General features: G+C 70.4%; 720 protein-coding genes, 7 tRNA genes, 1 other RNA gene, 8 pseudogenes and 1 riboswitch (2 of these 737 running past the window's edge). Of the genes and pseudogenes, 343 read left to right on the top strand and 393 right to left on the bottom strand.

Going from position 1 to position 922,746, the window contains the following annotated elements:
- The 7 genes in view from ACX9TP_RS18885 to ACX9TP_RS18855 are tightly spaced (at most 20 nt apart) and all read right to left on the bottom strand, a layout consistent with a single transcriptional unit that may run on beyond the window.
- Window positions 1-300: the start of an SDR family oxidoreductase gene (locus ACX9TP_RS18885; protein WP_482981121.1), read on the bottom strand. 450 nt of this gene lie to the left of the window's left edge; 300 of the gene's 750 nt are visible here — the first part of the coding sequence; the start codon lies at window positions 298-300; its stop codon lies beyond the left edge, outside the window.
- Window positions 293-721, bottom strand: coding sequence for a 3-hydroxyacyl-ACP dehydratase FabZ family protein (locus tag ACX9TP_RS18880; RefSeq protein WP_482981120.1), 429 nt, complete (start codon window positions 719-721; stop codon window positions 293-295). The genes ACX9TP_RS18885 and ACX9TP_RS18880 overlap by 8 nt, the downstream gene beginning before the upstream one ends.
- An 11-nt stretch (window positions 722-732) precedes the next feature.
- On the bottom strand, window positions 733-1,920 hold the full coding sequence (locus tag ACX9TP_RS18875) for a beta-ketoacyl-[acyl-carrier-protein] synthase family protein (RefSeq protein ID WP_482981119.1): 1,188 nt from the start codon (window positions 1,918-1,920) through the stop codon (window positions 733-735).
- Window positions 1,917-3,122, bottom strand: coding sequence for a beta-ketoacyl-[acyl-carrier-protein] synthase family protein (locus ACX9TP_RS18870; RefSeq protein ID WP_482981118.1), 1,206 nt, complete (start codon window positions 3,120-3,122; stop codon window positions 1,917-1,919). The genes ACX9TP_RS18875 and ACX9TP_RS18870 overlap by 4 nt, the downstream gene beginning before the upstream one ends.
- Window positions 3,119-3,889 carry an MBL fold metallo-hydrolase gene (locus ACX9TP_RS18865; protein WP_482981117.1) on the bottom strand — a complete coding sequence of 257 codons (771 nt, stop codon included), beginning with the start codon at window positions 3,887-3,889 and terminating at the stop codon, window positions 3,119-3,121. The genes ACX9TP_RS18870 and ACX9TP_RS18865 overlap by 4 nt, the downstream gene beginning before the upstream one ends.
- Window positions 3,890-3,909: 20 nt before the next feature.
- Window positions 3,910-4,392, bottom strand: coding sequence for a 3-hydroxyacyl-ACP dehydratase FabZ (fabZ, locus tag ACX9TP_RS18860; RefSeq protein WP_482981116.1), 483 nt, complete (start codon window positions 4,390-4,392; stop codon window positions 3,910-3,912).
- On the bottom strand, window positions 4,385-4,696 hold the full coding sequence (locus ACX9TP_RS18855) for an acyl carrier protein (protein ID WP_482981115.1): 312 nt from the start codon (window positions 4,694-4,696) through the stop codon (window positions 4,385-4,387). Before ACX9TP_RS18855 ends, fabZ begins: the two co-directional genes overlap by 8 nt.
- A 349-nt stretch (window positions 4,697-5,045) precedes the next feature.
- Between ACX9TP_RS18855 and ACX9TP_RS18850 the strand changes: the two genes are divergently transcribed.
- Window positions 5,046-6,158 carry a hypothetical protein gene (locus ACX9TP_RS18850; protein ID WP_482981114.1) on the top strand — a complete coding sequence of 371 codons (1,113 nt, stop codon included), beginning with the start codon at window positions 5,046-5,048 and terminating at the stop codon, window positions 6,156-6,158.
- 221 nt (window positions 6,159-6,379) lie between these two features.
- Window positions 6,380-7,648, top strand: a complete 1,269-nt coding sequence (locus ACX9TP_RS18845) for an alkaline phosphatase D family protein (protein ID WP_482981113.1) — start codon at window positions 6,380-6,382, stop codon at window positions 7,646-7,648.
- A 74-nt stretch (window positions 7,649-7,722) separates the two neighbouring features.
- Here ACX9TP_RS18845 and ACX9TP_RS18840 read toward each other — a convergent pair whose 3' ends face one another.
- Entirely contained in the window at window positions 7,723-9,666 is a 1,944-nt protein-coding gene (locus ACX9TP_RS18840; RefSeq protein ID WP_482981112.1) for an MSCRAMM family protein, read from the bottom strand.
- A 477-nt stretch (window positions 9,667-10,143) separates the two neighbouring features.
- On the opposite strand from ACX9TP_RS18840, the gene ACX9TP_RS18835 reads away from it, so the two are divergent.
- A complete protein-coding gene (locus ACX9TP_RS18835) occupies window positions 10,144-11,655 on the top strand; it encodes a hypothetical protein (protein ID WP_482981111.1) in 1,512 nt (503 codons plus the stop codon).
- A 39-nt stretch (window positions 11,656-11,694) separates the two neighbouring features.
- Here the strand turns inward: ACX9TP_RS18835 and ACX9TP_RS18830 are convergent, their stop codons facing one another.
- Window positions 11,695-25,224 (bottom strand): non-ribosomal peptide synthetase, encoded by a 13,530-nt coding sequence (locus ACX9TP_RS18830; protein WP_482981110.1) that lies wholly within the window; start codon window positions 25,222-25,224, stop codon window positions 11,695-11,697.
- Window positions 25,225-25,895: 671 nt separating this feature from the next.
- Window positions 25,896-27,632 (bottom strand): hypothetical protein, encoded by a 1,737-nt coding sequence (locus ACX9TP_RS18825; RefSeq protein ID WP_482981109.1) that lies wholly within the window; start codon window positions 27,630-27,632, stop codon window positions 25,896-25,898.
- A 201-nt stretch (window positions 27,633-27,833) separates the two neighbouring features.
- Between ACX9TP_RS18825 and tnpA (ACX9TP_RS18820) the strand changes: the two genes are divergently transcribed.
- The 3 genes from tnpA (ACX9TP_RS18820) to tnpC (ACX9TP_RS18810) are packed head-to-tail and all read left to right on the top strand — an operon-like array spanning window position 27,834 to window position 30,071.
- A complete protein-coding gene (gene tnpA / locus ACX9TP_RS18820; protein WP_482981108.1) occupies window positions 27,834-28,160 on the top strand; it encodes an IS66 family insertion sequence element accessory protein TnpA in 327 nt (108 codons plus the stop codon).
- The gene (gene tnpB, locus ACX9TP_RS18815; RefSeq protein WP_482981107.1) at window positions 28,154-28,519 is read left to right on the top strand and encodes an IS66 family insertion sequence element accessory protein TnpB; all 366 of its coding nucleotides are present in this window, start codon (window positions 28,154-28,156) and stop codon (window positions 28,517-28,519) included. The genes tnpA (ACX9TP_RS18820) and tnpB (ACX9TP_RS18815) overlap by 7 nt, the downstream gene beginning before the upstream one ends.
- A gap of 46 nt (window positions 28,520-28,565) precedes the next feature.
- Window positions 28,566-30,071, top strand: coding sequence for an IS66 family transposase (tnpC, locus tag ACX9TP_RS18810; RefSeq protein WP_482981106.1), 1,506 nt, complete (start codon window positions 28,566-28,568; stop codon window positions 30,069-30,071).
- A gap of 25 nt (window positions 30,072-30,096) precedes the next feature.
- On the opposite strand, the gene ACX9TP_RS18805 is transcribed toward tnpC (ACX9TP_RS18810), so the two are convergent.
- Genes ACX9TP_RS18805 through tnpA (ACX9TP_RS18795) form a run of 3 tightly spaced genes read right to left on the bottom strand, consistent with a single transcriptional unit; the run spans window position 30,097 to window position 31,212 of the window.
- A complete protein-coding gene (locus ACX9TP_RS18805; protein ID WP_482981105.1) occupies window positions 30,097-30,480 on the bottom strand; it encodes an IS66 family transposase in 384 nt (127 codons plus the stop codon).
- 46 nt (window positions 30,481-30,526) lie between these two features.
- The gene (gene tnpB, locus ACX9TP_RS18800; protein ID WP_482979751.1) at window positions 30,527-30,892 is read right to left on the bottom strand and encodes an IS66 family insertion sequence element accessory protein TnpB; all 366 of its coding nucleotides are present in this window, start codon (window positions 30,890-30,892) and stop codon (window positions 30,527-30,529) included.
- Window positions 30,886-31,212 carry an IS66 family insertion sequence element accessory protein TnpA gene (tnpA, locus tag ACX9TP_RS18795; RefSeq protein WP_482981104.1) on the bottom strand — a complete coding sequence of 109 codons (327 nt, stop codon included), beginning with the start codon at window positions 31,210-31,212 and terminating at the stop codon, window positions 30,886-30,888. The genes tnpB (ACX9TP_RS18800) and tnpA (ACX9TP_RS18795) overlap by 7 nt, the downstream gene beginning before the upstream one ends.
- 68 nt (window positions 31,213-31,280) lie before the next feature.
- Between tnpA (ACX9TP_RS18795) and ACX9TP_RS18790 the strand changes: the two are divergent.
- A pseudogene (locus ACX9TP_RS18790) lies at window positions 31,281-31,829 on the top strand (IS66 family transposase); the annotation flags it as partial.
- 118 nt (window positions 31,830-31,947) lie between these two features.
- Here the strand turns inward: ACX9TP_RS18790 and ACX9TP_RS18785 are convergent.
- Window positions 31,948-33,333 (bottom strand): hypothetical protein, encoded by a 1,386-nt coding sequence (locus ACX9TP_RS18785; protein ID WP_482981103.1) that lies wholly within the window; start codon window positions 33,331-33,333, stop codon window positions 31,948-31,950.
- A gap of 115 nt (window positions 33,334-33,448) precedes the next feature.
- Window positions 33,449-34,414 (bottom strand): DUF4365 domain-containing protein, encoded by a 966-nt coding sequence (locus tag ACX9TP_RS18780; RefSeq protein ID WP_482981102.1) that lies wholly within the window; start codon window positions 34,412-34,414, stop codon window positions 33,449-33,451.
- Between the two features lie 306 nt (window positions 34,415-34,720).
- Here ACX9TP_RS18780 and ACX9TP_RS18775 point away from each other — a divergent pair, with 306 nt between their 5' ends.
- Window positions 34,721-36,523, top strand: a complete 1,803-nt coding sequence (locus ACX9TP_RS18775; RefSeq protein ID WP_482981101.1) for an acetate/propionate family kinase — start codon at window positions 34,721-34,723, stop codon at window positions 36,521-36,523.
- 208 nt (window positions 36,524-36,731) lie between these two features.
- Window positions 36,732-38,714 carry an OPT family oligopeptide transporter gene (locus ACX9TP_RS18770; RefSeq protein WP_482981100.1) on the top strand — a complete coding sequence of 661 codons (1,983 nt, stop codon included), beginning with the start codon at window positions 36,732-36,734 and terminating at the stop codon, window positions 38,712-38,714.
- Between the two features lie 66 nt (window positions 38,715-38,780).
- Here ACX9TP_RS18770 and ACX9TP_RS18765 read toward each other — a convergent pair whose 3' ends face one another.
- Window positions 38,781-40,220: an N-acetylmuramoyl-L-alanine amidase gene (locus ACX9TP_RS18765; RefSeq protein WP_482981099.1), complete on the bottom strand. Its 1,440-nt coding sequence runs from the start codon at window positions 40,218-40,220 to the stop codon at window positions 38,781-38,783.
- Entirely contained in the window at window positions 40,166-40,900 is a 735-nt protein-coding gene (locus ACX9TP_RS18760) for a hypothetical protein (protein ID WP_482981098.1), read from the bottom strand. Before ACX9TP_RS18760 ends, ACX9TP_RS18765 begins: the two co-directional genes overlap by 55 nt.
- A 575-nt stretch (window positions 40,901-41,475) precedes the next feature.
- Between ACX9TP_RS18760 and ACX9TP_RS18755 the strand changes: the two genes are divergently transcribed.
- From ACX9TP_RS18755 to ACX9TP_RS18745, 3 genes are all read left to right on the top strand, one after another.
- Window positions 41,476-43,095: an asparaginase domain-containing protein gene (locus ACX9TP_RS18755; protein WP_482981097.1), complete on the top strand. Its 1,620-nt coding sequence runs from the start codon at window positions 41,476-41,478 to the stop codon at window positions 43,093-43,095.
- Window positions 43,096-43,135: 40 nt separating this feature from the next.
- Complete coding sequence (locus ACX9TP_RS18750; protein ID WP_482981096.1) at window positions 43,136-43,921, top strand: hypothetical protein; 786 nt, start codon at window positions 43,136-43,138, stop codon at window positions 43,919-43,921.
- A gap of 141 nt (window positions 43,922-44,062) precedes the next feature.
- Window positions 44,063-44,842, top strand: coding sequence for a hypothetical protein (locus tag ACX9TP_RS18745; protein WP_482981095.1), 780 nt, complete (start codon window positions 44,063-44,065; stop codon window positions 44,840-44,842).
- 70 nt (window positions 44,843-44,912) lie between these two features.
- Here ACX9TP_RS18745 and ACX9TP_RS18740 read toward each other — a convergent pair whose 3' ends face one another.
- Both ACX9TP_RS18740 and ACX9TP_RS18735 read right to left on the bottom strand, forming a co-directional pair.
- Window positions 44,913-45,095 (bottom strand): hypothetical protein, encoded by a 183-nt coding sequence (locus ACX9TP_RS18740; protein WP_482981094.1) that lies wholly within the window; start codon window positions 45,093-45,095, stop codon window positions 44,913-44,915.
- Between the two features lie 292 nt (window positions 45,096-45,387).
- Window positions 45,388-45,783: a type II toxin-antitoxin system PemK/MazF family toxin gene (locus ACX9TP_RS18735; RefSeq protein WP_482981093.1), complete on the bottom strand. Its 396-nt coding sequence runs from the start codon at window positions 45,781-45,783 to the stop codon at window positions 45,388-45,390.
- A gap of 150 nt (window positions 45,784-45,933) precedes the next feature.
- On the opposite strand from ACX9TP_RS18735, the gene ACX9TP_RS18730 reads away from it, so the two are divergent.
- Window positions 45,934-47,442 (top strand): hypothetical protein, encoded by a 1,509-nt coding sequence (locus ACX9TP_RS18730; protein WP_482981092.1) that lies wholly within the window; start codon window positions 45,934-45,936, stop codon window positions 47,440-47,442.
- Between the two features lie 99 nt (window positions 47,443-47,541).
- Here ACX9TP_RS18730 and ACX9TP_RS18725 read toward each other — a convergent pair whose 3' ends face one another.
- The 6 genes from ACX9TP_RS18725 to ACX9TP_RS18700 all read right to left on the bottom strand — a co-directional run bounded on the left by ACX9TP_RS18725 (window position 47,542) and on the right by ACX9TP_RS18700 (window position 53,482).
- Window positions 47,542-48,381, bottom strand: a complete 840-nt coding sequence (locus ACX9TP_RS18725) for a hypothetical protein (RefSeq protein WP_482981091.1) — start codon at window positions 48,379-48,381, stop codon at window positions 47,542-47,544.
- Window positions 48,378-49,307, bottom strand: a complete 930-nt coding sequence (locus ACX9TP_RS18720) for a hypothetical protein (RefSeq protein WP_482981090.1) — start codon at window positions 49,305-49,307, stop codon at window positions 48,378-48,380. The genes ACX9TP_RS18725 and ACX9TP_RS18720 overlap by 4 nt, the downstream gene beginning before the upstream one ends.
- Window positions 49,304-51,262 carry a hypothetical protein gene (locus ACX9TP_RS18715; RefSeq protein ID WP_482981089.1) on the bottom strand — a complete coding sequence of 653 codons (1,959 nt, stop codon included), beginning with the start codon at window positions 51,260-51,262 and terminating at the stop codon, window positions 49,304-49,306. The genes ACX9TP_RS18720 and ACX9TP_RS18715 overlap by 4 nt, the downstream gene beginning before the upstream one ends.
- Window positions 51,259-51,540 (bottom strand): hypothetical protein, encoded by a 282-nt coding sequence (locus ACX9TP_RS18710; protein WP_482981088.1) that lies wholly within the window; start codon window positions 51,538-51,540, stop codon window positions 51,259-51,261. Before ACX9TP_RS18710 ends, ACX9TP_RS18715 begins: the two co-directional genes overlap by 4 nt.
- A complete protein-coding gene (locus tag ACX9TP_RS18705) occupies window positions 51,537-51,788 on the bottom strand; it encodes a hypothetical protein (RefSeq protein ID WP_482981087.1) in 252 nt (83 codons plus the stop codon). Before ACX9TP_RS18705 ends, ACX9TP_RS18710 begins: the two co-directional genes overlap by 4 nt.
- A 62-nt stretch (window positions 51,789-51,850) precedes the next feature.
- Window positions 51,851-53,482 (bottom strand): LVIVD repeat-containing protein, encoded by a 1,632-nt coding sequence (locus tag ACX9TP_RS18700; RefSeq protein ID WP_482981086.1) that lies wholly within the window; start codon window positions 53,480-53,482, stop codon window positions 51,851-51,853.
- A 306-nt stretch (window positions 53,483-53,788) separates the two neighbouring features.
- Here ACX9TP_RS18700 and ACX9TP_RS18695 point away from each other — a divergent pair, with 306 nt between their 5' ends.
- Window positions 53,789-55,201, top strand: coding sequence for a serine/threonine-protein kinase (locus tag ACX9TP_RS18695; protein ID WP_482981085.1), 1,413 nt, complete (start codon window positions 53,789-53,791; stop codon window positions 55,199-55,201).
- 165 nt (window positions 55,202-55,366) lie between these two features.
- On the opposite strand, the gene ACX9TP_RS18690 is transcribed toward ACX9TP_RS18695, so the two are convergent.
- The gene (locus ACX9TP_RS18690) at window positions 55,367-56,071 is read right to left on the bottom strand and encodes a trypsin-like serine peptidase (RefSeq protein ID WP_482981084.1); all 705 of its coding nucleotides are present in this window, start codon (window positions 56,069-56,071) and stop codon (window positions 55,367-55,369) included.
- A gap of 365 nt (window positions 56,072-56,436) precedes the next feature.
- Here ACX9TP_RS18690 and ACX9TP_RS18685 point away from each other — a divergent pair, with 365 nt between their 5' ends.
- On the top strand, window positions 56,437-56,904 hold the full coding sequence (locus tag ACX9TP_RS18685; protein WP_482981083.1) for a hypothetical protein: 468 nt from the start codon (window positions 56,437-56,439) through the stop codon (window positions 56,902-56,904).
- A 96-nt stretch (window positions 56,905-57,000) separates the two neighbouring features.
- Window positions 57,001-57,939: an FG-GAP repeat domain-containing protein gene (locus tag ACX9TP_RS18680; protein WP_482981082.1), complete on the top strand. Its 939-nt coding sequence runs from the start codon at window positions 57,001-57,003 to the stop codon at window positions 57,937-57,939.
- A gap of 75 nt (window positions 57,940-58,014) precedes the next feature.
- Here ACX9TP_RS18680 and ACX9TP_RS18675 read toward each other — a convergent pair whose 3' ends face one another.
- Window positions 58,015-59,532 (bottom strand): esterase/lipase family protein, encoded by a 1,518-nt coding sequence (locus tag ACX9TP_RS18675; RefSeq protein ID WP_482981081.1) that lies wholly within the window; start codon window positions 59,530-59,532, stop codon window positions 58,015-58,017.
- Between the two features lie 375 nt (window positions 59,533-59,907).
- On the opposite strand from ACX9TP_RS18675, the gene ACX9TP_RS18670 reads away from it, so the two are divergent.
- Window positions 59,908-60,588 carry a MotA/TolQ/ExbB proton channel family protein gene (locus ACX9TP_RS18670; RefSeq protein WP_482981080.1) on the top strand — a complete coding sequence of 227 codons (681 nt, stop codon included), beginning with the start codon at window positions 59,908-59,910 and terminating at the stop codon, window positions 60,586-60,588.
- Between the two features lie 17 nt (window positions 60,589-60,605).
- Here ACX9TP_RS18670 and ACX9TP_RS18665 read toward each other — a convergent pair whose 3' ends face one another.
- The 3 genes from ACX9TP_RS18665 to ACX9TP_RS18655 form a co-directional block, all read right to left on the bottom strand.
- On the bottom strand, window positions 60,606-62,543 hold the full coding sequence (locus ACX9TP_RS18665; protein ID WP_482981079.1) for a glycoside hydrolase family 15 protein: 1,938 nt from the start codon (window positions 62,541-62,543) through the stop codon (window positions 60,606-60,608).
- A 141-nt stretch (window positions 62,544-62,684) separates the two neighbouring features.
- Window positions 62,685-64,028 carry a hypothetical protein gene (locus ACX9TP_RS18660; RefSeq protein WP_482981078.1) on the bottom strand — a complete coding sequence of 448 codons (1,344 nt, stop codon included), beginning with the start codon at window positions 64,026-64,028 and terminating at the stop codon, window positions 62,685-62,687.
- Between the two features lie 6 nt (window positions 64,029-64,034).
- Window positions 64,035-65,090 carry an amidohydrolase family protein gene (locus ACX9TP_RS18655; RefSeq protein WP_482981077.1) on the bottom strand — a complete coding sequence of 352 codons (1,056 nt, stop codon included), beginning with the start codon at window positions 65,088-65,090 and terminating at the stop codon, window positions 64,035-64,037.
- A 460-nt stretch (window positions 65,091-65,550) separates the two neighbouring features.
- On the opposite strand from ACX9TP_RS18655, the gene glsA reads away from it, so the two are divergent.
- Window positions 65,551-66,498, top strand: coding sequence for a glutaminase A (glsA, locus tag ACX9TP_RS18650; protein ID WP_482981076.1), 948 nt, complete (start codon window positions 65,551-65,553; stop codon window positions 66,496-66,498).
- 17 nt (window positions 66,499-66,515) lie between these two features.
- Here glsA and ACX9TP_RS18645 read toward each other — a convergent pair whose 3' ends face one another.
- The 3 genes from ACX9TP_RS18645 to ACX9TP_RS18635 all read right to left on the bottom strand — a co-directional run bounded on the left by ACX9TP_RS18645 (window position 66,516) and on the right by ACX9TP_RS18635 (window position 69,710).
- Window positions 66,516-67,748, bottom strand: coding sequence for a DcaP family trimeric outer membrane transporter (locus ACX9TP_RS18645; protein ID WP_482981075.1), 1,233 nt, complete (start codon window positions 67,746-67,748; stop codon window positions 66,516-66,518).
- A gap of 185 nt (window positions 67,749-67,933) precedes the next feature.
- Window positions 67,934-68,305, bottom strand: a complete 372-nt coding sequence (locus tag ACX9TP_RS18640; RefSeq protein WP_482981074.1) for a hypothetical protein — start codon at window positions 68,303-68,305, stop codon at window positions 67,934-67,936.
- Window positions 68,306-68,564: 259 nt separating this feature from the next.
- Entirely contained in the window at window positions 68,565-69,710 is a 1,146-nt protein-coding gene (locus tag ACX9TP_RS18635) for an ATPase, T2SS/T4P/T4SS family (protein WP_482981073.1), read from the bottom strand.
- A 270-nt stretch (window positions 69,711-69,980) separates the two neighbouring features.
- Here ACX9TP_RS18635 and ACX9TP_RS18630 point away from each other — a divergent pair, with 270 nt between their 5' ends.
- Window positions 69,981-70,253: a hypothetical protein gene (locus tag ACX9TP_RS18630; RefSeq protein ID WP_482981072.1), complete on the top strand. Its 273-nt coding sequence runs from the start codon at window positions 69,981-69,983 to the stop codon at window positions 70,251-70,253.
- Between the two features lie 170 nt (window positions 70,254-70,423).
- On the opposite strand, the gene ACX9TP_RS18625 is transcribed toward ACX9TP_RS18630, so the two are convergent.
- Complete coding sequence (locus tag ACX9TP_RS18625) at window positions 70,424-71,161, bottom strand: SDR family oxidoreductase (protein WP_482981071.1); 738 nt, start codon at window positions 71,159-71,161, stop codon at window positions 70,424-70,426.
- 114 nt (window positions 71,162-71,275) lie between these two features.
- Here ACX9TP_RS18625 and ACX9TP_RS18620 point away from each other — a divergent pair, with 114 nt between their 5' ends.
- The 5 genes from ACX9TP_RS18620 to ACX9TP_RS18600 all read left to right on the top strand — a co-directional run bounded on the left by ACX9TP_RS18620 (window position 71,276) and on the right by ACX9TP_RS18600 (window position 75,201).
- A complete protein-coding gene (locus tag ACX9TP_RS18620) occupies window positions 71,276-71,869 on the top strand; it encodes a TetR/AcrR family transcriptional regulator (RefSeq protein WP_482981070.1) in 594 nt (197 codons plus the stop codon).
- Window positions 71,870-71,927: 58 nt separating this feature from the next.
- A complete protein-coding gene (locus tag ACX9TP_RS18615) occupies window positions 71,928-72,506 on the top strand; it encodes a TetR/AcrR family transcriptional regulator (protein WP_482981069.1) in 579 nt (192 codons plus the stop codon).
- A 75-nt stretch (window positions 72,507-72,581) separates the two neighbouring features.
- Window positions 72,582-73,334: an SDR family oxidoreductase gene (locus ACX9TP_RS18610; protein ID WP_482981068.1), complete on the top strand. Its 753-nt coding sequence runs from the start codon at window positions 72,582-72,584 to the stop codon at window positions 73,332-73,334.
- Between the two features lie 79 nt (window positions 73,335-73,413).
- The gene (locus ACX9TP_RS18605; RefSeq protein WP_482981067.1) at window positions 73,414-73,887 is read left to right on the top strand and encodes an FBP domain-containing protein; all 474 of its coding nucleotides are present in this window, start codon (window positions 73,414-73,416) and stop codon (window positions 73,885-73,887) included.
- A 51-nt stretch (window positions 73,888-73,938) separates the two neighbouring features.
- A complete protein-coding gene (locus ACX9TP_RS18600; RefSeq protein ID WP_482981066.1) occupies window positions 73,939-75,201 on the top strand; it encodes a cytochrome-c peroxidase in 1,263 nt (420 codons plus the stop codon).
- Here the strand turns inward: ACX9TP_RS18600 and ACX9TP_RS18595 are convergent, their stop codons facing one another.
- Window positions 75,202-77,283 (bottom strand): M36 family metallopeptidase, encoded by a 2,082-nt coding sequence (locus ACX9TP_RS18595; RefSeq protein WP_482981065.1) that lies wholly within the window; start codon window positions 77,281-77,283, stop codon window positions 75,202-75,204.
- A 261-nt stretch (window positions 77,284-77,544) separates the two neighbouring features.
- Between ACX9TP_RS18595 and ACX9TP_RS18590 the strand changes: the two genes are divergently transcribed.
- Window positions 77,545-78,861, top strand: a complete 1,317-nt coding sequence (locus ACX9TP_RS18590; RefSeq protein WP_482981064.1) for a DUF418 domain-containing protein — start codon at window positions 77,545-77,547, stop codon at window positions 78,859-78,861.
- 31 nt (window positions 78,862-78,892) lie between these two features.
- On the opposite strand, the gene ACX9TP_RS18585 is transcribed toward ACX9TP_RS18590, so the two are convergent.
- Window positions 78,893-79,237, bottom strand: coding sequence for a hypothetical protein (locus tag ACX9TP_RS18585; RefSeq protein WP_482981063.1), 345 nt, complete (start codon window positions 79,235-79,237; stop codon window positions 78,893-78,895).
- 124 nt (window positions 79,238-79,361) lie between these two features.
- On the opposite strand from ACX9TP_RS18585, the gene ACX9TP_RS18580 reads away from it, so the two are divergent.
- Entirely contained in the window at window positions 79,362-80,099 is a 738-nt protein-coding gene (locus ACX9TP_RS18580; RefSeq protein WP_482981062.1) for a DUF7873 family protein, read from the top strand.
- A gap of 418 nt (window positions 80,100-80,517) precedes the next feature.
- Here the strand turns inward: ACX9TP_RS18580 and ACX9TP_RS18575 are convergent, their stop codons facing one another.
- Together ACX9TP_RS18575 and ACX9TP_RS18570 are read right to left on the bottom strand one after the other, a co-directional pair.
- The gene (locus tag ACX9TP_RS18575; RefSeq protein ID WP_482981061.1) at window positions 80,518-83,586 is read right to left on the bottom strand and encodes an ATP-binding protein; all 3,069 of its coding nucleotides are present in this window, start codon (window positions 83,584-83,586) and stop codon (window positions 80,518-80,520) included.
- A gap of 110 nt (window positions 83,587-83,696) precedes the next feature.
- Entirely contained in the window at window positions 83,697-85,490 is a 1,794-nt protein-coding gene (locus ACX9TP_RS18570; RefSeq protein WP_482981060.1) for a polysaccharide deacetylase family protein, read from the bottom strand.
- A 185-nt stretch (window positions 85,491-85,675) separates the two neighbouring features.
- Between ACX9TP_RS18570 and ACX9TP_RS18565 the strand changes: the two genes are divergently transcribed.
- Window positions 85,676-87,334 carry a M14 family metallopeptidase gene (locus tag ACX9TP_RS18565; RefSeq protein ID WP_482981059.1) on the top strand — a complete coding sequence of 553 codons (1,659 nt, stop codon included), beginning with the start codon at window positions 85,676-85,678 and terminating at the stop codon, window positions 87,332-87,334.
- A gap of 140 nt (window positions 87,335-87,474) precedes the next feature.
- Here ACX9TP_RS18565 and ACX9TP_RS18560 read toward each other — a convergent pair whose 3' ends face one another.
- Complete coding sequence (locus tag ACX9TP_RS18560; RefSeq protein ID WP_482981058.1) at window positions 87,475-88,422, bottom strand: D-2-hydroxyacid dehydrogenase family protein; 948 nt, start codon at window positions 88,420-88,422, stop codon at window positions 87,475-87,477.
- Window positions 88,423-88,507: 85 nt separating this feature from the next.
- Between ACX9TP_RS18560 and ACX9TP_RS18555 the strand changes: the two genes are divergently transcribed.
- The gene (locus tag ACX9TP_RS18555; protein ID WP_482981057.1) at window positions 88,508-90,169 is read left to right on the top strand and encodes a serine/threonine-protein kinase; all 1,662 of its coding nucleotides are present in this window, start codon (window positions 88,508-88,510) and stop codon (window positions 90,167-90,169) included.
- A gap of 30 nt (window positions 90,170-90,199) precedes the next feature.
- Here the strand turns inward: ACX9TP_RS18555 and ACX9TP_RS18550 are convergent, their stop codons facing one another.
- The 4 genes from ACX9TP_RS18550 to ACX9TP_RS18535 form a co-directional block, all read right to left on the bottom strand.
- Complete coding sequence (locus ACX9TP_RS18550; protein ID WP_482981056.1) at window positions 90,200-90,781, bottom strand: hypothetical protein; 582 nt, start codon at window positions 90,779-90,781, stop codon at window positions 90,200-90,202.
- A gap of 149 nt (window positions 90,782-90,930) precedes the next feature.
- Entirely contained in the window at window positions 90,931-91,986 is a 1,056-nt protein-coding gene (locus ACX9TP_RS18545; protein WP_482981055.1) for an MBL fold metallo-hydrolase, read from the bottom strand.
- 58 nt (window positions 91,987-92,044) lie between these two features.
- Entirely contained in the window at window positions 92,045-92,215 is a 171-nt protein-coding gene (locus tag ACX9TP_RS18540; RefSeq protein WP_206728629.1) for a hypothetical protein, read from the bottom strand.
- Window positions 92,216-92,388: 173 nt separating this feature from the next.
- Window positions 92,389-93,018 carry a peptidylprolyl isomerase gene (locus ACX9TP_RS18535; protein WP_482981054.1) on the bottom strand — a complete coding sequence of 210 codons (630 nt, stop codon included), beginning with the start codon at window positions 93,016-93,018 and terminating at the stop codon, window positions 92,389-92,391.
- Window positions 93,019-93,137: 119 nt separating this feature from the next.
- Here ACX9TP_RS18535 and ACX9TP_RS18530 point away from each other — a divergent pair, with 119 nt between their 5' ends.
- Window positions 93,138-94,334 carry a cytochrome P450 gene (locus tag ACX9TP_RS18530; protein WP_482981053.1) on the top strand — a complete coding sequence of 399 codons (1,197 nt, stop codon included), beginning with the start codon at window positions 93,138-93,140 and terminating at the stop codon, window positions 94,332-94,334.
- A gap of 10 nt (window positions 94,335-94,344) precedes the next feature.
- On the opposite strand, the gene ACX9TP_RS18525 is transcribed toward ACX9TP_RS18530, so the two are convergent.
- Together ACX9TP_RS18525 and ACX9TP_RS18520 are read right to left on the bottom strand one after the other, a co-directional pair.
- Complete coding sequence (locus ACX9TP_RS18525) at window positions 94,345-95,841, bottom strand: amino acid permease (protein WP_482981052.1); 1,497 nt, start codon at window positions 95,839-95,841, stop codon at window positions 94,345-94,347.
- 102 nt (window positions 95,842-95,943) lie between these two features.
- Window positions 95,944-96,648, bottom strand: a complete 705-nt coding sequence (locus ACX9TP_RS18520; RefSeq protein ID WP_482981051.1) for a hypothetical protein — start codon at window positions 96,646-96,648, stop codon at window positions 95,944-95,946.
- 221 nt (window positions 96,649-96,869) lie between these two features.
- On the opposite strand from ACX9TP_RS18520, the gene ACX9TP_RS18515 reads away from it, so the two are divergent.
- From ACX9TP_RS18515 to ACX9TP_RS18465, 11 genes are all read left to right on the top strand, one after another.
- Window positions 96,870-98,000, top strand: a complete 1,131-nt coding sequence (locus tag ACX9TP_RS18515) for a hybrid sensor histidine kinase/response regulator (protein WP_482981050.1) — start codon at window positions 96,870-96,872, stop codon at window positions 97,998-98,000.
- Between the two features lie 17 nt (window positions 98,001-98,017).
- Window positions 98,018-99,586, top strand: coding sequence for a DUF7125 family protein (locus tag ACX9TP_RS18510; protein WP_482981049.1), 1,569 nt, complete (start codon window positions 98,018-98,020; stop codon window positions 99,584-99,586).
- Window positions 99,583-99,945 (top strand): response regulator transcription factor, encoded by a 363-nt coding sequence (locus tag ACX9TP_RS18505; protein ID WP_482981048.1) that lies wholly within the window; start codon window positions 99,583-99,585, stop codon window positions 99,943-99,945. The genes ACX9TP_RS18510 and ACX9TP_RS18505 overlap by 4 nt, the downstream gene beginning before the upstream one ends.
- Before the next feature lie 37 nt (window positions 99,946-99,982).
- Complete coding sequence (locus tag ACX9TP_RS18500) at window positions 99,983-101,173, top strand: cysteine desulfurase-like protein (protein WP_482981047.1); 1,191 nt, start codon at window positions 99,983-99,985, stop codon at window positions 101,171-101,173.
- 12 nt (window positions 101,174-101,185) lie between these two features.
- Complete coding sequence (locus tag ACX9TP_RS18495; protein WP_482981046.1) at window positions 101,186-102,061, top strand: RNA polymerase subunit sigma-70; 876 nt, start codon at window positions 101,186-101,188, stop codon at window positions 102,059-102,061.
- Between the two features lie 4 nt (window positions 102,062-102,065).
- Complete coding sequence (locus ACX9TP_RS18490) at window positions 102,066-105,206, top strand: serine/threonine-protein kinase (RefSeq protein WP_482981045.1); 3,141 nt, start codon at window positions 102,066-102,068, stop codon at window positions 105,204-105,206.
- The gene (locus tag ACX9TP_RS18485) at window positions 105,203-105,817 is read left to right on the top strand and encodes a hypothetical protein (protein WP_482981044.1); all 615 of its coding nucleotides are present in this window, start codon (window positions 105,203-105,205) and stop codon (window positions 105,815-105,817) included. Before ACX9TP_RS18490 ends, ACX9TP_RS18485 begins: the two co-directional genes overlap by 4 nt.
- Window positions 105,814-106,830 (top strand): DUF2071 domain-containing protein, encoded by a 1,017-nt coding sequence (locus tag ACX9TP_RS18480; protein ID WP_482981043.1) that lies wholly within the window; start codon window positions 105,814-105,816, stop codon window positions 106,828-106,830. The genes ACX9TP_RS18485 and ACX9TP_RS18480 overlap by 4 nt, the downstream gene beginning before the upstream one ends.
- A gap of 46 nt (window positions 106,831-106,876) precedes the next feature.
- Window positions 106,877-107,635 carry a L,D-transpeptidase family protein gene (locus ACX9TP_RS18475; RefSeq protein WP_482981042.1) on the top strand — a complete coding sequence of 253 codons (759 nt, stop codon included), beginning with the start codon at window positions 106,877-106,879 and terminating at the stop codon, window positions 107,633-107,635.
- A gap of 406 nt (window positions 107,636-108,041) precedes the next feature.
- A complete protein-coding gene (locus tag ACX9TP_RS18470; protein ID WP_482981041.1) occupies window positions 108,042-108,971 on the top strand; it encodes a restriction endonuclease in 930 nt (309 codons plus the stop codon).
- A gap of 76 nt (window positions 108,972-109,047) precedes the next feature.
- Window positions 109,048-109,818, top strand: coding sequence for a phospholipase D family protein (locus ACX9TP_RS18465; RefSeq protein ID WP_482981040.1), 771 nt, complete (start codon window positions 109,048-109,050; stop codon window positions 109,816-109,818).
- A 245-nt stretch (window positions 109,819-110,063) separates the two neighbouring features.
- Here ACX9TP_RS18465 and ACX9TP_RS18460 read toward each other — a convergent pair whose 3' ends face one another.
- The 4 genes from ACX9TP_RS18460 to ACX9TP_RS18445 form a co-directional block, all read right to left on the bottom strand.
- The gene (locus ACX9TP_RS18460; protein ID WP_482981039.1) at window positions 110,064-110,909 is read right to left on the bottom strand and encodes a M57 family metalloprotease; all 846 of its coding nucleotides are present in this window, start codon (window positions 110,907-110,909) and stop codon (window positions 110,064-110,066) included.
- A 23-nt stretch (window positions 110,910-110,932) separates the two neighbouring features.
- Complete coding sequence (locus ACX9TP_RS18455) at window positions 110,933-111,760, bottom strand: M57 family metalloprotease (protein WP_482981038.1); 828 nt, start codon at window positions 111,758-111,760, stop codon at window positions 110,933-110,935.
- Between the two features lie 87 nt (window positions 111,761-111,847).
- Complete coding sequence (locus tag ACX9TP_RS18450) at window positions 111,848-113,029, bottom strand: ABC transporter substrate-binding protein (RefSeq protein WP_482981037.1); 1,182 nt, start codon at window positions 113,027-113,029, stop codon at window positions 111,848-111,850.
- Between the two features lie 42 nt (window positions 113,030-113,071).
- Window positions 113,072-114,454, bottom strand: a complete 1,383-nt coding sequence (locus ACX9TP_RS18445) for an FAD-binding oxidoreductase (protein ID WP_482981036.1) — start codon at window positions 114,452-114,454, stop codon at window positions 113,072-113,074.
- 154 nt (window positions 114,455-114,608) lie between these two features.
- Between ACX9TP_RS18445 and ACX9TP_RS18440 the strand changes: the two genes are divergently transcribed.
- Window positions 114,609-116,288, top strand: a complete 1,680-nt coding sequence (locus ACX9TP_RS18440; protein ID WP_482981035.1) for a HEAT repeat domain-containing protein — start codon at window positions 114,609-114,611, stop codon at window positions 116,286-116,288.
- Here the strand turns inward: ACX9TP_RS18440 and ACX9TP_RS18435 are convergent.
- Window positions 116,266-117,711: a cytochrome-c peroxidase gene (locus ACX9TP_RS18435; RefSeq protein ID WP_482981034.1), complete on the bottom strand. Its 1,446-nt coding sequence runs from the start codon at window positions 117,709-117,711 to the stop codon at window positions 116,266-116,268. The genes ACX9TP_RS18440 and ACX9TP_RS18435 overlap by 23 nt on opposite strands.
- A 118-nt stretch (window positions 117,712-117,829) precedes the next feature.
- A complete protein-coding gene (locus ACX9TP_RS18430) occupies window positions 117,830-118,876 on the bottom strand; it encodes a hypothetical protein (RefSeq protein ID WP_482981033.1) in 1,047 nt (348 codons plus the stop codon).
- Between the two features lie 539 nt (window positions 118,877-119,415).
- On the opposite strand from ACX9TP_RS18430, the gene ACX9TP_RS18425 reads away from it, so the two are divergent.
- Complete coding sequence (locus ACX9TP_RS18425; protein ID WP_482981032.1) at window positions 119,416-120,465, top strand: hypothetical protein; 1,050 nt, start codon at window positions 119,416-119,418, stop codon at window positions 120,463-120,465.
- A 13-nt stretch (window positions 120,466-120,478) separates the two neighbouring features.
- Here the strand turns inward: ACX9TP_RS18425 and ACX9TP_RS18420 are convergent, their stop codons facing one another.
- Window positions 120,479-121,930, bottom strand: a complete 1,452-nt coding sequence (locus tag ACX9TP_RS18420) for an SPFH domain-containing protein (protein WP_482981031.1) — start codon at window positions 121,928-121,930, stop codon at window positions 120,479-120,481.
- Between the two features lie 276 nt (window positions 121,931-122,206).
- On the opposite strand from ACX9TP_RS18420, the gene ACX9TP_RS18415 reads away from it, so the two are divergent.
- Window positions 122,207-122,833, top strand: a complete 627-nt coding sequence (locus ACX9TP_RS18415; RefSeq protein ID WP_482981030.1) for a DUF6310 domain-containing protein — start codon at window positions 122,207-122,209, stop codon at window positions 122,831-122,833.
- Window position 122,834: 1 nt separating this feature from the next.
- On the top strand, window positions 122,835-123,593 hold the full coding sequence (locus ACX9TP_RS18410; RefSeq protein WP_482981029.1) for a DUF5953 family protein: 759 nt from the start codon (window positions 122,835-122,837) through the stop codon (window positions 123,591-123,593).
- A 31-nt stretch (window positions 123,594-123,624) separates the two neighbouring features.
- On the opposite strand, the gene ACX9TP_RS18405 is transcribed toward ACX9TP_RS18410, so the two are convergent.
- Window positions 123,625-124,941, bottom strand: coding sequence for an OmpA family protein (locus tag ACX9TP_RS18405; protein ID WP_482981028.1), 1,317 nt, complete (start codon window positions 124,939-124,941; stop codon window positions 123,625-123,627).
- Between the two features lie 351 nt (window positions 124,942-125,292).
- Here ACX9TP_RS18405 and ACX9TP_RS18400 point away from each other — a divergent pair, with 351 nt between their 5' ends.
- Together ACX9TP_RS18400 and ACX9TP_RS18395 are read left to right on the top strand one after the other, a co-directional pair.
- Window positions 125,293-126,927: a fumarate hydratase gene (locus tag ACX9TP_RS18400; RefSeq protein ID WP_482982194.1), complete on the top strand. Its 1,635-nt coding sequence runs from the start codon at window positions 125,293-125,295 to the stop codon at window positions 126,925-126,927.
- 324 nt (window positions 126,928-127,251) lie between these two features.
- Window positions 127,252-129,993: an AMP-binding protein gene (locus ACX9TP_RS18395; protein WP_482981027.1), complete on the top strand. Its 2,742-nt coding sequence runs from the start codon at window positions 127,252-127,254 to the stop codon at window positions 129,991-129,993.
- Between the two features lie 89 nt (window positions 129,994-130,082).
- On the opposite strand, the gene ACX9TP_RS18390 is transcribed toward ACX9TP_RS18395, so the two are convergent.
- The 4 genes from ACX9TP_RS18390 to ACX9TP_RS18375 form a co-directional block, all read right to left on the bottom strand.
- Window positions 130,083-130,307 (bottom strand): hypothetical protein, encoded by a 225-nt coding sequence (locus tag ACX9TP_RS18390; protein ID WP_482981026.1) that lies wholly within the window; start codon window positions 130,305-130,307, stop codon window positions 130,083-130,085.
- Between the two features lie 133 nt (window positions 130,308-130,440).
- Window positions 130,441-133,749 (bottom strand): C45 family autoproteolytic acyltransferase/hydrolase, encoded by a 3,309-nt coding sequence (locus ACX9TP_RS18385; protein ID WP_482981025.1) that lies wholly within the window; start codon window positions 133,747-133,749, stop codon window positions 130,441-130,443.
- A gap of 138 nt (window positions 133,750-133,887) precedes the next feature.
- Window positions 133,888-134,835, bottom strand: a complete 948-nt coding sequence (locus tag ACX9TP_RS18380) for a hypothetical protein (RefSeq protein ID WP_482981024.1) — start codon at window positions 134,833-134,835, stop codon at window positions 133,888-133,890.
- Window positions 134,836-136,476: a sigma 54-interacting transcriptional regulator gene (locus tag ACX9TP_RS18375; protein ID WP_482981023.1), complete on the bottom strand. Its 1,641-nt coding sequence runs from the start codon at window positions 136,474-136,476 to the stop codon at window positions 134,836-134,838.
- A 163-nt stretch (window positions 136,477-136,639) separates the two neighbouring features.
- On the opposite strand from ACX9TP_RS18375, the gene ACX9TP_RS18370 reads away from it, so the two are divergent.
- From ACX9TP_RS18370 to ACX9TP_RS18355, 4 genes are all read left to right on the top strand, one after another.
- On the top strand, window positions 136,640-137,830 hold the full coding sequence (locus ACX9TP_RS18370; RefSeq protein ID WP_482981022.1) for a cytochrome P450: 1,191 nt from the start codon (window positions 136,640-136,642) through the stop codon (window positions 137,828-137,830).
- A gap of 75 nt (window positions 137,831-137,905) precedes the next feature.
- The gene (locus ACX9TP_RS18365; protein ID WP_482981021.1) at window positions 137,906-138,328 is read left to right on the top strand and encodes a VOC family protein; all 423 of its coding nucleotides are present in this window, start codon (window positions 137,906-137,908) and stop codon (window positions 138,326-138,328) included.
- Between the two features lie 128 nt (window positions 138,329-138,456).
- Window positions 138,457-139,134, top strand: a complete 678-nt coding sequence (gene trhA, locus ACX9TP_RS18360; RefSeq protein ID WP_482981020.1) for a PAQR family membrane homeostasis protein TrhA — start codon at window positions 138,457-138,459, stop codon at window positions 139,132-139,134.
- Between the two features lie 165 nt (window positions 139,135-139,299).
- Window positions 139,300-140,073, top strand: a complete 774-nt coding sequence (locus ACX9TP_RS18355; protein WP_482981019.1) for a PPC domain-containing protein — start codon at window positions 139,300-139,302, stop codon at window positions 140,071-140,073.
- Window positions 140,074-140,168: 95 nt separating this feature from the next.
- Here ACX9TP_RS18355 and ACX9TP_RS18350 read toward each other — a convergent pair whose 3' ends face one another.
- Window positions 140,169-141,062 carry a 1,4-dihydroxy-2-naphthoyl-CoA synthase gene (locus ACX9TP_RS18350; protein ID WP_482981018.1) on the bottom strand — a complete coding sequence of 298 codons (894 nt, stop codon included), beginning with the start codon at window positions 141,060-141,062 and terminating at the stop codon, window positions 140,169-140,171.
- 151 nt (window positions 141,063-141,213) lie between these two features.
- Between ACX9TP_RS18350 and ACX9TP_RS18345 the strand changes: the two genes are divergently transcribed.
- The 4 genes from ACX9TP_RS18345 (at window position 141,214) to ACX9TP_RS18330 (ending at window position 146,348) form a co-directional block, all read left to right on the top strand.
- Window positions 141,214-141,588 (top strand): hypothetical protein, encoded by a 375-nt coding sequence (locus ACX9TP_RS18345; RefSeq protein WP_482981017.1) that lies wholly within the window; start codon window positions 141,214-141,216, stop codon window positions 141,586-141,588.
- A gap of 233 nt (window positions 141,589-141,821) precedes the next feature.
- On the top strand, window positions 141,822-144,161 hold the full coding sequence (gene eutB, locus ACX9TP_RS18340; RefSeq protein WP_482981016.1) for an ethanolamine ammonia-lyase subunit EutB: 2,340 nt from the start codon (window positions 141,822-141,824) through the stop codon (window positions 144,159-144,161).
- A 71-nt stretch (window positions 144,162-144,232) separates the two neighbouring features.
- Window positions 144,233-144,865 carry an endonuclease III gene (gene nth / locus ACX9TP_RS18335; RefSeq protein WP_482981015.1) on the top strand — a complete coding sequence of 211 codons (633 nt, stop codon included), beginning with the start codon at window positions 144,233-144,235 and terminating at the stop codon, window positions 144,863-144,865.
- A gap of 154 nt (window positions 144,866-145,019) precedes the next feature.
- Window positions 145,020-146,348: a DUF418 domain-containing protein gene (locus ACX9TP_RS18330; RefSeq protein WP_482981014.1), complete on the top strand. Its 1,329-nt coding sequence runs from the start codon at window positions 145,020-145,022 to the stop codon at window positions 146,346-146,348.
- Between the two features lie 60 nt (window positions 146,349-146,408).
- Here ACX9TP_RS18330 and ACX9TP_RS18325 read toward each other — a convergent pair whose 3' ends face one another.
- On the bottom strand, window positions 146,409-147,470 hold the full coding sequence (locus ACX9TP_RS18325; protein ID WP_482981013.1) for a hypothetical protein: 1,062 nt from the start codon (window positions 147,468-147,470) through the stop codon (window positions 146,409-146,411).
- A 141-nt stretch (window positions 147,471-147,611) separates the two neighbouring features.
- Between ACX9TP_RS18325 and ACX9TP_RS18320 the strand changes: the two genes are divergently transcribed.
- From ACX9TP_RS18320 to xdhB, 3 genes are all read left to right on the top strand, one after another.
- Window positions 147,612-148,724 (top strand): spore photoproduct lyase family protein, encoded by a 1,113-nt coding sequence (locus ACX9TP_RS18320; protein WP_482981012.1) that lies wholly within the window; start codon window positions 147,612-147,614, stop codon window positions 148,722-148,724.
- 62 nt (window positions 148,725-148,786) lie between these two features.
- Window positions 148,787-149,620 carry a xanthine dehydrogenase accessory protein XdhC gene (gene xdhC, locus ACX9TP_RS18315; RefSeq protein WP_482981011.1) on the top strand — a complete coding sequence of 278 codons (834 nt, stop codon included), beginning with the start codon at window positions 148,787-148,789 and terminating at the stop codon, window positions 149,618-149,620.
- Between the two features lie 5 nt (window positions 149,621-149,625).
- Window positions 149,626-153,435, top strand: a complete 3,810-nt coding sequence (xdhB, locus tag ACX9TP_RS18310) for a xanthine dehydrogenase molybdopterin binding subunit (RefSeq protein WP_482981010.1) — start codon at window positions 149,626-149,628, stop codon at window positions 153,433-153,435.
- A 13-nt stretch (window positions 153,436-153,448) separates the two neighbouring features.
- Here xdhB and ACX9TP_RS18305 read toward each other — a convergent pair whose 3' ends face one another.
- From ACX9TP_RS18305 to ACX9TP_RS18285, 5 genes are all read right to left on the bottom strand, one after another.
- A complete protein-coding gene (locus tag ACX9TP_RS18305) occupies window positions 153,449-156,373 on the bottom strand; it encodes a PAS domain-containing sensor histidine kinase (protein WP_482981009.1) in 2,925 nt (974 codons plus the stop codon).
- A gap of 108 nt (window positions 156,374-156,481) precedes the next feature.
- The gene (locus tag ACX9TP_RS18300) at window positions 156,482-157,468 is read right to left on the bottom strand and encodes an alpha/beta fold hydrolase (RefSeq protein WP_482981008.1); all 987 of its coding nucleotides are present in this window, start codon (window positions 157,466-157,468) and stop codon (window positions 156,482-156,484) included.
- Window positions 157,465-158,295, bottom strand: coding sequence for a serine aminopeptidase domain-containing protein (locus ACX9TP_RS18295; RefSeq protein ID WP_482981007.1), 831 nt, complete (start codon window positions 158,293-158,295; stop codon window positions 157,465-157,467). The genes ACX9TP_RS18300 and ACX9TP_RS18295 overlap by 4 nt, the downstream gene beginning before the upstream one ends.
- A 203-nt stretch (window positions 158,296-158,498) precedes the next feature.
- Window positions 158,499-159,302 (bottom strand): tetratricopeptide repeat protein, encoded by an 804-nt coding sequence (locus tag ACX9TP_RS18290; protein WP_482981006.1) that lies wholly within the window; start codon window positions 159,300-159,302, stop codon window positions 158,499-158,501.
- Window positions 159,303-159,350: 48 nt separating this feature from the next.
- Window positions 159,351-161,801, bottom strand: a complete 2,451-nt coding sequence (locus ACX9TP_RS18285) for a CBM96 family carbohydrate-binding protein (protein WP_482981005.1) — start codon at window positions 161,799-161,801, stop codon at window positions 159,351-159,353.
- Window positions 161,802-162,182: 381 nt separating this feature from the next.
- Here ACX9TP_RS18285 and ACX9TP_RS18280 point away from each other — a divergent pair, with 381 nt between their 5' ends.
- Window positions 162,183-163,460 (top strand): endonuclease/exonuclease/phosphatase family protein, encoded by a 1,278-nt coding sequence (locus ACX9TP_RS18280; RefSeq protein WP_482981004.1) that lies wholly within the window; start codon window positions 162,183-162,185, stop codon window positions 163,458-163,460.
- Window positions 163,461-163,473: 13 nt separating this feature from the next.
- On the opposite strand, the gene ACX9TP_RS18275 is transcribed toward ACX9TP_RS18280, so the two are convergent.
- From ACX9TP_RS18275 to ACX9TP_RS18265, 3 genes are all read right to left on the bottom strand, one after another.
- The gene (locus ACX9TP_RS18275; RefSeq protein ID WP_482981003.1) at window positions 163,474-164,187 is read right to left on the bottom strand and encodes a peptidoglycan-binding protein; all 714 of its coding nucleotides are present in this window, start codon (window positions 164,185-164,187) and stop codon (window positions 163,474-163,476) included.
- A 122-nt stretch (window positions 164,188-164,309) separates the two neighbouring features.
- Window positions 164,310-164,645 (bottom strand): hypothetical protein, encoded by a 336-nt coding sequence (locus tag ACX9TP_RS18270; RefSeq protein ID WP_482981002.1) that lies wholly within the window; start codon window positions 164,643-164,645, stop codon window positions 164,310-164,312.
- A gap of 60 nt (window positions 164,646-164,705) precedes the next feature.
- Window positions 164,706-167,009: a PQQ-dependent sugar dehydrogenase gene (locus ACX9TP_RS18265; RefSeq protein WP_482981001.1), complete on the bottom strand. Its 2,304-nt coding sequence runs from the start codon at window positions 167,007-167,009 to the stop codon at window positions 164,706-164,708.
- 149 nt (window positions 167,010-167,158) lie between these two features.
- Here ACX9TP_RS18265 and ACX9TP_RS18260 point away from each other — a divergent pair, with 149 nt between their 5' ends.
- The 4 genes from ACX9TP_RS18260 to ACX9TP_RS18245 all read left to right on the top strand — a co-directional run bounded on the left by ACX9TP_RS18260 (window position 167,159) and on the right by ACX9TP_RS18245 (window position 173,517).
- Window positions 167,159-168,904, top strand: coding sequence for an N-acyl-D-amino-acid deacylase family protein (locus tag ACX9TP_RS18260; protein WP_482981000.1), 1,746 nt, complete (start codon window positions 167,159-167,161; stop codon window positions 168,902-168,904).
- A gap of 183 nt (window positions 168,905-169,087) precedes the next feature.
- On the top strand, window positions 169,088-171,790 hold the full coding sequence (locus tag ACX9TP_RS18255) for a CHAT domain-containing protein (protein ID WP_482980999.1): 2,703 nt from the start codon (window positions 169,088-169,090) through the stop codon (window positions 171,788-171,790).
- 78 nt (window positions 171,791-171,868) lie between these two features.
- On the top strand, window positions 171,869-173,134 hold the full coding sequence (locus ACX9TP_RS18250; protein WP_482980998.1) for a hypothetical protein: 1,266 nt from the start codon (window positions 171,869-171,871) through the stop codon (window positions 173,132-173,134).
- 8 nt (window positions 173,135-173,142) lie between these two features.
- Entirely contained in the window at window positions 173,143-173,517 is a 375-nt protein-coding gene (locus ACX9TP_RS18245) for a hypothetical protein (protein WP_482980997.1), read from the top strand.
- Between the two features lie 11 nt (window positions 173,518-173,528).
- Here the strand turns inward: ACX9TP_RS18245 and ACX9TP_RS18240 are convergent, their stop codons facing one another.
- Window positions 173,529-174,413, bottom strand: a complete 885-nt coding sequence (locus ACX9TP_RS18240) for a hypothetical protein (RefSeq protein WP_482980996.1) — start codon at window positions 174,411-174,413, stop codon at window positions 173,529-173,531.
- Window positions 174,410-175,483: a cupin-like domain-containing protein gene (locus tag ACX9TP_RS18235; RefSeq protein WP_482980995.1), complete on the bottom strand. Its 1,074-nt coding sequence runs from the start codon at window positions 175,481-175,483 to the stop codon at window positions 174,410-174,412. The genes ACX9TP_RS18240 and ACX9TP_RS18235 overlap by 4 nt, the downstream gene beginning before the upstream one ends.
- Before the next feature lie 34 nt (window positions 175,484-175,517).
- Here ACX9TP_RS18235 and ACX9TP_RS18230 point away from each other — a divergent pair, with 34 nt between their 5' ends.
- Window positions 175,518-175,682 (top strand): hypothetical protein, encoded by a 165-nt coding sequence (locus ACX9TP_RS18230; RefSeq protein ID WP_482980994.1) that lies wholly within the window; start codon window positions 175,518-175,520, stop codon window positions 175,680-175,682.
- An 18-nt stretch (window positions 175,683-175,700) separates the two neighbouring features.
- On the opposite strand, the gene ACX9TP_RS18225 is transcribed toward ACX9TP_RS18230, so the two are convergent.
- Window positions 175,701-176,708: a cupin-like domain-containing protein gene (locus ACX9TP_RS18225; protein WP_482980993.1), complete on the bottom strand. Its 1,008-nt coding sequence runs from the start codon at window positions 176,706-176,708 to the stop codon at window positions 175,701-175,703.
- Between the two features lie 228 nt (window positions 176,709-176,936).
- Here ACX9TP_RS18225 and ACX9TP_RS18220 point away from each other — a divergent pair, with 228 nt between their 5' ends.
- Together ACX9TP_RS18220 and ACX9TP_RS18215 are read left to right on the top strand one after the other, a co-directional pair.
- Window positions 176,937-177,356, top strand: a complete 420-nt coding sequence (locus tag ACX9TP_RS18220) for a hypothetical protein (protein WP_482980992.1) — start codon at window positions 176,937-176,939, stop codon at window positions 177,354-177,356.
- Window positions 177,357-177,400: 44 nt separating this feature from the next.
- Complete coding sequence (locus ACX9TP_RS18215) at window positions 177,401-178,246, top strand: hypothetical protein (RefSeq protein ID WP_482980991.1); 846 nt, start codon at window positions 177,401-177,403, stop codon at window positions 178,244-178,246.
- Between the two features lie 26 nt (window positions 178,247-178,272).
- On the opposite strand, the gene ACX9TP_RS18210 is transcribed toward ACX9TP_RS18215, so the two are convergent.
- The 4 genes from ACX9TP_RS18210 to ACX9TP_RS18195 all read right to left on the bottom strand — a co-directional run bounded on the left by ACX9TP_RS18210 (window position 178,273) and on the right by ACX9TP_RS18195 (window position 186,241).
- Window positions 178,273-178,965, bottom strand: a complete 693-nt coding sequence (locus tag ACX9TP_RS18210) for a RibD family protein (protein WP_482980990.1) — start codon at window positions 178,963-178,965, stop codon at window positions 178,273-178,275.
- Window positions 178,966-179,040: 75 nt separating this feature from the next.
- Window positions 179,041-182,889: an ATP-binding protein gene (locus tag ACX9TP_RS18205; RefSeq protein ID WP_482980989.1), complete on the bottom strand. Its 3,849-nt coding sequence runs from the start codon at window positions 182,887-182,889 to the stop codon at window positions 179,041-179,043.
- Window positions 182,890-183,120: 231 nt separating this feature from the next.
- Entirely contained in the window at window positions 183,121-183,972 is an 852-nt protein-coding gene (locus ACX9TP_RS18200) for a class I SAM-dependent methyltransferase (protein ID WP_482980988.1), read from the bottom strand.
- A 70-nt stretch (window positions 183,973-184,042) separates the two neighbouring features.
- The gene (locus tag ACX9TP_RS18195; protein ID WP_482980987.1) at window positions 184,043-186,241 is read right to left on the bottom strand and encodes a hybrid sensor histidine kinase/response regulator; all 2,199 of its coding nucleotides are present in this window, start codon (window positions 186,239-186,241) and stop codon (window positions 184,043-184,045) included.
- 273 nt (window positions 186,242-186,514) lie between these two features.
- Between ACX9TP_RS18195 and ACX9TP_RS18190 the strand changes: the two genes are divergently transcribed.
- The 3 genes from ACX9TP_RS18190 (at window position 186,515) to ACX9TP_RS18180 (ending at window position 188,407) form a co-directional block, all read left to right on the top strand.
- Window positions 186,515-187,234 carry a hypothetical protein gene (locus tag ACX9TP_RS18190; RefSeq protein ID WP_482980986.1) on the top strand — a complete coding sequence of 240 codons (720 nt, stop codon included), beginning with the start codon at window positions 186,515-186,517 and terminating at the stop codon, window positions 187,232-187,234.
- A gap of 86 nt (window positions 187,235-187,320) precedes the next feature.
- Window positions 187,321-187,746 carry a GAF domain-containing protein gene (locus ACX9TP_RS18185; protein ID WP_482980985.1) on the top strand — a complete coding sequence of 142 codons (426 nt, stop codon included), beginning with the start codon at window positions 187,321-187,323 and terminating at the stop codon, window positions 187,744-187,746.
- A 4-nt stretch (window positions 187,747-187,750) separates the two neighbouring features.
- A complete protein-coding gene (locus tag ACX9TP_RS18180; protein ID WP_482980984.1) occupies window positions 187,751-188,407 on the top strand; it encodes a VTT domain-containing protein in 657 nt (218 codons plus the stop codon).
- Window positions 188,408-188,511: 104 nt separating this feature from the next.
- On the opposite strand, the gene ACX9TP_RS18175 is transcribed toward ACX9TP_RS18180, so the two are convergent.
- The 4 genes from ACX9TP_RS18175 to rdgC all read right to left on the bottom strand — a co-directional run bounded on the left by ACX9TP_RS18175 (window position 188,512) and on the right by rdgC (window position 190,942).
- On the bottom strand, window positions 188,512-188,907 hold the full coding sequence (locus tag ACX9TP_RS18175) for a hypothetical protein (protein WP_482980983.1): 396 nt from the start codon (window positions 188,905-188,907) through the stop codon (window positions 188,512-188,514).
- Window positions 188,908-188,933: 26 nt separating this feature from the next.
- Window positions 188,934-189,425: a hypothetical protein gene (locus ACX9TP_RS18170; RefSeq protein WP_482980982.1), complete on the bottom strand. Its 492-nt coding sequence runs from the start codon at window positions 189,423-189,425 to the stop codon at window positions 188,934-188,936.
- A gap of 190 nt (window positions 189,426-189,615) precedes the next feature.
- On the bottom strand, window positions 189,616-190,305 hold the full coding sequence (locus tag ACX9TP_RS18165; protein ID WP_482980981.1) for a hypothetical protein: 690 nt from the start codon (window positions 190,303-190,305) through the stop codon (window positions 189,616-189,618).
- The gene (gene rdgC / locus ACX9TP_RS18160; protein WP_482980980.1) at window positions 190,292-190,942 is read right to left on the bottom strand and encodes a recombination-associated protein RdgC; all 651 of its coding nucleotides are present in this window, start codon (window positions 190,940-190,942) and stop codon (window positions 190,292-190,294) included. Before rdgC ends, ACX9TP_RS18165 begins: the two co-directional genes overlap by 14 nt.
- Window positions 190,943-191,043: 101 nt before the next feature.
- On the opposite strand from rdgC, the gene ACX9TP_RS18155 reads away from it, so the two are divergent.
- The 4 genes from ACX9TP_RS18155 (at window position 191,044) to ACX9TP_RS18140 (ending at window position 196,158) form a co-directional block, all read left to right on the top strand.
- A complete protein-coding gene (locus ACX9TP_RS18155) occupies window positions 191,044-191,718 on the top strand; it encodes a hypothetical protein (RefSeq protein WP_482980979.1) in 675 nt (224 codons plus the stop codon).
- Between the two features lie 20 nt (window positions 191,719-191,738).
- Window positions 191,739-192,407: a nitroreductase gene (locus ACX9TP_RS18150; RefSeq protein ID WP_482980978.1), complete on the top strand. Its 669-nt coding sequence runs from the start codon at window positions 191,739-191,741 to the stop codon at window positions 192,405-192,407.
- A 106-nt stretch (window positions 192,408-192,513) separates the two neighbouring features.
- Window positions 192,514-192,837: a hypothetical protein gene (locus ACX9TP_RS18145; RefSeq protein ID WP_482980977.1), complete on the top strand. Its 324-nt coding sequence runs from the start codon at window positions 192,514-192,516 to the stop codon at window positions 192,835-192,837.
- A gap of 429 nt (window positions 192,838-193,266) precedes the next feature.
- Window positions 193,267-196,158 (top strand): ATP-binding protein, encoded by a 2,892-nt coding sequence (locus ACX9TP_RS18140; RefSeq protein ID WP_482982193.1) that lies wholly within the window; start codon window positions 193,267-193,269, stop codon window positions 196,156-196,158.
- A 35-nt stretch (window positions 196,159-196,193) separates the two neighbouring features.
- On the opposite strand, the gene ACX9TP_RS18135 is transcribed toward ACX9TP_RS18140, so the two are convergent.
- The gene (locus tag ACX9TP_RS18135) at window positions 196,194-196,775 is read right to left on the bottom strand and encodes a TetR/AcrR family transcriptional regulator (RefSeq protein ID WP_482980976.1); all 582 of its coding nucleotides are present in this window, start codon (window positions 196,773-196,775) and stop codon (window positions 196,194-196,196) included.
- Window positions 196,776-196,913: 138 nt separating this feature from the next.
- Here ACX9TP_RS18135 and ACX9TP_RS18130 point away from each other — a divergent pair, with 138 nt between their 5' ends.
- The 3 genes from ACX9TP_RS18130 to ACX9TP_RS18120 all read left to right on the top strand — a co-directional run bounded on the left by ACX9TP_RS18130 (window position 196,914) and on the right by ACX9TP_RS18120 (window position 200,311).
- Window positions 196,914-197,924: a saccharopine dehydrogenase family protein gene (locus ACX9TP_RS18130; protein WP_482980975.1), complete on the top strand. Its 1,011-nt coding sequence runs from the start codon at window positions 196,914-196,916 to the stop codon at window positions 197,922-197,924.
- A 105-nt stretch (window positions 197,925-198,029) separates the two neighbouring features.
- The gene (locus ACX9TP_RS18125) at window positions 198,030-199,040 is read left to right on the top strand and encodes an NAD(P)-dependent oxidoreductase (RefSeq protein WP_482980974.1); all 1,011 of its coding nucleotides are present in this window, start codon (window positions 198,030-198,032) and stop codon (window positions 199,038-199,040) included.
- A gap of 131 nt (window positions 199,041-199,171) precedes the next feature.
- Window positions 199,172-200,311, top strand: a complete 1,140-nt coding sequence (locus ACX9TP_RS18120) for an esterase/lipase family protein (protein WP_482980973.1) — start codon at window positions 199,172-199,174, stop codon at window positions 200,309-200,311.
- A gap of 9 nt (window positions 200,312-200,320) precedes the next feature.
- Here the strand turns inward: ACX9TP_RS18120 and ACX9TP_RS18115 are convergent, their stop codons facing one another.
- Window positions 200,321-201,262, bottom strand: coding sequence for a GAF domain-containing sensor histidine kinase (locus ACX9TP_RS18115; protein WP_482982192.1), 942 nt, complete (start codon window positions 201,260-201,262; stop codon window positions 200,321-200,323).
- Window positions 201,263-201,295: 33 nt separating this feature from the next.
- Window positions 201,296-201,547, bottom strand: a complete 252-nt coding sequence (locus tag ACX9TP_RS18110; RefSeq protein ID WP_482980972.1) for a hypothetical protein — start codon at window positions 201,545-201,547, stop codon at window positions 201,296-201,298.
- 317 nt (window positions 201,548-201,864) lie between these two features.
- Between ACX9TP_RS18110 and dacB the strand changes: the two genes are divergently transcribed.
- The 3 genes from dacB (at window position 201,865) to ACX9TP_RS18095 (ending at window position 208,129) form a co-directional block, all read left to right on the top strand.
- Window positions 201,865-203,190 carry a D-alanyl-D-alanine carboxypeptidase/D-alanyl-D-alanine endopeptidase gene (gene dacB, locus ACX9TP_RS18105; RefSeq protein ID WP_482980971.1) on the top strand — a complete coding sequence of 442 codons (1,326 nt, stop codon included), beginning with the start codon at window positions 201,865-201,867 and terminating at the stop codon, window positions 203,188-203,190.
- Window positions 203,191-203,364: 174 nt separating this feature from the next.
- On the top strand, window positions 203,365-205,545 hold the full coding sequence (locus tag ACX9TP_RS18100) for a prolyl oligopeptidase family serine peptidase (protein ID WP_482980970.1): 2,181 nt from the start codon (window positions 203,365-203,367) through the stop codon (window positions 205,543-205,545).
- 253 nt (window positions 205,546-205,798) lie between these two features.
- Entirely contained in the window at window positions 205,799-208,129 is a 2,331-nt protein-coding gene (locus ACX9TP_RS18095) for an immune inhibitor A domain-containing protein (protein ID WP_482980969.1), read from the top strand.
- A 58-nt stretch (window positions 208,130-208,187) separates the two neighbouring features.
- On the opposite strand, the gene ACX9TP_RS18090 is transcribed toward ACX9TP_RS18095, so the two are convergent.
- The gene (locus ACX9TP_RS18090; protein ID WP_482980968.1) at window positions 208,188-210,170 is read right to left on the bottom strand and encodes a potassium transporter Kup; all 1,983 of its coding nucleotides are present in this window, start codon (window positions 210,168-210,170) and stop codon (window positions 208,188-208,190) included.
- Window positions 210,170-210,310, bottom strand: a riboswitch (cyclic di-AMP (ydaO/yuaA leader). (Overlaps the previous gene by 1 nt.)
- Before the next feature lie 86 nt (window positions 210,311-210,396).
- Window positions 210,397-211,506, bottom strand: coding sequence for a winged helix DNA-binding domain-containing protein (locus tag ACX9TP_RS18085; RefSeq protein WP_482980967.1), 1,110 nt, complete (start codon window positions 211,504-211,506; stop codon window positions 210,397-210,399).
- A gap of 80 nt (window positions 211,507-211,586) precedes the next feature.
- Here ACX9TP_RS18085 and ACX9TP_RS18080 point away from each other — a divergent pair, with 80 nt between their 5' ends.
- Window positions 211,587-212,702, top strand: coding sequence for a D-TA family PLP-dependent enzyme (locus tag ACX9TP_RS18080; RefSeq protein ID WP_482980966.1), 1,116 nt, complete (start codon window positions 211,587-211,589; stop codon window positions 212,700-212,702).
- A 7-nt stretch (window positions 212,703-212,709) separates the two neighbouring features.
- Here ACX9TP_RS18080 and ACX9TP_RS18075 read toward each other — a convergent pair whose 3' ends face one another.
- Window positions 212,710-213,702: a hypothetical protein gene (locus tag ACX9TP_RS18075; RefSeq protein WP_482980965.1), complete on the bottom strand. Its 993-nt coding sequence runs from the start codon at window positions 213,700-213,702 to the stop codon at window positions 212,710-212,712.
- Window positions 213,703-213,942: 240 nt separating this feature from the next.
- Between ACX9TP_RS18075 and ACX9TP_RS18070 the strand changes: the two genes are divergently transcribed.
- Both ACX9TP_RS18070 and ACX9TP_RS18065 read left to right on the top strand, forming a co-directional pair.
- Window positions 213,943-215,265 (top strand): styrene monooxygenase/indole monooxygenase family protein, encoded by a 1,323-nt coding sequence (locus ACX9TP_RS18070; RefSeq protein ID WP_482980964.1) that lies wholly within the window; start codon window positions 213,943-213,945, stop codon window positions 215,263-215,265.
- A gap of 159 nt (window positions 215,266-215,424) precedes the next feature.
- The gene (locus ACX9TP_RS18065; RefSeq protein ID WP_482980963.1) at window positions 215,425-216,162 is read left to right on the top strand and encodes a hypothetical protein; all 738 of its coding nucleotides are present in this window, start codon (window positions 215,425-215,427) and stop codon (window positions 216,160-216,162) included.
- On the opposite strand, the gene ACX9TP_RS18060 is transcribed toward ACX9TP_RS18065, so the two are convergent.
- Window positions 216,151-217,155, bottom strand: a complete 1,005-nt coding sequence (locus tag ACX9TP_RS18060) for an Lnb N-terminal periplasmic domain-containing protein (RefSeq protein WP_482980962.1) — start codon at window positions 217,153-217,155, stop codon at window positions 216,151-216,153. The genes ACX9TP_RS18065 and ACX9TP_RS18060 overlap by 12 nt on opposite strands.
- Before the next feature lie 490 nt (window positions 217,156-217,645).
- Here ACX9TP_RS18060 and hppD (ACX9TP_RS18055) point away from each other — a divergent pair, with 490 nt between their 5' ends.
- Both hppD (ACX9TP_RS18055) and ACX9TP_RS18050 read left to right on the top strand, forming a co-directional pair.
- Window positions 217,646-218,719 carry a 4-hydroxyphenylpyruvate dioxygenase gene (gene hppD / locus ACX9TP_RS18055; protein ID WP_482980961.1) on the top strand — a complete coding sequence of 358 codons (1,074 nt, stop codon included), beginning with the start codon at window positions 217,646-217,648 and terminating at the stop codon, window positions 218,717-218,719.
- Window positions 218,720-218,902: 183 nt separating this feature from the next.
- The gene (locus ACX9TP_RS18050) at window positions 218,903-219,127 is read left to right on the top strand and encodes an MbtH family protein (protein ID WP_163997411.1); all 225 of its coding nucleotides are present in this window, start codon (window positions 218,903-218,905) and stop codon (window positions 219,125-219,127) included.
- Window positions 219,128-219,324: 197 nt separating this feature from the next.
- On the opposite strand, the gene fruA is transcribed toward ACX9TP_RS18050, so the two are convergent.
- Window positions 219,325-220,017 carry a response regulator transcription factor FruA gene (gene fruA / locus ACX9TP_RS18045; protein WP_163997410.1) on the bottom strand — a complete coding sequence of 231 codons (693 nt, stop codon included), beginning with the start codon at window positions 220,015-220,017 and terminating at the stop codon, window positions 219,325-219,327.
- A 526-nt stretch (window positions 220,018-220,543) separates the two neighbouring features.
- Between fruA and ACX9TP_RS18040 the strand changes: the two genes are divergently transcribed.
- Both ACX9TP_RS18040 and ACX9TP_RS18035 read left to right on the top strand, forming a co-directional pair.
- Window positions 220,544-221,311 carry an RDD family protein gene (locus ACX9TP_RS18040; protein ID WP_482980960.1) on the top strand — a complete coding sequence of 256 codons (768 nt, stop codon included), beginning with the start codon at window positions 220,544-220,546 and terminating at the stop codon, window positions 221,309-221,311.
- A 1-nt stretch (window position 221,312) separates the two neighbouring features.
- Window positions 221,313-222,305 (top strand): stage II sporulation protein M, encoded by a 993-nt coding sequence (locus ACX9TP_RS18035; protein WP_482980959.1) that lies wholly within the window; start codon window positions 221,313-221,315, stop codon window positions 222,303-222,305.
- Here ACX9TP_RS18035 and ACX9TP_RS18030 read toward each other — a convergent pair.
- Window positions 222,239-222,748, bottom strand: coding sequence for a DnaJ domain-containing protein (locus ACX9TP_RS18030; protein ID WP_482980958.1), 510 nt, complete (start codon window positions 222,746-222,748; stop codon window positions 222,239-222,241). The two genes, ACX9TP_RS18035 and ACX9TP_RS18030, sit on opposite strands and share 67 nt — an antisense overlap.
- A gap of 136 nt (window positions 222,749-222,884) precedes the next feature.
- On the opposite strand from ACX9TP_RS18030, the gene ACX9TP_RS18025 reads away from it, so the two are divergent.
- The 5 genes from ACX9TP_RS18025 to ACX9TP_RS18005 all read left to right on the top strand — a co-directional run bounded on the left by ACX9TP_RS18025 (window position 222,885) and on the right by ACX9TP_RS18005 (window position 226,453).
- Window positions 222,885-223,496: a HEAT repeat domain-containing protein gene (locus ACX9TP_RS18025; protein ID WP_482980957.1), complete on the top strand. Its 612-nt coding sequence runs from the start codon at window positions 222,885-222,887 to the stop codon at window positions 223,494-223,496.
- Between the two features lie 115 nt (window positions 223,497-223,611).
- Window positions 223,612-224,139 (top strand): DivIVA domain-containing protein, encoded by a 528-nt coding sequence (locus ACX9TP_RS18020; protein WP_163997405.1) that lies wholly within the window; start codon window positions 223,612-223,614, stop codon window positions 224,137-224,139.
- A gap of 3 nt (window positions 224,140-224,142) precedes the next feature.
- Complete coding sequence (locus ACX9TP_RS18015) at window positions 224,143-224,442, top strand: DUF167 domain-containing protein (RefSeq protein WP_482980956.1); 300 nt, start codon at window positions 224,143-224,145, stop codon at window positions 224,440-224,442.
- 11 nt (window positions 224,443-224,453) lie between these two features.
- Window positions 224,454-225,728, top strand: a complete 1,275-nt coding sequence (locus ACX9TP_RS18010; protein ID WP_482980955.1) for a peptidase MA family metallohydrolase — start codon at window positions 224,454-224,456, stop codon at window positions 225,726-225,728.
- A 182-nt stretch (window positions 225,729-225,910) separates the two neighbouring features.
- Window positions 225,911-226,453 (top strand): hypothetical protein, encoded by a 543-nt coding sequence (locus tag ACX9TP_RS18005; protein WP_482980954.1) that lies wholly within the window; start codon window positions 225,911-225,913, stop codon window positions 226,451-226,453.
- Window positions 226,454-226,771: 318 nt separating this feature from the next.
- Here the strand turns inward: ACX9TP_RS18005 and polA are convergent, their stop codons facing one another.
- From polA to ACX9TP_RS17950, 11 genes are all read right to left on the bottom strand, one after another.
- Entirely contained in the window at window positions 226,772-229,501 is a 2,730-nt protein-coding gene (gene polA, locus ACX9TP_RS18000) for a DNA polymerase I (protein WP_482980953.1), read from the bottom strand.
- A gap of 43 nt (window positions 229,502-229,544) precedes the next feature.
- A complete protein-coding gene (locus ACX9TP_RS17995) occupies window positions 229,545-231,800 on the bottom strand; it encodes an FHA domain-containing protein (protein ID WP_482980952.1) in 2,256 nt (751 codons plus the stop codon).
- Window positions 231,801-231,806: 6 nt separating this feature from the next.
- Window positions 231,807-233,585, bottom strand: coding sequence for a TadA family conjugal transfer-associated ATPase (locus ACX9TP_RS17990; RefSeq protein ID WP_482980951.1), 1,779 nt, complete (start codon window positions 233,583-233,585; stop codon window positions 231,807-231,809).
- A 158-nt stretch (window positions 233,586-233,743) separates the two neighbouring features.
- Window positions 233,744-235,192: a type II and III secretion system protein family protein gene (locus ACX9TP_RS17985; RefSeq protein WP_482980950.1), complete on the bottom strand. Its 1,449-nt coding sequence runs from the start codon at window positions 235,190-235,192 to the stop codon at window positions 233,744-233,746.
- A 40-nt stretch (window positions 235,193-235,232) separates the two neighbouring features.
- Window positions 235,233-235,763, bottom strand: coding sequence for an A24 family peptidase (locus ACX9TP_RS17980; RefSeq protein WP_482980949.1), 531 nt, complete (start codon window positions 235,761-235,763; stop codon window positions 235,233-235,235).
- A 103-nt stretch (window positions 235,764-235,866) separates the two neighbouring features.
- On the bottom strand, window positions 235,867-236,736 hold the full coding sequence (locus ACX9TP_RS17975) for an FHA domain-containing protein (RefSeq protein ID WP_482980948.1): 870 nt from the start codon (window positions 236,734-236,736) through the stop codon (window positions 235,867-235,869).
- A gap of 63 nt (window positions 236,737-236,799) precedes the next feature.
- Window positions 236,800-238,935 (bottom strand): hypothetical protein, encoded by a 2,136-nt coding sequence (locus ACX9TP_RS17970; protein WP_482980947.1) that lies wholly within the window; start codon window positions 238,933-238,935, stop codon window positions 236,800-236,802.
- Entirely contained in the window at window positions 238,932-240,389 is a 1,458-nt protein-coding gene (locus ACX9TP_RS17965) for a YncE family protein (RefSeq protein WP_482980946.1), read from the bottom strand. The genes ACX9TP_RS17970 and ACX9TP_RS17965 overlap by 4 nt, the downstream gene beginning before the upstream one ends.
- A gap of 188 nt (window positions 240,390-240,577) precedes the next feature.
- On the bottom strand, window positions 240,578-242,689 hold the full coding sequence (gene glyS, locus ACX9TP_RS17960; RefSeq protein ID WP_482980945.1) for a glycine--tRNA ligase subunit beta: 2,112 nt from the start codon (window positions 242,687-242,689) through the stop codon (window positions 240,578-240,580).
- Window positions 242,679-243,671 carry a glycine--tRNA ligase subunit alpha gene (glyQ, locus tag ACX9TP_RS17955; protein ID WP_267854568.1) on the bottom strand — a complete coding sequence of 331 codons (993 nt, stop codon included), beginning with the start codon at window positions 243,669-243,671 and terminating at the stop codon, window positions 242,679-242,681. Before glyQ ends, glyS begins: the two co-directional genes overlap by 11 nt.
- An 81-nt stretch (window positions 243,672-243,752) precedes the next feature.
- Window positions 243,753-246,005, bottom strand: coding sequence for a serine/threonine-protein kinase (locus ACX9TP_RS17950; protein WP_482980944.1), 2,253 nt, complete (start codon window positions 246,003-246,005; stop codon window positions 243,753-243,755).
- A gap of 349 nt (window positions 246,006-246,354) precedes the next feature.
- On the opposite strand from ACX9TP_RS17950, the gene ACX9TP_RS17945 reads away from it, so the two are divergent.
- The 5 genes from ACX9TP_RS17945 to ACX9TP_RS17925 all read left to right on the top strand — a co-directional run bounded on the left by ACX9TP_RS17945 (window position 246,355) and on the right by ACX9TP_RS17925 (window position 256,247).
- Window positions 246,355-247,320 (top strand): LysM peptidoglycan-binding domain-containing protein, encoded by a 966-nt coding sequence (locus ACX9TP_RS17945; protein WP_482980943.1) that lies wholly within the window; start codon window positions 246,355-246,357, stop codon window positions 247,318-247,320.
- 109 nt (window positions 247,321-247,429) lie between these two features.
- Complete coding sequence (locus tag ACX9TP_RS17940; protein WP_482980942.1) at window positions 247,430-248,446, top strand: hypothetical protein; 1,017 nt, start codon at window positions 247,430-247,432, stop codon at window positions 248,444-248,446.
- Window positions 248,447-248,452: 6 nt separating this feature from the next.
- The gene (locus ACX9TP_RS17935) at window positions 248,453-249,691 is read left to right on the top strand and encodes a hypothetical protein (protein ID WP_482980941.1); all 1,239 of its coding nucleotides are present in this window, start codon (window positions 248,453-248,455) and stop codon (window positions 249,689-249,691) included.
- A complete protein-coding gene (locus ACX9TP_RS17930; RefSeq protein ID WP_482980940.1) occupies window positions 249,688-254,118 on the top strand; it encodes a M15 family metallopeptidase in 4,431 nt (1,476 codons plus the stop codon). Before ACX9TP_RS17935 ends, ACX9TP_RS17930 begins: the two co-directional genes overlap by 4 nt.
- Before the next feature lie 26 nt (window positions 254,119-254,144).
- Window positions 254,145-256,247 (top strand): hypothetical protein, encoded by a 2,103-nt coding sequence (locus ACX9TP_RS17925; protein ID WP_482980939.1) that lies wholly within the window; start codon window positions 254,145-254,147, stop codon window positions 256,245-256,247.
- Window positions 256,248-256,265: 18 nt separating this feature from the next.
- Here the strand turns inward: ACX9TP_RS17925 and dbpA are convergent, their stop codons facing one another.
- Window positions 256,266-257,654, bottom strand: a complete 1,389-nt coding sequence (dbpA, locus tag ACX9TP_RS17920; RefSeq protein ID WP_482980938.1) for an ATP-dependent RNA helicase DbpA — start codon at window positions 257,652-257,654, stop codon at window positions 256,266-256,268.
- A gap of 139 nt (window positions 257,655-257,793) precedes the next feature.
- On the opposite strand from dbpA, the gene ACX9TP_RS17915 reads away from it, so the two are divergent.
- Window positions 257,794-259,392: a pentapeptide repeat-containing protein gene (locus tag ACX9TP_RS17915; protein WP_482980937.1), complete on the top strand. Its 1,599-nt coding sequence runs from the start codon at window positions 257,794-257,796 to the stop codon at window positions 259,390-259,392.
- Window position 259,393: 1 nt separating this feature from the next.
- Here the strand turns inward: ACX9TP_RS17915 and ACX9TP_RS17910 are convergent, their stop codons facing one another.
- Both ACX9TP_RS17910 and ACX9TP_RS17905 read right to left on the bottom strand, forming a co-directional pair.
- Complete coding sequence (locus tag ACX9TP_RS17910) at window positions 259,394-260,593, bottom strand: cyclic nucleotide-binding domain-containing protein (RefSeq protein ID WP_482980936.1); 1,200 nt, start codon at window positions 260,591-260,593, stop codon at window positions 259,394-259,396.
- A 136-nt stretch (window positions 260,594-260,729) separates the two neighbouring features.
- Window positions 260,730-261,170 carry an MmcQ/YjbR family DNA-binding protein gene (locus ACX9TP_RS17905; protein ID WP_482980935.1) on the bottom strand — a complete coding sequence of 147 codons (441 nt, stop codon included), beginning with the start codon at window positions 261,168-261,170 and terminating at the stop codon, window positions 260,730-260,732.
- Between the two features lie 78 nt (window positions 261,171-261,248).
- On the opposite strand from ACX9TP_RS17905, the gene ACX9TP_RS17900 reads away from it, so the two are divergent.
- From ACX9TP_RS17900 to ACX9TP_RS17890, 3 genes are all read left to right on the top strand, one after another.
- Window positions 261,249-262,076: a helix-turn-helix transcriptional regulator gene (locus ACX9TP_RS17900; protein WP_482980934.1), complete on the top strand. Its 828-nt coding sequence runs from the start codon at window positions 261,249-261,251 to the stop codon at window positions 262,074-262,076.
- 65 nt (window positions 262,077-262,141) lie between these two features.
- Window positions 262,142-262,687 carry a hypothetical protein gene (locus ACX9TP_RS17895; RefSeq protein WP_482980933.1) on the top strand — a complete coding sequence of 182 codons (546 nt, stop codon included), beginning with the start codon at window positions 262,142-262,144 and terminating at the stop codon, window positions 262,685-262,687.
- A 108-nt stretch (window positions 262,688-262,795) separates the two neighbouring features.
- On the top strand, window positions 262,796-263,605 hold the full coding sequence (locus ACX9TP_RS17890) for a metal-dependent hydrolase (protein ID WP_482980932.1): 810 nt from the start codon (window positions 262,796-262,798) through the stop codon (window positions 263,603-263,605).
- Window positions 263,606-263,654: 49 nt separating this feature from the next.
- On the opposite strand, the gene ACX9TP_RS17885 is transcribed toward ACX9TP_RS17890, so the two are convergent.
- Window positions 263,655-264,374: a TetR/AcrR family transcriptional regulator gene (locus ACX9TP_RS17885; protein WP_482980931.1), complete on the bottom strand. Its 720-nt coding sequence runs from the start codon at window positions 264,372-264,374 to the stop codon at window positions 263,655-263,657.
- A 138-nt stretch (window positions 264,375-264,512) separates the two neighbouring features.
- Between ACX9TP_RS17885 and ACX9TP_RS17880 the strand changes: the two genes are divergently transcribed.
- Window positions 264,513-265,154, top strand: coding sequence for a hypothetical protein (locus tag ACX9TP_RS17880; protein WP_482980930.1), 642 nt, complete (start codon window positions 264,513-264,515; stop codon window positions 265,152-265,154).
- Window positions 265,155-265,216: 62 nt separating this feature from the next.
- Here ACX9TP_RS17880 and ACX9TP_RS17875 read toward each other — a convergent pair whose 3' ends face one another.
- Window positions 265,217-266,194 carry a hypothetical protein gene (locus ACX9TP_RS17875; RefSeq protein ID WP_482980929.1) on the bottom strand — a complete coding sequence of 326 codons (978 nt, stop codon included), beginning with the start codon at window positions 266,192-266,194 and terminating at the stop codon, window positions 265,217-265,219.
- 447 nt (window positions 266,195-266,641) lie between these two features.
- Between ACX9TP_RS17875 and ACX9TP_RS17870 the strand changes: the two genes are divergently transcribed.
- Entirely contained in the window at window positions 266,642-268,060 is a 1,419-nt protein-coding gene (locus tag ACX9TP_RS17870) for a sigma 54-interacting transcriptional regulator (RefSeq protein ID WP_482980928.1), read from the top strand.
- A 3-nt stretch (window positions 268,061-268,063) separates the two neighbouring features.
- Here ACX9TP_RS17870 and ACX9TP_RS17865 read toward each other — a convergent pair whose 3' ends face one another.
- The 4 genes from ACX9TP_RS17865 to ACX9TP_RS17850 all read right to left on the bottom strand — a co-directional run bounded on the left by ACX9TP_RS17865 (window position 268,064) and on the right by ACX9TP_RS17850 (window position 276,946).
- A complete protein-coding gene (locus ACX9TP_RS17865; protein ID WP_482980927.1) occupies window positions 268,064-269,368 on the bottom strand; it encodes a serine/threonine-protein kinase in 1,305 nt (434 codons plus the stop codon).
- A gap of 25 nt (window positions 269,369-269,393) precedes the next feature.
- Window positions 269,394-270,869, bottom strand: a complete 1,476-nt coding sequence (locus ACX9TP_RS17860) for a hypothetical protein (protein WP_482980926.1) — start codon at window positions 270,867-270,869, stop codon at window positions 269,394-269,396.
- A 164-nt stretch (window positions 270,870-271,033) separates the two neighbouring features.
- Entirely contained in the window at window positions 271,034-275,074 is a 4,041-nt protein-coding gene (locus ACX9TP_RS17855) for a serine/threonine-protein kinase (protein WP_482980925.1), read from the bottom strand.
- Window positions 275,075-275,089: 15 nt separating this feature from the next.
- Complete coding sequence (locus tag ACX9TP_RS17850) at window positions 275,090-276,946, bottom strand: OPT family oligopeptide transporter (protein ID WP_482980924.1); 1,857 nt, start codon at window positions 276,944-276,946, stop codon at window positions 275,090-275,092.
- Between the two features lie 72 nt (window positions 276,947-277,018).
- Here ACX9TP_RS17850 and ACX9TP_RS17845 point away from each other — a divergent pair, with 72 nt between their 5' ends.
- Window positions 277,019-277,414 carry a hypothetical protein gene (locus ACX9TP_RS17845; protein WP_482980923.1) on the top strand — a complete coding sequence of 132 codons (396 nt, stop codon included), beginning with the start codon at window positions 277,019-277,021 and terminating at the stop codon, window positions 277,412-277,414.
- Window positions 277,415-277,521: 107 nt separating this feature from the next.
- On the opposite strand, the gene ACX9TP_RS17840 is transcribed toward ACX9TP_RS17845, so the two are convergent.
- The 29 genes from ACX9TP_RS17840 to ACX9TP_RS17700 form a co-directional block, all read right to left on the bottom strand.
- Window positions 277,522-278,529 carry a carbohydrate kinase family protein gene (locus ACX9TP_RS17840; protein WP_482980922.1) on the bottom strand — a complete coding sequence of 336 codons (1,008 nt, stop codon included), beginning with the start codon at window positions 278,527-278,529 and terminating at the stop codon, window positions 277,522-277,524.
- A gap of 22 nt (window positions 278,530-278,551) precedes the next feature.
- A complete protein-coding gene (gene recO / locus ACX9TP_RS17835; protein ID WP_482980921.1) occupies window positions 278,552-279,286 on the bottom strand; it encodes a DNA repair protein RecO in 735 nt (244 codons plus the stop codon).
- A gap of 9 nt (window positions 279,287-279,295) precedes the next feature.
- A complete protein-coding gene (locus ACX9TP_RS17830) occupies window positions 279,296-279,682 on the bottom strand; it encodes a helix-turn-helix domain-containing protein (RefSeq protein ID WP_482980920.1) in 387 nt (128 codons plus the stop codon).
- A 22-nt stretch (window positions 279,683-279,704) separates the two neighbouring features.
- Window positions 279,705-280,466: a social motility TPR repeat lipoprotein Tgl gene (gene tgl, locus ACX9TP_RS17825; RefSeq protein WP_482980919.1), complete on the bottom strand. Its 762-nt coding sequence runs from the start codon at window positions 280,464-280,466 to the stop codon at window positions 279,705-279,707.
- A 45-nt stretch (window positions 280,467-280,511) separates the two neighbouring features.
- Entirely contained in the window at window positions 280,512-280,979 is a 468-nt protein-coding gene (locus ACX9TP_RS17820; protein ID WP_482980918.1) for a social motility and stimulation tgl protein, read from the bottom strand.
- 34 nt (window positions 280,980-281,013) lie between these two features.
- Window positions 281,014-281,745, bottom strand: a complete 732-nt coding sequence (locus tag ACX9TP_RS17815) for a hypothetical protein (protein WP_482980917.1) — start codon at window positions 281,743-281,745, stop codon at window positions 281,014-281,016.
- Window positions 281,746-281,874: 129 nt separating this feature from the next.
- Window positions 281,875-282,624, bottom strand: coding sequence for a lytic transglycosylase domain-containing protein (locus ACX9TP_RS17810; RefSeq protein ID WP_482980916.1), 750 nt, complete (start codon window positions 282,622-282,624; stop codon window positions 281,875-281,877).
- The gene (locus tag ACX9TP_RS17805; RefSeq protein ID WP_482980915.1) at window positions 282,621-282,971 is read right to left on the bottom strand and encodes a phasin family protein; all 351 of its coding nucleotides are present in this window, start codon (window positions 282,969-282,971) and stop codon (window positions 282,621-282,623) included. The genes ACX9TP_RS17810 and ACX9TP_RS17805 overlap by 4 nt, the downstream gene beginning before the upstream one ends.
- Window positions 282,972-283,140: 169 nt before the next feature.
- Window positions 283,141-283,662: a hypothetical protein gene (locus ACX9TP_RS17800; protein WP_482980914.1), complete on the bottom strand. Its 522-nt coding sequence runs from the start codon at window positions 283,660-283,662 to the stop codon at window positions 283,141-283,143.
- 213 nt (window positions 283,663-283,875) lie between these two features.
- Complete coding sequence (gene rpoC / locus ACX9TP_RS17795; RefSeq protein ID WP_482980913.1) at window positions 283,876-288,087, bottom strand: DNA-directed RNA polymerase subunit beta'; 4,212 nt, start codon at window positions 288,085-288,087, stop codon at window positions 283,876-283,878.
- Between the two features lie 133 nt (window positions 288,088-288,220).
- Window positions 288,221-292,453 carry a DNA-directed RNA polymerase subunit beta gene (gene rpoB / locus ACX9TP_RS17790; protein ID WP_482980912.1) on the bottom strand — a complete coding sequence of 1,411 codons (4,233 nt, stop codon included), beginning with the start codon at window positions 292,451-292,453 and terminating at the stop codon, window positions 288,221-288,223.
- A 177-nt stretch (window positions 292,454-292,630) separates the two neighbouring features.
- Window positions 292,631-293,002 carry a 50S ribosomal protein L7/L12 gene (gene rplL, locus ACX9TP_RS17785; RefSeq protein WP_163997357.1) on the bottom strand — a complete coding sequence of 124 codons (372 nt, stop codon included), beginning with the start codon at window positions 293,000-293,002 and terminating at the stop codon, window positions 292,631-292,633.
- A gap of 102 nt (window positions 293,003-293,104) precedes the next feature.
- Window positions 293,105-293,626 carry a 50S ribosomal protein L10 gene (rplJ, locus tag ACX9TP_RS17780; RefSeq protein WP_163997356.1) on the bottom strand — a complete coding sequence of 174 codons (522 nt, stop codon included), beginning with the start codon at window positions 293,624-293,626 and terminating at the stop codon, window positions 293,105-293,107.
- A 390-nt stretch (window positions 293,627-294,016) separates the two neighbouring features.
- Window positions 294,017-294,730 (bottom strand): 50S ribosomal protein L1, encoded by a 714-nt coding sequence (gene rplA, locus ACX9TP_RS17775; protein WP_482980911.1) that lies wholly within the window; start codon window positions 294,728-294,730, stop codon window positions 294,017-294,019.
- 37 nt (window positions 294,731-294,767) lie between these two features.
- A complete protein-coding gene (gene rplK, locus ACX9TP_RS17770; RefSeq protein ID WP_267854604.1) occupies window positions 294,768-295,214 on the bottom strand; it encodes a 50S ribosomal protein L11 in 447 nt (148 codons plus the stop codon).
- Between the two features lie 148 nt (window positions 295,215-295,362).
- The gene (gene nusG, locus ACX9TP_RS17765) at window positions 295,363-295,905 is read right to left on the bottom strand and encodes a transcription termination/antitermination protein NusG (protein WP_482980910.1); all 543 of its coding nucleotides are present in this window, start codon (window positions 295,903-295,905) and stop codon (window positions 295,363-295,365) included.
- Window positions 295,905-296,348, bottom strand: a complete 444-nt coding sequence (gene secE / locus ACX9TP_RS17760; RefSeq protein WP_482980909.1) for a preprotein translocase subunit SecE — start codon at window positions 296,346-296,348, stop codon at window positions 295,905-295,907. Before secE ends, nusG begins: the two co-directional genes overlap by 1 nt.
- 101 nt (window positions 296,349-296,449) lie before the next feature.
- Window positions 296,450-296,525, bottom strand: a tRNA-Trp gene (locus tag ACX9TP_RS17755).
- Window positions 296,526-296,549: 24 nt separating this feature from the next.
- Complete coding sequence (gene rpmG / locus ACX9TP_RS17750) at window positions 296,550-296,714, bottom strand: 50S ribosomal protein L33 (RefSeq protein WP_011553120.1); 165 nt, start codon at window positions 296,712-296,714, stop codon at window positions 296,550-296,552.
- A gap of 102 nt (window positions 296,715-296,816) precedes the next feature.
- A complete protein-coding gene (tuf, locus tag ACX9TP_RS17745; protein WP_482980908.1) occupies window positions 296,817-298,007 on the bottom strand; it encodes an elongation factor Tu in 1,191 nt (396 codons plus the stop codon).
- Window positions 298,008-298,024: 17 nt separating this feature from the next.
- Window positions 298,025-298,100 (bottom strand) — tRNA-Thr (locus ACX9TP_RS17740).
- A gap of 26 nt (window positions 298,101-298,126) precedes the next feature.
- Window positions 298,127-298,202, bottom strand: a tRNA-Gly gene (locus tag ACX9TP_RS17735).
- A 9-nt stretch (window positions 298,203-298,211) separates the two neighbouring features.
- Window positions 298,212-298,294 (bottom strand) — tRNA-Tyr (locus ACX9TP_RS17730).
- Window positions 298,295-298,376: 82 nt separating this feature from the next.
- Window positions 298,377-298,449, bottom strand: a tRNA-Thr gene (locus ACX9TP_RS17725).
- A gap of 133 nt (window positions 298,450-298,582) precedes the next feature.
- Window positions 298,583-299,293, bottom strand: a complete 711-nt coding sequence (rlmB, locus tag ACX9TP_RS17720; protein ID WP_482982191.1) for a 23S rRNA (guanosine(2251)-2'-O)-methyltransferase RlmB — start codon at window positions 299,291-299,293, stop codon at window positions 298,583-298,585.
- 195 nt (window positions 299,294-299,488) lie between these two features.
- Window positions 299,489-299,938: a hypothetical protein gene (locus ACX9TP_RS17715; protein ID WP_482980907.1), complete on the bottom strand. Its 450-nt coding sequence runs from the start codon at window positions 299,936-299,938 to the stop codon at window positions 299,489-299,491.
- Between the two features lie 65 nt (window positions 299,939-300,003).
- The gene (locus ACX9TP_RS17710) at window positions 300,004-301,002 is read right to left on the bottom strand and encodes an ATP-grasp domain-containing protein (protein ID WP_482980906.1); all 999 of its coding nucleotides are present in this window, start codon (window positions 301,000-301,002) and stop codon (window positions 300,004-300,006) included.
- 78 nt (window positions 301,003-301,080) lie between these two features.
- On the bottom strand, window positions 301,081-302,352 hold the full coding sequence (gene cglB / locus ACX9TP_RS17705) for an adventurous gliding motility lipoprotein CglB (RefSeq protein ID WP_482980905.1): 1,272 nt from the start codon (window positions 302,350-302,352) through the stop codon (window positions 301,081-301,083).
- 249 nt (window positions 302,353-302,601) lie between these two features.
- On the bottom strand, window positions 302,602-302,994 hold the full coding sequence (locus tag ACX9TP_RS17700; RefSeq protein ID WP_482980904.1) for a hypothetical protein: 393 nt from the start codon (window positions 302,992-302,994) through the stop codon (window positions 302,602-302,604).
- Window positions 302,995-303,136: 142 nt separating this feature from the next.
- Between ACX9TP_RS17700 and ACX9TP_RS17695 the strand changes: the two genes are divergently transcribed.
- Genes ACX9TP_RS17695 through hrpB form a run of 4 tightly spaced genes read left to right on the top strand, consistent with a single transcriptional unit; the run spans window position 303,137 to window position 308,408 of the window.
- On the top strand, window positions 303,137-303,730 hold the full coding sequence (locus ACX9TP_RS17695; RefSeq protein ID WP_482980903.1) for a HEAT repeat domain-containing protein: 594 nt from the start codon (window positions 303,137-303,139) through the stop codon (window positions 303,728-303,730).
- 44 nt (window positions 303,731-303,774) lie between these two features.
- On the top strand, window positions 303,775-304,470 hold the full coding sequence (locus ACX9TP_RS17690; protein WP_482980902.1) for an HAD family hydrolase: 696 nt from the start codon (window positions 303,775-303,777) through the stop codon (window positions 304,468-304,470).
- A 41-nt stretch (window positions 304,471-304,511) separates the two neighbouring features.
- Window positions 304,512-305,807, top strand: a complete 1,296-nt coding sequence (locus ACX9TP_RS17685) for a hypothetical protein (protein ID WP_482980901.1) — start codon at window positions 304,512-304,514, stop codon at window positions 305,805-305,807.
- A gap of 36 nt (window positions 305,808-305,843) precedes the next feature.
- Window positions 305,844-308,408, top strand: coding sequence for an ATP-dependent helicase HrpB (gene hrpB / locus ACX9TP_RS17680; RefSeq protein ID WP_482980900.1), 2,565 nt, complete (start codon window positions 305,844-305,846; stop codon window positions 308,406-308,408).
- A gap of 6 nt (window positions 308,409-308,414) precedes the next feature.
- Here hrpB and ACX9TP_RS17675 read toward each other — a convergent pair whose 3' ends face one another.
- Complete coding sequence (locus ACX9TP_RS17675; protein ID WP_482980899.1) at window positions 308,415-308,891, bottom strand: GNAT family N-acetyltransferase; 477 nt, start codon at window positions 308,889-308,891, stop codon at window positions 308,415-308,417.
- Window positions 308,892-308,968: 77 nt separating this feature from the next.
- Between ACX9TP_RS17675 and ACX9TP_RS17670 the strand changes: the two genes are divergently transcribed.
- From ACX9TP_RS17670 to ACX9TP_RS17660, 3 genes are all read left to right on the top strand, one after another.
- Window positions 308,969-310,144: an MFS transporter gene (locus ACX9TP_RS17670; RefSeq protein WP_482980898.1), complete on the top strand. Its 1,176-nt coding sequence runs from the start codon at window positions 308,969-308,971 to the stop codon at window positions 310,142-310,144.
- Between the two features lie 16 nt (window positions 310,145-310,160).
- On the top strand, window positions 310,161-311,210 hold the full coding sequence (locus tag ACX9TP_RS17665) for a hypothetical protein (RefSeq protein WP_482980897.1): 1,050 nt from the start codon (window positions 310,161-310,163) through the stop codon (window positions 311,208-311,210).
- Between the two features lie 121 nt (window positions 311,211-311,331).
- Window positions 311,332-312,180, top strand: a complete 849-nt coding sequence (locus tag ACX9TP_RS17660; RefSeq protein WP_482980896.1) for a hypothetical protein — start codon at window positions 311,332-311,334, stop codon at window positions 312,178-312,180.
- Between the two features lie 74 nt (window positions 312,181-312,254).
- Here ACX9TP_RS17660 and fdxA read toward each other — a convergent pair whose 3' ends face one another.
- The 4 genes from fdxA to ACX9TP_RS17640 form a co-directional block, all read right to left on the bottom strand.
- Window positions 312,255-312,590: a ferredoxin FdxA gene (gene fdxA, locus ACX9TP_RS17655; RefSeq protein ID WP_482980895.1), complete on the bottom strand. Its 336-nt coding sequence runs from the start codon at window positions 312,588-312,590 to the stop codon at window positions 312,255-312,257.
- Window positions 312,591-312,698: 108 nt separating this feature from the next.
- On the bottom strand, window positions 312,699-313,787 hold the full coding sequence (gene asd, locus ACX9TP_RS17650; protein WP_482980894.1) for an aspartate-semialdehyde dehydrogenase: 1,089 nt from the start codon (window positions 313,785-313,787) through the stop codon (window positions 312,699-312,701).
- A gap of 75 nt (window positions 313,788-313,862) precedes the next feature.
- Complete coding sequence (locus tag ACX9TP_RS17645; protein ID WP_482982190.1) at window positions 313,863-314,216, bottom strand: rhodanese-like domain-containing protein; 354 nt, start codon at window positions 314,214-314,216, stop codon at window positions 313,863-313,865.
- A 138-nt stretch (window positions 314,217-314,354) separates the two neighbouring features.
- Window positions 314,355-315,506, bottom strand: coding sequence for an acyl-CoA dehydrogenase family protein (locus ACX9TP_RS17640; protein WP_482980893.1), 1,152 nt, complete (start codon window positions 315,504-315,506; stop codon window positions 314,355-314,357).
- A gap of 155 nt (window positions 315,507-315,661) precedes the next feature.
- Here ACX9TP_RS17640 and ACX9TP_RS17635 point away from each other — a divergent pair.
- Window positions 315,662-315,733, top strand: a tRNA-Cys gene (locus ACX9TP_RS17635).
- Between the two features lie 115 nt (window positions 315,734-315,848).
- On the opposite strand, the gene ACX9TP_RS17630 is transcribed toward ACX9TP_RS17635, so the two are convergent.
- Window positions 315,849-317,501, bottom strand: coding sequence for a right-handed parallel beta-helix repeat-containing protein (locus tag ACX9TP_RS17630; protein ID WP_482980892.1), 1,653 nt, complete (start codon window positions 317,499-317,501; stop codon window positions 315,849-315,851).
- A 153-nt stretch (window positions 317,502-317,654) separates the two neighbouring features.
- Between ACX9TP_RS17630 and ACX9TP_RS17625 the strand changes: the two genes are divergently transcribed.
- From ACX9TP_RS17625 to ACX9TP_RS17615, 3 genes are all read left to right on the top strand, one after another.
- Window positions 317,655-319,487, top strand: coding sequence for a SpoIID/LytB domain-containing protein (locus ACX9TP_RS17625; protein WP_482980891.1), 1,833 nt, complete (start codon window positions 317,655-317,657; stop codon window positions 319,485-319,487).
- 120 nt (window positions 319,488-319,607) lie between these two features.
- Window positions 319,608-320,849: a TonB family protein gene (locus ACX9TP_RS17620; protein WP_482980890.1), complete on the top strand. Its 1,242-nt coding sequence runs from the start codon at window positions 319,608-319,610 to the stop codon at window positions 320,847-320,849.
- 52 nt (window positions 320,850-320,901) lie between these two features.
- Window positions 320,902-321,813 carry a cation diffusion facilitator family transporter gene (locus tag ACX9TP_RS17615; protein ID WP_482980889.1) on the top strand — a complete coding sequence of 304 codons (912 nt, stop codon included), beginning with the start codon at window positions 320,902-320,904 and terminating at the stop codon, window positions 321,811-321,813.
- Window positions 321,814-321,837: 24 nt separating this feature from the next.
- On the opposite strand, the gene ACX9TP_RS17610 is transcribed toward ACX9TP_RS17615, so the two are convergent.
- The 5 genes from ACX9TP_RS17610 to gcvT form a co-directional block, all read right to left on the bottom strand.
- On the bottom strand, window positions 321,838-322,215 hold the full coding sequence (locus ACX9TP_RS17610; RefSeq protein ID WP_482980888.1) for a response regulator: 378 nt from the start codon (window positions 322,213-322,215) through the stop codon (window positions 321,838-321,840).
- Window positions 322,212-323,726, bottom strand: a complete 1,515-nt coding sequence (locus ACX9TP_RS17605; protein ID WP_482980887.1) for an ATPase domain-containing protein — start codon at window positions 323,724-323,726, stop codon at window positions 322,212-322,214. The genes ACX9TP_RS17610 and ACX9TP_RS17605 overlap by 4 nt, the downstream gene beginning before the upstream one ends.
- Before the next feature lie 223 nt (window positions 323,727-323,949).
- Entirely contained in the window at window positions 323,950-326,856 is a 2,907-nt protein-coding gene (gcvP, locus tag ACX9TP_RS17600) for an aminomethyl-transferring glycine dehydrogenase (protein WP_482980886.1), read from the bottom strand.
- A gap of 79 nt (window positions 326,857-326,935) precedes the next feature.
- Window positions 326,936-327,325 carry a glycine cleavage system protein GcvH gene (gene gcvH / locus ACX9TP_RS17595; RefSeq protein ID WP_482980885.1) on the bottom strand — a complete coding sequence of 130 codons (390 nt, stop codon included), beginning with the start codon at window positions 327,323-327,325 and terminating at the stop codon, window positions 326,936-326,938.
- Window positions 327,326-327,356: 31 nt separating this feature from the next.
- Window positions 327,357-328,439, bottom strand: a complete 1,083-nt coding sequence (gene gcvT, locus ACX9TP_RS17590) for a glycine cleavage system aminomethyltransferase GcvT (protein WP_482980884.1) — start codon at window positions 328,437-328,439, stop codon at window positions 327,357-327,359.
- A gap of 95 nt (window positions 328,440-328,534) precedes the next feature.
- On the opposite strand from gcvT, the gene metF reads away from it, so the two are divergent.
- Complete coding sequence (metF, locus tag ACX9TP_RS17585) at window positions 328,535-329,407, top strand: methylenetetrahydrofolate reductase [NAD(P)H] (RefSeq protein ID WP_482980883.1); 873 nt, start codon at window positions 328,535-328,537, stop codon at window positions 329,405-329,407.
- The gene (locus ACX9TP_RS17580) at window positions 329,404-329,826 is read left to right on the top strand and encodes a hypothetical protein (protein ID WP_482980882.1); all 423 of its coding nucleotides are present in this window, start codon (window positions 329,404-329,406) and stop codon (window positions 329,824-329,826) included. Before metF ends, ACX9TP_RS17580 begins: the two co-directional genes overlap by 4 nt.
- A 42-nt stretch (window positions 329,827-329,868) precedes the next feature.
- Here the strand turns inward: ACX9TP_RS17580 and ACX9TP_RS17575 are convergent, their stop codons facing one another.
- Window positions 329,869-330,813, bottom strand: coding sequence for an ADP-ribosylglycohydrolase family protein (locus ACX9TP_RS17575; protein WP_482980881.1), 945 nt, complete (start codon window positions 330,811-330,813; stop codon window positions 329,869-329,871).
- A 168-nt stretch (window positions 330,814-330,981) separates the two neighbouring features.
- Between ACX9TP_RS17575 and ACX9TP_RS17570 the strand changes: the two genes are divergently transcribed.
- Both ACX9TP_RS17570 and ACX9TP_RS17565 read left to right on the top strand, forming a co-directional pair.
- A complete protein-coding gene (locus ACX9TP_RS17570; RefSeq protein ID WP_482980880.1) occupies window positions 330,982-331,245 on the top strand; it encodes a hypothetical protein in 264 nt (87 codons plus the stop codon).
- Window positions 331,246-331,403: 158 nt separating this feature from the next.
- Window positions 331,404-331,712 (top strand): hypothetical protein, encoded by a 309-nt coding sequence (locus ACX9TP_RS17565; RefSeq protein ID WP_482980879.1) that lies wholly within the window; start codon window positions 331,404-331,406, stop codon window positions 331,710-331,712.
- A gap of 51 nt (window positions 331,713-331,763) precedes the next feature.
- On the opposite strand, the gene ACX9TP_RS17560 is transcribed toward ACX9TP_RS17565, so the two are convergent.
- Window positions 331,764-333,176 (bottom strand): IS4 family transposase, encoded by a 1,413-nt coding sequence (locus ACX9TP_RS17560; RefSeq protein WP_482980878.1) that lies wholly within the window; start codon window positions 333,174-333,176, stop codon window positions 331,764-331,766.
- A gap of 286 nt (window positions 333,177-333,462) precedes the next feature.
- On the opposite strand from ACX9TP_RS17560, the gene ACX9TP_RS17555 reads away from it, so the two are divergent.
- Window positions 333,463-335,244 (top strand): DUF4091 domain-containing protein, encoded by a 1,782-nt coding sequence (locus tag ACX9TP_RS17555; protein ID WP_482980877.1) that lies wholly within the window; start codon window positions 333,463-333,465, stop codon window positions 335,242-335,244.
- Window positions 335,245-335,350: 106 nt separating this feature from the next.
- Entirely contained in the window at window positions 335,351-336,409 is a 1,059-nt protein-coding gene (locus ACX9TP_RS17550; protein ID WP_482980876.1) for a hypothetical protein, read from the top strand.
- A gap of 18 nt (window positions 336,410-336,427) precedes the next feature.
- On the opposite strand, the gene folD is transcribed toward ACX9TP_RS17550, so the two are convergent.
- Complete coding sequence (gene folD, locus ACX9TP_RS17545) at window positions 336,428-337,276, bottom strand: bifunctional methylenetetrahydrofolate dehydrogenase/methenyltetrahydrofolate cyclohydrolase FolD (protein WP_482982189.1); 849 nt, start codon at window positions 337,274-337,276, stop codon at window positions 336,428-336,430.
- A 55-nt stretch (window positions 337,277-337,331) separates the two neighbouring features.
- On the opposite strand from folD, the gene ACX9TP_RS17540 reads away from it, so the two are divergent.
- From ACX9TP_RS17540 to ACX9TP_RS17525, 4 genes are read left to right on the top strand one after another with little or no spacing between them, the layout of a single operon-like run.
- Window positions 337,332-338,174, top strand: coding sequence for a TerB family tellurite resistance protein (locus ACX9TP_RS17540; protein ID WP_482980875.1), 843 nt, complete (start codon window positions 337,332-337,334; stop codon window positions 338,172-338,174).
- A gap of 24 nt (window positions 338,175-338,198) precedes the next feature.
- Window positions 338,199-338,906 carry a Smr/MutS family protein gene (locus ACX9TP_RS17535; protein ID WP_482980874.1) on the top strand — a complete coding sequence of 236 codons (708 nt, stop codon included), beginning with the start codon at window positions 338,199-338,201 and terminating at the stop codon, window positions 338,904-338,906.
- A gap of 37 nt (window positions 338,907-338,943) precedes the next feature.
- Window positions 338,944-339,939 (top strand): amidohydrolase family protein, encoded by a 996-nt coding sequence (locus ACX9TP_RS17530; protein ID WP_482980873.1) that lies wholly within the window; start codon window positions 338,944-338,946, stop codon window positions 339,937-339,939.
- Window positions 339,940-339,947: 8 nt separating this feature from the next.
- Window positions 339,948-341,054, top strand: a complete 1,107-nt coding sequence (locus ACX9TP_RS17525) for a quinone-dependent dihydroorotate dehydrogenase (protein ID WP_482980872.1) — start codon at window positions 339,948-339,950, stop codon at window positions 341,052-341,054.
- A gap of 117 nt (window positions 341,055-341,171) precedes the next feature.
- Here ACX9TP_RS17525 and ACX9TP_RS17520 read toward each other — a convergent pair whose 3' ends face one another.
- The 7 genes from ACX9TP_RS17520 to ACX9TP_RS17490 form a co-directional block, all read right to left on the bottom strand.
- On the bottom strand, window positions 341,172-341,861 hold the full coding sequence (locus ACX9TP_RS17520; protein WP_482980871.1) for a DUF4097 family beta strand repeat-containing protein: 690 nt from the start codon (window positions 341,859-341,861) through the stop codon (window positions 341,172-341,174).
- A gap of 107 nt (window positions 341,862-341,968) precedes the next feature.
- Complete coding sequence (gene exoK, locus ACX9TP_RS17515; protein WP_482980870.1) at window positions 341,969-343,123, bottom strand: spore coat polysaccharide biosynthesis glycosyltransferase ExoK; 1,155 nt, start codon at window positions 343,121-343,123, stop codon at window positions 341,969-341,971.
- Window positions 343,113-344,399, bottom strand: a complete 1,287-nt coding sequence (exoJ, locus tag ACX9TP_RS17510) for a spore coat polysaccharide polymerase ExoJ (RefSeq protein WP_482980869.1) — start codon at window positions 344,397-344,399, stop codon at window positions 343,113-343,115. Before exoJ ends, exoK begins: the two co-directional genes overlap by 11 nt.
- Before the next feature lie 152 nt (window positions 344,400-344,551).
- Window positions 344,552-346,225 (bottom strand): DUF6178 family protein, encoded by a 1,674-nt coding sequence (locus tag ACX9TP_RS17505; RefSeq protein WP_482980868.1) that lies wholly within the window; start codon window positions 346,223-346,225, stop codon window positions 344,552-344,554.
- Window positions 346,226-346,285: 60 nt separating this feature from the next.
- Window positions 346,286-348,220, bottom strand: coding sequence for a hypothetical protein (locus tag ACX9TP_RS17500; RefSeq protein WP_482980867.1), 1,935 nt, complete (start codon window positions 348,218-348,220; stop codon window positions 346,286-346,288).
- A gap of 71 nt (window positions 348,221-348,291) precedes the next feature.
- A complete protein-coding gene (gene yihA / locus ACX9TP_RS17495) occupies window positions 348,292-348,912 on the bottom strand; it encodes a ribosome biogenesis GTP-binding protein YihA/YsxC (RefSeq protein WP_482980866.1) in 621 nt (206 codons plus the stop codon).
- 4 nt (window positions 348,913-348,916) lie between these two features.
- The gene (locus ACX9TP_RS17490; RefSeq protein WP_482980865.1) at window positions 348,917-349,414 is read right to left on the bottom strand and encodes a cytochrome c3 family protein; all 498 of its coding nucleotides are present in this window, start codon (window positions 349,412-349,414) and stop codon (window positions 348,917-348,919) included.
- Window positions 349,415-349,566: 152 nt separating this feature from the next.
- Here ACX9TP_RS17490 and ACX9TP_RS17485 point away from each other — a divergent pair, with 152 nt between their 5' ends.
- From ACX9TP_RS17485 to ACX9TP_RS17460, 6 genes are read left to right on the top strand one after another with little or no spacing between them, the layout of a single operon-like run.
- Entirely contained in the window at window positions 349,567-350,034 is a 468-nt protein-coding gene (locus tag ACX9TP_RS17485; protein WP_482980864.1) for a hypothetical protein, read from the top strand.
- A 10-nt stretch (window positions 350,035-350,044) separates the two neighbouring features.
- Window positions 350,045-350,641, top strand: a complete 597-nt coding sequence (gene coaE, locus ACX9TP_RS17480; protein ID WP_482980863.1) for a dephospho-CoA kinase — start codon at window positions 350,045-350,047, stop codon at window positions 350,639-350,641.
- A gap of 23 nt (window positions 350,642-350,664) precedes the next feature.
- A complete protein-coding gene (locus ACX9TP_RS17475; RefSeq protein ID WP_482980862.1) occupies window positions 350,665-351,834 on the top strand; it encodes an SDR family oxidoreductase in 1,170 nt (389 codons plus the stop codon).
- Between the two features lie 2 nt (window positions 351,835-351,836).
- On the top strand, window positions 351,837-352,751 hold the full coding sequence (locus ACX9TP_RS17470; protein ID WP_482980861.1) for a hypothetical protein: 915 nt from the start codon (window positions 351,837-351,839) through the stop codon (window positions 352,749-352,751).
- Between the two features lie 27 nt (window positions 352,752-352,778).
- A complete protein-coding gene (locus tag ACX9TP_RS17465) occupies window positions 352,779-353,174 on the top strand; it encodes a MaoC family dehydratase (RefSeq protein ID WP_482980860.1) in 396 nt (131 codons plus the stop codon).
- Between the two features lie 4 nt (window positions 353,175-353,178).
- Window positions 353,179-353,658 (top strand): FAS1-like dehydratase domain-containing protein, encoded by a 480-nt coding sequence (locus ACX9TP_RS17460; RefSeq protein ID WP_482980859.1) that lies wholly within the window; start codon window positions 353,179-353,181, stop codon window positions 353,656-353,658.
- Between the two features lie 3 nt (window positions 353,659-353,661).
- Here the strand turns inward: ACX9TP_RS17460 and ACX9TP_RS17455 are convergent, their stop codons facing one another.
- The 10 genes from ACX9TP_RS17455 to trmFO form a co-directional block, all read right to left on the bottom strand.
- Window positions 353,662-354,543: a hypothetical protein gene (locus tag ACX9TP_RS17455; protein WP_482980858.1), complete on the bottom strand. Its 882-nt coding sequence runs from the start codon at window positions 354,541-354,543 to the stop codon at window positions 353,662-353,664.
- Window positions 354,544-356,385, bottom strand: a complete 1,842-nt coding sequence (dnaK, locus tag ACX9TP_RS17450; RefSeq protein ID WP_482980857.1) for a molecular chaperone DnaK — start codon at window positions 356,383-356,385, stop codon at window positions 354,544-354,546. It abuts the gene before it with no gap.
- A 17-nt stretch (window positions 356,386-356,402) separates the two neighbouring features.
- A complete protein-coding gene (locus ACX9TP_RS17445; RefSeq protein WP_482980856.1) occupies window positions 356,403-357,752 on the bottom strand; it encodes a J domain-containing protein in 1,350 nt (449 codons plus the stop codon).
- Between the two features lie 107 nt (window positions 357,753-357,859).
- Window positions 357,860-359,110: an aspartate aminotransferase family protein gene (locus ACX9TP_RS17440; protein ID WP_482980855.1), complete on the bottom strand. Its 1,251-nt coding sequence runs from the start codon at window positions 359,108-359,110 to the stop codon at window positions 357,860-357,862.
- 34 nt (window positions 359,111-359,144) lie between these two features.
- On the bottom strand, window positions 359,145-360,542 hold the full coding sequence (hslU, locus tag ACX9TP_RS17435) for an ATP-dependent protease ATPase subunit HslU (RefSeq protein WP_482980854.1): 1,398 nt from the start codon (window positions 360,540-360,542) through the stop codon (window positions 359,145-359,147).
- Window positions 360,543-360,554: 12 nt separating this feature from the next.
- On the bottom strand, window positions 360,555-361,082 hold the full coding sequence (hslV, locus tag ACX9TP_RS17430; protein WP_267854657.1) for an ATP-dependent protease subunit HslV: 528 nt from the start codon (window positions 361,080-361,082) through the stop codon (window positions 360,555-360,557).
- Window positions 361,083-361,210: 128 nt separating this feature from the next.
- The gene (locus ACX9TP_RS17425; RefSeq protein WP_482980853.1) at window positions 361,211-362,113 is read right to left on the bottom strand and encodes a tyrosine recombinase XerC; all 903 of its coding nucleotides are present in this window, start codon (window positions 362,111-362,113) and stop codon (window positions 361,211-361,213) included.
- Between the two features lie 55 nt (window positions 362,114-362,168).
- Complete coding sequence (locus ACX9TP_RS17420) at window positions 362,169-364,412, bottom strand: kinesin (RefSeq protein WP_482980852.1); 2,244 nt, start codon at window positions 364,410-364,412, stop codon at window positions 362,169-362,171.
- Between the two features lie 91 nt (window positions 364,413-364,503).
- Complete coding sequence (locus ACX9TP_RS17415) at window positions 364,504-366,168, bottom strand: gliding motility protein (protein WP_482980851.1); 1,665 nt, start codon at window positions 366,166-366,168, stop codon at window positions 364,504-364,506.
- On the bottom strand, window positions 366,165-367,532 hold the full coding sequence (trmFO, locus tag ACX9TP_RS17410) for a methylenetetrahydrofolate--tRNA-(uracil(54)-C(5))-methyltransferase (FADH(2)-oxidizing) TrmFO (protein ID WP_482980850.1): 1,368 nt from the start codon (window positions 367,530-367,532) through the stop codon (window positions 366,165-366,167). The genes ACX9TP_RS17415 and trmFO overlap by 4 nt, the downstream gene beginning before the upstream one ends.
- Before the next feature lie 270 nt (window positions 367,533-367,802).
- Between trmFO and ACX9TP_RS17405 the strand changes: the two genes are divergently transcribed.
- Window positions 367,803-368,195, top strand: coding sequence for a TraR/DksA family transcriptional regulator (locus tag ACX9TP_RS17405; RefSeq protein WP_482980849.1), 393 nt, complete (start codon window positions 367,803-367,805; stop codon window positions 368,193-368,195).
- A 48-nt stretch (window positions 368,196-368,243) separates the two neighbouring features.
- Here ACX9TP_RS17405 and ACX9TP_RS17400 read toward each other — a convergent pair whose 3' ends face one another.
- The 8 genes from ACX9TP_RS17400 to pgeF form a co-directional block, all read right to left on the bottom strand.
- A complete protein-coding gene (locus tag ACX9TP_RS17400; RefSeq protein WP_482980848.1) occupies window positions 368,244-368,825 on the bottom strand; it encodes an ExbD/TolR family protein in 582 nt (193 codons plus the stop codon).
- Window positions 368,826-368,828: 3 nt separating this feature from the next.
- Complete coding sequence (locus tag ACX9TP_RS17395; protein WP_482980847.1) at window positions 368,829-369,359, bottom strand: ExbD/TolR family protein; 531 nt, start codon at window positions 369,357-369,359, stop codon at window positions 368,829-368,831.
- Window positions 369,360-369,378: 19 nt separating this feature from the next.
- Complete coding sequence (locus ACX9TP_RS17390) at window positions 369,379-370,116, bottom strand: MotA/TolQ/ExbB proton channel family protein (protein WP_482980846.1); 738 nt, start codon at window positions 370,114-370,116, stop codon at window positions 369,379-369,381.
- Window positions 370,117-370,282: 166 nt separating this feature from the next.
- Window positions 370,283-372,841, bottom strand: coding sequence for a type I DNA topoisomerase (gene topA, locus ACX9TP_RS17385; RefSeq protein ID WP_482980845.1), 2,559 nt, complete (start codon window positions 372,839-372,841; stop codon window positions 370,283-370,285).
- 11 nt (window positions 372,842-372,852) lie between these two features.
- Complete coding sequence (locus ACX9TP_RS17380; RefSeq protein WP_482980844.1) at window positions 372,853-373,974, bottom strand: DNA-processing protein DprA; 1,122 nt, start codon at window positions 373,972-373,974, stop codon at window positions 372,853-372,855.
- Window positions 373,975-374,141: 167 nt separating this feature from the next.
- On the bottom strand, window positions 374,142-375,350 hold the full coding sequence (locus tag ACX9TP_RS17375; protein WP_482980843.1) for a LysM peptidoglycan-binding domain-containing protein: 1,209 nt from the start codon (window positions 375,348-375,350) through the stop codon (window positions 374,142-374,144).
- Between the two features lie 26 nt (window positions 375,351-375,376).
- On the bottom strand, window positions 375,377-376,219 hold the full coding sequence (locus tag ACX9TP_RS17370) for a tetratricopeptide repeat protein (RefSeq protein ID WP_482980842.1): 843 nt from the start codon (window positions 376,217-376,219) through the stop codon (window positions 375,377-375,379).
- Window positions 376,220-376,302: 83 nt separating this feature from the next.
- Window positions 376,303-377,061 (bottom strand): peptidoglycan editing factor PgeF, encoded by a 759-nt coding sequence (gene pgeF, locus ACX9TP_RS17365; RefSeq protein ID WP_482980841.1) that lies wholly within the window; start codon window positions 377,059-377,061, stop codon window positions 376,303-376,305.
- 181 nt (window positions 377,062-377,242) lie between these two features.
- Here pgeF and ACX9TP_RS17360 point away from each other — a divergent pair, with 181 nt between their 5' ends.
- Window positions 377,243-379,174: a GGDEF domain-containing protein gene (locus ACX9TP_RS17360; RefSeq protein ID WP_482980840.1), complete on the top strand. Its 1,932-nt coding sequence runs from the start codon at window positions 377,243-377,245 to the stop codon at window positions 379,172-379,174.
- Between the two features lie 15 nt (window positions 379,175-379,189).
- Here ACX9TP_RS17360 and ACX9TP_RS17355 read toward each other — a convergent pair whose 3' ends face one another.
- The 4 genes from ACX9TP_RS17355 to ACX9TP_RS17340 all read right to left on the bottom strand — a co-directional run bounded on the left by ACX9TP_RS17355 (window position 379,190) and on the right by ACX9TP_RS17340 (window position 385,109).
- Complete coding sequence (locus ACX9TP_RS17355) at window positions 379,190-379,783, bottom strand: SGNH/GDSL hydrolase family protein (protein ID WP_482980839.1); 594 nt, start codon at window positions 379,781-379,783, stop codon at window positions 379,190-379,192.
- 22 nt (window positions 379,784-379,805) lie between these two features.
- Complete coding sequence (locus tag ACX9TP_RS17350; protein ID WP_482980838.1) at window positions 379,806-381,299, bottom strand: trypsin-like peptidase domain-containing protein; 1,494 nt, start codon at window positions 381,297-381,299, stop codon at window positions 379,806-379,808.
- A gap of 98 nt (window positions 381,300-381,397) precedes the next feature.
- Entirely contained in the window at window positions 381,398-382,987 is a 1,590-nt protein-coding gene (locus ACX9TP_RS17345; RefSeq protein ID WP_482980837.1) for a glycoside hydrolase family 57 protein, read from the bottom strand.
- Between the two features lie 25 nt (window positions 382,988-383,012).
- Window positions 383,013-385,109, bottom strand: coding sequence for a DUF4912 domain-containing protein (locus tag ACX9TP_RS17340; protein WP_482980836.1), 2,097 nt, complete (start codon window positions 385,107-385,109; stop codon window positions 383,013-383,015).
- 404 nt (window positions 385,110-385,513) lie between these two features.
- On the opposite strand from ACX9TP_RS17340, the pseudogene ACX9TP_RS17335 reads away from it, so the two are divergent.
- Window positions 385,514-386,860 (top strand): annotated as a pseudogene (locus tag ACX9TP_RS17335) (glycosyltransferase); the annotation flags it as partial.
- A 2,251-nt stretch (window positions 386,861-389,111) separates the two neighbouring features.
- Entirely contained in the window at window positions 389,112-393,341 is a 4,230-nt protein-coding gene (locus ACX9TP_RS17330; RefSeq protein ID WP_482980835.1) for a response regulator, read from the top strand.
- 206 nt (window positions 393,342-393,547) lie between these two features.
- On the opposite strand, the gene ACX9TP_RS17325 is transcribed toward ACX9TP_RS17330, so the two are convergent.
- Window positions 393,548-393,769, bottom strand: a complete 222-nt coding sequence (locus ACX9TP_RS17325) for a hypothetical protein (protein WP_482980834.1) — start codon at window positions 393,767-393,769, stop codon at window positions 393,548-393,550.
- A gap of 189 nt (window positions 393,770-393,958) precedes the next feature.
- Between ACX9TP_RS17325 and ACX9TP_RS17320 the strand changes: the two genes are divergently transcribed.
- From ACX9TP_RS17320 to ACX9TP_RS17290, 7 genes are all read left to right on the top strand, one after another.
- On the top strand, window positions 393,959-394,897 hold the full coding sequence (locus tag ACX9TP_RS17320; RefSeq protein WP_482980833.1) for an AAA family ATPase: 939 nt from the start codon (window positions 393,959-393,961) through the stop codon (window positions 394,895-394,897).
- 21 nt (window positions 394,898-394,918) lie between these two features.
- Window positions 394,919-396,334 carry a patatin-like phospholipase family protein gene (locus tag ACX9TP_RS17315; RefSeq protein WP_482980832.1) on the top strand — a complete coding sequence of 472 codons (1,416 nt, stop codon included), beginning with the start codon at window positions 394,919-394,921 and terminating at the stop codon, window positions 396,332-396,334.
- 102 nt (window positions 396,335-396,436) lie between these two features.
- Window positions 396,437-397,384, top strand: a complete 948-nt coding sequence (locus tag ACX9TP_RS17310; protein ID WP_482980831.1) for a branched-chain amino acid transaminase — start codon at window positions 396,437-396,439, stop codon at window positions 397,382-397,384.
- Window positions 397,385-397,548: 164 nt separating this feature from the next.
- Complete coding sequence (locus ACX9TP_RS17305; RefSeq protein WP_482980830.1) at window positions 397,549-398,886, top strand: AAA family ATPase; 1,338 nt, start codon at window positions 397,549-397,551, stop codon at window positions 398,884-398,886.
- Between the two features lie 116 nt (window positions 398,887-399,002).
- Window positions 399,003-399,845, top strand: coding sequence for a Fic family protein (locus ACX9TP_RS17300; protein WP_482980829.1), 843 nt, complete (start codon window positions 399,003-399,005; stop codon window positions 399,843-399,845).
- Window positions 399,846-400,129: 284 nt separating this feature from the next.
- Complete coding sequence (locus ACX9TP_RS17295; RefSeq protein WP_482980828.1) at window positions 400,130-401,275, top strand: DHH family phosphoesterase; 1,146 nt, start codon at window positions 400,130-400,132, stop codon at window positions 401,273-401,275.
- On the top strand, window positions 401,272-402,417 hold the full coding sequence (locus ACX9TP_RS17290; protein WP_482980827.1) for a cysteine desulfurase family protein: 1,146 nt from the start codon (window positions 401,272-401,274) through the stop codon (window positions 402,415-402,417). Before ACX9TP_RS17295 ends, ACX9TP_RS17290 begins: the two co-directional genes overlap by 4 nt.
- A 6-nt stretch (window positions 402,418-402,423) precedes the next feature.
- Here the strand turns inward: ACX9TP_RS17290 and ACX9TP_RS17285 are convergent, their stop codons facing one another.
- From ACX9TP_RS17285 to ACX9TP_RS17260, 6 genes are all read right to left on the bottom strand, one after another.
- Entirely contained in the window at window positions 402,424-403,506 is a 1,083-nt protein-coding gene (locus tag ACX9TP_RS17285; protein ID WP_482980826.1) for an ATP-binding response regulator, read from the bottom strand.
- A complete protein-coding gene (locus tag ACX9TP_RS17280; protein WP_482980825.1) occupies window positions 403,503-404,972 on the bottom strand; it encodes an ATPase domain-containing protein in 1,470 nt (489 codons plus the stop codon). Before ACX9TP_RS17280 ends, ACX9TP_RS17285 begins: the two co-directional genes overlap by 4 nt.
- 265 nt (window positions 404,973-405,237) lie before the next feature.
- Window positions 405,238-405,414, bottom strand: coding sequence for a hypothetical protein (locus tag ACX9TP_RS17275; protein WP_482980824.1), 177 nt, complete (start codon window positions 405,412-405,414; stop codon window positions 405,238-405,240).
- A gap of 226 nt (window positions 405,415-405,640) precedes the next feature.
- Window positions 405,641-407,113, bottom strand: a complete 1,473-nt coding sequence (locus ACX9TP_RS17270; protein WP_482980823.1) for a M91 family zinc metallopeptidase — start codon at window positions 407,111-407,113, stop codon at window positions 405,641-405,643.
- 154 nt (window positions 407,114-407,267) lie between these two features.
- Window positions 407,268-408,275 (bottom strand): serine/threonine-protein kinase, encoded by a 1,008-nt coding sequence (locus ACX9TP_RS17265; protein WP_482980822.1) that lies wholly within the window; start codon window positions 408,273-408,275, stop codon window positions 407,268-407,270.
- Window positions 408,272-409,213 (bottom strand): tetratricopeptide repeat protein, encoded by a 942-nt coding sequence (locus ACX9TP_RS17260; RefSeq protein ID WP_482980821.1) that lies wholly within the window; start codon window positions 409,211-409,213, stop codon window positions 408,272-408,274. The genes ACX9TP_RS17265 and ACX9TP_RS17260 overlap by 4 nt, the downstream gene beginning before the upstream one ends.
- 160 nt (window positions 409,214-409,373) lie before the next feature.
- Between ACX9TP_RS17260 and ssrS the strand changes: the two genes are divergently transcribed.
- From ssrS to ACX9TP_RS17235, 5 genes are all read left to right on the top strand, one after another.
- A non-coding RNA gene (ssrS, locus tag ACX9TP_RS17255) (6S RNA) lies at window positions 409,374-409,570 on the top strand.
- Window positions 409,571-409,589: 19 nt separating this feature from the next.
- Window positions 409,590-410,213 (top strand): 5-formyltetrahydrofolate cyclo-ligase, encoded by a 624-nt coding sequence (locus ACX9TP_RS17250; protein ID WP_465838174.1) that lies wholly within the window; start codon window positions 409,590-409,592, stop codon window positions 410,211-410,213.
- A complete protein-coding gene (locus ACX9TP_RS17245; RefSeq protein WP_482980820.1) occupies window positions 410,210-410,998 on the top strand; it encodes a TIGR00282 family metallophosphoesterase in 789 nt (262 codons plus the stop codon). Before ACX9TP_RS17250 ends, ACX9TP_RS17245 begins: the two co-directional genes overlap by 4 nt.
- 57 nt (window positions 410,999-411,055) lie before the next feature.
- Entirely contained in the window at window positions 411,056-412,327 is a 1,272-nt protein-coding gene (gene tyrS, locus ACX9TP_RS17240) for a tyrosine--tRNA ligase (RefSeq protein ID WP_482980819.1), read from the top strand.
- 248 nt (window positions 412,328-412,575) lie between these two features.
- Entirely contained in the window at window positions 412,576-413,709 is a 1,134-nt protein-coding gene (locus ACX9TP_RS17235; RefSeq protein ID WP_482980818.1) for a hypothetical protein, read from the top strand.
- A 64-nt stretch (window positions 413,710-413,773) separates the two neighbouring features.
- Here the strand turns inward: ACX9TP_RS17235 and ACX9TP_RS17230 are convergent, their stop codons facing one another.
- The 3 genes from ACX9TP_RS17230 to ACX9TP_RS17220 are packed head-to-tail and all read right to left on the bottom strand — an operon-like array spanning window position 413,774 to window position 418,313.
- Window positions 413,774-415,627 (bottom strand): ABC transporter ATP-binding protein, encoded by a 1,854-nt coding sequence (locus ACX9TP_RS17230; protein ID WP_482980817.1) that lies wholly within the window; start codon window positions 415,625-415,627, stop codon window positions 413,774-413,776.
- Window positions 415,609-416,508, bottom strand: coding sequence for a tRNA nucleotidyltransferase/poly(A) polymerase family protein (locus ACX9TP_RS17225; RefSeq protein ID WP_482980816.1), 900 nt, complete (start codon window positions 416,506-416,508; stop codon window positions 415,609-415,611). Before ACX9TP_RS17225 ends, ACX9TP_RS17230 begins: the two co-directional genes overlap by 19 nt.
- Window positions 416,505-418,313 (bottom strand): bifunctional metallophosphatase/5'-nucleotidase, encoded by a 1,809-nt coding sequence (locus ACX9TP_RS17220; RefSeq protein WP_482980815.1) that lies wholly within the window; start codon window positions 418,311-418,313, stop codon window positions 416,505-416,507. The genes ACX9TP_RS17225 and ACX9TP_RS17220 overlap by 4 nt, the downstream gene beginning before the upstream one ends.
- A 63-nt stretch (window positions 418,314-418,376) precedes the next feature.
- On the opposite strand from ACX9TP_RS17220, the gene ACX9TP_RS17215 reads away from it, so the two are divergent.
- Window positions 418,377-419,618, top strand: coding sequence for a hypothetical protein (locus ACX9TP_RS17215; protein WP_482980814.1), 1,242 nt, complete (start codon window positions 418,377-418,379; stop codon window positions 419,616-419,618).
- Window positions 419,619-419,626: 8 nt separating this feature from the next.
- Here ACX9TP_RS17215 and ACX9TP_RS17210 read toward each other — a convergent pair whose 3' ends face one another.
- Window positions 419,627-420,205 carry a hypothetical protein gene (locus tag ACX9TP_RS17210; RefSeq protein WP_482980813.1) on the bottom strand — a complete coding sequence of 193 codons (579 nt, stop codon included), beginning with the start codon at window positions 420,203-420,205 and terminating at the stop codon, window positions 419,627-419,629.
- 228 nt (window positions 420,206-420,433) lie between these two features.
- On the opposite strand from ACX9TP_RS17210, the gene ACX9TP_RS17205 reads away from it, so the two are divergent.
- From ACX9TP_RS17205 to ACX9TP_RS17175, 7 genes are read left to right on the top strand one after another with little or no spacing between them, the layout of a single operon-like run.
- A complete protein-coding gene (locus ACX9TP_RS17205) occupies window positions 420,434-421,879 on the top strand; it encodes a class I adenylate-forming enzyme family protein (protein ID WP_482980812.1) in 1,446 nt (481 codons plus the stop codon).
- Window positions 421,876-422,175, top strand: coding sequence for a phosphopantetheine-binding protein (locus ACX9TP_RS17200; protein ID WP_482980811.1), 300 nt, complete (start codon window positions 421,876-421,878; stop codon window positions 422,173-422,175). The genes ACX9TP_RS17205 and ACX9TP_RS17200 overlap by 4 nt, the downstream gene beginning before the upstream one ends.
- Before the next feature lie 38 nt (window positions 422,176-422,213).
- Window positions 422,214-423,497: a coproporphyrinogen-III oxidase family protein gene (locus tag ACX9TP_RS17195; RefSeq protein ID WP_482980810.1), complete on the top strand. Its 1,284-nt coding sequence runs from the start codon at window positions 422,214-422,216 to the stop codon at window positions 423,495-423,497.
- Window positions 423,498-423,514: 17 nt separating this feature from the next.
- The gene (locus ACX9TP_RS17190) at window positions 423,515-424,264 is read left to right on the top strand and encodes a sulfotransferase family 2 domain-containing protein (RefSeq protein WP_482980809.1); all 750 of its coding nucleotides are present in this window, start codon (window positions 423,515-423,517) and stop codon (window positions 424,262-424,264) included.
- 16 nt (window positions 424,265-424,280) lie between these two features.
- Window positions 424,281-424,988 carry an SDR family oxidoreductase gene (locus tag ACX9TP_RS17185; protein ID WP_482980808.1) on the top strand — a complete coding sequence of 236 codons (708 nt, stop codon included), beginning with the start codon at window positions 424,281-424,283 and terminating at the stop codon, window positions 424,986-424,988.
- A gap of 5 nt (window positions 424,989-424,993) precedes the next feature.
- The gene (locus ACX9TP_RS17180; RefSeq protein WP_482980807.1) at window positions 424,994-425,875 is read left to right on the top strand and encodes a sulfotransferase family protein; all 882 of its coding nucleotides are present in this window, start codon (window positions 424,994-424,996) and stop codon (window positions 425,873-425,875) included.
- On the top strand, window positions 425,872-426,558 hold the full coding sequence (locus ACX9TP_RS17175; RefSeq protein WP_482980806.1) for a GrpB family protein: 687 nt from the start codon (window positions 425,872-425,874) through the stop codon (window positions 426,556-426,558). The genes ACX9TP_RS17180 and ACX9TP_RS17175 overlap by 4 nt, the downstream gene beginning before the upstream one ends.
- Here the strand turns inward: ACX9TP_RS17175 and ACX9TP_RS17170 are convergent.
- Genes ACX9TP_RS17170 through ACX9TP_RS17160 form a run of 3 tightly spaced genes read right to left on the bottom strand, consistent with a single transcriptional unit; the run spans window position 426,555 to window position 434,135 of the window.
- Entirely contained in the window at window positions 426,555-427,388 is an 834-nt protein-coding gene (locus ACX9TP_RS17170) for a nucleotidyltransferase family protein (protein WP_482980805.1), read from the bottom strand. The genes ACX9TP_RS17175 and ACX9TP_RS17170 overlap by 4 nt on opposite strands.
- A 14-nt stretch (window positions 427,389-427,402) precedes the next feature.
- A complete protein-coding gene (locus ACX9TP_RS17165; protein WP_482980804.1) occupies window positions 427,403-433,447 on the bottom strand; it encodes an alpha-2-macroglobulin family protein in 6,045 nt (2,014 codons plus the stop codon).
- Window positions 433,448-433,496: 49 nt separating this feature from the next.
- Window positions 433,497-434,135, bottom strand: a complete 639-nt coding sequence (locus ACX9TP_RS17160; protein WP_482980803.1) for an SAM-dependent methyltransferase — start codon at window positions 434,133-434,135, stop codon at window positions 433,497-433,499.
- A gap of 76 nt (window positions 434,136-434,211) precedes the next feature.
- Between ACX9TP_RS17160 and ACX9TP_RS17155 the strand changes: the two genes are divergently transcribed.
- From ACX9TP_RS17155 to ACX9TP_RS17140, 4 genes are all read left to right on the top strand, one after another.
- Window positions 434,212-434,625: a hypothetical protein gene (locus ACX9TP_RS17155; RefSeq protein ID WP_482980802.1), complete on the top strand. Its 414-nt coding sequence runs from the start codon at window positions 434,212-434,214 to the stop codon at window positions 434,623-434,625.
- A 61-nt stretch (window positions 434,626-434,686) separates the two neighbouring features.
- The gene (locus tag ACX9TP_RS17150; RefSeq protein WP_482980801.1) at window positions 434,687-434,974 is read left to right on the top strand and encodes a hypothetical protein; all 288 of its coding nucleotides are present in this window, start codon (window positions 434,687-434,689) and stop codon (window positions 434,972-434,974) included.
- Window positions 434,975-435,063: 89 nt separating this feature from the next.
- Entirely contained in the window at window positions 435,064-435,702 is a 639-nt protein-coding gene (locus tag ACX9TP_RS17145) for a hypothetical protein (protein ID WP_482980800.1), read from the top strand.
- A gap of 88 nt (window positions 435,703-435,790) precedes the next feature.
- Entirely contained in the window at window positions 435,791-436,669 is an 879-nt protein-coding gene (locus ACX9TP_RS17140; RefSeq protein ID WP_482980799.1) for an NHL repeat-containing protein, read from the top strand.
- Window positions 436,670-436,686: 17 nt separating this feature from the next.
- On the opposite strand, the gene ACX9TP_RS17135 is transcribed toward ACX9TP_RS17140, so the two are convergent.
- Window positions 436,687-437,283 carry a hypothetical protein gene (locus ACX9TP_RS17135; RefSeq protein ID WP_482980798.1) on the bottom strand — a complete coding sequence of 199 codons (597 nt, stop codon included), beginning with the start codon at window positions 437,281-437,283 and terminating at the stop codon, window positions 436,687-436,689.
- An 88-nt stretch (window positions 437,284-437,371) separates the two neighbouring features.
- Here ACX9TP_RS17135 and ACX9TP_RS17130 point away from each other — a divergent pair, with 88 nt between their 5' ends.
- Window positions 437,372-437,998 (top strand): methyltransferase domain-containing protein, encoded by a 627-nt coding sequence (locus tag ACX9TP_RS17130; RefSeq protein WP_482980797.1) that lies wholly within the window; start codon window positions 437,372-437,374, stop codon window positions 437,996-437,998.
- Window positions 437,999-438,060: 62 nt separating this feature from the next.
- On the opposite strand, the gene ACX9TP_RS17125 is transcribed toward ACX9TP_RS17130, so the two are convergent.
- Together ACX9TP_RS17125 and ACX9TP_RS17120 are read right to left on the bottom strand one after the other, a co-directional pair.
- The gene (locus ACX9TP_RS17125) at window positions 438,061-439,158 is read right to left on the bottom strand and encodes a M35 family metalloendopeptidase (RefSeq protein WP_482980796.1); all 1,098 of its coding nucleotides are present in this window, start codon (window positions 439,156-439,158) and stop codon (window positions 438,061-438,063) included.
- Window positions 439,159-439,488: 330 nt separating this feature from the next.
- Window positions 439,489-440,631: an acyl-CoA dehydrogenase family protein gene (locus ACX9TP_RS17120; protein WP_482980795.1), complete on the bottom strand. Its 1,143-nt coding sequence runs from the start codon at window positions 440,629-440,631 to the stop codon at window positions 439,489-439,491.
- Between the two features lie 298 nt (window positions 440,632-440,929).
- Between ACX9TP_RS17120 and ACX9TP_RS17115 the strand changes: the two genes are divergently transcribed.
- The 4 genes from ACX9TP_RS17115 to ACX9TP_RS17100 all read left to right on the top strand — a co-directional run bounded on the left by ACX9TP_RS17115 (window position 440,930) and on the right by ACX9TP_RS17100 (window position 447,170).
- On the top strand, window positions 440,930-442,054 hold the full coding sequence (locus ACX9TP_RS17115) for an efflux RND transporter periplasmic adaptor subunit (RefSeq protein ID WP_482980794.1): 1,125 nt from the start codon (window positions 440,930-440,932) through the stop codon (window positions 442,052-442,054).
- Between the two features lie 39 nt (window positions 442,055-442,093).
- A complete protein-coding gene (locus ACX9TP_RS17110) occupies window positions 442,094-445,243 on the top strand; it encodes an efflux RND transporter permease subunit (protein ID WP_482980793.1) in 3,150 nt (1,049 codons plus the stop codon).
- Window positions 445,243-445,821 (top strand): MarR family winged helix-turn-helix transcriptional regulator, encoded by a 579-nt coding sequence (locus tag ACX9TP_RS17105; protein ID WP_482980792.1) that lies wholly within the window; start codon window positions 445,243-445,245, stop codon window positions 445,819-445,821. The genes ACX9TP_RS17110 and ACX9TP_RS17105 overlap by 1 nt, the downstream gene beginning before the upstream one ends.
- A 269-nt stretch (window positions 445,822-446,090) precedes the next feature.
- The gene (locus ACX9TP_RS17100) at window positions 446,091-447,170 is read left to right on the top strand and encodes a hypothetical protein (RefSeq protein ID WP_482980791.1); all 1,080 of its coding nucleotides are present in this window, start codon (window positions 446,091-446,093) and stop codon (window positions 447,168-447,170) included.
- 11 nt (window positions 447,171-447,181) lie between these two features.
- On the opposite strand, the gene ACX9TP_RS17095 is transcribed toward ACX9TP_RS17100, so the two are convergent.
- The 4 genes from ACX9TP_RS17095 to ACX9TP_RS17080 all read right to left on the bottom strand — a co-directional run bounded on the left by ACX9TP_RS17095 (window position 447,182) and on the right by ACX9TP_RS17080 (window position 450,871).
- Window positions 447,182-448,675, bottom strand: coding sequence for an SBBP repeat-containing protein (locus ACX9TP_RS17095; RefSeq protein ID WP_482980790.1), 1,494 nt, complete (start codon window positions 448,673-448,675; stop codon window positions 447,182-447,184).
- A gap of 140 nt (window positions 448,676-448,815) precedes the next feature.
- The gene (locus ACX9TP_RS17090; RefSeq protein ID WP_482980789.1) at window positions 448,816-449,988 is read right to left on the bottom strand and encodes a CaiB/BaiF CoA transferase family protein; all 1,173 of its coding nucleotides are present in this window, start codon (window positions 449,986-449,988) and stop codon (window positions 448,816-448,818) included.
- An 84-nt stretch (window positions 449,989-450,072) separates the two neighbouring features.
- Complete coding sequence (locus tag ACX9TP_RS17085) at window positions 450,073-450,399, bottom strand: SCP2 sterol-binding domain-containing protein (protein ID WP_482980788.1); 327 nt, start codon at window positions 450,397-450,399, stop codon at window positions 450,073-450,075.
- Window positions 450,400-450,496: 97 nt separating this feature from the next.
- Window positions 450,497-450,871, bottom strand: a complete 375-nt coding sequence (locus ACX9TP_RS17080) for a response regulator (protein ID WP_163997229.1) — start codon at window positions 450,869-450,871, stop codon at window positions 450,497-450,499.
- A 210-nt stretch (window positions 450,872-451,081) separates the two neighbouring features.
- On the opposite strand from ACX9TP_RS17080, the gene ACX9TP_RS17075 reads away from it, so the two are divergent.
- Both ACX9TP_RS17075 and tatA read left to right on the top strand, forming a co-directional pair.
- Window positions 451,082-452,083, top strand: a complete 1,002-nt coding sequence (locus ACX9TP_RS17075; RefSeq protein WP_482982188.1) for a sensor histidine kinase — start codon at window positions 451,082-451,084, stop codon at window positions 452,081-452,083.
- A 76-nt stretch (window positions 452,084-452,159) separates the two neighbouring features.
- Window positions 452,160-452,402 carry a twin-arginine translocase TatA/TatE family subunit gene (gene tatA, locus ACX9TP_RS17070; RefSeq protein WP_482980787.1) on the top strand — a complete coding sequence of 81 codons (243 nt, stop codon included), beginning with the start codon at window positions 452,160-452,162 and terminating at the stop codon, window positions 452,400-452,402.
- A 158-nt stretch (window positions 452,403-452,560) separates the two neighbouring features.
- Here the strand turns inward: tatA and ACX9TP_RS17065 are convergent, their stop codons facing one another.
- From ACX9TP_RS17065 to ACX9TP_RS17045, 5 genes are all read right to left on the bottom strand, one after another.
- Complete coding sequence (locus ACX9TP_RS17065; protein ID WP_482980786.1) at window positions 452,561-454,432, bottom strand: AMP-dependent synthetase/ligase; 1,872 nt, start codon at window positions 454,430-454,432, stop codon at window positions 452,561-452,563.
- A 241-nt stretch (window positions 454,433-454,673) separates the two neighbouring features.
- Window positions 454,674-455,423: a sigma-70 family RNA polymerase sigma factor gene (locus tag ACX9TP_RS17060; protein ID WP_482980785.1), complete on the bottom strand. Its 750-nt coding sequence runs from the start codon at window positions 455,421-455,423 to the stop codon at window positions 454,674-454,676.
- Between the two features lie 222 nt (window positions 455,424-455,645).
- The gene (locus tag ACX9TP_RS17055; RefSeq protein ID WP_482980784.1) at window positions 455,646-457,070 is read right to left on the bottom strand and encodes an FAD-binding oxidoreductase; all 1,425 of its coding nucleotides are present in this window, start codon (window positions 457,068-457,070) and stop codon (window positions 455,646-455,648) included.
- On the bottom strand, window positions 457,067-457,624 hold the full coding sequence (gene folE / locus ACX9TP_RS17050; protein ID WP_482982187.1) for a GTP cyclohydrolase I: 558 nt from the start codon (window positions 457,622-457,624) through the stop codon (window positions 457,067-457,069). The genes ACX9TP_RS17055 and folE overlap by 4 nt, the downstream gene beginning before the upstream one ends.
- A gap of 107 nt (window positions 457,625-457,731) precedes the next feature.
- Window positions 457,732-458,073, bottom strand: a complete 342-nt coding sequence (locus ACX9TP_RS17045) for a Rieske (2Fe-2S) protein (RefSeq protein WP_482980783.1) — start codon at window positions 458,071-458,073, stop codon at window positions 457,732-457,734.
- A gap of 160 nt (window positions 458,074-458,233) precedes the next feature.
- Between ACX9TP_RS17045 and ACX9TP_RS17040 the strand changes: the two genes are divergently transcribed.
- From ACX9TP_RS17040 to ACX9TP_RS17010, 7 genes are all read left to right on the top strand, one after another.
- Complete coding sequence (locus tag ACX9TP_RS17040) at window positions 458,234-458,659, top strand: hypothetical protein (RefSeq protein ID WP_482980782.1); 426 nt, start codon at window positions 458,234-458,236, stop codon at window positions 458,657-458,659.
- Window positions 458,660-458,735: 76 nt separating this feature from the next.
- Window positions 458,736-460,094, top strand: coding sequence for a zinc-regulated TonB-dependent outer membrane receptor (locus ACX9TP_RS17035; RefSeq protein WP_482980781.1), 1,359 nt, complete (start codon window positions 458,736-458,738; stop codon window positions 460,092-460,094).
- Between the two features lie 25 nt (window positions 460,095-460,119).
- Window positions 460,120-461,043, top strand: a complete 924-nt coding sequence (locus tag ACX9TP_RS17030; RefSeq protein WP_482980780.1) for a metal ABC transporter substrate-binding protein — start codon at window positions 460,120-460,122, stop codon at window positions 461,041-461,043.
- Window positions 461,044-461,047: 4 nt separating this feature from the next.
- Window positions 461,048-461,917: a hypothetical protein gene (locus tag ACX9TP_RS17025; protein WP_482980779.1), complete on the top strand. Its 870-nt coding sequence runs from the start codon at window positions 461,048-461,050 to the stop codon at window positions 461,915-461,917.
- Window positions 461,918-461,933: 16 nt separating this feature from the next.
- Complete coding sequence (locus ACX9TP_RS17020; RefSeq protein ID WP_482982186.1) at window positions 461,934-462,725, top strand: metal ABC transporter ATP-binding protein; 792 nt, start codon at window positions 461,934-461,936, stop codon at window positions 462,723-462,725.
- Entirely contained in the window at window positions 462,706-463,578 is an 873-nt protein-coding gene (locus ACX9TP_RS17015; RefSeq protein WP_482980778.1) for a metal ABC transporter permease, read from the top strand. Before ACX9TP_RS17020 ends, ACX9TP_RS17015 begins: the two co-directional genes overlap by 20 nt.
- Before the next feature lie 152 nt (window positions 463,579-463,730).
- A complete protein-coding gene (locus ACX9TP_RS17010) occupies window positions 463,731-465,212 on the top strand; it encodes a hypothetical protein (RefSeq protein WP_482980777.1) in 1,482 nt (493 codons plus the stop codon).
- Window positions 465,213-465,215: 3 nt separating this feature from the next.
- Here ACX9TP_RS17010 and ACX9TP_RS17005 read toward each other — a convergent pair whose 3' ends face one another.
- From ACX9TP_RS17005 to ACX9TP_RS16980, 6 genes are all read right to left on the bottom strand, one after another.
- The gene (locus ACX9TP_RS17005) at window positions 465,216-465,764 is read right to left on the bottom strand and encodes an isochorismatase family protein (protein WP_482980776.1); all 549 of its coding nucleotides are present in this window, start codon (window positions 465,762-465,764) and stop codon (window positions 465,216-465,218) included.
- 75 nt (window positions 465,765-465,839) lie between these two features.
- Window positions 465,840-466,253 carry a MerC domain-containing protein gene (locus ACX9TP_RS17000; RefSeq protein ID WP_482980775.1) on the bottom strand — a complete coding sequence of 138 codons (414 nt, stop codon included), beginning with the start codon at window positions 466,251-466,253 and terminating at the stop codon, window positions 465,840-465,842.
- Entirely contained in the window at window positions 466,250-467,983 is a 1,734-nt protein-coding gene (locus ACX9TP_RS16995; RefSeq protein ID WP_482980774.1) for an ATP-binding protein, read from the bottom strand. Before ACX9TP_RS16995 ends, ACX9TP_RS17000 begins: the two co-directional genes overlap by 4 nt.
- 10 nt (window positions 467,984-467,993) lie before the next feature.
- Window positions 467,994-468,590, bottom strand: a complete 597-nt coding sequence (locus tag ACX9TP_RS16990) for a hypothetical protein (protein WP_482980773.1) — start codon at window positions 468,588-468,590, stop codon at window positions 467,994-467,996.
- A gap of 90 nt (window positions 468,591-468,680) precedes the next feature.
- Complete coding sequence (locus tag ACX9TP_RS16985) at window positions 468,681-469,178, bottom strand: hypothetical protein (protein WP_482980772.1); 498 nt, start codon at window positions 469,176-469,178, stop codon at window positions 468,681-468,683.
- A gap of 276 nt (window positions 469,179-469,454) precedes the next feature.
- A complete protein-coding gene (locus ACX9TP_RS16980; RefSeq protein WP_482980771.1) occupies window positions 469,455-469,889 on the bottom strand; it encodes a hypothetical protein in 435 nt (144 codons plus the stop codon).
- A gap of 248 nt (window positions 469,890-470,137) precedes the next feature.
- On the opposite strand from ACX9TP_RS16980, the gene ACX9TP_RS16975 reads away from it, so the two are divergent.
- From ACX9TP_RS16975 to ACX9TP_RS16965, 3 genes are all read left to right on the top strand, one after another.
- The gene (locus tag ACX9TP_RS16975; RefSeq protein ID WP_482980770.1) at window positions 470,138-471,610 is read left to right on the top strand and encodes a hypothetical protein; all 1,473 of its coding nucleotides are present in this window, start codon (window positions 470,138-470,140) and stop codon (window positions 471,608-471,610) included.
- A gap of 98 nt (window positions 471,611-471,708) precedes the next feature.
- The gene (locus tag ACX9TP_RS16970; RefSeq protein WP_482980769.1) at window positions 471,709-472,419 is read left to right on the top strand and encodes a Bax inhibitor-1/YccA family protein; all 711 of its coding nucleotides are present in this window, start codon (window positions 471,709-471,711) and stop codon (window positions 472,417-472,419) included.
- Window positions 472,420-472,567: 148 nt separating this feature from the next.
- The gene (locus tag ACX9TP_RS16965; protein WP_482980768.1) at window positions 472,568-473,734 is read left to right on the top strand and encodes a lytic polysaccharide monooxygenase; all 1,167 of its coding nucleotides are present in this window, start codon (window positions 472,568-472,570) and stop codon (window positions 473,732-473,734) included.
- A 57-nt stretch (window positions 473,735-473,791) separates the two neighbouring features.
- On the opposite strand, the gene ACX9TP_RS16960 is transcribed toward ACX9TP_RS16965, so the two are convergent.
- The 6 genes from ACX9TP_RS16960 to ACX9TP_RS16935 all read right to left on the bottom strand — a co-directional run bounded on the left by ACX9TP_RS16960 (window position 473,792) and on the right by ACX9TP_RS16935 (window position 480,238).
- On the bottom strand, window positions 473,792-475,078 hold the full coding sequence (locus ACX9TP_RS16960) for a DUF7305 domain-containing protein (protein WP_482980767.1): 1,287 nt from the start codon (window positions 475,076-475,078) through the stop codon (window positions 473,792-473,794).
- Window positions 475,075-476,079, bottom strand: coding sequence for a tetratricopeptide repeat protein (locus tag ACX9TP_RS16955; protein WP_482980766.1), 1,005 nt, complete (start codon window positions 476,077-476,079; stop codon window positions 475,075-475,077). Before ACX9TP_RS16955 ends, ACX9TP_RS16960 begins: the two co-directional genes overlap by 4 nt.
- Window positions 476,076-476,672 carry an RNA polymerase sigma factor gene (locus ACX9TP_RS16950; RefSeq protein WP_482980765.1) on the bottom strand — a complete coding sequence of 199 codons (597 nt, stop codon included), beginning with the start codon at window positions 476,670-476,672 and terminating at the stop codon, window positions 476,076-476,078. The genes ACX9TP_RS16955 and ACX9TP_RS16950 overlap by 4 nt, the downstream gene beginning before the upstream one ends.
- 35 nt (window positions 476,673-476,707) lie before the next feature.
- Window positions 476,708-477,814 (bottom strand): hypothetical protein, encoded by a 1,107-nt coding sequence (locus ACX9TP_RS16945; protein WP_482980764.1) that lies wholly within the window; start codon window positions 477,812-477,814, stop codon window positions 476,708-476,710.
- Between the two features lie 105 nt (window positions 477,815-477,919).
- Entirely contained in the window at window positions 477,920-479,716 is a 1,797-nt protein-coding gene (locus tag ACX9TP_RS16940; protein ID WP_482980763.1) for a glycosyl hydrolase family 18 protein, read from the bottom strand.
- Window positions 479,717-479,896: 180 nt separating this feature from the next.
- A complete protein-coding gene (locus ACX9TP_RS16935; RefSeq protein ID WP_482980762.1) occupies window positions 479,897-480,238 on the bottom strand; it encodes a (2Fe-2S) ferredoxin domain-containing protein in 342 nt (113 codons plus the stop codon).
- 604 nt (window positions 480,239-480,842) lie between these two features.
- Between ACX9TP_RS16935 and ACX9TP_RS16930 the strand changes: the two genes are divergently transcribed.
- Complete coding sequence (locus ACX9TP_RS16930) at window positions 480,843-483,629, top strand: vitamin B12-dependent ribonucleotide reductase (protein WP_482980761.1); 2,787 nt, start codon at window positions 480,843-480,845, stop codon at window positions 483,627-483,629.
- Between the two features lie 83 nt (window positions 483,630-483,712).
- Here the strand turns inward: ACX9TP_RS16930 and ACX9TP_RS16925 are convergent, their stop codons facing one another.
- From ACX9TP_RS16925 to ACX9TP_RS16915, 3 genes are all read right to left on the bottom strand, one after another.
- Window positions 483,713-489,067 (bottom strand): GspE/PulE/PilB domain-containing protein, encoded by a 5,355-nt coding sequence (locus ACX9TP_RS16925; protein WP_482980760.1) that lies wholly within the window; start codon window positions 489,065-489,067, stop codon window positions 483,713-483,715.
- A gap of 217 nt (window positions 489,068-489,284) precedes the next feature.
- Window positions 489,285-490,679: an undecaprenyl-phosphate glucose phosphotransferase gene (locus ACX9TP_RS16920; RefSeq protein WP_482980759.1), complete on the bottom strand. Its 1,395-nt coding sequence runs from the start codon at window positions 490,677-490,679 to the stop codon at window positions 489,285-489,287.
- Window positions 490,680-490,897: 218 nt separating this feature from the next.
- Window positions 490,898-492,040, bottom strand: a complete 1,143-nt coding sequence (locus ACX9TP_RS16915) for a glycosyltransferase (RefSeq protein WP_482980758.1) — start codon at window positions 492,038-492,040, stop codon at window positions 490,898-490,900.
- Window positions 492,041-492,143: 103 nt separating this feature from the next.
- Here ACX9TP_RS16915 and ACX9TP_RS16910 point away from each other — a divergent pair, with 103 nt between their 5' ends.
- Window positions 492,144-493,250 (top strand): glycosyltransferase family 4 protein, encoded by a 1,107-nt coding sequence (locus ACX9TP_RS16910; protein WP_482980757.1) that lies wholly within the window; start codon window positions 492,144-492,146, stop codon window positions 493,248-493,250.
- Here the strand turns inward: ACX9TP_RS16910 and ACX9TP_RS16905 are convergent.
- The 13 genes from ACX9TP_RS16905 to ACX9TP_RS16845 all read right to left on the bottom strand — a co-directional run bounded on the left by ACX9TP_RS16905 (window position 493,224) and on the right by ACX9TP_RS16845 (window position 513,331).
- Window positions 493,224-494,516 (bottom strand): O-antigen ligase family protein, encoded by a 1,293-nt coding sequence (locus tag ACX9TP_RS16905; RefSeq protein ID WP_482982185.1) that lies wholly within the window; start codon window positions 494,514-494,516, stop codon window positions 493,224-493,226. The genes ACX9TP_RS16910 and ACX9TP_RS16905 overlap by 27 nt on opposite strands.
- 13 nt (window positions 494,517-494,529) lie before the next feature.
- Entirely contained in the window at window positions 494,530-495,645 is a 1,116-nt protein-coding gene (locus tag ACX9TP_RS16900) for an LptF/LptG family permease (protein WP_482980756.1), read from the bottom strand.
- Window positions 495,642-496,751, bottom strand: coding sequence for an LptF/LptG family permease (locus tag ACX9TP_RS16895; RefSeq protein ID WP_482980755.1), 1,110 nt, complete (start codon window positions 496,749-496,751; stop codon window positions 495,642-495,644). Before ACX9TP_RS16895 ends, ACX9TP_RS16900 begins: the two co-directional genes overlap by 4 nt.
- Entirely contained in the window at window positions 496,748-498,013 is a 1,266-nt protein-coding gene (gene purD / locus ACX9TP_RS16890) for a phosphoribosylamine--glycine ligase (protein ID WP_482980754.1), read from the bottom strand. The genes ACX9TP_RS16895 and purD overlap by 4 nt, the downstream gene beginning before the upstream one ends.
- A gap of 1 nt (window position 498,014) precedes the next feature.
- Window positions 498,015-501,035: a zinc-ribbon domain-containing protein gene (locus ACX9TP_RS16885; RefSeq protein ID WP_482980753.1), complete on the bottom strand. Its 3,021-nt coding sequence runs from the start codon at window positions 501,033-501,035 to the stop codon at window positions 498,015-498,017.
- A gap of 3 nt (window positions 501,036-501,038) precedes the next feature.
- Window positions 501,039-502,583, bottom strand: coding sequence for a bifunctional phosphoribosylaminoimidazolecarboxamide formyltransferase/IMP cyclohydrolase (purH, locus tag ACX9TP_RS16880; protein WP_482980752.1), 1,545 nt, complete (start codon window positions 502,581-502,583; stop codon window positions 501,039-501,041).
- Window positions 502,584-502,688: 105 nt separating this feature from the next.
- Complete coding sequence (locus tag ACX9TP_RS16875; protein ID WP_163997192.1) at window positions 502,689-503,180, bottom strand: sigma factor-like helix-turn-helix DNA-binding protein; 492 nt, start codon at window positions 503,178-503,180, stop codon at window positions 502,689-502,691.
- A 45-nt stretch (window positions 503,181-503,225) separates the two neighbouring features.
- Window positions 503,226-503,750: a MerR family transcriptional regulator gene (locus ACX9TP_RS16870; RefSeq protein WP_482980751.1), complete on the bottom strand. Its 525-nt coding sequence runs from the start codon at window positions 503,748-503,750 to the stop codon at window positions 503,226-503,228.
- 222 nt (window positions 503,751-503,972) lie between these two features.
- Complete coding sequence (locus ACX9TP_RS16865; RefSeq protein ID WP_482980750.1) at window positions 503,973-506,381, bottom strand: serine/threonine-protein kinase; 2,409 nt, start codon at window positions 506,379-506,381, stop codon at window positions 503,973-503,975.
- A 20-nt stretch (window positions 506,382-506,401) separates the two neighbouring features.
- Window positions 506,402-508,897 carry a serine/threonine-protein kinase gene (locus ACX9TP_RS16860; RefSeq protein ID WP_482980749.1) on the bottom strand — a complete coding sequence of 832 codons (2,496 nt, stop codon included), beginning with the start codon at window positions 508,895-508,897 and terminating at the stop codon, window positions 506,402-506,404.
- 132 nt (window positions 508,898-509,029) lie between these two features.
- Window positions 509,030-509,416: a hypothetical protein gene (locus ACX9TP_RS16855; protein ID WP_482980748.1), complete on the bottom strand. Its 387-nt coding sequence runs from the start codon at window positions 509,414-509,416 to the stop codon at window positions 509,030-509,032.
- A 142-nt stretch (window positions 509,417-509,558) separates the two neighbouring features.
- Complete coding sequence (locus tag ACX9TP_RS16850) at window positions 509,559-512,525, bottom strand: choice-of-anchor D domain-containing protein (protein ID WP_482980747.1); 2,967 nt, start codon at window positions 512,523-512,525, stop codon at window positions 509,559-509,561.
- Between the two features lie 161 nt (window positions 512,526-512,686).
- On the bottom strand, window positions 512,687-513,331 hold the full coding sequence (locus ACX9TP_RS16845; protein WP_482980746.1) for a CDP-alcohol phosphatidyltransferase family protein: 645 nt from the start codon (window positions 513,329-513,331) through the stop codon (window positions 512,687-512,689).
- 145 nt (window positions 513,332-513,476) lie between these two features.
- Here ACX9TP_RS16845 and ACX9TP_RS16840 point away from each other — a divergent pair, with 145 nt between their 5' ends.
- Both ACX9TP_RS16840 and ACX9TP_RS16835 read left to right on the top strand, forming a co-directional pair.
- Entirely contained in the window at window positions 513,477-516,008 is a 2,532-nt protein-coding gene (locus tag ACX9TP_RS16840) for an acylase (protein ID WP_482980745.1), read from the top strand.
- Window positions 516,009-516,370: 362 nt separating this feature from the next.
- Complete coding sequence (locus tag ACX9TP_RS16835; RefSeq protein WP_482980744.1) at window positions 516,371-516,817, top strand: DofA protein; 447 nt, start codon at window positions 516,371-516,373, stop codon at window positions 516,815-516,817.
- On the opposite strand, the gene ACX9TP_RS16830 is transcribed toward ACX9TP_RS16835, so the two are convergent.
- Complete coding sequence (locus ACX9TP_RS16830; RefSeq protein ID WP_482980743.1) at window positions 516,783-517,616, bottom strand: ThiF family adenylyltransferase; 834 nt, start codon at window positions 517,614-517,616, stop codon at window positions 516,783-516,785. The two genes, ACX9TP_RS16835 and ACX9TP_RS16830, sit on opposite strands and share 35 nt — an antisense overlap.
- 483 nt (window positions 517,617-518,099) lie before the next feature.
- Here ACX9TP_RS16830 and ACX9TP_RS16825 point away from each other — a divergent pair, with 483 nt between their 5' ends.
- Window positions 518,100-519,542, top strand: a complete 1,443-nt coding sequence (locus tag ACX9TP_RS16825; protein ID WP_482980742.1) for an alpha/beta fold hydrolase — start codon at window positions 518,100-518,102, stop codon at window positions 519,540-519,542.
- 4 nt (window positions 519,543-519,546) lie between these two features.
- Here ACX9TP_RS16825 and ACX9TP_RS16820 read toward each other — a convergent pair whose 3' ends face one another.
- The gene (locus ACX9TP_RS16820; RefSeq protein ID WP_482980741.1) at window positions 519,547-521,337 is read right to left on the bottom strand and encodes a sigma 54-interacting transcriptional regulator; all 1,791 of its coding nucleotides are present in this window, start codon (window positions 521,335-521,337) and stop codon (window positions 519,547-519,549) included.
- A gap of 223 nt (window positions 521,338-521,560) precedes the next feature.
- On the opposite strand from ACX9TP_RS16820, the gene ACX9TP_RS16815 reads away from it, so the two are divergent.
- From ACX9TP_RS16815 to ACX9TP_RS16770, 10 genes are all read left to right on the top strand, one after another.
- Complete coding sequence (locus tag ACX9TP_RS16815; RefSeq protein WP_482980740.1) at window positions 521,561-522,259, top strand: hypothetical protein; 699 nt, start codon at window positions 521,561-521,563, stop codon at window positions 522,257-522,259.
- Between the two features lie 3 nt (window positions 522,260-522,262).
- Window positions 522,263-523,060 carry a DUF4126 domain-containing protein gene (locus tag ACX9TP_RS16810; protein WP_482980739.1) on the top strand — a complete coding sequence of 266 codons (798 nt, stop codon included), beginning with the start codon at window positions 522,263-522,265 and terminating at the stop codon, window positions 523,058-523,060.
- Window positions 523,061-523,261: 201 nt separating this feature from the next.
- Window positions 523,262-525,727, top strand: coding sequence for an ABC transporter permease (locus ACX9TP_RS16805; protein ID WP_482980738.1), 2,466 nt, complete (start codon window positions 523,262-523,264; stop codon window positions 525,725-525,727).
- A gap of 143 nt (window positions 525,728-525,870) precedes the next feature.
- Window positions 525,871-526,485, top strand: coding sequence for a 4Fe-4S single cluster domain-containing protein (locus tag ACX9TP_RS16800; protein WP_482980737.1), 615 nt, complete (start codon window positions 525,871-525,873; stop codon window positions 526,483-526,485).
- Window positions 526,482-527,570 (top strand): hypothetical protein, encoded by a 1,089-nt coding sequence (locus tag ACX9TP_RS16795; RefSeq protein WP_482980736.1) that lies wholly within the window; start codon window positions 526,482-526,484, stop codon window positions 527,568-527,570. Before ACX9TP_RS16800 ends, ACX9TP_RS16795 begins: the two co-directional genes overlap by 4 nt.
- On the top strand, window positions 527,567-528,133 hold the full coding sequence (locus ACX9TP_RS16790) for a hypothetical protein (protein ID WP_482980735.1): 567 nt from the start codon (window positions 527,567-527,569) through the stop codon (window positions 528,131-528,133). Before ACX9TP_RS16795 ends, ACX9TP_RS16790 begins: the two co-directional genes overlap by 4 nt.
- Window positions 528,130-530,253 carry an AAA family ATPase gene (locus tag ACX9TP_RS16785; protein ID WP_482980734.1) on the top strand — a complete coding sequence of 708 codons (2,124 nt, stop codon included), beginning with the start codon at window positions 528,130-528,132 and terminating at the stop codon, window positions 530,251-530,253. Before ACX9TP_RS16790 ends, ACX9TP_RS16785 begins: the two co-directional genes overlap by 4 nt.
- Window positions 530,246-530,512 carry a hypothetical protein gene (locus tag ACX9TP_RS16780; protein WP_482980733.1) on the top strand — a complete coding sequence of 89 codons (267 nt, stop codon included), beginning with the start codon at window positions 530,246-530,248 and terminating at the stop codon, window positions 530,510-530,512. The genes ACX9TP_RS16785 and ACX9TP_RS16780 overlap by 8 nt, the downstream gene beginning before the upstream one ends.
- Complete coding sequence (locus ACX9TP_RS16775; RefSeq protein ID WP_482980732.1) at window positions 530,512-533,784, top strand: hypothetical protein; 3,273 nt, start codon at window positions 530,512-530,514, stop codon at window positions 533,782-533,784. Before ACX9TP_RS16780 ends, ACX9TP_RS16775 begins: the two co-directional genes overlap by 1 nt.
- Window positions 533,781-534,830 (top strand): AAA family ATPase, encoded by a 1,050-nt coding sequence (locus tag ACX9TP_RS16770; protein WP_482980731.1) that lies wholly within the window; start codon window positions 533,781-533,783, stop codon window positions 534,828-534,830. The genes ACX9TP_RS16775 and ACX9TP_RS16770 overlap by 4 nt, the downstream gene beginning before the upstream one ends.
- Before the next feature lie 21 nt (window positions 534,831-534,851).
- Here ACX9TP_RS16770 and ACX9TP_RS16765 read toward each other — a convergent pair whose 3' ends face one another.
- On the bottom strand, window positions 534,852-535,310 hold the full coding sequence (locus ACX9TP_RS16765; RefSeq protein ID WP_482980730.1) for a hypothetical protein: 459 nt from the start codon (window positions 535,308-535,310) through the stop codon (window positions 534,852-534,854).
- 267 nt (window positions 535,311-535,577) lie between these two features.
- Between ACX9TP_RS16765 and ACX9TP_RS16760 the strand changes: the two genes are divergently transcribed.
- The 6 genes from ACX9TP_RS16760 (at window position 535,578) to ACX9TP_RS16735 (ending at window position 543,328) form a co-directional block, all read left to right on the top strand.
- Window positions 535,578-537,059, top strand: coding sequence for a hypothetical protein (locus ACX9TP_RS16760; protein WP_482980729.1), 1,482 nt, complete (start codon window positions 535,578-535,580; stop codon window positions 537,057-537,059).
- A 43-nt stretch (window positions 537,060-537,102) separates the two neighbouring features.
- The gene (locus ACX9TP_RS16755; protein WP_482980728.1) at window positions 537,103-538,470 is read left to right on the top strand and encodes a WGR domain-containing protein; all 1,368 of its coding nucleotides are present in this window, start codon (window positions 537,103-537,105) and stop codon (window positions 538,468-538,470) included.
- Between the two features lie 6 nt (window positions 538,471-538,476).
- Window positions 538,477-539,613: a TIGR02996 domain-containing protein gene (locus ACX9TP_RS16750; protein WP_482980727.1), complete on the top strand. Its 1,137-nt coding sequence runs from the start codon at window positions 538,477-538,479 to the stop codon at window positions 539,611-539,613.
- Window positions 539,614-539,646: 33 nt separating this feature from the next.
- On the top strand, window positions 539,647-540,999 hold the full coding sequence (locus ACX9TP_RS16745) for a WGR domain-containing protein (RefSeq protein WP_482980726.1): 1,353 nt from the start codon (window positions 539,647-539,649) through the stop codon (window positions 540,997-540,999).
- 96 nt (window positions 541,000-541,095) lie between these two features.
- A complete protein-coding gene (locus tag ACX9TP_RS16740; protein ID WP_482980725.1) occupies window positions 541,096-542,223 on the top strand; it encodes an STM4014 family protein in 1,128 nt (375 codons plus the stop codon).
- A gap of 121 nt (window positions 542,224-542,344) precedes the next feature.
- On the top strand, window positions 542,345-543,328 hold the full coding sequence (locus tag ACX9TP_RS16735; protein ID WP_482980724.1) for an FG-GAP repeat domain-containing protein: 984 nt from the start codon (window positions 542,345-542,347) through the stop codon (window positions 543,326-543,328).
- Window positions 543,329-543,364: 36 nt separating this feature from the next.
- On the opposite strand, the gene ACX9TP_RS16730 is transcribed toward ACX9TP_RS16735, so the two are convergent.
- From ACX9TP_RS16730 to ACX9TP_RS16705, 6 genes are all read right to left on the bottom strand, one after another.
- Window positions 543,365-544,264: an STM4011 family radical SAM protein gene (locus ACX9TP_RS16730; RefSeq protein ID WP_482980723.1), complete on the bottom strand. Its 900-nt coding sequence runs from the start codon at window positions 544,262-544,264 to the stop codon at window positions 543,365-543,367.
- A complete protein-coding gene (locus ACX9TP_RS16725; protein ID WP_482980722.1) occupies window positions 544,261-545,577 on the bottom strand; it encodes an STM4012 family radical SAM protein in 1,317 nt (438 codons plus the stop codon). The genes ACX9TP_RS16730 and ACX9TP_RS16725 overlap by 4 nt, the downstream gene beginning before the upstream one ends.
- Window positions 545,574-546,383, bottom strand: coding sequence for an STM4013/SEN3800 family hydrolase (locus tag ACX9TP_RS16720; protein WP_482980721.1), 810 nt, complete (start codon window positions 546,381-546,383; stop codon window positions 545,574-545,576). Before ACX9TP_RS16720 ends, ACX9TP_RS16725 begins: the two co-directional genes overlap by 4 nt.
- The gene (locus ACX9TP_RS16715; protein WP_482980720.1) at window positions 546,374-547,057 is read right to left on the bottom strand and encodes an HAD family hydrolase; all 684 of its coding nucleotides are present in this window, start codon (window positions 547,055-547,057) and stop codon (window positions 546,374-546,376) included. The genes ACX9TP_RS16720 and ACX9TP_RS16715 overlap by 10 nt, the downstream gene beginning before the upstream one ends.
- Before the next feature lie 124 nt (window positions 547,058-547,181).
- Window positions 547,182-547,652 (bottom strand): putative signal transducing protein, encoded by a 471-nt coding sequence (locus ACX9TP_RS16710; protein WP_482980719.1) that lies wholly within the window; start codon window positions 547,650-547,652, stop codon window positions 547,182-547,184.
- A gap of 150 nt (window positions 547,653-547,802) precedes the next feature.
- Window positions 547,803-547,997, bottom strand: coding sequence for a hypothetical protein (locus tag ACX9TP_RS16705; RefSeq protein ID WP_482980718.1), 195 nt, complete (start codon window positions 547,995-547,997; stop codon window positions 547,803-547,805).
- 206 nt (window positions 547,998-548,203) lie between these two features.
- Here ACX9TP_RS16705 and ACX9TP_RS16700 point away from each other — a divergent pair, with 206 nt between their 5' ends.
- From ACX9TP_RS16700 to ACX9TP_RS16685, 4 genes are all read left to right on the top strand, one after another.
- Complete coding sequence (locus ACX9TP_RS16700; protein WP_482980717.1) at window positions 548,204-549,817, top strand: sigma 54-interacting transcriptional regulator; 1,614 nt, start codon at window positions 548,204-548,206, stop codon at window positions 549,815-549,817.
- Between the two features lie 187 nt (window positions 549,818-550,004).
- Window positions 550,005-551,726, top strand: a complete 1,722-nt coding sequence (locus tag ACX9TP_RS16695; RefSeq protein ID WP_482980716.1) for a CpXC domain-containing protein — start codon at window positions 550,005-550,007, stop codon at window positions 551,724-551,726.
- A gap of 32 nt (window positions 551,727-551,758) precedes the next feature.
- Window positions 551,759-552,157 (top strand): hypothetical protein, encoded by a 399-nt coding sequence (locus tag ACX9TP_RS16690; protein WP_482980715.1) that lies wholly within the window; start codon window positions 551,759-551,761, stop codon window positions 552,155-552,157.
- Window positions 552,158-552,349: 192 nt separating this feature from the next.
- Window positions 552,350-552,838, top strand: coding sequence for a hypothetical protein (locus ACX9TP_RS16685; protein WP_482980714.1), 489 nt, complete (start codon window positions 552,350-552,352; stop codon window positions 552,836-552,838).
- Between the two features lie 7 nt (window positions 552,839-552,845).
- On the opposite strand, the gene ACX9TP_RS16680 is transcribed toward ACX9TP_RS16685, so the two are convergent.
- Genes ACX9TP_RS16680 through ACX9TP_RS16665 form a run of 4 tightly spaced genes read right to left on the bottom strand, consistent with a single transcriptional unit; the run spans window position 552,846 to window position 560,925 of the window.
- The gene (locus ACX9TP_RS16680; RefSeq protein WP_482980713.1) at window positions 552,846-556,532 is read right to left on the bottom strand and encodes a protein kinase domain-containing protein; all 3,687 of its coding nucleotides are present in this window, start codon (window positions 556,530-556,532) and stop codon (window positions 552,846-552,848) included.
- A gap of 37 nt (window positions 556,533-556,569) precedes the next feature.
- Window positions 556,570-557,715, bottom strand: coding sequence for an LOG family protein (locus ACX9TP_RS16675; protein WP_482980712.1), 1,146 nt, complete (start codon window positions 557,713-557,715; stop codon window positions 556,570-556,572).
- A gap of 40 nt (window positions 557,716-557,755) precedes the next feature.
- Entirely contained in the window at window positions 557,756-558,718 is a 963-nt protein-coding gene (locus ACX9TP_RS16670) for a L,D-transpeptidase family protein (protein ID WP_482980711.1), read from the bottom strand.
- A gap of 35 nt (window positions 558,719-558,753) precedes the next feature.
- Entirely contained in the window at window positions 558,754-560,925 is a 2,172-nt protein-coding gene (locus ACX9TP_RS16665) for an AAA family ATPase (RefSeq protein WP_482980710.1), read from the bottom strand.
- A gap of 539 nt (window positions 560,926-561,464) precedes the next feature.
- Here ACX9TP_RS16665 and ACX9TP_RS16660 point away from each other — a divergent pair.
- The 8 genes from ACX9TP_RS16660 to ACX9TP_RS16625 all read left to right on the top strand — a co-directional run bounded on the left by ACX9TP_RS16660 (window position 561,465) and on the right by ACX9TP_RS16625 (window position 571,066).
- Complete coding sequence (locus ACX9TP_RS16660) at window positions 561,465-562,694, top strand: heparin lyase I family protein (protein ID WP_482980709.1); 1,230 nt, start codon at window positions 561,465-561,467, stop codon at window positions 562,692-562,694.
- Between the two features lie 85 nt (window positions 562,695-562,779).
- Window positions 562,780-563,097, top strand: coding sequence for a putative quinol monooxygenase (locus ACX9TP_RS16655; RefSeq protein WP_482980708.1), 318 nt, complete (start codon window positions 562,780-562,782; stop codon window positions 563,095-563,097).
- A gap of 1 nt (window position 563,098) precedes the next feature.
- On the top strand, window positions 563,099-564,265 hold the full coding sequence (locus ACX9TP_RS16650; protein WP_482980707.1) for an iron-containing alcohol dehydrogenase: 1,167 nt from the start codon (window positions 563,099-563,101) through the stop codon (window positions 564,263-564,265).
- 22 nt (window positions 564,266-564,287) lie between these two features.
- Window positions 564,288-565,025, top strand: a complete 738-nt coding sequence (locus ACX9TP_RS16645; protein ID WP_482980706.1) for a dienelactone hydrolase family protein — start codon at window positions 564,288-564,290, stop codon at window positions 565,023-565,025.
- Between the two features lie 124 nt (window positions 565,026-565,149).
- Window positions 565,150-568,626, top strand: a complete 3,477-nt coding sequence (locus ACX9TP_RS16640) for an ATP-binding protein (protein ID WP_482980705.1) — start codon at window positions 565,150-565,152, stop codon at window positions 568,624-568,626.
- Window positions 568,623-568,979 (top strand): response regulator, encoded by a 357-nt coding sequence (locus tag ACX9TP_RS16635; protein WP_482980704.1) that lies wholly within the window; start codon window positions 568,623-568,625, stop codon window positions 568,977-568,979. The genes ACX9TP_RS16640 and ACX9TP_RS16635 overlap by 4 nt, the downstream gene beginning before the upstream one ends.
- 311 nt (window positions 568,980-569,290) lie before the next feature.
- Complete coding sequence (srmL, locus tag ACX9TP_RS16630; RefSeq protein ID WP_482980703.1) at window positions 569,291-570,427, top strand: PheS-related mystery ligase SrmL; 1,137 nt, start codon at window positions 569,291-569,293, stop codon at window positions 570,425-570,427.
- 123 nt (window positions 570,428-570,550) lie between these two features.
- Entirely contained in the window at window positions 570,551-571,066 is a 516-nt protein-coding gene (locus ACX9TP_RS16625) for a hypothetical protein (protein WP_482980702.1), read from the top strand.
- 6 nt (window positions 571,067-571,072) lie between these two features.
- Here ACX9TP_RS16625 and ACX9TP_RS16620 read toward each other — a convergent pair whose 3' ends face one another.
- From ACX9TP_RS16620 to ACX9TP_RS16600, 5 genes are all read right to left on the bottom strand, one after another.
- Window positions 571,073-572,602 carry a pyridoxal phosphate-dependent decarboxylase family protein gene (locus ACX9TP_RS16620; RefSeq protein ID WP_482980701.1) on the bottom strand — a complete coding sequence of 510 codons (1,530 nt, stop codon included), beginning with the start codon at window positions 572,600-572,602 and terminating at the stop codon, window positions 571,073-571,075.
- A gap of 20 nt (window positions 572,603-572,622) precedes the next feature.
- Complete coding sequence (locus tag ACX9TP_RS16615) at window positions 572,623-574,239, bottom strand: xylulokinase (RefSeq protein ID WP_482980700.1); 1,617 nt, start codon at window positions 574,237-574,239, stop codon at window positions 572,623-572,625.
- 93 nt (window positions 574,240-574,332) lie between these two features.
- Window positions 574,333-575,655: a nitrilase-related carbon-nitrogen hydrolase gene (locus ACX9TP_RS16610; protein ID WP_482980699.1), complete on the bottom strand. Its 1,323-nt coding sequence runs from the start codon at window positions 575,653-575,655 to the stop codon at window positions 574,333-574,335.
- Window positions 575,652-576,347 (bottom strand): hypothetical protein, encoded by a 696-nt coding sequence (locus ACX9TP_RS16605; protein ID WP_482980698.1) that lies wholly within the window; start codon window positions 576,345-576,347, stop codon window positions 575,652-575,654. The genes ACX9TP_RS16610 and ACX9TP_RS16605 overlap by 4 nt, the downstream gene beginning before the upstream one ends.
- 46 nt (window positions 576,348-576,393) lie before the next feature.
- Window positions 576,394-577,131, bottom strand: coding sequence for a hypothetical protein (locus ACX9TP_RS16600; RefSeq protein WP_482980697.1), 738 nt, complete (start codon window positions 577,129-577,131; stop codon window positions 576,394-576,396).
- A gap of 183 nt (window positions 577,132-577,314) precedes the next feature.
- Between ACX9TP_RS16600 and ACX9TP_RS16595 the strand changes: the two genes are divergently transcribed.
- Window positions 577,315-578,541, top strand: coding sequence for a linear amide C-N hydrolase (locus ACX9TP_RS16595; protein ID WP_482980696.1), 1,227 nt, complete (start codon window positions 577,315-577,317; stop codon window positions 578,539-578,541).
- Between the two features lie 16 nt (window positions 578,542-578,557).
- Here ACX9TP_RS16595 and ACX9TP_RS16590 read toward each other — a convergent pair whose 3' ends face one another.
- Window positions 578,558-579,643: a YcjF family protein gene (locus ACX9TP_RS16590; protein WP_482980695.1), complete on the bottom strand. Its 1,086-nt coding sequence runs from the start codon at window positions 579,641-579,643 to the stop codon at window positions 578,558-578,560.
- A gap of 75 nt (window positions 579,644-579,718) precedes the next feature.
- On the opposite strand from ACX9TP_RS16590, the gene ACX9TP_RS16585 reads away from it, so the two are divergent.
- Window positions 579,719-581,215: an ArnT family glycosyltransferase gene (locus tag ACX9TP_RS16585; RefSeq protein WP_482980694.1), complete on the top strand. Its 1,497-nt coding sequence runs from the start codon at window positions 579,719-579,721 to the stop codon at window positions 581,213-581,215.
- Between the two features lie 264 nt (window positions 581,216-581,479).
- Window positions 581,480-585,052, top strand: a complete 3,573-nt coding sequence (locus ACX9TP_RS16580; protein ID WP_482980693.1) for an endopeptidase — start codon at window positions 581,480-581,482, stop codon at window positions 585,050-585,052.
- Between the two features lie 86 nt (window positions 585,053-585,138).
- Here the strand turns inward: ACX9TP_RS16580 and ACX9TP_RS16575 are convergent, their stop codons facing one another.
- Window positions 585,139-586,323, bottom strand: coding sequence for an AI-2E family transporter (locus ACX9TP_RS16575; protein ID WP_482980692.1), 1,185 nt, complete (start codon window positions 586,321-586,323; stop codon window positions 585,139-585,141).
- Between the two features lie 500 nt (window positions 586,324-586,823).
- Between ACX9TP_RS16575 and ACX9TP_RS16570 the strand changes: the two genes are divergently transcribed.
- Window positions 586,824-586,964 carry a hypothetical protein gene (locus tag ACX9TP_RS16570; protein ID WP_482980691.1) on the top strand — a complete coding sequence of 47 codons (141 nt, stop codon included), beginning with the start codon at window positions 586,824-586,826 and terminating at the stop codon, window positions 586,962-586,964.
- Window positions 586,965-587,073: 109 nt separating this feature from the next.
- Window positions 587,074-587,490, top strand: coding sequence for a cupin domain-containing protein (locus tag ACX9TP_RS16565; protein WP_482980690.1), 417 nt, complete (start codon window positions 587,074-587,076; stop codon window positions 587,488-587,490).
- Between the two features lie 10 nt (window positions 587,491-587,500).
- Here ACX9TP_RS16565 and ACX9TP_RS16560 read toward each other — a convergent pair whose 3' ends face one another.
- Together ACX9TP_RS16560 and ACX9TP_RS16555 are read right to left on the bottom strand one after the other, a co-directional pair.
- Window positions 587,501-587,983, bottom strand: coding sequence for a YciI family protein (locus tag ACX9TP_RS16560; RefSeq protein ID WP_482980689.1), 483 nt, complete (start codon window positions 587,981-587,983; stop codon window positions 587,501-587,503).
- A gap of 122 nt (window positions 587,984-588,105) precedes the next feature.
- A complete protein-coding gene (locus tag ACX9TP_RS16555) occupies window positions 588,106-589,380 on the bottom strand; it encodes a hypothetical protein (RefSeq protein WP_482980688.1) in 1,275 nt (424 codons plus the stop codon).
- Window positions 589,381-589,557: 177 nt separating this feature from the next.
- On the opposite strand from ACX9TP_RS16555, the gene ACX9TP_RS16550 reads away from it, so the two are divergent.
- The 4 genes from ACX9TP_RS16550 to ACX9TP_RS16535 all read left to right on the top strand — a co-directional run bounded on the left by ACX9TP_RS16550 (window position 589,558) and on the right by ACX9TP_RS16535 (window position 594,320).
- Window positions 589,558-592,182, top strand: coding sequence for a putative Ig domain-containing protein (locus ACX9TP_RS16550; RefSeq protein ID WP_482980687.1), 2,625 nt, complete (start codon window positions 589,558-589,560; stop codon window positions 592,180-592,182).
- A 13-nt stretch (window positions 592,183-592,195) separates the two neighbouring features.
- Window positions 592,196-592,903, top strand: a complete 708-nt coding sequence (locus ACX9TP_RS16545; protein WP_482980686.1) for a DNA-methyltransferase — start codon at window positions 592,196-592,198, stop codon at window positions 592,901-592,903.
- An 80-nt stretch (window positions 592,904-592,983) separates the two neighbouring features.
- A complete protein-coding gene (locus tag ACX9TP_RS16540; protein WP_482980685.1) occupies window positions 592,984-593,724 on the top strand; it encodes an AHH domain-containing protein in 741 nt (246 codons plus the stop codon).
- A 2-nt stretch (window positions 593,725-593,726) separates the two neighbouring features.
- Window positions 593,727-594,320 carry an imm11 family protein gene (locus ACX9TP_RS16535; RefSeq protein ID WP_482980684.1) on the top strand — a complete coding sequence of 198 codons (594 nt, stop codon included), beginning with the start codon at window positions 593,727-593,729 and terminating at the stop codon, window positions 594,318-594,320.
- A gap of 99 nt (window positions 594,321-594,419) precedes the next feature.
- Here ACX9TP_RS16535 and ACX9TP_RS16530 read toward each other — a convergent pair whose 3' ends face one another.
- The gene (locus ACX9TP_RS16530; protein ID WP_482980683.1) at window positions 594,420-595,682 is read right to left on the bottom strand and encodes a putative sensor domain DACNV-containing protein; all 1,263 of its coding nucleotides are present in this window, start codon (window positions 595,680-595,682) and stop codon (window positions 594,420-594,422) included.
- Window positions 595,683-595,729: 47 nt separating this feature from the next.
- Window positions 595,730-596,008, bottom strand: a complete 279-nt coding sequence (locus tag ACX9TP_RS16525) for a transposase (protein ID WP_482982184.1) — start codon at window positions 596,006-596,008, stop codon at window positions 595,730-595,732.
- Between the two features lie 343 nt (window positions 596,009-596,351).
- Between ACX9TP_RS16525 and ACX9TP_RS16520 the strand changes: the two are divergent.
- The 3 genes and pseudogenes from ACX9TP_RS16520 to ACX9TP_RS16510 form a co-directional block, all read left to right on the top strand.
- Window positions 596,352-596,468, top strand: a pseudogene (locus ACX9TP_RS16520) (hypothetical protein); the annotation flags it as partial.
- Between the two features lie 96 nt (window positions 596,469-596,564).
- Entirely contained in the window at window positions 596,565-596,783 is a 219-nt protein-coding gene (locus tag ACX9TP_RS16515) for a winged helix-turn-helix domain-containing protein (protein ID WP_482982373.1), read from the top strand.
- Window positions 596,729-597,310, top strand: a complete 582-nt coding sequence (locus ACX9TP_RS16510) for an IS630 family transposase (RefSeq protein WP_482982160.1) — start codon at window positions 596,729-596,731, stop codon at window positions 597,308-597,310. The genes ACX9TP_RS16515 and ACX9TP_RS16510 overlap by 55 nt, the downstream gene beginning before the upstream one ends.
- Before the next feature lie 22 nt (window positions 597,311-597,332).
- Here the strand turns inward: ACX9TP_RS16510 and ACX9TP_RS16505 are convergent, their stop codons facing one another.
- Window positions 597,333-598,520: a PKD domain-containing protein gene (locus ACX9TP_RS16505; protein WP_482980682.1), complete on the bottom strand. Its 1,188-nt coding sequence runs from the start codon at window positions 598,518-598,520 to the stop codon at window positions 597,333-597,335.
- A 76-nt stretch (window positions 598,521-598,596) separates the two neighbouring features.
- On the bottom strand, window positions 598,597-599,397 hold the full coding sequence (locus ACX9TP_RS16500; RefSeq protein ID WP_482980681.1) for a hypothetical protein: 801 nt from the start codon (window positions 599,395-599,397) through the stop codon (window positions 598,597-598,599).
- A gap of 106 nt (window positions 599,398-599,503) precedes the next feature.
- Here ACX9TP_RS16500 and ACX9TP_RS16495 point away from each other — a divergent pair, with 106 nt between their 5' ends.
- Window positions 599,504-600,802: a DmpA family aminopeptidase gene (locus ACX9TP_RS16495; RefSeq protein WP_482980680.1), complete on the top strand. Its 1,299-nt coding sequence runs from the start codon at window positions 599,504-599,506 to the stop codon at window positions 600,800-600,802.
- Between the two features lie 6 nt (window positions 600,803-600,808).
- Here ACX9TP_RS16495 and ACX9TP_RS16490 read toward each other — a convergent pair whose 3' ends face one another.
- The 6 genes from ACX9TP_RS16490 to ACX9TP_RS16465 form a co-directional block, all read right to left on the bottom strand.
- Window positions 600,809-602,608: a DUF885 domain-containing protein gene (locus ACX9TP_RS16490; protein ID WP_482980679.1), complete on the bottom strand. Its 1,800-nt coding sequence runs from the start codon at window positions 602,606-602,608 to the stop codon at window positions 600,809-600,811.
- A gap of 12 nt (window positions 602,609-602,620) precedes the next feature.
- Window positions 602,621-604,432, bottom strand: coding sequence for a PTS fructose-like transporter subunit IIB (locus ACX9TP_RS16485; protein WP_482980678.1), 1,812 nt, complete (start codon window positions 604,430-604,432; stop codon window positions 602,621-602,623).
- A gap of 27 nt (window positions 604,433-604,459) precedes the next feature.
- On the bottom strand, window positions 604,460-605,416 hold the full coding sequence (pfkB, locus tag ACX9TP_RS16480) for a 1-phosphofructokinase (protein ID WP_482980677.1): 957 nt from the start codon (window positions 605,414-605,416) through the stop codon (window positions 604,460-604,462).
- Entirely contained in the window at window positions 605,413-607,917 is a 2,505-nt protein-coding gene (ptsP, locus tag ACX9TP_RS16475) for a phosphoenolpyruvate--protein phosphotransferase (RefSeq protein ID WP_482980676.1), read from the bottom strand. The genes pfkB and ptsP overlap by 4 nt, the downstream gene beginning before the upstream one ends.
- A gap of 9 nt (window positions 607,918-607,926) precedes the next feature.
- Window positions 607,927-610,878, bottom strand: coding sequence for a DEAD/DEAH box helicase (locus ACX9TP_RS16470; RefSeq protein WP_482980675.1), 2,952 nt, complete (start codon window positions 610,876-610,878; stop codon window positions 607,927-607,929).
- A 157-nt stretch (window positions 610,879-611,035) separates the two neighbouring features.
- Window positions 611,036-613,078: a membrane dipeptidase gene (locus ACX9TP_RS16465; protein ID WP_482980674.1), complete on the bottom strand. Its 2,043-nt coding sequence runs from the start codon at window positions 613,076-613,078 to the stop codon at window positions 611,036-611,038.
- Window positions 613,079-613,319: 241 nt separating this feature from the next.
- Between ACX9TP_RS16465 and surE the strand changes: the two genes are divergently transcribed.
- The gene (gene surE / locus ACX9TP_RS16460) at window positions 613,320-614,297 is read left to right on the top strand and encodes a 5'/3'-nucleotidase SurE (protein WP_482980673.1); all 978 of its coding nucleotides are present in this window, start codon (window positions 613,320-613,322) and stop codon (window positions 614,295-614,297) included.
- 46 nt (window positions 614,298-614,343) lie between these two features.
- On the opposite strand, the gene sitI6 is transcribed toward surE, so the two are convergent.
- From sitI6 to ACX9TP_RS16445, 3 genes are read right to left on the bottom strand one after another with little or no spacing between them, the layout of a single operon-like run.
- The gene (sitI6, locus tag ACX9TP_RS16455) at window positions 614,344-615,069 is read right to left on the bottom strand and encodes a SitI6 family double-CXXCG motif immunity protein (RefSeq protein ID WP_482980672.1); all 726 of its coding nucleotides are present in this window, start codon (window positions 615,067-615,069) and stop codon (window positions 614,344-614,346) included.
- Between the two features lie 6 nt (window positions 615,070-615,075).
- Entirely contained in the window at window positions 615,076-615,741 is a 666-nt protein-coding gene (sitA6, locus tag ACX9TP_RS16450) for a SitA6 family polymorphic toxin lipoprotein (protein ID WP_482980671.1), read from the bottom strand.
- A 42-nt stretch (window positions 615,742-615,783) separates the two neighbouring features.
- Window positions 615,784-621,834, bottom strand: coding sequence for an ATP-binding protein (locus ACX9TP_RS16445; RefSeq protein ID WP_482980670.1), 6,051 nt, complete (start codon window positions 621,832-621,834; stop codon window positions 615,784-615,786).
- Between the two features lie 233 nt (window positions 621,835-622,067).
- Here ACX9TP_RS16445 and ACX9TP_RS16440 point away from each other — a divergent pair, with 233 nt between their 5' ends.
- Entirely contained in the window at window positions 622,068-623,510 is a 1,443-nt protein-coding gene (locus ACX9TP_RS16440; RefSeq protein ID WP_482980669.1) for an amidase, read from the top strand.
- A gap of 143 nt (window positions 623,511-623,653) precedes the next feature.
- On the opposite strand, the gene ACX9TP_RS16435 is transcribed toward ACX9TP_RS16440, so the two are convergent.
- From ACX9TP_RS16435 to ACX9TP_RS16425, 3 genes are read right to left on the bottom strand one after another with little or no spacing between them, the layout of a single operon-like run.
- The gene (locus ACX9TP_RS16435) at window positions 623,654-624,598 is read right to left on the bottom strand and encodes a serine hydrolase (protein WP_482980668.1); all 945 of its coding nucleotides are present in this window, start codon (window positions 624,596-624,598) and stop codon (window positions 623,654-623,656) included.
- Between the two features lie 43 nt (window positions 624,599-624,641).
- Window positions 624,642-625,073, bottom strand: a complete 432-nt coding sequence (locus tag ACX9TP_RS16430; protein ID WP_482980667.1) for an acyl-CoA thioesterase — start codon at window positions 625,071-625,073, stop codon at window positions 624,642-624,644.
- Window positions 625,074-625,096: 23 nt separating this feature from the next.
- Window positions 625,097-626,404, bottom strand: a complete 1,308-nt coding sequence (locus ACX9TP_RS16425) for a hydroxyacid-oxoacid transhydrogenase (RefSeq protein ID WP_482980666.1) — start codon at window positions 626,402-626,404, stop codon at window positions 625,097-625,099.
- A 203-nt stretch (window positions 626,405-626,607) separates the two neighbouring features.
- On the opposite strand from ACX9TP_RS16425, the gene ACX9TP_RS16420 reads away from it, so the two are divergent.
- A complete protein-coding gene (locus ACX9TP_RS16420) occupies window positions 626,608-627,105 on the top strand; it encodes an HXXEE domain-containing protein (RefSeq protein WP_482980665.1) in 498 nt (165 codons plus the stop codon).
- Window positions 627,106-627,154: 49 nt separating this feature from the next.
- Here ACX9TP_RS16420 and ACX9TP_RS16415 read toward each other — a convergent pair whose 3' ends face one another.
- Entirely contained in the window at window positions 627,155-628,375 is a 1,221-nt protein-coding gene (locus ACX9TP_RS16415; protein ID WP_482980664.1) for a proprotein convertase P-domain-containing protein, read from the bottom strand.
- Window positions 628,376-628,529: 154 nt separating this feature from the next.
- On the opposite strand from ACX9TP_RS16415, the gene ACX9TP_RS16410 reads away from it, so the two are divergent.
- The 5 genes from ACX9TP_RS16410 (at window position 628,530) to ACX9TP_RS16390 (ending at window position 640,798) form a co-directional block, all read left to right on the top strand.
- Entirely contained in the window at window positions 628,530-630,962 is a 2,433-nt protein-coding gene (locus ACX9TP_RS16410; protein ID WP_482980663.1) for a PAS domain S-box protein, read from the top strand.
- A gap of 41 nt (window positions 630,963-631,003) precedes the next feature.
- On the top strand, window positions 631,004-631,828 hold the full coding sequence (locus ACX9TP_RS16405) for a ceramidase (protein ID WP_482980662.1): 825 nt from the start codon (window positions 631,004-631,006) through the stop codon (window positions 631,826-631,828).
- A gap of 71 nt (window positions 631,829-631,899) precedes the next feature.
- Complete coding sequence (locus ACX9TP_RS16400; protein WP_482980661.1) at window positions 631,900-634,956, top strand: WD40/YVTN/BNR-like repeat-containing protein; 3,057 nt, start codon at window positions 631,900-631,902, stop codon at window positions 634,954-634,956.
- Window positions 634,957-634,994: 38 nt separating this feature from the next.
- On the top strand, window positions 634,995-639,674 hold the full coding sequence (locus ACX9TP_RS16395) for a beta strand repeat-containing protein (protein WP_482980660.1): 4,680 nt from the start codon (window positions 634,995-634,997) through the stop codon (window positions 639,672-639,674).
- A 236-nt stretch (window positions 639,675-639,910) separates the two neighbouring features.
- The gene (locus tag ACX9TP_RS16390) at window positions 639,911-640,798 is read left to right on the top strand and encodes an ATP-grasp domain-containing protein (protein ID WP_482980659.1); all 888 of its coding nucleotides are present in this window, start codon (window positions 639,911-639,913) and stop codon (window positions 640,796-640,798) included.
- An 8-nt stretch (window positions 640,799-640,806) separates the two neighbouring features.
- Here ACX9TP_RS16390 and ACX9TP_RS16385 read toward each other — a convergent pair whose 3' ends face one another.
- Entirely contained in the window at window positions 640,807-641,625 is an 819-nt protein-coding gene (locus ACX9TP_RS16385; protein ID WP_482980658.1) for a hypothetical protein, read from the bottom strand.
- 336 nt (window positions 641,626-641,961) lie between these two features.
- Between ACX9TP_RS16385 and ACX9TP_RS16380 the strand changes: the two genes are divergently transcribed.
- Window positions 641,962-643,113, top strand: a complete 1,152-nt coding sequence (locus ACX9TP_RS16380; protein WP_482980657.1) for a serine hydrolase domain-containing protein — start codon at window positions 641,962-641,964, stop codon at window positions 643,111-643,113.
- Window positions 643,114-643,182: 69 nt separating this feature from the next.
- The gene (locus tag ACX9TP_RS16375) at window positions 643,183-643,704 is read left to right on the top strand and encodes a DUF4112 domain-containing protein (protein WP_482980656.1); all 522 of its coding nucleotides are present in this window, start codon (window positions 643,183-643,185) and stop codon (window positions 643,702-643,704) included.
- Between the two features lie 33 nt (window positions 643,705-643,737).
- On the opposite strand, the gene ACX9TP_RS16370 is transcribed toward ACX9TP_RS16375, so the two are convergent.
- The 5 genes from ACX9TP_RS16370 to ACX9TP_RS16350 form a co-directional block, all read right to left on the bottom strand.
- Window positions 643,738-646,341 carry a DEAD/DEAH box helicase family protein gene (locus ACX9TP_RS16370; protein ID WP_482980655.1) on the bottom strand — a complete coding sequence of 868 codons (2,604 nt, stop codon included), beginning with the start codon at window positions 646,339-646,341 and terminating at the stop codon, window positions 643,738-643,740.
- A 25-nt stretch (window positions 646,342-646,366) separates the two neighbouring features.
- Window positions 646,367-647,278, bottom strand: coding sequence for a spermidine synthase (locus ACX9TP_RS16365; protein ID WP_482980654.1), 912 nt, complete (start codon window positions 647,276-647,278; stop codon window positions 646,367-646,369).
- Window positions 647,279-647,296: 18 nt separating this feature from the next.
- On the bottom strand, window positions 647,297-648,259 hold the full coding sequence (locus ACX9TP_RS16360; protein ID WP_482980653.1) for a calcium/sodium antiporter: 963 nt from the start codon (window positions 648,257-648,259) through the stop codon (window positions 647,297-647,299).
- A gap of 117 nt (window positions 648,260-648,376) precedes the next feature.
- Entirely contained in the window at window positions 648,377-649,810 is a 1,434-nt protein-coding gene (locus ACX9TP_RS16355) for an aldehyde dehydrogenase family protein (RefSeq protein WP_482980652.1), read from the bottom strand.
- A gap of 26 nt (window positions 649,811-649,836) precedes the next feature.
- A complete protein-coding gene (locus tag ACX9TP_RS16350) occupies window positions 649,837-651,474 on the bottom strand; it encodes an acetolactate synthase large subunit (protein ID WP_482980651.1) in 1,638 nt (545 codons plus the stop codon).
- A 101-nt stretch (window positions 651,475-651,575) separates the two neighbouring features.
- On the opposite strand from ACX9TP_RS16350, the gene ACX9TP_RS16345 reads away from it, so the two are divergent.
- Genes ACX9TP_RS16345 through ACX9TP_RS16335 form a run of 3 tightly spaced genes read left to right on the top strand, consistent with a single transcriptional unit; the run spans window position 651,576 to window position 653,665 of the window.
- Entirely contained in the window at window positions 651,576-652,460 is an 885-nt protein-coding gene (locus tag ACX9TP_RS16345; RefSeq protein WP_482980650.1) for a LysR substrate-binding domain-containing protein, read from the top strand.
- A gap of 48 nt (window positions 652,461-652,508) precedes the next feature.
- Window positions 652,509-653,201 carry a hypothetical protein gene (locus ACX9TP_RS16340; RefSeq protein ID WP_482980649.1) on the top strand — a complete coding sequence of 231 codons (693 nt, stop codon included), beginning with the start codon at window positions 652,509-652,511 and terminating at the stop codon, window positions 653,199-653,201.
- Between the two features lie 8 nt (window positions 653,202-653,209).
- Window positions 653,210-653,665: an SMI1/KNR4 family protein gene (locus ACX9TP_RS16335; protein WP_482980648.1), complete on the top strand. Its 456-nt coding sequence runs from the start codon at window positions 653,210-653,212 to the stop codon at window positions 653,663-653,665.
- Window positions 653,666-653,683: 18 nt separating this feature from the next.
- On the opposite strand, the gene ACX9TP_RS16330 is transcribed toward ACX9TP_RS16335, so the two are convergent.
- On the bottom strand, window positions 653,684-654,436 hold the full coding sequence (locus ACX9TP_RS16330) for a ZIP family metal transporter (protein WP_482980647.1): 753 nt from the start codon (window positions 654,434-654,436) through the stop codon (window positions 653,684-653,686).
- Between the two features lie 241 nt (window positions 654,437-654,677).
- On the opposite strand from ACX9TP_RS16330, the gene ACX9TP_RS16325 reads away from it, so the two are divergent.
- The gene (locus ACX9TP_RS16325) at window positions 654,678-656,105 is read left to right on the top strand and encodes a serine/threonine protein kinase (RefSeq protein WP_482980646.1); all 1,428 of its coding nucleotides are present in this window, start codon (window positions 654,678-654,680) and stop codon (window positions 656,103-656,105) included.
- Between the two features lie 376 nt (window positions 656,106-656,481).
- Here ACX9TP_RS16325 and ACX9TP_RS16320 read toward each other — a convergent pair whose 3' ends face one another.
- The 3 genes from ACX9TP_RS16320 to ACX9TP_RS16310 form a co-directional block, all read right to left on the bottom strand.
- Window positions 656,482-657,573, bottom strand: coding sequence for a trigger factor (locus ACX9TP_RS16320; RefSeq protein WP_482980645.1), 1,092 nt, complete (start codon window positions 657,571-657,573; stop codon window positions 656,482-656,484).
- Window positions 657,574-657,579: 6 nt separating this feature from the next.
- Window positions 657,580-658,641, bottom strand: a complete 1,062-nt coding sequence (locus tag ACX9TP_RS16315; protein WP_482980644.1) for a hypothetical protein — start codon at window positions 658,639-658,641, stop codon at window positions 657,580-657,582.
- A gap of 142 nt (window positions 658,642-658,783) precedes the next feature.
- Entirely contained in the window at window positions 658,784-659,485 is a 702-nt protein-coding gene (locus tag ACX9TP_RS16310) for a sigma-70 family RNA polymerase sigma factor (RefSeq protein WP_482980643.1), read from the bottom strand.
- On the opposite strand from ACX9TP_RS16310, the gene ACX9TP_RS16305 reads away from it, so the two are divergent.
- A complete protein-coding gene (locus ACX9TP_RS16305) occupies window positions 659,469-662,396 on the top strand; it encodes a tetratricopeptide repeat protein (RefSeq protein ID WP_482980642.1) in 2,928 nt (975 codons plus the stop codon). The genes ACX9TP_RS16310 and ACX9TP_RS16305 overlap by 17 nt on opposite strands.
- Before the next feature lie 13 nt (window positions 662,397-662,409).
- Here ACX9TP_RS16305 and ACX9TP_RS16300 read toward each other — a convergent pair whose 3' ends face one another.
- Complete coding sequence (locus ACX9TP_RS16300) at window positions 662,410-663,048, bottom strand: glutathione binding-like protein (protein WP_482980641.1); 639 nt, start codon at window positions 663,046-663,048, stop codon at window positions 662,410-662,412.
- Window positions 663,049-663,154: 106 nt separating this feature from the next.
- Here ACX9TP_RS16300 and ACX9TP_RS16295 point away from each other — a divergent pair, with 106 nt between their 5' ends.
- From ACX9TP_RS16295 to ACX9TP_RS16270, 6 genes are all read left to right on the top strand, one after another.
- The gene (locus tag ACX9TP_RS16295; protein ID WP_482980640.1) at window positions 663,155-664,084 is read left to right on the top strand and encodes a LysR family transcriptional regulator; all 930 of its coding nucleotides are present in this window, start codon (window positions 663,155-663,157) and stop codon (window positions 664,082-664,084) included.
- A 56-nt stretch (window positions 664,085-664,140) separates the two neighbouring features.
- Complete coding sequence (locus ACX9TP_RS16290) at window positions 664,141-664,467, top strand: metalloregulator ArsR/SmtB family transcription factor (protein WP_482980639.1); 327 nt, start codon at window positions 664,141-664,143, stop codon at window positions 664,465-664,467.
- Window positions 664,464-664,994: an SRPBCC family protein gene (locus tag ACX9TP_RS16285; protein ID WP_482980638.1), complete on the top strand. Its 531-nt coding sequence runs from the start codon at window positions 664,464-664,466 to the stop codon at window positions 664,992-664,994. Before ACX9TP_RS16290 ends, ACX9TP_RS16285 begins: the two co-directional genes overlap by 4 nt.
- Window positions 664,991-665,596 (top strand): ATP-dependent Clp endopeptidase proteolytic subunit ClpP, encoded by a 606-nt coding sequence (gene clpP / locus ACX9TP_RS16280; RefSeq protein WP_482980637.1) that lies wholly within the window; start codon window positions 664,991-664,993, stop codon window positions 665,594-665,596. Before ACX9TP_RS16285 ends, clpP begins: the two co-directional genes overlap by 4 nt.
- A 138-nt stretch (window positions 665,597-665,734) precedes the next feature.
- A complete protein-coding gene (locus ACX9TP_RS16275; RefSeq protein ID WP_482980636.1) occupies window positions 665,735-666,880 on the top strand; it encodes a M4 family metallopeptidase in 1,146 nt (381 codons plus the stop codon).
- A 17-nt stretch (window positions 666,881-666,897) separates the two neighbouring features.
- Window positions 666,898-667,245 (top strand): protealysin inhibitor emfourin, encoded by a 348-nt coding sequence (locus ACX9TP_RS16270; protein WP_482980635.1) that lies wholly within the window; start codon window positions 666,898-666,900, stop codon window positions 667,243-667,245.
- Between the two features lies 1 nt (window position 667,246).
- On the opposite strand, the gene ACX9TP_RS16265 is transcribed toward ACX9TP_RS16270, so the two are convergent.
- From ACX9TP_RS16265 to ACX9TP_RS16235, 7 genes are all read right to left on the bottom strand, one after another.
- The gene (locus ACX9TP_RS16265; protein WP_482980634.1) at window positions 667,247-667,855 is read right to left on the bottom strand and encodes an outer membrane beta-barrel protein; all 609 of its coding nucleotides are present in this window, start codon (window positions 667,853-667,855) and stop codon (window positions 667,247-667,249) included.
- 949 nt (window positions 667,856-668,804) lie between these two features.
- Window positions 668,805-668,936, bottom strand: coding sequence for a hypothetical protein (locus tag ACX9TP_RS16260; RefSeq protein WP_482980633.1), 132 nt, complete (start codon window positions 668,934-668,936; stop codon window positions 668,805-668,807).
- A 210-nt stretch (window positions 668,937-669,146) separates the two neighbouring features.
- Window positions 669,147-669,449 carry a hypothetical protein gene (locus ACX9TP_RS16255; RefSeq protein WP_482980630.1) on the bottom strand — a complete coding sequence of 101 codons (303 nt, stop codon included), beginning with the start codon at window positions 669,447-669,449 and terminating at the stop codon, window positions 669,147-669,149.
- A gap of 45 nt (window positions 669,450-669,494) precedes the next feature.
- Window positions 669,495-669,719 (bottom strand): hypothetical protein, encoded by a 225-nt coding sequence (locus tag ACX9TP_RS16250; protein ID WP_482980632.1) that lies wholly within the window; start codon window positions 669,717-669,719, stop codon window positions 669,495-669,497.
- A gap of 264 nt (window positions 669,720-669,983) precedes the next feature.
- On the bottom strand, window positions 669,984-671,105 hold the full coding sequence (locus ACX9TP_RS16245) for a hypothetical protein (protein WP_482980631.1): 1,122 nt from the start codon (window positions 671,103-671,105) through the stop codon (window positions 669,984-669,986).
- Between the two features lie 2,227 nt (window positions 671,106-673,332).
- Window positions 673,333-673,635, bottom strand: a complete 303-nt coding sequence (locus tag ACX9TP_RS16240; RefSeq protein WP_482980630.1) for a hypothetical protein — start codon at window positions 673,633-673,635, stop codon at window positions 673,333-673,335.
- Between the two features lie 531 nt (window positions 673,636-674,166).
- Window positions 674,167-675,576, bottom strand: a complete 1,410-nt coding sequence (locus tag ACX9TP_RS16235) for a hypothetical protein (RefSeq protein ID WP_482980629.1) — start codon at window positions 675,574-675,576, stop codon at window positions 674,167-674,169.
- Window positions 675,577-676,457: 881 nt separating this feature from the next.
- Between ACX9TP_RS16235 and ACX9TP_RS16230 the strand changes: the two genes are divergently transcribed.
- Window positions 676,458-677,453, top strand: a complete 996-nt coding sequence (locus ACX9TP_RS16230; protein WP_482980628.1) for a hypothetical protein — start codon at window positions 676,458-676,460, stop codon at window positions 677,451-677,453.
- Window positions 677,450-679,123 carry a putative metal-binding motif-containing protein gene (locus ACX9TP_RS16225; protein WP_482980627.1) on the top strand — a complete coding sequence of 558 codons (1,674 nt, stop codon included), beginning with the start codon at window positions 677,450-677,452 and terminating at the stop codon, window positions 679,121-679,123. The genes ACX9TP_RS16230 and ACX9TP_RS16225 overlap by 4 nt, the downstream gene beginning before the upstream one ends.
- A 143-nt stretch (window positions 679,124-679,266) precedes the next feature.
- Here ACX9TP_RS16225 and ACX9TP_RS16220 read toward each other — a convergent pair whose 3' ends face one another.
- Window positions 679,267-683,211 (bottom strand): nSTAND1 domain-containing NTPase, encoded by a 3,945-nt coding sequence (locus ACX9TP_RS16220; protein ID WP_482980626.1) that lies wholly within the window; start codon window positions 683,209-683,211, stop codon window positions 679,267-679,269.
- A 92-nt stretch (window positions 683,212-683,303) separates the two neighbouring features.
- Here ACX9TP_RS16220 and ACX9TP_RS16215 point away from each other — a divergent pair, with 92 nt between their 5' ends.
- Window positions 683,304-684,242, top strand: coding sequence for a sigma-70 family RNA polymerase sigma factor (locus tag ACX9TP_RS16215; protein ID WP_482980625.1), 939 nt, complete (start codon window positions 683,304-683,306; stop codon window positions 684,240-684,242).
- Here the strand turns inward: ACX9TP_RS16215 and ACX9TP_RS16210 are convergent.
- Window positions 684,239-685,306, bottom strand: coding sequence for an ADYC domain-containing protein (locus ACX9TP_RS16210; RefSeq protein ID WP_482980624.1), 1,068 nt, complete (start codon window positions 685,304-685,306; stop codon window positions 684,239-684,241). The genes ACX9TP_RS16215 and ACX9TP_RS16210 overlap by 4 nt on opposite strands.
- Window positions 685,307-685,972: 666 nt before the next feature.
- Here ACX9TP_RS16210 and ACX9TP_RS16205 point away from each other — a divergent pair.
- From ACX9TP_RS16205 to ACX9TP_RS16185, 5 genes are all read left to right on the top strand, one after another.
- Window positions 685,973-686,926 carry a hypothetical protein gene (locus ACX9TP_RS16205; RefSeq protein ID WP_482980623.1) on the top strand — a complete coding sequence of 318 codons (954 nt, stop codon included), beginning with the start codon at window positions 685,973-685,975 and terminating at the stop codon, window positions 686,924-686,926.
- A gap of 245 nt (window positions 686,927-687,171) precedes the next feature.
- Window positions 687,172-687,780, top strand: coding sequence for a helicase-related protein (locus ACX9TP_RS16200; RefSeq protein WP_482980622.1), 609 nt, complete (start codon window positions 687,172-687,174; stop codon window positions 687,778-687,780).
- A complete protein-coding gene (locus ACX9TP_RS16195; protein ID WP_482982183.1) occupies window positions 687,732-688,046 on the top strand; it encodes a DUF3418 domain-containing protein in 315 nt (104 codons plus the stop codon). The genes ACX9TP_RS16200 and ACX9TP_RS16195 overlap by 49 nt, the downstream gene beginning before the upstream one ends.
- 437 nt (window positions 688,047-688,483) lie before the next feature.
- Complete coding sequence (locus ACX9TP_RS16190; RefSeq protein WP_482980621.1) at window positions 688,484-688,789, top strand: hypothetical protein; 306 nt, start codon at window positions 688,484-688,486, stop codon at window positions 688,787-688,789.
- Window positions 688,790-688,832: 43 nt separating this feature from the next.
- A complete protein-coding gene (locus ACX9TP_RS16185) occupies window positions 688,833-693,056 on the top strand; it encodes an RHS repeat domain-containing protein (protein ID WP_482980620.1) in 4,224 nt (1,407 codons plus the stop codon).
- Between the two features lie 85 nt (window positions 693,057-693,141).
- Here ACX9TP_RS16185 and ACX9TP_RS16180 read toward each other — a convergent pair whose 3' ends face one another.
- From ACX9TP_RS16180 to ACX9TP_RS16170, 3 genes are all read right to left on the bottom strand, one after another.
- Window positions 693,142-696,396, bottom strand: a complete 3,255-nt coding sequence (locus ACX9TP_RS16180; protein ID WP_482980619.1) for a S8 family serine peptidase — start codon at window positions 696,394-696,396, stop codon at window positions 693,142-693,144.
- Between the two features lie 113 nt (window positions 696,397-696,509).
- Window positions 696,510-697,337: a hypothetical protein gene (locus tag ACX9TP_RS16175; protein ID WP_482980618.1), complete on the bottom strand. Its 828-nt coding sequence runs from the start codon at window positions 697,335-697,337 to the stop codon at window positions 696,510-696,512.
- Between the two features lie 77 nt (window positions 697,338-697,414).
- A complete protein-coding gene (locus ACX9TP_RS16170) occupies window positions 697,415-697,975 on the bottom strand; it encodes a TetR/AcrR family transcriptional regulator (protein ID WP_482980617.1) in 561 nt (186 codons plus the stop codon).
- A gap of 136 nt (window positions 697,976-698,111) precedes the next feature.
- On the opposite strand from ACX9TP_RS16170, the gene ACX9TP_RS16165 reads away from it, so the two are divergent.
- Together ACX9TP_RS16165 and ACX9TP_RS16160 are read left to right on the top strand one after the other, a co-directional pair.
- The gene (locus ACX9TP_RS16165) at window positions 698,112-698,555 is read left to right on the top strand and encodes a methyltransferase family protein (RefSeq protein ID WP_482980616.1); all 444 of its coding nucleotides are present in this window, start codon (window positions 698,112-698,114) and stop codon (window positions 698,553-698,555) included.
- A gap of 499 nt (window positions 698,556-699,054) precedes the next feature.
- Window positions 699,055-699,516, top strand: coding sequence for a protein kinase domain-containing protein (locus ACX9TP_RS16160; protein WP_482980615.1), 462 nt, complete (start codon window positions 699,055-699,057; stop codon window positions 699,514-699,516).
- Here the strand turns inward: ACX9TP_RS16160 and ACX9TP_RS16155 are convergent.
- Window positions 699,481-701,583, bottom strand: coding sequence for a recombinase family protein (locus ACX9TP_RS16155; protein ID WP_482980614.1), 2,103 nt, complete (start codon window positions 701,581-701,583; stop codon window positions 699,481-699,483). The genes ACX9TP_RS16160 and ACX9TP_RS16155 overlap by 36 nt on opposite strands.
- Window positions 701,584-702,075: 492 nt before the next feature.
- Here ACX9TP_RS16155 and ACX9TP_RS16150 point away from each other — a divergent pair, with 492 nt between their 5' ends.
- Window positions 702,076-703,059 carry a protein kinase domain-containing protein gene (locus tag ACX9TP_RS16150; protein ID WP_482980613.1) on the top strand — a complete coding sequence of 328 codons (984 nt, stop codon included), beginning with the start codon at window positions 702,076-702,078 and terminating at the stop codon, window positions 703,057-703,059.
- A 524-nt stretch (window positions 703,060-703,583) separates the two neighbouring features.
- Here the strand turns inward: ACX9TP_RS16150 and ACX9TP_RS16145 are convergent.
- A pseudogene (locus tag ACX9TP_RS16145) lies at window positions 703,584-704,442 on the bottom strand (IS3 family transposase); the annotation flags it as partial.
- An 89-nt stretch (window positions 704,443-704,531) separates the two neighbouring features.
- Between ACX9TP_RS16145 and ACX9TP_RS16140 the strand changes: the two are divergent.
- From ACX9TP_RS16140 to ACX9TP_RS16100, 9 genes are all read left to right on the top strand, one after another.
- Complete coding sequence (locus ACX9TP_RS16140; RefSeq protein WP_482980612.1) at window positions 704,532-704,699, top strand: hypothetical protein; 168 nt, start codon at window positions 704,532-704,534, stop codon at window positions 704,697-704,699.
- A 90-nt stretch (window positions 704,700-704,789) separates the two neighbouring features.
- A complete protein-coding gene (locus ACX9TP_RS16135; protein WP_482980611.1) occupies window positions 704,790-705,617 on the top strand; it encodes a hypothetical protein in 828 nt (275 codons plus the stop codon).
- Between the two features lie 52 nt (window positions 705,618-705,669).
- Window positions 705,670-706,116, top strand: coding sequence for a hypothetical protein (locus ACX9TP_RS16130; RefSeq protein ID WP_482980610.1), 447 nt, complete (start codon window positions 705,670-705,672; stop codon window positions 706,114-706,116).
- 55 nt (window positions 706,117-706,171) lie between these two features.
- Window positions 706,172-706,603, top strand: coding sequence for a MarR family winged helix-turn-helix transcriptional regulator (locus ACX9TP_RS16125; protein WP_482980609.1), 432 nt, complete (start codon window positions 706,172-706,174; stop codon window positions 706,601-706,603).
- Between the two features lie 28 nt (window positions 706,604-706,631).
- Window positions 706,632-707,378, top strand: coding sequence for an NADPH-dependent F420 reductase (locus ACX9TP_RS16120; protein ID WP_482980608.1), 747 nt, complete (start codon window positions 706,632-706,634; stop codon window positions 707,376-707,378).
- Between the two features lie 148 nt (window positions 707,379-707,526).
- Window positions 707,527-708,198 carry a nitroreductase gene (locus ACX9TP_RS16115; RefSeq protein ID WP_482980607.1) on the top strand — a complete coding sequence of 224 codons (672 nt, stop codon included), beginning with the start codon at window positions 707,527-707,529 and terminating at the stop codon, window positions 708,196-708,198.
- Between the two features lie 399 nt (window positions 708,199-708,597).
- Window positions 708,598-709,590 (top strand): quinone oxidoreductase family protein, encoded by a 993-nt coding sequence (locus tag ACX9TP_RS16110; RefSeq protein ID WP_482980606.1) that lies wholly within the window; start codon window positions 708,598-708,600, stop codon window positions 709,588-709,590.
- Window positions 709,591-709,743: 153 nt separating this feature from the next.
- Entirely contained in the window at window positions 709,744-709,959 is a 216-nt protein-coding gene (locus ACX9TP_RS16105) for a ribbon-helix-helix domain-containing protein (protein WP_482980605.1), read from the top strand.
- Between the two features lie 355 nt (window positions 709,960-710,314).
- Entirely contained in the window at window positions 710,315-711,010 is a 696-nt protein-coding gene (locus ACX9TP_RS16100; RefSeq protein ID WP_482980604.1) for a sensor histidine kinase, read from the top strand.
- Window positions 711,011-711,021: 11 nt separating this feature from the next.
- On the opposite strand, the gene ACX9TP_RS16095 is transcribed toward ACX9TP_RS16100, so the two are convergent.
- The 3 genes from ACX9TP_RS16095 to ACX9TP_RS16085 form a co-directional block, all read right to left on the bottom strand.
- A complete protein-coding gene (locus ACX9TP_RS16095) occupies window positions 711,022-712,191 on the bottom strand; it encodes an MBL fold metallo-hydrolase (protein ID WP_482980603.1) in 1,170 nt (389 codons plus the stop codon).
- Complete coding sequence (locus ACX9TP_RS16090; protein ID WP_482980602.1) at window positions 712,188-712,790, bottom strand: TetR/AcrR family transcriptional regulator; 603 nt, start codon at window positions 712,788-712,790, stop codon at window positions 712,188-712,190. Before ACX9TP_RS16090 ends, ACX9TP_RS16095 begins: the two co-directional genes overlap by 4 nt.
- Window positions 712,791-712,953: 163 nt before the next feature.
- Window positions 712,954-717,078 carry a DUF3857 domain-containing protein gene (locus ACX9TP_RS16085; protein WP_482980601.1) on the bottom strand — a complete coding sequence of 1,375 codons (4,125 nt, stop codon included), beginning with the start codon at window positions 717,076-717,078 and terminating at the stop codon, window positions 712,954-712,956.
- Between the two features lie 771 nt (window positions 717,079-717,849).
- Here ACX9TP_RS16085 and ACX9TP_RS16080 point away from each other — a divergent pair.
- Window positions 717,850-718,392, top strand: a pseudogene (locus ACX9TP_RS16080) (acyltransferase family protein); the annotation flags it as partial.
- A 387-nt stretch (window positions 718,393-718,779) separates the two neighbouring features.
- Here ACX9TP_RS16080 and ACX9TP_RS16075 read toward each other — a convergent pair.
- The gene (locus ACX9TP_RS16075) at window positions 718,780-719,877 is read right to left on the bottom strand and encodes a tetratricopeptide repeat protein (RefSeq protein WP_482980600.1); all 1,098 of its coding nucleotides are present in this window, start codon (window positions 719,875-719,877) and stop codon (window positions 718,780-718,782) included.
- 99 nt (window positions 719,878-719,976) lie between these two features.
- On the opposite strand from ACX9TP_RS16075, the gene ACX9TP_RS16070 reads away from it, so the two are divergent.
- The 3 genes from ACX9TP_RS16070 (at window position 719,977) to ACX9TP_RS16060 (ending at window position 723,815) form a co-directional block, all read left to right on the top strand.
- Window positions 719,977-720,567, top strand: a complete 591-nt coding sequence (locus ACX9TP_RS16070; protein ID WP_482980599.1) for a helix-turn-helix domain-containing protein — start codon at window positions 719,977-719,979, stop codon at window positions 720,565-720,567.
- On the top strand, window positions 720,564-721,091 hold the full coding sequence (locus tag ACX9TP_RS16065; protein ID WP_482980598.1) for a GNAT family N-acetyltransferase: 528 nt from the start codon (window positions 720,564-720,566) through the stop codon (window positions 721,089-721,091). The genes ACX9TP_RS16070 and ACX9TP_RS16065 overlap by 4 nt, the downstream gene beginning before the upstream one ends.
- 420 nt (window positions 721,092-721,511) lie before the next feature.
- On the top strand, window positions 721,512-723,815 hold the full coding sequence (locus ACX9TP_RS16060; protein ID WP_482980597.1) for a vanadium-dependent haloperoxidase: 2,304 nt from the start codon (window positions 721,512-721,514) through the stop codon (window positions 723,813-723,815).
- A 1,204-nt stretch (window positions 723,816-725,019) separates the two neighbouring features.
- Here ACX9TP_RS16060 and ACX9TP_RS16055 read toward each other — a convergent pair.
- On the bottom strand, window positions 725,020-726,336 hold the full coding sequence (locus tag ACX9TP_RS16055) for a hypothetical protein (RefSeq protein ID WP_482980596.1): 1,317 nt from the start codon (window positions 726,334-726,336) through the stop codon (window positions 725,020-725,022).
- Between the two features lie 186 nt (window positions 726,337-726,522).
- Here ACX9TP_RS16055 and ACX9TP_RS16050 point away from each other — a divergent pair.
- From ACX9TP_RS16050 to ACX9TP_RS16035, 4 genes and pseudogenes are all read left to right on the top strand, one after another.
- Window positions 726,523-726,978: pseudogene (locus tag ACX9TP_RS16050) on the top strand (AAA family ATPase); the annotation flags it as partial.
- A 309-nt stretch (window positions 726,979-727,287) separates the two neighbouring features.
- A complete protein-coding gene (locus tag ACX9TP_RS16045; RefSeq protein ID WP_482982182.1) occupies window positions 727,288-730,653 on the top strand; it encodes an SIR2 family protein in 3,366 nt (1,121 codons plus the stop codon).
- A 234-nt stretch (window positions 730,654-730,887) separates the two neighbouring features.
- Window positions 730,888-732,129: pseudogene (locus ACX9TP_RS16040) on the top strand (IS3 family transposase).
- Window positions 732,130-732,177: 48 nt separating this feature from the next.
- Window positions 732,178-732,369 (top strand): annotated as a pseudogene (locus tag ACX9TP_RS16035) (ISAzo13-like element transposase-related protein); the annotation flags it as partial.
- 835 nt (window positions 732,370-733,204) lie between these two features.
- Here the strand turns inward: ACX9TP_RS16035 and ACX9TP_RS16030 are convergent.
- From ACX9TP_RS16030 to ACX9TP_RS16000, 7 genes are all read right to left on the bottom strand, one after another.
- Window positions 733,205-733,795 (bottom strand): hypothetical protein, encoded by a 591-nt coding sequence (locus ACX9TP_RS16030; RefSeq protein WP_482980595.1) that lies wholly within the window; start codon window positions 733,793-733,795, stop codon window positions 733,205-733,207.
- Window positions 733,796-734,451: 656 nt separating this feature from the next.
- On the bottom strand, window positions 734,452-735,411 hold the full coding sequence (gene tnpC / locus ACX9TP_RS16025) for an IS66 family transposase (RefSeq protein ID WP_482980594.1): 960 nt from the start codon (window positions 735,409-735,411) through the stop codon (window positions 734,452-734,454).
- Between the two features lie 52 nt (window positions 735,412-735,463).
- Window positions 735,464-736,717: a group II intron reverse transcriptase/maturase gene (ltrA, locus tag ACX9TP_RS16020; protein WP_482980593.1), complete on the bottom strand. Its 1,254-nt coding sequence runs from the start codon at window positions 736,715-736,717 to the stop codon at window positions 735,464-735,466.
- A 531-nt stretch (window positions 736,718-737,248) separates the two neighbouring features.
- Window positions 737,249-737,542, bottom strand: coding sequence for a hypothetical protein (locus tag ACX9TP_RS16015; protein ID WP_482980592.1), 294 nt, complete (start codon window positions 737,540-737,542; stop codon window positions 737,249-737,251).
- A 7-nt stretch (window positions 737,543-737,549) separates the two neighbouring features.
- On the bottom strand, window positions 737,550-737,840 hold the full coding sequence (locus ACX9TP_RS16010; RefSeq protein WP_482980591.1) for a hypothetical protein: 291 nt from the start codon (window positions 737,838-737,840) through the stop codon (window positions 737,550-737,552).
- Between the two features lie 16 nt (window positions 737,841-737,856).
- Window positions 737,857-738,237, bottom strand: coding sequence for an IS66 family insertion sequence element accessory protein TnpB (gene tnpB / locus ACX9TP_RS16005; RefSeq protein WP_482980590.1), 381 nt, complete (start codon window positions 738,235-738,237; stop codon window positions 737,857-737,859).
- A complete protein-coding gene (locus tag ACX9TP_RS16000) occupies window positions 738,231-738,635 on the bottom strand; it encodes a transposase (protein WP_482980589.1) in 405 nt (134 codons plus the stop codon). The genes tnpB (ACX9TP_RS16005) and ACX9TP_RS16000 overlap by 7 nt, the downstream gene beginning before the upstream one ends.
- 674 nt (window positions 738,636-739,309) lie before the next feature.
- On the opposite strand from ACX9TP_RS16000, the gene ACX9TP_RS15995 reads away from it, so the two are divergent.
- The 3 genes from ACX9TP_RS15995 (at window position 739,310) to ACX9TP_RS15985 (ending at window position 740,238) form a co-directional block, all read left to right on the top strand.
- The gene (locus ACX9TP_RS15995; protein WP_482980588.1) at window positions 739,310-739,690 is read left to right on the top strand and encodes a Hint domain-containing protein; all 381 of its coding nucleotides are present in this window, start codon (window positions 739,310-739,312) and stop codon (window positions 739,688-739,690) included.
- 11 nt (window positions 739,691-739,701) lie between these two features.
- Window positions 739,702-739,851: a hypothetical protein gene (locus tag ACX9TP_RS15990; RefSeq protein WP_482980587.1), complete on the top strand. Its 150-nt coding sequence runs from the start codon at window positions 739,702-739,704 to the stop codon at window positions 739,849-739,851.
- Between the two features lie 78 nt (window positions 739,852-739,929).
- Window positions 739,930-740,238: a hypothetical protein gene (locus ACX9TP_RS15985; protein WP_482980586.1), complete on the top strand. Its 309-nt coding sequence runs from the start codon at window positions 739,930-739,932 to the stop codon at window positions 740,236-740,238.
- A gap of 61 nt (window positions 740,239-740,299) precedes the next feature.
- Here ACX9TP_RS15985 and ACX9TP_RS15980 read toward each other — a convergent pair whose 3' ends face one another.
- The 4 genes from ACX9TP_RS15980 to ACX9TP_RS15965 form a co-directional block, all read right to left on the bottom strand.
- Window positions 740,300-741,187, bottom strand: a complete 888-nt coding sequence (locus tag ACX9TP_RS15980; RefSeq protein ID WP_482980585.1) for a DUF2726 domain-containing protein — start codon at window positions 741,185-741,187, stop codon at window positions 740,300-740,302.
- 106 nt (window positions 741,188-741,293) lie between these two features.
- Window positions 741,294-741,782, bottom strand: a complete 489-nt coding sequence (locus ACX9TP_RS15975; protein WP_482982377.1) for a hypothetical protein — start codon at window positions 741,780-741,782, stop codon at window positions 741,294-741,296.
- Window positions 741,751-742,386: a transposase zinc-binding domain-containing protein gene (locus ACX9TP_RS15970; protein ID WP_482982181.1), complete on the bottom strand. Its 636-nt coding sequence runs from the start codon at window positions 742,384-742,386 to the stop codon at window positions 741,751-741,753. The genes ACX9TP_RS15975 and ACX9TP_RS15970 overlap by 32 nt, the downstream gene beginning before the upstream one ends.
- Before the next feature lie 540 nt (window positions 742,387-742,926).
- Complete coding sequence (locus ACX9TP_RS15965; protein ID WP_482980584.1) at window positions 742,927-746,343, bottom strand: CHAT domain-containing tetratricopeptide repeat protein; 3,417 nt, start codon at window positions 746,341-746,343, stop codon at window positions 742,927-742,929.
- Between the two features lie 256 nt (window positions 746,344-746,599).
- On the opposite strand from ACX9TP_RS15965, the gene ACX9TP_RS15960 reads away from it, so the two are divergent.
- Entirely contained in the window at window positions 746,600-748,831 is a 2,232-nt protein-coding gene (locus ACX9TP_RS15960) for a PKD domain-containing protein (protein ID WP_482980583.1), read from the top strand.
- 59 nt (window positions 748,832-748,890) lie between these two features.
- Here ACX9TP_RS15960 and ACX9TP_RS15955 read toward each other — a convergent pair whose 3' ends face one another.
- From ACX9TP_RS15955 to ACX9TP_RS15925, 7 genes are all read right to left on the bottom strand, one after another.
- The gene (locus tag ACX9TP_RS15955) at window positions 748,891-750,174 is read right to left on the bottom strand and encodes a matrixin family metalloprotease (RefSeq protein ID WP_482980582.1); all 1,284 of its coding nucleotides are present in this window, start codon (window positions 750,172-750,174) and stop codon (window positions 748,891-748,893) included.
- A 270-nt stretch (window positions 750,175-750,444) separates the two neighbouring features.
- A tRNA-Leu gene (locus ACX9TP_RS15950) sits at window positions 750,445-750,526 on the bottom strand.
- An 86-nt stretch (window positions 750,527-750,612) separates the two neighbouring features.
- On the bottom strand, window positions 750,613-751,065 hold the full coding sequence (gene secG, locus ACX9TP_RS15945; RefSeq protein WP_482980581.1) for a preprotein translocase subunit SecG: 453 nt from the start codon (window positions 751,063-751,065) through the stop codon (window positions 750,613-750,615).
- A 100-nt stretch (window positions 751,066-751,165) separates the two neighbouring features.
- Window positions 751,166-751,939: a triose-phosphate isomerase gene (gene tpiA / locus ACX9TP_RS15940; protein WP_482980580.1), complete on the bottom strand. Its 774-nt coding sequence runs from the start codon at window positions 751,937-751,939 to the stop codon at window positions 751,166-751,168.
- 48 nt (window positions 751,940-751,987) lie between these two features.
- A complete protein-coding gene (locus ACX9TP_RS15935) occupies window positions 751,988-753,175 on the bottom strand; it encodes a phosphoglycerate kinase (protein WP_482980579.1) in 1,188 nt (395 codons plus the stop codon).
- Window positions 753,176-753,215: 40 nt separating this feature from the next.
- Window positions 753,216-754,226, bottom strand: a complete 1,011-nt coding sequence (gene gap, locus ACX9TP_RS15930; protein WP_482980578.1) for a type I glyceraldehyde-3-phosphate dehydrogenase — start codon at window positions 754,224-754,226, stop codon at window positions 753,216-753,218.
- Between the two features lie 100 nt (window positions 754,227-754,326).
- Window positions 754,327-757,209 carry a golvesin C-terminal-like domain-containing protein gene (locus ACX9TP_RS15925; protein ID WP_482980577.1) on the bottom strand — a complete coding sequence of 961 codons (2,883 nt, stop codon included), beginning with the start codon at window positions 757,207-757,209 and terminating at the stop codon, window positions 754,327-754,329.
- A 78-nt stretch (window positions 757,210-757,287) separates the two neighbouring features.
- Here ACX9TP_RS15925 and ACX9TP_RS15920 point away from each other — a divergent pair, with 78 nt between their 5' ends.
- The gene (locus ACX9TP_RS15920) at window positions 757,288-757,983 is read left to right on the top strand and encodes a diacylglycerol kinase family protein (protein WP_482980576.1); all 696 of its coding nucleotides are present in this window, start codon (window positions 757,288-757,290) and stop codon (window positions 757,981-757,983) included.
- 93 nt (window positions 757,984-758,076) lie between these two features.
- On the opposite strand, the gene ACX9TP_RS15915 is transcribed toward ACX9TP_RS15920, so the two are convergent.
- Window positions 758,077-758,280: a hypothetical protein gene (locus ACX9TP_RS15915; RefSeq protein ID WP_482980575.1), complete on the bottom strand. Its 204-nt coding sequence runs from the start codon at window positions 758,278-758,280 to the stop codon at window positions 758,077-758,079.
- 320 nt (window positions 758,281-758,600) lie between these two features.
- On the opposite strand from ACX9TP_RS15915, the gene ACX9TP_RS15910 reads away from it, so the two are divergent.
- The 5 genes from ACX9TP_RS15910 (at window position 758,601) to ACX9TP_RS15890 (ending at window position 765,454) form a co-directional block, all read left to right on the top strand.
- Window positions 758,601-760,196 carry an NAD(P)/FAD-dependent oxidoreductase gene (locus ACX9TP_RS15910; protein ID WP_482982180.1) on the top strand — a complete coding sequence of 532 codons (1,596 nt, stop codon included), beginning with the start codon at window positions 758,601-758,603 and terminating at the stop codon, window positions 760,194-760,196.
- Window positions 760,197-760,222: 26 nt separating this feature from the next.
- Window positions 760,223-760,591, top strand: a complete 369-nt coding sequence (locus ACX9TP_RS15905) for a hypothetical protein (protein ID WP_482980574.1) — start codon at window positions 760,223-760,225, stop codon at window positions 760,589-760,591.
- Window positions 760,592-760,742: 151 nt separating this feature from the next.
- The gene (locus ACX9TP_RS15900) at window positions 760,743-761,882 is read left to right on the top strand and encodes a class I SAM-dependent rRNA methyltransferase (protein ID WP_482980573.1); all 1,140 of its coding nucleotides are present in this window, start codon (window positions 760,743-760,745) and stop codon (window positions 761,880-761,882) included.
- Window positions 761,883-761,931: 49 nt separating this feature from the next.
- On the top strand, window positions 761,932-763,461 hold the full coding sequence (locus tag ACX9TP_RS15895) for a 3'-5' exoribonuclease YhaM family protein (protein ID WP_482980572.1): 1,530 nt from the start codon (window positions 761,932-761,934) through the stop codon (window positions 763,459-763,461).
- A gap of 16 nt (window positions 763,462-763,477) precedes the next feature.
- Window positions 763,478-765,454 (top strand): HD domain-containing phosphohydrolase, encoded by a 1,977-nt coding sequence (locus ACX9TP_RS15890; protein WP_482980571.1) that lies wholly within the window; start codon window positions 763,478-763,480, stop codon window positions 765,452-765,454.
- Here the strand turns inward: ACX9TP_RS15890 and ACX9TP_RS15885 are convergent.
- Genes ACX9TP_RS15885 through metG form a run of 3 tightly spaced genes read right to left on the bottom strand, consistent with a single transcriptional unit; the run spans window position 765,441 to window position 769,331 of the window.
- The gene (locus ACX9TP_RS15885; RefSeq protein ID WP_482980570.1) at window positions 765,441-766,217 is read right to left on the bottom strand and encodes a TatD family hydrolase; all 777 of its coding nucleotides are present in this window, start codon (window positions 766,215-766,217) and stop codon (window positions 765,441-765,443) included. The genes ACX9TP_RS15890 and ACX9TP_RS15885 overlap by 14 nt on opposite strands.
- Window positions 766,214-767,188: a HEAT repeat domain-containing protein gene (locus tag ACX9TP_RS15880; protein WP_482980569.1), complete on the bottom strand. Its 975-nt coding sequence runs from the start codon at window positions 767,186-767,188 to the stop codon at window positions 766,214-766,216. Before ACX9TP_RS15880 ends, ACX9TP_RS15885 begins: the two co-directional genes overlap by 4 nt.
- A gap of 1 nt (window position 767,189) precedes the next feature.
- Entirely contained in the window at window positions 767,190-769,331 is a 2,142-nt protein-coding gene (gene metG / locus ACX9TP_RS15875; RefSeq protein WP_482980568.1) for a methionine--tRNA ligase, read from the bottom strand.
- Window positions 769,332-769,446: 115 nt separating this feature from the next.
- Here metG and ACX9TP_RS15870 point away from each other — a divergent pair, with 115 nt between their 5' ends.
- Window positions 769,447-770,259, top strand: a complete 813-nt coding sequence (locus tag ACX9TP_RS15870; protein ID WP_482980567.1) for an NRDE family protein — start codon at window positions 769,447-769,449, stop codon at window positions 770,257-770,259.
- A gap of 122 nt (window positions 770,260-770,381) precedes the next feature.
- Here ACX9TP_RS15870 and ACX9TP_RS15865 read toward each other — a convergent pair whose 3' ends face one another.
- From ACX9TP_RS15865 to holB, 4 genes are all read right to left on the bottom strand, one after another.
- On the bottom strand, window positions 770,382-772,292 hold the full coding sequence (locus tag ACX9TP_RS15865; protein WP_482980566.1) for a M4 family metallopeptidase: 1,911 nt from the start codon (window positions 772,290-772,292) through the stop codon (window positions 770,382-770,384).
- A gap of 336 nt (window positions 772,293-772,628) precedes the next feature.
- Window positions 772,629-773,090 carry a hypothetical protein gene (locus tag ACX9TP_RS15860; protein WP_482980565.1) on the bottom strand — a complete coding sequence of 154 codons (462 nt, stop codon included), beginning with the start codon at window positions 773,088-773,090 and terminating at the stop codon, window positions 772,629-772,631.
- 95 nt (window positions 773,091-773,185) lie between these two features.
- Window positions 773,186-774,505 (bottom strand): DNA polymerase III subunit delta, encoded by a 1,320-nt coding sequence (gene holA, locus ACX9TP_RS15855; RefSeq protein WP_482980564.1) that lies wholly within the window; start codon window positions 774,503-774,505, stop codon window positions 773,186-773,188.
- Window positions 774,502-775,536: a DNA polymerase III subunit delta' gene (holB, locus tag ACX9TP_RS15850; protein ID WP_482980563.1), complete on the bottom strand. Its 1,035-nt coding sequence runs from the start codon at window positions 775,534-775,536 to the stop codon at window positions 774,502-774,504. The genes holA and holB overlap by 4 nt, the downstream gene beginning before the upstream one ends.
- Window positions 775,537-775,619: 83 nt before the next feature.
- On the opposite strand from holB, the gene ACX9TP_RS15845 reads away from it, so the two are divergent.
- Window positions 775,620-777,113: a cyclic nucleotide-binding domain-containing protein gene (locus tag ACX9TP_RS15845; RefSeq protein WP_482980562.1), complete on the top strand. Its 1,494-nt coding sequence runs from the start codon at window positions 775,620-775,622 to the stop codon at window positions 777,111-777,113.
- A gap of 246 nt (window positions 777,114-777,359) precedes the next feature.
- Window positions 777,360-778,757: an MATE family efflux transporter gene (locus ACX9TP_RS15840; protein WP_482980561.1), complete on the top strand. Its 1,398-nt coding sequence runs from the start codon at window positions 777,360-777,362 to the stop codon at window positions 778,755-778,757.
- Between the two features lie 7 nt (window positions 778,758-778,764).
- Here ACX9TP_RS15840 and ACX9TP_RS15835 read toward each other — a convergent pair whose 3' ends face one another.
- From ACX9TP_RS15835 to hppD (ACX9TP_RS15825), 3 genes are read right to left on the bottom strand one after another with little or no spacing between them, the layout of a single operon-like run.
- Complete coding sequence (locus tag ACX9TP_RS15835) at window positions 778,765-779,142, bottom strand: Rieske (2Fe-2S) protein (protein WP_482980560.1); 378 nt, start codon at window positions 779,140-779,142, stop codon at window positions 778,765-778,767.
- A gap of 10 nt (window positions 779,143-779,152) precedes the next feature.
- A complete protein-coding gene (hmgA, locus tag ACX9TP_RS15830; RefSeq protein WP_482980559.1) occupies window positions 779,153-780,466 on the bottom strand; it encodes a homogentisate 1,2-dioxygenase in 1,314 nt (437 codons plus the stop codon).
- Between the two features lie 33 nt (window positions 780,467-780,499).
- On the bottom strand, window positions 780,500-781,573 hold the full coding sequence (gene hppD / locus ACX9TP_RS15825; RefSeq protein ID WP_482980558.1) for a 4-hydroxyphenylpyruvate dioxygenase: 1,074 nt from the start codon (window positions 781,571-781,573) through the stop codon (window positions 780,500-780,502).
- A gap of 335 nt (window positions 781,574-781,908) precedes the next feature.
- Here hppD (ACX9TP_RS15825) and ACX9TP_RS15820 point away from each other — a divergent pair, with 335 nt between their 5' ends.
- From ACX9TP_RS15820 to ACX9TP_RS15770, 11 genes are all read left to right on the top strand, one after another.
- Window positions 781,909-782,589: a hypothetical protein gene (locus ACX9TP_RS15820; RefSeq protein WP_482980557.1), complete on the top strand. Its 681-nt coding sequence runs from the start codon at window positions 781,909-781,911 to the stop codon at window positions 782,587-782,589.
- Between the two features lie 222 nt (window positions 782,590-782,811).
- The gene (locus ACX9TP_RS15815; RefSeq protein WP_482980556.1) at window positions 782,812-785,214 is read left to right on the top strand and encodes an ABC transporter permease; all 2,403 of its coding nucleotides are present in this window, start codon (window positions 782,812-782,814) and stop codon (window positions 785,212-785,214) included.
- A gap of 174 nt (window positions 785,215-785,388) precedes the next feature.
- Entirely contained in the window at window positions 785,389-786,246 is an 858-nt protein-coding gene (locus tag ACX9TP_RS15810; protein ID WP_482980555.1) for a hypothetical protein, read from the top strand.
- The gene (locus tag ACX9TP_RS15805; RefSeq protein WP_482980554.1) at window positions 786,246-786,791 is read left to right on the top strand and encodes an acyltransferase; all 546 of its coding nucleotides are present in this window, start codon (window positions 786,246-786,248) and stop codon (window positions 786,789-786,791) included. Before ACX9TP_RS15810 ends, ACX9TP_RS15805 begins: the two co-directional genes overlap by 1 nt.
- Window positions 786,788-787,378: an acyltransferase gene (locus tag ACX9TP_RS15800; protein WP_482980553.1), complete on the top strand. Its 591-nt coding sequence runs from the start codon at window positions 786,788-786,790 to the stop codon at window positions 787,376-787,378. The genes ACX9TP_RS15805 and ACX9TP_RS15800 overlap by 4 nt, the downstream gene beginning before the upstream one ends.
- An 87-nt stretch (window positions 787,379-787,465) precedes the next feature.
- Window positions 787,466-787,720: an acyl carrier protein gene (locus tag ACX9TP_RS15795; RefSeq protein WP_482980552.1), complete on the top strand. Its 255-nt coding sequence runs from the start codon at window positions 787,466-787,468 to the stop codon at window positions 787,718-787,720.
- A gap of 16 nt (window positions 787,721-787,736) precedes the next feature.
- Window positions 787,737-789,716 (top strand): asparagine synthase (glutamine-hydrolyzing), encoded by a 1,980-nt coding sequence (gene asnB / locus ACX9TP_RS15790; RefSeq protein ID WP_482980551.1) that lies wholly within the window; start codon window positions 787,737-787,739, stop codon window positions 789,714-789,716.
- Between the two features lie 150 nt (window positions 789,717-789,866).
- Window positions 789,867-791,444: a class I adenylate-forming enzyme family protein gene (locus ACX9TP_RS15785; RefSeq protein ID WP_482980550.1), complete on the top strand. Its 1,578-nt coding sequence runs from the start codon at window positions 789,867-789,869 to the stop codon at window positions 791,442-791,444.
- A 23-nt stretch (window positions 791,445-791,467) separates the two neighbouring features.
- Window positions 791,468-792,463, top strand: coding sequence for an NAD(+) synthase (gene nadE, locus ACX9TP_RS15780; RefSeq protein ID WP_482980549.1), 996 nt, complete (start codon window positions 791,468-791,470; stop codon window positions 792,461-792,463).
- Window positions 792,464-792,650: 187 nt separating this feature from the next.
- A complete protein-coding gene (locus ACX9TP_RS15775) occupies window positions 792,651-793,712 on the top strand; it encodes a thaumatin family protein (RefSeq protein ID WP_482980548.1) in 1,062 nt (353 codons plus the stop codon).
- Window positions 793,713-793,823: 111 nt separating this feature from the next.
- Window positions 793,824-794,360 (top strand): DUF6321 domain-containing protein, encoded by a 537-nt coding sequence (locus tag ACX9TP_RS15770; RefSeq protein WP_482980547.1) that lies wholly within the window; start codon window positions 793,824-793,826, stop codon window positions 794,358-794,360.
- Between the two features lie 238 nt (window positions 794,361-794,598).
- Here the strand turns inward: ACX9TP_RS15770 and ACX9TP_RS15765 are convergent, their stop codons facing one another.
- On the bottom strand, window positions 794,599-795,594 hold the full coding sequence (locus ACX9TP_RS15765; RefSeq protein ID WP_482980546.1) for a hypothetical protein: 996 nt from the start codon (window positions 795,592-795,594) through the stop codon (window positions 794,599-794,601).
- A gap of 162 nt (window positions 795,595-795,756) precedes the next feature.
- Here ACX9TP_RS15765 and ACX9TP_RS15760 point away from each other — a divergent pair, with 162 nt between their 5' ends.
- Together ACX9TP_RS15760 and ACX9TP_RS15755 are read left to right on the top strand one after the other, a co-directional pair.
- On the top strand, window positions 795,757-797,331 hold the full coding sequence (locus ACX9TP_RS15760; protein WP_482980545.1) for a VgrG-related protein: 1,575 nt from the start codon (window positions 795,757-795,759) through the stop codon (window positions 797,329-797,331).
- Window positions 797,332-797,685: 354 nt separating this feature from the next.
- Window positions 797,686-798,453 carry a hypothetical protein gene (locus ACX9TP_RS15755; protein WP_482980544.1) on the top strand — a complete coding sequence of 256 codons (768 nt, stop codon included), beginning with the start codon at window positions 797,686-797,688 and terminating at the stop codon, window positions 798,451-798,453.
- A gap of 6 nt (window positions 798,454-798,459) precedes the next feature.
- Here ACX9TP_RS15755 and ACX9TP_RS15750 read toward each other — a convergent pair whose 3' ends face one another.
- A complete protein-coding gene (locus tag ACX9TP_RS15750; protein ID WP_482980543.1) occupies window positions 798,460-799,209 on the bottom strand; it encodes a pyridoxal-phosphate dependent enzyme in 750 nt (249 codons plus the stop codon).
- A gap of 189 nt (window positions 799,210-799,398) precedes the next feature.
- Between ACX9TP_RS15750 and ACX9TP_RS15745 the strand changes: the two genes are divergently transcribed.
- From ACX9TP_RS15745 to ACX9TP_RS15730, 4 genes are all read left to right on the top strand, one after another.
- A complete protein-coding gene (locus tag ACX9TP_RS15745; protein WP_482980542.1) occupies window positions 799,399-801,231 on the top strand; it encodes a sensor histidine kinase in 1,833 nt (610 codons plus the stop codon).
- Window positions 801,228-801,944 (top strand): response regulator transcription factor, encoded by a 717-nt coding sequence (locus ACX9TP_RS15740; protein WP_482980541.1) that lies wholly within the window; start codon window positions 801,228-801,230, stop codon window positions 801,942-801,944. Before ACX9TP_RS15745 ends, ACX9TP_RS15740 begins: the two co-directional genes overlap by 4 nt.
- Window positions 801,945-802,118: 174 nt before the next feature.
- Window positions 802,119-802,880 (top strand): energy transducer TonB, encoded by a 762-nt coding sequence (locus ACX9TP_RS15735; RefSeq protein ID WP_482980540.1) that lies wholly within the window; start codon window positions 802,119-802,121, stop codon window positions 802,878-802,880.
- A gap of 281 nt (window positions 802,881-803,161) precedes the next feature.
- Window positions 803,162-803,917, top strand: a complete 756-nt coding sequence (locus ACX9TP_RS15730) for an energy transducer TonB (protein ID WP_482980539.1) — start codon at window positions 803,162-803,164, stop codon at window positions 803,915-803,917.
- Between the two features lie 4 nt (window positions 803,918-803,921).
- Here the strand turns inward: ACX9TP_RS15730 and ACX9TP_RS15725 are convergent, their stop codons facing one another.
- Entirely contained in the window at window positions 803,922-805,043 is a 1,122-nt protein-coding gene (locus tag ACX9TP_RS15725; RefSeq protein ID WP_482980538.1) for a tetratricopeptide repeat protein, read from the bottom strand.
- Between the two features lie 190 nt (window positions 805,044-805,233).
- On the opposite strand from ACX9TP_RS15725, the gene ACX9TP_RS15720 reads away from it, so the two are divergent.
- Together ACX9TP_RS15720 and ACX9TP_RS15715 are read left to right on the top strand one after the other, a co-directional pair.
- Window positions 805,234-806,091: a zinc metalloprotease gene (locus ACX9TP_RS15720; RefSeq protein WP_482980537.1), complete on the top strand. Its 858-nt coding sequence runs from the start codon at window positions 805,234-805,236 to the stop codon at window positions 806,089-806,091.
- Between the two features lie 364 nt (window positions 806,092-806,455).
- Window positions 806,456-807,943: a phytoene desaturase family protein gene (locus ACX9TP_RS15715; RefSeq protein ID WP_482980536.1), complete on the top strand. Its 1,488-nt coding sequence runs from the start codon at window positions 806,456-806,458 to the stop codon at window positions 807,941-807,943.
- A 211-nt stretch (window positions 807,944-808,154) separates the two neighbouring features.
- Here the strand turns inward: ACX9TP_RS15715 and eutB (ACX9TP_RS15710) are convergent, their stop codons facing one another.
- From eutB (ACX9TP_RS15710) to ACX9TP_RS15695, 4 genes are all read right to left on the bottom strand, one after another.
- Window positions 808,155-810,416: an ethanolamine ammonia-lyase subunit EutB gene (eutB, locus tag ACX9TP_RS15710; protein ID WP_482980535.1), complete on the bottom strand. Its 2,262-nt coding sequence runs from the start codon at window positions 810,414-810,416 to the stop codon at window positions 808,155-808,157.
- A gap of 127 nt (window positions 810,417-810,543) precedes the next feature.
- Window positions 810,544-811,701, bottom strand: coding sequence for a dienelactone hydrolase family protein (locus tag ACX9TP_RS15705; RefSeq protein WP_482980534.1), 1,158 nt, complete (start codon window positions 811,699-811,701; stop codon window positions 810,544-810,546).
- On the bottom strand, window positions 811,698-813,584 hold the full coding sequence (locus ACX9TP_RS15700) for a two-component system sensor histidine kinase NtrB (RefSeq protein WP_482980533.1): 1,887 nt from the start codon (window positions 813,582-813,584) through the stop codon (window positions 811,698-811,700). The genes ACX9TP_RS15705 and ACX9TP_RS15700 overlap by 4 nt, the downstream gene beginning before the upstream one ends.
- 90 nt (window positions 813,585-813,674) lie before the next feature.
- Entirely contained in the window at window positions 813,675-814,601 is a 927-nt protein-coding gene (locus ACX9TP_RS15695) for a TIGR02757 family protein (RefSeq protein ID WP_482982179.1), read from the bottom strand.
- Window positions 814,602-814,946: 345 nt separating this feature from the next.
- Here ACX9TP_RS15695 and ACX9TP_RS15690 point away from each other — a divergent pair, with 345 nt between their 5' ends.
- On the top strand, window positions 814,947-815,267 hold the full coding sequence (locus ACX9TP_RS15690) for a ribonuclease E inhibitor RraB (protein WP_482980532.1): 321 nt from the start codon (window positions 814,947-814,949) through the stop codon (window positions 815,265-815,267).
- A gap of 49 nt (window positions 815,268-815,316) precedes the next feature.
- Here ACX9TP_RS15690 and ACX9TP_RS15685 read toward each other — a convergent pair whose 3' ends face one another.
- The 4 genes from ACX9TP_RS15685 to ACX9TP_RS15670 all read right to left on the bottom strand — a co-directional run bounded on the left by ACX9TP_RS15685 (window position 815,317) and on the right by ACX9TP_RS15670 (window position 818,911).
- The gene (locus ACX9TP_RS15685) at window positions 815,317-817,638 is read right to left on the bottom strand and encodes a M20/M25/M40 family metallo-hydrolase (RefSeq protein ID WP_482980531.1); all 2,322 of its coding nucleotides are present in this window, start codon (window positions 817,636-817,638) and stop codon (window positions 815,317-815,319) included.
- 186 nt (window positions 817,639-817,824) lie between these two features.
- Complete coding sequence (locus tag ACX9TP_RS15680) at window positions 817,825-818,286, bottom strand: MogA/MoaB family molybdenum cofactor biosynthesis protein (protein ID WP_482980530.1); 462 nt, start codon at window positions 818,284-818,286, stop codon at window positions 817,825-817,827.
- Entirely contained in the window at window positions 818,283-818,537 is a 255-nt protein-coding gene (locus ACX9TP_RS15675; protein WP_482980529.1) for a hypothetical protein, read from the bottom strand. The genes ACX9TP_RS15680 and ACX9TP_RS15675 overlap by 4 nt, the downstream gene beginning before the upstream one ends.
- A 56-nt stretch (window positions 818,538-818,593) precedes the next feature.
- Window positions 818,594-818,911, bottom strand: a complete 318-nt coding sequence (locus ACX9TP_RS15670; protein WP_482980528.1) for a Rieske (2Fe-2S) protein — start codon at window positions 818,909-818,911, stop codon at window positions 818,594-818,596.
- Window positions 818,912-818,977: 66 nt separating this feature from the next.
- Between ACX9TP_RS15670 and polX the strand changes: the two genes are divergently transcribed.
- The 4 genes from polX (at window position 818,978) to ACX9TP_RS15650 (ending at window position 824,354) form a co-directional block, all read left to right on the top strand.
- Complete coding sequence (gene polX / locus ACX9TP_RS15665) at window positions 818,978-820,732, top strand: DNA polymerase/3'-5' exonuclease PolX (RefSeq protein WP_482980527.1); 1,755 nt, start codon at window positions 818,978-818,980, stop codon at window positions 820,730-820,732.
- A 19-nt stretch (window positions 820,733-820,751) separates the two neighbouring features.
- Window positions 820,752-821,375 carry an MXAN_2756 family trypsin-like serine endoprotease gene (locus ACX9TP_RS15660; RefSeq protein ID WP_482980526.1) on the top strand — a complete coding sequence of 208 codons (624 nt, stop codon included), beginning with the start codon at window positions 820,752-820,754 and terminating at the stop codon, window positions 821,373-821,375.
- A complete protein-coding gene (gene mrtX / locus ACX9TP_RS15655) occupies window positions 821,372-822,097 on the top strand; it encodes a myxosortase MrtX (protein WP_482980525.1) in 726 nt (241 codons plus the stop codon). Before ACX9TP_RS15660 ends, mrtX begins: the two co-directional genes overlap by 4 nt.
- 139 nt (window positions 822,098-822,236) lie before the next feature.
- The gene (locus ACX9TP_RS15650; RefSeq protein WP_482980524.1) at window positions 822,237-824,354 is read left to right on the top strand and encodes a M4 family metallopeptidase; all 2,118 of its coding nucleotides are present in this window, start codon (window positions 822,237-822,239) and stop codon (window positions 824,352-824,354) included.
- Window positions 824,355-824,396: 42 nt separating this feature from the next.
- Here ACX9TP_RS15650 and ACX9TP_RS15645 read toward each other — a convergent pair whose 3' ends face one another.
- The 13 genes from ACX9TP_RS15645 to ACX9TP_RS15585 all read right to left on the bottom strand — a co-directional run bounded on the left by ACX9TP_RS15645 (window position 824,397) and on the right by ACX9TP_RS15585 (window position 834,985).
- Window positions 824,397-824,687, bottom strand: a complete 291-nt coding sequence (locus tag ACX9TP_RS15645; protein WP_482980523.1) for a DUF1330 domain-containing protein — start codon at window positions 824,685-824,687, stop codon at window positions 824,397-824,399.
- 20 nt (window positions 824,688-824,707) lie between these two features.
- On the bottom strand, window positions 824,708-826,816 hold the full coding sequence (locus ACX9TP_RS15640; protein WP_482980522.1) for a GYF domain-containing protein: 2,109 nt from the start codon (window positions 826,814-826,816) through the stop codon (window positions 824,708-824,710).
- A 278-nt stretch (window positions 826,817-827,094) separates the two neighbouring features.
- Entirely contained in the window at window positions 827,095-827,553 is a 459-nt protein-coding gene (locus tag ACX9TP_RS15635) for a GNAT family N-acetyltransferase (protein WP_482980521.1), read from the bottom strand.
- Window positions 827,554-827,561: 8 nt separating this feature from the next.
- Window positions 827,562-828,977, bottom strand: coding sequence for an NAD(P)(+) transhydrogenase (Re/Si-specific) subunit beta (locus ACX9TP_RS15630; RefSeq protein ID WP_482980520.1), 1,416 nt, complete (start codon window positions 828,975-828,977; stop codon window positions 827,562-827,564).
- On the bottom strand, window positions 828,974-829,267 hold the full coding sequence (locus tag ACX9TP_RS15625; protein ID WP_046713014.1) for an NAD(P) transhydrogenase subunit alpha part 2: 294 nt from the start codon (window positions 829,265-829,267) through the stop codon (window positions 828,974-828,976). Before ACX9TP_RS15625 ends, ACX9TP_RS15630 begins: the two co-directional genes overlap by 4 nt.
- A 1-nt stretch (window position 829,268) precedes the next feature.
- Window positions 829,269-830,423 carry a Re/Si-specific NAD(P)(+) transhydrogenase subunit alpha gene (locus ACX9TP_RS15620; protein WP_482980519.1) on the bottom strand — a complete coding sequence of 385 codons (1,155 nt, stop codon included), beginning with the start codon at window positions 830,421-830,423 and terminating at the stop codon, window positions 829,269-829,271.
- A gap of 102 nt (window positions 830,424-830,525) precedes the next feature.
- A complete protein-coding gene (locus ACX9TP_RS15615; protein ID WP_482980518.1) occupies window positions 830,526-830,942 on the bottom strand; it encodes an STAS/SEC14 domain-containing protein in 417 nt (138 codons plus the stop codon).
- A 39-nt stretch (window positions 830,943-830,981) separates the two neighbouring features.
- Complete coding sequence (locus tag ACX9TP_RS15610; RefSeq protein WP_482980517.1) at window positions 830,982-831,668, bottom strand: STAS domain-containing protein; 687 nt, start codon at window positions 831,666-831,668, stop codon at window positions 830,982-830,984.
- Window positions 831,669-831,682: 14 nt separating this feature from the next.
- Window positions 831,683-832,180: an STAS domain-containing protein gene (locus ACX9TP_RS15605; protein WP_482980516.1), complete on the bottom strand. Its 498-nt coding sequence runs from the start codon at window positions 832,178-832,180 to the stop codon at window positions 831,683-831,685.
- A complete protein-coding gene (locus ACX9TP_RS15600; protein ID WP_482982178.1) occupies window positions 832,177-832,746 on the bottom strand; it encodes a SpoIIE family protein phosphatase in 570 nt (189 codons plus the stop codon). Before ACX9TP_RS15600 ends, ACX9TP_RS15605 begins: the two co-directional genes overlap by 4 nt.
- Window positions 832,743-833,480 carry an ATP-binding protein gene (locus ACX9TP_RS15595; protein WP_482980515.1) on the bottom strand — a complete coding sequence of 246 codons (738 nt, stop codon included), beginning with the start codon at window positions 833,478-833,480 and terminating at the stop codon, window positions 832,743-832,745. Before ACX9TP_RS15595 ends, ACX9TP_RS15600 begins: the two co-directional genes overlap by 4 nt.
- On the bottom strand, window positions 833,477-833,890 hold the full coding sequence (locus ACX9TP_RS15590; protein ID WP_482980514.1) for an ATP-binding protein: 414 nt from the start codon (window positions 833,888-833,890) through the stop codon (window positions 833,477-833,479). The genes ACX9TP_RS15595 and ACX9TP_RS15590 overlap by 4 nt, the downstream gene beginning before the upstream one ends.
- Window positions 833,891-834,151: 261 nt before the next feature.
- A complete protein-coding gene (locus tag ACX9TP_RS15585; protein WP_482980513.1) occupies window positions 834,152-834,985 on the bottom strand; it encodes a class II glutamine amidotransferase in 834 nt (277 codons plus the stop codon).
- A gap of 203 nt (window positions 834,986-835,188) precedes the next feature.
- On the opposite strand from ACX9TP_RS15585, the gene dnaK (ACX9TP_RS15580) reads away from it, so the two are divergent.
- The 3 genes from dnaK (ACX9TP_RS15580) to ACX9TP_RS15570 all read left to right on the top strand — a co-directional run bounded on the left by dnaK (ACX9TP_RS15580) (window position 835,189) and on the right by ACX9TP_RS15570 (window position 840,020).
- Window positions 835,189-836,796 carry a molecular chaperone DnaK gene (dnaK, locus tag ACX9TP_RS15580; RefSeq protein ID WP_482980512.1) on the top strand — a complete coding sequence of 536 codons (1,608 nt, stop codon included), beginning with the start codon at window positions 835,189-835,191 and terminating at the stop codon, window positions 836,794-836,796.
- Between the two features lie 1,430 nt (window positions 836,797-838,226).
- Window positions 838,227-839,246 carry a DnaJ domain-containing protein gene (locus ACX9TP_RS15575; RefSeq protein WP_482980511.1) on the top strand — a complete coding sequence of 340 codons (1,020 nt, stop codon included), beginning with the start codon at window positions 838,227-838,229 and terminating at the stop codon, window positions 839,244-839,246.
- Window positions 839,247-839,264: 18 nt separating this feature from the next.
- On the top strand, window positions 839,265-840,020 hold the full coding sequence (locus ACX9TP_RS15570) for a CvpA family protein (RefSeq protein WP_482980510.1): 756 nt from the start codon (window positions 839,265-839,267) through the stop codon (window positions 840,018-840,020).
- Between the two features lies 1 nt (window position 840,021).
- Here ACX9TP_RS15570 and clpX read toward each other — a convergent pair whose 3' ends face one another.
- Window positions 840,022-841,095: an ATP-dependent Clp protease ATP-binding subunit ClpX gene (gene clpX / locus ACX9TP_RS15565; RefSeq protein ID WP_482980509.1), complete on the bottom strand. Its 1,074-nt coding sequence runs from the start codon at window positions 841,093-841,095 to the stop codon at window positions 840,022-840,024.
- 226 nt (window positions 841,096-841,321) lie between these two features.
- Between clpX and speA the strand changes: the two genes are divergently transcribed.
- On the top strand, window positions 841,322-843,337 hold the full coding sequence (speA, locus tag ACX9TP_RS15560) for a biosynthetic arginine decarboxylase (protein ID WP_482980508.1): 2,016 nt from the start codon (window positions 841,322-841,324) through the stop codon (window positions 843,335-843,337).
- 81 nt (window positions 843,338-843,418) lie between these two features.
- On the opposite strand, the gene ACX9TP_RS15555 is transcribed toward speA, so the two are convergent.
- A complete protein-coding gene (locus ACX9TP_RS15555; protein WP_482980507.1) occupies window positions 843,419-843,946 on the bottom strand; it encodes a hypothetical protein in 528 nt (175 codons plus the stop codon).
- 235 nt (window positions 843,947-844,181) lie between these two features.
- Here ACX9TP_RS15555 and ACX9TP_RS15550 point away from each other — a divergent pair, with 235 nt between their 5' ends.
- Complete coding sequence (locus ACX9TP_RS15550; RefSeq protein WP_482980506.1) at window positions 844,182-846,191, top strand: PAS domain-containing hybrid sensor histidine kinase/response regulator; 2,010 nt, start codon at window positions 844,182-844,184, stop codon at window positions 846,189-846,191.
- A 23-nt stretch (window positions 846,192-846,214) separates the two neighbouring features.
- Here ACX9TP_RS15550 and ACX9TP_RS15545 read toward each other — a convergent pair whose 3' ends face one another.
- Genes ACX9TP_RS15545 through ACX9TP_RS15535 form a run of 3 tightly spaced genes read right to left on the bottom strand, consistent with a single transcriptional unit; the run spans window position 846,215 to window position 848,263 of the window.
- Window positions 846,215-846,649, bottom strand: a complete 435-nt coding sequence (locus tag ACX9TP_RS15545; RefSeq protein ID WP_163997005.1) for an OsmC family protein — start codon at window positions 846,647-846,649, stop codon at window positions 846,215-846,217.
- A 30-nt stretch (window positions 846,650-846,679) separates the two neighbouring features.
- A complete protein-coding gene (locus ACX9TP_RS15540) occupies window positions 846,680-847,903 on the bottom strand; it encodes a deoxyhypusine synthase family protein (protein ID WP_482980505.1) in 1,224 nt (407 codons plus the stop codon).
- A gap of 57 nt (window positions 847,904-847,960) precedes the next feature.
- Window positions 847,961-848,263 carry a hypothetical protein gene (locus tag ACX9TP_RS15535; RefSeq protein ID WP_482980504.1) on the bottom strand — a complete coding sequence of 101 codons (303 nt, stop codon included), beginning with the start codon at window positions 848,261-848,263 and terminating at the stop codon, window positions 847,961-847,963.
- Between the two features lie 166 nt (window positions 848,264-848,429).
- Between ACX9TP_RS15535 and ACX9TP_RS15530 the strand changes: the two genes are divergently transcribed.
- The 5 genes from ACX9TP_RS15530 (at window position 848,430) to ACX9TP_RS15510 (ending at window position 855,346) form a co-directional block, all read left to right on the top strand.
- Window positions 848,430-849,248 carry a PHP domain-containing protein gene (locus ACX9TP_RS15530; protein WP_482980503.1) on the top strand — a complete coding sequence of 273 codons (819 nt, stop codon included), beginning with the start codon at window positions 848,430-848,432 and terminating at the stop codon, window positions 849,246-849,248.
- Window positions 849,249-849,330: 82 nt separating this feature from the next.
- A complete protein-coding gene (locus tag ACX9TP_RS15525; RefSeq protein WP_482980502.1) occupies window positions 849,331-852,435 on the top strand; it encodes a tetratricopeptide repeat protein in 3,105 nt (1,034 codons plus the stop codon).
- Between the two features lie 82 nt (window positions 852,436-852,517).
- The gene (locus ACX9TP_RS15520; RefSeq protein WP_482980501.1) at window positions 852,518-853,408 is read left to right on the top strand and encodes a sigma-70 family RNA polymerase sigma factor; all 891 of its coding nucleotides are present in this window, start codon (window positions 852,518-852,520) and stop codon (window positions 853,406-853,408) included.
- Window positions 853,409-853,422: 14 nt separating this feature from the next.
- Window positions 853,423-854,448, top strand: a complete 1,026-nt coding sequence (locus ACX9TP_RS15515; protein ID WP_482980500.1) for an SPFH domain-containing protein — start codon at window positions 853,423-853,425, stop codon at window positions 854,446-854,448.
- On the top strand, window positions 854,441-855,346 hold the full coding sequence (locus ACX9TP_RS15510; RefSeq protein ID WP_482980499.1) for an SPFH domain-containing protein: 906 nt from the start codon (window positions 854,441-854,443) through the stop codon (window positions 855,344-855,346). Before ACX9TP_RS15515 ends, ACX9TP_RS15510 begins: the two co-directional genes overlap by 8 nt.
- A 76-nt stretch (window positions 855,347-855,422) precedes the next feature.
- Here ACX9TP_RS15510 and ACX9TP_RS15505 read toward each other — a convergent pair whose 3' ends face one another.
- Window positions 855,423-856,823 carry a pyridoxal phosphate-dependent decarboxylase family protein gene (locus ACX9TP_RS15505; protein ID WP_482980498.1) on the bottom strand — a complete coding sequence of 467 codons (1,401 nt, stop codon included), beginning with the start codon at window positions 856,821-856,823 and terminating at the stop codon, window positions 855,423-855,425.
- 90 nt (window positions 856,824-856,913) lie between these two features.
- Between ACX9TP_RS15505 and ACX9TP_RS15500 the strand changes: the two genes are divergently transcribed.
- A complete protein-coding gene (locus tag ACX9TP_RS15500) occupies window positions 856,914-857,138 on the top strand; it encodes an amphi-Trp domain-containing protein (protein ID WP_482980497.1) in 225 nt (74 codons plus the stop codon).
- On the opposite strand, the gene ACX9TP_RS15495 is transcribed toward ACX9TP_RS15500, so the two are convergent.
- Window positions 857,135-858,748: a methyl-accepting chemotaxis protein gene (locus ACX9TP_RS15495; RefSeq protein ID WP_482980496.1), complete on the bottom strand. Its 1,614-nt coding sequence runs from the start codon at window positions 858,746-858,748 to the stop codon at window positions 857,135-857,137. The two genes, ACX9TP_RS15500 and ACX9TP_RS15495, sit on opposite strands and share 4 nt — an antisense overlap.
- Before the next feature lie 241 nt (window positions 858,749-858,989).
- On the opposite strand from ACX9TP_RS15495, the gene ACX9TP_RS15490 reads away from it, so the two are divergent.
- Both ACX9TP_RS15490 and ACX9TP_RS15485 read left to right on the top strand, forming a co-directional pair.
- Complete coding sequence (locus ACX9TP_RS15490; protein ID WP_267854970.1) at window positions 858,990-859,361, top strand: NADH-quinone oxidoreductase subunit A; 372 nt, start codon at window positions 858,990-858,992, stop codon at window positions 859,359-859,361.
- Window positions 859,362-859,367: 6 nt separating this feature from the next.
- A complete protein-coding gene (locus tag ACX9TP_RS15485; protein WP_163996993.1) occupies window positions 859,368-859,931 on the top strand; it encodes an NADH-quinone oxidoreductase subunit B in 564 nt (187 codons plus the stop codon).
- 91 nt (window positions 859,932-860,022) lie between these two features.
- Here ACX9TP_RS15485 and ACX9TP_RS15480 read toward each other — a convergent pair whose 3' ends face one another.
- Both ACX9TP_RS15480 and ACX9TP_RS15475 read right to left on the bottom strand, forming a co-directional pair.
- Window positions 860,023-860,415: a PaaI family thioesterase gene (locus ACX9TP_RS15480; protein WP_482980495.1), complete on the bottom strand. Its 393-nt coding sequence runs from the start codon at window positions 860,413-860,415 to the stop codon at window positions 860,023-860,025.
- Window positions 860,381-862,519, bottom strand: coding sequence for a sulfatase-like hydrolase/transferase (locus tag ACX9TP_RS15475; RefSeq protein WP_482980494.1), 2,139 nt, complete (start codon window positions 862,517-862,519; stop codon window positions 860,381-860,383). Before ACX9TP_RS15475 ends, ACX9TP_RS15480 begins: the two co-directional genes overlap by 35 nt.
- 124 nt (window positions 862,520-862,643) lie before the next feature.
- Between ACX9TP_RS15475 and ACX9TP_RS15470 the strand changes: the two genes are divergently transcribed.
- The 7 genes from ACX9TP_RS15470 (at window position 862,644) to ACX9TP_RS15440 (ending at window position 870,681) form a co-directional block, all read left to right on the top strand.
- Window positions 862,644-863,939 carry an adenylate/guanylate cyclase domain-containing protein gene (locus tag ACX9TP_RS15470; protein ID WP_482980493.1) on the top strand — a complete coding sequence of 432 codons (1,296 nt, stop codon included), beginning with the start codon at window positions 862,644-862,646 and terminating at the stop codon, window positions 863,937-863,939.
- Window positions 863,940-864,121: 182 nt separating this feature from the next.
- Window positions 864,122-864,640 (top strand): NADH-quinone oxidoreductase subunit C, encoded by a 519-nt coding sequence (locus tag ACX9TP_RS15465; RefSeq protein WP_482982177.1) that lies wholly within the window; start codon window positions 864,122-864,124, stop codon window positions 864,638-864,640.
- A 15-nt stretch (window positions 864,641-864,655) separates the two neighbouring features.
- Complete coding sequence (gene nuoD / locus ACX9TP_RS15460; protein WP_482980492.1) at window positions 864,656-865,912, top strand: NADH dehydrogenase (quinone) subunit D; 1,257 nt, start codon at window positions 864,656-864,658, stop codon at window positions 865,910-865,912.
- Window positions 865,909-867,789, top strand: coding sequence for an NADH-quinone oxidoreductase subunit G (locus ACX9TP_RS15455; RefSeq protein ID WP_482980491.1), 1,881 nt, complete (start codon window positions 865,909-865,911; stop codon window positions 867,787-867,789). Before nuoD ends, ACX9TP_RS15455 begins: the two co-directional genes overlap by 4 nt.
- 2 nt (window positions 867,790-867,791) lie before the next feature.
- Window positions 867,792-869,243, top strand: a complete 1,452-nt coding sequence (locus ACX9TP_RS15450) for a complex I subunit 1/NuoH family protein (protein WP_482980490.1) — start codon at window positions 867,792-867,794, stop codon at window positions 869,241-869,243.
- 45 nt (window positions 869,244-869,288) lie between these two features.
- Window positions 869,289-870,080 (top strand): NuoI/complex I 23 kDa subunit family protein, encoded by a 792-nt coding sequence (locus tag ACX9TP_RS15445; RefSeq protein WP_482980489.1) that lies wholly within the window; start codon window positions 869,289-869,291, stop codon window positions 870,078-870,080.
- 241 nt (window positions 870,081-870,321) lie between these two features.
- Complete coding sequence (locus ACX9TP_RS15440; protein ID WP_482980488.1) at window positions 870,322-870,681, top strand: (2Fe-2S) ferredoxin domain-containing protein; 360 nt, start codon at window positions 870,322-870,324, stop codon at window positions 870,679-870,681.
- Between the two features lies 1 nt (window position 870,682).
- Here the strand turns inward: ACX9TP_RS15440 and ACX9TP_RS15435 are convergent, their stop codons facing one another.
- Entirely contained in the window at window positions 870,683-873,220 is a 2,538-nt protein-coding gene (locus tag ACX9TP_RS15435) for a CHASE2 domain-containing protein (protein ID WP_482980487.1), read from the bottom strand.
- 163 nt (window positions 873,221-873,383) lie between these two features.
- On the opposite strand from ACX9TP_RS15435, the gene ACX9TP_RS15430 reads away from it, so the two are divergent.
- Window positions 873,384-874,247, top strand: a complete 864-nt coding sequence (locus tag ACX9TP_RS15430) for a hypothetical protein (protein ID WP_482980486.1) — start codon at window positions 873,384-873,386, stop codon at window positions 874,245-874,247.
- 15 nt (window positions 874,248-874,262) lie between these two features.
- On the opposite strand, the gene ACX9TP_RS15425 is transcribed toward ACX9TP_RS15430, so the two are convergent.
- The 8 genes from ACX9TP_RS15425 to ACX9TP_RS15390 all read right to left on the bottom strand — a co-directional run bounded on the left by ACX9TP_RS15425 (window position 874,263) and on the right by ACX9TP_RS15390 (window position 878,559).
- Entirely contained in the window at window positions 874,263-875,195 is a 933-nt protein-coding gene (locus tag ACX9TP_RS15425) for a hypothetical protein (protein WP_482980485.1), read from the bottom strand.
- A gap of 171 nt (window positions 875,196-875,366) precedes the next feature.
- Window positions 875,367-875,663: a YtxH domain-containing protein gene (locus tag ACX9TP_RS15420; RefSeq protein ID WP_482980484.1), complete on the bottom strand. Its 297-nt coding sequence runs from the start codon at window positions 875,661-875,663 to the stop codon at window positions 875,367-875,369.
- Window positions 875,664-875,716: 53 nt separating this feature from the next.
- The gene (locus ACX9TP_RS15415; protein ID WP_482980483.1) at window positions 875,717-876,163 is read right to left on the bottom strand and encodes a hypothetical protein; all 447 of its coding nucleotides are present in this window, start codon (window positions 876,161-876,163) and stop codon (window positions 875,717-875,719) included.
- A gap of 30 nt (window positions 876,164-876,193) precedes the next feature.
- Window positions 876,194-876,394, bottom strand: a complete 201-nt coding sequence (locus ACX9TP_RS15410; protein WP_482980482.1) for a hypothetical protein — start codon at window positions 876,392-876,394, stop codon at window positions 876,194-876,196.
- A 48-nt stretch (window positions 876,395-876,442) separates the two neighbouring features.
- Window positions 876,443-876,664: a DUF3618 domain-containing protein gene (locus ACX9TP_RS15405; RefSeq protein ID WP_482980481.1), complete on the bottom strand. Its 222-nt coding sequence runs from the start codon at window positions 876,662-876,664 to the stop codon at window positions 876,443-876,445.
- Window positions 876,654-877,115, bottom strand: coding sequence for a phage holin family protein (locus tag ACX9TP_RS15400; RefSeq protein ID WP_482980480.1), 462 nt, complete (start codon window positions 877,113-877,115; stop codon window positions 876,654-876,656). Before ACX9TP_RS15400 ends, ACX9TP_RS15405 begins: the two co-directional genes overlap by 11 nt.
- 142 nt (window positions 877,116-877,257) lie before the next feature.
- Window positions 877,258-878,022, bottom strand: coding sequence for an endonuclease/exonuclease/phosphatase family protein (locus ACX9TP_RS15395; RefSeq protein WP_482980479.1), 765 nt, complete (start codon window positions 878,020-878,022; stop codon window positions 877,258-877,260).
- A 9-nt stretch (window positions 878,023-878,031) separates the two neighbouring features.
- Window positions 878,032-878,559 (bottom strand): hypothetical protein, encoded by a 528-nt coding sequence (locus tag ACX9TP_RS15390; protein ID WP_482980478.1) that lies wholly within the window; start codon window positions 878,557-878,559, stop codon window positions 878,032-878,034.
- Window positions 878,560-878,861: 302 nt separating this feature from the next.
- Between ACX9TP_RS15390 and ACX9TP_RS15385 the strand changes: the two genes are divergently transcribed.
- Window positions 878,862-879,857, top strand: coding sequence for a M23 family metallopeptidase (locus tag ACX9TP_RS15385; RefSeq protein ID WP_482980477.1), 996 nt, complete (start codon window positions 878,862-878,864; stop codon window positions 879,855-879,857).
- A gap of 15 nt (window positions 879,858-879,872) precedes the next feature.
- On the opposite strand, the gene ACX9TP_RS15380 is transcribed toward ACX9TP_RS15385, so the two are convergent.
- The 12 genes from ACX9TP_RS15380 to ACX9TP_RS15325 form a co-directional block, all read right to left on the bottom strand.
- On the bottom strand, window positions 879,873-880,670 hold the full coding sequence (locus ACX9TP_RS15380) for an enoyl-CoA hydratase/isomerase family protein (RefSeq protein ID WP_482980476.1): 798 nt from the start codon (window positions 880,668-880,670) through the stop codon (window positions 879,873-879,875).
- Entirely contained in the window at window positions 880,604-881,320 is a 717-nt protein-coding gene (locus ACX9TP_RS15375) for a TetR/AcrR family transcriptional regulator (protein ID WP_482980475.1), read from the bottom strand. Before ACX9TP_RS15375 ends, ACX9TP_RS15380 begins: the two co-directional genes overlap by 67 nt.
- Before the next feature lie 122 nt (window positions 881,321-881,442).
- Window positions 881,443-882,987, bottom strand: a complete 1,545-nt coding sequence (locus tag ACX9TP_RS15370; protein ID WP_482980474.1) for a hypothetical protein — start codon at window positions 882,985-882,987, stop codon at window positions 881,443-881,445.
- 158 nt (window positions 882,988-883,145) lie between these two features.
- Window positions 883,146-883,496, bottom strand: a complete 351-nt coding sequence (locus tag ACX9TP_RS15365; protein WP_163996972.1) for a helix-turn-helix domain-containing protein — start codon at window positions 883,494-883,496, stop codon at window positions 883,146-883,148.
- A gap of 60 nt (window positions 883,497-883,556) precedes the next feature.
- Window positions 883,557-886,229: an LPS-assembly protein LptD gene (locus ACX9TP_RS15360; protein WP_482980473.1), complete on the bottom strand. Its 2,673-nt coding sequence runs from the start codon at window positions 886,227-886,229 to the stop codon at window positions 883,557-883,559.
- A 47-nt stretch (window positions 886,230-886,276) separates the two neighbouring features.
- Window positions 886,277-887,764: an AMIN domain-containing protein gene (locus tag ACX9TP_RS15355; RefSeq protein WP_482980472.1), complete on the bottom strand. Its 1,488-nt coding sequence runs from the start codon at window positions 887,762-887,764 to the stop codon at window positions 886,277-886,279.
- Between the two features lie 88 nt (window positions 887,765-887,852).
- Window positions 887,853-889,127, bottom strand: coding sequence for an alpha/beta hydrolase (locus tag ACX9TP_RS15350; RefSeq protein WP_482980471.1), 1,275 nt, complete (start codon window positions 889,125-889,127; stop codon window positions 887,853-887,855).
- Window positions 889,128-889,166: 39 nt separating this feature from the next.
- Window positions 889,167-890,444, bottom strand: coding sequence for a bifunctional folylpolyglutamate synthase/dihydrofolate synthase (locus ACX9TP_RS15345; protein ID WP_482980470.1), 1,278 nt, complete (start codon window positions 890,442-890,444; stop codon window positions 889,167-889,169).
- Between the two features lie 24 nt (window positions 890,445-890,468).
- Complete coding sequence (gene accD, locus ACX9TP_RS15340) at window positions 890,469-891,326, bottom strand: acetyl-CoA carboxylase, carboxyltransferase subunit beta (protein ID WP_482980469.1); 858 nt, start codon at window positions 891,324-891,326, stop codon at window positions 890,469-890,471.
- 80 nt (window positions 891,327-891,406) lie between these two features.
- Window positions 891,407-892,162 carry an MBL fold metallo-hydrolase gene (locus ACX9TP_RS15335; protein WP_482980468.1) on the bottom strand — a complete coding sequence of 252 codons (756 nt, stop codon included), beginning with the start codon at window positions 892,160-892,162 and terminating at the stop codon, window positions 891,407-891,409.
- A gap of 1 nt (window position 892,163) precedes the next feature.
- A complete protein-coding gene (locus tag ACX9TP_RS15330) occupies window positions 892,164-892,814 on the bottom strand; it encodes a Crp/Fnr family transcriptional regulator (protein WP_482982176.1) in 651 nt (216 codons plus the stop codon).
- 79 nt (window positions 892,815-892,893) lie between these two features.
- Window positions 892,894-895,248 (bottom strand): CHASE2 domain-containing protein, encoded by a 2,355-nt coding sequence (locus ACX9TP_RS15325; protein WP_482980467.1) that lies wholly within the window; start codon window positions 895,246-895,248, stop codon window positions 892,894-892,896.
- Window positions 895,249-895,332: 84 nt separating this feature from the next.
- Between ACX9TP_RS15325 and purM the strand changes: the two genes are divergently transcribed.
- The 4 genes from purM (at window position 895,333) to ACX9TP_RS15305 (ending at window position 898,323) form a co-directional block, all read left to right on the top strand.
- Window positions 895,333-896,370 (top strand): phosphoribosylformylglycinamidine cyclo-ligase, encoded by a 1,038-nt coding sequence (gene purM / locus ACX9TP_RS15320; RefSeq protein ID WP_482980466.1) that lies wholly within the window; start codon window positions 895,333-895,335, stop codon window positions 896,368-896,370.
- Entirely contained in the window at window positions 896,367-897,032 is a 666-nt protein-coding gene (gene purN / locus ACX9TP_RS15315) for a phosphoribosylglycinamide formyltransferase (RefSeq protein ID WP_482980465.1), read from the top strand. The genes purM and purN overlap by 4 nt, the downstream gene beginning before the upstream one ends.
- Window positions 897,032-897,679 carry a 2-thiouracil desulfurase family protein gene (locus tag ACX9TP_RS15310; protein ID WP_482980464.1) on the top strand — a complete coding sequence of 216 codons (648 nt, stop codon included), beginning with the start codon at window positions 897,032-897,034 and terminating at the stop codon, window positions 897,677-897,679. Before purN ends, ACX9TP_RS15310 begins: the two co-directional genes overlap by 1 nt.
- A gap of 230 nt (window positions 897,680-897,909) precedes the next feature.
- Window positions 897,910-898,323, top strand: coding sequence for a hypothetical protein (locus ACX9TP_RS15305; RefSeq protein ID WP_482980463.1), 414 nt, complete (start codon window positions 897,910-897,912; stop codon window positions 898,321-898,323).
- A gap of 13 nt (window positions 898,324-898,336) precedes the next feature.
- Here ACX9TP_RS15305 and ACX9TP_RS15300 read toward each other — a convergent pair whose 3' ends face one another.
- Window positions 898,337-899,407: an enoyl-CoA hydratase/isomerase family protein gene (locus ACX9TP_RS15300; protein WP_482980462.1), complete on the bottom strand. Its 1,071-nt coding sequence runs from the start codon at window positions 899,405-899,407 to the stop codon at window positions 898,337-898,339.
- Between the two features lie 83 nt (window positions 899,408-899,490).
- Between ACX9TP_RS15300 and ACX9TP_RS15295 the strand changes: the two genes are divergently transcribed.
- Window positions 899,491-900,177, top strand: coding sequence for an HAD family hydrolase (locus tag ACX9TP_RS15295; protein ID WP_482980461.1), 687 nt, complete (start codon window positions 899,491-899,493; stop codon window positions 900,175-900,177).
- 47 nt (window positions 900,178-900,224) lie between these two features.
- Here ACX9TP_RS15295 and ACX9TP_RS15290 read toward each other — a convergent pair whose 3' ends face one another.
- On the bottom strand, window positions 900,225-902,240 hold the full coding sequence (locus ACX9TP_RS15290; protein WP_482980460.1) for a hypothetical protein: 2,016 nt from the start codon (window positions 902,238-902,240) through the stop codon (window positions 900,225-900,227).
- 204 nt (window positions 902,241-902,444) lie between these two features.
- On the opposite strand from ACX9TP_RS15290, the gene ACX9TP_RS15285 reads away from it, so the two are divergent.
- The 6 genes from ACX9TP_RS15285 (at window position 902,445) to ACX9TP_RS15260 (ending at window position 908,240) form a co-directional block, all read left to right on the top strand.
- Complete coding sequence (locus ACX9TP_RS15285) at window positions 902,445-902,981, top strand: hypothetical protein (protein WP_482980459.1); 537 nt, start codon at window positions 902,445-902,447, stop codon at window positions 902,979-902,981.
- Between the two features lie 116 nt (window positions 902,982-903,097).
- Complete coding sequence (locus tag ACX9TP_RS15280) at window positions 903,098-904,627, top strand: NAD(P)-binding protein (RefSeq protein ID WP_482980458.1); 1,530 nt, start codon at window positions 903,098-903,100, stop codon at window positions 904,625-904,627.
- Between the two features lie 104 nt (window positions 904,628-904,731).
- On the top strand, window positions 904,732-904,923 hold the full coding sequence (rpmB, locus tag ACX9TP_RS15275) for a 50S ribosomal protein L28 (protein WP_163996957.1): 192 nt from the start codon (window positions 904,732-904,734) through the stop codon (window positions 904,921-904,923).
- A 17-nt stretch (window positions 904,924-904,940) separates the two neighbouring features.
- A complete protein-coding gene (gene murQ / locus ACX9TP_RS15270; RefSeq protein WP_482980457.1) occupies window positions 904,941-905,876 on the top strand; it encodes an N-acetylmuramic acid 6-phosphate etherase in 936 nt (311 codons plus the stop codon).
- A 37-nt stretch (window positions 905,877-905,913) separates the two neighbouring features.
- On the top strand, window positions 905,914-907,068 hold the full coding sequence (locus tag ACX9TP_RS15265; RefSeq protein ID WP_482980456.1) for an anhydro-N-acetylmuramic acid kinase: 1,155 nt from the start codon (window positions 905,914-905,916) through the stop codon (window positions 907,066-907,068).
- Entirely contained in the window at window positions 907,065-908,240 is a 1,176-nt protein-coding gene (locus ACX9TP_RS15260) for a GTP-binding protein (protein WP_482980455.1), read from the top strand. The genes ACX9TP_RS15265 and ACX9TP_RS15260 overlap by 4 nt, the downstream gene beginning before the upstream one ends.
- 51 nt (window positions 908,241-908,291) lie before the next feature.
- On the opposite strand, the gene ACX9TP_RS15255 is transcribed toward ACX9TP_RS15260, so the two are convergent.
- Window positions 908,292-909,377: a DUF4388 domain-containing protein gene (locus ACX9TP_RS15255; RefSeq protein WP_482980454.1), complete on the bottom strand. Its 1,086-nt coding sequence runs from the start codon at window positions 909,375-909,377 to the stop codon at window positions 908,292-908,294.
- 31 nt (window positions 909,378-909,408) lie between these two features.
- Here ACX9TP_RS15255 and ACX9TP_RS15250 point away from each other — a divergent pair, with 31 nt between their 5' ends.
- The 3 genes from ACX9TP_RS15250 to ACX9TP_RS15240 all read left to right on the top strand — a co-directional run bounded on the left by ACX9TP_RS15250 (window position 909,409) and on the right by ACX9TP_RS15240 (window position 913,253).
- Window positions 909,409-910,344: a metalloenzyme gene (locus ACX9TP_RS15250; RefSeq protein WP_482980453.1), complete on the top strand. Its 936-nt coding sequence runs from the start codon at window positions 909,409-909,411 to the stop codon at window positions 910,342-910,344.
- 5 nt (window positions 910,345-910,349) lie between these two features.
- On the top strand, window positions 910,350-911,270 hold the full coding sequence (locus ACX9TP_RS15245) for a gluzincin family metallopeptidase (RefSeq protein WP_482980452.1): 921 nt from the start codon (window positions 910,350-910,352) through the stop codon (window positions 911,268-911,270).
- Between the two features lie 129 nt (window positions 911,271-911,399).
- The gene (locus tag ACX9TP_RS15240) at window positions 911,400-913,253 is read left to right on the top strand and encodes a hybrid sensor histidine kinase/response regulator (protein ID WP_482980451.1); all 1,854 of its coding nucleotides are present in this window, start codon (window positions 911,400-911,402) and stop codon (window positions 913,251-913,253) included.
- 160 nt (window positions 913,254-913,413) lie between these two features.
- Here ACX9TP_RS15240 and ACX9TP_RS15235 read toward each other — a convergent pair whose 3' ends face one another.
- The 4 genes from ACX9TP_RS15235 to ACX9TP_RS15220 all read right to left on the bottom strand — a co-directional run bounded on the left by ACX9TP_RS15235 (window position 913,414) and on the right by ACX9TP_RS15220 (window position 919,771).
- Entirely contained in the window at window positions 913,414-914,325 is a 912-nt protein-coding gene (locus ACX9TP_RS15235; protein WP_482980450.1) for an OmpA family protein, read from the bottom strand.
- 122 nt (window positions 914,326-914,447) lie between these two features.
- Window positions 914,448-916,127 (bottom strand): TldD/PmbA family protein, encoded by a 1,680-nt coding sequence (locus ACX9TP_RS15230; RefSeq protein ID WP_482982175.1) that lies wholly within the window; start codon window positions 916,125-916,127, stop codon window positions 914,448-914,450.
- Window positions 916,128-916,307: 180 nt separating this feature from the next.
- Window positions 916,308-917,627 carry a nucleotide sugar dehydrogenase gene (locus tag ACX9TP_RS15225; RefSeq protein WP_482982174.1) on the bottom strand — a complete coding sequence of 440 codons (1,320 nt, stop codon included), beginning with the start codon at window positions 917,625-917,627 and terminating at the stop codon, window positions 916,308-916,310.
- A gap of 68 nt (window positions 917,628-917,695) precedes the next feature.
- Window positions 917,696-919,771 carry an alginate lyase family protein gene (locus ACX9TP_RS15220; RefSeq protein WP_482980449.1) on the bottom strand — a complete coding sequence of 692 codons (2,076 nt, stop codon included), beginning with the start codon at window positions 919,769-919,771 and terminating at the stop codon, window positions 917,696-917,698.
- A 240-nt stretch (window positions 919,772-920,011) separates the two neighbouring features.
- Here ACX9TP_RS15220 and ACX9TP_RS15215 point away from each other — a divergent pair, with 240 nt between their 5' ends.
- Window positions 920,012-921,016, top strand: a complete 1,005-nt coding sequence (locus tag ACX9TP_RS15215) for a sensor histidine kinase (protein WP_482980448.1) — start codon at window positions 920,012-920,014, stop codon at window positions 921,014-921,016.
- A 113-nt stretch (window positions 921,017-921,129) separates the two neighbouring features.
- Here ACX9TP_RS15215 and ACX9TP_RS15210 read toward each other — a convergent pair whose 3' ends face one another.
- A protein-coding gene (locus ACX9TP_RS15210; protein WP_482980447.1) for a hybrid sensor histidine kinase/response regulator crosses the window boundary here: on the bottom strand, window positions 921,130-922,746 show its 3' portion. It continues 924 nt past the right edge of the window; 1,617 of the gene's 2,541 nt are visible here — the last part of the coding sequence; the start codon falls outside the window, past its right edge; the stop codon is at window positions 921,130-921,132.

Genomic DNA, 922,746 nt, shown 5'->3' with positions numbered 1-922,746 from the left:
GGACGCGTTGACGAGCAGGTCAAGGCCTCCCAGCTCCGTGGTGACGCGACGGACCACCGCGCCCACCGCCTGGGCATCCGAAAGCTCACAGGCCATGGCGAGCTCCGCACCGAGCCCCCTGGCCAGTGCCGTCGCCGCCTCCTCGTGCTCCGGCAGGAATACCAGGGCCAGACGCGCCCCCGCCCTGCCAAGGCGTCGCGCAATGGCACTGGCGATGGGTTGTCCCGCGCCGGTGACAATCACCACCTGCTGGTGGAGCAAGCCCTCGACGAACGGCGTGACCTTTTCCGCGCTACTCATTGGTCCCTGAACCTCTCTGGGAAAGCACCATGAAGCCGCTGGCGACCGGCACCGCTCCAATCCAGGCCTTGACCTCGACCCGGACCGTGGTCCGCCATCTCTTGAGGATGCTGGCTTCCATCCGCAGCACACTGGCGGCCGGGATGGCTGTATGAAATGTCATTGCCTCGATGCCGCCGAGATACCAGACCGACGCGGCCTCGCCGTCTCCCCCGCGCAGGAGCAGGATGGCCACCTGCCCCAGTGCATCCACCAGCAGGCAGGAGGGCAGCGTGGGTTGCGTGTCTCCGAAGCGCTCGAGCATCACCTCGTTGGCGGAGACCTGCTTGAGCGCCCTGCCGAAGCCCGGGGAGAGCTCCTCCACGGAGTCGACCAGGAGCATGGGAAACCGGTGAGGCGTTCCCCCGTAGATGCGGGCCATCGGGTGCTCACTCATGGGTGGCACCTGCGCAACACCACGGCCAGGGCGCTGCCCTCTCCCCCCAGGGCGGTGACCAGCACCCACTCGGGCTCGAGGCGCCGCGCCACACCGGATATCAGGTTGAGCTGACATCCAGGCGTGGAGTGCGTCCTTCCCGCAATGCCTGGCACCCAGCCCGTGTCGACGGCCAGCGCGCCCAGCAGGACGGCCAGGGTGCCCGCGGCGCTGAAGGTCTCTCCGAGGACCGCCTTGGGACAGGTCACCGGTATCCGTGCCGCGTGGGCACCGAGTGCCTCGTGCAGCCCGCGGTACTCCCAGCCGTCGAAGTCCCTGTGGCCGTTCGCGCCGGAGAAGACGGCTCCCAGTTGCTCGGGCTCGATTCGGGCGGTGCGCACCGCGTCCCGCACCGCGCGGACCAGGGTGCGGGCCTGCTCCGCGAGCGGGCCTCCCCGGTGCCCGGTGCCCGCCAGCTCCGCATAGACGTGCGCGCCGCGCGTCCGGGCCTGCGTGTGTTCCTCCAGCACGAGCGCGCACGCCGCCTCGCTGACGCGCATTCCGTCCGACTCCTCGGTGAAGGGCTGCGCCGCGCCCCGGCGGCGGAGCCACCCCTGGAGCGACAGTCCCTCGAGGAGCCTCGGGCTGAGCGTGTCCGCGCTGCCCACCACCATCCGCTCGGCCTGGCCCGCTTCGATTTGCTGGCCGCCGAAGCGAATCGCCTCCAGGCCCGCGGCCCACCCCGAGCACAGGGTCGCGTTGGGCCCGCGAAGGTCGTGCACCATGGAGATGTAGCCCGTGGCCGCGTTGGTGACGGTGTTCTGGAACACCAGCGGGTTTCCGTAGCGCGCGCCCCGCTCCAGGATGCCCGCCAGGTACTCCTCGTTGGTGGGCAGGCAGCCGTAGCCCGAGCCGAACGCAATGCCTGTCTGGTGCGGCTCCCCGGGCGCGGCTCCGAGCCCGGAATCCTCGATGGCGAGGGTGGTGGCGGCGAGCGAGATTCGTCCGAGCCGGTCCATGTGCCGCACCTGGGCGGGCTGCTTCTCGAACGTCGCCTCTGGAATCCGCTCCAGCGCGGGTGCGGAGGGCTCCGGTGTGCCGGCGGGCGCGGCGTCGCCTCGTGGGAAGAGCTCCCAGAGGGCCGCGTGGCCCGCGGCCTGGGGGCATACCGCGCCGAGTCCACTGATGACGATGTTCCGGCTCATCGGACCACCCTCCCCGCTTCCGGGAGGCGGCGGGCGACGAGGGCGACATTCGCCCCGCCGAACGCGGACTTGGTGCTCATCAGGACGTCGATGCGCCGGGCGCGACCCTCGCCTCGCACCACGTCGACGTCGCACCTCGGGTCCAGCTCCTCGCAGTGGAGGGTGGGAGGGATGAAGTCGCGCTCCATGCCCAGCACGGAGCCGATGAGCTCCAGCGCGCCCGAGGCGCCCAGCGTGTGGCCGAAGGAGGACTTGAGTGAGTTGACCGGCAGCGACGCGGTCCGCTCGCCGAAGACACCGCGCAGGGCATGACACTCCGCCGGGTCATTGGCCGGCGTGCCGGTGCCATGGAGGTTGACGAAGTCCACCTGGTCCGTCGTCAGGCCGGATTGTCGCAATGCGAGGCTCATCGCCCGCTGCAGCCCCCGGCCCTCCGGGTGGGGGCTGGTGGGGTGGTGGGCATCACCGGCCGTTCCCCAGCCGCACAGCTCCGCGTGGATTCGCGCGCCCCGCTTGAGGGCGTGGTGCAGTTCCTCGAGCACGAGGATTCCCGCTCCCTCTCCGAGCACCATCCCATTGCGTCGGTGGTCGAAGGGACGGCACACGGTGGGTGTCATGGCGCGCAGGACGGAGAAGCCACTGAAGCTGAGGTGCGTCAGCGCGTCCGCGCCCCCCGCCAGCATCACCGAGGCCCGGCCATGGCGGATTTCGTCCAGGGCGCGGCCGATGGCGAGGCTGCTGGAGACGCACGCCATCGTCACGGTGGAGAGGACGCCGCCCAGTGCGAACCGGGCCGCGACGTTGCGGGCAATGGAGGAGAAAGGAAGCTCCCCGAAGAGCGTCCGGCGCGCCGCCTCGCTTCCGGAGCGCATGAAGCGCTCGAGGGAGAGCGCCGGTCCGCGGCTCGTGCCGAGCATCACCCCCGCCTCCTCTCTCCAGCCCGTCTGCGCTTCGAGGCCGCTGTCCCGGAGGGCCTGCTCCGCGGCATGGAGGGCCAGCTGTGACACCCTGTCCACCCCCTCGTCGGAGAATCCAGGCAGGTCCACCTCTCCCGCCGAGTACGCCCGCCCCTCGATGCCGAACTGGCGGGACTCGCGGATTCCACTGCGGCGCTCCAACAAGGCTTGCGCGAGCTCCCTGGAGGACAGCGCATTGGCCGCGGTCACCCCGAGGCCCGTGATGACGACCCGATGTGTGCTCACGAGGTGGCCTCCAGGGGAACATGTGCCGCGGTGTCCACCAGGCCGTCATGGCCTGGAATGATGTGGCGGTACTCGCTCAGGAGCTTCCTGCGTGTATGGCTATAGAGCTCGACGTCCTGGGCCAGCTGGAGCTCCCGCTCGGCGTTCTCCTGCAAGGTCTTTCGGGTGAAGAGTGCATCCCCCGCGACGAGGATCTTCCTCGGCGCGTCCTCGCTCCCCGTCTGGGCGCGGTGCGCGACGACGGAGATATGGCCATGGGTATGTCCCGGAGTGGGGAGCACCTCGACCTCCTCGGTGAGCCAATGACTGCCTTCGACGGGGACGAAGCGTGAGTCCTGCTCGAGCACCCGGTTGTAGAACTCGATGTTTCGAGTCACCTCGCGCACGATGGACCGGACGTAGAAGTCCTTCACCGTCTGGTAGTTCTCGCGCAGCAGCGCCGAGGTCGAGGCCTTCCCGGGAGTGCCATCCTGGTGATAGGCCCTGATGAAATGCGCGTTCTCGATGAAGTCCTTGGCGCCCACGATGTATCGCGCATTTCGAAACAGCAGATGGTTGCCGCAGTGGTCGTAATGCAGGTGGGTGGCGACGACCACGTCCACGTCATCAGGCGTCAGTCCCCGCTCCTTGAGTGCCAGCACCAGCCGATCCGCGTCGTCGCGCAGCCCGCTGTCCACCAGGATGTTCCGCTTCTGGGATTGCACGAGGGTGACCGTGGAGCGCAGCCGCGGAAATCCACTTCCCTGGATGAGCACATTCAAGAGCATGGTGATGTGTTTCCTTGCGACTAGGAGCCGAGCATCAGCTCGCCGTCAGCGACGAGCTCTTCGCCCACCCGTGCTTCGACCTTCACCTGATGGACGGTGCCGAGGCTCTTGAGGTGCGTGGCCCGAACGCGGAGCTGGTCTCCAGGGACCACCGGGCGGCGGAAGCGCATCCGCTGGATGTTTGCCATCACCCCCGGACGTGCTGGCTTCGCGGATGTCTGTTCCGCGGACTCCCCCTCGGGGAGGCCGCGGGTGCGAAGCATGACCCCGGCCACCTGGGCCATGGACTCGACAATCAACACACCCGGCATGATGGGGTGTTCGGGGAAGTGCCCCTGGAAGAAGGGCTCGTTCGCCGTGACGCACTTGATTCCCTCGGCGAACACGCCGGGCTCCAGGCTGTCGATACGGTCGACCATGAGCATCGGATAGCGGTGCGGCAGGAGCTCGAGGAGCTCCTGGATACCGAGCCCGGACGGCGCTTGCGGCCGCGCGCTATCCAACTGCGGCCTTCCTTCCACCTTCGGAGATCAGCCGGCTGACCAGCGCCGAGAGCGTGTTGATGGAGCGGAACTCCTTCGCGACGCTGTCGTCCGCGATGATGACGCCCCACTTCTCCTCGATGCCGACCACGATTTCCAACGCCTCGACGCTGTCGAGCCCCAGGCCGCCAGCCTCACCACCCTGCGAGTCACCACCGAACAGCGGTGCCCCATCCGGGATGCTCGCGGGGTCGATGCTCAACCGCAGGCGGTCCACGATCATGGCCTTCAGGCCAGCCTTCAACTCTTCGATATCGGGTTGCATCAGCAGCTCCTCATGTTGGGAAGGCAACGTACAGAGCACCTCTGACATCGGGTGCTCAGCCGGGAGATGTGAACGGTGATTCAGCTTCTCGGAATTCAAGACGGAGGGTCGCGCCAGTCGAGGAGGAGCGGGCTGACGACGTTGACGCGGATGCCGCGCGGCGCATCCAGCGCGGCGGCGCGGCCAAAGCCTTCCACAGCGAGACTGCGGCCACGGCGGCAAGGAATTGGAGTCCGCTACGCTGGCACCCTGGCTTCTGCCCTGTTCAGCCTCCTGAGGCTGCTCGTGACGGCGACGCCGGGCGAGGCCGCCTGTCCTGAGTCTCCAGCCGATGGGCTAGACTGTGGACATGCTCCGCTCGCCCCTCGTCACCCTGACTCTCGCAGCAACACTCGCGGTTGCGACCGCGTGCTCCTCGTCGGACCCGATTCCGGGCAAGGACCCGGGCCCGACACCGAACCCGGACCTTCCGAAGGTCGTGCGGTTCGATGCGAACCCCGCGACCATCGCCTCGGGTGAGTCCCTCAAGCTGACCTGGGAGGTCACCGGCGCGGACACCGTCTCCATCAACAACGACGTGGGGGAGGTCCGCGGGACGTCGGTGGACGTCCGCCCCGCGGCGACGACGACGTACACGCTCACGGCGACCAACAAGCGTGGCAGCGCGACCGCGAACACCACCGTCGCGGTGAGCACGTCCGGTGGGACGGACCTCTCCGGCAACCTCACGACGCGCACGCTGCCGCTCGCGGGCTCGCCGTACCGGGTGACCGGGGACCTGACGGTGCCGGAGGGGAACCTGCTCACCATCGAGCCCGGCGTCCGACTGATCTTCATGGGGCACTTCAAGCTCGCCGTGTACGGACGCATCAGCGCGAAAGGCACCGCCGCGGCCCCCATCGTCTTCACCGCCAACGAGCCCACCCGGGGCTGGGCCGGCCTGCGGCTGGCGTCCACGTCGGACGACGGTGAGGACAACCTGGAGCGCTGCATCTTCGAGTACGGCAACAAGGACGGCGGTGAGAACGGCGCGGGGCCGGATGGCGCGTACTCCGAGGTCGCCGGTGGCGCGCTCTGGATTGGCTCCCGCTCGAACGTGAACGTGAACTACAACGAGTTCCGCTTCAACAAGGCGCCCGTGTACGCCGGGGCGCTGATGCTGATTGCGCCGACCAGCTCGGGCGTCGCCACCGGGAACAACTTCCACGACAACGAGTGCACCGGTCCTCGGACCCAGTTCGGGGGCGTGGGCGGGGCGGTCAACACCGCGCACCTGTCGTCCAGCAACGAGTGGACGTTCCGCGGCGGCGAGTTCCGCAACAACACCGCGAGGGAAGGTGGAGCGCTCTACTTCTTCGACAGCAACGTGGTGCTCGACGGGATTGCCATGTCGGGCAACACCCCGGACAACTGGGGGACGCCGGAGCCGCAGCGGCTGACGACCATCAACACGCCGCGGTAGCGCCGCCCCCCCAAGCCGCGCTGGGAGGAAGTCGCGTGAGCCGGACGGCCTCACGCGCCCCCTGGCATGGAAGTTCCGCTGCAAGGCGACAGCGGGCAGGCAGAATTTTTGAGATGGCGGGCAGGGGCGGCCCCTCACTTGAGCGGGAGAAGACCTCCCTCGAGACGGCACGCTGGGCGGTGCCAGAGGAAAAGACAATGACAAGGAGTTCCGTACCTGGCGTGCTGCTGGGTCTGTTCGTGGCCATCGGCCTCGTGGTTCCCGGTGTCGCGCATGCCTACGCCGACCCCCTCGTGCGTGTCCCCTTCGTGGGCCGTGCCTGGACGACAGGCGCCAGTATCTGGGTGGGCACCGCGGCGTCCTTCGGGGACGCCGCGGGTGAGACGCTGACCCTGCGCGCCCGGGAGGCGACCGCCTGCGAGACCTGCTGGGTGGCCACGGTGCAGATGACGGATTCGGGAACCGGCAGTGGCTTCCGCTCGTGGAAGGGCGCCCTCGACGGACTGAAGCCCAACACCCGGTATCACTATGGAATCTTCGCCTCGGGCTTCACGGGCGAGCGCGGTGGCTTCTATTTCAGGACCGAGCCTACCGGGCCGGCCCGCTTCAAGGTCGGCGTCGCGTCCTGCATGAACGGCGCGAATGCGCCGAGCCAGCCCTCGTGGGACATCATGCACGAGCAGCTCAACACGGGAGAGCCCAACATCCAGCTGCTCGTGGGGGACAACATGTACACGACGGAGAGTCCCCCCTCGAAGGACCACTTCTGGTTCAAGTACTTCCAGCAGCGCAACGTGCCGCAGTTCACGAACGTCTTCCGCGCGTTCCCGACCTTCGCCATCTGGGATGACCACGACTATGGTCCGAACGACGAGGATGGCACCTTCGCCCAGAAGGACGTCGCCCGCGCGGCGTACGCGGACCTCTACCCCCACCCCCCGTTCGCCGGCGATGGCATCAACCACAAGTTCGGCTGGGGCGGCGTGGCGTTCTTCATGATGGATGACCGCTGGGGCCGCGACTGCCCCAGGTCCATGCCCGCGGGATATTCACCGAAGATGTACGGCACCACGCAGTTCAGCTGGCTGAAGACCGAGCTGAAGGCCTCCACCGCGACCTTCAAGGTGATTGTGAATGGCTCCACCCTGGGCAACGAGTGCTGGGGAACCCAGAAGCAGGCGCTCTTCGACTACATCGCCGACAACAAGATTGGCGGCGTGCTCTTCGTGACGGGTGACATCCACCGGAGCCTGCTCACCGACAGGACTCCCGCGGGGGGCTACCCCCTGTATGAGCTGATCTCCTCCGGAATCGGCTCGCCCAGCACGCCCGCCGAGTACAGCTTCGGCATCATGGAGTTCAACCTGACGCTGGCGGACCCCACCGTCACGCTCAAGGTCATCCAGAATCCCCAGCAGCGCTCGTCCATCTCAGGAACGGGCGTCACCGTGACCACGAAGACCCTGAAGCGCTCGCAGCTGCAGAACTGAGGACGGCTCGGGCCATCGCCGCCGCCCCTCCAGCTCCTCCCAGGGCTTCCCCGGGAGGAGCTTCTTCTTGGGACTCACTCGAAACCGGGGCCGTCCAGTAGCAGCTCCAGGTTCGACGCGGGCACCTCCACCTCCACCTCGCGCATCGGGTGGCCGAACTTCTCCACCCGGAGCCGGGCGCGTCCCGGCACGAGGCCCGACAGGGCGAAGCGTCCCCGGGCATCCGTGCGGGTGCTGCTCACGCTCGCTCCGTCCCCCATGAAGACCACTTCCGCCTCGCCCACCGGCGCGCCCCGCGCGTCCCGGACGCGGCCGGACAGGGTGAGGCCCTCTCGCAGCACCAGCGAGACAGGCGCGGACTCCTCGTCCCACGCCTCCACCGGGACGGGCGCGGACGCGAGGTAGCCCGGAGCGCGCGCCTTCGCGAGGTAGCTGCCCGGGACGAGCCCTCCGAAGTGGACGCTCCCCCGGGCGTCCGTGCCTTCCTCCCGCACCGTCTCCCCGCGCCCCTCGCCCACCAGGGAAAGGGACACGGCGGCCTCCTCCACGGGCTCCCCGCGCTCACCGAGCACCTTCACGTGCACCGACGCCGCGGGCGCCAGGGAGAGCTCCAGCGGCTCGGTCCGTGGCAGCCGCAGCTCTCGCGTCACGGAGAGGAACCCCGAGCGCTCGACGCGCAGCTCATACGTGTCCTCCGCGAGCCCACGCACCTCGAAGCGTCCATCCGCACCCGTGAGCACCTCCTCCGCCCCGCTCCGCCCTGGTCCCATGAGGTGGAGCCGTGCGCCCTCCATCCCCAGCCCCTCGGGGCCCAGCACGCGGCCCGCCAGCACGCTCTCCAGCGGCAGCTCGACCTCGACTTCCGTCCCGGGGCCCGCGCCCACCTCGATGACCCGCTGCACGGCCCCATGGCCCGGCGCCCGGACGATGAGGACATGGGGGCCCGGCATCAGCGGAGCGGCCCGGAAGTGTCCCACGTCCTCCTCGCGCCAGACGACCTCCGGTGCGGCGGGAGACTGGACGCTCGCGCCCTCGAGCAACCGGCCCGAGCGCGCCTCCACCACCCGGACGCGGAGCCCGCCCGCCGTCACCAGGGAGATGTCGAGCCCCGAGGTGTCCTCGCTCAGGGGCTCGATGGCCCGCTCGCCCACGCCCGTGGCGCTCTCGGCGAGCAGCTCCGTGCGCCCGCTGCAGTCGAGCCCCTCCAGCACGAAGCGGCCCGCGCCGTCGGCCCGGACCTCCGGCCCTCCCCCGCGCGGCCTCACCCGGGCCCCTGGCGCGGGGACGCCGCGCTCGAGCACCCGGCCCTCCACGCGCAGCGCGCAGGGCAGCATCACGGTGACGGGCCGGGACGCGGAAGCGAGCACCACCCGCTGGCCATGGCCCGCCGCGCGGGCCCACACGCCATGGCGTGCCTGGGGGAGCAGCCCCTCCACTTCGAAGGCGCCCGTCGCGTCGCTCTCCACCTCTCGCAGGCGCAGCACGGGCGCCAGGCTCACCACGGTGACGCGGGCCCGGGCCACGCCACCCGCCACGTCCACCACTTGGCCCGTCAGGCGCTCACCGTCCGTCACCACCAGGCGCACCTCGGCAGGGCCGGGGTGCACGTCCAGGGCAAGCGCGGCGGGCCGTCCTTCCACCTCGGCCACCAAGTGGTAGCGGCCCTCGGGGACCCGTAGCAGGAAGTCTCCGTCCGGGCCCGTGGTGCAGGTGGCCCGCGGCGGCGCCTCCCCTGTTTCCGCGGCCACGTGCTGCTCCAGGCCCTCTCGCGTCAGGGCGGGCCCGGCCTCGAAGGCGAGCACCCGGGCCGCCACGGGAAGGCCCCGGCCATCCTGGACGTGGCCGCGCAGCGCGGCGCGCTCATGGGCCTCTGGGGCCGACGCGGAGGAGTCCGGGCCCGTACCGGCGGCCCGCGCCTTCGCGGAGTCCCTTCGCCCCTCCGTGCCGCCCGTCGCGATGGCCAGGAGGAGCGCCAGCAGCAGGAGCAGGGCTCCTCCCGCGACAAGCCTGTACCGCATCGGAAAAGTCCCCTTCTCGGCGCGTGCCAACATCCTCCCCTGAGGGCGCGTACCCGCAGGAATCCCACGAATTGATTTTCGACTGTTTTTTGGAATCCGGGAAGAAGCCGCCCCGCCAGTGGAAACGCCCGTCCCCGCTGAGGCCAACGGCAACCCGCCGCGAGGTGCCCCATTCCTCCCCTGCCCTTCAGGCGCGGCTCCGCGTCGGGGTTCAGCGGAGCCGGCCTGTCAGTGGCCTTCGTCGACGGGGATGGCCGCGACTTCGGTCGCGCATCTCTTCACGCGACATTTTCCGCGAGCCTCCTTTTCCAAGATGAGCTGGCTCGATGGGGCGGCCGTGGGGTCCTTGCAGGGGGCGTATAGCCCCTCTGTCATTGCCGTCATCACTGTCGGTGCAAGCACCGTCGTGGCGTGTCTTGTTTCAAAACACAAGACACGCCGTTCGTTCACGTCACACCACCACTGGAGATCCACACCATGAAGAAGTGCTTGCTGCTTGTCGGACTGTCGATGGCCGCCTGCTCTCCCAGTCCCGTGGAGACCGAGCCCACGCAGTCCATCGCGCCATCCGTCAGCAAGGAGCGACGTGATGAGCTGAAGACCGTCTTCGGCAAGGCCTTTGCCACCGCGCTCGCCGACAGCCCGTCGCTGCGGAAGCTCATCAAGGACGAGGCGCTGGCGAAGTTCGACAACGACTATGACGTCCTCTATCACCTCATCAAGGATCGCCCGCTGGAGGATGGACAGACGGTCCGGGAGCTGCTGCTGGGACACTTCGAGAGCGAGGAGCAGCTCTCGAACGTCGAGCGGGAGCTCCCGCTGCTGACAATCTTCGTCCCCGAGCTGCCCAAGGGCTCCTTCTCGGCCAGGTCCTGGAACGCCGACACGCAGATTCCCGCCGTCGGCATCACCTCCTACAAGACCAATGACGTCACCCTCGTCGACGCCAGCGGCGAGGAGCACATCATCAAGGCGCACCTCACGCCCGCCTTCCCGGTGGTGGTCATCAAGGAGAATGAAAGAGTCGTCCCGGTCGCGAACAACCACCCCGGCGCCATGGCCAAGGGGCGGGTCCTGAAGGCCAGCGGCAACCTGGGCTTCGCCTTCCTGTCGGACAGCTTCGATGGCTCGCTGACGAGCGACAAGGAAGCGTTCAGGACCATCAAGTCCCCGGACCTCAAGCTGGTGGATGCCTACAACATCTACCTCGGCACCGACGGCTGGCACCGGGACTACGTCTATTACAACATCACTCCGAACCAGCCCCGGGGCGCGTTCTCCTACTCCTACCAGGAGCACGTCCGGAGCTTCCGGATGATCGGGGACCCGGCGACCGCCTTCGCCAAGGTGGCCGACCAGACCGGTGAAGCGGAGCTGGATGGCCTCAACACCAATCCCAGCTCCGGGTGGTCGGGCGGGGCCTTTGAATTCAAGGTGAGGGTCCTGATCAATGCCAAGAATGGGCTTGGGCAGGAGCTCATCACCTACTTCAGCGCGCTTCCGGATGAGCTCTTCGCCGTGACCCATGAGGAAGTCAGGATCAGCGCCTTCAAGTTCTACACGCACAAGCTCACGGGCCTGAACACCAAGTCCCTGACGCTGCCGCTGTTCGCATGGGACCTCAACGACTATGCGTCCACCATCAAGATTGAAGTCGAGGAGGTGGACATCACCGAGACCATCACCCAGAGCGAGTCGCGGACCGTGAAGTTCGCCACCAACTTCGGCATCGACCCGACCGTGGGCTTCCTGCAGAAGATTGGCCTCAAGTTCGGCGCGAGCCTGGAGGAGACGCGCACCGAGACCACCGGGCGGACCTACACGCTGGGCAATGACATCCTCGGCTCGGTCATCGTGAACTTCGCGGACAACGTGCTGACCAACGTGACGACGTCGAGCATCTTCGGGATGCCGGTGGTGACCGGGACGAGCCGGGAGTATTCGACGGGCTGGTACAGCATCAGCGTGGAGCCCACGCGCGTGCAGTAGCCGCGCGTGCGGTCGCGGGCCCGCCGCCATGCCGTGACGTCAGCGGCCATCGGTATGGGCCCGCTCCAGGCACGCCCGGATCCGCGCCGCCAGGCTGTCCACATGCGGCGGGAGCATCATGCTGTCGTGGTCTCCCGGGACGACCTCGACCCGCACCGCCGAGCTCCGGTCCTTCCAACCCAGCTCCAGAAGCTCCGGCCTCCCCGGCTGGAGCTCGGCGGCCCGGAAGAATTGCAGCGCGCCCCCCTCCCAACGCGGGGCCGTGTACCGGTGCAGGGCCTCCGCATGGCTCCTCCACACCCGGAGGAACCGGAGGCCCCGCTCGACGTCCGGGAAGGCGGGCTCGATGCCCCTCCGCGCCGCCTCGTCGAGTACCGCCTGGAGCTGGGCCTCGGCGGACAGCCCACGCAGCGCTTCGGCCGGGATGTGCACCCAGGAGGCCACCATGCCCGCCAGGAGCGTGGCGTCGTCCTCGGGCGGCGGAGGGAAGTGCGCCGGGCCGGGCGAGTCGAGCAGCGCGCACAGCGGCACCGCATGCCCCTCGGCGGACAGGCGGCGGCCCATCTCGTACGCGAGCACCCCTCCAAAGGACGCACCGACGAGCAGGTACGGCCCCGTGGGCTGCACGGCTCGCAGGAGCTCGACGTAGTGCGCCGCCATCTCCTCGATGGAGGTGAACACCGGCCCTCCCGCCTCCAGCCCGGGCGAGTCGAACCCGTAGGCGGGCCGGGCGGAATCGATGCGTCGTGCCAGCTCCCGGTAGAAGAGCGTCCGTCCTCCCATCGCATGCGGGAAGAAGAGCGCCGGCCCGGGCGAGCCCTCCTGGAGTCGCATGAGGCAGCTCGTACGCTCCGGCGCGATTGGCTCGCGGACGTCCCCGAGCTTGGAGCCGGAGCGTCCGCGCTGGTGGCCGCCCGTGGCCGAGGACTCTTCGGCACCCGCTGGCCCGGCCGTCGCCGCGAGGTGCGCGGCGAGCGTGCGCACCGTGGAGAACTGGAACAGCTCCACCATGGGCACCGGGCGGCCTACCAGGGCCTCCAGCTTCATGTGGACCGACTGCAGCAGCAGCGAGTTGCCACCTAGGTCGAAGAAGTTGTCATCCACGCCCAACCGCTCCAGCCGGAGCGCCTCGGCCCACATGGCCGCGAGTGCCTGCTCGAGCTCGCTCTCGGGCGCGGCTTCGGAGCCACCGGAACCCACCCTCTGCGAGTCCGGCGCGGGCAGTGCCTGGCGGTCCACCTTGCCGTTGGGCGTGAGCGGCAGTGCGTCCAGGAACACGAAGGCGGAAGGCACCATGTGCTCGGGCAGCGCCTGCTTCAGCCAGGTGCGAAGCTCCTCGAGCGTCAGGCCGGGGGAGGTCGGGACCACATAGGCCACCAGCCACCTGCCACCGGGCCCGTCATCCCTTGCCATGACGACGCCCGCTTCCACCCCCGGATGCCTCGCCAGGGCCGCTTCGAGCTCTCCCAGCTCGATGCGGAAGCCCCGCACCTTCACCTGCCCGTCCCGCCGCCCCAGGAACTCGAGTGTCCCGTCCGGCAGGTACTTCACCAGGTCTCCCGTCCGGTACAGCTTCGCTCCCGGCTCCACGCTGAATGGATGGGCGACGAGCCGCTCCGCCGTCAGCTCCGGCCGGTTCAGATACCCGAGCGCCAGCCCGTCTCCGCCCGTGTACAGCTCTCCCGGGACGCCCACCGGCACCGGCTGCATCCGCTCGTCCAGCACGTACACGTCCGTGTTCGACACCGGCCTGCCGATGGGCACCGACACCGCCCCCTCCGGCACCGCCTTCACCTCGTGCCACGTCGTGTTCGTGGTGTTCTCGGTGGGCCCGTACAGGTTCAGCAGCTTCGTGCTTCCGCCCTGCGTCAGCACCTGGCGCAGCCGCAGGGGGTCCGCCGCCTCGCCTCCGAACATCACGTGCCGCACCGTCTGGAAGGCGTCCGGGCACTCGGCTGCCACCTGGTTGAGGAGTGGCGTCGTGAGGACGGCCACGCTCACCTGCTGCTCGCGCAAGAACGCGGCCAGGGCCTTCGGTGACAGCGCCACCTCCCGGGGCACCCCCACCAACCTCGCGCCGTTGAGCAACGCGCCCCACAGCTCGAGGTTCGACGAGTCGAACGAGGTGTTGGCCATCTGGGTGACGCGGTCCTCCGGCGTCACCTGGAGGCTGCCGGTGCCGCGCACCAACCGGACGACGCCGCGGTGCGGGATGCACACGCCCTTGGGCCGGCCCGTCGAGCCCGACGTGTACATGACGTACGCCAGCGCCTCCGGCCCCACCGCCTCCTCCAGGTTCTCCCCGCTCTCGTGCGCGAACGCCTCCCACCCCAGCTCCACCACGAAGGCGCTTCCCGCCGGCAGCTCCGACGCCACCTCCTCCTGCGCCACCACCACCGGCACCGCCGTGTCCTCCAGCATGAACGCCAGCCGCGCAGCGGGGTACGTCGGGTCCAACGGCACGTAGGCGCCGCCCGCCTTCAGGATGCCGAGCGTCGCCACCACCAGCTCCAGCGAGCGCCCCGCGCACAGGCCCACCAGCGTCCCCGGGCCCACCCCCAGCCGCCGCAGGTGTCTGGCCAGCTGATTGGCCCGGCGGTTGAGCTCCGCGTACGTGAGCTGTCGCCCCTCGTACTCCACCGCCACCGCCTCGGGCTGGCGTGCCACCTGCTCCTCGAACAGCCCGTGGACACTGGCCTCGCGCGGGTACTCCGTCCGCGTCTGGTTCCACTCCACCAGCAGCCGGTGCCGCTCCTGAGCGTCCAGCAGCGGCAGCTCACCGATGCGGCACCCGGGGTCCGCCACCACGCCTTCCAGAAGCGTCCGCAGATGCCCGAGCATCCGGGCGATGGTGGAGGCCTCGAACAGGTCGGTGCTGTACTCGACAAGGCCCGCCAGCCCCGCCCCGGTCTCCCTGAACGACAACGTCAAATCGTACTTCGACACCTGCCCCGCCAGCGCGAGCGGCCGGGACTCGATTCCCGGCAACTCCAGGTCCGGGGACGGGGCGTTCTGCAGGGAGAACGACACCTGGAACAACGGCGCGCGGCCGGTGTCGCGCGGAGGATTCAAGGCCTCCACCAGCTTCTCGAATGGCACCTCCTCGTGGGCATAGGCTCCCAGCGCCACCTCTCGCACCTGATGCAGCAGCTCCCGGAAGGGCGCCTCTCCCCTCACCTTCGCCCGCAGCACCAGCACGTTGACGAAGAAGCCAATCAACCCTTCCAGCTCGGCATGGCCGCGGCCCGCCATCGGCGAGCCCACGCTGATGTCGTCCTGCCCCGAGTAGCGGTGCAGCAACGCCTGGAAGCCCGCCAGCAACGTCATGAAGAGCGTCACGCCCTCCTTCTGGCCGAGCTGCCTCAGTCCCTCCGCCAGCGGCAGGGGCAGGTGCACGTAGTGAATCGCACCCCGGTAGCTCTGCACCGCCGGCCTCGGCCTATCCGTCGGCAGATCCAGGGCGGGTGACGCCCCCTGCAGCTGCTTGCACCACCAGGCGAGCTTCGACTCCAGCACCTCGCCCCGCAGCCACTCCTGCTGCCACTTCGCGTAGTCCGCGTACTGGATGGGCAACGCGGCCAGCGAGGCCTCCTTCCCCGCCAGGAAGGCCTCGTACAGGGCCTTCACCTCCTGGGCGAGCACCCCCATCGACCATCCGTCCGACACGATGTGGTGCATCGCCAGGACCAGCACGTGCTCCGCCTCGCCCGTCCGCAACAGCGTCACCCGCAGGAGCGGACCCACCTCCAGGTCGAAGGGCTTCAGCGCCTCCTCACGGGCCAGCCGCCGCGCCTCTTCCTCTCGCGCCCCTTCAGGGAGCTCGCGCAGGTCCACCACCGGCAGGGGCAGCGCCACTGGAGCGGAGATGACCTGGACCGCGCCCTGCTCGCGCTGTTGGAACGTCGTCCTCAGGGCCTCGTGCCGATGCACCAGCGACTGGAAGCTCCGCTCCAGCGCGGCCACGTCGAGCACGCCCTCCAGACGCAGCACCATGGCGAGGTTGTAGAGCGCGCTCAGCGGATTGAAGCGGTCCAGGAACCACAGGCGCTGCTGCGCGAAGGACAGCGGCAGCGCGCTGTCTCGCGGCACGGGGACCAGCGGAGGCGGCCGGAACTCCTGCTCGCGCCCGTGCATCGGCTCGAGCCGCCGCGCGAGCTCCGCCACCGTGGGGGCCTCGAAGAGCACCCGCACCGGCAACTCCATTTTCAGCACCTCGCGCAGGCGCGAGGTCACCTGCATCGCCAGCAGCGAGTGCCCGCCCAGCTCGAAGAAGTTGTCGTGCACGCCCACGCGTCGCAGGCCCAGCAGCGGCGCCCAGAGGTCCGCCAGCACCTGCTCCAGCGGCGTCCGGGGTGCCACGACAGCTTCCTGTCCGGCGTCTTCCACCTCCGGCGTGGGCAGGGCCCTGCGGTCCACCTTTCCGCTGGGCGTCAGCGGGAAGGACTCCAGGCACATGAAGGCCGACGGCACCATGTACTCGGGCAGCCGCTCCTTGAGGAACGCCTTCAGCGCGTCCGTCCTCGGCGCCTCGCCGTCCGCGCCCACGACCCAGGCCACCAGCCGCTTTCCTCCAGTGCCCTCCTCCCGGACCCCAACCACCACATCCTTCACCCCCGGGTGCCGGCCGAGCACCGCCTCCACCTCCGCCAGCTCGATGCGGAAGCCGCGCAGCTTCACCTGCGCGTCCCTGCGCCCCAGGAACTCGATGTTCCCGTCCGGCAGGTACCTCGCGTAGTCCCCCGTCCTGTACAGCCTCCCTTCCGGCTGCGCCCGGTGCGCGTCCGGCAGGAAGCGCTCCAGCGTCAGCTCCGGCCGGTGCAGATAGCCCCTGGCCACCGCTGCGCCTCCGATGAACAGCTCCCCCACCACGCCCACCGGCACGGGCTCCCCGTGGCCGTCCAGCAGGTGCACGCTCGTGTTGGCAATCGGCCTGCCGATGCTCGGCACCTCCGCCCAGGTGTCCGGCGCTCCTTCCAGCCGGTACGCCGTCGCCACGTGCGTCTCCGTCGGCCCGTACTGGTTCTCCAGCACGCCTCCCAGCCGCTTCATCATCCGGCGCAGCGCGGGCGTCACCCGCAGCTGCTCTCCCGCCGTGATGACCTCCTTCAGCGCCCTCGGAGCCAACTGCGACCTGTCCATCTCCTCCGCCAGGTTCTGCAGCGCCACGAACGGCAGGTACAGCCGCTGCACCCCGCTGCTGTCCATCTTCTCCAGCAGCGCCTTCGCCTCCAGCCGCAGCTCCTCGGGGATGAGCACCAGCTCTGCCCCGGCCCCCCATGTGGAGAACAGCTCCTGGAAGCTCGCGTCGAAGCTCAGCGCCGAGAACTGCAGCGTCTTCGGCTTCTCCCCCGAGCGCTCCACCTGCCAGCGAATCAGGTTGAGCAGCGGCCGGTGGTGCATCGCCACGCCCTTGGGCACTCCCGTCGAACCCGAGGTGTAGATGACGTACGCCAGCGCCTCCGGCCCGGACACCGGCTCCGGGTTGCTGTCGGCACACCCCGCCCAGGTGCCCTCCTCCGCGTCCAGCAACAGCCGCTTCGCCTCACGGGCCGGCAGCGTGTCCGCCAGGTGCCGCTGCGTGAGCAGCACCGGTGCCCGGGAGGCCCCGAGCATCAGCGCCAGCCGCTCCGCCGGGTAGGCCGGGTCCAGCGGCACGTAGGCGCCTCCGGCCTTGAGAATCCCCAGCACTCCCACCGCCAGCTCCAACGAGCGCTCGACGCACAGGACCACCGGCACGTCCGGCCCCACCCCCAACCCTCTCAGGTGGTGCGCCAGCCGGTTCGCCTTCCGGTTCAGCGCTCCGTACGTCAGCGTCTCCGCTCCGAGGCTGACCGCCACCGCCTCCGGCGTCCTGTCCGCCCATGCCTCGAACAGCTCGTGCACGCCGCTGGCCGGCGCATACGACGCCGCCGTGTCGTTGAACTCCATCACCACCCGCCGCCGCTCCGCCTCGTCCATCAATGGCAGCGAGGACAGCCGCTGTTCGGGCCGCGACACGGCGCCCTCCAGCAGCCGCGCGTAATGCGCCGCCATCCGCGCCACCGTCGCCCTGTCATACAGCGCGGTGTTGTACTCCCAGAGGCTCACCAGCCCGTCCGCCGTCTCACGCACGAACAGGGTGAGGTCGAACTTCGCCATCCCCGGCTGGAAGGCGAACTCCTCCGAGGACACCCCGGGGAGCGCCATCGCCATCAGCTCGGTCTGGTAGACGAACATCACCTGGAAGAGCGGCGACCGGCTCAGGTCACGCGCCTGCTGGAGCGCTTCCACCAGCTGCTCGAAGGGCACGTCCTGGTGGGCGTAGGCGCCCAGACACGACTCACGGACCCGGCCCAGCAGCTCCCGGAAGCTCACGTCTCCCGAGGCCTCCACCCGCAGCGCCAGCGTGTTGAGGAAGAAGCCGATGAGCCCCTCCACCTCGCGCCGGTGGCGCCCGGAGATGGGCGTCCCCACCACGAGGTCCGTCTGCCCGCTGTAGCGCGCCAGCAGGGCCTGGAAGCCCGTCAGGTACGCCATGAACGGCGTGACGCCCGCCGCGTTGCCCAGCTCCTTCATCGCACCGGCCAGCCCCGCCGGAAGCGGCACGGCCAGATACGCCCCGCGGAACGTCTGCACGGGAGGCCTCGGCCTGTCGGTGGGCAGCTCCAGCACCGGAGGCGCTCCGGCGAGCCGCTGCTTCCACCACGCGAGCTGCGCCTCCAGCACCTCGCCCTTCAGCCACTCCCGCTGCCACGCCGCGTAGTCCGCGTACTGCACCGGCAGGGCCGGCAACGTGTGCTCCGTCCCCGAGAAGAACGCCAGATACAGCGTCTCCAGCTCGCGAAGCAGCACGCCCAGGGACCAGAGGTCGCAGACGATGTGGTGCATCACGAGCACCAGCACGTGCTCCTCCGCGGCCACGCGCAGCAGCGTCCCCCGCACCAACGGGCCCGTCCCCAGGTCGAACGGGCGGCGTGACTCCTGCTCCACCCACCGCGTGAGCGCGCTGGCCTCCTGCCCCTCCATGTCCTCCACGGCCAGCGTCAGCGCCAGCGCTGGGTGAATCCGCTGCACGGGCCGTCCATCCACCAGGTGGAACGTCGTCCGCAGCACCTCGTGCCGCCGGATGAGCGCCGCCACGCTCCGCTTCAGCACGGCCACGTCGAGCCGGCCCCGCAGCCTCACGGCATAGGGAACGTTGTACGTGGAGCTCTCGGGCTCGAGCTGCTCGATGAACCACAGCCGCTGCTGCGCGAAGGACAGCGGCAGCTCGCCCCCGCGCGAAACGGGCACCAGCGGAGCGCCCTGGACTTCCTGCGTCGCTCCCGGCAGCGCTTCGAGCCGCGCCGCCAGCGCCTCCACCACCGGGGACTCGAAGAGCATCAGGATGGGGAAGTCCCGCTGGAGCGCCTCACGCAGCCGCGTGGCCACCTGTGCCGCCAGCAGCGAGTGCCCGCCCAGCGCGAAGAAGTCGTCCAGGGCCCCCACACGCTGCTTCTTCAGCAAGGGCGCCCAGACGTCCGCCACGAGCTGCTCCATCCGTGTCCGGGGCGCCACGTACTCCTCGCGCTCCGTCCCCTCCGCCTCCGGCGCTGGCAGCGCCTGGCGATCCAGCTTCCCGTTGGGCGTCAGCGGCAGCCGCTCCAGCCGCACGAATGCGGACGGCACCATGTAGTCGGGCAGCCTCTGCTTCAGCCAGGCACGCAGCTCCTCGGGCAGGGAGGACGTGGGGGAAGCGGGCACCACATAGGCCACCAGGGACTTGCCGTTGAGGCCATCGTCCCGCGCGGCCACCACCACCTCGCCCACTTCCGGGTGCTTCGCGAGCGCGGCCTCCACCTCGCCCAGCTCGATGCGGAAGCCCCGCACCTTCACCTGCGCGTCCCGCCGGCCCACGTACTCAAGCTTCCCGTCCGGCAGGTACCGCACCCGGTCTCCCGTCTTGTAGAGCCGGGCCCCCGGCTCCTCGCTGAAGGGATGCGGGACGAACCGCTCCGCCGTCAGCTCCGGCCGGTTCAGGTACCCCACCGCCAGCCCGTCTCCTCCCGCGTACAACTCGCCCACCACGCCCACCGGTACCGGCTGCATCCGCGCGTCCAGCACGTACACCGTCGTGTTGGAGATGGGCCGCCCGATGGACACCGAGTGCCCCACCTGCCCGGGCTCCTTCATGACGTAGCAGCAGGTGAAGGTGGTCACCTCCGTCGGGCCGTACGCGTGCACCAGCGCACCCGCCCTCCCCGTCTCCAGTACCGCCCGTACCCACCGGGGGTCCGCCACCTCGCCTCCGAAGAACAACTGCGGCACCGTGAGGAAGGCGTCCGGGCCCTCGGCCACCACCTGGTTGAAGAGCGCGGTCGTCAGGAACATCGCGCTCACCTGCTGCTCGCGCAGGAACGTGGCCAGGGCCTTCGGTGACAGCGCCACCTCCCGGGGCACCCCGACCACACGCCCTCCGTTCAGCAGCGCCCCCCACAGCTCCAGGGTGGCCGCATCGAACGAGGTGTTGGAGAGCTGCGCGATGCGCTCCTCCGCCGTGAACCGGGCGAAGTTGGTGTCGCGCACCAGCCGGACGATGCCGCGGTGCGGGATGCACACGCCCTTGGGCCGACCCGTCGAGCCCGACGTGTACATGACATACGCCAGCGCCTCCGGCCCCACCGCCTCCTCCAGGTTCTCCCCGCTCTCGTGCGCGAACGCCTCCCACCCCAGCTCCACCACGAAGGTGCTTCCCGCCGGCAGCTCCGACGCCACCTCCTCCTGCGCCACCACCACCGGCACCGCCGTGTCCTCCAGCATGAACGCCAGCCGCGCAGCGGGGTACGTCGGGTCCAACGGCACATAGGCACCACCCGCCTTCAGGATGCCGAGCGTCGCCACCACCAGCTCCAGCGAGCGGCCGGCACACAGGCCCACCAGCGTCCCCGGGCCCACGCCCAGCCGCCGCAGGTGTCTGGCCAGCTGATTCGCCCGGCGGTTGAGCTCCGCGTACGTGAGCTGTCGCCCCTCGTACTCCACCGCCACCGCCTCGGGCTGGCGTGCCGCCTGCTCCTCGAACAGTCCGTGGACACTGGCCTCGCGCGGGTACTCCGTCCGCGTCTGGTTCCACTCCACCAGCAGCCGGTGCCGCTCCTCCTCCGCCAGCAGCGGCAGGTCCGCCAGCTTCCGCTCCGGGTGCGCCAGGGCGCTCTCCAGCAGCCGCGCGTAGTGCCCCGCCAGCCGCTCCACCGTCGCCCTGTCGAACAGGTCGGTGTTGTATTCCCAGAAGCTCTCCCACCCATCCGTGCTCTCACGCACGAACAGGCTCAGGTCGAACTTCGCCATCCCCGGGTCGATACCCAAAAACTCCAGGGACAGGCCAGGCAGCACCTGCGTGGGCGGCGACTCCTGGTGGGAGAAGACCACCTGGAACAGCGGAGGCCTGCTCAGGTCCCGCTCCGGCTGCAGCCCCTCCACCAGCTTCTCGAAGGGCACGTCCTGATGGGCGTAGGCGCCCAGGCACATCTCGCGCACCTGCCCCAGCAGCTCCCGGAAGCTCGCCTCCGCCGGCGCCCGCACCCGCAGCGCCAACATGTTGACGAAGAAGCCGATGAGCCCCTCCACCTCACGCCGGTGGCGCCCGGCGATGGGCGAGCCCACCACGAGGTCCGCCTGCCCGCTGTAGCGCGCCAGCAACGCCTGGTACGCGGCCAGCAGCGTCATGAACGGGGTGACGCCCTCCGCGACGCTCAGCTCACGGACAGCGCTCGAGAGCGCCGGAGGCAGCCGCGCGGGCAGCAGGGCTCCACGGAACGTCTGCACCGGAGGCCTCGGCCTGTCGGTGGGCAGCTCCAGCACCGGTGGTGCCCCGGCGAGCCGCTGCTTCCACCACGCAAGCTGCGCCTCCAGCACGTCGCCCTTCAACCACTCCCGCTGCCACGCCGCGTAGTCCGCGTACTGCACCGGCAGGGCCGGCAGCGTGGGCTCTCCCCCCGTGGAGAACGCCAGGTAGAGCGCGCCCAGCTCCCGCACCAGCACGCCCATGGACCAGCCGTCCACGACGATGTGGTGGACGGCGAGCAGCAGGACGTGCTCGTCCGCCGCCATGCGCAGCAGCCGTGCCCGCACCAGCGGGCCCTTCTCCAGGTCGAAGGGGCGCTGCGCTTCCTCCTGGGCGCGCCGCTCGAAGACACCGGCCGGCTGTCCCTCCAGGCTCTCCACCGGTAGCGCAAGCACCTGCTCCGGCGCAATCCGCTGCACCGGCTGCCCCTCCACCTCCACGAACGTCGTCCGCAGCGACTCGTGCCGCCGCACCACCGCCCCCAGGCTCCGCTCCAGCACGGCCACGTCCAGCCGCCCCTTCAGCTGGAGGAAGAAGGGCACGTTGTACGAGCCACCCCCGGGAGAGAACCGCTCCAGGAACCACAGCCGCTGCTGCGAGAAGGACAGCGGCAGCGCACCGGTCCTCGGCACGGGCACCAGCGGCGGCTGCCGCGCCTCGGTGCTCCCAAGCAACGACTCGATTCGCGCCGCCAGCTCCGCCACCGTCGGCGCCTCGAAGAACGTGCGCACCGGCAGCTCCACCCCGAGCTCCTCCCCCAGCCGCGAGGCCACCTGCGCCACCATCAGCGACTGCCCGCCCAGCTCGAAGAAGTTGTCGTGCGCCGCCACCTGCTCCTGCTCCAGCTCCAGCAGTGGCGCCCAGATTCGCGCCACCACCTCCTCCATCGCCGTCCTCGACGCTCGCGCGGCCTCTCTCGCCCTCACCGCGGGCGCCGGCAGCGCCTTGCGGTCCACCTTCCCGCTGGGCGTCATCGGCAGCTTCTCCAGCGTCATGAAGGCCGACGGCACCAGGTGCTCGGGCAGCCGCCCCTCCAGGTACTGGCGCAGCTCCGTGGCAGAGGGCTCCCGCGTCCGGGCCACGGCATAGGCCACCAGCCGCTTCCCTCCGGGCCCGTCCTCCCTCACCGCCACCACGCATTCCTTCACCTCCGGGTGGCCCGCCAGCGCCGCTTCCACCTCTCCCAGCTCGATGCGGAAGCCCCGCACCTTCACCTGCTCATCGGCGCGGCCCACGTACTCCAGCGCGCCTCCAGGCAACCACCGGACCACGTCCCCCGTCCGGTACAGCCGGGCCCCCGGCTCCTCGCTGAACGGGTGGGGAATGAACCTCTCCGCCGTCAGCTCCGGACGGTCCAGGTACCCGCGAGCAAGACCCCGGCCGCCCACGTACAGCTCTCCCGCCACGCCCTCGGGCACCGGCCGCAGCCACCTGTCCAGCACGTACACCTGCACGTTGGGCAGGGGGCGCCCGATGGTCAGCCGCTCCGCCCTCACGTCCTCGTCGACGGTGGCGCAGACCGTCACCTCCGTCGGGCCGTACTCATTGAGGAAGCGCCGCCCCGGCTTCCACCTGCGCACCAGCTCCGGGGTGCACGCCTCGCCCCCGGAGATGACCGTCTCGAGCGCCGGGTACCCGCCATCCTCCTGCTGCGCCAGCACCGAGGGCGTCAGCGCCACCAGCGTCACCCGCTGCTTCTTCAGCAGCGCATCCAGCGGCGCGCCAGGGAGGATGGAGTCCCGAGGCGCCAGCACCAGGCATCCCCCCACCATCAACGTGGAGAAGATGTCGCTCACCGAGCTGTCGAAGCTGAACGCGGTGAATTGCAGCACGCGGCTGTCCGGGCGCACGCCTCGCGTGTCCACCGCGGCCAGCGCCGTGTTGCACAGCCCGCGGTGCGTCAGCAGCGTCCCCTTGGGCCTCCCCGTGCTGCCCGAGGTGAAGATGACGTAGGCCAGGTTCTCGCTCACCGCGCTCGCCGGAGGGTCGTGCAGGGGTTGCCGGGCGAGCACCTCCGCATCCACATCCAGGCGCACCCTGAACCGGCCTTGCGAGGGCAGCTCGTCCTCCAGCGCTCCGGTGGTCACGAGCACCGGCGTTCCGGCCTCCTGCACCATGAGCTCGAGGCGCTCCTGCGGATAGGTGGGATCCAGGGGCACATAGGCGCCGCCGGCCTTGAGCACACCCAGGATGCCCACCACCAGCTCCAGCGAGCGCTCCAGGCACACGCCCACCCGCACTTCCGGCCCCACCCCCAACCTCCTCAAGTAGTGGGCGAGCTGGTTGGCCTGCTGGTTGAGCTCGCGGTACGTGAGCTGGCTGTCCTCGAAGGCCACGGCCACCGCGTCCGGCGTGCGCTCCACCTGGGCCTCGATGAGGTGGTGGGCGCACGTGTCCCGGGGGTAGTCCGCGCGGCGGCTGTTCCACTCCACCAGAACCCGGTGCCGCTCCGACTCGGACAGCAGCGGCAGCTCCGCCACCCGCCGCTCCGGATGGGCCACGGCGGCCTCCAGCAGCCGCGTGTAGTGCGCCGCCAGCCGCGCCACCGTCGGCTCGTCGAAGACCTCGGTGTTGTATTCCCAGACACCCACCCACCCATCCGCGTGCTCACGCACGTAGAGCGACAGCTCGTTCCTCGCCACTCCGGGTGAGAAGGCGAGCTCCTCCACGGCGATTCCGGGCAACCGCAGCGCGGCGAAGGGCGGAGCGCCCTGGAGGATAAACGAGACCTGGAACAGCGGCGTACGGCTCATGTCCCGCGCCGGCTGCAGGGCGTCCACGAGCTGCTCGAAGGGCACATCCGGCTGGGCGTAGGCGCCCAGGCACGACTGGCGAACCCGGCCCAACAGCTCCCGGAAGCTCCCGTCCTCCGGCGCGTCCACCCGCAGCGCCAGGGTGTTGGCGAAGAAGCCGACGACGCCTTCCAGCTCGCGCCGGTTGCGCCCGGAGATGGGCGTCCCCACCACGAGGTCCGTCTGCCCGCTGTAGCGGGACAGCAAGGCATGGAAGGCCGCCAGGAACGTCATGAACGGGGTGACGCCCTCCGCGCGGCTCAACGCCGCCACCGCTCCGGACAGCTCCGGGGGCAGCTCCCTGCTCAGGAGGGCTCCCCGGGAGGACTGCACGGGGGGCCGCGGCTTGTCCGCCGGCAATTCCGACACGGGCGGCGCTCCGGCCAGATGCCGCTTCCACCAGGCGAGCTGCGCCTCCAGCACCTCCCCCTTCAGCCACTCCCGCTGCCACGCCGCGTAATCCGCGTACTGCACCGGCAGTGCCGGGAGCGAAGGCTCCTCGCCTCGGGAGAACGCCGTGTAGAGCGCGCCCAACTCCCGCTCCAGCAGTCCCATCGTCCAGCCATCACAGACGATGTGGTGCAGCGTGAGCAGCAGCACGTGCTCCTCCGCCGACAGGCGCAGCAGCCGCGCTCGCACCAGCGGGCCCTTCTCCAGGTCGAAGGGGCACCGGGCCTCCTCCTCCGCGAGCCGCCGGGCCTCCGCCGCGCGCGCGTCCCTGGGTATGCCCTCCAGCCCCTCCACCGGCAGCGTCAGCCCCAGCGCCGGCGCAATCCGCTGCACCGGCCGGCCATCCACCCGGGGGAACGTCGTCCGCAGCGCCTCGTGCCGCTGGACGAGTACCTGCAGGCTCCGCCCGAGCGCGTCCACGTCGAGCGGCCCCGTCAGCCGCGCGAACCAGGGCACGTTGTAGGCGAAGCCTCCGGGCGCGAGCTGCTCGATGAACCACAGCCGCTGCTGCGCGAAGGACAACGGCATCGCCTCGCTCCGAGGCACCGGCACCACGGGAGGAGGCCTGCGTCCCGGCCGCGTGCCCGGCTTCGGTCCAGTTCTCTCGGAGGGGGACCGCGGAGCATCGCCGGCCGGGGACTGCACATCGCGCGCGTTCATATCGAGTTGGAGTCCTGAGTCGGAGGCAGGGGACGTGAGGATAATCCGCGCCTCGGAGAAGAGCGCGCACGGCAAGACCGGGCCCGCCACCCGGAGGCCTCGGGAAGATTTCTGAACAAGAGCTGGAAGCAGGCTCGGGCGGGGCCGCCGGGCTGATCCTTCAGGCGCTCCTGCGTGAGGCGCTTCCGGATCTTCTAGGAGGGAGTCTTCGGCATCTCGGAAATGAGCTCTTGGTGGTCCGGCCAGTACGCGACGGACATGCCGGCCTCGCGGAGGTGTTCACTCAACTCGTTGAGGGCGGGGGCGCCTCGTCGCTGGGCACCACAACGGCGCATACCCGCCACCGCTGCGATCATCCGCGTGCGCCATATGGCCACCTCGTGCCGAAGTCATATCGGAAGGACAGGAGGCCTGTTGGGGTAGCGGGTAGAGCGGGCGCTGAGCGCGACGCGGAGCGAGTCATGCGGGCCGGAATCTCGGTCCAGAACGTGTCGCGCTCACGCCCGGGGAGCCCGCGAAAGTGCAGGCGGGAGCTCCCCTCAGCGCCCCAGCCAGTCCGAAATAACTCCAGTCAGTGTGCTCCCCAAGGCGAGAAGTTGAGGAATAGCCACCTTGCTGACAGCGGCCGCATCGAAGGGCCAAACTGGATAGCGTTTCACCCGCAGAATCTGCTTACGCACGGCATCCAACTGCGCCGACATTTCTGCCGCATCTTGCAGCGCTCTGCTCTTCAACTTTCCGGCGAAATCCTCCTCAACCAACCCCAAGGATCTAGCCAATTCCAGTCCCTTTCTGTCACGCGTCCTAACCATCGCACCGTGCACGCTCCCCAAAGGCCAGATGAAGCACACGCCGATCACGGCAACAAGAATGAGAAGTGCTGTGCGCGCAAACGGAATGAGCCCTAGATTCCAGCCTCCATTGGTTGGACGGCTCGGCGCCTGTGGGATTATCTTGGACACAGAAGCGATAGCGGAAATGCAGGCCTCGTAAGAATAGGCATGAGAAGTTACTGGAAGCTGGGAGCATTCCTTTTTCAAATACGCGACCCGTGCAACTCCGATCTCCGCCCGCAACTGTTGCTTCAACGCATTGACTCTCTTAAACTCTGACCAAGCGACATCACCTTTTACACCTGACTCCTCGGGGGAGATGTGGGACGCGGCCACAATGGCAGAGACGCAGTCCTCATAAGAAGATGCATCAGAAGTCACCGGGAGTTGTGAACACTTCTCCTTCAGATAAGCAACCCGCGCAGCCCTCATCTCTGACTTCAATTGAAGCCGTAGGGCATCGAGTTCTGCAACGTGGGGAGGCGTGGGTGGCGCGACACACACGAGTTCCTCAGGCTCCATTTTGCATTGATAGGACGCAGGAGTTCGCTCATCACATATGCGCTCTGCAAATGCAGACCGAGACATCTGACCAAAATCAAACGCTCTATTGTCGTGGAGAACTTGGACGACTGCGGGATCTTCGTTTTGCTGAATCAAAAACCCAACTTTCTCCGCTAAATGCCTCAACGACTCACCCCACACAGCAGGAAGCTTGAGGTTCAGGGACACAAATGCAAGCAATATGGCTATAGGCACCAGGGGGGCCACCATGCCAACGAAGAACGTCCCGACAGGCTTCAAGCCGCCACACCCATCGGGATGCTCAGGCAGGATCTCAATGATGTCTTTTTCTCCTACCCTGCGAACCAGCCTTGCAATCTCAATGGCTACGCCCCCTGCACCTCCAACAATCCAACTCCATGGGAGCAAGCATACACACCATCCGAGGGTGCTTTTTAACCCGACTCTGCCGACCTCCATGTACCCGATGAAGGCCACACAAAAGGCCATGACGAGACCAACATAAATGAAACGCTTACGGCTCTTGAGTCGGTCAATGGTCTCTTCAACGAGCTTCTCGACCTCAGCGCATCCCACTTGAATACATCTACCCTGAAGCTGGTCCTTGATCAGCGAGGGAATGCTATGCAGCCACAGCCTGAACAGTACAGTACTAACTGCCAGGGTCACCATCACAAGGTAGAACCCCAAATCCAACCTATTGAAGATAACCTGGCTCCCTCCTCCTGCGGCGACAACGACCACCCATGACCATCGGAAAAGCAGCCTCTCCACCCGCGTCGGAAAGGGAAAAGCAAACCAATCGACATCTATCGTGGCCGACACGGAGTACGGCGCTGCGCCCCCGGAGCCTTGATTAGCTGGGCCGGGCGGGCTGTTTCCTGCATGAAGCGATACAGCAGCGAGAGGTTCAGACATGGTCCCCCAGGGTCTAGAATCTACCCTGAGTGAAATTGAACCGTTCTTGGATGTCAAACGCGAGAGCGGGGGGAAGCCATCCCAGGCTCATAGCCCACGGACTTATCGCTGCTCTCGCGGTAGCGGCCTTCAGTATCCGTACGACGGACGACGTGCTGCGGGGCATTGAGGGGATGAGCGGGGCAGGTCATCCCTGGACGGATGTCGAAGAGAGTTGAGAAGCCGGAGTGGCTGCGCATCGCCGAGGAGTTCGAAGCGAGCGGGCAGACGCAGCGGGAGTTCGCCGGACGCCTGGGGCTGCGCCTGAGCACCTTGCAGTCCTGGGGCTACCGTCGCAGGCGCCAGGGGAGCGAGGGGGCCGAGCCGCCCGTGCGCCTGCTACCGGTGCAGGTGAGTCGGGCGCCCGCGTCGGACGCAGCTTCGCTGGAAGTCGTGCTCGGCAGTGGCGTGCGCGTGCGGTTCTCGCCGGGCACCGACGTGGACTACCTGGCGCGGTTGGTGGGGGCGCTGGGGCGCAGCGCGTGCTGACGCTGCCCGCGCCGGTGCGCATCCTGCTGGCCACCGGGCCGGTGGACATGCGCAAGTCCATTGACGGCCTCATGGCCCTGGTGCGCACCGCCAGGGGCGAGGACGTCTACTCCGGCCACCTCTTCGCCTTCGTCAGCCGGCGGGGAGATAGGGTGAAAATCCTCACCTTCAGCCGGGGCGGCTTCGTCCTGTACTACAAGCGCCTGGAGACGGGCCGCTTCCGGCTGCCGCCGGTGGACGCCGACGCGCAGTCGGTGGCGCTGGACGCCACGCAGCTGGCGATGCTGCTGGACGGCATTAACGTGGCCGAGGTGAAGCGCCAGCCCGCCTGGACGCCCCCGGGGCGGACAGGTAGCTGAGCACGTCACGTCGAGAATGCCCTACCCGAGGCGTTGTTACGCGTGGGTGCCCCGAGTCCTTCCCCTCGACCACCATTGTCCCTGGCGCGAGGAAGCCGAGGAACTCAAGGCGGAGGTGGGCCGTATCGGCGGGGAGCTGGACGTCCTCAAGGGGCAGATGGCGGCCCTGCAGCGCCACGTCTTCGGCAAGAAGGTGGAGAAGCTGCCGACGGTGGCAGCCGAGCTGCGCGGGGAAGAGATGGGGGCGGAGGCGAAGGCCGCGCGGGAGGCGGCGGCACTGAAGAAGCGGCGCGAACGAGCGGCCCGCAAGGCCGAGGGGGCACCCACGCGCGAGATTCGCCACGCCGTCCCGGCCGAGGAGCGCCACTGCCCCGCCTGCGGCAGCGAGGACTTGAAGCCGCTGGGCAAGGGCCGCACCACCGAGGTGTACGAGTACCTGCCCGCCCGCTTCGAGCGGCAGGTGCACGTGCAGCAAGTCCTCTCGTGCAAGTGCGGCGGGGGCGTGGTGACGGCGCCCGCGCCCGCCAAGGTGGTGGACAGGGGCGAGTACGGCCCCGGCTTCCTCGCCCACGTGGTGACGTCCAAGTGCGCCGACGCCATGCCCCTGCATCGGCTCGCTCAGCGGATTGAGAGAGGCGGGGTGCCGATGAGCCGCAGCACCCTGACGGACCTCTTCCACCTGTCCGCCTCGGTGCTGCTGCCGCTCTCCCGCCCCCTCTTGCAATGCATTGCGTCCGCCGAGGTGGTGTGGGCCGACGAAACGCCGCTGCGCGTGCTGGACTTGAAGAAGACACGCCTGGGCTACCTCTGGACCTTCCTCACCCAGAATGAGCGGGGCGAGTGGCTCGTCGGCTACCGCTTCAGCATGGGGCGTGGGGGCAAGACGCCCCAGGACGTGCTGGGCGGCACCACGGGCGCGCTCGTGGTGGACGGGTACACCGGCTACAACCCGGTGACGCTGCCGGACGGACGCACCCGCGTCGGGTGTTGGGCTCATGCCCGCCGCCGCTTCTTCGACGCGCTCGCCACCGCGCCCGAGGCGCGCGAGGCTCTGGACTTCATCCTGGCCCTCTACCGGGTGGAGGCCCAGGCGCGCGAGGCGCTGGTGGTGCGCACGGCCGTCCACCGAGAGCTGCGCCAACTTCACAGCGCGCCCGTCCTCGCGCAACGGCGCGCCTGGCTGGAGACGCAGGCCCCACGGCATCCTCCCAAGGGGCCGCTGGGGCAGGCCATTTCCTACGCGCTGAAGCAATGGGACGCCCTGAGCCGCTTCGTCTCGGATGAACGCCTACCCTTGGACAACAACCGGAGCGAGGCGGCCCTGCGCAAGGCAGCGCTGGGCCGGAAGAACCTTCTCTTCGTGGGCCACGAGGCCGCGGGTGAAAACCTCGCCGGTCTCTACGCGCTGGTGGCCACCTGCGAGGCCAACGACGTCAACCCCGAGGACTACCTCGCGGACGTGCTGCTGCGCGTCCAGACGCACCCCGACTCGCGCATCGGCGAGATGCTGCCCCACGAGTGGAAGCGCCTGCGCGCCGCCGACTCCTCCTGAGCACCGTCGCTCACGTCCGCCCCGCTCACGCCCACCGCCGAGCACAGCGCCCGTCCATCCTCAAGCGGTCCGGCACGTCGTCCGCCGTACGGATACCCTCGGCCGGGACGGCGTGGCGAATCTCGCGCGTGGGCGCCCCCTCGGCCTTGCGGGCCGCTCGCTCGCGCCGCTTCTTCAGTGCCGCCGCCTCCCGCGCGGCCTTCGCCTCCGCCCCCGTCTCTTCCCCGCGCAGCTCGGCTGCCACCGTCGGCAGCTTCTCCGCCTTCTTGCCGAAGACGTGGCGCTGCAGGGCCGCCATCTGCCCCTTGAGGACGTCCAGCTCCCCGCCGATACGGCCCACCTCCGCCTTGAGCTCCTCGGCTTCCTCGCGCCAGGGACAATGGTGGTCGAGGGGAAGGACTCGGGGCACCCACGCGTAACAACGCCTCGGGTAGGGCATTCTCCACGTGACGTGCTCAGCTACCTGTCCGCCCTGGGGGCGTCCAGGCGGGCTGGCGCTTCACCTCGGCCACGTCGATGCCGTCCAGCAGCATCGCCAGCTGCGTGGCGTCCAGTTGCACCGACTGCGCGTCGGCGTCCACGGGCGGTAGCCGGAAGCGGCCCGTCTCCAGGCGCTTGTAGTACAGGACGAAGCCGCCCCGGCTGAAGGTGAGAATCTTCACCCGGTCTCCCCGCCGGCTGACGAAGGCGAAGAGGTGGCCGGAGTAGACGTCCTCGCCCCAGCCCGTGCGTACCAGCGCCATGAGGCCGTCAATGGACTTGCGCATGTCCACCGGCCCGGTGGCCAGCAGGATGCGCACCGAGGCCGGCAGTGTCAGCACGTGGTGCGCCCCAGCGCCGCTACCAGCCGGGCCACGTAGTCCACGTCCGTGCCTGGCCCGAACCGCACCCGCACGCCCCCGGCGATGACGACCTCCAGCGAGACCTCACCCGAGACGGGCGCGCGGCTCACCTGCACCGGCAACAGGCGCACGGGCGGCTGCGCCACGGCGCTCTCCTGGCGCCTGCGTCGGTAGACCCACGACTGCAAGGTGCTCAGGCGCAGCCCCTGGCGCCCGGCGAACTCCCGCTGCGTCAGCCCGCTCGCTTCGAACTCCTCGGCGACGCGCAGCCACTCAGGCTTCTCAACTCTTTTCCGCACGCCTCGACGGATGACCTGTCTTCGTCATCCGCTCAATGCCCCGCAGCACGTCGTCCGTCGTACGGATACGCCGCTTCTTCGACGCGCTCGCCACCGCGCCCGAGGCGCGCGAAGCCATGGACCCCATCCTGGTCCTCTACCGGGTGGAGGCCCAGGCGCGCGAGGCGCTGGTGGTGCGCACGGCCGTCCACCGAGAGCTGCGCCAACTTCACAGCGCGCCCGTCCTCGCGCAACGGCGCGCCTGGCTGGAGACGCAGGCCCCACGGCATCCTCCCAAGGGGCCGCTGGGGCAGGCCATTTCCTACGCGCTGAAGCAATGGGACGCCCTGAGCCGCTTCGTCTCGGATGAACGCCTACCCTTGGACAACAACCGGAGCGAGGCGGCCCTGCGCAAGGCAGCGCTGGGCCGGAAGAACCTTCTCTTCGTGGGCCACGAGGCCGCGGGTGAAAACCTCGCCGGTCTCTACGCGCTGGTGGCCACCTGCGAGGCCAACGACGTCAACCCCGAGGACTACCTCGCGGACGTGCTGCTGCGCGTCCAGACGCACCCCGACTCGCGCATCGGCGAGATGCTTCCCCACAAGTGGAAGCGCCTGCGCGCCGCCGACTCCTCCTGAGCACCGTCGCTCACGTTCGCCCCGTCCGCACCGCTCAGGTCCACCGCCGAGCACAGCGCCCGTCCATCCTCAAGCGGTCCGGCACGTCGTCCGCCGTACGGATACGGCGCAATCATCATCAAGAGCCGTTTCGCTGCACGATTTTGCTCTCACCCACCACTTCGATGCGAGTAATCGAACTAAGTGGATGCCAGTCTGGAATCAAGCCCTCCATCTGTCCATCCGGATAGATGCGGTAGTGAGCAGCTCCTGGCAACATCTCCGGATCGATTGGATGCTTGGCATTGGGATTGTGATAAACATCCATCCCCTCCACCCAACTCTCCGCGTAGTGAGAATCATTAACAAAACGCACAAACGACTCAGGCTCTACACTATTGGGGTCACGATCAACTGCATACCCCTTTCGAACCATACGGACCCGATGGGAGCCAAAACCCGCAATTACACCCATCCTATTGAATTTTGAGAGCGTGCCACTATTACTAAAGACGACAGCGCTTACATTCTCCGCCCCAGACAATCCGAAAAAGCCAGATGCTATCTCCTTGCCTTCCCACTTATGAGACTCAATCTTTCGGGGATGCACATGCAACTGCCCATGGCTGTCATATTCAGCTCGATGATCGTATCCATAGAGATACACAGACAGTGCCGACCGCGTAAAGACCATCGACATGGGTGCAGAGAAGTCCTGAATAGCAAACAAAAATGGCTTTCCTGAAATATTTTCTTTCTTCCAGTATTTTTTCGCGAGCTTGGAAGTCAGAGCGCTGCCGAACTTAATCGGCATGTACTCACGCAGAAAGCTCCGAATTGATTCGGGGGTGTCGCGCAAGGGTGGTGGAACAATCTCCCCTAGCTTGTCTCTTGTCGGATTGACAGTCACCGCCTCAACGGAGAAATCACCCAAGACGCCGTGGCAAGTGAAGTCAGGCACAGCATAAGTTCGATCGATGCGGTAACGCATCTCAACAAACGTCGCAAAGAGGTAAAGTTCCCAAATGCGCGCGTCAAACCCCACCGTTTGGAACTGCTCAATAAAGTTTCCATCGGGATCCTCGTACCAATGCATCATGGGTTCGATGATCCTGCGAGCGGCAATGAATTCCTCTAGTTCAGCCAGCTTAAGGAACCCGGGGTTGAGCTTCTCTCGGGAAGCCTTGGGCAAGAAGAAATCTAGAGGCGCCCCGTCCTCATCGCCTTGGTAATACTCCTTCTCGGGCGCCAAGGAAAGTTGCTCCATCTCGCGGCGTAGGAGCGCCTTGGCATAGTTACGCGATGGATTGAACTCCGTAACTCGCACTGCTCGAAACCGGCCACGTCGGTCACGAGCAAACACAATACCTGCGAAGTCACTATCTATACGGTCGCGAACGACCATGCCCAAGACGCGCTCGTTGCTATGCTCGAACCATGAGAGTTCCTCAGTGGTATAAAGAGTCAGTGGTTCGCGGGAATAACCAGCAAGCGCATTAAATCTTACCAGCTTCAGTGGGAGCATTTTCGATCCAGGACGTCTATTTTATGGTGATACATCCACCCTTTGCTCCATTTACTCTACAACCTTCCAACACGAATGACATTCAATTGATTGTCTCGGAGTTCTTCAGCGCCAACTAGAAACTCCGCGTGCCGCCACGGCGCAATTCGTGGACGGAGTATAGCCAGCAAAAGGATTGCGTGGAGCCATCTGCAGCAATACTCCGCTTTCGTCGGATTGTTACCTGAACAATTCCCTCATTCCGGTGGGGAAACACGACGCGCGCGCGAATAGCAAAAAAATCCAGAACATTTCGACTGCCATCTGGAGTCTTTTTCATCTGATAGCGACCGAGTCGCATGACGCAAGCGCTCTCGCGAACAACTCGCTTTGCTATACCTAAGAGTTCCCAAGAAGCGACAATTCTCTCGGTTCTTCGCCTGCGACGAGTCATGCGGCGCCAACCCACGCGAGAAATCTCGATCATACCCAAGATTGGATTTGTTCTTTCCGCATCCGAACCATTCTTCCAGGCCAAATAATACTGCCGCGCCGAGGCTTTGGTGCTGCTCGACAGGGCAACATAGTTAACATCTAAGCGCGAAGCCTTGATGACAGGGAGAACCCGATCGACTGAGCTTTTCTTGCACAATGCAGCAATATGTCCTTTGGAGTGCGGCCCAAATCGCTGGCTCCTAGGAAACAGAATAATTTGTTTATTGTCGTGACTGAATGAATTAGGATCTCGCAGGTCCGTCCAAAATGACTCTGGCGATGATCTGTTTGTAGGATCAACGTAGATCATGATCATGGGACCAGGAACAGCATCCCATTTTGGGCGATGCTTCTGGATGTAGCTTGCGCTAACCAGAACACCAACATGATTCGGTCGGGAAGTTGCGTCTTGGCGATATCCGGCACCGCACTTTATTTGAGTAAAGATAATGTCTCCCGTATCCCTTCCACGTCGGCGAAGTAGTATTAAACCATCCGTGGCGTCATCGTTACGCCTGTCAAGCTCCTGCCAACCGGATTGCCAGTCATACTCTACGATTTGCTGCGTATGTGTGACGCCGAAGCTTTCTTGTGGCCTGTTATCCAATGTTATTTCCCCGCAATAAGAGTACCCGTCTCACTTGGGCAAGATAACGGCATGCAAACTCAAGATGAGAGGAAGAGAAGTGCTAGGCAGTCGGGAGCGGACCAGAACTATCGCATTTCCAGTAAAGGCGCGACAACGTGGACTGGCAATGCTCCCGGTGCCTAGCCGCAAAAATGTAAACCTCGAACTAGCCAGTTTGCAACCATTAACCGTCTCGACATAAGCTTTGGGCGCGCCGCCCTCTTGCTCTGCACGCCGGCTGGAAGGCGGGAAGGCCCCGTCACCTCGTGATACCCTCGCCCGACCATGAAGGTACTCGTCGTCAACGTCGGCTCGACCTCTGTCAAATACAACCTCTATGAGATGGACACCGAGGCCCGTCTCGCCGCGGGACGCGTCGAGCGCGTGGGCACCGCGGAGGCCCTGCACGTCCACGAAGCGGGCAGCGCCCCGGTCGACGGGCGGGCCATCCAGGACGCGCTGCGTGCCATCCTCGCCCACCTGACCCGCGCGGGCGGTCCCCTGCCGGACGCCAGGGAGCTCGCGGCGGTGGGCCACCGCGTCGTCCACGGGGGTGAGCGGCTCATCGCCCCGACGCCGGTCGACGCCAAGGTCGAGGCCATCATCGAGGAGTGCGCGCGCTACGCCCCGCTCCACAACCCGGCGAACCTCGCCGGCATCCGCTCGGCCCGTGAGGTCTTCCCCTCGGTGCCACACGTCGCGGTCTTCGACACCGCGTTCCACGCACAGCTTCCGCCCCAGGCCTACACGTACGCCGTTCCGCACGAGCTCTACCTGTCCAAGGGCGTGCGCCGCTATGGCTTCCATGGCCCGAGCCACCAGTTCATGGCCCTGTCCGCGGCCGAGCACCTCAAGACGGACCTGTCGCGGCTCAAGCTCATCACCTGCCACCTCGGAGGCGGCGCCAGCATCTCCGCCATCGAGCGCGGTGTCTCGGTGGAGACCTCCATGGGCATGACGCCGCTGGAAGGGCTCGTCATGGGCACGCGCGCGGGAGACCTGGACCCCGCCGTGCCGCTGCTGCTGGCGAAGGATGGCCTGTCGCCGGAGCAGATAGACACCCTGCTCAACCGTCAGTCGGGCCTCGCGGGCCTGTCGGGCGTCAGCGCGGACTTCCGTGACGTGCAGCAGGCGGCGGAGGCCGGCAACCCGCGCGCGCGCCTCGCCATCGACGTGTTCGTCCACCGCATCCGCAAGTACATCGGCGCGTACGCCGCCGTGCTGGGCGGGGCGGATGCGCTCGTGTTCACCGGCGGCATCGGTGAGAACTCCGCGCTGGTGCGCAGCCGCGTGTGCGAGGGGCTGCTCTTCATGGGCGTCTCCCTCGACGAGCGGGCCAATGAGACGCAGCGCCCCGCGGACCATGGGGGCATCGTGGAGGTCTCCGCGCCGCGCGCCCCCACGCAGGTGCTGGTGGTGCGCACCGACGAGGAGCGGATGATTGCCCGCGAGGTGATGCGCTGCCTGGTGGGGCCCACGGCCACGCTTCGCAGCGTGCGCGCCCGGCCGATTCCCGTGGGCGTCAGCGTGCGCCACGTCCACCTCAGCCGCGCCGACTGCGACGCGCTCTTCGGCCCGGGGTATGAGCTGACGAGCAAGCGCGACGTCACCCAGCCCGGGCAGTACGTCACCCGGGAGACCGTGGACCTGGTCGGCCCCAAGGGGGAAATCCAGCGCGTCGCCATCATCAACCCGCTGCGCAAGCAGACCCAGGTGGAGCTGGCGCGGACCGACGCCTTCACGCTCGGCGTGACGCCGCCCCTGCGCGAGAGCGGCAAGCTCGAAGGGACGCCCGGAATCACCCTGCGTGGCCCGGCGGGCACCGTCACCATCCCGAGCGGTGTCATCCTCGCGCTCCGGCACGTGCACATGAGCCCCGAGGAGGCGCGCTCGTTCGGCGTCCAGGACCGCAACGTCATCCAGGTGCGCGTCGAGGGCGAGCGCGAGATGACGATGGGCGACGTCCTCGTCCGCGTCCATCCCGACTTCCGGCTGGACATGCACGTCGACACCGACGAGGCGAACGCCGCGGGGTTGACCAGTGACAGCGTCGTCGCGTTCAGCGGCGTGCAGGTGGGCACGACCTGAGCGTGAGCCTCCGTCGAGGGACTGCCCGGTGCCGGCGCCGTCGAGGCGCCGCACGCGCACGCTCGACAGAAGCTCGAGCGGCATGAATCGCCGGTCGCCGTCGCCGCGCGGGTGTCCGACAAATACGCATCCGCGTGGGACGCCTGTATCCTCGGCGCCATGTCTCTCCGGGCCGCCACCCTGGCGGCCCTGTGAAGGAGCGCGCCACTTGAACGCCGTCACGTCGTCCCATCCGAAGGAGATAACCCTGCGCGGGGTGACCCTGGGTGTCCTCATCACCCTGGTGTTCACCGCGGCGCAGGTCTACCTGGGTCTCAAGGTCGGCCTCACGTTCGCGACCTCCATCCCCGCGGCGGTCATCTCGATGGCGCTCCTGAGCGCCTTCAAGAACGCCACCATCCAGGAGAACAACATCGTCCAGACGCTGGCCTCGGCCGCGGGCACGCTCGCGTCCGTCATCTTCGTCCTGCCCGGACTGTTGATGACCGGCTGGTGGACCGACGTCCCGTTCTGGCCGACGTTCGGCGCGTGTGCCATCGGCGGCGTGCTCGGTGTGATGTACACCGTGCCGCTGCGTCGCGCGCTGGTCTCCGGCTCCGACCTTCCGTATCCCGAGGGCGTGGCGGCCGCCGAGGTGCTCAAGGTCGGCACCTCCTCGCGCTCCGGCGCCGCCGAAGGCAAGGCCGGCCTCATGTCCGTCGTCTGGGGCAGCATTGCCTCGGCCCTGTTCGCCGCGGCGGCCGCCGCCAGGCTGATGGCAGGTGAGGTGGCCGGGTATTTCAGGGTGGGCAGCGGCGCCACCGGCATCGGTGCCGCCAGCTCGCTGGCGCTCATCGGCGCCGGACACCTGATGGGCATCACGGTCGGCATCGCGATGCTGGCCGGCCTGCTGATTGCGTGGGGCATCCTGGTTCCGGTGCTCACGTCCATGAACCCGATGCCGGAAGCCACGGCGTCGGAGCACGCGCTGCGCGTCTGGGGCACCCAGGTGCGCATGCTCGGCGCCGGCGCCATCGGCGCGGCGGCCATCGTGACGCTGGCGGGTCTGGCGAAGCCGGTCATCGGGGGCCTGCGGTCCGCCCTGGAGGCGGCCCGGCGCGCCAAGACGCAGGGTCAGGCGCTCGAGCGCACGGAGCAGGACCTGCCCATCCGCACGGTAGGGCTGGTGACACTGGTCGCCCTGGTGCCGGCCGGCTGGCTCCTGGCGAACTTCCTCCAGGGCACCGTGCTGGAGAGCCTGAGCCTGCCGCTGGTCGCGGTGGGCATCGGCTATGTCCTGCTCGCGGGCATCTGTGCCGCCGCCGTCTGCGGCTACATGGCCGGCCTCATCGGCTCGTCGAACTCGCCTGTTTCGGGCATCGCCATCCTCACCATCCTGGGCGCCGCGCTCAGCGTCGGCGTGGTCGGGCGGCAGGTCACCGGGCCCGAGGTAGCCCCCGCGCTGGTGGCGTTCGCGCTGTTCGTCACCACGGTGGTGCTGGCCGTGGCGGTCATCGGCAACGACAACCTCCAGGACCTGAAGACCGGCCAGCTGGTGGACGCGACGCCCTGGAAGCAGCAGGTGGCCCTGCTCATCGGCGTGGTCGCCGGCTCGGCCGTGGTTCCTCCCGTGCTGGCGCTGCTGAACCGGGCCTACGGCTTCGCGGGTGCGCCCAACGCCAACGCCATCTCGGCGCAGCCGCTGGCGGCGCCGCAGGCGACCCTCATTTCCACCCTGGCCAAGGGCGTGATTGGCGGCGACCTGCGGTGGGACCTCGTCCTGTGGGGCGCCGCGCTCGGCCTGGCCCTGGTCGTCATCAACTTCGTGGTGAAGAAGGCCAGCCAGGGCCGCTACAGCCTGCCGCCGCTGGGCGTGGGCCTCGCCATCTACCTGCCCAGCGCCGTCACGGCGCCGGTGGTCGTGGGCGCGCTGGCGGGCTGGGCCTTCGAGCGCGCGGCGAGCAAGCAAAGCTGGGGTGAGCCCGCCAAGCGCCTGGGCGTGCTCGTCATGTCCGGCTTCATCGTGGGCGAGAGCCTGTTCAACGTCGCGCTGGCCGGGTTGATCGTCTCGACGGGCAAGGGCGAGCCGCTGGCCATCCCGAACGAGCTGGGGGAGGTGACGACCATGATCATCGCCCTGGTACTCGGCATCGTCATCGTGGGCGGGCTGTACCGCTGGGCGGCGCGGACGGCGCTCCGCATCTCGACCTGACCCGGGCCCGTCACGTGGGGTGGCCAGCCCGGGGATGCCGGGGCTGGCCACCTGCGGCAGCCACCGCTACTTCATGCGCACCGTGACGGTGTTGGTGGCGGTGTTGAGGGTGAGGAAGCCCCGCTGGAACTCGCTCTCGCGCCCACCGGTGACGGAGTACTCGTCCCGCACCGGGTAGCCCAGCGTGCTGCGCTCCCACCCCAGCGACTCCCACTTCGCCCGAATCGGGCCATGCACCTCGTGCGCTCCCGTCGCCGCCGTCCAGTAGATGCTTCCATTCTGGAAGTGGTTGAAGCGCCCCACCCCGTCCGGTGTCTTCGTCTCGTCCGTCAGCGGGTAGCCCAGCAGTCCCGCCTCCCGGCTCAGCGCCACCCACCTGGCGTTGATGTCGCCATTCACCGCGTGCGCCCCTGTCGCCGGCGTGAAGTAGATGCTGCCCTTCTGGAAGTGGTTGAAGCGCCCCACCCCGTCCGCGGCCGCCTGCTCATCCGTCACCGGGTAGCCCAGGTAGCTCTTCTCCCACCCCAGCTCCGACCACTTCGCATGGACGAGTCCGCGCACCTCGTGCGCTCCCGTCGCCTGCGTCCAGTAGATGCTTCCATTCTCGAAGTGGTTGTAGCGGCCCACCCCATCCGGCGTGAGCAACTCACCGCTCTTCGGGTAGCCCAGCACGCTGCGCTCCCAGCCCAGCTGCCCCCACTTCGCATGAATCTGCCCGTGCACCTCCCACGCCCCCAGCTCCGGCGTCCAGTAGATGCTGCCGCGCTCGAAGTGGTTGTAGCGGCCCCGGCCATCCGGCGTCGTCAGCTCGTCGGTGAGCGGGTAGCCCAGGGCGCCCCGCTCCCAGCTCAGCTGCTCCCACTTGCCGCGGATGGCGCCCAGCACCACGTGCGCGCCCAGCGTCGGCGTCCAGTAGATGCTGCCGCGCTCGAAGTGGTTGTAGCGGCCCACCCCGTCCGGCGTGGCCAGCTCGCCGACCTGGCACGCCCCCAGCAGCGCGGGGCCGTTGACCGCGTTGTACTTCGCCTTGATGTCGCCCATCAGCACGCAGCCCGTGCCGCAGTGTGAATTGGCCCGGTTGAGGTAGTCCCGCCAGGGCCAGTTGGCCCCGGGGTCCGTGCGGTTGTACGGCTGGAGCTGGCCGTGCCCCACCACGTGGTAGCTGTCGCGGGGCACCCCGTGGTCACGCGTGATGTCGCACAGCAGCCGGGCCGAGGCGTCAATCTGCCCCACCGGCCAGTTCACCGTCGACGCATACCCGCCGTGCTCGATGCCGATGGTGAAGTCGTTGGCGCTTCTCCCGTTCAGCCCGCACTCCGCTCCACTGTTGTTGCTGCACTGGTAGGTGGCGCCAATGTGCCAGGCCCGGCTCCCGTCGCGCACGAGCTGGCTGATCTCTCCGCCGTCCTCGCGCACCACGTAGTGCGCGCTCACTTGTGAGCTGGTGTTGGTCAGCCAGCTCCAACACCCCGAGTAGCCGCTCTCACAGGTGTGGATGATGACCATTCGCACCCCATGGGCCGGGAGTTGAAGTTGGGCGAGGGCCGCCACACGGCCGGGGCGTAGTCCGGACCGGCGAGCGCCTGGGCCTGCTGCCCCAGCTCCCCTTCGGCCAGGCCCTGTCCGCTCGCGGCCCACTCCTTCGAGAGCTTCCCGAGTCCCAGGCGGGCCACCCGGAAGACCTCGTCGTGGACGAAGCTGCGACGGCCTGCCTCGTCCTGGATGCCGGACACCTCGGCCACCGCCGGTGCCCACTTCGCCGCCTGCGTCCGGTCCACCTTCAGCGCATCCGCGTGGCGCGACAGCAGCGCCGCCGCCGCACGGACGTGGGAGCGCGCCTCGGTCCTCGCCTGCTCCGCCGTGACGCCGGCCAGCTTCGCGCCCTCCTCGAGCTGCGCTCGCGTGAGCGCCATCATTCCGAAGACGGCCGGGCGGCCCTCGAACTCCTCGGCGCCCTCCACCATCTGGTAGCGCGTCTGCACGAAGGAGATGGACTTGAGGAGCGCGGGAGGCACATCGAACTCCTCGCCGGCCGCCTCGAAGAGCGCATCGGAGGACTCATCCTCGCGGACGGCGTCCTCCGTCCTCGGCGTGTCCCCCTGCACGGAGGGCACCGCGGGCACCGGCTGCGGCTGCTGCTCGTCCATGCCACACGCCTGCGTCAGCGCAAGCGAGGCGGTGAGCATGAAAATTCCTGGCCTGTTCTTCATCGATTCCTCCGGACTTCGTCACGCGAGCCATGACGGCTCCGGGAATCGCCAGCGGCAGGCGCACGGGGAGCCGAAGAGGAGGAGGATACGCCTCGATTGGTCTCCGAGAAATCAAGAAAAAACGATTTGCCTCGATTTTCCGGGTCTCCGCGTCCAGGCAGTCCCTCGCTGACTTCCGTCGAGGCTCATGGCCGGGGCGCCTGCTTCTCGGAGTCCCGGGAGCCATACAGACCTGGAGGAAAAAGCTGCTCCGGCAGGACAGGACGTTGAGGTGAAGGCCCGCGGGCGGCGCTCGGTGGCCCACCTCCATCGCCGCGGCAGTCTCGACGGCACCGGGGGGATGACATGAGCCCCCGTGCGTCTGGGCCGGACGCAGCCGCGTCCACGTGGGAAACGCCCACGCGTCCAAGCAGGCGGCCCAAAGGGGAGAGCCGCCCCTGACAGTCCTCGTTACGAGGCGTTGGCGCGTTGGAACGTGGCTTGCTTAGCCTTACACCAGATTCCATCCACCCCAAGCCATGATGGTGCTTTGGCCATCACGAGGACCGGCCATGAAAATCGCAATCATAAACACCGGCGGCACCATCAGCTGTGTTGGCGACCCGCTGGCCCCGATGACCGCGAGCCAGTTCGCGAGCGCGTGCGAGCAGATCCTCAACCCCATCCTCGCCCAGAGCTTCCCGACGCTGGAAATCGATTACATCACGGACCTCACGTTCCCCGAGTCCAAGTCCGGGACGCTGGACAGCACCAACCTCCAGCCCACGGACTGGTGCATCCTCGCCGGGTACATCCTGGGCCACTACAGCCTCTATGACGGGTGGGTGGTCCTCCATGGCACGGACAGCATGGACTTCACGGGAACGGCCCTGCCCTTCCTGCTGTCGTGCTTCGATTCCAATGGCATCGCGACCGCCGCGCTGAGCAAGCCTGTCATCATCACCGGCTCGCAGGTGCCCATGTTCTGGGAGGATCCGAAGACGGGCGCCCTGTCGCTGAACTTCAACACGGACGCGTACCAGAACTTCTGCGGCGCGGTCGCGTCGGCGCAGACCGGTATTCCCGAGGTCTGCGTCTATTTCCAGAGCGAACTGTACCGCGGCAACCGCGTCCTCAAGACCAACGCCAGCAAGTTCGACGCCTTCTCCTCGCCCAACTACCCGGCGCTGGGAGGCTCCGGCGTCACGTTCACGCTCGAGGCCGGCAACGTCCTCCCCTCCCCGGTCAGCTACACCGTCAGCCTCGACAACCCGGCGGCTTGCCAGGCGGCCATCGCGCAGCTCAACAGCATCCAGGCGACCATCAACTCCTTCCCGGTGATGCAGTTCAACGCCTTCCCGGCCTGGTACAACTCCGCGAATACGACAGCCATCCTGGCCAACCTGGTCCGCGCGTGCGTGGGTCAGGGAATCAAGGGGTTGATCCTGGAATCCTATGGAGAGGGAAACTTCCCCTCGGGCAATCCGGACACGCCCTCCGCCGGGGCCATCTACCAGGCCTTCAAGGACGCGAACAACGCGGGCGTCGTCATCGTGGACTGCACCCAGGTCATCAGCGGGGTGGTGAATGACAGCGCCTACGCTTCCGGTGCCTGGCTGCCCAGCGTGGGGGCCTTGAACCCGGCGGACATGACGTCGACGGCGGCCTTCGCCAAGTTGATGATTCTGCTGGCCGCCGCTGGCCATAACGGGTGGAGCGCCGCAGACGTCAAGACCCTGCTGCAGCTCAACCTCCTGGGAGAGATGCTCAGCGTGAGCCGGCTCGACAGCCGCCTCAACGCGGAGTTGTTGTCGGGTCAGTCCATCTCCGCGCTCGATGGCAGCGCCACGCTGCGCAATGACCCGGTGCTCGGCCCCATCCTCACCGACAGCTCGGGCACCACCTTGTGGACGGCCCTGTCCAATCCCTCATCCAGCAACCTGCCGGGGCGCCTGGTCATGCAGAACGACGGGAACCTCGTCTTCTATAGCCGGTACAACACGGCGATGTGGGCGACCAATACCGGCGACAGCCGCGGCGCGTCGTCCATGCTCATCCTCGGCGGCTCCACGAGCAACGGGAGCTTGTCGTTGGAGGTCTACAACTACTCGGGAGGAATGGTCAGCAAGACGCTGTACACGCAACCGGGCATGCAGGCTGTTCCGGAGGCGTCCGCTCGCAGGCTGGCTTGAAGAGAGCCGCCGTCCATAGAACAGGAAAGGAAGCTCCAAAATGGCATCGACCCGGCATTTCAAATTCAGTGGCATTGTCGCCCCAGACGACCGGCTCCACCAGGTGACGCACACCGCGCTCGGAGCAACGGCGCCGGACGAGCACTCGCTGGCGCCCAAGACCGTCCCCGTAACCATCACCAACCCGCCCCCCACGCGGGTCATCGGCGTCCCCCAGTACGGCCCGACCGTCTACGGGCGCACGACGGGGTACAACCCGGCGGGTGACTGCAACGGCAATTTCATGTCGTACAAGTTCCAGCCGAACAACAACTGCTATGCCTACGGCTGCAACATCACGCCGAACACCTTCCCGCAGCCCGGCCGGGCCAGCGGGAATCTGATCACGGCGCAGACGCTCAACGGCCCCTCGGTGCGCGCCTTCGCGGAGAAGGACGGCCTGCGCTTCGCGGGCACGAAGATGGCGGAGCTCCAGGCGTTCGCGGTGTCCCGCAAGGCCGCGGCGGACGCCCTGGACGGCCACTTCGTGGCGCTCATGATTTCGCCCGCGGGAGACGCCAACTGGCCCGGCGACTACCACTGGGCGCGCTGCGACGACAACGTCAACTTCAGCTCGTGGTCGCAGAAGGACGGCAACGACCAGGTCACGAACTTCGATTTCGCGGGCAACCCGATAAAGGACCCGGCCACCGCGAACTGGACGGTCAACCAGGGGCCCATCCAGCCTGACAAGAGCCAGCCCAACTACAACCCCAACGACCTGTTCGTCGACTATGCGTTCTATTGTTACATGTTCGTCCCCAACACGGGCGTGAACATCCTCTGACACTGACACACGCGGCGGCAGGAACTGGCAGGTAGCAGCGGCCGAGGACGGCCGGACCTACGAAGAACCCGGAGGTGACACGTGTGTACCATTGGATGGGTCAATCGTGCGGGTGAGACCTTCACGTTCAAGCAGTGCGACTTGACCACGAAGACGGAGTTCCTCGAGCCGGAGGCCGTCAGGGGAAGCGCGGGGCCCTACCTCGCGTTCCGGCGCGTGGGGCGCCCGGGAATCTGGGCCGGGGTCAACAAGCGGGGCGTGAGCTTCGTGGCCGCTGATTATTACACGAACGAAGACCCGGGGAGCGCGACGGCGCCGCAGGCGCGCTTCTTCCGGACCAGCACGCACGTCGGCGAGAGCAGTCCGGTGGACGCCTTGTTCCGCGCCTACGAGGCCTCCATCGCCGACCATGCGACGGCCGCGGACGCGATTGCGTACCTGAAGAACTGGTATCTCACCCAGGGAGATCCGGGCGCCCCCCAGCCGAACTTCAAGAGCCCGGACATCGTCTTGATGGCGGATTCCACGCAGGCAATCTTCCTCGAGTACTACCCGGGAGACACGCCGGGCACGGCGCAGGTGCTGACCCTCTCGCCCAAGGAAGGCTGGTTCGTCTCCACGAACCACGCGCGAATGTTCAGCCAGACCGTGGACTACTCGAAGAACCACAGCACCTACCTGCGGCTCGCACGGGCCGAAGCGATTCTGGGGGCGCAGCCGAAGCTCGACGGGATTCACTCCGTGCTCCAGGACCAGTATTACGGCGAGACGGAGCTGTCGATCTGCCGTATCGCCGCGCAGCCCGGCCAGTACTTCACGCAGGCCACCGTCATCACGCAGGTGTCGACCGGGGGCGTCAGCGCTGACTACCTCTTGAACGGAAACCCGAGGACCCGCCCCTACAAGAAGAAGGTGCTCTGACCCTTCCTCCGCCCCGGGACTTCTCGAGACTCCGCGCTGGGAGGGAGCACCCTCCCTCTTCGTGAAGAGGCTACCCGGGCTTGTAGCCGGCACCCTGTGCGTCCCTGGGAAGCTCCTTCTCGCCCTGGAAGTCGTAGCGGCCGGACCCGTGCCGCTTGAGCTTGATGGACTTGACGTAGAAGTACCAGCGGCCGGGGTACTGGGAAGCTCGACCCGGGTCCTCGACAGCCTCGCCCCCAAGCCACGCCTGCACACCGGCCCCCTGCCCCTCACTTCCCGGGACCGGTGGGGCGTGATGGCTACCCCGCGACGGGCCCCTTCCAGTTCGAAGGGCACGGCGCGCTCCGGCTGTTCGGCTACGGCGCCTCTTCGGCAGGGGCGTCGGGACCGGCGAGCGGCGCCGTGACCCCCTACTGAGGGGTATCGACTCATTCAGGCGAGAGCGCCCACCCACGCCGTACACCATCGGCATGGGGGCGCTTCGGACGCCGCGAGTCCCCGCTCGCGGCGTCCGCGGTGGGCGCGAAGCTCCCGGGACGTGGGGGTCAGCGGTTGAAGAACGAGGCCTGCTGGAAGCGCATGCCGGCCAGGACCTGCTCGACGCGTTCGTCGGACAGCGTTCCGATGTACTCACCGAGCCGTGCCTTCTCGACCGAGGACACCTGCGACACGACCAGGACGCTCTGCCTGGGCAGGTTGCCCTCCCCCGCTTCGAGCAGCACGTTGCCGGGCTCTCCCGCCCGCTTCAGGTTCGACGTCATCGCGCAGACGACCACCGTGTGGATGCGCGAGCGATTGAAGACGTCGTCCTGAATCACCACGTACGGATGGGCGATGGCGGGGACCGACCCCCGCTCCTCATCTGGCACCACCCAGAAGATGTCACCGCGATGAATGGCCGAGGGTCCCCTGCCCGTCTGCGTCGCTGACTTCGTCTCCATGCGGGTGCCCACCGAATCGCGCTGGCCTTCGTCAGGCGTCCTACCCCAAACGATTGCTCCGGGAACACCGGCCCGTGCCGCGCTCGCTCCCCCGCGGTGGGAGCCGTCGGCCCGGAACTTGCCCTGAAGCCTCCGTCAACGGAGGAACGGATGGGCATTCGCGCAGGGGTGGTGGGGGCGGGGCTGGCGGTCATCTCTCTCTTCTCGGTGGGTTGCACTGATGAGCCACCGACAGTCGACCCGCAGGACGAGCAGCGGCCCGGGCCACCCGACGGAAACGATGTTCCCTCACCGTCCCCACCGGATGCCTCCTCGGATGCGGGAACACCCCCGCCTGAGGAAGACGGGGGCACGACGCCCGACGCCGGCGAACCGGCGGACGCCGGGACGACGCCCGACGCCGGCGAGCCGACGGACGGAGGAACGACGCCCGACGGTGGCGAGCCCGCGAACGCGGGGCCGTGGCCGGTGGACGCGGTGCTCGACTACACGCGCGCGTATGGCGCCGGCACGCCGCAGAGCGTGGGGCTCGATGAAGGGCTGAACGTGTGGCTCCTCGACGGCCGCCGCATCGGCGTGCTGCGTCCGGGGGACTCGGCCCCGACGTGGACCACGGGCATCGGTCAGGCCCGCCAGCCGTTCGGCGCGGACTCGCTGGCCATCGACTCGACGGTCATCTGCGGCGGTGAGGCCGGGCGCGCGTATGTGGGGTACCGCGCCAACGAGATGAAGCGCGCACCGGGCATCGAGCAGCGCACGTACATCCCCGGACCGGGCGAGCCGTACTACACGCCCGAGCGCTACGCCGAGTACCAGAAGGGGGACCTCGATGCGGTCCGCGTCCAGCCGGATGGGAGCGTCGTGCTCGAGGAGCACATCTGGCGCACCGTCAAGTCGTCGAACAAGGACAAGCAGATTGGCATCCACAACACCAACGACTTCCACTACGAGGAGGACCGCTCCGTCCTCAACTGCGCTCGCGTGACGCGCGGCCGCTACCGCGGCGACCTCTACATCACGACGAACCACGGCGTGACGCGCATCCAGGGGCTCGTCTACAACAGCCACCGTCACCCGGGCTGGTACCTCTACGAGGACGGCTCGGAGTGGGGCTCGCTGCAGTGTCCCTATATGTACGGACTGGGCATCGCGCCGAACGGGGACGTCCTCGTCGCCAATGAGCAGATGCTCGGAGTGCTCGTGCCCAGCGCGAACCTGGAGGAGTGGGACCGGGAGAACACCTGGGATGGGCCCACGCCCTGGACCTTCAAGAGCTTCAACGAGAAGCTCAACGGCCAGGCCTCCGATGACTACTGGCGCGCCTTCGAGCAGACCCCCTCGGGGCGCTACTACCTGGGCAGCGCGGAGTACGGCGTCTGGGCGATGACGCCGAAGTCACGCTCGGCGGGCAACTGGTCGAAGCTCGAGGGGCTGCCGACGAATCGCATCCAGGCGCTCAAGGCGACGGACGACGGCGCGCTCTACATCGGCACGAATGGCTCGGGCCTCTGGCGGCTGGAGGCCGACGGCACGACGCTGAGCCAGGTGCGGCAGGTGTCCGGCCAGCGCGTCCTGCAGCTCGTCTACGAGCCCACCGTGACGCCGAGCATGCTGCTCGTCCTCACCGACCAGGGGCTGACGGTCCTCCGGGGGCCGTAGGACGGGCTTCTCGCAACGGCCCTTCATCCTGGAGGCCGGGGCCGGAGGCTGCTGGAGACAGCGGCTTCCGGCCTGGCACGGCGCCCCCACGGCTGAGACTCAGAAGCGCGCGCGAATCGAGGCCACCGCGGCTTCGCGGACCCTCACATCCTCCCCCTCGGACATCACCTCGTCCTCGTCGTTCAGGTGGATGCGGTAGGCAATGGGCGCATGGTCGATTTGCGTCCATTGGCTGTAGCCGGGAATCGGGGGTATCACCTCGATGCGGTTCACGTCGCGGGACTTCCACAGGTAGTCGAGCACCTGGGTCCTGAGCTCCCCGGTCTCCCGCGAGCGCCGGCCGTGGGTGGCCTGGAGCCCGGGGGGCACAGGCGTCCAGCCGAAGAGGGACCGCACCTCTTCTGACAGGCTCTTGGTATCGCCTGGCTGCGTCTGGTCGAGTTTCGTCCAGGGGTAGTTCATGTCGCCGATGAGCACCGCGGGCCGGACCTCCCGGTCGAGCTCGGCGATGTCGCCAAAGATTTCATCAGGGGCCTTTTCGGAGTTGGCGATGATGTGGACGCCGCCCACGGTGAGGCCCTGCACCCTCACCCGCAACATGGGCCGCCGCTGGCTGGCCCCGACGACCTTGATCTCCGGATTCAGCGTGTCCAGCCACATGACGATGAACGAGCAGGGACTGGGGTTGTTGTTCACGTCGCCCGCGGGGATGTAGCGCGCCTGGTAGCCGGAGAAGCTGCTGAGGTACGCGGACATCGGCCCCCCGCCCTGCGATACCTCGGCCAGGAAGATGAGCGACGGCATGGCCTGATGGGCTTCGATTGTCGCGATGATCCACCGGAGGATCTGCTGGCAGCACCAGAGGCAGCGGGCCTGGGGTCCCAGGTTGCGGGACTCCAGGCCGCTGGCCCGCTCGGTATTCCAGTACGCGATGATCACCTGCGGCCCGCCGCGGTCCGGGGCTGGAACGGACGGGCGGCGACACGCGTGCGGGGAAAGCCCTGACGCTCCGGGAGCCGGTGCTGCTTCGCGGCGCCCAGCGTCGAGAGGTCCGACACGTTGTAGGGCCCCTGCAGCACCACCGGGGACAGCCCGTTGACGATGCTCGACAGCACCTCGCCGCTCGGAGAGAGCACGCTGACCATGTCCATCATCTGCCACTTGAGGAACATCTGCGTGTAGCTCTCGGTGGCGGTGAGGGTGTCGGAGACGTAGGCCGTGTACTCGGTGCTGACGGAGACCTCCTGGAAGCTGGTGGAGCTGGCGCTCAGGCTGGCGGAGATGCCCACGGACATGGGCCCCCAGCCCGCGCTCGCGCTCGCGCCGAGGGAGGCGGAGACGGTGTCGGTGCTCGAGGACGTCTGCTGCATGTTCGACGTGGACGTGCTGCTGACCGTCTGCGTCTCCCCCGGAGCGATGGTGTAGGACTCGGGCAGCCGCCGCCAGTACTGCTCGCGGATGGTGCGGTTGCGGTTCTTCAGCAGGCCCGCCGCCACGAGGACGCGGGGCGAGTCCGGAGGGATGATGACCTCGCTGGTGGGCTGAGGAGGCAGGCCGATGTCATTGGGGTCCACCATGGAGTTGGGCCCGAAGAAGACGCTGGTGGTGCTGGCGGTGATGGAGCAGACGCCGATGAACGAGCCCGTGTGGCGGCAGGACCAGCTGATGTAGTCCCCGTTGGCCACCCAGAAGTTGACCGCGTAGCCCGCGGGCACGACGCCCATGGCGCACCGGGAGGCGTCCTCGGCGAGGTAGAAGAGCTGCGCGTCCACGGGCAGGTTGTTCCAGAAGCGGATGGAGCGCATACCGCCGGTGGGCGCCGAGCTCAGGGTGCCCGCGAGGGCCTGCTGGTAGGTGTTGTTCATGGACGGCCTCCACCCCGGGCGAGCTCGTCCTCGAAGAGGCGGGCCCATTCCAGGGCAATGTTGTCCCACCGGAGCGTGGGGCGGGTGGCGAGCGCGTGGGCGGCCCGGGAGCGGGCCTCCAGGTGCGCCCGGTCTTCGTACAGCCGGGTGAGCGCCGCCGTCAGCGACGCCACGGACGGCACGTGGGCGTCGGTGAGGATGCGGGGCTGGCACAGGGTCAACTCCACGTCGAGCACCTCGGCGCTGCCCGCCCAGAGCTCTCCCGGAGCGGTATGGCCGGGGACGACCTGGGCGGCGCCCGTGGCGGCGTGCTCGAAGGAGACGAGCCCCCAGCCTTCGCTGCTCGAGGTATTCACGCCGACGTCGCACGCGTTGTAGACGTGGTTGAGCTGGGCGAGCGTCAGCCGGGGCGCGTAGCGGTGGTCCGTGCTGATGATGAGGCGGTCGGTGACGCCGAAGCGCTCTCCCAGTCCGCGCAAGTCCCAGCCCACGTCCTCGGTGCCCATGTGCAGGTAGAGCCGGGCGTCGGGGCGTCCCTTCGCGAAGGCGGCGAAGCCCCGCACGGTGAGGTCGATGAGCTTGCGCGGCTGGTTGCGGTTGGCGTTCAGCACGATGAAGGCATCGTCCAGCGCGTCCGTCCCGAAGAGCGCGGCGCGGCTGCGGCGGCGGGACGCGACGAGCGCCTCGCCCGGCGGCGCCAGGGGGCGGAAGACGTCGGTGTCGATGCCGTGGGGGATGACATCCACGTCCGGCCACGTGGGCGCGCCGGGAAGCCGGGAGGCGGCGGCGCGCAGCTCGCCCTGACCGAACGCGGTGTAGGCCACGAGCCGGTGGACGCCCTGGAGCCCCGCCAGGAAGCTCGCGCTCAGCGGTCCGGAGTCCACGGGGCAGTAGGCCACCGTGCGGTGATGTCCGGGCACGCGAGCGAGCGCCCGGGCGTAGTCACCGAGCACCCAGATGTCGTTGACGAGGAAGATGAGGTCCGGCGCCAGGGTGGCGCACAGCTCCTGCAGGCGGCTGACGCCCCGGGCGTCGATGGCCGGGTGGAGCGTCCACGGCAAGTCGTGCGCGCCGCCGGCGTATTTGATGCCGAGCTGGTGGATGTCGTAGTCGCTGGCGAGGGGCCGGAAGATGCTGGCGGTGACCCGGCTGAAGCCGGTGGGCGCCACGGCATCGCCCACCACGAGGATGCGGGGGCGGCTCCGGCGTCCGGACACCGGCGAGGAGGCGCTGGGCGCTTCCGCGGGCGGGTCCCGGCGCTCCGCGCGCCGCTGCACGGCCTGGAGCACCAGCTCTCCGAGCACCCGGTGGCGCTCGCTCCGGCGCCGCGTGAGGACCTCGTCCCGAGCCCGGAGGAACGGCTCGTCGAAGGTGACGACCTCGGGCATGGCGAGCCCGGGATAGAGCCCCCGCAGCGAGGCGGGCAGCGCGAGCTCGTCCATCACCAGGTCGTCGAAGTCCACGACCATCCCGGGAATGGCGTCGAGCGCCTCCTGGGCGTCGAGCAGGCCCTCGATGAGCGCCTCGTCGGGGTTGTCGCGGCGCACGCCCCGCGCGGGGTAGGTCCAGCCCCGGTCCCCCATGGCGAGCGCGACGTCGGCGAGGGAGCGGCGAATCTTCAGCACCCGCAAGGGGCCGGGCTGGGAGAGCGCGGCGGAGACGACGAAGGGCTGGGTGACGTCCTTGTAGGCCCAGCCCGTGGGGCGCACCAGGTGCACGAGGTGCTCGCGGGCGGCCTCGAAGGCGGGGGCGTCCGACGGGCGAAGGAAGTGCACCGCGGCGGGGGTGGACGCGAAGGCGAAGCGCTCCAGGTTGAGCACCTCGCCATCCGTCACCCAGCCGGGAGAGGCCAGCTGCAGCATTTCGCGGGCCCAGGCCCATGTTTTCGACGACAGGGAGCGGGGCAACGCCACCAGGAAGAGGGACGGCGTCTCTTCGGACCGCGGGGCGCTCATCCCTCCTCGAAGACCGTGAACAGCGCGCCGAAGGTGACGGTGACATCCGACGAGAAGGTCGCCGTCCCCGAGAGGGCCTTGGCCCCTCCCGAGGGGAGGAGCTGCATGAAGTAGGTCCCGCCCGGGTCGCCGGAGAACGTCGTGGTGACGTCGGAAGTCGCCGACTTGGGGACCTGCGAGAACGTCACCTCTTCAGTCTTGCCCTGGGAGACCTTCTTGATCTCCGCCCAGTAGCTCTGCCCCGCGAGTGGAGCGAAGACGACACGCATCATGCTCATGACGTCTGCTCCGCGGTGAAGACGATGGACACATCCGTCTGGGGGGCGAGCGACGGGGAGAGCATGCTCGTCGCATAGGCGGAGCAGGCGTAGGAGGCGTAGCCCGACACCTGGAAGACACCGCTCATTCCGGTGACCTGCCCCGAATAGACGCGGGTCGGGGCGCCGCCGCTTGCGTAACCATTGATGATGAGCGTCACAGGTGCGTTGGCCTGGTTGCGAAAGACGACGCGTACGGGGTTGGACATTGGGTGTAGAAGCATCGGCCAGATGAAGCGATGCTGCAACTGCAATAGGTGGACGCGAGCCGTCAGAGTTCCTTGAAGATGAGCAGGCCGCGCGAGGAGTCCGCCACGTACACGTAGCCATCTCCGGGGATGCGGACGCCGAGGGCCCCCTCGAAGGGGCTCTCGTACCGATGAGGGTCCGTCTCGCGGAAGGTGTTGTAGTGAGCCACCTGCTTCGGCCGCGTGGGATTGGACACGTCCAGCACTCGCACGCCGTCATGGTACCAGGCGATGTAGAGCAGGTTGCCGCGCAGGATGAGGTTGTGCATGGACGTGACGGGCCTGTGCGTGCGGAACTCGCCAATCTTCACGATGCGCTCGGGGTGGGTGACGTCGAGCACGCGAAGATGGGAGTAGTTGCCCTCGCCGCCCTCGAAGGCGATGGTGCGGCCGGCGAAGGTGCCCACCGCGCTGTGGTGCGCGAAGCTCAGGTCCGGACGGCGATACGCGCCCAGCTCGCGAACGTTATCCAGGTCGGTGACGTCCACGACGGCGTAGCCGTCATAGGAATTGCTGACATAGAGGCGGCCCTCGTAGACGAAGGTGTCATGCGCCCCACCCCAGCTGGCCTGGTCCGGGAGGGAGATGACGGTGAGCGGCTGGGGGTTCAGCGGCTGGGAGATGTCGTGGACAAAGGTGCCGCTGCTGGTGGCCATGGAGTAGAGCCGGTCGCCGTCGACGAGCACCGTGTGGGTGCCGTAGATGCCCGTCGTGAGGCTGCGCACGAACTCGGGCTCCGCGGGCTTGGAGATATCGTAGATGAGCGTCCCCGCCTCGTTGCTGGCCACGTAGAGCGCGTCGCCCCTGGCCCAGACGCCATTCCAGTAGTTGTCCCCGGGCAGGGAGAGGGTCTTCTTGAGCACGGGGTTTCGGGGGTCGCTCACGTCGAAGACGGAGAGTCCACCGAGGCGCACCAGGTGGGGAATCGAGACGACGTAGGCATGGCCTTTGGTGACGTAGACGTCCACGGGCTGGCCCACGGGCGTGTAGCCCTCGGAGACGAGCTCGAGGCCGCCGGAGGACTCGGGCTCTCCTCCCCAGCTGGAGACACGGATGCCCTCGAAGGTGCCCGACTGGATGAGCCGCGTCCGCCCGCAGTACGCGTAGCAGCCGGTGAGGGTGTCGGCGCCCTTCTTCTGGCAGCCCGCCAGGGTGACGGTGGAGACAGCGCCCGACGCGAGAACCTTGTGTCCGCGAACGAAGAAGCGGCCCGCCCCCGTGTCGCGCAGCTGGAGGGGCTCGAAGAACATGGTGCCGCCGTCTTCCTGGAACAGGGCGCCCGTGCTGCTGAAGGCGACGAGCCCTCCATCCGGTGGAGGCCGTGCGTCCCGGAGGGCGAACTCGTAGATGGCTCCGGCAGGCATGTCGGAGAGCGTGTCGCGGTTGCACTGCGAGAGGTCGAAGCGCGACAGCTCGTGGCAGGCCGTGACACTGGCGTCCCGGGTGTCGAAGGTACACGGCGCGAAGGAGCCCTGGTCCAGGAACTCTCCGCGCTCCTCGAGCTCGGTGTAGGTGCCATCCCAGACATAGGGCCCCGCGTCGGACGTCCCGGCGTCGGCGGGCGGGTCCGTGTCGGGTGAGTCGTCACAGCCAGCGAGCGACAGGGACAGCAGCAGGGCACTGACGGACACCAGGACTCGGAGGGGTGATGTCATGGGAGGCCTCCCGGAAGGGCGCCACGCGGAGGTGCGGGCGACCTTTCGGGAAACGGCGCAGCTCCTGCTTCAACCCTCAACTGTCTGGGAATACTTGCGGCCTGGTGGGGACCACGCGCTCGCGGACGGCGCGTGACGGGTTTCCAGCCTGTCTGGCCCTAGCGTTGCACTGCGCGCCGCTGTAACGCGGCTGGCGCGCTCACCGGGCCTTGCCACGTCGGTATCGCGGGTCTCGCTGACAGGGAGCGCGGCGGGAAGTACGCTCGCGGCGAGCGGATTGACCGCGTCCCTCCTCGCGAGACCTGCATGGCGCCTGGCTATCTGAACCCGGCACGCCTTCCCCTGGGCACAAGAGTCGGGCCGTGGCGCGTGCTGGAGCGGCGTGGACGCGGAGTCTACGGCGCCGTCTATCGTGCCCTCGGTGCGGAGCGAACCCTGGGGCCCGTGGCCCTCAAGCTGGCCCTGCACCCTGGAGATACGCGCTTCGCTCGGGAGGCGGAATTGCTCTCCCGCCTCCGACACCCGAGCGTCCCTCGCCTCGTTGGGCACGGGGAATGGCAGGCTCCAGATGGCAGGGCCTACCCATATCTCGCAATGGAGTGGGTGGAAGGAAGCTCTCTTCATGACTGGGCGAGGGCACACCGGGCCACCTCCCGACAGGTGCTCTCGTGCCTCGCCAGCCTCGCACGGGCACTGGAGGCCATACATGCAGCGGGAGGCGTGCACAGAGACGTGAAAGGTGAAAACGTCGTCGTGAGGGAGGCGGATGGTCAGGCCTTCCTCGTCGACCTCGGCTCCAGCCACTACCTTGGCGCCGCCACGCTGACCTGGCCGCCCTTCCCTCCTGGCACGCCGGCCTACCGCTCGCCGGAGGCATGGCGCACCGTGATGCGCCCCCCTCTCCCATCCGTGCCCTACGCGCCCGGGCCATCGGATGACGTCTTCGCACTGGGCGTCACCGCCTGGCGGCTGGTGACCGGAGAGTACCCTCCCTCGCTGGGGCTGGATGCCGAGGGCGCTCGCGTCTGGGACATGGAGGGCCCGGGTCCCCGCGCTCCGCGCGCGCTCAATGGGCGCTGCTGCGTGGAGCTGAGTGCCCTCGCGTCCCGGATGATGTCCGTGCATCCGGAGGCACGTGGCAGCGCACGCGAGCTGGCTGAAGCGATGGAGAAGGCCGCGTGCGAGGCGGGGCCGGACGCGGATGTGTCCCTGTTCGGCATGGAGGAAGCCCGGCCCGTGGACGTGAGGGTGTCCTCGCCGCGCGTTTCACTCCGGGGGCGAAATAAGGGAAGGAGACACTGGCGCATCGCGGCCGGTGCGGGCGTGTCACTGGTGTTGGGAATCGGGTGGCTGCTGAGCGCGTGGCACGAGAACTCCCCCGCGAACGCTCAATCCTCGGCACGACTGGAGTTGAAGGACGGCGGCACCGTGGCTGTCGGGGACTCCGCGCTGACGGCCCCCTTGTCCTCCACCGTGCCGCCGTCCTCGTGGTCGCCCATCGCCTTGGACGTGCCACCCAAGCCCTTCCCGGGACAGCTGCGGCCGGATGCCAACGGACGCTGCCAACACAAAGGGTACGTTCCCATCCATGGTGGCTGCTGGCTGAAGGTGGCCCTGGCCCCGAAGGACTGTGTCGGGATCGCCTACGTGTACAAGGAAGCTTGCTACGTGCCCGTCTTCCCACCCGATCGCCCTTCCACCTCGGGCCCTGCGGACTGAGAGGTGCACGCCCGCGCCGGAATCAGATGCGCGCCGTCCACTCGCATGACAATGGAGGCGGCGGGAATCGAACCCGCCGCTCGAAGCTCTCCGGCCAGAGCGCTCCAAAGCGACATCTTCGGCATGCCCGATGACACCTTCGGCCTGCCCCGTGGCCATCAGGCGTCACCCGGCGAGTGAGGTCTGGATCAGCGTGTCGATGATCCTCACCGTCTCCTCGAAAATCGGTGTGGCGATTCCTCGGAGGATGTCGTCCACGTCCTCCGTCCCGGTGACGACGCCGATGGAAGCCCACGCAGAATCCCCCTGGACGAGCACGGGGCCGCCACTCATCCCAAGGGCGGTCGCGTCCACCGGGTAGTACAGGGGCGAGGTCATCTGCTTCTCGGCCGTCACGGTGCTGGAGTACACCTTGCGGTTGCCCTCCCCTACCCTGGCGCTCACGCCTCCGGCGATGGTCGCAGCCACCCGGAGCGTGTCATCAATGGGAGTCAGCATCAGCGGGGCATTCGGACCTCCCACGCCTTTCTGGAGGAGCATCACCGCGAAGTCGAACGCCGGGCTGTTCGGGCGCTCGTCATAGCCCTGGGGAATCGCGTACCGGAGGGTGCCATTCGCGCGCGACGCGATGGAGTAGACGTCGCGGTCTCCGTAGAGGGTGAAGTGCACTTCCCGCAGGTTCTGCTTCCGCAGGAAGGTGAGGTTGTGCGCGGCGGTCAGGACGATGTCCCTGCGGTGCGAGTACATTGCCGTCTTCAAGAGGTACCCGCTACCAACCCACTTCCTCAGCGCTCCACCTTCCTCGAAGAAGATCTCCAGCACGCCAACGACGGTGTATGGGTACTGCTTGGAAGCGAGAAGGGGAGCCATGGCGGAGATCCTTGCTGGGGGACCTGAGCGCTCCCCACCCTCCTGACGGTGGACGCGGGTTCTTGTGATGGAGAAGTCGATGCCCGGCGCCTACAGCCGGGAGCGCCCCTGCTCCACGGGCGAGGTGTCCCCGGCGGGCTCGGCCGCCAGGGCCCGGGCACCCGCGGCGGGCGGTGTCCCACCCAGCCACGTGTAGAGCCGCGATGGGGGCTGGGTGCGCTCGGGCTCGGGCAGGCGGACGTGGGGGCAGGGGGAGCCCGGCGCTCCTGCGTGACAGCCGGGAGAATGCAAAAGAATTCCCGCGGGCGTTTCTCCTGGATGACCGGCGGACCGTCTTCCGCCATCCCCTACCGCCAGGAGTCTCCATGTCCCGGATTCTGTCCCTCAGCCTCTGCCTGTCCGCCTCGCTTGCCCTTGCCGACGGCTCCTCTGCGAAGCCAGCACGGCTCACCGTGGCGCAGAAGAACGGCTGGGTGGCCTACGAGAAGGACCTGAAGACGAAGGAGGACGCCGTCAACAAGGCCTGCGGGACGGCCGTGAAGAGCAGCTACGACAAGACGAGCTACCCCGCCTTCGACCCACTGAAGGACCGGACCCAGAGCGCCTGCGAGGCCGCGGTGGGCACCCTGGTCGAGGTCTGCCGCACCGCCGAGGGAAAGGCGGCGGTGAAGGAGACGCTCACCAAGACAACCTGCCGGCTGTCGACGGAGGGCACCCGGGTCTCCGTGGACGGGGGCGTGCTGCTCATCCACATCGATCCGGACAAGAGCACCATCGTCGGCAAGCAGCCCGGCGGCTACAGCTGGAAGAGCGCCCTCGAGGAGGTGCTGTAGACGTCCGCGCCCTCATCTCCCCTTGTCCTGGAAATCGAGTGAAACATACACTCCAAGTGAAACCGCAAAAAGCGGTGTCACTCAAAGGGGTGGGCCATGAAGAGCCGGATGCTGGCGTTGTGTATCACCGGGCTGCTGGGACAAGCGGGGTGTGGCGGAGCGGAGGGCGAAGCGACGGGCGGTGAGGCGCCACTGGGCGAGTCTTCGCAAGCCATCCGGGGAAGCATCGTCAGCTTCAATGGCGATGCGTCCTCGGACCTGCTGTGGAGGGACCAGTCCACGGGCAACATGGGCGCCTGGCTCATGAGCGGTCCGGTGCTGAGTGGAACGGCCACGCTGCCCGCCGTTTCGCCCTCGCTGATGGTGCAGGCCGCCTCCGACTTCGGCGGCCCCACGTCGGACCCCGACCTCGTCTACCACGCGACGACAGCCGCGGCCGGGGAGAGCGTGCGCTTCCTCAACAGCACCTTCTCCGTCCTCGGCATGGCCTCCATCTCGCCCCTGCTCCCGTCGGCGAGCTGGTACGTCGCCGCGTCCGGTGACTTCAACCTGGACGGGAGGACGGACCTCGTGGTGCACAACCGCGTCACGGGACAGCACTTCTACCGCTACCTCAGCGGGACGACGTCCCTGGGGAACTCCCCCATCACCTCCCGCCCCCTGCCCTGGCACATCGTGGGCGCGGCGGACATGAACGGGGACGGCAGGACGGACCTCCTCTGGAGGAACAAGAGCACGGGCCAGAATGAAATCGCGCTGATGAACAACACCGTCGTGCTCGGGACCGCCACCCTGCCCGTCGTGCCGCTGGCCTACTATGTCGGCGCCACCGCGGACTACACGGGGGATCGCCGCCAGGACATCGTCTGGCACAACCCCAGCACGGGCCAGGTGATGCTCTGGACGATGGCCGGCACCAGCTTGGTGAGCGCCACCACCCTCGGCTCGATGAGCCCCGGCTGCCCGGCCTGGTTCTCCCAGTCCACGCCGCCACCGGCCGTGTACAACTGCTGGTACCTCGTGGGTCCCCGGTAGCAGCCTTCTTTCCCACACGTCTCCAGCCGCCAGGGCGTGGGCGTCACGGCCCTGGCGGCACGGCATCCGTCCTCCCTAGAAGGGGACGTTGGGGATGACGGTGTTGTGGTCACCCGGCAGCTGGGGTGCGGCCTGCTTCGCGAGCTCCCTGATGCGCGCCGCGGAGCAGTTGCATCCCAGCGCGTCCATGAGCGGCTTTCCCCCCGGACCGACCGGCAGGTTCTTGACGGCGTTCCACGCGTTGATGAGGCCGAACTTCCGGGTGCGCACCGTGTCCCCCCGGAGCGCCTTGCAGATCAGCTCGAGGTCAGCGTTGCTGAACTCGGTGAGGTCCTTCGCGGTGTCGTCGCTCGAGTTGGCGGCATAGAACACCCTGCGTTGCCTGGAGACGGTGCGCCGTTTGTTCAGCGTCTGCATGAGCGCGCTGCCCGAGGTGAGGTCTCCCCGTCCGGGCAGGCAGTCGGAGACGAACAGCGGGGCATCTCCGAACCCCTGGAAGATGGGGTCGATCAAGGTCAGGCGGAGGTCGAGCTGGCTGGGGCCAGGCGCCGGCTCCAGCACGAAGCCCTTGCGATGGCGACCGCGCACCTTCTTCATGAAACCGCAGTTCGTCGGGACTTCCGTCGGCATCCATTCGTCGTCCGCGAGCGAGTGGTCCGCTCCGGTCGCGATGACCGCGCCGAGCGAATGCCCCACCACCTGCACCGTCGTCCCCGCGTGCTGTCCCAGCACCTGCGCGATGGCGTTGCGCAGGCAGTCCGCCGTCTCCATGGGGTGCTGATTGTCCGGGTAGAAGAAGTCGTAGACCTGCGCGCTGGACGGGAGGTTGTTGATGGCCGGGTTCATCGCATCCGGGCCGGCATTGATGCCGTGCACGGAGATGTAGGGCACCTTGCTCGGGTTGATGGTCGTCCTGGGCCGGAGCTCGCACATGCCACAGCGCGAGCGCATCCGTGCCGTCTCCGCGGCATTCGTCCGGTCACCCGCCGTGGTCGGCGTGGGGTTGAGCACGGGTGTTGGCGCGAGAGCGGCCGCGGGCGCGAAGGAGGCCTGCACTGACGAATCCTCGGCCCGGGCGGAGCCCGCATCCGCGCCACCGTTGGAGCCCGCATCCGCGCCAGGCCCGGTCCCCGCGTCATGCCCGCCGTCCGCACCTGCGTCGGAACCCGCATCGGAGCCCGCGTCGCCACCGCCTCCAGGACCGCCACCATGACCGCCACCGTCCGCGCCCGCATCGGCGCCCGCGTCCGTGCCCGCGTCGGAGCCCGCATCCGTGCCCGTGCCGGTCCCCGCGTCCACACCCGCGTCATCTGCACAGGTGGCCGTCTCGGTGAACTCCGCCTCGGGCGGCTCGCAGCCCGCGTCCCCGGCGTCGCCCGCATCTCCGGCGTCAGCGCCCCCATCACACTCCTCACAGACCTCGGGCTCCTCCTCTTCGTCGACGGACATCCCGCTGAGCCGCTCCTCCGTGCTCCCCGCCACCTCGTCCTGCCCGAGGCAGGCCGAGGCACCGACGGTGAGCATGAGCACCGCCAGGAAGAATGCGCGCGAGATGGGGAGACCGACTGTCGGCGGTGGCGGGGAAACCAGCATGGGCTTGTCCTGGGAGAAGTCAGCGCTGCGCTCTCCGCGAGCATAGGACAGACGGCGACCAGCGGACCCTGTATTTCTTGAAATTCATGACATCGCCCAGGACACCATCCCCTGCCCCGCGGGTGGAAGTGGGCGCCCAGGAGCTTCGCGAGCCCGACGACGGCTACGGCGACGCGCGGCCGACCTGACGATTCCGGGGGCTCGCGTCCCGGAGCCGTGGCCCCGGCAATGACAGAACGATGACCATCTCATGGACGGGAGCCCACCCTCTCCTCGGGGCGGCTGCGTACCTTGGACACCGGTGCACCCAACCGTCGTTCCCTCACGGGGCCACTCCGTGGCTCCACGCGCGAGGAGGCGCGTCCCAATCCAGCCATGAACTTCACTTTCTCGAGCTTGTGGGCCCACATGGGCATCGTCGCGCAGCTCATCGTCATCGTGATGGGCATCATGTCGGTGGTCTCCCTTCTCATCCTCGCGGAGCGCGTGCTCGTCTACCGCGCGTCCCGCCGTCACTCGCGCAGGTTCGCCGCGGAGATGGGCACGCTGCTGTCCAGCGGTGACTTCGAGGCCGCGGCCGACGCCAAGGCGGGCGCGGACGTGGGCTACCTCGGACGGACCATCCGCGCGGGGCTCGCCGCCTACCGCATCTCCGCCACGGACAGCCGGGAGGAGGCCATGGAGTCGGTGGCGCGCAGCCTGGAGCGTCAGGCCCAGCGCGAGGTGCAGAGCCTCAAGCGGGGCCTGGGCCACCTGGCCACCGTGGCCTCCACCGCGCCCTTCGTGGGCCTGCTCGGCACCACCATCGGCATCGTCACCGCGTTCCAACAGATGGGCGAGGCGGGCGCGGGCGGCATCGGGACCATCTCGACGGGCATCTCCGAGGCGCTCGTCACCACGGCCTTCGGCCTGCTCGTCGCCATCCCCGCGGTGATGGGCTACAACTCCCTGCAGGGCTGGGTGGATGCCCGCGCGGTGGACCTCTCCGAGGCGAGCAACGAGTTCCTCGACGCCGCGGGCCGCGCCCTCAAGCGCGCGCGCTCCGTCGCGGGCTGAGCGCGCTCCCTCCCGCGCTACTCGATGGGCGGAGGCTCGGGCTCTAGGAGGTGTGGTGGCTCCGTCTGTCCCTCGTCACGCAGCCGCAGCGCACGGTCGATGCGCGCGGCGGCGCTGATGAGACCGAGGTGGCTGAAGGCCTGCGGGAAGTTGCCCAGCTGCTCGCGGGTCAGCGGGTGGATTTCCTCCGCCAGCAGGCCCAGGTGGTTCGACGCCTCGGCGTGCGCGACGAAGACGTCCTCGGCCTCTTCGATGCGGTTGGCCAGGGCCAGCGCCTCGGCCAACCAGAAGCCGCAGAGGATGAAGCCGCCCTCGGGCCCCCCCACCCCGTCATCCATCCGGTAGCGGCGGAGGAACGGACCCGCGCCCAGTTCGCCGCGCAGCCAGTCGATGGTCCGGAGGATGAAGGGGTCTGTGGCTCGAAAGCATCCGACGATGGGCAGCAGCAGCAGCGCGGCATCCGGCTCGTTCCCACCGTACACGCCGACGAAGTGCTTGCGGGCCGGGTCCACGCCGTTGCGCAGGATGTCCGTGCGGATGACGTCCGCCAGGTCCGTACACGACTGCTCCAGCTCCAGCTCTCCGAAGAGCCGGGACAGGTGCTGCCCCCGGCGCAGCGCCAGCCAGCCCATGAGCTTCGAGTGGACGTTGTGGCGCATCTCCCGGCGCGGCTCCCAGATGCCGTGGTCGGGCTCGCGCCAGCGGCGGGCGGTGGTCTGGATGACCGAGCGGAGCAGCCGCCAGGTGCGCAGCGGGAGCCGGCCACCGAAGCGCTCGTAGAGGTACGCCGCGTCGAGCAGCGCGCCCGCGGTGTCGAACTGGAACTGGTCTCTCGCGCCGTTCCCGATGCGCACCGGGCTCGAGCCCTGGAAGCCGGCGAGGTGTGGCAGCTCCTGCTCCGGAGGCACGGGGCCTCCGTCCAGCGTGTACATCACCTGGAGCGGGTCGCCGCGCTGCAGGGTGTCGCGGACGAAGTAGAAGAACTCGCGGGACTCGCCCAGGAAGCCGAGCAGGTTGGTGGCACGCACGGCCATGGCCGAGTCGCGCACCCAGCTGAAGCGGTAGTCCCAGTTGCGAGGGCCTCCCATCCACTCGGGGAGCGAGGTGGTGGGCGCGGCCACCATGGCGCCGGTGGGGCCGTACATCAGCAGCTTCAGCACCAGCGCGGAGCGGAGGACGTGGTGGCGCCAGGGCCCCTCGTAATGGAGGCGCTGGGACCACTCGCGCCAGGCCTGGCGGGTGTCTCGCAGGTGGTCGAAGGGGCGGTAGGCGGCGATGGGCTCCGGCCGGTCCGAGTCCCAGGACAGAATCATCCAGCGCCGCTCGCCCGCGACCATCCGGATGCGCGTCTGGAGGCCCGACTCTCCCCGGCATGGCTGCCCGTGGAGCTCACGGCAGGGCCGCCAGTCCGTCTCCCCGCTGAGGACGGCGACCATGCGCTCGCCCCGCGCCCCGCGCGCGACCAGGCCGTGCTCCTCCCGCTCCACCCGCGTCTCCGAGGCGCCGTACCCGAAGCGCGGGTCGAAGACGACGTTCAGCTCCACCGTGCCCTCGAGGCACTCGAGGCGCCGGTGGACCTCGTGGACGGAGGACCGCGGGTCGTTCGTCCAGGGCATGTAGTCGATGATGCGGACGGCGCCCTTGCGCTCGAAGCGGAAGAGCGTCTCCAGGACGTTGGTGTCCGGGTCGTAGCGCTGCAGGCTCTCGAACGGCCAGACGACGGGGGTGATGCCGGTGATGCCCCCCTTCTCATCGTCGAGGATGCCCGCGAAGACGCTCGGGCTGTCGAAGCGGGGGAAGCAGAGCCAGTCGATGACGCCATCCGGCCGGACGAGGGCGCAGGAGATTCCGTCGCCAATGATGCCGCGGCCCGCCAGGGGGATTTCCCGGTAGGAGGCCGGATTGGAGAACCGGAAGGGGCGGGCCATTCGCTTCGCGGCGCTGTAGAGGTCCATGAGCAGCCGAGTCGCGAGGAAGACCGCGACCTCCCGCCCTCAAGGTAGGGACACGCGACCGCCCCGCCCGGACTCGCGGGTGGCTCGCCCGGCGGCCTACCCGCCCAGGGCTCGTTTCCCCGCCGCGCGTCGAGCGCCCGCTCACAGCAGGATGTCGGTGCCGAGCGAAATCGTCGGCCCCGTCTGCCCCGCCGTGTAGAAGCCGAAGCTGGATCCGGTGGGGCTGCGGTCGACGTAGATGAAGTGCAGGTTCAACCGCCAGCTCCGCGCGGCCAAGGGGAACACGCTGACGCCGCCAGACAGCTCCCAGGGACGTCGGCCGAAGTCGTCGAAGACGAAGGAGCCCGTGGAGTACACGCCCACGTACTTCGGGACGACCATGTACATCCCCTGGACGAAGAAGCCGTGGTCGAAGATGGAGTCCATCGGCACCGGACCGGTGGCCAGGAAGTCCGAGAGCCGGCGGAAGAAATACTCACCCTGGAACGTGAAGCCCCGGAACTTCGCCCCCACGTCGAGCGCCAGCACCTGGTAGTCGAGCTTGCGCACCGTCACCCCGTCCGCGAGCGCGTCCTGCTCGAAGGCCAGCAGCCCGTCGGAGAGACGAATCTGGGTTGCATTGGGCGCCAGGTCGAGCTCGTTCGCCCGGTCTTCCCGCGCGTGTCCCACCGAGAAGCCGAAGCGGGTGGCCACCCGCTGATGCTCCTCGAAGTCCGCCAGGCCGCCCCGCAGGCCGAACTCGCCCGTCGTGGGCAGCCACGCGACGGACGCGCTGTAGGCCATGTCGCGCGAGTCATTGGGCGCGGTGATGCCCAGCTGGCTCAGGTTCGTGTTCACCGAGAGCGTGTAGGTCAGCCGGTGGAGGGGCTCGCCCTTCAGCCAGACACCGGAGGAGAAACCACCCCGGAAGAACTCCTCCGACATCTGCCGGTCGCTCGAGGCCCAGAACGGATGCGAGCCCTGCATCGAGCGGGCGGTGAGCGTGGGCCCGAGGCCGGCGCCCAGCGTGAGGGCCTTGTTGAACCTGAACTGCAGGTTGCCGAAGGCCAGCGTCTGCTGCGTGGTGGGCAGCGACCAGACGGTGAGCGTGTACGTCAGGCGAGGGGTGAGCGCGAAGCCCGAGAACCAGAGCATCGTGCGGTGCCAGTTGATGTCGTGGCGCGTCTTGACGGTGCGCTCGCGCCCGAGATGGTCGATGAACGTCTGCTCCCCCGGGAGCTGATTCACATAGCGCACCAGGCCGTAGAGGCTCACATTCAGGCTGCCCAGGTCCGTCTCGAGCACCTGGAAGCCCCGGGCGGGGCGGAACTCGCCGGCAATGGCATTCTCGGCGGGCTCCAGGTCCTGCTCGTCCGGCTTCGCCTGGGCGGGGGCATCCACCGGGGCTTCATCCTGGGCCCCGGCCCGGAGCGGAACGAGCGCCGCTGCAATGACAACCAGCACCAGCAGCGGGCCATGGAGGTATCGACGGAGGTCTGGAGTCATGGAGCTCTAGGGAGTCGCGGAGCGGTTGCGTTGGGAGCGCTCCCACGCGCGGACCTTCACGTGGGCCGCGTCGAACAGGCGCTCGAAGTTGCCCTTGAGCAGCTTCGCGCGGACCTCTGGAGAGAGCAGCTCCAGCATCGGAACGTACTGCTCGTAGACGCGCAGGTAGTCAACCTGCTGGGTGGGGGCGACCTCGTCGGTGCCGAAGAGGAAGCGGTCGGGATAGCGACTGAGGGTGTCTGCTACGCGCCGAGTGGTCTCCGGCGTGGCCATGGCGTACTTCGCGACCTCGCTCCAGGAGATGTCCATGTACACGTGGCTGTACCGCGGGTCCGAGAGCAGCTCCTCCGCCATCGCCATGTGATGGGACACCGGACGCACCACCCGGCCCACGCCGAGGTGCGCCCAGATGATGGTCGTCCTGGGATGGCGTCGGAACAGGGCCTTGAGCTGCTCCAGGTGGACGGGAACCTTCTCCTGCTCGGCGAAGGGAATGTCGATGTCGTTGTGCAGAATCACCACGAGGCCCGCTTCGCCGGCGAAGTCCAGGATGCGGTCCAGCGCCGGGTCCGTCAGGCTGGCGACCTCGCCCGCGACTTTCGCAGACACGAATTCCTTGTGGATGGTGAACTCGCCAATGCCGCTGAACACCCCGGGGTAGAGCGTGAGCACCCGCTTGATGTGGTCCACCGCGTACATATCGGTGGGGTTGAAGCCGGTAATCATCGGCTCGAAGCGCGCGCGCTGCGCCCTGGACAGGGACAGATAGGCCTGCGCGATGAACGCATCCGTGAAGGAGTAGTAGTAGAGCGGCGCGTCCGTCTGCAGGTAGTAGGTGGGCGCGGAGTCCCCCGAGACGCGATGGGACCACTGCTGCTGCAAGGGAATGCCGAACAGCGTGGCCCGGCCCACCTTGTCTCCCATCACCCGCAGCATGTCGCGGATGTCGTTGCCCTCCTGGATGTAATTGGTCAGGTGGACGTGCGAATCGTGGAAGAGGAAGGGGGGCCGCGGCGGGGTGGCTTGCCCAAAGGCCGCCGCCGCCACGAGCAGGCCGAGCACAAGCCCTGAGCCCCATGGGCTCGGTGAAGCAGACAGTCGCGGCAAGGGCAGGCCTCCGGGCAGGCCTCCGCAACCTAGGGAGGCCCCTTTCCCCCGAGAATCCGTCGCGGGGGCGGGGGTGATGTCCAGTGCGCGAAGAGGAGCATGGCCCCTCTCTCATGCCGTGACCGGCCAGGCGGGCGCAGGAGGTGCCCTCCTCCCCCGGTACGCTGTCCTCTCGAGGACGTCGCCCCAGGTTCCTGGCTGAGAGCTGTCGGAAACCGGAGGGAACACCATGCTCCCAGGGAATCGCTCGAGCTGGAGGGCGCTCGTCGCCGTTCTGGCCGCCGTCGTCGTGGCGACTGGCGCTTCAGCGCAGACGTCCGCGCAGAAGCCGCCGCCAGCATCCGCGCAGGCCACCCCGCGTCCTCCCACCTCCCCCGCGGCCGGACTCCCCTCCGACGCGGAGCTCCAGTCGGCGATGCAGAAGGCCTGGTCGGCGAACAAGGGCGTCACCGAAGGCAAGAACGCCGACTACATCCCGGCGCTCGCCCAGGTCGACCCGGCGTTGTTCGGCATCGCCATCCTCACCGTCGACGGCAGGGTCTTCTCCGTCGGGGATGACAGCCAGGCCTTCTCCATCCAATCCATCTCCAAGCCCTTCGTGGCCGCGCGGCTGATGTCCGAGATGGGCATCGACAAGATGGAGGAGAAGATTGGAGTGAATGCCACCGGCCTCCCCTTCAATTCGATTGAGGCCATCGAGCGGAACAAGACGTCGGAGGAGCCGCCCACCGGCAATCCCCTGGTGAACGCGGGCGCCATTGCCACGGTGGGAAACCTGAAGGCCACCAACAGCACCGAGCGCTGGAAGAGCGTGCAGGGGACGCTCAGCGCGTTCGCCGGCCGCGACCTCCCGGTGGATGACGAAATCTACAAGTCCGAGGCGGCCACCAATACCCGCAACCGCTCCATCGCGGACCTGCTCAAGGCGTATGAGGTGATTCCGGGCAACCCGGCGGAAGCGCTCGATGTCTACACACGGCAGTGCTCGGTGGCGGTGAACGTGAAGGACCTGGCCGCCATGGGCGCCACCCTCGCGGCGGGAGGCCTCAACCCCCTCACCGGCAAGCAGGTGGTGAGCGCCGACGTCGCCGCGCGCACGCTCGCGCTGATGATGACCGCCGGCCTCTACGAGGACTCGGGGACGTGGGCCTTCGACGTGGGCGTGCCCGCCAAGAGCGGCGTGGGCGGCGGCATCGTCGCGGTAGTACCCGGGAAGTACGCAGTGGCCGCGTTCTCCCCACCGCTGGACAAGGCCGGCAACAGCGTGCGCGCGCAGCGGGCCATCGAGTCCATCGTGAAGGACCTCGGCGGCAACGTCTTCCGCGTCGCCCAGCGACCCACGCCCAGGCCCGCCCCGCGGTAGGCGGGTGGCCCTCTCGCTCACTCCTCTTTCTTGATCTTGAAGATGTGGTTGAACGCGTACTTCATCGAGAACTGGATGCGGTAGTCGTCATAGACATACCCGCCTCCGAGGTTGCGCCGCTGCCCCCACTGGAACTCCGGGCCGAACAGGAAGTCCTCCGTGGGGTGCACCAGCACGTTGGCCAGGGCGTAGTGCCCGATGTTGAAGGCCTGGTCGCCCTGGCCATTCGAGTTGCTCACATTCACGAACGAGTGCCCGAGCGTGCTGGTCAGCCACGGGGTCCAGCTCAAATCGAGGAAGGCGACCGTGCCCAGCACGCGCAGGCCCACGCCCTTGGCCGGCCGCTCCGGGTCCTCCGGGTCCACCTGGACGGCGATGTCCGACGCGGCGTCGTTCATGTAGTTCTGGATGGCATTGCCGTAGACGAGCTGCAGCTTGAGCACCGCCTTCTTCCACGGGAGCTTCACGTTCGAGCTCACGTTGACGCCCCAGCCCACCGCGTCTCCGGCCAGGTCGAGCGCGTCGGTGCCCAGGTCATCCCATTTGAGGTAGCGGAGAATCCCCGCCACCTGGACGTGGCCGAGCGCTCCGATGTACCGGTAGTGGGCCACGAGGTCGGGCGCGGGAAAGCGTGAGCTGACGCCCTCCAGTTCGTTCCGGTCGGCGAACCGGTCCAGGTCCGCCGCTCCACCCGGGCTTTCGAGGGAGACGTGTACCTCGGAGGGCGTGCCCTGAAGCGGACGCCAGCGAATCTGCGCGTTCCGGTAGATCACCATCCCACTGGGTCCCCAGTACTCGATGGAGTTCGGGAACACGTCGGGGTCCATGAACCCGCTCCACGTCTGCCCCGCGCCGAACTGCCCGAGCTCGCCGAAGGCGTGCCGCAGCCGGAAGGTCGTCTGCCCCGCATCGTCGCCGACGCCGAACAACTCCGCTTCGAGGTGGACCTTCAGCTCGCCCAGGGGCGTGAGCATGAAGCTCTTGACGCCGAGCCGGCTCTGCCGGACGCCGAAGAACACCCGTCCTTCGCCGCCGAACTCGCCGTCGAACGAGGGCAGCTTCGTGGGGCGCACCACGTCATACCAGTCCGGGTCGGTGGTTCCGAAGTTGTAGCCGGTGTCGACCATCGCGAAGCCGTAGACCTCCAACCGGGTCCCCGAGGGCTTCTCCGCGTCCTGCGCACCCGCAGGGAGCGCGCCGAGACACGCCAGCACACCCGCCCCCATCGCGGCCCACCCCATGATTCGCATCCGGCCTCCTGGAAGGGACCAGAGCGTGGGTGAGGGCACCGGCCCCGTCCATGAGACCCGCGTGCCTCGCGGCATCCGCCACCACACAGCGGGCGGTGGGACGAGAGCGGCAGTGCCTGGGAGCGCACACCGCCCTGCGCCTCAGGGGCAAGCCCTCCCGGATGGGAGCCCGGGCCCCCTCCCCGTCAATGCGTGGCGTGCCGCTCCACCCCGGCGCCCTCCGGCATCAGCCGGGCCAGGGCCTCAGGACGCAGGCGGTAGCGGGCCTCGAAGCCGTCCATCAGGTCCAGGTATTGCTCCAGGTAGCGGGTCATCAGAAAGTGCTGCCGCACCTTCTCGCGCGCCGCCTCGCCCATGCGGCGGCGCAGCCTCTCGTCGGAGAGCAGGCGCACCAGGCGGTCCGCGGCCTCCTCCACCGGGGACACGTACGTCGAGTTCACATGGCAGACGCCGCGGCCGGTGAGCTGCTTGCCCCTGGCGAGAATCCGCTCCACCGCCTGAGGGCCGATGAAGGGCTCGTAGTCTTCCACCGTGGAAATCACATGTCGGCCCTGCATGTCGTCCTCCCTCGCGTTCGAATGGGCCTGGTCGCCTTCGGTCTCGCGGGCAGGCTGAGCAAGCCCCAAAGCTGGGGACCTCTGTCCGCGGGTTCAAGCTCACGCGCACCCTGCCGGCCCTGCGAGCGCCCCCGTGAAGCTGGCTGAGACGACTCGACGAATGCACCACGCGGGGCCCGCCACACGTCCGAATCACATGGGTCCGTGGCAACCGAAGGCCGGGAGTCGCTGGAGCCAGCGCCCCCGGGCCCCGGTGTCTTCAGACGGGCGGCGTCCACGGCACGATGCGCAGCGCACTGCCGTCTTCCGCGGGCTTCGTCTCGTGGAGCGTCATCGAGAAGGCGCCCGTCGCCGCGTCGCGCGTGTGGTGCACGATGAGGGGCATCAGGGGGATGCCCGGCATCGCCTCGGTCAGCCAGGCATAGCCGTCCTCGGGGCTCTTCGCCTCCAGGGTGCACGCGGTGGCGTGGCCCGTGAGCGCGCCATTGCAGAGCAGCTCCAGGTCCTCCAGCGTGCGCACCTCGTCCGCGAAGATGAAGTCGGGGTCCTGCCGCAGGAACGAGCGGACCGCCTGCTTCAATGGCAGCGCCTCTCCAACCCTCACCATGCCAATGACACCGCCCGGGCCGCCCTTCGGCTCCTCCACCGCCGCCAGCGCATGCACATTGTCGGGCAGCGCGTCCATGAGGGCGCGCAGCGTGGTGCTGCGGCCCGTTCCGGGGGCGCCCGTGAGCAGCACCAGCTGGCCACTGAAGAGCGCCTGGGCCGGCTGCCGGAAGTGCGCGTCCAGGAACGCCCCCGCGTCGGCGGGGAGCGGCAGGCTCGAGATGCTCGGGAACGCCCGCCGCGTCTCCCTGTCCCTCGCCAACGCCGTGGTCCAGGTGCCCAGCGCGTCGTCGCGGAACGTCACCCGGAACTCCAGGTCCGGGTCTGCGGCCCCCACCGGGAAGGACACGCGTCCGCGCAACGGCCGCGTCGGGTCCGCGCCGCGCTTCGCGTACGCCGCCAGGGCCTGGCCCAGGGGCCGGTACAGCGCGTAGGCCATCGGCGGACGCACCGGAACCCGCTCGCCACCGAGCGGCCCCACCCGGTCCGGCGACGCCTCCGCGAGGAAGAAGAACGAGATGCCCGCGTTGACCCGCGTCGCGGGCCCGCCCTCCCCCGCCGCGGCTTCGTCCTCATCACCAGCGGCGTCGTCCGGGTCCTCCGCCGCCCAGACGGAGAACAGCACCGCGCCCGTCCTCGCCGCGACGTCGAAGAGCGCCGCCGCCAGGGCCTCGGGCGTCGACGGTGGCGCGGGCGCCGGCGAGGGGGGCCGCCCCGCCTCGACAAGCTGCTTCAGCAGGTGGGTGAACACGGCGTCGGGCGTGGAGGGTGGCTCGGGCGTCAGGTTCGAGGTGCTCATGGGGCGCGGACGATGGCACGGGCCCCTCCCGGGTGTCTGCCCTGAAGAAGCAAGGCAACACACACTCCCTGGGTGTAGAGATTGCCGTCTTCCGCCATTCCCAGACTTCGGACTATGCTGAAGACTCTCACGTACCAGGAGGCCCAGGTCATGGGCGGGTCCATCGGTCAGTCTGTCTTTCGTGCGGTCAAGGAAACCTTCAGCAAGCCCGCTGCGAGCGCTCCAAGCACCGCATCCAAGAGCGCGACCTCCTCCCCGCCAGGTGAGCGGATGAAGGAAACGTCCGGCAACCTCCTCAAGGGGCTCGTCGACTCCGGCTACGTGAAGGGCCTCGTCAAGTGTGAGCTGGAGGGGCTCGAGGGCAAGATTCAAAAGGAAGTGGAGGACTTCGCCCGCGCCAATCCCAAGGCCTCTCCGCAGAGGCTCGACGAGGAAGCGAGGGCCATCACCATGCGGCATGCGAGCATGGCAAGGGTAGACAAGCAGCGTGAGCAGAAGCTCAAGGAGCGGATGGAGGAGCTCCAGAAGGACCGTTGGGGCTGAGCCCGCGCGCGCGGCCGCCCCGGAGCGCGGCAAGGCTGGCTGTCGGCGGGTTGATGGACCGCGGGGCACCAGGCGCCATCTGCGTGGATGACGCCTCCGGCCACCGCACCTGGAGCAACCACGGGTAGAACTTCACCGTCGCCAGGTCGAACCAGGACGGCCCTGCCCCGTCACCAGGGCAGCCGGTCGTTCTCGTGGAAGAAGCCGCCGTTCGGCCCCTCCGCGCCCAGCGTGGCGAGGCGCACGCTGGTCCGGGCGCTGTCCGCCACGTCCATGGGAGCGTGAGGGCCACCCAGCTCGGTCTTCACCCACCCCGGGTGCGCGGAGTTCACCTTCACGTTCGTGTCCTTCAGCTCGTCCGCCAGGTGCACCGTGAAGGCGTTGAGCGCGGCCTTCGAGGCGTTGTAGGCGAACGCCTTCGCGGCGGCGATGGGTGAGCCCTCCGCGGAGTGCAGGCCCAGCGAGCCCAGGATGCTCGAGACGTTGACGATGCGGCCCGCCGGGGCCTTCTTGAGCAGCGGCAGCAGCGTCTGCGTCAGTCGCACCACGGCGAAGAGGTTGGTGTCGAACGTCTCGCGCAGGACGTCCTCCGGCACGGTCGACGCGTTCTTCGCCAGGAGCTCCTCGCGAATCAGCCCGGCGTTGTTCACGAGCACGTCCAGCCGGCCGTACCGCTCCTCCAGGTACGTCTTCACGGACGCGTCCGTCTCCGGCCGCCGGGCGTCGTAGAGCACGACCTGGGCCTTCACCCCGGCCGCACGGAGCTCCTCGAGCGCGGCCTGACCCCGGCTCGGGTCGCGAGCGCCGATGATGACCTCGAAGCCGTGCTGCCCCAGCTCGCGCGCCGTCTGCAGCCCGATGCCACGGTTTCCACCCGTCACGAACGCAACCTTCTTCACGTCAGCCATCTGGACCTCCACGGCGGAACCCCGTCCGCCTTTTTTATACCGACCGGTATTGAATGCGAGCGCGGGCTGCTTTCGTCAAGTGAATTTCGTACCGTCCGGTATAGTTGACGGAACATGGGACGAACGCGCAGCTTCGATGAAGAAGTCGCCCTGGAGCGTGCGATGCGGCTGTTCTGGCGGCAGGGCTACGAGGGGACCTCCCTCGAGGACCTGACGTCGACGCTCGGAATCGCGAAGCCCAGCCTCTATGCGGCGTTCGGGAACAAGCGCTCGCTCTTCTCCAAGGCCATGGAGCTCTACGCCCGGACCGTCCGGGAGAGCCTCCAGCGCGCGCTGGAGGAACCCCGCGCCGAGGACGCCGTCCGTCGCTTCCTCCGCCTCTATACCGAGCCCTGCCCCGGCGCCCCGCCAGGGTGCTTCCTCGTCCAGGGCGCCCTGGCCTGCAGTCCCGAGTCGGCGGAAGTCCAGCGGGAGGTCTCCGAGCGCCGCCAGGAAGCCGAAGTCCTGCTCGCCCAGCGGCTGGCCCGCGCGCAGAAGGAAGGCGACCTGCCGGCGGACGCGCGGCCCAATGACCTGGCGCGGTACGTGTGCACCGTCGCCCAGGGACTCTCCGTGCAGGCCGCTGGCGGCGCCAGCCCTCCGCAGCTCCGGCGCGTGGCCGAGCTTGCGCTCATGAACTGGAACGCGCTGGGGAGCCCCAGGCGCTAGCCAGGGCCCCCTTCCGATATAATTGACCGATTGGTCCGGAGTCATTAAGTCTCAGCGCATGGCCCGGACCAAGGAATTCGACCGTGACGAAGCGCTCGACCGGGCGATGCACGTCTTCTGGAACAAGGGCTACGAGGCGACGTCGCTGAGTGACCTGCTCGACGCGATGGGCATCGCCCGGCAGAGCCTCTACGACACCTTCGGCGACAAGCATGCGCTGTTCCTGGAGGCGCTCGAGCGCTACGAGACGCACCGGGTGGACCAGCTCCAGTCCTGCCTGGAGAAGGCGCCGTCCGTGACACGCGCCTTCCGCGACATGTTCGAGGGAATCGTCGACGAGAGCGAGGGCGAGAAGCGTCGCGGCTGCATGGGCGTCAGCGCCGTGGTCGAGCTCGCGCCGCATGACCCGGAGCTCGCCAGGCGCATCGCCGCCCGGCAGCGCGGCCTCGAGGCCCTCTTCTTCCGGGCGCTCGAGAGCGCGCGCGAAAAGGGAGAGCTGCCGCCGTCCAAGGACACGCGGGCCCTCGCGCGCTTCTTCGTGGGCGCGCTGCAGGGGCTCCGGGTCGCCGCCACGGCGGACCCGAAGTCCGCGGCGCTCCGCGACATGGCCCGCGTCACCCTGCAAGTCCTCGATTAGGGACGCGCCCCAGTACCGGTGGCGCGTCTTCGGCTGGCTGTTTTTAGACCAAATGGTCCGGAAAGGAAGCACGACATGGCAGGCAAGTTGAAGGGAAAGGTGGCGCTCATCACTGGAGGGACGAGTGGAATCGGGCTCGCGGCCGCCAGGCTGTTCCACGAGGAGGGCGCGCGCGTGGTCGTCACGGGCTCGAATCCCGTCACGGTGGAGAAGGCCCGCGCCGAGCTGCAGGGCATCGCCCAGGTGGTCCAGTCGGACGCCTCGGACAGTGCCCAGGTGCGCTCGCTGTTCGAGCACGTGAAGCGCGAGTTCGGCGGGCTGGACGTGCTGTTCCTGAACGCGGGCGTCGCGAGGTCCGCCCCCCTGGCCTCCATGGACGAGGAGACGTTCGACGAGGTCTACCGCATCAACGTGAAGGGGCCGTGGCTCGCGCTTCGCGCCGCGACACCCGTGCTCCGCCGGGGCGGAGCCGTGGTCCTCAACACCTCGATGATGAACAACCTCGGCATGTTGGGGGGCAGCGCCTACGCCGCTTCGAAGGCCGCCCTGCGCTCGCTGGCGCGCACCGCCGCGGCCGAGCTCGTGGAGCACGGCGTGCGCGTCAACGCCGTCAGCCCGGGGCCGACGGACTCGGGCATCATCGCCAAGGGCGGGCGCGCGCCGGACGCCGTCGAGGCCATCGAGCAGGCCCTCATCGCCAGGATTCCCCTGCGGCGCCTGGGCAGGCCCGAGGAGATTGCTCGCGCGGCGCTGTTCCTGGCCTCGGAGGACGCCTCCTTCATGACGGGCGAGGAAATCGTCGTCGACGGCGGGATGACACGCATCTGACCTGGCGAGGGTTGCGCCAGGCAATGGAGATTCACGGAAGCCGTCCGGCCGCGCTAGCTTCGCGGCCAGGACGACCGTCATGTTCCGAATCGAGACAGAGAAAGAGCTTCTGGGCGCATTCCGCTCCAGGGACCGGAAGCACGTGGAGTTGCCCAAGGGCACCCACCTTCCCCTCTTCGTCCGCGACTACCTCGCGTGGGTGGACCCGTATGGGGTTCGCGTCTTCCTGGTGTTCACCGCACCGGGCAGCACACGCCTCACGGGTATCGTCTTCCGGAGGGACCAGCAGGCCGACAAGAGCCTGCCGGCGCGGGTGTGTGACTGGTGCCTCTCGCATGGCGCGGCGGACCAGATTGGCCTGCTCACCACGGATGTCGATGCGAAGCGCCGGGTGGGGGTGAATCTCTGCCTGGACCTCCGCTGCCGGGAGAAGCTCGAGTCGGCGATGAACCTCGCCGGACGGGACCTCCTGGACGCGACCCAGAAGCTGCTCGGGCGCATGGCTCGCTTCGCGAGCGAGGGGCTGGGAATCGAGGTCCGCTCGGAGACCTGAGCGGAAGCCGTCATGCGTGGAGCAAGTCGCCCCTCGCGAAGGGAGTGTGCCGTGCGTCTGGGACTGGGACTGGGACTGGGGCTGGGGCTGCTGCTGTCGCTCTGCGCCTGTGAGCGAAGCACGCGCAGCGAGCCGTCGCCGCTCCCCGCCCCGGGCCCCTGCGCCCTCGACGAGCGCCTCACGCCGGAGCAGTGCCAGCGGGCCCGGGCCCTGCGCCTGCCGGACGCGCTTCCTCCGGGGCGGGGCAACGCCGTCGCCGACTCGGAGGCCGCGGCCCGGCTGGGACAGCGGCTCTTCTTCTCCACCTCCCTCTCCAGCACCTTCACCATCGGCTGCTTCGGCTGCCACATGCCCGGCGAGCACTTCGACGACGGGCTCGCGCACCCGCTGCCGCCGCCCGGCGCGAGCACGGACGCGCTCGGGCGCAACTCGCCCACCCTCATCAACGCGGCGTGGATGCGCACCCAGCTCTGGGACGGCCGCGCGGACACGCTCTGGTCCCAGCCCCTGTTCGCCATCGAAAACCCGGCGGAGATGGGCACCACCCGCCTGGAGCTCGCGCACCGGATGGCGGGGAGCTTCGTGCAGGACTACACCGCCGTCTTCGGCGAGCGCCCCACCCTGCCCGCGGAGCGGTTTCCCCCGGTCGGCAAGCCGGGAGACGCCGCGTTCGACGGCATGCGACCGGAGGACCAGGCCTACGTCAACCGCATCGCCTCCAACGTGGGCAAGGCCATGGAGGCCTACCTTCGCCGGCTGGCGGCGGGGCCCTCGCCTGTCGACCGCTTCCTCGGCGGCGACATGGCGGCGCTCTCCGCCGAGGCGCGCGAGGGGCTGTACGTCTTCTTCCGCGCCGGCTGCGACGGATGCCACTCCGGGCCGATGCTCAGCGACGAGGGCTTCCACAACCTCGGCGTGCCGGCCGCCGACGACAAGGAGCTGGACCCGGGACGCCGACAGGGCTGGAGCGAGCTCGTGGCCAACCCGTTCAACAGCCAGGGGCCCTACTTCGACGGCCCGCGCCGCGCTCCCGGCTGGGAGGAGGGCCCGGGGCTGGCGGGGGCGTTCCGCACGCCTCCGCTGCGCAACCTCCTCGCCTCCGCGCCCTACGGCCACAACGGCCGCTTCGCCACGCTGGGCGAGGTGGTCGACTTCCACCTCGCCGCGTCGCGCGCTCCGGGCCGCTACGTCGGCGAGGTGTCCGCGCTGCTCCGGCCCGTGACGCTGACGCCGGCCGAGCGGGCAGCGCTGCTCGCCTTCCTCGGTGCGTTGGAAGGCGAGCGCGCCGGACCTCCGTGGAACGACTTCCCCTAGCTAGCGCGTCCCGCCCTCGCCGTCAGCGGCCAGGCGGCACCCGGCGGGCACCGCGAAGCCGTTGGTCGGCGTGGTGCTGCCGGAGCCACCGGAGACGGCGTTGGAGCCCAGGCCGAAGGCGGCGAAGGCCGTCCACAGCCGGCAGACGTCCTCGCCGTTGTGCAGGGAGGTGGCCGCCTGGATGATGCCGTCACGCACCTGCGTGAAGGTGGGGCTGCACGGCGTGTTCTTCAGGCCCTGCGTGAAGTACAGCATCATGCGCTGGTTACCGGCGCTGCCCGTGGCGTTGTACAGGTTGGAGTTGAAGCCCCACTGGTTCACCAGCGCCCAGTAGGCCTCCCACATGGCCTGCGTGAAGACCGAGCCCACGCCGTGCGGGACGGCCATGCCGTTGATGCTGGCGTAGGTCCACGTGTTGACGGAGGAGCTGGTGCTGTAGCGCTGGGTGCGGATGCCCACGCCGGTGGTCGGCTGGTTCAGCGCGTACGTGCCCACGCCGCGGCCCTGCGCCCCCGTGTCCGTCGCCCTGGCGGTGTAGAAGAGCGAGAGGAAGTCGCTGATGCCCTCGCCCGGCTGCTGCCGGTTGGTGAGGCACGACACGTTGCTGGGGCCGCCGACGAGGCGGTTGGAGATGCCGTGGCCGTACTCGTGGACGATGATGCCCGAGTCCAGGTCTCCGTCCTTGTTCGGCGTCACGGTGGTCCACTTGTACATCTGCATGCGCGGGCGCTGGCCGTCCGGCGGCGTGGAGAAGTTGGCGTTGTTGCTGCCGCCGCCGTCCTGCGCCTCCGCGCGCACGTCGTCGTTGCCCAGGCCGCCCCGGCCGTAGTTGTTCACCTGGAAGTTGCCGGCCAGCTCGTCGAAGCCGTACTGGTACTGGACGTCGTGGATGATGTTGTTCCAGTAGAACAGGTTGGTGACGGCCGCCGGGATGTACGTGGAGGGCGCGCCCGAGAGGTTGATGGCGAAGACGCAGGCGAGCGTGGTGCCGCACGCCGGCTGCGACGTGGGCGGCAGGCCGTCGTTGTTGCTGTCCTCGTACGCGTGGACGTTGTTGCCGCGGGGGACGGTGAACTCGGCCCCGGTGACGCCGTTCGTGTCATGCCAGCCGTAGGGCGAGGCCAGCGCGTTGGCGGGGTTGGTGACCACCACGCGCCCGTCCGAGGGCGGCAGCGGCGAGGTGTGGTTGGGGCTCTCCACCGGCACCGGGTAGACCTTGTAGGTGTCGTCGGCCACCCAGTCGAAGCGCGTCCACACCTCGCCCGTCTGGGCGTCCACCGTCACGTCGTAGTCGTGCAGTTGGTCCGGGGTGTGGACCTGGAAGTGCCACACCAGGCGGGCCTCGCCGCGGCGCACCGGCAGCACCGCCAGCTCCGCGTCGATGGGCTCGGTCGAGAAGCCCTCCACCTCCACGCGCGTGCGCTGCTGCACGCCGGGCTCCGCCTTCAGCGCGCGGGGCACCCCCGGGAGCGAGGCGCCCAGGTGCTTCGCCAGGCTCGCCACCGCGTCGGCGGCGCCCAGGCGCGGCTCCACGCTGGCGATGGCCGCGTTCAGCGAGGGCAGGAAGTCGCTGTGCACGCCGAGCACGCGCCCGTCCCGGTCCACGTTGATCTGCAGCTGCGCGTTGTAGACGGGCAGCCCCTTGTGCGACTGGCGCAGGTACAGGTTGGTGACGCCGCTGACCTTCGAGTAGACGCGGTCCGTCACCTCCAGCTGGGCCAGGTCCTCCAGCTCCAGCCCGAGCGCCTCGCGGTGCTTCTGGACGAAGTCCAGGCCAATGGCCAGCGCATCGCCGCTGCTGGGCCCGGAGAGCGCGCCCAGGGGGTTGGTGAGCGAGCGCACCAGCCCGCGCGACTCGTCCACCTCCACGAGCAGGTCCGGCACGCTCTGGCGCAGCGCCGCCTCACCGGACTTCTGGCTCACGGAGAAGCCGAACCGGGCCTGCGCGTTGTACATGTCGCGCGCGTCGTGGTTGCGGGTGCCGCCGGATTCCTGGCTGACGGCCATTGCCGAGGGGCCCGTGAGGGCCCCCATGAGAAACACCGCATGGAAGAGGCGCCTTCGGTAGGGACCAGAGGTCATGTCGTGCTCCTGCGTAGCGGGGGACTGCCCCGGATGGGGCGGCTCCTTCATAAGCAAGGAATTCTGATTTCACACGCAAATCTTGAATAGCGCGTTCATGGCTGATTTTTACGGCCGGAAGGAAACCCCTACGCACGCGGCTGTCACACCGCGACATCCCATTGACGAGACGCGGCAATCCCGGGCCCGGACACGGACGCGCGAGGGGCCCGCGCAACGGATGGGACATGCCGGGCGTGAGGCTTGCAGCCCCTGGCGCACATGACGTCCTCCGTTTCCCCGGCCCCGGCCGCGCCCACCGAAGCCCATCCCATCGACGCGTCCGAGCGCCTGCCGCTGCTCGACACGCTGCGCGGCTTCGCGCTGTGCGGCGTCTTCATGGCCAATGTCTACCTGTGGTTCAGCGGGCGCATGTTCCTCTCCCGGGAGCAGTACGCGGTGGCCTACAAGGACCCTTCCTGGCTGGACACCGCCATCAACCACGTGTTCGGCGTGCTGATTGGCGGCCGGTTCGTCACCCTCTTCTCGTTCCTGTTCGGCCTGGGGTTCGCGGTGCAGCTGGGGCGCGCGGAGCGGCGCGGGACCTCGGTGGTGCCGGTGTATGCGCGGCGGCTCACGGTGATGCTGGTCCTGGGGCTCGCGCACCTGTTCCTGCTCTTCCAGGGCGACATCGTCAGCACCTACGCCCTGCTGGGCTTCACGCTGCTCGTGTTCCACCGGCGCGCGGACCGCACGCTGCTGCTGTGGGCGGCGGCGCTCATCTTCCTCGCACCGGTGCTGGAGCACGTGGCGCTGCGACTGCCGCAGCTGCTCGGCACGCCGGGCGCCGAGGAGGCCGCGAAGGCGTCCGGGGCCCGCTCCATGGCGCTCCGGGCCCGGGTGCTGGAGGCGTTCATGCACGGCTCGTGGTGGGACACGGTGCGGGTCGGCGCGGCTTACTACGTGGGAGACCTGGGGCGGATGCTCAGCATCTTCTTCCCCGTCATCGTCGGCCGCTTCGTGCTGGGCCTGTGGGCGGGCCGCCGCCGCCTCTTCCACGACGCGCCCCAGCACCTGCCCTTCTTCCGCCGGCTGCTCGCGTGGGGGCTGGGGCTGGGGCTGCTCGCCAGCGGCGTGGGCGTGCTCGTCGGGCAGCTCATCTCCCGCAAGGTCCTCCAGCCGGACTCGCTGCCGTGGCTGCCGTTCGCCATGGCGCCGGTGCGCCACCTCGGGGAGATGGGCATCGCCTCGGCGTACGTCGCCATCATCACCCTGCTCTTCCAGCGCGAGGCGTGGCGGCGGCGCCTGTCGGTGCTGGCCCCGGTGGGCCGCATGGGGCTGACGAACTACCTGCTGGAGTCGGTGCTGGGCGTGGCCCTCTTCTACGGGTACGGGCTGGGGCTGATGAACACGTTGGGCTCGGCGGCGCAGCTCGCGGTGGCCCTGGGGCTCTTCGCCCTCCAGATTGTCTTCAGCCACCTGTGGCTGGCGCGCTTCCGCTTCGGCCCCGTCGAGTGGGTGACGCGCTCGCTGACGTATGGCCGGGCGCAGCCCATGCGCCGCGGCGCCGTGCGGGAGGACGCGGTGGTGAACGCCTGACCCACCCGCCCCCACGCCGGGCGCCGCGGGGCTACTGGATGGTCAGGTTGAGGTGCTCCCCCGCGGTGACCGGCATTTCCTGGTCGTCGTTGGCGGCATACTGGGAGCCGATCATCTCCAGCCGGAAGCGAACCCGCTGCGCCTGGCGAATCGTCTGGTGGGGAATGACGAAGTTCCGGGTCGATATCGCCGGGACGGTGCCCAGGCGGACCTTGGTCGTCCCGTCCAGCACGTACACGAAGAGGTTGTAGTCGACGGGCTTCAGGTTCCGCACCTCGACGGTGGTCTCCGGAGGCGGCTCCTCCACCTTCTGGGCGCTGCTGCAGGAGACCGCGAGGACGAGCAGGGAGAACGGGACGAACTGGATTGCGCGCATGGCACCTCTCCATCCGGCTGAGGAGGCACAAGCCTAACAGCCCGCTCCGGGCCGTGGGCAATGTCAGGATTTCGCCGGGCCCGACGTCGGAGGAACCAAACAAAATCAAGATTGAAGAGACGTCATGACCAGGCTGAACCAGATCATCGCTGTCGAGAAGGGCGTCAAGAACCGCTCGCAGCAGGAACTCACGCAGGCGCACCACGACCTGCAGAAACCGCAGCTCCTCGCCGGCATCTCCCGCACCTATCAACCGCGTGACGAGGAGGGCGAGCGCTTTCCGCCCGAGTCCACGCGCGTCCAGGTGCGGACCGATGACGTGCTGAAGAAGACCCGCGAAATCCTCGCCCGGCTGTTCGATGTCACGGCCACCAAGGACCTCACCAACTGCCACGCCCGCGCCGACGTGAAGGTGGACGGCAGGGTGCTGCTCAAGGGGGCCCCCGCCACGTACCTGCTCTTCCTGGAGAAGCAGCTGGTGGACCTGCACACGTTCGTGCAGAAGCTCCCCACGCTGGACCCGTCGGAGAGCTGGGTGCCGGACCCCGCCCAGGGCCTGTGGGCGACCGAGCCGGTGCAGACAGCCAAGACGAAGAAGGTCCCCCGCAACCACGTGAAGTCCGAGGCCACGGAGAAGCACCCGGCCCAGGTGGAGGTGTATTACGAGGACATCGTCGTCGGGTACTGGAAGACGGTGAAGTTCTCCGGCGCCCTGCCCGCCCTCCGCGTCAACGACATGCTGGAGCGCGTGGAGAAGCTGCAGCAGGCCGTGAAGTTCGCCCGCGAGGAGGCCAACGCCGTCGAGGTGGAGGAGCTCAAGGCCGGCGACGCGCTGCTCGGCTACCTCTTCGGCCAGGCTTAAGGCCCTAGAAACTTTCGGAGTACAAACTCAAGCTCAGCAGCAGACTCACGCGGAGCGCTTCCGGGTCGCCGTCAGTGCAGGTTCGAGTCCTGCCCCCGTCACCACTCCTGACGACGGGGTAGCCCAATCGGTAGAGGCACGCGACAGCCAGGCAGCGCGAAGCACCCCAACATCAGACTCTGACTCCAGACTCAGCATTCGCTGTCGCAGGTCCGATCAACCGTCTTCGCTCGCCCCCTCGAGATGCTGGTGCAATTCCAGCCCGCCGCTCCATCCGCCTTGCGCGGCGGTCGTTCAATCGCAGGACACGAGGTCTCAACCTGAAGCGGAGACTTCAAACGTGCGGGCCTCATCCATGGCAGCACCCCGAGCCCGGTCAGGAGGACACCCTGGCCGGGCTCACCATTTTCGGCCGTCGCTACCCTTGCGTCCCGGGGCGCCGGCCCAGCGGCAGCCGCACCGTGAAGAGCGCCCCCTGTCCCAGCTCGCTGCGCACGTCGATGGTGCCGCCCATGGCCTCGACAATCTGCCGGGAGATGTAGAGCCCCAGGCCCAGGCCGCCGTAGTGGCGCTCGGAGACGCCCCGCTCGAAGCGGCCGAAGAGGCGCGGGAGCGTCTCGGCGGCGATGCCGATGCCCTCGTCGCGCACCCGCAGGCGGGCCTGGCCCGCGTCCAGGTCCACCTCGATGGAGACGGGCCTGCCGGCGCCGTACTTCGCCGCGTTGGAGAGGAGGTTCACCACCACCTGCTCCAGCCGTGAGCCGTCCCACTGCCCGCGGACCTCCGTGCCCAGTGACAGGTGCACGTCACAGCCCGCCTGGGCGAACACCGCCTCCAGCCGCTCGTGGGCGTCCCTCACCACCTGCGCCAGGTCCACCTCCGACAGCTCCAGCGCCAGCTTGCCCAGCGACAGCCGGCTGACGTCCAGCAGGCTGTCCACCAGCGAGGCCAGCCGGTCCACCTGCCGCGAGGCCGCCGCCATCCTCGCCTGGACCTTGCTGGCCACGCCCTCCTCCACCGCCCGCTGGATGAGCGCGTGCTGCAGGCGCAGGGACGTGAGCGGCGTCTTCAGCTCATGGCTCGCCACGGAGAGGAACTCGTCGCGCAGGCGGACCGCGGCCTGGGCGGCCCGGTACAGCTCCGCGCGCTCCAGCGCCTGGGCGCACTGCCGCGTCAGCGCCACCAGGAAGGCCTTCTCCTCCGGCCGGAAGGCCCGGGACTCCGTCCAGCGCAGCGCGATGAGCCCGAGCACCCGGTGCTCCGTCGCCAGCGGCAGCAGGGCCCGCGCCCCCACGCCGAGCTCCTCGGCGGTGGCGTCCACCTCCGGCACGCTGGCCATGTACTCCTCGCGAGTGGAGCACCACAGGGGCACCCTGTCCCTCACCACCGCGGCCAGCCCCGCGGACTGCGCCAGCAGCCTCGGCTTCATGGTGGCGATGAGCACGTCGTCGTAGCCGAAGTGCCGCACCCAGCGCAGCGTGCCGTCCCGCAGCTGCAGGAAGGCGCCCCGCTGGGCCTGCGTGGACTGGAGCCCCTCGTGGATGATGACCTCCGCCATCTCCTCCTCCGACGCGGCCCGCGACAGCGCGGCGGTGATGCTCTGCAGCCGCTCGGTGCGAGCCTGGGCCTCCTTCGACGCCTGGAACAGGAGGGCGTTGTCCAGGCAGAGGCTCGCGCGGCGGGCGAGCTCGCGCGCCAGCTCCACGTCCCGGGGCCCGTAGCGCCGGGGGCCGGATTCGATGGTGAGCGAGAACGCGCCCAGCACCCGCCCTCGCGCCTGGAGCGGCACGCTGAGGCTGGAGCGCAGGCCCAGCTTCCGGCTCAGGGCCAGGTGCTCCTCGCTTCTCGCGAGCGCCGGCAGGACCTCGTCCGGAATCTCCGGCAGGCAGCGGGGCTCGCCCGTGCGCAGCACCTCGGCGATGCCGCCGTGGGCGCTCACGTCGATGGGCCAGCGGCGGGCAATCTCGAAGGCCAGCGCCACCTTCTCCGGGTCCCTGTGCACCACCGCCCGCCGCTCCACGGTGCCCCGCTCCGTGAGCATGTCCACCGCGCACCAGTCCGCCAGCTGCGGCACCGCGAGCTCCGCGAGGCGCTCCAGCAGCGTCCCCTCGTCCAGCGAGGACGCCAGCACCTCGCCGGCCCGGGCGAGGAAGGCGAAGCGGTCCTCGGACTCCTTGCGCTCCGTCAGGTCCTGGAAGCTCGCGGCCCGGTAGGTGACGTGGCCGTGCTCGTCCTTCAGCGCCACCCCGTCCACGAGGATGGGGACGCGGCTGCCGTCCTTGCGGACGTGGACGTTCTCGTAGGTGTGGTGGCCCAGCGCGATGGTCCGCTCCAGCTCGGCGCGGTAGCTGGCGAAGGATTCGGGGGCGACAACCTCCTGGACGTGCACCCCGAGGAGCTGCTCGGGACTGTCGTACCCGTGCATGCGGGCGAAGGCGGGGTTGGCCGCGTTGATGCGCCAGGTCTCCGGGTCCGTGCTCGCGATGCCCCAGCCCGCGTGGTGGAAGAGCTGGTCCCATCGCGCCAGCTGCTCCGAGTTGCGATTCAAGTCCCTCGCGAGCGACTCGGCGCGCTGGCGGCCGCGCACCTGCTCCGTCACGTCCACGGAGAACGTGATGAGGCCGTCCACCTTCCCCCGGGCATCCCGGGTCGGCTGGTAGGTGAGGTTGAAGAAGGCCTCCTCCAGCTCGCCGGTGCCACGGCGGTCCAGCCGCACCGCGAACTCCGTGCCCACGAAGGGCTCCCCCGTCTCCAGCACGCGGTGCAGCGCCGACATCACCGTGGGCTGCGAGAGGATTTCCGGCGCCACTTCCGACAAGGTGCTGCCGAGCGGGACGCGGCGGCCGATGAGCTTCTCGTAGAGGGGGTTGGCGAACTCGAAGACGAAGTCGGGGCCGCGGGTGATGGCGATGGCCGCCGACGACTGCTCCATGAAGATGCGGTGCAGGTGCTCCTGGTGGGAGCGCTCCAGCAATTCGCGCTCCCGGGCATGGAACAGCACCGCCTGGCGGCGGATGTCCTGGCGGGCCCGATACAGCTCGATGAAGACGGACACCTTCGCGCACAGCACCTGGGGCACGAAGGGCTTGGTGAGGAAGTCCACCGCGCCGGAGCCGTAGGCCGCGAGCACCTCCTGCTGCGTCCACTGGTGCGCGGTGATGAAGATGATGGGCACCTCGCGGGAGCGCTCGCGCTGCTTGATGAGCGCGGCCGTCTCCAGGCCGCTCAGCCCCTCCAGCTGCACGTCCAGGAGGATGACGGCGTAGTCCTCCCGCATCAGGAGGCGCAGCGCCTCGCGGCCCGAGGCGGCCTTGTGCAGCCGCACCTGCAATGGGGAGAGGACGGCCTCCAGCGCCAGGAGGTTGGCCGGGTTGTCGTCCACCAGGAGGATGCCGGGGGGCGCGGCGTCGGAGCCCCGTTCCGAGGCCTCCGCCGTCTCCTGCTCAGGCGCTGGCTGCTGCAGGGGTGAACGGGGCGCGGAGGACATGACCCCTCCGACTTAATGGTTGGCGCGCCCGAGAACAATCCGAGGTTCCCAGGACAGGGGCCACTCGCGGAAGGACGGGACGCGAGCGTCCTGGACACACCAGTCGCCCGTCACATCCCCTGCGCGACATCCAGCCTGAGGTCAAACGAGACATCCGGCGAGGTCCGTCCGTTCTGCTTCACCATGACGGAGAGCGTGTTCTCCCCCGCGAGGAAGACGGTGGCCGGGAGGTTGACGTCCACGCGCTCGTTCTCGGCGGAGGCCGTCGCGTACCTGGCGTGCGCGGTCCCCACGCCCATGTTGCGGGTCAGCACCAGCGTGCCGTTCACCCACACGGCGATGCCGTCATCGAAGATGGCGCTCAGCGTGGCGTCCACGGCGGGCCGCTCCAGGGTGAGCTTCTTGCGGAAGTAGATGCTCGTCTGCGACGGCACCGTGGCGGGCAGGACGGTGGCCTCGTCCCTGTCCCCGTAGCCCAGCTGCCCCGCGCCCGACGCCCACGTGGAGTCGTCGAAGTCCGCCGTGAGCCAGTCCGCTCCCGGGTCCAGGCCGCTCGCCTCGTACTTCCACGTAGCACCAAAGGGAATGACGGTGCGCAGCGGGGTGAGGTCCACCAGGGTGTGCGCATCCATCGCGAGCGTGCCGGGGCCGGTGAGGGACAGTCCCACGCTGAGGGCCTTCGCCTCGGCCGGCGCGGGCGGCGTCGTCCACTCGGCAAGCCCGTAGGTGGAGGTGGGCGGCAGCAGGGGCCCCTGGGCCCACCACACCCAGCCACCCGCGGCGTTGCGGTAGTACGCGGCGAAGCGCGCCGGCCCGTCCGTCCGGTACGCGGTACTCACCCGGTAGCGGTGGCCCGGGCGCATGGGCGGCGCGCAGGCCCCCAAATCCTGGGCGGAGATGAGCTTCACGTCGCCCGTCACATGGCGCGACACGGTGACCTGCTGCGCGCGGCTCCCGTCCCACACGTCCGTCGGCAGGCTCCACGCGGCCGTCAGGTCGCCGTAGGACGTGCGCAGCCAGCAGTCCGGCACGCTGTCCCCGTTGGCGTCGTCCTCCAGCGAGGGATTGAGCAGCAGCTGGCCCCAGGCCTCACGCTCCGGCGGAGGCGGCCCGGGCACCGGTGGATTCACCGGCCCCCCGATGACCTCGTGCACCGTGCGGACCGAAGTCCCCAGCGCGGTGCGCGGCGCGAGCCAGGCGAGGAACGCCTCCAGCGTCGCCGGGGCGATGGCGAGCGTGCCGCAGCCGTCACACACGTCGTGGAGGACGAAGGTCACCCACCCGCCCCCTCCCTGCTCGGCGCGCAGCACCGCATCCTGCAGGTCCTGGAGCGTGGTGGTCACCTCCACCGAGCTGACCGTGCGCAGCGCGTAGGGCTCCGCGGGAGGCAGCGTCACGGCCACCGGACAGCTCGTGCAGCTGTCCACGCCCCGCAGCCCGGCGCTGTCCCGGCCGGAGTTGTAGCCACAGTCGCGCACCCACTGGCGCGTCGTCGCATCGTGTGCGCCGTAGGGGTAGGCGAAGGACGTCACCGTCAGGCCCGCGCCCGTCAATGCCACGCGCTCGTCGCAAATCTGCCGGGCCTGCTCGTCCGGGACCAGGTCCGTCAGTCGCGGGTGGCTCACGGTGTGCCCGCCAATCTCGTGGCCGTCGGCCTGGAGCGCCTGGAGCTGCGCCAGCGTCAGCCGGGTGGACTGCCCGATGCGCCCGCTGTTCACATAGAACGTGCCCCGCATCCCATAGCGGGCGAGCAGCGCCGCGCCCTCGGCCTGGTTGGCGCGGCCGTCGTCGAACGTGAAGGACACCGTCACCGGCGCGGACGTCTGCGCCCCCGCCTCGGGCGTGCGTCCTCCGAGCAACACGAGCAACGTCGACAACCCGAACAACGCACGGACGCGGAGCATGGTGAGAGCCAAATTCCTCACTCCCACTGTCCTGACAACCCCGTGGGCCGAGCGCACTGTGCGCCAGTGACAACATCTCCCCTCGGAGGCTGGCGCTTGGCGCGAAGCGTCAGGTGCGGCGGGGCCGGGCCACCGTGCGCAAGTGCTTGACGCGATGTGCGGGGAGGACTCGGATGCGCGCCCATATGACTGAGCTGCTCACCCGCGCCGAAGCCTCGAAGTACACGCAGACCTCGCGTCACTCGGATGTGCTCGCCTTCGTGGACGAGCTGTGCCGCCGCACGAAGCTCGCGCGGCGCGTGGACTTCGGGAAGAGCGGCGAGGGCCAGCCCCTGGTGGCGCTCATCGTGAGCGACCGCAACTGCTTCACGCCCGAGCTGGCGCGCAAGCAGAAGAAGGTCATCGTGCTGGTGGAGGCCAACATCCACGCCGGCGAGGTGGAGGGCAAGGAGTCCCTGCTCGCCCTCGCCCGGGACCTCACGCTCACGAAGCTGGGCAAGAAGCTGCTGGACAGGCTGTGCCTGGTGCTCGTTCCGAACTTCAACCCGGACGGCAATGACCGCATCAGCCCCAACAACCGCAAGCTCAACCTGAAGGACCTCGAGGGACAGGTGAACCCCGAGGGCGGCGTGGGCATGCGCTACACGGGCGAGGGCTGGAACCTCAACCGCGACAGCATGAAGCAGGAGGCGCCGGAGACGCGCGCGCTCGCGGCGTTCTACCAGACGTGGTGGCCGCACGTGTTCATCGACTGCCACACCACCGACGGCAGCATCCACGCGTGCGACCTCACCTTCGACACCTCGCACTCCAACGAGCCGCTCTTCGCGGAGCTGCGCGGGTTCAACCGCGACATGCTGGAGCGCGTGTCGAAGGCGGTGAAGAAGGGCCACGACTTCGACAGCTACTGGTACGGCAACTACAAGGTGGAGGGCGACCCCAAGTCGGGCTGGCACACCTACCCGGCGCTGCCCCGCTTCGGCAGCCACTACCGGGGGCTGCTCGGCCGTATCGACGTGCTGCTGGAGACGTACAGCTACATCGACTTCCCGCGCCGCTGCGCGGTGATTCGGGCGTGGCTGCTGGAGCTGCTGCGCGACGCCGCGAAGCACGCCACCGCCTACCGCGCCATCACCGCCGCCGAGGAGGAGCGCATCGTCGCGCGCGGCGAGTCGCCGGACCCGCAGGCGCTCGTGGGCATCAACTACGGCGTGGCCACGCGTGACGACCAGGGCGCGCTCGTCTTCGAGTACCCCGCGCACGCGAAGCCCGGCGACGTGGCCACCATCCTCGCCTACGACGAGGCGAGCATCGCCGCGCGCCGCTACCCGGGAAAGAAGAAGAAGACCTACCGCATCCCCCACCACCGGACGTTCATCCCCACGCAGGCGGTGAGCACTCCGGAGGCGTACCTCGTCCCGGCGGAGCTGGCCGCGCGCCTGGAGGGACACGGCATCCGCTTCGAGCGCCTGACCGAGGCGAAGCGCTTCACGGTGGACAGCTACCGCATCGCCCGGCGCGAGGAGACCTTCAGCCCCGACGTGGCGGCGAACGTGCCGCCTCCGGGCGAGGCCGAGGTGCCCCTCAGCCAGAAGCCCAAGCCCGTGCGCTTCGAGACCGTCCTCACCGTGGCCCCCGAGCGCACCACGCGCGAGTTCCCCGCGGGGACGCTGCACGTGCCCACCGCGCAGCGCACCGGCACGCTCGCGGTGTACCTGCTGGAGCCGCACTCGGATGACGGCCTGTGCCGCTGGCAGTTCCTCGACGGGATGCTCACCACCGGTGAGCTGTACCCCATCCACCGCGTGGTGGAGGCCGCCACGGCGCCCAAGAAGGCCGAGTGATGGCGTCGGGCCGCCTTCGTGCTCGGCGCCGGACTCGTCGGCTGTGCCACCTCCGCCGTGGGCGCGCGTCGCCGCGAACCGCCCGCGCGTCGATGACCTCGACGGCGGACACGCGAAGGCGATGCTGCCCCTGATGGGGCTCAGGTGAGCAGCCGCACCGGCGCGCCCGCGTGCCAGGCCAGGATGTCCTCCAGCGCGTCGCGGTAGAAGACGGCGTAGTTCTCCCGCGTCACGTAGCCCAGGTGCGGCGTCAGCACGACGTCGGGCAGCGCGAGCAGCGGGTGGCCCACCGGCAGCGGCTCCACGGAGAAGACATCCAGCCCGGCCCCGGCGATGCGGCGCTGCTCCAGCGCGGACAGCAGCGCCGCTTCATCCACCAGCCCCGCGCGGGCGGTGTTGACGAACCACGCCGTGCGCTTCATGGCGCCCAGCTCCGCCGCCCCCACGACGCCGCGCGTCCGCTCTCCGAGGACGAGGTGCAGGCTGACGACGTCGGACGTGGAGAACAGCTCCTGCTTCTCCACGCGACGCGCCCCCACCTCTGACGCGCGCGCGTCGGTGAGGTTCTGACTCCAGGCCACCACCTCCATCCCGAAGGCCGCGCCCACCCGCGCCATCTGCCCGCCGAGCTTCCCCAGCCCGAGCAGGCCCAGGCGCTTTCCCGCCAGCCCTTCCGTGAGCCCGGTCTGCCACGTGCCCGCGCGCAGCGCGCGGTCCTCCGTGGGAATGCGCTTCACCAACGACAGGATGAGCCCCCAGGCCAGCTCCGCCGTCGGCGCGCCCACGTTGCCCGTGCCGCACACGGGGATGCCGCGCGCACGGCAGGCCTCCAAATCGATGGCCGCGTTGCGCCCGCCCGTGGTGACGAGCAGCCGCAGCTTCGGCAGCCGCGCGAGGAGCGCGGCGGGAAACGGCGTGCGCTCGCGCATGAGGACGATGACGTCGAAGGGCTGGAGCGCCGCCACCAACGCCTCGGGGTCCGCGAGGTGCCGCTCGAAGACGTGGAGCCCGCTGCCCGCCGGCAGCCGCGCCCAGTCCGCGAGCCCCCGGGCCACGCCCTGATAGTCATCCAGGATGGCGATGTTCATTGGCATACCCCTCGCCTACCCCACCTGGCGGCCCGGTGAATAGGCGGACCCTGCTGTCTGGAGTATCCTGTTTTGCGGTCTCCCCATGGAACGCTCCTCGCGCCCACCGCGGTCCACACCCATCGCGCCCAGGCTGCTCCAGGAACACCTGCGGCAGGGCGCGGCCTCGCGAGAGGCGATGCTGGCCCGGTTCATCAGCCGGGTGGCCGCCGTGTTCGTCCTGTCCACGCTGAGCTTCGGGCTGCTCCTCGGCTGGCCCCATGCCGTGACGCTCGCGGCCGTCATCGCGGGCTACGCCATCTATTACGCGTGGGTCCACCGCCGGTTGCGCAAGACGGAGCCGTCGACTGCGCTCCTGTGGCTCAACGTCGCCATCGAGAACTCGCTGGTCGGCATCCTGTTCCTGGTGGACACCGCCTTCGCGGGCCCGGACATGGCGCTGTCCAGTCCCAACCTCATCATCGCCTCGGCCGCCATCATGGCGTCGGCGCTCCGCTCGGACGCGCGCTTTCCCCTCTTCGCGGCGGGGCTGACCGCCGCGGAGCTGGTGCTGCTCTACGTCTTCGTCGCATACCCGCTCCTGCCCACGCCGATACCGCTGATGCTGTCGCCGCCCATGCTCCTGCTGCGGGCGCTCTACATCGTCATGGTGGGCTGGCTCGCCTGGCTCTTCGCCGGCCAGTTCCGAGCCATGGCCGAGGAAGCGCTGCGCGCCATCCGCCAGCAGGAGCTGCTGGGCCGCTACTTCCTCCACGAGCGCCTGGGTGCCGGAGGCATGGCGGAGGTCTTCCGGGCGACGTACAGCCCCGAGGGCGGCATCGAGAAGACGGTGGCCGTGAAGCGCATCCTCCCGGCCTATGCGGAGGACCCGCAGTTCATCGCCCTGTTCCGCCGGGAGGCCGAGCTGGGCTCCATCCTCCAGCATCCCAACATCGTCCAGGTGCTGGACGTGGGCCGCCTGGACGACACGCACTTCATCGCCATGGAGCATGTCGACGGGCTGTCGCTGCGCCAGCTCATCAAGCAGTACGGGCCGCTCCCCGTGGCCGCCGTCATGTACCTGGGCGCGGAGTTGGCGTCCGCGCTCGACTACGTGCACCGGCGCACCTCGCGCGAGGGCGTGCCGCTGAACCTCGTCCACCGCGACATCAACCCGCCCAACGTCCTCCTGTCCCGCATCGGCGACGTGAAGCTCAGCGACTTCGGCATCGCCCGCGCCGTCACCCACGCGCCCGTCACCCGGCTGGGCCACGTGCGCGGGAAGGCGGACTACATGGCGCCCGAGCAGCTCTCGGGCGAAGCACTGGACGGACGGGTGGACCTGTTCGCGCTGGGGCTGACGCTGCATGAGGCCCTGACGGGGCGCCGCACCCTGCGCGGGACGGAGCACGTGACGCGGGCCTCGCTCATGGACGCGGTGAGGAACCTGCCGCCGCCCTCCGTGATGCGCCGGGAGGTTCCCCCGGAGGTGGATGCCATCGTCATGGCACTGCTCCAGGTCCTCCCGGAGGACCGCCCCCAGCGCGGCAGCCAGGTGGAGGACCTGCTCCGCGCGCTGCCCGCACCCGTGGCGCCCTACCCCCAGGGACAGACGGCGCTGGCCCACGCCATCCGCGACGTGCTGGCGCGCAGGCCCGACGACGCGCCCACCCCCGCCATGCCCCTTCCCGTGGAAACCCACGAAGAGGAAACGCAGGAGTCGGACGCCACCGCGAAGACCCAGCCAAGCCGGCGAACCAGCGCGTAGCGGGGAGGAGCGCGCCCCTCCCACCGTGCCTCACAGGCTGCCGACCATCCAGGCGCTCCCCAGGACGATGGAGAGCGCGGAGGCCATCCTCGGCACCCGCGCGCTTACCGCCGCGGAGAACCGGCGCTTCAGCGAGAAGCTGGCGATGCCGGCGGTGAGCCCCGCCATGGCCACGGTGCTGCCGACGGAGAAGCCGCCCAGGTAGAGCGCCTGGTCCGCGAGCGAGCCGGACACCGCGACGGGCAGGATGAGCAGCAGGGCCGCCGCGCCCGTGAGGCCGTGCACCAGCCCCACCATGACGACGTTGCGCGTCTCCGCCGTGGAAGGCCCGGTGAAGGCGCGCCGCTTCAGGCCCCAGAGACCCATGCCCATCAGCGCGAGGGCGGCCACCCGCTCGGCCCAGCGCTCGACCCCTTGCAGGTGCACCGTGGAGAGGACCAGCAGCAGCACCGCCGACGCGGCGAGCGTCCCCAGCCCATGGCCGATGCCCCAGAGCAGGCCCAGCCGCCACGCCCCCTGGCGCCGTCCCACCGACAGCGGCGCGAGGCTGAGCAGGTGGTCCGGCCCCGAGAGCGCGTGGAGTGCACCTGAACCCAGACCTGCGAGCGCCATGACCATCGGAACGGCTCCCTTCCCACCGGAGAATGGAGAAAGGATGCTGCTCGGAGGCGATATCCGCCAAGACATCGTTCGAATGGTCCTGATAGTGCCGGCCTATCAACCAGCCGAGGGCCCACGAGGACTGGCGGGAATGGAGCGCCCTACCCGCCCGTCGCGGGTCGCATCGCCAGCTCCACCGGGGCCACCTCGCGCCACCACGGCGTCGCCAGCTCCACGTGGGCGGGCTCGACGGCGGAGCCCAGGCGCGGGGTGAAGAGGCGCACGCCCTGTTCGGACGCGAGGCGCAGCAGCGTCTCCGCCGGCTCGTCCCAGGCGTGAAGCGCCAGGTTGAAGGTGCCCCAGTGCACCGGCATCAGCGCGCCGCCGCCGAGCATGGCGTGCGCCTTGAGCGCATTCTCCGGGCCCAGGTGGATGCCGCTCCAGCTCGGGTGGAAGGCGCCCACCTCCAGCATCACCAGGTCGAAGGGGCCGTGACGGCGGCCAATCTCCTCGAACTCCGACGTCAGCCCGGTGTCGCCGCTGAAGAAGACGCGGCGCCTGTCGGTGGTCAGCACCCAGGAAGCCCAGAGCGTCTCGTTCCTGTCGCCCAGGCCGCGGCCGGAGAAGTGCTGCGACGGGGCGGCGGTGAAGCCCACCGGGCCCACGCGCGTCTCCTCCCACCAGTCCAGCTCGGTGATGAGCTCCGGGGCCACGCCATACGCCTCCAGGTGCGCGCCCACGCCCAGCGCGGTGACGAAGGGCACGCGCAGCTTCGCCAGCGCGGTGATGGTGGCGCGGCACAGGTGGTCATAGTGGTCGTGCGACACCAGCACCGCGTCCAGCTTCGGCAAGGCCTCCAGCGGCACCGGCGCGGGATGGAAGCGCTTCGGACCGGCGAAGGACATGGGCGAGGCACGCGCGCCCCAGACGGGGTCCGTCAGGATGCGCGCGCCGTCCAGCTCCAGGAGCATGGTGCTGTGGCCCAGCCACGTCACCCGGAAGCCGCTGTCCGGCTTGCGTGCCCACGCGTCCAGCGGGCTCTCCAGCGGCAGGGGCGCCGGGGGCGTGCGCTGGGCGCCGCCGAAGAAGTACTCGCCGAGCAGCGGCAGCGGGTTGCCCTGGAGGCCCGGGCCGACGGGCGCGGTGTTGCGGAAGCGGCCGTCCGCGAACTGCCTTGAGGCACGCACCCGCTCGAGTCGGAGTCCTGAGAGAGACATGGCGCGTGTCTAACGGCTCGCGCCGGGCCTGGCTAGACGGCCTGTGTGAAGAAGTGTGTTACCGGCTGTCCTTGCGCTTCTGCTGGCGGGCCTGCTCCGCCCGAAGCGCGCCCCCAATCCGCCGCCCCGCCACCTTCGTCATCTTCGAGACCGGGTTGCCCTGCTTCTTCGGCCAGGGCGGCTGCCAGCTCGACGTCGACGGCTTGCCGGGAAAGCTCTTGTTCTTCATGGGCTTTGTCCTCATGCGTGAAGGCTGCCATGCCGGCGGGCACCCGTCAGCCCGTCCGTGGGTGGGCCGCCCTTCACGGCCCACTCCCTTTCGCATCATGTGCATGTCCGGATGCGACTGGAGCCCACCGTGCGGCCCGCCGGGCGCTCGGGACCTCCCCCGGGGAGGGGCTGTCAGCCCTTCGTGGGCGTCGGCTGCCGCGTGGCCTTGAGAATCTTCACCGGCGGCGTGAGCTTCTGCTCGGTGCGCGGCAACTGCTGGATGGCGCGCACCACGTCCATGCCCTTCACCACCCTGCCGAACGCGGCGAAGCCCTGTCCGTCCGGGTTGCGCTTGCCGCCGAAGTCCAGCTCCGGCTGGTCGCCGAGGCAGATGAAGAAGTCCGACGTCGCCGTGTCCGGCGTGTCACGCGCCATGGAGAGGGCGCCGTCCACGTGCTTCAGGCCGGTGTCCTTCGTGCGCTCCAGCGGAATGGGGGCCTTGTCCTCGGACTGGCGCGCGGGGTTGATGCCGGCCTGGATGACCTCGATTTTCACCGGGCTGTGGGGCTGGTTGTCCGGCGTCACCGTGCGGTGGAACACGCCGCCCTCGTAGAGGCCCGCGTCCAGGTACATGAGGAAGTTGCGCACCGTCTTCGGCGCGCGGGCCTCGTCGAGCTCGATTTCGATGTCGCCCTTCTCCGTCTGGAGCACCACGCGCACCAGCTTGGAGGCCTGGGGCTTGCCACCCTTCTTCGGCGCGGCGAGTGAGGCGGCGGGCAGGGTGAGCAGCACGGCGAGACAGGCGGTGGCGAAGGTCTTCATGGGCGGCACCTGGGAAGGAGGACGGGCCCGCGTACGATGCCCGCCCGAAGCGGCGAAGGGCCAGGAAATCCCCTTCGCTGCGTATGCTCCCCAGCATTCCCATCCCGGAGCCACCCGCGATGACCGTCCGCTACAACCTGCTGTCCCCCGAGCTGAAAGCCAATCCATACCCGGCGTACGCGGACCTGCGCCGCAACGCGCCCGTGTGCCAGGTGGACCCGGCGGGGATGTGGGCCGTGTCGCGCTACGAGGACGTGATGCACGTCCTGAAGAGCCCGCAGCTCTTCTCATCCAAGGGCTTCGGGGCGGCCGTCAACCCGCCCTGGCTGGGGGGCAATCCGCTCGCCGACTCCATCCTCGCCCTGGACCCGCCCATCCACGGGCGGCTGCGCGGGCTCATCTCCCGCGCCTTCGGCGCCTCCGCCCTCACCCGCCTGGAGCCGCGGGTGCGCGCCATCGCCAGGGACGCCGTGGCCGCGCTGCCCCTGGGACGGCCCCTCGACGTCATGCAGCCCTACGCCCTGCGCATCCCCGCCAGCGTCATTGGCGACCTGCTGGGCGTGGAGCCCGCGCTGCACGCGCGGCTCAAGCGGTGGGCGGACCTCATCACCGGCGGCGTCAGCACCGTGCGCCCCGAGGAGGAGGACCGCAAGCAGCTGGCGCGCGACGCGGTGAAGGAGCTGCGGACCTACTTCAGCGAGTTGCTGGAGAAGCGCCGCCAGGAGCCCGGAGAGGACATGGTCAGCGACCTGGTCCGCATCCGCGTGGACGGCGAGGCCCTGTCCACCGACGAGCTGCTCGCCTTCTGCGCCCTGCTGCTGGTGGGCGGAATCGAGACGGCGGTGAACATGCTGGGAGCTTCATTGGTGGTGCTGCTGGAGCGGCCCGAGCTGCTCGCGCGACTGCGGGCGGACCGCTCGCGCATCCCCGCCTTCATCGAAGAGGTCCTGCGCTACGAGCCGCCCGTGCAGGCCGCTCCGCGCGTCACCACCCAGGACGTGGAGGTGGGGGGCGTGCACCTGCCCGCGGGCTCGCGCGTGCTCGCGCTCATCGGCTCGGCCTGCCATGACGACGCGCAGTACCCGGACGGAGACCGCTTCGATATGGACCGGCCCGGCCCGCAGAACCTGCCCTTCGGCCACGGCATCCACTTCTGCCTGGGCGCGCAGCTGGCCCGCATGGAGGGGCGGCTGGCCCTGGAGGCGATGCTGGACCGGGTGGGCCGGCTGGAGCCCGGCCCCGAGCCGGTGATGTGGCACCGCACGCTGGTGGTGCGCGGCCCCGGCACGCTGCCACTCGTGCTGCACCCGGCGTGAGCGGGCGCGGCTAGAGCGGGCCGCCCAGGTCCGCCGGGGGAGGCCCGGCAGCGGCGCGCTCCGCGTGGCCGATGCGCGAGTGCTTGCGGCCATACCCGAAGTAGACGGCGAGGCCGATGGACAGCCACACCACCAGGCGCAGCCACGTGTCCAGCCCCAGTCCCACCATCAGCGCCACGCAGATGATGATGCCCAGCACCGGCACCACCGGAACGAACGGCGTGCGGAAGGGCCGGGGCAGCTCCGGGCTGCGGTAGCGCAGCACCAGCACGCCGCCGCAGACGACGACGAAGGCGAACAGCGTGCCGATGGAGACGAGGCGCCCCAGGAGGCCGATGGGGAACAGCCCCGCCACCACCATGGACACCACGCCCGTCAGCAGCGTGGACGCGTACGGCGTCTTGAAGCGCGGGTGCACGTGGGAGAAGAAGGGCGGCAGGAGGCCGTCGCGCGACATGGCGTAGAAGATGCGCGGCTGGCCCATCAGCATGACGAGCACCACCGAGGCCAGGCCGGCGACGGCCCCCAGGCTGACGATGGGCCGCAGCCAGTTGAGCGCCGGGCCCGCCTTGGAGATGGCCAGATACACGGGCTCCGCCACGTTGAGGGTGCTGTAGTGCGCCAGCCCCGTCATCACCCCCGACATCAGCACGTACAGCACCGTGCAGATGGCGAGCGAGCCCAGGATTCCCACCGGCAGGTCCTTCTGCGGGTTGCGCGTCTCCTGAGCGGCGGTGGACACGGCGTCGAAGCCGATGAAGGCGAAGAAGATGACGCCCGCCCCCGCCAGCACGCCGCTCCAGCCGTACTCACCGAAGTGGCCCGTGTTCTCCGGGATGAAGGGCGTCCAGTTGGCGGGCTCCACGTAGAAGGCCCCGAAGCCGATGACGAGCAGCACCACCGTCACCTTCACGACGACGATGATGTTGTTGAGCCGGGCGGACTCCTGCACGCCCACGCAGAGCAGCACCGTCAGCAGCCCCACCAGCAGCGCCGCCGGCAGGTTGACGATGGCGCCGGTGAGGTACGGCACGTGCGAGCCCGCCGCCACCTCGAAGGGCGCGGTGATGAACGCCGCCGGCAGATTCACGTGCAGGTAGTCGCGCAGGAACGCCGTGAAGTAGCCGGACCAGCCCACCGCCACCGCGGAGGAGGCGAAGAGGTACTCGAGGATGAGGTCCCAGCCGATGACCCAGGCCACCAGCTCGCCCAGCGTGGCGTAGCCGTAGGTGTAGGCGCTGCCGGCGACGGGAATCATCGCCGCGAACTCCGCGTAGCACAGCCCCGCGAAGAGGCAGCCCACGCCCGCGAGGACGAAGGCCAGGGTGATGGCCGGCCCGGAGTGCTGGGCCGCCGCCGTCCCCGTCACCACGAAGATGCCCGAGCCGATGATGGCGCCCACGCCCAGCAGCGCCAGATGGACGCCCGTGAGCGTGCGGCGCAGCTCGTGCCCCTCACCCGACTGGCCCTGGAGCTGGGCGATGCTCTTCTTCGACCAGATACCCATGCGCGGCAGTCAACACCGGCGCCTCCCCCAGCGGAAGCCTCGTGTGCGGCCGGCATGGGCGAATGTCACCCGGAGGGAGAACCCTCCGGGCCGCCGGCATGACTACCCGCGGCGCCAGTCCTGGCGGGGGGAGACCTGGGTGCGGCGGTCCTCGCGCCGCTCGCGGCGGTCCTCCCGCTGCTCACGCCGGTCCTCGTGCAGCTCCTGCCTCCCCTGGTCCAGCTCCTGCTGGCCCAGCTGGATGAGCTCCACGATGAGCGCGCGCTTGCGGTGCAGCGCCCCGCCCTGCCGCATCCCCTCCAGCTCCGACAGCTCGCGGGCGATGACCTGGCGCGTGCGCAGCGAGGCCGCCTCCACCCGCGCGTCGCGGCGGTCGTCGCGCGCGTCGCGGCGGTCGTCCCGCACGTCGCGGCGGTCGTTGGAGAACGCCCCACCCCGCCCCCAGGCGGCGTCGTTGCGGACCTCCCACTGCTCGGAGCGCACCTCGCGCTGGCTGCGCCGCGCCTCACGCACGTCCGACGACAGCTCCGCGTGGCTCTCCGCCAGCTCCGCCCGGAGCAGCCGGTGCAGCGTGTCCTCCACCGCGGCCATCTCCCGCCGGCTGCGGCGCGCCCAGGCATTGTCGAAGCGCGCGAGCACGGCCTTCAGCTCCTGCAGGTCCTTGTGGTCGTCCCGCTGCTCGCGGCGGTCCTGGCGAAGCTCCTGGTGGTCCTGGGCGCGCTCCGCCCGGTTGCGCCGGGAGTCGGAGGCCTCGGCAGTGCCCGCGAGAAGAAGGGCGGCAACCAGCGCGGAAGAGATGCGGTTCATGGGGTGTGTCCTCGGGGGCTCGGGGGCCCGTTGTCGCGTTCGGGAAGATGGACGGGAGAAGCATTGCTTTATTCGCGCCCCTCGCCCAGTCGTTTGAGCTCCCAGGAATAGACGCTCGCGGCTCGTGAAGTTTCAGGGCCTACACATCCCCCCACGGAGTCCCACCCGGGGGGGATTCCGTTCGGGTAGATCTGCCCCCACTCTCAGTCCTGGACCGCCCCGTGAGCACACCTGGCCAACCGACAGAGCCGTCACGCCCCAGGGCCACCGTGCTCGTCGTCAACGACACGCCGTCGGTGCTGTACCTCATCGGGCTCGTGCTCAAGGGGGCGGGCTACCACGTCGTGGAGGCCAGCTCGGGGACGGAGGCGCTCCGGCTGGCCGCCGGGCGGCCGGACATGGTCCTCCTGGACGTCCACATGCCGGACATCGACGGCTACGAGGTGTGCCGGCGCCTGCGCGCCCGCGAGGAGACGCGAGACCTGCTCATCGCGCACCTGTCCGCGGTCTCCGTCAGCCGGGAGGACCGCGTCCGGGGCCTGGCCCAGGGCGCGGACGCCTACTGGACGACGCCCATGGAGGACGAGGAGCTGCTCGCCAACGTGGAGGCGCTCCTGCGGCTCCAGTCCCGCGCCCAGGCCGCCGTCCGCGCCCGCGACGAGTTCCTCTCCATCGCCGCGCACGAGCTGAAGACGCCCATCACCGCGCTGCGGCTCCACCTGGAGCGGGTGCAGCACCACATCTCCCGCGCCCCCTCCGACACCCTGCCCCGGAGCACGGTGGAGGCGAGCACCACGCCCGCCATCCGCCAGCTGGTGCGCCTGCAACAGCTGCTCGACACGCTGCTGGACGTCTCCCGGGTCGCCAGCCAGCGGCTCACGCTGAACGTGGCCCCGGTGGACGTGGCGGAGACCCTGCGCGACGTGGCCCAGCGCATGGCCATCCAGGCCCGGGCGTCGGACGTGGACGTGCGGCTGGAGCTGCCCTCCGAGCCGGTCCTCCTCGTGGGGGACCGCCTGCGCCTGGAGCAGGTGATGAGCAACCTGCTCACCAATGCCTTCAAGTACGGAGACCGCAAGCCGGTGCACGCCCGGGTGGACGAGCGTGAGGACACGGTGGTGCTCACCGTGAAGGACGAGGGCATCGGTATTGCCCCCAGGGACCAGGCCCGCATCTTCAACCGCTTCGAGCGGGCGGCGGGCTCCACGGGCACCGAGGGGCTGGGGCTCGGGTTGTTCATCGCGAGGGAAATCGTCACGGCCCATGGGGGCACCATCACCGTCGACAGCCAGCCGGGACACGGCTCGACGTTCCAGGTGGTGCTCCCCCGGCACCGGACGGAGCGGTACTGACGAAAGGAAGGACACTTGTGGCGGTAGACGCCGGAGAGGGCAGCAAGGAGCGCAGGGGCGGCCAGGAGCGGCTGGAGACCGGGGTTCCGCGCCTGGACTTCATCACCAAGGGCGGCCTGCTGAAGGGGGCGTCGTACGCGATTCTGGGGCCCCCCGGCTCGGGCAAGACGGTGCTGGCCCACCAGATTGCGTTCTACCACGTCAAGCACGGGGGCAAGGTCCTCTACGTGACGCTCCTCACGGAGTCTCACGCCCGCATGCTCACGAACCTGGAGGAGATGGCCTTCTTCGACCGGAAGGTCATCCCCGAGAGGCTGCACTACATCAGCGGCTACCGGGAGCTGGAGACGGAGGGGCTCAAGGGCATGCTGGAGCTGGTGCGGCGCGCGGCCCGCCAGCATGAGGCCACCCTGCTCATCATCGACGGCATGGACGCGGCGAAGGAGTTCGCCCGGAACGACCTGAGCTTCAAGCGGTTCCTCCAGGAGCTGCAGACCTTCGTCTCCATCATCGGCTGCACCACCCTGCTGCTGTCCCCGCACCACGAGGGGGAAAACCACCCGGAGACCACGGCGGTGGACGGCATCTTCGAGCTGTCGCTCTGGCTGGCCGGCCCCCGCGCGGTGCGCGAGCTGGTGGCGCTGAAGTTCCGGGGCAGCGACTCGCTGCTGGGCAAGCACGAGCTGGAGATTTCCAACAAGGGCATCGTCATCCACCCGCGCACGGAGGTGCAGTTCTCCAAGCCCGAGGAGCAGGGCCGGGAGGACCGCATCCGGATGGCCTTCGGCATCCCCCGCCTGGACGAGTCGCTGCGCGGGGGCCTCCTGTCTGGCTCCACCACCATGCTGCTGGGCGCTCCGGGCACGGGCAAGACGCTCCTGGGGCTCCACTTCCTCCTGGAGGGCGCGCGCGAGGGACAGCCGGGCGTCTACTTCGGCTTCTACGAGACCCCGCCGCGGTTGATGGAGAAGGCCGCGGGCGTGGGCATGAGCGACCTGAAGAAGTACGTGGACAAGGGGCTCATCGAAATCCAGTGGCAGCCACCGCTGGAGCACAACATGGACGCGCTCGCCGAGCGGCTCCTGGAGCGCATCAACGAGCGGAAGGTGAAGCGGCTGCGGCTCTTCGTCGACAGCGTGGCGGGCTTCCGCTCCGCGGCCGTCTACCCGGAGCGCATGCCCCGCTTCTTCTCCGCCCTGTCGCACCAGCTGCGCATGCTGGACGTCACCACGCTCTACTCCGACGAGACGGCGCTGTTCTCCGCGGGCGTGGACATGCCGCAGCCCGACGCGGCGGCGTACGTGGAGAACATCATCTACCTGCGCTACCTGGAGCTGCGCTCGCAGCTCTACCGGCTCATCTCCATCATGAAGATGCGCGAGAGTCAGTACGACAGCGGCATCCGGGAGTTCGCCATCTCCGACGACGGCATCATCGTCGCGGACACCTTCAAGAGCGCGGAGGCCGTGCTCACCGGTCAGGCCCGGGTGAGGGGCGATGCGAAGGACGAAGACATCAAGCCGCCCATGGGAGCGCCCGGCAAGAAGAAGCCCCGGCGGGGCCTGCTGCGCCGGAGGCGGTCATGAAGACGGTCCTGGTCGTCGACGACGAGCTGGACATCGCGGACGCGGTACGCTCCATCCTCGAGGACGAGGGCTACCACGTCGTCGTGTGCGCCAACGGCCGCGAGGCGCTCCAGCGCCTGGACACCACGCGCCCGGACCTGGCCATCGTGGACATCATGATGCCGGTGATGAACGGCTTCGAGACCATCCGCGCCATCCGCCGCCACCCGGAGTTCGGCAAGCTGCCGGTGCTCATCATGAGCGCCATCGACCCGTCGGTGAAGCCGCCGGAGTACGACTCGGCGGCCTTTCTCAAGAAGCCCTTCTCGCTGAAGGACCTGCTGGCCCGGGTGCACCAGCTCGCGCCCGTGGAGGCGTAGCGCGACTTCACACCCACCGCGCTATGCTGCCTCCGACATGACCTCTTCGCTCGCCGCGCACTTTCCCGCCCTGCGCTCCGGCTTCAGCTACCTGGACAATGCCGCGGGGGCCCAGGTGCCCTCGCACACCATCGACGCCATCTCCCGGTTCCTCTCCAGCGGGAGCTGCAACGTGGGGCAGCCCTACCCTGCCTCGGTGGCGGCGACGGAGCTGAAGGCGCGGGCGCGGGCGGCCACCGCGGAGTTCCTCCACTGCCAGCCCGAGGAGGTGATGCTGGGCACCAGCGCCACCTCGCTCACCTTCCAGCTCGGGCGCGCCTTCTCGCGCCTGTTCAAGGCGGGCGACGAGGTGGTCATCTCCGAGCTGGAGCACGAGTCCAACGCGACGCCCTGGCGGATGCTGGAGGCGCAGGGCGTGGCCGTGAAGACCTGGCGCGCGCGCTGGCCCGAAGGGCACCTGGAGCCGGCGGACCTGCGCGCGCTGCTCACGCCCCGCACGCGGCTGGTGGCGGTGACGGCCGCGGCCAACTCGGTGGGGGCCACGCCGGACGTGGCCGCAGCGGCGGAGCTGGCGCACGGCGTGGGCGCGTGGCTCATCGTTGATGCGGTGCACTCCAGCCCGCACCACCTGCCGGACGTGAAGGGCTGGGGCGCGGACTTCGCCACCTTCTCCCAGTACAAGGTGTTCGGCCCGCACCTGGGCTGCCTCTACGTGCGGCGTGAGCTGCTGGCGGGGCTGCCCGCGGACAAGCTCTGGTTCGTGCCGGACGACAGTCCCCAGAAGTTCGAGCCGGGCACCGCCAACCACGAGGCCCTGGCCGGCTGGCTGGGCTCGCTGGCCTACCTGCGCGACGTGCTAGGCGGAGGGCAGCCGGGGCGCGCCGGGCTGGAGGCGGCCTTCCGCCGAATCGAGGCCCTGGAGCGGCCGCTGCTGGAGTCCACGCTGGAGCGGCTGGTCGCCCACCCGCGCGTGCGGCTGTACGGCCCGCGCGAGCCCCGGGGGCGCGTGGCCACCTTCTGCTTCAACGTGCAGGGCGTACCGCCGCGAGCGGTGGCGGAGCACCTGGCGGCGCGGGGCGTGGGCGTGGCCGCGGGCCACTACTACGCCACCCTGGCCGCCCAGGCGCTGGGCCTCATGCCCGACGGCGCCGTGCGCGCCTCGCTCCTGCACTACAACACCTCCGAGGACGTGGACCGGCTCATCGCCGGACTGGACACCCTCCGCTGACGGCCCCCCGCCATGGAGCCCCTGCGGTCCTTCCTGGAGGGCGCGGCGCGCGCCCCTGCTCCCGACGAAACGGATGAGCTCACCCGCCTCCTCGCGGAGGCACGGGAGCGCGCCCTCGAGGCGTGGCCCGGGGTGGAGGTGGCCGCGGAGGACTTCGCGCGGCACCTGGGAGAGCGCGTGGCGCGGGAGGCGTCGCTCGCGGACGGGCTTCGCGCCCTGGCCGTGGAGGACCTCTACCTGTCGCGGGCGTGCCTCGCGGGAGACCGGGTGGCGCTCGACGGACTCCAGCGCGCGGTGCTGGTGCCGGTGTCGCGGGCGGTGCGGCGGGTGGACGCGTCGGACGCCTTCGTGGACGAGGTGCTCCAGCTCACGCGGATGAAGCTGCTGGTGGGCGGGGCGCGCCAGGAGCCGCGCCTGGCCGAGTACGCCGGGCGGGGCGCGCTGCGGCGCTGGACGGAGGCGGTGGCGCTGGGCGTGGCGGTGGGGCTCAAGCGCGGGGCGGTGAAGGACCTGCCGCTGGACGACGCGCCGCTCGTGTCGGAGCTGCGCACCGCGGACCCGGAGCTGGCGCTGATGCAGGAGCGCTACCGCCCCGCCTTCCGGGCCGCCTTCGCGGAGGCGCTGTCCGGCCTGTCGCCCCGAGACAGGAACCTCCTGCGACTGAGCCTGGTGCAGAACCTGGGCGTGGAGTCGCTGGGCACGCTCCACCAGGTGCACGCCTCCACCATCTCCCGCTGGCTCGCGAAGGCCCGCCAGTCCCTCCTGGAGGACACCCGCGCCGCACTCGCGCGGAGGCTGGCGCTCACCACCTCGCAGCTCGACAGCCTGCTGCGCGTCATGGACGCCAGCCTCGCGGTGAGCCTGTCCTCCCTGCTGGACGAAGGATGAACGCATGAGCCCGCCTCCCCTGCCCGGCTGCCTCGACGAGACGCAATTGCTCGACCTGGCCGACGGCGTGGCGCCGGAGTCCCTGCGCGTGAGCGCCGAGGCGCACGTGGATGGCTGCGCGTCCTGCCGCGAGCTGCTCGCGGGCTTCCTCCAGGCCCGGGCCCCGGACGCGTCCGGTGGCGAGGCGGCGGCGGTGCCCACCCAGGCCGTCACCACCCTCATGGAGGACACCCGCGTCTCCTCCGCGCCCCGCCCGCGCGCGCTGGAGCGGGGAACGCTGCTGGGGCGCTACGTGGTGCTCGAGCGGCTGGGCGCCGGCGGCATGGGCGTGGTGTACGCGGCGTATGACCCGGGCATCGACCGGCGCATCGGCCTGAAGCTCGTGCAGGCCGTGTCCGGCGTGGAGGGCGCCACCGAGCGGCTGCTGGACGAGGCCCGCGCGGCGGCGCGCACCCAGCACCCGAATGTCGTCGCCGTGCATGACGTGGGCGTCGTCGGCAACCTCGTCTTCATCGCCCTGGAGCTGGTGGACGGGGGCACGCTGCGCCAGCACCTCTCCGCCCGCCGCCCGGGCTGGCGCGAGGTGGTGCGCCTGTACCTGCAGGCCGGACGCGGGCTGGCGGCCGCGCACGCGGCGGGCGTCGTCCACCGCGACTTCAAGCCGGACAACGTCCTGATGGACCGCGCGGGGCGGGCGCGGGTGACGGACTTCGGGCTGGCGCGCTTCGCCTCCTCGACGGAGCCCGCCCTCGCCTCCTCCGGCCCCGCTGGCAGCGGCCGGAGCAGCGGCCGCGCCGGGGTGGCCACGTCGGTGGCGGGCACGCCGGGCTACATCGCCCCGGAGGCGCTCGCGGGCGGGCTCGTGGATGCGCGCTCGGACCAGTACAGCTTCTGCGTGGCGCTGTACGAGGGCCTCTACGGGACGAAGCCCGGCGCCCCCGGGGAGCGCGCGGCGCAGGAGCGCGCGTCCGTGCCCCGCGCGGTGCACGCCGCCGTGGAGCGGGGCCTGGCCCCGGTGCCGGAGGAGCGGCACGCGTCGATGGACGCCCTCCTCACCGCGCTGGAGCGGGCGGCGTCCCCGCGCGCGGCCCGGTTCGCCGGAGGGCTGGGCGCGGGCATCGGCGTGGCGGCCGCCATCGCCGCCGTCTTCGTCGCGCGCGGGCCACAGCCCTGCACGGACAGCCTCCAGCGGCTCCAGGGCGCATGGGACACGGCGCGCGGCGCGTCGCTGCGGCGCACATTCCTCGGCTCGGGGGCCCCGGGCGCGGCGTCGCTGCACACGGCCGTCCACCAGACGCTGGACGCGTACGCGGCGGCCTGGGCGGACGCGCACCGGGACGCGTGTGAGGCGACGCGGGTGCGAGGCGAGCAGTCCGAGGCGGCGCTGGACTTGCGCATGCACTGCCTGGAGCGGCGCAAGCGCGAGCTGGGGGCCACGGTGGACCTGCTCCTCGCCGCGGACCCGAACGCGGTGCTGAGCGCGCCCCAGGCGGTGCGGGGCCTGGCGCCGGTGTCCGACTGCGCCGACGTGGAGGCGCTCGCCCGTCCCATGCCGCGGCCCACGCGGGGGCCCGAGGCCGCGCGCGTCCGCGCCGCGTACGACAGGCTGGCGGAGGCGATGGCGCGCGACAACGCGGGGCGCTGGCGGGAGGCCGCGGAGATTGCGGCCTCGGTGGCCGCCGAGGCGGAGGCCGTCGGGTACAAGCCGCTGCTGGGTGAGGCGCTGCTCACCGAAGGGCGCTCCCTGCAACACCTGCGGCAGGAGAAGGAAGCGGCGGTGCGCCTGCGGCGGGCGGCCCTGGCCTCGCAGGCCGGCCGCGACGACGTGCACGCCGCGGAGTCCTTCACCAACCTCGTCTTCGTGGAGGGCGAGCTGGCCGAGCGCCCAGAGCAGGCGGAGCTGTGGCGACAGCTGGCGCAGTCGCTGCTGGAGCGCATTGGCGGTGATGACCGGCTGGAGAGCAACCTGGCCTTCCAGCAGGGCCTGTCGCTGGTGCGCCAGGGCCGCGCCGCCGAGGCCATTCCGCTCCTGCGCAGGTGCCTCGCCCTGCGTGAGCGGGCCTTCGGCAAGGACCACGCCTTCCTCACGGACGCGCTGCTCACGCTGGGCACGGCGCTGCGCGACGTTGGCCAGGTGGAGGAAGCCCTCGCCACCCAGCAGCGGACCCGGGAGCTGCTCGTGCGCGGCTTCGGGCCGGACCATCCGTTCATCGCGATGACGCTCAACAACATCGCGAGCACGTACGCCGCCCTGCACCGGTACGACGAGTCCCTGGCGGCCTTCGCGCAGAGCATGGCCACCTTCGAGCGGGCCTATGGGCCGGGGCAGCCCGTGCCCTACGTCCTGGGCCTCTACGGCAACATGGGCGCGGTACACCTGGGCCGCGGGGACTTCGAGCAGGCGCGGCGCACGCTGGAGCTGGGCTGGCGGCTGGCGCTGGAGCACCGGCCGCCGGGCCACCCGGACCGCGCCTCGCTGGCTGGCCCCCTGGCGCTGGCGCTCACGAACCTGGGGCGCACCGACGAGGCGCTGCGCCTGGTGCAGTCCGTGCGCGGGGAGCTGGACGCGGCGGAGGCGGACGGCCGCAACAGCGTGCGCAGTGCCGAGCTGCTGCGGCAGGAGGCGGAGGTGCTGCTGCGCGTGGGCCGCTTCGAGCCGGCCGCGAGCGCCGCGCACGGCGCCGCGGCCATGCTGCGCACGCTGGGAGCCCGGGACGAGCTCGCGGGCGCCCTCTCCACGCTGGGCCTGGCGCTGCTCGGCGGGGGCCGCCTCCCCGAGGCGGAGCGCGTGGCGAGAGAAGCGCTGGAGCTGCGGACGAAGCTGGCGGAGCCCCAGGCGTCCAAGCTGTCGGAGCCCCGGGCCGTGCTCGGCCGGGTGCTGCTGGCCCGAGGCGACGCGGCGGGCGCGCGGGTGCTGCTGGAGCAGGCCGTGGCGGGCTGGGAGGAGGACGACGCGAGCCCGCTCGAAATGGCCACCACCCGCTTCGCGCTCGCCCGGGCCCTGCGGCGGGACGGGGGCGATGCCGCCCGCGCCCGCGCCCTGGCGCTCGCCGTCCGCGACACGGTGGCCCCCACCGCCGAGCCGCGCCTCGTGCCGCTCGACGAGGTGGACGCGTTTCTTGGCGTACACTCGGCCGCACGATGAACCGCGAAGAAGCGAATCAGGCCCTGGACCTCATCCGCCGCGTCGTTTCCCAGGCGAGGGATGACTCGGCGCTGCAGAACTGGGGCGTCATCTGGATGCTCCATGCCTTCGTCAACGCCGCGGGCTTCGCGGCGACGAACCGGCTGTGGACGGCGGGCCACCGCACCCCCGGCCCCTACGCCCTGCTGTGGGCCGGAGTGCTGGCCTTCAACATCATCAGCATCTTCGTGCTCAAGCGCGGGCAGACGGCGGGGGCCCGCTCGTTCGTCGAGCGGCAGATCTGGGCCATCTGGACCACCTTCATCGCCGGCATGGTGCTGGTGTCCGTCCTCAACTGGCTGCTCGGGCTGGACAGGCTCTTCATGCCCGCGGTGGCGTGCGTCCTCTTCGGCACGGCCTTCGCGATGATGGGCGCGTTGATGGGCCGCGTCTGGTACTCGGTGGCCGTGGGCTTCGCGCTGGCCGCGCTGGGAATGACGCAGGTGCCGGACCACGCCTTCGATTTGCTGGGCGCGGTGTGGTTCGCCACGCAGTTCGGCGGAGGCTTCGCGCTGCACCGGGCCCGCCGCCGCAGGCTGGCCGCCGGGGGCACGGGGGCGCGGCTGGTATGAATCCCGAGCTGCTCGCGGCCCTGGTGGCCATCGCCGCGGAGCCGCTCGGGCTGGGCGGGGCCGAGCTGCGCCGGCGGCTGCGGGAAGCCGGGGTGAAGGTGCCGAGCCAGGCCCTCCAGGACCTGGCCGACTCCGGGCTGGTGCAGGCACGACGCGAGCTGTGGTTCCTGACGCCCGCGGGGCACCAGGCGCTGCGCGACGTGGAGGCCGCGCTGGCCGGGGCGCACGACCCGAGCCCCACGTCCCCGGGCATGGAGGAGTGCCCGTCGGTACCGTGGCTCACCCAGGTGCAGACGCACTGGGTGGAGGCGGTGTCCATCAACTACGCGGTGGAGCCGGAGCGGCTGGCAAGGCTGCTGCCCGCCTCGCTGGAGCCGGAGGTGTTCCACGGCACGGCGTGGGTGCAGGTGCTGATGTCGTCCCTGCGGGACATGCGGCCCCAGGGCGTCAGCCCGCTGCTGGGGGTGTGCTTCTACCAGGTGAGCTACCGCGCGGCGGTGCGCTACCGGAACGCGAAGGGCGAATGGCGGCGCGGCGGCTACTTCGTGCGCAGCGAGACGAACGACCCGGTGATGCGCCGCGTGGGCAACGCGCTGAAGGAGTTCAAGTTCCACGAGTTCGGCGAGGCGCACATGGTGATGGCGCGCGAGGGGGATTTGCTCACCGCCGCGGTGGACCCGGAGCCGGAGTTCCCCGGAGGCAAGCTGGTGGGCGTCTTCGACACGCGCCCGAGCGTCCACCCTCCCCCGGGCAGCGTGTGGAAGGGGCTGGAGGAGCTGCACGAGCCGCTGGTGGAGTGCTACGACGCGCTCGGCGTGGCGGACGGATATGTCTACGTGCTCACCATCGACCGGGAGCCGTGGAACGCGCGCTTCGTCACCCCGGTCCAGCTCTACTGCGAGTACTTCGCGGAAGGGCCGTTGGCCCCGGGCGCGAGGCTGGACTCGGTGCTGCACCTCACCGAGTGCGCCTACCGCTGGAGGCCGCTGCGGAGGGAGCTCCATGCTCGCTGAGTGGCATCGTGGGAACGGATGGGGCGGCAGGGGTGTCCCAGGCCGCATGAGGACTCTCGCCGCCTTTCTGGTGTTGTTCACCGCGCTCTGCGCGCACGCGGAGCCGGCCCGGGTCGCCGCCGCGCGCAAGGCCCGTACGCCCGGGGTCGCCAGGCTGTTCAAGGACGCGGGGGTGGCCTGGCCACCGGAGCAACTGTATGTGCGCGCCTTCAAGCACGAGCGCGAGCTGGAGGTCTGGGCGGGGGCGAAGGCGGGGCCGCTGGTGAAGGTGAAGACGTATCCCTTCTGCGCGGCGTCGGGGGAGCTCGGCCCGAAGCGGCAGCAGGGGGACCTGCAGGTGCCCGAGGGCTTCTACGACATCGACCTGTTCAACCCGTACAGCAACTACCACCTGTCCATGCGCGTCAGCTATCCGAACGCGGCGGACAGGCGCCACAAGACGGCCGCCGACCCGGGAGGGCAGATCTTCGTCCACGGCAACTGCGTGAGCATCGGCTGCATCGCCATCCAGGACGAGCCGATTGAAGAGCTGTATCTGATGGTGCTGGACACGCGCGCGAAGACGAAGCGCGACGTCCCCATCCACATCTTCCCGCGCAGGCTGGATGCCGCGGGCATGAAGGCGCTGGAGGCGGGCCGAGCGGCCACGGATCCGCTCATCGCCTTCTGGCGCAGCCTCCAGCCGGCCTACAGCCTCTTCGAGGAGGCCCGGTACATTCCCGTCACCTCGGTGGACGCGAAGACGGGCGAGTACGTGGTGAAGCCGGCGAGCCCGGCCCGGGCCACGGGCAGCACGCGCCGGTAGGGCCCGCCCGAGTCTGGACGTGCAGGTGCGATGGTGCTCGCGATGCAAGCGAGACACGGCGAGGGCTGATGAGTAATGCCACTGCGTTCAGGCCATCCGTTCTGCCTTGCGCGATGGGAGTGTCGTACAGCGTTGTGAGGTGCCAGCGAAGCGCGGCAAAGCTCACCACGCGCATCTGCTGGCGACGGCTGGCATTCCTAGGAGCATCGCCTGGAGCGAATGCGTATGAAGCACAAAATGCATAAAGCAGGCGACCAACGCTCAACATCTTGCGGGGTTACCCAGGGCGATGGATTACGGCGCCCCTCCGGTCCGAGGTCCGTAAAGCCCCAGGAGACCACCTAAGGTAATCGCACGGGAAGCCTTGCGTGACGTGCGCTGCATGCGGCCACTAGAATGTGCCGACATGCCCGTACCCGACTACCAGGCCCTGATGCTTCCACTCCTCGAGCAACTTGCCGACGGGAAAGAGCACCTCGTACGCGAGGTGCGAGAAGAAGTAGCTGCCAAGCTGCGGCTCTCGGAGGCCGACCGCGCAGAGCTACTGCCCAGCGGTCAGCAGGCCATGTTCGACAACCGGCTGGGCTGGGCCAAGACCTATATGGACAAGGCAGGCCTGTTACGCTCAGTGCGCCGCGGCGTGTACCAGATTACTGAGCGCGGAAAGAAAGTACTCGCAGAGAAGCCGAAAGCTCTCGACGCAGGTACGTTGATGAAGTTCGCAGAGTTCCAGGATTTCGTCAGCCGAAGCAATGCGGAAGGCGACGTGGCGGCTGCCGCGGCGTCCCAAGGCAGGGCTGATATCGCAGCCCCTGCCATTACGCCCGAGGAAGCGCTTGAGCGAGCGTACAAAGATCTGCGTAGAAAGACTGAGGCAGAGCTTTTGGCGACGACACTGCAGGCAAGCCCCCGCTTTTTCGAGCGGCTCGTTGTCGAACTGCTGGTGAAGATGGGTTACGGCGGCTCGCTTGAGGACGCAGGGCGCGCATTGGGACGCAGCCACGATGGGGGCGTGGACGGGATGATCAAAGAGGACCATCTTGGCCTCGACGTCATCTACGTGCAGGCGAAAAGATGGCAGAACACCGTAGGGCGGCCCGATGTACAGGGTTTTGCAGGTACGCTTGAGGGCGAGCGTGCGCGCAAGGGAGTCTTTATCACCACCTCCGCATTCTCAAAGGAGGCGCGTGAGTATGTAGCGCGCATCGACAAGAAGATCGTCCTCATCGACGGTGCACAACTTGCAGGGCTGATGTTTGACTTTGGCATTGGGGTGAATGCGGTGGGCGCCTACGAGGTCAAGCGCGTTGACTCAGATTTTTTCTCTGAGGAATGAGCGCGCAAAGCACACTCCAGCGAGATTATCGAAAATTCACCGCTTCCAACGCATCTCCTCCTAGACCCCTACGGAAATGGCCAAGTTCCTCGACACCCAAGGCGTCTCGTACTTCCTCGCGCAACTCATTAAAGAAGCGAACGAAAAGCTTCTCCTTATCAGTCCGTATCTCAAGCTGAGCGACCGAATGTACGAGTTGCTCGAAGACAAAGACAAGCTCAAGCTTGCCGTGCATGTCATCTACGGCAAGAACGAACTTCACCCCGATGAGGCGGCGAAGCTCAGAGGGCTACGAAGTGTGAGACTACTGTTCTGCAAGAACCTGCATGCAAAGTGCTACCTGAGCGAGCGGGCCGCCATCATCACCTCCATGAACCTGTACGAGTTCTCGCAGGTGAACAACAATGAAATGGGTATCTACGTCACGAGCACGGATGACCCTCAACTCTACAAGGACATCAGCGACGAGGCTCAACGCCTACTGCGCACCAGTGATGACGTCGAGGTGTCGATCCAGCGAGTGATACGTAGCGAGACTGTGAAAGAGGAACCCCAGCCAGAACGCAACCGCACGAGAACTCCACGGCCTGAACTGAAACCGGAACTGGATGATGGCGTTTGCATTCGCTGCCAGACGAGCATCCCGCTCAAACCACTCGCTCCCTATTGTCGCGACTGCTACGGAGACTGGAGCAGAAAGAAGGATGAGACGAAGCGCGAGCGATACTGCCATCTCTGCGCCAAAGAGCATGCGTCCAGCAAGGCAAAACCTGTATGTTACCCTTGCTATAAGGCGAACAAGGACGTACTCGCCTTCGTAACGGATGATGACAACATTCCGTTCTGACAGGGTAACCGACGACAGGGACGAGCGATGCCGAGCATGTTCCACTTGGCGTGAAGCCATGCCGTTCGGAAGGTCGTGGCGCAGGTCGGTGTGAGCGTTGCGCTGCACCGGTTGCCCCAGTGAGTCGCATTGAGCCAGTGAGGCTCAACTCACTACGGTGGACGCGAAGACGGGCGAGTACGTGGTGAAGCCGGCGCGCCAGGCCCGGACCACGGGCAGCACGCGCCGGTACGACCCACCACCGGCTACGGGAACGGGTAGTAGGCGCGCGCGCCCGACTTGTCGAGCGAGCTCAGGACGAGGTCGCCCGTGTTGGTGCCACCGCACTGCGGGTAGTTCATCACCGAGTAGCTGTCATATGCGGTCAGGTAGCAGGACGAGAGGTGGTCCGCCTCGTAGCAGCGGACGGGCGAGTAGCGGACGAACTCGTGGCGGAAGCCGAGCACATGTCCCAGCTCGTGCCGGATGATGCCCGTCAGTGTCCACGGCGCCCACTGGGTGCCGAACACGGAGGTGTCGATGAGCAGGCTGCGGCTGGCGCGACTGGCGTTCGGATAGAACGAGCGGGCCGGGTAGCTGCCGCCGGCGGCGACCAGGCGCACGTCGAAGACGACGCCCGCCTGCGAGGCGGTGCAGCTCCCGTCGAACTGGCTCAGGTGGATGAAGTCGACATTGGCGTGGGCCTCCCAGTCCGCCGCGGCGGCATTCATCGCGCTCACCACCGTGGCGTAGCGAGAGCCGAACGTGTTGCTCACACAGTAGGTGAGGTTGCGCGCGGCGGTGGATTGCCACTTCACGCGAACGCCATTGAGGCAGTAGGCGATGAGCGGGTCCTCGCGCGTGCCGAGCCCCTCCCCTCGGACGTACGTGTCGTAGTACGCGCGGAGGCCTGCTTCTCCTTCGACAGTCTCGTCACCATTGACGATGAACACGTCCGAGTCCGGCTCGTCGTACGCCGTGGCCCGGAACGCCTCGAAGGTCGATTCACGCATCGCCTCTTCCCGCGACGTGACTTCGAGCCCGGCGTTTCCACACGCCGGACCCAGCACGGACACACCCGACAGCAACACCAAGGAGCGGAGCTTGCGCATGGGAATTCCTCTGTCGCGGGTGACTACGGGTACATCAGCTGGGCGCCCTGCTTGTCGTACGCGGTCAGGACGAGGTCTCCCACCTGCCCGCCCCCGCACTGCGGATAGTTCATGATGGAGTTGGGGTCATACGGGGTCAGCCGGCACGTGACAGGGCCCTCGTAGCAGTCGGACCCTATCGGATAGTCGTGACGAAAGCCGAGCACATGTCCCAGCTCGTGGCGCAGCACTCCGGTCAGCGTCCACGGCGCGATGTTTCCGAACGCGCTGCTGCTGATGAGGATGTTGCGGCCCGAGCGAGCGGTGTTCGGGAAGAACGCGCGCGCCACGTACGAAGTGGTGCTGGTCTGGCGAACGTCGAAGACGACGCCGGTCTGCGAGGCGGTGCAGCTGCCGTCGAACTGGCTCAGGTGCTTGAAGTTGACGTTGGCCGTCGCTTCCCAGGCGGCAGCCGCGGAGTTCATCGCGCTCACCACCACGGAGTAGCGGGAGCCGAAGCTGCTGGTGCTGATGCAGTAGGTCAGGTTCTGCGCGGCGGTGGTGGACCACTTGATGGGCATGCCGCTGCTGTCGCAGTAGGCGGCGAGCCCGTCCTGACGCGTGCCCAGCTCGGGGGCGAGGAACGTGTCGTAGTAGCGGCGGAGCCCGTCAACGCCTTCGACCGCCGTGTCGCCGTTGACGACGAAGACGTCCGAGTCGGGCTCGTCATGGGCCGTCGCCTTGAACTCCTCGAAGGACATGCCCGCCCGCGGCACCTCGGAGGGATGCGCGGGCCCGGCGTCGGGGCTTCCGCACGCCGAACCCACGAGGGACACACCAGCCAGCAACACCACGGAACGGACGTTTCGCATGGGCTTCCTTTCCAGAGACAGTCATGGGCAGGCCCTATCGAGGAACCCATGCCCAACCGGAAAGAATAGCCTAAGCAGAGGAAATGGTCAGGGCGTCACGGCGGCGGCGAACTTCCTCTTGCCGCCTTGGATGGTCAGGATGACGGCCGGCTTCACGGGATTGCGCTGGGCGTCCAGCGACAGGGTGCCGGTGGCGCCGGGGAAGTCCTTCGTCGCGGCGAGCGCGTCGCGGATGGCGGGCCCCGAAAGCGCGCCGGCCCGGCCGATGGCGGCGAGGGCCACGCGGGCGGCGTCATAGCCGAGCGCGGACGCGGCCTCGGGGGAGCGGCCGTAGCGGGCGCGGAAGGCGGAGATGAAGCGCTGCAGTTCCGGCGCGGGGTTATCCTCCGCGTAGTGCGACGAGTAGTACGCGCCCTCGAGCGCGCCGCCCGCCAATTCGAAGAGACGGTCGGACTCCCAGCCGTCACCGCCGAGCAGCGGCTGCGTCAGGCCCAATTCGCGCGCCTGGCGGGCGATGACGCCCACCTCGCTGTAGAAGCCCGGGAGGTAGAGCGCCTGGGGCTTTGCCTTCTTCACCGCCACCAGCGGCGCGCGGTAGTCGGTGTCGCCCTTGGAGTAGGCTTCCACCGCGACCACCGTCCCGCCCAGCTTCCTGAAGGCCTCCTGGAAGGCTTCGCTGAGACCGAGCGAGGACGCATTCCTGGCGTCATGCAGCACGGCCACGCGGTCCAGCTTGAGGCTCTCCCGGGCGAAGCGCGCCATGGCGCCGCCCTGGAACGGGTCGATGAAGCAGGTGCGGAAGATGTAGTCGCCCTTCTTCGTCACGTCCGGGTGCGTGGCGGAAGGCGTCACCATGGGCACCTGCGCGGCCTGCGCCGCGTCCGCGATGGCGAGCGAGCCCGAGGACGTCACGTCTCCGAGGATGAGCACCACGCGGTCCTGCGTGACGAGGCGCTGCGCGGAGGCCACGGACTCCTCGATGCGCCCCTGGGTGTCATAGGAGCGCAGCTCCACCTTGCGCCCCTTCACCCCGCCCGCGGCGTTGGCCTCCTCCACCGCGAACTGGATGCCGTCACGCACCACGGTGCCAAACGACGCCTCCGAGCCCGTGAGGCTACCCAGGGTGCCGATGACGATGGGCCCCGTCTCCGAGGCGGCCCGGGCCTTCGACGCGCCCTCCGGAGCTGGGGGCGCGGCGGGGGGAGTCTTCCGCTCACAGGCGAGGGTTCCCAGGAAGAGGACGGCAAGGAGGGAGACGAGACGGGGCATGGGTTCTCCGGGCGCGTACTCTTGCACGAGCGAGGGCGGAGGTCAGAACACCTTGCCCGGGTTGAGGATGCCCAGGGGATCCAGCGCGCTCTTGATGGCGTGGTGCAGGTGGAGCCCACCCGCGCCGAGCTGCTCCCCGAGGAAGGGGCGCTTGAGCGCGCCGACGCCGTGCTCGCCGGTGATGGTGCCACCGAGCTCGAGCGCGGCACGGAGGATGTCATCGAACGCGGCGCGGGCCCGCTCCAGGGCCACGGAGTCGTTGCGGTCGAAGACGACGGTGGGATGCATGTTGCCGTCGCCGGCATGACCGAAGGTGCCGATGAGCACGCCCCGCCGCGAGGCAATCCCCTCCACCGCCGCGAGCAGGTCCGCGATGCGCGACAACGGAACGCCCACGTCATCGAGCAGCGTGGCGCCCTGCTTCTCCAGGGCGGGATAGGCGAGCCTGCGGGCCTGCATCAGCAGCTCGCCCTCGGCCTCATCGGCGGACTGCGCGACGAAGGTGGCCCCGGAAGCCTCACAGGCCGCGGCCATGCGGGCGACTTCCGCGACGCCCTGCTCTCCCCCCGCGTCGGAGCGGGCCAGCAGCAGGGCCGCCGCGTTGACGTCCAGCCCCATGGGCCCGTGGGCCTCCACGGCGCGGACGGTGGCGCGGTCCATCAACTCGAGCAGCGAGGGGCGCGTGGACGCCATGATGTCCGTCACCGCCACACCCGCGCCGACGAGCGTGGGGAACGAAGCCACGAGCGTCGTCGCCTTCGGCGGCCGGGGCCGGAGCTTCAGCGTGGCCTCGGTGATGACGCCGAGCGTGCCCTCGGAGCCGACGAACAGGCGGGTGAGGCCATAGCCGGCGGAGCTCTTCATCGTGCGCCCGCCGGTGCGGACGACGGAGCCATCCGCGAGGACGGCCTCCAGCCCGAGCACGGCATCCCCCGTCACGCCGTACTTCACGCAGCACAGGCCGCCCGCGTTGGTGGCGAGGTTGCCGCCAATGGAGGAGAACTCCCAGCTCGCGGGGTCGGGCGCGTACCAGAGGCCCTGCTCCGCCGCCGCGGCCTTCACCGCGGCGTTGAGCGCTCCGGGCTGGACGATGGCGAACATCCCGCGCCGGTCCACCTCCAGCACGCGGTTCATGCGCGAAAGCGAGAGGACGATGCAGCCGTCCACCGCGTTCGCCCCGCCCGACAGGCCCGAGCCCGCCCCCCGAGGTACCACGGGGACCCGGAGGGCGGCGGCCAGGCGCAGCACGGCCTGGACCTCGGCGGTGGACGCGGGGCGGACGAGGACGCGGGGGGTGCCGGCGGGAGCCCACTCGGCCTGGTCGCGCCGGTGGGCTTCGAGCACGTCGGCGTCGGTGACGAGCGACTCGGGTGGCAGCACGGCCGCCAGCTCCCGCAACAGGTCCGCTGTCCCCTGGGTCGTCACCGTGCACCTCCGAGGCCGCACTGTGCTTCAACCCGGAGGCGCATCCCAGCCTTCCCGCGCCGGGGTTGCAGCGCGGACGTGTGGCAGCTAGCTTTCGGGAACTCCTGCGTCCTCGCAGCCGGTTTCGCCAGCCGGTCCCAACTCGGCGTCTGGATTGTCTTCCGTCCCCAGTCTGGTGTGGTCCTCGCGCGAGAACATCCGCGCGCAACTGCTGCCCCTCCTGAACTCAACGTCCCGCCAGGACAGCGTGCTCCGCTGGCGCATCCTCCGGCTGCTGCGAATCTTCGGAAGCCCGGATCTGGTACCACTCGCAAGAGACCTGCTCCTCGACAGCGGAGAGCACCGCTCCGTCCGGGCAGAAGCCCTGGCCGTGGGGCGAAGGTATGGCCTTCGCCTCTCCGTTCCGGAGCTCACCCGGCTCCTCGAATGGAACGGGGCACTTCACTGCAACGGCCATCAAGACCTGGGACCGTGTTTCCTCTCACCAGGGCAGCTCCTGGGCCTGGTATGTGCGGAGGACGACGCCACCTTCACGGCCATCGAGACCACACTGGTCCGGCTGCCGCCTGGGGAGCGGGCACGTCTCCTCGCGGAAGCGGATTGCAACCCACTGCCCTCACGACTCGTGGATTGGCTGTTCGCGCGGTGGCACGCCGAAGACCGCCAGTACCTGCCGGGGACACATGTCTGGGGGAATGACTCCAACCTGTGGGTAGCACTCGCTCACCGGGAGCGACCGGAAGCCTGGAAGCTCCTCGCCGAGTGGGTATGGGACCGGGCTCGCGGGGACCTAGCCCCCTTCGTGTACTGGGACCTGTCCCGCGAAGAGCGCGAGCGGCTCCTGCGCTCCGCCCCCGAACTCCATGACGTCGCGGCCCGAGAACTCCTCCTTCCCCTGCCCGCGCTCGTCGCTCACCAAGGACAGGAGACTCTGCTACACCGTCTGCAGCGCATCGTGCGTGCGAAGAGCGTTGCACGCAGGGTCCCCGCCCGACTCGTGGAGGGCCCGCCAGGGTTCTACCGGGCAGTCGAGTTGCTCGGCGAATGGCGCGAAGCACGACCGTTGCTGTACCGGCTCCTCTGCGACTTCGACGTGGAGATAGAGGTCCGGCGCGAGCTGGCCGACTGCCTGTTCGAACAGGAGCGCGCCACCGCCATCCGCTGGACGATGGTCGCGGCGCAATACCCCGACAACCTTCCGCTGGTCCGCCGCATCCTCCAGCACGCAGCGGACGCACCAGAGCCAGGAGACCGCCTCCTTTTCCAGGCCGCGCTTCGAGGGACGGACGACGTGGCGCACTGCCTCGCGCTCGAGGGGCTGTTCACCCTGGGCGAGTCGGGCGCGGGATGGTGCGACCGGCTTGCTTCCCTGACCCACTCACCCCATCCCCTGGTGCGCCTTCGAGCGGCCGCGTGCCTCGTGAAGGATGGCCAGTGCGAATGGCTTCCCCTGCTCCGCACGGCGGTGCTCGGGACGCCCGAGCCCTGGCTGCGAGCCGATGCGGTCCGATGGCTTGGCGAGCTGGACGGTGAAGCCAGCCGTCCCGTGCTGCTCCAGGCCCTCGCTTCGGCGGTTCACCTGAAGACACGGCAGCCCCCATATGAGCCCGTTGAAGCAGTCTGGGCACTCTCCCGTCTAGGAACCCCGGAGGACCTCTCGGCCCTGCTCGACGCGCGCCTCCACAGTTCCTACACCGCGCTCATCGACCTTGAACTGGAGCGCCACCTGGCACGCCAGGAGGGACGCCCGTTCGTGGACGACACGACTCCCTCCTGGCGCAAGGCCGTGACCGGGATGCTCGACGAATCGCTCAGAGACGACCCAGGAACCTGAGCAGGTCCTGCTTCTGCGCCGGGCTGAGTGACTCGGGGAGCCCTCCCGGAGTCTCCGGCGGGTGCACGGCCGGCAGGTTCAGCGAGGCCGTGAAGGGCAGGATGAACTGGCTGTAGGTGTCCACGACGTCCTTCAGCGTCGCGTGGCTGTTGTCGTGGAGGTACGGCGCCGTCCCCGCGACTCCGCGAAGCGACGGGATGTCGAAGAGCTCGAAGTCCAGCGGGTCACCGGTGATGAGGGCGCGTCCCGCATCCGTGGTGAACCACTGCGGGGCGAAATTGGGGCCGACAATCGGGGCGCCGTTCTCGTCCAGCTTCGGATTGCCATCGTACGGCTCCCCGCTGGCCGTCACGGGAATGGGCGGAAGGTCCGTCACCTGCTGCTGGCGCGCGCCATCCGTGTAGAAGCGGAAACGATACCGGGGCAGCTCCACGGAGGCGTTGTAGGAGGGGAACTGTCCGAGCTGTCCCAGGTAGGAGAAGAATGCGAACCCCACGTTGAGGAATGTGTCATCCGCGCGCGGCACCGCCACGGGAACGGGGCCCACCTCCGGGACGAGGGTGAACACGACATTGCCATCGGGCTTCAAGCGCCATCCCTGTCGTGCGAGCTGATTCAGCTCCGGGTGGACGACGTCCGTCAGCGTGGCGCCGCCGTGGCACCCCTCGCAGGCGGCCTGGAAGACCTTCCGGCCGCGCTGCTCCTGGGGGCTGAGCACCATGAAGTCCTCGGGAATGGGGACCTGGGCGCGAGGAACCCCGGCGGCGAGCCACTGAGCGACGAACCACGCGCGAGGTGAGGAGAACACGCTCCGCTCGAAGTCCGCGAGCTTCCTCAGTTGCGCCAGCGGCACCGTACCGCCCTGGCTATGGCTGGTGATGGCGGACTGGGCCTGCGGTTCCAGATGGACTTCACGGCCGTCGTACTGGAACGCGCCGGTGATGGCGGTGTCCTGGATGCTCGGCACCGCGCGCCACACGGAGACCTTCCGGTCAGCGGGGGTGATGACCTGGCCGTCGACGTCGATGACGTCCATGTTGGAGGGAAGCGGCAGCACCACTCGGACGAGCCCCTTTCGAAGGTGCTCGTACGTGGGGACGGCTGCGTCCGGGTCGTCCGCGTCGATGCGGTTGAACAGCGGGTCCTTCGGATTGGCGGCCAGACGCGCCTCGACATTCGAGGGCGGAAGGGCCGTGCTCTCGTCGAGGACGTGACACGTGGCACAGGAGCGCCCGTTGGTATTTGCGAACGCCTCGGTGAAGAGCTTCTTGCCTGTGGACGTGCTGCCCGATTCGGAAGTGGCCTGGGCCTCCACCGTGGGCTCGGGTGCCCGCGCTTCGTCCTGAACTGAATCCGTGCAGCCGTTGGGTCCGCCGAGTGCGAGCGCACCGGTCAGACACGCGATGAAGCGCCTGCGAACCATGGGTTTGTCTCCGCGGTGAGTGGCGGGACGAAAACACCGGGGTCCTTGGGAACTGTCACCCCGCGGTCTCCTCCAGGAAGACGAGGTCCTCGGGACCGGACGCGCTTCACGCTCCGCTTCACCCAGTGGTCTGCTCCCGAGAAGCGCTCATATGCGACGTGAACACCGCCGCCAGGAAGGGGCCCCATTGGTTGGGCGGCGTCGCAATGGCGTCTCCCCACGTCTCATCCGGGACCTGCGCCAACATGGCTTCGCGAAGCATGGGCGCCAGACGGCTTGCCCCACCCCTCAGCATCACTGTCGAGATGGCGACGTTCCGATCCGCATCATCAAGCATCACGAGGTGGGGCACGAGCGCGCTGCGACAGGCCTCCGTCAATCGAATGAGCCCGGTGATGAGCTGGCTGAGCCCGCCGGTTCCCACGACGTCGACAAGTGGCATGAGCATGCGCGTCCCCTCCCGGTTGGCACGAAGCTTCATGCTGAGCGCGTCCAGGTCTCCTCCTCGCTTTTCGGAAACCACCTCCGCGATGTCCTCGATCAGCTCTGGCCGGACGAGGGCACCGGACTCCAGCCATTGGTCCACGGCTGCCTTGGACACATCGAGCTCGCCCGCGAGCGCCATGCGCGTGATACCAGCCTCCTGCAGCGTCTGGCTCAAGACCCGCGGGAGGAGGAGCTCACCGATATCCGGGGTGGGCTGCGACGCCGCTGGCGGCAGTTCGAGTGCAACGCCCCTGTGGAGCATGAAGCCCCCGAAGCGCATGGCCAGGTCCACGCTGAGCAGGCGCAGCGCGGCCATGGTGGTGAAGACCGTGGGCTCCATTGGCAGCGCGGCCGTGAGCTGGGCGCAGATGTCGTCCCACCAGGTGCCAGTGTCCATGATGAGCTGACTCAAGGCCTCAACCAACGGCGTGTAGTCCGGAACCCCACCCTCGGAGGGCTTGCCGTCGACGCCCGCGTAGATGACCGCTTCGACCATCTCCTCGATGATTTCGCGGCGTGTCTGGTCATGGATGTGCTCGCCGCCGCAGAACTTGCGCCAGGTGCGCTCCCTGGCGCTTCGCTTTGGCTTCCAGTCGATGAAACGCGCGATGCCTCCGAGGACCTCCCCGCTCGTTGGAAGGTGCCCCGCCCATTTCCGCTGCCGGAGTTTGCGCTTCATGCGTGCTCTCCCCCGGGGTCCCGAAAGCCGGCGCCCGGTGCTGATTGTCGCTCAGGACATACTGGCGCGTCCCCCAGCCAGCGGCAGCGGAGTGACTTCGGCAAGCCCCTCCCCTGGGTCAAAACGCACCGAAGTCCAGGAAGCGGTGCTCTCGACGGAGGACGCGCCGCACCGAGGTGAGCACGGTCCTGGACACTTCCGCGCCCGGGCAGGAGATGACCACCGTCAGCGCCGCTCCCGCGGGAGTGGTCCATTTCTGATGGGAGCCTCCCCGAAGAGCAGAAGGGCGGCACCCCAGGCGCCGGAGTGCCTGCAGGAGTTCACGAACCTTCGGACGGTAGGACATGGAGCCTCCCGCAGCCGAGACAGGTGGCTGCAAGAAGCCTTCTGCGCGTTTCATGTCTGTGTTTCGACGGAGTGACTTCGGCACACCGGGTCCCGCTCTTGCCGTTTCTACTCCGCTGACCAGGTATGCCTGTCATTGTCTTCGCACATCGCGGGTGCGAGTTCCTGGCATCATTCGGAGCCAAGGAGGACGCATGCACCCCGGCGTTTCATTCACCGTCGATGACACCGAGGACTGGCACCTGCCTGTTGCGGGCCCGGGCCTGTTGCTGGACGTGCCCGCGCGGGGACGCTGGCTGCAGCGCTCCGCCCTGTACCTGGAGGCCGCACCGGGTTACCGGCTGCGGCTGGTGAGCGGAGGTCAGCCGCTGCTCTGGGTGCGCATCGCGGATTATTGGGACCAGTGCGTCCTGGTCCGAGCGACGCCGCACATGCCATGGCAACTGCCGTCACTGTCGGCGCCCGAGGTGCGCACCGTGACGCAGGCCCCCGGGACACCGGAGTGGTGGGACGCCTGGGCGTGGAAGCTGAGCCGCGCGCTCGTGGAGGCTCCCGCGTCAATGCTCCACACGGGCCGGTGGTGTTTGCGGCCCGTGCGGACCATCCCGGCGGACAGGTCCTCACGCCATGCCATCAGCACGATGGAGTGGTCGTTTGGCCAGCCGCCCGCACCACCCCACTCCCTGGATGCCGTGCTGCGCTTCCAGCCCGCCTGGGCGGAGCACTGGTGGGACGACCTGCCCCAGCACAACCCCGGTGTCGTGCTGCCGCTGCGTGCGCCGTCCGACGCGGAGGACGGCCGCATCAAGAGTTGGCGCAAACGCGCGAGGGACGGGACGTTGCCCCCCGCGCTGCTGCTGTACGTGGACATCCTCTCGAAGTGGCTCGTGCTGGACGGGCATGACCGCATCCAGGCGGCCCTGCTCGAAGGCCAGGTGCCGCCGCTGCTGGGCCTCTGGCCCTACATCGAAACGCGGCGCCCCGAGAGCAGGGTCCGAGAGGAAGGCGCCCTGATTGGCGCGGAGCTTCAACTGCGCGCCGGGGCGACGCCGGAGGTCATCGACCGCGTCAATCGCCAGTTGCTGCGGAGCTTCAACTGGCCCGAGCGAGGCTCCGTCACCCGCGCGTGGCCCCTCGCGGGAGGCGTCGGGGCCTGGCGGACAGAGGTACTCGCGTGGGGAACGCGGAGCACCGTCCCCCTGGCGAAAGACGATTGGGAGTGGCTCGTCTCCGCCAGGGACTGACGCCCGGCAGTGCTCAGCGAGGTGCGGGCGTCACCTCGACGACCCCTTCCGTTCCGCCCTTGCCCACCACCACGGACTGCGCGGGCGCGCGCGGAGCGCCATCGGCCTTCAGGATGTTCACCAGGGCCATCATCTGAGCCACCAGCGTGCTCACCCCCTGCCCGTCCTGCGCCCCTCCGCTCCCGCCGATGGACACCGAGCGCAGCTCCTGGGGCTTCGGCAGCTTCTCCGCGATGTCCGGCAGCAGCTCCACCAGCCGCGCCTGCACGTTGGCCGGGGTGAGCTCATTGTGGATGCGCTGCCGCGTCTCCAGCAGCTCCAGCTCGGTCTTCGCCTGACGGTTTTCCGCCGCGCGCTGTACGTCGGCGACCTCCGTCTGGGCGAGCACCTCGCGCTTGAGCTTCGCGGCCTCGGACTCCTGCTTCAGCCGCGTCAGCTCCGCCTCCACCGCCAGCCGCGCCTTCTCCAGCTCCGCGGTCTGGAGCGCGGACTGCTGCCGCTCCAGCGCGAGCTTCCGTGCGTCCTCCTCCTCCCGCTGCTGTCGGCGCAGCCGCTCGGTCTGCGACCGGTCATACGCCTCCGCGTCCTTGTGCGCCCGGAGCATGGCCAGCTCGCCGTCGCTCTCCAGCCGCGTGCGCTCCCGGGCCTGCTTCACCTCCAGTTCCCGGTGCGACAGCGCCTCTTCCGTCCCCAACGACGCCAGTCGGGCCACGCGCTCACGCTCGGAGCGGAACGGCGTCTGGAGGCTCTCCCACAGGCGCGCGGAGCTGACCACGGCCTCCTTGATCTGCACCGTGACGATGCGCAGCCCCAGGCCCTTGTCCCCGCCGCCGCCGCCCTCGGCCACGTGCCGCAGGCGCGCCGTCAGCTCCTCGATGATGGGCTGCTTGTCGGACAGCACCGCGTCGATGCTCATGGTGGCCACCTTGTCCTTGATGGCCGCCTCCGCCTGCTCGCGCAGCTGCACATTCACGACGCGCATCGGGTCCTCCGCGTCCGTGAAGTCCAGCTTCCGGTACGCGGTGCCGAAGTCCTCGATGATCCACTGCACGTAGCCCTGCACGAGCAGCCCCTGCAGCTCGCGGCAGATGCAGTGCGCGTTGATGATGATGGTCTGCATCGCGCCAGGCGCGACGAGGAACGAGTCGCGCGCCGGGTCGAACCGGAACGACACGCCCAGGCCGATGTGCAGCGGCTGCGAGTGCCCCCGGCGCGTGTGCACGACGTAGGCGTTCGGCGGGACGATGACGGTCTTCCACCGCCAGAAGCCGGTGACGCGCACGTCCACCGCGTTGCCCGTCCGCTCCACCACGGCCGGTCCCGCCGCGCGCCGCATGGGCATGACGTTCGCCTGCATCTGCGCGGGGGCCATCACCTTGCGCGCCTTCAGGTCCACCTCCAGGCGCTGCTGCTGCTCCCGCACCTGGTCCAGGTACTCGTTCTTCACCGGCTCTCGCGACGACATGGCCACGGCCCCCCATCTGCCGGAGCGACGCCGCTCATCGGCGCACGACCTCCGGACTCAATGGGGCGGGAGTCTATCGGAATGCGTCGACGATGAAGATGGGGCTGCCGAGAAGCTCCGATCCAGCCTGCCTTACCAGGAGACGGTGCCCTCAAGAGACCGGATGAGGCCGCCGCACGTCCGGCGCCCACTCGTGATGCCCACCCTTCACGCCCCTGCTGGAAGAGGGTTAGATGCCGGAATGGCAGAGGAGATACGGAAGAAAGGGTTCCTCCAATGCATCTCCGAAACTACAGTGCCCTTCTCTTCCTGCTCACCGCCTGCGCTACGAAGGAGTCAAAGCCGCAGAATCAGGTGGCCATCCCATGGGTGGCGCCCCTCGTCGCACCAAAGCCTGTTGTCTTGCCAGTGCCCATCGGACTGACTCCCCCCGTGCCAGTCATGGTGGCCCCCGACGCACAGCAACTGGAACCCGAGACAAAGCCAGGGAAGTCAGGCTCGAACCGGCCCCCTCCCGCTCCACTGGCTTCGGAACGCCGCCGTCCTGAGTGTGAGCCACACCCGGTACCGCACCTCGGCGGAGATGCCCTCCATGACTGGTGCGCGGATACGTTTCCGCCAAACCACTTTCCTGGCAAGGACGTGCTCGTCAACGGCAAGCGTTTCGACGCGCTTCAGGTCGGCGCGCCCGTCCTGTGGGAAATCAAGACCGACCGTTTCGACACGTACACGTCCTTTCTCCGGAATCAGGTCGTCATCAATCAATTGGATGAGCTTCAGCACGAGCGTGAACTCGCGGAGACATGTGGTTATCGCTTCGTCGTCGGCGTGAGCAGTGCTGCGCACAAAGCCGCGCTTGAGGCGCAGGATCGCACCCTCAACATCATCGTCACGGGGTGCTGAGATGACGACCTCTCAAGAATCCCTCGTCCTCATCGCCTATGCGCCTGCGCTTCTGAGCAACGACGGACGTACGCTCGCCGCCGTCTACGCCCTCGAGCGGGCGCTGCCGGGCGTGCGCCTGGAGTGGAGGGTTTCCGAAACAGGCCAGCTCCTCGCACTGCCCCAGCGTGATGCGTGGCTTGCCGAGGCAGCAACTCGCGGGAAATTCCCGTTGCTCTGCAACGGCGACGAGGGCTTCCCAGTAACGATTGCCGGACTCCAGCGCTCCGCCCGTATGAGCCCAGGTGGCCAGCCACAGCTTGAAGTCCACGCCGCCCTGCCGCTGGACTCAGCCATGATTGCTTCGGCAGCTGCCGCGCTGGAGCACGTGGCGGAGAGCACGCGCGCGCACTGGGGACATGTGACGCCGCACGGAGTAGCGGTAGAGATCTCGCGACAAACCATCGACCCGGAGCGCAAGCCAGGGGTGCCGCCACGAGGGCTGCCGGCGCTCAGGTTCCCAGAAGACCTCAGCGACCCGACGGTTCCCGGCTTCCTCGGGTGGCTGAACTACTGGTCGGCAGATACCGCACGAGCCCTCGGGTTTCCGGACCCTTCACGCGACGCGGACCTGCTGTCGCGGGCTCGGCGCACCTCGACGGGCGGGTGGGTGGTCAGCCTCACGGAGGCGCCACTGGAGCTCGACAACCCCGCGCACCTGGATGCCCTGCTGCGCGCCTACCAGCGATTCCCGGCGATTGGCGGACGCTCCACGCCGTGAGCCCCGTACCGCTCACGTGAAGCCGCCGCCCCTACTTCGCGCGCAGCAGCACGAACTCCACGCGGCGGTTCAGCTCACGTCCACGCGGAATCAGGTTCGGCGCCTTGGGGCGCGTATCCCCCAGGCCCGCGGTCTCAATCCGCGACGCATCCAGCCCCGCCGCCACGAGCAGCTCCGCCACCGCCTTCGCCCGGGCCTCGGACAGCCCCTGCCGCGACGGCCCCGTCCCCTCCCGGTTGTCCGTGTGGCCTTCCAGGCGCAGGCGCAGCGACTCGTCGCGCACCATCATGTCCACCAGCAGCGCCAGCCCGTTGGTGGAGCCCTTCTTCGGAGCCGCCTGCTTCTCGACGAAGCGCGGCGCAGCCGGCAACTCCACGCGCTCGTTCTTCACGCTGGGCTGCTGCGTCTTCTTCGCCGGCGCCTTCGCCAGGGTGAAGGCCACCGTGGGCTCCGCCTCGCGCGACAGCTTCACCCTGCGCGTCTGCGCCAGGTAGCCCCGAGACAGCACGTCCACCGTGTACTCCCCCGGCGGCAACATCACCTGCGTGGGCTTGCGCGCCTTCGCATCCAGGAGCACCTGTTGCGGCGCTCCCCTCCCGCGCACGTACACCGTGGCGGCCACCGGCTTCTTCCCCGCCAGCACCTTCAGGAGGAGCTTCGCGGGCGCCACCGGCCCCGCCTCGGGACGCTGCGCCACGGGGACGACGGCGGGCACCGTGGCGGCCGTGGCCGCCTGCGTCCCCGCTGCGGGCTGCACCGGCGCCGTGACGGGCGGCGCCACCGGCGTCTGCGCCACCTTCACGGGAGAGCCTGCGTCCGGCGCATCCGGAATCGCCACGTCGGCAAGCTGCGCCGTCATCTCCACCGATACATCGTGCGACAGCTTCAGCTTCAGCCGGGGGTCCGGCGCGGTGGGGTTGATGCCCGGCATCACCTTCACCCGCACCCGCAGGCCCTTCTGCACCTGGAACGTGACGGACGCCGTCAGCTTCCAGAGGAAGCCGCTCTCCTCGCTGAAGAGGTTCCACGCGTCGCTGGTGTACGTGACGCGCGAGACGAGCGTGAAGCTGCCCTCCTCCACCTTCACCACCGCCAGCCGGTGCTGTCCCGGGGCGTTGAGCTGCTCCGGCGCGGGGACGGCCAGCGGCTGGTTGTTCAGGGAGAAGTCCGCCTCCACCAGCTTGTAGCCGCGCGAGGTGCCGGCGCCGGGCAGGCCCTCGAAGGAGATGACGACCTCCGGGGGCGGTGTCTTCACCAGCGCCTGGAGCTGACGGTCCAGGTCCTCGCGCGCCCGCTGCTCCACGGACAAAGGCTCGGCCGCGCGCGCGGTGGCGGCGAGCAGTCCCATGATGACAAGTAGCGGTGCCTGAAAGGAGGAGGAAGCCACGGGGGGCTACAGCATCTCACAACCGGGCCACATGGCGAGTTGTCCGTCACCCGGGCTGACGACCAGCCGACCCTCCGGTCGCCTCCCCGCCCTGCTCCGGCGTTATCATGGCGACACGTCCAGGCGGCGCCGCCGCCTCCCGTGTAGACACGTCTACGACCCGGCACCGCCTTCGAGCCCCCTCCGACGGAAGCTCCCCCACCCTCGCTTTTGGCTCCCATCGGGAGAGATTCTCGGCCCCACCCGCCGGGCCCGCCCTCCAGGCGCCTTCCGGCTACCCATCCCCGCGCCAACAGCGCTACGCCTATGACCATGAACGACTTCCAGTTCCAGGAAATGTTGCCGCTGGGCAAGGACGAGACGCCCTTCAAGCTCCTCACGAAGGACCACGTCTCCACGTTCGAGGCGGCCGGCCGCACCTTCGTCCAGGTCGAGCCCGAGGGCCTCACCCTCCTCACCCGCCACGCCATGCGCGACATCGCGCACCTCCTGCGCCCCGGCCACCTGGGCCAGCTCGCCCACATCCTCAAGGACCCGGAGGCGTCCGCGAATGACCGCTTCGTGGCGCTGGAGCTGCTGAAGAACGCCAACATCGCCGCTGGCGGCGTGCTGCCCTCCTGCCAGGACACGGGCACCGCCATCGTCATGGGCAAGAAGGGCCAGTACGTCCTCACCCGCGGCAACGACGAGGAGGCGATTTCGCGCGGCGTGTTCGACACGTACCGCACGTCCAACCTGCGCTACTCGCAGATGGCGCCGCTCGACATGTACAAGGAGGTCAACACCAACAACAACCTCCCCGCGCAGATCGAGCTCTACGCCACCGAGGGCGACGCCTACAAATTCCTCTTCATGGCCAAGGGCGGCGGCTCCGCGAACAAGAGCTACCTCTTCCAGGAGACCAAGGCGCTGCTCAACCCGCAGAGCCTGCTCGCGTTCCTCGACGCGAAGATTCGCTCCCTCGGCACCGCCGCGTGCCCGCCGTACCACCTGGCCATCGTCGTGGGCGGCACCTCCGCCGAGTACGCGCTGAAGACGGCCAAGTACGCCTCCGCGCGCTACCTGGACACGCTGCCCCGCGAGGGCAACGCCCTGGGCCGCGGCTTCCGTGACGTGGAGCTGGAGCAGGAGGTGCTCAAGCTCACCCAGCGCACCGGCATTGGCGCGCAGTTCGGCGGCAAGTACTTCTGCCACGACGTGCGCGTCATCCGCCTGCCCCGCCACGGCGCGTCCTGCCCGGTGGCCATCGCCGTGTCGTGCTCGGCGGACCGGCAGGTGCTGGGGAAGATCACCCGCGACGGCATCTTCCTGGAGCAGCTGGAGGCGGACCCCGCGAAGTACCTCCCCGAGACGACGGAGACGGACCTCGGGGGCGAGGTGGTGAAGATCGACCTCAACCGCCCCATGAGCGAGATTCGCGCCGAGCTGTCCCGCTACCCCATCAAGACGCGCCTGTCGCTCAGCGGCCCCATGGTGGTGGCGCGTGACATCGCGCACGCGAAGCTCAAGGAGCGCCTGGACGCCGGCCAGGGGATGCCGCAGTACATGAAGGACTACATGGTCTACTACGCCGGCCCGGCGAAGACGCCGGAAGGCATGGCGTCCGGCTCGTTCGGCCCGACGACGGCGGGCCGCATGGACGCCTACGTGGACCAGTTCCAGGCCGAGGGCGGCAGCTTCGTGATGCTCGCCAAGGGCAACCGCTCACCCGCCGTCACCGAGGCGTGCAAGAAGCACGGCGGCTTCTACCTGGGCTCCATCGGCGGTCCGGCGGCGCGGCTGGCGCAGGACTGCATCAAGAAGGTGGAGGTGCTGGAGTACCAGGAGCTGGGCATGGAGGCCGTGTGGAAGATCGACGTGGTCGACTTCCCCGCCTTCATCGTCGTGGACGACAAGGGCAACGACTTCTTCGCCAACATCAACAAGCCCACGGCGAAGAAGGGCTGAGTCCAGCCATACGCCCGGAGGTCGTCCCCTGGGATGCGCGCCACCGCGAGGACTTCAGAGGGGGACCCGAGGGGCTGTTTGCGAGAGCCGGCCGGGCGTCGTCTGGCCTGAGCGCTCCTGTTCCGAGAGAAAGACCGAGCCCTCCCGGTGGGCGCCCAGGTCGTCAGGTCCGGTGCGAAGCGAGCCGGGAAGACGGGCGGGCGGGACGGCGCTCGGAAGGCCTGGCGGGTGACGCGCTCCCGGAGGGCCTCCACTTCATGGACAAGGGGTGGAGCCATGACCGCGCGGGGCCCTCCCGGTGCGCAACAGACAGTCGAGCGCGAAGTGCTCGACGTACTCAGCGGGCTCTTGTCCGAGCTGGGCCAGCCGCGCGCCGCGGAGGACCTGAGCGCGGACGCTCCGCTGGACACGGCGCTCGGGCTGGGCAGCCTGGAGCGGGTGGAGCTGCTCCTGAGACTTCAGCAGACGTTCGGCGTCACGCTGCCGGATGATGCGGTGGCCAGGGCCTCGTGTGCCCGGGAGCTGACCCGCCTCGTTTTGGAGGCACACCCGGCCGTCGAGGCTGCACGCCCCGCGCTACGGGAGCCCCAGCCTCCCGCGAGGGCGGCCCCCGGGTCCGCGCACCTCCTGACGGACGTGCTGCGCTGGCACGCGGAAGCCTGGCCCGAGCGTTGCCACCTCCTGCTGCGCGGGGAGGACGGCACGGAGCGCCCGCTGACGTACAGGACGCTGTGGGCGAGGGCCTCGGCGGTGGCCGCGGCCCTGGCGGACGCAGGCGTGGAGCGCGGTGAGCCGGTGGCCCTCATGTTGCGCACGGAAGCGGCCTTCTTCTCATGCTTCTTCGGCACGCTGCTCGCGGGAGGAATCCCCGCGCCCCTCTACCCGCCGTTCCGGCTGGACAGGCTGGAGGAGTACGTGGGTCATCAGGTGGGGATTCTGCGCAACGCGAGTCCCCGGGTGCTCGTCACGTTCGACGAGGCGCTCCGGGTGGGCGCGTTGCTCAAGGCCCGGGTGCCTTCGCTGCGGCGCACGGTGACGCCCGCCGAGCTCGAATGGACGGACGCGAGCGCACCGGCGGTCCACGTGGAGGCCACGGACGGAGCGCTGCTCCAGTACACCTCAGGCAGCACGGGAGCGCCCAAGGGCGTGCTGCTCACCCACGCGAACGTGCTGGCCAACATCCGGGCCATCGGCCGGGTGCTGCGGGTGAGCCCCGGGGACGTGGCGGTGAGCTGGCTGCCGCTGTACCACGACATGGGACTCATCGGCTCGTGGCTGATGCCGCTGACGTATGGAGTCCCGCTCACCCTCCTCTCGCCGCTGGCCTTCCTGACGCGCCCTTCGCGCTGGCTGCACGCGCTGCACGCACACCGGGGGACGCTCTCCGCGGCGCCGAACTTCGCGTACGACCTCTGCGTGAAGAAGGTGCGGGACGAGGAGCTCGCGGGGTTGGACCTGAGCGCCTGGCGCGTGGCGCTGAATGGCTCGGAGGCGGTGAGCCCCGAGACGCTGGAGCGCTTCACCCGGCGGTTTGCCCCGTACGGGCTGAAGCCGGGGGCGCTCTTTCCGGCGTACGGGCTGGCCGAGGTCGCGGTGGCGCTCACCTTCCCTCCGCCGGGCCGGCCGCCGCGCATCGACGTGGTAGACCGCGAGCGCTTCGAGCGGAAGGGAGAGGCGCGGCCCACCCTGGAGGCCACGAGGATGCTGCGCTTCGTCTCGTGCGGACGCCCGCTGCCCGGCTACGCGGTGCGAATCGTCGACGAGCAGCGCCGCCCCGTGGAGGAGCGGGTGCGGGGCCACATCGCGCTGCGGGGCCCTTCTTTGACACCGGGCTACTACGGCAATCCGGAAGCGACGCGAAGGGCGCTGCGCGACGGGTGGCTGGACTCGGGGGACCTGGGGTACCTGGCGGACGGGGAGCTGTACGTGTCGGGGAGGAGCAAGGAGCTCATCATCAAGGCGGGGCGCAACCTGTACCCGGCGGAAATCGAGGAGAAGGTGGGCGAGGTGCCCGGGGTGCGCAAGGGCTGCGTGGTGGCATTCGGGCAGCCGGACCCGCAGGTGGGGACGGAGCGGCTGGTGGTGGTGGCGGAGACACGCGAGCGCTCGCGCGAGGCACGCGAGCGGCTGCGAGCGGCCATCGTGAAGCGGGTGGCCGAGGTGCTGGAGCTGCCGCCGGACGAGGTGGTGCTGGTGCCGCCGGGGGCGGTGCGCAAGACGTCGAGCGGCAAGCTGCGGCGAGGCGCCACGCGAGAGGCCTGGAGGAGCGGAGCGCTGGCCCGGGGCCGGCGGGGCACGTGGGCGCAGCTCGCGCGGCTGGCGGCGAGCACAGCGCGGGCGCGAGCGGGGCGGCTGCTGGGGACGGTGGGAGCCGCGGCGTACACGGGGTACTTCACGGCGCTGGTGTTGCTGGCGGCATCGGTGCTGGAGGTGGCCCTGCGGGTGACGCCGGAGGGAGCGGAAACGGAACGGATGATGAAGAGAGGCTCGCGCTGGCTGCTGAGGGCGGCGGGCTGTCCGGTGCGTGTCACGGGTGGAGAGCACCTGCGGGGCAAAGGGCCATGGGTGCTGGTGGCCCGACACGTGAGCTACCTGGACTCGGTGGTGATGCTGGCGGTGCTGCCGGTGGACTACCGGGCGGTGGCGCAGCGGGAGGCGGGGAGCTGGCCAGTCGTGGGAAGGGCGATGAAGCAGTCAGCGCAGTTGCTGGTGGACCGCGTCCACGCGGGGCCCGCGGCGGAGGCGGCGGAGCGCGCATCGCGGCTGCTGCGGGAGGGGACCTCGCTGCTCGTCTTCCCCGAGGGCGCGAGGGCGCGGGGGCCGGGGATGCTGCCGCTGAAGCTGGGGGCCTTCAAGGCGGCGGTGGAGACGAAGCGGCCACTGGTGCCCGTGCACATCGAGGGGACGCGGCGCATCTGGCCGCGGGGCTGGCACCTGCTGCGGCCCGGACGCATCACCGTCGTCATTGGCGAGCCGCTGCTACCGGAGGGAAGAGGCTGGCCGGAGATGGTGCGGTTGAGGGAGCGGACGCGGCAGGAGCTGAGCGTGGGGAGGCGTCCGGGCTGAATGGGATGCTGGTCATTCCGGGACCAGGGCTGGACGCCCGCCTGCCCTCCCGTCACTCCGGGGTGCACGTTCGTGCACGGAAGCAGCACTCAGACCCGCGGTGACTCACCGCTCACGACGGCGGGCGCCGGAGCGCGCTTCTTCTTCGGAATGACGGAGCGGCGCGGCCCCTTGAGGGCCACGCTCAGCAGCAGGGCCCCGGGGAGCAGCATGCCAATGCCCTGCGAGATGTTGTCGGGCGGGCGCACGACGGCCCCCAGCACCAGCGCGGAGAACAGCAGGCCACAGACCAGCCGGATGACGAGGGAGCTCACACGGGACCTCTATCAGGAGTGTCGCCCAGCCTAAGCACCCGCGCGGCACTGTCCACCCGCCCCCTCGCTTTCCGGGCAGGCCCTACACAAGACGACCCGGCCTCACTCCGTGCCGGGTCGTCCGCGCGTCACGTCACGGCACGAGCATGCCCAGCTTCGGCGCCGGAGGCCCCGGCGGCGTCGCGGGCGGCTGCACCGGCGAGGGCTGCGCCGGCGTCACCGTCACGTCCTGGGACAGCGACTCCACGTCGTGGAAGCCCTTCGCGCTCACGTCGGAGCCGGAGAAGCGCGCCCACCCCTGCAGGTTGCGCTGCCACACGTGCGTCATCTGCCACAGCTGGAGGCCGCTGTTGGCCACGTACAGGTACATGGCGCGCTTCGGGTTCCACGGGTTGGGCAGCGCCAGCGCCAGGCCGTCATCCGGGCTCCCGTACGTCTTGCCCTGCCAGCGGAAGTAGCGCCGGCCCAGCTCCACCGGGAGCCTCTTCTCCTCGGCCAGCCGCGCCAGCAGCGCGTTGTCCTCCGCGCCGCCGAAGAGGACCAGGTCTCGCTCCGCCAGCTCCTTGTCCGTCACCTCGCCGTCCGGCTTCACCGGGGGCAGCACCTCCGTGAAGACGTCCGCGAGCACGTCGCGGTAGCCCAGCACCAGCGTGCGCATGGACTCCGTCTGCCGGGCCGTGCCGTGCACCAGCAGCAGCTTGTCGAAGGCGTCCGTCTGGTTGCCCATCACCTGGAAGCGCTCGCGCGGCACGGGGATGTCGTTGGACGCGTTGAACACCACGCGCACCGGCGCCTCGGCCGTGCGGAAGGTGAACGTCTCATTCCCGTTCTTCACCTCCACGCGCTCCAGCGTGGAGCCCTTCGCCGTCTTCACCTCCACCAGCGTGACGAAGTGCCACGGGCGCGAGCCCGGCTGCTCCACCTTCAGCGTCGTCTCGTAGCCGTCCTTCACCTGCGCGGCGGTGGCGCGGATGCGCGGCTGGGGCAGGCCCGTGCGCTCCAGCCACTGCGCGACGAAGGCCCCCACGTCCTTGTTGGTGGCCTCCAGCACGGTGCGCTTGAAGTCCGCCGTGGTGATGTCCTTGTTCGCGTAGCGCGCGTGCACCGCGCCCATCGCCTTGCTGAAGTCCTTGTTGCCCAGGAGCAGCCGGAGCTGGTGCAGCGCGAAGGTGCCCTTGATGCGCGGCACCAGGTAGGCGCCATAACGGCCGTAGTCCGTCTTCGCCGTCACCGGCACCACGTCCTGCTCCCGCGACGTGACGAAGAGATAGCGCGCGTTCAGCTCCGACAGCGCGTCCCGCTGGTGCTCGTAGGCCTTGTCCGCGCCCTCGGGCAAATCCTTCAAGAGCTTCCAGTAGGCCGCGGTGCCGCTGGACAGCCAGTTGTCCCCATCCGTGGACGGGAACACCGTGTTGGACCACAGGAGCGACGCGTCGAAGGCGACGGCGTCCTTCACCTTCTCCAGGTCCCGCTTCGGCGCGGCGGGCTCCGCGGGCGCCTTCCAGCTCTTGCGCGCCTCCTTCAGCTTGTCCGCGACGACGACGGGGCTGAACGTCGTGTAGCCCAGCGACAGGTGCGGAATAGCGCCCGGCAGGTCCGGCATGAAGCGGCTGCCAATCATCTTCTCGCGCAGCGTCGTCTTGCCGTAGTGGGCGAGGAACATCAGCTTCTCGATCATCTCCGACGTGGTCACCTTGCCGTCACACGCGTGCGGCCGGTTGATGGGCGTAGAGGCCATCATCCGGGTGGCGGTGTCCAGGTCGAAGCCCTTGTTGCCGTACTTCGCGTAGTACTCCTGGAAGGCGATGTCCCGGTTCCACGTGTTGAAGGCCAGGTCCACCGGGGCGTTGTCCGGGTTGGGCACGGACTCCTTGCGCACCTCCGGGTCTCGCGTGTTGTTGTTCGCCCAGATGAAGTCCTTCAGGTTGCCCGGGGTGTCCGAGGCGTTGCCCTTGCTGCCCGTGCGCCACAGCCGCGTCTTCTTCGTGCCGAGCAGGAAGCAGGCGCCCTCGTCCGTCTTCGCGTCCGCCATCGTCCAGTCGTTGCTGTAGAGGCCGTTGTTCCCGTCATTCAGGATGCGCGCCACGTCGTCGATGCTGGACGCGTACTGCGCCGCCTTGCGGATGCGGTTGCTCTGCGGCGAGCCGTTCATGTCGAACGGCGTCTGCCCCACCGTCGTCTCGCCGATGACGATGCCCGCGGCGTTGACGTACCAGTCCGAGCCGCTGTGGATGCCGCCCGGGAAGGTCTGCATCACGAAGCGGTGGCCCTTCGTCGGCTGCACGTCCAGCATCACGTCCCAGTGGACGCCGGTGTAGCCGTTCCACATGAAGATCTGCCCGATGATGGCGCGCCCGTCCTTCGTCGCGGACTTGGTGGCCACGAACGAGGAGCAGTGGTCGCCCTTGCCGGCGCGCTCGGCCTCGTCCTCCGCCTTCAGGTAGGTGCGGCCGGACAGCGGCGTCGCCGTGGCGCGGTTGGCCTCCTCCAGCTGGCCCGCGTCCACCGCGGAGTTGAGGGTGACGATGTCCAGCAGGTCCAGCTCGCGGTCCTTGAACTTCGCGCCGGCCTTGTTGGCGCCGTCGGCGATGCCCTTCATCTCCTCCAGGTACTCGGTGTCGTACTTGCGCAGGAAGAGCGCGTCCGCGAGCAGCCGCGCGTGGCCCCACCCCTTCGCCGCATCCGTCTTGTCCTTCTGGATGCCGAGCTTCTCCATGTAGCTGACGATTTCCGTGCCCGTGAGCTCACCGAGCTGCTGGCCCCGCTCGTACGGCTCGCCCTCGATGTGGACGTAGATCCACCCGCCGTCGTCGTAGCGGAAGCCCTTGCCGGCCCAGCGCACGGACTCCATGGGCACGTAGGTGGTGATGTCGTCCACCTTCTCCAGGCGCACGTCGTCGAACCACGCGGTGCCGGTGGCCTTGCCGTTGCGTCCCAGGTGCAGCTGCACGCGGTCCGAGGACTGGGTGGCGAAGAAGAGCGTCGACACGCGGGTGCCGCCCTCGGTGGCCGGAGCGGGCGTGCAGTTGGTGAAGGGGAAGCTCTTCATGGACAGACAGGCGCCGTGGGCCGTGGGGTAGCGGGCCTGCGGGTCCGCCTGCACGCCGCGCGTGCGCACCCAGGCGCTGAGCCGGTACAGCTGGCCCACCTGGAGCTTCATCGCGTCGGACTCGACGGTGGTCTCCGCGCCGCCCTGGGGGCTTTCGATGGCCAGGCCCTTCGCGCCCTCCGCCTTCGCCTCCGACGAGGCGGACACCTTGCCCTGCCCCTTCGACGTCCAGAACGCCGGCAGCGCCGAGGCCCCTCCCGCCAGCTCGAAGCTGCCGTTGGGCACGGGGATGGGAGAGGAAGCAGGCGCCGCCAGGGCGGGCGCCGCTTGGAGCGTGCCCACGGAGAGCAGGAGCGCGCCGAGGAGCTTCGACGTCTTGCGGGGGTCGGTCATGAGGAGGCCTGGCCGGGCATCGGCGTGGGAAGGCGTAGGGAGCGCATGACACTTCCCCCTCCCTCATGCGTCAACCGGGACCGCCCGACCTGGCGCATGACGCGGAGCGGCTTGGCTTCCTGGCCGCCTGCCGGGGAGTCAGCGGAGCACGCGGGCACTCACGCGGAGTACGCCGCGCGCCGCCCGGCGGAGCACGTCCACCCGCCTCGCGGGGATGGCGGGCGGGTCCACCGGCGCGTCCCAGTCGAAGGTGCGCAGGCGGGTCAGGAAGCCATGTCGCACACAGCCCTCCAGGCTGAAGACGTGGAGGTCATGCGTCCACCGCACCGCGAGCCGCAAATCCCGGGAAAACTCCGCCCAGTCCAGCGGCTGTGGGAGGCGCGTGCCCGGAAACTCCACTCCACCCCCGGTGATTCCCACCGCGATGGAGGGCGCGCCCGGGCCGTAGCTCCACAGCATCGCCGCGCCGTGGGGACGCGCGAAGCTGGTGTAGAGCATCAGCACCTCCCGGTCCGACGGCAGGTCCAGCACGCCCGACACGCGCTGCAGCAGCGTGGAGCGGGACTGCCGCTCGTCCACGATGAACGGGAACTGGTACGTGTCCACCCGGTGCCCGTCCGCGCGGATGCGTTCCACCAGCGCGGTGTACGCGGCCCGGGCCTCCCGCACGCGCTCGCCCCGCCCCAGCCTGGGGAGCAGCTCCGGCAGCCGCCGCCACCCGCCCTCCAGCACCCGCCGCAGCTCGCGGATGTCCGGCTCGATGTCCAGGCCCACGCCGTCCCACGTCAGCCCGTGCTCGGCCGTCCACGCGCGGAAGGCGTCGTAGCGCGCCGTGGCCTGCGCGGCGTTTCCCGCGTGGAACCAGTAGCCCTGGTCCTCCGGGAGCAGCAGCCACGCCGTGACGGGGATGCCCTCGCGGTTGAGGCGGCGCACCACCTCCGCGCGCTCGGGGCCCAGGTCCAGCAGGCCCAGGCTCACACCGGCACGCAGCGCCACCAGGTCGTCGGTGACGGCCGGCGCGGCGAAGAGCTCGCGCAGGGCACCGGGCGACAGCTCGCAGAAGAAGGTCAGGCGGGGGGCTTCCATTTACGATGTGCTCCGGGGGCGGTCCTTGGCCAGCGCACCATACTGCTTCAGCTTCCGGTACAGCGTCGCCGCGCTGATGCCGAGCTGCCGCGCCGTCACCGTCTGGTTTCCTCCGTTCCGCTCCACCGCGGCAAGGATGTAGTCCCGCTCGATGGCCTCCAGCGGGCGCACGCCCGCGGCCACCACGGGCGCGGGCAGCGACTCCCGCACGTCCTCCGGCAGGTCGTCCAGCTCGATGCGCCGGCCCCGCGCGAGGGCCACCGCCCGCTCCAGCGCGTTCTCCAGCTCGCGCACGTTGCCGGGCCAGTCGTACCGGACGAGCTGGTCCGCCGCCCGGGGTGTCAGCGCGAGCTCCGGCCGGCCCATGCGCCTGGCGGCCGCCGCGAGCAGCACCCGCGCCAGCGGCAGCACGTCCTCGCGCCGCTCGCGCAGGGGCGGCACGCGCAGCTCCACGACGCGCAGGCGGTAGTAGAGGTCCTTCCGGAAGCGGCCCGCCTCCACCTCGCGCGCCAGGTCCCGGTGCGTGGCCGCCACCACGCGGACGTCGATGGGCCGGCTCCGGTTCTCTCCCACCCGCCGGACCTGCCGCTCCTGCATCGCTCGCAGCAGCTTCGCCTGCACCGCGGGAGCGAGCTCTCCCACCTCGTCCAGGAACAACGTCCCGCCCCCCGCCGCCTCGAGCAGCCCCGGCCGCTCGCGCACCGCGCCGGTGAAGGCACCCCGGGCGTGGCCGAACAGCTCGCTGTCCAGCAGCGCCTCCGACAACGCCGCGCAGTTGAGGGCCAGGAAGGGCTCCGCCGCGCGCGCGGACGCCTCGTGGAGCAGCCGCGCCACCCGCTCCTTGCCCACCCCGCTCTCCCCCAGGATGAGCACCGTGGAGTCCACCTCCGCCACCCGCCGCGCCAGCTCCAGCACCCGCCGCATGCCCGCGCTGCACGCGACGATGCCGGACGGGTCCACCGCGGGCGAGCCCGTGCGCGCCAGGTCCCGACGACGCGCGTCCAGACGCTGCTCCGCGCGCTTCAGCTCGCCGGCCACCCGGCGCAGTGACGCGTCCAGCCCGTCCGACTCGAAGAAGGGCAGGTGCGACTCCAGCTCCGCGCCCCAGGCGTCCCGCGTCCGCGCCCGGAAGCGACACTCCGCGTCGCCCTTCCCGAGGCACCGGTCCTCCAGCACGTAGATGGGGTGCCCCTCCGTCCGGCTGAGATAGCCGCTCGCGAAGCCGGTGAGCGTCCAGCACACGGGCGCGTCCGCCCGCCCCACGTGGAGCCGGTGCTGCTCCGCTTCATACGACGCCTCCAGCCTGGCGCCCCCGGAGGAGAACGGGTCCTCCGCCCCGGGCACGAGCCGGATGAGCCCCTGGAGCCGGTGGATGACGCCTCCCGCCTGGCGCCAGTCCTCGGTGCGCTCCCACGTGAAGCCGGAGCACAGGGCCTCCGCCATGCGCCAGCCATGTGCGAAGGCGAAGCGCGTCAGCACCGCCCGCGCCGCAGTGGCGCCGAAGGTGTCCAGCACCGCCTTGCGCAGCAGGCCCATGGCCACCGCGTCGAGGATGAGCGCCCGCTGCCCCGCGAAGCGGACCACGCCCTCCTCCGCGTCGATGTCCAGCAGCTCGCGGATGTCCAGGTCCTCCAGTCGCACCGGCGCCTCCTTCATTTTGAAGGAGTGCCCTACCGCATTTTGACGGAGTGCTCGCGAGCCCCGGCTCGGGAGCGACGGGTAACCAACGGAAGTTCCACGAGGGGCCGAGCTGGCGCGGGCGTTGCTGTCTCCCTCGACGCCGTTCCACCCGAGGACGCCTCCCATGCACTCCACGCTGGACCTGATGAGCACCGAGACGCGCGCCAACCCCTACCCGCTCTACGCCGAGCTGCGGCGCACCGGCATCCGCCAGGTGGAGCCCGGCGGCCTGTGGGCCGTCAGTCGCTACGAGGACGTGGTGGCCGTGCTGAAGGACCCGCGCCGCTTCTCGTCGGAGGGGCTGGCGCGGGGCTTCCTGCCGCCGTGGATTCAGCGCAACCCCACCGCGCAGTCCTTCGTGATGATGGACCCGCCGGCCCACTCGCGGCTGCGAGGACGCGTGGCCCGGGCCTTCGGCCCCGCGGCCCTGGCCGTGCTGGAGCCGAAGATTCGCGCCATCGCCGAGGAACTCACGCAGCGCCTCCTCCGCGCCGACGGCGAGGTGGACTTCGTCGAGGCCTTCGCCCTGCGCCTCCCGGTGCGCGTGCTGGGCCTGCTGTTCGGCCTGGAGGCGGACCAGTACCCGAAGCTCAAGGGCTGGGCGGATGACCTCGTCAGCATCCCCGCGGGCCAGCACCCACCCGAGGAGCAGGCGCGCATCCGCCAGAGCCTCGTCGACATGGAGCGGTGCTTCGAGGACATCATCGAAGCGCGCCGCGCGGCCCCGGGAGACGACCTCGTGAGCGAGCTCATCCGCCCCGGCGAGGACGGCTCGGTGCTCACCCATGACGAGCTCATCAGCTTCCTCTTCAGTCTGCTCCCCGCGGGCGTGGAGACCACGGTGTACCTGCTCGCCAACACGCTGTTCGTCCTGTCCGAGCGCCCCGAGGACCTCGCGCGCGTGCTCGCCGACGCGCGCCTGGTGCCCAGGCTCATCGAGGAGGTCCTCCGCTTCGAGCCCCCCGGCCACTCCAGCCTCCGCCTCACCACCGAGGAGACGGAGCTGGGTGGCGTCCACCTCCCGCGCGGGGCCGCCGTCGTGGTGCTGCTGGCCTCGGCACTGCGCGACGAGCGCCAGTTCCCCGGGGCCGACCGCTTCGACCTCTCAAGAGGTGGCTCGTCGCACCTGGCCTTCGGCCACGGCGTCCACTACTGCCTGGGCGCCATGCTCGCGCGGCTCGAGGCGCGCCTCGGGCTGGAGGCGCTGCTGCCCCGCCTCCGGGGCATCTCCCGAGGCCCGGGGCCCATCGAATGGTCCCGCTCGCTCATCGCCCGGGGCCCGCTCGCGCTGCCGGTCCGGCTGTTGCCTGCCTGACGGTGGCATTCCGGCGCTTGGCATCACCGTGCGGGGTGTGCAGCCTTGCGCGCCACATCCACCGGGAGCAACCGCATGCAGCCATTCCACACGGGCCGCCTGATCGACCACGTCCACTTCCGCGTGAAGGACTTCGATGCGAGCAAGCGCTTCTACCGCGCGGTGCTGGACGTGCTCGGCATCCCCATCAACGATGACAACGAGCATACCTTCTCCGTTGATGAGCTCTACATCTCCCCCCTGGATGCGGGCATCCCGCCCTCCGGGCACGGCATCCACCTGGCCTTCCAGGCGAAGGACCGCGAGACGGTGCACCGCTTCCACGCGGCGGCGCTCGCGGCGGGCGGCCGCGACAACGGCGCCCCCGGCCTGCGCCACTACCACGCCAACTACTACGCCGCCTTCGTGCTGGACCCGGATGGCAACAACATCGAGGCCGTGTACCAGGGCCCGACGCGTCGCTCCGCGGACTCCGTGCTCATCTCCCCCGCGGACTGACGGCGCCTGTTTCCCGCTGGCACCTTCCCCCGTGAAGAGGTCGACGCTTCGGCGCCCCGGCCGTCCAGAGCTGGACGGGACGGTCGCTCGCTGACGCAGCGGTGACATGCCGTGACTAACCACAGGTCATGGCCGCGTCACCCCGGGGCATCGAAGCGCTGTTGATGGAAGAATCCGTGAAGCCCCGGCTGCGGGGCCTCTCGCACCTGCTCGCGGCCGGGGTGGCGCTCTACGGCTGCATCTGGCTCGCGCTGGCGCCGGCGCAGGGGGCCCCCTACGCCGCCGCCCTGGTGTTCGGTATCAGCCTGGTCCTGATGTTCGGGGTCAGCGGCACGTACCACTGGCCCACCTGGAGCCCCGCCGCCTACGCGCGCCTGCGGCGGTGCGACCACGCGGCCATCTACTTCCTCATCGCCGGCAGCTTCACGCCCATGGCCGCGCTGGAGACCCGGAGTGGCTGGAGCACGCCGCTGCTCTTCCTGATGTGGGGCTGCGCGCTCACCGGCGCGACGCTCGCCCTGCTGGGCATCTCCGCGTCGCGGGGCCTGCGCTCCGCGCTCTACGTCGCGCTGGGCCTGCTGGCCGCCCCGGTGGTGGCTCAATTGCCGGCCATTATCGGCCCGACGCGCGTCGCGGGGCTCGTCCTCGGAGGCGTCCTCTATGCCCTGGGCGCGGTGGTCTACGCGAAGCGCTGGCCGGACCCGAAGCCCACCTTCTTCGGCTACCACGAGGTGTTCCACCTCATGGTCATCGCCGCGGCCGCCGTGCACTACGGCGTCGTCACCGACGTCCTCTGGAGCCGCTGAGGCCAGGCGCCTTCAGACGCGCTCGAGACGAACGAAGGCGCCCACGGAAACATCCCGGTGACATGAGCGTCACGGCCGTTGAACGAGCACACCCGTTTCGGCGTTGTGACATGCATGGCCCCGACGGCTCCCTACCCTGCACGCTCCACCCACTACGGAGCGTTCATGCACCTGACTCGCGCGGTCTCAGCACTGGCACTCGTCTCGATGTTCGGCATCGGTTGTGGCACGCCCGCTCCGGAAGCCGAGGGCAAGGCGACGCCGCAGGTGGCCCCGGAGCTGCTGTCCCAGTCGCATGCGCTGAGCACGGACATCTACAACGGCTATGCGGTGACGGTGTCGGGCGGGCTGGGCTCGGTGCAGACCTTCCGCCTGGTGAACCCGGCGCCCGCTGCGAAGCTGACCTTCACGCTGCGGGGCGGCAGCGGTGACGCGGACCTGTACGTGAAGCGGTACTCCGAGCCCACGTTCACCGACTACGACTGCCTGAGCGACGCGGTGGGCAACACGGAGAACTGCGTCTACACCACCGGCGTCGAGGACGACCAGTCGTACTACGTCCTCGTCTATGGCTTCGACCCGTTCTCCAGCGTCACGCTGCACGCGTACTACAGCAACCCGCTGGCGCTCGCGACGACAGTGACCACCCAGCTCAACCAGCTGTCGCGGACGGTGTACGAGGTGGCCGTGCCAGCGGGCAAGAAGCGGCTCCAGGTCACGGCCACGCAGTCGTTCGGGCAGAGCGGCCAGTTCAAGCTCTACGTGCGCCAGGGCGACGCGCCCGCGGTGCCGAGCGCGGTGGAGTGCACCACGGACAGCACCACGCTGCCCGCGGTCTGCTCCATCCTCAATCCCGTGGCGGGCACGGCCTACGTCATGGTCGAAGGCGTCAGCAACATCGCCTCCTTGAACCTGCGCGTGGACGCGCTCACGAAGTAGCGGCTCCTCGTCCATGACGGCCTCCCGGTGTGGCGCCGGGAGGCCTCACGTCAGGCAGCACCCGTCACGACGGGCATGCCGCGAGCCCGCCGGTATCAGTACGACCAGGGGAAGCGCTTGAAGTCGCGCTTGCGCTTCTGGACGAAGGCGTCGCGTCCCTCCTGGGCCTCGTCGGTGCCGTAGGCCAGGCGCGTGGCCTCACCGGCGAAGAGCTGCTGGCCCACCATGCCGTCGTCGGGGAGGTTGAAGGCGTACTTCAACATCTTGATGGCCGTCGGGCTCTTCGTGTTGATCTCCGCGGCCCAGTCGAGCGCGAAGTCCTCCAGCTGCGCGTGCGGCACCACGGCGTTGACCATGCCCATCTGGAACGCCTCCTCCGCGGAGTAGTTGGCCCCGACGAAGAAGATTTCCCGCGCGCGCTTCTGGCCCACCTGGCGCGCCAGCAGCGCGGAGCCGTAGCCGCCGTCGAAGCTGGCCACGTCCGCATCGGTCTGCTTGAAGACGGCGTGCTCCTTGCTGGCGATGGTCATGTCGCAGACCACGTGGAGGCTGTGCCCGCCGCCCACCGCCCAGCCCGGCACCACGGCCACGACGGCCTTGGGCAGGAAGCGGATCTGCCGCTGCACCTCGAGGATGTGCAGGCGCCCCAGACGCGCCGGGTCGGACTCTCCCTCTTCGCCCTCGTACTTGTAGCCGTCCTTGCCGCGGATGCGCTGGTCTCCGCCGGAGCAGAACGCCCAGCCGCCGTCCTTGGGCGACGGGCCGTTGCCGGTGATGAGCACGCAGCCCACGTCCGTCATGAAGCGCGTGGCCTCCAGCGCGCGGGACAGCTCATCCACGGTGCGGGGGCGGAAGGCGTTGCGCACCTCGGGGCGGTTGAAGGCGATGCGGACGGTGCCCTGGTCCACCGCGCGGTGGAAGGTGATGTCCTTGAACTTGAAGCCGTCGACGGGCTTCCAGCGCGCCGGGTTGAAGATGGCCGAAACCATGGAGTCGTCTCTTGGGGAGAGGGGTTGAACGGGCGCGGACGCTAGGCCCCGTGGCAGCGTCCGTCCAGGGAAGCGAGTGCTGTCCCCGGGCCGGAGGATGCGCACGCTTCACGGTGGCGAGGCGACTCGCCCGCGCAGGGGGAGGCTACGGATGAAGCGGACGACCCTGGGGTTGCTCGCCGGGCTCATGTTGGGCGCCCCGGCGCTGGCGCAGGCGCCGACTCCTGAACGGGCGCCCGAACCTGAGACGGAGAGCGTACAGGGCGAGGAGCACGTGCTCACCGGCCGGGTGCTCGGCGCGGGCACGGGCCTCCTCTATATCGAGAGCTCCCAGGGCCCCGTCGTTCCCCTGCGCGTGACGCACGCGACGCGCGTCCAGGGCCAGCGCATCCCCCGGGCGCAGGAGGTCCAGGCGCACCTGCGACAGGCGCTCCCACCCGGCACCTCGGTGCGTGTCACCTTCGACGTTCGCACCCTCGAGGACGGGACGCCGACGAACGTCGTGAAGACGCTGGACAGGCCGTAGCCGCCCGCGCGCGGCCGGAAGCCCCCCGCACGGAATCCGACAACGGGGTGTAGGCCATCTGTCCTGCGCTCGCGCCCGGCCTCCGTCCCGGGGGCCTGTGGGCGTCGGTTGTCGTCCAAAGGCACGAAAGGCCGTCTTGGCTCGGCTTCCCGGAGCCGCCGAGAGTCGCTGGATGGCGCGCGGGGGAAGGGAGGCCGGAGCCTCCCGGAGCGCGCCGCAAGCGAGGACGGAACATGGCTGTCGAATCCCGGTTCCTGTTGCACCGGCGCACCGTGCTGGCCGCGATGCTGGGTGGCGCGGCGGCGTCCCTCCTGGGCTGCGGAAAGGACACCGTCACCCACCCACCTCCGGGCCCGCCGCCCGAGGGGGTCTCCATTCCCGAGGTCCGTGCCGGAGAGGACGTGTTCGCCTACGTCCAGCGCCTCAAGGGCGGCTTCGACGAGACGCTCTACAAGCAGGTGCTGGGCGCCGCCAACGCCTTCAAGGAGGGCGACGCGCTGGTGGGCGTGGCCGCCGCGGATGACACGTCCCGGAAGAATGCGCGCCAGTTGCTGGAGAACACGCGCCTGGTGGACCTGGGGACCCACCCGCTGCGCGAGGACGAGTTGCACGCGCTGCTCGTGGAGTCGGAGGACCGGGTGGCCGCGTCGGCCTCGCGGGACTGGACGCTGGGCCGGCTGAAGCAGTTCCTGCTGGAGAGCAGCGAGGCGGACATCCACGCCCTCATCCCCGGCCTGGGCAGCGACGTCATCGCTTGCGTCGTCAAGCTGATGAGCGACGAGGAGCTCATCGCCGTGGGGCGCAAGGTGTTCAACCCGCTGCCGGGCAGCAGCATCGGCGCGCGGGGCTACCTGGGCGCGCGCATCCAGCCCAACTCGCCCACCGACAACGTGGACGACATCCGCTGGCAGGTGTTCGACGGCTGGGCCTATGCGGTGGGCGACGTGGTGCTCGGCTGCAACCCGGTGTCGTCCTCGCCGGAGTCGGTGGCGGCCATCGAGTCCACGCTGTACGAGCTGCTCGTGACGTTCGGCCTGGAGGGGGTGCTACCCCACTGCGTGCTGGCCCACATCGACGTGCAGGCCGAGGTGGAGCGCCGGCACCCCGGCACCACCGGCATCTGGTTCCAGAGCATCGCCGGCAGCGACACGGCCAATGCCACCTTCGACATCTCCGTGGAGAAGATGCTCGGGTACGCGGCTGGCCGCACCGGCCAGTACGGCCTCTACTTCGAGACGGGCCAGGGCGCGGACTTCACCAACGGCTCCGGCCATGGCTACGACATGGTCATCCATGAGTCGCGCAAGTACGGCTTCGCGCGCGCGCTGACGCAGCAGGTGGCGAAGGCACAGGAAGGCGCGGGCCGCGCCGCCGCCCCGTGGGTCCACCTCAACGACGTGGCGGGCTTCATCGGGCCGGAGGTGTTCCGCACCCGGGAGCAGCTCGTGCGCTGCTGCCTGGAGGACATCGTCATGGGCAAGCTGCACGGGCTGACCATCGGCCTGGACGTCTGCTCCACGCTCCACATGGACGTGTCGCTGGATGACCTGGACTGGTGCCTGGAGCGCATCATGCCGGCGAACCCGGCGTACCTCATGGGCCTGCCCACCAAGAACGACCCGATGCTGGGCTACCTCACCACCGGCTTCCAGGACCACGTCCGCCTGCGCGAAACGTTCGGCTACAAGGTGGAAGACAGGATGTGGGCCTTCTTCCAGCGCCTGGGCGTCATCGACGCGCAGGGCCGGCCCACCGAGCACTTCGGCGACCCCGTCTGGGTCTACCTCCAGTACCTGCGCGCGAAGGGAGACGCGCGGCCCGAGTCTGAAATCCGCGCGGAGGCCTCGCAGCGCCTGGCCGAGATTCGCGCCCGCGGCGTGCCCATCGCCGTGGGCCACGGGGCGAACGCGTGGGATTTGGAGCCCGCGCTGGAGAAGGAGATGCGCCGCGTCTACGCCGACGCCAAGACGAGCCTGTGGACCGAGCTGTCCGAGCCCTTCATCGCCGCCATGCCGGACGCCGTGCGGCTGGTGACGAAGTCGAAGGACCGCAAGGAATACATCCTCCACCCGGAGACGGGCGAGCAGCTCGACACCGCGTCGCTGGACGCGCTGCGCTCGCTGCGCGTGCGTCATGCGGGCCGGTACGACGTGCAGGTCCTGGTGTCCGACGGGCTCAACGCGCTGTCCATCATGGATGACGGCCAGCTGCGGCCGTACCTCGTCGCGCTGCGCGATCTGCTCACCCAGGCCGGCTACACGCCCGCGCCGGAGCACCTGGTGCTCACCTCGGGCCGCGTGCGCGCGGGCTACCGCGTGGGCGAGGCGCTCTTCGGAGGACTGGGCGACGCGACGAAGCACCGCGCCCTCATCCACCTCATCGGCGAGCGCCCCGGCACCGGCCACCACACCTTCTCCGCCTACATCACCGCGCCCCCCGCGGCGGTGTGGACCCAGGCTGGCCGCGTGGACCACAACATCACCCGTGTGGTCTCTGGAATCGCGCTCACCGCCCTGACCCCGTCCCTGGCCGCGCCGGAGACGGTGCGCCTGCTCCAGCAGCTCACGACCTAGGGGAAGATGAGGCGCTCGCGGGCGTGACTCACGTCAGACTCGCCGGGTAGGTTTCAGGGCAAGCCCACGCCATGACACCTGCCCAGAAAGTCTCCGTCGTCCTCGAGCGCCTCCACGAAACCCACCCGGATGCGCGCTACGAGCTCAACTGGTCCACGCCCTTCGAGCTGCTCGTCGCCACCATCCTCGCGGCGCAGTGCACGGACGAGCGCGTCAACCGCGTCACCGCCACCCTCTTCCCGAAGTACCCCGGCCCGCGCGCGCTCGCGGACGCGGACACCACCGCGCTGGAGGAGGACCTGAAGCCCACCGGCTTCTACAAGCAGAAGACGAAGTCCGTGCAGGCCATGAGCCGCGCGCTGCTGGAGGACTTCGGCGGCGAGGTGCCGCGCACCGTGGACGAGCTGGTGACGCTGCCCGGCGTGGCGCGCAAGACGGCGAACGTGGTCCTCAACACCGCCTTCGACCTGCCCTCGGGCATCATCGTCGACACGCACGTCGCCCGCGTCAGCCAGCGCATGGGCCTGACGAAGCACGACAAGCCCGACGTCATTGAAGAGGACCTGATGAAGCTGGTGCCCCGCGAGCAGTGGACCTTCTTCGGGCCCGCCACCGTGCTGCACGGGCGGTACACCTGCACCGCGAAGAAGCCGAAGTGCGAGGAGTGTGTCTTCAAGGACTTCTGTCCGCGCATCGGCGTCTGACTGCGCGCGTCTCGCTGTCCGGACGTGGGACGCGAGGGCGTTTCACCGTCCGCCCGTGGGACGCGCGGCGCCCACGAGCAGCGCCTCGTCGTGGATGCGCGGACGCACGGAATACGGGCGGCCGGGCTCGGGTTCGGCCGCCTCTTGAAGGGACATGACCCCTGCCCCTTCCACCGTCGCAGCACCCAGCGCCGGGGCCCGCCCGATTGATTCCAGCGAGCGGCTGGCGCTTCTCGACACGCTGCGCGGCTTCGCGCTGTGTGGCGTGTTCATCTCCAACGTCTATATGTGGTTCAGCGGCAGGGCGTTCCTCCCGCGCGAGCAGATAACCGCGCTGATGGCGAACGCCTCTCTGCTGGACACCATCACCACGCAGGCCTTCATGCTGCTGGTGTTCGGGAAGTTCATCACCATCTTCTCCTTCCTCTTCGGGCTGGGCTTCGCGGTGCAGCTGGGCCGGGCCGAGGAGCGCGGCGCCTCCATTGCCCCGCTGTACTCGCGGCGCCTGGGGGTGATGCTGATGATGGGGCTCACCCACCTGTTCCTGCTCTGGTACGGCGACATCCTCAGCACGTACGCGGTGCTGGGCTTCGGGCTGCTGCTGTTCCGGCGGCGCTCGGACCGGACGCTGCTCATCGGCGCCGCGCTGCTCACCCTCGTATGGCCCGTCATCAGCACGCTCATCCTCAAGCTGCCGCAGCTGCTCGCCGACACGCCGGAGGCCGGGGCCGCCATTGCGAAGGCGGCGGGAGAGCGCTCCGCGGCCATCAAGGCGCAGGCCCTGGCGTCCTTCTCCGGTGGGAGCTGGCTGGACGTGGCGAGGGATGGCGGCCGCTTCTACGTGCTCGACTTCCTGCCGATGATTCTCGCCACCATGCTCGCCACCTTCGGCCGGTTCCTCCTGGGCCTGGTGGCGGGGCGGCGCCGCATCTTCCACGACGCGCCCCAGCACCTGGGCCTGTTCCGCCGGCTGCTCGGGTGGGGGCTGGTGGCCGGGGTGGTGGGCAGCGGCGCCGGGCTGGTGCTGCAGCAGCTCATGCTCCGCAAGATTCTCACCCCGGAGACGCTACCCACGTGGGTGCCCTTCGCCCTGGCGCCGCTGCGGCACGTGGGCGAGCTGGGCTTCGCGAGCGTCTACGTGTCCGGCATCACCCTGCTCTTCCAGCGCGCCACGTGGCAGCGGCTGCTCGGGGTGCTCGCGCCAGTGGGCCGCATGGCGCTGACCAACTACCTGTCGCAGACGGTGCTGAGCGTGCTGTTCTTCTACGGATACGGCCTGGGGCGGATAACGAAGGTGGGCCCCGCGGCGTGCTTCGGGCTGTGCCTGGCCGTCTTCTCCGTCCAGGTGGTGTGGAGCCACCTGTGGCTGTCGCGCTTCCGCTTCGGCCCCGCCGAGTGGGTGTGGCGCTCGCTCACGTACGGGAAGGCGCAGCCGATGCGCCGTGACGACGTCGCGGCCCGCCGCGCCACCGTGCCCGCGTAGCGTGGGCCCGGCACTCCGCTCCACGTGGCGCACCCCGCCGCGTGGAGCGGGCCTTCGCGGCTACTGCCCGTCGCTCACGCCGTCGGCCGCCCGCTCGGGCTCGGACTCGTCCAGGGGCTCGTCCACCGGCTCGTCCGGGACATAGCCGTCGCCACCGCCCTCTCCGTCACCGTCCGCCAGGGTGTCGTCCACGGGCGAGCGGATTTCGGAGGGCTTGCGGAACTCCACCACGTTGCTCACGGCCGTCCGGGCGCTGCTGGCGCAGCCGTAGCTGGAGGCATACGCCCTCAGCAGGACGGTGGAGTCCCAGTTCTTGTCGTCATCCAGCGTGAGCTCGGAGGAGACCGTCCTGGTGGCACCCGGCGCGAGGGTGAAGTTGCTGGAGCCGGCCTCGTCGATTCCACCCGTGCTCTCCGCGCTGTCGTAGAGGCGGAGGCACACGCTCGAGCCGAGGCGGGTCGTGCCCGTGTTCGTCACGGTGAACGTCACGACGACGGGAGCCGACGGCGACTCCTGGCTCAGGCCCACGTCCTTCAGCTCGAAGACGGCGACGCCATCCTCGGGGTCCGCGAGCGTCAGCGACGCGGGAGCCCCCGTCGGCGCGGGCTTGCCCGTCAGGTCCAGGTGACTCACCTGGCTGAGGACGTTTCCCCCGATGAGGCTGTAGCAGGCCGACCCGGCGTAGAGCCTGACGGTGCGGGTCTCGGCCCAGACGTCTTCGGCGATGCTCGTCACGTCCTCGAAGCCGTCCGACTCCCCACCCCTCAGGCTGATGGGGCCCAGGATGGAGTACGAGAGCTGATAGCCGTCCTTGTCATGCAGCGACAGGCAGCTGCTCGCGCGCGCCCGCTTCGCGCCCACGTTCTCCAGCGTGTACGCGAGCTTCACACTCCCCCCGGTCCGGGTAATCGTCACGTCCTTGAAGCGGAACGGCGTGCGCGTGTCCGTCAGCGCCACCGTGCCCGCGTCCTTCGCGGCCGGAGCCGCCGCCGCGACCTGCCCGGCATCCGGCGTGGAGGCTTCCGCGGGCGCGGACTCCTGCTTCTTGCAGCCACCCAGTGCCACGACACCCAGCAACGCGACGGCCCAGGCCGGGCGCGCGTGAGAACCTTGCCTGCGCATGAGGACTCCCCTCGTGAGGAGCCCACGCTCTTAGCGCGAGTGTCCCGCACCCGACAATGCCCCCGCCCGGCCTCCGGGGCGCCAGCTAGGGGCCCGCCCGGCGCCGCTGCGGGGCGGCCGGCTTCGGGTTAGGTACGCCCGGTGACGAACCTCGACCTGTTCGCCCCGCCTCCTCCCCCCACGGGCCCGGGTGCGCTGGACTCGCTGCTGAAGGTCTCCCGCATCTACCTGGAGCCGGGCGTAGAGGAGCACCTGCGCGGCCGGGAAATCCTCGCGCGCTTCCCGGACGCGGAGCGGGTGGAGGTGGCGTCGCACCACAACATCCCCGGCCTGTTCGGCAACGAGGGCAACGCCGAGGCGTGGAACCGCATCAAGGGCAGCACCCTGGTGCTGGGCGTGAAGAAGACGATGTCCTTCATCCCCAACGGGCGCAGCTGCGACTTCATCCCGCCGTCCACCGCCAACGGCTGCGTCATGAGCTGCGCGTACTGCTACGTGCCGCGCCACAAGGGCTTCGCCAACCCCGTCACCGTCTTCGTCAACATCGACCGCGTTGTGGCCGCCATCCGCCGGCACGCGCAGCGGCAGGGGCCGAAGACGGAAGCCAACAGCGTGGACCCGCGCTACTGGGCCTATGACATCGGCTGCAACAGCGACTGCTCGGCGGACGCGGCCCTCAGCGACAACGTGAAGGACCTGGTCCGCCTCTTCACCACGCTGCCCAACGCCATGGGCACCTTCGCCACCAAGCTCGTCAACCGCGAGCTGCTGGGCTACGCGCCGAAGGGCAAGACGCGCATCCGCTTCAGCCTGATGCCACACGCGAAGGCGAAGCTGCTGGACGTGCGCACCAGCCCCATTGCCGAGCGCATCGCCGCCATCAACGACTTCGTGGCCGCCGGCTACGAGGTCCACCTCAACTTCTCCCCCGTCGTCGCCTACGACGGCTGGCAGGCCGAGTACGACGCGCTCTTCCAGCAGGTGGACGACGTGCTCTCCCCCGAGGCGAAGGCCCAGCTCGCCGCCGAGGTCATCTTCCTCACCCACCACGCGGGCCTCCACGAAGTGAATCTGCGCTGGCATCCCAAGGCAGAAGCCCTGCTGTGGACGCCCGAGACGCAGGAGGCCAAGGTGTCTCAGGGCGGCGGCGCCAACGTGCGCTACCGCACCGGGCTGAAGGGCCGCCTGGTGGCCGAGCTCAAGGAGCTGCTGGCCCGCCGCATGCCGTACTGCCGGGTGAGATACGCGTTCTGACCCGCACGGCGCGTCCGGGCCGTGACTCCCGGGCCCCGGGCTGTGGCAGACTCGGTCGGACCATGTGGGATTGGGTCCGCCAGCTGGCGGAGTGGTCTCGTGAAGATGCGCCCTTCGCCGTCGCGACGGTGACTGCGTGCCAGGGCAGCACCCCCGCCGAGCCCGGCGCGAAGCTGCTCGTGCGCGCGGATGGGACGTTCCACGGCACCGTGGGCGGCGGCCACCTGGAGCAGTTGGTGCTCGCGGATGCGCGCGCCTGCCTGGAGAAGGGCGAGGCCCGCTCCTATCGCTACCCGCTGGGCGCGAAGCTGGGCCAGTGCTGCGGAGGTGTCGTGGACGTCTTCGTCGAGCCCGTGAATCACGGGCCGCGCCTGTACCTCTTCGGCGCCGGCCACGTGGGCCAGGCGCTGTGCCGCACCCTGGAGGGCACGCCCTTCCAGGTCCACCTCGTGGACGAGCGCCCCGAGTGGCTGCAGGGTGAGCGCATCCCCGCGTCGGTGGTGCGCCACGACGAGCCGTGGGACGTGTTCGCCGCCCGCGCCGCGTGGGACGCGCGCCGCACGTACGTGGCGGTGATGACGCACCGGCATGATTTGGACCAGGACATCATCGCCTTCGCGGTGGAGCGGCCGGCGCGCTACCTGGGGCTCATTGGAAGCCGCACGAAGTGGGCCCGCTTCCGCCAGCGGCTGGAGGCCCGGGGCGTGCCCGCGAGGAACATCGACCGCGTGCACTGCCCCATGGGCGTGGAGATTGGCGGCAAGTCGCCGCAGGAGGTGGCGGTGAGCATCGCCGCCGGCCTGCTCCAGGTGCACCACGGCCTGAGCGTTGACACACGCTCCGAAGCATCGCTTCCGGAGCAGCCCCGCGTGCGCGGGGTATCGTCTGGAGAATGAGCACCATGTTCGAGTTCCTGCTCAACGGAACGACGGTCCGCGTCGACGGCGAGTCCCCCAACACCACCCTGCTGGACTTCCTGCGCACGCGCGGCTCCACCGGGACGAAGCAGGGCTGCGCCGAGGGAGACTGCGGCGCGTGCACCGTGGCCATGGTGGACCGCGACGCCCAGGGCAACCGGTGCCTGCGCGCATTCAACGCGTGCATCACCCTGCTCCCCATGGTCGCCGGCCGCGAGGTCGTCACGGTGGAGGGCGTGGGCCGCCGCGAGCAACCCCACCCCGTGCAGCAGGCCATGGTGAAGCACTACGGCTCGCAGTGCGGCTTCTGCACGCCGGGCTTCATCGTCTCCATGGCGGAGGCGTACTCGCGCAAGGACGTCTGTACCCCCGAGGCCGTGGCGGACCAGCTCTGCGGCAACATCTGCCGCTGCACCGGCTACCGCCCCATCCGCGACGCGATGATGGAGGCGCTCGCCACGCGTGACGCCGGCACCGCGCGCGAGGCGCTCCCGGGGGTGGCCCTCGGCGGCCCCGCCGCGCCGCTGTCCGCGCTGCGCTACGAGGCGCGCGGACAGACCTTCCTGCGCCCCACCTCGTGGGAGGAGCTGCTCGCACTCAAGGCCGCGCACCCCGAGGCGCTCCTCGTGGCCGGCGCCACCGAGCTGGGCGTGGACATCACCAAGAAGGCCCGCCGCTTCCCGTTCCTCATCTCCACCGAGGGTGTGGAGTCGCTGCGCGCCATCCGCCGCGAGGCGGACGGGTGGTACGTGGGCGGCGCGTCGTCCCTCGTGGAGCTGGAGGACGCGCTCGGCACGGAGCTGCCCGAGGTGACGAAGATGCTGAACGTCTTCGCCTCGCGGCAGATTCGCCAGCGCGCCACGCTGGCCGGCAACCTGGTGACGGCCTCGCCCATCGGCGACATGGCGCCCGTGCTGCTCGCACTGGACGCGCGGCTCGTCCTCGCCTCCGTGCAGGGCGAGCGCGTGGTGCCGCTGGCCGACTTCTTCCTCGCATACCGGAAGACGGCGCTGCGGCCGGACGAGCTCGTTCGCCACATCGTCATCCCGCATGCGGCCACGCCCGGCGGCGGGCGGCGGCTGTCGGACTCCTTCAAGGTGTCCAAGCGCCGCGAGCTGGACATCAGCATCGTCGCCGCGGGCTTCCGCGTGGAGCTGGACGCGGACGGCGTGGTGCGGCTCGCGCGGCTGGCCTACGGCGGCGTGGCGGCCACGCCCGTGCGCGCACGCCGCGCGGAGGAGGTGCTCACCGGGCAGCCCTGGACGCGCGAGACGGTGGCCCGGGTGCTGCCCGTGCTGTCGGAGGAAATCACCCCCATCAGTGACTTGCGCGGCAGCGCGGAGTACCGGCGCGGCCTGGTGGTGGGGCTGTTCCAGAAGTTCTTCTCCGGGGAGCGCAGCCCGTCGCTGGACGCCGCCCCGCGCTTCACCCTGGGTGAGCCGGGTGCCACCGCGGACGCGGGCCGCGAGTTGCGCCATGAGAGCGCGCTGGGCCACGTGACGGGCGGCGCGCAGTACGTGGACGACCTCGCGCAGCGGCAGCCCATGCTGGAGGTCTGGCCGGTGTGCGCGCCGCACGCGCATGCCCGCATCCTCCGCAGGGACCCCATCGCCGCGCGGAAGATGCCGGGCGTGGTGGCGGTGCTGATGGCCGAGGACATCCCCGGCACGAATGACACCGGCCCCATCCGCCACGACGAGCCGCTGCTCGCCGACCGGGAGGTGCTCTTCCACGGGCAGGTGGTGGCCCTGGTGGTGGGCGAGTCCGTCGACGCCTGCCGCGCCGCCGCGCGCGCCGTGGTGGTGGAGTACGAGCCGCTGCCCGCCATCCTCACCGTGGAGGACGCGATGGCGCAGGGCAGCTACCACACCGAGCCGCACGTCATCCGCCGGGGTGACGTGGACGCCGCGCTGGCCAGCAGCCCCCACCGCCTCACCGGCACGCTGTCCATCGGCGGCCAGGAGCACTTCTACCTGGAGACCCACGCCGCCTTCGCCGAGCGCGGCGACGACGGCGACGTCACGGTGACGTCCTCCACCCAGCACCCGTCCGAGGTGCAGGCCGTCATCTCCCACGTGCTGGACCTGCCGCGCAGCCGCGTGGTGGTGCAGGCCCCGCGCATGGGCGGCGGCTTCGGCGGCAAGGAGACGCAGGGCAACGCCCCCGCCGCCCTGGTGGCGCTGGCCGCGTGGCACACGGGCCGTCCGGTGCGGTGGATGCTGGACCGCGACGTGGACATGACCGTCACCGGCAAGCGCCACCCGTTCCACGCCACCTTCGAGGCCGGCTTCGACGGCCAGGGGAAGCTGCTCGCCCTGCGCGCGCAGCTGGTGTCCAACGGCGGCTGGTCCCTGGACTTGTCCGAGTCCATCCTCGACCGCGCCCTCTTCCACCTGGACAACGCCTACTACGTGCCGGCCCTGGCGTACTCGGGCCGCGTGGCGAAGACGCACCTGGTGTCCAACACGGCCTTCCGGGGCTTCGGCGGCCCGCAGGGCATGCTCGTGTGTGAAGAAGTCCTCGCCCGCGTGGCCCGCGCCGTGGGGCTGCCTCCGGAGGAGGTGCGGGAGCGCAACCTCTACGCCGGCTCGGGCGAGACGAACACCACGCACTACGGGCAGGAGCTGGAGGACGAGCGCATGCCCCGGCTCTGGCGCGAGCTGAAGGAGTCCTCGGACTTCGCGCGGCGGCGGCAGGAGGTCGACGACTTCAACGCCCGCTCGCCCCGCATCAAGCGCGGCCTGGCGCTCACGCCGATGAAGTTCGGCATCTCCTTCACCGCCACGTTCCTCAATCAGGCCGGCGCGCTCGTGCACGTGTACCGGGACGGCTCGGTCATGGTGTCGCACGGCGGCACGGAGATGGGCCAGGGCCTGCACACCAAGGTGCAGGGCGTGGCCATGCGCGAGCTGGGCCTTCCCGCCAGCGCCGTGCGGATGGCGAAGACGGCCACCGACAAGGTGCCCAACACGTCCGCCACCGCGGCCTCCAGTGGCTCGGACCTGAACGGCGCCGCCGTGCGCAATGCCTGCGTCACCCTGCGCGAGCGGCTCGCCCCGGTGGCCGCGCGGCTGCTCGCCGAGAAGCACGGGCGCGGCGTCGCCCCCGAGGCACTGGTGTTCCAGGACGGACGCGTGGGGCCTCCAGGTGAGCCCGAGGTGGCCCTGCCCTTCGCCTCGGTGGTGGAGGCCGCGTACCTGGCGCGTGTGGGGCTGTCGGTGACGGGCTACTACCAGACGCCGGGCATCGGCTACGACAAGGCGCGCGGCCGGGGCCGGCCGTTCCTCTACTTCGCCTACGGCGCCGCCGTGTGTGAGGTGGAGGTGGACGGCTACACCGGCATGAAGCGCGTGCTGCGCGTGGACCTGCTGGAGGACGTAGGCGACTCGCTCAACCCCGGCGTGGACCGCGGGCAGATTGAAGGCGGCTTCGTGCAGGGCCTCGGGTGGCTCACCGGGGAGGACTTGAAGTGGGACGCCAACGGGCGACTGCTCACGCACTCGGCCAGCACGTACGCGGTGCCCGCGTTCAGCGACGCGCCCATCGACTTCCGCGTACGGCTGCTGGAGAAGGCCGGGCAGCACAACACCATTCATGGGAGCAAGGCCGTGGGTGAGCCGCCGCTGATGCTCGCCATGTCCGCTCGCGAGGCGCTGCGCGACGCGGTGGCCGCCTTCGGTCAGGCCGGCGGCGAGGTGGAGCTGGCCTCGCCGGCCACGCACGAGGCGCTGTTCCTCGCCATCCAGAAGCGGCTGGCTCGCGGCGTCAGTGAGGACGGGCGCGAGGCGGCATAGGGCCCCCCGGAGGTCAGGACTCGGGCGCCTCCGGGACGTCGCCCGGCTCCGCCCTCCCGGACGGCCCTTCCAGCGGGAGCGTGACGGTGAACGTCGCGCCCCGGCCCGGGACGCTCTCGGCCCGCACCCAGCCGCCGTGGGCCTCCACTATCTGCTGGGTGATGTAGAGCCCCAGGCCCAGCCCCCCGTAGTGCCGCTCCGACACGGCGCGCTCGAAGCGCTGGAAGATGCGGTGGAGCGACTGCGGCTCGATGCCGATGCCCTCGTCCCGCACCACGAGACAGGCCGTCTTCCCACTGGCGGCCGCTCGCACGTGCACGGGTCCGCCCGCGCCGTACTTGAGGGCGTTGGAGATCAGGTTGGAGACCACCTGCTCCAGCCGGGAGCGGTCCCACTCCCCGAGGATGGAGGCGTCCGCCTCGACGAAGATGCGACACCGGACACGCTGCGCCTGCGGCTCGTAGCGCGCCACCAGCTCCCGGACGAGCGCCGCCAGGTCCACCGGCTCCAGCTCGAGCTGGAGCCGGCCCGCGCGGATGCGCGACACGTCGAGGAGCCCGTCGACGAGCTCCGCCAGCCGGCGCACCTGCCGCTGCGCCAGCTCCAGGTCCCCGTGCATCCGCTCCGCCGCGTCCCCGAGAAACGCCATGGGCAACGAGCGCTTCATGCCCTGCAGCTTGAGCGCCAGGGGCGTGAGCGGCGTCTTCAGCTCATGGCTGGCGACGGAGAGGAACTCGTCGCGCAGCCGGATGGCGCGCTGGGCCTGCGCGTAGAGGCGGGCATTGTCCACCGCCGCCGCCGCCCGGTAGGCCAGCTCCTCCGCCATGACCCGGTCCTCATCGCCATACAGCCGGTCCGGGTCTCCCGACGCAACAGCGATGACCCCCAGCACATGCCCGCGCGAGGTGAGGGCCACCGCCATGACGGACACCGCCTCCATCGCCTCGAGCAGCGCGCGGTGCGGGGGCTCGGGCGCCCGCGTCTCGCGGAGGTCCACGAGCACGGCCTGCCCGGAGGTCGACAGCGCGTCGAGGAGCGCGGTCCAGACGGGCCGCGCGGCCTCTCGTAGCGCCTGCTGGACGTGCGGGGCCCGGGTCGGCTCACGGTGCGCCACCTCCAGCCACCGGGGCATCCCTTCCGGCTGCACCAGGCTCACCATGCAGCACGTGGCCACCGAGGAGGCCGCCAGCTCGGCCACGCGCATCAGCAGGGTCGTCTCGTCGTCGAGGCTGCTGGCCAGCAGCCGGCTCGCCCGGGCGAGAAAGGTGAGGCGCTCCTCGGTGCGCTTGCGCTCGGTGATGTCTCGGGAGATGCAGCCCAGGCCCGTCGGCTGGCCGCTCTCCGCGTCCCGGACGAGGAAGTACTGGCTGAAGAGGGGGATGACCTTCCCGGTGCGCAGGTTGAAGACGCGGAAGTCACCCACCCACCGGCCTTCTCGCTCGACGGCGGGGAGCGCCTCCTTCTCGATGATGCGGCGGTCGTCCGGGTGCACCGGGTCGAGCACCGAGAGGTCCTGGACCTCCTCCAGGCTCTCCAGGCCCAGCAGCCCGCGGCCCGCCTCGTTGATGTAGATGGCCCGCCCATCCACGTCGTAGATGCAGATGACGTCGGGAGAGCTCTCCACCACCGATACCAGGCGGCCGCGCTCCAGCTCCGCGTGCTTGCGCCGGGTGATGTCCTGGATGACCGCCAGCACGCGCAGCGGCCGCCCGGACTCGTCGCGGAGGACGGTGGCGGCAATCTCCACCCAGATGGTTGCGCCATCCTTCCGGACCCAGCGCCGGATGCGGGTGTCGGGATACGCAGCGCCCCCAACCAACCGCGCCAGTGTCTCCACGCTCACGGCGAGGTCCTCGGGATGGACGATGTCGAGGTAGCTCATCCGGCCCAGCTCCTCGGCGCCGTAGTGCGTCACCTCGCACAGCTTCGCATTCACCTTGAAGAACTGGCCGGTGAAGGGGTCCACCTGCGCCATGCCCACGGCTGCGAGGTTGAAGCAGGCGCGGAACTGCTCCTCGCTTTTCTGGAGCGCCAGTTCCTGCTCCCGCTGCTCGGTGATGTCCACCAGCCAGCCCACCCACTCCCGGACGCGGCCATCCGGGCCCAGCACCGGGACTCCGCGCGACAGCATCCGCCGCCAGCGTCCGTCATGGCGCAGCAGGCGGTACACGGAGGAATGCGGCGTGGGCCTGCCCAGCGCCTGGACCCAGTCCTTCCGGATGCGTCCGCGGTCCTCGGGGTGGATGAGGTTCATGTAGCCGTGGCCCTGGTACTCCTCGAAGCTCCTCCCGGTGAAGGCCTCCCACGAGGTGCTCCGCTCGACGGCGAAGCCCTCGGGCGTCAGCGTCCACATCACGCTCGTGGTCGCCTCCAGCAGGGCATGCAGGCGCCGCTCGCTGCGCAGCAGCTCCTTCAGCCGGCCCTCCACGGCCGCCCGCGCTTCCTGCCCGAGCCGGAGCTCCGCCCTCCACTCCGAGGCAAGCGTGGCTTCCGCGCCATCCTTCCGCTCCGGGCCGCTCTCCAGGACGGAATGGAGCGTGCGGACCACCGCGTCCCGCGAGAGCGGCCGTACAGCGTACGCCAGGGTGCCCGGCAGCGCTTCCGTGAGGAGCCGGCCCTCCGTGCGCTCGGAGGAAACGAGCAGCAGCAGCGCCATCCCCCCCCGCGCCCGCATGCCCCGCTGGAAGCTTCGAATCCAGGCGGCCGCGTCCTCCGCTTCGGTGTCGAGCACGAGCAGCCCGACGGACTCCTCGCCAAGCAGCACCGCGGCCTGCTCCGCCGTTTCCACCTCCACGGGCTCGCGGGCCAGGGCGGCGAGCGCCGAGCGCAGGCAGGCACCTTCCTCCTCGCCCAGCCGGGGCAGGAGGACCTTCTCCCTCACCAGGGACGGCGCGGCCCCTCGCGAGGGCCCCTCACCCGCCGGGTAACTCCGTTGCATGATGTCAGTATGGAGATGCCCCGCGCCACTGACAGGTGCGGCGCGGGAGGCGGGCCTTCGACGGGCCGGCCGGGAGTCCGTCAGGCCGCTCCCGCCATGAGGGCTGCCTCAGCCCGCGCCGCGCAGCTCCGCGACCCGCGGCACGGAGGCCGCGGGCGTCGCGGCCTCCGCGAAGTGCTCCCCCGCCCAGCGGGACAGGTGGCCGATGCACGCGTCGATGGCGCCGCCGGTGGTGAAGATGTGGTTGGTGCCGCGCAGCCGCAGCCGCTCCAGCGTGGCCACCTTCAAGTCGGAGAACGCGGCCCGGTGGATGCGGTCGAAGAAGACGTCGCGCAGCTTGCCCTCGGCGGTGATGACGAGCACCGGCACGCCCCGCTGCACCACGCGCTGCCACGCGCGCACCAGCGGCACGTTGGCCACCGCCGGCAGCGTGCCCCAGTCCATCAGCCAGTCCAGCAGCAGCTGGCGCGGAAGGGGCAGGTAGCGGAACAGCCTCGCGTACTCGTTCTCCCGCGTCAGCATCCGCATCCAGCCCCAGTACGAGAAGACCTTCGACGTCACGCGCCGCAGCGGCAGTCGCGAGCGCCACGTCCCCTGCTCCGCGTCCTCGCCAGGCGCCTCGCCGTCCGCGCTGGCCGCCTCCTGCTCGGACAGGTAGAACTCGGGCTCGAAGAGGAACACGCCCGAGACGCCCTCCGGCAGCCGGTCCGCCAGGTAGAGCGACGTCGTCGCCGCGCCACACAGTCCGCCCATCACCAGGCCCTTCAGCGCGTACCGCTTCAGCAGCTCCGCGTGGAGGGCCTCCGCCACCTCCACGAAGCCGCCACCGCAGACGAACTGGTACAGCTCCGCCGTGGTGTCCGGCAGCGGGCCGTCCGAGTCCCCCAGGCCCGGCAGGTCCACGCGGAAGCACGGGAAGCCCTGCGCCGCGAGCCGGTCCGCGGCCCGCGCGGACAGCCCACCGTGGCCCGAGCGCGGCACGTGCCCCGGGTTGAGGAAGAGAAAGCCCACCCGCCCCGGCCTCGTCGCCGCCGCGGGGTGGTACGTGCCCCACAGCCGGTGGCCCTTCACCTCCAGTTGGATCAGCTCCCTCATGACCGCACCCCCTGACGCACGTCCCCCGCGCCGACTCCGGCCGCGAAGCTGGCGCCGTCGTCGAACAGCTCACCCAGCTCCGGCAGCAGCCGGTTGCTCGTCGTCCAGAAGAAGGGCCGCGGCGTGCGCACCGAGCGGCCATGGCCCGGCGCGAGGCAGCGCTCCGCCGGACGTCCATCCAGGTGCACCACCCGCCACGGGCGCGCGTCGTCCCGCGCCGGCAGCGCCAGGTCATACGCCTCCGCGCTCCGCCAGAAGCCGCGGGACCAGGGGAAGCCCTCCACCTCCATGAAGCCCCCCGCCTCCAATTCCGCCACGTAGTCCTCGCGCGAGCGCGCCACGCCGCCCGTGCCCTCCAGGTTGTCCGCCGCCACCTTGCGCCGCAGCACCTCCATCAGGTGCGCGCGGCCGGACTCCGGCGGGTCCCACAGCAGCAGGCCGTCCGCCCGCTCCGTCTGGAACGCGCGCGCGGCCAGCAGCGCCCCCAGGCGCAGGCCATGCAGCACCACCGGCACACCGGGACGCTCGCGGCGCAGGTACTCCAGCCCCGCGCGCAGGTCCTGCTCCCAGCACGGCAGCGTCATGTCCTCGAAGCGGCCCGTGCTCTCGCCGGTGCCCCGGTAGTCGAGCCGGAGCGCATCCACGCCCCGGGAGGCCAGGTGCCGCGCCCACCGCGTCCAGACGATGTATGCGTGCGCGCGCTCCAGCCCCAGCGGCCCCGCCAGCAGCACCGCGGCCCGGCAGGGCCCGGTCGCCCGGTGATGGACGAAATAGAGCGACTGCTCACCCTGGGTGAGATACCCGGGCGCTTCGGTCAAGGCCTGCATGTGATGGCTGTCTCCCCCGTAACGCAGCGGATGGTACGGAGCCGCAACAACCAGAGTCAAACATTCCCCATCACCTGACTGGCATTGCACGCGCCGCCACCCCTCGGGGAGGGGTCCGCGCGCCCCGGCTCATCGTGCACGGCGGCGCCCGTCGGAGTGACTCACGACGGGGCGGGCTCCGTGGGCCTGCCCACGCGCTGACGTCAGTGCAGTGCCGCGAGCAGCACGAGGAGGCCGTTGAGCCCCAGCCCCATGGACACGTAGCCGGGGCTGACGCGCGAGCTGCCCACCGCCACGTTCAGGTGGCCGAGGGGGCCGAGGCACAGCTTCGCCCCCACCTCGCCGCCGACGTTGGGGCCCTGGCCCGGGACTGCATCGAACGCGCCGCCCACCATCAGCCGCGCGTAGGACAGCAACCACGACGACAGGAAGTGCTGGTAGCCGAGGAAGCCATTCAGCTCCGAGGCGCCCGAGCGGGTGAAGGCGACGGTGCCGCCGAAGGTCAGCCGCCGCTCGAAGAACGACAGGGGCTGGATGTTCAGGGTGATGTCGTTGCCCAGCCCGTTCCGCGCATCCACCCGGTACGAGAAGATGAACTCGAAGTCAGGCTTGTCGAGCGCGGGCGCCTCCCGCCTCAGGCGCGCGGCGGACTCCAAGTCCCTCTTGCCGCCCCGGGCCTCGCGCAGGTCCGCCAGCGCCAGCGCGCTCTGCTCGTCGGGCTCGCGGTAGGCCTTGATGAGCGGGGGCTCCGCGCCAGCGAGGTCCCCGCCCTCCATCCGCAGCCGGCCCAGGGCCACACAGGCCTGGGTGTCTCCGGCATCGCACCCCAGGCCGAAGGCCCTGTCCGCGCCGGCGACGTCGCCCTGCTCGAGCAGCTCGTCACCCCACGGGCCACACCCCGCGCCCGCGCCCTGCTCGCAGGCCGACCTGGGAGAAACCACCTGCGTCGTCGCGCACGCGGCGCACCCCAGGGACACCAGCACCGCCATGAGCCACACGCGCCGCATGGCGGCCATTCAACCACGGAGTCGAGGCACGCCGCCGCCACCCTTCCGCTATGGACGGAACTTCAGGAACACCAGGTCCTTCCACCCGCGCGACGTGTAGGTCTGCCCTTCCAGCTCGGCGGGGAGGGCCGCGTCGAGGCTGCCACCGACGAGCACCTCGCCCGTGCTCAGCACCGCGACGTCCACCGTCTCCACCGCGCCCGGGAATGAGCGCGCCCACCGCGACTGGCCGGTGGAAGAGAAGGCCGCGACGAAGCGCCCGTGTGCGCCCAGCTTCCTGCCCGCGAAGTCCAGGGGCCACGTGTTGACGCCCTGGATGACGAGGTCTCCATTCAGGCCCACAGCCAGGCCCATCATCCGCTCCAGGCCGGGCGAGCCCAACTGCCGCAGCCACCGCGCCGCGCCGGCCAGCTCCACCGCGCCGACGAAGACGTCATCCGTCGCTTGGGAGGCGTCCGCGGAGCCCACCTGCGTGTAGCGCTGGTCCCCGAAGGTGAAGGTGCCGGAGAACTGGCCGGCGAAGGCCACCAGCCCACCGGACACCGCCAGCCCGGAGATTTCGCCCGTCGCGCCCGGCAGCACGCGCTTCCACACCACCGAGCCGTCCACCGCCGAGTAGCGCGCGAGGAAGAGCCCGTCCCGCGACACCGCCGTGCCATCCCCGAGGTCCGAGCCCGCCGCCACCCGTCCGCCCACGAGCACCGCGTCCCCAGGGGCCGTGGCGAGCGCGGTGGCTTCCGTGGAGGCTCCCTCGCCATGGGGGACGGCCCTGGACCAGAGGTGCGCGCCGTCCGCGCCGAAGCGGGCGAGGAACAGCCCCATCTCCCGGTCCGCCTGGGCCTGCGTATCCGGGCCGGAGGACAGCGTCCCGCCGCCCAGCTCCAGCGTCCCGTTGAAGGAGCCCGTCAGCACCAGCCCGCCCTGCGCATCCGCCGCCAGCTCGACTTCGCCGACAGTGCCCGGCTCGGTGCCATTGCGCACCGCGAAGCCCCGGCTCCACACGGGCTGTCCCGTCGCGGAGAACTTCGCGATGAAGAAGCTCTGCCCCACCTGCGCCGGCAGCGCGCCCGTGCCGAAGTCCACCGCGCCCGTGTACGTGCCGGCCACGAGCACCTGCCCGTCCGGCGTCACGGCCACGCTCTCCGGCACGGCGCCCTCCGCCGTCACCCAGCCGCGCGTCCACACCGCCGTGCCGTCCTCCCGGTAGCGTGCCAGCGCCAGGCCCCGCCCGTTGGGCAGCGCACCGCCGCCGTAGTCCGCCGGGTTGAGGGAGCCGTTCGCGAAGAAGCGGCCGGCCACCACGTACTCACCATTGCCCGCGGCGGCCAGGGCACGCGGCGCGTCATCACCGCGGCCGCCGTGGTGGCGCACGCCCACCGTGGTGCCGCCGATGCCGTCCCCCGCGTAGGCGCACGTGGGCCCGCCCGTGTTGACGACGAGCCGGGGGATGTTGGCGAGCCCCGGCTCGGAGGCGACGAAGTCCACGCCATCACCGCTGCTGGAGAGCAGCGCGAAGGCGTGCTCCCCCGCGCCCGTCACCGTGCTGCTCACGTCCAGCTCCGCCCAGGAGCCCGTCGGCACGCTGCCCAGGTCCACCAGCGCCGCGCCCACCGTCGCGGGCCGCGAGTACCAGTCGAAGTAGCCGCCCTCCACCTGCGGCCCGGTGCGGTAGAGCGAGGGGCCATTCGTGGAGCCGTCCTTCGCGAACATGCGCAGCCGCGCGCCCTGGATGTTCCACCCTTCGGGCACGCCGAAGGAGAGGAAGGCCTCCCGGCGCGGCGAGCCATCCACCACCAGCTTGAGCGGCTCCTCGTAGCGCGTGGTCGGCGTCTCCTCGGAGACGTAGGTGTCGAACTGGGGCGCAATCTCGACGACCGTGGGCGCCGGGCACGGCTCCGTCTCGAGGACGAGCTGCGGGTCCTGCGCGTCGCCCGCGCCGTTGTCCGAGAGGAACACCACGCCGTCGTCCACCTCGGAGACGAGGACGAAGCTGAAGGTTCCCGTGCCCTGGACGGCGGAGGTGACGTCGTACTCGACGAAGGCGTTGTCCGCGACGGCGCCCACGTCCGCCACCGCGGGCTGCTGGGGGGCCGGTGCGTTGTTGAAGGTGAGGGTGGAGAAGTTCCAGTCGTTGGACGTGGCGTGGACGGCGGGCCCGTCCACGCTCGGGTCCGTGACGAACAGCTTCAGCGTCGCCTTCTTGATGCGTCCTTCGACGTTGCCCACCGCGAAGCGCACGTAGGCGCGGCGCTCGGGTGAGCCGTCCACCGTCAGCCGCGTGGTGGAGCCGAAGTTCGCATCCGGCTCCCGCGCATCCACCGTGGCGTCCGAGGCCACGTTGATGACGTAGGTGCTTCCTTCCAGTCGCTGCTCGCGCGAAGGATTCTCATCGACCGTCCGCGCCTCCGGGTCCACCGCGCCACAGCCATTGAGCAGCCCGACGATTGCGAACGCACTCCACCCCGTGCGCAGCCCGCGCTTCCCACTCCACCGTTCCACGTCATGACTCCAACTCGGCCCCTGCGGAGGGCGCGTGCAAGCCGGACTCCAGGGCGGGATGACGCCTGCTGAACGACATCCGGAGCTTCGGACCTGAAGCCTCGAGGCGCGCAGCGCCCACGAGAAGAAGCCGCCTCCCCACGCTGGCGACGCAGGTATCCCGGGTGGGAAGCCCTGTGCCCACCGTGCGCGGCTCCCCCGCCCGCCCTCCAGCCGGACGAGGCGGCCCGGCCGGCCCTCAAAGGCCCGTGTGCCCCCTGGCCTCCGCGCGGATCAGCGCAGAACTTGAGTCCACACAGGAGGACCGGTGGCTCAAGTCGCTATCCAGCACGACTGTTTCGTTCCTGCTCCGCATTCGCGGCTCCCCAGGGGGGAGCCTGTATGAAAGTGCCCGAGCTGCTGGAGCATCTTCCGGGAGTCGGCCCCCTGCTCGCCCGCATGCCGGGCGCGCATGAGGAGCACCTGCCACGTCGAGAGCCCACGGTGACGTTCCCCGACTTCGAGGCCGTGCCCCGGCCCACGACGGAGCGGGAGCTGGGTGACGGCCGCACGTACATCGTCCGCAACACCTCCGCGCGTCCGCCCCGGGGGCCCGGGCTGACGGTGATGAGCTACAACATCCTGCTCGGAGGCCAGCGCCGCGAGGCGCTGCTGGCGTACTTCGACGAGCTGGAGGCGCACGGCCGGATGCCGGACGTCCTCGGCCTGCAGGAGGCCAACGTGCCCATCACCGTGCTGCTGGCGCAGCGGTACGGGTTCCACATGGCCTACCAGGGCCATGACGGTGGCCCTGGCGGGCGGCTGGTCAACGGCAAGGCCTTCCTCACGCGCCACCCGCTGGTGGACGGGGCCCACTTCACCTACGTCATCCCCGACTCCGTGCGCGAGGAGGCCATCCTCCGGCGCGGAGACCCGTGCGAGCTGCCGGAGGACCGGGGCGCGCTCTACGTGCGCCTGGAGGTGGAGGGCCACCCGGTGGTCTTCTACAACGTGCACCATGCGCTGGGGGACTCGGGCATCAACGCGCGCAACCTGCGCCAGCTCAACGCGCTGCTGCACCACCGCGAGGTGGCGCACGCCGTGGTGCTGGGGGACTTCAACGCCAACACCGCCATCAAGCGCGGCGGCTCGTGGCTGATGGCGCATTTGATGACCTACGACGACACCGACACGATTGAGGAGTACGCGGTGCGCTACGGCGACCCGCACGCGAGCGTGGGCGACAAGGGCGTGGGCAACATCGCCGACCCGCGCCTGCGGCACGAGCTGCACGCGCTGGAGCTGGAGCTGCCGGAGACCATCGCCCATGCCACGCTCGCGCAGGTGCGCCTGCAGGACGGAGTGGTGATGACGCCGAAGCAGGCGTGCGCGGAGCTGCGCTCCGGCAAGGTGCCGCGCGGGAGCGAGCACTGGCTGCGCCTGCAGGACATCGCCGACAGCGCCACCCTCACGTCGCTGCCGGACGAGCGCGGCGTGGTGCCCGCCACGGGCAAGCGCTTCGACAATCTCTACGCCTCGCCCGGGCTGGTGCCGGTCCTGTTCGAGGTGGACCGCAGCACCGAGTCCTCGGACCACCAGCCGGTGGTGGCGCACTACACCGTGCGCGGGCCGGGCACCCGCGAGGTCAGACCTCCGTCCGGCAATAGCAAGCAGTCCTGAGCGGGCGGCTTCTTCAGAGCAGGACGAAGTCCATGTTCTCGAAGCCGCGCGTGCGGGCGCAGACCTCGTAGTTGCCTTCGATGGTCTGGAAGGTCTCCTCGTCCACCTCGGTGACGATGCCGGTGTGGGACCAGTCGGTGGCCGTGCGGCGGCGAAGGAAGAGGCTGCCGGGGCAGATGCGGGTCCGGTCGGGCAGCGCGGTGAGCGTGCAGATGAGCCGCCCCCTCTCCCGGGCGAAGGCGCCCAGCGTGTCACACGACAGCGAGCGCCCCACTGGCATGGGCACGCCGAGCGCTCGCGCGGCCTGCTGGAGGCAGAAGGTGGCGAAGCCCGCGGACCAGGGCCAGGTGCTGCCGTCGTGGCCGTCCATGTAGAGGCGCACCCAGGGGCCGAGATTCTCCCCGCCCATCTCTCGCGGGCGCTGGCGCAGGTGCTGCGCGGCGTAGGCCACCACCAGCGAGCCCAGGGTGCGGCCCTGCGCGGGAATGGGCGCGATGGCGGCCTTCAGGGGCGCCACCAGCCGGTCGAACGTCACCGCGTCGCCGACGCCCGTCACGGTGAGCCCGGCCTTCGCCTGGAAGCGCTTCAGTGCCGCCTCCGTCGCGGCGCCGAAGTCGCCGTCGATGGCGACCGCGAAGCCCTGGAGCGACAGCCACTCCTGGATGCGCCGCACGTCCTGGCCCCGCTCGCCTCGGCGGTAGACCCTGTCCAGCTCGAGCTCGTTCATGCACTCCCCCCGCCGGCAACCGCGAGCGCCGGGACGAGCGCCATCCTGGCACCGTGACGAAGCACGCGCCAAGAGGGGGAGGCCGCGGCCCCTTCGCGCACGAAGGGGCTCGCGTCCGAGGGTCAGCGGTCCTTCTGCTCCTCGAGCGGACCGCGTCCGTTCTCCAGTGGACCTTCGCCGTCGTTGATGACGCCGGGCTTGTCGCCGATGGGCGCCTTGCCGGAGCCGCCCACGCCTTCCTTGAAGCCCTCGGAGGCCTCCTCGGCCGCGCCCTTGAGCTGCTCGGCCGCCTTGTTCGCGCCGTGCTCCACGTCCTTCGCCGCCTCGCCTACTTCCTTGCCGACCTCACGGGCGTTCTCCCGCACGGCCCCTTCCTGGCGCTCCGTGCAGCCAGCGGCCAGGCCGAGCACTCCACACAGGCCCGCCATCGTGAGCCACTGCCATCCATGTCGTGCCATCGCGTGCCTCCTCGTTCCTGCTGCGTCCGTGTCCGGTCGCAAAGGTAGGCACGCCTGCCCTCATTGGCTTCCAGGGCAGTGCGAGAGTGAACGAATCCACGCATCCACCAGGGCCGTCCCGGCGGCGTCCACCTCGCGCGTGGCGAGCGGCGGCATCTGGAAGGTGTCCCGCGCGTGCATGCGCAGCGACACGAGCGACGCCTCCGGGTGGCCCGGGGCCACCAGCTTCGCGCCGGGCACGCCGAGGTCGCCCAGCTCCGGAGGCATGTCGCAGATGCCCGCCTGCGCCAGCGGCGTGGTGATGCGCAGGTCCGCGGTGCCGCGGCCGAGCCCGCTGGGGCGGTGGCACATGGCGCAGTTGGCATGGAGGTACGCGCGGGCCCGCGCCTCCGGCGACGTCGCGCCGTCATAGGTGGACAGCCGGGGCAGCGTGTCCGGCGCCCCCGGCAGCGTCAGCACGCCGATGTGCTCCAGCGTCGCGAGCTGGTTCGCCCGCCGCTCTCCTGGATAGATGAAGTCGCCATTGAGCTGCGCCACCTCCAGGCCCAGCACGTGGCTGGCGGTGGCGTTGTGGCACTGCATGCACTCGGCCCGGCTGGGGAAGGTCCACGTCCTGCCCGCCACCTGCTTCACCTTGCCCGTCTCCAGCAGCACCGCGTCCGTGCCCTCCGCGTTCCACTCGTAGCTGTAGCCGGCCCAGCTCCCGTCCGGGTGGCGCATGAAGAGGCGCGTCTCCACGCGCCGGCCCTCCAGCAGGAAGCTCTTCACCGCCACGCTGCCCGGCGGCGGCTCCAGCACGCCGTCCGAGCCCACCGTCACCGTCGTCCCGTCCGGCACCGCGAGGAAGCGCTCCTTGTCCGCGCTGTCCGACCAGAGCGGGGCATTCACGCCGTACGGGATGAGCCCGCCCGCGGGCTTCGTGGCGTCCTTCGGGTCCACGCACCCCGTCTCGGACAGGCGCGCGGGGAACGCGCCCCCCGGCGCCGGCATCTCCGGGACGAGCCGGTACAGCCCGCCTCCGCCGAAGTCCACCGCGAGCAGCTCTCCGTCGTTCAGCTCCGCGAAGGAGGAGATGTTGAGCGACGTGGAGAGGACGCGCTTCGGGGTCGCCCCACCGCCGGGCGTGGCGTCCCCGGGCAGCGTCCAGATGCGGCCCGTGCCGAAGTCGCCGAAGACGTACCGGCCCGCGAGCGCCGGTACCGCGCTCCCCCGGTACACGTAGCCGCCGGTGATGGACACGCCCTCGTCACGGCCGTAAGCGGCCACCGGCGGCGTCAGGCCCTGCGTGGCGCACGGGGTGCCGCGCACGCACGCGGTGCCCTCGAGGACGCTCCACCCGTAGTTGCCCCCGAGCACCACGCGGTTGACCTCCTCGAAGCGCTTCTCCCCCACGTCGCCCAGCCACAGCGCGCCGGTGCGCCGGTCGAAGCTCCAGCGCCACGGGTTGCGGAAGCCGAGCGCGTAGATTTCCTTCCGCCCGCCGCCTTTCGCGAAGGGATTCGTGGCGGGAATGGCGTAGGGCCGGGCCGAGTCCACGTCCAGGCGCACCATCTTCCCCAGCAGCTGCTGCGGGTCCTGCGCGGTGCGGTTCGGGTCCACGCGGCCGCCGCCGTCGCCAAAACCGATGTACAGGTAGCCGTCCTTGCCGAAGGCCAGGTGGCCTCCGTTGTGGTACGAGTACGGCTGCGAGAGCTCGAGGACGAGCTCCCCGCTCAGCGGGTCCAACGTGGCGCCACCGTCCGTGCTGCGATAGCGGACGATGTACGAGTGGAGCTTCCCCTCGTCGTCATCTCCGATGAAGGAGAGGAACACCTGGCCGTTGGTGGCGAAGCGCGGGTGGAAGGCCATGCCCAGCAGCCCCGACTCGTCGTGCGAGGCATTCACGCGGCTGGAGAGGTCGATGACCAGCGAGCTGCTCGCGGGGTCCTCCTCGTTGGCGAACACGCGCACGTAGCCCTGCTTCTCCACCACGTAGACGCGGCGGCTGTCGCCGGGCGCCTGGAGCGCGAACAGCGGCTGGGTGAACGACAGGCTCGGGTAGACGCGCTGGAGGGCGACGCCGGTGGCCTCGGCGGGACGCGCGGGCGCCACGCACGTGGGGTTGGCCGGCCGCGTTTCGAGGCCGTACGGGACGTCCGGAATGGAGTCTCCGGAGTCCGGCACGTCGTCCGGGCCGGCGTCGGGGCTGGACGCATCCGGCGGGCCCGCGTCCTCGATGCCCGGCGGCCCGAGGTCGGGAGGCTGTGCATCGGGAGTGTCCGGCCCCGTCGGAGGCGCGCCCGGACAGGCCGCGGGCGACAGGAGCAGAGCGGTGGCGAGGACGAGGGTGCAGAGCATGACCCGCACCGGCGGACGTCGGAGCATGGGGCCATGTGCCATCGCCTTCCGGGCTTGAGGATGGCCCGAACGGACGTCTGCCCGATGCTGGACGCTCGGGCGGCCCGAGCGGTAGCGCCCGGAGTGGTCCGGTGGACAGAGCCGGCGTCAGGCGCCCCGGGGTAGAGTCCCCGCGCATGGACCTCATCGTCGAGAACGGGCGGGTGTTCGATGGGCTGGGGAATGCGCCGCGCCACGCCCACGTGGGCATCCGCGACGGCACCGTCGCCGCCATCTCCGAGGCCCCGCTGCCCCGCGCGCCGCACACGCGCGTCATCGACGCCACCGGCCACTGGGTGACGCCCGGCTTCATCGACTTCCACACGCACTACGACGCGGAGGTGGAGCTGGCCCCGTCCCTCTCCGAGTCCGTCCGCCACGGCGTCACCACCGTGGTGGTGGGAAGCTGCTCGCTCAGCCTCGCGGTGGGCACGCCGGAAGACCTGGCCGACATGTTCTGCCGCGTGGAGGCCATCCCCTACGCCACCGTCCGCACGCTGCTGGAGGAGCGCAAGCAGTGGGACACGCTGGGCGGCTACCTGGAGCACCTGGACGCGCTGCCGCTCGGGCCGAACGTGGCGTCGCTGCTCGGACACTCCGCGCTGCGCGCGCACGTCATGGGCCTGCACCGCAGCCTGGACTCCGGCGTGCGCCCCGCCGAGGAGGAGCTGCGCCGCATGGAGGCCCTGGTCCGCGAGGGCCTGGACCTGGGCTACCTGGGCCTGTCGGTGCAGACGCTCAAGTGGGACAAGATGGGCGGCTCGCGCGACATCCGCAGCCGGCCCCTGCCCTCCACCTACGCGCGCTGGAGCGAGTACCGCCGCCTCACCCGCCTGCTGCGCGAGCGCGGCCGCGTCTTCCAGGGCGTGCCCAACATCAGCACCAAGGTGAACGTGCTGCTGTTCCTCCTGGAGAGCATGGGCCTGGGACGCAAGACGCTGAAGACGTCGGTCATCTCGATGATGGACCCTCGCGCCAGCCGCGGCATCCACCGCACCATCGGCGTCCTGTCGCGCGTGGCCAACCGGCTGCTGGGCGCGGACTTCCGCTGGCAGGCGCTGCCCGAGGTGTTCGACCTGTGGGCGGACGGCATCGACCTCGTCGTCTTCGAGGAGTTCGGCGCGGGCGCCGCGGCCCTGCACCTCCAGGACGCGGCGTCACGCGCGGGCCTGCTGAAGGACCCGGAGTACCGCGCCCGCTTCCGACGCCAGTGGACCAACCGCTTCCTGCCGCGCGCCTTCCACCGCGACTTCAACGAGTCCCGCATCCTCCAGTGCCCGGACGCGAGCGTGGTGGGCAAGTCCTTCGCCCAGGTGGCGAAGGAGCAGGACCGGCACGCCGTGGACGTCTTCCTGGACCTGGTGGCCACGCACGGGGACGCGCTGCGCTGGTACACCGTCATGGCCAACGACAGGCGCGAGGAACTGGAGCGCATCTGCCGGCACCCGGACATCCTGGTGGGCTTCTCCGACGCGGGCGCGCACCTGCGCAACATGGCCCACTACAACTTCCCGCTGCGGCTGCTGCGCCTGGTGCGCGAGGCCGAGAAGCGCGGCGAGCCCTTCATGTCCACGGAGCGCGCCGTGCACCGGCTCACCGGGGAGATTGGCGAGTGGTTCGGGCTGGACGCGGGCGTGCTCGCCGAGGGGCGCCGCGCGGACCTGGCCGTCATCAACCCCGAGGGCCTGGACGCGAAGCTGGACGAGGTCGCCGAGGCGCCCATGGAGAACTTCGGCGGCTTCGTGCGGCTGGTGCGCCGCAATGACGCCGCCGTGAAGGCCGTGCTCATCTCCGGCCGCGAGGCCGTCCAGGACGGCGGCGTGTCCCCGGCCCTGGGGCGGGAGCGCGGCTTCGGTCGCGTGCTGCGCGCCCGCGCCTCCTGACCTCACGGCCCGCCCCGGTGGGCCGTGTCGTCTGGATGACATTTGTTCCCATGTGGCGGGTTGCCCCAAGATGAAACCGGGTGACGGCGCCTGGGCGCGGGTACCCCGGAGGTCCACCGCATGGCCGGTGAGCTGGGAACACCACGAACCCCTGAAGCCTCCAGACGGCGGGGCCCGCCGCGCATGCGCTTCTGGTACCCGCTTCCCCTGCTCGTGCTCGCCGCGTTCGTCCTCTCCGGCGCGGACCCCACGGCGGACCGCGTCGCGCAGCGCGTCTGGCTCACCGCGTCCCCTACCCGGCCCATCGAGCCGCGACTCAGCGTGGCCCAGGCGGACGGCTACCGCCCCCATGCCCCGGCCCGCACCCCGGAGGCCACCCCGGTGCCGCTGCGTGAGCTGGCGCGACTGGAGGCGCTCGGGGACCGCGCGGGCATCGCGGCGTCGTATCTCGTCCACGGCGACCCGCAGCAGGCGCTGGCCCACCTCCACCACGCGTCCGCCTCCGCGGGCCGCGAGTGCGACCGCGCCGCCGCCGCCTTCCTCCTCCAGCGCTACGACGAGGCGCTGACGCTGCTCGACGGCGCACTGGACGCGCAGCCCCGCCACCCGCAGGCGCTCTGGAACCGCGCGCTCGTGCTGCGCGAGCTGGGGCTGACGATGCTCGCGGCGGCGACCTTCGACGAGGTGGCGGCGCTGGGCGAGCCCGGCTGGAGCACCGAGGCCCGGGAGCAGGCCCACCTGCTGCGCGCGAGCGAGCAGGAGCGCGCCTCCCTGTGGCGGAGCACGCGGAGCGCCGTCGACGCGCTGGCCAGCGACGCCGCCGCGCCGATTCCGCTGGAGGCGGCCCGGCGGCTCCCCGGCTCCGCGCGGGCCCACTTCTACGACGCCGTCCGGGCCGCCCCGACGGCCGCGCGGGTGCGGGCCCTGCTGCCGCTCGCGGAGGTGCTGGACCGCGCCTTCGGAGGCACCGCGCTGGCGGACTACACCCGGCGCGTGGCGGCGCGCGACTTCACGCGCCGCGCGCCGCTGGCGCTCGAGTACGTGCGGCTCCTGCGGCGCCACCACGCGGACCCGGCCGCCTTCATCCAGCGGCTGCGCGCGTCGGGCGAGGAGGACCTGCTCCTCGGCGCGCTGCTGCTCACCCCTTCCGTGCCTCGCGAGGCCGCGGAAGTGGAGGGGCTCGCCCGGCGGTGGGACGACCCGTGGGTGGACGTGCTGGTGCAGGAGGAGCTGGCGCGGCTGGAGGACCTCGCGGGCCAGTCCTGGCAGGCCGGGCAGCGCCTGCGGGACGCGCTGCGCCTGTGCCGCGAGCGGGAGCTGGGCCTGCGGTGCCTGGACCTGCAGCGGAGGATGAGCTTCATCGCCACGTCGGCCAACCGGCTCGCGGAGGCGGAGGAGCTGGCCCGCGCGGCCTGGCGTGGAGCGCGGCTCTTGGGAGAGTGGGGACAGGAGGGCTTCGCCATCCGGGCGCTCGGCCAGGCCGCGCGCTACCAGTTCCGCGTCGCGCCCGCGCGGGCCTACCTGGACGAGTTCCTCCAGCGAAGCCCCGGAGACTGCGAGGCGCGCAACTACGTCCACCGCAACCTGGCCTCGCTGGCGATGATGCGGCTGCGGCCCGCGGAGGCCCGGCACTCGCTGGACGAGGCCCAGGAGTGCAGCCCCTCCGTGGGGCTGATGGGCGCGTGGATTCTCGCGGACCTCGGCCGGATGGACCCGCGCCCCACGGACGAGGAGGTGGTGCGCCGCGAGCTGGCGCAGGTCAACCCCGTCCGGGACGCTCCCGGGCGCCGGGTGCTGGCCACGCTCATCGCCGCCCGCTTCGCGGTGGAGAGAGACCGCCAGGAGGGGCACGCGCTGCTGCGGAAGACCATCTCCGAGGCCGAGCCCTGGCTCGCCACCGACGCGGACGCGCGGGACGCCCGGGCCATTGCGTACCAGTCGCTGGCCGTCAGCGCCGGCAAGGTGGGGGCCTTCGACGAAGTCCCCACGCTGGTGGCGGAGCAGCTCGGCGTCACCGCCCCGGAGCGGTGCGTGCTGGCCGCGGCCATGGAGTCCGAGCGCACGGTGGTGGTGGCGCGCGGGCCGTCCGGCGAGGTGCGCGGCTACCATGATGCCTCGCGCCGGGAGCCGCTCGGAGACGACCTCTCCGGCGTGGTGCCTCGGGAGATGGTGGCGCTGCTGCGGCGCTGCCCCCAGGTGGACGTGCTCGCCGCGCCCCCGCTGGACAGCCGCGCCGGGCTGCTGCCGCCGGACCTGGCGTGGCGCTACCGCGTGGGGAGCTCGCTGGCGCCCGCGCCCGCGCCGTCCGTGCCCCCGCTGCACGTGGTGGTGGCCAACGTGGAGACGCCGCAGTCGCTGCGGCTGGCGCGCCTGCCCTCGTGGCAGTCCCCACTCGCGTCACGGGTCAAACCCCTGGAGCTGACGGGCATGCAGGCCACGCCTTCGCGCGTGCTGGAGGCCATGGCGCGGGCCACCGACATCGAGTTCCACGCGCACGGCATGGTGGACCGCAGCCTGTCGAGCGCCACGGTGATTGCGCTGGCGCCGGAGTACGACGGCCGCTTCGCCCTCACCGCCGAGGAGATTCGCGGGGTGCGCCTGGAAGGGGCGCCCATGGTGCTGCTCGGCGCGTGCAGCGCGGCGCGGCTGCCGCCCCTGCTCCACCAGACGTCCTCGCTGCCGCAGGCCTTCATCGGCTCGGGGGCGCGCGCGGTGTTCGCGGCGACGGTGGACATCCCCAACTCCGCGGGCCGCTTCTTCCGGGCCGTGCGCGAGCGCATCCAGGCCGGCGTCGTTCCGGCCCAGGCCCTGCGCGAGGAGCGCCAGCGCAAGCTGCGCGAGGACCCCAACGCGCACTGGGTGAGCCGGGTACTCTTGTACGAGTAGGGCTCGCCGTCTTTTTCCGCCCGCGGCCCTCTCGGGGGTGGGCCGCGTCGCGGGGGCGAGAGAGAGGGGGAAGGTGGAATGTTCAGTGTCAGTGACGAACCGCTGGCGATGTACAGCCTGCATTTCGACCGGGGGGACACCGCCAGCGGCGCGATTCCCCTGTGGGACCCCGTCACGGACACGCGAGTGGGAGCGCTGCCCGAGTGGATTCGCGGCCGGAGGGAGGAGCCCATCGCCTATGTCCGGGGCTCGCGGCCGTCGGTGGGCGTGACGCTGCTGGCGCACCACTTCGTGCCCACGACGTTCGACCTGAGCGCCTTCGGGCCGGGGCTGGGCGAGGGCGGCACCGTGCGCTGGGTGGGCCCCCATCCGGTGACGCTGGAGCGGACCGCCGGGTGGAGCACGCTCCCGGAGCCGGTGGCCTTCAACCGGCCGCTGCCCAACCGCATCGGCGTGCACGCGCTGGAGCTCCAGTGGTTCGCGGAGTGGACGGACGGGCACGGCACCGCGCGCCGGCTGTTCCTCGGTGACACGCGGCACGAGCTCCACACCAGCGGCGCGCCCATGGAGCATGGGGTGCCCGGGGCGCCGCCCGTCGGCGCCTATGCGCCGCTCATGCGCTGGTCCTCGCGGTGGTGCACGGGCCTGGAGGGGCGCAAGGCCGTGTGCGACGCCATCCTCCAGGGGCTGGCGGAGACGCGGCTGCGCTACGGCCTGCCCGCGTGGTCCGTGCGGCACATGCTGCTGGCGGGCGGCGGCATGTGCGGCGGCTGGTACCAGCTGTTCCAGCAGCTGGCCAACTGCCAGGGCGTCGCGGTGGAGGGGCGCACGCTGCACCTGGTGCCGCTGCATGACCCGAGCACGGACGAGGTGCGCTGGGAGGCGATGGTGGCGGCGGCGCCGGGACTCAACCAGGCGGAGCCCGCACGGCAGACGCGCTTCTCCGGCGGGTTCAATGACTGCGCGCGGTACCCCTTCGCACCGGACGAGCCCGTGGAGCTGCTCCGCCGGCAGGACTCGCGGTACTGCTTCTTCGCGGGTTGGGATGACGGACACTCGGTGAATTTCCTGGAGGACGGAGGCCGGCTCTACCTGTACGACCCGAGCTTCCGCACCCGGGCCGTCGAGCTCGACATGCCGATGCCCGAGCCCGACGGACAGCCGGTGGCGCTGGGGCAGGAGTCGTCATTCCGGAGGGACTATCTGAACCAGGCGATGCCCTGGGTCATGGGCACGCTGCGGGCGAATGGGCGACTGTGGGAGGTGGACGTGGCGAGGGGGGCATTCGGCATCACCGTGAGGACGGAGCAGGTGCCGGAGCTCGGCGTCCTGTGGACACGCTAGGAGGCGCCGTGCCGTCGACACGCGAACAGCTCAGACGGATGGTGACGGAGCGCGAGGCGCCGTCGCGAGGCTTCTCGTGGGACGCACTGATGGAGGTGCTCGCCCAGCTGGAGGCCGCGGCCGTCAGCGGGGCCCGTCCCCTGGACGCGGAGGACGTCGGCGTGCTCACGGACCTGGTGGCGCGGCGCGGGCGCGTGCCGCTGCGTGGGGCCGTGGCCGTCCCCCACTGCATGCCGCCGGAGGAGGTCATCCAGTACCGGGCGCTGAAGGCCCTGGAGGCGGCGGAGCGGCTGGACTGCGTGCGGGAGCTGCTGCCGCGCGTGGGGCGGGAAGCGGACTCCCCTGCCCTGCGCGAGCTGGTGCGGCAGCTCCAGTCCTCCTGACGCGCCCGGCGTCAGCCCTGCTTCCGCCACGGAGGAGGTGTCGGCTCGGGAGGCGCCGGCTCCTCGGCCCACGTCACCTCGGGCGCGGAGGCGGCGAAATCCCAGAGGGAGACCGAGATGCTCGTCTCGAGCACCTGGCTGGCGAACCACCACCCCACGGGGACCAGCACCACCTCTCCGGGTCCCAGCTCCACCTCCAATCGCGACACGGCCGCCCGTTCCTCGGGCGTCCCCGTCATGCGGCGCAGCTCGAACGCGGGGATGAGCTGAAGCCGCCGCCGCCCGTACACCTGGCAGAGCAGGATGTTCCACCGTGCCGGCTTCTCCTCACGCTGGAAGCCTTCCTTCGCCAGCGCCAGCAGCGCGGTGCCAGGGCGTGCCTCGTCCATGCAGGCCGGCGGCAGCCGCAGCGACTTCCGCAACCGGCGCAGCAAGGGAGACTCCTCATCCAGCGGCACGCCGCGGTAGTCACCTCCGAAGTCCTCCAACCAGGGCATGAGTTGCTCCGGCGTCCAGTCCGCCATGGAGGCCGGGTCCACCACCGGCCACCGCATCACCACCGGCCGGTTCTGGAAGTAGTAGCGGTCGAAGAACTCCTCCCGGGTGAGGGACTCACGGCGGTCCACGCGCGCATGCCCCTCAGCCTGCCGGTACAAGTCCCCATACATGTCCAGCAGCCCTTCGAGCTTCCGGTCCAGCGCGAGCGCCTTGCGGGTCCCCTCGAAGCACGGGTCCTCCAGCTCGGCCTTCACGGCCTCCCGCGCCACCGTCGCGTCCACGCCCGCGCCCTCCAGCACCGCGACGAGGTCCGGCGCCTCCGCACCGCGCAGCAGGTTCTCCACCACCCAGCGGCGCCACTCGGGAGCAAGCCTCGCTCCGTCACTGCCTTCCTTCATCGCTCCACCTTCTCCGGCCGAGGCCCAATCCAGTAGTCCCGCCACTCCGCATTCCGCGCGTCCCGGTCGAAACAGACGAACGTCACGGACAGGCTCACGTCCAGCGCCTGCACCGCGTGCCACCAGCCCACGGGGATGAGCAGCGCCTCTCCCGGCCCCACCTCGCACGTGTGCACCGTGGCGCGGGCGAAGTCCGGGAAGCGCGCGACGTCCGGCGCGAGGATGTCCACCGCGCTGTAGAGGCCGCGGTCGTTGTAGAGCCAGGGCGTCTCCCACGACGGAATCAGCCAGAAGCGCTTGCGCCCGAACACCTGGCAGAAGAGGACGTTGAGGTGGTCGTGGTGCAGGTTGGACAACGTGCCCGCCGGCCCGAACCACAGGTGCACGCTGTCCGGCGCGCCGAGGTCCGGCTGGATGTACCCGGCCGGAGCCCGCAGGTCCGCCAGCAGCGGGCGGAAGGCCTCGCGCAGAAGCAGGCTGTTGCGCGCCACGAGGTACACGTCGTTCGTCTCGCCGCCCTCGCGCATGCGGGTCACCAGCTCGCGCAGCGGCAGGGAGCGCCGCAGCCGCTCCGCGTTGAAGTCCGGGTCCGCGTCCGACTCGCGCCCCGCCATCACCTCCACCGGTTCGTCGCCGAAGCGCTCCGCGAGCCACTCCGGTGACCAGCGTGACATCGCGGGCCAGTCCGCCATCAGCCCCTCGATGATGACGGGCCGGTTGCGGTGGTAGTAGCGCGCGAAGAACTCGTCCGGCGACAGGTCCCGCCTCCGCTCCACGCGAGGCGCTCCGTCTCCGGTGTGCTCCTGGCGGTAGAGCGCGGCCCGAGCCTCCAGCAGCGCCTCCAATTCGCAATGCCGGGGTGTGCGTGCTCGCGCCTGGGCGACGGCGGGATGTGCCGCGACGGACTCCACCTCCGCGAGGGCCTGCTCGGGCGAGAGCCCGGACTCGCAAAGGCGCGTGACGAGGCTGCGCGGGGCTACGCCGCGCGTCAGGTTCTCCGCGATCCACGCACGCCGCTGGTGCGTAGGGCTCTCATCCGGCCGCATCACGCGCGGGGTGCGGTATACCACCAGTGCAATCCCTTCAGCCGCGCTGGAGACATCGATGACGCCCCCCGAGCCGCTCCCGAAGATCGTCCCGAACCCGCCCCCCAACCCGCCCACCATCCGCCGCGAGGTGATTGTCCCCAACCCCGCCAGCCACTCGAGCCCGGACACCGAGCGGACCCGCCCGACGGCGCCGCCCACCACGCCGCCGCTGAAGAAGTGAGCGCCGCGCCCCGGCGCCTCACCGCAGCCTCCACCAGGTGTTGCCTCCGGGGACGTCGAACTCCTGGAAGGTGACGGACACGCTGACGTCGAGCGAGAGCACCTGGTGCCACCAGCCCGCGGGGATGAGCAACATCTCCCCGGGCCCCACCACGGCCTCCAGCACGTCCGCCTCCCGGTACGCCGGGAAGCGCTCCAGGTCCGGGGCATCCGCGTCCACCTGGCTCCACACGCTGCGGTGGCTGTACAGGTGGTGCGTCTGGAATGAGGGAATGAGCCGGAAGCGCTTGCGGCCGTGAATCTGCCCGAAGAACACGGTGCCCAGGTCGTGGTGCAGCGCCGTCCGCGTGCCCTCCGGTCCCACCCAGAGCTTCACCGCCCCGACGAGGTCCGTCTGGCGCAGCACCCCCGGGGGGTAGCGCACGTCCTCCAGCAGCGCGCGCAATTCCTGGCGCTCCAGCGCGAAGTTGCGCGCCGTGAGGTACAAGTCATTGGAGGGCCCGCCCTCCAGCAACCGGCGGATGAACTCCCCGAAGCGCATCACCGTGCGGCAGGCGTCCGGCTCCATGTCGTGGTCCGCGCGCGACTCACGGCCCGTCATCACCTCCACCTCGACATCGCCGAAGCGCTGCGCCAGCGCCTCGGGCCGCCAGCGCTCCAGGACGGGCCAGCCGTCCATGAAGTCCTCCAGGATGACGGGCCGGTGCGCGAGGTAGTAGCGCTCCATCAGCTCGCGCGAGGACACGCCGCGCCGACGCTCCAGGCGCTGGTGCCACCCTGACTGCCGATGAAGCGCCACGCGTGTATCGAGGAGCGCGCGCAACCTCCAGTGCCCCTCCGCGCGACGCCGCCCCTGCTCCACCGCCGGGTGCTGGAGGACGGACGCCACCTCGGACCGCGCACGCTCCGGGGCGAGGCCCGTCTGACGCAACGTGAGCTCCAGCGTTTGAGGCGCCACGCCCAGCACCAGGTTCTCCGCCAGCCAGGCCCGCCACTCAGGGGCCAGGTCCGATGCCACGTCGCCCATGTGTCCTCTCCGCTCGCGCCAGCCGGGAACAGGGCGCGAACTCTACAGCCCTGCCCGAAGGGCGGTCATGTTCACCGACGGGGTCTCCGGCGCCACCTCGCAGTGACGTGAGGCACTGGGAGGCGGCCGGCCAGGCCCCGTGCTGGCCGCCCCGCCGGGGACCGGGCCCGCTCCGCCGCTTCGGTCCGTTGGCGGACAGACACCTAGATTTGCGGCGGAGGCCCCCCAATGAAGACAGGCAGCGGCACGTCCCGGCTCTTCCGTCATGCGGCAGGCGCGGCGGTGCTCGCCGCCCTCGTTGGAGCCAGCGCCCCTGGTAGCGCCCGGGCGGAGGAGCAGGCGCCGCAGCTCACCTGCTACCAACTGGCATTGGACCAGGGCCTGACGGACGAGTACGCGGCCACGCAGCTGTGCCGGGGTGCCCGCTCGACTGCCCCCGCCCGGTGCTTCCTGCGGGTGCAGGACGAGGGCTCGCTGACGCAGGGGCAGGCGGTGCAGCTCTGCCAGTTCGCCACCCCCGAGGATGACCCCGCCGCGTGCTACCTGGAGGCGCGGGAGAAGTCGTTCATCGATTCGTCGCGCGGGGTGCAGCTCTGCCAGCCGCCCGTACAGGACGTGCTGCGCTACTGTCCCAACTACGTCCACTGAGCACCGCGCCTCACTTCACGCGGGGGACGGGCTAGAGTCGAGGAATGAAGGACCTTCCGACGGCCCGTGACCTGGAGCTGAGCGCGGCGGAAGCCCCGCCCCTCCCCCGGCAGCTGCTGGCGCCCGGGAGTGAAGCGCTCGCCATGCTGGTGCGCCGGGGCTTCCAGCCGACGGTGGCCCCGCTGGACCTCCCCTTCCCCACGGACCTGGAGCCGGAGCTCATGGAGCGGCTCGTCGAGCGGCTCGGCCACTACGCGTTCCGCCTCTTCCTGCGTGGGGCCATCCTGCGGCGTGGCCCCTTCCAGCCCGCCGAGGCGACGAAGTACCTGGAGGAATCCCAGGCGGCCACGTTCGCCGAGGACCTGGTGTCGCTGGGGCTCGCGGCGCGAGAGGACGCGGGGCGCTACAGCCTGACCTACCCCGCCGCCAGCTTCGGCGGCACGCTGGAGTGGTACGTGGCGCGCGAGCTTCGCGTGCGGCTCGGCTTCGACGTGGCCGTGGGCGTCAAGTTCCACGCGCCCGAGGTGGGCGGAGACCTGGACGTGGTGGCAGCCGCGGAGGGCAAGCTGCTGTACCTGGAGATGAAGTCCTCGCCGCCCAAGCACCTGGCACCCGACGAGGTGGGCGCCTTCTTCCGCCGCGTGCGCGCGCTGCGCCCGCACCTGGCCATCTTCGTCATGGACACCGCGCTCCGGCTCTCCGACAAGGTGCTGCCGCTGCTCCAGTCGGAGCTGAGCACCCAGCCGCCTCCCGCGCCCCGGCGCGTCCTGCGCGAGGTCTGGGCGCTCACCCCGCACCTCTATGTCGTCAACGCCCGGCAGGATCTGCTGACCAACATCGCCGTCGCCATCGCGGAAGGCTTCCGCGCGCTTGCGCCGCCACCTCCCTGAGCGCGCGGGCCCGTGCGCGGGGTGCGTCAGCGCTTCAGCTTGTAGCGCAGCCAGAGCAGGTCGCCCTTGCGCTTCTCGAAGGAGACCAGCTTGAGGTGACGCACGGGGCCCTTCCCTTCTCGCGCATCGAAGAGCGCCGGGGTGCCGATGGAGCCGTCCGCGATGGGCGCCACCAGCACGCTCAGCTCATCGATGAGGTCCGCGGCCAGGAAGGAGCCGTTGATCTTCCCCCCGCCTTCGAGGAGCAGCTTCTTGATGCCGAACTCCTTCCGGAGCTTCTCGAGCACCCTCTTCAGGTTCAGGTCCGTCGCGCCGCCGAACAGGTACGAGACGCCCCGGGCCTGGAGGAACGCCAGGTAGTCGTCCGAGACCTGCTCGGTGAGGATGGTGATGACGTGCTCCTCGTCGATGGAGCTCGATTTCCAGGTGAGCTTGCCGGAGGGGTCCAGCGCGATGGCGTACGACTCCGCGTCGCGGCGCGCGATGAAGTCCGTTCGCGGAATCGGCTGCTGCACCTTGCGCGCCGGGACTCTCGCCTTCCCGGCGTAGGGCTCCATGGAGATGCGGCCAATCATCCACGCATCCGCGTCGAACGTCCGGGCCGTGTTCTCGTACTCGGCGGTGACGCCGGGCGACAGCTTCCATCTCGTGGTGACGATGCGCCCGTCGAGGGACGGGACCATGTGGCAGATCACATACGGGCGTTGCGTTCTCTTCATCTGCAAGAACCTCGATGGCACCACTGCGTCAGGGTATGCGGGACAGCGAGCGATTGAGCAGGGGCGTGCCCTTGGCTAGAGCCGCGTCCTGTCCCCGCCCTTCTCCGAAAGCCCGTTGAGCAGCGCCTCGACCGTTTCGAGACGAACGGGCTTCACCAGGTGCGCGTTGAACCCCGCCTCGTGCGAGCGCAGGCGGTCCGACTCCTGGCCATAGCCGGTGAGGGCGACGAGCTTCACGGCCGCGAGCGCGGGAGTGCCCCGGAGGCGGCGCGCCAGCTCATACCCGTCCATGACGGGCAGCCCGATGTCGAGGAGCGCGAGGTCTGGCTGGAAGCCCTCCGCGATGCGCAGCGCGGAGGGACCGTCGTAGGCGATGCGCGTCGCATGCCCCAGGGACTGGAGGAACTCGCCCAGCAGGTCCGCCGCGTCCTCGTTGTCGTCCACCACGAGAATCCTGCGTCCCGTCTCCCGCGGGGGCGCCTCCGCCGCGACCTCGTCGGTGGCGGAAGGCCTCGCGCTCTGCTGCGCCGCGAGGGGAAGCTGGAAGGAAAACTCGCTTCCGTGCCCCTTTCCCTCGCTGTGCACGGACACCGCACCCCCGTGCATCGCCACGATGCTGCGCACGATGGCGAGCCCCAGGCCCAGGCCTCCCTGGGAGCGGTCCAGCGCCTGGCGCTCCTGCACGAAGAGCTCGAAGACGCGCGGCAGCATCTCCGGCGCGATGCCGATTCCGTTGTCGCGCACCGCGAGGCGGACCTTCGTCTGCTCGCGCACGGCGGTGATGTGGATGCGCCCCCCCGGCTCGGTGTACTTCGCCGCGTTGGTCAGCAGGTTCAAGACGACCTGCGCGAGGCGGGTCGGGTCGGCATCCACCGCCAGCCCCCGGGGAGGCACCTCCACCGTGAGGTGGTGCTGATGCTGCTCCAGGAGCGGGCTCGCCATCTCGATGGCCCTGGCCACGACTTCCGCGAGCTCGACGACCTGCTTCTTGAGCTCCACCTTGCCGCGGGTGATTCGCGACACGTCGAGCAGGTCGTCCACCAGCCGCATGAGATGGTCGACCTGCCGCTCGATGACCTTTCGCTCCTTCTGGGCCGTCTCACCCAGGCGCAGCCGCATCAGGTGGAGCGCCGTGGTGATGGGGGCGAGCGGGTTGCGCAGCTCGTGGCCCAGCATGGCCAGGAACTCGTCCTTGGCGCGGTTGGCGGACTCCGCGTCACGCGTCGCCGACTCCAGGCTCTGCCGCGCGCGCACCTGCTCGGTGATGTTGATGGCCACCACCATGATGCCGTCCACCGCGCCCGAGGCATCCCGCACCGGGAACGCGTTGAAGGTGAAGAACGTCTCCTCCACCCCCCGGCCCAGGTCCAGCTCGGCCCGGAACTCATCCGCCACGAACGGCTCACCCGTCTGGTAGACGCGGTCGTACATCTGCTCGACGGCCGTGCCCTTCGCCTCGGGAAACACCTCGGTGATGGTGCGGCCGAGCAGCTCCTGCTTGCCGACCATCACCTGGTAGCGGGGATTGGCGAGTTCGAAGACGTGCTTCGGTCCCCGCAGCACCACGATGGGCACGGGGGCCTGCTCGAAGAGCGCATACATCTTCTCCCGCTCGCGCAGTGCGGCGCGCCGCAGCTCCGACAGCTGGAGGTGGGTGGCGACGCGTGCCACCAGCTCGCGCGCGGAGAAGGGCTTGATGAGGTAGTCGTCCACGCCCACCTCCAGCCCCTCGATGCGCGACTCCTCTCCCGCCCGCGCCGAGAGCATGATGACGGGAATGGCCTTCAGTCGCTCATCCGCGCGCAGCGCCTGGAGCAGGCCGAAGCCGTCGAGGTTGGGCATCATCACGTCCGTGAGGACCAGGTCGGGCAGCTGGCGCCGCGCGGCCTCCAGCGCCAGGGCACCGTCGGCCACGGCCTCGACATTCCAGCGCTCGCCCAAGAGCCGCCGGACGTAGTCGCGCATGTCCGCGTTGTCGTCCGCGAGCAGGATGCACGCGTTCGGATTCGCCGCGAGCCCCCCCAGCTCCGTCGCCGGAAGCAGGGAGGCTTCCAGCCCCCGGAGAGACTCCGCCGTGTCACTTCCGGGCAGCCAGCGCAGCGCCTCCTGCACGTAGGGCGCCGCGCCCGTCGCGGTGGCGACGAGGGTGTGCTTCGCGCGGACCCGTTCCCGTGGCAGGTGCGCGAGTCCTCGCGGAACACAGACGCGGAAGCGGGTGCCCTGCCCCACCTGGCTGGAGACCTCGATGGAGCCTCCGTGAAGCCGCACGAGCTCATGGACGAGCGCAAGGCCAATCCCGGAGCCCTCGTGCGTGCGCGAGCGCGCCCCCTGGACCCGGTGGAAGCGCTTGAAGATGTCGGGGAGCTCGTTCTCGGGGATGCCCGTCCCGGTGTCCCGCACCACCAGCTCCACCGAATCCCCGAGCCAGCGCAGCGCGATGCCAATCTCCCCTTCGAACGTGAACTTGAACGCATTCGAGAGCAGGTTGAGGACGATCTTCTCCCACATGTCGTGGTCGACGTAGACGTGCTCGGGAAGCGGGGGGCACTCGACCACGAATCCCAGGCCGGCGCGCTCGATGGCCGCTCGGAACGCGCTGGCGAGGTCGGTCGTCACGGCGGCCAGGTCCGTGGGCTCGTAGGACGCCGTCGCGCGCCCGGCCTCGATGCGCGAGAAGTCGAGGAGCGAGTTGACCAGCTTCAGCAGGCGCAGGGCGTTGCGGTAGACGACGTTGAGGTTCTCCCCCGTGAGCGCCCGCTGCGGGGACGCGAGCGCGTCCTCGGTCGGCCCGAGCATCAAGGCCAGCGGCGTCCGGAACTCATGGCTGACGTTGCTGAAGAAGGCCGTCTTCGCGAGGTCCAGCTCGGCCAGGGCCTCGGAGCGACGGCGCTCCTCCTCGTATGCACGCGCATTGGTGATGGCCGTCACCACCTGGTCGGCGGCCAGCTGGAACAGGCCCAGGTAGTGCTCGTCGAACGCGCGACGGGGGTTCAGCCCGCTGACGAGGAAGCCATACGGCTGCTGCTGGCCCGGGCGAGTGAGTGGCACGGCGATGGCGCGCGCCGGGGGCACCCCATAGGTGCCGCCGGGCAGGGCCCCGAAGCGGGCCCCGAGCCCGTCCACGAGGACGTGCCCCCCGCGCTCCGCCTCGGCGAAGGGCCAGGGCGAGGAGCCGTCCGTGAGTGACAGGCGCTCGGCCCTGGCCGGCCCCGAGTACCCGTCCAGGCCGCTGGTGCTGGCGAGCCGGACCTCACGTCCCTCTCCCTCCAGGAGGTAGATGAGCGAGAACGGAAGGTCCGCCGTGTTCGTCGCGAAGACGGCGCTCGACAGCGCGCAGGCCTCATCCACGGACCTGGCGTCCGACAGCCGCGCCGCGAGGTCGCGGAGCAGCCGCAGTTGCCGCTCTCCATGCACCTTCTGCGTCGTCTCCTGCACGGTGTTCAGCACGCCGCCGACCCGGCCTTCGTCGTCGGGAACGGGGCTGTACGAGAACGTGTGGAACGTCTCCTCGACGAAGCCACGGCTGTTGATGAAGAGCTGGAGGTCCTCGTGCCAGTGCGTCGGCCCGCCGGCGAGGACGCCCTCCGCCATGGGACCGACGATGTCCCAGATTTCCGGCCAGATGCGACGCGCGGGAGCCCCCATGGAGGCCGGGTGCTTGAGGCCCAGCACCGGGCGGTAGGCGTCGTTGTAGATCTGGAGCATGTCGGGCCCCCACCACATGAGCATGGGGAAGCGACTGCCGAGGATGACGCCCACCATCGTCTTCAGGCTGCGCGGCCAGCTCGCGACGGGCCCCAGACCGGTCCGGGACCAGTCGATGGACCGCATCAACGCCCCCATCTGCCCGCCTCCCTGGAGGCAGTCCTCATCGGCGGTCTGCCCATCCGGCAGACCCAGGGGGTGGCGTTCAGCAACCGACATACCAGGACACCTCCAGGAGCGCGCGTCCCGAGCGCTGTTCAAGGCACGGAAGCTAGCGCGGGGCCGACCGGAACACGGCGAGAACCCGAACGGATTCTGGGAAGAACGGGGGTGACCCCACGGCGACCGACGAGCGGAGCGGGGGCTGGAACCGCGCACGGTGGACGGGCGAGCAGACAGGTCCACGAGCACGCCTGGCCGGGCTCGCCCGGCCGTTCACCGCGAACGTCTTCAGGACCGTGTCGACACGGTGAGCCTCGTGACGCCACCCAGGGTGACCCGCTCTCCGACGCGGTGCTTTTCCACCTCGGCGCAGATGTCCGCCTCCCACGCGCGCTGCAGGTGCGCTGGCATTTCGTCGACGAGCTTCACCAGGGGCCCGCCCAGCTCGCGAACCCAGGCCACGATGCCGCTTCCATCGCTGGCCTCCACGACGGGGACGTCCAGGTCCTCCGACGCCTCCACGGAGAAGCCGTTGCGCCGCAGGGCCGCGTCCAGGGTGGCGCTGTCCGCGTGACGAAAGACTCCGGGGCCGTCGGAGCCCGAGATGGGAAAAGGCACGTCTCGATAACGCTCGAGCATCCGCCGGGGAAGCGAAGCCCAGGGAACCCGAGCGGGCTCGGCCCACGAGGCGATGACGAGCACGCCGCCGGGCTTCAGCGCGCGGTGGATGGACTGCAGGGCCCGCTCCGGGGCAGGCATGTACATCAAGCCCCAGCGCAATGTCGCCACGTCGAAGGACTGCCCACCGACCTCGAGCGCTTCGGCATCCGCCACCCGGAACTCGACATTCCCGAGGCCCTCACGGCTCGCCCTTTCGCGGGCGAGCCGCAGCACTCCTTCCCCCATGTCGGTCGCGAGCACCCGGCCGTGCGGGCCCACCCGGTGGGCCGCGGGCAGGGCCGGTTCGCCTCGGCCCGAGGCAATGTCCAGGACGCGCATTCCCGTCGAGACGCGCCCGAGGTCGAGCATGCGCTCACTCACCGGACGGGAGAGTCGCGCTTCCATCTCATCGTGCCGACGCCAGAACTCGACCATCCGGGCTCGGGTCGCCTCCTGCTGCCTGCGCTCGACGTCATCCATGCCTGAGCTCCTGTCGACCAGGTTGTGAGCGAGGATACAGGCCGGGCTCGCGTCATCACACTTCGTCTGCTCAGGGCGCCGCGAGCACCTCGCGCAGCCGGACGATGTCCACGGGCTTCACCACGTGCTCGTCGAAGCCGGCCTGGATGGCGCGGGCACGGTCCTCCTTCAGGCCGTAGCCTGTCAGCGCAATGAGGCGCGGCCCGCGCCCCGTCTCTTCGGACGCACGGAGTGCCCTGGCCACCGCATAGCCGTCCAGCCCCGGCAGGCCGATGTCCAGGAGGACGACGTCGGGGCGCAGCTCGCGCGCCTTCTCCAGTCCGGACGGGCCGTCCGCCGCCTCGTGGACCGTGTGGCCGTCCGCCTCCAGCAGCTCGCGCACCAGCTGGCGGCTGTCGGCGTGGTCCTCCACCAGCAGGATGCGGCGCGCCACACCAGGGCCCACCGCGCCACCCATCGACTGCGCCGCCTCCACCACCTCGCCCCGGGGCAGGCGCACCGTGAAGGTGCTCCCGCGCGAGGTGCCCTCGCTGCGCGCCTCCACCGTGCCCCCGTGCAGCTCCACCAGACGCTTCACCAGGGTGAGCCCCACGCCCAGCCCGCCCTGCGAGCGGTCCAGGGTGCGGTCCGCCTGGAAGAAGAGGTCGAAGACGCGCGGCAGCACCTCCGGCGGCAGGCCCACGCCGGTGTCGGAGACCTCCAGCACCACCTGCTCCGCCTCCACGTGCGTGCGCACGGTGACGCGACCTCCGTCCGGCGTGTACTTGAGGGCGTTGGACACCAGGTTGGTGACCACCTGGCCGAGGCGGTTCTCATCGCCCTCCATCAGCGCCGGCGCCACCCGCACGTCGAGCTGGTGCGCCTGCGTCCTCCCGGAGGACTCCAGCGCGGCGACGGCGCGGTGCACGCACTCGCCCAGGTCCATGACGCCCTTCTGGAGGGTGATGCGGCCGCTGCTGACGCGAGCCACGTCGAGCAGGTCATCCACCAGCCGGGCCAGGTGGAAGGCCTGCCGCTCCACCAGCGCCCGGGTCCGCTCGCGGCGCGCCTCGTCGCGGGCGATGGAGAGCACCTTCACGCCGCTGGTGATGGCGGACAGGGGATTGCGCAGCTCATGCCCCAGCATGGCCAGGAACTGGTCCTTGGCGCGGTTGGCGGCCTCGGCCTCGGCGCGCGCGGCCTCGGCCTCGCGCATCTTCGCGCGCAGGGCCTCCTCCCGCTCCGCCACCAGCGCGGTGGTGCGCGCGAGCGCCACCCTCACCTCTTCCAATTCGGAGATGCCGGTGGTGGGCAGCTGGGTGAAGGCGGCGGGCGTGGCCGCGCTGTCCGTCGCCGCGCGGGCCAGGGCCCTCAGCGGGTGGGTGATGCGGCGGCCCATCAGCGTCGCCCAGCCCGCGGCGACGGCGCAGCACACCAGCCCCGCCGCCAGCAGCGCGAGGAGCGAGCGCTCCAGGGGCGCCGCGAAGATGACGCGCGGCGCGGAGAAGACCATCGTCCAGGGCACCACCTGCGAGCGCGCCACCGCCGAGTAGGCCTTCATGCCGTCCGCCGTCACCGACGGGAAGAAACCCTCGCTGCCGGCCGCGCGCATGCTCGTGATGAACGCCGTGGGCGCCGTCGTACCGACGAAGCGGTCCGCGGCGCGGCTGCGCGAGAGGATGACGCCCTCTTCGTCCACCAGCGTGCCGACCCAGTCCGTGGGGATGCGCTGCTCGGTCCAGAGCTTGTCGAAGTGCTGCATCGAGTGGTGCGCCAGCAGGATGCCGATGATGCGCTCCCCGCTGCGCACCGGCATCGCCACCACCACCATGGGCGGGCCCTGCATGCGCGCGAAGGGGTAGTCCGAGATGACCGGACGGCCCGTCTCCAGGACCGTTCGCAGGTAGGGGCGGTCGACCGGGCTGGGGGCGCTCTCCCCGAACGGCTGGTCGGTGGTGAAGCGCGTCCGTCCGTCCACGTCCAACAGCGCCAGCGACGTCCAGGGCTGGCGTGAGTGCACGACGGCCGAGCACGTCGCGTAGAAGGTCTTCAGGTCGCCGCGAGACAGGGGCTCGGAGTGGGAGAGGACCTCCAGCGCGCGGATGGACTGTCCCAATTCGCGGTCCACCGCCAGCGCCAGGGCCCGGGCCGTTTCGCGCATGCCCTGCTCGCGGGCCAGGCGCTGCGAGACGGTGAAGCGGTCCACCACCCCCGCCGTGAAGACGACCAGGGGGATGAGCAGCCCGAGCGCGAGCCAGGCCAGATGGAACCGTAACGGACGCGCCTTCATCGACCTGCTTCCAGGAGGGACTCGAGAATGAGGGAGGTCGGCGCCACCTCGCGGTGGCGCCGCGCGCATCCTGCCCGGCTTCGGGGTCCCGCCCCACCCTCCTGCGCGGGACTGGCACGGGTTGAACAGTCCGTCCCAGACGGCCGTGGCCGACCCGCACATGGGGTGTCAGCCCCGGCCTTCCGGCCCGCGCGTCCGGCGGGGCCGCGGACACGTCCCCGTCCGAGCTATCCTGGAGCCCATCCCGACCGCGCGTGGGAAGAAGGGGCTGCCGTGCGACTCGCGCCATGGATGCTGGGGGCCGTACTCACGGTGCTGGCCGGCTGCGCGCCCACCACGTTGAGCCCCATGGGCATCCGGATGGTGCCCGGCAGCCTGGACCACGTGACGAAACGTGCCGGCCTGCGCACCGGGCCCCGGCTGACCGTGCCCCTCCAGGCCCCGGAGGACTTCGAGGGCAACCGCAAGCCCTTCTCCTCGCCCCAGTGGAGCGTGGCGTACGACGCGGACCTCCTCATTCCGGTGAGCGCCAGCACCCGGGTGCACGTGGGCTTCCAGGGCGAGGTGGGCTGCGACGAGATTGAAGCCACCTGCCCCGTCCCCGTGCCCGGCTACGGCCTGTCCATGGGCCTGTCCCACTACTTCCAGTTCGGAGACGTGAGCATCGCGCCCGCGGTGATGCTGCGCGGGGCCACGGACTTCGGCCTGGGCACGGTGGGAGGCCCCGGCAGCATCCTGGGCGTGGAGGCCTCCGCGTCGCTCGCGGTGCACATGGACGACACGGTGGTGGGGGTGGTGCCCTTCCTCGGCGTGCACCGGCTCGTCATCTCGGACCGCACGGCCTCGGCCACCTACGGAGGCCTGGCGCTCGTGGGCCACTTCGAGCTGGGCGACGGCGAGTTCATCGAGCTCACCGCCGGCGCCGGCCGCGTGGACATGCGCGGCGTGGAGCCCTGGTTCGCGCCCATCTTCGGCCTCCGCGGCGGCCCCTGAGCCGGCCGTCCAACGTCGACTGCCGCATGGTTGCCGGGCCGGCGCGTTGACGCGCTCGCGGACGGGGACGCACAGTCAGACACGCCATGAGCATGAATTCCCCCTCGTATCAGGCGTGGCTGGAGGCCTTCGCCGCCGAGCACGGTGCCGCCGCGGGCACCGTCCACGTCCAGCGCGGAGAAGACCTGGAGCTGGTGGCGGCCCTCAACATCCCGCCGCCCGTGCTGAATGCCGTCCGCCACGTGCCGCGCGGCAAGGGCATGGCCGGACTGGCTCAGGTGCGCAGGGCGCCGGTGCAGACGTGCAACCTGAAGGAGGACGACACCGGCCGCATCAAGCCGGGCGCGAAGGCCGTGGAGGCGCGCGCGGCGGTGGCGCTGCCCGTGCTGGACGGCGCGGGACAGGTGCGCGCGGTGGTGGGCATCGCCTTCATGGCGGAGGGAGAGATTCCCGCCGAGCGCGAGCAGTCGTTGATGTCCGCCGCGGCCCGGCTCCCTCTCGGGGATGTTTGAGAGGTTGGCGCGGGCGCGTGCCGTGGCGGGCTGGGTGGCCTTCTGCGCGCTGCTGCTGGCGCTCGTCCTGGTGCCCTTCGCCCTCTTCGGCGCCGACGTGGATGCAGTGGCGCAGCGGTTCCTCTCCGCGCGCCCTCCGGCGTGGCAGGTGGCGCTGGTGCTGGGGGGACTCCTGGCCGGAGACACCCTCCTGCCCGTGCCCTCCAGCCTCGTGAGCACCGCGGCCGGAGGGCTGCTGGGCTTCTGGGGCGGGCTGGCCACCAACTGGCTGGGGATGATGGTGGCGTGCGTGCTGGGCTACGGCCTGGGCGCGAGGGCGGGGACGGTGGCGCTGCGGCGCATGGCGGGTGACGCGGAGGTGGAGCGACTGGCGCGCGCCTCCGAAGGGCTGGGCCCCTGGTTCCTGCTGGTGTTTCGCGCGGTGCCGGTGCTGGCGGAGGCCTCCGTCGTCTTCGCGGGCACCAGCCGCATGTCCCCGCGGAGCTTCTTCACGGTGTGCGCCCTGTCCAACCTGGGCGTGTCGGCCACGTATGCGGCCCTCGGCGCCACGGCGGCGAGGCTGGAGTCCTTCCTCGTCCTCTTCGCGGGCATGGTGCTGGTGCCCGGCCTGGCGCTCGCGTGGGTGCGCCGCCGGAGCCGTGCGCCCGCGGCTTCACGCTGAGGCTCGAAGCTCCTGGAGGTGGGAGCGCGAGGGGCGTAATGGGCGTCACGCACGTGGGCCTGCCCACCGCCGCGGACTCCGTCTACATGTTCGAGGCGAAGCCTCTACTCGAGCTCTCCCTTCCATTCTTCATCCGTCTTCAGCTCGTCCGGAAGAGGCGCGACCATGAACAGCAACCTGCCTTGCGCCTGAACGGCCATGAAGCCCTTGCCAGCGATCCTCACACGCACAGAATCCCGGGCGTTCCCGCTGGCAAGCCACTGGTCCGCCTCCTCTCGCGTCGCGAAATCATGAGAGACCTCGACCGTGAAGGAGGTATCGGAAAACTTCTTGTAGTATCTGGTGAAGTCGTCCTCCTTCGCGTTGTCTCGGATATAGAGCAATGCGGCCTGGGCAAGCTGGAGCGCTTCCCGTTCCTTGGAGCCCTCCGCCTGACTCTCGATGAAGGGGTTTAGAGCGAGGAGCATGTCTTCCAAATCGGGACCTGGCGTCTGTGCCATATCGCCACCTGATATCCGCCACTCGCTCACAATGGGGCAAGAACCAACGCACCACCCGCTGCGATGGCAACGACGTAGGGAGCGGCAATCACACCTGCGACGATGACGATGGTTCCAACCGCCACCTCCGTCTTGTGCTCCCTGAGCCATTCGAGAGCGGCATTCATGGTCGGAAAGTGAAGTTCCTTCTTCTGCGCATCCTGTCTCTCCAGTTCCTCCTGCTCCTGGATGCACCTCATGAACTCTTCGCGGCACGTCTTGGTACAATGCTCATGGTGCATGCCAGAGCCCTTTTGGATGCTTGAGATGCTTGGCTTGCGATTCCAGCACGCCTTGAAGCACTGTTTTTGCAGTTCGTTGCAGTAGGCTTCCGCCCCGGACCCGCCAGTTCCGCTCCCACCCTCAGAGCCGACTCCGTTTGCGTCCTCGGAAATGACGTAGACGTTTCGCTTTGGCTCCTGCTGGGAATGGGCGCATCCGAAGCTGGCTATCGCCATGGCCACCAGCAGTGCCGCCAAGCCTGTTGGACGTACTGGGAGCATGGCCCACCTCGAAGGGGCACTATGCCTGTTCTCGGTGTAAGCCGCCAAGACGGTGGCAGGAGCCTGGCCAGTACAGCAGTGCTCCGGAGTCCTGAAGAGATCTTCGCGGGGCTTCGACGCTGAGCCGGGAGCGCTCACGAGGCGCGCCCGGTTCCCGTCCCGCGGTTCAGGCCCGCGCGGTGCGGGCGTCGCGGCCCCGGGCGCGGGCGGCCTTGGAGAGCGCGTTGGCCCCCTTCTCGTCGCCGCGCATCCACTCCTTCATGGCGGGCACCACCTGCTTGCTCCAGGCCTTGCCCGCGCGGATGCCGAGGAAGTCCTTCACCAGCGTGTCGACCATCGCCGACAGCTGCTCGGTGAGGAAGAGGCGCTCGGAAATCTGGTCGTCCTCCTCCTCGCTCATCAGCGCCGGGAGCTTCGCCGCACGCACGTCGAGGAACTCGGAGTCCAGCGTGACTTCGTACTCCTTCTCGCCGTTGGTGAGCCGCAGCCGCGCCTGGGCCACCAGCAGCCCCCGGTCCAGCGAGTGCTTCACCTGCTCGGAGTACGGCGCCAGCGTGCCCTTGGCGCTCATCTCGGTGACGTCGCCCGCCACGCCGCGCAGCACCACCCGGCCCATGAAGAGCACGGTGACGCCCTCGCCCTCGTGCTCGATGAGCGTGTCGCCCGACTCCGAGCGCCACAGCAGCCACGTGAGGAACTCGCGTCCCAGGTAGGCCCGGCCGCGCAGCAGCGCTTCGCGGGCCTTGCCCTTCTCGACTTCGGCCTCGTCCTGCTTCTCCTCGGTGGCGGCGCCGTCCACGCCGGTGTCGCCCCGCATGAAGGCCGCCTCGGCCCGAGCCTGCTCACGCCCCGCCATGGGACACCTCCTCCACCGCCGTCGCCGGCAGGTCCATGCCAATCAGCTCCGCCGTGGGCCCCAGCGAGGCCTCGTCGAGCCCCTCGGTCCGCGCCTGGTCCGCCGGCGTCATGCCGATGAACTTCACGCTCAGCGCGCTCTCCAGCGCCACCATGATTTCGTCCACCGTCTTGCGCGACGCGGCCCAGATCTGCACCTGCTGCGTCTTCAGGTTCCAGCTCACGTCCAGCACGGCGGTGCGCGGCGTGGCGCGGTTGCGCAGCATCTGCCGGATTTCACCCTTGAACTGCGTCTTCTCGCCGCGGCTGGGCGGACGGTCATTCTCCTTCTCGAAGGCGGCGGCCCACTTCGTCAGCTCGGCCTTCATCGCCGCCGCGGGCACCTTGATGGAGTCGATGCGGAAGGCGAACAGCGCGTACTCGCCGTAGAAGAGGTGGCTGGTGGCGAAGTCGATGGAGTCGGCGTTCTCCAGCTCCACGAAGCCGGCCGCGCGTTCCTCCTCGGACTTGCGGTCGATGGGCTCGAACGCGTGCGCCTTGAGGCCGCGCGTGAGCCAGCGCTTGATATCAGAGGGCGCTTCCTTCGCCGGTTCAGCCCGGAAGCGCGAGAAGGTGACGGCACCACGAAGGACGGGCATGGGGCGCGGCAGGATGGGGGCCCCGCGCCGCGCCGTCAAGGCACTCCCTGTCGCTGGACGCCCCCTCTTGTCCGCCTGCGTTTTCGCGGTAGCGTTTCCCCATGTCCCGTCTTCTCGCGCTCCTCTTCATGTGTGCGCTCCTGCCCCGCCAGGCGCTCGCTCAGGACACCGCCTCCCCCGCTCCCGCGGAGGACGCCGTGGTGGCGCCGCCGCTCGTGTCCGCGCCGGAGCAGGTGGAGCCGGAGTCCTTCGCCCCCACGTCCATGCAGCCCGAACCCCGGAACGCCGACGAGGGCATCCCGGCCGCGCCCCGCATCCTCCTGGAGACGCTGTCGGGCGGCGCGGGAATGCTGGTGGGCGGCCTGGCGGGGCTCACGCTCGGCGTGGTGACGACGGAATGCTCCCTCTTCGAGACGGACTGCACCACGGCGGCACTCTTCGGACTGTCCGGCATGGCGCTCGGCGCCACATTCGCGACGTGGGGCGTGGGCAAGGCGATGCGAGGCAGGGGCGGCTTCCTGAGCACGCTCATCGGCGCACTGCTCGGCACGGGCGCGGGGCTGGTTGCGCTGTCCGCGGACACGGACACGCTGGGGCCCATCGGGCTGCTGTCCCTGCCCGCCATTGGAGCGATGTTGGGCTTCGAGTTGTCCGGGCTCACGGACCCGGGCCCCTCTTCCCACTTCTCGCTGACGGAAGGCCGCCCTTCCGTGACGCCCGCCTTCGGCGCCACGCCGCACGGCGGCTTCATGGGCGGCGTCGTCGGCCGGTTCTGATTCTTCAACGCGAGTTCACCATGTTCGACTTCGAAGCCATCGTCCGGAGCCGCAGCTCGATTCGCCGTTTCCTCCCCACGCCGATTCCCCGCGAGGTGCTCACGGAGGCCCTGTCCCTCGCGCAGCTCGCACCGTCCAACTCCAACATCCAGCCCTGGCGCCTCTTCCTCACCGAGGGCGAGCGCACGGAGCGCCTGCGCGAGGCCCTCCGGGCGGAGGTGCAAGCGAATCCGCGCGAGCTGGCGCCGCTCCCTGAGTCGTTTCGAGCGCATCGCCAGGCGCTGGGCGCTGTCGTCTACGGGGCGATGGGCGTCGCCCGGGATGACGCCGCCGGCAGGGAGCGGGCCTCGCGCCGCAACTACGAGTTCTTCGGTGCCCCCAGTGTCGGCATCCTGTGCATGCACAAGGACCTCGGGCTCGTGGACGCGGTGGGCGTCGGGATGTACCTCCAGACGCTCGTCCTGGGACTGACGGCGCGCGGTATCGGCACCTGCGTCCAGGCCGCGCTGACGACGTATCCCGAGGTCATCCGCCGGGAGCTCGCCATCCCCGACGAGCTGGTGATTCTCTGTGGGCTGTCTTTGGGGTACGCGGACCCGGACTTTCCGGCGAACAAGCTCAAGATTCCGAAGAAGCCCGTGGACGACAATGTGTCGCTCCTGGGCCTGGACCTCCGCCCGGAGGCTTGAATCCCAGACAGTCCCGCCTCATGCAAGTCCATGGCGGAAAGCCCTTATTTACTCACGCCAGCAGGCGTCTCACATTGGCCCGGCCGTTCCCGCGAAGGAGCAAGCCATGAGCAAGCTGCTGAGGACCCTGCTGGCCGCCACCACCTTTCTCACCCTCCTGCCCACGGCCGCCTCGGCCGCCCCCCAACAGTGCTTCGAGGTCTGTGACCCCACGAGCTGCTGCGACGACATCTGTGCCTACCGCCAGGGCGCCGGCTACGTATTCACCACCTGTGGTGGGTGGGGCATGTGCGGCGCCGCCTGCGCCGCCGATGCATCCAAAGCACCTGCGTCGATGACTCCGGACGACGACCGTCAGGCAGATGCGTCGTCACAGGTCTGTGGTGGGGAGTCCCAGGCCATGGAGCAGTCCTCCACCGTCGAGAGCTGAGCCGTCGTCGCCCCGGGCACCCGGAAGGCCCGCGCCTGGGCCTTCCAGTGCCGCCTCGAGCGAGCACGGGCCTCAAGGACCAGGTCCCGTCCGCAACGATGGCTCCCTGTGAGTACGGTATTTCACAAGTATCAGGGGCTCATTGGGAACCGGGCCCTGCTGTTCATGGCCTGACGTTGGCGATGGTCCGGGCGCCTGCTCTCCTGCTCCGTTGCGATTCAGCCAGCGCAGGCCAGCACGAGGCAGGGTACATGGCCAGACAGTGCAGCGTGCCTCTGGACCCGACCGCCCGTGACCTCTCTCCCCTCTGCAGCGTCCCCCCCTGCTCCTGGCGGCGAACTGGGAGCCCTGCTCCGCACACACGACTGGAGCAGCACGAAGCTCGGCCCCGTCGAGTCCTGGCCCCGGAGCCTGCGGACCTACGTGGGCATGATCCTGGAGATGCCGGCCCCGGCCATCATCTTCTGGGGTGACGACCTGGTGCAGCTCTACAACGACGGCTACGCCGTCATCATGGGTCCCCGCCACCCGCGCTTCCTGGGCTCCACCTACCGCGAGTGCTGGCCGGACACCTACCCCGTCATCCACCCGTGGATGCGCAAGGTGTTGGAGAAGGGCGAGGTCATCCAGGTCCAGAAGACCTTCTTCCTCCTCACCCGGCATGGCTTCAACGAGGAGGCGTACTTCACCTTCGACTTCAGCCCGCTGCGCGACGACCAGGGGGCCATCGCGGGCATCCTCCAGCCCGTCTTCGAAGTCACGGACGTCGTGCTGGGCGAGCGGCGACTGGAGACGCTCCGCACGTTCGCCCCCAGGGGTGACACGGCGGACGGCGCGGCGATGGATGCCATGCGCGCCCTCGCCGGCAACGCGAAGGACATTCCCTTCGCGCTCATCTTCCTCTGGAACAAGGACGCACAGCGGCTGGAGCTCGCGACGACCACCGGCCTCGAAGGGCTCCTGGAGCAGGACACGGCGGGCCTCGAGCGAATCACGCAGGTCGCCCGCCAGGCCGTCGAGTCGGGTGCGCCGGTGAAGGTCGACTCGGTGGAGGCGCTCCTGGGGGCCCGCCACTTCGGCCCCTGGCCCGAGCCCACCGAGCGCGCGCTCGCCGTGCCCATGCGGCGCACGGGCACGGATGACCTCCGGGGCGCCGTCGTGCTCGGCATCAGCCCCCGGCTGCGCTTCGACGACACCTACCGTCAGTTCTTCGAGGACCTGGCCCGCGAGCTGGCCACGCAGCTGACCCTGGAGCAGGAGAAGCGCGCCGAGCGCGAGATGTTCGCGCGCGAGCAGGCCGCCCGCGCCCAGGCCGAGGCGGAGGTGGTCCGGCGCGCCCAGGCGGAGTCCGCGCTGAGGGCGAGCGAGGAGCGGCTGCGGATGGCGCTCGAGGCGGGCCAGCTCGGCGTCATCGAGTTCCAGTACGCGCGCGGCGTGCTCGAGTGGGACGACCGGGCGCTCCAGCTCGTCGGCCTGCCGCCGGGCCGGACGCCCACGGGGCAGGAGGCCGTCGCCCACGTCCATCCCGGGGATGTGGACAGGGCCCGGGCCATCATCGAGCAGGCACTGCGCCCGGGCGCGGGGGCGGCACGGCTGGAGTGCCGTGTGCGAGGCTGGGACGACGTCGAGCGCTCCATCCTGGCCATGGTGAAGACGCACTTCGATTCACAGGGGCGGCCGGACCGCGTCGTCGGCACCCTGCAGGACGTGACGGAGCAGCGGAAGGCGGAGCGGGAGCGGGAGCGCCTGGCGACCATCGTCGAGCAGTCCACGGACTTCATCGGCGTGGGCGACACGGCTGGCCGGGTGCAGTGGGTGAACGAGGCGGGACGGCGGCTGCTGGGCCTGGAGCCCCAGGAGGACGTGACGCGGTACCAGCTGAGCGACTTCTTCCTGCCGGAGGACCAGCCGTTCGTCGCGAGCCACATCGCGCCCAGGCTCCTCAATGGCGGCCGGTGGGAGGGCGCGTTCCGCTTCCGCCACTTCCAGACCGGAGAGGCCATTCCGGCGCAGTACAACTCCTTCGCGCTGATGGAGCAGGGCACGCAGCGCCAGACGGGCATCGCCACCGTCAGCCGGGACATTCGCGAGCAGAAGCGGATGGAGGCGGAGCGGGAGGGCCTGCTCGCGCGCGAGCGCGCGGCGCGCGAGGAGGCGGAGGAAGCCAACCGGCTCAAGGACGAGTTCCTCGCCACCGTCTCGCACGAGCTGCGCACTCCGCTGACCGCGGTGCTGGGCTGGGTGCAGCTGCTGCGGACGGGCACGCTCCCGCAGGACAAGCGGGAGCGGGCGCTCGCCACCGTGGAGCGCAACGCGCGCGCCCAGGGGCAGCTCATCGAGGACCTGCTCGACGTGAGCCGCATCATGACGGGCAAGCTGAAGCTGGAGGTGTCGTCCGTCGACGTCAGTCACGTGGTGGAGGCGGCGCTCGAGTCGCTGCGGCCCGCCGCCGGGGCGAAGGGCATCCGCATCCAGGCCGCGCTCGACTCCGCCGGCAGCATCATGGGCGACGCGAGCCGGCTGCAGCAGGTGGTGTGGAACCTGCTCTCCAACGCCGTGAAGTTCACCCCCAAGGGGGGCCGCGTCCAGGTGCTGGTGGAGCGGCGCGACTCCTCGGTGGAGATTTCCGTCTCGGACACGGGACAGGGCATCTCCCCGCAGTTCCTGCCCCACGTCTTCGAGCGCTTCCGTCAAGCCGACGGCAGCACCACGCGCAAGGCGGGCGGGCTCGGGCTGGGGTTGGCCATCGTCCGGCACCTCGTGGAGCTGCACGGAGGCACCGTGTCCGCCGTGAGCGAGGGCGAGGGCCGGGGCGCCACCTTCCTGGTCAGCCTTCCCCAGGCCGTGGCGATGCGGCGGGACGTCCTGGTGCCCCCTTCCCTGCGCGGCCCGCTGCAGATGCAGGGCGCCCCCTGCCCTCCGCAGCTCGCCGGGCTGCGGCTGCTCATCGTCGACGACGAGGAGGACACGCGGGAGCTGCTGCGCAGCCTCCTGGAGACGTGCGGAGCGCTCATCACCACGGCGGGCTCGGCGGAGGAGGCCCTGTCCGCGCTGCGGCGGGGCGCGTTCGACGTGCTCGTCTCCGACATCGGCATGCCCGAGGAGGACGGCTACCGCTTCATCGCCAGGGTGCGAGCCCTGCCCTCCGAGCAGGGCGGCGACATTCCAGCGGTGGCCCTCACGGCCTACACCCGCATGGAGGACAGGACGCGCGCCTTGCTGGCGGGATTCAACACCCACGTGCCCAAGCCCATCGAGCCCGTGGAGTTGCTGGCCGTCATCTCGTCCCTGGCGGCGCGGAGGGCAGGCACGCGCGGCTGAGCGGAGGTACAGCGGGTGAAGCGTGGGCCGCGGCCTCAGGACAGCCAGCTGACGATGAGCGAGGCCAGGGTCTCCGCGGCAGTGGCCTCGTCGACGCGGCCCTGGAGCATGTCGCGTGAAATCGCCTCCGCCGCGCCGATGATTCCCACGCTGCGCAGGTGGAGCGCGTCCTTCTTCAACTTCGAGTAGGGCGCGAGCGCGTCGCGGTAGATGGCCACGTAGTTGTCGAGCAACGCCTGGTGGAAGGCCTCCATCTCCTCGTCGCCTCGCAGCGCCGCAGCGATGGCATGCCACTCCGGCCCGGCCGCCGTGTAGCAGTGCATATAGGCGGCGCTCATCACCCGGGCGACGTCCTCCAGCTTCCGCCGCGTGCGCCCGAGCGCCTCCAGCAGCGCGTTCACCTGACGGGCGTCGATCTGCGCGTAGAGCGCGATCAACAACCCCGACCGCGTCTTGAAGTGCTCGTAGGCGATGGGCTTGCTGACGCCAGCACGCTCGGCCAGGTAGCCGAGCGTCAGCGCGTCGGTCCCCTCCTCCCGGACGATGGTCTGCGCGATGTCGAGCAGCTGCTCGCGTCGCTGCGCCTTCGGCAACTTCCTGGCTGGGGGCTCACTCATGGCTCGTGGCGTTTCGTAATGCCCCTGCGCGGCCTCCTCCAAGAAAACGTGGCGAACCTACCATGAGTAACTTACTGATTGTAGGGAAGCGCCAATCCACACCCGCCCTGCCCATCCCGGCAGAGGAGCGCAGCCGTCATGTCCGCGAACACCCAGAAACCCGTCCTCATCATCGGAGGCTCCGGCCTCGTTGGCTCCCAGGCCGCGAAGACGCTTCGCCGGCTCCATCCCACGCTGCCCATCACCATTGGCGGGCGAGACCTGCCCCGGGCCGATGCCGTCGCGAAGGAAGTCGGTGGCGCGGACGCGGTGCGGGTCGACCTGGAGCGACGCGACCTGGGCCAGCCTGAAGGCAGGGCCTACAGCGCGGTCGTCGTGTTCCCGCAGGACGACACCCTCAACGCGATGAAGTACGCGCAGGCCAGGGGGCTGCCCTACCTCAGCATCTCCACCGGCTTGTTCGAGGTGGGGCCGGAGGTGGGGCTCTACATCCACAAGCCCGCGAGCGCGCCCATCCTCATGGACAGCACCTGGCTGGCGGGAGCGGCCATGCTGCCTACGCTCCACTTCGCCCGGGAGTTCCAGTCACTGGAGTCCATCGAGCTTGCCGCCGTGCTCGACGAGAAGGACCTGGGCGGCCCGGCGGCGCATGCCGACTTCGAGCGCCTGACGAGGGTGGCGACCAGCGTGCTGCTCCTCCAGGACGGGAAGTGGCGCTGGGTCAGCGGCGCGGAGGCGACGCGCACCTTCATCGGCGTGGACGGCAGGGAGCTCCAGGGCCAGGCCTACTCACCGCTCGACGTGCTGGGCCTCGCGGCCGCGACGGACGCCCGGTCCATCCGGTTCGACCTCGTGGTCGGCGAGTCGGCGGCACGTCGGCGGGGCGAGCCCTTCTCGACGGAAATCATCATCGAGCTGACCGGACGCAAGCAGGACGGGACGCAGGGGCGCGTGCGCCACGAAATCACGCATCCCTCGGGCCAGGCACCGGTGACGGCGCTGGGCGTCGCCGTCGCCGTCGAGCGGCTGCTCGGCCTCGCGGGCGGCCCTCCCGTGGCGCCGGGGCTCTACCTGCCGCACGTCCTCATCGACCCGGAGTACATGCTCCGGCGCCTGGAGGAGTTCGGAGCAACGATTCGCCGCGCGTAATCCGCGAAACGACGGCGGCGACGTCTGTCATTGCCGCCGCCCTGAAGCCCCGCCGTCCGTCACCGATCCACCGAACAGACAGCCCACCCGTGGAGCGCATCCGTCATGTCCTCGAACACGCAGAAACCCGTCCTCATCATCGGAGGCTCCGGCGTCGTCGGCAGCCGGGCCGCGAAGACGCTTCGCCGGCTTCAGCCCGCGCTGCCCATCACCCTGGGCGTGCGCGACCTGGGAAGGGCCCAGGCCCTCGCCAGGGAACTGGGCGGCACCGATGCGGTACGCATCGACCTGGAGCGGCAGGACCTGGGCCTTCCTGATTCAGCGTCCTTCAGCGCGGTGGTCGTGCTGCTGAAGGACGACTCACTCAACTCCATGAAGTATGCGCAGGCGAAGGGCGTGCCCTACGTCTCCTTCTCGGACTTCGTGTTCGACATCGGGCCGGAGGTGGCGCGCTACATCCAGCACCCCACCCGCTCGCCCGTGCTCCTGCTGGGCCACTTCCTGGGAGGGACGGTGACGCTGGCAACGCTCCACTTCGCCAGGGAGCTCCGACGCGTCGAGGCCATTGAAATCAGCGCGGTCTTCGACGAGGAGGACGCGGGCGGGCCGGCGGCGCAAGGCGACATGGAGCGCGTCACGAAGGCCGTGCCGAGCCCGCTGATGCTCAAGGACGGGAGGTTTCTCTGGGCGCAGGGAGACGACGTGACGCGCGACTTCGTGGGCGTGGATGGAACGAAGTGGCAGGGCCGGGCCTATCCGCTGCTCGACGTGGTGAGCCTTGCCGCGGCGACGGACGCGAGGACGGTCCGCCTCGACTTCGCGGTGCGGGAAGCGGCGCGGCGCCCCAGCGGCCAGGGCGTGTCCCACGAGGTCATCATCGAAATCACCGGCGAGCGGGAGGACGGGACGACGGGCCGCGTGCGCCACGAAATCGTCGACGCGGACGTGCACTCGGGCCTGAGCGCACGGGGCGTGGCGCTCGCGGTGGAGCGACTGCTCGGCCTCGCGGGCGGCCCTCCCGTGGCACCGGGGCTCCATCACCCCGAGGGACTGCTCCAACCGGCCTACGTGGTCGAGCGCCTGAGGGAATCCGGCGCCCGGATTCGCCGCGCGTAGCGGTTCTCATCCGGAGGCATTCAGAGCAGGGACGGCCCGGCGGTTCGAGACACTCGTCAGGTGGCTGGCAGAAGCCAGACATGCAGCCCCCGTCCCGCTCGGCCATGCGCCTGCGCGACTAGACTGGCTTCATGGCCACAAGGCATCGCATCTACCTTGTCCCCGGATTCTTCGGCTTCACCGAGATGGGTGACGAGGAAGCGGAGCGAATCGCCTACTTCCAGCACGTCCCCGCGTTGCTCCAGCAGCGGTTCAAGGCTCGCGATGTCGACGCGCAGGTCCACTGCCTGGCCTCGTCCCCCACCTCCGGGCTCCAAGCGCGTGCACGCAGCGTCATCCAGGAGATGGCGAGGACGGAGACAGAGGACGGAGCGGACCTCCACCTCGTGGGGCACTCGACGGGCGGGCTGGATGTCAGGGGTGTCGTCTCGCTCCGCATGGCCCCGGAGGCGCCCGCCTTCGTCCAGCGCGTGCGCTCGGTGGTGACACTCTCCACCCCGCATCACGGCACACCGCTGGCGAGCGCCTTCCACCAGGGCGACGTGGGAAAGACGCTGCTGCGCTACCTCTGGCTCTTCACCTTCCTGGCCCTGCACCGCAAGGCCATGCCCCTCAGGACCGCCGTGCTCCAGGCGCTCTACCGGCTCGTCCGCGTGGGCGAGCAGGCCGGCGTTCCCCCCAACCTCTTCACTGAGTTCGCCGAGCTGCTGGCGGACCTCTCCGAGAGCGAGCGCGACGGGCTCCTGCGGTACTTCGACCAGATTGGAGAGAACCAGGAGCTCATCCACGACCTCACCCCGGGCCGGGTGCGGACGTTCAACCAGGACACGCCGGACCGGGAGGGCATCCGCTACGGCTCCATCGTCACGGGGGCACCGCCGCCCAGCCTGCTGCGCCGGCTGTCTCCCCGCATGCTGCTGCCTCCGGACTCGCTCCTCTACGGCATCTTCTGCTTCCTGTATCGAATGAGCGCCCCGCTCTCCCCGGAGCTGCGGATTCCCGAGCGCACGGAGGCGCAGACCCGGGCGCTCCAGGAGGCCTTCGGCAGGAAGTTCGAGGCGTGGAGCGACGGCATCGTCCCGAGCCGCTCCCAGGTCTGGGGCCAGCTCCTCCACGTCGTGGCCTCCGACCATCTCGACGTGATGGGCCACTTCGACCAGCCCGAGCAATACATCAGCTGGCTCAAGTCCGGCTCCCGCTTCCAGGAGCAGCAGTTCCACGAGGTGTGGGAGCGGGTGCTCGACTTCACGGTGGGCGCTCCACGCGCCTGACGCCGGGACTCACCCGGTACCGCGAAGCAGGTGGACACGGAACGTCGTGCCCGCCCCTTCCGTGGACACCACCTCCACGCGGCCTCCGTGGGCGCGGACAATCTGGTCCACGATGAAGAGCCCCAGGCCGATGCTGCGGCGCTCGCCGCCGTCCCGGGTACCGCGCGTCATCGGCTCGAACAGGCCCGGCAGCACGTGCGCGGGGATGGGCGGGCCCTCGTTGCACACGGAGAGGACGACCTTGTCGCCGTGCCCCGCGGTCTTCACCCGGATGGGTGTACCGGCGGGGCTGTACTGCAAGGCATTGGTGAGCAGGTTCGTGAGGACCTGGGCGATGCGGTCCGGGTCCCACGTGCCGCGTGCATCACCCTCGCACTCCACGTCCAGCCGGCGTCCGGGCGTGGCCAGCCCCACCTCGTCCACCACCTGGTGCGTCAGTGCATGGAGGTCCATCGCCTGGGGCTTCACGGGAAGCGACTTGCCCATGCGGGCCTGGGTGAAGTCGAGCAGGTCCCGGATGAGCCGGTTGGCACGGTCCGCGGACTCCAGGATGCGGCTGAGGCCGCGGCGCGCCCGGTCGTCCAGGTCCGTGCGGCGCATCAGCATGGCCGTCGACAGGGTGATGGCGTTGAGCGGGTTGCGCAGGTCATGGCTCACGATGCCGATGAGCTGCTCGCGCAGCTGCGCGGCCTCGTGCGCGCCGAGGAGCTGGGCATCCCTCCGCCCCAGCTCCTCCTGCTGCTCGAGCTGATGGCCGACCAGCTCCCCGAGGTGACGGAAGACCTCCAGCTTCTCCTCGCCCAGGTTGGCCGGGAGCGGGTCCAGCGCGCACAGCACGCCAAAGAAGGAGCCGTCCCGCCGGTGCAGGGGCACGGCGATATAGCTCTCGATGCCGTAGAGCTTCGGCGCCGGATGGGTCGCGAACCGGGGGTCCCTGCTCGCATGCCGGATGAGGAGCGGCGCGACCGCGCCGCGAACGGTGCTTCAAAATGTCGTGGCGACTTCGAGCGAATTCCCGGGGTGCAGCCCGAAGTTCACCTCGTCCAGCACCGCGCAGCACGTCCAGGAGTCGGCCGTGACACGCGCCACCACCCCCAGCCGGAGCCCCGTGGTCTCCAGGAGCAGCCGGAGCACGGTCTTCACCGCGTCGATGCGGCCGATCGCCGCGACGTCCGCCGCGATGGAGGCGTCAATGGACGAGCTGCTCGGAGAGGGCGGCTTCCGCGGGTCGGACATGGCAGCATGAACTGTAACGACCACTTGCGCCCGTCCAGGGGAAGCGGCATGGATTCCATGCCGGTGGGTTGCATACCGAACGGCCAACCCGGAGGACGCCGCGTCCGGCGCGCGTCGGTTGCATGACACCGTGAGGCCGTGGCGATAGCGTGGCCGGCTCCATGCGCCGAGCCCTCCTCGTCCCACTGCTGCTGGCATCTCTAACGCTCGCCGGGTGCGTCCGCGCGAAGCGTCCGGAGGGGTCCACCTTCCCGTCGCTCGCGGAGTCCCTCTTCGGCGTCCTGGAGGACGAGGGAGCGCTGGCGAGCGCCTACGTCGTGGACGCGCAGACGGGCGAGCCCCTCTTCCACCACCGCGAGCACATGCGCCTGCTGCCCGCGTCCACCATGAAGGTGGTCTCCACCGCGTCCGTGCTCTCCGCACTGGGGCCCGACTTCCGCTACCAGACGCCCGTGTCCCTGGAAGGCAGTCAGGTGGACGGCCTGTTCCTGGGAGACGTCGTGGTGGAGGCAGCGGGAGACCCGTCGCTGGGCTCCTGGCGCTTCCCCGAGACGGCGCTCGCGTGTGAGCAGGTGGCGGACGCCATGCAGGCGCGCGGCATCCGCCAGTGGCGCGGGCAGGTGCGCGTGCGGGGCACCGACGACGCGGACCTTCCCTTCGGCCCGGGCTGGGCGTGGGACGACGCCGCGTACGCGTACAGCGCCGCGCCCACCGCCTTCGTCTTCCGGGAGAACGTGGTGGACCTGTCGCTGTCCCGCGCGGACGGCGCGGACTGCGCGCAGCCGCCCACGGTGCAGCTCACGCCCGCCTTCGCGTCGTTGCCCGCCGTGGTCCGCGTGGACATGAACGCCGAGCGCGCCAACCTCTCCTGCGTCCGCCAGCGCGGCGGCCCGGGCGTGCGCTGCGTGTGGCGCTCGCCCGCCAACCAGTGCCCGCGCACCGCCACCGTGAAGCTTGCGGTGGACGAGCCGCAGGTCCTCTTCTCCGCGTGCGTGGAGGAGGCCCTCCTCCAGCGCGGCGTGCCGCGGCTGCCGATGACGCTGGAGGCCCCCGCCCCGCTGCGTCCGCCCGTGCCCGAGCCGCTCGTCACCCTGGTCAGCCCGCCCCTGTCGGAGCTGGTGAAGGTCACCAACAAGGAGTCCCTCAACCTCTATGCCGAGCGGCTGGGCCTGCGCTTCACCCGCGAGCGCACCGGCGCGGAGTCCTACACCGCCCTGCGCTCCGCCATGGCCGACGAGCTCACCCGCCGCGGCATCCCCCTGCGGGATTTGCGCCCGGTGGATGGCAGCGGGCTGTCCCGCTACAACATGGCCACCGCGAGGGGCCTGGTGCGCGTCCTCTTCACCAGCCTGCGCGAGACGTACGGCGACGCGCTGGTGGACAGCCTGCCCGTGGCCGGCCAGGACGGCACGCTCGCCAGCCGCCCCGTCACCCCCCGCACCGCCGGCCACATCCGCGCGAAGACGGGCACGCTCTCCGGTCAGCGCTGCTTCGTGGGCGTGGTGGACCGGCCCGGTGACGCCCAGCACCCGCGCGTCGTCTTCGCGCTGATGCTGGGGAACATGGACGAGGGCACCGCGCTCCCCTCCAGCGAGGCCTTCGACCGCTTCGCGGCCGCGCTCGTCGAGCTGCCCCTGCGCTGAGTCACCCCGGACATCCGGGTTCACCGGGTTGACGCGTCCTATTCCCGTCGCCCGCACGCTCGGGGCCCGCCCGAACACCCGGGCGGCGGCGACATTCCCGTGACGGGGAAGGTGCGCCAGCGCGCGGAGGACGTGGCAGGCTCTCGCGCGACTTCCCCACCCACGAGGTGAACGGTGAAACTGAAGAGCGCATTGACGGCGGCGGCGCTGATGCTGCCGCTGGCCATTTCCGCCGCCCCCAAGGGCGCCGCGAAGGCCCCCGCGACGGCGAAGCAGGAGAAGGTGGACACCTACCACGGCACGGAGGTGAAGGACGCCTACCAGTGGCTGGAGGCCTCGTCCGAGGCGAGCGTGAAGCAGTGGAACGACGCGCAGAACGCGTACACGCGCGGCATGCTGGACAAGCTCCCCGGGCGCGAGGGCCTGCGCCAGCGCGTCACCGAGCTGCTCTCCTGGAAGTCCCCCGGCTACGGCGGGCTCCAGGAGGCCGGCGGCACCCTCTTCGCCATGAAGTCGCAGCCGCCCAAGCAGCAGGGGTTCCTGGTGGTGCTGGGCTCGGTGGATGACACGTCCAAGGAGCGCGTGCTCGTGGACCCCATGGTGGTGGACCCGTCCGGCCACACCACCATCGACTGGTTCGTCCCCACGCGGGACGGCAAGAAGGTGGCCATCTCCATGTCGAAGGGCGGCACGGAGAGCGGTGACGTCACCGTCTACGACGTGGCCACCGGCAAGGCGATGCCGAACGAGATGGTGCCGCACGTGAATGGCGGCACCGCGGGCGGCAGCCTCGCGTGGAACGCGGACGGCACGGGCTACTTCTACACGCGCTATCCGCGCGGCGCGGAGCGCCCCGTGGCGGACCACGACTTCTTCCAGCAGGTCTACTTCCACCAGCTCGGCACGCCGACGGAGAAGGACACCTACGCGCTGGGCAAGGACTTCCCGCGCATCGCGATGACGGAGCTGGAGACGTCCGAGGACGGCAAGCACACCGCCGCGGTGGTCGCCAACGGCGACGGCGGCGAGTACATGCTGTACCTGCGCGGCCCGTCCGGGCAGTGGGCGCAGGTGTCGAAGTTCGAGGACAAGGTCATCCGCGCCGTCTTCGGCCATGACGACGCGCTGTACCTCGTCAGCCGCAAGGACGCGCCGCGTGGCAAGGTGCTGCGGCTGCCGCTGGCCACGCCCACGCTGGACAAGGCGACGGTGCTCATCCCCGAGGGCGAGGCCAGCATCCAGGCCATCTTCCCGACGAAGTCCCGGCTGTACGTGAATGAGCAGCTCGGCGGCCCCTCGCAGGTGCGCATGGTGGACCTGAAGGGCCAGTCGCTGGGCCTGGTGCCCACGCTGCCGGTGTCTGCGGTGAACGGGATTGTGGCCGCGGGCGACGGGGACGACGTGCTCTTCGCCAACGTCAGCTACGTGCAGCCCATGGCCTGGTACCGGTACTCGGCCAAGGACAACAAGGTGACGAAGACGGCGCTGGCGCGCACCTCGCCCATGGACCTGAGCGACGTGGAGGTGGTGCGCACCGAGGCCACGTCCAAGGATGGCACCAAGGTGCCGCTCACCATCCTGAAGAAGAAGGGCACGAAGCTGAACGGGAAGAACCCGGCGATGCTCACGGGCTACGGCGGCTTCAACGTCTCCATCACCCCGGGCTACAGCGCGCTGACGGGCCTGTGGCTGGAGCAGGGCGGCGTGTTTGCGATTGCGAACCTGCGCGGCGGCTCGGAGTTCGGCGAGAAGTGGCACGCGGAAGGCTCGCTGACGAACAAGCAGAACGTCTTCGACGACTTCTACGCCTGCGCGAAGCTGCTGGTGGACCAGAAGTACACGCAGCCCAAGAAGCTGGCCATCCAGGGCGGCAGCAACGGCGGCCTGCTGATGGGCGCGGCCGTCACGCAGCACCCGGAGATGTACGGCGCCGTCGTGGCGCGCGTGGGCATCTACGACATGCTGCGGGTGGAGCTCACGCCCAACGGCCAGTTCAACATCACCGAGTACGGCACGGTGAAGGACCCGGAGCAGTTCAAGGCGCTGCGCGCGTACTCGCCGCTGCACAACGTGAAGGACGGGACGAAGTACCCGTCGGTGCTCTTCACCTCCGGCGCCAATGACCCGCGCGTGGACCCGTTCCACTCGCGGAAGATGGTGGCCCGCATGCAGGAGGCCAACGGCGCGAAGACGCCCATCCTCCTGCGCGCCAACGCGGAGACGGGCCACGGCGCCGGCACCCCGCTCAACGCCCGCATCGAGGAGGAGGTGGACGTCTACTCCTTCGTCTTCAACGAGCTGGGCATGAAGTACCGACCGCCCGCGAAGAAGGTGTCCGCTCCCGCGCCGCAGTGACGCGCGGCGGAAGCTGACCAAGGGGCCCCAGGCCCGCCGTGGACCCGGAAACGGTTCGCGGCGGGCCTTTTCATTGAACGGACCTCGCCGCTCCAGGTCGCACGGCCCCCGAAAATCGTTGCGCGGCGCGGTGTATCTCCGAACCCGTTACAACGTGGTTGCATATATCTGCGGGCGTCGGGTTATCGTGCCGCCCCGGCGGAAGCCGTGAGTACGCAGGGCCGGCCGGCACCGCCAGGTGAGCATTCCGACCATGAAGTCTGGAAAGCAGTGGCTGAAGTGGGGCCTCGTGGCCCTCTCGGTGTCGCCCTCCGCCTGGGCGAAGAACCCGTACAAGAAAGAGGCCTCCCTCCCCGGGCCGGTGTCCCTCGCCCGCCGGGGCGAGTCGGACGACGTGCCCCACCCGCAGGGTGAGCGGCAGCGGCAGCTTCGGGCCCAGGCCCTCAAGGACAAGGTGGAGGGCCGCGCGAAGGGCCGCATCCACGAGGTGTCGAAGGGCCGCTACGTGGAGCTGGAGCTGGAGCGCACGGACCGCATCTTCGTCATCCTCGCCGAGTTCGGCGACCAGGTGCACCCCGTCTACGGCAACCCGCAGACCAACCCCGGCGGTGACATCCCGGGGCCGCTCCACAACCAGATGCCGCAGCCGGACCGCGCCGTGGACAACACCACCATCTGGCAGGCGGACTACAACCGCGCGCACTACGAGCAGCTCTACTTCGCCACGGGCCCGGGCGTGGACTCGGTGGCCACCTACTACCGGACCCAGTCTTCCGGCCGGTACACGGTGAATGGCACCGTGCACGAGTGGGTGCGCGTCCCCTACAACAGCGCGCGCTACGGCCACAACCTGTGCGGCCGCAACATCTGCACCAGCACCGGCGTCTGGTACCTCGTCGGTGACGCCGTCAACGCCTGGACGAACAGCCAGCTCGCCGCGGGCAAGACGCCGGAGCAGATCAAGGCGTACCTGGACACCTTCGACACGTGGGACCGGTACGACTACGACCACGACGGCAACTTCGACGAGCCGGACGGCTACATCGACCACTTCCAAATCGTCCACGCCGGCGAGGGCGAGGAGACGGGCGGCGGCGCGCAGCGACAGAACGCCGTCTGGAGCCACCGTGCCTTCGCCTTCTCCACCGGCGGCGGCACGGGAGGCAACGGCCCCGCGTACAACCCCAACGGCGGCACCCGCTTCGGCCCCGTGGACAAGTGGGTGGGTGACTACACGATGCAGCCGGAGAACGGCGGCCTGGGCGTGTTCGCCCACGAGTACGGCCATGACCTCGGACTGCCGGACCACTACGACACGGCCTCGGGCTACGGGACGGACGCCGCCTTCTGGACCCTCATGGCCCACGGCTCGTACCTGGGCAGGGGGACGGTGGACACCGGCACGCGCCCGGGTGACTTGTGGGCGTGGGACAAGCTGCAGCTCGGCTGGCTGAACTACGCCGAGGCGAAGGCCGGCGAGCGCTCCAGCCACAAGCTGGGCCCCGCGGAGTTCAACACCAAGGACGCGCAGGCGCTGCTCGTCACCCTGCCGCCCCAGGTGGACGACCACCCGACGACGCCGCCGTACGCGGGCCAGCACGCCTGGTACAGCGGCGACGGTGACAACCTGGACCGCTCCATGGTGCGCACGGTGCGCCTGCCGGCCGCGCGCGCCGTCTCGCTCCAGCTCCAGACGTGGTTCGACATCGAGCAGGACTGGGACTACGCCTACGTCTCCGTCTCCATGGACGGCCAGCGCTTCGAGAACCTCCCCAGCACCATCACCACCAACACCGACCCCAACGCCCAGAACTTCGGCAACGGCATCACCGGCGTGTCCGGCGGCTGGATTCCCGTCACCTTCGACCTGACGCCGTACGCGGGCCGCACCATCCACCTGCGCCTGCGCTACTGGACGGACGGCGCCGAAATCCGCCCCGGCTTCCAGGTGGACGCGCTGACAATCAAGGCGGACGGGCGCACCGTGTTCTCCGACGGGGCGGAGCAGACGCCCAACGGCTGGACGCTCTCCGGCTTCCAGCAGCACGACGGCCAGCACATCTACATCGACCACTACTACCTGGCCGAGTACCGGCAGTACCGCCTCTACGACGAGGGCCTGGAGACGGGCCCCTACCAGTACCCGTACGGGGACCTGGGGCTCTACAACTACGTGGAGCACTACCCCTACGAGCCGGGCCTGCTCATCACCTACTGGAACACCCGGTTCAAGAACAACCAGACCAGCGTGCACCCGGGCCAGGGCCGCATCCTGCCGGTGGACGCGCGTCCGGTGCCGACGTTCGACGGCGACGGCTGGTACTGGGACACCTTCATCCAGGTGCGCGACGCGACGTTCGGCCTGAGCCCCACGCAGCCCCTGTCGCTCAAGACGCCGTGGGGCCCGCGCGTGGACGTGCCGTCGCTTCCGGCCGAGCCCGTCTTCAATGACCTGAACCCGTACTGGTTCGAGGAGACGTACTGGCTGGGCGTGCAGGTTCCGCCCACGGGCACCATCATCGAGGTCGTGAAGGAGAAGGAAGACGGCCGCTACATGCGCGTGAAGGTCCGCCCGGCGCGCTGACGCCGCGAGGGCCGTGCGAGGTGGCGGGCGGTGTGTGCCGCCACCTCGCCGCGGCTGGCTACAGCTCCACCTGGGCGCCCAGCTCCACCACGCGGTTGGGAGGGATTCGGAAGAAGGCGGTGGCCGAGCGGGCGTTGCGGCTCATCCAGACGAAGAGCGCCTCGCGCCAGCGCGCCATGGCCGGGTTCCTGCTGACGATGAGCGTCTCGCGGCCGAGGAAGAAGCTGGTGCTCATCACGTTGAAGGGCAGGCCCGCCTCGCGGCAGCGCTTGAGGATGTCCGGAATCGACGGGTCATCCATGAAGCCATAGCGCGCGGTGATGCGGCGCAGGCCCATGGGCAGGCTCTCCACCGTCACCCGTTCCGAAGACGGCACATGCGGGACGTCCTCGGTGGTGATGGTGAGCAGCAGCGTCTGCTCGTGCAGCACCTTGTTGTGCTTCAGGTTGTGCAGCATCGCGCTGGGGGCAATCGCGGGGTTGCCCGTCATGAAGATGGCCGTGCCCGGCACCCGTTGGGGCGCGTTGTCGCCGAAGCTCTCCAGCAAATCCACCAGCCCGAGCGAGGACGCGTGCAGCTTCTGCCCCAGCAGCTCACGGCCGCGCTTCCACGTCGTCATCAGGGTGAAGAGGACCACGCCCATGCCCAGCGGCAGCCAGCCGCCGTGGGCCACCTTGATGAAGTTGGCGCCGAAGAAGGCCAGGTCCACCGCAAGGAAGAGCGCCGCCAGGGGCACCAGCACGGAGCGCCGCAGGCCCCAGCGCTCGCGCGCCACGACGTAGGCCAGACACGTGGTGATGGCCATGGTGGCCGTCACGGCGATGCCATACGCGGCCGTGAGGGCGGTGGAGGAGCGGAAGCCCAGCACCACCAGCACCACGCCCAGCAGCAGCGCGATATTCACGCCCGGCAGGTAGATCTGCCCCTGCTCCTCGGCGGAGGTGTGCACCACCTCGAGCCGGGGCCAGTAGCCCAGCTGGATGGCCTGCCGCGTGAGGCTGAAGACGCCGGAGATGAGCGCCTGGGAGGCGATGACGGTGGCGGCCGTGGCCAGCGCCACCAGCGGGTAGAGGGCCCAGTCCGGGGCCAGGTGGAAGAAGGGGTTGGTCGCGACGGACGGGTCCCTGAGCAGCAGCGCGCCCTGTCCGAAGTAGTTGAGCAGCAGCGCCGGCAGCACCAGCGCGAACCACGCCAGGCGGATGGGCCGGTAGCCGAAGTGGCCCATGTCCGCGTACAGCGCCTCGCCACCGGTGACGACGAGGAACACCGCGCCCAGCACCAGGAAGCCGTGCCACCCGTTCTGCACGAAGAAGCGCACCGCGTGCGTGGGCACCACGGCTCGCAGCACCGAGAGGTTGCCCCACATCTCGTGGAGGCCCAGCACCGCGATGACGCAGAACCACACCACCATCAGCGGGCCGAACACCCGGCCGATGCCACCCGTGCCCTTGCGCTGCACGAGGAAGAGCACGAGCAGGATGACCAGGGCGATGGGCACCACGTAGGGCGTGAAGAGCGGCGTGGCCACGCTCAGTCCCTCCACCGCGGAGAGCACGGAGACGGCCGGGGTGATGACGCCGTCGCCATAGAGCAGCGCGGCGCCGAAGAGGCCGAGCGTCAGCAGCACCATGCGCCGGGCCCCGCGGCCCTCGTGCCCGCCGCGCTGCACCACTAGCGCCAGCAGGGCGAGGATGCCGCCCTCGCCGCGGTTGTCGGCCCGCATCACGAAGCCGAGGTACTTCACGGAGATGACGAGGATGAGGCTCCAGAAGACCAGGCTGAGCACGCCCAGCACGTTGGCCGGCGTCGGAGCGATGCCGTGCTCGCCGCTGAAGCAGTCTCGCAGCGCGTACAGCGGACTGGTGCCGATATCGCCGTAGACGATGCCGAGCGCGCCGAGGGCCAGTGGCGCCAGCCGGGCGAGCGGCTCGGGGCCCGGACCATGCGCACGGTGACCAGGGGAAGACGGTGGGGAAACGGGAGCGGCCGAGCTCGCGGACGTCGGCGAGCCCGGCCCGTGACTGCTGGGGTCGGAAGACATCGTGTTCTCCTCGACGCCTGCGGGGTTAGCTGACGGACTCGGGCTGAAGAACCTGCCCTACGCTCGGACTGCGAGCGACTCGCCCCAACGAACCTGGGTCCCCCGCTCCCGCTGACGGCGGGACTCGGCGTTTCGCCGTATGACTAGCCCCGCCCCCGACACGCCGCAATGGCCACGAGGGAATGTCAACAATCCCGGACACATGGCCCGAGGGCCCACCGGCCGCTCAGGCGAAGCGGACCTCGAACGCCCGGGCCTCGGGCTCGACGAAGCGGAGCAGCCCCTCCCCCTCCCCGGCCAGCGCGTCCCGCGTCTTCTTCGTCAGCGGCTCGAAGGGCTCGACGAGGAGGGCCGCGGTGGCCTTCTTGCGCTCCACCTTCCACGTACCGGTGACGAAGCCGTCCACCAGGAAGGTGGCGGGAATGCGCAGGTTCTTCGTGATGAGGCGCGGGCGGTGCGCGTCCACCACCAGGCGCGAGCGGTCGTCATGGCCGAGCACGAGGCTGTCGAAGTCGGGAAGGAAGCGCGGGGGCGCGGGGGTGTCCTCCGTCGGGCGGGGCGCCCTGGGCAGGTCGAACAGCTCGCGGCCCTTCTCGTCGCGGAAGGTGAGCAGCTTCGGCTTCAGCGACGCCAGCACGTCCTTCAGCCCCTTGAGGCCCGTCCACGTCTGCACGTCGCCCACGGTGGCGGGGCCGAAGGCGGACAGGTAGCGCAGCACGAGCGTGTCCAGCGCGGAGCCGGTGCCCAGCGGCGCTGCCAGCCAGGACTCGGCGAGCGCGAAGTCCGTCACGGGCGGGAAGCCCCACTCCGCATCCGTGGGGACCTGGACGAGCGGCAGGTACATCCGCACGAGGAAGCCCATGGCCCGCTCGTCGGCCTTCGGGTAGCGCTCCAGCAGGTAATCCCGCACCTCGTCGAAGGTGCGGGGCTCCTCCTCCAGGTACTCACGCGCGGCGAGGACGAGGGGCTCGATGTCCAGCCCCTTCGCGCGCTCGCGGATCATCGTCTGTCCGGAGGCCTCCAGCAGCGGGCGGAAGGCGGCGCGCAGCTTCAGGTAGTCCTTCGCGCTCGTGAGGTGCAGCGTGCCGCGCATCAGCGTGGCGCGGACGACGTCCCGCTTCTGGAGGAGGCGCGTCAAATCCTCGCGGCGGAAGCCCTCGACGCGGGACCAGAGGCCGACGAAGGGCGGCTTCGCCTGCTGGGCCTGGAGCGCCACCAGGCGCTCCACCGCGCGGAGGACGGGAAGCTCCTCCCGCTCCAGCAGCAACTGGCGCGCGAGCGTGGCGCGGTTGAGCTCTCGGGTCGTCAGCGTCGGTGAGGCAGTCGCGGCGGGCATGGGACCTCGGGCCTGGAGGCGGCGTGTGTAGCATTCCACCGCCGGGGCGGGCGCGCCCACCGCACCGCTGGAGCCGTGTCGTGAGGGATGCCACCATGCGGGGCATGGACGCCCACTCGCTGGACTCGCTCGTCACCCCCGCCGCCCTCGTGGACCTGGACCGCGTGGAGGCCAACCTGAAGCGCGTGGCCGCGTATGCGCGCGAGCACGGCCTGAAGTGGCGTCCCCACACGAAGACGCACAAGACGGCGGAGCTCACCGCGCTCCAGCTGCGGGCCGGTGCGGTGGGCGCCACCGTGGCCACGCCCCGCGAGGCTGAGGTGATGGCGAACGTCGCGGCCGACGTGCTGCTGGCCTACCCGCCGGTGGGCGCCGGGCGGCTGGCGCGCCTCATGGCCCTGCCCCCGTACGCGCGGCTGTCGGTGGCGCTCGACTCGCGCGAGGCCCTGGAGGGGCTCGGCCGCGCCGCCGACGCGGCGGGCCGCACCGTGGGCGTGCTGGTGGAGGTGGACATGGGCATGCGCCGCGTGGGCGTGCAGACGCCCGAGGACGCCGTCGCCCTCGCGCGCGCCGTGGCCTCCACGCGCGGCGTGGAGTACCGCGGCGTCATCTTCTATCCGGGCCACCTGCGCGCCCCCCAGGCCGAGCTGGGCCCCGCGCTGCACGAGCAGTCCTCGCGCCTGGGCGGCTTCGTGGACGCGCTGGCCGCCGCGGGGCTGAAGCCCTCCATCGTGAGCGGCGGCTCCACGCCCACCCTCTGGCGCTCGCACGAGGTGGCCGGGCTCACGGAGATACGCCCCGGCATCAACGTGCTCAATGACCGCAACTCCGCCGCCGTGGGCGCGTGTGACTGGAGCGAGTGCGCGTACTCCGTGCTCGCCACCGTGGTCAGCACCGCCGTGCCCGGCCAGGCCGTCATCGACGCGGGCTCCAAGGCGCTGGCGAAGGAGGAGGGCCTCGCGCCCCAGGGCGGCTACGGCGCCCTGCTGGACAGGCCGGAGGTGCTGGTGCGCGGCCTGTCCGAGGAGCACGGCCTGCTGGACGTGTCCGGCACCGCGTGGCGCCCGCGCGTGGGAGAGCGCGTGCGCGTGGTGCCCAACCACGTCTGCGCCTCCGTCAACCTGCACGAGCGGCTGCACGTGCTGCGCGGAGGCGTGCCGCACGCCACGTGGGCCGTCGCGGCGCGCGGGTGGTGAGCCACCTTCAGCCGAGCCGCTCCAGCTCGCGCGCCAGCACCGTCTCCAGCTCGCGGATGCTGCGGTAGACGATGCAGCGGTACGAGGCGACATCGAACCGCAGATCCTTCACGTCGCGCACCAGCAGGATGGTGGGCCGCCCCTTCCCCCACGCGTAGCCGACCTCCAGGTACACGTTGGGGTTGGCCATGGACAGGTCGGCGATGACGACCTTCGCCGTGTCGATGCGCTCCTTGATGCGCTGGATGATGGGGCCGTCGAACACCGCCTGGTCCACGCGCTCGCACAGCAGGCCCGCCGTCTTCACCGGCCCCTGGATGCCGTAGTGGTAGGTGTCCTCCAATTCGGGCGAGAAGGGCATGGCCACGAAGGCATGCGGCTTCGCCATGGACACCGTGCCCGCCGTGGCCATGGGCGGCGCCTGGACGAAGGCGCTCATCCGCTGCACGCGGAAGCCCCCGCCCGGCAGCGCCGTCACGCCCGGCGTGCCGCTCAGGCCCCGCTCCATCGCCTTGCGCAGCCGGTTCGCCCGCCGCGCGTCCAGCTCCACCACCGTGAAGCGCCGCAGCCCCTGAGGCCCGGTGCCGCGCTGGAAGGCCTCCACGAGGCCGCCGACGAAGGCGAGCACCGCCTCGTCCTCGTCCAGCCCGTAGTTGGGCCCGTGCACCGTGCCCGCGACGTGCGTCAGCGACGAGTGGTCCTCCAGCGCCTTCAGCGCTCGCACCGTGAACTGGCGGATTTCGTGGTAGCCGAAGTCCCCCAGCCGCACCGTGCCCACGAAGAGCGCCAGCGGCGAGGCCAGCGCCCCGCGCGTCTCCACGAAGCGGTACTCGCCCGGCTTCACCTCCAGCTGGGATGACGGCACGCCCGCCAGCTCCAGCCGCTGCGCCGCCGCGCCCGCCGCGCCGTAGAGCCGCTGCGCGTACTTGAAGACCACCGCGTCCGCGGAAGTGTCCGCGAGGTCTCCCACTTCCAGCATCACGTCGAGGGACACGCTCATCGACACCCGACTGTAGGCGCTCCCGCCACGTCTCCCCAACCCGACTCCGAGCCGTCCGTACCGGAGGAAATTCGAAGCACTCCGCGAATTCTCAACGGGTGAGTGCGACCCATCTGTAAGACTCCATTCGTATTGTGCTAACTAGCCCGCGCTCCCGGGAAGCCGGGTACCCCATGTCCCCTGGGGGGGGGTCCTTCCCGACACAGCCACGATGGCACGCGGGACGCGGAGGAGAGACATATGGCGAGCATCGGCATCGTTGGCGCCGGCACGGCCGGTTTGCACCTCGGACTGAAGCTGTTGGCCCACGGCATCTCCGTGAGCCTGTACGCGGAGCAGGACCCCGCGAAGCTGCGTGCGGGCCGGCTGCCGAACACGGTGGCGCACCACCCGCCCACGCGCGCCCGGGAGCGGGAGCTGGGGGTGGACCACTGGGGCGGGCCGCAGGCGGACCTGTACCAGGTGGGCATCCACGTGAATGGGCCGCAGTCGTTCGGGCTGAAGGGCCGGCTGGAGCGCCCCTCGATTTTCGTCGACTACCGGCTGTACCTGCCGAAGCTGGCCGAGGACTTCGTGGCGCGCGGGGGCCTGCTGGAGGTGCGCCCCGTGGACGCGGCGGCGCTGGAGGCGCTGTCCACCCGGCATGACCTGGTGGTGGTGGCCACCGGCCGCAACGGGCTGACGGCGCTCTTCCCGCGCATCCCCGAGTTGTCGCCGCACACGAAGCCGGCGCGCCTGCTGTTCGCCGCGCTGCTCAAGGGCGTGCGCATGCAGGAGCCCATCGGCATGGAGGCGCACCTGGTGCCCGGCCAGGGCGAAATCTTCGAGGCGCAGGTCATCTCCCGCCACGGCCGCGTTCCGAGCATCCTCATCGAGGCGCTCCCCGAGGGTGAACTGGCGGTGCTGAGCACCCAGCGGTACGACGAGGACCCGCGCGCCTTCGAGGCGCTGCTGCTGGACCGGCTGCGCCGCTTCGCGCCCGCAACCTATGAGCGGGTGAACCCGGCGGAGTTCGGCGTGCTGGGCCCCATGGACTGGCTGCAGGGCGCCTTGACGCCGATGGTGCGCCGGGGCTGGGCGCCGCTGGCGAACGGCCGCTGCGTCGTGGCGGTGGGCGACACGCACGTGACGAACGACCCCGTCGCGGGCCAGGGCGCCAACGCGGCGTCGGCCTCGGCCTTCGCCCTGGCGGAGAGCATCGTGGAGGCGCTGGGCTCGGGGCGTCCGTTCGACGAGGCCTTCTGCCGCGCCACCGAGGAGAAGACCTGGGCCGCCGCCGCCCCGGCGACGCACTGGAGCAACGCGCTGCTGCAGCCGCCCCCGCCGCACGTAGTGGACGTGCTGGTCGCCGGCAGCCAGGAGCCGCGCGTCGCGGACGCCATCGCCAATGCGTTCATGATTCCGGAGCACATCCTCGGCGCGTGCGCGAGCCCGGAGAGCGCCGCCGCGTTCCTCGCGAAGAACCGCCCCGCCCCGGCCCGTGAGCCGCTGCCCGTCCCCGAGGCGCTCGCGTGGCACCCGCTTCCCGACGAGGTGGTGGCGCCGGTCGCCGAGGTGCGCTGACACGCCCCTTCCGCCGAGCGCGGAGCGCGCCGTCAGGGGGGGTGCCCCGCGCTTCGCCAGGGCGCCGAGCGTCCTGCATCCAGCAGCCGGGCCGGGGCCCGGCCGGACAGGCACGATGCACCGCGCAATGGAAGGTCGGGATTGGCATATGAACAGGGCATGACCGAGCCGAAGTCGCGCCCTGCTTCGAAGAGCGACCTGCCGCCGCTGGCGGGCCGCGTGGCCTTTCTCGCCGTCGCCTCCGGCCTGACGCCGCTCATCCCCGTGCCCTTCCTGGACGACTACGCCCTGGGCCAGGTGCGCGAGGGCATGGTCCGGCAGATTCTGGGGGAGCACGGCCTGCCCACGCCGGCCAAGGCGGTGGAGGTGCTCGCGGGCTCGCACGTGAGCACCTCCCTGAGTGGCCACGTGAAGGGCTTCCTCAAGGGCGTGCTGCTGTTTCCCATGCAGTGGGTCTTCCGCAAGGTCTTCTTCGTGCTGTGGGTGAAGGACTGCGTGGACATGGCCTCCACGTCCCTGCACCACGGCTTCCTGCTCACCCACGCGGTGGAGCGCGGGGACCTGGACGCGAAGGCCCTGGAGGGGGACATGCCGCGCAAGGTCTACGACGCCATGGTCGCCGCGTGCGCGGAGGTGGACGCGCGCCCCATCAATCAAATCCTGCGCAGGCTCTTCGCCAGCAGCCGCGTGCTGATGGCCGAGGCCACCCGCGCCTTCTTCAACCCGAAGAACCGCGGCCCCCGCACGCCCGACGCGGCGGAGAGCGCCGAGGTGAAGTCCCTGACGGACCGTCTCCTCGCGGAGCTGTGGGAGGAGCGCGGCTACTTCGTCACGCTCCAGCAGCACTACGACAAGCACCTGAAGGCCGGCCCGGCCGCGGGTGGCTCAGGGCACTGAGACGGCGGTGGCCCGCGACTCGCGGATGCGCCGCGAGAAGTCCGGCAGGCCGTTGGCCGCCATCGCCTTCGCATTGATGTGGTGCCGGGCGCGCACCACTTCCAGCGGCGCGTCCTTCTCGATGAGGCCCAGCTCGTACGCCAGCGCATCCGAGTACGCCGGCAGCAGCGTCCGGTGGTCATACGGCACGTCCACCGCGCTCACCTTCTCCACGTGGCTCACGAGGTTGGTGGTGCAGTTGCTGGAGAGCGTGTCGTAGAACTCCGGCCGCGCGTGCAGCGCGTTCATCCGCGCCACCATGTCCAGGAAGAAGGAGGCGATGCGCTCCTTCGACGCGTCCACCGGGTACAGGAACACGTCGTCCTTGCGGTGGTTGGAGCGCAGCTGGACCAGGTCCCGCTCGTCGCCCACCACGTAGATGAGCTCGAACTGGCGGAACAGGCCGCCCAGCGCGGAGAACGTCTCTCCCTTCTCGCGCCGCACCTCCACGGAGAAGACGACGTAGCGCCCGTCCGAGAAGCCGAAGCTCACCATGGTGTGCGCCGCGCCCCAGACGCCGGAGAACGGCTCCACGATGAACCACGCCCCCGTCAGCTCGCGCGTGTCGTACGTGGCCGTGTACCAGCTGGCGTCCCAGTCGGACGTGCTCCGGTAGCGGAAGTCGCGCACGTCGTGAATCGTCACGCGCGGGCCGTCCACCTCCGCCCGGGCCGCGCGCGCCAGGTCCGGCGCCCAGTCGCGCTGAGCCGACGGCGACACCGTCCGCACCCAGCCCCAGGTCGCCGCGCACCCCACCGCCACCACCGTCACCGCCGCCCACCGCGAGCCCCGGCGCCACACCGCCACCGCCGCCCCGGCCAGCACCAGCGCCAGCAGCGCCCTCACGAAGTGCGCCCCTTCAGGCCCCACGCCCGTCAGGGCCAGGGCGAGCGCGACCCATGCGGTGCCCAGCAGGAGCACGAGGGCGGTGATGATCCGGAAGAACAGGCGCATGCCGCGAGTATCCGCGTCCCCGCACGGGCTGTCACCGGGCCCCGCGGCCCGTCCGCGCACCAGGACGGTGAACGACGAGGAGACGGACGCCTTCGAGGGCGGCAGGCGGCGCGTGACGGCCCCGAGCAGGGCTCCAGGGCCCGTATTCTCGTTGCTGTTGCAGATGTATGACGCGTTTCGCCTGGAATTCCCGTAAAAGCTGTGCGGGCGCCGGAGCGCGCGTTTCGGGCGTGAATTTACGCGTCCGATACTTCCCTCGTGGCCTTTCGCGTCATGAAATGACGCTGAGCCCACCCCTCTCAAGTGCCCGAGAATTATAGGCTTTTGGCACCAGGACGGGACTCTCGGCTTCGAATTTTCCAACCTGAATACACGAAGCTCACGTCAGAGCCGTGATTCATGCTAGGGATGTATCACTGCATCCAGTGGCAGATAGTGATGCCGTCCCGGAAGGTGATGGACGGCCACGCCAACAGGATTGGAGCGTCGAGTGAATTTCACGAGCGTGGATCATGTGGAGCTGTACGTTGGGGACGCGATGCTGTCGGCGTACTTCTTCTGCCACGCGTTGGGCTTCCGGATGGTGGCCCATGCGGCGCCGGAGAGTGGCCTGGAGGGGCGGCGGTCCATCGTCCTGAAGCAGGGCGGCATGCGGGTGGTCGTCACGTCCGCGCTCGGCTCGGTGGGGCCGGCGGCGGACTTCGTGCGGCAGCACGGCGACGGCGTGAAGGACGTGGCCTTCGCCACGCCGGACGCGGCCGGGGCCTTCGAGACGGCGGTGCGCCGGGGCGCGCGGCCGGTGATGGAGCCCACCACGTTCGAGGGCGCGGGTGGCCGCGTGGTGAAGGCGACCATCGCCGGTCCCGGTGACCTGGTGCACTCGTTCATCCAGCGCGACAGCGCGGCGAGCGGCTTCCTGCCGGACGTGTACCTGCCGCTGGAGACGGCGCCGGTGGCCGGCGAGGAGCTGTTCAGCGGGCTGGACCACGTGGCGCTGTGCCTGGACCGCGGCACGCTGCTGGACACCGCGGCCTTCTACGGGGACGTGCTGGGCTTCGAGCAGACGCACGAGGAGAACGTGCGCACGGAGTACAGCGGCATGAACTCGCGGGTGCTGCAGACCGCCGAGGGGCGCATCTGCTTCCCGATGCAGGAGCCGTACACCGGCACCCGGCGCGGGCAGCTCGAGGACTTCCTGGCGGCGCACGGCGGCACGGGCGTGCAGCACCTGGCCTTCCTCTCCTCGGACATCTCCCGGGCGGTGGACGTGCTGCGCCGGGGCGGCATGAAGATTCTCGACGCGCCGCCGGGCTACTACGAGTCGCTGGAGACGCGGCTGGGCGACCTGGGCGGCTTCCGCCGCGAGACGCTGCAGGAGCGCAACATCCTGATGGACCGCGACGCCTGGGGCCACCTGCTCCAGGTCTTCACGCGGACGCAGCACGCGCGCCGCACGCTCTTCTTCGAGGTCATCCAGCGTCAGGAGGCGCGCGGCTTCGGCGGCGCCAACATCCAGGCGCTCTACGAGGCCAAGGAGCGGGAGACCCTGCGCGCCACGCGCTGAGCGGCGGCACATCTCCCCACCCTCGCCCGCCAGGCGACCAGCCGTCGCCGCGGGCCCACCCCGAGAGAATCAGGGGCCCCGCTCATGGAGGGGCTGGAATTGGAGGTGTCAGGCAGCCTAGCCTGCTTGACGCCTTTTTCAGGGATGTGAGCAGAATGCACCCACTCCCAGGAGTCGAACACCATGGCGGATGAGCGCGAAGATACGACGATCTACAAGGTCGTCGTGAACCACGAAGAGCAGTACTCCATCTGGCCGGCGGACCGCGAGAACGCGCTCGGCTGGAAGGACGCGGGCAAGCAGGGCCCGAAGGCCGAGTGCCTCGAGTACATCAAGCAGGTCTGGACGGACATGCGTCCCCTGAGCCTCCGCAAGAAGATGGAGGAGCAGGCGCAGCTGAAGAACTGAAGCAACCGGGTACACGCCCCCGGAAGCCCGGCAACAACCGCCTGGGCTCGGGGGCGTGCTTCCCTCCGCCGTACCGCCGCATCCGCGCGGGCCGCCGAAAAGGGCAGGCCGCCGTGAAGCGGCCTCCCCGGGACACTGCCGTGCTACCAGAGACTCCCTCTCCTCGCGGAGCGCGGAGAGGGTGGGCCAGCCTCGCTTCAGAGGTCCGGCGGTGGGCGGACGCCCAGGTGGCACGCGCGCAACGCCAGCTGCGTGCGGTTCTCCGCGCCCAGCTTCCGGTAGAGCTGGGTGACGTGGGACTTCACGGTGCGCTCGGCGATTTGGAGATGCGCGGCAATCTTGAGGTTGTCCGCGCCTCCCGCCACGTACGCCAGCACCTCGCGCTCCCGCTGCGTGAGCGCCAGCAGCACGCTCGCGGTGGGTGACGTCACCGGCGGGTGCTCGAAGTCGTTCCGCAGGAGCTGCACCGGGAACAACCGCTCGCCGCGCACCAGGGATTGGATGGCGGACGCCACGGCCGTCGTGCCGAGCCCCGCGCGGAAGAGGTAGCCGGAGGCTCCCTCGTCGAAGCACTGCGAGATGATCTCCGGCTGACTCACCGCGGAGAGCAACAGCATCCGGACCTCCAGGCGGCGCTTGCGCGCCTCCCGCAGGAGGTTGATGCCCTCCGTGACGGAGCAGCCGACAGCCGCCTCGCTGTCGCCCTCCACGTCCATCACCGCCACCTGCGGCGGATCGGTTCCCAGGCCATCGAGGAAGAGGCGCACGTCCCTCGTCACCGAGGAGACCTGCACGCCTTCTCCACGGAGACCATCAGCAAGGCCCTGCCAGGCCGCCCACGGTCCCTCGAGAATAGATACACGAATCGCTGCTTGATTGGATGTTGCCATGCGAAGGCCCCCCAGCCGCCATGGCGAAAACTTCTGGAACTACCTGTTGACCGCGGCCGACTCCGAAACTCCGGTGCCAGCGGGGAGAGACCTTTGAAGAACGAGCACGTCCGCTGAATCACTTCGGGGTCGGTCTACCGATACAAGACTCGACTCCTGACTGCTTTCGACTTTCAACTACGTCCGACGTCCCGCCGGGCCACCTCCAAACGGCCCACTTCATCGTCCTACGGCATGAAACCCTAACACCGGGAAAGCGCAGACGCGAATCAGCCCGGGCGCGAGTGTCTGGTGCGCATGAATTGGAGAGGGATCCAGGGGCTTCCGACGTTGGTTCGTCATCGCTGTCCGCCCCCTGACATGCCCTGGCGTTCAGTATGAGATGGCACCGCCCTCCAGTACCTGCCCCGCCGTTCAACGCCACACACCCTACAACAACCAGCAATTCCTGTAAATCGCCAGGCAACGCGGGGAGTCGGGCCGCGCGAGGCCCGAAGCCGTGGGCGTGTATGCTGGGGGTGCCCACATGCACACCGCCCCGTCTCCGCACCTCGACGTCGCCACGCCCGAGCGCGTGGCGCTCACCCTGCCCGTGGCCGGCATCGGCTACCGGTGCCTCGCGTGGCTGGTGGACGCGAGCCTGCTGTTCTTCTTCTGGATTGTCGCCTACTTCGTCTTCACGCTGCTGGTGTCGGACGTGCTGGGCATGTTCCAGGCGCTGTCCGGGCTGGCGCGCACGCTGCTGGTGGTGGGGCTCTTCGCCACGCAATGGCTGTACTGGACGGTGGGCGAGGTCTTCTTCCATGGACAGACAGTGGGCAAGCGGGTGCTGGGCATCCGCGTGGTGAGGATGGACGGCTCGCCGGTGGGGCTCTTCGAGAGCGCGGTGCGCAACCTCTGCCGCGCGGTGGACTTCCTGCCCATGCTGTACGCCGCCGGCTGCATCAGCATGCTGCTCACCCGCCAGCACCGGCGCCTGGGAGACCTGCTGGCCGGCACGCTGCTGGTGCGCGAGGAGCGCATCGACCTGGACAAGTACACCGCCACGTCCGAGCCGATGCAGGGCGTGGCGCCGGTGGAGGGCGCCACCCGCGCGCTGACGCCGGGCGAGGTGGAGCTGGTGCTGGCGTTCCTCGCGCGCGCGGAAGGGCTTGCGCCCGAGGTGCGGAAGCGGATGGGCGAGAAGCTGGTGGACCGGGTGGGCGGGCTGTCCGGCGACGCGCGCGCGGCGGTGCTCGCCTCGCCCGAGCGCACCGAGGCCTTCCTGCGCGCCCGCGCCCGGGCGGAGGCCTGACGTGGCCGTCCCGCTGCCCGCCTTCGTGGCGAAGCGCCGCCCGGACTGGGACGCGCTCCAGGCGCTGCTGGGCCGCCAGAAGGCCGGGGCCCTGAAGCTGGAGGAGCTGCGCACGCTGGACTCGCTCTACCGCCGCGCGGCGTCGGACCTGGCCCACACGCAGACGTTCTACCCGGGCACGGACGCGCACCGCTTCCTCAACCAGCTGTGCGGGCAGGCCTACGCCGCCATCTACCAGCCGCCGCGAGAGCGCTGGCCCGCGGTGCGCGACTTCTTCCGGAGGGACTTCCCCGTCACCCTGCGCCGCGAGCTGCGCTTCGTGGGCGCCAGCGCGGCGGTGTTCTGCCTGGGGCTGCTCCTGGGCGCGCTGGTGGTGCTGTGGGAGCCCCGGGGCGCGGAGCTGCTGGTGCCGGCCGGCATGCGCCAGTACGTGGCCCAGGGCCGCATGTGGACGGACGACATCCTGTCGGTGGCGCCGCCCAACTCGGTGGCGTCCGGCATCGCCACCAACAACCTCACCGTCACCATCGCCACGTTCGCCCTGGGCATGCTGGGTGGCCTGGGCACCCTCTACATGCTGGTGAACAACGGCGTGCACATCGGCGCCGTCGCCGCGCTGTGCTTCCGCGAGGGAATGGCGCGAGGCTTCCTGGACTTCATCGCCGCGCATGGCCCGGTGGAGCTGTCCATCATCGTCATCGCCGGGGGCGCGGGCCTCATGGTGGGCCAGGCGCTCATCGACCCGGGCGAATTGCCGCGCGGCCAGGCCCTGGCGCTGCGGGGGCGCGAGGCCGTGAAGCTGGTGCTCGGCTGCGCGCCCTTCCTGGCCCTCATCGGCGTGGTGGAGGGCTACGTGTCGCCGGGCGACCTCTTCCCCACCTGGGTGAAGGCGGGGCTGGGGCTGTCGCTGGGCGCGCTCTTCTGGGGCTACCTGCTGCGGGCGGGCAGCTCGGAGGCGGCGCGCACCGGGGTGCCGGCGGACAGCGCCTCCTGACGCTTGCGCGCGCGGTGCCGGAGGATCTTCTCGTAGGCCGCGTTCAGCTCGCGCATCTTCTCCGTCGAGCCGCCGCGGTCCGGGTGCCGCTCCATGGCCAGCGCGTGGTAGCGGGCGCGCACCGTCTCCTCGGAGTCCAGCGGGGACACGCCCAGCAGCCGGTACGGGTCCTGGTCCTCCAGCGCGTTGAGCCAGCGGTCCAGGCGGCCCTTCACCTCCAGGAACTGCTCGTCCTGGGCGCCCGTGTCCTTCACCGGGTGCGTCCGCACCTTCGCGTCCGCGCGGAACACCTCCGAATAGGTGCTGGACACCCAGCGGTGGCACCCGGAGCACCGGTAGTACCGCACCCGGTTCCCGGGCTGCAGGGTCATCCGGATGCCGCAGTGGGTGCACTCCACCTCGACGTTCTCCAGCGTCTGCCAGTTCGCGACCGCCGCACTCATCAGCCCTTGCTCCCTCTTGCAACACGCCTGTAGCGCCGCCAAGGTCCCACGATCGGAGATCGCGTCAAGAAAAACTCCCGCGCCGCGTCAGGCCCGAGCCTCCCGGACGGCGGGTTTCGGGGTAGAACCCAAGCCCATGCGTCCCCTGCTCGTCGCCGGACTCCTGCTCGCCGCCGCCTCCGCGCGGGCCCAGGCTCCGGCCCGCCCCCGTCCCGCTGCCCCGGCCCGGCCCGCCCCGGCGAAGGAGCAGCCCGCGCGCGCGCCCCCCGCCGAGGCGCCCGTGCCGCCCTCCGCCCCGCCCCCGCCTCCCACCGAGGCCGCCGCCGCCGCGCCCGCCGCCGCCGGGCCGGACGACACCGCCCTGCTGCGCGGGCTGCTGTGGGCCGTGAAGCCGGCACCGGAGGAGGTCCGCGCCATCGCCATCGAAGACGTGGCGCTGCTGGGCGACGCGCGCGCGCTGGACTCGCTGGCCGCGCTGCTGTGGGACTCCAACCCGCGCATCCAGCAGGCGGCGCTCCGCGCGGTGGCGCTCTTCCAGGAGCCGCGCGCCGAGGAAATCCTCGGCAACGTGGTGCGCCACCCGCGCATGCCGGACGCGCTGAAGATCCAGGCGCTCAACGGGCTCATCTTCCAGCGCACCGCCACCGCGCGGCGCACCGTGCAGGACGCGGCGCTGGACGCCCGGCTCACCGCCCCGGTGCAGAACGCCGCGCGCACCGTCGCCGCCCAGTGGGAGGCTCCGCGCTGACGCCCGCCTGCTCCCCCTCCGGGCAGGCGCGTGTGCACCAGCGGACGTGCCCCTCCCCTGCCCTGGCGGGGCGGTTTCCTGGAGAAGTCACTTCCCTGCGCTAGAATGCGGGCCCATGAAGATCACCCCGCTCGACATCCGGCAGAAGCGGTTCGAAACGGCCCTGCGCGGCTTCTCGCGCCGCGAGGTGGAGGCCCACCTCGAGCTGATCGCCGGCGAGTTCGAGGAGGTGGTGAAGGAGAACATCGCGCTCAAGGAGGAGCTGAAGCGCACGCAGCTCAAGCTCGAGCAGCACCAGGAGCGCGAGCGCACCCTCCAGGAGACGATGGTCACCGCGCAGCGCATCAGCGAGGACCTGAAGGCCGCCGCGAAGAAGGAAGCCGAAATCATCATCGCGGACGCCGAGCACCAGGCGGAGAAGATTGTCCACGGCGCCCACCAGCGGCTGGTGCAGGTGGTGGAGGACATCAACGAGCTGAAGCGCCAGCGCACCCAGTTCGAGTCCCAGGTGCGCTCCGTGCTGGACGCGCACCAGAAGCTGCTGGAGACCTTCAAGGGCCCCTCCTTCGCGGACCGCGACTACGCGCGCGTGGAGGACAACGTGGCCTACCTCTCCCAGAAGAAGGCCAACCTGGGCGAGTAGCCCGTGGCCGCGCCCTGGCTGAAGGCCGTCCCCGACGGCGTGGAGCTGGCGGTGCTCGTCCAGCCGCGCGCCTCACGCACCCGCGTGGTGGGCGAGCACGACGGCCTCCTCAAGGTGCAGCTCGCCGCGCCCCCCGTGGACGGCGAGGCCAACGCCGCCCTGCTGGAGTTCCTCGCGAAGCACCTCGGCGTCTCCCGCCGGCAGGTGACACTCACGTCCGGTGACGCATCGCGCCGCAAGCGCGTGAAGGTGGTGGGGGTTGATGCGGCGCGGGCCGAGGCTGTTATGTCTGGGCAAACGTGAGGCCGCCGCACATGCGCCACCTGCTCCTCCTGCTCCCACTGCTGCTGGCCTCACCGCGCGCCCTGGCCCAGGAGCCGCGAAACCCGCATGGCTCGCACGCACACGAGCTGGTGGTGGAGGACGCCGCGCTCGTGCCCCATGAGCGCCCGTCCCGCGTCACCGGAGAGGTGACGACGAAGCGCTTCCGCATCCTCCACACCGCGGCGGCCACCGTGGCCGCGAAGGACCTGGCGGGACAGATTGAGGGCATCCGCGACGGCTTCGGCGCCATCCTCGGGCGGGACTGGCCGGGCGTCACCGAAATCCGCCTCGGCGTGGGCCGCACGGAGTTCGAGGCGCTGGCGCTGCCCGGAGGCCGGCCTCCCGGCTGGGCGGTGGCGCTGGCCTACCCCGCGCATCAAATCATCCTGCTGGACGCGCTGAGCCTCTACGAGCCGGACGGCCAGCAGACGCTGCGGCATGAGCTGGCGCACGTGGCGCTGGGCCAGCTGGCGAAGGACTGGCCCCGCTGGTTCCAGGAGGGCGTGGCACAGAATGTCACCGGCGAGCGCTACTCCCTCACGCACTACTCCGCCCTCTTCCGCGCGGTGACGCAGGAGCGCGTCTTCCACTTCGAGGACCTGGAGGACTCCTGGCCGGACCACCCGTCGGACGTGGAGATTGCCTACGCGCAGAGCGCCGCCTTCGTGGCGCACCTGTCCGCCAAGTTCGGCCCCCAGGCCATGGGTGTGCTGGTGGACGGCGTGCGCGACGGCGAGCCCTTCGAGCAGGCCTTCGGCAAGGCCTTCCGCACGTCGCTGCTGGTAGAGGAGACGGACTGGCGCGGGGGCCTGGCGGCGCGGTACGGCTGGCTGCCCCTCACCACCAGCTCCGCGCTGCTGTGGCTGGCTGCCTCCGGCCTGTGCGTCGCGGCCTACGTCCGCAGGCGTCAGCAGAAGGAAGCGCGCCTGGCGGAGATGGCCGCCCAGGACGCCGCGGAGGACGCCGCGCTGCGCGTGCTGGCCGCGCGCGCCGCCGCCCTGCCGGGCGCCCTCCCCGGCCCGGACGCCGCCGGCCCCGCCCCCGCGCTGACGTGGCCCGAGTGGCCCGCCGGCGCCGCCTCCAGCGACTCGGACCCCCTCGAGTCGCACGACACGCAGGAGGCCGTCAGCGGCCCCCACGAGACGCCCCCGTCCGCGAGCGAGGCGCCGGGTGAGGCGCCGGACGAGCCTCCGGAGGAGACGTCCGGCGAGTCCGTGGCGGACCTCCCGGCGGGGCCCCGCCCCCCGAAGCCCACCCTGCACTGACGGGGTGCCCTCCCTACCAGGGCCCACCAGTGCTTTCGGACACCCCTACAGTCCGCCCCCCGGAAGAAATTACCTGCTGCATGCTCCTCTGCCTGCTCTGGGGGTGAGCCCAAGTGGCTGATTTTCCTGGGAAATGACCTCCGCAGGGCGTTGGCAGCCGGCTTGCTATGCCTCCTGTCGCGATGCGGAAGGCACTGGACATGAACGAGCGGGGACGTAAGGCGGCGGTGCTGGCGCGGTTCTTCCGCCAGCAGCCGGATCGCATCGCGGCGCTGTGGCGCCGGATGCGGCTGGCCACGCATGAGGCGGAGGGTTCGGCGGCCTCGCTCGGACAGCTGGACGGGCTGGTGGAGCCCTTCATCCGCGAGGTGGGGCGGACGCTGGAGGGCGAGGAGACGAGCCCCTGGAGCCGCACGCGGGCGGTGCTGCGCCTGTCGCCGGAGCGCGGCGCGCGCGCCCTCTACGAGGAATTCGCGGCGCTGCGGCGCTGCCTGGTGGACGCCGCGGAGGTGCTGGGCGGCGGGGATTGGGAGCGCGAGCGCATCAACCGCGCGGTGGATGAGGCGGTGGACTCGGCGGTGGCCCTGCTGCAGCGGCTCAAGGATCCGCGCGCGGACGGACCCCGGGTGGCTTTTGGCGGGCTGGTGGTCGAGTACTTCGAGCGGCCGTCGCGAGTGAAGCGCACGACGCCGGACGCGAAGGACGGGCGTCCAGCGATGCACTGAGGAGGGGTTGGTCGGGTTTGCCGACCCGTCCGGCTTGATGCTCCCGTCCTGGGGAGCGTCCGAGGCCGGCGGGAGGGAGCGTGCCGTGGGTGGGGGCCCGTGGCGCGCCTTTGGGGAGCGTGTTCCCACTGGGGAGTGGTGAGCGCGCCTCGTGAGCTGCTGGCAAGACGCGCGGATGGGGGTCCGCGCGACTCGCCGGTCGGACGGGTCGGCACTTTTTTGTCGTGGGGCTGGGGAGCCCGGGTGGGGAGCAGGGACGCGGGAGGGGCGCCTACGGGGGTGGGCGCTCCTCCCGTATTTTTTGGGGCACGCCGCGCGTCAGTGCGCGTCCGCCCAGCTCCGGCCCGCGCCCACGTCCACCTTGAGCGGCACCTTCAGCTGCGCCACCGAGGACATGCCCTTCATCGCCAGGGCCTTCACCCGCTCCACCTCGGCGTCGGGTGCCTCGAAGAGCAGTTCGTCGTGCACCTGCAACAGCATGACGGTGCGCAGCCCCTCTTCGCGCAGCGCCGCGTCCACCACCAGCATCGCCTTCTTGATGAGGTCCGCGGCGGTGCCCTGAATCGGCATGTTGATGGCGGCGCGCTCGGCGGCCTGTGCCACGCCGCGGTTCTTCGAGTTCAGGTCCGGCATGTACCGGCGGCGCCCGTAGAGCGTCTCCACGTAGCCCGTCTTGCGGGCGGTATCCACCGTCTCCCGCAGGTAGCGGTGGATGCCGGCGTAGCGCGTGAAGTAGCGCTCGATGATGTCGCGCGCCTCCTCCTGCGGAATCCCCAGCCGCGCGGACAGGCCGTGCGGTGACAGGCCGTAGGCGATGCCGAAGTTGACCATCTTCGCCCTGCGGCGCTGCTCGCGGTCCACCTGCTCCGGGGGCACGCCGAAGACTTCCGCCGCCGTGCGGGTGTGGATGTCCTGGTCGTTGAGGAAGGCGTCGATGAGGACCGGGTCCTCCGCGATGTGAGCCAACAGCCGCAGCTCCACCTGGCTGTAGTCCGCGCTGACCAGCTGGTGCCCTTCCGCCGCCACGAAGGCGCGGCGGATTTCGCGGCCCAGCTCGGTGCGCACGGGGATGTTCTGGAGATTGGGGTCGGTGGAGGACAGGCGCCCCGTCGCGGTGGCCGCCTGGTGGTAGGTGGTGTGGATGCGCCCGTCGGCCGCCACCAGCGTGGGCAGCGTGTCCAGGTAGGTGCTCTTCAGCTTGGTGAGGCTGCGGTACTCGATGATGGCGGCCGGCAGCGGGTGCTCCTCGGAGAGCTTCTCCAGCACCTCCATGTCCGCGGACGGGCCCGTCTTGCCCTTCTTGATGATGGGCAGCCCCAGCCCTTCCGGCTGGGGCGAGAAGAGCACCTCCACCAGCTGCGGGTTGGAGCCGATGTTGAACTCGCGCCCGGCGTGTTTGTAGACCTCCTTCACCTGCCCCTCGACGGCGGCGTCCACCTTCACGGAGATGCGGGCCAGCTCGGTGGTGTCCAGCTTCACGCCCCGCTGCTCCATCCGCGCCAGAATCGGCAGCAGCGGCAGCTCCAAATCCCTCGCCAGCTCCGCCAGGCTCGCCGCCTGCAGCTCCTTCCACAGCTCCGGCGCCAGCCGCCGCGCCGCCTCCGCGCGGATGGCGAAGCCCGCGGCCACCTCCTCCACGGTGTGGTCCGCCAGCGCCCTGTCCTTCTTGCCCCGCTTGCCCTCGGCCGCGGGCGGCAGCGCGGGCAGCTCCGTCTGCAGCCGCTCGCGCGCCAGGTCCGCCAGCGCGTGCTCCCGGCGGGACGGGTTGAGCAGGTAGCTGAGCAGCTCCACGTCGTCGTGGCCGCCGCGCAAGGTGATTCCCTCGTTGGCGAGCACGAGGGTGAGCGCCTTGAGGTCGTGCCCGCCCTTCTTCACCGCCGCGTCCTCCAGTGAGGCCTTGAGCGCGGCCGTGAAGGACTCCGGCTTCACCTGCGTGGCGCCGAGCAGACCATGGCGCAGCGGCACGTAGTACGTGCTCGCGTCCGGCAACGCGACGCCCAGGCCCACCAGCTTCGCGGCGAAGGGCATGCCCTCGTACGCGGGGATGAGGCTGACGGTGCCCGCCGCGCGCACCGCGTCCGCCAGCGCCTGCAGCTCCGCGTCGGTGCCCACCAGCTTGTGCTCGGCGGCCAGCGGCGCGGGCTTCTCCTTCGGCGCGGCCTCCGGCAGGCCCTGCTGCGGCAGGTCCTTGATGAGCGCGTAGAACTCCAGCTCGGTGAAGAGCTCGCGGGCCTTCGCCGAATCCACCGGCTTGCGGGCCAGGTCCGCCATCTTCACGTCCAGCGGCAGGTCCGTCTTGAAGGTGACGAGCTGCTTGGCGCGCAGCAGGCTCTCGCGGTGCGCGGCGATGGCGTCGCGAATCTTCGGCTTCTTCACCTCGTCCAGCTTCGACAGCAGCGTCTCCACGTCGCCGAACTGCTGGATGAGCTCGGTGGCCGTCTTCGGGCCGATGCCCGGCACCTTGGCGACGTTGTCCACCGCGTCACCGATGAGGGCCAGGTAGTCGCGCATCTGCCGGGGCTCGATTCCCAGCTTCGCCTTCACCTCGTCCGGCCCGGTGTGCGTCTCCTTCATCGGGTCGAACAGGCGCACGTCCGGCTCGACAATCTGCACGAAGTCCTTGTCGCCGGTGACGACCTGGACGCAGAAGCCCTCGGCCTTCGCCTTCACCGCCAGCGTGCCGATGACGTCGTCCGCCTCCCAGCCGGCCATCTCCAGCACCGGCAGGTTGAGCGCCTCCACCACCCGGCGGATGAGCGCGAACTGCGGCACCAGGTCCTCGGGAGGGCCCTCGCGGTTGGCCTTGTAGTTGGGGTCTATCTTCTGCCGCTCCGTGCGGCTCTCCTTGTCGAAGGCGAGCGCGACGTGCGTGGGGCTCAGCTCCCGCAGCCCCTTGAGCACCATGCGGGTGAAGCCCAGCACGGCGTTGGTGGGCACGCCCTTGCTCGTCGTGAGGGGCGGAATCGCGTGGTAGGCGCGGAAGATGAAGCCGGACGCGTCGATGAGGACCAGGGTGGGCGCGGAGCGCGAGGGGCTGGTGTCGGCCATGGCCCCGTGCCTAGCGCGCCCGTCCGCCCCTGTCCATGTCGCGTCAGGGGCAGCTCCACTCCTTCTTCTTCTCGTCCACCTTCTCCGCCACCCCGTCGCCCTTGACGGCGTAGTCCAGCACCGCGGCGAGGTCCGGGCAGCCGCCCGCGTCCCGCAGCGCATCCGACGCGAGGCTCGAGCAGAAGGCCGCCGCCTTGTTCAGGTCCGGGTTGCCCGCGTAGAAGCCGAAGCCCAGCTTCCACACGCGGCACGCCCGGCGCCGGTCCTGCCGGTCCGCCCACTCCCTACCCCGCTGGTAGGACTTCTCCGCCATGTCCTGGAGGATGTTGCGCCGGTAGAAGGACGGCTTGGACTCGGCCAGGTCCAGCATCAGCTCCTTGTCCACCTGCAGCGCCTCGCGGAAGGGCTCGGCGGCCTTCTCCGGGTCGTCCCCGGCGAGGAACGTCTCGCCATTCTTGAAGAGCTGATCCACCGTGGACATGATGCGAATCAGCTCGTCGGCCTGGGCATGGAACGCCGCCGCCTCGTAGTTGGAGCGCAGCTTCTGCAGGGTGGCCAGCGCCTCGCTGCCGCGACCGGCCCAGTAGTCCATCATCGCCGCATGCATCAGCTTGTGGCCGAAGCGCTTCTTCACCTCGGCCTCCACCACGGAGCGAGGATCCGCGGTCGTCTCGTCCGGGCCGATGATTTCCGTCACCGGGCACGACCACGGCGCCGCGTTGGGGTCCAACCGGTAGCGCGCGACGAGGAAGCGCACGAAGAGCGAGTCCTTGGGTCGCCACTCGTTGCGGCGCAGCCGGCCCTCCAGCTTCACGGTGTAGCCCAGCGGCGGCTCCATGTTCTCCCGCGGCTGCCCCTGGCACCAGACGGCCATGTACTGCTGGCAGCGCGGCACCGCGGCGCTCCACTGCGCGTTGCCCAGGTAGCGCTTGCAGTCGTCCAGCGCCCGCTTCGTGACTTGCTCGGCCGCCTCGCGCGCCTTGCTCTTGCCACGGCGGAAGTACTCGCTCTCCTTCGGAATCTTGCTGAAGGCCTCGAGCGCCTCGTCCGGCTTGAGGCGCTGGAGCGCCTTCTCACCCGCCGAGTACTGCTCGAAGGACTCCTTCTCCAGCTTGATGCGCCGGATGAGGGTGTTGGCCTCGGGGTGGATGGGGTCCAGGTCCAGCGCCTTGGTGCAGGTCTCCTCCGCGCGGGTCCAGTTGGGCGAGCCCAGCTCGTTGGACGCGTAGGAGCGGCACTCGCTGAGCAGCGCTTGAATCTGCTCCGCCGGGTCCACCGCCGGTCCCGCCGGGTCCACCACCGGGTCCACCGGCCCCGCGCCCGGCATGGCCACCTTCACCACCGCCGCCACCACCAGCAGGCCCACCACGCCGCCGGCCACCATCATCAGCTTCTTGCGGTTCGGGGGCGCCCCTTCCAGCTCCGAAGGCGCCGCCGCGGCCCCGCCGCGCCGCGTGGGGATGGGACCCGAGCCCCGCCGCGCCGGAGCGGCCAGCGCCACCTCCTCGGCTTCGAAGGCCAGCTCCACCACGCCGAACTGGAGCTGGTCGCCCGGCTGCAGGTCCACCGGCTCCGTCCCCAGCGGCTCGCCGTTGAGCAGCGTGCCGTTGGCGCTGCCCAGGTCCTTCACCGTCACGCCGAGCGCCGTCGCCTCCAGCTCCGCGTGCCGCCGGCTGACCGAGTCGTCCTCCAGCATCACCAGCGCCGGAGGCTGCCGCCCCACCAGCACCTTGCCCTTGAGGGGGTACGTCCGGCCGGCCCACGGGCCCACCAGCCCCTTGAGCATGGGGCCCGCGCCACCGCCCGCGGCGCCGCCCTCCACCGCGGCACCGGCCGGCTTCGCGGGCCTGGCGGGCCGCTTCGGCGGAGGCGCACCCGCGGGCGGCCTCGCCTTCATGCTCGGCAGGGCCCGCGTGGCGCGCGCGCCGCTGCCCTCCGAGCCCACCGGCATCTCCTCGGCGGGGGGAGGCGCGGCCTTCGCCGCCTTGCGCGAACCGGAGCGCGAGGGCGCCGCCGCGACCTTGAGCCGCAGCGTGTAGTCCCCCAGCACCACCTCCGACTGCGGGGTGAGCGGCGTGGGGTCCGCGATGCGCTCACCGTCCACGAAGGTGCCGTTGGCGCTGCCCAGGTCCTCGATGAAGACGGTGCCGCCGTCCTCGAAGACCCGGGCGTGGTTGCGTGACACCCCGCCCTCGGTGAGCAGGAGGTCATTGCCCGCCTGACGGCCCAGCTTCAGCTCGCCAGTGATTTCGTGTTCGTTCTCGGAGCCGTCGGGGAGACGGACGACCAGGGTGGGCATGACGCGTCAATCCTCCCGGAAGATGCTCATGTTGACGGGGATGCCCTTGCGCTGCAGCTCGTCGTAGAACTTCGGTACGAAACCGGACGCGACGAAGCGGCCCCGGACCTTGTGGTCCTCCGTGAAGCCATCCTGCTTGTAATAGAAGATGTCCTGGAGGGTGACGATGTCCACCTCCATGCCCGACACCTCGGTGACGTAGCAGATCTTCCGCGTGCCGTCGGAGAAGCGCGTCTGCTGCACGATCATGTGCACCGCGCTCGCAATCTGTTCGCGGATGGCCTTCACCGGCAGCTCCATGCCGGACATCAGCACCATGGTCTCCAGCCGGGCAATGGCGTCTCGCGGCGTGTTGGCGTGCAGCGTGGTGAGCGAGCCGTCATGGCCCGTGTTCATCGCCTGGAGCATGTCCAGCGTCTCGCCGGAGCGGCACTCGCCCACGACGATGCGGTCCGGACGCATGCGCAGGCAGTTCTTCACCAGGTCGCGGATGGTGATGGAGCCCTTGCCCTCGAGGTTGGGCGGGCGGCTCTCCAGCTGCACCCAGTGGTCCTGCGGCAGCTGCAGCTCGGCGGCGTCCTCCACGGTGATGATGCGCTCACCGTCGGGGATGAAGGAGCTGATGATGTTCAGCGTCGTCGTCTTCCCGGAGCCGGTGCCGCCGGAGATGACGATGTTGCGCCGGGCCTTCACGCACATCTCCAGGAACTCGGCCATCTGCGCGGTGAGCGTCTTGTACTTCACCAGGTCCTGGATCTTCAGCGAGTCCTTCTTGAACTTGCGGATGGTGATGCACGGCCCCTTGAGCGCCAGCGGGGGGATGATGGCGTTGACGCGGCTGCCGTCCTTGAGGCGCGCGTCCACCAGCGGGCTGGACTCGTCGATGCGCCGGCCGATGGGCGCGACGATGCGCTCGATGACGCCGAGCACCGCCTGGTTGGAGGAGAAGGTCTTCTCCGCCAGCGTCAGCTTGCCCTTGCGCTCGATGTAGATCTGGTTGGCGTGGTTCACCATGATCTCGCTGATCTCATCCGACGCGAGGAACGCCTCGAGGGGCCCCAGGCCCAGCGCCTCGTTGATGACGTCGGTGAGCAGCTCCTCCCGGTCCACGTCCTCCGGGAGCTCTCCGTCCGCCTCCATCTGGTCGATGATGTCGCGGATGGCCTTCTCGGTGCGGCGCCACAGCTCGTCGTCCCCGAGCCGGTCCATGTCCATGCGGCGCAAATCGAGGTACTCGATGAGCCGGTCGTGGATCTCCTTCTGGAGCCGGGTGTAGCGCTCGATGCGCGGGTCGACCTTCTTCTTGTTCTTCGCCATGGCGGACGCCATGGACGCGGGCATGCGGCCGGCCGCGGGCGCCGGGGCGGGCGCCGGCTCCTCCTCGTACGGCTCCTCCTCCTCGGCGTACTGCTCCTCTTCCTCGTACGGCTCCTCGCCGTCGTCGTAGCCCTCGTCCTCCGGGGCCCCGGCGCGCGTCATCGCCGGGCCCTCGTCCTCCAGGGCCTCGACGTTGAGGATGTAGTCGCCAATGGAGACCTGGTCCGCCGGCTTGAGTACCTGAGGCGCGGCAATCTTCTTGCCGTTCACGAAGGTGCCGTTCGTGGACTTCATGTCCACGATGATGAACTTCCCGTCCTTGGCGACGATCCGCGAGTGGTACTTGGAGACGTTTCCCTTCGCGAGGATGATGTCGTTGCCGGGCAGGCGGCCGATCGTGACTTCGTTCTTGTGGTACTCGCGCTGCTCGGTCCCGCCGCCCTTTTCCGCGAGGGTGATGAGAAACATGGTGGGGGCGGATGCTAGCAAGCGGCTCTTCGTCCTCAAAGCTCCAGGCGCCGTCGCATGCCTGCCCGCAAGGCGACGGGCCGGCACCCTCCCCTGCCGGTGGGGAGGAAGCCGGCCCGTGAGGAGCCAGGAACGGGGGCCCCCGGGGCCCCTGGGACTCAGTCGAAGATGTTGAAGTTCACCTCGGACCGGGCCTGCTTGTAGCGGCTCTTCACGTCCTCGATGATGGTCCGGACCTTGTCCGAGTCCGGGTTGACGATGCGCGGGGTGACGAAGATCACCAGCTCGCGCTTGGTCGAGTCGAACCCGCGGCTCTTGAAGAGCTCGCCCACAATCGGGATGTGACCCAGGCCCGGAATCTTGGACACCGACTTCTGCTCGTCGTGGCTGAACACGCCGGACAGGACGATGGTCTCCCCGTGGCGCACGGTGACGTTGGTCTTCACCTTGCGGGTGCGGAAGCCGGGGATGGCGGACGAGCCACCGAAGGACACCGACACCGACGCGTCGATTTCCGACGCCTCCGCCTCGATTTCCGTCTGGATGTTGCCGTTGCGGTCCGCGGTGGGGCGCAGGTTCAGGATGACGCCGTACTTCTTGTACTCCACCGAGAACTGGTTGTTGGTGATGAGGGGGATGGGCACCTCGCCGCCGGCCAGGAACTCGGCCTTCTCACCGCTGGCGCACACCAGCTTGGGCTGGGCGAGCAGGCGGCCGTAGCCGTCGTTGCCCTGGAAGCCGATGGAGAAGTCGGCGCCCGCGTTGAGGCCGATGGTGCCCGCGCCCTCGCCGAAGGTGCCGGGGAACAGCTGCTGGGAGATGGTGGCGGCGGCGGCGGCCGTGCCGGAGATGTCCGTGGGGTAGCGGATGCCGTAGCGATCCCGGCTGTTGCGGCGGATTTCGACGAACTGGACCTCGGAGAGGATCATCCGCTTGATGCCGACGACGAGCAGGTTCTCCACCTTCTCGCCAATGGCCTTGGTGATGAGCTCCGCCTTCTGGAGGTCCTGCTGGCTCTCCACGGAGCCCTCCAGGAAGATGGTGGCGCCCACCACGTTGGCCTGGACATTCTTGAGGCCGGCCTTCTGGAAGGCCGCGTTGAGGTTCTGCGCCACCAGCTTCTTGGCGTTGGGGGCAATCTTCACGAACGACTTCACGTTCGGATAGAGGCTGACCACCTCGTTGATGCGGTCCGCGTCCTGCGTGGTGTAGGCCTGACCGTCCAGGTAGATGCGGTCACCCACCATGCGGACGGAGACGCCTTCGATTTCGCCCAGCAGGCGCTTGATTTCGGAGATGACCTCGTTGGGGTCCTGCTTGCGGACGGCGACGAGGTAGCTGACGCGCTGACCGGAGGTCTTCCAGACGAGGAGCGTCGTCTTGCCCTCACCGAGGCCGGTGATGAGCAGCTGGCCGGAGCCGAGCGTCTTGACCTCGGCGATGGTCGGGTCGCCGAGCGCGACGCGGCTCAGTCCGGGGATGGTGAGCACCTTCTGGGAGCCGACGCCGAGGCTGACGGCGCTGCCCTCCTGCGCCAGGGCGCTGCCGCCGGCCACCAGGGCGACCAGGGCGCTCAGCGCCGCGGCATGCGTGAAGCGTGTGAACATCGTCCGTGTCCCCTTCCAGTGTCCCAAGCGAACTCAAGCTTCAGCTTCCGTGTTGCCACCACAGCGCCCAGAAAGTACCGAGCGCGATGGCCACCCCGTAGGGGATGTGGCGCTGGGTCGCCGGCTGCGCGTCCGCGCTCGCCAGCCGCACTCGCGCCGCCCACCGCCGCACCACCGCCGCCAGCGTGTCCCATACCGCGCCCTGCCAGAGCAGCGTCACCACCGCCTGGAGCGCGCCCACCAGCGAGATGAAGGCCGCGGCCGCCAGCACCGCCGGGAACCCCAGCACCGCGCCCACCCCGCCCATCAACTTCACGTCACCCCACCCCATCCGCCCGCGCAGCGCCGCCGGCAGGAGCAGCACCGCCAGCCCCGCTCCCGCCACCAACCCGCTGAGCACCCCGTGCTCCAGGTCCCCGAAGCCCTCGGTGGCCAGGCGCACGCCCAGCGCCACCGCCATCAGCGGATAGGTGACGGCATCCAGGATTTCCCGGCGCAGCACATCCGTCACCACCGAGATCACCAGGGCCACTCCAAGGACCGTCCACAGCGCGATCTGAACAGGCGTCATCCATCGCCTGTCCCATCCGTGGCAGGCCGTCCGGTATCAAACCAGCGAGGCCGGAGCCCGTCAATTGTCGAACATCCGGAAGCCCTGGAGGGTGGTGCGGCGCTCAGCTCACCATGAGACGGATCTTCTCGCTGCAGATGAAGTACTCGTCGCCGTCTTCGATCTTCCGGCGCTTGATGCGCTGCTTGTTGTACCAGGTGCCGTTGGAGGACCCGAGGTCCTCGATGATCCAGTCATTGCCCTCGTGGACGATGACGGCGTGCTCGCGCGACACCTTGCCGGAGTTGATGACGAAGTCGCAGTGCTTGCCGCGGCCGATGACGAAGCGGTCCTTGACGATGCGCTCCTGGTCCCCGGCCTCGGTGACGAGGTACAGCGCGCCGGGCTCCTCCTCCTCGGCGACCTCGTCGGCGGGCTCCTCCTCGGCCTCCTCGGCGGGCTCGTCCTCCATCGCCGGGTCCTCGGGCTCGGGAAGCGGCTCCTCCTCGTCCTCGACCATGTCGTCGTTGGGAGGAGGCGGCTCGTTCTTGCCCTTGATGAGGCGCTCGAGCTCCGCGGCCGTCTCCAGCACGCGCTCGGCGACCTCGCGGCGCACCGGATCATTGTCCAGGCCGTTGGAGGACGCGCCGCGGTCCTCGACGGGCGCGGCGCCGCGGCCGGCGGGACGAGCGGGCTGGGGGGTGGACTCGGGCTTGGGCGCGGGGGCCAGCACCGGGGGCGCGCCCCGGGCCGGAGCCGGCGCGGCGGCCACGGGGGCCGGCCGCGAGGGCGCCGCCATGGGGGCGGCGGCCACGGGCGCATCGCCCCGGGCCTTCACCTCGATGAAGCCGTTGAGGCGCGCGAACATGAAAAGCGCCTGGTTGATCAGCGCATCGCGATCCGAGCCCATCTGCTGGGCCATCTCTTCGTACGTCTCCCACAGGTGGTCGGCGATGCCGACCTTGCGGGCGGGGCGGGAGTTCTGATCGATCATCGGTCTTGACTCGGGTGATTCAGGATGACCCGGACGATAGCAGAGCCCCCCGGGGGAGCCCAGTTACTCGAAGGGATTGAGCGCGCTGGCGTTCAGCGCATTGTCCACCACCAGCCCCAGGTTCACCTGGAGGATGCCGTCCGCGGAAGGATAGGCGATGTAGGCCAGATCCGAGCCCGGCGCGGCGACCACGGGGCCCGGCAGGGTGTAGAAATTCAACCCCACTCCCGTGGAAGCGGTGTCCACACCGAAGGTGTGGGTGCGGATGCCGGAGTTCAGCGACACCACGAAGCGGTCTCCGCGTGTGAGCCGCCCGGCGACCGTGGGCACGGCCACCCGGATGATGATGTCCGGCGGCGTCTCCGGGAAGGCGGGCACCGTCCAGGCCGCGGGAGGCACGTCGGGCACGTCGTCCACGTCGACAGTCGCGGTGCGCAGGCCCGCCGGGTGGAAGTAGTAGCTCGTGGGAATCCGGTACTCGGCCGTCTCGCCCGTGATGTCGCGGGCCAGCAGCGTGCCGGAGTCGTTGATGAGGATGAAGGGCTGACTGCCCCCGGCCCGCACGCCGAAGCGCGGCAGCGTGGCGCACCCCTCGGGGTAGGCGGTGGCCACCAGGCGGACGCGGCCGGCGGTGGCGGGGGGCTGCACGTCCGTCACCACGAGGTCCGTGTCGCACACCACGTCGTCGCCCTGCAGCTCGATGATGTCGCCCACCTGGACCCGCTGGCGGGGGTCCGCGGGCTGCTCCACCTCGAAGAAGTCGGGGGCGGACGGGTTTCGGGTCAGCGCCGCCATCGTCGGGAAGTAGCCCTGGTAGACGATGCGGTAGGTGCTGGCGATGACCGAGCCCTCGAAGAGCGTCTTGCGGACGGCCCGGCGCGAGGGGTCCGTGGGGTTCACGTACTCCACGGTCTGCTCCACGTTCACCACCGTGTTGACGTTGGCGACGCCGCGGTCCACGACCTGCTCCGCCGCGTTGCGGAGGTCCACGGTGACGCTGGCCCCGTCCGGGTTCAGGTCGAACAGGCGCCGGTCGCTGGCGTTGAACAGGGTGATGACGCCGGTGGACGCCGGCAGGATGCCCAGCAGCGGCACGCTGGCCAAGCCGCCGGTGCCGTTGGTGAGCACCAGCCGCACCTTGCCCTCGGGGACGATGGCCAGCCCCGTGGGCAGTCCCGACACGGTGATGGGCAGCATCGGCGCGCCGCTGAGGTCCTTGGCGTGGGCGCCGGTGGCGGACTCCACCGCCAGCACGCCCGAGCACTGCGGGTTCGCCCCGCACGCGGACTCGTCGCGCACGCCGTAGATGAACTGGCCGGCGGTGAGGATCTCCGTTTCATTCACGTCCGTCGTCGCCGGGTTGTCGGCGACACGCGTCACCTGCGGGTGCGTGGCGAGCAGGCGCACCGGGGCGCCGTCGAAGCCGGCCGTCAGGTCCATCGTGATGCTCGCGAGCCCGCCTGCCGCCGCCTCGGTGAGCAGCAGCGTGCGGCCGGGGAGCGCGGGGGGCAGGTTGGTGTTGCTGCGCGTGGCCAGCACGAGCTGGCCCGCCTGCGGCATCACCAGCAGCGCCGCCGCCGACTCGCGCGGGTTGAGGCAGAACACCGGCACGGCGGCCGGACGCGTTTCTTCCGTGAGCACGTCCGGGCCGGGCAGCTCCTGGCGCATGACGACGCCCGCGGTGCAGGTGACTCCGGCGGGCGGCGTCTGCAGCGCGTAGTACAGCACGCTGGGGGCGCCCTCCCCCGCCGGCGCACGCGCGGCGAAGGCGGTGACGAGGCCCCCCGTCACCAGGCGGACCACCTCCGAGAGGCGGGTGCGCTCCGCGGCCACCACGGAGATTTCCTGGGAGCCGGAGCTGCGCGCGTAGACATACGGGCCCGACACGTCGGCGCCGTTGACGTAGCCCACGTCGCGGGTGAGCGCGTCCGGCCGCTCCAGCACGGGGACGGACAGTGCCTGCAGGGGGTTGGGCGCGGGGACGAAGTCGCGCGGGTCCGCCGTCAGGTCCAGCACCCGCAGGTCATCGTCGTCCGAGGACGTGACGAAGATGAGGTCGTTGGAGAGGGCCAGGTCATACGTGCCCGACAGGCCGGCGATGCCGGTGGTGACATTGGAGTCGGAGCAGGCGCCGGACAGCCCGGCGAGGGCGAGGAGGACGGCGAGTGTGCCGCCGGGGACGTGAGCGCTGCGCTTCAAGGGGAGGTCTCCTGGCACACGCTGGTGCCCTGGCGCGGGTCGCGCAGCTGGCGCGGGCCGAGCCGCGCCACCATCCGTGCGTCCTGCGGCCTATCGAGGTCGGGAATGTCGATGACGGCGACGCGGCCGTCGCCGAAGGTGCTCGCGAAGAGGCGCGCCGCGTTGCCGCGCACGTCCGCCGCCAGGCCGAAGGGCTGGGCGGGCTGGCTCGGGTCCTGCTCTCCCACCAGCACCTGGGCGACGAGCTGGCCCACCTCCTCGTCGAAGAGGGCGACGGCCTCGTCACCACTGCCCGTCACCGCGACGATGTTGCCGCGGCCCACGGTCCTGGGAATGACCTCCACCTCGGAGGAGCCCTCGGGGAGCGGCAGCGCGCTGACGACGCGAATCGTCGGGAGCTCCTGGAGCGCGTTCTCCACGTCCATCACCAGCAGGGTGTCCGGCCCGCGCGCCAGCAGGTAGACGCGCTCGCGGTTCGGGTCCAGCACCGTGGGGTCCGTCGCGGAGGGGCGCTGCACGACCGCGACACCGCGCGCCTCGCGCACGGAGTAGACCAGCTCCACGTCGCTCTCCAGCACGCGGTCCGTCGAGTTGCGGTCCACCAGCCGAAGGATGAAGCGCGCGGCCAGCGCCCCGAGCTGGGTGGACGAGGAGTTGCGTCCGGAGACGTACACGTACCGGCCGCCGAGGGCCGCGGAGTTCGCGGCGCCAGCCAGCCGGCCGTTGGTGCCCAGCGGCGCGAAGTTGCCCACGCCCAGCGCGCCCTGGGTGGGGTCCGCCGCGGGGAGGTTGACGAGGTACGACTGGAACTCGACCTCCCGGCCCGACTCCTCCGGCCCCACGATTTCCGAGTGGGTCACCCAGACGCGGGAGTCCGGGTTGGTGCGCTCCACGGTGACGCCCACCGGGCCCGGCGCCGCCGGGATTCCGTCCGTGGCGCCCGGCACGTCGAGGAGGGACAGCGCGTCGGCGCGGCAGTCGCTTCCGCCGCCCTGCACGCACGTCAGGCCGAGGCCGTCCTCCGCCACGTCGATGGCGTGCAGGAAGCTGCCCTCGGCGCGGGACGGGACGAACAGGCGCGGGCCGCGGCCGGGAGGGGCCCAGAGGGCCATCTCGCCCGCGAAGCTGTCGATCTGCACATACGACTGTGCGCCGACGCCCAGGTTCTCGAGGAGCGTCCCACGGTCCTCCTCGACCGAGCGGGTGAAGGGCGCGCCGAACGGGCGGACCCCCATCGCATCCAGGTCCAGCGCGGCCACCGCGCCGGAGTCGTAGCACTTGTCGAAGTTGGCGCTCGCCACGTAGAGGTACCCGTTGGTGGACGGGCCACCATCAGGGCGCCAGAAGGCGAGGCCACTCGGGTAGACGAGGCGGGTGGACGGCGGAGGCCGCGGCTCGGGGTCGGTATCGCACGACACGAGCAGCAGCGCGGCGGTGAGGAGATAGGCGCGCATCAGAGGGGGGCGGAGTGTAGGAAGGGGCCTCCCCCCGGGCAACCGGAAACGGGGCCCGTCATTCCCGGCCGCCCGCCAGCGGACGTCCACGCGCCCCCGGGGGCCCGCGACGCCCCTGGAAGTCCTGCCCTCCCCTCCGGAGGCCTGCTTCATCCCCCGGAGGGCAGCCAGGCGTGGGCGGCGGCGCTTCAGGCCGCCGCGGCCGCCTCGGCCTGGATCTTCGAGAAGTCGGCCACCTGGTTGAACAGGGCGCCAATCTCCGTGAGGAGCCGGATGCGGTTCTCACGCAGCTCCTTGTCCTCGGCCATCACCATCACCTTGTCGAAGAAGGTGTCCACGGCGGGCTTGAGGCCGGTGATTTCGCGCAGGGCGCCGGCGAAGTCGTCCGCCTGCACCAGCCCCGTCACCGAGTTGCGGGCCTGGGTGAAGGCGGTGTGCAGGTGGCGCTCCGGCTCGTCCACCAGCTTCTGCGGGTTGATCTGCCCGCCCTTCACGTCCTTGCCCTGCTTCTCCACGATGTTGGCCACGCGCTTGAAGGCCACGGCCAGGGGCTGGAAGTCCGCGCGGCCGACGATGAGGCTCAGGGCCTCCAGCCGCTTCTGCGCGGCCACCAGGTCGTCGAAGCCCGCGGCCAGCACCGCCTCCACCACGTCCGTGCGGTACTGGTCCGCCCACAGCGCCTTGAGGCGGCCGCGGAAGAACTCCAGCACCTGCTCGCGCGGGGCGGGCTCGCCGGCCTTGCGCTTGACGTTGGTGAGCTTGGGGGCGAGCAGCCGCAGCGCCTCGTCCACGGCGGCGCCGAGGCTGAAACGGTAGCCGCGGCCCAGCACCAGCCGGATGATGGCGATGCACGCGCGCCGCAGGGCGAACGGGTCCGCCGCGCCGCTGGGCGCCTTGCCGATGGCGAAGATGCCCGTCAGCGAGTCGAGCCGGTCCGCGATGCCGATGAGCGCGCCCGCGTCCTGCGTGGGCAGCGCGTCCTCGGCGCCGCGCGGCAGGTAGTGCTCGTAGATGGCCTGCGCCACCGCCTCGGGCTCCCCGCTGGCGCGCGCGTACTCGCGGCCCATGACGCCCTGGAGCTCGGGGAACTCGCCCACCATGCCGGTGACGAGGTCCGCCTTGGCCAGCGTGGCGGCGCGCTCAATCGTCGCGCTCTCCCCCGCCCGGCCGGTGTGCTGCGCCAGCCACATGCCGAGTGAGCGGAAGCGCTCCACCTTCTCCAGATAGGTGCCGAGCTGGTTCTGCCACACCACGCGGCCCAGCTTCTCCACGCGGTCCTGCAGCGGCGTCTTGCGGTCCTCGTCGAAGAAGAAGCGGCCGTCCGCCAGGCGCGAGGCCAGCACGCGCTGGTAGCCGCGCAGGCTGAGCTGCTCGTCGCGCACCGGCGTGTTGGACACGGCGATGAACCGGGGCAGCAGCTTGCCGCTCGCGTCCACCAGCGAGAAGTAGCGCTGGTGGCTCTTCATCTCCTGCACCAGCACCTCGGGGGGCAGGTCCAGGTGACGCGCCTCGAAGCTGCCCACCACGGGGTTGGGCAGCTCCACCAGGTTCGTCACCTGGTCCACGAGCGACGCGTCCTCCAGCAGCTGGCCGCCGGCCTTCTTCGCCGCCGCGCCGAGCTTCTCCACCAGCTGCGCGCGGCGCTTCGTCACGTCCGCCACCACGTGCGCCTTCTCCAGCGCCGCCTCGTAGTCCGCGGGCGCCTTCAGCTCGATGGGGCCGCCCGACAGGAAGCGGTGGCCGTACGTGGTGCGGCCGCTCTTCACGTCGCCGAAGACGACGGGCAGCACGTCGCCGCCCAGGAGCGCCACCAGCCACTGCACCGGGCGCGCGAAGGACTGGTCCACGTCACCCCACCGCATGGACTTCTTGAAGTTGATGGAGTGCACCGCCGTGTGCAGCGTCTCCTGGAGGATGTCCGCCGCGGGGCGGCCCTTCTCCTCCACGCGCGCGGAGAGGTACTCGCCCTTGGGCGTCGTGGCGCGGCCCAGCTGGTCCACCGACAGCTTGAGGCTCTCTGCGAACTTCTCCGCCGCCTTGGTGGGCTTGCCCTGCGCGTCGAAGGCCGCCTTGGCGCTGGGCCCCAGCACCTCCTTCACGATGTCCTCGCCCGAGTCCGCCACGCCCTTCACCCACACCGCCAGGCGCCGCGGGGTGCCGAAGACGCGGACCTCGCCGTGCTTCAGCCGGGCCTCGGCCATGCGCTCGGTGAGCACCCGCTGGAGGTCCTCCAACGCCGGACCGATGAACGACGCCGGAATCTCCTCGGCGCCCACTTCCAGCAGCAGGTCACGCGCCACGGGCCACCTCCGCCTTCTCCTTCTTCTCCACGGGCTTGTTCAGCTGCACGGTCTTCCAGTAGTCGCTCGCCGGCTTGCCCTCGAGCACCGGGGGCTGCTCACCCACCGTCCACGGCGTCTTCAGGAGCGGGTAGCCCAGCCGCTCGCGCATCTGGAGGTAGCCCTCCGCGCACAGGCGCGCGTTGTCGCGCACGCGCTTGATGAAGTTGGCGCGCTCGGTGACGGAGATGGCGCCGCGCGCGTCCAGCAGGTTGAAGGCGTGCGAGCACTTCAGCGCGTAGTCATACGCGGGCAGCGGCAGCTGGCGCTCGATGAGCCGCTTGCACTCCTTCTCGTACGCGTCGAACAGCGCGAAGAGCATCTGCGGGTCCGACTCGTGGAGCGCGTACTTGCTCATCTCCACCTCGTTGGGGTGGAAGACCTCGCGGTACTTCACGCCCTTGACCCACTCGAGGTCGAAGACGTTCTCCACGCTCTGCAGGTACGTGCACAGCCGCTCCAGGCCGTACGTCAACTCCGCGGCCACGGGCTTGCAGTCGAAGCCGCCGCACTGCTGGAAGTAGGTGAACTGGGTGACCTCCTGCCCGTCACACCAGACCTCCCAGCCCAGGCCCCAGGCGCCCAGGGTGGGCGACTCCCAGTCGTCCTCCACGAAGCGCAGGTCGTGCTCCATCGGGTCGATGCCAATCTTGCGCAGCGACTCCAGGTAGAGCGCCTGCACATTCTTGGGCGCGGGCTTGAGGATGACCTGGAACTGGTGGTGCTGGAACAGGCGGTTGGGATTTTCACCGAAGCGGCCGTCCGCGGGGCGGCGGGAGGGCTGCACGTAGGCCACGTTCCAGGGCTCCGGACCGAGCGCGCGGAGGAAGGTGGTGGGGGCCATGGTGCCCGCGCCGACCTCGAGGTCATAGGGCTGGGCGATGATGCAGCCCTGGTCGGCCCAGTGCTTCTGCAGCGTCAGGATGAGGTCTTGAAAATACATGAGTGGCGGTCCTTCTCGCAGTGCGTCGAAGGAGAAACGCGCGGACCCTAGTGAGGGGGGTCCAGAGCGTCAAGGACGCGCTCACTCCTTGTACAGAGGGAGGTCCGCCAGTCGAATTTGAATCTTCGTCACCTCGCCCGGCTTGACGGGCGCGGACAAAAGCCTGCTTGCCGCCTCCGCGTCCGTGGGGTCGACCACGCGCAGGCGGTAGGTGCCCACCGGCAGCGGCATCTTCGCCAGCGGCGTGGTGCCTAGTTGGGTGGCCCCGTCGAACACCGCGGCGCGAGGCACCGTCTGCAGGGTGAGCCACCCGAGCCCCGCCTTCGCGGCCCCCTTGGGCGTGCTGGTGTCCAGCACCTCACCCAGGTCGTCCGGGTTCTGCGTCACCGTGGTGACGGGCTCGGCGGCCGCTTCCTCTGCCGGAGTGCGAGCGCGCTTCACCGTCCTGCCCGTGTCGGTGACCGAGGGCTCCCGCGAAGCGGTGGCCGGGTCCTTCGCCTTGCGGCCGGTCGAGGAACGCGTCGCCTTCGAGCCAGCCCGGGTCTCCTGCCCTTCCTCGTCGGGGGCGTCGGTGTCCTCGGCGGCGGCGGCGGCGACGGCGGGCTCGGCGGCCGGCGGGGCCTCCTCCACGCCGCGCGGGAAGCCCGGCGGAGGACCGGCCTTCTGGGGCGGAGGCCACGCCGCGTTGGCGGCGGGGTCCACCGGCGGCGCGGGGTCCAGCTCCGCCTTCACCCAGGCCCTGGCGGACTCGTAGGCGGGGACGAACTGCGCGCGGACCATGGGCAGCGTCGCGAGCCAGCCCAGGCCGACCAGCAGCGCGAGCAGGAACAGCCGGCCCACCCAGCGCGACGCCGGGCGCGCGGCCGGCGTCTCCACCGGCGTGTCGGAGCGCGGGGCCGCACGGGCCGCCGGGCGCGCACCGGGGCGCGGAGGCCGCGTGCGGAAACGCTGCGTCGCCAGGTCGCTGGGCTCGTCGAAGCTCTCGGCGGCCTCGGCCTCTTCCTGCCGGGGGGCGGGGCGGGGCCGCGGCGTGCGCGTGGCGGGAGCCGCGTCCTGCGCGGGCCGGGGCGTGCGCGCGGCGGCGGCCTCCGTCGGGCGGCGCTGGGGTAGCGGCTTGGGGCCACTGCCACTGCTGGCGGGGGCGACGCGCGTGGCGGCGGCTTCCGTGGAGCGCCGCTGGGGCACCGGCTTGGGCCCGCTGCCGGCGCGGGTGGGCGTGCTGCTCTCGGTGGGGACGGAGGGCGCGAGGCGCGCCCGCTTCGCCGGCACCTGCGCGGTGGGGGCGCTGTCCGTGCCGTCATCCTGCTGGAGGGCGCCGGCCACCTCGCTGACGCGCGCGTCCTCCGCGCTGCTGGCGAGCTCCAGGAGCGTGCGCGTCTTCTGCCGCTTGTCCGCGAACAGGTCGCCCATCACCGCGGTGATGCCGTCCTCGTCGAACAGCTCCGCGCCGAGCGCCGCCTCGATGGCGCGCGACATCTCCCGGCCGCTGGTGAAGCGCTGGGACGCGTCTCGCGCCAGGGCGCGCAGCGCGACGGCCTCCAGGGCCTCCGGCACGTCCGGGTTGATGGAGCGCGGGGCGGGGATGTCGCCCTCGACAATCTGGAGCATCACCGCGGCCTCGTGCGGGCCGTTGAACAGCCGCTGCCCACAGAGCATCTCGTGCAGCATGACGCCCACGGAGAACAGGTCGCTGCGGCCGTCCAGGGGCGCGCCGCGCACCTGCTCCGGGGACATGTAGCCGCTGGTCCCCTTCACCATGCCCACCTGCGTGCGGCCCAGCCGCCCGCGCGCCTTGGCGATGCCGAAGTCGATCACCTTCACGACGCCGTCGTAGGTGAGCATCACGTTCTTCGGGGACACGTCGCGGTGCACCACCACCGCGGGCCGGCCCGACGGGTCCGTGAAGTGGTGCGCGTAGTGCAGGCCCAGGCAGGCATCCCGGATGACTCGCCCGATGAAGCCCATGGGCAGCGCGTAGCCCTGCCGCGTGGAGGCCTTCACCACCTGCTCGAGGTTCTGCCCCGGCAGGAACTCCATGGCGAGGTACAGCTCCCCGCCCTCCTCGCCCAGGTCGAACACCTGCCCGATGTTCGCGTGCGAGAAGGCCGCGGTGATGCGCGCCTCGTCGAGGAACATCTTGACGAACTGCTCGTCCTTCTTGATGTCCGGGAGGATCTGCTTCACCGCCACGAACTTGCGGAAGCCGCCGGGGCCCGAGGTGAACGCGAGGAAGAGCTCCGCCATGCCGCCCATCGAGAGGCGGGTGAGGATCTCGTATTTTCCGATGCGCCGCCCCCGGTCGGGATCGTCTCCGGCGCCACCCTGCATGGCCATTGAGCGCGGGCATGTTAGCCCCCGGCGTCGCGCTCGCCAATGATCCACGCCCGGAAAGCGCCCTGATGATCTCACCGAGCGGCGGCGAGAAGAAGCGCGTGGGGTTCGAACCCCCCGAGCCCATGCTCTTCAAGAAAGAGCCGGGAAAAATGTTTCAACACCTGGTGCGGGACCCGCGGCCACTCACCCGGAAGCACGCGCCCACATCTGCCGCCATGCCCTCGAGGGCCACACCCCACTGGATGGACAGTTGTCGAAGCGCTGTGGGATATTTGACAGCCGCGAAGTTTTCCATCCGGCGCAATCCGTCTGATTGAACCGCGTCCGTTGCTTCGGCCCGAGCCTCCACATGCTCCTCCATCAACGCCTGAGAGAAGGGCAGCGCGAGTACCTCCTGCTCGCGCTGCATGACCCACTCCCCGAGGGCTGCCAGGCGCTGGATGCCGGCCGCGGGTGGACGCTGGAGCGCCGGCTGCGGCAGCTCGCGCAGGACGAGTCGAACCTGAGGACGCTGAGCACGCTGGTGGAGGTGCACGGCCCCCTGGGCCGGCATGCGACGCGCACGGCGGAGGACGTGGTGAAGCAGGCGGCCACCCTGCTCTCCTTCGGGCACCTGCGGCTGGCCCTGGCTCCGCCGCCCCAGCGCTACGGCGCGCCCGCCTTCCCGGAAGAGGTGCCGAAGCAGGAGCCGCCCGTCACGCCCGAGGAGGACGTGACGCTGCGCCTGCAGGTGGTGGACGACGCCTCGGACGGCCCCATCTCCGGCATCAAGCTGCGCATCGTGTTCGCGGACAAGACGAAGAAGGAAGCCACCACGGACGCCGACGGCAACGTCAAGCTGGAGAAGGTGCCGAAGGGCAGCTTCGACGTGCTGTCCCTCATCGACGGCGCGACGCTGAACAACAGCGTGGCCATGGTGCGCACCGGCGGCCCGTGGTCCGGGCAGAAGCCCTCGAAGGCGGGCACGAAGTCCAAGGCCACCTCGGAGCGCGTGCTGGTGAAGGTCACCGAGCACCGCGTCATCGACGGCGAGACGATGGAAAGCGTCGCAGAGATGTACGGCGTCACCGCGGACGACCTCTCCCTGTTCAACTGGGAGACGACGGACCCCGCCGAGGTCCAGCAGCGGCTGGAAATCTCGGTGGGCTGCACGAAGAAGGACGAGGGCGGCAAGTTCGTGTTCAGCCGCGACGACGACCCCGGCATCCTCTATGTCCCCCGTCCCGTGGCGCTGAGCGGATTGGCGGTGGACCAGAGCCACATCCTCCGCGTGAGGCGTGCACGCAGGCCGCAGCCCTTCAACTTCTCCGTCTGAGCCCGATGGGCCCCAGGTGACTCGCATGGGGACGATGAAGCACAGGACACGGAGGGCGGCGGGTGGCACCCGCCAGCCCTCGCCATGCTCGCGGTGGCTTCGTGCCTGTGTGCTGGTCCTCGTGGGGACGGTGCCCTTCCCGGCGGCCCGGGCGGCGGAGCCCTCCGCGAGCCCAACGCAGTGCTCGAAGCCAGGGTTCACGAAGAGCCGCCGGAGCGCCGAGAAGCTCTATCGCGAGGGCCGGTACACGGACGCCGTGGAGTCGTTGCAACGGACGAAGGCGTCCTGCTGGAGCGCGCTGGATGCGACGGACCGGGGCTGGCTCGTGTCCGACCTCGGGCTGGCCGCGCTGCGGGCCGGGCAGCCGGAGCTGTGCCGGCAGGTGCTCGACGAGGCCCCCGCGGAGCTCGACGCGCAGTCCCGCGTGGCGAAGGCCATCGCCCACAACCGGGGGCTGTGCCAGGGGGACGGCGGCTTCCCGGTGCAGGTCTTCTTCTCGGGGCTCCTCATCTCCTCGCCCACGGAGGCGCCCGAGGCGCTGACCCGGGAATGGAGCCATGTCCTGGCGCTGCGCGACGGGCGGCTCCCCCAGCGCAGCGAGCGCGAAATCAAACGCTGCACCGAGGCGGAGGGCGTGGCGCTGGACGACCTCGACGTCACGGCCACGATTGAGCTCCAACCCGCCCGGGCGCGGCTCCTCCGCTGCCGTGCGCTGAAGAAGGTGACGCAGGCCCGGCCCTCGCGGGTGAGCCACGTCCGGGACCTCTTCTCCACGAAGACGCTCGGCAATGTCCTTCCGGCGGACCTCGCCCCGGCCTTCGCTCCCGGCGAGGACGAGGAGCGCGCCCAGGCCGGCCGCGAGGGCCGTACGTGGAGCAGCCTCGACCGCAAGGTGCGCTTCGAGGCGGACCCCGACCGCAAGGGGACCCTCCGGGTCCAGGGCAACGGCGTGTCGGGCATCCTGGCGCTGTGGGCGCTGGGAGACTTCAACGGTGACGGCATCGAGGATGTCGTCGTGGATCGCAGCATGAGCCCCGAGGGCGGCAGCGCGGTCGACATGACCACCTTCCTGCTGACGCGCACCCGCCCCGGCGGCGTGCTGACCGTCCTCGAGCGAATGGAATAGCTGAACATGAGCGAGACCCTTCCCATGAGCGCAGGCAGTGCATTCCTCCGGTCCGCCGGGCGCCCACGCCCCGCGTGGCCGGCCCTCCTCACCCTGCTGACGCTGGCGTGTGTGACGCCCTCCACCCCGGCGGACGCCTCGCAGCCTCCGGCGGCTTCTGGCGCGGCGGCCTGCGATGGCGGCAACTGCGGCGCGCCGAAGCCTCCGCCGGCCCAGGCGGCCACTCCTGCGGCGCCTCCGGAGACGCCCGCGACGACGCCTTCGAGCGCGCCCGCGACGACGCCTCCGAGCAGCCCCGCGGCGGCGACTCCGAGCAACTCCGCGACGACGCCTCCGAGCGGCTCCGCGACGGCGCCTTCGAGCGCGCCGGCGACGACGCCTCCGAGCGGCCCCGCGACGGCGCCTTCGAGCAGCCCCGCGACGGCGCGCGCCGAGTCACCCTGCGATGCCGACTGGGTGGATGGCCAGGCGCTCATCATCGTGCAGGGCGAGCGGCAGGATGACGGCACGCCGCTCACGCCCTTCAGGCCCTCCGACCCCATGTATCCCTACGAACTCAGGGGAAGCCGCTACCTCTTCGGCGGGCAAGGCACCGTCTTCACGGCGGTGGGCAGGTTCAAGGACCCGGAGAAAGCCGAAGCGGCGTTGAAGCGGATGGAGCGAGAGATGCCCAGCACCCGCTCCGTCCTGACGACCCTGGGGCCGTACCTGGTGCCCGAGTCGCCCAAGTGCCGGCCCAGCCGGGTGGCCCGCGGGAAGAACCCCGCCATCGATGCCTCCTCGTGGATTGCCGAGAAGGAAGGCGTGCTGCTGGCCGGCTCCCAGACGCAGTGCAAGAACGGCATGCTGACCAAGAAGGTCACCGTCATGTCCTGTGACGGGATGAAGACCCTGATGACCGACTCGGTCCAGCACGTCTGCGACCGCGACCGGCATGTCAACACCTGTGTGTACACCCTGGAGCCGGGCGTCGTCTTCCTCAAGCACGCCTATACGCTGAACGGAGTGAACTCCATCCAGGGGCGCGCCCTGGACGTGCGCAAGAAGAAGGTGGTCTTCAAGAAGGACATCACCAACGGCAGCGGACTGCCGGGCGGAGACCCGGAGAACACGCCCCGGACGGACTTCGAGGACGTCGACCAGGACGGCATCCCCGAGCTCGTGGAGAGCGTGCCGGACAAGGGCGAGCGCACCTCGGTGCGTAGATGGCGTCAGGGCAGGTTCGTCGACACGAGGTCGCCATGAGCTATCCCCTGCAGGAGCCGTCGCACAAGTGCCTCACCAAGCCGGCGGTCCGGGCCCTCTATGGGGACCCGGCCTTCGAGCGCGAGCTCTACAGCACGGACGGGAACAAGAAGTTCGCCAACACGTCGCGCCTGCTGGGCAATCCGCTCGTCGAGGGCTTCGAGGAGAACAACATCGTCAGCGTGCCCGTGGTGGGCTTCGGTGCCGACAAGAGCCGCTCCTTCAACGTGCGGGTCAACCGCAAGCTCGCGCCGCTCATCCAGACGGCCTTCGAGAAGATCAAGGCGGCCCGGCTGCCCTACGTGCTGCACGAGGTCGGCGGCTACTTCTTCCGGTACATGCTCAACGGCAGCGTCCACGCCGCCCTCAAGGGCCGAAGTGAGTACGCGGGCGTCGGCGGCGCCTGGAACATCGAGTTCGCGAAGCGCGACCTGAAGAACCAGGCCTTCGACCAGGTCATCCCCTACGGCAAGGGGCAGACGGCCAAGAAGAACCTGCTCTCCAACCACGCCTTCGGCAGCGCCATCGACATCAACTGGGGGACGAACGACTTCGACGAAGCGGCGACGTTCGACATGCCGGCGAAGATCGTCCGAATCTTCGAGAGCCTGGGCTTCTACTGGGGCGGCTACTACCACGACTACATGCACTTCGAGTACGAGCGCTCCAGCATCGTCGGCATCTCCGACGAGGCGCCGCCGCTGGTGCTCTACCCGTTCGGCGCGGACATGCAGCGCCGCGAGTCGCCGCTCAAGTACTACTTCTTCAACGAGGGCGGGGCCGGCGGCTACTTCCCACTGGGCAAGCAGCAGAACATCCACGCGGGCCTCCACCTGGAGCCGGACTCGCGCGAGGAGCTGGTGCCCGTCAAGGCGGCCATGCCCGGCTACGTCGTGGCCGCGCGGCTGCTCACGCCGGGGAAGGAAGGCGACGACCCGATCCTCCTGGAGGCCACCGAGGGCCGTCCGCTGGGCTTCGTCCTCGTCAAGCACGAGCTGTCGGCGCTGGAGAACGGCCAGCCCTCCACGGAGGTCCACCCGCTCTACAGCCTCTACATGCACCTGTCCCCACCCGAGTGGGGCGGCGGGCCGGAGCAGGACAAGGAGTTCCAGAAGGCCCCCTGGCTCTCGGCGTTCCTCCAGCTGCAGCACGGCGCTGTGGTCAACCTGGACCCGACGACGGAGGACGTGGGCAAGACGTTCTGGTCCCAGGAGCCGCTCAATCCCGAGGCGGAGACCTTCAAGGTCAAGGACCGCACCGACCCGCTGGCGGGCAAGCAGAACGGGCGGAGTCTCGCGCTGACGAAGCCCAGCCCCGAGGACGTCCGGAAGGCCATCGAGTCCCTCAAGAAGGGCTCCGTCGTCACCTTCGACCGTCCCCTCTTCCCGGTGGCCGCGGGGGACATCGTCGGCTTCGTCTCCAAGGGGCGCACCGTTCCCCAGCCGGCCGGCGCCCCCCCCCAGCGCGCGCCCCCGCCTCCACCCCGGTACCTGCACTGGGAGCTGTTCTCCCTGAGCGGCGACGACGGCGGCTTCCACTTCCTCACCCAGCAGGACCCGGCGCTCAAGCAATTGCTCCTCGAGGTCAAGGAGCAGCGTCCGGACAACTTCCTGCAGATGCCCTCGGACGGGGCGCCGGGCTCCGACAACGAGGTCAACACCATCCTCGGCTCCACCGGCGTGGAGGTCGTCAAGGCGCTGAAGCGGGCGCAGTACGGCCGGACGCTCCAGGACTACTTCAACGACGGCACGAAGTTCTTCTCGGCGGACGCCGCCCGCGAGAAGGCCTTCACCTGGCCGCTCCCGCTCACGCTCGACAACAAGCACAAGTTCGCGGGGACTCCGGGCCGCCCGTGCACGCTGGAGGTCCTCTACAAGAAGGCGGGCAAGCCCCTCTCGAAGGAGGTCATCCCCCTCGAGCCGAAGAACAAGCCCAAGCTGGACGTGACGCTGAACGTGCCCGCGGAAGCGGACGCGCTGGCGCTCTGGTCCGCGGACTTCTTCGCCGACGCGGTGGAGGTGGCGCCGGAGGTGCTCCGGGAGAAGCGGCTGGAGAGCCGCACGAAGCTCTTCCAGAAGGCCGCGGGCCACCGCTGGCGCAACCTGGTGCTGGACCACCTCAACGAGTGGACGCCCAAGGGCCTGGGCGAGCAGCTCGCCGCGCGCGATGAGGCGAAGCTCTTCGAGCACCTCAAGGACGACCCCGACTTCAGCATCGAGCGCCTGAAGAAGCAGCTGCTGCCGCTGTGCTGGTGGGCGCGCCCGGCGACGCGGGAGGACCCGTTCGGAGAGGTCCCCGTGCTGGGGGCCGAGCAGAAGAGCCTCTTCGGGGCGGACGCGGGGCGGCTTCCCGAGGATGCGTCCATCGTCAACATGCACCCCGTCACGGCGCTGTGGCTGGTGGACCTGCTGCTGGAAAAGGAGGTCATCGCCCTCAAGAAGGAGTGGCCTCCGGCCACGCTCAAGCGCGACGAGAGCAACGAGAAGCCGCTCTACCTGGGACTGCTCTCCAGGCAGGCGACGGCGCTGTCCGGCCTGGAGGTGCTGGCCGTCCTGGTGCAACACGGCTACGGCACCACGGAAGGGACGGAGGGTGCCCACGTCACCTTCTGGCTGGCCCCGAAGGGCGAAGGGGCCGCGGGGCCGCCGCGCATCCTGTGCAAGGCCCCCTACGACGAGGGCGTCGCGCGGGCGCGCATCCGCATCCCCTCGTGGGGACAGTGGGAGGTGTATGCGACGGGCTCGGACGAGAAGCGCTTCCAGCCCGAGCAGACGCACGCGACGACGTTCGAGGTGCCCAGGCCCGTGCTCACCGGGCAGCCCTTCGTGCTCGGCACGAAGCAGGTCAAGGCCGCCACGAAGCAGGGCCCGTTCCGCCCGCTGGCCACCGGCAGCTTCGTCGTGAGCGACCACTGGCCCGTCGCGCTCGCGGGCTACGTCGTCTTCGAGTACTGGAAGGTGCCCCCGAAGGGACAACCTCCGGCCGACGTGCCGCCGCTTCCCGCCACCCTCGCGGTGCCCGTCGTCGCGCAGCGCCCTCCGGAGGAGTCGACGGCTGGCGGGCTCAAGTACAAGAACGACTTCATCGTGGGCGTGGAGAAGAAGGGGACCAACCCGAAGGTCACCCCGAACTTCTCCTTCAACGAGTTCCTGAAGCACCCCACCCGAGGGATGATCTTCGACGGTAACGAGGCGAAGTTCCAGCTCTCCGTCCCCCTCGCCCTGCGGCTCCAGCAACTGCGTGACAAGTGCAAGCCGACGACGCCCGGGGGGAAGGATCTCCAGCTCAGGGTGCAGTATCTGTCGGCCCTCGGCACCTCGCTCCTCGTCGGCCCCTCCCTGGGCACTCCCGCCGCGCTCGACACGCTCATGCAGAAGGTGGCCCTGCTACCGCCGTCGGACCCGCCCGGGCTGTTCACCATCACCCGCGACGACACCGAGGTGGCCCTCCGCATCACCTACCACCCGCCGAACAAAGCCACCGGCGTGCTCCAGCTCGAGTTCGACCCGGCCCCCGCGCTGGGACGGCTGGCCGCGGAGGCCCTCAACGGCGAGACGGCCGGAGAGACGCTCCACGTCCGCCCCCGCTTCATCGTCCCGAACACCGGGCACGCGCTCCACCAGTCCGGGACGCTCGCGCCCGTGGACGGGGTGCCGGACGTGTTCACCGCGTCGGCGGCGCAGCTGAAGGCCGCGTGTGGCAACGACTTCCTGGAGGTCGTCGCGGACAAGAGCCTGCCCCCGGTGGCCCGGTTCGAGTTCGGCGACATCCAGTTCAAGATGGGCGGCAACAAGCTGCGCACCGAGGTGCCCCTCCACGGAGACGCCACCCAGTGGAAGGCGGGCGAGCCCCTCTTCAAGCTCGCCGGCGCGTCGCAGAGCAAGCGCGTGGGCACGGCGCTCCAGGCGGACTGGCCCCTGGTCGACGCGCACGGCGCGCGCATCCCCGCCATGTGGGGCGGGCCGCTCAAGTTCACCGCCGAGGTCTCCCAGCCCGGCAAGGTGCTGACGCCGCCCCCGCCGGTGACACTGGAGGTCAAGGTCGAGCCGCGTCTGGAGGCGCTCACCCACGAGGTGCGCGCCAAGGACCTGGCCTTCGTGGGCAAGGGCCACTTCATCCCCACCGATGCGGACTTCCGCATCCTCTGCGAGAAGCTGGATGCGACGACGGGCCAGTGGGTGGAGAACACCATCGTCAACAGCGCCATCCGCTACAAGACGCCGGGGGACCCCGCCTACGGCCGCTGCACGGAGCTGGGGGTGTTCGAGGCGTCCGTCCCCAAGGTGGCGCTGAAGAAGGCCGGAGGCCCCTTCCGCTTCACCTGGCGCCGCCGGCCGGACAAGACGGGCGCGCCCCGGCCGGTGCTGGGCGTCGTCCTCGACGAGCCGACCACGCCGCAAATCACGGTTGAAGAACTGGGCCTCTAGCCACGGCGCACAGCCGCTCCCGAACCATGCCCCCACAGAACTCCCAGCAGAACGGTGCCGCGCCCACGTGGACCGCGCCCCAGGAGACCGAGGCCACGCACGTCAGCGCGGGCTACCGGGACGCGCTGTCGTTCGTGCTCGTGCCGCGCACGTCCCTCCAGTTCGACCCGCCGGACCCCGCCGCCGTGCGGCAGCTCAACAACCCGAGCGAGCTGCTCATCGACGTGCCCATCCGCGGCAAGGCGGTGAACTTCGAGCCCGGCGTGACGCTGCCGTGCGAGCTGTCCTGGCTGGTGCAGCACGGGACGGGCGCACCGCTGGGAGTGCCCGTGGGCAACGCGCAGCTGAAGGTCGACGCCAACGGCCGCTTCCAGGTCCTGGTCGACAACAAGACGCCCGTCGTCGACCTGGTGGCGCACAAGCTCATCAACCAGGGGCTGCTGGGCTACTCCGTCACGCCCCGCTTCCCCCACGCGGAGGCGTCCGAGCTCGCGCCGGCCATCCGCTTCAACAACCCCTGCGCCATCAAGCCGAAGAAGCCCGCGGGTGAGAATGTCCGCATCGGGGAGCTGGTGACGTTCACCCCCCAGTTCGCGTCCGTGCTGAACAAGGCGGACCTGGAGCTGCGCGTCGTCGAGCTGGACGAGGGCTCCGGCGAGGTGCCGTCCGCCGCGGGCCGGTATGCCTTCACGCACCGGTGGGCGCCCGCCGCCTTCTACGTGTTCCGCAGCAACAGCAGCGTGGACTGGGCCATCGGCTTCACGGATGACACCTGCGAGCGCTTCGCGGACGTGGGCGACGAGGAGGAAGGCAGCTACGAGTTCGGCTGGGAGCTGTGGGGCCGCAGCCGTCCGGACGGCCCGCAGACGCTGCTGCTGGAGGACAAGGAGTTCCTCAAGCTGCCCAAGCCGCAGTTGGAGGAGCTGCGCGTCGAGTACGACCAGTCCTGGGATGGCACCTGGGAGGTCCACGGGAAGATTGTCGGCGTGGCCCCGCGCGCGCACCTGCTGCTCGAAGTGGCCGTGGTGGAGCCCGCCGCGCCCCCGCCGGGGACGACCCCGCTGATGATGCCGTCGCCCCTGGTGACGCCCGTCAATCCGCTGCTACCCACGGCCCAGGCCGGAACAACGGCCACTCCCGCCGCGGAGGACAAGCGCACCGCCACCGTCCGGGTGCAGGTGGGCGCCGACGGCGTCTTCGAGGCCCACCTGGGCGAGCGGCACTGGGGCGTCAACCTGATGCCGGGCCCCGCCACCGCGAAGCCCAGGGGATACGCCATCGTCTCGCTGGTGGCGGCGACACGCGAGGGCAAGCCGGGCCCCGTGCAGCCCTATCTCGACTTCGACGAGAACAAGTACTCCCCCTTCAAGGACGACAAGCTGTCGTGGGACGTGGACTCGCAGTGGGTCTGCTCGGAGGAAGCCACCACGCTGGCGACGCGGCCCCCCAAGCCGACGCGGCGCAAGCGGGGCGTCTCCGTCGCTCCGGCACCCGGTCCCGAGGTGGGCGACCCGAAGACGCCCATCACCTTCGAGGACATGTGGCTGGACATCATCGCCTGGGAGGGCGTGGTGCCGTACATGTACCTGGACACGGAGGGCTGGGTGACGGTGGGCGCGGGCAACCTGCTCAAGCACATCGAGCCCAAGTCCGTCGGCGACAAGATTGCCGCCAAGACGCACCCCTTCCAGAACATGGACGCGGGCCGGGCCGCGACGCCCGCGGAAATCACCGAGGCCTTCAACAAGGTGAAGGCCATGCCCGCGAAGCTCTTCTACACGGAGTACGCGCAGCGGCCGAAGATTGCCCTCACCGACGCGTACATCAAGCAGCTGGCGAAGGAGCGCTACGAGAAGGAGTTCCTGCCCGCGGTGAAGAGCGGCTTCCCCGATTTCGAGACGTATCCCCGCGCCGCGCGCCGCGGGATTCTCGACGTGACGTACAACGTGGGCATCTCCGTCCCCACCAAGTGGACGAACCTCATCGCGGCGGTGAAGGCCCGCAACTGGACGAAGGCCTCCATCGAGTGCCGGACCAAGCCCCAGAACAAGGAGGACACGCGCAACGAGTGGCGCAAGGCGCTCTTCCTGTACGCGGCGAGGACGGACTGGAAGAAGCCGGGCGCCTGAGGCGCGGAGCAGGGGGCGCTACTTCACCCGCTCGATGCGGGCCTTGCGCCCCTTGATGCGCCCCTCGCTCAGCCGCTGGAACGCCACCTTCGCGACGCGCTTCGCGACGGCCACGTACGACAGGCGGTCCTGGATTTCTATCTTCCCCACGTCGGAGGCGCTCAGCCCTCCGGCCTCGCCCGTCAGCGCGCCGAGGATGTCTCCGGGACGCATCTTGTCCTTGCGGCCCGCGGAGATGCAGAGCGTCTCCCACGCGGCCTCCAGCTTCACCGCGTTGCGCGGGTCCGCGGACGGCAGGGCCTCCAGGTCCGCGCGCTCCAGCTTCACGCCGGTGGTGAGCTCGATGTCGTCCAGCTTGCGCGTGTCGCGCGGGGTGATGAGCGCAATGGCCAGACCCGCCCTGCCCGCCCGCCCCGTGCGGCCGATGCGGTGCACGTAGGGCTCCGGCTGCTGGGGCAAATCGAAGTTGATGACCGCGTCCAGCGCCTCCACGTCGATGCCGCGCCCCGCGACGTCCGTGGCGATGAGCACCCGCGTGCTCCCGTTGCGGAACTTCGCCATGACGCGGTCCCGCTCGAACTGCTCCAAATCCCCCTGGAGGCCGTCCGCGCTCACGCCCGCCTCGGTGAGCGCCTTCTTCACGTTGGAGACTTCAATCTTGTGATTGCAGAACACGATGGCGGAGCCCGGCTGGTACTGCCGGAGAATGCGCACCAGCAGCTCCGGCTTCTCCTCCACCGCGCAGTCGTAGCGCAGCTGGCGGATGTCCGGCGCCGTGCCGGCCGCCTCCTCCACCGTCACGCGCACGGGCTTCTTCTGGAAGGTGCGGCTGAGCGCCTCGATGTCCGGGGGGAACGTCGCGGAGAAGAGCACCGTCTGCCGCGACGCCGGGGTGACGGAGAGGATGCGCTCCATGTCCTCGCGGAAGCCCATGTCGAGCATCCGGTCCGCCTCGTCCAGCACCACCGTGGCGAGCGTGCGCGGGTCCAACACCTCGCGGTCCAACAGGTCCAGGACGCGGCCCGGCGTGCCGACGGCGAGGTGGGCGCCCTTCTCCAGCGCGTCCACCTGGGGACGGATGGGCTGCCCGCCCGCGAGCACGAGCACCTGGAGTCCCGGCAGCCTGCGGGCCAGCCGGCGAATCTCCCCGGCCACCTGGGCGCACAGCTCGCGCGTGGGGCAGAGCACCAGCGCCTGGAGCCGGCGGTTGCCCAGGCGCACCCGCTGGAGGATGGGAAGCGTGAAGGCCGCCGTCTTCCCGCTCCCCGTCTGGGCCTGGCCCACGAGGTCCTGCCCCTGCAGGAGCACGGGGATGCTCTGCGCCTGGATGGGCGTGGCGGTCTTGAACTCCAGCTCCTCCAGGACCTGGAGCAGGGGCGGTGCGAGCGGGAGCGCGGCGAAGTCCATCTCTGCCTCGAATGAAGAAAGGGGCCCTTGTAGCAGCGGGCCCGATTTAATCCGGCTTAATTCACCCCCGCGCGTGGGGCCTCCGACAATGAGGGTGGGCACGGGATGACACCGTGTCTCACCAGCAGAGGGGGAAACCATGGGGAACAACACCATCCAGCCGAACCGCGGCGCTGAAGCCGCACGCCTTGCAGCCGAGCTCGCCGCACGCCAGGCGGCGGAAGCCGCGAAACGGGAGGCCGAGCAGAAGGCCGCACAGCAGAAGAGCGTGGCCGTGAAGCCCGGCAGGCCCGACGGGTTCGACACGCAGTCCAAGCGCAAGGGCCCGAGCCTGGGCGGCGAGACCGTGTTCTCGCCTTCGGCCGACACCCGCTCGGGCAGCTCCTTCGTGGCGCTGATCGGCCCGCGGACCTTCTCGCAGACGGAGCCCTCCACGCCGGTGGGGCCCGTCACCGCCGTGGACGCGGAGGACGGCGCTGCGGCCACCACCCTCGCATCTCCCGCGGAGCTGATGGCCCATGTGAAGGACCAGTCGCCCCCGTTCGACCTGAGCAACGTGGTCTTCACCTTCCCGGTGGACCTGCGGCCCGGAGGGGAGCTGTACGAGCTGATGATGGACCGGTTCAACCCGACGCGAAACCCGAGGGGCGACCGCGGGGACACCAAGCTCGACAGTGCCAACCTCAGCGGTGCCGTCTTCCAGGCGGGCGTCACCCACACCCACCTCATCGGGGCGGACCTGACTGGCGCCCGCTTCGAAGGGCCTGTCGAGAACGTCAGCTTCCTGTACGCCAACCTCACCGACGCGGACTTCTCCCGCAGCGGCTCGGTGCACAACGGAGACTTCGCCTTCAGCACCATCGCCAACCCGGACCTGCTGGCGGGCGTCGACACCGCTGGCAACGTCTTCACCGGGACGATCCTGGCCACCGAGCCGCTGCTCGACGCCTCGCTCCAGCTCAACAGCCCGGAGGTCTTGACGTCCCTCACCGGCACCTCCGACCCGGCGCTTCAGCGGAGCCTCATCCTGGAGATGAAGGACGCCGGCACGCTGCTGGAGAACCTGGAGGCGGCGCTGCCCGAGGGGACGCTGGACGGAGCGCTGTCTCGTGAGTGGCGTAGCCGCCTCTACGACGCGCTTCTCAACACGCCTGGAATGCCTTCCGGGGAGTCGACGGACAAGAGCGAGAAGGCCCGGCATTTCCTCATCAAGGCGAACATCTTCGACGCGGTGGATGGCCGGTACGATCCGTTCCCCCGGCCCGAGGGCGGCCCCTCGCTCGCAACCCTGTCCACGCTGCCGACGATGGACGACAAGCACTTCGAGGACGTCGTCAACACCGCGCTCGCCAACATGCTGCTGTCGGACGTCCCCGTGGCGCTGGACGCGCCCTACGGAGGCAATGCGCCTCCGGCGGCGACGGGCATCTTGAGTCAGCTCGCGACGGAGCTGAACGCGGGGGCCGCGCCGGGGATGGCGCCTCCGCTCGACACGTGGCTCGACGCGACCTTCCCGTACAACGCCCAGGAGTTCGCGGTCCGGAACACGAACCTCAACACCACCGTCACCGACCTGGTGAAGAAGATCCTGCCCACGCTCGACCCGGCCCACGTGGAGGCCTTCAACCGCATGGCGGAGGACGGGCTGGTGACACCGCAGCACATGCTGGACGCGGGCATGGCATCCACCGTCCAGTTCCTCTACGAGCACCTGTTCATCACCCGCCCAGCTTTGTGACTCAGGTGCTCAGGGCCCGGACTCGCGCGGCGAGGTTCTGCGTGAAGAGCCGGTAGATGCGCAGCGCGGCCGCTTCGTGGGTGTCCAGGTAGTGCTCGAAGTCGGCGCGGCTGATGCGCAGCGCCCGCACGGACGTGCGGGCGCGGACGTGCGCCGACACGGACGCGTCCTGCACCAGGGAAATCTCCCCGAGGTACTCGCCGGGCCCCAGCGTGTTGAGGTGCCGGGCGTCGTCATCGGGGCCGGTGTAGACGTCCACCATGCCGTCCAGGAGCACGAAGAGCCCGATGCCCGGCGTGCCCTTCTCCAGCAGCACCGTGCCGGGGGCGATGACGACCTGCCGGGCGAGCCGGTAGAGGTCCTTCATGTCCTCCAGCGACAGCTCCCCGAAGATGGGGATGGCCTTGAGGAAGCGGTAGCCATTGGCGGCCGGGGTGGACGCGCCCGCCGAGCGGCGCAGCAGCATGGCCTCGGCCTCCGCCTCCATGCCCATGCGGCGCAAGAGCCGCGCCTTCTCCGTCACCAGGGCCGGGTTGGCGCGCGCGTCCTCGGAGCTGCTCAGGGCGTCCGCCAGCACGGCGAGCGCGCGGTGGGTGAAGCCCTCCGCGTCCAGCAGCGTGCTGGTGCGCAGCACGGCCTCCACGTACCGGGCATCCTCCGCCTTCACTCCGCCCAGCGCCTCCACCTCCGCGTGGGCCTGACCCAGCTCGCGGTAGAGGTCCGCCGCCTCGAAGGGCCGGCCCAGGCGGACCAGGCACTGCGCCATGGACTCGCGCGCGCCGAGGCTCCGGTACACGTCGAGCGCGCGCTCCAGTGCTCCGGCGCGCTCGAAGGCGGCGGCGGCGCGCTCCGACTCACTGGCGCGCAGGTAGGCCTCGGCGGCCTCCAGGTACTGGCCGCTCTGCACGTAGAGGTCCGCGACGGTGGCGTCCTCGCCATCTCCGTCCATCAGCCGGGCCGCGCCGAGGAAGTCCCTCGCGCGCCGCAGCACCTCCACGAGCCCGCGCCGCTCCTTGACCGGCCGCTGCGCGGCTTCGCGTCGCAGGCGCTCGCGCTGGGCAGCGCCCAGTTCCTCGTAGAGCTGGGTGGCGCGGTCCGTCTCCTGCAGTTCCACCAGCGACCGCACCGCCCGCAAGGCCCCCTCGGCGGGCGTGTTGATGCGCCCGCTGCCTTCACCCTGGCCACCTGCCGCTCCAGCCATGTGCTGCCTCCCCGTCCGGTCAGACCGGCCAGCATACGCCGACCCCGGCGCTTTCCCGCGTCGTTATCACGTGTCGGGCGCGAGGGCTTTCCCAACGTGGAGGGAGGGGCGATGTTGGCGTGGAGACAGGGCCCCCCTAGCCACGCTTCCTCGCTCGCTCCTCCAGGTGCTGCTTGGAGGCAGCCTTGTGCCAGGCCTCCTCCACGAGCTTCGCGAGCAGCTCGCGCCGGACCTTCGAGAGGCGGACGAGGAGGTACTCCGGGTAGCCGGCGTAGTGTTCGGTGATGAAGAAGGTCTCCGGCTCGGCGCGGGTGAGCACCTCGCGGGCCTCCGGGTCGACCTTGAGGACGAGGGACTCTCCATCCGGGTGGAGTCGCGCGATGAACTTCTTGCGCACCTTGAAGGAGGGCGTGCCGTAGGACGTGCTCTCCTCCATGCCGGGCAGCGCCAGGGCCAGCTCGCGCACCGCATCGAACGTCAGTCCGGGCTTCTTGACGCCGCGCGCAGTGCTCCGACTCGCCGTGCTCCGACTCGCCGTGCTCCGACTCGCCGTGCTCCGCTTGCCCCGTGTCGCCATGGTGCCGTGCCTCCTCGCGCGCCGCAGGCAAGCATGGCCGCCGCGCCGGGAGCTTGGAAATTCGTTACGCTGTTGCGCATGCGAAGTGCCCCGGTCTCCACCGTTTCCCTCTGGCGCCCTCCCCTGCTGCCGGACGTGCAGGTGGTGCGCGTGGAGGAGGACACACGGCTGTGGTCCGGTCACTCCATCCAGTACGCCATCGGCGTGACGCACTCGGGCGCCTTCGACTTCTGGTACCGCAAGCGCGTGTGGACGCACGGCCCGGGAAGGCAGCTCAAGCTCAAGGAGCCGGGCGAGGTCCACCGCGATGTCCGCCTGCATGCGCCCGTCACGGCGCAGTCCGTGGCCTTCGCGCCCCGGCTGGTGGACGAGGCCGCGCGGCAGCTCGGCCTCCCCACCTCACCTCATCTGAGCGCCGCGCTGAGCCGGGGTACGGGGCGCTGCGAGGCTTCCGCACTGGCCCTGCACGCGGCACTCACGCGGCGCTCCTCCCACCGCCTGGAGTGCGAGTCGCTGCTGGCCGAGACGCTCGACGCGCTGCTCACGGAGTATGCGGAGCGCTCCCCTCCGGAGGGGTGTGCTTCGCATCGGCCCGCGGCGCTGCGCGCGCGGGACTTCCTGCACGCGAGCTTCACGGAGAACGTGGGCCTGGACGCGCTCGCCAGCAACGTGGGCATGAATCGCTTCCACCTGCTGCGCGTGTTCCGCGCGGAGTTCGGCCTGCCGCCCCATGACTACGTCACCCACCTGCGCGTGGCGCGAGCCCGGGTGTTGCTCTCGCGGGGAATGGCGGCCGGGGACGTCGCCGCCGAGGTGGGGCTCTATGACCAGAGCCAGCTCAACCGGCACTTCAAGCGCATCGTCGGACTTACCCCGGGGCAGTTCGCCCGGGCCGTGCTCCAGTGACGGCCGCCCCCGGTCCAGGACGCCTACCCGCCTCTCATTCCGTCCCATCAGCGCAGGAGCCATGGATGTCTACCATCAAGCTCGTCAACGCCATCCCCGCCGCCATCGTCCCCACCGTGGAGTTCCGCCTGCTCCAGGGCAGCAACCTGATTGCCCGTATCGGAGTACACGCCGGTGCGCAGGCCGCCATCCCCACGACGACGAACTACCAGGTGCAGGCCTACACCTCGATGGGCGACTTCTCGCTCGCGTCCAACACGCTCTCCTTCAACGCCACGTCCGCCACGCTCATGGCGCAGGTGCGGAGTGAGGAAGGCCTCTATGACTTCCAGCTCGTGCAGTCCTCCGGCACCCAGCCCTCCGCACTGGTGTGCGAGAACACCTGGCGCAACCCGGTGCAGTTCACCATCAGCCAGCCGGGCACTCCGATACAGATCGTCATCGTGGTGGACGAACACAACAGCACCACCGTGAGCACCGCGCAGCAATGGCAGTGCTACGCCATCGCCAACGGCATCACCACGTCGACGGTGACCATCACGAACCCGAACGCGGTCATCACCCTCACCCCGGACAACAACGACGAGAGCTTCACCCTCACGGTGAGCTGAGCACGGTCAATAACGCCCAAGCGCTTCCCACTCCCGCCCCTCTATTCCTCCCGTCCAGGACCTCGCCGCGCACCCGTTTCCGCGCGGCTTCTTCGACGTGGAGTGACGATGCGTGGCAATCCAGTTGTCGGTTCCCTGCTCCTGGCCGCATGCATGCTCGCGGCCCCTGCCCTCGCCCAGGCTTCGAAGCCCGCGGACGGCGGCACCCAGGCACGGGCTTCCAGTGGCCCGCGGCTGACGTGGCTCGGCCACGCGGCCTTCGAGGTCGTCTCCCCCGGAGGCACGCGCCTCCTCATCGACCCGTGGCTCTCCGACAACCCGAAGACTCCCGCCGCGTGGAGGGAGCTGACCCGCTTCGGCCGGGACACGGACAAGCCCGCGGCCATCCTGGTGACCCACGCGCACGGAGACCACGCGCCCGACGTGCCCGAGCTGGCCCGCATCAGCGGCGCGCTCGTCGTCAGCACCGGCGAGCACCTGCGCGCCATGAAGATTCCCGAGGCGCAGCAGCACAGCGTCAACGTGGGCGGCTCGTTCCGCCTGGGCGACGTCACCGTGCACGCGGTGCCGGCGATGCACTCGACGGAGCCCGGAGGCCGGCCGCTCGGCTACGTGGTGACGTTCGCCGACGGGCGCTCGCTGTACCACACGGGCGACACGTGGCTCTTCGGGGCCATGGCCCTCATCCAGGAGCTGTACCACCCGGACATCGTCCTGCTCACCACCGGCGGCGGTCGCTGGGGGTTGGATCCGAAGGCGGCGGCGCTCGCGATGAAGAAGTACTTCCGCCCTTCCCTCATCATCCCCATGCACTTCGGCACCTTCGAGCCGCTCGCGGAGGAGCCCGAGGTCCGCGCCGCCTTCGCCGGTGACAAGCGCGTGCGCTTCCTCACGCCCGGACAGCCCACCGCGCTGTAGCCCGTCACACCGGAGCCGGCCGCGCCGGCGGCCTCGCGCCCGGTGCCAGTCAGCGCGAGCGCGGCTTGCGCGAGGCACCCCGGCGCGGTGAGGGCACCTTCCCCCGCCGCGCCTGCCCCTTCGTCTTGCGCGCCGAAGGCTTCTTCCCCGCCGTCAGCCCCTGGCTCTCCAGCACGATGCGGCTCAGGAGCGCGTACACGGGCGCGGGGTCGAAGTGCTCGTCCAGCAGGTGGTGCAGCGACAGCCCGTCCACGCACGCCTTGATGATGGCGGCATAGTGGTAGTCCAGCGGCTCGGGCTTCGCGCCCTCTCCATTTCGGACGGCCGCCACGGTGAGGGCCACCTCGTCGCCCACGCACTGGAGCATCTCCGCCACCGCGGGCTTCAGCTCCTTGTTGTGCAGCCCCATGGCGAACAGCTCGTAGCGCACGCGGAACTGCTCGGGCGTCTCCTTCAGCAGCTTCTCGCCCCACGCGAAGCTCGCGGCGGCAAGCTGTTCGTGCGGCGTTTCCTGGCGCAGTCGCTTCAGCTCGTCGAGGTACTGCTGGCGGGCCTCCTTCGCGACGGCCAGCAGCAGCGCGTCCTTGCTGCCGAAGTAGTAGTGCACCAGGCCCTGGTTGACGCCGGCCTCGCGCGCCACCTCCTTCACCGTCGCCGCGTCGTACCCGCGCTCGGAGAGCACGCGGTACCCCGCGGTGATGAGCCGCTCCCGGGCGTCGGGTTCCGGCGAGGAGGCGGGCGTCTTCGAGCCGCTGCGTGGACGGGCCATGCCATTCCCATAGGTCAGACGATGTAGGCCCGCAAGGGACACCCGCCCTCCACCCAGGCCGCCTTGACAACGTGCGTCAGCAACCTTAGTTAGTCGTGTAGCTAATTTATTCGAACGACTAAAACCTGGAGGAAAGCCATGAGCGTCTCGTCCCTGAAGGTCGTGAAGGTGTCCAAGGCCGTCCTGATGATGGTTCCCCTGCTGGCCGCGCCCGCGTTCGCGGACGACTCGGGCGAGCAGATTCCCGGCCGGGAGCGCGAGCGCCGGGGCGCGGTGCTGCTGGAGGTGACGCCGCCCGCGCTGGACGGGTCCATGTACGGCGTGCGCCTGGACATCGCGCCCTCCATGGAGGGGCCGTTCTCCTTCGGGCTGATGGGGCGCGCCGGCCAGTGGGGCAACTCGCTGGGGACGAAGACGCGCTTCGACGGCGTGGGCGCCAGCGAGGTGAAGCTGAACTACGCGGTGGGCATGGACGGCCGCTACACGGTGGGCGCCTTCGCCAACGGCACGCTGAAGCCCTTCGTGGGGCTGACGTTGGGCATGGAGGAGTTCGTGGGCCGCTCCGGCAAGGGCCCCTCGGAGAGCGCCACCACGACGGCGTTCGTGGAGCCCGCGGCGGGGTTGATGTGGCAGCCGGGCTCGGGCCGCATCGGCCTGTCGGCGCGCGTGGGCCCCGGCTTCACCTTCACGGACGTGCGGGAATTGGAGGTGCGCTCCGGCAACCTGGAGCTGCGCAAGGTCTACCCCACGGCCTCGCTGGGCCTGCTCGTCATCCTCTGAGCGACTCGCCTCGCCTGGCATCCGGCCTCGTGCCGGGATGCCAGGCGGCGGGCAGCGTCACCTCACCAGAAGTGCTCCTGCTCCAGGACGAGCACCTTGCGTGACTCCGGGAACAGGATGACGAACAGGTTGAAGTCCGAGCCCTGCACCGGGCTGGCGTAGGACGCCACCTGCACGTTCTCCGTCCCGTTGCCGTACGTGGCGAGCATCTGCTCCGGCACGTCATACGTGGAGAAGATGGGCAGCAGCCGCGGCTCCAGGTCCGCGTACGGGAAGGTGCCGGTGGCTTGATAGCCGTAGGTCTGGAAGTGCGCCTGCTGCTCGACGGTGCGCGTGGCCATGGCCAGCGTGGGCGCATCCGTGTACGGCCACGCGAAGTGGTACGCCGTCAGCCAGCCGTTGCAGGCACCCTCGCAGCCCCAGTAGACGTCCTCGCTCATCGTCTCCTCGAGCGCGGGCGTCAGGGCCTCTTCCTGGAGCTGCAGCGCGTAGCCGGACGGGGCCGGCGCCGTGACGCACCCGCCGGCGAGGCAGTCCACCTGGAGGCGGAACTGCTTGCCCGCGCCGGAGCCGCTGCTCACCACGACGAGGTACTCGCCTCCCGCGAGATTGACGGAGGCGATGCGGCTGAGCTGGCCGTAGCCGGAGTCATCGTCCTGGGCCAGCAGCGCGGTGCCGTAGCTGCCATTGGCCTGACGCGGCCCGTACAGGAACAGGCCCGTGTCCAGGTACATGCTGCTGCCCAGGTGCGTCACCTCCAGCTTCACGGTGGAGCTGGGGCGCACCTGGAAGCTGATGGAGAAGTACTGCGGTGACGTCGTGTACTGCGCCTGGAGGGAGCCGGGGACGTTGACCCGCCCCATGTACGTGGTGCTGTCCAGGATGTTGCCGCTGGCCGGCGCGGCCGGCGGGTAGAGCACCGCCTGCGTGCTCTCGCCCACCGGGGACGCCGGGGCCTCGTCGGCTGCGGAGACACCACCACACGCGGTGGCCACGGCCATCAACATTGCGACACACGACTGCAGGAGCTGCGAGCGCATCGGTTTTCCTCTTGGGGTGTGCGGATGGGGGGGCGGAGGGATTGAAGCAGATCCTCCGGACGCCGCGCGAGCAGGTGGCCTCCGCGTCACGGCCATGCCGCACCGCGTTTTCGTGCACGTGCCGATGACGCCGCACAGGCCGCGGTGTTCCCCCACGTCCGCGAGAGCCGGCGGCCGCGCCGCCAGGTGCAGCGCAGCCACGCATTGATGCAACTCCGCAACATCGCGTGTCACAACCTGGAGCTTCGTTGTGGCGCTCTCCGTTACGTGCCGCGAGCGCGTCCCTCTGGGCGGCTCGCGGCACGCGTGCTGCAACCAGAATGCATCACGGATTGTCCCGAGGGGGGACGCGGAGCCTGGCCGGCTGGACACCGCCGTGCCGGGCTCCGCATGCAGTTCCGACGCGGAGCGGCCTTGCAGGTCAGGCGCCGTGATATCTTGAATTTCATGTCAGCACTGGATCGCCCCCGGGCCCCCTCTTCCTCGCCGGACGTGAAGGGCGAGCCCCCCTGGACGCAGGAGGCCGAGGAGGGCGGAGACGAAGCGCTCCACGTGACACTGCCGTACGAGCATGCGCGCCGGGCCTATGACGCCTCCACCGTGCGCCGCTTCCGGCTCACCGTGGCGGAGGGCCCCGGCGCGGGGACGATGTGGGAATCCACCGCGGACACGTGCTCGGTGGGCTCGCACCCGCTCAACGACTTCACGCTGGATGACCCCACCGTGTCGCGCTTCCACTGCGAGGTGCGCATCGGTCCGCGCGGGCCGCAGGTGAAGGACCTGGACAGCCTCAACGGCGTCATCGTGGACGGCGTGCAGGTGGTGGAGGGCGTGCTGCGCAGCGGCAGCCTGCTGCGGCTGGGGCGCGTGGTGCTGCGCTTCGACTTCAGCGCGGAGAGCAACCGGCTGCCCCTGTCGGAGAGCACGCGCTTCGGCACGCTGGTGGGCGCGTCGGTGGCCATGCGCGGGTGCTTCGCGATGATGGAGCGCGCGGCGGCCCGCGACGTGACGGTGCTGCTGGAGGGCGAGACGGGCACGGGCAAGAGCCAGGCGGCCCTGGCCATCCACCAGGCCAGCCGCCGGCGCGACGCGCCCTTCCTCGTGGTGGACTGCGGCGCCATCCCCGCGCACCTGCTGGAGAGCGAGCTGTTCGGCCACGAGAAGGGCGCCTTCACCGGCGCGCTGCACCGCCGCGTGGGCGCCTTCGAGGAGGCCGTGGGCGGCACGGTGTTCCTGGACGAGATTGGCGAGCTGCCCGCGGAGCTGCAGCCCAAGCTCTTGCGCGTGCTGGAGAACCGGGAGATTCGCCGCGTGGGCAGCAACACGCACCAGCCGGTGGACGTGCGCCTCATCGCCGCCACGCACCGCGACGTGCGCGCCGAGGTGAATGCGGGACGGTTCCGCTCCGACCTGTTCTTCCGGCTGGCGGTGCTGCGCATCTCCCTGCCCCCCCTGCGCCAGCGTCCGGAAGACCTGCCCATGCTGGTGGAGGGCATCCTCGACTCGCTGGGCGCGGACCGCGAGCGGACTCCCGCGCTGCGCACGCCGGACTTCATCGCGCGGCTGCGGCACGCGGCGTGGCCGGGCAACGTGCGCGAGCTGCGCAACTACCTGGAGCGGTGCCTCGTCTTCGAGGAGGCGGTGGACCTCTCCGAGGAAGAGGCCTTGCACGGGGGCCCGCCGGAGGTGGACCCCTCGCAGCCGTACGCGGACCAGCGCCGCCGCATGGTGGATGACTTCGAGCGGCGCTACCTGCGCGCCCTGCTGGAGAAGCACCAGGGCAAGGTGGCCCAGGCCGCCGTCACCGCCGGCATGGACCGCGTCCACCTGTACCGGCTGCTGCGCAGGCACGGCATCAAGCCGTGAGGCTCAGCGGCGCTCGGGGGGAGCCCCCGGCGCCAGGTCCTTCGACGCGGCCTCGGTGACGACGAGGCCCGTGCCCGGCACCTGCGCCACCCAGCCGGGCAGGTGCAGCAGTCCCGCGTGGTCCACGTGGACGGTGACGGCCAGCGCCACCGCGCCGGGGCCGCCCGCGTCCGTCACCAGCGCCCGCGCTGAAGCCACCACCCGCTGGCGCAGGGCCCGCTCGCGCGCCTCGTCCTCCGGCAGCGCGGCCAGGGCGAGCACGCAGCCGCTCCCCTCCACCTTCACGTCCAGCCCCGCGTCCCGCGCCGCCCTCCCCGCCCGCTCCAGCAGCGCGTCCAGCCGCTCCAGCGCCGCCGCATCCGGCGCGCCCGTGAGGCGGGCTTCCGCGTACAGGGCCACCGCCCGCCCCGCCTTCGCCGGTGTCCGCCCGCCGCGCACCGCGACGCGCAGCTCCTCCAGCAGCGCGTCCACGTCCGGGTAGCGGTCCTCGCGCCGCTTGCCCAGACACCGCAGCACCACCGCATCCAGCGCGGCCGGCACGGGAGCCCGCTCACCGGGGCGCGGCGGTGGCGCGTGCAGGTGCTGCTCCTCCACCTCGTGCCGCGTGGCCCCGAGGAACGGCGGCTGTCCCGTGACGAGCTGGAACAGGAGCACGCCCACCGCGTACAGGTCCGTGCGCGCATCGGGAGGCTCGCCGCGAATCTGCTCGGGCGCCATGGACAGCGGCGTGCCCAGCGCCACGCCGGTATGCGTGAGCGTGGACGCTCCGGGTGAGTCGGGCGTCAGCCCCTTGGCCACGCCGAAGTCCACCAGCTTCACGTGGAGCGCCTCGCCCCTGGCGGAGAGGCGCACCACGTTCTGCGCCTTCAAGTCACGGTGCACCACGCCCGCCCCGTGCGCGGCCCGCAGCGCGGCGCCCACCTGCTCCAACACCTCCAGCGCCTCGTCCGCGGACAGCGGGCCCCGGGCGGCCAGCTCCGCCGCGAGGTCTCTTCCCTCCAGCCACTCCATGGCGATGAAGGCCCGTCCGTCCGGCAGCTCCCCGTGCCCGAGCACCTCGACGATGTGCGGGTGGCTCAGCCGCTGGAGCGTGGCCGCTTCGCGGCGGAAGCGGCGCAGCGCGGTGGTGGCGGAGGCCGACTGCGGGTGCAGCACCTTCAGCGCCGCGGGCGCGCCGGTGCGGACGTCCTTCGCGCGGTAGAGCGTGGAGACGGGCCCGCGGTAGTGGACGCGCTCCACCACCCAGTGCCCCACCAGGGCACCGGCGCCCAGCTCCTCACCGTAGAGTGGCTCTTCTCCGCCTGGCACCCTTGAGCTCCCGGGACGTGCCCCGCTACTTGCGCGCGCACGAGCGCGTGCCCGAGGCCGCCTGCACCGTATCGCAGGCGGCGTTGAGCCAGGTGGTCACCGGCTCCTGCCAGACGTTGCCCAGGGTGTCCCTGCACAGCTCGAAGTCGCCATCTCCCGCGACGTCGGGCCCGTCCTGCACGGCGCAGGTCCCCAGGGAGGTCCCCGAGCCCCAGCACGGGCCCACCACCGTGGCGGCGCAGTTCTCGCCGGACGACGGCAGCGCGCAGACGCGGTTGGCCGAGTACGCCGCCCCCGAAGACCAGTTCGGGTCGTAGCAGGAGAACATCTTCCGGTAGATGGAGCCCTGGACGCGCACGTCGGTGCCCCTCACCGTGTAGCGCTCGCCTTCCCGGGCGACGTACACGTTGACCTGCGGGTGCAGCGCCGCCGGGTCGAACACGTTGCCGTAGAAGGCGCCTTCCCGCGTGCCGTACACCTGCTGCTCGGACAGGTTGTACTGCGCACCGGCGCTGGAGCTCACCGCCACCGTCGCCTCGGACGTCGTGTCCAGCGAGCTCCACGGCGCGGTCATCACGCTGAACCAGGAGGTGGCGGGGTTGCCCTGGTAGGGGCAGGTGAAGGACGTCACCGGCGCGGAGCCCGCGCAGCTGCCGACAGCCTCGGTGATGAAGCGCGAGCCCAGGTGGTCACACCCGACGATGCCGTCGCAGACGCGCAGCACCATCTGCCCGCCGGTGCTGGAGCCCAGCCCCGGCCCGGGGCAGGAGATGGGGCCGCCCGCGCCCACCCACACCTGGGAGCCCGGCGTGCAGGAGCCGATGGCGTCCGCCTTCCAGCCGCAGTCGCGCGTCGCCCCGGTCTGCGTCCCGGCGCAGGTCGTGAAGCTGCTCAGCGCCACCAGCGGGTTCGGGTCCTGCTCCGCCGGACGCGTCACCGGCTCCAGCGTGAAGACGCCCGGCCCCGTCCAGTGCTCGCCCCGGATGGACAGCTCCACGCGCCGGCCCAGCGCGTTGTTGCGCGCGAGGATGCAGGCGGACACCAGGCGCTTGCACTGGCCGGACGGAGCGCTGGTGGCCCACTCGGGGCACAGGCCCGCCTTGCCGTGCCACTGCTTGAGTCCGGCCGACCCCGGCCGCGGGTCATACCACTCCAGGAAGTCACCCTCCTCGAGCGCGCACCCCACCAGGTACTCCATGAACTTCTGCGCGTCCGGGTCCTGGAGCTGCAGCCGGATGTGGGCGGGGCCCGAGATAGGCGTCGGACCGAAGAGCGTCGTGAGCGCGTTGGACGCCAGCATCCCGTTGGCGGTCGGGTTGGCGGAGATGGCGTTGAGGACCAGCGCGTCCGTGGTCAGCGAGTTGGCGATGCGGATTTCCGCGGCCTGCGAGGAGGGCGCCGGGGACCCGTCCACTTCGTGAACCCCGGTGCCACAGCCAGCGAGGGCGAGGGCGAGCAGACAGAGGGTGACCGGCAGCGGGCGACACGGACGGATGGCCATGGAGCTTTCCTCCAGTTGGAACGGGGGGAGATGACGGGATGCACCGGAGCAAGCACAGGCCGAGCCAGCCTCCGGAAAACCCCGGCTCGCCAGAAGAACGTTGCTGAGCCCCGGCCGCCTGTAGCGCGGAACGTCACATCCCCGGGGCGCTGTGACGTTTCGCGCTACACGGCCCACAGCGAGGCCCTCAGTGACTCCAGGCGGGGGCGCCACAGCGGAGCGCCCTCCACGGCGCGCTCGGCCCGCTCCAGCCAGTCCCGGGCCTCCCGGGTCCGTCCCGACTGGAGCGCGCCCCGCGCGGCCTGGAGGAGGATTTCGGCCTTCTCGTCGGCCGAGGCGTACGTGTCCGCGTCCTCCGCCAGCGCGTGCCAGGCCCGCGCGTCCGGGGCCTCGCTTCCGGGGGAGGCCTCGCGCACCTGCAGCTCCACCAGCCGGCGCATGACGGCGGTGGGCGGCAGGGAGTCCGGAGGGCAGTGCGAGTCAATCCAGCGCAGCTGCCGCGCGGACTCCGCCAGGTCTCCGAGCGCCGCGCCGATGCGCGCGAGGAGCAGCGCGTCCACCGGCACCGGGTGCTCCCGGAAGAAGCGCACGCCCAGCTCGTGGACGCGGCGGGCCAGCGGAAGCGCTTCCTCCAGGCGGCCCTGCATGTAGAGCACCTCCGCGAGGTTGAAGGTGGACCAGCGCTCCACCTGCGCGTGGCCCAGCTCGCGGCCCAGGGCCATGGCGCGCCGCAGGTCCTCCTCCATCCGACCCACGTCGCCCAGCCGCAGCCAGAGCAGCACGCGGTTGATGAGGGTGGCGGCGAGGTGGAGCGCGTCGCCGGTCTCCTCGCAGCGGATGAGCGCCTCGTCGAAGCGCGTGGCGGCCTCTTCCGTGCGGTCGAGGAAGGTCAGCGCCGAGCCCAGCAGCGCGCCGGCCACCACCAGCGTCTCGTGGTCTCTCGCGCGCTCGGCGCCCTCCACGGCCGAGGTGAGGACGCGGGCGGCCGCGCCCCACTCGCCCTGGCGCACGTGCAGGCGGCCCCGGGCCAGGGTGCAGCGCAGGGACAGGCGCGGGTCGTCGAGCTGCTCGATTCGCTCCAGCGCCTCGCGGGTGCAGGCCTCGGAGCCGTCGATGTCCTCCATCCAGTCGCGCGCGGTGGCTTCCTCCAGCAGCAGGTCGACCTGGAGCGCCACGTCCTTGCGCGCCTCGGCCAGCACGCGCGCGGCGGCCAGGTCCGCGAGCCCCTCGCGAAAGCGCTGGAGCCGGTGCCGCACGCGTCCACGGCCCGCCAGCGCGCGGGCGCGGCGCTCGGCGTCCCCTTCCAGCAGCAGCGCGAGCGCGCGGGTGTAGTGCTGCTCGGCCTCCACGGAGAGGTGGGCGCGGCGCGCCTCCTCCGCCAGCGCGAGGAAGGTAGCGGTGGCCTCCGCGTGGGCGCCACAGGCCGCGGCGTGGTGCGCGCGGCGGCGGCGCTCGGACAGGCCCTCGGTGGGCGTGGCGCGCAGCGCGGCGGCGTGCAGGGCGCGACGCGTGGGAGGAGGAAGCAGGGCCTCCAGGGCCTCGCGCAGCAGCGGATGTCGGAAGGCGAAGCGTCCCGCGCCGGCGGAGCGCAGCAGCCCCGTGCGCGCCAGCCGGTGGAGCCCCGCGCCCGCGTCCAGGGAGGCCACGCGCGCGGTCTCCGCGTTGAGGTCCAGGTGCCGCAGCGCCGCGTCCACGCGCGCCACCTCCACCTCCGTGCCCAGCACCGCGCACAGGCGCGCGAGCACCCGATGCGCCTCGGGGAGTCCGGCGAGCGCGCGCACGGCGAGCCGCTCGAAGAGCGGGGTGATGGAGACGTCCAGCAGCGCATCCGGGGCGACGTACCAGCCGCCGCCGGGAGACGTGCGCAACGCCCCCGCGGCCCGGAGCGCGCCGGCCAGCTCCACGAGGGAGAGGGGCACGCCCTGCGCCAGCTGCTCCAGGCGCGCGAGCACGGGCTCGGGAATGTGCTCGGCGGGGCGCAGCAGGCGCAGGAGGAGCGCGCGGCTGGCCTCGGGCGACAGCGGGGGCAGCGCGTGGTGCGAGACACGGGCACCGCGGTCGCCCAGGTGCGGGCGCAGGCCCAGCAGCGCCGGCCGCGCGGCGATGCAGACCCAGAGCGGCGCGCGCGTCCCGGCGAGGGTGGCCACCTCCAGCGCGTCGAGGCTGGTGGGGTCCGCGAGGTGGCCATCGTCCACCAGCAGCACCAGGGGCGCCTGCCGGGCATGGTGGCGAAGCGCCTCGGCGACGGCGCGCGCGGTGGCGTGGCGCACGTCCGCCAGCGGAGGCGCGCCCTTCTGGCGGAGCAGCAGGGACGCGGCCTCGAGGCCGACGAGGTTCGCCGCGTGCGCGGAGGTCACACGCGCGGAGGGTCCTCCTCCCCTCCAGGTCGTCTCCGCCTGGAGCCTCGTCGGAAGTGCCGGGTGCACGGCCGGCGCGCTCACGTCAGGCGCGGCTCCGAGCGATGTCGCACCGCCGTGGGCGGAGGGCAGCTGACTCGAGATGGCGACCATGAGCGCGTCATGCAGCGGCTCCTGCGTGACGGCATCCGGCGAGCTCGCGCGCAGACGCATCACCCGGGCGCGCCCCTCGCCTTCGAGGCGCGCGGCCAGCGCATCCATGACCCGGGACTTGCCATGGCCCACCTCGCCCGTGAGGACACAGAGCCCGGGGATGCCATCACCGAGGCACCGCACCGCCTCGGCCTCCAGCAGGTCCACCACGGCCTCACGGCCCGACAGCGGAGGCGCCTCGGACGAAGACGTGGAGGCGCCGCCGTCGTGAAGCCGCAGGCGCAGGCTCGCGTCGCTCGGCCGCGAAGCCCCCGGGGCCGCGGTCTCCGTCGCACCGGGCCCGAGGCGCGCGGCGGCGGCGGACGTGACACTGGCCTCGCCCACCGCGAGATCCTCGGGCCACCAGTCCGCGAGCACTTCCAGCGCGGCGCCAGCAACGCGCGTGGTGGTGGCGCCCGGGTACACGTGCAGCTCCGCCAGGTGGAGGACGGCGCCCGCCCTGCCCTCCTCCACCAGCCTCCTCGCGACGAGCGCCCCCGCCCGCAGGTTCGCCTCGGCCGAGTGTGACTCGGAGAAGGCGACGACATAGCCGTGGGAGCGGACGCGCGCGAGGGTGCCCCCGTGCGGCTCGACCGCGGCGAGCAGCGCCTCCACGGTCAGCTCCGCGTGGACACCGAGCAGCGCCACGGGCCGCAGCCCCATGCCCGGGGTCGGGAGCACCGCCGCGGGAGCCGGGGCGGACGCGGAGGGCTCCGTCGCCCGGGCCTCCTCACGACAGGCGGCGTCGAACGCGGAGAGCACCTCGGAGGCCCGCGCGTAGCGCTCCAGGGGCGACTTGGCGAGACACCGGCGCAGCACCTCGTCGAGCGCGGCCGGCACGCTCGCGCGCTCCGAGACGCGCGGCGGGCGGAGGCTCACGTGCCCGTGGCGAATCTCCTCGGAGCCGCCGGTGAAGGGCGGCGCGCCCGTGAGCAGCTCGAACAGGAGGACGCCGAGCGCGTAGATGTCCGCGGCCGCTCCCGCCTCGCGCGCGTCCAGGCACTGCTCGGGCGACATGTAGAGGGGCGTGCCCAGGCGCTGGCCCACGGGGGTGAAGCCCTGCGCCTCCGCGTCCGGCGCGACGCCATCTCCGGGCTCGTCCAGGAAGCGGGCGAGGCCGAGGTCCAGCAGGCTGAGCGCGCCGCCCTCGCGCAGGAAGATGTTCTCCGGCTTGAGGTCCCGGTGGGCGAGGCCCGCGTCGTGGACGCGCTCCACGGCGGCGCACAGGCCGCTGAGCAACTCCCGCACGCGTGGCACGGACGCGGCCCCCGTCCCGGGCAGCGCGGCCATCCACGCGGCGAGCGTCTGGCCGTGCAGGTGCTCCAGCACCAGGAAGGGACGCCCGCGCGTGGTGCCGTGCTGGAGCAGCTCGGGCGCGGTGGGCGGCCCCACGCGCCGGAGCGCGGCGGCCTCACGGGCGAAGCGCTCGTGGTGCGGGCCCAGGCCCAGCTTGAGGGCCACCTCGCGCCCGTCCTCTTCGCGGTACGCGGTGAAGACGTGGGAAAAGCCGCCCTTGCCCAACAGGGCGGCACTCATCAGGCCGGGCACGTCCGGGAGCGGCAGCGGCTCGGCGGCTGGGCCCGGCGAGGCTCGCTGGCCGTGCACGGGACACGCCGCGCCGACGGTGAGGCGGCGGTGGCAGACCGGACAACGCATGGGCGGAGGCCCACATTACCAGAGCGCACGGACCAGGACGATGCCGACGCCCACCACCCCCTCGCCCGCGATGAGGCCCGCGGCGAGCGTCACCACCCCACCCGCCGAGGAGGGACGCACGCGCCGCGTCACCGCCGCGCCCAGGGCCCCCAGGAAGAAACCCAGCGAGGTGGACGCCGGCACCAGGCAGGCCAGACCCATGCCCAGGGGTGACGGCACCCACCGCCGCGCCCGCTCGGGCAGCAGGCGCTCGGCCACGGTGAGGATGGCGGCGAGCAGCGCGGCCCACAGCATGGCCACCCGGGTGGTGGGCTCCAGGCTCCCCAGGCCCGTGGAGAGCACCTGGGCCATGCCCGCCGTCATCGCCGCGATGGGCGCGGGGAAACGCTCACTCCCCAGCACCGAGCGGTCCGGCACCAGCAGGAAGAAGAGCGGAACCACGGCGGCGGCGCCCACGACACAGCCGAACAACTGCGCGAGGAACAGCCGTCGCGGGTGGGCCCCCAGCAGGTGGCCCGTCTTGAGGTCGCTGAGCAGGTCCGCGGCCGACGACGCCGCGTTGACGGTGATGCCGGCGGTGGCGAGGTTGGCCTCGACGTTGCGCGGCAGCAGCACGCCGAAGGTGAGCTGCGTCACCTGCTGGAGCGGCCCCACGGGCGTGGCGTCCGTCTCGCCCGTGACGCGACAGGCGATGAGGCACAGCACGAAGGAGAGCGCCACCGCGAGCGCCGCGTGCGGCAGGGGCACGCCGAAGGCGACATGCGCCAGGGCGAGGATGGCCGGCGTCAGCACGGCCACGCCCCCCAGCACCCAGCGCCCCGGCACCTGCAGCGCATCCACCGGATGGGGCGCCGCGCGGCGGCCGGAGAAGAGGCCTCGCAGCGCGCGGCCCAGCACCCGTCCATCCAGCGCGAAGTGCAGCAGCGAGGCGGTGGTCAGCGCGGCGGCGCCGGGCCAGAGACTCCAGCCGAGGAACTCTCCATCCGCCGGGAGGAGCCCCGCGCCGAACACGCGCGGAGCGACGATGCCGTGGAGCAGCAGCGCGCCCAGCAGCCACGAAGCGGTGAGGCGCAGGCCGAGCAGCGCGCCCCCGCCGATGGCGAGGAGGCTCGTCTCCAGCCCGAAGCCCAGCCGCTCCAGCGGCATGCCCCCGAGTGAGCCCCCGAAGGGGATGAAATACGGGATGCGCCCGAGCCCCTCACGGATGGCGGTGACGAGCCCGGCCACCAGGCCGCCCACGCCGAGCATGCGCAGTCCCGGCCGGGCCTCGGTGCCCGTCGTGTGCAGGGTGCGGATGGTGACGGCGGCGGCGGTGCCGGTGGCGAAGGGAAGCTGCTCATGGTCCACGAGCCGGCGCTTGAGGGGCACGGCGAAGAAGACCCCCAGGGCCGACAGGAGGAAGGTCCACGTGAGCAGCGCCCACCCCGGAGGGTGGCTGCCGGTGGTGAGCAGCCACGCGCCCTGCACGGAGATGAGCGCACCGCCGGTGGCATAGCCGGCGGAGGACGCCACCGCCTGCGCGCAGCACGTCTCCAGCGGGGACAGCGGCGCCCCCGAGACACCGGGCGCCAGGCGGCGCAGGGCGCCATGCGACGCGTGCGCGAGGAGCGCGGCGGTGATGGCGACGGGAAAGGCGAGGGCCAGCTTGAGGCCCGCGTAGAGGTTGGTGGCGCAGGTGACGGCACCGATGGCGCTCCCCAGCAGCACGGCGCGCAGGGTGAGCTGGGGGACGCGGTCCGCCTGGTACACCTCCCGCAGCCAGTACGTGTCCGCGTCCTCGGGGGTGCCGCCGGGGATGCTCAGCAGCGACAGGGAGGCGGGCGTCGGGGCCTCATCCTCGGGGGCGGGGCGTGGAGCGGGCTGGGCGGCCATGAGCCCCCATCCTTCCACCCCTGGGGCCTCCGGCACGAGCCCCCTCGCTCGCCTGCCCGCTAGACTGGGGACATGGCCACTGCCGACGACGCGATGACCTCCGGGTCCATCAATTTCGGGTTGATACAGAAGCTGATGAAGGACGACTCCGTCGCCCCGCTCATCCATGTCCTCTTCCGGCTCACCGTGGAGGTGGAGGCGCTGCGAGAGGCGCTGTCGAGCCCCGACACGCCCGAGTCGGTGCGCCAGGGCTACCGGCAGGCCTACGCGCGCGTCGCGGTGCTGTCGCACAACTCGGCGGGAGTCGGCGGGACGGAGAAGGTCCTCAGCAGGTATTTCCCCAGGGATCACGCCACGCCGGACGCGCCGTACGCGTCGGAGCGGATGATGATGCGGCGGCTGGGCGCGACGGAGGAGGACCTCGAGAAGCTGTGCAGGAAGATGGACGAGGTCAGCATGTACACGTGAGGCGAGGCCGGACGGGCCCCCTGATGCGTCCTCGCAGGCGGCGGGCGACGTCCTCATCGCGCGCCTCCCCGCGAGTCGTCACGGGGCGCGAAGCCCGCCCACCCTTCTCAGGAAGACGCGGGCGTGCGCGAGGGCATCACCGCCTGGAGCTCCTCGGCGCGCGGCAAGCCCTCCACCGCGCCGAAGCGCTGCACCACCCGGGCGCCCACGTCGCAGGCGAAGGTGGTCAGCGCCGTCAGCTCCTCGCGCGAGGCGCCCGACAGCGCCCGCGCGTCGCCGTACCACCGCACCAGCCCGTGCAGCAGCGCCGCCACGAAGCCGTCCCCGGCGCCCGTGGTGTCCAGCACCGTCACGCGGGGCGCGGGCACGTGGAGGCGCTCGCCCTTCCACAGCAGCACCGCACCCCGCTCGCCCAGCGTCACCACCGGCAACATCACCCCGAGGGCCGCCAGCCGCGCCAGCGCCTCGTCCGGCGCGTCCGTCCCGGTGGCGAAGCCAATCTCCTCCTCGGAGAGCTTCACCACCGTGCACAGCGGCAGCATGCGCGCCAGCTGCCCCTTCAGCTCGCCCGGGTCCGCCCAGGCATGGAGGCGCAGGTTGGGGTCACAGCTCACGATGCGGCCCGCGCCGCGCGCCAGCTCCATCATGCGCACCGTGGCATCGCGGGCCTCCTGGTGGTGCAGGGAGTTGGAGCCGCAGTGCACCACCTTCGCCCGCAGCAGGAAGGCCGGGTCCACGTCGGCGGCGCCCAGCAGGAACTCCGCCGAGCGCGTCCGGAAGTACGTGAAGCTGCGCTCACCGCGCGCGTCCAGCGAGATGAAGACCAGCCCGGTGCGGGCCGCGTCCGTCTGCCGCAGGTGGCTGACGTCCACGCCCTCGGAGGCCAGCCGCTCGCGCAGGAAGTGGCCGAACTCGTCCGAGCCCACCACGCCCAGCATGGCCGGCCTCAGGCCCAGCCGGGCCAGCCCCACCGCGACGTTGGCCGGAGAGCCGCCCGTGCACGGGTGCCACGCGGGCACGTCCCGCACGCGCTGGCCCGGGGCCGACGGGAGGAAGTCCACCAGCGTCTCGCCGAAGCACACCACGTCCAGCGGCGGCACCGTCCCCTCGCTCATCGCTGCTCCTCCGCGGGCGCCGTCAGTCCAGGCCCACCTGGGCCATGAAGTCCACGCTCTTGAGGCGCCGGCCGAGGTGGTGGGAGATGAAGACATTGAGCAGGCTGCGCGCCCGGGCCCTCAGGTCCGCGGGCAGCGGCGTGCGCTGGCCTTCCTGCAGCGCGCGCAGGCCCGACAGCAGGGCCACCGGCACCGCCACCGACTCGCGGGCGCGGCCGCCGCACGGCTCGCACACCGCGCCGCCGTGGGCCTGGTCGAAGCGGGGCCGCTCGCCGGGCGCGCCGCCGCACAGCGAGCAGGTGTCGAAGCGCGGCATCAACCCCGCGTGCGCCAGCGCGGACAGCTCGAAGGCGAGCAGCGACGTGGGGCCCGCCTCCTTCGCGTCCAGGCGCACGAGGTACTCCTCCAGGAGGAGGAACAGCTCCGGGTGCGGCTCATGCTCTCGGGTCAGCTCCCGGCACAGCTCCACCGCGTACAGCGCCCGGGCGATGAGGGACAGGTCCTCGCGGGCCGCGTAGTAGCCCGACACGATGTCCGCCGAGTCCAGCCGCACGGTGCTGCCGCGCGTCTCGACGATGTGCACGCGCAGCCGCATGAACGGCTCCAGCGCGCCCGCGAAGCGCCGCTTGCTCTTGCGGGCTCCCGCGGCGAAGGCCGTCAGCTTTCCGTGCTCCCGCGTCAGCAGGGTGACGAGCCGGTCTGTCTCGCCATAGTCCATGGTGGACAGCACGAGTGCGTCGTCGTCGTAGCGCTCCATGGGGTGGATTCAACGCGCGAGCGGGGAGGGAAGCTTCCCGCTCAGCACGAGGAACAGGTACACGCCCAGCAGCAGGGCCACCACCAGCACCGTCAACCCCACGTACGCCCGCTTGCGCCGCTCCTTCTCCAGCTGCACCGGCGAGGGCGCCGGCACCGACTTGTCCACCTCCTCGTAGCGGAGCACCGCCTCCTCGGGGGACATGCCGATGACGCTCGCGTACGCCTTGATGTAGTTCACCACGAAGATGCGCGAGGGCAGCCGCTCCACCTGTCCGGCCTCCAGGGCCGCGATGAGGGTGGGAGGAATCTTCGTCTCCCGCGCGACTTCATCGCGCGAGAGGCCCCGAAGCTCCCTCTGCTGACTGAGGTACTTGCCGAATTCGACGTGGTCCACGGGCGTCCAGATAGCCAACCGGCTAGAGCTTTTCCAGCAACCTCCGGCAGTCATCCTTCAGCTGTTGTTCAGCGGGCTTTGCCTTGGCCTCGCACCCGGCGAAGGCCTGCTTCGCCGCGTCCACCTGGCCCTGCTTCGCCTGACACACGCCGTCGCGCAGGTACGCGTCCGCCACGTCCGGGCAGCTCTCCCGGTAGCGGGAGAACTGGCGGCACGCCTCGTCCGTGCGTCCCGTCTCGTCGTAGATGAGCCCCAGGTTGCGATAGCCCAGGCAGAAGCCGGGGTTGGTCGTCACCGCCGTCTTGATGCTCTCCAGCGCGCGGGCCGTGTCGCCCTTCTTGTACCAGGCCCAGCCCATGTTGCCCTGGGCGATGTAGGGCGTCGGGTAGAGCATGTCGTTGAGCACCTGCTCATAGAGCTTGATGGCCTCGTCATAGCGGCCCTGGTCCAGGTGCACGTTGGCCAGGTTGGTGCGCGCCTCGGAGAAGGTCGGCCGCACCTTCAGGGCGCGCTCGTAGTGCGCCACCGCCTCGTCCATCCGCCGGAACGACAGGTGCAGCAGGATGCCCATCGCATTGTTGGCTTCCGGGTAGTCCGGGTCGTTCTCCAGCGACAGCTTCAGCTCGCGCACGGCGTCCTGCATGTTGCCCTGCTGCTGCGCCTGGAGGGCCAGGTCGTAGTGGATCTCCGCGCTCCGGCGCTCCTTCTCCGTGGGAGTGTGGGCACAGCCGGCGGACACCAGCAGGAGCGCGAGCGAGCAGGACGCGAGGACGAGGCGGGACATGGGGCGTTGGATTCTCTGGGCGGGAGGGAGGAAGCGAGGGGGACTTCAGAAGGCGGCGAGGAAGCGGCCCAGGGTGGTGGTGACGTTCTTCTTCTCCTCGGCGCGCGCCACCACGGCGGGCACGAGCTTCGGGTCCTTGAAGAACACGGGCAGCGACTTGAGCCACTCGTCCTGCTGCGCGGGCTGGGCGGCGCGCCAGTTGGCGTCGTCCATCATGAAGCCGAGCGACTCCACGAAGGCCAACGCGTCGCCCTCGTCCTCGCGGTACTCGTCGCCCGTCGTGTTGCGCCGGCCGGACAGGTACACGGCGCAGTCGGCGGCCTCGGCCAGGTAGAGGTAGACGAAGACGGCGGCGGCACCCTGCCCTCCGCGGATGCCCACGACGAACGCCTGCGCCGGCCCGGCCTGCTTGCCCGGAATCGCCACGTGCGGCGTGTTGAGGGAGGTGTGCAGCGCGAGGACCTGCTCCCGCGTGGCGGGCAGGCCCCGGTAGCGCTCGTCGAGGTTGAACACGGTGGTGTCTCCGTTGCCCTTGAGCCCGCGGCCTTCAGCGCGTGGTGAGGGTGAACTCTTTCGTGACGTCCTGGGAGTCCGCGGCCGTCGTCTGGAAGCGGATGAGGGGGTTGTCGATCATCACGTTGCCTCCGCCCTCGTTCCCTTCGCCAATGATGACCCGGAACACATGGTTGGGCGAATTGCTGCGCCGGGTTCCGGAGGCGACCTTCCGGGCAATCAGCGTCACGTTGTTCGTCCCGGGCTCGAGGCTGCGGGTGATGTCGGTCACCACCTGGTCCTCGTTGCCGCGCAGCTTCCGCAGCCACTTGGAGTTGACGTACACCTCGATGTCGTACTCCGCCATCCCCGGCACCGTCTGCTCCGTCACCAGGAAGTAGCGCTGGGTGATGCGCCCCGGCACCGCGGGCGCGGGAGCCGCCACCGGCGCCGTCGCACCCGGGGCCGCCGGAGCGCCCGCGACGGGAGCCGCCTGGGCGACAGGGGCCGCGGCCGGGGGCTGCGCCATGGGAGCCGCCGCCTGGGGCGAGGGGGGCACGGGCGCCGCCGGCGCGGTCGGCGTCACCGTCGTCACCCGGGCGGCGTAGCCGGGGGCGTCGATGTAGATGTTGCCGGCCTCGTCGATGCGGACGGTGGCCTTCTCGAACTTCGTGTTGGTGACGCCGTCAATCTTCACGCCGTTGAGGAAGACGGAACCGGCGAAGGCCCCCGTGGGGGCCAGGGCCAGCATGGCGGCGAGAGCGGCGCTCGAAAGCAGGCGATTCATGCGGGGTATCTCCTGGGAATCTCCAACAGTCCCGGGCACTTGCAACGCTTAGCGCACCCCGGGGGACGGGACAAGGCGCGCGTGCACCCGGATTGGAGCGGCCGAGCCGCCCGGAGATTCACCCGCCCGTCAGGGGGCCGGCTGCACCGGCTCCGCAGGCAGCTCCCGCTGCGCCAGGGACCAGTCGCCGCCCAGGCCGTGGCCCTCGCGGAAGCGCCGGAAGTCCCGCCGCACCAGCCGGGGGTAGCGCCGGAAGCGGTCCAGCTCGCCCGCCTTGATGGCGGTGCGGATGCGGGTGGGCCCGGCGTTGTAGGCCATGAGGGCCAGGTCCAGGTCTCCACCGAAGCGCTCCTGCAGGGAGCGCAGGTAGCGGATGCCCAGCCGCACGCAGAGGGCGGGGTCCGCCGTCACCTCCTCGCGCGACAGGCGCAGGCCCTCCTTCTCCGCCAGGAAGTGCAGCGTGCTGGGCTTGATCTGCATCAGCCCCTTCGCGCCCTTCTCGGAGATGGCCTCCTCCTCGAAGTCGGACTCCACGTCGATGAGCGCCAGGATGAGCAGCGGATCATACCCCGTGCGCCGGGCCTCCTCGGAGATGGCCTGCCCGAGCTGCCGCCGCAGGGTGAGCCCCAGGTCCGGGGCCCGCCTCGCCAGCACCGCGTCGATGAGCCCCGCGTCGGGGGACATGGTCTCCGCCGCCACCACCTCCGGCACCACCGGCTGCGCCGGGCGCTGGTCCAGCAGCGGCACCAGCCGCGCGGACACGACGAGCGCCAGCCCCGCCATGAGCGGGAGCCGGGAACAGCCAGAGCTGAGGGCGTGGAGATGTTCGAAGAGCCGCGTACCGAAAGACCTCCCGCCCGTAAGGGCGGGGGCCTTCACTTGCGCTGCTCCAGCTCCTGGATTCGCTCGGCGAGCCGGTCCAACCGCGTGCCAAACGACGCCAGCTCCTCACGACGGGGCAGCTTCAGCCGGGTAAGGGCCAGGCGCACACGCTCTTCGACGTTGTGCTCCAGGTCCTTGCGGTGTCCCGCCAGCCGGTCCGTGAATTCACGGGCCTGACGCTTCACTTCCTCCTGGCTCCAGCCGGCCACCGCCGCCACGCGTTGCACGGCGCGGGAGGCTTCCTCCTCCGCCGTGTTCACCGCCAGCAGGGCCTGGCTCCAGAGCTTTTCGAAGGTCTCCGCGACAGGGTTCTTCTCTCGGGGGGCCTCGGGCTTGTTGTCCATGGGTCTCTCCGGGAGTGGGTCCACCGGGCCGCCTGGCCCGGAGGGGTCGAGGAACGGCCAAAGTAAGCACACCCCCGACGTGAAGGGAACGACGGCGAGCCCCCTCCCCCTCCCAGAGTCCACTCATGGAAAGGGGAGATGTCACCCACCGTCACAGGTCACACGGTTTTCAGGCGCGCGGCGACGAGGAAGTGCCGTTGGCGGCCTTGGAGCCCACCCGGCGCACCGGCTTGAGCAGCGCGTCCACCTTGCGCGACAGCTTCGCCAGCTCCTTGTTGAGGTCCTTGAGCTGGGCCTGGCTGGCCACGCCCACCGCCTCCACCACCTTCGTCTGGAGCCCGTCCAGCCGCTTGCGCAGCTCGGTGCCCGCGCCTTCCACCTTCTTACCCAGCTCCTTCACGCGCGGGTCCGTCAGCAGCTCACCGGCCTGCAGCTTCGCCCACAGCGCCTGGGCCTCCTTCGCCGCCTCCTGGCCGCGGCTCTCCAGCGTCTTCACGGCCTTCTGGGCCTCGCCCTCCAGCGTCTTCACCGCCTTCTGGGCCTCACCCTCCAGCTCGCCGAAGCGCTTCTGCGCCACCGCCAGCTGCGTCTTGAGGAACGTCTCCACGTTCTGCGCGATGCCGCTCTTCGCGGCCTCGGCGGCGGGCGTCGTCTCGGCCTGGCTCTCGGTCGTCTCGTTCTTCGCGGTCATACCGTCCTCCCCTGTGTTTCCCGGTCGAACCGGGCGGTAGCCAACTGCGTCAATCAGCTCTGCGCCCAGGATTAACGCAGCGCGCCATGGCCGTCAAGTCAACTCGACGAGAAATCACGAAAGCTCGGACAAAAAGAAAACCGCCGCCCCGGTATGGAAACCGGAGCGGCGGCTTGAGTTCAGCGGGACGCCCTCTTCAGGCGGCCGGCGGGGCTAGGCCGCGCCGGTCGTCTGGGTGCCCTCCGGGCGGGAGGGCGGCGGCGTCAGGGGGCCGTCGCCGTGCGTGGCGGCGAGGGCGGCCTCCATCTCGTTGACCTCGTCGGTGGGGCTCTCCACCTCGATGTCGAGGTGCTTGTAGTTCGGCAGGCCCGTGCCGGCGGGGATGAGCCGGCCCATGATGACGTTCTCCTTGAGGCCGCGCAGGTAGTCCACCTTGCCGTTGATGGCGGCCTCGGTGAGCACCTTGGTGGTCTCCTGGAAGGACGACGCCGAGATGAACGACTCGGTGGAGAGCGAGGCCTTGGTGATGCCGAGCAGCAGCGGCTCACCGACGGCCGGGCGCTTGCCCTCGGCCATGACCTTCTCGTTCTCCTCCTCGAACACCCACTTCTCGACCTGCTCGTCGACGAGGAAGTTGGTGTCGCCCACGTCGGTGACGCGCACCCGGCGCAGCATCTGCCGGACGATGGTCTCGATGTGCTTGTCGTTGATCTTCACGCCCTGGAGTCGGTAGACCTCCTGCACCTCGTCCACCAGGTAGCGCGCCAGCTCCTTCTCGCCGAGCACCTTGAGGATGTCGTGCGGGTTGGCCGCGCCATCCATCATCGCCTCGCCGGCCTTCACGCGGTCGCCGGAGTGGACGCTGATGTTCTTGCCCTTGGAGATGAGGTACTCCTTGGCCAGGTCGGTGCGCTGCTCGCCATTCACCTCGGGGGTGATGATGAGCTTGCGCTTGCCCTTGGTGTCCTTGCCGAACGACACCACGCCGTCGATTTCGGCAATCGCCGCCGCGTCCTTCGGCTTGCGTGCCTCGAAGAGCTCGGCCACGCGGGGCAGACCGCCCGTGATGTCCTTGGTCTTCGTCGTCTCGCGCGGCACCTTGGCGATGACTTCGCCCGGGTGGATTTCATCGCCGTCGTTGACGGTGATGATGGAGCCCTGCGGCAGGAAGTAGCTCGCCGGGTTGCGGGAGCTGGGCAGGTCCTTCACGTTGCCGTTGGCGTCGCGGATGGTGACGCGCGGGCGCGCCTCCGGGTCCTTGGACTCGATGATGGTCTTCCGGGACAGGCCGGTGACCTCGTCGAGCGTCTCGGACATCGTCACGCCTTCGATGATGTCCTCGTACCGGACGACACCGCCGACCTCGGTGAGCAGCGGAATGGCGAACGGGTCCCACTCGGCCAGGAGCGTGCCCGCCTCGATGCGCTGGGTCTCCTTCACGAGGATGCGGGCGCCGTAGATGACCTGGTAGCGCTCGCGCTCGCGGCCCGAGTCGTCCACCACGACGAGCTCGCCGTTGCGGTTCATGGCCACCAGCGTGCCGTCCGTCTTCTGCACGGTGCTGAGGGCCGCGAACTTCACGGTACCCGCGTAGCGGTTCTCCAGGCTGGACTGCTCCGCGCGCCGCGTCGCCGCACCACCGATGTGGAAGGTGCGCATCGTGAGCTGGGTACCCGGCTCGCCGATGGACTGCGCCGCGATGACGCCGACCGCCTCACCCACGGACACCTTGCGGCCGCGGGCCAGGTCACGGCCGTAGCACTCCACGCAGATGCCGCGCTTGGCCTGGCACGTGAGCACCGAGCGGATCTTCACCTTGTCCAGGCCGCTGTTCTCGATGCGGCGGACGCGCTCCTCGTCGATCTCCTCGTTGGCGCGCACCAGCACCTCGCCCGTGACGGGGTCGAGGATGTCGTCCAGGGCCACGCGGCCGAGGATGCGCTCGCCGAGCGGCTCGATGATTTCGCCGCCCTCCACCAGGGCGCCGATGAACAGGCCGTCCATGGTGCCGCAGTCGTACTCGTTGATGATGGCGTCCTGCGCCACGTCGACGAGACGGCGGGTGAGGTAGCCGGAGTTGGCCGTCTTGAGCGCCGTGTCCGCCAGGCCCTTGCGGGCGCCGTGCGTGGAGATGAAGTACTGGAGCACGGAGAGGCCTTCACGGAAGTTGGCCGTGATGGGCGTCTCGATGATTTCGCCGGACGGCTTCGCCATCAGGCCGCGCATACCCGCCAGCTGGCGGATCTGCTGGGCGCTACCACGCGCGCCCGAGTCGGCCATGATGTAGATGGGGTTGAAGGACGGCTGCTTGCGCGTCTCCTTCTTGCCGTCGCGCTCGCCCGTCGTCTCCTCGCCGGAGATCTGCTGCATCATCTCCTGGGCGACCTTCTCCGTCACCTCGGCCCAGATATCGATGACCTTGTTGTAGCGCTCACCGTCGGTGATGAGGCCCTCGAGGTACTGGTTCTCGATCTCGGAGACCTCCTTGCGCGCGTAGTCCAGGAACTCCTGCTTCTTCGCAGGGATGATCATGTCCTTGAGCGCGATGGAGATGCCGGCGCGGGTGGCGTTGTAGTAGCCGAGGCTGCGGATGCGGTCGGCCAGCAGCACCGTCTCCTTCTCGCCGGTGAGGCGGTAGCAGAGGTCGATGAGGCCGCCGAGCGACTTCTTGTCGAGCACCTTGTTGATGGCGTCGAAGCCCACGCGGCGCGGCACCACTTCCCACAGGAGCACGCGGCCAACGGTGGTCTCCTTGCGCTTGCCGTCGATGCGGCAGACGACCTTGGCCTGGAGGTGGACCTCGCCGTGGTCGTACGCGGCACGCACCTCGTCCGGGGACGCGAAGATGCGGCCCTCGCCGTTGGCGAACTCGCGGGCGCGGGTCATGTAGTAGATGCCGAGCACCATGTCCTGCGTCGGGACGATGATGGGCTTGCCGTTCGCGGGGCTGAGGATGTTGTTGGTGGACATCATCAGCACGCGGGCCTCCATCTGAGCCTCGATGGAGAGCGGCACGTGCACGGCCATCTGGTCGCCGTCGAAGTCGGCGTTGAAGGCGGCGCACACCAGCGGGTGCAGCTGGATGGCCTTGCCCTCAATCAGGACGGGCTCGAAGGCCTGCATGCCCAGGCGGTGCAGCGTGGGCGCGCGGTTGAGGAGCACCGGGTGCTCGCGGATGACGTCCTCGAGGATGTCCCAGACCTCGGGACGCTCCTTCTCCACCATCTTCTTCGCGGACTTGATGGTGGTGACGTAGCCCTTCTCTTCGAGCTTGTTGTAGATGAACGGCTTGAACAGCTCGAGGGCCATGATCTTCGGCAGGCCGCACTGGTGCAGGCGCAGCTCGGGGCCCACCACGATGACGGAGCGGCCCGAGTAGTCCACGCGCTTGCCGAGCAGGTTCTGGCGGAACCGGCCCTGCTTGCCCTTGAGCATGTCCGACAGGGACTTCAGCGGCCGCTTGTTGGGGCCGGTGATGGTCTTCCCGCGGCGGCCGTTGTCGAACAGCGCGTCCACGGCCTCCTGCAGCATCCGCTTCTCGTTGCGGATGATGATGTCCGGAGCGTTGAGCTCCTGGAGGCGCTTGAGGCGGTTGTTGCGGTTGATGACGCGGCGGTACAGGTCGTTCAGGTCGGAGGTCGCGAAGCGGCCACCGTCGAGGGGAACGAGCGGGCGCAGGTCCGGCGGAATCACCGGAATCACGTCCAGCATCATCCACTCGGGCTTGTTGCCGGAGACGCGGAACGCCTCGGCCACCTTCAGGCGCTTGGCGTACTTCTTCCGCTTCGCCTCGCTGGAGGTCTCCCGCATGTCCTTGCGGAGCTCCTCGGAGAGCTTCTCCACGTCCAGCGACTTGAGCATCTCGCGGACGGCCTCGCCGCCCATGCCCGTGGTGAAGGAGTCCTCACCGTGCTCCTGGAAGAGCCGGTGCATCTTCTCCTCGCTGATGAGCTCGCCCTTCTGCAGGGGCGTCGCCTTCGGGTCGAGGACGATGTAGCTCTCGCAGTAGAGGACCTTCTCCAGCTCCTTCAGGGTGATGTCGAGCAGGTTGCCGATGCGGCTCGGCAGCGACTTGAGGAACCAGATGTGGGCCACGGGCGTGGCCAGGGTGATGTGGCCCAGGCGCTCACGGCGCACCTTGGACTGGATGACCTCCACGCCGCACTTCTCGCACACCACGCCACGGTGCTTCATGCGCTTGTACTTGCCGCAGTTGCACTCGTAGTCCTTCACCGGCCCGAAGATGCGGGCGCAGAAGAGGCCGTCACGCTCGGGCTTGAACGTGCGGTAGTTGATCGTCTCGGGCTTCTTCACCTCGCCATGGGACCACTGGCGGATCTTGTCGGGCGACGCCAGCGCGATGCGGATGGCGTTGAACGACAGCGGGTCCTTGGGCTTCTCGAAGAAGTTGAAAATGTCCTTCACGTTGCCTCCGAAATCTCGTTGGGCGGCCCCCACCGGGGCTGCCAGCTGATTCGGGCCCCCGCCCCGACCCGGCCGCGCCCTCCCCTCTGGCGAAGGGAGGCGGGCGGCCGGTCAGGCGGGCGCTCCGGCTAAATCAGGCCTCGGTCCCCGTCTTGCTGCTGCGCTCCTCGCCGTCACCGCCGCCGAGGAAGTCGCCGCCGAAGCTGCGCTGCCGCTCCGGCGGGGCGCTCTCCAGCAGCTCCACGTCGAGCGCCAGGGACTGGAGCTCCTTGAGGAGCACGTTGAACGACTCGGGCAGACCGCTCTCGAGGACGTTGTCGCCCTTGACGATGGCCTCGTACATGCGCGTGCGGCCCACCACGTCGTCCGACTTGACGGTGAGGAACTCCTGCAGCGTGTACGCCGCGCCGTAGGCCTCCATCGCCCAGACTTCCATCTCGCCCAGACGCTGACCGCCGAACTGGGCCTTGCCGCCCAGGGGCTGCTGCGTGACGAGCGAGTAGGGCCCAATCGAGCGGGCGTGGATCTTCTCGTCCACCAGGTGGTGCAGCTTCAGCATGTACATGACGCCCACGGTGACGTTCTGGTCGAACGGCTCACCGGTGCGCCCGTCGAAGAGCACCATCTGGCCCGTGCGCGGCAGGTGGCCCTCGTCCAGCAGCTTGTGGATCTCCAGCTCGTGGGCGCCGTCGAACACCGGCGTGGCCACGTGGATGCCGCGCTTGGAGCGGCGGCACAGCTGGACGATCTCCTCGTCGCTGAGCGAGTCGAGGAACTCGCCGAACTTCGGGTCGTCGTAGATGACCTTGAGCCGCTCCTTGATGGCCGCGGAGCTCCAGTTGGACTCCACGTACTGCTGGAGCGCCTCGCCGGTGCCCTTGGCTGCCCAGCCCAGGTGCGTCTCGAGGATCTGCCCGATGTTCATGCGGCTGGGAACGCCGAGCGGGTTGAGGACGATGTCCACCGGACGCCCGTCCTCCAGGTACGGCATGTCCTCCTCGGGGAGGATGCGGGACACGACGCCCTTGTTTCCGTGGCGGCCGGCCATCTTGTCGCCCACGGCCAGCTTGCGCTTGATGGCGACGTACACCTTCACCATCTTGATGACGCCCGGCGGCAGCTCGTCGCCCTTCTTGATGCGGGCAATCTTCTCGCCGAAGGCCAGCTTCACGGCCTCCTTCGTCTCCTCCAGGTTGCGGAGGATGTCGCGCAGGCGGGAGTCGAGCGGGTCGCCCACGGAGATCTCGCCCCAGTACTTGTAGGGCACCGTGGTGAGCAGCTCGTCGTTGAGGACGTCCCCCTTCTTCAGGAGGATCTTCCCCTTGTCGTCCACGAGCTTGCCCTGGACCTCCTTGCCGCGCACCAGGGCGCGGATGCGGCCGAAGGCGCTGTCCTGGAGGACCTTGATCTCGTCGTTCTGGTCCTTGAGGAGCTTCGCCTCCTCCATCGACTCGATCTGCTTGGCGCGCTCGTCCTTCTCCACGCCCTTGCGGCTGAACACCTTGGCGTTGATGACGGTGCCCACCACGCCCGGAGGCACGCGCAGGGAGCTGTCGCGCACGTCGCCGGCCTTCTCACCGAAGATGGCGCGCAGGAGCTTCTCTTCGGGAGACAGCTGCGTCTCACCCTTCGGGGTGATCTTGCCCACCAGCACGTCGCCGGGCTTCACCTCGGCGCCGATGCGGATGATGCCGCTCTCGTCGAGGTCCTTGAGGGCCTCCTCACCCACGTTCGGGATGTCGCGGGTGATCTCCTCCTTGCCCAGCTTGGTGTCGCGCGCGATGCACTCGAACTCCTCGATGTGGATCGACGTGAAGACGTCGTCCTTGAGGATGCGCTCGCTGATGAGGATGGAGTCCTCGAAGTTGTAGCCCTGCCACGGCATGAACGCGACGACGACGTTCTGCCCCAGCGCCAGCTCACCCGTCTCGGTGGCCGGGCCGTCGGCGATGACGTCACCCTTGCGCACCTTGTCGCCCTTGCTGACGATGGGCTTCTGGTTGAGGCAGGTGTTCTGGTTGGAGCGCTGGTACTTGAGCAGGTTGTAGATGTCGACCTCGCTCGTCACGTCGCTCAAGGAGGCCGGCACGTCCGCCTTCACCACGATGCGGCCGGCGTCCACGCTCTCCACCGTGCCGTCGCGGCGCGCCACGCACGTCACGCCGGAGTCGCGCGCGACGATGGCCTCGATGCCCGTGCCCACCAGCGGGGCCGCGGTGCGCAGGAGCGGCACCGCCTGGCGCTGCATGTTGGAGCCCATGAGCGCGCGGTTCGCGTCGTCGTTCTCCAGGAACGGGATGAGCGACGCGGCCACCGACACCAGCTGGTTCGGGGACACGTCCATCAGGTCCACGTCCTCGGCGCGAGCCTGGACGAACTCACCGCCGCGGCGGCTGGACACCAGCGCGTTGGCGAACTTGCCCTTCTTGTCCGTCTCCGCGTTCGCCTGGGCGATGGTGTGCTTCTCCTCCTCCAGCGCGGAGTAGAAGGCCACGTCCGTCGTCACCACACCCGCTTCGACCTTGCGGTACGGCGTCTCGACGAAGCCGAACTCGTTGACGCGGGCGTAGGTGGACAGCGACGCGATGAGGCCGATGTTCGGGCCTTCCGGCGTCTCGATGGGGCAGATGCGGCCGTAGTGCGTCGGGTGCACGTCGCGCACCTCGAAGCCCGCGCGCTCGCGGGTGAGGCCGCCGGGCCCGAGGGCGGACAGACGACGCTTGTGCGTCACTTCGGACAGGGGGTTCGTCTGGTCCATGAACTGCGACAGCTGGCTGGACCCGAAGAACTCCTTGATGACCGCCGTGACGGGCTTGGCGTTGATGAGGTCGTGCGGCATGAGCGTCTCGATCTCCTGGAGGCTCATGCGCTCCTTGATCGCCCGCTCCATGCGCACCAGGCCGATGCGGTACTGGTTCTCCAGCAGCTCGCCCACCGCGCGGACGCGGCGGTTGCCCAGGTGGTCGATGTCGTCGATGGTCCCCTTGCCGTTCTTCAGGTCGATCAGGTAGCGGATCACCTCGAGGATGTCCCGCTTGGTGAGGATCTGCCCGTCGAGCGGCTCCTCGAGGCCGAACTTGAAGTTCAGCTTGAGGCGGCCGACCTTGGAGAGGTCGTAGCGCTCGGGGTTGAAGAACAGGTTGGTGAACAGGTTGATGGCCGTCTCGGGCGTCGGCGGATCGCCAGGGCGCAGGCGGCGGTAGATCTCCATGATGGACTGCTCGGGCGTCTCGAGCTTGTCCAGCATCAACGTCTCACGCAGGTACGGGCCCACGTTGAGGTTGTCGATGAAGAGGACCTTGAACTCCTTGATGTTGCGCTTGAGGAGCTCGTCGACCTTGTCCTGCGAGACTTCCTCGTTGCACTCGAGGATGACCTCGCCGGTGTTCTCGTCCACCACGTCGTAGGCGGACACCTTGGTGAAGAGCTCGTCCGCGTCGATGGGGAGCGTCTTCATCTTCGCCGCTTCGAGCTTCTTGATGGCGGCGCGGGTGAACTTGCGGTTCTTCTTGACGATGAGCTCGCCCGTCTTCGTCTTGATGTCGCGCGTGGCGCGCTGACCGGGGAGCAGCTCGAGCTCGACGCTCTTCTCGAAGTCCTGCGCGCTCTGGAGGTAGATGGTCTCCGTGGCGTAGTAGTAGTTGAGGATCTCCTCGGTGGAGCCCTTGAACTCCAGCGGGTTCTTCTTCGCGGTGTCGCTGACGGCGCCCAGGGCGCGGATGAGCACGGTGGCCGGCAGCTTGCGGCGCCGGTCGATGCGCACGTACAGCAGGTCCTTGTGGTCGAACTCGAAGTCGATCCACGAACCGCGGTAGGGAATGATGCGGGCGTTGTAGAGCAGCTTGCCGGACGAGTGGCTCTTGCCCTTGTCGTGGTCGAAGAAGGCACCCGGGCTGCGGTGCAGCTGGCTGACCACCACGCGCTCGGTCCCGTTGATGATGAAGGTGCCGTTCTGGGTCATCAGCGGGATTTCCCCGAAGTAGACCTCCTGCTCCTTCACGTCACGGATGGACTGGGCGCCGGTCTCCTCGTCCTTGTCCCACACGACCAGGCGCACGACGACCTTGATGGGCGCCGAGTAGGTCATGCCACGCTGGTGGCACTCATCGACGTCGTACTTCGGCTTCTCCAGGTGATAGCTGACGAACTCCAGCGAGGACGTCTCGTTGAAGTCGCGAATCGGAAAGACGGACTTGAAGACACCCTGAAGACCGATGTCCTCACGCTTCTCCGGCGCGATGTCCGCCTGGAGGAACTTCTCGTAGGACTGCTTCTGGATGTTGATAAGATTGGGAATGTCGATGATCTTCGCGATCTTCGCGAAGGTCTTCCGCACGCGGAAATTGTTCTGGATCTGCGTCGGCATTCTGGCTCCGGGGACGACTGCTCGGGCGGGCAAACATCAGTAACGCGCGGCGGCGCCGGGAAATTTGTAACTGTCAAATGGGCAAAGCCGGCACCCCCTTGCTGGGAGCGCCGGCCTGCTCATCCGGTCAGGAGGCTGCCTGAAAATTCCCGGAAAACCGGGCAGCCCCTGTAAGCGTTACTTGACTTCGACGGTCGCGCCAGCCGCGGTGAGCTGGTCCTTGATCTTCTTGGCGTCGTCCTTGTTGACGCCTTCCTTGACCGTCTTGGGCGCGCCCTCGACCAGGTCCTTGGCCTCCTTCAGGCCCAGGCCGGTGATGGCGCGGATCTCCTTGATGACGTTGATCTTGTTGGCGCCGGCGTTGGCCAGCACCACCGTGAACTCCGTCTTCTCCTCGGCGGGAGCGGCGGCAGCGGCGGCCGGGCCGGCGGCCACGGCAACAGCGGCGGCGGAGACGCCCCACTTGGACTCGAGCTGCTTCACCAGCTCCGCCGCCTCCATGACGGTCAGCGAGGAGAGCTGGTCAACAATCGCATTCAGGTCAGCCATTGAACTGTGTCCTTCTGGTTTCGACTAACGGCCTGCTCGCCCGCGGGAGAGGTCCGGCCGTTGAGGTTGGGGTAGAAATACTTCTCGGATGGATGAGGGAAACTAACCCTGAGCCTTGTCCGCGTGGGCCTGCATGACCCGCGCGAGCTGGGAACCGGGGGCCGCGATGGTCCGGACCAGCTTGCCAGCAGGCTGGTTCAGCATGCCCAGCAGCTGGGCGCGCAGCTCCGGCAGACCCGGCAGCTTCGCCAGGGCCTTCACGCCGTTGACGTCGACCTTGCGGCCTTCGACGACGGCGACGCGGATCTTGATCTTGTCCTCGAGGTCCTTCGTGAACTCGGTCAGGATCTTCGCCGGGGCCACCACATCGCCGTAGCTGATGCACAGGGCCACGGGGCCCGTGAAGTCATCGGCGATGACCGACACGGACGTGCCCTGCGCTGCACGGCGCGCCAGCGTGTTCTTGATGACCTTGTACTCGACGCCGCCCTCGCGGAACTTCTTGCGGAGCTTCGTCACCGTCTCCACATCCACCTTGGAGAACTCGGCGACGACGGCCGACTTGGTCCGCGAGAACTTCTCGTGGAGCTCCTTGATCATCTCTTCCTTCTCGCTCTTCAGCACTTTGACTCACCTCCTTACTGGCCCGCCCTTTCAGGACGGGCGTGATGCCTGGGCCAAAGTGGCAGAGCGAGAGGAGCCTCCGAGAGGCACCACACCGCACCCTCAGTCTCGGCAGGGCTGACCTTACGGTCGTTTGAACCCCGGGTAGAGAGAACAGCCCGACCGGTTGCCCGGTTCCCAACGGGACACGTCGTCTCTTCCCTGGGTCCCTGCTGTCATGAACCAGGTCGGAACGCCGTGTCTCGCGACATGGCGCTCCAATTGCAAAAGCCGGGGGCCTATACCCCCGGCTTCAGCAAAGATCCAGAACTTTCGAACCTGTGACGTCAGGCAGGGAAAGGGCCTGACAGCCCCTTCAGGGGCGAGACCCTTCCCTGCCCTCCAGGGCGCCTAGCGGTGGCGCGCCAGGATTTCCGTGGTGTCGAGCTTGATGCCCGGCCCCATCGTCGTGGAGATGGCGATACCCTGCAGGTAGACGCCCTTGGCGGTGGCCGGCTTGAGCTTCATCACCAGGTCCACCAGCGCGTTGAAGTTGGCCTCGAGCTTGTCCTGCGCGAAGGAGGACTTGCCCATCTTCGCGTGAACGATGCCGGCCTTCTCGGCGCGGAAGTCGACCTTGCCGCCCTTGGCGTCGCGAACCGCCTTGGCGACGTCCATGGTGACGGTGCCCACCTTCGGGTTGGGCATGAGGCCGCGGGGGCCGAGCACCTTACCGAGGCGACCGACGATACCCATCATGTCCGGGGTGGCGATGACGGTGTCGAAGTCGAGGAAGCCCTCCTCGATGCGCTTCTGGAGGTCCTCGGCGCCGACGATGTCCGCGCCGGCGTTGCCAGCCTCGGTCGCGCGCTCGCCCTTGGCGAACACGGCCACGCGCACGGTGGCGCCGGTGCCGTGCGGGAGCACCACGGCGCCACGGACCATCTGGTCCGCGTGCTTCGGGTCCACGCCCAGGTTGATGGCGACATCCACCGTCTGGTCGTACTTGGAGGCACGCGCGTCCACGGTCTTCTTCAGGAGCGCGAAGCCCTCGGAGATCGGATAGCGCTTCTCGCGGTCCACCAGGGCGGCGGCCGCACGGAACTTCTTCCCATTCTGAGCCATGACAGAAATCCTTGTCGTGAAGGGGGTGGGCGGCGGCCTAGCCGACGACGTCGATACCCATGGAGCGCGCGGTGCCGGCAATGGTGTTCATGCAGGCCTCGAGCGACGCGGCGGTGGTGTCCTGGATCTTCTTCTTGGCGATCTCCTCGAGCTGCGCCCGGGTGATCTGCCCCACCTTCTCCTTGCCCGGCTTCTTCGCGCCCGAGCCCTTCTTCTTCTCGGTGTGCAGGCCCGCCGCCTTCTTGATGAGGATGGCCGCGGGAGGCGTCTTCAGGATGAAGGTGAAGGAGCGGTCCTGATACACGGTGATGATCACCGGGATGATCAGTCCCTCCTTGGCCTCCGCCTGCGTCTTCGCGTTGAACTGCTTGCAGAACTCCATGATGTTCACGCCCTGCTGACCGAGCGCGGGGCCGATCGGCGGGGCGGGGTTCGCCTTGCCGGCGGGAATCTGCAGCTTGACCTGTCCTGTGACCTTCTTCATCGGCTGACGACTGCCTTTCGAGGGGGTGGTGCCAACGGGCCGCCAGACGGGGAGGCCCTCCCACCCATGGTTCCGCGCCCTCTTCGGGACGCGGAAATACGAGCGCGGCGTGTCCTAGCTGAAGGACACGCCGCGAACAACACCTGCGCTAGCCGGTGGTCTTCTCCACCTGCATGAAGTCCAGCTCCACGGGGGTGGCGCGGCCGAAGATGCTCACGAGCACCTTGACCCGGCCCTTCTCCGCGTTGACCTCCTCCACCGTGCCGTTGAAGTTGGCGAACGGGCCGTCGATGACGCGCACCGTGTCACCCTCGTCGAACTGCACCTTGGGCTTCGGCTTGAGCGTGCCCTCGGAGATCTGCGAGGTGAGCTTGGCCACCTCGGCATCCGTGATGGGCAGCGGGTTCTGGTTCTGCGCCGTGCCGGGGAAGCCGGTGATCTTCGGCGTGTTCTTCACCAGGTGGAGCGTCCGGTCGTTCAGCTCCATCTGCACGAAGATGTAGCCGGGGAAGAACTTGCGGCGAGACGTCTTCTTCTCGCCCTTCACCATCTCGACGACCTGCTCCATGGGAATCAGGATTTCGCCGAACTGGTCCTGGAGCCCCTCGAGGCGCACCTTCTCCTCCAGGCTCTTCTTCGCCTGGTTCTCGAAGTTCGAGTAGGTGTGGACCACGTACCATTTCATCGCCATTACAGCGTCCCCCACACAGCGGGCAGCCACTCCACCATCAACTTGTAGGCGATGGTGTCGATGAAGAAGAGCAGCACCGCGGCGACGAGCGAGGCGACGACCACGGCCATGGTCGACGTCCGGGTCTCCGACCAGGTCGGCCAGGTGACCTTCATCAGCTCGGAGGCCACGTCGAGTGAGAGCGTGTGCGTGCGTGGGTGGAAGTACGCGCCGACGGCAATCCCCACGGCCAGCAGGTAGCCAATCAGCGTGGACACCTTCCAGTCCAGGCCCTCGATGAGGATGGGGTCGCCCCAGCCAAACCGCGCCCACAGCAACCCGAAGACGCGCTCCAGGAAGAGGGCCAGGATGATGCCGGCGAGGAGATAGAAGATGACCACGAGCCGCTTCGGGTCCATCGCCGAGCGGTTAGCCTGCTGGCTGGCCTCTGATGCCGTCGCCATGGTGCCTCACGGGGGTACTACGGATGCGAAAACGTGGGACTGCGAAAACACAGGAACCCCCGGTACCTCCAGGTACCGGGGGCCCCGCTCCCACTGAGAGTTGGCAGGCCAGGAGGGATTCGAACCCCCAACACGCGGATTTGGAGACCGCTGCTCTACCGTTGGAGCTACTGGCCTAGAACCTTCCCTGGAACTACCGACCTAGACCTTACCTTCCTTGTGGTCCTGATGCTTGCGGCACCGAGGGCAGAACTTGCTCAGTTCGAGCTTGTCCTGGCTCTTCCGCTTGTTCTTCGTGGTCGTGTAGTTCCGCTCCTTGCACACAGTGCACTCGAGCGAAATGATGGAACGATTGCCCTTCGGCATGACCTACCTCACCAGATACGAGAGGGGAAGGCTACCACGAAGGAGCCCTCCCCTCGGAATCGGGACTGTTGAGCCCGGCAACCCGAAGGCCGCCCAGGCAAGTTACTCGATGATCTCGGCCACGACGCCGGCGCCCACCGTACGGCCACCCTCGCGGACGGCGAACCGGAGCTCCTTCTCCATGGCGACCGGGGTGATGAGCTCCACCTCGATAGCAATGTTGTCGCCCGGCATCACCATTTCCACGTTGTCCGGCAGCTTCACCGTGCCCGTCACGTCCGTGGTGCGGAAGTAGAACTGGGGACGGTAGCCCTTGAAGAACGGGGTGTGACGGCCACCCTCTTCCTTCGAGAGCACGTAGATCTGCGCCTTGAACTTGGTGTGCGGGGTGATGCTGCCCGGCTTGGCCAGCACCTGGCCGCGCTCCAGGTCCTCACGCTTCAGACCACGCACCAGCGCGCCGATGTTGTCGCCCGCCATGCCCTCGTCGAGCAGCTTGCGGAACATCTCCACGCCCGTCACGACGGTCTTCTGCGTCGGACGCAGACCGACGACTTCGACTTCCTCGCCGACCTTGATCTTGCCGCGCTCGACGCGGCCGGTGGCCACCGTGCCACGGCCGGCGATGGAGAAGACGTCTTCCACCGGCATCAGGAAGGGCTTGTCCGTGGCGCGCTGCGGGGTGGGGATGTAGCTGTCCACCGCCTCCATCAGCTTCAGGATGGCCGGCTCGCCGATGTCGCTGGTGTCACCCTCGAGCGCCTTGAGGGCCGAGCCGGGGACGATGGGGATGGTGTCGCCGGGGAACTCGTACTTCTTGAGCAGGTCCCGGACCTCCATCTCCACGAGCTCGCGCAGCTCGGGGTCGTCCAGCATGTCCACCTTGTTCAGGAAGACGACGATGTAGGGCACGCCGACCTGGCGGGCCAGGAGGATGTGCTCACGCGTCTGGGGCATCGGGCCGTCGGCCGCGGAGACCACCAGGATGGCGCCGTCCATCTGCGCCGCGCCGGTAATCATGTTCTTGACGTAGTCGGCGTGGCCCGGGCAGTCGACGTGGGCGTAGTGCCGGTTCTTCGTCTGGTACTCCACGTGCGCGGTGGAGATGGTGATACCGCGCTCACGCTCCTCCGGCGCCTTGTCGATCTGGTCGTACGCCATGAACGTGGCGCCGCCCGTCTTCGCCAGCACCTTGGTGATGGCGGCCGTCAGCGACGTCTTGCCGTGGTCCACGTGTCCGATCGTGCCGATGTTCACGTGGGGCTTGTTACGCTCGAACTTCTCCTTGGCCATGACACTCCTCTAAAAAATGGAGCCCTGAACCAGGATTGAACTGGTGACCTCATCCTTACCAAGGATGCGCTCTGCCAACTGAGCTATCAGGGCTTGGCGATGCTGTGGACTACAACGGTTGGAGCGGGAAATGGGACTCGAACCCACGACATTCAGCTTGGAAGGCTGACGCTCTACCAACTGAGCTATTCCCGCGTTGCCGAGTGGAGGGAGGTGGATTCGAACCACCGAAGGCGTGAACCGGCAGATTTACAGTCTGCTCCCTTTGGCCGCTTGGGTATCCCTCCGTATTCCCTTGTCATCTACTGCTACAGCGTGCTGCGACTGCCAACTGCGTCCCGGGCCCTCATCCGCGGCCCCGTCCTGCTTGGCCGGCGGCGGGACTTGAACCCGCGACCTACTGATTACAAATCAGTTGCTCTACCGACTGAGCTACACCGGCACTCATCCGGCTGCCACCACGACGCCCAACCCGACTTCAGCGGAACCGTCGACCACCCGGCACCGCCCTGAGAGGGGCGCCCTTTTAAAAGTCCCCACCGCCCAAGTCAAGGACATTGATCCTGAGTGGCGGCCTACCGGACGGGGACACTCCCCCGCTGGCGGGCGACCTCGTATAACAGAATGCCCGCCGAAACGGACGCATTCAGTGAACCGACCTGACCGGTCATCGGAATCCTGAGGCGGAAGTCGCAGTGCTTCAGGACGCCTTCCCGCACGCCTGTCCCCTCGGCGCCCACCACCAGGGCCAGGGGCCCGTCCAGCCGGGCGCTCCACATGGGCTCGGTGGCGTCCACGTCCGCCGCCGCCACCCACAGGCCGGCTTCCTTCAGCTCCTCCAGGGCGCGGGAAACGTTCACCACGCGGGCGATGAGGGTGTGCTCCACCGCCCCCGCCGACGCCTTGGCCACGGTGCCCGTCACCTGCACCGCGCGGTCCTTGGCAATCACCACCCCGTGCGCGCCGAGCGCGTTCGCCGAGCGGATGATGGCGCCCAGGTTGTGCGGGTCCTGGATGCCGTCGAGCACCACCACCAGCGGAGGCTTGCCGGCGGCCTTCGCCGCCGCGAGCACGTCCTCCAGCTCGGCGTACGTGTAGCCGCGAAGCTCCACCACCACGCCCTGGTGCACGCCGCCCTCGGCCAGCGCGCCCAGGCGCTCACGCGTCACCTTCTCCACCCGGACGCCGGCGTCGCGCGCCCGGCTGAGCAGCTCTCCCGCCGCGCGGGCGCCGAGCTGGCCCTCCACCAGGTAGAGGCGCTCCACCTCTTCCGGCTTCGCCCGCAGGGCCTCGAGGACGGGGTTTACCCCGTAGACGAAGCGCTGCTGGGACTCGGCGCCGCCGCGCCTGTCTTCGCGCTCCCCTCCCCGCTCCCGGCGCTCGCCGCCCGTGCGCTCACCACCACCGCGCTCGCTGCCGCCGCGCTCACCGCCGCCGCGCGCGTCGCCACGACCCCGGGAAGGACGCTCTCTCGAGGCCACCTAGAGGACCTCGACAGGCAGGGACACCGTCTTCTGCTGACGGGCGCAGATCTTCTCGGTGCAGATGAAGAACAGGAGCTTGGCGTCCACGCTGCCCTTGCCGGCGGCGGTGGTGGTGAAGGGGACCTCGAAGCGCGGGTCGGTGAACTCCTGGCCCGCGGTCTTCTTGGCCACCGAGTCCTCGCGGCCCAGCTTCTCCTTCGCCGGAGCCAGCTGGGTGCCCTTCACCTCCAGCTTCAGCGGGGCTTCCTCGGAGACGTGGGCGCCCTGCTTCGTCTTGATGGCGAGCACGAAGACGCCCTTCTCCCCCGCCTTCACCTGGGTGGAGGTGCCCTCGGTGGTCACCTCATAGAGGCTGGTGGGGTCCACGTCCTCGGCGAGCGCGGGGGCCGACCCGGCCAGCATCGCGAGCACGGCGGCCACGGAAGTGAAGCGTTGGATGCGCAGCATGAAGTCGTCTCCTGGATTCGGGTGTTCCGTATCACGGCCTGCGACGGCGGGGGCCGCCTTTCTCTTCAACCGCCCCCCGCGCCCGCCTTCGTCGCGCGCCCGTTCCCCTTGCGCGGAGCGGTCGCCGGCGGGACCGGGGGCACCGGCAGCATCGCTGGCGGAGACAGGTCCGGCACGGACACCGGGGGGGCGCCCGCCACCAGCGCTTCGGCACGTTCGATGATGAGGGTGGCCAGGTCCATGCCGGTGGCGGCCTCCATCTCCGGAAGCGCGGGAGAGCTGTTCACCTCGAAGACCTTGGGCTGCCCCTGCACGTCGAGCATGTCCACCGCCGCCACCTCCAGCCCCACCAGGCGGGTGGCCTTCTCCGCGGTGGCACGCTGGCCCGGGGACAGCTCGATGACCTCCAGCCGCGCGCCCTTGTTGAGGGTGTGCGCAAGCCTCCCGGGGCGCGGCTTGCGGCGCACCGCGGCCACCGCCTGCCCTCCCACCACGAGCACCCGCACGTCCTGGCCGGAGCTCTTCACATACTCCTGCATGACGAGGTTGTGCCCCAGGCCCAGCACCGCCTCGAGCGCGGCCTCCAGGGACTGGAGGCTTTCGCACACCATGACGCCGTGCTTCTCCTGCCCCTGGAGCAGCTTCACCAGCACCGGCACACCGCCGACCAGGCCCACCATCTCCTTGAGGTGGGCCGCGTCACGCGCCATCACCGTGGCGGGGATGCCGATGCCGTGCGCGGACAGCAGCTGCAGCGAGCGCATCTTGTTGCGCGACTGGGCAATGGCCTGGGCGTGGTTGACGAGCGGCACGCGCGCCAGCCCGAACTGGTTCACCACCGCGAGCCCGTACGTGCTGATGGACTGGGCGATGCGCGGGAGGACGACGTCCGTGGGCGCCAGCTTCTTGCGGTCGTAGTAGAGGGTGGCGCTCCCCCCGTCCAGGTGCATCTGCACGCGGAGCGGGTTGAGCACCCGCATCCGGTGCCCCCGCGCGCGGCCCACCTCGACGAGGCGTCGGGTGGACGGGATGGAGGCGGAGCGCGAGAGGAGGGTGGCTTTCATGGGGGCGGCCCCACCGGGGAGCGACGGACCTATAATCCTCGCCCCGCGCCGGGTAAAGCCGCCCCTCGGGCCGTCAGGCTAGCGCTGGCGGATTGCCCGGATCTCGATGTTGATGGGCGAATCCGGGCTGGACGCCTTGATGCGCTCGCAGGCCGCGCCGTTGAACAGCACGCCACGGTCCTCCACCACCCAGGTGTTGTCGCCCGTGAGCGAGCGCTCGCCGTCGATGTAGACGACGATGAGCTTGGGGTCCGAGGGGAGCTGGGACGGGTCCATCGGGATGAGGCAGGGCTCCGGGTTGATGACCTTCTTGCTGATGGCCTCCAGGGCCTGGGCCAGCTCGGTCTGGTTGCCCGCCTGGTAGAAGCTGCGCTGGCACAGGCGCGTCACGGGGTCGCACGGATCATTGGGGCCGCAGGACGTCTGACCCGCCTCGCAGGTGCGGGCAAAGCCGCCGGCGCGGGCCATGGCGTCCAGCACCGCCGGGCCGTCGCCCTCGGCCGTCTCCGCGCCGAAGCCGATGACGATGGTGGTGATGTCCTTGCCGGACAGCTCCCGCACCGCCTTCACCGACTCGTCCATGTCCAGGCAGCCGCGCCGCGAGAAGGTGCCGGAGCACGCCGTCGTGCCCGTCTGGGTGCACTTGCACGCCGCCGGGTTGCTGCCGTCGTTGAGGTTGTCCGGGTTGCAGTTGGGCAGACCGTCCGTGAGGAGGATGACGAAGTTCGTGCGCTCCTCGGACTGCAGTCCCTCCAGGCCGCCCACGAAGCGCAGGCTCAGGCTGGTGGGCGTGCCGCCGAAGGGCCGGCCCTCACCCGCGTTGGGGATGCCCTGGATGATGTCGTTGATCTGGTTGGCGTGCGTCAGCAGGGACGCGTCGTCCTCGGCCGCCGGCAGGTCCTTGAGGACCGAGTTCACCGTGGAGGGGTTGCAGGCGACGCTGCTGGACGTGGAGCCGTTGGTCTCCGGGTAGGTCGTCAGGCCGAAGCGGACGAACTGACCGGAGTTGGCGAGGAACTGCGGCACCGCGGCCTGCAGCTCCGTCCAGCGCGTGGGGCAGATGGCCGTGTTGCAGGGCACCGAGTCACCGCACGTCTCGAGATCATCCCCCACCGGAACCTGGCAGTCCGGGTCCGCCTTGTTCACCGGGTCCGTCATCGAGCCGGAGATGTCCACCAGCATCATGATGTTCGGCTTGCGGCTGCGAGCCTGGATGGTCTCCTCGACCGTCGTCTGCGCGATGGCGAGCGGCTCCACCGGCTCGAAGTCGTACGTCTGACAGGCCGTGGCGAGGGCACCCGTGATGGTGCCGAAGGCAAGTGCGCTGAGGAGGGTCAGCTTGGCGCGCATAGGTGATGGGTTCCTTCTGATGCGGATGGGGATCGCGGAGCTTCCGCGCGGCCGGGGATTCAAGGGGGGTACGGCGTTACCGCAGCGTACCAAGTCATTCCCGTCGGACGCTACAGTGACGACGGACGGGTGCCCGGTCGTTCGGATGCTACTGCGACGTTACAGCGGCAGCCGATACGAGGTGGGAGCAGGTGCTCAACCCTGCCGGGTGGATGACAGGCATGCCCGCCTGGAGGGCATGCGCCCCGGCTACAGCGCGAGGGTGCGAGCCCCCTGGGTGAGCCGCCAGAGCGAGGCCAGTCCCATCACCTCGTCCAACGTGCCTTCCAGCTCTTCCGGGACAAAGCCACAGATGCGCACCGTGGTGTCACAGGCGATGAGCTTCGCGCCCAGGGCCCGCGCCTCCTCCAGCATGCGCGCGGGGGGAGGCACTCCGAGGCCTTCCGCCCGCGCGAGTTCCTCCTGCTCCCGCGCCCCCTGGGCCCGCCCGAAGCTCCCGCCGACGAGCTGTCGCAGCGCATCGAAGGCGAAGACGACGTACACCTCGTCCCCCATCGCCGCTGCGGTGATACCCATGGAGGCGGCCTGGAACGCCGGCTCATACGTGGCGTGCTGGAGGAAGAAGAAGACGCGTCCGGCCATGACGGTGAGACCTTAGTGCGGTTCGAGTCCGGAGGGGCAATCGGCATATAACCCGGGAAGTCACCCTGTCCGGGGAGCCCCCATGACGACATCCCTGCCCTCTCGTTCTGGCGCAGTGCCTTCGCGCCTCCGTCGACGCTGGATGCCGGGCGTGCTCGGCGCGGTGCTGGTGCTCGCCGGCTCCGGCGTCATGGCCCGGATGAACACGCGCGCCCCCGTGGAGCCGCCCTCCGCTCCGGGCACTGACACCCCTGCCTCCGGTGAGCTGCGGGCCCGGGTGCTCGCGCTGTTGGATGCGCCGCAGCCACAGGCAGGAGCCCGCGAGGAGGCCTGGCGCAGGCTGGGGCCCGATGCCGTGCCCGTGCTCACCGCGCTCGCCGTGGACCGCCAGACGCCCGTCGCTCGACGCGCGCTGGCCCTGACGTCGCTGGCCCTGGCGGACCCGGCGGGTGGCGCGGGCTCCATCCGCGAGGTGCTGGAGGATGCGCGCGCTCCGGCGGACGTGCGCGCCAGCGCGGCGGTGGCCCTGGGTCGGTGCCTGGGCCTGGACGCGGTTCCCACCCTTCTCAACCGCCTGAGAGACCGCGAGGACCGCGTGCGCGAGGCCGTCGCCGTGACGCTCGGACGGCTGGGCGGGCAGCAGGTGCGGCAGGCGCTGGAGGACCGGCTGCCCCTGGAAGAGCAGCCTCTCGTCCGTGAGGCGCTCCAGCGGGGCCTCACCCTCGTCGAGCCCTGACTCGGGGCTCGCGTCGGCCCGGGGCTTCCGTTAGATGGGAGGCCATGCGGCCTACCGTCCTGCTCTTCGACATCGATGGAACCCTCGTCACCACCGGAGGCGCCGGGCGCCGCTCCATGGACTTCGCCTTCGAGCAGCTCCATGGGCGCCGCGATGCGTGCGACTCGTTCAGCATGTCCGGGATGACGGACCGGGCCATCGTCCGCAAGGCGCTGAACATCATCGGCGCGGAGGACTCGACCGCAGCCATCGACGCGGTCATCGCCGCCTACCTCGCCCACCTCACCGAGGAGGTGCGGAGGGTGGATGACGAACGCTACCGCGTCTTCCCGGGCATGCGGGAGGCAGTGCGGGAGGCCCGCTCGCGCACGGGCTTCGCGGTGGGCCTGGGCACCGGCAACGTGCGCGAGGGCGCTCGCGTGAAGCTGGAGCGCGTGGGCATCTATGACCAGTTCGCCTTCGGCGGCTTCGGCTGCGACGCCGAGGACCGGGTGGAGCTCATCCGCTGCGGCGCGAAGGCCGGCGCGGCGCTGCTCGGCGCCCCGGTGGAGGACTGCCGCGTGGTCGTCATCGGCGACACGCCCAAGGACGTGCACGCGGCCCGGGGCATCGGCGCCGAGTGCATCGGCGTGGGCACCGGCACCTACACGGCCGAGGCCCTGCTGGAGGCCGGCGCCGACGTCGCCTACCCGGACTTCACGCACCGTGACGCCATGACGGTGCTGCTCGGCGGACGCTGAAGCCGTGCTATCTCCCGCCGCCCTTCCGAGGAGCCCGCTGAATGTCGTCCACGCTCGAGTCGTATGAGCTCATCCGCTTCGCCGAGGCCTTCGAGGCCCGGCTCGCCACCGCGGGAGAGATGATTGCGGGAAGGCCCGGCCTGGAGGCCGAGAAGCGCTGGCTGGCAGATGCCCTGGAGCTGGTGCGCACGTCGCGCGCGCCCTCCGCCGGCGTGCTGGACCGCGTGAAGGACCTGCCCGAGCTGGAGGAGGCCCGCGAAGAATACGCCTTCCACCAGCAGGGCCTGTGGGTGGACGCGCTGGAGAAGCTCCACGCCGGCATCACCTTCACCGCGAGCAGCCGCGCGCCCGTCATCGAGGCCCTCTTCCCGCACGTGAAGTTCCCCCAGCTTCGCCGCGCGCCTCGCGACGCCATCATGGAGTACGCCACGTCCTACGAGCGGCGCACCCGGAGCTCGTACGTGACGCGCATCTTCGGCCGCGACGACTTCGCCCTCGTGCGGCCGGTGATGGAGCAGGTGGCCGCCGCCCACGCCGCGTGGCGCTCCAGCCACGAACCCGCTCCGCTGTCGCCCGAGGTGGAGACCGTCCTGCGCGAGGAACTGGTGGCCCTGGGGCGGAAGCTCGACGTGGCCCTGCGCCAGGCGCGGCTGCTCTCCGAGGCCGCGATGGTGCCCGTTCCCAGCGTCTACGAGGCCGCGGGCTTGAGCCTCAAGCCCAAGCGCCGCGCGGGACGCGGGCTGGGACCGACGGCCGACGAGGCCCTGGCCGGGTTCGGCGACGAGCCCGTGGACTCCATGGAGCCCACCGAGGCGGAGCTGGCCGAGGTCGCCGCGCTGGATGCGGGCGGTGACGATGGCCCGGCGGACTCCGCGGCTCCCGCCGCAGGGGCGTCCGTGCAGACCGAGGCGCGGGCAGGCGCACTGGAGTCGGCGGAGCAGGCCCACGGGGCCATGGGGGATGGGCACAGCGGCGACGGCGCGGACGTCGCGGCCCCCGAGATGAATGGAGCGCAGGACGAAGACCGCGCGCCGCAGCCCGCCGCGGAGTCCGTCGCCGCGACAGAGGACAGTCACGCCGCGCACGGCGCGACACCGGGAGGACTCACGCCCTCCGAGGGCTCCACTCGGTCGTCGGAGGCTTCCCCCGACTCCGTCAGCGAGCCCCAGGCCGAGCCTCGTGGTGCCCGGAAGGGCCGCAAGAAGGCGGAGGCCGCCCCCACTCCCTCCGAGGAGGAGGCACCGCCGTCGCAGGCGGGCGCGGAGGCCCAGGCGCCTCGCGTGCGGAAGAAGAAGGCAGCGCCCACTCCGGACGCCTCCGGCTCCGATACACCCTGAGCGGTCTCCGGACCGCGCCGTTAGAGGACCCCGGCCATGGCGGACGTCGCCCTTCCCATCGATCCCCTCCTGCCGGAAATCGTCTCCACGCTGCGGGGCGCGCGCTCGCTCGTGCTGGAGGCCCCTCCCGGCGCGGGCAAGACGACGCGCGTGCCCCGCGCGCTGCTGGAGGCCGGGCTCGGGCAGGGCAAGGAGATTGTCGTCCTCCAGCCGCGCCGCCTCCCCACCCGGCTCGCCGCCCAGCGCGTCTCCGAGGAGATTGGCGAGCGCGTCGGTGACACCGTCGGCTACCAGGTCCGCTTCGAGGACGTGCGCAGCGCGAAGACGCGCCTGTCCTTCGTCACCGAGGGCGTGCTCGGCCGCCGCCTGCTGTCCGACCCGAAGCTGAAGGACGTGGGCATCGTCGTGCTCGACGAGTTCCACGAGCGGCACCTGTCCGCGGACATCTCGCTCGCGCTGCTGCGCCGGCTCCAGGAGACCGCGCGCCCCGACCTCAAGGTCGTCGTCATGTCCGCGACGCTGGAGGCCGAGCCCATCCGGGCATACCTCGGAGGTTGTCCCTCGCTGCGCTCCGAGGGCCGCCGCTTCGACGTGAGCGTCGAGTACCTCCCCGCGCCCGATGAGCGGTACCTCGACCAGCAGGTGCTCTCCGGCATCAAGCGCGTGTTCGCCAACGGCCTCGACGGCGACGTGCTCGTCTTCCTCCCCGGCGCCGGAGAAATCCGCCGCGCGCGCGACGTCTGCGCCGAGTTCGCCGAGCGCCACGGCGCCGACGTGCTTCCCCTCCACGGAGACCTCTCCCCCGCCGAGCAGGACCGCGCCGTGCGCCGCAGCCCGCGCAGGAAGATCATCCTCTCCACCAACGTGGCGGAGACCTCCGTCACCATCGACGGCGTGGCCGTGGTCATCGACACCGGGCTGGCGCGCGTGGCCAGCCACTCGCCCTGGTCCGGCCTGCCGCAGCTCAAGCTGTCCAAGGTCAGCCGCGCCTCCGCGATTCAGCGCGCGGGCCGCGCCGGCCGCACGCGCGCCGGCCAGTGCCTGCGCCTCTACACCCAGCACGACTTCGACGGCCGCCCCGAGCAGGAGGCCCCCGAAATCCGCCGCATGGACCTGGCGGAGACGGTGCTCTCCCTGCGCGCGTCCGGCGTGACGGACCTGGCCGCCTTCCCCTTCTTCGAGGCGCCTCCCCCCGCCTCGCTCGAAGCCGCGGAGACGCTCCTGCGCAGGCTGGGCGCGGTGGATGCGAAGGGGCTCGTCACGGACGTGGGCCAGCGGCTCCTGCGCTTCCCCGTCCACCCGCGCCAGGCCCGCGTCATCGTCGAGGGCGAGCGCCGGGGCGTGGGCAACGAGGCCGCCGCGCTCGCGGCCCTCATGGGCGAGCGCGACATCCGCCGCGAGGCCCGCGCCAACCTCGGCGGTGGCAGCCGCGGCTCTGCCGTCGTCAGCGGCCCGTCCGACCTGCTGGAGCTGCTCGAGCGCTTCCGCGAGGCCGAGCGCGCCAGCTTCGCCTCCGGGCGCCTGCACTCGCTCTCGCTGGAGGCCGGCGCGGTGCAGTCCGTGGACCGCGTGCAGAAGCAGCTGCGGCGCGCGGTGCGAGGCCAGGGTGCGCGCCCCCAGCGCCCCGAGGACGTGGAGCAGGCCTTGATGCTCAGCGTGCTCGCGGGCTACCCGGACCGAGTGGCCCGCCGTCGCCGTCCCCGCGCGCCCGAGCTGCTCCTGTTCGGCGGCGGCACCGTGTCCCTCTCCGAGATGAGCGTGGTGCAGGACGCCGACCTCATGGTGGCCGTGGACGCCGAGGAGCGCCCCGGGCGCGGCGCCATGGTCCGCATCGCCAGCGCAGTGGAGCCCGAGTGGCTCCTGGACCTCTACCCGGACGCGCTGGAGGAGGTGGACACCCTCCAGTGGAACGCCGAGGCCCGCCGCGTGGAGCGCCTCACCCGCCTGTCCTACGGCAACCTCGTGCTGGAGGAGACGCGCACCCCCGCCCCTCCTTCCGAAGCAGCCGCGCGAGTGCTCGTCGAGGCCGCGCTCGCCGCCGGCCCGGGCAAGTTCGCGGACCCGGAGGCCCTGGAGCAGTGGCGCACCCGCGTGGCGCTGCTCGCGCAGGCCTTCCCCGAGGCGAAGTTCCCCGCCGTGGACGACGCCTTCCTGCGCGACGCGCTGGCCTCGCTGTGCTCCGACGCGCGCAGCTTCAAAGATTTGGAGGGCGTGTCACTCCTCGACGCGCTCTACGCGCGGCTCACGTCAGAGCAGCAGCGCCTGTTGGCCACCCATGCCCCGGAGCGCGTGACGCTGCCGGGCGGACGTGGCGTCAAGGTCCACTACGAGCCGGGCAAGCCGCCGTGGGTGGAGTCACGCCTGCAGGACTTCTTCGGTATGGCCCAGGGGCCCAACGTCTGCGCGGGCCGCGTCCCGCTCGTGCTGCACCTGCTGGCGCCCAACATGCGCGCGGTGCAGGTGACGACGGACCTGGCCGGCTTCTGGGAGCGGCACTACCCGGCCATCCGCAAGGAGCTGTGTCGCAAGTACCCGCGGCACTCGTGGCCCGAGGACCCGCGCCACGCCCAGCCGCCCGCGCCGAAACCACCTCGGCGCTGACGGAGGCTACAGGCGCTTCTGCATCTCCAGGTGGTCGATGCCGGCTTCCTGGAAGACGGCGCCCACCGGCTCGTAGCCGTGCTTCTTGTAGAACTCGAGCGCGTAGAGCTGCGCGTGCAGCATGATGCCCGTGACGCCACGCCGGCGCGCCTCCTCCTCCAGCGTGGTCAGCAGCAGCGAGCCCACGCGCGCCTTGCGGTGCGACTGGAGCACCGCCATGCGGCCAATCTGCCCCCACCTGCCGGGCTGGTTGGCGGGAGCCTGCGGCAGCATCACCAGGCGGCCCGTGCCGATGGCATGGCCCCCCTGGTTGGCGATGACGTGGTACGCGTTGGCGTCCTCCGCGTCGCGCTCGATGCCCTCGGGGACGTGCTGCTCCTCGATGAACACCACCTCGCGGATGGCGAGCGCCTGCATGAGCTCCGCCTCACCCTGAATCTGGGTGATGATAACGGGCGCGGTGGTATCCGTGGGAGTGGCCATGTCGGGGGCAAGGTACACAAAAGCCCGCGACGCCAACAGGCGGAAAAAGCCCTCCGGCATGCCAAGGTGCGGTCCCCATGGCAGGCCAGCATCCGGCAGCCGCCCGAGTATCCCTGGCCGGCTTCTATTTCCTCTATTACGCAACGGTGGGAATCGTCCTGCCCTTCATGCCCGCGTACCTCAAGTCGCTGTCACTCTCGGCGACGCAGGTGGGGCTGCTGCTGTCCATCGGTCCCCTGGTGTCCCTGCTCGCGCCGCCGATGTGGGGCCACCTGGCGGACCGCACCGGCCGTACGGCCCGCGTGCTCACCGGGCTGACCTGCGGCGCGGCGCTCGCCTTCTCCCTCCTGCTGATTGCGCGCACCTTTCCTGAATTGGTAGCCACGCTGGTGACATACGGCGTCTTCGCCTCCTCGTTCACGCCGCTCATCGACAGCCTGGCGATGCACCACGTGGCGCGCGCGGGCGGCAGCTACGCCCACCTCCGGCTGTTCGGCTCGCTGGGCTTCATCGCGTCCAGCGTGGGGTTCGGCCTGTGGGTGACGCGGGTGGACCGCATGCTGGTGGTGACGCCGCTCGTGCTGCTCATGCTGCTCATTCCGTGGACGCTCACGCTGCGCGACAGCGCCGCGCCCGGTCCCCGTCCGCACCCGCTGGCCGGGCTGCGCCTGCTGCGCCACCCCGACATCCGCTGGCTGCTGGCGGCCACGTGCCTGCACTGGCTGGCGTGCGCGCCCTACCACGGCTCGCTCTCCATCCACGTCATGGCGCTGGGGCTGTCCCCCGTCGTGGTCGGCCTGACGGCGGGCGCGGGCGTGCTGGCGGAAGTCGCGGTGATGGCGCTGTACCCGCGCCTCGCCGGAGGCCTCGCGCCGCGCCACGTGCTGGGCTTCGCCTTCGCCATGAGCGCGCTGCGCTGGGTCGGCATGGCGCTGACGTCCTCCGCGGGCGTGCTGGTGGCGCTCGCGCCGCTGCACGGGCTCACCTTCGGCGCCTTCTACGTGGCCTGCGTCGCCTTCCTCGCGCGGCGCGTGCCGCCGGAATTGCGCGCGTCCGGGCAGGCCCTGTTCGCCGCCGTCACCTTCGGCGTGGGCGGGCTGGTGGGCTACGCCTCCTCCGGGGCGGCCTACGACTGGCTGGGCGGACACCGGCTCTTCGCCGTGGCGGGCGCGCTGGAGCTGGTCGCGGCCGTCCTGGTGCTCCAGGCGTCGCCCCCCTCCGAGCCGGAGGTCCTTCCGGCGGAGGCCTCGTGATAGGCTTCCGGGCGTCATGCGTTACGCCCCACTGCTCACACTCGCCCTGGGCCTGCTGGCCCTGCCCGCCGCCGCCCAGCCGGAGTTCTTCTTCGGCAACGGTCAGGACCCCGTCTTCCGCGAGGAGGACATGGACAAGCGCTTCGCCAAGACGCGCCTGAACCAGGCGCTGCGCCAGGGCACCCAGGACGCCAACTGCGCGCAGCTGGTGGGCGCGATGTTCACCCTGCTCGGTGAGACGGGGGCGCTGTTCCACAAGCGCGATGAGAACTTCATGCTGGAGCCGGTGCTGGTGCAGGCGCTGAGCACCCAGCTCGTCAGCCAGCGCTTCCCCGGCAACGCCTTCTTCGTCGCCATGGTGCGGCGGGTGCTCATCGACAAGAAGCTGCCCGCCGAGTGGCTCGTCACGGCGCAGGCGCTGGCGCCGTACTACCCCGCCATCGACCTGGCCAAGCTGCGCTTCCTGTCGGACGGCGTGAAGCCGCTGGACAGCTTCCTGCTCACCCTGCCCGTGCTGCGCGAGCGCTACAACGAGGACGTGGTGCGCGCCACCTCCGTGGCCGCCACCACCGCCGAGGCGCTCTTCCGCGAGAACTACCTGGACCACGAGCTGGCCTTCGCCGGGCTGGAAGTCGTCGACGTGAAGCTGGAGAAGCCCAAGAAGAAGCGCCTCAAGAAGGGCGAGGAGCCGGAGAAGCCCTACATGCTGGCCCGCCTCGTCTGGGTGGAGCCCGAGACTCCCTCCGAGGCGCAGTACGAGTTCCAGTTCGGCAAGCCGCGCAAGCGCGTGAAGGTGGACATCACCGCGAAGCTCGCCGAGTCGCAGTACGTGGACCTCAACAAGCTCCTGCGCGGGACGAAGGTCCTGCTGCGCGGCCGCTTCTGGGAGTACAAGAAGGGCCTCACCTCCATCGAGATGCGCGACGCGCTCGTGTTCCCGGAGCGAGACTGGACGAAGGTGAGCGGGCTGGTGGACCCGATGGCGCTGGAGTCCTGTCCCCTCGCCGTCAATGACCTGACGGGCCTCGCGCCCCTGCAGCCCGGCGCCTTCGGCAACCGCCGCTAGGCGGCCGTCCCCCGCCCGGACGCCCGTCCGCCGCCTCGCACGCTCCCGGGAGTCCTCCCCGGGGCGTGGCTCCTGGCACGTCCCCTGCTCTCTCCCTCGCGCCACCCACGCGAGGGATGCCATGAAGGTCGACGCTCCAGAGTCCCCACCCGACGCCCCGAAGCAGTCGCCCGACGGCGAGCGCTTCAAGAAGGCCCTCCAGGAAGCGGAGGCGCGCCGGGGCCCGGACGCACGTCCACCGCCCAGGTCCGGCCGGGCGCCCGCGAGTGAAGCCGCGCCGCCACCCCGGCCCCGCCCCGGCATTGCCTCCGCCAGGGGACCCGGCCTGACTGGAGAGCGTGCGCTCGCGCCCGTCCAGGCGCGAGCGTCGGGGCCCGTCCTCGCCACCTCGCGTGGGGCGCTCGCCAGCGCGGAGAACCTCGGGCGGACGCGGCAGACGATGCACGCCGAGGCCTGGCGGCTGGGCACGGTGCGAGGCGAGGCCAGCACCCAGGTGCAGGAGCGCACCGAGCACCGGCTCACCGAGCTCATCGCGCGCGAGCTGTCACGGGACTCGCGGCCGGCCGCGGCGCCCGTCCCCGAAGCGCGGCCGGCCGCCAGCCCCCCCGCCACCGACACGGGCCGCGACGCGGCGGATGCGCCCACGCACGAGCCCCGCGTCACCGGCGCCGGAGCGACGGGGAGCGGCGGTGCCTCCAGCGCCGAAGCCGCGAGCCCGGCCACACGCGCGGAGGCGGCCCTGGAGCTCATCGAGCGCATCGAGCTCTTCGTGAAGTCCCAGCGTCCGGCGCTAAGCCTGAGCCTGCGCGGGGCCCTGGACGCCACGGTGGAGGTGGAGCGCACGGGCCCTCGCGAGGTGGCCCTGCGCATCCAGGGCCGGAAGGGGCCACTTCCCACCGAGGACCTGACACGCCTGCGGGACGCGCTGGAGGCGCGCGGGCTCCGGCTGCGCTCACTGCGCGCGGAATGACGGGGCCCGCAACGGCGAAGGCCCTCACGCCAGGGGGCGGGAGGGCCTTCCAGGGACACGCCGTGACGGTGGGCCTACTTGCCGGCCTTCGCCTCGAGCAGGCCGCGCTTGTCCTGCTTGTCCTTGAAGTCCTCGGCCTCGGGCAGAGGCTCCTTCTTCTCGGCGATGTTCGGCCACTTCGCGGAGAAGTCAGCGTTCAGCGGCTTGTACTCCTTCCACTTCTCGGGCAGCTCCGTCTCCGGGAAGATGGCCTTGGTGGGGCACACGGGCTCGCAAGCGCCGCAGTCGATGCACTCGTCCGGGTGGATGACCAGGAAGTTGGCACCTTCGTAGAAACAGTTGACCGGGCACACCTCGACACAGTCGGTGTACTTGCACTTGATGCAAGGCTCGGCGACGACATAGGCCATGAGAGTTCTCCTCTAGAAGAATCTAGCGCGTCCGTGGGCGCGCACAGTAGTGGTTCAGAATGGCGATGGCACCCTGAATCTGTGGCGCGGCGGCGCCGGATTCCGGAGTCAACCCAGCAACCCCTGGGCCCGCAGCTGCTCGGCCACGAGGATGGCCCCGCGCGCGGCCCCCATCTTGGTGTTGTGGGAGACGAGCACGTACTTGAAGCCGTTCTCCAGCACGCCGTCCTCGCGCACGCGGCCCACCGTGGTGGCCATGCCGCCGTGGGTGTCCCTGTCCAACCGGGGCTGCGGGCGGAAGGGGTCATCCAGCACTTCAATCCACCGCGGGGGAGCGGACGGCAGGCCGCGAGCCACCTCGGCCCCCTTCCACTCGCGCATCGCCTGCACCACCTCGGCGACGGTGGCCTTCGCTCCCAGCGACACGAAGACGGACTCCGTGTGTCCCTCCATGACGGCCACGCGGGTGCACGTGCAGGACACCCGGATGTCATGCGGCGTGAGCGCCGCGCCGTCGGCCTTCAGGGCCCCGAGGATCTTCTTCGTCTCCACCTCCACCTTGTGCTCCTCCTTGGGGATGTAGGGGATGACGTTGTCGAGGATGTCCAGGCCGATGACGCCCGGCGAGCGGCCGGCGCCGGACATGGCCTGCAGGCTGGTCATCAGCACCGCCTTCACGCCGAAGCGCTCGGCCAGCGGCGCCAGCGTCACGGCGAGGCCGGTGGTGGTGCAGTTGGGAATCGGAACGATGTAGCCCTTCCAGCCGCGCCGCTTCTGCTGCTCCCGCACGAGCGGGGCATGCGCGGCGTTGACGGGGGGAATGAGGAGCGGGACGTCGTCCTCGTAGCGGAAGGCGCTGGCGGCGGAGAAGACGGGGATGTCCTTCGCCAGCCGCGGCTCCAGCTCGCGCGCGACGTCCGCCTCCACGGCGGAGAAGACCAGGTCGTAGTCCTTCGCCTGGAGCGAGTCGCCGCTCACCACGGGCATGCGGGCCACGTCGGGGGACAGCGGCTCGGGGACGAACCATGCCGTCATGCCGTTGGCCGTCTTCAGGGCCTCCCCGTAGGCTTTGCCGGCCGAGCGAGGCGACGCGGCGAGGCCGGTCAGCTCGATGAACGGGTGGTCCTTCAGGGCCGCGATGAACTGCTGTCCGGCGAGCCCAGTGGCGCCGATGAGCGCCGCGCGAAGCCTGGCCATGGGGGCGTGTCTCCAGTGGAGGGTGAAGTCGGCCGCTCCATACACCCTTTGACGACGCGCTGCATCCGCCCCGCTTCAGCGATGCAGGGCGACCTGGGGTGCGGAGGCATGACGCTCGGTGGGATAGCCCTCCGTCACCCAGGCGCCGAGTCCCCCTTCGAGGCACACGGCCTCGCGCCCGCGCATGCGGAGCAGGCGGCAGATGCGGCGCGTGTCCCGTCCGTCCGGAGCGCAGCCGCACAGGACGATGAGCTCATCATCCGGGAGCATGTGGAGGTCGCGGGCGATTTCCGTGGGCGTCATCCTCAACGCGCCTGGGATGTGCAGCGCATAGCGTTCCCAATCCGACGAGTCACGACAGTCGATGACGAGTACTTCGTCGTCACCCAGACGCATGTACAGCTCGGCACAGACGATGGTGGGCTCCACGAAGACCTCCGCGGGGTCTTCTCCGGGAACCCGGAGCTCCAAAGGCCTCTTCCGCCCCGCTCGCCCGTCTGCCGCACCCGGCCGGCGGCGCGGGTTTGCCGCACCGCGCCGCCCACCGTGGGCGCAACACGCCTACAGTCAGAGCCCGAGCTGCTTGGCGATGATTTCGTTCATCACCTCGCTGGTGCCGCCGCCGATGGGGCCCAGGCGCGCGTCGCGCCAGTGGCGCTGGATGTCGTACTCCATCATGTAGCCCGCGCCGCCGTGGAGTTGGAGGCACTCGTCCGCCACGCGGCAGGCCATCTCGGTGGCGACCTTCTTCGCCATGGACGTCTGGGCGACGGCCCACTCGCCGGCCACGTGCAGGCGCAGCGCGTGGTAGGTCAGCTGGCGCGCGCACTCGCGCGCGGTGAACAGGTCCGCCAGCTTGTGGCGCACCACCTGGAACTGGTTGAGCGCCTGGCCGAAGGCGCGGCGCGACTTCACGTGCTCCAGCGCCTTCTCCAGCATGTCGTCCGCGGCGCCCAGCGCGCCCAGCGCCAGCGACAGGCGCTCCCACTGGAAGTTGCCCATGATTTGCGAGAAGCCCTGCCCCTCCACGCCGAGCAGGTTCTCCGCGGGCACGCGGCAGTCCTCGAGGAACAGCTCCGCGGTGTCCGAGGCGCGCCAGCCCACCTTCTTCAGCTTGCGGCCCACGCTGAAGCCCGGCGTGCCCTTCTCCACCACCACCATGGACAGGCCCTTGTGGCCCGCGGCCGGGTCCGTCTTCACGGCCAGCACCACGAAGTCCGCGCGCACGCCGTTGGTGATGTACGTCTTGGAGCCGTTGAGGACCCAGGCGTCACCGTCGCGCCGCGCGGTGGTGCGCAGGCCCGCCACGTCCGAGCCGGCGTCGGGCTCGGTGATGCCCAGCGCGCCAATCTTCTCCCCGCGGATGGCGGGAGTGAGCCAGCGGCGCTTCTGCGCGTCCGTGCCGAACAGGTGGATGGGGCCGGTGGAGATGGTGAACTGCGCCGCCAGCCCGGCGGACACGCCCCCGGAGCCGCAGCGGCCCAGCTCCTCCAGGAGCACCGCCTCGTAGAGCTCTCCGGCCGCCGAGCCCCCGTACTCCACCGGGTACTTCAGCCCGAGGAACCCCAGCTCGCCAAACCGCGTGAAGAGCTCCCGGGGAAACTCCTCCCGCTCCTCCCACTCGGTGGCGAACGGAAGCAGCTCCTTGTCCACCACCGCCCGTACCGTGCGGCGGAACGCGTCATGCTCTTCCAGGAACAGCCCGTGGCCATGCAGCATCTCGGAAACACCTCTCTCTCGGGAGCCTGCGCGCACCCGGGGTGGAACCTGCCCGGTTGCTCGCGTCATCGTAGCGGGACGCATTGCGTCCAGGCTGCTGTTGCATCCTTGACCGGCCGGTGGCCAGCTGCGTATAAAGCCGACCCCATCCTCTCGGCGCCATAGCCAAGTGGTAAGGCAAAGGTCTGCAAAACCTTCATTCCCCGGTTCGAATCCGGGTGGCGCCTCAAAGACAAAAGGCCCGATGCGGAAGTCGCTTCCGCATCGGGCCTTGTCATTTCCAGCGCTGAAGTCCGCGGCCGGCGGCCCGGCCCCCGCGCAGGCGAGCCGGGCGGGCCGCCGTCAGCAGCCCATTTCCACCGCGCCGATGTCCGGGCTCGCGCCGCAGAAGGGCAGGCCCACGTCGGCGCCGCGGTCCACCGCCGCAACGCCCGGGGCGAAGGCTTCGCCCAGGTCCGGCGAGCCCGCGGAGGAGGTCGTGTCGCCGGAAGCGGCCTTGAACTGCTCCAGCCCCTGGAGCGCGCCGTTCTGCTTGAACTGCGCGCCGGCCGGGAAGAGGTTGGCCCCCATCTTCATGCCCGGAGCCTGACCGCCGAGGTCCACCGCGAGGGGCGCGGTGTCCACGATGTTGTTCTGCACCACCGGGGCCTGCGTGGGCCCGCCGGTGCCGTGGCCGATGATGAGCGCCGTGGACACGCGCGCAATCGTGTTGTTGACCACCACCGTGCCGCTGGAGTTCTCCAGGCGGATGCCGGTGCCCTCGCCGCCGCCGACGTTGGAGATGTCGTGCACGCGGTTGCGCCGCACGATGATGCCGGTGGGCACGGGGCCCTCGTGGTTGCCGCCCACGGAGATGCCCTTGGCGGAGTCGTAGATTTCGTTGTCCTCCACCGTCACGTTGCGCGCGGAGTAGTGCACCACCACCACGTCACCCTTCGCCGTGGACGACGGGCGGAACTGGTGCATGCGGTTGTTGCGGATGACGACGTTGTGGCACGTCTTGATGTCCACCGCGTTCTCCCGGTTGGCGTAGAAGTGGTTGTTCTCCACCACCAGGCCATCCGCGGGCGGCAGCGAGCTGAAGCCCTCCGGCCCCAGGCACTGCACGGAGTCACCCGAGTTGTCGTGGATGTCGTTGTTGCGCACGGTGACGTCGTGCGACGTCGGCTGCACCACCACGCCGTGCGAGTCCTTGTTGCCGGTGGTCCGCACGAAGTCGTGGATGTGGTTGTTCTCGATGGTGACACCGGTGGCGTTGCCGTACGTCGTCACGCCGGCTCCGCCGCCGCCATGGTGCAGCTCCGAGTTGGCCAGCACCGAGCCCTGCACGTCGCCCTCGAAGGCGACCGCGAAGAAGGGCTGTCCCTGGACGTCCACGTCGAAGCCGTCGATGACCCAGTGGGGACGGCGCACCTGCACGAGCGCACCGCCGCCGTTGCCGGGGACGATGCGCGGGCGGCCCTCGCCCTGGAGCGTAATCTTCGCCTCCGCGGTGCCCGCCTTGGCGTTGTCCCCGAGGATGATGCGCTCGTTGTAGGTGCCCGCGAGCACGCGGACGACCTCGCCGGGGTTGGCCTGGGCAATGGCCTTGGAGATGGTGCGCAGGGGCTGCGCGGCGCTGCCGTCGCCGGCGTCGTTGCCGGACGGGCTCACCACCCACTCACGGGAGAACGTGGGCGTCGCCGCGGGCATCAGCGCCGAGGCCGAGACGCCCGGCTGGGGGCCCGGCCCGGCGATGTTCGCATGGTCCGGGTGCTCGGGCAGGGACTCCACCGGCGTGTTGGGCACCGGCTGCACGCCCAGGGGCGGCACCGTGCCGGGAGTCGCGGGGGCGGCGGGAGCCGGGGCGCCGGGCGCCGTGGGGGCGGGAGCCGCCGGCGCGGGCGCGGACGGAGCGCCGGGGAGCTCGGGAAGGGGGAACAGCCCGCCCTCGGCGTGGGCAGTCGCGCCGAGCATGAGCAGGCTCGCGGCCAGGGCGGCCGTCGGGGTCTTCATCCGCTTCAAGCAGTTGCCTCGTCGAATTCGCATGAGCAGGCCCAACGCAAGAGCCGGTGCGTTGTATTCACCCCAGGTGGAGGCAATCCAGGCGCCCCGGCGGGCGTCCGGCCGTGACAGCCCACGGGGGCCGCGGCTACGGTGGCGCCCTCCGTGCGACTCGCCGTCCCGCTGCTCCTTTCAGCCCTCCTGCTCTCTGCGTGCGCGGCCCCGAAGCCCGCGCCCGGCCGCGTTCCCTCCCCCGCGGGCGGGCAGGCGGGCGCTCCTCCCGACGCAGGCACGGCATCCGGGGACGCCCGCCCGCCCCACCCGGCGGCCCCCGAGGACTCCGACGGAGGCGCGGAGGCCCGCCCTCCCCTCGCCGGAGCCTCCGATGGCGGCGCCAACGCGGGCCCGGGCCTGCTGGAAGACCCGCTGGCGCAGGGGCTGCCCGGACCGGGGGACCTCAAGCGGCTCGATTTCCGCGGCGGCGAGCCGCGCATCCCCATCCGGCTGATGGAGGGCCGGCGCGAGGTGACGTTCTCCTCGCGGGGCCGCATGCGGCTGCGCTTCGGCGGGCCCGACGACAAGGTGCTGGACGCGGCGGCCGGCACGCGCTGGTCGGTGCGCGTGACGCAGGGGGAGCCGGCGGTGCTCACCGCGCGCGTGCAGCTGGGCGAATACCGCATCGCCGACCGCGAGGGGCTGAGCGCGGCGCAGGAGGAGTGGCGCGCGCGCGGCATCGAGGTGCGCGCGCACGTGCTGGGCGCGGTGTACGGCATCGCCGGGAAGGTCATTGACAACCGGCGCTACCTGCTGCTGGTGGACGAGGCGCTCCCACCCGACGCCGCGAGTCGCAAGCAGGCCTGGCTGCTGCGCGAGTACGGCGTGCGCACGACGCTCTTCGAGGAGGTGCGCACGCCGCCGAGCGCCATCCTCGAGCTGCGGGACGAGTCCGGCGTGGTGGTGGGGCTGGCGCAGGACAGGCTGGACGCGGAGACGCCGGATGGCGCGGGCTTCGACGTGCGGCAGGTGGAGTACGGCGTGGGCTACGACTTCCACGGCTTCGAGGACCGCACCTTCCGGGGTGCCCTCCAGCTGGTGGTGGACCGCTCCGGCAGGCTGGCGGTGGTGAACGTGGTGCCCCTGGAGGACCTCCTGAAGGGGCTGGTGCCGTCCGAAATCTTCGCGCGCGCCCACCCCGAGGCGCTCAAGGCGCAGGCCGTCACCGCCCGGGGCGAGCTGTTGGCCAAGGTGGGCATCAAGCACCTGGCGGACCCGTACCTCCTCTGCTCGGAGCAGCACTGCGCGGTGTACCGGGGGCGCACCGGCGAGGTGGCCAGCACCACCGCCGCCGTGGAGGCCACCCGGGGCGAGGGCCTCTTCAGCCATGACGGGCGGCTGGTGGACTCCGTCTACAGCGCGGTGTGCGGCGGCCACACCGAGGACAACGACGTGGTGTGGGGCGGCCCGCCGGACCCCAGCCTGCGCGGGCGCCCGGACGTGCTGCCCTCGGCGGGCCGCTCCCCGCTGCCGGCGCACCTGGAGGCGTGGCTCGCGGCCACCGACGTGCCGGCCGCCTGCCGGCTGTCCAGCTTCGCGCAGCCCAGCAAGTTCCGGTGGGAGAAGCGCTTCACGGCCGACCAGGTGAACGCCCTCACCCGCCACCTGGGCGTCGGCCGGGTGCAGGCCCTGGCCCTCTCCGAGCGCGGGGTGTCCGGCCGGGCCCGGGTGCTGACGCTGTCCGGAGAGCAGGGGGCCACGCAGATTCGGGGGGAACTCAACATCCGCCGACTCTTCGGCATGCTCAACAGCAGCATGGCGGTGGTGGACGCCGAGCGGAATGCCGAGGGCCAGATTACCGGCTGGCTTTTCCGTGGCGGCGGGTGGGGGCACGGGGTAGGGATGTGCCAGACAGGCGCCATCGGCCGGGCGGAGGCCGGGCAGCGCTACCAGGACATCCTCCGTCACTACTTCAACGGCGCCGAGGTGGCCCCCATCTATTGAGACCGGAGGGGGCAGCTCATGCGTACCAGTGCACGTCTCGCGAATCTCCTCCCCTGCCCGCCTGTTCTGCCGCGAACGGGACGGGACTAAGCCGCCGGCCCGGAGGTTTATCATCGCGCCGTGAGCACGGGTCCTTCACCTACAGACTGGCGCCGCCGAAGGCGGCAGGGCTCCCCGTGGCGCGTCATCGCCGCGGTGGTGCTCGCCCTGCTGCTGCACGGCGTCTACCTGGGGGCCGTGTTGCTCACCGGCAGCCTCGCGCCCTCGCGGGACAAGCGGCCCGCGAAGCCCACCTCCGTGGCCGTCCGCCCGCTCACCGCCGACCAGTGGGCGAAGAACCGGGGGCCAGTGGACCCGCGCTCGAAGTCGCAGGTGTCCGAGCGTCCCCGCGTCAAGGACCGGAAGGAAGAGGAGAAGAAGCCCGAGGACAAGCCCAAGGGCCAGGTGGTGGACGTCGCGCCGGGCAATGACCAGGTGGACCCGAACGCGAAGTACCTCGCCGAGAGCGACAACAAGGTGGACAAGGAGACGCGCGCCCGGGAGCAGACGCCCTTCTACCGCAACGCCATGCCGCAGCGCACGGCGCCGCAGACCCAGGAGGGCACGGACGCGCGCCAGGAGCAGGCGCCGCGCATCGCCGGCAACAACGGCCTGGGCAACGACGAGAAGCCCCTGTCCGAGGCGAAGCAGAGGTCCGCCCTCGAGCTCCCCGACGCGCGCCGCAAGAACGAGGTGGCCGTGAAGACGGACCCCAACACGCGGGGGCCGGGCGTCTCGGTGAACAACCAGAACGAGAGCGACGAGATGGTGGGCAACTCCAAGCGCCTGAAAATCCAGCCGGGCGTGGGAGGCGAGGAGGCGGGCTCGGCCGGACGCGCGGGCGCGCCGGGCATGGCCGCGCTGCAGCCCTCGCGCGCCGTCATGGACAAGGTGCTGGGCGCCGCCCCCAATGACCACCTGGACGACGCGGACGAGGGCGACGCCACCATGCTCAACACGCGTGAGTGGAAGTACGCCAGCTTCTTCAACCGCGTGAAGCAGAGCGTGGGCATGCACTGGAACCCCAACGAGCAGCTGCGCCGGAGAGACCCCACCGGCTCCACCTACTCGGGGAAGGACCGGTACACGCTCCTGACGATTACGCTCGACGAGAAGGGCCAGCTCAAGGACGTCCAGGTGGACAAGAGCAGCGGCCTGGACTTCCTGGACCTGGAGGCCGTGTCCTCCTTCAAGCGCGCGCAGCCCTTCCCCAACCCGCCGCCGGGCCTCTTGAGCCAGGACGCGGAGGTGAAGTTCCAGTTCGGCTTCTTCATGGAGATGGGCGGCGGCCCGCGCATGCGGCTGTTCCGCGGGCCGAACTGAGGCCGCACGAGTTGCTCGCGGCGGGGCGGGCTTCCCACTACCCTGCCGCGCCGTGGAAACGCCCGTCACCGACCGCAGCCTCGCCCTGCAGCAGCGCAACCGGAAGATCCGCCGCGTCCTGCTGGCGATTCTGGGGGCCAACTGGGTGGTGGCCGCCGCCAAGCTCGGCTTCGGCATGCTCAGCCAGTCCGCGTCGGTGACGGCGGACGGGCTGCACTCCTTCATCGACGGCGGCTCCAACGTGCTGGGCCTCGTGGCCATGGGCGTCGCGTCGCGCCCGGCGGACGAGGACCACCCCTACGGGCACGGCAAGTTCGAGGCGCTCGCGTCGCTGGGCATCGGCGCCATGATTGGCATCGGCATGCTGGAGCTGGGGCGCATGGCGCTCGACTCGCTCCTGCACGACAAGCACCCGCGGGTGACGGCGACGATGGCGGGCGTCATGGCCTTCACCCTCGTGGTCAACATGGTGGTGACGCGGGTGGAGCGGCACTACGGGCACAAGTACAAGAGCTCGCTGCTGCTGGCGGACGCGAGCCACACGATGTCCGACGTCTACGTCACCCTCTCCGTCCTCGCCTCCCTGTTGCTGGTGTGGCTGGGCTTCCCGCGCGCGGACGGGCTGATTGCCCTGGGCGTCATGCTCTTCGTGGCGTGGGTGGCGTACGGCATCGTCCGGCACTCGGTGGGCATCCTCTCCGACACCGCGCGCCTGGACCCGGTGGACGTGGCGCGGCGGACCCTGGAGGTGACGGGCGTGCGCTCCTGCCGCAACGTGCGCAGCCGCGGCATGGAGGAGAGCGTCTACGTGGACCTCAAAATCGAGGTGGACCCGCTCCTGTCCACCGCACAGGCCCACGAGGTGGCGGACCAGGTGGAGACGCTGCTCCAGGAGGCCTACCCGCAGGTGGTGGACGTGGTCGTCCATGTCGAGCCCTCGAGCGCCACGCCGTCCCGCGCGTAGCGCTCGCACCGCCCCCGGGAAGGCTCACCCTCCCCGGCTTCGTGCCCCGCCCTGCTCGAGCGCGGCGGAGACGAGGTCGAGCAGCGTCTCCAGCCTGAAGGGCTTGGCGAGGAAGCCCGCCACGCCGTGTCCCTGGAGCACGGAGCGCGACGCGGAGGTCATCACCACCACCGGGACGTGTTGAATCGTCGCGTCCAGGGCCTTGGCCGTGAGGAAGGCGGTGCCGTCCATCAGCGGCATCATCATGTCCAGGAGCACGAGGTCCGGGCTCTTCTCCGCCAGCAGCCGCAGCGCGTCCTGGCCGTTGCGGGCGGACAGGGCCTCGTAGCCCTCGTCCTCCAGGACCTCGCACAGGGTGGCCGCGAGGATGTCTTCGTCCTCCACGACGAGGATGCGGCTCATCGCGGCTTCCTCCCCCGGACGCCACGGGAGGCCTTCTTCCCCGCCGGCGGGCGGCGCGGCTTGCGAGGCGGGTCGGGCTCCCGCGGCTCGGGCAGGGCGCCCGGCTCCCGCACCTCCACGCCCCGCGAGGAGATGACCAGCTCGCGCAGGCGCGGGTCATTGTCGCTGTCGCGCATCTTCAGCACGGAGATGCGCCGGTGCAGGCACGCGTCCACCTCGAACAGGCGCAGGAACAGGATGTTGTCGCAGAGCGCTTCCACGCCGCGCATGGGCGAGTGCAGCTCGGGCCCGAACAGCTCGTCGGGGTGCTGGGTCATCAGCACGGTGACCTCCCTGTCGCGCAGCGAATTGAGGAGCGCGGCGATGAAACGCGGCGCGCGCTCCGGGTCCATGGACTCGCGGGCGAAGGGCTCCAGGCCGTCCAGGAAGATGCGCCGGTAGTGGTGCGCATCCACCAGCTCGAGGAGCTCCTGCGCCATGGCGTCCGGCAGCGTCTCCACCGGCGCGCGCGTCTCCAGGCGCAGGGTGCCGGACTCCACCAGGGCCCGCAGCGGGAGGCCCACCGTGTCCGCCTTGCGCATCAACTGCCCGCCGCGCTCCGAGAAGCCGAAGTACAGGCCCGGCTCACCCTGCCTCGCGCCCTCCACCAGGAAGTGCAGCCCCAAGAGCGTCTTGCCGCAGCCCGGGCTGCCCATCACCAGCGTGGACGACAGCGTGACGAGCCCTCCGCCGCACATGGCATCCAGCCCGGCGATGCCCCACCGCGAGCGCACGTCCGGGTCGGCGACCTTCTCGGAGTTCTTCGGGTTGAGCGCCTCGTAGCGCGGGAAGACGGACATCCCGTGCTCGTTGAGGATGTACGTGTGCCGGCCCGGCAGGTTGTTGCTGCCCCGGAACTTCACCACCTCCAGGGCCCGGGCGGCCTTCAGCCCCACCCGCTCCGTGCCGAGGGCGAGGATGCCGTCCGCCATGACGTACTCGACGTCTGTCCCCTTCCCCTCCTCGGAGCTGAGGAGGAAGGTGGTGCAGCCCATGAGGCCGGCCCGCGACGACAGGGCCTGGAGGAACTCGCGCAGCGCCACGTGCGCGCGGATGTGCTCGCGCACCACGGAGAACCCGTCGATGACGAGCAGCCGCGCGCCCTTGTCCCGCAGCACCTGGGTGAGCAGCTCCAGCAGGCCCTGCGCGCCCCGCGTCCTCAGTGCGTCCACGCCGCTGAGGTAGTGGACGCGCGTGCCCACCATCCCCGCGTCGAAGAACGCCAGCGAGCGCAGGTGGAGCACCATCCGCCCATGCGTCTCGGTGAGCATCGTCACGTAGACGGCGGGCTCACCCTTCTCCGCCAGCTGGAAGCACATCTGGTTGGCGAGCGTCGTCTTCCCCGTGCCCGGCGGCCCGGTGAGGATGTAGAGCCCTCCACGCAGCCAGCCTCCGTCGAGGATCTGGTCCAGATAGGGGGTGCTGCTCGAAAGCCGGGTGTCCTCCGTTGGCTCGGGAGGGTTGCGGTCCACACGTTGCTCCTTCGTCCACCCACATTGTCGCCCAACTGACGATGAGCATTCGCCCAGGCATCCTCCGGGTGCCGCCCGTCACCCGGGCGTGAGGACGGCGCGCTGGCGGGCCGGCCGTGAAGCAGGCGGGCCAGCGGCACATAGCCGGTGCCGGAAAAGACGAGGGCCGCCTCCCCGCGAGGGGAGACGGCCCGGGTGCTTCAGCGTCGCCGTGGGGGCAGGGTCAGGCCACCGCGGCCTTCGGGTCCGCCGTCATGTAGTCCTCGATGGGCGGGCACGAGCACACCAGCTTGCGGTCGCCGAGCACGTTGTTCAGGCGGCCCACGGACGGCCAGAACTTGTTCTCACGCACCCAGGCCACGGGGAAGACGGCCAGCTCGCGCGAGTAGGGACGGTTCCACTCCGGAGCGGTGAGGACGCGCGCGGTGTGGGGGGCGTTCTTCAGGACGTTGTTGTCCTTCGGCATGCGCCCCTCCTCGATGTCGCGAATCTCCTGGCGGATGTGAATCATCGCGTCGCAGAAGCGGTCCAGCTCCGCCTTGGACTCGCTCTCCGTCGGCTCAATCATCAGCGTGCCCGCCACCGGGAAGGAGACGGTGGGCGCGTGGAAGCCGTAGTCCATGAGGCGCTTGGCCACGTCCTCCACCTCGATGCCCGACGTCTTCTTGAGCTGGCGCAGGTCGACGATGCACTCGTGCGCCACCTTGCCGCGCTTGCCGCGGTACAGCACCGGGTAGTGCGGCTGGAGCCGCTCGGCGATGTAGTTGGCGTTGAGGATGGCCAGCTTGGTGGCCTGGGTGAGGCCCTCGCCGCCCATCATGGTGGCGTACATCCACGAGATGAGCAGGATGCTGGCGCTGCCCCACGGCGCGGCGGAGATGGCGCCGATGGCCTCCGAGCCGCCCGTCTGGATGACGGGGTGGCCGGGGAGGAACTTCACCAGGTGGCTCGCCACGCAGATGGGGCCCATGCCCGGGCCGCCACCGCCGTGGGGGATGCAGAACGTCTTGTGCAGGTTGATGTGGCACACGTCCGCGCCGACGAGGCCCGGGGCGGTGAGCCCCACCTGGGCGTTGAGGTTGGCGCCGTCCATGTACACCTGGCCGCCGCGCTCGTGGACGATGGAGCAGATCTCCTTGATGTCCTCCTCGAACACGCCGTGGGTGGACGGGTACGTCACCATCAGCGCCGCGAGCTTGTCCTTGTGCTCGTCCGCCCTGGCGCGCAGGTCCGCCAGGTCGATGTTGCCGTCCTCGTCGCACTTCGTGACGACGACCTTGTAGCCCGCCATCACCGCGGAGGCCGGGTTGGTGCCGTGCGCGGACGAAGGAATGAGGCACACGTCGCGGTGCCCCTGGCCGCGGCTCTGGTGATAGGCGCGGATGACCAGCAGGCCCGCGTACTCACCCTGGCTGCCGGCGTTGGGCTGCAGCGAGCACCCGGCGAAGCCCGTCACCTGCGTGAGCATGTGCTCCAGTTGCTCGAAGATGACCTTGTAGCCGGCCGCCTGCGAGGTGGGGGCGAACGGGTGCAGCTTGCCGAACTGCGGCCACGTCACCGGAATCATCTCCGCGGTGGCGTTGAGCTTCATGGTGCAGCTGCCCAGCGGAATCATCGAGTGCGTGAGGGACAGGTCCTTCGCCTCGAGCCGCCGGATGTAGCGCAGCATCTCCGTCTCGGAGTGGTAGCTGTTGAAGACCGAGTGCGTGAGGTACTCGCTGGTGCGGCGCAGGGCCGGCTCCACCGGCGTCTCCACGCTGCCGCCCAGCTCCTCCAGCGACGGGGCGGTCGCCTTGCCCGTGCCGGTGGCGAAGGCCGCGAGGATGGACTCCACGTCCGCGGGCCGCGTCGTCTCGTCGAGCGACACGCCCAGCGTCTTCTCGTCGATGCGGCGGAAGTTCATCCGCGCCGCCTCGGAGGCGGCGAGCACCGCGCGCACGTGCGCCGACGTCAGCTCCACGCGCAGCGTGTCGAAGTACTGCTCGTGCTTCAGCTTGAGGCCCAGCTTCGTCAGGCCCCGCGCCAGCACCACGGTGAGGCCGTGCACGCGCTCGGCGATGGCCTTCAGCCCCTTGGGCCCGTGGTAGACGGCGTACATGCTGGCGATGACGGCCAGCAGCACCTGCGCGGTGCAGATGTTGCTCGTGGCCTTCTCGCGGCGGATGTGCTGCTCGCGCGTCTGCAGCGCCATGCGCAGCGCGCGGCGGCCCTGCGCGTCCTCGGACACGCCGATGATGCGGCCCGGCATGACCCGGGTGTACGCGTTCTTCGTGGCGAAGTAGCCCGCGTGCGGACCGCCGTAGCCCATGGGGACGCCGAAGCGCTGGGCGCTGCCCACCGCCACGTCCGCGCCGAACTCGCCCGGAGGCGTCAGCAGCGTGAGGCTCAAGAGGTCCGCGGCGACGACGAGCAGGCCGCCCGCCGCGTGCACCTTGTCCGCGAAGGCGCGGTAGTCGTGCACCACGCCGTCGGTGGCCGGGTACTGCACCAGCGCGCCCACGAACTTCTTCGAGCCCAGGTCCACCGTGCGGTGGTCGCCGACGACAATCTCCACGTTCAGCGGCTCGGCGCGGGTGCGCACCACGTCCACCGTCTGCGGGTGGCAGCCGTCGGACACGAAGAAGGCGACGCCCTGCCCGTCCCCCTTCTGGTGCACGGCCAGCGCCATGGCCTCGGCGGCGGCGGTGCCCTCGTCGAGCAGCGAGGCGTTGGCCACCTCCAGGCCCGTCAGGTCCATGATGAGCGTCTGGAAGTTGAGCAGCGCCTCCAGCCGGCCCTGGGCAATCTCCGCCTGGTACGGCGTGTACTGCGTGTACCAGCCCGGGTTCTGGAAGATGTTGCGCAGGATGACGTTCGGGGTGTGGGTGTCGCTGTAGCCCATCCCGATGTACGAGCGGAACACCTGGTTCTTCGCGGCAATCGCCTCCAGCTGCGCGAGCAGCTCGTGCTCACCGCGCGGGGGCGCGAGCTTGAGCGGCTCCTTGGAGCGGATGGCCGGGGGCACGGCCTGCTCGATGAACGCATCCAGCGAGGTGACGCCCAGCGCGGACAACATCTGCTTCAGCTCATGCTCGTCCGGTCCGTTGTGACGGCCGGCGAACGACTCCTGGTACTTCCAATTCAAGGACATGGCAGTCGGGCTCGCGTGCGAGTCGTGAGTCGAAAAAATCGAGGACCGTCACTAACAGCGGGAGGGCGGCGTGTCCGGACTACGCGCTCTTGAGCAGGTTGCCGTACGCGGTGGCGTCCATGAGCGCGTCCACCTGCTTGGGGTCCGACAGCTCGACCTCGACAATCCAGCCCGCCCCGTAGGGGTCCGTGTTCACGGTGGAGGGGTTGTCCGCCAGGGCGTCGTTCACCTTCACCACCGTGCCCGTCACCGGCGAGTACAGCTCCGACACCGCCTTGGTGGACTCGATGACGCCGAACTGCTTGCCCTCGGTGACGGTGCCGCCCACCTTCGGCAGCTCCACGTACACCACGTCACCCAGCGACTCCTGGGCATGCGCGGTGACACCCACCACCACCACCTTGCCCTGGACGCGGGCCCACTCGTGGTCCTTGGTGTACTTCAGGTCGCCGGGAATCGTATCGGCCATGTCGTTGCTCCTCAAACGGGGCTAAAAGGTTTCAGGGCTTCTTGTAGAACGGCGTCTTGACCACCACGGCGGGCACGGCGCGGCCGCGGATGTCCACGTCGAAGGTGGAGCCCTCCGCGGACAGCTCGGTGGGCACGTAGCCGATGCCGATGGGCTTCTTCACGGACGGACCCATGGTGCCGCTCGTCACCTCGCCCACCGGCTTGCCGTCCTTGAGGATGGCGTAGCCGTGGCGGGGGATGCCGCTGCCCGTGACTTCGAAGCCCACCAGCTTGCGCTTCACGCCTGCGGCCTTCTGCGCCACCAGCGCGTCCTTGCCGATGAACGTGGGCTTGTCGAGCTTCACAATCCAGCCGAGGCCCGCCTCGAGCGCGGTGTGCTTGTCGTCGATGTCGTTGCCGTAGAGCGCGTACTTCATCTCCGTGCGCAGGCTGTCGCGCGCGCCCAGGCCGCACGGCTTGACGCCGTCCTGCTGGCCTTCGGTGAGCAGCGCGTCCCAGAGCTTCACCGCGTCATCCGGCGCGCAGTACAGCTCGAAGCCGTCCTCACCGGTGTAGCCGGTGCGGGAGATGACGCTCTTCACGCCCGCCACCTCGCCCTCGGCGAAGCGGTAGGTGCCAATCTTGGAGGTGTCCGTCTTCGTCAGGCGCTGGACCAGGCCGGCGGCCTTGGGGCCCTGCACGGCGATCTGCGCGAAGTCGTCCCCGCGGTCCACGGGCTTCACGCCCCTGGCGTGCTCCTTCATCCAGGCGAAGTCCTTCTCGCGGTTGCTGGAGTTGACGCAGATGAAGATGCTCTCGGGGCTGAAGCGGTAGACGACGATGTCGTCGACGAAGGTGCCCTTCTCGTCGAGCAGGCCCGCGTAGACGGCCTGGCCGTCGGAGATGCGGGCGAGGTCGTTGGAGATGAGCGCGTTGACCGTCTCCAGCGCGCCGGGGCCGGAGAACTCCACCTCGCCCATGTGGGAGACGTCGAACAGGCCGACGGCGGTGCGCACGGCTTCATGCTCGCCGATGACGGACGAGTACTGGACCGGCATGTCCCAACCCACGAAGTCGACCATCCGAGCCCCCAACTTGCGGTGGGCCTCGTTGAGGGGCGTACGCCGGGCCATCAATCTCTCCTGGAGGGGTGTGGAAAACGGCGCGGACTATAGCCGCGAGACTTCGCCAATCAAGGCCGACGGGGAACGTCTACACTGGGGGCGACATGAAGATTCGTAATCGGTTGAATCCATCCAACCCCTGCTTCTCCTTCGAGTTCTTCCCGCCGAAGACGGACGAGGGCGTGGCCAACCTCCTCAAGGCGCTCGAGGACCTGGCCCCCCTGCAGCCCGGCTTCGTGTCCGTCACCTACGGGGCGGGCGGGAGCACGCGGGACAGGACGGTGGAGCTCGTCACCCGCATCAAGAAGGAGACGGGCATCGAGGCCATGGCGCACCTGACGTGCGTGGGCCACACGCGGGACGAATTGCGCGAGCTGCTCAAGCGGCTGGCGGAGGCGAAGCTGGACAACGTGCTGGTGCTGCGCGGAGACCCGCCGCAGGGCGAGAAGACCTTCGTGCCCGCCGCGGGCGGGTTCCAGTACGCGTCGGAGCTGGTGCGATTCATCCGAGAAGAGGATTTCAACTTCTGCCTCGGAGGGGCGTGTTATCCGGAGGGCCACGTCGAGACGGGTTCCCGCGACGACGACCTGCGTCATCTGAAGGAGAAGGTCGACGCGGGGCTGGACTTCGTGGTGACGCAGCTCTTCTTCGACAACGCCTTCTTCTTCGACTTCGTGGAGCGGGCACGGCGCGCGGGCATCAACGTCCCCATCGTCCCCGGCATCATGCCGATAACGAACTACGAGCAGCTCCAGCGCTTCACGCGGATGTGCGGAGCCACCGTGCCCATGCGGCTGGCGCTGCAGCTGGAGCGGGTGAAGGACCAGCCGGACGCGCTGGTGCAGCTCGGCGTGGCGCACGCGACGGTGCAGTGCATGGAGCTGCTCTCGCGCGGCGTGCCCGGCATCCACTTCTACACGCTCAACAAGTCCCCGGCGACGCGGATGATTGTGAGCGCTCTGCGAGCCCGTTCATGAGTGGCCCTGGAATCCAGCTTCCCCCCAATGACCCGCGCCTCAGGGTCCTGAACATCGTCCGGCCGCCGGCGTTCTTCCTGCTGTGCGTGGGCGCGCTGAACATCATCTACAACCTCGCGGGCTTCGTGCTGGCCGCGCTGAAGGTGACGTCGCCGTTCGTCCCCGAGGGGGCCACGCCCACCACGCTGGAGCTGTCTCCGACGCTGGTGCTCATGCTCCTGGTGGGCCTGCTCTGCGGCGTGCTGTCCGCGTGGGGCGCGCTGAACGCGCTGAACCTCAAGGGCTACGGGCTGGCCACGGTGGGCGGCATCACCGCGCTGTACATCCTGTCCCCCGGCTGCGTCGTCGGCGTGCCGGTGGCCATCTGGATGTTGTTCACCCTGCGCCGCGACGGCGTGCGCGAAGCCTTCCAGGCCTGAGCCGCCGCGGCGGCCTCCACGAGCCCCGTCCGGGGATGAGGCTCATCCCCGGACGGGGGCGAGCAGCTTGTCCAGCAGGGGCTTCAGGAGCTCCTGCCCGCGCAGCGCCGCCCGCCACCGCTCCGGAATCCCCTGCAGGCCGTGGATGAGCCCGGCGATTCCGCCCGCCACCGCCGCCGTGGTGTCCGTGTCGTGCCCCAGCCGGATTGCCGCCTTCACCACGCCCTCGTAGTCGCGCCCCGCCGCCACGCACTGCCGCGCCGAGCGCAGGCAGTCCACCACGTACCCGGTGCCGTTGCCCGGCGCGTCCTCCGCGTCCGGCCGCGCGATGTACGTGTCCAGCTCCGTGCGCGCCTCGAAGCCCTCCGGGTACAGCTCACGGAAGGTGGCCAGCGCGTCCGCCCACGGCTCGCTGGCGCCTTCCAGGATGCGGCGGGCCCACAGGCAGTACACCGCGCAGCACGCCTGCGAGCGCATGTGCCCGTGCGTCACCCGCGACTGCGCCATCGCATCCGAGGCGAGCTTCGCGTCATCGCCCCGGTGCCAGAGCGCCATCGGCAGCACGCGCATCAGCGAGCCGTTGCCGTTGTCCCGCTCCCCCTTCGGCCCGGACATCAGCGCGGGCGTTCCGGCGCGGAAGTGCGCCAGCGCCGCGCTCGTCTGGATGCCCACGTCGAACACCTTGCCGTCCACGGCGAGGTAGCCCCACTCGTACCAGTTCACCAGCCGCCGCCCGAGGTCCTCCAGGTCCAGGTGGCCGCGGTACAGCAGCGAGTCCAGCAGGCACAGCGCATGCGCCCCGTCATCGGACCAGGTGCCCGGCGGCACGCCGTCGTGCGCGCGCTGGAAGCCTGTGGGCGGCTCGAAGTCGATGGCCTCTGCGGGGGGAAGCTGCCGCGGCGAATGGAACTCGTAGGGCACCCCGAGCGCGTCGCCAATCAACAGCCCGTACACCCCACCGGTGATTCGCTCCTCGCGCGTCGGCATGACGGCTCCCTCCCCTTCCCCGCTGTCGGGGGCTCGGGTCCGAAACCTAGCAGCGTGCCCCTCGAATATCCGAGCCGCCCGGCCCCGGGTGTCGGTTTCCCGCGTGCGGAGGGGAGAAGTCTCGCGCGGAGCAGGCCCGTGGCATGCGAGATGAAGCAAGATGGGCCCATGCGAACCCTCATGCTCCTCGCAATCTCCGTGGGACTGCTGGCCGGCTGTGGTGATTCCCAGCCCCGCGACAGCGGCAACCTCCCCGCCGGGGCCGTCTGTCAGTCCAGTTCCCAGTGTGCGGTTGACTTCGCGTGCGTGGGCTGCACGAACGAAGACGCGCGCTGCATCGCCGGTTGCGAGAGCGACGAGGACTGCTCCGAGGGACACTGCGAGAAGCAGCAGTGCATCACCTGTCCCTGCCCGGGTCTCTGTGAGCAGTAGCGGCCTCCCCGCGTCCTGAAGCGGACGCAGCGGCACTGCCCCTGCGTCACGCGCGGTGTCCACGCGCGGAGGCAGGCCCGAACCCGAGAGCGATACCCGCCCCCCGCGGGCCTGCCCACCGTTGCGCGGACCCGCATGGGGTCGGGAGGCGCACCGCCATGACGACGAAGACTCTCCGGGGGGCCGCGCTCGTGGGCGCCCTGGTGTCGCTCTCACTCGGAGCCGGTGGTTGCACGAAGGGGCGGGCCCAGGAGGCGGGCAGCACGGGCGACACCACGGCCAGCGCGGGGCAGGACTCCGACACGGGGGAAAAGCGAAGGAGCAGCTCGCGCACGGTCAGTCTTCCCAGCGCGCATCGCTCCGGCACGCATGGCTCGGGCGCCGGTGGCACCATCATGGGCGGTGGCTCGGCGACGGGTGGCAGCTCGTACACGGGCGGAGACAGCAAGGGCGGCGGTGTCGAGTGAGCCGTGCCCGCCCGGGCGACCCAGGCCCATGGAAGGAATGTTCCTTAGGATTCAACAGAACTCTGGAGCGGCCCGAGCAGCCAGCCATCCCTCTAGAGCCGTGGTGAGCCTGTCCTGGCCGCGCGCGAGCGTCTGCCACCCGGGGCGTCCGTTGTGTTTGAGGTGGCCGCCCAGCCCGCCCAGGGCGAGGAGTGCCTCACCGCAGGTGGGTTTGGGGCCGAGGTGCACGCGCACCGAGAGATGGCGCAGCAACGCGAGCTCGTCGGGGCTGAAGAGGTCCGTAGCGAGAGTGGTGGGGGACTGGTGCGCCAAGGTTCTGAGGGCCAGCAGGCGCCAGGCCAGCGGAAGCAGGAGTGCGAGGGCGTTGAGCAGCGCGTGCAAACTCATCAACTGACGCTTCTCCAAGGCACAGCCTGTCTTGAGGGCCTTGAAGAGTTCCTCCACACTCCAGCGTGCCCGGTAGCAATCCACCACGTGCGCGACAGCCTCCGGGGTGTCCACCGGCAGCGTCGTCAGCAGTACCCAGCGCACCGGTTGCTGGCCCTCGGCAGGCCGCGGCTCCACCACCTCCACCGCATTGAGAGTCAGGGTGGAGGGCACGTCCGCATCGCGTTGGGAGTACTCGCTGGCGTGCAGGACCAACCCGCTTCGGGCACGCACCTCAAGGTGCGCGGTGCGCGCCTGCCGTGCGGGCTGCTTTTTGGCGGGCGCGCCCCCATTGCGGCCCTTCCACCGGGCCTTGACCGCCCCGAGCGACACCTCTCGGGTGAGCAGTGTCGGTGCGGTTTCGAGTGCGGCGTGTAGGTGGCGGGCCGGGTCCGTCTCAGAGCCCAGTGCGTCCACCAGCCGGTTGAAGCGAGTGCGGATGACGAAGGCGCAGTCATGCTGGGTCAGCTCGTAGAAGAGACGGAAGCTGTCGGCCTCCTGGTCCATGACGTGCACCACCTGGGGCACGCCGGCCTGGGTGCACCGCTGCTGCACGGTGTGCGCCAGCGTCTGCCACATCTGCGACTCACGCTCTGCCTGCGGGCGTGCCTGGCTCTCCTTCTTCTGCTGCGCAGTGGTGCGCTTGGGGCGCACAGGACGCACGTGGGGGTGCAGTCCGACAACGCCCAACGGGTGCGCCAGCACGTGCTCAGGCGACGGTAGACTGCAGGCGAGCGCCAGGTGGGCCTCGAAGCCGGATTCGCCTCGGTTGAGCGTCCCCACCCCCTCGCGCACGCCCGCCTCACTGCCCACAAACCGCACGTTGGTGGTGTCGTGAGCGACGACCACGGGGCGGCCCTGCGCTGCCGCGGCCTGGCAGCGCGCAAGACTCTGCGCGATATGGGGCGCCAGCACGTCCGCCCACTCCACCTTCTTATTGCTCAGCAAGCGGTAGCACCCCTCCAGCTCCGCCGCGCCTCGGCAGGCTTCCGGAAAGCTAGTGCCGGGCGCAGGCGCGAGCCGCTCGGCAATGGCCACCAGTCTCTGGGTGCGACGGGTGTCCCCCAACTGCGCTGACTCATACTCCTCTGGAAGCGGAGGCAGCCGGGCTGAAGAACAGGCAGGCACACCGGCCGCAGCAGGCTTCTTGCGCAAGAGCATCTATGCGCAACCCGTCTCGCGTTCTGTTGAATCCTAAGGAATGTTCATTCCGCGCCGCTGCCCCGGAGGACAGGTGGGAGCCCGGATGCGCGCGCCCCATCTCCTTCCCTGTCACCGGTGACGGGAGCGGGCCTTGCGAACACATGGGAGGTCATGGCCGGGAGTGCTGTCGCTGGGCCTGACGCTGGCGGGCCTGTCCGCGCTCGCCGGCCCCCAGGTCTACGGCGAGAGCCTGATGGTGAAGGTGCGTCCGGAAACCCAGCCTCGCGCGGCGCCCCCCGTGGAGCTGCTCGGCGCGCGCAACGAGGCCCTGAGCTTCCAGGTGGTGATTCACGGCGGAGACACCGGCGCGGCGGAAGTGACGGCCCGGTTCGATGCGCTCGTGGGGCCCGCGCACCTCGGGAGCCGCCAGCTCACGCTGTACCGGCAGGAGTTCCTGGACATCTCCACCCCCTCGAACCGCACCATCCCCTCGGGCCGGTGGCCGGATGCGCTCATCCCCGCGGTGGACGAGGTCGTCGGAGAGCCACGCAACGCCTTCCCCTTCGACGTGCCCGCGAACGAGGCCCGGGCCCTCTGGGTGGACGTGCTCGTGCCGGAGGACGCACCTGCCGGGCGCTACCAGGGCGAGGTGGAGGTGCAGGCCCGGGGAGGCTTCACCGCCTCCGTCCCCGTGACGCTCACCGTCGTCGACGTCACCCTGCCGAGCACGCCGTCCTACCCCACGTCCTTCGGCCTGGGAGCGGACCACGTCTGCGAGGCGCATACCGGACGCAAGGACTGCGGAGGCGACACCGTGCTCCTGGAGCTGGTCGCGCGCTATGCCCGGCTGGCGCTCGACCACCGCTTCACACTCTCCAACGTGCTGGTCCTCCAGCCGGAAGTGGGGCCGTGGGAGCCGTTCGACGCGGCGTACGCGCCCCTGCTGGACGGCACCGCGCCCACCCGCCTGCGCGGCGCGCGGATGACGAGCGTCCGGTACCTGGGGCCCCTGGAGGAACAGGCCCTCTCCTCCTTCGTGGCCCACTTCTCCGCCCGGGGCTGGCTCGAGCGCGCGTACGACTATACCGGGGACGAGCCCCCGTTCTTCAGCTCGTTCGACGAGGTGCGCCTGCGCGCCACCCTGCTCGAGCGCTCCGTGCCGGAGCTGCTCCGCATGGTGACCACCACGCTGCCGGTGGCACGCACCCACGGGGTCGACGGGCTCATCGGCCGCATGTCCGTCCTCATCCAGCGAATCGCTCCGGCGGGCCCCCAGCCCGACGCGGACGCGGCCCGGGAGGAATACGACGCCTTCCTCGCGCGAACCGGCACGTCACTCTGGCTGTATCAGAGCTGCGTCAGTCACGGATGTACCGGAGACCTTCCCCACGGAGACCGTTGGCCCGCGTACATGGTGGACTACCCGGCCAACCTCAACCGCGCCATGCCCTGGATGGTGTTCCTCCTGCGCGCCTCGGGCGAGACCTACTACGACACCGGCGCGCGGCTGACCACCGCGTGGACGGACCAGCTCTTCTACGGCGGCAATGGCGACGGGACGCTCTTCTACCCGGGCACGCCAGCGAGGATTGGCGGCCAGTCGCAGGTGCCGCTCCCGAGCCTCCGCATCAAGCTGCTCCGCGCGGGGGTCCAGGACTACGAGTGGCTCAAGCTCGTCGAGCGCGCCGGAGACCCCGCGTTCGCCGAGCAGGTGGTCCGCGAGCTCATCCCCGCGCCCGACCAGGTGTCGCTCGACCCGACGGCCTTCGAGCACGCACGGGCCCGGCTCATCGAGCGCGCGCAGCAGCTCCTCCATGCGCCCCCGGGACATGGGCTGACGCCGGCGGAGCCGGGGGACTCGAGCGGGTGCGGCTGTGACACGAGCCCGTCCGGAGCGGTGCTGGCGGCGGGCCTCGGCGGGCTCCTGTGGGTGCTGAAGCGGCGGCGCTCCAGCGCCCGGTGAGGCACCGCGCCCCCTCACTCGCACCACGGCTCGGTTCCCATTCGCCGAGACCTGGGGTACGAGTCGCGTCAGGCGCCGGGATTGGAGCTCGCGCCAGGACGTGGCCATGCCCAAGCGCCCCACCCCTCGGGAAATCGAGACCGTCCTCCGGACGCCGTACCACGAGCGCTCGAACCTCCTGGAGGTCCTCAAGGCGCTCCCGGAGGACGTGGACCCCGCCCTGGCGGCCCGCGCCGCGGTGGGGCTCATCGGAGACAGCTACCACCCGGCGTGGCTCTTCGCACGGACGTGCCGGCGGCTCCCGGCGCCCGTCATCCGCGTCATCCTGGAGCTGCTCGAGCCCGACCGGCGGCCCCATGCCTTCATCATCCGCGAGTACGTCCGGCGCGACGCCCAGGCGGACGTGCTCGCCGCCGACTGGGACGAGGCGATGCAGGTGCTGCTCGGCCTGGAAACGACGTACGCCTGGGGCTCGAAGCAGAAGAAGGCGAAGTTCCAGGCGCTGGCGGACCAGCCGCGCGTCCTCCAGGCCCTGCAGACGGCCGCCGTGGCGTGCGAGCAGGTGTCGCTGGACCTGCTGGCGGTGCTGGCCGCCGACGGCTCCGCGGCCTCGCTCGACGCGCTCATCCCCCACATCGAGCGGGCGGTGCGGCAGCAGGACTGGGAGCTGGACCGGCTCCAGGCCCTGCGCACGCACGCGCGCTCCACGCCGGTGATGGAAGACCTGTTCTCACGCATGAAGGCGTTGTTCGAGGCGCGGCAGGCCCGCTCGCCCGCGCTCGGCCTCGCGAAGGAGCTGGGCTTCGGCGAGCCCGACGCCTTCTGGTTCCAGGTCCACATCTCCTCGCCCGCGTTCGACGGGGCCCCGGCCTATCGGCACCAGGTGCACCTGTCCGTCGACAGCCGCTCGGCGACGTGGTTCCACGCCTCGCTGTCCGAGTCCAACCCCGCCGACATGCTGCGCCCGCGAAGCACGTCCTTCACCAGCGACACGGTGCACCGCGACGACCTGGGCCTGGGCACGTGCGTGCCGGCCGACTTCCCGGCCTGGCTCGCGGCCTCGGCCGAGCGGCTTCGCACGCGGTGGAACTTCGACCAGCTGAGCCTGGGCACGAGCGTGCGGGGCAAGAAGCGCAACCAGCTGGAGCGCTGGCTGCGCGGGTAGCGCCCGGCCCCGGGGGCGTCACTTCACGCCGCGCTCGGCCGCTTCCAGCGTGTTGCGGATGAGCATGGCAATCGTCATCGGCCCCACGCCGCCCGGCACGGGGGTGATGTACGAGGCGCGCTCGGCGGCCTTCGCGAACTCCACGTCGCCCACCAGCTTGCCGTCCGGCAGGCGGTTCATCCCCACGTCGATGACCACCGCGCCGGGCTTGATCCACTCGCCCTTCACCAGCTCCTTCACGCCCACCGCCACCACGACGATGTCCGCGCCCTCCACCTCGCGGCGCACGTCGCTCTTGCTGTGGGCGATGGTGACGGTGGCGTTCTTCTGGAGCAGCATCAGCGCCATCGGCTTGCCGACGATGTTGCTGCGCCCCACCACCACCGCGCGCTTGCCGGCCGGGTCGCAGCCAATCTCCTCCAGCAGCCGCATGATGCCGTAGGGCGTGCACGCGCGCGTCGCGGGCCGGCCCAGCAGCAGGTTGCCCGCGTTCATCGGGTGGAAGCCGTCCGCGTCCTTCTCCGGCTTCACCGCGGAGATGATGGCGTCCGCGTCGATGTGCTTGGGCAGCGGCAGCTGCACGAGGATGCCGTGCACCGCCGGGTCGTCGTTGAGCTGCCGCACCAGCGCGAGCAATTCGTCCTGGGTGATGCTCGCGTCGCGGTGGTGCTCCCACGAGTTGAAGCCCACCTCCGCGGCGGCCTTCTTCTTTCCGCCGACGTAGACCTTGGACGCGGGGTCCTCGCCCACTCGCACCACGGCGAGCCCGGGGGTGAGGCCGCGCTCCGCCTTGAGCCGGTCCACCTCCGCCTTCACCTCCGCCCGCACCCGCGCCGCCACTGCCTTGCCATCAATCAACTGGGCCATATTGCGGCGCACTCTATGCAAAACTCCCCGGCGGAAAGGGAGTGAAACCTCGGCCATGGGCGCGGGAAAAGTTCTGGGGGCGATTGTCGGGCTGGCGGTGGGGCTGCTCATCGGACACCCGCTCGCCATCGTCCTCCTCGCCGCCGTGGGAGGCTTCGTCGGCCACCGCGTGGACGAGCAGCACGCCGGGTTCACCGGCAACACATCCGACCTGCTCTCCGACTTCGTCCCGCCCGCGCCCCTCCTGACGCCGGAAGAGGAATTGGAACGCGAGGCCTTGCACCTCGAGGAGCCGCTGCCCCGCGAGCCCGAGGCCTACGAGGAGCTGGCTCGGGACATATGCGCCGTCTTCATCGAGGTGGCCCACGCCGACGGCGACGTCCGCCGCGAGGAGGTGCGGGAGGTGCGCCGCTACTTCGAGACCACGCTCGGCTACGGCCCCGAGTCCCTCCAGCTCGTGCGCGTCCATCTCAAGGAGTTCCTCGCCCGGCCGCCGGACCTGGACGCCGCCGCGCAGGCGTGCGGAGAGCAGCTCCCTTCCGACGAGTGCCGCCGGCTGCTCGACGCCCTCTTCGAGCTGTCCCTGGTGGACGGCGCCCTCCAGCGCTCCGAGCGGGAGGCGCTCCGCCGCGCGGCCCGGGGCCTGGGCATCTCCGAGGACGACGAGCAGGCCATCGCCACCCTGCACCTGGGCGACGGTGACGAGCACTACGCCGTGCTCGGCCTCACCCCGGACGCCAGCGACGCGGAGGTGAAGCGCGCCTTCCGCCAGCTCGCCGCCGAGCACCATCCCGACAAGGCCGCCCACGCCGGAAGGCAGGCCGCCGAGCAGGCCTCCCGCCGCTTCCAGGAAGTCCGGGATGCCTACGAAGAGATTCGACGACTGCGCGGACTGTAGCGCCGGGTTAAACCCAGGAATCCCATGAGCCAGAAGAAGAAGGACGAGGCGTTCCACAACAACCCCTTCAAGTCCGCCATCAAGGCGATGAAGGACCAGGAGAAGAAGGAGGCCCAGGACAAGGCCGCTGCCGCTGCCGCCGAGGCCGCGAAGCGCAAGGCCCCGCCGCCCCCTCCGAAGGCGAAGAAGGAGCCCAGGATGAGCGAGGCCGACGAGGCCGCCCTCTTCTACTCCGCCATGGACGGCGTGCAGCAGGTCACCAACCGCGGCGAGGCCCCGGCGCCCAACCCGCGCCTGCCCGAAATCATCGACGAGAATGCCGAGGCGCTCGCCGAGCTCTCGGAGCTCGTCGCGGGCCAGGGCGACTTCGACATCACCGGCGGCGACGAATACTTCGAGGGCGCGGGGCCGGGCATCGACCGGAACCTGCTGCGCGCGCTGCGCCGGGGCGACTTCTCCGTGCAGGGCCAGCTGGACCTGCACGGCATGACGCAGGCGGCGGCCCGGGACGCCGTGGAGCGTTTCCTGTCGGACAGCCGCCGCGCCAGGAAGCGGTGTGTGCTCATCGTCCACGGACGTGGGTTGAACTCCAAGGACCAGATTCCCGTCCTCAAGGAGAGCGTCCGGGCGTGGCTGTCCCAGAAGCGCGTGGGGAACATGGTGCTGGCGTTCGCCACCGCACGTCCGCAGGACGGGGGCGCCGGGGCGGTGTACGTGCTGCTCCGGCGGTAACCTTTACGCGCGCCCGGCACTGTGCATACATGCCGCCATGGCACGCGAACTCATCGACCTGCACATCCATGTGGGCGGCGCCGTTGCGCCCCACATCCTCTGGTCCATCGCCCACCAGCAGGGCTTCAAGCTCCCCGTAAAGAACTACTTCGACTTCGTGGAGCTCATCACCTCCCGGCCCGGCAAGGTCGGGAGCCTCGACGACTACCTGAAGATCCTCCACACCTGGACGGAGAAGATTCAGTCCTCGCCGAGCGCGATTGAGCGCTCCGTCTATGAGGTCATCGGCAAGGAGTACCGCGGCAGCCGCGTGACGCAGATGGAGCTGCGCTTCAACCCCATGAAGCGCAACCTCAACTCCGAGCTCGATTTGGACCACATCATCCACGCCGCGCTGCGCGGCATGGACCGCGCGGTGCTGGAGTACGGCGTGAAGATGGGGCTCATCTTCTGCCTGGCCCGCGAGTTCGACCACAAGCTCAACAGCATCATCGTGGACAAGGCCATCAAGTACCGCACCCGCGGCGTGTACGGCATCGACCTGGCCGGCACCGAGACGAACGCCATGGAGCTCAAGGCCGAGCGCGTGGCCGAGTACGAGGACCTCTTCGCGCGCGCCCGCAAGGCCGGCCTCAAGTGCACCGTGCACACCGGCGAGACGCGCGGCACCGGCGCCGAGGGCGTCATGTCCGTGGTGGAGAAGCTCAAGCCGCACCGCATCGGCCATGGCATCCGCGCCGCCTACGACGAGCACGCCATGAAGGTGCTGCGGGAGAACGACATCGTCCTGGAGCTGTGCCCCACGTCCAACCTGCACACCAAGGCGGTGGAGGGCGTGGAGGAGCTGCGCCACATCTGCCGCACCTTCTGGGACCGCAAGGTGAAGTTCACCATCAACACCGACGGCCCCTACCTGCTCGAGACGGACATGCGCCGGGAAATCGAAATCATCGAGCAGAACGGCATCCTCACGCCGGAGCAGGTGGACCAGACGCTCGCCTGGGCCCGGCAGGCCTCGTTCATCCCCGCCTGAGCGTGCCCATGTACGGACTCACCCGCTCGCTCCTCTTCCAGCTCTCCGCGGAGCGCGCGCACCGCCTGGGCATGGCCGGGCTGCACCAGCTCGGCCGCGCCCACGGCCTCTGTGCCTCCATGCGCGAGAAGGCACTGCGCGGTGCCACGCCGGGCATGGCCGTGGACATCGCGGGCCTGCGCTTCGCCCACCCCGTGGCCCTGGCCGCCGGCCTGGACAAGGACGCCGAGGCGGTGGACGGCCTCTTCGCCTGCGGCTTCTCCGCGGTGGAGATTGGCACGCTCACGCCCCGGCCCCAGCCCGGCAACCCCACGCCGCGCCTGTTCCGCCTGCCGGAGCACCGCGCCGTCATCAACCGCATGGGCTTCAACAACCACGGCGCCACGGACGCCGCCACGCGCCTGCGCGCCCTCACGTGGCGCCCCGGCCCGCTGGGCGTCAACATCGGCAAGAACAAGGACACGCCGCTGGAGAAGGCGGTGGACGACTACGTGGCCTGCGTGGACGCGCTCGCGCCGCTGGGCGACTACGTGGTGGTGAATGCCTCGTCGCCCAACACGCCCGGCCTGCGCAAGCTGCAGGAGCCGGAAGCACTGGGCCAGCTGCTGCGCGCCGTGCAGGAGCGCCTGGCCTCGGTGGCTCCCGGCAAGCCGCTGTTCCTGAAGATTGCCCCCGACCTCACGCCCGAGGCCGTGGACGAGGTGGTGGACGTGGTGCGTGCGTGTGGCCTGTCGGGCCTCATCGCCACCAACACCACCCTCGCCCGCCCCTTCGAGCACCCGCTGGCGAAGGAGGCCGGCGGCCTGTCCGGCGCGCCCGTGCGCGAGCCCGCCAACGCCGTCATCCGCCGCGCGTACCTGCGCGGCGGCGGCGCCCTGCCCATCATCGGCGTGGGCGGCGTCTTCACCGCCCAGGACGTGTACGAGAAGCTGCGCGCCGGCGCGTCCGTGGTGCAGGTCTACACGGGCTTCATCTACGAGGGGCCCGGCATGGTGGGCCGCATCCTCCCCGGCCTCGCCGCCCTGCTCGCCCGGGATGGCTTCAGCCAGGTGCGGGACGCCATCGGCGCCGAGCACCGGGCCGGTGGCGCGGCCGCTTCCCCGCCCGCCGCATAGACGAAGCCCCGGGTGCCTGGAAGGCCACCCGGGGCTGTCTGAAAAATGAGCGCTCGCCGGCGCCTTGGAGTTTCACCGGCGAGCGCCCCGGGCCCAGTGCTTGACGGGCCTCGAAAGCTATTCCTGCACCGTGAGCGAGCCGCTCACCGTGCTGACTTCGACTTCCTGGGTGCCGGCGCCGTAGCTCCTCTCCTTCGAGCCGAGCGCGACGGAACTCCCATTGAAACTTCCACTGACGGAGCTGAATTCCACCTTCGCATCCGCCTTGGCCGGCAGCTTCAGCCGGATATCCCCTGAAACCGTGCTCACAGAAGTAGTCACGACCTTCCGCGGCGCCAACACCACTTCTCCATCTACGGCGCTGACCGAAACCCTTCGCTCCGAGCCGTTCACTTCCACACGGCCGTTGACCGCCGCAATCTCCTGCTCCCCCGTCACGCCCGTCACTGACACGGTTGAGTTCACGACACTGACGTGAAGCTCCGTGCTCCGGGGCACCTTCACCGCGAACCGCACCTTCGCCAGGTCACCCTTGCAGGAGTGCCGCTCCTCCTCGCACTTCCCGCAGCACACCTGCGCCCTCACCACGTCGCCTTCTTGGACGACCTGGACCTCGGTTTTGTTCCGGGCAGAGTCCGGACCTTCCCGAACTACCTCAACTACCACGTTATTCCCGTCTACCGCATCCACCCGCACCGCGCCATCCACATTGGCGATATGGACCTCGGGAGTGCCATCCGTTTCAAACTTCCACGTCTGGGGTGTTGCCGGGGCAGCAGCAAGGATGACCAGGAGGGCGAGGTGCATGGGTGGGTCCTCATGTAGGAGAGAGGCTTCCCCCCTCCCTACGTAGGGCCCGCCCTTCGATTTCGTCGACGGCGTGGGGCAGTATCCACGCCGGTCTGACATGCGCCTCAGGCGCCGGTGCCGCGAGCCACCTTCTGGTAGAGCGCGTCGTGCACGCGGATCATCTTCTCCAGCGACAGCTCCCGCGCCACGAAGTCCCGCGCGGCCCGGCCCATGGCTCTCGCCTTCTCTGGATTTGAGAGAAGCTGGGCGAAAGACTGCGCCAGCTGGGCAGGCTGCTCGGGTGAGACGATGAGGCCGCGCACGCCGTCCTGGACGAGGTCGGTGTTGCCGCCCACCCGCGTCACCACCATGGGCAGCCCGGAGGCCATGCCCTCCATGACGGCGTTGGACATGCCCTCCGCGGTGGAGCACAGCACGCCGAAGCTGGCGCGCGCGTAGATGGCCGGCACGTCGGTGCGGTGCCGGAGGAAGTGGACGGTGTCCGTCACGCCCAGCTCCGCGGCCAGCTTCTCCAGCTGCGGCCGGCGCGGGCCGTCCCCCACGAGGTACGCGTGCAGCTTCGTGCCGCCGTGGCGGAGCATGGCCAGCGCGAGCAGCAAATCTTCCTGCCGCTTCACGGGGTGGTTCATGTTGGCCACGTGCACCACCACCGGTGCGCCGCCCGTGTCCGGCAGGGGGCCCTTGAGGCCCTCGCGCACGCGGGCGTCGAAGCGCTGCAGGTCCAGGCCGTTGTGGATGACGGAGACGCGCGAGGCGGGCAGGCCCTCCTCGGACACCAGCATGCTCCGGATGGCCTCCGCGTTGGCGATGACGTGGTCCGCCATCCGCGTCAGCTGCGCGTGCACCGCGCGCCGCACCCTTCCCTGCCAGTGGGACAAGTCCAGCCGCCCGACGATGACCTTCGCCCCGGCGAGCTTCGCGGCCGGCACGGCGATGAGCGTGGAGTAGAAGTCGTGCACGTGCACCAGCTCCACGCGGTGCTGCTTCAGCCAGCGCGCCATCCGGTACACCTGGTACGCGGTGTTGGGCTGCGCCACCGAGCCCTTGAGCGGAAAGGCCTCCGGCGCGTGGCCGAGCTTCCAGAGCGAGCCCATCAGCGGCCCTGCGTCCTCCAGCACGGAGACCTGGAGCCGGTAGCTGGAGGGCAACCCCCGCAGCAGCTCCAGCACCTGCACCTCCGTCCCGCCAATGTGGAACGACCGGGTGAACTGAACCAGGCGAAGGGGCTCACGCCCCATCCGCACCTCCTCACGCCGCATGTCCGGACCCCTCCCAACCCGTCACCGCCGGCTCCCTGGGAGCCGGAACCTTCTGCACCGCCACCGAAGACGCCTCCGCCGCGCGGGCAATCCGCTGCGCCGCCGCCGCCAGTCCGAAGAGCACGTAGCAGTGCGCGGACAGGATGTAGCCGGAGAACAAGTCGCACACGAGGTAGCCGACCATGGACGCCGACAGCGCCCGTGCCAGCCAGCCCATCTCCGGGTTCCTCGCCGCGGAGAAGGCGCCGCCCGCGGCCCCTCCCGCGAAGACCAGGAAGAAGGCGAGGCCCACCCAGCCCAGCTCGCCAATCACGTCCAGGAAGATGTTGTGCGCCACGTAGGCCCGGCGCGCCTCGGGAGGCGCGTACAGCGGCCACGCGTAGCGGAAGCTGCCCGCGCCCACGCCCAGCAGCGGCCGGTCCAGGCTGATGCGGCTGGCCACCTGCCACGCGTACACGCGGCCCATGGCGGACGCATCCTCGTGGAACGTGGCCACCGTCTCGTTGCGCTCCCAGAAGCTCTTCGGCGCGAACACCAGCAGGCCCATCACGAAGATGGAGCCCACCACCACCGCCTGCATGCGGCGCTTCTCGCGCACCGCCCAGATGCCCATGGCGAGCGACAGGCCGATGAAGCCGCCGCGCGAGTGCGAGAGCACAATCGCCGTCACCGCCAGCGCCGCCGCGACCAGGCACGCCAGCCGCCACACCCACGCGTTGCCCTTGCGCGCCACGAAGGCGACGGCCAGCGGCACCACGAGGCCCAGGTTCATGGCCATGTGGTTCGGGTCCGCGTAGACGCCCACCCACCGCGCGCGGAAGCCCTCCACCAGGTCCTCGCCCACCATGTACCAGTTGATGACGCCGATGGACGTCACCACCGAAGCCAGCACCAGGGCTCCGCACACCACCGCGAGCCGCTTGCCGCTGGTGATGACGTTGACGATGGTGAGGTAGATGGCCGTGAGCTTCAGCAGCTCCACGCCCGTCGCCTGCGTCACCTCCGGGTTCAAGGACCAGGAGATAGACGCCACCGCCAGCGTCGAGAAGCCGATGAGCGCCATCCCCCGCGAGCCGTCCACGTACAGCGGCTCGGCCCTGCCCAGCCGCCGCATCACCATCAATCCCGCCGCCAGCCCCGATGTCACCAGTGCCAGCCGAAGCTCCGCCAGCGCGGGGATCCACTCACCCGGTGCCGCGTAGATCACCGCCGCGAACGCGGTCAGCGCGTAGAAGGCCCACAAGTCACGGCGCTGTCCCTGGTCGCCCGGCACCATTTCCCTCCACCTCCCGGCTCGTTGCCTCGCGCACAATCACGCGTGCCCTGCCGGTAGCAGAGGACATGCCAGCCGCCCCAACGGGCAAAGGCTTGGATCTCCTACGCTTGGGCGGCCCCTTCAGTGTCCGGAGCCGCCCAGGACTGAAAAACCTACGGTACCGGGCTGCTCTCCATGGGCAGCACGGCGGTGGCAATCGCATCCAACCGCCCCTCCTGGAGCCAGGCCGTGCCCAGCTCGTCCAACAGCCGGGTGAGTGTCAGTCCCACCAGGCGGCGCAGCTCCTCGCGGGCCTCGGGAGGCACCGCGGGCTCCAGGCCGGCGAGGGCGCGCTCGGCGGCGGAGGGGCGCAGGCGCGGCGCCTCCGGGGTGCCCTCGAAGAGGCGCTGGCCCAGCTCCACCGTGCGGCCCAGGGGCACGGGGCGCGCGTCCGCCCGGCCCTCCAGCACCGCCATGGCCACCGCCGCGGCCAGCAGGCGCTCCACGCCCAGCGTCTCCAGCGGCACGCCGAAGCGGGCCACCGCCGTGTGCGCCGCCTCGGCGGAGCCGCCCAGCACCCCGCGCAAGAGCGCCACCTGGGCCTCCGCGCGGGTCAGCAGGGCTTGCGTGGAGGCCACCTCGCGCAGGGAGCGGAAGGGCACCGGCTCCGCCCCGTCCACCCGCAGCGCGCGGCGCGGCCGCTTGCGCCGGAGCGCCTCAATGGCCGCGGCCTCCTCCGGCAGCACCATCAGCACGCCCTCGAGCATGGCGCCCGGCGCCTTCACCAGCCGGTCCGCGCGGAACTTGAGCTGGAGCGTCAGGGAGAAGCCCACCTGGAAGACGCGGCGCAGCGGCGTGTCGCGCAGCACGTCCGGGGCGCGGCCCGGCTCCGCGCCCGTCAGGTGCTCCAGCCCCAGCGAGAGGTAGTCGCGGACCATCTCCGCCGCCTGGCGCGTGGCGTCCAAATCCCCGGGGTCCGCCAGCTCCGCCACCAGCGCGGCGTTGGCCACGTCCCGCAGCTCGTCCTCGGCGTTCTCCCGCTCCAGCACCGTCAGCCCGCGGAAGGCCGCCTCCAGGTAGTCCACGTGCCCGCCGGTGGCCGCCAGCGCGGCGCCCGGCGCCCGCGTCGTGTCCACGGGGGCGCCCACGTCCACGCGGCTGAAGAGGGCCACCGCGTCCTCCAGCGTGGGGAAGCCCAGGTCCAGCAGCCGCCCGCGGCGGAACTGGTACGCCGTCTCCTCCATCTCACTGGGAATCTCCCAGCGCACGGCCTCCAGCAGCCGCACCGCCTCGAAGGGGTTCTCCGCGATGAGGTCATTGAGGAGCGAGCGCACGGCGGACATCTCCACGCCCTCGGCCTTGATTTCGATGAGGTAGCGCCCCTCGGGCGTCTCCATCGTCACGCCGGGCGGGTTGACGTCCGGGTTCTCCTCCAGGTCATGCACCTCGGAGAACTCACGCAGCAGCAACTCCAGCACCTCCAGGTCCACCGCGTGCAGCTTGCGGAGGAACTCCTCGGTGTCGTCCACCCCGCCGCGCGCGGCGCGCAGCCAGGTGAGCACCGCGTGCGGGTCCACCTTGTCGCGATGCCAGCCGCCCAGGTCCACGAAGGCGCGGAACTGCCCGGGCGACGCGAGCTGGACCAGCTCCGTCGCGTCCGCCAGCCCCACTTCCTGGATGGTGACGTAGAGGTCCTCCGGAGGCAGCGAGCGGACCACCGCCCGCGCATCCGGCGCCTCGATGAGGGCGTCCATCCGCTGCCGCGGGGACAGCCGCATCAACCGCTGGCGCAGCTCGCGTGAGGCGAGCTGCGCGTCACTGCCATTTCCCTTGCCGTTTTCAGACACGGCGGCGTGCCTACCACACCCCCTCCCGCGCCGGGAGGGGAACGCCAGCGCGAGCGGCGACTACCGGATGACGACCTCGCACTGGAAGTCGACATCGAACGACTTCAGCTTGGGCGTGTTGTTGAGGATGCGGTCCGTGGACTTCAGCTCGAACTCGATGCGCAGGTAGTTGCCCTTGGGAAAGCCCTGCGCCGTCAGGTCCACCGGCTGGGCCACGAAGGGGCCCTTGCGGTTGGCGGGGTTGTCCAGCCCGTCACGGCGGTTGGACACGGTGATGTACACGTTCATGTCCGTGCCCGCGGGCTTCTCCACGTCCCACTTCGCCGTGCGCCACACCGTGTTGGAGCCGCAGCCGGTGAAGAGCTGGCGGTACCAGCCCGACGGCGCGGTGAAGTTGCGCAGCTGGTAGCCGGTGAAGTCCGAGTACGTGTACAGCCCGCTGCCCTGCTTCTGCGTGCGCAGGATGTTGCCCGACGCCCGGTCCACGCGGATGACGTTGCCGGAGTTGTTGTTCACCCACGCGTTGTTGTCCGCGTCCAGGCCCACGCCGATGGCGGTGTACGAGTTGCCGTCCGTGGCGTCGATGAAGTCCACCTGCTGGCTGTCCGTCCACTGGAACTTCTTGATGTCGCCCGTGTCGCCGTTGAACGCGATGAGCTGCGAGGCGCCGCGGGTGGCGGCGTCGTTGCCGGGCTGGGTGCCCGTGTCCGAGCTCATCCAGATGAAGCCATCGTCATCCGCGGCGATGCCACGCCCGCGGCGCATCTTCGTGTTGATCTGACTGATGGCGCCGGAGAAGTCGAACACCCTCCACTCTCCCAGCGTGGTGGACAGGCCGGTGTGCGTGTAGCGCCACGCCTTCGCGCCCGACGTCCAGCCGGCAATCCACACCCGGTCCTTGCCGTCCACCGCGATGCCGTACGCGCCGGAGGTGCCCAGCGACGAGGGCGGGGAGATGAACGCCTTGCCGTCGATGTTCACCACCTCGCCATTGCCCGTGTCGATGAGCGCCAGGCGCAGGGGGCTCAGGTTGGCGGACACCATCCACAGGCGCTGCAGCCCGTCGATGGCCGCTCCGTACGGCCCCGAGCCCGACTGGAACACCGGGATGTCCATGGCGCCCGCGCCGTTGACCTGCACCTGCTGGCCCGTCTCCGGATCCAGCTTGATGAGGCGCGCGTTGGCCCAGAGGCCCACCCAGATGTCGCCGGCGCTGTTCTCGATGCCCTGGGAGATGGCGATGGCGCGCGTCTTGATGGCGCCCGTGCCGGAGGGGCCCACGGGGGTGCTGAACAGCAGGCACTCGTCGTACTGCTTCGGATCCGTCCAGTCCGTGGGGATGACCATCTCCGTCGCCGGGTCGATCTTCCCGTCGTCGTTCTTGTCCTCGCTCGTCTGGATGCCGGCGACGCCGTTGCGCTCCTTGCAGTAGGCCTTGCTGTTGGCGATCTTCGTCACCGAGCCCTGGACGTCCTGCGCGCGGTTGGCCACCCACACGTCGCCGAAGAGGTCCACCGCGGTGCGGCTGGGCATGTTCGCCTCGTTGCCGCGAAGGCCGTTGGCCTGCCCCTTGCCGTCCAGGGGGAGGACGGCGTGGTAGCGGCCCACCTCCTTGCCGGTGCGCGTGTCGTACTTGGACACCGTGCCCGCGTTGTTGTTGGCAATCCACGCGAAGGCCAGCGCCGTGCTGCCACCGCCGAGGATGATGTTGCCCTGCGGGTCCTGCTGCACGCCGTCCACCTGGACCGCTCCGCTGGACACGCCGCCGTCCAGGTCGAAGCCGCCGGGAGGGATGCCCACCGACGTGCCGGCGTCATCGTCCCCAGGCCCGCCGTCTCCCGTGCCGCCGGGACCGCCGCCGTCGCGGCCGGCGTCCGTGTTGCCCTGGGGGTTGCCGGAGCCGCCGGCGTCGGGCTTGCCCGCGCCCGAACCCGAGCTACAAGCCGAGAGGACCACCGTGGCGAGCACGGCGGCAACGAGGAACTGCTGGCGCATGAAGGGCCTCCGGCGCCGACAGTGGCGCGAACAGGAGGTCAGGAAACCGTTTTTTGCCGCACGCGGTCAACTCAAACCCGGGTGGACTTCCCGAATGTATCGAGGAGGGCCCCCCACACCTCGTCGACGCCCAGCTTCTCCGTCGCGGAGAACGGGAGGATGAGCTCCAGGGGCAGGTCCATGGCCTTGGAGAGCGCCAGCATGCGGGGCTTGCGCTGGGCCTTGGTGAGCCGGTCCACCTTGGTGGCCACGACGAGGATGCGGCGGTTGTGGGCCTGGAGGTAGTCCAGCGTGGCCAGGTCTTCCGGGGTAGGCCCCACCTCCGCGTCGATGATGCTGACCACCGCCTCCAGGCGGTGCCGCTTCTCGAGGTAGGTGGTGATCATCTCCTCCCACTGCGCCTTGTCCGCCTTGCTGGCCTTGGCGAAGCCGTAGCCGGGCAAATCACACAGGCGCACCGCGTGGCGCACACCCTTGCGCTCCAGGTCCACGTCGAAGAAGTTGAGCGTCCGGGTGCGGCCCGGGGTGTTCGACACGCGCACCAGCTTCCTGCGGTTGGTGAGCGCGTTGATCATGGAAGACTTGCCCACGTTGGAGCGGCCGACGAAGGCCACCTCCGCGGTATGGCCCGGCGGGTAGCCCTTGGGCTCCACGGCGGTGACGACGAAGCGGGCGTCGAGGACCTTGATCACGCGGCTATTTCTTGGCGCTGGCCGGGGCTGGCGCCGTGGAGGTGGAGGTGGAGGACGCGTCGGCGCGGCCAGAGCGGCGGGCGCGCTCGGCGGACCAGTGGTCGATGGCCTTGAGCGACTCCTTGAAGTCGAACGGCCGGAGGGAGGGCGAGGAAGCGTCGTGGCAGGAGCGGCACTGCTTCTCCGACGGGTCCACCAGCCCCACCAAGCGGGACAGCTCCGAGTCCTTCATCACGTACTCGGGCGAGTAGTACTGGCCGCCGCCGTGGCACGTCTCGCAGGTGACGCTGGCGGTGGCCTGCTCGCCCTGATCCGGGGAGTGGCATGACAGGCAGCGGCCGTCCTTGCGCTGCTGCTCGGAGAGGGAGTTCTCGGCGCGGGCATGCTTGGACTGCATCCACGCGTCGTAGGCCTCGGGGTGGCAGCCCTTGCAGCTGTCCGGGCCGACGAAGTCGGCGGCGGCGGCGGCGCCACCGAGGGCGAGGGCGAGCAGGAGCATCATCCTGGAGCCAGGAGCAGGCATGACGGTCCGACTAGCAGACCCCCCCGGACGGGGCAAGGCGTCTCGTGATTGAATGCCGGCCAGCATCATCCGTTTGAAACACTGTGGATTTCTTGAGCCCTGCCTGCCCGATCCGTTAGGGAGGAATCGTGATGCGGACCCTGACCCTGCTCGCCGTGCTCGCCTTCGCCGTCCCCGCCGCCGCCAAGCCCTGGCAGGGCATCGAGCCCGGCACGTCGAAGCGCGAGGAAATCATCAAGAAGTTCGGTGAGCCCTCGCGCACCGTCACCCAGGACGGCAAGGAGATCATCGCCTACCTGGGCAAGGAGGCCATCAAGGGCACCACCCAGGCCCAGTTCAAGGTCGACCCCGGCTCGCAGCTGGTGGAGCGCATCGACGTGTTCCCCGGGCCGGTCATCGACAAGGAGACGATTGAGAACAGCTACGGCCCGGCCTGCCCCGCCGGCCCGGCGCCCTCCAGCCCCTGCTACCTGCGCAAGCTGACGGAGGACTTCCGCACCTACTTCCTCTACCCGAAGCTGGGCCTGGCCATCTTCTTCAACGAGGACGGCAAGACGGTGCAGTCGTTCACCTTCACCACCCAGAAGGCCGCGAAGTAGTCCGCACACCATGCACGTCTTCGGGCTGACGGGCGGTATCGCCTCCGGCAAGAGCACCGTCACGCGGATGCTCCGCGAGCTGGGCGCCGAGGTGCTGGACGCGGACGTGCTGGCCCGCGAGGTGGTGGAGCCCGGCACCCCGGGCCTGGCTGCCGTGGCCGCGCGCTTCCCCGGCGTGCTGGGCCCCGACGGCCGGCTGGACCGGGTGAAGCTGGGCGCGCGCGTCTTCTCGGACGCCGGCGAGCGCGCCGCCCTCAACGCCATCATCCACCCCCGCGTGCGCGAGGCCTTCCAGGAGAAGGTCCAGGCGCTGGAGGCCCGGGGGGTGGCGCGCGTCATCTACGACGTGCCCCTGCTCATCGAGGCGGGCATGCACCAGTGGATGGAGGGCGTGGCGGTGGTGTGGGTGCCCCGGGACTTGCAGAAGGCCCGGCTGATGGCGCGGGACGGGCTGGACGCGGCGGGGGCGGAGGGCCGGCTGGCGGCCCAGCTCCCCCTGGACGAGAAGCGGGCGCACGCCACGTGGGTCATCGACAACAGTGGTGACCTGGCCGCCACCCGGGCCCAGGTGGAATCTGTCTGGCGGGCCATGCTCGCGCGGGGCTGACGGGCGGGTATGCTGCGCGCCGCATGAGCGAGACGCGCAAGAAGGGCGGCGGCGCCGGGACGTATTTCATCACCGGCTACCCCGGGTTCATCGGCAAGCGGCTGGTGGAGCACATCGCGCGGGAGGACCCGAAGGGGCACATCTACGCGCTGGTGCAGCCCAAGCACCTCAAGGACGCGCAGAAGCACGCGGCGAAGGTGAAGGGCGCTCCGGTGGAGCTGCTCACCGGCGACGTGGTGGACATGCACCTGGGCCTGTCCGGCGAGGAGTACCAGCGCCTGTGCGAGCGGGTGACGGACGTCTTCCACCTCGCGGCGGTGGCCCAGCTGGGCGTGCCCAAGGACACCGCGTGGCGGGTGAACGTGGACGGCACCCGCAACATGCTGGAGCTGGCGCGGGACTGCGCGCACCTGGCGCGCTTCAACCACTTCTCCACCTGCTACGTGTCCGGAGACCGGGTGGGCGTCATCGCCGAGGACGAGCTGGACCGCGGCCAGGCGTTCCGCAACCCGTACGAGGAGACGAAGTTCCAGGCGGAGCGGCTGGTGCAGCGCGCGGGGGCCACCCTGCCCGTCACCATCTTCCGTCCCTCCAGCGTGGTGGGGGACTCGCGCACGGGGGAAATCGACAAGTTCGAGGGGCCCTACTACCTGGGGATTCTTCTCGTCACGTCGCCGCTGGTGGTGCCGCTGCCCCTGCCGGGCAACGGCGTGGCGCCGCTCAACGTGGTGCCGGTGGACTTCGTGGTGGACGCGGTGCTGCGGCTGTCCAAGGACCCGCGCGCCGCGGGGCGGACGTTCCACCTGGTGGACCCCAACCCCATGAGCGCGCGCCGCGTGTACGAGCTCATTGCCGAAAAGGCCAACAAGAAGCTGCCGCGCTTCAACCTCTCCGCCCGCGCGGCGGACGTGATGCTGCGGCTGCCCGTGCTGGAGAAGCTGGCCCGGCCCCAGCGCGCGGCCATCAGCTACGTGAATCACCTGGCCATCTACAACTGCCACAACACGCTGGAGCTGCTGGACGGCACGGGCGTGCGCTGCCCTCCCCTCTCCTCGTACCTGGACCAGCTGGTGGCGTACGTGCGCGAGCAGTACCGCAAGCGCCGCGAGGACCTCCACGTGGACGACCCGCTGGACCACGGCCCCTCGCCCGAGCGCGCGGACGCGGACTCCCCGCAACGACAGGGACGCTGACCATGCGCGCACTGCTTCCTGCCCTCCTGGCCGCTCTCGCCGCCTCCGGCTGCGTCGTCGACTCGGACGGTGACGAGCCGCTCTGCACGCCGTCCACCTGCCGCGAGCCGAACCGGGGCCAGTGCGTGGTGGAGGGGGACGAGGCGCGGTGCCTGTGTGACGCGGGCTACGTGGCCCGTCCGAGCGGCGCGTGTGAGTTGGTGAGCGAGGCCAACTGCGCGGAGCACCCCGGGGACGCGGCGGAGGCGGATGACTGCCAGGCGCGAGCGCGGACGCTGGTGCCGGACGGGCGGGTCAATCCGCGGAGCATCGCCCCCATCGGCGACCTGGACTTCTTCCGCTTCGACGCGCGGGCGGGCCGCATCTACTCGGTGACGGTGGTGCCCGAGGGCGGCAGCCTGCTGCCCCGCGTGGACGCGTTCGACCAGGGCGGCGTGTGGCTGGACGCGGTGGACGGCCGGCCTCGCGCGGAGATGACGTTCAAGACGCCCACCACGGCACCCTACTTCCTGCGCGTCAGCCACTCGCCCGTGGACATCTCCGCGGCCACCGGCAACTACGTGCTCACCTTCACGGAGCTGGGCGAGGACGACCACGGGGACGGCCCCGACTTCGCCACGCGCATCACCCCCGGCGCCTTCGACACCGTCTACGGGCGCTTCGAGTACCAGCGCGACGAGGACTGGTTCGAGTTCTCCGCGAGCACGACGGCCCACTACCGCCTCACCTTCGAGGGCCCGTCCGGCCGCGTGCTGCCGGTGGTGGAGGTGTACCTCGCCAATGACTTGCGGCAGCCGCTGCTCAGCCGGCGAAACCCCGTGGTGGACTTCACCGTCCCGTCGGGCGGCACGGCGTTCCTGGTGATGTACCTGCCGGGCGGGGGACAGGGCAGCTACGGGTTCACCTTCCTGGAGTAGGGCCCGGGCGTGGTAGACAGGTCGGTGATGCCACGCACCTTCCAGACAGGCGACACCTTCACGCACGTCCGCGAGTGCGATCGGTACCGGCCGATCTACTACGCGGGTGCTTCCGGGGACTTCAACCCCATCCACATCGACCCCGAGGCGGCGAAGGCCGTGGGCCTTGGCGGCAACATCCTCCAGGGGCTGTGCACGCTGGGCTGGGCCGTCGAGGCCGTGGGCGTCTTCGTGGGAGACCCGGGCCGGGTGCGCCGCGTGCGGGTGCGCTTCTCCAAGCCCGTGCGTCCCGAGGACACCATCACCTTCCAGGGCAAGGTCACCTCCGTCCAGGACGGCCGGCTCACGGCGGAAATCAGCGCCACCAACCAGCGCGGCGAGGACGTCCTCAAGGGCGCCGTCGTCGAAGCCTCCCTCGAGTAACCCCATGGCCCTCGACAAGCGCTTCATCGGCCGTGAGTACGGCCCCTTCGTCTACACGATTGGCGCGGAGAAGATGCGCGAGTTCACCCTCGCCATCGGCGGTGCGGTGCCCGGCGCCGGCACCCCGGGCGAGCCGCTCCCCCACGTCAGCCCGCTCCTCCACGACGCGCAGGCGGCGAAGGCCGGCCCGTACGGGGACGTGATTGCCTTTCCCAGCTTCGCGGTGGTGTTCGCTATCCGCCCCTTCAGCGCGGCCCTCTCGGACCCGGACATGGGCATCGACATCCAGCGCGTCGTGCACGGTGAGCAGGAATTGGAGTTCCTGGACGTGATGCGCCCCGGAGATGTCCTGACGACCACAGGCCGAATCTCGGACATCTACGAGAAGGCCCGTATGGGCTTCGTCGTCGTCACCACCGAGTCACGCAACCAGCGCGGCGAAGTGGTGGTGAAGGGGACGTGGACCGGCGTGGTCAGGGGCTGAGCCTCAGCCCGCGGTGATGACGCCTTCGTCCAGCAGCTGCGCGAGGATGCGCGCGGTATCCAGCCGCGTCATCCCGGACAGGGCGAAGAGGTCTTCGTAGGACACCACGCCGTCAATCTGCGCCAGCACGAAGCCGGCGCGGTGGTCCAGGTTCAGCCAGATGATGTCGTCCGGCTGCAGGCGCACCCGGGGCACGCGCCCCAAATCCCCCAGCTTGGACTCCAGCATCGCCATCAGCATCTGCTCGCTGCGCTGCCGCAGCGCCTCGACGCGCGGGTCTCCCGGTGCCAGCTCCTGCGCCTTGAAGAGCAGGTCCACCGCGCCGGAGTGGTCGTCCAGCTCCAGCAGGTCCTCCGCCCCGCGCAGCAGCAGGTCCAGCTCGTTGTCCGCGGGAGGCACGCCGTACTCCTGCGTGTCCCCCTTCGGGAGGCCGAACTCCTGCGTGTCGTTGTCGGGCAGCGCGAACACCTGCGGCTCGAAGTCGTCGTCCTCCCGGGCCAAGAGCTCCAGCGCGTCCACGCGGCTGTTGCCCGGCACCTCCGGCAGGTACACCGGCGCGGGCGTCTTCCAGCTCGCGCCCTCCGGCGGTCCGCCCTGCCCTTCCGCCCACGCGCCCCAGTCCCCGTCCAGCGCGGGAGCCGCCGGCGCCATCCGCCCCAGCACCTGCGCCGGCAGCGGCACCACGTCCGCCGGAGGCGGTGAGAAGGGCGTCACGCTCCCCGCGGACAGCGCCGCCGCAGCGGCCTCCAGGTACTCCTTCGCGCGCGTGTTGCCCGGGTCCAGCTGCAGGGCGCGCTCGAAGAGCCGCTGCGCGCCCCGCATGTCGCCGCTCAGGCGCAGCCACAGTCCCGCCTCGATGAGCTGATTGGCTCGCTGGGGACTCATCTATCGCCCCATCCCGCCCGGGTGGGGCTTGCGCAGCTGGGCGAGCGAGCCCGACAGCAGCTCACAGGCCCGCACGAGCGCCCCCACGTCTTCGTTCTCACGCACCCGGCGCGCATGCTCCAGCGCCTGCTCCGCGCGGGGCACCACGTCCGGCCCCAGGCCTCCGCCGCCCGGCAACAGCCGGGCCCGCGTCAGCGCGTCCACCACGTCGCGCGCCAGCGAGTCCAGCTCCATGCGCTTCGTCTTCAGCTCGTCGGAGATGCGCGCGGCCATGAGGTACTCGCGCTGCTCCTCCATGATGCGCTGCAGCTCCTCCTCCGTCAGGCCGCTGGACGCGGTGACGGTGATGGACTGGCGCAGCCCCGTGTCCCGGTCCTTCGCGGACACGGAGACGATGCCCTCCGCGTTGATGTCGAACGTCACGTCGATTTCCACCTTCCCGCGCGGTGCCTCGCGCAGGCCGGTGAGCACGAACTCGCCCAGCAGCTCGTTCTGGTGCGCCAGCTCGTGCTCGCCCTGCAGCACCATGATCTTCACCGTGTGCTGGAAGTCCTTCGACGTGGCGAACACGTCCGTCGCCGACGTGGGCACCGTCGTGTTCTTCGGGATGAGGCGCCGCACGGAGCCTCCGGCGATGGCCACGCCCAGGCTCTGCGGCGTCACGTCCAGCAGGAGCAATTCGCTCTCCTGCGCCACCAGCGCGTGGGCCTGGATGGCGGCGCCCAGCGCCACCACCTCCTCCGGGTGCACGCCCTTGCACGGCTCGCGGCGGAAGTAGCCGCGCACGGCCTCGACAATCTTGGGCATGCGCGACATGCCCCCGACGAGGATGACCTCCTTCAGCTCCGAGGGACGCACGCCCGCCTCGCCCAGCACCTCGGTGGTGAGGCCCACCACGCGCTCGGTCAGGTCGTTCGTCAGGTCATCCAGCTTGTCGCGCGTCAGCGTGGACTGGAGGTGCAGCGCGGCCCCGCCTCCGGGCGGCGTGCTGATGAAGGGCAGGTTGAGCTGCGCCTCGCGCACGCTGGACAGCTCCACCTTGGCCTTCTCCGCCGCGTCCTTGAGCCGCTGCAGCGCCATGCGGTCCTTGCGCAGGTCGATGCCGTGCTCCTTGGCGAAGCCGAACACCAGCCACTCGATGATGCGGTTGTCCCAGTCCTCGCCGCCCAGGTACGTGTCGCCGCCGGTGGCCACCACGTCGAAGACGCCCTGGTTGATTTCCAGCACCGACACGTCGAAGGTGCCGCCGCCCAGGTCCAACACCGCCACGCGCCCGTTCACCGTGCGCCCGAAGCCGTAGGCCAGCGCCGCCGCGGTGGGCTCGTTGATGATGCGCAGCACGTCCAGCCCGGCGATGCGGCCCGCGTCCTTCGTGGCCTGGCGCTGGGCGTCGTTGAAGTACGCCGGCACGGTGATGACGGCCTTGCTCACGGGCCGGCCGAAGTGCGCCTCCGCGTCCGCCTTCAGCTCCTGGAGGATCATCGCGCTGAGCTCGGGGACGGACAGGTCCTTGCCACCCATGCGGATGCGCAAATCGTCGTGCTGCCCGGCCACCACCTCGTACGGCAGCGAGCGCAGCGCGTTCTGCACCTCGTGCGAGGAGAACTTCCGGCCGATGAGCCGCTTGGCGGCGTACACCGTCTCCTGCGGGTTGGTAATCGCCTGGCGCTTGGCGATGCTCCCCACCAGCCGCTTGGCGTTCTTGGACACGGCCACCACGGACGGCGTGAGCGCCAGGCCCGTGCGGTTCTTGATGACGATGGGCTGGCCGTCCTGGACGGTGGCGACGATGCTGTTCGTCGTCCCCAGGTCGATGCCTATGAGGGGTTCGGCTTCAGCCATGGGGAACCGTATGCATCCTAGAACGTCCAGCGCAGCTTCTTGAGCGCCGCCTTCGCCTCGGCGTTGTCCGGATCCAACTTCGTGGCTTCCTCGAAGGCCCGCTTGGCGAGCTTCTTCGATCCGGCGTCCATGAGCACCTTTCCGAGCAGCACATGGTGCTCGACGCGCCCCGGTTGCTGGTCCACGGCGCGCTGCGCCAGCGACTTCACCTCCGCCACATCCTGGCCGAGCTGGTAGCCCAGGCGCGCGGCGCGGAAGGCGGCCTCGGCGTTCTGCTCGTCCAGCGAGCTGGCGAGCCGGTAGGCCGCATAGGCCCCGGTGGGGTCCGCGCCCTGCTCCAGCGTCCGGCCGCGGTCCAGCTCCACGGAGGCCCGCTGCGCGTCGTGGCGGCGGCGGGCCTCCACCAGCAGCGTCGCGACCTCGCGGTTCTTCGGGTCCAGCATCTGCACCTGGTGGAAGTCCTGGTAGGCCCGCTCCCAGTCCCCCTTGGCGACGGCCGCCCTCCCCCGGGCCAGCAGCTCCGACAGCTTGCCCGTCCGCGCCAGGTACGGGTGCCGGGCCAGGCGCGCCTGCCGCTCGGCGCGGCGGGCCTCGGACTCCGCGTCATTCACCGGCGGCGGCGCGGGCGCGGGCGTGGGCGGCGCCCGGGGCGGCGGCGGGGTGGGCCTGGGCGGCGGGGCCGGCGGGACGTACGCGACGTGGACCGGACGGGGCTCCGGGGTGAGCGGCGGCGGAGGCTCGGGCGGCGGCGGGGCCACGGGGGGCGGCGTGGCGGCCGCGGCGGCGAGCGCCAGCGCGGGATTCGCCCGCAGGTACGCCTCGCGCTTGTCCGGCTGGATGAGGACGTTGTGGGCGTCGGTGAGGCGCCGGAAGATGCGCTCCATGCGGGCGCGGAAGCTGCCCAGGTTCTTCCCGAAGTAGCGGTCCGGGTGGAAGCGGCGCGACGCGTTGTAATACGCCTGCTTCACGTCCGCCGGCGAGGCGCCCGGCTTCACGCCCAGCACGGCGAAGTGGTCCAGCGTGTCCAGCGCGCGCTCCAGCTCGATGATTTCCTTCTTCCGCTCCGGCTCGAGGTCCACCTCCTCCAGCAGGGCCGCGTCCACGGAGGGCGCGGGCTGGGCACGCGGCACCACCCGGGCGGGGACGATGGCGCCCTTGGCCCGCAGCGCCAGCAGCACGGCAATGGTGCGCGCCTCGCCGAGCGACGAGCGGGCCAGCACCTGGTCGATGCGCTCCACCCGCCCCACGAGCGAGAGCACCGCGCCCTCCTCCGCGGTGAGCTGGAGGCGGGCCGGGTCGGTTTGGGGCACCGTGGCGATGTGGTCCGTCCGGGCCCCCAGCCCGACGATCGTGTTTGGCGCGCTCACAAGGACGGTCCGCGAAAGGGCAGCGGGAAGACCCAGACTAGGGTTCCGGACGCGGGGCGTCAAACGTCCGTTGCTGGGATTTCCGGGTTTCTGGGATGGGCACCGCGTCAGAGCGCGGTCAGCACGCGCTCGACGATGGCGAGGCCCTCGTCCAGCTCCTGCCGGGTGACGATGAAGGGGGGTGCGAAGCGCACCGTGCGGTCGCCGGCGGCATTCACCAGGAGTCCGGCCTCGCGGAGGCTGGCGATGACGGGGGCCACGTCACGGTCCAACTCCAGGCCCAGCAAGAGCCCCTGGCCGCGCGCGGCCTGGATGCGGCCGGCGGGCAGCCGCGCCTGCAGCTCGCGGGCCCGGGCGAGGAAGTACGCGCCCTTCTCGGTGACGTCCTGGAGCGTCTCGGGCCGGCGGAGGATGCGCAGCACCGCGTTGGCGGCGGCGGCGGAGACGAGGTTGCCGCCGAAGGTGGAGCCGTGCGTGCCCGGAATGAGGCTGGCGCCGAGCTCCTCCCGGCAGAGCATGGCGCCAATGGGCAGCCCGTTGCCCAGCGCCTTGGCGAGGCTGATGGCGTCCGGGCGGATGCCCTCGTGCATGAAGCCGAAGGGCTTGCCGGTGCGGCCCATGCCCGTCTGCACCTCGTCCACCAGGAGCAGCAGGCCGCGCTCGTCGCACAGGGCGCGCAGGGCGGCGAGGAAACCGGCAGGCGCGATGCGCACCCCGCCCTCCCCCTGGATGGGCTCCACGAGGATGGCGGCGGTGGCGGGGCCGACGGCGCGGCGCACGGCCTCCATGTCGCCGTAGGGCACGTGGGTGAAGCCGGCGGGCAGCGGCTCGAAGCCCGCGTGGTACTTCGGCTGGCCGGTGGCGGTGACGGTGGCGAGCGTGCGGCCGTGGAAGCTCTTCTCGAAGGAGATGACCTCGTAGCGCTCGGGTGTGCCGCGGTCCTTCATCACCTTGCGGGCCAGCTTGAGGAGCGCCTCGTTGGCCTCGCCGCCCGAGTTGCAGAAGAAGGCGCGCGGCAGCCCGGACCACTCGGTGAGCTGCGCGGCCAGGTCGATCTGCGGCTGTGAGTAGAAGACGTTGGAGACGTGCCAGAGCGAGTCGAGCTGCGCCTTGGCCGCGGCCGTGACGTCCGGGTGGCAGTGGCCGAGCGCGCACGTGGCGATGCCGCCGAGCAGGTCCAGGTACTCGCGGCCGTCCGCGTCCCACACCCGGGTCCCCTGCCCTCGCACCAGGACGATGGGCTGCTGCTTGTAGTTCTGCAGCAGGTGCCGCTTCGCCTTCTGGATGATGGCGTCGTTGGCGGGCGTGGGGGCGGCGGAGGGAGCGGCGGACGGCGGGGGTTGCGACACGGCGGTCATCCTTCTTCAGGGCCTGAAGCGCGCATATAGCGCGCTAGAGGATGTAGCGCGACAGGTCCTCGTCCTGGACGATGGAGGTCAGGCGCTCACGTACATACGCGGCATCCACCTGGAAGTCGCGAGGCCCCATCTCCGTGGCGGAGAAGGACACCTCGTCCAGCAGCCGCTCGAGCACGGTGTGCAGCCGCCGCGCGCCGATGTTCTGCGTGCGCTCGTTGGCCTGCTGGGCGATGCGCGCCAATTCCGTCACGGCGTCGTCGGTGAAGGACAGGCGCACGCCCTCGGTGGCGAGCAGCGCGGTATACTGGCGCAACAGCGAGTTCTTCGGCTCGCGCAAGATGCGGATGAGGTCCTCGCCGGACAGCGGCTCCAGCTCCACGCGGATGGGGAAGCGGCCCTGCAGCTCGGGGATGAGATCGCTGGGCTTGGAGACGTGAAAAGCGCCCGCGGCGATGAAGAGCATGTGGTCCGTCTTCACCATGCCGTACTTGGTGGTGACGGTGGAGCCCTCGACGATGGGGAGGATGTCGCGCTGGACGCCCTCGCGGGACACGTCCGGGCCACCGCCGCCCTTGCCGCCCTCGCGGCTGGCAATCTTGTCGATTTCGTCGATGAAGATGATGCCGCTGGACTCGGCGCGGACGACGGCCTCGCGCTGGACGCGGTCCGGGTCCACGAGCTTCGCGGCCTCCTCCTGGCGCAGCAGCTGGAGCGCCTCGGGCACGCGCACGCGGCGGCGGCGCGTCTTGTTCATGCCCGGCATGTTCTTGAAGAGGTCCTGGAGGTTGACGCCAATCTCCTCCATGCCCTGGCCGGAGAAGCCGCGCATGAAGGTGGGCGCGGAGTCGGCGGTCTCCACCTCGACGTACTGGTCGTCCAGCGTGCCGGCGCGCAGCTGGGCGCGCAGCTTCTCGCGCTCGGAGTCGCCCAGGCGCTGGGGCGCGGGCTGCGGCGGAGGGGAGAAGCCGAAGGGCGGCGGCGTGGACGGGCGCGGCGCGCCGCCGTTGTGGAGCAGCTCCATGAGGCGGTCCTCGGCCAGCTCCTCCGCGCGGGGACGGACCTTCTCCGTCTCCTCCTCGCGCACGAGGCCGATGGCGGCCTCGACGAGGTCGCGAATCATGGACTCGACGTCGCGGCCAACGTAGCCGACCTCGGTGAACTTGGAGGCCTCCACCTTGACGAAGGGGGCCTGCGCGAGCTTCGCGAGGCGCCGGGCAATCTCCGTCTTCCCCACGCCGGTGGGGCCAATCATGATGATGTTCTTCGGGTGGATTTCGTCGCGCAGGTCGTCACCGACCTGCTGGCGGCGCCAGCGGTTGCGCAGGGCGATGGCCACGGCGCGCTTGGCGGCGTTCTGCCCGACGATGTACCGGTCGAGCTCGCTGACGACCTCGCGGGGCGTGAAGGCGGACATCTTTCGCGGTTCGGCCACGGGCGGTGACTCCTAGAGCTCTTCGATGGAGATGTTCGAGTTGGTGTAGATGTCGATTTCGCCGGCGATGGACAGCGACTGCTGGGCCACCTCGCGGGCGGGAAGCTGGGTGTGGGCCATGAGGGCGCGCGCGGCGGCGAACGCGTAGGGCCCGCCGCTGCCCACGGCGGCGATGCCGTAGTCGGGCTCAATCACGTCCCCGGCGCCGGAGAGGATGAAGGTCTTCTCCTTGTCCGCGACGATGAGGAGGGCTTCCAGGCGGCGCAGGAAGCGGTCGGTGCGCCAGTCCTTGCCGAGCTCGACGCAGGCGCGCGCCATGTTCTTCTGGTGCTCCTTGAGCTTGCCCTCGAAGCGCTCGAAGAGGGTGAAGGCGTCGGCGGTGCTGCCCGCGAAGCCGGCGAGGACCTGGCCCTCGCCGAGCTTGCGGACCTTCTTGGCGGTGTTCTTCATCACCGTCTTGTCGAAGGAGACCTGGCCGTCGCTGGCGATGGCGACCTTCCCGTCGCGCCGCACGCAGAGGATGGTGGTGCCGTGGAACATAGGCCCCGGTCCTAACAAGCCGGGGCCCGCATTTCCAAGGAACAGTGGCTGGCTGTCTGGTCGCGTACCGTTCCCGGGCCCGGGAGGTGGTGGCCAGGAATCATCCGCGCCCCGGGCTCTCGGCCCGCTCAAGCGCGCGGGTGAGCGGAGTCGTAGACCTGCTGCAGCTGCTCCCACGTCACGTGGGTATACCGCTGCGTGGTGGAAAGGCTCGCGTGGCCGAGCAGCTCCTGGATGCTGCGGATGTCCGCGCCGCCGCCCAGCAGGTGCGTGGCGAACGAGTGGCGCAGCGCGTGCGGGCTCACCTTGCGCGCCAGCGCGCACTTGAGCACGTGGGCATCCAGGTGCCGCGAGATGCTCCTCGGCGTCAGCCGGCCTCCGCGGAAGTTGAGGAACATGGCCTCCGCGTCCTGCCCCGCCTTCGGCGTGGCCAGCAGCTCGCCCCGGCGCGCGAGCCAGGCCTCCAACGCGCGGATGGCCTGTGCGTTGACCGGCACCAGCCGCTCCTTGCTGCCCTTGCCCATGACGCGGACGATGCGCCCGCTCCGGTCCACGTCCAGCAGGTCCAGACCGCACAGCTCGCTGATGCGCAGCCCTCCCGCGTAGAGCATCTCCAGGATGGCCTTGTCCCGCAGCCCGAGCACCGACTTCAGGTCATGCACGTCGAGCAGCGCGAACACCTCTTCCACCGGAAGCACCTTGGGCAGGGCCTTCGGCAGCTTCGGGCTCTTCACCAGCTTCGCCGGGCTGGCCGGCAACAGCTTCTGCCGCACGAGGTACTTGTAGAACGACTTGATGCTCGCCAGCCGCCGCGCCCGGCTCGCGGGAGCGTGGTCCGTGCTCAGCGTGCCCAGGTAGCCGCGAATCGCCGCGTGCGTGCCCGCCAGGAGCGACAGCTTCATCCGCTCCACCAGGTAGCGCTCGTAGTCCACCAGGTCGATGAGGTAGTTGCGCACCGTGTGCGGGGACGAGCCCTTCTCGTCCTCCAGGTGGGCGCGGAACTGCTCCAAAAGCGGCGACAGGTTCGTCATGGCGCGGGCGAGCCTACGGGGCCGGGAGATCCTCGCAAGATTCCCGGCCCGGTGCCTACTTCGTCGCGGGGGCCGCCGCGGGAGCCGCCGCCGGAGCCGGCTCCACCAGCGACGGCAGCACCACCGCGCAGGTGTCCTCGGACAGCCAGCGCGCCCCGCACATCGCGGTGAGGATGGGCACGCGGACCTGCCAGAGCAGCACGAATATCACCAGCAGGATGATGCCCAGCCGCGCCCAGCCGGACAGCCCCTCCGTCTCGCCGTCCTCCTCCCGCTGGCGGACCAGCTCCGGACGCACCATGTCCATCCGGTCCACCCGCGCGCCCTTGGGCAGCTTCGGCCGGCGCGTCACCAGGGACGACAGCGCGGGCGTCAGCATCAGCCGGTCATTCAACGCCCAGCCCGAGCCCTCCAGCAGCAACGCCAGGTTGCGCCGCCGCAGCTTCAGCCACCCCAGCAGTCCCGCCGGAGCCATCACCACAATCGCAATCAACGTCGCCGCCGAGATGAGGTCCACCAGCGTCAGCGACTTCACCTGCGTCACGATGAACGCGAACGACGAACCCAGCGCCGCCGCCGCGATGCTGCCCGCCGCCACCATCCCCGCGATGCCACCCGTCGCCGGAGCCGCCGCCGCCGGAGCAGGTGCCCCCGGCGCCGGGGCCGGGGCCGCCACCGCCTGCGTGTAGCCCTTCTCCAGCGTCGTATCGAACGTCTTCTCGCCCGTCGTCGCCAGCCCCTCCACCTTGCTGGTGATGAACGCGCCCATGCGCGTGAAGGGCATGGTCATCGCCTCCCAAAGCGACACGGGCTGGCGGATGACGTGCGTCACCGTGGCGTCGTGCTCCTTGCCGTCCACGTCGTAGAAGATGCCGCGCTTGCCCACCACCAGGTCCGTGCTCCGCCCGCGCGTGACGGGCACCGCCACCTCGTAGCTCGGCGCCCCGTCCTTCGGTGCCACCTGGACGTAGAGGACACACGTCGTCCCCTGCGCCGTCAGCGCCGCGTGCGCCGCCCGGTTCGTCGTCAGCACCGACAGCGTGTACTTGCGCCCGCCGAGGATGAGCGTCCCCTTCTCCACCAGCGCCAGCCGCCTGGGCATGTAGAGGTTGGGCATGCTGATGAAGTTGTTCGCGAACACCAGCAGCCAGCGCTGGTAGAGCACCAGGCGCTCCAGCTCGGAGATGGCGTCCAGCGTCGGCTTCAGCAACAGGTCCGCGGCGCACGCGGATTCAATCGCCGCCAGGTCCGCGGCCTCGACGGTGGGGCGCGCCTCCACCAGCTTGCGCACCGGGCTCGCGTCGAGCTTCGCCTGCCACGCCAGCACCGCGTCCGCCTTCGCGGACATCTCCCGCCAGGCCGGGTCCGTCAGCCGCCTCGCGTCGCCCGTCACCGGAGTCGCCACGTCGCGGTGGAACGCCTCCAGCATCTCGTACGCCGGACCGCGGTGGATGCGGGCCCACTCCAGCACGCCCGCGGGCTCGGGCGGGGCGATGGGCAGGTCCCCCGCCGCCTTCCCCAGCGCCACCACGTCTCCCAGCGTGCCCTCGACCCGCTCCGCGCGCAGGCGCAGGCTCGCGGCGGCCTCCGGCTGCGCGGCCACCAGCCGGCACTGCACGAAGTACGCGTCCAGCCACGGCGCCACCTCGCGGATGCGCTTCGCCGTGTCCAGGCTCGTGTCGCCCAGGGTGAAGGCCGCGGCACGCGCGTCCAGGTGCGCGAGCAGGGCCGCGCGCTCTTCGCGGAAGCGCTGCACCATGGCCGGGTCGATGCCCGGCTCGCCCGCCCGGTTCTTCACCTCCGGGAAGCTGGCCATGATGTCCACCGCCAGCGGGCGCAGAGGCTCGGGCAGGTGCGCGGGGGACACGATGCCGTCCCCGTTCTGCCCCGCCGCGCGCAGCGCCGGCTCGCTGGCCCGCACCTGGTCCAGGGAGATGCGCGCCATGTCCGGCGCCTTCAGCGTCCGGAGGATGGTCTCCGCCGCGCTCCGCAGCGGCCGGGCCTCCTCGGTGAGGGCGTCCAGCTCCAGCACGGGGCTGCCCGCGTCCGCGCCCTTGCGGTCCTTCAGCCGCTTCGCCGCCCACTCCACCGCGCCGCGCACCTCCGCCACGCGGATGCGGCCGTTGCCGTCCATGTCCAGGAACGTCAGGAAGCGCGGGTCACAGCTCAGCCCCTCCAGCGGACACGCGGTGGCAATCCACTGCGTCTCGGGGATGCGCACCGCCTCCTCGAGGACGTCGAAGGAGGGAAGGTCCACCTGGAGCGAGCCGCCATAGCGGCGATAGATGAGAGAGGCCATCGGGCGGCGGAAGTAAGCACACCGCCCGCGGACCTGCACGCTTCCGGCGAGGGCGCGCGGTGATTCCGCGTCCGCCCGCCCCGGCCCCCCGCTACTTCTGCGCGGCCGTCTCCAGCGACGCGGGCACGCTGTACACGCCCGCCTTCGGCCCCTGCGCGATGATGTACACGGCGCGCGAGTCGTCCTTGCCCGCGAAGGACACCGGCACCTGCACGCCCTGGTCGAGCGTCTTTCGCGCCTGCGTCTTCACGTCGTACACCGCCACGTCATACGTGTCCGAGTCCATCCGCGCGTACGTGAAGAGCACCCGCTGGCCATCCGTCGACAGCTTGTAGCTGAAGATGCCCTGCACCCACGTCTGCGGCTCGCCGCTCTTCGGCAGCCCCAGCGCCTTGAAGTCACACGCGCGCCCGTTGCGGATGCAGTTGGAGCGGAACACCACCTGGGTGTTGCCCGGCATGAAGCCGTAGCCGAACACGCCCTTGTGCACCTTCTCCGCCTTCTCCGCGCCCAGGGTGTACAGCATCAGGTCCACCGAGTACTCGGGCTTGAGGAAGCGCGAGAGGAACAACACGTACTTCCCGTCCGAGCCCCACAGGAAGTTGGGCACGCGGCCCCCCACCTGCTTCGTCGCCCCGTCCGGCAGCGCCGCCACCGACATCAGCCCCGCGCCCGCCGTCTGGTCGTACTTCTCCAGGAACCCCACCGCCTGCGAGTCCGGCGAGAAGGCGAACTTGTCCACCCGCTCGCCCAGCTTGCGCCCCGCGCCGCCCGCCGCGGGCCCCACGTAGAAATCCCCCGGCACGTCCGGCTTCCCGTTCTCCGTGCGCCCCAGCCACTTGCTGTCCGGCGAGAAGCCGAAGGCGCTCGACGCCACCGCCAGCCGCTTCGGCTTCAGCGCCGGCACCTCCGCCAGGTACAAGTCGTAGAGCCCGCGCACGGACTCGCTGCGCACCTGGAAGGCCACGCGCTGCCCGTCCGGCGACACCGCGTAGTCCCCCACCTGGTCCGCCAGCTTGCGCGGCGCCGCCTCCGGCTGCTCCACGGACACCGCCGCCAGTCCGCTCGCCGCCGTCAGCCGGCGCTTGATGAGCAGCGTCTTCCCGTCCGGGGTGAACTGCGCGGTGCTCACCTCCCCCGCCACCTCGGTGAAGGGGCCCGAGGGCAGCGGCCCCAGCTTCAGCCGGCCCGCGTCCACGAAGGCCAGCCGCGTCCCGTCCGGACTGGGCAGCATGTAGCTCACCGCCGTGCCCAGCACGGTGGGCTCCGCCTTCGCGTCATCCAGCGCCGCGACAGTCAGCGCGCCGGACTGCGAGGCCAGGTTGTAGCCCGCGAGGAACAGCGCGTGCTTCGAGTCCGGCGTGAGCAGCTGTCCGCCCGGCACGTTCGTCACGCCCTCGCCCAGCTTGCGCGGCTCGCCACCCTCCACCGGGACGACGTAGAGCTGCCCCAGGAGCATCTGCGGGGGCACGCCGTCCACCCGGGGCTTCTGGCCGTTGAGCAGGTACGTGGCCTTCAGCCCGTCCGGCGTCACGCGCAGGTCCGCCGCGCGGCCCGCCGCCAGCAACAGCCCCTGCCCCGCCTCCGGAGCGCCACGGCTGGGCGCGGGCGCGCGCGCCGCCGGCGTGCCGCCGCTGGCCGCGGGCGCCGCCGTGCCGCCGCTGCCCTCGTTCCCCTTCTTGCAGCCCGCACCCGCCACCGCGAGCGCGGCCAGTAGACCTGCACCCAGAAGTCGCCCCTGCCGCGTCCGCATCATGCGCTCCTCTGTTCCCCGTGCGCGGGCGCACCCGGCACGCCCGCGTGCGGCAGCCACCCGGCCAGGTCCTGCTTCGCCCGCGCCGAGTACGCTGCCCGCTTGTCCGCCTTCTTCACCCGCCCGGCCAGCGGCGGGAAGAGGCCGAAGATGATGTTGGAGGGCTGGTGCGGGTAGTCCGGCGGGTGCGCTTCTCCCGTCACATGACGGAACAGCGCGCCCAGCGCCGTGGTGGCCGGCGGCGGCACCCACTCCCTGCCCGTCAGCTTCGCGTGCAGCGCCAGCGCCACCAGGTACCCGCACGCCGCGCTCTCCACGTAGCCCTCCACGCCGGAAATCTGCCCCGCGAAGTACAGCCTCGGCTCCGACTTCAGCGACAAGTCCCGCGACAGCAGCCGGGGCGAGTCGATGAAGGTGTTGCGGTGGATCTGCCCCATCCGCAGGAACTCCGCCTGCTGGAGGCCGGGAATGCACGTACTGAAGATGCGCTTCTGTTCACCCCACGTCAGCCGCGTCTGGAAGCCCACCATGTTCCACGACGTGCCCGCCGTGTCCTCCATGCGCAGCTGCACCACCGCGTAGGGCTCCTCGCCCGAGCGTGGATCTCTCAGCCCCACCGGCTTCATGGGCCCGTAGGCCAGCGTGTCGTCGCCGCGCTCCGCCATGACTTCAATCGGCAGACACCCTTCGAAGTATTTCGGTTCCTCGAAGGCGTGCGGCACCACCTTCTGGCCGGCCTTCACCTCGGAGATGAAGCGGTAGTACTCGTCGCGCGTCATCGGCAGGTTGAGGTAGTCGTCCCCGCCGCCCTTGCCGTAGCGGCTCTGCCGGAAGGCCACGTTCAGGTCGATGGAGTCCCCGGAGATGATGGGGGCGATGGAGTCGTAGAAGTAGAGCTTCGTCCCCACGTGCCGCTCCAGCTCGCGGGTGAGCGCGTCCGACGTGAGCGGCCCCGTGGCCACCACCACCGGGCCTTCGTCCGGCAGTCGCTCCACCTCGCCCGCCACCACCTCCACGCCCGCCATGCGCTGGAGCGTCTCCGTGATCGCCCCGGAGAAGCGCTCGCGCTCCACCGCCAGCGCATCCCCCGCGGGCACGCGGTGTGCGTCCGCGGTGCCCAGCACCAGCGAGCCCAGCGCGCGCAGCTCCGCGTGCAGCAGGCCAATGGCGCTCTCCGGGTTGTCCGAGCGCAGCGAGTTGCTGCACACCAGCTCCGCGAACTGGTCCGACTTGTGGGCCGGCGAGCGCTTGTGCGGCTTCATCTCGCGCAGCTCCACGGACACTCCACGCCGGGCGAGCTGGTATGCGCACTCGCTGCCCGCCAGGCCTCCGCCAATCACCGTCACCCGCTGCTTCACGTCAGCCATCCCGCTCCTCCCGGGCGCGCGCCGCCGCCCGTCGGAGAACAGTTAGCAGGACCGGGCCGCCCTTTCCCAGAAGTGAAAGCGGGCACGTCAACCCCTGTCTGCCGGGGCATGCCGCCTGCCCGCCTGCCCAGCAGCCCACCGATGCCCCCCGTTGGAAGGCGCGGTTTCCCTACCTGGGTTGCACACCTACGTTTCTCGCGTTCGCCGCTCCGGGGCGGCCTTGCATCCGGGCGAGCGGAAATGACCTCGAAGACTGGAGCAATCGGAGACATGGCCATGCCCCGAAGCAACGACCTGAACAGGATTCGCGAGCTCCTCCAGCGCCGGCGCCGGGAAATCCTCACGGCGAACGCGGGCGCGCACCGCGAGCTGAGCGCCCTCAAGAACCAGGAGAGGGACCCCGAGTACGAGGAGAATGCCCAGTCGGAGCTGGCGGACTACACCCTGTCCAGCCTGCTCGAGTCGCAGCGGCGTGAAATCATGCTCATCGACGCGGCCCTGCGCCGCATGGAGATGGGCGTCTTCGGGGACTGCGTGGACTGCGGCTTCGAGATTCCGATTGAGCGCCTGGAAGCCCTGCCCTTCGCCATCCGCTGCGAGGAGGACGCCAGCATCCACGAACTGGAGACGCGCGGCGGGCCCATGGCCACGCCCTCGCTCTAGCGTCCAGTCCGCTGCAAGAGGGGCGCTCCCGCCGTGCCGGGGAGCGCCCTACTCGCCTTCCTTCTGGAGGACGACGAACCGGTAGTTCTCCAGCTCGTTCTGCCCCGCCGTGTAGAGCACGGTGAGGAGCATGTCGTAGGGAACCTTCTTGTCCGCGATGACGGACAGCTCCCGGCTGAAGGGGGCGGCGGGGTTCCGCTCGGCGATGTACTTCAGCTTGTCCACTTCCTTCTTCAGCTGGGCGTCCAGCGGCAGCACCAGCCGGCCCTGAATCTTGTCGGCCGGGATGACGCCGTTCTGGAGCCGCAGCACCTCACGCTCCCCCACCAGGATGTTCTTGGGGGTGATGGTGACGGCCACGGTGTCCTTCGGCGTGGCGCGCGTGGTGGACACGGGCGGGCGCACGTCCTCGGACGCCGTCACCGCGGCGGAGGACGAGGCGAAGGACTTGAGCAGGAACACCAGGAGGATGGTCATCATGTCCATCATCGCGGTGATGTTCAGCTCCTTGATTTCCCCCGCCGCCTCGCGCTCCTTGCGCTTCTTGCGCGCCAGCGCCTTGCGGTAGCGCAGCCGCGCCAGCGTCTCTTCGTCGGCCTCGCTCGGGGCGGGTGTCGTCGGCTCGGCCATGGCTCAGATTGCCCCGAGGGTGACGTCCGGGAACAGCAGGCGGTGCGGGCTGGCCTGCGTCTCGCGGATGGCGTCCAGCGTCTGGGTGAGGGCCTCGTAGGGGATGTCCGGATCCGCGCCGACGATGACCTTCGTCTCCTTGGGGAACGCCGCCTTGATCTCCACCATCTTCGCGTTGAGCGCCCGGAAGTCGTAGGCGCCGTCCGCCAGCACGGGCACGGTGGGCTGATCCACCGCCGCGCCCTCCTGGCCGAGGATGGCATTCTCGCTGCTGACGAAGTGCCCCTTCTTGGAGATGAGCACGGACAAGGTCAGCTTCTGCTCGTCCTGCCCCTCCTGCGTCATGCCCGCGCTGGGCGCGCCGTAGCTGGGGGCATTCACGTTCAGGATGCCGAACGTGGTGAGGCCGGTGATGGACAGCAGCATGAAGATGATGAGGTTCATGAGGATGTCGAGGTACGGGACGATGTTCAGCTCGCCCGACTCTTCTTCCTCACGGACCTTCAGCTTGCGCCGGGAGTAGTGGAACGCCATGGCCGCGCACCCTCCCGCTCTACGACGCGCGGGACTCGAGCTCCGTGGTGGCCGGGTCCACCGAGCCGCGACGCGACAGGAGGTTCTCCAGCTTCAGCGCGTTGAGCTCCATCGACTCCACCAGCCCCTTCGCGTACGAGGTGAGGAACAGGTGGAAGACGATGCAGAGCACCGCGATGGAGAGCGCGAAGGCGGTGTTGTTCATCGCCTTGGAGATACCGTCCGACAGGAGCACCTGCTTCTGCTCCGCCGGCACGTTGCCGAGCGCCTGGAAGGTGCCGATGAGGCCGAAGATGGTGCCGACGAGGCCCACCAGCGTGGCGATGTTGGCGAGGGACCACAGCCAGGGAATCCGCTTGGACACGTGCGGGCTGTGCTCGACGATGGCCTCTTCCACCGCCTTGGCGACTTCAATCTCGCCGCGGTTGGCATTCACCAGGCCCGCGCGGATGACCTTCGCCAGCGGCGAGTTGGGCGCCATGCTGCACACCTTCACCGCGCGGTCCAGGTTGCCGCTGCGCACCAGCTTGGCAATCTGCTCCATGAACGGCGGCGCGGGCAGGTTGTAGCGGAACACCACGGTGACGATGCGCTCCAGCGCCACCGCCAGCGAGCATGCCAGCCAGAACAGGTTCACGAACATGAACGGGCCGCCATCCTTGAAGAACTTGATGACGGAGTCCGTGACGCCCATCTTGCCAGCCTCCGTGGCCGCAAGTGTCACGTCCAGCAGCAGCTCGCTCACCGAGTGAATCATCGCGCCTGGTGTCCTTTCGACGCCCGTCCCCCCGGGTGGGCCCGTGCCGGTTACGGGCACCCACAGGACTTCTCCCCGAGGAGGGGGCAGCCTGGACTTCTAGGGCGGGCCCGCCGAGCGTGTCAAGCCACGCTCCCGGGCCCAGCCCGCTGGAACTACTGGGCTTTCAAGCAGCCGAGGAGGCCTCGGGTGACCCGGGTACGCCCGCCTGCTCCACGACCTCACGCCGGTAGTCGCACTCCTTGTTCGGGCAGGCGATGTAGGCGCCGTCCCGCTTGGAGAACTTCTGCAGGAGGTACGGGGACGCACACTGGGGGCACTGCTCGGCCAGGGGCCGGTCCCACGCGGCGAACTTGCAGTCCGGGTAGCGGTTGCAACCGAAGAAGATCTTCCCCCGGCCGCTGCGGCGCTCGGTGAGGTAGCCCTGCTTGCACTCCGGGCACCCCACGCCGATGGAGATGGGCTTGGACGTCTTGCAGTCCGGGTAGCCGGAGCAGGCCATGAAGCGCCCGAAGCGGCCGCGCTTGATGACCATGGGCTTGCCGCACTTCTCGCACTTCTCGTCCGTGGTCTCCTCCTCCACGATGACGATCTTGCCCTCGGCGTCCCGCTTGAAGTCCTTGGTGTTCTTGCAGTCGGGGTAGTTCGAGCAGGCGAGGAAGTGCCCCATCTTCCCGAACTTGATGACGAAGGGGTTGCCGCACTTCTCGCAGGAGATGTCGGTCTTTATCTCCTCGCGCTTGACGTCGCGCATCTCCGCCTTGGCCTTCTCGAGCGTCTCCTTGAAGGGCCCGTAGAAGTCGTGCAGCACGGCCTTCCAGCTCGTGCCGCCCTCGGAGATCTGGTCGAGCTTCTCCTCCATGGTGGCGGTGAAGGTGACGTCCAGCTCGTGGGGGAAGTGCTTGACCAGCATCTCGTTGGTCATCTGCCCCAAATCGGTGGGCCGGAAGCGCCCCTCCAGCTTCTCCACGTACTTCTTGTCCTGGATGGTGGAGAGAATGGCGGCGTAGGTGGACGGGCGGCCGATGCCGCGCTCTTCCAGCTCCTTCACCAGCGTGGCCTCGCTGAAGCGCGGGGGCGGCTGGGTGAAGTGCTGCTCGTGGAGGAGCTTCTGGAGGGCCAGCTTCTCGCCCTCGGTGAGGAAGGGCAGCTCGCCGATGGCGTCCGCGCCATCCGCGCCCTCTTCACCGGCGGCCTTCGCCTTCTCCTTCTCCGCCTCCTCTTCCGGGGTGAGGCCCGCGCCGTACACCGCGAGGTAGCCGGCGAACTTCAGCGTGCTGCCCGAGGCGCGGAACGTGGCCCGGCCCGCGGAGATGTCCGCGCTCGTCTGGTCATACACGGCCGGCTTCATCTGGCACGCGACGAAGCGGTTCCAGATGAGCTCGTAGAGGCGGAACATGTCCGACTCGCCCATGGCCTCGAAGAAGGGCCGCACGCGCTCGGGCGGGTACTCCAGGGACGTGGGGCGGATGGCCTCGTGGGCGTCCTGCGCGCTCTTGCGCGAGCGGTACACCACCGGCTCTTCCGGCAGGAAGTCCTTGCCGTACTTGGTGTCGATGAACTCGCGCACCAGCTTCACCGCGTCGTCGGACAGACGGGTGGAGTCCGTACGCATGTACGTGATGAGCGCCGTCTGGCCCTCCTCGCCGAGGGGCACGCCCTCGTAGAGCTTCTGGGCCAGCGTCATCGTCTTCTTGGCGGTGAAGGACAGCCGGTTGGCGGCCTCCTGCTGCAGCTTGGAGGTGATGAACGGCGCGGGCGCGTTGCGGCGGCGCTCGCGGCGGTCCACCTTGGCCACGACGAACTCGGCCCCCTGGAGCTCGGCGACGAGCCCCTCGGTGGTGGCGCGGTCCTTCAGCTCCATCTTCTTGCCGTCCACCTTGGACAGCTTCGCCTTGAACGGCGGCGGGCCCGCGGGGCCCTCCAGCAGCGCGTCCAGGGACCAGTACTCCTCGGGGACGAAGGCCTTGATTTCGGCCTCGCGCTCGACAATCAGGCGCACCGCCACGGACTGCACGCGGCCGGCGGACAGGCCCCGGCGGATCTTCTGCCAGAGCAGCGGGGAGATTTGATACCCCACCAGCCGGTCGAGGATGCGGCGCGTCTGCTGCGAGTCGTAGTTGTCCTGGTTCAGCTCGCGCGGCTGCGCAATGGCTTCCTGGACGGCCTTCTTGGTGATTTCGTTGAAGGTCACCCGCATGGCGTCGGGGTGGGCGAGCTCTTCCTTGATGTGCCAGGCAATGGCCTCGCCCTCGCGGTCGGGGTCCGTCGCGAGGAAGACCTTGTCGGCGGACTTCGCCATCTTCTTGAGCTCGTTGAGCACCTTCTCCTTGCCCTTGATGACCTCGTACTCGGGCTGGAAGTCGTGCTCCACGTCGACGCCCATCTTGCTCTTGGGCAGGTCCTTCACGTGGCCCACGGAGGCCTTCACCGTGTAGCCGGTGCCCAGGTACTTCTTGATGGTCTTCGCCTTGGCGGGGGACTCCACCACCACGAGGTAGTGCGGGCCCTTGCCGCGGGGCGCGACTTCTTCGTCCGCGTCCGCCTCCACGGTGGGCAGCTCGTCGTCACCCTTCTTGCCGCGGCGGCGGGCCGCCGTCTTCTTCGCCTTGGCCGCCGGCTTCTTCTTGGCGGCCGTCTTCTTCTTGGCGGCCGCCTTCCGGGGCGACTTCGTCTCCTCCGCCGCCTCCGTCTCTTCCACCTGCTTCTTCGTCCGCGTGGCCATGACTCTCCTACCTAGACCTTTTCGTACAGCTTGCCCGGGTGCTGGATGACCAGCCCCGTCAACTCCAGCTCCACCAGCGCGCCGGTGAGCGCCGCCGGTGAGAGGGTGCTGCCGACCAGCACCTCGTCAAATGTCCGGGGAACCCGGTCCAACACCTCATAAGTGCCCTTCGCTTCCGCGGAGAGCTCTTCCCACGAGGCCGTGATGTCCCGCGGCCCCGCGGCTTCCGGCTGAACGCCCACCACCCTCCACACATCTTCCGGGCCCATGCAGGCGCTCGCATGCCCGTCCCGGAGCAGCGTGTTGCACCCCACCGCCGCCGCCTGCCTCACATCCCCGGGCAGCGCGAACACCGGCCGCCCCTGCGCCCGCCCCGCCTCCGCCGTGTACAGCGCCCCCGAGCCCTTCCCCGCCCTCAACACCAGGACCACATCGGATGCGCCGGAGATGAGTCGGTTGCGGCGCGGGAAGGTGGTAACGCTCGCCCGGACCCCAGGGGGGAGCTCGCTGAAGAACACGCCTCCCCGCCCCAGAAAGTGAGGAAGCAGGCGGGCTTGCGCCGGGTCCAACGCATCCAGGGCGGACCCCAGGAAGGCCCACGTCTCCCCGCCCACATCCAGCGCGCCCCAGTGGCACGCCTGGTCCACGCCCGCCGCGGCCCCGGACACCACGCCCACCCCCGCCCCCGCCACCTTCCTCGCGAAGTCCCGGGCAAAGGGCAAAAAGCCCTGGTCCGGGTGGCGGCTGCCCACCATGGCCACGCGGCGCCGGGGCAGCCCCGGGCGCCCCCGGTAGAAGAGCAGCGGGGGCGCGTCCTCCACCTCCCGCAGCCGGTCCGGATAGGTGTGCTGCCCGGCGAAGGCCACGCCCATGCCCACCCGGCGGCAGGCCTCCAGGGCCCGCTCCGCCAGCGGAGGAAGCCGGTCCACCGCCGCCAGCCGGGTACGCACCTGTGGGGAGACCGGCGCCTGGGACACCCAGTCCCGTACAGGGACGGAGGCGAGCGCGGCGAGACGTCCATCCGCGAAGGCGCGCAGGGCGGCCAGCGTCCTCGGCCCCAGGCCGGGAACGGCCCAGAGCGCCAGGCACGCCTGCTCTTCCGCCGTGAGGCTGTCCGTCTCAGCGTCCGCCATACCCGTCCCCTGCCCGTTTCCCACCTATATAGAAGATGGGTCCCCAGGAGGGGCGCGACACATAGACACCGGACCGCCACCGGTCAAGCACTCTGCCCCTCCGCTGGCGGAGGGGATGCACATTTCCTGCCGAACTCCGAGCTCGGGGTGCTTGGGTTCCGGGAAATTCAGCGGCTGGCGGTGGGCTCGCCCACGCGCATGACAGCGCGGTCGCCGGGGACGAGCTCCTCCATGGAGCGCATCATGAGGCAGTTGGAGGTGCGCTCCTTCACCTCGGTCACCATGCAGGTGCCGACGTTCTCCCAGGGGAAGCGCTTCTCCCTGTCGGTGAGCGGCCTGGCCTCCTGGCCGAGCACCTGGAGGGACGGGTCGCCCTGGCGGAGGATGGTGAAGGTGTTGCCCAGCTGGACGCCGTCCGCGCTGCCGCGGTCCACCACCACCGTGTGGTGCTCGCCGAGCAGCGTGAGGTACGGCACCAGCGCGGTGATGACGGTGGCCTGCAGCTCCTTCGCGTTGGCCTTCGGGGCCACGCGCTCGGTGAGGCGCTCGCCGACGGGGCCCACCAGGTCACCGCGCTCCATGCCGTCCCACGTGTCCACCACCTGCGCGGTGACGACGTTCTCGCTCACGCGAATCACGCGCAGCGTGCCGAGGAAGTCGGTGAGGTAGCCCAGCTTCTTCTTCGTCACCGGGTGCTGGACGGCCTGGGTGGTGTGGTAGACGACGTAGCGGTCCCCCACCTTGGCGCTGCCCTTCTTCTTGAAGCGCACGTAGGCGGTGTCCGGGTAGGACAGCATCAGCGCGCCGGAGGACGAGCCCTCGATGCGGCCGGCCTCGTCCAGCTCGCGCTGGGTGACGAAGCCCTGGGTCGTCACCGGACGCGACGACGACACGTCGTAGCCAATCTTCCCCGTCACCGTCACCAGGTCGCCGCCGCTCAGCTCGGTGGGCGCCGTCACGTCCTCGGCGGCGATCTCCGTGCCCACGCGGGTGGGCACCTCCTCGCCCGAGGCGAAGAAGCGCACCTGGTTGCCCGGGTAGATCCAATGCGGGTTGGCGATCTCCGGGTTGTAGGCCCAGACCTTGGGCCAGTACCAGGGGCTGCCCAGGTAGCGCTGGGACAAATCCCACAGCGTGTCGCCGTCCTGGACGGAGTGGACCTCGCCCGGGGCGCTCTCGCGGCCCCTGGGCGTGCCCGGAGGGATGGCCACGGTGCCCTGGGGGCGCTCCGGGGCCTCGTCCATGACCTCGGCGCCTTCCGTCTCGCTGCCGGTGTCCTGGTCCTGCTCCTCGGCGCCCTCCTGCTGGGCGCGTGCGCTCCAGGCCGGCGCGACGGCGAGGCTCAACATCAGCGAGGTGAGGATCCGGGAGCGCATCGCACGACGTCCTTTCGAAAGAGCCTTCACTGCGGGAGCGCGGCGAGCCGCTGCTCCGCCTGCGTGGCGGCGGCCGTCCCCGGGAACTGGGTGACGACGCGGGTGTAGAGCGCCCTGGCATCCGCGGCCTGGTTCAGCCGCATCCGGCACTCGGCGAGCCGGAGCATGCTGTCCAGCATGGCATCTCCGGCGGGATAGGTCTTGATGAGCCGCTCGAACGTGCGCGCGGCGTCCTTGAACTCGCTGAGGCCGATGAGCCCGAGCCCGCTGAAGTACAGCGCGTTGTCGGCGCGAGGGTGGCGCGGATTCTCCTCCGCGAAGCGGCGCAGGCGCTCCACGCCGCCGTCCACGTTGCCGGTGCGCAGCAGCGACACGGCCTTGTCGTACTCGGCGTCCAGCACGTCCGGGTCCTTCGCGTCCGCCTCGTCTTCGCCCGAAGAAACGACGGTGGCGGCCTCGCCGCCCGAGGCCGAGGCCCCTTCCGGCACGGCGCTGATGAACATCTCCATCTGCTCCGTGTCCGGCTCCACCACGGGCACCGCCGTGGGCAGCTTCGGCGCGGGCTCGTTCTTCGGCTTGAGCTTCACCACCGCCAGCTCCGGCGTGGTGCCCAGACCGTCGCCGGAAGCGCCGGCGTCCGCGGGGGAGGTGCGCGCGGGAGCCCCGCTCACACGGGCCTTCTCCACCGCGTCGTGCGCCTCCAGGCGCTGCAGCCGCTCGGTGAGCCGGACCTGCGTCTCGCGCAGGGCCTGCACCTCGGCTCGCAGCGCCCCCACGTCCGCCTGGCTGGCGGCGTTGGAGGCACAGGCGCTCAGCACGCACAGGGGCGCGGCGGCGAGCAGGCGGAAGATGACGGAGCGCGCGGGCACGGGCCTCTTCGGACGGGGATCACCCCGAGGATAGGAAGGCCCGTCGGAGAGCGTCAAGAAAACGGCCGGCGCCGCTCGGGGGGCTAGAAGCGGTTTACCACGTAGTTGAGGTGGCGTCCGGTGCGCCCCGCGTCACGGCGGTGGGAGAAGAAGCGCTCGGGCTCACACGCGGTACAGGCCGGTAGCACGTCCACGTGCCCGGGCTTCAGCCCCGCGCGCACCAGCGTCAGCCGCACCGCCCGTGACAGGTCCAGCTTCACCGCGCCGCCGGCGGACGCCACCACCTCCGCGCCGAAGCGGGCGGTGAAGCGCTGGCCCAATTCTCCGGAAACCTCGTAGCAGCAGCGCTGGATGCAGGGGCCCACCGCCGCGAGCAGCCGCTCCGGCCGCGCGCCCTTCGCCACCAGCACCTCCACCGCTCGTGCGCTGATGTCCGCGTCCGTGCCCCGCCACCCCGAGTGCACCGCCGCCACGCGCCGGCCGTCCGGGTCCACCAGCAGCACCGGCACACAGTCCGCCGTGCCCACCGCCACCCACGTGCCGGGCGCCTGGGTCCACAGTGCGTCCGCCTCGCCCTCCACCGGCCGCAGGTCCTCCCCTTCCCCACCTCGCGCCTCCAGCACCCGGTCCCCATGCACCTGCGACACGCGGCCCAGCGCGCCCAGCGGGGCCCCGGCAGCGGCGGCCAGGCGGCGGAGATTCTCGAGCACCTTCTCCTGCGCGTCACCGGTGGAGAAGCCCAGGTTGAGCGACGCGTACGGCCCCTCCGAGACGCCTCCCGCGCGGGTGGCGAAGCCATGAGGGACTGGCAGCAGCTCGGACGTCAGGAACGCGGTCGACATGGAACTCCGGGAGACGCCAGGAACCCGGCGATGACGGGGCGCAGCAAAGGAAGCAACACCACCGAAGCAGGAAAATTCTTGTACAAGTACGTTTGACAGTCCGCGTCAGCCAATTGACAATTCCGGTGGAACTTCGTGAAACAAGTTTAAGCCATCGCTGCGGAGAGCCGCGAACAAGCGCATGCCCCTGGGTCCGGACACTGTTGGCAGGAAGCTCCTGTGGAGCATCGCCCTGCCGGGGCTGGTGGTGGCGTTGCTGGGTGTGGGCCACTTCTGGCGCGAGGCGCGGGTGGCGGTGCAGGACGCAACGCAGGTGGAGTCGCTGGCGCTGGCGGAGTTCGTCGCCTCCACCTTCACGCTGCCGCAGGCGCCGGGCGCGTCCCGGGCCCACGAGGCGGTGGCGGAGGTGCTGCGCTCGGACACGCGCTTGTTCCGCTCGGTGGAGGACGCGCGGGTGCTGACGCCGGACGGGCGCATCCGCTGGTCCCGCCAGGCGGACGAGGTGGGCCGGGTGCACGCGGAGGCCGGACGGCTGACGGCGCCCGGGCCGGAGGCGGCGCGCTCCGTGGAGGGCGTCACGGAGGTGGTGCGGCCGCTGGGCGGGCCCGAGTGCGGCAGCTGCCACTCCGAGGGAGAGGTGCCCGGCGCGAGCGTCCTCCAGATGCGCGTGGCGGAGCCGACGCTGCACCAGCAGCTCACGGAGATGTTCCGCGGCGCGCTGGGCGCCATGGTGCTGTTCATCGTCCTGCTGGCGCTCCTCACCGCGCTGGCGCTGCACTTCGTCCTCACCCGCCCGCTGCACAAGCTGAGCGCGGCCATGGGGCGCGCGGAGGCCGGAGATTTGCTGGTGCGCGCGGACTCGCGCGGCACGGACGAGCTGTCCCGGCTGGGCGCGGCCTTCAACCAGATGCTGGCGCGGCTCACCGCGATGAAGGCGGAGGAGATCGACACCCACCGGGACCTCGCGGTGGTGAAGGAGAAGCTCGCCCTCAAGGAGGAGCTGGAGGAGCGCCTGCGCGAGCTGTCGCTGCTCTTCGACGTGGCGCGCTCGCTCAACGCCACGCTGGAGCTGGACGAGCTGCTGGAGGCCATCACCCGGCTGGTGGTGGAGCGGCTCCAGATTCCGGACTTCTCCATCATGCTCCTCAACGTGGAGGGGCTGCTGGAGGTGAGGCACGCGTTTCCGGAGGGCCGCGGCGCCGAGGGGCTCACCTTCGCGCTGGGCGAGGGCGCATGCGGGCGCGCGGCCCAGACGCTCAAGGCGGTGTACCTGCCCGACCTGGATGACCGCACCAGCATCTTCGCGCGGCGCGGCCTGGTGGAGGGCGCGGTGGACACGGGCGCGCTCTTGGCGGTGCCCATGGTGCACATGGGCACGCTCCTGGGGGTGATGAACTTCCAGCGCCCCGAGGTGGCCAGCTTCTCCGCGGAGGAAATCGAGCTGCTGACGGCCGTCGCGGACCTGGCGGCCACGGCGGTGAAGAACGCGCGGCTGCATGCGGAGACGGTGAAGCTCACCATGACGGACCCGCTCACCGGCGTGCCCAACCGGCGCCACCTGTTCCAGCGCATGGAGCTGGAGTTGGCGCGGGCGCAGCGCTTCGGCGTCCCGCTGGCGCTGCTGATGGTGGACGTGGACCACTTCAAGCGCCTCAACGACGTGGCGGGCCACCGGGTGGGCGACGAGGCGCTGCGCCGCGTGTGCGACGCGCTCCGGCTGCGCGTGCGCAAGGTGGACACGCTGGCGCGCTACGGCGGCGAGGAGTTCGTCCTGCTGCTGCCCCAGGCCTCCAAGGCGGACGCGGTGGAGGTGGCGGAGAAGCTGCGCCGCGCGGTGGCGGAGAACGTGCTGCTGTCCCAGCCCGGCCTGCCCGGCAACCACGTCACCGTGTCCGTGGGCGTGGCCCACTACCCCACCGACGCCACCACCCAGGAGGAGCTGGTGGACTGCGCCGACGCAGCCCTCTATTGCAGCAAGCGCACGGGCCGCAACCGCACCACCGCGTACGAGGCCGGCATGGAGATGCACCCCGGCCGCGAGCGCGGCCCCCATGCCCCCGCCGCCGACGTGCCCGCCCCCACCCCGACGCCGGGGGGCGTGGCCAAGGCGTAGGCGCGCGCCGTCAGCTCAGCGCGACACCAGCGTGCGCACCGTGGGCAGCAGCAGGTCCGCCCACTCCTCGTACCCCTCGTCGGACGGGTGGAAGCCGTCGTGACAGAAGAAGTGCGGGCTCTGGGGGATCATCTCCTTGCTGGCCGTGTACAGGTCCACCAGGTGCAGGCCGTGCGCGCGCGCCACCTCGGCCATGGCGGCGTTGAAGGGCTCGATGCGGCCCTCGTAGAGGGAGCTCGGCACCAGCTTCGCCACTGGCGCCAGGGCCATGTCCGCGATGTTCACCACCACCAGCGGCGCGCCCGTCTGCTTCAGCCGGCGGGCGATGCGGTCCAGTTCGTCCTGGAAGTCCTCCACCGAGGTGCCGCGCCAGAGGTCGTTGGTGCCCACCCCCAGCGTCACCAGCGTGGGCTGCGCGGCCACCGCGCGCTTCACCTGTCCCGTGAAGACGTCACGGATGCGCGCCCCGCTCTGCCCCAGGTTGGTGAGGCCCACCGGCAGCCCGTCATTCCGGAGCCGGGAGGCGAGACGCTCGGGGTAGCCCCCGCCGCGCGCCGCCCCCACCCCCACCGCCGTGCTGTCGCCGAGGGCGACGTAGTTGACGCTCATGCCTCTCCGTGTCCTGGCCGCCTCACGGCACCCGCAGGGCGCGCAGGGAGCGATTGCCCCCCGGCGCGGCGACGCGCAACAGCAGCGTGCTGCCGGACTGCGCGCCCTTGATGACCTTCGCCAGCTCCTCTGCGTTGTTCACCGGCTTGCGGTTCGCCTCCACCACCAGCATGCCGGGCTCCAGGTTCGCGCGGTCCGCGGGCGAGCCGGGCAGCACGTCGGTGATGAGCGCGCCCTGGCGCTCGGTAAAGCCCGCCTGCTGCGCGGTGCGCGAGTCCAGGTTCTGCAGGCTGACGCCCACGCGGCGCGAGCTCTCCTGCGCGTCACCCTCGCGCGGCTGCTTGGACGACACGCCCTCCAGGTCCGGCCGCGTGCCCAGCGTCACCTTCACGTCCTGCTTCTTGCCGTCGCGGTACACCGTCAATGTGGAGACGCTGCCCGGGCGCTTGAGCGCCACCGTGCGGGTCAGCTCGCTGCTGGAGGAGACGTTGCGCCCGTCGATGGCGGTGATGACGTCGTCCGTCTTCAGCCCGGCCTTGGCCGCGGGCGAGCCCGGGTTGATCTGGGTGAGGATGGCGCCCTCATTCACCGGCAGCTTCAGCGCTCCGGCCAGGTCTCGCGTCAGGTCCTGGATGCCCACGCCCAGCCACGCACGGGTGACGGCGCCCTCCTTCTGCAGCTGCGGCAAGAGCGCGTGGATGAGGTTGCTGGGCACCGCGAAGCCGATGCCCGAGCCGCCGCCGACGATGGCGGTGTTGATGCCCACCACTTCGCCCTTCATGTTGAAGAGCGGGCCGCCGGAGTTGCCGGGGTTGATGGCGGCGTCCGTCTGGAGGAATTCGTCATACGCGCTGGCGCCAATCTCACGCGCCCGCGCGGAGACGATGCCGAGGCTCACGCTGGAGGCCAGGCCGAACGGGTTGCCGATGGCCACCACCCAGTCACCCACGCGCAGCGCGTCCGAGTCGCCCAGCTTCACCGTGGGCAGTCCGTCCACCTTCTCCTTCAGCTTCACCAGCGCCACGTCGGTGAGCGGATCCCTGCCCAGCACGTCGCCGGAGAACGTGCGCCCGTCATCCAGCCGCACGGTGATGGAGACCGCGTCCTCCACCACGTGGTTGTTGGTGAGGATGACGCCCTTGGGGTCGATGATGAAACCGGAGCCCGCGCCCTGACGGAGCGGCTCACGCTGCTGCCCGCCCCGCCCTCCGCCGAAGAAGCGGTCGAAGAACGGGTTGTCCTCCATGCCCCGCATGCCGCCACCGCCGCGCGCCTGCACGTCCACGTTGACCACCGCGGACTTCACGGACTCCACCAGCGGCGCCAGCGACGGCAGCGCCTGGGCCTCGCGCGTGGCGGGCTGGAGCGGATTGCCCCCGGGCACCGGAGCCGCCTGGGCCGCCGGAGGGGGCGGAGCCGGCTGGGGCGCCGGAGCCTGGGCGGAAGCGACGCCGGGCAGCACGAGCAGGAGCGCCGCGACCAGGGCCCTCCGGGGAGCGACGGGAGAACGGTTCATATGTACTCCTAGCTAAAGCGGAAAAGACGCACCGCAAGCGAAATGGCGACCGGGGGCGGGAGGCGAACAACCCGCCGCCCCGCCTGTTCCCAGGGCACTCAGCCGGGCCGGTAGACGCGGTAGTCCAGCTCCGGGAAGAGGTTGTCGCGGCCCTCCACGTGGGTGAGCCAGACCTCGTCGATGGTGCCCGCGCGCAGCTCGTCGTGAAGGCGCTGGAAGCGCAGGACGTGCTCGCGCGTGCGGCGCTGGGCGTACTCCACCATGGTGCCCGTCTTCATGATGAAGGCCCAGTCGGAGGACTGGGCGAGCAGCAGCTCGCGCGCGGCCTGGTTGAGCGCGCGGCGCTTCAGGGAGCTGGCGTCGGGGAAGTCGCGGGCCAGCTCCACCATCTGCTTCGCGCAGTGGTGCAGGTGGCGGTAGATCCAATCGTTGGCCCCGTCGAGCCACATGTTCGCGTAGCCGCCCGCGCCCCACGAGGACAGCGGCGGCGTGGCCACCTGGTTCTCCGGGTTCTCCCGCAGGTCATCCGAGGGCGTCACCAGGCTGAAGGTCTTCTGGTCATACGCGGCCTTGCGGATGAGGAAGTCGAGGAACATGGGCCCCTCGAACCACCAGTGGCCGAACAGCTCCGCGTCGTAGGGGGCGACGACGACGGGCTTGCGGCCGCCCAGGCGCGAGGCGAGGTGCTCTATCTGCCGCTCGCGGTTGAAGAGGAAGTTGCCCGCATGGACGGCGGCACGCTCGCGGGCGGCGTCCGGGTTGTAGGGCTGCTTGTCGTGCGTCTTGCCGGTGATTCGGAAGTACTTGAAGCCGGTGTTCTTGCGGTCGCCGGTGGGCTGGATGAACGGGCGGATGTAGTCCAGGTCCAGGTCCCAGCCGATGTCCCGGTAGAACTCGCGGTAGTCCCCGTCGCCGGGATAGCCGAACTCGGTGCTCCACACCTGCTGGCTGCTCTCCGGGTCTCTGGCGTACGCGGCCACGCCCGTCTCGGTGAAGATGGGCGCGTAGGGGCCGTGCAGCGGGCGCGGCGTGGCGTCCGTGAGGCCGTGCGTGTCCACGAAGAAGTAGCGGATGCGCTCGTTGGCGAGCACGCGCTCCAGCCCGGGGTAGTAGCCACACTCGGCCAGCCAGATGCCGGCCGGGTCCCTCCCGAAGTTCTGGCGGTAGTGGTTGGCGGCCACCGTCACCTGCGCGCGCACGGCCTCGGGCACCTGCTGCATGAGCGGCAGGAAGCCGTGCGTGGCGTTGCAGGTGATGATGTCCAGGTAGCCCGCGTCCTGGAGGCGGCGGAACGCGCCTACGAGCTCGCGCTTGTAGCGGTCGTGGAAGGCGCGGCGCAGCGACTCGAAGTGGTCGCGGTGGAAGCGGGCCAGCGGTCCGAAGGTGGCGTCGTCCCGCGTGCGGTGGACCTCGCGCGCGCCCAGCTCACAGAGCTGGTCCAGCCGGCGCGCGTAGCGCGACATCAGCAGCTCGTCCCGCAGCATGGCGACGAGCGTGGGGGACAGCGTCATCGTCAGGCGGAAGGGGACGCCGTCCTCCGCCAGCTTGTCGAAGACGAGGAGCAACGGGAGGTAGGTCTCGGAGATGGCTTCGTAGAGCCAGTCCTCCTCGAGGAAGTCCTCGTGCTCGGGGTGTCGGACGAAAGGAAGGTGCGCGTGGAGGACCAGCGCGAGAGAGCCCAGGCTCATAAGCGTTCGAGGTGTCCGTGCGGGTTCACGAGCGGCCGCTGCCCGAAGGCGGCTTCCGGGGAAGAGGCTCCTCCGAGGAACCTGGAGGACGCTGCGCGGATTCGGTAGGGCGCGGCTCCGATGCACCCGACGGACGGGCTACGTATTCCAGGTAGCGCGGGTCCGAAGCACCCGGTGCGCGCGGCGGAGACTCCAGGTAGCGCATGTCCGAGGCTCCGGGCGCGCGAGGTGGAGACTCCAGGTAGCGCATGTCCGAGGCTCCCGGTGCGCGAGGTGGAGACTCCAGGTAGCGCTGGTCCGAAGCACCCGGTGCGCGCGGAGGAGACTCCAGGTAGCGCAGGTCCGAGGCACCCGGTGCACGCGGAGGAGACTCCAGGTAGCGCAGGTCCGAGGCTCCGGGCGCGCGGGGCGGAGACTCCAGGTAGCGCATGTCCGAGGCCCCAGGGGCACGGCCCGGTGAATCCAGGTAGCGCATGTCCGAGGCCCCCGGCGCACGGCCCGGAGACTCCAGGTAGCGCATGTCCGAAGCACCCGGCGCTCGGCCCACTTCGAGGTATTGATGGGGCCGGGCACCACCGGCCGGCTGCGCGCCACCCTGCAGATAGCGCTGGTCGGAAGCCCCGGGCGCGCGGCCCGGAGACTCCAGGTAGCGCATGTCCGAAGCCCCCGGCGCGCGCCCCACGTCGAGGTACTGACGCTCGCGCGGCTGCGCACGGCCCTCCACGTAGCGCTGCTCCGAAGCCCCCGGCGCGCGGCCCGGAGACTCCAGGTACCGCTGGTCCGACGCACCTGGCGCGCGCTCCCGCGCCTCCATGTAGCGCATGTCCGAGGCCCCCGGGACGCGCTCCTGCGCCTCCATGTAGCGCATGTCCGAGGCCCCCGGCGCTCGCGGCGGCGCTTCGAGGTGGGACTCGGGCTGCTCTTCAGCCTCAGGCCGCTCGCGGTGCGACTCGGGGATGTCCTTCACGCCCGCGCTTCCCGGCAGATTCACACGGCGCCAGGTGATGTACTCACGCTCCTCGGCCTCCTGGGTTCGGGTGCGCACCGGCGGCACCACCTCTGGCAGGGGCTGCGGCTCGGGCATGCGCTGAGGCACGCGGAGGAACCGAATCGAAGTGTCCGTGGACGTACCACTGGGCGGCAACGCAACCCGGTTGCTGGAGTGACCGATACGGCGACTGCGGCCATCCCTCCCGATGAAGTGCGCCTCCACGCGGTAGTGCCGGCCCGGCTCCAGGCCCTGGATGTAGAAGCTCCGGGACTCGAGCACGCAGTCCAGCTCACGCGCCATCTTCTCCCCGTCGAACACGCGCAGCACGGCGCGCGGAGCGTCCAGCCCCTGCAGCGCCCGGGCGCGCGCGGCGGCGCTGAAGTCCCACGAGACGAAGAGCGTCTGCGGGTCCCTCGGCAGGAGCAGCGCGCTGTCGTCCTCGTAGCCCGCTGGCAACGCCCCCAGCTTCTCGTCGTCCTCCGGCGGTGAAGGCGGCGGCTGAGCCGACGCGTCCACCAGGTGGTGGCGGCGTGCCTCGTCCGGCCCCATGACGCGCGCCACGAAGAAGCCTTCGAGCACCGGCTCCGCGTCGTGCTGCTCGGGAGGAGGCGGCGGCGCAGCGGGCGCGGCAGCGGCGGGCACTTCCGGCACCGGTGCGGGGCTGCTTGTGGGCGTGGGCGTCACCTCCATGTCCTCCGAAGCCGCGGATGCCGGCGCGAAAGCCGTGGGCGTCGCCGGCTCGCGGGGGACGCGGGGCTTCGGCGGGAACGTCACCACCTGGGCGGGGCGGGCAGGCGGGGCGGCACCCGGCTTCTCCGACGCTCGCTTGGCCGCCACCCGCTTGGGCGCGGACACACGACCCTCGCCCATCTTCTCGGCCGGCTTCGCCTTCGCCGGAGCGCGCTTCTCCTCGACCGCCGCCTTGCGCCCCCGCACGGCTGCCTTGGAATCGCTCGCCTCCCTGGCAGCTGGCTTGGACTCCCGGGCCGGCGCCTTCGACGCCTTCGCCTTCACGCTTTTGGCCGCGGCCTTGGACTCCCGGGGCTTCTTGTCCTTGGAGGCATCCTTGGAGGACGCGGCGGCGACCTTGGAGGGAGCAGGAGCCTTGCTGGCGGAACTTTTGCGCGGCACGGTGATTCCCACCAGGCGGGCGAGCTTCGCCAGCGCGGGGACGTACGCGGCGAGCGCCGCGATGAGCTCCTCCTTCTTCAGCTTGCTGTAACCGCTCCCCAGGTGCTTCTGGGCCAGCTCTCTCAGATGGCTGACGGTTACGCTCTTGAGGTCGTCCATAGGCAAGGTCGCCTTTAGGTCGCTGGCAGTGGAGGGTCAACGTGCCAGCATTACATGTGTTCGTCGCCCGACCCCCCCTCCCCTGCATCGCCCGATGACACCCAGGATGGGGCCAAGTATCCTGCCCACGCTTGAGCGACCTGCCCAGACTGCTCCTGTGCAGTTTCGACGTCATCCCCGGTCCGTCGGGCTCGTCGCGCCGTGTCACGGAGTACCTCAAGGCGCTTCCAGACCGCTTCTCCGTGGTGGTGCTGTCGGCGAAGACCCCTGACCACTCCCATATCGAGAAGTACCAGGGTGCCCGCCTGCTGCGGGTGCCGGTAGGCTCGGGCGACCTGGCCTCCCGCATCCAGGCCTTCGAGCGCGCCGTGCGCCGCCAGTTGGAGAGCGAGGAGTACGCGCTCGCCCACTTCACGGACCCCTTCGGGGGCTATGCGCTGTGCGAGCTGAAGGCGGACTACGGCCACCGCCTCGTCTACGAGGCGCAGACCTTCCCGTCCCAGGAGCTGCGCTACACGCACCCGCAGACGGAAGGGGACCGGCGCTTCCTCTCCAAGATTCGCAGGCAGGAGCTGTTCTGCCTGATGAACGCGGACCTCATCATCACCGGCTCGCAGACGACGCGCTCGTACATCCAGTCGCTCGGGGCGAGCGAGGACCTCATCCACGTGGTCCGCGCACCGGTGGACCTCAAGGCCTACGAGCCCGAGGCGATGGGCGCGCCGGACGGGCAGCCGCTGCGGCTGATGTACCTGGGCAGCCAGGTGGGGTGGCAGGGCCTGCCCACGCTGCTGCGCGCGGTGGCGCTCGCGGCCCAGCGCGCGGAGGTGCGGCTCACCCTGGTGGGCGCGCAGCACGCGGACTGGCAGCCGCACCTGGATGACCTGGTGAAGGAGCTGGGGCTGAAGGAGCGCGTGGAGTTCCAGGCCCCCGTCCACCACGACGACGTGGCCAAGGTGCTCGCGCTGGCGGACGTGGGCGTGCTCCCCCTGGACGACGTGGAGCGCAACCGGCTGCAGGGCGGTCCCCTGGCGAAGGTGTCCGAGTACTGCGCCGCCGGCCGCCCCGTCATCGCCGCGGACCTGCCCGTCACGCGCGAGCTGATTCCCCAGAGCGCGGCCCTCTTCTTCCCGCCTGGAGACACCCAGGCCCTGGCGAACCACATCGTCGACCTGGCGCGAGACATCCCCCGCCGCATGGAGCTGGGACGCCGGGCGCGCGCGCATGCGGAGCAGGTGCTCGACGCGGGCATCATCCGCGGCAGGCTCCTGGACCTCTACGACTCGCTCCTGGACAAGCGGTCGGCGTCGGTGGCGCCCCGGAGTGAGGACGACCTGCCCGCCCCCACCACGGTGACGGGCACGCCCACCAACCGGCTCGCGGCCCTGTTGCCTCCGGAACCGACGCCCAGGAAGGAGGCGCCGAAGTCGGAGGTCGCCAAGGCCGCCACTGCCGAGCCGGCGGGTGAGGACGTGCCGCTGGTCATGGGGCAGGTGCTGGACGAGGGGCTCGACACGCGCCTCATCAAGACGGAGCTGGAGTCGCAGCACTCCGAGCCTCCCGTGGTGATGGGCCTGCCCCTGCGCGAGAGCTCCGCGAAAGGCAGGGGGGCGGAGAGCGCCTCGCCCGCCTCCGTCATCGTGGACCCGGCGATTCCCACTTCGAGCCGTGCGGGCGCGGAGCCCGGTGGGCCGGTGGCGCTGAAGTCCTCCACACCGGGCAGGGGCGCGTCGCCCTCGCTCGTGGAGGAACCGCCCACGCCGACGCCGACGCCCGTCGTCCGGGGCACCAGCCCCTCCGAAAGGGAGGAGACTCCGGCGCCCACGCCGGTCGTGCGCGCCCCGGTCGCCCGGGATGCGGAGGAGCCTCCCGCTCCCACGCCGGTCGTCCGCGCGCCGTCCAGGGCCGAAGAAGCAGAGGAGCCTCCCGCTCCCACTCCGGTCGTCCGCGCGCCGTCCAGGGCCGAAGCAGAGGAGCCTCCTGCTCCCACTCCGGTCGTCCGCGCGCCCGTGGCGGCGGACCGCGAGGAGCCTTCCTCTTCCCGAGTGTCCGGCGCGAGCCCGCGTGAGGGGTCCTCGGGGCCTGCCTCTGGCGGCCGTGCGCCCGTCACGTTCGACCGCGACGAGCCACCGGCACCGACGCCCATCGTCAAGGTGCCCGCGGCGCTGCTCATGCGTGACGAGGCGTTCGCTCCGTCCGCCGCGGGACGCGACTCGGGCACCTCGAACCGGAAGGATGAACCGCCGGCGCCCGCCCCCTCGCGCGCACTGAATGGTGGGCGCAGCACGTCGGCCCGCGTGGAGACGCCCTCGCGGCGAATGTCCGCGCTTTCCACGCCGGCCCGGGGCACGTCGTCCGTCGAGTCCGAGCGCGCGTCCTCCGTGCCCCGCGCAGGCTCGCCCACCTCCGAGACCGGGCTGCCTCCGGTGGTTCGCTCGGGTTCCTCGTCTTCGGAAACCGGGCTGCCCCCGGTGGTCCGCTCGGGCCCACCGACCTCGGAGCCCGTGATTCCGCAGGTGCCGCGCTCGGGCGCGCCCACCTCCGACACGGGGCTGCCTCCGGTGGTTCGCTCGGGCGCGCCCACCTCCGACACGGGGCTGCCTCCGGTGGTTCGCTCGGGCCCTCCGACCTCCGAGACCGCGCTCCCCCCGGTGCGCTCGGGCGCGCCCACCTCCGAGACAGGGCTGCCCCCAGTGGTTCGCTCGGGCCCTCCGACCTCCGAGACCGCGCTCCCCCCGGTGCTGCGCTCGGGCCCTCCGACCTCGGAGCTTGTGATTCCCCAGGTGCCACGCTCGGGCTCCGTGTCCCAGGACTCAGGGCTGCCTCCGATGATTCGCGGAGGCACCCCCTCCTCCGAAGCCGAGCGCCCTCCCCCGGTGCTGCGGCCGGGCGCGGCACCGTCTGACGCCGGGCTGCCTCCGATGATCCGCGGAAGCGCCGCCTCCTCCGACGTCGAACGCCCGCTCCCCGTCCTGCGCCCCGGCTCCGCCTCCCCGGACGCGGACCGCCTGGCGCCGATCCGCGGGAGCACGGCCGGCGCGGATCCGGACCGTGCCCCACCGATTCGCGGCGGCCTCCCCTCCGCTGATCAGGACCGCCCTCCTCCCATCCGCGGAGGCACCGCCCCTTCCGAGCCGGAGCGCCCGCCCACGCTGCCGCCCCGTGCCGCCGCGCCGCCGCCCGTCCCCCGCCAACGCCCACCTCGGCTGATGCCCGAGGGCCCGCCCCGCCTCGCCCCGGTGGAGGCACAGGCCTCGCGCCAGGCGCCTCCGTCCCTGAAGGCCTCCATCCCCGCGTCCGTCACCTCCTCCGAGGACGAGCCCGAGGAGATCTCCCCGGACGAGGCCCAGCCCATCGACGATGGCTCCGACTCCTCTCCGACTCCCGCGCACTCGCGCCCACGTCTCGACGAGCCGGACGAGATCAGCAGCGACGAGGTGGAGGAGGCCGAGGTCTCCGCGGGCAACGCCGCTCGCCTGCTCGAGGACGCGGAGCTGCACGAGGTGGAGGCCGAGCCCGCGTCGGCCCCCGAGGACGACGGCACCGCGCCCGAGCCCGTCCCCTCGTCACTCAACCCGTGGTTCGCCCAGCTCGCCCACGGGTACTGTCCGCCGGACGGCATCCGGTTCGACCGCCACACGCCACCGACCACGTTCCCCGGTCGGGACGAGGACACCAGCCCCTCCCGCGTCCCCCCGGCCGTACGTACCTCCCCGGGCGTCGGTCGCGGCAAGAGCTCGTGAAGCAGCCAACCGAGCGCCACCCATAAACTTTCCAAGGCTTGCACGCGCCCGATAGGATGCTGCGGTTTTCACTGCACTTTTTCCGGGTCAGAAGGGCTTCATGGAGCGTCGGGTCCTCATCGTCGAAAGCCAGAACGAATTCGCCCTCAGCATGGCCACCGTGCTCAAGAGCGCGGGGTATCAGACGGCCATGGCGGCGACTGCGTCTGACGCCCAGCGTGAGCTGGAGAAGCGTCGGCCGGATCTGGTCGTCCTGCGCGCCGAGCTGCCGGATCAGTCCGGCTTCGTTCTCTGTGGGCAGATCAAGAAGGGCAAGTGGGGCCAGAACCTCAAGGTCCTCCTGCTCTCCTCCGATACAGGCGTGGATGGCCTGACGCAGCACCGGCAGACGCCGGGCGCCGCGGACGGCTACCTCGTCATCCCCTTCGAGATGGGGGAGCTCGCGTCCATGAGCCACGGCATCATCCCGCCGGGCACGGACGAGTCGGACGCCTCCCTCGACGCGGCGCTCAACGGCACGCCCCGTGAGGCGCCGCCGCCCATGCCGCCCCCCATGCGCACCAGCGCCGGCGGCCCGCCCAAGCTGCCCAAGCGCGAGCGCCGCAGCGCGATGACGGACGAGGACCGCGCCTTCCTCGACCGCGCCTTCCAGTCCATCGCCGACCGCAAGGCGGAGCTGCTCGCCGAGTCCCGCCAGCTCAAGCGCCCGCCCCCGCGGCGCGAGCTGATGGGCACCCCGGAGGGCAAGATTCAAATCCTCCGCGACGAGCTGAAGACGCGCGAGGCCCAGCTCGCCCGCCTCTCCGAAATCTGGAGCGTGCGCGAGCGCGAGCTCCTCTCCGGCGAGGACCGGCTCCACGAGAAGGACGTGGAGCTGCAAGGGCTGAAGATGCAGGTGGACGACCTGCTCCGCCGCTTCAACGAAGCCCAGCAGGGCATGCTCCAGAAGGAGCGCGAGCACGGCGCCGCCGTGGACGACCTGCTCCTCCAGAAGTTCTCCTCCGAGAAGGACCTCATCGAGGTCGTGGCCTCCAAGGAGAAGGACATCAACGTCCTTCGCAAGGAGGTCCACAACCGCGAGGACGAGCTGGAGCGCCGTGTCTCGGAGCTGGAGAACCTCCGCGGCGAGTACGACAAGCTGGAGAAGCACCTCGGCGTCGTCACGCTGGAGTTCGAGGTCAAGGAGCAGAAGCTCCAGGACGCGCTGCGCGCCCACGAGGCGGAAGTCGCCCGGCTGGGCAAGCGCGGTGACGAGTTCGAGGCCGAGCTGGGCCGCACCGTCAGCGAGCGCGACCAGCGCTACGCCGAGCTGAGCGGAGAAATCCAGGCGCTGCAGGACCGGCTCCAGGAGACGGAGCAGGAGCGCGACACCACCGTCCGCGCCCTGGAGGCGCGCGCCACCGCCGCCGAGGAGCACGGCACCCAGGCGGACGCCGAAATCGTCCGGCTCAACGCCGAGCGCGAGGCCCTGGAGGCCCGCCTCACGCAGCAGGTGGCGGACCTGGAAGGCGACCTCGCTCGCACCACCAGCGAGCGCGACCAGCTCCGGCTGGACAAGGACGCCCAGGAGACGGAGCTCACCCAGCGCGTCGAGGACCGCGACGCGAAGATTGGCACCCTCGAGCGCGAGCTGTCGGAGACCATCGCCCGCAACGAGCAGAGCGAGGCGGAGCTCAACGCCAACATCCAGCAGCACCTGGAGCGCATCGGCGAGCTGGAGGGCGAGGTCGAGTCCGTCAAGACGCACCTGGCGGACCGCGAGGCGGAGCTCTCCGCCGAGCTGCAGGCCCTGCAGCAGGCCAAGGACGAGCTGGAGACGGACCTCACCGACCGCCTCCACGCGCTCAACACGGCCAAGGACGCCCTGGAGCAGGACCTCACCCAGAAGCTGGAGGACCTGCGCTCCGCCAAGGCCGAGCTGGAGGCGGACCTCACCGGCCAGATTCAAGCGCTCACCCAGCAGCTCGACGAGTCCCAGCGCGCGGGCGAGCAGCTCTCCGCGCGCGTCGCGTCGCTGGAGGACACCGTCGCCCAGCGCGAGGCCTCCATCGAGGGCCTGCAAGGGGACGTGGCGACGCGCGACGAGCGCATCGCCGAGCTGAGCGGCAACCTGGAGGCCACCAGCCAGACGCTCGCGCAGACGCAGGACACGCTGTCGCGCACGGAGGCCACCCTCTCCGAGACGCAGGGCACGCTGGCCCGCACCGAGGAAACGCTCTCCGAGACGCGCGGCGAGCTGGAGGCCACCTCCCAGACGCTGGCGGACACCCAGACGCGCCTCTCCCAGACGGAAGAGGCCCTGTCCGGCACCCGCGGCGAGCTGGAGGCCACCAGCCAGACGCTCGCGCAGACGCAGGACACCCTCTCCCGCACGGAGGGCGCGCTCGCGGACACGCAGCAGCGGCTGTCCCAGACGGAAGGCGCGCTGGCGGAGACGCGCGGCGAGCTGGAGGCCACCTCCCAGACGCTGGCGCAGACGCAGTCCGCGCTGGAGGACACGCGCGAGCAGCTCGCCAGCACCACCGGCCAGCGCGACGCGCTCCAGGGCGAGCTGGAGGAGACGCGCGGCGCGCTCCAGGAGACGAACGACACCCTGGCCCGCACCACCCGCGAGCGCGACCAGCGCACCGCGGAGCTGCAGGCGCTGGGCGCGGCGAAGGACGCGCTGGAGGACCAGCTCACCGGCCAGATTGGCCAGCTGCGCGGCGAGCTGTCCGAGACGCAGGGCCACTACGAGGCCGAGCGCGCCGCCCACGAGAAGCTCGCCGCCGAGACGAGCGCCCACATCCAGGACCTCACCGGCGAGCGCGACGGGCTGCGCCAGGAGCTGGAGGCCACCAGCCAGACGCTGGAGCAGACGCAGGCGCAGCTCGCCTCCACCCGCGACGCGCTGGGCAAGGAGCAGCAGGCCCACACCTCCACGCGGCAGGCCGCCGCCAGCGCCCAGTCCGCGCTGGAGTCGCAGCTCAACGAGGCGCGCAACCAGGGCGAGGACCTGGGCGAGCAGCTCACCCTCACCAAGCATGAGCTGGGCGCCGCCGTCGCCGAAGTCACGCGGCTGTCCTCGCAGCTGGCCCAGGTGGAGGACGCGCGCGGCACCCTGGAGGAGCGGCTGCACGCGCTCACCGAGGAGTCGCAGCGCAAGGAGGAGCTGCTCCAGAACGACCTGGCCAGCAAGGGCAAGGAGCTGTCGGACACGCTCCGCAAGCTCACCCAGGTGACGCAGGAGAAGATGCGTCAGGCCGAGGTGCTCAACCGCGAGGTGGCCACCCGGACCGACCAGCTCAAGGCGCTGGAGACGAAGCTCCAGACGCAGGCCGCCGAGTCGAAGCGCCAGGCGGACGCGCTCGGCCAGCAGATGGCCGGCCTCAACAACCAGCTGGAGCTGGGCAAGAAGGCCCTCGCCGACCGCGAGGAGCAGCTGCGCGCCGCGGGCACCGCCCACCAGAAGCTGACCGCCGAGCGCAACGACGTGGCCACCCGCCTCCAGCAGTCCGAGGCGAAGCTCCAGCAGCAGACCCAGCAGCAGGCCCAGGAGCGCGCGGAGGCGAAGAAGGCGGCGGACGACCTGGCCGCGAAGCTGGCCAAGGCGGAAGCGCGCGTCGCCCAGCTCACCCAGGAGGCCCAGGCCCGCGCCGCCGATGCGGAGGCGAAGGCGAAGGACCTGCAGGGCCAGCTCGCCACGCGCACGAAGAAGATCCAGGACCTGGAGCTGGCGGTGGAGAACGCGCAGGGCGCCAAGGCCCGCGTGGAGAAGGAGCTCAACGCCCGCGTGGCCGCTGCCGAGGGCAAGGCCAACGAGGCCGCGGCCCGGCTCGCCACCGCGCAGAAGGAGCGCAAGGACCTGGAAACGCGGCAGCTCAAGGAGCTGGAGGACCTCTCCGCGAAGCAGAAGGCGGAGCTGGAGCGCCGCGAGGCCATCAAGGCCCAGGAAGTGGCCCGCCTGCAGCAGTCCGTGCAGGAGAAGAGCAAGGCCCTCAAGGTCGCCGAGCTGGAGCTGGCCCGCTTCAAGAGCAAGGCTCCCGCCGCCGCCGCCACCCCGGCCCCCGCCAAGGCCGCCGCCGCCAAGCCCGCCCCCGCGGAGGAGGAGGACCTGGCCATGAGGACGCAGCTCAACCAGGTCATCCCGGCCGCCGCGCCCGCCGCGGCGAAGCCCGCCGCCGCCAAGGCCGCGGCGAAGCCCGCCGCGAAGAAGGCCGCGGCCCCCGCCCCGGCGCCCGTCCCCGACGAGTCCGAGCCCACCGACAGGACGGTCATGATCCAGATCCCCTCCGGCGTCGCGAAGGAAGACGACGACTGGACGGCCCTGGTGGACGAACTCGACAAGTAGTCCTTCGGGCGCCGGAGCTCCCTCCGGCGCCCCTCGCGGATTTCCGGCACCTCCGTCGGAAGTCCGGCATCCCCTCCCCCGGAAAACGACTCACCCCGGAGCGCCCCGTCATGGGCGGCACCGGGGTGGCGGTTTCATCAGGGGCCCCGGAATCCCGGGGGTCTCGAGGTCGACCATGACATCCGTGCCCTACCCGGGCGCGGAAGTCACAGGGCGGCGCGCGCCTCGCGGACCAGCTCCTTGAAGTGGAGCGAGGAGAGCACGTCGCGGAGGGACGCCTCTCGGCCGTGGCTGTGCGCCTCCACCTGCGCGTTGTTCCACCGGGCGCGGAGCGTGCGCACCGCGATGTAGGCCAGCAGGAGCGGGAAGCCCCCGGGCAACAGCACCACCGCCACCGCCATCGCCATCCTCAACCACGCCCAAAACATGACCGCTACCTCGCCGCTTCGTGTATTGCGCGGGGTAGATGCACGACGTATGCCCACGTTGCGAAGAAAATTTCCCTACGTGGTTACGCCGGGTTGCAGGGCAGGGAGGCAGGTGGACCGCGGAAACGCTCCCCGGACCCTGGCATTTTTGCCGCAGTGGGGTGGAGGGCGTCGGTTAAGTTTCCAGGCGTGAGCACCCCTTCGACGGTAGAGAGCCGCGGCTTCACCAGCGTGGCGGACGCGGAAGAGCGCCTGGAGCAGGTGGGCTACCTCTCCTCCCCCGAAATCGCCACCGCGGCCTTCCTCGCGGACCGGATGGACAAGCCCATCCTCGTCGAGGGCCCCGCCGGCGTGGGCAAGACGGAGCTGGCCAAGGCGCTGGCCCAGGCCCTGGGCCGCGAGTTCATCCGCCTGCAGTGCTACGAGGGCCTGGACGAGGCCAAGGCGCTGTACGAGTGGGAGTACGCCAAGCAGCTGCTCTACACCCAGCTGCTCAAGGACAAGATTGGCGACATGGTGCAGGGCGCCCGCACGCTGACGGAAGCGGCGGACAAGCTGGCCTCCGGCGACGCGGTGTTCTTCTCCGAGCGCTTCCTGCTGCCGCGCCCCATCCTCAAGGCCCAGCTGTCCGAGCGCCCCGCCCTGCTGCTGGTGGACGAAATCGACAAGGCGGACCCGGAGTTCGAGGCCTTCCTCCTCGAAGTCCTCTCGGACAACGCCGTCACCATCCCCGAGCTGGGCACCTTCCGCGCGAAGCACATCCCCCGCGTCATCCTCACCTCCAACAACGCCCGCGAGCTGTCCGACGCGCTCAAGCGCCGCTGCCTGCACCTGCACATCGACTTCCCGGACCGCGAGCGCGAGCTGCGCATCGTCAGGTCGCGCCTGCCCGGCGTCCCGCAGGTACTGGCGGAACAGGTGGTGGAGGCCGTCGCCGCCATCCGCTCGCTGGACTTGAAGAAGGCCCCCTCCATCAGCGAGACGCTGGACTGGGCGCAGAGCCTGGCGCTGCTCAACGCGGAGCAGCTCACCTCGGACCTGGTGGCCTCCACGCTCAACCTCGTCCTCAAGTACGAGGGCGACATCGAGAAGGCGAAGGCCCACCTCCCGCAGATTGCCCAGGCCTGAGGCAGCCGGGATGCCCCGCTCGTGCTGCTGAAGGAACGCTTTCAAATCAACCGGCCGCTCGAGGAGCTGGAGCTCAACCTCGTGCGAGCGACGATGGCCTCCCCGCACCTGCTAGAGGCGCGCGAGGAGGCCATCCTGCGCACCGCGCTGTCGCTGGCGCGCCTCTACAAGGTGCAGCACGGCGGGCTGGACGTGGGCGTGGGCGCGCTGCTCACCCCCTTTCGCGAAGAGGTGGAGCGGCGCCTGTCGCCCGTGCTCGGAGGCCCGCGCCCGCCCACGCGTGACAGGCTGGTGCCCCACGTGAGGGACTTGCGCGAGCATGCCGCGCGGGCCCGGGACGCGGTGGCGAAGCGGCTGCGCGAGCGGGTGCCGCTGGAGGCGCTGGACCGGGAGATCCGCCACAAGGAGCTGGTGCTGGTGGCGGGCGGCGGCGGAGGCACCGCCTTCGTGTACCTGGGCGTCATGAGCCTGCTGGACGAGCACGGCCTGGAGCCGAAGCTGATTGCCGGCGCGTCCATGGGGGCCATCCTCGCCATCATGCGCGCGCGCATGGCGCGCTTCGACCCCACGGAGATGATCAACATCGTCCGGGGGCTGTCCTTCCGGAAGCTCTTCCGCTTCATCTCCACGGAGAGCCGCTACGGGCTGCCCGCCGCGCTGCGGCTGTTCCTGCGCGCGGGGCTGGGGCGCTTCTTCGGCGCGGGCCCCGAGGGCAGCGGCCTCAAGCTCAAGGACCTTCCCATCCCCACGCTCATCTCCGTGGGCGGCATCCGCCGCGGCATGCTGCCCCGCCCGCTGGAGTACTACGAGCGCCTGCTGGGCACGAGCCCGCTGGGCCTGCTCAACCCCGCGGGCGTGGCCCGGCGCATCCAGGCCGCCATGGGCGCCATGGCGGAGCTCTTCACGCGCCCGGAAATCACCGTCCGCCTCCACCTGGGCGCGGACGACGCCACCGGAGACTTCGACGCGCTGGACGCCGCGGGCTTCTCCTCCGCGCTGCCCGGCGTCATCCACTACGACGTGCTGCGCGAGGACCCGCGCATGCATGGCCTGCTGGACGGGCTGCTGGCCCACCACGGCGTGGCGCGCCTCATCGACGGGGGGCTGGTGGACAACCTGCCCGCGAGGGCCGCGTGGAAGGCGGTGGCGCGCGGGCGCATCGGCACGCGCAACACGCTCATCCTCGGGCTGGACGGCTTCGCGCCCCGCCTGGCCACGCCCTTCTGGCTGCCCCTGCAGCGGCTGGCCGCGATGACGGTGGCCCCCAACCTGCCCTACGCCCACCACATCAAGCGGTTCTCCCGCACGCTGTCCCCGCTGGAGGTGGTGCCCAACGTGGAGCTCGCCTCGAAGGCCCTGCACTTGGGCCGCAAGGCCCTGGCCGAGGACATGCCCTTCCTGCGCCGCATGCTCACCCCGCTGCCCCCCGTGCTGTGACGCGGCGCGAATCCGTTTTCGTGCTTTGACCTCATAAGGATGGCTGGCTAGAAGACCCCGGCAGGCGCATCTTGAAATTCCCTCAGGCGAAGGAACCTTTGAATGAGCTCGACCTCGGGTAGCACGTTGCGCGCGGATCAGATCTGGCTCGACGGGAAGTTGATGAAGTGGGACGAGGGCCAGGTGCATGTCATGACGCACGCGCTCCACTACGGGCTCGGCGTCTTCGAGGGCATCCGGGCGTACAAGACGCATGACGGACGGCTGGCCGTGTTCCGGCTGCGCGAGCACATCCGCCGCCTCCTCGACTCCGCGCACATCATCCAGTTGAAGATGCCCTACTCCGAGGACGAGCTCGTCGAGGCGTGCCTGGAGCTGCTGCGCAAGCAGAAGACGCTGTTCGCCAACGGCGCCTACCTGCGCCCGGTGGCCTTCATGGGCGACGGCGCCATGGGCCTGGGCGCCGTCAACCCCACCCGCGTGGCCGTCACCGCCTGGGACTGGGGCGCGTACCTCGGTGACAAGGGCGTGAAGGAGGGCATCCGCGCCAAGGTCAGCTCCTTCACGCGCATGCACGTCAACGTCAACATGGTCCGCGGCAAGATTACGGGCCAGTACGTCAACTCCATCCTCGCCAAGCGCGAGGTGGTGAACGCGGGCTACGACGAGGCCATCCTCCTGGACATCAGCGGCTTCGTGGCCGAGGCGTCCGGCGAGAACATCTTCATGGTGAACAAGAAGGGCGTCATCAAGACGCCCCCCCTGTCCTCGCCCATCCTGGACGGCATCACCCGCGACACGGTGCTCCACCTGCTGCGCGACAGCGGCCGCTCCGTGGAGGAAGTCACCTTCACCCGGGACGCCCTCTACATCGGCAATGAGATCTTCTTCTGCGGCACCGCCGCCGAAATCACCCCGGTGCGCGAGGTGGACAACCGCACCGTGGGCACCGGCCAGGTCGGCCCCATCACCCGCTTCGTGCAGGAGACGTACTTCCGCACCGTGCGCGGCCAGGAGCCCCGCTACGCGGAGTGGCTCACCTACGTCTGAGCGGCGCCGCCCGCCCCCCTCTCCCCACCCGCGGGGAGGGGGCGCGAGGGGGCGTGTGTGTCCCCCCGCCCGGCCTCCGGGCGGGCACCTGCCGTCCCCGGGACTACCTGCAACTGAATGTCGCCTGCCCCGCCGTGCGGCGAATGCGCTAGAACGGGGGGTCGATGGCTCCCGCTGGCTACGCGTACGACGATAATCCGTTCAAGCTCGAGAACCCGTCCATCCTCGACATCGCTCCAGCCGAGCCGAAGTCGGTGGAGGAGACGGGGCTCAAGATGGGCCTGCTGGCCGACATCGCCCTGAAGTTCCTGTACTACGCGGGCACCGGCACGGGCATGGCCATCGCCGACGAGATGCGCCTGCCGTGGCCGGGCGTCATCGAGCACGTGGTGGACTTCCTCACCACCGAGAAGCTGGTGGACCTGCGCGGCGGCAAGGGCTTCGGCCGCGCCTCCGTGGAGTTCATCCTCACGGAGAAGGGCCGCGAGTACGCGCGCGACGCGCTCACCCGCACCACCTACGTCGGCCCCGCGCCCGTCCCCATCGAGCAGTACAACGCCCTCATCACCAGCCAGACGGAGGAGACGCCCGTCGTCAGCCAGGAGGAGCTGGTGATGGCGCTCAGCCACCTCACCGTCCCCGCCGAGCTGATGGACAAGCTGGGCCCCGCCGTCAATTCGGGCCGCTCGCTGTTCCTCTACGGGCCGCCCGGCAACGGCAAGACGAGCCTCGCCGAGGCCGTCTCCCACATGTTCGGCGGCGAGGTGTACGTCCCGCACTGCATCGAAATCGGCAATCAGATCATCCAGGTCCATGACCGGCTCATCCACACGCCGGTGTCCCTGGAGATGGGCCGCGACTCGACCGGCCGCCGGCAGACCTTCGAGATGGACAACCGCTGGATGCTCTGCCGCCGGCCCGCCGTCGTGGTGGGCGGCGAGCTGACGCTCCAGACGCTGGACCTCATCTACTCGGAGAGCACCCGCTTCTACGAGGCGCCGTTCCAGGTGAAGGCCAACGGCGGCATGCTCCTCATCGACGACTTCGGCCGCCAGAAGGTCCACCCCACGGACCTGCTCAACCGCTGGATCGTCCCCCTGGAGAAGCGGGTGGACTTCCTCACCCTGCACACGGGCAAGAAGTTCGAGATTCCCTTCGACCAGCTCCTCGTCTTCTCCACCAACCTGGACCCCAAGGAGCTGGTGGACGAGGCCTTCCTGCGCCGCATCAAGTACAAGATCGAGGTCGGCAACCCCGACGAGGAGTCGTACCGGGAAATCTTCCGCCGCGTCTGCGAGGCGGCCGGCATCCCCTACGTGGAGCAGGCCGTCACCTACCTCGTCGAGCACTACTACAAGCCCCGCAGCATGGACCTGCGCGCCTGCCACCCTCGGGATTTGGTCTCCCTCATCAAGGACGCCGCCCGCTACCGGCAGATAGCTCCCGCGCTCTCCAAGGACCTGCTCGACCAGGCGTGCGAGGTCTTCCTCGTCAATCTTTGATGATTTCGTTGTTACAACCGTGCGGAATTTCTAGAATCCGCGTGCCGTTGTACTGCTCGGCCGCATGCTTCGGATACCGCCCGCAGCGGACCCGCAGCGAGAAGGAGCCGTAGTCCGTGAAGGAACGCTACCAGGACATCGACGAGAAGAACGAGGCGCTGCGCGAGTACCTCGACATCTACAAGGAAAAGCAGCCGGCGCGCGAGTTCCTCGACAGGCTCGAGATGTCGTGGATCTACCACGACGCGGCTCTGGAGGGCGTCGTCTACACCCACCAGGAGCTGATGGCCGCGCTGTTCCCCGGCCGCACCAACGCGGAAGCGTCCATGATTCCGGTGGTCCTCGAAATCCGGAACCACAAGGCCGTCTGCGACTACATCCGTGAGGAGGCGGCGGGCGCCAAGAAGCAGGCGCAGATCACGCTCACCACCATCAAGCGGATGCACGACCTGTTCCTGGGCAACACGCCCGAGGCGCAGACGGAGCGCGCCCGCATGGAGCGGCGGGAGCGCACCGAGAAGGAGCTGGCCAAGGAGCGGGACCGCTCGGGCTTCCGCAAGGACATGCCGCTGCACCGCACGTATTTCCACGACATCTCCCAGCCCGCCAAGATCCAGGGCGAGCTGGAGAAGCTGGTGGACTACACGGCGAGCGCCGAGTTCCGCGAGTTCCACCCCATCAAGCAGGCCGCCACCGTGCAGCACCGGTTCCTGCAGATCTTCCCCTTCACCGAGCACAGCGGGAAGGTGGGGCGCATGTGCAGCAACCTCATCCTCGTGCGCAACGGCTACATGCCGGCCATCATCCACTCCATTGACCGGCAGCGGTACTACGAGTCCTTCCGGGGCCCCGTCGCCGCGTTCCGCACGGTGCTGATGGATGCCATGGAGAACTCGCTCGACAACGGCGTGAAGTTCTTCAAGGACCTCGCGCGCAAGTACAAGGCCATCAACAGCTAGCGCCGGCCGTCCGGCCGCCGGGCTCCCCGGGCGCAGGTGCGCCGGGAGCCTCCGGCCCGGGTGCGCCTGGACACCGGCCACGTCAAAAACCCCTGGGATGTCGCGAGGATGGCCACGAGGAGCCCAGCAGGGGGGCGCTCGGGCTCACGGCCTCCCGCTGTCCCGTGAAGGACGGGCGCCTCGTCGACACCATTGGTGTGATGGAGACACCCTTTCCGGAACGTCAGGGGGAGAACATCCGGCTTCTCGAATCCCTGGGCCGGAGGAAGTAAAGAAGAGCACCCATGCCTGTGACCCACTCCTTCAACAGCCGCCGCAGCAACGGAACCCCGGGGCCCGCCCCCGGTGGCGCTCCGGGAGGCGAGCTGTCGGAGCCCCCGCCACCACGCCTCGCCACGTTGCCCGCGCGCGACAAGCTGGAGCGGCTCCTCCAGGTGGCGAAGGGCCACAAGAAGGCCCTCATCCTCACGCACGACAACCCGGACCCGGACTCCATGGCGGCCGCGGTGGCGCTCGCCCAGCTGCTGGAGCGCCGCGCGAACATGGAGGCGCACGTCGGCTACGGCGGCATCATCGGCCGGGCGGAGAACATCGCCTTCGTGAAGGTGCTGCGCCTGCCGATTTCGCACGTGTCGCAGATCGACTTCGACGACTACGACCTCTTCGGCCTCGTGGACACGCAGCCCAAGGTGGGCAACCACTCGCTGCCGGCGAAGCTGGACGCGCACATCGTCGTGGACCACCACCCGCTGCGCGAGGAGAGCCTGCAGTCGCCCTTCGCGGACGTGGGCGGTGACTTCGGCGCCACGTCCACCATGCTGGTGGAGTACCTGCGCGCGGCGCGGCTGGAGCCCTCCGAGGAGGTGGCCACCGCCCTCTTCTACGGCCTCAAGGCGGACACGCGGGATTTGGGCCGCGAGACGACGCAGACGGACGTGGACAGCTACCTGTGGCTGTTCCCGCGCATGGAGAAGTCGCTGCTCGCGCAGATTGAGCACCCGGAGCTGCCGGCGCGGTACTTCCAGCTGTACCACACGGCCTTCGAGCGGGCGAAGGTGTACGGCACCGCCATCATCACGGACCTGGAGGAGGTCTACTCCCCGGACATGGTGGCGGAAGTCGCCGAGCGGCTGATGTTCCTCGAGGGCACGAAGTGGTCTCTCGCCTTCGGCACCTACCGCAACCAGCTCTACATGAGCCTGCGGGTGAAGGACCGGCGGATGAACGCGGGCCGCCTCATCCGCGAAATCTTCGAGGACTACGGCGGCTCCTCGGGAGGCCACGGCAGCATGGCGGGCGCGCGGCTGCCGCTGTCCGGCAAGGCGGCGCAGCGCAAGGCGCTCAAGCGCGAGCTGGTGGGCCGCTTCAAGGAAGCCTTCGGCGTCGCGGGCGAGCGGCCCGTGTCGCTGCTGTGCGCGCAGGACCCGTGATCTACTGGGACTACAACGCCGCCGCCCCGGTGCGTCCGGAGGTGGCGGCGCTCCTCGCCCGCGCCTTCTCCCAGGGCGGCTTCGGCAACGCCTCCAGCGTGCACCAGGGCGGCCGCGACGCGCGCGCGAGGCTGGACGCCGCCCGCGCGAAGGTGGCCCGCGTGCTGGGCTGCGAGCCGAAGGAAATCACCTTCACCGGCTCCGGCAGCGAGGCGGACGCGCTGGCCCTCGTCGGCGCCTTCCACGCCAGGCCCCTGCCCGAGCGCCGCCGCGTGGTGACGTCCGCGGTGGAGCACCCCGCCCTGCTGGGCGCGGTGGCCCAGTTGGAGCGCGAGGGCGCCAGCGTGGTGCGGCTGGCCCCGGGGCCGGACGGCCGCGTGCGCGCCGACGACGTGCTGGCCGCGCTCACCCCGGACACGGCGCTGTGCTCGCTGATGTGGGCCAACAACGAGACGGGCGTGGTGCAGCCCGCGGCGGAGGTCGCGCGCGCGTGCCGGCAGCGGGGCGTGCTCTTCCACACGGACGCGGTGCAGGCGGCGGGCAAGGTGCCGCTGTCCTTGCGCGAGGTGGACGCGGACCTGCTCTCCCTCTCCGCGCACAAGTTCGGCGGCCCGCCGGGCGTGGGCGTGCTGGTGGTGCGCAAGGGCGTGGACGTGCGGGCGCTGACGCCGGGCCACCAGGAGGGCGGCCGCCGCGGGGGGACGCAGAACGTGCCTTACGCGGAGGCCCTCGCGCTGGCGCTGGAGCTGGCCGTCGGGGAGCTGCCGGAAGTCGCCACGCGCGTGGGCGCGCTGCGCGATGCCTTCGAGCGCGAGGCCCTCGCGAGCCTCTCCAGCGTGGAGGTGAATGGCGCCGGGGCGCCGCGCGTGCCCAACACCAGCAACCTGCGCTTCGACGGCGTGGAGGGCGAGGCGCTGCTCATGGCGCTGGACCTGGACGGCATCTGCGTGTCCACCGGCGCGGCCTGCGCGTCGGGGACGCTGACGCCCTCGCACGTGCTGCGGGCCATGGGCCTGACGGCGGCCCAGGCGCGCGGCAGCCTGCGCTTCAGCCTGGGCCCCTCCACCTCCGAGGCGGAGGTGGAGCGGGTGCTCCAGGCGCTCCGCCAGCACGTGCCCAGGGTGCGCGCGCTGGCGGGCTGACGGCCGTCAGTGCCGCAGCGGCAGCCGGAGCTGGAAGATGGAGCCCTCGCCTCGCGAGGAGCGCACCGACAGCGAGCCGCCGTGCAGCCGCGCGAGCTGCGAGGCGATGAACAGGCCCAGGCCGTGACCCCGGTCCGGGTTGTCGTCGGCCCGCTGGAAGCGGTCGAAGATGTTGGGCAGCTCCGAGGCGGGGATGCCCACCCCCCAGTCCCGCACGTGGATGACGGCCAGGCCGGGGCTCAACCCCAGGCCCAGCTCCACCTGCTTGCGCTCGCCGCAGTACTTCACCGCGTTGGAGAGCAGGTTGTTGAGCACCTGCCGCACCCGCTCGGCGTCGAAGGAGAGCAGCACCGGCTCGCGGGTGCCCGTCAGCAGGAACTCCACGCGCGGCTCCAGCTCCCGCCACTCGTCCACGAGCTCGGTGAGGAACGGGACGACGTCGCAGTACGCCGTCCGCAGCTCCACCTTCCCCTCGGACAGGCGCCCCGCGTCGAGGATGGAGGTGATGAGCTGGTTCATCCGGTCCAGCTGGCGGAGCACGGCCTCCGCGGACCTGCACTCGGCCTCCGCGCCCCGCTGCGCCACCTTGCGCAGCAGTATCTGGGCGTTGAGCCGGGCCGAGCTCAGCGGCGTCTTCAGCTCGTGCGCCACCCAGTTGACCAGCTCCTCGCGCGCCGCCGCGGACGCCGGCCGGGGCTCGCGCGTGCCCGCGCGCTCCGGGGGGCGTGGCTCGGAAGGCGTCCGCGAGCGCAGCGCCGCCGTGACGGCCTCCTCGAAGCTCGACAGGTCCACGGGCTTGGCCAGGAAGGTGTCGGCCTCCTCGCGCCCCGCGGGCCGCGCCGCGCTCAGCAGCACGAAGGGCACGGTGGACAGGGGAGGCTCCGCTCGCAGCGCGCGCAGCAGCTCCATGCCCGTGCGCCGCGGCATCATGTGGTCGCTGACCACCAGGTCCGGCGGCTCGGTGCGCGCCAGCGTGAGCGCCTCCTCGCCATTGTGCGCCCGCACCGCGCGGTGGCCGAGCCCCTCCACCACCTCGGCGAAGATCTCCAGCAGCGCCTCTTCGTCTTCCGCGATGAGGACGAGGCTCATTCCGCGGACCCGATGCTGGTACCCACTGCCCTCGCCTGCCCCGTCAGGAGCCCTTCCGCGGCGCGCATGGGCGAGTTGACCTTCATCCCCGTGTCGGCGATCTCGAACTCCCGCAGGTCGTTGTCGTACTTGCTGTCGCGCATCTTGAGGACGGACAGGATGCGGTGGATGCGCCCGCGCAGCTCCACGTAGCGCAGCAGCAGCAGATTCTCTCCGAGGATGGCGATGGGCGCGTCGCTGAAGTCCAGCTCGGTGCCCGCCACCTTCGGCACCTCCCGGGTGAACAGGGACGTCACCCCCGCCGTCCGCAGGCGCAGGGCCAGCGAGGCGAGGAACGTGCGCCGCCGGTCCGGGTCATCGATGGCCGCCTCCAGGGAGGTGAGCCCGTCGATGACGACCCGCTTCGCGCCCAGGCGCGAGATGTTCGACAGCACGCGGTCCACGACGAGGTCTGCCTCCGCCTCCATGGGCGGCACATGCATGTACGAGAGCAGGCCGCTCTTCACGTGATGCTCCATCTCCAGACCGATGCGCCGCGCCCGGTTGCTGAGGGATGCGGGCGAGTCGAAGAAAGAGACGAAGAGGGACGGCTGCGAGTGGCGGGCCCCCTCCACCGCGAAGTGCGCGGCGAGCAGCGTCTTGCCGATGCCCATGCTCCCCGCGAGCATGGTGGCGCTGTGCAGCGGCAGGCCCCCCTCCATCAGCACGTCCAGTTCCGGCAGTCCGAAGCTGGCGCGGCCCTCGGGCGGCGCCACATCCGTCATGTCCGGGACCTGCGACTCCAGCCGCGGAATGAATCGCACCCCGTCCTCGCCGATGCACATCAGGTGCTCGCCGGTGAGGTGTGGCCGGCCGCGCAGCTTCACCACCTCCACGCGGCGCAGGCGGCGCGCGGACCGCTTGTTGACCGACAGGGAGACGATGCCGTCCACGGTGGTGGCTTCCGGCAGCGCCAGCAGCCTCTCCAGCGGGTACTCCGTGGTGAAGAGCCCCACGCAGTCCGCCGCGGCCAGGCCGATGCCCAGCTCGTAGAGGAACTCGCGCAGCCGCGCCTCGTCCTGCCAGAGGTCGCGAATGGCGCGCAGCCCGTCGATGAAGAGCAGCTTCGCGCCCCGCTTGCGCACCGTCTGGACGAGCAGGTCCCGCGTCTCGCGCGCCCCCTGCTTCAGGGTGGAGTAGGCGCTCATCACGAAGAGCCTCTCGTCGAGCAGCTCCCTCCGGAAGAACGAGAAGCCGGACAGCTCGCTGACCAGCTTGTCGTGGGGCTCGGAGGTGACGGTGGCGACCACCACCGGCAGCCCCCGAGCCGCCGCGAGGAAGGCCACCTGGCTGCACAAGACGGTCTTTCCGCAACCCGGGTCGCCCGTCACGATGACGGACTGGCGCCGGGGGATACCACCGCCGAGGAGCATGTCGAAGCTGGGGATACCGGTCTCGAAGAGCGGCCCCGAACGGCTGCTGTCCATCTGTCCTATCCATCGAGCGGCGGGATACGACGCGCGGGCTCCGCAGCTCGGAAGAGGGCGCGTGGAGGGTTGGCATCAGGTGGATGCCCGAAGCACAGGAACTAACAACTGGAGGGCGCGGCTCCAAGGCCACGCCCTGGCCCGAGGAGGCGGGTGCCCGCTCCAATGCTCAATGCCAGACAGGCGCGCCGGGAGCCGGGGAAGCAGGCTCCCCGCGACGGCCGCGCTCCCAGTGCAGGGCCTTCTTCACGGAGGGGCCCGGGCCCTACCACTTCTGTTCGGGGATGGACTGCTCGCGCACGTCCTCGTCGGGCTGGCCGTAGCCGGGCATCCCATCCTCCCGGGCCTCGTCCGCCTTCGAGGGCCGCCGGGGCTCTTCTTCCTGTGTCTTGCGCTCGGGTGCGTCCTGCTCGGGCTTCGGCTGCTTGGGCTCGGTGGCCATGGCTCTCCTCCCCTGCGCGACTCCGCGCGCGGGAGGAAATGTCGGCATCTCCCCGGCGGGCCGCACGGGTGCCTCCCTCCGCCAGCGGGCAGGCACACGGGCCTTCGCTCCTGCTCCTGCAAGGCCGTGTGGCCCGCGCTACCTCGGCGGGGACAGCGGGCCGCTCTCGAGGACACGCCCCATCCTACCCTCCAGGCCCCCGCGTGAAGGCCACTGCGTTTCCGGCCTAGTAGCGGGGACGCGTGGGCAGGTTCAGGTCGTCGCGCAGGTCATTCTCCGCGACGCGCTCCTGCTTGATCTTGGGCGTGCTCGAGTCGTTGTCGTGGTCGTACGGCAGGCCCACCGCGGAGTGCTCCAGGTTGCGGACGCCCTCGGACGAGCCCGGGGCGAGCTCGCCCGTCACGAAGTCGGAGGCATGCACCAGCTCGTGGAAGAGGCCGACGACGGGCGGGCGGTTCTGCCACTCCTCTCCGCCCAGGGAGATGCGCGAGGTGTGGTAGTTCACCTGCGCGTTGGTGCCCTTGCCCGGCGTGCCATCCGCCGCCATGAAGCCGTCGTTGAAGTTCGTCCCGTTGGCGGTGTTCCCGTCCGTCGGCCGGGCCACTTCCTGGATGGTGGTGGTCTTCCCGCTGCCGTCCAGCCGGCGCAGCAGCTCCTGGCCCGACGGGAGCGAGCGCATCGCGTCCAGGTCCGACTGCACCCGCGCGTTGAAGTTGGCATCGCCGGTGACGGAGACGGAGCTGCCCAGCGAGTCCGAGTCCGTCATGTCGACGGTCTGCCGCGTGTCTCCCTCGCCGACCGAGACGGTGTCGTCGTCCTGGACGAAGAGGTTGTCGCTGCCCTCGCCGCCCGAGACGGTGTCCGTGCCCAGGCCGCCCGCCACCGCGTCGTTGCCCGCGCCGCCGGACAGCCTGTCGCTGCCACGCCCGCCAATCACCTGGTCGTCGCCGTCGCCGCCGCTCGCGGCGTCGTCGCCCGCGCCACCGTCGATGTAGTCGCGCCCGGCGCCGCCGCTCAGGCTGTCCTGCCCGTCGAGCCCGTACATCACGTCCCGGCCGTCGCCGCCGGAGATGGCGTCGTCGCCGCCACGCGCCTCGAGGTAGTCGTCACCCTCGCCGCCCACCAGCGCGTCGTTGCCGCTGCCGCCGATGAGGGTGTCATTGCCCTTGCCACCGTCGAGGTTCACGCTCTGCGTAACGCTCGAATCCACGGTGATGGAGTCGTTGCCGTCCCCGCCGCGGATGACCGAGTTGCGGGCCTGCTCCGCCGTGAGCGTCACGGAGTCGCTCCCGGAGGTGATGGTCAGCCCGCCATCCCGCGTCTGGGACACGGTGGCGGTGTTGTTGCCGGTGCCCAGGTCCACCACGGTGCGGCCGGAGGCCTCCGTGGTGACGGTGGGGCCCGTCGTGCCCGGAAGCTTCGGGCCGGAGGGCGTCGGCGCGGTGAGCTCGGTGCCGCCGGGCCCATGGGAATGCGGGCCTGCCTCGCCCAGCAGCTTCTGGCGCTGGGCCGTCCCCGCGCGAGGCGCGGCGTCGAACCCGTCGCGCAGGCGCTCGGCGACGGCCGCCTTCACGGTGTTGGCCGCGGGCTGCGTCTTCACCGGGGCCGGCGCGGGGGCCTTCGGAGCAACCCTGGGCTCCACCTGCCGGGCGGACGACGACGTAGCGGGGCGGGAACCGGAGCGACCAATCGTGGACATGGGACTTCTCCCGGGGACGGAGACGGGCTGTAGGAGGGCCGCCCCACGGCTTCCACCGCGGAGGGAGACCCGGTGAGACATTGTCGGTCCCGTGTCGCCGGGAGTTGCCTCCCGGCCCGGATTCGCGCGCTTCCGGGGCCCGGAAAGGCGCGCCCTACCCCGCGCTGGAGCCCGGCGTCCCCGTCGTGGGGGCCGCGCCGCCCGACGAGGACGACGAGGGCACGTCGTCGCTGGCGCCGAAGAGGCCGCGGACGACGGCGGCGATGGCCAGGGGCGTGCCCACGCGCTCGTCGTAGTGGGGGGTGAGCGCCTGGGCGAACTCCTCGGCGGACGGGAAGCGCTCCTCGGGGTGCTTGGAGAAGGCGCGGTCCACCACCGCCTCCAGCGCCTCGGGGACGTCCGGGCGCAGCTCGCGCAGCGGGCGGTACTGGCGGGACCAGATGGCGGCGAACACCTCGTCCGGCGAGCCGCCCACGAAGGGCCGCTCCAGCGTCAGCAGCTCGTAGAGCACCACCGTGGCGGCCCAGAGGTCGGCGGCGGGGTTGACCTCGCCGAGCAGCGACTCCGGGGACAGGTAGTACGGCTTGCCCAGCACCTCGCCGCCCTGCAGCTTGCCGTCCACCAGCACGCGCGACACGCCGAAGTCGCCCAGCTTGATTTCCCCCACGCGGGAGATGAACAGGTTGGAGGGCGACACGTCGCAGTGGACGATGCCCAGTGGCTCGCCCGTCGGCCCGGTGGCGGTGTGCGCGTACGCGAGCGCCTCCAGCAGCGCCCTGCCCAGGTACACCGCGAAGTCCAGCGGCAGGGGGATGCCGCGCACCTTGCAGCGCCGGAGGATCTGGCCGAGGTCCCTGCCGTCCACCAGCTCCATGACGATGAAGTAGATGCCCTCCAGCGCGCCGGCATCCAGCACCGTGACGATGTTGGGGTGGTGCAGCTGCTTGGACAGCTGCGCCTCGCGGGCGAAGAGCGACACCGAGGCGGGGTCTCTCGTCAGCGCCGGCAAGAGCCGCTTGAGCGCCACCGTCCAGCCCTCGCGCGGGCCGGTCAGCACGCGCGCTCGGTACACCTCCGCCATGCCGCCCTTGCCGAGCACGGAGAGGATTTCGTAGTTGCCGAAGACCCGGGTGGTCTTCCCTGGAGCAGGCGGCTGGCTCACGGGATGGAGCTTCCGGCCCCCAGCGCCTCGCGGCCCGGCGCCCGCTTGCGGTTGCGCTGCTGCAGCAGCGTGTCGATTTCCTCCCGCAGCGCGGCCTCCGGCACGGCCTCCGCGGGCCGGTTCCCCGGCGCCCAGCCCAGCTCCATGGCCCGGCGCAGCGCTTCCCGGGCCCGGAGGCGCTTCTTGTCCCGCAGGTGCGCGTAGGCCAGCCACAGGTGCACGTCCGGCCGGGTCGACGCGCGCATGCGCTCCAGCGTCGTCAGGGCCCCGGGCACGTCACCCTGCCCCAGCTGGCAGGCCGCGAGCCCCACCACCGCCGCGGGGTTGTTGGCATCCTTCTCCAGCAGCCCCGCGAAATGCCGCTGCGCCGCCGCGTGGTTGCCGGCCGCGAGCAGCCGCCGCGCCTCGTCGAGGGAAGGAACGACCGCCTCCGGCTCGGGCTTCGGGGGCGCGACGGGCGCCGCCGGGGCCGGAACGTCCTCTTCGGCCGCCACGGGCTCCGACTCCTGGGCGTCGTCCTGCTGCGGGCCCGTGGACCTCAGCAGGAGCAGCAGGCCGTCCTTCAGCGCCGGGGAGCGGCACCCCTTGGGCGGTTGGACCAGCGCGCTCAGCACCCGGTCATACGTGTTGATGAAGAGGAGCGCCGGATGGCTCTCCCTCTCCTGGCAGCCCGGCCCCGTCTGGCACAGCAGCACGCTGCCCACCAGGACGTTGCCCTGCAGCTCGCCCTTGACCACCTGCGTTCCGGGCTCGAAGCGGCAGGCGCCGCCCTGCCCGGTGGCCGTGCCAATGACCTGCTCGCCTTCGGTGCGGAACTCCACCGGGCCGTACGTATCCCCCAGGTAGGGGCCGGACACGGTCGGCCCCGCCCATGCGAGGCCGGAGGCGACGACGGAAAGAACCGTCGCGAGTGCCTTGTTGGAAAGCGCGGGCGGCATGTGCGGGTGTCTTTTCATCATAGAAGCCGCGAGGCTGCCTTGTAAACGCACGAGGAAGCCTTGACCCCGCCGCCCCCCGTCCTTATCATTTCCCCAGACTCTTACGGGTTTTCCCAATAGATTCGAGGACTTGGTAGCACTGTAGCTTTGTTACAAGGGCTGTCCCCTGCGGGGCGCGTGATGCCCAGCAGAAATTCGAACCGATACGTCCATTCCGGGGTCCGTTTCGGTCGCCATGTGCAAGCCCTCCCTCCTCACGGGGGATGAGGGAAGCCTGCGGCGGCATGATTTCGGTTCCCACCTGGCTTTCAGAGGGTTCAATGGACGCTGGGCACACGGCCATGCGGCGGGGGACTTTTTCTGCGGAGTGGCGGCGGTGAGCGAGACGGTGGTGGAAGAGGCGGCGGCGAGGAAGCAGACGCTGCGTGAAGAGTTGACGGCGCGCCGCAAGGCGATGACGCCGGACATCATCGACACGCGGGGTCTCAAGGTTCAGTCTCGGTTTCTGGCAGCTCCGTACTATCAGAAGGCGAGAACGGTGGCCTTGTATGCCCCTATTCGGGGCGAGGTGCCCACGCGGGACATTTTGATTGCGGCATTGCAGGACGACAAAATCGTCTGCTACCCGCTGTCCCACGTCCACGGGCGCATCCTCTCATTCAGGGCCATCAAGTCGGAGAGCGAGCTGGAGCCGGGACGGCTGGGGGTCAGGGAGCCAAGCAACTCCTCGGACCTCATCCCGGTCGACCAGATCGACCTCTTCGTGGTGCCGGGCCTGGGGTTCACCCGGGACGGCAAGCGGCTGGGGCGCGGGGGCGGCTATTACGACGCCACCCTCCGTGCGGCCAGCCAACGCAGTCGCCGCGTCGGCCTGGCCTTCAATGACCAGGTCGTCCAGGTGCTGCCCACCACGGGTGATGACGTGGACATGGACCTCATCGTGACGGAGTCCGAGTCGCTACGGGGCCTGTACCGCGACTGGGACTTCCTGGATACGTGAAGGTCCTCTTCATGGGAGACGTCGTGGGCCGCCCGGGACTCCAGGCGGTCCGCACGCTCCTTCCGCGCCTCGTGACCGAGCACGGGGTGGACCTGTGCGTGGCCAACGCGGAGAACAGCGAGGGCGGTGCCGGCATCAGCGCGGAGACCGCCACGTACCTGCTCGACAGCGGCATCAAGCTGCTGACGAGCGGGAACCATTTCTACTCGAAGAAGGCCATCCTCCCCTGGGTGAAGGAGCATCCGGACCTGCTCCTGCGGCCGGCGAACTACCCCAAGGGGACGCCGGGGCGCGGGCATGGGCTGGTGCGCCTTCCGGACGGCCGAGCCCTGGGGGTCATCAACCTGGAGGGGCGCGTCTTCATGCGCATGGAGGACAGCCCCTTCGAGGTGGTGCTGCCCCTGGTGGAGGAATTGCGCAAGGAGACGCCCTGCATCCTGGTGGACATGCACTGCGAGGCGAGCAGCGAGAAGAACGCCATGGGCGTGCACCTGGACGGCAAGGTGTCCGCGGTGGTGGGCACGCACACGCACGTGCAGACGGCGGATGAGCGCATCCTCCCCGGCGGCACGGCCTTCATCACCGACGTGGGCATGTGCGGCCCGCTGGACTCCGTCATCGGCATGAAGAAGGAGTCCTCGCTGGCGCGCTTCCGCGGGGAGAAGGCCCCCTACGAGGTGGCGGAGAAACTGGTGTACCTGCAGGGCGTCGTCATCGACATCGACGACACCACGGGCCGGCCCCGGAGCATCGAGCGGGTGCGCCAGCGCCTGCCGGGTACGTGAAGCTCCCGCGTGGTTCCGCGTTCACGGTGGCCGCCTATCGGCTAAGTTGCGCCCGCCATGACCAAGGACGCGCTGCGCAAGGCGACCCCCGAGGAGCAGTTCGAAGAAGTCACCCGAGGCACCGTGGACATCCAGGTGCCCGAGGAGCTGAAGAAGAAGCTCCAGCGCTCGTATGACACGGGCAAGCCGCTGGTCATCAAGGCGGGGTTCGATCCGAGCCGGCCCGACTTGCACCTCGGCCACTCGCTCCTGCTGACGCGTATGCGGCGCTTCCAGGACTTCGGGCACACGGTGGTGTTTCTCATCGGCGACTTCACGGCGCTGATTGGAGACCCGACGGGCCGCAACGCCACGCGCCCGGCGCTCACGCGCGACGAGGTGAAGGCCAACGCGGAGACCTACAAGCAGCAGGTCTTCAAGGTGCTGGACGCCGACAAGACGCAGGTGCGCTTCAACTCCACCTGGCTGGACGCGCTGGGCACGGAGGGGATGATCCGCCTGGCGGCGCGCTACTCGGTGCAGCGCATGCTGGAGCGCGACGACTTCAAGAAGCGCTTCCGGGAGAACGTCTCCATCTCGCTGCACGAGTTCATGTACCCGCTCTTGCAGGGCTACGACTCGGTGGCGCTGAAGTCGGACGTGGAGCTGGGCGCGACGGATCAGCTCTTCAACCTGCTCGTGGGCCGCCAGCTCATGAAGGAGGAGGGGCTGGAGCCGCAGGTCATCATGACGGGGCCCATCCTCGAGGGGCTCAACGCGAAGCTCGTGGACGGGAAGATTGTCGGCGACAAGATGTCCAAGAGCCTGGACAACTACGTCGGCATCGACGAGCCGCCGGAGACCATCTTCGGCAAGCTGATGAGCATCACTGATGACCTGATGTGGCGGTACCTGGAGCTGCTCTCGGCGAAGACGCTGAAGGAGCTCGCGGAGATGCGCGCGAAGGTCCAGGGCGGCGAGCTGCACCCCATGACGGTGAAGAAGGACTTCGCCCGGGAGATGGCGGTGCGCTTCCACGGCGAGGACGGTGGCCGCAAGGCGGTGGAGGCCTGGGACAACCTCAAGAAGGAGGCGCCGCAGGCGAGCCTGGAGCTGGTGGAGGTGTCGCTGGCCGGGGCGGAGAAGCAGCTCCTGTTCAAGCTGCTGCCGGAGACGAAGCTGGTGGCCTCCGCGACCAAGGCCCGCGAGGCGATGGCCCAGGGCAGCGTGCGCGTCAACGGCGAGAAGGTGACGGACCTGAAGGCGGAGTACGGCCCGGGCGAGTACACCGTGCAGGTGGGCAAGGCGCGCACGGACAAGCCGAACTCCGTGCGCCTGAAGCTCACCTGAGCCGCGACGTTCTCGCATGAGGCGGCGCGCGGGGCCCGCAAGGCGCCGTGCGCTCGAGGCTCACCGAAGCCATGAGTCGCCGGGGCAGGCTCCTCCAGGGCCGCCCGGTGAACGCCCGCCCTGCCCCGCCTGCCTCCGGGGACGCCCGGTTGAATGCCGGGCGGGGAAGGGCCGTCCCACGCGCCAACCCCGTCCCAAGGGCCGCTCCTCCCGAGCGGCTGACGGGCCGCTGTAGACTCCCGCGCGCCATGCGTCTTCCCCTCCCCTTCCTTGCCCTCTGCCTCGCCGCCGCCCTTCCCGCCCTGGCGGGCCCCGGGGCCTTCGTGTCCGAAGTCCGCGTGGACGCGGTGGAGCAGCCCGAGTCGACGCGAGTGGTGTTCACGGTGGAGCCCGGCACCTCGTACCCGCTCCTGAAGAAGGGCGGACCGGACCGGGCGTGGTGCAAGCTGAAGGGCCCCTCCGCGGAGGGCTGGGTGCTCTGCGAGGGCGCTCCGGAAGCCGCGGCCCCCCGGGCCCCGAGCGCGGCGGAGCTGGCCGCCGCGGACCGCGCCAACTCCGAGCAGCAGGCCCGAGGCAAGGCGGCGCAGCAGGCCCGCCTCGCCGCCATGGCCGGGGCGGAGGCCGATGAGGAGCTCGGCGATACCCGGCCCGCCTCCCCGCGCGGAGCCACGGCGCCAGCGGCCTGGACACCCGCCACGGGCTGCGCGACGACGTGTGAGACGAAGCCCCTGTTCGGCAAGCCGCCGGCGGTGACGGCGATGGACCGCGAGGTGCTGGAGCTGTGCCCCGCGCGTCCGGACGTGAGCGTGGGCGCGGGGGACGTGCAGCGCTTCTTCGCGCGGCACTACGACGACCCGCGCCTCCAGCGGGCGCTGTCCGTCGCCGGGCGGCCGGGCTCGCGGCAGGGCAACCTCGAGTGGCTCACCGGGCTGTGGGTGAGCACCGGCCCGCGCAACGCCTTCACGCACGTGTTCTGCGGGGACGACTGGCAGCGCGGCCCCATTGGCGGGCTGCACTTCCTGCCTCGCTACGCGCAGCTCGAGTCGGAGGGGAAGCTCTGCTACGCCGGCCCCGCGCGCGGAGGCAGCGCGACGAAGGGCGACAACTACTTCATCCGCTACCGGGGCGTGGCCCCCTGGTCCTGCGGCGAGAAGAGGACGGGCGGCTTCTCGCGCGTGACGGACGCGGTGGGGATGGTGGCCATCGGCACGCGGGCCTTCGCGAAGTGCTGCGCGCGTGGCGGCGCGAAGAAGGAGGGTGGCATCTACTCCGCGCCCGACCTGGGCGGCACCTCGTGGCGCATCTGGTGCGGCACGCGCAACGGCACCTACGGCATCGCCTCGCTGCACCCCACCGACGAAGCCGCCACCTGCGGCGACTGACGCACCCCACGCCCGAGGCCGCACAGGAGGAGCACGGCGGGCCCCTCGCGCGGTGGCGCCCGGCTCACGCCGCCTGGTAGCCGCGCGCCTGGAGGTTGAACAGGCGCGCGTAGCGCCCGGCCCGGGCCATCAGCTCGGTGTGGCTGCCCAGCTCCTCCACCCGGCCGTCGTGGAGCACCGCGATGCGGTCCGCCATCCGCACCGTGGAGAAGCGGTGGGAGATGACGATGGCGATGCGGTCCTTCGAGAGCGCCTGGAAGCGTTCGAACATGGCGTGCTCCGCCTCCGCGTCGATGGCGGCCGTCGGCTCGTCGAGGATGAGCACCTCCGCGTCGCGCATGAAGGCCCGCGCCACCGCCAGCTTCTGCCACTGGCCTCCGCTCAGCTCCAGGCCCTTGTCGAACCAGCCGCCCAGCATCGTCTCGTACTGCTGCGGCAGGGCCTCGATGACGGCGCTCGCGCCGCCCTCCTCCGCCGCCCGGCGGATGCGCTCCCGGTCCTCCAGCGCGGACACGTGGCCCAGGCCGATGTTCTCCGCCACGGTGAACTGGTAGCGCACGAAGTCCTGGAACACCGCCCCGAAGCGCTGGCGCAGGTCCTCCACGTCCATGTCCTTCAGGTTGACGCCGCCGTAGAGGATGTCCCCCTCCGTCGGCTCGTACATGCGCAAGAGCAGCTTCACCAGCGTGCTCTTGCCCGCCCCATTCTCCCCCACCAGCGCCAGCTTCTCGCCGGGCTCCAGCCGCAGGGACACGTCGCGCAGCGCCCACCCGGGCTTGCCGGGGTAGCGGAAGGATACGTTGCGCAGCTCCAGCGCATGGCCCCGCTGCACGGGCGGAGACAGGGCCGGCTGCACGCGCGGCGCCTCCGCCCCGGTGGGGATGGCCAGGTAGGAGAAGAGGTTGCTCATGTAGAGCGCGCTCTCGTACAGGGTGCCGAGGCTCGTCAGGATGCCCTGGAAGGCCGTCTGTCCGCCCCGGAAGAGCGTGAGGTACAGCACCAGGTCGCCCAGGGAGAGCGCGCCCCCGGCCGCCTGCCACGCCATGAAGGCATAGCAGCCGTAGAACGCCAGCAGCGCCAGCGTGCCCAGCACCAGCCCCCACAGCATCCGCCGCACCGCGAGGCCGCGCTCCTCGGAGAAGAACTGCCAGTGCAGCGCGCGGTAGCGCCCCAGCACCAGCGGCCCCAGGCCGAACAGCTTCACCTCCTTGACGTGGTTGTCGCGCGTGAGAATCCACTCCAGGTAGGCCAGCTTCCGCCGCTCCGGCGCCCGCCACGAGTGCAGCCGGAAGCCCTCCTCCGCCATGCGCGCCTCGGCGATGAAGGCGGGAATGGAGGCCGCCACCAGCACCGCCACGCTCCACACGGACAGGGACACCAGCATCACCGCGTACGTCGACAGCGTCACGCCGTGGCGGATGATGGCGAAGGCATCCATCACCAGCGCCAGCGGGCGCGTGGCCGCGTCCCGCCTCGCGTTCTGCATCTTGTCGTAGGTGTCCGAGTCCTCGAAGTGGCGCAGCTCCAGCTCCAGCGCCTTGTGCAGGATGCGCTCGTTGACGACGTTGCCCAGGCGCACGCGCAGCAGCTCACGGGTGAGCGCCAGCCCGCGCTCCAACGCCGCCTGGCCCACCATCAGCCCCAGCTCCAGCGCCACCAGCCACACCACCCGCTCACGCGCCGCCCCGCCGCCCTCTCGCGCCGCGACGGACACCCCGTCGACGATGAGCTTGCCCACCCAGGCCACGGCCGCGGGCAGCAGCGCCGCCAGCAGCGTCAGCACGCCGAGCACCACCGCGCCCTGGGGGCTCGCCTCCCAGAAGATGCGGAAGGTGCCGGGGAGCTGGCGGAGGAGGCTGCCCGCGTTGCGAAGGCGCTCCTTGAGCGACGAAGGCGGGGTCAGGGGCGGCGGAGACACGCCGTCCTCTCTACCCCAACCGGCTCGCCCGGCGGGAGCCCCGGGCTCCCATCCTCGCGCGTGAGGACGGCCTCGAGCACCCGCAGGGACGCCTCCTCGCGGGCGCAGGCCACCAGCCGCCGTGAGAACACGGCGCGGGCCTCGGAGCCGGGCTCGAAGTGGCTGGCCATCCACCCCGCGAGGCGCTGCCCCATGCCCTGGATGTCGTGGTCCGCGTACCGCTCCAGGTGCTCCAGGACGTTGGGGGCCGGCGTGTAGCCCCGGCCGAGGAACTGGAGGATGCGGAAGGTGATGCGGTAGCTCGTCTCCAGCACGCGCGGGTGGGTGATGAGGCGGAGCACGCGCCCGGAGACGTCCTCCAGGCCGCACCCCAGCGGGTCCAGCAGCACGCCCCCCTCGTGACACGCGTAGTAGAAGGCGTTCACGGAGAAGTCCCGCATGAGCGCATCCTCGCGCACGTCCGCCCGGGGGACGAACGTGGTGGTGCGCATGTCGTCGTTCTGGATGTCACCCGGCGCGCGGAGGAAGGACAGGTCCACCCCGCCCGTGTCCGCCGCGCCCCAGCACATCATCCCGAAGCGGTCGAAGCGCGAGAGCACCGGGTCGATGGCGGGAAAGGCCCGGCGCAGGTGCTGGTGCACCTCGTCCATGGCGCGGTCCACGGCGATATCCACGTCGCGGGCCACCTCGCCCTGGAGCCAGTCCCGGGGCGCGCCGCCCACGACGTAGACCTGCATCCCCGCGCCCACCAGCACGTCGATGACGTCCCGCACCCTGATGAGGTGCCCCGCGTCCTGGTAGGCGACCTGCTCCAGCGACGCGCCCACGAGGCCGGCGTCGACGGGGTGGCTCGGCGGGCCCGCGCGCGAGGCGGCGCTCACGGCGCGCGCGGCCCCGGGGCGGCGCAGGGCCCCTGCCCCTCCAGCTTCATCCGTCCCGGTGCGGGCGCGGTGAGCGGCCGGCCGCGCTTCTGCCACCAGGCGATGAGCGCCTCGCGCAGGCTCAGTTCCTGGTCCAGCCCCAGGTCGATGCTGCCCTCGGGGAAGGTGGCCAGCACCGGCCCGAGCCCGTTGCCTCCTCGCGCGAGGAAGTCGGACGTCACCACGCGGTAGCGCTGCTCCGGCTGGAGCGGCCGCCCGTCCGCCAGCGACACGCGCAGCAGGCGGCCCGGTCCCGGACAGTGGGCCAGCACCAGCCGCAGGCCCGACACCTGGTACACCCCCATCTGCGCGGTGCCGTAGACGTGCTCCAGCAGGCGCTGGAGCTGCGCGCCCGTCAGCGTCAGCGTGGCCACGGTGTTGTCGAAGGGGATGACCTCGTACAGCGTCCCCGCGCGCAGCTCGCCCGCGGGCAGGTCGCCGCGCAGGCCGCCCGCGTTGAGCAGGGCCGCGTCGGCGCCCATCAGCTCGCGCAGCGAGTCGGTGACGAGGCTGCCCAGCGCGCTCTCCCGCACGAAGTCGCGGCGCAGCGGCTCCGGCACCGTCAACCCCAGCGAGCGGCCCCGCTCCGCCTCCGCGCGCGCCAGCGCGGGCGCGATGAGCTGCTCGAGCGCCGCGTCCTCCACCACCGGCCTGCCGTGGAAGCGCGCCTGCACCAGCTTCACCTGGGGCTGCTCCTTCAGGCGCTTCGGCTCGCAGCTCCCGGTGGCCTCGTCCACGCGCGCGCACACGGGGATGAGCGGGGTGAGGGTGGTGCGCTCGGGGAGCACCTTCCGCGTGCGGGGGTCCACGTAGAGGTCGATGACGCCGAAGTGGCGCGCGTACTCCCGGGACTGGATGACGGGCGTACCGTGGACGAAGTGCCCCAGGGGCTGGTGCGTGTGGGCCGCCACCACGGCGTCGAGCGTGCCCGGCGGCAGCTCGCGCAGCATCGCGAAGATTTCCGCCTCCGGCTCGCAGGTGGAGACGTCTTGCGGGTCGCTCCACGCGCGGCACTGGCCGCCGGCGTGGGCCACGGCGATGACCACCTCGGCGCCCCGGGCCCGCAGGCGCTCGGCGGCGGCGCGGGCCTCGGGGACGAGCGGGCCGAAGCGCAGCCCGGCGACGTTCGCCTTGTTCGTCGTCTCCGGCGTCCTCGGCGTGGAGAGGCCGAGGATGCCGACCTTCACCCCATTCGCCTCCACCAGCCGCGTCCCGTCGTCCGGCAGCCAGCCCGGGCGCTGCCCCGTCGCCGCGTCGTACAGGTTGGCCGCGAGCAGCGGGAAGCGGGCCTGCGCCAGGCGCGCCTTCAGCGCGCCGAGCGGGTCCATGTCCGGCCCCTTCGCGATGGGCAGCGGCCCCACCGGGCCATAGTCGAAGTCGTGGTTGCCGATGGCCGCGGCGTGGTAGCCGAGGTGGTTGAACGCATCGATGATGACGTCGCCCTCGCCCAGGTTCGACGCGAGCGTGCCCTGGAACATGTCGCCGCCGTCCAGCAGCAGCACGCCGCCGGGGTTCTCCGCGCGGAGGATGGCCAGGTAGCCCGCGAAGGCGGCCAGCCCGCCCTCCTCCACCTCGGTGCCGTCCGCGAGCGTGGCGGTGTGCGGCTGGGCCCAGCCGTGCACGTCATTCGTCCCGACAAGGGTCAGCCGGAGGGGCTCGGGCGCGGGCTCCGGACGCGCGGGCTGCGTCGCCCGTGCGCCCTGGCATCCCGCGGAGGACAGCAGCAGCGCGGAGAGACAGGCACGAAGGGTTCGGGGAAGGGGCATGGAGGCACGGTGCTATAAGCGATGGACCACGAGTCGGCGGCTCGCGGGCGGGAGGGTACCACGATGAGAGAGCGCGGCTTCCAGCGCGTCTACCAGGCGGGAACACGGGACGTGGGTGGCCGCTACCTCGGGGGCACGGAGGTCATGCACCTCGTCGCCCACGCGGGCCGGCTCTACGCCGCCACGTCCGTCATGTGGGACCGGCCCGGTGACGACCCGGCGGTGGGCTCCCAGGTCCTCGTCCTGGATGCACCGGACGGCGCCTGGCGGGTGGCGCACGAGTTCGAGCCGAGGAACTGGCGGATGAGCCTGGTGTCCGTCACCTTCACCCGGGACGGCCGGGGCCACGCGCTGCCCGCTCCGGTGTCGATGCTGCTGGCGGCGCCCTCGGATGGCCAGGGCCTCTCCACCGTCCACGCGCTCGACGACAGCACCGGGACGTGGACGCGGATGACGCTCGCGAAGAGCCAGCGCACCGCCAGCATCCGCAGCCTGTACCTCCACCGGGACTCCGTCACCGGCGGCGAGCGCCTCTTCGCGGGCACGCTGACCAACGGCGTCTACAGCGGCGTCTACGACGAGGCCGCGCCCGGGAGGATTCGCTGGGACGAAGTCCCCGAGCTGTCGGGCTACGCGGCCCGCCCCATGGCCTTCGCCGTGTGCGACGGCGCGCTGCACGTGGCCATCAAGCCCCACCTGTACCGGCGGGTGGACGGCGAGGCGCCGCGCTGGGAGAAGGTCTACACGCTCCCCGAGGAGGTGACGCGCATCAGCAGCGGCCTGCGCGGGCTGACGCCCGTCCCGTCCCCCTCGGGCGGCGAGTGCCTGCTGGCCGCGCTCGAGGGCGACCACGCGCGCATCCTCCGGCTCGAGCCGGACGACGCGGGCTACCGCGCGACGCTCGACCTGGACGTGCTCGGCTTCCTGGAGGAGCGCTGGGGACGGCGTCCCGGCTACGCCATCGCCGCCTATGACGACATGACACCCGTCGCCCGGCCCGGAGGCGGCACGGCGCTGCTGCTCGGCGTGGCCGCGACGTTCAGCGCCGCGCTCGACACGCACCCGAAGGACGGCTGGGTGCCCGAGGCCTGGTACCTCATCCGCCACCCCGAGGGACGCTATGAGGCGAGGCACCTCGTGGCCCCCGCCCCCACCCCGCCGCTGGGGGCCACGCGCACCATCCTCGTCTCGCCCTTCGACGGGCAGACGCTCTACTTCGGCGGGTATGACCCGCACGCGACGCCGTCCCACAACACCGCCTGGGTCTTCTCCGCGCCGCGCGACGTCGCCCTGGGCGGGGACTGAGGGACGCACTACCCGGCGCGCAGCACGTGCGCGTCCCGCGCGGCACGCACCGGCGCGAGCACCTCCACCACGTCCGCGAGCACCCCGCCGCCCGGCGTGAGGATGCGGTTGCACCGGCCGAAGAGCGACTGCACGCCGGCCTCCAGCGCCAGGGCGGTGCGCACCAGGCTGTCCGCCTCCATACGGAAGAACGCCGTCGGCTGGCACGAGAAGGCGACGTCGAACTCCCGCAGCAGCGTGCCCAGCGGCGTGCGACCCTCGCGCAGCCGCTCCCGCGCGGGTGCGTCGAAGCAGCCGAGCTCGATGAAGATGGCCCCCAGCTCCACGGGGTGCCCGTCGCGCGCGCCCGACAGCACCACCTGCCGCCGCAGCACGGCGGCCTCCTCACTGGAGCTCAGCACCCGCAGCGCCAGGCGCTGCCCGCAGAAGTCCTCGAGCGTCGGCGTCATCGCCCGCTCGTGCACCAGCAGCCGGTGATACGGCTGCGGCACCTCCGCGGGCGCCATGCGCTCCATGCGCGGCCGAGGCAACCCCTGCGCCCGGTAGAACGAGATGAAGGGCTCGAAGGGTTCCGCGCGCTCGGACATCAAACCGTCCACCAGGGAAAGCAGGGGCCTTGTGTCAACACGGAAAAATCCGATAGATATTGAAACTAACGTACAACCGCCTCGTCACACAAACGTGAATTGAAAGCGCCAGCCGAACAACGGAGAGGGCCTCCCGACGCGCCGCTTCCAGCGCCTTCTGGACGGGCGTGTAGCGCCTTCACGGCGTGGTACCGCCAGGCGCTCGTGGCCGCGGCCCCGCATCAGGGTGTGCTGACGGACGGACGGCTCACGCTGCCCTACGCGGCCCTGGACGCGCACCTCGCCTCGGTGGAGTCCTTCCTCACGTCGCGCGGCGTGTCGCCGGGCGCGGTGGTGGCGCTGGAGTGCGCGAACACCGTCGCCGGGGCGCTGAGCCTGTTGTCGCTGCTGTCGCGCGGGTACAGCCTGGTGCTGCTGCCGCACCCGGGCACGGCGTCTCCGAGGCCCGAGGTGCCGCGCGTGTGCCGCCACCGGGTGACGGTGCGCAGCCAGCTCGCCTCCGGCACGGACGTGTCGCTGGAGCACCCCGAGAGCTTCCTCATGGTGGAGGACGTCCCCGGCCACCAGGTGCCCGAGGGCGCGGAGGCGTGGGCCACGGGCCACCTGCTGCTGCGCACCTCGGGCAGCATCGGCACGCCCAAGCTGGCCCTGTACACGCACGAGCGGCTGCTGGCCAACGCGCTCGCCGCCCTCCCCCGGCTGCGGCTGACGGGCGAGGACCGCGTCCTGCTGCCCGTGCCGCTGGCGCACATGTTCGGGCTCGGCGCGGGCTTCCTCCCCGGCTTCACCGTGGGCGCGTCGCTGGACTTCGTGGAGGGCGCCAACCTCCTGCGCTGCCTGGAGCACGAGCGCACCTTCCGGCCGAGCGTGGCCTTCATGACGCCCGCCCTGTGCACCATGCTGCTGCGCGGGCGCAGCGTGCCGGAGCACTACCGGCACGTCGTGGTGGCCGGCGACAAGCTCAAGCCGGAGTCCTTCCCCGCCGTGGAGGCGCGCTTCCGGCGCGTGGTGAACCTGTACGGCACCACCGAGCAGGGCGTCATCGCCGCCGCGGACGCCGACGTGGCCGACGGCCCCCGCGCCACCACCGTGGGCGCGCCCCTGGAGGGCGTGGCGCTGCGGCTGGAGCCGCCGGAGTCGGCCGGCGAGCTGCCGGGTGACGCGGGCAGCCTCCTGTGCCACCACCCGCACGGCTTCGAGGGCTATGTCGCCGGAGACGGCGGACCGTGGACGGGCGAGCCCCCGCTGCGCGACGGCTGGTACCGCACCCGGGACCTGGCCCGCCTGCACCCGGGCGGGCTGCTGGAGGTGCTGGGGCGCGAGGACCACAGCGTCAACCGGGATGGCCGCCTCGTGCTGCTCGTGGACCTCGAGCGCGCCATGGAGACGCTCCCGGACGTGGAGCGCGCCGTCACCGTGCTCGGCGGCGAGCACCTGCGCGGGCGCCACATCCTCGCCTTCTGCACGCCCCGCGAGGGGCGCGCGCTGGACGGCGCCGCGGTGCGCGCGGCCTGCGCCAGCGTCCTGCCGCCCTACGCCCTCCCGGACGAGGTCCGCGTCCTTCCCACCCTGCCCCTGCTTCCCAACGGGAAGGTGGACCGACGGGCCCTGGCGGCCCTCGCCACGGTGGCCGAAACCCCCAACGCCAGCGACGACAAGGAGTGCCAGACATGAATGCCAACCCCTCGGGGCCCGAGGTCGCCCAGCTCGTCGTCGAGCTCCGGCGGATGATTGCGCATGAGCTCGACGTCCGCATCCAGGAGTCGGACATCTCCGACGACATCTCCCTGCTCGAGGGCGGGCTCGCGCTCGACTCCATCGTCCTGTTCGAGTTCATCGCCCTCATCGAGAAGCGCTTCGGCTTCGAGTTCCCCGACCAGAACCTCAGTCCGGAGACCTTCGCGAGCCTGACGGTGCTTGCCCGGCACATCCACGGCATGGCGGCGCAGCGCCAGTCGGCCGTGGCCTGAAACGCCCCCACCGCCCCACCCGAGAAGAGGTCGTCGCCATGAGCACCGCCACCGAGGAGCTGCCCCGCGGCATCGAGCTGACGCGCAAGGGGTTCGTCACCAACTACCCGCCCTACCGCTACTGGCGCGGAGACGTCGCCCAGCGCTTCCTGACGCCCGCGCCGCTCAACATCTACGTGCACACGCCCTACTGCGTGCAGCGGTGCGCGTACTGCCACTACAAGACGACCACGCTCAGCGAGAATCGCAAGCCGGAGATTGACCGCTACGTCAGCTCGCTGTGCCGCGAAATCGAGCTGGCCTCCAAGCGCTTCGACCTCAAGTCGCGCCCCACGCACTCCATCTACTTCGGCGGCGGCACGCCCACCCTGCTGTCCAAGGACAACCTCAGCCGCATCATGGACACGCTGCGCGAGCACCTCACCCTCGCGGACCCGGAAATCACCGTCGAGGGCGAGCCCGTCACGCTCATCCAGGCCAAGGCGGACCACCTCCAGCACCTGGGCGTCAACCGCATCAGCCTGGGCATCCAGTCCTTCGCGGACGAAATCGTCCTCAAGACGGGCCGGCGGGACACGGAGAAGCAGGGGCTCAAGGCCATCGAAATCGCCCTGGGCACCGGGGCGGTCGTCAACATCGACCTGATGAGCGGCCTGGCGGGCGAGACGGACGCCACGTGGGCGCACACCGTGGAGACGGCGCTGCGCACCGGCGTGCATTCGCTCACCGTCTACAAGACGGAGCTGTATTCCAACACCGACTACTACGCGAGCGTGAAGAAGGACGCGCAGTTCCTCCCCTCCGACGAGGAGGAGGTGAAGTACGCGGCCCATGCCATCAAACAGCTGGAGCGCGCCAACTACCTGCCGGTGAACTTCTTCACCTTCACCAAGGACGGCGGCTTCATGCAGCGCCACACCACCAGCAAGTGGCGCGGCGACGACATCTACTCCTTCGGAGTGTCGGCCTTCGGCGCGCTCGGCAACATCTCCGTGCAGAACACCAGTGACTTGCAGAAGTACTCGGACATGGTGGAGGCGGGCGAGCTGCCCGTGGCGCGCGGCTACCAGCTCAGCGCCAAGGACCTGATGGCCCGTGACGTGGTGCTGGGCCTGAAGCTGCTGCGCCTGGACCGCAAGGAGTTCCAGCGCCGCCACGGCTTCGACCTGGTGAAGCTGGTGCAGCCCACCGTGGACGCGCTGGTGGGCGGCGACTTCCTCACCGTCACCGACGCGGAGCTGGCGCTCACGCGCAAGGGCCTGCTCTGGGGCGACTACACCGGGCGCCAGCTCTCCGCCGCCGTCGACGCCGTGGCCTCCTGAAGCCCCCGCACCGCCCCATGCTCCTCACCGACGACTTCGTCTACCTGCACCAGCCCAAGACGGGCGGCACCTTCGTCACGAAGATGCTGGAGCGGCTCTACGCGGGCGGCGGCCGGCCCTGGGTGAACACCCACAAGCACGGGGGCTGCTCGGCCATCCCCGAGCCGTGGCGCGGCAAGCCGCTGCTCACCACGCTGCGCAACCCGTATGACAGGTACGTGTCCCAGTACCACTTCGGCTGGTGGAAGCTGCACCCGGACATGTACTGCGGCGCGGACGAGATGCGGGCCCTCTTCCCGCACTACCCGGACCTGTCCTTCGCCGAGTTCGTCGTCCTGGCGAACACGAAGTTCGTCAACCGGCACAACCGCGAGGAGACGGGCTTCCGCAATGAGCGCCTCCCCGAGGAGCGCCGGCCGGGCTGGCACACCGAGCAGTTCGTGCGCTTCTACTGCACCAATCCGCGCGAGGTGTTCGCCGCCATCGACGACGACTACCTCGCCTCCGGCCGGTGCCGGCAGGACATGTACCCGGTGCGCTTCACCTTCTCAGAGGACCTCAACCGGGGCCTGCACGGCTTCCTGCTGGAGCTGGGCCACGCACCGGAGACGCTCGCCTTCATCCTCGACGCGGAGAAGGTGTACCCCGCCGAGGGCGGGCGCGCGCCGGAGGACCGCTGGGAGTCCTATTACACGCCCGAGCTGAAGCAGCTCGTGCGCACCCGGGAGCGGCTCCTCTTCGAGCTGTTCCCCCAGTACGACGTCTGACGCGAGAGGGAGAGGGATGGAAACCAAGGAGAGGGTCGCGCTCGTCACGGGCGCCAACCGGGGCATCGGACTGGAGGTCTGCCGGCAGCTCGCGACCCGGGGCATCCGCGTCGCGCTCACCGCCCGCAGCGAGGACAAGGGACGCGCCGCGGCGAAGGCGCTCGCGGAGCAGGGGCTGCCCGTCAGCTTCTTCCCGCTCGACGTCACCCGCGAGGAGAGCATGGTCCAGACGGTGGCGGCTGTCACCCGCGAGCTGGGCCGCCTGGACATCCTCGTCAACAACGCGGCCGTCGCCCTGGACATGAAGCAGCCCGGCCTGGAGCTGGGCATGGACACCGTGCGCACCACCCTGGAGACGAACGTCCACGGTCCGCTGCGCCTCATCCAGCTGTGCGTGCCGGTGATGCGCCAGCAGGGCTACGGCCGCATCGTCAACGTCTCCAGCGGGCTGGGCTCCTTCTCGCGCCTGGCCGCGGGCAAGCTGGCCTACCGCATGTCCAAGGCGTCCCTCAACGCGATGACGTGCGTGTTCGCCGACGAGCTGAAGGACACCAACATCCTCGTCAACGCCGTGACGCCGGGCTGGGTGCGCACGCACCTGGGCGGCATCCGCGCGGAGCGCTCGGTGGAGGAGGGCTCGGAAGGCATCGTCTGGCTGGCCACCCTCGCGGACGACGGCCCGCGCGGGAAGTTCTTCAAGGACCGCGACGAGTTCCCCTGGTAGGCCCCATGCCCAAGCCCAACTTCTTCATCGTCGGGGCGCCGCGCTGTGCCACGACGTCGATGTACACGTACCTCAAGCAGCACCCGGGCATCTTCCTGTCGCTGCTCAAGGAGCCCATCTACTTCGGCTCGGACCTGACGCGGCAGCCGCTCGCCGTGGGCGACGAGGCCAGCTACCTGAGCCTCTTCGACGGCGCGGGCGACGCGAAGGTGGTGGGCGAGGGCTCCGTCTTCTACATCATGTCCAGGACGGCCCCCGGCGAGCTGAAGGCCTTCTCCCCGGACGCGCGCATCCTCATCATGCTGCGCGAGCCCGTGGCGATGATGCACTCGCTGCACTCGCTGTACCTGCGCACCGGCAACGAGGACCTGGAGGACTTCTCCGCGGCGCTCGACGCGGAGCCGGAGCGCGCGCGCGGGCAGCGGCTGCCTCCCCGGTGCTACTTCCCCGAGGGGCTCCAGTACCGCTCGGTGGCGCGCTACGCGGAGCCGGTGGAGCGCTTCCTGCGCACCTTCGGCCGCGAGCGGGTGCACGTCGTCATCTTCGACGACCTGGTGAAGGACGTGCGCGGGGAGTACCGGCGCACGCTGGAGTTCCTCGGCGTGGACCCGGAGCACACCCCGGAGTTCGACGAGGCCCGCGCCACGGCGCTCATCCGCCCCCTGGTGCTGCGGCAGATGCGCGCGGCCACCCCGGAGATTCGCGCCCGGCTGAAGACGGGCCGCGACTCCCACCTCGGGGCCAAGAGCCAGCGGCTGTCGCCGGAGGCGCGCGAGCGCGTCTGCGCGGAGCTGCTGCCGGACGTGGAGCGGCTGAGCGCGCTGCTGGACAGGGACCTCACCCACTGGTGCCGTCCTTCCCACCCCGGCCCGGAGGCGCGCCCGTGAGCGGGGACGCGGGCGGCGGCGCGGCGGACGCCTTCCGGCTGGCCCGCATCATCCGGCGCCTCAAGGAGCGCGTCCGCCCGGAGGAGCTGGGCGGCGAGTCCGTGGAGGGGCTCGTGCGACGCTGGTCCCGGCTGCGCTCGCCGGAGCTGGACATCCAGGTGCGGGAGCATGACCCGGCGTGGGCTGCCGCCTTCGAAGCCGAGAAGCAGCGGCTCCACGCCGCGCTGGCGGACGAGGGGCTGGTGGACATCCAGCACATCGGCAGCACGTCCATTCCGCCGCTGCCGGGGAAGAACATCCTCGACCTGGCGGTGGCGGTGCGCGCCCTGCCCTGCACCGCGCGGCAGGCGGAGCTGCTCGCGGGGCTCGGCTACGAGTCCTATGGCCCCAGCCCCATCGACCCGGACTTCACCTGGTTCTGGAACGTCCACGCGGACGGCCAGGGCGCCTTCGTCGTCCACGTGTGCGGCCACCAGAGCCCGTGGTTCTCCTACCTCGCCAACTTCCGCGACTTCATGCGCGCCGAGCCCGAGGAGCGGCGGCGCTACGAGGCCCTGAAGCGGGAGCTGGCGGCGGTGCCCGGGCAGAGCTGGCTGGAGTACAGCATCGTCAAGCGCGCCCTGGCGCTGCGCATCACCGAGCGGGCCAACGCGTGGGCGGCGGCCCGGGACGGGGCACGCTAGCCGCCCGCCTCCGCGAGCCGGGCGAAGACGTCGTCCAGCACCTTCCGGGAGGCCGCCTCCTTCGCGCACGCGTGGAGGCGCTCCCGGAACCCGGCCATCAGCTCCGGGGTGCTCCCCAGGTGGTTGGGAATCCAGTTCAGCAGCCGGTCCCCCATGCCCTGGATGTCGTGGTCCGCGTAGCGCTCCAGGTGCGCGTGGATGTCGGGCGCCGGCCGGTAGCCGCGGCACAGGAACTGGAGGATGCGGAAGGTGGTCCGGAAGCTGGTGTCCAGCACGCGCGGGTGGGTGACGAGCCGCAGCACGCGCGCGTGCACGTCCTCCAGTCCGCAGTCGAGCGGGTCCAACAGCCGGTCCTCCCTGTCGCACGACAGGTAGAAGGCGTTGACCGAGAAGTCCCGGGTGAGGGCGTCCTCGCGCAGGTCGCTCCGCGCGACGAACGTGGTGGTCCACATGTCGTCGTTCTGGATGTCGTGGCGGCTGCGCAGGATGTTGAGGTCCACGCCGCCCGTGCTCTTGCTGCCCCACCGGAGCGTGCCGAAGCGCGGCGAGTGGCGGAGCACCGGGTCGATGCCGGGGTAGGCCGCGCGCAGCACCGCGTGGGCCCGCTCCACCGGCCCATCCACCGACAGGTCCACGTCCTTGACGGCCTCGCCGGTGAGCCAGTCGCGGCACGCCCCGCCCACCACGTAGACGCGGAAGCCCTCCCGCTGGAGCAGCCCCGCGACGTCGCGGATGCGCACCGTGTACCCCGCCTCCGCGACGAGCAGCCCGTCCAGCGAGGCCCGCACCACGGCCGGGTCGACGGGGTGGCTCCGGTAGTCGTCCGTCATCGCCTGCTCCTCGCCTACTTCGCCGGGCCCACGGTGAGCACCGCGCCCTTGGAGTACGCGGTGAACTCGGGCGCGTACATGGACTGCACGGTGGCGGGGCCCACGCGGAAGGTGCCGGCCATGTTGGCGCGCAGCCGGTACTTGAAGGTGTACTCGCCGGCGGGCAGCCACTCGAAGAAGAAGTTGGTGCCCGAGTCCCGCGTCTCCTCGTACCAGACGATGCCCAAATCCCACTTGTGGCGGGACTGCGCGTTCTCCGGCTCCAGGCCCGCGGCGCGCGGGTCTCTCAGGTGGACGTACTCCGCCGCGTGCTTCGTGCGCAGGGAGATCTGCACCTCCACCTCGTCACCGGGCTTGAGCACTGCGCCCTCCGCCAGCGGCTGGAGCACCGCTTCGCGGCCCTCGCGCTCGCGCCGGAAGTAGCGCCGCGACACGCTGAAGAAGTCGCCGCGCTCCTCCTCCGGGAGCTTCTCCGTGGAGAAGTGCCACGTGGCGGAGGCGAAGGCGAAGCCCGGCGTCGTCTTCTCCACCACCACCGAGCTCATGGTGGCCGGATTCAATTCCGGCCCGGGCACCACCACCTGGTTCTTCTTCCCCGTGTACGTGTCCGGGGAGAACTCGAACTGCACCACGCGCGGGCCCACCGTCACCTTCGCGTCCTCGCGCACGCCCAGCGCCCCTTCCGACTGGAGGTACTTCACCAGCGCGTAGAGCGCCTCGGCGGTGGCGCGGGTGGACTTCCAGTGGTTGAGCTTCTTGTCCAGCAGCAGCCACTGCACCAGCCCCTCGCGCCGCGGGTCCTTCGGCTTGAGCTCCGTCAGCGTGCGCAGGGCGAAGGCGTGCGTCTCCGTGGTGTCGTTGTACCAGAGCCAGCTGCGGTCCTCGGGCGCCCAGTACGTGCCCAGCTCCTCGCTCGACTTCGCGGAGTCCATGACGCTCTCCCAGACCCGCTCGGCGTCCTTCCCCTTCCCCGCGCGCTTCAGCGTCAGCGCCAGGTAGCCCTTGAGGTACGGCGAGTGCTTCTTCCAGTGCTTGTAGCTGAAGGCGAGCATCCGCTCGCGCTCGGAGGCGGTGAGCGCCTCGCCCGTGTAGCGCTCGGTCGGGTACGCGGAGGCCACGTAGTTGAGGAAGGTGAGGAACTCCCAGCCCTGGCCCTTCTTCATCAGCTTGTCCGCGTACTCCTCGCGGAAGTGCCGGGCCACGTAGCCCCACGCGTTGCGCGTCATCTCGGGCGGCACCTCCACCCCGTACTCCATGGCGCGCGACAGGCCGTGGAGGATGTAGAGCGTCATGTACGGCGACGGCGGCCCGCCCGGCCACCACGGGAAGCCGCCGCTGGAGGTCTGCGCCTTGCGCAGCTTACCCATGGCGGAGGTGCGCTCCGCCGCGGCCACCTTCGGGTCCAGCACGCGCACCAGGTCCGCTTCGGCCTTGGGCCCGCCCTTGGCCATCTCCAGCCAGGGCGTCTCCTCCAGCGCCATCTTCCGGTTCGGGTCCACCTCGTCGAACGTCTCGAATTGGGTGGCGCGTGCGCTCATCGTCTTCGCCATCTTCGCCACCTCGGGGTACTGCCCGTAGAGGCTGGCGAGGATGCCGGAGGACACGAAGCGGTTGAGCGTCTGCTCCGTGCACTCGTAGGGGTAGTCCATCAGGTACGGCAGCGACTGGAGCGCCGCGTAGAACAGCTGCGCGTCCACGGTGACGACGAGCTGCTCGTTCACCCGCGTGGGGTCTCCGCCCGCGCGCAGGTCCTCGAAGGTCATCGTCTTGGAGGACTTGCCCTTCAGCGTGACGAAGCGCGACTGCGCCAGGTGCATGCGGCCGGGGAGCACCGGCAGCGGGCGCAGCTCTCCGTCGCTCAGGTTGCCGGCGCGGGCCTCCACGCGGAAGGCCACCGTCCCCACCTTCGCGGGCGCGGTGAGCGCGAAGCGCAGGTTCGTCCCCCGCCCCGCCGCCACGTTGAAGGCCTGCGACGCGCCCTTCACGCCGAAGTCCGCCAGCAGGCTCTTCTGCGTCTGCGCGTCCACGATGTCGAGCGTGAGCGTGCCCTGCTGCGGCTTGTCCGCCGCGTTGTTCACCACCACCTCCAGCACCGCCCTGTCCCCCTCGCGCAGGAAGCGCGGCACGTACGGCCGCACCATCAGCTCCTTCACGCTGCGGGTGGTGCGCTGCACCGAGCCGCCCTTCAAGTCGCGGGTGATGCCGTGGACCCAGACGCTCCACGCCGTCACCGAGTCCGGCACGGTGAACTCCAGCGTGGCCGAGCCGTCCGCGCCCGTGAGCAGCTGCGGCACCCAGAACGCCGTCTCCGCGAAGTTGGAGCGCAGTCCCTCGGCCGGTGCGGACTGCCCCGCCTGGGCACTCTGCGCCTTGTCCGCATTCTTCGCCTCCGCCTGCATGGTCGGCTTCGCCGGCTCCGCAGGAGGCGCGGGAGGCGGAGGCGGAGGCGCCCCGCTTTCGGACTCCTCCCTCATCGGCCGCGCGGCGCTCGGGGCCGCCACCGTCTCGCCTCGCATCATCTGGTTCCGGTAGCGCCGGTAGCCCGGCCCGCCCAGGCCGTACTCGTCCTCGAAGCGCAGCGTGTCCGGCTCGGGCGGGTTCCAGCCCCGCACCTCGCCGTAGCCCTCGCTGACGACCCACTGGGCCGTGGCCACGGCCAGCGAGGAGCGCAGGTCCACGTGCGTGGCACGGCGCGGGTAGAGCGCCGCGACGCTCGGCGGCATGTGCGGCGCGAACAAATCGAGCGACTGGTCGTACATGTACGCGAGCAGCTCGGCGGCGCCGGCCTCCACCTTCGCGCCCTTCGGGCCGCGCACCGTCACGCGCCACGTCTCCTTCGCGCCGGGACGCAGCTTGTCGCGGAACGTGGCGAACTCCAGGCTCAGCTCCTTGTCGTCCCACGGGACGAACACGGACGAGGAGAAGCCCAGGTATTGCCAGTCGCGCACGGCCACCAGCACCGCGGTGAAGCCGCCGCGCAGCTCCTCCGTCACCGGCACCTCCACCACCACCGGTGCCTTGCCGCCCGTCAGCGGCTTGCGCAGCACGCGCCGCTCGCCCTGGTACAGGTCCAGCATCAGGGGCTGTCCCTCGAAGCCGGAGAAGGCCAGCAATCGCGCCACCTCGCCCACCCGCACCGTGTCGCGCTCCAGCACCAGTGACGCCGGCAGGGCGATGGGCGCGGCCTCGCCCGCCACCATCAGCTCGCGCGCCACGGTGAACGTCTGGCCGAAGGCGTCCGTCGTCTCGTAGTGCAGCCGGTACGCACCGGCCTTCAGCGCGGGCAGCTTCACCCGGGCCAGGCCCTGCGCGTCGTGCTGCACGGCGCCCTTCGCCTGCTCCCCTCCGTCCTGCCAGCGGGCCAGGGCCGCCTGGGGTGAGTAGTCCGAGTCCCAGCGGGGCTGGAGCTTGTCGCCCGGGGTGGGCGTGCGCACCGCCTCCGGGTCCACCTCCACGGCGGGCGGCTCGACGATGGGCTCGTCCGCGGGCAGCAGCGGCTGCGCGGGCTGCTTCAGCGCCACCAGCCGCCAGCGGCCGGGGCCGGGCTGCGGCACACCGTCCAGCGTGGTGCGCACCAGCTTCACCTCGGGGGCCACGCCCTCGCGGAAGAAGCCCTCGTCCGCGTCCACGCGCCCCTCCACCGAGACGAAGCCCAGCCGGAAGGCGCGCTCGGCCGAGCGCGTCTCGCCGCCCTCGTCCGTCGCGTCCGCTTCGATACGGTAGCGCCAGGTGAGCCCCGGCGTGCGCGCGGAGCGCTCATCCGCCTCGGGCGTGAAGGTGATGCCGAAGCTGCCGTCCTCGGCCAGCGCGGACGCGCCGGACGCCACCACCTGCCGCTTCACGGGCATGGAGGACCGCTCCCACCACCACCACCAGGGCAGCACCGGCTCGCGGAAGGCGCGCCAGCGCACGGTGCCGGACGCCACCGGCAGCCCGAAGTAGTAGCGCGCCTCGCCCTTGAAGGTGGCCGGCCGGTTGAGGCGCAGCGGCGCCTCCGGGTCCTTCAGCGTCACCTCGAAGGTGGGCCGCTTGTACTCCTCCACGCGGATGGCGGCGCCCCCGCCCGACGCCACGCGCACGGACCAGCCCCCCAGCACCCGGCCGGTGGGCACGGTGAACTCCCCCGCCGCCGAGCCGAACCCGTTGGTGCGCACCTCGCGCTTCTCCACCTCCTGGTTGTTGGGGTCCATCAGCGACACCACCAGCGACTGCTCCGGCAGCGTCTGGTAGCGCGCCTGGTCGCCGCGCCCGCGGAAGGCCACGACCTTCCAGAGCACCTTCTGCAGCGGGCGGTACACGCTGCGGTCGGTGAAGACGAGCGACGTGCTGCTCTCCTGGGGCTCGCCGCGCGGGTAGAAGGAGAAGCCATTCGGGTGGAGCAGCGTCTCGCGCCCGCGTCCCGCCACCAGCAGGTAGCTCTGGTACGACTGCCCCTTCGGCGCGGAGAAGGTCACCTCGCCCTGGGGGTCCGTGGTGGCACGGGCCGCCTCGCGGAAGCCCTTGCTGTAGTCGGTGAGGATGAGGCGCACCGGCACCTCCGACACGGGCTTGCCGGACTCGCCCATCACCACCCGCGCCTCCACCGACGTGCCCGCCGTGGCGCGCGTGACGATGACCCACGGGGACACCGTCATGAACACCGCCTGCACGCGGTTGTCCTTGGCGCCGAAGTCCTCGCGCGCGGAGGCGGCGATGATGTACGTGCCCGGCTGCTCGAGCGGCGGCGTGACGAAGGTGCGGTGCTCGCGCAGGTCCTGCGTCGCCGGCAGCTGCGTGCTCCATGAGGCCAGCGGCTTCTGGCTGTTGAAGATGCGCAGCAGCGTCTCGCCGTAGGGCAGGAGGTTGTAGTCGTCCACCTTCGCCAGCCGCTTCTCCAGGTCGAAGGCATAGGCGCGGAAGTGGAGCACCGGCACGTTGCGGTGGGTGACTTCCACGGAGCGCCGGCGCGGCCCGTCCGACTGCATGGAGGCGAGGCGGAAGTCCGGGGCCTCCAGCACGCTCACCAGGGCCTCGCAACGCTTCGAGCCCTCCGTCTTCGGGTACGCCCCCACGCAGGCCTTCGCCAGCGAGAGCGCGCGCACCGGGTGCCCCGCGGCCTGCTCCAGCTCCGCCAGCTGCCCCTGCCCCATGCCCCACCACGGCACGTCGCGGAAGGGGGTGAGGAACGCGGTCAGGTGCTGGCGGATGCGGGCCCCGTCGTCCTTCTCGGTGAAGTGCGAGGACAGCACCTCGTAGCGCTCGAGCCGCGCCTCCAGCGCCGCCTCACGCCGGCCTCCGGCGCGGTGCCACGCCTCCAGGTCCCCGAGCACCGCCGCCACCTTCACCAGCGGGTGGAGGTTGGGGTCCGTCAGGTCCACGGTGGGCGCGCCCTCGAGCAGCGAGCGCAGGTCCAGGCGATAGACTTCGTTGGCGTGCTCGGGCCGCCAGTGGGAGCTGTCCGCCAGCACCGCCACGCGCAGGTACGCGACGGCGTCGCGCAGCGTGGAGCGGATGCCCGCGGGGTACGTGTTGGGCCGGATGTACTCGGACAGCACCGTCACCGGCTCGGTGCCCAGCTTCTCGCGCTGCTTCCACACGTCCTCGTAGGCGCGCTGCGCCTCGGTGAGGATCTGCTCGTACGTCCACGACTTGAGGTCCACCGGGCCGGTGGAGGCCACCGCCTCGCGCTGGCGCACCTCCCAGCCGTAGGCCTGCGCGTACGTGACGAGCGACTGGGCGTAGAAGAGGTTCAGCGTGGCGCGCGGCAGCACGCCCTGGGGCCAGGGCTGCTCGCGCAGGAAGCGCACCGACGTCTCGTACCCATGCAGGGCGCTGCGCAGCTGCACCGTGCGCACCAGCGCCCGGGCCCACTCCGCCTCGTCGGCGCCACCCTTCGCCTTCTGCAGGCGGGCCTCGGCGCCCTGCGCGGCGGCCTCCACCTTCTGCTCGTCCACCAACGCGTCGATGGCCTTCCACGTCGGCGGGGCCTTCCCCTGCCCCAGCGCGGGCGAGGAGGTCAGCAGCAGCGACAGCAGCAACAGGGCGGCGGAGGACGCTCGAGTCCAGGGAGTCCGGTGCATGGGCGGCACTCTAGACACAGCCGCCCGCCGAATCGTTCCACAATGAACCTCAAGTCGCCGCGGGCGCGGGGGCCTTGCGGCGCAACCCCACCAGGTAGACCTCCATGCTCGCGCCGCGCGTGGCCTCCGGGCGGACCACCTTCACCTCCTCGAAGAGGGCGCGCACCTGGTTGCGGAAGTCCTCGAAGTCGCCGCCCATGAACACCTTGGCGACGAAGGACGAGCCGGGCCGGCCGCGCACGGTGGCCACCTCCAGCGCCTTGCCCGCCAGCCGCAGGCTGCGCGCCTCGTCCGTGGCCTTGATGCCGCTCGTCTTCGGCGCCATGTCGGAGATGACGGCGTCGAACGGGCCGTCGTACATCTCCGCCAGCTTCGCGTCGAAGTCGTCCGCCAGCACGTCCAGCACCGCCGTCTGCACGTGCCGCTGCGTGAAGGGACGGATGGCGACGATGTCCACCCCGATGACGCGCCCCGCCGGCCCCACCGCCTCCGCGAGAATCTGGAGGAACCCGCCCGGGGCGGCCCCCAGGTCGAGCACCACGTGCCCCTTCTTCACCATGGGGAAGCGCTTGATGAGCTCGTCGACCTTGAATGCCGAGCGGGCGCGCAGCCCCTCTTGCTTGGCTTTCTGGAAGAAGTGGTCTTTAGGACGGTAGGGCTTGCCCATGTCAGAGCGGCTCCCTACCATCCGCTACTGTCTTCGGGAAGCCGGAGCAGTCGCGGGTGTCCTGGCCCGCGCAATGGCCAGTCCGGAGGACGTTGAAATGGGCACCCGGAGCGTGACTGCGGCGCTGTGCGTCTCCCTGCTGTCGGCGGGTGTGGCGGGCTTCTGCTACACGCGCTCGGACGCCCTGCAGGTGCAGGGGCAGTGGCTGATGGAGCGCGGCACCGCCCAGGCCGAGGACTACGCCAACCGGCTGGACGGCTCGGCGGCCGACGCGCAGCTCAAGTCCTTCGCGGAGCGCCGGGTGGTGCTGGAGCGGGCCCACCGGTGGCAGCGCGGCATGCTGCTGGGCATCCTCGCGGCGGGGCTGGCCGCGGTGTCCGCGTACCTGCTCTTCCTGCTCAAGCGCCTGGATGACCAGCTGGTGGACGCCACGGGCGAGCCGCGCCCGTCCGCGCCGTCGCCTGTCTCCTCGGAGCGCGCCCCGGCGCTCATCTCCAGCCCGCAGCGCTGAGCACTCCCCACGCGCGACGGCGCGCTGGCACAATGGGCCCCCTTCTCCCATGGAGGTGGCCATGCCCGGCTGCGCGCACTGTGGACGCCCGCTCGACATCATCGCCAACCAGGTGGGGCGGCGCGACGTATGCCCCGGCTGTGGCGAGGACGTGCGCTCGTGCCGCAACTGCCGGCACTTCGACCCCGCCGTGGCCAAGGAGTGCAAGGAGCCCCTCGCGGAGGTGCCCAAGGACAAGGACGGCGCCAACTTCTGCGAGCTGTTCCAGATTGGCGAGGGCGGCCTGCACGAGAAGGAGAGCCGCGACGCCCTGATGAGTGCGGCGGAGGCCCTCTTCCGCAAGAAGTGAGCGCCACGGTGCCACCCCCCCAGGACGGGCGTGTGGGGAGCCCCCCGGGGCGGGTTCCGGGGCATGGCCCCCCGGGCCACCTTGGCGCCATGACGGACGCGAAGAAATCCCCGGAGCCGGCCTACTGGCAGGACCTGCTGGCCACCCTCCTGCTCTCGCTGGCGGCTGTCGGCTCGGCATTCAGTGCCTGGCAGTCCACGCGCTGGGGGAGTCAGCAGGCGTTGCACCTCGCCAGCGCGTCCGCCGCGCGTGTCGAGGCGATTCGCGCCTTCGGCAAGGCCAACGTCCAGATGGCGTATGACGCCAGCACCTTCGTCCAGCTCGTGCTCACCTCGCTCCATGGAGAGCAGCGGCTGGCCCGGCAGGTGGGCGAACGCTTCTTGCGCAAGGAGTTCCTGCCCTACGCGGAGGAGTGGCTGGCGATGAAGCCGCTGGAGAATCCCGACGCGCCCGCCAATCCCTTCGAGCTCGAGTCCTTTCAAAACGCCCAGTACCAGCAGGGCCTCCGGCTGGAGGAGCGCGCGCTCCAGCAGATTGAAGAGGGCCGGCTCGCGACCCAGAACTCGGACGACTACGTCCTCACCACCGTCTTCTTCGCCCTCGGCCTCTTCTTCGGTGGAATCGCAACCAAGCTGCGCAACCGGCGGCTCATCACGGTGATGCTCGCTCTCGGAGTGCTGGGAATCCTGGTGGGGGTGCGCTTCCTGCTCATCCTCCCCTTCCGCTGAGCGTCGAGCAGTGAGTCCGTCCGACCCCAGGCGGAGTCAGCATCGTTACATCTTTCCAGTGTCAGCGACATGACACTACGCTCCAGGGATGCACCTGGAACGACGCTTCTTTCTGCGGCTCTCGGCGGTGGGAGCCGCCTCGCTCATTCTGCCCGTCGCGGGCACCGGCTGTGTCGGCTCACAGGGGGTGAAGGCGCTCCAGGTGGGAGGGCGGGACTCGCTCCTCTACTTCGACGCGCTGGGGAACGTCCTGGAGCTGCAACCGCGCGAGCACCGGGTGGTGGTGCGCGGCGTGGACGGCGTGGAGCTGGCCACGCTGGGCGGCTTTGGCCGTGGGACGACGGAGCTCAATGGCCCGGCGGCGGTGGCGCTCGGGACGGAGGGCCGCGTGTACGTCGTGGACCGGGGCAACCACCGCGTCCAGGTCTACACGCGTGGCGGCGCGCACGTGGGGCAGCTTGGCCGTGCGGGCAAGGAGGACGGGCGCTTCCTCCACCCCTCCGGCGCCTGCGTGGACGCGCAGGGGCGGCTGCTGGTGAGCGATGGGCTGAACCACCGGGTGCAGGTGTTCTCTCCCGACGGTGGGTGGTTGGGCACCTTCGGCGCAGGTGAGCTGCAACTGCCACGCGGTATCGCCGTGGGGCCGGACGGGCGCATCCACGTGGTGGACTCCGGCCATGCTCGCGTCGCCGTCTACGACGCCACGGGCCGCGGCGTGGGGAGCTACGGACACTACGGACGCGAGGCCGAGGGGATGATGTGGCCGCGCGCCATCACCGTGGACGCGGCCGGCACGGCGTACGTGGCGGATGCCACCTGCAACGCGGTGCACGTCTTCGACGCGGACGGCGGCTTCGTCGAGCGGCTCCCGCTCCAGCGCGAGGGCGCCCCCGCCTCGGCCGTCCACGTCGCGCTGTCTCCGACGGGGGAGCTGAAGGTGGCGGCGCGCATGGGCAGGCCGGACTGATTCGCGCCGCACGCCGCTCAGCGCACCGGCGCCCCGCCGACCGCCACCGCCGAACCGAAGAACGGGAGGACGCTCGAGAAGTCCTTCGGCGGTGGCGTGACGACGGTGGGCCCGGCCTCGCCCCACTGGGTGATGCCGTGGGGCAGCAGCCGGCGCAAGTCGTACCGCTGGCCTTCGAAGTCGAACTCCGTGCTCCACACGAGCCGGGCCGTGAAGACGTTGAGCGAGAGCGCCCGGTGCGTGGCGGGCAGCCCCATGAACGCGCCACCCGCGACGACGCTGGCCCGGCGGAAGGTGGCGATGCGCTGTCCGTCCGAGAACGAGTCCGGGCGCTCGAAGGACGCGCCAGCGTGCGGGGCGCCCTTGAGGTACAGGCTGAAGTCGCCCACCACGTCCATGCTCAGGGACAGGTTGCCGTTGGTGACCTTCGCGGCGGTGAACGGCTCGGACCGGAACGTCAGCCGCGCCGTCGCCTCGCTCATGTGCTTCGGGTCCGTGAAGAGCGGCCCCTGGAGCCCCTCCAGGTGGAGGAAGTAGCCCAGGTCCTGCTCGGTGCTCCCATCCGACGACACGTAGAACCGGCCCGTCACGTACCACGCCACGCTTGCCGTCATCAGCGGTGTCATCCGTCCTCCCGTTGCCGCATGTGCGCTTGGACCATGCCACGCACACCAACGCCCGGGGTACGGCTATCGTCGAGCCATGGCCGCGCCCGACCCCGAGGCCCTCCGAGCCGAAGTGCAGCGAGGGAAGCTCCGCGGCGGTGCGCTCATGGCGCTGCTGGAGTCGCTGCCACCCGCCGGGCGCGATGCCTGGGTGGAGCGCCTGCTGGGCCTCACCTCCGCGCCCGGCACGGTACCCACGGGACACGGGGAGCTCATCGGCCACCACACGAGCGGCGTGGGCGCCCTGCTCCAGCTCATCCGCGACGTGCCCATCCGCGCCACCGACGTCTTCGTCGACCTCGGCTCCGGGCTCGGCAAGGCCACGCTGCTGGTGCATCTGTTGACGGGGGCGACGTCGGTGGGACTGGAGCTCGAGCCCGCGCTGGTCGACGCCGCGAGACGGCGGGCCACCGAGCTCGACCTCACCGGTGTCTCCTACGTGCACGGAGACGCGCGGCAGTCCACGCCGGAAGGCACCGTCTACTACCTCTACCTGCCCTTCACGGGCGCGGCGCTCGACGCCGCCATGGCGCGTCTGGAAGAGGCCACCCGCGGGCGCGCGGTGCGGGTCTGCACGCTCGGGTTGGACCTGTCGCGCTGGCCCTGGCTGCGCGCTCGCGAGTCCTCCGACTTCTGGACGTGCATCTACGAGCGCGGGCCCTGAAGAAGCAAAGGGACGGGAGCGTCCTTCGCCCCCGTCCCCGTGAGTCACCGCGGGCCGTCAGCTCAGTTCAGGAACGGCGTGTTCTCCGCGAAGTACTCGTGGTTGTCGGCGTTATTCAGCGCGTTGGTCGGGTTGGAGATGGCCAGCGACTTCGCGCCGCTCTGGCCGTAGACGTGGTCGTCCGTGCCGGCCACCGCGTTGAAGTGGCTCATCTCGTGGATGAGCGTGCCGCCCTTGGAGTCGGTGCCCGTCATCGGCGCGGACCAGAAGGCCTTGCAGACGTAGATCTTGTACGGCTGCGCCGGGTAGACGTAGGCGTAGTAGGTCTTCTTGCAGCCGCAGTCGACGGTGACGGGCTTGGTGTCGAAGGCGTCCTTGATGGCCACGAAGTGCGTCTTCGCGGTGTTCCACCGGTCGGACGTGTACGCGCCGAACCAGGTGGTGTAGCGCGGCGTGCCCGAGCCCGTGCCCGCCAGGTACGTGTTCGCGTCGTTCGCCATGGTGCTGGCGGCGTTCAGCGCCTGGAGGACGGTGGACTGCTGCGTGGCGTCGCACTTGCTGTACGTCACCGCGCCCAGCGTCACCGTCCCACCCGGAGCCGCCGCGGCCTCGCGAGCGACGTTGGCGCGGCCCTCCACCCACACGTCCACGCTGTTGGAGGCGAACGCGGCCACCGAGCCGTGCGGCTGCGCGGCGTAGCTCACGCGGTAGTTGCCCGTGCGCGACAGGTCATAGAAGTCCGACAGCGCCACCGTGCGCGTCAGCGCCTCACCCGGGGCCAGCGTGAGGTAGTCGCCGTCCTGCGGGGCCGGGCGCTTGTAGTGCGGGCCCGTGAAGGCGACGGCCTGGCCGTCCACCGTGACGTCGAAGAGCGCCTCCTCCACGTCCTCCGCGGGGGTGGTCCACTTGAGAAGCCGCGCGGCGCGGGGCCCCTCGTTGCGCAGGGTGACGCTGACGAGGACGTCCTCGCGAGCACCGAGCGCCGCCTTCGGCACCGACAGGCTCACGGAGATGCTGCCGGCCTCGACGGCCTCGGGCGAGGCCACCTGCGCGTCGCCCGTGGGGGCCGAATCCTCGGGGGCCGCACACGCACCGAGGAGGGACGCGCCGACCAACCACCCGGCCAGCCAACGAGAGGAACCGCGGAGATGCTTGCTCATGGGGGGCTTCCTTGTGTGAGGAGGGGCCCGGTGGCGGCGGGGACGCAGCCGGGGTGGGCCGTCTAGAGCAAGCCTCGCGCCAGCGCCCCACCCGTGAGGGAACGCGGGTTTGGCGAACCTCGCGCGTCACACTGGTGCACCCTCGCACCACGCCGGTCGCAAAGGAACTTTGCAATCCCGCGGGCGCGGCGACGAATCCCCAGCAGTGCCGGACACTTGGGCGGAGCAGAAGGTGACCTGAAACAGGTCAACCCTCCGTCCCATGCCTGCAACAGCCCGGAAGCGAGCGGGAGCCATGCCCGGAGCACGGCCCCGGGTACATCACGGCCGTCAGAAGCCGTACAGCTTGGAGAGGATCTCCTTCATCACCTCGGAGGTACCGCCGCCGATGGTGATGAGGCGCACGTCCCGCCACATGCGGGCGATGGGCGTCTCCTCGATGTAGCCCATGCCGCCGAAGAACTGCTGGCAGTCGTAGGCCACGCGCTGGGCCAGGTCTCCGGCGAACAGCTTCGCCATGGAGATCTCCTTCACCGCGGGGACCTCCTTGCGGTCGAACGTGTCCACCGCGTGGTAGGTGAGCCGCTTCGCCGCTTCAATGGCCGTCAGGTGCTCCACGAACTTGTGGCGCCACACCTGGAACTTCAGCAGCGGCCGGCCGAACGCCTCACGCTCGGTGCCGTAGCGGATGGAGTCCTCCACCATGCGCTCCATGCCCGCCACCGTGGTGATGGCCCCCACCAGGCGCTCGCCCTGGAAGTTGGTCATGATGGAGTAGAAGCCCTCGTTCTCCTCGCCCAGCACGTAGCGGGCGGGGATGCGGCAGTCCTCGAAGTAGAGGATGGCCGTGTCCGAGGACAGGTTGCCCACCTTGTCCAGCTTCTTGGAGACGCCGAAGCCCTTCACGTCCGTGGGGAACGTCACCAGGGAGATGCCGCCGTAGCCCTCCCCGCCCGTGCGCACCGCCAGGGTGATGAAGTCCGCCCGCGTGCCGTTGGTGATCCACATCTTCGAGCCGTTGATGACGTAGTCATCCCCGTCCCGGCGCGCCGTCGTCTTGATGCTGGCCACGTCCGAGCCACAGCCCGGCTCGCTCACGCCCAGCGCGGCAATCTTCTCGCCCTTGAGCGCCGGCTCGAGGAACTCGCGCTTCTGCTCGTCCGTTCCAATCTCGTTGATGATGGGCGTGGCCATCTGGCTCTGCACCAGCAGCGCCATGTTGACGCCCGCGTTGTAGCTGCGCGCCAGCTCCTCCGCGAAGGCCGTCACGTACCAGTAGTCCAGCCCGCTGCCGCCGTACTTCGGGTCGTGGTTGATGCCCAGGAAGCCCAGCTCCCCGCACTTCTTGAACAGCTCCTTCGGGAAGATGCCCGCCCGGTCCCACTCCAGGCCGTGAGGCGTCATCTCCTTCTCGACGAAGGCTCGCACCGACTTGCGAAAGGCCTCGTGTTCCTCGGTGAACGGATTGGGCATGCTCGGTCCTCGAACCTGGCAGGGGGGAAAGGATTGATTCTTGAGTCAATAACAGGCGCTCCCGGGGGCCACAAGCGCCGGGAAGCCCGCCCCGGGGTGGGTTTTCCCTCGGAGAAGGCCTCCTTGACGTCCTGTGTCGTTTTCGCCTGCCTGCTCGCTTCCCGGGCGTTAATCACCCCCCGGTCGGAGATAGTCCGTGTTGCGGAGTATCTTCTTGACAGACAGTATAGGGCCTGTAGTTTCCGGGCCGCAGACTTTCCAATCGAGAAGCAGCCGGCGCGACCCTCTCCGAGGGCGGATGACGCGGGCTGGCAGGAGCAGGACGACCGTGATTCGACGCATGTGGATGGCCGCGGTGCTGGCGGCGGTGGTGACGACGGGCTGCGCCAAGGGCAATGACAAGCCGGCCCTTCCGGCAGAGCAGGGCCCCACGGCGCTGGGCGTGAAGGCCATTGCCCCGGCGACGGAGCTGAGCGCCAACGTCACCCGCGTGACGGGTCAGGTGCGCTCCAAGCAGGAGGCCACGCTGAGCGCGCAGGCCACCGGCACCCTCGCGAAGATGAACGTGAAGGTGGGCGACAAGGTGAAGAAGGGCCAGGTGCTGGCCGTCCTCGACACCTCGAACGTGGCCATCGGCGTGGAGCAGGCGCGCGCGGTGAAGGCCGCGGCGGACGCGGCGCTGCAGCTGGCCACGAGCAACCTGGAGCGCGTGCGCAAGGTGGCCGAGGGCGGTGGCGTGGCCGCCGCGAGCCTGGACCAGGCGGAGATTGGCCAGAAGCAGGCGGCCGCCCAGGCGGCCCAGGCCGGCGCGGCGCTGAAGATGGCCGAGGAGAACCTGCGGGACATGGCCATCATCGCCCCCTTCGACGGCATCATCACCGCGCGCTCGAAGAACATCGGCGACACGGTGGCGATGATGCCGCCCACGGCCATCTTCTCGCTGGTGGACACCACGGGCCTGGAGGTCCGCGCCCTGGTGCCCGAGTCCGTGGTGGACAAGGTGAAGCCCGGCAGCAAGACGCAGGGCACGGTGAGCCCCAGCGGCATGCGCTTCGACGTGCAGGTCGCCACGGTGGGCGCGGTGGTGGACACCACCAACCGCACCGTGGAGGTGCTGGCGGACGTGGTGGGCGAGACGGCCTCGCCGCTGCGCCCCGGCGCCCTGGTGGAGCTGGACTTCTCCTCCGTGGGTGAGGCCGACGACAAGGGCCTCTTCCTCCCCACCCAGGCCGTCAGCGCCAAGGGCCAGCAGGGCTTCGTGTGGGTGGTGCAGGACGGCACGGTGCGCAAGCGCGACGTGCGCGTCGAGCGCGTGCTGCCCGGTTACGTCCGTATCCTCCAGGGCCTGGGTGCCGACGAGCGCGTGCTCGCCGACTCCTCCCTGGACGTGAAGGAGGGCACGGCCGTTCGCGTGGTCCAGTGACGCCTGCCCTCCCCTCTTCGACTTCTTGGGAGCTCCTGAATGAGCCCGCTTAAGACTTTCATCACCCGCCCCATCTTCACCGCCATGCTGATGCTGGCGGTGGTGGTGTTCGGCATCAATGCCTACCCGCGCATCGGCGTGGACCAGTTCCCCGACGTGGACTTCCCCGTCGTCACCGTGACGACGGTGCTCCCGGGCGCTGACCCGGAGACCATCGAGAAGAACGTCAGCGACCCGCTGGAAGAGGCGCTCAACACGCTCAACGGCGTGGAGCAGCTGCGCTCCATCAACCTGGAGAGCGTGTCGCAGATCGTCGTCCGCTTCACCCTGGACACCAAGGTGGACGTGGCCGCGCAGGACGTGCGGGACCGCGTGCAGGCCACCCTGCGCAACCTCCCGGCGGAAATCGAGACGCCGGTGGTGGAGAAGTTCGACATCGGCGCGGCGCCCATCATGACGCTGTCCCTGTCCGGCCCGCTGCCCATCGAAACGCTGACCAAGACGGCCGAGGACGTGGTGAAGCCGGCGCTGCAGCGTCAGGCGGGCGTGGGCAGCATCGACGTGACGGGTGGCCGCGAGCGGGAAATCCAGCTCGTGGTGGACCCGGAGCGGCTGCGCGGCTTCGGGCTGGCCATCAGCGACGTGAGCCAGGCCGTGAAGGCGCAGAACCTGGACGTGCCGGGTGGCCGCACCATGGACAGCGGCCGCGAGCGCGTGGTGCGCCTCACCTCTGAAGTGAAGAGCGTGGAGGAGGTGCGCAACCTCATCATCGCCAGCCCCAACGGCGCGCCCGTGCGCGTGCGTGACGTGGCGGACGTGGTGGACGGCCCCGCGGAGGCGCGCTCGGGCGCGAAGTACGCGGACCGCAGCGCGGTGGCCATGGTGGTGCGCAAGCAGTCCGGCGCCAACACCGTGCAGGTGGCGGAGCTCGTGAAGGAGTCGCTGGGCGAGCTCAACAGCAAGCTGCCCGAGGGCGTCAAGGTGGAGCTGGTGACGGACAACGCGAAGTTCATCCGTTCGTCCATCGCCGCGGTGCAGTTCGACCTGGTGCTCGGCGGTATCCTCGCGGTCATCATCGTGCTGGTGTTCCTGCGCAACGTGAACTCCACGCTGGTGGCGGCGATTGCGCTCCCGGTGTCGGTGGTGGGCACGTTCGCCGTCATGGCGGCGCTGGGCTTCACCTTCAACATCATCACGATGCTGGCGCTGACCTTGTCCATCGGTCTGCTCATCGACGACGCCATCGTGGTCATCGAAAACATCGTCCGCCACCTGGAAGAGGGCAAGACGCCCATGCAGGCGGCGCTGGAGGGGGCCGGTCAGATTGCCCTGGCGGTGCTCGCGGTGACGCTGGCCATCGTCGCGGTGTTCATCCCCGTGGCCTTCATGGACGGGACGATGGGCATGTTCTTCTACCAGTTCGGTGTCACTGTGGCCGTGGCGGTGATGATCTCCTACGCCGTGTCCATGACGCTGACGCCCATGCTGTCGTCGCGCATGCTGCGCCACCACGGCGCGCCCACGGGCGTGTCCGCGATGGTGGAGAAGGTGCTGGTGGCCACGGAGAACGGCTACCGCAAGGTGCTGGCGGCCATCCTCCGGCGCCGGGCGCTGACGCTGGTGGTGGCGGTGGGCGTGCTCTTCGCGACGTTCGGCATGGCGCGCTTCCTGAAGTTCACCTTCATCCCCGAGCAGGACAACGGCAACATCAAGCTGGCGGTGGAGCTGCCCATCGGCTCGACGCTGCAGGAGACGCAGACGGAGCTGGACCTGCTGTCCGCGCAGGTCCGCGCGCTGCCCGGCATCGCCTCCACCTTCTCCACCGTCGGCGGTGGCGTGCAGGAGGAGGTCCACAAGGGTGAAATCATCATCAACCTGGTGCCCCTGAAGGAGCGCGGCTTCGGGCAGGGCGAGCTGAAGACGTACCTGCGAAAGGTCATCCACCCGCGCTCGGGCGTCTCTGCCACGGTGCAGGACATCTCCCCGGTGGCCGGTGGCGGCAACCGCACGCAGGCGGTGCAGTTCAACCTGCGCGGCGACAACTGGCAGGAGCTGGTGACGTCCGCGGAGAAGGTGCGCCAGGAGATGCTGAAGAACCCGGGCCTGGTGGACGTGGACCTCACGTACCGCTCCGGCAAGCCGCAGTACGACGTCGAGGTGGACCGCGAGCGCGCGGCCGCCCTGGGCGTGCCGGCGGCGTCGCTGGGCGCCACGCTGCGCGCCTTCCTGGGCCGCGACAAGTTCGCGGACTACCGCGAGGGCGGCGACACGTACGAGGTGAAGCTGCGGCTGCCGGAGGAGACGCTGGCCTCCGCGGACGCGCTGGGCAAGCTCACCGTGCGCGCGCCGAGCGGGCAGCTGGTGGAGCTGCGCAACCTGGCGAAGATCACCGCGGCGGACGGCCCGGTGCAGATCGACCGCGAGTCGCAGAAGCGGCAGATCACCCTGCTGGCCAACCTGAACAGCGGCTACGCGCTGAGCGATGCCATCACCTTCCTCAACACCTACGCGGCCAAGGAGCTGCCCAAGACGGTCATCTACGACTTCGAGGGCAACGCGAAGGAGATGGGCAAGTCGGTGGCGGCGTTCGGCTCGGCGCTGCTCTTGGGAATCATCCTCATCTACATGATTCTGGCGGCGCAGTTCGAGAGCCTCATCCACCCCTTCACCATCATGATGTCGCTGCCCTTCGCGCTCATCGGCGCCATTGGCGCGCTGCTGCTCACCGGGCAGGCCATGTCGATGTTCGCCCTCATCGGCATCATCATGCTCATGGGTCTGGTGGTGAAGAACGGCATCCTCCTGGTGGACTTCACCCTGCAGCTGCGCGAGCAGGGGAAGACGGCCACCGAGGCGCTGCTGGAGGCCGCGCCGGTCCGTCTGCGGCCCATCCTGATGACCACCATCGCGATGATCGCCGGCATGGTGCCGGTGGCCGTGGCGCGCGGCGACGGCGCGGAGACGCGCTCGCCCATGGCCATCACCATCATCGGCGGCCTCATCACCTCCACGTTCCTCACGCTGGGCGTGGTGCCGGTGGTGTACTCGCTGATGGAGCAGCTCATGGACAAGTTCAAGCGCCGCCGTGGGCCGGGCCTGGCCACGGGCACGGGCACGCCGCACGCGGTGAGCCCGCATGGTGAGTCCCAGCCGGGGGTCGCCGCGGCGGCCCGGGTGGAGACCGCCTGATGCGGCGGCCGGATGACAAGCCGGCCCTGCGCGTGAAGCCGCTCGCCCTCACGGGCGAGCCGGAGCATGACCTCGGTGAGGAGGGAGGCCTGTCGGACGAGGGCCTTCCTCCCGAGGTGGACGTCGACGCGTCCACCGAGGAGTCCCGCCGGCTGCATGAGCTCATCATCCAGCTCGGGCGGTACCGCTCACTGAGAGACCCGCTCCACGGCATCTGCGAGAACCACCAGCTCACTCCCACGCAGATCCACGCGCTGATGTGGCTGGGAAACGACGGCCCGACGAACGTGGGCGTGCTCGCGCAGCGCATCGGCATCACCAAGAAGACGATTACGGGCGTGGTGGACCGGCTGGAGCACATGAACCTGGTGGAGCGCGCCAGGGATGCCGAGGACCGACGCGCCGTCGTCGCGCGGCTCACCGAGAAGGGTGAGGCGCTGTATCACCAGATCAACCGCAGCGTGGACCAGGGGCTCCGGCGCGTGCTGGAGCTGCTGGAGCCCGAAGACCAGGCGTCCCTGTTCGGGCTGCTGGAGCGGGTGCTGCAACGGCTCGCCAGCCGCGCGCAGGCGATGTGAGAGAGTGAGGGCGCGCGTCGGGGGGACTTCCCGCTCGACGCGCGCACCGCTTCCCGTCGCGCATGCGCCCTCCCGTTCTCCTCGTCACAGGACTCCTTGCGCTGGGGGCGCCCGCTTCCGGCGCGCCCGCGGAGCCGGGGGCGAAGCTCGCATCCGAGGGTGAGGGCAGCGCGAAGGTGGCTGGGGTCCGAGCCCCCGCCGCTGCTCAGGCGCCCGTGCCCTCCGAACGGGAGGCCCGTGCATCGCGCGGCTCGCAAGTCCTTCCGAGCGTGTCGGCGGGTACGGCCGCCCCGGTGACGCCTCCACCCTCCCCTGCCGCGCCGTCGCTGCTGGCAACACGCTGTCGGGCGTGGGCCGCCGACCCACGCAACCCCTGGGCGCTGGCCCATGGCATGGTGCTGGACGGGCGCGACTTCCGCACGATGGGCGGACGGCCCGCTGCGAACGTGGTGGTGGCGGACTTCCTTCGCCGGGCACCCCGTGCTTCCGCATTGCCACCAGACCTCTTCTTCGACGCGTACACCGCGGACGGCACGCCGGTGGAGCCCCACCCCGCCCTCCAGGTGAAGACGCTGCTGCTGGCCGGGTACCCGCTGTCCCAGCGCTTCGAGGCGTCGTGGGGCCCGGTGACGCTCCGCGAGCTGGTGGAGGACCTGAAGCGCGACTTCCGCCCCGCGCTGGCGTCGTCCCCGGATGGCGCCTGGGCGCTGGATGCGCTGTCCCAGGTGCTGAAGCCGGGGGCCACCTTCCGCGACGGCACCGGCGCCACCGTGCGCTTCGACGCGGTGATGGAGACCGCGCTCACCACGCTGGAGTCGGCCCACGCCGAGCTGTCCGCGGGCCTGAAGGCCGGCCGCGCCGAGGTGCCCAAGCGGGGCCAGGGCATCTACGCGCACCCGTGCGGCGGGCTGCACTTCTTCCAGGCGGTGACCGGCTGGGCCCGCCACCCGGCCGTGCGCAAGGCGTGGCGCAAGCGGCTGGACGCGCAGGTGGACGTGCTGCTGTACCGGCTGGACTCGGAGACGCGGCAGTACGAGACGGCCCTTGCATCGGCGCCCGCGTACCGGCTCCCGCTGCTCGTGCAGATGCTGAAGTTCCACGGGCACCTGCTGGAGACGCTCGGGCGCTACCGGGACGACACGGGCTGGCGGCCCACGGCGGCGCAGCTCCAGACGGTGGAGCGCGCTCGCACGTACCTGGAGGGCACCGTGCGCAGGCTGGAGGCGCTGGACGCCTTCAACGCGCTGCCGGCCATTGCCGCACGGGAGCGCCAGCTCGCGCTGGACCTCGTGGGAGACACCTGCCACGCCGCGCACGGTGAGTCGCTGTGGAGCGGGGCGCGCCCATGAGGCCCCTGCACTCAGAAACCGCAGCCCCCCGGCTCCAGCCTTCCGAGCCAGGCGTCCCTCCGTCCCTGGCTCTGGGCTCCGAAGTTGCCGAGTGTGTCACCGGCCACGTACAGCTCCCCCGCGGGGTCCAGGGAGATGGAGTTGATGCCGCTCTCGAAGGGCGCGTCGATGACCAGGTTCCAGCCGGGAGCACCGCTGGCGTCGAAGTGGGCGATGGCGCCCTGGAGCAGGTTGGAGGGAAGCAACCGGCGGCCCACGACGATGGCCCCGCCCGAGGCGTCCAATGCCAGGTCCAGCGGCACGCTGACGCCCCGGGCCTCGAGTGATGTGCTCCACGACACCGTGCCGTCCGGTGCGTACTTCATCAAGACGGGGTCCGTGAGCGCCGTCGGCGACGCGCGGTGGAAGGCCACCAGGATGTTTCCGGAGGCATCGACCGCGAGGGCCCCCTCCGCGTACGCCAGGTACACGGGGAGCTCCTCCGTCCACACGACATCGCCGGTGGCGGCATCGAGCTTCCTGAGGAACACGGTGCCGGTCCCCCGGACTCCACGCACGTAGACCCCGCCCGCGGTGTCCACGGCGACGTCGCGGTAGAAGTCGGGCTCGAACGTCTGGGTCTTCCGAAGCCAGAGCGGGTTGCCGTTCGAATCGTACCTGGCGACCCACCCCTCGCTGTTCGTGTGCGAGCCGTCCGGATTGGCGCCCCCCAGGTCGCCCCGGGTGTTTCCGGTCAGATAGATGTTGCCCGCGCCATCCGTCGCCATCCCCGTCAGCGGGTCGATGTCCGGGTCGTTCCCGCCAAACGTCACGGTCCACGCCCGGCTGCCCACGGGCGTGTAGCGCCGGATTTCGTACCGCCGCGTGGCCTGGAAGACACGAGCCGCGACCACGAGGTATCCCTGGGAGTCGAGCTCCAGCCATCCCCCCGTCGTCGTCTCAATGGGGTCCGCCCAGCGGAGCACCCCATCCGCGTCGAAGCGCATCACGTAGGAGTCCGTGTCCTGGTAGGCGAACGCGAAGAGGTCTCCGTTCGCGCCACGCTTCAGCGACCAGGCACTGTCTCCCTGGGCCGTGCCGAACTGGCGAATCCACCTCGCGCCACAGGGTCCAACGACGAGGTTGATGCGATAGGTGGGCACACCGAACAGCGGCGGTCTTGGGGACGGGCTCGAGGTCACCTCCAGCGCGTGGGCGCCAATCGGCGCATCGGGAGCGACCTGCACCGTGAGCCGCGCCTGGTTCCCCGTCACGGGATTCGGCTGCAGCGTGGCCGTGTAGTGAGGAGCACTGGCCGGCGACAGCCCCAGGGTGACGGCCCCCTGATGGCGAATCCGGTCGACGTGGACGTCGAACTCCGCGGTCTCCCCTGCCTCGACGGTCTGCTCCTGGGGCCTGACGGTGAGGGTGAGCGCGGCGCAGGACGCTCCCGCGAGCGCGGCGCCCATCGTGAGGACGGTGCGCGCGAGCAGCGCCCACCTGCCACGATGCCCCCCCTCGTCCATGCACGGCCCCCCCGCCTCGTCCGGCGGGGTGAGCATCACCCCGCGACGCGCGCCAACGTGGGCAGGCGCGGCCTGTCGCACCAGCCGTTCCCCGGGGTGTGACAGGTGTTGAGCCCCGGAGGCTCTCCTGGGTCCCGCGCTCAGTGCCCCAGGCGCTTGAGCTCCTCGTCGGTGAAGCCGGCCTGCGCCAGCACCTCCCGCGAGTGCTGTCCCAGCGCGGGCGGCGCGCGCAGCGGCGTGTCCCCCATGCGCAGCGGCGTCAGCAGATGCGTCACCTTGCGGCCCAGCGTCGCGTCCTCCGCCTCCACGAAGAGGCCCCGCGCGCGCAGCTGCGCGTCGCTCAGCACGTCGTCCCCTTCCGCCACCGCCTCGATGCACAAATCCGAGCCCGCGAAGCGCTCCTGCCAGTACGCCAGCGGGTGCTCCGCGAAAATCCGCGTCAGCTCCGCCTTCACGCGCGCCCCCGCCTCGCCCGGCGCATACGCGTCCTCCATCAAGTCCATCCGCTCCAGTCGCTGGCACACGCCCGAGAAGAACTTGGGCTCCAGCGCCCCCACCGCCAGCCACCGGTCATCCGCCGTGCGGTACAGCCCGTAGCAGGCGTAGCCGCCGTTGAGGGCCTCCGTCCCGCGCTGCAGCGGCCCGGCCTCCGCCCCCATGAAGAGCCGCGACGCCAGGTGCATGTGCAGGAAGGCCACCGCCCCGTCCGTCATCGACACGTCCACCATGCGCCCCCTGCCGGTGCGCTCGCGCTCGTGCAGCGCCGCGAGGATGCCCACCAGCGCGAAGAGGCTCCCTCCGCCGATGTCGCCCATCTGCACGCCCGGGAAGGCCGGCGCTCCGCCCGCCTCGCCGCCGTACCCGAGCAGCCCCGCGCGCGCCACGTAGTTCAAGTCATGCCCCGCCTTCAGCCGGTCCGGCCCCGTCTGCCCGTAGCCGGAGATGGCGCAGTAGATGAGGCGCGGGTTCTCCGCCCGCAGCACCGCCTCGCCCACGCCCAGCTTGTCCATGACGCCGGGGCGGAAGCTCTCCACCAGCACGTCGTAGTGGCGCACCAGCCGCTTCAGCGCCTCGCGCCCCTCGGGCGTCTTGAGGTTGAGCGTCACCGAGCGCTTGTTGCGGTTGAGGCCGTAGAACAGCCCGCTCACGTCGTCGCGCACGGGCGGCATCTGCCGGACGTAGTCGCCGCCGTCCGGCTCCTCCAGCTTGTCCACGGTGGCCCCCAGGTCCGCCAGCACCAGCGTGGCGTAGGGCCCGGGCAACAGGCGCGACAAATCCAGCACGCGCAGGCCGGTGAGCGGAAGCGACGACATGGGCACTCCTTCAACGGGTGGAAACGACAGCGGCGCGGCCTCCCGCAGGAGGTCGCGCCGCACGAGCCGGAAGGCTCTGATTCGCTACGCCAGCAGCTTGGCCAGCTTCATCGCGAGGCCCATGTCCATGGGCTTGAACTTCAGCTTGCCCTGCATGGCGGCCATCTGCGCGTTGAGCTTCTTCTCGCGGATCTTCACGAAGTCCTCGTTGCTCACCGCAACGGTCATCTTCGGCGTGCCCTCGGCACCCTTGGAGACCCAGTTGTCCGGCTTCGTCAGGTCCACCGTCCACTTGCCGCCACCTTCGCCAGAGATGTCGAAGTGGATGACGGCGTTGATCTCCTTGGCCAGCTCCGGCTTCTGCTTGAGGACGTTGGGGATTTCGGTCTCGATAATGTCCTGCGCGGTCACGGCTCGCTCCTTGGCCTGGTCGTTGATTGCTGAATCAAGACGGGGGGACCGTAATGGCGCCCCCGTAGGCAGGTCAAGACAACCGATGCGCCAACCGTCAGGCGCTGGTGGACGCGGCGGTGGGGTTCAGCGAGCGGCGGACCATGTCCAGCAGGTCGTTCAGCTCGAAGGGCTTGGCCAGGTGCCCCACCGCGCCAATGTCCGCGGCCTTGCTGCCCACGTTGCGGTCCGCGCTCAGGACGATGATGGGGACGTCGGCCACCGCGGGGCGCTGGCGCATCCGCTGGGCGAACTCCCAGCCGTCCATCACCGGCATCATCAAGTCCAGCAGGATGAGGTGGGGGGGCTCGGGCTCGAGCCGCTCCAGGGCCTCCTTGCCGTTGCGGGCACGACGAATCTCGAAACCCTCGGCCTCCAGAATCTCGGAGAGCGCTTCGAGGATGTCCGGGTCGTCGTCGACGACCAGGACCACCGGGGCGCCAGCATGTTGTGCGTTGTGCGGGGTCAGAGCAGTCTCCCTGGGTGCGTCGCCGGGATTCTTCCACCATGCCTGCGTCCGGCGGCGCAAGAAAGTGCGCCAGTCCTTCCAACCTGCGGCGCACGTTGCAAAACCGACAGTGGCTGTCCACCCTTTCCGTGACCTGCTGGACTGGAGGCGGAAAACGTGGCGAGCCCAAGGGAGATGGGAGCAGGCGGTACCCCGGCAGCCCCCGGACTCGTCCTCCTCCCCCGCCAGGGGAGCCCACGCCTGCTCGGCCGCATGCTCCTCGAGCACCTGGGCCTGGGGGAGCTGCCCCCCGCCGTGACGTCCCTGAGCGCGCTGCTCGGCGCCGCCGGCTTCCGGCCCCGCTCCGCGGACCGGAGCGTCTGGGAGCGGGACGGCCACGCGGTGCTCGCGGGCGAGGAGGCCCTGGAGGACGGGGCGAGGCTCCTGTGGACCTTCCCGGTGCGCTGGGACGAGGAGTCCGCCCGTCAGCACGTGAAGTACCTGGGCCTGGCGTCGCATGACCTGCGCGGCTCGCTGGCCAACATCCGCTCCTACGCGGCCCTGCTGCTCAACGGGCGCTCGCCGCTGGAGCCGAAGGTGAAGCGCGGCCTGGAGACGATTCTCCGCAACGCGGACCGCTCGCTGTCCTTCGCGCAGGACTTCTTCGACGCCAGCCGCGCGGACCTGGGCCTGCTCCCCTGTGAGCCGGAGCGCCAGTCGCTGCTGCCCCTGCTGGACGCGGCGGTGGAGCGCCAGCGCGCGGCGGCCACGGCGGCCAACGTGGCCCTGGTCCTGGACGTGGATCCGGTGACGGGCCTGCCGGACGTGGCCGTGGACGGAGCCCGCATCCAGCACGCGGTGGAGTCCTTCATCCAGTACCAGCTGGCGCGCGCCCAGGCCGGCGAGGTCATCCACCTGCGCGTGCGCCCCGCTCCACCCCAGGTGCGGGTGGAGGTGCGCCGCGACGGAGCCCCCCTGTCCGACGAGGATGCCTCGGCCGTCTTCCTGCGCGAGGAGCGCGCCTTCCGCGAGAAGAAGCTGGAGGACCCGCTGCGCATCTCCCTCGCCCGGCAGGAGGTGGAGGCCCACGGCGGCGGCGTGGGCGTGGAGACGGACCGCGCAGGAAGTACCCTCTTCCTCACACTCTTCCTCGCCCCCCAGGCCGAGCTTGGTCCTCCGGCGAGCATGCAGGTGTAGGCGCCGCTCCGGCTTTGCTGGCGGATGGTGACGCCCACCGGTATGCTCCGGCGCGTTTACGCGAAGGAGCCGTCCGATGCTCGGGCTGAAGCCTATGGAATTGATGCTGATCCTTTTCGTGCTGCTGCTCCTGTTCGGAGCGACGCGGCTGCCGGCGCTCGGCTCCTCCCTGGGGAGTGCCATCCGCAACTTCAAGAAGGGCTTCGGCGGCGAGGGCGAAGAGGCCAGCCCCGGCCAGAAGGCGCCCGGCTCGCTCGCCACCGGCGGCGGCGTGGACAAGGACGTCTCCAAGACGCAGTCGCCCAGCCACCACGCCTGAAGTCTCGCGGGGCCCCGCCTTCGCGGGCCCTGAAGCACCGACGCCCGAGCCACCCCGCCTTCGCGAGGTGATTCGGGCGTCGTCGTTTCCGGCCACATGGCCCTGCCCTCCACGGCCCGGCCCCGCCAGGGGGTGCCGGGCCGCGAGGCGGCAGGACGTCAGTCCACGACGGCGGTGCCTTCGTACATGGCGTCAATCTGCGCCTTGTACTTGGTGTTGCAGACCTTGCGCTTCACGCTGAGCTTGGGCGTCAGCTCCCCCGTCTCCTGGGAGAAGTCCGCCTCCAGCACCGAGAAGCGCTTGATGGTGGAGTACGGCGGCATCTCCGCGTTGACGGCGTCCATGGCGGCCTTCACCGCGGCATGGACCTCCGGACGCTTCGCGTTCTCCGCGTAGGTGCCCACCGGGGCGCCCTTGTCCTGGAGCAGCTTGCGCGCGCCCTCCTCGGACACGGTGATGAGCGTCACCAGGTACGGGCGCTTGTCGCCGTACACCATCGCCTGGCTGATGATGGCGTGCGTCTTGAGCTGGTTCTCGATGTTCTGCGGCGCCACATTCTTGCCGCCCGCGGTGACGATGATGTCCTTCTTGCGGTCGGTGATGCGCAGGTAGTTGTCCGCGTCCAGCTCGCCGATGTCACCGGTGTGGAACCAGCCCTCGGGGTTGATGGCCTCGGCGGTGGCGGCGGGGTTCTTGTAGTAGCCCTTCATGACGCCGGGGCCGCGGATGAGGATTTCCCCGTCGGAGGCAATCTTCAGCTCGGTGCCCGGCATGGGGGCGCCCACGGTGCCAATCTTGATCTTGTTCTCGCGGTTGACGGTGGTGCCCGCGGACGTCTCCGTCAGGCCGTAGCCCTCCAGCACCTTGAGGCCCAGCAGGTCGAAGAAGTAGCCAATCTTCGAGGACAGGGGCGCGCCGCCGGAGATGAACAGGCGCATGTTGCCGCCCAGCTTCTCGCTGATGGCGGCCCGCACCTTGGCGAACACCAGCTTCTTCGCCAGCGAGAAGGCCAGGGTGTCGTACTGGCGGCCCTGCTTGCGCGCCTCCACGTACTCGTCGAAGAGCTTGAAGGCCCAGCGGAACAGCCGGCCCTTGAGGCCCGGCGCCGAGGAGCCGTTGGAGACGACGTTGTTGTAGACCTTCTCGAAGACGCGCGGCACCGAGGGCAGCACGGTGGGCTTCGTCTCCACCAGGTTGGCGAGCAGCTTGTCCACCGACTCGGCGATGATGAGGCGGTAGCCCATGCTCAGCCACGCGGCCTTCACCACCTGGGCGAACACGTGCGCCAGCGGCAGGAAGAGCATGACCGAGTCGCTGGGCTCCATCATGCCCACCGACTGGGAGGCCTTCGCCTCGTAGAACCAGTTGTTGTGGGTGAGGATGACGCCCTTGGGCTCGCCCGTGGTGCCGGACGTGTAGATGAGCGAGTTGGTGTCGTCCAGGCGGATGCCGGACACGCGCGTGTCGAAGGCGTCGGGGCGCGCCTGGATGGCCTCGCGGCCCTGCTTCATCAGGTCCGCCAGCGACATCTCCACGCCGCCCGCGACGGCGCCGTCGAAGAGCACCACCCGCTTCAGCGACGGCATGTCCGCCAGCTTCTGACGGATGCGCGTGAGGCGGCCCGCCTGCTTCGCGTCCTTCTCATCATTGTCGATGAAGAGGAACGACGTCTCCGAGTGGTTGATGATGTAGCGACACTCGTCCGGGGTGTTGGACGAATAGATGGGGACGGTGATGGCCTGCGCCGCGCTGATGGCCAGGTCACAGATGATCCACTGGAGGCTGGTGTTGCCGAAGAGGGCCACCCGGTCCCCGGGCTGGACACCCTGGGCCACCAGGGCCTCGGAGAGCGTCTTCACCTCCTCAAGAATCTGCGCCCACGTCACGTCCTGCCAGCGCCCGTCCCTCTTGTGCGTGACGCCCACCTTGGAGGCGTTGCGCGCATTCTGGACGAGCAGCTGGACGAGGTTCCCGTCTTGCGACCCCCCGGCCGCGGGAGCCGGAGCTGCCATCTGATTCTCTGCTCTCACTTGAGCTCCTCCTCGAAATCCGCTTCGGCCTGACTGGCCCAATCGTGCGCGCGTCTTCCCTCGCACAACACAAGGAAAATCAAGCGCATGGCGGGTGGGTTTAGCACGCACGGTTGCTTGCAGGCAAACCAACCTGCCAGGGGCGGCGCGCAAAAAAACAAGAGCGGGGCCGGCCGGGGAAGCGTCCCCGTCCAGTCCCGCTCGCCTGAGGCATCTCCCCGGCTGGGGAGGCCGCCCGGACTCACGCCGCGTCGGCGGAGGCCAGGTCGTCCACGTGCTCCTCGTTCTCGTTGAACGCGGAGAGGTAGCGCTCGAGGAAGTTCTTCGTCTTGAGCTCCACCTGGCGCACGCGCTCGCGCGACACGCCCCAGCGCTGGCCCAGCTCCTCCAGGGTGAGCGGCTTGTCCTGGGTGAGCCGCTCCGTGAGGATGTCCCAGCCCAGGTCGCCAATGCGCTTGCGGACCTTGGAGAGGGCCTCCTGGATTTCCGTGTCCTGCTCGCGCGACAGGTACACCTGCTGCGGAGAGGGGCCGCCGTCCTCGATGCGGTCGAGGAAGGTGGTCTCCCCCTCCTCGTCGATGGTGGCGTCCAGGGAGAAGTCCACCATGCTGCCGCGCTCGGCCTCACCGCCGCGCACCTGGCTGCGGTTGTCCTTCAGATACCGGGTGATGTAGGCGCGAATCCACCACACCGCATAGGTGGCGAAGCGCACGTTCTTCTTCGGGTCGAAGTGCTCAATCGCCTTCATGAGGCCGACGTTGCCCTCCTGGATGAGGTCATCCAGGCGCGCGCCGCGGTTGGCGAACTTCTTCGCCACGGCGACCACGAAGGCCAGGTTGGAGCTGGCGAGCGTCTGTCGCGCGGACTCGTCTCCCTTTCGGGCGCGCCCAGCCAGCTCGTACTCCTGCTCGCGAGTCAGCTGCTGGTGCCCGCCGAGGTTGCGCAGGTAGTGCGACAGGCCCTCGGCCGCGTACTTCGTCGTGTTGGCCATGATTTCCCGTCCTCCGTTCGATGCCGGACGCGCTCGCCCCCGCCGCTCCGCGTCCACCTGTTACTCAGACGCGCAACGAACGAAAGGGTTTCTCATTCCACCTCAGAGGGACTTTTCAGGCGCCCTCCCGAGTCACAAGGCCGTCAATGCCCCCTGCTTCCCGGCACTTGGAAGGTAAGGGGCAGGACGGCCCGACGAAAATGAGCCCGTTTCGGCTACGAATTAAGAACGCCTGGGCGCGGGGAAGATTTTCTCGGGATTGAGAAGCCCTGATGGGTTGAAGAAGCGCTGGAGCCGACGCTGCAATTCGATGAGCCCTGGCTGCTGCTCCAACGACAAATATTCCCGCTTGGCGTGGCCTACACCATGCTCGCCTGTGATCGTGCCGCCCAGCTCCACCGTCATCACCAGCATGCGGCGCAGGGCCTCCTCCACCAGCGGCCGTTGGTGCGGCCCCTCATAGAGGATGTTGGCGTGCAGGTTGCCGTCGCCCGCGTGGCCATACGTGGCCACGGTGAGGCCCAGCTCCACGCCCAGGGCCTTCAGCCGCTCGATGATTTCCGGAATCTTCGAGCGGGGCACGACGATGTCCTCGGAAATCTTGTGAGGTTTGAGAGCACGGAGCGCCGGGGAGATGGAGCGGCGCGCGGCCCAGAGCTTCTCGCGCTGGGCGTCGTCCTGGGCCGCCAGCGTCTGGGTGGCCCCCTGCTGTGTGCAGATGTCACCCAGCTGCGAGAGCTCGGCGAGCAGGCCGTCCTCGTTGTTGCCGTCCACCTCGGCGATGACGGCGGCGCCGGCCCCCGGCGGGAAGTGGAAGCCGCGGCCGTCCACCGCGCGCAGGGCCACGTCGTCGATGAGCTCCAGGCAGCGCGGGAGGATGCCGGCGGCGAGCACCGCGGACACGCCGCGCGCGGCCTGCAGGACGGAGGGGAAGACCACCAGGGCGGTCATCACCCTGCGGGGCAGGGGGATGAGCTGGACGGTGATTTCGGTGGCCACGCCCAGCGTGCCCTCCGAGCCGACGAAGAGGCCCACGAGGTCATAGCCGGCCACGCCCTTGATGGTGCGCCGGCCCACGCGGACGACCTCACCGTCCGGAAGCACCCACTCCAGGCCGATGACGTAGTCGCGCGTGACACCGTACTTCAGCGCGCGCGGGCCGCCGGCGTTCTCCGCGATGTTGCCGCCCAGCGTGCAGAACTCCCACGAGTTGGGGTCCGGCGGGTAGAAGAGGCCCACCGCCTCCACCGCCTTCATGAAGTCCCCCGTCACCACGCCGGGCTCCACCACCGCGGTGAGGTCCTCCACGGAGATGGAGCGGATGCGCTTCATGCGCTCCAGGCTCACCGCCACGCCGCCGCACAGGGGCAGCGAGCCCCCGCTCTTGCCGCTGCGCGCCCCGCAGGGCGTGAAGGGCACGCCGTGCGCGTTGCACACCTTGAAGACGGCGGACACCTGCTCCGTCGTCTCCGGGAAGACGACGGCGTCCGGCGGGTACACGCCGCTGTCCGACTCGTCGCGCGCGTAGGCGGCGAGCGTGTCCCCGTCGCGCCGCACCTGCTCCGGGGACAGCGAGCGCAGCAACTGTGCGCAGGCGCGCTCCACGCGCGCGAGCTCCACGCGGGTGAAGTGCGCGGGCGGGCTCATCGGCGGGTCCCCAGCCGCGCCCACAGCTCCCGGCGCAGCGCCCCGTCGCGCCGCAGGCCGCCCTCGTAGGCCTCCGCGTGGGTGACGGCGTCGCGCTGGTGGTCGCCGCGCAGCCGCATGCAGGCCTGCTCCGCTTCGATGATGCAGGCGGTGGCGGGGCTGCCGAGCACGCGGGCCAGCGAGCCGGCCACCTGCCTCGCCAGGTCCTCCTGGAGGATGAGCCGGTGCGCGAAGCAGTCCACCAGCGCCGACAGCCGGCCGAAGCCCACCACGCGCGAGCGCGGCACGTAGGCCACGTGCGCGCGCCCGGTGAAGGGCAGCAGGTGGTGCGGGCACATGGAGTGGAAGCGGAGGTCCGTCACCACCACCAATTCACCCGACGCGTCCTGCGGCGCGGGGAACGTCTCGCCCAGCGCCGCCTCGGGCGTGCGGGCATAGCCGTCGAGGAACTCGCTCACCCAGGCCTCGGCCACGCGCTCGGGGGTACCCTCGAGGTTGGGGTCCTGGAGCGGCAGGCCCGCGGCGCGCAGGAAGTCCTCCACCGCGCGGGCCATGGCGGCCCGGTCCGGGACGCTGGCGGAGGAAGGCTGGGCGGTGGCGCTCTTGCGGCGGGCTCGGGACGGACTCACGGGGCGGTCGCTCCTGGTGTGGGGGGCGGCGTTCAGCGGGCCGGGAAGCTACCCGATGCGGAGAGGAGGATGTGCTCGCCCTCCACTCGCACTTCGTAGATGCGGACCCCCTCGCCGGGTCGCCGCGAGCACTGCCCCGTCCGGACGTCGAACGGCCAGGCGTGCAGCGGGCAGTGCAGCACGTGGCCGTCCAGGTCGCCTTCCGACAGCGGACCGCCGCGGTGGGGACAGGTGTCGTCCAGGGCATGGAGGCGCCCCTCCACCCGGACGAGCGCCACCCGGGTGCCGCCCAGCGTCACCACCGCGCGCCCCCGGTCGTCCAGGTCCGCCAGCGTCGCCACCGGAATGAAGTCACCGTCCGGATGTCCTTGCATGCGCGGGTCTCCAACGCCTCGGGGCGCGTGACGCATCCCGCCGCCGTGAATGTGAATGGAGCCGGGGCCGGCACGTCCTTCTCCCTGAGCACGGTGTGATAGCTTGCCTTGACACTTCGAGGGGTCCGTCAGTACAGCACCCAGGCTCATCTCACGTCCGATGACCCGACACGCCCACACCTTCGTCCGCTACATCGCGACGCTGCTCGTCGCGCTCTGGGCGTGTCAGCCGGTGGGCGCACTGCTGCACGAGAAGGCGGCGCACGCGCACCGCTACTGCCCGCAGCACCAGACCTTCGAGGAGTCGGCGCGCGGCACGGGCTCGACGCTGTCCCGGCTGGCCGCCGCGCGCGGCCCCCAGCTGAGCGCCCTCCCCGACGCCGGGACGGACGCGACGGGCCCGCTGCACGAGTCCTGCCCGCTGCTCACGTCCAGCTCGCGCGACGACGTGTCCGCCTCGCGCCCGGAGGCCTTCTCACTGGAGCGGCTCGTGGTGTGCGCTCCCGCCACCGCGCCGCACCGGGGCTCCCCTCCCCTCGCCATCCTCGCCACCGCCCCCAAGGCGTCTCCTCCCGCGCGCGGCTGAAGTCGCGTCCTGTCGGCCCATCCCGCCTTTGGTCGACGTCCGCCCCACGGGGCGTCCGGTTCGAGGAGCATCCCAGGTGTCCACCGTGTCCAGGCGTCCCAGTGACGCCCTCATCGTCGTGTCCGTCGTCGCCCTCCTGTCCACCGCCAGCGCCGCGGCCCAGGAGCCGTCCCCCGCCCCTGAAGCCCCACCGCCCGCGGCCGAGGCGGGCCCTGCCGGGGAGGAGCCTCCCGCCGGGCTCAGCCCGGAGGAGCTGGAGGAAATCCAGAAGGCACTGGGCAGCGACGCGCAGGACGCGCAGCAGAACGCGCCCGCCGGCACCGCCAGCGCGCCGCAGTCCTCGCCCGGGGGCAACACGCTCGCCGTGCCCGGGCTGAACACCAGCGGCACCAACTTCCTGGACCTGAGCTTCATCCTCGACGTGGCCGGCGCGGCCTTCACCGCGAAGGAGCCCTTGCAGACGGGCGGGCATGACCCCACCCGCAACGGCTTCAACCTCCAGCAACTGGAGCTGTCCATCGGCTCGGTGGTGGACCCCTACTTCCGCTTCGACGCCAACCTCGTCTTCAGCCAGTTCGGCGTGGAGATTGAAGAGGCGTACGGCACCACGCTGGCGCTGCCCGCCAACCTCCAGGTGCGCGCGGGCCAGTTCCTCACGCGCTTCGGGCGCATCAACCCCACCCACCCGCATGCCTGGGACTTCGTGGACCAGCCGTTCGCCGTGGGCCGCGTCTTCGGCGGCGAGGGCAACCGCGGCCTGGGCACGGAGGTGTCGTGGCTCACGCCCCTGCCCTGGTACGTGGAGCTCATCGGCAGCGCCAGCGACGCCGTCGGCGAGAGCACCGCGCGCAGCTTCCTGGGCGCGTCCGCCGAGCGCGTGCTGTCGCCGCTGGACCTCCAGCTCACCGGCGTGGTGAAGCAGTTCTTCCCGCTGTCCGACAACCTGTCCCTCATGTGGGGAGTGTCCGCGGCCACCGGGCCCAACCCCACCGGCTACCGCAACCGCACGGACGTGTACGGCACGGACGTGTACCTGCGCTACCGGCCCATCACCGAGGCCAGCACCACGCTCGTCACCTTCCAGGTGGAGGGCTTCTACCGCCGCCGCCAGGTGCCCGGGGACGTGCTGACCGACTTCAACACCTACGCCCAGGCCGCGTGGCGCTTCTCCCAGCGGTGGGCCACCGCCCTGCGCTACGAGCTGGGCACGCCCGCCAAGGGTGAGGGCGGCGCCACCGTCGTCGACCCGCTGGACCCGGACTGGACGGAGGACCGCCACCGCGTCTCCGCCAACGTCACCTTCTGGCCCACCGAGTTCTCCCGCCTGCGCCTGCAGGGCGCCACGGACCGGGCCGGCTGGCAGCAGTCGCCGGAGTACTCGGTGTTCCTCGCCCTGGAGCTCGTCACGGGTGCCCACGGCGCCCATGCCTTCTGAACCCACCCACAGGAGCTCACGCCCCATGCGACACTTCCGTCTCCTCGCGGCCCTGTGCGCCGCCGTTTCACTCCTCGCCGCCGCGCCCGCGCGCGCGGCCCTCAACATCGTCACCACCGTGCCGGACCTCGCCGCGCTCGCCAAGGCGGTGGGTGGCGAGCACGTGCAGGTGCAGGCCCTGGCGCTGTCCAGCCAGGACCCGCACTTCGTGGACGCCAAGCCCAACCTCGCCCTGGCCCTCAACCGCGCGGACCTGCTCATCGCCATCGGCCTGGACCTGGAGATTGGCTGGCTGCCCACGCTGCAGCAGGGCGCTCGCAACCCGAAAATCCTGGTGAACAACCCGGGCTTCCTCAACGCCTCGCAGTTCCCCCGCATCCTGGAAATCCCCCAGGGCAAGGTGGACCGCAGCCTGGGTGACGTGCACCCGGGCGGCAACCCGCACTACCTCTATGACCCGCGGCAGGGGCTGGCGGTGGCGCGCGGCATCGCCGAGCGGCTGGTGCAGCTGGACCCGAAGAATGCCGCCGCCTACCGCGCCAACCTCGCGAAGTTCTCCGACGAGCTGGAGAAGGCGCGCGCGGGCTGGGAGAAGCGGCTGGCGGGCATGAAGGGCGCCCCCGTCATCGCGTACCACCGGACGACGGCGTACCTGGCGGACTGGCTCGGCTTCCAGCCCATCGCCTTCCTGGAGCCCAAGCCCGGCATCCCCCCCAACCCGTCCCACGTCGCCTCGGTGCTGGCGCAGGGCCGGCAGCAGAAGGCGCGCATGTTGCTCATCGAGAGCTACTACCCGGACACCACCGCGAAGCTCGTCGCCTCCAAGATTCCCGCCCCGCTCGTCACGGTGCACGGCGGCACGGACTTCCGCGCCGGTGAGACGTACCAGCAGCACATCGAAGAGCTGGTGGGGCGCATGGAGAAGGCGCTCTCCGGAAAGGGGGACTGACGCCATGCGGGCACGACTCGTCCTTTCCCTGCTGCTCCTGTCCGGCTGCGCGCTGGACGCCGGCGAGGGCTTCGCCGTGCTGGAGCCCACGGTGAGCGCCAGCTACACGCCCCTGGCCTCGCGCGAGGCGGGCAATGGCTTCCAGCAGCTCGCCTCCGACTTCCAGGTGCGCCTGGACGCCGCGGCCCTGGGCATCTCCCACGTGGAGCTGCTCGGCGCCGCCAGCAGCGGCAGCGGTGGCGGCGGCGGGGGGACGTTCGACCCGGCCAACCCTCCGCCCGGCTACGGCCTGTGCCACGGCGGGCACTGCCACCGCGATGACGGCGCGCTGGTGGACTACGAGGACATCCAGGCGGAGCTCGACGGCGGCGGGGGCGCGACGTCCTCGCTGGCGGCCGCGCTGCACGTGGACGCGGAGCTGGACCTGGTGGCCTCGCAGACGCTCACGCCCGAGTGCGAGCCGGACTGCGAGCTGCCGAAGGGCACCGTGACGACCGCGCGCTGGGACGTGATGGCCGTGCGGCTCCAGGGCGTGGTGAGGGACCACCGCGCCACGCCGCGCTTCGTGGGCGAGCGCCCCTTCCGCCTGGACCTGGCGGTGGAGGGCGACGAAGAGGAGGCCGAGCCGCTGGTGGAGCTGAGCGGGGCGCTGGACCTCCCCTCGGACCGTGAGCACGAGCCGAACGTGAAGCTGGCGCTGGCCCTGACGATGTCCCCCACCCTCTTCGACGGGCTGGACTGGGCGGCCGCCACGCCCGGCGCCGACGGCGTCGTGGACCTGGGCGCCCCCCAGAACGAGGCCCTGCGCAAGCAGCTGCTGGAGGCGCTGGCCGCGCTGAAACCCGAGGCGGAGGTGAGCCGTGAAGACCGCTGACCCGACGGACCCCTTGATGGCCGCGCACGAGGTGCCGCCCACCTTCACGCCCGGCGAGCCGCTGCTCACGTGCGAGAAGCTGGTCATCGGCTACAACGACAAGGCCATGCTGCCGCCCATCGACATGGTCATCCGGCGCGGCCAGTTCGTGGCGGTGGTGGGCCGCAACGGCTCCGGCAAGAGCACCTGGTTCAAGACGCTGCTGGGGATGCTCCCGCCCGTGTCGGGCGAAATCCGCAACAGCTCTCCGCGGATGCGCAGCGCATACGTGCCGCAGTCGTCCGCCATCGACTCGCTGCTGCCGCTGCGCGCGCGCGAGCTGGCCAGCTGGGGCCGGCTGCGCGGGTGGAGCTTCCTGTGGCCCTTCCCCCGGAAGGTGGACCGCGACGCGGTGGAGCACGCGCTGGAGACGGCGGGCGCCAAGGCCATTGCCCCGCGCCCCTACCGCGAGCTGTCGGAGGGCCAGAAGCAGCGCACGCTGCTGGCGCGGCTCATCGCCACGGAGGCGGACCTGGTGCTGCTGGACGAGCCCACCGCCGCCATGGACGCCGTCGCCGAGCGCGAGACGATGCAGCGGCTGTGCTCGCTGGCGCGCAAGCGCGGCCTGGGCGTGGTGGTGGTGGTCCACGACCTGGAGGTGGCCGCCGAGCACGCCGACATCCTGTTCTTCGTGGACCGGGAGACGTCCGCCTTCGTGGTGGGCGATGCGCAGACGGTGTTCTGCCACCCCGCCTTCCGCCGCCAGTACGGCGACGAGTACTGCCAACGCGCACCCAAGGGACCCCACCGTGGAAACGACGCTCGCTGAACCCTCCAAGTGGCAGGAGTTCCTGGCGGGGTTCGAGCTGTTCCGAGACCCGCTGCTGTGCGCCCTCATCGCCGGGGGCGTGCTGGGCTTCTTGAGCGTGTACGTGGTGCTGCGGCGCATGGTCTTCGTGAGCGCCGCGGTGGCCCAGTCCGCGGGCCTGGGCGTGGCCCTGGCCTTCTTCGCGAGCATCCACCTGGGCGTCCACGTGGAGCCCGTGCTGGGCGCCACCACGATGGCGCTCGCCGCCACGCTGCTCCTGATGACCGAGCCCACCAAGCTGAAGCTGACGCGCGAGGGCCTGCTCGGCCTGGCCTACGCCCTGGCCGGCGGCGCGGCGATTCTCGTGGGTGACCGCATTGCCCAGGAGGCCCACGACATCCAGGGCATCCTCTTCGGCACCGCGGTGCTGGTGACGCCGGAGCAGCTGCACACCGTGGCGATTGCCGGCGGGCTGGTGATGGTCATCCACCTGTGGTGGTACCGGGGCATCACCTTCGCCAGCTTCGACCGCATCGGCGCCCACGTGCAGGGGCTGCCGGTGCGCCTGCTGGACGGCGTCCTGATGGTCTCCATTGGCGTCATGGTGGGCGTGTGCGCCCGCGCCCTGGGCGCGCTGCCGGTGTTCGCCTTCTCCACACTGTCCGCCATCGCCGCGCTGATGCTGGAGCTGCGGCTGCCGGCGACGTTCTTCGTGGCCACCCTCGCGGGGGCCATCTCCGGCGTGGGCGGCTACCTCTTCGCCTACTTCTACGACTTCCCGGTGGGCGGCTCTCAGACGGTGCTCGCCGGAGTGCTGGTCGCCGTGGCCATGGCGGCGCGGAGCCTGATGCGGCTCGTGCAGCGGACGGCCTGAGCGGGACGCGGGCGCCGTCAATCCGGCGCCCGCCCCGGGTCGGGTCCGCACCAGGACGACACACCGCGGCCTTCGCGTGGCCCGATATACGACGCTCGTCGTAGCGTTTCATCGGCAGACCGCGCGTTCGGTCCCAGGCCGGAGGGGCTTCCATGAATGTCCGTTGGTTGATGCCGTGGCTGGTGGTGTTGGCGGTGGGCTGTGCACATGCGCCCAAGGCGGCGACGCCGGAGCAGCCGAAGTTCGAGCACGTCTTCCAGAAGCCACTGGCCGAGGCGTTGGCCGCGACACGGGAGCTGCTGGCCTCGAGGGGCTACACCTTCGAGGAGACGCAGGACGCGAGCCAGCTGCTCACCACCTGGGAGAAGCCGGACCGCGTCGGTACGGGAGACATGACGTTCTCCCGCTACCTGGTGACGGGCATCGCCGTGGGCCCCCGCCAGTCCGTGGTCCGCATCTTCCGCATGAAGTTCCACGCCATCAGCAATCCAGCCACCAGCCGCAACCCGTGGTGGAAGGTCCTCCGGGAACGGGCCGAGCTGACCCACGACAGGCGCTACGACGTCACCGTCGTCAACGACCCGAGCGACGGCATCCCGGCCGAGATGCGGATGGCGACGCGCGGCGACCGTGACTTGGACCTGGAGAAGGAGCTCACCCTTCGCCTGGAGTCCGCGCCCTCGCTCGAGGTGCTGAGCGGCAACGTGTACCAGGCCCCGGTGCCCACGCCCGTGCGGGACGCAGGCTTCTATCTCGCCCGCTGGCATGACACGACGCCAGCGCCGGGCCAGTGCGGCGAGGCCGTGCGGGGCCTGGGCGAGCTGACGATTCCGGGGCTCACGCTGCTCGTCGGCGAGCAGCTCGGCTCGCGCGAGATGCCCGCGGTGGTGGGCAACGTCGTCTGCCAGATGGCCGAGGCGGGACTGCCGGTGGTGCTCGGCCTGTCCATCCCGAAGACGGAGCAGGAGCGGGTGGACCGCTACCTCGCCAGCCCCGGCGCGCCGGTGGACCAGGACGCGCTGCTGGAGGGCCGCTTCTGGACGCGGCCCTACCAGGATGGCCGCAGCAGCCGCGCCATCTTCGACCTCATCGACCGCGTGCGCGCCATGCGGGCCGCGGGCCTGCGCGTGACGCTGGTGGCCTATGACACGGACACCGCCTGGGCCAGCGAGCGCGACGCCGAGCTGGCGAAGGTGTGGACCGCGCGGCGCAAGGCCCACCCCGACGAGCTCCACGTCATCCTCGCCGGCAACGCGCACACGCGCACCGTCACGGGCGCGGCGTGGGACCGCGACTTCACGCCCATGGCGTACCACCTGAAGAAGGGACGGCTGGTGGTGCTGGAGATGAGCTACGCGCAGGGCACGCGCTGGGGCTGTGACTTGAACCGCGCCGGCAAGCTCCAGTGCGGCTACATCGGCGCGACGCCCTCGGAGCGGGTGGCCGCGCAGCCCGGGCAGACGCCGTACGTGCAGCGCTTCGAGTCCTCCACGGACGAGGGCATCGACGGTCTGCTCTACGTGGGCCAGCTCACGCCGTCGCTGCCCGCCATCTCCAAGGACACGCTGCCGCCTCCGCCGTCCGGACTCGGCCCGCTGCCGGCGCCGCAGGCCGACAAGCCGCCCATGTTCTAGGCGTCAGCGGACCGCCGCGGAGACCTTCTTGAACTCGGGCGTGCCCGCACGCTCGAGCAAATCGAACAGCGCGGCCTCCACGGTGACGACGTGGGCGCCCGCGTCGCGGCACAGCTCCAGCCCCACCCGGCGGTCCTCCACCGAGCGGGACAGCACCGCGTCCGCCAGCAGGAAGGGGGACAGCCCACGCTCGGCCAGGTCGCGCACCGTCTGGAAGACGCAGATGTGCGCCTCCATGCCGGCCACCAGCACCTGGCGCCGGTTGCCCAGCGCGGCCAGCGCCTCCGGTACGGCCGCGCTGAACTCCATCTTCTCCACGGGCTTCACGTCCCCCAGCCGCATGCGCACCAGCGAGTGCGTGGGGCCCAGCCCCTTGGGGTACTGCTCGGTGAGGAGGATGGGGAGGCCGAGCGCGCGCGCCCCTTCGATGGCGGCGTTGGTGCGCATGAGCATCCGGTCCAGCGCGTCCCGGTCCATGGCGGCGCACAGCCGCTCCTGGATGTCCACGACGAGCAGCGCGGCCTGGTCCAGCTTGAGGCGGAAGGTGGGCATGCCCCCTCCTCGCGCGAACCCGTCCGGCCCGTCAAGCGGCGGCAGCGGGACACCGCCCGCGGAGGACGCTCCCGCTCACCGCGCTTCGGGAGGGCAACAGTCGCGGCACAGCGCGCGGTTGCGCCCGTGGGCCACCGCCATCACCCCTCCGCCCAGCAGCGTGAGGACCGTCTCCCACGGGCCGTCGGCCCCTTCCGGGACGAGGAAGGCCCCGCCCGCGAGCAGCGCCACGCCCAGCGCGGCGAGCCCCGGTGCGGAGATGCGGCGGTGGTGGCGCCACCCTGGGACGAAGGAGGCCAGCGCGCTCGCGACCACCAGCGCGAGGAGCCAGCGGTGGAGGGACTCGGTCCCCAGCACCCCGGCGACAGCCACCGGAAGCACGCCCAGCACCAGGGGCAGCAGCACGCAGTGGAGGATGCACAGCGCGGAGAGCAGCTGGCCCACGCCATCCCAGCGAGAGCGCGCGGGCGTCGTTTGCGAAGCGGTCAACACGACACCTTCTCCAGGGGCCGGGGGACCGCGCTCTCGACGTCAGGCACGGCCGCGAGCTCCGACGGGCGGACCAGGCGCAGCACGCGGCCCCGTCCGGCGATGAACAGCCGGGCGCGGCGCAGCTCCGGCAGGTGTGGGTCCGCGTCGCGCCAGCATTCGAGGAAGGCGGTGAACGCCGCCACCGCCTCTTCCCACGCGCCCAGCGCCACCAGCACCTCGGCGGACAGCAGGCGGGCGTGGCCACAGCCGGGCCGCTCCGACACCAGCGTCCGCGACAGCTCCAGCGCCCGGTCCTCGCGGTCCGAGTGCAGCCGCAAGCGGGCCAGGGCCTCGCGTGCGGGACGGGAGAAGGGCATGGGGCCGGCGGCGCGCAGGCGGCGCTCCAGGCGCAGGGCGCGCGTCAGCGTGGCCTCGGCGCGGCCCGCGTCACCCCGGCGGGCCTCCAGCGCGCCGCGCAGCTCATGAGCGGCCACCTCCACCACCCGGGCCACGTCGCGAGGACAGAGGGCGCGGCCCTCCGAGCGGCGCTCCTCCGACAGCGGCGGGTGGAGCGCGTCCAGCGCGTCACAGGCGTGCTCCACCGCGGGCAGTCGCCCGGCCTCCAGCGCGCTCAGGCCCCGCGTGTAGTGGCGCACGCCGTCGCGCAGGGCCCGGTCGGCCAGCGTGGCGGAGTCCGGCAGCTCCATGGGCACGTCCGCCGCCGCGCGCCAGAAGCCGAAGCGCAGGTGCGCGGACACCATGGAGAGGGAGGCGAAGAGCACCGCCTGCGGCTCGCTCCCCGCCCCTTCCACGCGGTGCCGGAGGCGCCGGGCCCAGGACTGGGCATCGGTGTACCGCCCCGCCTCCGCGCAGCCCTGGCCGAGCAGCCGCATGGCGGCCTCCGCGCTCGGGGCCATGGGGGCGGGCAGCGACTCGCGCGCGAGGTACGCATCGTCCGCGGCCACCGCGGCCTCCAGGGCCCGGCGGGCCTCGTCTCCCCGGCCCACCCGCAGCAGCAGCCGGCCCGCGGTGAGCAGCGCCGGGCTGGCCGCGGGGGCGAGCTCCACCAGCTTCCGCGCGCTCTCCAGCGCCACCTCGGGCCGCGCGCTGTGCAGCATGGCGCTCACCCACGCGTGGTGCACGCCCGCGTGGTCCGGGTGCGTGCGCAGCAACTCGCGCAGCAGGGCCTGCGCATAGGGCTGGCCCTGTCCGGGGCGGCCGTCCGCCTCGTAGCCATCCACGAGGAAGCCGGCCAGCAGCAGCCGCGCCTCGACGTCCTCGGAGTAGCGGTCCACGAGGCACTCCATGTCCCGCACGAAGGCATGGCGGCCATTGGAGGGGCCCTTGTCCGCGAGCAGGCTGGCGGCGACGACGTAGCGCTGCTCCAGGTCGGAGGTGCCCTCACTCAGCGCCAGCGCGCGGCGGATGGCCTCCGCGCGAGGGGCGGCGAAGCGGGCGCCGGCGCCCCGCGTGAGGGCCAGGCCCCACCACGCCATGGCCAGCTCGGAGTCCCTCCGGGCCGCCTCGGCGAAGGAGCGGCGGGCCTCCGGGCCCCACCCCAGGTGCAGCAGGCGCAGGCCCTGGTCGAAGTACGCCTGCGCCAGCGGCTCGCGGGTGTGCACCGGCAGGTGCGCGGTGCCCAGGCCCTCGCGCAGCGGAGGCGGCGGCAGGGACTCGTCCGCGACGTCCTCCCACGGAGTCTGCACATAGACGGACGGCTCGTCGGCTCGAAGAAGTCGCGCCAGCATGATGTGCTCCTCAGGCCCCGGAGACCGGGGAGAGACAGGCATTCAATCCAGAGTCCAATGCACCGATGCGAGAACCGAGACGCCTCCAGGCCGCGGACAGCGCCTCCGCCGCGACGGGAGACGCCTTCCGGCGCGCCGCCAGACACGTGCGGCGCCAGCCAATCCCCAGCTCCCGCGCCACCCACTCCTCATGGCCGGCGAGCCACCCGGCCAGCGACGCCAGCACGACACGAGCCCCGCGATTCTGCTCCGCGGTGACGGGCTCGCGCCACGGCCCTAATTCCTGCGCTTGAAAGGCAGGTTTGCGTGGCGCCGCTTCCAGCAGGCGCGGAGAAAAACCGTCCCTCGCAACGAAGACGGCATCCCCGCACTCACACAGCACCCCGAAGCCCCACAACACCAGACGCCCCGCGCCCTGCATATCCATCGAGTATGCGCTCTGCCCGTCGACACCCTCGGGACGCGCGTGGCGCACGAGCCCACGGCGAAGGAGGAGGTTTCCCTCGGGGCAGCACACGTCCCGGCCGAGGCACCACATGGAGACGTCGAACAGACGCGCTCCCTCATGGCGCAGCTCGTCGGGCAGTACGGAAGTGGCACGCATCATCAATTCCTCAATTCCTCACACGATGGCGGGGCTGGCGCGCCCACCCACCCCCCCGCGGGGACAGGTGGGCGCGCCGCGTCGGGGGGGGGACTACTCCTCGTGGTCGTGGCCCTCGTGCGAGAACTCCTCGATGACGAGTGAGACGGTCGCCGTGGAGGTGGGGCCGAAGGTCAGCGTATGGGTGCCCACCGTCAGGGGAACCACGTAGCGGCCCTTGATTTCGGTGCACTCGGAGGAGCTCGTCGTGCGCTCCTCGATTTCCATCTCGGTGCCGCTGGAGTTCCGGATGACGAGCGGCACGTCCACGTTGGTGAAGAACACGTAGTCGGTGGCCTCGGCCGCGGCGAAGGACACGGAGCCCGTCTTGCCGCCCGTGCCGTCCACGAGCGTGACGTCGTAGCGACGGTGGTCATTGCCCACGCTCGGCGGCGTGCCGGTGGTGGTGGCGGTGAGGGCGACGGCCGGCCCCTCCTGGAGGTGCTCGCATCCCTCGACGTCCGCGCTCTCCTCCCCTTCTTCGTCGTCTCCGCAGGCGGTGGCGAGCAGGGCGGTGGACATCAGGAGGGCGGCAAGGAGCTTCTTGTTCATGGTGTAACTCCACGGGTGGTTGTACTGCGATTGCGCCACGCCTCCACGCCGCGCCGGACACCGCCGATGAAGGCGGCGCCAGCGCGGACGCGGCGGGCATGGAAGGATCAGACGTCTGCGCGAGGCGGTGGGCGCGAGAGGGCGTCAGTCCACGACACGGTGGAGCCCCGGTCCTCGCGCCCCATGCGGAGCGGGACGAGGACATGGGACTTCACGTGTCGACGGACACCACACGACACGGGCGTGCCGGGTGAGGAGGAGACGCGCTCCCGACTCTCACGCGCGAGGCGGAGAGGCCTTGGGAGCGAGGTGCAGCCGCGCGACAGGCTCCGCGTGGAAGCGGAACACCGCCAGCGCGGGCGCGGAGCGGATGGACACCACCGGAAGGACGACGGTGGCCTTCGCCGGAGGCAGGACCTCACGACGGATGAAGGCCTGGGCGCAGTGCGCGTCCACGGCGTGCGCGTCGACGACGTCCGCACGGGAGGCGACACGGGCATCGTCGAAGGAGACCTCGACCTGCCCGGAAGCGTGCTCGCCACCCTCTCCCACGTGAACCAGCTCGCCGTGCTCCAGGCACGTGGCGTGCTGGACGAGGGCGAAGTGCATGACGCTCCCCACGTACGCCAGTGCGCACACGAGCACGAGCGGCAGCGCCAGGAGGCGCGACCGGACGAGACTCACGGGCAGGGGGCGGGTGGAAGGGCTCACGTCAGCAGGTTCCCAGGTGATACGGGATTGCGTTTTGTAAACGATACGTGAGGTTCGCGCAAGTCATACCCTCGCATGTGTTTCACACGGCGCAACCCTTCGCACCCGGCTTCACCGGAGCGTCCGGGTCCACGCTGACCACTCGGGAAGGCGTCGGCATCTCCGGGCGGATGGACCGGTGAACCCGTGTAGGCGTAGGGTTCGCGCGCCCCGGGGAGGCCCGGGCGATTTTTCGAGGACAGGACTTCGTGCAAGAGCTCATCGACGTGCTGCGGAGCCAGGCGCGCCACATCGCGCCCGAGCTGGCCCAGCTCGCGTACAAGCGGGGCCTGGCGGTGACGCAGAAAGATGGCACCACCCGGCCCATCCCCATCACCGCCACCCCCGTGGTGCTGGACGCGGCGGAGATTCGCCGCCGTGCCGAGCTGTCCGCCCGCCTGTCGTCCGCCACCGTGAAGATGGCGCGCGCGATGCTGGACGGCTCCGACGCGGAGGAATTGCTGGGCGCCCTCTCTCCGCTCGAGCGCTCGCTCGCGGAGCGCACCTGGCGTCAGTCCACCCGCCTGGCCACCACGCGGGTGGACTACTTCGTCGCCGGCGGCAAGCCGTGGGCGCTGGAGGTCAACGCCACCATCCCCGCCATGCAGGGGTACTCCGACATCGCGGCGCGCACCTTCATCGAGGTGGTGGGCCGCTACTTCCGCTATCCGGAGAAGGCGCTGCACACGCTGCTGAGCCTCAACGGCAGCAACGCGCTGGCGCTGTACCGCTCGCTGCTGGACGGGTACGCGGCGGAGCGCAACGGGAAGATGCCGGACACGGTGGCGCTGCTGTGCCGCCGCAACGACGCGCAAATCACCGAGCTGCGCTGGCTGTGCGAGCGCTTCCGCGAGTTCGGCGCGGACGCGGACGTGGTGCACCCGGACGAGGTCTCCGGCGACGACGCCTTCGAGGTGCGCGGCAAGAAGTACGACCTCGTGTACCGCCACCTCTTCGTGCGGCGGCTGGAGGAGACGCCCTCGCCGTGGGTGGAGGACTTCGTGGGGACGGTGCCAGGGAAGAAGGCCGTGTTCCTCAACCCGCCCGCCTCCCAGGTGGAGGTGAAGACCACCTTCGCGCGCCTGTCCCAGGCGGTGTCCGAGCCGAGCCTCGCCGAGGCCGCGGGCCTCACGGCGGACGAGCTGGAGGCGGTGCGAGCCTCGGTGCCGTGGACGCGCGTGTTCCGCCCCGGCCCCGCGGTGGGCCCCGACGGCGAGCGCACCGAGGACGTGGTGGCCCTGGTGGCCGCGGACCCGAAGCGCTTCGTGCTCAAGCGGGCGTGGGACTACGGCGGCAAGGCGGTGTTCCTGGGCCGCTCGGCGGGCACGGTGCCCTACACGGAGCGCGTGAAGGCCGCCTATGGCGAGCTGCTGGGCTGGCCGGAGCTGTGCGCGCGCGCCGCGGCGGACCCCGCGGGCGGCGGCTTCGTGGTGCAGGAGGTGGTGGACTCGCCGCCCGAGGACCACCTGCTCTGCGAGCCGACCGGCACGGTGCTCCCCGCGTCCTTCTTCGTGGACTACTCGGCGTATGCGTCGGTAGGGCTCGCTCGCCAGCCTGCCTGGGGCGGGGTGTGTCGGGGCTCCATGTCGGAGATCGTCAACATCGTCGGCGGCGGCGGGGTGCTGCCGCTCATCACCTCGGAAGTGGCCTCCAAGCTTTTGCTGGCATGGAAGGCCATTTAAGGGGTTTCACACGAGCCGGTGCGCGCGCATGACGCGGCCGGACACGCTATAAAGGCTTCGCCGCCGGGCCCGTCCCGGCTTGAAAGGAATCACAGTCCATGGCCTGGGAAACTTCCGGATGGCAGACGGCTGAGCGCGCGCCGGTCGACGCCGTGCTGGTGCAGGAGTCGCAGCGCGCCTTCATGACGCGCGTGCACGGTTGGATGTTCGGTGGGCTGATGGTGACCGCCATCATGGCCCTGGTGACGGTCAGCAACGAGCCGCTGCTGCGCGCGGTCATCAACTGGCGCATGCCCCTGCTGCTGGTGCAGTTCGGCGTGGTGCTCGGGCTGTCCTTCCTGGCTCCCCGCCTGTCGGGGGCGGTCGCCGCGGCGATGTTCCTCGGCTACTCGGCGCTCACGGGGATGACGCTGTCCATCTTCTTCCTCATCTACACCGCGGGCAGCATCGCCCAGGCGTTCTTCCTGACGGCGGGCGTCTACGGCGCCATGTCCATCTACGGCACCGTCACCAAGAAGAACCTGGGCGCCTGGGGCACGTTCCTCTTCATGGGCCTCGTCGGCGTGGTGCTGGCCAGCGTGGTCAACCTCTTCATGCGCAGCGACGCGGTGTCCTTCGTGGTGGCGTGCGCGTCCGTCCTCGTCTTCGCGGGCCTGACGGCGTACGACACCCAGAAGCTGCGGGAGATGCACGCCGGCACGGGCTACAGCAGCGCCGCCACGGTGAGCATCGTCGGCGCGCTGACGCTCTACCTGGACTTCATCAACCTGTTCATCGCCCTCATGCGGCTGCTCGGCAAGCGCCGGTAGCCACCGAGCACCCTCGCGGTACACGAGAAGCCGTGGCGCGGGCCCTTCCGGGGGCGGCGCCACGGCTTCTTCGTTTTTTGCAACCCGATGACCCGAAGTCCGGCGCGGCCCCCTCCTCTCCCTCGCGCAGTCCGCACAGGAGGAAGGGATGTTCCCAGCAATCCGGAAGTCGCTTGCGTCATGGCTCGTCGTGTCGAGTGTGCTGTCCGCCAGCCCCGCCCTGGCGCATGGCTCCATGGAGGTGCCTCTCAGCCGCGTCTACGGCTGCTTCAAGGAAGGGCCGGAGACGCCGAAGTCCGCCGCGTGCAAGGCCGCCATCCAGGCGGGAGGAACCCAGGCGCTCTACGACTGGAACGGCGTGCGCCAGGGCAATGCGAATGACAGGCACCGCGACATCATCCCGGACGGGAAGCTGTGCAGCGCGGCGAACGAGAGCCACAAGGGGCTGGACCTGGCGAGGACGGACTGGCCGTCCACGCTCATCGCCCCGGACGCCAGCGGGCGCTTCGAGTTCGTCTTCCATGCGACGGCGGTCCACGCCACGGGGTACTTCCGGCTCTACGTGACGCGGGAGGGCTACAACCCCGCGCTGCCGCTGAAGTGGTCGGACCTGGAGGCGAATCCCTTCTGCACGGTGACGAACGTCTCCGCCCAGAACAACCGCTACCGGCTGAGCTGCCCGTTTCCGCAGGGGAAGACAGGCGCGCACGTCGTCTATGGCATCTGGCAGCGCTCCGACAGCCCGGAGGCGTTCTATGCCTGCACCGATGTGCGGTTCAGCGACACGCCGCCTCCGCCCGTTGCGTGGAAGGAGCTGGGACAGCTCCAGGCCCGCGAGGACCTGCCCTCCGGGAGCAAGGTGACCTTCCGCCTGTTCGACGCCGCGGGCGGTGACGTGGAGTCCCATGTCCTGGCGCTGGACGGCGCGGCGAGCCCGGCGGCGAGCTGGATGTACCGGCTCGCGCAGCGGGTGACGACGGGCTCCAGCCGCGTGCAGGTGGGCGTGCTCCAGACGACGGGGAGCGTCGTCCCCGTGGAGAGCGCGACGGCCAACCGCGTCTACGCGCGCGAGACGGGCTACACGTTCCAGCTCGACGTGGAGAAGCCCTCCAGCGGCGGAGATGGCGGCACGGCTGCGTACAAGTACCCGGCGGGCCTCTCCAGCTACACGGCGGGGACCGTGGTGGAGGGCACGGACGGACGGCTCTACCGCTGCAAGCCCTTCCCCTACTCCGGCTGGTGCAAGGGCGCTGCATCGCACTACGCGCCGGGAACGGGGAGCCACTGGCAGGACGCCTGGGAGCTCGTGCCCTGAAAGGCGCTCGCCGCGGGTGACGGTGGGCTGAAGGCCACCGTCACCGGCCGCGAGGCGTCAGTTGCCCGGACACTCGACACCGGCGTCGAGCACGTCCGCGTCGTAGTGGAGCCGGAGCGTCCCGGAGGACTCGAGATGTCGCACGAACACCGAGCCGAACACCTCCGCGTTGCCGCTCAGGCTCAGCAGGGAGCCGGGCGCGTAGACATTGCCGGCCAGCATGCTTCCCGCGGACAGGGCGAGCACGCTGGAGCCCACGACGTACACGCGGGTCCGCGAGGGCGCATCGGCGGAGCCCAGCGTGAGCGGCCCCGCCACGGCGACGCGGCCCCCGATGAACAGGTCCAGCTCTCCGGGGGGCCGCACGTCCACCGTGAGGCCGTCGCCCAGGTCCACCGCGTCACCGATGAAGAGCGCGGTGCGCGCCCGGATGACGAGCGTCGCGCGCCCCGTGCCGGTGATGCGCGTGAGGTGGAAGCGCCCGCAGGGCAGCTCCAGCGTGCGCTCGCCCTGGATGCCTTCCAGCGCCGCCGCATCCAGGCCGATGGCCGCGTTGTCGTTGTCCCGCGAGTGATGGGCGATGAGCGCGGCGACGTCCACCTGGGACGCAGCCTCGCAGGCACAGGGCACCACTGCGTCCACGGGCTCGCGGAGCACCTCGGCGGCCTGCACCGGCCCCAGCGTGTACTCGGGTGGAACCGAGAGGCTGCTGCCCACGGTGAGGGAGGCCAGCCCCACGTCTCCGCGGACGCGGGCCGAGCCCGTGACAGTCGCGGAGACGGTGCTCCCGTTGAGGGGGCCTCCGCTGTACAGGGCTCCGCCCACCGTGAGCGGGCGCCCGAGCTGGATGCCTCCGTCACCGCCGACCTGGAGCGTCCCGCCCACGGAGACGGTGTCGTTGGCGGACAGGCTCCCGTTCACTCCGACGTCACCGCCGGAGCCGCCCGGCTGGTACGGAGCCAGCGAGCCCCGGAAGGCATCGGTCTCCAGCGACGCACTGAGCGCGAGTCGCTCGCAGGTGCAGAGCGCATTGCGGAAGGTCCGCTCCGCGAGCTGGCCGCTGCAGACACTCGCGCCGGTGTCTCCCACGACGATGGGCGGACCGCGTCCCGCGCAGTACGCCGTCCAGTCGGGAGGCACGCCGGAGTCGGGAGGCACGCCGGAGTCGGATGGGTTGCCACCGTCGGCAGGCTCGCCACCATCCGGAGGGCCGGCGTCCTCGGAGGGCACCTCGAGTCCTCCACCGTCGGGCGAGCGGATGGTGGCCACCAGGTCGCTCTGGGTACAGCCGGCGCTCACGGTGGTGCCCGCGAGCAGCAGGAAGAGGCCCCAGTGCCGCTTCATGGCGCGGAGAGCTCCCGCAGCCGGGCCCGGGCCGTCTTGCCGAGCGCGGAGTCGGGGTGGCTCGCCAGGAACGACTCCAGCGCCCGGGCCTCCGCCGCCGCGTCGCCGAGCGCTCGGTGCGCCTCCGCGATGCCGTAACGGGCTTCCTGGCCGAGCACGCCCTGGGGCTGGAGCCGGAGCGCGTCCTGGAAGTGGCGCAGCGCGCCTCGCGCGTCACCCAGGTGCTCCAGCCGGAGCGAGCCCGAGGCCACCCGCGCGACATAGGACGCCAGGGACGCGGGCTCGGCGCGAATGACGCGTACGTACAGCGCGTCCGCTTCCTTCCAGCGGCCACCGGCCCGGAGCTCGTTGGCCTTCCGGAGCAGGTCCTCCGGCGCGAACGACGAGCGGGCCTGCGAGGGCGCATTCCGCCGTGGCACGCGCGTGGGCGGCGTGGCCTTCTCCGGAGCAGCAACAGAGGCCCCTGCTGGCGGGACGAGCGCGGGCACCGGAGCCTCCACCTCCGCGACACCGTCACCGGGCGAAGCCGGGCCCACCACGGGCGGAGCCCCTTCCGCCGCGACACCGTCACCGGGCGAAGCCGGGCCCACTTCAGGCGGCGCCCCTACCGCCGCGACACCATCACCGGGCGAAGCCGGGCCAACCACAGGCGGCGCCCCTTCCGCCGCGACCGGGGCACCCGCTGAAGCTGACAGCACGACGGGCCGCGCCACTTCCCGAGGCTCCGACATGGGCTCGGAGAACGCGAACCGCCACACGGCCGCGGCCGCGGCTCCCGTGAGCACGAGCGCCCCCGCCATCAACCACATGGGGGGCCGCTTCGGCTTCCGGATGCGTTGCTGGGCGGGCGCCGCTTCCTCGACGGCCACCGCCGCCAGCGCGGCGCCAACGAGCGCGGCCGACTTCTGCCGGGAGATGCGGCGCGCCGGGCCCGCCTCTCCATCCAGCGGCTTCAGCAGGTCATCCAGGGCCGCGTCCCCCTCTTCCCTGAAGGTGTTCATCCCTCCCCCTCTCCTTCGCTCGCCGCGGCCAGCGCCCGCAACGCCGCGCGTCCCAGTCGGAGCCGACTGCGCACCGTCTCGAACGGAATGCCGAGCTCCGTGGCTATCTCCGGCACGCTCAGCTCCAGCACGTGGTGCAGCACCAGCGCATGCCGCTGCTCGGTGGAGAGCGTGTCCAGCAGCGTCACCAGGTGGCGGCGGTGGACGTACTCGTCCGGCAGCGCATCTTCGGAGGGCACCGCGAGAAGCTCCGCCGACTCATCGGCCTGCCGGGCCTCACGGCCTCGCGCGCGCCGCAGCCACGCGAAGGTCGTCCGCACGACGACCCGGTCCACCCACCCATGGAAGCGCCCCTCGCTCCGATAGGTGGGCAACCCGCGCACGAGCGCGATGAGGCCCTCCTGGGCGATGTCCTCCACGTCCGCGTCGCCTCGCACCAGGTAGCGCACCAGGTTGCGCACGCGAGGCAGCAGCTCCATCAACAACGACTCCGTCGCTTCGCGCTGCCCCTGGAGGGCCGCCTGGATGCGGGGGTCCTCCGCCGGACGCGGGGCAACGGTGGCATGTGAGCCCGAGGTCCTCATTCCCGGCATGGAGGGAACGACAGGCGGAATCGGGTCATCCGCGCTCACGGAAAGAACACCATTGCCAGCCCGACACGTGGGCGCACCGCCCACCCGTCACCGCGAGGCACCACGTTTCCGTTGACGGCATACCCCAGCGCCGGGCGGCCCAGCAGGAGCTCCGCGCTCAGCCTCGCTTCGAAGGCGAGCCGCGCGCCCGCGCTCCAGCGCGCGGCGAGCTCCGGCCCCACGAGCAGGGCGGGCACGACACGCGATGGCTCGGCCTCGACCTCGGGCGCCAGCGCCTCCGTCGCGCGCGAGAAGCCCACCACGCCCACACCGAGCCCGGCCACCAGCTCCAGCGCACCACCCGACACGACGGGCGCATCCGCCCACAGCGCGGCGGAGGACTGGCCCAACGTCACCTGGGTCCGCTCGTCGCGCAGCCGCGCCGGCAGCCCGGCCAGGACCTGGAGGCGGAGGCGCAGCGAGCGGCCCTCCCACCCCGCGCCCAGCAACAGGCCCTGGTGACCTGCGGCGGTATACCCATCGAGCGAGGCATGCGCGCCCACCGCGAGCATCCACCGACTGGCGCGTCCTCCCGGCACGGGCGCAGGAAGTGACGACGATTCCATCGCCGGCATCGGCTCGGGGGATGGCGGCTCCACCCCTGTCACCAGCACGGGCGGCACGGGCTCCACCACCTCTCCGAGCGGCTCGCCCGCCTCCACGGCTCGCAGAGCGGAGCGGACGGCGAGCGCCAGTGCCTCCGCGCCCACGGACCACTCCAGCGAGCCGGGCTGGCCCTCCAGCCGCGATGCGCGGACGAAGAGGTGCCGGCTGGCGGGCTCGGCGACCTGGACGCGCACCTCCGTCCCCATCCGCAGGAACCAGAGGACCGCGCGGGCCCGCTCCTGCCCCGCGAGCTGCTCCGCCGCGCGCCACTGCTCCTGAGCCGTCCCGTCCAGCGGCGGCCCCGGCACCGCTTCGAGCAGCACGGGAAGGTCGCTGCTCTGCCCGCGCACCCGTACGAGCAGGGCGGCATCTTCCTCGCAGGCCACTCGCACCGCGGCCCGCCAGGGCTCGGCGGCCAGTGCGGGACTGCCCATCATCATCAGCAGCAGGGCAATCCCAAACATGCGCCGCGGCACGGCGGCAGCCGCCAATGACATGCGGCCCACCGTAGCGCTTATGTGCCAGGGGATGAAGCTTCGCGCGGTATGGGCTTCACCGCACGAGCCCTCCCCTGGCCGGGTGACAGCACTGGCAAACTGCACTCAGTGCAGCTTCTGGTAGAGCGCCTCGACGAGCGAGCCGTCGTCGCCGCTCAGCTCCCAGAACATCGCGCCGCCCAACCCCTTGCTCAGGATGTAGTCGGACTTGGCGCCCAGGCTCTGTGGGTCATCGTAGGCAATCCACACCCGCGTGGACGGGCTGTACACGTAGGCCTCCTTGCTCTCCGGGTGGAAGAACTTCGTGTACCCGGAGCCGGCGCGCTCGTAGTTCGCCTTGATGTCCTTGTAGTCGAACACGCCCGTCAGCCCCGACGAGCCGTCGTCCCACGTGCCCTTCGTGGGGACGCCGCTCTGGAACAGGCCGTTGTTCACGTTGGGCACGCTGCCCCACCCGCGGCCGTAGAACGGCACGCCGAGGACGATCTTCGACGCGGGCACGCCCAGCTCCAGCATCTTCGCCACCGTCGCGTCGCTGTAGAAGCCATCCGCCGCACCGGGGTCCCCCGTCACGCGGTGGAGCGGCGAGTGGAAGTTCACCGTGCTCTCGAAGGCCCCGTGGTAGTCGTAGGACATGATGTTGATCCAATCGAGCACGTCGGACAGCTTCTTCGTCTCCTGACGGTTCGCCAGCAGGTCCGGCGACGCTCCCGAGGCGATGGTGAGCAGGTACGCCTGGCCCGTCTGCGCGGTGACGGCGTTGAGCTGGCTGCGGAACTCCTGCATGAGCAGCGTGTAGTTCTGCTTGTCCGCGGGGCTGTAGATGTTGCCCGGCAGGCCGCCGCTGACGGGGTACTCCCAGTCGATGTCGATGCCGTCGAACACGCCCGCGCCGTTGGCCGGGGTGACGCCGGGGAACTGGCCGCGGATGTAGAGGTCCACGCAGGACTTCACGAACGCCGAGCGCGACGCCGCCGTGGCCGCCACGCGCGAGAAGTACGTGGACCAGGACCAGCCGCCGACGGAGATGAGGAGCTTGAGCTGCGGGTTCGTCCGCTTCAGCTCCTTGAACGCGCGGAAGTTGCCGCGAAGCTGCCCGGCGTCCCACTCACCCGGCCAGCCGCCGCCCTTGTCGATGTCCGCGTACGCGTCCCCGAGGATGCACTTGCCGTCCGGGGAGATGTTGGAGAACGCGTAGTTGATGTGCGTGAGCTTCGAGGCCGGGACGTGGGCCACCTGGTAGTTGCGCGCGTAGATGCCCCACGCGGTGAAGTACCCGATGATGCGCTTGCCGCCGCCCGGAGGCGGGCCGTCAATCTCCACGACGACGGTGACCGACTTCGTGCCCACGTTGCCCGCGGCGTCGTAGGCGCGCACCTCGTAGATGTACGTGCCGTTCTGCGCCGAGCCGGAGAACGCGCGGCTGTACTGCCCGCCCGTGGCCACCACCGCGCCGTTCTGCAGAATCTCCACCTTCGTCACGCCCACGTTGTCCGTGGCCGTGGCCGTCAGCGTCAGCGTGCCCGCCGCCGTGAAGCGCGTGGCGCTGGCGCTGAGATTCGCGGTGGGCGCGATGACGTCCCCACCCGTGCCCGCGTCGGTATTGCCGCCCGTGCCCGCGTCGGTGCCTCCACCCGAGGCCCCCACGTCGAGCCACAGCGCGGGCACCGCGAGCGGCGTCCAGTCCGCCTGGGAGGTATGGGCCTGCCGGCACTCGTAGATGCGGCCGACGTAGGTGACGCGCGTGCCCACCGGGTAGAAGACGCCGGCCGCCCACTCCGCTTCGAGCGGAGCCGTCTGCCGGGACTCCTCGGTGGACTCGGAAGCGGTGACGTCCGGACTGCAACCTGCAACGGACAAGGCGGTGGCGATGAGGCCCCAGGCCCAGCTGCTGCGACGCATGCGTGTGCTCCTCGCCGCGTCGGAAGACAGCAGGGCATGCGCCGGCGCCCCAGGGGCCCCGGCACCACGCACCCGCCCACCTCCGCGCGGACTTTCTTCGGGTTCAGCACGAAGGAGTCACGCAGCCATTTTTCCGGGTTAATCAGGTGATTCGCGTCGCTGGGCGTCTGCGGGAAGGCGTCAGCTTCCGGCCTTCTCCTTGCGGGAGAACGGCATCATCAGCCGCTCCACGGGGTGGCCGTTGACGAGGTGCTGGTCGACGATTTCCGGCACGTCCTCCACCTTCACGCCGCCGTACCAGGTGCCCTCGGGGTAGACGACGACGGAGACGCCGAAGGCGCACGTGTCCAGGCACCCGGCCGCGTTGGCGCGCATGCCGCCCTTGAGCCCGCGCTTGTCGAGCTCCTCCTTGAAGGCGGCGCGCACCTCCTCCGCGCCCTTGCTGGCGCAGCAACCCTTGGGGTTTCCCTCCGGGCGGCGGTTGGTGCAGACGAAGACGTGTCGTTTGAAGGGAGGTGGCATGTCCGCCTCCTAACGCGACAGACGCGTGAAATCGACGCCGCCGTTCACCACCGGACCGCCCGGCGCCGGCCCCCGAGGCCGGTTTCTGGCTGGGCGGGTTGGCGCCTCTAGGATCAATGCACAGACTCACAGCAAACGTCTTCCAGTGATCACGCTCGCTTGCGAAGGAGTGACGATACATGGCTCGCCATCTGACCTCTGCCACTGCAAAGCATTGGTTGCTAGTGCCGCCATCTGGCTCTAGATCGTCAGCCCTCGCGGCGCGCCGCTACAAGCAGGCAGCCAGTCGTAGCACCCCGGCACTTCCCTGCAGTGGACACAATAGGTGGTGTGTATGACACTTCAGGGCACTATCAATGGGGTCAGCGGTTTCTTTGACGGGATTGCCACGGGCGAAGTATTGATCCGCTCGCCCGGCAGGCAGGCGGGCATTCCCAAAGACAGCTTTCAGCGCCTCTGCGCGCGTCGAACCGCTTCGCGAGCCCACTCCGGAGTCACCGCTGTGTGTCGGCGGGGGATCTCCAGATCCTGAGCGATCTCGCGGCCTTGGCATTTTGCAAAATTTTGCACCTGGACTTTCAGTGAACCCCGCGGAGGTGGCGACATGGACAAGGAGCTGAGCTCGAAGCCGTCGGTGAACGGGAAGGAGCGACGCAACGGGCGAAAGGGGCGTGCGGCGGCTACGGGATTGACCGTGGAGCGCTTCTTCACGACACCGGGGGTGGACCCCGCGGATGAGCTGGCGTGGGAATACCGCAGCGCCAGCATCACCGGCGAGGACGGCAAGGCCGTCTTCGAGCAGAAGAACATCGAGGTGCCGAAGTCCTGGTCGATGCTGGCGACGAACGTCGTGGCGTCGAAGTACTTCCGCGGCACGCCGGGCACGCCGGAGCGCGAGACGAGCGTGCGCAAGCTGGTGGCGCGCGTGGTGGACACCCTCACCCAGTGGGGCGTGCAGGGCGGCTACTTCGCCAACGACACGGTCCGCGAGACGTTCCACGCGGAGTTGACGCACCTGCTGCTGCGGCAGAAGGCGTCGTTCAACTCGCCCGTCTGGTTCAACGTGGGCGTGGAGGCGCAGCCGCAGTGCTCCGCGTGCTTCATCAACAGCGTGGAGGACAGCATGGACTCCATCCTCACGCTGGCCCGCACGGAGGGCATGCTCTTCAAGTACGGCAGCGGCACGGGCAGCAACCTGTCCACCATCCGCGGCAGCAAGGAGCTGCTGGCCGGCGGCGGCACCGCGTCCGGCCCGGTGTCCTTCATGAAGGGCTTCGACGCCTTCGCCGGCGTCATCAAGAGCGGCGGCAAGACGCGCCGCGCGGCGAAGATGGTCATCCTCAACGCCGACCACCCGGACATCCTCGAGTTCATCCGCTGCAAGTCCGCCGAGGAGAAGAAGGCCTGGGCCCTCATCGACGCGGGCTATGACCCGTCGTTCAACGGCGAGGCCTACTCGTCGGTCTTCTTCCAGAACTCGAACAATTCGGTGCGCGTCACCGACGAGTTCATGAAGGCGGTGGTCAACGACGGCGCGTGGACGACGAAGGCGGTGCGCGACGGCCGGCCCCTGGACACGTACCGGGCGCGGGACCTGTTCCGTGAAATCGCCGAGGCCGCGCACCTGAGCGGCGACCCGGGCATGCAGTTCGACAGCACGGTGAATGGCTGGCACACGTGCTCGGCCACGGCGCGCATCAACGCGTCCAACCCGTGCTCGGAGTACATGTTCCTGGACGACTCGGCCTGCAACCTGGCGTCCCTGAACCTGATGCACTTCCGCACCATTGACGGCGACTTCGACGTCACGGCCTTCCGGCACGCCGTGGACATCATGCTGATGGCGCAGGAAATCATCGTCGGCTTCTCGCGCTACCCCACCGAGCGGATCGAGAAGAACAGCCACGACTACCGCCCGCTGGGCCTGGGCTTCGCGAACCTGGGCGCGCTGCTGATGGCCACGGGCCTGCCGTATGACTCCCCCGCCGGCCGCAACTACGCGGGGGCGATTACGTCCCTGATGTGCGGCGAGGCGTACGCGATGAGCGCGCGCCTGGCGGAGAAGCAGGGCGCATTCGCCGGCTACGCGAAGAACGCGGACTCCATGCTGGGCGTCATCCGCAAGCACCGCAAGGCGGCGTACAACATCGCGCCGGAGGGCGTGAGCGAGGAGCTGTACGCGGCGCAGAAGGAGGCCTGGGACGCGGCGCTGGCGCTCGGCGAGGAGCACGGCTTCCGCAACAGCCAGGTGACGGTGCTGGCCCCCACGGGCACCATCGGCTTCATGATGGACTGCGACACCACCGGCATCGAGCCGGACATCGCGCTCATCAAGTACAAGAAGCTGGTGGGCGGCGGCATGCTGAAGATCGTCAACCAGACGGTGCCGCTGGCGCTGGAGAAGCTGGGCTACCCCCAGACGCAGGCGCAGGACATCATCAGCTACCTGGACAAGCAGGAGACGATTGAGGGCGCCCCGTTCCTCAAGCCCGAGCACCTGCCGGTGTTCGACTGCGCCTTCAAGCCCGCGCGCGGCCAGCGCAGCATCGGGTGGATGGGGCACATCCAGATGATGGAGGCGTGCCAGCCGTTCCTCTCCGGCGCCATCTCCAAGACGGTGAACATGCCGTCGAACGCCACGGTGGAGGACATCGAGAAGGCGTACCTGGAGGCGTGGAAGCGCGGCCTGAAGGCCATCGCCGTGTACCGCGACGGGTGCAAGCGCACGCAGCCGCTCAACACGTCGAAGGACTCGGGGAAGGACACCCAGGCGAAGGCGGCCGCGCCCGAAATCCAGCCGGCCGTGAAGCCGGAGCCCCGCGCGGTGCGGCGGCGCCTGCCGGACGAGCGCCGGTCCATCACCCACAAGTTCTCGATTGGGGGCCACGAGGGCTACCTGACGGTGGGCATGTACGAGGACGGGACGCCGGGCGAGCTGTTCATCGTCATGGCGAAGGAGGGCTCGGTGGTGAGCGGGCTGATGGACAGCTTCGCCACCAGCGTGTCCCTGGCGCTCCAGTACGGCGTGCCGCTGAAGGTGCTGGTGGACAAGCTCAGCCACACCCGCTTCGAGCCGAGCGGCTTCACGGGCAACCCGGCCATCCCCATCGCCAAGTCGATTACCGACTACATCTTCCGCTGGCTGGAGCTGAAGTTCCTGCCGAAGCAGGATGAGTCGGAGGACGCGGTGCTGGCTCCGGTGTCCGCGGCGCCCGCGCAGGCCGCCCTGCCCGCCGAGGTGGTGTCCACGCCGCCGCCCGTGTCGGGGCTGCGCTCCACGTGGCTCAACCAGGCGGATGCGCCGCCGTGCCACACGTGCGGAGCCATCATGGTGCGCAGCGGTGCCTGCTACAAATGCGGCAACTGCGGCGCCACCAGCGGCTGCAGCTGAGCCGGGCACCGCGCGCTTGAAGTGAAAAGGGCTCCGGAGCGCTGCGCTCCGGAGCCCTTCTGCGTTTCGCCCTGCCCCGCCCGTCAGGCGCCTCGCGCCGAGGGGAGACGGTCGAAGGCCGCCGAGGCCTTGTCGATGACCCGGGTGAGCTCCTCGAGCGCCGTGGCGTCGATGGGCTCCGAGCCGTGGTCGGCGATGACGAAGGCGACGGGACGGCCGCGGCTGCGGACGGTGGCGACGAGCAGGTGCGAGGACGCGTCCCCACCGAGCGCGGAGAAGATGGCCTCGTCCTGCGCGCTGACCGGGGTGTTGAAGACGCTCGGGCTGGCGCCGGCCGCGATGGCGGCGGTGAGCAACGACGGGGCCTCGAGGTCCACCTTGAGCGCGGACACCGCGGGGCTGTCACTGCCCGGGCCCCAGGCATGCCCCACCCGCGCGAGGCCGAGGCTCTCTCCGAGCAGGAACGCGCGCCGGTAGCGCCCCGCGCAATACGCGAGCAGCACCTTGCCGAGCGTGCCCTGCGTCCCCACCCCGTCGAGCGCCGTGAGCACCTGCTCCGCCGTCACCGCGGGCCCGGAGGACGGAGTGTCCGTGGACGCGCTGGCCGCGGCCAGGAGGGAGCCGACGAGCGCGGACTGATCCACCGGGGGCTGCCAAGGCTGCGGGATGAAGTCCCAGGCCGAGGCCAGCGGCACCTCGCCCGCGGCGGGCTCGGCGGGCGCGGCGGAAGCGGCGGGGCCGTCGAGGTCCACGGCACGGTCCGCCCAGGTCGTCTCCGCCGTGTGGCCGATGGTGTCGTTGTTCTCGCGGCCCTGCCAGCCCACGAACTCCCAGGTGGACGCGAGCTCCATCGTCTCGTTGGACGAGGCTGGGAGGTCATCGAGCTCGATGGGCGCGCGAGGCGCGGACTTCACGGGCTCAGGTGAGGCCACCAGTGCGAGCGCGGCGGTGGGTGCCTCGGGCGACGTCGCGCCGGGCACGGCGTCGACGTGAGGCATGGCGGCGGGGTCGGTGTTGGCGGGGCTCGCGTGCGAATCCGCCTCGACGCCGAGGCGGGCCGTGGCGATGTGAGCAGGCTCCGCGTGCGATTCGGTCTCCGTGGCGAGGCGGGCCGTGGCGACGTGCGCAGGGTGCGCGCGCGATTCAGTCTCCGCGTCGAGGTGGGCCATGGCGACGTGAGCAGGGCTCGCGCGCGATTCGGTTTCCGCGTCGAGGCGGGCCGTGGCGATGTGCGCAGGCTCCGCGTGCGGCGCGGTGTCCGCGTCGAGGTGGGCCGTGGCGACGTGCGCAGACCCCGCGTGCGGCGCGGTGTCCGCATTGGAGTGAGCCGAGTCAGCGGGCTCGTCAGAGACAGGAGCCGCGTGCGCCCCGGAGTCCGCATGGACATGGGCCGAGGCAGCATGACCTTCAGTGACGCTGCCTTCATCCGACGGGGTCGCCGTGGTGCCGTGTGCCGCGGCGACATGCGCGTCGGCGGCGCGAGCTTCGTGTGGCCCGCTCTTCGCGACGGCATGGCTCGTAGCGACAGCAGCGGGCTCCACGTGCGCTTCCGTTGCCACGTCGAGGCGAGCCGTGGCGACGTGCTCGACGCTGGCAGGGACCTCATGCGAGGCGGGAGTCCCAGACTCCGTGTGGACGAGGGCCGTGGCGGCGTGGTCGACGGAAACACTGTCCGGAGACTTCGCGACGGCAAGCTCGGAGTCGCGAGCCAGGGACGACTCGGTGCTCGCCGCAGCATCCGCGTCGGCGGCGACGGCCTGCTCGAAGCCAGCATTGACCGAGGCCAACGCGCTCTTCGTGGAGGCCGCGTCCGCAGCCGCCGTGTCGATGGCGCCCGGGAGAGCATCGCTCTGAGGTGTTCCCGGCTGGGCCTGCGCCATCAGCGGCGTGGCTGCGCCAGGGACGGACGCCGAGACGTCAGCTTCGGTGTCGGCGCGGAGCGACGGTGAGGCTTCGACCCGCACATCCGTGAGGTCCGCGGCCTCCGACGCTGCCACGGAGGCAGGAGCCCCACCCCCGTCCAGCGTGCCCGAGTCAGGAGACAGACGGGCCGCCTCAGGCGTTGATTCCTCCTCCTCTCCGAGCGCATCCGCGGGCAAGGCGAAGCCATAGGCCGTGGTGTGCTCGCTTGCGGGGGGCTCGCTCCGGCCGCTCGGAGCAGCCGCGGGCGATTCGACGGAGCCCTCCGCTTCGTGCGGCTCCCTCTGCACGGCAGCCATCGGAGTTGCGGCCTCGTACACCGTCGGCGCCGCAGCCTCGATGCCAGGGGCGGCACTCGCGCTGAGGCCGGCCTCCTCGCCGGCTGCCGTAGGAGCACTCACGGAGGCGTCTGCTGCCGCGCTGACAACCGCCATCCGGGCAGTCATGGGGGCAGCGTCGTCACCAGCCGCGAGACTGCTCGTGGGTGACTCGGATGCGCGAGCGCCTTCATTGGTCGGCGACAGCGTCGCCGGGGCGGCGGGAGACAGGTCGTGCACCGGCTCGGACGGAGCCACGGTGTTGCTGTCGCGAGCGCTCGGAGCAGACGCCTCGGCATTCGCAGCGACGGGAGCAGTCCCCTGCTCCGCGTGGCCCATCCCCTCGGGCTCCGCGCTGGTGACGGAGCCTGCGAGCATCTCGGCTGCCGGAGAACCAGCCATGGCCGCGGAGGGCTGGGCATCGGTGTTGCCGGCCTCCGCCATCGCAGCCGAGCCGGGCTCATCAGACAGGAGCTCACCCGCGAGCACCTCTTCCGGAGCAGCCTCCTGCTCAGGCAGGGAGGCCGCTGAAGCCTCCGCGGCCTCGGGCCGCGACGGGTCCGCCACCTGCGTCGCCGTGACATGCGCGCGCACCGCGACGTCCTTGCCTCCCTCGGACGATGCAGCGGCGATGACATCCGCGCCGGGCGAAAGCTCCTGCTGCTCCGAAGCGGGCGCCGACGGTGCGGGGACCACTGGCGCGAGCTCGGGGGACCTCGGAGCCGCGGGCGACATCCCGGGCGGAACCTGAGGCATTCCCGGATGCGCCCCCAGGGGCATGCCCATCGGCGGACCGGACACGCGAGCCGGCGGGACCTCTCCGGGCCGAGGCGGCATGGGAGGAGCCATGCCCGCCTGGGGCGGGCGCGGGGGCATGGGCTGCCCACCCATCGGCATGCCCGGACCTTGCGGCCCTGGAGGCACGCCGGGCCCACGGACGCCCATCGGTGGCACCGGGCCTCCTGGCGGCGGCCCCTGGCGCGGAGGCATTCCCGGATGCGCGCCCACTGGCGCGCCCGGAGGAACCGGCCCCCCGGGCATCATCCCCGGAGCCATCGGTCTCCCCTGGGCAGGCATCGGAGGCCCGCCCGCACCGGGGGGCATCATCGCGCCCGGGGGCATCGGAGGTCGCGCGGCGCCCGGAGGCATCGGTGCGCCCGGCATCGCGGGAGGCCGCGCGCCCTGCGCCATCATCCCGGCAGGCGGCCCCATCGGGGCACCCGGCTGCGGAGGCACGGGCCCGGCGCCCTGAGCCACCATCCCGGCAGGTGGGCCCATGGGCTGCGGAGGCACAGGCCCGGCGCCCTGCGCCATCATCCCGGCAGGCGGGCCCATGGGCTGCGAAGGCACGGGCCCGGCGGCGTGCGGGGGCCTCGCTCCGGGCGGAGGCGCCATGGGCGCGTTCGCCGGGTGCGGAGGAACAGGCCCCATGGCGTGGGGAGGCATCGCCCCGCCCTGCGCCATCGGAGGAGGCATGCCCCTGGGCGCCATGCCCGGAGGTTGCGGCGCGGCCATGCCCGGAGGTGGCGTGGGCCGCCCCTGCGGCGCTCCGGGAGGGCGCGGCGGCCCGCCCTGCGCATTCATGGGCGGTGGCTGCACCAGGCCCGGAGGCGGAGCCGGCGGGCGCGACAGGCCCGGGGGAACAGCCCCCTGGGGCCCCGGCACCGCGGGCAGTCCCGTCCTCGACGGAGGCCGCGCGGCGCCCATCATTCCCGGCGGCACCGCGGCCAGGTCCGGCGCCGCACCGGGTCTCGCCGTCATCCCCGGAGGCATGGAGGCGGCTGCCCCCGGCTGCCCCTCCATCCCGGAGTGCCCGCCCTGCGGAGGCATGGGCCGAGCCGGCCCCGCCGCATGCGGCGGCATCGGAGCGGGAGTGACCGGAACCTGCGGAGCGCGATTCAGCCCCGGAGGCTGCGGCGGTCCTCCAGGCTGACGCGCCAACATGCCCGGCGGCTGCGAGCCCGCCGCGACGACAGGCGCCTCGGCGGCCGGAGCAGCCTGTCGCGGAGGCGCGGCCTGCGCGTGGTCGAATGGAGGAGGCGTGGCCCGCGGGACTGCTGCCTGCGCGAGCTGCGAAGGCCCCTGCCCCCGTGGCAGCTCCGGGGGCGGTGGTCGCGGTGGTGAACCGGGTCGCCCGCCTCCGGACACGGGCGCCGCCCGCATCGCGTCCCCCAACACCGCCGGCTCGGCCGCAATGCCAGCGACCACCGGCGCGTCCTCCTCGATGACGCCCTCTTCCAGCACGTCGAGCTCTTCCGCCGGCTCGGCCTCCAGCTGGGGCGGAGGCGTCATCTCCAACCGGGGCAGCTCCGGCGGCGTGAGGCGCGGCGGCGAGGAGGGACGGCCTCCCGGGGCACCCCGAGCCTTGTCCGCGGGCGTGAGCTGCGGAGGCGCCGACGGCCGGCCCTGCCCTTGCGCTGCCAGCACCGGCGGCCCGGGCGGCGGCGGACTCGCCACGCGCATCTCGCCGTCCTCGCTCAGGTCGATCATCGCCACCGGCGGCGCGGGCGGAGCCAGGTAACCCGAGAGGTGCTCGTTGCCGGAGGCGGCCGGAGCCCACCGCACCTCGGCCGACTCACCCGCGTCCGCGTCCGCGTCGTCGCTGAGGTACTGCCCCGGCGCGAGCCCACCGAAGATTCCGTCGGACGCCGGCTCGGGACGCACGGGCGCGGGAGGCAGCGGAGCCGCGGGCGCTCGCTGCGCGCTCGCGGGAGCCGGCGTGGCCTGGGCCGGGCGTCGGCTGGGCTCGAGCCGGATGTACCGCGACTCCCGCTTGAGGTCGTAGCGCTGGGCCTGGAAGTGGAAGATCCGCAGCTCGGGCGCGACATACGGGACGATGCGCAACCCGGTTGCGAAGCTGAGCGCGTCCGTGTCCCGCAGCTCCATGGGGTTCACCATGGCCACCTTGAGCCGCCGCCCCTCCTGCCCCAGGGGGAACGCCTGGTGCTTCTCCGCCAGCGCGGCCGGCAGCAGCGCCAGCGTCGCTTCCGTCACCGCCGCGAAGTCCGCGTCCTGTGCCACGGGGAAGCGCGACTGCTCCCCCAGCACCATGGCCAGCGTGTCGATGTCGATGATGTCCAACTCGACGAGGTTGGTGCCCAACCGCCCACCATAGATGAGCTGAGCCTTGAGGGCCTCGTCGAGCTGCGCCTGCGTGATGAGGCCCTTGCGGACCAGGAGTGCCCCGAGCTTTTCGGCCATACCGCGCCGATTGTAGACGGCTTCCTGCCCCGCACACCTCCCCCGGGGCCCTGGCACGGCCCTTTCCCCACGCCTGCTCGCTGGCCCGCACACCCGGCAGCGCCGCGAATGCTCCCAGTGAAGAATTCAGTGGGCGCCTGCCTACCACGCCCCACTCCAGGCGACCGCGGCGGCCAGGGTCTCCTGGACCTTCGAGACAGCCGCGCCGGGACGCCCGTCAGTAGGCGTTCTTCGACAGGAAGCCGCCGAGCGCCGTGCGCACGAGAATCTTCAGGTCCATCAGCAGGGACCAGTTCTCGATGTAGTACAGGTCGTACTCGATGCGCTTCTGGATGGAAGTCTGCCCGCGCAGGCCGTTGATCTGCGCCCAGCCGGTGATGCCGGCCTTCACCTTGTGGCGCAGGTGGTAGCGCGGAATCTGCCGCTTGAACTCCTCGATGAAGACGGGGCGCTCGGGGCGCGGGCCCACGAGGCTCATATCCCCCAGGAGCACGTTGAAGAACTGGGGCAGTTCGTCCAGCGAGTACTTGCGCAGGAAGGTGCCAATGGGCGTGCGGCGGGTGTCCCCCGGGCAGGCCATCATCGCGCCGGCGTGCTCGGCGTCCACGCGCATGGTGCGGAACTTGAGGATGGGGAAGGTGCGCCCGTCCATGCCCATGCGCTCCTGACGGAAGAGCACGGGGCCGCGGCTGGTCAGCCGCACCGCCAGCGCCGTGGCCAGCATCAGCGGCGAGGTGATGAGGATGGCCACCAGCGCGAAGGTGATGTCGAAGGCCCGCTTCGCCACCCGGCTCCAGCCCTCCATCGGGTCGCCCTGGAGGCGGATGATGGGCAGCCCGCCGAACTCCTCCAGGCCGCCGTAGAGGGTGATGTACTGGTACAGGTCCGGCACCACCCGGACGTCCACCGTGCGCAGCGCGAGCTGCTCCATCAGCCGCTTCACGTGCGCCTGGTCCTCCAGGGGCAGCGCGATGATGACCTGGTCCACCGGCTGCGTATCCAGCATCGCATTCACGGAGTCCACGTGGCCGATGACGCGCACGCCGCCCACGTACTGGCCCACCTTCTCCGGCCGCAGCGTGAGCACGCCCGTCACCCGGAAGCCCAGCTCGCGGTGGCCCTCCACCGTCTCAATCACGCGCTGGCCCAATTCCCCCGCGCCGATGACGAGGATGGACTTGAGGTTGTGGCCGCGCCGGCGGATTTCACTCAGCACCCAGCGGAACAGCAGCCGGTTGCACGTCACCAGCACGAAGGCGTAGCCGACGAAGATGACCAGCGTGAGGCGCGAGTAGCGCTCGCGCGCGAAGTACGTCGCCGCCACCAGGATGAGCGTCGCGGTGATGGTGGACTTGAAGACCTCGAACACCTCACCCGTGTTGGTGCGCGCCCGGTTCGTCGCGTACAGGCGCGACTGCTTGAACGTCACCGGGAAGATGAACAGCACCATCAACAGGGAGACCAGCGTGTCGTCCCAGGGCGGAATCCCCTCGGTGATGGGGAACAGGCCGGAGAAACGGGTGACGTACGCGAGGCCGAACGCCACCGCGAGCATCATCATGTCCGCGACAATCTTGATGGACGTGTAGAACCGCTGGAGACGACTGAACACCGCGGGACTCCTGTAACCTGGTCAACGGGCGGCCCACCCGCTGCAAGACTCGCACCCCATGACAGCGAGCACGCGAATTGCCCAACACACCGTGACGGGCGCGTGTCCTAGCATGGGAAAACGCGTGAAACCAATGGGTTGCAGTGACCCCTCCCCCACAGCGTGAGGTGGGAGACGGTGGGGGGCCACGGAAGGTGGAGAGGGGGCTGACAGCGGCGTCACACCCCGGCGGCGCGGGTTGGGGAGGACTTCCCCAGCCTGAGGAGGTTCTCCACCTCGGCGAGCATGGCGCGCTGGAAGGCGGCGCGGCTGAAGCGCTCGGCCTGCGAGCGAGCGTCCTCGGGGCGGAAGCCGGGCTCCCACACCTCGAACTGGCGCACGGCGGCGGCGAGGGCGGCGGGCGTCTGCTCGGAGAAGAAGAGGCCGGTGCGCGACGTCACCGTCTCCAGCACACCGCCCTTGCCGTAGGCGATGACGGGGCGGCCGGTGGCCTGGGCCTCCAGCGGGGTGATGCCGAAGTCCTCCTCGGGCGTGAAGATGAGCGCGCGGGCGTCGCGGTAGAGGCCCGGCAGCGCGTCATCGCTGACGTTGCCGAGGAAGCGGATGTGCGGGGGCACCGGCCCGGACATGAGGCGCGAGGCCTCCTGGCCCGTACCCACCACCCAGAGGGGGGCGTCCAGTTCGCGGAACGCCTCCAGCGCCACGTCCAGCCGCTTGTACGGGGCGAAGGCGCCGAGCCACAGGAAGTAGCCGCCCTGCCCGCCTCCCTCCAGCGGCTGCCGGGCGAAGCGCTCCAGGGCGACGGGCGGGTGGACGACGGAGGCGTCACGGCCCCAGAAGCGCTGAATCTTCCCGGCGATGTGGTGGCTGTTGGCGACGAAGCGGTGCACGCCCGAGGCCGTCTGACGGTCCCACCGCTGCAGCCACGGCCGCACCGCGTGGGCGGCGGCGCGCACGGGCAGCCGCGCGCGGCCCGGGCCGAAGTAGTCGTCGAAGAGGTCCCACATGTACCGCATGGGCGCGTGCACGTAGCTCAGGTGCGGGGTGCCCGGCGGGGTGCGCAGCCCCTTGGCGACGCAGTGGCTGGAGGAGAGGACCAGGTCGTAGTCGTCCTGGAGGCGCAGGGACTCAATCGCGCGCGGCATCAGCGGGAGGAAGTGCCGGTAGCGCGCGTGGATGCCGGGGATGCGCTGGAGGAAGGACGTGAAGATGCGGCGGGACTCAATCGCCGGGGACTGGCTGCCGGGCTTGTGGACGAGGGTGTAGATGTCCGCGTCCGGGAGGACTTCGCAGAGCGCGTCGAGGACGCGCTCTCCCCCGCGGTGGGTGACGAGCCAATCGTGGACCAGGGCGACCTTCACGGAAGGGGCTTCTAGCATCCGGAACGCGTGGTTCCGAAAGGACTGGTGGGCCGCTCGCCCGGTCGCCCCCCAAGAGGGCCCCACGTGTGGTACGCGGAGGGCCGTGGCCCACGTCCTCCTCGACCTGCGCATGGTGCGCGGCCGGCTGCATGGAATCGCGCGGTACGCGCTGGAACTGGCGCGGCGGATGCCGGCGCTCGCGCCCGATTTGCGCTTCAGTGCGCTGGTGGCGCCCCAGGGGCTGCCGGACGGGCTCGGAGACCTGACGCCGCCCATGCCGCTGCACCGCTCGCGGGCGGGGTTCCTCTCCGCCTTCGAGCAGCCCGCGCTGGCCGCGGACCTGATGAAGCTCAAGCCGGACGCGTTCCACGCCACCTCGTTCTCGATGCCGCTGTTCTGGGACGGGCGGCTGGTGGCGACGCTGCACGACGCCAACCACCTGGCGCTGGCGGACCAGTACACGCCGGTGCAGTCCCTCTACTACCGCGTGGTGGTGGGGCCGCGGGCGAAGCGGGCGTCGGCGCTGGTGACGGTGTCGGAGTTCTCCCGCGACGAGCTGGCGAAGTACCTCCACCTGTCGCCGTACCGGCTTCAGGTCATCCACAACGGCGTGGACGCGCGCTTCCAGCCGGCGACGCCGGGCGAGGCGAAGGACTTCCGCGAGCGGCACCAGTTGCCCGCACGCTACGTAGCGGCGGTGGGCAACGCGAAGCGCTTCAAGAACCTGGAGCTCTTGAAGCTCGTCGCGCCGGAGCTGCCGGTGCCGGTGGTGCTGCTGGCGGGCAAGGGCGCGGTGGCGCACGAGCTGGGGCTGCACGAGAACGTGCTGGATTTGGAGGAACTGCCCGAGGCGGACATGCCGCTGTTCTACGGCGCGGCGGCGGCGCTGCTCCTGCCGTCGAAGTACGAGGGCTTCGGCCTGCCGGCGCTGGAGGCCATGGCGGCGGGCTGCCCGGTATTGGCGGCGGACGCGACGGCGCTGCCGGAGGTGGTGGGCGCCGCGGCGCTGAGGCTCCCTCCGGATGATGCCGCGGTCTGGCGGGAGACGACTCTGCGCGTGCTGAGGGACGAGGTGCTGCGGGGTGAATTGATTGAGCTGGGCCGCGAGCGGGCCGCGCGCTTCACCTGGGATGACTGCGCGCGGCGCACGCTCGCGGTGTACCGGCGGGTGCTGGAGGCGCCTTCAGCTCCGGGCACCCGTGGCGGTTGAGCCGGGCCCATCCCTCAGCACCCCGGTGCCCTCGCACAGCCCCAGTCCCCACACGAGCGCGAAGGACAGGTGCACGCTGGAGTGGAACGGCAGGTAGTGCACCAGCGACAGCACGTGGAAGCCCACCCACGACAGCAGCGCGCCCGTGGCCGCCAATGAGCCCGCGCGGTGCCTGCGGATGAGCGCCCGCCCCAGCAGGCCGTGCATGGCCGCCAGCAGCACCAGCCCCACCAGCCCCGTCTCCGCCCAGGCCGTCAGCCAGAGGTTGTGCGAGTCCGTGGCCAGGAAGTCGTTGATGCCCGTCTGCGCCGCGGTGGCCATGGCCGCGGTGCGGTGGTTGCCGAAGCCCACGCCCGTCAGCGGGTGCTCGCGCACCAGCAGCCACCCCACGGACATGGCCAGCTCGCGCTCGCCCCCGTAGACGTTGCCCAACGCCTTGCCCAGCCGCGCGCGCCACGCCGGTGACACCAGCACCGCCACCACCGCCATGGCCAGCAGCGCCATCCCCACCTTGCGCGTCCGGCCCTGCACGAGCAGCAGCAGCGCCACCACGCTGACGATGAGCGCCGCGCCCAGCGCTGCCCGCGCGAAGGCGTTGTAGATGGACACCAGCATCCCCAGCACCACCACACCGGCCACCGCCCGGCGCCGCGCCACCTCCGAGCCGCCCAGCACCGCCAGCGCCGGCCCCAGCGCGGCGATGGCCCCGTGCGCGAAGCGCAGCCGGTGGAAGAAGAACCCTCCGGCCGCGAAGCGAGGGGACTCTTCCGTGCCGAAATTCTCGTGCAGGCGCGCCACGCTCAGCTTGAGGAACGCGGGCGGCTCCCAAGGCCACCGCACCCGGTTCTGGAACAGCCCCAGCGCCGCGGCCAGCAGCCACCCTCCCACCACCACCGCCGCCAGCAGCATCCACGGCACGCCCACCGTCCCGATGCACGCCACCGCCGCGCCCGCCACCGTGTCCAGCACCTGCCCGTAGCGGGAGCTGCGCGGCCACTTCTGCGCCACGCCCGTCAGCAGCGCCACCGCGGGCGACACGAGCTGCCACGCGCACAGCGCCAGGCTCGCCACCACGTACGCGCGGACGTCCGGCGCCAGCCTCAGTCGTTTCCGCGCCGCCAGCACGCCCGCGAGCAGCACCGCCGCGCCGGCCGCCACCTGGAGCACCACCTCCGCCAGCACCAGCCCCACCGCCCACACCACGAGCACTCCGGCCACCGCGCGGCGCAGGCGTGGGTCCACCGTCGGCGGAGGAGCGGAGGCCATGGGTGTCGACACGCTACCTCACCGTCACCCGGCCGCGAGGAAGGTGCAGCAGGCCCTCGCGCCGCAGCCACACCGCCCCGGCCACCAGCACCAGGAGGAAGGTGGGCATCCACGCGGCCACGAAGGGCGGCAGCCGCTCCGTCAACACCAGCGTGCGGCACACCACCATCAACCCCCACATGGCCACCGCCGTGAGCAGCCCCTCGATGATGGCCGCCGTCAGGTGCCCCCGGCGGTTGGTGCGCAGCGCCAGCCCCACGCCCAGCAGCGCCGCGGGCAGCGCCGCCATGGGATAGGAGAAGCGGTTGTGCAGCGCGAGCTCGAACTGCCGCGTCGCGAGCCCCACCTCCTTGCGCGCGGCAATCTGCTCCCGCAGCTCCGCCACGCGCATCTGCTCCGGCCGTCCCGGGCGGATGCGGAAGACGTTGGCCGCCACGCCCAGGTCGTACTCCGCCTCGGCGAGCTGCTTCACGCTCGTACGCCCCTCACCGGAGAAGCTGCGGTCCACCACGTCCACCAGCCGCCAGCGCGTGCCTTCCTTCGAATGCATCTCCGCCGCGTCCAGGCGCTGGCGCAGCTCGAAGTCCTTCGACACCGTGAAGATGGACACGTCCCGGAAGCCGTCCTGCGCGCTGCCCGAGCGGAGGAAGAAGATGCGGTCTCCCCGCCGGAACCACTGCTTCGGCGTGTAGTAGAAGCGCCAGTCGCCTCCGCGGTTGAAGCGCTGGGTGGTGATTTCATCCACCCGCCGCCCCGCGTGCGTCGCCACCAGCTCGTCGAAGGCCACCAGCCCCACGCACGCCGTCAGCGAGCACACCAGGATGGGCACGTACAGCGCGGACGGGCCGAACGTCAGGGCGCGGATGGCCGTCACCTCGCCCTGCTTGCGCAGCGCGGACACGGCCGTCCCCGCCGCCAGCAGCAGCGCCGCCGGCCCCAGCTGCTGCACCGACACCAGCGCCTTGTAGGCGTACAGCTTCGCCGCGGCCTCCACCCAGCCGGGCCCGGTGTACGACTTCGCGCGGTCCACGAAGTCCACCACCACGAAGATGACGACCAGCCCCGTCAGGATGCCCAGGGCGAAGCGCAGGTACGTGCGCAGCACATAGCCGAAGAGGGTGCCCTTCACCGGACCGTCCCCGAGCGGTTCACGCGGTACAGCGCCACCGCGCCCACCAGCATGAAGATGACGTTGGCCAGCTGCCCGGCCAGCTCCACCGGCAGCCGCCCCTTCTGCCCCATCTGCTCGAAGGCCCGGCTCAGCAGGTAGTAGAGCACGTAGCCGCCCAGCGTCAGCAGATAGCCCCAGGCCCGCCCCGACTGCCGTCGGCCGATGGCCAGCGGCGTGCCCAGGAGCGCGAAGGCGATGGGCGCCAGCGCGTTGCCCAGCCGGCTGTGCAGCGCCATGCGGAACGAGCGCGGGTCTCCGCCCTGCGCCTCCGCGTCGGCCGCCGCCTGCATCAACTCCACGGGCGTCAGCTCCTCCTTCGCGGAGGTGAAGCGGCTGCGCTTGCCCATGGACACACCCACGCCCACGCTGATTTCGGACTTGTCGAAGTGGATGACGCTGTAGTCCTCGCCCGCCCGCCCGGAGCGGTGGACCTCGCCGTCCTCCAGGGCGAAGCGCAGCACCTCGCCCTTCCCGCTCACGCCCACCTGTCCGCGGTGCGCCAGCACCAGCAGCGGCGCGCTCGCCTCGCGGTCGTCGTGCAGCAGCACGTTCGTCCACCGCCCGTCCGGGGACACCCGCTCCGCGTAGAGCGTCAAGTCACTCAGGTCCTCGTAGAAGACGCCGGACTTCACGTCGCCCACCACGTTCTTCCGGATGACCTCGCTCACCAGCTCCTTCACCCCGGTGAGCCCCCAGGGCTGCGCGGTGGAGGTAATCAGCATCATCAGCGCGCTGAGCGCCGCGGCCACGCCCATCGGCGCGGCCAGCAGGCGCGTCGGCCCCACGCCCAGCGACTGGAGCGCCGTCAGCTCCCGGTCCTCGCCCAGCCGCCCCAGCCCCAGGAGGATGGCCAGCAGGAAGGCGATGGGCAGCGCCATCATCAGGAAGTGGGGCGTCAGGTAGGCGATGAGCCGCCCCAGGTCCACCAGCGTCACCGAGGAGCCCAGCAGCACGTCCGTGCCCCGCAGGAACTGCATGACGAACAGGAGCAGGAACATGAATGCCACCCACGCCCCGAGCGGCACCAGCAGCTCCCTGAGCAGGTAGCGAGAGACGCGGTTCACGGCGTCGCCTTCATCCCTCGTGCGCCGATGTCCCGGCGGAAGTGCATGCCCTCGAAGCGCACCGCCTCCGCCGCGGCGTAGGCCCGCTCGCGCGCCCGCGCCAGGTCGTCCCCCCGCGCGCACACCGTGAGCACCCGGCCGCCGCCCGTCACCAGCGCGCCGTCCTTCGCCTCCACGCCCGCGAGGAACACCGTGGCGTCCGCGGGCACCGCGTCCAGCCCGTCGATGCGCTGGCCCTTCCTCGGCGCGTCCGGATACCCCTGCGCGGCCAGCACGATGCCCACCGAGGCGCCGGGGTTGGACACCAGCGGCCGCGGCTCCAGCTGGCCCCGCGCGCACGCGTCCACCAGCGGCAGCAGGTCCTCGCCCAGCTGCATCATCAGCACCTGCGTCTCCGGGTCGCCGAAGCGCGCGTTGAACTCCAGCACCTTCGGTCCGCTGCGCGTGAGCATCAGCCCCGCATACAGCACGCCCCGGAACGGGATTCCGCGCCGGCGCAGCACGGCCAGCGTGGGGGCGACGACACGCTCGCCCACGTCCGCCAGCTGCGCGTCGGTCAGGAAGGGCGCCGGGCTGTACGCGCCCATGCCGCCGGTGTTGGGCCCCGTGTCCCCGTCCCCCACCCGCTTGTGGTCCTGCGACAAGGGCAGCATGACGTAGCGCTCGCCGTCGCACAGGGCCATGGCGGAGACCTCCTCGCCCTCCAGCAGCTCCTCCAGGACCATCGTCTGGCCCGCCGCGCCCATGGCGCCCACCGCGCGCACCGCCGCGCGGGCGGCCTCCACGTCGTGCGCCACGATGACGCCCTTGCCCGCGGCCAGCCCGTCCGCCTTGACGACGATGCGGCCCTGCTCGACGGCATACGCCTCGGCCCGGGCCACGTCCGTGAAGGTGCGGAAGGCCGCGGTGGGCACGCCCGCCTCGGCCATGATTTCCTTGGCGAAGGCCTTCGAGCCCTCGATGAGGGCCGCGCCCGCCACCGGGCCGAAGCAGGGGATGCCGGCCTTCGCCAGCGCGTCCGCCACGCCCGCCACCAGCGGCGCCTCCGGCCCCACCACCACCAGGTCCACCGCCTCGCGCTTCGCCAGCGCCACCACCTCGTCCGGCGCGTCGGCGCGCACGGGGACGTTGGTGGCCAGCCGCGCGGTGCCCGGGTTGCCGGGGCCACACAAGAGCCGGGTGAGCCGGGGGCTCTGGGACAGCTTCCACGCGAGCGCGTGCTCGCGGCCTCCGGAACCGAGCAGCAGGACCTTCACATCCACCTCACCGTTCCAATTGGTAGAGCATCCGCTTGGCGGGGAGGTACGACGGGTCCAACCCCACCACGCGCACCAGGGTGTCTCGTGCCACGTCGCGCCGCTGGGGCGCTTCCAGCTCCGCCAGCCGCGCCTGCGCCGACAGCAGCGCGGGCGCCAGCTGCAGCGCGTCCCGCAGCGAGCGCTTGGCGGGCTCCACCTGCCGGGACTCCGCCAGCGCGAGCCCCAGCGCCAGGTGGGCGACGGGCGTCTGCCGGCCCTCCGCCGCCGCGCGCGCGCCCAGGGCCTTCGCCTCGGACGTGTTGCCGCGCTTCAGCGCGATGAGCGAGCGGTACGCGAGCGCGGCCGCGTTGTTCGCGTCCACCTCCAGCACGTCGCGGAAGTGCCGCTCGGCCGCTTCGAGGTCGCCCTGGTGGAAGCGCAGCAGGCCCTCGTACAGGAGCGGGGACGGGTCCTCGGGCCCCTCGGCCAGCGCGAGGATGGCACCCTCCACGCCCTCCACCGTGTCGCGAGGACGCAGCCAGAAGCGCGTCGCCACGGGCCGGGGCGCCAGGCGCATCGGGTCCGACTGGAGCGCCGGGTTGAGCGCGCGGAACGCGTCGTCCCGCCGCTTCGCGCCCGCGGAGGCCACGCCGGACAGCAGCTGCGCATCCAGCCTGCGCCCATCCAGCCGCACCGCCTCCTGGAAGCGCTCCACCGCCTCGAGGGGCTTCTTCTCCAGGAGCAGCAGCCGTCCCTCGAGCACCTTCTCCAGCGCGGCGTCGTCCAGGCGGCCCCGCAGGCCCGTGAAGTGCTCCCGCGCCCGCGCGGCGTCGCGGCGGCCCAGGGCCACCAGGAAGACCTGGAGGTGCGCCTCGGGCAGGCCCTTCACCAGCGTCAGGGCCTCCTCGGCCGACTTCGCCGCCCCGTCCGCGTCGTTGGCGGAGCGTTGCGCGGCCGCCAGGTGCACCAGCACCTCGGCCACCTCGGGGTTCTCGTAGCGGGAGCGGTTCTTCAGAAGCGCGCGCAGCTCGCGCACGGCCGCGGCCGGGTTGTCCTCCGACTGGTAGCGCAGCATGGCCAGCGGCAGCAGCGCGCGCAGCTCGGTGGGGCTCGCCTTCACGCGCGCCTCGTACAGCTTGCGCGCCTCCCCGGGCTCATCCACCTCCTGGTAGATGCGCGAGGTGACGGCCAGGCTGTCCCAGTCCCCGGGGTTCGCCGCCAGCCGCTTGCGCAGCGTGTCCAGCGCGAGCGAGTACTCACCGGCCGACTCGTGCGCCAGCGCGCGGTAGTACGCCACGCGCTTGAGGTCCGGGGCGAGCTTCTGCGCGGCGTCGAAGTGCGTGCTCGCCAGCTCCCGGGACGTGGACAGGAAGGCGCGGCCCAGCACCAGGTGCGCCTCCGCCTTCTGCGCGTCGGAGACCTTGGGCAGGGCCAGCAGCTCCTCGGCCAGCTTGCGCGCCTGCTCCATCCGCTCCGGCTGCCGCGAGCGGGCCAGCAACAGGTTCGCGTTCGCCAGCAGCAGCGGCGCGGTGCGGCCGGAGCGGGCCTGCGCGGCCTCCACCAGCGCGCTCGCCTCCTGGAAGGAAGCGTCGTCCATGCCCGAGCCACGGCCCAGCGCCAGCGCCTGCACGTAGCCGGCGATGGCCTCGTCGCTCTGCGGGTCCAGGAGCAGCGCCTGCTGGAAGGACTCCTCCGCCTCGCCGTACGCGAAGCGCTCATCCCGGGCGAGCTGCTGCTGCCCCTCCCCCAGCTTCTCCGCGCTGGAGGTGCCGGTGAGCTCCTCCAGGTACTTCAGCTTCCAGCGCGACAACGAGGCCTGCACCGCTTCCGGGACGGGCGGCGGCCCCGGAGGCTGCGCGTTGCGACGCACGTCCTCCTGGTGCTTCGTGTAGAGGAAGTACGCCCCGGCGCCACCGCCGATGAGCAGCACCGCGAGCGCGCCTGCGAGCACGCCCCGGCGCCCACCGGACTCGCGGCCCACGGCCGGGATTTGCGCCGTGCCCGTGCGCACCGAGGAGAGGGTGGAGGTGCGCGAGCCGCTTCGGGGCTCGGGCCCCATGGACGGCGCCGCCGCGCGGGAGCCGCTGCGGGGCTCCGGGCCCATGTCGGGGATGATGTCCGTGCTGATGGGGATGCGCGGGCTGCTGTTGCTCCTCGGCTCCGCGCCCAGCGAGGGGGCCGCGGGGGCACGCGGAGCACTGCGAGGCTCGGGCGGCATCGGGGACGCGGCCGCGGAGCCCGCCTCCAGCGTCGTGAGCGGCGGCAGGAAGTCCGCGCTCTCCGGGGCGGCGGGCGCGGGCGCAGGGGCCGCCGCCGCGGGTGTTGCCGCCGCCGGCTGCTGCTGCCGGCAGTCGTCGCAGATGCCGAGCGCCTGGTCGAACGAGTCCGTCAGCGCCTTGCCACAGGAGCGGCAGCCGGATGTGACCGGCTGCGCGGCCTGGAGGGCGGGGGCTCCCGTGCGAGGGGCGGACGCGCTTCCGGGCGGAGGCGCCACGGGCGTCGCGGGCCTGCGCGCCACGGGAGCGGACGGCGCCGCGGGGGCCGGCCCGAGGAAGTCGAGCAGCGGGTCCTCCCCGGCCGCGGCGCCCCCCGTCCCCGGGGCGGCCGGGGCCGCGAGGCCGGGGGCCGCGAACGGGTCCACCGGCGGCGCGGACGTGGGGTTGGGAGACGGCATCGCGCCGAAGTCGGAGAACAGGTCCGAGCCCGGTGCGCCTCCCCCTCCCTGAGCGGGGCGGGGCGGGGCGGCCGCTGGTGCGGGACGGGGCGGAGCGGCGGCCGGGGGCGGAGGCGAACCGAAGTCGCCGAAGAGGTCGTCCGCTGGAGGGGCGCCAGCCGACGCGGCCTCCGGAGTCGGAGGAGCCGGGGTGGCGGGCGCCGCGGGCTGCGGCGTGGGAGCCGGCGCGCCAGCTGCGGGCGCGGCCGTGGGATCGCGCCGGACGAGCTGCAGGTGCCGGCAACGGGGACACTGCGCGCGAACGCCCTTGGCGGTGATCAGTCGATCATCGATCGCATAGGCGGCCGCGCATTTCTGACAGACGATGCGCATGACTCAGTGGCGGAAGTGTCGCACTCCCGTCAGCACCATGGCCATCCCATGTTCGTCGGCCGCGGCAATAACTTCCGCGTCCCGGACCGAGCCGCCAGGGTGGACGACACACGTCGCCCCGGCCCGGGCGGCCTCATCCAGGCCATCCCGGAAGGGGAAGAAGGCGTCCGAGGCCACGGCGCTCCCCTTGAGGGCCTCGCCGCCGCGCTTCATCGCGATGCGCACGGAGTCTACACGGTTCGTCTGGCCGCCGCCCTGCGCCAGCAACTGGTCCCCCGAGGAGAACACGATGGCGTTGCTCTTCACGTGCTTGCACACCTTCCAGGCGAAGCGCAGCGCCCGCTCCTCCTCCGGCGTGGGAGCACGCTTGGAGACCACCTTCCAGCTGAGCGCGGGCTCGACGGCGTCCCGGTCCATGAGGAGCAGGCCGCCGGACACGCTCCGGGCGTCGAGCTGGGCCCTCGGCCGGGCCTGCGGCGAGGCGAGCGCCGGGCCCGCCTCCAGCAGCCGCAGGTTCTTCTTCCCCGCCAGCACCTGGAGCGCCGCGGCCGAGTAGGACGGCGCGATGACCGCCTCCAGGAAGGTCTCCGCCATCGCCTGGGCGGTGGCCTCGTCCACCTCGCGGTTGAGGGCGACGATGCCGCCGAAGGCGGACACCTCGTCCACCGCGCGCGCCGTGCGGTACGCCTTCACCAGCACGTCATCCACCGACACACCGCACGGGGTGTTGTGCTTGATGATGACCGCGCAGGGCTTCTCCGGGAACTCCAGCAGCAGCCCCAGCGCCGCGTCCAGGTCGAGGATGTTGTTGTACGAGAGCTCCTTGCCCTGCAGCACCTTGGAGAAGGCCACCGTCGGCTCGGACGGCGCGGAGTGCTCGCGGTAGAAGGCGCCGCGCTGGTGCGGGTTCTCCCCGTACCGCAAGTCCTGCGCCTTCTGGTACGCCAGCGACAGCTCGCCCGGGAAGGGCTCGCCCGCGCCACCCGACAGCCACGCGGAGATGGACGCGTCGTAGGCCGCCGTGTGCGCGAAGGCCTTGCGCATCAGCTTGCGCCGCGTCTCCTCGCCCACCGCCTTCTGCTGCTCCAGCTCCGCGAGCACCGCGGGGTAGTCATCCGGGTCCACCACCACGGCGACGTGCCGGAAGTTCTTCGCGGACGCGCGCACCATCGCCGGCCCGCCGATGTCAATCTGCTCGATGACGTCCGCCTCGGCCGCGCCCGAGGCCACCGTCTGGCGGAACGGGTAGAGATTCACGGCGACGAGGGAGATGGGCTCGATGCCGTGCGCCTTCATCTCCGCCCGGTCACCCTCCAGGTCCACGCGGCCCAGGAGGCCGCCGTGGATGCGGGGGTGCAGCGTCTTCACGCGGCCACCGAGAATCTCGGGGCTCTGCGTGTGCTCGGACACCTTGGTGGCCGGGACGCCAGCGCCCTTGAGCGCCTCCAGCGTGCCTCCGGTGGAGAGCAACCGGAAACCCAGGCGCACGAGGCCCTGGGCGAAGGGGACCAGACCGCGCTTGTCGGAAACGCTGAGGAGAGCCAGCACGTGTGGGCCTCGGTGTGCGGGGAGCGGCGCGGTAGTAGCAACCACCCCCAGGGGTGTCAACGCAACACGTCGGCCTTCGTCGACGGGCGGAAGCCGCCCGATACTTCAGGGCTTGCGAGCCGAAACCGGGGGCTCGGCCTCGGTGGCCTCGCGCAGCTTCATGAGGCCGCGCGTCTCCACCTGGCGGATGCGCTCGCGGGTGAGGTTCATGATTTCACCCACCTCCTCGAGCGTGATGCCGCCCTTCTCCGCCACGTCCAGGGCGCAGGTGTGCTCGAGCTCCCAGATTTCCTTGTCGGGGAAGTTGAGCTTGATGGACCCCGTCTCCGGATTCACGTCCAGATAGAGGTTGTGCTTGCAGGAGACGAACATGCACGGACGCGGGCCATTCACACAGTCGGCGCGGGTGCGCGGCCGCGTGTCGTCCATCTGCTTCAGCAGGTCCGCCTCTTCCGGGTCCACCTGACCAGTCAGACGACGCCGTCGCAGGTCGCGCGCCATCTCCTTGCGCGACATCGTCTTGGAACGGCGGCGCTCCTGCGCCTGCTCCGTTTCCTGGTCCCCGCCCTCCTCCTGCAGTTGCTTCACTTCCGACATGTCCCCTCCACGTGAGGCCAGTCTACCCGGTTCCGGGCCGGCATCTTATTGCGAACGGATGGTTTCGTCTTCGCGTGCGGTTACTGCACTGCCCAGCCGGGCCACATCCCGGACCAGATCCTGCGCTCTTTGCCTCAGGGTTGCCAACTCCGCCTCGAGCGTACGCCGGTGCTCCCCTCCAAAGGCGCGGTCCCCCAGCTCCTCCTGGAACCCGTTCAATAGACCCGCCAGGTCCCGCTCCAGCTGGTCGATGTGGTTGGCATGGAAGACGTAGGAGCGCTTGATGTCCTCCAGGGTGTGCCCTTCCGCCATCATCTTCTTGATGACATTGATGCGGCGCACCGCTTCCACCGGGTAGAGCCCCCGGCTCCCCTGATGCTTCCCCTTGCGGCCCACGCGGCGGCTGCGCGGTAGCAGCCCCGCCTGGACGTACTTGCGGAACGTCGCCTCCGACAGCCGCACGCCCCGAGGCCGGAAGATCTCCAGGATGGCGCTCGCGGGCAGGCCGCCCGCGTTCTCGCGCTCGATCCGAGCAATCTCGTCGGGAGCCAGCAGGTCCATCGATTCCATTGAATATAGGCTACTGAATGGGGGCCACTGAGTGCCAGAGCCGATCGCAAAGGTCAAGGTGGACTGCTACAGGGCTGATCGACGGACGACGATTCGGGCGGTGCCTCCGGGGAGGCGGAAGGCCTCCTCCGGCGCGGGCTCAGCGGGGCACGGGTGGCCGCTCGGGGCGGCTCGGAGGGAGCGTGGCCCCGGGGCTTCCGGCAACGTTCAGTGGATGACGCTTCAGTGGGCCCTGGTCGCGCGGAACTCGCGAAGCACCGACGTCCCGGCGGCGATGGTGACGTCGAAGCTCTTGTCCCCGGAGGGGTGCCGGAAGAGCAGCTTGTAGGTGCCCGGGGCGAGCTTGTAGGAGGCGCGCCCCTCGACTTCGTCCAGGCGCTTCCCGTTGAGGAAGACGGTGGCGTACGGCGTGGCCCGCACCTGGAGCGTGCCGGTGGTCGCGGCCGGCTGGCCGGCCTGGGTGTCGGCGGCGGCGGGGCGGGAGTCGCCGACGGGCCGGGGCTCGGTGCCGAGCGCCTCCTCGCGCTTGAGGCCGTCCACCTCGGCGGTGTCGGAGTCGGGGCTGCCGTCGCCACTGGCGGCCACCACGGCGCTGCCCGTGCCGGCGGGGGCGGTTCCCGGGACGCCGGGCTGGGCGGGCACGTCGGTCTTCACGGCCGGCGCGGTGGCCGTGCCCGAGGCTCCGGCGGACGGCGGCTCCCCCGTTCCGGGCACTGTCGTTGCGGCCCCTTCACTGACTGGAGCTCGAGCCGTCTGGGCGGGCGCGGTCTCCGCGCGGAAGCGCATCACCGCCACGGCGGCGCCCAGGACGGCCAGGCCCACCGCCGCGGCCAGCCCCAGCGCCAGCGGACGGCGCCGGGCCGGGGGCAGGACGGAGCCGCGCGCGGCCAGTCCCTCCGGCTCGGTCGACGAGACGGTCTCCGGAGCATCGTCGTCCGGAGTCGCGGCCAGCGAGGGCGACCCGGCGCCCGGGGCGGCGGAAGGAACGTTCCTTCCAACGGAGGACGTGCCGTCCCTCCGGCCCGGAGGAGTCGTGCCGGTGGAAGCCATCTCCGGAGAGGACACGCCTTCCGGCTGGCTCGGCCTCCGACCGCTGACAGAGGAAACGCCGTCGGGCCGGCTCGGCGTCCCGCCACCCACGGAGGACACCCCCTCCGGCGGGCTCGGTCTCCTGCCACCGACGGAAGACGCCCCCTCCGCCGGGCTCGGTCTCCCGCCCCCCACGGAGGACACCCCCTCCAACGGGCTCGGCGTCCCGCCACCCACGGAGGACACCCCCTCCGGCGGGCTTGGCCTCCTGCCACCCGACGGCGTGCCGCTCCGCGCCACGGCGTCACTTCCCTCCCCCGTCACGGCGGGAGTGCCCTCCGGGCGGCTCGGCCGCACTGTGGCGATGGGCGCGGCCACCGGCGGCATGGGGCGAGGCACCGGCGAGGAGCCCACCGCCGGCAGCGGCATCATCGGCGTGGCCATGGGCGGCAGCGGCGCGGACGGCGCGGCGTCCGCCTCGTCCCGGCGCGGCAGCACGAAGGTGGGCGCGTGGATGTCCTCGTCCGGTGACGAGGACACCGCCACACCCCTGCCGCTCGCAACCCCCGGCATCACCGCCGTGGGCTCGCGCGGCATCTGGACGCGCACGTCGGCGCCGGGAGGCACCGGGGCCTCCTCCACGTGGGTCCGCTCCTGCACCGTGGGCATGGCCTGGGTGAGGCTGGTGGGGAACAGCCGCCGCATGAAGGCGCTCAGGTCCGTGTCGTCCACCGTCTTCGCGTGCGTCAGCACGCACTGGGCCAGCGCTCGCTCCAGCTCCCCTGCCGTCTGGAAGCGGGCCGCGGGGTCTCTGTCCAGTGCGCGCACCACGACGGCGTCCAGGTCCGCGGGCACGTCCGGGTTGAGGCGGGCCGGAGGGGGAATGGCGCTCTGCTGCACCGCGCGGAGCACCGCCACCTCGGAGTCCCCGTCGAACAGCCGCCCACCGGTGAGCATCTCCCACAGCACCACGCCCAGCGCGAAGATGTCCGTGCGCGCGTCCACGGCCTCGCCGCGGGCCTGCTCGGGGGACATGTACGCGAACTTGCCCTTGAGCACGCCGGGCTGCGTGAGCTTGTTGCCCGCCTTGGCGATGCCGAAGTCGGTCAGCTTCACCGCGCCGTCGTAGGACAGCAGCACGTTGTGCGGGGTGACGTCCCGGTGCACCAGGTCCAGCGGCTGCCCGTTCACCCGGACCCGGTGCGCGTAGTGCAGCCCGCGCGCCACCTCCGTGCCGATGTGCGCCACCAGCATCGGCGGCACCGGCTCCATCAGCTCCTTGCACCGCTTGCGCAGCTCCCACAGCGAGCAGCCGCGCACGTACTCCATGGCCAGGTAGTACGTGTCCTCGTGCTTGTCGAAGTCGAAGATCTGCACCACGTTGGCGTGGTTGAGCCGGGAGGCCAGACGCGCCTCGGCGATGAACATCCCCACGAACTCGGGGTCGCTCGCGAGGAAGGCGCGCACCCGCTTGATGACGACCTCCTTCTCGAAGCCCTCGGCCCCCCGGGCCGTGCACAGGTAGATCTCCGCCATCCCGCCCTCGGCGAGCTTGCGGCGGACGACGTACTTGCCGATGTGGGTGCCGGCTTCGAGCGTCACGGGAGCATCCGGAGGTGGGCCTACTCGAACTTCACGTTCACCACGTTGAGGTCGATGGGCTTTACCTCGATACGTCGGTTGAGCGTCTTCTTGAGGTCGGGGTTGAAGAACCGGCAGTCATGCGTCCCCACCCGCAGCTCGACGACGTCGAAGGGCGTCTCCCCCAGGCGCTTGCCGCTGCACGTCACCTGGGCCCAGGGCTGCACCGCGAAGCGGACCCGGGCCATGCCGGAGCGGCTCCGCGCCCCGGGGCCCGTGTCCGTCGCCCGCGGGTCCGGCTCCAGCACGAAGCGCTCCACCTGCTCGGGCCCCTTCCCCACCATCACCGCGCGCACCAGGGGATGGTGCCTCGCCGCCTCCACCCGCACCGCCACCTCCCGCCCCGGAGCGACGGGAATCTCGGCGGGCGCGTCCCCCTGCGGCTGGCCGTCCACGAAGACGAGCGCCTCCGCGGGCTCCGTCTCCACCCGCAGCCGCACCGGAGCGGGGGCGCCCGTCCTCACCGGCGCGGACGCCGGGGGGGCCTCCCCGCGCGGCGCGGCGGGCGTGGGCGTCACCGGCACCAGCCGCATCAGCCCGGCGGACGCCGAGCCCGTGGCCGGAACGTCCACCGTGGTCCGCAGCACCTCGTAGCCGTCCCGGCTCACCTCGACGGGGTACTGGCCGGCCGGCATGGGCGGCAGCACCAGCGGCGTCTTCTCCGCGAGCGCCTGGCCGGCGAAGAGCACGGTGGCTCCGGGCGGCAGCGTCTCCAGCCGCACCGTGGCGGGCGGAGTCTTCGGCCAGGCCCACAGCAGCGCGGCCACCGCGACGACCACCGCCAGCCCCACCCCGGCCATCCAGCCCCAGCGCCTCGGCGGTGCCGCCCGCGGCGGGACGGCCGTGTCCGTGCGCGTCGTCGAGGCCCGGGCCGGGCGGGACAGGCCCAGCGACAGCGTGGGCGCGTCCTCCTCCGCCTCGTCGTCCTCCGGCACCGGCACCACCACGCGCGAGGCGCGCACCACCTCCGGCATCGCCAGCGTGGGGGCGTCCTCCTCCGCCTCGTTCTCCACGGGGACGGGCAGCACGATGCGCGAGGAGCGCACCTCCGGCATCGCCAGCGTGGGGCCGTCCTCCTCCACGTGGATGGGATAGGGAGGGCCCGCGGGGCCCGCTTCGAACCGGCCCGTGTGGGACGGCACCCGGGACGCCGGGCGCACGTCCGGCACCGGCAGGGGCTCCACGTCCAGCTTCACGTCCGTCAGCGTCCCCCGCGTGGCGGCGCGGCCGTCCAGCGTCGGCGCCTCCTCCTCCACGCGAGGCGGCGCCGGCGACACCACGCCCATTCCCGCGCGGGACGGGCGCTCCCCGGCCGCAGGCTCCACCGCGCGCCGGACTCCCGTCGTCCGGGACGCCGGGCGCTCCGGCTCGGGCTCTGCTTCCGCGCGCCGTGCGGGGCGCGGGCGCAGCGCGGCCGTGGCGTCCTCCGGCACCGGGCCGGAGCGAAGCGCCGGCCGCAGCCCCGTGCGCCGCGACGAGGCCTCCGCGCGGGGGGACGGCGAGGGCCCCTCGGAGTCCTCCACCTGCACCTCGCCCGAGCGGGCCTCCGCGGCCAGCCGCTCCGCGTAAAGCTCCTTCATGTACGCGGACAGGTGCGCGGCCGACGAGGGCTGCCGGTGCGTGGCCAGCCACGCCTCCAGCGCGGCCTGCAGCTGCGCCGCCTCCTGGTAGCGGTCGGCCGGGTCCTTCGCGAGCGCCTTGAGGACGATGGCGTCCAGGTCCGGCGGCACGCGCGTCGTCACCTGCGAGGGCGGCAGCACCCGGCACTCGGACACCGCCGTCAGCGTCTGGATGTCGCTGGTGCGCTTGAACAGGCGCATCCCGGTGAGCAGCTCGTACAGCACCACGCCCAGCGCGAAGATGTCCGCGCGGCAGTCCACGCGCAGCCCCGCCGCCTGCTCCGGGGACATGTACGAGTACTTCCCCTTCAGCACCCCGGAGCGCGTAATCGTCGCCTGGTCCGCCGCCTTGGCGATGCCGAAGTCCACCACCTTCACGCCGCCGTCGAACGTCACCAGGATGTTCTGCGGGGACACGTCGCGGTGGACGATGCCCAGAGGCCGCCCCGTCGTCGGGTCCGTGCGCTTGTGCGCATAGTCCAGGCCCGCGCTCGCCTCGACGAGGATGCGGCACACCAGCGGCACCGGGAGTGGCATTCCCCGTGACTCCGAGTGCCTCCACAGCTTCCGCAGGTCCTCGCCGTGGATGTACTCCATGGCGATGAAGAACGAGTCGTCCTGCGCGCCCAGGTCGAAAATCTGGACCACGTTGGCGTGATTGAGCCGCGCCGCGATGCGCGCCTCGTCCAGGAACATCTTGACGAAGTCGTCGTTCTCCGTGAGGTGCGGGAGGATCCGCTTCACGACCAGCAGCTTCTCGCCGTCGGGGCCCGGGCGGCGCGCGAGGTAGATCTGCGCCATCCCGCCCGTGGCGAGACGCTTCAGGAGCTGATACCTGCCATAGGTTTCGATGGACACGGCGACCTGACCGCGCCCCCGGGCCTGCCACCCACCGTGGCCCCGGGGTCCGGACGCGGAGAGGCCCCGAGCGTAAGCGCACCGGACAGAGGGGTCAAACGTCCGAACGACGTTGCCGACCCCACCTGCCAGCTACCGCCGCGCGGCCCGGACCTCGCGGGTTTCCCGCATCAGCGCCTCCAGCTCGTCCAGGTGCCGCTTGAGCACCGGCATCAGCACCGGCGCCACATCCACCCGGTCGAACAGGTCGAGCACCCGGTCCACCTTGCGCTCGATTTCCTGCGCTCGCGCCGGAGTGATGCGGCGGAGCAGCATGTCCGCGCCCGCCTCCATCAGCACCCGCGCCACGGCATCCCGGGAAGCGAGCGGTTCTTCCCTCCGCTGGCCCTCCCCCCGGATGACGCGCAGTCCGGGCGCGCGCACCGGCGCGCGGGCCGCGGTCGTCATCGTTCCTTCGGAATCACGGGAGCTCACCGGGTGCCTCCTCGGCAGCAGCGGGTACGACCTCAGGGTACACACCGTGAGGTGCCCTCCAATTTTCTGGTCATTCGCACAGGCAAGTGCAGACCTGTAGCACCCGGGACTGACATGAACGTCGAGGGCCGGATGACCGGCCCATCGACTGCGTCACACCTCGCGCTGGCTCGCTCGTCCGCCTGCCCTACAGCGCGGCGCACGAGCGGCGGTAGCTGATGGAGATCTTCGCGCCGGGGCCCGGCACGTTGGCGAACACCACGCTGTTGGTGCCGCCGTCGTACGTCCAGCCCGTCGTCACCGGCGCGCCATCCACCGTGACGACGAGGCTGCCCGGCTCCGACACCTCGCTGAGCGGGAAGCGCGTCTGCGCGGAGAAGGCCTTGTCCGCCACCGCGCGCAGCAGCGGCCGGTAGTCCGGGGCGCACACGCTCACCACCTCGCCGCCGGTGCGGGCCGTGGCCTCCGCGTAGCGCGTGCCCGCGCCGCCCGCCGTGTCGCAGCCGTCCTCCGGAGGCGCAATCGCGTAGAACGTCGCGCGCTGCGGCTGGTTGACGCCCTTGAGCTGCTGCGCCCACTGCACGTAGGTCTCCACCGCGTCCGGCGAGTGGTCATCCTCGTCGCTGACGAAGAGCACCACCAGCGCGGCCTCGTCCCGCAGGAAGCCCGCGTTGCCGTCGCGCGGAAGGCTGGTGCGCGGGTCGTCCACGCTGGTCACCAGCGGCCGCGACAGCGCGCGGCGCATGGCCTCGAAGCCCTCCTCCACCTCGGCGCACTTGCCCACCTGCACGTTGCGCTGCAGCTGCGTGGCCAGGTCCGGCATGGCACTGGTGAGGATGCGGTTGAAGGTGTTGTCCGCCGGGAAGAAGCGGCCGGCCTCACCGCCCAGCGCGCCACCCGGGCAGTTGTCCGCCGGGTTCGGCTGGGGCGCCGTCTGGATGCCGGTGGTGGTGACGGCCACGTGCAGGTTCACGTTCTTCTCCGCCGCGGTGTTGACGAAGGTCGGCACCGCCTCCACCAGGCGCGTCTGCTCCACCGCCATGGAGTCCGTGTTGTCCACCACGAAGAGGACGTCCACCTTGCTCACGTCCTGCTGCACGAAGAGGTCCGTCTTCTCCACGCGCTTGGACGACTCGCCGATGAGCGGCACCAGCAGCGGCTCCGGCAAATCGCTCGAGGCCACGTACAGCGGCGACACGTTGAGGCCGTTGACCTGCGCGAAGTACTCCACGCCCACCGTGAAGCCCTCGTTGGGCAGCAGGGTGAAGGGAATGGGGTCCGGCACGCGCTGGAGGGCGAACTCGGAGTCCGTGGTGCCCGGGCCAATGGACACGTTGTCCACCGTCACCGGCGCGGTGCACGCGTTGAGGAAGTTCACCTCCAGCGGCTCGGGCGGGCAGTCGCGGCGCGCCACGCCCCAGTCCAGGTAGCGGCGCGAGGCCACCAGGCACGCGGCCTGCGAGTTGGCCCGCAGCGGCACCAGGATGACCGGGTTGGCCGGGTCCATCTGCTCCACCTGAAGCAGGCCGATGAACTGGCCGCCCGCCGGAGGCGACGCGAAGGACACCATGAAGCTGAACCAGTCGCCGGGGTACATGATGCCGCCGTACAGCGCGCCACCCGGCATGCCGAACACGCCGCCGCCGTCGTCACGCAGCTGGATGTTCTTCACCGGGCACAGGTCCGTGCCCTTGTTCTCCAGCTTCACGCCCAGCACCGCGCCCTGCCCCGGCGGCACCGTCCCGAAGTCCAGCGCCAGCGGGGTGACGGACAGCTGACACGGCGCGTGCTCCTCCGCCTGGCCGCGGAAGTCCATCTGCACCGTGGCCGCGGAGAAGGCGTTGGTGGTCATCACCAGCGAGCCCGTCGCCGCGCCCGCGCTCGTGGGCTCGTAGAACACGGCGATGTTCACCTCCTCGCCGGGACGCAGGGTGTGCGGCATGGCCAGCGGAGTGTTGTTGAACTGCAGCTCACCGCCCTGCGCCGGCTGCCACGCCAGCGTGTTGAGGGTGAGCGCGCCCGCGTTGGACGAGCCACAGTTCTTCACGTTGACGATGACGCGCGTCTTCGAGCCGAGCGGCTGCCGGCCGAAGTCATACGAGAGCGGCGACACGCACAGCTCCGCCGCGCCGCCGTAGCCGCGCAGCCCCACCGGCAGCGTCGGGTGGCGGCGGCTCTCCACGTGGTAGATGGCGTTGTCCTGCGCGGGGCCCTGGTGGTCCGGGCTGTAGCGCAGCTGGAAGCCGCGCACCTCGCCGGGCTGCAGCACCAGCGGGAAGCCCGGGTTGGCCTGGCTGAAGGACGCGTCCTTGCCCTCCAGCGTCAGCCGCGTCACCGTCACCGGCTCGGTGCTGATGTTGTGGATGCGCGACTCGCGGTAGGACTCGCGGTCCACCGGCACCGCGCCGAAGTCCACCACCTCCGGCTCGGCCACGACGGCGCGCTCCAGCGCCTCCGCCGCCACCTGCACCGGCACGTCCGCGCAGCCGCGGCACGGCGACACCGCCAGCGCCACCTGCTTCTTGCCCACGCGCACGGGGCTGAACGTCAGCGGCACCTCCCGGCTCTCCCCCGCCGCCAGCGTCACCGGCTCCATCTTGAACTCGTCGCGGTCCGCGCCCACCAGCCGCGGCGCCACCTCCACCGCCATCTCCGTGGCGTTGGACAGCTTCAGCGACAGCGTCTTGGTGGAGTCCGCCTCGATGCGGCCGAAGTCCAGCCGCCGCGGCGACACCTCCGCCCACGCCGCCACGCCCGTCCCGCTGAGCGGAATCTTCAGCAGCGGCTCGATTCGCGTGTCCGAGCGCACCACCAGCATCGCCGGCAGCGCCCCCGGCTTCGGCGGCGCGAAGCGCACCTTCAGGCTGCACGCGCTCCCCGGCTGCAGGCTGTGCGGCCCCTCGTGGGTGAACTCCGCGAGGTAGGAACCCTCGGGACCCTCCACCCAGACCTCGTTCACATCGATGCGCGCACGGCCCACGTTGCGCAGCGAGATTTCCGCCTCGCGCGCATCGAAGATGGCCACCTTCTGGAAGTCCACCCCGCCAGGCGTGGCCGTCAGCCGTCCGTCAGCCAGGGACGAACGGTCCCGGTCCGCACACCCGGCCAGCAAGCCCACCACCGCGAGGGCAAGCACGCCCCAGCGCCCCGTCATGGCTCCCACCCCTTCCCCACAACCATCCATCGCCCATGACCGCCGCTCTCCCCACATGGTGGAGGTCAGGCGGATCGGTGGCGAAGCTAGGCACCCACTCCGGGGCGGGCAACCACCCACCGGTGGGAAAACCGGCGCCTCATGGGGGCCCATGTCCGGTTTCAAATCTTCGGGATTCGCAGTGTCTTGCTGATCATCGCGCTGCCGCTCGCCGCGTACAGCAGGGTGAGCGGGTGTAGCGACACCGGGCCCAGGTCCCACACCCCGCCGAGCAGGTCCGGACCGATGCGCCCCATCCACGTGGCCACCGCCAACACCATCACCAGCGCCAGGCTGGTGGGGATGGGGGTTCCCTCGAAGTACTTCACCTTCCCCGACGCGTCCGCCAGCTCCGCCGAGGTGACGTTGAAGCGCGCCAGCCGGCTGATGCCGCAGGCGACGAAGTAGAGGAGCACCGCCACGTCCAGCGCGCCCCGCATCCCCACCGCGAAGCCCAGCGCCGCCGGCGCCATGCCGAAGGAGATGACGTCCGCCAGCGAGTCCAGGTCCGCCCCCAGGGGCGACTTCTTGAAGCGCCACCGGGCAATGCGCCCGTCCAGGAAGTCCAGCAGCAGCGCCATGGGCATCAGCCCGAAGGCCAGCCACAGCCAGCCCCGCTCCCCCGAGGCCAGGAACTGCATCGCGGCGAGGATGGCCCCCGCCCCCGCGAAGCCGTTGCCCAGCGTCACGAAGTCGGCCAGCACGAACGTGCGGATCATCGAGAAGTGGCGGCGCGGACGGCGGGCGCCTTGCGGCTGGGTCGTCATATGCGCGTTCTCCTAGCACACCCGCTCTTCACTGCCCGTCGCCTCGTGCTTGACAGTCACGTCTGGTACGGTGGGGCGGGAAATTGTCCATTCCCAGAAAACTTTTGACGTCGTGATCCACCCGTCCGTACGCTCGAACACTGTCATGAACTCAACCTCTCCTGCGCCCCATCCGCGCGGAGTGCTCCTGCAATCCCGGAGCACCCGCTGGCAGCTGTCCCTCCTCGCCGGGCTGAGCCTGGTCTTCGCCGCCGGGTGTGACGACCCCGAAGATCCGGTGGATCCGCCCCCCACCCCGACGACGCCGACGTATGAGGCGAAGATCCGCCGCACCGCCCACGGCATTCCCCACATCACCGGCAAGGACATGGGCAGCCTGGGCTACGGCCAGGGCTATGCCTTCGCCCAGAACCACGTCTGCATCCTGGCGGATCAGATCCTCAAGGTGCGCGGCGAGCGCGCCCGCTACTTCGGCCAGGGCAACGGCAGCCTGTATGCGGCCAGCGACTTCGCCTACCGCCTGCTGGACCTGCCTGCGAAGGCCCAGGCGAGCTTCCCCAGCCAGCCGGAAGACCTGAAGGCGCTGCTGAAGGGCTACGTGGCGGGCTACAACCGCTACGTAGCGGAGACGCCGGCCGCCAACCTGCCCATGCCCTGCAAGGGCGGGGACTGGGTGAAGCCCATCACCCCCGAGGACCTGCTGGCGTACCACATCAGCGTGGGCCTGGCGGCCAGCAGCTACCAGCTCATCCTCGCCATCGCCGCGGCCACGCCGCCGGCCACCGGCGGCGGCAGCGTGGGCGTCCCGGCGCCGGGCAGCTTCAAGGTGACGCGCCCCGATTTCTCCCAGGTCGGCAGCAACGGCTGGGCCCTGGGCAAGGACAAGTCCGAGGGCGGCCGCGGCATGGTGGTGGCCAACCCGCACTTCCCCTGGGAAGGTGAGCTCAAGCTGTGGGAGAGCCACCTGACGGTGCCGGGCCAGATGAACGTCTACGGCGTGGGCCTGCTGGGCGTGCCCGCGGTGCTCATCGGCTTCAATGAGAACGTCGCCTGGACGCACACCTTCTCCTCCGGCCAGCGCATGACGCTGTACCGGCTGCCGCTCGTGGCGGGCAAGCCCACCACGTACAAGTACGACGGCGGCGAGCGCGAGATGACCGCGCGCGACATCACCATCCTCGTGAAGCTGCCCGAGGGCTCGCTGACCAACGTCACCCGGAAGATGTACGTGAGCCACTACGGCCCGGTCATCACCGTCCCCGGCACGCTCGACTGGACCGCCCAGCAGGCCTACACCTTCCGCGACGCCAACCTGGAGAACACCGCGCTGACGGCGCAGTTCCTGGGCATGGACCGGGCCAAGAGCTTCCAGGAGTTCAAGGACGTCTACAAGAACGTCCAGGGCATCCCCTGGGTGAACACCATGGCGGCGGATAAGGACGGCAACGTCTGGTACACGGACGCCACGCCCACGCCCAACCTGAAGGCGGAGGCCATCCAGGCCTGGCGCGCGGGCATCGCCGGCGCGGACCCGTTTGCCGCGGCGGCCTGGAACGGCCTGGGCCTGGTGCTGCTGGACGGCAGCAACTCGCTGAACGAGTGGCAGACCGACGCCGACCCGGCCCGCAGCCCCGGCCTCGTGCCCTACAGCAAGGTGCCGAAGCTGGACCGCACCGACTTCGTCTTCAACGCCAACGACAGCCACTGGCTGTCCAACCCGCTCGAGCCGCTCACGGGCTACTCGCCCCTGCACGGCCTCGAGGACGCGGGCCAGAGCCCGCGCACGCGCATGAACGCGGAGCTGCTCATGGAGGTTCGCGAGGACGGCGCTTCCGGCTCGAACGGCAAGTTCAACCTCACGGAGCTGGAGAACGCCATCCTCAGCAACCGCAGCATGACGGAGGAGCTGCTCCGGGACGGCGTGGTCGAGCGCTGCACGGGCAAGACCAACATCACCATCGGAACCGGCGCCAACACCAAGCAGGTGGACATCAGCGCCGCGTGCACCGTGCTGAAGAACTGGGACGGCCTCTACAACACCAACAGCGTGGGCGCCATCGTGTGGCGTGAGTTCGCCAGCCTCGCTCCCCCCGGCGTGCACACCAACGGAGGGGATATCTACGCGGTGCCCTTCAACAAGGCCAACCCCATCACCACGCCCAACACGCTGGCCCCGGCGCCGCCGACCGGCGACGACCCGGTGCTGACGCGGCTGGCGCAGGCGGTGGACATCCTGAACCGCGCGGGCATCGCGGTGAACAAGCCGCTGGGCGAGGTGCAGTACTCGCCGCGCGTCACCGGCGAGCGCATCCCCATCCACGGCGGCAACAACCCCGACGGCACGGCGAACGTCGTCACCTACGGCACCTTCAAGTCCACCGCCGAGGAGTCCGCCCCCACCGCCCCGCGTGGCGCGACGATCAACGGCCGCTCGGGCCTCACCACCAACGGCTACGTCATCAACAACGGCAGCAGCTTCATCATGGCGATGGAGTTCACCGACCAGGGCCCCAAGGGCCGCGCGGTGCTGACGTACGGCGAGAGCAGCGACCCGTCCTCGCCGTACTTCGCGGACCAGACGCGCCTGTTCTCCAACAAGGAGTGGCGCCCCATCCTCTTCTCGGACGCGGAAGTCGCCGCCGCTCCGGCCGAGGAAATGACCATCTCCGGTGACTGACGCACCCCGGGGCCCCGCCGCTTCATGGGCGGGGCCCCGGCCTGTCGTACCGGCCCCGCGTCCTCGTGGGGCCTTCCGGCCCCGCTCCTGGGGCCGTGCTCACGATGACGGGCGCCTTCGCGCCGCCGCGAGCATCCACTCCCCGACATCCCAAGCCCCGCCTCCGCCGCGCCTTCGACTCCAGGAGGACGCCGCGGCGCCCCGCTCTGTCCGGCCGCGGATGACGGCCCCGCGGTCTGATTTCGTCCCCATGCACCGCGCGCACGATGCGCTCCAGAACCGCCCGCCAGCGTCATGCGTTTGCGGGTGAGAGGGGGACCGGGAGCTTCCGGTCTTATTGCGCGAAGGAGCAGTGCGACGTCATGGGAACTCCGGTCTTCAAGACAGCCATCATCGACAGGGTCTTCTTCCTCCGCTGGGAGGCGCCTCCCAGTCACGAGGAAATCCGGACCGTCTTCACGCAGATGCGGGACGTGTACGAGGAGCTCAAGCCACCGCTCGTGCTGGTGGCGAGCCTGTCTCCGAAGTCCTCCGTGCCCAACACCGAGCAGCGCCGCCACCTGTCCAACCTCCAGTCGGACGCGCGGCCGCTGTTCTCGGAGATTCACGCCATCGTCGAGGGCAATGACCTGCAGTACAACCTCCAGCGGGTCATCATCTCCGGCATCAACCTCGTCACGCGCACCTATGACGAGGCGTACCACCGCGTGCACAAGCACGCGGACATGGTGGCGCCGTACCTGAGCAAGCGCCTGGGCGTGGACGGCGTGAAGCTCATCCACGAGGCGCGGACGCGCGGCGTGGTGTGAGCTGGGGCCGGCCGGGCTTCAGCGAGGCCCGGACGTAGCGGTGGTCGAAGAGGTCCACGTAGAGGTACTCGGGCCACGACACCATGGCGCGCGGGCCGAGCATGATTCCGCGCATCAGCTCGCTCACCATCATCCCCGCCGCGGTGGTGGCGCCCACCACGCACGTGGGCGCGTGCCCCGTCCCCTGGTAGCACGCGTCCATGTACTCCTGGAGCATGTAGCTGCCCAGGTGGGGGATGATGGCCGGCAGGTCGATGCGGCCGTCCGGCAGGATGTAGAGCTCCTCGTAGAGCGGCGCGTCCGGCTGGAAGACGTGCAGCGCCGCGCCGAAGCCCAGCATCAGCCCCGTCATGACGGGCACGCCGCGCGCCCGGCAGGCGCGGTGGAGCGCCTGCTTCTCCCGCGCGCCCGCGATGTCGATGACCTCCACCACGTAGTCCACCGGCGGCAGCCCCTCGCCCCCCGCGAGCACCGCCTCCGCGGCGTCCTGGGAGATTCCCTCGGGCACCCGCCGCAGCCGCAGGTCCGGGTGGATGTCCAGGCACATCCGCCCCACCACCTCCACCTTGGACTGGCCCAGCGTGCTCTCGAAGCAGCCCACCTGCCGGTTCATGTTGTGCCGCTCGTACGTGTCGAAGTCCGCGAGCGTGAGCCCGCCAATGCCCATCCGCGCCAGGTCCACCGCGCACTGCCCGCCAGCGCCCCCCACGCCCGCGACGAGCACGTGCGTGTGTGACAGCCGCGCCATCGTCGTGGGGGCGATGACGCCGAGGTTGCGCTGGAATCGCGGTTCCACCATGGGGCCTCCCGGGTAGCGTTACACCTCCCATGTGCGCCCGCCCCCCTCGGTGGCGCGAGGGCCGAAAAGACTCGGGTGTTCAGCATCCCTTCACGCCCGCTGGTGCTGTCAGGACCCAGGCAGGTGTGCCGTCCTCGGGGACTATTCGGTCCTTGCTGGATCTTCCCTCTTATGTTTAGTGGCGCACGCTCATCGCCCCCAGTCCATGCACTGCCGGCGGCCTCTCGCCCTGCGCGAGGTGCCGCACGGGTGACGTGCCCGCTTCAGTGGTGAAGCAGGCTCGGAAGTCCCGTACCTGGCAGGGCATGTCAGGGGTTCGATCCAGAGTGGGCTTCACACATGAAGCTCACGTCTGGAAAGCACTCCTGGGATTCCAAGGGTTTGGGGGGTGGCTTGGATTCTGCTCGGAGGGCGACACAGCAGGGGGAGCCCCGGGCCGGCGGTCGGCTTCCTCCGAACCCCTTCCGTTGATTCGAGGTCTGTATGCGTTTCTTGTTCATTCTCTGCGTCTCGCTGGCCGGTGTGACGCTCGGTTGTGGTGTTGAGACGGGCTCGGCCAGCCCGGTCGACGAGTCGCTCCCGGTCGAGTCGCTCCAGGGCATCACCGCGGAGGCCACGCTCCAGGGCGTGGACGCGGAGGCCACGCTCCAGGGCGTGGACGCGAAGCAGACCCTGGCCTGGTCCGACGCGCGCAACGTGCTGTTCGGCAACGTGGCGCACTACCGCATGCGGGTCCGCGTGGGCCCGGGCGCATATGACTTCGTCACCCTCCACCGCGTGGTGCGCGAGGACGGCCCCTGGCGGCCGGCGCGCACGAGCCGCTCCGTCTTCATGGTGCACGGCGACGGGTGGGGCTTCGAGGCGGCCTTCCTCTCCAGCGTGGGCTCGGCGCAGGTGCCGGTGGACCAGTCCATCGCCGCCTTCCTGGCGCAGGAGGGCGTGGACGTGTGGGGCATCGACTTGCGGTGGGCGGGGGTGCCGGCGGGCACGCAGGACTTCTCCTTCATGGCGAACTGGACGCTGGGCACGCACGCGAAGGACGTGGGCACGGGCCTCACCGTGGCGCGGGCGCTGCGCCTCGTCACGGGGAGCGGCGGCAACGGCTCCATGCACCTGATGGGCTGGAGCCGCGGCGCCGCGGTGGCGTACGCGTACATGAGCCTGGACGCGAAGCTGCCGCCCGGCCTGCGCCAGGTGGACGGCTTCATCCCCGTGGACATGGTGCTGCGCTACGCGCCCCAGGACGCGCAGCAGCAGGCCTTTGCCTGTGAGCGCCACGCGGTGCTGAGCGCGGCGCGGCAGGCGGGCCGGGTGGAGGGCGGACTGCTGGGTCCCGCGCCCGGAATCACGTTGCAGTTGCTCGGCCAGCTCGCCGCCACGGCGCCGAATGCGCCGTCACCGCTGCTGCCCGAGGACGTGTTCGGCCCCGGCACCGGCAAGCCCACCAACCGCAAGGCGGCCATCGTCTCCGCGGCGGCCACGGGCGCGCTGCTGGCGCCGCTCAAGCCCCTCACCCCGGGCTACCACCTGATGGCCGGCATCCCGGACGCGCTCGGCCTTCCCGAGACGCTGACCTTCACCCGCGAGGCCTACCTCTACGAGTACGCGCAGCGCGCCGCGCCCTACCAGAGCCTCAACGAGGTGGTGGAGACGGAAGCGTGGGCGTGCGGCCTGCCCGTGCCGTACGACGACAACCTCCACAAGGTGAAGGTGCCGGTGCTGTACGTGGGCGCCGCGGGCGGCGTGGGCCGCTATGGCGAGCACACCCTCACGCTGCTGGGCAGCCAGGACGTCACCCTCCTCACGGCGCGGACGCTGCCGGAGGCGCAGCGCGCGCTCGACTACGGGCACGCGGACCTGTTCCTCGCGAACGACGCCCGGGAGCGCGTCTGGAAGCCGCTGCTCCAGTGGGTGAAGACGCACTGAAGGCCTAATCCTCCGCCTTCCAGAGGCCGTGGCGCCGGGCCCTGCGGCCCAGCGTCACCGGGTCCATGCCCAGCGCCACGGCCGCGCGCCGCAGCACTCCGCCATGGCGCTCCAGCGCCTCGCGGATGAGCTCGCGCTCCACCCGCTCCAGCCGCGCGCGCAGCGAGCCGTCTCCCGTGTGCTCGTTGCGCACCGGCACCGTGGCCCCCAGCACCGGCGGCAGGAGCCGCTGCGTCACCACCTCGCCCGGGCGGGACAGCAGCACGGCGCGCTCCATGACGTTGCGCAGCTCGCGCACGTTGCCCGGCCACGCATGCGCGCGCAGCGCGTCCTCCGCGTCCGGGGCAATGCCGCTGGCGGAGCGCTTGAGGGCGCGGTTGAACAGCTCCAGGAAGTAGCGCGCCAGCTCGGGCACGTCCTCGGGCCTGTCCCGCAGGGGCGGGATGTCGATGGTGAAGCTGTTGAGCCGGTAGAAGAGGTCCGCGCGGAAGCGCCCGGCGCGCACCTCCTCGCCCAGGTCCTTGTTGCTGGCGGCCACCACGCGCACGTCCACGTGGCGCACATGGGGGCCGCCCACCGGACGCACGTCCCCCGTCTCCAGCACGCGCAACAGCTTCGCCTGGAGGTTGGGGGTGGTGTTCTCGATTTCGTCCAGGAAGATGGTGCCGCCGTTGGCGAGCACGAACAGGCCCGGGTGGTCCGCCACCGCGCCGGTGAAGGCGCCCTTCACGTGGCCGAACAGCTCGCTCTCCAGCAGCGTCTCCGTCAGCGCGCCGCAGTCCTGCGCCACCAGCGACACGTCCCCGCGCCCGCTGAGCCGGTGGAGGATGCGCGCCAGCACCTCCTTGCCGGTGCCCGTCTCGCCCTGCAGCAGCACCGCCACGCGGTGGGGCGCCACCAGGCGCACCATCTCCATCACCCGCTGCATGGCCCCGCTGCGGAAGCCCACCTCGTCCGCGCCCCGTCCGCCCGGGGCCGCCGGGAGCGCCTGCGTCAATGCCCGCTCGCGCAGCAGGTTGCGCTCCAGCTCCAGCGCCATGCGCCACTGCTCGGTGCGCACGCCGTGCTCGCGGCCCGCGTCCAGCACCGCCTGGCGCAGGGCCTCCGGCGTGGGGTGGGGCCCGGGGGCGCGGAAGATGCGGCCGGCGTTGAAGAGAGCCACCAGCCGCTCCGGGGCGGCGGGCGCGCAGTAGACGATGCGCGAGGCGAGGTCGCTCGGCGGGCCGCCGCCGGACACGTCCTGCTCCGCGCGGTGCAGGGCCAGCGACTGCACCAGCGCCAGCGCCTGCTCCTCGTCGTGCCCGCACACCACCAGCGCGGCGGCGTCACCTCGCGTCAGCAGCGTGTGGACCTCGTCGAGGTGGGAGGCGAAGTGGGGCGTGGCCTGCCCCTCCAGCGCCGCGCGCACCCCGCGGGCCTCCAGCTCGCTGGCGAACGCCACCACCACCTGGATGTGCGTGGTGGTGAGGTAGCGCGCCAGCTTCACCCGGTCCGAGCCCTCGAAGGTGCGGAACACGACGCCCAGCGACGTCACCGCCCCGGACGCGTCATGCCGCCACCGCACGTCCCCGAGCACGCGGATGTGCTCTCCCGAGTCGGGCAGCGAGAAGGACAGCTCCACCTCCTCGCCCTCGCGAGGCCCCTCCGCGACATCGCGCGGCGTGGCGACGAGGCCGATGCCCGTGTCGCTGATGTTGACGGCCCAGCACCCATGGAGCGCGGGCTGCGTCACCACCTTCACGTACAACGGCTTGCGCTCGCTTCGAGGGGCGTAGGCGGACACAGGCCGCGTCATGGCTGAAGCACTCTACTTCAAAGGTGAAGCTGTGACGTGAAATTGCCGCTAAAGAGGATTCAGCACCCATCACTCGCGCGCGGGGTGAGGGCGCGCTTCACGGGGCGGGGCTTCCGACACCCGGGGTGGCTGGGGCAGCCGGGGCGCCCATTGGAAAGACAATTCCCCACCGGTACCGTTTACACCTTGCACGCTTTGCAATGAGGGGGAAGTCACCGTGACGATGAGCGCCACCGCGGTCGCCGGCAGCGACGAGCACGAGCTCGCGCTGCTCCTGGGTGGCCGTTGCCGCCGCTGTGCCGAGAAAATCCCGGGAGGCGCCGTGCTGCGAGGCAGGCCGTGTCCGGGGTGCGGCGAGCAGACGCTGCCGAGCCCGGCCGACCGGGAGATGCTGAACCAGCTGGCCTCCGAGCGCGCCTCGGCGCGGCTGTGGGTCACGGTGGCGGTGGTCGCGGTGGCAAGCCTCGCGGCGAGCTGGTTCCCGCTGCTCACGTCCCTGCTGCTGCTGGCCGCGCTGTTCTGGATTCGGGCGACGCTCGTGCAGCCGGCGCTCCAGCTGCTCACGCCCCAGCGCCGTCAGGTGTCGCGCCTGACGCTGCGGCTGTCGGCGGCGTGCTTCCTCGCGGCGTCCGTCATCCTGTGCGAGCTGCTCACCTTCGTCCCCGCCTTCGGCGCCCTGGCCAAGGTGGTGCTGAGCACCAGCCAGGTCGCCGCCGCCGGCATCTTCGCGCGCCGCTACCTGGGCTGGCAGACGGAGCGCGAGGCCCGGGGCATTCCCATGGCGGGCTGGGAGGTGGCGCTGCTCGTGGGCTTCCTGCTGACGCTGCTGGCCTTCACGGCCGCCTCGGTGGCGCTGCTGTGGTGGGTGTTCCAGAAGCTGGGGCTCCTCCAGTCGTTCATCGCCGCTCCGGTGGGAGTCTGAGCCATGCTCTCGTTCGCACTGATTTCACAGCTCATCGGGTTGAGCAGCGCGTCCGGCACGCGCGCGGGGGGCAGCCTGCTGCTGCTGGCGCTGGCCGCGCACTTCCGCCTCCTCGTGCTTCCCGCGGACATGGCCTGGATGGCCACGCCCGAGGCGATGGGCATCTTCGCCACCCTGCTCGCCTTCGAGATGTACACGCAGCGGGACGGGGACCTGCGCATGTTCCTGGGGTCGGCGCAGCTCGCGCTGAGCGCCGGCAGCGGGGCCATGGTGGCACTCGCGTCGTTGGGGGTGCAGACGGGGCAGATGCCTCCGTGGGCCGTGGGCGCCGTGGGCGCGGGCATCGCGGTGGCGACGCTGTCCATGCGCCAGCGCCTGCAGCAGAGCGTGGACAACCTGGAGTCCGAGCTGTTCCACCCGTACCGGTGGCTGATGCGCACGGAGGACTTCCTGGGCCTGGGCGTGGCCGCGGCGGCCATCCTCTGGGCGCCGCTGGCCCTGGCGCTCGTGCTGGCCTTCACGCTGGGCGGTGTGGCCGCGGCCATGGTGGCCCGACGGATGGAGGCACGCTCGCGGCGGCCGTGTCCGGCGGGGTGTGGGGCGTCCATCCGTGAAGAGGCCTCGCGCTGCCCGAAGTGCAAGGCGGATGTGCCCGTGGCGGTGAAGCTGGACCTGCGGCTCGGGGGCCGGGCGCGGGACGTGGTTCGCGGGGCGCTGCCCACGCACCTGCCCACCTTCCGCGGCGCGCCAGCGGCGCGAGACGTGCCCGCTGAAGGACTGAGAAGACACGGCGGGCAATGACAACTCACGCTACGGCTTGAAGCCCCCGACGAGGACGTCGCCCCCCAGCGCGGACGGTGTGCAATCAGACACACCCCGCGTTCCAGCCATGGGACGGCACCGTCCCAGAAGTGAGGCATTCCCGGGCCCCCTGCAGGGCGCTGGAGGCGTACGGTTCGTGGCACGCTTCTTCCAGCGCGGCACACGAACGGAGGGCGCACCATGGTGGCAGCCGCGCTGACGACAGTCCTGCAGGACCTGCGCTACGCCGTCCGCGGGCTGCGGCGCTCCCCCGGCTTCACGCTGGTGGCGGTGGTGGTGCTCGCGCTGGGCATCGGCGCGAACGTGAGCCTCTTCTCGGTGCTCCATGCCGTGCTGCTGCGGCCCCTGCCCTTCCCCGAGCCGGAGCGACTGGTCAGCGTGCAGCAGGCGAAGCCCGGGGAGCTGGGCGGAGTCTCGTATCCGAACCTCCTCGACTGGCGCGCGGGCACTACCGCGTTCGAACGCCTCGCCGTGTATCTGCCCACGCAGTTCACACTGAGCGGTGATGGAGATGCGGCACGCGTCACGGGTGTCATTGCCTCGGCGGACCTCTTCCCCCTGCTCGGCACCGCGCCCGCGATGGGACGCACGTTCCTCCCCGAAGAGGACCAGCTCGGCGGCGGCCCCGAGGGCATCCGCCCCGTCGTCCTCAGCCATGCCTTCTGGCAGAAGCGCTTCCCGGGAGCCGGGCATGGCGACCCGGGCGTGCTGGGGCGCGTGGTGCGGCTGGACGACGTGCCCTTCACCGTCGTGGGCATCATGCCCGAGGGCTTCACCTTCCCGCTCCAGCGCGAGCCGGTGGACCTGTGGGTGAGCGTGGCCGTGGACGCGGAGCCCTCCGTGTACGGTGGTACCATTCCGAAGAGCCGCGGCTACATGCGCTACGAGGCGGCCGTGGCCCGCTTGAAGCCCGGCGTCTCCGTGGAGGCCGCCCAGGCGGAGCTGGGTGCGCTCGCGACCGAACTGGGCCGGGCGCATCCAGAAGGCGGCTCCTACACCGAGGTGCGGGTGGTGCCGGGGCTGGAGCGGCTGGTGGGCCCGGTGCGTCCGGTGCTGCTGCTGCTCTTCGCCGCCGTGGCCTGTGTGCTGCTCATCGGCTGCGTCAACGTGGCGAACCTCCTGCTGGCCCGCGCCACCGTGCGGCGGCGTGAGGTGGCCGTGCGGCTCGCGCTGGGCGCCAGCCGGGCCCGCGTGGTGCAACTGCTGCTCACCGAGAGCCTGCTGCTGTCCTGCCTCGGCGGGGCCCTGGGCCTGCTCCTCGCCGTCTGGGGAGTGGACCTCCTCCTCGCCTTCGCTCCGGCGGACGTGCCCCGTCTCGACGAGGTGCACGTGGACGCGGTGGCGGTCGGCTTCACGCTGCTGTTGTCGCTGGGCACGGCGCTCGGCTGCGGGCTGGTGCCGGCACTGAGCAACTCCGAGCCGGGCCTGCGCGAGGCGCTGAAGGACGCGGCACGCGGCACCACCGGAGGCCGGTCCATGCTGCGCCTGCGCGGTGCGCTGGTGGTGGCGCAGACGGCGCTCGCGCTGATGCTGCTCGTGGGCGCGGCGCTGCTGATGAACAGCCTGGTGCGGCTCGCGCGCGTGGACCCGGGCTTCGACTCGCGAGGCCTGCTCGCGGTGAACCTGGACCTGCCCGTGTCCCGCTACCCCATGCGCTCCGCGGAGGTGTCCGGGTTCTACGCGCGGCTGGTGGAGCGGCTGAAAGGCGCCCCCGGAGTCACCGCCGTGAGCACCGCCGAGGGGCTGCCCTTGAGCGGGCTGAACAACGGCACCAGCGTGCAGGTGGAGGGCATGCCAGCCGCGCAGAACGCCGCGCAGCTTCGCTTCGTGGGGCTCGACTACTTCCGCACCCTGGGAATCCCATCCGTCGCGGGGCGCGACTTCGCCGTGAGCGATGACCGGGCGGCGCCTCCAGTGGTGATGGTCAACGAAGCCTTCGTGCGCCGCTTCCTGGACGGCCGGGCCCCGCTGGGGCAGCGGCTGAAGCTCGGCTGGGGCGGCGCCGCGGCGAAGGAGCTTGTCGGCGTGGTGCGGGACGTGCGGCACGAGAGCCTCGGCGCCCCGCCGGAGCCCGAGGTGTACGTCCCCCATGCCCAGTTCCCGCTCAATGCGCTGACCGTGTTCCTGCGGACGTCGGGGGAGCCGATGGCGCTGCTGCCCACCGTCCGCGCCGAGGTCCGCGCGCTGGACGCGGGCGTGCCGCTCGCGGGCGTGAAGACGGTGGAGGGCTTCATCGACGACTCGCTGGTGCCGCAGCGCTTCGTGACGCTGCTGCTGGGCGTGTTCGCGGGAGTGGCGCTGGTGCTGACGCTGCTCGGGCTCTCCAGCGTGATGGCGTACACGGTGGCGCAGCGGACGCATGAGTTCGGCGTGCGCACGGCGCTGGGGGCGCAGGCCTCGGACGTGCTGTGGCTCGTGCTCTGGCAGGGTGTGCGCCGCACCTGCGTGGGCGTGGGGCTGGGCCTGGCGGGCTCGCTCGTGCTCACCCACGTCCTGGAGCGCTGGCTGTATGGCGTCACCGCGACGGACCCGTGGACGATCATCGGCGTCGCACTGCTTCTGACGACCGCGGCGCTCCTCGCCTGCTACGTCCCGGCCCGTCGCGCCACGCGTGTCTCGCCACTGGTGGCCCTTCGCGCGGAGTAGGGCGAAGTACGCCGGCTCCTCCTCCTGCCGGGCAGGCTCATAGCTCCACCTGACCTGCGGCGTATTCGCGGAGTCAGGTAGCCCAAGAAGCCACACGCCCCTCCCCCGGACAGGGCCGCTCCTGGCATGCTGCGCGGACGCCCATGTCCCCGGCCCACGGCACCACGACTCCCGACAGCGGCCCCGTGCTCCGGGTGGCGCAAATCGTCCCGCGCACCGAGGCAGAAGGGCCGGGCGTGCGCTTCTCCATCTGGGTCCAGGGCTGTGCCCTGCGGTGCCCGGGTTGCTGCAATCCGGAGATGTTCGCCTTCGAGCGCGGCACCGTCATGACGGTGGAGTCCCTCGCCGCGCGCATCCTCTCCACCCCGGGCATCGAGGGCCTCAGCCTCCTGGGCGGCGAGCCCACCTCCCAGGCCGGCCCCGCCGCCGACCTCTGCGAGCGCGTCCGCGAGGCGGGCTTGAGCATCATGGTCTTCACCGGCCACACGCTCGCGGAGCTCCAGGCCCAGGCCCGCCCCGACGTGGACCGCCTGCTGCGAACCGTGGACCTGCTGGTGGACGGCCGCTTCGAGCAGGACCAGCCGGAGACGCGGCGACGCTGGATTGGCTCGCGCAACCAGGTCATGCACTTCCTCACCGGGCGCTACTCCCCGGACGAGCCCCGGTTCACCGCCCCCAACACCGCCGAGATGCACCTCGTCGACGGGAAGCTCGTCATCAACGGCTGGCCCGAGCTCGCCAACCGGCTCCGTCCATGATTCGCGTTTCCACCGCCGAGCACGAGTTGCTCACGCTGGCCCGCGCCATCATCGGCCTGGGACAGTACACGCCCGTCGAGGACCTCCTCCGCGACAGGCACACCACCGCCCCCGAGCGCCTCAGCCCCGGCGCCATGCACGCGCTGCGCGACACCTTGTCCAAGGGCGCCGTCCTCACCCTCGCCCGCTGCGGCGGCTGGCGCAGGCAGCGCTACCTCGACGGCGGGCAGGAGCGCTCCGGCCGGCTCTGGGAGCGGCACCCGCCGCCCGCGCTCCACTTCTCCGCCCTGTGCTTCCAGACGCTGCGCTGGCTGCTGGAGCAGCCGCTCGTGAAACACGGGTGCAAGTCGCTCGACGCGGAGAGCGGGCTCACGCTCGCGGACGAGCTCTTCCTCTACCTGTGCGGCCGCCTCGTGGCCGGTACCCCCTGCGCGAAGGCCGTGGGAGAGCAGGCCCTCTTCCGGCGCTCCACCCTCTGCTGGCTCGGCGTCCCCGAGCTGTTCGGCTCCGCGACTCCGAAGCTCACCGCCGCCTCCTTCGCCCCGCTGCTCGCGGACGGCGGCTGGCTGCTGGAGGCCCTGCGCGTGGAGCTCGCGCACCGCTGGCGCCGCCTCGAGGAGTCCAAGCGCTTGCTCCACGAGCCCGAGGCGCTGGTGGCCCGGGGCACCGCGCAGGAGGCCGTGCTGTCCGCGTTCCTCGACGCCGTGGACGCCGCCGGACGTCGGGACCTCGCCGGCTTCCTGCTGGAGGCCGGACGCCCCCTGCTGGAGCAGCCCGCGTCGCGCTGGGTGGAGGGCCTGTCCCTCACCGCGTCCCTGGGTCAGCGCGCCGCCGCCGCCCGCGCGGCGGGAGGCTACCTCCGCGCCCTGGACCGGCTCGCGCGCTGGGACGCGGAGCACCGTGCGGTGCGCTTCTTCGACGACGGCTATGACGCCGCCCAGCTCCTCCTCTCCGAGTGGGGCCCCTTCGGCGAGGCCGGCTTCCGCCGCGCCGCGGACCTGGAGCGGGAGCTGTCCTCGTCCCTCACGACCGCCAGCGCGATTCCAGCTACCCTTCCCCCTTCCTCTCCCGGGAGCGCCCCATGAGCCGCGCCTACCGTGTCTCCGTCTCCGAGTCCCTCAACCGCGTGGTGCAGGCCGAGGACGGCATCTGCTCCAAGCTGGAGCTGCTCCCCCTGCTATCTCGCGAAGAGCTGGCCGGCCTGCTCGCCGCGGAGCTGGAGGGCCGTGGCTTCAGCCGTGACGGTGACGTGGCGGTGCGCACGGAGGCGGACGGCGTGCGCATCGCCGTGGACGTCACCACCGGAGACGTCAGCGTCACCCTCGCCGACCAGGCGGAAGTGGAGCTGACGGCCCGGGGCGAGCTGTCCGTGGCCAATCCCGGTGAGATGAAGGAGGCCGAGGTCCGGGCACGCGAGAAGGCGCGAAGCCGCCTGGAAGACGAGGCGAAGGATGCCTCCGAGCGCCTGCGCGAGCAGGTCACCCGCCGCCTCGAGGGCCGGCTGAGGGACCTCAAGTCGGAGCTGGACGCCGTGTCGAACAAGGTGACCGCCGACGCGCTCAAGGTGCGCGCGAAGCAGCTGGGCACCGTGGAGGAGATTCACGAGGACGCGGCCACAGGCTCGCTCACCATCAAGGTCCGCGTATGAGCCAGCGCATCGCAGAGGACTCGCTCCCCACCGAGCTGTCGCCCTTCGCCGCCGTCGAGGCCGCCTACCCCGCCGAGCTGAACCGCGTCTGCGAGGCGCTGCTGCGCGGCCTGCCGGTGATGATTGAAGCCGACAAGGAGCTGACGCCCTTCTTCTACAAGTGCCTGCGCGACAGGCTGAAGAAGGACGGCAAGCAGTTCCTCTACCTGGACGGCCGCGCCGCGCAGGAGCCGCCTCCGGGCATGCCCGCGCCGAGCATGATGGCCACGCTCATCGGCCAGCTCCGGGACGCGGTGCGCGGCGCGGTGCGCGAGCGCATCGTCGTGCTGCCCCACCTGGACCTGCTCACCACCAGCAGCGGCGGCCTCACTTCCGAGGCGCGCGAAGTCATTCCCCTCCTGTACGAGAACCCGGAGATGCTCTGGGTCGGCTTCAAGGACCCGTCCTTCCCGGTGCCGCGCGTCATCGAGAACCTGTTCCCGCACAAGGAGAGCATCCTCGGCGTGGGCCGCGACAGGCTCCGCTACCTCATCACCCAGCGCGAGTGCCGCAAGTTCGGCCGGGGCCTGCAGCCCTACGCGCTCTACAAGCACGTCTCCGGCGTCAACGCCGTGCGCCTGCGCCGGCTGCTCGGTGCGATTACCGGCGAGGACTACCCCGCGGACCCGAGGCCCGCGTACGCGCAGCTCCGCTCGGCCACGCTCACCGGCAACCTGAGCGTGCCGGACATGGACCTGAACGCGGACATCGGCGGCTACGCCAAGGTGAAGCAGCGCCTCCAGCAGGAAATCCTGGACGTGCTCGCGCACAAGGACACGCTGAATGACCCGGAGGCGGTGAAGCGCGTGGAGGCGCTGCTGCCGCGCGGGATGATTTTCTGGGGCCCTCCCGGCACGGGCAAGACGCTCTTCGCCAAGGCGATGGCGTCGTCGCTCGGCGCGGCGGTGCAGGTGGTGAGCGGCCCGGAGCTGAAGAGTCGCTGGGTGGGCGAGAGCGAGGAGAACCTCCGTCAGATTTTCGTCCGCGCCCGGCAGGCGGCGCCCAGCATCATCGTCTTCGACGAGCTGGACTCGTTCGCGGCGGCGCGCGGCACCTTCACCGGCTCCGGCGTGGAGCACTCCATGGTGAACCAGCTGCTCACGGAGATGGACGGCTTCCGCAAGGAGGAGCTGGTCTTCGTGGTGGGCACCACCAACTTCGTGGAGTCGCTGGACCCGGCGCTGCTGCGCCCCGGCCGGTTCGAGTTCCAGCTGTGCATCCCCTACCCCAACAGCGCGGACCGGCGCGCCATCCTGTCCATCTACGACAAGAAGCTGGGCCTGGAGATGACGGAGCGCGCGCTGGACTACGCGGTGAAGCGCACGGGTGACCTGGTGGAGGGCACCGGCACGCGCTTCTCCGGCGACCACATCCAGGCGCTGTGCCGGGCGCTCGCGCGGCGGCGGCTGCGCGAGGGCTCGCACGCGCCCACCGAAGCGGTGGACGTGGAGAAGGCCCTCAGCGACTTCCTGGACCGGCCGGAGCTCACGCCCACCGAGGAGAAGGTGGTGGCCACGCACGAGGCCGGCCACGCGGTGTGCGCCCTCTTCTGTCCGCACGCGCCCGCCATCGACCGCATCAGCATCCGCGGGGACCTCGCCGGCTCGCTCGGCTTCGTGCAGTACGCGGACCCGGCGCACCGGTACGTCGTCACGCGCGGGCAGATGCTCGACAGCATCTGCATGCTCTTCGGCGGCCGCGAGGCGGAGTCGCTGCTGCTGGACGACCTCTCCATGGGCAGCGCGCATGACCTGCAGCGCGCCACGGAGATGGCCCGCGAGCTGGTGGAGGAGCTGGGCATGGGCGGCGACGGCGTGCCGGTGCGCCGCTTCGACGCCCCGGGGCGCAACGCCGAGCGGCACGCCCTCTCCGACGCCACGCGCGGCACGCTGGAGGCCGCGGTGCAGGAGGTGCTGGAGGTGCAGCGCGCCCGGGCGCGCGACATCCTCCGCCGCGAGAAGGACCGGCTCGTGGCGCTGCGTGACTTGCTCATCGAACGCAAGGTGTTGGACCGCGAGGCCTTCACCCACCTGGCGCCCGCGTCGGCGGCGCCGAAGAAGAAGGAGCCCGCCCTTGGCTAGCCTCATCCTCCGCCTCCAGGTGGACCCCGCGACGGGCCGCAAGGACGTCGTCATCCAGTACGAGAGCGACTCGGACGCGCTGCCCATGGAGCACGAGGAGGAGCACCGCCGCCTCGTGGACAAGCTCATCGCCGGCGGCACGCTCAAGGCCTCCGAGCTGGGCCGGGTCATCGTCCAGCGCGACACCCCGGCCGGGCAAGCCGCGGAGCCCACGTCCTCGGCCGAGGAGACTTCCGGAAAGGTGGGCCAGAAGGCCTGATGTCCACGCTCGTCTTCCCCAGTGAGGAAGCGCTGCAGCTCGCGCTCACCTCCGGCCTCGTCCCTTCCGAAGTACAGGCCTCACCGGCGCGCTACCGCCGCACCGCCGAGGGTGCGCTCCACGTCACCCCGGAGTCGCCCCTCACGAAGGCGGCGCTCAAGGGGCTGACCTCGCTCGGTGTCCGGGTGGAGGACGCGGAGTCCGGCCGCGTGGCCCCGGTGCTCTGCTGGGCGGAGCTGGTCCGCCCGCGCCGCATCCCCGTCGAAGCGGCGCCGGGCGGCCCGGTGCTCTTCCTCCCGGCCAGCGCGGACGCGCTGCTGCCCCTGGCGGGAGAGATGCTGCGGCTGGGCTGTGACAGGCAGGAGGTCTGCCTCGCCGGCAGCGCCCGGGGCGACCAACGGCGGGCCCTGCTGCGCGCGGTGGCGCCGCCGTACTTCACCCTCACCGGCGCGCTGGACCACACGGGGGGCCTGCGCGCCTTCGTGCCCGCGGTGCCCGGACAGCACTCCGTCTGGGTGGAGCTGGGCCACACGCACCCGCTCGCGCGCACGCTCCAGCCCGCGAAGGGGACGCTGCTGCTCATTCCCGGCGACGGGCGCTGGCAGACGGCGCCGGACGGCCCGTGGACGGACCTCTACCAGCTCACGGACCTGCGCCTCCCCGAGCCGGCGGAGGACTGGGAGGCCGTGGCCGCGCCCGGGCGCCTCTCGGTGCCCCTGCGCCTCACCCGCGCGGCGCGCACGGAGCCCGCGAGACTGTGGGTGCTTCGCGACGACGCGCGGGCCCAGGTGGAGTCGCTCGTGCACACGCTGCCCGAGACGCTGCTGGCGCAGCTCCGCTTCGCCGTGGCCGGGCCGCCGGACGCGCCGTGCATCGTCCTGAGGGCGAGGGCGGGCCGGGAGCGGCCCCCGGAGCTGGGCCTGTCCGGCATGGCCTACGCGCCGCTGCCGCAGCTGGCGGACCTGTACCTGCCGTGTGACGGGCTGCTGGAGCCCCCCGTGCGACGGGACAGGCTGCGAGCGCTGCTCACCCCCGAGCGCGACACCGTGACGTGGCTGCACCCCACGGGCAACGGGGCCTTCCGCGCCGAGCGCCTGCCCGAGTCCGCCTTCCATCCGCTCGACGCCTGGGTGGACTACGTGGTGGACACGGGCGCCGCCGCGCTGGTGCCGTGGGTGCGGGGAGCGACGTTCGACTTCGAGGCCTTCGAGGCCGCCGCGGGCGAGTGGCAGTCCGCCGCACCACAGAAGGAGGAAGAGGACGACGAGAAGGACCCGAAGTCGTCCCGTCGCTCGCGCCGCGCCGCCGCGCCGCCGCCGGCCGAAACGTCCGAGCCGGCGACGCGCAACGTGAGGCGTGCCACGGAGGCGGCGCCCCCGGGCGTGCGGCTGGCCCCGCTCACGCCCGCGCAGCTCGGCGCCGCGGAGGAGGAGCTGGCGAAGCTGGAGAAGTCCTTCCTCGCGCTCGACGCCCCGGCGGACTCCGCCGAGCGGCGGCGGCTCTGGGTGCGCATGGCGGAGCTGAATGGTCAGCTCGGGCGCAGGCGCGACGCGGGCCTGTGCTGGACGCGGGCGCTCTGGGAGAGCGCGGGCCCCGAGGCCGCCGAGCTGGCCTCGCGCTGGGCCGAAGCCGAGACGGACGGCGCGCCCTCCACCGCCGAGCTGCTCTCGCGCGCCACGCCCTCGGACGACGACGTGCGGGCGCTCGCCAGCAGCCTGACGCGCGCGGTGCTGGCACCTGACGGGAAGGCGCCCGGTGAAGTGCCCTCGCTCCAGCGCTGGTTGGACCGGCACGACGGGGCGCTCGACGTGCGCTCGCTGTGGCTGGCGCGGGCCTCGCTGGACCGGCTCGCGGGCGGAGACCCGCTCGGACTGGCGCGGGCGGGAGACAGGTTGTTGGAGCTGCTCCAGCGCGGCCTGTCCCTGGCGCGCGACGTGCCCCGCTTCCTGCGGGCCGGCACGGACGCGACGCACGCGCCCCGGCTGGTGGCGCAGCTGGAGGCGATGATGGAGCGCTTCGAGCGCACCACGCGCCGCCGCTCCTCCATCGAGGCCCCGCCCGTCCTCACCCAGGCCTATGTCCGCTTCGTCTTCGCCTGCGGGCTGGCGCGGCTGGGACAGGCGGACCGGGCCCGGGCGCTCGCCGTCTCCGCGACGGAGGCGCTCGACGCGACGGAGCCCATCCACGGCTTCCTCTCGCGAGCCTACGGCGCGCGCGTGGCACAGGCCCTGGAGGGCCAGGCGCCGGAGACGCCGCTGCCGGCGGACGTCGCCTCGGAGCTGAACGCGCTGAACACCTTCCAGCGGTACAAGGTGGACCGGCTGCGGCAGTCCTCCGCGCTGCTGGAGCCGAGCGAGCGGCTGGACCCGGCGCGGGCCTTCGGGCGCGGCGCACGCGACTTGCGGGGCGAGGAGTTCGCGGCGCTGCGGGACATCCGGGACCCGGGCCGGGTGGCCGCCGAGGTGGAGGCACTCACCTCCCGCGCCACCGCGCCGAAGCTGGCCGCGCCGGAGCGCCAGCGGCTGCTGGGAGGACTGCTGGACACGCTCCCCCGGCTGCCCCCGGCGCGCGCGCTGCCGCTGTTGGACAGGCTGGTGGGCGCGCTGGAAGGACTGCCCGGCGAGGTCCAGGGGCAATTGCTGGGCGACGCGCTCACGCTGGCGGCCCTCTTCGGCCGGGCGGACCGGGCGACGGCGCTGGCGACCCGCCTGCGCAAGGTGCTGGCGGGGTTGCCTCCCGAGTCCCTGGCGTGGGGCCAGGGCCTGCTGGGCGTGAGCCTGCGCGGCCTGCGCCGGGTGGGCCTGTCCCGCGAGGCGCGTGAGTTGGTGGACGCGACGCAGGGGCTCCTTGCGAAGCCGAAGACGCCGCTGCCGGCGCAGCTGGGCGTGGCCGCGGGCCTGGCGATGCTGGGACGCACCGATGAGGCCCTGCCCGTGTTCGACCGGGCCTTCGACTCGCTCACCGCGGCAAAGGGTGCGCTGCCGGAGCGACTGGCGCTGACGCGGAGCCTGGCGGGTGCGCTGGCGCACGCGCCGGTGGACGTGGCCCTGCCCGGGCTGGCGAGGCTGTCGGAGCAGCTGCCGAACGTGACGGACAGCTACAACACGAACAGCCACTTCTGCCTCTCCGTGGTGGAGCTCGCGGACGCGCTGGTGCTGGGCCACGTGGAAGTGGGCCAGGGCAGCGGTGAGCGGGCGCGGAGCTGGCTGGACGAGGACGAATTCCTGGTGCGACGGCGCATCCATCGGGAGCTGGAGGAGCGCACAACATGAGCAGTCTGCCCCGGCGCGAAGAGTCACCCGCCGTCGACCCCATCAGCGAGCTGTCCCTGGACGCGCTCTCGCGCGAGGCCCACGCCTTGCGCGAGCGGCTGAACCGCTTCCGGCTGGCGCTGGGCCGGCACTTCGTGGGCAAGCAGGACCTGGTGGACCTGATGACCGTGGCGGCGGTGGCACAGGAGCCGCTGCTGCTCGTGGGCCCTCCGGGCACGGCGAAGTCGGACCTGGTGCTCAAGTTCCGGGACGCGCTGCGCATCCCCAACGAGGACTACTTCGAGTACCTCCTGACGCGCTTCACCGAGCCGTCGGAAGTCCTGGGCCCCATCGACATCAACCTGCTGCGCCAGGGGCGCTACATCCGGCGCGAGGGCGGCAAGCTGCCCACCGCGCGGCTCGTCTTCCTGGACGAGGTCTTCAAGGCCAGCTCCGCCATCCTCAACGCGCTGCTCACCGTCATCAACGAGCGCAAGTTCTACCAGGACGGCGCGCCGCAGCCGGTGCGCCTGAAGGTCCTCTTCGCCGCCACCAACGAGCTGCCCGAGCACGCGGAGCTGGGCGCGCTCAAGGACCGCTTCTGCCTCAAGGCCGCGTGCCGCCCTGTGCAGGACCGCTACTTCCTGGAGCTGCTCGACTCGGGCCTGGACTCGCAGACGCACCGCGAGATGAACCAGAAGCCGTGGGCGGAGGGGCACGCCTCGCTGGACGACGTGCTCAAGGCGCACCGCTACCTGACGCTGATGATGGGCAGGCGCGAGACGGGCCCGGACGGGCGCGAGCTGCGAGACCGCGACCTCTTCTTCCGCGACGAATTGCTGCGCGAGTTCCGCCGCGTGGTGCAGACGCTGACGCGCGAGGACGGCGTCTTCATCAGCGACCGCAAGCTGGTGAAGCTGTACCGGCTGCTGCGCACCCGTGCGTGGATATTCCACGGCGGCGCGGTGGAGCGGCAGGACCTCCAGCTCCTCTCCTACCTGGGCGAGAGCCGCGAGGAGATTGATTTGCTGGAGGAGAAGGTGCCCCGGCTGCTGGGCCTCACCTGACGCCGGAGCCGTCGAGCCTGCTCAGCCGTCGCCAGGCTCGCGCGGGGTCTCGCGGGGCAGCAGGCCGAGGAACTCGTAGATGAAGGCGCCCTGGTCGGTGACGTCGACGGTACAGGCGCCCGCGCGTGAGAGGTCCTCGAGCACCGCCTTGGCTTCGGTGAAGGTGAGGTCGCTCTCGGCCGCCACCTCGGCGATGGTGACGCGGCCGCCATGCTGCTTCGCGCAGGCGAGGACCGCCCGCTCGATGTCGCGAGGGGATTTGGCGGGGAGCTGCGCCACGACGGGCGCCTCCCTCAGCTCGGGCGGCAGCTTCGCTCGCCGTGCGCTGCGGATGAGCGCTCCGCCTCCGAGGGCGGAGATGGTGGCGAGAACGAGCCCCACGCCGGTGTTCTCCGTCGTGCCCTTGCGCAGGTTGTCGATTTCCACGCCGAAGCCGATGAGTCCGAAGATGACGAGAAACCAACCGGCGAAACTCCGCATGCACCCCTCACCGCGACGGGGCGGTTCATCCGGCCCCGCGCCTTTTCATAGCAGAGATTCCGCTCCACTACGGACGCACGGGAGCCCCGCCCACAGCGCACGCGACTTGCCGTGCGAGCCCTCCGCGCCATGCTCCCGGGTGGGCGTGTCCCCGTCCGCTCGCCCTTGCCCCGAAGGCCCGCGAACGGCTGCTAAGCTCCCCGCGACTCCCACGGAGCGTGCGACGGGTCCGGGACCTGCGTCCCCCCGCCATCTGACGAGCCACCCATGAGCGCGGAGCTGCGAGGACCCCAGGATGCGGAGCGCTGGCTGTGCGCGGGGCTGTGCCTTGCCCGGCAGGAGGGCCCCAGCCCGGAGTCGCTGACGGCCTCCGTCCCCTGGCTCCTGGCCACACTCTCGGAGCTCCCGGACCTGCCCCCTCCGGCCCTCGTCGCCGACCTCGGCCGGCTCGTCGCGGGCGTGCCGCTCTCCCCCACCCTGCCCGTCCCGGACACGCTGCCCCGCCTGCGCGCCGCCGTGCGCGCCTACGACGACCATGTGCTGGCGCGGCTCGCCGCTGAGCCCCACCTGGAGGCCGTGTCCTCCGCCCTGGCCCGCCTGCCCGAGCCGCTCCGCCCCCGGGGCGTGGCCTTCCTCGTGGCGCGGGTGCTCACCCGGCTCGGCTTCACGGGCGGCACCGCGCTGAGCCCCGGCCTCGCGCGCCGGGTGCTGGAGAAGCCCCCGGGCGAATTGCTGCACGCGGGCTACACGGCGCTCCGGGAGCCCGGAGCCGGCGCCGCGCTGGAGCGGCTGGCCGAGGGCTACGAGGCGCTGGCGAGCGCGGCCCGCCGGGCGCAGGCGCTCCTCGGCGACACGGAGGCCTTCACGCTGGAGAACCTGGAGCACCTGAAGGGCAAGGCGCAGCGCCTCGCACTGGAGCAGGCGGTGGAGGCCGCGGAGTCGCTGTCCCGCACACTGCCGCCGAAGCTGCGCGCGCGCCCCGTTTCCTCCGGTCCCACCCCGACGACGCTGGAGGACGAGGCCTCCTTCCCGCAGGGTGGCTTCGCGTCCGTGTCCAACGTGGGCAGCCTGGAGAACCTCGTCACCTCCGAGCTGGTCTACATGGAGGACGAGCCCACCCTGGACCTGTTCGACGTGCGCTACGTCGAAGGCGAATTGCTCTACTACACGCGCGACGAGAGCGTCGCGGTGCGCCGTCGCCGGGTCATCACCTTCGCCCTGCTGCCGGGCCTGGTGGACGCGCGGGTAAAGGACGCGGGCGTGCGCTGGCAGCGCGCGGTGGTGGCGCTGGGGCAGGTGCTGTGCCTGGTGCGCCGGCTCTCCACGTGGCTCACCGCCGAGGACCTCCGCTTCCGCGTCGTCTTCGTCCAGGACGACCAGGGCCGCTACCCCCTGGAGGCGGAGCGCGGCCTGTGTGAGTTGCTCCTGCGCGAGTGGCGCGAGCGCGGCACCGCCGAGGTGCTCACCGCCCCCGACCTGGCCACCCTCCTCTCCGAGGCGTCGGCGGCCACGAAGCGCTCCCGGGTCGACGTGCTCCTCGTGGATGCCGCACGTCCTGGCTCGCCCGCGACACCGGAGGCAGACGCCCGGGTGGGCCTCCAGGTGGTGGACCTGAGCGGGCCGTGCCCCCACGTGCACGTCCTGGGCGGCAGGGCCGCCGCGCCCGGGCCCACGGAGGACACCCCGCCCGAGTCCCCATGGGAGGCCTGGACCGGCACGACGCTTGAGCTTGCGCGGAGCCTTCTCTAGCGTCCGGTCCGGGACGCGCCACGATGGCGCGCGGAGGACGTCCATGCCGCGGTACGAGTTCAAGGAAGGCAGCTCCAACAAGTTCTGGGAGATTTCCCTCTCGGGGACCTCCTTCACCACGCGCTGGGGCCGCATCGGCACGGACGGCCAGGAGAAGTCGCAGTCCTTCAGCGACACGGCCACCGCGAAGAAGGAGTACGACAAGCTCGTCCGCGAGAAGGAGAAGAAGGGCTACGAGCTCGTCGGCGACGGCGAGGGCGGGGACGAAGGTGACGGCGAGGCGGGCGAGAGCGCCTCCAACCCGGAGCTGGAGGCCGCCATCTTCTCCAACCCGGACAACGCGGACGCGTACCTCGTCTACGGCGACTGGCTGCAGCGCCAGGGCGACCCGCGCGGCGAGCTCATCGCCCTCCAGCACGCGGCGCTCCAGGCGAGCGGCGACGAGGCCGCCAACCTCAAGAAGCAGATCAACAAGCACCTCAAGAGCTTCAAGGACGCGCTGCTCGGAGACCTGGCCGACGCGCTGGACGAGGAGGAGCTGAAGGTGGAGTGGCACCTGGGCTTCATCCGCTCCGCGCGGCTGGGCCAGAAGGACTACGACTCCGACCGCGACATCGCGGAGCTCTTGAAGGAGCTGCTCGCCCACCCCTCCGCGCGCTTCATCCAGGGACTCACCCTGGGCATGGCGCACTTCGATGACGAGAACGACTACGAAGACGTCATCACGGCCTTCGCCGAAGCGCTGACGGAGCTGGGCGGCTCGAAGACGCTCCAGACACTGTTCATTGGCGACTTCGAGTACCCGGACGACACGGAGATCTCCTGGTCCCACATCCATGACATCTCCGCCCTCTACAAGCTGCTGCCCAACCTGCGCTCGCTGCGCCTGCGCGGCGGCTCCCTGGAGATGGGCAAGGTGGACCTGCCGGAGCTGCGCGAGTTCACCGTGGAGACGGGCGGCCTGACGCTCTCCGCGCTGAAGTCCATCGCCGCCGCGAAGTGGCCGAAGCTGGAGAAGCTGGAGGTCTGGTTCGGTCAGGAGAACTACGGCGGCGAGGGCGGCCTGGACGACATCCAGCCCATCCTCGACGGCAAGGGCCTTCCCCAGCTCAAGTCGCTGGGGCTGTGCAACGCGGAGTTCGTCGACGAGCTCTGCAAGGTCCTGCCGAAGGCGAAGGTGCTGCCGCAGCTGGAGCGGCTGGACCTGTCGAAGGGCACGATGTCCGACGAGGGCGCGCGCATCCTCGCGGAGAACGCGGCGGCCTTCGCCCACCTCAAGCACATGGACTTCACCGAGAACATGCTCACCGACGAGGGCGAGCGCGCGGTGGCGAAGCTGTGCCCCAGCGTGGCGGCGGGCAACCAGCGCGAGTTCGAAGAGGACTACCGCTACTCGGCGGTCGGCGAGTAGCGCCCCATGTCCGCCTCCAACCCGGAGCTCGAAGCCGCCATCCTCCGGGACCCGGAGGACGTGGAAGCGTATCTCATCTACGGCGACTGGCTGCAGGGCCAGGGCGACCCGCGTGGAAGGCTGATGGCCTTCCAACACGCGAGGATGAGCGCCCGGGGCGACGAGGCCCGGGCGCTCGAGATGGATATCGAAGCGCTCTTCAGGGAGCATCGGGACGTGCTGCTCGGGGACCTGGCGGACGCGCTGGACGAGGCCGGGCTCGAGGACGACCTCCAACTCGAGTGGCACCTGGGCTTCATCCGCACCGCGCGGGTGGGCCAGAAGGACCAATACTCCGGCCGGGACATCACCGCGCTGGTGAAGCAGCTGCTCACCCACCCGTCCGCGCGCTTCCTCCAGGGGCTCACCATCGGCCTGGCGAGCTTCGAGCCCCCGAATGACTACAGCGTCATCATCGAGGCCCTCCTCGAAGTCTGGCGCGAGCGGGGCGGCTCGAAGACCTTGCGCAGCCTGTTCGTCGGCGACTTCGAGGACTCGCACGACGTGGAGATCTCCGCGTCCTTCTTCGGCGACGTCTCGCCCCTCTACGCGCTGCTGCCCGGCCTGCGCTCGCTGCGCCTGCGCGGCACGGACTTGCGGCTGGGGAACATCGACCTGCCCGAGCTGCGCGAGTTCACCGTGGAGACGGCCTACCTGCGTCCGCCGGCGCTGGAGTCCATCTTCGCCGCGAAGTGGCCGAAGCTGGAGAAGCTGGAGGTCTGGTTCGGCAGTGGAGGCTACGGCGCCGAGCGTCACCCGGCGGACGTCCAGCCCCTCCTCGACGGCAAGGGTCTGCCCCACCTCGAGTCGCTGGGACTGTGCAACGCGGAGTTCACCGACGAGCTCTGCGAGGTGCTGCCGGGAGCTCCGGTGCTCAAGCAGTTGGCACGGCTGGACCTGTCGAAGGGCACGATGTCCGACGAGGGCGCACGCCTCCTCGCGAAGAACGCCTCGGCCTTCGCGCACCTCGAGCACCTCGACGTCACCGAGAACACGCTCACCGACGAGGGCGCGAGCCTGCTGACGACGCTGTGCCCCAGCGTGAGCGCGGGCAGCCAGCGCGATTCCCACGAGGACTCCCGCTTCGTGGCGGTCAGCGAATAACCACACCATCATCACGCTTCAGGGGGACACACCATGCCGCGCTTCGAAATGAAGGAAGGCACCTCGAACAAGTTCTGGGAAATCACCCAGGACGAAGCCGTCCTCACCACCCGCTGGGGCCGCATCGGCACGGACGGCCAGGAGAAGACCCAGACCTTCAAGTACCCCTACGAAGCGGGGGCCTCCTACCGGAAGCAGATCTCCGAGAAGGAGTCGAAGGGCTACAAGCGCGTGAAGCCGACGGACACCGCCCCCAAGCCCAAGGTCAACAAGGAGCTGGAGGCCGCCATCCTCGAGGCTCCCGAGGCCGCGGAGGGCTACCTCGTCTACGGCGACTGGCTCCAGTCCCAGGGTGACCCTCGCGGCGAGCTCATCGCCCTCCAGCACGCGCTGGCGCAGGCGAAGGGCGCGGAGGCCAGCGCCCTCAAGCGCAAGGCGGCCGCGCTGCTCAAGAAGCACCAGGACGTGCTGCTGGGCGCGCCCCTCCTGAAGATGCTCGAGGACAAGACGCTGACCCTCGGCTGGCACCTGGGCTTCATCCAGAGCGCCCGCGTGGCCGTCGCCCGCTACGGCGAGGACCCGGAGTTCCACATCGACGAGGCGCTGTCGATTCTGCTCGCGCACCCGTCCGCGCGCTTCCTCCAGGAAGTGACGCTCGGCCTGGCGGACAACGAGGGCGAGAACGAGTACACGGACCTCATCCGGCTCGTCGCGAAGTCAGCGCCCAAGTCGGTGCGCAAGGTGTTCATCGGCGACTTCGTGTTCCCGGACGAGACCGAGATTTCGTGGACGCAGGTGGGCAACGTCGCGCCCCTGTACAAGGCCCTGTCCCGGCTGCGCTCGCTCCACCTGCGCGGCGGCGGCGTGAGCCTGGGGAAGATGGACCTGCCGGAGCTGCGCGACTTCACCCTGGAGTCGGGCGGACTGGACCGGAGCTCGGTGAAGTCCATTGCCGCCGCGAACTGGCCCAAGCTGGAGCGGCTGGAGGTCTGGTTCGGCGCCGAGGAGTACGGGGCCGGGGGCAACGTGAAGTACATCCAGCCCATCCTCGACGCGCAGGGCCTGCCGGCGCTCAAGCACCTGGGCCTGTGCAACGCCGAGTTCACCGATGGGCTCGTCGAGGCGCTGCCGAAGTCGAAGGTGCTCGAGCAGCTCGAGACGCTGGACCTGTCCCGGGGCACGCTCACGGACAAGGGGGCGGAGGTGCTGCTGGCGAACGCGGCGGCCTTCAAGCACCTCAAGCGCCTGGACCTCACCCAGAACCTGCTCAGCGCCAAGGTCGCGAAGTCGCTGTCGAAGCTGTGCCCGGACGTGGCGCACGGCCACCAGCGCTACGACGAGTCCGACGAGGACGACGAGCACCGCTACGTCGCGGTGGGCGAGTAGCTTCCGCCGGACTCCCGGAGGCGCCATGGCACGCTATGAGCTCAGACAGGGCGGCTCCGGTGAGGGCGAGTCGCGCCCCGTGGCGATGAGCAGGTGATGGCTCCTCCCTTCATCCTCATCGGCAACGCGGAGAACCGGCGCGTCACCCTCTTCCAGGAAGCGCTGGAGCGACAGGGGCTGCCGCCCGCGCACGTGGTGCCCTGGGTGGACTTCCTCTCCACCCCGGCGCTCCTCGCGGACCTGCCGGACACGGAGGCGCTGGTCCGCATCGACTCCGCCGGTGAGAGCTGGGCGGTGGAGAAGGCGCTGCTCACGCGCGGCTATCCGGATGCGCGGGAGACAGGCTGCTCGCTCCTCACGCCAGCGGAGGTGGACGCCCTGGAGGACGACCACGGGCGCATCCTCTGTCCCCGCCAGTACCACCAGGGCTTCCTGAAGACGCTCGCGGAGCTGCAAGGCCTCTTCGCGGCGCACCCGCGCTGGCGCATCCTCCAGTCGCCCGCGAGCATCGCGGACCTCTTCGACAAGCGCATCACCTCGCGGAGGTACGCGTCGCTCGGCGTGCCCGTGCCCGAGCCGCTGGACGGCGTGACGGACCCGGAGTCGCTGCGCCAGCGGATGCGCGAGCAGGACTGCCGCGAGGTGTTCGTGAAGCTGTCCTGTGGCTCGTCGGCGTCATGCCTGGCCATCTACCGGCGGGGGCGCACGCGGGACACGCTGGTCACCACCATCGAGCAGGCGGCGACGGGCTGGTACAACTCACTGAAGGTGCGCCGCATCGACGAGCCCGCGCGCGTGGACGAGGTGCTGGGCTTCCTCCTCGCCGAGGGCTCGCAGGTGGAGCACTCGATTCCCAAGGCGCGGCTGGGCGGTGACTACTTCGACTGCCGCGTGCTGACGGTGCGCGGCGAGCCGGCCTTCACGGTGGTGAGGCAGAGCCGGCATCCGATTACGAACCTGCACCTGGGCGGCTGGCGTGGGGACCTGGACGAGCTGCGCGCCGCCGTCCCGCCGAACGAGTGGGAAGAAGCCATGGAGAGCTGCCGCACCGTGGCGCGCGCCCATGACTGCCTGCACGTGGGCATCGACCTGATGTTCGAGGACTTCTTCACCGGGCACCGCGTGCTGGAGGCCAACGCCTTCGGCGACCTGCTCCCCAACCTGCGCCGCGACGGCCTCACCGTGTACGAGTGGGAGATTCGCCAGGCACTGCACACCACCTGACACCTTCCGGACCTTTCCGAAGAATTCACGGGGCGCAATTGCAACGAAATGCCGTTGCCTCCAGCCCCTCGGAAACATCCACGCAGGAGGAGGTCGCATGCCTGGCTCCAGAAGACTCTTCGTGTCCGTCCCTGTCGCGCTGCTGCTCGCGGGTTGTGGCGCGGAGGCCCCCGACACCCCGTCCACGCCCGAAGCCCCGGGCGTCAGCCGGGCCGCGGCGGTGCTGTGTCCGGGGGTTCCGGCCTCGCGCCGGGTGAATGACTTCGACGGGGACGGCACCGCGGACCTCGCGGTGTTCAACCGGCCCCTGGGCCTCTGGCGCATCCTCACGGGCCAGGGGGCGAGCTTCAACTTCACCCTGGGCGACAGCAACTCCCGCGTCGTCGCGGCGGACTACGAGGGCAACGACTACACGGCGGTCGCCGTCTGGAATCCCGAAGGCGGCCTCTGGCACGTCCGCGGCAATGACGGCAACGTCCTCACCTTCCAGCTGGGCCAGAGCGGGGACGTGCCCGTCCCCGCCGACTATGACGGCAACAGCAGGGCGGACCTCGCCGTGTTTCGCCCTTCGACCGGGACGTGGCACGTCCGCTACACCTGGTACGGAAGCGACACGGTGACGTCCTGGGGCCAGTCCGGGGACCTGCCGGTGCCCTCCGACTACGACGGCGACGGCAAGGCGGACCTGGCCTTCTTCCGGCCCTCCAACGGTACCTGGCACATCCAGTACAGCACTCCCGGCATGCCCGCGCTCATCCACGCGTTCGGCCAGGCGGGAGACGTGCCCGTGCCCGCCGACTACGACGGAGACGGGAAGACGGACATCGCCGTGTGGCGGCCCTCCAACGGCATCTGGTACATCCTGGACCTCGCCACGAACACGTGGTCCGGCGGGCCCTTCGGCCAGTCCGGAGATGAGCCCGTGCCCGCGGACTACGACTGCGACGGGAGGGCGGACTTCTCGGTGTGGCGGCCCTACATCGCGCCGTCGCCCAGCTCGAGCGTCTGGTACTACCTGCGCAGCTCCGACGGCACGCCCCGGAGCTTCGCGTTCGGCTTCGCGCCCGCGGGCGACATCGCGGTGAAGCTCTACCCCACGCCCTGACGTGGAGGCGGCCCGGGGCTCTCCGCCCCGGGCCCGTCAGGCCCGTGAGCCGGGCGCGGGCCGCACGCCTGCGGCATTCCACAGCGGCGACGCGGGCACTCGCTCCAGGATGCCGGAGCCGAAGACGCGGTCCAGCTCCAGGTACTCCAGGTGCACGTAGCCGATGTGGCACCCGCACGTGGCCTTCGAGCACGCGCGCGGCTTCAGCGCCGCGTCGAAGTCCGGCGAGTAGATGTTCCCAATCGGCTCGTCGATGAAGTGGCACCGGCGCGCGGTGCCCTCGCCGTCCACGGAGATGACGGACTCCCCTCCCCGGCACGCACGGCCCAGGCTGGGGTGGCGCGTGTTGTTGACGGGGAAGAGCGGGTCCACGCGGGTGAAGCGGGCAATGTCCTCGGGCGTGTACGGCTCCTCCTGCCCATCCTTCACCGCGTTGACCCACAGGTACGTGTCCGCGGGCAGCTCGCCGCGCAGGGCTTCCGCTTCCTCGGCGAAGCGGACGAAGCCCACCATGCCGGCGCTGTGCCGCACGCCGAGCGCGGACAGCTTCTCGCACTGGGCCACGAAGCGGCGGCGCTTCATCCACTCGGGGTGGTACGTCGCCCAGATGCCCAGCTTCTCCACATTGCAGCGCTCCACCCAGTCCAGCGTGCAGGAGAGGTTCGTCTGCACGGCGGCCTTCTCCACGTGCGCCAGGTGCGTCAGCCGCGCGAGCGCCTCCTGGTACCAGGGCCAGATGAGCGCCTCGCCCCACGGCGTGAAGAAGACGGAGAGGCGCAGGTCGGTGCGCGACTCCGCCCACGCCATGAAGCGCGCCAGATCCTGGCGGTCCTTGGCGAGCTCTTCCTCGCTCTGCTTCCACTTGCCGAAGGGGCAGTACTCGCAGCCGTAGTTGCAGCTGGACAGCGGGCCCCGGTAGAGCACGGTGAGCTTCATCGCCAGGCGTACTCCTGCATCATGTCCCGCACCCGCTCCGAGTGCAGCCAGGGGCCAATCAGGTCAGAGCGCTCCACGCCCGCGTCGGTGAGCCGCACCATGCCGTCCACCCGCCGCCCCAGCCCGTGCGCCTCCAGCTCCAGCAGCTCGGGGAAGTCCGCCAGCGCGTCGGTGCAGAAGCGCTGCCGGTACGCGGCCAGGTCCACGCCCTCCGCCAGCAGCGACAGGAGCATGTAGCGCCGCCGCCGCTCCTCGGTGTCCAGCCGGAAGCCGTAGCCCACCTCGCCGAAGGACGCCTCGGTGCGCTCGCTGTAGGCGGCGATGATGTTGCGCACCTCGCGCGAGCCCACCGCGTACTCGGACGAGTAGTGCACGCCGCCGGTGTACGAGCGCGCCCCGCAGCCCAGGCCCACCATGCCGTCCTCCTGGCAGCGGTACACCGGGCCGCCCAGGTCCGGCGCGTGCTTCGCGCGGAACATGCGCATGGAGACCTGCGTGTAGCCCTGGGACAGGAGGAACTCGCGGCCGGCGCGGTAGAGCGACAGGCGCAGGTCGTCCCACGCGCGGGCCTTCTTGCCGAGGAACGTCAGCGGCCGCACGTAGAGCGGATAGAGGTACAGCTCCTCGGGGTTGAAGCGCAGGGCGGCGCGCAGCGAGTAGAGGAAGCTCTCCACCGTCTGCCCCTCCATCCCGTAGATGAGGTCGATGTTGAGCGTGGGGAAGCCCGTGGAGCGGATGAGGTCCAGCGCGGCCTCCACCTGCGCCGTCTGCTGGGGCCGCTTCACCGCGGCGACCTCGGCTTCCAGGAAGCTCTGCACGCCGATGCTCACCCGGTCCGTGCCGCGCGAGCGCAGCACGCGCAGCTTCTCCGCGTCCACCGTCTCCGGCGACACCTCCACGCCCACGGGGATGCCCTTCAGGTCCGCGCCCAGGACACCTTCCATGAGGTCGAACACGGTGTTCAGGCCGGCCACGTCGAGCAGCGTCGGTGTACCGCCACCCAGCGCGGCGCGGGCGAAGCTGGCCGTGCCCAGCGCCTCCTTCACCCGGCGCGTCTCGCGGCCGAGCGCGGCGAGGTACCCGTCCACCACGTCCTGCTTCGGGCCGGCGGCGGTGAAGAGGTTGCAGAAGCCGCAGCGCATCTCGCAGAAGGGCACATGGACGTAGAGGAACAGCGCGTCGCGCCGCTCCTCCGCCCAGACGGACTCCAGGGGGAGCGCGGGGGTGAAGGGCCGGTAGGCCGTCTTGTGGGGGTAGCCGTAGAGGTACGCCACGTAGGGCGTCTCCCCCAGCATCTGCTCCAGGCGCGTCATGGTGCGGTGTCTCGATTCAGCGGGAACTCGGCGTAGGGCACGGTCCAGACGACGGGGTGGCCCAGGCGATGGCCGGTATAGCCGTCCTCGCCATAGGCCGTCCCGTGGTCCGAGCAGACGATGCAGAAGGCAGGCCCCCGGCGCCGCAGGGCGGCGAAGAGGGGCGGAAGCTGGCGGTCCACGTACTCCAGCGCCGCGGCGTGCGAGGCGCGAGAGTCCTCTGTGGCGCCGGGCAGGTAGTGCCGGTTGGGCTGGTGCAGCGCGGACACGTTGATGAACAGGAAGACGCGCTGCTCGCGGGGCAGCGCGTCCAGGCGGCGCACCGCGAGGGACACCTGGTGCTCCGTGGAGCGCGGGTCCGTCACGCCCATTTCGCGGCTCCAGTGGCTCTCCGCGAAGAGGCCGGGCAGCACGTTGCCCAGCGGGTTGCGCTTGTTGAAGAAGCCCACGCCGCCGATGCAGACGGTGTGGTACCCGCGCCCGGCCAGTCCGGTGACGAGGTCCGGAGCGTCGAGGACGCAGGTGCCTTCGGCCGTGGTCTCACTGCCCTCGAAGCGCATGGCGAACAGGCGCGGGTGGAGGCCGGGCGTGACGGGGGTGGGCAGGAAGCCGGCGAAGAAGGCGTGGTGCGCGGCGTAGGTGAAGCTGGCGGGCGAGTGGCGCCGCTCCCAGCGTCCCCCGGGCATCAGCGCGGTGAGGTTCGGCGTGCGGCCCCGCGCGGCCACTTCCTCCGCCACGTCGTAGCGGAGGGTGTCCAGCGTGAGGAAGAGCAGGTCGTGCGAGCCGACCACGGCGTTCATGTCCATCGCGCGAGCACCTCCGCGATGGGGCCCGTGTCGCCAGTGATTCGCTCCACCGTGAAGGTGGGCGGAGGCAGCGCCTGGGGCCACCGCCTCCCGTGGGACACCCAGCACGTGGCCAGGCCCAGGCGGGAAGCGCCGGCGATGTCCCGCTCCGGGTCGTCACCGACGTGGAGCACGTCCTCGGGAGCGCGGTCCACGCGGGCGAGCGCCGCCTGGAAGATGCGCGCGTCCGGCTTCTCCGCGCCGACCTCCCCGGAGAGGAAGACGTCCGGAAGGTGCGGGGTGAGACAGGCGCGCTCCAGCTTGGCGCGCTGCACCCGGCCCGAGCCGTTGGACACCACGGCGACAGGGGCGCGCTTCCTCAGGCCCTCCACGAGCGCCAGGGTGTTCATGCTGGGCACGACGAAGTCCGGGAGCAGGGAGGACATGTCGTCCCAGAGCTCCGCGGGAGACAGCCCCAGGCCGGGGAAGGTCTCCGTCACGCGAAGACAGAAGTCGGTGCGGTCCGTGGAGCCGCGCCCGTCGAGCGTGTGCAACTCGGCCACGTCCGCGGCCCGGCGTGACTCCGGGAAGGCGCGCGGGTGGCGGATGATGAGGTCCTCGACGTAGCTGGCGAAGGCACCGGCGCGGTCGATCAACGTGTCATCCAGGTCGAAGAAGACGGCCCGGGGCCGCATCCGGGCACTCCTCCCGAGGGGCCCCGAGGATATGCCGCATCGCCCCCATGGAACAGGGCCCGCGCCCTTCCCCGCCTGCCCGGCGGAACAGGGGCGCGGACGCTCTGGAATTCCGGGGTGCTCGTCAGCCCACGACTCTTCGCAGCAGCGTGGCGATGAGCATGAGGAGGACGGGGCCGAAGAGGAGGAGCAGCACGCCCCAGGCGGCCAGCCTCCGGCGGGTGCTCCGTCGCGTCTCGCCCCCGGCCACCTGCCGCTCCGCGCAGTCCTCGCAGCGGGGCGAGCCCTGGGCGTCCTGCACGTCACAGCTCGCGCAGAGGAAGGTGCCGCAGCGTCCGCACGTCAGGGTGGAGCGCTGGCCATGGACGGGGCACACCGCGTCCTCGGTATCGGTGGCGCCCGGGCCGGGCTGGGGGGCGCGACCCTCGGGGTCCTCCGCGGATGCGTCGAGGAGCGCCTGGGCCCGGTCGAGGTCAGCCGAGGCGACGAGCACGTTGACCTCGATGTACCCACCCATCACGCCCAGCATGGCGCGGTGCTGCTCTCCCTGGACGACGCAGGAGATGCCGTGGGCCTCCAGCAGCGAGCGCAGCATGGCCGCTTCGGCCGAGTCACCACAGCTCTTGAGGACGACGAGATTCGACGAAGATTCCGGCTGGCTCAGGCACTGCCTCCCCTCACGAAGCGCACTCTAGCCGCTCGTGGGGAGCGCCCCCAGCGCCCCTCGGGAAGGCCGCCCGTCCTCTCAGTGCATCCCGAGGCCCGACAGGACTCGCAGCGGGCTCCACCCGAGGTTCGCGTAGGTCCGGGCGGACCTGGGCGACTCGGGCCGGCTCGGTGGGCGGGGACGCTCGGAGGACCAGCACGCCGGCACCATCCAGAGGAGCGCTCCCAGCACGACGCACACCGCGCCAAGCCAGAACGGATTGCTGTGGGACATGACACTCCTCCTCGGCCGGTGGGCCCGCACCGCCCCTCGCGGAACGGATCCGGCGGCGGCGCATATCGGCACGCCCGGCGCGCGTGCATGTCCCCAAACACCCGACCTCGCGAAATATGTCACCGACTCCAGGGCATGAAGGGCGGCCACGTCCTTCCGGCGTGGAGCGACTACACTGCCGCTCCCCCTTGGAGCGGCCCCCCCACATGCCCCAGGACATCATCGCCGACGTTTCCACGGCCGCGGCCCGGACGCCGAGCCGCCAGGACCCGGCGCCGAGCCTCGTCCCCGCGCTGACACTCATCTCCCACCCCAGCATCCACCGTGCGGGTGAGCGGCTCGTCCTGGAGGGACTGGGCGCGGGGCGCGAGGTGGCCCTCTCGCGCAACGGCCCGGACTTCACGCGGCCCGGCAGCGTGCTGGGCCTGCCCCTGGGAGACCCCTTCCTGAGCCGCAAGCCGCTCGTCTTCGCCCCCGCCCCGGGCGGCGGATTGCGACTGCGGGCCGACGAAGGCGGCACGCGTGTCGTGGCGGGCGAGCCCCTGCAGGGCACCTGGGAGCTGGGCCTGGACGCGCTCGCCGCCGGTGTCCCGCTGGAGCTGGCCGAGCGCATGGTGCTGCTGCTCCACCTGGCGCCCCGGGGCCTGGGCCCTTCGGGGGACACGCTGGGGATGGTGGGCGAGAGCGACGGGGTGCGGCGCGTGCGGCAGTACGTGGAGCGCATCGCCGACCTGAGCGTGCCGGTGCTCATCCGGGGCGAGACGGGGACGGGCAAGGAACTGGTGGCACGGGCCATCCACGAGCGCAGCCCCCGGCGCCGGGGCCCCTTCATCAGCGTCAACCTGGGCGCGGTGCCGAAGGAGCTGGCGGCGTCCGAGCTGTTCGGCGCGGAGCGCGGCGCGTACACGGGGGCGACGAAGGACCGCGAGGGCTTCTTCCGCGCGGCGCAGGGCGGCACGCTCTTCCTGGACGAGGTGGGCGAGGCGCCGCCCGAAGTCCAGGTGATGCTGCTGCGGGTGCTGGAGACGGGGGAGATGTTCCCCGTGGGCGCCAGCACGGCCGTGAGGACGGACACGCGCATCATCGCCGCGACGGATGCGAACCTGGAGGACCACATCCGCGAGGGGCGCTTCAAGGCGCCGCTGCTGCACCGGCTGGCGGGGTATGAGATTCGCCTCCCGCCCTTGAGGGAGCGCCGCGAGGACATCGGCGTGCTCTTCCACCACTTCGCCCGGGAGGAATTGGAGGCGATTGGCGGCGCGCACCTGCTGGCACCGACAGACCCGTACATGGAGCCGTGGCTTCCTGCGTCGCTGGCATCGCACCTGGTGCGCTACGCGTGGCCGGGCAACATCCGGCAGCTGCGCAACGTGACGCGTCAGCTCGTGATTGGCAGCCGGGGCCAGCCCGCGCTGCAGGCGGACCCGCAGCTGCTGCGCGAGCTGGAGGCGGCGGCGGTGAAGCTCCCGGGCCGGCCTCTGCCCGTCCCGGTGGTGGAGGAGCAGAAGGCGAAGCCTCCCGCGCCACGACGCAGGCCGTCGGAGGTGACGGAGACGGAATTGCTCGCGGCGCTGCGCGAGTGTGCGTGGGACTTGAAGGCGGCGGGAGACCGGCTGGGCATTCCGCGCTCGTCCATCTACGACCTCATCGACCGCAGCCCGAACATCCGCACCGCGGGAGACCTGGATAACGAGGAGATTGTCCGGTGCTTCGACGCGTGCGGGGGTGAGCTGGACGCCATGGTGCAGCGGCTGGAGGTCTCCAAGCGCGCCCTGGCCCGACGACTCAAGGAGCTGGGACTGAGCGCGAAGGGCGGCTGACGGCCGTCGACGCACGGAAGGCCCCGTCGGCGCGCCGACGTCGATTTCGACGCGCCGACAGCGCAACCCTCCAGGTCGCTTCCACTCTGGGAATCTGTTTCCAAGCCGATGGCACACGCGCTGCTAGGGCATGTGACTGTCTGGCATTCAGCCAGCGTGGGAAGTGATTCCCAGGGAGGGGCGCTCAATGGCTGTCTTTCGCCCGTATATCGTCCGTTGCACCTGTGGTCATGCCTTCGAAACACGCCTTGCCCGGAGCGTGAACGCGGGGCGTACACCAAAGCTACGCGCAGCCATCCTCGATGGCAGCTTCCACCGCGTCCACTGCCCCGTGTGTGGCTACGACTTCACCGTGGAGAAGTCCTTCACCTACGCGGACTTCAAGACGAATACGTTTTTCAGCGTCCACCCCCGGCCGGAGCGGCACCAGTTCCGCGCGGCCTCGAGAGAACTCGCTGATGCAATCCACACGTTGCCGGAGGCGCTGGCCCCCCAGGGCTCGCGCATGGCACGCGTCGTCTTCGGCCTCCAGGAACTACGAGAGAAGCTGGTGATCCAGGACGCCGGAGTGGACGACCGGATCTTGGAACTGCTCAAGATGTACCTTCTCCACGAACACCCGTTCCTGCTGCACAAGCCGCGGCTCCGGCTGCTGCTCGACAGCGTCCGGGATGGCTCCTACGAGTTCATCGCATCGCACGACCACTCGCAGGAGGAGTTCAAACTCACCGTCCCCGAGTTCGCGGTGACGGATCTGGTGAGCCGGCGGGCGGCACTGGAGAAGCTCGTGGAGGAGAGACACTACTCGAGCCTGTTCCATGAAGACGCCCCCTGGGTCAATCTGTGGCGGTACTCTCCGCAGACCGGCGCGATGGCGGAACTCCAGCAGTTTGCCGATCAGATACGCAAGGGCGACACCGTCGACCTCTACTCCCGAGGGTTCAGCGACATGCTGAGCCGGCTGCCCCGGGCCGCTCACCTGTCCAATCGGGCCAAGCAGGACCTGCGCATCCTCGCACGGTATGCCTCCACGCAGCAGAGATGGGACGTGCAGGAAAACCTCTTCAAGCTGCGGTTCGGCTTCCAGGTCGAGGACGACTGGGGAATGAACGCGGACAACGACGACATCGATGTGCTCTGGGACATCCTCAAGGATTTGCCGGATAGTCACGTGGAGGGCTCAACCACCATCAATACCCTGCTCTTGGACGAAGGAAAGCGTGGGGGCAAGTACAGCCCCAGCACGCGGGAGATTTCCATCGGGGAGCGGGAGCTTCCGGACCGTGAGCGCTTCGCGGATGTGGTGCGGCATGAGATTGGCCACGCCGTCCACGAGAAGTACAAGCAAGCCGTCGATACCTGGCTGGAGAAAAAATTCGGGTGGCGGCGGTTCACCTGGTCTGACACGGACATCGACGCCTGGGTCGACCTGATGGGCGGCTGGGGTACCGACCTCACTTCCCACGAGAAGGACCAGGTGCGCCAAGTGCTCAAGAATGCGATGGGCCCCGGAGAGCGTTGGGGCCCGGTGCCCTTCGCCAAGCCGCCTCCAGGCCACCCTTGGTGGAAGGAGGGCCTGACGCCCAGGCTCGCGTATGACCAATCCGGTCCCAACTGGTACCTGAACCACAAGACGTGGTTCCGAGCCAATCGCAAGGTCTTCTTTGTGAACTTCTGGTACGCGGAGCTCCAGGCCGTCGAAGAGAAGACGTGCGATCTCATCGCGACGCAGGTGCTGGACCCGTACGCGGCCATGTCGCCGCTCGAGTTCTTCGCCGAGTTGTACGCGCTCTACTACGACACGAATGCTCCGCAGCGTCAGACCCTTCCGCGGGAACTGCAGGACTGGCTGGACGAGAACATCGGTCTCGCCGAAGTGAGGGCTCCTGTCGCGGCCCCCATTACCTGACCCGTATCGCCTGATATCAAGGAGGATCAAACATGGCAGACATACCTACCATCACCGTGAGCAACTTTCGCTTCACTCCATCTTCCATCAATGTGAAGAATGGCGATTCGGTCATCTTCCAGAAGACAGGCACCAATGTCCTCGGAGTGCAAGTCACTGGGGTCGCCATCAATGGCGAGACCACCTTCAGCAGCGCCGGCGCCGAGCAACTGTTCGGCGAGAACATCGTTTCCATGCCTGATGGGGTAAATACAAACCCCACCACGGTCATGGTCGTCGTGCCGAAGGAAACGTATTACACTTATGCGCTTGCCATCATCTTGAAACCCGGGTCTCCATCCAAGGGCAAGGGCGATGACAACCCGACTGAGCCAGGTAGTATCACCGTCGTCGGGGGGACTGGCCCCAACCCCTTCCCTGATGACAAGTAGGAGGACTGGTAACGGCGTGACTTCCGCCACTACGGTTGATTCACAGGGACCTTGATCGTAGCGCTCCGCCCGCTCCCCGCCTGGAGCGGGCGGAGGCGGGCATGTTCGACGACTGGTTTCCTCAATGCCAGCATCTATGTTTCGAAGAGCTTCATTCCCAGACGGATTCACAACCCCCCAGAGGCACCACGTATGGCGACGCCCAAGCCCCCCTACAAGGTCAAGGTGAAGAAGGATGAGCAGCATGCCCCGCCTGCGGAAAACGTGAGCAGCGGCGATCAGGTCGAGTTCGACAGGGAGCAGGATCGAGAACTCCTGTCCATCGTCGTGCTCAGGGCCGTTCCTCCCCATGGGAGCACCAGAAGCCCCAAGCCTTCCGAGCTGTTCGGCCAGGAGACCCTTCTCTTCGAGGACGGCATTCCCACGCTCACCGCGACTGTCGAGCCGAGCCTGGAGGTTGGGACGACCTTCTTCATGGGCCACGCGCACAAGCGTGGCCCCCTGGGCCCCATCGAGAAGGGAAGCATCACGGTGGTGGCTGGCACCGGGCCGCTCGAGGGCTCGGGTCACGACAAGAAGGACAAGGACAAGGAAAAAAGCGATCCCCAGACAGACCCTGGAAGCGTATCGGGGTCGACGGGAGGCACGAAGCCGCCTCCGCCCGAGGACGAGTCGAAGTAGCGCGAGCCTACCGGGCCGTGACGCGTTCAAGCATCAGCACGTTCTTCCACTCCTGCTCCAGATTGGGATTGGCGGAGAAGGCCCTGCGGAAATCCTCGTCCGCGCGTGTCCGCCAATCCCGTTGCTCGTCCGGCAATTTCGCGGAGCGAGCCAGTTCCTCATGTATCCCTGCCCGCAGCAGCCACGCCTCGGGCCAGCCCGGGCATGTGGCGAGTAGCGCCTCCCCTATCGAGAGCGCTCGCTTCAGGTCCGCTGTCGCCTCCGCAGCCTCCGAGCCTCTGCGCCAGACCGCACGCCAGCGCAGGAAATGCCCAAGCGCGAGTCGCGGCTCCAGCCTGTTCGGCCCCAATTCCACCGCCTTCGAGAACGTCTGCTCTGCCTCATTGAAGAGTTCTGCACCTGCGGCTTCGCCGCTCCGGGCCAGCCACCGGGCTCGCACGGCCTGTGTCTCCGCCAGGTACTGCCAGGCCCGCTCATGCTGGGGGTTGTGCTTCAGGGCACCGGCCAGGGCATCGGAGGCCCGGGTGAGGCTCCGGGACGGGTCCCGTCCATGCTCCAGTTCGAAGGCAGCCATGACCTGGTGGGCTTGGCCCAGGTTTGCCCAGAAACCGGCATGAGCTGGCATCAGAGCAATCGCCTTCCGCAAGACTTCATCCGCAGAACGCAAGCTCGGGCCTGGGTCCTCGCCACGAGCGCGCTGGAACAGAGCCCGCCAGATGAAAACCTCACCCATGTTGCTGTACCCGAATCCCAGCTTGGGCCCGGCGGCGATGGCCCGGGCAAAGGCATCTTGGGAGGCGGTGAGCCGGTCGTCGGGGCTGCCTCCGTGGCCCCAGGACTCCTTCGCCTGCTCAAGCAAGATGGAGCCCACACCGTTGTGCAACGGAGGCAGGTCGGGGCTGATGGCCAGCCCATCGCGATAGGCCTTCAGTGCGGACTCCAGCATGGGCCGTGCATCCTCGCCCCGGTTGCGCTGGCGCTGAGCGAGGAACTCGGCGGTCGCGGCCGCGTAGAAGTAGGGTGCAACATGCGTGGGATTGAGCACAATTGCCTGCGCTAGGGCCTCCCGGGCGCGAGACAGGTCTCCATCCACGTCCTTGTTTCGTGGGTGTGACGCGCGAAGGAAGCAGGCCATGCCCAGATTGATCCACGCCCGAGGCTCCTTGGGGTTGATGCGGATGGCTTCCCTATAGGCCTCCATCTCTTGCTCTCGGTGGCTCCAGGAATCGGCGCCAGTGCTGTCCTCGAAGTCCGCCCACCCCTTGAAGATCAATCCGCGGTCGGAGTGGAACTGGTCGTCCCGCAGCTCCTGAGGCGCACTATCGAAGACCTTTCCGGCCTCGGTGAGCTGCTCGCGGGGGTCCTCACGCCGGCCCAGGCGATACAGCGCCCACTGCAGGTAGCACCGCCCCACCTCCAGCCGCGCATTGGACAACTCAGGGGCGAGCGTCTGGGCCTGGCTTGCCGCCTCGACTGCCTTCGCGAGCAGCGCCTCGACCTCCACGCCCCGGTTCATCTGGTGCTCCGCGAGACGCCGGTAGAAGCGTGCCTGCACCAACCACACCTTCCAGGAGTCCGGGCCCACTCGCAGGGCCCGCGACAGTGCCTCCAGGCCCCGCTGGAAGGGCGCGTCCGCCTTTCCTCCGCCATACACCTCATCCAGCAGGGCCGCGTGCTCCAGGTCCGCCATGGCGCGGTGCACACCCGTCACGCTCTCGCCAATGGCGCCCGCCCGCGCGTAGGCCTTCCGGCCTTCCTCCAGGTCCGCCTGCGCGCCCTCGCGCTCGCCCCGGTTGGAGCGCTCCATGGCCCGAGCCAGGAAGATGTCTCCGCGCAGCTTCGGTGCCTCGTAGAACCAGGGCAGCCGCTCGCCCATCGCGTCGAGCTTTCCGAGCGCCTCCTCATGGCGCCCCTCGTAGAAGGCAATCAGCGCGGACACGTACTCGGTGGAGGGGACCGGGGCCCCTTCGCTCCGCTTCAGATACTCCAGCGCCGGGTCGCGCAGCCTCGAACCAAGGGCCTGTCTCCGCGCATCCCGCTCGGCGCCGGGAAGCCGCTGCGCTTCGATGAGCTGCTCCTGGTAGAGCTGCCCCAGCACCAGGGCCAGCGCGTACGCCACCCGGGGTTCCTGGTAGCCGCCATTCCACGCGGCCTCCAGGTATTCACGCGCCTTCGCCACGTCCTCCAGCGCCAGATACCCGCGTCCGAGCGCATAGCGCCCGGGCCCCACCGCCGCCTCGCCCGCCTGTTCAATCTCCGCCGCGAGCGCCTCCATCCGCGCCCGCAGCTCCCGCCGGTCTGCGCGCGTGTCGTGCATGGGCGCCAGGCCCGAGTAGCGAGACAACGACTCGATGAGCTCCACCTGCTCCGTGAAGCGCCGGGCCAGCCGCTCACGCTCGCCCACCTCGCGGCGCGCGAGGACGGCCTGTCCCAGCGCCAGCCCCACCAGCACCAGCGCCACCGACACTCCCGCCACCGCCCACCGGTGCCGCGCCAGCCGCTTGCGGAGCCGGTACCCGAATCCCGCCGGCCGTGCCCGCACCGGCTCGCCGGAGAGGAACCGGTTCAAATCCTCCGCCAGCGCCCGCGCCGAGTCGTACCTGTCGCTCCGGTCCTTCTCCAGGCACTTGAGGACGATGGCCTCCAGGTCCACGGGCACGTCCGGGTCCACCGCGCGCGGAGGTCGCGGCTCCACGGTGGCGAGGTTGCTCAGCACCTCCAGTCCGTTGCCTCCGGGAATGGGCGCCTGCCCCGTGAGCAGGTGGTACAGCGTGGCCCCCAGGCTGTAGACGTCCGAGCGCCGGTCCAACCGCGCCACCTCGCCCCGGGCCTGCTCGGGGGACATGTACTGCGGCGTGCCCAGCACCGTGCCCGTCGCGGTGACGCCCTCGTTCCAGTCGCGCGCCAGCCCGAAGTCCATGACGTAGGGCCGCAGGCTGCCGTCCTCTCCGCGCTCCACCAGGATGTTGGAGGGCTTGAGGTCCCGGTGCACGAGCCCCGCCCGGTGCGCCTCGTGGACGCCCTCGGCGGCCTCGCGCAGCACCATGGCCTTCTGCTCCACGGTCAGCTCGCGGGACAGCACGTTGAGCGGCCTGCCATCCACGAACTGCATCGCGATGTAGACCTTCCCCTGGACCTCGCCGACCTCGTACACGCGGCACACACGGTCGTGGTTGATGCGGGCCTGGGCGCGCGCCTCCACGAGCGTCCGCCGGGACAGCTCCGGGTCCTCGCCGCGGACGAACTTCAGGGCCACCTGGCGTCGCAGGCGCGGGTCATACGCGAGGAAGACGCGGCCCATGCCGCCCTCGCCCAGGAAGCGCGCGGGCTGGAAGCGCTCCCAGCCGGGCACCGGAAAGGGCGGCTCCTGCCCCTTCGCGTCGGTGCCCGAGGGCGTGGGCGACTCCTGCACCGGAGCGCCGTGCGAGAGCGTCTGCTCCAGCACCGGCTGGGGCCCCGTCGGCCGGCGCACGGGCGCGACGGGGGCGGGCAACTCCACCGTCTCGCCCTTCTTCACGGCCGCCGCGCCGCGCAGCGCGAGGAGCGTCTCCTCGGAGATGCGTCCCCGCGCACGCAGCAACTCCAGGGGGCCGAGCCCGGTGCGCTGGCACTCCTCGCGCAGCACCTCCGCCTCGTCGGGTGAAAGGATTCCCTCGGCCAGCGCCCTGCGGAGCTGCGCGTCGTGGTCGTGCATCGGTCACCGCCCTCCCCTGCCGGTGGCCGCGGGGACTTCACCCCGTGCCGTGATGCGCGGAATCGTAGTCCACCAGCGCCCGGATGACCTCCTCTCGCGAGTCCGTCAGCATCAGGTGGCGCGCGTACTCCTGCCCCTGGGCGAGCTGCGCCAGCAGCGGGTACACGGGGCGCGTGCGCGTCCAGAACTCGGTGCCCAGGAAGATCATCGGGCTGATGACGCCCACCGAGTTGTAGTGGTTCTGGCACGCGTCCTGGAAGATTTCCTGGATGGTGCCCGCGCTGCCCGGCGCGTAGACGATGCCGCCGCGAGCAATCGTGAGCAGGCCGTCCTCGCGCACGCTGTTGGCGAAGTACTTGGCGATGTACGTCGCGAACGGGTTGGGCGGCTCATGCCCGTAGTGCCACGTGGGGATGCCCAGGCTGTCGCAGTAGGGCAGGTCTCCATCCCGGAGCGGAAACGCGCGCCGCACCTCGAAGGCGCGCGCGAGCCACTCGCGGTCCGTGTAACTGGGGGCCTTCGCGAGCATGGCGAGCCCCGCATCCAGCTCCGCCTCGGTGCGCCGGGCGAACCAGGCGCCGACGTGGGTGGCCTCCATGGCGCCCGGGCCGCCGCCACTCACCATGAAGAAGCCCCGCTGGGTCAGCTCACGGGCCAGCGCCGCCACCGCGTGGTAGTCCGGCTGGCCGCGCTTCATGGAGTGGCCGCCCATGATGGCCACCACCTTGCGCTTGCCGCCCCCCGCCGCGAGCACGTCCTCCATGGCATCGGTGACGGCATGGTCATGGAGCCGCTGCGACAGCGTCTCCAGCAGCGTGGGCGGGCTGCCCCGTCCATGCGCGGCCCAGTGCGCGTAGACGCGCGCGTCCAGCGTGTCGGCGTAGGTCTCCGGCCGCGCCGGGTTGAAGCCGGCGTACAGCTCCTCCGGCGAGTAGAGGCTGCCGCGATAGGGCTGGTAGGGCAGCCCGGAGATGGGCGGGAAGACGAGGGCCCCGTGCGCGAGCGCCACGCTCAGGGCCTCCTTCTCCAGCTCACACCCGAGGAAGACGGTGCCCGCCAGCTCGGCGGAGGCCAGCTCGCGGGTGTACCGCCGCAAGTCCAGGCCCTGGATGACGACGTTGGAGAGGTGCGCCCCCGCGCGCAGGTGCCGCTCGAAGGCGTCGATGGTCTCAATCTCGGTCACACCGGGAGGATTCCACGCCTGCCCTCCCCGGCGGTAGGGGTTAGAAGAGGACGACCATGGTCCCCTCGGGCACCTGGTCATACAGCGCGGCGATGTCCGGGGTGTGCATCACCACGCAGCCCCAGGACAGACGCCCGCCGCTCTGCGCCAGCGTCCACTCCCCTGCCCACCCGTGCAGGCCGATGCCGCTGCCCAGGCGCGTGGAGGCCTCCGTGTTCCGCCGCGCCGCCCAGGCGCGGGCAATCCGCTCGCGCGTCTTCGCATCCACGAACCCCGAGGCCACGCCCCGGTCCGCGTCCCAGGGATTCGGATAGTTCACCCGAATCCAGTGCCCGCCATAGAAGGCCGAGTACGGCCCGGGGATGTCCCCTCGCACCTTCTGCGTGACGAAGTACATACCCTTCGGCGTGCGGTTGTCGCCGCGCACCTCCTTGGCGCCCGCCGCCTGGCCGAAGCCCACCTCCTTGCGCGCCACCTCGCGCCCCCGTGCGTACAGCCGGAGCTGGAAGTCCTCGTGCGAGATGAGCAGCAGCGACGGCTCCTCCGCCGGCAGCGGCAGCCGCTCCCGCGTGGCGGTGAAGCGCCGGGCCTCGGCGGCCGAGAGCTTCCGCCCCGCATGCAGCGCCACGACGGGCCGGGCCTTCGCGCCCACCCGCCCCAGGGCCTGTCCCCGCGTGACGAGCGCGCCCACGCGCAGCGCCACCCCCTCCAGCCCCGAGTACTCGGACCGGGCCGGCAGCAGCGCATGGTTCTCGTAGTACAGGTGCTCCAGCACGACGGAGCGTCCACCCTCGCCCACCTCCGCCACCCGGCCATGCGCCAGCGCGCGCACCTCGCTTCCCGGACGCATCGCCGGGCCGTCGGGCACGGGAGCGAAGCCATCGGCGGGCGGGTGCGGAGGACGCAGGTACGCCTCGAACGCATCGGGGGCCGTCGCGGCCCGCGCAGCGGACGAGAGCCCCAGCACACAGACGAGCAGGACGGAGAGGAACAGGGTTGGCACCGAGGGTGGACACTCGGGCCTCGCCCGGGGTTCCGTCAACGCCGCGAGCCGAGCACCCGGAGGGCGGCCTCCGCCTGGAGCAGCTCCGTGCGCGCGCCCACCGCCGCGGCGTCCTGCGCGGCGAGCTGGAGCTGCCTTCCCGCTTCCTCCAGCTCTCCCAGCCGCAGCTGCGCCCGACCGAGCGCGAAGCGCAGCCGCGACTTCAGCTTGCGGTCCCCCAGCATCGAGGCGAGCTGCAGGCCGCGCACGGCATCCGCCTTCGCCAGCTCCGGCGCGTCCGCCTGGGTATGCAGCAGCGCCAGCCCGTGGTGCGTGTGCGCCATGCCCCAGCGGTCCCCGGTGCGCGACTCCAGCTCCAGCGCGAGCTGGAAGAAGTGCGTCGCGCGCTCCCGGTCCCCCGCGCGGGCGTGGGCGTCCCCCAGGTGGAGCAGCGCGGTGGAGCGCTCCCACGTGTCCCCCGACACCTCGCTCCAGCGCAGCACCGCGAGGTACTCCGCGGTTGCCCGCTCCGGCTGGCCCTTCCCCATCAGCACGTTGCCCATGGCCCGGTGCAGGGCGGCCTCCACCGCGGCCCGCGCGGGTCCGCTCTCCGGAGGCGCCAGCCGCAGCCGCTCGCGCGCGATGCGAAGCCGGGTGCTCGCCTGCTCGAAGCGCCCCAGCCCGCACAGGGCGAGCGCGGCATGGGCCTCGAGTCCCGCCGCCGGCGTGGGCATGGCCTGCACGCCCTCGTGCTGCCCCTCTTCCGCCAGCGCCAGCACCTCCTCGAAGCGGCCGAGCGCGAAGAGCACGGAGCCCAGCTTGCAGACGCGCCGCGCCCGGTCCCCGAGCGAGGGCGCGGGCGCCTGCGCGTCGAGCGTGCGGGCCGTGCGCCAGGCGTACTCCGCGTCTTCCCGCGCGCCCGCCAACCCGTGGGCGTCCCCCATGCGCTCCCAGAGCACGCGCTGCCACTCGAGCGACGCCGCGGGCTCCAACCCCAGCGCCAGCCCGAGCGAGAAGCGATACACCCCGAGCGCGAAGCCCGTCTCCAGCGCCGTGCGGTGCCACCCCGCCAGCTCCAGCAGGTGCGGCAGCGCGCACTCCGGCGCCTCGGCGGACAGCCAGTACCGGGAGAGCTCCACGCAGGCCCGGCGCCGCAGCTCCACGGGCAGCGACTCATGGGCCTCCGCGGCCCGGCGGTGCATGGCGTGCGAGTCCGGCGCGACGTCCCCCCAAAAGCCCTCGGGCAGGGAGACGGCCCACGCGTAGCGCCCACCCGCCGCGGCCCGCAACCACCCGCCCGTCTCCAGCGGCGCGAGCACCGCGCAGCCGCCCACCAGCGCCCCCAGCACCGTCCGGGGAAACGAAGGCCCGAGCATCGAGGCCGCCTGGAGCGCCTCGCGCTGCGTGGGCGACAGCGCCTGCAGCCGCGCACCGAGCACGGCCCCACCCGCGCGGGGCACCGGCGCCCCGGGGCGCTCCTCGTGAAGGGTGATGGCATGCAGCAGGTGCAGCGGATGCCCGGCCCCCACCTCCAGGAGGTCGGCCTTCACCTCCGGAGTCACGGGCACCGACGAGGAGCGCACGCGCTGCTCGAGGAACGAGGTGGCCTCGTCGTCGGAGAGCGGCGCCACCGTGAGCACCTCGGCCGACAGTGGCACCGGCGCCGTGCCTCCGGGACGCTGGAGCGCGAGCAGGAACAACGGCGCGTGTGACAGGTGCGACACCAGGACTTCGACGAGCGCATGGCTGAACGGGTCCGCGTGCTGCCAGTCCTCCAGGACGAGCAGCTTCGGGCGGCGGTGGGGCATGAGCGCATGGCAGAGGGCATCGAACAGCGCGGTGCGCTCGGCACCGAGACTCGCCGGCACGCCCTGCCGCTCGCGGCCTTCCAGGAACCGCGCCAGCAGCTCCGCGTCCGCGCTGGACACCCACCCCACCCCCGGCGGCGGCTGCAGGCCCCGGGTGGCCTCGAGCAGCTCGCGGAAGGCACCGCCCGGGATTCCGGGAAGGGCCAGGCCACTGCCCTCCCACACCTCGAAGCCCTCGCTCGCGAGCTGCTCGACGAGCGCGTCCTTCAGCCGCGACTTGCCCAGCCCCGCCTCGCCCACCAGCCACACCGCGCGGCCGAGCCCGCGCCGCACCTCCCCGGAGAAATCCTTCAGCCGGGCCAGGTGCGAGGTGCGCCCCACGAGTGGGGGCTGGCAGGTGGCGGTCATCCACCTGCGCACCGGTGCCCCCTGGAGGACACCGTGCGGAGTCCGTGGGCATGCGAGTGCGCCCACCGGAATTCGTGCCCCACAGGCAACACACATGCCCGAGGACGAGGCCATGGCCACCTCCCAAAACGGATTACCGCGGTGTGGTTGGAGCGCCGAGCCTCGCGTCCTCGGAGCGACCCGGACTTTTTAACGCCGCGGGCGTCCGCCGCGCCTCGCGCCTCGGGGCTGTATGACTGTCTCCTCCACGCCACGCGTGCTGACCCACACGACGGCCAGTGATGCAGCCCGGTCTCAATCGCGGCCCGATACACAATTACAATCAACTTGCATGTAACACGGGGCTACCCTCCCCGCAGGGCAGGCAGGCATGTCCAAGATGTGTTGAGTACGAAATAGTTATCACCGATACTCGTTCTCGTCGCAGTGCGGCGCGCTGGCGCCGCTTCCTTGGAGCAGACCCCACATCTCAAAGCCAAACATCCGCCCGCCCGCTCTCCGCGGCGCGGTCACACTCCCCGTCTGTCTTTGATTCCCCCCCGAGAGCTCACATGAAGAAGACCTTCCTGCTGGTTGGAACCCTGCTGGGTATTGGTGCCGCTGGCTGTGGCGCCTACGAGCCGGCGACTGAAACGGGCGAGGCCCCGGACGGCGACGGCCGGACTGCCGCGGCCGAAGCCCTCACCGCGCAGAACTGCACCCAGCTCGCGGCCTCGTCGGTCATCGCCAGCGGCAATGACGGCAACCTCCCGGCCAACACCCTCGATGACCGGCTCGACACGCGCTGGAGCAACCTCGGCAAGGGCTCGTGGATTGACTACGACCTGGGCGCCACGAAGACGGTGGGCGGCGTCACCGTCGCCTGGCACGGTGGCAACACGCGCGCCAACACCTTCGCGGTGTCCGTCTCTCCGGACGGCATCACCTACACGCCGGTCTACTCCGGCAAGAGCACCGGCACGACGACGGCGGCGGAGACCTATTCCTTCACGCCCGTGTCCGCGCGCCGCGTGCGCATCACCGTCAACGGCAACACCCTGAACGACTGGGCCAGCATCGCCGAGGCGCGCGCCTGCGCCGGCGCCACGACGCCCCCTCCCACCGGCTCCAGCGTCGTCTGGGTGGGTGACTTCGAGACGGGCAGCCGCTCGCAGTGGAGCAGCACGCAGATGGTGAGCGCGGACCGGCTGGCGCTGGTGGCCTCGCCGCTGCGCCAGGGCCGCTACGCCCTCAAGGCCACGGTGAAGCAGGGCGATGACCCCATCAACGCCAGCGGCAACCGCAACGAGCTGGTGCGGATGACGCGCGAGCCGGTGGGCTCCGAGTACTACTACCGCTGGAGCACGATGTTCGACCCCACCTACCCGAGCGCGAGGACGTGGCAGCTCTTCACGCAGTGGCACCACGACGGCAACTCGGGCTCGCCGCCGGTGGAGTTCACCGTCTACGGCGAGGAGATCCGCCTCAACATCGGCGGCAACCCGGGCACCATCGTCTGGCGCACGCCGCTGGTGCGCGGCCAGTGGCTGGACTTCATCTTCCACGTGAAGTGGTCGCCGGACTCCAGCGTGGGCTTCGTGGAGCTGTACCTCAACGGCAAGCTCGTGCTGCCCAAGCGCAACATCGCCACCCAGTTCCCGGGGATGCTCAACTACCTGAAGGTGGGCCTGTACCGGAACGACACCATCGCTCCGGTGGGCATCGTCTACCACGACGGGTGGACCATGGCCCGCAAGCTGGAGGATGTCCTCAGCCCGACGGCGGTCCTCACCGTCCCGTAGCCGCTGCCTGACAGCGAACACGGAGCGCCTCCGGGCCGCAAGGCCGCGCCCCCGCGCGGCCCCGGCCCGGAGTAGCTTCCGGGGCATGTCCCACTCCCTGCTGGTCGTCCATGTCCACGTCCACGTGAAGCCGGAGCACGTGGAGGCCTTTCGCGAGGCCACCCTGGCCAATGCTCGCCAGAGCGTGAAGGAGCCCGGCATCGCCCGCTTCGACGTCATCCAGGACACCGCGGACACGACGCGCTTCGTGCTCGTGGAGGTGTACCGGACGGCGCAGGCCCCGGCCGCGCACAAGGAGACGGCCCACTACCTGCTCTGGCGCGACACGGTGGCGCCGATGATGGCGGAGCCGCGCACCAGCCAGAAGTACATCAACCGCTTCCCCGACGACGCCGGGTGGTGACGTGAGCGGCCTCTCCTTCGAGTTCGCCACCGCCACGCGCATCGTCTTCGGCCCGGGCAGGCTCTCGGAAGCGCCCGAGGTGGTGCGGGGCCTGGGCGGCAGCCGGGTGCTGCTCGTCACCGGGAAACAGTCGGCGCGCGCGCGGCCGCTGCACGAGGCGCTGGAGCGGCTCGGCCTGCCGGTGCGCGTCTTCCCGGTGGACGGCGAGCCCACGGTGGAGCTGGCGCGCGAGGGCACGGCCGTGGCACGCGAGTCCCGCTGCGACGCCGTGGTGGCGTTCGGCGGAGGCAGCGCGCTGGACGCGGGGAAGGCGATTGCGGCGCTGGCCGCGAACGGGGGAGACCCGCTCGACTACCTGGAGGTCATCGGACGGGGCAAGCCGCTCACCCTGGCCTCCCTGCCCTTCGTGGCGATTCCCACGACGGCTGGCACGGGCTCGGAGGTGACGCGCAACGCGGTGCTGGGCTCGAAGGAGGCGAAGGTGAAGGCCAGCCTCCGCAGCCCGCACATGCTGCCGCGCGTGGCGCTGGTGGACCCGGACCTGCTCACCGGGGCACCGGCCGCCGTGCTGGCCTCCAGCGGGCTGGATGCGCTGTCGCAGGTCATCGAGCCGTTCCTCTCCGCGCGCGCCCACCCGCTCACGGACGCCCTGGCACGCGAGGGCATGCGCCGCTCGGCGCGCTCGCTGCGGCGGGCGGTGCTGGAGGGGCCGGACGCGCCCGCGCGCGAGGACCTGGCGCTGGCCAGCCTCTTCGGCGGGCTGTGCCTGGCGAACTCGGGCCTGGGCGCGGTGCACGGCTTCGCGGCGCCGGTGGGCGGCATGTTCGACGCGCCCCATGGCGCGGTGTGCGCGGCGCTGCTGCCGGCGGTGCTGGACGTGAATCTGCGGGCCCTGCGCGCCCGAGCCCCGGAGCACCCGGCGCTGCCTCGCTTCGAGGAGGTGGCGGCGCTCCTGACGGGCCGGCCGGACGCGCGCGCGGAGGAGGCCCTGGCCTGGGTGGAGGAGCTGCGCGCGGCGCTGCGCGTGCCGGGCCTGGGGCGTTATGGGCTGACGGCGGCGGAAGTCCCCTCGCTGGTGGCGAAGGCGAAGGCCGCGAGCAGCATGAAGGCGAACCCCCTGGTGCTCACGGACACGGAGCTCACGGAGATTGCCACCCGTTCGATTTGATTTCCCGGAGGTCACCCCGCGCATGCAGGACGTCGACATCAAGACGGCTGACGGAACGATGGACGCGAAGCTGTTCCAACCCGTGGGCAACGGCCCGTGGCCCGCGGTCATCCTGCTGGTGGATGCGTTTGGCGTCCGCCCCGTGTTCGAGGAGATGGGCCGCCGGCTCGCGAAGGAGGGCTACGTCGTCCTGCTGCCCAACGTCTTCTACCGGGAGGGCCCCGCGTCGAAGCTGGACCTGCACGGCTCCTTCGAGGACGAGGCCTTCAAGAAGCGCATCTACGCGCTCATCGGCGGGCTGACGCCCGAGCGGCTGAAGCTGGACGCAGGCGCGGAGCTGGACTTCCTGGCGCGCCATCCGCACGTGAAGGGGCCGAAGGCCGGGGTGGCCGGGTACTGCATGAGCGGCGGCATCGCGGTGCGCATGGCGGCGGACTTCCCGGACCGCATCGGCGCGGCGGCCTCGTCCCATGGCGGCCGGCTGGCCACGGACGCGCCCGACAGCCCCCACCGCCTCGTCGGCCGGGTGAAGGGCGAGCTGTACTTCGGCCACGCCGACAACGACGGCTCCATGCCGGCCGAGGCCATCCAGAAGCTGGAGGCCGCCCTGAAGGAGTCTGGCGTCAAGCACCGCTCCGAGCTCTACGCGGGCAAGCGCCATGGCTACGCGGTGGCGGGCTCGGCGGCCTTCGACAAGGACGCCGCCGAGCAGCACTGGCAGAGGCTGCTGGAGTTGTTCGGCAGGACGCTGCGGGACTGAGTCCACCAGCGTTCCATTCCCGGCCCCGGGGTGACTGCGTCCGTCCTCTTGTCGACGGTTCGAACCCGGGTCTGGTGAACGCTCGCCTTGTCCCTGGGTGCGAGCATCCGTATCCCATACAGGCATGGGTCCCCAGCGAAAGCTCGAGTGGCTCGCCGGTGGCGGCGAGATGGCGACACTCATCGCGTCGCTGGACTGGTCGAGCTCTCCGCTGGGCCCCATCGACACGTGGCCGCAGAGCCTGCGCACCACCGTAAGTCTGTGTCTCGCCTCGAATTTTCCCATCAACATCATCTGGGGCGACGGCCACAACCAGATCTACAACGAGGGCTATCGCATCGTCTGTGGCGCGGTGCATCCGCGCGCCATGGGCGAGGACTACCGGGTCACCTGGGCGTCCGCCTGGCCAGCCATCGGCGCACCCTTCGAGCGGGCGCTCGCTGGGGAGACGAGCTACCTCGAGAACCAGCGGATGTTCCTCGAGCGCAACGGCTACCCGGAGGAGACCTTCTTCACCTTCTCGCTCAGCCCGATTCGCGACGAAACGGGGAAGGTGGTGGGGCTCTTCCACCCGGTGACCGAGACGACCGCGACGATGCTCGCCCAGCGGCGGACCCGCGCGCTGCGGGACATCGCGGACCGCGCCGGCCGGGCCACGGTCTTCGACGAGGCCTGCGAGCTGCTCCTCGCGTCGCTCGACGAGTACGCCTTCGACGCGCCCTTCGCGCTCCTCTACGTGACGACGCCGGACGGGACGCAGGCCCGGCTCCAGGGGACCTGCCGGACTCCGGCCGGAGGCCCGCTCGCGCCCGAGGTGCTGGAGCTGACGAAGGCGGACGAGGGCGCCGGGTGGCCTCTCTCCCGCGCGGCGCGCAGCGGAAGGGCGGAGCCGGTCCATGACCTGGAGGCCCGGTTCGGGCGCGTGGCCGCGGGCCCCTACCCCGAGCCGCTGGCGACGGCGTTCGTGCTGCCCATCCGGGTGGGTGGCATGGACGCGCCGCTGGGCTTCCTCGTCGTCGGGGCCAGCACGCGGCTGCCGCTCGACGACTCCTACCGGGCCTTCCTGGAGATGCTGGGGGCGGCGGCGAGCGCGGCCCTGGGCAATGCCCGCGCGTACGAGGCGGAGCGGCTCCGGGCCGAGGCGCTCGCGGAGATTGACCAGGCGAAGACGGCCTTCTTCAGCAACGTGAGCCACGAGTTCCGCACGCCGCTCACGCTGCTGCTCGGACCGGTGGAGGACCTGCTGGCCGGGCTGCGTGGGGCGCTGCCGGACGACGCGCGCGGCGACCTGGAGGTGGTGCGCCGCAACGGCCTGCGGCTGCTCAAGCTGGTGAACGCGCTGCTCGACTTCTCCCGCATCGAGGCGGGCCGCGCCCAGGCCTCGGTCGAGCCGACCGACCTGGCCTCGCTCACCCGGGACCTCGCGAGCGCCTTCCGCTCCACCGTCGAGCGCGCGGGCATGCGGTTCGTGGTGGACGTCGAGTCCCTCCCGGACCCGGTGCTCGTGGACCGCGAGATGTGGGAGAAGATCGTCCTCAACCTCGTGTCGAACGCGTTCAAGTTCACCCATGCGGGTGAAATCCGCGTCGAGCTCCGGCGGGAGGGCGGCTTCGCACGGCTGTCGGTGCAGGACTCGGGCATCGGCATTCCCTCGAGCGAGCTCGGGCGCGTGTTCCAGCGCTTCCACCGGGTGCAGGGAGCGAAAGGGCGCACCCACGAGGGCAGCGGCATCGGCCTCGCGCTCGTGCATGAGCTCGCGAAGCTCCATGGCGGCTCGGTCGAGGTGCGCAGCGTCGAGGACGAGGGCTCCACCTTCATCGTCCGCATTCCGCTCGGAAACGCCTACTGGATGGCGAAGCCCGCGCCATTCGATACGCAGCGTCCGCCCTCCACCGCGACGCAGCCCGAGGCCTACGTGGAGGAAACGCTTCGCTGGCTGGAGAACCAGCTCCCCGAGCCGCCGCCCGTGGCGGAGGGTGGGCGCAGGGCAAGGCCTGGCGCGTCCACCGCGGCGAGGCGCGCGGAAGCCCAGGCGGCCGGCGCCCGCCAGCGCATCCTGCTCGCCGACGACAACGCCGACATGCGCGACTATGTCCGGCGCCTCCTCGAGAGCCGCTATCAGGTGACGGTGGCGACGAACGGCGCGGAGGCGCTCCGTGCGGCGCGAGAGTCCCGTCCGGACCTCGTCCTCTCGGACGTGATGATGCCGGTGATGGACGGCATCGAGCTGGTGCAGCGGCTCCGGGCGGACGAGGCGCTGCGCACGCTCCCGGTCATCCTGCTGTCCGCGCGCGCGGGGGAGGAGGCCACGGCGAGCGGGCTCGAGCTCGGCGCGGATGACTACCTGACGAAGCCCTTCTCGACGCGGGAGCTCCTGGCCCGGGTCCAGGCCCAGCTCAGCATGGCGGCGCTGCGCTCGAAGGTGGCGGAGCAGGAGACGCGCGCGGCGAGTCTCGCGCGCCAGCAGGAATGGCTCGAGGCGGTGCTCGACCGTCTGCCGACGCCCACCCTCCTCGTCGACCCGGGCTCGGGCCGGTTCACCTTCGCGAACCGTGCCGCCCAGCAGCTCTCGGAGGGCCCCTTCCCGCCCGACATCGACGCCGCGGAGCGCGGTCGGGAGTTCCGCCTCACCGATGAGGCCGACGCCCCGCTCGCCCCGGAGGAGACCCCGGGGGCCCGGGTCCGCCGCGGGGAGCGCATCCGTGACCTGGAGTCCGTCTGGCACTCGCCCGTCGGGCGGCTCAACATCGTGGTCGACTCCGACATCGTGCCCGCCATCGCCCAGAAGCCCTCGCAGGCCATCATCACCTTCAGGGACATCTCCCGGCTCAAGCGGGTGGAACAGGAGCTGAAGACGCTCCTGGGCGCGCGCGACGAGTTCCTCTCCATCGCCTCGCACGAGCTGAAGACACCCATCACCTCGCTGCGCATGCAGCTGCAGATGACCGAGCGGGCCGTGAGGCCCGAGGAGGGCCGCGTCCCGAGCCCGGAGAAGCTCGCGAGGGCGCTGCGCGTCTCGCTGAAACAGGTGGACCGGCTGACGAGCCTCGTCGAGGACCTCCTCGACGTCGCCCGCATCCGCACGGGCACCTTCGACCTCGCCTTCCAGAAGCTCGACCTCTCCCAGCTCGCCCGCGACGTGCTGGAGCGCCTCTCCGGGCCGCTCGCGCTGGCTGGCTGCAACGTCTACCTGGATGCCCCGCCCGGTCTCCAGGGGGTGTGGGACGGGCGCCGGCTGGAGCAGGTGCTGACGAACCTCCTCTCCAACGCGATGAGGTACGCGCCGGGCGTGCGCCTCGAAGTGCGCCTCACGGCGGCGGGAGAGCTGGCCCGCCTCGAGGTGCGCGACTACGGCCCCGGGGTCGCGGAAGCGCAGCGAGAGAGCATCTTCGAGCGCTTCGACCGGGGCCTCGCCTCACGCAACGACGGAGGGCTCGGCCTGGGACTCTTCATCTCCAAGAAGATCGTGACGGCCCACGGAGGGAGCATCCTGGTGGAAGGCCCACCGGGGGGCGGCGCGAGCTTCATCATCCTGATTCCCCGAGATGCCTCGCACGCGCTGGCCCGTGGCTACACGGCCGCGCCGGGGGGCGCGACATGAGCCGGCGAATCCTCGTCGTGGAGGACGACCTCTACATCCGCGACTCCATCCGCGAGCTGCTCGAGGACGAGGGCCACACCGTGACTTGCGCGGAGAATGGCGCCCAGGCGCTCACCGCGCTGGAGGCGATGCGGCACTCGCCAGACCTCATCCTCCTGGACCTGATGATGCCCGTGAAGGACGGCATCCAGTTCCGCATCGAGCAGCGGGCCGACGCGCGCTTCGCACACATCCCGGTGGTGGTGATGAGCGCCGACCCCCACCTGGAGAGCCGGCGCAGCGTCCTCGACGCCCGCGCCTACCTCCGCAAGCCGGTGGACATCGACCTGCTGCTCTCCGCCGCCGCCGCGTAGACGCCGGAGGGCACTGCCGCGGACGCCCGGGGTGTGCCCCTTGCCAGGAAGCACCGACCTCGTTAACCATGTCGTCATGCACCTCGTGGTGAGCGCTCGTCGATTTAGCCGCCCCCCGGCCCCGTTTGGGAGTCGGGAGGCCGTGCTCTTCGACTGAGCGCACGCCCCTCTCGTTGGTGGAACGCCGTCAGGCGCGACGCCCTCCCGAGCTCGCCGGGGGGACATCCGAAGCCGGCGGCGCAAGGCGGCCTCCCCGCCCGGCGTCCCGGAGACCGCTGCGTCCCATTCCGCCTTCCACCGAGAGGTTTCCCATGTCGTCCGTCTCCGTTTCCATCCTCAGCGCCGAGGAGCTGCGGCGCGCCCTGTCCGTCCGCGACCTCACCGACCCCACCACCGGCCCGCACGCGATGCAGCAGCTCGTGTCCTCCGCGCTGGAGGCGCTGCGCTCCGCCTGGGGCTGCGAGGTCCGCATCCACCGCCAGAGTCCCGTCGTCTCCATCGCCGACAACTACGACCGGCTCCACTACCCGCCCGGCGGCGCCGCCCGGGACGCGCGCTACTCGCGCTACGTCTGTGACACCGCGCTGCTGCGCTCGCAGACCTCGGCCATGATTCCGGGCCTGCTGCGACACGTGGCCTCGGCACCGCCACGGGACGCGCTGCTGGCGTGTCCCGGCCTCGTCTACCGCCGAGACTGCATCGACCGGCTGCACACCGGCGAGCCGCACCAGATGGACCTCTGGCGCATCCGCCGGGGCCCGCCGCTCACGACCGAAGACTTGCGGGAGATGATTGCCACCGTCGTCCGCGCCCTGCTCCCGGGGCGCGAGGTGAAGCTGACGCCCGCCGTCCACCCGTACACCACCGACGGCCTCCAGGTGGACGTGCTCCACGGCACGGAATGGGTGGAGATTGGCGAGTGCGGCCTCGCGCTCCCGGCGCTGCTGGAGGAGAGCGGCCTGGAAGCGGGCACCACCACGGGCCTGGCCATGGGCGTGGGGCTGGACCGCATCCTGATGCTGCGCAAGGGGTTGGACGACATCCGCCTGTTGCGCTCGGCGGATCCGCGGATTGCGTCCCAGCTCCTGGACCTGGAGCCCTACCGCCCCGTGTCCTCCATGCCGGAGGTGCGGAGGGATTTGTCGCTGGTGATGGAGGAACAGCAGACCCCGGAGGAGCTGGGGGACGCCGTGCGCGCGGCGCTGGGCGAGCGCGCGGAGCTGGTGGAGAGCGTGCAGGTGCTCTCGGAAACGCCCTACTCCGGCCTGCCGCCCAGCGCGGTGAAGCGCATGGGCATCGCTCCGGGCCAGAAGAACGTGCTGCTCCGCGTGGTGCTGCGAGCGCTGGACCGCACGCTGACGCATGACGAGTGCAACACGCTCCGGGACGACATCTACGCGGCGCTGCACCGCGGCACCGCGTGGGAGTGGGCGGCACGGCCGCACTGACGCCCATGACGCAATGATGACGGAAGCAACGCGCTCCCGTGGCTCGACGGGGCGCGCCCTTCTCTACCTTGGCGGCCCGCCCGACACCGCCCGTCGGGCGCTCACCGGAAGGGTCCACCCACCATGTCGAACCTCCTCCCCCGTGTCGTGCCGATGGTCGTCGCCGCCTGTGCCCTCGGCGCGTGCTCCAGCGTGCAGCCCGCCACCCGGTCCGCCGAGTCCATCTCGGTGCGCGAAATCAACATCGTCGACGAGAAGGGCCAGGCGCGCATCCGCATCGGCGCGCCGCTGCCCGACCCGCAGGGCCTCAAGCGCGCCGTGAAGGCCTACGGCATCCAGTTCATGAGCCCGGACGGGCAGGAAATCGGAGGGCTCGCCATGCTCGACTCCATCGGCATCCGCGGGCTGTGCTTCGACAGCGAGGAAGGCTACGAGGCGATGTGCGTGGGCCTCATCAAGGGACAGCCCAACATCACCTTCCGCAAGGACTGGAAGGAGCGCATCGTCATCGGCGTGGACAATGGCGTCGCGAGCATCGTCCTCAACGACGCCCAGGAGAAGCCGCACCTGCGCCTCACCGTCGACAAGGACGGCAAGACGCAGGTCGAAGGGGTGACGCCGGCGCCCGCGAGCCGGTAGGCCGCGTCAGACCTTGTAGAGCAGGTCCATGTACTTCTTGAGCAGGTCACTCACGAGCCCTCGGAAGGGGACGCTGGCCGCCATGCCGTAGACGGGCGCCATCGTCCCCTTCTCGCCGGGGTGGGCCTTCACGTGCTCCACCGCGGCGCGCAAGTCGCTCAGGAACCGGTCTGCCACGCCGGGCTGCGCGTGCCGCAGGGTGACGCACAGGTGGACCGCGGCGGGCTTGTGCAGTCCGTTGAGGCTCCACCCGTGCTCGCTCATCTGCTCCATCACCTTGAACACGTCCACCGTCTCCGAGCCGAAGGCGATGACGAACAGCGGGTCCCCCAGCACGTGCAGCTCCGGAATCGCCCGGATGCCCTGCTTGATGGTGACGGCCGTCTCCAGGATGCGGCGGGTGGCCTCCAGGTAGCCCTGCTCGCCCATGCTCACCAGCGACGCCCACGCCGTGGCGATGAGCGCACCGGGCCGGCTGCCGGAGAACGTGGGCGAGAAGTAGATGCCGCCCGGCCAGTCCGTCGCCGTGAAGTACTGGTGCGAGCGCAGCGCCGTCCCCCGGTACAGCACCACGGACGAGCCCTTGGCCGCGTAGCCGAACTTGTGCGTGTCCACGGACATGGACGTGACGCCCGGCAGCCGGAAGTCGAAGGGCGGCACCTCGTAGCCCAGCTTCTTCGCGAAGGGCAGCACGAAGCCGCCCAGACACCCGTCGGTGTGGAAGCCGAGGCGCTTCCTGCGCGCCAGCTCGGACAGCTCGGCGATGGGGTCGATGACGCCGTGGGGGAAGCCCGGCGCGGAGCCAATCAGGACAATCGTATTGCGGGTGATGGCCTTCTTCGTCGCCGCCACGTCCGCGCGGTAGTCCGGCCCCACCGGCACGCGCACCATCTTCACGCCGAAGTAGTGCGCCGCCTTGTCGAAGGCCGGGTGCGCGCTGGACGGCGCCACCATCTCCGGCTTCGTGATTCCCTTCTCCGCCCGCGCCCAATCCCGGTACGTCTTGATGGCGAGCATGATGCTCTCGGTGCCACCGGACGACATGGAGCCGCAGACGTGCTCGCTGGCGGGCTTGCCGGCATTGGCATCATCGGCGCCGAGCATGCTCGCCGTCATGGCCACCACCTCGGCCTCGAACTTGGTGGCGCTGGGCCACAGGTCCGCATGCAGCGGGTTGCTCTGCGAGTGGAGCGCATACACGCGGTTGAGGAAGTCGATGTGGTCCGAGTCCCCGTTGTACACGGCGCCGGACACCCGGCCCTCGCGCCAGCGCGACTCCTCCTGCGACTCCAGCGCCTGCAATTCCTTCAGCACCTCCTCGCGCGGGCGCCCCGTCACCGGAAGATGCTCATACGCGGTCATCTTCCCGCGGTACGGCTTGAGGTCCGCCTCCAGCTCGGACAGCAGCGAGTCCGTCTCCTTCGACAGCAGCTCGCGCACCACCGGCACGGCCTTGAGGTAGCGCTCGGCGGCGGACAGCAGGCGCGGGGGCACGTGGTTCAGCAGGCGCAGTGACTTCGGGTCGGGCAGTGCCATGGGAGGTCCTTTCCGGGCCGTCAGCCGGTCCGGGCGCGGTTGAGGCGCGCGAAGATGGCCTTGTTGGCCTTGTAGAGGTTGACGAACTCGCGGAACAGCTCGTCGTAGAGGGCCCGGTTCTCCGGGTCCGGCTCGTAGGTGCGGGCAATGGGGACGAGCGAGGGAATCTCCTCCACCGTGAGCTGCCCCAGCGCCACCGCCGCCTGGAACGCGGCGCCCCGGGCGTTGGCCAGCACGGGCTCGTCCACCTGCTGGATGGTGCGGCCCAGGACGTCCGCGTGAATCTGGCACCACAGCGGTGAGCGCGCCCCGCCGCCGATGATGCGCAGGGCGTCCAGCCGGCGGCCCACGAACTGCTCCACGTAGGTGAACAGCCAGCGCGAGTTGTAGGCCACACCCTCCATCACCGCGCGGACCATGTGGGCCCGCGTCGTCTTGAGGGACTGGTTGAAGAAGCCGCCGCGCAGCGCCTTGTCGTCCACCGGGCTGCGCTCGCCGTTGAGCCACGGCATGAAGATGAGCCTGTCACTGCCGGCGGGGACGCTGCCGGCCTGGCGCTCCATCAGCTTGTAGACCTCCGCCGAGTCGTCCTCCGCCTCCCCGTCCCCCGGCTTCGTGTCCCGGCCGTAGAGGATGTTGTCCTTGAGGAAGGTGAGGCAGATGCCGGCGGACTCCTGCTCGTTGGCCAGCAGGTAGCGCCCCGGCAGCGCGGAGGGCACGGAGGCCATCTGGTGGAAGAGGTCCGTCTTCTTGTACGGCACGTGGCAGGACAGCCACGAGGACGTGCCCACGCACAGGTGCGGCTCGTTGTCGCGCACCGCGCCGGAGCCCACCGCGGCGGCGAGGATGTCCGGGGCCCCCGTCACCACCTGCACGTCCTCGCGCAGGCCCAGGGCGCGCGCGGCCTCGGGCTGCAGCGGCCCGAGCACCGTGGCGGCGGGCACCAGGTCCGGCAGCTTCTCGCGCGCCAGGCCCGTCATCGCCAGGAGCCGCTCGTCGTAGGCGACGCGGCTGAGCTCGCGGTTGTCCGTCACCCAGTGCAGGGTGATGGAGTCGTACGAGGCGGCGAAGCGGCCGCTCAGCCGCAGGTTGAGCCAGTCCTTCGGCTCCAGGAACTTGTACGTGTTCCGGTAGACCTCCGGCCGCGCGCCCTGGAGGTAGAGGATGTGGCCCACCGGGTCCTTCCCGGACAGGCTCGGCACCCCGCCCGTCAGGCGAATCCAGGTGAGCAGGCGGCGCAGGCCATAGCCCTCGATGGGGATGAGGCCGTGGGCCACGCGCTTCACCTGGGCCGCGCCGCGCGAGTCCATCCAGATGAGCGCGGGGCACAGGGGCCTGCCCGCCGCGTCCACGGCCACGGTGCCGGACCACTGCGAGCTGCAGTTGACGCCGAGGATGTCGTCCGCGCGGACGGCCCCGGACTCCAGCAGCCGCCGCGTGCCGCGGATGATGGCGCGCCACCAGGACTCGGGGTCCTGCTCGGCGCCCCCGTCGGGCAGCAGGGAGAGGTCCAGCGGCTCCACCTCGCCGCCGAGGATGCGTCCCCGCACCGTCACCACCGCGAGCTTCACGGCCGAGGTGCCGAGGTCGATGGCCAGGATGGACTTCTCACCTGCGTGGGACACGCGGCCCTCCATGCGGGGTTCAGGAGCTGGGCGAGGGGCCCTGTCGCCTCCGGACTCTAGGGAGGGCGTAACAGGACTGACCACCGGCGTGCCTGGGAAAGTTGGTTATCTGAAAGCGACCGGCCCGCCCTCCCGCGTGCCGTGCATCGGCAGCGGCAGGAGGGTGCCGTTGTGTCCCGGGGCGCTGCGCGCGAGCACGCGGCCATCCGAGGACACCACCACGGCCACGCCGCCCAGCGAGGCGCGCACGACGGGCACGTGGAGCTCCGCGGCGCGGAGGATGACGGCTCCGATGCTCTGCTGGAGGGCGAAGGTGCTCCCCGCCAGCGGGAAGTCACTGGCGAGCACCGCGACCAGGTCGCCGCCGGCCTCCTGGCCCCGCAGCGCGGTGAGCCGGCTGAAGGCCTCGTAGCAGATGAGCGGCACCACCTTCCGCGCGCCGAGGCTCAGCAGCGGAGGGAGCCGGCTGGGAGTGAAGGGCTCGCTCCGCCCTCGCAGGCCCCAGAACTCCCGCTCGCCGACGGGCACGAGCACGGCCTTCCCGCGCGCCTCCAGCAACCGCCCCTCCGCGTCGACGACACCGGCGGCGTTGAAGTACCCCTCCGGCGTCTTGAGCGTCAGCCCCGCGACGCCGGGGAGGCCGGGGCGGGAGGCGAAGGAGGAGAGCTTCATTGGCGGGGCCACGGCCCCCTCCGGCGCGCGCCAGTTTCCGGGCACCGTGCCCTCGGGCCAGATGAGCAGCGCCGTCCCCGGGGGCGCCTCGGTGGGCAGGTGGGCCAGCGAGGCCACGTGGACCACGCCCACGCCCTGGAGCGCGTCGTCCGAGGCGGGGATGCGCGGCAGCACGCCGAGCGCGACGAGCACGAGCGCGGCGGGGACCAGCAGGCGGCCGCGCCGCAGGGCCACCGCCTCGCCGAAGCTCACCGCGGCGTAGAGGCACAGCAGGAGCGCGGGCACCCACCCCACAAAGGCGAGCGCCCGCAGCAGGGGCGGCGTGGCCCACTGCGAATGCAGCAACTGCGTCATCGAGAAGCCGGCGCCCACCTCCAGCCCCAGCTCGCCCAGGGCCCAGGCGCCCGGAAGCCACCAGCGCACGGGCAGGCGCCGCGCGGGAGTGGCCACCAGCACGAAGAGCGGCACCTGCGACAGCAATCCCGTGCTCACCCAGCCGAGCACCGCCACGGGGGCACCCGACACGAGCGAGCCGTCCGCGTAATGGCGCGCCGTGTCCACCCACCAGTGCAGGGCCACGCACTGCCGCGCCAGCACCGCCAGCGCGAGCGCGCCCAGCGCATGACGCCTGTCGGGAGCGCGGTGGAGCGCCACGGCCAGCAGCGCGACGCCCACCCACGCCCCCGGCTGGGCCTGGGGCCAGAGGAAGGCGGCTCCTTGCAGGAGCCCCGCGGCCAACGCGAGCACCAGGCTCATCGCCTGCGAAACCGCTCGGGGGGGACGGGAGCCAGCGCCACCGAGCCGGAGCCCTGGAGCGGAACGCCCACCAGGTTCGGCAGCTTGCGCACGAGGTGCGCCTCCAGGGCCGCCACGTCCCACGCCTCCAGCCGCGCCTGCGCGTCCTCGAGCGCGGCGGCATCCAGGCGCCAGCGCTCCAGCGCCTTGCCGGAGCGGGTGCGCACGGAGCCCGCGCGCTGCTCCGCGGAGCCGGCCTGGAAGAAGCCGTCCTCGTAGAGCAGCCCATCCACGGGAAGCTTGTAGGTGGCGCCGACCACCAGCGCGGCGGGCACCTCGTCGGCCAGCGCCTCCAGCAGCGGCAGGGAGAAGCCGTAGCAGGTGTCCAGCACGATGAGCCCCGGCCGGTAGCAGCGCGCGACGCGGGCAAGCCGCGCGGGGTCGCCGTTGAGGTACGTCGGCGGCGAGCTGTGGCCGCTGACGATGAGCACCTCGGCCTGCGCGCCCCAGGGGCACGAGAAGTCCTCCAGGGTGACGAGGCCACACCGGCCGTCGGTGCAGGGCGACTGCCGCACCGAGGCCCGGTCGTCCCGGGAGAAGACCGAGACGATGCGCGGGCGCCCGTCGGACTCCGGGCCGGGGGCCTGCCCCGAAGAGCAGGCCCCCAGCAGGAGCGACAGGAGCCAGGAGACGGGAAGCGGGAGCGGGCGCATGTTCGAGAGAGCCACCACCGGACCCGGCACCTGGCTCAGCCAGAGACTACCAGCAGGAGCAACCCACCTGGCTGCAGTAGTCGCGGCAGTACTGGGACATGCTGTTGGTGATCTTGCAGCCGTTGCGCGAGAACTCGCGGCTGCAGAGGTACCAGGAGCCCGTCCACCAGACGACGACGATGACGGTCACCACCACGGTGCCGCGCGCCGTGTCGCTCTCCGGAACGTACTGGGCGACGATGTCGAGCAGCGTCATCAGCGCGGAGTCGGAGACCTCCTCCAGGATGCCCGTCTTGTGGATGAGCTCGGCGGCCTGCTGCTCGTTCTGGGCGAACTGGTCACCGACCTTCACCGTCTTGTCCGGGTTGAAGACCAGCGGCAGCGAGGCCTTCTCGGTGTGGATCCACGCCGCGCCCGACTCGTCGTTGATGACGTAGACGGTGGTCTGGCCGGTCTCCTCATCCTTGATTTCGATACGCGTCTCACCCTCGCCGCGAGCCAGCTGCTGGCTCAGGAAGAACGAGAAGGCGCGGGGCGCCGACTTCGCCGTCTGGACCATCAGCCGGCCGTACCGCTCCAGGTGGCCGTTCACCTCGCGCGCCTCCTCGACCTGCCGCGAGATGATGTTGCCCTTGAGCAGCTTCGCCTGCTCCAGGGACCAGGGTGCGGCCTCCGGCGACCGGCTGCAGCCGAACTGGATGGTGAAGATGCCGAGCATCAGCAGCGTGGTGCCCATGCGCAGGATGTGACGGGCGGGATTCTCGATGTTGCTTCGCGGGGACAAGACGGCCTCCATGGGGTGTGGGAATGCCAGCGCAGGAAACGGCGCCCTGGCACTGTCAAGCCTATTCCGACCGCAGAACCCGCAAAAGGATGGCTCTAGTGGTATCCCGCTAATCCTACGAATTCATGCGAGTCCTGAATGACCCGCTTTCACAACTGGAGCGGCCCCGCCGTCGGATGGGGAATGTGCACGAACCTGATGATCAGCGTCCCCTCCAACCCCGGTGAGCGAGCCCCAGACGCGGCGCGGACGTTCGTGAGCGCGCGAGCGATGGAGATGCCGGGGGTTATCGAGCAGAGCGTCTACGTCATGCCGAGCAGGCATTCCTGGCCGCTGCACCCGGTCACTCCCCATGCGGCGGTCAAGGGCTGGACGACGCTCCATTGGACCAACCGCCATGGCTTCGTGGGTATCGCCCCTTCCGGGAGCACCTGGAGCTCGATGCCGACCTTCAACGACGGCATCAACAGCGAGGGGCTGTCCGTCGGAGCGCTGTGGCTCGCCCCCGGTACCGAGTACGGCCACATCGGGACGCAGCGCAATCAGGTGTCGTTCCTGGATTTTCCCGCGTGGATTCTCGGCAACTTCGCGTCGGTCGAAGACTTCCTGTCGGCCTTCCAGGACATCACCGTCGTGGGGCCGCCGCCGGGAAGTCATTTCTATATCCCGCTGCACTACATCGTGACGGACCGCACCGGCCAGAGCGCCGTCATCGAGTTCATCGGGGGCAAGCCCAGGGTCTACGCGAGCACCAACGGCGTCTTGACCAACTGGCCGACCTACGACTGGCAGCTGACGAACGTCAAAAACTACTTCAACCTGACGCTCGTCGGCAGCGGCACCTCCGCCTCGGGTGCCGGCAATCCCGTCGGAGGCGGCCTGGTCGGACTGCCCGGCGACTCGCTGCCCGCCTCGCGCTTCGTCAGGGCGACGATTCTCTCCCAGGGCATCAGCCAGCTCCCGGCGGATGGGCGGGGGTGGCTGCCGGCGCCTGGCGTCTTCCATACGATGCCGCCGCAGAAGGACCCGCCCGGCTTCGCCGGTCCAGAGCAGACCGCGGTCATGGTCGCCCTGCAGCTCACGCAGATCTGCATGGGGACGCCGTACGGGATGTTGCTGGAGACGGTGAAGAGCTCGCCGTCCACGACGGGAACCCTCGCCACCGAGCCGCCCTCGTATACGACCACGTACGGCGACTACACGATGTGGACGAGCGTGCGCGACCACACGAATCGCAAGTACTACTTCATGTCCGCGTTCAGCGGGCTGCTCACGATGATTGACCTGCGCGCGCTGAACTTCGCCACCACCCGGGCGTACCCGCACGCCGCGAGCATCGCGGTCCTGCCCCAGGGGAACGCGCCGTGGAACGTGGATGCGACGAAGCTGCTCACGCCGGCACGCGTGTGACTCCGACGTCGCGGGTTCATCTCTGGCGGCCGACCAGCTCTTCCTTGAAGGCCTGGGCCACCTCGTCCGCGGTGGGAAAGCCGCCCGCGCGCTGTTGCATGAGGCGGGCGAGAACGGCGACGTAGGCCTCCCCGAACAGGGTGGTGAGGCTGCCGGCCACGGAGGCGGAGATGAGGCCCCCCACCAGGGTGCCGGCCCCCGGCAGCAGCTTGAGCATCCCGGAGACGAGGGACTGGCCCGTGAAGGTGGCGCCCAGTCCCGTGACGGCCGAGCTCACCAGCGTGGTGAGGAACGCCTCGGTGAGGGGCAGGCCGAAGACGCTGCTGATGCCCGCCAGCATCCCCACCTGGAGGGGGACGAGGAGGGCCGCATCAGCAAAAGGGAGGGGGTTGAGCCCTCCTATGGCGGCGGCGGTGGTGGCGGCGCCCAGGACGATGCCGTGGGCGCGCTTGCGCTTCTGCTCGATGCTCACGCGCTGGGCGGCGGCGAAGGCGTTGCGCTGGGCCTCGGGGACCAGCTCCATGGTGATGTCCACCAGCTCGGTCAGCCCGCGCGGCTGGAGCGTATGGCCCTCGTCGTCCGTCTCCGCGAGCGCGCGCACCCGCATGACATTGCGCGCCTGGGGCAGCAGCCGCTGCACCTCGTCACGGAACCCCTGGTCGCTCCGGGCCTTGGTGACCACGGCCACCACGGGGACGTAGCGGGCGAGCATCTCGCACACCTGGATGTCGCCGTCTTCCACGCGCCGGGAGTCCTCGCCGATGCACAGCCAGGCGACATGGACATGGCGTCCCGCGTCCTCATCCCGGGCGCGCGAGCGGACCAACTCCTCGAGCTCCTTCACCGTGTCCCGGAAGCCCGCCATCTCCAGGCCGCGCGTGTCGATGAGGGTGACGGGGACGCCCTCCTTGGTGTACTCGCGCGCCTCCTGGGTGACGGGGCGGCCCTGGCCCGTCTCCGCGATGCGCCCGTGGAAGATGGCGTTGATGAGCGTGCTCTTCCCCACGCCGCTGCGGCCCGCGATGATGAGGGTGACCCGTCCGCGCTTGCGGAAGGCCTCCTCTATCTGCTTGCGCACCTCGTCACCGATGTTGAAGTCCATGGCACGAGTCTACGGGACAGTCGCGCGGGAGCGCTCCGGCGCGTCTACAGTAGGCCTCCGGACCTGGGGGTGGGCATGCACCGGCTCTTCATCAGCGCGCGGCAGCTGTGGACGCGGCACCCGGTGGCCCTGGGTGTCGTGGCGACGTTCGGCCTGAGCCTGCTCCTTCGCTGGCTCTACCTCCAGGCGTCCCCGGACCGGACCTGGCCCTTCTCCATCTTCTTCTACGGCGACTCGCGCTTCTTCCACACGTACGCGGTGGACTGGGCACGGGAGAAGCCGGCGCCGGCCACCCTCCCCTACCACCCGCCCCTGTTCCCCTGGTGCCTGGGGCTGCTCTACCGCGCCATGGGCGAGCCGCAGGGCAGCGCGTACCCGTACAAGCTCGTGCTCGCGGTGCTGAACTCGGCCACGGTGGCCCTCACGTGGGTGTGGTGGCGCCGGGTGCTCGGCACCGGCTGGAGCCTGCTCGGCGCGGCCCTCTTCGCGTCCAGCTTCGGCTGGCTGGTGCTCTCCACCACGTACAGCAACGAAGTCCTCTACGCCCTCTTCCTGTCCGCCACCTGCGCGCTGATGCTGCGGCACCGCGCCGGGCCGTCATGGGGCGGCGCCGTGCTGCTGGGCGCCGTCATGGGGCTGGGCTCGCTCACCCGCGCCGAGCACCTCTACCTCTGGCCCTTCCTGCTCGCGTGGGCGTGGCTGTACCGGGGGAAGACGCCGCTGCCCGCGCTGGCGGTGCGCTGGGGCGCGGCGGTGCTCGTCAGCGCGCTCGTCCTGGCGCCGTGGGCCGTGCGCAACGCGCGCGTGCTGGCGGAAATCAACGCGCGCACGCCGGGACTGGAGCCGCTGCCGGAGCTGGCCCCCGTCACCGTCTACGGCCCCATCAACTTCGCCATGGCCAACCACGCCGGAGCCACGGGCGGCTTCACGCCGGACGCCGTCAACCGGCTCGGCCAGGACGGCAACCTGGACGTGGCCAACCCCGCCCAGCGCCGCCTGCTCCTGCACGGCTACGCGGAGGGGCTGGCGTGGATGCGCGAGCACCCCGCCGACGCGGCCCGCCTGGGCGTGGCCAAGCTCGACCGGTGGCTGGACGGCCTGGGCCTGGGCTTCGGCGCGTCCAACCTGCCCTCGGGACTGAGCGGCAACCGCGCGCCCGTGGACCTCTTCGTCCCCGAGGGCGCCTGGCTGAAGTGGCCGCTGCTCCTGCTGCTCCTCGCCGGCGCCGCGCTGTCGCTCCTGCCCCCGTGGCGCGCGTACGCCCTCTTCACCGCGGTGGTGCTGCACCGCGCCCTCATCACCCTCGCCTTCTTCGGCTACACGCGCGGCCTGCTCGCCATCTTCCCCGCGCTCCTCCCGCTGCTGCTCCTCCCGCTCGTCGCCCTCGCCGCGCGCCGGCCCACGCTGGCCCCGCGGCTGCCCGCCTTCGCCGCCGCCGCGCTGTTGCTGCTGTGGGTGGAGGCCGGCACCCTCGCGCTCGGCGCACCGCGCGGCTTCATGGCCAGCGGCAGCACCGACAGCGCCAGCGGCAAGCTCATCCAGGACGACTGGGTGCGCATCTGGCCGCGCTGACCGCGAAACAAGCAGTCAATAAAAATCCAACACGGCGATAACGATTCATGCTCCGGGGCAGGGCCGGTTTCACAATCCGTCTGGGGAAATGTCCGTGAGTTAACACTCCTACCCCTTGATTTCCTTGGCGTGCGGCTTTTGTAGGTCTACCTGGGAATTACCCGGATTCAGTTTTTGTTTCAGGACCGCTAATGCGTTCTCCGGGCTCCGTCTGTGGAGCCTGCCCGGGCCCGTAACCCCACGGGCCCCGCAGAGGAGAAACGCATGCGCCACACCAAGGTGTCAGCAGCATGTCTCGTCCTGCTCTTGGGAGCAGCGAGCTGGGCGTTCCAGCCCCCGCAGAACGGGCAGAGTGCCGTCGCCGGCAAGGCCTTCTTCAAGCCCGAGCTGTATCTGCCCATCCAGAACGTCCCGTTGGACACGGCGCGCCAGAGCATGAGCGCGACCACGGAGGACGCGTGGGACGCGTTCTTCTCCAAGAACGGGAAGTCCTTCAACATCTACATCGACCCGCGCACCGGCTCCCCCACGGCCGTGCAGGGCTCCATCCCCCTCATCCCGGGTGACGGCTTCAACAACAAGGTGACGATGGACGCGGTGCGCGAGTCCATTGGCCGCTCCGTGGCGGGCGTGGACGCCAGCGTCGTCGAGGACCTGGTCCTCAAGTTCATCGCGGACAACCAGGCCGCCTTCAACATCGACCTGATGCAGCTGGGTCAGCCCAAGGTGACGCAGGTCAGCGAGCACCTGTGGCAGGTGCACATTCCCCAGCAGGTGAACGGCGTCATCGTGCGCCACGCGCGCGTGGCCGCCACCATCAGCCACGGCAACCTCATCCTCCTGGGCACCGAGGCCTGGGCCAACGTGGGCATCGACACCCGCCCCGCCTTCGGCCCCGCAGACGCGCTGTCCGCCGGCAACACCTTCGTCGGCTTCGCCGTCACCCCGCAGGAGCTGTGGCAGCAGCCCACGCTCGAGGTCGCCCCCGTCGCCCGCCAGGGTGAGGCGTTCAACGGCGCCGTCGGCACCGGCTATGAGCACCAGCTCGTCTATGCGTACGGCTTCCAGGACCCCAACGCCCAGCAGCGCTGGAAGGTGACGGTGGACGCGCTCTCCGGCGAGGTCCTGGCCATCGAGGACGACAACCACTACTTCGACGCGCAGTACACCGGCGGCGTCTACCCCTCCACCAACATCGGCACCTGCACCGACAACACGGTGTGCGGCACCATGCAGCCGAACACGCCCATGCCCTGGGCCAACACCGGCCTGGCCTCGCCCAACAACTTCACGGACGGCGCGGGCGTCTACAACTACAGCTCCGGCACCACCACCACCACGCTGGCCGGCAAGTACGTCCGCGTGGCCGACAGCTGCGGCGCGGTGAGCGTCAGCACCAGCACGGGCAACCTCAACCTGGGTGGCGTGAACAACGACCACGACTGCACCGTGCCCGCCGGCACCTCCGCGGGCAACACCGCCGCGGCGCGCTCCAGCTTCTACGAGCTGGGCAAGCTGGCCGAGCAGGCCCGCGGCTGGCTCCCGACCAACACCTGGCTCCAGGGCCAGCTGGTCTCCAACGTCAACATCAACAGCACCTGCAACGCCTTCTGGAACGGCTCCTCCGTCAACTTCTACCGCAGCGGCGGTGGCTGCCGGAACACGGGTGAGATTGGCGCCGTGTTCGACCACGAGTGGGGCCATGGCATCGACGACTTCGACGCCAACGGCACGCTGTCCAACTCCTCCGAGGGCTACGCGGACATCGCGGCCATCTACCGCCTGCAGACGTCCTGCGTGGGCTACGGCTTCTTCCAGACCAGCAACCGCGGCTGCGGCCTGACGCCGGACGGCTCCGGCTACAACCAGCAGGAGGCCCAGGTCTCCGGCCAGTCGTGGTGCAACACCAAGTGCTCCGGCGTGCGCGACGCGGACTGGGCGGCCAGCGTGAACAACGTCCCGGCCACCCCGCAGAACTTCGTGTGCCCCATGTGCAGCTCCAGCACCGGCCCCTGCGGCCGTCAGGTGCACTGCGCCGCGTCCCCCGCGCGCCAGGCCGCCTGGGACCTCGTCACGCGTGATTTGACGGCGGCGCCCTTCAACATGGACTCCAACACGGCGTTCATCACCGCGAACAAGATCTTCTACCAGGGCAGCGGCAACATCGGCACGTGGCACGGCTGCAACTGCACCGCCGGCACCTCCGACGGCTGCGGCGCCACCAACGGCTACATGCAGTGGCTGGCCGCGGACGACGACAACGGCAACCTGGCCGACGGCACGCCGCACATGACGGCCATCTACGCCGCGTACAACCGCCACAACATCGCCTGCTCCACGCCGGCCCCGACGAACGGCGGCTGCGCCGCCGGCCCCACCGCCGCCCCCACGCACACCGCGACGCCGGGCGACGGCCAGGTGTCCCTCAACTGGACGGCGTCCGCGGGCGCCAACCAGTACTGGGTGATGAAGACGGAGGGCTTCGCCGGCTGTGACTTCGGCAAGGCGAAGATTGCCACCGTCACCGGCACCAGCTACGTCGACGGCGAGGTCGCCAACGGCCGGCAGTACTGCTACTCCATCGTCCCGGCCTCCTCCAACGCGTGCTTCGGCCGCGCCAGCACGTGCAGCTGCGCCACGCCGGCCTGCACCGCGCCGGGCGTCGCCACGCTGTCCACCCCCGCCAACGGCGCCACCGGCGTGGAGCCCCTCGCCGTGCTGGACTGGGCCGACGTGTCCGGCGCCTCCACGTACGAGGTCCAGGTGGCCACCGACTCCGCCTTCACCAACGTCGTGGCCACCGCCACCACGCTGGCGACGAGCACCTGGACGGTGTCCCCCGCCCTCAACACCACCACCTCGTACTTCTGGCGCGTCCGCGCGAAGAACTCGTGCGGCGGCACCGGTGCCTGGTCGTCGGCGTTCTCGTTCACCACGCGCGGCTGCGTTGCCCTGGCCGCGCCCACGCTGGTCAGCCCGGCCAACGGGGCCACGGGCGTCGCCACCTCCGCGCCGCTCGACTGGAGCGACGTGACGGGCGCCGCCCGCTACGAGGTGCAGGTCGCCACCGACTCCGCGTTCACCAACGTGGTGCGCTCCAACACCACGCTGTCGTCCAGCAACTGGACGGTGACGGCGGCCCTCTCCAGCTCCACCGTGTACTACTGGCGGGCCCGCGCGGCGGACAGCTGCGGCACGAGCGCCTACAGCGCCACGAACAGCTTCACCACCACCAGCGTCTGCACGCCCGTCACCGCCTCCTATGACAGCACCCGCCGGGCTCCGACCTGCGGCACGGTGTGCGGCTGCGACACCGGCCCCACGCTGGTCAACGGCCGCGGCACGATGTCCGGCGGCGTCGAGCCCAACCAGCCCAACACCATCGGCGCCACGTGCACGGACGGCGCCAGTGGCACGTACCACTCCGACGAGAGCATCGACCGGGTGGTCATCCGGACGGTGGACCAGGGTGCGTTCGCCGTCGGCAAGCAGGTGACGGTGCAGGTGACGGCCTGGTGCTGGGGCACGTCGGACCAGCTCGACCTGTACTACACGACCAACGCCGGGACTCCGGCCTGGACGACGCTCATCACCGCCCAGGCCTGCACGGCGAGCGGCACGCGCACGTTCACGCATACGTTCAACCTGGGCGCGACGACGGGCACGCACGCCATCCGCGCGCAGTTCCGCTACGGCGGCACGGCCAGCAGCGCCTGCGTCACCGGCAGCTACAACGACCATGACGACCTGGTGTTCGGCGTCGGCGCGGCGGTGGCTGCCGGCCCGTCGGGCAAGAAGAACACCTCTCAGGGCCGCGCCGCTCCGGCGGACCGCTGAAGTCGCTTCTTCTTCGCTGACTGAATGAGTGAAGGGCTCCCGGGAAGCGCTCCGGGGGCCCTTTGCTTTTCCAGACGCTCGCGGGCTCAGTGGCGGCCGTGCGCGTCCGGCGTGTCGGCGTGCTCCGGGGGACGCCGTGCCTCCTCCATGGGGCCGCCGAACAAGAGCCCCTCCTCCACCGCGCCGCGGCCCGGCTCGCGCTGCGCCTGCTCGCGCCGGTGCGCCTGCTTCCAGCTGTCGTGGCGGTCCCTGAGAATCTCCTGCACCAGCACCTGCGCCGCGGCGGCCAGCGGCACGGCGAGCACCACGCCGGCCAGGCCCGACAGCGCGCCGCCGCACAGCGCGACGATGGAGATGAGCAGCGGGTTCATCTTGATGGCCCGCCGCTGGATGACGGGCCCGAGCACGTTGGACTCGAGCTGCTGGTACACCATGAACACCGCCAGCGCGATGAGGGCCTGCTTGAGCCCCACCGTGGCGAACGTGACGAGCCCCACCAGCAGCGCGCTGATGACGCTGCCCAGGAAGGGGATGACCCCCAGCATCATCACCACCAGCCCGAGCGCGAGGAAGTACGGCACGCCCTGGATGAGGGCCACGGTGGCGGCCACCGTGCCGCCAATGGTCATCACCAGCAGCGTGCCCGCGAGGTAGTTGCCCACCGCCTCGCGCATCCGCCCCACCAGCTGCCGCACGCGCGGCCGGCGGCGCGGGGACACCCACTGGAGGATGCTCTCGTAGAGGTCCGCGCCGAACAGCAGGCTGAAGACGGTGAGCGCCACCACGGTGATGCCCGCTGCCACCAGCCCCAGCGTGGACGAGAGCACGTCGATGGCCCGGCCCGCGAGGTCCGCGGGCTCGAAGTGCACCAGGTCCTCCGCCTTCACCTGGACGCCGTACTTGCGCCCCAGGTCCTGCACCCACGCCGCCTGCGACAGCTGCTGGAGGCGCTCGGGCATCGTCTGCACGAAGGCCTGGAGCTGCTGCACCAGCATGGGCACCAGCGTGCCCACCAGCACGCCCATCACCCCGAGCAGCATCAGCGCCACCACCGCGACGCCCATTCCGCGCTTCAGCCCCCAGCGCTCCAGGCGCCGCACCAGCGGGTCCAGGGCGATGGACAGCAGCAGCACCACCGCCAGCAGCGTGAGCACGGGGTAGAGCCGACGGATGGCCACCCAACACAGGACGAGCAGCAGGACCTGGAGCCCCACGGCCCACACCGTGCGCGGAGGCACATAGACCGGAAGCTGCCGACGCGAGGACTTCATGCCCCTCAAGGTAGGAAGTGGTGGGCCGCACGGCAGGCGCCCTCTTGAGGTGCGCGCGTGTAGACCTCCCGCAAGGGCCCGGGACTCCTGGCGCTCCATGCCTCCAGGAGTGCAGCAGGCAGGCAACCAGGCGGCAGGTTGTCAGGCCACCTTCCGGGGCGGCAGTCAGGGGCCCTGCGGCTCACCCCTGCCAGCGGGGCCCATCGGCCCCACCCTCCAGGGCGACGAAGACTCCAAGAAACTGGGACACGACCTGTCCGATAATCTTCTATGCCGGTTGTAGCGGTCGCCGCGCGGAGGATGACTCGATGTGGATTGAAGCCATCGTCATGCCCCGGGAGAGTCCCCGAGCGTCACGCTCGGTGTCGCGGCGTGCGCGGGGAACGCGGGCGCCTGCTTCCTCGCCTGCTCCTGACCGTGCTCGCCTCCATGCCGCCGGGTGTGAAGAGGGCCGACGCTTCCGCGATGCGGTGCTGGGCTTTCTGCAGGCGCGCCATCTGATGAGCGCGGTGCGGTGGATCAGCGAGCCGGGCACCCTGCCGCAGGTGACGCTGCACTGTACGCAGGTGGTGCTGGAGCAGCTCCGTCAGGCCCCGGAGTTCGAGGCCGGCGTGTCCATGCACCTGGAGTTTCTCGCCTGAGTGGTGCCGGAGCTCCGGCGCGCCCCTAGCTTCATGGAGTCAACACAGGGGCGCCGCGTGGGCGGCGGCGCGAGGAGTGCCGCCGCCACGGGACGCGGAGGTATGCGTCATGAGTGAGCTCACCATCAAGCACTCCGGGACACCGGACGAGCGCCGGCCCTTCGTGGCGCACGGCCATCTGGACGCCTTCGACTTCGGGGGCGGAAGCATCGTCGGGCGGGGCGTCTTCGAGCCGGGCTGGAAGTGGTCCCAGGACGTGAAGCCCATCGCGGGCACGGACAGCTGCCAGGCCTCCCACGCCTGCTACGTCATCTCCGGCCGGATGGTCATCGCCATGGATGACGGCACGCAGGCGGAGCTTGGCCCGGGCGACATGGTCCTCATCCCACCCGGGCATGACGCCTGGGTCGTCGGCAACGAGCCCTGCGTCCTGGTGGACTTCGAGGGCATGTCCCAGTACGCGCGGCGCGAGGACGCGGGCACGAGGTCCGCGGACACCGAGGAAGTGGCCCCCGGCATCCACTGAGCGGCGGCCGCTACGGCGTGCAGGGCAGGCCGGGCTCGGCCGGGATGTGGCCCTCGTAGGTGAGGCCGGTGGGGCCGTACCAGGGCAGCACCTCGATGGCGAAGCGGCCGGCCTTCACGGCCGGGTCCTGCTGCGAGAGGGCCAGGGCCTCCTCGCGGGTGGCGACGTCGAAGATGAAGATGCCGGCCAGCGCATCCGGCGGCGCGTCGGCCGGGACGTCGAAGGGGCCGGCGATGACCAGCTTCCCGCACTTCGCCAGCCGCTCGATGTTGGCCATGTGCCCCTTGCTCGCCTCGACGGCCTCGGGCGTGCGCTCCTTCGTCCACGCCGGTCCCCGGCGCAGGAAGGCCATGTAGTAGGTGCGCATGGAGAACTTCTTCTCCGGCGCGGGGGCGCGAGGCGCCTCGGCGGTGGGCGCGGCCTCGGGCTTCGGGGTGGTGGCACAGCCCGTGGTGAGGGCGAGCAGGAGGGAAACGGAGAGCACGGTTCGCATCGCGCCTCCTTTAGCATGCGACGCGGACGGGCTCAGTCGTCCCCGGGCCCGCCCAGCTCCCAGCGGCCGTCGTGCCAGAAGGACCCGGAGAGGACGCTCGCCATCTCCCGGAGCCAACCCCGCTATCCCTCGCGGGACAGGTCTCGCGCGTGCTGCACCCACGCCTCCAGCGAGCCGTGCTCCCGCCATCCGCGCAGCAGCTGTGTCCCCACGGAGCGGGCGAGGATGAGGGTGCGCAGCGCCTCGCGTACCTGGACGGCCCCCGGACTCCGGGCCTCGGGCTCCGCGCGGCGGGCATGCTCCACCATGCGCTCCCACCGGCGCTCCGACCAGCGCCGCGCTTCGGGATGGTCGACGTGGAGGGGCTCCCACAGCTCGTGCGCCAGCCCGAAGAGTCCGGCCCGCGCCTCGCGCACGCGGGCCGACGCCTCCAGCCGGGCCTCCGGATTGCGGTCGTGCTCGCAGAGCCAGAACACCACCTCGGGCCATTCGGCGGGTGTCGGCTGGAGGGACGGCAGGCGCTCGCGGAGGATGCCGTCCAGGCGGGCCCGGGCCGTCTGGAACCAGAACTCCGCCTGCGCGAGCCGCTCGGGTCCATCCTGCGGCGCGAGGTGCGGCTCCCGTCCGGCGCGCTTGCGCACCTCTCCGACGACACCGCCCGAGCGGTCCACACCCGTGAGCCGCGCCCAGCACGCGGCGAGCGCGGCCTCGCCCTCCGGCCACCACTGTCGCAACGCCGAGAGGTCTTCTTCTCCCAATGGCAGGGGCCTGCCCGGGTCGAAGGGCGCGGAGAGGGTCCTGCGCAGCAGCGCTCCGAAGGCGGAGACGTTCCGCAGGAGGGGCAGGTCGTCGGGAAGCACCTCGCTGGCCACGGCCTGGCGCCGCGCGGGAGGCACCACCCGCGGTGCACATCGTGCGTGCTCCTCCAGGTCCCACATCCAACCCACGAAGCCTCCGCTTCGCCCAGGCGAAGCGGCGATGTCCCCCTCTGCGCTTCCACCCACCTGGAGCTGCTGGCCGCGGGGCTCGCCACCTCCGGGCACGAGCCGCTCCAGCGGAGGGACTTCCCTCACTCCCACCCCGCCGAGTCGCTCGGCCGCGGTGCGGAAGAAGGCCTCGCGCAGGGCGGAGACCTCGCGAAGCATGCGAACCGTGGGCGAGCTCTCGGGCCAGCCCTCCGCGCGCACCCGGCGGAGCGCCATGGAGAGCGCAGTGTCCACGCGCTCCAGCTCCGCGCCCGACGTGCGCAGCAGCTCCAGCCGGCCGCGCACGCGCTCCTCCCAGTGGGACGCGCGCAGGACGTCCAGCAGCTCCCGGTAGCGAGGCCGGGCGGCCTCCAGCAGCTCCGCGCGTCCTTCCAGCCGTGTGCGATAGACGTCCTGGGCCGGGTCCACCATCAGCGCCTCACCCGGCGGAAGTCACGGACACCCGACATGCGCGCATCCTCCCTCGTCCCATTCGGAGTGCCAATGCCATCGGGTTGCCTTCACGCCAGCAAGGTGTCGAGCGTGCCCCAGGCGAACCCGTTAAAGTATGGGGCCCCCTCGAGCTTCGTTCTTCGCCCGGAGTAGCCCATGACGTTCCCCCGCGCCCTCGCGCCGCTGTGCGTCCTCCTCCTGCTGTCCGCCTGCTCCGAACCCGAGCCCACTCCCGGGCCGGTGGACAGCGGCGTCATCACGGACGCCGGCACCGGCACCGACGCTGGCACGGACGCCGGCACCGACGCTGGCACCGACACCGACGCGGGCACCGACGCCGGCACCGAGACGCCCCTGACCCTCGACACCGAGGCCCTGCCGGAGGCCTATGTGGGCCGGGCGTACGCGGCCACCCTGGTGGCGTCCGGTGGCAGGCCTCCGTACGCATGGTCTCGCGTCAGCGGTGTGCTGCCCGCGGGCCTGTCCCTCTCGGAGGACGGCGTGCTGTCCGGCACTCCGGGGGCGGCCGGCGAGGCCTCCTTCACGCTCAGCGTCAGTGACGCGGCCGGGGTCTCCGTCCAGGCGGCGCTCTCCGTGACGACCTACGAGGCCCCGGTCCTCGCCGAGGTTCCCGCTCCGACGCACAAGGTGGGCGACACCATCACCCAGACGCTCACCGTCACCGGTGGCAAGGCGCCCTACACCTTCACCTCCAACACGCTGCCACCGGGTCTGACGCTGGCGAGCGGCGTCCTCCAGGGCACGCTCAGCCAGGCCGGCACCTTCACCTTCGAGCTCACCGCCACGGACGCGAACGGCGTGGCGGCCACGCGCAGCGTGACCTTCACCGTCCTCGAGCGCTTCGCCATCACCACCGGGGCGCTGCCGCAGGGCACGCGCGGCGAGCCGTACACCTTCACGCTCACTGCGTCGTCCGGCCGCGCCCCCCTCACCTGGAGCATCACCGTCGGCGCACTGCCCTCCGGGCTCACCCTGTCCCCGGCGGGCGTCCTCTCCGGGACACCGACCTCGGCGGGGACGTCCACCTTCACCGTCACCGTGCAGGACGCGGACGGTCAGACGGACGCGCGGGAGCTCTCGCTCGTCGCGAGAGAGCCGGGCGCGCCGGTGTTCACCGTGGGCCAGTTCAACATCACCTACTTCGGCGACAACACGCGCGGCCCCGCGCGCTCCACGTCCGACGGCGGCACGTCCGACGACCTGCAGATTGCCTACGCGCGCGACGTCATGCGCGATGCGGGCGCCAACGTGTGGGGCATGGTGGAGATGGTGGACACGAGCGACTTCGACGTCCTCAAGTCCCAGCTCCCCGGCTTCAGCGGCTTCTTGTCCAACAACGCCGCCTTCGTCTCCGGCGGTACGTCGCCCTACGGTGCCAGCAGCCAGAAGCTCGGCGTGCTCTATGACAGCGCCCTCACCTTCCAGAGCGCCCAGCTCATCCTGAACGACGCCACGCACCTGCCCGACTTCAGCAACCGCCCGCCCCTGCGCGCGGACTTCACGACGGAAATCCAGGGCGTGGAGACGCCGCTCACGGTCATCGTCGTCCACATGCGCGCCGAGAGCGCGGACCCCACGGGCCCCCGCGAGTCGCGCCAGCGCGCGAGCGCCGCGCTGAAGGAGTACCTGGACACGAACCTGCCCACGCGGCACGTCCTCGTGCTCGGCGACTGGAACGACGACGTGGACGAGTCCATCACCCTGGACCCCAACTCCGGCTCGCCGCTGCCCACGCCCTACCAGGACTTCGTCTCGGACCCGGAGCGCTTCACGTTCATCACCCGGGCCCTGTCGCTCGCGGGGGATGACACGTCCATCGGCTTCGAGAACGTGGTCGACCACACGCTGGCCAGCAACGAGGTGGCCTCCCGCTACGTGTCCGGCTCGGCCCGGGTCATCTACGCGGACAACCACGTGCCGGACTATCTGAACACGCTGAGCGACCACCGCCCCATCACCAGCGCGTACGCCTTCAGCGCGGAGACGGGCCCCTTCCTGCGGCTCAAGGCCCCGCAGGGCGGCACGTACCAGGCGGGCAGCGTGCTCGCCATCACCTGGACGTCATGGTCCGTGGGCGAGGTGCGCGTCGAGGCCTCCACCGACAACGGCACGCAGTGGAGCGTGCTCGCCGCGTCCGTGCCGGCGGCGCAGGGCAGCTACCTGTGGACGCTGCCGGACCTCGACTCCAGCAGCGTGCGGGTGCGCGTGGTGGACGTGTCCAACCCGGCGCGCATCGACACGAGCGATGCGGCGCTGACGCTCGTCAAGGGCCCGGGGCGCGTGTTCATCAACGAGGTGCTCGCGTATGAGCCCACCATCAACGGCTCGCTCAATCAGGCCTACGAGTTCGTGGAGCTCGTCAACGCGAGCCCCTTCCCGGTGGACATCTCCGGCTGGGGCGTGTGGGACTCCAGCAACGGCGTCGTGCGCCATGTCTTCCCGGCGGGCCTGAAGCTGGGCGCGGGCAAGGGCTACGTCGTCTTCGGCGGCAGCGCGGGGATTCCCGCCGGCCTGACGAACGCGGCGGCGGCCTCCAGCAACCAGAACACGCTCGGACTGAACAACGTCAGCGACTCCGTGCGGCTCCGGCTGCCGGACGGCGGGGTGGTGGACCAGTACAACTACACGTCCGCCACGCAGAACGTGTCGGTGAATCGCTCGCCGGATGGGGACCCGGCGGCGGGCTTCGTCCCGCACGACACCCTGCCCTCCGGCCTCGGCAGCTCGCCTGGCCGGCGCGCGGACGGGACGGAGTTCTAAACGGCCGATCGCTGTGAAGCGCTATTACCGCAACGACTCCGTCACCCTGTACCTCGGCGACTGCCGCGACCAGCTTCTGGACCTCCCGTCTCATTCCGTGGACCTCCTGCTCACGGACCCGCCCTACGGCATGGCCTACGAGGGGAAGAGTGAGCACGTCGCGCCCATCCGCGCGGACGGTGCGTGCCAGGGCGTGCGCGTGCTTCGGCAGGCACTCACCGCTGCCGGGCCCGCGCGGAAGCTGGACGCGCACGCCTTCTTCTTCTGCCACTGGGCGTCGTGGCCCGACTTCTACGACGCGGTGGCCGCGCACCTGCGCCTCAAGGGGGCCCTGGTGTGGTGGAAGGACCGGGGGCTCCGGCGACTGCGCTGGCTCCTTCGCGCCCGACTACGAGGTGGTGCTGCACGCGTCCGGGGCGAAGCGCCGGCCGCTGGCTGGGAAGCGGCAGGGCGCCGTGCTCGCGGGCTCCCCGCCGGTGCCACCCCAGCAGCGCACGTACCCCACGAGAAGCCGGTGTCGCTGCTGGCCCACCTGATGGAGAAAGCCTGCCCCGAGGGCAGCCTCGTGCTGGACCCTTTCACCGGCATGGACGCCACGCTGATGGCGGCGCAGCAGCTCGGCCGGCGCGCCGTGGGCGTGGAGCTCGAGGAGCGCTACTGCGAGGCGGCGGCCCGCCGGCTTGAGCTGGCGTTGCGTGAGGGCTCGGCGCGCGCGGCCTGAAATCGGTTTGCCCAGAAATTCAATGTTCGCGGCCCTGTGGGACAATGCGCGACGCTGCGGGCATGAGGTCTCCTGCCGCCATGCCCGTCACCATCCGCGGCAGCCGCGTCATGTTCCTCCAGTCCAAGCCCGGCGAAGGGCCCCAGCCCGTGAAGAAGCCACCTTGCGAGTACTGCGGGAAGCCGGGGCATCCCTTCGCTCCGAGGTGGGGAAGCCACCTGGGGAACTCGTGGCTGCTGAGCGAGGCCATCCTGGAAGGGCGCGAAGCGAAGGAGCACCCCTGGTACACGGGTGAGCGCTCCATCGCCGCGCACCACCTCATCTGCTCGGAGGCCATGGCCGACGACGATGGTTGGGCGGGGTACTGCCGGCTGTTCGGCTACGACATCAACCGGCGGGAGAACGGCGTCATGCTTCCATCGAGCATGGACGTCGCGTGCGAGCTGCATGTTCCCCTCCATCGTGGCAACCACGCCGCCGGCTGGGCGCACGACATCAACATGGCGTACCCCAAGGCCGTCACCGCGATGATTGAGAGGGTCGCCGAGTCCACGGAGGCGGGCGCGTTCTGCTCAAATCCAGCAGGCTTCGTGAAGAAGCTGGACAAGATCAGCGCTACCATTCTCAGGAAGGTAGCGCGCTTCACCTGGACGCTTTCGAGCGATGGACTGGACTACCGCGACGGCGGGCCAGGGTGTGGTGGCGTGCGCCATGTCCCCGAGAAGACGCAACGTGAGTGTCCACGAGGCCGCCGGCATGGTGCTGTCCAGGGTGTTACTCGGAAGCCCCTCGCGCGCCGGACGTTGCAGATTGGGGAGTAGCCGTGCAGCACGACTACTTCGTCATCGAGCGTGCCGGGCCAAATAGCTACCCGCTGCTGGGGTGGGACCAGAGCGCGAGCATATTCCGCAAGGGCAGACCCGTAACCGTCGCCGAGCCGATTCGGCTGCGCCTCGCGGAGCCAGTGCCCCCTGCGCCAGTAATGGTTGACCACCACAGCCTGCCGCAACCGGTCGTTTCGCACCGGGTGAAAGAGGTGCTCGCGACCTTTGAATTGCCCGGCGTGCAGTTCGTCCCCGCCGACGTCCGGGTAGGCGATGCGGTGCTGCGTTACTGGCTCGTCCACATGTGGAGGCGCATCCCCTGCGTGGACCGCGTGCGCTCGGCGCTCACAGTCGATGAGGACGATGGGGACGTGCTGGACATCGACTCGCTCGTCCTCGACGAGGAGGTGCTCGGCGCCATGCCACTGGAGGAGCGCCTTGCATTCCGAATGGAGGAGCAGGTCGTCCACGTCTTCCACCGTAGCGTGGTGGACCAGGTGATGGGCCTCACGCCACCGCCGGAGGGACTGCGCTTCATCCGCGTGGACCGGTGGAATGACTCCGCCGGGTTCGGGGCGGACGCTGCGCCTTAGGATTCCCTAGTACGACCTGGTCACGTGTCCCGGGTCGTACAGCGGCTCTGCTCCTGCATCTCGCCAGCGCTTCACTCGAAGACGCGCAGGCGGACGACCTCAGTACTCAGGAAGCTCCACGCGCCAAAGGAGGATGCGCTCCTCGTGGCGTACGAGAACCTTCAGCGGCCCATCCTCGGAGGCGACGAACGCGAACCCACCACTCTGGGAAACGAAAGTGGCCGCAGCCTTGTGCCGCGCCCCATGTTGTTCGAGTGCATACGGCTTCTCGCTGACGCGTTCGCCCTCGGCGTCGAAGGCTTCAAAGATGTCCAGCACCTTTCCCGTTCCGGTGCCCGTCACCATGTAGCCAGCTCCGAGGACGGCGAACTCAGGCCCCATCAGTAGCGCACCATCCGGGGCTGTGAGCCGCGCAATGTCGTCCACTGCCGCCTCGAGGTTTGCTTCGGCGACGTCCTCTCGCTGCTTCCACTCTGCGAACGGAAACTCGTCCAGGTTCGCCGCCCCCCACGCCGCGTCTGTACTCTCAGTGCGGACGTCGACGTACGCTTGGGCTTGTGCGGACAGCACGTCCGGTCGCAGTGGTCGGTACTTCGGCTTCGGTGCCGCATCGCCCTCGGGAATCGCAGGCAGAACGAGCACAGAACCGCCATGTCCTGTCGCCCGCATCCCCCGCACCAAGCGCGAGAAGACGCGCTCTCCAACGTTGTGAGGCGAGATGAAGATGTTCTTCATCCGCGCCAGAAACTCTGGAATTGAGCTGCGGATTGCGCGGGTCACTACCCCAGCCTCCGAGAAGACATCCACCACGGGCGGTACGAGCAGTCCACGCTCGTAGCGCATGATGCGTCGCCCCTCGAAGTAGACGGACACCGCACCCGGTGCCGATGTGGAGACGACGAGCACCCTGCCGCCATTTGTTCGAGGATTGCGTCGTGCAACTCCGACGATCCAGAGCTGGCCATCTTCGTCGCGCTGGTCGAGCACCAAGGCCGTGCGCCCGAACTCCGTAGCCCCTGCGAGTTTCACGAGGGCCTTGGGGTCGACCCGGTGCGGCTCGATCCGCATGACCGTCCAGGCCAGCTCCCGCTCCTGCTCCTGCTCCTGCGGGATGGCGTCAGGCCACGCCGTGTCCGTCACTTCCTCCAACTTCTTCTTGCCTGCGACGACCACATGAAAGCGGAGGTTCTCGCCCTCCTCCGTCGCGAGACTCGCGAAGAAGACTTGGTCCACTAGCTCGCCGAGGTCCTCAAGAAGGTCGCCGTGCTCAAGCCATTCGGGCACAGAGGCTGCCAGGGCAGCGCGGAGGTGCTCCCTTGGGTATTTTGGTTTCTCCATAACGTGGTGGTGTAGCCCGGACACGTCGCTTCGGCGCACCCTAAACGGCCGATCGCGATGTTCGCGCGACCTCAGGCGGTGCGCCTGAGGTCACCTCGGCGCAGGCTTGGACTTGCAGAGCGCTGGGCATTGCGTCCGGCGAGGTACGCATGCACCCGTTCCATGAGCCGAGCCAGGGTGCGGCAGCGGTGATTGCGGGTGACGTTGGCGTGCAGGTCCAGCAACAACCGCTCGATGCGGTTCCCCTCCGGGCAGTACGGCGGCAGGAAGTGGAGCACGATGCGCCCACCGAGCTGCGCGAGGGCCTTGAGTGTCTTCTGGCTACTGTGGACCGAGGCGTTGTCGAGGATGAGGTGGATGCGGCGAGCCCGTCGGTACTCGCCCCCCCAAGCGCCAGCGCAGCAGCGCCTGGCGCTGCCGACGCTTCAACCAGAACCTACCCTTGCCCTTGGGCAGGGCCTTCTCGCTCTCAGGTTTTCTGCGCACACAGAGCCGAACGGGAAGCGTCCCTGCCGCCTCTTCCCGCCCTCTCCGCGCCTGCTCGCCCTCCAACCGCGATCGAAGATCGCGAACGTTGGTTTACAACGGTGCTCGTGGAGGCTGATCGTGCGAAGCAAGTAGCGCAGCCCTGAATCGGTCCGTCCCGTGGCACAGGAGCAAGGCAGTGCGCTGCGGAGCCCACAAATTGGGACTATGGGCACTCCACTGTCGATGGACTTGAGACAACGCATTCTCGAGGCGTACCTGGCGCACGAAGAAACGTGGGAAGAACTTGCCAAGCGGTTTCGGGTAGGGGTCGCGACGGTTGATCGGCTCGTCGGCCGCTGGAAGCGCACCCACTCCATCGCTCCGCTGCGTCCTGGCCCGCGGCCCCACTATCGAATCCCGGATTCGCAACTCGCCAAGGTGAAGCGGCTGCTGGATGCCAGCCCCGACAGCACCACCCAGGAGATTGCGGATGCCTACGCCAAGGCGACAGGCGTACGGGTGAGCCGCCCTACCATGGGACGTGCCTTCCGGCGCCTGGGCTACACGCGTAAAAAAAGTCGCTCCTCGCCTCCGAGCGGCGGCTGGCGAAGAGTCGCCAGGCGCGACGGCGGTACCTGGATAAAGCCTCCGAGCTGAAGCCTTCGCAGCTCCACTTCATCGATGAGACCGCCGCCACCCTCACCATGACTCGCCGCTATGGGCGTGCTCAACGAGGGCAGCGAACACGCGGCTACGTACCGATGGGCCGTCGGCAGGTCCTCACGATGATTGGGGACCTGACGCTCCAGGGGATGGGGCCCGTGCTGACCTTCGAGGGCGCCACCAATAGCGAACGCTTCGAGACCTACGTCCGAGAGGGGCTACTTCCCGTCCTCAAGCCCGGCGACGTCGTTGTCTTGGACAACCTCAGCGCCCATCACCGTCCCGCAGTCGAGTCGCTCGTTCGCAGCCGCAAGGCCCATCTCCTCTTCCTGCCGCCTTACAGCCCCGACCTCAACCCCATCGAGTCGTGCTGGCTGAAGGTGAAGACGCGCCTGCGGGCCATCGGCGCGCGAACCCACGCCGCCCTCATCGAGGCCATGCGCGAGGCGCTCTCCACCGTGCGGCCGCAGGACGCGGCCGCCTGGTTCGCCTACTGCGGCTACCCGCCTCAACCGCCGTGATCACCGTGCTAGGGCCCGGCGTCTATCGGGGAGGTGGCCGGGCCTCGCTCTTGAAGGAGGCCCAGGACAGCGTCACCTCCCTGCCCGACGCATCGCGCCCGTGGAGCAGGTCCAGCACCTGCTTGACGTCGGGCCTCACGTCCGATGGGCGCACCGTGACATGGCCGCGGAAGCCGCCGCGCTCCAGCGCTTCCTCCACGGTGATGACCTCGCGCCACGGGAGCGTGCGGGACTCCACCTGGTCGTCCCAGCTCACGGTGAGCCGCTCGACGCGCTCCCAGGTGACGTCGCCGCCCTCGGGAACGCGGACCGTCACCCCGCTCCGCCAGCCCTCCTCGCCGCCCGGCGCGCGCGCAAGCTCCAGCGTCGCCAGGGGCGGTGCATCCGGAGGCGGTTGCCCACGCACCTGGACGAAGGTGGTGGCGGTCCTCGCCACGCCCGCGCCGTCACGCGCGGAGAGCCTCACCGTGAAGGCGCGCAGTTCCTGGGACCCCAACCCCTGCGTGGCATAGCCGTGCGACGCCGTGGGCTCCTGCGTCACCGTGGAGGCTCCGTCCCCGAAGTCCCACTGGTACGTGGTGAGCGGCGCCGCGTCCGGAGCCACCGCCCGGAAGACGAAGTCCCCTGCCCCTCGCTGGCTGACCTCCAGCCGCAACGACTCCGCTTCCTGCGACGCGCCACACTCGCGCACGTCGATGCCCACCACCTGCTCGGCCAGCACGCCGACACGGCGGCCGCCCAGGTCCCTGCACACCTGGAAGCGCACGAAGTACCGGCCCGCGCGTTCCGGTGCGCGCCACTGGAGCCGGGAGCCGGGCTGAAGCTCCGCGCCCGTCTCGGAGCCCGGCCACACCCAGCGCTGGACGGCGTCCGGCTCCGGCTGTCCCCCCACGCGCGCGGACAGCATCATCGGCTCGCCCGCGCACACCCAGGGGCGGTCCGCGTCGATGCCCTCGATGCGCGCGGTGGACGTGAGGACCACCCGCTCCTCGTTCAACGCCAGGGCGAGCGCCTCCCCCGTCGCCGCTTCGGGAATGGCTGCGGATGCGACGGGCGGCGTCCGCGCAGTCGCCGTGGGGGCGGCGGGCGACTCCATGGCTCGCGGCGCCGTCACCACCACCGTCCCCAGGGTGGTGGGCCGCGGCGGCGCCTCGCCGCCCTCGGGAAGCGTCAGCGCCACGCCGACGAGCACCAGTATGCCGCCCGCCACGAGGACCAGGCGGTTGCGGACACGGGCTGCGCTGCCTCGACCTTCAGGAACGCCGGGAGTCATGTGCGCGCTCGGGCTAGAAGCCGAACTCGACGAGATGCCGGCGGTAGCCCTGGGAGTTGGGCCGGTACCACTGGTCATCCCAGCCCTTGAACTCGACGTCGTCGAGCAGCCGCTCCGTCTTGCCGTTGAGGACCACCTGGTTGATCAACGGCACCGCTGTGGAGCCCACGTTGCGCGAGACGAGCTTGCTGCTCGTGTCGAGGAACTGGGAGGCGTACTTGCTGCAGTAGTCCTGGGCGAAGCAGCCGCTGTCACAGGTTGACAGGTTGTTGTACGTCGCGTGCTTGTCCTCGGCGACGTAGAGCGTGGGCCAGCCACGGTAGGCGTTGCGCGAGTCGCTCGTGTCGTACTCGAGCTGGTCGTAGGAGTACCAGGCCGACGAGTCACACGCGCTCTTGCGGTGCGCGGACAGGTAGACCCAGTCGAGGTACCAGCGGCCTCCGGAGTAGTGCACCTCGAAGAGCTGGAACTCGGGGTCACCGTCGTGGCCGGTGGTGACGCCGGTGTCCTCGAAGAAGGTGTCCAGGTAGAAGATGCGCAGCGTGCGGGTGGCGAAGGCCTCGCTCTTCACCGCGAAATAGGGCCGGCGTCCGTAGCCGCTCTCGCCCGTGTCGAACCAGAGCTTCGGCATGAACGCGAGCGCGAGCTGGTACTCGCAGTCGTCGTTGAGCCCGTCCCGGTCCGCGTCCGTGCCGCTGCCCCAGCAGTTGTCGCCGTAGGGGATGGTGGACAGGCCATCGGCCCGGGCCACGGAGGACGACAGCATCAGGGTGAGACCCAACGACATGACGACGGTGCGGATACCGCGGTTCATGGAGCGCTCCCGGGGGTGGAACGTCGAGGCGGACGGAGGCTAGCCCTCCTCCGCCCCGCAGCTCCACCCTGGTGCGCCGCATATCGTTGAGGTGTAGGAAGTCGGCATGCGCGCGACCTGGCGATACCTGCTCCCCTGCGTTCTGCTGTGTCTGACGTTGCCGCCCCGGACGGGCGTGGCCCAGGCCGTCTCCGCCAGGCCTCGCGCGAGAGACCTGGGCATCACCTTCGGCGGGCAAGCCGGGCCGAACAACGCCATCACCGACGTGGCCGGCGTGGAGGTCGGTCACGTCACGCTCATCTCCGGCGACGGCCGGGGGGAGCCGGGCAAGGGCCCGGTGCGCACCGGCGTCACGGCGGTGCTCCCCCGGGGACGCGACGGCCTCGCCGAGGAGGTCTTCGCCGCCGTGTTCGCCCTCAACGGCAACGGGGAGATGACGGGCACCCACTGGCTCACCGAGTCGGGCCAGCTCGCCGGGCCGCTGATGATCACCAACACCAATGACGTGGGCACGGTGCGCGACGCGGTGATTGCCTGGGCCATGAAGCGCGGGCTCGCGTGGGAGCTGGGCCTGCCCGTGGTGGCGGAGACCTGGGACGGCATGCTGAACGACATCTACGGCTTCCACGTGAAGGGCGCCCATGCCTGGCAGGCGCTGGACACCGCTCGCGTCGGGCCCGTCGCGGAGGGCTCCGTGGGCGGAGGCACGGGCATGATGTGCCACGGCTTCAAGGGCGGCATCGGCACGGCGTCGCGCAGGCTGCCGGATTCGGAAGGCGGCTACACCGTGGGCGTGCTGGTGCAGTGCAACTACGGCGCGCGCCGCCTCCTCTCCGTGGAGGGCGTGCCCGTGGGCGAGGAAATCACCGACCTGCGCCCCTGCTACGTGGGCACCCAGAAGCCGGCCAATGAGATGTTCGGGAAGGTGCCGCCCTGCGCCACCTCGGGCGGCGTCACGAAGCCCACCATGAAGGAGGGCGCAGGCTCCATCATCGTCGCCGTCGCGACGGACGCGCCCCTGCTGCCCCACCAACTCGCGCGGCTGGCGCGGCGCGTCCCCCTGGGCATCGCGAAGATGGGCGGCCTCGGGGAGAACTCCTCGGGCGACATCTTCCTCGCCTTCTCCACCCAGCACCTGAAGGCGCCCGGGGACGCTCCCGTCGCCAGTGTGTCGGTGCTCGACAACGAGCGCATCAACCCGCTCTTCGAGGCCACCGTGCAGGCCACGCAGGAGTCCATCCTCAACGCCATGCTCGCCGCGGACACGATGACGGGCGCGGAGGGCATCCGCGTCTTCGGCATGCCCCACGACAGGCTCGTGAAGGCCATGCGCAAGTACGGGCGGCTGACCTCCGCGCCGGCCCAGGCGCCCCGGAAGGCGGCGCCCGGCGGACGCAAACCCTGAGCGGCGCTACTTCGCCGCCTTCCGCGCGGCCACCCACCCCTGGACCTTCGTCTCCAGCACGTCCAGCGGCAGCGAGCCGTCGAGCAGCACCACGTCGTGGAACTCGCGCACGTCGAAGCGGGGCCCGAGCTCCTTCTCCGCGCGCGTGCGCAGCTCGCGAATCTTGAGCTGCCCCACCTTGTACGCCAGCGCCTGCGCCGGCCAGGCGATGTAGCGGTCAATCTCGTTGGTGGTGTCCAGCTCCTGGCGCGGCGAGTTCTCCATGAAGAAGTCCAGCGCCTGCTGCCGCGTCCAGCGCTTGACGTGCATGCCGGTGTCCACGACGAGCCGGACGGCGCGCCACATGTCGTACGCGAGCTGGCCGAACTTGTCGTACGGGTCCTCGTAGAGGCCCAGCTCGTCGCCCAGCGTCTCGCAGTACAGCGCCCAGCCCTCGCCGTAGGCGACGTGGTAGCCGAAGCGGCGGAAGTCGGGGAGGCCGGTCTGCTCGGCGGCCAGCGACGTCTGGAGGTGGTGGCCGGGCACCGCCTCGTGCAGCGTGAGGGGCACCATCTCCCAGCGCGGCCGCGTCTCCGGACGGTACAGGTTGACGAGGTACGTGCCGGGGCGCGAGCCGTCCGTTGCGCCGGGGTAGTAGAAGCCCGTCGTCGCATCCGGGGCCATGGCCTCGGGCGTGGGCTCGACGCCGTAGGGCTGGCGCGGCAGCGTCTTGAACAGCTTCACCAGCAGCGGGTCGATGCGCTTGGAGAGGCTGCGGTAGCGCATCAGCAGCTCGTCCCCCGTGCGGTAGTAGAAGCGCGAGTCGGTGCGAAGGAAGCGGAAGAAGTCCGCCAGCGAGCCCTTGAAGCCGGCCTTCGCCTTCACCGCCTCCATCTCCGCGCGGATGCGCTTCACCTCGGACAGGCCCAGCGCGTGGATTTCGTCCGGCGTCAGCGACGTCGTCGTGAATCTGCGAGCGAGCAGCGCGTACAGCGCCTCGCCCTCCGGGAGCTGCCAGATGCCGACCTGCTCCAGGCCCTTCGGGAGGTACTCCTCCGTGAGGAACTGGTGGTAGCGCTTCAGCGCGGGCAGCACGCCCTGGGCAATGGCGGCGCGGCCCGCGGCCGTCAGGCGCTGCTGCTCGGCGGTGGGGATGCTGGCGGGAAAGCGCGTGAAGGGGCCGTGGAAGGCGCTCTTCTCGGGCGCGTCCACCAGCTGCTTCTCCACCTGCGGCGGCATGCGCTTGAGGACGACCTGGGGGTGGACGCGTCCCTCGCGCAGGCCCTCGCGCATCAGCGCCATCACCTGGTCCACGTAGGTGCTGAAGCGCTGGAGCCGCGTCACCCACTCCTCGTAGTCCTGGACCGTGTCGAAGCGCAGCGTGTCCGCGAGCTGGTAGGCCGTCTGGACGCCCGGCGGCTGTTTGATGCCCTCGGGCAGGCCCCCCATGTGGTTCGACGGCATCAGGTACGTCTTGAACCGGTGCTCCTCCACCCACAGCTCGTAATCACGGAGGAACAAATCGTAGTTGAGCTGGTCCGCGGCGGAGAGCTTCTTGCGGTCCAGCTTCTTCACCTGCGCGACGACCTGGAGGTTGTGCTGGTGGTCCGCCTCGATGCCCTTCAGGCTCAGGTCATCCCAGCGGTCGTTCCACCGACGGTCTCCCGACACCGACGCGTACGTCGGGTTGTGCTCCAGTTGGTATTGCCACTCGCGCTGGATGAGCGCGTGCAGCGCGGCGGCGGTGGCATCCCGCTTCTCGGCTTCGGCGGTGACAGGCAGCATCGCGATGGACCCCAGGACGACGAGCAGGACTGCACGGAACATCGAACCGCCTCTCTAACGCAAGGAGGGCGTGCCCTCGGGAGCAGGGAGCACCGGCTCCTCCGGGAGCGGGCGCTTCAGGATGACGAGCGCCAGCGTGGTGGCCACCGTGCCCACCGCGATGGCCACGAGGTAGAGCCCCACCGGCTTCACCGCGTTGGGGATGGCGAGCACGAACACGCCGCCGTGCGGCGCGCGCAGCCCGCATCCGAACCACATGGACAGGGCCCCCGTCACCGCGGAGCCGAACATGATGGAGGGGATGACGCGCAGCGGGTCCTTGGCGGCGAAGGGGATGGCGCCCTCGGAGATGAACGCCAGGCCCAGCACCGCGGCGGCCTTTCCGGCCTCGCGTTCCTGGAGCGTGAAGCGGCTGCGGGCCACCACCGTCGCCAGCGCCAGGCCCAGCGGCGGCGTCATGCCCGCGGCCATCACCGCCGCCATCGGCGTGAAGGTGCTGGAGCCCAGCAGCCCCACCGCGAAGGCATAGGCCGCCTTGTTGATGGGCCCGCCCGTGTCGACCGCCATCATGGCGCCGAGCAGCAGTCCCAGCAGGATGGCGTTGGTGCCGCTCATCCCCGTCAGGAAGTCCGTCAGCCCGCGCATGATGGCCGCCACCGGCGCGCCAATCACGTAGACCATCAGCAGGCCGACGACGAGCGACGACAGCAGCGGGAGGATGAGGACGGGCTTGAGCCCCTCGAGGTTGGCCGGCAGGCGGATGTGGTCCCGGAACCAGCGCGCCACGTACCCCGCGAGGAAGCCCGCGGCGATGCCGCCCAGGAAGCCGGCTTCGATGCGGCTCGCCAGCATGCCGCCGATGAAGCCCGGCGCCAGCCCCGGCCGGTCCGCGATGGAATAGGCGATGTAGCCCGCCAGCGCCGGCACCATCAGCGCGAAGGCCGCCTGGCCAATCTGCATCAGCGCCGCGGGCAGCGAGCCCTCCTGCTTGAAGGCGTCGATGCCGAAGACGAACGACAGCGCCATGACGAGCCCGCCCGCCACGACGAACGGGAGCATGAACGACACACCCGTCAGCAGGTGCTTGTAGGGGCCCGTCGGCTCCGCCTTCGCGCGCGCCACCGCCTGCGCGGGAGCCGCCGCGGCGGGAGTCCCGGGAGCCACGACGGGCAGCGCCAGCGCCCGCTCAATCACCGAGTCCGCCTGCTTCAGCGCCTCGCCCACCGAGGTCTTCAACAGCCGCTTGCCCGCGAAGCGCTCGGTGGAGACGTGGGTGTCCGCGCCGATGATGACCGCGTCCGCCGCGGCGATTTCCTCCGGCGTCAGGAGATTCTTGGCGCCCACCGAGCCCTGCGTCTCCACCTTGAGGGTGTAGCCCTTCGCCTTCGCGGCGCGCGTCAGCGCCTCGGCCGCCATGAAGGTGTGGGCGATGCCCGTGGGACAGGCGGTGATGGCCACCAGCCGGCCGGAGCCTCCAGCGGTGGGCGTGGCCACGGGTGTGGCCGTCACCACCGTGACAGGCGGCGTCACCGGCGCCGCGGGCGCTGGCACGACGGAGCGTGCCGGGGACGCCACCGCCTCGTCGATGATGTGCTCCGTCTCCCGGATGGCCAGCGCCGTCGAGGTCCGGATGATGCGCTTGCCCTGGAAGCGCGTCTCGTCGACGGTGATGTCGGACGCGACGATGACCGCGTCCGCCTCCGCGATGGCCGCCGCGTCGAGCGGCGTGCGGGCCCCCTCGGAGCCCAGCGTCTCGACCGCAATCTGATGTCCCTTGAGCGCCGCCACCCGGCGCAGCGCCTCGGCCGCCATGACCGTGTGGGCGATTCCCGTCGGGCAGGCGGTGATGGCTACCAGTTTCGCCATGGTCGTCCGTTCCTCGTCTCTCGCTGCTCAGGCACTGCCCAAAGGATGGATGACGACGTGGGGCATCAGCGCCTCCACCCGCGCCGCGGACGGCGGCACCGGACCGACGCGGACCAGCTTGCCGGCGGCGAAGGCGGTGCCGTACCGCGCACACTCCTCCAGGTTGCGCCCCGAAAGCCGCGCGGCCAGCACTCCGGCCACCATGGAGTCCCCCGCCCCCACCGTGCTGGCGACCTCCACCTTGGGAGGCACTGCCCACAGCGCCCCCTCGTGCCCCACGAAGATGGCGCCGTCCGCGCCCAGCGACACGACCACCAGGGAGATTCCCGTCGCCTGGAGCTGCCGCGCCGCGCGCACCACCGCGTCCCTGTCCGGGAGCGGGCGGCCGAGCAGCTCGGACAGCTCGTGCGCGTTCGGCTTCACGAAGTCCGGCCGCGCCGCCACCGCGTGCTTCAGCGGTGCGCCGCTGGTGTCCACCACCACCAGCGCCCCCCGGGCTCGCAGCCGTTCCGTCAGCATGGCGTAGGTGTCCTCGGGCACGCCGGCCGGCAGGCTGCCGGCGAGCACGAAGCAGCCGTTGTCCGCGGCGAGCGCCTCCAGCTTCTCCGTCAACATCCCCAGGGCCCTGTCCGGGACTCGCAGCCCCGGCAGGTTGAGGTCCGTGACGGTGCCGCCCGCGCGGTCCACCACCTTGATGTTGACGCGGCTGGAGCCGGGCAGCCGCGTGCACCGGTCCTGGATGCCTCGCTCGAGGAACAGCGCCTCGAAGACCTGGGCGTTGTCCGTGCCCAGGAAGCCCGTGGCGGTGACGTGCGCCGGCCCGCCCGCGAGGAAGGCGGCGACGTTGATGGCCTTGCCGCCGGCCGTGCGCGTCTCGGAGACCACGCGGTTGACGGCGCCCGCGGTGAAGCCGGGACAGTCGAGCGTCTGGTCGATGGCGGAGTTGAGGCTCACCGTGACGATGCCGGGCTTCGTCGGCGTCATGCCCCCACCCCCGTCCGGGCCAGCAGGCCCTGCACCAGCGACCGCACGTCCGCCGCGTTGTCACAGGCGAGCGCCCTTCTCGCGAGCGCCTCCAGGTCCTTCATGGACACGCCGCGCAGCAGCGCCTTGATGGCGGGGATGGTGGGAATGGCAACGCTCAGCTCGGTGACTCCGAGCCCGGCCAGCGTCATCGCCCCCGCGGGGTCTCCGGCGACGCCGCCACACGCGCCCACCCAGATGCCGGCCGCGCGGGCGGCCTTCACGGTGAGGTCGACCATGCGGAGCACCGCCGGGTGGACGCCGTCCGCCTGCGACGCGAGGACGGGGTGCTCGCGGTCCATCGCCAGCACGTACTGCGTCAGGTCATTGGTGCCGATGGAGAAGAAGGACACCTCCTTCGCCAGCTGGTCCGCGAGAATCACCGCCGAGGGGACCTCAATCATGATGCCCGTCTCCACCGGCGCCGCGCCCACCTCGCGCCGCACGTCCTCGGTGATGGCCTTGGCCCGGCGCAACTCACCGAGGGTGGCCACCATGGGGAACATGATGCGCACCGGCCCTTCCATGGACGCGCGCATGATGGCGCGAAGCTGCGTGCGGAACAGGTCCTCCCGCTCGAAGCACAGGCGGATGCCGCGCACGCCGAGGAAGGGGTTGGCCTCCGCGGGCAGGGACAGGTACGGCACCTGCTTGTCGCCGCCGATGTCCAGCGTGCGCAGGATGATGGGCAGCCCGTTCAGGGCCCGCACCATGGTGCGGTAGGCCTCGTATTGCTCGTCCTCGCCGGGCGGGTCCTCGCGCTGGAGGAAGAGGAACTCCGTGCGCATCAGCCCCACGCCCTCGCCGCCGGCATTCACGGCCTTCTCCGCGTCCTTCGCCGAGCCGATGTTCGCGGCCACCTCCACGCGGTGTCCGTCGCGGGTGATGGCGGGCTTGTAGCGCTCCAGCTTCTCGGCCTCGCGCTGCTCCCGCACCCGCTCGCGCTGCGTGGCCGCGCGCTCGCGGTCCTTCGCGGACGGGTTGACGACGAGGACGCCCCCGTTGCCGTCGAGGATGCACTCCTGCCCGTTGGCCAGGTCCAGCACCGCCGGCCCCGCGGCGACCACCGCGGGGATGTCCAGCGAGCGGGCGATGATGGCCGTGTGTGACGTGGCCCCGCCTCCGACGGTGCACAGGCCCAGCACCATCGCCGGGTCCAGCTTCGCGGTGTCCGACGGGGCCAGGTCCTCGGCCAGCAGCACCACGGGGTGGTCCGGCAGCGTCGCCACGCCCTCCACCACGTCTGCCAGCAGGCGCAGCACGCGGCGGCCCACGTCGCGCAGGTCTCCCGCGCGCGCGGCGAGCAGCGGGTCCGGAAGGCGCGCGAGCACCCCGGCACGGGCCTCGTAGACGCTGCGCCACGCCCAGCCGGCGCTCGCCCCCGCGTCGATGTGGCCGTGCGCCTCGGACACCATGTCCGGGTCGTCCAGCAACTCCTGGTGGGCCTTGAAGATGGCGGCCCGGGGCGCACCGGCCTTCTTGAGGAACTCCTGGTACAGGTTCTGGAGGTCCGCCGTCGCGCCGGCCAGGGCCTTCTCCAACCTGCGGCGCTCGGCCACCGCGTCCGGCGCCCGCTCCTCCACCTCCAGGCGCTCGTGCTGGAAGGCCCACACCGGCCCGGCGGCGATGCCCGGCGACGCGGAGATGCCGGCCACCAGCGTCCCCTCGTAGTCGAGCCGCGCGGTGGGAAGCGCCACGGGCTCCGGCGCGCCGGGCCGGGGCGCGGCCACCTCCTCGTCGAGCCCCTCGTCGAAGGCCTCGCGGATGGCGGCCAGCGCCGTCGGCGCGTCCTCGCCCACGGCGCTGATGGTCAGCGTGGCCCCGGGCCGGGCGCCGAGCGACAGCAGCGTCACCAGGCTCTTCGCGTTGGCCACCCTCCCCTCGTACCGGACGGAGATGTCACTGCGAAAGCGCTTCGCCACCTCCACGAGCGCGGTGGACGGGCGCGCGTGCAGGCCATGCGGCACGGGCGAGGGCACCTCGATGAAGCAGCCCCCACCGGCCAGCGGCAGTGGAGCCGTCTCGGCGGGCGCGCCAGCGCCGTTGAGGGTGGCGACGACGACGTCCACGTCGGTCGTCCGGGACAGCTCCTCCGCCTTCGCCGCGTCACCGAGCACGCCGGTGAGGTTGGCCAGCACCTGGAGGTGCTCATCCGAGCGCGCGGCGATGCCGACGACGATGCGCGCGTGCCCGTCCCCACCCCAGTCCACGCCGCGGGGGAACTGCACGACGACGACGCCGGTCTGCTTCACCAGCTCCCGCGCGTCGGGCGTGCCGTGGGGAATGGCGATGCCGTGCCCCAGGTACGTCGCGGAGACCTTCTCGCGGCGGAGCATGCTGTCGATGTAGCCGGGCTCGATGAAGCCCTCGTCCACCAGCGTCTGCCCGACGAGGCGAATCGCCTCCGTCTTGCCCGTGGCGCTCTGTCCCAGCCGGACGTGCGTCCTGCGCAGTGTCAGCATCAGCGCTCCTCAGGAGAACAGCTCGAGCAGGTCTTCTCGGGTGATGGCCGTCGCGGCGGAGGCCTCGCTCAGGGCCGCCTCGAAGATGGCGCGCTTCTTCTCCTGGAGTCCCAGGATTCGCTCCTCCACCGTTCCCTGAGAGACGAGCCGGTACACCATCACCGTCCGCTCCTGCCCGATGCGGTGCGCGCGGTCCGCCGCCTGGGCCTCCACCGCCGGGTTCCACCACGGGTCCACCAGGAACACGTGGTCCGCCGCCGTGAGGTTGAGGCCCGTGCCACCCGCCTTGAGCGACATCAGCAGCACCGGCGCGCCGCCGTCCGCCTGGAAGCGCTGCGTGATTTCGCCGCGGTTGGGCGTCGAGCCGTCCAGCCGCTCGAAGGTGATTCCCGTCGCCTTGAGCTGCGGCTCGATGAGGTCCAGCATCGACGTCCACTGCGAGAAGACGAGCGCCTTGTGGCCCTCCGAGACCGCGGTCTCCAGCGCATCCACCAGCGTCTCCACCTTCGACGAGGTGTTGGCCCGCTGGCCCGGGACAAGCGCCGGGTGGCAGGCGGCCTGCCGCAGCCGGAGCAGCGCCTCCAGCGCCTTCAGCACGCTGCCGCCCTCGTTGAGCAGCGCCACGACTTCCTTGCGCGTGGCGGCCATGATGGCGTCGTAGACGGCGCGCTCGCGCTCATCCAGCTGCACGTGCATCACCGACTCGATGCGCGGCGGCAGCTCCGGCGCCACGTCGCGCTTGAGGCGCCGCAGGACGAAGGGGCGAATCTTCCGGCGCAGGCCCTCCGCGGCGTCGGCGCGGCCGTCGGCGATGGGCTGCGCCACCTTGTCCTGGAAGTGCCTGCGTCCCCCGAGCAGGCCCGGGTTGGTGAAGTGCATCAGGCTCCACAGCTCCTCCAGCCGGTTCTCCAGCGGGGTGCCGCTGAGCGCCAGCCGGAAGTTGGCCTTGAGGCCGAAGGCCGCGCGCGCCACCTGGCTCTCCGGGTTCTTGATGGCCTGCGCCTCGTCCAGCACCAGCGCGTCCCAGGTGCGCGCGCCCAGCACGGCCGCGTCCAGGCGCATGATGGAGTACGTGGTGAGCGTGATGTCCGCGGCCGCGTCCAGGGTGCGGCCGGGCCCGTGGTACACGCAGACCTTGAGCGACGGGCGGAAGCGCTTCAGCTCCGCGGCCCAGTTGGGCAGCACGCTGGTGGGGCACACCACGAGCGAGCCCGGCCCCAGCGCGCAAATCGTCTGCAGCGTCTTTCCGAGGCCCATGTCGTCCGCGAGGATTCCGCCCAGGCCCGCGCCGCGCAGGAAGCCCAGCCAGCTCACGCCCTGGAGCTGGTAGGGGCGCAGCGTCGCGTTGAGCTCCGGCGGCAGCACCGGGGCCGGCAGCTTCTCGAAGCCGGAGACGAGCGGCGCCAGCCTGTCGAGTCCCGGCGGGGGCGGCTGCTCCAGCGTCTCGCACAGCGCCGTCAATTCCGGCAGCGCGTGGTTGGACACCTTCCCGTCCGACTGGCGCGCGGCGAGCAGGTCCGCCACGCGCTGGCCGTGTTTGTCCAGCCACGCGCGAGGCAGCGGCGCCCAGCCTCCGCCGTCCAGCGGCACCAGCCCCAGCCCCTCCGTCCACGCGCGGACGACGGCGGCCGCGTCCACGGCCTTCACCTCGCCCTTCGCGCCCTCCACCTGGAACTCCAGCGTGAAGCGCACGTCGGGGACGCCCTGCCCGGTGACGCCGGACTGCACCTGGAGCAGCGGCCGGAGCTTCACGTCCGGGCTCACCAGCCCCGCCGCGTCGCCGGCCAGGTCTCCGCGCCACCGGCGGAGCTTGTCCGCCCAGCGCACCATCTCCGGGCCCTGCACCGTCAGCCGCCGGCCCGGCACCAGGTTCAGCTCGTCGCGGAGCTGGTGGATGAGCCGCTGCTCCGCGGCCTCGTCGCGCAGCGGCACCGCGCCGCGCAGGTACACCATGCGCCCGTTGTCGATGCGCACCGCGGGCGGCGCGCCGTAGACGAGCGTGGGCAGCACGGACAGGCCCGACTCCAGCTGGTTCAGCTCCAGCAGGACGCGGGGGCGCAGCTCCCGGTCCAGCCGAGGCAGGCGGCGGCTGCGCATGTCCACGGGGATGCGACGACCCAGCTCGGGGAGAATCTTCGCGGTCAGCTCGCCCACCTGCTCCACGGAGTAGGTGCGGACGATGGGCAGCGACTGGAGCCACGCGCCCGTCATCTGCGTCTCTCCCAGGCGGGCCAGCGCATCGCCGAACAGCGCCACGCCGGGACTCACGACCTCCGTCACGCGCGGGTCCTTCGTCACCGTCACGGCAATCTGCTGGGCCCGGTCCTCCACCACGGCCCGGGGCAGCACGGGCTCGTCGGACACGGCCACCGGGCGCCCGTCGAGGAGCACGTTGCGCGCGTTTTCCAGCACCTTGAGGATGGCCTCCAGCGTCTCCGGGGCCAACGTGCCGCGCGTGCGGCGCGCTTCCAGGATGCGGTCGGCGAGCAGGTCCGCGTTCTCCACCTGCAGCGTCGCCGCCTTCGCCGGCTGCGCCACCAGCGACGTCAGGCTCCCCTCCAGGGGCTCCTCCCGGCCGTCCGCGTGCGCGAGCGCCCGGTGCAGCTCCAGCCCGCCGTCCGCGCGGGTGAAGTGGTACACGACGCGGGACCAGCGGGCCGCCGCCGTCTCCAGCGGCGTCTCCTGCTTCTCCGCCTGCTGGATGGAGATGGCCGCCGCGACGACGTGCTCGCACGGGTCCACCTGGCTGGGGCAGTCGCACTCCCAGGCGTCGTCGTTCGGATAGAGGACGACCGTGAGGGCGACCGGGCGGCCCTTCGCCCGCACCCGCAGCTCCAGCTCGCCCGCCTTCTGCGACTGGAGCACCACGGCCCCCGAGCGCGCGAGGTTGACGCCATTGGACCAGATGCCCGGCTTCGCTTCCTTCCGGACGGCTTCCAGCAATTGAGCAGTCGCTGACATGGGGCGTGTTTTCCCTACCCCCCATGGATGCGCCGCGCAACGACCATCAGGATGCCCCGACGCCGGACAGGCGCCCCGCGAACAACAGCGGGGCGCGGCGCATGCGCGGAGGACCCCGGCCGGCCTCGAGGGCCGGCCAGGGTTCAATCCCGGGCGCTCAGCGGCAGGACAGCCAGCTGCACGAGCCGGACAGGCATTCCCGGCCGTACAGACAGGAGGCGCCCTTCGGCTTCTTGTTCTGGCACTTCCCCTCGTTGAGGGCGTAGCCGCAGTACCGGCCGGTGCCGCATTCCGCGTCGTTGTTGCAGGTGCAGATGCCGACGGAGCCGCAGTCCCCGGAGCTGCACGTGTTGTTGACGCACTCCTGGTCGAAGCGGCACGCCTGGCCCAGGTCCTTGGACTGCGGCGAGTAGTGCTCACCGCACAGCACGGGATACGCCGCCTCGCGGGTGGCCTTGGCCACGTACGGAGCGACGCCGGTGGTATCGATGTCCGCCGCCGCGTCCGCCATGCCGGTGCGCGGGCCGGACGCGCGCTCCCACACGCGCAGGAAGGACTCCGAGGAGCCGGACAGCGCGGTGGTGTTGGCGCCCACGCGGCCCAAATCCCTCAGGAGGTCCGGCAGCATGCCCACGTGCGCGAGGCCGAACTCGTCGAAGCCGGTGCCCAGGCGCGCCGGGCCGCCCAGCGTCTGCTGACGGGACTGCGCGTCCGCCTCCGCCCTGAAGCCCGCCGAGCACGCGCCGTTGTCACCGAAGCGCGGCCGCGTCTGCTGGATGAAGCCGTTGAGGTCCGCGCCGAAGGCCATGGGCACCTTGAGGCCCTGGCGGCCGAACTCGTACGCCTGCGCCAGCGAGCGCGTGGAGCCCTGGCAGTTGTTGGCCACGCCGGACTTCGTGTACGCGCGCGTCTCGTCGTGCGCGGTGCGCAGGCCGAACATGCCGCCCGTCTGCCGCAGGTAGCGCACCGCCCACGCGGGCGTCGTCTTCTCGTCGTCCGCCAGCTCGGGGTTCATCACCTCGCGGAAGTGGCCGTGGGAGATGACCAGCGGGTAGTACGCGTTCGCCTGGGCGACGGCGTAGGCGTCCTGCAGGCCCTTCTCCGACACGTGCGCCACGTCGATGAGCATGCCCCTGGCCATCATCGCCTGGAGCAGCGCCTTGCCGTCCTCGGTGAGGCCGCGCGTGTTGCGGCAGTTGCCGGCGGCGTCCCGGTACACGTCGAAGCCGAGCGTGAAGGTGTCCGTCGTCACGCCGCAGTCGTAGTCGATGCGGCAGTTCTCCAGGAACTGGGCGGCCTGGAAGATGGGGTTGTGCAGCGCCGCGCCGCCGAAGCGGTTGTCCAGCTGGTGCACCGGCTGGAGCGAGCGGACGCCCAGCGCGTAGAAGCGGTCCAGCTCCGTGCGCCAGTCCTTCGTGCCGAACAGCTTGCTCGCCTCGATGGAGAGCACCATCGCCAGCCGGCCGGAGTTGATGATGTTGCGCGCGTGCGCGGGCGACAGGGCAATCTCCACCCAGTCGTTGCTGGCGTCGAAGGTGCGCGCCATCTGGAGCTGGAGCTCCACGTCCGCCATCTCGTCGCAGGGGCGCTTGAGGTTGTCGTACGGCAGCGCCTTGCAGAGGAACTCGTTGCTGACCAGCGACACCATCACCAGGGACATGCCGCCCTGGTGCGCCTGCCGGAGCCAGCCCTGCCACGACTGCTGGTGCGCAATCGTGTCCCAGCGGGGCCACTGCGTATTCACGGTGGCGCGGCCCAGGTGGACGCCGGTGTCGCCCTCGGTGCCCTCAATCTTGCCGATGTACTCGGAGGCCACCGCGCCGCCGATGCCGAAGAAGGCGGAGAGGATGGGCACGCCGCTCAGGTCCACGCTGCCGGAGTTGGGACACAGGTTGAGCATGTTGCTCAGGTCCATGCGGACGCGGGCATGGTCGCTCTCCGGAAGTCCGCCGTCGCAGCTGGCGAGCGTGCCCAGGTGGCCGCCGTGGAACCAGCCGCCGCCGAAGGCCTCCTCCGCGAACATGTGGTGGTGCAGCTCCGCGAAGCCGGGGACCGCCAGCGCCTGGGTGGCTGCGGCGGTGGGCTCGGGGGCGGCGACGGGGAGGGACAGCTCCTCCTCCACCGGGCCGCAGCCCAGGCCGAGGGTGAAGGACAGGGCGGCCAGCACTCCATGGCTGGCCAGACGGTGATTCACGGGCATGACGAGGCTCCCTTCTCACTCCGAGAGACGAACGGAGCCATCCTCTTAGTGGAATGCGCCTGGAAAGACACGCCAGGCCCGCAAAACGTGTCCAGTTCAGTGGAACAATTTTGCTGTTTTCGTGTGTCGGGCTGCGACATCGGGCGGCCCGTTTCGTTCTGTTGTTGAAGCGTTGGCGGGGGGACTCGGGGCCCAAGGGAGGGCCCTGCGTGAGGCCTCGTCGCGCTCGCTCGAGGGACACATGCACAACCACCGATTCGTCTCGCTCCTCACCGCGGCAGTGCTCGGACTGGGCACGCAGGCCCAGGCCGTTCCCCAGCAGCCCTCTTCCCCGTCCAAGGCGTCCGCCGAGTCCCGCCCGCTGCGCATCCTCCTGACGACGGATGACGGCATCAACGGCGCGGGAATGCGCATCCTGCGGGACACGCTGTGTGCCGCGGGCCATGAGGTGACGGTGGTGGCGCCGTCGGCGGACCGCAGCGGCACCAGCGGCGCGCTCACGCTCAACGCGTTGATGCGCACGACGCGCGGGACGTTCCCCTGCGGGACGGGGACGGGGGCGTCGTGGGCGCTGACGGGGACGCCGGCGGACGCGGTGCTGTTCGGACTGTCCGTGGTGTTCGGCGCGCAGAAGCCGGACCTGGTGATTTCGGGCATGAACTACGGGCAGAACGTGGGCCGTGCGGTGAATCACTCGGGCACGGTGGGCGCGGCGGTGGCGGGGGCGGAGGAAGGGGTTGCGTCCATCGCGGTGAGCATCGGGCTCAACCTGGCGGACTCGGGGACGGGGTTCTCCCAGACGCTGGCGGCGGCGCCCACGGTGGCGACGTACGTGAAGGACCTGGCCGAGCAGCTGCGTGACACGGCGGGCCCGGATGGGCGCCTGCTGCCGGACCGCATCGCGCTCAACGTGAACTACCCGGTGGTGTTGGACGAGGCCGGCAAGTTCGACGCGTCGCAGGTGGACGGGCCGAGCGTGACGTCCATCGGCCACGCGGAGGTGGTGCGCCCGACGTACCTCCCCGTCCCCAACACGCCGGACACGTACATCTCGCAGGGCCCCATCTGCGGGCTGTCCACCACGTGCGCGCCGGAGACGGAAGCGGGCGCGGATACCACCGCGCTGGAAGAGGGGGAGATTTCAATTACCCCCATCGCCGTGGACGGCACCGAGCGCCCGTCGCTGCGGCCCCTGCTGCGCGTGCGGCTGCGCCGGTAGTCACCGCTCCGGACCCGCCGCTCCACTCAGAGGCGGCGGGCCGCCGTCAGCGTGTTGGCAGCTCGCGGAAGGTGATGCCGTCCAGTTCCAGGCGGCGCACCGTCTCCATGAACCGCTCGGTGCCAACAATCACCGTGGAGAAGTTGCCCACGCGGAACAGGTCCAGCTCCGTCGGCAACGACGCCGCGTCCAGGATGGGTTCATCAGGCAGCCGGAAGGCGTGCCGGCCACAGGTCGGGCACGGTGGAGGCACCTCCGGGGGAATGCAGTCCGGGTGGAGCCGGCCCCGTGGCTCAATCTGCAGTTCCAGCAACTCTGGCGGGTCCTTCTGACGGAATCGCAGCTCCGTCCCGCAGCCCAGCAGCCCGCGTACGCCTTCCGCCCGGAGGCGCTCCAGCGTGTCTCGAAGCACCAGCCATGTGATGTCCCCCTGTGAGGTGAAGGGGCCGAACTTGCCGAAGGCGCGACCCACCAGTGGGCCAAAACTCGTTCCAGGAGGAAGGGACGCATTGGGAGGCGAAAGGGGACGTACCAACTCTCGCAGGCGCGCGAACTCGGAGAAGGGCTCGGGCCTTGCCTCCTCGAACTCCTTTCGCTCCGGCAGTTGCGATAGGTCCACGGCGGGATACTGGTGCCCGGCAACTCCCCAAATGGCTCCGCAGGTGTGGCAGCTCGCGCCGGGCAGCTTCCACTTGTGCGCAGCGTCGAACTCCCCGTTGTAACGCCCTCGAATCACTGCTTCGTCCTGTAGCAACTCAAAAAACCGAGCCATCGGTCCTCACGTTCCAGGGCGGGAATAATAGGGCTTGATGGGTCCACCGATGAGCTCGAAGCGGTGAATCAGCTCCCCCGCGTGCTTGTATATCTCCATGGGGGTCGCAATTTCGTTCTGCCTCCTGAACTGTCGCCACGCGTTGTTCCACGGGCCCCCACGCGCGCCGTCGTGAATCCGCCTGTGGACTTCACGCGGAATCGGCATGGTGAAGTCGTGGACGCTGACGCCCCTGATCTTGAACCAGCTCGCAAGGTCTTCAGCCTGGGGAAAGATGTGGTGCTTCTCCCAACGGCCGGGCGTGAGCTGATGTGAAGGAGGGATGACCCGGTCGGGGCCACCGTTCCAGCTGGGGAACACCATGACGGCGCCACGCGGGAGTTCCTGCGCACCACCCCAGTTTCGCCGGGGCCCCATGCCCGGAGCCGCGGCCGCAGCGGGCGGGCGCGAAGGGGGAAACCGCGCCAGCTCGACTTCACCGGGCAGATCCCCGCAGCGATAGAAGCCACAGGTATCCCCCAGACACAGGAGCGCGACGCACTGGTCGTCATCAGGCGCGTGGCACTCCACCTCCCCCTCTGCCCAGGCCTGCTGCATGGGGGACTGGACGGTGGAGCAGCCCAACCAGGACACTGCAAAAACCACCAACCAGAGCGCACGAAGAGTTCGCATAGGGGCCAAACCCTACCACCGCTCCTGCACTCACAATCGACGTCACGCCTGGCGGGCAACGACAACGTCACTGTCTGCCTTTGCCACCCGGAGCGGCAGCTCCACGATGAACGTCGCCCCGCCGCCCGGCGTGTCCTCCACGGAGATGGTGCCTCCGTGCGCCTCCACGATGACCCGCGCCGTCCACAGTCCCAGGCCCAGTCCGCTGTGATGCCGCGTCGACACGGCCCGCTCGAAGCGCTCGAAGATGCGCGCCCGGTCTTCAGGCCGGATGCCCATGCCGTGGTCCACGACGCCCAGCCGCGCCATGTCCCCGCACCGGTCGAGGTGCACCTCCACCGCCCTGCCCTGCCCGTACGCCGCCGCGTTCTGCAACAGCCCCGTGAGCACCTGCCCCAGCCGCGCCGGGTCCACGTGGCCCAGCAGCCCGCGCTCGGCGTGGACCTCCAGCGGAGTCCCCGCGCGCTTCAGCTCGTCGCGCACGTGCGCCACCGTGTCCATCACCAGCGCGCCCAGGTCCGTCTCGCCCAGGGACAACTGGAACCGGCCGGTGGTGATGAGCGTCACGTCGAGCATCCGCTCCAGCAGCACATGCAGCCGCCGCACCTGACGGCCCGCCGCCAGCAGCTTCTCGTGGACGCGGTCGCGCGAGTCCGGGCTGAGCCCCTTGTCGATGAGCTCCAGGTTCAGCCGGAACGCGGCCAGCGGCGTCTTCAGCTCATGGCTCGCGGCGGAGAGGAACTCGTCCCGGGCCCGCACCGCCTCCCGCAGGGACGCCTCGAGCGCCTCGTGGGCCGCCACCTCCTGCCGCACCCGCGACAGCTCCAGCGCGGAGCGCACCCTCGCCCGCAGCTCCCGCGCGCTGAAGGGCTTCACCAGGTAGTCGTCCGCCCCCGCTTCCAGCCCCTCCACCGTCGCGTCCTCGCCCACCCGCGCGGACAGCAGGATGATGGGCAGCGTCCGCGTGCGCGCCTCCGCTCGCAGCTCCCGCACCAGCGCCAGCCCGTCCAGCCCCGGCATCATCACATCCGACAGGATGAGGTCCGGCCGCCACTCGCGCGCCCGCGCCAGCGCCGCGCTCCCGTCTCCCACCACCTCCACCCGTGAGCCATCCTGACGCAGCAACCCGGTGACGTACGCGCGCAGGTCCGCGTTGTCATCCGCCACCAGGATGCGCGCCCCCGCCAGCACCGAGCGCGCCCCGGACAGGGCCTCGACAAGCACCGGCGCGTCGGGCGTCTCCGCCATGGGCAGAGACCAGTGCCGCGCCTCCTCGACGAAGGGCGCCGCCTCGGCGGCGACGGGGAGCAACACCGCCGGCGAGACGCCTTCCCCGAGCCGCTGCGGCTGGGAGCCGGGAAGACGCACCGTGAAGGTGCTGCCCTCGCCCATCCGGCTCGCCGCCGTCACCGTGCCGCCGTGGAGCTTCACCAGCTCCTGCACCAGCGCCAGGCCGATGCCCGTGCCCTCGTGGCTGCGCCCGCGCGTGGCCCGCACGCGGTAGAAGCGCTCGAACAGGCGCGGGAGCGCGTCCTCGGGGATGCCCACGCCGGTGTCCCTCACGGCGAGCACGGCGTGCGCATCCTCCCAGCGCAGCGACACGTGAATCTCTCCCTGGTGCGTGTACTTCACCGCGTTGGAGAGCAGGTTGAACACGACCTTCTCCCACATCTCCGGGTCCACCGGGACGGGGGCGGGAAGCGGCGGGCAGTCCACGCGCAGCCGCAGCCCGGCGTGCTCCGCGGCCGGCAGGAAGGCGCCCGCCAGGCTCGCGGTGAAGGCGGACAGGTCGGTGGGAACGAGGGCGGCCTGCGCCCGTCCCGCCTCCATGCGGGAGAAGTCGAGCAGGCTGTTCACCATCTTCGACAGGCGCAGGACATTGCGCCACATCATCTCCAGTCGCTCGCCCGTGAGCGGCTTCGACGCGTCCGTGCGCGCGTCCTCCACCGGCCCCAGCAGCAGCGTCAGCGGCGTGCGGAACTCGTGGCTGAGGTTGGAGAAGAAGGCCGTCTTCGCCCTATCCAACTCCGCCAGCGCCGAGGCCCGGCGGCGCTCGTCCTCGTAGGCCGTCGCGTTCGCGATGGCCGCCGTCACGTGCTCGCTCACCAGCTCGAAGAAGGCGCGGTACCGCTCGTCGAGCGCCCGCCGCGGGCTGACGCCCGCCACCAGGAAGCCGTGGGCCCGGTCCGTTCCCGCCTTCACCAGCGGGAGCACCACGGCGGTGTGCGCGGGCTCCGGGCACGTGCCGCCCGGCAGCGTACCGAAACGCGGGAGCACGTCCGTCACGACCTCCAACTGCCGCGTGCGCAGCGCCCGCGCGAGCGGCCAGCCCGCCTCGTCGCCGGGCTCCCGCAGGTCGACCTCGGTGGGCGCGCCCGACTGTCCCGGAGACAGTCCGACACACGCGGCGAGCCGCGCGCTCCGCCCGTCTGCCGCGTTGAGGTACAGCAGCGCGAACGGGACGTCGGTGGGGTTCTTGGAACAGATGGCCGCGGCGACCTCGAGCGCCCCGTCCACCGTCCTCGCGTCGGACACCTGCCGCGCCAGCGCGCGCAGCGTCGCGAGCCTCCGCTCCGCCTCCACGCGCACCGTCGTCTCGGCCACCACCGCGAGCATGCCGCCGACGCCACCGGACTCGTCGCGGATGGGGCTGTACGCAATCGTGAACCAGGCGTTCTCCAGGTAGCCGCTCCGGTCCAGCGGGATGAGCAGGTCCTCCAGGCCGACGGACTCGCCCCGCCGCGTCCGCTCGAACAGGGGGCCCACGACGGACCACGACTCGGGGAAGACGTCCCGGGCCGGCGCGCCCAGCGCGGTCGGGTGCTTGTTGCCGATGATGGGCCGGTAGTGGTCGTTGTAGAAGAAGCGGAACTCCGGCCCCCACGCCACCACCATCGCGAACTGCGACGGGAGCATCATGCTGATGGCGGTCCGGAGGCTCTGGGGCCAGGAGGAGACCGGGCCCGCCTCCGTCGTCCCCCAGTCCGTGGAGCGCATCAGCTCCCCGACCTCACCGCCGCCCTGCAGGAACTCCTCGCCCGTCAGTCGCGGAACCTCGGCGCCCGCGACCCGCCGCGGCTGGAGAGGCGCCGGGAGCGACGCCACCGGGAGCCGGAAGGTGAAGCGGCTCCCCTGCCCCGGTGTGCTCTCCACGCGGATGCGTCCACCGTGCGCCTCGACGATGCCGTGGGCAATGGGCAGGCCCAGGCCATGTCCCTCGCGCCCCTTCTGCGTCGTGTGCCAGTGGCGCTCGAAGATGCGGGGCAGCAGGTCGGCGGGGATGCCCGCGCCGGTGTCCTCCACCGCGAAGCACACGCCGCCCTCCCCGTCCGCGGCGGCCCGGAGCGCCACGCGGCCCCCTTCGGGGGTGAACTTGAAGGCGTTGGCCAGCAGGTTGGAGAGCGCCTGGAAGACGCGCTCCCTGTCACAGGCCAGCGCCGGCAGCCCGGGCTCCACGCCGGTGGTGAAGCTGAGCCCCTTCTCCAGGGCCAGCGACTCGAAGGCCTCGCGCGCCTCGCGCACCAGCTCCTCGGGCGCGTGCGGGTGCCGGTCCAGCGACAGCGTCCCGGAGTCGATGCTCGCCAGGTCCAGCAGGTCGCCGATGAGCCGGCGCATGCGCCCGGCCGCGCGCCGGATGGAGGCGGCGTGCCTGCGCGCGGTGGTGTCGCGCCCGTCGCTTCCGAGCGCGCGCTCCAGCAACTCCACCGCCGTGAAGACGGAGGAGAGGGGCGTGCGCAGGTCGTGGCTGACGACGGCGAGCATCTCCTCGCGCGAGCGCGTGGCCCGCTCCGCCTCACGTAGCAGCCGGGTGGCCTCCTCCACGTGCGCGCGCTCCGCGGCGAGCGCCTCCTGCCGCTGGCGGGCCAGGGTCAGCTGTCCATTGACGCGGGCGAGCAGCTCGTTGGCGGAGAACGGCTTGACGAGGTAGTCGTCCGCGCCGGACTTCAGCGCGTCCACCGTGGCCTCCTCGCCGGCCCGGGCGGACAGGAGCACCACCGGCGTGGTGCGGGTGCGCTCGTCCGCGCGCAGCTCGCGCAGGAGGCCCAGCCCGTCGAGCCTCGGCATCATCACGTCGGAGAGGACCAGGTCGGGCGGTCGCGCGCGCGCGGCGGCCAGGGCCTGCACGCCGTCTCCCACCGCCTCCACGTGCCAGTGCGCGGAGAGCAGCCGCACCAGGTAGCCGCGCATGTCCGCGTTGTCGTCCGCCACCAGGATGCGCGCGCCCGCCTGGAGCGCGGACGGCCCCCCGTCCCCGGGAGCACCGTCCGGCGTGGCCGCGGGGAGGCTGCTCCACTGGGTGGCCTCCACGAGGAAGGCCGCGGCGCCGGTGGAGACGAAGGGACGCGCCCCCTCCCCATGCTCCCCCGTGGGCAGGTGCGCCGTGCCCGAGGACAGCGTCACCGTGAAGGTGGTGCCCTGGCCCAGGGTGCTGCGCACTCCCACGGAGCCGCCGTGCAGCTTCACCAGCTCCTGCACCAGCGCCAGGCCGATGCCGGAGCCCTCGTGGCTGCGCCCCAGCGCCCCCTGCACGCGGTGGAAGCGCTCGAAGACGCGAGGCAGCTCGTCGGAGGGGATGCCCGTGCCGGTGTCCTGCACGGACAGCTCCACCCGGTCTCCCAGCCACCGCAGGCACACGCGGACCATGCCCTCCAGGGTGTGCTTGAAGGCGTTGGAGAGGAGGTTGAGGACGACCTTCTCCCATGCGGACGGGTCGACGTGGACGGGCTCCGGCAGCGGCGGGCAGTCCACGACGAACTCCAGCCCGGCCACCTCCATGGCCGAGCGGAACGAGCTGGCCAGGTCCGCGGTGAGCACGGAGAGGTCCGTGGGGACGAAGGTGGCCTGGGCCCGCCCCGCCTCGATTCGCGCGAAGTCCAGCAGGCTGTTGACCAGCTTCTGCAGGCGCAGGCCGTTGCGGCGGACCAGCTCCATGCGCTCGCGCTGCGGCGCGGGCAGCGGGTGGCGCGTGTCCTCCAGGCTGTCGTCCAGCGGCCCCAGCATCAGCGTCAGCGGCGTGCGGAACTCGTGGGAGACATTGCTGAAGAAGAGCGTCTTCGCGCGGTCCGCCTCCGCGAGGGCCTCGGCCCGCTGGCGCTCCTCCTGCCACGCGCGCGCGTTGGCGATGGCCGTCACCACCTGGTCGGCCGCGAGCCGGAAGAAGCCCAGATAGCGCTCGTCGAGCCCGCGCCGCGGGTTGGCGCCACACACGAGGAAGCCATCCACGTGGGGCTGCCCCGGACGCGACAGCGGCAGGCACACGGCCGAGTGCGGGGCGGCGCCGCCTTCCGGCTCCGGAGGCGGCGCGAGCCCCCGGACGACGAGGGGCTGTCCGGTGCGCGCCACCTCGGCAAGTGGCCAGGGCCCGTTGCGCGGCCCGTCCTCCGTCAGGGAGACCCGCTCGGGCGCGCCCGGGTCGTCACTCCCGGAGACGCCCGAGGCAGCCACCTGCCGGGCCTCCGTGCCCCCCTTCTCCGCGAGCAGCAGCCGGCAGAAGGGCACGTCCGCGGCGTTGCCGCCCAGGATGCGCGCGGCCACCGCGCAGGCCTCCTCCGCGGAGCGCGTCTCCGCGAGCGCGGTCCCCAGGTCCCGCAGGGCCCGCAGCTGGCGCTCGTCCTGGACCTGGGCCGTCGTCTCCTGGCACGTCACCAGGACGCCGCCCACCTGGCCCGTCTCGTCCGGCACGGGGCTGTAGGAGAAGGTGAAGTACGTCTCCTCCAGGTAGCCCTTGCGCTGCATGGGCAGCAGCAGGTGCTCGTTCCAGGTGGCCGGGCCTCCCGCGCGGATGGCCTCCGCCTGGGGGCCGACGATGGGCCAGATTTCCGCCCACACCTGCCGGCCGGGCGCGCCCAGCGAGTGGGGGTGCTTGTCCCCCAGGATGGGGCGGTAGGCGTCGTTGTAGAGCTGGATGAGCTCGTCACCCCACCAGAGGAGCATGGGGAAGCGGCCGCCGAGCACGAGTCCCAGCGCGGTGCGCAGGCTGGAGGGCCAGGTCTCCACGGCGCCCAACGCGGTGCGGGACCAGTCGATGGAGCGCATCATCGCCCCCATCTCGCCGCCCACCGCGAAGATGTCCTGGACCGAGTCGTTCTTCATGGGCCCCGACGTGCTCCTGACAGGCGCTGGATGAAGGGCGGGGACTCTCGTCTAACAACCTTGGGCGGGCGGCTGGTTGGCATTCGCCATGCCTGGCGTGAATCGGTGCACTGGCTGACGGCTCGGCCTCCGTGAGGCCGGCCGGGGGCCGTGACGCACGCCCGGTGAAACCAGGGGTATCCTCGTGTTCGCGCTCCGGAGCGCCTCCTTCCCCGGCGCGCCTGCGAGGACGCATGCACCTGGACGATTACAGCCGCTTTGACGCAGTGGGACTGGCGGAGCTGGTCCGCCGCAAGGAAGTGACTCCCGAAGAGCTGTTGCAGGCGACGCTGGAGGCCATCGCACGCGTCAATCCACGAATCAACGCCGTCATCGACGTGCGTGAGGCCGAGGCCCGGAACCTCCTGAAGCAGGGCCTGCCCGAGGGCCCCTTCCGCGGGGTGCCCTTCCTCATCAAGGACCTGGTCCTCCATGCCGCGGGCGTGCCCACGGACCTGGGCAGCCGGCTGGGCAAGGGCGTGGTCTTCCCCCACGACAGCGCGCTGGCGGCGCGCATCAAGCGGGCGGGCCTGGTGATGGTGGGCCGCACCAACACCCCGGAGTTCGGCAACAACGCCACCACCGAGCCCGTCCTCCACGGGCCCACGCGCAACCCGTGGAACCTGGAGTGCAGTCCGGGGGGCTCCAGCGGCGGCTCGGCGGCGGCGGTGGCCGCGGGCATCGTCCCGGTGGCGCACGGCAACGACGGCGGCGGCTCGCTGCGCATCCCCGCGTCCCTGTGCGGCCTCTTCGGCCTGAAGCCCACGCGCGGCCGCATCTCCATCGGCCCGGATGTGGCCGAGGCCCTCAACGGCATGGGCGTGGAGCACGTGGTGTCGCGCACCGTGCGCGACAGCGCGGCGATGATGGACGCCACCTGCGCGCCGGAGCCAGGTGACCCCTACTACGCGCCCCCGCCGGAGCGGCCGTTCCTGGACGAGGTGAAGCACAAGCCGCGCCGCCTGCGCATCGCGCTGTCCCGGACGGCCGCCTCGGGTGTGCCGGTGAGCGCCGACTGTGTCGCCGCCGTCGAGGCCGCGGCGCGACTGTGCGTGGAGCTGGGCCACGAGGTGGTGGAGGCGTCACCGACGTATGACGCCCGGCTGCTGAACTCCGCGATGACGACGGTGTGGGCGGCGGCGCTGGCCAACTGGGCGTATGGGCTCGGGGCGATGATGGGGCGCACGCCGGGGCCTGAGAACATGGAGACCACCTCGTGGGAGGTGGCGCGGTACGGCGCGGCCCTCAAGGTGGTGGACCTCCAGGCGGCGCTCGCCACCTTCAACGCGGTGTCTCGCACGGTGGGCGCCTTCTTCGTCGAGCATGACATGCTGCTGACGCCCACGGTGGCGGTGCCGCCGTACAAGCTCGGGGCGATGAACGCGATGGAGCCGCGGGCGCCCGAGGACTGGTACGCGTACGTCTTCGGCCTGTGCCCGTTCACCGCGCTGTTCAACGTCACCGGCCAGCCGGCCATGTCCGTGCCGCTGCACTGGAACGCGGAGGGCCTGCCCATCGGCGTGCAGTTCGCTGGACGCTTCGCGGACGAGGCCACGCTGTTCCGCCTCGCGGGACAGCTGGAGGAGGCCCGCCCGTGGGCGTCCCGCCGTCCTCCGGTGCACGTCACGGCGGCCTGAGCGCCTCGTTGGTTCGGACGGGTGCTCGCGTGGGTGAGCACCGGCTCGCGCCGTGCTGTCGCCGGACTTCGCGCGCACCTCGTGGATGCGCGGTGCCGCGCGAAGTCTTCTCGGAAGCAGCGGCCTGCGAGCGCGGAGCCGCCTCAGTCGCAGTCGTAGTTGGGAGGCGTTCCCCCATCCGGCACGGGGACGGGTGCTGGCCCGCCCTGCTTCGCCAGCGCCTCGCCGCAGTCCAGTGACGCCTCGCCGGAGAGGGCGCGGTAGAGGACGCACGAGGCGCGCTCGACGAAGAACGCCTGCTTCGGCCAGTCCGGGCCGTGGGCTGCGAGCAGCGCCACGGCGTAGCGACCTCCGTCCGGCAGCCGCACGATGCCGACCTCGTTGAGGATGTTGTAGCGCGCGTCATCCGAACAGCACCCCGGAGGCAGCCAGCCCGCCTTGTGCCGCAGCGTCGCCTTCACCGGGGCCGGCAGCCGCGTGCCGAGCCACCCGCCGCACCCCTCGCGCCGGGGCAACTCCATCCATCCGAGGAGGCGCGAGGTGGGGCCCGGCTTCAGCAGTTCGCCGCCTTCGAGGCGCTGGAGGAAGGACACGGCGTCGGCCGCGCAGAAGTAGTTGTCATTGTCGAGCGCCCGGGGCGAGTTGGTGGCTCGGCGGGGGCGGCCATAGTTCCACTTCGTGATTGCGGTGTTCAGCAGGCCCAGCGAGCGCAGGTAGTCATTGACGGCGTCCGGCCCGCCCACCGCGTCGATGACGAGCCCCGTGGCCTCGTTGTCGGAGGTGCGGAAGACCTTCTCCGCGAGCGGGGCGACCTTGGCCAGGTCGACCTTCTTCAGCGCGGCGGCCACCCAGAACACCTTGGCCGAGCTGGCGGAGACATGCGGCACCGTGTCGTGCGCGCCCGCGTACTCCCCGGTGCGCAGGTCCTTCACGGCGATGGCCACATCGGTGCCCGGCGAGATGCGCGCGGCCTCCTGGACGAGCGAGTCCACCACGGACTGGAGCGGCACACGCGTGCCCGCGTCGGGAGTACCTTGCGCGGCGGCGGTCGCCGCGACGAGCCACGAGACACACAGGAAGGTTCGCATCACCCAGCGGGTTGTAGTGCGGGACGCGCGAAACGTCGATTCCCTAGGCCACGGAGATGCGCGCGAGCGCCTCACGCAATCGCTCCGGCATGGCCACCGCCTTGCGAGTCTGGCGGTCCACGAAGACGTGCACGAAATAACCGTGGGCCGCCGCCTGCGCCTCCCCCTCCTTGAAGATGCCGATGCCGTAGGTGACGGAGCGGGTGCCGAGCCTGTCCACACGCAGCCCCGCGCGGAGCCGGTCCGGGTACGCGAGCGGCGCCCGGTAGGCGCACTTCGACTCCACCACCAGACCGATGATGGACGCGGTGTGGATGTCCAGGCCGCCCTCGTGGATGAGGAAGTGGTTCGCGACCGTGTCGAAGTAGCTGTAGTAGGTGACGTTGTTGATGTGGCCGTACACGTCGTTGTCCATCCACCGCGTGGTGATGGGCAGGAAGTAACGGTAGCGCTCGTCGGACTCGACCTCGGACACGGTGGTGGCCTCCTCCAGGTGGACTACCAGTAGCGCAACGCCTGCCGGAACAGGTCCGTGAGCACCGGCCGGCTCATCTCGCGCGGCGCGTTCTGCAAGAGGCGCTGCTGCGGGAAGGCGCCCTCCGTGAGGGCCGCGACGTCCGCCTCGGTGTAGCCGACCCCGCCCAGCCCGTTCGGCATGCCCACCGCGCGCATGATGCGGATGATTTCCCGCGCGAGCACCTCGCCCGCGTCCTCCGGCCGGGCGCCCCGCGTGTCCGCGCCCAGCCCCCGCGCGGCCTCCAGGTGCCGCTCGGGGCTGACCTCCGCCGTGAAGCGGAACACGGAGGGCGCATTCACGATGACGGCCATGCCATGCGGCACCAGGGGCTCATCGTCGGGATAGCCGGACGGTCGGAAGTCGCGCACCAGCCCGGCCACCGAGTAGGCCATGCCATGCGGCGCATGGACGCCCGCGTTGCCGAAGGCGATGCCTGCGAGCGTGGCGGCCCACATCGTCTGCTCGCGGGCCTCGGCGTCCGAGGCGTCCTTCACCGCGCGCTCCAGGTACAGGCCCATCAGGCGAAGTGCCTCACGGCAGCCCAGGTCGCTCCAGGGGTTGGCGCCCTGGCTCATGGGCCGGAGGCTCGGTCGCGCGGGGGCGGGCCGGCGCACGTAGGGCCGCGCGGTATAGGACTCCAGCGCGTGCGAGAGCACGTCCAGCCCGCTGGCGGCGACGACTTCTCCGGGCAGGCTCGCGGTGCAGTCCGGGTCGATGAGCGCCTCCGTGGGCCTCAGCGCGGGCGACGCGATGCCCGTCTTCGCGGACAGGGAGAGCAAATCGCAGATGGTGATGCCCGTCACCTCGCTGCCCGTGCCCGACGTGGTGGGGCATGCGATGTGCGGCGCGAGCGGGCCGGGCACCGGCTTGCCCGCCCCGACGGGCGCGTTGACGTACGTGAGGAAGTCCGCCGGGTGCGTGGCGTAGAGGTTGGCGGCCTTGCACGTGTCGATGACCGAGCCGCCGCCCAGCGACACGTAGCCGTCCGGCTTCGCCTCCACCGCGAAGCGCACCGCGTCCAGGAAGGACCTGTCCGTGGGCTCGACGTGCACGTCGGTGAAGACGACCACGTCCAGCCCGGCGGCGAGCAGTGACTGGCGGGCCTTCTCGAAGAAGGACAGCCGCGCCACGCGCGCGTCGGAGAACAGCGCCACGCGCTTCATTCCCAGCGCCCGGGCCCGGTCCCCCAGCTCCGCGAGACAGCCCCGTCCGAAGGTGACCCGGGACGTGTCCACGGTGAAGGCGCCGTCGCAGCCCTCGCCGACGGGGTGGTAGTGGCAGCAGCCCATCGCGTCCTCCTGAACCGGTTGCGAGCGCAATGTACAGCGCGCTCCCCGGACCGGGCCGTCGAGATGCGGGGAAAGACACCCGGTCGACTTCCGCCCGTTCCGCCAGGCGGAACGAGGACGGGGTTGCCGGCAACGGAGACCGCGCTCATGTCCGGAGCGCGGCGGGCCCTACACTGCGAGCCTCACGTCGCCCACGGGTTCCCATGAAGAGCGCCTCACGCCACTCCACCCCCCGCGCCCTGTGGCTCTTCCCGGTGGCCCTGACACTCCACAACCTGGAGGAGGCCCTCTGGCTGCCCGGCTGGTCCGCGAGCGCGGGCGCCTTCCATCCGCCCGTGGGGGCCGCGGAATTCCGCTTCGCCGTCGCCGTGCTCACCGTCGCGGGCTACTGGCTGACGTGGATGGCGCTCCGGCGAGGAGGCCGCTGGCTCCAGGCGTTCTTCGCCGCCTCGGCCGCGATGCTCCTCAATGTCTTCTTCCCCCACCTGCTCGCCACGCTGGTGCTCGGACGCTACGCGCCGGGGCTCGGCACCGCGCTGCTCTGCATCCTCCCGGTGACGACCTTCCTGCTCCGCCGCGCGTTTCAGGAAAGCGCGCTGACGTGGAGAGGACTCGCCGGGGGCGCGGTCCGGGTGTTCCCCATCGTGCTCCTCGGAATTCCCCTCCTCTTCTGGCTCGGCCGTCAGCTCTTCCCCGCGTGAGCGCCGAGCGGTCCGGCCCAGATGCCTGGGCCGGACCGGAGACCCGACGTCAGTCGTAGCGGCTGTTGAGCTTCAGCTTCCACGAGCGCAGCGTGCCGCTGCCCACGCCCGAGGGGTTGGTGATGCGCAGCAGCCAGCGCCCGTTGATGGAGGCGTCGCGCGAGATGCCCCGCGTCACGGAGATGAGCGACGGAGGCGTGCCCTCGTTCGGCCCATCCCACAGCAGCGCGGTGTCACCACCCGGGTCCTCCAGCGTCAGCACCAGCCGGTGGGGCGCGGTGTGCACCAGGTCCAGCTCCACGAGGATGTCCTCGGGCACCGTGGCCAGCCCCACCACGGGGACGGTGGACACCACCGGCGCGGTGGTGGACGGCAGCGACACGTCCGCGTACTGGGTGAACTTCCCCGTCATCCACGCGGGCCGGCACCAGCCCTCGGGATAGCCGGACGGGATGGCGCGACAGTCGAGCTTCGCCTGGCACGGCACGAAGACGGAGCAGGTGTCACCGTCCCCGGGGATGGGCGCGGGGTTGATGCAGCGGCCGAAGTTGCTGGAGCCGTCATTCGGCCGGCCCTCGCAGACGAGCCCGGCCTGGCAGGTCCCCGCGCCGGTGCACGGGTCGCCCTCGGGGGCCAGCGCCGTCATCGCCTTGAGGCCCTGGAGCGCGGTGAAGTCCACGTTAGGCAGCCGGGACAGCGTCACCAGGTTGAAGAGCGGGCGCGCGGTCAGGATGTCCTGCACCGCGAGCGCCGGAATGCCGGCGGAGGCCAGCGCGGGGCCGCTCTCGGTGTTGGCCGCCTTCAGTGCACGGCGCGCCTCGGCCACGGTGAAGTCGAGCCCGTCGAAGTTGCCCACCAGCGCGTCCAGCGGCAGTCCCGTCACGCGGCCGGTGCCCTTGGCGTACCACTCCAGGGCCGCGAGCGCGGCCGGGCCCACGTTCGGCACTGCGTCCACCTGGGCGATGGAGACGAAGCGGCGGTCATCCGCAGTGTGCTCGATGCCATCGGGGCCCGTGCGCCAGGCAATCAGCGACTGCGCGGCGAGCACGTTCAGCGGCACGTCGTTGTCCAGCACGCTGACCGTGGTGGAGTGGTCATTGAGGAAGGCCAGCACGCCCGTCGCGGCGGGCGTGCTGTCGGCCAGCGCCTGTGCCTGGGACGACACGATGGTGGAGGCGGTGGACTCGCCACCTGAAGGAGGAGCCCCACAGCTGAACAGGGCGGGAAGCCCCATGGACACGGCGAAGAAGCGGAAGAATCTGGAGGTCATGACCTCCCGTGTATCTCATGACTCCGACAGACCCCAAGGGAGTCCCGCGCGCCGACCAATCGAGCCCCGCGCGGCGCGCACGTCCCGGGTTGGCGGGGGGCCCGTCCGTCCGCACCGTAGACGTTGGGAGGCGACCTCCCGCTCCAACCGCTCCATGGCTCGCCCGCGTGACATTCCCGAGGACCCGGCCTCCATCGACGCGGACTTCCGGAAGCAGGCACGAGTCCTCGAGTCCGTCTTCGCGAGCATCAGCGAAGGGGTGGTGGTGGCGGACGAGCGCGGCTACTTCACGCTCTTCAATCCCATGGCGGAGAGCATCCTGGGCACCGGGATGACGGACGCCGCCCTGCCCCACTGGCCGGCCATCTACGGCTTCTATCTGCCCGACACGCAGACGCCCTACCCCGCCGAGCAGCTGCCCATGGCCCGGGCCATCCGCGGCGAGGACGTCGACCAGGCGGAAATCTACATGCGCAGCCCGGCCAGGCCCGCGGGAGCCTGGCTGCTCGTCAGCGCCCGGCCCGTCCGGGATGGGGCCGGCATGCTCCGGGGCGGCGTCTCCGTCTTCAACGACGTCACCCGCTTCAAGCGGGCCATGGACCGGCTGCGCAAGGGCGAGGAGCAGTACCGCTCCCTCTACAGCAGCACTCCGGTGATGATGCACTCCATCGACCGCGAGGGCCGGCTCATCAGCGTGAGCGACTACTGGCTGTCCACGCTCGGCTACAGGCGGGAGGACGTCATCGGCCGCTCCTCGGTGGAGTTCATGACGCCCGAGTCCCGCCGGTACGCGCGCGACGTCGTGCTGCCCGAGTACTTCAAGACGGGTGCATGCAAGGACGTCCCGTACCGGATGGTGAAGAAGGGAGGAGAGCCCATCGACGTCCTCCTGTCCGCCATCGCGGAGCGCGACGCCGAGGGGAATGTCACCCGCTCCCTCGCCGTGCTCATCGACGTGACGGAGCGCAAGCGGGTGGAGGAGGCCCTGCTGGAGAGCGAGAAGCGGCTGCGGGCCATCCTCGACAACGCGCCCACCGTCTTCTTCCTCCTCGACCCCCGCGAGCGCTACATCTTCGTCAACCGCCAGTGGGAGCGCCTCTTCCACCGCACCCGGCAGGAGGTCGCCGGGAAGTGCGCGTACGACATCCTCCCGAAGGAGCTCGCCGACCCGCTGCACGAGACGAACCAGTCCATCCTCCAGACCGGCGCGTCGCTGGCCCGCGAGGAGCGCATCCCCCAGGAGGACGGGCTCCACACCTTCCTCACGCAGAAGTTCCCCCTCATCGACTCGTCGGGCCACCTGTACGCGCTGTGCGGCATCTCCACCGACATCACCGAGCGCAAGCAGGCGGAGGTGGCGCAGCGCTTCCTGGCCGAGGCCAGCCGCGAGCTGGTGACGTCCCTCGACGTGTCCGCCACGCTCCAGCGCGTCACCGAGCTGGCGGTACCCACGCTCGCGGACCTCTGTGTCGTCTTCATGCCGGGCGAGGACGCGGCGCTGCGGCCCGTGGCCATCGCCGACAGCTCGCCCGAGCTGGCCCTCCAGGTGCGTGAGTTCCTCCAGCTCCACCCTCCGGACCCCTCCGCCGCCCGGGGCCCTCCGTGGGTGATGTCCACCGGCCGCTCGGAGGCGTCGCGTGAGTCGCGGGGAATGCTGTCGCCGGAGGCGCTGGAGGCGCCCCGCTGGCTGGCGCTGCGGCCGCTCCAGGACCGGCCATCCATCAGCGTGCCGCTCCGGGCGCGAGGCCGCATCCTGGGCGTGCTGTCGCTGGTCTCCGCGCAGGCGGGCCTCGCGGATGCGCTGCCGGACCTGTCGCTGGTGGAGGAGCTGGGACGCCGGGCGGCCTTCGCCATCGACAATGCCCAGCTCTACACCAAGGCCCAGGAGTCCATCCGCACGCGTGACGAGTTCCTCTCCATCGCCTCGCACGAGCTGAAGACGCCGCTGACGTCCATGAAGCTGCGGGCCCAGCAGATGGAGCGGACGCTCTCGCGCCCGCATGACGGGCCCCAGCTCGCCCTCAAGGTCTCCGGCATGCTGGAGGTCTTCGACGAGCAGCTGAAGCGGCTGACGCACCTGGTGGAGCACCTGCTCGACGTGTCCCGCATCGACGACAGCCGCATCGCCCTGCGCCTGGAGGAGCTGGACCTGGCCGAGCTGGCCCAGGGCGTCGTGGCGCATGTGCGCGAGCAGTTGAAGCGGACGGACTGCGCGCTCACGCTGGTGGCCGGCGAGCCGGTGGTGGGACTGTGGGACCGGCTCCGGCTGGAGCAGGTGCTGCTGAACCTGCTGACGAACGCGATGAGGTATGGCGCGGGCCGGCCCATCCGCGTGGAGGTGACGCGCGACGCGGAGCGGGCACGGCTGCTCGTCGCGGACCAGGGCGTGGGCATTCCACGCGAGTCCCAGGCGCGCATCTTCGAGCGCTTCGAGCGCGCCGCCTCCCGCAACTTCGGCGGGCTCGGGCTGGGACTCTTCATCACCCGGCAGCTCGTGGAGGCCCACGGCGGAACGATTCGCGTGGAGAGCGAGCCGGACGCGGGCGCGACGTTCATCGTCGAGCTGCCCCGGCGGCCGCCCGAGTAGCCTGGACGCCCCACCCGCCCCCAGCTACCGTCCCGCGCCCTATGTCGTCATCCACGGTGGGCTTCTGGGGCCCGAGCACCTCGACGGTGGACTGGTGCGAGACGAACTACCAGCACCTCTTCCACGTCGGTGAGCTGTTCAACTCCGCCTCCAGCCTGGTGCTGGTGCTCGTGGGCCTGCTCGGAATCGTGCTCCACCGCCACGTGCTGGAGCGCCGCTTCCTCCTCGCCTTCGCGCTGCTCGCCGTCGTCGGCGTGGGCAGCACCGCCTTCCACGCGACGCTGCTGCGCGAGTTCCAGATGCTCGACGAGCTGCCGATGCTCTACCTGGCCATCGTCATCGTCTACATCCTCCTGGAGAACCGGCCCCAGCGGCGCTTCGGGAACTGGCTGCCACTGCTGCTCGTGGGGCATGCCGTGCTGGTGACGTACCTGACGGCCTTCACGCGCGGCACGGCGCAGTTCTTCCTCTTCCAGGTGAGCTTCGCGTCGCTCGAGTTCTACGCGCTCGGCCGCACGTACTTCCTCCAGCGCCGCAGCCCGGACGTGAAGGTGAAGCGCCTGTTCCGGCTCGGCATCGCCGCCTATGCGCTCGCGATTGTCCTCTGGCTGAGCGACATCCAGTTCTGCCCCACGCTCAACGGGACGCTCCCCGCGCACGGCTTCCCCAACCCGCAGTTCCATGCGTGGTGGCACGTGCTCGTCTCGTGCGGCTTCTACGCGCTGCTGCTCGTCATCGCCCATGACCGGCTGGTGACGCTCGGCCGGCAGCCGCGCCTGGCCTCCGCCGCCGGGGGGATTCCGCGCGTCCGGGGCCTGCCCCACACACCTGGAGTCAAGGAAAGCCGTACAGCCACGGCACAATAATGCCATCCAGTTGACGATTCGTCCCCCTGCAACGGAGAGTACGGCTTCGTTCTCCCCACACGAGGCCTTCATTGCTCAAGCGTTATCGGTGGCTCATCGCGACCTCCACGGTCGCGGTGGTCGCGGTCGTGGCCGTGCCCTCCGGCGCCAGCGCGTACAAGCGCTGGAAGAATCGCAACGCGCGCACGACGTTCGCCCAGTTCCTCCATGACCCGCGCGCGGGCGAGGCCACCCCGGAGGTGCTGCGCGAGCTGGCGGCGTCTCGCGGCCAGGCGGAGGCCGAGGAGGGAGAGGCCGAGAGCGATGACCCGCTGCGCCGGCAGCTTGCGGCGCGGATGATGTGGGGCGTACCCACCGCGGAGGTGATGGAGCACCGCGCGCGCGTCGCCCATGCGGAGGCAAAGCGCTGGAGCACCCTGCTGCCCCGCCCGCCCGCGCCATGGGACTGGTTCACTGCGCCGTCCGGTGCCGACAAGGCCGTGGTGTCCGGCCAGTCGTGGGTGAACCTGGGGCCCACCAACGCCACCTTCCAGTACAACGGCACCCTCTACAACGAGGTGGACTCGGGCCGCATCTCCGGCATCGCCGTCCACCCGGTGGACCCGCAGGTGGTGTACCTGGCCACGAGCGGCGGCGGCCTGTGGAAGACGTTCAACTTCGGCGCGGCCACCCCGTCCTGGTACCCGGTGAGCGAGACGCTGGGCAACCTGGCCATCGGCGCCATGGACCTGGACCCCACCAATCCCGAGACGCTCTACGTGGGCGCGGGTGACTTCGTGGACACGCCGGGCGGCCACGTGGTGAAGACGCAGGACGGCGGCGCCACGTGGGGCGTGCCGGTGCGCCTGTCCGGCCAGTACCCCGCGGGCTCCGGCGGCCTGTCCGTCAAGGCGCTGCGCATCCGCGCGGTGAAGGTGGACCCCGCCAACCCCAGCGTCGTGCTGGTGGGCACCGAGGTGGGCCTGTTCCGCTCCACCGACGCGGGCGCGAGCTTCACCCTGGTGGACCTGCCCAACTCGGGCTCCCTCCAGCGCGCGGAGAGCGTGTGGAGCATCGTCTACACGGGCGCCGTCGGCGGCGTGAGCCGCTGGGCCCTGAGCGGCACGTACGCGTGCAGCGCCGCCTCGCTGCCGCCGGAGGCGGGCTACGGCCAGCTGACGAACACGGACTGCGCCGCGGGCAACCCGGGCGACATCTGGACGAGCACCAACGCGGGCGCGACGTGGGCCTCGCGCAAGGCGGCGGGCACCATGCCCACCACCTCCGTGGGCCGCATCACCCTGGCCGCGGGCACGCCGTCCAGCGCCACGCCGCCGGTGACGGTGGTGTACGCGCAGCTCGGCAACCAGGACGAGTACAACGCCCCCGCGGGCGTCGGGTACTGGCGCTCCATCAACTCGGGCGACAACTGGACGGCCGCCACCGGCACGCTGTCCAACCGGACCAACGCCGTGGGCGGTGAGCGCGACTGCGGCACCGTCAACGTGAACGACGCGCAGGCCTGGTACAACGCCGCGCTGGCGGTGGACCCGGGGAACGACAACAACGTCCTCGTGGGCGGCATGTTGTGCGGCCTGCGCACCACCAACGGCCTGGCGGCCTCGCCCCTCTGGGAGAACGTGTCCCACTGGCTGCCCAGCAGCGGCTACGGCAACGTGACGGGCGGCGCGCTGGACTACGTGCACGCGGACTGGCACCGGGCACTCATCGTCCGCACCGCCACCGGGTACGTGGCCATGGCCGGCACGGACGGCGGCCTCTTCGTTTCGCGAAACCTCTTCAACGCCACGCCGCCGCAGGTGGTGTGGGACGGGCAGAACCGCGGCATCGTCACGCACCTGAGCTACTCGGTGGCCTCGGGGGACCCGGCCACGGGCAACCCGTACCTGGCCTACACGGGCCTGCAGGACAACGGCACGCGCTTCAGGGACCCGGCCGCGGGCGCCGCGTCCACCACCTTCAACCAGGTCATCGGTGGTGACGGCTTCGGCGCGGCGGCCTCGAGGGACTCCGCGTCCGGCGCCACCATCTACTGGGCGAGCGTCAACGGCGAGCGCAACTACTGCGTCCCCAGCGCCGCCAACAGCCAATGCAACTCCGGCACGGCGTGGATCGCGAAGGACGCCACGCCCCGCTCCGGCTGTGCCCTCATCGATGACCAGCCGTTCATCATGCGCTACGCGCTCGCGCCGGCCAGCCCGAACGCCAACACGGTGCTCACCGCCACCGACACCGCCGTCCACCGGGTGAGCGGCACGGGCGCGTGGCAGGCCATCAGCCCCTGCCTCAACGGCTACACCCGCCTGCTCTCCGCGTCCGCCAACATCGACGGCCTGTACGGCGTGTCCGTGAGCGGCGGCCGCTTCTACGTCACCGGCAACTGCCAGGGCACCACCACCAGCTGCACCTGGACGCAGAGCAGCGTGCTGGGCTTCGACGTCAACGGCAACGGCACCATCTCCCCCAGCGAGCAGGTCCTCTACACGACGCAGGTGGCCTTCCCGCCCACCACTCCGACGGGGAAGAACCCCGGCGACGTGTACGTGGCGGCGAGCGCGGCGCCCATCACCAACGACAACGTCTCCGTGGTGCCGGACGCCCTGGGCCACCTCTTCCTCACCCAGGACCGAGGCGCCACGTGGGCGCCGCTGCACGGCAACGGCACCGGCTTCGACTTGCCCAACGTGGGCATCGACGTGGTGCGGTACGACCCGTCGGACCTGACCAACAACACGCTCTACGTGGGCACCGAGCTGGGCGTGTACCGCTCCACCGACGCCGGCCAGACGTGGCAGCGCTTCGGCCAGGGCTTCCCGCTCGCGAAGGTGACGGACATGTTCATCAGCCGCACCGGCTCGATGATGCGCGTGTCCACCTTCGGGCGCGGCCTGTGGGAAATCTACCCGTCCGCCACCGCCGAGAAGGGCGTCAACGGCAACGGTGACTGGGACCGGGACCAGCAGCTGGACTTCGTGGACCTCGCGGCCGCCGCCAGCCGCCTGGGCACGAACCCGTCCACCGCGGCCGAGCCCTACTACGACTGGAACACCGACCTGACGGGCACGGTGAACGGCACCGACTCCGCGGACCTCACCGAGCTGCTCAACCGCATCGGAGGCCGCCCGTGAGCCGCGCCTCCCACTCCCCCTTCCTGGAGATGTCTCCCTTGAGCCTGAAGAACCTGGCGCTCGTGCTGTTCACCGGCGCCCTCATCCTGACCGGCTGCGGCGGCTCCAAGCCTCCCGAGCAGCCGGTGGCGAAGCGGCTGGTCTTCACGGTGCAGCCGTCGCAAGCCGTCGCGGGCGCATCCATCGCCCCCGCGGTGAAGGTGTCCGTCGTCACCGCGGAAGGCGCCGTCGTCCCTGGCGCGCAGGTGACGGTGTCGCTGTCGCTGGAGGCCAACCCCTCGGGCGCAGCCCTCTCCGGCGCCACGCCGGCCGCGACGGCCCAGGGCGTGGCCACCTTCTCCACGCTCGCGCTGGACAAGGCGGGCGAGGGCTACACGCTCGTCGCGCGGGCCCAGGGCCTGGAGTCCGCGACGAGCCAGCCCTTCACCGTCACCGCCGCCCCGGTGGTGGCGCATGACCTCGTCTTCACGCAGGAGCCCGGCGAGCTGGAGGCCGGAGGCACCTTTTCCCCGAGCGTACGCGTGACGGTGCGGGACGAGGCCGGCAACCCGGTGTCCCTGAGCATGCCCGTCACGCTGGCGCTGGGCGCCAACCCCGAGGGCGGCACCCTCTCCGGCACCCTCACCGCCAACACCACGGACGGCGTGGCGCTCTTCCCGGAGCTGTCCCTCGACAAGGCCGGTGAGGGCTACACCCTCGTCGCCAGTGCGCCGGGCGTGGCGCCCGTCACCAGCGCCGCGTTCCGCGTGAAGCCGGGCAAGGCGAAGTCGCTGGCCTTCGTCACGCAGCCGGCCTCGGCGGCCGTGGACGCGACGCTCGCCCCGGCGGTACAGGTGCGGCTGGTGGACGCGCACGGCAACGCCGCCGTCAGCGCCACTGACAGCATCACCGTTGCGCTCGGCACCAACGGCACCGGCGCCACGCTGTCCGGCACCGTCACCGTGGCGGCCGTGGCGGGCGTGGCCACCTTCGTGGACCTCTCCGTGGACCGCGTGGGCACGTACACGCTCACCGCGTCCGGCACCTCGCTGGAGGGCGCCACCTCCAGCACCTTCGACATCGTCGGCGGCCCGGCCACGCAGCTCGCCTTCCGCGTACAGCCCGCGAGTGTGGCGGCGGGCGCCAGCATCGCCCCCGAGGTGGAGGTGACGGCGCTCGATGCGAGGGGCAACCTCGCCATCGGCTTCACGGGCCCGGTGGCAGTGGCGCTCGCGGCCAACCCCACCAGTGACACGCTCCAGGGCACCCTCACCACCAGCGCGGTGGCCGGCGTGGCCCGCTTCAGCACGCTGTCCCTGCGCAAGGTGGGCACGGGCTACACCCTGATGGCCTCGTCCGCGGCGCTTGCCTCCGCCACCTCGCAGCCCTTCGACGTGACGGCGGGCGAGCCCCAGGCGCTCGCCTTCGAAACCCAGCCCTCTCAGACGGTAGCGGGCGCCGCCATCACCCCTGCGGTTGCCGTGTCGGTGCGCGATGCCTTCGGCAACACGGTGACGTCCAGCACGGCGACGCTCCAGCTCGCGCTGGCCAACAACCCCACGGGCGCCTCTCTCCTGGGCACGGTGTCGGTGAGCGCCGTCAACGGCATCGCCACCTTCACGGGTGTCGCGGTGGACCGGACGGGGACTGGCTACACGCTGTCCGTCTCCATGCCGGGCCTCTCCACCACCTCCGCCGCCTTCAATATCGTGCCGGGCGCGGCGACGCGGATCGCCTTCGGCGTGCAGCCCTCGAACGTGGCGGCCGGCAGTGCCATCACCCCGGCGGTGCAGGTGCGGCTGGTGGACGCGCACGGCAACGCCGCCACCGGTGCCATCGACAGCGTCACCCTGGCGCTCGGCACCAACGGCACCGGCGCCACGCTGTCCGGTACCGTCACCGTGGCGGCCGTGGCGGGCGTGGCCACCTTCCCGGACCTCTCCGTGGACAAGGTGGGCACGTACACGCTCACCGCGTCCGGCAACGGGCTGGAGGGCGCCAGCTCCGGCTCTTTCGACGTCGTCGCGGGCGCGGCCACGCAGCTCGCCTTCCGCGTGCAGCCCGCGAGCACCGCGGCAGGCAGCAACCTCACCCCCGAGGTGGAGGTGACGGCGCTCGATGCGAAGGGCAACCTCGCCATAGGCTTCACGGGCCCGGTGGCGGTGGCGCTTGCGGCCAACCCCACCAGTGACACGCTCCAGGGCACCCTCACCACCGACGCGGTGGCCGGCGTGGCCCGCTTCAGCACGCTGTCCCTGCGCAAGGTGGGCACGGGCTACACCCTGACGGCCTCGTCCACGGGCCTGACCTCCACCACCTCGCAGCCCTTCGACGTGACGCCGGGCGAGCCCCGGGCACTCACCTTCGAAACCCAGCCCTCCCAGTCGGTGGTGGGCGCCGCTATCAACCCTGCGGTGCGGGTGTCGGTGCGCGATGCCTTCGGCAACACGGTGACGTCCAGCACGGCGACGCTCCAGCTCGCGCTGGCCAACAACCCCACGGGCGCCTCCCTCACTGGCACGGTGTCGGTGAGCGCCGTCAACGGCATCGCCACCTTCACGGGTGTGGCGGTGGACCGGGCGGGGACCGGCTACACGCTGTCCGCCTCCATGCCGGGCCTCACCGCCACCTCCATCGCGTTCAACGTCGTCCCGGGCACGCCCACGCGGCTCGCCTTCGGCGTCCAGCCCTCGGACGTGGCGGCCGGCAGCGCCATCACCCCGGCGGTGACGGTGCGCGTCGTGGATGCAGCGGGCAACACGGTGACCACGGCCACCAACAGCATCACCGTGGCCATCGGCAACAACCCGGGCGTGGGCATCCTCAACGGCACCAAGACGGCGAGCGCGGTGAATGGCGTGGCCACCTTCTCCACCCTGTCCATCACCAAGACGGGCGTTGGCTACACCCTCACGGCGGCCGCCACGGGCCTCACCACCGGCACCAGCGCGGCCTTCAACGTGACGCCGGGCCCGGCCACTTCGATCTCCTTCTATACGAACCCGCCCAACGTGGTGACGGCCGGCGTGGCCATCACCCCCGACGTGAAGGTGGGCGTGCGCGATGCCTACAACAACACCGTGACGAGCTCCACCGCGAGCATCACCGTGTCGCTGTCCATCAACCCCGGAGGCTCCACGCTGGGCGGCACCCTCACCGTCAACGCGGTGGATGGCGTGGCCACCTTCCCGGGCCTCACGCTGAACAAGACCGCCAACAACTACCGCCTGGCCGCCGCCTCCACGGGCCTCACGGGCACCACCTCCGCCCTCTTCAACGTGGCGGCGGGCCCGGCCAGCAAGCTCGCCTTCACCACCCAGCCGGTGAACGTCGCGGCGGGCGCCACCCTCACCGCGGTGCGGGTGACGGTGCAGGACGCCCTGGGCAACACGGTGACGACACCGGCCGTCTCGGTGGGCATGGCCCTGGGCGACAACCCCGGCGGCGCGACGCTGGGCGGCACCACCACCGTGACGACGGTCAGCGGCGTGGCCACCTTCAGCACCCTCACCGTCGACAAGGTGGCCACGGGCTACACGCTGGTGGCCTCCGGGACGTCCCTGACGGGCGCCACGTCCACCGCGTTCAACGTGACGGCGGGCGCGGCCAGCAAGCTCGCCTTCATCGTCCAGCCGGGCAACACCGTCGCGGGCACGGCCATCAACCCGGCCGTGCAGGTGGCGGTGCAGGACGCCGGTGGCAACACGGTGACGACCGCCACCACGAGCATCACCCTGGCCCTGGGCAACAACCCGGGTGGAGGCGCCCTCTCGGGCACCATCGTCGTCAGCGCCGTCAACGGAGTGGCCACCTTCCCGGGTGTGTCGCTGGCCCGCGCGGGCACGGGCTACACCCTCACCGCCAGCGCCACGGGGCTCACCGCCGGCACCAGCACCGCCTTCAACGTCGCGGCGGGCGCGGCGAACCGGCTGGTCTTCACCGTGCAGCCCTCCCGCTCCTCCGTCGCCGTGCCCATCAGCCCGGCGGTGCAGGTGACTGTGCAGGACGACTTCGGCAACACCGTCACCGGCGCCACGGACAGCATCACCGTGGCCCTGGGAAACAACCCGTCCGGCGCCACGCTGGCGGGCACGCTCACCGTGGCCGCCACCAACGGGGTGGCCTTCTTCGAGGACCTCACCGTGAGCGCGGCCGGCAACGGCTATACGCTCACCGCGGGCGCCACGGACCTCACGGGCACCACCAGCGCGGCCTTCGACGCGGTGGTCGCCGGGACGAAGCTCGTCTACGTGGACCCGGCGTCGGCCGGGAGGATTGCCCTGGTACGCAACCCGGCCTCCACGAACACCACCGTGGTGCTCGACCTGGTGGCCAGGGAGCAACTCACCGGCTACTCGGTGGGCATGAATCTGCCGCTGGACCTGGAGCGCGTGCAGGCCGGTGGCTCGCTGATGCTCCCGGGCGCGGCGCTGCCCGCGGGGCAGAACCCCACGGCCGCCTACGGAAAGCTGCCGGCGAGCGGCCCGCTGGCGGGCATGCTCTCCACCGGCCAGAGCCAGAAGGCCGCGGGCGACGGCGCGGTGACGACGGACACGGCCATCCCGGCGGGCTCCGTCCTCTACACGGTGCAGCTCGCCCTCCGGCCCGGTGCCACCTCGGGCGTGGTGTTCGACGGCACGGCGCTCGGGCCGAAGTTCCGCGCGCTGCTGCGTGACAGGCTCGGCACCGACGTCGTGGATGGCAGCGGGTTCGCCATCGGCCGGCTCGAGGTGCAGTAGCGCAGGGTCCCCGTCCCGGAAGCCGCCCACACGGCGGCTCCGGGACGCGGGAAGCGCCCGGATGGGCGGCTTCGTCAGCTTCCACCGTGCGCCTCCGTCTGTTTGCGGAAGAGGACGCGAAATCACGAGGGCCTTCCCGCTGGCGCACACCGTGTGCCTGGGAAGGTCGCGTCAGGTCATGCACGCGGCGCCGTCGGATGAGCCCGCTGTCGCCACCCCTGACGAAAGGCTCGTGGATGTCCTCCTCCCGAAACCCGCGTCGCGCCCATGCCATCCTCTTCGGGCGCAATCCCCACCAGCACGACACGTTCGACGTGGAGGCGGAGGCCGCCGAGGCGCTCGGCATCGACACCTACCAGGTCGACCTCTGGGCCCTGCTGTCCGGCAATGCCTCCCGCGCGCTGGCCGCCGTGCCGGAGCGGGGTGAGCTCCAGTTGCTCTACCGGGGGTGGATGCTCACCGAGGAGGAGTACACCGCGCTCGACGAGGCCGTCTCCGACCTGGGCCACCAGTTGATGACGACGCCGGAGCAGTACGCCGCGGCCCACTACCTGCCGAACTGGTACCCGCGCCTCGCGCCCTATACCGCGCGCTCCGTGTGGACCGAGGGAACGAACGCGACGGAGGCGTGGCATGCCGCACAGTCGCTCGGGCCGGCCCCGTGGATTGTGAAGGACCACGTGAAGTCGGCGAAGGAGCGCTGGGCGGAGGCCTGCTTCGTCCCGGCCGGCGCCACGCGCGAGGACTTCGAGCGCACCTGCGCCAACCTGCTCGAGGAGCGCGGGGACCGCTTCGAGCGCGGCTTCGTGGTGCGCCGCTACCTTCCGCTCAAGACTTTCGGCCGGACGCCCGCTGGCCCCGCGCACCTGGAGTTCCGGCTGTTCTTCGGGCAGGGCCGCCTGCTGGCCGCCGAGCCGTACCATGACTTCGACGTGGAGGTGCCCGACTTCACCGCCTTCGAGCCGCTCGGCCGGCGCGTCGACGCGCGCTTCTTCACCCTGGACGTCGCCATGCTGGAGGACGGCGGCTGGGCCGTCGTCGAAGTGAATGACGGCGGCGTCTCGGGACTGCCTCCCAGCCTGGACCCGCGAGAGCTCTTCGCGGCGCTCCTCCGGGCCGGGTAGCCGGGCACCTACCAGCCTGTCCGAGGGGGACGCTCCTCAGCTTGCATTCGTGATGACCGGGCCCAGGGCGGCGTCGTGCCGTAGCCGCTCGGGGCGCTGATGGTGCTGCACGCCGACACGTTGCCGACGAAGTCGACCACCTCGACCGAGTAGCTGCTCGAAGGGGTGCCCGACAGGTCAATCGGCATGTAGCAGAACGACTCCGAGCCGACGCGCGACTCCGCCACCGGCATGCCCTCGCAATACTCTCCGCTGTAGACGTAGACGAAGTCGTTGACCTCGGAGGTGACCTCCAGGGCCATGCCTCCCGTGGAGTACCCGCCAGACACCCACTTCAGCACCGGCCGGGGCGGTGCGTGGAAGTCCACGCGGAATTTGCCCACCCCCACACGAGAGTTGTTGCCCTCCCGGCCCTCGCTGACCCGCAGGTCCACATCCGCGACCGCGACCAGATGATAGCTCGCATCCGGGACCTCCGGCCTCGGCACCCGCTTGCTCACGTCCTGGCAGCTCCCCGCGGGTACGAAGATCTGCTCGGTCGTGGCCACCGGCTTGTCGAGCGGCTCGAAGGTGTCGTTGTAGGAAAAGAAGAAGGAGACCTCGGTGCTGCCATCGGTATCCCCCCGATTGCAGAGCAGCGCCTGCAGCGGCTCCGTCGCTCTCGGAGACAGCTCGGAGGGGCCCTTCACGGTGGCGAACTCGAAGTCCGGCCGGCCCGGGATGAGCACCTCCTCTTCTGGAGCGCCGGGCTCTTCCGGAGGGGGTGCGTCACCACAACCCACGAGGGCTCCTACGAGCGTACCCAACCACCACCGACCCAGCTTCATGAGAGGCCTGCCTCTTGAGGTGAAGAGCTCCCGGTCCCACCCTGTGTCCCTCGCCCCTCCCGCCCCACGGACCTGACAGGGCTCTGGACGCAGCGCCGGCGAATGAATTCACACCGCCTCACACCGTCTCGAGCCACCGGGGAGCTGCCGGAGCCCCGTGAGGAGAGGTTGGTGCGGCGCCAGGAAGGTGGCGAGCCCCTCGAGCGGCTCGCCAGCAACGCCACCATCCTCATTCGGAGGTGACCTGGACCGTTGCCCAGAGCCGACACCGCCCCCTTGTCACCTTGCACGCCTGACATCAGGCTCTCCGCCCACCTCTCACCGGAGCCCTGCCCCGTGCGCCTCATCGCCCCGCTGTTGGCCCTGCTGGTCTTCGTTCCGCTGCACCCGCACGCCGCCCCGGCGCCGACCCGGCCGGCCGTCCCCGCACCCGGGCGCGCCGCGCAGCGGGCCGAGCCCACCGTGGCGCTCGACCGCGCGCTCGAGCGACGCGTGGACGCCATCCTCACCGAGGAGATGCGGCAGCAGGAGCTGCCCGGCGCCATCGTCGCGGTGGTGCGTGGAGGAACCGTCGTCGTGAAGAAGGGGTACGGCGAGAAGCGCCGGGGCGGCGGCGAGCGGCCGGACCCAGGCACCGTCTTCCACATCGGCTCGCTCTCCAAGGCGCTGGCCGCGGTGGGAGCGCTGACGCTCGTGCAGCGCGGCCAGCTCGGCCTGGACGTGCCTGCCGCGCGCTACCTGCCCGAGCTGCCTCCGGCGTGGCGCGCCATCACCGTGCGCCAACTCCTGGCGCATGCGAGTGGCATCGGGGACAAGGTCGGTCAGCCGGCCACCTGGAAGGAGGCGCTCACCGGCTACGCAGGGGTGCCGCTCGCCTTCGCTCCGGGCACGCGCACCGACTACACCAATTTCAACTACGCGGTGGTCGGCAGGCTGGTGGAGTCGGTCAGCGGCAGGCCCTTCGTCAACTTCATGCGCGAGGACGTCTGGAGCCCCCTGGGCATGGCGGATACGGGCTACCCGGCCACCGCGCGCAACCTCGCCACCGGCCACGAGCGGAAGAAGGGCACCTGGCGGGAGCTGCTCCCCGAGCCCCAGGGCGCCTACGGCGTGCCCTCCGGGTTTCTCTCCACGACGCTGGATGACCTGGTGCGGCTGCACGCCGCCCTCGAGCGCAACGTCGCGCTCGACGCGGCCACGCGCGAGGAGATGCTCACGCCCTACCCGGCGGAGAAGAAGCGCGGCGGCGGCATGGTGCTCGGCTGGAGTGCGAGCCGCGTGGGTGGGCGCAAGGGCGCGCTCGTCGTCAGCAAGAACGGCGCGGCGGACGGCTTCTCCAGCCTCTTCACCTGGCTGCCCGGCCGCGGCGACGCGGTCATCGTGGTGGTCAACCGCAAGGGCGAGGGCGTGGAGACGGCGCGCATCGTGGCGCGGCTGGCCGACGCGGCCTTCGGGCTCGAGCTGCGCGCGCTGGGGGAGGAGGGCTGAGGCCCGGCCCCGACGCGCGACTTCCGGCCTGCCCATCCGCCCCGAGGGAGCCCTAGACTCGGCCTCCTGATGCCCCCGCCCGCTTCGACCTCCCGGACCGTCCCCTCATCGGCCCTCTCCACGCGAGACGCACAGTCGCTCGAACAACTGCGCTGGCTGTCGCACACGCTGGACGCCTCCATTCCCCTGCCCTTCAACATGCGGGTGGGGTGGGACGCGGTGCTCGGACTGATTCCAGGAGCAGGAGACGCGGCGGGGGCGGTGATGTCCGCCTACGTGGTGATGCAGGCGGCGCGGCTGGGGGCGCCTCCCGCGGTGCTGGGACGGATGCTCGGCAACGTGGGCATCGAGGCGCTGGTGGGGTCCGTGCCCTTCCTCGGGGACCTGTTCGACGCGGCCTTCAAGGCGAACCTGCGCAACGTGCGACTGCTGGAGCAGCACCTGGCTGCGCCCCAGAAGGCACGCCGTGCCTCCACGCTGTGGGTGGTGGGCGTGATGCTCGCGCTGGTGCTCATCCTCGGAGCGGGGCTCGTGCTCACCTTCGCGATGCTCGCCGCCTTCGTGGGGCTCTTCACGGAGGGAGGCAGCTAGTCCCACCAGCCGCCTGGGACGAGAAAGGCCTCCTCAATACCGCCCGCGCCGCCGGGGCGCACGCCCCGGAGTGCGCCCATGGCCACCCTCGCCCGCCTGTTCCAGTTCGTCGGGCGTCCAGGGCAGCTCGAGCTGGTCCTGCAGGTCATACAGGGTGTCGCCGAGAACGAAGCCGCGGCGGCCCCGACGCACCCGAAAGCGCACTGGCCTGTCGAACGGGGGAAGCTCCTCCTCCACCAGGGTCCGCGCCAGCTTCTCCGGCAGGTCCAGCCACACCACGCCGTGGGGCACGCCCTCCTCGTCCAACTCCACGTCGTAGACGAGCGGCACCGCCTGCTCCCGCACGAAGGCTCCCGCCGGTAGCGCCATGAACCGAGAGCGCACGTCGGGCGGCACGAGCGACTCCACGTCCAGCACCAGCGGGCGCGCGAGGAATGCGGCCATCGAGTCCACGCCGTCGAGCAGCGCCTCGTAGCGCGCCGTCAGCTCCGGAACCTCGAGCCCCGGCGTCTGCCCTCCCGAGCGCCGCCACACCTCGCGCACCTCCTCGATGCGCGGCTGGTTTCGCTGCACGGCCGGGTGGAGCGCCTCGCCCTTCGCCAGCCCTTCCGCGAGCGCATGCCGGGCACGTCCCGCCAGCTCCGGGCCCCACGCATCCAGCACCTCGACCTCGCGGTCCAGCTCGAAGCCGGAGTGCTCCAGGCTCCGCTCCATCACGAGCGAGCCGTACCTCGCGTCGTAGGCGACCTCCGGCTCACCGCGCCGCGCATACCTGCGCAGCAGGTCCAATGGAACCTGCGTTCCCTCAATGGACGCATGGGGAGTGCCGGAGCGGTCCGCGAAATAGCGGATGGGGCCGGCCACCGCGCCAAAGCTCCCGCACACGCTCGTCTTCGAGATGCGCACGGGCTCGCCCTCCGCCGTCAGCTCGTCGATGGCGACGTCGAACGGCATGAAGCACGCGAGCAAATCCATGAAGCGCAGGAGGACGTCCTCCCCCGCCAGCGGCATCCGAGCGGGCAGCTCCACGCCCACGCTCCGGTAGACGCTGGCCATGGCGAGCGCCGCGTCCTCCACGGCCTTGACCAGCACGCCGCGCCGCTCCGCCCACCGCGCCAGCGTCCCCGCATCGAACACGTGGCGAGGCAGCCCGTACACCTCACCGACGGAGCCCGCCTCCCGGTATGCCTCGGCATACAGGTTGTACGCGGTGAGGTGGTCGCTTCCCGGGATGAGCACCCCGTCCAGGTCGCGCACCTCGCGCGTCATCCGGTGCAGCGACTCGATGGCGCTGCACACCGCGAGGACGGGCAGCAGCGCGTCCTCCGCGTTGACGATGAGCTCCGCCCAGGCGCGCTCCACCGGGAGCGCCTCCACCGCACGTCCGTACGCGGTGAGCCGCCCCTGCGCATCCACGATGTTGCGCGCCTGCAACCGCTGGAGCGCCTGCGCGTAGGCGGCACGGTCCAGCGGCACGGGAAGGTCCAGCGCATCGGCCCGGACGCCCAGGGCCGCGGCGGTGAGCGCGACGCGCTCCGAGTCTCCCGCGAGCTGGAACTCGGGCGTCGTGGGACGGAGCGCGAAGAAGTCGATGTCGCGGTCGCTCAGGATGAAGACGCGCCCGCCCTCCACGCGGCCGTGGACGCGGCCGGCCATCTGGAGGAGCTCGTTGTTGCCCAGGTGGACGCGCGTGAGCACGTTGCGCCCCTGCGCGACGATGTTGGCGAAGCGCGTGTCGTCGATGACGACGGTGTCGAGCCCCGGCACGTTGAGCGCGCTCTGCCCCGCCGCCGTCATGGCGAGCAGGTAGGGCCGGGGCTCCGTCCCCTCCAGGAAGGACCGGATGACCCGGATGGGCTGCCCGCCGTGGTAGTACGCCGCGTGGATGCGCGGCCAGTTCCTGCGCACTTGCGCGGCCACCTGCTCCACGGCCGCGCGCGTGGGGAGGAAGACGCCCACGCCGCGCTGGCCCGCCTCCACCTCCCGGAAGAAGGCCGCATCCAGGAACCCGAGCGGCTCCCGGCGCTCCACCCGGACGCGGGCCGCCTTCGTCGCGTCGTAGGCGGAGACCTCGATGGCCTCGGAGCTGTCCAGGTAGCTCACGTAGAAGGCGGGGTCCACCGTGGCCGACAGCCAGATGAAGCGACAGCCCACGTGCTTGCCCAACGCGAGGCACAGCTCCAGCTCCGCCGACGTCTGGTGGATTTCGTCGATGATGAGCGTGTCCTGGGGCTGGATGTCGCCGTGCTGGAACCAGCGCCGCGCAATCCCCGTCGTCACGATGACCACGTTCCAGCCCGGCGTCTCCGGCGTCGCCTCGCGCTCGCGGTTCACCACGCCGACCTTCAGCGGCGTCTGGCCCCCGTCACCGACGAGCTCTTCGGCGATGGGCCGGATGGCCAGCGTCTTCCCGGTGCCCGTGCCGGCGACGATGCCGAAGCCCTTCCCGGAGCGCGCCAGCTCGCGCACGTGCGCGCCGTGGTGCCGCTCCAGCCACGTCTCCAGCCGCAGCCCCAGGGCCAGCTCGATGGTTTCACAGGCGGCCCGCGTGGGGGCGATGACAATCACCCGCCCCCGGCGCGGTGCCGCCGCGGCCTGGGGCTCCGGCGGGAGGAAGTGGTCGGTGGGAGTCCTCACGACGGACAATCACGCACGGCGCCCCTCAGGGCGCAACCTCGCCGGGAGGGTCTTCGAGGATGGCCTGTTCACTCCCGGCAGTCCCGGGCGCCTCGTCGAGCCGGTGGGCCACTCGCGCCCGGAGGCTGAAGGGAATGCCCCGCGAGCGCGTCAGCCGCTCCGCGCGGGCCTTGAGCGTGCCCCGGCCCGGCTTCTCCGGGTGCGCCAGCGCCACGAGGATGCAGTTGGCCGTCTCCTCCACGTCGAAGGCGTAGAGCTGCGCGAAGCTCGCATGCCAGGTGCGGACCATGGCGTGGAAGAACGGATTCGGGGTGCGGACGACGTTGCTCACCACCGCGCCGCCCGGAGCCAGCCGCGCCCGGGTCGCCAGGAGGAACTCCTGCGTCGCCAGGGGCCCGGGGATGCCGCGCGGGCCGTAGGCGTCCAGGATGATGACGTCGTACGGAGGACCGGGCGTCTCGATGAAGCGCCGCCCGTCGGCCACGTGTGACTGGAGCGCTGAGTCCTCGCGGAAGCCGAAGTAGCGCCGCGCCACGTCCAGCATCCCCGCGTCGCTCTCCACCGCGTCGATGTGGGCCCGAGGCAGCACGGCGCGCAGGAACATGGGAATCGCGCCGCCGCCCACGCCGACAACCAGGAGGCGCCGCGGCGCCTCCACGAAGGCCAGCCCCGCGACCACGGCCTGCGTGTAGGGCAACTCCAGCCGCAACGGGAAGCCCTGCCCCACCACGCTCTGGTACGGGCCGTCCCAATCGAACTGGAGGTAGCGCCGTCCCGCTCCGTCCTGAGTCACGATGACCCGGCTCTCCGCGGACCGGCCCACGTGCAGCACCGTGCGCGGCCGGGAGAGCGCGCGAGCAAAGCGGGACAGGAGCCGCGCCGCGCCTCTCCGCTCCAGGTGTCGTCGACGCGACCAGGCGATTCCAACCCACCCCATGCGCGCATCTTCCTCGAACTACATGAAGGCGAGCACCACGAGAAACGCTCCGTAGCAGACCGCCAGCAGGCCTCCCTCCACGCGGCTGACCAACCGCGCGGTGCGCATGACCACGATGGCCGCGAGGGAGAAGCCGAGAAGCACGCCCACGTCCAGGCGGAGGTCGCGGAGGGAGCCTTCGATGGGACTGGCGACCGCCGCGCCTCCCAGAATCAGCAGGACGTTGAAGATGTTGGAACCGATGACGTTGCCAATGGCGATGGAGGAATGGCCCCGGAGCGCCGCCACCACGGACGCCGCCAGCTCCGGTAACGAGGTTCCAATCGCGACGATGGTGAGCCCCACCACGCGCTCACTCATGCCCAGCGAGAGGGCCAGGGCGCTCGCGCCATCGACAAATACCTTCCCACCCGCTACCAGGGCCACGAGCCCCACGAGCGAGAGCCCCACCAGCTTCCCCTTCGAGCCCGTCGCCGCCTCCGCCTGCACCTCCGCACGCATCTCCTGGCGCAGCTCCGGTGCCTCAACGGGAATCTGCCTGGCCAGGCGCAGCGTGAGCAGCGTGAAGCCCGCCGCGCCAGCCAGCAGGAACACTCCCTCCAACCGGGAGATGACGCCATCCAGCAGCAACAGGGGGACCATCAGCGCGCTGGCCACGAGCACGGGCAGCTCGCGTCGCACGAGGGTGCGCTCCGCGCGGGGCGGAGAGATGAGCGCGGTAACGCCCAGGATGAGTCCGATGTTGGCGATGTTGGAGCCGATGACGTTGCCCAGCGCAATGGCGCCCCGCCCCTCGAGCGAGGCCAGCAGTGACACGACGAGCTCCGGGGCCGAGGTACCGTAGGCCACCACCGTCAGCCCCACCACCAGCGGCCTCACACCCATGGCGCTCGCCAGGCCCGCGGAGCCGTTCACGAGCCACTCCGCTCCGAAGTAGAGCAGGACCACGCCAAGAAGCAGCATCCCGAGCTGAAGCAGCATGACGGTGCATCCTAGACAAGCCGCGTCCTGGTGCAGCCAGGAACCGCCCGAAAATCCGCGCGGAAGGCCAGGACGCCGGGAGCCTCCGGGAGGAGCCTCACGGGGAGCAGGGAGGCATCACTCCTGGCGGAGGACGAGCAGCCGCAGCTCCGTCATGTCCTCCATGGCGTACTTCACGCCCTCGCGTCCCAGCCCGGAGCCCTTCACGCCGCCGTAGGGCATGGTGTCGACGCGGAAGCTCGGCACGTCACCGACGACGACGCCTCCCACCTCCAGCTCGTCCCAGGCCCGCATCGCCCGCGAGAGGTCCTTCGTGAAGATGCCCGCCTGCAGACCGTAGCGGCCGTCGTTCACGAGGCGGAGCGCCTCCTCGAAGTCGCGGAACGGCTGGAGCAGCACGACGGGACCGAAGGCCTCCTCCGCGCACAGCGGCGCGTCCGCGGGGACGCCCTCCAGCACGGTGGCCTCGAGCAGCGCGCCGCGCCGCCCTCCTCCGGCCAGCACCGTGGCGCCCCGCTGCACGGCCTGCTGAATCCACCCCTCCAGCCGCCGCGCGGCGGGCTCGTCAATCATCGGTCCGAGCGTGGTGGCCTCGTCGCGGGGGTTGCCCGCCCGGAGTGCCCTGGCCCGCGCGACGAGCCGCTCCCGCAGGGCGACATACAGCTCCTCGTGCACGAGCACGCGCTGCACGGAGATGCAGCTCTGGCCCGCCTGGAAGAAGGCGCCATGCGCGATGCGGTCCGCGACGAAGTCCAGCTGCCCGCCCTGGTCGCGGTCCACCACGCAGGCCGCGTTGCCGCCCAGCTCCAGCACCACCTTCTTGCGGCCGGCGCGGGCCTTCAAGTCCCAGCCCACCTTCTCCGAGCCGGTGAACGACAGCAGCTTCAGCCGGTCATCCTCGATGAACGGGCCCACGTCCTCCAGACGCGTCGGGAGCACCGAGAAGGCGCCCTCGGGCAGGCCCGTCTCCGCGAGCACCTCCGCCATGAGCAGCGCGCTCACGGGCGTGCGGTCCGACGGCTTGAGCACGAAGGGGCAGCCCGCGGCGATGGCGGGCGCCACCTTGTGCGCCACGAGGTTGAGCGGGAAGTTGAACGGGGTGATGAAGGAGACGGGCCCCACGGGCACGCGCTGCGTGAAGCCCCGGTAGCCCGCCGAGCGCTTCGACACCTCCAGGTTCAGGACGTCCCCCCCGCCGCGCACGGCCTCCTCCGCCGCCGCCTTGAAGGTCTCGATGAGGCGCGTCACCTCTCCCCGCGCGTCGCGCAGCGGCTTGCCCGCCTCGATGCAGAGCGCCAGCGCGAACTCCTCGAAGCGCGCCTGGAAGCGGCGCACGCAGTGCTCCAGCACCTCCTGCCGAGCGTACGGGGCCAGCTTCCGCATGGGCCCCGCGGCGCGCACCGCGGCGGCGATGGCCTCTTCCACGGCGGCCGCGTCGGCGACGGCCACGCGCGTGACGACTTCGCCCGAGTACTTGTCGGTGACGGGCAGCTCCGCGTTGGGTTGCCGCGGCTTGTTGGCCAGGTAGTACGGGTAGCGTTCAGCCAGCATGGTGTTCCCCACTTTCTCTCTCGTGCTCACGATTCCACCGCGCTCTCGACACCGGCGCCGAGCGCCCGCGCGTTGTCCGAGTAGTCGATGGGCAGGTCGATGACGTGCACGCCGCCCGACTCCAGGCAGCGGGCGAGCGTGGCGCCGAACTCCGTGGCGCTCCCCGGGCGGTGTCCGCGTGCGCCGTACGCCTCCGCGTAGCGGACGAAGTCCGGGTTGCCCAGGGCCATGCCGAAGTCGGGCAGGCCCATCTCCCCCTGCTTCCAGCGAATCATCCCGTAGCCGTCGTCACGCACCACGACCACCGTCAGGTCGAGCTTCAGGCGCACCGCCGTCTCCAGCTCCTGCGAGTTCATCATGAACCCGCCGTCGCCGCAGACCGCGAGCACCTTGCGCCGCGGGTGGACGAGCTTCGCGGCAATCGCGGACGGCAGGCCCGCGCCCATGGTCGCGAGCGCGTTGTCCAGCAGCAGCGTGTTGGGCCGGCGGCTGCGGTAGTAGCGGGCGAACCAGAGCTTGTACATGCCGTTGTCCAGGCACACGACGCCGTCATCCGGCATGGCGCGCCGCACCTCCGCGACGAGCCGCGCGGGGTAGATGGGGAAGCGGTCATCCCCCGCGCCGCTCAGCAGCTGCGCGTCGAGCCCGGCGCGGGCGCGCTCGAAGGGCGTGAAGTCCCAGTGCGCGCGGGGGCCGACGCCCTCCGCGATGCGCCACACCGCGTTGGCGATGTCTCCCGTCACCTGCACCTGCGGGAAGTACACGGGGTCGACCTCGGCGGAGGAGAAGTTCAGGTGCACCACGGTGCGGCGGCCGTCGCGCATGACGAACGGGGGCTTCTCGATGACGTCGTGGCCCACGTTGACGATGCAGTCCGACGCCTCGATGGCGCGGTGGACGAAGTCGCCGTCCGACAGCGCGGCGGTGCCCATCCACAGCGGGTGCGTTTCATCCACCACGCCCTTGCCCATCTGCGTGCTGAAGAAGGGCATGCCCACGCGGTCCACGAAGACGCGGAGCATCTCCGAGGTGAGCTTGCGGTTGGCCCCCGCGCCAATCATCAGCAGCGGGCGGCGGGCCGAGGCGATGGCCTCCACCGCCTGGGCGATGGAAGCCTCATCGGCCACGGGCCTGCGGCTCACGCCGGGCGACAGGGGCGTGGCATCGGTGGACTCGCGGGCCACGTCCTCGGGCAGCTCCAGGTGCGTGGCGCCGGGGCGCTCCTCCTCGGCGCGGCGGAAGGCCTCGCGCACGGCCGAGGGGACGTGCTCCGCCGAGACGAGTGTGCGCGTGGACTTGGTGAGCGGCCGCATCATCCCGACGACGTCGACAATCTGGAAGTGGCCCTGCTTGCTGACCTTGATGGGCTTCTGGCCGGTGAGCATCACCATGGGCATGGCGCCGAGCTGCGCGTACGCCGCCGCCGTGACGAGGTTGGTGGCGCCCGGGCCCAGCGTCGCGAGGCACACGCCCGCCCGGCCGGTGAGCCGGCCCTGCGTGGCGGCCATGAACCCGGCCGCCTGCTCATGGCGCGTGACGATGAGCCGCATGCCCGCGGCACGCATGGACTCGAGCAGGTCCAGGTTCTCCTCGCCGGGCAGTCCGTAGATGCAGCGCACGCCCTCGGCTTCGAGCGCTTTGACGAACAGGTCTGATGCCTTCATCGGGTGCCTCTCCTTCGTGACGAGGAAGATGTACCCGTGGGCATCGATTCGTACATTCGTTTGTTCTCATCGTCCCGATAGATGGCATCTATGATGGAGCCATGGAGCTCCGCCACCTCCGCTACTTCTCCGCCGTCGCGGACACGCTGCACTTCGGGCGCGCCGCGCGGCGGGTGCACGTCTCGCAGCCCACGCTGTCGCAGCAGATTCGCCAGCTGGAGGAGGAGCTGGGCACGCCGCTCTTCGAGAGGGCGCGCGCCGGGGTGCGGCTGACACAGGCAGGGGAGTTGTTCCGCACCTACGCGTCCCGCGCGCTGGAGGACGTGAATGCGGGCCTGTCCGCGGTGGGGGCGCTGAGGGGGCTCACCACGGGGGCACTTCGGGTGGGCTACCCGCCGAGCATGCGCGGCATCGTGGTGCCCGCGCTGGCCGCGGTGCTGCGCAGACACCCGGGGCTGGCGCTGAGCGCGGAGGAGGCGGTGGTGCGGCGGCTGGAGCGAAAGCTCGCGGACGGCAAGCTGGACGTGGGGCTGGGTTATGCGCCCGCGCGCCTGTCCGACCTGGATGCGGAGCCCGTCTTCGACAGCCGGCTCGCGCTCGTCGTCGCGAGGGGGCACGCGCTGGCGGGTGTGGAGTCCGTGGGAGTGAAGCTGCTCGTGGAGGAGCCGTTCGCACTGCTGTCACACGGGCTGCGGGTGCGCTCCCGGGTGGACGCGTATTTCGCGGCGATGCGGCTCGCGCCCCGGGTGGCGCTGGAATCGAACGCGGTGGCCACGGTGCTCGCCATCGTCCGCGCGGGGTTGGCCGTCACGGTGCTTCCCGAGCCACGGCTCTCGGACGCCGAGCGCCTGGTGGTGAAGCGGCTGTCTCCGGCGCCGCGCTCCGAGCTGGCGGCGCTCCTGTGGCGCAAGGGCGCGCCCCGCCCGCCCGCGGCGGAGCTGTTCGCGGCGGAGGTGCGTGCACGGGCGAAGGAGGACGCGGGGTGAGGTCGGAGACAGGCGTTTCGTGAGTAGAAGCTCGCGGCGCGCTCCTGCGTGGCGAAGCCCTCCATTTCGGTAATCGATTTACATGAATTACTTGATATCCTGGCATACATGTCGAAGCTGACGTGCACAATCCTGACAGTGCTGACTGTGGTCGGCGCTGGTTGTGGCTCGGCCACGGTGAGCAGCAGCGGGAAACCTGCAGCGGCGAAGTGGGTCGGTCCCACCATGCCGGGCCCCGGAGGTGGCACCGTCAAGACGGTCATCTACTACGGGCCGTGGCAGTGTAATGCCGAGTACATGAATCGGTGCCAACGGCGCTGCGCGTCCGAAGGGCACACGCTGAAGGGGTGCATCTGGCTGGCCGACGTGAAGGGCGACTGGCAGGGGCGCTTCGCATTCCTGCCGGCGGAGGCCGGCGGAAGGCTGGCCATCACACACTGCTGTTGTGACTACCCCACTGTCAGTGACACACAGGCGCGACGGCTCACGTGGAAGAACGCTCGAGAAGGCTTCCGCAACGACTGGGCCCGCGAGTTCGGAGCATGGCCGAAGAGCGGAGGGGACCACTGGCCAGGTCACCACATTTTTGATTTGTGGCACGGTGGCGACCCAACAGCTCCCGGCAACGTCCTTCCGGTTCCTTCTGAAGTGCACAAGGCCATCAACGACGCCTACCCAGCATGCTACGCGGGGGATGCACGATGGACGACCGTCGGGTTCGACAGGCCGTACGTGGACTGAGCATGAGAATGGAGAACCTGCTGGCGGAAATATCGCGTTCTCACTTTCCGAACGCGCCAGCGACGCCCGCGCAAGTTGCGGCGTTCGAGACACGAGTGGGTTGGCAGCTCGACCCCGATCTTCGTGCGTTTTATCTGCATTGTGATGGAGGCACGCTCTTCCGCCCGCGGCCGGAAGCGGACTACCGCATCCTGTCGCTCGCTGAGATCCAACGTGCCCGCGTTGAGCTGCGAGGCGTGGACGACGACTCGAAGGGCCCCGCGTCCTGGTACACGCTGCTGTACCTTCAGGACTCGGACTACGTGCTCGTCGATGTGTCGCGGCAGCAGCAGGGGAGGTACCCGCTGTTGGACGCCTACCATGAGACGTACCCGCTCGAAGTCCACCAGATTGCCGTATCGTTCGGCGAGTTCCTGGAGCGAGCGCTCAGCAGTGGGAATTCGTTCTTCTGGCTGAATGAGTAGAGCGCCAAGGGCCCGGCTTCAACGCCCGAGCTTGCTGAGCACGAACGCGGCGAGGAAGCCGAGGACCGTGATGAGTCCCGTCAGGTTGTGGGTGCCCTCCGTGGCCTCGGGAATCATCGTGTCCGCCAGCATCGCGAGGATGGCGCCGGCGGCGACCGCCGTGGTTCCCGCCACGACTGCTGGCGACAAGTCTCGGAAGACAACGTAGCCGACGAGGGACGCGAGCCCGGAGATGAGCGCGATGCTGCCCCACACTCCGAAGATGTACCCCTTCGAACGTCCTGCCCGCTTCATTCCCGCCGCGGAGGAGAGCCCCTCGGGCACGTTGGAGAGGAAGACGGCGGCGACGGCCACCGTGCTCACCGCGCCACCCGCGATGAGGCTGACGCCGATGACGATGGACTCGGGGATGCCATCGAGGAGCGCGCCCACGGCGATGGCCGTGCCACTCCCTTCCGCGTCGGACTCGGAGGGCTGCTGGCCGGAGCGCTTGCGATGCCTGGCCCCTCGGTTCGCTATCGCGAGATTGGCCACGCTGTAGACCGCGGCGCCGGAGATGAAGCCCAGGGCCGTGGGCACGACGCCTCCCTGGTGGAAGGCCTCATCCATCAAGTCGAAGGAGAGCGCAGAGATGAGCACGCCCGCGCCGAAGGCCATGATTCCAGCGATGAGGCGCACCGGAAGACGGCAGGCATAGCCCACGCCCGCGCCCATCAGCAGCGCGCTCCCCGCGAGCAGTCCCCAGAGACCGGCCTGAAGCCATAGCGGCATCTCCGCTCCTCTCGCGCCCTCGCAAGGGCACGTGAAGCTCCACACCGTAGCGGCCCCGTCCCCTCGTTCGAGGACGTGAATCCTCCTGAGCCAGGCGAGTTGACGGCTGATGGACGAAGCGGGTGGAGCGCCGGCCATTGTAGCTCCCACGTCCACCTGGGAGATTGCTAATCAACCGCCCTACTCCGCGAGTAGTCTCCCGGGGTGAGCGGAGGGAGCGCCCCTCCCCGCGAGGTCATTCATGGAGATGGGCACCCTGAACCCGGCATACCTGCCCCCTGGGACGCAGGTCGGACCGTGGCGAGTATTGGAGCAACGTGGCCGGGGCACCTACGGCGCCGTCTACCGCGCCAAGGGTGTGGACACGGCGGAGGGCGTCGTGGCCCTCAAGCTGGCGCTGTACCCCGCGGATGCACGGTTCGCTCGCGAGGTGGAGCTTCTCTCCCGCGTCCGGCATCCGGCCGTGCCCGCGCTCAGGGACCACGGTCAGTGGCAGCCCCCGGGGGGCCCGCCCTACCCCTGGCTCACGATGGAGTTCGTGGAGGGCATGCCGCTGTATGAGTGGGCGCGGAAGCAGCGGCCCACCTCCCGTCAGGTACTCCTGCTCCTGGCCCGGCTCGCGCGAGCGCTGGAGGCCACCCATGCGGTGGGCGGAATCCACCGGGACGTGAAGGGAAGCAACGTGCTGGTACGGCATGCGGATGGGCACGCCTTCCTGACGGACTTCGGCTCCGGGCACCACCTGGGGGCCGCGACGCTGACCTCTCAGCCGTTCCCTCCAGGGACGCCAGCCTACCGCTCACCCGAGGCGTGGCGGTCCGTGCTCCGCGGCGACAGGAAGACCTGGACAACACCCTACGCGCCCACCGCCACGGATGATGTCTTCGCGCTGGGAGTCACCGCCTACCGGTTGATTGCCCAGCGCTACCCACCCACGCACCCGGAAGACGAGTCGTTGCAACGCGAGCGTCAGGACGACTTCGATTCGCGGTCCCCACAGGCGAGCAACGTCCGTTGTTCTCGGGTGCTGGACTCACTCGTTGCCCGGATGCTCGCGCCGCGTCCGGAGACGCGAGGAAGCGCTCGCGAACTGGCCGAAGCGCTGGAGCAGGCGGCCCGAGCAGCGGGGCCTGATGCGGATGTGCCTCTCTTCACCGGGGACGAGCCTCGGCCCTCTGATACCTGGCCCCCTCATCACGTCGAGCCTCATCCACTTCGAAGGAGAGGGTGGTCCTGGCTCGCGGTGGCGAGTCTGGGTGGGCCGATGGCGCTGGGTTTCGGGTGGACGCTGAACCCATGGCGAGAATTGGTGCGAACCGAGGTACAGGCAGCTGCGGTTACGGAGACACTTGATGCTGGCACAGTGGCCGTGGGGGACTCAGCGCTGACGGCGCCCGTTTCTTCCGTTCAGGCACCGTCCGCGTGGTCCCCCATCGCCCTGGACGTGCCGCCCAAACCATTCCCAGGGCAAAGCCGACCGGATGCCAATGGCCGTTGCTCCAGCAAGCTCCAAGTTCCCATCAATGGTGGATGCTGGGCGAAGCTGGCTGCGGACCCAAAGGAGTGCGACAAGGAGGGCTACGTGTACAAGGGCAACTGCTATCTTCCCGTGTTTCCACCCTCTCGTCCCGCTACCTCAAATCCTGCGGAGCAGCATGAAGCCCGATAGCAGACGCCGCGACATGCTCAGCTCGTGGCACCGATCCTGCGTTTCGAGTCTCGCGGTCGCGACATTGTTCCAATGGGGAGAAATGCAGTTGTCCCCGGGGCAGGCACCATCCGCGGGGTTGACCATCGCAGTCGACCTTCCACCGAGACCGCTTCCGGGGCAGACCCGACCGGATGGTACGGGGCGATGTCCCCATAGGTCCTACGCTCTCATCAATGGCGGGTGTTGGAAGAAGCTAGCAGTGGACGAGAAAGACTGCGTCGACGGGGACTACGTATACAAAGGCGGGTGTTACATGCCCGCATTTCCTCCCCGCCGCCCGCCCGTCTCAAGTCCCATGTTCCCCGCTGAAACTCCATAGCCGCGCAGTGGCAGTTCACTCGAATGTGGGCTCCACCTTCGACAGCACATGGTCCAGCGCCGCGGCATGCATGACGAGGTTCTCGAACCGCTGAAGCACGGCCGGGCTGGAGTCGAACAGCCTCCCCAGTTCATCGGAGTGAGCCCCCGCGATTCCCGTGATGGCGTCGTGGAGCGCCTCCGCATCCTCGTACGCCGGCCGCACTCCATCCCGCGCGGCAATGGCCTGGAGCGCCAGCGCCGCCTTCAGTCGCCACTCTGCATCGAGTCGCGTGGCGGCATCCGTCCTCCACCCCTCCCACGCCTCCGCCAGCTCGTCCGAGTTGAAGTCCTTCTCGACGAGCACCGGGCACTCCACCACGGCCCACCGGTGTCGAATCTCCTCATCGATGAGGCCCTGGGGCACCTCCACCTCCGTCCGCTCCACCAGCGCATCGAGCACCCGCTCCTGGAGCTCCCGCCGCGCCGCCACCTCGCGTTCCTCCACCAACGCCTCCGCGAGGTTCCTCAGGACGTCATCGAGCGTGTCGCCCGAGTCCAACAGTCGCGGGAGCTCATCGGGCCCGGCCTCCAGCGGCGTCACCTCGCGCGCGGCGCGGATGTCGACGATGAACCGCGCGGTGGCCCCACGTAGGGAGGCGACCGCATAGTCCTCCGGAAGCACGAGCTCCACCCCGAGGGACAGGCCCACCACCGCCCCGACCATCGCCTCGAAGAAGCCGGGAAGCAGCGGCTCGGGCGTCACGTCCGCCCACCAGTCCGTGCGGACCGAGAACGGAATGAGCCTGCCGTTGGCATAGCCCACGACGTCCAGCAGCACCTCGTCTCCCGCCGCCACCTCGTCCCCGGGCGCGCGCTCCCGGCGTGGCGCCTTTTCGCGGCACAGCGCATCGAAGCGCTCCAGGATGTCCTCCTCCGTGACAGGCGTCCGCGCGGGCACGACCACCGAGAGCCCCTCCAGTGAAGGCGCCTGCACGGAAGGAAGCCGGACCGCGCTGGCGCCATCCAGCGCCAGCGCGCCCGCGGAGCGCTTCAACAACAGCAACCCCTGGAGCTCTCCCAGGGACGACTCCGCTCCACCCTCAGGGGAGCCAGGCTGCATCGACATGGGACCTCACCAGAACTTGAGCTTGCCGAGCGCCTTCTTCGCGCCGTCCTTCACCGCATTGCCAATCTTCTCCGGGCCCACGGCGCCCACGATGCTCGACACGGTGGAGACCGCGCCGCCCACCTGCGAGACGATGGGGATGTTCGTCGCCGCCAGCGCCGAGCCGGCCGCGGTGATGCCCGCGGTGACCTTCTTGCCCACCGACGCCTTCGGGTCTCTCAGCGTCGAGTAGAACGCTGCACCGTCCGCCGCGGCGATGGCCACGTTGAGCCCGGGGACGAAGCGGCCACCCGCCTTGCCCGCGACCTTCGCGGCGTTCAGGCCCTGGGAGGCCATCGCCTTGGACGCGCCGTTGCCGACGGCCTTCTTCATCTGCGTGTCGGCGACGTGCTTCAGGTCCCTCACCGACACGTCACCGCCCGCCCGCAGGTACTTCTGGGCCATCTGCTTCGCGGTGGCGCCCGCTTTGCGCTGGATGTCGTGGCGGTAGTGAGCGGCGGTGTCCGGGTTCGGGTGCAGCCGCCCCGGCCGGGCCGCCTGCCCGTCGATGGCATCGCGGAAGCCCTTCGTCACGGCCTTCACGTTCCGCCGGGCGTCGCGCAGCTCCGTGAAGCCCTTCACGGTGTTGAGGCCCACGGACGCGAAGCTCGCCGTAGACCCCAGCGCCTTCTCGGCGCGCTCGCGGTTCCAGCCCTGCCGGAAGCCCGCGCGGATGTCGCTGACCATCGACGCCCCGGCGAACGGGAGCTGCGCGACGCCGAGCGTCCCACCCAGGCCCGAGGCGGTCCGCGTGAAGGGACTGTTGCGCGCGGTGACGGTCCGGTGCGCATTCTTCGAGATGTCCCACGGGCCGAACTGGAGCTTCTCGGTCCGTACGTCGCGGCCGCCCTTCGCAATCATCCCGAGGTCGGCCACGCTCTTCACGCCGTTGGCGCGCAGGCCGTTGCCGTCGTTCTTCTCCGCCACGCGGTCGATGACGTCCTTCTTCGGTTCCTTCTTCTTCGGCGCGGGCGGCTTCGGCTCGGCCTTCTTGATGGGAATCCTGGGGGCGTCTCCAATGGGTCGCATGGCGGGGGCTCCGGAAAAGAGGGCTGCCTCATTTCCAGGACACACACCCACGCCAAGTGGCGCACGCGAATCGTCGGAGGCTCGCGCACCACGACATAAGCCCTTGATATCCGTGTGCTTCCGCCGCGCCGGACGCCGTCACTCAGAACGGTGTCGGGTCTTTCATGGCGGTGCGGATGCTCAGGTCGAGCTGGCTCTGGAGCTCGCGCAGCAGGCTGCCGAGCGCGGGCGTGTCCACGCCGATGCGGGCCGCGAGCCGGACGCGGACCTCGTTGCGCAACCACTCACGTGAGTGCGCGAGCCAGCGCTTCACGGTGGAGCGGTCGACACGGTAAGCGCGGGCAATCTGCGCCGTCCCCAGTCCCTCCACCAGGTGCAGCCGCAGCAGCGTCCTGTCTCGCGGCGGCAGCGCCTCGAGCGCCTCCTGGAACACCTCGGTGAAGTCCTTCCGGTAGCGGTCCTTGATGTAGCGCCGGTCCGCCTCGTCGATGGGCGCGGCGACCTCTTCCAATGGGGAGTCGTCCAGGCCGACTGTCCCCTTCCGCTCGCGCAGCATGTTGAGCGCGGTGCGCAGGGCCGCCACGCGCAGCCACGCCAGCAGCGTGCCCTCCCCGGCGTAGTCCAGAATCCGGGGCAGCCGCTCTCCCTCGGGAACGAAGAGCTTCACCCGGAGGAGCTGGAGGGCTTCGTCCGCGGTGGTGACGTCCAGGCCCCGCAGCAGCAGGGACTTCTTGAGTGGAGGAATGAAGCGTGACTCGAACGTGGCGAGCGCCGCCGCGTCGCCCCGAGCACACGCTCGGGCGAGCGCCAGGTCTTCCTGAGGGTCCGTGTCGTTCATCGTCATGACCACCCGCGTCGGCTATCGTTCCCTTGTCATGGACTGCCTCGACACCCCACAACTCTTCGCCTTCGCACGGGGCGAGCTGGGCGCCGGGGAGACCGTGGCCGTGGAGCAGCATCTGGATTCCTGCGCCGTCTGTCGAGCGCTCCTCGCCGAAGCCGCGCGGGCCCAGGACGACGAGGACGCGCACAGCTCCGGCGCCGGGGAGGCCGAAGACCCTTCACCTCCAGTGCGCCCATGGCTCCAGCGGGGGGCCCTGCTGGGGCGCTACGTGGTGCTCGAGCGGCTTGGCGCGGGAGGGATGGGCGTCGTCCACGCGGCGTATGACCCCGAGCTGGACCGCCGGGTCGCACTGAAGCTCATTCGCATCGATGCGGTCCGCCCTGCCCGGCAGGAAGAGGCCCAGGCGCGGCTGTTGCGGGAGGCCCAGGCCACCGCCCGCGTCGTCCACCCCAACGTGATTACGATTCACGACGTGGGCCGCTTCGGGGAGCACGTGTTCCTCGCCATGGAGCTCGTGGATGGCACCACGCTTCGCGAGCACATGCGCCGCGGGGAGGACACGCGGGACTGGCGCGCGCTGCTGGAGCTGTTCCTCCAGGCGGGGCGCGGGCTGGCCGCGGCGCACGCGCAGGGGCTCGTCCACCGCGACTTCAAGCCCGACAACGTCCTGGTGGGCCGGGACGGCCGCGTCCGCATCACCGACTTCGGCCTCGCGCGCATCGTCCAGGGACTCGAGGACGCCCAGGAGCCCGCGTCCGAGCCGCGTCCGAGCGGTCTTCGAACCGGCGCTCTCACGCGCTCGGACCTGCTGCTGGGCACGCCGGCCTACATGGCGCCCGAGCAGACGCGCGGGGCGACACCCGATGCCCGCAGCGACCAGTACAGCTACTGCGTCGCGCTGCATGAAGCGCTGTATGGCAGGCGCCCCTCCGCGTCCGACGTCGCGAGCGGCCTGCGCTCCACGCGCGAGGCGGGCGTGCCGGCCTGGGTGCACAGGGCCCTGCTCCAGGGACTCGCGACCTCGCCGGAGCAGCGCCACGCCTCCATGGACGCGCTGCTCCGGCAACTGGGCCGCGCGCCGGGCGCGACGTGGCGCCGGGTGGGCATCGCCGCGGCCGCGGGGCTGCTCCTCGTCGCCGGGGGCGCGGCGCTCCATCGCTCCACGTCGGGGGACCCGTGCGAAGGCAGTGCGCGGGCCCTCACCGGCGTGTGGGATGCGCCCCGGAAGAGCGCCGTGCGGACCGTCTTCGCGGCGAGTCCCCTCCCCTTCGCGCCGAGCGCCTGGCACGAGGTGGAGCGCACGCTGGATGGCTACTCGCGCGACTGGGTGGCCGCGAGCCACGAGGCCTGTGTCGCCACGCGGGTGACGGGACTCCAGCCGGAGCGGCTGCTGGACAGGCGCGTCATCTGCCTGGACCAGCGCCTCAAGGACCTGTCGGCCGTCGTGGACACGCTGGCGGGCGCGGATGCCCAGGTCATCCAGAACGCGGCGCGCGCGGTCCATGGCCTGGAGAGCCTGGGCCCGTGCGCGGACCTCGCGACGCTCGCCTCGCCGGAGCCTCCGCCCCAGGATGAACCCACGCTGCGCCGGATGGAGGGCATCCGCACCGGGCGCGCGGCGGTGAGGGCGAAGCTCAACGCCGGACAGGTGATGCCCGCGCTGGAGCTCGCGAGCACGGTGGCGTGGGAGGCGCACGAGGTGGGCCATGGCCCGCTGGAGGCCGAGGTCCTCGACCTGCTCGCGGAGGTGCAGGGCCAGGCGAGGAAGTACCGCGACGCCATCCGGACGCTGCACCGGGCCATCCAGGCCGCGGAGTCCAGCCGGCATGACCGGCAGGCGGCGGAGTCCTGGGCCGCGCTGGTGCGCCTGCTCAGCTTCGTGGGCACGGACCTGGACCCGGACGAGGAGACGCCTCGCCACGCGGCGGCGGCGCTCAAGCGCCTGGGAGGCGACGCGCGCATCGAAGCGATGCTCTCGCGCAACCTCGTCAGCCTCCACCGCGCGCGGGGCCGGCTGGTCGAGGCCCTGGAGGAGAGCCACCGCGCGCTCGCGATGGCGCGGAAGACCTTCACGGCGGAGGAGCCGGAGCTCGCCACGGCGCTGCTCGGCGTGGGCCAGACGCTCGGGCTGCTCGGACGCCATGAGGAGGGCCTGCCCTTCCTGCTGGAGGCGGAGTCCATCTACGCCCGGACGTATGGCCCGGAGCACCCCAACCTCGCCGTCGTCCTCGACTCCATCGCCGTGCACCGGGTGCAGGCGGGAGACGCTGCGGGCGCGCTGGAGCACGGCCAGCGCGCCCTGGTCATCTTCCAGCGCGTCCTCGGCGAGGAGCACCTGACGACGGCGAGCACCTTCCACAACCTCGGCGGCTTCCTGCTCGAGCTGGGGCGCGCGGAGGAGTCGCTCCAGTCCTTCGAGCGCGCGGCCCGCATCCGGGAGAAACAGCTGGGCCCGAAGGACACGAAGGTCGCCTCGTCCCTGTCCGGCATGGGACGCGCGCTCGCGAAGCTGGGGCGCTACCCGGAGGCGGCGGAGCACCACGAGCGCGCCCGGGCCATCCGCGAGCAGGCGCTGGGGCCCGGCAGCATCCAGGTGGCCATCGACCTGCTGGGGCTGGGCGTCGACTTCGTGGGAATGGGCGCGCCGCGAAGGGCCCGCGCGCCCCTGGAGCGCGCGGTGGCCATCTTCGAGCGGGAGCCGCCCGAGACGGCGGGGGCCAACCTGGCGGATGCCCGCTTCGCGCTCGCCAGGGCGCTCGCGAGCGAGCCCCGAGAGCTGGAGCGGGCGCGGCGGCTCGCGGGCGCCGCGGGGGACTACTACCGGGGCCTCCCCCGAGGACGCCCCCGGGAGCTCGACGCCATCGAGCAGTGGCTGGCGGCCCGGAGCTCGCCCGCCTCCGCCGCCCGGTGACGAGGCCCCACGCTCACGCGCTGGCCTTGTGCCGCTTCAGCTCCTCCGCGTAGAGCTTCGCCTCCTCCGCGAAGGCCTTCGCGATGCTCGGCCGCTCACGCAGGCGCGTGACGTAGGCGCTGATGGCGGGGTACTTCGTCAGGTCGATGGGCGTCACCACGCACCAGTTCAGCACCGCGAACAGGTACGCGTCGGCGACGCTGAAGCCGTCCAAGAGGAACTCGCGCCCCGTCAGGTGCTTCTCCAGGTAGGCGAGGCGCGAGGCCCCCTTCTCCAGCGCGTAGGCCTTCGCGGCCTGGGGGGCCTTCTCGTCGAGGAGCGGCGCGAAGAGGGCCTTGTGCAGCTCGGTCCCGATGAAGCACAGCCACTGCCGCAGCCGCGCGCGGCCCCTGCTGTCCGTCGGGGCGAGGTTCGCCCGGGGGAAGACCTCGGCCACGTGCTGCAGGATGGCGGCGTTCTCCGTGAGGAGGTCGCCGTCAGCGGTGCGGAGCGTCGGCACGAGGCCGAGCGGGTGGACCTCACGGAAGTCTCCTCCCTCGGACGTGCGCTTCGTCTTCGGGTCGACCTCGATGTACGTCGCCTCCGCGCCGGCGTCGTAGAAGGAGATGCGGGTCGCCAGCGAGCAGGCCAGGGGTGAGAAGTAGAGCTGCATGAGAGTGACTCCGAAGGGTTGGGACTCGTTCCCCGCGTGGGAACGGACGCAACAGTGCGCATTTCGAGTCGATGCATCCAACGCATAGTTGGCATAGGCTCGATGCATGGATGACATCGGCCCTCCCCCCAACCCCCGCCTGGACATCCGAGACTTGCGCGTCGTTCTCGCCCTGGCGTCCGCCGGCACCACCGCGCAGGCGGCCACCGTGCTGCACCTCACGCAGCCCGCGGTGAGCCGCGCGCTCCTGTCGGCGGAGGACAAGCTCGGGGTACGGCTCTTCGACCGCACGCCTCGCGGGCTCGTGCTCACCTCGGCGGGAGAGCAGCTCGTCTCCGGCGCGAAGCGCCTCCTCGTCGAGTGGGGGGACCTGGAGCACCGCGTGCGCACGCCGGTGGCCCCTCCCGTCCGCCTTCGCATCGTCTGCGAGTGCTACACCGCCTACCACTGGCTGCCTTCCGCGCTCGTGAAGCTGCGCCAGAGCCTCCCAGGGCTCCAGCTCGCCCTGGCGGTGGAGCACACGCAGGCCCCGGTCTCCGCGCTCGTGGCGGGAGACATCGACGTCGCGCTCATCACCTCCGCCACCCTGCCGCGCACCGGGCTCGAGGTGCGGCAGGCCTTCTCGGACGAGGTCATCTTCGTCATGTCGGCGACGCACCCACTGGCGGCGCGCAAGACGCTCACGCGGGACGACCTGCGCGAGAGCACCCTGCTGACGGGGCAGACGCCCCCCGAGGAGGTGCACTGGTTCATGACCCGCGCGTTCGGCCGCGAGCGGCCGAGACTTCGCTTCGAGCGGCTGCCGCTCACGGAGGCCATCCTCGACGTGGCCCGCGCGGGCCTGGGCGTCGCGGTGCTCTCCGAGTGGATTGCCGCCCCCCACCTCGGCAAGGGAGACCTGGTCGCGAAGCGGCTCACCTCCGGACCGCTGCGCAGGCCCTGGCGCATCGCCTGGAGGCCCGAGGTCGGCGACGCCGCGCTCCGCCTCGCGGCCGCGCTCGAGCCCACCGTCCCCCGCGCCCTCGCCGTGGGCTGAGCCCCGGCGCATCATTTAAGGTTGCGCTTAATTAGCTCCGGACTTAAATACGGGCCGTGGACGCCTTCATTGCCCTCTCCGACCCCACGCGTCGGCGCATCGTGGAATTGCTCGCCGAGGGTGAGCGCTCGGCCGGCGAGCTGGGAGAGAGCTTCGACATCAGCGCCCCCGCCATCTCCCAGCACCTGAAGGTGCTGAAGGAGGCGCGCCTGGTGCAGGTCCGCGCCGAGGCCCAGCGCCGCATCTACGCGCTGGACGCCGCGGGGCTCGAGGAGCTCGAGGGCTGGGTCGACCGCATCCGAGGCTTCTGGACCGAGCGGCTCGACGTGCTCGAGCAGCGACTGACAGCACACCCCGAAACGAAGAAACGGAGACGTCCGTGAAACCCTCCGCCCCGCCCCCCGAGGCGCGCAGCACGCGTCTGGAACGACTGCTCCCGGGCTCGCTGGAGCGCGTCTGGCGCTACCTGACCGAGCCGGAGCTGCTGGCCGAGTGGCTCGCCGTCTCCCGAATCGAGCTGCGCGAGGGAGGCCGCGTCGAGCTCCAGCCACTCCGCACGGAGGGCGCGGAGCAGCGCCCCACGGAGCGCACCGTGCAGGGCGTGGTGACGCGGTGTGAGCCACCCCGGGTGCTGGCCTTCACCTGGAGCGATGCGGGGACGCCCCACTCGGAGGTCACCTTCGAGCTGACGCCGCAGGGCGAGAAGGTCCGGCTCGTCCTCACGCACTGGCGCGCGCCGGTGTCCGCCGTGGCGCGGGGCTCCGTGCTCGACTCGCTCGCCTCGCGCCTGGGTGGGGAGCGCCTGCCCCGCCGTGCGCGCACGCGGGTGGGCGCGCGGCCCCTCTTCAGGAGACCTTCGCTCCGGGCCGTTCGCCGGGTGCATGCGACAACCCAGGAGGCCGTGCGATGAACATCCCCTACGTCGTCGAGCAGACGCACCGCGGTGAGCGGACGTACGACCTGTACAGCCGGCTGCTCAAGGACCGCATCATCATGCTGGGCACGGAGGTGAACGACGATGTGGCCAACATCATCGTCGCCCAGTTGCTCTTCCTGGAGAGCGAGGACCCGGAGAAGCCCATCAGCCTCTACATCAACTCGCCGGGAGGCAGCGTCACCGCGGGGCTCGCCATCTACGACACCATGCAGTACGTGCGCGCGCCGGTGTCCACCATCTGCGTGGGGCAGGCCGCCAGCTTCGGCGCGATGCTCCTGCTGGCGGGAGCCAAGGGCCGGCGCTACGCCCTGCCGAATGCGCGCATCATGATGCACCAGCCCCACGGAGGGGCGAAGGGTCAGGCCACGGACCTGGAAATCCAGGTGCGGGAGATGCTGCGCCTCAAGCAGCGCCTCAACGAAATCACCCAGAAGCACACCGGCCACGCCCTCGAGCGCATCGAGAAGGACACCGACCGCGACTACTACATGAGCGCCGAGGAGGCCCGTCAGTACGGCATCATCGACGAGGTCGTGGTGCGCCCGCCGTCGTCCAAGGCGCCCGAGGCCCGCTAATCCCCCCACGCGCCGGGGAGCCTGCTCGGCGCCGGGCCCGCTGGCGCGAGGCGGTGGAGCAGGCGCGAGGCCGCGCCCCGTCACAACGGCTGCCATCACAGTCTGCCCTTCTGAACACTCCAGAAGGAGCGCCCTGTGATGCGAGACAGACCCGGACACCGACATTCCCTTCACTGCATCCTCCCGCCGTACCTGACACGTCAGATTGCCCAGAACGGCTCGCCCCAGCAGCGTGCGCGCGTCCTGAGGACGCTCGCCTTGGACACCACCCTCCGGTCCGTGCGGCTGGCGCGGAGCGGGCTGCCCCGGGAGGCGCGCAGGCACATTCCCGGGCCCATGGTCGTCGAGAGCCTGAAGCAGCGGACCGTCTTCGACATGAAGAACTCGCAGGCCCTTCCGGGAACGGTGGCGCGCATCGAGGGACAGGGCGACACCGGAGACATCGCGGTCGACGAGGCCCATGTGGGCCTGGGCGCGACGTATGACCTCTACTGGGAAATCTTCGGCCGCAACTCCATCGACAACAATGGAATGCAGCTGCACGCCCACGTCCACTATGGCGAGGACTACGACAACGCCTTCTGGGACGGCGAGCGCATGGTGTTCGGCGATGGCGATGGAGACCTCTTCAACCGCTTCACCATCGCGGTGGACATCATCGGCCACGAACTGGCGCACGGAGTCACCGAGCACGAAGGCCCCCTCGCCTACTTCCTCCAGGCGGGTGCGCTCAATGAATCGCTCTCCGACGTGTTCGGCTCGCTGGTGCGGCAGCGCCTGCTGAACCAGACGGCGGAACAGGCCGACTGGCTCATCGGCGCGGGCCTCTTCACGGACAACGTCGAGGGCGTGGCGCTGCGTTCCATGAAGGACCCCGGCACCGCGTACGACGACGATGTACTGGGGAAGGACCCGCAGCCGGCCCACATGCAGGACTTCGTGAACACGTGGGAGGACAACGGGGGCGTGCACATCAACTCCGGCATCCCCAACCGGGCCTTCTGCATCGCGGCCACCCAGCTGGGAGGCTACGCGTGGGAGCGGGCCGGCCACATCTGGTACGAGACGCTGAGAGACCCGAGGCTCCGGGCCAACGCGTCCTTCCTCTCCTTCGCGCGGCTCACGGTGATGGCGGCCGGCCGGCTCTACGGCACCGGGCAGGACGAGGAGAAGGCGGTCCGCGACGCCTGGAGTCAGGTGGGCATCCGTGTCTCCCGCGAGCGGGCGGGCGAGCCCGTCCGGGGTCCTGGCGTGCAGCTCCCGCAGCAGCCCTCCGCGCACTAGCGCCCTCGGAGCGAGCGATGCGAATCGAGCTCAAGCGGGAGGGAGGCCTCGCCTTCTTCCCGGGCCTCGCCAGGCCGAAGTCACTGGAGACGGGAGGGCTTCCCCCGGAGACGGCGGAGGCCATCCAGCGCGGCGTGCGCGACGCGCGCTTCTTCGAGCAGCCGGCCATCGTGGGCACGGCCACGCGGGGGGCCGCGGACCAGACGCGCTACACCGTCACCATCGAGGACGAGGGACGGCGGCACACGGTGCAGCTCCTCGAGCCCGTGGAGGAGCCGCACCTGCGCGCCCTGCTGGAGCTGCTCGTGAAGGCGGAGAAGGAGCACCGGGCCTCGGCGCACGCGCATCCGTCGCCCGGTCGCTGACTCAGTAGCTGCCGCCGAACTGCAGCAGGCCCTGATAGCGCCCGTCGAGCACGTCCTCGTTGGTGATGGGGGCGAAGTCCTGGCTGAAGAGGGCGTTGTAGCTGGCCCGGACCTCGGCGGTGATGCCCGGGGTGAGCCGGTAGCGCAGGCCGGCTCCGACGGGGACGTAGCCACCCGTGTCATCGAAGTACCGGAAGGACACACCGCTGCGGATGGAGTAGCGCTCCACGCCGATGCCGGCCAGCACGTAGGGCTGGAGCCGCGAGGTGGGGGTGAGGCCCACGGTGAACGCCGCCTGTCCGCCGTTGCGCACGATGTCCGGGCCGCCAACGCCGTCGCCCGACGTGTCGATGTCGTTGACGCCGCCGCTGTAGCCCACCTCGAAGCCGAGGATGTTGGAGGTGCGGTAGCCGATGATGGCGTCGTAGGAGAGGCCCGGATTGAGGTTGGCGGCGAGCTCGCCGGTGTAGCCCTCCGCGCCGAGCCCCAGCAGGAAATAGGGGCCCTTCCATTCCACGTACGGCGCGCTCGACAGGGAGCCCTCCTGGGCGAGCGCGCTTCCTCCCGCGAGCAACGCGAAGCACAGCCCCATCCGGATGCCTGCCCTCATGTCCGTCCTCCTCCAGGGAAACCTGCCCCAGAAGGTGGGACTGCCGCGGAGAAGACGACAACGGACCGTGGGGAAGCCTGCCGGGCAAAGCGAGCCCACGAGCCCAGGCATGCGTCCATGATTTCCGCGAGCAGGGCGCCCATAAGCCTTGGCGAAACGCGCAGACACGGAGGAAAGATGGTGCGCATCAGATGAGCCGGGGCATTCGAGGCTGGCTGCATGCGCAGAGCGCCCGACGTCCGCATCCACCCAAGCCCGCTTCATTCAGTCATTCGCTTTGGAGCCAAGTCCTTGCTGAACAAACCTGCCACCCACGCGGGCCCGGTGACACACATTTTAATTTCTGCTCAAGGCAATTGTCCCGGAGGGCCACGGCAATGAATGCCTAGCAGTCATTGTCGACCCCATACTTGCTTGCTAATCAGGCATTACGGCTATCTGGGCGAGGTCTGTCTGGGCTGGGGGATTTCGGATGGGTGAATGGCTTTGCTATGAAGGCACCACCTCCCGTCAAAGGCCAGTCCCTCTTGAACCAGCCGAGCCGTTCGGGCCTCAGCCCGGCACTGCTGTCACTCCTGTTCTGTGCCGTCTTCCTGGCGCGCTGCGCCTGCACCGACGTCACACCCCCGGCGCCCCCCCCCGCTTCGGGCTGCGGTGCGAGTTGCCCCCAGGGCCAGACGTGCGTGGCCGACCAGTGCGTGCCGGAAACATGCGCCGGGCAGGTGTGCCGCACCGACGAGGTGTGCCAGGAGGGCCGCTGTCTGTCTCGTGAGTGCGTCGGCGTTCAATGTCCCGGCGCCCAGGTATGCGTGGACGGCAATTGCTACCTCAAGGCCTGTGGCGGCACCGCCTGCGGCGTCAATGAGGCCTGCGTCGACGGCCGCTGCCAGGACGTGCGCTGCGTGGGAGTGGCCTGCCCCACCGGCCAGGACTGCGCCAATGGCACCTGCTACCCGCGCACCTGCGGCACCGTGGCCTGCAACACCGGCGAGGTGTGCGTGGGCAACGCCTGCGCCGAGCGCCGCTGCGTGGGCGTCGCCTGCCCCACCGGTGAGTTCTGCAGCCACGGCTCCTGCAGCAAGTGCCCTCCTGGCTTCTACGCTGAGGGAGAGCAGTGCCTGCCCGAAGTCGCCACCGGCGGCGACTGCACCACCGGACGCCAGTGCGCCTCCAGCCAGTGCACCGACGGGGTGTGCTGCAACGTCGCCTGTGACGGCCCCTGCCAGACGTGCGGCGAGGACGGCGAATGCCGCCCCCTCTCCGCCGGCCAGGCGGATGAGGCCTGCGGCACCTACGCCTGTGGCCCTTCGGGTGTCTGCGAGACGGCGTGCGCCTCGGATGCGCAGTGCCAGCAGGACGCGCGCTGCGTGGAGGGCGAGTGCCGCGCCACCCGTGCCGACGCCACCTCCTGCACCTCCGGGGTGGAGTGCCAGAGCGGCTTCTGTGTGGACGGTGTCTGCTGCGACTCGGCCTGCGCGGGCGGCTGCGACAGCTGCGACCAGCCGGGGAAGCCAGGCGTGTGCTCGCCCCTGGCTTCCGGGACGGCCGGGGTACCCGCCTGCGCCCCCTTCGTCTGCGACGGAGTGAATGGCACCTGCCCACAGTCCTGCGAAGCCCAGGCCGACTGCGCTTCCACTCACTACTGCGAGGAAGGACTCTGCCTTGAGCGCAAGGACGCGGGCGGCACCTGCACCCGCGCCGAGGAGTGCGCCAGCAGCCACTGCGTGGACGGCGTCTGCTGCGACGCGGCCTGCGACGGCGCCTGCGACGCCTGCAACCTGGCCGGCCGCGAGGGCCAGTGCCTTCCGGTGGCGGCAGGTGAAGCGGGCAGCCCCTCCTGCGCCCCGGCGGTGTGCGATGGCACCTCGGCCTCCTGCCCGGGCGGCTGCACCACCGACGCCCAGTGCTCCAGCGGCTACTTCTGCAATGGCAGCGGCCAGTGCGAGGAGAAGAAGGCTCCTGGCACCTCCTGTGGAGCGAGCAACCAATGCTCGGGCGGCAACTGCGTGGACGCAGTCTGCTGCGACGCGGCCTGTGCAGGCGCCTGTGACGCGTGCAACCTGCCCGGCAACGTAGGCACCTGCACCCCGCGTCCAGCCGGTAACGCCGGCACGCCTTCCTGCGCGCCCTACCTGTGCAATGGCAGCTCGGCCTCCTGCGCCACCACCTGCGGCTCCGACGCAGAGTGCATCGCGGGCCACTTCTGCAATGCCGGCACCTGCGCTCCAGCGAAGCAGAATGGAGACACCTGCTCGGCCGCCAACGAGTGCGGCAGCGGCAACTGCGTAGACGGCGTGTGCTGCAACAGCAGTTGCAACGGCGGCGCCTGCGACGCCTGTAACCTGCCCGGCAGCGTGGGCACCTGCAGCCTCGCTCCCGCCACCACCCAGTGCCGCACCTCGGCCGGTGTATGCGACCCGGCGGAGTTCTGCAGCGGCTCCTCCGCCGTCTGCCCCGCCGACACGCTCTCCTCCCCCACCTCCGTCTGCCGCTCGGCCACCGACGCCTGCGATGCGGCCGAGACGTGCACCGGCTCGAGCGCCCTCTGCCCAGCCGACGCCACGGTCACCGCCGGAACGGTGTGCCGAGGCTCCGAGGGCACCTGCGACGTGGCCGAAACCTGTGATGGAACCAGCAAGGCATGCCCCTCCGACGCTGTCGCCACGACCGGCACCGTCTGCCGAGGGGCCACGGACACCTGTGACGCCACGGAGACCTGCAACGGCTCAAGCAAGACGTGCCCCAATGATGCAGTGGTGACAGCGGGTACGGTCTGCCGCTCCGCCTCGGGTATCTGCGACGTGGCCGAGAGCTGCAATGGCAGCAGCAAAGCGTGTCCCAACGATGCCCTGATAGGCTCTGGCACCGTGTGCCGGGCCTCGGCGGGCACCTGCGATGTGGCGGAGACCTGCACGGGTGCGAGCGCCGCCTGCCCAAGCGATGCGCTGGTGAGCGCTGGCACCATCTGTCGCGCCGCCACTGACACCTGCGATGTGGCCGAGTCCTGTACGGGCTCAAGTGTGGCCTGCCCTGCCGACGGAGTGGTGGCTGCCGGGACGGTGTGCCGGGGGGCCTCGGACATCTGCGATGTGGCCGAGTCCTGCAACGGCTCCGCAAAAACCTGTCCGGCCGACAGCGTCGCCACCACCGGCACAGTGTGCCGGAACTCGGCGGGCGCGTGCGACCCGGCCGAGGCCTGCAACGGCTCGGCGAAGAACTGCCCCGCCGACGCGCTGACCAGTGCTGGCACGGTGTGCCGCGCCTCCGCGGGAGCGTGTGACATGGTGGAAACGTGCACGGGTTCCAGCGTCGCATGCCACGGCGATGCGAAGGCTCCTGCGGGCACGGTGTGCCGAAACCAGGCGGGAGCGTGCGACGTGGCCGAGTCCTGCAATGGCTCCAGCAATGACTGCCCCAGTGATGCAAAGGTTGCCGCGGGCACGGTGTGCCGAAGCCAGGCGGGCGCGTGCGACGTAGCCGAGTCCTGCAATGGCTCCAGCAATGCTTGCCCCGCCGACACGAAGGTTGCCGCAGGCACGGTGTGCCGAAGCCAAGCGGGGGCGTGCGACGTCGCGGAGTCATGCAACGGCTCCAGCGATGCATGCCCAGGCGATGCGAAGGTCGCGGCGGGCACGGTCTGCCGCGCCTCAGCAGGAAGCTGCGACCCGGCCGAAGCCTGTAATGGCTCCAGCGTTTCGTGTCCCGCTGACGCCTACACCAGTACAGGCACCGTCTGCCGTGCCGCGACCGGAGTATGCGATGCGACGGAGTCCTGCACCGGCTCGAGCCCTTCGTGCCCGGGCAATGCTTCCGCGCCCAATGGAACTGTGTGTGCTGCTCCAAACCAAGGAGGATGGAGCGCCTGCGGAGGCTTCACCGATACTTGTGACGAGACCGGCACTCAGTCACGCCAGGTGACAGCCTACGCCTGCACCAGCGGAGCCTGCGGCGGCTCTACTTCCAGCGAAACCCAAGCCTGTAGCCGGAGCACCACGGGAGTGGCCTGCGGCACCGCCACCTACGGACCGTGGAGCGCCTGCAACGTATACGACATTTGCGATGGTAGCGGCAGCCAAAGCCGTACTGTCACCGCCTATAAATGCGCTGTCGGAGGCTGCCAAGCGAGTACTTTCGTGGAAACGCAGTCCTGCCAAGTCACAGCTCCCTGCCCGTCGAATTGGAACTGCTGCAGTGGGTATGGGTGCGTGCCACCGGACCAACATTGCCCATAAGGACAAGAGTGAGATGCGTATGACTATTGGTCATTCCCCAACACGAGGGGCCTTCACGTTGAGGCGTCCCTCATCTGAATCAGATGAGCCCAAAGTCTTCCCGGACCACGGTGTGCTCGCGTACGAACCGACCAGAGCGCTTTACCAGCGATCGCAGTCGCCCATGCGTGACATGGCCATGATGTAGTAGTCGTCTTGAGTGAAGAGTGCGTGGGTGCGCTTCTTCGTCGTATTCGCCTTCAGGTGCTTGTCGTAGCAGCACCTGAGCCAAGGCGGAGATAGGAGGATGCCTCTCTGCAAGTCCACTCCCCCGGAGGGCAACGGCAGTTAACGCATAGCGGTCATGAGCGACCTCCTCACGCCTGCCTGAACAGCAAGTAGGCCTCACGGCTACATGCACAGGCCGGCTGGGATGGGGGATTTCGGATTGGCGGGTGGCTTTGCTATGAAGGCGCCACCTCCCGTCAAAGGCCAGTCCCTCTTGAACCAGCCGAGCCGTTCGGGCCTCAGCCCGGCGCTGCTGTCGCTCCTGTTCTGTGCCGTCTTCCTGGCGCGCTGCGCCTGTACGGACGTCACGCCCCCGGCGCCGCCCCCCGCTTCGGGCTGCGGTACCAGTTGCCCCCAGGGCCAGACGTGCGTGGCCGACCAGTGCGTGCCGGTAACGTGCGCTGGGCAGGTGTGCCGCACCGACGAGGTGTGCCAGCAGGGCCGCTGTCTGTCGCGCGAGTGCGTCGGCGTTCAATGTCCCAGCACCCAGGTATGCGTGGACGGCAATTGCTACCTCAAGGCTTGTGGCAACACCGCCTGCGGCGTCAATGAGGCCTGCGTCGACGGCCGCTGCCAGGACGTGCGCTGCGTGGGAGTGGCCTGCCCCACCGGCCAGGACTGCGCCAATGGCACCTGCTACCCGCGCGCCTGCGGCACCGTGGCTTGCGACACCGGCGAGGTCTGCGTGGGCAATGCCTGCGCCGAGCGTCGCTGCGTGGGCGTCGCCTGCCCCACCGGTGAATTCTGCAGCCACGGCTCCTGCAGCAAGTGCCCTCCTGGCTTCTACGCTGAGGGGGACCAGTGCCTGCCCGAGGTGGCCACCGGCGGCGACTGCTCCACCGGACGCCAGTGCGCCTCCAGCCAGTGCACCGACGGGGTGTGCTGCAACGTCGCCTGTGACGGGCCCTGCCAGACGTGCGGCGAGGACGGCGAATGCCGCCCCCTCTCCGCCGGCCAGGCGGATGAGGCCTGCGGCACCTACGCCTGTGGCCCTTCGGGTGTCTGCGAGACGGCGTGCGCCTCGGATGCGCAGTGCCAGCAGGACGCGCGCTGCGTGGAGGGCGAGTGCCGCGCCACCCGTGCCGACGCCACCTCCTGCACCTCCGGGGTGGAGTGCCAGAGCGGCTTCTGTGTGGACGGTGTCTGCTGCGACTCGGCCTGCGCGGGCGGCTGCGACAGCTGCGACCAGCCGGGGAAGCCAGGCGTGTGCTCGCCCCTGGCTTCCGGGACGGCCGGGGTACCCGCCTGCGCCCCCTTCGTCTGCGACGGAGTGAATGGCACCTGCCCACAGTCCTGCGAAGCCCAGGCCGACTGCGCTTCCACTCACTACTGCGAGGAAGGACTCTGCCTTGAGCGCAAGGACGCGGGCGGCACCTGCACCCGCGCCGAGGAGTGCGCCAGCAGCCACTGCGTGGACGGCGTCTGCTGCGACGCGGCCTGCGACGGCGCCTGCGACGCCTGCAACCTGGCCGGCCGCGAGGGCCAGTGCCTTCCGGTGGCAGCCGGTGAAGTGGGCAGCCCCTCCTGCTCGCCCTACCTGTGCAATGGCACGTCGGCCTCCTGCCCGGGCGGCTGCACTGCCGACAGTCAGTGCGTCGAGGACAGCTACTGCAATGCCGGTCGCTGTGAGTCCACCGGAACCAACGGCGACGCCTGCGGCGAGGGCAACGAGTGTGCGAGTGGTCATTGCACGGACGGAGTGTGCTGCGACGCGGCCTGTGCAGGCGCCTGTGACGCGTGCAACCTGCCCGGCAACGTAGGCACCTGCACCCCGCGTCCAGCCGGTAACGCCGGCACGCCTTCCTGCGCGCCCTACCTGTGCAATGGCAGCTCGGCCTCCTGCGCCACCACCTGCGGCTCCGACGCAGAGTGCATCGCGGGCCACTTCTGCAATGCCGGCACCTGCGCTCCAGCGAAGCAGAATGGAGACACCTGCTCGGCCGCCAACGAGTGCGGCAGCGGCAACTGCGTAGACGGCGTGTGCTGCAACAGCAGTTGCAACGGCGGCGCCTGCGACGCCTGTAACCTGCCCGGCAGCGTGGGCACCTGCAGCCTCGCTCCCGCCACCACCCAGTGCCGCACCTCGGCCGGTGTATGCGACCCGGCGGAGTTCTGCAGCGGCTCCTCCGCCGTCTGCCCCGCCGACACGCTCTCCTCCCCCACCTCCGTCTGCCGCTCGGCCACCGACGCCTGCGATGCGGCCGAGACGTGCACCGGCTCGAGCGCCCTCTGCCCAGCCGACGCCACGGTCACCGCCGGAACGGTGTGCCGAGGCTCCGAGGGCACCTGCGACGTAGCCGAAACCTGTGACGGAACCAGCAAGGCCTGCCCCTCCGACGCTGTCGCTACGACCGGCACCGTCTGCCGAGGAGCCACGGACACCTGTGACGCCGCGGAGACCTGCAACGGCACCAGCAAAGCCTGCCCCAACGATGCGGTGGTGACGGCGGGCACGGTCTGCCGCTCCGCCTCGGGCATCTGCGACGTGGCCGAGAGCTGCAATGGCAGTAGCAAGGCGTGTCCCAGTGATGCACTAGTGGGTGCCGGCACCATGTGTCGAAACTCCGCAGGCGCGTGTGACGCGGCCGAGACGTGCACCGGATCAAGCGCAGCCTGTCCTGGGGACACGATGGTGAGCGCAGGCACGGTCTGCCGCTCCTCCTCGGGTGTCTGCGACATTGCGGAGACGTGCACTGGTTCGAGCGCCGCTTGTCCTGGCGACGCGTTCGTGAATGCAGGAACCGTGTGTCGAGGCTCGGCGGGAGCATGTGATGTAGCCGAGACGTGCACCGGCACGAGCGCCGCATGTCCCGGTGATGCGCTCACGAGCGCCGGAACCGTGTGCCGCGCAGCCACCGACACCTGCGATGCGGCCGAGTCCTGTACGGGCTCAAGCGCGGCTTGCCCCAGTGACGGAGTGGTGACTGCCGGAACGATCTGCCGGGGAGCCTCGGACATCTGCGACGTGACCGAGACGTGCAACGGCTCCGCCAAGGCGTGCCCCAGCGACGCGGTTGCAGGGGCGGGCACGGTGTGCCGGGGGGCCTCGGGCGTGTGCGACGTGACCGAGACGTGCAACGGCTCCGTCAAGGCCTGCCCGGCGGACGGCGTCGTCACCGCCGGCACGGTGTGTCGGGGTTCGGCGGGCGCCTGCGACCCGGCGGAAGCCTGCAACGGCACGGCGAAGAGCTGTCCCTCCGACGCGCTGACCAGCGCCGGCACGGTGTGCCGCGCCTCCGCGGGAGCGTGTGACCTGACCGAAGCCTGCACCGGGTCCACCGTCGCGTGCCCCGGCGATGCGAAGGTTGCCGCAGGCACGACGTGCCGCAACGCCGCAGGAGCGTGTGACGTGGCCGAAGCCTGCGATGGCTCCAGCAATGCATGCCCTGGTGATGCGAAGGTTGCCGCGGGCACGGTGTGCCGCTCCTCAGCAGGAAGCTGCGACCCGGCCGAGTCCTGCAATGGCTCCAGCGTCGCTTGCCCTGCCAACGCCTACACCAGCGCGGGAACCATCTGCCGTGCAGCGACCGGGGTATGCGATGCGACGGAGTCCTGCACCGGGTCGAGCCCTTCTTGCCCGGGCGATGCTTCCGTCCCCAATGGGACGGTGTGTGCCGCCCCAAGCCAAGGAGGCTGGAGCGCCTGCGGAGGATACAGCGACACCTGCGACGAGACGGGCACCCAGTCCCGACAAGTGACGAACTACACGTGCACCACCGGCGCCTGTGGTGGTTCCTCCTCCAGCGAGACCCAATCATGCGGCCGGAGCACCACGGGGGTGGCCTGCGGTACCACCACGTACGGACAATGGAGCCAATGCGACGCACCCACCCCATGTGCGACGGGGTCTCAGTACCGCGAGGTCACCAGCTACGCCTGCGCTTCCGGAGGCTGCCAGGCAAGCACCTCCTTCGAAATGCGGGACTGTTTCGGGAACGGCAGTGAGTGCCCTGCCGGTACGTACTGCTTTCAGAATTGCGCTGCCTGCCGGCATCCGGACCAGCAGTGCGAATTTCATCAAGGGTAAGAGTATGGCTGAAATGCCTGACGGTCCCCCCTGCGCGAGCATTCTCCGCGCGAGAGCTTGTTATAGTCGCCGCCCCATGCGTTTCGTCCTGCGCCTGGGGCGAGCCGTTACCGTATTCACCCTCCTGCTCTTCTGCCTTCCCAAGGCAGGACTCGCACAGGGTCCCTCTTCCGAGTCAGCGCCGGAGGGGAGCCCCGAGGTCCAGCGCTATCTCTTCGCCGCCTCGCGCCTCTACGAGAACCTCGAGTACGAGCGAGCGCTCGAGCAGCTCGCGAGCGCCAAACGCTTCGCGCACGGCGTGGAGGACGACGTCAGCATCGCCCTGTACGAGGGCATCATCCTGGCCGACCTCGGCAAGAAGGAAGATTCCAACGCCGCCTTCAAGGCCGCGCTCTTCCTGCAGCCCGAGGCAAAGCTGCCGGTAACAGTGAGTCCCAAGGTGGAGCGAGACTTCGAGGCGGTGCGAGCCAACGTCCGCAAGGAACTGGCGCCCATCATCGCCCGGCAGGAGGCGGAGAAGCAGCGCAAGGAGGAGGAGCGCCATGCCGCCGAGTTGCAGGCACAAGCAGCGGAGAAGCAGCGCAAGGAGGAGGAGGAGCGCCACGCCGCCGAGTTGCAGGCGCAAGCGGCAGAGAAGCAGCGACAGGAAGAGGCGCGCCGCGCCGCCGAACTAACGGCACAGGAAGAGGCAGAGCGCCAGCGTTCCGCCCCCCACCGCCCGGTACTGGAGCCCACGATTCCGGTCGTGACCGCTGGCCCCGACCTCCGCGTGGATCCAATGGTGGAGGCGCCTCGGCGCTCCCGCACGGTCTTCCCCTTCGTTTTGCTCGGCGCGGGCGCGCTCGCCGGTGGAGCGGGCGGATACTTCGGGATTCAGTCGAGGTCGGACATTCAGTCCGCCCGTGAGCCGGGCTTCCAGTCAGTACGTGTCGAGCACCTCGAGAGCGCCCGAAGCAACGCCCTCGTCGCCAACATCCTTCTTGGCACCGCTACCGCAGCTGGCATCGGGGCCCTCATCGGGCTGCTGTCCTCGAGTGGCGACGAGTCCCTGGCCACAGAGGCCTCGCGATGAAGTGGCTCTCGCTGTTCACCCTACTGGTCGCCGGCTGCTTCGTGCCCAGCCTCGAGGAAGTCGAGTCGGAAGGACCTCCGGGCACCTGTGACTCCGATCACTCCTGCTCCGCTGGCTACGTCTGCGTCGAGGGTATCTGTCAGACCAACGCGGGTCCAAGCTGCGAGCCAGGGAACACAGCCCTGTGCGAGTTACAGGCGGGGGTCTGCGAAGGCAAGGCCCGAGCGTGCATCGAGGGCCGCGAGGAATTGGTGTGCACCGCCGCAGCGTACGGCACGGACTATGAGCCGACCGAAACGCGCTGTGACAACAGGGACAACGACTGCGACGGCACCACGGATGAAGCACTCACCCTGGCCTGCTCCAAGCAGCAGGGAGTTTGCGAGGGTAGCGCCCAGGGCTGCACCGAGGGCACCTATCCCGCCTGTGACGACGCGGTGTATCTGGCGCACAACGGCGCCTATCAACCCTTCGAACAGAGCTGCGACGGCCAGGACAACGACTGCGACGGCCAGAAGGATTCCTGGTCGCCCATCAATCTCAGCCGGACCACCCCCACAGACGGCGCACCCGACGCGGTGCGCTCACGCAATGTGGCGGCCCTCGCTGTGTCTCAGGGAGGCCAGGCCCCCGCCCTCCTCGCCCTCTACGAGGAGGGAGACCACATCCTCGCGCGCACCTTCACCCCGGATGGCAGGGTGAGCCAGGGCAAAGCTCCGAGCGCCACCGTCCCTCAGGCCGCCACGGCAACGGGACCGGTGCTTGCCTCAAACGGGCTGGTCCACGTGGGCGCATGGATTGAAGAGCTTCCTCCAGGCAGCGGCTCGGTAACCCACCGGGTGATGGTGGCGCCGCTGGGAATCGACGGCGTGTCCACCATCCCGGACCGGGCAGCCGTTCCCATTTTCGACCAGGGTCAGCCGTTGCGTCTGTCGCTCGCGGTGAGCAACAACCGGGCCCTCGTGGTGGTCGAGCAGGCCCAGGAGTCCGAGGGGCCACGGCTGTGGGCCGTCACAATGCCGCTCAGCTTTCCGCCTCCGAGTGACTCCGTCAAAGTGCAGGAGATCGGCGTCGGCGCCTCGGGCTCCCGTCCCTCCGTCTTCCCGCCCCGTGCTGCGACGGAGACCTTCTTCGTGGCCTACGAGAGCACCACGGGCATCCAGGTCGCCTCGGTGAGGGATGACGCAACCAGGACCCTGCTGACAGGAATTGACCTCGAGGGGGCAAGCCAACCGCAGATATTCAGCGATGAGGCTTCCACGGGCGTACAGGGGTACACCGTGTACTTCGTGCCACCCACGCGCGACCGCATCGCGGTGGCTCACTGCGCCGAAGGAATATGCAGCCCGCAGCCAGACCTGGTCGTCGATTCACTTTCCGGTCCCATCGAGAACGCGAGGCTCGCCGCGCGCTCATTCACATCCAGGGACCCGCTTCTTGCCACCTGGGTTTCCGGCGGCAGGGTCCAGGTCTTCCTTCCGAGCGTCGGGACGGAAGGCTCGCGCCTACAGGCCAACTCCACGGGAAGCGCATTCCGTCCCGTCCCTGTCGTTCTCGAAGCGGGAGATTCCGGAGGCGGCAAGGGGCTCGTGCTCTTCGACACCGAAGGGAACACGTCGGGCGGACTGGACCGCGACGAAATCTTCCTCCTCCCAGTGTGTCTCCCCTGATAGCGAGCCCGGGGCCTTCGGGGAGGAAACCTCCTTGGCGGTGCTACGTACCCACCTACCCGCCCCCGCGTCCCGCCACCTCGGACCCTGCGGATCGCGCCGACGGCGATTAGCAAAACTGGCCCGCAGCGCCGGAGCAGCAACTACCTCGGCGTGAACGAAGCACAGACCCGCACGCCAATCTTCACATCGCGCGCGGTCGGGTCCCCCGGTGAGAGGTCCGCGCTGGCCGCGAGGAAGGCGTCGTAGTACCAGGCTCCCCCCCGGTAGACGACGCGCCCGAACCCCGGTGTCGCGGCGCGCGTGAGCTCGTAGGCGTTGCCGGCCATGTCTTGCAGGCCGAAGGGACTCGCCGAGTCGGGGTGTGAGCCGACCATGTCGGGCCCGAAGGCCGTGGGCTGCCGGTCGTACGTCTCGTCGACGTTGGCGTCGTCGGGCCGCATCTCGTCGCCATGGGGATATCGGCGGCCATCCGCGCCCCGGGCCGCGTACTCCCACTCGTGCTGGCCGCACAGACGTGCGCCAGGCAGACGCTTCGTCTGGTCGAGCCAGTAGAGGTAGCCTTCCAGGTCCTGGGCAGAGACACCGGACAGGGGAAACCTCCTCCAGTCACCGGTGTTTCTCCGGGTCCGCCCCTCGTACACGAAGTCCTCCCCCACCTTCGCCGCGCTGAACTCCTCGCGCGAATGCTGGAAGGAGAAGAGCCACCCCTCCTTCGGGTGCTTCCAGAGTGAGACGGCCCCACCGTCGCCGAAGCGCGGCTGCTCGAGGATGCGCCTCGCGGGTGCGTTCGGCGGCAGGTCTTCCAGGTAGGTCAACCAGTCGCCGAACGTCACCTCCGTCCGGCCAATCAGAAAACCCGCGTTGAGACAGAAGCGATGAATCGGCGGGCTGTACGTGAACCTCCGCACATCCTCCGGCTCGGCGCTGCCCTGGAGAAAGCATCCCTGCGGGACGTAGACGTAGCCGTCAGGCACCGCGGTGGGGAGCGTCAGGCGGACCGTCTCGCGGGCACCGTGCGTGAGAAGCAACGGCTGCTCCACCGGAACCCGTCCTGGATGCGTGACGCGGAGCGAATAGGAGCCCTCGGGAAGGCGGAGGCCGACGATGGGGGTCGTCCCCAGGAAGCCGGCCTCTGGAACGGGCACACGGCGGAGCCTCCCCTCTGACGGGGTGTAGCGCTCGAGCTCGACCTGCGCGCCGGGCGGCGTGGTCACCACCTCGAGCTCGGCCGGAGCCCGAAGCTGTTTCAGCCACTCCGCGCCCTCCTTCGAGGTGTCCATCTCCTGCTCCAGGCGCCGCACCCACTCGTCACGCTCGCGGCGCCGATGGAGGCGCTCGGCGAGGACGACGCGCTCATGGAGGACCTCCGCGGTGAGCCGGCGCGTTTCCCCGTGGTGGCGATCTCTATCCAGCGCCCGCTCGAGGGCCCGGCTGGCGCGGGTATAGGCCGCATCGGCCTGGTCTCGCAGGGTGAGCGTCTCGGTCCATTGCTGATTGGCGGCCCGCCTCTGGCCCGTGGTTTCCCACATCTTCCCGAGGCCCTCGGGCGAAAGCGTGCGTCCGCTGAACAGGGCCAGCGCCTTCTCACGGCTCACACGGACCTGCTGGGCGAGAGCACGCCCCTCCGCGAGCGCCTCCCGCGCGGTGGCGAGCTCGGCGGCGATGAAGCGCGCGTCGCCCAGGTACGCCTGCAGGCGATGCGCGCCATAGGAAGCGAAGATGACGAGCGCGAGGACGAGCACCGCGAGCCGGCGCCCCCAGCGCTCGCGCGCCACCGCGCGGCGCGAAGCCAGGAGAAAGGCCCGCTCACGCGCGCCCAGGGTGGAGGAATCCAGCGGACGCACCTCGTCCAGTTGCCGCTGTCCCCAGAGGGCCTCGCGAGCACGCAAGAGGCGCTCCCACTCGGTACTGGCCACCTCCACCCGCTTGCGCAGCACGCGCTGGCCGATGTCGTCATCCAGCCAGTCGCGAAGCGTGCCCCAGCTCCGGATGAGCGACTCGTGGGCAATCTCCCAGCGCGGCTGTCCCCCCACGGTGCGCGTGTGCAGCAGCCGGCCTTCGACGAGCGCGCGAAGCGCGGCGCGGGAGGCCCCATCCGTGGCCTCGGCAAGCGCCTCCTCTCCCCGCTCGATGCGCGTCCCTTCCGGTGTCACCAACTGGAGCAACAGGCGCCGCGCCGCCGCGTGCTCCGCCGGACTCAGGCGCGCGAGCACCCCATCCGCATGCCGGGACAGCGCTCCGGCCACCCCGCCCATCGCGTCGAGGGCCTCACGCGAGATGCGGCCCTCCGCCGGGTTGCGCCGCTCCCACAGCTCGGCGAGCGCGAACTGGAGCAGCGGCAGGCTGCCCACGCCGTGCGCCGTGGAGTCGACCAGCGTCTGGAGGAGCTCACCGGACTCGAAGACCACGCCCCGGCTGCGCGCCGGACCGACGATGGCCTCACGCACCCCTTCCGGCGACAGGGGGCGGAGGATGTAGAGCCCCCGCTCGGCCTCGTCGCCCAGGCCGGGCAGCGCGCACAGCCGCGTCAGGAAGTCGCCGCGCGCCGCCAGCAGCACGTGGACGCCCGCCGACGGCAGGGCCAGCTCCCCGAGGAGCCGGGCGAAGTGCGCCGCCTGCGCGGGCTCGGACAGGGTGATGAGCTCCTCGAGCTGGTCGATGAAGAGCAGCAGGCCGCGCCCGTGCGAGTGCGCCTCGCGCAGCGCCTGCCCGAGCCAGGCCGGCCTGCCCGCGAGCGCGGTGACGAGCTCCGCCTCCCTCCGTCCGAGCACCGGCGCGAGCGCGGCGGCCAGGGCCTCCAGCGGGCGGGCCCCGGGCCACAGCGTGAGGGCGGTCTGCTCACGGCCGTCGTCCAGCGCGCCGGCGGCCACGCGCGGCAGCACGCCCGCGCGGCACAGCGACGACTTGCCAGCCCCGGAGTCTCCGGCCACGAGCACCAGGGGCCGGGAGCGCAGGCGCTCGAGCACGGCGCGGATGTCCGCCTCGCGCCCGAAGAAGAGCGAGCGGTGCTCGGCCTCGAAGGGCTCCAGGCCGCGGTAGGGATTGCCGACGACCAGCGGCGCGGGTGCGCAGAGCCGCTCGAGCCGCTCCAGCACCTCGCAGAGGGCCTCGGCCGAGACGAAGCGCTCGTGGGGATTGGCCGCGAGGCACCGGGTGATGAGCGCGGCGAAGTCCGGGTCGATGTCCGGCCCGAGCGGGGCACGAGGGGGCGCCTCCCCTGAACCGCGGGGCGGGCGGCTCGGCACCTCGCCCGTGCACAGCTCGTGGAGGATGAGGCCCAGGGCGTAGATGTCGCTCCGAGGCGACGCCGGAGCCCCGGTGAGCAGCTCCGGCGCCATGTAGGGCACCGTGCCGGCGACGAAGCGCGAGCCGGGCGTCGGGGCCGCTCCCGCGTCGAAGCGCTCGGCCAGGCCGAAGTCGAGCAGCTTCACCTCCCCTTCCCGGGTGACCAGGGCGTTGGAGGGCTTGAGGTCGCGGTGGAGCACGCCCTGGCGATGCGCCGCCGTGAGCCCCCGGGCCAGGCCGACGCCCAGGGAGAGGACGCGGCGCCACGGCACCGGCAGGGACAACTCCGCGAGGCTCTGGCCGACGACGTACTCGGAGACGATGTACGGGCGGCCGTCCACCTCTCCGACGCTGAAGACATTGACGATGTTGGCGTGCTGCACGCGCGCCAGGGCCCGCGCCTCGGTCGCGAAGTTCTCACGGACCCAGGCCTCGGGCTGGCTCGCGGCCATGAACTTCACCGCCACGCGCCGGTCCAACGAGGTGTCGTGCGCCAGGAAGACGACGCCCATGCCGCCACGGCCAATGGGTCCTTCCAGGCGGAACTCGTCGAACGCGTCGGGCGGGCTCCAGGACCCTTCCGGCGCCCACTCCGGGTCGCCGTCGTCCGACCCGGGAAGCTTCGGGGTCGGCTCCCCCGACTGTTGAATTCCGGGCGTGAAGGTGACCAGGAGGCCCCGGCACTCGTCGCACGTGGCGGCGTGCTGATGGACGCGGCCAAGCTCCTCGTCCGACAACCGGCGCTCGAGGAGGTCCACCAGTACCTCGTCCGTCAGACAGCTGGAGGAAGGCGGCCGCATGGGGTGGGGAGCGTTCACGTGGGCGATGGGGTGGCGGCCATTCAATGGCACACATTGAAGCGTGGAACGAGCCCCGTAGTATGGGGCTCCACATGGAAAAGGCACCCGAGCTGGTCGCGACGTTTCTCGCGCATACCCCGACGCGCTTCGCGCCCCTCACGGAGCAGGAGTCCGCGGCCCTCGACGCGCTGCTGGCCCGCGCCTGGGAGCAGGCCCACGCGCAGTGGCCGACCATTACACTCCCCGCCACACAGTTCGTGCGCCACCTCGCCGAGCGGCTGACCAAGGTGAGTCCCGATAGCCCCATCGCACCGCTCGTCGCCAGGCTGGCCTTGTCCGACCTCTATCTCGCGTGTGCGTGTCTTCAGGGAATGCCCTCCGCCCATGAGGCTTTCGAGCGGACCCACCTGGCCCGGCTGCCGGGTCTGCTCCGGAGTCTCAAGCAACCTGGCGCGTTGATTGATGACGCCTGCCAGATAACCCGCGTGAAGCTCCTGGTCGCCACGCCCGAGGGTGCACCGAAGATTGGAGACTACACGGGAAGCGGCGCGCTGCTGAGCTGGGTGCAGGTCATCGCCGGACGCGTCGCCAGCAAGCTGCGGGCCGCCGAGAAGCGCGGGCCGGATGACAGCGCGGAGGAGATCATCGGGGCGATACCGGGGCAAGGGATTGACCCGGAGATAGATGTCATGAAGCGCCGCCACGGAGCCGAGTTCCGGCAGGCCTTGCGCGAAGCGGCCGCCACGCTCTCGGCCCATGAGCGCTACCTGCTGCGCCTGCGCTTCGCCGACGGGCTCTCGACGTATGAAATGGCCCCGCTCTTTCGCGTCGATCAATCGACCGTCTCTCGCTGGCTGAAGAGTGCACGGCAGCATGTCTACGAGGAGACCCGGAGCCGCCTTCAGGCGCGGCTGGGACTGTCCACCCCGGGCTTCAAGAGCTTCCTGGCGTTCGTCGGCAGTCAGCTGGACGTGAACATCAGCCAGCTTCTGGCGGAGAAGGGCGTGGTGCCCCCTCCCACGGACGGCTAGCGGTTCGGGGCCGCGAACGTCAGGTTGCGCAGCAACGCGCTGGCGGGACTCACGTCCGCGCGGCGCATCGTGCAGCGCTCCCCCACGCCCAGTTCGACTGCCGCGCCCGTCTGGAACCGGTTGGGGCACTCCTTGAGGACGGTCTCCACCGCGCGGCCGTCACGGGTGCGGGCCAGGCAGGTGGCCCCGTCGGGCGCCCATGCCGCCTCGAAGGAGGCCTTCGCCGGGTCCCACTCCCCCCGCTCGACCATGCCGAAGCGGTCATAGAGGTCGATGACGGTGTTCTGGTGCGTGTGGCTCTGGCCGTTGCCGCAATAGTCCGCGCGCGCCATGCGGGTGCAGGCCTGATGCAGGTCGGCCATCGGCTTCCCGTCGCGGCTGGCCCAGGGCTTGTAGCCCCAGGTGGCGCACTTGGTGATGGCGCCAGTCTCACAGGCGAAGGTGAGCTTGCCCGGGGTCTTCTGGTGGGCGCCGCTGGCGTCCCAGACACCGCCCACCGCGAGGGCGCGGGGGTCCGGCACGCGGTCCACGGCGACGCAGGGGTTCTCCCACTCCTGGGCCACCGCGTTCCAGGCCTCGATGCGGTAGAAGACCATGCCGGAGTCCTCGGGAGAGGGCTCGGCGCCGCAGATGGCCACCTCCACGGGCTTGCCGTCGCTGGAGGTGCCCTGGAGCACGGTGCCGACGACGCCGCCGGGGGCCGCCCCCGCCTCCGGGCCGGAAGAAGCCACCAGGTGCCCTCCCTCGAGCCGCAGGGCCTTCACCCCGTCCACCGCCTGGCGCAGGGGCGCGAGGTCGGCCGAGACGAGCACGCTGCTGAGCTCCGGTGCCACCTTCTCGGTGTTCCAGTCCCGCTTGGTGCCCCACAGCATCGTCCCCTGGGGCCTGCCGATGCGGTGGGCGGACTGGGACTGACACCGGCGCGCATAGCGTTCGGCGTCGGACACGATGCCAGCGGGCCGGGAGGCCGCGGGCTTCGGGGTGGCGGGAGCCGTGTTGGAAGCGGTGGCGCAAGCCACCGCGGGGAACTGAAGGAACAGGCAGACCAGCAGGGACTTCTTCATCGCTTTCTCTCCGGTGGCTTCACCGGGCCTGACAGGTGGCCCGCAACGGTAGAGAGCCCGGGGGCGGAAGAATCATGCACGGAATTTTGTCCGCGGGGCGTTGGCGCGTGCCGAGCCTCGTCATCGCGTGCCCCCACTCCTGGGCCCCCTTCATTGCCATGGGCCGGGAGACGCCGTTGCGATTGCCCGCGTCCAGCGTCCATCCAGCGACGCACCGGCAGTGCAGACGCGGATTTCCTGCATTGTTTGCCACCTCGTTGCCTCCTTCCACTTGAGGGAGACCGCTCGCCGCCACGACGTGAGCGCGGGACGGGCCGCCCCCTCGAGGAGCGGAAACGCAATGATTTGCTACTTTGACTCCCTCAATCTTCTCGCCCTGGTGGACCTGCTTCGCGCGCGGCTGCGGAGGAGATAGCGCGACAACGCCGCAGCGGTTCACGAGTGAAGCGGCGGTGTGGGAGGGGCGCCGACCAGGCGCAACCGCTGGGCATGACTGCCCGCCCCGGAGCCAGCGGTTCGAGCCCCCGGGCCGAGGCGTTCGGGCGAAGTCGTCCAACACGTCATGCCGTCCCTGGCGTATCCTGGTTCATTCCCGCCACTCCGGGGCCCTGCCGAAGAGCGCCACCGCGACGAGCGGACGCGGACGGCAGCCCCTGAAAGACCCACATGCGCGCCGCTGCCGCCCCGACCCTCTTCACGCTCCAGAGCCAACCTGCCTGGGGTCGCGCGACCCTGCTGGACGACAAGGACGGCAAGCTCACCCTCTTCTTCGAGCACGGAGGGCGGCGCGTCTTCGTCAAGGCCCAGGTGAAGGGCCTCGAGGCCGCCACGCTGGGCGAGGACGAGGCCCGAGCGGTGGACGCCCGGCTGCGCGGGAAGCACCCACACGGCGGCGCGGCGAAGAAGCCCACCAAGGCGAAGATGGCGCGCGCCCTCGTCGCGGCCTTCCCCTCCTTCGACGCCCAGGTGCGCTGGTTCGAGACCTTCTTCCCCGGCGGCTTCGAGGGCGAGAAGTTCGTCTCCGAGGAGCGAGGCGCCCCCGAGGCCAAGGGCAAGAAGGGGTACAAGACGGCGGCCATCAAGCTCGCCCAGGCGCAGCTGTCGCCCGAGCAGCTGGCGAGCGCCACGCCGGAGGCGACCTTCGAGGTCTCCAAGAAGCTGCTGGGCTTCACGAACCTCGTGTTCCCCATCGAGGGCCAGATTCCCTTCGCCTCCATGAAGGAGGAGGACCGGGCTGGGTTCGTGGCGGCGCTGGGCGAGCTGCTGCACGGCGAAGGCGAATACGGGCCGCGCTTCGAGAAGTTCGCGGGCTCGGTCCGCATCCAGGACGCGTCGGGACAGGGCCGCAAGGTCACCTGGCCCCTGGCCACGCTGCTGCAGGCGCTGTACGCCCCCGCGCAGCACACCTTCGTGAAGCCCACCGTCTTCGAACAGCAGGCGCTCATCCTGAACCTCACGGCGGACAAGCACGCGTCCGTCACCGGCCCCAACTACGAGCGCTTCCTGGACGTCGCGCGGAAGACGTCGGAGCGGCTCGTGGCCGCCGGGCACACGCCGCGGGACCTGATGGATGTCTATTCGTTCATCTGGCGCTCCCACAAGGAGAAGCCCGCCGCGTAGCCGCGAAAGCCGTGTCCTCGCGAGCCTCGAGGGCCGCGGACATCCGAGCGCCCCGACGGGTTCGACTCCCGTCGGAGACACTTCCCTCCAGGAACGCCGGGCGCGCAGGCGCCCACACGCTTCGTCAGGGGCAGCGCGTGCACTTCGGTGCCAGGCCATGCTGCCATGTCCGGCGACTCACCCCTCCCCACCCCGACGGCTTGCCCACCCTGCACTTCCCTCCCGAACTCCCCAGCTCGAGCCGGGTGGAGGACATCATCGTGCTCGACGAGGCCCACGAGCGCAGCCTCACCATCGACTTCCTGCTCGGGCGGCTCAAGCGCATCCTCCCCAGGCGCCCCGACCTCAAGGTGGTGGTGAGCTCGGCCACCATCGAGACCGAGCGCTGCTCGCGGTTCTTCGGGGGCGCCCCGGTCATCCAGGTGGAGGGCCGCACCTTCCCGGTGGACGTGCTCTACGAGCCGCCCCCCGAGGACGACGAGCTCGCCGAATCCGTCGCCGATGCGGTGGCGAACGTGCTCCCGCTCGACCCGGACGGGGACGTCCTCGTGTTCCTCCCCAGGGAGCGGGAAATCCGCGAGGCCGAGGATGCCTTGAGCGCGCGCGAGTTCCGCGGCACGGTGGTGCAGCCCCTGTATGCGCGCCTGTCGGCCGCCGAGCAGTCGCGCGTCTTCGCCACCATCCCCGAGCGCCGGGCCATCCTCGTCACCAACGTCGCGGAGACGTCCGTCACCATCCCGGGCATCGTGTACGTCGTGGACACGGGGGTGGCGCGCCTGTCGCGCTACGACCCGCGCTCGGGCACCTGTTCCCCGGGAATCTCATCGAGTGGATTCCCTTCGGGCGCCTGCTGAACTACCCGCGCTACCTCCGCACGGCCCAGGCACGGCTGTCGCGTGCGGTGGCGAACCCCGGCAAGGACGCAGGGAAGGCCGAGCCCTTCACCCCCTTGCGGGAGACCTTCCTCGCCAGGCGCGCCACCGTGCATGGCCAGGAGGCGGCGCAGGAGCTGCGGTGGGCCTTCGAGGAGTTCCGCGTGGCCATCTTCGCTCCGGAGGTGACGACGCCCGTGTCGGTGACGGTGGCGAAGGTCGGCGCGGCCCTCGCGGCGCTGCGCTAGAAGCGAGTGGCTGGGCGTCCGCGACGAGAGCATCGGCGTCCTCGAGGTGCTGCCGCCCGACTGCCCACCGCCGGCGGGGGTAGTACGTCCCGCGCTTCCCGGTGACTCCGGCCAGCACCGCGAGAAAAGCAAAAGCCCTGGAGCATCGCCTTGCGTCATCGAAACTCCAGGGCTTTCAATACATCGAAGGTTCCGGGCGAGTTTCACCGCGACTGAAGGTCCAGGCAGCGACGCGCGGAACTGTCGGTCTTGGCGACGGGGAGCGCGTTTCGACGAGGCACCCGGCCAGGAAGCAGCGAACCTGCCCCAGCGTTGACGATACGTCGAGCTGGGCTTTTCCCATCGATGGTCGTTCCTACGACCAATAATGACGTCACGATCCTGTAGCTTAACCGCTTCGCCATTTGCGCGAAGGATACAACCACAGGAAGTGTCGCATGAACGTATTCGTATTTGCTTCCGCTCTAGCGCTCACCGCGCTCGCCGCGCCCGCATCGGCACAGGTAACCCAGACCTATACCTATGACGCCAACGGACGGCTGGTCTCGGTCGCCACGTCCGGGGACGGAACGACGACCACGACCCTCTACACGCTCGACGACGCCAACAACCGCACGGCGCGGACGACGACGGTGACCCATTCCCAGCCAGCCCTCACGCCCGCTCCAGCGTCCGAGCGTGGACCGTCGACGGCCTCCCCCGAGAGCACCCAACAATCAGGCCCCGCCGACGGTGACCGTTGAAAGCCGCGCCGAAGGTCGTTCACCCCAGGTCCAGGACATACCCATGAGAACCATTCTGAAGGCGAGCTCCGCGCTCGTCGCGATCTCCTGCGCCCTGGCTGCGGCAGGCGCCGCCCAGGCCCAGGATATTCTAGGCCCCCCTCCCCCGACTGAATACACGCTGGATGAGCGAGGCGTGGACCTCGTCCAGGGAACCCTGAACATCGGCACCAATGAACTTGCCATTGGCCAGCCGGGCCAGGGCGGCTTCGAGTACAAGCGGAGCGTTCTCGGCCGCGGATGGCGTGACAACTTCACAGGCACCCTGAATGGAGACTCGTCCGTCGTCGTGATGAGCCTCGGGGCGCTTTCGGATGCATTCTCGATTTCGGGAACGACCTACACGCCGCTGTCGCCCCGGGGACAGTCCCTGGTCAAACTCCCGAGTTCCTGGGTCTACACCGCGAGCGACGGCACCAGGATGACCTTCGCTCCGTTCCAGGTCACGACCTCAGGTGTTCTCAGCGTGGAAGCGAACCTCGGTCGCGTCATCGAAGTCCTCAAACCGAACGGCGAGCGGGTCAATTTCCATTATGTGAGGGCGACGCTCACCCTGCCGCCAGATCCGATGCGGCCTCGCCCCACCACCATCACCAACGTGAGGCTGCAATCCGTTACGAACAATCGGGGGTACCACCTCAAGTTCGAATATGACGTGAATAGTCCGCAGACCCAGTTTCAGATGGCCTCGTTCCTGAAGCTGAAAAAGGTGACTGGCCTGAACGGGGCCGTCGATTACTGCGATCCTCTCGCCTCCGCTTGCGCAGCGTTGACGCGAGTATGGCCGAGCATGGCCTATTCCGAGACGTTTCCGGATAGCCAGACCCGGGTAGTCACCGAAACGGACCAGTCAGGCCGGGCGTCGGCGTACCGATACCAGGCCAGCAGCGGAAGGCTGCTGGGCGTGAGGGCGCCGGGTGCGAGCGTGGAGAGCCTGACGGTCGCCTATGATGCCAACCAGCGTGTCCAGTCCGTCACCGCCGCGGGAAGCACCTGGACGTATGCCTATGCAGACGCCGGAGGCAATCGCACGACGACGGTCACCGACCCGAACGCCGGCGCGACAGTCGCCGTCTCCAGTCTCGCGACCCGCCGGTTGTCGACCCTGCGAAATCCTCTCGGTCAAACCACATCATATCAGCACGACCCCGAAGGGCGTCTGACGCGCCTGACCATGCCGGAAGGGAACTCCTCGCAGTTCACATATGACGGCCGGGGCAACCTCACGCAGACGCTCCGGGTGCCCAAATCCGGCTCAGGCCTGGCGAACATCACCACCAGCGCCACCTATCCGTCGGCCTGCACCAGCGTCGTGACGTGCAACAAGCCGACCAGCACGACCGACGCGCGAGGCAATGTCACCCACTACAGCTGGGATTCCACCCACGGCGGCCTGCTCAGTGTCACCCTGCCGGCGCCCGCGCCTGGCGCCGATCGGCCCCAGATCCGCTACACCTATGCCAGCTTCAATGCCTATGCGAAGAACAGCAGCGGCTCCATCGTGGCCCAGGCGCCTGCGGTGAGCCTGCCGACCCAGGTCTCTGCCTGCGCGACTGGAACCAGCTGCGCGGGCGGCGCCAACGAGGTTCTCACCACGGTCGCCTATGGCTCGACCGGCGTGGCCAACAATCTGCTGCCGACCTCGGTCAGCAAGGGTTCGGGCGCCAGCCCGGCGATGGCGGTCACGGCCATGACCTACACCGCCGAGGGTGACGTCGCGACGGTCGACGGGCCGCTGGCCGGCTCAGCCGACACCACCTGGTATCGCCATGACAACGCCCGCCAGGTGGTGGGGGTGGTCGGCCCCGATCCGGACGGCGGCGGCGGCGGGCTGAACCGGGCCGAGCGCCTGACCTACAATCCGCGCGGACAGGTGACCCTGGCCGAGACCGGCACCACGCCGGGCTACACCGAGCTGAACTGGAGCGCTTTCAATCCGCTGGTGCAGACCGCCACGGCCTACGACGCATATGGCCGTCTGACCGAGACCCGCCAGCAGTCGGCGGCGGGCGCCACGGCCAGCGTGCAGCAGGTCAGCTACGACGCCGCCGGCCGGCCGTCCTGCACGGCGTTGAGGATGAATCCGGGGACCTACGGAGGCCTGTCGTCGTCGGCCTGCACCGCCGCGACCCAGGGCGTCTACGGTCCCGACCGGATCACCCAGACGACCTACGACGCCGTGGGCCGGCGCTCGACGACCACGACCGCCCTGGGTCAACCCGAGGCAATCACCCAGGGCGTGGCCTACACCACGAACGGCCGGGTCGCGTCACTCACCGACGGCAACGGCAATGTCTCGATCCAGGAGTACGATGGCTTCGACCGGCCGACCAGGCTGCGCTACCCCAACGCCACGGGTGGCGGGACCTCGACGACGGACTATCAGGAGGCGGGGTACGACGCCGCCGGCAACATGGTCAGCAGTCGCAACCGCGCGGGCCAGACCACGACGATTGCTTACGACAACCTGAACCGTCCCACGAGCATCGACGCCCCGCCGGGGACGATGGACGTGGCCCTGACCTACGACAACCTGGGCCGGACAGTGACCTCGACCGGCAACGGCCAGACCCTGACCAACGTCTGGGATCCGCTGTCGCGGCTGACCTCGGAGACCGGGCCGCTGGGGGCCATGCGCTATCAGTACGACGCCACCGGGGCGCACACTCGCATCACCTGGCCCGACAACAACTACGCCCAATACGACCGCGATCTCTACTCCGCCGTGACGGCGATCCGCGAGAACGGCGCGGGCTCGGGGCCGGGGGTGCTGGCCATCTACGCCTATAACGACCTGGGACAGAGCACGGGCCTCGTCCGCGGCAACGGCGTGACGACGAGCTACGGCTATGACGCCTGGGGCCGGCTGAGCGTCCTGTCGCACGACCTGGCCGGGTCGGGTTCGGACATGGTCTTCGGGTACGCCTGGAACCCCGCCAACCAGCTCACGGCACGGACGGCATCGAACACGGCCTCTGTGTTCGCGGCCTCGGCGGGTGCGGACAGCTACACCATCAACGGCCGCAACCAGGTGACGGCGATCAACGCCAGCCCAGTGAGCCATGACGCCAATCAGAACCTCACGGTGGCGCTGGGCAACAGCTACGCCTTTGACGACGCCGGCCGCCTTACCACCGCGTCTGGAACGACCTACAGCTATGACCCGGCATCACGCCTCTATTCCAACGCCTCCGCCGGCGTGAGATTCCAGTACGCCGGCCAGGAGCTGGTCGGCGCATACGACAGCGGCGGCGCAATGCTGGCGCGCCATGTGCCGGGCCCGGGGCTCGATCAGCCGGTCACCACCTACGCCAGCGCGGGCCTCGCTTCCCGCTACTTCCAGATTGCGGACGAGCGGGGCTCGGTCATCGGGGTGACGGACTCCGCCGGCACGCTGCCCTTCGCCAACATCTATGACGAGTATGGCGTGCCGGGGCCCGGGAATGGTGACCCGTTCCAGTACACTGGCCAGGCCGTGCTACAGCATGGGCTCTACAACTATCGAGCGCGGGCCTACCTGCCGGAGCTGGGCCGGTTTCTGCAAACGGACCCGATCGGGTACGGAGGGGGGCAGAACCTCTATGGATATGTTGGCGGGGATCCGATCAATTTCACCGACCCTCAAGGCCTCCAGGCGGTCTACCAGCTCCCCCCTGTCGACTCTCTTCCCGGGAAGAAGTGCGGCTTTGGCCAAACGATGGTCTCTTTTCAAGAGCGGGTGTTTTGTCTGGGCGGTCCCCTCACCTTCCCAGCGCCTCCCCCCATCGAGCTGAGCAATTCGGTGACGCCAGGCCCGGTCTGGGTTCAAGGACCCACGGAGGAAGTCTGTGAGACGGTCAATGCGGGGGATACCGCGAAGCGGCCTGGCGGCACCTACCGGCTGAGAGCGCGCGGTGGCTCGTGGGCCCGGGAGGAAGCGCCTGGTTCACAGGCTGTGCAGCAGAATCGTGGACCCAATGGCAGGTTCGCCAGCGGTTACGGCCGCGGAGTGGGGCCGATGATGGGTGGCGCCGCAGTGCTCATCCCACAGACGAATGTCGTCTTTGCCTGGGATGATCTATTGGGACGTCGGGGTCCGAGTTCCAGTGGCAATAGAAACCTGAGCACTCTCGCGCGCGGCGACACCTGGGTCGAATTGCCGACCGATACCATGTATGAATTCAAGTTTGGAATCGGCGCGCCCGAGGAAACGACAGACGCGACGGTGACCCTCTGTCGTCAGCCTTGAAATTCGTCCTCGCAGCATGAAGGAGGGCTGACCGGGCGGGCGCCCATCGATAGCGGCGCCGCGCCCGGCCGGCCTGTTCACCGCATCATCGGATGTAGGGTCGGATGGTGAAAACCTGGCTGGGAGAGTCCGTGCAGTTTCCCGCCAGGTCGCACGCCCTCACGAACCAGGTGTGCTCGCCGTAGTCCAGGAACTCCTCCAGGTAGAGCGCCGAGTCCGAACCGGGGACTGCGTACTCCTGGTCATCGATGACCACCGTGTATTGGACGAAGTGCTGGGCGTCGTAGGAGGGCACCCACTCGAAGATGTAGAGAGGATTCTCCCACACGACCTCCTCGGGAGACGGCGCCATGAGGAAGGGCGCGGTCGGCGCCTGGAGGTCCACGGAGAAGGACGCCCAGACGCTGCTCGTGCACTGCGCGCTGGCATCGCAGGCGGTGACCCGCCAGGTGTGGTCGCCCTCGGCGAGGTCCGCCGTGGGCGTGTACCGCGTCACCGTTCCCGCGAGCGTCACCGGCGTGCCCCCGCTCCATTCGACGACATACGACGCGATGCCCAGGTCGTCCGTGGCGGGGGCCCAGGAGAGCTCGGGCCGAGGGGTGGCGACATGGCTGCTTCCCGTGGGAGCCAGGGGCACCGGGGCGGTGGGCTGCGTCCCGACGACCTGGAACGAGCGGACGGGCGACGGCACACAGTGGTCGAAGCGGTCACACGCGGTGACAATCACGAAGTGGACGCCCGGTGACAGGTTGGCAGCCGGGACGTAGGAAGTGACGCTCCCTCCAAGGGTGATGGCGGCGCCGCCGTCGATGCGCAGTTGCTGATACGTGACGCCCGTGGCGTCCTGCGCGGCCTCCCAGGAGAACGTCGGCCGGGCCGAGGTGAGCGCACCTTCCGCGGGAGCCTGAATCGAGAACGCGAGAGGCGGCAAGGTGTCCACCGTGAACGTGCGGGTGCCGGTGGTCGCGCAGTTGCCCGCGGTGTCGCAGGCCTGGACCGTCCAGGAGTGGAGGCCGTCCGACAGGCCCGCCGACGGTGTGTAGGACGTCGAGAAAGTGGTCACGCCTTGCGCGCCGGAGTCGAGGCTCCATCGATACGAGACGGAATTCGCGTCCGTGGACGCGGACCAGGTGAACGTCGGGCGCTCCGTGGCGATGAGGGCGGCATGGGCCGGGCTCGTGAGCGTGGGGTACGTGGGGGCCACGGAGTCCACGTAGAAGCTTCGCGTGGCGGAAGTGGTGCAGTTCTGGTGCGTGTCACATGCCACCACCCGCCAGGTGTGGCGGCCCTCGCTCAGGGCGGTGGGCCAGTTGTATCCCGCGGCGGCACCGATGGAGCCGGTGCTGACGCCGTCCATGATGACCTGATAGCTGGAGATGCCGCTGGCGTCGGTGGCATGCGCCCAGCGCAGCGCGGGGCGCGGGGTGTTCACGTACTGGACGTCCCCTGGCATGGTGAGCAGGGGCGCGGCGGGCGGCACCCGGTCGAGCACGAAGTAGTATTCATGCGTGGAGTTGCGCCAGTTGCCGTAGGAGTCCACCGCGCGCACGTACCAGCGGTGGGTGCCGTCGCTCACGTTCATGAGACTCAGCGCGGTGCCGCTCGTGCGGCCGTAGAAGGCGCCGTCCAGGAACACGTCGTAGTTCACATAGAAGTCCGGGGCCGCCTGCCACGTGAGGTAGGGCGTCTGGTTGAGGCGCGCGTAGTGCGCCGGGCTGACGACATTGAAGACGGGCGGCGGCGTCTGCTCGCCGAGCGTGAGCGCGCAGTCGGCGGCGAGCTTCGCATTGATGACGCCGGGGTAGCGCATCAGCCCATTGAGCTGCGGAGCAATCGTATACCCGAAGCACGATTGATAGACGTACGGCGTGGCCTGCGGCCTCAGGCTCTTGATGAGGCTGGCGACGCCGGCGACGAGCGGCGTGGCCGCGGAGGTCCCATTGAAGGGGGCGAACTGATTGCCAGGAAAGAGGGAGACCAGGTCGCTGCCGCTGCCGGCAAAGGCATCACTGCCGAATGCCGCGGAGTCCACGGAAACCGCGCCGAAGTTGGAGGCATGGACGGTGCCATTGGCCTCCGTGAAGAAGTGGGAGCGGTTGAAGTTGTCATCCGCCGCGGCCACCGTCCACAGGTTGTAGAGCGTCATCCCCGCGGGAGCGACCTGGCAGGAGGAATTTCCACAGTCCAGATTGAGATTGTCATTCATCGCCGCCGCGATGAACTGGATGTCGCGCTCTCCCGCGCGACGGATGGCCGCGTAGAGGGGGTCGTTGTCATTGTTCTGGAAGACGCTCCGGCTGCCTCCGGAATAGTTGATGATGTGCGCGCCGTTGCGGGTGGCGTAGTCGATGGCGTTGAGGACCTGGTAGTAACCGAAGCTCCGCTCGGGATTCGAGGCCAGGGAGACATTCAAGGCGAGGACCCGCGCGGCCCAGTTCACTCCCGACATTCCGTAGCCATTGCCGGCACGTGCGCCGATGAGCCCCGCGACCGCCGTGCCGTGCGTGCGCGCGGTCTCAGGCGGCAGACAGCGCGTGTCGGACCAGGCGTTCGCCAGGGTGCAGGCGCCGACGAAATCCGGCATGTCCGCGTGCCCCAGGTCGACTTGCGTGTCCACCACCGCGACCGTGGAGAAATAGAACTGGCCCCGGCCGTGCGCGGCGAGCGTCACGTCCCAGGCTTCGTCGGCGTCGATGTCGAAGTCATAGGGGCTGCCGGTGATGCCGGTGCGCTGCCCGACGTTGTAGAGGTACCACTGGTTCTGGTGCCAGGACGCGCTCGTCGACAGGAGCGGGTCGTTCCAGATGACTCCGGCCTCGTGGGGCTCGTCCGGGACATAGACGATGTCCGCGTTGACGCCCTGGAGCAGTCCTCGGACCGAGGCCGGGGTGAGCGTCTGGGGCAACTCGAAGAAGTACCAGCCGTAGAAGAGCTCATGCCATGCGACAGCCCCCAGGGTGCGCTGCACGCGCTCCCGCTGGCCGGCGAGGTCGTCTTCCGGAAGCCGGACGAGGGCCATGCGCGACGGACGCTCACGCAGCGACACGCGCAGCTCCTTCTCCCGCTTCATGGGCTGCTGCACCTCCCCCTGGAACGGCGCGACCTTCGGATACGCCACCTCCAGGCCCGGCCCCGAGGAGGGCGCGGCCGAGGGCAGCACGGGCCCCAGCTCATGGGCGGGGACGGGCGGCAGGGCTCGAAGCCAGTCCGTGCTGGTGGCGCCTGGAGCCTCCAACAACTGGTCCGCTCTCAAGGACTGCGCCTGGGCGGGAGCCGCGAACAGCGTGACGAACGCCCCGGCCCACAGGGCCGGAACGAGTCTTCTTCGGACTGCGTGCATGAGTTCCCCTCGAGAAGTCGGCGGAGGTGGGGCTCCGCCACTGCTTTAAGGAATCACGCGGAAAGCAGGTATTACAAGGGCACGAATGTCCGACGGGCGTCCTGCGCCCCAGCTCACTCCGTCGCCTGGGTTTTCGACACACTGGCGAGCACGCTGTCGAGATACGCCTGGACCTCGACTTCGTGCGTCGGGCGGCGATTCGTCGGGGGCCGGTCTTCGCGAAGCTCCAGGTAGAGCTGGAGCGCCTGCCGCAGCGCCGTCGCACAAGCCTCGTGCGAGTGCGCGCCCAGGGTGGTCGCCAGACGTCCGGCGAGCTCGGGTGACAGGGCCTCCAGACGCCTCACGCCGCGCTGGTCGACGCCCATCCGGCGCATCACCATGGGGCCGAGCACCATGCTCCGCAGGGCGGCGAGCAGGTCGATGACCTCGAGCAGCTCACCCCGCCCGAGCTTCGTGGCCCCATAGTGCAGCCAGACCCAGATGCGCTCCTCGAACCACTCGGGCTCCCGGTCGGGCCAGCGCGCCGTGCTCCGGGAGATGTGCTCAGCCATGCTCCCATCGCGGTCCCACAGCACGAGCGGATCCTCGACGCGGTGGGCGAGGTCCGCGAGGGTGATGAACTTCAGGTCGACGTGGAGGAGCGGGCTGCCATAGAGGCAGATCAACAGCCGGGGCTCCCCGACATGCTCCCCGGTGAAGGCATAGAGGAGCGGACCGAGCCGCTCGGCGAGGTCGCGCCGCTGGGCGAGCACCTCGGCGCGGGACTCCTCGCGGACGACGAGGATGAGGTCCAGGTCGGAGTACGCGTCGACATTCCGGGAAATCGCCGAGCCGCCCGCGAGCAATCCCGTGAACCGCGCGTCGGCGGAGAAGAAGGTGACGGCGCGCTCGGCGAACTCGCGCAGGGGTGGATGGGTGAGGACTTTCGGGGAGAGGGGCATCCAGGGGCCTCCAGCGCCTCGACCCAGGACACGGAATCCACGAGGCACTGTCAAGCCGTCGGGGCCCCATCGCCGCCTCAGCGCTGGAGCACGAGGTAGCCCTCGACGGCGTCCGCGATGGCGGCTTCCAGCGCCATTTCACCAGCGGCGGGAGGCTCCATCACCGCCGTGTGCACCAGCGACTCGACCAGCTTCAGCACCATCCAGGTCGCCAGGTCCAGGTCATGCCGGCCGAGCCGCTCGCGGTGCTCGCCCAGCAGGGCCCGGGAGCGCTCGAAGAGGTGCCGCGCGGAGGTGCTGACGCTGGCGGGCCGCTCGAAGAAGGGCAGCTCCACGTGGAGCACGCGCTGCAGGCGTGGCTCCTCCCGGTGGGCCTGGAGCACCGCCGCGACGATTCCTTCGATGGACTCGCGCAGCGTCCGGCCGCGCGCAGCGTCCAGGGCCCGGTCCACGATGGCCTGCATCCGCAGGAGGTGCCGCTCGTGCAGCGCCGTCACCAGGGCAGCCTTGTTCGGGAAGTACTGGTACACCGAGCCGACGCTGACGCCGGCCGTCTCGGCGATGTGGTTGGTGGTGGCCTCCTCGTAGCCATGGCGTTCGAAAACGCGAGCCGCCGCCTCCAGGATGATGTCCACCATCTGCTTCGAGCGGCCCTGTCGCGGCTCCTTCCGAGGGAGCTCCGGCGCCTTCGCTGGCCTGGGGGAACGCGAGTTTCTGGGGGGAAGCCGGGTTCCTACACTTCCGGGCCTCGAACGACCTTCACGGTGACCCGCCATGCAAAGACTCCTTCCTCCGCAACTCATGCTCATTCTCGCCGGGATGATGGTGGCCTTCGACACCTTTCTCCCCGGACCCGAGCTCGTGCCGTCACCCGTCTACTGGCTCGGCATTCCGTTGCTGGCCCTGGGGCTCGCCATCACCGTCGTGGCGCGCTTGCAGTTCGTCCGGGCGCGCACCAACATCTACACCTTCCGCGCACCCGACTGCCTCGTCACGGACGGCGTGTTTCGCTTCACGCGCAACCCCATGTACCTCGGCTTCTCCGCCGCGCTCGCGGGGCTCTCCCTTTTCCTGGGAACGCTCCCGGGGATGCTGCTGACGGTGGCCTTCGTCATCATCTCCGACCGTTGGTACATCGCGTTCGAAGAGGAGATGCTGCGCGCCCAGTTCGGTGAGCAATACCTGCGCTACGCGCAGCGCACGCGCCGCTGGCTCTGAAGCACCGCAGGATTCTCGTAATGCATGGCCCGAAGAACGGGGGCAGATCAATCACCCAGCCTCCGCCACGCGCCCCTGAAGGAGCCGCCGACGCGGGAAACGATGCACGAAATCCGCGCCTTCTCTCTGCCCTGCGCGCTCAAGCGGGTTCTCATCCAGCCCGCCGCCCGAGCCCATCTCGCGGGGCTCCAGCCACACGAGCTGCAGATTTTCTGCATGATTTTCCGGGTCACCGGCTCCATGCGCTGGCAGGGAGTTGTTCGGAGGCTTTTCGCGAGGCCCCACCCGGTGGCTCTTGGCGTGAGGCCCACGGGGCTGGCTGGTCAGGTCTGGTCCGGGGGGGCCTGGCCTGGCCAGTCAGTCCCGGGATGTTGGAGCAGAGGGAAGCGAGCTGGGGATGCGACAGGTTCCGGGTGATGACAAGGCTGACTCGGACCTACTCGTGGGGTAGTGTCCTGGCAAGCAGTGCCCACCGCGTGCCCTCCTCGCGAACCCCACCATGCCGCCTGGCCACCTGAATCCGGCACGCCTTCCCCTGGGAGCCCGGATAGGCCCCTGGCGCGTGGTGGAGCGGCGAGGCCAGGGAGCCTACGGCGCCGTCTACCTCGCCATCGGGAGGGCGGCGCGGGGGCCCGTGGCCCTCAAGCTGGCCCTGCACCCCGGGAATGAGCGCTTCGCACGGGAAGTGGAGCTGCTCTCACGCATCCGCCACCCGAGCGTCCCGAGTCTCGTGGACCACGGGAGCTGGCAGCCCGAGGCGGGCCTCTCCTACCCCTACTTCGTCATGGAGCTCATCGAAGGCGTGTCGCTATACGAGTGGGCGCGAGTGCACGGGCCCACCTCCCGACAGGTGCTCAGGGTCCTCGCCAGCCTCGCGCGGGCCCTGGAGGCCACGCACGCGAAGGGAGGCGTACACCGCGACGTACTACGCATAATGCACCTCATGCTGCATGGGGTTTGAGGAGCCGGTGGAGCTACGGGCCCTGGCAGCGTTCAGTCTCCTGAGCGCCTTGCGGTCGAGCTTGAACCAGCAGACGTGTCCACGTCCGCCCCCCTCTGTCGGTTCGAGCCAGCCTCGCTCCATCCAGTAACGCACCATGGGTTCGGAAACGCCGAAACGCTCGGCGACACCGTGCACGGAATACAGCCCATCAGCTCGGCGAGAAGGTGCCCGCACACACTGGGGAGCCGGGCTCGCACGCTGGAGTCCCCTCTGGTTCAACACCCGGTGCACCGTCTTCGTGTTCCACGGGAGGTTGGCCCCGGAGCGGAGGCCCCGTTGATTGAGCTCGGCAGCGATTTGGGCGTCACTCTTCTGCTGGAACAGTTGAAGGATGAGCTCGATGGCCTCGGGGGGATTGCTCCGCGTCTGGAATCCTGGGCGACGTGGCAGAGCGAAGTCCGTGACGGCCCCGGTCACCCAGACGACCTCGACGCGGACCTGCCGGCTGGGCACTTCGATGGGACTCAGCGCGACTTTCTGCACCAGGATGCGCAGCAGGTTCTTGCGCTCCGCGTTCGTCGTACTCGGCGCGCTCCACACCCGCGGCAAGGACTTGGAGAGCGTCAGGATGCGTGCGCGGTCCTGCTCGGAAACCTCCAGCTTCTGGCGCCGCCGCTCCTGCTGGTACTGGCTCTCCAACTCCTCCAGCTCTCGCAGCTTGTCGTTCCATTCATGCTCGAGAGTGCGGGCGACGACCCGATTGTCCGGGTCCACGGCCTTGTACCGGCGCTCGGCCAGCTGCGCCTCGTAGCGCGTGCGCTCCAGCCGCAGCTTCCATTGCTGATGCAGTTGCTCGGCCTGGCGTTCTACCTCGCGCGCCACCGCGAGTCCGAGCTCGAGTTCCGGAGGATGCACCGCTTCCAGAAAGAGTCGGGCGACGGCCTCATCAATCCTTCGGGCCGCGACCAACCAACACAGCCGCTTGCCTCCCATGGAGCCAGGGGCGTTGGGGCATTCGTAGTAGGGGCTGTGCGTGGCGCCCCGGTAGCGTACCCCCATGGAGTGGCCGCACCGCCCACAGAGCACCAGGCCTTGCAGCAGGGCCGCGCCTTCTCGCGCGGCGCCATGCTGGTGCGGAAGGTGGTGGGTCCGATTGCCCTCGAGCTTCTTCTGGTTGGCCATGAACTCCTCCCAGCTGAGGTAGGCCGGGTGGTGGTCGAAAAGGCATACCTTCCACGACGGCAGGGGCAGCACGGTGGTGTGCCGCTGCTTCACTTGCCCCTCCACCAGCGCCATCCGCACCTCTTTGCGCCCGTAGACGTAGGCGCCGGCGTAGAGAGGGTTGTGGAGCATGTCGAGCACGCTGTCGTAGCGCGGGGGACTCCAATGCACCTGACGCCCACGCAACTGGTGCGTGGGCAGCGTCAGCCCATGCCCGGCGAAGTAGCGCACCACCGCGTAAGCACTGCCCTCCAGCCGGAAGCGCTCGAAAACCAGCCGCACCGCGCGCTGGACCTGCTCGTCCGGGTCCAGGCAGAGCCGACGCGCTGCTTCATTCCATTGGTAACCGACAGGGGGCACGAGGAAGAGTTCCCCGCGCCGGGCCTTGGACAACTTGCCGCCCTGCAGCCTCAGGCGCATCCAGTACTGCTCGGCCTCGCTCATGGTGCCCTTGAGCCCCAGCAAGAGCCGGTCGTTGTAGTCTCGCGGCGTGTAGACGGCCTGCTCGTCCGCGATGAGGACATCGGCCAGAGCGCACAACTCCAGCAGGCGCTGCCAGTCCGCCGAGGAGCGCGCCAGACGCGACACCTCCAGGGCGAGGATGAGACCCACCCGCCCGTGGGCTACCTCTTCGGCCAGTCGCTGGAAGCCAAAGCGCCAGGCGCTCCCCGCGCCGCTCTGTCCCAGGTCTTCGTCAATGACGTCAATGCGCCCGGCTGGCCAGCCAAGCTCCTGCGCGCGCTGCTTCAGGGCATACTGCCGGGCGGTGGACTCATGGTGCTCGTGGACCTGCTTGAGCGTGGACTGCCGGAGGTAGACGACCGCCCGCCGCTCGAGGTGGGTGGCCTGTAGCTTGTCGCTCATGGCTTCGCTCTCCGGCGCCCGCCTCGTCGCGCAGCACTTTGTGCAGCAGACTGGCCCACGCGCTCACCAACTGGCTTCTGGCTGCCTCGGACAGGTGCGACCAGGACAGATCCGCGCGGGGCAGCAGCGGTACTGGCATGATTGAACCTAGACTCCTGCTCTGGTAGCGCAGCAGGCTCTGGAGGGAGGGACCGTTTCAGCCCCTCCTCGACGGCTTCAGCCAGTTTCAGCAAGGCGGGGGCACTCAGACGTACCTGCCGTCCACCGGCTACCGGCGGCACCGTGGGAGTGCAGCGGTCCGTCCACTCGAGCGGCAACCGAATGAACCCACCCCTGGGATGCTCGACATCGACGTACTGCTGCCCACTCTGGCTGCGAACGGTACGCATGACCACCAACTGCAAGCCTCTCAGCGGATGCGCCGGAAACGTGATGCTCACCCTTCCTGAACCGGATGCACCCTGCGGTGCAGTTTGCGGCCTACGTCGCGACGTGAAGGGAGACAACGTGCTGGTGCGCGAGGTGGACGGGCAGGTCTTCCTGACCGACTTCGGCTCCGGGCACTACGCGGGCGCCGCCAGACTGACCTGGAGCGCGTTTCCTCCCGGGACGCCGGCCTACCGCGCACCGGAGGCGTGGCGCGCCGTCCTCGACGCCGCAGTGCCCTACGCGCCCGGACCAGCGGATGACGTCTTTGCCCTCGGCATCACCGCCTGGCGGCTGGTGACTGGCGAGTACCCGCCCGCGACGGCCCCGGGGCATGAGGCTGCCCACATCTGGCGCGTGGGTGGCCCCGGTCCCCGGCCGCCACGAGCCGTCAACGCCCGCTGCTGCACGGAGCTGAGTGCCCTGGTGTCCCGGATGCTCTCCGGGAGCCCGGAGGCACGAGGCAGCGCCCGCGAGCTGGCCGAGGCTCTGGAGCGGGCCGCGCACGAGGCGTCCTCCGAAGCGGATGAGTTCCTCTTCGCTCGGGAGGGGCCAAGGCCCGTGGCCCCGAGACGCCCTCCCCCACCCGCCGTGCCGCGAGCACGTGCGCGCGCGCGGCGGTCCTGGCCCAGGGCGACCAGCCTGGGAGTGACACTGGCCTTCGGAGCCGGCTGGTTGCTGAGCACTCTGATGGAGATGCAGCCAGCGAAGGAGCAGGTGTCGTCGAGCGAGGAGGCGAAGGATGGCGGCACCGTGGCCGTCGGGGACTCGGCGCTGACGGCTCCGGTGGCTCCGTCTCGGACACCCTCCGTATGGACGAGCATTGCCGTCGAGGTACCACCGAAGCCCCTCCCAGGGCAGCGTCGGCCTGATGCCAATGGCCGCTGCCCCGGCAGGTTGCAGGTCCCCATCAACGGCGGCTGCTGGCACCCAGCGGTAGCGGACTCGAAGGGGTGTGACCCGGACGCCTACGCACACAAGGGCGCCTGCTACCTACCCGTCTTCGTCCCCGCTCGCGTTCCCACTTCGGGTCCCGTGGATCCGCGCTGACGGCCGACATCCCTCGGATGTATGTCCAAGAGCGCTGGCCTCATCCCGGCTGACGAATCGGGCCCGGGCCATGCGGACGGTGAACGCACTTGATGACGTGGCAAACGTATTGAGTTTCGGCGACAGCCATTACAACGAGTGACCTGGCCGGCTCCGATCTCAATCACTTGCTGGGAGGGTTGTTTCCCCGGCCACCGCCTGACGGCTTGCCCGTCGTGCTGGGAGCATTGACGGGCCTGCCTCCGCCGCCGCCCTTGCTTCCGGCGCCACTACCGCCACCACTGCCCTGACCACCGCCGCCGCCTTTACTTCCGCCGCTCTGGCTACCGCCACCACCGCCTTGGTTACCACCGCTTCCCTTGCTCATCACTGCCTCCCTGAACTGGTGACAGCCGCGCCTGGCTGGCGGGGCTTCTCAAAAGACAATGAACACAGCGGTTGAATCCAGCCACCGACTTCGCCTGGTGTATGAATCACGACATGGCGGAGCCTCTGAGCGTCACCCGCTTCGGTGGACAGGTTGACTACGCTGCCTGCCGCTGCACCTCAGCCGCACGCTCGTACTCGGCTGGGCTGACGTAGCCGAGTGAGGAGTGACGGCGCTTCCGGTTGTAGAACACCTCGATGTACTCGAACAGCGCCAGCCTCGCCTCTTCGCACGTCCGGAAGCTGCGCGTGTGGACCAACTCCCACTTCAGGCTGCTGAAAAAGCTCTCGACCACCGCGTTGTCCCAACAGTTGCCCTTACGGCTCATCGAGCAGGTGATGCCGTGCTCGGCCAGCCGCTCCCGGTAGTCCTCGCTGGCTGCCTCTGTCGGAGTGATACAGCTCGGGTGCCTCACGCCCCGCGAGCGCCATGTCGAGAGCGCCGAGGACTAGGTGCCGGTCGATTCTCTCGCCCATGCTCCAGCCCACGACGCGGCGGCTGAAGAGGTCGAGCACGACTGCCAGGTAGAGCCAGCCCTCGGCCGTCCAGATATAGGTGATGTCGCCGGCCCAGGTGCAATCGGGACCGGGGGGCTGGAAGTCGCGAGCCACCACGTTGGGTGCGACCGGATGGGCGTGCTTGCTGTCGGTGGTCCGCACGAAGGGACGTTTCCTGCGCGCCGACAGGCCCTCTTGCCGCATGAGGCGGGCCACGCGCTTCTCGGAGACACCGCGGCCCCGCGCACGCAGCTCGGCATGGACGCGAGGACTGCCGTAGGTGCCGCGGCTGTCCCGGTGAATGGCCGCCACCTCCACGGTGAGCTCTCGGTCGCTCTTCTTGCGCTGCGACTCGGGCCTCTTCGCCCAGGCGTAGTAGCCCGAGCGCGAGACGCCCAACTGGCGGCACATGAAGGCCACCGACGTCGAGGCCTTCTTCGCGTGGATGACGCGGAACTGCGCTCATCCGCAAGAAGGGGACGATTTCGCTGTCCAACTCGCGCAGTGAGCGCACGCCGCTGCGGATTCGCCTGACCACGGGAGGAAAGGTGGAGCAGGTCTCGGCAGGCGGGCGCGTGAAGGTGGATGACTTCCGGCTGGAAGACTGGGGCAACAGGGACCTGGCGGCCGTCAACAGCCACAGTGAGATTGAATGGATGCTCACCCTCGAGCCTGGCGAGCGCAAGACGCTCACCTACGAGGTCGGCTTCTGGTAATGACCTGTGGCCGCTCGGGTTCGTTGACACCCTCTCCGGCGCGCGCTCGATTTTCGGGCAGGACGGCCACGGCTTAGAGTCTGGCCGTCCATGTCTTCGTACCCACTGCCCGACGCGCCACCCGAGAACAACCGAGCCACCTTCGCCGATGTGCCGTCCGCGGACGTCGAGCGGGCGCGGGCCCTGCTCGCGAGCGTCCCGAGAGCGCCGCGCGTGCCCTCGAAGGAGGCCCGGCGCCTGGTGCTCGCCTTCGCGGGCCCCCAGCGCGTCATGCTCTACGCCAGCCTCTTCTTCCTGGTTGCTGGTGGGCTCATGAGTGCCTTCCTCGAGTCCCATCTTGCCGTGGGGGACCTGCTGCTGGACCTGAAGTCCTTCGAAGTCCCCGGCGTCGTCGACTCCGTCGACCTGGCGACGCGCAATCGCAAGCCCCGTCATCCCGTGTACTGCGCGCGCTTCCACTCGGAGGACGGCACGGTGGCGGGGCGCAGCTGCGAGCGGAGCGGCCGCTTTCAGCCCGGCCAGCGCGTGGTCCTCGAGCAGCGCGGAGACCAGGCCCGTATCCGCGGCACCACCCTCAATCCCCTCGGGCGCGTGGGAGCGCTCCCGCTGGTGTTCCCTCTCGCGGGCGCCCTGGGCCTGTTGTTCGTCATGCGGGCCAACCACCGTGAGTCTCGCGCGGCCCGCGTGGGCATCCCGATTCTCGCGCGGGTGACGTACTTCGGCTACGGAAAGCCGGTGCGCAAGGAGGGGCCTCCGCCCACGGAGCTGCGCTGGAGCTTCATCGTGCGCGGCGAGCGGTATGAGGGCCTTCTCTCCCTCGACAGCGCGTCCGATTTCGACTTCCTCCCCGGCCGCGACGTCATCGTCGTGCTCTACGACCCGGCGGCGCCGGGCATCAACACCGTCTACGTGCCCTAGCGTGTTCCGGGCGGCACGACCCGCCCCCGCCCTTGGCTAGAGCAGCTTCGCCATGATTTCGCGCTCGCGCTGCTCGAGCGTGATCGAGGCGACCGTCCAGTCGATGAGCGCGCATAGCCTCAAGGTCGGCGTGGTGGGCCTGGCCTCCGAGAAGACGGTCCGCACGGCCATGTCCGGCCGCGCCGAGGGCCTGGAAGTCACCGGCTACGAGGAGGCCCTCTCCGTCGCCGTCCCCGAGGCCCGCAAGGCCGGCGCGGACGTCGTCGTGGTGGTGGCCGACGCGTGTGTCTCCGAGCTACAGCCCGTCGTCGCCAAGCACGCCGACTGGAAGCGCATAACAGAACCTAGAACCGAGGTACCCCGTGCCGATTCAGACCCAGGCCGACATCGGCGGTCGGCGCGGCCCGCTGAGTCCCCCGCTCGCCATCCCGTCATGGCGACCGTCGGCCCGCCCACAAGGCCTCCAGTGGTAACCGCGCCACCGCAGAGGTCGGCTTGACACGCCCTCACGGCCCGTTATTCATCTAGAGCACTAGATTATAGCGAGCTAGACGATGGCATCCGAGCGAGCGAGCGTTGGCCCACAGCTTTCCTTCGCGCTTTACGGCGCGGCGAACCGGATGGTGCGCCTGCACAAGCCCTTCCTTGAGCCGCTGGGGCTGACCTTCCCCCAGTACCTCGCGATCCTTGAGCTGCTGGATGGCGCGCCACTTTCCGTCGGTGCCCTCGGGGCCCGCCTCGACATGGACACGGGCACGATCACGCCGCTGATCAAACGACTCGATGCCGCCGGCCTGGTCACGCGGACGCGCGACCCCGCCGACGAACGCCGCGTGCTGGTCGACCTGACCCCCCGTGGCCGCGCCCTCGAAGCCGAGGTGCGGGGCATCAACGACAAGATCAAGTCGGCCTGCCAGCTCACCGACCAGGGCCTCGACGAGCTTCGTCGCACGCTGGAAGCGCTGGCGCACCCGGCGGCCGAGTAACCCCGCAGGACAACCAGGAGAGCATCCAATGAAGATCGGCATCATGGGCACTGGCCACATCGGGAAGACCCTGGTCCAGAAGTTGAGTGTGGCCGGACATGACGTGAAGGTAGCCAACTCCCGTGGCCCGGAGACGATCGGGGCCGACGTGCTGGCCTTGGGCGGACGCGCGATCTCGGCGGCGGACACGGTGGCGGACGTCGACGCTGTGCTCATCTCGATCCCCCTGAACCGGATTCCCCAGATCGCGCCGCTGATCGCCAGGCTGCCGGCCGATACGGTTGTCATCGACACCTCAAACTACTATCCGTTTCGCGACGGTAAGATCGACGCCATCGAGGCGGGTCAGGTCGAGAGCCTATGGGTGGCCGAGCAGCTGGGCCGGCCGATCGTCAAGGCGTGGAACTCGATCATATCGGACTCCTTCGTCAACAAGGGCCAGCCGGCGGGAGCTCCGGGCCGCATCGCGCTTCCCGTCGCGGCCGACCGCGAACCTGATCGGAAGGTCGGGATGTCGCTGGTCGAAGCGACGGGGTTCGACGCGTTCGATTCCGGCACGCTCGCCGAGTCGTGGCGACTTCAGCCGGGCGCACCCGCCTATTGCACGGACCTCACCCGCAGTGAGCTGTCGGCCGCGCTGGCCGGGGCCGAGCGGGATCGGCTGACGAAGCGGCGCGATCTGGCGACTGCGGTGTTCCGCGAACGCTACGACCTTGGCAGGGAGGTTCCGCCTGCCGATTTCGTCATCCGCGTGCATCGCACGTTGTTCATGTGAGTCCTTACGCGATCCTCGACGTACCTTCGGCGACCACGGGTCGGGCTCACGTCCTACGCCAGCCCCACACGGGCCATGTCACCTTCCGGCGAAGGCCGCAATCCTTTACATGCTCCCTCGTTGTCGTGGCCCTGCTTGAGAATGCAAGATGCCTGAATCCTCACTGTTTCGCGACGTCATCCGCAACCGCCATTCCGTCCGCAGCTTCCTTCCCGACCCGGTGCCGGACGCTGTCATGCGCGCCGTATTGGAAGACGCGCAACTTGCTCCATCGAACTGCAATACCCAACCGTGGCAGGTTCACATCGTTTCCGGTGCAAAACTGGACGCGCTGAGCAGGGCGATCCTCGCGGACGAAGAAGCCGGGCGGCACACGCCCGACTTCAGCTTCGGCCCCTACCCTGGTGTTTACGGTCAGCGCCTCAAAGCGCAGGGAGCCGCCTATTACCAGGCGATTGGGGTCGCCCGCGAAGCGACTGATGAGCGCCGGACTGCTGCACTCTACAACTTGAAATTCTTTGGCGCGCCGCATGTTGCGCTGCTGTTCATGCCAGCCGTTGGTGACAATGTGCGCGTCGCTGGGGACATTGGTATGTACGGCCAGACATTCCTGCTGTCGCTCACCGCTCACGGGCTCGGTGGCATTCCCCAGACGATGCTCGGCACCTACGCCGACACGATCCGCGGGCTGCTCGGCATCGAGCCATCCATGAAGATGCTGTTCGGCATCTCGTTTGGCCACCCTAACGAAACTTCGGCGGCGAATCGGTACCGGATCGGCAAGGCCCCCATCGAAGAGAATGTGATCTTTCACTCCTGATACTGCCAAGGTTCGGGGAGGGCCGCTGACGGGGCGGCCCGAGTGATGCTCCCGTCCGGTGGACAGGCCGCTTGAGCCCCTTTGGGGTACACGCCTGCCCAGGCCGCGCTCCCCTCACTTCACGTACGCCAAGACGCGCCGGCTGCCTCCACACCTCAAGCACGCGAACACATCCAGGGCGAACGTCCTGCGCAGCCGCCGGCGAGAGTCCAAACGGGGGGTGCGCTCCTTCCTCGTCTCCTCCACCGTCGCAGCAAAGGCGGGCTCTCCTCCGCCAGCCCCGGCGCCTCCCCCGCTTGAGGGAGCGCCGTTCGCCACCCGTTACAATAGCGCCTTCAGGCTCGCCAGGTCGCGGCGAGCGGGACCGAAGCGATCAGTTCAGAGTGTAGGAGTTTGCAAATGAAGGCTTGGCGCGCCGAGACATTCGGCAAACCCAGTGATGTCTTGAAGCTGGTCGATATCGACGTTCCTGTTCCAGGACCAGGAGAGGCGCTGCTCAGGGTTTTGGCGACAAATATCGGCCTGCCTGACCGCATGATGCTGGAAGGCCGCTATTTCCTCGTGCCGACGCCGCCGGTGACCCCGGGTCAGGAGGTCGTCGGTATCGTCGAGGCGGCAGGACGCGGCTATCCCTTTCCGATCGGCACGCGGGTGATCGGCGGCACCAATTTCACCAGGGGCTCGGGCGGCCTGGCGGAATATTGCCTGTCCCCGGGCAACGGCGCGGTGCCGGCGTCCGATGACATGCCCGACGAGCAGGCGGCAGCCTTCCTGGGAACGTTCCACGTCGCTTATGTCGGGCTGGTCAATCGCGCCCGTGCAAGGCCGGGCGAGTCGCTGTTGGTGCTTGGCGGATCAGGCGGGACCGGTTCGACCGCGATCCAGCTCGCCAAGGCTTTGGGCCTCACCGTGATCGCCACCGTGCGCGACGGGAAAAAAGCCGCGTACTGCCGTCAGCAAGGCGCCGACCATGTCATCGTCCTTGGGACCGGTTCGCTGGACGAGCAGGTCCGCGCGCTGACCGGAGGCAAAGGCGCCGACATCGTCTATGACACGGTCGGGTCGACATTGGCCGACCAAGCGCTCGACGCGATTGCCATCGGCGGACGTTATATCCTGATTGGCTTTGCCGGCGGTTCGGCTTTCCCCACGGTCGAGCCGTTCAAAATCCTGACGCATGGCATCTCCGTCACCGGCGCTTTGCACAGCGTGCGCACCGCTGAGGAGCGCGATGACGCGATCACCACACTGGGTCGTCTGTTCTCCGAAGGGAAGATCTCCATGCCGATCGACAAGATCATATCGTTCGCGGAAGTCCCCGAGGCTCTCGACCGTCTGGGAGGTGCGGTCAACGGCAAGTTGATCGCCCGTATCGGCGACCAGCGCTCCTGACCGCGTCTGAGAACCTTGTCTACGTCTCATGCTCGCGTTCTGAAAGAGCAAGCCCCCGTGAATGTCCTACGCGTTTCCGATCGTGGACGTCCTGCGTTTCAAGGACGGAAGGAGTGTTGAGGGAGTGGGCTGGAGCAAAGAGGTGTACCCTGCATGCGCAAGCCGGAGGAGCGCATGCCCCGTCACGACCCCGCCGATACCCCTCCCGAAAAGCGCCGCGCAGAGAAAGGCAGCGTGGTGGGGAAGCAACTGGTCCGCCACACCGTGCAGTCATGGGCGGACTTGGAAGAACTGGCGCAGCGCTGGAAGTGCAGTGAGGCCGACGTCGTCCGCCGCGCGCTACGTGAGGCCGCCGAGCGGAGCGAGTAACGCCCCCGACGCGAGGGTCGCACCAGGTGAGCGCCGCCGACGCCACGGACGGCGGCACTCACCGGGCGCTGAACGTCTTTCCGTCTCCGCCGTCACAGGGCCCCCCTCGTGGCCTGGTAACTGGCGCGATCCCCCTGGTAACTGCGGTTACCACCGGGGCGCCTGACGCGAGCTCTCCGGAGCCATTCCATCCCTGAGAAATTCACGGGTTGCGGGGGCCTCCTGGCGCATAAGAGGGATGGGGGCCCTGTTGAGGGGGAGGGAGGGTGCAGAGGGGCCGAGGAGGGCCGCTGACGGGGCCGCCCGAGCGATGCTCCCGGCCGGTGGACAGCACGCGGAATTCCAGGAGCAGCTGATGGGCATCGTCAGCCATGACATCCGCAGCCCGCTGGGCGCCATCATGAACTGGTCCCGCATGCTGGCCGAGGCCGGCACCGCGGAGGAGGCGAAGCAGACCAGCAAGCGCATCGCCACGGCGGCCGTGCGAATCGAGCGCCTCACCCGGCTGCTGCTGGACTTCACCCGCACGCGGCTGGTGGGCGGCGTCGCGATTGAGCCGCGCCCCATGGACCTGAAGGACTTGTCCGCGAAGGTGGCCCACGAGTTCCGCGTGGCCTTCCCACAGCGCGTGGTGGAGGTGGAGCACAAGGGCAACACCGCCGGCACGTGGGACCCGGACCGGCTAGGCCAGGTGGCGTCCAACCTGGTGGAGAACGCGCTGAAGTACAGCCCGGCGGACAGCCCGGTGCGCCTGGCGGTGCGCAGCGTGCGCAACAAGGTGGTGCTCGAGGTGAGCAACGCCGGCCGCCCCATCCCCGACAACCTGCTGCCCCACCTCTTCGAGCCCTTCCGCCGCGGCCCGCAGACGGCCCGCACGCTGAAGATGAGCTACGGGCTGGGGCTCTACATCGTCCGGGAAATCGTCCAGGCCCACGGGGGCACCATCGAGGTGACGTCCGCGGAGACCGAGGGCACCACCTTCACGGTGACACTGCCGCGCCGCTCGGAGCCGACGAAGCCCGGCGGCCCGCCACAAGGCCCCCGCACCTAGCCTCCCGGCGCTCAGTCCATCTGCGTCGCGACGATGGGGTCCTGCTCCGCCGTCTGCCAGGGCAGCTGCGGCCACCAGCGCTCCAACGCGGGCAGGGCCCCGGGCTCGAAGCTCTGGCCCGGCCTGGGCACCACCGCCGTCACGCCGGCCCGCTCGGACGCCGCGAGCACCCGCTCCACCGGCTCCGTCCAGCCGTGGAAGGCCAGGTTGAACAGGCCCCAGTGCACCGGCAGCAGCACGCGGCCGCGCACCAGCTGGTGGGCCCGGACGGCCTGCTCGGGCCCCAGGTGCCAGTCGGGCCAGGCGCTGCCGTAGGCGCCCGCCTCAATCATCGTCAGGTCGAAGGGCCCCAGCTTCTCGCCGATGTCGCGCATGGCCGGGAACAGCCCCGTGTCGCCGGAGAACCAGACGCGGTGCTGCGGCCCGAGCAGCGCATAGCTGGCCCACAGCGTCGCGTCGTTGTCGATGACGAGCCTGCCGGAGGCATGGCGCGCCGGCGTGGCGACAATCTCCAGCCCCTTCACCTTCGTGCGCTCCCACCAGTCCAGCTCGACGATGCGCTCGGCGGGCACGCCCCAGTAGGCCAGGTGCGCCCCCACGCCGAGCGGCACGATGAAGGTGGTGTCCCAGTCCTTCATCGCGGTGATGGTCGGCTCGTCCAGGTGGTCGTAGTGGTCATGGGAGATGAGGACGGCGTCGGGCTTCGGCAGCTCGTCCAGCGCGATGAGCGGCCCGTACCAGCGCTTCGGCCCCACCGTGCTCAGCGGCGACACGCGCTCGCCCCACACCGGGTCCGTGAGGATGCGGTAGCCGTCCACCTCCACCAGCAGCGTGGAGTGCCCCAGCCACGTGACGCGCAGCCCGGTGGCGGGCGGCGTGGCGAAGCGCTCCGGGCCCGCGCGCGCCGTGGGCAGCGGGATGGAGGGGTTCGCATCCGCGCTGGCCTTGAAGGCCCCCGTCACCGAGCCCCAGAAGTCGTTCTTCAGGGGCTGCGGGTTCACGAAGCGCGCGTCGCCGCCCCACTGCGGGGACTTCTCCATGCGCGCGCGCCGCTCCCCGCCCGCCCGGCGGCCGAACGCCCGCCACCCGTCCACCAGCGCGGCCACCACCACCGCGACGAACAGCACGCCCAGCCCCAGGGCCACCCGACGTGGCCAGCTCCGCTGCTTCCCGCTCTTCATGAGGTTTCCCCGAGTGGCACGCACACCGCGCGCACGGCGACCGTCATCCGCTCCACGAAGACATCCCGGCTGGGGCAGCCATGCTTGAGCCCTCGCGCCGTCGCCTGCAGCGTCTCCGCCAGCTGGCGCGCCGTGAGGCCGGAAGCCTTGTAGCCGGCCATCAGCCCGGACGCGCGGAGCGCCTTCGCCACGGCCTCCACGAACTGGCCTTCGAACTGATCCACCAGCGGGAGGATGTCGCCCCCCGCCTCGGCGAGGTCCGACGCGCCCGCGCCCACCATCCCCACGTACCGGCCCGTCGCCTCGTCGAACGCGCGCACCAGCCGCGCCTCCAGCCGGAGCGACGCGTCCCCGAGCGCGGCGGTGGCCGCCTCCAGCGAGCCGTCCAGCGCGTGCTGGACGGTGGCCCGGAACAGCTCCTCCTTCGTCGCGAAGTGCAGGTACAGCCCCTGCCGCGACACCTGCGCGGCGCGCGCCACCTCGTCCATGGACGTCTTGCGGAAGCCGTAGCGCAGGAACACCGTCAGCGCGGCGTCCAGCAGCTTGCGCTGGCGTGCGTCATCGGCCGGCCTGGGCGCAGCGGTGGGGTCGGGAGCCATTCCCGACAGATTTGACAATGTGGACTCAGATTGTCAATCGAGACAGCGGCGCAGCAGGGCGGACAGCTCGGACGCCTCGAAGGGCTTGGCCAGGTAGTCGGTGCACCCACTGTCGAAGCCTGCCTGCACGCTGCGGGACTCGGAGCGCATAAGAGGGGTCGGGTCAGTGCGTCCTGGAGGCGGTCTTGACCGCTCCACTCCGCTCGCGGCCCATGCGGGCCTGCGCGAGGCGATGGAAGGACCGAACGTCGGACGTGTCCGCGGGAGGCACGGCTCGATAGAGCGCCTTCGCCACTTCGGACAGGCCGTAGGCCTCGGCGAGCCGCGCCTTCACGTAGAGGATGCCCGCGTCCAGCCTGTCGGACCGGTCCTGGGCGACCGCTTCGTCCACCAGCGTGCGCGCCTCCTCCAGCTTCCCCGTCTCCACCAGCAGCGTGGCGAGCAGGGCGGTCGACTCCGTGTCACCGTCCCCGCTCAGGTCCACCGCCCGCTGGGCCCGCTCGATTGCCTCGGGCGTCACTCGGCCCTGGTGCAGCGCCGCCCAGGCCAGCGTCCGGTAGGCCTCCGCGCTCGCGGCGCCGCGCTTGAGCAACTCATCGCCTGTTCGCGTCACCTCGGGCCAGTCACCCAGGTTCATGGCCGCGACGATTCGCGTCTCCATGCCCAGGGCATCCGTGTGCAGCAGGCCCAGCCGGCCGTCAGCGGCCTCGCGCAGCGCCGACCACCGGCCCCGCTCTATCAGCAGCTCCCGCTTCAGCCAGAAGGCCTCCGCCGACTGCGGCACGTCCTCGCGCACCTCGTCCAGGATGGCCTCCGCGTCCGGGCTCCGGCCGGCCGCCCTCAGCACCACCGCGAGCGCCATCAGCAGCCGGTGGCGCTCCTCGCCCGACGCGTACTGCGCCTGGGTCCGCAGCGCGGCGAGGACGCGCGCGTCGCCCGTGCTCGCGCCCAGGTAGGCGGACGCGGCACGCAGGTGTGTCACCCCTTCGGCTCCCGAGAAGCCCCGCATCGTGTTCGCGAAGGAGGCCAGGGGCGACAGCCCCTCGGGAGACACGTCGCTCGCATCCGCGACGGCCCAGCCAATCCACAGCAGCGCTTCCTTGAGCTGGCTGGCATCCAGCCACCGCAGCGCCTCCGCCCCGAGCGGGCGCGGGTCCGCCGCCGAGGCCAGCAGCCGGTACTCCTTGTTCTCACGCACCAGGTACCAGACGTCCTCGTACGTTCGCGAGCCGAGGAGCATCTTCATCCGCACGCGGTAGCCGGCCTTCTCCTGGCCCTCGGTCTTCAGGTCGAGCGCCGCCACCGCGAGCTCCGCCATGGACGCCACGCCCACCGTGTCCAGCGAGGTCCTCGCGTAGCGCGAGGTCTGTGCGTACATGAGCTCCAGCTTCCGGCGCAGCTCGCTGTCCTTCCGGTCCCGGGAGGAGAGCAGGGGAAGGAGGGTGGCCTCGAACTCCTTCGCGTCGCGCGACATCCAGGCCGCCTTGATGATGCGGCGCACCAGTGCCTCGGGGCCCTTGTCCTCCTTCGCGCCCTGGCCGTCTCTCGACTTCTTCGCCAGCTCCAGCCGGAGCTGCCGGTCCGGGGCGTAGGCGCCCTTGAGCGATGCCTCGAAGAGCTGCGCCGCCATGTCGGAGCGACCGCGGGTGAGCAGGTGGTTCCCCGCGAGCTCCAGCGCCTCGCGACGGGCCTCCAGCCCCTCGAGCTCGCGCTCCGCCTCGGCGATGGCCTCGGCGGCGCCCTTGACCTCGGCCGCGGAGATGATGAGCACCTGGTCCCGCAGCCGGGACGGCGCGGCGGTGCGCGCGGCCTCCAGTGCGTCGGTCGCGGCGCCCGAGCGGAACAGGGCCGCCAGCAGCCGGTCATCCACGTCGCGGGCCCCGAGGTCGTCACGCAGATGGCGCCAGGTGGCCACCGCCTCGGCCAGCGGGGCGCCCTGGCCGAAGTGCTCTCCCTCCGCGTTGTGCTCCAGCAGCCCCGCGAGGAGCGCGTGCGCGGCGAGGTTCTCCGGCTCCAGCGAGACGGCCTTGCGGCAGGCCGCCACCGCGCCTTTCAGGTCGGCTCCCGGACGGCGTAGCTGGCCGTGCAGGTCATGCTGCAAGACCCACGCGAGGACGTGGTGGACGAGCGGCGAGGTGGGGCGCTGCTCCACCGCGCGGCGGGCCTCGGCGCGGGCCTGCTCGCCAAAGCCCAGACGCAGCAGCGTGCCGGCGTACCGGGCGCGCACCAGCGCCGAGTCCGCGCGGGCCGTGAGCCGCTTCTCGTACACCCCGAGCCCGTCCCGTACCCGCCCACCCGCCACGAGGCGCGCGCCGCGGTCCTCGAACTCCACCACCAGCGGCTCCCGGCGGGCGAGCGCGGCCAGGGCGGTGCGGAACGCCGTCACCTCGTCCGGCGTATAGCGGCGCTTGCCGGTGTCGAAGCGGAAGGTGGCGGTGAGCCCGCCTTCCGACTCTCGCGCGAACCGAAGAGAGAGTGTGGCCGGGCCGAGGGGCAGCGTCTCGTCGCGGGGGACGACGCGCACGCCGAAGCCCGAGGGCGGCCGCAGGCGGTAGCGGGCCTCGGCGCGGTAGGCCACCGGCAGCACCAGGTCGGACTGGCGCTTCGAGGGCGCGGCCGGCTTGCGTCCCAGCTCATCCGGCAGCAGGTCGCGCACATCGTCGAGCGCCTCCGGCAGCCACGCCAGGGGCGAGTCGATGCGCAGCGGCACGCTGGCGCTGCGCCAGCCCGTGGTGGCGAAGCGCGCGGAGGCCACGTCCAGCTCCAGCCGGAACGGGCCGGTGCCGTCGTCCAGCGGCGTGTGCTTCATCCCCTCCAGCGTGCCCTCGTACTGCGCGGTGGCGAGCGCCTCCATGTTGCGGCGGAAGTCGGCCGGACGCACGGCCCGCAGCAGGCGCCGGTACTGCACCGCCAGCGTGCCCTCCAGCTCGCGCGTCTCCCGGACGCGGGCCGGCCCCTCGTCGGACAGCTCCACGGTGCGGGTGAAGACGGCGGTGTTGTGCTCGGGCCGCGACTCGTCGATGAGGGTGAGGCCCTGGGTGTCCGGGGTGGCCACCAGCGCATGGCGCCCCTGCAGCTCGGGGGCGAGCGTGCCGGCCTCCGCGCCCGGGTCCGTGGGGTCCATCCACAGCGCGGGCGAGCCGGGCACATAGACGATGGCGTGGTTGAAGAAGCCCATGCCCGGCAGGTCGGGAACGTCTTCGCGCCCGGAGCGCACCAGGGCCACGTGGGCGGGGATGCCCACGCCGCGCAGCAGGCCCACCAGCAGCGTGGACATCTCCTTGCAGTCCCCATACTGGCGCGCGAGCACCTCCTGGGGGCTGGCGGGGACGATGGCCGCCGCGCCGAACTCCAGGCCCGTGTAGCGCACCGACTCCCGCACGTGCTCCAGCAGGCGCTGCGCGATGGCCCGGCGCTCCTTCGTGCCCTTCACCAGTCCGCGCGCGCGAGCCTGGAGCGACGCGCCCTCCAGCCGGCCCTCGACGATGCGGTGGTAGGCCGTGGCAACCTCGTTCCACGAGCGGCCCGTGGAGAAGGCCACGTGCGGGTGGAAGGCCTGGGCGGCCGGCACGTCCGCCTCCAGCGGCGCCACCGGCGCGTAGGGGCCCCCCTCGAAGGCCAGGCGCTTGCGGTTGGAGTGGTGCTGCGGCAGCGGCTCGAGCGGGAGTCCGCGGACGCGCAGCGTGAGCTGGGTGGACGGAGCCACGTCGATGGCCAGGCGCACCTTGCGGACGGGCACGGGGCTGGCGAAGTAGAAGTGCGTGACGAGGCCCGCCTCGAAGAAGGCCTGCGTGTCCTCCACCACCGACTCCACCTCGACGAGGCTGCCGGGGCGCAGCGCGGGGAGCGGCGCGCGCAGCGCCCGCGTGTCGGTGTAGAGGTCCGGCGCCGCGTCCTCCACCGGCGCGTCATGCAGCGTCCGCTCGTCGAGCGGGTGCTCTTTCCCCTCCGGGGAGATGACGCGGGCGCGCAGGAGCGGCCGCTGCTGGCGCCAGGGGGACCACTCGGCGCGCGCCTCTGCCCACTCGCGCACGCCCGCGGGGGTGAGGATGCGGAAGACGTGCCGGTGGGTGGCCCGCCACTGATGGGGTGCGAGCTCCGTGTAGTGCCCCTCCTTCAGGAGGACCTCCACGTCGGTGCCCTCCGCGGGCGCGGGAAGCTTCGCGGCGGCACGCGACATGGCGGCGGCGGAGGCTTCGAACGCGGGGCCTTCCCAGGGCACCGCGCGCTCGGCGGCGATGGCGGGAAGGGCGACCAGCAGGACGCAGAGCAGCGCGGGTGACTTCATGTTCCAGACTCCATGAGGAAGGAGCCGGGTAGAACATTACAGAGTCCTCGTAGGCCACGTGCTCGGGGTGATGGCCCGGCAAGACACCGTGCGCGGGTCATTTTCACCTGCTTCCCCATATGTAAGTATAGGACGGATAGGAGCCCTTCCATGAGGAGGCCGCTCCGAGTCAAGTCCCAGCACTGCCCCCAAGCCGAGTACCTCTCGAGCTACCGCTCCGCCACGCTTCCATCCGCACTCTCGTAGGGCCCCCTTCGGGGCCCGGTGCACATTGGGGTCCGAACCGACCGGGTGCTGCCATCTGTTGAGCGAGCTCGAAGCTCTCAGGGCCTCAACGCAGTCACCCGGACGGGGCGGTTCGTGGTTTCTCGAGCAGGTACCTGCCCGGGTCAAGGCAGTACCTCAATCCTGATTTTTCCTTCCCGATTGCCCTTGCCAAGCCGGTTCAGGCCGCGGCCTTCCGCTGGTAACCCAGCGGCTGGTACTCCTCCCCCGTCACCCACAAGCGGTGCATGAGCACAGCCAGCTTGCGCATAAGAGGGATGGGGGCCCTGTTGAGGGGGAGGGAGGGTGCACAGGGGCCGAGGAGGGCCGCTGACGGGGCCGCCCGAGCGATGCTCCCGGCCGGTGGACAGGCCGCTTGAGCCCCCGTGGGGCACACGCCTGCCCAGGCCGCGCTCCCATCAGGTGCGTGGCAGGAGCCGCCGGCCTGTTGGCGCCTCTTGAGCCTCAACACCACACGGCCTGGGGTGGCCAGCAGGGGTCCGCGCGATGAGCGCGGTGCCCCACACCCCGTCCGTCACTCATGCGGCGTCACCCGCCGCCGTCATGCCCGGCCGCGCGCTGGAACTGGACGTGCTGCGGGTCCTGTCGCTGGCCGCGATGGTCACCCTGCACCTGCTATCCACCTGGAGGCTGGGCCCGGATGTCGCGCCGGGGGCCAGCGAGGTGGCGCGGGCCCTCCACGATGCCTGTCAGTTCTGCGTCCCCGCCCTCTTCCTCGTGTCGCTGGTGCTGGCGGCCCGGCGCCGGCAGTCCGCGTCCGGCCCCTCCCGCTCCCTGGCGGCCCGCATCGGAGCGCTCGCGAGGTCCACGTTCACCTGGCTCGGGCTGTACTGGCTCGTGGGGCTGGTGCTCCAGTCGCGCGGGCTCCGCTCCCCGTGGCTCTTGCTCATCCCCCTGGGAGAGGGCCTGCTGGCCACGGCGGTGCTGGCCGTGCACCTGTGGTTCATGCTCGTGCTGCTCCAGATGGAGCCCCTCGTCCCGCTGGTCCACCACGCCGTGGAGCGGCTGACGGGCGGCAGGGCGTCCCGGGCCGTGGCGCTGGTCGCCGGGGTGTTCGTGCTCAAGGCCGGGGTGACGGCCGTCATGTTCCAGCCGAGCCGCGCCGCCCTGGCCGGGTGGCTGGGCCTCACGGCGCCCTTCTGGTTGGACCTTCGGGTAGCCACCCGCTCCGAGGCTCGCATTCATGGTGGTGCAGACCTTCGGCGGGACGGCGGGCTTCCTCGCGCTGCTCCGCCGGACGCCGCGCCTGGGGGCGTGGCTGGGCATGAGGTGATGGGACGCGCTCGACCGCGCAAAACAAGACCCCGTGCGCCTCGGCCCCTGCCCGCCCCCCAAGGAAGGGCCGGGTCGTCCCCGCTTCCCTACCTGCTTCCCGAGGCAGCAAGGCATGACCGCAGCGGGACAAAGACGCGCGGTTCAGGCAATCCAACGACGGGCATGAAACAGGAGGTGGCCCTCGGGGCAGTACACGCTGACGTGCCCCGACTCGCCGTAGTGGGTCTCGTTGAAGACAGTGATGGCGCCCGGGGGCAGGTCCGGCTGCCACGTCACGGTGCGGACCTCGCCGTGATGAGGGGCGGAACAGGAGGGGCAGTAGAGGCCGCTGCCTGTCTTGGAGAGGTACTCCGCCGCGCCCACTTCGGTCAGGCCCAGCTCGACCTCGGCGCCGTCGGGGAGCTCGAGGCGCTTCAGCGCGTCCAGCTGCTCGAGCGCCCATTCGTCGAAGTTGTCGCGAACCTCGCGCGAGAGGCGCGCCAGGACGCGCTCGACGTCGAAGAAGAACTTCATCGTGGGCGGGTGACCGGCCCCCGTCCAGACCGGTGCCCTGCGGCGAGCCCGCTCCAGGCCCTGCTCGACCTCCCGTGCGGTGAGGCGGTGATACGTGTCGCGCACCTCGCGCACCTCCGCCCGGGTGAGCTTGAGTATCGGGTGGGTGTAGCCCGGGGCGGGCTTCACGACGCGCTCGTCCGAGGTGCGCGTGTCCTCGGAGAAGAGCCAGGTCTGGATGGTCTGCCGGAAGTGCGGCACCGCGTCGCGCACCCTGCCGGCCTGGAGCAGCGCCTGGGCGAGCTGGACCCGCAGCGGGTCGTCGAAGGCCCGTGCGCGGACGCGCTGCTCGAGCATCTCGATGGACGGCGTCTCGTCGAGCGTCACGTCCTCGCCCGCCAACCAGCGCTGGCGGCGCGCCTCGTCCAACTGCCCCGCCTGCTCCTGGAGCTCGGCGATGCGCTTGCGGATGCGCGGTGGGTCCTGGTGGTGCTCGACCGCCAGCCGCAGCAACTGCAGTGCGTCTTCCGCGCGTCCCTGGCTCGCGTACAGCTCGGCGATGCGCGCCCGGTAGCGAGCCACGGGGGCCGGGAAGCCCTGCTTCTCGTAGACGGAAACGATGGCCCAGAGCACCTCCTCGTGGTCCGGGTCGAGCGCCAGCACCTGAAGCAGCAGCCGGTGGGCGTCGCCAAACATGCCCGAGTCCGCCAGCTCACGCGCTTTCGAAAGAGCGACCTGTCTGTCCATGAATGGATGCGAGCCTACTGAAGCGGGTGTGGCCAGGGCGACCCGCTCGTAGCGTCCATCCATTTTACTGGACACACATCATCCACTATACTGGATGCCATGGACGTCAATGCCCGCATCGCCCGGCGCGTCCGCGCCTTGCGTGACGCCCGGGGCTTCTCGCTCGAAGCCCTGGCCGAGCGCAGCGGCGTGAGCCGCTCCAACATCTCGCTCATCGAGCGCGGTGAGAGCAGCCCCACCGCCGTCGTGCTCGACAAGCTGTCCGCTGCACTCGGCGTCACCCTCGCGTCCCTCTTCGACGGCGAGGCGTCCTCCCCCGCCGAGCCGTCACCCCTGGTTCGCGCGGCGGACCAGCCCCTCTGGACCGACCCCGCCTCCGGCTACGTCCGCCGCAACCTCTCCCCCGCCGTGCGCTCGCCCCTCCAGCTCGTCGAGGTGAGCTTCCCCGCGGGCCAGCGCGTCTCCTACGAGACGGGCGCCCGCGACGCCGACATCCAGCAGCAGGTCTGGCTCATCGACGGCGTCATGGAGATTACCGCCGGCAAGGAGCAGTGGCGCCTCGAGGCCGGCGACTGCCTCTCCATGCGCCTCGACCAGCCCATCTCCTTCCGCAACCCCACCCGCAAGCCGGCTCGCTATCTGGTCGCGCTCGTCACCCTGCCCTTCACGCCCGCCCGGAGGAACGGATGATGGAAGACATACGCATCCGCCGCATCAACGCCCACGAAGCCCACGCGTGCGTGGAGCGGCTCGCGGACGTGCTCCTCGACTGCGTCGAGGGCGGCGCATCCGTGAGCTTCATGCTCCCCCTGCCTCGAGAGAAGGCCCTGACGTTCTGGCGCGGCGTCGCCGACGCCGTCGTGCGCGGAGAGCGCGTGCTGCTCGTCGCCGAAAACGGCGAAGGCCAGCTTGTCGGCACCGTGCAACTCCTCATGGCCATGCCCGACAACGCGCCCCACCGCGCCGAGGTCGCGAAGATGCTCGTCCGCCGCGAGGCTCGCGGTCGCGGCGTCGCACGGCGCCTCATGGCGGCGCTCGACGATGAGGCTCGCAAGGAAGGAAAGACCGTCCTCCTGCTCGACACCGTGACGGGCAGCAACGCGGAGCGGCTCTACACCCGGGCCGGCTGGCAGCGGGTGGGCGACGTTCCCAAGTACGCCCTCATGCCCGACGGCGGGTTCTGCAGCACCACGCTCTTCTACAAGCACCTCTGACACGGCCAGGAGCCTCGCTCCCTGATGGCTTCGAACCCATGTCCGCCTCAGGTCCTCCCCGGGTCTACACCGCCAATGTGGGCGGCGCCCATCCCGCCGCGCGGGACGGGGCCTCGGCGGCGACCTGGCAGGGCGCGCAGCCGCGCGTGATGTTCCCGCGCGGCCCCTGAGACTCCGCTCCTTCCCGCGTGCAGCCGCCGCCCTGGCGGGTCAATCAAGCCAGACATTGCAAACCCATCCACCAAGCGCCATGACCTAGACACCAGGAAAACACCTGAATTGTAATCAATTCTAAACACTCAAACAATGTCAGACATGCACTCTAGAAGTCATGGCCACGCGGCAGCCGGGGCTCCGAGACGGCGCGCGTGTGGTCCCCCAGACGTCTCGCTTCACCAACACGGGGGGACGGGAGCAGCCATGGCGACCAAGGCAGCGACATTCAGCGACAATTTCAACGACAACGCCGTCGACTCCGCGAAGTGGAGCACCTACGGCTCGGGCGTGGCGGAGGTGAACCAGCGCGTCGAAATCCGGCCCGAGCCCAACGTCTCGCAAGACTACGAGGGCTACAACTCCGTTGGCGTCCACGACCTGACCAACTCCTCCGCCCAACTGGAGGTCGTCCAGGTGCTGCGGCAGGTGCCCGGCGCGACGGTCTTCTTCGATGCGGGGAGTGACGACGACAATCGCCTCATCATGAGCGTGAGAGAAGGAGCGTTGATCTGCGACCACGCCGTGGGCGGGAACTACTCCACGCTCGCGACCGTTCCGTACGACGCGCGGCGCCACCGTTGGTGGCGCCTGCGCGAGTCCCGGGGAACGGCCTACTGGGAGACGTCACCCGACGGGGACCAGTGGTCCGTCGTGTTCCACGAACCGACCCCGCTGGACCTCTCGGAGGTCCACCTCGGATTCGGGACGGGGCTGGGCCCTCCCATTCCGTCGCCTGGCCTGGCCATCTTCGACTCGTTCAACGCCCCCGCCAGCGGCCTGGCCCGGCGGGTGGAGGAGCGGCGCCTGTCGGCGGAGCAGGTGCGCGAGAAGGCCGCGGAGCTCGCCGCCCGGCGGCCCCACCTGGAGCACTTCAACAACAACGACGAGACGAACTACCCGGACCGGTCCTTCATCGGGAGCTACTCCAAGTCCCTGCGCCACGACGCGGTGGGAGACCCCGAGCCCATCTCCTACGCCTCCCTGCTGCGGGCCCTGCACAGCCGGGACCCGGGGGACTTCGAGGAGGTCATCCTCGCCTCCAGCACCGCGAAGAAGCTCACCAACCCCCAGTCGGGCCTCGCCTTCGAGGTCTCCGGACCGGACGCGCAAGAGGTGACGCAGCCGCCCGCGCCGCGCTTCGACAGCGCGCAGACGGCGGCGGAGATGGGCGAGCTGTACTGGATGGCGCTCGCGCGCGACGTGCCCTTCATCAACTACGCCACCGAGGCGGGCACCAGCGGCAGCATCCTCAACCGGGCCATCAGCTCGCTCAACAGCGAGTTCCCCACCTTCGGCGGCACAGCGCCCGTCACGGCCCAGAACCTCTTCCGCGGCATCTACGTGGGCGAGCAGGTGGGGCCGTACGTGTCGCAGTTCCTGCTCAAGGGCAACATCGACCCGCGCCAGCCGGATGGGCAGGGCCGCGACGCCGCCGAGGGCTTCGTCGCGTTCGGCACGCGCGTCATCGACCAGCGGCAGCGCACGGTGAAGGGCTTCCCGGAGCTGGGCGCGGCGGCCGACTACCTGACGTCCCACGCCACCTGGCTGGCCGTGCAGAACGGGCGGGACGACCGGGGGCTGGACCAGTTCGACCTGACGCAGCGGCGCTTCATCCGCAACCTGCGCGACGGCGCCAACTTCGTCCACTTCGACCAGGTGGTGGACGTGTGGTGGAACACGGCCTACTACCTGTTCAGCGAGCCGCGCGGGAATCAGAGCATGGGCAACGCCACGGGCACCGGCCGCCCGCTGGTGGACCTGGAGTTCTCCAAGAACGCGGGCAACCCGTATGACCCGCCCGGCACGGCGGGCGACTCGCGCACGCAGGTGGGCTTCACCACCTTCGGCACGGTGCACCTGCTCCAGGCGCTCCTGGAGGTATCGGGCCGCGCCGGGCGCGCGGTGTGGTGGCAGAAGTGGGGCGTGCACCGCCGGCTGCGGCCGGAGGAGTACGGCGGGCGCGTGGACAACCAGCTCAACAACCGGCGCACCTACCCGCTGCACACGTCCATCACCACGTCCCTGTCCACCGGCGGGCTGGCGCCGTACTTCCCGGAGCGCTACGGCTCGTATCTGCTGCCGCAGGCCTACCCGGAGGGCTGCCCCACGCACCCGGCCTACGGCGCGGGGCATGCCACCATCTCCGGCGCATGCGCCACGCTCCTCAAGGCCTTCTTCGACGAGAGCGCGCTCCTCGAGGCCCCGGTGGTACCCAGCGCGGACGGCCTGACGCTGGTGGCCTACACGGGCACCGGCGCCTCGCAACTCACGGTGGGCGGCGAGCTGAACAAGCTGGCGGGCAACATCGCCCTCTTCCGCAACGCGGCCGGCGTGCACTGGCGCAGTGACTACACGGAGTCACTGCTGCTGGGCGAGTCGGTGGCCATCGGCCTGCTCCAGGAGATGAGCCTCACCTTCAACGAGGACGACGCCTTCTTCCAGCTCACCCGGTTCGACGGCACGCGCATCCGCATCCACGACGGCGTCATCCGTCCGGTCCTCGACTGACGAAGGGAAGGACGCCCTGGGAGCCTCGGCCCACCGCCCGGCCCGGCAGGACGGGCGGTGCGGCCCCCGGGGTGGACGGACTGGCCCCGCGCCCATGGGGCTGGAGGCCCCCATCGTCCTCGACAGCTACGTCATGCAGCACGCCTGCCGCTGGGTGGACGCCATGGACGCGCTGAGCCGCGATAAACAAAACCCCGTGGCACCTTGCGGCGCCACGGGGTTCCTTGCTGCTTGGAGGCAGCGGGAATCGAAGCCGCACTAGCAGATTTGGTCCCTACTCGGGCCACAGGCTGCCCGCCCGGTTTCCCCTCTGAAAGAGGGGTGTGGTCTTCCGTCCAGGTGAGTCCAGGGCCGTCCATTGGATTTGGTTCTTTTTTGGTCCCTGCGGGAAACTAAACCAGCCGGAGTGCAGCGCCGGATAGAACCCTGGGCATCGCGCCACCTTCGGGCCGCGGTGCCCGTCCAGCGCGCTGTGGTGGCCAGCATACAAGCCCCGCGCACTCCAAGCCAGGATGCCCGCTTGCACCGATTGCCACCTCGGACCGTGGAGCCTGCCCAGTGAGTGGTGAACGCCACTCGCGCCGAGCACCACCTCGGGGCCGGGGGCCTGCCCGGCGCGCAGCGGCGGCCACGGCGCGTGCCGAGCGCCACCTCGAAACCGTGAAGCCTGCCGGTGCATGGTGGGCTCCACCTGCGCCAAGCACCGACTCGGGCGTATGAAAGCCATCCCCGCCGAGCGTCACCTCGGGGCCGAAGAGATTGCCGGCGTGCATTGGTGGCCTCATGGCGCCGAGCCCCACCAGGGACCGTGGATCCCGTCCGGGGAGTGGTGACGGCCACGGGCCCATGCCGAGCCCCAGCTCAGAACTGTGGAGCTTGCCTGAAGCGGGGTAGACGCTACCGGCGCCGCGCATCGGCACGAGTACCGGGAGGGCCATCCGGACGGGTACCGGCGAACTCGCGCTGCGCCAGCCCGCTCGCTTCGAACTCCTCAGCGACCCGCAGCCACTCCGGCTTCTCGACTTTCTTCGGCATCCGTCGAGGGATGACCGGAACCGCTCAGCTCGGCAATGCCCAAAGCACGGCGTCCGCCGTACGGATACGAGCCACCCACCCCACGGGTGGCCCCGTGCCCCTGGCGATGGCCTGGCCCCATGAGCCTGGAGACCGACACAAACCTCACGAGATTCCACACGCTTTGGGATTATCTCCTACGAACCGGTGGCGGAATTGGTTGCTGCCCCTGTCTCCCAAAAACCAATTTCTGAGTCTGATATAAAAGCTCGGCGACATCCTGAGCCGCAAGAAACAGTTCGAGGCATTTATGAGCGAAGTCAACCAGGAAAACACTTCGTCTATTCGCTTCGTCTTTGAGCCCACCCGTGTAGTAAATCACCCGCTGCTCGACACCCTCGTACTTGTGAAAACCATGGGCGATGCCACTGCAAAGTAACTCATCCCAATAGTTATGCAAAAGACGGTCGAAGACTTCTGAACCGTCCAGATATTGTGCGCGCGCATCTAGCGGCTTGTCTTCATATTGAGAAAGAGTCTGGACATCTTCTCTGCGCGGAGCCATCTGGGACCAGCCTCCGCGATTGCGCACGTTGTTCCAACCGACAATGAGCGTGAGCGATTCAGAAATAATCTCATGGGAGCACAGAAACAACTGCTTAAGATCCTCGAAAGAAGTTGTAGTAACTCCCTTCTGCTCAAGCAAGTTGGGGTCTCTGCTCTGATAATAACGCAGGCCAAACACAGGAATTAAGAATTTAAAACGCTCCACGAACAACTCAGTAAGACAAAGGAGCTTCTCCTCAAGCCGCTGAAGGTAACCCCTCCGAGCCAGCATCTCACCAAAATCCATGAGATCTGCAATTTGGGCTGCCGAAAATTTCTTGATTGCCTTGAATATCAGCTTGGTTATCTCATCAAAGCGCTCGGGATTTCGAATCGGGTCAATAAAGAGCAGATTCAAGCGATGCACAGCCATGAGCGATTGCAATTCATTGTTTATGGACAATTGATTGGGTGCGAGGAACTCCAAGCGCGCCTGCATGGTCAAAATTTCCCGCGCAAGTTGAGGAAGCGCTCTACTGATCCATAGCTGATTTATGCGCTGAATCTGCGGCCAAGACGTCTGAACGATGTGAGAAAACCGCTGTATGTTTCTGCCAAACTCCTCATATCCCTTGTCGCCCATCACAGCGAATGCCTTTATAAATGGACTAAAGTCGAGAGGTGGCGCCCTTCTGTCTAACTTCTGGAGTTTCTCGGTCAGAAATTCCGGCGAGGCCTCGATGTAGAAGTCGCCTGATTCATCATCCACCAGCTTGGCATTTCGATAGTCCACCCAAAAATTGGGCTTGCCTTGGCTGACGAAAGCTGTAGCAGAGATCAAGACGCCGCAGGATCCGCAAGGCACGCGGATCGGATGCTGCTCTAGATAGCCAATTTGGATGCGGATCAATGTTGTGGCTGCACAAGACTCACACTGCACAATTTGTCGGAAGACTGCCATGGCGCTGAGGACTGGCTCGGGTATTGGTTGAGATGATTCTGCCGAAAATAGGGAACTCTAGTACGCAGGAACGCGGAACTCCAAGCCCCTTTGGAGGTCTAGTAGGCAGGCACAGAGGTGCAGCCCTGCTTCCTACCTCAATTGCCTAGGGTCACATTCCTCATAGCTGTAGAATACTGGGCCGCTATGCCGAAGGATATCATCGACTTCCAACTAGAGCGTGGGCGCCACGAACAACTGTTAGGGAGGCGGGATGCGCTGACCACCCTGGATTCGTTCCTGCTAAGCGGAGAATCGGCACGTGGGTGGGTCCTGGTCAAAGGAGGGCCTGGGAGAGGTAAAAGTGCGCTGCTCTCGAGTTGGTTGGGGGCTCAGGAGCGAGCAGGACAGAAAGTTCCGCACCATTTCCTCCGCCGGGGCGTGGAGGACTGGGACCGTCCCGAGGTGGTAGTACGCAACTTAGCGGCACAGGTGGAGGCACTCTATCCCCTGCATGCCGATTTGGAGGGGAAACCCGAGTCGCGGTTGCGAGAGGTGCTGCAGCGGGTATCTACCGCAGTCCTAGTGCCGCAGAGGAAGCAACTCTTGCTGGTAGTCGATGGACTCGACGAGTTGGATGCGAGCGGTCCAAACCCACTGCCGCGCTTCCTACCGCATGCACTGCCTCCAGGGGTGAAGGTCCTGTGCTCTTCTCGCCCTATGTACCCGCACCTGAGTTGGCTAGAGGCTCGGGATAACGTGCGTACCCTCGATCTAGATGGGCAACGATGGGCGGCTTCTAACGAGGAAGTGGTGCGCGAGTACTGGGCGCACGTGGCGCCCAAATTCACACCATCGCTTGAGCCAACCTTAATGGCCCAAGCAATAAAGAATGCACAGGGAAATGTACTTCACGCGGTGAAACTGGCGGAGTGGCTGTTGGAGCAGCCCGCCGAGGAACGGCGGGCGGCGATGCTGCCCAGCGGCCTGGATGCCTTCCTTGAGGATGCTTGGCAACGCATCCAAGAGCAACCCATGGAAGTCCGGGGGATAGTGCTTGAGGGATTGGAGTTGGTGGCGGTAGCCCGCGAGGCACTTCCTTTATCGGTCCTGGCCGATGTCGCAGAGTGGAAGGGTATAAGTGCTAGGGAACAGTTCCTACGCGTGGCGCGGCCGTTCCTACTGGAGGAGTCAGGCCACTGGGGCGGGGAGAAGGCGTGGCGCCTCTTCCACAATGCATTCCATGATTTCATCCTATCGAAGTTAGGAGAGCATGGGGAATTGCAGCAGCACCGCCGGTTGGCGGAGAATCTCTGCAAATGGCCGGTGGATGCGCCTATCAGTGGTTTCCGTAAAAATTATACTTTACGCCATGGCGTGACACACTGGTTGAAGGCACAGGAATGGCAACATGTGCGTAAGCTCTGCATGGATCTAAGTTTCTTGGAGGCAAAGTGCCAGGAGATTGGCATTTTCGCCGTCGAGGAAGACTTGCAGCATGCAGTGAATGGTGTCGGAGAACTCTACAAGACGGCACTGCGGGATCTACACCAAGCTGTTCGAGCAGAATCTCACTGGTTAAGCGAGGACGCAGCGGCCTTCCCGCGATTAATTTACAATCGACTACTCTCCCAAGGGTGGAAAGCTGCACGGATTGCAGAGATGCTGCATTTTCCCGGCGGCTTGCCTGCACTCCGTCTGCGACATCCCGTGAGACTAAGGCGCGGGGAGGTTCGGACACTCAGAGGGCATGATGGGCCGGTCAATGGCTGCACGGTGACACCCAGTGGGTGGGTGGTGTCGGCTTCGGACGACAAGACGCTTCGGGTGTGGGAGTTGGAAACGGGGAAGGAACTGGCACGGATGGAAGGCCATGAAGGTTGGGTGCGAAGCTGCGCAGTAACACCGGATGGGTGGGTGGTGTCGGCTTCGGATGACAAGACGCTTCGGGTGTGGGAGTTGGAAACGGGGAGGGAACTGGCGCGGATGGAAGGCCATAAGGGCCCAGTCTGGGGATGCTCGGTGACACCGGATGGACGGTTGGTGTCGGCTTCATTCGACGAGATGCTCAGGGTGTGGGAACTAAAGACGGGAATCGAACTGGCGCGGTTGAAGGGCCATAAAGGGCCAGTCAATGGCTGCGCGGTGACGGTGGATGGGCGGTTGGTGTCAGCTTCGTCCGACGGGACGCTTCGGGTGTGGGAGTTGGAAACAGGGAAGGAACTGGCGCGGCTGGAGGGCCATGAAGGGCCAGTCAATGGCTGCGCGGTGACTGTGGATGGGCGGTTGGTGTCAGCTTCGTCCGACGGGACACTGAGGGTGTGGGAGTTGGAAACAGGGAAGGAGCTGGCGCGGCTGGAGGGCCATGAAGGGCCGGTCAATGGCTGCGCGGTGACAGCAGATGGCTGGGTCTTGTCGGCCTCGAACGATAAGACTCTTAGGGTATGGGAGCTGGCTACAGGGAGAGAACTAGCGCAGTTGGAAGGCCATGAAGGCCCAGTCAAGAGCTGTGCTGTGACGAAAGATGGATGGGTGGTATCGGCATCGGACGATAAAACACTAAGAGTATGGGAGTTGGAGACGGCTAGACAGTCAGCTCGGCGACAAGACCATAAAGGCTCGGTGTGGGGATGCACAGCAACACCAGATGGGCGGCTATTGTCGGCCTCTTCCGACAAGACGTTGAAGGTATGGGAGTTGAGGACGAAAAAGGAGTTGTCGCGGCTAGAAGGCCATGATGGATGGGTGAGGGGCTGCGCAGTAACAGCGAATGGGCGAATAGTGTCGGCCGCTTCCGACAGGACACTTCGGGTCTGGGATTTGGAGACAGGGACGGAACTGATGCGGCTGGAGGGTCATGACGGGCCGGTTAATGACTGTGCAGTAACGGCACGTGGGCAGGTGGTGTCGGCCTCTTCCGATAGGACACTTCGGGTCTGGGATTTGGAGACAGGGAAGGAACTGCTGCGGCTGGAAGGCCATGACGGGCCAGTGTGGGACTGTGCAGTAACGGCACGTGGGCAGGTGGTGTCGGCCTCTTCCGATAGGACACTTCGGGTCTGGGATTTGGAGACAGGGAAGGAAGTAGCGCGACTGGAGGGCCATGACGGGCCAGTGTTGGGCTGCGCAATGACTGCGGACGGGCGATTGGTGTCGGCCTCATCTGACAAAACTCTGAAAATTTGGGAGCTAACAACAGGCAAGGAACTCGCTCGACTAGAAGGCCATAGAGGATCAGTATGGGATTGCGCGATGACGGCAGATGGAATGGTGATGTCAGCCTCAGACGACAAGACGCTGGGCGTGTGGGATATCGCTTCTGGTCAGCGCATTCATACATTTCATGGGATGAGTGGATTTCGTTCAGTAGCCGTCACTAGGGATACCGTTTGCGCAGGAGATACCCTAGGAAACATCTGGATGATGGAAATAGAACCGGCACGACTCAACCAAGAGCGCAGCCCCAAAGAAAAGCTCGAATCAGGAACTACCGTGAGCGTCAAGATCCCAGCACCCGTTCTCGAAGCATATCGTTCTAATAAACTAGCCCTCTTCGTCGGCTCCGGTCTATCTCTCGGTAAAGACGTTCAAGGCGACTTCCCCACCTGGGGGGCACTCCCTGAACGACTGCTCGATGCTTGCAAGCGCTATGACTCGCTCGATGAAGAAACCATCCGGTTGAAGCACGCGCTATTCAGGAACCGTATGCGGCTCGAATCCATGCTCTCCGAACTGGGGACGCTCCGCACTAGCCTGGGTCGAGATTATCAAAATGCCCTCAATCATATTTTCCGTCCCCCCGATGCGGCTCCGGGCAAAGCACAACATGCCGTGATACAACTCGGCGTCCGCGCCATACTTACGACCAATTACGACCAACTTCTTGAACTGGCTCCAGAAACGCCCCGCAGACAGCCGTATACTTGGAAAGATTCTGATAAGGCGCTCGCCGACCTACGTGCTGGCCGTAAGATCCTACTCAAAGTCCATGGGACGGCGGAACATCACGATACCGTAGTTATGTCGGAAGTTGAGTACCGCGAGGCTCACTCCAACTCGGGTTATCAAGCCGTTCTACGGCATCTACTCCAAGAACATCTTTTTTTGTTTGTAGGCTACGGAATGAATGATCCGCTTGATCTGGATTTGGCGCTCAAAAGCAACGTTGAATCATTCGGAATCACCACGCAGCGCCACTACATTTTGCTAAGAGATGCGGCGGCTAACGACCGTGACCGCATTGAACGTGAATACAATATCCGAGTTATTGACTACAGCCATCATGAGCAAGTTCCCGAGTTCATAGAGAGCCTCGCTGCGGCGAAGGCAATCCCGTGATTGCTTTTGAGTCCCGAGCCGCAATAGCCAAGAGGCCCAGGCCCCTACCTCATGGGAGGGCGGCCGGGGCAGACGTGTGCCCAAAGGGGGATTGCAAGGCTTCTCCATCGTCCTTGCGCACAGCTTGGGCGGCACCCGTTAGGAGTCGCGCAGGAATAAAGTTTCAGTTTGCGGGTGCTCCTCCGCCCCAGGATTTCTTGAGACACCTCTCTGGGGATAGCTTCCCCTCGTGAGGTGGATGTGAAGAAGCAGCAGAAGCAGGACAGGACGGCGGAGCGCGGTCGGTTTTCGGCGAAGCGCAAGAAGGAGGCCGTGCTCCGATTGCTCAAGGGCGAGGAACTCGACGCGCTCTCGCGGGAACTGGGCGTTACCGCGGCGGTGCTGAGCGCGTGGCGGGAGAAGTTCCTGGCGGGGGCCGAGGCCAACCTTAAGAGCCGGGAGCCCGAGCCGGCAGACGACGAGGTGCTGCGGCTCAAGGCCATGGTGGGCGAGCTGATGATGAAGAACGAGCTGCTGGCGGAGAAGGCCCAGCTGCTGGAGGGCCACGCGCCGGGTTTTCCCTGGAGGAAGTCGAGAGGATGAGCGCCACTCTCTCGCCTTCCAGCGGTAAGCCGTACGGCCTGGCGCTCGTGACGGCCACATGGCACGTGCCGCGTGCGACGGTGTACCGGCACCGTGCTCGCCGTCAGGCCGAGGTCCCTCCGCCAGCCCGGCGTGGCCCCAAAGACGGCGTTGACGGACGAGGCGCTCCTGGAGGCCATTCGTGGCGTGCTGGCCACTTCGCCCTTCCTGGGCGAGGGGCACCGCAAGGTGTCGGCGCGGTTGCGCGCCCAGGACGTGCGCACCTCGAAGGCCCGCTGCCTGCGGCTGATGCGCCAGGCGGGGCTGCTGGCACCCGGCCGTGCCCGCCGGGTGCTGGGGCCGCTCAACCATGACGGCACCATTACCACCGACACGCCCGACGTCATGTGGAGCACCGATGCCACCTGCACGGTGACGACGCTGGAGGGCCAGGCCACCGTCTTCATCGCCGTCGACCACGCCACCTCCGAGTGTGTCGGCATCCACGCGGCCAAGGTGGGGAATCGTTTCGAGGCCCTCGAGCCCATTCGCCAGGGCGTCAAGGCTTGCTTCGGTGCGTACGGCCGGGGCGTGGCGACGGGGCTGACCATCCGCCACGACAACGGCAGTCAGTACACTTCCGATGCCTTCCAGCACGAGCTGCGCTTTCTCGGTGCCCAGTCCAGGCCCTCCTTCGTCCGCAGTCCCGAGGGCAACGGCTGTGCCGAGCGCTTCATTCGCACCCTCAAGGAGCAACTATTCTGGGTGCGCACCTTCTCCACCGTGGAGGAACTGCAGCGGGCCCTGCTGGACTGGGCCCACCGCTACAACGAGCACTGGCTGCTGGAGCGTCACGACTTCCTCTCGCCGAGTCAGGCCCGGCGAGAGCTGATGCTGTCGAGGCAAGCGGCCTGATTACGACCAACCTGGTGTCTCAACAATCCGGTGCGGTACAGCGCACAGCACCCGGACAAGGACGCGCAATTTGGCCACATCGCCGAAGAGGTGCAGCGTTTCCAGTCGCGGTGCCAGCCGGTCATTTCTGTGGACACCAAGAAGAAGGAACTGGTGGGCCTCTTCCGGCAAGGCGGAAGGGAGTGGGGGCGGAAGAAGAAGCCCAGGGAGGTTGGCGTCTACGACTTCCCTGACGAAGCGGATGCGTGTTCCGGGGCGCGGCGGGCCACAGCCAGGACCCATCGGATCGGGCATCCCCGAGCGCCACCTTGGGGCGTGGCGCCTCCGCCGAGTCCAGCGGCGGCCAAGGACTATGCCGAGCACCACCTCGGGGCTGAGGAGCCCTCCCCGTGCGTGGTGGCTGCCAGCGCCCGCGCCGAGCACCACCCTGGGGCCGTGGTGCCCACCCCCTGCGTGGTCGCTGCCAGCGCCCGTTTCGAGCACCACCTCGGAGCCCGTGGTGCCCTCCCGGCGCGTGGTGGCTGCCAGTGCCCATTCCGAGCACCACTTCGAAGCCGGGGTGCCGTCCGGTGCGTGGTGGCCGCTAGTGGAGTGTCCACGAAGTTGTTGGACATAGTCCGGAGCGACGTCGGTCACGCGTTCGCACAGGCCCCTGAGTAACGTGGGCGGAAGAACACGGGCCCACGAACTTGGGGAATGCAGATCTCGGGCCCCTCGTCTCGGCGCGGGTCTCCGGTCTCCGACGGATCCTCCCGCACCGGCTGTCCCGCTCTCTCTCGTCACACGGATCCTTGAGGCGACACCGATTCAAGCTGACCCTCACCGCGCGCTCAGGGCGAACCAGTCTCGTTGTCTGACAGGTTTGTGCGAGGTGCCGCCCTTCGGCGCGCGCTGGGCAAACTGGTCTGGTTGTATGACAGGCTGGGACCGACCACCGCCGATAGGGGCTGTTGGCCGGCCCCGCACCAGCATCCTTGCCGCTCAGACGAATGGAGGAGAAAGGGCCAGCGTTGGGGCCGGCTCCAGCAAGCCCGCTGCCTCCACGACTCTGCCCAAGAGCTTGTCCGGCACTCCACTACTTTGTTGTTCGACGAACGATCCGAGGGTGGATGGCGCCCAAGCCTACCTTAGGGGAAGGGGCATGCTGAATGGTCGCAAGCACGTCCTTGTAGATGCAGAGGCAATCTTCGAGTTCACGTGGCCGCAAGACTTGGAAAGGGGCTGGTAATTCCGAGGGATGCAGGGTCTTGCGACCGAGACCAAGGTTCAGTGCCTTGGCTCCCTCCGTCACTCCGGCATGGAGGTAGACCAGTTCCGGCTCCAGACCGAGATGGGCGCCGATGCGGGTCGCGATGTCGTAGACGGCCACATCCCCAACCCCGTGGATGGGCCCGATCAGCCCTGCGATCCGGTCGTGCAGCTCCGCGAAAGAACGGCATCGTGTCAGATCGGCTGCTGTGCTCTGCAGACTCTTCTCAGCTTGAGCGAGCGCCTCGCCAGGGATTCGGCGCTGGTGATCACGGCGCTTCCCATCTAGGCGTATCGAGAGCGCTGCGAACCTGATGGTCGTTCTCAGATCTGGGCAGCGCTCTGTCCGATGCTTGTCCTGGAAGAACGCGAACTCCTCCTCGGCACGAGGACGCTCCTCCTGGAGGTAGGAATCCACCACGTCTTGATACGAGGTGAAGATTCGGTCTGGCGGAGAGGCGCAGGTGTTGCCTGGAGCGTTACAGCCTCGGTGCTTCCTAGACCTGGATCTGCTCATCTCTCCGCCTCCGATGCCGCACCATACCCGGCGGCACCAGAGGGAAGTTGGGACAATTGGAGTGTCCACGAAGTTATTGGACATGGTCACTGAGAGGCCGACACCCAGCGGTCGGCTCAGCGAGATGGCAGCAGTTCATAACTATGTCTACGCACTTCGTAGACAGTCCACTAGCGTCCGTGCCGAGCACTCCCTTGGGGTCGTTACGCCTGCCCGCGCTGCGCGTCACCTCGGGGCGGTGGTGCATGCTCACGCCGAACGCCCCCCGGAGCCGTGGCGGACGTCCGCACCTCGCACTTGCGCGGCCCGAGGTTTCGCCCGCGCTGCGCGCCTCGGGGCCATGGCGCCTGCCGGTGAGCAATGGCCGCCAGCGCCCGTGCCGAGCACCAGCTCGGCGCGTTGGCGTCTGCCCGGTGCAGTGGCGGCCATCCGTGCCGAGCACCACCTCGGAACCGTGGTGCCCTCCCGGTGCGTGGTGGCCAGCCTCCGGTAACTCTTCGCCGTGCCCCGTCCCGGTGCAGGCCTGACCTGGCCGAGGAGTCCGGCGTGCGCGGACGTCAGTCCTGGCGCTCGGGGAGCGTGACGGCTTCTGGGTTCTGAATGGCCGCCAGCGCAGCGCGCCGCAGGTAGTGGCCCGGCTCCTCACCGCGCAGGCGTGCCGTTTCGATGAGCGAGTAGAAGAGCGCGGCCACCTCGGTGCCTCGCTTCGACTTGCTGCCGTAGTGGTTTTTCCTGCCCATCACCATGTCGCGCATCTGCCGCTCGACGTGGTTGTTGTCGATGGGGACCACGGGGTTGTCCAGGAAGACGGTCAGCCCGTCCCACAGCTTCAGCATGTACTCAAGGGCCTTGCGGAACGCGCTGCCCGGGGCCGCTCGCTGCGTCAGGGCCCACTGGCGGATGCGCTCCACCACGGGCGCCGAGTGCTGCTGCCGCGCCGCGCGTCGCTGAGCGAGCACGGCGGGGCGCTCCTCTTCACAGAGGGCGTACCACTCCGGCAGGTCCGCCTCGACGACATACAGCTGGCTGATGAACTCCAGCACCTGCTCGCACGCGGGCGCGAACTGCGCCGCCTCGAAGAATTTGCGGCGCACGTGCGCCCAGCAGAAGGCCAGCGTCGCGGGGACGGGCCCGTCCGCGCCGGACTTCGTCGCCGTCTGGTACGCCGCGTACCCGTCCACCAGGACGACACCCGCGTACTCGCCCAGCACCGTCTTGGCTGTCGCCGCGGAGCGACTGGGGAGGATTCGGTGGAAGACGGTGTCCGGCGAGGCAACCGTCCACGCGTACCATTTGGTGCCCGGGCCCTTTTCCAATAGCAGCCAGTACGTCTCGTCCGCGTGGATGACGGGCGAGGTGAAGACTTCGGCCAGCAACGCCTCGTAGGACTTCTGCAGGTGGCCGGCCAGCGCGTCGAGCTGGTCCCAGAGCGTCTGGGCTTCCACCACCAAGCCCTCGCGCAGGTACAACCGCTGCTGGCGAGCCAGCGGCAGGTGAGTGGCCCGGGGGAATCTCACCCCCGGGCTCTCCCAGAACCGTACGTGAGCCTCTCGACTCATACGGCTCCAATCATCCAGTCGTTGCGGCCTTCGGAAGCAGGTGCCAGTGTGCGAAGAGTTGAGGGTCGCGGCGAACCACTTCCCCCAGCCATGTGAACGCCCTTCTTGGATGCCCACGCAGCCTCTTGTACTTTCGCATCGCCCACTTGACGAGCGCCCGGTCGAGGGGCCCGAACACCGGGTACAGAGCCGAGCGGCAGTAGCTCCCGTAGTAGTGAATCCACCCCCTCAGCTCGGGGTTGAACATCTTCGCCAGGTCGTTCAGACCCTTGTCTGTTCGACGGCGTATCCGCCAATTCCTCCGCATTGTCGCTCGGATGCTCTTCGCCGCCTTCCCGCTGATTGCCGGGCTGAAGCTGACGAAGTACTCACCCTGACGATTGCGTGCTCGACGAGGACGGAACGTGTAGCCAAGGAAATCAAAGCTTTCCTCTGCTTCACCTCCCTGCCGGTTGGAGTCCTTGCAGTACACGAGCTTCGTCTTCTGCGGATGGACCTCCAACCGGCATCGGGTGAGCCGCTCCTTCACGGCTCTCAGCACGGCTTGCGCCTGCTGCCTCGTCTTGCAGTGCACGACCACATCATCTGCATACCTTTCAAACGGCACCCGGGGGAACAACTGCTCCATCCATGTGTCGAACGCAAGGTGCAGGAAAATGTTGGCGAGGAGGGGGCTGATGACACCCCCTTGCGGCGTGCCTGCTGTCCTCTTCTCCTGGACGCCGCTCTCTACCTGAACGGGAGCCTTGAGCCACCGCTCGATGTAGAGCAACACCCAGCGAGACGAGGTGTACTTGCGTACCGCGCGCATGACGAGTTCATGGTCGAGCGAGTCGAAGAACGCCCGGATATCGAGATCGAGCACCCAGTCGTACTTCCAGCACCTCTCTCTCGCCCGGCCTACTGCCTGTGCTGCCGACTTCGCCGGGCGATAGCCGTAGGAGTCCGGATGGAAGTGCGGCTCCACCTGAGGCTCCAAGGCCCTCTTAACGACCATCTGGGCAATCCGATCCGTCACCGTGGGGATACCCAGATTCCTCGTCCCTCCATCTCGCTTCGGAATCGCCACCCTGAGTACGGGCGGCGGGAAGTACGTCCCTGACGACATTCGATTCCAGAGTCGGTAAAGGTTGTTCTTGAGGTCCTTCTCGAACTCCTCGACCGTCTGGCCATCTACCCCAGGAGCCCCTCCGTTGGCCTTGACCCGAAGGTAGGCTTCCCAGACGAGCTTCTTCGGGATGCTGAACGACTTCGCTACGCCCATAGGCTCCTCCCCTGTCGGGTTGACCTGTGACCGCAGCCGGATGACGTGGCCCCTTCGCTCCACACGCTTTCGCGCGCTTCTCCGCTACTACGAGCCACTCCGTCCCTCGACGCCGCTTCGGTACTCTGACTCTCATGGGGGCTACCCACTTGAGCTGCTCCCTTTGCATCGGTGTTCGAGGTTCCCACGTTCCGCACAGCAACCTGGACCAGACTCACGCCGCCTTCCAACCGGACGCCACCCAAGCGGTCAGCACGCATCCCCTGGGCTCCACTCCCGGACCAATCACCCTGCCCGGTTTCGACGTCATCGAAGTACATTTCGGTCCATCTTCAGCGGTTCACTCTCGTTCGTCTTCCTGGTCCCCACCTAACGCGTTTCAACGCGCCTTTTGCCTCGACGCTCACCACCCAGGCTTTTGACCAAGGCAGCTCGAGGTGGTTTGGAGCCTGACCGTGCAGCCCGGCTCCGAGGGGCCCACCCTCATTTGCTGTGCAGCTGGCATCATCAGGTGGCCATCGCGGCCCCCTTTCAGCGCCTTCGTGGCGCACAATGAAAGCCGTACTTCATGAGGGCCACGTAGACGGCGAACTCCAGCGAGTAGCGGCCGCCAGGAATGAGTCGCGGTGCAGAAGGGGCCGTCACCGGCGTGCAGCCATGGTGGCAGCGGTACTTCTGCCGGCGCACACGCCGCAGCACGAAGCTTCGCTCGACGACGGTGATTTCCTCGCAGTCCTCCGTCTGCCCCTCCCACGCGTGCAGGCCCCTGCCGCACTCGCCGCAGACTTTCTCCGCCTCGGCCAGCGGCAGCAGCACTTCCTGCACTTTCAGCTCAGGCTGGGCCGTGGGGCCATGGCCGCGCTGCGGCTTCGCGCGCGGAGGCTTCACTGGCTTCTCCCCGCGCTTCTCGCTGGAGGCGCCGAAGAGGCGCTTGTGCAGCCAGCTGCTCCTTGAGTCCCTCGAGCTCCAACTGGAGCCGCACCTGGGCATCCTCGCCCTTGAGCCAAGCATTCTCCGCGACGAGCGCTTCGAGGCGCTGGTGCAACCGGGCGTTCTCCGCCTCCAGCAGCGAGGCCACCTGCTTCGCCGTCTCCAAGTCTCGCAGTTGCTCGACGCGCGTCATGACTACCTGGCAGGTGCTACAAACCCCCGCCTACCGCAAGGATTTTCTCATCCACCGCTGGCGGCGACAGCTTCCACCGCCCCGCCAGCTCGCAGCCCTCCAGGAAGAGGGACAGCTCGCTCACCGTCAGCTCCACCGCCTGCGCGCCCTCCTCGCACCAAGGCCTGGCGAAGCGCCCCCGGAAGAGTCTCTTGGTGAGAAGCACCAGTCCCGTGCCGTCGAAGTGCAGCACCTTGGCCCGGCGCCGGCACCGGCCGACGAAGAGGAAGACGTCACCCTTGAGCAGCTGCCGTCCCAGTTGCTGCTCAACGAGGGCGCCCAGCCCATCGAAGCCCTTGCGCATGTCCACCGGGGTCGCGTACGCGAAGACGCGCACCGCGCGCGTCGGCGTCAACACGCCAGCTTCTCCAACAGCTGCGCGGCGCTCTCCACGCTGAGGCCTTCGACGCGCCATCCGCTCGGCGACACCAGCGCTACCGGCTGCACTCGGGCCTCCTGGGCCGCGGCGGGACGCACGCCCACGCGCACCGGCACCAGCGCCGCACCCTTCTCGGCGGCCTTCGGATGGCGGTGCCCCGCGGGGCGTCCCTTGCGCCACTCGTAGAGCGTCGGCCCGGACACGCCCAGCTTCTTCGCCGCGTCCGTCACCGTCCCGCCCGCCTCCACGGCGTGCTCGGCGTAGCGCACCGCGAAGGCGCGCAGCGCCTCGGGGAACGGCAGCGAGCCGCTGCGCCGTCCGGCCTTCAGTCGCTGCGCCTCCTGCCGGAACTGCTCCAACTCCTTCTCCAACTCCACAGCTCACCTCCTCGGGTGTGGCCAGTGGAATTCTCACAAGAAGCTGGCGCCCGTCGCGACGGGGCACGGCGAAGACTTACCAAGGGTCTTGGCGTACGTGAAGGGGGCCCCCGGGGTGCGGGCGATTCTGGAGCCCCTGGGCTTGCCCACGGCATGTGCGAGGTGGGCCCCGGCACGAGGGCCACCCCAGGCCGTGGGGTGTTGAGGCTCAAGACAGCCAACAGGCCGGCGGCTCCTGCCACGCACCTGATGGGAGCGCGGCCTGGGCGGGCGTGTGCCCCAAGGGGGCTCAAGCGGCTTGTCCACCGGCGGGGAGCATCGCTCGGGCGGCCCCGTCAGCGGCCCTCCTCAGCCCCTCTGCACCCTCCCTCCCCCACAACAGGGCCCCCATCCCTCTTATGCGCCAACGTCAACGAAGTCGCGACGAACGTTCAGTTTGTCTACGGCGACAGGTTCAATCGGCTTTACGACAACCAAAACAGCCTGCGATTCCTGTACCTGTTGGTTTCGCTGCACAACGCGCACGACGCTAGTGCTGAACGCTGGTTCTATCCCGTCGGTTCATACAACTCCGACATGCAGCGCCTTGCCAGCGGCCCCGGGGGGCTCCGAGCGGGGGCAGTACGGGCGGCGACGAAGACATCGGCACATGTGTTGCCCCGTGGGAATCGGTCATGCTGCACGATGGGGCCGAGCTGCCCGCCGAAATGGTGCGTCCGGGAATGCGTGTGCTCACGATGCACGAGCACGGAAGCGAGGGCGGGGCATTCGAGGTCACGCACGTCGCCCGGCATCAGGCCGCGCGCTTCAAGCTCGTCACCGAAGACGGGCGGGTGCTCGTCGTCACTCCCGATCACCGCTGGCGCACCCGGGAACGCGGTTGGGTTCGCACCGACCGGCTGAATCGCGGCGAAACACTCGACGGCTTCGCGCCCGGCAAGGTGTCGCGCGTCGTGCCGCACGACTTCGGCGACGTGGTGAAGCTGACCGTTCGTTTCGCGAAGACCTTCGTCGTGAAGGGGCTACTCGCCCACAACCTCAAACCTCGTGAATAGGAGTTCCCTAGATGCCACTTACAACCGACCAAATTCACGACCTGAACGCCGTCGAGGCGAAGAAGCGCGAGCTGCGCGTCAAGCTCGCGAAGATTCGCGGCGAGCTTGCCGCTTCGGCTGCCGCGTCGAAGTTCTTCGCACGCATCAATCAGGACACGTAGATCCAGCGCGAGCAGGCCGAAGCCGAGCTTCGCGAGCTGGAAGAGAGCGGCGCGATCGGCATTCTCGACGGCTGGGGAATGTTCACGCCGACCGACCGCGCCGCGAAGAGCGAACGCAAGGCGGGAGCAACGAGGGGGTATGAGTGGCTGCTGCTGAACCCGACCGGCGATCCGCAGGGATTCTCTGACGCTGTGAATTCGGGGATGCAAGAACATGCGACTGCGGCAGGACGCGCGCAGCCGTTGCAGCGCACGGCGCAGCTCGTGCCGCTCTGGATCGGGTTCGCCTTTGCGGCCAAGAAGATCCCTAGCGCCGACTGGCAGTCATTCCGAGGGCTGCTGCTCGCGGCTGTCGACCTCAGCTCGGCCTTGGAAAGCATGGATTAAAATTCAGCCCATATGAAATTGTCTCTTGGGCCAATGCGGAATCATCAGACACCTGTCTGGCTCATTCGTCTCTCGAGAGATTTCGGAAGGTGATTGACGGGTGGAGGCCATTTCCCTCATGAAAATGCCATTTTTCCCCCCAGTCGTGCTCGCGCATCTTTGCGATGACTACAGATGGAGGCAGTGGGGTCCGCTCACCCTTTAGGTACTGTGCTATTTGCTTTTCAAGATCCACGAGCGCCAAGGCGTCTGAGACTTCGTGTTCAGGAATTGGGAGAAGGCTTCCTGCCAGACAGCCGCCGAGCCCGAGGATGGTTCCTTCGCGAACAAATGCGAGCGCGAAGCTAACAACACCTCCAGCAGAATAGCTTGAGTTTGTTACATGAAGGATGGCTGGGAATCGCGGGATTTGACCTGCACGCACAAGCACCCAGAGCTTGGCTATTATCTTGCTGGTTGGATCCAGTGGAAAGGTCAGTCCTTCGCCCGTAAATTCAATCGCGTCCGTAGGAAAGCAAATCTCATCCTCCGGAATGATCCCGTTTGCATATGCGTCTTCAAGAGCTTCTGCATAGGGAATGAGCGTGGCTAGCCACGTTAGAACGCTGGAGAAGCCCTCTAGTTTGACCTCGACAGCTTTCGGGCCGACACGAATCAGGGGCATGCCTAATTTGGCGCAAATGGAGTTTTTTAACTGGTCTCGCCTGCGTGCCTCTTCGTTTGCATGGGAGAGCCCGTCCGCCTCAACCGCGAACAATATGCGGCCATCCTGACGGGCGATGACAAAGTCAAAGCTGGCTTGGAGAGCGTAGGTGTATTCGCCCTTGCTCAGTCCAGAGTTCTTGATGTCGAGGGCTTGAGAGAGCCCCATTTTTGGATGGATAGTGAAGTTGTCCTTCGTCGACCAGCTTGTTAGCTGTTGATAGCTAGACTCCTCCAGTCGATTCACCAGAATCTTTTGTCTTCGGTCCATCTTCGGAACGTTAGAGCGTCTTTGCTCCGTTGTCAGCGCCCCCTGGACCTGAACGGCACCTGCTCCAGTGCCCCGCTAGGTACTACGGGCTGCGCCACCCTAGAACCTTGACCGTCGTGAGCACGTAGGAGTCACCACCCGTCCCCGGGCGCACGGCTTCGACGACGAGCTTCGGGGGCTCGCTCACGGGAAACCAGACCTGAGCGGAAGGGATGCCAACGCGGTCGCAAAGGGGTTCATTGACGCTCAGCTCGCGCCAGCTTGTCGACTCAGGTGTGCGGAAGCGAATTGCGCCGGGTGGCTCGTAGTCGTGCCGGCAAGCGCGAACCTCTACGTAGACCTCCCGGACACCCGAGGGGATCGCGACCTGGCTTTGCAGGTCGAAGGTCCAAGTCGCCGAGTAGCGCGGATCGGTCGACACGAAGCGCTGCGCCTGATTGTCGGGTGCGTTGATGACGGTGCCACCTTGACCCGCGTCGGGCCTGCCGGCGTCCGGGGCTCCCGCGGCAGGTGCTGGGGTTGGTTCCGGCTCGTCGTCGCTACAGCTCCAGACAGTGAGCGCGGCGAGCAACGCGGCTGTTCGTAGTGGCTCCCTCAAGCAGGTGCGGAGGAGGCGAGCGCGGGGATTGAGGCAGCGGCCAGGAAGGAGCGGATGAAGGAGAGGACACCGCGAGTGGACTTACGCCGAGTTGCTCAGGAGGACGTTCGACTTCGACGTGTTCGCCTGCGTGAGGTGTGGAGGCAGGCTCAAGGGTCTTGGCGTACGTGAAGGGGGCCCCCGGGGTGCGGGCGATTCTGGAGCACCTGGGCTTGCCCACGGCATGTGCGAGGTGGGCCCCGGCACGAGGGCCACCCCAGGCCGTGTGGTGTTGAGGCTCAAGACAGCCAACAGGCCGGCGGCTCCTGCCACGCACCTGATGGGAGCGCGGCCTGGGCGGGCGTGTGCCCCAAGGGGGCTCAAGCGGCCTGTCCACCGGCGGGGAGCATCGCTCGGGCGGCCCCGTCAGCGGCCCCCTCCTCAGCCCCTCTGCACCCTCCCTCCCCCTCAACAGGGCCCCCATCCCTCTTATGCGCTTCGCGTTGCAGGAGGGGCACACCCCTCGCCCCTTGCACGAGAAGGCGACGAGCAGTTCGTCCTTACAACTCTCGCAGCGCACCCGCGCGAATCCGTGCACCAGCACGCCGCACTCCAGGTACCTGGCGAAGTCCCGCTCCACGTACCGGGGCAGGCCGCGCCCCACGTCGCTCGCCTCCGCCAGCAGCGTGGCAAGGTTCTCCCTCACCGCCTCGTGCAGCACCGTCCCCGCCGGCTGCCTCCGCCGGTACGCCCACCCCCGCTCCTCCACCTGCCCCTCCCCAGCTCCACCTCGCCAGGGCACACGCTACTGTCAGCCTCCCACGGGCTTCTCGTGAGCCCTGCGAGACTGGGGAGCTCGGGCCGCTCGCGTCCGTGAGCGGGTTGCCCCTGGTGGGCCGCATGTGCCCCCAGTGTGCCCCTCCAGCGGGGCTGAGAACGGGACACGACGGGGCGAGACGGGATGGGGCGGCATGACGAACCGATGTGAGATCAAGGCGATAGCGGGTAACAGCGCGTCCTGCTTGAGGTTTCCTATCGCCCTGCCCACGGGTTCGATTCCCGCCGGGGACGAGGCGCGGGCCTCAAGGCTTCGTCGTGGGCGCGATTCCCTCGGCGGCCCATTCAATGGCGGCTGCGACTATCGGCGGGCGCCCAGCTGGCGCAACGGAGCGTCCTGGCCCAGCGCGATGAAGGGCGCCCAGTCGTGGGGATGCGGCCGGGTGGCCCGTAGCCAGAGCATGGCCTCGCGCAGAGCGGTGGCTCGGCCCTGCCCCGCGAGCAGGTTGCGGTAGTAGGCCTCCATCAACTGCCGGGTGGTGTCGTCGTTCACCTTCCATAGACTCATCACGACTGTCTCCGCCCCCGCCACGAGGAAGGCCCGCCGAAGCCCATACACGCCCTGGCCCAGCTCCACGTCGCCCCGCCCCGTGTCGCACGCGGACAGCACCACCAATTGCGTGCCCCACAGGTTGAGCCCCGCCAACTCCAGCGCCGTCACCAGCGCGCCGTCAGCCGCAGGTGCGCCGGAACTGCTGCTGACGGGCGCCAGAACAGGTGCCTCGGCGAGGACGAGGCCGGAGCGCAACAGCGGGTCCGGAGGGCTCGGGGCCGCGGGGTCCTCACCCAGCGCCCCGAAGTGGACCACGGCGCGAGAAGCCGGGGGCCCAGGCGCGTCCTCCAGGAAGAAGCCATGGGTGGCCAGGTGGAGGATGGCCGGGGGAGGCAGGTGCAGCAGCCGCGCCTTGGTGGCCTCCGCACCCAGGAAGAGCTCGGCCCATGGCAGCAGGCGTTTGATGCTCTCGGCCTCCTGGCGCGTGCCGGGCAAGGGCGTTGGAGCCCACGCGCGTGACGCCAGGTCCGCTCGCAGCGAGGAGGAGATGCGTCCCTCAGGACCGAAGCGCGTGGCCGCCGCGGAGGGGGGCTCCTTCGAGGAAGAGAGCGCGCTGAAGTCCGGGTCGGCGAGGACGACCACGGAGCCAGGGGCGTCGCTCTCGCGGAGACGCGGCAGCAGACTCCTTCCCGAGGGGACGTAGGTGAAGTCGAAGGCGTCCACGAGGAACTGGTGGCCATCGTGCAACGCGGCGAAGGGCACGAGGGCGAGCTGTCCGTCGGGAGAGAGAAAGAGGCGGCGGGTGGTGCCCAGCAGCGGCAGCAGGGGTTGGAAGGCGAGCTGATAGAGCGCCTGGGCGGAGTCCTGGAAGTCGGCGTCACGGTTGGCCAGCGCGTCTCGAAGGCGCGAGGCAGCACGGTCGATGGGCTCGGCGGGGCCCAGGTCCCGGAAGCGGATGGTGGCGTCCGGGAAGAGCACCAGCGCTAGGTAGCGCAGCTGGCCGGGGCGTTGGGGCTCGGGTGCGCCGGGCTCGAGCACCAGCGGGCGGTCCGCGTAGGTGAGGAGCTCGACGTGGGCGCCGTCCTTGGGGAGGGAGACAGCGACACGGTCGACAATCTCCTCGGGAGCCGGCTGGGCGGCCAACGCACGCAGCGGTGCGGAGCGCTGGGCCAGGTCGGCTTCGAGGGCGGCGCTCTGTTCGGAGAGTGATTCGAGGCGCTGTTGGTAGACGGGCAGAGGCAGCGAGCCTGGACCTTGGAGTGACAGCTGCGCCAACCGGGTGCGCAGCCCCCGCAGCCTTTCGAAGGTGTCTCTATCCTGCTCGCCCAGGCCCCGGTAGACGGTGCGGGAGATGGCGGCGCTTTCCTCGACGGAGCGGCCCTTGAGGAGAAGCGCGGCGCCGAGAACCAGGCGCTGCACGCGGACGTCGTCGGGATGAGCGCGCAACAGCGCGTAGAGCCGCTCCTCGTCGGTGCGCAGCAGCTGGAGAAAGCTGGTCAGTCGCGGCTCCGAGAAGACCAGCGCCTCCTGGCGCAGGCGCTGCTCGGCCAGGGCAAAGGCGCGGCTGAACAGCGGCAGGGCGTCGGCGAGGCGATTCCGGGACAAACGGACCACGGCGAGGTGGTTGAGCGTCGCGGCGATACCGGGAGGACTCTTGCCGTAGGTCGATTCCAGAATGGCGAGCGCACGCTCGTGGAGTGGCTGTGCTTGTCCATACAACCCCTGGGCCGAGTAGAGGCCACCCAGGTGGTTGAGCGACTCGGCGACCTCGGGATGGTTCTTGCCGAGGGCCCCTTCTCGAACGGCCAGCGCACGCAGGTGGAGCGGCGCTGCCCGGCCGTACAACCCCTGGGCCTGGTAGACGTTGGCGAGACCGGTGAGTGGCCTGGCGAGGGAGGGATGGCTCTTGCCAAGGGCGGCTTCCAGATTCTCCAGCGCGCGTGCGTAGAGCGGCTCGGCCTGGCCGTACAACCCCTGGAGCTCGTAGATGTTGCCGAGACGGCCGAGCACCCAGCCGACGTAGAAATGCCCCTTGCCGCAGGTGGCTTCCACGACGGACAGCGCGCGCTCATAGAGTGGCTTCGCCTGGCCATACAATCCCTGGACCACGTAGAGGTGCCCCAGCCGGGCGAGCGACAAGCTGACGGAGGGATGGTTCCCGCCGAGGGTCGCTTCCTGAATGGACAGTGCACGCCGCAGGAGCGGCTCGGCCCGGCCGTACAACCCCTCACCCTGGAGTGTATCGGCAAGGTCGCAGAGCAACTCGGCGACGAGGGGGTGGTTCTCGCCGAGGGCCGCTTCCCGAATGGCCAGTGCGCGCATCAGGAGCGACTCGGCACGCGCGTACAGTCCCCGGTCCACGTAGATATTGGCGAGACTGATGAGCGCCTCGGCGACATCGGGAGGGTTGTTTCCGAGGGCGGCTTCCCCCACGGCCATCGCACGCGCGTAGAGCGGCTCGGCTCGAGCGTACAACCCCTGGTTCTGGTAGAGGGCGCCAACCCAGTAGAGCGATCTGGCGACGAGGGGATGGCTCCTGCCAAGTGCCGCTTCCTGGATGGCCAGTGCGCGTGAGTACAGCGGCTCGGCCCGGCCGTACAAGCCCCGATGGTGGTAGAGCCAGGCGAGGTCATAGAGCGTCTGAGCGACCTCCGGATGATGCCTGCCGAGGGTTGCTTCTCTTATCGCAAGCGCGCGCTGCAGGAGCGGCTCGGCACGCCCATGGAGCTCCTGGGCGAGGTGGAGGGCCGCGAGTCCTCCGAGCGACTCAGCGACGAGGGGGTGGCTCTTGCCGAAGGAGGCTTCCCGAATCGCGAGCGCACGCGTGAAGAGCGGCTCGGCGCGAGCAAACAACTTCTGGGCCCTGTAGAGGACTGCGAGCGTGTTGAGCGTTTGCGCGACCTCGGGGTGGTTCTCGCCGAGCGCCGTTTCCCGAATGGCCAGCGCGCGCTGGAGCAGCGGCTCGGCTCGGGCGGCGTTGCCCCGAAGCAGGTGATGCGACCCGAGCCAGTCCAGCTCCCCCGCGACGTCCGGATGGGTGCTCCCCTGCAGGGCCTCCCGCAGCGCCAGAGCACGTTCGCCCCGCTCGATGGCCTCCGCGTACCTGCCCTCCTCCCAGAACGCGCTCGCCTCATCGGCGGCCGTCTGCGCTTCCCTCAGTCGCGAGTCCGCTGGCTCCTCCCCGTCCGCCACTCCCGCCGCGCAGCACAGGAGCACCGCCAGCATCCACCCGTGAACCGGCCTCATGTCCCCCCCATATGCCCGATGAGCAGCCATTGAGCATTCAATGCCCCCCCAGAGAGCCGGGAGCCCGGCGAGTCATGCAGGAAATTCGTATAGGGTCCGCCGGCACCTCCCGTGCGGATTTCCGTGCATCGTTTTCCGCCTCACCGGCTCCCCATGTACGCGGGCAGTTCGTTCGAGCCCGTGCAGTGACTTCGAGGGCGCCCTCCGGGGCGGCCCGTTGCACAGGGGGCAAGTCATGAAGCAGTCCACACGCATCCACACCTATCTTCTCCTGACATTCCTGGGAGCTTCGTTCTTGAGTGCCTGCGGAGGGTCCGCGACTCCGACTCCCAATCCCACTCCAACGCCGCCTCCGAGCGAATGCACGGCGTCGCAGGCGGCTCCCATCGCCCAGGCGGGCGAGGGTCAGCTCGTCATTCCGGGCGCGCTGGTCTCGCTCGACGGTTCGGCGTCCACCGCCCAGGGCTACCGCTGGACGCTGTCCACGATTCCCAATGGCAGCCATGCGGCGCTGTCGGATGCCACCGTGAGCAAGCCCACGTTCACCGCGGACGTGCCGGGCCTCTACGTGGCCACGCTGGTCGTCTCGGACAGCTGCATGGGGAGCCTTCCGGACTCCGTCATCGTGTCGGCCGAGACGCCCGCTCCGCCCCCGCCGCCGGAGAACCTGCGGCCGGTGGCCCGTGCGGGTTCCTCGCGGGAGGTGTTGGTGGGCATGGCCGTGGAGCTCGACGGCAGCGCGAGCACCGACCCGGAGGGCCAGGCACTCGCCTATGCATGGACCGTCGTTTCCGCTCCGCACGGCAGCACGGCCACGCTCTCACAGGCGTCCGCCGCGAAGCCTTCCATCACCCCCGACCTGGGGGGCACCTACGTGCTCCGGCTGGTGGTCCGTGACGGAACGCATGAGTCCGAGCCGGCCTTCATCACGCTCTCCGGAAGGGACACCGCGCCCGTTGCGCGCCCGGGCGTGTCGCGCGCCGTGCTCAGCCGCAGGCCGGTGACCCTGGATGGCAGCGCGAGCTCGGCGTCGACGGGAGGGCCCCTCACCTTCACCTGGAGCCTCGTCTCGGTTCCCACGGGCAGCGCCGCCTCGTTCGAGGACGCCGCCGCCGTGAAGCCCTCCTTCACCCCGGACCTGGAGGGCGACTACGTGGTCGCGCTCGTCGTCAGCGACGGCGTGCGCCCCTCCGCGCCGACAACCGTCACCCTGGTTGCCCAGAACCGGGCGCCCGTGGCCGACGCCGGTGCCGACCGCAGCATCGTCGCGGGCTCGTCCGTGAGCGTGCAGGGACAGGGGCATGACGACAACGGTGACACCCTCACCTTCTCCTGGACCATCACCCGCCGGCCTGGCGGCAGCACCGCCACGCTGCAACAGGCCGACACCCAGAAGCCCACCCTCGCGCTGGACCGGGAAGGAAGCTACGAGCTGGCGCTCGTGGTGGACGACGGCCGGTCCGCGAGCCGTGCGGACACGGTGGTCATCACGGCCCAGGCGCCCTTCGTCAGCGGGCTCGGCCACCGCGTCACCGACGCCGAGTACAGCAAGGCGCTCGACCGGCTGGTGATGGTCTCCACCAACCCCAACGCGCTCTACCTCTACGACCCGGCGACGCAGACGGAGACCCCGGTCGCACTGCCCGCGGCGCCCACCTCCCTCAGCGTGGGACCGGATGGCCTCTTCGCGGCGGTGGGCCATGACTCGAGCATCTCCTACGTCGACCTCGCCACGCAGCAGGTGGTGAAGACGATGACGCTCACGACCGGGGACTTCGACGTCGTCCTCGCCGGGAATGGCTTCGCGTATGCCTTTCCGCGCTCGGACCCGTCATCCTGGGTGTCCATCCACTGCGTCGAGCTGGCGACCGGCGTGGAGACGCTGAGCAGCGGCGACTGGTCGATCTACGGCGGCGTCCGGGCGCGCCTGCATCCCAATGGGACGTCCATCTACGGCGCCAACAACTCCTGGTACGCCTACAGCAACATGGACAAGTACGACATCAGCCGGGGCACCGCCCGGGTGCTCTACAGCGCGCCCTACAACAGCGAACGGAGCGCGTGCGGGGAGCTCTGGTTCTCCGAGGACGGAGGCCGCATCTTCACGGCCTGCGGCAACACCTTCCGGGCCTCCGACGTCAAAGCCGAGGACATGACCTACTCGGGGACGCTCTCCGGAGCGGGGAGCATCCGCCACCTGACCCACTCCACCGCGGCCAGCCGCATCGCGCTGGTGCAGGCGAACACCTGGGAGCCTTCCGCGGGCAAGTCCGTGCGCCTCTACCTGCCCGACGCCCTCGGCTTCGAGCGGAGCATTGCGCTGCCCGCCTTCAAGGCCAACGGCACCGCCTACGACGCCTTCGGCCGCTTCGTCTTCTACTCCGCGGCGGGGGACAAGCTCATCGTGGTGGTGCAGGCCGACCCGAGCTCGGGACTGCTGAACGACTTCGGCATCGTCACGTTCTGACGGTGGGGGCCCCGCTCGCAGCGGATTCCGCGGGCGGGGCCCACGTCACGCCAGCCCGCTCAGTACGGATACAGCTCCGCCGCCGCCTGCGCATCGCAGGACGTCACGGCGGAACCGCACACGGTGGGGCTGGAATACATGATGGAGTTGCAGTCCCGGTGGTGGTTGAAACCGAGGCTGTGCCCGATCTCATGCACCGAGACGGACTTCGCGTGGTACGCGCCCCCGAAGTACGTGTTGTTCAGCTGGATGGTGCTCCGGGTCATGCAGCTGCCCGACCAGTTGTTGTGCGCGTACCCGTACCAGCCGTTGTAGCCATACGCAGCCGCGTAGACCATGACGTCGGAGGCACCGCTGGAGCGCCAGTAGAGATACAGGCTGTTCGAGACGTTCGTGTACATCCACGCCTCCATGGCTGTATCCACGGGCCAGCTCGGGCCCGTGAGGTCCGTGAAGGTGATATTCGCCGGCCGCCGGCACCACCGATAGCCAAAGGTGGGAAGCCCGCACCAGCTCTGGGCGGTCGGCCCCTGGGGCTCTTCCTTCATCACGGGCACCGGGCGCGACTCGGGGCTCACGTACGCAACAGTCCTGGCGCGGGCGGCGACGCGCTCGAGCAGCGCGCTGACCGGCTGGCCCACGTGCGCATCGAGCGCCGCGGCGTGATGCGATGAACTGGCGCCCTGGACGAGGCCGCCTTCCACGAGCACCCGCCCCCGCGGTCCGCCCGTCACGGCGAAGACGCCCGCCATGGAGCTCGCGGCCATCGGCTTCATGCCCCCTTGCGGCGTGAGGAAGAAGACCGACTGCTCGCCCACCTTCGGCAGCGGGTTGTCCGTCGGCGCGAGCGTGCATCCGTCGGCGAGCAGGCCGCCGGGGAACATGACCTCCACGGTGGCGCCCTGAGCGACGACGCCGCCCGAGGCCGTCTTCAGGTCCACCGAGGAGCGCGCGATGTCGCCCACCCTCACGGTGGCGATGGTCACCGGCAGGTCGTTGTAGAGGCCGGTCGCCTCACCGGAGGGCTGCCCCGGCACCTTGGACTGCGCGAAGGTGCGGACGACGTCGAAGCGCGTGGACTCCACCCGGCCGTTGATGATCAACGCGGAGTGGTCCGTCAGCTCATCGACGGAGTCCTCTTCGAGAATCCAGTCGACCATGAGCGCGTGGTCCGTCCCCTCCACATGCGCCTGCTTGGGCAGCGGCGTCCCGGGCACCCAGGCCTTCACCTCGTCGGCCACCGGCGCGAGCTCGACGGGCTCTTCGCCGGCGGTCTTCGCGCATCCCACCATGCCCAGCAGCGCCAGGGGCAGGGCCCAGGCACGCACGGGGTTCTTCGTCACGGTTGCGACTCCACAACGGGCAAAGCTCCAGCGAGTCCACTTCGACATGGGCTTGTTTCCTTTCAGGACACCGACCGCGGGAAACGCAGACCCGTGACGTCGCCTCGCGCCTCGACGCGCGTGACGGCACCGGAGACTTCGCGGGTTGCGGTTCTTCCCATTGGACGAGAGCCTGGGAATTTCGTCCCACGTGGACCGTGATGTCGGGGAGTGAGAGGCCGGAAACGAAAAAAGCCCCCGAGTCTTTCGACTCGGGGGCCTCTTCCGGAGTGCCCAAGGCGGGATTCGAACCCGCACACCTTGCGGCGCCAGCCCCTCAAGCTGGTGTGTCTACCAGTTCCACCACCTGGGCATTTGCTGCGCGCTCCATCTACCGAACCTCACCGACTCACGCAACGACAATCTCAACCGACGCGTGAGCCGGCTTCTTCCTGACAGCTACTGCGCCGGAGCCGGAGCAGGCGCAGGCGCGGGGGCAGGCGTCGCGCCCTGGGGCGCCGGAGCACCCTCGGCGGGAGGAGTCGCCGGCGTCTCGCCCCGCGGCTGCTCCACGCTGCCCGGAGCCGGAGGCGTCGTCGCCCCCGGAGCCGCGGCGCCACCCGGCGTGGCCGGAGCCGTCTGCGCCGGAGGCGTGGCGACCGAGCCACCAGCCGCCACCGAGGAGCGAAGCCCCACGAAGGACAGGCCGAGCGACGTGAAGAAGAAGAGCACGGCGGTGACGCCCGTGAGCTTGCTCAGGAACGTCACCGCGCCGCGGCCGCCGAAAGCGCTCGTGGCCGCGCCGCCGCCCAGTGCCGAGCCCATGCCCGCGTCCTTCCCGGGCTGCAGCAGAATGACGAAGATCATGAACACGCAAACGAGGACGTGCACGACCGTGACGAAAGCGAGCATGGCGATTCTTCCAGACGTTCCGTGAGAAGGAGGCGCACCCTACACAAACTGGCGAACGGGTGACAACTTCTTCCGCCCGCCAGAGCCCGGCAATGCCGATCTAACCGGCCGCCTTGACGATGGCCGCGAAGTCGCCCGCCTTCAGGCTGGCCCCGCCGACGAGCGCTCCGTCCACGTCCGGCTGCCCGAGCAATTCCGCCGCGTTGTCCGGCTTCACGCTGCCGCCGTACTGGATGCGCACCCGCCCGGCCGTCTCCCCGTCATACAGGCGTCCGAGCAGCCCGCGAATGGCCGCGTGGACCTCCTGCGCCTGCGCCGACGTGGCCGTGCGCCCCGTGCCGATGGCCCACACCGGCTCGTACGCCAGGACGAAGGTGCCCACGTCCTTCGCGTCGAAGCCGGAGAGCGCCCCGCGCACCTGGCGCTCCACCACCTCCAGCGTCTGGTTCGCCTCGCGCTCGGCCAGCGTCTCGCCCACGCAGATGATGGGCGTCATGCCCGCCGCCCGCACCGCGCGGGCCCGCTTGTTCACCAGCTCGTCCGTCTCGCCGAAGAACTGCCGGCGCTCCGAGTGCCCCACGATGACGTAGGCGCACCCGAGCTCCGCCAGCATCGGCGCGGACACCTCGCCGGTGAAGGCGCCGGAGGACTCCCAGTGGCAGTTCTGCGCCGCCAGCTGCAGCGGCGCACCCTCCAGCGCCACGTGGAGCGGCTGCAGCGCCACGAAGGGCGGCGCCAGCACCACCTCCACCGCGTCACCCAGCGGAGCCACCATGCTCCGCAGCTCGCGCACGAGGCCCAGCGCCTCGGGCACCGTCTTGTTCATCTTCCAGTTGCCGGCGACGATCTTCCGACGACGAACCGAGGCAGCCATGTGTCCCCCCAGGGGTGTGGAATGCGGGTTGCGTTGCGGGCGCGCAGCCTACCGCGTTTCCAGCGCCTTGATACCCGGCAATTCACGCCCCTCCAGGAACTCCAGGGAGGCGCCGCCGCCGGTGGACACGTGGCTCATCTTGTCCGCGAAGCCCATCTGCTCCACCGCGGCCGCGCTGTCGCCGCCGCCGATGACGGTGGTGGCCTGGGTGTTGATGGCCATGGCGGCGGCCACCGAGCGGGTGCCCTCGGCGAACTTGTTCACCTCGAACAGCCCCATGGGCCCGTTCCACACCACGGTGCGCGCGTCACGGATGTGCTGGGCGTACATGGCGCGCGTCTTGGGACCGATGTCCAGGCCCATCATGTCCACGGGAATGGCGTTGTCCGGCGTCTCCTTCGCGACGCTGTTCTCCGTGAGCTCGGTGCCGACGATGTGGTCCACCGGGAGCACCAGCGGCACCTTCAGCCGCTGCGCCGCCTCCAGCATGCGCGTGGCCAGCGACAGCTTGTCGCCTTCCACGCGGGACTTGCCCACCTCCACGCCCTGCGCCTTGAGGAACGTGTAGGCCATGGCGCCGCCGATGAGCAGCGCGTCCACCTTGGGCAGCAGGCTCTCGATGACCTTGATCTTGTCGCTCACCTTCGAGCCGCCCAGGATGGCCACGAAGGGCTTCTCCGGGTTCTTGAGCACCTTGCCCAGGTACTCGATTTCCTTGCGCATCAGGAAGCCGGCGGCCTTCTCCTTCACGAAGGGCACCATGCCCGCGGTGGAGGCGTGGGCGCGGTGCGCGGTGCCGAAGGCGTCGTTGATGTAGACGTCGGCGTTGGCGGCCAGCTCGCGGGCGAAGGCCTCGTCGTTGGCCTCCTCCTCCTTGTGGAAGCGCAGGTTCTCCAGGAGGACCACCTGGCCCTCCTTGAGCTCCTTCACCTGCTTCTTCACGCCGTCGCCGACGCAGTCGTCCGTGAGGATGACCTCGTGCTTGCCGCCGAGCAGCTCGGCCAGCCGCACGGCGACTGGCTCGAGCGACAGCTTGGGGTCCGGGCCCTTGGGCCGGCCGAGGTGGGAGGCCAGGATGACCTTCCCGCCCATCTCCAGCGCGCGCCGGATGGTGGGCAGCGCCTCGCGGATGCGGGTGTCGTCCGTCACGCGCCGGCCCTCCAGCGGGACGTTGAAGTCCACACGGATGAAGACGCGCTTCCCGGTCAGCTGCAGGTCGTCGATGTAGCGGATCATCTCGGTCCTTCCCTCTCGGTGCCCTTCAACGCCCCTGGAACTAGACGCCCTTGGAGACGAGGAACTTCGCCGTGTCCACCATGCGGTTGGAGAAGCCCCACTCGTTGTCGTACCAGGCCATGACCTTGAGCATGTTGTCGCCCACCACGAAGCAGTTGGTGGAGTCGAAGATGGCCGAGTGCGGGTTGCCGTTGTAGTCCACGGACACCGTCGGCTCGTCGCTGAACTGGAGGATGCCCTTGAGCGCCCCGTCCGCGGCCTTGCGGTACGCCTCGATGACGGCCTCGGCGGTGACGGGCTTCTGGGTGTTCACCGTCAGGTCCACCAGGGACACGTTCGGGGTGGGCACGCGCACGGAGATGCCGTGCATCTTCCCCTTGAGCTGCGGAATCACCTCGCCAATGGCCTTCGCGGCGCCGGTGCTGGAGGGAATCATGGACAGCGCGGCGGCGCGGGCGCGGCGCATGTCGTCATGGGTGAGGTCCAGGATGCGCTGGTCGTTGGTGTAGCTGTGGACCGTGGTCATCAGGCCCTTCTCGATGCCGAAGTTGTCCACCAGCACCTTGGCGATGGGCGCCAGGCAGTTGGTGGTGCACGAGGCGTTCGAGATGACGTGGTGCTTGGCCGGGTCGTACTCGTTGTGGTTGATGCCGTAGGCGATGGTGATGTCCGGGCCCTTGGCCGGGGCGGAGATGATGACCTTCTTCGCGCCCGCCTTCAGGTGCTTCTCCGCGCCCTCGCGCGCGGTGAAGCGGCCGGTGCACTCGAGCACCACGTCCACGTTCATGGACTTCCAGGGCAGCACCGTCGGGTCCTTCTCGGCGGTGACGGCAATCTCCTTGCCGTCCACCACGATGCCCTTCTCGGTGGCCTTCACGGAGCCCGGCCAGGTGCGGTGCACGGAGTCGTACTTGAACAGGTGGGCCAGCGCCGCCGGCTTGTCGAGGTCGTTGATGGCGACAATCTCGAGGTCCTCCTTGCGGCTGAGGGCAGCGCGAAGGATGCAGCGACCGATGCGACCGAAGCCATTGATGGCGATGCGGGTAGCCATGTTCGAGTCTCCTTGCAGGGCGCGGGCGCGAGTGCCCACGCGTGTCGTCACTTCACGTCGAATTCGAGGGCGCCGACCGTAGGCATCCGCACCCTCCGAGTCAACGCTTCGCGTCGCCCTTGCGACGGTGCGCACGCCGAAGCTGAACAATCACCCCGAGCAACAGGCCGATACCGGAGCCCGTTCCCCCTCCAGCCCCACAGCCGCAACCCGCGTCTCCGAGTGGATAGAACTGCGGCAGCTCCTCCAGCACGACGGGCCGGGGCGGCGGCGGAGGGGGAGGCGGCGGGGGCGGATGCGGGTCCACCCCCCGCGCGGCCACGCAGGCGGTGAGCAGGCCGGGGCCCGCGGCGCCAGGGTCCTCGGCGGGCGGAGGAGGCAGCTGCGCGAGCACTCCGACATGCAGCAGGAATGCGGAGAGCAGCTGCGCGCGCCGCACCGGACTGACGATGCCCTCGAAGGGAACCCCCAGCAGCAGCACCTGCCCGCCCGGCGTGGAGGACACGCCCGCCACCCGGTCCGTCCCCAGGTAGCGCAGCACCGCCGCGCCCCCGGAGGCGGGGACGAGCACGTCCGTCACGCCCACCGGGAAGGCCCCGTGCGTCCCGTCATCCAGGAGCCCCGCGGGCAGGCCCGACAGCCAGCCGCCCGCCAGCCCCTCCACCGCGAGCGGCACCGGCCCGGTGCCCGGCGTCGCGCGGAGGATGTCCGCGAGGAAGGCCTGGTCCTCCGCGCCCCCCACGGCGAGCGCGGACGCCACCTGGCTGCCGGACAACATCAGACTTCCCCCGCCGGTGACGAAGGCGCGCAGCGCGTCCTGCTCCTGGCGCGTGGGCCGCGCCCCGTCCCCGCCGCCCCGGCCGGTGAACCAGTCCACCACCGGATACGGGGCCGCCAGCGAGACGAGCCCCTCCTTCAGCGCCGCGCTCGTGGCGCTGTCGAAGGCCGTGCTGGCATGCGCCAGCGCGTCGCCGTGATGGCGCACGTAGGAGCCGTCGTTCATCGCCTCCACCAGCACGCGCACCGGGGCCTGCAAGTCGTAGGCGTCCAGCGCCTCGGCACAGGCCAGCGACGCGTCCAGCCGCTCGAAGGCGTTGACGAGCAGCACGGGCGCCTGGTCCCCGACCGGCGTGCGCACGCCGACGGTGGCGGACGGGAAGCCCTCCCCGCCCGCGCTCACCGCCGCCACGCGGAAGTAGCGCACGGTGCCCGGCGCCAGCGTGGTGGAGAAGGAGGTGCCCGTCACCTCGGTGCCCTCGTCCCAGCCGAGGCCGTCCGCGCTCTGGTAGACGCGGTAGCCCGTGGGCGCGTCGAGGCCCTCCTCGTCCGGGTTGGCGGCGGGCGCCGCCCAGCGCACCTCCACCGCGCCCGCCGCGCCGTTGCGCGCGGCGATGGCACCGGGGACTTCCGGCGGCAGATGCACCGGCCTGCCGTCCCTGGCGGCGAAGTACTTGATGAGGCCCTGGAGGATGGCGCGCGCCGCCACGCGGCGGAAGGCCGGCTCCTTCAGCCGGTTCGAGTCGGTGATGTTGTCGTGGTACGCCATCTCCAGCAGCACGGACGGCATCTCCGGGTTGTGCGTGGGGTTGACCTCGCCCAGGTTGGCCGAGCGCAGGCTGCGCACCCGCCAGTTGGGGTCCACCTCGCGCTTGAGGTCCCTCCCGAGCTCATCCAGCAGCGCGCGGGCCATGACGTCGCTGCCGGCCACGCCGGTGAAGTTGAGCGTGCCGTCCACCGGATTGGGCCCGTACACGTAGGCCTCCGTGCCCGTCACGGTGCCGCTGGTGCCGGCGTTGGTGTGCCAGGCCACGTACACCGCGTCCTCGCCCTCCTCGTGCAGCCAGGCGGCGAAGCGCGGGCGCGCGGTGACGTCCGCGTTGCGCTCGTTGGCCAGCGCGTTGGCCCCGGTGGGCGCGTACACGGTGGCCGGCGCGCCGCTGAACTGCACGTGGTAGCGCGCGGACTCCTCGTAGCGGGGCCTGTCCAGGGCGGCCAGCGCGGCGTCGCCGATGAGGCCGCGGCCCCCGCCGAAGCGCACCGCGTCCAGCGACACCGTGCCGCCCTCCGCCGTGTCGTTCATCGCCACCACCGACGCGGCCTCCGGGTGCCGGCCCGCCTTGAAGTAGAAGCGGCCGAGCAGCACCCACGTGCCGCCGTGGCGCCGCTGGTTGACGCGGAAGTGGCTCTCTCCACCCGCGTGCCGCACCACGTAGTGCGCGTCCGTCGCCCGCGCCGGGTCCGAGCCGTAGGAGACATAGACGTGGTAGTTGCCGTCCGCCGGGACTTCCGGTGCCCACGTCGCGCTCGCGGTGGCGGTGCGCGCGGTGGCCATGACGCGCGTGGTGCCCAGCGTGAAGGGCTCCACCGCGTTGCCCATGGGCAAGGGCGGCGTGCCCCACCCCTTCTGCGTGGAGTCCTGGAAGAGGGCCGCCTCCCCCGTCTCGGTGTAGCCCTCCTGCCCCGCGTCGAGGAGGGCCATGCGCGCGTTGAGGTCCGGCTCGCGCACCGGCACCACCGTGGCCCCCGCCCCCGTCAGCATGGGCAGCAGGTACTGGTTGACGACCTCGGCGGAGATGAGGTCCTCCACCACCGCCCAGGTGTTGGGCCGCTGCGTGGCCCACCTGCCCAGCGGGGCGCTCCGGGTGAAGCCGTGGCCGGGGCTCAGGTACACCACCTTCCCGGACAGCGCCCCGCCGCGCACGCGCGTCTGCGGCACACCGGAGAGCGCCGAGCGCACCGCCCCACCCCGCTCCTCACGCCGCACCACCGGCGGCTCCGCCGCGGACCACCGCCGTGACTCGTGGGCCCGGGGGCCGGGCGCAGGGAGGTACTCCACGCCGGGCGGCTCCAGGCCGCAGGCCCCCTCGTCGAGGTGCGCGTCGGGAGCCGGGGCTTCGGCCCGGGCCAGGGGGGACACCAACAGCAGGGCCAGGGCGGCGCACCCCACGCGCGCCCCGTAACGGTAGTAGGAAGCGGATTTCACGGGGTCAGACCATACCCCTTCAACCCCGAGCGGTAACCGGACCCGTGGGTGCTAGGGTGCCCGGCCCTTCAACCTCCGATGAACGTTCCTGTCCGGCCACCTTCCGCCTTCCCTCCCCGCCGGGGCTCGGGGCTGTTCGCCTCGTTCGGCCACGCGTGGGCGGGGCTCATCCACACCGTCGTCCACCAGCGCAACATGCGCGGGCACCTGATTTCAGGGGTGCTGGTGGGCCTGGTGGGCAGCGGCATCCCCCTGGGGCTCGCGGAGAAGGTGACGCTCATCTTCTGCGTGCTCCTCATCTTCTTCGCGGAAATCCTCAACAGCGCCCTGGAGCACCTGGTGGACCTGGCCGTCCAGCAGTTCGACGAGAAGGCCCGCCTCACGAAGGACGCGGCCGCCGCCGGCGTGCTGGTGCTGGCGCTGGGCACGGTGGTCATCTTCGCCGCCATCCTCGTGCACAACTGGGAGACGGTCCGCACCAGCACCGACGCGATTGCACGTCAGGTGAAGCTCGGGCTGCCCCTCACCGCGTGCGTCATCGTCCTGGTGCTCCCCCACCGCCGCCCCGTCGCGGTGGACGTGGGCGCCTTCGTGGGCGCCTTCGTGCTGCTGGGACTGCTGGCGCTGGGGACGGCCAGCATGGTCTTCAGCGCGCTGACGGGAGGACTGATTGTCGTGGCCGGCGCGGCCGCGTACCAGCGGAGGCGGGAGCAGCGCTCCACCGCCTCCGTGAGGACTGATTCGCCGGTCAGCGGGAACAAAAAAACCGGCTGACGCCGGTTCCGTACTGCCTCCGCGCGGGCGGGAGCCCCGAATCCAGTCCGGAGCCCGCGCGCCCGCGGGGTCGATGGTGCGAAGACTAGGGGCTCAGGCGCGCTGGCGCCACTCGGAGCCCTGCTCCTGTGTTGCCTGGACGGCAACGGACTTGTCGCCTTCCTTGAGGTCCGCGGTCACCAAGTCGAGCAGCTCCGTGGCGATGCCGATGACCTGGTGCGGCGTGTAGCCGCTCGCGCGCAGTTGATTGAAGAAGGTGCGCGCCAGGATACGGGTGCCCTTTTGGTCGGTGCTCACAGTGATTGCCTCCGGGAAGCGGCGAGAAAGAGGGGTCGCCGCATAAGCATGCGGCCTCAACACTTCAACCCCCGTGCCAGACGTTCTCTTCCAAACGGATTCCCCAGCGTTTCCCAGGGGTTGAAAGATTCCGGCGCCCGGCATGGCCTCCCGGAGGGTGCGAAGACTGTTACGCACCTGTCGTGGGCACGGGGGGATGGCGTGGGGGGGTGCATCAGCGGGTTCGCACCCGCGAGGCCTCCGCAGGCTCCGTGGTTTCAAGTGCTTGCAATCTTTCATGGGTGCGGAGAGATACGCGCCCCCACCAGGAGCGAATGGCAATGGCGTATCGGGTGAACAACATCGGGCTGTGGCTGGACGAGCCGGAGGAGCTGCTCGGTCAGCGCGCCGCGGAGAAGCTCGGAGTCACCCGCTCCGACCTCGCCTCCGTGCGCGTGGTGCGCTCGGTGCTGGACGCGCGCAAGAAGGGCAGTCCCCGCTACATCTACACCCTGGAGGTGGAGCTGGCCCCGGGCCGCAAGCCCGCCCGCCTGCCCCCGGACGTGGGCGAGGCGCCGCCGCCGCCGGACGTCCTGCCCCCGGTGAAGGCGCCGGAGCGCTGGCCCATCATCATCGGCACCGGGCCCGCGGGGCTGTTCGCCGCCCTGGGCCTGCTGGAGCGCGGGGTGCGCAGCATCCTGCTGGAGCGCGGCCGCGAGGTGGTGACGCGCCGCAAGGACGTGGCGAAGCTGATGCGCGACGGCTCCCTGGACCCGGAGAGCAACATGAACTTCGGCGAGGGCGGCGCCGGCGCCTACACGGACGGCAAGCTGTCCACGCGCATCAACCACCCCATGGTCCGCAAGGTGATTGAAGCCTTCGCGAAGTACGGCGCGCCGGACCACATCCTCATCGAGGGCAAGCCGCACATCGGCTCGGACCTGCTGCCGGGCGCGGTGGCGAAGCTGCGCGACGAGCTCATCGCGGGCGGGTGCCAGGTGCACTTCGAGCACCGGGTGGAGGACCTGCTGTACCGCGACGGGCGCGTGGCGGGCGTGAAGCTGTCCGACGGGCGCACCCTGGAGAGCGACCGCGTCGTCCTCGCCCCGGGAAACTCCGCGCGTGAATTGTACGAGCGCTTCGCCGCCGACGGCCGGGTGAGCGTGGAGGCCAAGCCCTTCGCGCTCGGCTTCCGCGCCGAGCACCCGCAGGCCCTCATCAACAGCATCCAGTACGGCAGCGCCGCGAAGAATCCCAAGCTGCCCCCGGCCGACTACAAGCTGGCGGAGAACCTGGACGTGGACGGCGAGGTGCGCGGCGTCTACTCGTTCTGCATGTGCCCCGGCGGAATCGTGGTGCCCACGCCGACGCAGGACGGCCTGCAGTGCACCAACGGCATGAGCAACTCGCGCCGCAACGCGAAGTACGCCAACGCTGGCATCGTCGTCTCCGTGTCGGTGGCGGACTTCGAGCGCGAGGGCTTCCGCGGGCCGCTGGCGGGCCTGGAGTTCCAGCGCCACTGGGAGTCCAAGGCGTATGAGCTGGGCGGAGGGCGCTTCTACGCGCCGGCCCAGACGATTCCGGACTACCTGGCGGGCCGCGTGAAGAAGGACCCGGGCGGCACCAGCTACCGGCCGGGCCTGGCGCACACGGACCTGAACCGCCTCTTCCCGGAGCGGCTCACCGAGTCCATCAAGCAGGCGCTGCGCACCTTCGAGCGGAAGATGCGCGGCTTCATCAGCGAGGAGGGCAAGCTCATCGGCATCGAGAGCCGGACCTCGTCGCCCGTGCGAATCACGCGCGGGGAGGACCTGCAGTCGGTGTCGCTCAAGGGGCTCTATCCGGCGGGCGAGGGGTGCGGCTACGCGGGCGGCATCGTATCGTCCGCCATTGATGGTCTGCGCGTCGCTGAGCAGATTGCCACCGAGCTGTCCTAGGACGGGCGGCCCGGGAGGAGGACCCCATGCGCTACGTGGTACGCACGCCGGACGGTGAGCTGGTCTACCCCAGCCTTCTCGACGTCGAGCAGGCCTACCTCCAGGGGCTGGTGGACCCGGAGGACGAGGTGCGCGAGGAGGACTCCTCCAAGTGGCGCAAGGCAGGCAGCCTCCCGACGCTCGTCCAGGCGCGCCGCGCGTCGAACGGGGCCGCCCAGCGGGGGCAGGCGCTGCTGGTGGCGGGCGTGGTGCTGCTGGGCGGGCTGGCCCTGTCGCTGCTGTTCCGCGACAGCTGGAACCTGCGCCTCTTCGGCATCGTCCTCGCCCTGATGGCCAGCTTCCTGCTCACCCGGGTGACGTTCAAGGCGTTCAAGCGCCCGTCGTCCGGAGCCTGATTCGGGCCCGGTTCGCTCCCTCCCCTGCCTGCCCTGCCGCGCGGCGTCCCGGCGCTCGCCGCAAGCTGGCGACCGACGGCCCATGTTCTCCCCTGGGAGGACGCCCGCGGGCACCGGAGCCCGCGGGGAACCGCGAGAGGGAGGACACACCTTGCTCAGCACCTATCTGTCCCGGGACGCCGCGCGCCGGCTCCGCCACGGTGCCCCCTGGCTTCGCCGGGAGGACATCGTCTCGATGGAGGGAACACCCCAGCCCGGGGAGCCCGTACAGCTCCGGGACGAGGATGGCTCGGTGCTGGGCCTGGGGGACGTGGACCTGGAGTCCTCGTTCGCGGTGCGGCGGCTGGGCCAGCCGGACGAGGCCGTGGAGGGGCTCATCCCCCGCCACCTCCGCCACGCCTTCGAGCGGCGCGGCCGGCTGGTGGACGACCCGCGCTTCTGCCGCGTCGTCAACGATGACGGGGACGGGCTGCCCGGCCTCATCGTGGACCGGTACGACACCCACTTCGTGGTGCAGACCTTCACCCGCGCCATGGACGCGCGGCTGACGGAAATCACCCGCGCGCTGGTGGAGGTGACGGGCGCGGGCTCGGTGCTGCTGCGCAACGACTCGCCCCGGCGCAAGGCGCTGGGCCTTCCCACGCAGCGGGCCCACGTCCTCTACGGCACCCCGCCCCGCTGGTGCCGGCTCCTGGAGATGGGCGCGCGCTTCACCGTGGACCTCACCTACGGGCTGGGCACGGGCTACCACTATGACCAGCGCGAGCTGCGCCGCTTCGTGGCGCGCATGGCCAACGGCGGCCGGGTGCTGGACGCGTGCTGCAACGTGGGCGGGCTCTTCGTCCATGCCGGCCTGCACGGGGCGCGGCAGATTCTCGCCTTCGACAAGAGCGCGGACGCGGCGGACCTGGCCCGGGAGAACGCCGAGGCCAACGGCCTGCTGGGCCGGGCCACGGTGGACACGGGCCAGCCCCTGCAGGTGCTCAGGGCCCTGCGGGACACCTTCGACCTGGTCCTCCTGGACACGCCCGGGGTGGCCTCCGAGGAGGAGTTCCTGGAGCAGCTGCGCTACGCCCTGCGGCGCACCCGGCACGGGGGGAAGCTGCTGGTGGCCGGCTACCACCCGCCGCTGGCCCTGGGGGGCTTCGACGAGCTGGTGGCCACCGCCTGCGAGGCGGAGGCCCGCATCGGCACCCGGCTGGTCCGCCTGGGCCTGCCCCCGGACCACCCCACGCTGGTCGGCTCCCCCGGGTCCGACTACCTCGACGCCCTCGCCCTGGAAGTCAGCTGACGCGAGTTCCCCTGGAAGTCCCTTCCTGGTGTTAGTGTCCGCCGCCGAAATGACCAACGAAAACACGCCCGAGACCGCCACCCCCACCGCGGAGGGTTCCGTGGAGACCGTCCGCAAGGTGTACGCGGCGGACCTGCGCGAGAAGGACCGCGTCAACACCGTCTTCCGCGTCACGAAGAAGGAGAAGGTGACCGCGCGCAGTGGCAAGGTGTTCCTCGCCCTCACCCTCGTCGACAAGAGCGGCGAGGTGGACGCCCGCATCTTCGACAAGGTCGACGCCCTGGAGCCCGTGTTCCAGTCCGGCGACTTCGTGCTGGTGCAGGGAAGCGTCATCAGCTTCCACGGCCGCACCCAAGTCGTCGCGGAGGCGGTGGAGCGCCTGGACCCGGAGCCGCTGGACCCCAAGGAGTTCGAGCCCCCGCCGGCCCCGCCTCCCGAGGCGAAGCCCGCCGCCGAGGCCAAGGCTCCCGAGGCCCGTGAGCCGCGCGCCGAGAAGGCCGACCGGGGCGAGGCCCGCGCCGAGCCGAAGGAAGGCAAGGGCCACGAGGGCGCCCGGGACGGCTCGGGGGGCGCGCGCGCCGCCGGCCTCATCCGGGAGATGGTGTCCGAGCGGGTGAATGACCCGCACGTGAAGCAGCTGCTGCTGGCCTTCCTGGACGACCCGCAGATTGCCGCGGGCCTGCCGATTGCGCCCGCGGGCAAGGCCATGCACCACGCGTGGCGCGGCGGGCTGGCCGAGCACCTGCTGTCGGTGATGCGGCTGACGCTGCGGGTGGCGGACCACTACCCCATGGCGGACCGCGACCTGCTGCTGGCCGGCGCGCTGCTGCACGACGTGATGAAGGTGGCGGAAATCTCGCCCGAGAAGGGCTACGACTACACCGACGAGGGGAAGCTCGTCGGCCATCTGGTGATGACGGCGCAGAAGATTCGCGAGAAGACGCTGGCCATCCCCGGCTTCCCGCCGCTCCTGGAGCAGCACCTCACGCACCTGGTCCTCTCCCACCACGGCCAGCTCGAGTACGGCAGCCCCAAGCTGCCGATGACGCTGGAAGCGCACATCGTCCACGCGCTGGACTCGCTGGACTCGCGCATCGCCTCGTGGCTGGAGGCCATGCAGAAGGACCCCAACGACAAGTGGACGGACGTGCTGCGCCACTACGACCGGCAGCTGTGGAAGGCCCCCGCGCCGACCTCACGGGGCCGCGCCCCGGTGGAGGGCGGTGGTGGCCGCCGCAAGTCGCGCGAGGAGAAGCGCAAGGCCCGGGGCGACAGGCCGCGTGAGCAGGGCGGCGACAAGCCCCAGGCCAGCGCGCCCACCGAGGGTGCCGCCCCGGCCGAGGCGGGTGCGCAGCCCCAGCAGCCCCAGCAGCGCCCGCCGCGCCGCGAGCGTCCGCCCCGCGAGGAGCGCGCGCGTGAGGAGCGTCCCCCCCGCGAGGAGCGCCCGCCGCGGCCTCCGCGCGAGGAGCGTCCGCCTCGCGACGCCAACTCCCTGCCCCGCGAGCTGACCTTCAAGCCCTTCAGCGCGCTGACGTCCGTGGCCCCGGCCAAGGACGGCGAGGGTTCCTCGGAGAGCTGAGGGAGCGCTAAGGCCCATGGCGAAGAAGTTGGGAGAGCGCCTCATCGAGGCCGGCCTCGTCAACGCGGGAGCCGTGGAGCAGGCCCTGGAGCACCAGAAGATCACCGGCCACAAGCTGGGGGACTGTCTGGTGGAGCTGGGGCTGCTCCAGGAAGCGGGCCTGCTGCGCTTCCTCGCCGCCGAGTTCCAGACGCGCTTCGTCACCGCGGACAAGCTGGCCAAGGCCCGCATCGCCACCGAGGTGCTCGACAGGCTCCCCGTGCGCCTCGCCGAGGCGCAGAACGTGCTGCCGCTGGCGGTGGACCCGGAGCGCAAGCTGCTCTCCGTGGTCGCCGCCGAGCCGCAGAACAAGGCGCTGATGGACGAGATTGCGCTCGTCACCGGCATGTCCGAGGTCTACGCGTACGTGGGCCTGCGCAGCGCCATCGCCGCGGCCATCCGCAAGCACTACTACGGCGACCCCACCGCCTTCACCGCGCTGCTGGAGGCTCCGGGCGCGTACGCCAGCGCTCCGGCCGCCCCCTCCCGCACGGGGGCCGCGGAGCACAGCCGCACCACCACCTCGGCCCGCAGCACCATGACGGGGCTGAGCAGCCTCCATGGCCGCATGGAGACGGACCCACGCCTGCGCGTGCACCGGCCCAGCGGCGCCACCCCGTCCGCCCGCCCCTCCACCCAGCGGCGCGAGCCGGGCGGGCCCCGCGGCATCGTCAGCGACGCGGACTACGTGGAGACGCTGGGCATCCTCGTGGGCCTCCTGGAGCAGGACCGGCAGCGCCACCGCGGCCACTCCGCGCAGCTGGCGCGCCAGGCGGGCATCGTCGGCCAGCGCATGGGCATGCCGCACAAGGAGCTGGCGGCGCTGTCCATCGCCGCGTACCTCCACGACCTGGGCAAGCCGTCCGAGCGCCACTTCTCCCTGGCCAGCAACGCCGTCAACGCCGACTGGAAGGCCCAGGCGAAGCAGGCGTGCCGCGCGCCCACCAAGCTGTTCGAGACGGTGCACCTGCCCACGCAGACGAACACCATCCTCGCGCAGCTCTATGAGGCGTGGGACGGCTCGGGCACCCCGCAGGGCGCCAAGGGAGAAGACATCACCCTGGGCGCGCGCATCCTCGCCGCGGTGGACAGCTTCCTGGAGCTGACGAAGAACCCGGGCAACGCGCACGGCAAGGCCTTCACCAAGGAGCAGGCGCTGGAGCACCTGCGGAAGAACGCGGGCGTGCTCTATGACCCGGTGGTGGCGGACATCGTCATCCAGCTGCAGAGCGGCGAGCTGCTGCGCCACCGGCTGGAGAGCGATGGCCGGCAGGTGCTCATCGTGGAGCCGGACGAGACGGCGCGCGGCGAGCTGCTGGAGGCGGTGCTGAAGCAGGGGCTGGTGGCCCACGCGCTGTCCACGGTGGAGGGCGCGCAGGACGGCCTGTCCCGGCAGGACTGCGACGTGCTGGTGGTGAGCCTGCGGCTGGGCCAGCAGGAGGTGCTGGACCTGCTCCAGCAGGCGCGCTCGACGCCGGAGACGGCGGGGCTGCCCATCGCCGTGGTGGGTGAGCCGGACGCGGCCACGCGCGAGCGGCTGGTGATGGCCGGCGCCTCGGCGGTGCTGGCCCCCGGTGAGCGGGGCGTGGTCGCCAAGGCGGTGGGCACCCTCCTGGAGGACCGGGTGCTGCACAACGGCCCGGGCCGCGTGGTGCGGGGCAGCTTCGACGAGATGCCGCCGAAGGAGCTGCTGCGCACGCTCGCCGGAGGCTTCAAGAACGGGCGGCTGAACCTGCGCCAGCACACGCTGGAGGGCTACCTCCACCTGGAGCGCGGCCGCGTCGTCTTCGCCTCCTTCGGAGGCATCTCCGGCGAGCCCGCCCTGCAGGCGCTGCTGAAGCTGAAGCAGGCGGACTTCCAGTACGACCCGGACGCGCTGCTGCTGGACGTGCCGCAGATGGACCAGGACCTGCAAGACCTGCTGGCCCTGGCCGGCGCCGTCAGCCCAGGCTGAGCCCGAAGAGGGCGGAGGCGTTGGCGGTGGTGGTGGCCGCCACCTCCTCCAGCGTCACGCCCTTCAGCTCCGCCACCTTGCGCGCCGTCTCCACCACGTGCGCGGGCTGGTTCTTCCGCCCGCGGTGGGGCACCGGCGCGAGGTACGGGCTGTCCGTCTCCACCATCAGCCTGTCCAGCGGCGCGAAGCGCACCGCGTCCTGCAGCGCCTGCGCGTTCTTGTAGGTGACGACGCCGGACAGGGAGAGGAAGAAGCCCAGGTCCAGGTAGCGCCGGGCGGCGGCCGTGTCCCCGGTGAAGCAGTGGATGACGCCGCGGGACAGCCCCACCTCGCGCAGCACTCCCTCGCAGTCGTCGTGGGCGTCGCGCACGTGCACCACCAGCGGCTTGGCCAGCTGGCGGGCCAGGGCGCACTGGCGCCGGAAGACGGTGGCCTGCACCTCCCGGGGCGAGTGGTCGTAGTAGTAGTCCAGGCCCGCCTCCCCCACCGCGCGCACCTCCGGCCGAGCACACGTCGCCTCCAGCGTGGCGAAGTCCGCCTCGGTGGCGCGCGCGGCCTCGTGGGGGTGGATGCCCAGCGTGGGCGACAGGAAGTCCGGGTGTGCGGCGGCCAGCTCCAGCGCGTTGCCCCAGTCGCCCGGCCCCTGGAACTGGCCCACCACAATCGCGTGGACGAGCCCGGCGGCGCGGGCCCCGTCGAGGATGGCGGCCACGTCCGGGTAGTCCTTCACCTCGAGGTGGCAATGGGCGTCGACGAGTCTCATGTCTCCTCCAGCAGCAGCTCTTCCAGCTCCGTGCGCGCCTCGGGTGAGGTGAAGGTGGGGATGGAGGCGCGCACCCGCTCGCGCCCCTCCGGCAGGCCCAGCCGCCAGAGCGCGTCCGCGGCGTCCAGGCGGAAGTCCTCCGCGGCGTCCCGCTCGTCCAGCAGCGCGAGCAGCCAGGGCAGCGCCCGCGCGTCGCCCAGCCGTCCCAGCCCACGCGCCGCGGCCCCGCGACACTCGTCCTTGGCGTCTTCGAGGATTTCCTTCAGCCGCTCCAGCGCTCCGGGCGCCTTCACCGCGCCGCACAGCTCCACGGCCAGCGCGCGGTCCGTGCTCCACTTCTTCCGGGTCCGCTGCAGGAGGTACGTGGCCCCCTCCGGGTCTCCCAGCTGCGCGAGCACCCCCGCGGCCTGCGTCTTGTCGAAGGCGGGTAGCAGCCAGCGACGGAACAGCCGCTTCACCGCGGGCAGGGCGCGCGGGTCCTCCAGCTCGCCAATGGCGCCCAGGGCGCGGAAGCGCAGCAGGTCCGCGTCCAGCGCCTCGATGAGGATGTCCAGGCCGGCGGGATGCCTGAGGGCCGCGATGCCACGCGCGGCCTCGAAGCGGACCTCGGGCATGGGGTCCTCCAGCATGCTCGCCAGCGCCCCGCGCAGCTCCTGCCGCGTCAGGTCCGCGAGCCGGCCGGTGGCCTCCAGGCGCACCATCCACTCGTCGTCGCGCAGCCGGGAGATGAGCGTGCCCGACTGCTCCTCCGGGGGCAGCACCACGGCGGCCAGCCCCACCCCCGAGCGGCGCACCTCCGGCTGCGAGTCCGCCAGCAGCCGGGGGAGCACGTCGGTGAAGTCGGGCGCGCGCGCCGGGGACTCGAGGGCCAGGTGGTAGAGCTGGTCCGCGGCCTCGGCCCGGAGCGCCGGGCGCTTCTCGCGCTCCAGCGTCAGCAGGGCGCGGTCGCGCTCGGCGCGCCAGTCCGTCACGTCACTTCACCTCGCTGCCCGGCGGCATGTCGCCCGGGTCCAGCAGCGACAGGTCCTTGCCGCCGGTGCCGGCCGTCAGGAGCATGCCGCGCGATTCGATGCCCCGCAGCTTGCGCGGCTTGAGGTTGGCCACCACCACCACGCGGCGCCCGGTGAGGGACTCCGGCGCGTACGCCTCCGCGATGCCGGAGACGATGGTGCGCGGGCCCGTGGGCTCGCCCAGGTCCACGGTGAGCTTCAGGAGCTTGTCCGCGTCCTTCACCTTCTCCGCGACGACGACGCGACCCGCCTTGAGCACCACCTTGGCGAAGTCCGCGTACTCGATTTCCCCCGGCGCCTCTCCGGCGCCCGCCCCGGGCGAGGCCTGCGTGGCACCGGCGCCCGCGGGCTGCGGCGCGGCGGCGGGCTTCTTGTCGCTCTCCACCTTCTTCTTCTCCTTGCCCCCGGCGGGCTTCGCGTCCGCGGCCTGCGGAGCGCCTTCCGGGGTCTTGATGATGGCGTTGACGCGCTCCGGCTCCAGCCGGGGCAGCAGCGGCTCCGGGGTGCCGGTGGGACGGCTGCGGTCCAGCAGCGGGTACTTCGCGCCCTCCAGCGCCTGGAACGTCAGCGCCGGCGCGCCCAGCTGCGCGAAGAGCTTCTCCGACAGGCGCGGCGTCACCGGGGCGAGCAGCGCGCCCAGCAGGTACACCACGTCCGCCACGTCGGACAGGTCCGCGCGCGCGCCCTCGGCCGTCTCCGGCTTGCGGACGGCCGCCCACGGCGCCTGCGTCTGGACGAAGGCGTTGGCGGCGGAGGCGATGTCCGTAATCACGCGAATCGCGTTGCGGTACTCGAGCTTGTCGAACGCGGCGCGCACCTCGGGCACGCGGGCGAGCGCGGACTCCACCAGCGCGCGGCCCGGCCCCTCGGCGCGGCCCGGCGCCAGCCGCTTCTCCAGCGGCCCGGCCAGCAGCGACAGGGCGCGGTTGGCCAGGTTGCACACGTTGTTGACCAGCTCGCCGTTCACCCGCTCGCGGAAGTCCTTGAGGCTGAGGTCCAGGTCCTCCACGCCCGCGCCCAGGTTGGCCGCGTAGAAGTAGCGCAGGTAGCTGGGGTCCAGCTGGTCCAGGTAGTCCCGCACCGGCACCATGGTGCCGCGGCTCTTCGACATCTTCTCGCCATTCACCGTGAGGTGGCCGTGCACCTTGATTTCGTTGGGCACGTGCAGGCCCGCGACGTTGAGCACGGCCGGCCAGAACAGGGCGTGGAAGTAGACGATGTCCTTGCCGATGAAGTGGACGATGCGCGACGGGCTGCCCGCGTCCCAGTAGTCCAGCGCGCTCTTCGCCTTCCCCGTCTCCTTCGCCCACTTCTCCGTGGTGGCGATGTAGCCGATGGGCGCGTCCAGCCAGACGTAGAAGAACTTGTCCGTCTCGCCCGGAATCGCGAAGCCGAAGTAGGGCCCGTCGCGGCTGATGTCCCAGTCCGCCAGGCCCTTCTCGAAGAAGCCCTGGAGCTGGGTGGCCAGGCCCGGGTGGATGAAGCCGGGCCGGCGCAGCACGGACTGGAGGAAGTCCGCGTGGCGCGACAGCTTGAAGAACAGGTGCTCGGAGTGCTTGCGCACCGGCGGCGTACCGCACAGGGCACAGCGGGGCTCGATGAGGTCGGTGGGCGCGTAGGCCTTGCCGCACTTCTCGCAGGCGTCGCCGTACTGGTCCGGCGCCTTGCAGTTGGGACAGGTGCCCTTGATGAAGCGGTCCGGCAGGAAGCGGCGGTCCTTCTCGCAGTACGCCTGCTCGATGTTGCGCCGCTCGATGTCGCCCTGCTCCTTCAGCCGCCCGTAGATGAGCTCCGCGTAGTGGCGGTTCTCCGGCGAGTTGGTGGAGTGGAAGTAGTCGAAGCGGATGTCCAGGTCGTGGAAGTCGCGCTGGTGCTCGTCGTGGAAGCGGGCGATGAACTCCTCGGGCTTGAGGCCCTGCTTCGCCGCGTTGATTTCGATGGGGGTGCCGTGGGTGTCGTCCGCGCAGAAATAGACGACGTCCTTGCCGCACGAGCGGAGGAACCGGACGTAGATGTCGGTCTGGACGTACTCGACGGCATGGCCGATGTGGACCGGGCCGTTCGCGTAGGGCAGCGCGCTGGTGACGAGGATTCTCTCAGCCATGGATTCTCCTGAGGGCGGCGGACCTTAGCCGCTCGGGTGGCCCAGGTCATCGACGGCGTGAGGGCCCCGGGCACGAATGCGCCGAGGGGCCGGAGATGTTATCGACCGGATACGCATGTGCACCATCGTCATCCTCAACCAGGTCCACCCGGAGTGGCCGCTGGTGCTCGCGGCCAACCGGGACGAGTTCTACGCCCGCCCCGCCACCGGCCCCCTGGTGCTTCGGGAATCTCCTCGCACCGTCGGCGGGCGCGACGTGGAGCGCGGTGGGACGTGGATGGGTGTAACCCACGAAGGAGTGTTCGTCGGCCTGACGAACCAGAGGGGCGGGCGAGGCCAGGGTCCGGCCCCCCGCTCGCGGGGCGAGGTGGTGCTGCGCGCCCTGGAGGCGGGGAGCGTGGAGGCCATCGAGCGCTATCTGGACACCCTGCCCGGCGACGAGTTCCTCCCCTTCAACCTGCTCTACGGGGACGCGCGACGGCTCCGGGTGGCCTACGCCCGGCCGGGCGAGAAGCGGCTGCGGCGGGAGGACGTGCCCCCCGGCATCCACGTGCTGCCCAATGACGTGATGGACTCCCCTGCCCTGCCCAAGGTGGAGCGCGCCCGGCTGCTCGCGGCGGAGGTGGCGCACCGGCCCTGGCCGGAGCTGGAGGCCGGGCTGAAGGCGCTGCTCGCGGACTCGACGCTGCCGGCGGCCGAGGAGATACCGATGCCGGCCACCGGAGAGGACCTGCCGCGCGACTTCCTCCGGCAGTTGCAGGCGCTGTGCATCCACACGCCCGCGTATGGCACGCGCTCGTCGGCCATCGTCACGCTCACGCCGGGGCGCGTGGGGCACTACCTGGCCACGGAAGCGGCGCCCTGCGTGGGCCCGTGGAAGGACGTCACCGGGCTGCTCGCACCAGCGTCCGAGGCCACCACGGGCTGAAGCGCCGCGGCGGGCGCTCCAAAAAAGAAACCGCCCCCGAGGCACGAGGCCCCGGAGGCGGAATCTGGAGCAGCGGCGGACCGGGCCTTCAACCGCCCGGACCCGCCATGCTTCGCTTCAGGCTAGTAGGTCGCCCGCAGCGAGGTGCCGCTGTAGCTCGTGTAGCCGCGCAGCATGATGTAGAAGCGCTGGTTGGTCGACTGCGCCGCGAGGTTGCACGTCTCGTTGTTGCCGTTGAGGTACGGACGGCAGTTGTACGAGGTGGTCGTCGGGGCCGCGCCGATGCGCACGTACATGTCCGCGTCACCCGTGCCGCCGCTCATGACGAAGGACGAAGCGCGGGCCGCCGGCACGTCGATGCAGAAGTGCTGCTCCGAGCCCGAGGCGCCGGAGATGCCCGTGCGCGTCACGCCGTTGCTCAGCAGGGTGCAGGCCGGAGGAGGCGTCGTCACGCCCACGCCCACCGCTTCCCAGGCCTTGGCCACCGAGTCCTGGATGGCCGCGCTGTAGCCCAGCTGCGAAGCCGCCGTCACGGTGTACGTCTTCGCCTGGGCGAAGGTGGTGGACGCCGTGAAGAGGTCCGTGTTGGCCTTGTAGAAGATGCGGGCGGCCACTTCCACGCCCACGCCGGCCACGTTGATGGTCGTCTTGCTGCGCGGGTGCGTACCACCCGTGGAGAGCAGCTTGAACGCCAGGTTGGCGATGCCCGAGTTCCAGTGCACGCCGCCGTTGTCGGAGGAGCCGACGTAGCGCTCGGGGTAGTAGTCCTTGGACGAGCCGTCCTGCGTGGGGTTGGCCATGTAGCGGAGCGCGTCACCCGAGGTGGCCGGCGTCCAGATGTCCTCGCCAATCTTCCAGACGTCCGCGTCCGTGGCCCAGCTGCGCGTCCAGCTCTCGCACACGGCGGCGAAGATGTCGGACATGCCCTCGTTGAGGGCGCCGGACTCGTTGGAGTACGTGAGGTTGGACTCGGACGACGTCACGGCGTGCGTCAGCTCGTGCACCGTCACGTCCAGGTCGCGGCCCAACGGGCCGGAGTTCACGCCGTCGCCGTCGCCGTACACCATCTGGCTGCCGTTCCAGAAGGCGTTGACGTAGTTGCTGCTGTAGTGGACGGTGCTGCGCAGCTGCGCGCCCGCGTTGTTGTACGAGTCGCGGTTGAACAGCGTCTTGTAGCAGTTGTAGGTGGTGCCCAGGTGGGTGTAATTGTCGTCGATGTGGGTGTCGCCCGTGGCCGCCCCGCCCTCGCTGCGGCGCAGGGTGCCCGGCAGGCTGCTGCCGTTGTTGGCGCTGTACACCGCGCGGTTCATGGCCGCGTGGATGTCGGTGACGCGGTCGGCGACGACGCCGGTGGTGGCGTCCACGAAGACGTGGTCGCGGATGGGCAGCTCGGCGCCCTCACCCGTCACCACCACCTCGTAGGCCAGGGTCAGCTTCTGGGCGTGGCCGGCGCGCAGGTAGACGAGCCGGGGCTGGCCGTCGATCTCGAGGCGCGTGCCCACGGTGTTGCGCAGGGCGGCCGTCATCGCGGACTGGGCGGCGATGCGCGCCCGCGCGGGGACGTTGAACTCGCCGTCACGGGCCGAGCCGTTGGCCATGACGATGTTGCCTTCCGGGTCCAGGTGGATGGCCAGCTCCTGGCCGACCACGGGGAGGCCGTTCTTCAGCTGGTTGTAGCGGATGTGGGTGAAGCCCTGCTCGTCCACGTTGACCCGGCTCACCACCAGGTCCTCGGCGCGCAGGCGGAAGGAGCCGGCGATGCTCGGCAGCATGGCGCTGACGGCGCGCACCGTGTCCGCACCCGCGAAGCCGCGGACGGCGCTGTCCACGGTGCCCAGGCGGCCGCGGATGAGGAAGGGAACACCGTCATCGTGCCGGCCCACCACTTCGGCGCCGGGCATGGAGGCCAGCGAGCTCGTCACATCCGACAGCTCGTCGGTCTTCTGCGAGTCCTGAGACGTCGCGTCACCGCTCATCTCGCAAGCGGTCAGGGGGAGGGCCAGGAGGGCGGCAAGAATACGGGTTCGAACCAAGGGGAATGGCTCCTTTGAACCCGCCTGCGGGGCGCTGGCGGGCGCTTCCCCTTGAGCACGGTTCGGGCCAACGCCTTGAGCCCCAGAGATGCCCTCTATAAGCCCCGCGCCTGCCCACCCTCTGGTGGCACACGGATGTCCCGCACCGCACCGCGCGAATGTATGAGGTATTTACAGAAAAGCCCGGAAAACGAGTTCCGCCTCTCGGGAACTCCAGCTTCCAGTCCTGTCCTGTCAAACGACACACCGTCAGTGAGGGTGTCCATTTTCAGGGCAGGCGCCGATTATAGCCAGAAAGTGCTTTGGATTGCAACTTTACATGGGTGGCAAATGCCCTCAGCCCGACACTGTGGGGCCCGGCTCACCCAGCAGCACGCGGGCGCGCCCGTCCATGGAGAGCTTCACCTCTTCCACAGTGGCGAAGCCGGCGGAGCGGGCCAGCTCGGCGAGGTGCCGCATCCACGGGTTGTAGGGCATGCCGTTGTCCGAGCAGCACGGCACCACGGCGAAGGGCAGCCGGTGCTTCGCCGCGTACTCGATGATGACGCGGGTGGCGCCGTCCGGGTGCATGCCCACCACCAGCTCCGCCTCGCACGGCTCGTCGAGGGTGAAGATGCGCTGGGCGTAGGTGACGGGCAGGTGCTTGTGCCGCAGGTCGAACGTGGTGACGGCGCGGCCGCGCTGGGTCAGCGCCTCGTTGAGACGCCCCTGCCCGCCCGCGACGTCGAAGACGCGAGGGGCCGCGAAGCGCGACACGATGAAGTCCGCGAAGAGGTCGAAGCGACGCTTGTCCGCCATGGCGGGCCTCCTCTACCCGAAGCCGGGCGCCCGCGCACCCGGAAGCACCTGGGCGGGGGCCCGGGCCGGCGCCCCCTCCCCTCCCCGGGGAGCGCTCACGCGGCGCGGATGCACACCGTGGCCAATAGCCGCTCAATCACCAGCCGCCCGTTGGCCGAGGACTTGAGCGCCAGGTCCGCGTCCGCGCAGGCCACCAGCGCGCCCAGCAGCTCCCGCCGCTCGTAGCCGGCTGCGGCCTTCATGCTGAAGGTGAGCGCCCAGGCATTGGGCATCTTCCGCTTCGTGCCCTTCAGCTCCGTCTCCAGCCGGGGCAGCACGCGCGCCTCCACGTCCTTCGCGGTGCGCGGCGGGTTGCCCCCGGCGTAGCGCCACAGCCACTCGTGGCTCTCCAGGAGCGAGCGGACGATGGAGGCCACCGCGCCCAAAAGCTGCAGCGCGTGGGTGCCCTGCCCCATGGCGTCCGTGGCGTAGGCGAGCGCCCCGCCGAAGTCGCGCTTCTGCAGCGCCTCGGACAGCTCGAAGAACTCCTCCTCGCGGGCGTGGTGGACGAGCATCGCCACGTCCGTCTTCTCGATTGCGGGCCCCTCCGAGTAGGTGGCCAGCTTCTCCAGCTCGGACTGGAGCAGGCGGATGTTGCCGCCGATGCGCTCCTTCAGCTCGTCCAGCGCGCCGGGCCCGAGCTTCTTCTTGAAGGGCGCCAGGAACTCCTTCGCGATTTCGGAGAGGTCCAGGTCCTTGTGGCGCGCGGCCACCTTGCGCTCGACGACGTGGCCCTTGTCGTGGGCCAGCTTCACCAGCGGGCTCTTGGCGTCCACCTCGGTGGCGGCCATGACGAGCGCGTGCCCGGACGGCACGCCCTTCTGGATGAGCTCCAGCAGCGCGGACACGTCGCCCTCGGGGGCGGTGATGCGCTCCTCGCGACAGAAGGCGGCCGCCTCGTGCAGGAAGGCGACGTCCGCCTCGGCCAGGTCCACGTTCAGCTCGTCCTTCCACTGCGCCACGGAGGGAGCGCCGGGCGAGCCCGGGTCCAGCTGCTCCACGCCCCAGCCCGCGCGCGCCGCCAGCGCCAGCAGCCGCCGCGCGCCCTCCTTCCGCTTGCCCGCCTTCCACGCCTCGCGGGCCTTGCCCAGCGCGTCCCCGCGGCCCTTCTTCGGCGCGAGGAACTCCGGGTCCCTCACCAGCACCACCTTGCGCCCGGGGAACAGCGGCATGGTGGCCAGCTCCTGCGCCACCTCGCGGGGGCTGCCCGCGTCCAGCACGGCCAGGTTGAGCCCCATGGCCGCGTCCGGCACCAGCTTCTTCACCAGCTCGTCCGCGTCCTTGCGGACCAGGAACTCCTCGCCCCACAGGAGGTACAGCGGCGCCACCTTGCCCGCCTTCACCTCCGCCAGCACGTCATCGAGTTCGGCGCTCACCGTGCGGCCTCCGTGAACAGCTCAATCAGCATGCGCTCGAGTTGCAGCCGCGGCGCGCCGTTGCGGGCGATGGCCGCGCGCGCGCCCTCCAAGAGCGCGTGCCGCCGGTGCAGCAGCGCATCGGAGGAGCGAGCGGCCGCCTCGCGCGCCAGGTCCTTCAAGTCCCGGTTCGCGAGGCCGTCCTCCAGCCCCGCCCGGGCCAGCGCCACGTCGCGCGTCCACAGCACCAGCAGCTCCAGCGCGCCTTCCGCGTCCTCGCGCGAGCCGCCGTGCGCCTCCGCGAAGCGCAGGAGGCCCACCGCGTCCTCGCCGCGCAGGGACTCGAAGGCGGTGACGACGTCCTTGCGCCGGGAGAGCGCGTCCACGTCCAGCGCCAGCGCGCGGCCCAGGCTGCCTCCGGCCATGATGGCCGCGAGCGCGGCGGTGTCCGCGTCCAGCTTGCGCTCCTCCTGCACGCGCCTGGCGACCAGGTCCACCGGCAGCGGGCCGAAGTGCACCTTGCTGCACCGGCTGCGGATGGTGGGCAGCAGCTTGTCCATGGCGCTGGCCACCAGGATGAGCGTGGTCTCCGAGGGCGGCTCCTCCAGCGTCTTCAGGAAGGCGTTCTGCGCCTGCACGTTCATCGCCTGCGCGGAGACGATGATGGCCACCTTGCGCTTCGACTCCAGGCCGCGCAGCGCCAGCCGCTCCTGGAGACCCCGAATCTGCTCCACCCGCAGCTCGCGGCTGGGCGTGCCCGTGAAGTCCGAGCGCCCCGCCAGCCCACGCGACACGCGCTCGTCGTCCGGCATCACCCAGGTGACGTCCGGGTGCAGGCCCTTCGCCACCCGCACGCAAGCCGCGCAGGTGCCACAGCCCACGCCCGGCTGCTCGGGGCAGGTGAGCGCCTGGGCCAGCCCCACCGCGGCCAGCTCCTTGCCCACACCCTCCGGCCCGGCGAAGAGATACGCGTGGTGCACCGCGCCGCCGCGCAATGCCGCCTGGAGTGCATCAATCGCGCGCGGCTGTCCCTGTACCGATGCCAGCGTCATGGGGCGTGTATCCCCGGAGGCGTGTCACCCGTCAACAAGCCTGCCTTGACCCTCCCGTAACGCGCTGGTGACATGCGGACGCCTTGCTTTCCCTCCTCCAGAGCAACCTGTCCCTGGCGCTGGGCGCCCTGCTGGCGGTCATCCTGCTGGCGGTCCGCACGGCGACCGGGGACAAGCACCTGCAGCGTGACTTGAACGGCGCCATCCGGCTGCTCATCGCCTTCCTGGTGCTGAGGACGGTGGCGTGGGCGCTTCCGGACACGGCGCCCAGGCTCCTGAGGCAGGGGGTGCACGTCGGGTGGATGCTGACGTTCGCCTTCGGCGTCATCCGGGCGAGCGTGGGCTTCGGGCTGAAGCTGATGCGGCTGCGCGCGCGCTCGGAGGCGCCGCCGAAAATCCTCCGGGACGTCATCGACTTCACGCTGTACGCGCTGGCCGCGGTGCCCATCCTCAAGACGCAGCTGTCGCTGGACCTCACCGGCGTGGTGGCGACGTCCGCGGTGCTGTCGGTGGTGATGGGCCTCGCGCTCCAGGAGACGCTGGGCAACCTCTTCGCCGGCCTGTCGCTGCAGCTGGACCGGCCCTTCGAGGTGGGGCACATCATCCGCATCGGCAACCATGCGGGGCGCGTGGTGCACATCGGCTGGCGCTCCATCCGCCTGGCCACCTTCCGGCGCGAGCTCATCACCCTGCCCAACAGCATGGTGGCCAAGGAGCTGGTGCAGAACTTCTCCGAGGACCAGGAGCCGGTGGGCGTCGACGTGGAGGTGAGGATTGCCCACGACGCGCCGCCCAACCAGGTGAAGGCGGTGATGATGGAGGTGATGCGGGAGATTCCGCAGATTCTCGTGGAGCCGCCGCCCCTGGCCCGCACGCTGGCGTACGACGAGTCGTGCATCCGCTACATGGCGCGCTTCTTCCTGGCGGACTACGCGCTGGCGGACGCGGTGAAGGAGGACCTGCACACGCGGCTGTGGTACCGGCTGCGCCGGGAGAACATCGACATCCCCTACCCGCAACGCACGGTGCACGTGCGGCAGCAGGTGGCGCGCACGGAGCTGTCCGAGGACACGGTGCGCAGCCTCTTGCGCGCGGTGGACCTCTTCCAGGGGCTGGGCCCGGAGGAGCTGGACAGGCTGCGCCAGGAGGTGGTGGTGCACCGCTTCGGCAAGGGCGAGCGCATCATCCAGGAGGGCGATGACGGCCGCACCTTCTACGTGCTCGCCTCGGGCGAGGTCAGCGTGCGCGCCGGGAAGACGCAGGCCGAGGTGACGCGGCTGGGACGCGGCGGCTACTTCGGAGAGATGTCGCTCTTGACGGGCGAGAAGCGCGCGGCCACGGTGGTGGCGGTGGAGGACTCGCTGCTGCTCGAGGTGGACCGGCCCACCTTCGCGCGCATGTTCGAGCAGTACCCCGGGCTGGCGCGGCAGCTCTCCGCGCTGCTGGCCCAGCGGCGCACCCAGCTTCGCGCCCTGGCCCAGGCCGGCGGCGGAGGCGCGGACCCCATCCCCGCCGAGGTGGGCCGCATCCTCGGAAGGCTGCGGCAGATTTTCGGGCTCAGCGCGACGCAGGACTGAGTGGAGCACGGCGGGGCTCGCGGCACGACAGGCGCCAGCACGGGCTCGCGCGCCTCCCGCGAGCCCGGCGCGCGAAGGGACATGGCGAGGTTTGCCCCTCGCGAGCCACGAGCACGGTGCCTTTCCCGCGAGCGAGCAGGAAGGCAGGCACCGGACGGTGTCCGCCGATGTCACTCGACGCGGCGCGGCAGTCATGCGAGATGCGAGGCGTGCCGGGCGCATGCCCGACGGAGTCGACCCATCCCGATGGAAGTCGCAGTCGCGTCGTCACCCGCTTCGCCGCCGCTGGGCCTGTTCCGCCTCACCTGGCCCATCCTCCTGGAGCTGCTGCTCTTCATGCTGATGGGCACGGCGGACACGCTGATGCTCAGCGGCGTGTCCGACGACGCGGTGTCCGCGGTGGGCGTCGTCAATCAGTACGTCTTCATCTGCATCCTCATCATGGAGGTCATCGGGAACGGCGCGGCCATCGTCGTGTCCCAGTACCTCGGGGCGCGCAGGACGCAGGAGGCCTCGCGCATCTCCGCGCTCGCCATCTCCCTGAACCTGGGGCTCGGCGTCGCGGTCAGCTCGGGCCTCTTGCTGTTCGGAGACCGCATCCTGGGCGGCATGAACCTGCATGGCCCGGTGCTGGCCCATGCGACGACGTACCTGCACCTCGTGGGCGGGTTCCTGTTCCTCCAGGCGCTCATCAACGTCTTCTCCAGCCTCCTCCGGACGTATGGCTTCACGAAGCAGTCGATGTTCGTCTCGCTGGGCATGAACGTGCTGCACGTGGGCGGCAACTTCGCGCTCATCTTCGGCCACTTCGGGCTGCCGGCGCTGGGCGTGTCCGGCGCGGCCATCTCCACCGTGGTGAGCCGCGCCGTCGCGCTCGGCGTCTTCGTGTGGATGCTCTACCGCGTCATCCCCGTGCGGATGGTGCTCCGCGACTACGTGACACTCTCCAGGGAGTACGTCCGCAAGATTCTCAAGGTCGGCGTCCCCTCCGCGGTGGAGCAGCTCACCTATCAGGCCTGCCAGACGGTGTTCCTGTACTACGTGACGTTCCTCGGCCCCGTGGCCCTGGCGTCGCGGCAGTACGCGCACTCCATCTCGCAGTATGTCTTCCTGTGCAGCCTGGCCATTGGCCTGGGCACGTCCATCCTCGTCGGGCGACTGGTGGGCGCCCACCGCACGGAGGACGCGTACCGTCAGGCGCTGAAGGGCCTGAGGTGGGCGCTCGGCATCACCCTGGTGGTGGACGTGGCCGTCATCCTGGTGCGCGTGCCGCTCATCCGCCTGTTCACGGACAACGGCGACATCCTCCAGGTGACGTCGCAGGTCATCGTCCTCGGACTCCTGCTGGAGACGGGGCGGGCCTTCAACCTCGTGCTCATCAACGCGCTGCGCGCCGCGGGCGACGCCACCTTCACCGTCTACATGGGCTTCCTGTCCATGGCCTGCATGAGCCTGCCCCTGGGCTACGTCCTCGTCTTCAAGCTGGGGCTGGGCCTGTCCGGGGTGTGGCTGGCCGTCGCGGCGGACGAGTGGTTGCGCGGCATCACCATGTGGCTGCGCTGGAGAAGCCGGGCCTGGGAGAAGCAGTCGCTCGTGGAGCCGGCGACGCACCCCGAGCCCGCCACGGTGGCCGTCGGCGCCTGAGCGGTGCTCAGGCGGTGATGACGTAGCCGCCCTCGACCTTCACCGGCCAGGGCGTCAGCCGCGCTCCCGCGCACGGACCGCCGACGCAGCGCCCGTCCACGGGCTGGAACAGCGCGCCGTGCCAGGAGCAGACGATGAGCTGCTTGTCGGGGGTGAGGTACTGGTCCAGCTTCTGCGCCAGCGGCAGGCCGGCATGGGGACACCGGTCCACGTAGCCGTGGACTGCGTCGCCCTGGCGCACCAGGAAGCCGTGGAAGTACGCGTCGCCAATCTGCAGCACGAGGTTGCGCGCGCCCGGGTCCTGGAGCGCCGCCAGCGGCAGGAGCTTCACGTTCGGCGGGGTCGCCGTGAGCCGCTCCCGCGGCGGCTGGGGTGCCTCACTCACGGACCGCGCCTCAGGGCAGCTTCGCCTTCTGGAAGCCCGACCAGCAGTGGTCGTAGTCGGACTGCAGCGTCGGCGTCTCCATCGCGAAGCGCGTGGGCCGGATGACCCACCGCGACTCGAACATGAAGGCCAGCGTGTCCTTGATTTTGTGCGGCTTCAGGTCGGCCTTGATGGCGCCCTCGTAGCTCGCCTGGTCCGGCCCGTGCCCGCTCATGCAGTTGTGCAGCGACGCGCCGCCCGGAGCGAAGCCGCCGGCCTTGGCGTCATAGACGCCGTGCACCAGCCCCATGAACTCGCTCATCACGTTGCGGTGGAACCAGGGCGGCCGGAAGGTCTGCTCGGCCACCATCCACCGCGGCGGGAAGATGACGAAGTCGCAGTTGGCCGTGCCGGGCGTTTCACTGGGTGACGTGAGGACCGTGAAGATGGACGGGTCCGGGTGGTCGAAGCTCACCGTGTTGATGGTGTTGAAGCGCGCCAGGTCGTACTTGTACGGCGCGAGGTTGCCGTGCCACGCCACCACGTCCAGCGGGGAGTGGTCGAACTGGGAGGCCCACAGCCGGCCCATGAACTTCTGCACCACCAGCGTCGGCCGGTCCACGTCCTCGTAGGCCGCGACGGGCGTCAGGAAGTCGCGCGGATTGGCCAGCCCGTTGGCGCCGATGGGGCCCAAATCTGGCAGGCGGAAGAACGCGCCGTGGTTCTCACAGACGTAGCCGGAGGCCGGCCCGTCCGGCAGCTCCGCGCGGAAGCGCACGCCGCGGGGCACCACGCCCACCTCGCCCGGCGCCAGGTCCAGCACGCCCATCTCCGTGACGAGCCGCAGCCGCCCTTCCTGAGGCACGAGGAGCAGCTCGCCGTCCGCGTCGTAGAACACGCGGTCCACCATGGACGCGTTGGCGGAGTACAGGTGGATGCTGATGCCCGCGCCCGTGGCCGGGTCGCCGTTGCCGCCGTAGGTGACGAGCCCGTCGACGAAGTCCACCTTTCCGCCGGGCGCCGGCTGCGGATTCCAGCGCAGCCGGTTGGGCGTGACGGGAACCTCGTCGAAGGGGCCGCTGCGCAACAGCCCCTGCGGATGGGGCTGGTACGCGGGGTGGTTGGCGCTGGGGCGGATGCGGTAGAGCCACGAGCGCCGGTTCTCCCGGCGCGGCGCGGTGAAGGCCGCGCCCGACAGCTGCTCGGCGTACAGCCCGTACGGCGCCCGCTGCGGCGAGTTCTGCCCCTGCGGGAGCGCGCCCGGGACGGCCTCGGTCGCGAACTCGTTTCCGAAGCCGGACTGGTAGGCGCGCGGGTGGGCCCCGGGTTGGGTTTCGGTGGTCACCGGTGTCTCCTTCCTCGAGGCCGTGTATGCCGCCTAGCGGCCCGTGTCGACCTTGATGACGCCGCGGCGGATCTGGTCGAGCTCGATGGACTCGAAGAGCGCCTGGAAGTTCCCGTTACCGAACCCCTCGTTGCCCTTGCGCTGGATGATTTCGAAGAAGATGGGCCCGAAGAGATTCTCGGTGAAGATCTGCAGCAGGAGCCCTTCCTGCTCGTTGCCGTCGATGAGGATGCGGTTCTTGCGCATCCGCTCCAGGTCCTCGCCGTGGTTGGGGATGCGCTTGTCGACGAGGTCGTAATAGGTGTCGATGGTGTCCTGCAGGGACACGCCGCGCTGCCGGAGGCGCTCCACGGTGCCGTAGATGTCGCGCGTCGTCAGGGCCAGGTGCTGGATGCCCTCGCCGTTGTACTGGCGGATGAACTCCTCAATCTGGGACTTGTCGTCCTGGCTCTCGTTGAGGGGAATCCGGATGGCCTTGTCCGGGGCAATCATCGCCTGGCTGAACAGGCCCGTCGCCTGGCCCTTGATGTCGAAGTACTTCTGCTCGGTGAAGCCGAAGATGCGGTTGTAGAAGGTGGACCAGGTGCGCATCTGGCCCCGGCGCACGTTGTGCGTCAGGTGGTCCAGCGTCTCCAGGCCGACACTGTTCTTCGCCTCGGCCGCGTCCGCGCCGGGGAACTTCGTCCAGGCGTCATAGATGGAGCCCTTCGCGCCGTAGCGGTCGACGAGATACAGCAGGCTGCCGCCGATGCCCTCCAGCACATAGGAGCCGTCGCCCAGCGCGCCGCGGGCCGGGTCGGCCGCCTTCGCGCCGCGCTCCAGGGCCATCTCGTAGGCCGCGCGCGCGTTGGCCACGCGGAAGGCCATGCCGCTGGCGGACGGGCCGTGGGCCTGGCGGAACTCCGCGGCCTGGCCGGTGGGCTCGCGGTTGACGAGCAGGCTGATGTCGCCCTGCTTGAAGCGGACCAGCTCCTTCGTCGGGTGCTTGGAGTACGCGGTGAAGCCCAGCCGCTCCAGCAGGCCCACCATCACCTCGGGGGCGGGGCTCGTGAACTCCACGAACTCGAAACCATTCAGCCCCAGGGGGTTCTCAGCCGTGTCCACCATTGCACCGCCTCCGCGAGTCGCGTTGGGCGCGGGTACGCCGCGCCAGGTCCGGGAAGCCCCCAGCTGAGGGAGGCTTCTTCGCCGCGAAAGGTAGGAACCGACCTGCTCAGGGAAAAGTACAAAGGACAGGCAGAGACTGTCAGGCCTCCACACAGTGCGATGCGCCATGAAAACGGCCTGTCGTGACGCCGCGCGGCACCCTCTGGAGGGGCCCCGTTCCTACCCCTCAGGGGGGAATCCGGGCCCCCCTGCCCTGCTTCCGGCCCGCCGAGGGAATGTCAGACCCCTCCGGTAGTCTGCATCCATCAACAACGAAGCCGAAAAGGAAGGTCGCCATGACTGCCACCCGTGAGAACCCGCGCGTCTCCGTCAACAAGCTCGGTCAGTACCTCACCGCGACGCCTTCGCTGCGCAAGCGCATCATCCACGGCCAGAAGCACCCGGTGGACCCGCAGTACCTGCGCTACCCCGCCGCCTCGCAGGCCATCGTCGAGTTCCTCTGCGAGGGCCGCGACGAGGTCATCCTCCGCTACCACCAGCGTCGGCTCCTGAACGCCGCGCCGGAGTCGGACTTCGACGCGCACCGCCTCGCGCTGTGCGCCGAGGCCCTGCAGCGCTGCCTCGTCTCCGTGGACGGGCTCGCCTCGCACGCCATCGCCAGCCCGGCGGACGCGGACCTGCCGCCGCTGGAGCTGGCGGGCGTCGCCGTCAACGTGCGGCCGGAGGTGCTGCTGCGCAGCGTGGACGCGCAGGGGCAGATGCGCTCGGGCGTGCTGAAGCTCTACTTCTCCAAGCACACGCCGCTGGACGAGCGCGCCGGGCAGTACATCGCCACCGTGCTCCAGCGCTACGCCGAGCAGCGGCTGGAGCAGCGCGGCCCGGTGGATCCGCGCCTCGTGGGCGTCTTCGACGTCTTCGCCGGCCGGCTGCACTTCGCCCCCCGCGCCCAGCAGCGCCGGATGAACGACGTGAAGCTGGCGTGCGAGGAGATTGCCGCGCGCTGGAACGTGAACTGATTTCTTGAGGACGCGGGCCTCCGGGACATACCGGACGGCCCGCCGCCGGGGGGGACGTGGCCGCGGCCCCGGCCCGTCCTCCCGGCGCACCTGTCCGTTTCCGGGACGCGACTTCCCGCATCCGTGCAGCCCGCCCGGGCCGCGCGGGTGCGCCTGCCCCGCAAAGCCGGGGGGTTGCCCCCTGTCGCGGTGCTGGCATGGCCTTCGCTCTGGCCCCTGGCCATGGATTCGCTCCGACAGGACTTCCGCTACGCGCTGCGCACCCTGCTGCGCACCCCCGGCTTCACGCTGGCGGCCGGCATCACCCTGGCGCTGGCCATCGGGGCGAACACCGTCCTCTTCAGCGCCATCCACGCCATGCTGCTGCGGCCGCTGCCCTTCCCCGAGGCCGGGGAGCTGGTGCGCGTCTGGTGCAAGCAGACGGGGAACATGGACCAGGCGTCGGTGGCGGACCCGGAGCTGCTCGGCTGGCGGGAGCACGGCAAGGGCTTCTCCCAGCTGGCGGGCTTCGGGCTGAGGGACTTGAACCGCACCGGAGGGGAGTCGCCGGAGCGCGTCCGCGCGGGGCTGGTGACGACCAACTTCTTCTCCACGCTGGGGGTGCGGCCCGTCCAGGGCCGCGACTTCACCGACGAGGACGCGCAGGCCGGGCAGCCGGCGTCCGTGGTGGTGGTGAGCCACGGCTTCTGGAAGCGGGCGCTCACGGGCACACCCGGGGTGGGCCAGACGGTGGTGCTGGACGGCCGCAGCTACACCGTGGCGGGCGTGCTCCCGGAGGACTTCACCTTCCCGGAGTTCACCCATGAGGCGGAGGTCTGGCTGCCCCACTGGCTGGACGCGCAACAGCAGGGCAGCCACTACCTGTCCGTGCTGGGCCGGGTGGCCCCCGGCACCTCGCTGGAGGCGGCGCGCGCGGACCTGGCGCGGGTGGCCACGCTCATCGACTCCGCGGATGCCGGCGAGGCGCCGCACGGGGTGACGCTGCTCACCTGGCAGGAGCACCTCACCGGCAACATGCGCCCCATGCTGTGGACGCTGTGGGGGGCGGTGGCCTTCGTGCTGCTCATCGCCTGCGCCAACGTGGCCAACCTCATGCTGGTGCGGGCGCTGGCGCGGCAGCGCGACGGCGCCATCCGCGCGGCGCTGGGGGCCAGCCGGGGCCGGCGCATGCAGCAGGCGCTGGCGGAGAGCCTGCTGCTGGCGCTCTTCGGCGGGGCAATGGGGCTGCTCCTGGTGCTGTGGGGCCTGGAGCTGGTGCGCACCCTGCTGCCCATCAACATGCTGCGGGTGACGCCGGTGGAGCTCAGCGGCCCGGCCCTGGCCTTCAGCGCGGCGCTGTCCGTGGGCGCGGGGCTGCTCTTCGGGCTGGCGCCCGCGCTGCACACCTCGGGCATGGACGTGCTGCCGCTCCTGAAGCAGTCCGGCAGCGCCGCGGGGGCGCGCGCGCACCACCCGCTGCGCAACGCGCTCGTCATGGTGCAACTGGCGCTGGCGCTGGTGCTGCTGGTGGGCACCGGCCTCATGGTGCGCACCCTGCAGAACGTGCAGGCGGTGGACCTGGGCTTCGACCTGGACGGGCTCCTGTCCGCGCGGCTGTCGCTGCCCGCCGCGAAGTACGCGGACGGCCCGCGCAAGGCCGCCTTCTTCGACGAATTGCTGGGCCGCGTGGCGGCGCTCCCCGGGGTGGAGGCGGCGGGGATGATCAACGACGCCCCCCTGGGCAACAGCAACACCAACGGGGACTTCGTCCTCGAGGGCGGCGCGCCGCAGCCCGGTGAGCGGTACCTCGCCGAGTACCGGGTGGCCAGCCCGGACTACTTCCGCGCCATGCGCATCCCCGTCCGGCAGGGCCGGGCGTTCGGCCCGCAGGACACGGGCACGGGCGCCCCCGTCGCCATCGTCAACGAGGCCTTCGTCCGGGCCTACCTCGGCACGGGGGAGGCCCTGGGCCGGCGGGTGAAGCTGGACTGGAACGGGGACTCGGCGTTCCACGACATCGTCGGCGTGGTGGCGGACGTGCGGGCGGACCGGCTCACCCTCCCCGCCCGCCCGGAGGTGTACCTGCCCCTGGCGCAGATGCCCATCCCCTCCGTGACGCTGCTCCTGCGCGGCCGGGGCGCGCAGGCCCCGCTGGTGACGGCCGTGCGCCAGGAGGTGAAGGCGGTGGACGCGGAGCAGCCCGTCTATGACCTGGCCCCCTTCGCGGACCGGGTGGACCGGCAGCTGTTGCGCCCCACGGCGACGGCGCGGCTGCTGGCCGCCTTCGCCCTGCTCGCGGTGGTGCTGGCCGGCGTGGGCGTCTACGGCGTCATGGCCTACACCGTGGGCCAGCGCACGCGGGAGCTGGGCATCCGCCTGGCGCTGGGCGCGCACCCGCGGCAGGTGCTGCGGCTGGTGCTGGGCCAGGGCCTGCGGCTGACGCTGGTGGGCGTGGGCGTGGGGCTGCTGGCCGCCTTCGGCTGCACGCGGCTGCTGGCCTCGCTGCTGTACGGCGTGGACGCCAGCGAGCCCACCATCTTCCTGGGCGTCGCCGGAGTGCTGGCCGGGGTGTCCCTGCTCGCCAGTTGGCTGCCCGCGCTCCGCGCCAGCCGCGTGTCGCCCGCCATCTCCCTGCGCTCGGAGTAGCGCGGCGCCCGCGCCGTGGGTGTCAATCCCCTTCTGGCCGGCCTCTCGCTTTCCAGCTGGCCAGGGGGGCGGGTCCAATCCACCTCCAGTCATTCCGGGGCTCAAGAAAGTCGACCGCGCATCCAGGACCGTTGACCCTTTGACGCTTGGCAAGCGTCGGGTTTAAGAGTCCGCATGCACTTCGACTGGACCTTTCTTGTGCGAGTGAGCGCGCTGGTGCTTCCGGCCATCCTGCTCATGGCCCTGCACGGTGTGGCGAGCGCCGCGACGCCTCCGGCTTCGTCCTCGGGCGGGTCATTGGAGACGCTGTCCCAGCGGCGCATCTTCTTCGGGCACCAGTCGGTGGGCGGCAACATCCTGGACGGCGTCAAGCAGGTGGCCTCCGCCCCGCGCGTGGTGGAGCTGAAGGACCCCGGCCAGCCGGTGGCTCCCGGCACCATCGCCCACGCCATGGTGGGCGAAAACATGAAGCCCGAATCCAAGATTGCGGACTTCGAGCGTCTGATGGATGCGGGCGTCGCGAGGGGGGCGGACGTGGCCTTCTTCAAGTTCTGCTACATCGACTTCAACGGCACCACGGACACCCGCGCTCTCTTCGAGAAGTACCGCGCCACCATGGAAGGCCTGAAGGCGCGCCACCCGGGGACCACCTTCGTGCACGTCACCGTTCCGCTGACCACCGTGCAGCGCGGCGCCAAGGCATGGCTGAAGGAGCTGCTCGGCAAGCCGGTGTGGGGCCTCTCGGAGAACGTGCAGCGCGAGAACTTCAACCAGCTGCTGCGCCAGACGTACGGCGGCAGGGAGCCGCTGTTCGACCTGGCGGTGCTCGAGTCCACCACGGCCGAAGGGACGCCGGAGACGTACGAGCTGAACGGACAGACGTGGCCGGCGATGGTGCCGGCGTACTCGGATGACGGCGGCCACCTCAACGCCGCGGGGCAGGCCCGCATGGCGAAGGAGTTCCTCGCCTTCCTGTCCGCCCTGCCGGCACCGGCCGTGCAGCCTCCCATTCCCCCACAAGCCACACCGTGATGAGCCCGCTCCCCGTTCCCCTGTCGCGCGAGCTGGGAACACTCCTCTCGCGCTTGAAGCTCCGACGCTGCCGGGCGGTAGGGGACGCCCCCACGGTGCTCGGCCGCGTATGGATTCACGGCTCCGGCGAGGTTCGACTGGGCCACCGCGTGGTGCTGGACGGGAGGATGGCTCCCATCGAGCTGCACGCGATGCAGGGCGGCAGCATCGTCCTCGGTGACGACGTCACCATCGACGGAGGCGCCTCGCTGGAGGCACTCCAGTCCATCACCGTGGGCGCGGGCGCCAGGCTGGGCGCCTTCTGCAAGGTGATGGACAACCAGCACCACCCGCTCCGGGGCAACCGGCACGAGCGCCCCCCTTCGGTCCCGCTCTTCATCGAGGACGGGGTGACGGTGGGCAGCCGCGCCATCCTCCTGCCGGGCGCGCACGTGCAGCAGGGCGCCACCGTGGCCCCCGGCACCGTGATTTCCCGCCGCATTCCTCCCCGTGTGACGGTGGGAGGCTCGCCGGCCCGGGTGCTGCGCCGCGAGGTGGCCGGATGAACCCGAGACTCTCCGCCCTGCCGCTGTCCGCGTGGATGAACCACCTCCAGGGGCTGCGCGACACCATGGAGCCCCGCGCCCTGCGCGCGGTGGCCCTGGCGCGCGCGCGCTGGCTGTTCCGCTCGGTGCAGTCGGTGGGCCGCAACGTGGCCGCCTACGGCCCGATGACGGTGAAGAACGAGGGCACGATTCAGCTGGGAGACCGGCTCACCTTCGTGGGCGGGATGATGCCCAGCTCGCTGGTGTGCCACCCGGGGGCGCGGCTCGCCATCGGCTCGGACACGCAGTTCAACTACGGCGTCTCGCTGGAGGCGTGGGAGTCCATCACCCTGGGCGAGCGGTGCATGTTCGCCTCGTTCGTCCGCGTGGGGGACCGCGACGGGCACCGCACCGCGCCCATCGTCATCGAAGACGACGTCTGGGTGGCCCATGGCGCCATCATCATGCCGGGGGTGCGCGTGGGGGCGCGCTCGGTGGTGTCCGCCGGCAGCATCGTCACGCAGGACGTGCCACCGGACTCGCTCGCCATGGGCAACCCCGCCCGCAACATGAGCCTGGAGCTGGTCGCCCGCGAGTCGGGGACCTGAGCGCCCTACCCTCTTCACCCCCGGGGCGGCTGCTCCAGCCCCGGCGCCTTCCATCCACACCTCATTCAGGACAGGACCCAGACAACCATGAGCACTCGTGAGCGCATCCGCAGCTTCATCGTCGACACCTTCTTCGTGGACGAGTTCGCCGACGACGACTCCTTCCTCCGCAAGGGCCTCATCGACTCCACCGGCATGATGGAGCTGGTGGCATTCCTCGAGCAGGACTTCGGCCTCAAGCTGGAGGACCGCGAGCTGGTGCCGGAGAACCTGGACTCGCTGACGCGCGTGGTGGCCTTCGTCGAGAAGAAGCAGCAGCAGCGCCTGCCGCAGGCGGGCTGAGAGAGGGAGCACCACCATGTGTGGCATCGCGGGTTTCACCCTTCCGGCGGGCGGGGGCGCCGGAGCAGCCGCGCGGCAGGAGTCCGCCGAGCGGCTGCGTAGGATGACCGCCAGCATCAGGCACCGCGGCCCCGACGCGCAGCGGGCCCTGCTGCTGGACGGCGTGGGCCTGGGCCACACGCGGCTCTCCATCCTCGATTTGGAGGGCGGCCACCAGCCCATGCGGGACGCCCGCACGGGACTCACCGTCGTCTTCAACGGTGAAATCTACAACTACGTGGAGCTGCGCGAGCAGCTCTCCGCGCACTACGCGTTCCGCACGCGCTCGGACACGGAGGTCATCCTCGCCGCGTTCCTCACGTGGGGCATCGACTGCGTGCGCCGCTTCGAGGGCCAGTGGGCCTTCGCCCTCTGGGACCCGCGCGACAAGACGCTCTGGCTCTCGCGAGACCGCGTGGGCATCTGCCCGCTGTACTACGCGCAGCTTCCGGGCGGGCACCTGGCGTTCGGCTCCGAGGCCAAGGTGCTCTTCGCGGGCGGGCTGGTGACGCCGACGCTGGACGCACGGGGCCTCAAGCAGACCTTCGCGCTCTGGTCGCCCGTGGCACCGCGCACCTCGTTCGAGGGCGTCAGCCTCCTGCCTCCCGCGCACTCGGCCCGCTTCCAGGACGGGAAGCTGGAGGTCTTCCGGTACTGGGACCTGGACTTCGGCGTCACGCCGGAGGCCGCGGATGCGCCGAAGCTGCTGGAGGAGCTGGGCGCGGTGCTGGAGCGCGCGGTGCGGCTGCGACTGCGCGCGGACGTGCCGGTGGCGGCGTACCTGTCGGGCGGGCTGGACTCCAGCCTCCTGTGCGCGCTGGCACAGGAGCAGCTGGGCGGCTCGCTGCGCACCTTCTCCGTGGGCTTCGCGCACGCGCGGTTCGACGAACGCCAGCACCAGACCACCGTGGCGGACGAGCTGCGCACGCAGCACCGCGTGGTGGAGATGCGGGACGGGGACATCGGCAAGCTGGTGCCCGGCGTCATCTTCCACGCCGAGCAGGCGATGATGCGCTCCGCGCCCGCGCCCTTCCTGCGCCTGAGCGAGTGGGTGCGGGAGAACGGCATCCGGGTGGTCCTCACCGGGGAGGGCTCGGACGAGATGTTCCTCGGCTACGACCTCTTCAAGGAGACGAAGGTCCGCCAGTTCTGGGCGCGCCAGCCGGCGTCGAAGTACCGCCCGCTGCTGCTGCGCAGGCTCTACCCCACGCTCTCGGTGAGCCAGCAGAACGTGGAGCTGTTGCGCGAGTTCTTCGGCATGGGGCTGGAGGACCCGGGGAGCCTGGGCTTCTCGCACCTGGTGCGCTGGTCCAACAGCGGCCGGATTGCGCGCTTCCTCGCGCCGGAGTTCGCCGCGCGCGTGGCGGACGAGGACCCGGTGGCGTCGGTGCTCCAGTCGGTGCCGGAGCACGTGGCCCGGTGGCGGCCGCTGGCGCGCGCGCAGTACCTGGAGGCGAAGACGCTGCTGTCCGGCTACCTCCTGTCCGCGCAGGGGGACCGCATGCTGCTGGGCAACGGGGTGGAGGGGCGCTTCCCCTTCCTGGACACGGCGGTGATGGAGTTCGCCGCGCGCGTGCCGGAGCGGCTGCGCCTCAAGGGGCTGGACGAGAAGCACCTCCTCAAGCGCTTCGCGCGGGGCAAGGTGCCCGCCTCCATCCTGGAGCGCAGCAAGTTCCCCTACCGCGCCCCCATCGCCGGAGCGCTGGTGGGCCCCGACGCGCCGGCCTGGGCGCGCGAGCTGCTCGCGCCCGAGGCGGTGGCGAAGGTGGGCGTGTTCGACGCGAAGAAGGCGGAGCGGCTCGTGGCCAAGCTGCGCGCGCCCAACGCCGCGGAGAGCGAGGCGGACACCATGGCGCTGTTCGCCATCGCATCCACGCAGCTGCTGGCCCACCACTTCCTCCACCCGAAGCCGCCCCCCGCGGCGGACGTGGACGCGGTGGTGCTGGAGGCGGCATGAGCGCGACGGATTCCTCGCCGGCCTGGGTGCTCGGCCACGCCAGGCACGCGCCCGAGCTGATGCGGGAGGCGACATGAGCGCAACGGATTCCTCCCCCGCGTGGGTGCTGGGCCACGCCAGGCACGCGCTTGAGCTGATGCGGGAGGCGACATGAGCGCAACGGATTCCTCCCCCGCGTGGGTGCTGGGCCACGCCGAGCGCACGCCGGACGCATCCGCGGTGGACTCGCCGTGGGTGCGGCTCACCTACCGGCAGCTCGCGGAGCGGATGCTGGCCCTGGCCGGCCACCTGCGCGCGACGGGCGTGGGGCCGGGAGACAAGGTGCTCATCGCCCTGCCGCTGGGCTCGGCGGCGGTGGTGGCAGGCCTCGCGGTGCAGGCGCTGGGCGCGTGCGCGGTGGAGCTGGACCGCGAGTCCGGCGCCACGTCGCTGGACGCCATCCTCGCGCAGACGGGCGCGCGGCACGCCTTCCTCTTCGGCCAGGACGCACGCAGGTGGACCGGCAGGACGACGCTGCGCCACTTCTACGTGGTGCACTCCGCGCGCCCGCCGGAGCGCATGCTCCAGGTGCTCGCGCCGGCCGTGTGCACGTGGGTGCAGGAGGACGGCGCGCTGGACGCGGAGGCCAGGGCCGCTCCGCTGGAAGCGCTGCCCTCCACGCCGTCCGACGCGCACGCGGCCATCGTCTACACGTCCGGCAGCACGGGCACGCCCCGCGGCGTCATCCAGACGTTCGGCAACATCGCCGCCAACACGCGCTCCATCGTCGAGTACCTGGGCCTGTCACCGTCGGACAGGGCGCACCTCATCCTCCCGCTGCACTACTGCTACGGGAAGAGCGTGCTGCAGACGCACCTGCTCGCGGGCGGCTCGGTGTTCCTGGACCCGCGCTTCATGTACCCGCAGGTGGTGCTGGAGGCCATGGCCGCCGAGGGCAGCACCGGCTTCGCGGGCGTGCCGCTCACCTTCGAATTGCTCAAGCGTCAGGCCAGCCCGGAGACGCTGTCGAAGCTGAAGCTGCGCTACCTCACCCAGGCGGGCGGAGGCATGGCGCCGGACACGACGCAGTGGACGCGCGAGGCCTTCCACCCGGCGGAGCTGTACGTCATGTACGGCCAGACGGAGGCCACCGCGCGGCTGAGCTACCTGCCGCCGAAGCATGCGCGGGAGAAGGCGGGCTCCATCGGCCTGGGCATTCCCGGCGTGGAGCTGCGCGTGGTGGCGGAGGACGGCACGCCGCTGCCCGTGGGCGAGACGGGCCACCTGGTGGCGAAGGGCGCCAACGTCACGCCGGGCTACCTGGGCGCGCCCGAGGAGACGGCCACCGTGCTGAAGGACGGTTGGCTGTGGACGGGCGACCTGGCCTGGCGCGACGCGGACGGCTTCTTCTTCCTGGTGGGCCGCGCGAAGGAAATCCTCAAGGTGAATGGCCACCGGGTGAGCCCGGCGGAAATCGAGCACCACCTGGCGCGCCACCCGGCGGTCCAGGAGGTGGCGGTGGTGGGCGTGCCGGACGCGCTGGGCGGCGAGGCGGCCTGCGCGGTGGTGGTTCTGCACGCGGGCGCCGAGGTGAAGGAGGACGACTTGCGGCGCTTCTGCCGCGAGTCGCTGCCGGTGCACAAGGTGCCGAAGCACGTGGTGTTCTCGGAGGCGCTTCCGCGCGGGCCCGCGGGCAAGGTGCTCAAGGCGGAGCTGCGCACGCGTTTTTCGTCAGTCGGTTCTTCGTAAGGGATTCCTGAGGGGTGGACACGATGAAGTTCTCGAAGCAGGTGCTGGAGCTGGACTGGGAGGCCAAGGCGGCCGAGCTGTCCGAGGGGCTGCGCGAGGCGGTGCTGAAGAAGCTGCGCAAGCGCGGGCTGGTGGTCGCCATCTCCGGTGGCATCGACTCCGCCTGCGTGGCCGCGCTCGCCGTGCGCGCGCTGGGGCCGGACCGCGTGTTCGGCATCCTCCTGCCGGAGAAGGACTCCAGCGGGTGGAGCTCGCAGCTGGGCCGCAAGCTCTGCGAGAAGCTGGGCATCAAGCACCAGCTCCACGACATCGCCCCCATCCTCGAGGCGGCGGGCTGCTACCGGCAGCGCGACGAGGCGGTGCGCTCGGTGTTCCCCGAGTTCACCCCGGACATGAAGTGGAAGATCGTCATGCACGGCGACCGGCTGAACACGGACGCGGTGAACTTCTTCTACGTGGTGGTGCAGGTGAACGGCGAGGAGCGCCGCTTCCGCCTCTCGCCGCAGGCGTACACGCAGATTGTCGCCGCGACGAACTTCAAGCAGCGCACCCGGAAGATGATGGACTACTTCCACGCGGACCGGCTGAACTTCGCCGTCGCCGGCACGCCGAACCGGCTGGAGTACGACCAGGGCTTCTTCGTGAAGCTCGGTGACGGCGCGGCGGACGTGAAGCCGATTGCCGGCCTCTACAAGACGCAGGTGTACCGGCTGGCGAAGCACCTGGGCGTCATCGACGAAATCACCAGCGGCGAGCCCACCACGGACACGTTCAGCCTTCCGCAGTCGCAGGAGGACTTCTACTTCTCCGTGCACTACTCCCAGTTGGACCTGCTGATGTGGGCGAAGAATCACGGCGTGTCCACGGACGAGGCCGCGCAGGTGATGGGCCTGACGCCCACGCAGGTGCAGCGCGTCTACGACGACATCGACCAGAAGCGCCGCTCCACCGCGTACCTCCACTCCTCCCCGCTGCTGCTGGAGAAGGTGCCGGAGCTGGACGCGTTCAAGCTCGGCTGAGCGTCCTCCGACGCGTCGGGTTGCAAACTCCGACGCGTCGCCCCCACCTCCCGCGTGTCGACGCACGGGAGGACGTCGCGGGACGTGGGATGCGTCGTGCGGGTGACCCTAGTGTTGACGGCGGCACATCGCTTGCTGAAGCGGTGGCCGCCGTTGCCGTTTCCCCCCGGCGTTCCCCGGAGTTCCCATGACGACCCAGCCCACGTCTCCCTCTTCCCTCTCTCCCGCCTGGAAGCTCGCGGGCGTCGCGCTGCTCATCCTCGCCGGCGCGGCCACCGTGCGCTGTCGCACCACGCCCGCTCCGGCGGTGGGCCGCGAACCTGGCACGAGCGCACAGCCCACACGGCTGCGCATCACCAACGGGTGTGACAAACCCATCTGGGTGTTCTCGCTCGTGGGCGCAGGAGGCGGGACGCTCAACGCGCCCAATCAAATCAAGCTCGCGAACAAGGGGGACTCGTACGACTACCCCATCCCGGACATCGGGCTCGCGGCGACGCGGTTCTGGCCTGGCATGGGCTGCGACGAAACCGGCAACAACTGCCAGATTGGCCAGAGCGGCGGCCCTCCCAGCGATGGCTTCACCTGCCCCGACGGCATCGGCTGCGGCCCCGCCGTGGACTCCAAGTTCGAGGGGACCTTCGGCTGTCTGTCCTCGGTGGATGCGGGCGCGTGTCAGGTGAACCCCTCCAACCCGAGCGTCACCGTGGGCACGACGGACAACTGGGACACCAGCATGGTGGACGGCTACACCCTGCCCTACCGCGTGGACGTGAAGGGCGGCTGCTCCGGCGGGCCGGACGGCGGCGTCATCGACTGCTCGGCGCTCACGTTCGACCACTGCCCCACCAGCGAGAACCTGAGCACGAATGGCAACTACCCCAGCCTCGACAGTGAGAACCTGCTCGTCATGCTTCCGTACGCGGATGGCGGCACGAGCAGCACCATCGCTGGCTGTGCCTCGCCCTGCGCGAAGCTGACGGGGTCGCAGTGGCAGAGCCTGCCCAACCCGCCGTTCGACGGGACGACGTACGCCCCCACGGACCCGCAGGCCGCCATGTACTGCTGCCCCACGCCGCCCGTGTCGCCCGGCCAGTGCCGGACCGGCCCCGTCACGACGACGGACTACGTGGAGACCATCCACAAGTACTGCGCGCAGACGTACGCCTATTCGTACGACGACGGGAATGGCCTCTACACGTGCGAGGCGGGCGCGCAGTACGAGGTGACGTTCTTCTGCCCGAACTGACCCCCGAGGTCGGCAAGCGGACAAGCGATGGCCCCCGAGTGGCGGGGTGCCCTCCTGACATGGAGCCCCTACCTCTTCACGGGAAGCAGCCGACATACCCGAGGAGGCAGGATGCCGACACGCTCGACGATACAGGGACGAAGCTCGAGGGCCCGCACGCGCAAGAACCCGAAGGGCGGGCTCACCGCCGCGGGACGCGCCTACTTTCGTGAGAAGGAGGGCGCGAACCTCAAGCCCGGCGTCACGGGCAAGGCCGATACGCCGGAGAAGATGCGGCGCAAGGGAAGCTTCCTGCGCCGCCACTTCGCCCACCCGCGCGGGCCCATGAAGGACGCGAATGGCAAGCCGACGCGGCTGGCCCTGTCGGCCCATGCCTGGGGCGAGCCCGTTCCCCGCGACGCCGCCGGTGCGAAGCGTCTGGCCGCGAAGGGCACCCGCCTGCTGGAGCGCTACCAGGCCACCAAGGAGCGGGGCGCCGCGAAGAAGACGGGCGCCAGAAAGAGCCGGGCCCAGCCGACCAGGGCGACCCGTACGGGCACGAAGAAGACCCGGGCCCGTCCGGCCGCGGCGGCTCGGCGCGCCACGGCGAAGAAGCGCACGGCCACGACGTCACGGAAGAAGACGCCCGCGCGCCGCGCGAAGCGGTAACCCCGGCACGGCGTCACGGAAGAGGACCGCCCCGCCGCGCGCGGCAGTACCCGCGCAGCACGGGCCCCGCGCCATGCGAAGCGGTAACCCCGGCACGGGCGTCACGGAAGAGGAACGCCCCGCCGCGCCCAGCAGTGCCCGCGCGGCACGGGCCCCGCTCCGTGCGCAGCAGGCGCCCTCCGCCACGGTCGCGCGCTCGCCCGTCCTCTGCTCCGAGCGGCTCCGGGAGACACCGCGGCTATTCGTACTCGTCGCACTTCTCGGCGCGCACGGGGATGCCGCCCTTCTTGTCCTCGCGGACGAAGAGCGTGCCGTCGCGGAAGAAGCCGGTGCCGCCCTTGAGACGCACGACGCCCTTCTTCGCGTCCGTCACCGTCCACGCCAGCGTCTGGCGGGCGCCGCTGGCGTCCGTCACCTCCAGCGTGTACGCGCCCGCCGCGCCGGGCTTCGAGCCCGTCACCTTCAGCTGCTCGTCCTCCTGGCCATACTCGGCCTTCATCGCGCCGCTGGCCTCGAGCGTGAAGGCGGGGGTGCCCGACGAGCAGGGCCGCTCGATGACGTACCCCTTGCCCTTGCGCTGCACCTGCACCCAGCGACCAGCGAGGGACTTCACGTCGACCGCTCCGGCGTCGGCCGATGCCGCGCTGCCCTGCGCCTTGCAGTCGAGCTGATCCCGACGCAGCAGGCCCACGGTGGAGCTCTTGGGCCCCACGAAGCGCGCGGGCACCAGGTCCGGCTCCAGGGACGGCACGTAGACCTGCACCGCGTCCCCCGTCACCACGAAGGCCTTGCGCTGCGTGTTCTTCTCGTCCGAGTCGTGGAAGTAAGCGCGCGGCGCCTTCACCTTGCAGCCCTGCAGGGGCGTCATCGCCTTGCGCGCGAAGACGTCCCGGCCCGGCCAGCCCGCGCCGCAGCATCCGGGGCTTCCGTCCTCGAGCACCAGCTCGCCGGACTCCAGCCGCAGCGTCCACGTGTCGTCGGCGTCCGTGCTCTTCAGCGCCCAGCGCGCCGCGGACTCCTTCCGCTGGAGCATCAAGGGGCACTCACACGTCCCCACGCTCTGCCCCTGCGGGAAGCCGGCGCTGTAGTGGAGCAGTGTCTCCTTGTCGCCCTGGAGGACCGCCAGCTCCCCGCCGTCCTTGCGATACACGCCCGTGACATCCCCCGCCGGCTGGGCCACGGCCACCACCGCCCACGCCACCATCACCAGGCCCAGCGACGCTTGCCTGCTCATCGTTGCATCCTCCCCATCTCAATGAATCCGAAGGGTTGCACAGCCCCGACCGCTCGCTCCCGCCCAAGCAACAAACAACAGAACTCCGCGATAATAGAGGGAAATCCTCGACTGCGTGTCGAGTGAGCCGGGGGCCGCAAGTCCCCGCGCGGGGAGCGGACCATGACGAGCGTCAGCAACTACAAGGTGCGGTCGGGCGACACGCTGTCGGCCATCGCCAAGCGCCACAACACCACCGTCGATGCTCTGGCCAAGGCCAACAACATCAAGGACCCGAACCGCATCAACGCGGGTCAGGTCCTGAAGATCACCGACGGCTTCGACGCGAAGCCGACCGAGACCACCAAGGGCAAGACGCAGCCGAAGGTGGACAACTACCAGCCCACCAAGCCGGCCACGAAGCCGGAGACCACCCCCACCACCCAGGGCGCCGCCCCGGCGGACCTGGGCAGCCTGAGCCGCAAGTACGAGGCGACCGGTCCCGGCACCGTCTCCTCCGGCAGTGGTGACGCGGGCGGCGTGTCCTACGGCTCCTACCAGTTCGCCACCAAGACGGGCTCCGCCAAGGAGTTCGTGGACGGGCTGAAGAACACCTACCCCGACTACCACAAGGCCCTGTCCGGCAAGACGCCCGGCAGCCCCGAGTTCACCAAGGCGTGGAAGGACCTGGCCGCGAAGGAGCCGGAGCGCTTCTTCCAGGCCCAGCACGACGCCATCAAGCGCACGCACTACGACCCGGCCGTGGCGGACATCAAGAAGACCACCGGCCTGGACGTCACCACGCGCTCGAAGGCGCTGCAGGACGTGGCCTGGTCCACCTCCGTCCAGCACCGCAACAACTCCGACGACATCTTCAAGGCCGCGCTCAAGGGCAAGGACCCGGCGAAGATGAGCGACGAGGAGATCATCAAGGCGGTCTACGCCGAGCGCGGCCGGAAGAACGACAACGGCGAGCTGGTCCACTTCCGCAAGAACTCCGCGAAGGTGCAGCAGAGCGTCGCCAACCGCTTCGTGAATGAGTCGAAGGACGCCCTCGCCCAGCTCAAGAAGGAGCAGGCGGCAGGCCCGACGACGAACACGGCGAAGCCCGAGACGAAGCCGGAGACCAAGCCCGCCGCGAAGCCGGAGACCAAGCCCGCGACGAAGCCGGAGACCAAGCCCGCCGCGAAGCCCACCGACTCGACGCCTGTCGAGAAGCCGGGCTCGAAGGAAGCGACGAAGGTCAAGGTCCCCTACTACAGCCAGTTCGAGGGCGGCCACGGCTACACCCCGAACGACACCGCGTGCTTCAACGCGGCGGTGGCCATGGCCAAGGCGGCCGGCGCCACCGTGACGGGCCCGGACAAGCGCATCCAGGTGGCCACGAGCGAGAACTCCAAGGGCCAGGTGACGGTGGACCCGAAGAAGGCCGCCGAGGGCCGCAAGTACATCGACTCGCAGCTCGACGCGGGCAAGCCCGTGGTCGTGGGCGTCAGCCACAAGGACGCCAGCTACAACGCGGACGGGCTCACGGACCACTTCGTGGTCATCACCGGCCGCGGCGTCGACGAGAAGGGCCGCACCTACTACACCTTCCACGACCCGGGGACGAAGCAGACGGCCAAGGGCGCCGACACCAACCCGAACAACCGCTTCTACGTGGATGACAACGGGAAGATGTACCGCGCGGGCAGCAAGGCCACCGGCTACGTCACGGACCGTCAGTTCGAGGTCTCCATGGTCCGCCGCAACGCCTAGCCCCACCGCCTGAAGGCCCCGGCTGCGCGCCGGGTGCCCGCGAAGAACGAAGCCGCGCGCCGGCCCGGGAAACGGGACCTGCGCGCGGCTTCTGCTTTTCGGACACGCCGCGCTCCCTCCTCCCGACCTCGGCTCGACGTTCAGCTCCAACGACGACAACGGGATGATCGTGCGCTTCTGGATGTGCGATGACTGCGCCATGAAGTACGGCCCGGGCCAGGGCCCCATCGACATGGACGACCCGACGAAGCCCGCCGAGCGGCGCTGAGGCGGGCGACCCACCCGGACGGTGGGTGGAGCCGGGCGTACGGGCGGGGTATGGAATACGGGCCTCCCTTCCGCGTCGGAGAAGACATGAACAAGCTCCTCGGCATCGCTTCCCTCGTCCTGGCCTCCGCGGCGCTCGCGGTCTCCCTCATGGGCCCCGGTGAGCCCGCGACTCCGCCCCCCTCGCCGGAAGACGCGCCCCCCGCCATGGTCGACGCCGACGTGGAGGACCTGGAGCGGCGCGTGCGGGCGCTGGAGGACACCGCGCTCGGCCTGTCCCGGCGGCTGATGGCGCTGGAGCAGCGGCCCGCTGTCTCCGCGGACGGCGGCATGGTGGCGGCCCCCGCGGCGCTCACCGCGGAGCTGGAGCAGCTGCGCGCCGAGGTGCGCGGCATGGTGGCGGGCGAGGCCCTCAACTCCGAGGGCGGGCGCGCCTACCTGAAGGACGCCGTGCGCGCCGCACAGGAGGAGATGCGCAACGAGCAGCGCGAGGCCCGCCAGCAGGAGTGGGCCCAGGCGCAGGTCCAGGCCCAGTCGCAGCGCGCGGAGCGCCTGCGCCAGTTCGTGAGCGACGCGAAGCTCAACTACAACCAGGAGCAGGCGCTCACCCGCCGCATGCAGGCCGAGGACTCGAAGCGCCAGGCGCTCATGGCCGAGGTGCAGGCCGGCACGAAGAACCCGCGCGACATCCGCCAGGAGCTGCGCGCCGAGCGCCAGCAGACGGACCAGGAGATGAGCGCGCTGCTCAACGAGGAGCAGCAGGCGAAGTACCAGGAGATGCGCCGCGAGGAGGGCGGAGGCGGCGGCCGCCAGCGCGGGCCTCGTGGTGAGCGCGCCGGCGGGCAGCAGCCGTAGCCCGCCTCAGCCCCCCGGGGGCCGCGCGTTGTGGGAGATGATGAGCACCTCCTCCGGCCTGGGCTCCTCGCGCGCCCAGGCCAGCAGCGCGCCCAGGCCATCCGTATCCCGGGGCCTCGCCGTCTCCAGCGCCACCTCTTCCCGGTACGGGAAGAAGAGGTCCTTCTCCCCCAGGCTCTGCTCCACCCAGCGCCGCCAGCCGGGCAGCGAGCGACCCGGGGCGGGCTGCACGCCCACCACCTCGTAGCCCGCCGCCGTGAAGGTCCGGTGCAGCCCCACCACCGTGGCGCCCGTGCCGAAGCCGCACACCACGCTCCTCACCGCGGGGAAGACGTCGCGCACCACCTCGCGCAGCCGCACGGCCCACGACGCCACGCACTCCACCAGCTCCCCGTTGGCCAGCTGCCGCGGCCAGCACCACCCGTCGCGCTCGTAGCCCCGCGCCAGCTCCCAGGCTTCGGCGAGCCCGCGCACGGTGCGCACCTCGCCGCCGAACCCGTTCGTCCGCAGGTAGCCCGTCCCCGCCGCGTCCGTCACCGCCACCACCGGCAGCCCCCGCTCCCGCCCCAGCGCGTCCAGCGCCAGCGCGGTGGCGGCCCCGGACAGCTCCACCAGCCCCCTTGCCCCCTCCGGGAGTGAGGACTCCAGGTACCGCGAGAAGGTGAGGTACTTGAGGCTGCCGGCGGGGAGCGCTCCGCCCCACAGCACCACGGGGCCTCCAGGCCAGGGACGCGACAGCGGAAAGACGACGCGCATGCGGGGCAGCCTCCAGCCCCCAGGCTTTCCCTCGGGAGGCCCGGGCGCCACGGCCCGCCGTCCCACGCTGTCGGCCCGTGGACCGGAAGTCCGCCTGTCCGCCCTCCGAGGACACTCGTCTCCTCCTCCGGGCCCACGCGAAAAGCCTCGGGGGGCTGGAGGCTGTGCGATAGTCGGCGTCGCACTCTCATGCTGCGCCGCCTCCTCCCCACCCTCGTGGCCCTGGGCTGCGGCCTCCTGGCTCTCGGCTGGGGGCTGGTCAGCCTGCAGCGCATCTTCGGCCAGGAGCGCGAGGAGGCCCACGCCCAGGTGCGCCTGCGCCGCGAGGCGCTGGAGCACGCCGCCTCCGAGTCGCTCCGACAGAGCCTGGCCCGGCTGCTCGAGGAGACCATCCCCGCGCTCCACGAGGCGGTGGGTGACCCGCTGGCCCCGGCCGAGGGCTTCTACCTCCTCTTCCGCAACTACCAGTTCCTGCCCCGCCTCACCCGCCCCAGCGCCGGCTACCGGACGCCCGCGCGCGACGCGTACCTCGTCCTCGAGGCACACCTCGCGGACGGCTCGCCCGCGGGCAAGTGGGAGCAGCGCCTGGCGCGGCTGCGCGCGGTGGAGGCGGCGCTCGCGGCCCGCAACACCCGAGGCGTGGGGCGGCTGGTGGAGGACCTGCTGCGCTACCACGCCGCCAACCCGCTGCCCGCGGTGCAGGAGCTCCCCTTCCTGGTGCTGACCCTGGAGCGGCTGCAGCGCGGAAAGGACACGGAGCCGCTGGTGCGGGCGCTGCTGCGCGAGGGCCTGCCGGAGGACTTCGGCGGCTTCGCCCGGGCCTCGGGCCTCCAGCGAGACCTGCTGCGCGAGCGCTCGCGCTTCACCCAGTCGGACTTCGACTTCCTCCACGAGCACATCGTCCGGCTGAGCACCGTGCTGGGCGAGCCCACCCGTGACTTCCTGGACCGCGCGGGCGAGGTGGGCGCCGGCGCGCTGGTGATGCCGGACGGGCTGGTGGAGCCGACGCTGATTGGCGACACGTGGTACGTGGAGCCCAAGAACGAGGAGGCCGTCTATGGCATCGCCGTGGACGTGGTGGCGCTGCTGCGCCCCATCGCGGATGACCTGCGCGCGCGCCGCCTGCTCGACGCGGACGGCACGCTGAGCCTCAAGACGGAACACACCGTGCAGCCCATGCGCACGCTGCGGGTGCGCGCGGAGATGCCGCAGTGGGCGCGGGCGGAGGCGGACATCGAGGCGCGCTACGGCCTGAAGACGGTGCTGGTGGCGTTGTGCGGCGCGCTGGCCATGGCCATCTTCGCGCTGTCCGTGGTGTCACAGCAGCGCAAGTACCGCTTCCTGGAGCTGAAGAGCGACTTCGTGGCCACCGTCTCGCACGAGCTGCGCACGCCGCTGGCCTCCATCCGCCTGCTGGGCGAGACGCTGGAGCGCAAGCTGGCGCACACGCCCGAGGTGCGCGACTACCCGGCGCGCATCGTCCAGGCCGCCGACGGGCTGCACTTCCTCGTGGAGAACATCCTGTCCTTCAACCGCATCGACAAGGGCCGCTGGAAGCTGCGGACTTCGCGGGTGCGCCTGGAGGAGCTGGTCAACCCGCTGCGCGACGACCTGGCCAGCGCCACGACGGTGCCGGTGGACCTGGTGACGGACGTGGGCGACGCGGAGCTGGAGGCGGACCCCTCGCTGCTGCGGCTGCTCTTCGCCAACCTGGGCCGCAACGCGTGCGCCTACAACCGGCGCAGCCCGGTGTGCATCTCCGTCACCGCGCAGACGATTCCCGGCCACGGCTGCACGGTGCTCTTCCGCGACAACGGCGTGGGCATGCCCGAGAACGAATGGGAGAACGTCTTCCAGGACTTCTACCGGCTGACCCAGCCGGGGCCGGAGGTCCACGGCAGTGGCCTGGGGCTGGCGCTCTGCCGGAAGATCATGCGGCTGCATGGAGGCGACATCCAGGTGGCCACCTCCAGTCCTGAAGGCACCACCTTCGCTCTCACCTTTCACGAGTCGTACCGATGACCACCGCCACTCCGAACCCGACCACCCGCCCCTCCGTCCTCATCGTCGAGGATGACGCCCACCTGCGCGTCGGCCTGCGCGACAACCTCCAGGATGAGGGGTACGTGGTGTCCGAGGCCCCCTCCGCCCGCGACGCCGAGCCGCTGCTGCGCGAGCGCGAGTTCGACCTGCTCATCCTGGACGTGATGCTGCCGGGCGAGGACGGCTACTCCTTCTGCCGGCGGCTGCGCTCCCAGGGTGTGAAGAGCATGGTGATGATGCTCACCGCGCGCTCGCTGGAGGACGACATCCTCCGGGGCTTCGAGGCGGGAGCGCAGGACTACCTCACCAAGCCCTACCGGCTGCGGGAATTGCTCGCGCGGGTGCGCGCGCTGGTGCGCCGGGCCGGCACGCCCCCGCCGCAGGTGATGACCTTCAGCGGCTTCACCCTGGACCTGGGCCGGCGCGCGGTGACGAAGCCGGACGGGACGGACGTGGAGCTGACGCGCACCGAGTTCGACCTGCTCGCCTTCCTGCTGCGCCACAAGGACCGGGCCCTGCCGCGAGGGGAAATCCTGGACGCGGTGTGGGGCCGGGACGTGGTGGTGGACCCGCGCACGGTGGACAACTTCGTCTCCAGCCTGAAGAAGAAGCTGGGCTGGACGAGCACGTCGGGTTTCACCATCCACACGATTCGCGGCGTGGGCTACCGGATGGAGCTCTCCGCCCCGTGACAGAACAGTGATGAAGCGATGGCCGGCCCACGGCCATCCCGCTGTCCGCGCCACGTAGGTTGACTCGTGCGTGGACAGGGCGCTCCAGAGCCATCCGCCCACGCCGGTGTCGCCCGCCGCGCGTCAGGCGGTGGGTCCACCGGGAGCGCCCGTCGAGGCGGGAGGCCAGCCGGTATGTTCAAGTCGGTCATCGAGCGGCAGCGGGCGGGGCGACTGGGGACGGGGACGTGGGTGTCCATCGGCGTGCATGCGGCGCTGTTCGCCGCGGTGCTCTTCATCTCCGCGCGGCCTCCGGAGCCGCCGCCCGAGAAGGACCCGTACGACGGCATGCGCATCATCGTGCCGCGGGGCCCGAGCGTGCGCAGGGGCACCCCGGCGCCCGTGCCTCCGAAGCAGGCCCATACCCCTCGCGCCAGGCCCCGGGACAGGAACCGCGCGCCCCGCACGCCCCAGCCGCTGCCCACGGACCCGCGCCCGCCCGAGCCCGACACGACGCCGTCCACGGGCAGGAATGACGCGGTCGCCAACACCGTGGGCACGAGCGGCCCCGTGGGCCACCCGGACGGAGACCCGGACAGCCTGCTCCCCGACGGCCCGCTGCCCACGGGCATCTCCGGGGACCTGGTGCGCAGAGCCACGGACGTGGAGCACCTTCCCTTCGGCGACGGCATGACGCCGCCGGTGATGCTGAGCGGAGCGCCCATCGAATACACGTCCCTGGCGCGCGCGGCCGAGGTGGAAGGCACGCTCATCGCCAAGTGTGTCATCACCCGCGAGGGACGGATGCGGGACTGCCGCGTCCTCAAGGGCCTGGCCTATATGGACGAGGCGGTGGTGGAAGCGCTGGAGACCCGACGCTACCGCCCGGTGACGTTCCAGGGCAGCCCGGTGTCCGTGTCCTATCACGTCACCGTCAGGCTCAAGCTGCCCCGCTAGCGCGCCCTCGCGCATGCGTGATTGCGCCGCCCTCCTCCCCTCTTGGCGGGAAGGAGGGCGGTGCCGTTTCAGGGGTGCGCCAGCACCTGGAGCGAGCGGGCTTTCCCCATGACACAACCGTGACCAAGAGATGGACGGGCCACGGCCATTCCGAGGGGGCGACTGCGTAGTTTGACTCTTGCGTGGTCAGGGCGCTCCAGAAGCAACCGAACACGTCGGCATCCGCCCGTGGGGAGCGGACGGATGCCGGGAGCGCCCGTCCTTGGAGGAGGCCTTCCACCATGTTCCAGTCAGTCATCGAGCGGCAGCGGGCAGGGCGTCTTGGCACGGGCATGTGGCTGTCCATCGCAGCGCACGCGGCGCTGTTCGCCGCGGTGCTCTTCATCTCCGCGAGGCCCGCGGAGCTGCCGCCCGAGCCGGAGAAGGACTACGTCCTCCGGCTGAGCCCGGGCCCCAACCTGGCCAAGGGCTCGCCGGCGCCCGCCGCCCCGAAGCAGGCCGTCGCCCCGAAGCCCCGCCCGCGCAACCCGGACCGCGCCCCCCGCAAGGTGCAGCCGCTGCCGGCGGACCCGCAGCCTCCGGTGGACGACACGCCGCCTTCCGACTCGAGCGACACCGACGAGGTGGCGGACCCGGGCGAGGGCGTGGCCGGCGGCCACCCGGACGGAGACCCGAACAGCACGGTCATCGGGGTGCCGCTCGTCCCCGGCCTCCCGGGAGGCACGGGCCAGGGCCCCACGGGCACGGAGGTCCTCCCCTTCGGCCAGGGCATGACGCCGCCGACGCAGGTGCGCGTCACCCCCATCGACTACACGCCCGCGGCGCGCGCGGCCCAGGTGGAGGGCACGCTCATCGCCAGGTGCGTCATCACGGTGGAGGGCAGCGTGCGCGACTGCCGCGTCATCCGGGGCCTGCCGCACATGAACGAGGTGGTGGTGGACGCGCTGGAGAGCTGGCGCTACCGCCCGGTGACGTACCAGGGCAAGGCGGTCAGCGTGTCCTACGTCTTCACCCTCCGGCTCAAGCTGCCCCGGTAGGGCCTCACAGGTCGACGCCGCCCGCCGGCACCAGCACGTGCTTGAGCACGTAGGCCTTCAGGCGCTGGCGGACGGTGTCATCCTGGGTGAGAGCGATTTGGGGGTGCACGCGGGTGGCCACCTCGAAGAGCACCGCCTCCAGCAGCATGCCGTCCTTCGCAATGACATACAGCCGGTCCAGCGTGGGGTCCGACGCGTCCGTCTTCCCCCGCGCCTTCTGGTCCTCGTGGACGACGAGCGCGACGCCCAGGCACTCCAGTTCCTCCACGGAGGTGAAGTGCTCCTCGGTGGTGCCGGTCATCTCCTTGCGGTGGGAGGGCTCGCCCAGCCACAGCGCCTTGCAGTTGGCGAAGGCGAACCAGCCCAGGTCGTGGTTGGGGTCGAACTGGATGGAGACCTCCTCGCCCACGCGCTCCGCGTAGCCACGGGGGACGATGGCGTCCTCGCGGATGACGAGCCCCAGGTGTGAGTACGTCTGGAAGAACTGGCGGATGACGGGGTAGCGCGGGTTGAGCGTCAGGCACATGCCCCACGCGTCGAGCGCCTCGTCGAAGCGCCCCAGCTTCGCGAGCGCGTTGCCCATGAAGAACCAGGAGCGGTGGTCATCCGGGTTGAGGACGGTGGCCTTGCGGTAGTGCGCCAGCGCGGTGGCCGCGTCATCCGCGAAGAGGGCCGCGTCGCCCCGGAAGTTCCAGGCCATGTAGCAGTCCGGGCACACCTCGGTGGCGCGCGCGTAGAACTTCCCCGCCTCCTCGTACTTCTTCGCCTGGAAGAGGGGCTCGGCCTCGTCGAGCAGCTTGCGCGCCTCCGGGTTCTCCGGCCACTCGCGGACGACGCGCTCGCCCTTCTCCACCACCACGCGGGGGAACTCCACCGCCTGCACGCGCTGGGGCCACAGTTGGTCTCCCCAGCCTCCCGGCGGCGAGTCCTTCCCCTCTACGCGATAGGACACCTCCGACGCCTCCAGCCACTTCGCGATTTCCGACGGAGACAGGTACCGCGGCTGCTCCGGCCGGGGCTTCGTGGCGGCGGAGTGGACTTCCGGCTTCGACACGGGAGCGGGCTTCTGCGACGACGCACAGCCCAGGACGAGCGCACAGCCGGCGGCGATGAGTGAGCGGTTCAAGCGGGCAAGCCCTTTCCGTGGATGCGGCGCACCCAGTCTATGCGCCGGCCACCGGGTCACCGCGCACCCGAAATGAAAAGACATGGTCCTGGCGCGGCGCGCCTCGTTTTCCTCCAGTCCCGGGGAGTACGGTTCTCCCTGGTTCATGACTGACGTTGGGCACACAGGAGGAGACATGCGGATGCAGGGGATGAAGCGAAGCAGCACGCTGGCGCTCGCCGTGGGGGGCCTGTTGGCGTGGGGTTGTGGTGGGACGCTGGAGCCGGTGGAGGAGCCGACCTCCGCCGTAGTGGAAGAGGCGCGGTGTGGCACCGGGGACGCGGACGCGGCGGAGTTGGCGCGCGTGGAGACGCGGCTGGCGGAGCGCGACGTGCGCGCGACGCGGCTGCCGGGCACGGTGCGCGTGCCCACGTACGTGCACGTGCTTCGCTCCGGGACGGCCACGACGCAGGGCAATGTGCCGGACTCGGTGGTGAGCGCGCAGATTGCGGTGCTGAACTCGGCCTACAGCGGCACGCCCTTCTACTTCGACCACGTGCTCACCACGCGGACCACGAATGCCACCTGGTATGCCCTGACACCGGGCGGCTCGGCGGAGCGGATGGCCAAGACGGCGCTGCGCCGGGGCGGCAAGGAGTCGCTCAATTTGTACCTGGCGAACCCCGGCGGCGGGCTGCTCGGCTGGGCGACGTTCCCCTGGAGCCAGGCCTCCAATCCGGTGAACGACGGCGTGGTGATGCTGAACTCGACACTGCCGGGTGGCACGGCGGCGCCGTACAACCAGGGCGACAGCGCCGTGCACGAGGTGGGGCACTGGCTGGGCCTGAATCACACGGTGCAGGGCTGCTCGGCGGATGACGGCGTGGCGGACACGCCGAGGTCCAATGCCACCACGGGCGCCTGCGCGCTGGGGCTGGACACGTGCGTGGCCGACCCCGGGCCGGACCCCGTCCGCAACTACATGGGCTTCACGGATGACGCCTGCATGAACGAGTTCACGCCCGGCCAGGGCGTGCGCATGGACAACATGGCGCTCATGTATCGCTGAGTCGCGGGTGACGTGAGGGAGCCCCCGGGCGGACGGGCCTGCGTGGCCGCCCGCCAGGGAACCGTCCACCCGCGGGTGGATGGGACTGCCGCGTGTCAGGAGCGGACAGGACACGCCGCCCGCCCATCCGGGCGGCTGCCAGGTGGAATGAACGTTCCTTCCAGGACGGCCGGCCTCCGGGCGAGGACTCCACGTGTCCGGTCCGAGCGGCATCGTGAAGCCCTGCGGGAGGAAAGCCTCGCGCGGGGGGCCGGCCCCGGTTAGGAGCGAGGCGCCGCCCCCGGCCAGGGGCGCGGTACCGAAGGCGCACGGGCGAGACCTCCCTGGCTGGAGGCCGACCGGCCCCGGATTCCCGGCATGGACGATGTCGAGCATCGAGTACGACGTGGTGGTGGTGGGCGCGGGCTTCGGCGGGCTCGCCACGGCGCTGGAGCTGACGCGGCGGGGCGCGCGCGTGGCGCTGTGCGAGACGCTGAACTACCCCGGCGGCTGTGCCAGCACCTTCCGGCGGGAAGGTCATGCCTTCGAGGCCGGGGCCACGCTGTTCTCCGGCTTCGAGCCGCACCAGCTCTTCGGCCGCTGGATTCGCGAGCACGGCATGGCCGTGACGGTGGACTGGCTGGACCCGGTGGTGGAGCTGCGCACGCCGGAGCTCCGGCTGCCGGTGCATCGGGACAAGGCACGGTTCATCGAATCGCTGTGCGCCCTGCCCGGCGCGCCCGTCACCGGCATCCGACGCCTGTTCGCGTTGCAGGGCCAGGTGGCCGAGGCGCTGTGGCCGCTGTTCGATGACCCGGGCCTGCTGCCGCCGCTGGACGTGAAGGCGCTGCTGCGCCACTCGGGGCGCGCGCTCCGGTATGCGCCGCTGCTGCGGTGGATGGGCCGGCCGCTGGGCGCGGTGCTGGAGACGCTGGGGCTCACGGGCTTCGCGCCGCTGCGCACTTACCTGGATGCGCTCTGCCAAATCACGGTGCAGTGCAGCGCGGCCGAGGCGGAGGCGCCCTTCGCCCTGGCGGCCATGGACTACTACTGGCGAGGCACGGGCCATGTGAGGGGCGGCATCGGCAAGCTGGCGGAGGCGATGGCGAAGGCGGTGGAGGCGCGCGGCGGCACGGTGCTGCTGGCCAACCGGGTGAAGTCGATTACCCGGATGCCTGGAGGCTGGAGCGTGGCGTCGCGCAAGGGCGAGCTGCGGGCGCGGAACGTCGTGGCCAACCTGCTGCCGCGCGGCGTGCTCCGGCTGCTGGGCCTGCCACCCGAGCAACTCCCCCGGCTGGGAGCGATGTCCGAGCGCATCAGTGAAGGCTGGGGCGCGGCGATGCTCTACCTGGTGGTGAAGGCGCCGGAGCACGAGGGCGGCAGCGCGCACCACCTGGAGTTGGTACGGGACGCGGGCGCGCCGTTCATCGAGGGCAACCACCTGTTCATGTCCATCAGCGGCGCGGCGGACGAGGGCCGCGCGCCAGAAGGGCACCGCACGGTGACGGTGTCCACCCACGTGCCGCTGAAGACGCTGGCGGGCCTGCGGACAGAGGAACAGGGCGCGTATCTGTCGGGCATCCAGGAGCGCATGCGCGCGGGGCTGGAACACCTGGCGCCCGAATGGATGGCCGGGCTCACGCACACGATGACGGCGTCACCGCGCACGTATCAGCGCTTCACGCAGCGGGAGGGCGGCGCGGTGGGCGGAGTGCCCCGGCGCGCGGGGTTCGCGAACTACCGGAACCTGGGCCCCATGCAGGTCATGGACGGGCTTTGGCTCGTCGGGGACTCGGTGTTCCCAGGCCAGAGCACGCTGGCCACGGCGGTGGGCGGCGTGCGCACCGCCGCGAGCATCGCCTCGCGCGGCTAGGCCAGTCGAAGCCAGTTCTGTCAGGGGTGGCCATTGCCGAGGCCGAGAACTCGGGCCACGGCGCGGCTACCCCCTGAACGGCTCAAGAGCTCCTTTCAGAAACCGCATCCGAGGGGATTCTTGAAAGGAACTCCAGGTTCGGCGGGCCTGGCGGAAGGACCGTTCCTTCCGCGCGACAGGCGCCCGCCCTGGGAGCGCGGCGCGCCCCCAGTCAGGCCCTCCGCGCCTCGACGGAGCCATCCAGGGTGGGCGGCTCATTGCGCGCCGACGAGGCCAGCTCCGCGAGGATGCGCACCGCCTCGCGCGCCGCCGACTCGGGCCGTACGCTCGTGTCGGAGATGCCGGCAATCAGTCGCGTGATGTCGTGGTCCACCCTGCCCTGCCGGCCCCACGCCCGCGCCGACGGCGCGCTCAGGTACGCGGAGAAGGCATGGTGTCCGGAGCCGGGCCGCTCGCCGATGACGTGCACCAACGCTCGCGGCGCCGTCTTCTCCGGGTCCCCGAACAGCAGCTCCCCCACCTGGTAGCCCGCGCGCACGCGGCCGTACTTCACCACCAGGTGCTCGGGCGCCACGTGCCAGCCCGCCGCCGCCAGCTCGCGCCGCAGCTCGGCGAGGAACGGCTTCAGGTGCCCCTCGTCCATCAGCGAGCGCGCATCCAGCCCATCCGAGATGACAATCTGCGCGTCCCACTGCCCCGCATGCCGCAGCCGCAGCAGCCGCACCGCCAGCTCGGACGCCGCGTCCAGCCGCTCCCCCGAAGGCGGATGCAGGATGTAGTCGCGCCGGTCCTCCGAGCACGTCCGCAGGGGCACCGCGTCGGGAAGCTGCGCCACCGTCGCCTCGGACAGCTCCGACCAGATGCCCGCCTTCGCGTCCTCGTACAGCGCGCGCAGCTCCCGCTCCAGCGACGGCTCCAGCTCGTACGTCCGCGCCCCGTGCCCCACCGCCAGCGGCACGCTCCGCTCACGCACCGCCGCCATCTCCCGCTTCGCCTCCGCGAGCACCTCCGCGTCCGAGCGCGTGTCTCCCTTGCGCCGCCGGTACTGGAGGTACACCCACGCCGGGTCGCCGAAGTGCTCCGTGGTCCGGCCCTGCGCGTCGATGACACCCAGCTCCTGGAAGAAGGCCCACATCCGGTCATCCACCTTGAGCCCGAACTTCTCCCGCAACCGGACGTGGTCCTGGAACGCCGTCGACAGGTAGCTGAGCATCGGGTCGTTCCGCGTGGGCAGCGCCATGAGGTAGCCGGGGCCCGCCGGGGCCACCTGCTCCAGGCACCAGCCCAGGTCGTCCAGCGTCACGTCCATGTGCAGCGTGGAGCACACGTCCAGGCCAATCATCAGCCCGTGCAGCTTGCCCATGACGATGTCTTCCAGGCAGCAGCGCACCAGCTGCTCACGGGTGCGGAACACCTCCGGCCCGATGAAGCCCGCCACGTCATTCACGTGCACCCACGGCTCCTGCGTCCGCCCCGCCCCGAGCTGCGCCGTCGCCACGCGCGCCTTCAGCGCCCGCGCGAAGCCGTACTTGCGCGACTCGTGGATGAGCATGTCGCAGCCGTGGTGGTGCCCGTTCGTCGCGTCCGCGCCCTGCCCCGTCTCGAAGTAGAGGCCGAACTTCCCGGTGCGGCTCGCCGCGTGCGCCACCATCTTCTCGATGGTGACGTCGAAGGTGCGGTTGGCGGACTCGTTGCCCGCGAGACTCTGGAACCAGATGCCGGTGGTGCCCGGCTGCCGCGCCTCCACCTGCGCCTGCACGTCGATGTGCGACAGCACGCAGTGGGGCATCACCTCCTCCAGCCCGAAGGTGACGAGGATGTCGTGCAGCGCCGCCTCCACCGCCGCCACGGACGCGGGCGCCGAGGACACCGGGTTGGTGCCCAGCACCACGTCCCCCACCGCGAAGGACCAGCCGTTGAAGACCTGCCAGCGGATGTCGTCCGGATGGTCCGTGGGCGAGTTGGGCTGCAGGCGCGCCCCCAGGTAGCCCTTCGCGCCCAGCTTGCTGCCGGGCAGCGGATGGAAGATGCGCGCTCCCACCGCCGTCAGCTCCGCGTCGCTCATCAGCTTCACGACACAGGCGATGACGTCACTGCCCAGCCCGCCGAGGATTTCGTGCACCTCCGCCTCGGGCGCGGAGAGCAGGAAGTGCTTCAGCTGCCCCAGCGTCCACTCGGAGAGGTGGGGCAGCAGCTCCCCGTCCAGTCCCTCCAGCATGAAGGCATGGAGCCGGTCCTCGAAGGGCGGCTGCGAGTGGATGGCGCCCAGCTTCGTGCGGGACAGCAGCGCGCGGGCGTTGGCGCGAGACGTCTCATCCGCGGCGGCGATGCCAATGGCCGCGTCCCCCTCCTTGAACGCGTTGGCCGCGCCAAGAATCTGCTGGTAGAGGCGCGAATCGAAGGAACCCAGAACCCGGTGGATGTAGCCGAAGACGTCCTCGCCGGTGAGGACGTCGCGGAGGCTCACGCTCATGGCGCGGGACAATGTATCCGCCGGCCCAATCGGGAAGCCACGCACGCGCGGCGTTGTCGCCTGCGTGACGCCCGCCGGGCCGCTCCGTATTCATGGAACAGGTTCGTTGCTGTCCCAAGCGCCCGGGTTACTCGTCGAGCAGGCCGGACCAGAAGCCCACCAGCCGCCACACGTCGCCCGCGCCTGCCTGCCGGTCCACCTCCGCGTGGGAGATGAGCGGCGTGGCCAGTGCGTGCACTTCGGTGTGCGGCCGCAGCGCCTTCGCGAGCAGCGCGGCCTCCATGGCGGGAATCACCGTGTCCCCCTCCCCGTGCAGCAGATAGACGGGCGTGGACGGCGGCGGCGAGCGCTCGGGTGACAGCGCCGGGTCCGCGGCGAAGGCCTTCACGTACGGCAGGAGCAGCGGCCCCAGCGCCGCCACGTTGCGCGTGTTGACGTGCTTCATCAGCGTGGAGGCCGGCTCGGGCAGCTCCGCCTGGAGCGTCCGCGCCCGGGCGAAGGTCTGCTCCGCGAGGACCTTGTCGGTGAGCGTCAGGTGCGAGGCGCGCAGGAAGGTGCGGATGCCCGCGCGCAGCGGCTCCACCTGCTCGGGGGGTACCAGCCGGTCCGCCACGTTGAGCAGGATGACCACCACCCCGTAGTCGTGCGGCGCCAGCGCACCGCCGTCCGGGAGCACGCCGGTGCACAGGAAGGCCAGCACGCGCGGCAGGTCGCCGTGCCCGCCGAACGAGAGCGTCGCGGCCACCTTCCCCTTCAGCGCCGGCCGCCCCGAGGCCACCACGGACAGCCCGCCGGAGAAGCTGATGCCGAACAGGTCCACCTTCCCGTCGGGCGCCAGGTCCTTCTGGGACGCGGCCCACGCGGCGGCGTCCTCGATGATGTCCGGCAGGCGCGGGGTGATTTCGTAGCGCAGCAGGTCCGGGGGCTCGGGGGTGAGCACCGCCTGCCCGCCCATGGCCAGGTCTCCGGCCAGCTTCACGAGGCGCGGCTCGTCGATGCCATCCGCGTGGACGCCCGAGGTGAGCACCACCGTGCGCTCCACCCGCCCCTCCAGGGGCCGGTACAGCCGGGCGCGCACCGGGCCGTGGCGCGTGGGCACGCGCAAGTCACTCACGTCGAAGGGCGCCGTGTTCCAGCGCGCGAGCGCCTCGGCCGCCTCGCCCTGCATCCCCGCGGCGCGCAGCACGAAGGACAGGCCGCGCAGCCGGTCCGGCCCCGCCCACAGCGCCAGGGCCAGCAGCGCCGCCAGCGACGCGGCCAGCGCCCCGCGGCCGGCGCGGCTCACTGGAGCAGGTGCTCGACGAACGTGCACAGGCCCTCGCGCTCGAAGGGCTTCTCCAGCAGCCCGCGGGAGTGGCGGCCCACGAACTCGCGCGCCTGCGGGGTGAAGGCGCCGCCCGTCATCAGCCCGGTGCGCAGCACCAGGTCCGGCGCCATCCGCTCCAGCTCCACCACGAAGTCCATCCCGCTCATGCCCGGCATCATCAAGTCACAGAGGATGGCATCGAAGCGCTCGCCGTCCGAGAGCAGCTGGAGCGCCTCGCGCGCACCCTGCACGGCGCGGACCTCGTACACGTCGCGCACCAGCCGGCTCACCGAGCTGCCCACGGAGGGCTCGTCGTCGATGAGCAGCAGCCGCCGGCGGGGCACCACCGGGCGCGGGGCTCGCGGCCTCGCGCTCGCGGCCGCCACGTCCGCCATGGTGGCGGGCAGCACGACACGGAAGGAGCTGCCCCGGCCCGGGGTGCTGGTGACGTCGATGCGCCCGCCCATGGCCTGCACGAGGGTGAGGCAGATGGACAGGCCCAGCCCGGTGCCCTCGCCCACGGGCTTGGTGGTGAAGAAGGGGTCGAAGATGCGGCGCTGCACCTCCGGCGACATGCCATGCCCGTTGTCCGCCACCTCCAGCTCCACCTGGCCGGGGCGGCCGGGGCGCAGGGACACGCGCACCTCGTTCTCCTCCGCGGGCCGCTCCGGCAGCGCCTGCAGCGCATTCACCAGGAGGTTGACGACGACCTGGCTCAGCCGCACGTCGTTGCCATGGACGCGCGGCACGGGCTGCAGCGTGCACACCAGCCGGGCGCGGTGCGACAGCTCGTTGCGCACCAGCCGGAGCGCGCTGTCCACCACGCGCGACACGTCCACCGGCGCCAGCCCGTCCTCGTCCGCGCGGGCGAAGGTGCGCAAATCACGAACGATGGAGACCACCCTCGCCGCGCCCTCCTCCGCCTCCGCGACCACCTCGCGCAGCTCCGGGAGCACGTCCGGGGACAGCGTGGCCTGGGCCAGGCGCTCCTTCAGGAAGGAGAGGTTGGAGCAGACGTAGGCCAGCGGGTTGTTGATTTCGTGCGCGACGCCGGCGGCCAGCGTGCCCACGGAGGCCATGCGCTCGGAGACCATGAGCTGCGACTCCAGCCGCTTGCGGTCCGTGACATCGCGGATGACGGCGACGATGAAGCCCTCTCCGTCCGTGCCGGTGAAGGCGGCCTTCTTCGTCACGATGATGCGCGTCTGCCCGGAGGAGCCGGTGTGCGTCTCCTCGTTCTCGTCACTGCGCCCGGAGCGGAAGACCTGCTCGTCCTTGCGCCAGAAGACGTCCGCCTCGTGGGCGGGGACGAAGTCGTAGTCCGAGCGACCCAGCAGCTCGTCCGCGCTGCGGCCCATGAACTGGCAGAACGCGTTGTTGACGGCCACCCACCGGTGCTGCCGGTCCTTCACGAAGAGCGGGTCGGGCACGCCGTCGAGCGCGCTGCGCAGGAAGTCCGCGGCGCGGCGCACGGACTGGAGGTCGGCGCTCGCGCGCTCCGCCTGCATGCGGCGCTGCAGCGACACGAGCCTCGAGCCCCAGTGCGTGCCCGGCGGCGCCACGCACTCGTCGGCGCCGGCCCTGGCCAGCACCTCGGCCTCTGCGGGCGCCCGCGGCGTCAGCACCACGAACTGCGTGCGCGAGGCCACGCGGGACTCATCCAGCCGCCGGCACCAGTCAGCGACCTCTTCCAGGGGGCCGCCGTCGTCCCAGGCCACGAGCAACCCCTCCGTCACCGAGCCGGGTGCCAGGGCGTCGGACACTCGCAGCACGTGACAGGGGCGGCCCGCCTCGGACCCGCGCAACCCCTGCTCGATTTCCTCCGCCACCGCGAAGGGCACCGCTACCAGCGTCGCGTGCAAACCTGTCGCTCCCCGGCCCCGAACAGGGCCTGTGTCCGGCATGCAAGTTCCGGGGCCACGGACTGATTGCAGCGCTCCCGGGCGAAACGGTCAACGTCGCCGGGAAACCGACACGCCATTGTCGCTCCGCCGGGTGGCCCTGGGGACCCGCCGGGTCGCCGTTGCCACCACGCGGGGGCCCACGCCGCAGGCGGACAAGAGGGGGCAGCGGGCGCAGTTCTCCGGCACCGGCTGCGCGGGACACGCGCCGCTCATGCCGTAGTGGCACAGGGCGAAGTCGTAGCGGACGGGGTCCGCGGCATCGAGGGCGCGCAGGGAGGCCGTGACTTCCTCCGCGGTGCGCCAGGTGAGGTCCTTGCGCCGGGTGAGGCCCAGGTGCTGGGAGATGCGGCCGATGTGGGTGTCCAGCGGGATGAGGAGCGTGGCGGGCGGCACGCGCTTCCAGATGCCGAAGTCCACCGCGTCCGGGCCGCGCACCATCCACCGGAGGAAGAGGTTGAGCCGCTTGGCGGCGCCCGCGCCCAGGGGCGAGGGCAGCAGGTGGTGCAGGCCGCGCTCCGGGCCCAGGGCGGCGCGCAGCTCCTCCATGGGGACCTGGCGCAGGCCGGTGGTGAAGGCGTCGAGCGCGCCGTGCAGCGTGCCGCGCGCTTCGAGGCCCTGGACGAAGAGGGACTCGAGGCTGCCGTGCTCTCGCAGCGCGCGGCCCATGCCGAGCAGCAGCACGGCGACGTCGGTGCCCACGTTGAAGCGGTAGACGAAGCCGGTGAGCAGCGTCCTGGCGCCGGGCACGTCGAGCGCGCGGACGAAGGCGGCCGGAGAAGGCCCCATGCGCTGCAGGAGCGCGTCCACCTTGGGGCGGAACAGGTCCGCGCGCCCGTAGGCGAGCGCGGCGGCGAGCAGCGCGCTGACCTCGATGTCTCGCGGGTCGGTGTAACGGTGGGGGAACTCCACCGGGTCGAAGCCGATGCGGGCTCGCGCGTCCGTGGAGGCCAGGAAGGCTTCCAGCCTCGGGCGCAGGTGCTCGGCCGCCCGGGCGCCCAGCCCGCTGTCACGGTCCGTGCGCTTCGGTGCGCGCGATGTCACGTCGGGGGCTCCCAATGTCACTGGAACGGCGGCCGGAGGGCCGGACTTCCCGACTCTGGCCGGGGATGGGAGCGGAGGCAACGCGCGGTGCGTGCCGTGACCTTCGCCTGGCCTCTAATTATTCGTGCTTTTCGCGTATACGCAGCCTCATCGAAGTCCTCGACGAGCTCGCGGCGGACCTCGCCACCGCGGGAACCCCACTAACAAGCTGGTCACGGACTGAAGGCAGGCAAGCTGGAGCCCCGGATGACGAAGCGCATCCAGGAAGCGTGAGCATCCATGATTGAAGAGGAACTCGCATTGCAGGAGGTCCTCCGGGCCACTGCCTCACCGGACGCCCCCCACTGCTTCCAGCACTACCTCTACTTCGCATCCGGCGACGTCGGAGAGGCCGTCGCGGCTCAACTGCGAGAGCGCGGCTTCACGGTCGAGAGTCGTCCCGGAGCGGACGGCGTGCACTGGCTCGTCCTGGCCTCGCACTTCATCCAGCCGGAGCGAGATGCGGTGGCGGCCGTGCGCCTGTCACTGGAGCAGCTCGCACGCGAGCACGCCGGCGAGTACGACGGCTGGGAAGCCTCCCTCGCGACGGCGCCCACCTGACACAGCTCCCCCTCCCTCCCGGTGGGAGGAAGGGGGAACCGGCTACTGACTACTGGACCGCGAAGACAATGTCGTCGTGGTCGGTGTAGGACCCCGAGCTGCACGAGGCCACGCTCCCGTTGTAACGGAAGACCGCGCGCACCGCCTGCACGGCGCCCGAGGGCAGCGTGTAGTTCGTCGACAGCGTCTGCGCGAACCGGGCCGGCGGCGCCAGCGTGGTGATGTACGTCCACGACGGGCTGGCCGCGTTCGCCGTGTAGTACAGGTCCAGCTTGTCCGCCGTCGCCGAGTAGGCCCAGACCGTGGCTTCGATCTTCACCGTCTTGCCCGCGGCGAAAGGCGTCCCGTCCAGCGTGGACACCTTGAGGCGGTCGTTGGACTCGTCCGAGTGGTAGCTGCCGTTCACACCATCCGCGCACGAGCGGTTGATGGTGTTGGGCGCGTTGGACTCGGGCCCCAGGCCGGCGCGGCCGTTGAGCAGCGTGCCGGAGTCACACGAGGCCGACGCCAGGAAGCACCGGGGCACCCTCAGCGTCGAGTCATAGGTCGCAAGGGTGCTGGTGTTGCTCACCGTCACCGTCACCGCGCTCGACGTCGTCGTGTTGTTGACCGAGTCATACGCCTTCGCGGCAATGGAGTGGCTGCCATTGGCCACGGTCGAGCTGTTCCACACGTAGCTGTACGGCGAAGCCGTCACCGTGCCCACCACCGCCCCGTCCACCAGGAACTCCACCTTGCTGATGCCCGACGCGTCCGAGGCGTTCGCGGACAGCGTCGCCGTGCCCGTCAGCGTGCTGCCCGAAGCGGGAGCCGTGAGGGCCACCGTCGGAGGCGTGGTGTCCGAAATCTTCGTCACCGTCACCGCGCTCGACGTCGTCGTGTTGGCGAACGCGTCGTACGCCTTCGCGGCAATGGAGTGGCTGCCATCGGCCACGGACGCGCTGTTCCACATGTAGTTGTACGGCGAGGCCGTCACCGTGCCCACCACCGCCCCATCCACCAGGAACTCCACCTTGCTGATGCCCGACGCGTCCGAGGCGTTCGCGGACAGCGTCACCGTACCCATCACCGTGCTGCCCGCCGACGGCGCCGTGAGGGCCACCGTCGGAGGCGTGGTCTCCGGCGTCCCAATCGTCCCCTTGGCCAGCTCGGCCACGTACACGGCCGCGACCTTCGCGAACTTGAGCGCGTGCGTCGCCGCGCCGGCGCTCTTGTCCAGTGTGTCGCCCGTCGTGTGGATGTACGGGTTGTACTGGCTCATCAGCGCCTCGAACGGAATCGAGGCCGGGTAGCCCGCGTTCGTCCACGAGGCATGGTCCGAGCACGCATAGCCGCACGTGGACGTGGTCTTGGTGAGCGTGGGCAGGTACGTGCTCATCAGGCCGGTGATGAACGTGTTCTGCGCGGCATTGGTGTAGTCCGACATCAACACCACGTCCCAGCTGGAGCCCTGGTAGTTCGTCATGTCCAGCTGCAGCACGCCGATGACGTTGGCGGGGGGGACCTGGTTCTTGTGGGCATTGGCGATGGCCTTGGAGCCCACCAGGCCCACTTCCTCCGCGGCGTAGGCCATGAACTTCACCGTCTTCGCCGGGCGGTAGCCCTGGAGCATCGCCACGCGGATGACCTCGGTGAGGGTGGCGACGCCGGACGCGTCATCGTCCGCGCCCGGAGCGTTGCTCGTCGGGGAGCTCGTGGAGTCCATGTGCGCGCCCAGGACGACGATCTCCGAAGGCTGCAGCGTGCCTTTGATCTCCATGATGACGGACGGCATCACCGTGGTGGTATGGGTCTCCAGCTTGACCGTCACATCGCTGCGGCCGGCCGCGAAGGTCTGCCACTGATTCCTCACCCAGGTGGCCGCCGTGGTGGCCGTCGTCGACGTGTGGTAGCGCGTCGCGTATTGCGTCGACAGGTGCTGGATGGTGTCCCGGATGTTGGTCGCCACCACCGCGTTCGCCAGTGCGTTGGCCACGGTGGGGTTGTCCGTCGTGTACGTCGTCGCAATCGACGTCATGCCCTTCACCGACGCTCCGCCAGCCAGCGCCTCCAGCGCCTCCGCCTCCGACTCATGGGCGATGAAGCCGCCACAGCGGTGGGCCTTCTCGTGCATCATCCGGGAGATGGTGTTGAGCTGGGACTCGCGCACGCGCAGCGCGGTGACCTCACCCTTCTGGCCCGCCAGCGTCGGCGCCGCGAGGCCCTCGCCGACGAGGGCCGCATTCACGTGCTCCAGCGCGTCCGTACCGATGGTGATGTACACGTCGCGATCCGGAGCCTTCGCGACGGGGGCGCTTGCCGCTGGGGCCTTGGCAAACGCCGAGACACAACCGAGCACCAGGACAACTGAAGCCAGGCGCTTCATGTTCATATGCTTCTCCACTGCTGAGCGGGGGACGGGAGACGGCTGCTGCGGACGTGAAGGCCTGAACTCCCGGCCTTCGCAGTGAGTGTGACATTTTCCGCGATAGCAGGGAATCTACGTCATTCCTGAAACAGTCGCCGTCCACTCCAGAGCAGTGGAAGAGTCATTCATTGAGAAAATGATGAAACAGGCTCAGCGCGTCAGCTCGCGCACCGCGTGGCCCAGCTCGGGGAGGATGAGGGCGTCCAGCGCCAGCCGCACCGCCTGGGGCGAGCCCGGCAGGGCGAAGAGAATCATCCCCTGATACGTGCCCGCGGTGGCCCGAGACATCATCGCCGCGCTGCCAATCTGCCGGTACGACAGCATCCGGAAGATTTCACCGAAGCCCGGCAGCTCCTTCTCGAACAGGGCCCGGAGCGTCTCCACCGTGGTGTCGCGCCGGCCAATGCCCGTGCCGCCGTTGAACAGCACCGCCCGCGCGCCCGCCGCCCGCGCCTGCTCCAGCGCGCCGCGGATGGCCTCCGGGTCGTCCTTCACCACCACGGCTCCGGCGACCTGGTGGCCCGCCGCCTCCAGCCCCTCGCGCAGCACGCGTCCGCTCTCGTCCCGCGCCGCGTCCCGGGTGTCCGAGCACGTCACCACGAAGGCGCTCACGTGAACCGGCGCCCGGGCCTTGTGCTCCGCCGCCACGCCCGGCGCCGCGTGGTCATGCCCGTGCGGGTGATGGTGGTGGTGCTCGTGCCCGTGCTCATGTCCGTGCGCGTGGTCGTGGTGCGGATGCCCCGGCCCGTGCCCGTGCTCATGCCCGTGCCCGTGCCCGTGCTCATGCCCGTGCTCGTGGTCATGCCCGTGCCCGTGCTCATGGGAGTGGCCGTGGGGGTGGGAATGGCCATGACCGTGGTCATGGTCGTGATCGTGCCCGTCGTGTGCCATGGGGATGCTCCGGTGCGCGCGTGGCGCGTCAGGTGTTGTCGGGCAGCTCGACGACGAGCGCGCCGTCCTGGACCTCGACCTGGACTGTCGGCTGGTCGTCACAGACGCCGGGGGAGGTCTCGTTGCGGCCGGTGTCCATGTCGAAGCCGACCTCGTGGCAGGGGCAGACGACCATGTTCTCTTCGATGCGACCACCCGACAGCAGACAGCCCGCGTGGTTGCACCAGTCGTCGAGGCCCTTGTAGCGGCCATGAATCTTCGCGATACACACGTTGCGCTTGCCGACTTCGTAACCGCGCATTTCCCGCTCGGCGAAGTCCGCCGGGCCCAGCTTTATCTTCGTCATCGCGGTCCTTTTTCCCACAATGCGGTGCGCCCTGCACCCCTGTTCCCCGGGCATTACCTTCCCCCCGTGACTCCAGACGTCATCACGCAGACCGTCGACAAGGCGGCAGTCGCCCAGGTCCTCCGGGACATCGGCCTGCTGCTCCAGCTCCAGGGGGAGAGCGGCTTCCGCGTCCGCGCCTACGACATGGGGGCAGACCGCATCGCCGGGCTGCCGCAGGAGCTGGGCCCCCTCGTCGCCGAGGGCCGGCTGGAGAGCCTCCCGGGAATCGGCCCCGCGCTCGCCGAGAAGATCACCGAGCTGGTGACCACCGGACGGATGACCTACTTCGAGGAGCTCAAGGCGAAGTTTCCCCCCGGCCTGCTGGAGATGCTGAAGCTGCCGGACATCGGCCCGAAGAAGGTGGCCGTCCTCTGGCGCGAGCTGGACGTGGGCAGCATCGAGGACCTGGAGCGCGCCTGCCGCGAGGGCCGCGTGCGCCAGCTGCGCGGCTTCGGTGAGAAGAGCGAGGCGAAGATTCTGGAAGGCATCGCCGTGTTCCGGCGCGCGCGAGGCGAGCGCAAGCTGCTGGGCGACGCGCTGCCCCTGGCGGAGGCCCTGCTGGAGCAGGTGAAGGCCAGTCCCGGCGTCGTGCGCGCCAGCCTGGGCGGCAGCGTGCGCCGCCGCGCCGAGACGGTGGCGGACGTGGACATCATCGCCTCCGCGGCGGACCCCGGCCCGGTGCTGGACGCGCTGGCCAACGCCCCGGGCGTGGCGACGGTGCTGGGCAAGGGCGGCAGCAAGTGCTCCGTGCGGATGACGGCGGGCGACCTGCAGGTGGACCTGCGCGTGCTGCCGGACGAGGACTACGCCACCGCGCTGCACCACTTCACCGGCTCCAAGGCCCACCACATCCGCCTGCGCAACCTGGGCCACGAGCGGGGCCTCAAGATTTCCGAGTGGGGCGTGCACCGCGAGGACGGGACGAAGGTGCCCGTCTCGGACGAGGCCGCGCTCTACGCGCTGCTGGACATGCAGTACGTGCCGCCGGAGCTGCGCGAGGACAACGGCGAGGTGGAGGCCGCGCGCGCGGGGAAGCTGCCGGAAGACCTCGTCACGCTGGAGGACGTGCAGGGCGCCGTGCACGCGCACAGCACCTGGTCCGACGGGCGCAACTCGCTGGAGGAGATGGCGCTCGCCGCGAAGGCGCTGGGCCTGAAGTACCTCACCGTCACCGAGCACAGCCAGGCGGCCATCTACGCGGGCGGCATGAAGGTGGAGGACCTCCAGCGCCAGTGGGACGAAATCGACCGCGTCAACGCGGCGGTGCCCGGGATGCGCCTGCTCAAGGGCATCGAGGTGGACATCCTGGAGGACGGCGCGCTCGACTATCCCGACAGCGTGCTGGAGCAGCTCGAGCTGGTCATCGGCTCCATCCACGTGCGGCACGGCATGGACGAGGACCAGATGACGCGCCGGCTGCTCACCGCGATGGACAACCCGCACCTTCACATCCTCGGGCACCTCACCGGCCGCCTCATCCAGAACCGTGAGCCCTACCCCCTGCGCATGGAAGCCATCCTGGAGCGCGCCGCCGAGCGGGGCGTGGCGGTGGAGGTCAACGGCAAGCCGGCGCGGCTGGACATCAAGGCCGAGTACGTCCGCCAGGCCCTCCAGCTCGGCGTGAGACTGGTGGTGAGCTGCGACGCGCACCGGCAGGAGGACCTGCGCAACCTGGCCTATGCCGTGGCCACCGCGCGCCGGGGCTGGGCGCGCAAGGCGGACGTGTTGAACACGCTGCCGGCGGAAGGCTTCCTCTCCGCGCTGCGCGCCCGCCGGTGATAGGCTGCGGCGCGAGCCGATGTCCCGCCTTCCGCCGCTGCTCCTCCTGTGCTGTCTCGCCGCCCTCCCCTCGTTCGCGGGAGAGGGCCGCCCGTCGCGCGCCGACCTGCAGCGGGTGATGGAGCTGCACACGCGCTCGGTGGTGCGGGTGCGCGGGCCGAAGCAGAGCGGCCCCGGCGTCATCGTGGGCGCCGGCGGGCAGGTGCTCACCTCCATGGAGCCGGTGGGCGAGGCCTTCGTGGGGCTGAATGCCGCCACGGTGGAGCACGACGGCAAGGCGCTGCCCGCGAAGGTGGTGCTGGCCAACGCGGCGCTCAAGGTGGCGCTCGTCGCGGCGCCGGACGGCACCTACCCCGCCGTGCCGGTGAAGCTGCTGAAGGAAGGCGACAGCCTCGCGGGCAGATGGGTGGTGGGCGTGCTCCCCGCGACGAAGGGACAGCCCGCGCGGCCCGTGGCGGCGCAGGCCAGCGGCAATGCGCCGGAGCCCTTCTACGACGTGCCCCTGGCCCTGCCCCCGGGAAGCCCCGTGTTCGACGGGGACGGGCGGCTGGTGGCGGTGGTGGTGGAGCGGTACCGGCGCGGCTGCCGGGTGCTGCCGCTGGGTGAGGTGAAGGTCCAGCTCGCGTCGGCGGACACGCCATGAGTCAGGCGACGGTGACGCCCTGGCGCCCGAACGCCGTGCAGGAGGTGCTGGGCCTGTGGGCGCTCGGCTTCCTGGGCATCATCGCCGCCTTCCTCCTCTTCGGCGGCACCAGCGTCCCCAAGCTGGTGGCCACCGTGGGCTTCCTCTACCTGCCGCTCATCCCCATGCGCTGGCGGGACGAGGACTACCGGGACTACGGGCTGACGCTGAGCGCGTGGCGCGAGGACGTGCGCCTGTTCCTCGTGCTGTCCGCCATCATCGGGCCGCTGTTCTTCCTCGCCTTCGCCGGCTTCGCGGAGGTGCTGCCCCACCTGCCCCACTCGCTCGCGCGGTTCCTCACGCCCATGACGGGCGAGGCCCACTTCCGCTTCCGGCTGCCCCCGCGCTTCGGCGAGTGGGTGGTGGACCAGCTCTTCGTCGTCGCGCTGCCCGAGGAGTTCTTCTACCGGGGCTACGTCCAGGCGCGGCTGCGGGACGCGTGGCCCGGGGGCCGGCGCGTGCTGGGCGGCAGGCTGGGCAAGGCCTTCTGGGTGACGGCGGTGCTGTTCGCGCTGGGGCACCTGGCCATCTTCCAGGCCTGGCGCCTGTCCGTGTTCTTCCCCGCGCTCCTCTTCGGGTGGATGCGCGAGCGCACCGGCACCATCATGGGTGCCGCCCTCTTCCACGCTGCGTGCAACCTCTACGTGCGCGTGCTGGAAGTGTCCTTCTTCGGAGGGCCGTGAGACGCGCACCGCGCGTCCGCCCTCCGGTTCCCTGACTTGCGGGGTTGTATCAAATCAATGAATAATTCGACACACAGCGGCAACTTTGGCGACGCTGGACCGACAATACCGTACCCCCGCAGCATCGGAGCCCCCCACCATGAGCGTTCGTCGAACTGATGGTCCGAAGCCGGTCACCGTCCGCCCCACCACCGAGACCCAGCCGAAGAACACGGTGAAGCCCGCGGCGACGCCCAGCCCCCGCGTCGTGCAGGATGGATTCGGTGGCCCGGCCCCGCGCCGCAGCGAGCTGGCCCGCGCGGAGCAGACGCTGGCGTCGCCGCTCAAGCAGGGCCGCATCCCGCTGGAGAGCATGGACGCGCAGACGGCCATCCAGGCCTCGCTGGCGCACATCGCCCCGGGGGGCGAGTCGCTGACGCGGCAGCCCACCGCCTTCGTCCCGAAGAACGTGGAGCGCGACGAGCTGGGCATGGTGCACGTGCGCATGGACCGCGTGCACGAGGGCGTGAAGGTCTTCGGTGAGCAGATCATCTCCCACCTCGACAAGGACGGGAAGGTGTCGAGCATCACCGGCGAGCAGTCCTCCATCCCCGCCGGCCTTGGCAGCGATAAGCCCAAGCTGTCCGCCGCGCAGGCCATCGACGTGGCTCGCAAGGAGTTCGGCGCGAAGCCGGACAAGCAGCCCCACGCGGAGCGAGTCATCTACCGGGACGACGCCGGCAAGTACCACTCGGCGTACCGCGTGGAGATGTCCCAGATTGCCGGCCAGGAGCAGCCGCGCCGCATGAACTACCTGGTGGACGCCAACACCGGGAAGATCTACGACCGCTACAACGAGATTGACGGCTTCTCCGTGTCGAAGGGCACGAAGGCCGGTGCGAAGGCCGCCGCCGCGACGACTCCCGAAGCGAGCGCCACCACCAGCCCCAAGGCCACCATCGGCGACCTGGGCACCGTCACGTCGAAGCTGAAGCTGGACGGGGACGTCACCATCGACAAGCTGAAGCTGGACGTGGACATCAAGCACACGTACCGCGGCGACCTGAGCGTCACGCTGACCAGCCCCTCCGGCAAGAGCGCGGTGGTGCACAACCGCACCGGCGGCAGCACGGATGACCTGAAGGGCTCGTTCGACCTGAGCGCCTTCGCGGGCGAGAAGGCCCAGGGCGAGTGGACGCTCACCGTGAACGACAAGGCGCGCGGTGACACCGGCGTGCTCAACAGCTGGGGCCTGAAGGCCACGGGCAAGCCGGCGCCGACGCCGGGGCCCACCCCGACGCCCACCGGCAAGGTGGACGACACGTCGCTCTACAGCGGCAAGGTGGAGCTCGCGACGAAGAAGAACGCGGACGGCACCTTCAGCCTCCAGGACTCCACGCGCGGCAAGGGCGTCGTCACCTACGACGGACAGAACAAGCCCCGCGCCAGCGGACAGGTGGACTTCAAGGACAACAACGACGTCTGGGGCGAGGCTGGCGACGGGGCCCGCACCAAGGCCGCGGTGGACGCGCACTACGGCGCGGCGATGACGTACGACATGATGAAGAACGTCCTCGGCCGCGACTCGCTCGACGGCGCGGGCGAGAAGCTCGTCTCGTACGTGCACGTCGACAACAACCTGGTCAACGCGTTCTGGGACGGCGAGAAGATGAGCTACGGCGACGGCAACGGGACGGACGCCGGCCCGCTCACCGCGCTGGACATCGCCGGTCACGAGATTGCCCACGGCCTCACCGAGCGCACCGCCGGCCTCATCTACAGCGGCGAGTCCGGTGGCCTCAACGAGGCCATGAGCGACATCATGGGCGCGGGCGTGGAGTGGTACGCCGCGCAGAAGAACCCCGACGTGAAGTTCAACTGGACGGTGGGCGAGACGGCGTGGACCCCGGGCAACAGCAGCGAGGACGGCCTGCGGTACATGAACGACCCGACGAAGGACGGGTACTCCATCGACAACTACAAGAACTACCCGAAGCAGAAGGAGGTCCACGGCTCCAGCGGCATCGCCAACAACGCCTTCTACCTGATGGTGAACGGCGGGACGAACAAGACCTCCGGCGCCGAGGTGAAGGACGGCATCGGGATGGAGAAGGGCCTGAAGATCTACTACCGCGCCCTGGCCCACTACATGACGCCCAGCACCACCTTCGCCCAGGCGCGTGAGGCCTGCATCAAGGCGGCGACCGACCTGCACGGCGCCAACTCGACGGAGGTCCAGAAGGTGAAGGAGAGCTGGTCCGCCGTCGGCGTGAACTAGCGCTCGACGCGCCCAGGCCCCGGCTCTGGAGGAAGGCCTCGCTCAGGGCAGCCCCTCGGCGAGGAGCATCATCGTGTGCGCGCTGGCGTGGCGCAGCGCCTTGGCGGCCGCGTACTCGGGCGAGGCCCACCAGGCGCGGGCCCGCTCGACGCTGGGGAACTCGAGGATGACGAAGCGCGGCGGCTGCCAGGTGCCCTCGAGGACCTCGGTGGCGCCTCCGCGCGCGAGGTAGCGCCCGCCGTAGTGGGCAATCGACGGCGGGGCGAGCTGCTTGTAGCGCTCGTAGGTCTGCGCATCGTGCACCGAGATCTGCACCACCACGTAGGCCGGCATACACGTTCCTCGCGAGCTGCCTAGAACACGAACGGGAAGCGAACCGGGCCTCCCGGCTCCTGGTGCTTGGGGAAGGTCCACGCGTGGACCTTGGACTCGATGCAGCGGGCGAGCGGCGTGCCCTTGAGCGACGGCGTCTCGGTGACGACCTCGTCGACCTTGCCGCTCGGGAGGATGCTCCAGCGCACCACCACCCGGCGTCCCGCGCCTGAAGGCGGAGTCTGCTCCTCGGCGCCACACGCGGAGATGTCCGCCCTGTTCGCGGCCACCACCTCGAAGATGTCGGACTGGGCGAGCGACACGCGCGGCTGCGACGGGTCCGGCGGCACGTAGACGGTGCGCCCCGGGGGCGGATTCGCGTCCCCCGGCGGGTCCAGCAACTCCCGCTCGTAGTCCTCGTCCGGGCCCAGGTCCGACTTGGGCGCCTCCTTCGCGGCGGGAGCGGCCTCGGCGTTCAGCTTCGCGTCCGCCGGGGCGACGCCCACGGGAGCTTCCGCCGCGCGCTTCGCGAGCGTGGCACCGGGTGCGAGCGACTGGGAGGACTGCGCCCGCTCGGGCGGACTGTCCGTGGTCAGCGAGGAGTCCAGCAGGGAGTCCGGCGTGCTGTCGGTGGCCTTCCTGGAGTCTCCACGTGAGGCCGCCAGCACAGGCACGCTGCCACCCCGGTCGATGCCGACGGCCCCCGGCGACGTGAACGGGGAGCCCGTCCCCGCTCCGGAGGCAACGGGTGGAGCCGCGGCGACACTGGCCGCGAGGCCCGCTCCCGAAGTGGCCGCCGGAGTCCCGGCACCGGTCACCGCCATGGAGGAGGTAGCTGGAACACTGGCGCTCGCGCCCGGCTCCAGGCCTGACGCCCCCGCCGCCATGCCATCCGCATTCACGGCGCCAGCGGACGGGGCCCCGTCCGTGCCCGGAACAACGGACGCGGAAGCCACGCGCTCCGGGACGACCGTCGAGGAGGAATCCACGGCGGGCGCGGCCTCGAGGAAGCCCAGGCGCGCCGCGAGCGCACGGCCATCCACGTGGCCCAGCAGCCCCAGGGCCACGGCGACCGTCAAGCCACCCACGACGCCGCCCACCGCCACGAACCACATGGCGCCACGCCACCGCGAAGGCTCCCGGCCCGCCTGCGACCCGCCAGCCAGGACGGCGTGCGTCCCCGCTGGGTCCACGGAGGTGCTCCCCTCCATGTTGGAGCCTTCCGCCCGTGCATGCGTCCCCGCGGAGCCGGCAGGCGTTTCCGGATGCCCGACTCCGTGAGCAGGCGCGCCTACGGAGCCCGTGAGCGCCTCCGGCTGAGAAGGCGCGGCTCCGGGAACCTGCGCCCCCGCGAAGCCCGTGAGCGACTCCTGCTGCGAAGACGCGGCTCCGGGAGCCTGCGCGCCCGCGAAGCCCGTGAGCGCCCCTGGCGGAGAAGACACAGCTCCGGGAGCCTGCGCTCCCGCAGAGCCCGTGAGCGCCTCTGGCTGCGAAGGCGCGCCTCCGGGAGCCTGCGCTCCCGCGGAGCCCGCGAGCGACTCCAGCCGAGAAGGCACGGCGGCAGCGCCAGCCCCCTGCCCCATGAGCGAAGGCGCTGCGGGAGCACTCCCGGCGAGCGCCCTCAGCGCCTCAGCCCCCCTCAGCGCGAAGCCCGGAACATCCGCGCGGGCCGCCGCGGGCAGCTCCTCCACCGAGGGGACCTTCTCCTGCGGCAGCGGGACGAGCGCCTCGGCCAGCTCCGGCACCTGGGACAGCGGCAGCCACTCGCGGAAGCCCTCCCGCCAGCACAGCGAATCCGGCCCCAGCTCTCCCCGCTCCCACTGCGCCTTCAGCGCCTCGATATCGTGCGGCCCCGAGGCCTTCGCGCCTGGCGCGACGTACCACCCGTGAGTCGGCACCGCCTCGCGAACGGAGGACACCAGCGGGCGCCCGCGGTGCAGGCGCTCGCCCATCATCTCCCCGCGCGAGCGCGACTGCGTCGCCTTCGTGACGGTGCGGCTCTTGTCCGTGCGCAGCTTGCCAACGAAGGCGTCGAGCTCCGCGTCGGACACGCCGTCCAGCACCGGAGAGGTGTCGGTGTCCTGCTCGTCCGAGGGCACACTCCGGGAGCCGTCCAGGTTGGCGCTCCCATCCCCTGAATTGCCCACCATGCACCCGCTCCTTGCCAGAATCCCATCGACGACCCGCACCACCACCCTCTGACCTCCCCAATGGAATGCCCGCGAGCGGATTCGTCAACGGAGAGCGCCTGCGCGAAGGTGAACGGCGGGCCCACTCTAATCGGACCCTCAGCGGAAATGTCCGTCCCCAGCCCGGCGCCTCCACCCCGCTGTGCGGCGCTCGCCCACAATGGCCGCGTCAGGCCTCCAGCGGCACCAGGCGGGCAGGCACGGCTGGCGGGCCCCCCGCGGCGCCCGTGACACGAGGCTCAGAGCGGCTTCTGGAGCACGACGAAGGTGGGGGCGGAGTAGCCCGCGTGGGTGCCGTAGCTGTGGAACACGTAGCCCTGGCGCGCGTACCAGGCCCGGTGGTCCTCGAGCGCGAGCCGCACGTTGAGCCGCACGGGGGCAGGCCCGAGCTCCCGGGCCCGTGACTCCACGGCCGCCATCAGCGCACGGGCCACACCCCGGCCCCGGTAGGGCGGGAGCACGGCCAGCCGGTCCAGGTACACATGGTCCGGCTTGACGTGGAAGAAGACGCAGCCCTCCGCGCCCGAGGGTGACTCGGAGATGAGGGCGCCTCCGTCCTTCAGCTCGCGCAGCACGACGGCTTCCGTCTTGTCGTGCGCGCTGGAGGGCGGGTCCAACCGCCCCCGGTACTCCTCGAAGGCCTCCCGGAGCAGGCGGGCCAGCAACGGGGCATCCGCCGGAGCCGCTTCGCGAATCATCGTCCGGACTACTCCTTCAACGCGGCGGTGAACTGGGTGATTGTCTTCTTCGCGTCCCCCAGCACCATCATCGTATTCGAGCGGACGAACAACTCGTTTTCGATGCCCGCGAAGCCGGCGTTGAGCGAGCGCTTCAGCACCAGGCACGTCTTCGCCAGGTCCGCCGAGAGAATCGGCATGCCGTAGATGGGGCTGCTCTGGTTGTTGCGCGCGGCGGGGTTCACCACGTCGTTCGCCCCCACCACCAGCGCCACGTCGGTGGCGGAGAAGTCGTCGTTGATGACGTCCAGGTCGAAGAGGTGGTCGTACGGGACGTTCGCCTCGGCGAGCAGCACGTTCATGTGGCCGGGCATGCGGCCCGCCACCGGGTGGATGGCGTAGCGCACGTCGCAGCCGTTGGCCTGGAGCGCGTTGGCCAGGTCTCTCACCGCGTGCTGCGCCTGGGACACGGCCATGCCGTAGCCCGGCACCACGATGACGGAGCGCGCGGCGCGGAGCACCTCGGCCGCCTCCTCCACGGAGCCCACGTTGGGCGCGGGCCCGGCGGGCGTCGCCCCCGCCGTCACCGCCTTCGCCTCCGGCGCCGCGCCGAACGCGCCGAACAGCACGTTGGCGAACGAGCGGTTCATCGCCTTGGACATCATCATGCCCAGCAGGAAGCCGGAGAAGCCGTCCAGCGCGCCGCAGATGATGAGGACGTTGTTGCCCAGCGCGAAGCCCGTGGCCGCCGCCGCGAGGCCCGCGTACGAGTTGAGGAGGCAGATGACCACCGGCATGTCCGCGCCGCCGATGGGCAGCACCAGCAACACGCCCAGCAGCACGCCCAGCACCGCCACGGCGTAGAAGGCCCAGGACGCCTCCGGCATGAACACGAGCAGGCCAATCAGCCCCAGCGTGCCGGCAATCATCAGCACGTTGGACGCGTTCTGCCCCGGGTAGGTGACGGGCCTGCCGGTGATGAAGCCCTGCAGCTTGCCGAAGGCCATGAGGCTGCCGGTGAAGGTGAGCGCGCCGAGCGCCACCTCCAGGCCGGTGGCGGTGACCTGGAGCGTGCTCATGTGCGGGCCGCCATGCTCCAGGTACTCGACGACGCCGACGAGGCCCACCGCGAGACCACCGAAGGCGTGCGACAGGGCGATGCGCTCGGGCATCTTCGTCATCGGAATCCACAGGCCCATGCCCGTGCCCACCGCCGACCCGATGACGATGGCGAGGATGATCCACTCCCACCGGATGATGACGCCGGACACCGCCACGCCGTACAGCAGCGTGCCGACGACGGCGGCCACCATGCCCACCTCCGCCAGCAGCACGCCCCGGCGCGCCGTCTGCGCATCGCCCAGATCCTTCAGGCCCAGCACGAAGAGGATGGAGGCGGCGAGGTACAGCAACTGGACGAACGTCTCCGTCATCGAGAGCGTCATCGCGCGCCTCCCTTCTTCTTGAACATGCGCAGCATGCGGTCGGTGATGAGGAAGCCGCCCACCACGTTGATGGTGGCGGCGAGCACCGCCACCGCGCCCAGCACCGTGGACACCGTCCCGTAGTGCCCGCCCGCCGCCAGCAGCGAGCCCACCAGGGAGATGCCGGAGATGGCGTTGGTGAAGGCCATCAGCGGCGTGTGCAACAGGTGCGGCACCTTGGAGATGACCTGGTAGCCCGTGAAGGCCGCCAGGAAGAAGACGTACAGGCCGAAGATGAGCGTCAGTGACATGTCAGGCGACCTCCTTCAACGCCACGTCCGCCACGGCGGGATGGACGATGTCCCCGCCGCGGGTGATGAGCATCCCCTTCACGATTTCGTCAGCCGTATCCAGCTTCAGCGCACCGTCCTTGTCGGTGACGTGCGCGAGCAGCTTCTCCAGGTTGCGCGAGAACATGGCGCTGGCGTGCACCGCGAGCTGGCTGGGCAGGTTCTTCTCGCCGATGACGGTGACGCCGTTCTCCGTGCGGTAGCGCTCGCCGGGCCGGGTCAGCTCGCAGTTGCCGCCCTGCTCCGCCGCGATGTCCACCACCACCGAGCCGCTCCTCATGCGCCGCACCATGTCCGCGGGCAGCAGCACCGGGGCACGCCGGCCGGGCACGAGCGCCGTGGTGATGACGGCGTCGGACTTCGCCACGTGCACCGCGAGCGCCTCGGCCTGCTTCTTCTTCGCCTCCTCGCTCAGCTCCTTCGCGTACCCGCCGGAGCCCGCCGCGTCCTCGATGTCGATGTTGACGAAGCGGGCGCCCAGGCTCTCCACCTGCTCCTTCACCACCTTGCGCACGTCGTACGCCTCCACCACCGCGCCCAGGCGGCGCGCCGTGGCGATGGCCTGCAGGCCGGCGACGCCCGCGCCCAGCACCAGCACCTTCGCCGGGGGAATCGTCCCGGCGGCCGTCATCAGCATGGGGAACAGCTTCGGCATCGCCTCCGCCGCGAGCAGCACCGCGCGGTAGCCGGCAATCGTCGCCTGCGAGCTGAGCACGTCCATCATCTGCGCCAGCGTGGTGCGCGGCACCATGTCCATGGCCAGCAGCGTCACCTGCCGCTCGGCGATGGCACGCGCCAGCTTCGGGTTGGACATGGGGTACGCCAGGCTCACCAGCACCGAGCCGGGCTTCAGGAGCGGCAGCTCCTCCGGCCCCGGCGGCTGGACCTTGAGCAGCACGTCCGCGGCGGCCCAGACGGCGGCGGCGCTCGGCTCGAGGCGTGCTCCGGCGGCGCGCAGCTCCTCGTCGGAGCACTCCGCGCCCTGGCCCGCGCCGCTCTCAATCACCACTTCGTGCTTCCTGCCGACGAGGCGCTTCACGCTCTCAGTCACGAGCGCGATCCGCTTCTCGCCCGGCACCGTTTCACGGGGGATGGCGATGATCATGCCGGGCAGCATAGGCCAACACGCCCGGTGACAAGTCCCACCCACCCGTGGTGCGGCTCCCAGCGGCCGGCGCAATCACCCGCCGGTGCGAGGAGACGTCGCGGAGGCGACGCTTCAGGGCGTCTTCGACTTCGCGGCCTCGCGCTGCGCGACGACCCAGGCCTTCGCCTCTTCCTCGGTGCCCACCATGGCGAAGGCGATGTCCGACTTGCGGCCCAGCAGCTCCCCCGCCCGGATCATCATGTTGACCATGGTCCGCATGGCGAAGCTGGTGCCGAACATCACCGAGCCCGCATAGGGCATCAGGTCCGGGCGCTCTCCCAGCGCCTTGCGCACCTCCGCGGACATGCCGGTGCCCTGGCGCGTATCCGAGATGAGATAGAGCGTGGGGTGGTTCTTCTTCAGCTCGCGGACCAGCGCGTTCGACTCCTCCAGCAGCTTCATGTCGTAGATGCCGACGGTGACGAGCCGCACCGTGTCCGGCTCCTCGAACCACATCTTGTGCGGGCCCAACGTCCAGACTGCTCCCATCGCTTTTGCTCCTTGTCGCGGAATTGCCGGGGGTGTGGTTCAGCGCGGCTGCGTCGGCGTCCCGCCGTGGTTCTTGCGCAGGTGGAGGAAGCACTCGCGCAGGCCTTCCTTCAGGCTGCTGAGCGTCTTCACCTCACGGAGGTCCACGCCAATCTGGACCAGCGTCTGGGCGATGAGCGGGCTGATGCCCGTCACCACGCAGTACGCGCCCAAGAGCCGCGCGGCGTTGACCATCTTGATGAAGTGGTTGGCCGTCATCGTGTCCACCACCTCCACGCCGGTGATGTCGATGATGACGCAGCGGGCCTTCCCCTGGACGATGCGGTGCAGGAGCCGCTCGGTCATCTCCACCGAGCGCTGCGTGTCCACCACGCCGACGATGGGCAGCGTGAGGATGTCCTCCCACAGCTCGATGATGGGCGTGGACAAATCCCGGATGGCCTCGCGCTGCCGCTCAATCATGGCGAGCTTCTCCTCCATCTCCCGGTGGCTCGTCGCCAGGCGCGTCACCGCCTCCTCGTGCTCGCGGCGCGTGGTGGCCAGCTCGCGCACGAAGACGTTGAGCGTCTCCTCCAGCGCGGCCAGCTCATCCAGCTCGCTGATGGGGATGGTGGTCCGCGACGGGTCGAACTCACCCACGGAAATCATCGACAGCACGTCGATGATGCGGCCGATGCGCTCGGGGTTGATGGTGAGGCTGTCCTGCGGCTTGGGAAGGGCGCTCATGGGGTGGGGGGTCCTCAGGCGGTAGGCTTGGAAAGGAGGGACGGCGACAGGCCGAGCATCTCGTCGGCCAGGGCAAGGGAGGCCTCGCGCTCGGAGGAGGCGCTGCGGCCGCCCACCACCTGGACGCCGAGCAGCACCAGCCCCTCCTCCAGCCCCAGCGCCGTCTCCACGCCCTCGAGCTGGATGCCCATGCTCTGCAGGGTGAGCGCCACGTCCGCGCCCATGCCGCACAGCACGGTGCGGGTGCCCATCAGCCGCGCCGAGGCCGCCAGCCTCGCGAGCACCGCGCACAGGTGGCTGTCCACCAGCCAGAGCCCGGAGATGTCCACCACCATGCCGCGCGCGCCGATGCGCTGGATGTCGCGCAGCACGTCCGAGCACAGCTGCGCGGCCTGCGCGTCGGTGATGTCCCCCTGCAGCGGGACGATGAGGTTGCCCCACAGGGGGATGATGGGGATGCGGGAAGTCTCCCGTTCAGGGCGGGAGGCCCCAGGGAAGTCGGGCTGGCTCATGATGTCTCCACGTCCGCCACCATCACGGTGGCATCGTCCGAAGGTCGGGCGTAGCGCTCCATCAGCAGCAGGCACGCCTCGTTGGGGGGAAGCTTCCGCGCGTACTCCAGGTCCAGCCGGAAGCTCAGGCCGTCGCTGAACAGGACCAGCCGGTCTCCGGGCGACAGCGCCGTGGAGGCGGTGCGCGGCGAGCGCATGGACTGACCGACGATGCCGGGCGTGGGGACGACGGGCACCCGGGTGCCCCGCGTGCGCAGCTCCACGTTGCCCACGCCGCCGCACTGGAGCGTCCTGCCGTCGAACAGGCCGAGCATGATGGCCGCGCCCCGGCTGTTGCGCAGGGCCGCATGCACCGCGCCCAGGAGCAGGTCCACGCCGGCGTCCAGCGGCTGCTGCTCCAGGCAGCGGGCCGCGTCGGCCGCCACCGCCGCCGCCACCGGGCCGTGGCCCAGCGCATCCACCACCGCCAGCAGCGTGTGCCCGCCCTGGCTGCGCACCAGCGCCAGGTCACCGTTGCGGACCTCACCCGGCTTGGGGCGCGAGTGGTGGGAGACGGCCAACCTCACAACCACACCTCGAAGTCCACCTGCGTGCCCGCGGGGCCGGTGCGCACGTCGAACCGGTCCGCCAGCCGCTTCACGCCCAGCAGACCCAGGCCCATGCCCGTCTTGCTGCGGTAGGTGCCGGACAGCACGCGCTCCAGGTCCGGGATGCCGCGGCCCTGGTCCTCGGCGCGCACGCGCAGCAGGCGCCGCGGCGACTGCTCGGGGGCGAGCTGGATGGTGCCTCCGCCGGCATAGGCAATCTGGTTGCGCGCCAGCTCGCTCACCGCCGTGGCCACCTTCTGGCACTCGTAGCCGCGCCCGCCCAGCGTCTCGCACATCATCCGCGCCGCGAGCCGCGCGTGGCTCGCGTCCGACTCCGTGCGCACCAGATAGGTGGTGGCGCGGACGTCGGGCCCCGCGGCGGCGGGCGCCACGACGGGGGTGCCCTGCGGAGGGGTGGGAGTCGGCTTCGGCGCGGGCGCCGCGGCGGCGTACAGCGACGACATCGCGGAGGCCGCGGGCGTGGCCAGCGTGCGCAGCTGCGCGGCCAGCTGCGGCCGGCGCGCGGGGTCCACGAAGTGACGGGTCGCCGGCTCCAGCGCCTCGATGACGCGCGGCAGCTCCGCCGAGCCCACGGACTCGAGCGACAGCCGCAACGGCTCCAGCGTCCCGCGCAACACCAGCCGCGCCGCCGTCTCGGACATGAACTGCTGCAGCACCCGCAACAGCTCCGTGCACATCGAGCCCCGGCTCACCGGTGCCTCCTGTTCTCGAGAATCATCCGCTTGCGAGCCACCACCTCGAGCCCCCCGCCCACGCGGTTGGAGACGTGGACCCCGTCCGTCAGCCGCATCACCGCCGCGCCGCCCTCGCCCAGGCTCTCACCGGGCAGCGGGCCGGGACGTCCCTCACCCCGGCCCATGAAGAGCCGCGCCGGGTCCGCCATGCCGGGGCCGCGATCTCGCGAGCGGATGAAGAGCCACCCGTCCTCGCACCACAGCTCCACCGTGCCGCCCGCGCCGGCATGACGCACCAGGTTGGTGGCCAGCTCACTCACCACCACCGCCACCTCCGCGCTGGCCGGGGCCGTCAGCCCTGCCAGCCGCGCGAACCGCCGCCCCAGCGCCGCCGCCACCACGGCGTCCGACTTCAGTTGGACCTCCACGGACAGGGGAGCCTCAGAATCTGAGAATTGGGGGAGAGGGGCCGGCAAAAAATCATCCCAGGTGGAAAATTTCGATGAATTGAGCAACAAAATGCCGAATATGTAAAGTGGTGCACAACGCACCCACCGATGCCCGCTTCCATTCCTGGGAGGCACAGGCTAGAACCGGTAATTTTGGCCGTTAAAAACCCGGCTTCACCGGATTCCTCCGGGAAGCGTCAGGTTCGCGGGATTGAGGAGGGAGCAAGCGCTCCCCGCCCGTCAGCTCCCGTTCAGGTGCATGAGTCGGAGGTCCGGCCCCACCGCCAGCGTGGTGCCCGGGGCCAGCTCCACCCACCCCGCGGTGCGCTTCACGTGGCTGGCCACCACCACGGTGCGGCGGCGCCGGTGCGCGCCCACCGCGGGCTGGGTCTCCGGGGTGCCGGGCGTGACACCGCACGGCTCGCACTCGGCGGAGCCCTCCAGCCGCGTATAGAAGAGCGGCTCCTCGCCGAAGCGGCACGCCACCAGGAGCGAGCCGTTGGTGGCCACCAGGTTGAGCGTGGAGGTGCGGGGGATGCCCGCGTCCGCGCCGGCCTTCGCCACCTCGCGCGCGGTGTCCGCCAGCATGCGCCCGGCGAGCGACGCCTCCAGCCTGGGGTCATCCGTGCGGCCCACGTCGCGCAGGTGGCGCAGGAACAACGCGAAGAGCAGCTCGCTGTCGGTGGCGCCCCGCACCTGCCGCTGGAGGTGCTCGGGCAGCGAGTCCATCAACCCCGGGCGCAGCTGCGCGAAGCCGTTGACGGCGCCCTGGTGCGCGAACAGCCAGCGGCGCGCCCGGAACGGCTGCGTGTTGTCCTCCAGCGAGAGCCCCACCGGCAGCCTGCCTCCGTGGAACAGCAGCGCCTCGGACTCGTGCGGTGGAGCGAGCAGGTCCAGCGAGAGCTCGCCGTCGCTCGCGAAGCGGCGCAGCAACACCTCGTCCTGGGCGTAGGCGCCCACCCCCACGGCGTTGGAACGCTGCTCTCCCTGGAGGAGCACCTGGCCGGACAGCCGGTGGAGCTCGCACCGAAGCAGGTTCGGGTCGGACGTCAGGGCGGCGAGGACGACGGACATGGATGAAGACCCCCTTCCCAGGGATAGATAATGACGCCAGTCTCCCCCCTCAAGCCAGCAGGCGCGTCCCCTCGCCCCCTCGCTAAGTGCTTGAAATGGCTGGACTTTACTGGACTTGAAACGTTGACAGGCCGGGGCGGGAGACCTAACCTCCCTGCCCTTCACCGACGGACCTCGCGTGACGGGTCTTCACCGGAGACGGAATGGCGGACGACATCGCAATCGGCATCGACCTGGGCACGTCCTATTCATGCGTGGCGGTGGTCCAGGACGGCCAGCCCGTGGTCATCCCCAACGAGTGGGGAGAGACGACGCATGCCTCCTGCGTGTCCTTCCTCGAGGACGGCTCGGTGCTGGTGGGCAACGCGGCCAAGAAGAACATCATCACCAGCCCCGAGCAGACCGTCTATTCCGCGAAGCGGCTCATTGGCCGGTACTACTTCTCCGACGAGGTGAAGAAGGCGCAGGCGGTGATGCCGTACCGCATCGTCGAGGGCGACAACAACTCGGTGCGCATCGCCGTGGGGCCGCGGACGTACTCGCTGCCGGAGATCAGCGCGCTCGTCCTCAAGGAGATGAAGGCGGTGGCGGAGACGTACCTCGGGCGCGAGGTGACGAAGGCCGTCGTCACGGTGCCGGCGTACTTCAACGACAACCAGCGGCAGGCCACCAAGGACGCGGGCCGCATCGCCGGGCTGGAAGTCCTGCGCATCCTCAACGAGCCCACCGCGGCGGCGCTGGCGTACGGCTTCGGCCGGGACGTCAACCAGCGCATCGTCGTCTACGATTTGGGCGGCGGCACGTTCGACGTGTCCATCCTGGAGATTGGCAAGGACGTCTTCGAGGTGCTGGCCACCGCGGGTGACACGTACCTGGGCGGCGACGACTTCGACGACCGCATCATGACGTGGCTGGCGGACGACTTCCTGGCGAAGACGCGGCTGGACGTGCGGCAGAACAAGTACTGCCTGCAGATGCTGAAGGAGGCCGCGGAGAAGGCGAAGATCGACGTGGGGCAGACGGGCTCGGCGGAAATCCTCTGCCAGGGCATCTGCCAGGACGCGCAGGGCAACATCATGGACCTGCGCGGCACGCTCAACCAGGACCAGTTCAACCGGATGGTGATGGACCTGGTGCAGCGCACGTTCAAGGTCTGCGACGAGGCGCTGCAGAGCGCGCGGCTGACGGCGGCGGACATCGACGCGGTCATCCTGGTGGGCGGGCCCACGCGGCTGCCCATCATCCGCAACTCGGTGAAGCACTACTTCCAGAAGGACCCGCTGGAGGGCATCAACCCGGACCAGGTCGTCGCCATGGGCGCGGCGCTCCAGTCGCACGCGCTGCTGGACAGCAAGACGGAGACGTTCCTGGTGGACGTCACGCCGCTGACGCTGCGCATCGGCACGGTGGGCGGGTACACCGAGAAGATCATCGACAAGAACACGCCGGTGCCCATCGACCGCTCGAAGACCTTCACCACCAGCCGTGACGGCCAGGAGAAGGTGAAGATTCGCGTGTACCAGGGCGAGTCCAACCGCGCCGACGAGTGCGAGATGCTGGGCGAGTTCGAGTTCTCCGGCTTCCGCATCGGGTACCGGGGCGAGGTGAAGATTGAAGTCACGTTCGAGATCAACACGGACGGACTGGTGAACGTGTCCGCATGCGACACGGAGACGGGACAGAAGACGTCGACGACCATCACCCTGTCGTCCGGCATGACCGAGGCCGACATCCAGAAGTCCATCCAGTCGAACCGTGACACGCGGCTGGCGGGACACAACACCAACGACCTGCCCGCCGTGGCCCAGTAGCGGGCCCCTGGACGCCGAAGATGTCCCAGCCTTCTGACCCCAGCACCGGCAAGCCGCCGGGAGCCCCGCCCGGGACGCCGGCGGCTCCTGCTCGCCCCGCCGTCCCCCGGGTGACCGCCACGGTTCCCGCCGTGCCGTCCGCGCCCGTCGCGGGTGCGCCTCCTCGTCCACCACCGGCCCCGGGCGCGGTGCCCGCCACGCAGGCCCCGCCCCCGAAGGCTCCCGGTGCGACGGCGCCTGGAGCGCCCCGCCCCGTCGTGACGGCGCCCATGGCTCCGCAGCGGCCCACCGTCCCCGGCATTCCCGCCGTGGGGGCTCCGGCCGCGACTCAGCAGCCCGCCGTTCCTGGCACTGCCGCCGTGGGCGCTCCGGCCGCGTCGCAGCGGCCCACCGTTCCCGGCATCCCCGCCGTGGGCGCTCCGGCCGCGTCGCAGCGTCCCACCGTGCCCGGCATCCCCGCCGTGGGCGCTCCGGCCGCGTCTCAGCGGCCCACCGTGCCTGGAATTCCCGCCGTGGGCGCTCCCGCTCCGGGCGTGGCGCCCGTGGCTCCGCAGCGGGCGACCGTCACCAGCATCCCCAGCGTGGGAGCGCCGGGCGCCGTGCCTCCTTCCGCGCGTCCCACGGCCCCCGCCGTGGCCCCGGGACAGGGAACTCCGGCGGCTCGCGCCGTGACGAATCCGGGGGCGGTGCCTTCGCAGACGGCGCAGCCCGCGACCGGCCCCGCGCCTCGTGGAACTCCGGCGGCCCTGCCGTCCATCACCCCCGCCGTGGGTGGTGCATCCGGCCCCGCGCCTCGCGGGACTCCGTCGGCGCTGCCGTCCATCACGCCCGCCGTGGGCGGTGTGCCGGGCCCCGCGACGGCCAGCCCCCAGGGGCAGGCGCCTCGGGCGACTCCGGGTGCGCCGCCGGCCGTGGCTGGCATGCAGCCACCTCCGCCCCCTTCGGTGGCCACCGCCGCGCAGCGTCCGGCGTCGGGCTCCGTGCCCGGCGTGCCGCCCGTTGCCGCGCAGCGCCCTCCTTCTGGCAGCGTGCCCTCCGTTGCGCCGGCAGCCGGCCTCACGGGTGCTGTAGCCCCCACCGCCGCGCCGCGCGCTCCTTCCGGCACTGCTCCCACTGTCGCGCAAGGAGCCGGCCCCACTGGCGCCGTGCCTCCCAGTGCCGCGCAGCGCCCTCCCTCGGGCGCCGTCCTCTCCGTCGCGCCGGCAATCGGACCCGCAGCCCCAGGCGCCGTGCCGCCCGTGGCCGCGCAGCGCCCTCTCGCGGGCCCCGTGCCCTCCGTCGCACCGACAGCCGGCCCCATGGCCTCGGGCGCCGTTCCTTCCGTCGCACCGGCAACCGGCCCCGTGCCCTCCGTCGCACCGGCAGCCGCGCCACGTCCGCCCTCGGGCGCCGGCCCCGCCGTGCCACCCGCCGCGGGCGCTGGTGCCGCCGTGCGCGCACCCGTCGTCGCCGCGGGCGCACCGCGTCCCCCGCCCACGCTCGCCGTGGGACAGGTGGCACCGCCCGTGGCCCCGGCCACCGCGCCCCAGCCGCGTCCGGGAGCACGCCCCACCGTCTCCCTTCCCGCCCTGGCGTCCGCGGGCTCCCCGCCCCGGCCTCCGCCCGTCGCGGGCAGCGCGGTGCCGCCTGTGGCCCCGGCCACGTCCACCGCCGCCGCGCGCGTGACGGCCATTCCTCCCGTGCCCTCCGTGGCCCCCAGCGTCCCCGGCATCCCGCCCGTGGGCGCGGCCCCGCGCGGGCCCGCCGTTCCCTCGATGGCGCCCGTGGTGCCGCCCATCGCCCCGGCCATCCCGTCCGTGGCGCAGCGGGTGCCACCGCCGCCTCCCGCCGCCGCCATGGCGCCGCCGCCCCCTCCCTCCGACGCGAAGGGGCCGGGCCTGGACGCGCAGCAGCTCGCGGACCTGGAGGCGCGCTGCGCGAAGCTGGAGCAGATGGACTACTTCGAGGTGCTCCTCCTCGAGCGGACCGCCGCTCCGGCGGACATCAAGAAGGCCTTCTACCGCGAGAGCCGCACCTACCACCCCGACCGCTTCTTCCACGTCGACGCGAAGGAGCTGAAGGAGCGCGTCCACGAGCTCTACAAGCGCGTCACCGAGGCCTACTACGTCCTGCGCGACGACACGAAGCGCAAGAAGTACCTCGCCGACGTGACGGGCCCCGAGCGCGCCCAGAAGCTGCGCTTCACCGATGCCTCCGAGGCGGAGACCAAGGCCGCCGTCAAGAAGGAGCAGGAGGAGCAGATCGGCACCCACCCCAAGGGGCGCCAGTTCTACGCGCAGGCCCAGAAGGACAGCGACGGCGGCAACCTGTCCGCCGCCGAGCGCAACCTCAAGATGGCCCTCACCTACGAGCCCTCCAACGCCCGCTACAAGGAGCGCCTGGCCGAGGTGCAGAAGCAGCTGCAGGACGAAGCGAAGGGCAAGGGCGACTCGTCGTTCAAGATCCGCTGAAGGCCCCCGGAGGGCACCATGGTCATCGACCTCATCATCCTCGGCCTGGTGCTCTTCTTCGCCCTCATCGGCGCCGTCACCGGCGCCTCGCGCCAGGTGGCGAACCTCGTGGGGCTGGCGGCGGGCTACTTCGCCTCCAGCCGCCTGGGCCCCCTGGTCGGCCCCAAGCTGGCGGCCTCACTCGGCAGCCCGCTGTTCCTCGGCATCATCCTGGGCTCGGTGCTCGTCTACCTCGTCGTGTGGCTGGCCGTGCGCTACGCGCTGGGCGCGCTGCTCCTGCGCTTCCTCAGCACCGGCCGGCACAACGAGGAGCGCGGCGTGGACCGCTTCCTCGGCTTCGTGCTCGGCGCCGCGAAGATGGGCCTCATCGCCTGGGTGGCCTTGAGCGCCATCACCTTCTTCGAGCAGCACGTGGTGGTGGCCGGCCGGCGCATCGGCTTCGCGCCCCAGGAGTCGCTAACCCTCCAGGCCGCGCGCCGCTTCAACCTGTTCGAGATGACGCAGTTCTCCCAGGTGGGCAACCTGGTGCAGGTGGCGAAGGCGTCCACGGACCCGAAGATGGCGGGCCGCCTCCAGGAGGACCCCGCCTACAAGGCGCTGCGCAAGGACGCGCGCTTCCAGCGCCTGCTCCAGGACGACAAGCTGAAGCAGGCGCTCGCCCGGGGAGACACCGCCGCCCTGCTGCGCAATGACCTGGTCCTCCAGCTCATCCAGGACCCGGACGTGGCCGCCCGACTGCGAGCGGCCGTCCGGGCCTCGGAGCGCGGGGACTGACTCACACGCCAATCTGCGCGGAGTCCAGGCCCACCAGCCGCTGGCGAACGAAGTCCGCGTCCACCTCCACGCGGCGGCGCCGGTGCTCGGGCGCCTCGAACATGACGTCCGCCATGACGAACTCCAGGATGGAGCGCAGCCCGCGCGCGCCCAGCCCCCGGTCCACCGAATAGCGCACCACCTCGCGCAGTCCGCCCTCGGCGAAGTCCAGCTCGATGTCGTCCATGGCCAGCAGCTCGCGGAACTCGCGGATGATGGAGTCGGGCGGCTCGGTCAGCACGCGGATGAGCTCCGGCTCCCCCAGCTTCTCCAGCTGCACCACCACCGGCAGGCGTCCGAGGAACTCGGCCATCATCCCGAAGTCCACGAGCTGCTTGGTGCTGATGCGCTTCTTGGAGCGCTTCGCCGCCTCCTCCGCCCCGAAGCCCAGCGCCCGGCCGCCCTCGTCGCCGTAGTCGTGCAAGTCGCTGAACGTGCCCGCGCAGATGAAGAGGATGTCGCGCGTGTCCACCTGCACGAAGTCGCTCTTGTTCCACGCCTGGGTGACGTTGAGAGGCACGTACACCTCACGGCCCTCGAGCAGCTTCAGGAGCGCCTGCTGGACGCCCTCACCGCCGATGTCCCGGCTGCCCGCGCCGTTGCGCGCGCCCTGCGAGCGGCGGGCAATCTTGTCCACCTCGTCCACGAAGATGATGCCCCGCTGGGTGTCCTCCACCGAATGGTTCGCCTTGAACAGGAGGTCCGAAATCATCACCTCCACGTCCTTCCCGTAATAACCCGCCTCCGTGTACTCGGTGGCGTCCACGGTGGTGAACGGGACGTGGAGGATTTCGGCCAGGTTCCGGGCGATGTGCGTCTTGCCGCTGCCGGTGGGGCCAATCAGCAGGATGTTCGATTTCTTGATGAGCGACGTCCTGCGCAGCCGCCGCGCCTGCACGCGCTTGAGGTGATTGTGGGCGGCGATGGCCACCGCCCGCTTGGCGGCCTCCTGCCCGATGACGAAGTGGTCCAACCTGTCGAAGATCTCCCTCGGGGTCAGCACCGCTGCTTCATCCCTGCGTGCGGACGACTCCATGTACCCTCCCCTTCTATCCACGCGTCCTCCCGGACTTCCTTGCGAAGGGTAGGAATTGAAACGAAGGCCGGCCCGTGGGACTACAGGGGCGGGAACGTGACGGAGCCCGCTCGCCTGCCCCACCGGCAGGCGACTGTTGAATACGGTGGTGCTTTCCTATAGTTCCCGCGCCCTTCCGTTGTTCACGGGAGTCACCCCCTTTTTCCCAGGGAGCCTCGAGACGCCGATGCCCGCAAACGCCCCTCCGCACCGCTGGACCCTTGCCGACGCTCACGAGCTCTACGGAATCCGCAACTGGGGCAACCCCTACTTCGGCATCAATGAAAAGGGCCACGTGTGCGTCCACCCGGACGGGCCGCAGGCGCCCAACATGGACCTCAAGGAGCTGGTGGACGAGGTGCGCCGCCGGGGCATCGGGCTGCCGCTGCTCCTGCGCTTCACGGACGTGCTGCGCCACCGCGTGGTGCACCTCAACGAGGCGTTCAAGAAGGCCATCACCGACCAGGGCTACAAGGGCGGCTACCGGGGCGTGTACCCCATCAAGGTGAACCAGCACCGCTACGTGGTGGAGACCATCATCGAGGCGGGCAAGGGCTACAACTACGGCCTGGAGGCCGGTAGCAAGCCGGAGCTGCTCGCGGTGATGGCGCTGCTCGACAACGAGGACGCGCTCGTCATCTGCAACGGCTACAAGGACGAGGAGTACATCGAGACGGCGCTCTTCTACTCGCGCCTGGGCCGCAACGTCATCCTCGTGGTGGAGAAGCCCAGCGAGCTGCCCCTCATCGCGGAAGTCGCCCGCCGCACGGGCATTGCCCCGCGGCTGGGCATGCGCGTGAAGCTGTCCACGCGCGGCGCCGGCAAGTGGGAGGCCAGCGGCGGAGACCGCTCCAAGTTCGGCCTGTCGTCCTCGGAGCTGATGAACTGCATCGGCTTCATGAAGGAGACGGGCATGCTCGCCTCCTTCGAGCTGCTGCACTTCCACCTGGGCAGCCAGATCTCCAACATCCGCAACGTGAAGAACGCGCTGCGCGAGGTGGGCTGCTTCTACGTGGAGGTGGCCCGCCAGGGCGCGCCGCTGAAGTACCTGGACGTGGGCGGCGGCCTGGGCGTGGACTACGACGGCTCACAGACGAACTTCGCCTCCTCCATGAACTACACCACGGAGGAGTACGCCAACGACGTGGTGTTCGGCGTCATGGAGGCGTGTGACAGGGCCGGCGTGCCGCACCCCACCCTCGTGTCCGAGTCCGGCCGCGCCGTCGTCGCCCACCACGCGGTGCTGGTGGTGGACGTGCTGGGCACCAGCGAGTTCGACCCGGCTCAAGTCCCCGAGAAGGTGGACGACAAGGCCCCGTCGGTGGTGCGCAACCTCATGTCCACCTTCAAGGAGGTCACCAACAAGAACCTCCTGGAGGCGTGGCACGACGCGCAGGACGCCAAGGAGGAGAGCCTCACCCTCTTCTCCCTGGGCCACCTGACGCTCGAGCAGCGCGTGGCGGCCGAGAACATCTACTGGGCCACCTGCCACAAGATCATGCGCATCGCGAAGGAGGCGGGCGAGATTCCCGAGGAGCTGGACTCGCTGGAGAAGGCGCTCAGCGACACCTACTTCTGCAACTTCTCCGTGTTCCAGTCGCTGCCGGACTCGTGGGCGATTGATCAGCTCTTCCCGATGATGCCCATCCACCGGCTGGCGGAGAAGCCGACGCGCCGGGCGACGCTCGCGGACATCACCTGCGACTCGGACGGCAAGATTGAGCACTTCATCGACAAGCGCGAGGTGAAGGACGCGCTGGAGCTGCACGCGCTCAACGACGACGACTACTACCTGGGCATCTTCCTGGTGGGCGCGTACCAGGAGATTCTCGGCGACTTGCACAACCTGTTCGGCGACACGCACGCCGTGCAGGTGTCGCTGGGGCCCAACGGCGGCTACCTCATCGACAACGTGGTGGCGGGCGACACGGTGACGGAAGTCCTGAACTACGTCAGCTACACCAAGGACGACCTCGTCGCGAAGCTGCGCAAGTTCACCGAGCTGGCGCTGCGCAACGGCCGCATCACCCTGGACGAGTCCCGCAGCCTGCTGCGCATGTACGAGGACGGCCTGTCCGGCTACACGTACCTGGAGCGCGAGGTGGACGCGAGCTTCGCCAGCAGCGCCAACCAGCTGCGCCTGGTGCCCCAGCCCAGCACCACCCCGGGCCAGCGCAACACGCTGCCCCCGTCGGGCACGTGACGGCGCTGAAGCCCTGAGCCGCTGAAGCAGTCACAAGAAGCCCCCTGCCGCGGACGTCGCGCCAGGGGGCTTCGTGCGTCTTCAGAGGTTGGCGATGACGGGCTCGCTGGAGCCGAAGGGCACGGGCTCGTCGGCGAAGGCCACGTCGGCGGCGCGGGCGCGCAGGTGCTGGAGGGCCTGCTGCTGCGACTCGCCGCGGGCGATGAGGGCCTCGAAGTCGAAGCCGGCCAGGCGCGTGTCCTTCGCGGACAGCCGCGCCAGCGTGCGCCACAGGGACAGCCGACCTTCCGTGGCCACGCACAGCCCCTCCAGCTCCACCAGCCGGCTCAGCGGGGAGTAGCGCACCAGCGAGCCATTCAGCTTGAGCCGCCCGAGCTTCTCGGAGACCCACGCCCCGCGCTTCTTGAGCGGGTCCTCCTTCAGCTCCAAGGCCTGCATGACGGACCTGAGGATGGACTGGTCATGCCGCAGCTCGGGGATGAACGCCGCCAGGTAGCGCCCCACCGGGTTGCTCCGGTTCTCCGTCTCCGTCCGGAGCGCCAGCTCGATGCCCCCCACCGAGCCCGCCAGGTGGTCGTTGAGGTAGATGCCCAGCCGCTTCGCGTCCATGCCATGCCCTCCGGTTACGCACTCCCGCAGCCCGGGAGATTGGACATGGCCTGCCCCCCTGGCAGGGCCGGCCAGGGGGGTCGCCTGGAGGGCAGGCAGGCATCCTGCCCGTCCGGGCCGCGAGCGCATGAACTCCCGCGAACAAGTCCTCGAAACACGTTTTGCGTAACGAAACACTTGCGGCGAAGGGTTGTCGCATGGCCCCGGAGTCCCGGGGCGGCGGAAGGAACACGACGTGTCCGAGGCACCCAGGCCCGAGCAGGGCGACGCGACCGAGCGGCACCGGGAGACGGAGGAGCGCTATCGCGCGCTCTTCGAGTCCATCGACGACGGGTTCTGCCTCATGCAGCTGCTCTTCGACGCCGAGGAGCGGCCCGTCGACTACCGGTTCCTGGAGGTCAACGCCACGTTCGAGGAGCAGACGGGGTTGCGGAACGCCCGGGGCCGGACGGCGCGCGAGCTGGTCCCCGAGCTGGACGAGTCCTGGTTCCGGCTCTACGGGAAGGTGGCGCTCACCGGAGAGACGGTCCGCTTCGAGAACCACGCGCCGGCGATGGGGCGCTGGTTCGAGGTGTATGCCAGCCGCGTGGGCCGGCCCGAGCTGCGGCAGGTGGCGCTCGTCTTCAAGAACATCACCGAGCGCAAGCTGGCGGAGGCGAAGCTGCAGGAGAGCGAGGAGCGCTTCCGCAACATGTCGGACCATGCGCCCTTCATGCTCTGGGTGACGGATGCCCAGGCCCGCTGCATCCACCTGAACCAGCGCTGGTACGACTTCACCGGGCAGACCGAGGAGACGGGACTGGGCATGGGGTGGCTCACGGCCGTCCACCCGGAGGACTCGAAACGCGCGGGGGACATCTTCCTCGAGGCCAACAGCCGGCAGGAGTCGTTCCGCCTCGAGTATCGCCTCCGGCGCCACGACGGCGAGTACCGCTGGGCCATCGACGCGGCCAGCCCCCGCTTCGGGCCGGGCGGAGAGTTCCTGGGCTACATCGGCAGCGTCATCGACATCACCGAGCGACGGCAGGTCGAGGAGCAACGGGAGGCCCTGCTGGCGCGCGAGCAACTGGCTCGCGCCCAGGCCGAGGAGGCCAACCGCCTCAAGGACGAGTTCCTCGCCACCGTGTCGCACGAGCTGCGCACGCCCCTGTCCGCCATGCTCGGCTGGGTGCAGATCCTGCGCGGCGGCACGCTCTCTCCCGAGCGGAGCGCGCGCGCCCTGGAGACGGTGGAGCGCAACGCCCGCGCCCAGGCCCAGCTCATCGAGGACCTGCTCGACGTCAGCCGCATCCTGTCCGGGAAGCTCCATCTCACGGTGCAGCCCATCAACGTCGGGGCCGCCGTGGAGCAGGCGCTCGAGACGGTGCGGCCCGCGGCCGAGGCCCGGAACATCCGCCTGCAGTCCGCCATCGACTCCACGAGCAGCATCATGGGCGACGCCATGCGGCTGCAGCAGGTGGTGTGGAACCTGCTGTCCAACGCGGTGAAGTTCACCCCCAAGGGCGGCCGGGTGCAGGTCTTCGTGGAGCGGCGTGACTCCTCGGTGGACATCACCGTCGCGGACACCGGCCAGGGCATCCCCCGCGACTTCCTCCCGCATGTCTTCGAGCGCTTCCGGCAGGCGGAAGGGGGGACCACGCGGAGCGTGGGAGGACTCGGGCTCGGCCTGTCCATCGTCAAGCACCTGGTGGAGGCACACGGGGGGACGATCACCGTCTCCAGCGAGGGCGAAGGCCAGGGCTCCACCTTCGTCGTGAGCCTGCCGCTCTCGGTGGCCGTGCGGCGCGAGGCCACCGTGCCGCGAGCCCTGCAGGAGGAGGCCCGGGAGCGCGGCTTCCTCTGCCCGCCGGAGCTCGACGGCCTGCGCATCCTCGTCGTCGACGACGAGGACGACAGCCGCGAGCTGCTCCGGACCCTGCTGGAGGGCTGCGGGGCGCGGGTGAGGCTGGCCAGCTCCGCGGCCGGGGGGCTGCGCGCCGTGGAGGAGGAGACCCCGGACATCCTCCTCTCGGACATCGGCATGCCGGAGGAGGACGGCTACACCTTCATCCGCCGGGTCCGGGCGCTCCCGGGGAAAGACCCGGGCCGGCTGCCCGCGGTGGCCCTGACCGCGTATGCGCGCATGGAGGACCGGGCGCGCGTGCTGTTCGCCGGCTTCCAGAACCACCTGCCCAAGCCCGTGGAGCCGATGGAGCTTCTGGCGGTGCTGAGCTCGCTCGCGCAGCGGCACCGGAGCGGGGGCTGAGACAGCCCCCTGCTCCGGCCCTTTCAGTCCGGGTAGCTGAACGTCAGCGGCAGCTTCACGTCCGGGTGGAGGCTGCGGGCCACGGGGCAGCCGTGGGCCGTCTCCTCCATGCGCTTGCGCTGCTCGGCGGTGAGGCCCGCCGGCATCTGGAGCTCCAGCACCAGCTCGCCAATGCGGCGCGGCGGCGGGGTCATCCGCTTCTCCACCCGGCCGCGCACCTCGCCCAGGGAGATGCCCTCGCGCGAGGCGACCAGGTGCATCGTCGTCACCGCGCAGGACAGCAGCGCCGCGCCCACCATGTCCGTGGGCGAGAAGCTGCCGCCGGTGCCGCCGTTGTCACGCGGCGCCTCGGTGACGGCCACCGTGCCGGACGGGCCGTGGGTGAGCTGCGTCTTGAACTGGGGCTGGCTGACCAGGGTCATCACCACGCCCGTGGCGGGAGTCTGCGGCTGGCTCATGTCGGCGCTCCTGAAGGGTGAGTCGGTGGGTCAGCGGACGAAGGCCTCGTGCTTCTTGGCATCGTCCTCGGTGGAGGGCTCGGCGTCCTCGACGCTCCAGTCCAGCGTCTTCATCAGCGACTTGCGGCGCTTCTGCACGTCCGCGTCGAGGAACTTCACCGCGTCCGCCATCCGGTCCATCAGCCGCATCGGCTTGCGCTTGTTCTTCGGCTCGTTGAGCAGCGCGTGCGTCAGCCAGGGGAACACCGCCGTCACGTCGCAGTGCACGTAGACGGAGCCGGTCTCCACCGCCTCCACCGACACCTTGCCCCAGGTGTGGCCCTCGCCGGCGGGGCAGCTGGACAGCGCGCCGTTGTCCACCGGGTCCACGCAGAACTGCACGTCGATGTCGAAGCCCGTCGTGGGGACGTTGAGGATCTGGTCCAGCAGCGGCTCGCCCTGCAGCGTGTAGTTCTTCGGCACGCCGCCGCCCAGAATCCAGATGGCCAGCCGCTTGCTGCCGTTGTGCCGGCAGAAGTGCTGCATGGCCGCCATGGAGTAGACGTCGTCGTTGATGTCGAGCTCGAACTTGAACTCGTCGCCGAGCAGCCGCTTGAGCTTCACGACGTTGAGGAAGATGGAGCCGTCCTGCACCGCGCCCACCCAGATGGGCACCGCGTGCTTGTAGGCCGTGGCCAGAAGCGACGGCTGCTTCACGCCGAGCTTCTTCTCGATCTGGTAGATGGCCTTGCCGAGCAGGTAGTGGAACTCGGGCGTGGTCATCTTCTTCTGGAACTCGGGGCCGCGGATGATGGCGGAGAAGAGCCGGTCCGTGTCGAGCAGCGCCTCCTCCCAGAAGCCCAGGTCGTAGATGCGGATGATGCGCGCCAGGCGGTACTGGAGGTCGCCCGCGTTGGGGTTCACCTCGCGGATGGCGTGGCCGATGATGCGGTGCGCGTCGTGGTAGAGGTTGGCGCCCGTCGTCGTGATGGCGGAGATGACGCCCTTCTCGATGAGGGGAATCAGGCAGCTCTGGTGCAGGCCCGCGGGCGTCATGGCGCCGGAGAGCGTGAGGAAGATGGAGGCGTCCTGCTCCATCGACTGGGACATCAGCTCGAAGGCCGTGCGCTCCTGGCGGCCCACGTAGGCGCTGAAGGCGTGCGCGAGCAGCTCCGCGGGCTTCTCCTTGCCGGTGATGGGGCGGGGGTCTGCCTTGCGCGCCCCGGAGTACGCGGCGCGAAGGGACTTCTTCGGGTTCGAGGAGGTCTTGGCCATGGCGCGGCGACATAGCACCCCGCGCCCCCCATGGGGAGCGCCGGGTGTTCCGCTCTGCTACTTGCCGCGCTTCTTGCCCCCGTCGTCGTTGTCGACGTCATCGCGCGTGGCCTCGCCCGGCGCGTCCTCCGGTTCCGGCAGACCCAGCACCCGGTCCCTCACCTGCTCGGCGGACAGGTGTGCCGTGTCGGACACCACGCAGGACACGTAGGCCAGCTCCGCCAGGGCCCGCCGCGAGCGCTCGCGGACGGCGGGGTCGTCCGAGCCGAGCTCCTCGGACGCGGCGGAGACGTAGCTGCTGGCCAGTGATTCGAAGAGGTACACCCGGTTCTCGATGGTCGTGTCGTTCTTCTTGCCCATGGGGTGGCCACTCTAGGCACCGGCGAAAAGCCCCGGGAGGTGGACTTCGACGCGCCGCGCGGTAGCGAACATCGCTGCGGCGGAAGGCCCACCGCCTTAAGTTGGTGTGCAAGAGCGCACGCTTCACGTAGGTGTGACGTGCACCACCTGCCCGGGGAGCCCCGCCTTGATTGACTTGCACTCGCACACCACCGCCAGCGACGGCCAGTACCCGCCGTCGGAGCTGCTCGCGCGGGCGGCGGCGGCCGGGGTGACGGTGCTGGCGGTGACGGACCACGACACGGTGGCGGGGCTGGCGGAGGCGGCGGAGGCGGCGCGCGCGCACGGCGTGGAGCTGGTGCCGGGCATCGAGCTGTCCGCGTTCATCCACGGGCGCGAGGTGCACATCCTCGGGCACTTCCTGCGGCCGGACGACGAGGACATCGCCCGCTTCTCCGAGCGGCTGCGCCATGAGCGCGACACGCGCATGGAGGCGATGCTGGAGCGCATGCGGCAGCTCGGCTACCCCGTGCGGATGGAGCACGTGCGCGAGGTGGCGGGCAACGCGCAGCTGGGCCGGCCCCACCTGGCGCGGGTGCTGGTGGAGAAGGGCTGGGCGGTGGACGTGAAGGCGGCCTTCGACCGCTTCCTGGGCACGCGGGGCGCGGCCTGGGTGGACCGGTACAAGCTGGAGGGCACGGAGGCCATCCGCCTCATCCGCAAGGCCGGCGGCACCGCCACCCTGGCCCACCCGGGCTCCTCGCGCATGGAGCGGCAGGAGATTCGCGCGCTGGCCAAGGCCGGGCTGGCCGGGCTGGAGGTGCTCCACTCGGACCACAACCCCAGCGTGAAGCAGAAGTACCTCGGGCTGGCGAAGGAGCTGGACCTGGTGCCCACCTCCGGCAGCGACTTCCACGGCGAGGCCGTCTCCCCCGACCACAAGCTGGGTGACGCCGCCATGCCGCCAGAGCTGTTCGCGAAGCTCCGGGCCCGGGCCGCCGCCTGAGCGGTGGGGTGTCCGCCACCCCCACTCCCCAAATCTGGGAAAAAGAGAGGAACGCGGATTTTTTGGTACGCTTCCCCTCTCCATGGAGTGCCCGAGCGAGACGACGCTGAGCGACTTCCTCGAAGGCCTGCTCCCAGAGGAGCAGCGCGTGCGCGTGCTGGCGCACGTGGAGGGCTGCGAGGGCTGCCAGGAGCACGTGGCGATGGGGGCCAGCTCCACGGTGGCCCTGCCGGAGGTGCTGGCGGAGCGGCCCGCGCTGGCCCAGGGCTCCACGCTGGCGCGGTACGTGGTGCTGGAGCGCATTGGCCGGGGCGCCATGGGCGAGGTCTACGCGGCCTATGACCCGGAGCTGGACCGGCAGGTGGCCCTCAAGCTGCTGCGTCCGGAGGGCCGCCACCTGGAGGAGCTGCGCGTGCGGCTGCTGCGCGAGGCCCAGGCCCTGGCGCGCCTGGCGCACCCGCACGTCGTCACCGTGCACGACGTGGGCGTGGCCGGGGACTGCCTCTTCCTGGCGCTGGAATTGGTGGAGGGCACCACCCTCTCCGAGTGGCTGAAGCAGCCCCGCCCGCTGAAGGAGGTGCTGCGCGTCTTCCGTGACGCCGGACGCGGGCTGGCGGCCGCGCACGCGGCGGGCCTGGTGCACCGCGACTTCAAGCCGAGCAACGTCCTCGTCGGGCAGGACGGCCGGGTGCGGGTGACGGACTTCGGCCTCGCCCGTCCCTCCAACCGGTGGCTCCGCGCGCCGGGGGCTCCCGCGCCCGTCGCGGACAGGCCCGGCCCGGCGCCCCTCACCCGCACGGGCGTGCTGGTGGGCACGCCGGCGTACATGGCGCCCGAGCAGCAACGGGGCCACGGCGTGGATGCGCGCTCGGACCAGTTCAGCTTCTGCGTCGCGCTCTATGAAGCCCTCCACGGCGTGCGCCCCTTCGAGGGCCACAGCCTGGAGGAGCTGGCCCGCGCGGCGCGCGAGGGACGCGTGCGAGCGCCGGAGCGCGAGTCGAAGGTGCCCGCGCGGGTGCGGCGCGCGGTGCTGCGCGGCCTGCGCGCGCGGCCCGAGGAGCGCTTCCCCTCCATGGACGCGCTGCTGGCGGAGCTGGCGCCGAGGGCCCTGCGCATCCGCACCTGGATGGCGGCCTCCGCGGGTGTGGCCAGCATGCTGGGGCTGACGGTGGGCTACGTGGTGGCGCACCGGGACGAGGCGCGCTGCGCCCAGGACGCGGACAAGCTCACCACCGTCTGGAGCCCCGAGCGCCGCGAGCGCATCCGCGAGGCCTTCCTCGCCACCGGCAAGCCCTACGCGGCGTCCGCGTGGGAGACCGTCGCGACCACGATGGACGCGCAGGCCGACGCGTGGCGCTCGCTGCGCACCGTCTCCTGCCTCGCCGCGCGCGATGACTCCAACGTTTCCTGGCAGACGGCGGCGTGCCTGGACGCGCGGCTGTGGCACCTGGCCGCCATCACCGACGTGCTGGAGAAGGCCGACGCGCAGACGGTGCAGAACGCGCCGCAGCTGATGGCCTCGCTGGAGGGGCTCTCCGGGTGTGTGGACGCGTCCGCGCTCGCCACCCGCCCGCAGCCCGCGGAGGCGCTGCGCCCGCGCGTGGACTCCGTGCGCCGCCGGCTGGCCGACGTCCGCGCCCGCATGGAGGTGGGCAACCACACCTCGGCGCTCGAGGTCACCACGGCCCTGCTCGAGGAGATGAAGGGGCTCGACTACCGCCCGCTGGAGGCCGAGGTGCTCGCGCAGCACGGGTACTTGAAAAGCCTCACCGGCAAGCCGAAAGACGCCGAGGACATCCTCTACAAGGCCCTGTGGGCGGCCGAGGCCGGGCGCGACGACGAGACGGTGGCCCGCGTCTGGACTCTCCTCTTGTGGGTGGTGGGGGACCAGCTGGCGCGGATGGACGAGGCCAACCGGATCGTCCACCACGCACGCGCCGCGGTGGAGCGGCTGGGCCGCGAGCGCTTCCCCGCCATCGCCATGGACCTGCACCTGCGCATGGGCGGGCTGCGGCTCGTGCAGGGCAAGCTGGACGAGGCGGAGACGGAGTACACGCAGGGACTGGAGCTGTCTCGCAAGGCCACCGGCCCCGAGCGGCTTCGCACCACGTACTTCCTCTCCGGACTGGGCCGGGTGCGCTCGCGCCAGCTGCGCGCGGAGGAGTCGCTGGACCTGTACCGCCAGGCGCAGGCCCACGCGCTGAAGGAGCGGCAGTGGAGCCCCGAGCACCCGGTGCTCGCGGTCAACCTCAACAACATCGCCACGGAGCTGCTCGCCCTGGGCCGCACCGGTGAGGCGCTCGCCACGTTCCAGCGCTCGCTCGCGTTGCTGGAGGCGGCGCGCTCGAAGGAGCACCCGAGCCTCGCCGCGCCGCTCAACAACCTCGCCGTGCTCCTGCGGCGCGAGGGCCGGCTGGACGAGGCGCGGCAGTCCTACCAGCGCGCGCTCGCCCTCTTCGAGCGCAGCAAGGGCCCGGACCACCCCAGCACCGCCACCGCGCTCGCGGGGCTGGGGATGGTGGCCTATGACTCGCAGCAGCTCGACGAGGCGCTCACGTACAACCAGCAGGCGCTGGAGCGACTCCACCGGGGCCTGGGGCCGGACACGCCGCGCGCGGAGCAGCCGCTGCGCAATCTGGCCCTCATCCACCTGCGCGCGGGCCGCCCCGACGAGGCACGCAAGAGCCTGCTTCGCGCGCTGACGATGCTGGAGAAGGAGAACGGCCCGGACACCGCGGTGACCACCGGCGTGCTGCGAGACCTCGCCCGGGTGGACCTGACGGCGGGCGGGTGGAAGGCCGCGCTCGCGCACTGCCAGCGGACGCTGAAGCTCGACGAGGCGACGCAGGGGGCGGAGAGCCCGGACGCCGCGCTGGACCTCTCGTGCCTCGGTGAGGCGCAGCTGGGCCTGGGCGCGCATGAGGAAGCCGTGCGGCTGCTGGAGCGCGCGCGGCGCATCGACGCGAAGGCGCAGCTGGACCGGCGGGACGCGGCGCGGGTGTCGTTCCTGCTGGCCCGCGCCCTGTGGGAGCGACGCTCGCCCGAGGCACGGACGCGCGCCATGACGCTGGCCCAGGAGGCCCGGCGCTGGCTGGAGGCCCAGGGGATTCGCGCCCGCCCGGAGCTGCGCGAGGTGGTGGCCTGGCAGGCGCGGCATCCCCTTTCCGTGAGCGAGGCCACCCGATGACGGCGCGTGCCCTCACGGCGCCGCCGCATGCGCGGACGCCCGCCGAGCAGCGGAATGCACTGCCCGCGAGCGAGGCCACCCGATGACACCCGGGCCCCTCACGGAGCTGCTACTGGCGCACGCGCCGCCCGAGCGGCGGGATGCGCTGAGCACCGTGCCCGGACTGGAGGCACTGCTGGAGGAGCACCTCACGAAGGGCCGGGAGGCCTGGCCCGACGTGACGCTCGCGCCGGAGCACTTCCTCCGTCACCTGGCGCGGCACCTGTCCCCGGAAGGTGCTCCCGACGACGGGCTCCGCGCCTTGCACGCCACCGACCTGTACCTCGCGTGCGCATGCGCCGCGGGCGAACCCCAGGCCCTGCGGCACTTCGAGCGTCACGTCCTGGCGAAGGTGGCCACGCGCCTGGGCCAGCCGCCCGGCGTCACGCTGGACGAGGTCCTCCAGGTGGCACGCCAGCGGCTGCTGCTGGGCGTGGCGGGGACACCGCCGAAGATTGCCGAGTACTCCGGCCGGGGCGCGCTGGGAGGCTGGGTGCGCATCGTCGCCTCGCGCATCGCCCGTGAGCTGCGCAGCCAGGCCGGCCGTCAGGAGTTGCTCTCCGACACGCCCCAGGCGCTGGAGCGCCTGCTGTCGGGAGGGGACCCGGAGCGCGAATTGCTCCAGGCCCACTCGCGCCAGGTGCTCACCGAGTCCCTCCAGGCCGCGCTCGCGGAGCTCACCGAGCGCGAGCGCGCCCTGCTCCGCCTGCACCACCTGCACGGCCTCACCATGGACCGCATCGCGACGATGTACGGCGAGCCCCGCTCCAGCGTCGCGCGCCACGTCGTCCAGGCCCGCGAGAAGCTCCTCAAGCTCACCCACCGCGAGCTGGCCACGCGGCTGAAACTGAATGGGAAGGAACTGGAGAGTCTCCTGGGATTGGTGCAGAGCCGGCTGGACCTCAGCCTCCACCGGTTGATGGACCAGGGCTGATACGCTGCGGGGCCATGGACTCGACAGACCCTGAAGTGACGACGCTCGTCCAGAACCTCTTCAACGGGGTGCTCCTGGGCGCGCTCGCCTATCTCTTCGTGCGCTACGTGCTGGGCGGCCTCTTCACCGTGGACCAGAACGTGCGCGCGGTAAAGGTGCGGCTGGGCCGCGCCGAGCGCCTCTCCGCCAACCTCACCAACCGCGACGGCCCGCTCTCCGAGGGGCTCGCCCGCACCGACGAGGAGCGCTACGTCTACCCGCAGCTGCGCGTCATCTCCTCCGGCGGCCCGTACTTCAAGTGGCCCTGGGAGCAGGTGCGGAAGATCTCCGTGGCCACGCAGACGCTCAACATGGCCTTCGACCCGGAGGCACCGGAAGCCAACCAGGGCGGCACCATGGTGGACGCCGTCACCAAGGACCAGCTCAACACCGGCCTCACCGGGCAGATTCGCTACCGCGTCTCGGAGAAGAACCTCTACGCCTTCCTCTTCGGCGTGAAGAACCCGGTGGCCCACGTCATGGGCTTCTTCATCTCCATCCTCCGCCAGCGCATCGCCAACTTCGAGGCCCCCCCCACCGCGCGCGAGCCGGACAGCCTGGAGGCCGCCGTCGTGTCAGGTGTGTCCATCAACGACCTGCGAAAGAACCTGAGAGACCTCAACGAGCACATGGACCACGAGTGCCGCGGCAGCGAGGCGCGCTACGGCGTGGTGCTGGAGGCGTCACTCATCACCGGCATCGACCCGCCGCAGGAGGTGGAGAGCGCGCTGGCCGCCATCAACACCGCGCACAACCACGTCTCCAGCGACATCAGCCTCGCGCAGGCCGCCGCGGACCAGAAAATCGTCCAGAGCCGCCGCGCGGTGGAAATCGAGACGCTCAAGGCCCAGGCGGAGGTGGAGCCTCTCGTCGCCCTCTCCAACGAGCTCTCGATGCTCAAGCGCAGCGGCCCGGGCGCGCTCCAGGCGTACCTGCGCAACATCCGGCTGGGGCTGTACCAGAAGGCGCAGGCGGTGGTGCTGGGGGTGAAGAATGGTTAGCACGCTCGTGGGCGCCATCGTCGGCTTCTTCGGCATGGCCATCGGCATCCCCATCTTCTTCGCCCTCCTCCGCCTGTTCGGCTTCTACGCCATCGTCCAGGAGCGCACCTGCCGGGTGTACGTGCTCTTCGGCTCGGTGGTGTGCACGCTGGACGAGCCCGGCTTCCACTTCCTCTGGCCGAAGCTGGGGTGGAAGGCGCTCATCGTGAACCTGGTGGGCCGCTGCCAGGTGGTCGACCTGCGGTTGGACCAGCAGTACCTGCGCAGCCAGGCGGTGAACTCCGAGGAGGGCGCGCCGATGGGCATCGGCATCTGGTACGAGATGTACGTCTCGGACCCGAAGCGCTTCCTCTTCGAGAACGCGGACCCGCGCGGCAGCCTCGCCGCCAACGTGAGCAACGCGGCCGTGCGCTGCCTGTCCAACATGAAGCTGGCCGCCATGCTGGAGACGCGGCACGAGATGAGCCGCACCGTGCGCGCGGAGGTCAGCCCCCAGAGCCACGAGTGGGGCTACAAGCTGGGCAGCGTCTACGTGCGCAAGGTCCACTTCCGCGACGCGAACATGATTCGCCAGATTGAAGAGAAGGTCGTCAACCGGCTGCGCCAGGTGACGAGCGCCATCCGCCAGGACGGCGCCAACCAGGTGAGCATCATCACCAGCACCGCCGAGCGGCAGAGCGCGGTGGAGTTCGCCCGCGCCGCCGCACTGCGGCCCCAGATTGTCGGCTCCGCGCTGCGGAAGATTGGCGAGGACCCCGAGGTGCTGGAGGCCACCTTCTCGCTGCTGGAGACACAGCGGCTGCTGGAGAGCGGCGCGAAGCTCACCCTGGTGCCCGAAGGTGAGCGCGGGGAGCTGCTCTCGCAGCTGCTGACGGCGCGCACGCTGTCCCGCACGTAGGTCCGGGCCGGAAGCCCGCGAGCATCCTGGCTCGCGGGCTCCCCCCTGACGGACAGGCCGCGGTCCACCGAGAGGCTCAGGCAAGCTCCGCGGCGGCGGCGAGCACCTCCGCCACCACCGTGTCCACGTCCTCGGGCGAGGTGCGGTGATTGACGAAGCATGCGCGCAGCACGAAGCGTCCGTGCAGCGTGGCGTTGGAGAGATAGGCGCGCCCGCGCGCGTTGATGCGGGCCATCAGCCGGGCGTTGAAGGCGTCACGCTCCGCCTCGGGGAGGCTCCCCGCGTAGCGGAAGCACACCGCGCTCAGCGTCGCGGGGGCGAGCAGCTCCAGCGCGGGCGCGGCGCGGACGAGGGCCTCCATGCGACGCGCGTTCTCCACGTCGCGGCGCATGGCCTCCCGGAAGGCCGCGAGGCCGTGGTAGCGCACGGAGAGCCACACCTTCAGCGCGCGGGCGCGGCGGGACAGCTCCATGGACTCGTCGAAGAAAGCGAAGCCCTCCACCGAGTCCGCCGTCATGGTGCGCACGTAGTCGCCGCTGAAGGAGAAGGCCTTGCGCGCGGCGCCCGCGTCGCGGAACAGCAGCACGCCGCAGTCCGCCGGCTGGTAGAGCCACTTGTGCGCGTCCATGGACAGCGAGTCCGCCAGCGACAGGCCCTCGAATTGCTCCGGCAGGGCCATGGCGGCGAGCGCCCCGTAGGCGCCGTCCACGTGCATCCACAGGCCGTGCGCGCGGGCGATGCGGGACACGGCGGGCAGCGGGTCCACCGCGCCGGTGTTGACGGTGCCCGCGGTGGCCACCACCGCCAGCGGGCGCCGTCCGGCCGCGACGTCCTCGGCGATGGCGCGCTCGAGCAACTCGGGGCGCAGGCGCCACGCCGAGTCCGTGGGAATGAGCCGCAGGTTCTTCCGCCCCAGGCCCAGCAGCGCCATCGCCTTGGGGATGGACATGTGGACCTCCGACGAGGCGTACACCACGCCGGAGGGAGCGCCCTCGTCGTTGGCGGGAGCCAGGGCCTCGCGAGCCATCGCCAGCCCCATGAGGTTCGCCGCCGAGCCTCCGCCCGCGAAGCTCCCGGTGAAGCCGTCGCAGCCCACCGCGCGCGCGAGGCTCCGCACCACCGCGCGCTCCAGGCTCACCACCGTGGGCGCGGAGCGCCACGCGGTGACGTTCTGGTTGATGACGCTGGCCACGTAGTCGCCCAGCACGCCCACCGGCTCTCCCGAGCCGAACACGTACGCCAGGAAGCGCGCGTTGCCCGCGCGGGAGCCGTCCATCAGCGGCTTCAGCGCCTCCAGCGCCGCGTCCTTCATCCCCTCTTCCGGCAGGCCGTCCGCGAACAGCGCGTCCGTGGCGGCGCCCGTGGTGGCGGGGGCGATGCGCCGCGAGTCCAGCTCCTCGAGCCACTGCTCCGCCAGCGAGGAGATGCGGTCGGCGAGACGGCGGAACTGCGCGGGAGTCACATCCAGAGCGCTCATGGGGCGCGCACGCTAACGCACGAGCGCCCCACCTGGAGCCCCTTCGCTGGCAGGATGGGCCCTTCCTCCTTCCACCCGGTGGGTGAAGCCATGGCGAAGAAGCGCCCCGACAGAGACCTGGAGAAGACCTACCCGCGCAAGGACTTCGTCGCGAAGCTGAGGCGGCTGGCGGATGCGATTGAAGCAGGCAAGGCGTTCAGCATCCAGGTCGCCGGAGAGCGCCTGCGCATCCCCGCCGACGCGCTCTTCAACATCGAGCACGAGCGCGAGGGCGGCGTGGACGAGGTGGAGTTCCAGCTCCGCTGGGAGCGCTAGCTCCGCGTCGTCTTGAAGCGGCTGGTGACGGCGGTAAGCCCCTCGGCCACCGCCTGCAGGTCCTGGGCGATGCGGGTGGTGCGCCCGGTGGCGTCCACGCCCTGCTTCACCAGCTCCGCCACGTTGCGAGCCCCCTGCACGGCCTGCTCGCTGGACTGGCGCTGCTGGCGCGTGGCGATGGTGATCTGCCGCGCCGCCTCGCTGGTGCCGCGCGCCAGCTCGACGATGCGCTGGAACACGGAGGAGGCCTGCTCGGCCACCTCCACGCCGCGGTCGCTGGTGGCCATGCCCACGCGCGCCTTGGACGCCGCCTCCTCGCCGGAGTCCTGCACCTTCTCGACGATGCGGGCGATGTCGCGCGCGGACGCGGACACGTTCTCCGCCAGCTTGCGCATCTCCGCGGCCACCAGCGAGAAGCCGCGTCCCACCTCGCCCGCCTTGGTGCCCTCCAGCGCCGCGTTCAGCGCGAGCAGGTCCGAGCGCTCCGCCACCTGGTTGATGACCTGGGCAATCTTGGAGACCTGCTGGAGGTCCTGGTTCAGCCCGACGATGGCGTCCGCCACGCCCTTGGACTCGGTGCGGATGTCGTTGATGCCGGCGACCACCTGGGCCACCACGGCCATGGCCTCGGCCACCGCCTCGTGCGTGCGGCGCGCGGCGGACTCCACCACCTCGGTGGAGCTGGAGATCTGCTCCGCCGTGCGGCTCAGCTCCTCGAACGTCGCGGCAATCTGCTGCGCGTAGGCGGCCTGCTGGCTGATGACGTGCTCCTGGTCCGCGGACGCGCCCAGCAGCCCGCGCGAGGCGCCGGAGAGCTGCTCCGTCCGGGACATCAGCTCCATCACCGTGGAGCGCAGCGTGCCGAGCATCTGGTTGAACGACTGCGCCATGAGCCGCACCTCGCCCGTGGCCGGCACGTCCAGCTCCCCGCGCGACATGTCCCCGCGCGTCACGTCCCGCACCACCTCCGTCACGCGCGACACGGGCTCGACGATGTTGCGGCTGATGAGGAACGCCAAAATCAGGCCCAAAAGCAGCGCGCCCGCCAGTCCCGCCACCGCGGACCCGTGCAGGTCCACCAGCGAGAACGCCGCGCCCTCCACACCGAAGACCGCCACGTAGGTGAGGCGACCGGCCGCGCAGTGCACCGCCACCGCCGTCACCTCGCCGCGCGCCGGCGAGCGGGACGTCTCACACGTCCCCTCCGAGAGCGCACCGGCGCTCTTCACCTGGACGTCCCTGGGCCGGGTGCCTTGTCCGTACACCGCCTCGCCTTCCGGACCGAGCAGCGCCTGGTAGAGCACGGTGAAGCCGCGGCTCCCGTCCGGCGAGACAGGCGACTCGAGCCGGCTGAACACCGCGGCCAGCTCCTTCCTGTCCGGCTCCGGAGCGCGCTCCGCCGCCAGCAGCGCGGGGTGCTGCGCCATCAGCAGCCCCACCACGCGCACCCGCTTCTCCAGCAGGTCCAGGCTGACTTGCCGCTGCCGGGAGGGGAAGTACACCGCCGAGAAGACGGCCACCGCCAGGCAGGGCACCAGCACCGCGATGGCCACCTGCATCCGCAAGCTGAGCCGGCCCCACATGCCTGTCTTCTCCCCGCCAGAGGTCATCCCCAGCTGATCCACGCCGCTGCCGACGTCCGGCGACGCTAGGCGTCCCTCCGCGGAGCGTCAAACGCGCCCCCCGCCACCCCCACACCCGAGCCGACGGGCGCCGGCAGGCCGGGACGGGGGGCCCGGAGGGTGGGCCGACAAGCTCCGCTTTTCGTCGTCATCTCAAGGGGTTGCAGCGGCGACCGAGGGGACTTTCCCTTTGACATGGCGCGGGCGGTGTCATTAGGTTCCGCGCGCGATGACTCCCACTCCACTCTCGCCCTACCTGCCGCTGGCAGTGGTCCTGCTGCTGGCCGGCGGCATGGCGATGCTCATTCCCCAGATCACCACCCGCCTGGGGCCCCGGCGTCCGAGCGCCATCAAGTCCACCAGCTTCGAGGCCGGCTCCGAGTCGACCGGCCCGGCGCGCCAGCGCTTCGCGGTGAAGTTCTACGTGGTGGCCCTGTTGTTCATCGTGTTCGACGTCGAAGCGGTGTTCCTGTACCCCTGGGCGGTCAACTTCAAGGCGCTCGGCTGGTTCGGCTACATCGAGATGCTCATCTTCGCGGTGACGCTCGTGGTGGGCCTCATCTACATCTGGAAGAAGGGCGCCCTGGACTGGGAGAGCTGAGACAACATGGCTGACACCGACATTGCTCCTGTTCTGGCCACCCGCCGCGATGAGGCCATGGGCTTCTTCCAGCGGATGGTCTCCAAGGGTCTGGGCTGGGCCCGCAAGTACTCGCTGTTCACCTACCCGTACGCCACCGCCTGCTGCGGCATGGAGTACATGTCCGTGGCGGCCAGCCGTCACGACATCTCGCGCTTCGGCGCCGAGTTCCCCCGCTTCTCGCCGCGCCAGGCGGACCTGCTGATGGTGGTGGGCACCATCAACCTGAAGCAGGCCCCCATCCTCAAGCGCGTCTACGAGCAGATGGCCGAGCCCAAGTGGGTGGTGGCCTTCGGCGTCTGCGCGTCGTCGGGCGGCTTCTACGACAACTACGCGGTGCTCCAGGGCATCGACCGCATCATCCCGGTGGACGTCTACATCCCCGGCTGCCCGCCGCGCCCGGAGCAGGTGCTGGACGGCCTGATGCTGCTCCAGGACAAGATTGGCAACCAGGTGCACCGCATCGCGGACCGCGAGCAGCCGAACCCCACGGCCGCGCGGCACGACCTGCTGCTGTCCATGGGCAAGTAGCGACTTTCACGCGCCCCACGCGCGGTAGTGACAGGGCCCCGACCGCCTCCCCTCGAAAGAGCGAAGGCGCCGGGGCCCTGGCTTTTGGCGGCTACCAGCGGTGGTACGCGGGGTGGCCCGGCTTCACCGCGACGAAGGTGCCCCGGCAGAGGGCCGTCACCTTCCCGCCCGCGACGAGCGTGCCCTCAATCACGGCGCGGTCGCCCTGAATCTCCACCGGCTTCGCCTCCAGGTGCACCGGCCCGGACATGGGCGTGGGGCGCTTGAGGGTGATGCTGTAGTCGGCGGTGACGGTGCACGGCGGCGACTCCGCGCCCTGCGCCTTCATGAGGTGGTACGCGGCCGTCCAGTTGCAGTGGCAGTCCAGCAGCGCGCCGATGATGCCGCCGTTGAGGACGCCGGGGAATGCCTGGTGGTGCTCCAGGGGCGTCCAGTCCGCGACGACGAGGTCACCCTCCACGCGGCTGCGGATTCGCAGGCCCATTGGATTGGCCGGCCCGCAGCCGAAGCAGCTGTTGTGGGGTGCGTAGCGTTCCTGGAGGCAGGGAGCGTCTGGGGTCGTCGACATGGCCCGCCACCTTACGCCAGCCGCCCTCCGGCGTAAGGCCCTGCACGGTGTCCAGCCACGCCTCCAGCGCGTACGCGTCCGGGCCTGCACAGTCGCCCTCGCACGTGCGCAGGACGCTTCCGTCCGCGCGTGGACTGTCCCGCATCCAGCGCCGCCCGTCGAAGGCGGCCGTGTCCTTCTCGCGGAGGATGGCCGCGTGGGCCTCCTCGCCCATCTCCACCACGCCGTCGGGGCGGATGCGGTACGCGTCGAAGGCGCGCGGCGCGCCGGGCCAGTGCCCCGCGTCGAAGACCTCCGGCAGCACGTGGGTGAAGCCCGTCTCCGCGTACAGCGGCAGGGGCTCGCGCGTGCCGCCGCGCAACAGCGGCGCCAGCGTGGCGCCGTCCGCCTGCGGCAGCGCGGGCAGGCCGGACAAGTCGAGCAGCGTGGGCCCCACGTCCACCAGGCGCACCAGCGCGTCCACCTCCGCCGGCCCGCGCCCCCGCCCCTTCGGAGGCTTCACCGCCAGCAGCACCCGGTACTCCTCGTCGGACAGCCGCGCGCCGTGCACCGGCGTGGCGCCCGCCAGGTCCGGCCGGTCCGCGTGGAAACTCTCGCCGTGGTCCGACAGCAGGACGATGAGCGCGTCGTCGTAGCGCCCGGTGCGCTTCAGCGCGTCCAGCACCTCGCCCACCTGCGCGTCCGCCTGCGCGAGCAATTCGTCGTAGAGCGCCTCCGCGCCCTCGCGGCTCCACCCGCCCTTCGCGCCCGGCGTCACCGGGGCGAAGTGCATGCGCAGCCGGCGCTCCAGCGGCTCGGTGGGCGGCACGAAGCGCCGGTAGAACGGGTGCACCGGGTCCCCGGGGAAGTGCGCCGCCGTGGCGTGGAAGGCGAACAGCGTGGGGCCCTGGCGGGACTCGTCCACCAGCCGGGACGCCAGCCGCTCCGCGTAGCCCATGGGGTCATGGATGCCGGCCAGCGCGCGGTTGTCGATGAACTCGGGCACCCAGGCCGCCCCGAGCGCGTGGTCCGCGAAGACGCCCAGCGCCCGGTAGCGCAGCTTCTCCAGCAGGAAGTTCACCGCGCCGCGCGGCGGCTGCAGGCGGGTGGCGAAGCCGGACGCCGGGCCCTCGAAGTGGAAGCGTGAGCAGTCCGTGGCGAACACCGTGCGCCAGCCCGCCTGGGCGAAGGACTGGGGGAACGTCGGCTGCAGGCGCAGCCGTGAGTCCGCCGTCAGCGCGTAGCGCACGCCCGTCGTGTGCGGCCACCGCGCGGTGAGCAGCGAGCGCCACGCCGGCTCCGTCTGGGCCACGGACGTGTACGCGCGGGTGAAGAGCGTCGCGTCCTCCAGGAAGCGCTCCACGTTCGGCGCCACCTCGCCCGTGCCGCCCTGCGACTTCAGCCGGTCCGGACGGAAGGCATCGATGCCGATGACCACCACCAGCGGCCGCGGAAGCCCTTCCCCGGGCCACCGCCACCCGCCCACCAGCAGGAGCGCAAGGACGCCCGCCACCGCCGCGCCCAGCGACAGCGTCCGCCGGGGCACTCCGGAGCGCGTCACGTACAGCGCGCCATGCAGCAAGAGCCACGCCCCCGCCGCCGCGCGCGGATGCCAGGGCTGTCCGTGCTCCACCAGCCACGCCAGCAGCGGCCGCACCGCGGGCAAATCATCGAAGAGGGCGGGACGGGAGATGGCATGTCCCCACGCCAACAGCCCGAGCAGCACCGCGCCCCCGGCGAGCTCCCGCGGCACGCTCCGCCCCGGCCCCCACGCCCGCGCCAGCACGGCGGCCGCCAGCGCGAGCACCGCGCCCGCCACCGCGTACACCGCCGCGACGCGCAGCAGCAGGCCCGGCACCACGGGGCGCACCGCCGCCGCCAGCGCCGCGTACGGGCCGTCCACCGGGATGTCCACGCCCACCAGCCCGGAGCCCACGAGCAGCCACGACTCCGCGCCGAACAACACCAGGCCCAGGGCCGCACCGGACAGCAGGCGCCACAGCAGGGGACGGAGGATGCCGGACAGGGAGGGGGCGGACATGGGCCCGCGTCTACACCCGATGACCAGATTGCAACAACAACGCTACGGTTGGAGCACCAAGGGTCACGAAACGTGCGTGTCCCCGGGGAGCGAAGCAAGATGAAGGGACTTGAGTGACCTACCCATGAGGCCGGGCACGGTGGGGAAGGCCGTGCAGTCCCGACAGCTCGAGGGCGGCCAGGACTCGGTGAGCCGCGCGCTGGACGCCGAGCGCCTGCGCAACGCCCGGCAGATGGCGGCCATCCGCTTCGTGGCCGTCACCCTCCTCTTCGCCGTGTCGGCCTATATGGGGCTCTTCCTGGGCCTGGGGGACTGGGAGGTGTACCTCCAGACCTTCGCCCTCTACTGGCTGCTCACCACGGGGGTGGCCGTGGCCGTCGTCGCCGCCCCCCGCGCGGCCCGGTGGGCGGGCCTGACGCTGGCCTTCGTGGACGTGCCGGCGGTGTTCTGGCTCCAGCACGTGGCCATCCCCGTGTCGCCCTCTCCCGGAGGGGTGGCGGGCTTCACGCTGGGCATCTACGCCGTGCTGGTGGTGCTGGCCGCCCTGTCCCTGCGCCGCTCGGTGACGCTGGTGGTGACGGCCATCGCCGCCATCGCCGAGGTGCGACTCCAGCAGGAGGCCGACATCGGCGTGGGCGCCCAGGTGGCGGCGCTGGTGGTGCTGGGCGTGGCCGCCGCCGGGGCCAGCCGCCTGCTCAACCGCATCCGCGCCCTGTCCGCCGCCGTCTCCGAGGAGACGCTCAAGCGCGCCCGCCTCGGCCGCTACTTCTCCCCGTGGGTGGCCGAGCACCTCCAGCACCAGGCCTCGCTCGCCCCGGAGCTGCGCGAGGTGACGGTCCTCTTCGCGGACATCCGCGACTTCACGGCCCTGAGCGAGCGCCTGCCCCCCGAGCAGGTGGTGGACATCCTCAACGAGTACTACGGCCGCATGGTGGAGGTGGTGTTCCGCAATGGCGGAACGCTCGACAAGTTCATCGGGGACGCGCTGATGGTGTACTTCGGCGCCCCGCTGGATGACGCGGACCATGCCGCCCACGCCGTCCGGTGCGCCCTGGAGATGGTGGCCGAGCTGGAGGCCGTCAACGCCGAGCGCGCCGCCCGGGGCGCCCCCGGCCTGCGCATGGGGGTGGGCGTCCACACCGGCCCGGCCGTCCTCGGCAACATCGGCTCCATCACCCGGCGCCTGGAGTACACCGCCATCGGTGACACGGTGAACCTGGCCAGCCGGATTGAAGGGCTGACCAAGAAGGCCGGCGTCCCGGTCCTCGTCTCCCAGGCCACCCGGGAGCGCGCGGGCACGGGCTTCCAGTGGGAGCCCGTCACCCACGCCCAGGTGCCCGGCAAGAGCCAGCCGGTGGCCACCTTCGTCCCCATCCGGACCCCCGCCGCCCTGGTCGGCACGGTGGGTGCGGGGTCGTGATCCATTCCCCGTGCCCGGGGTGCGCATGGCCCCCCGGCCCCCGCTCGCCCAACTCGGGCTTCTGGGGCTCCTAAGTGGCCTACATGGTTGAGGGTTTACGTTGACGCCCCCCTCCGGGGGTCCTTATAACGCCGCGAATTCTTCTCCCTTCAGTCATTGGGTTCCCCTTGAGCACTTTCGCGTTGGACAGGGTCTCCGCCCAGCTCCCAGAGGCGGTGGCGGATCGCTACGTGGACCGGGCTGGCGGCGCCTGGGCCGTGATCCATGCCGACTCTCTTCCGAAGGTCGCCGCCTTCCTGAAGAACGACCCGGAGCTGGAGTTCAAGCTCTTCGGCTCCATCGACGCGGTGGACCGCCTGCACCTGGCGGAGAACGACCCGCGCTTCGAGGTCGTCTACTTCCTCTATTCGCTCAAGCGGCACGAGCACGTGCGCCTCAAGGTGCGCGTGAGCGAGGCCCAGCCGGTGGTTCCCTCCCTGACGTCGCTCTTCAAGGGCGCCAACTGGTGGGAGCGCCTGACGTACGACTTCTACGGCATCCGCTTCGACGGGCACCCGGACCTGCGCCGCATCCTCCTCTACGAGGAGTTCCAGGGTCACCCGCTGCGCAAGGACTACGCGCTGCGCGACAGGCAGCCGCTCATCCCCGAGCGCCCCATCAAGGACATCTTCCGCGGCCCCGGCACCAGCGGGCTCTCCTGATCTGCTGAGGACACCATGGCTGACCACGCCAAGCCCCACGCCCCCGAAACGCCCAATCCGGACACCGACGCGTACGCCCACGAGTCGGAGCTGGAGGCCCACCTCCAGACCAAGCGCATGGTCATCAACATGGGCCCCTCGCACCCCGCCACGCACGGCACCGTGCGGCTGAAGGTGGAGCTCGAGGGGGAGACCATCGTCAAGATCGACCCGGAGATTGGCTTCCTCCACCGCGGCTTCCAGAAGAGCTGCGAGAACGTCACGTGGACGCAGTGCCTGCCCTACACGGACCGGCTCAACTACCTGTCCGCGATGATGAACAACTTCGGGTTCCTCAACGCCGTGGAGAAGCTCATCGGCCTGGAGATTCCCGAGCGCGCCCAGTACATCCGCGTCATCGGCTCCGAGCTGCACCGGCTGACGGACCACCTGACGTGCGTGGGCGCCACCGGCCTGGAGATGGGCGGCTTCGCGCCGTTCCTCTTCGCCATGGAGTTCCGCGAGCTGCTCCATGACCGCACCGCCGAGCTGACGGGCGCCCGCCTCACCACCAGCTTCGGCCGCGTGGGCGGCATCAACCGCGACCTGCCCGAGGGCTGGATCCAGAAGGTCCACAAGTCGCTGGACCGCGGCCTGGAGCTCATCGACGAGATGGACGGGCTGCTCACGCGCAACCGCATCTTCGTGGACCGCACCAAGGGCACCGGCGTCATCAGCGCCGAGGACGCCATCGACTTCGGCTACACCGGCCCGGCCCTGCGCGCGTGCGGCATCGACTACGACATCCGCAAGGCGAAGCCGTACTGGGTCTATGACCGGTTCGACTTCAAGGTGCCGGTCGGCGAGCACGGCGACAACTACGACCGCTACCTCGTCCGCCTGGAGGAGATGCGGCAGTCCATCCACATCCTGCGCCAGGCGATGGACACCATCCCCGCCGGCCCCATCATCGTGGATGACTGGCGCATCGCCCTGCCGCCCAAGCCGGAGGTGTACGGCACCATCGAGGGCGTGATGTCGCACTTCAAGCTGGTGATGGAGGGCATCCAGGTGCCCGCCGGCGAGGTCTACGACTCCACCGAGGCGTCCAACGGTGAGCTGGGCTGGTACATCGTGAGCGACGGCCGCGGCCGCCCGTACAAGGTGCACGTGCGCGCCCCGGGCTTCCCCGTCCTGGCCGCGGTGCCGCACATCATCGAGGGCAAGATGCTGGCGGACCTCATCCCCACTTTCGACACCATCAACATGATCGGCGGCGAGGTCGAGCAGTGAGCGACAACGACACGAAGAAGCCCACCGGTGACGCGCAGACGCCTCCCAAGGGCGCGCCCACCGACACGCCCGCGGCGAAGATTGGCCCCGAGCCGTCCAACCCTCCGGCCGGAGCGAAGCTGGACACGCCCCCCGCCGCGGCCAGCGGCCCCACCGGCACGCCCAAGCCGCCGCCCCCCGCGGGCCCGCCGCCCAAGCCCGCGCCGAAGAACCCGGGCTTCGTCACCTGCACCATCGACGGCCGCGAAGTCGTCGTGAAGCCGGGGACGAACATGATCGAGGCGGCCAAGCTGGTCGGCTCGGAGATTCCCTACTACTGCTACCACCCGCGGCTCTCCATCGCCGCCAACTGCCGCATCTGCCTCATCGAGGCGTCCAACGCGCCCAAGCTGGTGCCCGCGTGCCAGACGCCGCTCGCCGAGGGCGTGGTCATCAAGACCACGACGCCCAAGGTGAAGGAGCAGCAGCGCGCGGTGATGGAGTTCCTGCTGCTCAACCACCCGGTCGACTGCTCCATCTGCGACCAGGCCGGTGAGTGCAAGCTGCAGGACTACTACATGAAGTACGACTACCGCCCCTCGCGCCTGGAGGGCGGCAAGACGCTCAAGAACAAGCGCAAGGTGCTGGGGCCCCGCGTCGTCCTGGACCAGGAGCGCTGCATCATGTGCACCCGCTGCGTGCGGGTGATGAATGAAGTGGCCCAGGAGCCGCAGCTGGGCGTGTTCGGCCGCGGCAGCCACGAGCGCATCGACGTGTTCCCCGGCAGCGAGCTGGACAGCAACTACTCGCTGAACACCGTGGACGTGTGCCCGGTGGGCGCGCTGCTCAGCCGCGACTTCCGCTTCAAGGCCCGCTCCTGGTTCCTGTCCGCCACCCCGTCGGTGTGCACCGGCTGCTCGCGCGGCTGCACCACCTACGCGGACTGGATGTCGCAGGACACCTACCGCTACCGCCCGCGTGAGAACGAGGCCGTCAACAAGTCCTGGATGTGCGACCAGGGCCGGCTCTCGTACAAGTACCTCAACCTGGAGCGCGCGCTGAGGCCGCAGGTGGGCCGCCGCGCGGGCAGCGCCAGCGAGGCCGAGCCGGTGGTGACGCGCAAGGAGGCGGTGCAGGCCGCCGCCAGGGCGCTCAAGCCGCTGGTGGGCAGCACGCAGCTGGCGGTGCTGGCGTCGCCGGTGGCCTCCAACGAGGACCTCTTGGCGGGCCTCACCTTCGCCAGGGCCACGCTGGGCGTGTCCACGGTGTACGTGGGCGGCCGTCCGCAGGGCGCCGCGGACCACTTCCTGATGACGGCGGACAAGAACCCCAACCGCAAGGGCCTGGAGCTGATTGCCCAGGGGCTGGGGCTGAAGCTCGAGTCCTTCGACGCGCTGTCCACCGCGATGGGCGCGGGCCGGGTGAAGGCGCTGTACGCCATTGGCACCGAGGTGCCGGGTGACGCGGCGGCCTTCGCGCAGGCGGCGGGCCGGCTGGACGTCTTCGTGGCGCAGTCCTTCAACGAGTCCCCCGTGACGGCGCAGGCCACGGTGCTGCTGCCGGCCTCGGTCCACGTGGAGGACGAGGGCTCGTTCGTGAACCTGGACGGCATCATCCAGCGCTTCCGCAAGGCCTACCCGCCCAAGGGCGACGTGGTGCCCCACTGGCGCTGGGCGGCGGAGCTTGTGCGCGAGTTGGGCGGCGAGGCCGCCTGGGCGTCCGCGCGCGACGTGTGGCGCGAGCTGGCCGGCAAGGTGGCCGCGTTCGCCGAGTTCAACTGGGACAAGGCCTCTCCGCCGGACCGGGAGAAGCCGGGCATCAATCCGCTGCCTGCGGGCGCCGACGGGCGTCCTCCGGGGTACCGTGAGTTCGGTACGCCCCGGGTGAGGGGTATCTAGCCATGAGCCGCGTACTGACCATCCTCACCGCCTGCGTCACCATCGTCGTCACCATCTTCGGGGTGGCGGCGGCGGCGTACGTCGTGGGCGGCCTGGTGGAGGAGCACGGGTTCGCCGGTGCCAGCCGGCTGACCAACATCCTCTTCCTCATCCTCGTCTTCGTGATGATCATCGCCACGCTCCTGACGATGGCGGAGCGCAAGTGGAGCGCGTTCATCCAGGACCGCGTGGGCCCCAACCGCGCGCGCATCGCCCTGCCCGGCCTGAAGAACCGCGCGCTGGGCGGCCTGCCGCACATCCTCACCGACGTCCTCAAGATGCTGACGAAGGAGGACTTCATCCCGGGGACGGCCAACCGCTTCCTGTTCAACCTGGGCCCCATCCTCGCCTTCGCCCCGGTCTTCGCGCTGTTCGCCGTGGTGCCCGCCGGCCCGTCCGTGAATGTCTTCGGGCAGCGGGTGGACATGGTGGTGGCCACGCCGGACTTCGGCATGCTGTACGTGCTCGCCATCGCCTCGCTGGCCGTCTACGGCACCGCGCTGGCGGGCTGGGCCTCCAACAACAAGTTCGCGCTGCTGGGCGGCGTGCGCGCCACGTCGCAGATGATTTCGTACGAGGTGGCGCTGGGCCTGTCGCTGGTGGGCCTGTTCCTCGCCTTCTCCTCCGTGCAGCTGCCCGCCATCGTCGGGGAGCTGGGCTCGGCCGTCGCCGGCGGCACCGGCCAGGCGGCGTACCTGTGGCGCACCGACGGGGCCTTCGACCTGGGCCTGCCGGCGTGGGGCATCCTCCTGCAGCCGCTGGGCTTCCTCGGCTTCTTCGCCGCGTCCTTCGCGGAGACCAAGCGCGCCCCGTTCGACCTGCCCGAGGGCGAGTCGGAAATCATCGGCTACTTCGTCGAGTACTCCGGCATGAAGTTCGGCCTCTTCATGATCTCCGAGTTCGTGGAAGTGGTCGTGCTGGCCGGCGTGACGACGGCGCTGTTCCTCGGCGGCCACCACCTGCCCTTCGGCGGCGAGTGGCTGGCGAGCCAGCCGCTGATGCAGGAGCAGGGCTGGCTGTACGGGGCCATCCTCGGCACGGTGTTCTGGCTGAAGGTCGTCTTCCTCATCTGGGTGCAGCTGCTCATCCGCTGGACGTTCCCCCGCTTCCGCTATGACCAGATCCAGTCGCTGGGCTGGAAGATCCTCCTGCCCATGGGCCTGGTGAACGTGTTCCTCAGCGGCGCGCTGGTGCTGTGGGATCCGTCCCTGCGGGCGCTGGCGGTGGTGGGCATGCTGGAGATTGCCTTCATCGTGGTGCTGACGCTGACGACCAAGGAACCGGCGGAGGGCGGGGCGCACGGCGGCGCCCATGGCGCCCACGGCCATGACGACCACGGGCACGGACTGCCCGCCGGCGCGCACGCGGCCCACGGCCTTCCGGCCCACGGCGCGGCCCCGGCCTCCACGCACTAGCTTCCCACCGGCGCTCCAGGCACACCGGGAATCGAGAACACCATCATGGCCTACAATGTGAGCAAGGACCCCCGCACGGACATCCGCGAGCGGGCGTACGTGCCCGAGCTGTTGCGCGGGCTGGCCATCACCACGAAGCACTTCTTCCGCAACCTCTTCGGGACGCGTGACACCAACACGTCGGTGGTGGACCGCACGGGCACCAGCCTGATGACGACGGTGGAGTACCCCGAGGAGAAGCCCATCTACCCCGAGGGCTACCGCGGGCTGCACCGGCTGGTTCCGCGCGAGGACGGCAAGCCGCGCTGCGTGGCCTGCTACATGTGCGCCACCATCTGCCCGGCGCAGTGCATCTACATCGAGGCGGGTGAGTACGAGGAGACGTCCGCCGAGGGCGAGTCCCGCGTCATCGAGAAGTTCCCCACCCAGTTCGTCATCGACGAGCTGCGCTGCATCGTGTGCGGCCTGTGCGTGGACGCGTGCCCCAAGGACGCCATCCGCATGGACACGTACACGCACACCCCTCCGGAGTACACGCGGCAGAACTTCGTGTACGACATCCCCAAGCTGCTGAAGGGGCCGGCGGTGTCCCACCCGTCGGACCCGTGGAACAAGCGCGAGGGCTCCGAGGAGCCGCACCACGCCCACAAGGAGGCCCACACCCGCATCGGCGAGGGCCTGGTGGAGCTGAAGCTGCCGCAGCACGGCAACATCGGCGCGGGCCACGGCCACGGCGGCCACGGCAAGGCCACGCCGGGCGCCCAGACGGGCGCGCATGGCGGACAGACGGTGGTGACGCAGCAGGGCCCCATCCAGGTGACGAAGTTCCTCAAGTAGATCCGTCCTCCTCACGGGCCCGTAGGGCTTCGTGACTGCCGGCCCGCCCCCCGCTCTCGCAGCGGTCGGCGGGCCGGTGCCTTTTCGGGGTGCAGGTGGTGACGATGAAGCTCTTCAATGGCCCTGGCGCCACGCACCAGGACGGCCGTCTTCCAGGCCCGTGCGGAGTGCAGGCGGCCGTCGTGTGTCCGCGCTCGTCTGCTTCCACACACTTCGGGGACTCCGTAGGGTGGGTGCACCCATGAAGCGCTACCGCCTCTCCGTGTGCAAGGGCTCCACCTGTAGGGAAGGTGGTGCGGACGCCGTGTACGCGGCGGCGAGGGACACGCTGTCCGCCCAGAAGCTGGTGCCGCGCTGCGAGCTGTACCGCGGCGGCTGCTACGGCTTCTGCCACATGGGGCCCAACGTCGTCGTGCGCGAGGACACCGGCCGCAAGAGAGACCCTCTGTCCCCGGAGGACTACCAGCTCATGGGCTGGCCGGGCGAGGTGTACTACTCCCACATGACGCCGGAGAAGATGGGGCGCGTGGTGGAGGAGCACATCGCGAAGGACGCGCCGGTGAAGGAGCTGTTCGGCCAGCCGGACTCCGACGACGACTGACTCACGCGGCGGCGGCGGTGGGCCCCGCGTCCTCCAGGCCGTGCACGCCGTCCCAGTCCGCGGGCGGAGGCGTGACGAGGTAGCGGGCGCAGCGGCCCACGTACACGGCGGCGACGGTGTCGTGGAAGTCCATGCTGGCGCGCTCGAAGAGGGCGTGGGCCTCGGCGAAGCGGCGCTGGTGGTAGGCGGTGAGGGCCTGCTCGTGGAGGGCCAGCTGCTCCTGCATGCGCGGGGTGATTTCGCCGCGGCGCCCCAGCAGCTCGTGGACGCGCACCGGCTGCGGGCGGCCCTTGAAGCGCACGTGGTCCACCATGCGGAAGACGTAGCTGTCGCTGGCCAGCTGCGCGGCGGCGTCCCCCACCAGCACCCAGGTGCCGTACACCTTGTTGACGGACTCCAGCCGTGCGGCGAGCCCCACCGCGTCCCCCAGCACCGTGTAGTTGGACTTGAGCTGGCTGCCCATGTCCCCCACCACCACCTCGCCGGTGTCGATGCCGGCGCGGAAGCTCAGGCGGCGGCCGAACTTCTTCTCCCAGCCGTCCTGCTTGTCGGCGAGCACCGCGCGCAGCTTCAGCGCGGCCTCGCAGGCCAGGTGCGCGTGCCTGTCGGTGCGCACGGGCGCGCCCCAGAAGGCCATGACGGAGTCGCCGATGTACTTGTCCACCTGCCCCGCCGTGGAGCGCACCACCGCGGCCATCTCCGTGAGGTACTCGTTGAAGAGGCCCACGAGCTGCTCGGGGGACAGGCCCTCCGACAGGCGGGTGAAGCCCTCGATGTCGCAGACGTACACGGACATCTTCCGGCGCTCGGGGCGCATCAGGTTCAAGTCACGCGCCACCAGCCGGGCCACGTCCGGGCTGACGTAGCGGCCGAGCGCGTTGTGGACGAAGTCGCGCACCTCGCGCTCGGTGTTGAAGGCGTAGAGGAGCGTGACGGCGAAGGCGCCCACCATGGCCATCAGCGGGCCGGCCATGGCAATCCACAGTCGCTGCTCGATGAAGACGTAGGCGGACACCGCCGCGTAGCCCGCGCCGGCCGCGACGAGCATGCCGACGTAGAGCACCGCGCCGCGCACCGAGCGCAGCAGGAAGCTGAGCGACAGCGCGAGGAAGGCCCCGGAGAAGGCCAGGCCCACGGTGAGCATCAGGTCCAGGTCCGGCGGCGCGCGGGTGATGCCCTCCGAGCGGAGGATGTTGGCCAGCGCCTGCCCGAGGATGGCGCCCCCGGGCGTCTCCGGGCCGATGGGCGTGGAGCGCAGGTGGCCGCCCTCCCCCGCCGTGCGGGTGAGGACGACGGTGCGGCCCTCCAAATCATTGTCGAAGCGCGCGGGGCGCTCGCCCGCGACGTCGAAGACGTTGAGCAGCACGTTCCACGCGCGGATGGAGCGGGCGAGCGAGCCGCGAGAGCCCCGCCCCGCGGTGGGCGCGTCCCAGCGCAGCAGGCTGAAGCCCGAGGCGTCCATGGGCACCGAGTACGCATCCCCCACGTGCAGCCGGCCGTCCGCGTAGCGCAGCGTGCGCGTGCCGGCCAGGCGCATGGCCGCGGCCAGCGGCAGCGAGGGCAGCACGTGCCGCTGCCCGCGCACCGTGTAGGCCACCAGCTGGGGGACGGCGCGCACCACGCCGTCCGGGTCCGCCGGGAGGGTGACGGAGCCGTAGCCGCTGCCACCGCCCAGCAGCGGGGCCACGGGGTGCTGGAGGTGGCGCACCTCCACCAGCTTCGCGGCGTCCAGCCCCTCCACCTGCACCTCCGCCAGCGACACGAAGAGGTCCGTGGGGCCCACGCGGTAGGTGTCGTCCGCGGCGCGGCGCTCTTCCGTCGCGGCCGAGGCCACGCCCAGCCGCGTGCCCAGGCCGTGCCCGTCCGCCTCGTCGGTGGCGCCGCCCCACACCTCCACCTGGTTGCCGGCGGGGATGAGGAACGCGGGCCGCTGCACGGCGAGCACGGCCTGCGCGCGGGCGCGGGCCTCGCCGGGGGTGGCGTAGGTGCCCAGCTTCACGCGGTACGGCCACAGGCGGCTGGCGGGCGGCAGCACGCGGGGCCCCTGGGCCTCCCAGGAGAAGGACAGCAGCGCGCGGCCGGGCTCGCGGTCCAGCAGCGCCCGGAAGGCGCCGTCGTCGCTGGAGGGCGTCTGGGGGGACAGCTTCGGGTCCACGCAGGCGCTGGGGCTCAGCTCCGGGAAGGGCAGGTCCACCAGCACCAGCAGGGCGCCCTCCTCCACCAGCCGGTGCACCATGCCGCCCACCAGCTGGCGCGGCCACGGCTGCGTGGCGACGCCCGGCCGGTCGTCCTGGCGGGCCTCGGCGAGCGTCTCGTCGTCGATGGCGACGACCACCGCCTCGTCCGGCCGCTCGGAGCGCTCGCCCAGCTCGCGCACGCGCCAGTCGTAGGAGACGCGCTCCCACCCGTCCAGCCACGCCTGGGCGGTGTCGAAGACGGCGGAGGGGGCCCAGCCGGACGCCTCGTCCTTCGGCTCCGCCAGCCCGGGCGCGCGCAGGTAGACGAGCAGGCCCAGCACACAGCCGAAGCTGATGGCCATCAGGAGCGAGACGCCGAGCCTCTTGAGGAAGCGCCGGCCTGCGGAGTGGACGCGGTGACCTTGCACGGGAGCCCGGAGGATACCCCGAGTCCGGCCCCGGCGCGGGCGCCGTCGTGCGCGCCTGCTATGCTCGGCCAACTCGCGGTACCTCTGGAAACCACCGATGAAACGCCTCCTGCTCTCCCTCGCCCTCGCCGCTTCCTCCCTCGCTCCCCTGGCCTGCGACCTGGAGAAGACGGGGAACCAGCTCGCCGCCGACCACGTCATGGTCGGCACCCTGCTCTCCACCCCGCAGGTGGACGTGTCCGCCTCCGCGCTGGCCGGCTACGACGCCGGCACGTTCAGCCCGGACGGGGGTGACGTCCTCTCGCTGCCGGCGCAGACGGCGGCCGTCGTGTTCCTGGGCACGCGCTCCGGGGAGAACTCGCAGCCGACGGGGGTGGCGGGCGCGTCCGTCACCGTGCAGCCGGTGGACGGACAGGCCACGCCGCTGACGGAGGACGGCGCGGGCAGCTACAGCCGCACCAGCGTGGGCGAGGAGGGCTTCCAGTACCAGTCCGGCGCGACGTACCAGTTCATCGCCTCGCAGGGCGGCACGCGCTACGTGGGCCAGGTGGACAATGCGCCGGTGAAGGAGACCATCGCCGCCTTCCACCCGCCCGAGGGCTTCCTGCGCATCGACGCGAAGACGGCGCTGGCGTTCGACCGGGTGGCCGTGGCCGAGGGCCAGGACCGCACGCTGGGCTTCGTCACGGTGGTGCCGCTGAGCGCGAGCGGCGCGCAGGGCGAGCCGACGTACACCAACGTGCCCACGACGCCCCTGCAGTTCCTCCAGCTCGTGGGCCTGCCCGGCCCGTACCGCGAGGCCCGCGTGACGATTCCGGCCACCGCCTTCCCCCAGGCGAACCAGACGTACCTCGTCATCTTCCAGGCCGTGCGCATGGGCGGCGCGGAGTCCGACAACCTCTTCCTCGGCAGCGCGCTCCTGGCGGGCACCGCCGAGGTCGGCGTGGTGCGCACGCGCTGAAGCCCCGCGCCGGAGTCAGCCCGCCTCGAGCTCCAGGTCGATTCGCCCTTCGAGCTTGAGGCGCAGCAGGTGCCCCGCGAAGCGCTCCGCCTCCTCGCGGGTGAGGACGTTGCGGAAGGCCGTCCCTTCCGCGACCTCCACCTCCAGCACCGCCCCGCGCTGCAGGAGGCGGAAGAAGTCCTCGCCTCCGCCGGGGCGCGGGACGAACAGGGGCAGGAAGCCCTTCAGCGGCAGCACCTCCCCCGCCCCGCGCACCCGCGCCTGGAGCCCCGCCGCGTCCGGACGGACGTCGGTTGGGGCCACGCCCTCGTCGGGGTAGAGCGGCGCGGGCGACAGCGCCACGTCCTCCGTGGAGTCGTCCAGGAGGAAGCCGTGGCGCGAGGGAATCCGCCCGCTGAAGAGGAAGCACAGCAGCACCGGCGCATCCCCCGACACGCGCTCCACGTGGAGGATGGAGCGCTCCGCCCCCACGCGGCGCAGGAGCAGCGTCAGGCGCGGGCGGCTCGCGGAGAGGTGGCGCTGGACGCGGTCCTTCAGCGTGGTGCGCAGCTCCGTGAAGGCCGCGTCGTAGCGGGCCTCGCCCTCCGCCTCGCGCTGGGACAGGGCCTCGCGGGCCGCGGCCAGCTTCGCCTCGGCGTCCCGCATGAAGTCACCCGCGGACGGCGCGGACGGCACCAGCCCGGGCCCCTCCGGAGCCGGCGGCGACGCCAGCCCCGCGGCGCGCACCGCGCCCAGGAGGAAGGAGCCCTGCTGGTCCAGCCGCTCACGCTCCTCGCGCAGGCGCGCGCGGAAGGCGGCGTGGTCCAGCTTCAGCTCCAGCCACGCCTCGTAGCCGGACTCGAGCGTCTCCAGCGCACGCAGCCGCGCCAGCGCGGCGTCCGGCCCCGCGCCGGCCGCGGACTCCATGCCGGGCAGCCGTGACATCCCGCCCTGATTCGTCTCACTCACACGTCGACTCTAACCGCCCCGCGAGGCGAAGGCGCCACGCGATGCCACCTCCGGCCCCCGGAGCGCCCTCGTGACTGGGTGCCCGGCCGCCCCGCAACGAGAAGGCCCCCATCCGGTGCCGGCATCGGCACGAATGGAGGCCCTCGCGTGAAAGCGGCTGCTCGCCTGGAATCAGGTGTTGCGCGTCGGCGACGGCGTGCCCGACTGCTGGACCGTCTCGCTGACGCGGCCCACGGTGTTGTTCAGGTACTCCTGGCCGCTCGCCAGCCGCTGCTTCAGGTCATCCCGGAGCTGGTTGCCCGGCTTCGGCGCCAGCAGCAGTCCCAGGCCCGCGCCCACCAGGATGCCCGCCGCGAAGGCGCCCAGCACCGGCAGGAGCGTCTCCGTCGTGTCGCGGCGGGTCTCCAGGCCGATGAGGTGCAGCAGGTCGTCCTTGTCCATCTTCTTGAGGGTGTTGAGGTTCACCATTCTGTACTCCAGGGGTGGGTACTGCGACGGCAAGTGGGTAAGGCGCCAAAAGCCTAGTAGCTGGGAGGGCGCGGAGTGCCAGCGTTCGTGGCATTCGTCGCGGCGGAGCTCTCCGAGCGCCCCCCGCCGGCCATGTCACGGCCCGCCTGGTAGCCATTGAAGGCCTGCTCGGCCATGCCCATCAGCTCGTCCTTGACGAGCGGCAGCGCGGCCAGCCGCACGCCCAGGCGGATGATGCGCGCCGTCAGGGGCGTGAAGAGGCCACCGCCCAGCACGTAGCCCACGCCCAGCGCGGCCGCCATCATCCCGTACGGGTTGCGCTCCACGCGGCCCTTCAAATCCAGCGTCTGGCCCAGGTCGGTCACCGCGCTGCGCGCGTCCGTCCAGAGCTGCTGCGCCTCCGAGCCAATCTGGTCCACCCGCTGCCCGAAGCCCGCGTCGGAGCCGTTGTTCTGCGACTGGGGCGTGCCGTTGCCCGTTGCACCTGGATAGGTCGTCATGAATGCCCTCTCGTGTCCTTCGGAAAGCGCTTAGCGGCGCGAGGCGATGCGGCCGACGAGGAAGCCAACGGCCACCGCGCCCAGCAGGCACGTACCCGGGTTGGCCCGGATGAAGCTGACCACCCGGTTGTTCATGTCCACCAGGTTCTGCCGGGCCTCGTCGAGCTGCGGCACCACGCGGTCCTGGAGCTGCCGGGCCCTGTCGGCCATCTGCTGCGGATTCATCTCCATCGAAGCCATCTCCTCTTTCAGGGGGTGAAACGTAGAGTGTCCCGCGCGCTACCGGCGCGAGCCCAGCCAGAAGCCCACGACGAAGGCCGCGCCGATGCACGCGTGCGGATGACGGCGCACCCACTGGCGCCAGTCGGCGGCCACGGCCACCTCCTCGCGCAGGGCACTCACGGACGTGGCCAGCTCGGCGCGCGTGCGCTCGATTTCCGCTCGAAGCGCGGCGGCGCTCTGGGGGCTGGCGGACTTGGGCAGTCCATTGCTAGCGGCCATTCTGCGGCTCCTTGAAGAATTCGCTGTTGGCGCCCCGGAGCGTATTCACGGAGGCGTCCGGCGCGGAGTGGGTCAGCGCCGCCATGCTGCGCGACAGCTCGCTCGTGCTGTCATCCATCATCCGGCGCGCCTGCAGCCGCTTCACCGCCCAGAGCGCGCCACCGATGCCGCCGACGAGGTTGATGAAGCCCACCCCACCGAGCGCCCCGGCCCAGCCGAGCCACGTCGACAGCACCGCGGCCAGCGCCCCGCACACGAAGGCATAGCCCACGAGGATGAAGGGCACGAAGGCGGCAATCATCGCCACGTCCAGGCCGGTGGCCTTCACGTCCTCCGCGAGCTCCAGCCGTGCCAGCTGCAGGTGCTGTGTCACCAGGCGGCTGAAGCCGTCCGCCATGCGCCCGACGAGCGCGGAGATTCCGCGCTCGGTCTGTTCACTGCCCACGTGCATTTGCTTCTCCGGCCGGCGCCCACGTCCTCACGGGTGGGGGCCAACCTAGGCACCCCACCTCCGCGCGACAACCACGTCACGGCGGATCTGTCCGGCGTTCGCAAGCGTCGGCCATTGAACGCGCCCACCGGCACCCGCAAGGCTAGCCGATGAGCTGCACGGGCGGAGAGAGGGGGGTCTCCACGGCGATGGGCGCCTCGAAGCGGAACACCAGCGGCAGGTGGTCCGACGCCACCCTGCTCATCTGGGTGCGGTGCGGGTGGACGTCCACCGGGCGCACCCCCGCGTCCACGTAGATGCGGTCCAACCGCAGCATGGGCATGCGGGTGGGATACGTGCGAGCCGCCGCCCCCAGCTCCAGGGCCACGTCGCGGATGGCCTGGCGCACCAGCGACGGCACCGGCCCGTTGCCCAGGTAGTTGAAGTCCCCGCACACCACGAGCGGGTCCTTGCGCGCGGCCTCGCGGAGGATGTCCGCGGAGAGGAGCAGCGCCTCCTGCCGGCGCCGCTCCCCCAGCCGCAAGCCCAGGTGCAGGCTGAAGACGTGGAGCTGGCTGCCGTCGCCCAGGTCCAGGTCGCACCGCAGCGCCCCGCGCGGCTCGCGGCGTCCCACGCTCAAGTCATAGTTCTTCGACTTGACGATGGGCAGCCGCGAGAGAATCGCGTTGCCGTAGCGCCGGCCGTTGCGCACCACGTTGGGGCCGAACGCCATGTGCATGCCGAGCAGGTCCGCCAGGTGCTCGGGCTGGTCCTCCCGCGGGGTGACGTTGCGGAAGTCCCCCACCTCCTGGAGCGCGATGATGTCCGCGTCCACCTCGCGGAGCACCGAGCCCACCCGGCCCAGGTCGAACCGGCCGTCCGTCCCGATGCCGCTGTGGATGTTGTACGAAACGAGGGTGAGCTCCACGCGCGCGGCTCACCCGTTGACGAGGTGGAACCGCCGCGCCGCGAGCCGTGCCACCTCCAGGGGCAGCGACGCCAGCCGCGTCATCGCCTTGGCCGCGTCTCCCAGCCCGCCCTGGATGGCCTGCAGCTGACGCTGCGCCTCGTCCATCAAGTCCCCCAGCCGCCCGCGCGGAGGCAGCTCCTTCGTGGGAGGCAGCGCGCCGATGGGCGCCGTGCCCCCGATGACGGGCGCCTGGTCCCTCAGGGTGGCCGCGCGCTTCTTCCCCTTGCGCGGGGTGAAGGCCGGGCCATGCGAGAACTTGGCGTCCGGCTCCGGGCGGGCCAGCTCCTCCAGCTGCGCCTCCATCTGGTGCGCCTGGTAGAGCTCCTCCGTCTGCGCGTGGGCCTTCCCGTAGTGCACGCCCTCATGGCTGCCCATGCGCTCCGGATGGGCGCCCGTCTTCTTCAAGCTCGCCTTGTCCTCATGGCGCAGGCTGCGCTTCTGCGCGGGCAGCGTCTTCGGGACCTGGAAGTGGTCGTAGCTATAGGTACGGGGCATCCGCGAATCTCCAATAATCGAGTCCGTCCAGAAGCTAGGGAGCGCGCTGGTCCCCGGGTACGCCTTGACGGCACATGCCCCGCCCGCTCGCTCCCCCTCCGTCCTTCCGGGCGGCACAGGTGGCGTCCCCCTTCGTCCAAGTGCCGACAATGTCAGGCAGATGGCGGTCCGTCGCCGGGCAGCCAGCGGGGCGCAGGGCGGCAGGCGACACGGCGAGCGCTTTCGGGGGGAGGAGCAGGCGTGCGGCGACTTCTCTTGCAACCGCGGGAAGAGGATGCGCTCGCGTGGTGTAAGAACGGCCCATGCCTCCGCTCCCCGCTGGCCGGAAGTATTCCACCTCTCCCTACCTGCTGCTCGCCCTGCTCGCCCTCGGTGCGAAGGCGCAGGCCGCCGCGCCGTCCCCGGCGCCCGTGCCTGTGGCCGCCGCGCCCGAGTCGCAGCCGCTCGCCGAGGGCCGGCCCCTGCTGTCCCTGCAGCCCGGGGCGGCCAAGCCCGGAGACCCGGTGATGGTGATGGTGCGGGGAATGGCGGAGCTTCCGTCGGGCACGCTGGCGGGCCGTCCCCTGCGCTTCTTCCCGTGGGGCGAGGGCTTCCTGGCCGTGACGGGCCTGCCGGTGGAGCTGGCCCCGGGCACGGCGGCCGTGAAGGTGCTGGGCCCCGCCGCGCCGGGCGCCGCGCCGCTGGAATTGACGGGCACGCTGGACGTGGTGGAGCCGGGCTACCCCGCGCGCGAGCTGAAGGTGTCCGGCAAGTACGTGGAGCCGCCCGCGAGCGTGAAGGCCCGCATGGCCGCGGACCGGCGCGCCTTCGCGCAGGCCTTCGCCCAGCCCTTCGCCGCGCCCATCTTCGAGCAGAACTTCGCCTGGCCGCGGCAGGACCGCATCACCGCGCCCTTCGGCGACCGCCGCACCTTCAACGGCAAGCTGTCCAGCCAGCACTTCGGCGTGGACATCGACGGGGACCCGGGCACGCCCATCCTCGCCGCCAACGACGGCGTCGTGGTGATGAGCCGCGACAACTACGGCGCCGGGAAGACGGTCATCGTCCACCACGGCGCGGGCCTCTACACCTCGTACTTCCACATGTCCCGCATCGGCGTAAAGAACGGCACTCGCGTGAAGCAGGGCCAGAAGCTGGGCCAGGTGGGCAGCACCGGCCGCGTCACCGGCCCGCACCTCCACTGGGGCGTGAAGGTGGATGACCTCTGGGTGGACGGCGAGCAGCTCCTGCGCCTGGACTTCTTCCCGCCCGCCACGCCCGGCATGGCCTCCGGGTCCACGCAGCTGGACGCGCCGTAGCGCGCGGGGCTCCGCTCAGCGGTCGTTCCACTTCGGCGGGCGCTTCTCCAGGAACGCGGAGATGCCCTCGCCCGCGTCGTCCGCGAGCACGTTGAGCGACAGCTGCGAGGCCAGGAACTCCAGCGCGGCGGGCAGCGGCAGGTCCTCCGCGGTGAAGAAGGCGCGGCGCCCCAGCGCCAGCACCGCCTGGCTCTTGCCGGCCAGCTTCCCCGCCAGCGTGCCCACCGCGGCGTCCAGCTCCGCCGCCGGCACCACCCGGTTGACGAGCCCCAGCGCCAGCGCCTCGCGCGCCGGCAGCCGGTCCCCGGTGAGCACCAGCTCCAGCGCGCGCTTGCGGCCCACGTGCCGCTGCAGCAGCGCCATCATCATCATCGGGAACAGGCCCACGTCGATTTCGGGCGTGCCGAAGTCCGCGCCCTCCACCGCGACGGCCAGGTCACACGCGAGCACCAGCCCCAGCCCGCCCGCCAGCGCGTGGCCGTTGACGCGCGCCACCGTGGGCTTGCGCGCCTCCTGGAAGCGCGCCAGGAGCTTCCCGTAGGAGCGCCGGCCCTCGTGCGTGGACAGGAAGCCCTCGTCCCCGGCCATCTGTCCCAAATCTCCGCCCGCGCAGAACACCTTCTCGCCCGCGCCGGTGAGCACCACCACGCGCACCGCGGCGTCCGCGTCCGCGCGCTCGAGGCCGGAGATGAGGCCCCGCACCACCGCGGGAGACAGGGCGTTGCGGGCCTTCGGCCGGTCGATGGTCAGGTGCGCTTGGGCGCCCTGGACTTCGTAGCGGACTTCTCCGGCGGCTTCTCCGACGACTTCCATGCGGGCACCTCTTCACCGTGGGCGCCCTTGAGGACGCCGTGGAGGAAGGAGTCGGCAATCTGCGCCTTGGCCCGCTCCAGCGCGGCGACGTCGCGCGAGTCGGTCAGCCCCACCACGAAGGCGGTGAGCCCCATCTCGATGTTGCCGAACAGGAGCGCGGAGGCCAGCTGCGGGTCCATGTCCGCGCGCAGCTCCCCGGACTCCTGCGCCTGGGCGAACAGCCCCGAGCTCAGGCGGATGGCGTCCACGAAGGCCGTCTGCCGGTTGATGCGGGAGCCGGCCGGGCTGCGGGCAATCTCCAGGATGAGCACCTTCACCGCGCGCGGGTCCACGCGGTAGGCCTCGAAGGCCACGTCCACGATTCCGCGCACCTTCTCCGCGAGCGTGCCTTCCGTCTCCACCACCGCGCGCACGCGCGTGACGAAGCCGCTCCAGCCGGTGTCGAACACCGTCTCCAGCAGCTCGTCCTTGTTCTTGAAGTAGTGGTAGACGAGCCCGTACGCGACGCCCGCCTCCTTGGCGACGTCAGCAATCCGGCACCCGTGGTAGCCCTTGCGGGCGAACACGTCGATGGCCGCGCGCAGGATGGTGCGGCGCCGCTCGCTCTCGCGCGAGCCGTTCTCCGCCGCCGTCTTGCTCTGCTGACCCACGACGTCCTCCCCCGGGGTGTTGATTCGCCAATCGGCCGGGGGGCCGACCCTACGGAGGGAGGGGCCCCGGGGTCAATGCCTTGTTGCGGCGTGCCCCGGGCCCCCGTGTGCGTTACGCGCGGCTACTTCACGCGGCCTTCGACGGTGGGCCCGGTGATGCCCACCACGTGCCCCTCCTGCTGGGCGGCGGTGTAGTAGCACGTCGGCGACACCACCCAGCGTACGGGCGGGTTGCTCTCGGGCGGCGGGGTGCCTTCGGAGGGCTGCTCGTGGACGTCCTGCACGGAGTAGCTCTCGAAGTTGTAGGCGGGGTACGTCAGCGCGATGCCGGTGGTGGTGGGCGCCACCTTCACGGGGCCGGACGCGCCGCCGGTGCAGCCGTCATCATCCGCGTTCTGCGCGATGCGGTTGTACCAGGGGTCCGACACGAGGAAGTTGATCGTCTGGGCGCCGAAGTGCTCGACGATGAAGGTCGCCGGGTCCGTGCCGGGCGCCGGGTTGATCTGCCGGAAGACGTCCGTCGCATCCAGCTGGTGCGGCCAGCCCGTCCAGAGGATGCGCTCCTGCACCCAGATGAGCGTGCTGGCGTCGAACTGGTTGTTCTTGCCGGTCCACTTCCCGTCGCCGTTGGCATCCACGTAGCGCTCGTGCGGGTCCCACGTGCCGTTGTCGTTGTTGTCGACGAAGGGCTCCGTCAGGTCCACGAAGGGCTCGCCCGTGTCCCACGTGCCGTTGTTGTTGTTGTCGTCGTACGCCTCCTCACCGCTGGTGATGGCGATGAGGGAGACGAGGTTGTCGCGCGGGTTGTTGACGATGTTCGGCCGGATGGGGTCATTGCGGCGCGGCTCGGAGCGCGGCTCGTAGGGCCGGGCCGGGGTGCCGAAGGCCGCCAGGGGGTTCTCCTCCCAGAGGAAGGGGTGCATCCACAGCGGGGCGAGGTACTCACCCGTGTGGGTGGCGTCGTTCTGCGGCGTCCAGGAGAAGACGCCGGGCGCCACGTCCTCCGGCAGCGGATACGAGGTCTTGTAGAGGGCCTCGGCGTTGCCGACCACGTCCGTGGAGGACACCGCGCTGGGAGCGATGGTGCCCGCCTCCGTGAGGAAGGACACCTGCGCCCCGACGATGCCGTCGCCGTTGCGGTCACCCACATGGGCGATGCAGCGCAGCTTGACGCCGGCGATGAGGGCCCGCGTGTTGTCCCACGCGCCAATGGCGTGGTGCAGGCCGGAGCCGGCACCGGAGAACGAGCCGCACTGGAAGGTCAGCTGACGGGAGCTGGAGTTGGAGCCGGCGAAGCTCACCACCGGGCTGACGGCCGTCTTCGTCTCCTCGCCACCGGTGGACGTGGCCACCACCACGACGGAGGACACGCGGCCCCCCCGGGCCACCACCTGCACCGAGACGACACCGTCCCCGGAGTTGGTGGTGCCCTCCTGGGGCGACAGCTCCACGCCGGGCACGTCCGACTGCAGCGAGAAGGAGACCTTCGTGCCCGCCTGGGGCTGGCCACGGGAATCCACCGCCCGGAAGCGCAGCGTGGTGATTTCTCCCAGTCGCGGCTGGGCCGGTGACTGGTCCACGAACTCAAGTGTGGCGGGGGCCGGCGGCGAGCACGCCACGAACACCACGCTCGCGAAGGCCACCCATGGGGCCAGACCCGGACGCATCAGCGGAGACTCCTTGAAGATGATGGAGAAGCACGCTGTACGAACGCGTCGCACAGCGAATCCCCTGCATCTTCCCGGGCGACCTGCCGTCCAGTCAAGGACAGGACAGGAAGACCGGAGTCCCATTGCGAGCCGGGCCTGGCCTCAGTGGGGGGATGTCAGGCGGCGGAACCGCTGAACATCACCCGCGCGACCCCGAGCAGGCGGTCCACGTCCCGGGCCGTGAGGCCGCGGGCGCGCGCGAAGTCAGACAGGGGACGCAGCAGGTCCTCCGTCTGAGCAAGGGTCTGTTCCGTTCCCGTGAAGAGCTCACCGAGGCTCACGCCCAACGCGTTGGCCAGGGCGGCCAGCGTCTCCACGTGGGGGACACGCTCACCGCGCTCGATCATGGAAAGGAAGGAGACGCTGATCTGGGCCCGCTCCGCGAGCTCTTCCTGCGTCCACCGCTCCGGTCGCTGCGTGCGAAGCTCGCGGATGCGTTGGCCGATTCGTTTTCCGAGGTCCGACACGAAATTACATCTCCTGGCTGATTCGAGGTTGGTGGAACCACCACGCACGGCGGGTGATTCCTAGCCGCCGGAACCGAAGGACCCGAACCCTGCGACGCTGAGATTGATGCCGCCGAATTCCAGCGTCGAATCCCGGCGAAGGACCATCACCCCTTCAAGCCGCCAGCAGTCACACGCAGGCCCGTACGAGAGGCCGAGAGTCTGCTGGTAGAGGGGTTTTGACTCTTTTGAGGTTGGATCTTCGTACAACGGCTGCACATAGGCTTCGTACCGCACTCCCAGCCCAAATCCGAGCTTCAAACGCGTACCCGCAATGAGGGTCTGAACCCGTTCGGCCGGAGGGAGACCGGGCGCTTCGAACGATGCGCTGCCTACCAGGGTGTCCAGGCGCCGCCGGACGGCGTCCGGCCCGACGGCGAGCGGATCAGCGCCCGCGTCGATGGCCAGCCCCGAGGAGGCGAGGAAGTCGTCGAACCGGGCGTACAGGCCCGCACCCTTGCCGTTGTCGATGTTGAAGTCCGCGCTGAGCTGGGTGATGCGGCCCGTGTTCGGGTCCATGCGGATCTGCCCGCCCGCCGTGAGGACGCCCGCGCCGGCGCTCAGGCGCGCGAAGGTGTCCCGCAGCAGGGTCCCCTTCTCGTCCGGGTTGGCGGGGTTGGAGCCCTGACGGGTCAGGTCGAACCCCTGACCGATGCGCAGGCGCACGGGCTCCTGCGTGTTGGTGCCCCGCTTGAAGCGCAGCGTCTGGTCCACGGCGAGCACGGCGTGCAGGAAGCCGCGCGTGCGCCCGTCCGGCCGCAGGGGGACCGCGGCGTCCACCTCGTCGTAGAGCTGCGGCGGGCCTTCCTTGGAGCCCCCCACCGTGGGCACCCGCCCCCAGCCGCCGGGGACGTAGCGCACCTCCAGCGAGGGGGAGAGGGCGTGCCGGTACTTCGCGTCCGCCCTGCCCGACCAGGTGGTGGCGAGCTGCGAGTCCACCAGCAGCCCGGCAATGGGGTAGCCGCGCTGGAAGGTCCGCCCGGAGACCTCCCCCACCCAGAAGTCCTGGCGCAGCCCGAGCGAGGGCGTCACGCGCGCGTAGTTGCCCAGGCCGAAGGAGGTGGACAGCCGGGGAGAGAAGTCCACGCGGTCTCTCGCCTCGCGGTCCGCCGAGTCGAAGGTGCCATTGGACTGGAAGGTGTCCTGCGGCCGCGTGCCGGCCTCCGGCGAGTACCACGTGGGGATGTACGTGGCGTCCGGGCGGAAGACGCCGTCGGCGCCCTCGTCCCCGAACCGGTCCAGCATCGGGGACAGGCGCGAGTACTCCATCCTCAGGCCGCCGGTGAGTCCTCCCAGCAACGGCAGCGGACGCTCGGGCAGGGCCACGGTGATGCCGGGCAGCCGCTGGAAGCTGATGGGCGCGGGCCGGTCCGGCTGGGCCGGGTCCAGGACGGCCGGCACGTGGTTGTCCTGGAAGAAGCGGTAGGGCCAGCGGATGTCCTGGCGCAGCGACACGTCCATGCCCGCGTAGAGGTCATCCTGGCGCTTGTAGAGCGCGGCGGTGCTGCGCAGGTACTGGAACTCGCGGGCGATGATGTCCGCGGTGAGGTCCCGGGTGTACTTGCCGTCGGAGACGATGGACGCGTCCACCCGGTCGAACCAGTTGTTGCCCAGCTCCTGCGTGTGCTGCCAGGACGCCTCGCCGCGCAGGCCGCGCGCCTCCTCCACCACCAGCGACGGCACCGGGGCCGCGGACGGGTAGCGGAAGAAGTCATAGGCCTTGGGGTCCACCCGGGGACGGGAGTCGTAGAGCAGGCCCAGGGTGACGCGGCCGCGCGCGCGCTCGCTGGGGACGTAGCGGAACTCCGTGAGGAGGCGGGGCCCCTCGACGCCGAAGAGGCCCGGCTCCTTGTGGGTGACGTTGTCGTCCGGGTCCGCGGTGCCGAAGGTCTCCAGCCGCTCCACGTCCCCGCCGCCGGTGAAGTACCCCGGGGTGAAGGTGATGTCGTAGCTGCGGCCCAGGGTGAAGAAGACGGGCTGCTCCAGGGCGAAGCCATTCAGGCTGGAGGTGCTGGGCTTGGGGATGAGCAGGCCCGAGCGCCGCTCCGCCAGCGGAAGGTAGAGCCAGGGCAGCGCGAAGACGGGCACGGAGCGCACATAGACGACGGGCCAGCTCAGCGTGGCGCGCTCGCCGAGGACGACGTTGGCGGCGCTGGCCTCCACGCGCCAGCTGGGCTCGCCGGGCCCGCACTCGCACGGGGTGAAGGCCAGGTCGTCCACGACGAAGGAGTTGGGCCCGGTGCGGCGGATGCGCGTCCCGCTGATGATGACGGGCGTCTCCCCCATGGCGCGCAGCTCCTGCGGCGTCTTCGCCGAGAGCATGGCCTCCAGGGTGACGCCCCGCTTCTGCATGAAGAGGCCGCCCTGCAGGTTGGCCTCGAAGGAGCGGATGTCCACGCGCACGGAGTCGGCGACGGCGGCCATGCCGCCAGGGCCCACGAACATGACGTTGCCGGAGGCGGTGGCCACCTGGCCGGCCTCGTCGTACGTCACCTCGTCGGCGCGCAGCAGCATGTCCCCGGTGCGCAGCTCACAGTGGCCGCGCGCGGTGAGGACCTGCTTGTCGGCCTCGTAGGCGACGAAGTCCGCCGCCAGCTCCACCGTCTCGCCGGTGGGCAGCTGCACCTGCGTGGCGAGCGGAATCTGCGCCGACGACACGAGCAGCGCGGCGGCGAGCGGGACGAGGATGCTCATTCAGGGGTGCAGGGTATGCCGCGCCCGGGCCGCGCGGCGTTCCCTTTTCAGCGCCCCGTGCGCTGGAAGTCCAACGAAATGACATTGCCTTCCTGGCGGGCCTGGAAGGGCACCTGCTCACGCAGGTTGATGGTGACGCGCACCGCGCGGCCGGACGAGTCCGCCTCCACCCGCGTCACGGGGGAGCTGAAGAAGGACGTGTCCAGCGGGCGGGTGTTGTTGCTCAGGTCGATGCGGGTGTTCTCCAGCTCCACCACCACCGAGCGGCCATCCTCGCTCGCCGAGTAGCGCACCGGCTCGTTGGTGCGGATGAACACGCGGGACGCGCCGGACTGCTGCTGGAAGCCGACCAGCGTCATCGTCTTGCGGCGCGAGGACACCTCCACCGAGGCGTCGGAGCCGCTGGAGACCGCGCGGCTGGAGCGCTCACGCGGCTCCGCCATGGCGAGCTTCTCCTGCTTCGTGCTCTCGCGGGAGGCGCGGGCCTCTTCCTGGCGCTGGCGGCGCTCCTCGGCGGCGGCCTCCTGCTGGGCGCGGCGCTCGTCCGCGGCGGCCTGGGCCTGGGCCTGGCGCTCCTCGGCGGCGGCCTGGGCCTGACGCTTCTTCTCGTCGGCGGCGGCCTGCGCGGCGGCGCGGCGCTCCTCCTCCGAGCTCTTCGCGGCGGTCCGGGCCTCCTCCTGCTGGCGCTTCTTCTCGTCGGCGGCGGCCTGGGCCTGGGCCTTTCGCTCCTCCTCGGCGCTCTTCGCGGAGGCGCGGGCCTCCTCTTCCTGGCGCTTGCGCTCGTCGGCGGCGGCCTGGGCGGAGGCGCGGGCCGCCTCCTCCTGACGCTTCCTCTCGTCGGCGGCGGCCTGGGCGGAGGCGCGGGCCTCCTCCTCCTGGCGCAGGGACGCGGCGCGGGCCTCTTCCTGGCGCTTCTTCTCGGCGTCGGCGTCCGCCTGGGCGCGAGCGGCGGCCTCGGCGGCGGCCTTCTCCTGGGCCTGGCGGTCGGCCTCGGCGGCGGCGGCGGCCTGGGCGGCGGCCTTCTCCTGGGCCTGACGGTCGGCCTGGGCGGCGGCGGCGGCCTGGGCGGCGGAGCCGTCCCCGGCGGGCTGCGCGGCGGGCTCGGCGGCGGCCGGGGCTTCCGCGGGCGCCTGCGCGACGGCCTGGCCTCCCCCGCCCGCCACCTTCACGACGAGCTGGTTGCCGTTGGCCTGGATGTCCGTCTCCACCTCGCGCTCGTAGCCGATGAGCACGCGGGCGATGGCGGACGCGTCCGAGCCGTAGCTGGCCGTGCGGATGCCCGTCACGGTGCCGTTGCCCACCTGGACCTCCTCCGGCACGCCGGAGAAGACGGCCTCGGAGATGTCGATGACGAGCCTGGGCGGGTCCGTCATGGTGAAGGTGGTGAAGTTGGGCTTCTTCGTGCCGGTGATGGACACGGTGCCGCCATTCACCTGCACGCCGGTGATGGTGTTCACGTCCGCCGCCGGAGCTTGCGCGAGCGCCATCACTGGCACGAGCACGACACCGAGCAGCCACACCGCAGAGGCCTTCATCGCCTACTCCCGTTCACGTTGACAAAGCCCGGGGATGCTAGCACGCGTCCCCTTCCCTCCAACTTTCCGTCCGGGTGGTGACGCCCTGCTACTTCCGCAGGCGCGGGAGGCTGGGCGTGCGGCTGCGATGCGTCCGGGCGTACTCGATGAGGTTCTTGATGTCGTAGCAGATCTGCCGGATGTCGTGGCCCATCGTCAGCTCGATGTGGCTGTTTCCCTTCACCGGCCGCCAGAGGAGGTACTCGCTCTTCGCCGCGCGGTACACGCTCCGGGTGGACTCCAGCGAGGCGAGCGGGTCCAGGTCCCCGAAGATGATGGCCATGGGCACTTCGATGCGGCCGAAGCCGCGCTTGAAGTCGAAGCCCGTCCGATAGCAGACCATTTCGCCGCGGCGAATCCACCGCGCGAACTGCTCCAGCACCTTGCGCGGCTCGCGCTCGCCGCCCTCGCGCAGGAGCCAGCGGATGTCCTCCGCGCTCACCCGCTCCGGGTTGATGAGCCGGTTCAGCCGGGTGGTCAGCTGCTGGTACAGGGGCGAGTCCTCCGCCTTGCCCAGCTGCCGCTCCACGAACTTGAGGATGAGGTCCACCGGCATCGCGTTGAAGCGCAGCGCCCGGCGCTCCTCGGGCTGCAGCTTGCGGCCCAGCCCCGCGTTCAGGGCCCCCACCCCTCGCGCCAGCAGCCTGCGGCCGGCGCCTTCCACCTTGCCGCTCACGTTCAGCCCGGCGAGCGTCAGGTCAATCATGCCGCCCAGGAGCGGCGTGCCGTGCGCCAGCAGGCGCAGCAGCATGAAGCCCCGGCCCAGGTCCGCCGGGGAGCCGATGGTCATCAGCCCCTCGAAGTCGTTGTGGATGCCGGCGTAGCCGTAGCCCAGCATGCCGCCCATCGAGTGGCCGCAGTAGAAGATGCGCTCGCGGCGGGTGATGCGCTTCACGCCGGAGACGGCCGCCGGCAGGTCGTAGAGGAAGTAGCTGTCGATGTCCCAGCCGTAGTCCAGGTCCGGAGGCAGCGGGCGCTTGAAGCGCTCGGCGCGCTCCCGCTGGAAGGCGATGGAGCTCTTGCCGTGGCCGCGCAGCTCCAGGATGTGGATGTCCACCCCGAAGAAGAGCAGGTTCTTCACGAACTGGCCGCTCGTCCACGTGTGCCGGTTCTGCGAGAAGCCGTGCACCAGCAGCAGCGGCTCACCGAACAGCGGCTGCGGGAAGGGCTGCTTCACCGGACGGTAGCGGGTGATGACCAGCGACCAACCGTCCGCGGTCTCCACGACGTACTTCGTCTTCGAGTAAAGCGCCCGGAAGTCGACTTCGTCGATGGTGGGGAAGTGCGGCCCTGGGGTCGCGGCTCTCCAGTCCGGCAGGCGCATGCCTAGAATCTACGGCCGCTGATGCATTGCGCCAAGGTTTCAGACCAGGCGGGCCTTCACCATGCCGACCAGGAACAGTGAGCCTGTGCAGAGCACGACGTCGCCCTGCCCCGCCTTGCGTCGCGCGGCGGCCAGCGCCGAGTCGATATCAGGCCAGGCCGTCACGTCCGCGCAGAGCGCGCGGGCCTCGTCCACGTAGTCCGCGGGTGCGAGCGAGCGCGGTGTAGCAAGCGGCGTGAGTTGTACCGAAGTACACTTGGGAAACAGCGCGCGGATCATCGGTCCGCGGTCCTTGTCGCCCACCACGCCGAACACGAGGTGGATGCGGCGGTCCGGATACAGCGCGCGCAGCGAGGCGAGGAGCACCTCCACCCCCGCCGGGTTGTGGGCGCCGTCGAGCAGGAGGGGAGGCGGCCCGGCCACCTCCTCCAGGCGCCCCGGCCAGCGCGCCGAGGCCAGCCCCGCCCGCGCGGCCTCCGGGGGAACGGCCACGCCTCGCGCATGGAGGGCCTCCAGGCAGGCGAGCGCTACCGCGGCGTTCTGCCGCTGGTGGGGCCCGCGCAGGGACACCGCCAGCCCCTCCAGCGACCAGGAGGGCCCCCGGTAGGACAGGGTCCCATCCGGGTGCGGCTCCCCCACGAAGTCCCGGCCCTCCACCCACAGGGGGACGCCCAGAGACTCGGCCTTCCGGGCAATCGCCTCCAGGGCCTCCGGCTCCTGCCGGGACACGACACAGGGGATGCCGGGCTTGAGGATGCCGGCCTTCTCCCCGGCGATGGCCCCGAGCGTGTGGCCCAGGTACTCCATGTGGTCGAAGGACACGGGCGTAATCGCCGTCACCACCGGGCTGGCGGCGGTGGTGGCATCCAGCCGGCCACCGAGGCCCGTCTCCAGCACGGCCACGTCCACGCCCACCCGGGCGAAGTGCCAGAGGGCCACCACGGTGCCGAACTCGAAGTACGTCATCGGCTCGGTGACGGCGGACGGGTAGCGCTCCAGCACCTCGAGGATGGCGCGGCCGAAGTCCTCGTCGGAGATGTCCGCGCCGTCCACGCGGATGCGCTCGTTGACGCGCACCAGGTGCGGGGACGTGTAGAGGCCCACGCGGTGCCCGGCGGCCTGGAGCGCGGCGGCGGTGAAGGCGCAGGTGCTGCCCTTGCCGTTGGTGCCCGCCACGTGCAGCGCCGGGTAGCGCCGCTCCGGGTGGCCCAGCGCCTCCAGCGCCTCGCGCACGCGCTCCAGCCCCAGCTTGATGCCGGAGGGGTTGAGCTTCGCGAAGAAGGCCAGCGCCTCCTGTGGCGTCCGCGGGGCGCTCATGCCGGTGGAGGCCCTGGAGCGCGCTCAGCCCAGCAGGCCGAGAATCGTCCCCAGCTTCGTGCGCAGCTCCTTGCGGTGGACGATGCTGTCGATCATCCCGTGCTCCAGCAGGAACTCCGAGCGCTGGAAGCCCTCGGGGAGCTTCTGGCGGATGGTCTGCTCGATGACGCGCGGGCCGGCGAAGCCGATGAGGGCCTTGGGCTCGGCGAGCATGACGTCACCCAGCCACGAGAAGGACGCGGCGACGCCGCCGGTGGTGGGGTTGAGCAGCACGGAGATGTACGGCCGCGTGCCGGTGCGGAAGCGGGCAATGGCCGCGGACGTCTTCGCCATCTGCATGAGGGAGAAGATGCCCTCCTGCATGCGCGCGCCGCCGGAGGCGGAGAAGATGATGGCGGAGCACTTCAGCTCATGCGCCCGCTCGAAGACGCGCGCCACCTTCTCGCCCACCACCGAGCCCATGGAGCCGCCCATGAACTCGAAGACGAAGCAGCCCACGGAGACCTGGTGGCCCTCGATGCGGCCCATGCCGGACACGAAGGCGTCCGCCTCGCCCAGGCTCTTGCGCGAGGCCTTGATGCGGTCCTTGTACTTCTTCGAGTCGCTGAACCCGAGCGGGTCCTGCGGCTCCAGCTCCTTGTCGAACTCCTCGAAGCTGTCCGGATCCAGCAGCGCGGCCAGCCGGGCGCGGGCGGGCCAGTAGTGGTGGTGCTCGCAGTGCGGGCACACCATCCAGTTCTTCTCCAGGTCCTGCCGATAGAGGATTTCGTCGCAGGTCTCGCACTTCGCCCACAGCCCCTCCATGCGGGACGGGCGGGACTCGGTGGGCTGCTCGGCTTCTGAGGGGGTGGAGATGCGGGGCTTCTTGGAGAACCAGGCCATGACGAGGGCCGGGTTAATCCCGCCTGCCCCCGGCCGTCAACCGTTCCGTGTGGCGCGGCGCGTTGACGCTCCGCGCGCGGCTACAGCTCGAAGGTGTCGCCCAGCTCGAGCACGTCCACCGGCAGCGGCGCCAGCTCCTTCTTGAGCTGCGCCACGAAGGCCGGCTTCAGGTGGTAGAGCATCACCGAGGCCCCGTTGCGGTGGAACTTCTTCAGCTCCTGCTCCAGCGTGTGGGGCGTCAGGTGGCCGGAGATGTCCGCGAGCGACTGGAGCTTGTTGGGGAACGACGTCTCCAGCAGCAGCGCCTTGAGGTTCTTCGTCTCGTTGAGCGCCTTCCAGAGCTTGTCGGTGGGCCCGGTGTCGCCGCTCATGGCGAGGGTGCTCTTCCCGTTGGAGATGATGAAGCCGCAGGACTCCACCGGGTGGCTCACCGGCACGCTGCGCACGGTGTAGGGGCCCACCTGGAAGGTGCTGCCCGCGCGGAAGGGCTTGAGCTGGAGGACGGGGTTGGCGCGCGTGGGGATGCGCGTGAAGTCCGGCCACAGCGCGTTGTTGAACATGTTGTCGCGCAGCGCCTTGGTGCACTCGCGCGACGCGTGGATGGTGACCGGCTTGTCCCTGCGGCCGATGACCAGGTCCGCCATCAGCGGCAAATCCTTCACGTGGTCGAAGTGGCTGTGGCCCACGAGGATGTGATCCACGCGGCACAGCTCCTCGAGCGTGAGCGAGCCCGTCAGCGCCCCCGCGTCGAGCGCGAGCACGTCATCGACGAGGAAGCACGTGCTCTTGCAGGTGGGCAGCTCGCCGCCGTGGCACCCGAGGACTCGCAGCTTCACGCTAGAGGTCTCCGAACTTCCACTTCATCTCCAGGTATTGGAGATAGTCGTGGAGTCTGGCCGTGTCATACACGGTCAGTCTGTCAGGGCCGCGCTCGATGAGCCCGGCCCTCTCCAGCTTGTCCAGCATGCTTCGCACCGCGGGCTCCCCCACACCGAGCTGCCGGGGCATCTCGCGCACCATGAAGTCGATCTCCACGCCCTCGTCCTGCTGGCGCCCGCGCGTCAGCGCGGCCTGGAGGATCTGGTGCACGACGCGGCTGGCGGGGTCGTGGTGGAGCAGGTTCTCGATCTGGGCGTCGGCCTCGGAGAGGCGCTCGGCCAGCTTCTTGATCATCCGGACGGCGATTTCGGCGTTGCCGCGGATCATCCCCTCGAACGTCTTCGGGTCGATGACCAGCAGCCGCGCGTCCTCCTGCACCATGGCGGACGCGTTGCGGGGCTTGTTGGAGATGATGGCCATCTCCCCGAAGAACTCCCCGGGGCCGAGCACCGCGAGGACCTTCTCCACGTCGCGCACGCGCTTGGAGATGGACACCTTGCCCGCCTGGATGACGAACATTTCCTTCCCGGTCTCTCCCTCGCGGAAGAGCTCGGTACCTTTGGGGAATTCCTTCCCGAAGCGTTGAAAGAGTGTTTCCTCGGCGCCCATCCTGCGAGGAGTCAATCAGCCCCCACCCCCCCGGTCAAATATCCTTGCTGTGCGCCGCGTGTGGGACAGCGCGTACGACCTATTTGGTCGTGGCCGTGAAGACGCCGTCCCAGTCCGGGCCCGGGGGCAGCATGCGGTAGGCGGCGGCGGCTTCCGCATAGCGGAGCGAGGGGACATCGTCCGGCCAGAGCTCGAGGGTGCGCCGGAAGAGGACCTGCGCGGTCTCCCAGTCGCGGGAGATGAAGCGGTCCACCCCCTCCTCGAAGAGACGGATGGCCTCCGCGTCCGTGCCGGTGGCGCGGCCCATGGCGCGCAGCTCGTAGATGGCCCCGGGCTCCTGCTTCCCCTTCACGCGCACGGCGCCGAGGCGGCGGGCGATGACGTGCTCCTTCACCTGGAGGTACGTGCCCTCGGAGACGAGGACGCGGGTGCCGTACTCCTTGTTGAGCCCCTCCAGGCGCGAGGCGAGATTCACCGCGTCGCCCATGACGGTGTAGTTGAAGCGGGACTCGGTGCCCATGTGGCCCACGTTCATCGGCCCGGTGTTGATGCCCACGCCGATGTCCACCTCGGGCAGGCCGGCGGCGCGCCAGCCGACCTTGAGCGCCTGGAGCTTCTCGAGGAACCCCAGCGCCGCGCGGCAGGCGCGCAGCGCGTGGTCGGGCTGGTCCACCGGCGCGCCCCAGAAGGCCATGATGGCGTCGCCGATGTACTTGTCGAGCGTGCCCCCGTGCGCGAACACCACGCCCGTCATCGGCGTGAGGTACTGGTTGATGAAGGTGACCAGGCCCTCGGGGGACATGCGCTCGGACAGCGACGTGAAGCCGCGGATGTCGGAGAAGAGGACGGTGAGCTCCTTGCGCTCGCCGCCGAGCTTGAGCCGCTCGGGGTGCTCCAGCACCTGCTGCATGACGCTGGCGTCCAGGTAGTGCTGGAAGGTGTGGCGCAGGCGCGCCTTCTCCTGGTCCACGGTGCGGTAGCCCAAAAAGAGGACGCCGAACGAGGACGTGAAGAGCGACAGCATGGGCACCACGGTGGCCACCTGGATGCCCCGGACGAAGAGGACCTGGTCCACGGTGAGCCACGCGGCGGCCAATAGCGCCACCGTGCCCAGCTTCCAGGTGTAGCGCACGCGTGGCAGCAGCCGGGCCAGCAGCACCGCCGCGCCCACCATGAAGAGCATCTCCAGGCTGATGAGCCCCTCGGGCCGGGTGAGGTAGTCCTGCGAGAGGATGTTGGAGAGGAACGCGGCGTGGACGTAGACGCCGGGCTCGAACTCGCGGAACGGGGTGACGCGCTGGTCGTAGTTGCCCAGCAGCGTGACGCCCACCAGCACCGCCTTGCCCTTCACGGCGGCCTTGTCGAACGTCCCGTCCAGCACGTCCGCCATGCTCAGCGTCGTGAAGCTGCTGGCGGGGCCGGGGTAGTTGATGAGGGCGAAGGGCTCGGACAGGGGCGTGGGGACGAAGTGCGAAGCGCCCTGCGCGGGGCGCAGGCGGGCCCCGGCGAGCCGGCCCGTTTCCGGGTCGAACACCGGCTCCACGGCGGCGTCCAGGGCCGCGGCGGCCGTCTGCACGCTGAGCGCGGGGAGGAAGCCACCCGGGCCCTCCAGCTTCGCGAAGACGGGCATGCGGCGCAGCGTGCCGTCCAGGTCCATGACCGCGCTGAAGTGACCGAAGCGCGAGCTGGCCCGCGCCAGCTCCGGCAGCGACAGCAGGGCGGAGTGATTGCTCCAGCCCGGCACCGAGGCCACGGCCACGTCGAAGACGGAGCCGGGCACGACACCGGAGAAGCGGCGCAGGAGATGCGGCTCCAGCAGCGCGGCCCACTCCGCCTCGCGCGAGGCGAACTCGTCGCGGTCCATGGACGGGTACACCATGACGCCCTGGACGACCTTCGGCGAGGCGGCCAGGGCGGCGGCGAGCACGCTGTCCCGCGAGGGAGGCGCTCCGGCGGCGAGCTTCGCGCGCAGCTCGGCGAGGGTGGCGGCGGGGTCGGGCGAGTCCTGGAGGGCCTGGAGGATGACGCGGGCATCCGCGTCCCCGGCGCGGACACGGTCGTCGGGGTCCGCATCGGCGAAGACCATGTCCAGGCCCACCGCGGCGGCCTTGGCCTCGCGCAGCTGGTTGATGGCCTTGGCGATGCGGTCCCGGGGCCAGGGCCAGCGCCCGTGGGCCCGGGCGCTCTTCTCGTCCACGGCCACCACGACGACCTGCGAGTCGGCGGGCCGGGTGCGCCGCAGGCGGAACTGGAGGTCCGTGGCCTTGCCCTCCAGGATGTGGATGCCCCGGACCAGCAGCGGCGGCTCCGCGTCGACCCCGGCGGTGAGCCCCACGGCGGGAGTGCGCTCCACCCACACGTGGAGGGCGCAGGAGGCGGCGGCGAGCGCCAGGGCGAGCAGCTCGAAGCGGTGGCGCGAGAGGAAGGAGGTCATCCCGGAGGGCATCGTAGCCGCAAAGACGACACCCCCGCTTCGAGGCCCGAGACACCGGCGCCCCGGCCGGGTAGAAGGCCGCCCGTGGGAACGACCTACAAGCAGTCCGGAGTGGACATCGAGGCCGGCGACGCGTTCGTCGAGCGAATCAAACCCCATGCCGCGCGCACCATGCGCCCCGAGGTGTTGGCCGGGGTGGGTGGCTTCGGCGGCCTGTTCGCCCTGCCACCGGGCAAGTACAAGGAGCCGGTGCTGGTGGCCGGCACGGACGGGGTGGGCACCAAGCTGAAGGTGGCCTTCGCCGCGGGGCGCCACGGCACGGTGGGCATCGACCTGGTCGCCATGTCGGTGAACGACATCCTCACCTGCGGCGCCGAGCCCCTGTTCTTCCTCGACTACTTCGCCACCGGCCGCCTGGAGGTGGACGCGGCCGCCGAGGTGGTGAAGGGCATCGCCCAGGGCTGCGAGCAGGCCGGGTGTGCGCTGCTGGGCGGAGAGACGGCGGAGATGCCGGGCTTCTACGCGCGGGGCGAGTACGACCTGGCGGGCTTCTGCGTGGGTGTGGTGGAGCGCTCGGCCATCATCGACGGCAAGAGCGTGAAGCCCGGTGACGCGCTCATCGGCCTCACCTCCTCCGGCCTGCACAGCAACGGCTACTCGCTGGCGCGCAAGGTGCTGCTGGACGACGCGAAGCTGCCGCTGGACGCGACGCCCGAGGGCCTGGACCGGCCGCTGGGCGACGCGCTGCTGGAGCCCACGCGCATCTACGTGAAGGACGCGCTCGCGCTCTGCCAGGCGGTGAAGGTGAAGGGCATGGCCCACATCACCGGCAGCGGCATCCCCGGCAACCTGCCCCGGTGCCTGCCGGACGGCACGCGCGCGGTGCTGAGCGAGAAGACGTGGACGAAGCCGCCCATCTTCGACCTCATCGCGAAGCGCGGCGGCGTGGCCCGGGACGAGATGTTCAACACGTTCAACATGGGCCTGGGCCTCATCGTCGTGGTGGCGAAGGAGGACGTGGCGCAGGCGCTGGGCGTGCTGAAGGCGCGCGGCGTGGAGGCCACCGAGGTGGGCCGCATCGAGGCCGGTGAGGGCGAGGCCACGGCGGTCATCGAGCCATGAGCGCCCCGCGGGCGCGGCTGGGAGTCCTCGTCAGCGGCGGCGGCAGCAACCTGCAGGCGTTGCTGGACGCGTGCGCGCAGGAGGGCTACCCGGCCGAGGTGGCCTGCGTGGTGTCCAACGTGCCCACCGCCTTCGCGCTGGAGCGGGCGCGCAAGGCCGGCGTGCCCGCGGTGGTCGTGGACCACAAGGCGCACGCATCGAAGGCGGACTTCGAGAAGGCCCTGCTCGCGGCGCTGCGAGAGGCGGGCGTGGAGTGGGTGTGCCTGGCGGGGTTCATGCGCCTGTTGAGCGCGGACTTCCTGGGGAACTTCACGGGGCGGGTGCTGAACATCCACCCGTCCCTGCTCCCGTCCTTCCCCGGGCTGCATGCGCAGCGGCAGGCGCTGGAGCGCGGGGTGAAGGTCGCCGGCTGCACCGTGCACTTCGTGGACGCGGGCACGGACACCGGCCCCATCATCGCGCAGGCCGCCGTGCCGGTGCTGCCGGACGACGACGAGAAGAGCCTGAGCGCGCGCATCCTCACCGAGGAGCACCGGCTCTACCCGCTGGCCGTGCGGCTGGCGGTGACGGGCAGGGTGGCGCTGGACGGGGCGCGCACCCGCGTGGACGCCCAGGCCACGGTGGGTGAGGCATCCCTGCGCAGCCCGGGAGCGCCGAAGTAATGAAGGACGCAGCACCACCCGATGCGAACTCGCCCAACGGCAGCCCCAGCGTCCCAGCGAAGCTGGATGCCACGGCACCGGACGCAGGGGCCACGAGCAGGTCCGGCGGCAGCGCGAGCGACACCGCGACGCCGGACGGCGGAGTGACCGCCCCCACCCCGGACGCCTCCTCGCGTGAGGAGCGCGTGGCCGCGATGCGCGAGGCCCGCGTGGTGCTGGTGAGCGCGTGCCTGCTTGGCGAGGCGTGCCGCTTCGACGGGCGGTCCAAGCGCTCGGAGCGGGTGCTGGCGGCCCTGGAGGGCAAGGAAATCGTCCCGGTATGCCCGGAGGTGGGCGGAGGGCTGCCGATACCACGTGCCCCGGTGGAATTGAGCGGCGGCACGGGCGTGGACGTCTGGGCGGGCCGCGCGCGGGCGCTGGAGCGCGAGGCCGGCGTGGACCGGACGGACTCCTTCCTGCGCGGCGCGCAGCTGGCGCTGGAGGCGGCGCGGAAGTTCGGTGCCACGGTGGCCCTGCTGAAGGAGAAGAGCCCTTCGTGCGGAACCCAACGCGTGTACGAGGCCGGAGTGCTGCGGCCCGGTGAGGGCATCACCGCCGCGCTCCTGCGCTCCGAAGGACTCACCGTCCTCAGCGACGAAGACCTCTGATTCCCCACAGCCCTCGGGCGGCCGTGACGTCCACTCCCGGACGGCCCCCCCGCCTTCGAATCCATTGACAGACATCCTCCCGACGCAGGTGTCGCCAGGAGGCGTCCGTTCTCACAATCCGAGACATTCTCAGACACCAAGCAGGCGGGGCGCCTTGCTTCGCACCTGAATGACAGACAGGCTTCAACACTACAGCCCGGCTCGACAGGGCTCGTCGTGGGGAGTCGCGAATGATTGATTTCAGATACGACCCGGTGAACGACATCGTCATCGCGAATGTTCAATGGACGCTGAGGACCCGGGAGGACGTGCTCGCCTGGTATCAGGAATGGAGATACGGGCTCGCGCAATTCACGCTGGAGCACAAACCAGACGTGGTCATCGTGCTCGATGACTTCCATGTCCGGGACGAAGCCCAGTCCCTCTGGGGTGAGTACCGGGCCGACCTCACCCACAAATATATGCGCATCACCTACCGGGTCCGGGGGGATACCGCCGTGCGAGTCGCCATCATCACCAGCGGCGTGCGCTTCAATGCCCCGACGGCCGAGGCCAACAGCGTGGAAGAGGCCGTCGAGTCCATCAAGGCCATCCGCCGCCGCGCCCAGCTCTCGCAGCGACGCGTGGTGGCCGCCGTGGGGTGAGGGCCCGGCGGCGCTACGCGCGGGGCGCCCAGTCGTCCCCGTCGAGCGGGGCGAAACACGCCTCCACGTCCGCGTCGGACACCTCGGACAGGGTGGCCGGCTGCCAGCGCGGCTTGTTGTCCTTGTCCACCAGCACCGCGCGGATGCCCTCACGGAAGTCCGCGCGGGCCGTCATCGACTGGCTCAGCCGGTACTCCACCGCCACCATCTCGTCGTAGTCGCGCGTGCGGCCCATGCGCAGCTGGTGCAGCGTCACCTTGAGGCTCGCGGGGCACATGCGCATCAGCGTGGCCCAGGTCTCCTGGGCCCACGGCGTGCCCTCCAGCTCGAGCGCCTGCAGGATGTCGTCCACCCGCTCCGCCGCGAAGCACCGGTCGATGCCCGCGTGCTGCACGGCCAGCGCGGACGTCCCGGGGTCCGCGTGGAAGCCGGCGAGCACGCGCTCCACCACCGCGCTCGCCGGGCCGCTTCCCCACTCCGCGCCGGCCAGGGCCTCCATGACCGCGTCCAGCCGCGCGGACTCCACGTGGTGCGTCGCGTAGCCGAGCCACAGGGCGTCCGCCGCGCTGACCCGCGCGCCCGTGAGCCCCAGGTACGTGCCCGACTCGCCTGGGAAGCGCGGGAGGAACCAGCCTCCGCCCACGTCGGGGAACAGGCCAATCGCCGTCTCCGGCATGGCCAGCACCAGCTTCTCGGTGACGACGCGGTACGCGCCGTGGATGGACAGCCCCAGCCCGCCACCCATGCAGATGCCGTCCACCAGCGCGACGAACGGCTTGCCGAAGTGGTGGATGCGGTGGTTCAGCGCGTACTCGGCGCGGAAGAACTCCCGTGACAACCGCTCCCCGCCCGTCACCGTGCCCTGCGAGGCGGCGACCGCGCGCACGTCACCTCCCGCGCAGAAGGCCCGACCTCCCGCGCCCCGGATGACCACCGCCTTCACGGCCGGGTCCGCCGCCCAGGCCTCCAGCCGGGGGTGCAGCGCACGGCACATCCCCAGGTCCAGCGCGTTCAGGGCCTTCGGACGGTTCAGCGTCACCACGCCCACCGCCCCCCGCATCTCCAGGAGCACGTCATCACTCATGCTCGGAGGGGATATCAGGCGGACGGCCGCCGTGCGCGGATTCCGTGGCCCACCGCACGGCCGGAAGCGCTATGGGGGACACCATGACTTCCTCCATGGCTCCCCTGCGCGCGGTCGTCTTCGACATGGACGGCACGCTCGTCGACAACATGGTGTTCCACAACCAGGCCTGGGTGGCGCTCGCCCGGAAGCTCGGGCTGTCGCTGACGGCCGACGACTTCCAGACGCACTACGCCGGCAAGAAGAACGAGGAAATCCTCCCCGCGCTCCTGGGCCGGCCGCTGGACTCCGAGGAGCTGCACCGGCTCGCCGAGGAGAAGGAGAACCACTACCGCGGCCTCTACCGGCCCCACCTGAGGCTGCACCGGGGCGCGGAGGCGTTCATCGCCCGCCTGCGCGAGGCCCGCATCGCGACGGCCATTGCCACCGCCGCGCCGCAAGGCAACCGCGAGCTGGTGCTGGACGGGCTCGGCATCCGCCCCCTGTTCAACCGCGTGGTGGGCGCCGAGGAGGTGACGCGGGGCAAGCCCGCGCCCGACATCTTCCTCGCCGCCGCGCAGGCGCTGGGCGTGGAGCCCTCGGCGTGCCTCGCGTTCGAGGACGCGGTGCTGGGCGTCATGTCCGCGCGGGACGCGGGGATGACGGTGGTGGGCATCACCACCGCGGCCCCCGCCGAGCAGCTTCGCGAGGCCGGTGCCGGGTGGACCGTTCCGGACTTCATGACGCTGCCGCCAGAGGTGGAGGCGCGACTCTTCGGCGCGACCACCTGAGCGGACACCCCGGAGCACGGGGCCACGCATGGCCCGCGCTCCGTCCTTCACAACTCCGGAGTCACCCGGAGGATGCCGGCGGGATACGGACTCTTCTCCTGGAAGAAGTAGAACGGAGCCTTGCGCTTCGCGCCCTCCCTCTGCGTGCCACGCGGGGCATCCCACCGCTGCTGTGACTCCGCCCACGCCTTCATCAGGAGGGTCAACGCCTTCATGCGCTCCTCGGCCTGGATGAACCAGGGCAGGTTCTTGTCGGGGTCGACGGGGCGGTACCACTTCTCGTCCTCGTTCCCGTAGGCGGCCTTCTGTGCTTCCAACAGCTCGCGGAAGTCCTGATTGAGCGCCTCGAGGCCCTCGTCGGTCGCTCCCCGGACTTCACAGATGCGCCCGAGCTCGCGCTCCAGCAATGACATGAGCGTCAGCATCCGCACCCACTGATGCTCACGGAAGCTGAACTTCTTCGGGTCCATGAAGTACCGCGCCACTTTCTTCCCCCTGCGGGCAATGTCGTCGACGACGTCCTTGTCCATGTTGAGGTTGAGCCCACCCTCCCCCTTCCGCAGATAGACGTGGGCAATGCGCTCCCGGTAGCCGGGGAGCGCCGCCTGGCTGTTGTCGCGGAAGTTCTGCGCCGTCTCGAACATGGCGCCCAGGAACTGGGGGAAGCTCTCGATTTTCGTGGGCGGAGCGTGGGCCTTGCTGAAGTCCCGGGGCCGGACCAGCACCACGTCGTCCTCTTGCTGCACTGCATTCACGCCCTCCTCGGAGGGCATCCCTTCCGGCGACGCCTCGTGCCGCAGTTGCAGCGGCGAATCCCGGAGGTTGATGGCGAAGGTGGGGCGGACGGGCATCCAGGAGTCGAAGAGGTGGATGGGGAAGTTGCTCGCGATGCCACCGTCGCTGAACCAATGCGGCTCCAGGTCGGCCACGGTGAGCGCCGTCAACGGAAGGTCCTTCGTCTTCGCCTTCGCCTTCCGCCGCTCCGCGAACACCGTCCCGGGCACGATATAGAGCCGCAAGGCGCTGAGCAGCACGGGGAAGCTCAGGCTCATGCGCATGGCCACGATGACCGGCAGGTCGTCGCCCGTGGGGAAGATGTGGAAGCCCGCGGGGAGCTGGAGCTGCGCGTGCGGAATCGATTTCTTCACCATCCATTCCACCACGTCGCCCGGGAAGAGCCGGCGCAGCTCCTCGGCGTTGAAGACGTAGGAACGGGTCTCCCGGCGCTCATCCATGGGAAGCGCGACGGGCTGCCCCTGGGTGAGGTCGGTGGTGACGGCCTTGAAGGCGATGCCTCTGCTGCGCAGGTGCCCGACGGTCAGGGGCTCGACCTCCTTCGCGTTCAGCGGCAGCCCCGCCATCTTCTGCATATAGGTATGCATCCAGGCCGTCAGTGATTCTCCAGAGCTCCCCTCCGTGGCGAAGCCCGTGCAGATGCTGAACAGGCTGTCCGCGGAGGTGACACTCCGGACACCGTGGAGGAGCGGTTGGACGACACCGCCCAGGACGGAGCCCACCCAGAACAGGGTCAGCGTCAGCGCCACGAACAGCACCATGCTGACCACCTGACCCCAGAGCGAGGACACCCACAGCATTGCCACGATGGCCCAGGGCAGCAGGCACAACAGGACCAGCAGCGCGGCCACGGCGACCCCGCGCTCTCGGCCTACGTGGCAGCCTCCATCCGGGCACTTGTCGAAGATGTCCTGCATCTTCTTCTCGCGCCAGGCCCGCCGCAGGGCCAACACCTGACCCAGCCGAGACTTCTTGTCGGTCCGCTGCGCCCACAAGCCCTTGAAGAAGAGGAGGCCCTCGAAGAGGGGACGCGTGGCGGGCGTCGGCTGGAAGAGCGACAACAGGAAACCCGGCTTCGCCAGGTCATCCTTCATCTTCTCCAGTGTGGCGAAGCCTCCCCCCGTGTCACGGCCATACTCCGCCGCGGCGGTGGCTGCCGCGGCGATGGCTCCGGCAGACGCCCCACCAATGGAATGGAAACGGAACTTCTCCGCGAGCTCGAGGATGGCCGGCGGGTAGACCACGCCGCTGGTGATTCCCCCCTTCATGATGAGGTCGCACTGTGACGATTCAGGCACCTTCCTGAATGTTTCATTCGGGTCCGCTGCGCCCGGCTGGGTCTCCGACATGGCTTCCCCCCTGCGAGAAGGCCCAATTATTTGCATTGCCAGACGACGCTGTCCAAGCTCGCGCCTCGAGCTCACATCCCCCTCCGAGCGGAGTCGGGCACGCCCCGCGAAAGGCAGACACTCATGCACTGGCTGCCGCGGCTGATGGAGTTCCCTTCCAGGGCCGTGCTCATCGCGCTCACGGCGGTGGCGGCCCTCGGCTTCGTCATCATTGGAGGGCGGATGCGGGCGCTGGGCGTCGACATCGTCGCCCTCGAGTTCGTCTGGACGCCCGAGCGGACCCGGGCGCTGCTCGACGCCTGGGGGCCGGAGAAGCACGAGGCCGCGCGAAAGTCGCTGTGGCTCGACTTCCCATTCATCGTCACCTACGGGCTGCTGCTGATGGGGCTGGTCCTGTTCGCGGCGCGTGGGAGCAGCGGGTGGTGCCAGGGGCTGGGGCTCGGCCTGGCGCTGGTGCCCTGGCTGGCGGGACTGCTCGATGTCGTCGAGAACGCGTGCCTGCTGCGCGTCCTCGCCAGGCCGGACGAGCCCCCCAGCGCGCTCCTGGTCGGCCTCGCGGGGGCCTGCGCCACGGTCAAGTTCGCCCTGGTCCTGGGCTGCGCGCTCTACGTGCTGCTGGTGGGCGGAGCCTGGCTGGTGGGGCTCGTTCGCGGGCGGTAGGCCCCTGGCCCTCCACCCCATGGCCCCTGGTGGGACACGGACCTCCCGGGCCCCCACTGTCCCGAATCACCAAAAGGGCGCCAGCGGCGAGCGCGTTGTGTAGTGTTGCGCGCCTCATGGCGACGTCCTCAGCCAAACTCAAGCTTCCCTCGGGCCCGTCCCGGCACGTGTATGACGTCATCGTGCTCGGCAGTCAGCTGGGCGGTGCGCTCGCGGCCGCGCTGCTCGCGAAGCGCAACCACCGCGTCCTGCTGGTGGAGCACGACGGCATGGGCCCCGGCTACGAGCACGGCGGCTACGTGCTCCCCTACGCCCCCTTCGTCGCGCCCCCGCTGAAGACGATGCCCGTGGTGGAGGAGGCCCTCACCGAGCTGGGCCTCACCGCCACCGTGCAGCGCTCGCTGCGGCCCCATGTCCCGGAGCTGCAGCTGCTGCTCCCGAAGAACCGCCTGGACCTGCACGCCGACGCCGCCCGCCGCAAGGCGGAGGCCACGCGCGAGCTGGGCGAAGAGGGCGAGGCGCTCCTGGGCGCCCTGGCCGGCGCCGCCGCCCAGCACGAGTCCACCGACGCCTTCTTCAAGGAAGTGCCCGCCCTCCCCCCGGACGGCTTCTTCGAGAAGTGGGGCCTGAACAAGCTCATCAAGGCCCACCCCGGCCTGGAGGCGGCGCCCCGACTGACGGGGGACTCCCCCGCGCAGAAGCTGGTGCGCGGGCTGCTGCCCTTCGTCAGCCATCTGGAGCACCCCGAGTCGCCGCTGGCCCGCTCGCGCCCCCTCTCCCAGGTGCTGTCGTCCCCCTCCTGCTTCAACGGCGGGCGCGAGGGCGTGCGCGAGCTGCTCACCCGGCGCGTCATGGAGCTGGGCGGCGACGTGCTCGGCCGCGACAGCCCGTCGGGCTTCATCGTCGAGGAGCTCACCTTCGACGGCAGCAAATTCGCGGGCATGAAGCTCCTGCGCTCGGACACCGTGTACCGGGCCGCGTGCCTCGTGGCGGCCACGGACGCCGGCGCGCTGCGGCGGCTGGTGACGGACAAAAAGCACAACCGCGGCCTGCTGGAGCACCTGGACCAGTCCGCGCCCAAGTCCCTCCTCTTCACCGTGAACTGGGTGGTGCCGGAGTCGGCCCTCCCGCGCGGCCTGGGCGAGCTGTCCCTGGTGGACACCGGGGACCAGGAGTTGGGCCCGCTGCTGGTGCAGGTGCACCAGGCGCGCACCGCCCCGGGCCCTGGCGGCAAGGAGGGCAAGGAGGCGGAAGGGCTGCGCGTGGTGTGCGTGGGCGCCTTCGTCCCCGCCTCGTACCGCGACCTCGGCGAGGAGCACCTCCAGGGCGTCGCCAACCGCATCGACGAGCACCTGGACGCGCTGATGCCCTTCACGGCCCAGCACCGCCTGCTGCGCTCGGCGCCCTACCTGGACGCCGGAGGAGTGCGCGGCAGCCGGCTCATGCCCCATCCACTCTACAGCTTCGAGTCGGAAGCCTTCCTGGGCGTCACGGGTTTGAGCCAGCGCACGCCGGCGAAGAACATCCTCCTCGCCGGGCGCGAGGTGCTGCCCGGCCTCGGACTGGAGGGCGAATTGCTCGCCGGCATCCGGGCCGCGCGGATGGTTCAGGACATGTTGAAGAAGAAGGATCCGCTCAAGGGCTGATCCTCCGGCGGTATGGGCTGGATTTCCGGGTCGGCTTCTGGCAGGTTCCGCCGCTCTTTTAATGGCAGGCGTCCGACGCCCCAGTTTTCAAGGAGTTAGAAGTCATGGCGTGGAAGTGTGACATCTGTGGGAAGCGTCCGCTGGTGGGTAACAACGTCAGCCACGCGAACAACAAGACCAAGAAGCGCACCCTCCCGAACCTCCAGAAGGTCCGGGCGAACGTCGAGGGCACCACGACGCGCGTGCTGGCGTGCACCCGCTGCATCAAGGCGGGCAAGGTGACCAAGGCCGCCTGAGGCCTGGGCGCTCGAGGGTGGGCACGACACGCGCCTCACCGCCGTCACTGCCCCCCACCGAGCGGCTTCATCCCCGCGCGGACGACCTGGATCTGCTTTCCATCAGGTCGGTCGTCCGCCGGTTACATGACGAAGACCTGACCGCCGTCCGAGCGGTTCGTGCCGCGCTTCCCGCCATCTCGGAAGCGGCGCGGGCCGTCGCGGACGCGTTGCGGGCAGGCGGCCGGCTCCTCTACGTCGGGGCCGGCACCAGCGGGCGGCTCGGCGTGCTGGACGCGAGCGAGTGCCCGCCCACCTTCGGAGTCCCTCCGTCCCGGGTCCGCGCCGCCATCGCCGGGGGCCGCCGGGCGCTGACGCAGGCCGTGGAGGGCGCCGAGGACGACGTCGAGGCCGGAGCCACCGCGGTGCGCGCCTTCCGGGCGGGCCCGAAGGACGTGGTGTGCGGCATCTCCGCAAGCGCCTCCACGCCGTACGTCCTGGGCGCGCTGCGCGAGGCGAAGCGGCGCGGCGCCCATACGGTGCTGGTGTGCTGCAACCCTCCTGGCCCGAAGGCGGACGCGGACACGGTGGTGCTGGCGCGCACGGGGCCGGAGCTGGTGGCGGGCTCCACGCGGCTGAAGGCCGGCACGGCGACGAAGCTCATCCTCAACGCGGTGACGACGGCGGCCTTCGTCTCCCTGGGCAAGGTGTACCGGGGGCGCATGGTGGACGTGCGCCCCGCCAACGCGAAGCTGCGCATGCGCGCGGCGCGCATGGTGGCGGAGTTGACGGACCTGCCCGCGGCCCAGGCTGCGAAGCTGCTGGCGGCCGCAGGCGGCGAGGTGAAGCTGGCCCTGGCCATGCATTTCACGGGGCTGGACGCGAAGGCGGCCCGGAAGCGGCTCCAGGCGGAGGGCCTGCGTGCCCTGTCGCCGGGCAGGCGGAGGAGCGCAAAGCCCCGGAAGCCCCGGTGAGCAGCGGGGCGTGGCCCCCGGGGCTTACACTCCCGGTATGCGCCTGCACCCACCCCTCTCCGACGCGCGCCAGCCCCGCCTCTGCGTGGGCCTGCTGTCCGGCACCAGCGTGGACGCCGTGGAGGCGGCGCTGTGCGAGGTGACGGGGACGGGTGGGGACGTGCGGCTGAAGCTGCTGGCCCATGTGTCCGTGCCCTTCCCGCGCGACGTGGTGGCGCGGGTGCTGGGGCCCCAGGACGCGGGCTCGCTGAGCCGGCTCAACTTCGAGCTGGCCGAGCACTTCGCGGACGCCGCCCGGCAGGTCATGGCGCGCGCCGGGGTGTCACCGGAGCAGGTGGCCGCCATCGGCTCGCACGGCCAGACGATGGCGCACGTGCCGCCGGGCGGGGACGGGACGCCCTCCACCCTGCAGATTGGCGAGCCCGCCGTCATCGCCGAGCGCACCGGCGTGCCCGTCATCAGCGACTTCCGCACGCGGGACGTGGCTGCCGGAGGCCACGGCGCCCCGCTGGTGCCCTACCTCGACTGGGCCGTCTTCCGCGGCCGAGACGCGCCGCGCGCCCTCCTCAACCTCGGCGGCATCGCCAACGTCAGCGTCGTCGGCGCCAGGCTCGAGGATACCATCGCCTTCGACACCGGCCCCGCCAACATGGTGCTGGACGGACTGGCCCGGCATGTCACACAGGGGCGGCTGACCTGCGACCTGGACGGTACCCTGTCCCGCCAGGGCCGGGTGATTCCGGAGGTGCTCGCGGAATTGCTCGCGCACCCCTTCCTGACCCGGCCCCCGCCCCGGAGCGCCGGGCGGGAGAGCTTCGGCGCGGTGCTGGTGGACGGGCTGTGGGCGCGGCACGCGCAGCAGCCCCATGACTTGATGGCCACGGCGCTGGAGCTCACCGTGGAGAGCATCGCCCGGGCCTGCGAGACGTGGCTCCTCCCGCGCTTCCCGGGGATGGAGGGGATGTACGCCTCGGGGGGAGGGACGCGGAATCCGGCCCTGATGGAGCGGCTGCGCGCCCGGCTGGCCCCCCTGCCCGTCCACACCCTGGAGGCTCTTGGTTTCCCCGAAGGGGCGAAAGAGGCGGCCCTCTTCGCCCTCCTGGCGGCCGAGCACCTGGTGGGGACGGCGGCGAATGTTCCGTCCGCAACTGGCGCGAGGCGTCGAGTCGTTCTAGGTAAGCTGACACCGTGAGCAGCGTGAACCTGATGGCCCGCGAGGTGGCCGCGAAAATCGTCTTCTACGGGCCTGGCCTGTCGGGGAAGACGACCACCTTGCGGAAGATCTACGAGACGGTCCGCCCTGCGCACCGCGGCGAGATGATGTCCATCGCCACGGAGGGAGACCGGACCCTCTTCTTCGACTTCCTCCCCGTGAAGGTGGAGCGCGTGGGCGACTGCTCCGTGCGGCTCGCGCTCTACACCGTGCCGGGCCAGGTCTTCTACAACGCCACCCGCAAGCTGGTGCTCCAGGGCGCCGACGGCGTGGTCTTCGTGGCGGACTCGCAGCCGGAGGCGATGGACGCCAACCGCGAGTCGCTCGCCAACCTGGAGGAGAACCTCTTCGAGCACGGCATCCGCCTGGACCGCTTCCCGCTGGTGATGCAGTGGAACAAGCGGGATTTGGAGGGCGTGCTGCCGGTGGAGGAGCTCCGCAGGGAGCTCAACCCGCGCGGCGTGCCCGAGTTCGAAACGGCCGCCGCCAACGGGCGCGGGGTGCTGGACACGCTGAAGGCGATTACGCGGCTGGTCATCAAGGACCTGCGCTCCAAGCGCATCGTCCCGCCGCCGCGCCCCGCGACGCCGACGGGCGGGCCGCAGCCCGCGGGCCTGGAGGCGCAGCTCACGCAGCACCTGCAGAACCGGCAGCAGCCGCAGCACCCGGGACAGCCCCAGCCCCCCGGACAGCAGCACCCGGCCATGGCCTTCGGTGGAGGCCCCGCGCCCGCCCTGGCCCCGACGCCGGTGCCGCGCGTGGCGCCCGTGGCCGTGGTGGCGCCGCGAAGCGAGGCGGCGTCCGTCGTCGCGCCCCAGTCGGGCCCGAAGCTCCTGGGCGCGGCGAGCGCACTGGCCTCCGGGGACATGTTCGACCATGCCCGCGCCGCCGAGGCCGCGTTCATGTCGGGCGACTACACGACGTGCGTCACCGCGTGCTCGGACGCCATCCGCCGCGCCCTGGCCTACGCCGGTGAGGGTCCGCTGGCGCAGCAGGCGTTCCTGCTCCGCGTGGACGGCGCGGACCTGCTCCGCTTCCAGGGCCTGGCCACGCAGCAGCACATCCGCGTGGACGACGCCGCCTTCGCCCTCTACGTGCTGATGCAGGTGTTCGTCCGGCTCAATGCAGTAGGGCTGCCGAACGCGGAGTAACGGAGCACGGCTCCGGGAGACGCGGCCCGCGCCTCTCGGAGTCCGCCGACTTCAGCGCGGGTACGTGAGCTGCAACAGCCCCATCCGCAACAGCTTCGCCAGCGTCTTGAGCGTCTCCAGCTCGCGCGCGGGGCTCGCCAGCACGAGCGTGGACACGTCCCACGTCCCGCTCACGAGCCCGACAATCTGCCGCTCCTCCGGCTTGAGCAGCGAGAAGCCCTGCGGGTCATGCACCAGCACCGGCACCACCAGCGGCGGCATGTCCGTGTAGAGCGCCGCCACGTGCTCGCGCTGCACCAGCCGGGCGAACTCGCGCACGCGCCGGTCCGCGGGGTCGCTGGCCAGCAGCGACGCGCAGACGATGCCCGCCGCGTCGAACTGGCCCTCGCGCATCAGCACCGCGCCCTTCTCCAGCATCTCCGCCACCGGGTCCGCCTCCACCTGCGGCGCCCCGTCCACCTCCACCAGCTTCGCCCGCAGGAGCTCGTACACCCGCCGCGTCACCGACGAGCGCGACACGCCCATCGACAGGCGCAGCCGCCCCAGGTTCTGCGGTGACGAGCACAGCCCCAGAATCAGCCGGTGCATCAGCGGCTGGCTCGGGCTCGGCGGCGCCAGCGCCTTCACGCTCAAGGCGTCAATCGGCAGCGCCTTGTCCACGTCCGGCTGCTCATCCACCCAGCGCAAGGACTCGAAGAGCAGCTCGCGGATGCTCATGTCCGACGGCACCCAGTCCTCGCCCGAGCGGTCCGCGTCCTCCGTCCAGTGGAAACTGCCCCGCGCGGCGATGGTCAGGTCCGTCATCGCCGCGAACAACTCCTCGCGGCCCAGGTCCCGGATCCACCGCGCCTGCAGGCCATGCGAGTCGAACGCCGCATCCACGTCCGGGTTGCGCGCCAGCTCGTCGAAGGCCGCCAGCACCTTCGTCCCCGACGCCAGCTTCCCCAGCGTCAGGAGCCGCGCCACCCTCCCCCGCAGGCCCTCGGAGGCCGTGGCGCTGACCTGCCCGGAGAGCACGAAGAGCTTCCGCTCTCCGGCCTCCCAGGAGAGCTGGAGCGTTCCCGTCTTGCGGGAGCCGTCCAACCATTGAAGGAACTCGGGAAGCGGATAGCTGAAGAGGTCGCCGTGGAGGGCCATGCTGTCAGATTCGAGGATACAGTCGACTTCAGTGCGCGTCGCGGTCCTGTTCATCGATGGCGTGGGCATCGGCCGGAAGGACCCGGCCATCAACCCGCTTGCCCACCGGGAGCACCTGCTTTCCTGCTTCCAGGACGCCCCGGGCCCCTTGCTCCCCGAGGGCGGCCGCTACATCCCCGTGGACACCACCTTCGGCGTGGCCGGCCGTCCCCAGTCGGCCTCCAACCAGACGGCCATCCTCACCGGAGACCCGGCCCCCGCCCTGCTCGGCCAGCACGTCCTCGGCTACCCCAACGCCCCCCTGCGCGGGCTGATGGCGGACCGCTCCATCGTGAAGCGCCTGGGCGCGGCCGGCCGCACCGCCACCTTCGCCAACGCCTACCCCGCCCCGTACCTGGACGCGATGGGCGTCCCCCGGCGCGCGAGCACCTCGCCGCCCGAGTTCACCATCCCCCCCGAGGCGCGGCGCAAGGTGAAGCCCTCCGCCGCCAAGCTGGCCTTCGTCGCGGGCGGCGTTCCCTTGCGGACACTGGACGACGCGCGCACCGGGGACGGCCTCACCCCCGACATCACCGGCGCCGCCGCCCGCGCCCACGGCCTGTCCGTGCCCGAGCGCACGCCCGAGGAGGCCGCCCGCGTCCTCTGGCACGTCGCCTCCGGCGCGGACTTCACCTACTTCGAGCACTACCTCGCGGACGAGGCCGGACATGCGCAGGATTTGACAGCCGCCCTGTCCGCGCTGGACACCTTCGACGCCTTCGCACGGGCCGTGGTGGCCACCCGCCCGGCGGACGCCCGCGTGCTCGTTTGTAGTGACCACGGCAATGTGGAGGACCTCTCCACGCGAGGCCACACCCTCCACCACGTGCCCGTGCTCTACTTCGGGCCTCCCGCGCCGGAGGTGGAGACCTTCTCCACCGTCGCCGACGTGGGGCGCGCGGTGCTGCGCTGGCTCGGGGCGGAGTGAGACACGTGAAGCGGGGAAGGACGCAGCGCGAGTGGAGTCCCGGCCGGGTGGCGGCGCTGCTGCTCGCCGGCTGGCTCACGGGCTGCGCCAGCACCCGCAGCACCAGCGTGCCCGCCGAGGCCCCTTCCGCGGACGCCGAGGGCGGCGTGGCCATGAAGACGCCCGCCGGTCCCCGCATCGAGGTCGAGTACCGCGAGAAGGACACCTCCGCCGCCGGCCAGGTGCGGCTCGCCGTGGAGCGCGCCCTCCCCAGGCTGGCCCGCTGGGGCAGCTTCGACGACTCCGTCACCATCGTCATCCACCCCAACCACGCCGCCCTCGAGCGCGCCGCCAACCGCTCCGGCTACGACTTCCTCCGCGCGTGGGCCCGCTACGAGCAGATTGAGCTCCAGAGCCCCCGCACCTGGACGCTGCTCGGCGCCAGCCAGTCCCAGGTGGATGAATTGCTGCTGCACGAGCTCACCCACAGCCTCATGTACCAGGTGGCCTCGGACAGGCTGGGTTGGACGCGCAAGGGCATCCCCCTCTGGTTCCGCGAGGGCATGGCCTCGTACACCGCCGAGCAGGGCTACCGCGTCCCCAGCCTGGATGACCTGGAGCGCTTCTGGCGCACCCACCCCACCGCGGACCCGCTGTCCCAGGCGGACACGCTGTACCAGGGCCAGAGCGACATCGTGTACGCCGCCGCCCACCACGCCTTCACCTTCCTGGTGCGCCGCTACGGCGAGCCCACCGTGCGCGGCGTCCTCCACGCCATGAGCCGCGGCCCCGACTTCTCCACCGCCTTCACCCAGGCCGTGGGCCTGCGGCCCGAGCTGTTCCTCCAGGACTTCCGGAACTACGTGCGCTGGCGCGGCTTCAAGGGCGGCCGGAAGCTCGCCCCCCAGCGCCCGGCCCCCACCGCCCCGCCCCCCACCGCCCCCTGATATTTCAGCCGCTTGCACTTTTTAAAAGCGCACACTGGATGCTGGTAACAAGTTAATGACATTATTCTCACCGCGTTGGAATCCAGGAGACACTTGGGGAAGTGCCGCCCGGACCCGAGGGGTGAGTTCATGGTCGAGCAGCCAGGCGCACGGCAGGACGCGTCCAGCGAGGTCTCTGAATCGCGGACGCTGCTGGAGCGCCTCCAGCAGTCGGAAGCCGTCCTCGAGCGCCTGTGCGCGTCGGACGCCTCCGGCGTGGGTGAAGAGGCCCACCTCGCCCTGCGCCGTGAGGTGAGTGCGCTGCGTCAGATGCGCGGCGAGCTGGGGAAGCTGCTGGAGCGCAGCGCGCTGATCGCCGACACCTCCCACCGACTGCTCAACCTTCCGCCCGAGGAGATGGAGTCGGGCATCCGCGCCGCGCTCGAGCTGCTCGGTCAGCACGTGCGCGCGCAGCGCTGCTACGTGGGCCTGCTGTCCGAGGACGCGGACCTGGTGACGGACGCGTACGAGTGGTGCGCGCCGGGCACGGAGCCCTTCGGCCTGGAGGACAAGCGCGGCAGCTCCACCGCGGACCACGCGTGGACGATGCGGCAGTTCCAGGCGGGCCGGACGGTGATTGTCTCGGACCCGTCCATGCTCCCGCCCGAGGCCGTCGCCGAGCGTGACTCCTTCGCCGCGCGGCGCGTGCGCGCGTACGTCAACACGCCGGTGTCGCTCGGGGGCCGGCTCGTCGGGTGGATGGGCTTCGACTCGGTGGGCGCGCCCCGCAGCTGGACGCCGGAGGAGCTGCACCTGCTGGGGATGACGGGCAGCGCGCTGGTGACGGCGCTGGAGCGCAAGCGGCGCGACGTGCTGCTGCTCCAGGAGAAGGAGGGCGAGCAGCGCGCCCGCTCGCTGGGCATCATCGCCGCGGGGCTCGCGCACGAAATCAACAACCCGCTCGCGTATACGACGGGCAACCTGGAGTTCCTCAAGCAGCAGCTGCCCTGCCCCCCGTCTCCGGGCGGCGCGGACGAGTGCCACCAGGTGCTGGACGAGGCCCTGGAGGGCGCGCGGCGCATCCGGCGCATCGTGGCGGACCTCGGGGCCTTCTCGCGCGGGGACACCGGCGAGGAAGAGGCGGTGGACCTCAAGGCCGTCGTCGAGAGCACCCTGCGCATGGCCGCCAACCAGCTGCGCCACCGCGCGCAGGTGGTGCGCGAGTACGACGCGGAGCTTCCCCACGTGCGCGGCACCACGACGAAGCTGGGCCAGGTGGTGCTCAACCTCGTGCTCAACTCGGCGCAGGCCATTCCCGAGGGGCGCTACTCGGAGAACCGCCTCACGGTTTCGCTGCGCAGCTCGGTGGGCGGGGTGGTGCTCGCCATCACCGACACGGGCCGCGGCATCCCCCCGGAGGTGCTGCCCCGCATCTTCGACCCCTTCTTCACCACGCGCCGCATGGGCGGGGGCATGGGCCTGGGGTTGGCCATCTGCCGCGACATCGTCAACGCGCTGGGCGGCGGGATGATGGTGCGCAGCGAGCCCGGCCAGGGCACCACCGTGGAGGTGCGCCTGCCACGGCTCGAGCTCGCCCCGACGAAGGACGCCGCCGAGGAGCGGGTGCCGCCCTCCAGCGGCCGGCGCGTGCTGGCGGTGGACGACGAGCCGCGCGTGCTGGACCTGCTGCGCCGGATGCTGCGCGGGCACGAGCTGGTCACCGCCGCCAATGGCCGCGAGGCCCTGGAGCGGCTGCGCACCGACCGGGCCTTCGACCTCATCCTCTGTGACTTGATGATGCCGGAGCTGACGGGCATCGACGTGTACCAGGCCGTCCGCGAGGCGTGGCCGGGCCTGCACGAGCGCATCGCCTTCATCACCGGCGGCGCCTTTACCCCCGACACGCAGCGCTTCGTCGAGCAGGTGGGCAACCCGCTGCTCACCAAGCCCTTCCAGCCCGCGCACGTCCACGGCCTGCTCGCGGCCCCCGGCGCGCGCGTTTAGGACTGAAGCTCCTTCAGGGGCCCGAGGGCTCGACAAGCGGCTCCACGCGGCTGCCGCGCGGGAAGCACTCGCGGAACCGAAGCCGACTCAGGGGCCCGAGGGCTCCGCGACAGCTCCACGCGGCGGCTCTTCGCGAAGCACTCGCGGAAGCGAAGCCGACTCAGGGGCCCGAGGGCTCCGCGACCAGCTCCACGCGGCGGCTCTTCGCGAAACACTCGGGCGTGGACTCGGTGCATGGCGGCCGCGCGTCGCCCTGTGATTCCAGCACCAGCCGGGCGCGCTCCACGCCGAGCGACAGGAGATAGGCGGCCACGGACTGCGCGCGGCCCTGGCCCAGCGACGCGTTGACGGACTCGGGCCCGCTCGCGTCGGCGTGCCCTTGCAGGCGCACGCGCAGCGCCGGCTGCTGGAGCAGACACTCCGCCGAGCGCCGCAGCACGGCTTCCGCCTCGGGGCTGAGCCGCGTGTCGAAGTAGCGGAAGAAGACGGGCGCCATCGCACAGGAGGCGGAGACCTCCGCCCGGGCCGGGGACGCGGGCACACGGCGCCGGGCCTCGGCGAGCACCTCGTCCACGGCGCGCAGGGCGGCGGCCTCCGCGAGCGGCAGGTTCTCCACCGGCCCGTACTCGATGCCCACCACGGCTTCCCTCGGCTGGCCCTCGAGCACGAAGGCCGGGCGCTGCTGCCACTGCACCGTGACGCCCTCGCGCGCGAAGGCGGTGGAGGTGATTCGCACCGCCATCCCGGGCCGCGCGTCCAGCGTGACGCGGCCCCTCATCACGAAGCGGTAGCCGTCCACGTACGAGAAGACCGGCGAGCGCCCTTCGTACACCACGCGCACGTCCAGCTCATGAATGCCAGGCGCGAGCGGCAACCGCCCACCTTCCCCCGGCAGCACCAGGGGCTGGCCATCCAGCGCGTACACCAGCGCGCGCAGCTCGAAGCCCCCTTCCGCGCCCAGTCGGTCCTCATGGCCCAGCTCCAGCGAGGCCGGAGCGGAGGACGCGGCCTGGGCGCGCGCGGCAGAGGCCACTGTGAGCACGAGCAGCGCGAGGAAGCGGACGGAACGCATCACCCTCATGAAACGCAGTCGCGGGGCGGCACACAAGTGCCCCCGAGCGCAGAGTCAGGCACACCGCGAGCCCGGGGAAGGACGCCCCCTTCCCCGGAAGACACGGCCGTGCCGCGCACGAGCTACGGCGTGACCTTCTGCACCGCCGGCTCCTTCAGGGCCGCGGGGCTGGAGAGGATGGGCGGACGGTCCTTGCCCTCCATCGCGCGCTGCAGCTCCATTTCCTGGAGGAGAATCGCGGGCGCCACGGTGGACACCGGCACGTTGCCGCTCTCCGCGCCGCAGAAGCCGTTGAAGATGCCCTGCTTCTGTCCGGACGCGAGGATGCGGTTCACCGCCGACAGCGGCGTGCCGACGATTTCCACGCCGCGCACCAGCGACTCCTGCCCCGTCTTCACGTCCACCCGGTACACCATGCGCGGCACGCCCTTGAAAGCCTGATAGCCATAGCTGGACGTATTCGTATTGCCGCCGGTGATGTCGCGGATGATGAGGCCATACGGCTTGCCCTGCCGCTTCGCCTCGTTGATGAGCAGCCGCTTCAGCTCCGCGTCGCTCACCGCCTTGGTGCTCTCCACGATGAGGTTCGCCATGCGCGCCACGGGCTTCAGCGTGCCCTGGCTGCGTCCGTGTCCGTTGGACTGGAGGAACCCTTCCGCGGGCCGGCGTCCCAGGAGGTAGTTGCGCAGCACCCCCTTCTCCACCAGCGTCACGCGCTGCCCCTTCACGCCCTCCTCGTCGAACTGGTAGTAGCCGTTGAGCGGCTCCCCGTTGAGCACCCGCAGCGACGGGTCGTCGTGGATGGAGAGGAACGTGGGCAGCACCACCTTGCCCACCTGGCCCTTGAACGTCTTGCCCTCGTTGTCCCCGTCCTGCCTGTCCCCCTCCAGCCGGTGCCCCACCGTTTCGTGGAAGAGCACGCCGGAGGCCTCGGGCGCGAGGATGGCCGGGCCCGTGTACGGGTCGATGGCTGGCGCCGCGCGCAGCGCGAGCAGCTCCTCGATGACCTTCGCCGCCGCCTGGCGCACCTTCGCGTCGTCCGGCAGCCCCGCCTCCGTGGGCGAGTAGAAGTCGCGCGAGTCGTCCAGGAGCTGCCCGTCCGGCGCCCGCGTCACCGCGGACACGTGCAGGCCGTACAGCACCTCCTCGGAGATGATGCGGCTGCCCTCGGTGGACACGAACAGCCGCGTCACCTTGTCCGCGGTGACGCGCACCTCCGAGTCGAACAGCTCCGGGTGGGCGTTGAACAGGCCGGACACCTCGCGCGACAGCTTCACCCAGCGCTCCCGGTTGAACGGGGCGGGCACGGCTGGCTGCACGAGCGTGCTCGGCTTCTCCTTCGTGAAGGACGGAGGCCGCTTCGGGTCCTCCACCGAGTAGACGTCCTCGCCCTTCTTCTTCAGGTACTGGAAGAGCGCCGACTTGTACTTCTCGTCGGTGATGAGCCACAGCGCGGTGCGCAGCGCCAGCGGCGAGTCATCCAGCGGCCCTTCCTTGCGCGCGATGTAGCTGGTGCCCTTGGTGGAGAAGCTGAACTCGAAGCCCTCCGGCACGGAGCTGTCGAAGTCGTAGCTGCCCACCCGCACGTCGACGTACAGCTTCCGCTCGCGGTAGCTGTCGTCCATGAAGATGGCGCCATAACGCGCCGCGACGGCGGTCTGCTCGTAGTCCTTGAGCTGGTAGCTCATGAAGTACGGCGGCTCATGGCTCTGCATCTTCAGTTGCTGCTGGTTGCGCGCCAGCTCGCTCGCCATGGCGTCGAGCAGCGTCACGCGGGCGTCCGGCGCGGGCGCCGCCGCCATCAATACCGCCGAGGCCACCAGCAGGGGGAGTACGGGACGAAAGAAGGTTCGCACCGCCCCACTCTATCCAACCCCTGTCACAACACGAGCAGGTCCTCGCCTCCAGACGCCCCTCCCGACGTCTGGAGACGAGGACCCTTGCCCGGAGGGTCGGTATCCGGGCAACTCCTCGTCAGAAGCTCAGGCCTTCGTCACCTTCTCGCGGCCCTTGCTGACGTTCTTCGTCGCGTTGCGCGTGTCGATGACGATGTTCGAGTTCGCCACCACCGCGCTGTAGTCGATGTTCGAGTGGTCCGTGAGGATGAGGACCGCGTCGTACTCGCCCAGGTTGTCCGTGTTCAGCGGGACCGACTTCATCTCCATGTTGAAGCCGTGGCCCTTGTGGAGCTCGGGGACGTACGGGTCATGGTACTCGAGCTCCGCGCCCTTCTCCTTGAGCAGCGTCATGACGCGCAGAGACGGGCTCTCGCGCATGTCGTCGATGTCCTTCTTGTACGCCGCGCCGATGCAGAGAATCTTGGCGCCGTTGAGCGTCTTGCGGTTGTTGTTGAGCGCCTCCATGGTGCGCTGCACCACGTAGTAGGGCATCTGCCAGTTCACCTCGCCGGCCAGCTCGATGAACTTGGTGTGGAACTCGAACTCGCGCGCCTTCCACGTCAGGTAGAACGGGTCGATGGGGATGCAATGCCCACCGAGGCCGGGGCCCGGGAAGAAGGGCATGAAGCCGAAGGGCTTGGTGCTGGCGGCCTGGATGACCTCCCACACGTCCACGTTCATGCGGTCGCAGAGCATCTTCATCTCGTTGACCATGGCGATGTTGACGCAGCGGAAGATGTTCTCCAGCAGCTTGGACAGCTCCGCCACGCGGGTGGAGGAGACCGGCACCACTTCCTTCAGCGCGCTGCCGTAGAGGGCGCAGGCCACCTCGGCGCACTCGGGAGAGTAGCCGCCGACAATCTTCGGAATCGTCTTGGTGTTGAAGCTCTTGTTGCCCGGGTCCTCGCGCTCGGGGCTGAAGGCCAGGTAGAAGTCCACGCCCGCCTTGAGGCCGTTCTTCTCGAGCAGCGGCTTGAGCACTTCCTCGGTCGTCCCAGGGTAGGTGGTGGACTCGAGGATGAAGAGCTGACCGCGGCGCACGTGCGGCGCCAGGGCCTCACCCGTCTGGATGATGTAGCTCATGTCCGGCTCACGGGAGGCGGTGAGCGGCGTCGGGACGCAGATGATGACGCAATCCATGTCCTTCGACTTCGCGAAGTCCGACGTCGCCTTCAGCTTGCCCGACTTGCTCAGCTCCGCCAGCGGCGCGCTGGGGATGTGCTTGATGTAGCTCTCGCCCTTTTCAATCTTGTCGATCTTCCGCTTGTCGATGTCGAGCCCCATCACCGGGAAGCCCGCCTCCGCGAAAGCCATGCCCAGCGGAAGACCCACGTAACCCAGACCCACGACCCCGACCTTCGCGTCCCGCGCCTTGATCCGCTCGAGCAGCGGGCTGCCAACCATCACCCTCATCGTCCTCACCTCTCCTGATGCGACGCGCCGTCAATGACGGTCACGCCCCGACCCAACACTCACCTGAAGACAACCACCCACCTCAGCCACACCGGAGGAGTCACCTGCCCCCGGAACTCCACCGCCAGCGCCGACACCACCCGGCCATACCCTGGCGAATACCGCGACGGCGCCAGCTTCAGCGCCAGGCCCTTCTCCACCACCACCCACGCGTGGGGAGCCCCTTCCGGGCCCAGCTCCACCGCGAGTGACTCGAACTCGACCGGCCCTTCCGCCACACGGCGCGCTCGGGCCAACACCTGCACATCCGGCGCCACCATCCGCGCCTGCTCGTCCGGCAGGTGGAACCGGCCCACCACGTCGTGCCGGCCCATGCCAATGAACCTGTCGCGCCCCGACAACGCGCGCTCGAACCTGTCGAGCCGGAACGTGCGCTCGATGCCCACCGGCGCCGGCAGCATGCGGTAGCCGTCGTGGCGGACCAGCAGCCTGTCCACGGTGCCCCCGGGAAGGAAGGCCACCACGCGAGCCCGGGCCTCTTCCGGCAGCGCGAACAGCCGCGCCGGGTCGAGGGTGGACTGCTCCGCGCCATCCACCTGCACCGTGTTGTGCGCCGAGGTACCGCGGAACCAGTTCCGCGTGGCCGGGTCTCGCGTGTACGTGCCCGTGCCCGGGTCCACGATGACGGGACGCCCGTCGAGGTGGAGCTCGAAAGAAAGTTTGTCGTTGTGGCTGTGGCCTCCGACTCCGCCCTGCCCCTGCTTGCCCGCGCAGACAGTGATAACTGCACCCGCGCCGCGCAAGATGTGAAAACCACCTTCCGGAAAACTCACCGACACCGGCGCGCCAGCGGCAGGAAGCGCGCGGAAGCGCTCCACGCCCGCACGGCCCAGCAGCCACGCCGCCTCGTCCGGAAGCTCGCCACCGCCCAGGCCCGCGTCGCCGAAGAGCGCCGCGCCCAGCCCCACCAGGTAGCCGTGCTCGTTGTCCTCGCGCTCCCGCAGCGGGAAGACGCGCCCGGAGTCGTTGTCGCCAATCTGCGGCGCCAGCCCCTTCTCCGAGCACCACGCGCGCACGGCGTGGAACATGCGGCGCAGCCGTGAATCGTACGCCGGCCCCAGTGGCACGCCCGCGCCCCGGGCCGCGAGGTACGCCAGGGCGAACAGCTCCACCGACAGCCGGTGATAGGGAATGGAGCCCTCGAAGGACGTGCCCTCGAGGTGCACCTGCGCCACCATCTGCTCGCGCAGGCCTCCCACCGCGAGCGCCACCTGCTGCGGCGCGCCCGGCAGCTCCGGGAAGAGCAGCCCCACCACCAACAGGCCCACGTAGTTGGAGACCAGGTGGTTGTTGGGCACCGCGCCCTTGTTCTCGAGGTGGGCCTCCACCCACGCGGTGTGCTCGGCGAGCGCGCCCAGCACCGGCACCAGGAACTCCGGCCGGCGCACCTCGGGTGCGTCGGAGAACATGGCCAGCGCCTGCGCGACGTTGGCCGCGCGCAGCGCAATCTCCATGGGGCACGTCCAGTGGACGCCCATGCCCACGGGGTTGGCCTGCAGGAAGTCCAGCGTCTGCGCCACGAAGGCGGTGGCGAAGCGCGAGCGCTCCTCGCGCGTCGTCGAAATCCAGTACCCCTGCGCCAGCGCCACCGCGCTGTCGAGCCGGCCCATCACCCACGGGTACTTCGGGTCCTTCCCCGTCGAGTGCAGCGGCATCCGCTCCACCGGCTCCACCGGGTAGCGGTGGCCGCTGATGGGGTCCAGGGACCAGTCCACCGGACGGCCCTCACCAAAGGAAACGCGCGTGCCGAAGACGTCCCACTCCTGACGGAGCGCGGCGTGCGCGTGGGCCCGGGCGCGCTCGGTGGCCCCGGGGAGCGCGGCAAGCGCCTCGAGCACCGAGGCCCGATGAGAGATTTCGCACCAGATGCGCGAGGAGCGCTGGCCCAGGGCCAGGTCCCCCAGCTCGTCGGCGCTCGTCGCGCCGAAGGCCTGGAGGAGCTGGAGCTCGTCGGCGCGCTCCCGCCGGCGATACAGCGCCTGCCTGGCCACGCCTTGAACCCGCCGCACCGCGCTCCGCGCCAACCCCGCCGGGGCCAGTCGTGCGATCGCCGCGTAGTAGTCGAGAGTCCCCATCCGTCCCTTCCGCCGCCCGTCGCGATGCCTGTTAGCAAACGCCCGGCCAGTGGGTACTTCCGAGGAGTTGAAGGGGTTTGCGCGATCACCTTGCCCTGGAGGGCAGTAAAAATTCAGGAGGTGCGGGGTACGGTGAGGGTAAAGGATTTCCGATCCGCGCCCATTCTCTTCTCAAGGTGGGCAGTGTTGCGTCCCGGCCGCACCATGCCCATACCTTGGCGCGTGCTGGCGGGTGCTTGGATGGGGCGGCGCGTCGGGGACAACCCCGACGCAAGGGTGGAGAGGGTGCTCGCGGCGGTGGCCGAGCGGGCGCTGCGGTGTGGCACGCGCGCGGGGCTGGACGCCCTGGTGCGCGAGGCACTGCGGCTGACCGGCGCTTCCGGGGCGGCTCTCTATGATGGGCGCACGTGTGTCGCGAGGGCCGGCCGAGCCGCACCCGCGCGGACGTGTGCCACGACGGCGCGGCGGCAGGCGCTGGTGGTGTGGCCCGAGCCTCTCGGTGCCACGGACCAGGAGGTGCTTGCGCGACTCGCGCGCTTCGGAGGCGCATTGATGGCGGCGCACGCGCGGGAGGTGGACGCGGGGGCGCGGCAGGCGCGACTGCTGGAGTCGAAGCAGCGGCTGGAGCGCGCGGTGTCCCAGGCGGAGCGGCGGCGCTCCCGGGCGTCGCATGACCTGCGCACACCGCTGATGGTGATGAAGGGCTACGTGGACATGATGGTGAAGGGCACCGCCGGCCCGCTGACGCCGCCCATGCAGCGCTACCTGGACCGGATGCAGCGCGTGGCGAACGACCAGGGCGCGCTCATCGAGCGGCGCCTGGCGAAGGTGGTGGACGAGGGCGTGGAGGACTTGCGTCCGCTCCTGCGCTCCGCGTTCCTCTCGTCGGCGCGCGGAGGCCGCACCGCGGACGTGACGATGACGCTGCCGGACCGGCCCGTGGCGCTCAAGGGCCCGAAGGCCTCGGTGGACCTGCTGGTGCGCACGCTGGCGCGTGTGGTGGCGGCGTCCGGCACGGCGGTGACGGTGCGCGTGGAGCCCGCGGACGACCTGGGCATGTGGCGGCTGCGCGTGGACGTGCGCGGAGGCAGGGCGCTGCCGGAGAAGACGGCGGCCGTGCTGCGGCACCTCGCGCAGCGGCTGCGCGGCGGACTGTCACTGCCCACGGAGGACGAAGGCGGGCTGGTCGTGCACCTGCCCGCGGACGACACCGTGCCCGCGTCGCTCGCGGCTCACGGCGGCTGAAGCACCGTTACCCGACTCATGCATGAGTCACGGGCCCAGCCGACTCATGCATGAGTCACGCGCTGGCCCCATGAAGAGGCGCATGGAGCGCCGGCACCGTACCGGCGCATGCCTCAGGACGCGGGCAGCAGCTGCCGCACCAACTCCAGCAGCTTTCCGCGCTCCACCTCGCGCTTGACGAGGTAGCCATCCGCGCCCGCCTCCAGGCCCGCGGCCCGGTCCTCCGGGCTGTCGAGCGAGGTGACGAGGATGATGGGCGTGCGGTGCAGCGTCGGGTGCGCCTTGATGCGCCGGGCGAGCCCCACTCCGTCCAGCCGGGGCATCTGCCAGTCACTCACCACGAGCTGGCAGGACGAGCGCTCCAGCACGCCCCACGCCTCCTCGCCGTCCGCCGCCGTCACCACCGGATAGCCGGCGATTTCGAGCAGCGACTTCATGGCGAAGCGCGTGGTGAGCGCGTCGTCGCACACCAGGATGCGCGGCCGCGCGGCCTGCACCACCGGCGAGGAGCGCGTCTCCGGCCGGGCCGCCCGCACCAGCTCCGTCGCGTTGAGCACCGGCACCACGCGGCCGTCGTCCAGCACCGCCGCGCCCGCCAGGTGCCGCACACCCCGCACGTGCCGCCCGAGCGAGCGGACGACGATTTCCTGCTGCCCCACCACCTCGTCGATGGCGAACAGCACCTTGTCGTCGCCCACGGACAGCAGCGCCGCCGTCTGCAGCTTCCCCGTGTCCATCGCCATGGGCAGCCGCGGCAGGCCGATGGACTCCGCCAGCGGCAGGAAGGTGAGCTGCTCGCCGTCCACACGCGCCACCACGCGGCCCGCCACCGTGCCCACGTCCTCCGGCGTCAGCCGCAGCACGCGCTTCACGCTGTCGGAGGGAATCGCGGACACCGTCGTGCCCGTGCGCACCAGCAGCCCCAGCGCCGCGGCCAGCGTCAGCGGCAGGTCCACCGTGAAGCGCGTCCCCTTCCCCGCCGTGAAGTCCACGTCCACCGAGCCCTGCAGCCGCTGCGCGGTGGCCTGCACCACGTCCAGCCCCACGCCCCGCCCGGAGGTGGCCGTCACCTGCTCGCGCGTGGAGAAGCCGGGCTGGAACACCAGCCGCGCCGCCTGCGCGTCCGTCAGCTTCTCCGCGGCCTCCTCGGTGAGAAGCCCCCGGCGCACCGCCGTGGCCCGCACCCGCTCCGGAGACAGGCCCGAGCCGTCGTCCTCCACCACCACCGCGATGCGCGTGCCCCGCGGCTCCACCCGCACCGACAGCCGCCCCGTCTCCGACTTGCCCGCCGCGCGGCGGTCCGCCGTGGACTCGAGCCCGTGGTCGATGGCGTTGCGCACCAGGTGCAGCAGCGGGTCCTTCAGCGCGTCGAGGATGCGCCGGTCCAACCGCACGTCCCCGCCCACCAGGTCCAGCGACACGTCCTTGTTCAGCCGCGCGGACACCTCGCGCACCGTGCGCCGCAGCGGCTCCAGCACCGTCGACGCCGGCACCATGCGCAAGTCCCGCAGGTCATCGCGCGCCACCTGCACCACCAGCGAGAGCTGCTCGCCGTCGCGGTGCGACTCCTTCGTCAGCTCCAGCAGGCGCTTCTGCAGGCCGCGCATCAACGTCACGCCCGAGCGCAGCGGCTCCAGCGCCGGACCGCCGCCCGCCATGGTGAGCTGCGACGACGCGCGCTCCAGGTGCAGCAGCACCTCGTGCATGCCGTCCATCAGCGTGCGGTGCGC

This window comes from Pyxidicoccus sp. M15 (genome assembly GCF_056858435.1).
This window is presented reverse-complemented; position numbering and strand designations above follow the sequence as displayed.

Coding starts and splice junctions, on each gene's coding strand:
- ACX9TP_RS18880 (WP_482981120.1), bottom strand. CDS start 721: ATGGCCCGCATCTACGGGGGAACGCCTCACCGGTTTCCCATGCTCCTG.
- ACX9TP_RS18875 (WP_482981119.1), bottom strand. CDS start 1,920: ATGAGCCGGAACATCGTCATCAGTGGACTCGGCGCGGTATGCCCCCAG.
- ACX9TP_RS18865 (WP_482981117.1), bottom strand. CDS start 3,889: ATGCTCTTGAATGTGCTCATCCAGGGAAGTGGATTTCCGCGGCTGCGC.
- ACX9TP_RS18855 (WP_482981115.1), bottom strand. CDS start 4,696: ATGCAACCCGATATCGAAGAGTTGAAGGCTGGCCTGAAGGCCATGATC.
- ACX9TP_RS18850 (WP_482981114.1), top strand. CDS start 5,046: ATGCTCCGCTCGCCCCTCGTCACCCTGACTCTCGCAGCAACACTCGCG.
- ACX9TP_RS18840 (WP_482981112.1), bottom strand. CDS start 9,666: ATGCGGTACAGGCTTGTCGCGGGAGGAGCCCTGCTCCTGCTGCTGGCG.
- ACX9TP_RS18835 (WP_482981111.1), top strand. CDS start 10,144: ATGAAGAAGTGCTTGCTGCTTGTCGGACTGTCGATGGCCGCCTGCTCT.
- ACX9TP_RS18830 (WP_482981110.1), bottom strand. CDS start 25,224: ATGCCGTTGTCCTTCGCGCAGCAGCGGCTGTGGTTCATCGAGCAGCTC.
- ACX9TP_RS18825 (WP_482981109.1), bottom strand. CDS start 27,632: ATGTCTGAACCTCTCGCTGCTGTATCGCTTCATGCAGGAAACAGCCCG.
- tnpA (WP_482981108.1), top strand. CDS start 27,834: ATGTCGAAGAGAGTTGAGAAGCCGGAGTGGCTGCGCATCGCCGAGGAG.
- ACX9TP_RS18785 (WP_482981103.1), bottom strand. CDS start 33,333: ATGCTCCCACTGAAGCTGGTAAGATTTAATGCGCTTGCTGGTTATTCC.
- ACX9TP_RS18775 (WP_482981101.1), top strand. CDS start 34,721: ATGAAGGTACTCGTCGTCAACGTCGGCTCGACCTCTGTCAAATACAAC.
- ACX9TP_RS18765 (WP_482981099.1), bottom strand. CDS start 40,220: ATGGTCATCATCCACACCTGTGAGAGCGGCTACTCGGGGTGTTGGAGC.
- ACX9TP_RS18760 (WP_482981098.1), bottom strand. CDS start 40,900: ATGCTCACCGCCTCGCTTGCGCTGACGCAGGCGTGTGGCATGGACGAG.
- ACX9TP_RS18755 (WP_482981097.1), top strand. CDS start 41,476: ATGAAAATCGCAATCATAAACACCGGCGGCACCATCAGCTGTGTTGGC.
- ACX9TP_RS18750 (WP_482981096.1), top strand. CDS start 43,136: ATGGCATCGACCCGGCATTTCAAATTCAGTGGCATTGTCGCCCCAGAC.
- ACX9TP_RS18735 (WP_482981093.1), bottom strand. CDS start 45,783: ATGGAGACGAAGTCAGCGACGCAGACGGGCAGGGGACCCTCGGCCATT.
- ACX9TP_RS18730 (WP_482981092.1), top strand. CDS start 45,934: ATGGGCATTCGCGCAGGGGTGGTGGGGGCGGGGCTGGCGGTCATCTCT.
- ACX9TP_RS18720 (WP_482981090.1), bottom strand. CDS start 49,307: ATGAACAACACCTACCAGCAGGCCCTCGCGGGCACCCTGAGCTCGGCG.
- ACX9TP_RS18715 (WP_482981089.1), bottom strand. CDS start 51,262: ATGAGCGCCCCGCGGTCCGAAGAGACGCCGTCCCTCTTCCTGGTGGCG.
- ACX9TP_RS18710 (WP_482981088.1), bottom strand. CDS start 51,540: ATGAGCATGATGCGTGTCGTCTTCGCTCCACTCGCGGGGCAGAGCTAC.
- ACX9TP_RS18705 (WP_482981087.1), bottom strand. CDS start 51,788: ATGTCCAACCCCGTACGCGTCGTCTTTCGCAACCAGGCCAACGCACCT.
- ACX9TP_RS18700 (WP_482981086.1), bottom strand. CDS start 53,482: ATGACATCACCCCTCCGAGTCCTGGTGTCCGTCAGTGCCCTGCTGCTG.
- ACX9TP_RS18695 (WP_482981085.1), top strand. CDS start 53,789: ATGGCGCCTGGCTATCTGAACCCGGCACGCCTTCCCCTGGGCACAAGA.
- ACX9TP_RS18690 (WP_482981084.1), bottom strand. CDS start 56,071: ATGGCTCCCCTTCTCGCTTCCAAGCAGTACCCATACACCGTCGTTGGC.
- ACX9TP_RS18685 (WP_482981083.1), top strand. CDS start 56,437: ATGTCCCGGATTCTGTCCCTCAGCCTCTGCCTGTCCGCCTCGCTTGCC.
- ACX9TP_RS18680 (WP_482981082.1), top strand. CDS start 57,001: ATGAAGAGCCGGATGCTGGCGTTGTGTATCACCGGGCTGCTGGGACAA.
- ACX9TP_RS18675 (WP_482981081.1), bottom strand. CDS start 59,532: ATGCTGGTTTCCCCGCCACCGCCGACAGTCGGTCTCCCCATCTCGCGC.
- ACX9TP_RS18670 (WP_482981080.1), top strand. CDS start 59,908: ATGAACTTCACTTTCTCGAGCTTGTGGGCCCACATGGGCATCGTCGCG.
- ACX9TP_RS18665 (WP_482981079.1), bottom strand. CDS start 62,543: ATGGACCTCTACAGCGCCGCGAAGCGAATGGCCCGCCCCTTCCGGTTC.
- ACX9TP_RS18660 (WP_482981078.1), bottom strand. CDS start 64,028: ATGACTCCAGACCTCCGTCGATACCTCCATGGCCCGCTGCTGGTGCTG.
- glsA (WP_482981076.1), top strand. CDS start 65,551: ATGCAGAAGGCCTGGTCGGCGAACAAGGGCGTCACCGAAGGCAAGAAC.
- ACX9TP_RS18645 (WP_482981075.1), bottom strand. CDS start 67,748: ATGCGAATCATGGGGTGGGCCGCGATGGGGGCGGGTGTGCTGGCGTGT.
- ACX9TP_RS18640 (WP_482981074.1), bottom strand. CDS start 68,305: ATGCAGGGCCGACATGTGATTTCCACGGTGGAAGACTACGAGCCCTTC.
- ACX9TP_RS18635 (WP_482981073.1), bottom strand. CDS start 69,710: ATGAGCACCTCGAACCTGACGCCCGAGCCACCCTCCACGCCCGACGCC.
- ACX9TP_RS18630 (WP_482981072.1), top strand. CDS start 69,981: ATGAAGGAAACGTCCGGCAACCTCCTCAAGGGGCTCGTCGACTCCGGC.
- ACX9TP_RS18625 (WP_482981071.1), bottom strand. CDS start 71,161: ATGGCTGACGTGAAGAAGGTTGCGTTCGTGACGGGTGGAAACCGTGGC.
- ACX9TP_RS18620 (WP_482981070.1), top strand. CDS start 71,276: ATGGGACGAACGCGCAGCTTCGATGAAGAAGTCGCCCTGGAGCGTGCG.
- ACX9TP_RS18615 (WP_482981069.1), top strand. CDS start 71,928: ATGGCCCGGACCAAGGAATTCGACCGTGACGAAGCGCTCGACCGGGCG.
- ACX9TP_RS18610 (WP_482981068.1), top strand. CDS start 72,582: ATGGCAGGCAAGTTGAAGGGAAAGGTGGCGCTCATCACTGGAGGGACG.
- ACX9TP_RS18605 (WP_482981067.1), top strand. CDS start 73,414: ATGTTCCGAATCGAGACAGAGAAAGAGCTTCTGGGCGCATTCCGCTCC.
- ACX9TP_RS18595 (WP_482981065.1), bottom strand. CDS start 77,283: ATGACCTCTGGTCCCTACCGAAGGCGCCTCTTCCATGCGGTGTTTCTC.
- ACX9TP_RS18590 (WP_482981064.1), top strand. CDS start 77,545: ATGACGTCCTCCGTTTCCCCGGCCCCGGCCGCGCCCACCGAAGCCCAT.
- ACX9TP_RS18585 (WP_482981063.1), bottom strand. CDS start 79,237: ATGCGCGCAATCCAGTTCGTCCCGTTCTCCCTGCTCGTCCTCGCGGTC.
- ACX9TP_RS18580 (WP_482981062.1), top strand. CDS start 79,362: ATGACCAGGCTGAACCAGATCATCGCTGTCGAGAAGGGCGTCAAGAAC.
- ACX9TP_RS18575 (WP_482981061.1), bottom strand. CDS start 83,586: ATGTCCTCCGCGCCCCGTTCACCCCTGCAGCAGCCAGCGCCTGAGCAG.
- ACX9TP_RS18570 (WP_482981060.1), bottom strand. CDS start 85,490: ATGCTCCGCGTCCGTGCGTTGTTCGGGTTGTCGACGTTGCTCGTGTTG.
- ACX9TP_RS18565 (WP_482981059.1), top strand. CDS start 85,676: ATGACTGAGCTGCTCACCCGCGCCGAAGCCTCGAAGTACACGCAGACC.
- ACX9TP_RS18560 (WP_482981058.1), bottom strand. CDS start 88,422: ATGAACATCGCCATCCTGGATGACTATCAGGGCGTGGCCCGGGGGCTC.
- ACX9TP_RS18555 (WP_482981057.1), top strand. CDS start 88,508: ATGGAACGCTCCTCGCGCCCACCGCGGTCCACACCCATCGCGCCCAGG.
- ACX9TP_RS18550 (WP_482981056.1), bottom strand. CDS start 90,781: ATGGCGCTCGCAGGTCTGGGTTCAGGTGCACTCCACGCGCTCTCGGGG.
- ACX9TP_RS18545 (WP_482981055.1), bottom strand. CDS start 91,986: ATGTCTCTCTCAGGACTCCGACTCGAGCGGGTGCGTGCCTCAAGGCAG.
- ACX9TP_RS18540 (WP_206728629.1), bottom strand. CDS start 92,215: ATGAAGAACAAGAGCTTTCCCGGCAAGCCGTCGACGTCGAGCTGGCAG.
- ACX9TP_RS18535 (WP_482981054.1), bottom strand. CDS start 93,018: ATGAAGACCTTCGCCACCGCCTGTCTCGCCGTGCTGCTCACCCTGCCC.
- ACX9TP_RS18530 (WP_482981053.1), top strand. CDS start 93,138: ATGACCGTCCGCTACAACCTGCTGTCCCCCGAGCTGAAAGCCAATCCA.
- ACX9TP_RS18525 (WP_482981052.1), bottom strand. CDS start 95,841: ATGGGTATCTGGTCGAAGAAGAGCATCGCCCAGCTCCAGGGCCAGTCG.
- ACX9TP_RS18520 (WP_482981051.1), bottom strand. CDS start 96,648: ATGAACCGCATCTCTTCCGCGCTGGTTGCCGCCCTTCTTCTCGCGGGC.
- ACX9TP_RS18505 (WP_482981048.1), top strand. CDS start 99,583: ATGAAGACGGTCCTGGTCGTCGACGACGAGCTGGACATCGCGGACGCG.
- ACX9TP_RS18500 (WP_482981047.1), top strand. CDS start 99,983: ATGACCTCTTCGCTCGCCGCGCACTTTCCCGCCCTGCGCTCCGGCTTC.
- ACX9TP_RS18495 (WP_482981046.1), top strand. CDS start 101,186: ATGGAGCCCCTGCGGTCCTTCCTGGAGGGCGCGGCGCGCGCCCCTGCT.
- ACX9TP_RS18490 (WP_482981045.1), top strand. CDS start 102,066: ATGAGCCCGCCTCCCCTGCCCGGCTGCCTCGACGAGACGCAATTGCTC.
- ACX9TP_RS18485 (WP_482981044.1), top strand. CDS start 105,203: ATGAACCGCGAAGAAGCGAATCAGGCCCTGGACCTCATCCGCCGCGTC.
- ACX9TP_RS18480 (WP_482981043.1), top strand. CDS start 105,814: ATGAATCCCGAGCTGCTCGCGGCCCTGGTGGCCATCGCCGCGGAGCCG.
- ACX9TP_RS18475 (WP_482981042.1), top strand. CDS start 106,877: ATGAGGACTCTCGCCGCCTTTCTGGTGTTGTTCACCGCGCTCTGCGCG.
- ACX9TP_RS18470 (WP_482981041.1), top strand. CDS start 108,042: ATGCCCGTACCCGACTACCAGGCCCTGATGCTTCCACTCCTCGAGCAA.
- ACX9TP_RS18465 (WP_482981040.1), top strand. CDS start 109,048: ATGGCCAAGTTCCTCGACACCCAAGGCGTCTCGTACTTCCTCGCGCAA.
- ACX9TP_RS18460 (WP_482981039.1), bottom strand. CDS start 110,909: ATGCGCAAGCTCCGCTCCTTGGTGTTGCTGTCGGGTGTGTCCGTGCTG.
- ACX9TP_RS18455 (WP_482981038.1), bottom strand. CDS start 111,760: ATGCGAAACGTCCGTTCCGTGGTGTTGCTGGCTGGTGTGTCCCTCGTG.
- ACX9TP_RS18450 (WP_482981037.1), bottom strand. CDS start 113,029: ATGCCCCGTCTCGTCTCCCTCCTTGCCGTCCTCTTCCTGGGAACCCTC.
- ACX9TP_RS18435 (WP_482981034.1), bottom strand. CDS start 117,711: ATGGTTCGCAGGCGCTTCATCGCGTGTCTGACCGGTGCGCTCGCACTC.
- ACX9TP_RS18430 (WP_482981033.1), bottom strand. CDS start 118,876: ATGAAGCGCAAACTCCGGCAGCGGAAATGGGCGGGGCACCTTCCAACG.
- ACX9TP_RS18425 (WP_482981032.1), top strand. CDS start 119,416: ATGCACCCCGGCGTTTCATTCACCGTCGATGACACCGAGGACTGGCAC.
- ACX9TP_RS18420 (WP_482981031.1), bottom strand. CDS start 121,930: ATGTCGTCGCGAGAGCCGGTGAAGAACGAGTACCTGGACCAGGTGCGG.
- ACX9TP_RS18415 (WP_482981030.1), top strand. CDS start 122,207: ATGCATCTCCGAAACTACAGTGCCCTTCTCTTCCTGCTCACCGCCTGC.
- ACX9TP_RS18410 (WP_482981029.1), top strand. CDS start 122,835: ATGACGACCTCTCAAGAATCCCTCGTCCTCATCGCCTATGCGCCTGCG.
- ACX9TP_RS18405 (WP_482981028.1), bottom strand. CDS start 124,941: ATGGGACTGCTCGCCGCCACCGCGCGCGCGGCCGAGCCTTTGTCCGTG.
- ACX9TP_RS18400 (WP_482982194.1), top strand. CDS start 125,293: ATGAACGACTTCCAGTTCCAGGAAATGTTGCCGCTGGGCAAGGACGAG.
- ACX9TP_RS18385 (WP_482981025.1), bottom strand. CDS start 133,749: ATGACCGACCCCCGCAAGACGTCGAAGCTCCTCGGCGCGCTCCTGCTC.
- ACX9TP_RS18380 (WP_482981024.1), bottom strand. CDS start 134,835: ATGGAAGCCCCCCGCCTGACCTTCTTCTGCGAGCTGTCGCCCGGTGCC.
- ACX9TP_RS18370 (WP_482981022.1), top strand. CDS start 136,640: ATGCACTCCACGCTGGACCTGATGAGCACCGAGACGCGCGCCAACCCC.
- ACX9TP_RS18365 (WP_482981021.1), top strand. CDS start 137,906: ATGCAGCCATTCCACACGGGCCGCCTGATCGACCACGTCCACTTCCGC.
- trhA (WP_482981020.1), top strand. CDS start 138,457: ATGGCCGCGTCACCCCGGGGCATCGAAGCGCTGTTGATGGAAGAATCC.
- ACX9TP_RS18355 (WP_482981019.1), top strand. CDS start 139,300: ATGCACCTGACTCGCGCGGTCTCAGCACTGGCACTCGTCTCGATGTTC.
- ACX9TP_RS18350 (WP_482981018.1), bottom strand. CDS start 141,062: ATGGTTTCGGCCATCTTCAACCCGGCGCGCTGGAAGCCCGTCGACGGC.
- ACX9TP_RS18345 (WP_482981017.1), top strand. CDS start 141,214: ATGAAGCGGACGACCCTGGGGTTGCTCGCCGGGCTCATGTTGGGCGCC.
- eutB (WP_482981016.1), top strand. CDS start 141,822: ATGGCTGTCGAATCCCGGTTCCTGTTGCACCGGCGCACCGTGCTGGCC.
- nth (WP_482981015.1), top strand. CDS start 144,233: ATGACACCTGCCCAGAAAGTCTCCGTCGTCCTCGAGCGCCTCCACGAA.
- ACX9TP_RS18330 (WP_482981014.1), top strand. CDS start 145,020: ATGACCCCTGCCCCTTCCACCGTCGCAGCACCCAGCGCCGGGGCCCGC.
- ACX9TP_RS18325 (WP_482981013.1), bottom strand. CDS start 147,470: ATGCGCAGGCAAGGTTCTCACGCGCGCCCGGCCTGGGCCGTCGCGTTG.
- xdhC (WP_482981011.1), top strand. CDS start 148,787: ATGTGGGATTGGGTCCGCCAGCTGGCGGAGTGGTCTCGTGAAGATGCG.
- xdhB (WP_482981010.1), top strand. CDS start 149,626: ATGTTCGAGTTCCTGCTCAACGGAACGACGGTCCGCGTCGACGGCGAG.
- ACX9TP_RS18305 (WP_482981009.1), bottom strand. CDS start 156,373: ATGCAACGGAGTTACCCGGCGGGTGAGGGGCCCTCGCGAGGGGCCGCG.
- ACX9TP_RS18300 (WP_482981008.1), bottom strand. CDS start 157,468: ATGAGGGAGCTGATCCAACTGGAGGTGAAGGGCCACCGGCTGTGGGGC.
- ACX9TP_RS18295 (WP_482981007.1), bottom strand. CDS start 158,295: ATGCAGGCCTTGACCGAAGCGCCCGGGTATCTCACCCAGGGTGAGCAG.
- ACX9TP_RS18290 (WP_482981006.1), bottom strand. CDS start 159,302: ATGCGGCGCGTGTGGCTCATGGCGGTGCTGGTGTCCCTGGGGTGCGCC.
- ACX9TP_RS18280 (WP_482981004.1), top strand. CDS start 162,183: ATGAAAGTGCCCGAGCTGCTGGAGCATCTTCCGGGAGTCGGCCCCCTG.
- ACX9TP_RS18275 (WP_482981003.1), bottom strand. CDS start 164,187: ATGAACGAGCTCGAGCTGGACAGGGTCTACCGCCGAGGCGAGCGGGGC.
- ACX9TP_RS18270 (WP_482981002.1), bottom strand. CDS start 164,645: ATGGCACGACATGGATGGCAGTGGCTCACGATGGCGGGCCTGTGTGGA.
- ACX9TP_RS18265 (WP_482981001.1), bottom strand. CDS start 167,009: ATGCTCCGACGTCCGCCGGTGCGGGTCATGCTCTGCACCCTCGTCCTC.
- ACX9TP_RS18260 (WP_482981000.1), top strand. CDS start 167,159: ATGGACCTCATCGTCGAGAACGGGCGGGTGTTCGATGGGCTGGGGAAT.
- ACX9TP_RS18255 (WP_482980999.1), top strand. CDS start 169,088: ATGCGCTTCTGGTACCCGCTTCCCCTGCTCGTGCTCGCCGCGTTCGTC.
- ACX9TP_RS18250 (WP_482980998.1), top strand. CDS start 171,869: ATGTTCAGTGTCAGTGACGAACCGCTGGCGATGTACAGCCTGCATTTC.
- ACX9TP_RS18240 (WP_482980996.1), bottom strand. CDS start 174,413: ATGAAGGAAGGCAGTGACGGAGCGAGGCTTGCTCCCGAGTGGCGCCGC.
- ACX9TP_RS18230 (WP_482980994.1), top strand. CDS start 175,518: ATGACGCCCCCCGAGCCGCTCCCGAAGATCGTCCCGAACCCGCCCCCC.
- ACX9TP_RS18225 (WP_482980993.1), bottom strand. CDS start 176,708: ATGGGCGACGTGGCATCGGACCTGGCCCCTGAGTGGCGGGCCTGGCTG.
- ACX9TP_RS18220 (WP_482980992.1), top strand. CDS start 176,937: ATGAAGACAGGCAGCGGCACGTCCCGGCTCTTCCGTCATGCGGCAGGC.
- ACX9TP_RS18215 (WP_482980991.1), top strand. CDS start 177,401: ATGAAGGACCTTCCGACGGCCCGTGACCTGGAGCTGAGCGCGGCGGAA.
- ACX9TP_RS18210 (WP_482980990.1), bottom strand. CDS start 178,965: ATGAAGAGAACGCAACGCCCGTATGTGATCTGCCACATGGTCCCGTCC.
- ACX9TP_RS18205 (WP_482980989.1), bottom strand. CDS start 182,889: ATGTCGGTTGCTGAACGCCACCCCCTGGGTCTGCCGGATGGGCAGACC.
- ACX9TP_RS18200 (WP_482980988.1), bottom strand. CDS start 183,972: ATGGATGACGTCGAGCGCAGGCAGCAGGAGGCGACCCGAGCCCGGATG.
- ACX9TP_RS18195 (WP_482980987.1), bottom strand. CDS start 186,241: ATGAAGGCGCGTCCGTTACGGTTCCATCTGGCCTGGCTCGCGCTCGGG.
- ACX9TP_RS18185 (WP_482980985.1), top strand. CDS start 187,321: ATGAGCATGAATTCCCCCTCGTATCAGGCGTGGCTGGAGGCCTTCGCC.
- ACX9TP_RS18175 (WP_482980983.1), bottom strand. CDS start 188,907: ATGGCACAGACGCCAGGTCCCGATTTGGAAGACATGCTCCTCGCTCTA.
- ACX9TP_RS18165 (WP_482980981.1), bottom strand. CDS start 190,305: ATGGCGGGGCGTGAGCAGGCTCGGGCCGAGGCGGCCTTCATGCGGGGC.
- rdgC (WP_482980980.1), bottom strand. CDS start 190,942: ATGCCCGTCCTTCGTGGTGCCGTCACCTTCTCGCGCTTCCGGGCTGAA.
- ACX9TP_RS18155 (WP_482980979.1), top strand. CDS start 191,044: ATGTCCCGTCTTCTCGCGCTCCTCTTCATGTGTGCGCTCCTGCCCCGC.
- ACX9TP_RS18150 (WP_482980978.1), top strand. CDS start 191,739: ATGTTCGACTTCGAAGCCATCGTCCGGAGCCGCAGCTCGATTCGCCGT.
- ACX9TP_RS18145 (WP_482980977.1), top strand. CDS start 192,514: ATGAGCAAGCTGCTGAGGACCCTGCTGGCCGCCACCACCTTTCTCACC.
- ACX9TP_RS18140 (WP_482982193.1), top strand. CDS start 193,267: ATGATCCTGGAGATGCCGGCCCCGGCCATCATCTTCTGGGGTGACGAC.
- ACX9TP_RS18135 (WP_482980976.1), bottom strand. CDS start 196,775: ATGAGTGAGCCCCCAGCCAGGAAGTTGCCGAAGGCGCAGCGACGCGAG.
- ACX9TP_RS18130 (WP_482980975.1), top strand. CDS start 196,914: ATGTCCGCGAACACCCAGAAACCCGTCCTCATCATCGGAGGCTCCGGC.
- ACX9TP_RS18125 (WP_482980974.1), top strand. CDS start 198,030: ATGTCCTCGAACACGCAGAAACCCGTCCTCATCATCGGAGGCTCCGGC.
- ACX9TP_RS18120 (WP_482980973.1), top strand. CDS start 199,172: ATGGCCACAAGGCATCGCATCTACCTTGTCCCCGGATTCTTCGGCTTC.
- ACX9TP_RS18110 (WP_482980972.1), bottom strand. CDS start 201,547: ATGTCCGACCCGCGGAAGCCGCCCTCTCCGAGCAGCTCGTCCATTGAC.
- ACX9TP_RS18095 (WP_482980969.1), top strand. CDS start 205,799: ATGAAGTCTGGAAAGCAGTGGCTGAAGTGGGGCCTCGTGGCCCTCTCG.
- ACX9TP_RS18090 (WP_482980968.1), bottom strand. CDS start 210,170: ATGTCTTCCGACCCCAGCAGTCACGGGCCGGGCTCGCCGACGTCCGCG.
- ACX9TP_RS18085 (WP_482980967.1), bottom strand. CDS start 211,506: ATGCCCGCCGCGACTGCCTCACCGACGCTGACGACCCGAGAGCTCAAC.
- ACX9TP_RS18075 (WP_482980965.1), bottom strand. CDS start 213,702: ATGAGCGTGTCCCTCGACGTGATGCTGGAAGTGGGAGACCTCGCGGAC.
- ACX9TP_RS18070 (WP_482980964.1), top strand. CDS start 213,943: ATGGCGAGCATCGGCATCGTTGGCGCCGGCACGGCCGGTTTGCACCTC.
- ACX9TP_RS18065 (WP_482980963.1), top strand. CDS start 215,425: ATGACCGAGCCGAAGTCGCGCCCTGCTTCGAAGAGCGACCTGCCGCCG.
- ACX9TP_RS18060 (WP_482980962.1), bottom strand. CDS start 217,155: ATGCGCCTGTTCTTCCGGATCATCACCGCCCTCGTGCTCCTGCTGGGC.
- ACX9TP_RS18050 (WP_163997411.1), top strand. CDS start 218,903: ATGGCGGATGAGCGCGAAGATACGACGATCTACAAGGTCGTCGTGAAC.
- fruA (WP_163997410.1), bottom strand. CDS start 220,017: ATGGCAACATCCAATCAAGCAGCGATTCGTGTATCTATTCTCGAGGGA.
- ACX9TP_RS18040 (WP_482980960.1), top strand. CDS start 220,544: ATGCACACCGCCCCGTCTCCGCACCTCGACGTCGCCACGCCCGAGCGC.
- ACX9TP_RS18030 (WP_482980958.1), bottom strand. CDS start 222,748: ATGAGTGCGGCGGTCGCGAACTGGCAGACGCTGGAGAACGTCGAGGTG.
- ACX9TP_RS18025 (WP_482980957.1), top strand. CDS start 222,885: ATGCGTCCCCTGCTCGTCGCCGGACTCCTGCTCGCCGCCGCCTCCGCG.
- ACX9TP_RS18020 (WP_163997405.1), top strand. CDS start 223,612: ATGAAGATCACCCCGCTCGACATCCGGCAGAAGCGGTTCGAAACGGCC.
- ACX9TP_RS18010 (WP_482980955.1), top strand. CDS start 224,454: ATGCGCCACCTGCTCCTCCTGCTCCCACTGCTGCTGGCCTCACCGCGC.
- ACX9TP_RS18005 (WP_482980954.1), top strand. CDS start 225,911: ATGCGGAAGGCACTGGACATGAACGAGCGGGGACGTAAGGCGGCGGTG.
- polA (WP_482980953.1), bottom strand. CDS start 229,501: ATGGCCGACACCAGCCCCTCGCGCTCCGCGCCCACCCTGGTCCTCATC.
- ACX9TP_RS17995 (WP_482980952.1), bottom strand. CDS start 231,800: ATGCCCACCCTGGTCGTCCGTCTCCCCGACGGCTCCGAGAACGAACAC.
- ACX9TP_RS17990 (WP_482980951.1), bottom strand. CDS start 233,585: ATGTTTCTCATCACCCTCGCGGAAAAGGGCGGCGGGACCGAGCAGCGC.
- ACX9TP_RS17985 (WP_482980950.1), bottom strand. CDS start 235,192: ATGTTCACACGCTTCACGCATGCCGCGGCGCTGAGCGCCCTGGTCGCC.
- ACX9TP_RS17980 (WP_482980949.1), bottom strand. CDS start 235,763: ATGACGCCTGTTCAGATCGCGCTGTGGACGGTCCTTGGAGTGGCCCTG.
- ACX9TP_RS17975 (WP_482980948.1), bottom strand. CDS start 236,736: ATGATCGATCAGAACTCCCGCCCCGCCCGCAAGGTCGGCATCGCCGAC.
- ACX9TP_RS17965 (WP_482980946.1), bottom strand. CDS start 240,389: ATGCGCGCCTATCTCCTCACCGCCGCGCTGCTGCTCGTGTCGTGCGAT.
- glyQ (WP_267854568.1), bottom strand. CDS start 243,671: ATGTATTTTCAAGACCTCATCCTGACGCTGCAGAAGCACTGGGCCGAC.
- ACX9TP_RS17950 (WP_482980944.1), bottom strand. CDS start 246,005: ATGGCCATGCAGGGTGGCGCCGGAGACGATCCCGACCGGGGGCGGCGC.
- ACX9TP_RS17945 (WP_482980943.1), top strand. CDS start 246,355: ATGCTCCTCCATCAACGCCTGAGAGAAGGGCAGCGCGAGTACCTCCTG.
- ACX9TP_RS17935 (WP_482980941.1), top strand. CDS start 248,453: ATGAGCGAGACCCTTCCCATGAGCGCAGGCAGTGCATTCCTCCGGTCC.
- ACX9TP_RS17930 (WP_482980940.1), top strand. CDS start 249,688: ATGAGCTATCCCCTGCAGGAGCCGTCGCACAAGTGCCTCACCAAGCCG.
- ACX9TP_RS17925 (WP_482980939.1), top strand. CDS start 254,145: ATGCCCCCACAGAACTCCCAGCAGAACGGTGCCGCGCCCACGTGGACC.
- dbpA (WP_482980938.1), bottom strand. CDS start 257,654: ATGGACTTCGCCGCGCTCCCGCTCGCACCGCCCCTGCTCCAGGTCCTG.
- ACX9TP_RS17915 (WP_482980937.1), top strand. CDS start 257,794: ATGGGGAACAACACCATCCAGCCGAACCGCGGCGCTGAAGCCGCACGC.
- ACX9TP_RS17910 (WP_482980936.1), bottom strand. CDS start 260,593: ATGGCTGGAGCGGCAGGTGGCCAGGGTGAAGGCAGCGGGCGCATCAAC.
- ACX9TP_RS17905 (WP_482980935.1), bottom strand. CDS start 261,170: ATGGCGACACGGGGCAAGCGGAGCACGGCGAGTCGGAGCACGGCGAGT.
- ACX9TP_RS17900 (WP_482980934.1), top strand. CDS start 261,249: ATGCGAAGTGCCCCGGTCTCCACCGTTTCCCTCTGGCGCCCTCCCCTG.
- ACX9TP_RS17895 (WP_482980933.1), top strand. CDS start 262,142: ATGTCTACCATCAAGCTCGTCAACGCCATCCCCGCCGCCATCGTCCCC.
- ACX9TP_RS17890 (WP_482980932.1), top strand. CDS start 262,796: ATGCGTGGCAATCCAGTTGTCGGTTCCCTGCTCCTGGCCGCATGCATG.
- ACX9TP_RS17885 (WP_482980931.1), bottom strand. CDS start 264,374: ATGGCCCGTCCACGCAGCGGCTCGAAGACGCCCGCCTCCTCGCCGGAA.
- ACX9TP_RS17880 (WP_482980930.1), top strand. CDS start 264,513: ATGAGCGTCTCGTCCCTGAAGGTCGTGAAGGTGTCCAAGGCCGTCCTG.
- ACX9TP_RS17875 (WP_482980929.1), bottom strand. CDS start 266,194: ATGCGCTCGCAGCTCCTGCAGTCGTGTGTCGCAATGTTGATGGCCGTG.
- ACX9TP_RS17870 (WP_482980928.1), top strand. CDS start 266,642: ATGTCAGCACTGGATCGCCCCCGGGCCCCCTCTTCCTCGCCGGACGTG.
- ACX9TP_RS17860 (WP_482980926.1), bottom strand. CDS start 270,869: ATGGCCATCCGTCCGTGTCGCCCGCTGCCGGTCACCCTCTGTCTGCTC.
- ACX9TP_RS17855 (WP_482980925.1), bottom strand. CDS start 275,074: ATGCGTTGTCCGGTCTGCCACCGCCGCCTCACCGTCGGCGCGGCGTGT.
- ACX9TP_RS17850 (WP_482980924.1), bottom strand. CDS start 276,946: ATGGCCGCCCAGCCCGCTCCACGCCCCGCCCCCGAGGATGAGGCCCCG.
- ACX9TP_RS17845 (WP_482980923.1), top strand. CDS start 277,019: ATGGCCACTGCCGACGACGCGATGACCTCCGGGTCCATCAATTTCGGG.
- ACX9TP_RS17840 (WP_482980922.1), bottom strand. CDS start 278,529: ATGAGCGAGGGGACGGTGCCGCCGCTGGACGTGGTGTGCTTCGGCGAG.
- recO (WP_482980921.1), bottom strand. CDS start 279,286: ATGGAGCGCTACGACGACGACGCACTCGTGCTGTCCACCATGGACTAT.
- tgl (WP_482980919.1), bottom strand. CDS start 280,466: ATGTCCCGCCTCGTCCTCGCGTCCTGCTCGCTCGCGCTCCTGCTGGTG.
- ACX9TP_RS17815 (WP_482980917.1), bottom strand. CDS start 281,745: ATGAATCGCCTGCTTTCGAGCGCCGCTCTCGCCGCCATGCTGGCCCTG.
- ACX9TP_RS17805 (WP_482980915.1), bottom strand. CDS start 282,971: ATGGACAACAAGCCCGAGGCCCCCCGAGAGAAGAACCCTGTCGCGGAG.
- ACX9TP_RS17800 (WP_482980914.1), bottom strand. CDS start 283,662: ATGACCGCGAAGAACGAGACGACCGAGAGCCAGGCCGAGACGACGCCC.
- rpoB (WP_482980912.1), bottom strand. CDS start 292,453: ATGCCGACGCAGATCCAGAACAATTTCCGCGTGCGGAAGACCTTCGCG.
- rplL (WP_163997357.1), bottom strand. CDS start 293,002: ATGGCTGACCTGAATGCGATTGTTGACCAGCTCTCCTCGCTGACCGTC.
- rplA (WP_482980911.1), bottom strand. CDS start 294,730: ATGGCTCAGAATGGGAAGAAGTTCCGTGCGGCCGCCGCCCTGGTGGAC.
- rplK (WP_267854604.1), bottom strand. CDS start 295,214: ATGAAGAAGGTCACAGGACAGGTCAAGCTGCAGATTCCCGCCGGCAAG.
- nusG (WP_482980910.1), bottom strand. CDS start 295,905: ATGGCGATGAAATGGTACGTGGTCCACACCTACTCGAACTTCGAGAAC.
- secE (WP_482980909.1), bottom strand. CDS start 296,348: ATGGCGACGGCATCAGAGGCCAGCCAGCAGGCTAACCGCTCGGCGATG.
- rpmG (WP_011553120.1), bottom strand. CDS start 296,714: ATGCCGAAGGGCAATCGTTCCATCATTTCGCTCGAGTGCACTGTGTGC.
- tuf (WP_482980908.1), bottom strand. CDS start 298,007: ATGGCCAAGGAGAAGTTCGAGCGTAACAAGCCCCACGTGAACATCGGC.
- ACX9TP_RS17715 (WP_482980907.1), bottom strand. CDS start 299,938: ATGCTGCGCATCCAACGCTTCACTTCCGTGGCCGCCGTGCTCGCGATG.
- ACX9TP_RS17710 (WP_482980906.1), bottom strand. CDS start 301,002: ATGAAAGCCACCCTCCTCTCGCGCTCCGCCTCCATCCCGTCCACCCGA.
- cglB (WP_482980905.1), bottom strand. CDS start 302,352: ATGCGCGCCAAGCTGACCCTCCTCAGCGCACTTGCCTTCGGCACCATC.
- ACX9TP_RS17700 (WP_482980904.1), bottom strand. CDS start 302,994: ATGGCCGGACGCGTCTTCTTCTTCCTCCAGCACGCCACGTATGAGCCG.
- ACX9TP_RS17695 (WP_482980903.1), top strand. CDS start 303,137: ATGCCGGGCGTGCTCGGCGCGGTGCTGGTGCTCGCCGGCTCCGGCGTC.
- ACX9TP_RS17690 (WP_482980902.1), top strand. CDS start 303,775: ATGCGGCCTACCGTCCTGCTCTTCGACATCGATGGAACCCTCGTCACC.
- ACX9TP_RS17685 (WP_482980901.1), top strand. CDS start 304,512: ATGTCGTCCACGCTCGAGTCGTATGAGCTCATCCGCTTCGCCGAGGCC.
- hrpB (WP_482980900.1), top strand. CDS start 305,844: ATGGCGGACGTCGCCCTTCCCATCGATCCCCTCCTGCCGGAAATCGTC.
- ACX9TP_RS17675 (WP_482980899.1), bottom strand. CDS start 308,891: ATGGCCACTCCCACGGATACCACCGCGCCCGTTATCATCACCCAGATT.
- ACX9TP_RS17670 (WP_482980898.1), top strand. CDS start 308,969: ATGGCAGGCCAGCATCCGGCAGCCGCCCGAGTATCCCTGGCCGGCTTC.
- ACX9TP_RS17665 (WP_482980897.1), top strand. CDS start 310,161: ATGCGTTACGCCCCACTGCTCACACTCGCCCTGGGCCTGCTGGCCCTG.
- ACX9TP_RS17660 (WP_482980896.1), top strand. CDS start 311,332: ATGAAGGTCGACGCTCCAGAGTCCCCACCCGACGCCCCGAAGCAGTCG.
- fdxA (WP_482980895.1), bottom strand. CDS start 312,590: ATGGCCTATGTCGTCGCCGAGCCTTGCATCAAGTGCAAGTACACCGAC.
- asd (WP_482980894.1), bottom strand. CDS start 313,787: ATGGCCAGGCTTCGCGCGGCGCTCATCGGCGCCACTGGGCTCGCCGGA.
- ACX9TP_RS17640 (WP_482980893.1), bottom strand. CDS start 315,506: ATGCTGCATGGCCACGGGCTGTTCCTGGAAGAGCATGACGCGTTCCGC.
- ACX9TP_RS17630 (WP_482980892.1), bottom strand. CDS start 317,501: ATGAAGACCCCGACGGCCGCCCTGGCCGCGAGCCTGCTCATGCTCGGC.
- ACX9TP_RS17610 (WP_482980888.1), bottom strand. CDS start 322,215: ATGAGCCGCATCCTCGTCGTGGAGGACGAAGACATCCTCGCGGCCACC.
- gcvP (WP_482980886.1), bottom strand. CDS start 326,856: ATGTCCTTGAATTGGAAGTACCAGGAGTCGTTCGCCGGCCGTCACAAC.
- gcvH (WP_482980885.1), bottom strand. CDS start 327,325: ATGGCCGATACGATTCCCGGCGACCTGAAGTACACCAAGGACCACGAG.
- gcvT (WP_482980884.1), bottom strand. CDS start 328,439: ATGGCCCGGCGTACGCCCCTCAACGAGGCCCACCGCAAGTTGGGGGCT.
- metF (WP_482980883.1), top strand. CDS start 328,535: ATGAAGATTCGTAATCGGTTGAATCCATCCAACCCCTGCTTCTCCTTC.
- ACX9TP_RS17580 (WP_482980882.1), top strand. CDS start 329,404: ATGAGTGGCCCTGGAATCCAGCTTCCCCCCAATGACCCGCGCCTCAGG.
- ACX9TP_RS17575 (WP_482980881.1), bottom strand. CDS start 330,813: ATGCCGACGCGCGAGGAGCGAATCACCGGTGGGGTGTACGGGCTGTTG.
- ACX9TP_RS17570 (WP_482980880.1), top strand. CDS start 330,982: ATGCGAACCCTCATGCTCCTCGCAATCTCCGTGGGACTGCTGGCCGGC.
- ACX9TP_RS17565 (WP_482980879.1), top strand. CDS start 331,404: ATGACGACGAAGACTCTCCGGGGGGCCGCGCTCGTGGGCGCCCTGGTG.
- ACX9TP_RS17550 (WP_482980876.1), top strand. CDS start 335,351: ATGCCCAAGCGCCCCACCCCTCGGGAAATCGAGACCGTCCTCCGGACG.
- folD (WP_482982189.1), bottom strand. CDS start 337,276: ATGGCCCAGTTGATTGATGGCAAGGCAGTGGCGGCGCGGGTGCGGGCG.
- ACX9TP_RS17540 (WP_482980875.1), top strand. CDS start 337,332: ATGGGCGCGGGAAAAGTTCTGGGGGCGATTGTCGGGCTGGCGGTGGGG.
- ACX9TP_RS17535 (WP_482980874.1), top strand. CDS start 338,199: ATGAGCCAGAAGAAGAAGGACGAGGCGTTCCACAACAACCCCTTCAAG.
- ACX9TP_RS17530 (WP_482980873.1), top strand. CDS start 338,944: ATGGCACGCGAACTCATCGACCTGCACATCCATGTGGGCGGCGCCGTT.
- ACX9TP_RS17525 (WP_482980872.1), top strand. CDS start 339,948: ATGTACGGACTCACCCGCTCGCTCCTCTTCCAGCTCTCCGCGGAGCGC.
- ACX9TP_RS17520 (WP_482980871.1), bottom strand. CDS start 341,861: ATGCACCTCGCCCTCCTGGTCATCCTTGCTGCTGCCCCGGCAACACCC.
- exoK (WP_482980870.1), bottom strand. CDS start 343,123: ATGCGGCGTGAGGAGGTGCGGATGGGGCGTGAGCCCCTTCGCCTGGTT.
- exoJ (WP_482980869.1), bottom strand. CDS start 344,399: ATGGTGCCGGGCGACCAGGGACAGCGCCGTGACTTGTGGGCCTTCTAC.
- ACX9TP_RS17500 (WP_482980867.1), bottom strand. CDS start 348,220: ATGCGCCAGCAGTTCCTCGTTGCCGCCGTGCTCGCCACGGTGGTCCTC.
- ACX9TP_RS17490 (WP_482980865.1), bottom strand. CDS start 349,414: ATGATGCTCCTGCTCGCCCTCGCCCTCGGTGGCGCCGCCGCCGCCGCC.
- ACX9TP_RS17485 (WP_482980864.1), top strand. CDS start 349,567: ATGCGGACCCTGACCCTGCTCGCCGTGCTCGCCTTCGCCGTCCCCGCC.
- coaE (WP_482980863.1), top strand. CDS start 350,045: ATGCACGTCTTCGGGCTGACGGGCGGTATCGCCTCCGGCAAGAGCACC.
- ACX9TP_RS17475 (WP_482980862.1), top strand. CDS start 350,665: ATGAGCGAGACGCGCAAGAAGGGCGGCGGCGCCGGGACGTATTTCATC.
- ACX9TP_RS17470 (WP_482980861.1), top strand. CDS start 351,837: ATGCGCGCACTGCTTCCTGCCCTCCTGGCCGCTCTCGCCGCCTCCGGC.
- ACX9TP_RS17465 (WP_482980860.1), top strand. CDS start 352,779: ATGCCACGCACCTTCCAGACAGGCGACACCTTCACGCACGTCCGCGAG.
- ACX9TP_RS17460 (WP_482980859.1), top strand. CDS start 353,179: ATGGCCCTCGACAAGCGCTTCATCGGCCGTGAGTACGGCCCCTTCGTC.
- ACX9TP_RS17455 (WP_482980858.1), bottom strand. CDS start 354,543: ATGAGTCCCCAGCGAGCCAATCAGCTCATCGAGGCGGGACTGTGGCTG.
- dnaK (WP_482980857.1), bottom strand. CDS start 356,385: ATGGCTGAAGCCGAACCCCTCATAGGCATCGACCTGGGGACGACGAAC.
- ACX9TP_RS17440 (WP_482980855.1), bottom strand. CDS start 359,110: ATGACCGCCGTGTCGCAACCCCCGCCGTCCGCCGCTCCCTCCGCCGCC.
- hslV (WP_267854657.1), bottom strand. CDS start 361,082: ATGTTCCACGGCACCACCATCCTCTGCGTGCGGCGCGACGGGAAGGTC.
- ACX9TP_RS17425 (WP_482980853.1), bottom strand. CDS start 362,113: ATGACGAACCTGTCGCCGCTTTTGGAGCAGTTCCGCGCCCACCTGGAG.
- ACX9TP_RS17420 (WP_482980852.1), bottom strand. CDS start 364,412: ATGGCCTCTCTCATCTATCGCCGCTATGGCGGCTCGCTCCAGGTGGAC.
- ACX9TP_RS17415 (WP_482980851.1), bottom strand. CDS start 366,168: ATGATGCGGACGCGGCAGGGGCGACTTCTGGGTGCAGGTCTACTGGCC.
- trmFO (WP_482980850.1), bottom strand. CDS start 367,532: ATGGCTGACGTGAAGCAGCGGGTGACGGTGATTGGCGGAGGCCTGGCG.
- ACX9TP_RS17405 (WP_482980849.1), top strand. CDS start 367,803: ATGGCCATGCCCCGAAGCAACGACCTGAACAGGATTCGCGAGCTCCTC.
- ACX9TP_RS17400 (WP_482980848.1), bottom strand. CDS start 368,825: ATGGCCGAGCCGACGACACCCGCCCCGAGCGAGGCCGACGAAGAGACG.
- ACX9TP_RS17395 (WP_482980847.1), bottom strand. CDS start 369,359: ATGGCGTTCCACTACTCCCGGCGCAAGCTGAAGGTCCGTGAGGAAGAA.
- ACX9TP_RS17390 (WP_482980846.1), bottom strand. CDS start 370,116: ATGATTCACTCGGTGAGCGAGCTGCTGCTGGACGTGACACTTGCGGCC.
- topA (WP_482980845.1), bottom strand. CDS start 372,841: ATGGCCACGCGGACGAAGAAGCAGGTGGAAGAGACGGAGGCGGCGGAG.
- ACX9TP_RS17380 (WP_482980844.1), bottom strand. CDS start 373,974: ATGGCGGACGCTGAGACGGACAGCCTCACGGCGGAAGAGCAGGCGTGC.
- ACX9TP_RS17375 (WP_482980843.1), bottom strand. CDS start 375,350: ATGCGCTCCCGGATCCTCACCTCGCTGATGTTGAGCCTCGCCGTCGCG.
- pgeF (WP_482980841.1), bottom strand. CDS start 377,061: ATGTCGACCGCGTTCCTGACGTCCGAGCTGCTGCCAGTCCCTCATGGC.
- ACX9TP_RS17360 (WP_482980840.1), top strand. CDS start 377,243: ATGCCCCTGGGTCCGGACACTGTTGGCAGGAAGCTCCTGTGGAGCATC.
- ACX9TP_RS17355 (WP_482980839.1), bottom strand. CDS start 379,783: ATGAGCGTCAACTACGTCGCCCTCGGCGACAGCACGGCGGTGGGGGTG.
- ACX9TP_RS17350 (WP_482980838.1), bottom strand. CDS start 381,299: ATGAACCGTTCTCCCGTCGCTCCCCGGAGGGCCCTGGTCGCGGCGCTC.
- ACX9TP_RS17345 (WP_482980837.1), bottom strand. CDS start 382,987: ATGAGCCTGGGCTCTCTCGCGCTGGTCCTCCACGCGCACCTTCCTTTC.
- ACX9TP_RS17330 (WP_482980835.1), top strand. CDS start 389,112: ATGGAGCGTCGGGTCCTCATCGTCGAAAGCCAGAACGAATTCGCCCTC.
- ACX9TP_RS17325 (WP_482980834.1), bottom strand. CDS start 393,769: ATGTTTTGGGCGTGGTTGAGGATGGCGATGGCGGTGGCGGTGGTGCTG.
- ACX9TP_RS17310 (WP_482980831.1), top strand. CDS start 396,437: ATGAGCTCGACCTCGGGTAGCACGTTGCGCGCGGATCAGATCTGGCTC.
- ACX9TP_RS17305 (WP_482980830.1), top strand. CDS start 397,549: ATGGCTCCCGCTGGCTACGCGTACGACGATAATCCGTTCAAGCTCGAG.
- ACX9TP_RS17295 (WP_482980828.1), top strand. CDS start 400,130: ATGCCTGTGACCCACTCCTTCAACAGCCGCCGCAGCAACGGAACCCCG.
- ACX9TP_RS17285 (WP_482980826.1), bottom strand. CDS start 403,506: ATGAGCCTCGTCCTCATCGCGGAAGACGAAGAGGCGCTGCTGGAGATC.
- ACX9TP_RS17280 (WP_482980825.1), bottom strand. CDS start 404,972: ATGGACAGCAGCCGTTCGGGGCCGCTCTTCGAGACCGGTATCCCCAGC.
- ACX9TP_RS17275 (WP_482980824.1), bottom strand. CDS start 405,414: ATGGCCACCGAGCCCAAGCAGCCGAAGCCCGAGCAGGACGCACCCGAG.
- ACX9TP_RS17270 (WP_482980823.1), bottom strand. CDS start 407,113: ATGTCCACGATTGGTCGCTCCGGTTCCCGCCCCGCTACGTCGTCGTCC.
- ACX9TP_RS17260 (WP_482980821.1), bottom strand. CDS start 409,213: ATGCCGCCCGCGCTTTCCAACAAGGCACTCGCGACGGTTCTTTCCGTC.
- tyrS (WP_482980819.1), top strand. CDS start 411,056: ATGACCAAGGACGCGCTGCGCAAGGCGACCCCCGAGGAGCAGTTCGAA.
- ACX9TP_RS17235 (WP_482980818.1), top strand. CDS start 412,576: ATGCGTCTTCCCCTCCCCTTCCTTGCCCTCTGCCTCGCCGCCGCCCTT.
- ACX9TP_RS17220 (WP_482980815.1), bottom strand. CDS start 418,313: ATGCCCCTTCCCCGAACCCTTCGTGCCTGTCTCTCCGCGCTGCTGCTG.
- ACX9TP_RS17215 (WP_482980814.1), top strand. CDS start 418,377: ATGAGAGAGCGCGGCTTCCAGCGCGTCTACCAGGCGGGAACACGGGAC.
- ACX9TP_RS17210 (WP_482980813.1), bottom strand. CDS start 420,205: ATGTCCGAGCGCGCGGAACCCTTCGAGCCCTTCATCTCGTTCTACCGG.
- ACX9TP_RS17200 (WP_482980811.1), top strand. CDS start 421,876: ATGAATGCCAACCCCTCGGGGCCCGAGGTCGCCCAGCTCGTCGTCGAG.
- ACX9TP_RS17195 (WP_482980810.1), top strand. CDS start 422,214: ATGAGCACCGCCACCGAGGAGCTGCCCCGCGGCATCGAGCTGACGCGC.
- ACX9TP_RS17190 (WP_482980809.1), top strand. CDS start 423,515: ATGCTCCTCACCGACGACTTCGTCTACCTGCACCAGCCCAAGACGGGC.
- ACX9TP_RS17185 (WP_482980808.1), top strand. CDS start 424,281: ATGGAAACCAAGGAGAGGGTCGCGCTCGTCACGGGCGCCAACCGGGGC.
- ACX9TP_RS17180 (WP_482980807.1), top strand. CDS start 424,994: ATGCCCAAGCCCAACTTCTTCATCGTCGGGGCGCCGCGCTGTGCCACG.
- ACX9TP_RS17170 (WP_482980805.1), bottom strand. CDS start 427,388: ATGACGGACGACTACCGGAGCCACCCCGTCGACCCGGCCGTGGTGCGG.
- ACX9TP_RS17165 (WP_482980804.1), bottom strand. CDS start 433,447: ATGCACCGGACTCCCTGGACTCGAGCGTCCTCCGCCGCCCTGTTGCTG.
- ACX9TP_RS17160 (WP_482980803.1), bottom strand. CDS start 434,135: ATGGTAGGGAGCCGCTCTGACATGGGCAAGCCCTACCGTCCTAAAGAC.
- ACX9TP_RS17155 (WP_482980802.1), top strand. CDS start 434,212: ATGGGCACCCGGAGCGTGACTGCGGCGCTGTGCGTCTCCCTGCTGTCG.
- ACX9TP_RS17150 (WP_482980801.1), top strand. CDS start 434,687: ATGCCCGGCTGCGCGCACTGTGGACGCCCGCTCGACATCATCGCCAAC.
- ACX9TP_RS17145 (WP_482980800.1), top strand. CDS start 435,064: ATGACGGACGCGAAGAAATCCCCGGAGCCGGCCTACTGGCAGGACCTG.
- ACX9TP_RS17140 (WP_482980799.1), top strand. CDS start 435,791: ATGCACCTGGAACGACGCTTCTTTCTGCGGCTCTCGGCGGTGGGAGCC.
- ACX9TP_RS17135 (WP_482980798.1), bottom strand. CDS start 437,283: ATGACGGCAAGCGTGGCGTGGTACGTGACGGGCCGGTTCTACGTGTCG.
- ACX9TP_RS17130 (WP_482980797.1), top strand. CDS start 437,372: ATGGCCGCGCCCGACCCCGAGGCCCTCCGAGCCGAAGTGCAGCGAGGG.
- ACX9TP_RS17125 (WP_482980796.1), bottom strand. CDS start 439,158: ATGAGCAAGCATCTCCGCGGTTCCTCTCGTTGGCTGGCCGGGTGGTTG.
- ACX9TP_RS17120 (WP_482980795.1), bottom strand. CDS start 440,631: ATGCCCAATCCGTTCACCGAGGAACACGAGGCCTTTCGCAAGTCGGTG.
- ACX9TP_RS17115 (WP_482980794.1), top strand. CDS start 440,930: ATGACGCGGGCTGGCAGGAGCAGGACGACCGTGATTCGACGCATGTGG.
- ACX9TP_RS17110 (WP_482980793.1), top strand. CDS start 442,094: ATGAGCCCGCTTAAGACTTTCATCACCCGCCCCATCTTCACCGCCATG.
- ACX9TP_RS17105 (WP_482980792.1), top strand. CDS start 445,243: ATGCGGCGGCCGGATGACAAGCCGGCCCTGCGCGTGAAGCCGCTCGCC.
- ACX9TP_RS17095 (WP_482980790.1), bottom strand. CDS start 448,675: ATGGACGAGGGGGGGCATCGTGGCAGGTGGGCGCTGCTCGCGCGCACC.
- ACX9TP_RS17090 (WP_482980789.1), bottom strand. CDS start 449,988: ATGTCGTCGCTTCCGCTCACCGGCCTGCGCGTGCTGGATTTGTCGCGC.
- ACX9TP_RS17075 (WP_482982188.1), top strand. CDS start 451,082: ATGGGAGCAGGCGGTACCCCGGCAGCCCCCGGACTCGTCCTCCTCCCC.
- tatA (WP_482980787.1), top strand. CDS start 452,160: ATGCTCGGGCTGAAGCCTATGGAATTGATGCTGATCCTTTTCGTGCTG.
- ACX9TP_RS17060 (WP_482980785.1), bottom strand. CDS start 455,423: ATGGCCAACACGACGAAGTACGCGGCCGAGGGCCTGTCGCACTACCTG.
- ACX9TP_RS17055 (WP_482980784.1), bottom strand. CDS start 457,070: ATGAGCCCGCCCGCGCACTTCACCCGCGTGGAGCTCGCGCGCGTGGAG.
- folE (WP_482982187.1), bottom strand. CDS start 457,624: ATGGCCCGCGCGGTGGAGGACTTCCTGCGCGCCGCGGGCCTGCCGCTC.
- ACX9TP_RS17045 (WP_482980783.1), bottom strand. CDS start 458,073: ATGCAAGGACATCCGGACGGTGACTTCATTCCGGTGGCGACGCTGGCG.
- ACX9TP_RS17040 (WP_482980782.1), top strand. CDS start 458,234: ATGACCCGACACGCCCACACCTTCGTCCGCTACATCGCGACGCTGCTC.
- ACX9TP_RS17030 (WP_482980780.1), top strand. CDS start 460,120: ATGCGACACTTCCGTCTCCTCGCGGCCCTGTGCGCCGCCGTTTCACTC.
- ACX9TP_RS17025 (WP_482980779.1), top strand. CDS start 461,048: ATGCGGGCACGACTCGTCCTTTCCCTGCTGCTCCTGTCCGGCTGCGCG.
- ACX9TP_RS17020 (WP_482982186.1), top strand. CDS start 461,934: ATGGCCGCGCACGAGGTGCCGCCCACCTTCACGCCCGGCGAGCCGCTG.
- ACX9TP_RS17010 (WP_482980777.1), top strand. CDS start 463,731: ATGAATGTCCGTTGGTTGATGCCGTGGCTGGTGGTGTTGGCGGTGGGC.
- ACX9TP_RS17005 (WP_482980776.1), bottom strand. CDS start 465,764: ATGCCCACCTTCCGCCTCAAGCTGGACCAGGCCGCGCTGCTCGTCGTG.
- ACX9TP_RS16995 (WP_482980774.1), bottom strand. CDS start 467,983: ATGCTGGCGCGACTTCTTCGAGCCGACGAGCCGTCCGTCTATGTGCAG.
- ACX9TP_RS16990 (WP_482980773.1), bottom strand. CDS start 468,590: ATGATGCGTGCCACTTCCGTACTGCCCGACGAGCTGCGCCATGAGGGA.
- ACX9TP_RS16985 (WP_482980772.1), bottom strand. CDS start 469,178: ATGAACAAGAAGCTCCTTGCCGCCCTCCTGATGTCCACCGCCCTGCTC.
- ACX9TP_RS16970 (WP_482980769.1), top strand. CDS start 471,709: ATGGCCTGGGAAACTTCCGGATGGCAGACGGCTGAGCGCGCGCCGGTC.
- ACX9TP_RS16965 (WP_482980768.1), top strand. CDS start 472,568: ATGTTCCCAGCAATCCGGAAGTCGCTTGCGTCATGGCTCGTCGTGTCG.
- ACX9TP_RS16960 (WP_482980767.1), bottom strand. CDS start 475,078: ATGAAGCGGCACTGGGGCCTCTTCCTGCTGCTCGCGGGCACCACCGTG.
- ACX9TP_RS16955 (WP_482980766.1), bottom strand. CDS start 476,079: ATGAACACCTTCAGGGAAGAGGGGGACGCGGCCCTGGATGACCTGCTG.
- ACX9TP_RS16950 (WP_482980765.1), bottom strand. CDS start 476,672: ATGCCGGGAATGAGGACCTCGGGCTCACATGCCACCGTTGCCCCGCGT.
- ACX9TP_RS16945 (WP_482980764.1), bottom strand. CDS start 477,814: ATGTCATTGGCGGCTGCCGCCGTGCCGCGGCGCATGTTTGGGATTGCC.
- ACX9TP_RS16940 (WP_482980763.1), bottom strand. CDS start 479,716: ATGCGTCGCAGCAGCTGGGCCTGGGGCCTCATCGCCACCGCCTTGTCC.
- ACX9TP_RS16935 (WP_482980762.1), bottom strand. CDS start 480,238: ATGCCACCTCCCTTCAAACGACACGTCTTCGTCTGCACCAACCGCCGC.
- ACX9TP_RS16930 (WP_482980761.1), top strand. CDS start 480,843: ATGGACAAGGAGCTGAGCTCGAAGCCGTCGGTGAACGGGAAGGAGCGA.
- ACX9TP_RS16925 (WP_482980760.1), bottom strand. CDS start 489,067: ATGGCCGAAAAGCTCGGGGCACTCCTGGTCCGCAAGGGCCTCATCACG.
- ACX9TP_RS16905 (WP_482982185.1), bottom strand. CDS start 494,516: ATGGCCTCCGCTCCTCCGCCGACGGTGGACCCACGCCTGCGCCGCGCG.
- ACX9TP_RS16885 (WP_482980753.1), bottom strand. CDS start 501,035: ATGCGCATCGTCTGTCAGAAATGCGCGGCCGCCTATGCGATCGATGAT.
- ACX9TP_RS16875 (WP_163997192.1), bottom strand. CDS start 503,180: ATGTCGGAAGTGAAGCAACTGCAGGAGGAGGGCGGGGACCAGGAAACG.
- ACX9TP_RS16870 (WP_482980751.1), bottom strand. CDS start 503,750: ATGGAATCGATGGACCTGCTGGCTCCCGACGAGATTGCTCGGATCGAG.
- ACX9TP_RS16850 (WP_482980747.1), bottom strand. CDS start 512,525: ATGACGGGGCGCTGGGGCGTGCTTGCCCTCGCGGTGGTGGGCTTGCTG.
- ACX9TP_RS16845 (WP_482980746.1), bottom strand. CDS start 513,331: ATGACGACCCAGCCGCAAGGCGCCCGCCGTCCGCGCCGCCACTTCTCG.
- ACX9TP_RS16840 (WP_482980745.1), top strand. CDS start 513,477: ATGAACTCAACCTCTCCTGCGCCCCATCCGCGCGGAGTGCTCCTGCAA.
- ACX9TP_RS16835 (WP_482980744.1), top strand. CDS start 516,371: ATGGGAACTCCGGTCTTCAAGACAGCCATCATCGACAGGGTCTTCTTC.
- ACX9TP_RS16830 (WP_482980743.1), bottom strand. CDS start 517,616: ATGGTGGAACCGCGATTCCAGCGCAACCTCGGCGTCATCGCCCCCACG.
- ACX9TP_RS16825 (WP_482980742.1), top strand. CDS start 518,100: ATGCGTTTCTTGTTCATTCTCTGCGTCTCGCTGGCCGGTGTGACGCTC.
- ACX9TP_RS16820 (WP_482980741.1), bottom strand. CDS start 521,337: ATGACGCGGCCTGTGTCCGCCTACGCCCCTCGAAGCGAGCGCAAGCCG.
- ACX9TP_RS16815 (WP_482980740.1), top strand. CDS start 521,561: ATGAGCGCCACCGCGGTCGCCGGCAGCGACGAGCACGAGCTCGCGCTG.
- ACX9TP_RS16810 (WP_482980739.1), top strand. CDS start 522,263: ATGCTCTCGTTCGCACTGATTTCACAGCTCATCGGGTTGAGCAGCGCG.
- ACX9TP_RS16805 (WP_482980738.1), top strand. CDS start 523,262: ATGGTGGCAGCCGCGCTGACGACAGTCCTGCAGGACCTGCGCTACGCC.
- ACX9TP_RS16800 (WP_482980737.1), top strand. CDS start 525,871: ATGTCCCCGGCCCACGGCACCACGACTCCCGACAGCGGCCCCGTGCTC.
- ACX9TP_RS16795 (WP_482980736.1), top strand. CDS start 526,482: ATGATTCGCGTTTCCACCGCCGAGCACGAGTTGCTCACGCTGGCCCGC.
- ACX9TP_RS16790 (WP_482980735.1), top strand. CDS start 527,567: ATGAGCCGCGCCTACCGTGTCTCCGTCTCCGAGTCCCTCAACCGCGTG.
- ACX9TP_RS16785 (WP_482980734.1), top strand. CDS start 528,130: ATGAGCCAGCGCATCGCAGAGGACTCGCTCCCCACCGAGCTGTCGCCC.
- ACX9TP_RS16775 (WP_482980732.1), top strand. CDS start 530,512: ATGTCCACGCTCGTCTTCCCCAGTGAGGAAGCGCTGCAGCTCGCGCTC.
- ACX9TP_RS16770 (WP_482980731.1), top strand. CDS start 533,781: ATGAGCAGTCTGCCCCGGCGCGAAGAGTCACCCGCCGTCGACCCCATC.
- ACX9TP_RS16765 (WP_482980730.1), bottom strand. CDS start 535,310: ATGCGGAGTTTCGCCGGTTGGTTTCTCGTCATCTTCGGACTCATCGGC.
- ACX9TP_RS16760 (WP_482980729.1), top strand. CDS start 535,578: ATGAGCGCGGAGCTGCGAGGACCCCAGGATGCGGAGCGCTGGCTGTGC.
- ACX9TP_RS16755 (WP_482980728.1), top strand. CDS start 537,103: ATGCCGCGGTACGAGTTCAAGGAAGGCAGCTCCAACAAGTTCTGGGAG.
- ACX9TP_RS16750 (WP_482980727.1), top strand. CDS start 538,477: ATGTCCGCCTCCAACCCGGAGCTCGAAGCCGCCATCCTCCGGGACCCG.
- ACX9TP_RS16745 (WP_482980726.1), top strand. CDS start 539,647: ATGCCGCGCTTCGAAATGAAGGAAGGCACCTCGAACAAGTTCTGGGAA.
- ACX9TP_RS16740 (WP_482980725.1), top strand. CDS start 541,096: ATGGCTCCTCCCTTCATCCTCATCGGCAACGCGGAGAACCGGCGCGTC.
- ACX9TP_RS16730 (WP_482980723.1), bottom strand. CDS start 544,264: ATGAAGCTCACCGTGCTCTACCGGGGCCCGCTGTCCAGCTGCAACTAC.
- ACX9TP_RS16725 (WP_482980722.1), bottom strand. CDS start 545,577: ATGACGCGCCTGGAGCAGATGCTGGGGGAGACGCCCTACGTGGCGTAC.
- ACX9TP_RS16720 (WP_482980721.1), bottom strand. CDS start 546,383: ATGGACATGAACGCCGTGGTCGGCTCGCACGACCTGCTCTTCCTCACG.
- ACX9TP_RS16715 (WP_482980720.1), bottom strand. CDS start 547,057: ATGCGGCCCCGGGCCGTCTTCTTCGACCTGGATGACACGTTGATCGAC.
- ACX9TP_RS16710 (WP_482980719.1), bottom strand. CDS start 547,652: ATGCTGCGCTCGCTGCTGGAGGCCCACGGCATCTCCTGCGTCGTCCAG.
- ACX9TP_RS16705 (WP_482980718.1), bottom strand. CDS start 547,997: ATGTCCCACAGCAATCCGTTCTGGCTTGGCGCGGTGTGCGTCGTGCTG.
- ACX9TP_RS16700 (WP_482980717.1), top strand. CDS start 548,204: ATGCCCCAGGACATCATCGCCGACGTTTCCACGGCCGCGGCCCGGACG.
- ACX9TP_RS16695 (WP_482980716.1), top strand. CDS start 550,005: ATGGCTGTCTTTCGCCCGTATATCGTCCGTTGCACCTGTGGTCATGCC.
- ACX9TP_RS16690 (WP_482980715.1), top strand. CDS start 551,759: ATGGCAGACATACCTACCATCACCGTGAGCAACTTTCGCTTCACTCCA.
- ACX9TP_RS16685 (WP_482980714.1), top strand. CDS start 552,350: ATGGCGACGCCCAAGCCCCCCTACAAGGTCAAGGTGAAGAAGGATGAG.
- ACX9TP_RS16680 (WP_482980713.1), bottom strand. CDS start 556,532: ATGCACGACCACGACGCGCAGCTCCGCAGGGCGCTGGCCGAGGGAATC.
- ACX9TP_RS16660 (WP_482980709.1), top strand. CDS start 561,465: ATGAAGAAGACCTTCCTGCTGGTTGGAACCCTGCTGGGTATTGGTGCC.
- ACX9TP_RS16655 (WP_482980708.1), top strand. CDS start 562,780: ATGTCCCACTCCCTGCTGGTCGTCCATGTCCACGTCCACGTGAAGCCG.
- ACX9TP_RS16645 (WP_482980706.1), top strand. CDS start 564,288: ATGCAGGACGTCGACATCAAGACGGCTGACGGAACGATGGACGCGAAG.
- ACX9TP_RS16640 (WP_482980705.1), top strand. CDS start 565,150: ATGGGTCCCCAGCGAAAGCTCGAGTGGCTCGCCGGTGGCGGCGAGATG.
- ACX9TP_RS16635 (WP_482980704.1), top strand. CDS start 568,623: ATGAGCCGGCGAATCCTCGTCGTGGAGGACGACCTCTACATCCGCGAC.
- srmL (WP_482980703.1), top strand. CDS start 569,291: ATGTCGTCCGTCTCCGTTTCCATCCTCAGCGCCGAGGAGCTGCGGCGC.
- ACX9TP_RS16625 (WP_482980702.1), top strand. CDS start 570,551: ATGTCGAACCTCCTCCCCCGTGTCGTGCCGATGGTCGTCGCCGCCTGT.
- ACX9TP_RS16620 (WP_482980701.1), bottom strand. CDS start 572,602: ATGGCACTGCCCGACCCGAAGTCACTGCGCCTGCTGAACCACGTGCCC.
- ACX9TP_RS16615 (WP_482980700.1), bottom strand. CDS start 574,239: ATGGAGGGCCGCGTGTCCCACGCAGGTGAGAAGTCCATCCTGGCCATC.
- ACX9TP_RS16610 (WP_482980699.1), bottom strand. CDS start 575,655: ATGAGCCTGGTGCTCGCGTTGGCCGCGGGGCTCCTGCAAGGAGCCGCC.
- ACX9TP_RS16605 (WP_482980698.1), bottom strand. CDS start 576,347: ATGCGCCCGCTCCCGCTTCCCGTCTCCTGGCTCCTGTCGCTCCTGCTG.
- ACX9TP_RS16595 (WP_482980696.1), top strand. CDS start 577,315: ATGTGCACGAACCTGATGATCAGCGTCCCCTCCAACCCCGGTGAGCGA.
- ACX9TP_RS16590 (WP_482980695.1), bottom strand. CDS start 579,643: ATGGACTTCAACATCGGTGACGAGGTGCGCAAGCAGATAGAGGAGGCC.
- ACX9TP_RS16585 (WP_482980694.1), top strand. CDS start 579,719: ATGCACCGGCTCTTCATCAGCGCGCGGCAGCTGTGGACGCGGCACCCG.
- ACX9TP_RS16580 (WP_482980693.1), top strand. CDS start 581,480: ATGCGCCACACCAAGGTGTCAGCAGCATGTCTCGTCCTGCTCTTGGGA.
- ACX9TP_RS16575 (WP_482980692.1), bottom strand. CDS start 586,323: ATGAAGTCCTCGCGTCGGCAGCTTCCGGTCTATGTGCCTCCGCGCACG.
- ACX9TP_RS16570 (WP_482980691.1), top strand. CDS start 586,824: ATGAGCGCGGTGCGGTGGATCAGCGAGCCGGGCACCCTGCCGCAGGTG.
- ACX9TP_RS16565 (WP_482980690.1), top strand. CDS start 587,074: ATGAGTGAGCTCACCATCAAGCACTCCGGGACACCGGACGAGCGCCGG.
- ACX9TP_RS16560 (WP_482980689.1), bottom strand. CDS start 587,983: ATGCGAACCGTGCTCTCCGTTTCCCTCCTGCTCGCCCTCACCACGGGC.
- ACX9TP_RS16555 (WP_482980688.1), bottom strand. CDS start 589,380: ATGGTGGACCCGGCCCAGGACGTCTATCGCACACGGCTGGAAGGACGC.
- ACX9TP_RS16550 (WP_482980687.1), top strand. CDS start 589,558: ATGACGTTCCCCCGCGCCCTCGCGCCGCTGTGCGTCCTCCTCCTGCTG.
- ACX9TP_RS16540 (WP_482980685.1), top strand. CDS start 592,984: ATGCCCGTCACCATCCGCGGCAGCCGCGTCATGTTCCTCCAGTCCAAG.
- ACX9TP_RS16500 (WP_482980681.1), bottom strand. CDS start 599,397: ATGAACCGCGGTATCCGCACCGTCGTCATGTCGTTGGGTCTCACCCTG.
- ACX9TP_RS16495 (WP_482980680.1), top strand. CDS start 599,504: ATGCGCGCGACCTGGCGATACCTGCTCCCCTGCGTTCTGCTGTGTCTG.
- ACX9TP_RS16490 (WP_482980679.1), bottom strand. CDS start 602,608: ATGTTCCGTGCAGTCCTGCTCGTCGTCCTGGGGTCCATCGCGATGCTG.
- ACX9TP_RS16485 (WP_482980678.1), bottom strand. CDS start 604,432: ATGGCGAAACTGGTAGCCATCACCGCCTGCCCGACGGGAATCGCCCAC.
- pfkB (WP_482980677.1), bottom strand. CDS start 605,416: ATGACGCCGACGAAGCCCGGCATCGTCACGGTGAGCCTCAACTCCGCC.
- ptsP (WP_482980676.1), bottom strand. CDS start 607,917: ATGCTGACACTGCGCAGGACGCACGTCCGGCTGGGACAGAGCGCCACG.
- ACX9TP_RS16470 (WP_482980675.1), bottom strand. CDS start 610,878: ATGTCAGCGACTGCTCAATTGCTGGAAGCCGTCCGGAAGGAAGCGAAG.
- ACX9TP_RS16465 (WP_482980674.1), bottom strand. CDS start 613,078: ATGCCCGTGAATCACCGTCTGGCCAGCCATGGAGTGCTGGCCGCCCTG.
- surE (WP_482980673.1), top strand. CDS start 613,320: ATGCACAACCACCGATTCGTCTCGCTCCTCACCGCGGCAGTGCTCGGA.
- sitI6 (WP_482980672.1), bottom strand. CDS start 615,069: ATGGCTCGGTTTTTTGAGTTGCTACAGGACGAAGCAGTGATTCGAGGG.
- sitA6 (WP_482980671.1), bottom strand. CDS start 615,741: ATGCGAACTCTTCGTGCGCTCTGGTTGGTGGTTTTTGCAGTGTCCTGG.
- ACX9TP_RS16445 (WP_482980670.1), bottom strand. CDS start 621,834: ATGAAGAACGACTCGGTCCAGGACATCTTCGCGGTGGGCGGCGAGATG.
- ACX9TP_RS16440 (WP_482980669.1), top strand. CDS start 622,068: ATGCACCTGGACGATTACAGCCGCTTTGACGCAGTGGGACTGGCGGAG.
- ACX9TP_RS16435 (WP_482980668.1), bottom strand. CDS start 624,598: ATGCGAACCTTCCTGTGTGTCTCGTGGCTCGTCGCGGCGACCGCCGCC.
- ACX9TP_RS16425 (WP_482980666.1), bottom strand. CDS start 626,404: ATGGGCTGCTGCCACTACCACCCCGTCGGCGAGGGCTGCGACGGCGCC.
- ACX9TP_RS16420 (WP_482980665.1), top strand. CDS start 626,608: ATGAAGAGCGCCTCACGCCACTCCACCCCCCGCGCCCTGTGGCTCTTC.
- ACX9TP_RS16415 (WP_482980664.1), bottom strand. CDS start 628,375: ATGACCTCCAGATTCTTCCGCTTCTTCGCCGTGTCCATGGGGCTTCCC.
- ACX9TP_RS16410 (WP_482980663.1), top strand. CDS start 628,530: ATGGCTCGCCCGCGTGACATTCCCGAGGACCCGGCCTCCATCGACGCG.
- ACX9TP_RS16405 (WP_482980662.1), top strand. CDS start 631,004: ATGTCGTCATCCACGGTGGGCTTCTGGGGCCCGAGCACCTCGACGGTG.
- ACX9TP_RS16390 (WP_482980659.1), top strand. CDS start 639,911: ATGTCCTCCTCCCGAAACCCGCGTCGCGCCCATGCCATCCTCTTCGGG.
- ACX9TP_RS16385 (WP_482980658.1), bottom strand. CDS start 641,625: ATGAAGCTGGGTCGGTGGTGGTTGGGTACGCTCGTAGGAGCCCTCGTG.
- ACX9TP_RS16375 (WP_482980656.1), top strand. CDS start 643,183: ATGCCCCCGCCCGCTTCGACCTCCCGGACCGTCCCCTCATCGGCCCTC.
- ACX9TP_RS16365 (WP_482980654.1), bottom strand. CDS start 647,278: ATGGGGTGGGTTGGAATCGCCTGGTCGCGTCGACGACACCTGGAGCGG.
- ACX9TP_RS16360 (WP_482980653.1), bottom strand. CDS start 648,259: ATGCTGCTTCAGCTCGGGATGCTGCTTCTTGGCGTGGTCCTGCTCTAC.
- ACX9TP_RS16355 (WP_482980652.1), bottom strand. CDS start 649,810: ATGCTGGCTGAACGCTACCCGTACTACCTGGCCAACAAGCCGCGGCAA.
- ACX9TP_RS16350 (WP_482980651.1), bottom strand. CDS start 651,474: ATGAAGGCATCAGACCTGTTCGTCAAAGCGCTCGAAGCCGAGGGCGTG.
- ACX9TP_RS16345 (WP_482980650.1), top strand. CDS start 651,576: ATGGAGCTCCGCCACCTCCGCTACTTCTCCGCCGTCGCGGACACGCTG.
- ACX9TP_RS16335 (WP_482980648.1), top strand. CDS start 653,210: ATGGAGAACCTGCTGGCGGAAATATCGCGTTCTCACTTTCCGAACGCG.
- ACX9TP_RS16330 (WP_482980647.1), bottom strand. CDS start 654,436: ATGCCGCTATGGCTTCAGGCCGGTCTCTGGGGACTGCTCGCGGGGAGC.
- ACX9TP_RS16325 (WP_482980646.1), top strand. CDS start 654,678: ATGGAGATGGGCACCCTGAACCCGGCATACCTGCCCCCTGGGACGCAG.
- ACX9TP_RS16320 (WP_482980645.1), bottom strand. CDS start 657,573: ATGTCGATGCAGCCTGGCTCCCCTGAGGGTGGAGCGGAGTCGTCCCTG.
- ACX9TP_RS16315 (WP_482980644.1), bottom strand. CDS start 658,641: ATGCGACCCATTGGAGACGCCCCCAGGATTCCCATCAAGAAGGCCGAG.
- ACX9TP_RS16310 (WP_482980643.1), bottom strand. CDS start 659,485: ATGACGATGAACGACACGGACCCTCAGGAAGACCTGGCGCTCGCCCGA.
- ACX9TP_RS16300 (WP_482980641.1), bottom strand. CDS start 663,048: ATGCAGCTCTACTTCTCACCCCTGGCCTGCTCGCTGGCGACCCGCATC.
- ACX9TP_RS16295 (WP_482980640.1), top strand. CDS start 663,155: ATGGATGACATCGGCCCTCCCCCCAACCCCCGCCTGGACATCCGAGAC.
- clpP (WP_482980637.1), top strand. CDS start 664,991: ATGAACATCCCCTACGTCGTCGAGCAGACGCACCGCGGTGAGCGGACG.
- ACX9TP_RS16275 (WP_482980636.1), top strand. CDS start 665,735: ATGCGAGACAGACCCGGACACCGACATTCCCTTCACTGCATCCTCCCG.
- ACX9TP_RS16270 (WP_482980635.1), top strand. CDS start 666,898: ATGCGAATCGAGCTCAAGCGGGAGGGAGGCCTCGCCTTCTTCCCGGGC.
- ACX9TP_RS16265 (WP_482980634.1), bottom strand. CDS start 667,855: ATGAGGGCAGGCATCCGGATGGGGCTGTGCTTCGCGTTGCTCGCGGGA.
- ACX9TP_RS16230 (WP_482980628.1), top strand. CDS start 676,458: ATGCGTTTCGTCCTGCGCCTGGGGCGAGCCGTTACCGTATTCACCCTC.
- ACX9TP_RS16225 (WP_482980627.1), top strand. CDS start 677,450: ATGAAGTGGCTCTCGCTGTTCACCCTACTGGTCGCCGGCTGCTTCGTG.
- ACX9TP_RS16220 (WP_482980626.1), bottom strand. CDS start 683,211: ATGCGGCCGCCTTCCTCCAGCTGTCTGACGGACGAGGTACTGGTGGAC.
- ACX9TP_RS16215 (WP_482980625.1), top strand. CDS start 683,304: ATGGAAAAGGCACCCGAGCTGGTCGCGACGTTTCTCGCGCATACCCCG.
- ACX9TP_RS16210 (WP_482980624.1), bottom strand. CDS start 685,306: ATGAAGAAGTCCCTGCTGGTCTGCCTGTTCCTTCAGTTCCCCGCGGTG.
- ACX9TP_RS16205 (WP_482980623.1), top strand. CDS start 685,973: ATGCGCGCCGCTGCCGCCCCGACCCTCTTCACGCTCCAGAGCCAACCT.
- ACX9TP_RS16190 (WP_482980621.1), top strand. CDS start 688,484: ATGAACGTATTCGTATTTGCTTCCGCTCTAGCGCTCACCGCGCTCGCC.
- ACX9TP_RS16185 (WP_482980620.1), top strand. CDS start 688,833: ATGAGAACCATTCTGAAGGCGAGCTCCGCGCTCGTCGCGATCTCCTGC.
- ACX9TP_RS16180 (WP_482980619.1), bottom strand. CDS start 696,396: ATGCACGCAGTCCGAAGAAGACTCGTTCCGGCCCTGTGGGCCGGGGCG.
- ACX9TP_RS16175 (WP_482980618.1), bottom strand. CDS start 697,337: ATGCCCCTCTCCCCGAAAGTCCTCACCCATCCACCCCTGCGCGAGTTC.
- ACX9TP_RS16170 (WP_482980617.1), bottom strand. CDS start 697,975: ATGGTGGACATCATCCTGGAGGCGGCGGCTCGCGTTTTCGAACGCCAT.
- ACX9TP_RS16165 (WP_482980616.1), top strand. CDS start 698,112: ATGCAAAGACTCCTTCCTCCGCAACTCATGCTCATTCTCGCCGGGATG.
- ACX9TP_RS16160 (WP_482980615.1), top strand. CDS start 699,055: ATGCCGCCTGGCCACCTGAATCCGGCACGCCTTCCCCTGGGAGCCCGG.
- ACX9TP_RS16155 (WP_482980614.1), bottom strand. CDS start 701,583: ATGAGCGACAAGCTACAGGCCACCCACCTCGAGCGGCGGGCGGTCGTC.
- ACX9TP_RS16135 (WP_482980611.1), top strand. CDS start 704,790: ATGTCTTCGTACCCACTGCCCGACGCGCCACCCGAGAACAACCGAGCC.
- ACX9TP_RS16130 (WP_482980610.1), top strand. CDS start 705,670: ATGATTTCGCGCTCGCGCTGCTCGAGCGTGATCGAGGCGACCGTCCAG.
- ACX9TP_RS16125 (WP_482980609.1), top strand. CDS start 706,172: ATGGCATCCGAGCGAGCGAGCGTTGGCCCACAGCTTTCCTTCGCGCTT.
- ACX9TP_RS16120 (WP_482980608.1), top strand. CDS start 706,632: ATGAAGATCGGCATCATGGGCACTGGCCACATCGGGAAGACCCTGGTC.
- ACX9TP_RS16115 (WP_482980607.1), top strand. CDS start 707,527: ATGCCTGAATCCTCACTGTTTCGCGACGTCATCCGCAACCGCCATTCC.
- ACX9TP_RS16110 (WP_482980606.1), top strand. CDS start 708,598: ATGAAGGCTTGGCGCGCCGAGACATTCGGCAAACCCAGTGATGTCTTG.
- ACX9TP_RS16105 (WP_482980605.1), top strand. CDS start 709,744: ATGCGCAAGCCGGAGGAGCGCATGCCCCGTCACGACCCCGCCGATACC.
- ACX9TP_RS16100 (WP_482980604.1), top strand. CDS start 710,315: ATGGGCATCGTCAGCCATGACATCCGCAGCCCGCTGGGCGCCATCATG.
- ACX9TP_RS16095 (WP_482980603.1), bottom strand. CDS start 712,191: ATGAAGAGCGGGAAGCAGCGGAGCTGGCCACGTCGGGTGGCCCTGGGG.
- ACX9TP_RS16090 (WP_482980602.1), bottom strand. CDS start 712,790: ATGGCTCCCGACCCCACCGCTGCGCCCAGGCCGGCCGATGACGCACGC.
- ACX9TP_RS16085 (WP_482980601.1), bottom strand. CDS start 717,078: ATGAAGTCACCCGCGCTGCTCTGCGTCCTGCTGGTCGCCCTTCCCGCC.
- ACX9TP_RS16075 (WP_482980600.1), bottom strand. CDS start 719,877: ATGGACAGACAGGTCGCTCTTTCGAAAGCGCGTGAGCTGGCGGACTCG.
- ACX9TP_RS16070 (WP_482980599.1), top strand. CDS start 719,977: ATGGACGTCAATGCCCGCATCGCCCGGCGCGTCCGCGCCTTGCGTGAC.
- ACX9TP_RS16065 (WP_482980598.1), top strand. CDS start 720,564: ATGATGGAAGACATACGCATCCGCCGCATCAACGCCCACGAAGCCCAC.
- ACX9TP_RS16060 (WP_482980597.1), top strand. CDS start 721,512: ATGGCGACCAAGGCAGCGACATTCAGCGACAATTTCAACGACAACGCC.
- ACX9TP_RS16055 (WP_482980596.1), bottom strand. CDS start 726,336: ATGGCAGTCTTCCGACAAATTGTGCAGTGTGAGTCTTGTGCAGCCACA.
- ACX9TP_RS16045 (WP_482982182.1), top strand. CDS start 727,288: ATGCTGCCCAGCGGCCTGGATGCCTTCCTTGAGGATGCTTGGCAACGC.
- ltrA (WP_482980593.1), bottom strand. CDS start 736,717: ATGGGCGTAGCGAAGTCGTTCAGCATCCCGAAGAAGCTCGTCTGGGAA.
- ACX9TP_RS16010 (WP_482980591.1), bottom strand. CDS start 737,840: ATGACGCGCGTCGAGCAACTGCGAGACTTGGAGACGGCGAAGCAGGTG.
- ACX9TP_RS15995 (WP_482980588.1), top strand. CDS start 739,310: ATGCTGCACGATGGGGCCGAGCTGCCCGCCGAAATGGTGCGTCCGGGA.
- ACX9TP_RS15990 (WP_482980587.1), top strand. CDS start 739,702: ATGCCACTTACAACCGACCAAATTCACGACCTGAACGCCGTCGAGGCG.
- ACX9TP_RS15985 (WP_482980586.1), top strand. CDS start 739,930: ATGTTCACGCCGACCGACCGCGCCGCGAAGAGCGAACGCAAGGCGGGA.
- ACX9TP_RS15965 (WP_482980584.1), bottom strand. CDS start 746,343: ATGCTGGCGGTGCTCCTGTGCTGCGCGGCGGGAGTGGCGGACGGGGAG.
- ACX9TP_RS15960 (WP_482980583.1), top strand. CDS start 746,600: ATGAAGCAGTCCACACGCATCCACACCTATCTTCTCCTGACATTCCTG.
- secG (WP_482980581.1), bottom strand. CDS start 751,065: ATGCTCGCTTTCGTCACGGTCGTGCACGTCCTCGTTTGCGTGTTCATG.
- tpiA (WP_482980580.1), bottom strand. CDS start 751,939: ATGGCTGCCTCGGTTCGTCGTCGGAAGATCGTCGCCGGCAACTGGAAG.
- ACX9TP_RS15935 (WP_482980579.1), bottom strand. CDS start 753,175: ATGATCCGCTACATCGACGACCTGCAGCTGACCGGGAAGCGCGTCTTC.
- gap (WP_482980578.1), bottom strand. CDS start 754,226: ATGGCTACCCGCATCGCCATCAATGGCTTCGGTCGCATCGGTCGCTGC.
- ACX9TP_RS15920 (WP_482980576.1), top strand. CDS start 757,288: ATGAACGTTCCTGTCCGGCCACCTTCCGCCTTCCCTCCCCGCCGGGGC.
- ACX9TP_RS15910 (WP_482982180.1), top strand. CDS start 758,601: ATGGCGTATCGGGTGAACAACATCGGGCTGTGGCTGGACGAGCCGGAG.
- ACX9TP_RS15905 (WP_482980574.1), top strand. CDS start 760,223: ATGCGCTACGTGGTACGCACGCCGGACGGTGAGCTGGTCTACCCCAGC.
- ACX9TP_RS15895 (WP_482980572.1), top strand. CDS start 761,932: ATGACCAACGAAAACACGCCCGAGACCGCCACCCCCACCGCGGAGGGT.
- ACX9TP_RS15890 (WP_482980571.1), top strand. CDS start 763,478: ATGGCGAAGAAGTTGGGAGAGCGCCTCATCGAGGCCGGCCTCGTCAAC.
- ACX9TP_RS15885 (WP_482980570.1), bottom strand. CDS start 766,217: ATGAGACTCGTCGACGCCCATTGCCACCTCGAGGTGAAGGACTACCCG.
- metG (WP_482980568.1), bottom strand. CDS start 769,331: ATGGCTGAGAGAATCCTCGTCACCAGCGCGCTGCCCTACGCGAACGGC.
- ACX9TP_RS15870 (WP_482980567.1), top strand. CDS start 769,447: ATGTGCACCATCGTCATCCTCAACCAGGTCCACCCGGAGTGGCCGCTG.
- ACX9TP_RS15860 (WP_482980565.1), bottom strand. CDS start 773,090: ATGGCGGACAAGCGTCGCTTCGACCTCTTCGCGGACTTCATCGTGTCG.
- holB (WP_482980563.1), bottom strand. CDS start 775,536: ATGACGCTGGCATCGGTACAGGGACAGCCGCGCGCGATTGATGCACTC.
- ACX9TP_RS15840 (WP_482980561.1), top strand. CDS start 777,360: ATGGAAGTCGCAGTCGCGTCGTCACCCGCTTCGCCGCCGCTGGGCCTG.
- hppD (WP_482980558.1), bottom strand. CDS start 781,573: ATGGTGGACACGGCTGAGAACCCCCTGGGGCTGAATGGTTTCGAGTTC.
- ACX9TP_RS15820 (WP_482980557.1), top strand. CDS start 781,909: ATGACTGCCACCCGTGAGAACCCGCGCGTCTCCGTCAACAAGCTCGGT.
- ACX9TP_RS15815 (WP_482980556.1), top strand. CDS start 782,812: ATGGATTCGCTCCGACAGGACTTCCGCTACGCGCTGCGCACCCTGCTG.
- ACX9TP_RS15810 (WP_482980555.1), top strand. CDS start 785,389: ATGCACTTCGACTGGACCTTTCTTGTGCGAGTGAGCGCGCTGGTGCTT.
- ACX9TP_RS15805 (WP_482980554.1), top strand. CDS start 786,246: ATGAGCCCGCTCCCCGTTCCCCTGTCGCGCGAGCTGGGAACACTCCTC.
- ACX9TP_RS15800 (WP_482980553.1), top strand. CDS start 786,788: ATGAACCCGAGACTCTCCGCCCTGCCGCTGTCCGCGTGGATGAACCAC.
- ACX9TP_RS15795 (WP_482980552.1), top strand. CDS start 787,466: ATGAGCACTCGTGAGCGCATCCGCAGCTTCATCGTCGACACCTTCTTC.
- asnB (WP_482980551.1), top strand. CDS start 787,737: ATGTGTGGCATCGCGGGTTTCACCCTTCCGGCGGGCGGGGGCGCCGGA.
- ACX9TP_RS15785 (WP_482980550.1), top strand. CDS start 789,867: ATGAGCGCAACGGATTCCTCCCCCGCGTGGGTGCTGGGCCACGCCGAG.
- nadE (WP_482980549.1), top strand. CDS start 791,468: ATGAAGTTCTCGAAGCAGGTGCTGGAGCTGGACTGGGAGGCCAAGGCG.
- ACX9TP_RS15775 (WP_482980548.1), top strand. CDS start 792,651: ATGACGACCCAGCCCACGTCTCCCTCTTCCCTCTCTCCCGCCTGGAAG.
- ACX9TP_RS15770 (WP_482980547.1), top strand. CDS start 793,824: ATGCCGACACGCTCGACGATACAGGGACGAAGCTCGAGGGCCCGCACG.
- ACX9TP_RS15765 (WP_482980546.1), bottom strand. CDS start 795,594: ATGAGCAGGCAAGCGTCGCTGGGCCTGGTGATGGTGGCGTGGGCGGTG.
- ACX9TP_RS15760 (WP_482980545.1), top strand. CDS start 795,757: ATGACGAGCGTCAGCAACTACAAGGTGCGGTCGGGCGACACGCTGTCG.
- ACX9TP_RS15755 (WP_482980544.1), top strand. CDS start 797,686: ATGAACAAGCTCCTCGGCATCGCTTCCCTCGTCCTGGCCTCCGCGGCG.
- ACX9TP_RS15750 (WP_482980543.1), bottom strand. CDS start 799,209: ATGCGCGTCGTCTTTCCGCTGTCGCGTCCCTGGCCTGGAGGCCCCGTG.
- ACX9TP_RS15745 (WP_482980542.1), top strand. CDS start 799,399: ATGCTGCGCCGCCTCCTCCCCACCCTCGTGGCCCTGGGCTGCGGCCTC.
- ACX9TP_RS15740 (WP_482980541.1), top strand. CDS start 801,228: ATGACCACCGCCACTCCGAACCCGACCACCCGCCCCTCCGTCCTCATC.
- ACX9TP_RS15735 (WP_482980540.1), top strand. CDS start 802,119: ATGTTCAAGTCGGTCATCGAGCGGCAGCGGGCGGGGCGACTGGGGACG.
- ACX9TP_RS15730 (WP_482980539.1), top strand. CDS start 803,162: ATGTTCCAGTCAGTCATCGAGCGGCAGCGGGCAGGGCGTCTTGGCACG.
- ACX9TP_RS15720 (WP_482980537.1), top strand. CDS start 805,234: ATGAAGCGAAGCAGCACGCTGGCGCTCGCCGTGGGGGGCCTGTTGGCG.
- ACX9TP_RS15715 (WP_482980536.1), top strand. CDS start 806,456: ATGTCGAGCATCGAGTACGACGTGGTGGTGGTGGGCGCGGGCTTCGGC.
- eutB (WP_482980535.1), bottom strand. CDS start 810,416: ATGAGCGTGAGCCTCCGCGACGTCCTCACCGGCGAGGACGTCTTCGGC.
- ACX9TP_RS15690 (WP_482980532.1), top strand. CDS start 814,947: ATGATTGAAGAGGAACTCGCATTGCAGGAGGTCCTCCGGGCCACTGCC.
- ACX9TP_RS15685 (WP_482980531.1), bottom strand. CDS start 817,638: ATGAACATGAAGCGCCTGGCTTCAGTTGTCCTGGTGCTCGGTTGTGTC.
- ACX9TP_RS15675 (WP_482980529.1), bottom strand. CDS start 818,537: ATGACCACGGTCATGGCCATTCCCACCCCCACGGCCACTCCCATGAGC.
- ACX9TP_RS15670 (WP_482980528.1), bottom strand. CDS start 818,911: ATGACGAAGATAAAGCTGGGCCCGGCGGACTTCGCCGAGCGGGAAATG.
- ACX9TP_RS15660 (WP_482980526.1), top strand. CDS start 820,752: ATGTCCCGCCTTCCGCCGCTGCTCCTCCTGTGCTGTCTCGCCGCCCTC.
- mrtX (WP_482980525.1), top strand. CDS start 821,372: ATGAGTCAGGCGACGGTGACGCCCTGGCGCCCGAACGCCGTGCAGGAG.
- ACX9TP_RS15650 (WP_482980524.1), top strand. CDS start 822,237: ATGAGCGTTCGTCGAACTGATGGTCCGAAGCCGGTCACCGTCCGCCCC.
- ACX9TP_RS15645 (WP_482980523.1), bottom strand. CDS start 824,687: ATGCCGGCCTACGTGGTGGTGCAGATCTCGGTGCACGATGCGCAGACC.
- ACX9TP_RS15640 (WP_482980522.1), bottom strand. CDS start 826,816: ATGGTGGGCAATTCAGGGGATGGGAGCGCCAACCTGGACGGCTCCCGG.
- ACX9TP_RS15635 (WP_482980521.1), bottom strand. CDS start 827,553: ATGATTCGCGAAGCGGCTCCGGCGGATGCCCCGTTGCTGGCCCGCCTG.
- ACX9TP_RS15630 (WP_482980520.1), bottom strand. CDS start 828,977: ATGACGCTCTCGATGACGGAGACGTTCGTCCAGTTGCTGTACCTCGCC.
- ACX9TP_RS15625 (WP_046713014.1), bottom strand. CDS start 829,267: ATGTCACTGACGCTCATCTTCGGCCTGTACGTCTTCTTCCTGGCGGCC.
- ACX9TP_RS15620 (WP_482980519.1), bottom strand. CDS start 830,423: ATGCTGCCCGGCATGATCATCGCCATCCCCCGTGAAACGGTGCCGGGC.
- ACX9TP_RS15615 (WP_482980518.1), bottom strand. CDS start 830,942: ATGGGAGCAGTCTGGACGTTGGGCCCGCACAAGATGTGGTTCGAGGAG.
- ACX9TP_RS15610 (WP_482980517.1), bottom strand. CDS start 831,668: ATGAGCGCCCTTCCCAAGCCGCAGGACAGCCTCACCATCAACCCCGAG.
- ACX9TP_RS15605 (WP_482980516.1), bottom strand. CDS start 832,180: ATGAGCCAGCCCGACTTCCCTGGGGCCTCCCGCCCTGAACGGGAGACT.
- ACX9TP_RS15585 (WP_482980513.1), bottom strand. CDS start 834,985: ATGTCCGTCGTCCTCGCCGCCCTGACGTCCGACCCGAACCTGCTTCGG.
- dnaK (WP_482980512.1), top strand. CDS start 835,189: ATGGCGGACGACATCGCAATCGGCATCGACCTGGGCACGTCCTATTCA.
- ACX9TP_RS15570 (WP_482980510.1), top strand. CDS start 839,265: ATGGTCATCGACCTCATCATCCTCGGCCTGGTGCTCTTCTTCGCCCTC.
- clpX (WP_482980509.1), bottom strand. CDS start 841,095: ATGGAGTCGTCCGCACGCAGGGATGAAGCAGCGGTGCTGACCCCGAGG.
- speA (WP_482980508.1), top strand. CDS start 841,322: ATGCCCGCAAACGCCCCTCCGCACCGCTGGACCCTTGCCGACGCTCAC.
- ACX9TP_RS15555 (WP_482980507.1), bottom strand. CDS start 843,946: ATGGACGCGAAGCGGCTGGGCATCTACCTCAACGACCACCTGGCGGGC.
- ACX9TP_RS15545 (WP_163997005.1), bottom strand. CDS start 846,649: ATGAGCCAGCCGCAGACTCCCGCCACGGGCGTGGTGATGACCCTGGTC.
- ACX9TP_RS15540 (WP_482980505.1), bottom strand. CDS start 847,903: ATGGCCAAGACCTCCTCGAACCCGAAGAAGTCCCTTCGCGCCGCGTAC.
- ACX9TP_RS15535 (WP_482980504.1), bottom strand. CDS start 848,263: ATGGGCAAGAAGAACGACACGACCATCGAGAACCGGGTGTACCTCTTC.
- ACX9TP_RS15525 (WP_482980502.1), top strand. CDS start 849,331: ATGGAGTGCCCGAGCGAGACGACGCTGAGCGACTTCCTCGAAGGCCTG.
- ACX9TP_RS15520 (WP_482980501.1), top strand. CDS start 852,518: ATGACACCCGGGCCCCTCACGGAGCTGCTACTGGCGCACGCGCCGCCC.
- ACX9TP_RS15515 (WP_482980500.1), top strand. CDS start 853,423: ATGGACTCGACAGACCCTGAAGTGACGACGCTCGTCCAGAACCTCTTC.
- ACX9TP_RS15510 (WP_482980499.1), top strand. CDS start 854,441: ATGGTTAGCACGCTCGTGGGCGCCATCGTCGGCTTCTTCGGCATGGCC.
- ACX9TP_RS15505 (WP_482980498.1), bottom strand. CDS start 856,823: ATGAGCGCTCTGGATGTGACTCCCGCGCAGTTCCGCCGTCTCGCCGAC.
- ACX9TP_RS15500 (WP_482980497.1), top strand. CDS start 856,914: ATGGCGAAGAAGCGCCCCGACAGAGACCTGGAGAAGACCTACCCGCGC.
- ACX9TP_RS15495 (WP_482980496.1), bottom strand. CDS start 858,748: ATGACCTCTGGCGGGGAGAAGACAGGCATGTGGGGCCGGCTCAGCTTG.
- ACX9TP_RS15490 (WP_267854970.1), top strand. CDS start 858,990: ATGACTCCCACTCCACTCTCGCCCTACCTGCCGCTGGCAGTGGTCCTG.
- ACX9TP_RS15485 (WP_163996993.1), top strand. CDS start 859,368: ATGGCTGACACCGACATTGCTCCTGTTCTGGCCACCCGCCGCGATGAG.
- ACX9TP_RS15480 (WP_482980495.1), bottom strand. CDS start 860,415: ATGGGCCTGCGAATCCGCAGCCGCGTGGAGGGTGACCTCGTCGTCGCG.
- ACX9TP_RS15475 (WP_482980494.1), bottom strand. CDS start 862,519: ATGTCCGCCCCCTCCCTGTCCGGCATCCTCCGTCCCCTGCTGTGGCGC.
- ACX9TP_RS15470 (WP_482980493.1), top strand. CDS start 862,644: ATGAGGCCGGGCACGGTGGGGAAGGCCGTGCAGTCCCGACAGCTCGAG.
- nuoD (WP_482980492.1), top strand. CDS start 864,656: ATGGCTGACCACGCCAAGCCCCACGCCCCCGAAACGCCCAATCCGGAC.
- ACX9TP_RS15450 (WP_482980490.1), top strand. CDS start 867,792: ATGAGCCGCGTACTGACCATCCTCACCGCCTGCGTCACCATCGTCGTC.
- ACX9TP_RS15445 (WP_482980489.1), top strand. CDS start 869,289: ATGGCCTACAATGTGAGCAAGGACCCCCGCACGGACATCCGCGAGCGG.
- ACX9TP_RS15440 (WP_482980488.1), top strand. CDS start 870,322: ATGAAGCGCTACCGCCTCTCCGTGTGCAAGGGCTCCACCTGTAGGGAA.
- ACX9TP_RS15435 (WP_482980487.1), bottom strand. CDS start 873,220: ATGGCCATCAGCTTCGGCTGTGTGCTGGGCCTGCTCGTCTACCTGCGC.
- ACX9TP_RS15430 (WP_482980486.1), top strand. CDS start 873,384: ATGAAACGCCTCCTGCTCTCCCTCGCCCTCGCCGCTTCCTCCCTCGCT.
- ACX9TP_RS15420 (WP_482980484.1), bottom strand. CDS start 875,663: ATGGTGAACCTCAACACCCTCAAGAAGATGGACAAGGACGACCTGCTG.
- ACX9TP_RS15415 (WP_482980483.1), bottom strand. CDS start 876,163: ATGACGACCTATCCAGGTGCAACGGGCAACGGCACGCCCCAGTCGCAG.
- ACX9TP_RS15410 (WP_482980482.1), bottom strand. CDS start 876,394: ATGGAGATGAATCCGCAGCAGATGGCCGACAGGGCCCGGCAGCTCCAG.
- ACX9TP_RS15405 (WP_482980481.1), bottom strand. CDS start 876,664: ATGGCCGCTAGCAATGGACTGCCCAAGTCCGCCAGCCCCCAGAGCGCC.
- ACX9TP_RS15400 (WP_482980480.1), bottom strand. CDS start 877,115: ATGCACGTGGGCAGTGAACAGACCGAGCGCGGAATCTCCGCGCTCGTC.
- ACX9TP_RS15390 (WP_482980478.1), bottom strand. CDS start 878,559: ATGCCCCGTACCTATAGCTACGACCACTTCCAGGTCCCGAAGACGCTG.
- ACX9TP_RS15385 (WP_482980477.1), top strand. CDS start 878,862: ATGCCTCCGCTCCCCGCTGGCCGGAAGTATTCCACCTCTCCCTACCTG.
- ACX9TP_RS15380 (WP_482980476.1), bottom strand. CDS start 880,670: ATGGAAGTCGTCGGAGAAGCCGCCGGAGAAGTCCGCTACGAAGTCCAG.
- ACX9TP_RS15370 (WP_482980474.1), bottom strand. CDS start 882,987: ATGCGTCCGGGTCTGGCCCCATGGGTGGCCTTCGCGAGCGTGGTGTTC.
- ACX9TP_RS15360 (WP_482980473.1), bottom strand. CDS start 886,229: ATGAGCATCCTCGTCCCGCTCGCCGCCGCGCTGCTCGTGTCGTCGGCG.
- ACX9TP_RS15355 (WP_482980472.1), bottom strand. CDS start 887,764: ATGAAGGCCTCTGCGGTGTGGCTGCTCGGTGTCGTGCTCGTGCCAGTG.
- ACX9TP_RS15350 (WP_482980471.1), bottom strand. CDS start 889,127: ATGCGCCTGCCGGACTGGAGAGCCGCGACCCCAGGGCCGCACTTCCCC.
- ACX9TP_RS15345 (WP_482980470.1), bottom strand. CDS start 890,444: ATGAGCGCCCCGCGGACGCCACAGGAGGCGCTGGCCTTCTTCGCGAAG.
- accD (WP_482980469.1), bottom strand. CDS start 891,326: ATGGCCTGGTTCTCCAAGAAGCCCCGCATCTCCACCCCCTCAGAAGCC.
- ACX9TP_RS15330 (WP_482982176.1), bottom strand. CDS start 892,814: ATGGGCGCCGAGGAAACACTCTTTCAACGCTTCGGGAAGGAATTCCCC.
- ACX9TP_RS15325 (WP_482980467.1), bottom strand. CDS start 895,248: ATGACCTCCTTCCTCTCGCGCCACCGCTTCGAGCTGCTCGCCCTGGCG.
- purN (WP_482980465.1), top strand. CDS start 896,367: ATGAGCGCCCCGCGGGCGCGGCTGGGAGTCCTCGTCAGCGGCGGCGGC.
- ACX9TP_RS15310 (WP_482980464.1), top strand. CDS start 897,032: ATGAAGGACGCAGCACCACCCGATGCGAACTCGCCCAACGGCAGCCCC.
- ACX9TP_RS15305 (WP_482980463.1), top strand. CDS start 897,910: ATGATTGATTTCAGATACGACCCGGTGAACGACATCGTCATCGCGAAT.
- ACX9TP_RS15300 (WP_482980462.1), bottom strand. CDS start 899,407: ATGAGTGATGACGTGCTCCTGGAGATGCGGGGGGCGGTGGGCGTGGTG.
- ACX9TP_RS15295 (WP_482980461.1), top strand. CDS start 899,491: ATGACTTCCTCCATGGCTCCCCTGCGCGCGGTCGTCTTCGACATGGAC.
- ACX9TP_RS15290 (WP_482980460.1), bottom strand. CDS start 902,240: ATGAAGGGGGGAATCACCAGCGGCGTGGTCTACCCGCCGGCCATCCTC.
- ACX9TP_RS15285 (WP_482980459.1), top strand. CDS start 902,445: ATGCACTGGCTGCCGCGGCTGATGGAGTTCCCTTCCAGGGCCGTGCTC.
- ACX9TP_RS15280 (WP_482980458.1), top strand. CDS start 903,098: ATGGCGACGTCCTCAGCCAAACTCAAGCTTCCCTCGGGCCCGTCCCGG.
- rpmB (WP_163996957.1), top strand. CDS start 904,732: ATGGCGTGGAAGTGTGACATCTGTGGGAAGCGTCCGCTGGTGGGTAAC.
- ACX9TP_RS15265 (WP_482980456.1), top strand. CDS start 905,914: ATGCGCCTGCACCCACCCCTCTCCGACGCGCGCCAGCCCCGCCTCTGC.
- ACX9TP_RS15255 (WP_482980454.1), bottom strand. CDS start 909,377: ATGGCCCTCCACGGCGACCTCTTCAGCTATCCGCTTCCCGAGTTCCTT.
- ACX9TP_RS15240 (WP_482980451.1), top strand. CDS start 911,400: ATGGTCGAGCAGCCAGGCGCACGGCAGGACGCGTCCAGCGAGGTCTCT.
- ACX9TP_RS15235 (WP_482980450.1), bottom strand. CDS start 914,325: ATGCGTTCCGTCCGCTTCCTCGCGCTGCTCGTGCTCACAGTGGCCTCT.
- ACX9TP_RS15230 (WP_482982175.1), bottom strand. CDS start 916,127: ATGGCGGCGGCGCCCGCGCCGGACGCCCGCGTGACGCTGCTCGACGCC.
- ACX9TP_RS15225 (WP_482982174.1), bottom strand. CDS start 917,627: ATGGTTGGCAGCCCGCTGCTCGAGCGGATCAAGGCGCGGGACGCGAAG.
- ACX9TP_RS15220 (WP_482980449.1), bottom strand. CDS start 919,771: ATGGGGACTCTCGACTACTACGCGGCGATCGCACGACTGGCCCCGGCG.
- ACX9TP_RS15215 (WP_482980448.1), top strand. CDS start 920,012: ATGGGGCGGCGCGTCGGGGACAACCCCGACGCAAGGGTGGAGAGGGTG.